Source organism: Bradyrhizobium sp. McL0616 (assembly GCF_049993385.1).
Taxonomy (GTDB): Bacteria; Pseudomonadota; Alphaproteobacteria; order Rhizobiales; family Xanthobacteraceae; genus Bradyrhizobium.
Window position 1 is genome coordinate 4940235 of record NZ_CP188255.1, and the last position, 922746, is coordinate 5862980.

850 protein-coding genes, 1 tRNA gene and 17 pseudogenes (2 of these 868 running past the window's edge) are annotated in these 922746 nt (G+C 62.4%); 394 read left to right on the forward strand and 474 right to left on the reverse strand.

All coding sequences use genetic code 11. The features are described 5' to 3' along the window. The 3 genes from tyrS to ACPPVR_RS24170 all read left to right on the forward strand — a co-directional run. Positions 1-626, forward strand: partial view of a tyrosine--tRNA ligase gene (gene tyrS, locus ACPPVR_RS24160; protein WP_426609075.1) — the final stretch only. It extends 628 nt beyond the left edge of the window; 626 of the gene's 1254 nt are visible here — the last part of the coding sequence; its start codon lies off the left edge, out of view; its stop codon occupies positions 624-626. A 56-nt stretch (positions 627-682) separates the two neighbouring features. Continuing rightward, positions 683-1963, forward strand: coding sequence for an MFS transporter (locus ACPPVR_RS24165; RefSeq protein WP_426609076.1), 1281 nt, complete (start codon positions 683-685; stop codon positions 1961-1963). Positions 1964-2181: 218 nt separating this feature from the next. Continuing rightward, a complete protein-coding gene (locus ACPPVR_RS24170) occupies positions 2182-2619 on the forward strand; it encodes a DoxX family protein (protein ID WP_426609077.1) in 438 nt (145 codons plus the stop codon). A gap of 164 nt (positions 2620-2783) precedes the next feature. Here ACPPVR_RS24170 and ACPPVR_RS24175 read toward each other — a convergent pair whose 3' ends face one another. Continuing rightward, a complete protein-coding gene (locus tag ACPPVR_RS24175) occupies positions 2784-2999 on the reverse strand; it encodes a hypothetical protein (RefSeq protein ID WP_426609078.1) in 216 nt (71 codons plus the stop codon). Between ACPPVR_RS24175 and ACPPVR_RS24180 the strand changes: the two genes are divergently transcribed. Further along, positions 2982-4676 (forward strand): methyl-accepting chemotaxis protein, encoded by a 1695-nt coding sequence (locus tag ACPPVR_RS24180; protein WP_426609079.1) that lies wholly within the window; start codon positions 2982-2984, stop codon positions 4674-4676. The genes ACPPVR_RS24175 and ACPPVR_RS24180 overlap by 18 nt on opposite strands. 169 nt (positions 4677-4845) lie before the next feature. Here the strand turns inward: ACPPVR_RS24180 and ACPPVR_RS24185 are convergent, their stop codons facing one another. Further along, a complete protein-coding gene (locus ACPPVR_RS24185; protein ID WP_426616172.1) occupies positions 4846-8646 on the reverse strand; it encodes a DUF3971 domain-containing protein in 3801 nt (1266 codons plus the stop codon). Between the two features lie 204 nt (positions 8647-8850). Between ACPPVR_RS24185 and ACPPVR_RS24190 the strand changes: the two genes are divergently transcribed. From ACPPVR_RS24190 to ACPPVR_RS24200, 3 genes and pseudogenes are all read left to right on the forward strand, one after another. Beyond that, positions 8851-9543 (forward strand): redoxin domain-containing protein, encoded by a 693-nt coding sequence (locus tag ACPPVR_RS24190; protein ID WP_426609080.1) that lies wholly within the window; start codon positions 8851-8853, stop codon positions 9541-9543. 111 nt (positions 9544-9654) lie between these two features. Then, positions 9655-11022, forward strand: coding sequence for a peptidoglycan DD-metalloendopeptidase family protein (locus tag ACPPVR_RS24195; protein WP_426609082.1), 1368 nt, complete (start codon positions 9655-9657; stop codon positions 11020-11022). 53 nt (positions 11023-11075) lie between these two features. Then, a pseudogene (locus ACPPVR_RS24200) lies at positions 11076-11321 on the forward strand (O-antigen ligase family protein); the annotation flags it as partial. Here ACPPVR_RS24200 and ACPPVR_RS24205 read toward each other — a convergent pair. From ACPPVR_RS24205 to ACPPVR_RS24235, 7 genes are all read right to left on the reverse strand, one after another. Beyond that, positions 11322-12551, reverse strand: coding sequence for an ABC transporter substrate-binding protein (locus tag ACPPVR_RS24205; protein WP_426609083.1), 1230 nt, complete (start codon positions 12549-12551; stop codon positions 11322-11324). A gap of 108 nt (positions 12552-12659) precedes the next feature. Further along, positions 12660-13571: a DMT family transporter gene (locus ACPPVR_RS24210; protein ID WP_426609084.1), complete on the reverse strand. Its 912-nt coding sequence runs from the start codon at positions 13569-13571 to the stop codon at positions 12660-12662. A gap of 79 nt (positions 13572-13650) precedes the next feature. Then, entirely contained in the window at positions 13651-14526 is an 876-nt protein-coding gene (locus ACPPVR_RS24215) for a DMT family transporter (RefSeq protein ID WP_426609085.1), read from the reverse strand. Between the two features lie 14 nt (positions 14527-14540). Continuing rightward, positions 14541-15422, reverse strand: a complete 882-nt coding sequence (locus ACPPVR_RS24220; RefSeq protein WP_426609087.1) for an NAD(P)-dependent oxidoreductase — start codon at positions 15420-15422, stop codon at positions 14541-14543. Next, positions 15422-16553 (reverse strand): peptide chain release factor 2 gene (gene prfB / locus ACPPVR_RS24225; protein ID WP_426609088.1). Its coding sequence is split into 2 segments (ribosomal slippage): positions 15422-16483 and positions 16485-16553, totalling 1131 coding nucleotides; the frame shifts between segments, so codons are not numbered across the junction. The genes ACPPVR_RS24220 and prfB overlap by 1 nt, the downstream gene beginning before the upstream one ends. Positions 16554-16660: 107 nt before the next feature. After that, positions 16661-19168, reverse strand: coding sequence for a penicillin-binding protein 1A (locus ACPPVR_RS24230; protein WP_426609089.1), 2508 nt, complete (start codon positions 19166-19168; stop codon positions 16661-16663). 236 nt (positions 19169-19404) lie between these two features. After that, positions 19405-20709: an N-acetylmuramoyl-L-alanine amidase gene (locus tag ACPPVR_RS24235; protein WP_426609090.1), complete on the reverse strand. Its 1305-nt coding sequence runs from the start codon at positions 20707-20709 to the stop codon at positions 19405-19407. 710 nt (positions 20710-21419) lie between these two features. Here ACPPVR_RS24235 and ACPPVR_RS24240 point away from each other — a divergent pair. Both ACPPVR_RS24240 and ACPPVR_RS24245 read left to right on the forward strand, forming a co-directional pair. Next, positions 21420-24488, forward strand: a complete 3069-nt coding sequence (locus ACPPVR_RS24240) for an Rne/Rng family ribonuclease (RefSeq protein WP_426609091.1) — start codon at positions 21420-21422, stop codon at positions 24486-24488. A gap of 65 nt (positions 24489-24553) precedes the next feature. Then, positions 24554-25786 (forward strand): NAD(P)/FAD-dependent oxidoreductase, encoded by a 1233-nt coding sequence (locus ACPPVR_RS24245; RefSeq protein ID WP_426609092.1) that lies wholly within the window; start codon positions 24554-24556, stop codon positions 25784-25786. Here the strand turns inward: ACPPVR_RS24245 and ACPPVR_RS24250 are convergent. Further along, positions 25783-26121, reverse strand: a pseudogene (locus ACPPVR_RS24250) (glycosyltransferase family 9 protein); the annotation flags it as partial. The gene ACPPVR_RS24245 and the pseudogene ACPPVR_RS24250 overlap by 4 nt on opposite strands. 238 nt (positions 26122-26359) lie before the next feature. Further along, complete coding sequence (locus ACPPVR_RS24255) at positions 26360-27196, reverse strand: helix-turn-helix transcriptional regulator (RefSeq protein ID WP_426609093.1); 837 nt, start codon at positions 27194-27196, stop codon at positions 26360-26362. 90 nt (positions 27197-27286) lie between these two features. Here ACPPVR_RS24255 and ACPPVR_RS24260 point away from each other — a divergent pair, with 90 nt between their 5' ends. Beyond that, entirely contained in the window at positions 27287-28165 is an 879-nt protein-coding gene (locus tag ACPPVR_RS24260; RefSeq protein ID WP_426609094.1) for an SDR family oxidoreductase, read from the forward strand. Between the two features lie 34 nt (positions 28166-28199). On the opposite strand, the gene ACPPVR_RS24265 is transcribed toward ACPPVR_RS24260, so the two are convergent. From ACPPVR_RS24265 to ACPPVR_RS24275, 3 genes are all read right to left on the reverse strand, one after another. Then, positions 28200-29534: a dicarboxylate/amino acid:cation symporter gene (locus tag ACPPVR_RS24265; protein ID WP_426609095.1), complete on the reverse strand. Its 1335-nt coding sequence runs from the start codon at positions 29532-29534 to the stop codon at positions 28200-28202. Positions 29535-29617: 83 nt separating this feature from the next. Further along, positions 29618-30166: a biotin transporter BioY gene (locus tag ACPPVR_RS24270; protein ID WP_426616173.1), complete on the reverse strand. Its 549-nt coding sequence runs from the start codon at positions 30164-30166 to the stop codon at positions 29618-29620. A gap of 78 nt (positions 30167-30244) precedes the next feature. After that, the gene (locus ACPPVR_RS24275; protein ID WP_426609096.1) at positions 30245-31444 is read right to left on the reverse strand and encodes a pyridoxal phosphate-dependent aminotransferase; all 1200 of its coding nucleotides are present in this window, start codon (positions 31442-31444) and stop codon (positions 30245-30247) included. A gap of 167 nt (positions 31445-31611) precedes the next feature. Between ACPPVR_RS24275 and ACPPVR_RS24280 the strand changes: the two genes are divergently transcribed. The 10 genes from ACPPVR_RS24280 to aat all read left to right on the forward strand — a co-directional run bounded on the left by ACPPVR_RS24280 (position 31612) and on the right by aat (position 41518). After that, positions 31612-33021, forward strand: a complete 1410-nt coding sequence (locus ACPPVR_RS24280) for a M48 family metalloprotease (RefSeq protein ID WP_426609097.1) — start codon at positions 31612-31614, stop codon at positions 33019-33021. A gap of 118 nt (positions 33022-33139) precedes the next feature. Beyond that, positions 33140-33907 (forward strand): DsbA family protein, encoded by a 768-nt coding sequence (locus tag ACPPVR_RS24285; protein WP_426609098.1) that lies wholly within the window; start codon positions 33140-33142, stop codon positions 33905-33907. A 225-nt stretch (positions 33908-34132) separates the two neighbouring features. Beyond that, positions 34133-34939, forward strand: coding sequence for a DUF1236 domain-containing protein (locus tag ACPPVR_RS24290; RefSeq protein ID WP_426609099.1), 807 nt, complete (start codon positions 34133-34135; stop codon positions 34937-34939). 256 nt (positions 34940-35195) lie between these two features. Then, the gene (gene aroQ, locus ACPPVR_RS24295; RefSeq protein WP_426609100.1) at positions 35196-35663 is read left to right on the forward strand and encodes a type II 3-dehydroquinate dehydratase; all 468 of its coding nucleotides are present in this window, start codon (positions 35196-35198) and stop codon (positions 35661-35663) included. Positions 35664-35700: 37 nt separating this feature from the next. Next, positions 35701-36186: an acetyl-CoA carboxylase biotin carboxyl carrier protein gene (gene accB, locus ACPPVR_RS24300; protein WP_426609101.1), complete on the forward strand. Its 486-nt coding sequence runs from the start codon at positions 35701-35703 to the stop codon at positions 36184-36186. A gap of 62 nt (positions 36187-36248) precedes the next feature. Continuing rightward, complete coding sequence (gene accC, locus ACPPVR_RS24305) at positions 36249-37607, forward strand: acetyl-CoA carboxylase biotin carboxylase subunit (protein ID WP_426609102.1); 1359 nt, start codon at positions 36249-36251, stop codon at positions 37605-37607. A gap of 106 nt (positions 37608-37713) precedes the next feature. Further along, on the forward strand, positions 37714-39231 hold the full coding sequence (locus tag ACPPVR_RS24310; protein WP_426609103.1) for a sensor histidine kinase: 1518 nt from the start codon (positions 37714-37716) through the stop codon (positions 39229-39231). Continuing rightward, on the forward strand, positions 39228-39668 hold the full coding sequence (locus tag ACPPVR_RS24315; RefSeq protein ID WP_426609104.1) for a response regulator: 441 nt from the start codon (positions 39228-39230) through the stop codon (positions 39666-39668). The genes ACPPVR_RS24310 and ACPPVR_RS24315 overlap by 4 nt, the downstream gene beginning before the upstream one ends. After that, positions 39665-40768 (forward strand): sensor histidine kinase, encoded by a 1104-nt coding sequence (locus ACPPVR_RS24320; RefSeq protein WP_426609105.1) that lies wholly within the window; start codon positions 39665-39667, stop codon positions 40766-40768. Before ACPPVR_RS24315 ends, ACPPVR_RS24320 begins: the two co-directional genes overlap by 4 nt. A 69-nt stretch (positions 40769-40837) precedes the next feature. After that, positions 40838-41518, forward strand: a complete 681-nt coding sequence (gene aat / locus ACPPVR_RS24325; protein WP_426609106.1) for a leucyl/phenylalanyl-tRNA--protein transferase — start codon at positions 40838-40840, stop codon at positions 41516-41518. Between the two features lie 10 nt (positions 41519-41528). Here aat and ACPPVR_RS24330 read toward each other — a convergent pair whose 3' ends face one another. Further along, positions 41529-42584, reverse strand: coding sequence for a DUF2155 domain-containing protein (locus tag ACPPVR_RS24330; protein WP_426609107.1), 1056 nt, complete (start codon positions 42582-42584; stop codon positions 41529-41531). Between the two features lie 206 nt (positions 42585-42790). Here ACPPVR_RS24330 and ACPPVR_RS24335 point away from each other — a divergent pair, with 206 nt between their 5' ends. The 3 genes from ACPPVR_RS24335 to ACPPVR_RS24345 all read left to right on the forward strand — a co-directional run bounded on the left by ACPPVR_RS24335 (position 42791) and on the right by ACPPVR_RS24345 (position 46509). Beyond that, on the forward strand, positions 42791-43738 hold the full coding sequence (locus ACPPVR_RS24335) for an alpha/beta hydrolase (RefSeq protein WP_426609108.1): 948 nt from the start codon (positions 42791-42793) through the stop codon (positions 43736-43738). 16 nt (positions 43739-43754) lie between these two features. Beyond that, on the forward strand, positions 43755-44765 hold the full coding sequence (locus ACPPVR_RS24340) for a Na+-dependent transporter (protein ID WP_426609109.1): 1011 nt from the start codon (positions 43755-43757) through the stop codon (positions 44763-44765). A gap of 166 nt (positions 44766-44931) precedes the next feature. Further along, the gene (locus tag ACPPVR_RS24345; protein ID WP_426609110.1) at positions 44932-46509 is read left to right on the forward strand and encodes a winged helix-turn-helix domain-containing tetratricopeptide repeat protein; all 1578 of its coding nucleotides are present in this window, start codon (positions 44932-44934) and stop codon (positions 46507-46509) included. Positions 46510-46602: 93 nt separating this feature from the next. Here ACPPVR_RS24345 and ACPPVR_RS24350 read toward each other — a convergent pair whose 3' ends face one another. Next, entirely contained in the window at positions 46603-47541 is a 939-nt protein-coding gene (locus tag ACPPVR_RS24350; RefSeq protein WP_426609111.1) for a GlxA family transcriptional regulator, read from the reverse strand. 91 nt (positions 47542-47632) lie between these two features. Here ACPPVR_RS24350 and ACPPVR_RS24355 point away from each other — a divergent pair, with 91 nt between their 5' ends. Beyond that, on the forward strand, positions 47633-48319 hold the full coding sequence (locus ACPPVR_RS24355) for a DJ-1/PfpI family protein (protein WP_426609112.1): 687 nt from the start codon (positions 47633-47635) through the stop codon (positions 48317-48319). A 327-nt stretch (positions 48320-48646) separates the two neighbouring features. Here ACPPVR_RS24355 and ACPPVR_RS24360 read toward each other — a convergent pair whose 3' ends face one another. Beyond that, on the reverse strand, positions 48647-49057 hold the full coding sequence (locus ACPPVR_RS24360; protein ID WP_426609113.1) for an NADH:ubiquinone oxidoreductase subunit NDUFA12: 411 nt from the start codon (positions 49055-49057) through the stop codon (positions 48647-48649). Positions 49058-49305: 248 nt separating this feature from the next. Here ACPPVR_RS24360 and ACPPVR_RS24365 point away from each other — a divergent pair, with 248 nt between their 5' ends. The 3 genes from ACPPVR_RS24365 to ACPPVR_RS24375 all read left to right on the forward strand — a co-directional run bounded on the left by ACPPVR_RS24365 (position 49306) and on the right by ACPPVR_RS24375 (position 52735). After that, entirely contained in the window at positions 49306-49842 is a 537-nt protein-coding gene (locus ACPPVR_RS24365; RefSeq protein WP_426609114.1) for a BA14K family protein, read from the forward strand. Between the two features lie 218 nt (positions 49843-50060). Beyond that, entirely contained in the window at positions 50061-50483 is a 423-nt protein-coding gene (locus ACPPVR_RS24370) for a response regulator (protein WP_426609115.1), read from the forward strand. Then, the gene (locus ACPPVR_RS24375) at positions 50480-52735 is read left to right on the forward strand and encodes a CHASE3 domain-containing protein (protein ID WP_426609116.1); all 2256 of its coding nucleotides are present in this window, start codon (positions 50480-50482) and stop codon (positions 52733-52735) included. The genes ACPPVR_RS24370 and ACPPVR_RS24375 overlap by 4 nt, the downstream gene beginning before the upstream one ends. Before the next feature lie 58 nt (positions 52736-52793). Here the strand turns inward: ACPPVR_RS24375 and ACPPVR_RS24380 are convergent, their stop codons facing one another. Further along, the gene (locus tag ACPPVR_RS24380; protein ID WP_426609117.1) at positions 52794-53690 is read right to left on the reverse strand and encodes a DMT family transporter; all 897 of its coding nucleotides are present in this window, start codon (positions 53688-53690) and stop codon (positions 52794-52796) included. Positions 53691-54439: 749 nt separating this feature from the next. Here ACPPVR_RS24380 and ACPPVR_RS24385 point away from each other — a divergent pair. The 4 genes from ACPPVR_RS24385 (at position 54440) to ACPPVR_RS24400 (ending at position 62482) form a co-directional block, all read left to right on the forward strand. Continuing rightward, positions 54440-58204, forward strand: coding sequence for a vitamin B12-dependent ribonucleotide reductase (locus tag ACPPVR_RS24385; protein ID WP_426609118.1), 3765 nt, complete (start codon positions 54440-54442; stop codon positions 58202-58204). 151 nt (positions 58205-58355) lie between these two features. After that, on the forward strand, positions 58356-59372 hold the full coding sequence (locus ACPPVR_RS24390) for a hypothetical protein (protein ID WP_426609119.1): 1017 nt from the start codon (positions 58356-58358) through the stop codon (positions 59370-59372). Between the two features lie 527 nt (positions 59373-59899). Next, positions 59900-60415: a ParB N-terminal domain-containing protein gene (locus ACPPVR_RS24395; RefSeq protein WP_426609120.1), complete on the forward strand. Its 516-nt coding sequence runs from the start codon at positions 59900-59902 to the stop codon at positions 60413-60415. 999 nt (positions 60416-61414) lie between these two features. Then, a complete protein-coding gene (locus tag ACPPVR_RS24400; protein ID WP_426609121.1) occupies positions 61415-62482 on the forward strand; it encodes a hypothetical protein in 1068 nt (355 codons plus the stop codon). Between the two features lie 45 nt (positions 62483-62527). On the opposite strand, the gene ACPPVR_RS24405 is transcribed toward ACPPVR_RS24400, so the two are convergent. Continuing rightward, positions 62528-63586 carry an acyl-CoA desaturase gene (locus tag ACPPVR_RS24405; protein WP_426609122.1) on the reverse strand — a complete coding sequence of 353 codons (1059 nt, stop codon included), beginning with the start codon at positions 63584-63586 and terminating at the stop codon, positions 62528-62530. 218 nt (positions 63587-63804) lie between these two features. Between ACPPVR_RS24405 and ACPPVR_RS24410 the strand changes: the two genes are divergently transcribed. Both ACPPVR_RS24410 and ACPPVR_RS24415 read left to right on the forward strand, forming a co-directional pair. After that, positions 63805-64539 (forward strand): transglycosylase SLT domain-containing protein, encoded by a 735-nt coding sequence (locus tag ACPPVR_RS24410; protein ID WP_426609123.1) that lies wholly within the window; start codon positions 63805-63807, stop codon positions 64537-64539. Positions 64540-64748: 209 nt separating this feature from the next. Beyond that, positions 64749-65429 carry a phasin family protein gene (locus ACPPVR_RS24415; RefSeq protein WP_426609124.1) on the forward strand — a complete coding sequence of 227 codons (681 nt, stop codon included), beginning with the start codon at positions 64749-64751 and terminating at the stop codon, positions 65427-65429. Positions 65430-65710: 281 nt separating this feature from the next. Here the strand turns inward: ACPPVR_RS24415 and ACPPVR_RS24420 are convergent, their stop codons facing one another. The 4 genes from ACPPVR_RS24420 to ACPPVR_RS24435 form a co-directional block, all read right to left on the reverse strand. Further along, positions 65711-66007, reverse strand: a complete 297-nt coding sequence (locus ACPPVR_RS24420) for a cytosolic protein (protein WP_426609125.1) — start codon at positions 66005-66007, stop codon at positions 65711-65713. An 18-nt stretch (positions 66008-66025) separates the two neighbouring features. Next, positions 66026-66313: a hypothetical protein gene (locus ACPPVR_RS24425; RefSeq protein ID WP_426609126.1), complete on the reverse strand. Its 288-nt coding sequence runs from the start codon at positions 66311-66313 to the stop codon at positions 66026-66028. 770 nt (positions 66314-67083) lie between these two features. Further along, positions 67084-67929: an FkbM family methyltransferase gene (locus tag ACPPVR_RS24430; protein ID WP_426609127.1), complete on the reverse strand. Its 846-nt coding sequence runs from the start codon at positions 67927-67929 to the stop codon at positions 67084-67086. A gap of 50 nt (positions 67930-67979) precedes the next feature. Further along, on the reverse strand, positions 67980-68186 hold the full coding sequence (locus tag ACPPVR_RS24435; protein ID WP_426609128.1) for a hypothetical protein: 207 nt from the start codon (positions 68184-68186) through the stop codon (positions 67980-67982). 137 nt (positions 68187-68323) lie between these two features. Between ACPPVR_RS24435 and ACPPVR_RS24440 the strand changes: the two genes are divergently transcribed. The 3 genes from ACPPVR_RS24440 to ACPPVR_RS24450 all read left to right on the forward strand — a co-directional run bounded on the left by ACPPVR_RS24440 (position 68324) and on the right by ACPPVR_RS24450 (position 69940). Beyond that, complete coding sequence (locus ACPPVR_RS24440) at positions 68324-68497, forward strand: hypothetical protein (RefSeq protein ID WP_426609129.1); 174 nt, start codon at positions 68324-68326, stop codon at positions 68495-68497. 68 nt (positions 68498-68565) lie between these two features. Further along, a complete protein-coding gene (locus ACPPVR_RS24445; protein ID WP_426609130.1) occupies positions 68566-68916 on the forward strand; it encodes a zinc ribbon domain-containing protein YjdM in 351 nt (116 codons plus the stop codon). A gap of 196 nt (positions 68917-69112) precedes the next feature. Then, positions 69113-69940 carry an outer membrane protein gene (locus ACPPVR_RS24450; protein WP_426609131.1) on the forward strand — a complete coding sequence of 276 codons (828 nt, stop codon included), beginning with the start codon at positions 69113-69115 and terminating at the stop codon, positions 69938-69940. Between the two features lie 31 nt (positions 69941-69971). On the opposite strand, the gene ACPPVR_RS24455 is transcribed toward ACPPVR_RS24450, so the two are convergent. Beyond that, the gene (locus ACPPVR_RS24455; RefSeq protein ID WP_426609132.1) at positions 69972-70514 is read right to left on the reverse strand and encodes a helix-turn-helix domain-containing protein; all 543 of its coding nucleotides are present in this window, start codon (positions 70512-70514) and stop codon (positions 69972-69974) included. 496 nt (positions 70515-71010) lie between these two features. Here ACPPVR_RS24455 and ACPPVR_RS24460 point away from each other — a divergent pair, with 496 nt between their 5' ends. Then, entirely contained in the window at positions 71011-71253 is a 243-nt protein-coding gene (locus ACPPVR_RS24460) for a hypothetical protein (protein ID WP_426609133.1), read from the forward strand. A 91-nt stretch (positions 71254-71344) separates the two neighbouring features. Here ACPPVR_RS24460 and ACPPVR_RS24465 read toward each other — a convergent pair whose 3' ends face one another. Next, positions 71345-72265 carry a DMT family transporter gene (locus ACPPVR_RS24465; RefSeq protein ID WP_426609134.1) on the reverse strand — a complete coding sequence of 307 codons (921 nt, stop codon included), beginning with the start codon at positions 72263-72265 and terminating at the stop codon, positions 71345-71347. 88 nt (positions 72266-72353) lie between these two features. Then, positions 72354-72797 carry a nuclear transport factor 2 family protein gene (locus tag ACPPVR_RS24470; protein WP_426609135.1) on the reverse strand — a complete coding sequence of 148 codons (444 nt, stop codon included), beginning with the start codon at positions 72795-72797 and terminating at the stop codon, positions 72354-72356. 100 nt (positions 72798-72897) lie between these two features. On the opposite strand from ACPPVR_RS24470, the pseudogene ACPPVR_RS24475 reads away from it, so the two are divergent. Beyond that, a pseudogene (locus ACPPVR_RS24475) lies at positions 72898-73383 on the forward strand (bifunctional transcriptional activator/DNA repair enzyme AdaA); the annotation flags it as partial. 469 nt (positions 73384-73852) lie between these two features. Here ACPPVR_RS24475 and ACPPVR_RS24480 read toward each other — a convergent pair. Together ACPPVR_RS24480 and ACPPVR_RS24485 are read right to left on the reverse strand one after the other, a co-directional pair. Beyond that, positions 73853-74107 carry a hypothetical protein gene (locus ACPPVR_RS24480; protein ID WP_426609136.1) on the reverse strand — a complete coding sequence of 85 codons (255 nt, stop codon included), beginning with the start codon at positions 74105-74107 and terminating at the stop codon, positions 73853-73855. A gap of 165 nt (positions 74108-74272) precedes the next feature. Then, positions 74273-74437 (reverse strand): Flp family type IVb pilin, encoded by a 165-nt coding sequence (locus ACPPVR_RS24485; protein ID WP_426616174.1) that lies wholly within the window; start codon positions 74435-74437, stop codon positions 74273-74275. Positions 74438-74748: 311 nt separating this feature from the next. Between ACPPVR_RS24485 and ACPPVR_RS24490 the strand changes: the two genes are divergently transcribed. After that, positions 74749-76047 carry a hypothetical protein gene (locus ACPPVR_RS24490; protein WP_426609137.1) on the forward strand — a complete coding sequence of 433 codons (1299 nt, stop codon included), beginning with the start codon at positions 74749-74751 and terminating at the stop codon, positions 76045-76047. Between the two features lie 8 nt (positions 76048-76055). Here the strand turns inward: ACPPVR_RS24490 and pdxY are convergent, their stop codons facing one another. Together pdxY and ACPPVR_RS24500 are read right to left on the reverse strand one after the other, a co-directional pair. Continuing rightward, a complete protein-coding gene (gene pdxY, locus ACPPVR_RS24495) occupies positions 76056-76868 on the reverse strand; it encodes a pyridoxal kinase (protein ID WP_426609138.1) in 813 nt (270 codons plus the stop codon). A 71-nt stretch (positions 76869-76939) separates the two neighbouring features. Further along, on the reverse strand, positions 76940-77581 hold the full coding sequence (locus tag ACPPVR_RS24500; RefSeq protein WP_426609139.1) for an FMN-binding negative transcriptional regulator: 642 nt from the start codon (positions 77579-77581) through the stop codon (positions 76940-76942). Between the two features lie 367 nt (positions 77582-77948). On the opposite strand from ACPPVR_RS24500, the gene ACPPVR_RS24505 reads away from it, so the two are divergent. After that, a complete protein-coding gene (locus ACPPVR_RS24505; RefSeq protein WP_426609140.1) occupies positions 77949-78293 on the forward strand; it encodes a DMT family transporter in 345 nt (114 codons plus the stop codon). Next, complete coding sequence (locus tag ACPPVR_RS24510) at positions 78293-78862, forward strand: TetR/AcrR family transcriptional regulator (RefSeq protein WP_426609141.1); 570 nt, start codon at positions 78293-78295, stop codon at positions 78860-78862. The genes ACPPVR_RS24505 and ACPPVR_RS24510 overlap by 1 nt, the downstream gene beginning before the upstream one ends. A gap of 335 nt (positions 78863-79197) precedes the next feature. Here ACPPVR_RS24510 and ACPPVR_RS24515 read toward each other — a convergent pair whose 3' ends face one another. Together ACPPVR_RS24515 and ACPPVR_RS24520 are read right to left on the reverse strand one after the other, a co-directional pair. Further along, entirely contained in the window at positions 79198-79518 is a 321-nt protein-coding gene (locus ACPPVR_RS24515) for a hypothetical protein (RefSeq protein ID WP_426616175.1), read from the reverse strand. Between the two features lie 71 nt (positions 79519-79589). Then, positions 79590-79862 (reverse strand): hypothetical protein, encoded by a 273-nt coding sequence (locus tag ACPPVR_RS24520; protein WP_426609142.1) that lies wholly within the window; start codon positions 79860-79862, stop codon positions 79590-79592. Positions 79863-79912: 50 nt separating this feature from the next. Here ACPPVR_RS24520 and ACPPVR_RS24525 point away from each other — a divergent pair, with 50 nt between their 5' ends. After that, positions 79913-80176, forward strand: a complete 264-nt coding sequence (locus ACPPVR_RS24525) for a DUF3551 domain-containing protein (RefSeq protein WP_426609143.1) — start codon at positions 79913-79915, stop codon at positions 80174-80176. A 14-nt stretch (positions 80177-80190) separates the two neighbouring features. On the opposite strand, the gene ACPPVR_RS24530 is transcribed toward ACPPVR_RS24525, so the two are convergent. Beyond that, on the reverse strand, positions 80191-80418 hold the full coding sequence (locus ACPPVR_RS24530; RefSeq protein ID WP_426609144.1) for a hypothetical protein: 228 nt from the start codon (positions 80416-80418) through the stop codon (positions 80191-80193). A gap of 161 nt (positions 80419-80579) precedes the next feature. Then, the gene (locus ACPPVR_RS24535; protein WP_426609145.1) at positions 80580-82502 is read right to left on the reverse strand and encodes an FAD-binding monooxygenase; all 1923 of its coding nucleotides are present in this window, start codon (positions 82500-82502) and stop codon (positions 80580-80582) included. Positions 82503-82606: 104 nt separating this feature from the next. Here ACPPVR_RS24535 and ACPPVR_RS24540 point away from each other — a divergent pair, with 104 nt between their 5' ends. Together ACPPVR_RS24540 and ACPPVR_RS24545 are read left to right on the forward strand one after the other, a co-directional pair. Continuing rightward, entirely contained in the window at positions 82607-83071 is a 465-nt protein-coding gene (locus ACPPVR_RS24540; RefSeq protein WP_426609146.1) for a MarR family winged helix-turn-helix transcriptional regulator, read from the forward strand. A 115-nt stretch (positions 83072-83186) separates the two neighbouring features. After that, positions 83187-83621, forward strand: coding sequence for a COG4315 family predicted lipoprotein (locus ACPPVR_RS24545; protein ID WP_426609147.1), 435 nt, complete (start codon positions 83187-83189; stop codon positions 83619-83621). On the opposite strand, the gene ACPPVR_RS24550 is transcribed toward ACPPVR_RS24545, so the two are convergent. Both ACPPVR_RS24550 and ACPPVR_RS24555 read right to left on the reverse strand, forming a co-directional pair. Continuing rightward, on the reverse strand, positions 83618-83839 hold the full coding sequence (locus tag ACPPVR_RS24550) for a hypothetical protein (protein WP_426609148.1): 222 nt from the start codon (positions 83837-83839) through the stop codon (positions 83618-83620). The genes ACPPVR_RS24545 and ACPPVR_RS24550 overlap by 4 nt on opposite strands. A 157-nt stretch (positions 83840-83996) precedes the next feature. After that, positions 83997-84614, reverse strand: a complete 618-nt coding sequence (locus ACPPVR_RS24555; protein WP_426609149.1) for a L,D-transpeptidase — start codon at positions 84612-84614, stop codon at positions 83997-83999. A gap of 260 nt (positions 84615-84874) precedes the next feature. Between ACPPVR_RS24555 and ACPPVR_RS24560 the strand changes: the two genes are divergently transcribed. From ACPPVR_RS24560 to ACPPVR_RS24580, 5 genes and pseudogenes are all read left to right on the forward strand, one after another. Continuing rightward, positions 84875-85831 (forward strand): hypothetical protein, encoded by a 957-nt coding sequence (locus ACPPVR_RS24560; RefSeq protein ID WP_426609150.1) that lies wholly within the window; start codon positions 84875-84877, stop codon positions 85829-85831. 367 nt (positions 85832-86198) lie between these two features. Beyond that, the gene (locus ACPPVR_RS24565) at positions 86199-86435 is read left to right on the forward strand and encodes a DUF6894 family protein (protein WP_426609151.1); all 237 of its coding nucleotides are present in this window, start codon (positions 86199-86201) and stop codon (positions 86433-86435) included. Between the two features lie 83 nt (positions 86436-86518). Next, positions 86519-86908 (forward strand): hypothetical protein, encoded by a 390-nt coding sequence (locus tag ACPPVR_RS24570; RefSeq protein ID WP_426609152.1) that lies wholly within the window; start codon positions 86519-86521, stop codon positions 86906-86908. A 105-nt stretch (positions 86909-87013) separates the two neighbouring features. Further along, positions 87014-87262: a hypothetical protein gene (locus tag ACPPVR_RS24575; RefSeq protein WP_426609153.1), complete on the forward strand. Its 249-nt coding sequence runs from the start codon at positions 87014-87016 to the stop codon at positions 87260-87262. A gap of 78 nt (positions 87263-87340) precedes the next feature. Beyond that, positions 87341-89505: pseudogene (locus ACPPVR_RS24580) on the forward strand (PAS domain-containing protein). 18 nt (positions 89506-89523) lie between these two features. On the opposite strand, the gene ACPPVR_RS24585 reads toward ACPPVR_RS24580, so the two are convergent. The 4 genes from ACPPVR_RS24585 to minC form a co-directional block, all read right to left on the reverse strand. Further along, positions 89524-89709, reverse strand: a complete 186-nt coding sequence (locus ACPPVR_RS24585) for a hypothetical protein (RefSeq protein ID WP_426609154.1) — start codon at positions 89707-89709, stop codon at positions 89524-89526. Between the two features lie 171 nt (positions 89710-89880). Beyond that, complete coding sequence (minE, locus tag ACPPVR_RS24590) at positions 89881-90162, reverse strand: cell division topological specificity factor MinE (protein WP_426609155.1); 282 nt, start codon at positions 90160-90162, stop codon at positions 89881-89883. Then, on the reverse strand, positions 90159-90974 hold the full coding sequence (gene minD, locus ACPPVR_RS24595) for a septum site-determining protein MinD (protein WP_426609156.1): 816 nt from the start codon (positions 90972-90974) through the stop codon (positions 90159-90161). Before minD ends, minE begins: the two co-directional genes overlap by 4 nt. Positions 90975-90993: 19 nt before the next feature. Next, positions 90994-91692 carry a septum site-determining protein MinC gene (gene minC, locus ACPPVR_RS24600; RefSeq protein WP_426609157.1) on the reverse strand — a complete coding sequence of 233 codons (699 nt, stop codon included), beginning with the start codon at positions 91690-91692 and terminating at the stop codon, positions 90994-90996. 391 nt (positions 91693-92083) lie between these two features. Here minC and panB point away from each other — a divergent pair, with 391 nt between their 5' ends. Beyond that, entirely contained in the window at positions 92084-92905 is an 822-nt protein-coding gene (panB, locus tag ACPPVR_RS24605) for a 3-methyl-2-oxobutanoate hydroxymethyltransferase (protein WP_426609158.1), read from the forward strand. A gap of 119 nt (positions 92906-93024) precedes the next feature. Here the strand turns inward: panB and ACPPVR_RS24610 are convergent, their stop codons facing one another. Then, the gene (locus ACPPVR_RS24610) at positions 93025-94041 is read right to left on the reverse strand and encodes an ABC transporter substrate-binding protein (protein ID WP_426609159.1); all 1017 of its coding nucleotides are present in this window, start codon (positions 94039-94041) and stop codon (positions 93025-93027) included. A 100-nt stretch (positions 94042-94141) separates the two neighbouring features. On the opposite strand from ACPPVR_RS24610, the gene ACPPVR_RS24615 reads away from it, so the two are divergent. The 6 genes from ACPPVR_RS24615 (at position 94142) to ACPPVR_RS24640 (ending at position 99334) form a co-directional block, all read left to right on the forward strand. After that, entirely contained in the window at positions 94142-94789 is a 648-nt protein-coding gene (locus ACPPVR_RS24615) for a TetR/AcrR family transcriptional regulator (RefSeq protein WP_426609160.1), read from the forward strand. 82 nt (positions 94790-94871) lie between these two features. Continuing rightward, positions 94872-95642, forward strand: a complete 771-nt coding sequence (locus ACPPVR_RS24620; RefSeq protein WP_426609161.1) for an ABC transporter permease — start codon at positions 94872-94874, stop codon at positions 95640-95642. 14 nt (positions 95643-95656) lie between these two features. Further along, positions 95657-96694, forward strand: coding sequence for an NAD-dependent epimerase/dehydratase family protein (locus tag ACPPVR_RS24625; RefSeq protein WP_426609162.1), 1038 nt, complete (start codon positions 95657-95659; stop codon positions 96692-96694). After that, positions 96681-97502 (forward strand): GNAT family N-acetyltransferase, encoded by an 822-nt coding sequence (locus ACPPVR_RS24630; protein ID WP_426609163.1) that lies wholly within the window; start codon positions 96681-96683, stop codon positions 97500-97502. The genes ACPPVR_RS24625 and ACPPVR_RS24630 overlap by 14 nt, the downstream gene beginning before the upstream one ends. Positions 97503-97508: 6 nt before the next feature. Further along, positions 97509-98564: a dihydrodipicolinate synthase family protein gene (locus ACPPVR_RS24635; protein WP_426609164.1), complete on the forward strand. Its 1056-nt coding sequence runs from the start codon at positions 97509-97511 to the stop codon at positions 98562-98564. Then, positions 98552-99334 (forward strand): ABC transporter ATP-binding protein, encoded by a 783-nt coding sequence (locus ACPPVR_RS24640; protein WP_426609165.1) that lies wholly within the window; start codon positions 98552-98554, stop codon positions 99332-99334. The genes ACPPVR_RS24635 and ACPPVR_RS24640 overlap by 13 nt, the downstream gene beginning before the upstream one ends. A 24-nt stretch (positions 99335-99358) precedes the next feature. Here ACPPVR_RS24640 and ACPPVR_RS24645 read toward each other — a convergent pair whose 3' ends face one another. Together ACPPVR_RS24645 and ACPPVR_RS24650 are read right to left on the reverse strand one after the other, a co-directional pair. Next, positions 99359-100447 carry a TRAP transporter substrate-binding protein gene (locus ACPPVR_RS24645; protein WP_426609166.1) on the reverse strand — a complete coding sequence of 363 codons (1089 nt, stop codon included), beginning with the start codon at positions 100445-100447 and terminating at the stop codon, positions 99359-99361. A gap of 140 nt (positions 100448-100587) precedes the next feature. After that, the gene (locus tag ACPPVR_RS24650) at positions 100588-101154 is read right to left on the reverse strand and encodes a MarR family winged helix-turn-helix transcriptional regulator (RefSeq protein ID WP_426609167.1); all 567 of its coding nucleotides are present in this window, start codon (positions 101152-101154) and stop codon (positions 100588-100590) included. A gap of 462 nt (positions 101155-101616) precedes the next feature. Here ACPPVR_RS24650 and ACPPVR_RS24655 point away from each other — a divergent pair, with 462 nt between their 5' ends. Continuing rightward, on the forward strand, positions 101617-103473 hold the full coding sequence (locus ACPPVR_RS24655) for a tannase/feruloyl esterase family alpha/beta hydrolase (protein ID WP_426609168.1): 1857 nt from the start codon (positions 101617-101619) through the stop codon (positions 103471-103473). A gap of 88 nt (positions 103474-103561) precedes the next feature. Here the strand turns inward: ACPPVR_RS24655 and ACPPVR_RS24660 are convergent, their stop codons facing one another. Together ACPPVR_RS24660 and ACPPVR_RS24665 are read right to left on the reverse strand one after the other, a co-directional pair. Continuing rightward, a complete protein-coding gene (locus ACPPVR_RS24660) occupies positions 103562-103819 on the reverse strand; it encodes a hypothetical protein (protein WP_426609169.1) in 258 nt (85 codons plus the stop codon). Between the two features lie 77 nt (positions 103820-103896). After that, positions 103897-104841, reverse strand: a complete 945-nt coding sequence (locus ACPPVR_RS24665; protein ID WP_426609170.1) for a DUF2778 domain-containing protein — start codon at positions 104839-104841, stop codon at positions 103897-103899. A 189-nt stretch (positions 104842-105030) separates the two neighbouring features. Here ACPPVR_RS24665 and ACPPVR_RS24670 point away from each other — a divergent pair, with 189 nt between their 5' ends. Next, the gene (locus ACPPVR_RS24670) at positions 105031-105471 is read left to right on the forward strand and encodes a DUF1810 domain-containing protein (RefSeq protein WP_426609171.1); all 441 of its coding nucleotides are present in this window, start codon (positions 105031-105033) and stop codon (positions 105469-105471) included. 134 nt (positions 105472-105605) lie between these two features. Next, on the forward strand, positions 105606-107687 hold the full coding sequence (locus ACPPVR_RS24675; protein ID WP_426609172.1) for a methyl-accepting chemotaxis protein: 2082 nt from the start codon (positions 105606-105608) through the stop codon (positions 107685-107687). Between the two features lie 6 nt (positions 107688-107693). Here ACPPVR_RS24675 and ACPPVR_RS24680 read toward each other — a convergent pair whose 3' ends face one another. Together ACPPVR_RS24680 and ACPPVR_RS24685 are read right to left on the reverse strand one after the other, a co-directional pair. Further along, on the reverse strand, positions 107694-108281 hold the full coding sequence (locus ACPPVR_RS24680; protein ID WP_426609173.1) for an NADPH-dependent FMN reductase: 588 nt from the start codon (positions 108279-108281) through the stop codon (positions 107694-107696). A 51-nt stretch (positions 108282-108332) separates the two neighbouring features. After that, positions 108333-109280: a helix-turn-helix domain-containing protein gene (locus tag ACPPVR_RS24685; protein WP_426609174.1), complete on the reverse strand. Its 948-nt coding sequence runs from the start codon at positions 109278-109280 to the stop codon at positions 108333-108335. A gap of 300 nt (positions 109281-109580) precedes the next feature. Between ACPPVR_RS24685 and ACPPVR_RS24690 the strand changes: the two genes are divergently transcribed. Genes ACPPVR_RS24690 through ACPPVR_RS24700 form a run of 3 tightly spaced genes read left to right on the forward strand, consistent with a single transcriptional unit; the run spans position 109581 to position 112185 of the window. Continuing rightward, positions 109581-110681 carry a DUF2336 domain-containing protein gene (locus ACPPVR_RS24690; RefSeq protein WP_426609175.1) on the forward strand — a complete coding sequence of 367 codons (1101 nt, stop codon included), beginning with the start codon at positions 109581-109583 and terminating at the stop codon, positions 110679-110681. After that, positions 110678-111013 carry a PilZ domain-containing protein gene (locus tag ACPPVR_RS24695; RefSeq protein ID WP_426609176.1) on the forward strand — a complete coding sequence of 112 codons (336 nt, stop codon included), beginning with the start codon at positions 110678-110680 and terminating at the stop codon, positions 111011-111013. Before ACPPVR_RS24690 ends, ACPPVR_RS24695 begins: the two co-directional genes overlap by 4 nt. Positions 111014-111063: 50 nt before the next feature. Continuing rightward, positions 111064-112185, forward strand: coding sequence for an HD-GYP domain-containing protein (locus ACPPVR_RS24700; RefSeq protein ID WP_426609177.1), 1122 nt, complete (start codon positions 111064-111066; stop codon positions 112183-112185). A 34-nt stretch (positions 112186-112219) separates the two neighbouring features. Here ACPPVR_RS24700 and ACPPVR_RS24705 read toward each other — a convergent pair whose 3' ends face one another. Both ACPPVR_RS24705 and ACPPVR_RS24710 read right to left on the reverse strand, forming a co-directional pair. After that, entirely contained in the window at positions 112220-112423 is a 204-nt protein-coding gene (locus ACPPVR_RS24705; protein WP_426609178.1) for a hypothetical protein, read from the reverse strand. A gap of 181 nt (positions 112424-112604) precedes the next feature. Further along, positions 112605-113282 (reverse strand): nitroreductase, encoded by a 678-nt coding sequence (locus ACPPVR_RS24710; RefSeq protein WP_426609179.1) that lies wholly within the window; start codon positions 113280-113282, stop codon positions 112605-112607. A 119-nt stretch (positions 113283-113401) separates the two neighbouring features. Here ACPPVR_RS24710 and ACPPVR_RS24715 point away from each other — a divergent pair, with 119 nt between their 5' ends. The 4 genes from ACPPVR_RS24715 to ACPPVR_RS24730 all read left to right on the forward strand — a co-directional run bounded on the left by ACPPVR_RS24715 (position 113402) and on the right by ACPPVR_RS24730 (position 116966). Beyond that, positions 113402-114364: an alpha/beta hydrolase gene (locus ACPPVR_RS24715; RefSeq protein ID WP_426609180.1), complete on the forward strand. Its 963-nt coding sequence runs from the start codon at positions 113402-113404 to the stop codon at positions 114362-114364. A 26-nt stretch (positions 114365-114390) separates the two neighbouring features. Continuing rightward, complete coding sequence (locus ACPPVR_RS24720) at positions 114391-115251, forward strand: dienelactone hydrolase family protein (protein WP_426609181.1); 861 nt, start codon at positions 114391-114393, stop codon at positions 115249-115251. 93 nt (positions 115252-115344) lie between these two features. After that, a complete protein-coding gene (locus ACPPVR_RS24725; protein WP_426609182.1) occupies positions 115345-115593 on the forward strand; it encodes a hypothetical protein in 249 nt (82 codons plus the stop codon). A 281-nt stretch (positions 115594-115874) separates the two neighbouring features. Further along, positions 115875-116966: a type II asparaginase gene (locus ACPPVR_RS24730; RefSeq protein WP_426609183.1), complete on the forward strand. Its 1092-nt coding sequence runs from the start codon at positions 115875-115877 to the stop codon at positions 116964-116966. Positions 116967-116987: 21 nt separating this feature from the next. On the opposite strand, the gene ACPPVR_RS24735 is transcribed toward ACPPVR_RS24730, so the two are convergent. From ACPPVR_RS24735 to ACPPVR_RS24750, 4 genes are all read right to left on the reverse strand, one after another. After that, on the reverse strand, positions 116988-117863 hold the full coding sequence (locus tag ACPPVR_RS24735) for an MBL fold metallo-hydrolase (RefSeq protein ID WP_426609184.1): 876 nt from the start codon (positions 117861-117863) through the stop codon (positions 116988-116990). Positions 117864-117932: 69 nt separating this feature from the next. Beyond that, on the reverse strand, positions 117933-118709 hold the full coding sequence (locus ACPPVR_RS24740; RefSeq protein ID WP_426609185.1) for a class I SAM-dependent methyltransferase: 777 nt from the start codon (positions 118707-118709) through the stop codon (positions 117933-117935). 131 nt (positions 118710-118840) lie between these two features. Beyond that, a complete protein-coding gene (locus tag ACPPVR_RS24745) occupies positions 118841-120463 on the reverse strand; it encodes an ABC-F family ATP-binding cassette domain-containing protein (protein ID WP_426609186.1) in 1623 nt (540 codons plus the stop codon). 145 nt (positions 120464-120608) lie between these two features. After that, on the reverse strand, positions 120609-122207 hold the full coding sequence (locus tag ACPPVR_RS24750) for a multicopper oxidase family protein (protein WP_426609187.1): 1599 nt from the start codon (positions 122205-122207) through the stop codon (positions 120609-120611). A 262-nt stretch (positions 122208-122469) separates the two neighbouring features. Between ACPPVR_RS24750 and ACPPVR_RS24755 the strand changes: the two genes are divergently transcribed. Genes ACPPVR_RS24755 through ACPPVR_RS24765 form a run of 3 tightly spaced genes read left to right on the forward strand, consistent with a single transcriptional unit; the run spans position 122470 to position 126399 of the window. Then, on the forward strand, positions 122470-125241 hold the full coding sequence (locus tag ACPPVR_RS24755; protein WP_426609188.1) for a xanthine dehydrogenase family protein molybdopterin-binding subunit: 2772 nt from the start codon (positions 122470-122472) through the stop codon (positions 125239-125241). Further along, positions 125238-125762 (forward strand): (2Fe-2S)-binding protein, encoded by a 525-nt coding sequence (locus tag ACPPVR_RS24760; RefSeq protein ID WP_426609189.1) that lies wholly within the window; start codon positions 125238-125240, stop codon positions 125760-125762. The genes ACPPVR_RS24755 and ACPPVR_RS24760 overlap by 4 nt, the downstream gene beginning before the upstream one ends. Positions 125763-125781: 19 nt before the next feature. Then, on the forward strand, positions 125782-126399 hold the full coding sequence (locus tag ACPPVR_RS24765; RefSeq protein WP_426609190.1) for an Isoquinoline 1-oxidoreductase subunit: 618 nt from the start codon (positions 125782-125784) through the stop codon (positions 126397-126399). Positions 126400-126625: 226 nt separating this feature from the next. On the opposite strand, the gene ACPPVR_RS24770 is transcribed toward ACPPVR_RS24765, so the two are convergent. Continuing rightward, a complete protein-coding gene (locus ACPPVR_RS24770; RefSeq protein ID WP_426609191.1) occupies positions 126626-126931 on the reverse strand; it encodes a hypothetical protein in 306 nt (101 codons plus the stop codon). Between the two features lie 719 nt (positions 126932-127650). On the opposite strand from ACPPVR_RS24770, the gene ACPPVR_RS24775 reads away from it, so the two are divergent. Continuing rightward, on the forward strand, positions 127651-128559 hold the full coding sequence (locus ACPPVR_RS24775) for a hypothetical protein (RefSeq protein WP_426609192.1): 909 nt from the start codon (positions 127651-127653) through the stop codon (positions 128557-128559). A 325-nt stretch (positions 128560-128884) separates the two neighbouring features. Here the strand turns inward: ACPPVR_RS24775 and ACPPVR_RS24780 are convergent, their stop codons facing one another. Continuing rightward, positions 128885-129730, reverse strand: coding sequence for a metal-dependent phosphohydrolase (locus ACPPVR_RS24780; RefSeq protein WP_426609193.1), 846 nt, complete (start codon positions 129728-129730; stop codon positions 128885-128887). 412 nt (positions 129731-130142) lie between these two features. Between ACPPVR_RS24780 and ACPPVR_RS24785 the strand changes: the two genes are divergently transcribed. From ACPPVR_RS24785 to ACPPVR_RS24810, 6 genes are all read left to right on the forward strand, one after another. Beyond that, positions 130143-131396, forward strand: coding sequence for an MFS transporter (locus tag ACPPVR_RS24785; protein ID WP_426609194.1), 1254 nt, complete (start codon positions 130143-130145; stop codon positions 131394-131396). 159 nt (positions 131397-131555) lie between these two features. Next, positions 131556-132533 carry an ABC transporter substrate-binding protein gene (locus tag ACPPVR_RS24790; protein WP_426609195.1) on the forward strand — a complete coding sequence of 326 codons (978 nt, stop codon included), beginning with the start codon at positions 131556-131558 and terminating at the stop codon, positions 132531-132533. A 258-nt stretch (positions 132534-132791) separates the two neighbouring features. Further along, positions 132792-133247 carry a hypothetical protein gene (locus ACPPVR_RS24795; RefSeq protein WP_426609196.1) on the forward strand — a complete coding sequence of 152 codons (456 nt, stop codon included), beginning with the start codon at positions 132792-132794 and terminating at the stop codon, positions 133245-133247. Next, positions 133244-133480: a hypothetical protein gene (locus tag ACPPVR_RS24800; protein ID WP_426609197.1), complete on the forward strand. Its 237-nt coding sequence runs from the start codon at positions 133244-133246 to the stop codon at positions 133478-133480. Before ACPPVR_RS24795 ends, ACPPVR_RS24800 begins: the two co-directional genes overlap by 4 nt. A gap of 359 nt (positions 133481-133839) precedes the next feature. After that, on the forward strand, positions 133840-134784 hold the full coding sequence (locus ACPPVR_RS24805) for a DUF5996 family protein (protein ID WP_426609198.1): 945 nt from the start codon (positions 133840-133842) through the stop codon (positions 134782-134784). 535 nt (positions 134785-135319) lie between these two features. Further along, positions 135320-137419: a hypothetical protein gene (locus ACPPVR_RS24810; RefSeq protein ID WP_426609199.1), complete on the forward strand. Its 2100-nt coding sequence runs from the start codon at positions 135320-135322 to the stop codon at positions 137417-137419. A 172-nt stretch (positions 137420-137591) separates the two neighbouring features. Here the strand turns inward: ACPPVR_RS24810 and ACPPVR_RS24815 are convergent, their stop codons facing one another. Beyond that, entirely contained in the window at positions 137592-138296 is a 705-nt protein-coding gene (locus ACPPVR_RS24815; RefSeq protein ID WP_426609200.1) for a GrlR family regulatory protein, read from the reverse strand. 304 nt (positions 138297-138600) lie between these two features. Between ACPPVR_RS24815 and ACPPVR_RS24820 the strand changes: the two genes are divergently transcribed. Next, entirely contained in the window at positions 138601-139059 is a 459-nt protein-coding gene (locus tag ACPPVR_RS24820; RefSeq protein ID WP_426609201.1) for a hypothetical protein, read from the forward strand. A 4-nt stretch (positions 139060-139063) separates the two neighbouring features. Here the strand turns inward: ACPPVR_RS24820 and ACPPVR_RS24825 are convergent, their stop codons facing one another. The 4 genes from ACPPVR_RS24825 to ACPPVR_RS24840 all read right to left on the reverse strand — a co-directional run bounded on the left by ACPPVR_RS24825 (position 139064) and on the right by ACPPVR_RS24840 (position 142542). Beyond that, complete coding sequence (locus ACPPVR_RS24825; protein WP_426609202.1) at positions 139064-139888, reverse strand: tetratricopeptide repeat protein; 825 nt, start codon at positions 139886-139888, stop codon at positions 139064-139066. Positions 139889-139920: 32 nt separating this feature from the next. Next, positions 139921-140604: a substrate-binding domain-containing protein gene (locus ACPPVR_RS24830; protein WP_426609203.1), complete on the reverse strand. Its 684-nt coding sequence runs from the start codon at positions 140602-140604 to the stop codon at positions 139921-139923. Positions 140605-140623: 19 nt separating this feature from the next. Next, a complete protein-coding gene (locus ACPPVR_RS24835; protein WP_426616176.1) occupies positions 140624-141325 on the reverse strand; it encodes a GrlR family regulatory protein in 702 nt (233 codons plus the stop codon). 182 nt (positions 141326-141507) lie between these two features. After that, complete coding sequence (locus ACPPVR_RS24840; protein WP_426609204.1) at positions 141508-142542, reverse strand: glutamine synthetase beta-grasp domain-containing protein; 1035 nt, start codon at positions 142540-142542, stop codon at positions 141508-141510. 537 nt (positions 142543-143079) lie between these two features. On the opposite strand from ACPPVR_RS24840, the gene ACPPVR_RS24845 reads away from it, so the two are divergent. After that, positions 143080-143283, forward strand: coding sequence for a DUF2735 domain-containing protein (locus tag ACPPVR_RS24845; RefSeq protein ID WP_426609205.1), 204 nt, complete (start codon positions 143080-143082; stop codon positions 143281-143283). A 113-nt stretch (positions 143284-143396) separates the two neighbouring features. Here ACPPVR_RS24845 and ACPPVR_RS24850 read toward each other — a convergent pair whose 3' ends face one another. Beyond that, a complete protein-coding gene (locus ACPPVR_RS24850) occupies positions 143397-143708 on the reverse strand; it encodes an MliC family protein (protein ID WP_426609206.1) in 312 nt (103 codons plus the stop codon). 46 nt (positions 143709-143754) lie between these two features. Here ACPPVR_RS24850 and ACPPVR_RS24855 point away from each other — a divergent pair, with 46 nt between their 5' ends. Continuing rightward, complete coding sequence (locus tag ACPPVR_RS24855; RefSeq protein WP_426609207.1) at positions 143755-144498, forward strand: tyrosine-protein phosphatase; 744 nt, start codon at positions 143755-143757, stop codon at positions 144496-144498. Here ACPPVR_RS24855 and ACPPVR_RS24860 read toward each other — a convergent pair. Next, positions 144488-145132: an SGNH/GDSL hydrolase family protein gene (locus tag ACPPVR_RS24860; RefSeq protein WP_426609208.1), complete on the reverse strand. Its 645-nt coding sequence runs from the start codon at positions 145130-145132 to the stop codon at positions 144488-144490. The two genes, ACPPVR_RS24855 and ACPPVR_RS24860, sit on opposite strands and share 11 nt — an antisense overlap. A 218-nt stretch (positions 145133-145350) precedes the next feature. On the opposite strand from ACPPVR_RS24860, the gene ACPPVR_RS24865 reads away from it, so the two are divergent. Then, positions 145351-146031 (forward strand): SDR family oxidoreductase, encoded by a 681-nt coding sequence (locus ACPPVR_RS24865; RefSeq protein WP_426609209.1) that lies wholly within the window; start codon positions 145351-145353, stop codon positions 146029-146031. Here ACPPVR_RS24865 and ACPPVR_RS24870 read toward each other — a convergent pair whose 3' ends face one another. Further along, a complete protein-coding gene (locus tag ACPPVR_RS24870) occupies positions 146032-146193 on the reverse strand; it encodes a hypothetical protein (RefSeq protein ID WP_426609210.1) in 162 nt (53 codons plus the stop codon). 75 nt (positions 146194-146268) lie between these two features. Between ACPPVR_RS24870 and ACPPVR_RS24875 the strand changes: the two genes are divergently transcribed. The 3 genes from ACPPVR_RS24875 (at position 146269) to ACPPVR_RS24885 (ending at position 147669) form a co-directional block, all read left to right on the forward strand. Next, complete coding sequence (locus ACPPVR_RS24875; RefSeq protein ID WP_426609211.1) at positions 146269-146955, forward strand: DUF2161 domain-containing phosphodiesterase; 687 nt, start codon at positions 146269-146271, stop codon at positions 146953-146955. Between the two features lie 24 nt (positions 146956-146979). Next, positions 146980-147279 (forward strand): putative quinol monooxygenase, encoded by a 300-nt coding sequence (locus tag ACPPVR_RS24880; RefSeq protein ID WP_426609212.1) that lies wholly within the window; start codon positions 146980-146982, stop codon positions 147277-147279. Positions 147280-147363: 84 nt separating this feature from the next. Beyond that, positions 147364-147669, forward strand: coding sequence for a hypothetical protein (locus tag ACPPVR_RS24885; RefSeq protein WP_045000231.1), 306 nt, complete (start codon positions 147364-147366; stop codon positions 147667-147669). A gap of 63 nt (positions 147670-147732) precedes the next feature. Here the strand turns inward: ACPPVR_RS24885 and ACPPVR_RS24890 are convergent, their stop codons facing one another. Together ACPPVR_RS24890 and ACPPVR_RS24895 are read right to left on the reverse strand one after the other, a co-directional pair. Then, entirely contained in the window at positions 147733-148344 is a 612-nt protein-coding gene (locus ACPPVR_RS24890; protein ID WP_426616177.1) for an N-acetyltransferase family protein, read from the reverse strand. A 171-nt stretch (positions 148345-148515) separates the two neighbouring features. After that, positions 148516-148914, reverse strand: a complete 399-nt coding sequence (locus ACPPVR_RS24895; RefSeq protein ID WP_426609213.1) for a PaaI family thioesterase — start codon at positions 148912-148914, stop codon at positions 148516-148518. A gap of 118 nt (positions 148915-149032) precedes the next feature. Here ACPPVR_RS24895 and ACPPVR_RS24900 point away from each other — a divergent pair, with 118 nt between their 5' ends. After that, complete coding sequence (locus ACPPVR_RS24900; protein WP_426609214.1) at positions 149033-149821, forward strand: cobalamin-binding protein; 789 nt, start codon at positions 149033-149035, stop codon at positions 149819-149821. Positions 149822-149937: 116 nt separating this feature from the next. Here the strand turns inward: ACPPVR_RS24900 and kynU are convergent, their stop codons facing one another. From kynU to ACPPVR_RS24925, 5 genes are all read right to left on the reverse strand, one after another. Further along, entirely contained in the window at positions 149938-151140 is a 1203-nt protein-coding gene (gene kynU / locus ACPPVR_RS24905; RefSeq protein ID WP_426609215.1) for a kynureninase, read from the reverse strand. 8 nt (positions 151141-151148) lie between these two features. Then, complete coding sequence (gene kynA, locus ACPPVR_RS24910; protein ID WP_426609216.1) at positions 151149-151988, reverse strand: tryptophan 2,3-dioxygenase; 840 nt, start codon at positions 151986-151988, stop codon at positions 151149-151151. A 36-nt stretch (positions 151989-152024) separates the two neighbouring features. Beyond that, a complete protein-coding gene (locus ACPPVR_RS24915; RefSeq protein ID WP_426609217.1) occupies positions 152025-152834 on the reverse strand; it encodes an alpha/beta hydrolase in 810 nt (269 codons plus the stop codon). 262 nt (positions 152835-153096) lie between these two features. Then, on the reverse strand, positions 153097-154374 hold the full coding sequence (locus ACPPVR_RS24920; RefSeq protein ID WP_426609218.1) for an ArgE/DapE family deacylase: 1278 nt from the start codon (positions 154372-154374) through the stop codon (positions 153097-153099). A 52-nt stretch (positions 154375-154426) separates the two neighbouring features. Further along, positions 154427-155152: a pyridoxamine 5'-phosphate oxidase family protein gene (locus ACPPVR_RS24925; RefSeq protein ID WP_426609219.1), complete on the reverse strand. Its 726-nt coding sequence runs from the start codon at positions 155150-155152 to the stop codon at positions 154427-154429. A gap of 76 nt (positions 155153-155228) precedes the next feature. On the opposite strand from ACPPVR_RS24925, the gene ACPPVR_RS24930 reads away from it, so the two are divergent. Both ACPPVR_RS24930 and ACPPVR_RS24935 read left to right on the forward strand, forming a co-directional pair. Further along, positions 155229-156701, forward strand: coding sequence for a PLP-dependent aminotransferase family protein (locus ACPPVR_RS24930; RefSeq protein WP_426609220.1), 1473 nt, complete (start codon positions 155229-155231; stop codon positions 156699-156701). A 67-nt stretch (positions 156702-156768) separates the two neighbouring features. Continuing rightward, positions 156769-157014 (forward strand): DUF6719 family protein, encoded by a 246-nt coding sequence (locus ACPPVR_RS24935; RefSeq protein ID WP_426609221.1) that lies wholly within the window; start codon positions 156769-156771, stop codon positions 157012-157014. Between the two features lie 4 nt (positions 157015-157018). On the opposite strand, the gene ACPPVR_RS24940 is transcribed toward ACPPVR_RS24935, so the two are convergent. Next, positions 157019-157390 carry a hypothetical protein gene (locus tag ACPPVR_RS24940; protein WP_426609222.1) on the reverse strand — a complete coding sequence of 124 codons (372 nt, stop codon included), beginning with the start codon at positions 157388-157390 and terminating at the stop codon, positions 157019-157021. Positions 157391-157424: 34 nt separating this feature from the next. Then, positions 157425-157721, reverse strand: coding sequence for a hypothetical protein (locus ACPPVR_RS24945; RefSeq protein ID WP_426609223.1), 297 nt, complete (start codon positions 157719-157721; stop codon positions 157425-157427). 289 nt (positions 157722-158010) lie between these two features. Between ACPPVR_RS24945 and ACPPVR_RS24950 the strand changes: the two genes are divergently transcribed. Then, positions 158011-158220: a hypothetical protein gene (locus tag ACPPVR_RS24950; protein WP_426609224.1), complete on the forward strand. Its 210-nt coding sequence runs from the start codon at positions 158011-158013 to the stop codon at positions 158218-158220. On the opposite strand, the gene ACPPVR_RS24955 is transcribed toward ACPPVR_RS24950, so the two are convergent. After that, positions 158210-158758: a CreA family protein gene (locus ACPPVR_RS24955; protein ID WP_426609225.1), complete on the reverse strand. Its 549-nt coding sequence runs from the start codon at positions 158756-158758 to the stop codon at positions 158210-158212. The two genes, ACPPVR_RS24950 and ACPPVR_RS24955, sit on opposite strands and share 11 nt — an antisense overlap. Before the next feature lie 209 nt (positions 158759-158967). Between ACPPVR_RS24955 and ACPPVR_RS24960 the strand changes: the two genes are divergently transcribed. The 4 genes from ACPPVR_RS24960 to ACPPVR_RS24975 all read left to right on the forward strand — a co-directional run bounded on the left by ACPPVR_RS24960 (position 158968) and on the right by ACPPVR_RS24975 (position 163145). After that, positions 158968-160710 carry a L,D-transpeptidase family protein gene (locus ACPPVR_RS24960; RefSeq protein ID WP_426609226.1) on the forward strand — a complete coding sequence of 581 codons (1743 nt, stop codon included), beginning with the start codon at positions 158968-158970 and terminating at the stop codon, positions 160708-160710. Between the two features lie 91 nt (positions 160711-160801). After that, complete coding sequence (locus ACPPVR_RS24965; protein ID WP_426609227.1) at positions 160802-161371, forward strand: glutathione peroxidase; 570 nt, start codon at positions 160802-160804, stop codon at positions 161369-161371. Positions 161372-161547: 176 nt separating this feature from the next. Next, positions 161548-162567 (forward strand): polysaccharide deacetylase family protein, encoded by a 1020-nt coding sequence (locus ACPPVR_RS24970; protein WP_426609228.1) that lies wholly within the window; start codon positions 161548-161550, stop codon positions 162565-162567. Positions 162568-162575: 8 nt separating this feature from the next. Further along, positions 162576-163145 (forward strand): dihydrofolate reductase, encoded by a 570-nt coding sequence (locus ACPPVR_RS24975; protein WP_426609229.1) that lies wholly within the window; start codon positions 162576-162578, stop codon positions 163143-163145. 77 nt (positions 163146-163222) lie between these two features. Here ACPPVR_RS24975 and ACPPVR_RS24980 read toward each other — a convergent pair whose 3' ends face one another. The 3 genes from ACPPVR_RS24980 to ACPPVR_RS24990 form a co-directional block, all read right to left on the reverse strand. Beyond that, on the reverse strand, positions 163223-165232 hold the full coding sequence (locus ACPPVR_RS24980) for a tetratricopeptide repeat protein (RefSeq protein ID WP_426609230.1): 2010 nt from the start codon (positions 165230-165232) through the stop codon (positions 163223-163225). A gap of 189 nt (positions 165233-165421) precedes the next feature. Beyond that, the gene (locus tag ACPPVR_RS24985; RefSeq protein WP_426609231.1) at positions 165422-165874 is read right to left on the reverse strand and encodes a DoxX family protein; all 453 of its coding nucleotides are present in this window, start codon (positions 165872-165874) and stop codon (positions 165422-165424) included. Positions 165875-166197: 323 nt separating this feature from the next. Next, positions 166198-168507: an NADP-dependent malic enzyme gene (locus ACPPVR_RS24990; protein WP_426609232.1), complete on the reverse strand. Its 2310-nt coding sequence runs from the start codon at positions 168505-168507 to the stop codon at positions 166198-166200. Between the two features lie 241 nt (positions 168508-168748). Between ACPPVR_RS24990 and ACPPVR_RS24995 the strand changes: the two genes are divergently transcribed. After that, a complete protein-coding gene (locus ACPPVR_RS24995; RefSeq protein WP_426609233.1) occupies positions 168749-170719 on the forward strand; it encodes a hypothetical protein in 1971 nt (656 codons plus the stop codon). Between the two features lie 173 nt (positions 170720-170892). Here the strand turns inward: ACPPVR_RS24995 and aspS are convergent, their stop codons facing one another. Then, positions 170893-172668 carry an aspartate--tRNA ligase gene (gene aspS / locus ACPPVR_RS25000; protein ID WP_426609234.1) on the reverse strand — a complete coding sequence of 592 codons (1776 nt, stop codon included), beginning with the start codon at positions 172666-172668 and terminating at the stop codon, positions 170893-170895. Positions 172669-172864: 196 nt separating this feature from the next. Between aspS and ACPPVR_RS25005 the strand changes: the two genes are divergently transcribed. The 5 genes from ACPPVR_RS25005 (at position 172865) to ACPPVR_RS25025 (ending at position 178547) form a co-directional block, all read left to right on the forward strand. Then, positions 172865-174340, forward strand: coding sequence for a protein adenylyltransferase SelO (locus ACPPVR_RS25005; protein ID WP_426609235.1), 1476 nt, complete (start codon positions 172865-172867; stop codon positions 174338-174340). Positions 174341-174537: 197 nt separating this feature from the next. Next, entirely contained in the window at positions 174538-175386 is an 849-nt protein-coding gene (locus ACPPVR_RS25010; protein ID WP_426609236.1) for a phosphodiesterase, read from the forward strand. A gap of 1 nt (position 175387) precedes the next feature. Then, entirely contained in the window at positions 175388-176338 is a 951-nt protein-coding gene (locus ACPPVR_RS25015) for a carbohydrate ABC transporter permease (protein WP_426609237.1), read from the forward strand. Continuing rightward, complete coding sequence (locus ACPPVR_RS25020) at positions 176335-177204, forward strand: carbohydrate ABC transporter permease (RefSeq protein WP_426609238.1); 870 nt, start codon at positions 176335-176337, stop codon at positions 177202-177204. The genes ACPPVR_RS25015 and ACPPVR_RS25020 overlap by 4 nt, the downstream gene beginning before the upstream one ends. Before the next feature lie 11 nt (positions 177205-177215). Next, on the forward strand, positions 177216-178547 hold the full coding sequence (locus ACPPVR_RS25025) for an ABC transporter substrate-binding protein (protein WP_426609239.1): 1332 nt from the start codon (positions 177216-177218) through the stop codon (positions 178545-178547). Positions 178548-178622: 75 nt separating this feature from the next. Here the strand turns inward: ACPPVR_RS25025 and ACPPVR_RS25030 are convergent, their stop codons facing one another. The 4 genes from ACPPVR_RS25030 to ACPPVR_RS25045 all read right to left on the reverse strand — a co-directional run bounded on the left by ACPPVR_RS25030 (position 178623) and on the right by ACPPVR_RS25045 (position 182622). Next, positions 178623-179444: an ABC transporter permease gene (locus ACPPVR_RS25030; RefSeq protein ID WP_426609240.1), complete on the reverse strand. Its 822-nt coding sequence runs from the start codon at positions 179442-179444 to the stop codon at positions 178623-178625. 10 nt (positions 179445-179454) lie between these two features. Then, complete coding sequence (locus ACPPVR_RS25035; RefSeq protein WP_426609241.1) at positions 179455-180339, reverse strand: ABC transporter permease; 885 nt, start codon at positions 180337-180339, stop codon at positions 179455-179457. Positions 180340-180350: 11 nt separating this feature from the next. Then, positions 180351-181415 (reverse strand): ABC transporter ATP-binding protein, encoded by a 1065-nt coding sequence (locus ACPPVR_RS25040; RefSeq protein ID WP_426609242.1) that lies wholly within the window; start codon positions 181413-181415, stop codon positions 180351-180353. A 67-nt stretch (positions 181416-181482) separates the two neighbouring features. Beyond that, positions 181483-182622: an ABC transporter substrate-binding protein gene (locus ACPPVR_RS25045; protein ID WP_426609243.1), complete on the reverse strand. Its 1140-nt coding sequence runs from the start codon at positions 182620-182622 to the stop codon at positions 181483-181485. A gap of 192 nt (positions 182623-182814) precedes the next feature. Here ACPPVR_RS25045 and ACPPVR_RS25050 point away from each other — a divergent pair, with 192 nt between their 5' ends. After that, positions 182815-183549 carry a FadR/GntR family transcriptional regulator gene (locus ACPPVR_RS25050; protein WP_426609244.1) on the forward strand — a complete coding sequence of 245 codons (735 nt, stop codon included), beginning with the start codon at positions 182815-182817 and terminating at the stop codon, positions 183547-183549. Between the two features lie 45 nt (positions 183550-183594). On the opposite strand, the gene ACPPVR_RS25055 is transcribed toward ACPPVR_RS25050, so the two are convergent. Beyond that, a complete protein-coding gene (locus ACPPVR_RS25055; RefSeq protein ID WP_426609245.1) occupies positions 183595-184584 on the reverse strand; it encodes a zinc-dependent alcohol dehydrogenase family protein in 990 nt (329 codons plus the stop codon). Positions 184585-184687: 103 nt separating this feature from the next. On the opposite strand from ACPPVR_RS25055, the gene ACPPVR_RS25060 reads away from it, so the two are divergent. Continuing rightward, on the forward strand, positions 184688-185587 hold the full coding sequence (locus ACPPVR_RS25060; RefSeq protein ID WP_426609246.1) for a LysR family transcriptional regulator: 900 nt from the start codon (positions 184688-184690) through the stop codon (positions 185585-185587). A 349-nt stretch (positions 185588-185936) separates the two neighbouring features. Continuing rightward, entirely contained in the window at positions 185937-187106 is a 1170-nt protein-coding gene (gene rnd / locus ACPPVR_RS25065) for a ribonuclease D (RefSeq protein WP_426609247.1), read from the forward strand. Positions 187107-187271: 165 nt separating this feature from the next. On the opposite strand, the gene ACPPVR_RS25070 is transcribed toward rnd, so the two are convergent. After that, positions 187272-188654, reverse strand: a complete 1383-nt coding sequence (locus ACPPVR_RS25070; RefSeq protein ID WP_426609248.1) for an aspartate aminotransferase family protein — start codon at positions 188652-188654, stop codon at positions 187272-187274. A 195-nt stretch (positions 188655-188849) separates the two neighbouring features. Further along, positions 188850-190181: an MFS transporter gene (locus ACPPVR_RS25075; protein ID WP_426609249.1), complete on the reverse strand. Its 1332-nt coding sequence runs from the start codon at positions 190179-190181 to the stop codon at positions 188850-188852. 190 nt (positions 190182-190371) lie between these two features. Here ACPPVR_RS25075 and ACPPVR_RS25080 point away from each other — a divergent pair, with 190 nt between their 5' ends. After that, positions 190372-191091: an IclR family transcriptional regulator gene (locus ACPPVR_RS25080; RefSeq protein WP_426609250.1), complete on the forward strand. Its 720-nt coding sequence runs from the start codon at positions 190372-190374 to the stop codon at positions 191089-191091. A 122-nt stretch (positions 191092-191213) separates the two neighbouring features. Further along, positions 191214-192782 carry an FAD-dependent monooxygenase gene (locus tag ACPPVR_RS25085; RefSeq protein ID WP_426609251.1) on the forward strand — a complete coding sequence of 523 codons (1569 nt, stop codon included), beginning with the start codon at positions 191214-191216 and terminating at the stop codon, positions 192780-192782. Between the two features lie 21 nt (positions 192783-192803). Here the strand turns inward: ACPPVR_RS25085 and ACPPVR_RS25090 are convergent, their stop codons facing one another. The 4 genes from ACPPVR_RS25090 to ACPPVR_RS25105 are packed head-to-tail and all read right to left on the reverse strand — an operon-like array spanning position 192804 to position 194823. Then, positions 192804-192974: a hypothetical protein gene (locus ACPPVR_RS25090; protein WP_426609252.1), complete on the reverse strand. Its 171-nt coding sequence runs from the start codon at positions 192972-192974 to the stop codon at positions 192804-192806. A gap of 35 nt (positions 192975-193009) precedes the next feature. Continuing rightward, positions 193010-193573: an isochorismatase family protein gene (locus tag ACPPVR_RS25095; protein WP_426609253.1), complete on the reverse strand. Its 564-nt coding sequence runs from the start codon at positions 193571-193573 to the stop codon at positions 193010-193012. Between the two features lie 25 nt (positions 193574-193598). Further along, positions 193599-194219, reverse strand: coding sequence for a GNAT family N-acetyltransferase (locus ACPPVR_RS25100; protein WP_426609254.1), 621 nt, complete (start codon positions 194217-194219; stop codon positions 193599-193601). Further along, a complete protein-coding gene (locus ACPPVR_RS25105) occupies positions 194206-194823 on the reverse strand; it encodes a hypothetical protein (protein ID WP_426609255.1) in 618 nt (205 codons plus the stop codon). The genes ACPPVR_RS25100 and ACPPVR_RS25105 overlap by 14 nt, the downstream gene beginning before the upstream one ends. A 71-nt stretch (positions 194824-194894) precedes the next feature. On the opposite strand from ACPPVR_RS25105, the gene ACPPVR_RS25110 reads away from it, so the two are divergent. Then, positions 194895-195935, forward strand: coding sequence for a LysR family transcriptional regulator (locus tag ACPPVR_RS25110; RefSeq protein WP_426609256.1), 1041 nt, complete (start codon positions 194895-194897; stop codon positions 195933-195935). An 18-nt stretch (positions 195936-195953) separates the two neighbouring features. Here ACPPVR_RS25110 and ACPPVR_RS25115 read toward each other — a convergent pair whose 3' ends face one another. Next, the gene (locus ACPPVR_RS25115; protein ID WP_426609257.1) at positions 195954-197105 is read right to left on the reverse strand and encodes an autotransporter outer membrane beta-barrel domain-containing protein; all 1152 of its coding nucleotides are present in this window, start codon (positions 197103-197105) and stop codon (positions 195954-195956) included. A gap of 377 nt (positions 197106-197482) precedes the next feature. Between ACPPVR_RS25115 and ACPPVR_RS25120 the strand changes: the two genes are divergently transcribed. Next, positions 197483-197689: a cold-shock protein gene (locus ACPPVR_RS25120; RefSeq protein ID WP_007591938.1), complete on the forward strand. Its 207-nt coding sequence runs from the start codon at positions 197483-197485 to the stop codon at positions 197687-197689. A gap of 91 nt (positions 197690-197780) precedes the next feature. Here ACPPVR_RS25120 and purN read toward each other — a convergent pair whose 3' ends face one another. Then, positions 197781-198434, reverse strand: coding sequence for a phosphoribosylglycinamide formyltransferase (gene purN, locus ACPPVR_RS25125; RefSeq protein ID WP_426609258.1), 654 nt, complete (start codon positions 198432-198434; stop codon positions 197781-197783). Beyond that, positions 198434-199507, reverse strand: a complete 1074-nt coding sequence (gene purM, locus ACPPVR_RS25130) for a phosphoribosylformylglycinamidine cyclo-ligase (RefSeq protein WP_426609259.1) — start codon at positions 199505-199507, stop codon at positions 198434-198436. The genes purN and purM overlap by 1 nt, the downstream gene beginning before the upstream one ends. Positions 199508-199661: 154 nt before the next feature. On the opposite strand from purM, the gene ACPPVR_RS25135 reads away from it, so the two are divergent. The 4 genes from ACPPVR_RS25135 to ppx all read left to right on the forward strand — a co-directional run bounded on the left by ACPPVR_RS25135 (position 199662) and on the right by ppx (position 204830). Beyond that, entirely contained in the window at positions 199662-200204 is a 543-nt protein-coding gene (locus ACPPVR_RS25135) for a CDP-alcohol phosphatidyltransferase family protein (RefSeq protein ID WP_426609260.1), read from the forward strand. Positions 200205-200297: 93 nt separating this feature from the next. Continuing rightward, the gene (locus ACPPVR_RS25140) at positions 200298-200975 is read left to right on the forward strand and encodes a chromosomal replication initiator DnaA (RefSeq protein WP_426609261.1); all 678 of its coding nucleotides are present in this window, start codon (positions 200298-200300) and stop codon (positions 200973-200975) included. A gap of 144 nt (positions 200976-201119) precedes the next feature. Next, the gene (locus tag ACPPVR_RS25145; protein ID WP_426616178.1) at positions 201120-203312 is read left to right on the forward strand and encodes an RNA degradosome polyphosphate kinase; all 2193 of its coding nucleotides are present in this window, start codon (positions 201120-201122) and stop codon (positions 203310-203312) included. 15 nt (positions 203313-203327) lie between these two features. Next, positions 203328-204830: an exopolyphosphatase gene (gene ppx / locus ACPPVR_RS25150; protein ID WP_426609262.1), complete on the forward strand. Its 1503-nt coding sequence runs from the start codon at positions 203328-203330 to the stop codon at positions 204828-204830. A 3-nt stretch (positions 204831-204833) separates the two neighbouring features. On the opposite strand, the gene ACPPVR_RS25155 is transcribed toward ppx, so the two are convergent. After that, a complete protein-coding gene (locus ACPPVR_RS25155; protein ID WP_426609263.1) occupies positions 204834-205694 on the reverse strand; it encodes a TerC family protein in 861 nt (286 codons plus the stop codon). 44 nt (positions 205695-205738) lie between these two features. Then, the gene (gene ndk / locus ACPPVR_RS25160; RefSeq protein ID WP_045000301.1) at positions 205739-206161 is read right to left on the reverse strand and encodes a nucleoside-diphosphate kinase; all 423 of its coding nucleotides are present in this window, start codon (positions 206159-206161) and stop codon (positions 205739-205741) included. 310 nt (positions 206162-206471) lie between these two features. Between ndk and ACPPVR_RS25165 the strand changes: the two genes are divergently transcribed. The 3 genes from ACPPVR_RS25165 (at position 206472) to ACPPVR_RS25175 (ending at position 209064) form a co-directional block, all read left to right on the forward strand. Further along, positions 206472-206726, forward strand: coding sequence for a sulfur globule protein precursor (locus ACPPVR_RS25165; protein WP_426609264.1), 255 nt, complete (start codon positions 206472-206474; stop codon positions 206724-206726). 242 nt (positions 206727-206968) lie between these two features. Then, on the forward strand, positions 206969-207151 hold the full coding sequence (locus tag ACPPVR_RS25170) for a hypothetical protein (protein ID WP_426609265.1): 183 nt from the start codon (positions 206969-206971) through the stop codon (positions 207149-207151). A gap of 50 nt (positions 207152-207201) precedes the next feature. After that, on the forward strand, positions 207202-209064 hold the full coding sequence (locus ACPPVR_RS25175; protein WP_426609266.1) for an ABC-F family ATP-binding cassette domain-containing protein: 1863 nt from the start codon (positions 207202-207204) through the stop codon (positions 209062-209064). A gap of 6 nt (positions 209065-209070) precedes the next feature. Here ACPPVR_RS25175 and ACPPVR_RS25180 read toward each other — a convergent pair whose 3' ends face one another. After that, positions 209071-210066 carry an ABC transporter substrate-binding protein gene (locus ACPPVR_RS25180; RefSeq protein WP_426609267.1) on the reverse strand — a complete coding sequence of 332 codons (996 nt, stop codon included), beginning with the start codon at positions 210064-210066 and terminating at the stop codon, positions 209071-209073. 316 nt (positions 210067-210382) lie between these two features. Between ACPPVR_RS25180 and ACPPVR_RS25185 the strand changes: the two genes are divergently transcribed. Beyond that, positions 210383-211171, forward strand: a complete 789-nt coding sequence (locus ACPPVR_RS25185) for a class I SAM-dependent methyltransferase (RefSeq protein WP_426609268.1) — start codon at positions 210383-210385, stop codon at positions 211169-211171. Between the two features lie 12 nt (positions 211172-211183). Here ACPPVR_RS25185 and ACPPVR_RS25190 read toward each other — a convergent pair whose 3' ends face one another. The 3 genes from ACPPVR_RS25190 to ACPPVR_RS25200 all read right to left on the reverse strand — a co-directional run bounded on the left by ACPPVR_RS25190 (position 211184) and on the right by ACPPVR_RS25200 (position 213803). Further along, complete coding sequence (locus ACPPVR_RS25190; protein ID WP_426616179.1) at positions 211184-211678, reverse strand: hypothetical protein; 495 nt, start codon at positions 211676-211678, stop codon at positions 211184-211186. Between the two features lie 166 nt (positions 211679-211844). Then, a complete protein-coding gene (locus ACPPVR_RS25195) occupies positions 211845-212297 on the reverse strand; it encodes a DNA polymerase III subunit chi (RefSeq protein ID WP_426609269.1) in 453 nt (150 codons plus the stop codon). Between the two features lie 6 nt (positions 212298-212303). Continuing rightward, a complete protein-coding gene (locus ACPPVR_RS25200) occupies positions 212304-213803 on the reverse strand; it encodes a leucyl aminopeptidase (protein WP_426609270.1) in 1500 nt (499 codons plus the stop codon). A gap of 341 nt (positions 213804-214144) precedes the next feature. Between ACPPVR_RS25200 and lptF the strand changes: the two genes are divergently transcribed. The 12 genes from lptF to ACPPVR_RS25260 all read left to right on the forward strand — a co-directional run bounded on the left by lptF (position 214145) and on the right by ACPPVR_RS25260 (position 228146). Beyond that, positions 214145-215314, forward strand: a complete 1170-nt coding sequence (gene lptF / locus ACPPVR_RS25205) for an LPS export ABC transporter permease LptF (protein ID WP_426609271.1) — start codon at positions 214145-214147, stop codon at positions 215312-215314. After that, entirely contained in the window at positions 215311-216408 is a 1098-nt protein-coding gene (lptG, locus tag ACPPVR_RS25210) for an LPS export ABC transporter permease LptG (RefSeq protein WP_426609272.1), read from the forward strand. The genes lptF and lptG overlap by 4 nt, the downstream gene beginning before the upstream one ends. Next, positions 216408-218900, forward strand: coding sequence for an LPS-assembly protein LptD (locus ACPPVR_RS25215; RefSeq protein WP_426609273.1), 2493 nt, complete (start codon positions 216408-216410; stop codon positions 218898-218900). The genes lptG and ACPPVR_RS25215 overlap by 1 nt, the downstream gene beginning before the upstream one ends. Before the next feature lie 68 nt (positions 218901-218968). After that, entirely contained in the window at positions 218969-219901 is a 933-nt protein-coding gene (locus ACPPVR_RS25220) for a peptidylprolyl isomerase (protein ID WP_426609274.1), read from the forward strand. Beyond that, positions 219901-220914, forward strand: coding sequence for a 4-hydroxythreonine-4-phosphate dehydrogenase PdxA (pdxA, locus tag ACPPVR_RS25225; protein WP_426609275.1), 1014 nt, complete (start codon positions 219901-219903; stop codon positions 220912-220914). The genes ACPPVR_RS25220 and pdxA (ACPPVR_RS25225) overlap by 1 nt, the downstream gene beginning before the upstream one ends. After that, the gene (rsmA, locus tag ACPPVR_RS25230; protein WP_426609276.1) at positions 220914-221768 is read left to right on the forward strand and encodes a 16S rRNA (adenine(1518)-N(6)/adenine(1519)-N(6))-dimethyltransferase RsmA; all 855 of its coding nucleotides are present in this window, start codon (positions 220914-220916) and stop codon (positions 221766-221768) included. The genes pdxA (ACPPVR_RS25225) and rsmA overlap by 1 nt, the downstream gene beginning before the upstream one ends. 103 nt (positions 221769-221871) lie before the next feature. Further along, the gene (locus ACPPVR_RS25235; RefSeq protein ID WP_426609277.1) at positions 221872-222930 is read left to right on the forward strand and encodes an alcohol dehydrogenase; all 1059 of its coding nucleotides are present in this window, start codon (positions 221872-221874) and stop codon (positions 222928-222930) included. Between the two features lie 137 nt (positions 222931-223067). Then, on the forward strand, positions 223068-223304 hold the full coding sequence (locus ACPPVR_RS25240) for a hypothetical protein (RefSeq protein ID WP_426616180.1): 237 nt from the start codon (positions 223068-223070) through the stop codon (positions 223302-223304). Positions 223305-223704: 400 nt separating this feature from the next. Next, positions 223705-224409: a Crp/Fnr family transcriptional regulator gene (locus tag ACPPVR_RS25245; protein WP_426609278.1), complete on the forward strand. Its 705-nt coding sequence runs from the start codon at positions 223705-223707 to the stop codon at positions 224407-224409. A 177-nt stretch (positions 224410-224586) separates the two neighbouring features. Continuing rightward, the gene (locus ACPPVR_RS25250; protein WP_426609279.1) at positions 224587-224928 is read left to right on the forward strand and encodes a phosphonate metabolism protein PhnM; all 342 of its coding nucleotides are present in this window, start codon (positions 224587-224589) and stop codon (positions 224926-224928) included. Between the two features lie 398 nt (positions 224929-225326). After that, complete coding sequence (locus ACPPVR_RS25255) at positions 225327-225497, forward strand: hypothetical protein (RefSeq protein WP_426609280.1); 171 nt, start codon at positions 225327-225329, stop codon at positions 225495-225497. A 915-nt stretch (positions 225498-226412) separates the two neighbouring features. Beyond that, positions 226413-228146: a hypothetical protein gene (locus tag ACPPVR_RS25260; RefSeq protein WP_426616337.1), complete on the forward strand. Its 1734-nt coding sequence runs from the start codon at positions 226413-226415 to the stop codon at positions 228144-228146. Here the strand turns inward: ACPPVR_RS25260 and gmk are convergent. The 9 genes from gmk to ACPPVR_RS25305 all read right to left on the reverse strand — a co-directional run bounded on the left by gmk (position 228079) and on the right by ACPPVR_RS25305 (position 236686). Next, positions 228079-228738: a guanylate kinase gene (gene gmk / locus ACPPVR_RS25265; RefSeq protein WP_426609281.1), complete on the reverse strand. Its 660-nt coding sequence runs from the start codon at positions 228736-228738 to the stop codon at positions 228079-228081. The two genes, ACPPVR_RS25260 and gmk, sit on opposite strands and share 68 nt — an antisense overlap. A gap of 3 nt (positions 228739-228741) precedes the next feature. Continuing rightward, on the reverse strand, positions 228742-229629 hold the full coding sequence (locus tag ACPPVR_RS25270) for a YicC/YloC family endoribonuclease (protein WP_426609282.1): 888 nt from the start codon (positions 229627-229629) through the stop codon (positions 228742-228744). Positions 229630-229738: 109 nt separating this feature from the next. Then, positions 229739-231016, reverse strand: coding sequence for an endolytic transglycosylase MltG (gene mltG / locus ACPPVR_RS25275; protein ID WP_426609283.1), 1278 nt, complete (start codon positions 231014-231016; stop codon positions 229739-229741). A 125-nt stretch (positions 231017-231141) separates the two neighbouring features. Continuing rightward, positions 231142-232407 carry a beta-ketoacyl-ACP synthase II gene (fabF, locus tag ACPPVR_RS25280; protein ID WP_426609284.1) on the reverse strand — a complete coding sequence of 422 codons (1266 nt, stop codon included), beginning with the start codon at positions 232405-232407 and terminating at the stop codon, positions 231142-231144. A gap of 108 nt (positions 232408-232515) precedes the next feature. After that, the gene (locus ACPPVR_RS25285; protein ID WP_006020277.1) at positions 232516-232755 is read right to left on the reverse strand and encodes an acyl carrier protein; all 240 of its coding nucleotides are present in this window, start codon (positions 232753-232755) and stop codon (positions 232516-232518) included. 314 nt (positions 232756-233069) lie between these two features. Then, a complete protein-coding gene (gene fabG, locus ACPPVR_RS25290) occupies positions 233070-233807 on the reverse strand; it encodes a 3-oxoacyl-[acyl-carrier-protein] reductase (RefSeq protein ID WP_426609285.1) in 738 nt (245 codons plus the stop codon). Positions 233808-233819: 12 nt separating this feature from the next. Next, positions 233820-234779: an ACP S-malonyltransferase gene (gene fabD, locus ACPPVR_RS25295; protein WP_426609286.1), complete on the reverse strand. Its 960-nt coding sequence runs from the start codon at positions 234777-234779 to the stop codon at positions 233820-233822. 170 nt (positions 234780-234949) lie between these two features. Further along, positions 234950-235975: a fatty acid desaturase family protein gene (locus tag ACPPVR_RS25300; RefSeq protein WP_426609287.1), complete on the reverse strand. Its 1026-nt coding sequence runs from the start codon at positions 235973-235975 to the stop codon at positions 234950-234952. A 3-nt stretch (positions 235976-235978) separates the two neighbouring features. Continuing rightward, on the reverse strand, positions 235979-236686 hold the full coding sequence (locus ACPPVR_RS25305) for a TetR/AcrR family transcriptional regulator C-terminal domain-containing protein (RefSeq protein WP_426609288.1): 708 nt from the start codon (positions 236684-236686) through the stop codon (positions 235979-235981). Positions 236687-237019: 333 nt separating this feature from the next. On the opposite strand from ACPPVR_RS25305, the gene rpsF reads away from it, so the two are divergent. The 4 genes from rpsF to rplI all read left to right on the forward strand — a co-directional run bounded on the left by rpsF (position 237020) and on the right by rplI (position 239533). Next, positions 237020-237526, forward strand: a complete 507-nt coding sequence (rpsF, locus tag ACPPVR_RS25310; protein WP_426609289.1) for a 30S ribosomal protein S6 — start codon at positions 237020-237022, stop codon at positions 237524-237526. Positions 237527-237531: 5 nt separating this feature from the next. Further along, positions 237532-237771, forward strand: a complete 240-nt coding sequence (rpsR, locus tag ACPPVR_RS25315; protein ID WP_007592020.1) for a 30S ribosomal protein S18 — start codon at positions 237532-237534, stop codon at positions 237769-237771. 127 nt (positions 237772-237898) lie between these two features. Then, entirely contained in the window at positions 237899-238879 is a 981-nt protein-coding gene (locus ACPPVR_RS25320; RefSeq protein ID WP_426609290.1) for a DUF2232 domain-containing protein, read from the forward strand. Between the two features lie 48 nt (positions 238880-238927). After that, positions 238928-239533 (forward strand): 50S ribosomal protein L9, encoded by a 606-nt coding sequence (gene rplI / locus ACPPVR_RS25325; RefSeq protein ID WP_426609291.1) that lies wholly within the window; start codon positions 238928-238930, stop codon positions 239531-239533. A gap of 37 nt (positions 239534-239570) precedes the next feature. Here the strand turns inward: rplI and ACPPVR_RS25330 are convergent, their stop codons facing one another. From ACPPVR_RS25330 to ACPPVR_RS25340, 3 genes are all read right to left on the reverse strand, one after another. Further along, complete coding sequence (locus ACPPVR_RS25330) at positions 239571-240038, reverse strand: PaaI family thioesterase (protein ID WP_426609292.1); 468 nt, start codon at positions 240036-240038, stop codon at positions 239571-239573. Then, positions 240035-240643, reverse strand: a complete 609-nt coding sequence (locus ACPPVR_RS25335; RefSeq protein WP_426609293.1) for a TetR/AcrR family transcriptional regulator — start codon at positions 240641-240643, stop codon at positions 240035-240037. Before ACPPVR_RS25335 ends, ACPPVR_RS25330 begins: the two co-directional genes overlap by 4 nt. Positions 240644-240749: 106 nt before the next feature. Further along, the gene (locus ACPPVR_RS25340) at positions 240750-241751 is read right to left on the reverse strand and encodes a hypothetical protein (RefSeq protein WP_426609294.1); all 1002 of its coding nucleotides are present in this window, start codon (positions 241749-241751) and stop codon (positions 240750-240752) included. Between the two features lie 1051 nt (positions 241752-242802). Between ACPPVR_RS25340 and ACPPVR_RS25345 the strand changes: the two genes are divergently transcribed. Next, positions 242803-244314, forward strand: a complete 1512-nt coding sequence (locus ACPPVR_RS25345) for a replicative DNA helicase (protein WP_426609295.1) — start codon at positions 242803-242805, stop codon at positions 244312-244314. Positions 244315-244376: 62 nt separating this feature from the next. Continuing rightward, on the forward strand, positions 244377-245654 hold the full coding sequence (gene alr / locus ACPPVR_RS25350; protein WP_426616181.1) for an alanine racemase: 1278 nt from the start codon (positions 244377-244379) through the stop codon (positions 245652-245654). 158 nt (positions 245655-245812) lie between these two features. On the opposite strand, the gene ACPPVR_RS25355 is transcribed toward alr, so the two are convergent. Together ACPPVR_RS25355 and ACPPVR_RS25360 are read right to left on the reverse strand one after the other, a co-directional pair. Next, positions 245813-246037, reverse strand: a complete 225-nt coding sequence (locus tag ACPPVR_RS25355; RefSeq protein ID WP_426609296.1) for a cysteine rich repeat-containing protein — start codon at positions 246035-246037, stop codon at positions 245813-245815. Between the two features lie 155 nt (positions 246038-246192). After that, positions 246193-246426, reverse strand: coding sequence for a cysteine rich repeat-containing protein (locus tag ACPPVR_RS25360; protein ID WP_426609297.1), 234 nt, complete (start codon positions 246424-246426; stop codon positions 246193-246195). 110 nt (positions 246427-246536) lie between these two features. Here ACPPVR_RS25360 and ACPPVR_RS25365 point away from each other — a divergent pair, with 110 nt between their 5' ends. Beyond that, entirely contained in the window at positions 246537-247307 is a 771-nt protein-coding gene (locus ACPPVR_RS25365) for an exodeoxyribonuclease III (RefSeq protein ID WP_426609298.1), read from the forward strand. Positions 247308-247421: 114 nt separating this feature from the next. Here ACPPVR_RS25365 and ACPPVR_RS25370 read toward each other — a convergent pair whose 3' ends face one another. The 3 genes from ACPPVR_RS25370 to ACPPVR_RS25380 all read right to left on the reverse strand — a co-directional run bounded on the left by ACPPVR_RS25370 (position 247422) and on the right by ACPPVR_RS25380 (position 249104). Next, complete coding sequence (locus tag ACPPVR_RS25370; protein ID WP_426609299.1) at positions 247422-248237, reverse strand: DUF4886 domain-containing protein; 816 nt, start codon at positions 248235-248237, stop codon at positions 247422-247424. A gap of 101 nt (positions 248238-248338) precedes the next feature. Continuing rightward, entirely contained in the window at positions 248339-248707 is a 369-nt protein-coding gene (locus tag ACPPVR_RS25375) for a GFA family protein (protein WP_426609300.1), read from the reverse strand. Between the two features lie 88 nt (positions 248708-248795). Then, on the reverse strand, positions 248796-249104 hold the full coding sequence (locus ACPPVR_RS25380; RefSeq protein WP_426609301.1) for a hypothetical protein: 309 nt from the start codon (positions 249102-249104) through the stop codon (positions 248796-248798). Between the two features lie 180 nt (positions 249105-249284). Between ACPPVR_RS25380 and ACPPVR_RS25385 the strand changes: the two genes are divergently transcribed. From ACPPVR_RS25385 to ACPPVR_RS25420, 8 genes are all read left to right on the forward strand, one after another. Continuing rightward, on the forward strand, positions 249285-250025 hold the full coding sequence (locus tag ACPPVR_RS25385) for a FadR/GntR family transcriptional regulator (protein ID WP_426609302.1): 741 nt from the start codon (positions 249285-249287) through the stop codon (positions 250023-250025). A 34-nt stretch (positions 250026-250059) separates the two neighbouring features. Then, entirely contained in the window at positions 250060-250959 is a 900-nt protein-coding gene (locus ACPPVR_RS25390; RefSeq protein WP_426609303.1) for an NAD(P)-dependent oxidoreductase, read from the forward strand. 10 nt (positions 250960-250969) lie between these two features. Then, positions 250970-251653, forward strand: coding sequence for an amino acid ABC transporter permease (locus ACPPVR_RS25395; protein ID WP_426609304.1), 684 nt, complete (start codon positions 250970-250972; stop codon positions 251651-251653). Positions 251654-251660: 7 nt separating this feature from the next. Next, positions 251661-252329 (forward strand): amino acid ABC transporter permease, encoded by a 669-nt coding sequence (locus ACPPVR_RS25400; protein WP_426609305.1) that lies wholly within the window; start codon positions 251661-251663, stop codon positions 252327-252329. A gap of 1 nt (position 252330) precedes the next feature. Next, complete coding sequence (locus ACPPVR_RS25405; protein WP_426609306.1) at positions 252331-253086, forward strand: amino acid ABC transporter ATP-binding protein; 756 nt, start codon at positions 252331-252333, stop codon at positions 253084-253086. A 19-nt stretch (positions 253087-253105) separates the two neighbouring features. Next, positions 253106-253900 (forward strand): transporter substrate-binding domain-containing protein, encoded by a 795-nt coding sequence (locus tag ACPPVR_RS25410; protein WP_426609307.1) that lies wholly within the window; start codon positions 253106-253108, stop codon positions 253898-253900. Positions 253901-253967: 67 nt separating this feature from the next. Continuing rightward, the gene (rpiB, locus tag ACPPVR_RS25415; RefSeq protein ID WP_426609308.1) at positions 253968-254414 is read left to right on the forward strand and encodes a ribose 5-phosphate isomerase B; all 447 of its coding nucleotides are present in this window, start codon (positions 253968-253970) and stop codon (positions 254412-254414) included. 100 nt (positions 254415-254514) lie between these two features. Further along, complete coding sequence (locus ACPPVR_RS25420; protein WP_426609309.1) at positions 254515-255240, forward strand: sulfite exporter TauE/SafE family protein; 726 nt, start codon at positions 254515-254517, stop codon at positions 255238-255240. Positions 255241-255249: 9 nt separating this feature from the next. Here the strand turns inward: ACPPVR_RS25420 and ACPPVR_RS25425 are convergent, their stop codons facing one another. Both ACPPVR_RS25425 and ACPPVR_RS25430 read right to left on the reverse strand, forming a co-directional pair. Further along, positions 255250-257304 (reverse strand): putative bifunctional diguanylate cyclase/phosphodiesterase, encoded by a 2055-nt coding sequence (locus ACPPVR_RS25425; RefSeq protein ID WP_426616182.1) that lies wholly within the window; start codon positions 257302-257304, stop codon positions 255250-255252. After that, on the reverse strand, positions 257304-258461 hold the full coding sequence (locus tag ACPPVR_RS25430; protein ID WP_426609310.1) for an ABC transporter substrate-binding protein: 1158 nt from the start codon (positions 258459-258461) through the stop codon (positions 257304-257306). The genes ACPPVR_RS25425 and ACPPVR_RS25430 overlap by 1 nt, the downstream gene beginning before the upstream one ends. A 203-nt stretch (positions 258462-258664) precedes the next feature. On the opposite strand from ACPPVR_RS25430, the gene radA reads away from it, so the two are divergent. The 14 genes from radA to ACPPVR_RS25500 all read left to right on the forward strand — a co-directional run bounded on the left by radA (position 258665) and on the right by ACPPVR_RS25500 (position 272186). Continuing rightward, positions 258665-260110 carry a DNA repair protein RadA gene (gene radA / locus ACPPVR_RS25435; protein ID WP_426609311.1) on the forward strand — a complete coding sequence of 482 codons (1446 nt, stop codon included), beginning with the start codon at positions 258665-258667 and terminating at the stop codon, positions 260108-260110. A 167-nt stretch (positions 260111-260277) separates the two neighbouring features. Next, on the forward strand, positions 260278-260907 hold the full coding sequence (locus ACPPVR_RS25440) for a CvpA family protein (protein ID WP_426609312.1): 630 nt from the start codon (positions 260278-260280) through the stop codon (positions 260905-260907). Between the two features lie 42 nt (positions 260908-260949). Further along, positions 260950-262461 (forward strand): amidophosphoribosyltransferase, encoded by a 1512-nt coding sequence (purF, locus tag ACPPVR_RS25445; RefSeq protein ID WP_426609313.1) that lies wholly within the window; start codon positions 260950-260952, stop codon positions 262459-262461. 164 nt (positions 262462-262625) lie between these two features. Further along, positions 262626-263366 (forward strand): SDR family NAD(P)-dependent oxidoreductase, encoded by a 741-nt coding sequence (locus tag ACPPVR_RS25450; RefSeq protein WP_426609314.1) that lies wholly within the window; start codon positions 262626-262628, stop codon positions 263364-263366. Between the two features lie 78 nt (positions 263367-263444). Continuing rightward, positions 263445-264590, forward strand: coding sequence for a hypothetical protein (locus tag ACPPVR_RS25455; RefSeq protein ID WP_426609315.1), 1146 nt, complete (start codon positions 263445-263447; stop codon positions 264588-264590). 79 nt (positions 264591-264669) lie between these two features. Then, positions 264670-265749 carry a hypothetical protein gene (locus ACPPVR_RS25460; RefSeq protein ID WP_426616183.1) on the forward strand — a complete coding sequence of 360 codons (1080 nt, stop codon included), beginning with the start codon at positions 264670-264672 and terminating at the stop codon, positions 265747-265749. A 167-nt stretch (positions 265750-265916) separates the two neighbouring features. Next, positions 265917-267143, forward strand: coding sequence for an ABC transporter substrate-binding protein (locus ACPPVR_RS25465; RefSeq protein ID WP_426609316.1), 1227 nt, complete (start codon positions 265917-265919; stop codon positions 267141-267143). Positions 267144-267414: 271 nt separating this feature from the next. Next, on the forward strand, positions 267415-267879 hold the full coding sequence (locus ACPPVR_RS25470) for a hypothetical protein (RefSeq protein ID WP_426609317.1): 465 nt from the start codon (positions 267415-267417) through the stop codon (positions 267877-267879). Positions 267880-267976: 97 nt separating this feature from the next. Then, the gene (locus ACPPVR_RS25475; RefSeq protein ID WP_426609318.1) at positions 267977-268195 is read left to right on the forward strand and encodes a helix-turn-helix transcriptional regulator; all 219 of its coding nucleotides are present in this window, start codon (positions 267977-267979) and stop codon (positions 268193-268195) included. A gap of 117 nt (positions 268196-268312) precedes the next feature. After that, positions 268313-268561: a hypothetical protein gene (locus tag ACPPVR_RS25480; RefSeq protein WP_426609319.1), complete on the forward strand. Its 249-nt coding sequence runs from the start codon at positions 268313-268315 to the stop codon at positions 268559-268561. Beyond that, the gene (locus ACPPVR_RS25485; RefSeq protein WP_426609320.1) at positions 268558-269214 is read left to right on the forward strand and encodes a hypothetical protein; all 657 of its coding nucleotides are present in this window, start codon (positions 268558-268560) and stop codon (positions 269212-269214) included. The genes ACPPVR_RS25480 and ACPPVR_RS25485 overlap by 4 nt, the downstream gene beginning before the upstream one ends. Continuing rightward, positions 269201-270988, forward strand: a complete 1788-nt coding sequence (locus ACPPVR_RS25490; protein ID WP_426609321.1) for a DNA polymerase — start codon at positions 269201-269203, stop codon at positions 270986-270988. The genes ACPPVR_RS25485 and ACPPVR_RS25490 overlap by 14 nt, the downstream gene beginning before the upstream one ends. Beyond that, on the forward strand, positions 270981-271271 hold the full coding sequence (locus ACPPVR_RS25495) for a hypothetical protein (protein ID WP_426609322.1): 291 nt from the start codon (positions 270981-270983) through the stop codon (positions 271269-271271). Before ACPPVR_RS25490 ends, ACPPVR_RS25495 begins: the two co-directional genes overlap by 8 nt. Positions 271272-271727: 456 nt before the next feature. Beyond that, the gene (locus ACPPVR_RS25500; protein WP_426609323.1) at positions 271728-272186 is read left to right on the forward strand and encodes a transposase; all 459 of its coding nucleotides are present in this window, start codon (positions 271728-271730) and stop codon (positions 272184-272186) included. Between the two features lie 1615 nt (positions 272187-273801). Here the strand turns inward: ACPPVR_RS25500 and ACPPVR_RS25505 are convergent. Then, positions 273802-274605: an LssY C-terminal domain-containing protein gene (locus ACPPVR_RS25505; protein ID WP_426609324.1), complete on the reverse strand. Its 804-nt coding sequence runs from the start codon at positions 274603-274605 to the stop codon at positions 273802-273804. Positions 274606-274685: 80 nt separating this feature from the next. Continuing rightward, positions 274686-275798 carry a TAXI family TRAP transporter solute-binding subunit gene (locus tag ACPPVR_RS25510; RefSeq protein ID WP_426609325.1) on the reverse strand — a complete coding sequence of 371 codons (1113 nt, stop codon included), beginning with the start codon at positions 275796-275798 and terminating at the stop codon, positions 274686-274688. 499 nt (positions 275799-276297) lie between these two features. Between ACPPVR_RS25510 and ACPPVR_RS25515 the strand changes: the two genes are divergently transcribed. Further along, the gene (locus ACPPVR_RS25515) at positions 276298-276732 is read left to right on the forward strand and encodes a DUF2721 domain-containing protein (RefSeq protein WP_426609326.1); all 435 of its coding nucleotides are present in this window, start codon (positions 276298-276300) and stop codon (positions 276730-276732) included. A gap of 777 nt (positions 276733-277509) precedes the next feature. Here ACPPVR_RS25515 and ACPPVR_RS25520 read toward each other — a convergent pair. The 9 genes from ACPPVR_RS25520 to ACPPVR_RS25560 form a co-directional block, all read right to left on the reverse strand. After that, positions 277510-279624, reverse strand: coding sequence for a TonB-dependent receptor (locus tag ACPPVR_RS25520; RefSeq protein WP_426609327.1), 2115 nt, complete (start codon positions 279622-279624; stop codon positions 277510-277512). Between the two features lie 175 nt (positions 279625-279799). After that, positions 279800-280813: a HupE/UreJ family protein gene (locus tag ACPPVR_RS25525; protein WP_426609328.1), complete on the reverse strand. Its 1014-nt coding sequence runs from the start codon at positions 280811-280813 to the stop codon at positions 279800-279802. A 27-nt stretch (positions 280814-280840) separates the two neighbouring features. Further along, positions 280841-281656 (reverse strand): peptidyl-prolyl cis-trans isomerase, encoded by an 816-nt coding sequence (locus tag ACPPVR_RS25530; protein WP_426609329.1) that lies wholly within the window; start codon positions 281654-281656, stop codon positions 280841-280843. 123 nt (positions 281657-281779) lie between these two features. Continuing rightward, on the reverse strand, positions 281780-282988 hold the full coding sequence (locus ACPPVR_RS25535) for a hypothetical protein (protein ID WP_426609330.1): 1209 nt from the start codon (positions 282986-282988) through the stop codon (positions 281780-281782). A 9-nt stretch (positions 282989-282997) separates the two neighbouring features. Continuing rightward, positions 282998-285319, reverse strand: a complete 2322-nt coding sequence (locus tag ACPPVR_RS25540) for a DUF3604 domain-containing protein (protein WP_426609331.1) — start codon at positions 285317-285319, stop codon at positions 282998-283000. 161 nt (positions 285320-285480) lie between these two features. Beyond that, a complete protein-coding gene (locus ACPPVR_RS25545) occupies positions 285481-286632 on the reverse strand; it encodes a SphA family protein (RefSeq protein ID WP_426609332.1) in 1152 nt (383 codons plus the stop codon). Between the two features lie 35 nt (positions 286633-286667). Then, complete coding sequence (locus ACPPVR_RS25550; protein ID WP_426609333.1) at positions 286668-287165, reverse strand: helix-turn-helix domain-containing protein; 498 nt, start codon at positions 287163-287165, stop codon at positions 286668-286670. 99 nt (positions 287166-287264) lie between these two features. After that, complete coding sequence (locus tag ACPPVR_RS25555; protein WP_426609334.1) at positions 287265-287906, reverse strand: response regulator transcription factor; 642 nt, start codon at positions 287904-287906, stop codon at positions 287265-287267. Positions 287907-288110: 204 nt separating this feature from the next. Next, a complete protein-coding gene (locus ACPPVR_RS25560; RefSeq protein WP_426609335.1) occupies positions 288111-289220 on the reverse strand; it encodes an HlyD family secretion protein in 1110 nt (369 codons plus the stop codon). Between the two features lie 98 nt (positions 289221-289318). On the opposite strand from ACPPVR_RS25560, the pseudogene ACPPVR_RS25565 reads away from it, so the two are divergent. From ACPPVR_RS25565 to ACPPVR_RS25585, 5 genes and pseudogenes are all read left to right on the forward strand, one after another. Further along, a pseudogene (locus tag ACPPVR_RS25565) lies at positions 289319-290409 on the forward strand (IS5 family transposase). Continuing rightward, positions 290409-290753 carry a hypothetical protein gene (locus ACPPVR_RS25570; protein ID WP_426609336.1) on the forward strand — a complete coding sequence of 115 codons (345 nt, stop codon included), beginning with the start codon at positions 290409-290411 and terminating at the stop codon, positions 290751-290753. The pseudogene ACPPVR_RS25565 and the gene ACPPVR_RS25570 overlap by 1 nt, the downstream one beginning before the upstream one ends. A 223-nt stretch (positions 290754-290976) precedes the next feature. Next, positions 290977-291639 carry a hypothetical protein gene (locus tag ACPPVR_RS25575; RefSeq protein ID WP_426609337.1) on the forward strand — a complete coding sequence of 221 codons (663 nt, stop codon included), beginning with the start codon at positions 290977-290979 and terminating at the stop codon, positions 291637-291639. Between the two features lie 146 nt (positions 291640-291785). Further along, on the forward strand, positions 291786-292064 hold the full coding sequence (locus ACPPVR_RS25580) for an HdeA/HdeB family chaperone (protein ID WP_426609338.1): 279 nt from the start codon (positions 291786-291788) through the stop codon (positions 292062-292064). 268 nt (positions 292065-292332) lie between these two features. Beyond that, on the forward strand, positions 292333-292701 hold the full coding sequence (locus ACPPVR_RS25585; protein ID WP_426609339.1) for a response regulator: 369 nt from the start codon (positions 292333-292335) through the stop codon (positions 292699-292701). Here ACPPVR_RS25585 and ACPPVR_RS25590 read toward each other — a convergent pair whose 3' ends face one another. Then, complete coding sequence (locus ACPPVR_RS25590; protein ID WP_426609340.1) at positions 292702-294498, reverse strand: sensor histidine kinase; 1797 nt, start codon at positions 294496-294498, stop codon at positions 292702-292704. 719 nt (positions 294499-295217) lie between these two features. Between ACPPVR_RS25590 and ACPPVR_RS25595 the strand changes: the two genes are divergently transcribed. Both ACPPVR_RS25595 and ACPPVR_RS25600 read left to right on the forward strand, forming a co-directional pair. Beyond that, positions 295218-295460 (forward strand): hypothetical protein, encoded by a 243-nt coding sequence (locus tag ACPPVR_RS25595; protein WP_426609341.1) that lies wholly within the window; start codon positions 295218-295220, stop codon positions 295458-295460. A gap of 701 nt (positions 295461-296161) precedes the next feature. Then, positions 296162-296644, forward strand: a complete 483-nt coding sequence (locus tag ACPPVR_RS25600) for a hypothetical protein (protein WP_426609342.1) — start codon at positions 296162-296164, stop codon at positions 296642-296644. 523 nt (positions 296645-297167) lie between these two features. Here ACPPVR_RS25600 and ACPPVR_RS25605 read toward each other — a convergent pair. The 4 genes and pseudogenes from ACPPVR_RS25605 to ACPPVR_RS25620 form a co-directional block, all read right to left on the reverse strand. Beyond that, a pseudogene (locus ACPPVR_RS25605) lies at positions 297168-297497 on the reverse strand (DNA polymerase IV); the annotation flags it as partial. Further along, positions 297498-297760, reverse strand: a pseudogene (locus tag ACPPVR_RS25610) (SOS response-associated peptidase); the annotation flags it as partial. It lies immediately after the preceding pseudogene. A gap of 12 nt (positions 297761-297772) precedes the next feature. Then, the gene (locus ACPPVR_RS25615; protein WP_426609343.1) at positions 297773-298237 is read right to left on the reverse strand and encodes a hypothetical protein; all 465 of its coding nucleotides are present in this window, start codon (positions 298235-298237) and stop codon (positions 297773-297775) included. A gap of 709 nt (positions 298238-298946) precedes the next feature. Further along, positions 298947-300392, reverse strand: coding sequence for a tetratricopeptide repeat protein (locus ACPPVR_RS25620; protein WP_426609344.1), 1446 nt, complete (start codon positions 300390-300392; stop codon positions 298947-298949). A 532-nt stretch (positions 300393-300924) separates the two neighbouring features. Between ACPPVR_RS25620 and ACPPVR_RS25625 the strand changes: the two genes are divergently transcribed. Together ACPPVR_RS25625 and ACPPVR_RS25630 are read left to right on the forward strand one after the other, a co-directional pair. After that, positions 300925-301437, forward strand: coding sequence for a DUF1269 domain-containing protein (locus ACPPVR_RS25625; RefSeq protein WP_426609345.1), 513 nt, complete (start codon positions 300925-300927; stop codon positions 301435-301437). A 937-nt stretch (positions 301438-302374) separates the two neighbouring features. Further along, positions 302375-302548: a hypothetical protein gene (locus ACPPVR_RS25630; RefSeq protein WP_426609346.1), complete on the forward strand. Its 174-nt coding sequence runs from the start codon at positions 302375-302377 to the stop codon at positions 302546-302548. A 2-nt stretch (positions 302549-302550) separates the two neighbouring features. Here the strand turns inward: ACPPVR_RS25630 and ACPPVR_RS25635 are convergent, their stop codons facing one another. The 3 genes and pseudogenes from ACPPVR_RS25635 to ACPPVR_RS25645 all read right to left on the reverse strand — a co-directional run bounded on the left by ACPPVR_RS25635 (position 302551) and on the right by ACPPVR_RS25645 (position 303911). Next, positions 302551-302814 carry a hypothetical protein gene (locus tag ACPPVR_RS25635; protein WP_426609347.1) on the reverse strand — a complete coding sequence of 88 codons (264 nt, stop codon included), beginning with the start codon at positions 302812-302814 and terminating at the stop codon, positions 302551-302553. 82 nt (positions 302815-302896) lie between these two features. Further along, positions 302897-303075 (reverse strand): annotated as a pseudogene (locus ACPPVR_RS25640) (SOS response-associated peptidase); the annotation flags it as partial. Positions 303076-303125: 50 nt separating this feature from the next. Beyond that, positions 303126-303911: a hypothetical protein gene (locus ACPPVR_RS25645; protein ID WP_426609348.1), complete on the reverse strand. Its 786-nt coding sequence runs from the start codon at positions 303909-303911 to the stop codon at positions 303126-303128. A 799-nt stretch (positions 303912-304710) separates the two neighbouring features. Between ACPPVR_RS25645 and ACPPVR_RS25650 the strand changes: the two genes are divergently transcribed. Next, the gene (locus tag ACPPVR_RS25650; RefSeq protein WP_426609349.1) at positions 304711-305100 is read left to right on the forward strand and encodes a hypothetical protein; all 390 of its coding nucleotides are present in this window, start codon (positions 304711-304713) and stop codon (positions 305098-305100) included. Positions 305101-305958: 858 nt separating this feature from the next. Here ACPPVR_RS25650 and ACPPVR_RS25655 read toward each other — a convergent pair. The 10 genes from ACPPVR_RS25655 to ACPPVR_RS25700 all read right to left on the reverse strand — a co-directional run bounded on the left by ACPPVR_RS25655 (position 305959) and on the right by ACPPVR_RS25700 (position 317677). Beyond that, positions 305959-306720 (reverse strand): outer membrane protein, encoded by a 762-nt coding sequence (locus tag ACPPVR_RS25655; RefSeq protein ID WP_426609350.1) that lies wholly within the window; start codon positions 306718-306720, stop codon positions 305959-305961. Between the two features lie 768 nt (positions 306721-307488). Beyond that, positions 307489-308721, reverse strand: a complete 1233-nt coding sequence (locus ACPPVR_RS25660) for a tyrosine-type recombinase/integrase (RefSeq protein ID WP_426609351.1) — start codon at positions 308719-308721, stop codon at positions 307489-307491. Positions 308722-308910: 189 nt separating this feature from the next. Next, positions 308911-310170, reverse strand: coding sequence for a TCR/Tet family MFS transporter (locus tag ACPPVR_RS25665; RefSeq protein WP_426609352.1), 1260 nt, complete (start codon positions 310168-310170; stop codon positions 308911-308913). Continuing rightward, positions 310167-311549 carry a ribosome biogenesis GTPase Der gene (gene der / locus ACPPVR_RS25670; RefSeq protein ID WP_426609353.1) on the reverse strand — a complete coding sequence of 461 codons (1383 nt, stop codon included), beginning with the start codon at positions 311547-311549 and terminating at the stop codon, positions 310167-310169. Before der ends, ACPPVR_RS25665 begins: the two co-directional genes overlap by 4 nt. Positions 311550-311599: 50 nt before the next feature. Next, positions 311600-312157 carry a hypothetical protein gene (locus ACPPVR_RS25675; RefSeq protein ID WP_426609354.1) on the reverse strand — a complete coding sequence of 186 codons (558 nt, stop codon included), beginning with the start codon at positions 312155-312157 and terminating at the stop codon, positions 311600-311602. 30 nt (positions 312158-312187) lie between these two features. Continuing rightward, a complete protein-coding gene (locus ACPPVR_RS25680) occupies positions 312188-312841 on the reverse strand; it encodes a tetratricopeptide repeat protein (protein WP_426609355.1) in 654 nt (217 codons plus the stop codon). A 180-nt stretch (positions 312842-313021) separates the two neighbouring features. Then, on the reverse strand, positions 313022-314608 hold the full coding sequence (locus tag ACPPVR_RS25685) for a class I adenylate-forming enzyme family protein (protein WP_426609356.1): 1587 nt from the start codon (positions 314606-314608) through the stop codon (positions 313022-313024). A 135-nt stretch (positions 314609-314743) separates the two neighbouring features. Beyond that, on the reverse strand, positions 314744-315328 hold the full coding sequence (locus ACPPVR_RS25690; RefSeq protein WP_426609357.1) for an NnrU family protein: 585 nt from the start codon (positions 315326-315328) through the stop codon (positions 314744-314746). Positions 315329-315398: 70 nt separating this feature from the next. Then, the gene (locus ACPPVR_RS25695; RefSeq protein WP_426609358.1) at positions 315399-315977 is read right to left on the reverse strand and encodes a hypothetical protein; all 579 of its coding nucleotides are present in this window, start codon (positions 315975-315977) and stop codon (positions 315399-315401) included. An 80-nt stretch (positions 315978-316057) separates the two neighbouring features. Next, positions 316058-317677, reverse strand: a complete 1620-nt coding sequence (locus ACPPVR_RS25700; RefSeq protein WP_426609359.1) for a peptide chain release factor 3 — start codon at positions 317675-317677, stop codon at positions 316058-316060. 158 nt (positions 317678-317835) lie between these two features. Here ACPPVR_RS25700 and sugE point away from each other — a divergent pair, with 158 nt between their 5' ends. After that, entirely contained in the window at positions 317836-318150 is a 315-nt protein-coding gene (sugE, locus tag ACPPVR_RS25705) for a quaternary ammonium compound efflux SMR transporter SugE (RefSeq protein WP_426609360.1), read from the forward strand. Here sugE and ACPPVR_RS25710 read toward each other — a convergent pair. From ACPPVR_RS25710 to ACPPVR_RS25740, 7 genes are all read right to left on the reverse strand, one after another. Then, on the reverse strand, positions 318143-319150 hold the full coding sequence (locus ACPPVR_RS25710) for an anion permease (RefSeq protein WP_426609361.1): 1008 nt from the start codon (positions 319148-319150) through the stop codon (positions 318143-318145). The genes sugE and ACPPVR_RS25710 overlap by 8 nt on opposite strands. A 98-nt stretch (positions 319151-319248) precedes the next feature. Next, complete coding sequence (locus ACPPVR_RS25715) at positions 319249-319893, reverse strand: DUF47 domain-containing protein (RefSeq protein WP_426609362.1); 645 nt, start codon at positions 319891-319893, stop codon at positions 319249-319251. 155 nt (positions 319894-320048) lie between these two features. Further along, positions 320049-321017, reverse strand: a complete 969-nt coding sequence (locus ACPPVR_RS25720) for a branched-chain amino acid ABC transporter permease (RefSeq protein WP_426609363.1) — start codon at positions 321015-321017, stop codon at positions 320049-320051. Position 321018: 1 nt separating this feature from the next. Further along, entirely contained in the window at positions 321019-321882 is an 864-nt protein-coding gene (locus ACPPVR_RS25725; RefSeq protein ID WP_426609364.1) for a branched-chain amino acid ABC transporter permease, read from the reverse strand. 72 nt (positions 321883-321954) lie between these two features. Further along, positions 321955-323178, reverse strand: coding sequence for an ABC transporter substrate-binding protein (locus tag ACPPVR_RS25730; RefSeq protein WP_426609365.1), 1224 nt, complete (start codon positions 323176-323178; stop codon positions 321955-321957). A gap of 48 nt (positions 323179-323226) precedes the next feature. Further along, positions 323227-323973, reverse strand: a complete 747-nt coding sequence (locus tag ACPPVR_RS25735) for an ABC transporter ATP-binding protein (protein ID WP_426609366.1) — start codon at positions 323971-323973, stop codon at positions 323227-323229. Further along, positions 323966-324721 carry an ABC transporter ATP-binding protein gene (locus ACPPVR_RS25740; RefSeq protein WP_409189078.1) on the reverse strand — a complete coding sequence of 252 codons (756 nt, stop codon included), beginning with the start codon at positions 324719-324721 and terminating at the stop codon, positions 323966-323968. The genes ACPPVR_RS25735 and ACPPVR_RS25740 overlap by 8 nt, the downstream gene beginning before the upstream one ends. A gap of 341 nt (positions 324722-325062) precedes the next feature. Between ACPPVR_RS25740 and ACPPVR_RS25745 the strand changes: the two genes are divergently transcribed. Then, positions 325063-325710, forward strand: coding sequence for a hypothetical protein (locus ACPPVR_RS25745; protein ID WP_426609367.1), 648 nt, complete (start codon positions 325063-325065; stop codon positions 325708-325710). 93 nt (positions 325711-325803) lie between these two features. Here the strand turns inward: ACPPVR_RS25745 and ACPPVR_RS25750 are convergent, their stop codons facing one another. Beyond that, positions 325804-326169 (reverse strand): ArsC family reductase, encoded by a 366-nt coding sequence (locus ACPPVR_RS25750; protein ID WP_426609368.1) that lies wholly within the window; start codon positions 326167-326169, stop codon positions 325804-325806. Between the two features lie 111 nt (positions 326170-326280). On the opposite strand from ACPPVR_RS25750, the gene ACPPVR_RS25755 reads away from it, so the two are divergent. The 3 genes from ACPPVR_RS25755 (at position 326281) to ACPPVR_RS25765 (ending at position 328286) form a co-directional block, all read left to right on the forward strand. Continuing rightward, entirely contained in the window at positions 326281-326652 is a 372-nt protein-coding gene (locus ACPPVR_RS25755) for a tRNA-binding protein (RefSeq protein ID WP_426609369.1), read from the forward strand. 215 nt (positions 326653-326867) lie between these two features. Next, complete coding sequence (locus ACPPVR_RS25760) at positions 326868-327500, forward strand: TetR/AcrR family transcriptional regulator (protein WP_426609370.1); 633 nt, start codon at positions 326868-326870, stop codon at positions 327498-327500. A 3-nt stretch (positions 327501-327503) separates the two neighbouring features. Beyond that, positions 327504-328286: a sulfite exporter TauE/SafE family protein gene (locus ACPPVR_RS25765; RefSeq protein WP_426609371.1), complete on the forward strand. Its 783-nt coding sequence runs from the start codon at positions 327504-327506 to the stop codon at positions 328284-328286. Between the two features lie 2 nt (positions 328287-328288). Here the strand turns inward: ACPPVR_RS25765 and ACPPVR_RS25770 are convergent, their stop codons facing one another. The 6 genes from ACPPVR_RS25770 to ACPPVR_RS25795 all read right to left on the reverse strand — a co-directional run bounded on the left by ACPPVR_RS25770 (position 328289) and on the right by ACPPVR_RS25795 (position 334190). Next, positions 328289-328993: a glutathione S-transferase family protein gene (locus ACPPVR_RS25770; protein WP_426609372.1), complete on the reverse strand. Its 705-nt coding sequence runs from the start codon at positions 328991-328993 to the stop codon at positions 328289-328291. A gap of 74 nt (positions 328994-329067) precedes the next feature. Beyond that, positions 329068-329730 carry a DUF429 domain-containing protein gene (locus ACPPVR_RS25775; protein WP_426609373.1) on the reverse strand — a complete coding sequence of 221 codons (663 nt, stop codon included), beginning with the start codon at positions 329728-329730 and terminating at the stop codon, positions 329068-329070. Positions 329731-329754: 24 nt separating this feature from the next. After that, positions 329755-330939 carry a serine hydrolase domain-containing protein gene (locus ACPPVR_RS25780; protein WP_426609374.1) on the reverse strand — a complete coding sequence of 395 codons (1185 nt, stop codon included), beginning with the start codon at positions 330937-330939 and terminating at the stop codon, positions 329755-329757. A gap of 333 nt (positions 330940-331272) precedes the next feature. Beyond that, positions 331273-331965 (reverse strand): GNAT family N-acetyltransferase, encoded by a 693-nt coding sequence (locus ACPPVR_RS25785; protein ID WP_426609375.1) that lies wholly within the window; start codon positions 331963-331965, stop codon positions 331273-331275. Positions 331966-331969: 4 nt separating this feature from the next. Continuing rightward, the gene (locus tag ACPPVR_RS25790; protein WP_279686179.1) at positions 331970-332317 is read right to left on the reverse strand and encodes a Lin0512 family protein; all 348 of its coding nucleotides are present in this window, start codon (positions 332315-332317) and stop codon (positions 331970-331972) included. Positions 332318-332525: 208 nt separating this feature from the next. Continuing rightward, entirely contained in the window at positions 332526-334190 is a 1665-nt protein-coding gene (locus ACPPVR_RS25795) for an acetolactate synthase large subunit (protein ID WP_426609376.1), read from the reverse strand. A gap of 416 nt (positions 334191-334606) precedes the next feature. Here ACPPVR_RS25795 and ACPPVR_RS25800 point away from each other — a divergent pair, with 416 nt between their 5' ends. Beyond that, a complete protein-coding gene (locus ACPPVR_RS25800) occupies positions 334607-334951 on the forward strand; it encodes an MmcQ/YjbR family DNA-binding protein (protein WP_426609377.1) in 345 nt (114 codons plus the stop codon). Here the strand turns inward: ACPPVR_RS25800 and ACPPVR_RS25805 are convergent. Next, positions 334948-335841, reverse strand: a complete 894-nt coding sequence (locus tag ACPPVR_RS25805) for a LysR family transcriptional regulator (protein WP_426609378.1) — start codon at positions 335839-335841, stop codon at positions 334948-334950. The two genes, ACPPVR_RS25800 and ACPPVR_RS25805, sit on opposite strands and share 4 nt — an antisense overlap. Positions 335842-335978: 137 nt before the next feature. On the opposite strand from ACPPVR_RS25805, the gene ACPPVR_RS25810 reads away from it, so the two are divergent. Further along, positions 335979-336857 carry a bifunctional helix-turn-helix transcriptional regulator/GNAT family N-acetyltransferase gene (locus ACPPVR_RS25810; RefSeq protein ID WP_426609379.1) on the forward strand — a complete coding sequence of 293 codons (879 nt, stop codon included), beginning with the start codon at positions 335979-335981 and terminating at the stop codon, positions 336855-336857. A 6-nt stretch (positions 336858-336863) separates the two neighbouring features. On the opposite strand, the gene ACPPVR_RS25815 is transcribed toward ACPPVR_RS25810, so the two are convergent. Next, entirely contained in the window at positions 336864-338084 is a 1221-nt protein-coding gene (locus ACPPVR_RS25815; protein WP_426609380.1) for an MFS transporter, read from the reverse strand. Positions 338085-338530: 446 nt separating this feature from the next. Continuing rightward, complete coding sequence (locus ACPPVR_RS25820) at positions 338531-339547, reverse strand: esterase (RefSeq protein WP_426609381.1); 1017 nt, start codon at positions 339545-339547, stop codon at positions 338531-338533. 278 nt (positions 339548-339825) lie between these two features. On the opposite strand from ACPPVR_RS25820, the gene ACPPVR_RS25825 reads away from it, so the two are divergent. Beyond that, complete coding sequence (locus ACPPVR_RS25825) at positions 339826-340323, forward strand: peptide deformylase (RefSeq protein ID WP_426609382.1); 498 nt, start codon at positions 339826-339828, stop codon at positions 340321-340323. A gap of 37 nt (positions 340324-340360) precedes the next feature. Here the strand turns inward: ACPPVR_RS25825 and ACPPVR_RS25830 are convergent, their stop codons facing one another. The 4 genes from ACPPVR_RS25830 to ACPPVR_RS25845 all read right to left on the reverse strand — a co-directional run bounded on the left by ACPPVR_RS25830 (position 340361) and on the right by ACPPVR_RS25845 (position 343549). Further along, on the reverse strand, positions 340361-341485 hold the full coding sequence (locus ACPPVR_RS25830; protein WP_426609383.1) for an alpha/beta fold hydrolase: 1125 nt from the start codon (positions 341483-341485) through the stop codon (positions 340361-340363). Next, positions 341485-341844, reverse strand: a complete 360-nt coding sequence (locus ACPPVR_RS25835) for a hypothetical protein (protein WP_426609384.1) — start codon at positions 341842-341844, stop codon at positions 341485-341487. The genes ACPPVR_RS25830 and ACPPVR_RS25835 overlap by 1 nt, the downstream gene beginning before the upstream one ends. Before the next feature lie 521 nt (positions 341845-342365). After that, positions 342366-343226, reverse strand: coding sequence for an MFS transporter (locus ACPPVR_RS25840; protein WP_426609385.1), 861 nt, complete (start codon positions 343224-343226; stop codon positions 342366-342368). Continuing rightward, the gene (locus ACPPVR_RS25845; protein WP_426609386.1) at positions 343223-343549 is read right to left on the reverse strand and encodes a hypothetical protein; all 327 of its coding nucleotides are present in this window, start codon (positions 343547-343549) and stop codon (positions 343223-343225) included. Before ACPPVR_RS25845 ends, ACPPVR_RS25840 begins: the two co-directional genes overlap by 4 nt. A gap of 251 nt (positions 343550-343800) precedes the next feature. On the opposite strand from ACPPVR_RS25845, the gene ACPPVR_RS25850 reads away from it, so the two are divergent. Further along, a complete protein-coding gene (locus ACPPVR_RS25850) occupies positions 343801-344739 on the forward strand; it encodes a LysR family transcriptional regulator (RefSeq protein ID WP_426609387.1) in 939 nt (312 codons plus the stop codon). Between the two features lie 129 nt (positions 344740-344868). Here the strand turns inward: ACPPVR_RS25850 and ACPPVR_RS25855 are convergent, their stop codons facing one another. Continuing rightward, positions 344869-345750 (reverse strand): AraC family transcriptional regulator, encoded by an 882-nt coding sequence (locus ACPPVR_RS25855; protein ID WP_426609388.1) that lies wholly within the window; start codon positions 345748-345750, stop codon positions 344869-344871. A gap of 98 nt (positions 345751-345848) precedes the next feature. After that, complete coding sequence (locus ACPPVR_RS25860) at positions 345849-347108, reverse strand: serine hydrolase domain-containing protein (protein ID WP_426609389.1); 1260 nt, start codon at positions 347106-347108, stop codon at positions 345849-345851. Positions 347109-347300: 192 nt separating this feature from the next. On the opposite strand from ACPPVR_RS25860, the gene ACPPVR_RS25865 reads away from it, so the two are divergent. Then, entirely contained in the window at positions 347301-347714 is a 414-nt protein-coding gene (locus tag ACPPVR_RS25865) for a GFA family protein (RefSeq protein ID WP_426609390.1), read from the forward strand. A 41-nt stretch (positions 347715-347755) separates the two neighbouring features. Here the strand turns inward: ACPPVR_RS25865 and ACPPVR_RS25870 are convergent, their stop codons facing one another. After that, positions 347756-348718, reverse strand: a complete 963-nt coding sequence (locus ACPPVR_RS25870; RefSeq protein ID WP_426616184.1) for a cupin domain-containing protein — start codon at positions 348716-348718, stop codon at positions 347756-347758. A gap of 215 nt (positions 348719-348933) precedes the next feature. On the opposite strand from ACPPVR_RS25870, the gene ACPPVR_RS25875 reads away from it, so the two are divergent. The 3 genes from ACPPVR_RS25875 to ACPPVR_RS25885 all read left to right on the forward strand — a co-directional run bounded on the left by ACPPVR_RS25875 (position 348934) and on the right by ACPPVR_RS25885 (position 351214). Further along, entirely contained in the window at positions 348934-349704 is a 771-nt protein-coding gene (locus ACPPVR_RS25875) for an alpha/beta hydrolase (RefSeq protein ID WP_426609391.1), read from the forward strand. 76 nt (positions 349705-349780) lie between these two features. Then, positions 349781-350656, forward strand: a complete 876-nt coding sequence (locus tag ACPPVR_RS25880) for an alpha/beta fold hydrolase (protein ID WP_426609392.1) — start codon at positions 349781-349783, stop codon at positions 350654-350656. A gap of 63 nt (positions 350657-350719) precedes the next feature. Beyond that, entirely contained in the window at positions 350720-351214 is a 495-nt protein-coding gene (locus ACPPVR_RS25885) for a DUF302 domain-containing protein (RefSeq protein ID WP_426609393.1), read from the forward strand. Positions 351215-351369: 155 nt separating this feature from the next. Here the strand turns inward: ACPPVR_RS25885 and ACPPVR_RS25890 are convergent, their stop codons facing one another. After that, on the reverse strand, positions 351370-352266 hold the full coding sequence (locus ACPPVR_RS25890) for a LysR family transcriptional regulator (protein WP_426609394.1): 897 nt from the start codon (positions 352264-352266) through the stop codon (positions 351370-351372). Between the two features lie 268 nt (positions 352267-352534). Between ACPPVR_RS25890 and ACPPVR_RS25895 the strand changes: the two genes are divergently transcribed. Both ACPPVR_RS25895 and ACPPVR_RS25900 read left to right on the forward strand, forming a co-directional pair. Next, positions 352535-353269 carry an SDR family NAD(P)-dependent oxidoreductase gene (locus ACPPVR_RS25895; RefSeq protein ID WP_426609395.1) on the forward strand — a complete coding sequence of 245 codons (735 nt, stop codon included), beginning with the start codon at positions 352535-352537 and terminating at the stop codon, positions 353267-353269. 16 nt (positions 353270-353285) lie between these two features. Further along, entirely contained in the window at positions 353286-353888 is a 603-nt protein-coding gene (locus ACPPVR_RS25900; protein WP_426609396.1) for an NADPH-dependent F420 reductase, read from the forward strand. Between the two features lie 155 nt (positions 353889-354043). Here ACPPVR_RS25900 and ACPPVR_RS25905 read toward each other — a convergent pair whose 3' ends face one another. The 7 genes and pseudogenes from ACPPVR_RS25905 to guaA all read right to left on the reverse strand — a co-directional run bounded on the left by ACPPVR_RS25905 (position 354044) and on the right by guaA (position 359340). Beyond that, positions 354044-354427: a hypothetical protein gene (locus ACPPVR_RS25905; protein WP_426609397.1), complete on the reverse strand. Its 384-nt coding sequence runs from the start codon at positions 354425-354427 to the stop codon at positions 354044-354046. After that, positions 354427-354579: an integrase gene (locus ACPPVR_RS25910; RefSeq protein WP_426609398.1), complete on the reverse strand. Its 153-nt coding sequence runs from the start codon at positions 354577-354579 to the stop codon at positions 354427-354429. The genes ACPPVR_RS25905 and ACPPVR_RS25910 overlap by 1 nt, the downstream gene beginning before the upstream one ends. Positions 354580-354662: 83 nt before the next feature. After that, positions 354663-354866 (reverse strand): annotated as a pseudogene (locus ACPPVR_RS25915) (6-aminohexanoate hydrolase); the annotation flags it as partial. A gap of 21 nt (positions 354867-354887) precedes the next feature. Further along, positions 354888-355165, reverse strand: a pseudogene (locus ACPPVR_RS25920) (hypothetical protein); the annotation flags it as partial. Positions 355166-355264: 99 nt separating this feature from the next. Next, a complete protein-coding gene (locus tag ACPPVR_RS25925) occupies positions 355265-356524 on the reverse strand; it encodes a three-Cys-motif partner protein TcmP (protein ID WP_426609399.1) in 1260 nt (419 codons plus the stop codon). 165 nt (positions 356525-356689) lie between these two features. Beyond that, the gene (locus ACPPVR_RS25930; protein ID WP_426609400.1) at positions 356690-357469 is read right to left on the reverse strand and encodes a phage Gp37/Gp68 family protein; all 780 of its coding nucleotides are present in this window, start codon (positions 357467-357469) and stop codon (positions 356690-356692) included. A gap of 275 nt (positions 357470-357744) precedes the next feature. After that, complete coding sequence (guaA, locus tag ACPPVR_RS25935; RefSeq protein WP_426609401.1) at positions 357745-359340, reverse strand: glutamine-hydrolyzing GMP synthase; 1596 nt, start codon at positions 359338-359340, stop codon at positions 357745-357747. A 149-nt stretch (positions 359341-359489) separates the two neighbouring features. Between guaA and ACPPVR_RS25940 the strand changes: the two genes are divergently transcribed. The 3 genes from ACPPVR_RS25940 to ACPPVR_RS25950 all read left to right on the forward strand — a co-directional run bounded on the left by ACPPVR_RS25940 (position 359490) and on the right by ACPPVR_RS25950 (position 360845). Further along, positions 359490-359861, forward strand: a complete 372-nt coding sequence (locus ACPPVR_RS25940; RefSeq protein ID WP_426609402.1) for a nuclear transport factor 2 family protein — start codon at positions 359490-359492, stop codon at positions 359859-359861. A 171-nt stretch (positions 359862-360032) separates the two neighbouring features. Further along, on the forward strand, positions 360033-360365 hold the full coding sequence (locus ACPPVR_RS25945) for a DHCW motif cupin fold protein (protein WP_426609403.1): 333 nt from the start codon (positions 360033-360035) through the stop codon (positions 360363-360365). Positions 360366-360635: 270 nt separating this feature from the next. Then, complete coding sequence (locus ACPPVR_RS25950; protein ID WP_148749473.1) at positions 360636-360845, forward strand: cold-shock protein; 210 nt, start codon at positions 360636-360638, stop codon at positions 360843-360845. Positions 360846-361063: 218 nt separating this feature from the next. Here ACPPVR_RS25950 and ACPPVR_RS25955 read toward each other — a convergent pair whose 3' ends face one another. Then, positions 361064-362365, reverse strand: coding sequence for an RsmB/NOP family class I SAM-dependent RNA methyltransferase (locus ACPPVR_RS25955; RefSeq protein WP_426609404.1), 1302 nt, complete (start codon positions 362363-362365; stop codon positions 361064-361066). Positions 362366-362456: 91 nt separating this feature from the next. After that, the gene (locus ACPPVR_RS25960) at positions 362457-362879 is read right to left on the reverse strand and encodes an MAPEG family protein (protein ID WP_426609405.1); all 423 of its coding nucleotides are present in this window, start codon (positions 362877-362879) and stop codon (positions 362457-362459) included. A gap of 372 nt (positions 362880-363251) precedes the next feature. Between ACPPVR_RS25960 and ACPPVR_RS25965 the strand changes: the two genes are divergently transcribed. Beyond that, entirely contained in the window at positions 363252-364094 is an 843-nt protein-coding gene (locus ACPPVR_RS25965) for a metallophosphoesterase family protein (RefSeq protein WP_426609406.1), read from the forward strand. Between the two features lie 9 nt (positions 364095-364103). Here the strand turns inward: ACPPVR_RS25965 and ACPPVR_RS25970 are convergent, their stop codons facing one another. The 3 genes from ACPPVR_RS25970 to guaB all read right to left on the reverse strand — a co-directional run bounded on the left by ACPPVR_RS25970 (position 364104) and on the right by guaB (position 367264). Next, the gene (locus ACPPVR_RS25970; protein ID WP_426609407.1) at positions 364104-364400 is read right to left on the reverse strand and encodes a hypothetical protein; all 297 of its coding nucleotides are present in this window, start codon (positions 364398-364400) and stop codon (positions 364104-364106) included. Positions 364401-364564: 164 nt separating this feature from the next. Beyond that, positions 364565-365587 carry an NADP-dependent oxidoreductase gene (locus ACPPVR_RS25975; RefSeq protein WP_426609408.1) on the reverse strand — a complete coding sequence of 341 codons (1023 nt, stop codon included), beginning with the start codon at positions 365585-365587 and terminating at the stop codon, positions 364565-364567. Positions 365588-365770: 183 nt separating this feature from the next. After that, positions 365771-367264: an IMP dehydrogenase gene (gene guaB, locus ACPPVR_RS25980; RefSeq protein ID WP_426609409.1), complete on the reverse strand. Its 1494-nt coding sequence runs from the start codon at positions 367262-367264 to the stop codon at positions 365771-365773. A 395-nt stretch (positions 367265-367659) separates the two neighbouring features. On the opposite strand from guaB, the gene ACPPVR_RS25985 reads away from it, so the two are divergent. After that, positions 367660-369150 carry a DHA2 family efflux MFS transporter permease subunit gene (locus tag ACPPVR_RS25985; protein WP_426609410.1) on the forward strand — a complete coding sequence of 497 codons (1491 nt, stop codon included), beginning with the start codon at positions 367660-367662 and terminating at the stop codon, positions 369148-369150. Between the two features lie 106 nt (positions 369151-369256). Here ACPPVR_RS25985 and ACPPVR_RS25990 read toward each other — a convergent pair whose 3' ends face one another. Further along, positions 369257-369943: an RlmE family RNA methyltransferase gene (locus ACPPVR_RS25990; RefSeq protein WP_426609411.1), complete on the reverse strand. Its 687-nt coding sequence runs from the start codon at positions 369941-369943 to the stop codon at positions 369257-369259. 1 nt (position 369944) lies between these two features. After that, positions 369945-371024, reverse strand: coding sequence for a Ppx/GppA phosphatase family protein (locus tag ACPPVR_RS25995; protein ID WP_426609412.1), 1080 nt, complete (start codon positions 371022-371024; stop codon positions 369945-369947). 210 nt (positions 371025-371234) lie between these two features. Between ACPPVR_RS25995 and ACPPVR_RS26000 the strand changes: the two genes are divergently transcribed. After that, positions 371235-373607, forward strand: a complete 2373-nt coding sequence (locus ACPPVR_RS26000; protein WP_426609413.1) for a xanthine dehydrogenase family protein molybdopterin-binding subunit — start codon at positions 371235-371237, stop codon at positions 373605-373607. A 190-nt stretch (positions 373608-373797) separates the two neighbouring features. On the opposite strand, the gene ACPPVR_RS26005 is transcribed toward ACPPVR_RS26000, so the two are convergent. Further along, positions 373798-374598, reverse strand: coding sequence for a hypothetical protein (locus ACPPVR_RS26005; protein WP_426609414.1), 801 nt, complete (start codon positions 374596-374598; stop codon positions 373798-373800). Positions 374599-374718: 120 nt separating this feature from the next. Here ACPPVR_RS26005 and ACPPVR_RS26010 point away from each other — a divergent pair, with 120 nt between their 5' ends. From ACPPVR_RS26010 to ACPPVR_RS26020, 3 genes are all read left to right on the forward strand, one after another. Then, positions 374719-375210, forward strand: coding sequence for a YaiI/YqxD family protein (locus tag ACPPVR_RS26010; RefSeq protein WP_426609415.1), 492 nt, complete (start codon positions 374719-374721; stop codon positions 375208-375210). Positions 375211-375218: 8 nt separating this feature from the next. Further along, entirely contained in the window at positions 375219-377024 is a 1806-nt protein-coding gene (locus ACPPVR_RS26015) for an ABC-F family ATP-binding cassette domain-containing protein (protein WP_426609416.1), read from the forward strand. A gap of 64 nt (positions 377025-377088) precedes the next feature. After that, positions 377089-378168: a D-TA family PLP-dependent enzyme gene (locus ACPPVR_RS26020; RefSeq protein WP_426609417.1), complete on the forward strand. Its 1080-nt coding sequence runs from the start codon at positions 377089-377091 to the stop codon at positions 378166-378168. Here ACPPVR_RS26020 and ACPPVR_RS26025 read toward each other — a convergent pair. Next, positions 378165-379067, reverse strand: a complete 903-nt coding sequence (locus ACPPVR_RS26025; RefSeq protein ID WP_426609418.1) for a LysR family transcriptional regulator — start codon at positions 379065-379067, stop codon at positions 378165-378167. The two genes, ACPPVR_RS26020 and ACPPVR_RS26025, sit on opposite strands and share 4 nt — an antisense overlap. 93 nt (positions 379068-379160) lie before the next feature. Here ACPPVR_RS26025 and ACPPVR_RS26030 point away from each other — a divergent pair, with 93 nt between their 5' ends. Further along, the gene (locus tag ACPPVR_RS26030; protein WP_426609419.1) at positions 379161-380378 is read left to right on the forward strand and encodes an MFS transporter; all 1218 of its coding nucleotides are present in this window, start codon (positions 379161-379163) and stop codon (positions 380376-380378) included. 39 nt (positions 380379-380417) lie between these two features. Here the strand turns inward: ACPPVR_RS26030 and ACPPVR_RS26035 are convergent, their stop codons facing one another. The 8 genes from ACPPVR_RS26035 to ACPPVR_RS26070 all read right to left on the reverse strand — a co-directional run bounded on the left by ACPPVR_RS26035 (position 380418) and on the right by ACPPVR_RS26070 (position 389614). After that, positions 380418-381596 carry an NAD(P)/FAD-dependent oxidoreductase gene (locus ACPPVR_RS26035; RefSeq protein ID WP_426609420.1) on the reverse strand — a complete coding sequence of 393 codons (1179 nt, stop codon included), beginning with the start codon at positions 381594-381596 and terminating at the stop codon, positions 380418-380420. A gap of 38 nt (positions 381597-381634) precedes the next feature. Next, complete coding sequence (locus tag ACPPVR_RS26040) at positions 381635-382552, reverse strand: SDR family NAD(P)-dependent oxidoreductase (protein ID WP_426609421.1); 918 nt, start codon at positions 382550-382552, stop codon at positions 381635-381637. Between the two features lie 223 nt (positions 382553-382775). Beyond that, a complete protein-coding gene (locus ACPPVR_RS26045; RefSeq protein ID WP_426609422.1) occupies positions 382776-383255 on the reverse strand; it encodes a MaoC family dehydratase in 480 nt (159 codons plus the stop codon). Beyond that, positions 383256-384974, reverse strand: coding sequence for an AMP-binding protein (locus ACPPVR_RS26050; protein WP_426609423.1), 1719 nt, complete (start codon positions 384972-384974; stop codon positions 383256-383258). It abuts the gene before it with no gap. Further along, positions 384974-385864 (reverse strand): 3-hydroxyisobutyrate dehydrogenase, encoded by an 891-nt coding sequence (gene mmsB, locus ACPPVR_RS26055; protein ID WP_426609424.1) that lies wholly within the window; start codon positions 385862-385864, stop codon positions 384974-384976. Before mmsB ends, ACPPVR_RS26050 begins: the two co-directional genes overlap by 1 nt. Before the next feature lie 27 nt (positions 385865-385891). Continuing rightward, positions 385892-386953, reverse strand: a complete 1062-nt coding sequence (locus ACPPVR_RS26060) for an enoyl-CoA hydratase/isomerase family protein (RefSeq protein ID WP_426609425.1) — start codon at positions 386951-386953, stop codon at positions 385892-385894. Beyond that, a complete protein-coding gene (locus ACPPVR_RS26065) occupies positions 386950-388095 on the reverse strand; it encodes an isobutyryl-CoA dehydrogenase (protein WP_426616185.1) in 1146 nt (381 codons plus the stop codon). The genes ACPPVR_RS26060 and ACPPVR_RS26065 overlap by 4 nt, the downstream gene beginning before the upstream one ends. 22 nt (positions 388096-388117) lie before the next feature. After that, positions 388118-389614, reverse strand: coding sequence for a CoA-acylating methylmalonate-semialdehyde dehydrogenase (locus ACPPVR_RS26070; RefSeq protein ID WP_426609426.1), 1497 nt, complete (start codon positions 389612-389614; stop codon positions 388118-388120). Between the two features lie 98 nt (positions 389615-389712). Here ACPPVR_RS26070 and ACPPVR_RS26075 point away from each other — a divergent pair, with 98 nt between their 5' ends. After that, positions 389713-390627, forward strand: coding sequence for a LysR family transcriptional regulator (locus tag ACPPVR_RS26075; RefSeq protein WP_426609427.1), 915 nt, complete (start codon positions 389713-389715; stop codon positions 390625-390627). Positions 390628-390722: 95 nt separating this feature from the next. On the opposite strand, the gene ACPPVR_RS26080 is transcribed toward ACPPVR_RS26075, so the two are convergent. Together ACPPVR_RS26080 and ACPPVR_RS26085 are read right to left on the reverse strand one after the other, a co-directional pair. Beyond that, a complete protein-coding gene (locus ACPPVR_RS26080; protein ID WP_426609428.1) occupies positions 390723-391343 on the reverse strand; it encodes a TetR/AcrR family transcriptional regulator in 621 nt (206 codons plus the stop codon). Between the two features lie 59 nt (positions 391344-391402). Further along, complete coding sequence (locus tag ACPPVR_RS26085) at positions 391403-391942, reverse strand: PaaI family thioesterase (RefSeq protein ID WP_426609429.1); 540 nt, start codon at positions 391940-391942, stop codon at positions 391403-391405. A gap of 156 nt (positions 391943-392098) precedes the next feature. Between ACPPVR_RS26085 and ACPPVR_RS26090 the strand changes: the two genes are divergently transcribed. The 3 genes from ACPPVR_RS26090 (at position 392099) to ACPPVR_RS26100 (ending at position 395610) form a co-directional block, all read left to right on the forward strand. After that, positions 392099-392869, forward strand: coding sequence for an enoyl-CoA hydratase (locus tag ACPPVR_RS26090; protein WP_426609430.1), 771 nt, complete (start codon positions 392099-392101; stop codon positions 392867-392869). A 136-nt stretch (positions 392870-393005) separates the two neighbouring features. Further along, complete coding sequence (locus tag ACPPVR_RS26095; RefSeq protein ID WP_426609431.1) at positions 393006-394202, forward strand: acetyl-CoA C-acyltransferase; 1197 nt, start codon at positions 393006-393008, stop codon at positions 394200-394202. Positions 394203-394314: 112 nt separating this feature from the next. Then, on the forward strand, positions 394315-395610 hold the full coding sequence (locus tag ACPPVR_RS26100; RefSeq protein WP_426609432.1) for an MFS transporter: 1296 nt from the start codon (positions 394315-394317) through the stop codon (positions 395608-395610). A 33-nt stretch (positions 395611-395643) separates the two neighbouring features. Here ACPPVR_RS26100 and ACPPVR_RS26105 read toward each other — a convergent pair whose 3' ends face one another. The 3 genes from ACPPVR_RS26105 to ACPPVR_RS26115 all read right to left on the reverse strand — a co-directional run bounded on the left by ACPPVR_RS26105 (position 395644) and on the right by ACPPVR_RS26115 (position 398980). After that, positions 395644-396993, reverse strand: coding sequence for a carbohydrate porin (locus ACPPVR_RS26105; RefSeq protein WP_426609433.1), 1350 nt, complete (start codon positions 396991-396993; stop codon positions 395644-395646). 76 nt (positions 396994-397069) lie between these two features. Further along, positions 397070-398089, reverse strand: a complete 1020-nt coding sequence (locus ACPPVR_RS26110) for a transporter (RefSeq protein ID WP_426609434.1) — start codon at positions 398087-398089, stop codon at positions 397070-397072. Positions 398090-398197: 108 nt separating this feature from the next. After that, positions 398198-398980, reverse strand: coding sequence for an acetoacetate decarboxylase (locus ACPPVR_RS26115; protein WP_426609435.1), 783 nt, complete (start codon positions 398978-398980; stop codon positions 398198-398200). Positions 398981-399261: 281 nt separating this feature from the next. On the opposite strand from ACPPVR_RS26115, the gene ACPPVR_RS26120 reads away from it, so the two are divergent. Together ACPPVR_RS26120 and ACPPVR_RS26125 are read left to right on the forward strand one after the other, a co-directional pair. Continuing rightward, positions 399262-400428 (forward strand): patatin-like phospholipase family protein, encoded by a 1167-nt coding sequence (locus tag ACPPVR_RS26120; RefSeq protein ID WP_426609436.1) that lies wholly within the window; start codon positions 399262-399264, stop codon positions 400426-400428. Positions 400429-400868: 440 nt separating this feature from the next. After that, positions 400869-402242, forward strand: coding sequence for an aldehyde dehydrogenase family protein (locus ACPPVR_RS26125; RefSeq protein ID WP_426609437.1), 1374 nt, complete (start codon positions 400869-400871; stop codon positions 402240-402242). 36 nt (positions 402243-402278) lie between these two features. Here the strand turns inward: ACPPVR_RS26125 and ACPPVR_RS26130 are convergent, their stop codons facing one another. From ACPPVR_RS26130 to ACPPVR_RS26145, 4 genes are all read right to left on the reverse strand, one after another. Further along, positions 402279-402941, reverse strand: a complete 663-nt coding sequence (locus ACPPVR_RS26130; RefSeq protein ID WP_426609438.1) for a TadE/TadG family type IV pilus assembly protein — start codon at positions 402939-402941, stop codon at positions 402279-402281. Between the two features lie 12 nt (positions 402942-402953). After that, positions 402954-403511, reverse strand: a complete 558-nt coding sequence (locus ACPPVR_RS26135) for a TadE/TadG family type IV pilus assembly protein (RefSeq protein WP_426609439.1) — start codon at positions 403509-403511, stop codon at positions 402954-402956. A gap of 9 nt (positions 403512-403520) precedes the next feature. Continuing rightward, entirely contained in the window at positions 403521-404945 is a 1425-nt protein-coding gene (locus ACPPVR_RS26140) for a TadE/TadG family type IV pilus assembly protein (protein WP_426609440.1), read from the reverse strand. Positions 404946-405425: 480 nt separating this feature from the next. Further along, positions 405426-405971: a hypothetical protein gene (locus ACPPVR_RS26145; protein ID WP_426609441.1), complete on the reverse strand. Its 546-nt coding sequence runs from the start codon at positions 405969-405971 to the stop codon at positions 405426-405428. 379 nt (positions 405972-406350) lie between these two features. On the opposite strand from ACPPVR_RS26145, the gene ACPPVR_RS26150 reads away from it, so the two are divergent. Next, entirely contained in the window at positions 406351-406626 is a 276-nt protein-coding gene (locus ACPPVR_RS26150) for a DUF3303 domain-containing protein (RefSeq protein ID WP_426609442.1), read from the forward strand. Between the two features lie 95 nt (positions 406627-406721). On the opposite strand, the gene ACPPVR_RS26155 is transcribed toward ACPPVR_RS26150, so the two are convergent. Both ACPPVR_RS26155 and ACPPVR_RS26160 read right to left on the reverse strand, forming a co-directional pair. Further along, entirely contained in the window at positions 406722-408281 is a 1560-nt protein-coding gene (locus tag ACPPVR_RS26155) for an acyl-CoA carboxylase subunit beta (protein WP_426609443.1), read from the reverse strand. Then, complete coding sequence (locus tag ACPPVR_RS26160; protein WP_426609444.1) at positions 408211-409185, reverse strand: IclR family transcriptional regulator; 975 nt, start codon at positions 409183-409185, stop codon at positions 408211-408213. Before ACPPVR_RS26160 ends, ACPPVR_RS26155 begins: the two co-directional genes overlap by 71 nt. A 93-nt stretch (positions 409186-409278) precedes the next feature. On the opposite strand from ACPPVR_RS26160, the gene ACPPVR_RS26165 reads away from it, so the two are divergent. Together ACPPVR_RS26165 and glsA are read left to right on the forward strand one after the other, a co-directional pair. After that, entirely contained in the window at positions 409279-409500 is a 222-nt protein-coding gene (locus tag ACPPVR_RS26165) for an acetyl-CoA carboxylase biotin carboxyl carrier protein subunit (RefSeq protein ID WP_426609445.1), read from the forward strand. Between the two features lie 147 nt (positions 409501-409647). Next, complete coding sequence (glsA, locus tag ACPPVR_RS26170; RefSeq protein WP_426609446.1) at positions 409648-411489, forward strand: glutaminase A; 1842 nt, start codon at positions 409648-409650, stop codon at positions 411487-411489. 16 nt (positions 411490-411505) lie between these two features. Here glsA and ACPPVR_RS26175 read toward each other — a convergent pair whose 3' ends face one another. The 14 genes from ACPPVR_RS26175 to ACPPVR_RS26240 all read right to left on the reverse strand — a co-directional run bounded on the left by ACPPVR_RS26175 (position 411506) and on the right by ACPPVR_RS26240 (position 424253). Next, on the reverse strand, positions 411506-411808 hold the full coding sequence (locus ACPPVR_RS26175) for a nucleoside triphosphate pyrophosphohydrolase family protein (protein WP_426609447.1): 303 nt from the start codon (positions 411806-411808) through the stop codon (positions 411506-411508). A gap of 26 nt (positions 411809-411834) precedes the next feature. Beyond that, positions 411835-412362 carry a carboxymuconolactone decarboxylase family protein gene (locus tag ACPPVR_RS26180; protein ID WP_426609448.1) on the reverse strand — a complete coding sequence of 176 codons (528 nt, stop codon included), beginning with the start codon at positions 412360-412362 and terminating at the stop codon, positions 411835-411837. 484 nt (positions 412363-412846) lie between these two features. Then, positions 412847-413206, reverse strand: a complete 360-nt coding sequence (locus ACPPVR_RS26185) for a Zn-ribbon domain-containing OB-fold protein (protein WP_426609449.1) — start codon at positions 413204-413206, stop codon at positions 412847-412849. Continuing rightward, positions 413206-414339 (reverse strand): thiolase family protein, encoded by a 1134-nt coding sequence (locus ACPPVR_RS26190; protein ID WP_426609450.1) that lies wholly within the window; start codon positions 414337-414339, stop codon positions 413206-413208. Before ACPPVR_RS26190 ends, ACPPVR_RS26185 begins: the two co-directional genes overlap by 1 nt. Before the next feature lie 9 nt (positions 414340-414348). Continuing rightward, a complete protein-coding gene (locus ACPPVR_RS26195) occupies positions 414349-415548 on the reverse strand; it encodes a CaiB/BaiF CoA transferase family protein (RefSeq protein ID WP_426609451.1) in 1200 nt (399 codons plus the stop codon). Between the two features lie 118 nt (positions 415549-415666). Then, on the reverse strand, positions 415667-415867 hold the full coding sequence (locus tag ACPPVR_RS26200; protein ID WP_426609452.1) for a hypothetical protein: 201 nt from the start codon (positions 415865-415867) through the stop codon (positions 415667-415669). Between the two features lie 124 nt (positions 415868-415991). Next, positions 415992-417161, reverse strand: a complete 1170-nt coding sequence (locus ACPPVR_RS26205; RefSeq protein WP_426609453.1) for an acetyl-CoA acetyltransferase — start codon at positions 417159-417161, stop codon at positions 415992-415994. A gap of 59 nt (positions 417162-417220) precedes the next feature. Then, the gene (gene eda, locus ACPPVR_RS26210) at positions 417221-417871 is read right to left on the reverse strand and encodes a bifunctional 4-hydroxy-2-oxoglutarate aldolase/2-dehydro-3-deoxy-phosphogluconate aldolase (protein WP_426609454.1); all 651 of its coding nucleotides are present in this window, start codon (positions 417869-417871) and stop codon (positions 417221-417223) included. 14 nt (positions 417872-417885) lie between these two features. Next, on the reverse strand, positions 417886-418854 hold the full coding sequence (locus ACPPVR_RS26215; protein WP_426616186.1) for a sugar kinase: 969 nt from the start codon (positions 418852-418854) through the stop codon (positions 417886-417888). A 29-nt stretch (positions 418855-418883) separates the two neighbouring features. After that, positions 418884-419870 carry a D-erythronate dehydrogenase gene (gene denD / locus ACPPVR_RS26220; RefSeq protein ID WP_426609455.1) on the reverse strand — a complete coding sequence of 329 codons (987 nt, stop codon included), beginning with the start codon at positions 419868-419870 and terminating at the stop codon, positions 418884-418886. Positions 419871-419936: 66 nt separating this feature from the next. Further along, positions 419937-420812, reverse strand: a complete 876-nt coding sequence (locus ACPPVR_RS26225; RefSeq protein WP_426609456.1) for a carbohydrate ABC transporter permease — start codon at positions 420810-420812, stop codon at positions 419937-419939. A 2-nt stretch (positions 420813-420814) separates the two neighbouring features. After that, entirely contained in the window at positions 420815-421762 is a 948-nt protein-coding gene (locus ACPPVR_RS26230) for a carbohydrate ABC transporter permease (RefSeq protein ID WP_426609457.1), read from the reverse strand. Between the two features lie 67 nt (positions 421763-421829). After that, positions 421830-423143, reverse strand: a complete 1314-nt coding sequence (locus ACPPVR_RS26235; protein WP_426609458.1) for an ABC transporter substrate-binding protein — start codon at positions 423141-423143, stop codon at positions 421830-421832. Positions 423144-423191: 48 nt separating this feature from the next. Further along, positions 423192-424253, reverse strand: coding sequence for an ABC transporter ATP-binding protein (locus ACPPVR_RS26240; protein WP_426609459.1), 1062 nt, complete (start codon positions 424251-424253; stop codon positions 423192-423194). A gap of 204 nt (positions 424254-424457) precedes the next feature. Between ACPPVR_RS26240 and ACPPVR_RS26245 the strand changes: the two genes are divergently transcribed. From ACPPVR_RS26245 to ACPPVR_RS26280, 8 genes are all read left to right on the forward strand, one after another. Continuing rightward, a complete protein-coding gene (locus ACPPVR_RS26245; RefSeq protein ID WP_426609460.1) occupies positions 424458-425558 on the forward strand; it encodes a LacI family DNA-binding transcriptional regulator in 1101 nt (366 codons plus the stop codon). Positions 425559-425705: 147 nt separating this feature from the next. Continuing rightward, positions 425706-427535 carry an IlvD/Edd family dehydratase gene (locus ACPPVR_RS26250; protein ID WP_426609461.1) on the forward strand — a complete coding sequence of 610 codons (1830 nt, stop codon included), beginning with the start codon at positions 425706-425708 and terminating at the stop codon, positions 427533-427535. A gap of 126 nt (positions 427536-427661) precedes the next feature. Continuing rightward, a complete protein-coding gene (locus ACPPVR_RS26255; protein ID WP_426609462.1) occupies positions 427662-428393 on the forward strand; it encodes an SDR family oxidoreductase in 732 nt (243 codons plus the stop codon). A gap of 20 nt (positions 428394-428413) precedes the next feature. Continuing rightward, complete coding sequence (locus ACPPVR_RS26260; protein WP_426609463.1) at positions 428414-429160, forward strand: SDR family NAD(P)-dependent oxidoreductase; 747 nt, start codon at positions 428414-428416, stop codon at positions 429158-429160. Between the two features lie 30 nt (positions 429161-429190). Next, a complete protein-coding gene (locus ACPPVR_RS26265; RefSeq protein WP_426609464.1) occupies positions 429191-430348 on the forward strand; it encodes a serine hydrolase domain-containing protein in 1158 nt (385 codons plus the stop codon). Positions 430349-430351: 3 nt separating this feature from the next. Continuing rightward, positions 430352-430744 (forward strand): GFA family protein, encoded by a 393-nt coding sequence (locus ACPPVR_RS26270; RefSeq protein WP_426609465.1) that lies wholly within the window; start codon positions 430352-430354, stop codon positions 430742-430744. 160 nt (positions 430745-430904) lie between these two features. Further along, positions 430905-431585, forward strand: a complete 681-nt coding sequence (locus tag ACPPVR_RS26275) for a site-2 protease family protein (protein WP_426609466.1) — start codon at positions 430905-430907, stop codon at positions 431583-431585. Between the two features lie 64 nt (positions 431586-431649). Continuing rightward, positions 431650-432072 carry a hypothetical protein gene (locus ACPPVR_RS26280; protein WP_426616187.1) on the forward strand — a complete coding sequence of 141 codons (423 nt, stop codon included), beginning with the start codon at positions 431650-431652 and terminating at the stop codon, positions 432070-432072. Positions 432073-432094: 22 nt separating this feature from the next. On the opposite strand, the gene ACPPVR_RS26285 is transcribed toward ACPPVR_RS26280, so the two are convergent. The 6 genes from ACPPVR_RS26285 to ACPPVR_RS26310 all read right to left on the reverse strand — a co-directional run bounded on the left by ACPPVR_RS26285 (position 432095) and on the right by ACPPVR_RS26310 (position 438082). Next, positions 432095-432856 (reverse strand): TonB family protein, encoded by a 762-nt coding sequence (locus tag ACPPVR_RS26285; protein ID WP_426609467.1) that lies wholly within the window; start codon positions 432854-432856, stop codon positions 432095-432097. 16 nt (positions 432857-432872) lie between these two features. Continuing rightward, positions 432873-433349, reverse strand: a complete 477-nt coding sequence (exbD, locus tag ACPPVR_RS26290; protein ID WP_426609468.1) for a TonB system transport protein ExbD — start codon at positions 433347-433349, stop codon at positions 432873-432875. A 3-nt stretch (positions 433350-433352) separates the two neighbouring features. After that, positions 433353-434333 carry a tonB-system energizer ExbB gene (gene exbB / locus ACPPVR_RS26295; protein ID WP_426609469.1) on the reverse strand — a complete coding sequence of 327 codons (981 nt, stop codon included), beginning with the start codon at positions 434331-434333 and terminating at the stop codon, positions 433353-433355. Further along, positions 434330-435019, reverse strand: a complete 690-nt coding sequence (locus ACPPVR_RS26300; RefSeq protein ID WP_426609470.1) for a Fe2+-dependent dioxygenase — start codon at positions 435017-435019, stop codon at positions 434330-434332. Before ACPPVR_RS26300 ends, exbB begins: the two co-directional genes overlap by 4 nt. Before the next feature lie 19 nt (positions 435020-435038). After that, the gene (locus ACPPVR_RS26305) at positions 435039-437612 is read right to left on the reverse strand and encodes a TonB-dependent receptor (RefSeq protein ID WP_426616188.1); all 2574 of its coding nucleotides are present in this window, start codon (positions 437610-437612) and stop codon (positions 435039-435041) included. A gap of 230 nt (positions 437613-437842) precedes the next feature. Further along, positions 437843-438082, reverse strand: a complete 240-nt coding sequence (locus ACPPVR_RS26310; RefSeq protein ID WP_426616189.1) for a hypothetical protein — start codon at positions 438080-438082, stop codon at positions 437843-437845. Between the two features lie 390 nt (positions 438083-438472). Between ACPPVR_RS26310 and ACPPVR_RS26315 the strand changes: the two genes are divergently transcribed. The 3 genes from ACPPVR_RS26315 to ACPPVR_RS26325 all read left to right on the forward strand — a co-directional run bounded on the left by ACPPVR_RS26315 (position 438473) and on the right by ACPPVR_RS26325 (position 443422). Next, positions 438473-439639 (forward strand): efflux RND transporter periplasmic adaptor subunit, encoded by a 1167-nt coding sequence (locus tag ACPPVR_RS26315; protein WP_426609471.1) that lies wholly within the window; start codon positions 438473-438475, stop codon positions 439637-439639. Next, positions 439636-442773 carry an efflux RND transporter permease subunit gene (locus ACPPVR_RS26320; protein WP_426609472.1) on the forward strand — a complete coding sequence of 1046 codons (3138 nt, stop codon included), beginning with the start codon at positions 439636-439638 and terminating at the stop codon, positions 442771-442773. The genes ACPPVR_RS26315 and ACPPVR_RS26320 overlap by 4 nt, the downstream gene beginning before the upstream one ends. A gap of 64 nt (positions 442774-442837) precedes the next feature. Next, positions 442838-443422 carry an invasion associated locus B family protein gene (locus tag ACPPVR_RS26325; RefSeq protein WP_426609473.1) on the forward strand — a complete coding sequence of 195 codons (585 nt, stop codon included), beginning with the start codon at positions 442838-442840 and terminating at the stop codon, positions 443420-443422. 13 nt (positions 443423-443435) lie between these two features. Here ACPPVR_RS26325 and ACPPVR_RS26330 read toward each other — a convergent pair whose 3' ends face one another. After that, on the reverse strand, positions 443436-445724 hold the full coding sequence (locus ACPPVR_RS26330; RefSeq protein WP_426609474.1) for an arylsulfatase: 2289 nt from the start codon (positions 445722-445724) through the stop codon (positions 443436-443438). Between the two features lie 107 nt (positions 445725-445831). Between ACPPVR_RS26330 and ACPPVR_RS26335 the strand changes: the two genes are divergently transcribed. Further along, the gene (locus ACPPVR_RS26335) at positions 445832-446506 is read left to right on the forward strand and encodes a TetR/AcrR family transcriptional regulator (protein ID WP_426609475.1); all 675 of its coding nucleotides are present in this window, start codon (positions 445832-445834) and stop codon (positions 446504-446506) included. Here ACPPVR_RS26335 and ACPPVR_RS26340 read toward each other — a convergent pair. From ACPPVR_RS26340 to ACPPVR_RS26365, 6 genes are all read right to left on the reverse strand, one after another. Beyond that, positions 446488-447207, reverse strand: a complete 720-nt coding sequence (locus tag ACPPVR_RS26340; RefSeq protein ID WP_426609476.1) for an ABC transporter ATP-binding protein — start codon at positions 447205-447207, stop codon at positions 446488-446490. The two genes, ACPPVR_RS26335 and ACPPVR_RS26340, sit on opposite strands and share 19 nt — an antisense overlap. Then, a complete protein-coding gene (locus ACPPVR_RS26345) occupies positions 447204-447971 on the reverse strand; it encodes an ABC transporter ATP-binding protein (protein WP_426609477.1) in 768 nt (255 codons plus the stop codon). The genes ACPPVR_RS26340 and ACPPVR_RS26345 overlap by 4 nt, the downstream gene beginning before the upstream one ends. Next, a complete protein-coding gene (locus ACPPVR_RS26350) occupies positions 447961-448926 on the reverse strand; it encodes a branched-chain amino acid ABC transporter permease (RefSeq protein WP_426609478.1) in 966 nt (321 codons plus the stop codon). The genes ACPPVR_RS26345 and ACPPVR_RS26350 overlap by 11 nt, the downstream gene beginning before the upstream one ends. A gap of 13 nt (positions 448927-448939) precedes the next feature. Then, complete coding sequence (locus ACPPVR_RS26355; RefSeq protein WP_426609479.1) at positions 448940-449803, reverse strand: branched-chain amino acid ABC transporter permease; 864 nt, start codon at positions 449801-449803, stop codon at positions 448940-448942. A 66-nt stretch (positions 449804-449869) separates the two neighbouring features. Then, positions 449870-451123 (reverse strand): ABC transporter substrate-binding protein, encoded by a 1254-nt coding sequence (locus ACPPVR_RS26360; protein WP_426609480.1) that lies wholly within the window; start codon positions 451121-451123, stop codon positions 449870-449872. Positions 451124-451407: 284 nt separating this feature from the next. Next, entirely contained in the window at positions 451408-451770 is a 363-nt protein-coding gene (locus tag ACPPVR_RS26365) for a DUF1428 domain-containing protein (protein ID WP_426609481.1), read from the reverse strand. Positions 451771-451791: 21 nt separating this feature from the next. Between ACPPVR_RS26365 and ACPPVR_RS26370 the strand changes: the two genes are divergently transcribed. The 13 genes from ACPPVR_RS26370 to ACPPVR_RS26430 all read left to right on the forward strand — a co-directional run bounded on the left by ACPPVR_RS26370 (position 451792) and on the right by ACPPVR_RS26430 (position 458078). After that, entirely contained in the window at positions 451792-451983 is a 192-nt protein-coding gene (locus tag ACPPVR_RS26370) for a hypothetical protein (protein ID WP_426609482.1), read from the forward strand. A 78-nt stretch (positions 451984-452061) separates the two neighbouring features. After that, positions 452062-452135: transfer RNA gene (locus ACPPVR_RS26375), tRNA-Gln, on the forward strand. A gap of 254 nt (positions 452136-452389) precedes the next feature. Further along, the gene (locus tag ACPPVR_RS26380) at positions 452390-453628 is read left to right on the forward strand and encodes a phage portal protein (protein WP_426609483.1); all 1239 of its coding nucleotides are present in this window, start codon (positions 452390-452392) and stop codon (positions 453626-453628) included. Continuing rightward, entirely contained in the window at positions 453625-453972 is a 348-nt protein-coding gene (locus ACPPVR_RS26385) for a gene transfer agent family protein (protein WP_426609484.1), read from the forward strand. The genes ACPPVR_RS26380 and ACPPVR_RS26385 overlap by 4 nt, the downstream gene beginning before the upstream one ends. Next, positions 453941-454186 carry a hypothetical protein gene (locus ACPPVR_RS26390; protein WP_426609485.1) on the forward strand — a complete coding sequence of 82 codons (246 nt, stop codon included), beginning with the start codon at positions 453941-453943 and terminating at the stop codon, positions 454184-454186. The genes ACPPVR_RS26385 and ACPPVR_RS26390 overlap by 32 nt, the downstream gene beginning before the upstream one ends. Then, the gene (locus ACPPVR_RS26395; RefSeq protein ID WP_426609486.1) at positions 454186-454683 is read left to right on the forward strand and encodes an HK97 family phage prohead protease; all 498 of its coding nucleotides are present in this window, start codon (positions 454186-454188) and stop codon (positions 454681-454683) included. The genes ACPPVR_RS26390 and ACPPVR_RS26395 overlap by 1 nt, the downstream gene beginning before the upstream one ends. A 32-nt stretch (positions 454684-454715) precedes the next feature. Beyond that, positions 454716-455843 carry a phage major capsid protein gene (locus tag ACPPVR_RS26400; RefSeq protein WP_426609487.1) on the forward strand — a complete coding sequence of 376 codons (1128 nt, stop codon included), beginning with the start codon at positions 454716-454718 and terminating at the stop codon, positions 455841-455843. Positions 455844-456003: 160 nt separating this feature from the next. After that, complete coding sequence (locus ACPPVR_RS26405; RefSeq protein WP_426609488.1) at positions 456004-456393, forward strand: phage tail assembly chaperone; 390 nt, start codon at positions 456004-456006, stop codon at positions 456391-456393. After that, on the forward strand, positions 456393-456737 hold the full coding sequence (locus tag ACPPVR_RS26410; protein WP_426609489.1) for an HNH endonuclease: 345 nt from the start codon (positions 456393-456395) through the stop codon (positions 456735-456737). The genes ACPPVR_RS26405 and ACPPVR_RS26410 overlap by 1 nt, the downstream gene beginning before the upstream one ends. Then, entirely contained in the window at positions 456734-457036 is a 303-nt protein-coding gene (locus tag ACPPVR_RS26415) for a hypothetical protein (RefSeq protein ID WP_426609490.1), read from the forward strand. The genes ACPPVR_RS26410 and ACPPVR_RS26415 overlap by 4 nt, the downstream gene beginning before the upstream one ends. Before the next feature lie 17 nt (positions 457037-457053). Further along, on the forward strand, positions 457054-457341 hold the full coding sequence (locus tag ACPPVR_RS26420) for a head-tail connector protein (protein WP_426609491.1): 288 nt from the start codon (positions 457054-457056) through the stop codon (positions 457339-457341). Between the two features lies 1 nt (position 457342). Then, complete coding sequence (locus tag ACPPVR_RS26425; protein ID WP_426609492.1) at positions 457343-457759, forward strand: DUF3168 domain-containing protein; 417 nt, start codon at positions 457343-457345, stop codon at positions 457757-457759. 1 nt (position 457760) lies between these two features. Continuing rightward, on the forward strand, positions 457761-458078 hold the full coding sequence (locus ACPPVR_RS26430; RefSeq protein WP_426609493.1) for a phage head closure protein: 318 nt from the start codon (positions 457761-457763) through the stop codon (positions 458076-458078). 2 nt (positions 458079-458080) lie between these two features. Here the strand turns inward: ACPPVR_RS26430 and ACPPVR_RS26435 are convergent, their stop codons facing one another. Next, positions 458081-458821, reverse strand: a complete 741-nt coding sequence (locus tag ACPPVR_RS26435; RefSeq protein WP_426609494.1) for a hypothetical protein — start codon at positions 458819-458821, stop codon at positions 458081-458083. 152 nt (positions 458822-458973) lie between these two features. Here ACPPVR_RS26435 and ACPPVR_RS26440 point away from each other — a divergent pair, with 152 nt between their 5' ends. From ACPPVR_RS26440 to ACPPVR_RS26470, 7 genes are all read left to right on the forward strand, one after another. Continuing rightward, on the forward strand, positions 458974-459240 hold the full coding sequence (locus ACPPVR_RS26440; RefSeq protein WP_426616190.1) for a P27 family phage terminase small subunit: 267 nt from the start codon (positions 458974-458976) through the stop codon (positions 459238-459240). Beyond that, positions 459206-460843, forward strand: a complete 1638-nt coding sequence (locus tag ACPPVR_RS26445; RefSeq protein WP_426609495.1) for a terminase large subunit — start codon at positions 459206-459208, stop codon at positions 460841-460843. Before ACPPVR_RS26440 ends, ACPPVR_RS26445 begins: the two co-directional genes overlap by 35 nt. A 3-nt stretch (positions 460844-460846) precedes the next feature. Beyond that, complete coding sequence (locus ACPPVR_RS26450; protein WP_426609496.1) at positions 460847-461251, forward strand: HK97-gp10 family putative phage morphogenesis protein; 405 nt, start codon at positions 460847-460849, stop codon at positions 461249-461251. Then, entirely contained in the window at positions 461244-461588 is a 345-nt protein-coding gene (locus ACPPVR_RS26455; protein ID WP_426609497.1) for a gene transfer agent family protein, read from the forward strand. The genes ACPPVR_RS26450 and ACPPVR_RS26455 overlap by 8 nt, the downstream gene beginning before the upstream one ends. After that, on the forward strand, positions 461575-461772 hold the full coding sequence (locus ACPPVR_RS26460; protein ID WP_426609498.1) for a hypothetical protein: 198 nt from the start codon (positions 461575-461577) through the stop codon (positions 461770-461772). The genes ACPPVR_RS26455 and ACPPVR_RS26460 overlap by 14 nt, the downstream gene beginning before the upstream one ends. A gap of 155 nt (positions 461773-461927) precedes the next feature. Continuing rightward, positions 461928-463862, forward strand: a complete 1935-nt coding sequence (locus tag ACPPVR_RS26465) for a hypothetical protein (protein ID WP_426609499.1) — start codon at positions 461928-461930, stop codon at positions 463860-463862. 303 nt (positions 463863-464165) lie between these two features. Further along, positions 464166-464774 carry a hypothetical protein gene (locus tag ACPPVR_RS26470; RefSeq protein ID WP_426609500.1) on the forward strand — a complete coding sequence of 203 codons (609 nt, stop codon included), beginning with the start codon at positions 464166-464168 and terminating at the stop codon, positions 464772-464774. Here ACPPVR_RS26470 and ACPPVR_RS26475 read toward each other — a convergent pair. After that, positions 464767-465276 carry a hypothetical protein gene (locus tag ACPPVR_RS26475; RefSeq protein ID WP_426609501.1) on the reverse strand — a complete coding sequence of 170 codons (510 nt, stop codon included), beginning with the start codon at positions 465274-465276 and terminating at the stop codon, positions 464767-464769. The two genes, ACPPVR_RS26470 and ACPPVR_RS26475, sit on opposite strands and share 8 nt — an antisense overlap. 171 nt (positions 465277-465447) lie before the next feature. On the opposite strand from ACPPVR_RS26475, the gene ACPPVR_RS26480 reads away from it, so the two are divergent. Then, complete coding sequence (locus ACPPVR_RS26480; RefSeq protein WP_426609502.1) at positions 465448-465741, forward strand: hypothetical protein; 294 nt, start codon at positions 465448-465450, stop codon at positions 465739-465741. 47 nt (positions 465742-465788) lie between these two features. Then, complete coding sequence (locus ACPPVR_RS26485) at positions 465789-465950, forward strand: hypothetical protein (protein ID WP_426609503.1); 162 nt, start codon at positions 465789-465791, stop codon at positions 465948-465950. A gap of 75 nt (positions 465951-466025) precedes the next feature. Here the strand turns inward: ACPPVR_RS26485 and ACPPVR_RS26490 are convergent, their stop codons facing one another. Genes ACPPVR_RS26490 through ACPPVR_RS26500 form a run of 3 tightly spaced genes read right to left on the reverse strand, consistent with a single transcriptional unit; the run spans position 466026 to position 466837 of the window. Further along, positions 466026-466460, reverse strand: coding sequence for a hypothetical protein (locus ACPPVR_RS26490; protein ID WP_426609504.1), 435 nt, complete (start codon positions 466458-466460; stop codon positions 466026-466028). Positions 466461-466469: 9 nt separating this feature from the next. Next, complete coding sequence (locus ACPPVR_RS26495; RefSeq protein WP_426609505.1) at positions 466470-466670, reverse strand: hypothetical protein; 201 nt, start codon at positions 466668-466670, stop codon at positions 466470-466472. Beyond that, on the reverse strand, positions 466667-466837 hold the full coding sequence (locus ACPPVR_RS26500; protein ID WP_426609506.1) for a hypothetical protein: 171 nt from the start codon (positions 466835-466837) through the stop codon (positions 466667-466669). Before ACPPVR_RS26500 ends, ACPPVR_RS26495 begins: the two co-directional genes overlap by 4 nt. Positions 466838-467100: 263 nt before the next feature. Here ACPPVR_RS26500 and ACPPVR_RS26505 point away from each other — a divergent pair, with 263 nt between their 5' ends. Then, a complete protein-coding gene (locus ACPPVR_RS26505) occupies positions 467101-467982 on the forward strand; it encodes a hypothetical protein (RefSeq protein ID WP_426609507.1) in 882 nt (293 codons plus the stop codon). Positions 467983-467992: 10 nt separating this feature from the next. Here ACPPVR_RS26505 and ACPPVR_RS26510 read toward each other — a convergent pair whose 3' ends face one another. From ACPPVR_RS26510 to ACPPVR_RS26550, 9 genes and pseudogenes are all read right to left on the reverse strand, one after another. Beyond that, entirely contained in the window at positions 467993-469723 is a 1731-nt protein-coding gene (locus tag ACPPVR_RS26510) for a DUF6538 domain-containing protein (protein WP_426609508.1), read from the reverse strand. Positions 469724-469976: 253 nt separating this feature from the next. After that, positions 469977-471506: a peroxidase family protein gene (locus ACPPVR_RS26515; protein ID WP_426609509.1), complete on the reverse strand. Its 1530-nt coding sequence runs from the start codon at positions 471504-471506 to the stop codon at positions 469977-469979. A 304-nt stretch (positions 471507-471810) separates the two neighbouring features. Continuing rightward, complete coding sequence (locus ACPPVR_RS26520; protein WP_426609510.1) at positions 471811-471978, reverse strand: hypothetical protein; 168 nt, start codon at positions 471976-471978, stop codon at positions 471811-471813. Between the two features lie 100 nt (positions 471979-472078). After that, positions 472079-472213, reverse strand: a pseudogene (locus ACPPVR_RS26525) (tripartite tricarboxylate transporter substrate-binding protein); the annotation flags it as partial. Between the two features lie 120 nt (positions 472214-472333). Beyond that, positions 472334-473464: an iron-containing alcohol dehydrogenase gene (locus ACPPVR_RS26530; RefSeq protein ID WP_426609511.1), complete on the reverse strand. Its 1131-nt coding sequence runs from the start codon at positions 473462-473464 to the stop codon at positions 472334-472336. Between the two features lie 14 nt (positions 473465-473478). Further along, positions 473479-474516, reverse strand: coding sequence for a 4-hydroxythreonine-4-phosphate dehydrogenase PdxA (pdxA, locus tag ACPPVR_RS26535; RefSeq protein ID WP_426609512.1), 1038 nt, complete (start codon positions 474514-474516; stop codon positions 473479-473481). Beyond that, positions 474513-475619 (reverse strand): four-carbon acid sugar kinase family protein, encoded by a 1107-nt coding sequence (locus ACPPVR_RS26540; RefSeq protein ID WP_426616191.1) that lies wholly within the window; start codon positions 475617-475619, stop codon positions 474513-474515. Before ACPPVR_RS26540 ends, pdxA (ACPPVR_RS26535) begins: the two co-directional genes overlap by 4 nt. Positions 475620-475621: 2 nt before the next feature. Next, positions 475622-475816: a hypothetical protein gene (locus tag ACPPVR_RS26545; RefSeq protein WP_426609513.1), complete on the reverse strand. Its 195-nt coding sequence runs from the start codon at positions 475814-475816 to the stop codon at positions 475622-475624. Between the two features lie 26 nt (positions 475817-475842). Beyond that, entirely contained in the window at positions 475843-476763 is a 921-nt protein-coding gene (locus ACPPVR_RS26550; protein ID WP_426609514.1) for a dihydrodipicolinate synthase family protein, read from the reverse strand. A gap of 123 nt (positions 476764-476886) precedes the next feature. On the opposite strand from ACPPVR_RS26550, the gene ACPPVR_RS26555 reads away from it, so the two are divergent. Further along, positions 476887-477720, forward strand: a complete 834-nt coding sequence (locus ACPPVR_RS26555; protein WP_426609515.1) for an IclR family transcriptional regulator — start codon at positions 476887-476889, stop codon at positions 477718-477720. Between the two features lie 8 nt (positions 477721-477728). Here ACPPVR_RS26555 and ACPPVR_RS26560 read toward each other — a convergent pair whose 3' ends face one another. Then, positions 477729-478739, reverse strand: coding sequence for a zinc-dependent alcohol dehydrogenase family protein (locus tag ACPPVR_RS26560; RefSeq protein WP_426609516.1), 1011 nt, complete (start codon positions 478737-478739; stop codon positions 477729-477731). Between the two features lie 83 nt (positions 478740-478822). Between ACPPVR_RS26560 and ACPPVR_RS26565 the strand changes: the two genes are divergently transcribed. Continuing rightward, complete coding sequence (locus ACPPVR_RS26565; RefSeq protein ID WP_426609517.1) at positions 478823-479170, forward strand: MerR family transcriptional regulator; 348 nt, start codon at positions 478823-478825, stop codon at positions 479168-479170. A gap of 17 nt (positions 479171-479187) precedes the next feature. Here the strand turns inward: ACPPVR_RS26565 and rnz are convergent, their stop codons facing one another. Continuing rightward, entirely contained in the window at positions 479188-480093 is a 906-nt protein-coding gene (rnz, locus tag ACPPVR_RS26570) for a ribonuclease Z (RefSeq protein ID WP_426609518.1), read from the reverse strand. Positions 480094-480452: 359 nt separating this feature from the next. After that, a complete protein-coding gene (locus ACPPVR_RS26575) occupies positions 480453-481226 on the reverse strand; it encodes an alpha/beta fold hydrolase (protein ID WP_426609519.1) in 774 nt (257 codons plus the stop codon). A gap of 157 nt (positions 481227-481383) precedes the next feature. Between ACPPVR_RS26575 and ACPPVR_RS26580 the strand changes: the two genes are divergently transcribed. The 4 genes from ACPPVR_RS26580 (at position 481384) to ACPPVR_RS26595 (ending at position 486766) form a co-directional block, all read left to right on the forward strand. Continuing rightward, positions 481384-482034, forward strand: coding sequence for a GntR family transcriptional regulator (locus ACPPVR_RS26580; protein WP_426616192.1), 651 nt, complete (start codon positions 481384-481386; stop codon positions 482032-482034). Beyond that, positions 482031-483560 carry an aldehyde dehydrogenase gene (locus ACPPVR_RS26585; RefSeq protein WP_426609520.1) on the forward strand — a complete coding sequence of 510 codons (1530 nt, stop codon included), beginning with the start codon at positions 482031-482033 and terminating at the stop codon, positions 483558-483560. Before ACPPVR_RS26580 ends, ACPPVR_RS26585 begins: the two co-directional genes overlap by 4 nt. 90 nt (positions 483561-483650) lie before the next feature. Next, on the forward strand, positions 483651-485018 hold the full coding sequence (locus tag ACPPVR_RS26590) for an MFS transporter (protein WP_426609521.1): 1368 nt from the start codon (positions 483651-483653) through the stop codon (positions 485016-485018). A 251-nt stretch (positions 485019-485269) separates the two neighbouring features. Then, positions 485270-486766 (forward strand): amidase, encoded by a 1497-nt coding sequence (locus ACPPVR_RS26595; protein ID WP_426609522.1) that lies wholly within the window; start codon positions 485270-485272, stop codon positions 486764-486766. 25 nt (positions 486767-486791) lie between these two features. On the opposite strand, the gene ACPPVR_RS26600 is transcribed toward ACPPVR_RS26595, so the two are convergent. Continuing rightward, on the reverse strand, positions 486792-487397 hold the full coding sequence (locus ACPPVR_RS26600) for a TetR/AcrR family transcriptional regulator (RefSeq protein WP_426609523.1): 606 nt from the start codon (positions 487395-487397) through the stop codon (positions 486792-486794). Between the two features lie 201 nt (positions 487398-487598). Here ACPPVR_RS26600 and ACPPVR_RS26605 point away from each other — a divergent pair, with 201 nt between their 5' ends. Beyond that, positions 487599-488843 (forward strand): efflux RND transporter periplasmic adaptor subunit, encoded by a 1245-nt coding sequence (locus ACPPVR_RS26605; protein WP_426609524.1) that lies wholly within the window; start codon positions 487599-487601, stop codon positions 488841-488843. Positions 488844-488988: 145 nt separating this feature from the next. Continuing rightward, positions 488989-492189, forward strand: a complete 3201-nt coding sequence (locus ACPPVR_RS26610; RefSeq protein WP_426609525.1) for an efflux RND transporter permease subunit — start codon at positions 488989-488991, stop codon at positions 492187-492189. Here ACPPVR_RS26610 and ACPPVR_RS26615 read toward each other — a convergent pair. Next, entirely contained in the window at positions 492186-492914 is a 729-nt protein-coding gene (locus ACPPVR_RS26615; RefSeq protein WP_426609526.1) for a sulfite exporter TauE/SafE family protein, read from the reverse strand. The two genes, ACPPVR_RS26610 and ACPPVR_RS26615, sit on opposite strands and share 4 nt — an antisense overlap. Positions 492915-492928: 14 nt before the next feature. After that, the gene (locus tag ACPPVR_RS26620) at positions 492929-493162 is read right to left on the reverse strand and encodes a hypothetical protein (RefSeq protein WP_426609527.1); all 234 of its coding nucleotides are present in this window, start codon (positions 493160-493162) and stop codon (positions 492929-492931) included. Between the two features lie 58 nt (positions 493163-493220). On the opposite strand from ACPPVR_RS26620, the gene ACPPVR_RS26625 reads away from it, so the two are divergent. Beyond that, the gene (locus ACPPVR_RS26625; RefSeq protein ID WP_426609528.1) at positions 493221-493346 is read left to right on the forward strand and encodes a hypothetical protein; all 126 of its coding nucleotides are present in this window, start codon (positions 493221-493223) and stop codon (positions 493344-493346) included. Positions 493347-493578: 232 nt separating this feature from the next. Here ACPPVR_RS26625 and ACPPVR_RS26630 read toward each other — a convergent pair whose 3' ends face one another. The 12 genes from ACPPVR_RS26630 to ACPPVR_RS26685 form a co-directional block, all read right to left on the reverse strand. After that, a complete protein-coding gene (locus tag ACPPVR_RS26630; RefSeq protein ID WP_426609529.1) occupies positions 493579-494697 on the reverse strand; it encodes a helix-turn-helix transcriptional regulator in 1119 nt (372 codons plus the stop codon). Positions 494698-494809: 112 nt separating this feature from the next. Beyond that, on the reverse strand, positions 494810-495928 hold the full coding sequence (locus ACPPVR_RS26635) for a helix-turn-helix transcriptional regulator (protein WP_426609530.1): 1119 nt from the start codon (positions 495926-495928) through the stop codon (positions 494810-494812). Between the two features lie 262 nt (positions 495929-496190). Next, positions 496191-496439 (reverse strand): DUF6894 family protein, encoded by a 249-nt coding sequence (locus tag ACPPVR_RS26640; RefSeq protein WP_426609531.1) that lies wholly within the window; start codon positions 496437-496439, stop codon positions 496191-496193. A 118-nt stretch (positions 496440-496557) separates the two neighbouring features. Further along, on the reverse strand, positions 496558-497532 hold the full coding sequence (locus ACPPVR_RS26645) for an AraC family transcriptional regulator (protein ID WP_426609532.1): 975 nt from the start codon (positions 497530-497532) through the stop codon (positions 496558-496560). 231 nt (positions 497533-497763) lie between these two features. Continuing rightward, positions 497764-498918: a helix-turn-helix transcriptional regulator gene (locus ACPPVR_RS26650; RefSeq protein ID WP_426609533.1), complete on the reverse strand. Its 1155-nt coding sequence runs from the start codon at positions 498916-498918 to the stop codon at positions 497764-497766. A gap of 292 nt (positions 498919-499210) precedes the next feature. After that, positions 499211-499708, reverse strand: coding sequence for a hypothetical protein (locus tag ACPPVR_RS26655; protein WP_426609534.1), 498 nt, complete (start codon positions 499706-499708; stop codon positions 499211-499213). A gap of 202 nt (positions 499709-499910) precedes the next feature. Continuing rightward, positions 499911-500357 (reverse strand): MaoC family dehydratase, encoded by a 447-nt coding sequence (locus tag ACPPVR_RS26660; RefSeq protein WP_426609535.1) that lies wholly within the window; start codon positions 500355-500357, stop codon positions 499911-499913. A gap of 403 nt (positions 500358-500760) precedes the next feature. After that, positions 500761-501183, reverse strand: coding sequence for a hypothetical protein (locus tag ACPPVR_RS26665; protein WP_426609536.1), 423 nt, complete (start codon positions 501181-501183; stop codon positions 500761-500763). Between the two features lie 12 nt (positions 501184-501195). After that, positions 501196-501417, reverse strand: coding sequence for a hypothetical protein (locus ACPPVR_RS26670; protein ID WP_426609537.1), 222 nt, complete (start codon positions 501415-501417; stop codon positions 501196-501198). 112 nt (positions 501418-501529) lie between these two features. Next, positions 501530-502348 carry a lytic murein transglycosylase gene (locus ACPPVR_RS26675; protein ID WP_426609538.1) on the reverse strand — a complete coding sequence of 273 codons (819 nt, stop codon included), beginning with the start codon at positions 502346-502348 and terminating at the stop codon, positions 501530-501532. Between the two features lie 123 nt (positions 502349-502471). Next, positions 502472-503275, reverse strand: coding sequence for a shikimate dehydrogenase family protein (locus ACPPVR_RS26680; protein WP_426609539.1), 804 nt, complete (start codon positions 503273-503275; stop codon positions 502472-502474). Next, positions 503272-505116 carry a flavin-containing monooxygenase gene (locus ACPPVR_RS26685; RefSeq protein ID WP_426609540.1) on the reverse strand — a complete coding sequence of 615 codons (1845 nt, stop codon included), beginning with the start codon at positions 505114-505116 and terminating at the stop codon, positions 503272-503274. Before ACPPVR_RS26685 ends, ACPPVR_RS26680 begins: the two co-directional genes overlap by 4 nt. A gap of 177 nt (positions 505117-505293) precedes the next feature. Between ACPPVR_RS26685 and ACPPVR_RS26690 the strand changes: the two genes are divergently transcribed. From ACPPVR_RS26690 to ACPPVR_RS26700, 3 genes are all read left to right on the forward strand, one after another. Continuing rightward, complete coding sequence (locus ACPPVR_RS26690; protein WP_426609541.1) at positions 505294-506919, forward strand: long-chain fatty acid--CoA ligase; 1626 nt, start codon at positions 505294-505296, stop codon at positions 506917-506919. Positions 506920-507027: 108 nt separating this feature from the next. Beyond that, positions 507028-508146, forward strand: a complete 1119-nt coding sequence (locus ACPPVR_RS26695) for a glycoside hydrolase family 172 protein (protein WP_426609542.1) — start codon at positions 507028-507030, stop codon at positions 508144-508146. A 26-nt stretch (positions 508147-508172) separates the two neighbouring features. Continuing rightward, the gene (locus tag ACPPVR_RS26700) at positions 508173-509384 is read left to right on the forward strand and encodes an acyl-CoA dehydrogenase family protein (protein ID WP_426609543.1); all 1212 of its coding nucleotides are present in this window, start codon (positions 508173-508175) and stop codon (positions 509382-509384) included. Between the two features lie 9 nt (positions 509385-509393). Here the strand turns inward: ACPPVR_RS26700 and ACPPVR_RS26705 are convergent, their stop codons facing one another. From ACPPVR_RS26705 to ACPPVR_RS26720, 4 genes are read right to left on the reverse strand one after another with little or no spacing between them, the layout of a single operon-like run. Next, on the reverse strand, positions 509394-510260 hold the full coding sequence (locus ACPPVR_RS26705) for an efflux RND transporter periplasmic adaptor subunit (protein WP_426609544.1): 867 nt from the start codon (positions 510258-510260) through the stop codon (positions 509394-509396). Further along, positions 510257-510463 (reverse strand): DUF1656 domain-containing protein, encoded by a 207-nt coding sequence (locus ACPPVR_RS26710; RefSeq protein WP_426609545.1) that lies wholly within the window; start codon positions 510461-510463, stop codon positions 510257-510259. The genes ACPPVR_RS26705 and ACPPVR_RS26710 overlap by 4 nt, the downstream gene beginning before the upstream one ends. Next, complete coding sequence (locus ACPPVR_RS26715; protein ID WP_426609546.1) at positions 510460-512511, reverse strand: FUSC family protein; 2052 nt, start codon at positions 512509-512511, stop codon at positions 510460-510462. Before ACPPVR_RS26715 ends, ACPPVR_RS26710 begins: the two co-directional genes overlap by 4 nt. A 2-nt stretch (positions 512512-512513) precedes the next feature. Continuing rightward, positions 512514-512999 (reverse strand): MarR family winged helix-turn-helix transcriptional regulator, encoded by a 486-nt coding sequence (locus tag ACPPVR_RS26720; protein WP_426609547.1) that lies wholly within the window; start codon positions 512997-512999, stop codon positions 512514-512516. Positions 513000-513090: 91 nt separating this feature from the next. Between ACPPVR_RS26720 and ACPPVR_RS26725 the strand changes: the two genes are divergently transcribed. Beyond that, positions 513091-514317, forward strand: a complete 1227-nt coding sequence (locus ACPPVR_RS26725) for an MFS transporter (protein WP_426609548.1) — start codon at positions 513091-513093, stop codon at positions 514315-514317. Positions 514318-514327: 10 nt separating this feature from the next. Here ACPPVR_RS26725 and ACPPVR_RS26730 read toward each other — a convergent pair whose 3' ends face one another. Next, positions 514328-515248: an amino acid ABC transporter substrate-binding protein gene (locus ACPPVR_RS26730; RefSeq protein WP_426609549.1), complete on the reverse strand. Its 921-nt coding sequence runs from the start codon at positions 515246-515248 to the stop codon at positions 514328-514330. A gap of 128 nt (positions 515249-515376) precedes the next feature. Further along, positions 515377-515796 (reverse strand): nuclear transport factor 2 family protein, encoded by a 420-nt coding sequence (locus tag ACPPVR_RS26735; RefSeq protein ID WP_426609550.1) that lies wholly within the window; start codon positions 515794-515796, stop codon positions 515377-515379. Between the two features lie 143 nt (positions 515797-515939). Between ACPPVR_RS26735 and ACPPVR_RS26740 the strand changes: the two genes are divergently transcribed. The 3 genes from ACPPVR_RS26740 to ACPPVR_RS26750 all read left to right on the forward strand — a co-directional run bounded on the left by ACPPVR_RS26740 (position 515940) and on the right by ACPPVR_RS26750 (position 518879). Continuing rightward, positions 515940-517181 (forward strand): amidohydrolase family protein, encoded by a 1242-nt coding sequence (locus ACPPVR_RS26740; protein ID WP_426609551.1) that lies wholly within the window; start codon positions 515940-515942, stop codon positions 517179-517181. Positions 517182-517198: 17 nt separating this feature from the next. Continuing rightward, complete coding sequence (locus ACPPVR_RS26745; RefSeq protein WP_426609552.1) at positions 517199-518404, forward strand: amidohydrolase family protein; 1206 nt, start codon at positions 517199-517201, stop codon at positions 518402-518404. 157 nt (positions 518405-518561) lie between these two features. Further along, entirely contained in the window at positions 518562-518879 is a 318-nt protein-coding gene (locus tag ACPPVR_RS26750; protein ID WP_426609553.1) for a hypothetical protein, read from the forward strand. Positions 518880-518895: 16 nt separating this feature from the next. Here ACPPVR_RS26750 and ACPPVR_RS26755 read toward each other — a convergent pair whose 3' ends face one another. The 8 genes from ACPPVR_RS26755 to ACPPVR_RS26790 form a co-directional block, all read right to left on the reverse strand. Then, entirely contained in the window at positions 518896-519810 is a 915-nt protein-coding gene (locus ACPPVR_RS26755) for a DUF1932 domain-containing protein (protein WP_426609554.1), read from the reverse strand. Further along, positions 519810-520679 carry a hypothetical protein gene (locus ACPPVR_RS26760; protein WP_426609555.1) on the reverse strand — a complete coding sequence of 290 codons (870 nt, stop codon included), beginning with the start codon at positions 520677-520679 and terminating at the stop codon, positions 519810-519812. The genes ACPPVR_RS26755 and ACPPVR_RS26760 overlap by 1 nt, the downstream gene beginning before the upstream one ends. A gap of 27 nt (positions 520680-520706) precedes the next feature. Then, the gene (locus ACPPVR_RS26765; RefSeq protein ID WP_426609556.1) at positions 520707-521390 is read right to left on the reverse strand and encodes a 4-carboxy-4-hydroxy-2-oxoadipate aldolase/oxaloacetate decarboxylase; all 684 of its coding nucleotides are present in this window, start codon (positions 521388-521390) and stop codon (positions 520707-520709) included. After that, complete coding sequence (locus ACPPVR_RS26770) at positions 521387-522100, reverse strand: PIG-L deacetylase family protein (RefSeq protein ID WP_426609557.1); 714 nt, start codon at positions 522098-522100, stop codon at positions 521387-521389. Before ACPPVR_RS26770 ends, ACPPVR_RS26765 begins: the two co-directional genes overlap by 4 nt. Positions 522101-522167: 67 nt before the next feature. Beyond that, positions 522168-523469, reverse strand: coding sequence for a C4-dicarboxylate transporter DctA (dctA, locus tag ACPPVR_RS26775; protein WP_426609558.1), 1302 nt, complete (start codon positions 523467-523469; stop codon positions 522168-522170). Continuing rightward, positions 523466-524350, reverse strand: a complete 885-nt coding sequence (locus ACPPVR_RS26780) for an amidohydrolase family protein (protein WP_426609559.1) — start codon at positions 524348-524350, stop codon at positions 523466-523468. Before ACPPVR_RS26780 ends, dctA begins: the two co-directional genes overlap by 4 nt. Beyond that, positions 524350-525309, reverse strand: a complete 960-nt coding sequence (locus tag ACPPVR_RS26785) for an amidohydrolase family protein (protein ID WP_426609560.1) — start codon at positions 525307-525309, stop codon at positions 524350-524352. The genes ACPPVR_RS26780 and ACPPVR_RS26785 overlap by 1 nt, the downstream gene beginning before the upstream one ends. A gap of 74 nt (positions 525310-525383) precedes the next feature. Continuing rightward, the gene (locus ACPPVR_RS26790; protein WP_426609561.1) at positions 525384-526091 is read right to left on the reverse strand and encodes a TetR/AcrR family transcriptional regulator; all 708 of its coding nucleotides are present in this window, start codon (positions 526089-526091) and stop codon (positions 525384-525386) included. A 117-nt stretch (positions 526092-526208) separates the two neighbouring features. On the opposite strand from ACPPVR_RS26790, the gene ACPPVR_RS26795 reads away from it, so the two are divergent. The 3 genes from ACPPVR_RS26795 (at position 526209) to ACPPVR_RS26805 (ending at position 529341) form a co-directional block, all read left to right on the forward strand. Continuing rightward, the gene (locus ACPPVR_RS26795) at positions 526209-527189 is read left to right on the forward strand and encodes a tripartite tricarboxylate transporter substrate binding protein (protein ID WP_426609562.1); all 981 of its coding nucleotides are present in this window, start codon (positions 526209-526211) and stop codon (positions 527187-527189) included. 11 nt (positions 527190-527200) lie between these two features. Continuing rightward, positions 527201-528007 carry an ABC transporter substrate-binding protein gene (locus ACPPVR_RS26800; protein WP_426609563.1) on the forward strand — a complete coding sequence of 269 codons (807 nt, stop codon included), beginning with the start codon at positions 527201-527203 and terminating at the stop codon, positions 528005-528007. An 83-nt stretch (positions 528008-528090) separates the two neighbouring features. Beyond that, positions 528091-529341, forward strand: coding sequence for a DUF763 domain-containing protein (locus ACPPVR_RS26805; protein WP_426609564.1), 1251 nt, complete (start codon positions 528091-528093; stop codon positions 529339-529341). Here the strand turns inward: ACPPVR_RS26805 and ACPPVR_RS26810 are convergent. The 3 genes from ACPPVR_RS26810 to ACPPVR_RS26820 all read right to left on the reverse strand — a co-directional run bounded on the left by ACPPVR_RS26810 (position 529242) and on the right by ACPPVR_RS26820 (position 531818). Further along, positions 529242-530549, reverse strand: a complete 1308-nt coding sequence (locus tag ACPPVR_RS26810) for a cytochrome P450 family protein (RefSeq protein WP_426609565.1) — start codon at positions 530547-530549, stop codon at positions 529242-529244. The two genes, ACPPVR_RS26805 and ACPPVR_RS26810, sit on opposite strands and share 100 nt — an antisense overlap. A 69-nt stretch (positions 530550-530618) precedes the next feature. Further along, positions 530619-530939 carry a hypothetical protein gene (locus tag ACPPVR_RS26815; protein ID WP_426609566.1) on the reverse strand — a complete coding sequence of 107 codons (321 nt, stop codon included), beginning with the start codon at positions 530937-530939 and terminating at the stop codon, positions 530619-530621. Between the two features lie 105 nt (positions 530940-531044). Beyond that, positions 531045-531818 (reverse strand): ferredoxin--NADP reductase, encoded by a 774-nt coding sequence (locus tag ACPPVR_RS26820; protein WP_426609567.1) that lies wholly within the window; start codon positions 531816-531818, stop codon positions 531045-531047. 157 nt (positions 531819-531975) lie between these two features. On the opposite strand from ACPPVR_RS26820, the gene ACPPVR_RS26825 reads away from it, so the two are divergent. Continuing rightward, positions 531976-533172 (forward strand): amidohydrolase family protein, encoded by a 1197-nt coding sequence (locus ACPPVR_RS26825; protein ID WP_426609568.1) that lies wholly within the window; start codon positions 531976-531978, stop codon positions 533170-533172. A gap of 59 nt (positions 533173-533231) precedes the next feature. Here the strand turns inward: ACPPVR_RS26825 and ACPPVR_RS26830 are convergent, their stop codons facing one another. The 8 genes from ACPPVR_RS26830 to ACPPVR_RS26865 all read right to left on the reverse strand — a co-directional run bounded on the left by ACPPVR_RS26830 (position 533232) and on the right by ACPPVR_RS26865 (position 541386). Further along, complete coding sequence (locus ACPPVR_RS26830) at positions 533232-533687, reverse strand: MarR family winged helix-turn-helix transcriptional regulator (RefSeq protein WP_426609569.1); 456 nt, start codon at positions 533685-533687, stop codon at positions 533232-533234. Between the two features lie 14 nt (positions 533688-533701). Continuing rightward, a complete protein-coding gene (locus tag ACPPVR_RS26835) occupies positions 533702-534406 on the reverse strand; it encodes an ABC transporter ATP-binding protein (RefSeq protein ID WP_426609570.1) in 705 nt (234 codons plus the stop codon). Next, positions 534403-535194: an ABC transporter ATP-binding protein gene (locus tag ACPPVR_RS26840; RefSeq protein ID WP_426609571.1), complete on the reverse strand. Its 792-nt coding sequence runs from the start codon at positions 535192-535194 to the stop codon at positions 534403-534405. The genes ACPPVR_RS26835 and ACPPVR_RS26840 overlap by 4 nt, the downstream gene beginning before the upstream one ends. Beyond that, positions 535191-537080, reverse strand: a complete 1890-nt coding sequence (locus ACPPVR_RS26845) for an ABC transporter permease (RefSeq protein ID WP_426609572.1) — start codon at positions 537078-537080, stop codon at positions 535191-535193. The genes ACPPVR_RS26840 and ACPPVR_RS26845 overlap by 4 nt, the downstream gene beginning before the upstream one ends. A 63-nt stretch (positions 537081-537143) precedes the next feature. Then, a complete protein-coding gene (locus ACPPVR_RS26850) occupies positions 537144-538346 on the reverse strand; it encodes an ABC transporter substrate-binding protein (RefSeq protein WP_426609573.1) in 1203 nt (400 codons plus the stop codon). An 80-nt stretch (positions 538347-538426) separates the two neighbouring features. Then, complete coding sequence (locus ACPPVR_RS26855) at positions 538427-539011, reverse strand: amino acid synthesis family protein (protein ID WP_426609574.1); 585 nt, start codon at positions 539009-539011, stop codon at positions 538427-538429. A gap of 15 nt (positions 539012-539026) precedes the next feature. After that, on the reverse strand, positions 539027-539932 hold the full coding sequence (locus tag ACPPVR_RS26860) for a UPF0280 family protein (protein WP_426609575.1): 906 nt from the start codon (positions 539930-539932) through the stop codon (positions 539027-539029). After that, a complete protein-coding gene (locus tag ACPPVR_RS26865; RefSeq protein WP_426609576.1) occupies positions 539929-541386 on the reverse strand; it encodes a 6-hydroxynicotinate reductase in 1458 nt (485 codons plus the stop codon). The genes ACPPVR_RS26860 and ACPPVR_RS26865 overlap by 4 nt, the downstream gene beginning before the upstream one ends. Before the next feature lie 256 nt (positions 541387-541642). On the opposite strand from ACPPVR_RS26865, the gene ACPPVR_RS26870 reads away from it, so the two are divergent. Then, the gene (locus ACPPVR_RS26870) at positions 541643-542125 is read left to right on the forward strand and encodes a (2Fe-2S)-binding protein (RefSeq protein ID WP_426609577.1); all 483 of its coding nucleotides are present in this window, start codon (positions 541643-541645) and stop codon (positions 542123-542125) included. After that, on the forward strand, positions 542125-545652 hold the full coding sequence (locus ACPPVR_RS26875) for a molybdopterin cofactor-binding domain-containing protein (protein ID WP_426609578.1): 3528 nt from the start codon (positions 542125-542127) through the stop codon (positions 545650-545652). Before ACPPVR_RS26870 ends, ACPPVR_RS26875 begins: the two co-directional genes overlap by 1 nt. Before the next feature lies 1 nt (position 545653). Here ACPPVR_RS26875 and ACPPVR_RS26880 read toward each other — a convergent pair whose 3' ends face one another. Continuing rightward, positions 545654-546622, reverse strand: coding sequence for a catechol 2,3-dioxygenase (locus ACPPVR_RS26880; protein ID WP_426609579.1), 969 nt, complete (start codon positions 546620-546622; stop codon positions 545654-545656). Between the two features lie 455 nt (positions 546623-547077). Here ACPPVR_RS26880 and ACPPVR_RS26885 point away from each other — a divergent pair, with 455 nt between their 5' ends. The 3 genes from ACPPVR_RS26885 to ACPPVR_RS26895 all read left to right on the forward strand — a co-directional run bounded on the left by ACPPVR_RS26885 (position 547078) and on the right by ACPPVR_RS26895 (position 550041). Beyond that, positions 547078-548817 (forward strand): ATP-binding protein, encoded by a 1740-nt coding sequence (locus tag ACPPVR_RS26885; protein ID WP_426609580.1) that lies wholly within the window; start codon positions 547078-547080, stop codon positions 548815-548817. A gap of 152 nt (positions 548818-548969) precedes the next feature. Then, on the forward strand, positions 548970-549548 hold the full coding sequence (locus tag ACPPVR_RS26890; protein WP_426609581.1) for a peroxidase-related enzyme: 579 nt from the start codon (positions 548970-548972) through the stop codon (positions 549546-549548). Between the two features lie 10 nt (positions 549549-549558). Then, a complete protein-coding gene (locus tag ACPPVR_RS26895) occupies positions 549559-550041 on the forward strand; it encodes an MgtC/SapB family protein (RefSeq protein WP_426609582.1) in 483 nt (160 codons plus the stop codon). A 103-nt stretch (positions 550042-550144) separates the two neighbouring features. Here the strand turns inward: ACPPVR_RS26895 and ACPPVR_RS26900 are convergent, their stop codons facing one another. After that, the gene (locus ACPPVR_RS26900; RefSeq protein WP_426609583.1) at positions 550145-550312 is read right to left on the reverse strand and encodes a hypothetical protein; all 168 of its coding nucleotides are present in this window, start codon (positions 550310-550312) and stop codon (positions 550145-550147) included. A gap of 342 nt (positions 550313-550654) precedes the next feature. Between ACPPVR_RS26900 and ACPPVR_RS26905 the strand changes: the two genes are divergently transcribed. Beyond that, on the forward strand, positions 550655-550810 hold the full coding sequence (locus ACPPVR_RS26905; protein WP_426609584.1) for a hypothetical protein: 156 nt from the start codon (positions 550655-550657) through the stop codon (positions 550808-550810). Positions 550811-550824: 14 nt separating this feature from the next. On the opposite strand, the gene ACPPVR_RS26910 is transcribed toward ACPPVR_RS26905, so the two are convergent. Continuing rightward, complete coding sequence (locus tag ACPPVR_RS26910) at positions 550825-551451, reverse strand: ParB-like protein (RefSeq protein ID WP_426609585.1); 627 nt, start codon at positions 551449-551451, stop codon at positions 550825-550827. 285 nt (positions 551452-551736) lie between these two features. On the opposite strand from ACPPVR_RS26910, the gene ACPPVR_RS26915 reads away from it, so the two are divergent. From ACPPVR_RS26915 to ACPPVR_RS26940, 6 genes are all read left to right on the forward strand, one after another. Then, positions 551737-552078: a hypothetical protein gene (locus ACPPVR_RS26915; protein ID WP_426609586.1), complete on the forward strand. Its 342-nt coding sequence runs from the start codon at positions 551737-551739 to the stop codon at positions 552076-552078. Between the two features lie 222 nt (positions 552079-552300). Continuing rightward, on the forward strand, positions 552301-552588 hold the full coding sequence (locus ACPPVR_RS26920; RefSeq protein ID WP_007592476.1) for an acyl carrier protein: 288 nt from the start codon (positions 552301-552303) through the stop codon (positions 552586-552588). Positions 552589-552598: 10 nt separating this feature from the next. After that, positions 552599-553069: a 3-hydroxyacyl-ACP dehydratase FabZ family protein gene (locus ACPPVR_RS26925; protein ID WP_426609587.1), complete on the forward strand. Its 471-nt coding sequence runs from the start codon at positions 552599-552601 to the stop codon at positions 553067-553069. Next, positions 553066-554268 carry a beta-ketoacyl-ACP synthase gene (locus ACPPVR_RS26930; protein WP_426609588.1) on the forward strand — a complete coding sequence of 401 codons (1203 nt, stop codon included), beginning with the start codon at positions 553066-553068 and terminating at the stop codon, positions 554266-554268. Before ACPPVR_RS26925 ends, ACPPVR_RS26930 begins: the two co-directional genes overlap by 4 nt. Positions 554269-554288: 20 nt before the next feature. Beyond that, complete coding sequence (locus ACPPVR_RS26935) at positions 554289-555566, forward strand: beta-ketoacyl-ACP synthase (protein WP_426609589.1); 1278 nt, start codon at positions 554289-554291, stop codon at positions 555564-555566. Between the two features lie 8 nt (positions 555567-555574). Beyond that, positions 555575-556507, forward strand: coding sequence for a lipid A biosynthesis lauroyl acyltransferase (locus tag ACPPVR_RS26940; protein ID WP_426609590.1), 933 nt, complete (start codon positions 555575-555577; stop codon positions 556505-556507). Positions 556508-556538: 31 nt separating this feature from the next. On the opposite strand, the gene ACPPVR_RS26945 is transcribed toward ACPPVR_RS26940, so the two are convergent. The 12 genes from ACPPVR_RS26945 to ACPPVR_RS27000 all read right to left on the reverse strand — a co-directional run bounded on the left by ACPPVR_RS26945 (position 556539) and on the right by ACPPVR_RS27000 (position 570703). Continuing rightward, complete coding sequence (locus ACPPVR_RS26945; protein ID WP_426609591.1) at positions 556539-557651, reverse strand: polyamine ABC transporter substrate-binding protein; 1113 nt, start codon at positions 557649-557651, stop codon at positions 556539-556541. 5 nt (positions 557652-557656) lie between these two features. Next, positions 557657-558835: an aminotransferase gene (locus tag ACPPVR_RS26950; RefSeq protein ID WP_426609592.1), complete on the reverse strand. Its 1179-nt coding sequence runs from the start codon at positions 558833-558835 to the stop codon at positions 557657-557659. 21 nt (positions 558836-558856) lie between these two features. Continuing rightward, positions 558857-559183, reverse strand: coding sequence for a rhodanese-like domain-containing protein (locus tag ACPPVR_RS26955; RefSeq protein WP_426609593.1), 327 nt, complete (start codon positions 559181-559183; stop codon positions 558857-558859). Between the two features lie 159 nt (positions 559184-559342). Further along, entirely contained in the window at positions 559343-561271 is a 1929-nt protein-coding gene (locus tag ACPPVR_RS26960; RefSeq protein ID WP_426609594.1) for a potassium transporter Kup, read from the reverse strand. Between the two features lie 140 nt (positions 561272-561411). Further along, positions 561412-563310, reverse strand: coding sequence for a potassium transporter Kup (locus ACPPVR_RS26965; RefSeq protein WP_426609595.1), 1899 nt, complete (start codon positions 563308-563310; stop codon positions 561412-561414). A 173-nt stretch (positions 563311-563483) separates the two neighbouring features. Next, on the reverse strand, positions 563484-564311 hold the full coding sequence (locus ACPPVR_RS26970) for a flagellar motor protein MotB (protein WP_426609596.1): 828 nt from the start codon (positions 564309-564311) through the stop codon (positions 563484-563486). Positions 564312-564334: 23 nt separating this feature from the next. Then, positions 564335-565108: a motility protein A gene (locus tag ACPPVR_RS26975; protein ID WP_426609597.1), complete on the reverse strand. Its 774-nt coding sequence runs from the start codon at positions 565106-565108 to the stop codon at positions 564335-564337. A 212-nt stretch (positions 565109-565320) separates the two neighbouring features. Next, on the reverse strand, positions 565321-566145 hold the full coding sequence (locus tag ACPPVR_RS26980; protein WP_426609598.1) for an SDR family NAD(P)-dependent oxidoreductase: 825 nt from the start codon (positions 566143-566145) through the stop codon (positions 565321-565323). Positions 566146-566158: 13 nt separating this feature from the next. Continuing rightward, positions 566159-566878, reverse strand: a complete 720-nt coding sequence (locus ACPPVR_RS26985; protein ID WP_426609599.1) for an RraA family protein — start codon at positions 566876-566878, stop codon at positions 566159-566161. 123 nt (positions 566879-567001) lie between these two features. Beyond that, on the reverse strand, positions 567002-567877 hold the full coding sequence (locus ACPPVR_RS26990) for a CDP-alcohol phosphatidyltransferase family protein (protein WP_426609600.1): 876 nt from the start codon (positions 567875-567877) through the stop codon (positions 567002-567004). A gap of 87 nt (positions 567878-567964) precedes the next feature. Beyond that, positions 567965-568663, reverse strand: coding sequence for a phosphatidylserine decarboxylase (locus ACPPVR_RS26995; RefSeq protein ID WP_426609601.1), 699 nt, complete (start codon positions 568661-568663; stop codon positions 567965-567967). A gap of 84 nt (positions 568664-568747) precedes the next feature. Next, complete coding sequence (locus ACPPVR_RS27000; protein WP_426609602.1) at positions 568748-570703, reverse strand: ABCB family ABC transporter ATP-binding protein/permease; 1956 nt, start codon at positions 570701-570703, stop codon at positions 568748-568750. A gap of 200 nt (positions 570704-570903) precedes the next feature. Between ACPPVR_RS27000 and ACPPVR_RS27005 the strand changes: the two genes are divergently transcribed. After that, the gene (locus tag ACPPVR_RS27005; protein WP_426609603.1) at positions 570904-571509 is read left to right on the forward strand and encodes a TIGR00730 family Rossman fold protein; all 606 of its coding nucleotides are present in this window, start codon (positions 570904-570906) and stop codon (positions 571507-571509) included. Between the two features lie 3 nt (positions 571510-571512). Here ACPPVR_RS27005 and ACPPVR_RS27010 read toward each other — a convergent pair whose 3' ends face one another. The 4 genes from ACPPVR_RS27010 to cysS are packed head-to-tail and all read right to left on the reverse strand — an operon-like array spanning position 571513 to position 575446. Beyond that, positions 571513-571890 (reverse strand): VOC family protein, encoded by a 378-nt coding sequence (locus ACPPVR_RS27010; protein ID WP_426609604.1) that lies wholly within the window; start codon positions 571888-571890, stop codon positions 571513-571515. A gap of 54 nt (positions 571891-571944) precedes the next feature. After that, positions 571945-573543 (reverse strand): citramalate synthase, encoded by a 1599-nt coding sequence (gene cimA, locus ACPPVR_RS27015; protein WP_426609605.1) that lies wholly within the window; start codon positions 573541-573543, stop codon positions 571945-571947. Continuing rightward, entirely contained in the window at positions 573540-574049 is a 510-nt protein-coding gene (locus tag ACPPVR_RS27020; protein ID WP_426609606.1) for a GNAT family N-acetyltransferase, read from the reverse strand. Before ACPPVR_RS27020 ends, cimA begins: the two co-directional genes overlap by 4 nt. Then, on the reverse strand, positions 574049-575446 hold the full coding sequence (gene cysS, locus ACPPVR_RS27025; protein ID WP_426609607.1) for a cysteine--tRNA ligase: 1398 nt from the start codon (positions 575444-575446) through the stop codon (positions 574049-574051). The genes ACPPVR_RS27020 and cysS overlap by 1 nt, the downstream gene beginning before the upstream one ends. 292 nt (positions 575447-575738) lie before the next feature. Between cysS and ACPPVR_RS27030 the strand changes: the two genes are divergently transcribed. Together ACPPVR_RS27030 and ACPPVR_RS27035 are read left to right on the forward strand one after the other, a co-directional pair. Then, entirely contained in the window at positions 575739-576044 is a 306-nt protein-coding gene (locus tag ACPPVR_RS27030) for a hypothetical protein (protein WP_426609608.1), read from the forward strand. 129 nt (positions 576045-576173) lie between these two features. Further along, positions 576174-577367: a DUF2865 domain-containing protein gene (locus tag ACPPVR_RS27035; protein ID WP_426609609.1), complete on the forward strand. Its 1194-nt coding sequence runs from the start codon at positions 576174-576176 to the stop codon at positions 577365-577367. 1 nt (position 577368) lies between these two features. On the opposite strand, the gene ACPPVR_RS27040 is transcribed toward ACPPVR_RS27035, so the two are convergent. Genes ACPPVR_RS27040 through ACPPVR_RS27050 form a run of 3 tightly spaced genes read right to left on the reverse strand, consistent with a single transcriptional unit; the run spans position 577369 to position 580891 of the window. Then, positions 577369-579126 (reverse strand): NAD+ synthase, encoded by a 1758-nt coding sequence (locus ACPPVR_RS27040; RefSeq protein WP_426609610.1) that lies wholly within the window; start codon positions 579124-579126, stop codon positions 577369-577371. An 18-nt stretch (positions 579127-579144) separates the two neighbouring features. Further along, entirely contained in the window at positions 579145-579498 is a 354-nt protein-coding gene (locus ACPPVR_RS27045) for a diacylglycerol kinase (RefSeq protein ID WP_015686935.1), read from the reverse strand. A gap of 4 nt (positions 579499-579502) precedes the next feature. Continuing rightward, complete coding sequence (locus ACPPVR_RS27050) at positions 579503-580891, reverse strand: class II 3-deoxy-7-phosphoheptulonate synthase (protein ID WP_426609611.1); 1389 nt, start codon at positions 580889-580891, stop codon at positions 579503-579505. A gap of 182 nt (positions 580892-581073) precedes the next feature. Here ACPPVR_RS27050 and ACPPVR_RS27055 point away from each other — a divergent pair. After that, positions 581074-581578, forward strand: a pseudogene (locus ACPPVR_RS27055) (hypothetical protein). Positions 581579-581581: 3 nt separating this feature from the next. Here the strand turns inward: ACPPVR_RS27055 and ACPPVR_RS27060 are convergent. Both ACPPVR_RS27060 and ACPPVR_RS27065 read right to left on the reverse strand, forming a co-directional pair. Continuing rightward, complete coding sequence (locus ACPPVR_RS27060) at positions 581582-582892, reverse strand: ATP-binding protein (RefSeq protein WP_426609612.1); 1311 nt, start codon at positions 582890-582892, stop codon at positions 581582-581584. Beyond that, positions 582889-583551, reverse strand: coding sequence for a response regulator transcription factor (locus ACPPVR_RS27065; RefSeq protein ID WP_426609613.1), 663 nt, complete (start codon positions 583549-583551; stop codon positions 582889-582891). Before ACPPVR_RS27065 ends, ACPPVR_RS27060 begins: the two co-directional genes overlap by 4 nt. 225 nt (positions 583552-583776) lie before the next feature. Here ACPPVR_RS27065 and ACPPVR_RS27070 point away from each other — a divergent pair, with 225 nt between their 5' ends. From ACPPVR_RS27070 to ACPPVR_RS27080, 3 genes are all read left to right on the forward strand, one after another. Further along, on the forward strand, positions 583777-584526 hold the full coding sequence (locus ACPPVR_RS27070) for a hypothetical protein (RefSeq protein ID WP_426609614.1): 750 nt from the start codon (positions 583777-583779) through the stop codon (positions 584524-584526). Positions 584527-584588: 62 nt separating this feature from the next. After that, positions 584589-584990 (forward strand): hypothetical protein, encoded by a 402-nt coding sequence (locus ACPPVR_RS27075; protein ID WP_426609615.1) that lies wholly within the window; start codon positions 584589-584591, stop codon positions 584988-584990. A 66-nt stretch (positions 584991-585056) separates the two neighbouring features. Next, positions 585057-585845: a hypothetical protein gene (locus ACPPVR_RS27080; protein WP_426609616.1), complete on the forward strand. Its 789-nt coding sequence runs from the start codon at positions 585057-585059 to the stop codon at positions 585843-585845. On the opposite strand, the gene ACPPVR_RS27085 is transcribed toward ACPPVR_RS27080, so the two are convergent. The 5 genes from ACPPVR_RS27085 to ACPPVR_RS27105 all read right to left on the reverse strand — a co-directional run bounded on the left by ACPPVR_RS27085 (position 585832) and on the right by ACPPVR_RS27105 (position 590458). Further along, positions 585832-587586: a cytochrome c biogenesis protein DipZ gene (locus tag ACPPVR_RS27085; protein ID WP_426609617.1), complete on the reverse strand. Its 1755-nt coding sequence runs from the start codon at positions 587584-587586 to the stop codon at positions 585832-585834. The two genes, ACPPVR_RS27080 and ACPPVR_RS27085, sit on opposite strands and share 14 nt — an antisense overlap. Before the next feature lie 13 nt (positions 587587-587599). Further along, positions 587600-588580, reverse strand: a complete 981-nt coding sequence (locus tag ACPPVR_RS27090) for an aldo/keto reductase (RefSeq protein WP_426609618.1) — start codon at positions 588578-588580, stop codon at positions 587600-587602. A 52-nt stretch (positions 588581-588632) separates the two neighbouring features. Beyond that, positions 588633-589439: a substrate-binding domain-containing protein gene (locus ACPPVR_RS27095; protein ID WP_426609619.1), complete on the reverse strand. Its 807-nt coding sequence runs from the start codon at positions 589437-589439 to the stop codon at positions 588633-588635. A gap of 41 nt (positions 589440-589480) precedes the next feature. Beyond that, the gene (locus ACPPVR_RS27100) at positions 589481-590134 is read right to left on the reverse strand and encodes a M24 family metallopeptidase (RefSeq protein ID WP_426609620.1); all 654 of its coding nucleotides are present in this window, start codon (positions 590132-590134) and stop codon (positions 589481-589483) included. A gap of 84 nt (positions 590135-590218) precedes the next feature. After that, a complete protein-coding gene (locus ACPPVR_RS27105) occupies positions 590219-590458 on the reverse strand; it encodes a hypothetical protein (protein ID WP_426609621.1) in 240 nt (79 codons plus the stop codon). Positions 590459-590637: 179 nt separating this feature from the next. Here ACPPVR_RS27105 and ACPPVR_RS27110 point away from each other — a divergent pair, with 179 nt between their 5' ends. The 3 genes from ACPPVR_RS27110 (at position 590638) to ACPPVR_RS27120 (ending at position 593902) form a co-directional block, all read left to right on the forward strand. Continuing rightward, positions 590638-591645, forward strand: a complete 1008-nt coding sequence (locus ACPPVR_RS27110; protein ID WP_426609622.1) for a hypothetical protein — start codon at positions 590638-590640, stop codon at positions 591643-591645. A 289-nt stretch (positions 591646-591934) separates the two neighbouring features. Continuing rightward, positions 591935-593455 carry an aldehyde dehydrogenase gene (gene adh, locus ACPPVR_RS27115; protein ID WP_426609623.1) on the forward strand — a complete coding sequence of 507 codons (1521 nt, stop codon included), beginning with the start codon at positions 591935-591937 and terminating at the stop codon, positions 593453-593455. A gap of 66 nt (positions 593456-593521) precedes the next feature. After that, complete coding sequence (locus tag ACPPVR_RS27120; RefSeq protein ID WP_426609624.1) at positions 593522-593902, forward strand: DUF779 domain-containing protein; 381 nt, start codon at positions 593522-593524, stop codon at positions 593900-593902. Between the two features lies 1 nt (position 593903). Here the strand turns inward: ACPPVR_RS27120 and ACPPVR_RS27125 are convergent, their stop codons facing one another. Continuing rightward, entirely contained in the window at positions 593904-594167 is a 264-nt protein-coding gene (locus tag ACPPVR_RS27125; protein ID WP_426609625.1) for a hypothetical protein, read from the reverse strand. 183 nt (positions 594168-594350) lie between these two features. Beyond that, positions 594351-595835 carry an aldehyde dehydrogenase family protein gene (locus tag ACPPVR_RS27130; protein ID WP_426616193.1) on the reverse strand — a complete coding sequence of 495 codons (1485 nt, stop codon included), beginning with the start codon at positions 595833-595835 and terminating at the stop codon, positions 594351-594353. 115 nt (positions 595836-595950) lie between these two features. Between ACPPVR_RS27130 and ACPPVR_RS27135 the strand changes: the two genes are divergently transcribed. From ACPPVR_RS27135 to ACPPVR_RS27155, 5 genes are all read left to right on the forward strand, one after another. Continuing rightward, positions 595951-597033 carry a substrate-binding domain-containing protein gene (locus ACPPVR_RS27135; protein ID WP_426609626.1) on the forward strand — a complete coding sequence of 361 codons (1083 nt, stop codon included), beginning with the start codon at positions 595951-595953 and terminating at the stop codon, positions 597031-597033. A 139-nt stretch (positions 597034-597172) separates the two neighbouring features. Then, on the forward strand, positions 597173-597919 hold the full coding sequence (locus tag ACPPVR_RS27140) for a glutamine amidotransferase (RefSeq protein WP_426609627.1): 747 nt from the start codon (positions 597173-597175) through the stop codon (positions 597917-597919). A gap of 6 nt (positions 597920-597925) precedes the next feature. After that, complete coding sequence (locus tag ACPPVR_RS27145; RefSeq protein ID WP_426609628.1) at positions 597926-599353, forward strand: NAD-dependent succinate-semialdehyde dehydrogenase; 1428 nt, start codon at positions 597926-597928, stop codon at positions 599351-599353. Positions 599354-599360: 7 nt separating this feature from the next. Beyond that, positions 599361-600146 (forward strand): class I SAM-dependent methyltransferase, encoded by a 786-nt coding sequence (locus ACPPVR_RS27150; protein ID WP_426609629.1) that lies wholly within the window; start codon positions 599361-599363, stop codon positions 600144-600146. Between the two features lie 121 nt (positions 600147-600267). Next, positions 600268-600642, forward strand: coding sequence for a winged helix-turn-helix domain-containing protein (locus ACPPVR_RS27155; RefSeq protein ID WP_426609630.1), 375 nt, complete (start codon positions 600268-600270; stop codon positions 600640-600642). A 6-nt stretch (positions 600643-600648) separates the two neighbouring features. Here ACPPVR_RS27155 and ACPPVR_RS27160 read toward each other — a convergent pair whose 3' ends face one another. Further along, on the reverse strand, positions 600649-601026 hold the full coding sequence (locus ACPPVR_RS27160) for a hypothetical protein (RefSeq protein ID WP_426609631.1): 378 nt from the start codon (positions 601024-601026) through the stop codon (positions 600649-600651). A 234-nt stretch (positions 601027-601260) separates the two neighbouring features. Here ACPPVR_RS27160 and ACPPVR_RS27165 point away from each other — a divergent pair. The 3 genes and pseudogenes from ACPPVR_RS27165 to ACPPVR_RS27175 all read left to right on the forward strand — a co-directional run. Next, positions 601261-601830, forward strand: a pseudogene (locus tag ACPPVR_RS27165) (aldehyde dehydrogenase family protein); the annotation flags it as partial. 374 nt (positions 601831-602204) lie between these two features. Next, entirely contained in the window at positions 602205-602867 is a 663-nt protein-coding gene (locus ACPPVR_RS27170) for an aldehyde dehydrogenase family protein (protein WP_426609632.1), read from the forward strand. A gap of 69 nt (positions 602868-602936) precedes the next feature. Further along, positions 602937-603497 carry a DUF2478 domain-containing protein gene (locus ACPPVR_RS27175; RefSeq protein ID WP_426609633.1) on the forward strand — a complete coding sequence of 187 codons (561 nt, stop codon included), beginning with the start codon at positions 602937-602939 and terminating at the stop codon, positions 603495-603497. Positions 603498-603506: 9 nt separating this feature from the next. Here the strand turns inward: ACPPVR_RS27175 and ACPPVR_RS27180 are convergent, their stop codons facing one another. Beyond that, entirely contained in the window at positions 603507-604085 is a 579-nt protein-coding gene (locus ACPPVR_RS27180; protein ID WP_426609634.1) for a hypothetical protein, read from the reverse strand. A gap of 162 nt (positions 604086-604247) precedes the next feature. On the opposite strand from ACPPVR_RS27180, the gene ACPPVR_RS27185 reads away from it, so the two are divergent. Both ACPPVR_RS27185 and ACPPVR_RS27190 read left to right on the forward strand, forming a co-directional pair. Beyond that, positions 604248-605186 carry a LysR family transcriptional regulator gene (locus ACPPVR_RS27185; protein WP_426609635.1) on the forward strand — a complete coding sequence of 313 codons (939 nt, stop codon included), beginning with the start codon at positions 604248-604250 and terminating at the stop codon, positions 605184-605186. A gap of 93 nt (positions 605187-605279) precedes the next feature. After that, a complete protein-coding gene (locus tag ACPPVR_RS27190) occupies positions 605280-606227 on the forward strand; it encodes a helix-turn-helix domain-containing protein (RefSeq protein WP_426609636.1) in 948 nt (315 codons plus the stop codon). A gap of 37 nt (positions 606228-606264) precedes the next feature. Here the strand turns inward: ACPPVR_RS27190 and ACPPVR_RS27195 are convergent, their stop codons facing one another. From ACPPVR_RS27195 to ACPPVR_RS27210, 4 genes are read right to left on the reverse strand one after another with little or no spacing between them, the layout of a single operon-like run. Further along, positions 606265-606852 (reverse strand): TIGR00645 family protein, encoded by a 588-nt coding sequence (locus ACPPVR_RS27195; RefSeq protein ID WP_426609637.1) that lies wholly within the window; start codon positions 606850-606852, stop codon positions 606265-606267. 31 nt (positions 606853-606883) lie between these two features. Next, positions 606884-607519 (reverse strand): TerC family protein, encoded by a 636-nt coding sequence (locus ACPPVR_RS27200; RefSeq protein ID WP_426609638.1) that lies wholly within the window; start codon positions 607517-607519, stop codon positions 606884-606886. Beyond that, the gene (locus ACPPVR_RS27205; protein ID WP_426609639.1) at positions 607516-607878 is read right to left on the reverse strand and encodes a hypothetical protein; all 363 of its coding nucleotides are present in this window, start codon (positions 607876-607878) and stop codon (positions 607516-607518) included. Before ACPPVR_RS27205 ends, ACPPVR_RS27200 begins: the two co-directional genes overlap by 4 nt. Positions 607879-607880: 2 nt before the next feature. Then, entirely contained in the window at positions 607881-608342 is a 462-nt protein-coding gene (locus ACPPVR_RS27210) for a TerB family tellurite resistance protein (RefSeq protein ID WP_426609640.1), read from the reverse strand. A gap of 439 nt (positions 608343-608781) precedes the next feature. Between ACPPVR_RS27210 and ACPPVR_RS27215 the strand changes: the two genes are divergently transcribed. Then, positions 608782-608967 (forward strand): hypothetical protein, encoded by a 186-nt coding sequence (locus tag ACPPVR_RS27215; RefSeq protein ID WP_426609641.1) that lies wholly within the window; start codon positions 608782-608784, stop codon positions 608965-608967. A 13-nt stretch (positions 608968-608980) separates the two neighbouring features. On the opposite strand, the gene ACPPVR_RS27220 is transcribed toward ACPPVR_RS27215, so the two are convergent. Beyond that, the gene (locus ACPPVR_RS27220) at positions 608981-609289 is read right to left on the reverse strand and encodes a hypothetical protein (RefSeq protein ID WP_426616194.1); all 309 of its coding nucleotides are present in this window, start codon (positions 609287-609289) and stop codon (positions 608981-608983) included. 330 nt (positions 609290-609619) lie between these two features. On the opposite strand from ACPPVR_RS27220, the gene ACPPVR_RS27225 reads away from it, so the two are divergent. Further along, entirely contained in the window at positions 609620-610759 is a 1140-nt protein-coding gene (locus ACPPVR_RS27225) for a hypothetical protein (RefSeq protein ID WP_426609642.1), read from the forward strand. Positions 610760-610815: 56 nt separating this feature from the next. Here ACPPVR_RS27225 and ACPPVR_RS27230 read toward each other — a convergent pair whose 3' ends face one another. From ACPPVR_RS27230 to ACPPVR_RS27250, 5 genes are all read right to left on the reverse strand, one after another. Next, positions 610816-611424 carry a general stress protein gene (locus tag ACPPVR_RS27230; protein ID WP_426609643.1) on the reverse strand — a complete coding sequence of 203 codons (609 nt, stop codon included), beginning with the start codon at positions 611422-611424 and terminating at the stop codon, positions 610816-610818. Positions 611425-611436: 12 nt separating this feature from the next. Continuing rightward, complete coding sequence (locus ACPPVR_RS27235; RefSeq protein ID WP_426609644.1) at positions 611437-611772, reverse strand: hypothetical protein; 336 nt, start codon at positions 611770-611772, stop codon at positions 611437-611439. Positions 611773-612055: 283 nt separating this feature from the next. Continuing rightward, complete coding sequence (locus ACPPVR_RS27240) at positions 612056-612289, reverse strand: DUF3551 domain-containing protein (RefSeq protein WP_426609645.1); 234 nt, start codon at positions 612287-612289, stop codon at positions 612056-612058. A 172-nt stretch (positions 612290-612461) separates the two neighbouring features. Next, positions 612462-612665 carry a hypothetical protein gene (locus ACPPVR_RS27245; protein ID WP_426609646.1) on the reverse strand — a complete coding sequence of 68 codons (204 nt, stop codon included), beginning with the start codon at positions 612663-612665 and terminating at the stop codon, positions 612462-612464. Further along, the gene (locus tag ACPPVR_RS27250; protein WP_426609647.1) at positions 612662-613150 is read right to left on the reverse strand and encodes a hypothetical protein; all 489 of its coding nucleotides are present in this window, start codon (positions 613148-613150) and stop codon (positions 612662-612664) included. Before ACPPVR_RS27250 ends, ACPPVR_RS27245 begins: the two co-directional genes overlap by 4 nt. A gap of 400 nt (positions 613151-613550) precedes the next feature. On the opposite strand from ACPPVR_RS27250, the gene ACPPVR_RS27255 reads away from it, so the two are divergent. Beyond that, a complete protein-coding gene (locus ACPPVR_RS27255) occupies positions 613551-614558 on the forward strand; it encodes an alpha/beta fold hydrolase (protein ID WP_426609648.1) in 1008 nt (335 codons plus the stop codon). Between the two features lie 99 nt (positions 614559-614657). After that, positions 614658-614744 (forward strand): hypothetical protein, encoded by an 87-nt coding sequence (locus ACPPVR_RS27260; RefSeq protein ID WP_426616195.1) that lies wholly within the window; start codon positions 614658-614660, stop codon positions 614742-614744. Positions 614745-614843: 99 nt separating this feature from the next. Here the strand turns inward: ACPPVR_RS27260 and gor are convergent, their stop codons facing one another. The 3 genes from gor to rpiA are packed head-to-tail and all read right to left on the reverse strand — an operon-like array spanning position 614844 to position 617519. Continuing rightward, complete coding sequence (gene gor / locus ACPPVR_RS27265; protein ID WP_426609649.1) at positions 614844-616232, reverse strand: glutathione-disulfide reductase; 1389 nt, start codon at positions 616230-616232, stop codon at positions 614844-614846. A gap of 55 nt (positions 616233-616287) precedes the next feature. Next, positions 616288-616803, reverse strand: a complete 516-nt coding sequence (locus ACPPVR_RS27270; RefSeq protein ID WP_426609650.1) for a DUF2059 domain-containing protein — start codon at positions 616801-616803, stop codon at positions 616288-616290. Positions 616804-616805: 2 nt separating this feature from the next. Further along, positions 616806-617519 (reverse strand): ribose-5-phosphate isomerase RpiA, encoded by a 714-nt coding sequence (gene rpiA / locus ACPPVR_RS27275; protein ID WP_426609651.1) that lies wholly within the window; start codon positions 617517-617519, stop codon positions 616806-616808. 165 nt (positions 617520-617684) lie between these two features. On the opposite strand from rpiA, the gene ACPPVR_RS27280 reads away from it, so the two are divergent. From ACPPVR_RS27280 to ACPPVR_RS27305, 6 genes are all read left to right on the forward strand, one after another. Then, positions 617685-618359 (forward strand): HAD-IA family hydrolase, encoded by a 675-nt coding sequence (locus tag ACPPVR_RS27280; protein ID WP_426609652.1) that lies wholly within the window; start codon positions 617685-617687, stop codon positions 618357-618359. Between the two features lie 155 nt (positions 618360-618514). Continuing rightward, positions 618515-619009 carry a hypothetical protein gene (locus tag ACPPVR_RS27285; protein WP_426609653.1) on the forward strand — a complete coding sequence of 165 codons (495 nt, stop codon included), beginning with the start codon at positions 618515-618517 and terminating at the stop codon, positions 619007-619009. A 109-nt stretch (positions 619010-619118) separates the two neighbouring features. Further along, entirely contained in the window at positions 619119-620189 is a 1071-nt protein-coding gene (gene moaA / locus ACPPVR_RS27290) for a GTP 3',8-cyclase MoaA (protein WP_426609654.1), read from the forward strand. 291 nt (positions 620190-620480) lie between these two features. After that, entirely contained in the window at positions 620481-621020 is a 540-nt protein-coding gene (locus ACPPVR_RS27295; protein WP_426609655.1) for a TRAP transporter small permease subunit, read from the forward strand. After that, entirely contained in the window at positions 621017-622618 is a 1602-nt protein-coding gene (locus tag ACPPVR_RS27300) for a TRAP transporter large permease (RefSeq protein ID WP_426609656.1), read from the forward strand. The genes ACPPVR_RS27295 and ACPPVR_RS27300 overlap by 4 nt, the downstream gene beginning before the upstream one ends. Positions 622619-622815: 197 nt before the next feature. Next, positions 622816-624105, forward strand: coding sequence for a M20/M25/M40 family metallo-hydrolase (locus tag ACPPVR_RS27305; RefSeq protein WP_426609657.1), 1290 nt, complete (start codon positions 622816-622818; stop codon positions 624103-624105). A 15-nt stretch (positions 624106-624120) separates the two neighbouring features. On the opposite strand, the gene ACPPVR_RS27310 is transcribed toward ACPPVR_RS27305, so the two are convergent. From ACPPVR_RS27310 to ACPPVR_RS27320, 3 genes are all read right to left on the reverse strand, one after another. After that, positions 624121-625479, reverse strand: a complete 1359-nt coding sequence (locus tag ACPPVR_RS27310) for an ATP-binding protein (RefSeq protein WP_426609658.1) — start codon at positions 625477-625479, stop codon at positions 624121-624123. 1 nt (position 625480) lies between these two features. Then, the gene (locus ACPPVR_RS27315) at positions 625481-626155 is read right to left on the reverse strand and encodes a response regulator transcription factor (RefSeq protein WP_426609659.1); all 675 of its coding nucleotides are present in this window, start codon (positions 626153-626155) and stop codon (positions 625481-625483) included. A gap of 217 nt (positions 626156-626372) precedes the next feature. After that, the gene (locus ACPPVR_RS27320; protein ID WP_426609660.1) at positions 626373-626849 is read right to left on the reverse strand and encodes an EF-hand domain-containing protein; all 477 of its coding nucleotides are present in this window, start codon (positions 626847-626849) and stop codon (positions 626373-626375) included. A 280-nt stretch (positions 626850-627129) separates the two neighbouring features. Between ACPPVR_RS27320 and ACPPVR_RS27325 the strand changes: the two genes are divergently transcribed. After that, the gene (locus ACPPVR_RS27325) at positions 627130-627966 is read left to right on the forward strand and encodes a DUF2927 domain-containing protein (protein ID WP_426609661.1); all 837 of its coding nucleotides are present in this window, start codon (positions 627130-627132) and stop codon (positions 627964-627966) included. Between the two features lie 47 nt (positions 627967-628013). Here the strand turns inward: ACPPVR_RS27325 and ACPPVR_RS27330 are convergent, their stop codons facing one another. The 8 genes from ACPPVR_RS27330 to ACPPVR_RS27365 all read right to left on the reverse strand — a co-directional run bounded on the left by ACPPVR_RS27330 (position 628014) and on the right by ACPPVR_RS27365 (position 637505). Further along, positions 628014-628238: a hypothetical protein gene (locus tag ACPPVR_RS27330; protein ID WP_426609662.1), complete on the reverse strand. Its 225-nt coding sequence runs from the start codon at positions 628236-628238 to the stop codon at positions 628014-628016. A 234-nt stretch (positions 628239-628472) separates the two neighbouring features. Then, positions 628473-628733 (reverse strand): hypothetical protein, encoded by a 261-nt coding sequence (locus ACPPVR_RS27335; protein ID WP_426609663.1) that lies wholly within the window; start codon positions 628731-628733, stop codon positions 628473-628475. Between the two features lie 24 nt (positions 628734-628757). Further along, positions 628758-630104 carry a TolC family outer membrane protein gene (locus ACPPVR_RS27340; RefSeq protein ID WP_426616196.1) on the reverse strand — a complete coding sequence of 449 codons (1347 nt, stop codon included), beginning with the start codon at positions 630102-630104 and terminating at the stop codon, positions 628758-628760. Positions 630105-630172: 68 nt separating this feature from the next. Beyond that, positions 630173-633331, reverse strand: coding sequence for an efflux RND transporter permease subunit (locus ACPPVR_RS27345; RefSeq protein WP_426609664.1), 3159 nt, complete (start codon positions 633329-633331; stop codon positions 630173-630175). A 21-nt stretch (positions 633332-633352) separates the two neighbouring features. Further along, the gene (locus ACPPVR_RS27350; protein WP_426609665.1) at positions 633353-634540 is read right to left on the reverse strand and encodes an efflux RND transporter periplasmic adaptor subunit; all 1188 of its coding nucleotides are present in this window, start codon (positions 634538-634540) and stop codon (positions 633353-633355) included. 112 nt (positions 634541-634652) lie between these two features. Further along, complete coding sequence (locus ACPPVR_RS27355; protein ID WP_426609666.1) at positions 634653-634907, reverse strand: hypothetical protein; 255 nt, start codon at positions 634905-634907, stop codon at positions 634653-634655. A gap of 189 nt (positions 634908-635096) precedes the next feature. Further along, on the reverse strand, positions 635097-635816 hold the full coding sequence (locus tag ACPPVR_RS27360; protein WP_426609667.1) for an outer membrane protein: 720 nt from the start codon (positions 635814-635816) through the stop codon (positions 635097-635099). 66 nt (positions 635817-635882) lie between these two features. After that, positions 635883-637505, reverse strand: a complete 1623-nt coding sequence (locus ACPPVR_RS27365; RefSeq protein WP_426609668.1) for an outer membrane beta-barrel protein — start codon at positions 637503-637505, stop codon at positions 635883-635885. 441 nt (positions 637506-637946) lie between these two features. Between ACPPVR_RS27365 and ACPPVR_RS27370 the strand changes: the two genes are divergently transcribed. From ACPPVR_RS27370 to ACPPVR_RS27430, 13 genes are all read left to right on the forward strand, one after another. Beyond that, complete coding sequence (locus ACPPVR_RS27370) at positions 637947-638519, forward strand: hypothetical protein (RefSeq protein WP_426609669.1); 573 nt, start codon at positions 637947-637949, stop codon at positions 638517-638519. 491 nt (positions 638520-639010) lie between these two features. Then, positions 639011-640507, forward strand: a complete 1497-nt coding sequence (locus ACPPVR_RS27375; protein ID WP_426609670.1) for a DUF4118 domain-containing protein — start codon at positions 639011-639013, stop codon at positions 640505-640507. Then, positions 640500-641225, forward strand: a complete 726-nt coding sequence (locus ACPPVR_RS27380) for a response regulator (protein WP_426609671.1) — start codon at positions 640500-640502, stop codon at positions 641223-641225. Before ACPPVR_RS27375 ends, ACPPVR_RS27380 begins: the two co-directional genes overlap by 8 nt. Then, positions 641225-641452, forward strand: coding sequence for a hypothetical protein (locus ACPPVR_RS27385; protein WP_426609672.1), 228 nt, complete (start codon positions 641225-641227; stop codon positions 641450-641452). The genes ACPPVR_RS27380 and ACPPVR_RS27385 overlap by 1 nt, the downstream gene beginning before the upstream one ends. Positions 641453-641590: 138 nt before the next feature. Beyond that, a complete protein-coding gene (locus ACPPVR_RS27390) occupies positions 641591-641713 on the forward strand; it encodes a hypothetical protein (RefSeq protein WP_426609673.1) in 123 nt (40 codons plus the stop codon). Between the two features lie 291 nt (positions 641714-642004). Further along, positions 642005-642769 carry an outer membrane protein gene (locus tag ACPPVR_RS27395; RefSeq protein WP_426609674.1) on the forward strand — a complete coding sequence of 255 codons (765 nt, stop codon included), beginning with the start codon at positions 642005-642007 and terminating at the stop codon, positions 642767-642769. Positions 642770-642929: 160 nt separating this feature from the next. Then, complete coding sequence (locus tag ACPPVR_RS27400; protein WP_426609675.1) at positions 642930-643115, forward strand: hypothetical protein; 186 nt, start codon at positions 642930-642932, stop codon at positions 643113-643115. Between the two features lie 158 nt (positions 643116-643273). Continuing rightward, complete coding sequence (locus ACPPVR_RS27405; RefSeq protein WP_426609676.1) at positions 643274-643720, forward strand: hypothetical protein; 447 nt, start codon at positions 643274-643276, stop codon at positions 643718-643720. Between the two features lie 430 nt (positions 643721-644150). Continuing rightward, positions 644151-645353, forward strand: a complete 1203-nt coding sequence (locus ACPPVR_RS27410) for an efflux RND transporter periplasmic adaptor subunit (protein ID WP_426609677.1) — start codon at positions 644151-644153, stop codon at positions 645351-645353. A 45-nt stretch (positions 645354-645398) separates the two neighbouring features. Next, positions 645399-648650, forward strand: a complete 3252-nt coding sequence (locus ACPPVR_RS27415; protein WP_426609678.1) for an efflux RND transporter permease subunit — start codon at positions 645399-645401, stop codon at positions 648648-648650. Positions 648651-648663: 13 nt separating this feature from the next. Beyond that, positions 648664-650184 (forward strand): efflux transporter outer membrane subunit, encoded by a 1521-nt coding sequence (locus tag ACPPVR_RS27420; RefSeq protein WP_426616197.1) that lies wholly within the window; start codon positions 648664-648666, stop codon positions 650182-650184. 316 nt (positions 650185-650500) lie between these two features. Then, complete coding sequence (locus ACPPVR_RS27425; RefSeq protein ID WP_426609679.1) at positions 650501-651751, forward strand: efflux RND transporter periplasmic adaptor subunit; 1251 nt, start codon at positions 650501-650503, stop codon at positions 651749-651751. Continuing rightward, positions 651748-654894, forward strand: a complete 3147-nt coding sequence (locus ACPPVR_RS27430; protein ID WP_426609680.1) for an efflux RND transporter permease subunit — start codon at positions 651748-651750, stop codon at positions 654892-654894. Before ACPPVR_RS27425 ends, ACPPVR_RS27430 begins: the two co-directional genes overlap by 4 nt. Positions 654895-655073: 179 nt before the next feature. Here ACPPVR_RS27430 and ACPPVR_RS27435 read toward each other — a convergent pair whose 3' ends face one another. Together ACPPVR_RS27435 and ACPPVR_RS27440 are read right to left on the reverse strand one after the other, a co-directional pair. Further along, on the reverse strand, positions 655074-656162 hold the full coding sequence (locus ACPPVR_RS27435) for a TRAP transporter substrate-binding protein (protein WP_426609681.1): 1089 nt from the start codon (positions 656160-656162) through the stop codon (positions 655074-655076). A 257-nt stretch (positions 656163-656419) separates the two neighbouring features. Continuing rightward, on the reverse strand, positions 656420-657436 hold the full coding sequence (locus tag ACPPVR_RS27440) for a DUF4105 domain-containing protein (protein WP_426609682.1): 1017 nt from the start codon (positions 657434-657436) through the stop codon (positions 656420-656422). A gap of 245 nt (positions 657437-657681) precedes the next feature. On the opposite strand from ACPPVR_RS27440, the gene ACPPVR_RS27445 reads away from it, so the two are divergent. Beyond that, on the forward strand, positions 657682-658416 hold the full coding sequence (locus ACPPVR_RS27445; protein ID WP_426609683.1) for a ceramidase domain-containing protein: 735 nt from the start codon (positions 657682-657684) through the stop codon (positions 658414-658416). 129 nt (positions 658417-658545) lie between these two features. On the opposite strand, the gene ACPPVR_RS27450 is transcribed toward ACPPVR_RS27445, so the two are convergent. The 5 genes from ACPPVR_RS27450 to ACPPVR_RS27470 form a co-directional block, all read right to left on the reverse strand. Next, positions 658546-659298 carry an MBL fold metallo-hydrolase gene (locus ACPPVR_RS27450; protein WP_426609684.1) on the reverse strand — a complete coding sequence of 251 codons (753 nt, stop codon included), beginning with the start codon at positions 659296-659298 and terminating at the stop codon, positions 658546-658548. Positions 659299-659816: 518 nt separating this feature from the next. After that, positions 659817-660794, reverse strand: a complete 978-nt coding sequence (locus tag ACPPVR_RS27455) for an MBL fold metallo-hydrolase (protein ID WP_426609685.1) — start codon at positions 660792-660794, stop codon at positions 659817-659819. A 439-nt stretch (positions 660795-661233) separates the two neighbouring features. Beyond that, a complete protein-coding gene (locus ACPPVR_RS27460; RefSeq protein ID WP_426609686.1) occupies positions 661234-661536 on the reverse strand; it encodes a hypothetical protein in 303 nt (100 codons plus the stop codon). Positions 661537-661700: 164 nt separating this feature from the next. Continuing rightward, the gene (locus ACPPVR_RS27465; protein ID WP_426609687.1) at positions 661701-661892 is read right to left on the reverse strand and encodes a hypothetical protein; all 192 of its coding nucleotides are present in this window, start codon (positions 661890-661892) and stop codon (positions 661701-661703) included. A 433-nt stretch (positions 661893-662325) separates the two neighbouring features. Continuing rightward, positions 662326-663882, reverse strand: coding sequence for a winged helix-turn-helix domain-containing tetratricopeptide repeat protein (locus tag ACPPVR_RS27470; RefSeq protein WP_426609688.1), 1557 nt, complete (start codon positions 663880-663882; stop codon positions 662326-662328). A gap of 1043 nt (positions 663883-664925) precedes the next feature. On the opposite strand from ACPPVR_RS27470, the gene ACPPVR_RS27475 reads away from it, so the two are divergent. Continuing rightward, positions 664926-665774: an SDR family NAD(P)-dependent oxidoreductase gene (locus ACPPVR_RS27475; RefSeq protein WP_426609689.1), complete on the forward strand. Its 849-nt coding sequence runs from the start codon at positions 664926-664928 to the stop codon at positions 665772-665774. 215 nt (positions 665775-665989) lie between these two features. On the opposite strand, the gene ACPPVR_RS27480 is transcribed toward ACPPVR_RS27475, so the two are convergent. Further along, entirely contained in the window at positions 665990-666961 is a 972-nt protein-coding gene (locus ACPPVR_RS27480; RefSeq protein ID WP_426609690.1) for an ABC transporter substrate-binding protein, read from the reverse strand. Positions 666962-667216: 255 nt separating this feature from the next. Here ACPPVR_RS27480 and ACPPVR_RS27485 point away from each other — a divergent pair, with 255 nt between their 5' ends. Next, complete coding sequence (locus ACPPVR_RS27485) at positions 667217-668806, forward strand: winged helix-turn-helix domain-containing protein (RefSeq protein ID WP_426609691.1); 1590 nt, start codon at positions 667217-667219, stop codon at positions 668804-668806. A gap of 327 nt (positions 668807-669133) precedes the next feature. Here ACPPVR_RS27485 and ACPPVR_RS27490 read toward each other — a convergent pair whose 3' ends face one another. Next, a complete protein-coding gene (locus ACPPVR_RS27490) occupies positions 669134-669643 on the reverse strand; it encodes a Spy/CpxP family protein refolding chaperone (protein ID WP_426609692.1) in 510 nt (169 codons plus the stop codon). Positions 669644-669928: 285 nt separating this feature from the next. On the opposite strand from ACPPVR_RS27490, the pseudogene ACPPVR_RS27495 reads away from it, so the two are divergent. Continuing rightward, positions 669929-670171 (forward strand): annotated as a pseudogene (locus ACPPVR_RS27495) (lipoprotein-releasing system transmembrane subunit LolC); the annotation flags it as partial. Here the strand turns inward: ACPPVR_RS27495 and ACPPVR_RS27500 are convergent. The 5 genes from ACPPVR_RS27500 to ACPPVR_RS27520 all read right to left on the reverse strand — a co-directional run bounded on the left by ACPPVR_RS27500 (position 670118) and on the right by ACPPVR_RS27520 (position 674064). Then, entirely contained in the window at positions 670118-670420 is a 303-nt protein-coding gene (locus tag ACPPVR_RS27500; RefSeq protein ID WP_426616198.1) for a hypothetical protein, read from the reverse strand. The pseudogene ACPPVR_RS27495 and the gene ACPPVR_RS27500 overlap by 54 nt on opposite strands. Before the next feature lie 31 nt (positions 670421-670451). Next, positions 670452-670580: a YunG family protein gene (locus ACPPVR_RS27505; RefSeq protein ID WP_426609693.1), complete on the reverse strand. Its 129-nt coding sequence runs from the start codon at positions 670578-670580 to the stop codon at positions 670452-670454. A gap of 515 nt (positions 670581-671095) precedes the next feature. After that, on the reverse strand, positions 671096-672187 hold the full coding sequence (locus ACPPVR_RS27510) for a TRAP transporter substrate-binding protein (RefSeq protein WP_426609694.1): 1092 nt from the start codon (positions 672185-672187) through the stop codon (positions 671096-671098). Positions 672188-672381: 194 nt separating this feature from the next. Further along, positions 672382-673518 carry a P-loop NTPase gene (locus ACPPVR_RS27515; RefSeq protein ID WP_426609695.1) on the reverse strand — a complete coding sequence of 379 codons (1137 nt, stop codon included), beginning with the start codon at positions 673516-673518 and terminating at the stop codon, positions 672382-672384. Positions 673519-673626: 108 nt separating this feature from the next. After that, the gene (locus ACPPVR_RS27520; protein WP_426609696.1) at positions 673627-674064 is read right to left on the reverse strand and encodes a VOC family protein; all 438 of its coding nucleotides are present in this window, start codon (positions 674062-674064) and stop codon (positions 673627-673629) included. 185 nt (positions 674065-674249) lie between these two features. Between ACPPVR_RS27520 and ACPPVR_RS27525 the strand changes: the two genes are divergently transcribed. The 6 genes from ACPPVR_RS27525 (at position 674250) to ACPPVR_RS27550 (ending at position 679859) form a co-directional block, all read left to right on the forward strand. Next, positions 674250-675122 (forward strand): NAD(P)-dependent oxidoreductase, encoded by an 873-nt coding sequence (locus tag ACPPVR_RS27525; RefSeq protein WP_426609697.1) that lies wholly within the window; start codon positions 674250-674252, stop codon positions 675120-675122. A 22-nt stretch (positions 675123-675144) separates the two neighbouring features. Then, a complete protein-coding gene (gene nhaD / locus ACPPVR_RS27530) occupies positions 675145-676422 on the forward strand; it encodes a sodium:proton antiporter NhaD (RefSeq protein WP_426609698.1) in 1278 nt (425 codons plus the stop codon). Between the two features lie 137 nt (positions 676423-676559). After that, a complete protein-coding gene (locus tag ACPPVR_RS27535) occupies positions 676560-678155 on the forward strand; it encodes a sensor histidine kinase (protein WP_426609699.1) in 1596 nt (531 codons plus the stop codon). 44 nt (positions 678156-678199) lie between these two features. Then, the gene (locus ACPPVR_RS27540; protein WP_426609700.1) at positions 678200-678403 is read left to right on the forward strand and encodes a DUF1289 domain-containing protein; all 204 of its coding nucleotides are present in this window, start codon (positions 678200-678202) and stop codon (positions 678401-678403) included. Between the two features lie 28 nt (positions 678404-678431). Continuing rightward, positions 678432-678986, forward strand: a complete 555-nt coding sequence (locus tag ACPPVR_RS27545; protein ID WP_426609701.1) for a TIGR02281 family clan AA aspartic protease — start codon at positions 678432-678434, stop codon at positions 678984-678986. 210 nt (positions 678987-679196) lie between these two features. Beyond that, complete coding sequence (locus ACPPVR_RS27550) at positions 679197-679859, forward strand: outer membrane protein (protein WP_426609702.1); 663 nt, start codon at positions 679197-679199, stop codon at positions 679857-679859. A gap of 59 nt (positions 679860-679918) precedes the next feature. Here ACPPVR_RS27550 and dusA read toward each other — a convergent pair whose 3' ends face one another. The 5 genes from dusA to ACPPVR_RS27575 all read right to left on the reverse strand — a co-directional run bounded on the left by dusA (position 679919) and on the right by ACPPVR_RS27575 (position 684416). Beyond that, positions 679919-680878: a tRNA dihydrouridine(20/20a) synthase DusA gene (gene dusA / locus ACPPVR_RS27555; RefSeq protein ID WP_426616199.1), complete on the reverse strand. Its 960-nt coding sequence runs from the start codon at positions 680876-680878 to the stop codon at positions 679919-679921. A 325-nt stretch (positions 680879-681203) separates the two neighbouring features. Beyond that, positions 681204-681818 carry a hypothetical protein gene (locus ACPPVR_RS27560; RefSeq protein ID WP_426609703.1) on the reverse strand — a complete coding sequence of 205 codons (615 nt, stop codon included), beginning with the start codon at positions 681816-681818 and terminating at the stop codon, positions 681204-681206. 832 nt (positions 681819-682650) lie between these two features. Next, positions 682651-683232 carry a TorD/DmsD family molecular chaperone gene (locus ACPPVR_RS27565; protein WP_426609704.1) on the reverse strand — a complete coding sequence of 194 codons (582 nt, stop codon included), beginning with the start codon at positions 683230-683232 and terminating at the stop codon, positions 682651-682653. Positions 683233-683298: 66 nt separating this feature from the next. After that, positions 683299-683934, reverse strand: coding sequence for a DUF3306 domain-containing protein (locus ACPPVR_RS27570; RefSeq protein ID WP_426609705.1), 636 nt, complete (start codon positions 683932-683934; stop codon positions 683299-683301). Positions 683935-683954: 20 nt separating this feature from the next. Beyond that, on the reverse strand, positions 683955-684416 hold the full coding sequence (locus ACPPVR_RS27575; RefSeq protein WP_426609706.1) for a DUF3305 domain-containing protein: 462 nt from the start codon (positions 684414-684416) through the stop codon (positions 683955-683957). A gap of 181 nt (positions 684417-684597) precedes the next feature. Here ACPPVR_RS27575 and ACPPVR_RS27580 point away from each other — a divergent pair, with 181 nt between their 5' ends. Further along, positions 684598-686583: a 4Fe-4S binding protein gene (locus tag ACPPVR_RS27580; protein ID WP_426609707.1), complete on the forward strand. Its 1986-nt coding sequence runs from the start codon at positions 684598-684600 to the stop codon at positions 686581-686583. 33 nt (positions 686584-686616) lie between these two features. Here ACPPVR_RS27580 and ACPPVR_RS27585 read toward each other — a convergent pair whose 3' ends face one another. The 4 genes from ACPPVR_RS27585 to ACPPVR_RS27600 all read right to left on the reverse strand — a co-directional run bounded on the left by ACPPVR_RS27585 (position 686617) and on the right by ACPPVR_RS27600 (position 693601). Then, complete coding sequence (locus tag ACPPVR_RS27585; RefSeq protein ID WP_426609708.1) at positions 686617-687615, reverse strand: formate dehydrogenase subunit gamma; 999 nt, start codon at positions 687613-687615, stop codon at positions 686617-686619. 62 nt (positions 687616-687677) lie between these two features. Next, complete coding sequence (gene fdh3B / locus ACPPVR_RS27590) at positions 687678-688280, reverse strand: formate dehydrogenase FDH3 subunit beta (RefSeq protein WP_426609709.1); 603 nt, start codon at positions 688278-688280, stop codon at positions 687678-687680. Positions 688281-688292: 12 nt separating this feature from the next. Further along, positions 688293-691247, reverse strand: coding sequence for a formate dehydrogenase subunit alpha (locus ACPPVR_RS27595; protein WP_426609710.1), 2955 nt, complete (start codon positions 691245-691247; stop codon positions 688293-688295). A 1187-nt stretch (positions 691248-692434) separates the two neighbouring features. Then, positions 692435-693601, reverse strand: a complete 1167-nt coding sequence (locus tag ACPPVR_RS27600) for a glycosyltransferase family 4 protein (protein WP_426609711.1) — start codon at positions 693599-693601, stop codon at positions 692435-692437. A 620-nt stretch (positions 693602-694221) separates the two neighbouring features. Here ACPPVR_RS27600 and ACPPVR_RS27605 point away from each other — a divergent pair. Together ACPPVR_RS27605 and ACPPVR_RS27610 are read left to right on the forward strand one after the other, a co-directional pair. After that, a complete protein-coding gene (locus ACPPVR_RS27605; protein WP_426609712.1) occupies positions 694222-695163 on the forward strand; it encodes a GNAT family N-acetyltransferase in 942 nt (313 codons plus the stop codon). Between the two features lie 46 nt (positions 695164-695209). Continuing rightward, positions 695210-696202: an alpha/beta fold hydrolase gene (locus ACPPVR_RS27610; RefSeq protein WP_426609713.1), complete on the forward strand. Its 993-nt coding sequence runs from the start codon at positions 695210-695212 to the stop codon at positions 696200-696202. Positions 696203-696208: 6 nt separating this feature from the next. Here ACPPVR_RS27610 and ACPPVR_RS27615 read toward each other — a convergent pair whose 3' ends face one another. After that, positions 696209-697015, reverse strand: coding sequence for a glycosyltransferase family 2 protein (locus tag ACPPVR_RS27615; RefSeq protein WP_426609714.1), 807 nt, complete (start codon positions 697013-697015; stop codon positions 696209-696211). Positions 697016-697401: 386 nt separating this feature from the next. Continuing rightward, positions 697402-698892 (reverse strand): calcium-binding protein, encoded by a 1491-nt coding sequence (locus ACPPVR_RS27620; RefSeq protein WP_426609715.1) that lies wholly within the window; start codon positions 698890-698892, stop codon positions 697402-697404. A 207-nt stretch (positions 698893-699099) separates the two neighbouring features. Between ACPPVR_RS27620 and ACPPVR_RS27625 the strand changes: the two genes are divergently transcribed. Further along, positions 699100-699513 carry a hypothetical protein gene (locus ACPPVR_RS27625; protein ID WP_426609716.1) on the forward strand — a complete coding sequence of 138 codons (414 nt, stop codon included), beginning with the start codon at positions 699100-699102 and terminating at the stop codon, positions 699511-699513. A gap of 402 nt (positions 699514-699915) precedes the next feature. Here the strand turns inward: ACPPVR_RS27625 and ACPPVR_RS27630 are convergent, their stop codons facing one another. The 4 genes from ACPPVR_RS27630 to ACPPVR_RS27645 all read right to left on the reverse strand — a co-directional run bounded on the left by ACPPVR_RS27630 (position 699916) and on the right by ACPPVR_RS27645 (position 706108). Further along, entirely contained in the window at positions 699916-700065 is a 150-nt protein-coding gene (locus ACPPVR_RS27630; protein ID WP_426609717.1) for a hypothetical protein, read from the reverse strand. Positions 700066-701776: 1711 nt separating this feature from the next. After that, the gene (locus ACPPVR_RS27635) at positions 701777-702652 is read right to left on the reverse strand and encodes a DUF3750 domain-containing protein (RefSeq protein WP_426609718.1); all 876 of its coding nucleotides are present in this window, start codon (positions 702650-702652) and stop codon (positions 701777-701779) included. Positions 702653-703345: 693 nt separating this feature from the next. Further along, entirely contained in the window at positions 703346-703765 is a 420-nt protein-coding gene (locus tag ACPPVR_RS27640; protein WP_426609719.1) for an H-NS family nucleoid-associated regulatory protein, read from the reverse strand. 201 nt (positions 703766-703966) lie between these two features. Beyond that, the gene (locus ACPPVR_RS27645) at positions 703967-706108 is read right to left on the reverse strand and encodes a type I secretion system permease/ATPase (protein WP_426609720.1); all 2142 of its coding nucleotides are present in this window, start codon (positions 706106-706108) and stop codon (positions 703967-703969) included. 227 nt (positions 706109-706335) lie between these two features. On the opposite strand from ACPPVR_RS27645, the gene ACPPVR_RS27650 reads away from it, so the two are divergent. After that, positions 706336-707769 carry an HlyD family type I secretion periplasmic adaptor subunit gene (locus ACPPVR_RS27650; RefSeq protein ID WP_426609721.1) on the forward strand — a complete coding sequence of 478 codons (1434 nt, stop codon included), beginning with the start codon at positions 706336-706338 and terminating at the stop codon, positions 707767-707769. Here the strand turns inward: ACPPVR_RS27650 and ACPPVR_RS27655 are convergent. From ACPPVR_RS27655 to ACPPVR_RS27685, 7 genes are all read right to left on the reverse strand, one after another. Continuing rightward, the gene (locus ACPPVR_RS27655) at positions 707708-709810 is read right to left on the reverse strand and encodes a caspase family protein (RefSeq protein ID WP_426609722.1); all 2103 of its coding nucleotides are present in this window, start codon (positions 709808-709810) and stop codon (positions 707708-707710) included. The two genes, ACPPVR_RS27650 and ACPPVR_RS27655, sit on opposite strands and share 62 nt — an antisense overlap. Before the next feature lie 134 nt (positions 709811-709944). Next, a complete protein-coding gene (locus ACPPVR_RS27660; RefSeq protein ID WP_426616200.1) occupies positions 709945-711924 on the reverse strand; it encodes a hypothetical protein in 1980 nt (659 codons plus the stop codon). Beyond that, positions 711864-712787: a hypothetical protein gene (locus tag ACPPVR_RS27665; protein WP_426609723.1), complete on the reverse strand. Its 924-nt coding sequence runs from the start codon at positions 712785-712787 to the stop codon at positions 711864-711866. Before ACPPVR_RS27665 ends, ACPPVR_RS27660 begins: the two co-directional genes overlap by 61 nt. A 98-nt stretch (positions 712788-712885) precedes the next feature. Then, positions 712886-713494 (reverse strand): YqaJ viral recombinase family protein, encoded by a 609-nt coding sequence (locus ACPPVR_RS27670; protein WP_426609724.1) that lies wholly within the window; start codon positions 713492-713494, stop codon positions 712886-712888. A gap of 608 nt (positions 713495-714102) precedes the next feature. Then, a complete protein-coding gene (locus ACPPVR_RS27675) occupies positions 714103-716874 on the reverse strand; it encodes a GMC oxidoreductase (RefSeq protein ID WP_426609725.1) in 2772 nt (923 codons plus the stop codon). 382 nt (positions 716875-717256) lie between these two features. Then, positions 717257-718405, reverse strand: a complete 1149-nt coding sequence (locus ACPPVR_RS27680; protein ID WP_426609726.1) for an acyltransferase family protein — start codon at positions 718403-718405, stop codon at positions 717257-717259. A 50-nt stretch (positions 718406-718455) separates the two neighbouring features. Next, positions 718456-719841, reverse strand: a complete 1386-nt coding sequence (locus ACPPVR_RS27685) for an O-antigen ligase family protein (RefSeq protein ID WP_426609727.1) — start codon at positions 719839-719841, stop codon at positions 718456-718458. 574 nt (positions 719842-720415) lie between these two features. On the opposite strand from ACPPVR_RS27685, the gene ACPPVR_RS27690 reads away from it, so the two are divergent. The 4 genes and pseudogenes from ACPPVR_RS27690 (at position 720416) to ACPPVR_RS27705 (ending at position 723616) form a co-directional block, all read left to right on the forward strand. Beyond that, positions 720416-720559, forward strand: a complete 144-nt coding sequence (locus ACPPVR_RS27690) for a transposase (RefSeq protein WP_426609728.1) — start codon at positions 720416-720418, stop codon at positions 720557-720559. After that, positions 720556-721167 (forward strand): annotated as a pseudogene (locus ACPPVR_RS27695) (IS3 family transposase); the annotation flags it as partial. The gene ACPPVR_RS27690 and the pseudogene ACPPVR_RS27695, both read left to right, overlap by 4 nt. A 139-nt stretch (positions 721168-721306) precedes the next feature. Further along, positions 721307-722233, forward strand: coding sequence for a hypothetical protein (locus ACPPVR_RS27700; RefSeq protein WP_426609729.1), 927 nt, complete (start codon positions 721307-721309; stop codon positions 722231-722233). A 345-nt stretch (positions 722234-722578) separates the two neighbouring features. After that, positions 722579-723616 (forward strand): acyltransferase family protein, encoded by a 1038-nt coding sequence (locus tag ACPPVR_RS27705; RefSeq protein WP_426609730.1) that lies wholly within the window; start codon positions 722579-722581, stop codon positions 723614-723616. A gap of 23 nt (positions 723617-723639) precedes the next feature. Here ACPPVR_RS27705 and ACPPVR_RS27710 read toward each other — a convergent pair whose 3' ends face one another. The 5 genes from ACPPVR_RS27710 to ACPPVR_RS27730 form a co-directional block, all read right to left on the reverse strand. Beyond that, the gene (locus tag ACPPVR_RS27710) at positions 723640-724572 is read right to left on the reverse strand and encodes a DUF6492 family protein (RefSeq protein ID WP_426609731.1); all 933 of its coding nucleotides are present in this window, start codon (positions 724570-724572) and stop codon (positions 723640-723642) included. Between the two features lie 140 nt (positions 724573-724712). After that, positions 724713-725945, reverse strand: a complete 1233-nt coding sequence (locus tag ACPPVR_RS27715; RefSeq protein ID WP_426609732.1) for a glycosyltransferase — start codon at positions 725943-725945, stop codon at positions 724713-724715. Between the two features lie 114 nt (positions 725946-726059). Beyond that, positions 726060-728588: a hypothetical protein gene (locus ACPPVR_RS27720; RefSeq protein ID WP_426609733.1), complete on the reverse strand. Its 2529-nt coding sequence runs from the start codon at positions 728586-728588 to the stop codon at positions 726060-726062. 604 nt (positions 728589-729192) lie between these two features. Beyond that, positions 729193-730350, reverse strand: coding sequence for a glycosyltransferase family 4 protein (locus ACPPVR_RS27725; protein ID WP_426609734.1), 1158 nt, complete (start codon positions 730348-730350; stop codon positions 729193-729195). Positions 730351-730674: 324 nt separating this feature from the next. Beyond that, positions 730675-731688, reverse strand: a complete 1014-nt coding sequence (locus ACPPVR_RS27730; RefSeq protein ID WP_426609735.1) for a glycosyltransferase family 2 protein — start codon at positions 731686-731688, stop codon at positions 730675-730677. 1264 nt (positions 731689-732952) lie between these two features. On the opposite strand from ACPPVR_RS27730, the gene ACPPVR_RS27735 reads away from it, so the two are divergent. From ACPPVR_RS27735 to ACPPVR_RS27745, 3 genes are all read left to right on the forward strand, one after another. Further along, positions 732953-734314 carry an oligosaccharide flippase family protein gene (locus ACPPVR_RS27735; protein ID WP_426609736.1) on the forward strand — a complete coding sequence of 454 codons (1362 nt, stop codon included), beginning with the start codon at positions 732953-732955 and terminating at the stop codon, positions 734312-734314. 156 nt (positions 734315-734470) lie between these two features. After that, positions 734471-735448, forward strand: a complete 978-nt coding sequence (locus ACPPVR_RS27740) for a glycosyltransferase (RefSeq protein WP_426609737.1) — start codon at positions 734471-734473, stop codon at positions 735446-735448. Positions 735449-735497: 49 nt separating this feature from the next. Beyond that, on the forward strand, positions 735498-736718 hold the full coding sequence (locus tag ACPPVR_RS27745) for a glycosyltransferase family 4 protein (protein WP_426609738.1): 1221 nt from the start codon (positions 735498-735500) through the stop codon (positions 736716-736718). Positions 736719-736968: 250 nt separating this feature from the next. Here ACPPVR_RS27745 and ACPPVR_RS27750 read toward each other — a convergent pair whose 3' ends face one another. From ACPPVR_RS27750 to ACPPVR_RS27770, 5 genes are all read right to left on the reverse strand, one after another. Continuing rightward, positions 736969-738396 (reverse strand): alpha/beta hydrolase family protein, encoded by a 1428-nt coding sequence (locus ACPPVR_RS27750; RefSeq protein ID WP_426609739.1) that lies wholly within the window; start codon positions 738394-738396, stop codon positions 736969-736971. A 66-nt stretch (positions 738397-738462) separates the two neighbouring features. After that, entirely contained in the window at positions 738463-742362 is a 3900-nt protein-coding gene (locus tag ACPPVR_RS27755; RefSeq protein ID WP_426609740.1) for a condensation domain-containing protein, read from the reverse strand. Further along, positions 742363-750423 (reverse strand): amino acid adenylation domain-containing protein, encoded by an 8061-nt coding sequence (locus ACPPVR_RS27760; protein ID WP_426609741.1) that lies wholly within the window; start codon positions 750421-750423, stop codon positions 742363-742365. It lies immediately after the preceding gene. After that, positions 750420-752330 (reverse strand): non-ribosomal peptide synthetase, encoded by a 1911-nt coding sequence (locus tag ACPPVR_RS27765; RefSeq protein ID WP_426609742.1) that lies wholly within the window; start codon positions 752328-752330, stop codon positions 750420-750422. Before ACPPVR_RS27765 ends, ACPPVR_RS27760 begins: the two co-directional genes overlap by 4 nt. Before the next feature lie 368 nt (positions 752331-752698). Continuing rightward, complete coding sequence (locus ACPPVR_RS27770) at positions 752699-753646, reverse strand: methyltransferase, TIGR04325 family (protein WP_426609743.1); 948 nt, start codon at positions 753644-753646, stop codon at positions 752699-752701. Between the two features lie 242 nt (positions 753647-753888). Between ACPPVR_RS27770 and ACPPVR_RS27775 the strand changes: the two genes are divergently transcribed. From ACPPVR_RS27775 to ACPPVR_RS27795, 5 genes are all read left to right on the forward strand, one after another. Next, complete coding sequence (locus ACPPVR_RS27775) at positions 753889-754812, forward strand: cupin-like domain-containing protein (RefSeq protein WP_426609744.1); 924 nt, start codon at positions 753889-753891, stop codon at positions 754810-754812. A gap of 60 nt (positions 754813-754872) precedes the next feature. Further along, positions 754873-755784 (forward strand): cupin-like domain-containing protein, encoded by a 912-nt coding sequence (locus tag ACPPVR_RS27780; RefSeq protein WP_426609745.1) that lies wholly within the window; start codon positions 754873-754875, stop codon positions 755782-755784. Between the two features lie 91 nt (positions 755785-755875). Continuing rightward, positions 755876-757012, forward strand: a complete 1137-nt coding sequence (locus tag ACPPVR_RS27785) for a hypothetical protein (RefSeq protein ID WP_426609746.1) — start codon at positions 755876-755878, stop codon at positions 757010-757012. 584 nt (positions 757013-757596) lie between these two features. Next, positions 757597-758343: a thioesterase domain-containing protein gene (locus ACPPVR_RS27790; RefSeq protein ID WP_426609747.1), complete on the forward strand. Its 747-nt coding sequence runs from the start codon at positions 757597-757599 to the stop codon at positions 758341-758343. Positions 758344-758497: 154 nt separating this feature from the next. Continuing rightward, a complete protein-coding gene (locus ACPPVR_RS27795) occupies positions 758498-759754 on the forward strand; it encodes a WecB/TagA/CpsF family glycosyltransferase (RefSeq protein ID WP_426609748.1) in 1257 nt (418 codons plus the stop codon). On the opposite strand, the gene ACPPVR_RS27800 is transcribed toward ACPPVR_RS27795, so the two are convergent. Beyond that, a complete protein-coding gene (locus tag ACPPVR_RS27800; protein ID WP_426609749.1) occupies positions 759734-760771 on the reverse strand; it encodes an ExeA family protein in 1038 nt (345 codons plus the stop codon). The two genes, ACPPVR_RS27795 and ACPPVR_RS27800, sit on opposite strands and share 21 nt — an antisense overlap. A gap of 166 nt (positions 760772-760937) precedes the next feature. Between ACPPVR_RS27800 and ACPPVR_RS27805 the strand changes: the two genes are divergently transcribed. Together ACPPVR_RS27805 and ACPPVR_RS27810 are read left to right on the forward strand one after the other, a co-directional pair. Next, positions 760938-762290 carry a hypothetical protein gene (locus tag ACPPVR_RS27805; RefSeq protein ID WP_426609750.1) on the forward strand — a complete coding sequence of 451 codons (1353 nt, stop codon included), beginning with the start codon at positions 760938-760940 and terminating at the stop codon, positions 762288-762290. A gap of 33 nt (positions 762291-762323) precedes the next feature. After that, positions 762324-763136 carry a CpsD/CapB family tyrosine-protein kinase gene (locus tag ACPPVR_RS27810; RefSeq protein ID WP_426609751.1) on the forward strand — a complete coding sequence of 271 codons (813 nt, stop codon included), beginning with the start codon at positions 762324-762326 and terminating at the stop codon, positions 763134-763136. Between the two features lie 97 nt (positions 763137-763233). On the opposite strand, the gene ACPPVR_RS27815 is transcribed toward ACPPVR_RS27810, so the two are convergent. The 3 genes from ACPPVR_RS27815 to ACPPVR_RS27825 all read right to left on the reverse strand — a co-directional run bounded on the left by ACPPVR_RS27815 (position 763234) and on the right by ACPPVR_RS27825 (position 766094). Further along, on the reverse strand, positions 763234-764559 hold the full coding sequence (locus tag ACPPVR_RS27815) for an outer membrane beta-barrel protein (RefSeq protein WP_426609752.1): 1326 nt from the start codon (positions 764557-764559) through the stop codon (positions 763234-763236). 148 nt (positions 764560-764707) lie between these two features. Further along, on the reverse strand, positions 764708-765295 hold the full coding sequence (locus tag ACPPVR_RS27820) for a polysaccharide biosynthesis/export family protein (protein WP_426609753.1): 588 nt from the start codon (positions 765293-765295) through the stop codon (positions 764708-764710). 145 nt (positions 765296-765440) lie between these two features. Continuing rightward, a complete protein-coding gene (locus ACPPVR_RS27825; protein ID WP_426609754.1) occupies positions 765441-766094 on the reverse strand; it encodes a 4'-phosphopantetheinyl transferase family protein in 654 nt (217 codons plus the stop codon). A 915-nt stretch (positions 766095-767009) separates the two neighbouring features. On the opposite strand from ACPPVR_RS27825, the gene ACPPVR_RS27830 reads away from it, so the two are divergent. Then, on the forward strand, positions 767010-768464 hold the full coding sequence (locus ACPPVR_RS27830) for an undecaprenyl-phosphate glucose phosphotransferase (RefSeq protein WP_426609755.1): 1455 nt from the start codon (positions 767010-767012) through the stop codon (positions 768462-768464). Between the two features lie 277 nt (positions 768465-768741). Here ACPPVR_RS27830 and ACPPVR_RS27835 read toward each other — a convergent pair whose 3' ends face one another. Beyond that, the gene (locus ACPPVR_RS27835; RefSeq protein WP_426609756.1) at positions 768742-769215 is read right to left on the reverse strand and encodes a hypothetical protein; all 474 of its coding nucleotides are present in this window, start codon (positions 769213-769215) and stop codon (positions 768742-768744) included. Between the two features lie 1601 nt (positions 769216-770816). On the opposite strand from ACPPVR_RS27835, the gene ACPPVR_RS27840 reads away from it, so the two are divergent. Then, positions 770817-771485: an NYN domain-containing protein gene (locus ACPPVR_RS27840; protein ID WP_426609757.1), complete on the forward strand. Its 669-nt coding sequence runs from the start codon at positions 770817-770819 to the stop codon at positions 771483-771485. A gap of 2197 nt (positions 771486-773682) precedes the next feature. Further along, the gene (locus tag ACPPVR_RS27845) at positions 773683-773916 is read left to right on the forward strand and encodes a hypothetical protein (RefSeq protein WP_426609758.1); all 234 of its coding nucleotides are present in this window, start codon (positions 773683-773685) and stop codon (positions 773914-773916) included. A gap of 382 nt (positions 773917-774298) precedes the next feature. Here the strand turns inward: ACPPVR_RS27845 and ACPPVR_RS27850 are convergent, their stop codons facing one another. From ACPPVR_RS27850 to ACPPVR_RS27875, 6 genes are all read right to left on the reverse strand, one after another. Further along, complete coding sequence (locus tag ACPPVR_RS27850) at positions 774299-775057, reverse strand: SEC-C metal-binding domain-containing protein (protein WP_426609759.1); 759 nt, start codon at positions 775055-775057, stop codon at positions 774299-774301. A gap of 2106 nt (positions 775058-777163) precedes the next feature. Further along, complete coding sequence (locus ACPPVR_RS27855; protein ID WP_426609760.1) at positions 777164-777388, reverse strand: hypothetical protein; 225 nt, start codon at positions 777386-777388, stop codon at positions 777164-777166. Between the two features lie 241 nt (positions 777389-777629). Continuing rightward, positions 777630-778379: a hypothetical protein gene (locus ACPPVR_RS27860; RefSeq protein WP_426609761.1), complete on the reverse strand. Its 750-nt coding sequence runs from the start codon at positions 778377-778379 to the stop codon at positions 777630-777632. A 337-nt stretch (positions 778380-778716) separates the two neighbouring features. Continuing rightward, the gene (locus tag ACPPVR_RS27865; RefSeq protein WP_426609762.1) at positions 778717-778959 is read right to left on the reverse strand and encodes a hypothetical protein; all 243 of its coding nucleotides are present in this window, start codon (positions 778957-778959) and stop codon (positions 778717-778719) included. A 310-nt stretch (positions 778960-779269) separates the two neighbouring features. Further along, the gene (locus ACPPVR_RS27870; protein ID WP_426609763.1) at positions 779270-779710 is read right to left on the reverse strand and encodes a hypothetical protein; all 441 of its coding nucleotides are present in this window, start codon (positions 779708-779710) and stop codon (positions 779270-779272) included. 487 nt (positions 779711-780197) lie between these two features. Beyond that, complete coding sequence (locus ACPPVR_RS27875; protein WP_426609764.1) at positions 780198-780479, reverse strand: hypothetical protein; 282 nt, start codon at positions 780477-780479, stop codon at positions 780198-780200. Positions 780480-780719: 240 nt separating this feature from the next. On the opposite strand from ACPPVR_RS27875, the gene ACPPVR_RS27880 reads away from it, so the two are divergent. Genes ACPPVR_RS27880 through ACPPVR_RS27890 form a run of 3 tightly spaced genes read left to right on the forward strand, consistent with a single transcriptional unit; the run spans position 780720 to position 784050 of the window. Further along, positions 780720-782021, forward strand: coding sequence for an ATP-grasp domain-containing protein (locus ACPPVR_RS27880; RefSeq protein WP_426609765.1), 1302 nt, complete (start codon positions 780720-780722; stop codon positions 782019-782021). After that, positions 782018-783244: an NAD(P)-binding domain-containing protein gene (locus ACPPVR_RS27885; protein ID WP_426609766.1), complete on the forward strand. Its 1227-nt coding sequence runs from the start codon at positions 782018-782020 to the stop codon at positions 783242-783244. The genes ACPPVR_RS27880 and ACPPVR_RS27885 overlap by 4 nt, the downstream gene beginning before the upstream one ends. Beyond that, positions 783241-784050 carry an alpha/beta fold hydrolase gene (locus tag ACPPVR_RS27890; protein ID WP_426609767.1) on the forward strand — a complete coding sequence of 270 codons (810 nt, stop codon included), beginning with the start codon at positions 783241-783243 and terminating at the stop codon, positions 784048-784050. The genes ACPPVR_RS27885 and ACPPVR_RS27890 overlap by 4 nt, the downstream gene beginning before the upstream one ends. On the opposite strand, the gene ACPPVR_RS27895 is transcribed toward ACPPVR_RS27890, so the two are convergent. After that, on the reverse strand, positions 784029-784835 hold the full coding sequence (locus ACPPVR_RS27895; protein WP_426609768.1) for a hypothetical protein: 807 nt from the start codon (positions 784833-784835) through the stop codon (positions 784029-784031). The genes ACPPVR_RS27890 and ACPPVR_RS27895 overlap by 22 nt on opposite strands. A 187-nt stretch (positions 784836-785022) precedes the next feature. Between ACPPVR_RS27895 and ACPPVR_RS27900 the strand changes: the two genes are divergently transcribed. After that, on the forward strand, positions 785023-785409 hold the full coding sequence (locus ACPPVR_RS27900; protein WP_426609769.1) for a hypothetical protein: 387 nt from the start codon (positions 785023-785025) through the stop codon (positions 785407-785409). A 1212-nt stretch (positions 785410-786621) separates the two neighbouring features. On the opposite strand, the gene ACPPVR_RS27905 is transcribed toward ACPPVR_RS27900, so the two are convergent. Together ACPPVR_RS27905 and ACPPVR_RS27910 are read right to left on the reverse strand one after the other, a co-directional pair. Then, positions 786622-786759 carry a hypothetical protein gene (locus ACPPVR_RS27905; RefSeq protein ID WP_426609770.1) on the reverse strand — a complete coding sequence of 46 codons (138 nt, stop codon included), beginning with the start codon at positions 786757-786759 and terminating at the stop codon, positions 786622-786624. 452 nt (positions 786760-787211) lie between these two features. Further along, the gene (locus ACPPVR_RS27910; RefSeq protein WP_426609771.1) at positions 787212-787466 is read right to left on the reverse strand and encodes a hypothetical protein; all 255 of its coding nucleotides are present in this window, start codon (positions 787464-787466) and stop codon (positions 787212-787214) included. 19 nt (positions 787467-787485) lie between these two features. Between ACPPVR_RS27910 and ACPPVR_RS27915 the strand changes: the two genes are divergently transcribed. Together ACPPVR_RS27915 and ACPPVR_RS27920 are read left to right on the forward strand one after the other, a co-directional pair. Continuing rightward, positions 787486-787656, forward strand: a complete 171-nt coding sequence (locus ACPPVR_RS27915; protein WP_426609772.1) for a hypothetical protein — start codon at positions 787486-787488, stop codon at positions 787654-787656. 3274 nt (positions 787657-790930) lie between these two features. Next, positions 790931-791704: a LysR substrate-binding domain-containing protein gene (locus ACPPVR_RS27920; RefSeq protein ID WP_426609773.1), complete on the forward strand. Its 774-nt coding sequence runs from the start codon at positions 790931-790933 to the stop codon at positions 791702-791704. Here ACPPVR_RS27920 and ACPPVR_RS27925 read toward each other — a convergent pair. Continuing rightward, complete coding sequence (locus tag ACPPVR_RS27925; RefSeq protein ID WP_426609774.1) at positions 791618-792352, reverse strand: IclR family transcriptional regulator; 735 nt, start codon at positions 792350-792352, stop codon at positions 791618-791620. The genes ACPPVR_RS27920 and ACPPVR_RS27925 overlap by 87 nt on opposite strands. A 93-nt stretch (positions 792353-792445) precedes the next feature. On the opposite strand from ACPPVR_RS27925, the gene ACPPVR_RS27930 reads away from it, so the two are divergent. The 27 genes from ACPPVR_RS27930 to ACPPVR_RS28060 all read left to right on the forward strand — a co-directional run bounded on the left by ACPPVR_RS27930 (position 792446) and on the right by ACPPVR_RS28060 (position 822717). Then, positions 792446-793708: a 3-isopropylmalate dehydratase large subunit gene (locus tag ACPPVR_RS27930; RefSeq protein ID WP_426609775.1), complete on the forward strand. Its 1263-nt coding sequence runs from the start codon at positions 792446-792448 to the stop codon at positions 793706-793708. Beyond that, positions 793705-794202, forward strand: a complete 498-nt coding sequence (locus ACPPVR_RS27935; protein ID WP_426609776.1) for an alpha-IPM isomerase — start codon at positions 793705-793707, stop codon at positions 794200-794202. The genes ACPPVR_RS27930 and ACPPVR_RS27935 overlap by 4 nt, the downstream gene beginning before the upstream one ends. Next, positions 794199-795377, forward strand: coding sequence for a pyridoxal-phosphate-dependent aminotransferase family protein (locus tag ACPPVR_RS27940; RefSeq protein WP_426609777.1), 1179 nt, complete (start codon positions 794199-794201; stop codon positions 795375-795377). Before ACPPVR_RS27935 ends, ACPPVR_RS27940 begins: the two co-directional genes overlap by 4 nt. A gap of 31 nt (positions 795378-795408) precedes the next feature. Continuing rightward, a complete protein-coding gene (locus ACPPVR_RS27945; protein ID WP_426609778.1) occupies positions 795409-796416 on the forward strand; it encodes an extracellular solute-binding protein in 1008 nt (335 codons plus the stop codon). A 3-nt stretch (positions 796417-796419) separates the two neighbouring features. Next, positions 796420-797481, forward strand: a complete 1062-nt coding sequence (locus ACPPVR_RS27950; RefSeq protein ID WP_426609779.1) for an ABC transporter ATP-binding protein — start codon at positions 796420-796422, stop codon at positions 797479-797481. Further along, positions 797478-799115 carry an ABC transporter permease gene (locus ACPPVR_RS27955; protein ID WP_426609780.1) on the forward strand — a complete coding sequence of 546 codons (1638 nt, stop codon included), beginning with the start codon at positions 797478-797480 and terminating at the stop codon, positions 799113-799115. The genes ACPPVR_RS27950 and ACPPVR_RS27955 overlap by 4 nt, the downstream gene beginning before the upstream one ends. 17 nt (positions 799116-799132) lie before the next feature. Beyond that, the gene (locus ACPPVR_RS27960) at positions 799133-800188 is read left to right on the forward strand and encodes a threonine aldolase family protein (RefSeq protein WP_426609781.1); all 1056 of its coding nucleotides are present in this window, start codon (positions 799133-799135) and stop codon (positions 800186-800188) included. A gap of 451 nt (positions 800189-800639) precedes the next feature. After that, positions 800640-801890, forward strand: coding sequence for an ABC transporter substrate-binding protein (locus ACPPVR_RS27965; protein WP_426609782.1), 1251 nt, complete (start codon positions 800640-800642; stop codon positions 801888-801890). Positions 801891-802022: 132 nt separating this feature from the next. After that, entirely contained in the window at positions 802023-802850 is an 828-nt protein-coding gene (locus ACPPVR_RS27970) for an AraC family transcriptional regulator (RefSeq protein ID WP_426609783.1), read from the forward strand. 176 nt (positions 802851-803026) lie between these two features. Further along, positions 803027-804037 carry a branched-chain amino acid ABC transporter permease gene (locus ACPPVR_RS27975; RefSeq protein WP_426609784.1) on the forward strand — a complete coding sequence of 337 codons (1011 nt, stop codon included), beginning with the start codon at positions 803027-803029 and terminating at the stop codon, positions 804035-804037. Between the two features lies 1 nt (position 804038). Then, entirely contained in the window at positions 804039-805127 is a 1089-nt protein-coding gene (locus ACPPVR_RS27980; protein WP_426609785.1) for a branched-chain amino acid ABC transporter permease, read from the forward strand. Further along, complete coding sequence (locus ACPPVR_RS27985) at positions 805120-805902, forward strand: ABC transporter ATP-binding protein (protein WP_426609786.1); 783 nt, start codon at positions 805120-805122, stop codon at positions 805900-805902. The genes ACPPVR_RS27980 and ACPPVR_RS27985 overlap by 8 nt, the downstream gene beginning before the upstream one ends. Beyond that, entirely contained in the window at positions 805895-808111 is a 2217-nt protein-coding gene (locus ACPPVR_RS27990) for an ABC transporter permease (RefSeq protein WP_426609787.1), read from the forward strand. The genes ACPPVR_RS27985 and ACPPVR_RS27990 overlap by 8 nt, the downstream gene beginning before the upstream one ends. Positions 808112-808114: 3 nt before the next feature. Then, positions 808115-808948, forward strand: a complete 834-nt coding sequence (locus tag ACPPVR_RS27995) for a phosphoenolpyruvate hydrolase family protein (RefSeq protein WP_426609788.1) — start codon at positions 808115-808117, stop codon at positions 808946-808948. Between the two features lie 26 nt (positions 808949-808974). Further along, positions 808975-811881 (forward strand): flotillin domain-containing protein, encoded by a 2907-nt coding sequence (locus ACPPVR_RS28000; protein WP_426609789.1) that lies wholly within the window; start codon positions 808975-808977, stop codon positions 811879-811881. 10 nt (positions 811882-811891) lie between these two features. After that, positions 811892-812329 carry an SRPBCC family protein gene (locus ACPPVR_RS28005; protein WP_426609790.1) on the forward strand — a complete coding sequence of 146 codons (438 nt, stop codon included), beginning with the start codon at positions 811892-811894 and terminating at the stop codon, positions 812327-812329. 4 nt (positions 812330-812333) lie between these two features. After that, positions 812334-812777, forward strand: coding sequence for an SRPBCC family protein (locus tag ACPPVR_RS28010; RefSeq protein ID WP_426609791.1), 444 nt, complete (start codon positions 812334-812336; stop codon positions 812775-812777). A 3-nt stretch (positions 812778-812780) separates the two neighbouring features. Next, positions 812781-813599, forward strand: coding sequence for an FAD binding domain-containing protein (locus tag ACPPVR_RS28015; RefSeq protein ID WP_426609792.1), 819 nt, complete (start codon positions 812781-812783; stop codon positions 813597-813599). Positions 813600-813616: 17 nt separating this feature from the next. Further along, positions 813617-814093 carry a (2Fe-2S)-binding protein gene (locus ACPPVR_RS28020; protein ID WP_426609793.1) on the forward strand — a complete coding sequence of 159 codons (477 nt, stop codon included), beginning with the start codon at positions 813617-813619 and terminating at the stop codon, positions 814091-814093. An 11-nt stretch (positions 814094-814104) separates the two neighbouring features. Further along, on the forward strand, positions 814105-815694 hold the full coding sequence (locus tag ACPPVR_RS28025) for a xanthine dehydrogenase family protein molybdopterin-binding subunit (RefSeq protein WP_426609794.1): 1590 nt from the start codon (positions 814105-814107) through the stop codon (positions 815692-815694). Continuing rightward, positions 815695-816717 carry a xanthine dehydrogenase family protein molybdopterin-binding subunit gene (locus ACPPVR_RS28030; protein WP_426609795.1) on the forward strand — a complete coding sequence of 341 codons (1023 nt, stop codon included), beginning with the start codon at positions 815695-815697 and terminating at the stop codon, positions 816715-816717. Between the two features lie 10 nt (positions 816718-816727). Beyond that, positions 816728-817609 carry an AAA family ATPase gene (locus tag ACPPVR_RS28035; RefSeq protein ID WP_426609796.1) on the forward strand — a complete coding sequence of 294 codons (882 nt, stop codon included), beginning with the start codon at positions 816728-816730 and terminating at the stop codon, positions 817607-817609. Further along, positions 817606-818727 carry a vWA domain-containing protein gene (locus tag ACPPVR_RS28040; RefSeq protein ID WP_426609797.1) on the forward strand — a complete coding sequence of 374 codons (1122 nt, stop codon included), beginning with the start codon at positions 817606-817608 and terminating at the stop codon, positions 818725-818727. The genes ACPPVR_RS28035 and ACPPVR_RS28040 overlap by 4 nt, the downstream gene beginning before the upstream one ends. Then, on the forward strand, positions 818724-819608 hold the full coding sequence (locus ACPPVR_RS28045; RefSeq protein WP_426609798.1) for an amidohydrolase family protein: 885 nt from the start codon (positions 818724-818726) through the stop codon (positions 819606-819608). The genes ACPPVR_RS28040 and ACPPVR_RS28045 overlap by 4 nt, the downstream gene beginning before the upstream one ends. A 31-nt stretch (positions 819609-819639) precedes the next feature. Then, positions 819640-820488, forward strand: a complete 849-nt coding sequence (locus ACPPVR_RS28050; protein ID WP_426609799.1) for an N-acyl homoserine lactonase family protein — start codon at positions 819640-819642, stop codon at positions 820486-820488. 21 nt (positions 820489-820509) lie between these two features. Continuing rightward, positions 820510-822087 (forward strand): isochorismatase family protein, encoded by a 1578-nt coding sequence (locus ACPPVR_RS28055; protein ID WP_426609800.1) that lies wholly within the window; start codon positions 820510-820512, stop codon positions 822085-822087. Between the two features lie 3 nt (positions 822088-822090). After that, entirely contained in the window at positions 822091-822717 is a 627-nt protein-coding gene (locus tag ACPPVR_RS28060) for an FMN-dependent NADH-azoreductase (RefSeq protein ID WP_426609801.1), read from the forward strand. A 228-nt stretch (positions 822718-822945) separates the two neighbouring features. Here ACPPVR_RS28060 and dhaK read toward each other — a convergent pair whose 3' ends face one another. The 27 genes from dhaK to ACPPVR_RS28195 form a co-directional block, all read right to left on the reverse strand. Further along, positions 822946-823935: a dihydroxyacetone kinase subunit DhaK gene (gene dhaK, locus ACPPVR_RS28065; RefSeq protein ID WP_426609802.1), complete on the reverse strand. Its 990-nt coding sequence runs from the start codon at positions 823933-823935 to the stop codon at positions 822946-822948. Positions 823936-823975: 40 nt separating this feature from the next. Then, entirely contained in the window at positions 823976-824401 is a 426-nt protein-coding gene (locus ACPPVR_RS28070; RefSeq protein WP_426609803.1) for a hypothetical protein, read from the reverse strand. After that, positions 824398-825933: a phosphoenolpyruvate--protein phosphotransferase gene (gene ptsP / locus ACPPVR_RS28075; protein WP_426609804.1), complete on the reverse strand. Its 1536-nt coding sequence runs from the start codon at positions 825931-825933 to the stop codon at positions 824398-824400. The genes ACPPVR_RS28070 and ptsP overlap by 4 nt, the downstream gene beginning before the upstream one ends. A 68-nt stretch (positions 825934-826001) precedes the next feature. After that, positions 826002-826316: an HPr family phosphocarrier protein gene (locus ACPPVR_RS28080; protein WP_426609805.1), complete on the reverse strand. Its 315-nt coding sequence runs from the start codon at positions 826314-826316 to the stop codon at positions 826002-826004. Next, positions 826309-826710, reverse strand: a complete 402-nt coding sequence (gene dhaM / locus ACPPVR_RS28085) for a dihydroxyacetone kinase phosphoryl donor subunit DhaM (RefSeq protein ID WP_426609806.1) — start codon at positions 826708-826710, stop codon at positions 826309-826311. Before dhaM ends, ACPPVR_RS28080 begins: the two co-directional genes overlap by 8 nt. Then, the gene (gene dhaL, locus ACPPVR_RS28090) at positions 826707-827321 is read right to left on the reverse strand and encodes a dihydroxyacetone kinase subunit DhaL (RefSeq protein ID WP_426609807.1); all 615 of its coding nucleotides are present in this window, start codon (positions 827319-827321) and stop codon (positions 826707-826709) included. The genes dhaM and dhaL overlap by 4 nt, the downstream gene beginning before the upstream one ends. Beyond that, complete coding sequence (locus ACPPVR_RS28095; protein WP_426609808.1) at positions 827318-828325, reverse strand: ABC transporter ATP-binding protein; 1008 nt, start codon at positions 828323-828325, stop codon at positions 827318-827320. Before ACPPVR_RS28095 ends, dhaL begins: the two co-directional genes overlap by 4 nt. Beyond that, on the reverse strand, positions 828318-829415 hold the full coding sequence (locus tag ACPPVR_RS28100; RefSeq protein ID WP_426609809.1) for an ABC transporter ATP-binding protein: 1098 nt from the start codon (positions 829413-829415) through the stop codon (positions 828318-828320). Before ACPPVR_RS28100 ends, ACPPVR_RS28095 begins: the two co-directional genes overlap by 8 nt. Positions 829416-829421: 6 nt before the next feature. Further along, on the reverse strand, positions 829422-829610 hold the full coding sequence (locus ACPPVR_RS28105) for a hypothetical protein (protein WP_426609810.1): 189 nt from the start codon (positions 829608-829610) through the stop codon (positions 829422-829424). Positions 829611-829630: 20 nt separating this feature from the next. Next, positions 829631-830584 carry a carbohydrate ABC transporter permease gene (locus ACPPVR_RS28110; RefSeq protein ID WP_426609811.1) on the reverse strand — a complete coding sequence of 318 codons (954 nt, stop codon included), beginning with the start codon at positions 830582-830584 and terminating at the stop codon, positions 829631-829633. After that, positions 830581-831540 carry a carbohydrate ABC transporter permease gene (locus ACPPVR_RS28115; RefSeq protein ID WP_426609812.1) on the reverse strand — a complete coding sequence of 320 codons (960 nt, stop codon included), beginning with the start codon at positions 831538-831540 and terminating at the stop codon, positions 830581-830583. Before ACPPVR_RS28115 ends, ACPPVR_RS28110 begins: the two co-directional genes overlap by 4 nt. A 102-nt stretch (positions 831541-831642) precedes the next feature. Further along, positions 831643-832989, reverse strand: a complete 1347-nt coding sequence (locus tag ACPPVR_RS28120) for an ABC transporter substrate-binding protein (RefSeq protein WP_426609813.1) — start codon at positions 832987-832989, stop codon at positions 831643-831645. A gap of 665 nt (positions 832990-833654) precedes the next feature. Continuing rightward, positions 833655-833858 carry a hypothetical protein gene (locus ACPPVR_RS28125; protein ID WP_426609814.1) on the reverse strand — a complete coding sequence of 68 codons (204 nt, stop codon included), beginning with the start codon at positions 833856-833858 and terminating at the stop codon, positions 833655-833657. Positions 833859-833902: 44 nt separating this feature from the next. Further along, the gene (locus tag ACPPVR_RS28130; RefSeq protein ID WP_426609815.1) at positions 833903-834076 is read right to left on the reverse strand and encodes a hypothetical protein; all 174 of its coding nucleotides are present in this window, start codon (positions 834074-834076) and stop codon (positions 833903-833905) included. Between the two features lie 200 nt (positions 834077-834276). Next, complete coding sequence (locus ACPPVR_RS28135) at positions 834277-834840, reverse strand: cyclic nucleotide-binding domain-containing protein (protein WP_426609816.1); 564 nt, start codon at positions 834838-834840, stop codon at positions 834277-834279. Between the two features lie 12 nt (positions 834841-834852). Further along, complete coding sequence (locus ACPPVR_RS28140) at positions 834853-837666, reverse strand: NHLP bacteriocin export ABC transporter permease/ATPase subunit (RefSeq protein WP_426609817.1); 2814 nt, start codon at positions 837664-837666, stop codon at positions 834853-834855. An 89-nt stretch (positions 837667-837755) separates the two neighbouring features. After that, positions 837756-839984, reverse strand: a complete 2229-nt coding sequence (locus ACPPVR_RS28145; protein WP_426609818.1) for an NHLP family bacteriocin export ABC transporter peptidase/permease/ATPase subunit — start codon at positions 839982-839984, stop codon at positions 837756-837758. Between the two features lie 11 nt (positions 839985-839995). Beyond that, positions 839996-841264, reverse strand: coding sequence for an NHLP bacteriocin system secretion protein (locus ACPPVR_RS28150; RefSeq protein WP_426609819.1), 1269 nt, complete (start codon positions 841262-841264; stop codon positions 839996-839998). Positions 841265-841404: 140 nt separating this feature from the next. After that, positions 841405-842136, reverse strand: a complete 732-nt coding sequence (locus ACPPVR_RS28155; protein ID WP_426609820.1) for a sulfite exporter TauE/SafE family protein — start codon at positions 842134-842136, stop codon at positions 841405-841407. 573 nt (positions 842137-842709) lie between these two features. After that, positions 842710-844479 carry a hybrid sensor histidine kinase/response regulator gene (locus ACPPVR_RS28160; RefSeq protein WP_426609821.1) on the reverse strand — a complete coding sequence of 590 codons (1770 nt, stop codon included), beginning with the start codon at positions 844477-844479 and terminating at the stop codon, positions 842710-842712. Between the two features lie 57 nt (positions 844480-844536). Further along, positions 844537-845187, reverse strand: a complete 651-nt coding sequence (locus ACPPVR_RS28165; protein ID WP_426609822.1) for a response regulator — start codon at positions 845185-845187, stop codon at positions 844537-844539. A gap of 221 nt (positions 845188-845408) precedes the next feature. Next, entirely contained in the window at positions 845409-846458 is a 1050-nt protein-coding gene (locus tag ACPPVR_RS28170; RefSeq protein ID WP_426609823.1) for a LacI family DNA-binding transcriptional regulator, read from the reverse strand. Then, positions 846455-847099 (reverse strand): ThuA domain-containing protein, encoded by a 645-nt coding sequence (locus ACPPVR_RS28175; protein ID WP_426609824.1) that lies wholly within the window; start codon positions 847097-847099, stop codon positions 846455-846457. Before ACPPVR_RS28175 ends, ACPPVR_RS28170 begins: the two co-directional genes overlap by 4 nt. A gap of 10 nt (positions 847100-847109) precedes the next feature. Further along, positions 847110-848207: a Gfo/Idh/MocA family protein gene (locus ACPPVR_RS28180; RefSeq protein ID WP_426609825.1), complete on the reverse strand. Its 1098-nt coding sequence runs from the start codon at positions 848205-848207 to the stop codon at positions 847110-847112. A 22-nt stretch (positions 848208-848229) separates the two neighbouring features. After that, a complete protein-coding gene (locus ACPPVR_RS28185; RefSeq protein WP_426609826.1) occupies positions 848230-849078 on the reverse strand; it encodes a carbohydrate ABC transporter permease in 849 nt (282 codons plus the stop codon). Then, on the reverse strand, positions 849071-850012 hold the full coding sequence (locus ACPPVR_RS28190; protein ID WP_426609827.1) for a carbohydrate ABC transporter permease: 942 nt from the start codon (positions 850010-850012) through the stop codon (positions 849071-849073). The genes ACPPVR_RS28185 and ACPPVR_RS28190 overlap by 8 nt, the downstream gene beginning before the upstream one ends. A gap of 2 nt (positions 850013-850014) precedes the next feature. Beyond that, positions 850015-851274 carry an ABC transporter substrate-binding protein gene (locus ACPPVR_RS28195; RefSeq protein WP_426609828.1) on the reverse strand — a complete coding sequence of 420 codons (1260 nt, stop codon included), beginning with the start codon at positions 851272-851274 and terminating at the stop codon, positions 850015-850017. 165 nt (positions 851275-851439) lie between these two features. On the opposite strand from ACPPVR_RS28195, the gene ACPPVR_RS28200 reads away from it, so the two are divergent. Continuing rightward, entirely contained in the window at positions 851440-852198 is a 759-nt protein-coding gene (locus ACPPVR_RS28200; protein ID WP_426609829.1) for an SDR family NAD(P)-dependent oxidoreductase, read from the forward strand. 81 nt (positions 852199-852279) lie between these two features. On the opposite strand, the gene ACPPVR_RS28205 is transcribed toward ACPPVR_RS28200, so the two are convergent. Further along, positions 852280-853269, reverse strand: coding sequence for a Bug family tripartite tricarboxylate transporter substrate binding protein (locus tag ACPPVR_RS28205; RefSeq protein WP_426609830.1), 990 nt, complete (start codon positions 853267-853269; stop codon positions 852280-852282). 378 nt (positions 853270-853647) lie between these two features. On the opposite strand from ACPPVR_RS28205, the gene ACPPVR_RS28210 reads away from it, so the two are divergent. Continuing rightward, complete coding sequence (locus tag ACPPVR_RS28210) at positions 853648-856488, forward strand: ATP-binding protein (protein WP_426609831.1); 2841 nt, start codon at positions 853648-853650, stop codon at positions 856486-856488. An 83-nt stretch (positions 856489-856571) separates the two neighbouring features. On the opposite strand, the gene ACPPVR_RS28215 is transcribed toward ACPPVR_RS28210, so the two are convergent. From ACPPVR_RS28215 to ACPPVR_RS28225, 3 genes are all read right to left on the reverse strand, one after another. After that, on the reverse strand, positions 856572-857510 hold the full coding sequence (locus ACPPVR_RS28215) for an aldo/keto reductase (RefSeq protein ID WP_426609832.1): 939 nt from the start codon (positions 857508-857510) through the stop codon (positions 856572-856574). A gap of 95 nt (positions 857511-857605) precedes the next feature. After that, positions 857606-859102, reverse strand: coding sequence for an MDR family MFS transporter (locus ACPPVR_RS28220; protein WP_426609833.1), 1497 nt, complete (start codon positions 859100-859102; stop codon positions 857606-857608). Further along, positions 859099-860244, reverse strand: coding sequence for an HlyD family secretion protein (locus ACPPVR_RS28225; RefSeq protein WP_426609834.1), 1146 nt, complete (start codon positions 860242-860244; stop codon positions 859099-859101). Before ACPPVR_RS28225 ends, ACPPVR_RS28220 begins: the two co-directional genes overlap by 4 nt. 144 nt (positions 860245-860388) lie before the next feature. Here ACPPVR_RS28225 and ACPPVR_RS28230 point away from each other — a divergent pair, with 144 nt between their 5' ends. Next, positions 860389-861012, forward strand: coding sequence for a TetR/AcrR family transcriptional regulator (locus tag ACPPVR_RS28230; RefSeq protein WP_426609835.1), 624 nt, complete (start codon positions 860389-860391; stop codon positions 861010-861012). 261 nt (positions 861013-861273) lie between these two features. Here the strand turns inward: ACPPVR_RS28230 and msrA are convergent, their stop codons facing one another. The 7 genes from msrA to ACPPVR_RS28265 all read right to left on the reverse strand — a co-directional run bounded on the left by msrA (position 861274) and on the right by ACPPVR_RS28265 (position 866882). Then, a complete protein-coding gene (gene msrA, locus ACPPVR_RS28235; protein WP_426609836.1) occupies positions 861274-861789 on the reverse strand; it encodes a peptide-methionine (S)-S-oxide reductase MsrA in 516 nt (171 codons plus the stop codon). Positions 861790-861828: 39 nt separating this feature from the next. Further along, complete coding sequence (locus ACPPVR_RS28240; protein WP_426609837.1) at positions 861829-862275, reverse strand: cupin domain-containing protein; 447 nt, start codon at positions 862273-862275, stop codon at positions 861829-861831. 21 nt (positions 862276-862296) lie between these two features. Continuing rightward, a complete protein-coding gene (locus tag ACPPVR_RS28245) occupies positions 862297-862719 on the reverse strand; it encodes an OsmC family protein (protein WP_426609838.1) in 423 nt (140 codons plus the stop codon). A gap of 110 nt (positions 862720-862829) precedes the next feature. Beyond that, a complete protein-coding gene (locus ACPPVR_RS28250) occupies positions 862830-863678 on the reverse strand; it encodes an enoyl-CoA hydratase/isomerase family protein (RefSeq protein WP_426609839.1) in 849 nt (282 codons plus the stop codon). Positions 863679-863739: 61 nt separating this feature from the next. Further along, positions 863740-865053: an epoxide hydrolase family protein gene (locus tag ACPPVR_RS28255; protein WP_426609840.1), complete on the reverse strand. Its 1314-nt coding sequence runs from the start codon at positions 865051-865053 to the stop codon at positions 863740-863742. A gap of 334 nt (positions 865054-865387) precedes the next feature. Continuing rightward, positions 865388-866077, reverse strand: a complete 690-nt coding sequence (locus tag ACPPVR_RS28260) for a VOC family protein (RefSeq protein ID WP_426609841.1) — start codon at positions 866075-866077, stop codon at positions 865388-865390. Between the two features lie 133 nt (positions 866078-866210). After that, complete coding sequence (locus ACPPVR_RS28265; RefSeq protein WP_426609842.1) at positions 866211-866882, reverse strand: sensor histidine kinase; 672 nt, start codon at positions 866880-866882, stop codon at positions 866211-866213. A 330-nt stretch (positions 866883-867212) separates the two neighbouring features. Here ACPPVR_RS28265 and ACPPVR_RS28270 point away from each other — a divergent pair, with 330 nt between their 5' ends. From ACPPVR_RS28270 to ACPPVR_RS28315, 10 genes are all read left to right on the forward strand, one after another. Beyond that, complete coding sequence (locus ACPPVR_RS28270) at positions 867213-870059, forward strand: ATP-binding protein (protein WP_426609843.1); 2847 nt, start codon at positions 867213-867215, stop codon at positions 870057-870059. A 118-nt stretch (positions 870060-870177) separates the two neighbouring features. Then, positions 870178-870885 (forward strand): hypothetical protein, encoded by a 708-nt coding sequence (locus tag ACPPVR_RS28275; RefSeq protein ID WP_426609844.1) that lies wholly within the window; start codon positions 870178-870180, stop codon positions 870883-870885. A gap of 200 nt (positions 870886-871085) precedes the next feature. After that, positions 871086-871784, forward strand: a complete 699-nt coding sequence (locus ACPPVR_RS28280) for a type 1 glutamine amidotransferase domain-containing protein (RefSeq protein ID WP_426609845.1) — start codon at positions 871086-871088, stop codon at positions 871782-871784. Between the two features lie 150 nt (positions 871785-871934). Further along, positions 871935-872774 (forward strand): enoyl-CoA hydratase/isomerase family protein, encoded by an 840-nt coding sequence (locus ACPPVR_RS28285; protein ID WP_426609846.1) that lies wholly within the window; start codon positions 871935-871937, stop codon positions 872772-872774. 66 nt (positions 872775-872840) lie between these two features. Next, positions 872841-873827: a heme-binding protein gene (locus ACPPVR_RS28290; RefSeq protein ID WP_426609847.1), complete on the forward strand. Its 987-nt coding sequence runs from the start codon at positions 872841-872843 to the stop codon at positions 873825-873827. Positions 873828-873918: 91 nt separating this feature from the next. Beyond that, entirely contained in the window at positions 873919-874830 is a 912-nt protein-coding gene (locus ACPPVR_RS28295) for an alpha/beta fold hydrolase (protein ID WP_426609848.1), read from the forward strand. A gap of 28 nt (positions 874831-874858) precedes the next feature. Then, a complete protein-coding gene (locus ACPPVR_RS28300; RefSeq protein ID WP_426609849.1) occupies positions 874859-875914 on the forward strand; it encodes an alpha/beta fold hydrolase in 1056 nt (351 codons plus the stop codon). A 12-nt stretch (positions 875915-875926) separates the two neighbouring features. Beyond that, positions 875927-877687, forward strand: a complete 1761-nt coding sequence (locus ACPPVR_RS28305; RefSeq protein WP_426609850.1) for an MOSC domain-containing protein — start codon at positions 875927-875929, stop codon at positions 877685-877687. A 40-nt stretch (positions 877688-877727) separates the two neighbouring features. Then, the gene (locus tag ACPPVR_RS28310; RefSeq protein ID WP_426609851.1) at positions 877728-878324 is read left to right on the forward strand and encodes a redoxin domain-containing protein; all 597 of its coding nucleotides are present in this window, start codon (positions 877728-877730) and stop codon (positions 878322-878324) included. Positions 878325-878471: 147 nt separating this feature from the next. Next, positions 878472-879191, forward strand: coding sequence for a hypothetical protein (locus ACPPVR_RS28315; protein ID WP_426609852.1), 720 nt, complete (start codon positions 878472-878474; stop codon positions 879189-879191). 12 nt (positions 879192-879203) lie between these two features. Here ACPPVR_RS28315 and ACPPVR_RS28320 read toward each other — a convergent pair whose 3' ends face one another. Next, entirely contained in the window at positions 879204-882065 is a 2862-nt protein-coding gene (locus ACPPVR_RS28320; protein WP_426609853.1) for an ATP-binding protein, read from the reverse strand. A gap of 301 nt (positions 882066-882366) precedes the next feature. On the opposite strand from ACPPVR_RS28320, the gene ACPPVR_RS28325 reads away from it, so the two are divergent. Continuing rightward, the gene (locus ACPPVR_RS28325; protein ID WP_426609854.1) at positions 882367-883380 is read left to right on the forward strand and encodes a helix-turn-helix domain-containing protein; all 1014 of its coding nucleotides are present in this window, start codon (positions 882367-882369) and stop codon (positions 883378-883380) included. Here ACPPVR_RS28325 and ACPPVR_RS28330 read toward each other — a convergent pair. The 11 genes and pseudogenes from ACPPVR_RS28330 to ACPPVR_RS28380 form a co-directional block, all read right to left on the reverse strand. After that, positions 883359-884366 (reverse strand): ABC transporter substrate-binding protein, encoded by a 1008-nt coding sequence (locus tag ACPPVR_RS28330; protein WP_426609855.1) that lies wholly within the window; start codon positions 884364-884366, stop codon positions 883359-883361. The genes ACPPVR_RS28325 and ACPPVR_RS28330 overlap by 22 nt on opposite strands. Next, on the reverse strand, positions 884363-886468 hold the full coding sequence (locus tag ACPPVR_RS28335) for a cache domain-containing protein (RefSeq protein ID WP_426609856.1): 2106 nt from the start codon (positions 886466-886468) through the stop codon (positions 884363-884365). Before ACPPVR_RS28335 ends, ACPPVR_RS28330 begins: the two co-directional genes overlap by 4 nt. Positions 886469-886490: 22 nt before the next feature. Beyond that, the gene (locus ACPPVR_RS28340; RefSeq protein ID WP_426609857.1) at positions 886491-887507 is read right to left on the reverse strand and encodes a SphA family protein; all 1017 of its coding nucleotides are present in this window, start codon (positions 887505-887507) and stop codon (positions 886491-886493) included. A gap of 37 nt (positions 887508-887544) precedes the next feature. Further along, on the reverse strand, positions 887545-888972 hold the full coding sequence (locus ACPPVR_RS28345) for a DUF1254 domain-containing protein (protein WP_426609858.1): 1428 nt from the start codon (positions 888970-888972) through the stop codon (positions 887545-887547). 23 nt (positions 888973-888995) lie between these two features. Beyond that, positions 888996-890015, reverse strand: coding sequence for a DUF1214 domain-containing protein (locus ACPPVR_RS28350; protein ID WP_426609859.1), 1020 nt, complete (start codon positions 890013-890015; stop codon positions 888996-888998). A 14-nt stretch (positions 890016-890029) separates the two neighbouring features. Then, positions 890030-890971: an HlyD family secretion protein gene (locus tag ACPPVR_RS28355; RefSeq protein WP_426609860.1), complete on the reverse strand. Its 942-nt coding sequence runs from the start codon at positions 890969-890971 to the stop codon at positions 890030-890032. Further along, a complete protein-coding gene (locus ACPPVR_RS28360; protein ID WP_426609861.1) occupies positions 890971-891210 on the reverse strand; it encodes a DUF3302 domain-containing protein in 240 nt (79 codons plus the stop codon). The genes ACPPVR_RS28355 and ACPPVR_RS28360 overlap by 1 nt, the downstream gene beginning before the upstream one ends. A 10-nt stretch (positions 891211-891220) precedes the next feature. After that, positions 891221-891418, reverse strand: coding sequence for a hypothetical protein (locus ACPPVR_RS28365; RefSeq protein ID WP_426609862.1), 198 nt, complete (start codon positions 891416-891418; stop codon positions 891221-891223). 76 nt (positions 891419-891494) lie between these two features. Beyond that, complete coding sequence (locus ACPPVR_RS28370; protein WP_426609863.1) at positions 891495-893294, reverse strand: arylsulfatase; 1800 nt, start codon at positions 893292-893294, stop codon at positions 891495-891497. Between the two features lie 78 nt (positions 893295-893372). Then, a pseudogene (locus ACPPVR_RS28375) lies at positions 893373-895060 on the reverse strand (arylsulfatase). A 9-nt stretch (positions 895061-895069) separates the two neighbouring features. Beyond that, positions 895070-896080: a formylglycine-generating enzyme family protein gene (locus tag ACPPVR_RS28380; RefSeq protein WP_426609864.1), complete on the reverse strand. Its 1011-nt coding sequence runs from the start codon at positions 896078-896080 to the stop codon at positions 895070-895072. A gap of 503 nt (positions 896081-896583) precedes the next feature. Between ACPPVR_RS28380 and ACPPVR_RS28385 the strand changes: the two genes are divergently transcribed. Further along, on the forward strand, positions 896584-897585 hold the full coding sequence (locus ACPPVR_RS28385; protein ID WP_426616201.1) for a helix-turn-helix domain-containing protein: 1002 nt from the start codon (positions 896584-896586) through the stop codon (positions 897583-897585). A gap of 72 nt (positions 897586-897657) precedes the next feature. Here the strand turns inward: ACPPVR_RS28385 and ACPPVR_RS28390 are convergent, their stop codons facing one another. The 6 genes from ACPPVR_RS28390 to ACPPVR_RS28415 all read right to left on the reverse strand — a co-directional run bounded on the left by ACPPVR_RS28390 (position 897658) and on the right by ACPPVR_RS28415 (position 903773). Further along, a complete protein-coding gene (locus ACPPVR_RS28390) occupies positions 897658-898440 on the reverse strand; it encodes a class II aldolase/adducin family protein (RefSeq protein WP_254130471.1) in 783 nt (260 codons plus the stop codon). 16 nt (positions 898441-898456) lie between these two features. Continuing rightward, the gene (locus ACPPVR_RS28395; protein WP_426609865.1) at positions 898457-899449 is read right to left on the reverse strand and encodes an NAD(P)-dependent oxidoreductase; all 993 of its coding nucleotides are present in this window, start codon (positions 899447-899449) and stop codon (positions 898457-898459) included. 141 nt (positions 899450-899590) lie between these two features. Next, the gene (locus ACPPVR_RS28400) at positions 899591-899974 is read right to left on the reverse strand and encodes a 4Fe-4S dicluster domain-containing protein (RefSeq protein WP_426609866.1); all 384 of its coding nucleotides are present in this window, start codon (positions 899972-899974) and stop codon (positions 899591-899593) included. Continuing rightward, positions 899971-901545 (reverse strand): FAD-dependent oxidoreductase, encoded by a 1575-nt coding sequence (locus ACPPVR_RS28405; RefSeq protein WP_426609867.1) that lies wholly within the window; start codon positions 901543-901545, stop codon positions 899971-899973. The genes ACPPVR_RS28400 and ACPPVR_RS28405 overlap by 4 nt, the downstream gene beginning before the upstream one ends. A gap of 69 nt (positions 901546-901614) precedes the next feature. Next, positions 901615-902334 (reverse strand): MetQ/NlpA family ABC transporter substrate-binding protein, encoded by a 720-nt coding sequence (locus ACPPVR_RS28410; protein ID WP_426609868.1) that lies wholly within the window; start codon positions 902332-902334, stop codon positions 901615-901617. A gap of 113 nt (positions 902335-902447) precedes the next feature. Further along, a complete protein-coding gene (locus ACPPVR_RS28415) occupies positions 902448-903773 on the reverse strand; it encodes an O-acetylhomoserine aminocarboxypropyltransferase/cysteine synthase family protein (protein ID WP_426609869.1) in 1326 nt (441 codons plus the stop codon). 232 nt (positions 903774-904005) lie between these two features. Here ACPPVR_RS28415 and ACPPVR_RS28420 point away from each other — a divergent pair. Then, a pseudogene (locus ACPPVR_RS28420) lies at positions 904006-904362 on the forward strand (N5,N10-methylene tetrahydromethanopterin reductase); the annotation flags it as partial. Between the two features lie 111 nt (positions 904363-904473). Here ACPPVR_RS28420 and ACPPVR_RS28425 read toward each other — a convergent pair. Next, complete coding sequence (locus ACPPVR_RS28425; protein WP_426609870.1) at positions 904474-905310, reverse strand: FAD-dependent oxidoreductase; 837 nt, start codon at positions 905308-905310, stop codon at positions 904474-904476. A 158-nt stretch (positions 905311-905468) separates the two neighbouring features. Next, positions 905469-906326: a LysR family transcriptional regulator gene (locus ACPPVR_RS28430; RefSeq protein WP_426609871.1), complete on the reverse strand. Its 858-nt coding sequence runs from the start codon at positions 906324-906326 to the stop codon at positions 905469-905471. Between the two features lie 216 nt (positions 906327-906542). Between ACPPVR_RS28430 and ACPPVR_RS28435 the strand changes: the two genes are divergently transcribed. The 4 genes from ACPPVR_RS28435 (at position 906543) to ACPPVR_RS28450 (ending at position 913061) form a co-directional block, all read left to right on the forward strand. Next, positions 906543-908054, forward strand: a complete 1512-nt coding sequence (locus tag ACPPVR_RS28435) for an MFS transporter (protein WP_426609872.1) — start codon at positions 906543-906545, stop codon at positions 908052-908054. A 240-nt stretch (positions 908055-908294) separates the two neighbouring features. Continuing rightward, positions 908295-908936, forward strand: a complete 642-nt coding sequence (locus tag ACPPVR_RS28440) for a hypothetical protein (protein ID WP_426609873.1) — start codon at positions 908295-908297, stop codon at positions 908934-908936. A gap of 13 nt (positions 908937-908949) precedes the next feature. Next, positions 908950-911976 (forward strand): AAA family ATPase, encoded by a 3027-nt coding sequence (locus tag ACPPVR_RS28445; RefSeq protein ID WP_426609874.1) that lies wholly within the window; start codon positions 908950-908952, stop codon positions 911974-911976. Further along, on the forward strand, positions 911973-913061 hold the full coding sequence (locus ACPPVR_RS28450; protein ID WP_426609875.1) for a hypothetical protein: 1089 nt from the start codon (positions 911973-911975) through the stop codon (positions 913059-913061). Before ACPPVR_RS28445 ends, ACPPVR_RS28450 begins: the two co-directional genes overlap by 4 nt. 50 nt (positions 913062-913111) lie before the next feature. Here the strand turns inward: ACPPVR_RS28450 and ACPPVR_RS28455 are convergent, their stop codons facing one another. From ACPPVR_RS28455 to ACPPVR_RS28495, 9 genes are all read right to left on the reverse strand, one after another. Continuing rightward, positions 913112-913570, reverse strand: coding sequence for an ATP-binding cassette domain-containing protein (locus ACPPVR_RS28455; protein ID WP_426609876.1), 459 nt, complete (start codon positions 913568-913570; stop codon positions 913112-913114). 33 nt (positions 913571-913603) lie between these two features. After that, on the reverse strand, positions 913604-914587 hold the full coding sequence (locus tag ACPPVR_RS28460; RefSeq protein WP_426609877.1) for an ABC transporter ATP-binding protein: 984 nt from the start codon (positions 914585-914587) through the stop codon (positions 913604-913606). After that, entirely contained in the window at positions 914584-915573 is a 990-nt protein-coding gene (locus ACPPVR_RS28465; RefSeq protein ID WP_426609878.1) for an ABC transporter ATP-binding protein, read from the reverse strand. The genes ACPPVR_RS28460 and ACPPVR_RS28465 overlap by 4 nt, the downstream gene beginning before the upstream one ends. Positions 915574-915592: 19 nt before the next feature. Beyond that, the gene (locus ACPPVR_RS28470; RefSeq protein WP_426609879.1) at positions 915593-916516 is read right to left on the reverse strand and encodes an ABC transporter permease; all 924 of its coding nucleotides are present in this window, start codon (positions 916514-916516) and stop codon (positions 915593-915595) included. Then, entirely contained in the window at positions 916513-917454 is a 942-nt protein-coding gene (locus ACPPVR_RS28475) for an ABC transporter permease (protein ID WP_426609880.1), read from the reverse strand. The genes ACPPVR_RS28470 and ACPPVR_RS28475 overlap by 4 nt, the downstream gene beginning before the upstream one ends. A 17-nt stretch (positions 917455-917471) precedes the next feature. Further along, a complete protein-coding gene (locus ACPPVR_RS28480) occupies positions 917472-919076 on the reverse strand; it encodes an ABC transporter substrate-binding protein (RefSeq protein ID WP_426609881.1) in 1605 nt (534 codons plus the stop codon). Between the two features lie 154 nt (positions 919077-919230). Then, positions 919231-920901, reverse strand: coding sequence for a nickel ABC transporter ATP-binding protein NikE (nikE, locus tag ACPPVR_RS28485; protein ID WP_426609882.1), 1671 nt, complete (start codon positions 920899-920901; stop codon positions 919231-919233). Next, complete coding sequence (locus tag ACPPVR_RS28490) at positions 920898-921746, reverse strand: ABC transporter permease (protein WP_426609883.1); 849 nt, start codon at positions 921744-921746, stop codon at positions 920898-920900. The genes nikE and ACPPVR_RS28490 overlap by 4 nt, the downstream gene beginning before the upstream one ends. Further along, positions 921743-922746 carry the 3' portion of an ABC transporter permease gene (locus ACPPVR_RS28495; protein WP_426616202.1) on the reverse strand. 7 nt of this gene lie beyond the right edge of the window, so only the last 1004 of its 1011 coding nucleotides appear in the window; the start codon falls outside the window, past its right edge; its stop codon occupies positions 921743-921745. Before ACPPVR_RS28495 ends, ACPPVR_RS28490 begins: the two co-directional genes overlap by 4 nt.

Below are 922746 nucleotides of genomic sequence, written 5' to 3' on the forward strand. Positions count from 1 at the left end.
TCGATCTCGGCCGCCGCATGGGTACGCATCAACTGTACGCGCTGACGACGCCGCTGCTGACGACCGCCTCGGGCGCCAAGATGGGCAAGACCGCGCAGGGCGCGGTGTGGCTCAACGCCGACCAGTTCTCGCCGTATGATTTCTGGCAGTACTGGCGCAACACCGAGGATGCCGACGTCGGCAAATTCCTGAAGCTGTTCACGACGCTGCCGATGAGCGAGATCAAAAAGCTCGAGGCACTCGGCGGCTCGGAGATCAACGAGGCCAAGAAGGTGCTCGCGACCGAGGCGACCGCGCTGCTGCACGGCCGCGACGCCGCAAACGCAGCGGCCGAAACCGCGCGCCGCACCTTCGAGGAAGGCGCACTCGCCGAAAGCCTGCCGACGGTGGAAATTCCGCGCGGCGAGCTGGAGGCCGGCATCGGCGTGCTCAACGCTTTCGTCAAGGCGGGCCTCGTCGCCTCCAACGGCGAGGCACGGCGCCAGATCAAGGGCGGCGGCCTGCGCGTCAACGACGAAGCCGTCACCGACGAGAAGATGACGCTGACGCCAGCCAGTCTCACGCCGGAGGGCGTGATCAAGCTGTCGTTCGGCAAGAAGAAGCACGTCCTTCTCAAGCCCGCATAGGCGCATGAGCTTTTGATGCTTGTCAGGGCGCGCCGAAGCGCGCTCCCTGGTGGGCAATGGATCAGAACACGCCCAAGGAAACTTCCAGGGAAACGTCGAAGGAAACTTCGAAGGAACAGGGGAGCACACAGCAAGGTGCCGTGCGCACCGCGCTCGTCGTGCTCGCGCTGTGTTTCACGCTGGCCGTGCTCGGCCGTGGCCTCAGCGAAAGCTTCACCGTCTTCCTCAAGCCCATCTCCGAAAATTTCGGTTGGGATCGGGCGCAGGTCGTCTCGATCTATTCGCTGACCTGGCTCGTCAGCGGACTGACCGCACCGCTGGTCGGACGGCTGTTCGACCATTCCGGACCGCGCATCGTCTATGCACTCGGTCTGCTGCTGCTCGGCTCCGCGTTCCTGATTGCGGCGCATGCGCAATCGCTCTGGCAATTCCAGCTCTCGATCGGATTGTGCGTCGGCATCGGCGTCGCCTTCATCGGCAACGTGCCGAACTCGATCCTGCTTGGACGCTGGTTCGGACCACGGCTGCCGACCGCGATGGCGGTGGTCTATTCCGCCATGGGCGGCGGCGTGCTGGCCCTGCTGCCTGCTTCGCAGCTCCTGATCGATCATCTCGGATGGCGCGAGACCTACCAGTTGTTCGGTTTCGCCGCACTCGCGTTGCTGGTGCCGCTGATGCTGCTGCCGTGGCGGCTGTTCGCGTCGGGTTCGCCGCATGTCAGCAAGAAGACCGATCCCGATTTCGTCGATCACGGCTGGACGCTTCTCGCCGCTATGCGCCACCACGCCTTCTGGGCACTGTTCTCGACCTTCTTCTTCACCGCCGTCGGCATGTATGCGATCGCAGCGCAGATCGTGGCCTATCTGATCGATGCCGGCTTTCCGCCGCTCCAGGCCGCAACCGCCTGGGGTTTTTCGGGCGTCGTGCTGGTGTTCGGCATGCTCGGCGTGTCGGCGCTCGACGGGCTGATCGGGCGCCGGCCCTCGGTGCTGCTCAGCTACGCGATCTCGATCCTCGGCATCGCCCTGCTCTGGATGTTGCAATATTCGCCGAACCTCATCCTGCTCACCGGCTTCGTGGTCTGCTTCGGCAGCATGATGGGCTCGCGCGGACCGCTGATCACGGCCACCGCGATGAAGATCTTTCGGGGCAAGCGGGTCGGCACCATCTACGGCACCATCTCGATCGGCAGCGGGCTGGGCTCGGCCTTCGGCTCTTGGAGCGGCGGCCTGATCCATGACGCGACCCACGGCTACAACGCACTGCTCGTGTTCGCACTTGCGAGCGTGGTGCTCGGGATGATCCCGTTCCTCGTCGTGCCCGCCTTGCGGCGCTAGGTGTATCAGAGGTAACTTGCACGCCTTCGCGCCACCGGGAAATTACGGATCGGCGTGACGCTAGCGCGCGCAAAAAAAATCCGAATCGCGCGGCTGAAACCCCGAGCTGCGGTGTTTTGTCCGACATGACAAAAATGTCAGCTGGAATCGACCTTGTACGGCTTGCAGCGTGGAACTGAATGCGGTCCAAGTCGCAGCATTGGATGGAGGGCAAACCAATGAACTTTACCTATCTCGCTCGCTTTCAACCGGTTCTCTTGAGCCTGTTTCGCTTCGTCACCGGACTCCTGCTGTTCCAGTATGGCGTCGCCAAGCTGTTCAAGTTTCCGGTGCTTCCCTACTTCGCCGACATTCCGCCGCTGATCTACGCGGCCGGCACGATCGAGCTCATCCTCGGCGCGACCCTGATGCTCGGCCTGTTCACCCGGCTCACGGCCTTCATCCTGGCGGGTGAAATGGCCTTCGCCTACTTCATGGGCCACGTGATGAAGACCGGCACACCGGTGCTCCTGCCGCTGCTCAACGGCGGCACCGCAGCGATCCTGTTCTGCTTCGCCTGCCTCTACATCTCGGCCGCAGGCGGTGGCTCGGTCAGCGTCGATGCGCTGATAGGCAAGGAGAGCGACGCAGCCAGCGGCGCCTTCGCGCGGCGCTGACGCGCTCGCGATCAACGCGCAAGCAAAGATGGCGCCGGCGGATTGCCGGCGCCATCTCAGCGCGCCCCGAGCAGGTTCCAGATGATGGCCAGTGCAGCCACGAGCAGCACGGACATGATGATGCGGTGAACGAATCGGTTCATTGCCAGTCCCGTCAGGCTCCCTCAGCCACCAAAGTCTAAGATCGATTTGCCAGGACGCGTGCGCGCCTGCACGCGCGCACGCGTCATTTTGCCTGCACAGTTGCGCACAGGGCTGCGAACGGTCTCCCGCGCGGCCGGCGACTGCACGCCTATGTTCATGATTGGTAAGAGGTTCATGTTACCAAAGATGACAATAACAACCATTTTGTAGAGGCTGCGATGACGCTGCTGAGCCATCTGAAGATCCGCACCAAGCTTGCCAGCATGGTCTGTCTTGCGGCGCTCACAGTCACGGCCATCATCGCGGTATCAGCCGTGCTCAGCAAGAGCCGCATGATGGACGACCGGGTCCAGCAGATGAAGGCCGCGGTCGATCTGCTCCACAGCCTCGCGCAGACCTTCCAGGATGACGCCGCCGCCGGCAAGATGCCCCTGGACGACGCCAAGCTCCAGTTCCGCCAGCGCGCCCGCACCATGAAGTTCGGCGGCGGCCAAGGCTATCCTGTCGTCTACAACGCCGACACGTCAATTCTGGTCAATGGAGCCAATCCGCAGCTCGAGGGCAAGATCACAGGCGCGACGGACTCGAATGGCGTCTTGATTGCCGACGCCCAGCTGAACGCCGCCAGGCAGGCGTCCCAAGGCGGCGTCACGTCCTATCTGTACCCGCGCCCCGGCCAGACCGAGCCCGTCCGCAAGACAGTGTTCGTACGCCAGTTCACGCCCTGGAACGCGACGATCAGCTATGGCCTCTATGTCGACGATATCGACGCCGACGTGCGTGCGCTCACGCTGGAGCTTGGCGCGGTCGGCATCGGCCTGATGCTGCTGATGGCAACGTTGTCCTGGCTGATTGCCCGTGACGTGCTCAGCGCGCTCGACCGTCAGAAGAACCGCATGCAGGACATCGCCGACGGTAACCTCGGCAAGCCGGTCGAGGAAACTGACCGCGGCGACGAGATCGGCCGCATGGCCGAGACGCTCGAAGTGCTGCGCAAAACCGCACTCACGGCGCGCGCGCTGGAAGCCGAACAGATTGCGGCGAAGTCGCGCAGCGAGCAGGAGAAGCGCGACGCCCTGATCTCGCTCGCCGATCGCTTCGATGCGTCCGTCGGTCAGCTCGTTGGCATGATGGCCTCGGGCTCCGGCGAGCTCGAGACCACCGCCAAGTCGATGTCGTCGACCGCGGAGGGCACCAACCGCCGCGCTGCCGTGGTCGGCTCCGCGGCCACCGAAGCCAGCCAGCGCGTCCAGACGGTCGCGGCCGCAGCCGAGGAGCTTTCCTCCTCCATCACCGAAATCAGCCGCCAGGTCGCGCAGTCGGCCGAAGTCACCGGCCGCGCGGTGGACAGCGCCCGCCGCACCGACACCATCGTGCGCGCGCTGTCCGACGGCGCCCAGCAGATCGAGCATGTCGCCGAGCTGATCTCGAGCATCGCGGCGCAGACCAATCTGCTCGCGCTCAACGCCACCATCGAGGCCGCGCGCGCCGGTGAGGCCGGCCGCGGCTTCGCCGTCGTCGCATCTGAAGTGAAGTCGCTCGCCAGCCAGACCGCGGAAGCCACCCGCGAGATCGGCGACAAGATCACCCAGATCCAGGGCGCGACGAAGGAGGCCGTTGACGCCATCGGCGGCATCACCGCCACGATCGAGGAGGTCAGCCGGATCGCGACATCGATCGGCGCCGCGATCGAGGAGCAAGGTGCCGCCACCGCCGAGATCGCCCGCAGCGTCTCGCAGACGGCGGAAGCGACCAGGGAAGTCACCACCAATATCGGCGGCGTCAGCACCGCGGCGAACGAGACCGGCAACGCCGCCGGCATGGTGCTCGCCGCTGCGTCAAACCTCTCCAAGCAGGCCGAGCAGCTCTCGGGTGAAGTCGGGGCATTCCTGGCCGGCGTGCGCGCGGCGTAAGCTGCGGGCGCCGCAATCTCCACGTCGTTATGGCCAGGCATAGCCGTCCAAAGGACGGCGTCGCTTCCGCTCGCCTATGTCTCGGCTATCCACGTTCTCCGCGCTTGAAGGAACAAAGTTCGTGGATGCCCGGGACAAGCCCGGGCATGACGACCGCTTCAGCTTCGGGCTAACGCCGTGCGAGGCTGCAACCGCTCGACAGCGGCCTTGGTGATCCGGTCGGGCTGTCGCCTGACTGCGCCGATGGCAGCTCGTCGATTGGCGTATTCTGCTTGCCGGTGTTGAACTCGAAGATCTTGCGGAACAGGCCCGGCGCCATCGCCGAGATCGGGTTGACGCGCATCACGGGCGCGGCCGGCGTGCCGACGACTTCGTAGGTGACGCCGATCAATCCCTCGTTGTTGCCACCGCCGAGGAAAATACCGAACAACGGGATCTGACCGAAGATGTTGTTCACACCGTATATCGGCACGAAGGTGCCGCTCATGCACACCTGGTTGCCGGGATAGTCGATCGAGCCCTCGATGGTGCCGCCGATCATCGGTCCTTTCACCACACCGTTCCGGACCGTGAGTGCGCCGTTCTGCCGGGTGAACTCGGAACGCAACGCGGTGAAGGCCACGCCGCCTTGCGCGCCGTTGGGGCCGCCAGCCGCGACGCGATCGAGCTGATCCATTCCCTTCACGGTGAAGTCGCGCACATTGATCAGGCCTTCCCTGGCCCCAGGCTCTGACGTCGGCGGCTCCATCGCCACCACGATCTGGCCGCCGAAGACCTTGTTGGTGGTGTCGGTGAAACGCAGCAATGCGCCGGCGTCGTCGGTCTGGAGATAGATCACCTCGCGATTGCCCTGCGCGCGGCTGCCGCGCAGGTCGGCGCTCACAGGCGTATTCTGGCCGATCCTGCCGCTCAGCGCGAAGGCTTTGACCGCGCCAGCGCGGCGCGACATCTTGGCGTCAACGCTGCGCATCGCCTCGCCGTTGAAGCCTGCGACCGCGCCGAGCTTCACGTCGATGTCGAAATCGACGTTCTTCATCTTGTTCTTGGAATCGTCCTTGGAATTGCCCGAGATCGCCGACTTCAGGAAACCACGCCCGTCGAAGACGTCGCCGCGCATCGTTCCCCTGACCACGCCGTCCTGACCACGCTCCACCTTCAATGACGTCTTGTCGCCGTCGGACGGCGAGTAGGTCGGGAAGTTCGCATTCATCAGATCGCCGTTCGGGTCGACTTCGAGCGTGCCCTTGATCGAGGCGCCGCCGCCTTCGATGACGATGTCCTCGAGCCGGGTCGATTGTGCAGTCGGCACCACCTTGAACGTGGCCTTGCTCGGTTTGCCCGGCAGCTTGACCCAGCCAGGAAGAATGTTGTCGAGCCTGACCGAGGTCAGGTCGGCCTCGATGCCGAGCTTGGTCGTCTGGTCAGGACCGCCGGCAATCTTGCCCGACAGCTTGATCGGCACCGACCCGCTGACCGCCGGGCTGAGGTCGAAGCCCAGGCGCGCACGGCTGGCGTCGTCCAGCGTCGTCTGCAGCTTGACGTCCGCATCGCCATCGGTCGCCTTGCGGTAGTCGAGCGAGGCCGCTTGCCCGTTGATCTTGACGTCGCCCTTGACCTGGTAGCCCTGGTTGTTGGCGACGATCTTGAGGTTGTTGGCCTCCAGCTTCTGATTCATCACCAGCTTGTCGGCGGCAAAGCCGTTGAGATCGGCGGTAACGGCGTAGGTAGTGTCCGCCTTGGTCAGCTCGCCCTTGACCGGCAGGCCAAGCTGGATATTCGCGGTGAACGTGCCCTTGGCGGTGTTGGGGTCGACGACGGTCGACGACAGATCGCTCAGGCGATCATTGGCGAGCATTTCGGCCGCAGCGGGCACGGGACCATCGACACGGAATTTGGTCCGCGACGGCGAGGGTTTCGGCGCCATGTCCGGCACCTCGAAGGTGAAGTCGGAGATCGTGACCTTGCGGCCCGCCGGCGTATCGGCAATGCCCTGCCCGATCGTCACGGTCGCCGTGCGCCCGGTCACACGCGCCTTGAGGTCGGCATCGTGCACCACCGGCATGCCGTCCACGGGGCGGACCGCGACGCCGCTAGCCACGATGTTGACCGACAGGCCGTCGTCGGGAATTGGCGGTCCCCTGCGCGGAAGGTTACGCGTCGGCGAGTTGATACCGACCTCGATGCGCTGGAGCGTGCCGCGCTCGATCCGCTCGATCACCCATTGGCGCAACTCCGGCACGACCAGCGTCGGCCACATCCGCTTCAGCGCAGAGGCCGACATCGGCGTGCCCGCAAAGCCGAGCGTCAGGCGCGGCTCGCCGGAATAGTCGATCGCACCGGTGCCGGCGACGCCGATCTCGCCGTTGGAGATATCGGCTTGCGTCAGCAGCAGGCGCTTGTGGTCGGTGTCGAAGCGGAAACCGATCGCGATGCGGTTGAAGACGAGCGGCGGCTCGTTGTCGATGCCTCCGAGCAGGATCGACCCGCCGCTGAAACCAAGCTGCCAGTCGTTGATGGTGCCGTTCGGCGGCTCGAGATGGGCCAGCAGCGTCAGGCGGTTGGCGCCGGAGAGGATCTTGAACGGCGCGACCAGCACCCGCCGGCTCGCATCCCATTCGACATTGATCTCGGCCGAGTCGATCGCCATGGGAAAGTCGGGCGTGTCGGTGTCGATGATGTTGCCCGCGCCCATCGTGACCTTGCCGCGGAAGAAGGTCGGCACGCCGTCGCGGCCAAGTTCGCCCTTGAGCTCGCCGGTCAGAGGCAGGTCGGCGGTGTAGGTCAGGTCCTTCACCCGCAGCGCCAGCAGGATGTTGGCGGTCGACACCTTGTCGGCGCGGATGTCGATCGAGCGCACGCCATTCTCGCTCGGTCCGATCGTGGCGCGCAGGGACCACGGGCGCGCACCCTCCTCGCCGAAGCTGAGCGCGACGCCGCCATGGGTCGGCCGGCGCAGGTTCAGCGTGATGTTCTCAAAGGTCCATTTGCCGCCGCGCTGCTGGTCGTCGACGATCAGATTGCCGTTCTTGAGACCGATCTCGTTGAGGTTCTGGCCGTCGAGCCCGGTCAAGCTCAGGCTGTCGAGCCAGTCGAGGCCCTGAAGAATTCCGCTCTGCGCGGTGGGTTGAGGCGCGGTCTGAGAGGCGTCCGGGCTTGCAGGCGCAGTCCCGAAAGGTGGCGGCGGGACCCCGTTACGCGGGAATGTCGGCGGCAGGCCCGCTTCTCTCTTGGACGCGACGCCGGTTGCGATTGGTTTGGCCGTGTCGCCGGCGGACACCGTGACAGTCCCGTCGGGTGCAATCCGGATCGCAAGCTCGGCATCGACGAGATTGAGGCTCTCGGCGCGGAGATGCCCCGTCAGGAGCCCTGCCCCCGACAGCCTCACCTCGGCCTTCGGCGCACTGGCGACGATGGCATGGTCGTGGTCGCGAACGACGATGTCGCGGATGCGCACGGCGATCCGGATTCGCCCGGCCCGCTCGATCTGGGTGCCGCCGACCTCGACGGTGTTGCCGTGGCCGATATTGTCCTCGATGGCGGCGGCGAGCCAGGGCGTCGCCATATCGAGATTGATGGGACCGGCGCCGAGCCGCCACCACAGCGCGCCAAAACAGCCGACGAAGATGACGATCAGCGCGCCCAGGACAACGGCGAGCCGGCGAAGCCAGCGTCCGCTCGGCAGCCCCCGGCGAAACGACGAGAAGAAGCTATCACCGACGCGGAAGCGCGAACTGGAACGCGACAACAGGCGGCGCGCGCGATGGCCCGCCTCCTCCTCCTGATCCGGATCCCAATCGGCCTCGTCCCATTCCGGCGGCTCGTATCCGCCGCCGCGCCGATCGAAATCGCGAGTGTGATCTTGGGGCGACGTATTCCTTGCCATTGCCTCACGATACAGGCGCCCGTCGAAGGACTGAGCGCCGCCCGGACCGCAGCCGTCGACAGGGATCGAAGCTCCCCGCCCCGGCATTGCCGCCATACCTCGACTATTCCTGCTGTTCGTCATTTCGCCCCGGGAGCGCGTTCAACGAGCAGTGGGGTGATGCGTGGAATTCCTTGTAACCATACTCCGGCGTCGTCAAACTTGCCCAGCCGAGGGCACGAATCCGGCACGCCGGACGAGAGCTGCAATACCGCTTCGGTTGACCCGCCGAAAGCGACGAAAGGAAGGCGTATGTCCAAGAAATCCCGAAAGAAATCGTCCAAAACGCCCTCCGGCAGTCCGACCGCTAAAAAGAAGGCCCCGAAAACACGGGCAACGACTCAAACAAGCCCAGCGAAAATACAGCGGGCATCAGCAGGCAAATCAAGCAAGACAACAGCCAAGGCAGCATCGCATGAGGCCCCATCGAAACGGTTAAAATCTTCTGAAAAGGCCTCTAAGCCCAAAGCCGGTTCCGCGCCAGCTCTGGCCGAGGGCCAGAAGGCTCCTGGCTTCCGCCTGCCCCGCGACGGCGGCAGCGTGGTGACGCTTGCGGATTATGCCGGCCAGAAGCTCGTCCTGTTCTTCTACCCTCGCGCCGACACGCCGGGCTGCACCCGCGAGGCCATCGACTTCACCCGGCTCAAGGACGCCTTCACTGCTGCCGGCACCACTGCGCTTGGCATCTCCGCCGATCCGTTAAAGGTCCAGGAGAAGTTCCGCGACAAGCACGGTCTCGGCATCCCCCTCATCTCGGATGAGACGCATGAGATGCTGGAGGCGTATGGCGCCTGGGGTGAAAAATCCATGTATGGCAAGAACTTCCTGGGAATTATTCGCACAACGGTGCTGGTTGGGACCGACGGCAAGGTGGCGAAGGTCTGGCGCAATGTCCGGGTCGACGGCCATGCCGACGAGGTGCTGGCTGCGGCAAGAAGTCTTTAACCAGCCCGTTAAATTCGAGGACTCCCGTTTCCGGAAAATTAACCATGACCGGCCCAGATTGCTGCCGCAATTAAGCCGTCAGGAACCGTTCCGACCGGCGCGGGAGTGCCGATGTCGAAAAGTTCTGCCCAATATACGCAGTACCCCCAACATCATTCCCACGACCACGGACGGGCCTTCCATCGCCGTCCCGCCGCTGCAGCCGCAGCCACTCCTGTCCCCCTTCCCGGCGCCGACGACGCCTACACCATCCTGCATCACGGCAAGCAGGTCCGTCTGGGGCCTGTGGTGTTCTGGATCGTGGTCGGCACGGTCGTGCTGCTCGGGCTGTGGTCGGCCGCGACCGCCACCTATTTCGCCTTCCGCGACGACGTCCTGACCCGGCTGATCGCCCGCCAGGCAGACATGCAATACGCTTATGAGGATCGCATCGCCGAGCTGCGCGCCAAGGTCGACCGCACCACCAGCCGGCAGCTGCTCGATCAGGAGCAGTTCGACCAGAAGCTCGACCAGATCATGAAGCGCCAGACGGCGCTGGAGTCCCGGGCCACGGCGCTCGGCGCCATGCCCGACGTGACCGGATCGATCCCTCGCTCGACACCGCAGCGTGGCGACGCGAACCAGGCGACGACGCAGGGCACGCCAAAACCGTCTCCGATCAGCGACACCGTGATCTTCGTGGCGCCGCCGGATCGCGAGGCGCGGCTCGAATCGCGGGCACCGACCGTAATGGCCACGCCGGTCAATCAATTCGCCAAGAACCAGGGCTTTGACAACGTGCTGGTCCGCCTCACGACCTCACTTGACCAAGTCGAGCGCCGCCAGGTCGCGGCGCTCAGCGCCGTCGAGGAAGGCATGGATGCGCGGATGCGGCGGATGCGCGGCGTGGTCAGCGATCTCGGCCTGAACATGGCCAATCTCGAGGCGGCTGTGCCGCGCGCCGCGATGGGCGGACCTTTTGTGCCTGTCAAACTCAGTGCCAATGCAGGGCCGTTCGAGAAGCAGCTCTATCGCATCAACCTCACGCGCGCCGACATGGACCGGCTCAACCGCACGCTCGCACTCGTGCCCTATCGCAAGCCTGTCGTCGGCGAGGTCGAATTCACCTCCGGCTTCGGTGTGCGCAGCGATCCCTTTCTCGGTCGGCCCGCGATGCATACCGGTCTCGACTTTCGCGCCGCGACGGGCGATCCCGCGCGCGTCACTGCCAACGGCAAGGTGGTCTCGGCCGGCTGGTCCGGCGGTTATGGCCGCATGATCGAAGTCGATCACGGCAACGGGCTGTCGACCCGCTACGGCCATCTCTCCGAGATCAGCGTCAAGGTCGGCGAGATCGTGAAGATCGGCCAAGTCATCGGCCTCGTCGGCTCAACTGGACGTTCGACCGGCCCGCATTTGCATTACGAAACCCGCATCGACGGCGAAGCTGTCGATCCGCAGAAATTCCTGCGCGCTGGCGTGCGCCTCAGCGCGGGCTAAGCCTGCGTCGCGCCTTTTTTTGACGGGGCTCGGCCCTCCTTAGCGCCGGCCGCAACGTCGCGGTGCAATGGGGCCTGCTGGGTATCGTCCTGCTCTATGCGATGTGGATCGCCCATCTTCGCCTGTTCACAGGCGAAGGTCTTGCGGCCTGGATCGGACTTGTCGTCGTGGCGCAAAATATTGCGAGCTCAGTTCTGAACTCGCATCTGTTCGATTTCCACGAGGGCTGGATCTATGTGCTCGGCGTCGGAATTGCCGGGGGCATGGCGCTGAAAGCGAAGGCCGGCCACCAGCCCTGACTACTGGCTGCGCTCGTGGCCGACTTCGCCGGTGATGACGTCGCCGAACAGCTCCCAGGCCTGCCCGTTGAAGCGCATCAGCTGCATCTGCTCGATCGGGAAATAGTCGTCGGCTGAGGTGTTGACCATGATGCCGGGCAGCATCAGGTCGGTGTGGAAGTCTTTCAAGTTCGCGGCCTGCTTCATGACGTTGTCGCGGGTGAGAGTGTCGCCGCATTGCTTCAGCACCTGCGCCATCGCCTCGGCCTGCACATAGCCATAGAGGTTGTTGGCATTGGCCTTGTCGCCTTCGGGATAATATTTGTCCATGAACCCACGCCATTTCACCACCGCCGGATCCTTGTCCCAGGTCGGATCGGTCGGATCCTTCAGATACGCGGTCGAGATGATGTCCTTGGAATAGTCGAGGCCGGCCGGCTTCAGTACCGAGGCGATCGAAGTGGCGGTGTTGCCCAGGAAGAATTTAGGCTTCCAGCCGAGCTCGCCGACCTTGCGGATGGCCTGTGCCGAGCCTTTTGGCGCGGCCCATGAGAAGAAGATGTCGGCGCCGGAATCGTGCAGCGCAACGATCTGGGAGTCGATCGAGGGATCGCTGACCTCGTAGGATTTGTCGGCGATGATCATATTGGCCTTGTCGCCGAGCCCGTCCTTCAGGCCCTTGAACTGGTCCTTGCCGGCATCGTCATTCTGCCAGAACACCGCGATCTTGCCGTTCGGGAAATTGTCGCGGATATACTTTGCGTAGATGCGACCCTCGCTCTGGTAGTTCGGCTGAAAGCCCATGGTCCAGGGGAAATTCTTGGAATCGCCGAACTTGGTGCCGCCGGACGCGACGAAGAGCTGCGGCACCTTCTTGGCGTTCATGTATTTCATGATCGCGGAGTTCGAGGGGGTGCCGAGCGCCTGGAAGATCAGCAGCACCTCGTCGCTCTCGACCAGCTTCCGCGCCTGCTCGATCGCCTTTGGCGGTGAATAGGCGTCGTCATAGCTGATGAAATTGATCTTGCGGCCGCCGATCCCGCCCTGGTCGTTGATCATCCTGAAGAAGGCGGCCTCGGTCTTGCCGATCACGCCATAGGACGACGCCGGCCCGCTATAGGGCATGATGTTGCCGATCTTGATGTCGGTATCGCTGGCGCCGGGATCGTATGTCTTCTGCGCAAAGGCCGGTGCGAGCACTCCGGCGGCGAGTATGGCGAGGGCAGCAAGACTTCCGCGACGACCCGGCATCGTTCTCTCCCCAATATTTGTCGTTCTTGTTTTGACAGAGTGTCGCAAGGCGGCCGGCCGCTGGCAAGCGACAGGATTTTCCGCAAGGTGAAACGCGGGGTCCGAAACTTACGCGACGCGCTGCAGCATTTTCACAGCCCGCCCGTCGATCACGAGCAGCGCGCTGCCGATGACGATCGCGCCTGCGATCTCGCGCATGGAGATCGGCTCGCCCAGCACCAGCCATCCCAGAAGGATGGCAGTCACGGGAATGAGCAGCGTCACCAGCATGACGTTGGTCGCACCCGAACGCCGCAGGATCTGAAAGAACACGATGTAGGCGAGCGCCGTCGACAAGCTGGCCAGGCCAAGCACAGCAAGCCAGGTCGCAATGCCCGGCATCGGAAGACGCCACGGCTGCTCCATCGCGCCGGCGACGACCGACATCATCACCGTGGAGGCCATCAGTTGAAAGGTTGCAGTGCCAAGCGGCGGAGAGTCCTTCAGCAGCCGGCGCGCCGCCAGTGCCGCGAGGCCATAGCTGAACGCGCCGCCGAGGCAGAGCAGAATGCCGAGCCCATGCCCGGTACGCGACTCGACGCCCCATCCCCTCAAAATGATCACACCGGCGAGCCCGAGCGCCACGCCGGCCACCCGGCGCACCTGCAGCGCTTCCTCACCGGCCGACGCCATCACGAGCACGGTGAACAGAGGCGTGGTGGCATTCAGGATGGATGCGAGTCCGCTCGGGATGAAGGTCTGGCCGATCACGATCAGCGAAAACGGAATGACGTTGTTGAGCAGCCCGATCACGACGAACGGTTTCCAGCCCGTCGCGCTCTTGGGAAGACTGATGCCGTGCATCCTGAGCAGCGGCAGCAGAATGGCCGCGCCCAGCGCCACGCGCAGGAACACCAGGGTGAACGGCGGCAACTCCCGCAGCGCCGCGCCGTTGAAAAAGAACGAGCCGCCCCAGAGGATCGAGAGCACAGCGAGCAGCGACCAGTCTCGCGCGTCGATCCGGTTATCGTTGGGGGGCATGGCGTCTCACTTCAGCGGCTAGCCTCCGCCTAGTCCAGCGCGATGGAAATTGCCACCCGATTTCCGAGAAGAACGTCGTCTAGGAACGCGCGCGTGTCCGCGCATCCCCGGCGATGTCGGCAACCACCGCCCCGATCACCAGCGCGGCGCCAATGAGCGCGTGCACCGCAGGAATCTCCCGAAAGGCCACCCAGATCCAGAACGGCATCAACGGCGTTTCCAACGTCGCGATCAGCGAGGCCTGGCTCGACGGCAGCAGGCGTGAGCCGAGCATGTAGAAGGTCAGCCCGAGCGCGACCTGAAAGCAGCCAAACATCGCAAGGATCGCAAGGCTGTTGCCGCTGACATGGGCGATATCGTGCGCGAACGGCAGGCTGACCAGACTTCCCAGGAAATTCGACAACGCCGCCGCCGCGACCATCGACGTCTCCCGGTGGCGCCGAATGACAACCGTCATGGCCGAGATGGCGAGCACCATCAGGCAGCTCAGCGCCACGCCGCCGACATCAGCCCCGGCTTCGATGCCACCGACTGTGATCGCCACGCCGGCAAAGGCAACGAGACTCGCGACGAGCGTTCGCCATGTCGCGGCCTCGCCAAGCCACAGCCACGCCAGCGCCGCGGCGACGAAGGGCTGCGTCGCGATCAGCACGGCGACATTCATCACCTTGGTCATCTGAAGCGCGGGGATGAAGGAGACCATGCCGAGCGTGGACAATGAGGCGACGAGCAAGCCGCCGCGTCCCGGCACCACCAATTGCCGGAGGGCCGCGGGCCCCTGCATCACAACGAGAAACACCGTGATCAGGCTGCCGCCGAACAGGCCGCGCCAGAACAGAATGGTCCAGGGATCGAAGGGCAGCAGCCGCGTGAAGAACGGCGCCGAGCTCCAGGCAATCGCGGCAGCGATGACAAGGGCAATGCCGAGACCGCGTTCCGAACGAGGCTGCCCCATGTGCTGTTGCCCGGCTACGAAGGCTTCTTCGGCCGCGACACCAGCTCGATCATCTTGCCTTCGTCGTCGTCAGGCATCGCGGCCGTCGCCCGCGCATAGGACTCGACCGCGGCGCGTGCAACCAGCGGCTTGTCCGCGAGCAGGCTCTCGGCCAGCTTGACGGCGTAGGCGGCATCCTTGTGCCGCAGCGCCGAAGTAAACGTCGCGCCGCTGAAGTCGCGGGCGACCATGCGCTTGGAGTGGCGCTGCACCTGCGGGCTTGCGGCGACACCAGACAGAATCGACTCCAGCACGAGGTTCATGTCGAGCCCGGCCTGTTCGGCGATCGCGAGCCCCTCGGCGAGGCCGGCGATCTGGACCGCGCCCATGAGATTGTTGATGAGCTTGTAGACCGTGCCGGAGCCGACCGCGCCGAAATGGCGGATAGTCGAGCCGATCGGTGCGAGGAACGGTCGCGCACGCTCGAGGTCGGCCGCATCGGCGCCGGCCAGCAGCGTCAGCTTTCCGCTGGCCGCCGCATCCGGCAATCCCGTCACCGGGCAATCGATGTAGATCAGCCCGCGCGCATTGAGCTCGCGGCCCATCTCGCGCGCGTGGTCGTAGGAGACCGTAGAGCATTCGATCGCGATGGTGCCGGCCTTGGCCGTCTTGGCCGCGCCCTCAGGCCCGAGCCAGACCGTGCGCGCGGCTTCGTCATCGGCAACCATGGTGACCACGGCGTCAGCATCGATCGCGGCATCCTCAGGTGAGGTCGCCCAATGCGCGCCGCGCGCGATCAAATCTTCCGCCTTGGCCTTGCTGCGATTCCACAGCGTGACCGTGAAGCCGGCATCGAGATAGCGGCCGGCCATGCCATGGCCCATCCGTCCAAGCCCGATGAAGGCAACGCGCGGCATCAGTCGACGTCCTCGATGTCAGCGCCAACGGTGCCGAACGCGCGCTGCGCCAGCGTTGCCGCCATGAAGTCGTCGAGCTCGCCGTTGAGCACGCCCGAAGTGTCGGAGGTCTGCACGCCCGTGCGCAGATCCTTCACCATCTGGTAGGGCTGCAGCACATAAGAGCGGATCTGGTGGCCCCAGCCGATATCGGTCTTGGCGGCCTGGTCGGCGGCGGCTTTCTCTTCGCGCCTCTTCAGCTCGATCTGGTAGAGCCGCGCGCGCAGCATGTCCCAGGCCTGCGCTTTGTTCTTGTGCTGGGAGCGGCCGGCCTGGCAGACCACCGCGACGCCGGTCGGGATGTGCGTCAGCCGCACCGCGGATTCGGTCTTGTTGACGTGCTGGCCGCCGGCACCGCCCGAGCGCATGGTGTCGACGCGGACGTCGGATTCCTTGATGTCGATCTTGATGCTGTCGTCGATCACCGGAAACACCGCGACCGACGAGAACGAGGTATGCCGGCGCGCATTGGAGTCAAACGGCGAGATACGCACCAGGCGATGCACGCCGGCCTCGGTCTTCAGCCAGCCGTAGGCGTTGTGGCCGGAGACCTGGATGGTCGCGGACTTGATGCCAGCCTCTTCGCCCTCGGACTCTTCGACAACCTCGACCTTGAAGCCGCGGGTTTCCGCCCAGCGCGTGTACATGCGGAGCAGCATTTGCGCCCAGTCCTGGCTTTCGGTGCCACCGGCGCCGGCATGGACTTCGAGATAGGAATCGAAACCATCGGCTTCGCCCGACAGCAGCGCTTCGAGTTCGCGCCGCGCGACTTCCTTTTTAAGCGCTTTCAGCGCAGCTTCGGCTTCGGCAACGACGCCCGTGTCGCCCTCGGCCTCGCCGAGCTCGATCATGCCGATGTCGTCCTCGAGCTGCTGCTCGACCTTACCGATGCCCGACAGCGAATCCTCCAGCGAGGTCCGCTCCTGCATCAGCTTCTGGGCCTTCTGGGGATCGTTCCAGAGGTTGGGATCTTCTGCGAGCTTGTTCAGCTCAGCGAGGCGCGCCGTCGATTTCTCAACGTCAAAGATGCCTCCTCAGCAGCCCGACAGACTGCTTGATCTCTTCTACCAACCGTTCGATTTCGGCGCGCATGTCGTTCTCTGGTCTCGCGGAGATATCCGCGTGCAATTGAAATGGGGATGTAGCGGCGGCTGCACCAAAGCGCAACCGCCCGCCTCGCCCATCGTCGGCGTTATCCGCTAGTACAGCCCGCCGGTGCCCGGCCGCATGAAGAAGCCCGAATCCGGCTGCTGCTGCTGCGACGCCGGCACGCCGCCGCGACCGTCAGCATCAGCGACACCAATGACGGAGTAATTATCCGGCGGTGCCGTGCCCGGCTTGAAGGCTTCGAGGATGGTTCCGCCGGTCTCGCCGGGACCCGCGCGCATGCCGGTCTTGGCGACGACGCGGATCAGCTTGATGCCAGCCGGCACCTTGAACGGAACCGCGGGCTTGTCGGCGAGCGCGAGCTTGAGGAAGTCGCGCGCGATGGGCGCTGCCAGATGGCCACCGGTTGCCGCGTTGCCTTTGCCCAGCGGACGCGGCTTGTCGTAGCCCATATAGATGGCAACCGCGACGTCAGGCGAGAAGCCGACGAACCAGGCGTCCTTGGCCTCGTTGGTCGTACCGGTCTTGCCGGCGATCGGCTTGCCGACTTCCCTCACGACGGTGGCGGTACCGGCCTGGACCACGCCCTCCAACAGCTCGGTGATCTGATAGGCGGTCATGGAGTCCAGCACCTGCTCGCGGCGATCGATCAACTGCGGCTCGGGCTGGTTCTTCCAGCCGCCGGCCGCGTCGCAGCCGCGGCATTCGCGCTGGTCGTGCTTGAAAATGGTGTGGCCGTAGCGGTCCTGGATGCGGTCGATCAAGGTCGGCTTCACGCGGCGACCGCCATTGGCGAGCATCGAATAAGCCGTGACCATGCGCATCGCCGTGGTCTCGCCAGCGCCGAGCGCGTAGGAGAGATAGTTCGGCAGCTCGTCATAGACGCCGAAGCGGCGCGCATATTCGCCGATCAGGGGCATGCCGATGTCCTGCGCGAGGCGCACCGTCACCGTGTTCAGCGATTGCCGCAGCGCGTTCCGCAGCGTCACCGGTCCCTGATATTTGTTCGCCGAGAAGTTTTCCGGCCGCCACACGCCGGCGCCCTGGCCCTGATCGATTTCGATCGGCGCGTCGAGCACGACGGTCGAGGGCGTATAGCCGTTGTCGAGCGCCGCCGAATAGACGATCGGCTTGAACGACGAACCCGGCTGCCGATAGGCTTGCGTGGCGCGGTTGAACTGGCTCTGGTCGAACGAGAAGCCGCCGACCATCGCGAGCACGCGGCCGGTCCAGGGATCCATCACCACCATCGCGCCCGACACCTCGGGAATCTGCCGCAGACGGTACTGGCCTTCGACCGCGGTGCCGTCCTTGTAGAGCGGGTCGGCATAGATCACGTCGCCGGGCTGGAGCACCTGCGACACACCTGTGGCAGCCCTGCCCTTCGCGGCTCCCGTCGCCGCCTTCGCCCATTTGACACCATCGAGCGTGATGAGGCCGGTCTCGCGCTGCTTGCTGACGGCGCCGCCGAGCTCGCGGCTCGGCTGGAAGCCGATCCGCGCCGACTGGTCGCTGGTCTCCAGCACCACGGCCATGCGCCAGGGCGAGATGTCGGAGAGCGACTTCATCTCGGCGAGCTTCACGCCCCAGTCGCCCGAAATATCGAGCTTGCTGATGGCGCCGCGATAGCCCTGCTGCTCGTCATAATTCACGAGACCTGTGACCATGGTCTTGCGCGCCATGACCTGGATCTTCGGATCGAGCGTGGTGCGGACCGAGAGACCGCCCTCGTAGAGCTTCTTCTCGCCATAGCGTTCGAAGATGTCGCGGCGGACTTCCTCGGCGAAATATTCGCCGGCGAAGGTGTGAGCCCCGTTGGACCGGTTGGTGACGGCAAGCGGCTCCTTGCGCGCCTTGTCGGCGTCGGCCTGCTTGATCCAGCCGTTCTCCTGGAGACGGTCGATCACGTAGTTGCGGCGCTCGATGGCGCGGTCGCGGTTACGCACCGGATGCAGGGTCGCCGGCATCTTCGGCAGCGCCGCGAGATAAGCGGCTTCCGCCACGGTGAGCTCGTTCACCGACTTGTCGAAATAGACCAGCGAAGCGGCTGCGATGCCGTAGGCGCCGAGGCCGAGGTAGATTTCGTTGAGATAGAGCTCGAGGATCTTGTCCTTCGAATAGGTCTTCTCGATCCGCATCGCGAGCAAGGCTTCCTTGATCTTGCGGGCGAAGGAGACCTCGTTGGTCAGCAGGAAGTTCTTGGCAACCTGCTGGGTGATGGTGGACGCGCCCTGCGGACGGCGGTTGGAGCCATAATTCTGGAGATAGACCAGACCGGCGCGCGCCATGCCGGTGTAGTCGATGCCGCCATGCTCGTAGAAATTCTTGTCTTCAGCGGCGAGGAACGCGTTGATCACGAGCTTCGGCACCGCCTGGATCGGCAAATACAGCCGCCGCTCCTTGGCGTATTCGCCGAGCAGCGACCCGTCGGTCGCGTGCACCCGGGTCATCACCGGCGGCTCGTAATCCTGAAGCTGAGAGTAATCCGGCAAGTCCTTGGAGAAATGCCAGATCAGTCCCGCCACGGCACCAACACCGACAAGGAACAACACCGTTCCCGCGGCGAACAGGAAACCCATGAACCGCACCAGCAAGCGCATTATCTGTTTATCCGTTCAATCCCTAGGATCAGCCCAAAGGCGCCCAAAACGAGCGCCATCATCACGTCGCGAATTCACCGGCCTACTCAATTACATCAATGCCGGACCGAAAGACGCTTGCCGAACGGGATTCTCGCCGATTCCGGAACCCCCTGCGTCGTTTTTATAAAGCGTCCCCTGTGGCCAAACTAGGGCTTAACAGCGGGACCCGGCATTCCCTTTTCAATCGCCCATTATCAATTGCCCGCCCCGACCGTCGCCAACTGCTTGGCCAGGAACGCGTCGATCGCCTGGGCCATCGAGCCCACGGCCCGGGAGCGCCAGCCCTCGGACACGAGATGCTCGAGGTCGCCCTTGTTGGAGACGTACCCGATCTCGACCAGCACTGACGGCACGTCTGGCGCCTTGAGCACCCGGAACCCGGCCGACTTCAGGGGATGCTTGTGCATCCGCACCGTCGTCTTCATTTCGTCCATCAGCAAATGCGCAAAACGGTTTGAAAAAGTGCGGGTTTCCCGTTGGGTGAGGTCGATCAGGATGTCGGCGACGTCGGTCGGCTCCTCCGCAAGATTAAATCCTGCGATCGCGTCCGCGCGGTTTTCCGCGTCGGCCAGACGCTGGGCTTCGGCGTCGGAAGCCTTGTCGGACAGCGTGTAGATCGTGGCGCCCTGCGCATCGCCTTCCGCGCGAGGCAATGCGTCAGCATGGATCGAGACGAACAGCGCGGCCTTGAGGTTGCGGGCGACTTTGGTCCGGTCATTGAGCGGAATGAAGGTGTCGTCGTCCCGCGTCATCACCACGCGGTATTTGCCGGCCTTTTCCAGCCGTTCGCGCAGCGCCAGGCCAAAGGCCAGCACCAGATTCTTCTCACTCTCTCCGCTCGACTGCGTGCCGTTGTCGATGCCGCCATGGCCGGGGTCGATCACGACGATCGGGCGGCCGTCAGCTGGCGCCCCCGGCTTCTGCTGCGCCGGTCCCGGCGCTGCTGCGGGGACGGTTGCCGGCGGCGTAGCGGCGATCGTCGGCCGCAGCTCGGGGCGATTTTCCGGAGCGGGCGATTGCACGAAGGCTGCGCGATCGACTTCCTCCAGCTCGAGCACGAGCCGGGCCGGCTGGTCGTTGGCGGCCTCGAGCACATAGGAATTGGCGATCTTGGCTGGTCCGGTCAGATCGAACACGATTCGGGAGCCGCCGGGCATCACGAGCCCATAGCGGAAAGCCTTGACCAGCCCCCGCCCCCCAGACCCTGTCCCCGGGGTCAGCTGAAAATTGACCTGGGGAACGTCGACCACCACCCGATAGGGATCGGCGAGCGTCGTGGCACGGAAGCTGACGGTCTGGTCGAGGTCGAGAACGAAGCGGGTCTCCTTGCCGTCACCGGCCAGCCGGGCAGCTGAGGCGATCGGAAAATTCGCTACGGCAACAGAGGGTTGCAGCTGGCTTTCCGCCGCGCTTAAGCGAGAGGAATCGGCATACGGCAATGCTGCGGCGCAAAGCAGCGCGCACCCCAGCAAAACCCGTTGATTTGTGCGGCTCGTCACCGATTCCGTGCCTCCGAGCAGCCTCTTTAACGCAATAGAACCACAGGGTTAATCAGTCCTTAATGACAGAGTCGCGAAACTCGACGACTGTGACCGGCGTGCGACGCTCCCTTGCACCGTTGGCCCATTCCTCGTATGTACCAAGTGCTGACGGCCGATAATTTCCGGTTGTGTCGCATTCAGCCTCCCGGTGCAGCGCCGGAACTCTCAAGATTTGGGAATTCCAGCGTTTTTCCGTTCTCCTCTAAGACCAGCGCGGTGCGCGGCAGCGAGGTGGAACGGGGCAAGCCCCGGCGGCAGACGGTCCCTGGTTACCGTTCGTGTTTCCGGGACAGTTTTGACAGCGACGCGGCCTGTTACCCGATCCCTTAATCCCAAGGGAGCGGTTCTTGATCCAAAGGGCGAGCGCGCACGCGCCATGCCTGGCCAGCAGCAGCTGATTAAGGGGCGGCCCCGCCGCCCAATATTTCATACGGGCCGACGCTTGATGCGCCAGACTGTGCCGACGAATTCTGAAGGACCATTCGCGACGCTGCGGAGCGAAACTCCCGCGCGCCGCCGCAATGGTCCTCCGGCTTCCGATTCGGCAAGGCGCGAGAGACGGCGTTTCGGCCTTCCCCTCACCCCCGAATCAGGTGGACCGTCGCGTCACCCGGCAGCGCATATCGCGCCCACGGTGAATCGCGCCCGCCGCCGCCAAGAGTTAAGACATGCCCAACAAGATGTTGATCGATGCCACCCACCCGGAAGAGACCCGGGTCGTCGTGGTCCGCGGCAATCGCGTCGAAGAGTTTGATTTCGAGACCGCGCAACGCAAGCAACTGCGCGGGAATATCTACCTCGCCAAGGTCACCCGGGTCGAACCCTCGCTTCAAGCTGCGTTCGTCGAATATGGCGGCAACCGCCACGGCTTCCTCGCCTTCAGCGAAATCCATCCCGACTACTACCAGATCCCGGTCGCCGACCGGCAGGCGCTGATCGAGGCCGAAGAACAGGCCCATCGCGAAGCCGAGGAAGAGACCGAGAACCGCTCCCACGGCCGCCGCCGCTCGCGCCATCGCAACGCCCGCCGCCGCGGTCAGGGCGAGCGCGTTCGCAGCGATATCGTCGAGGGTCTCGACGCAGGTGCTGCCCAGCCGGTCGAAGCCGAGGCACGGCCCGAGGGCGCCCCGCACGAGGGCGAGCATCTGCACGCCGATGCGGAGCATCGCGGCGAGCACGATGCCCATGAACATGACGAACATGATCACCACGAACACGATCACGACGAGCATGGCCACGACGATCATCATCACGCCCATGATGACGATCACCATCATGCTCACGACCATGATGACCATGGCCATGACGGCGAGCACGATCATCACCACCATGATCATGCCGACGAGACCCACGCGCCTGTCGCAACCGTTGGCGCCGAAGCCGTAGTCGCCACCGCCTTCGACCCGCACGCAGAGGCTCTGTCCGAAGCCGTGACCGCCGCCGCTGAGCCGGCCGATGCCGTGTACGCCGCCGGCGAACACGCCGAGGCTCCGCATCACGATTCCGAAGCGACGGCCGAGGAAGACGACGAGGACGATGAAGACGGCGACGAAGCCGAAGAGGAAGTCGTCGAATCCGTCGGCGGAGACGACGTGCTCGAGGAAGTGCCGGAGCGCACCTTCCGGCCGCGCCGCCAGTACAAGATCCAGGAAGTCATCAAGCGCCGCCAGGTGATGCTGGTGCAGGTCGTCAAGGAAGAGCGCGGCAACAAGGGCGCAGCGCTGACCACGTATCTGTCGCTCGCCGGCCGCTACGCCGTCCTGATGCCGAACACCGCCCGCGGCGGCGGCATCAGCCGCAAGATCACCAGCGCCCAGGACCGTTCGCGCCTGAAGGAAGTGGTGCAGGACCTCGACGTGCCCGAGGGCATGGGCATCATCCTGCGCACCGCCGGCGCCGCCCGCACCAAGCCCGAGATCAAGCGCGACTTCGAGTACCTGATCCGGATGTGGGAGACGGTACGCGACCTGACGCTGAAGTCGCAGGCCCCGACGCTGGTCTACGAGGAAGGCTCGCTGATCAAGCGCTCGCTGCGCGACCTCTACAACAAGGAGATCGACGAGATCTCGGTCGCCGGTGACTCCGGCTACCGCGAAGCGCGCAACTTCATGAAGATGCTGATGCCCGCCAATGTCAGCGCGGTGAAGCAGTATCGCGACGGCCAGCCACTGTTCTCGCGGATGGGCGTCGAAAGCCAGCTTGATGCGATGTTCTCGCCGACCGTGCAGCTGCGCTCCGGCGGCTACATCGTGATCAACCAGACCGAGGCGCTGGTCTCGATCGACGTCAACTCCGGCCGATCGACGCGCGAGCACCATATCGAGGACACCGCGCTCAAGACCAATCTGGAGGCCTCCGAAGAGGTCGCCCGCCAGCTCCGCCTGCGCGACCTCGCCGGCCTGATCGTCATCGACTTCATCGACATGGACGAGAAGCGCAACAACCGCGCGGTCGAGCGCAAGCTGTCCGATTGCCTGCGGCAGGATCGCGCGCGCATCCAGGTCGGCCGCATCTCGCATTTCGGCCTGCTCGAGATGTCGCGCCAGCGCATCCGCGCCAGCGTGCTGGAATCCTCGACCGATCCCTGCCCGCATTGCGGCGGCACCGGCCACGTCCGTTCGGTGTCCTCGGTTGCGCTCCAATTGCTCCGCGGGCTCGAAGAGATCCTGATGAAGGGCGCGACCCACAATCTCGTGGTCCGCACCCGCACTGACGTCGCGCTCTATGTGCTGAACCACAAGCGCGGTCATCTGCGCGATCTCGAAAACGGCTTCAAGGTCACCCTGTCGGTCATCGCCGACCCCAGCGTCAGCGGACCGCAGGCTTATCTCATCGACCGTGGCGAGCAGGTGCACACGCTGGAAGCCGCCAAGGCCCTGCTGGTCGCCCAGGCCGCCGCAAGTCCGCCGCCAGTGGTCGAAGAAGCCTATGACGACGAGGAGTTCGATCCGGAGCTGGAATCCGAGGTCGAGACCGAGGAAACCGAAGGTCTTGCCGAAGGTCTTACCGAGGAGCCGGCCGCAGGCGATGCCACACCCGAGCAGGATAGCCAGCGCCGCAAGCGCCGCCGCCGTCGTCGCGGTCGTGGCGGCCCGCGCGAGGGTGAGCCTCGCGAGGATGGCGCGCCCGCGTTGCCCGAGGGTGCCGTCGCAGCTGGCGAAGCAGACGAGGATGCCGAGTCCGAGCCGGAGGGCGAGGACCAGGCGGGTCAGGCCCGTGGCGATCAGGAAGGCGCTAGCGATCGCCGACGCCGGCGTGGTCGTCGCGGCGGACGCCGTCGGCGCGGTGCTGGCGAGGAAGGTCTCGCCGGCTCCATCGGCGACGAGCTCAGCGCCAATGCGCCGCCGGAAGCGACCGACGCAGTTGCCGATTTCGACGGCTCGGGCGGCGAGGCTGCGCCTTCGATCGCGCATTCCGAAGACATCAATCCTGTCGAGCCACAGGTCGCTCAGCCCGAGCCCCGCGCCGCGTTGCAAGCCGAAGCACCGGCCCAGGCTCAGCCCGCGGTTGCGGAGGAAGAGGCCGCCGACGACAAGGCCGCGCGACGCCGCTCCACCGTCCGTGAAAAGGTGAGCTTCCTGTCGAGCAGCCAGAGCGAGCCGGCTGCAACGGTTGCCTCAGCCCCGGAGCCGGTTGCTGCGCCTGCTCCCGAGCCTGCACCGGATGCGGCATCCGAAACATCGACCGCACCGCGTCGCGCCGGCTGGTGGTCACGCCGGTTCGGCGGCGGCGAATAGAACGAACAACCAGATGAAACCGCCCGGCCAAGCCGGGCGGTTTTGATTTGGCCAGGTCAGGTCCGATGCAAAGCGCAATCATTCTCGGCGGCGGCATGGTGGGCGTGAGTGCCGCCGTGCATCTCCAGCAGCGCGGCTGGTCGGTCACGCTCGTCGACCGCAGGGAGCCGGGCCGCGAGACCAGCTACGGCAATGCCGGGATGATCCAGGCGGAGGCGGTGCGGCCCTATCCGATGCCGCGCGACCTCGCCTCGTTGTTGAAGATCGCGACCGGCCGCACCAACGACGTCCGCTACAGCTTTTCTTCCCTTCATCGCCACGTCGAGCCCCTGCTCCGCTATTGGTGGCATTCGGCGCCGAAGCGGCATCGCGAAGCGATCGAGGCTTGGGCGCGGCTGATCGCCTATGCGACGCCCGAGCACGACGTCCTGATCCGCGACGCCCATGCCGACAATCTGATCCGCCGCGCCGGCTATCGCGTGCTGCATCGCGACCCCGCGTCGTTCGACCTCGCGATCCAGACGGCGGAGGAGGACCGCCGCGAGTTCGGCGTGAATTTTCGCGTGCTCTCGGGCAGCGAGCTCACCAAGGCCGAGCCGATCCTGCGCGACGATCTCCCCGGTGCGATCCATTGGCTCGATACTTGGACGGTGTCCGATCCCGGCGCGCTGGTCACGGCCTATGCTGGCCTGTTCGAGCGCCTCGGCGGCAAGATCGTGCTGGGCGATGCGCAGTCGCTGCAGCAGACCGCGACCGGATGGTCGGTCGATACCGACCATGGCCGCATCGATTCGGCCGCGGCCGTCGTGACGCTCGGGCCGTGGTCGCCGGATCTGCTGCACAAATTCGGCTATCGCATTCCGCTGGTGCGCAAGCGCGGCTACCACATGCATTATAGCGGCGGCTCCTCGCTCGATCTGCCGCTGGTCGACAAGGGCGGCGGCTACGCCATGGGGCCCATGGCGAAGGGCATTCGCATCACTACCGGCGCGGAGCTGACGGGCCCGGATGCGCTCGCAACGCCTGTGCAGCTCGCAAGCGCCGAAGCATCTGCCCGAGAGCTGATCGATCTCGGCAAGCGCGCCGAACCCGAGCCTTGGTTCGGCACCCGGCCCTGCACGCCCGACATGCTGCCGGTGCTCGGCCCAGCGCCACGTCACCACGGCCTCTGGATGAATTTCGGCCACGGCCACCAGGGTTTTACCCTCGGCCCGGCAACGGGGCGCCTGCTCGCAGAGATGATGAGCGGCGAGACACCGTCAATTGATCCGACGCCGTACCGGCCGGAGCGCTTCTAGCCCTCGGCCTTCGCGGCAAGCACTGCGAGCGCCGCCGACAGCCGCATCAACGGGTCGTCCCATTCGCGCGGCCTGCGCTGACGGAACAGCCGCATGGTCGGATACCACGGGCTGTCCTCGCGATCGCGCAGCCAGCGCCAGTCGAGCGCGTAAGGCGTGAGCATCCACACCGGACGGCCGAGCGCACCGGCGAGATGCGCGACTGAGGTGTCGACGGCGACGACGAGATCGAGCGCTGCAACGGCTGCCGCCGTATCGGCGAAATCGCCGAGCGCAGGTGCAAGATCGATGACATCGTCGCGAAGCGCCACCAGCACGGGCCCGTCCTCAGCGCGGCGCCGGCGGCGGCGCGGTCGGTGACGAAGGCGGCGACGGCGGCCAGATGCAGCGCCGGTACATGATCCGGCTCGACCTCCAGCACTTCCGCGCAGAGCGCGTCCGCGCGGTCCGGCCGGCCCGCCGAAAAATGCTCGGCCGCCTCCAGCACAATCCGATTCACAGCCGTATTGCCCACGATACCGCCTCCCTTCGACGTCAGAGATGCGGGTTAAACGGGCGAGGCCGCGAAATCCGTCAGTCGGAATGCTCGGACAGCACGGCCTTGATGCGCGCAGCATCGTCCGGCGTCGCCGGATTGTAGACGACCATGCCGAGGTCGGGCCGGCCGTCGACCGAGAACGACGAATATTCAAATGCGATCGGGCCGAGCACGGGATGGCGAAGATGCTTGACGCCTTCGCCATAGGAGCGGACGTCGTTGTCGGCCCACAGCGCTGCGAATTCGGGGCTGAGACCGCACATTTCGTTGACGAATTCGGCGACGTGCGAGACCGCGCCGGCGCGCGCCGCATCGGCCCTGAAGGCCGCAACCACGAAGCGGGCTACGCTGTCCCAGTCATATTGCGCGGCGCGCACGCGCGGCTCGGAGAAGATCAGGCGCAGAATGTTTCGCTGCTCCGGTGGCAGCTTCGCATAATCGGTCAGCACAATCGTTGCCGCGCGATTCCAGGCAACGACATCCCAGATCGCCGTCCGGATGATGGCAGGGCTGGTCTCCAGCGCGTCGAGCACGCGCTGAAGCCGCGGCGAGACACCTTCGGATGCCTGGTAACGGACCTCGGGCGGTCGGCCGAGCCCGATCAAAAACAGATGCTCGCGCTCGACGTCGGTCAGCATCAGGGCGCGCGCGATCCGGTCGAGCACATCGGCCGACGGAGCCCCACCGCGGCCCTGTTCCAGCCACGTGTACCAAGTCGGGCTGATATTGGCGCGCTGCGCCACCTCCTCGCGCCGGAGCCCGGGGGTGCGTCTGCGGCTGCCGGCAAAGCCGAACGCCGCCGCGTCGAGCCGGGTGCGGCGATCCCTGAGGTAGGTCCCGAGCAGATTCTCGTTGGAGAGGGCTTCACTCATCCTGTTAGCTATTATACCCTGATAATCTCACTACTTTACCCGGATAACCCTAGCCCAGATGGTGATCTCCACCAACCCTGGAGATTGCTCATGCGTGTATTCGTCACTGGCGCCACCGGCTTCGTCGGCTCCGCTGTCGTTCGGGACCTGATCGCCGCCGGCCACAGCGTCACCGGCCTCGCCCGCTCCGACGCTGGCGCCACGGCGCTCACTGCAATGGGAGCCAAAACCCACCGCGGCTCGCTGGAGGACCATGACAACTTGCGCAGCGGCGCGGCCGCCTCCGACGGCGTGCTGCACCTCGGCTTCAACCACGACTTCTCGAAATTCCTGGACAATTGCGAGTTGGACCGCCGCGCCATCCTCGCTCTCGGCGAAGAGCTCAAGGGCTCCGAGCGGCCTCTCATCGTCACGTCCGGCGTGGCGCTGCTGGCTCCCGGCCGTCTAGCGACCGAGGATGATGAGTCGGCACACCGCTTTCCGCGTGTGTCGGAATCAACGGCGCTGTCGCTTTCCGGCGTCCGCGCCGCTGTGGTCCGGCTGCCGCCGACGACCCATGGCGAAGGCGACCACGGTTTTGTCCCAATCCTCATCAACCTCGCACGCCAGAAAGGCGTCGCGGCCTATGTCGGCGACGGGATGAACCGCTGGCCAGCCGGCCACCGCGTCGATGCCGCACGCGTCTACCGGCTTGCACTCGAGCAAGGCGCAACGGCACCGCGCTATCATGCAATCGCCGAGGAAGGCGTGCCGTTCAAGACGATTACGGAGGTGATCGGCAAAAGGCTTGGCGTGCCCGTCGTCTCGAAATCGCAGGACGAAGCCGCCGAGCATTTCGGATGGTTCGCGCAATTCGCCGGTGTGGACGTCCCCACATCGAGTGCGAAGACGCGTGCTCTGCTCGGCTGGGCGCCGAACGAAATAGGGCTGATCGAGGATCTCGACCAGCCCTATTATTTCAAGGTCTGACGGCGCGGCGCGCCGCCACTTACGAGTTCGCAGATCAGTCCGTCGTGACAGCGGTTTCCATGTCCGTCGGATCGATCTGCTGGCTCAGCCGCGCCATGAGCTTGTCGCGATCGAGTTCACCCTCCCACCAGGCAACGATCACGCAGGCCACGCCGTTGCCGCAGAGATTGGTCAGCGCGCGGCACTCGCTCATGAACTTGTCGATGCCGAGCACGATCGCCATGCCCGGCACGAGGCGCGGATCGACCACGGCGAGCGTTGCCGCCAGCGTGATGAAGCCCGCACCGGTGATGCCGGAGGCGCCCTTCGAGGTCAGCATCGCCACGACCAGGATCGTGAGCTGCTGGCCGAAGGTGAGATCAAAGCCGAGCGCCTGCGCGATGAACAGGGTTGCCAGCGTCATGTAGATGTTGGTGCCGTCGAGGTTAAACGAATAGCCCGTGGGCACCACGAGGCCGACCACCGATTTGGAGCAGCCGAGCCGTTCCAGCTTCTCCATCAGGGACGGCAGCGCGCTTTCCGACGACGAGGTGCCGAGCACGATCAGCAGCTCGTCCTTGATATAGGCCAGGAACTTGAAGATCGAGAAACCGGCAATGCGCGCGATGGTGCCGAGCACCACGATAACGAACAATGCCGAGGTCAGGTAGAACGTCGCGATCAGGCCCATCAGGTTGAGGATCGCGCCGGTGCCGAATTTGCCGATGGTGAAAGCCATCGCACCGAACGCACCAAGCGGCGCCGCGCGCATTACGATGGAGATGACGCCGAACACCGCATGCGCCGCATCGTCGATGAAACTGCGGATGACGTGACCGCGCTCGCCGAGCCCCATGACGGCGAAGCCGAACAGCACCGAGAACAGCAGCACCTGAAGGATCTCGCCCTGCGCGAAGGCGCCGACCACGGTGTCGGGAATGATGTGCAGGATGAAGTCGACGCTCTTCTGGCCCTCGGCCTGCTTGGCGTAGGTGGCAACTGCCTGCGCGTTGGCGGCGGCATTGCCAAAGCCTGCGCCCGGCTTCACGACGTTGCCGATGATGAGGCCGATGACCAGCGCGAAGGTGGAGACGATCTCGAAATAGACCAGCGCCTTGACGCCGATGCGTCCGACCTTCTTGGCATCCTGGATGTGGGCGATGCCGGAGACCACGGTGCAGAAGATGATCGGGGCAATCACCATCTTGATCAGCTTGATGAAGCCGTCGCCGAGTGCCTTGATCCAGTCGTTGGTGGCAATTTGCGGCCAGAGCCAGCCGACGATGGCGCCGAGCACGATTGCGATCAGCACCTGAATGTAGAGAACTTTGTACCACGGCTTTGCCGCGCTGGGTGCGACAGGCGCCCCCGCGATCGTTGTCGTCGTCATCGTTTCACTCCCCCTCGAACTCAGGGCCAGCCAAGATCAACTTGGCCGACCCTGTCAATTGGAACTGCTCGGATTTGCGCGCTTTACCGGCGATCGATGATCCGGCGTGCCGCCGGCATCAGGGTCGCACCCAGCGCGTTCTTGACGAGAGATGCCGCGATGAACGGGGCGACGCCGACCTGCCAGGCCTTTGCGGCGCCAAGGCCAAGGGCCAGCCAGCCGAACCCGGCGACGAAAATGGCGATATGGCCGACGGCCATCGCCACAAACAGCAGGCCCACGCTACGATCCCAGCCCCGCTCGGCAAGCCAGCCGGTGACGAAGGCAGCCAGCACGAAACCGAACAGATAGCCGGCAGTCGGGCCGACCAGCGGCGCAAGGCCGCCGACCGGACCTGCAAACACCGGAAGTCCCATCGCGCCCTCGGCGAGGTAGGCGATCATGGTTGCGCTGCCAAGGCGCCAGCCATAGGCCGCGCCGATCATCAGCACGACCAGGCTTTGCAGGGTCATGGGCACGTAAGGCAGCGGCAGGTTCACCTTGGCCGACAGCGCCATCAGCGCGGTGCCGAGCGCAACCAGCACGAAGGCGCGCAAGCTGCCTACGGTTTCGCCCGGCCGGGCGGGCCACAACAAGGCGGCGAGAGGAGAATGCGATGCGACGGCGGACTGGACGGTTCGGTCAGACAAGATGCACTCCGGAAGGCTGTTCTAAACTGGCGGCTGTTTAAGCCAGTGAGCGATCCGGTCAACTGCCTCGCGCATGTCCGCAGCCGAGCGCGCATAGGAGAATCGGATGAACGAGCGGCCGTGGATCGGATCGAAATCGAGCCCCGGGGTGGCCGCAACACGGGCCTGGTCCAGCATCTTCTTGGCGAAATCAAAACTGTCGGAGGTGAAGTCCGAGACGTCGGCATAGAGATAGAACGCGCCGTCCGCCGGAAGGAAGCGGGTCAGGCCGGCCTTGGGCAATCCCTCGATCAGAATGCGCCGGTTTTCCTGATAGCCGTGCTTGATCTCCTCCATTTCGGCTGCGCCATCAAAGGCAGCTTCAGCCGCGATCTGCGACAGCGACGGCACCGAGATCGAGAGGTTCTGCTGAAGCCGCTCGATGGGCCGCACCATGATGTCGGGCACGACCATCCAACCGACGCGCCAGCCCGTCATGCAAAAATACTTCGAGAACGAATTGATCACGAGTGCGTGCGGGGACAGCTCTGCTGCCGTCACCGCCGGAAACGCATAATCGAGCCCGTGATAGATCTCGTCGGAGATGAAGCGAATTCCTGCATCTTCCGCCGCCGCGATCAGGCTGGAGAGCGCCTCTTTCGACATCATCGTCCCGGTCGGATTGGCGGGACTGCCGACTAGCACGCCCTTGAGCGGCGCCTTGCGATGGGCCGCGAGCAGCGCCTCGCCGGTCAGCGCGTGGCGCGTCTCGTTGGTGGTCTCTATCAGCACCGGCTCGCAGCCGAGCGCGGTGAGGATGTGGCGGTAAGGCGGATAGCCCGGCACTGTCACCGCGACGCGATCCCCGGGCTCGAACATCGACAGGAAGGCCAGGATGAAGCCGCCTGAGGACCCTGTGGTCACCACGATCCGCTCGGGACTGACGGTGCAACCATAAGCATCACGGTAATGGCGCGCGATGCGCTCGCGCAGACTGGGGATGCCAAGCGCCGAGGTATAGTCAATCCGCCCTGCTTCGAGCGCGGCATGCGCCGCCGCGATCGCGGTCTTCGGCGCGCCCGCCGCGGGCTGGCCGACCTCCATGTGAATGACATGGCCACCGGCTGCCTCGATCCGGGCCGCCGCGGCCATCACATCCATCACCATGAACGGGGGAACATCACTGCGGCGGGACGGCTCGAGCCACTGCCCCACCCGGTTCCTCAATGTCGCATCGTGCATCGATTTCTGCTATTCGCTGGCGGCCGGTCCGTCCGGTCCGGGAAACAGGGCGCTTGCGCCCCAGACTGGCCGCATTGTACGGCTCTTAAGGGCATATCGCGTATCCGGTCCGCCGCCAATCACCAAAAACCAGCTGCTTTTGAAGTCCGTTTGACCCAGACCGTTTGATGTTGCTCCAGATCGCATTACGCCAAAAGGCCTCCGCGCTGACCGCCCTGATCACAGCGGCGGCGATGGCGTTATCCCCGTTCTCGGTTGCGCGGGCGCAGGAAGGCAGAGGACCGCCGCCGGTCCTGCGCGACACCGAGACCGAGCAGCTGCTGCGTGAATACACGCGCCCGATCCTGCGCGTTGCCGGTCTGGAGAAGCAGAACATCCAGATGGTGATCCTCAACGACGCCTCGTTCAACGCGTTCGTCGCCGATGGCCGCCGCATCTTCGTCAATTACGGCGCGATCCTCCAGTCGGAGACGCCGAACCAGATCATCGGCGTGCTCGCCCACGAGACCGGGCATCTGGCGGGCGGCCATCTGTCCAAGCTGCGCGAGCAGCTCTCCAACGCGCAGACCCAGATGATCATTGCCATGCTGCTCGGCGCAGGCGCCCTGGTCGCAGGCGCCAGCCGCGGCTCGAACAGCCCCGGCAACAACGGCCTCGCCAATGCGGGCGCCGCCGCGATCACCGGGCCGCAGGAAATGATCCGCCGGTCGCTGTTGTCCTACCAGCGCCAGCAGGAGGAGAATGCCGACCGCGCCGGCGTGAAATTCCTGACCGCGACCCAGCAGTCGCCAAAGGGCATGTACGAGACCTTCAAGCGCTTCACCAGCGAGAGCCTGTTCGCCGCCCGCGGCGCCGATCCCTATCTCCAGTCGCACCCGATGCCCGCCGAGCGCGTCGCGGCGCTCCAGGAGTTCGCCAGCACCAGCCCCTATTGGGACAAGAAGGACGATCCCGCGCTCCAGCTCCGCCATGACATGGTGCGTGCCAAGATCTCCGCCTTCATGGAGCGGCCGGAGACGGTGTACCGCCGCTATCCCCTGACCAACGACACCATGCCGGCACGCTATGCCCGGGCCATCAGCACCTATCTGCATGGCGATTTACGCAGCGCGCTCGCCCAGATCGACCTGCTGATCCAGGTGCAGCCGAATAACCCGTATTTCTACGAGGTGCGGGGCCAGGCCCTTCTGGAGAGCGGCAAGCCGGCCGATGCGATCGCTCCCCTGCGCAAGGCTGTCGCACTGTCGAACAACGCGCCGCTCATCGAGATGTTACTTGGGCAGGCTCTGGTTGGAACCGATAATAAGACGTACACGGACGACGCCATTCGGATTCTCCGTGCCGCGGTGGTGCGCGAGCCCGAAGCCCCGCTCGGCTACATGCAGCTCGCGATGGCCTATGGCCGGAAGGGAGACTATGCCGAGGCGGATCTCGCATCGGCCCAGGCCGCTTACTTGCGCGGCGACAACAAGACCGCCCGCGAGCTTGCCACGCGCGCGAAAACCCGTTTCGCCGTCGGCACGCCCGGATGGGTCAAGGCCGACGACATCGTGGCGTCGAAACCGCCGCGCAACTAGCAAACAGGCAACTCGAACGACGCCTGATCACGCCATCTGCCACCGTGACGTCACGACACTGCGCTTAAGTCCGCCGGGACGTTTTTTCGAAACCTGCTCTGGATAAGAGGAATTGCCAATGCCTTCGCTGCGCCTGCTTGCTCCCGCGCTGTTTGCGTTCGCCATCTTCGGCGCAACGGGACCGGCTTCAGCCGACAGCTTCTCCGATGGACAGCGCACCGACATCGAGGCGATCGTCAAGAATTACCTCGTCACCCATCCCGAGGTGCTCGAGGAGGCCATGGCCGAACTCAGCAAGCGCCAGGCCTCGGCCGAGACGGAGAAGCACGAAGCCAGCATCGCGCAGAACTCCGACGCGATCTTCAACTCGCCGCGCCAGGTCGTGCTCGGCAACAAGGACGGCGACGTTACCTTCGTCGAGTTCTTCGATTACAATTGCGGCTACTGCAAGCGCGCGATGAGCGACATGCTCGACCTGATGAAGGCCGATCCCAAGCTGAAGATCGTGCTGAAGGAGTTTCCGGTACTGAGCCAGGGCTCGGTCGAGGCAGCTCAGGTCGCGGTCGCCGTGCGCATGCAGGATCCCTCCGGCAAGAAATATCTCGACTTCCACCAGAAGCTGCTCGGCGGCCGCGGCGCCGCCGACAAGGCGCGCGCGCTTCAGGCGGCCAAGGAGGCCGGCCTCGACACCGCGAAGATCGAGAAAGACATCGCCAGCCCCGAGGTGCGCGCCACCATCGAGGAGAACTTCAAGCTCGCCGAAGCGATGGGCATGAACGGCACGCCGAGCTACGTGATCGGCAAGCAGATCGTGGTCGGCGCCGTCGGCCTCGACGGCCTCAAGGAAAAGATCGGCGTTGCCCGCTGCGGCAAAGCGACCTGCTGATCTCGACGTTCACAACGTCATTCATGCAATGAGGCCGGCTGAAAAGCCGGCCTTTTTCGTTTGCGTTGCCGCTGCCCGCGATCGTTGGCGCAAACCCGAAGCGCGCATTCATCTGGCGTTCAAAAAACAAATGCCGCGGAACCGAAGATGTTCCGGAACTCCTGATACCTCGCTTCGTTGTCGGCGCGGGCAATGACGCAAAAGAAACACGTGAGGAGAAATTTGATGTCGAACCGCTTTATGATCTCGGTTGCCGCGCTCGCGCTCGTCGCCGGCACCGGTCTGGCGAACGCACAAGGCACCATGAACCGCGAGAGCGGTGCAGGCGCGCAGCCCGCGCAGCAAACGCAACCGTCCGCCGGTGCCACCGAACACGGCGCCATGGGCAAGGACACCATGACCAAGGAAAAGGGCACCGTGGGTCAGGCTGGCGGCGCCAGCACCATGAAGCCCGGTGCGGCCGCCGAGGAGAAGTCGTCTGGTGCGATGGAGAAATCCGGCGCCATGGAGAAATCCGGGATGGAAAAGTCCGGCGCGATGAACAAGAACGCGGCTGACGAGAAGGCCGGCGCGGCGAAGGGTGAGCACGGCCAGAGTGCGCAGGACAAGTCGAAGAGCATGAGCTCTGACTCGACGACCAAGTCCGACGCCAAGGACATGAAGGCTGAGGACAACAAGGCCGGCGCCGCTGCCAAGAGCAACAATGCCGAGAACCGTCCGGCCGGCGCTGCGACCGACAGCAAGTCTCAGACCACGACAGGCAACGCCTCCGCGACCGCTGCACCGCCCGCTGAAAAGCGGACCCAAATCGCGACGGCCATCAAGTCGCAGAAGATCGAGGAGACGACGAACGTCAACTTCAACATCTCGGTCGGCACCGCGATCCCGGCGTCCGTCCGTTTCCATCCGCTCCCGGCACAGATTGTCGAAATCTACCCGGAATGGCGCGGCTATGAGGTGATCTTCGTGCACGGCCAGTACATCATCGTCCGTCCGCAGACGCGCGAGATCGTGTACATCATCGAAGGCTAAGCAACCTCGCTAAAGCCCAAATGAGCCCTTGTCGAGCGATCGGCAGGGGCTTTTGGCTTGTTGGGCAGTCTAATCCGCCTGTCCCGTCCGGCGACCACCCTTGGAACTGGTTAACAAGCGATTTCCGTAGTTTCCGCACAGGTTTTTGCACACTGGATGAGGTGCTTGAAGCCGTCCGGGAGGCCCTTCAAGGCTTCCCCTCACGCGCTTTGTTACCTATAACCCCCGCCACGCCGAAACACGCGCCGGGACAGGAATGGCCGAACCAGCAACCGACACGATCCTCGTTCTCAACGGGCCGAACCTCAACATGTTGGGGACGCGCGAGCCCGAGAAGTACGGCCATGCCACGCTGGCCGACGTGGAGACGCTGTGCCGGGAGACGGCTGCGCAGTTCGGCCTCAAGGCCGACTGCCGGCAGTCCAACCGCGAAGGCGAGCTGATCGACTTCATCCACGAGGCCCACGCCCGCAAGATGAAGGGCATCATCATCAATGCCGGCGGTTATTCGCACACCTCGATCGCGCTGCACGACGCGCTGCTGGCGGTGCAGATTCCGACCGTCGAAGTGCACGTGACCAACATCCACGCCCGCGAGAGTTTCCGTCATCACTCCTACACCGCGCGCGCGGCCTTTGCCTCGCTCTGCGGCTTCGGCATCGAGGGCTACCGCCTTGCCATCCAGGGCCTTGCCGCCAAGCTCGGCATCATGCCCAAAGCCTGACGCTCCCTCCTCACACAGAACATTCGGATCAAAGAACATGGCGCGCCAGCCAGACGACAAAGCAGCCGCAAAGTTTTCCAGCGAGGATTCCGCGCTCGTCCGCGAGCTCGCTTTGCTGCTCGATGAGACCAGCCTCACCGAGATCGAGATCGAGCGCGCGGGCCTGCGCCTGCGCGTCGCCCGCAACATCAGCGTTGCCGCGACCATGCCCGTTCCGATGGCGCATGCGGCCGCCGTGCCGATCGCCGCAGCGGCTGCTGCCCCCGCGGCTGCGGACATGTCGAAGCATCCGGGCGCCCTGACCTCGCCGATGGTCGGCACCGCCTATTGGGCGCCGGAGCCCGGCGCCAAGCCGTTCATCGAGGTCGGCTCGAAGGTCTCGGTCGGCCAGACGCTGCTGATCATCGAAGCGATGAAGACAATGAACCAGATCCCCTCGACGCGCGCCGGCACGGTGACGCAGATCCTGGTCGAGGATGGCCAGCCGGTCGAGTTCGGCGAGCCGCTGGTGATCATTGAGTAACGGCAAAGGGCAGCTCTCCGCCCTCGCCGCTTTCCGCGCGCCATCCGTCCCTTAAGGACACCATGTTCGACAAGATCCTCATAGCCAATCGCGGCGAGATCGCCCTTCGCATCCTGCGGGCCTGCAAGGAGCTCGGGATCGCCACCGTCGCCGTGCACTCCACCGCCGACGCCGACGCCATGCATGTGCGTCTGTCGGATGAGAGCGTGTGCATCGGGCCGCCGCCGTCGAAGGACAGCTATCTCAATGTGCCGGCGCTGCTTGCGGCCTGCGAGATCACCGGTGCAGACGCGGTGCATCCCGGCTACGGATTCCTGTCGGAGAACGCGCGCTTCGCCGAAATCCTTGCCGAACACAATCTGCATTTCATCGGTCCCAAGGCCGAGCACATCCGCCTGATGGGCGACAAGATCGAGGCCAAGAAGACCGCCAGGAAGCTCGGCATCCCCGTGGTGCCCGGCTCCGACGGCGCGGTCGGCCCCAGCGACGACGCGATGGCAATCGCCCGGAAGATCGGCTTTCCCGTGCTGGTGAAGGCCGCAGCCGGCGGCGGTGGCCGCGGCATGAAGGTCGCGCAGAGCGAGGCCGACCTTCAGATGGCGCTGTCGACGGCGGCCAACGAGGCCAAGTCCGCCTTCGGCGACGCCTCCGTCTATCTGGAGAAATACCTTCAGAAGCCGCGCCACATCGAGATCCAGATCCTCGGCGACGGCCGTGGCGGCGCGATCCATCTCGGCGAGCGCGATTGCTCGCTGCAGCGCCGTCACCAGAAGGTCTGGGAAGAAGGCCCCTCGCCGATTCTCGCAGCAGCCGCGCGCGCCAAGATCGGCGAGACCTGCGCGAAGGCGATGCGTGAGATGAAATATCTCGGCGTCGGCACCATCGAGTTCCTGTTCGAGGACGGCGAGTTCTACTTCATCGAGATGAACACGCGCATCCAGGTCGAGCATCCCGTCACCGAGAGCATCACCGACATCGATCTCGTGCTGGAGCAGATCCGCATCGCCGCCGGCGGCGAGCTGCCGGCCAAGCAAAGCGAAATTCAGATCATTGGCCACGCGATCGAGTGCCGCATCAACGCCGAGAACCCGCAGACCTTCCGCCCGTCACCGGGCCGCATCACGCAATATCACCCGCCCGGCGGGCTCGGTGTCCGCATCGATTCCGCCGTCTATCAGGGCTACACGATCCCGCCCTACTACGACTCCCTGGTCGGCAAGCTGATCGTGCACGGCAAGACCCGCAGCGAATGCCTGATGCGGCTGCGCCGGGCGCTGGACGAGATGGTCGTCGAAGGCATCGAGACCACGCTGCCGCTGTTCCGTGACCTGGTGCGCCAGCCCGCCATCATCGACGGCGACTACCACATCCACTGGCTGGAACAGTATCTGGCCGGCCAGCTGGAACCTGCCGCGAAATAATCTTCTCCGCCCATGGAACCCTTTGGCCCCAATCGCATTATGGACGTTGGGGACAGTTCCAAGGGGGCGTTTTGAACTCCGCTACGCGTAACAAGGCGAGACCGTCGTGACGGCTGTGGAACAGCGGCGGCGCGCATTTTGGCAGATCCTGCTATTCGCGGCAGGACTTGTGGTGCTGACCGTGATCAGCGCCGGCTCCGTCTATCTCGTCAACAAGGCCCGCGACGACAGCAAATGGGTGGTTCACACCATCGAGGTGGAGAACCAGATCAATACGCTGTTGCTCGAAATCCGCCGTGCCGAAAGCGGCGCGCGCGGGTTTCTCCTGACGCAGGGTGCGGACTTCAAGGCTGACCATGACAAGGCCGTGGCGGCAATCGTACCTGCCGTCGACGGGATCACGCGTCTGTCCAGCGACAATCCGGCCCAACGCGACAACATTGAGAAACTGAGCGCGGCGATCGAGATCCGGCTTGGACAATTTGCCCGGGAAATGGACTTCGTCCGGCAGGGCCAGCAGGACAAGGCCGTAGCGCTGGTTCGCGAGGCCATCGCTGCCAATACCACCTCCACAATCAGCAGCGTCGCAGGCGCAATGATCCAGGAAGAGGAGCGACTGTTTCGGCTGCGCTCGACCAATGCCGACCGCAGCCAGACGCTGGCCGCATCGTTGACCGGCATTGGCTCTGGACTCGTGGTGCTGTTGACGCTGATCTCGATCTGGCTGGTGCGGCGCTCTGCCCGCGCCCGCGACGACGCGGAGACACGCCTGCGCGACTCCAACCTCAACCTCGAGGCCACCGTCGACGAGCGCACGGCGGACCTGCGCGAAGCCAACGACGAGATCCAGCGCTTCGCCTATATCGTCAGCCATGACCTGCGCTCGCCGCTGGTTAACATCATGGGCTTCACCAGCGAGCTCGAGGAATTGGGCAAGGACATCTTTCGACGGATCGGAGGGCTCACCGGAGTGCCAGCAGGCGGCCCACCCGTCGATGTCGCCGACATCCCGCTCGACGGCCCCGACAAGCAGCTATCCGCGGACTTTTCCGAAGCGCTCGGCTTCATCAAATCCTCGATCGCCCGGATGGACCGCCTGATCTCGGCAATCCTCAACCTCACCCGCGAGGGCCGGCGTGAGTTCCAGCCGGAAAAGATCGACACGCGCGAGTTTGTCGAGACCATCGTGTCGTCGCTGGCGCATCAGGCGGCGGAAGCGCAGGCCGAGATCCACATCGAGCCGTTGCCGAATATCGTCAGCGACCGCCTTGCGCTGGAGCAGATCTTCTCCAATCTGATCGACAACGCGATCAAGTATCTCAAGAGCGGGGTGCCCGGCGATGTCAGAATTCGTGGGCGCACCAAGCTGGGCTACGCCATCTTCGAAATTAGTGATAACGGCCGCGGCATCGATCCCAAGGATCATCAGCGGATTTTCGACCTGTTCCGCCGCGCGGGAACCCAGGACAAGCCTGGTCAGGGCATCGGTCTGGCACATGTGCGTGCACTTGTGCGCCGCCTCGGCGGCACCATGTCGGTATCGTCGGAACTGAACGCGGGCAGCACCTTCACCATCACGCTGCCCATCACCTGGAACGCCAGCAACCGGAACGCCGACAAATGACCCAGCCAGTCACCATCATCATGATCGAGGACGACGAAGGGCACGCCCGGCTGATCGAGCGCAATATCCGCCGCTCCGGGGTCAATAACGAGATCGTGTCGTTCCCCAACGGCACCGACGCGATGAAGCATCTGTTCGGCGCCGACGGCAGCGGGATTGTGCAGAAGGGCAACGCGCTCCTGATCCTGCTCGACCTCAACCTGCCCGACATGAGCGGGATCGATATCCTGAAGCAGATCAAGGAGAACAATTATCTCAAGGCCTCGCCCGTTGTGGTGCTGACCACGACCGACGACTCGCATGAGATCAAGCGCTGCTACGAGCTGGGCTGCAACGTCTACATCACCAAGCCCGTCAACTACGAGAATTTCGCCAACGCCATCCGGCAGCTCGGCCTGTTCTTCTCGGTCATTCAGATCCCGCCTGCCGCGACATGAACCAGCGAACGCCGACACTGCTCTATATCGACGACGACGCCGCGCTCGCGCGTCTGGTCGAACGCGGCCTGACGCGGCGCGGCTACAAGGTCATCCATGCCGCGAGCGGCGAGGAAGGCCTCGAGCGCATCCGCCGCACGGAGACGGATGGCTGCATCGACGTCGTGGCGCTGGACCAGTACATGCCGGGTCTCGACGGGCTCGAGACGCTCGAACAGATCATGGCGATCCCGGACGCACCGCCGGTGGTGTTCGTCACGGCCTCGCAGGATTCCAGCATCGCGGTCACCGCGCTGAAGGCGGGCGCGGCCGATTATCTGGTCAAGGACGTCAGGGGCGACTTCATCCCGCTGCTCCAGGTCGCGGCTGACGGCGCGCTGCGCCAAGCCGAGGTACAGCGGGCGCGCGAGGAAGCGGAAGCGGAGATTCGTGCATCGCGCGACCGCTACGCGGCGCTTGCCGCCGAGCGCGAGCTTCTGCTGCGCGAGGTCAATCACCGCGTCGGCAACTCGCTCCAGATCATCGCCTCGCTCCTGCACTTGCAGGCAAACTCCGCCGGGCAGGAAGAGGTCAAGGCGGCGCTGACCAATGCGATGGGCCGCGTCGCCGCGGTCGCCCAGGTGCACCGCCGCCTCTACACCTCGCAGGATCTGAAGAGCGTGATGCTGAACCAGTATCTGGACTCCCTGCTCGAGGATCTGCGCCGCTCCGCCGAAGGTAACCGGATGTCGCGGCTGACGGTGAAGGCCGAACCGGTCGAGATCGACCCCGACCGTGCGGTCGCCGTCGGTATCATCGTCAACGAGCTGGTGATGAATGCGGTGAAATACGCCTATCCGGACGGCGCCGGCCCCATCCATGTCGAGCTGACCTCGCAGGGCGATGATCTCCTGCTGTCGATCACCGACGACGGCGTCGGCGACAACGTCAAGGCCGATCCGCGCTCCACCGGCATGGGCCAGCGCATCGTCGCGGCCATGGCCACCAAGCTCGATGCCTCGGTCGAACGCGATCGCGCGCATTCCGGAACCCGCATCGTGCTGAGGTTCCCCCGCGTGCCCATCGCACCCGGCAAGGCGAACAGTGCTGCGGCGAGTTGATCCTCGCCCGGAAAGCGCACCCATCGCCCCCATCGCACGCGCATCGCGATCCTGCTAGTATCGGCTGCCATGACTTCGCGCGACTCTGCCTCGTCTGAAATCACGCCAGCCGTTCTGCTGCGCGCCTATGCCTGCGGCATCTTTCCGATGGCCGAGAGCGCCGATGATCCGACCCTGTTCTGGGTCGAGCCGGAAATGCGCGGCGTGATCCCGCTCGAGGGCTTTCGCGTCGCCTCGCGTCTTGCGCGCACCGTGCGCTCGGATGCGCTTCGCGTCACCGTCAATACGGCGTTCAAGGCGACCATCGCAGGCTGCGCCGCGCCGCAGGCCGGACGCGAGGACACCTGGATCAACAAGCGCATCCGCGACCTCTATGGCGGCCTGTATGAGCTCGGCCATTGCCACAGCGTCGAGGCCTGGCAGGGTGACGAGCTCGTCGGCGGCCTCTATGGCGTGAGCCTGGGACGTGCCTTCTTCGGCGAGAGCATGTTCCACACCGCGCGCGATGCGTCCAAGGTCGCGCTGGTGCATCTGGTGGCGCGGCTGATCTATGGCGGCTTCGAGCTGCTCGACACGCAATATGTCACCGAGCATCTCAAGAGCTTTGGCGCGGCCGAGATTTCGCGGCGGCGCTACACCGGCCTGCTCGACAAGGCGCTCGCCGGCGAGCCCGGCGATTTCCTGAAGCTGCCTGCGGATCAGCCGATCCCGGGCGCACGCGCGCTCGAGATCATCGCCTCACGGCAATAGTCGGACGATTTTAGCGGCCGAACCCGGGGAAACCGAACAGGCCAGGCCGTTGCTCTGGCGGCGGCGGTGGCGGCGGGGCCGCCTGCTGCTGCTGCGACAAGGGCTGCGGCGGACGCTGCTGCTGCACGGCCTGCTTGGGAGCGGCCTTCTTCTGCGCCGGAGGCGGCGGTGGCGTCGCCGGCTTGGTCGCGGGATCGGGTGCCGCGGTCGCGATGGTCTGCTGCGGCTCTTTGCAGTCGGTCAGCCAGATGTCGTAGATCGGGTGCTCGACGCCGTGCAGGCCGGGGCTCGCCGCATACATCCAGCCGGAGAAGATCCGCTTCACCTCGCCCTGCAAGGTAATCTCGTCGACCTCGACGAAAGCGTCGGTGTTTGTGGCTTCCGTGGCGGGCCGCGTGTAGCAGGCGTCGGTCTTCACGCGCAGCGCGCCGAACTGCACGGTCTCGCCGATCTCCTCGTCGAAATTGATGATGCGCCCGGTGATCTTGTCGAGGCCGGAGAAGGTCGCCTTCTTGTTCACGATCTTCTGGGCCGGCGGCTCGGTGACGACCTCGTCGCCGGGCTGGAGGCTCGCCGGGGCCTGCGGCACGGCGCCCTGCTGCGTTCCGCCCTTTTGCTGGGGCTGGCGCTGGCCGGGGGCGCCCGGCTGCGGCGCTGCTTGCGGATTGGGCGGCGTAACCGCGACCGACGGCGGCTGGTTCGCGGGAGCGACGGTTGAGCCCGGCGGCGGCGCCAGCGGCTGGGTCTCGACCGGACCCGGCATCACATTGCCCTGTCGGCTTGGCGGCGGCATCGGACGAGATGGCAGCACACGGCCTTGCGGCGGGAGTTCCGGCACCTCTTCGTCGTCGTCGGGGGTCGGCTGCGGCAGCGGCTGTCCGCCACGGGGGATACTGCCCGGCGGCCGCAGCGGCGGCGGATCGGAGAAAATCGTGCCGATCTGCGCCTGCGCAGGCGTCGCAACCGTCAAAACGGTAGCAGCCAAAAGCGCCGCAAGACCTGTCAGGGTAATGGTTCGAAACATAATCTCGCGCAGCTTCAACAGCGAATCGGGTTCGTTGGACATTCTACAGGGGATACCGCCGCTCGCAGGCCCTCCGGTTAACACGGCGAATACGGCGGGGAAAGGGCGGCATTCCTGCCCTGCCCGCCGCCGGCTGGCCAGGCCGGCGGCCGGATGGGATAATCAGCCCGCCCCTCCCCGGGTCGAGGCGCGCACCGCCGACCGGAAACGACGTCCAACGATAACAGAAACCTCAAGGACCCCTTCCCATGCCCGTCGTGCTCGATCCCGATGCCGCCGCCGTCTATAAGGCGTTCCAGGAGGCCGGCCGGCCTGCTTACGAGACGCTGACCGCGGCAGAAGCGCGGGCCTATTACGCGCAGGCGCGCTTTGTCTCGAATCCCGAGCCGCCCGAACTCGCTCGCGTCGCCCCCCTCTCGATCCCTGCCCCGCACGGCGCGATTCCGACGCGGATCTACGTGCCGAAGGCGCCGCGCCTTGTGAACGGGTTGGCGCCTGCGCTGGTGTTCTTCCACGGCGGTGGCTGGGTGATCGGCGATCTCGACTCCCACGACGTCGTCTGCCGCCAGCTCGCCGACGCTGGCGCGTTGATCGTCATCTCCGTCGATTATCGGCTCGCGCCCGAGCACAAATTTCCCGCCGCCATCGACGATGCGATCGCCGCGACCAAATGGATCGCCGCCAATGCCCGCGAGTTCGGCATCGACGCCGCGCGCCTCTCGATTGGCGGCGACAGCGCCGGCGGCAATCTGGCGGCGGTCGCAGCGCTCGCCGCGCGTGACGGAAACGGCCCGAAAATCGCGGGCCAGGTGCTGATCTATCCGGCCACCGATTTCGCCATGACCCACGGCTCGCACAGCGAGCCCGAGACCGGCGTGCTGCTGACGCATTCGGTGATCCGCTGGTTTTGCGACCATTATCTCAACGGCACAGCCGACATCCACGACTGGCGCGCTTCGCCTGCGCGCGCGACCACGCTGGCCGGCCTGCCGCCCGCCTATGTGCTGACCGCCGGCGCCGATCCGCTGCGCGACGAGGGCGACGAGTACGCCGCGCGCCTGAAGCAGGCCGGCGTACCTGTCACGTACAAGCACTTCCCCGGCCAGTTCCACGGCTTCTTCACCATGGGCAAATTGTTGCCAGAGGCCAATGTCGCCGTCGGCGAGATCGGCGCGTGGCTCAAGGCACTGGGCTGAGAACGCCATCATCCGAATGTTGTCTACGCTTGAAACTGTCTTCGCCCTTCCTCTCCGCGGCCTGAGCTGGCTCGGCGGCCAGGGCACGCGCGCGGTGGCGACTGTCGTGTTTATCGCCCTGGCGGTGCCGCCGCTCGGCGCGCTGCTGCGCCCCTACATCACCGAGGCGATCCTCGTTCTGCTCTGCATCTCGTTCATGCGGGTCGATCTGGCCGCGCTCTACGGCCATCTGCGCCGGCCGGCGCTGGTGGCCACAGCGACCGCCTGGACCACGATCGGCGTGCCGCTGATCGTCGGGCTGGTCGCACATGCGACCGGGCTTGCCGACCGCTCGCCCGGCCTGTCGCTCGCGCTGATGCTCCAGAGCATGGCCTCGCCGATGATGGCAGCACCAGCGCTCGCAGCCCTGATGGGCCTCGATGCCACGCTCGTGCTGGTCACGCTGGTGACTGCGACCGCGGTCGTGCCCTTCACGGCGTCGCTGTTCGCGAGCCTGTTTCTCGACGGCATGCTCAGCATCTCGCCGCTGGCGCTCGGCGCAAAACTGCTCGGCATCCTCGCGATATCGCTGTTCGCCGCCACCATGATCCGCTGGCTCTTCGGCGCCGAGGCGATCCAGCGTCACAAGCAGCCGATCGACGGCTTCAACATCATCATCCTCTTCATCTTCGCGTCCGCAATCATGGGCGACGTGGCGCACGACTTCATCGCCAAACCCCTCTTCACGATCGGCATCGCGGCGCTCGCCTTTGCGGTCTATTTCACGCTGCTCGCGGTCACGACCTTACTCTTCCGCCGCATCGGCTACGAGCGCGCACTGGCGCTCGGGCTGATGGTGTCACAGCGCAATCTCGGCCTGATGCTGGCCGCGACCGCCGGCGCGCTGCCGCCGACGACGTGGCTCTATTTCGCGCTGACGCAGTTTCCGATCCATCTTGCGCCCTACATGCTGACGCCGATCGCGCGGCGGCTGACGGCACGGGCGGACACCTCGGGCACTGCGGCTGCGACCAAATCGTCGGGCTGACAGCCACGCGAGGCCCGCGTTGTCCGCTCCGCCCTCGCAAGCGGACACCTCCAAGTCGCTTTTATGGGTTGGCAGGTGGCCAACAAGCGACATCGCCCTACCGCACCCGATCATCTAGGATGTTTCAAACGCTGGACGGTCGGCGGCCACCCAAGGAATTGGCAGCTTGCGGTATCTATTTGAGGAGTACACATTCGACACCAGCCTGCGCGAGTTGCGTCGCGGGGCCGAGGTTGTCTCCGTCGCGCCACAGGTATTCGACGTGCTCGATTACCTGATCCGCAACAGAGAGCGCGTCGTTAGCAAAGACGACCTCATCAACGCCGTTTGGAACGGACGTATCGTTTCCGATGCCGCGCTGACAACCCGCCTGAATGCCGCTCGCAGCGCCATTGGCGACACGGGCGAGGAGCAGCGCCTGATCAAAACTTTGCCGCGCAAGGGCTTCCGCTTCATTGGTTCGGTCCAAGAAATGCAGGGGCCTGCAACCCGCTTCGGCGTCCTGAGTGAGCACAGCCACAACCCGCCCACGTCAACTTCACCGCCTCGCCTTTCCATTGTTGTCCTGCCGTTCTCCAACCTGAGTGGCGATCAAGGGCAAGATTACTTCGTCGATGGCGTGACCGAGAGCCTGACCACGGACCTGTCCCGTATCAGCGGCTCGTTCGTCATTGGCCGACACACCGCATTTGCTTACAAAGGCAAGGCCGTTGACCTCAAACAGGTCGGCCGCGAACTGAACGTCCGCTACGTCTTTGAGGGCTCCGTGCAGCGGGGTGGTGCCCGGCTTCGGGTTAACGTCCAATTGATCGACGCCGAAACCGGCAGACACCTGTGGGCCGAGCGTTTCGACAAACCTATCGCCGATCTGTTCGATATGCAGGACGAGATCGTCTCGCGGCTCGCCAGCACGCTTAACGCCGAGCTTATCGCGGCTGAGGCTCGTCGCTCGGAGCATTCGCCGCATCCTGACGCGATGGATTTATATTTTCAGGGGATGGTTCGCTGGAACAAGGGCTGGACACCCGCCCATATGAAACAGGCGCAGAGTTTCTTCGACCGCGCCTTGGAGCTTGATCCCGACAACGTCGAGGCACTGGTGGGCAGCGCGGCCGTCGACACGGCAATGGCCGGCAATTTTCTCGCCGACGACGCTCGGCGGCGCTTTGCAGCAGCCGAAACGGCGTTGCTCAAGGCGCTCTCTTTGGCTCCGCGGCACGCTCTGGCCCACATGTATCTGGGTTGCGTCCAATTCTGCTCGAACCGTGCAGCTCAGGGCATTGCTGAATGCGAGCACGCATTGGCTTTAAACCCGAATTTAGCCGAAGCCCACGCTTTCATCGGTGTCGGCAAGATTTTTGTCCGTCGGGCCGCAGAAACGGAAGCACATATACACGAAGCGTTTCGTTTGTCTCCTCGCGATGAAGGTGCAGCACGGTGGATGAACTGGGCTGGTCTCGCCAAACTGCACCTCGGGGCCGATGCCGAAGCAGCCGAGTGGCAACATCGATGTTTGAAGGCCAACCCCAATTTTCCTATCGCGCAGTTCCAACTCGCCGCTGCGCTGGCGCTTCTCGGAGAACTGGATGAGGCGCGAACTGCTAGGAAGGCAGGACTAGCCCTTGATCCAACGTTCACTATCCGTCGGTTCAAAGCCTATCCATATGCAGGCAATCCGGACTTCCGTGCTGCAAGCAGGCGCATCATTCAGGGCATGCGCTTGGCCGGGGTGCCGGAGGGGTGATGCCGGAGATGGGTCAAAAGGCGAAGTCCAGGGTTCATCACGTAAGTCTGCTTTGCCCGCTAAAGCGGACCTGCTCAAATCGGTGAGCACGCCCTACCCCGCCCGCGCCGCGCGCCGCAGCGCCTGTGGCGGCTGGCCGAAGGCGCGGATGAAGGCGCGGCGCATGCGCTCGGGGTCGCGGAATCCGGTCGCCTCCGCAACGAGTTCGATCGCCTCGCGCGAGGACTGCACGCGCTCGCGCGCGACCTCGATCCGCAATCGCTCGATCGCCTTCGACGGCGTCGTACCGGTCTCCGCGGCAAAAGCGCGGGCGAAATGCCGCGCGCTCATGCCGGCGCGATCGGCGAGATCCTCCACCGTCAGCGGTGCGTCGAGATTTTCCCGCGCCCAGGACAACAGCGCACCGAACCGGCCATTCGGCGTCTTCAATTCCAGGAGCGAAGAGAATTGCGACTGGCCGCCGCTGCGGCGATGGTAGAGCACGAGCTGGCGCGCGGTCTGTTGCGCGATCTCCTCGCCATGGTCCTCGGTGACCATTGCCAGCGCGAGGTCGATGCCGGCGGTGATGCCCGCCGACGTCCACACATTGCCGTCGCGGGTAAAAATCTGGTCGGGCTCGAACTTCACCTTCGGATAGCGCGCCACGAAATCGCGCGTGCGGCCCCAATGCGTGGTGGCGCGGCGGCCGTCGAGCAGGCCGGCTTCGGCCAGCACATAGGCGCCTGAGCAGACGCTGGCGACCCTTACGCCGCGCTTAGCCAGCCGCTGCACGAAGGCGCGCGTCACCTCGCAGCGCGCCGCGCCCGCCACGCCGGCGCCGCCCGCCACGACCAGTGTTGTGATCGCATTCGCCGACTTGAAATCCCGCGCCATCATCTCGACGCCCGACGAACTGCGCACTGGCCCCGCCTTCAGCGCCAACACCCGGAGCGAAGGCGGCTTGCCGCTGGCGCGTGCCGCGATCTCGAACACCGAGATCGGGCCGGCCGCGTCGAGCAACTGGAAATCCGGGAAGATGAGGATGCCGATCATGGTCATGTCCGAAAGTGAGGGAATTACGCCATTTTGGACAGAAGGGCATCATGCCAGTTTGCCTACGTCAAGCTCATAGTTGGAGGCTCTCATGTCGCAACCGCTCCAGATCGGCCTTTTGGTGTTTCCGCGCGTCACCCAGCTCGACTTCACCGGTCCCTTGCAGGTGTTCTCGTCCGTCCCCGGCACGAAACTGCACCTGATCTGGAAGCGGATCGAGCCGGTGCCGAGCGATTCCGTGCTCACGCTGACGCCGACCACGACGTTTGCCGATTGCCCGCAGCTCGACGTGATCTGCGTCCCCGGTGGCGCCGGCACCAATGATTTGCTCAACGACGAGGAGGTGCTCGACTTCCTGCGCAAGCGGGCCGAAGGCGCCAAATACGTCACCTCGGTCTGCACGGGAGCGCTGGCGCTCGGCGCCGCCGGCCTGCTGAAGGGCTATCGCGCGTCGACCCATTGGAGTGCGATGGAGATGCTCAGCCAGTTCGGCGCGACGCCGACCAAGACGCGCGTCTGCATCGACCGCAATCGCATCACGGGCGGCGGCGTCACCGCAGGGATCGATTTCGCGCTGACGCTGGTGTCGATCCTGGTCGATCGGGCCACGGCAGAGGCGGTCCAACTCGGGCTCGAGTACAATCCTGCGCCGCCGTTCAATGCAGGCTCGCCGGACACCGCCCCCGCTGAGGTGCTCGCCTTGCTAAGGGAGCGCGGTGCGCAAAATCAGGCCCGCCGCCTCGACGCCGTCAAGCGCGCAGCCGAGCGCTTGGCGTAGAGAGCCCGCAACAGAAAAAGGCCGCTCGGTTTCCCAAGCGGCCTTTCCTGTCTTACGGCGGCTGCACATTTCATCGGGCGATTTCGGAACTTCCAGACCGGGGGCCTATCTCCCGATCGAGTCCTGGTCGGCGGCCGCTGCATTTCGGGACAGTCGCGAACTGTTGCCCGAACCGAACGCGATGGTCTCCCATCTCCGTAAGATGGGATTATTGAGCCCTACCGCCCGCACGAGCGCAACGCCCGCGCACGCACCGTCCCCGCTGTTCCCGTTGTCCACAGCGCGGGATGCGGATGCGAATGCATCCAACGCGACGATATCGAGAGCCTAGCTTCCGGGCGTCCAGGGCTGGTAGTCGCCGGTCGCCTTCGGCCGCTTGCCGCTGGCGAGCGTCGAGCCCGAGGGACGATAGGCGTTCGGCGTGCCGGTGGGGTTCGCCTGATGCGGCTTTTGCCATTCGCGCGGCTGGTAGTTTTCCTCGGTCGGCGGCACATCGACGACGTGATGCATCCAGCCGTGCCAACCTGTCGGAATGCGGCTCGCTTCCGCATAGCCGTTATAGATCACCCAGCGCCGCTCGAAGCCGAGCGCGGGATCGATCGCGCCACCGCGGGTGCGGTAGTAGCGGTTGCCCTGCTCATCCTCTCCGACCAGCTCTCCGTACCGCCGGGTCCAGAGTTGGGTGCCAAAAGTCTGGCCATTCCACCAGGTGAAGAGCTTCAGGAAAAATAGTTTCATGCGGCTAGGGCCCTGCTTCGTGAGGTCCTGATGCCATCCGGGCGGCCAAATGTCCAGTTCGGCGGGCGCGGCCGTGCCCCACGGCAAACGCCGCGGCGCCGTCGCGGAGCCTGCCGCAAATCGGACGCGATCCGTTCATGCCGGGTACAGCAGCCGCATGGAAATCTGACCTTCACACGCACACCAGCGTGATCCCAGGAACCACAGCCCTGTCGAGGGGTTTTCTCCAGGGAAAAGGGAGTTTGAACATGAACAGTCTGAGAATATTGAGCGCGGCCGCAGCGTTGGCGCTGGTTCTTCCGATGGCAACGCCGAGCTTCGCGCGGGGGGGCCACGGCGGCGGCGGTGGCGGTGGCCACATGGGCGGTGGCGGCGGAGCTCACTTCGGAGGTGGCGGCGCCCGCATGGGCGGCGGTAACTTTGGCGGCGGTGCCCGGATGGGTGGCGGCGGCGGCCGCAACTTCGCAGCCGGCAGCAACTGGAATGGTGGCGGCGGCAACTGGCACGGCGGCAGCTGGCGCCATCGCGGTGGCGGCTTCTGGCCCGGCGTCGCGGCGGGTGCTGCGATCGGCGGGCTCGGCTCCTACGCCTATTACGGCGGCGGCTATTACAACGATCCGGCTTACTATGGCGATGACAACTACTATGACGAGGGTGGGTCCGTCGCGGTAGTGCCCGACAACGGCGGAGACTCGTCTGGCTATTGCGCCCAGCGCTTCCAGTCCTACGATCCGGCGTCCGGCACCTATCTCGGCTATGACGGCCTGCGCCATCCCTGCCCGTAAGCAGGTCCACAACGCTTGAACGAAAAGGCGTCGCAGCGATGCGGCGCCTTTTTTGTGCGGCGGATTGGTTATCTGCGACGTTTCGTACGAAACACCGCAAGCGAAACTTTATTCACCCCACGGTGCATATCTACCCTGATCCAATCCCAAATTGACCCACCGCACGATTCGCCTATATCACCGATGGCTGTGGGGACTTCGATCTACTGGGAAATGTCATGCCGCGTATCCTCGTGGTAGATGACGATCCGATGGTCGGCGCGACCATCGAGGTCCTCCTCCAACGTCAGGGCTTCGACGTCACGCTGACTGACGGCGGCGAAACGGGGCTTGCTGCGCTCGAAGCGCAGACGTTTGATGTGATGCTGGTCGACATCTTCATGCCGCATATGCGCGGTTTCGAATCCATCCGCATCTTCCACGAGCGCGCGCCGGCCATACCGTTGATCGCGATGTCCGGCTACGCGTTCGCATCATCCGCCTCGCCCTCCCCGGACTTTCTCCGCATGGCGCTGGAGCTCGGCGCGGCGCGCTGCCTGCGCAAGCCGTTCACACCGGACACACTGTTGACGACGATCCGGGAATGCATCGCCGGCACCGGCGAGAGCGCTCAGTCGAAGGACACGAAAGAAGCCCCTTGATCCCCTCGCAGCGCGTCATTCTCGGTGCTGGACTTGCCATCCTCCTGATCATCACCGCCGCCTCGATCGGACTCGACGTCAAGTCGCGGTCTGACGCGGCCTCGGTCAACCACACCGTCGAGGTGCTGAAGAAGATCTCGGATGTGCACCTGCTGGTTCGCCGCGCCGAGAGCGCGGTGCGCGGCTATGATATCTACCGCACGGCTGGCTTCGTCGACGAATTCCAGGCCACCCGCAGCCGCGTCGCACCGGCGCTCGGCGATCTCAAGCTAGCCGTCCGCGACAACGCCGATCAGGCGGCGCTGATGGAGGCTACGGAGCCTCTCATCGTTCGCCGCATCGAGGTCGCAGCCGAAGCTATTCGGCTGCGCACCAATGGCGACAATGAGGGCTTCAACGCGCTGAGAGGCCGCGCCGAGGGACGCGGCCTGATGGAGGCGCTCACGGAAAATCTGGATCGGCTCGCCGCAGGGGAAGAGAAGCTGCTTGCCACCCGCGAAGCGGACTCGCGCCGGACCGGCATCGTGCTGCTCGGCATCGACGTTATCGGCGCCCTGGTGATCCTGCTGCTGGTCGCCATGCTCGTGCGCGAGAGCCAGCGGGCCACCGTACAGCTCAAGAGTTCGCTGCACGAGACCCAGGCCGAAAAGGAAGTGCTGGAGGCAGCCGTCGCCGAACGCACCGAGCACCTTGTCACCGCGCATGACGAATTGCGCCTGTCGGTCAACGTGCTCCAGAGCACGTTCCGCAGCATGGCAGAGGCGGTCCTGGTGATCGACAGCGAGGGCAACGTCCTTCTGTCGAATCCGGCTGCGGAGCGCATGCTGCTGCACCGCGCCGGCATGAACCTGCGTAATCTGCGCGCCCTGTCCGACGTCTTCCACGGCGACGGCGTCACGCCGCTCAAGCCCACTGAGCTGCCTTCCGCGCGCGTGCTGCGCGGCGAGCAGTTCGAAGAGCTGGAGATGATCGTCCGCCCGCATGACGGCGGTCCGGTGCGCCATCTCATGATCAGCGGCCGGCCGATGCTCGATGGGCAAGGCGCGATCTCGGGCGCGGTGCTGGTCTATCACGACGCCACCATTTCGCGCGACACCGAGCGTCAGTTGCACCAGTCGCAAAAGCTGGATTCGATCGGCAAGCTGACCGGCGGCGTGGCGCACGACTTCAACAACATGCTGACGGTGATCTCCGGCAATACCGAGACTCTGGTGGCGGGCCTGAAGGAGCAGCCCGAGCTGCAGCGCACGGCGCGCCTGATCGACGACGCCGCCGAGCGCTGCGCCGAGCTGATCCAGCATCTGCTGGCGTTCGCGCGCAAGCAGCCGCTCCAGCCGCGCGATGTCGAGATCAACGCCTCTATCGCCGACATCGCCAAGCTGCTGCGGCCCACCCTCGGCGAGCAGATCCAGATCGAGACGGCCCTGCAACAGGGGCCGATGACGGCGCATATCGATCCGTCCCGCCTCACCAACGCCGTGCTCAACATGGCGATTAACGCTCGCGACGCCATGCCGAATGGCGGCAAGCTGCTGCTCGAGACCCACCGGGTCGTGCTGGACGAGGCCTATGCGCAGGCGAACCCCGACGTGCGGCCCGGTCCCTATGTGATGCTCGCCGTCAGCGACACCGGCACCGGCATGCCGCTGGACGTTCAGCAGAACGCATTCGAGCCGTTCTTCACCACCAAGGAGGTCGGCAAGGGCTCCGGCCTCGGCCTCTCCATGGTCTATGGCTTCGTCAAGCAGTCCGGCGGACACATCAAGATCTACAGCGAGGAAGGCCACGGCACTACGATCAAGCTCTATTTGCCGCCGGGCTCAGGCATGGCCGAGGTCGCAAGCCCTGCCGCGCCGCAAGTCGCAGGCGGCGTCGAGACCATTTTCGTGGTCGAGGACGACACGCTGGTGCGCAACTTCGTCACCGCGCAGCTCCAGAGCCTCGGCTACAAGACGGTCGCAGCCGCAGACAGCCGTGCCGCGCTGCAATTGATCGAGGCCGGCCAGGCCTTCGATCTCCTGTTCACCGACGTAGTCATTCCCGGCGGCATGAGCGGGCGTGTGCTCGCCGAGGAAGTGGCCAGGCGCCGGCCGGGCGTGAAGGTGCTCTACACCTCCGGCTACACCGACAACGCCATCGTGCATCACGGCAAGCTAGACGACGGCGTGATGCTTTTGACAAAACCCTACCGCCGCAACCAGCTCGCCGAGATGATCCGGAAGGCGCTGAACGGCGGCGGAATGGCGGGCTAGAGCGTTTTCGAGCGAAGTGGATACCGGTTCGCGTAAGGAAAACGCGTCAAATAAGAATCTACCGCGTCGCCAGCACCACGCCGGCAAGCGTGAAGATCAGCGCCGCGATCTGGCCCGGGCCGAGCGGCTCGTGCAGGGCGATCGCGGAGGCCGCCACTCCGATGACCGGCACCGCCATGGTGCCGATCGCGGCCACTGATGCCGGCAGCCGCGACAGCGCGGCGAACCAGCTGACATAGGCAATGCAGAACTGCACGACGGTCGAGTAGACCAGCAGCGTCCAGCCGACGGGCGTTACCAGATCCAGATGCGAGGTCTCGATGGCGAGGCCGACGATGGCGACCGGCAGGCAGCCGAGCCCGATCTGCCAGGCTGCCGCCGTGATCGGCGGCAGGCGGATCGGGTATTTCTTCAACAGCACCGTGCCGAGCGCAAAGCCGGCCGCGCCAACCAGCGCCATGATGATGCCCGGCAGCTTGGCTTCGCTGGCGGCAAAGCCGTTGCCGCCCATGATCGAGGCGAGGCCCGCAAAGGCCATCACCAGCGCGATGGTGCGCAAGACCGTCGGCCGTTCGCCGAGCACCGGCCAGGCGATCAGCGAGGCCCAGACCGGCATGGTGTAAGCAATCAGCGCCGCTTCGCTCGCCGGCAGCCAGAGCAGCGCCAGCCCCATCAGCACCATCCAGCCGGTGACATTGAGGACAGCGGCGGTCACCAGGCGCGGCCAGATCCCTGATGCGACCTTCAGGCTGTCGCCGCGGACCAGCGCAAGCGCCGCCAGCAGCACCGCCCCGAGCACGCCGGTCACCCCGCGCAGCGTCAGCGGCGGCAGCTCGCCGAGCAGGAATTTTGTCACCGGCCAGTTGAAGCCCCAGCCCACCGAGGTGATGGCAAGGAACATCAGGCCGGCCGGGGCGATGCGCGGCCGCGCATCCCGGCGTGTCGAATCAAGCATGTGGGCAGTCCGGCAAAATGAGCCTCAGCTTGGCGCGGATTCGCGCCCACCACCACCACCCCGGCGGGCATGCCTGCCCGCACCTACCGTAGCCCTACGTGAGTCCCGTTTGCGCAAGCCCGTCGCCTAAAAATATACCTGCCCTGTGAAGAGCGGGAGGAAGCCTCCGTATCGTCACGGAATGCAAATTTTTTTGGTTTCGAATCCGTGAGGACTCACTGATACTTGCCTCCACAACAAGCGCGGGCGCGCCCCCTGTTATCCCCCATTGTCCACCATATTTAGTATTTGATTCAGGAACTCGCACTAGTTCTTGACGAGCGCGACGGAGAGTCCTAGCTTTCGGTCCGTTCGGCGCGAGTGTGTTTGCGTCCCGCCGGCACTCCCCAAAGGGTTCGCGAAACGGCACTCCGCCAGGCCAGACAAAGGCAGCGGGATGAGGGCTTGTCTGCCCTCGAAAGCGGATTTTTCGGGCGCCAGAACGGGCCGGAAACAGGCTCGGATGGCACTGGTTGAAGTGATGTTGTGGGGCGTTGAACGCATGTCGCGCACATCCCCTTGGGGGCGGATGGGTGTGGACATGCCGGCGGATGTGAACCATCGCGCCGGGAGAAACAGGGCCGGATCCACCGGCTTGAACTGCGAAGCCTTTGGGCCGGCAACGCCGCTGGAGGACTCGCGAAACGAAATATCGACCCGGCACGCCTGAACGGAGGCGGGACCGGTCATCATTAGGACGGGGCAAGACAATGCAGATTGAGCGGCGCCACACCACCACGGGACAGTCACCTTACGCCGGGATCGAGTTCCGGCTGACCACGTCGGAGATCAGGAATCCCGACGGCTCGGTCGTGTTCAAAATGGACAACGTCGAGGTGCCGACCGAATGGTCGCAGGTCGCCTCCGACGTGCTCGCCCAGAAATATTTCCGTAAAGCCGGCGTTGCCGCGCGCCTGAAGAAGGTCGAGGAGGAATCCGTCCCCTCCTTCCTGTGGCGCTCCGTGCCCGACACCGAGGCCCTCGCCGCTCTGCCTGAGAAAGAGCGCTATGTCAGCGAGCTCAGCTCCAAGCAGGTGTTCGACCGCCTCGCCGGCTGCTGGACCTATTGGGGCTGGAAGGGCAATTACTTCTCCTCCGACGAGGACGCCCAGACCTTCTACGACGAGCTCCGCTACATGCTGACCATGCAGATGGTCGCGCCGAACTCGCCGCAATGGTTCAACACCGGCCTGCACTGGGCCTACGGCATCGACGGCCCCGGCCAGGGCCATTATTACGTCGACCCCTTCACCGGCAAGCTGACCAAGTCCAAGTCGGCCTACGAGCATCCGCAGCCGCATGCCTGCTTCATCCAGGGCGTCGGTGACGACCTCGTCAACGAAGGCGGCATCATGGACCTCTGGGTCCGCGAGGCCCGCCTGTTCAAATACGGCTCCGGCACCGGCTCGAACTTCTCGCGCCTGCGCGGCGAAGGCGAAAAGCTTTCCGGCGGCGGCCGCTCGTCCGGCCTGATGAGCTTCCTCAAGATCGGCGACCGCGCCGCGGGCGCGATCAAGTCGGGCGGCACCACGCGCCGCGCCGCCAAGATGGTCGTCGTCGATGCCGACCATCCGGATATCGAGACCTATATCGACTGGAAGGTGAAGGAGGAGCAGAAGGTCGCCGCTCTCGTCACCGGATCCAAGATCAATCAGAAGCACCTCAAGGCCGTGCTGAAGGCCTGCGTCAATTGCGAAGGTTCGGGCGACGATTGCTTCGATCCCGAGAAGAACCCGGCGCTGCGCCGCGAGATCAAGCTCGCGCGCCGCAGCCTCGTGCCCGACAACTACATCAAGCGCGTGATGCAGTTCGCCAAGCAGGGCTACAAGGACATCCAGTTCGACGTCTACGACACCGATTGGGATTCGGAAGCCTACCTCACGGTCTCCGGCCAGAACTCCAACAACTCGGTCTCGCTGAAGGACGATTTCCTCCGCGCTGTCGAGACCGACGGTGACTGGAATCTCGTCGGACGCACCACCAAGAAGATCACCAAGACGCTGAAGGCGCGCGACCTCTGGGAAAAAATTGGCTACGCCGCCTGGGCGTCGGCCGACCCGGGCCTGCACTTCAACACCACCATGAACGACTGGCACACCTGCAAATCGTCCGGCGACATCCGCGCATCCAATCCGTGCTCGGAATACATGTTCCTGGACGACACGGCGTGCAACCTCGCCTCGGCGAACCTGCTGACATTCTACAACACCACCTCGAAGCATTTTGACGTCGAGGGTTATGAGCACCTCTGCCGGCTCTGGACCCTGGTGCTCGAAATCTCCGTGATGATGGCGCAGTTCCCGTCGAAGGCGATTGCAGAACTCTCCTACGAGTTCCGCACGCTCGGCCTCGGCTATGCCAACATCGGCGGCCTGCTGATGACCATGGGCCTGTCCTACGACTCCAAGGAAGGCCGCGCGCTCTGCGGCGCGCTGACCGCTGTGATGACCGGCATCACCTACAAGACCTCGGCCGAGATTGCGGCCGAGCTCGGCACCTTCCCCGGCTACAAGAAGAACGCCGCGCACATGCTGCGCGTGATCCGCAACCACCGCCGCGCCGCCCACGGCCAGTCCAACGGCTACGAGGCGCTCTCGGTCAACCCGGTGCCGATGGACCTGGTCTCCTGCCCGCAAGCCGACCTCGTCACGCATGCGCAGGCCGCCTGGGATGCGGCGCTCGAGCTCGGCGAGAAGCACGGCTATCGCAACGCCCAGACCACGGTGATCGCGCCGACCGGCACGATTGGCCTCGTGATGGATTGCGACACCACCGGCATCGAGCCCGACTTCGCGCTGGTGAAATTCAAGAAGCTCGCCGGCGGCGGCTACTTCAAGATCATCAACCGCGCGGTCCCCGCGGCGCTGCGCACGCTCGGCTATCGCGAAGCTGATATCGCGGAGATCGAGGCCTATGCCGTCGGCCACGGCTCGCTCTCCAACGCCCCCGGCATCAACGCCTCGACGCTGAAGGCCAAGGGCTTCACCGATGAGGCCATCGCCAAGGTCGAGAAGGCGCTTCCGACTGCCTTCGACATCAAGTTCGCCTTCAACAAGTGGACCTTCGGCGAAGACTTCATCCGCGACCAGCTGGGCATTGGCGCAGAAGCCATTGCTGTGCCGGGCTTCGACCTGCTCCAGGCCGTCGGCTTCACCAAGCGCGAGATCGAGGCGGCCAACGTCCACATCTGCGGCGCGATGACGGTGGAAGGTGCTCCGCACCTCAAGGCCGAGCACTATTCGGTGTTCGACTGCGCCAACCCCTGCGGCAAGATCGGCAAGCGCTATCTGTCGGTCGAGAGCCACATCCGCATGATGGCGGCCGCCCAGCCCTTCATCTCGGGCGCCATCTCCAAGACCATCAACATGCCGAACGACGCCACGGTGGAGGATTGCAAGTCCGCCTACATGCTGTCGTGGAAACTCGCTTTGAAAGCCAACGCGCTCTACCGCGACGGCTCGAAGCTGTCCCAGCCGCTCAACTCGCAGCTCATCAGCGATGATGAGGACGAGGACGATGCGGTCGAGAATCTCTACGACAAGCCGATGGCGGCGCGGACCGCCCAGGTCTCGGAAAAGATCGTCGAGAAGCTGGTCGAGCGCATCATCGTGATGCGCGAGCGCGAGAAGATGCCGGATCGCCGCAAGGGCTACACCCAGAAGGCGGTCGTCGGCGGCCACAAGGTGTACTTGCGCACCGGCGAGTATGACGACGGCCGCATCGGCGAGATCTTCATCGACATGCACAAGGAAGGCGCGGCGCTGCGCTCCTTCATCAACAACTTCGCGATCGCCGTGTCGCTCGGCCTGCAATACGGCGTGCCGCTCGACGAATATGTCGATGCCTTCACCTTCACTCGCTTCGAGCCGGCGGGCCCCGTGCAGGGCAACGACAGCATCAAGTACGCGACCTCGATCCTGGACTACGTCTTCCGCGAACTGGCCGTGAGCTACCTGTCCCGCTTCGACCTCGCCCATGTCGATCCCAGCGAGACCGGCTTCGACGTGCTCGGCAAGGGCGTCGAGGAAGGCAAGGAGCCGGACGATCATGGCCACCGCGCGTCCAAGCTGGTGTCGCGCGGCCTCACCCGCTCCCGCACCGACAACCTCGTGGTGATGCGCGGCGGTTCCGCCGCGATCGCCTCGGGCAACGACAGCGCGCCTGCCGGCGGCTCCAAGGTCACGTCGCTCGCCTCGCACGGCGCAAGCCGCGTCGGCGATGCCCTGGAAGGCGCGGTCGCGCTGAAGCAGGAAGTCAACCACGACCTCTCGCCGACCGAGAAGCTCGAGGCGCTCCAGTGGAGCAAGTCCGGCACCGCGCAGACCATGGTGCCCTCCAAGGCCGAACGCCGCGCCGAAGCCAAGGCCAAGGGCTACGAAGGCGAGATGTGCGGCGAGTGCGGCAACTTCACGCTGGTGCGGAATGGGACTTGCATGAAGTGCGATACTTGCGGAAGCACGACGGGGTGTTCGTGAGGCGGTAGATCGCGACAGCGAACGTCATGCCCGGCTTGATCCCGGCAGTTACAATGGGCGGCCGAGAGGCCGCCCATTTGTTAACGAATAGCGTTCCCGAGTAGACCCGGCTTGCCGGTGACTGTCGAGCTTAGCCAAAGTCGGAGATCCCTTGCCCAACCCAGATAGAATGACGTTCCACCTACGAAGTAGTGGCGGAAACTATGGAGGAGCAGAGTGGATTGCCGCCGATGGTGTTATCACCTCTGAAAAAGCGCGCGATCTCGAGAGTTTCTTGAAAAGCCACGGCTACAATGAGAATCCAGGTGGCTGGAGCGTCCGGTTCAACTCGCCCGGCGGAGATTTAGCCGGAGGCATCCAACTCGGGAATGCTATTCGGAGGATGAAACTCGATACCGAGGTTGGAAGTACAGAGCCCGACGGTTACGTTTGGAAGCGAGCGCTAGGACGTTGTGCCTCGGCAGCATCATTTGCGTTTCTCGGGGGCATAACCCGAAGCGTTGACGCTGGCGAACTCGGAGTACACCAATTCTATCACGAGATTTCTCTAAGAGATCCCGCCGCAAAGATTTTCAGCTCTCTAGACTTCTCAAATCAGCAATTAGTAACAGCGTTGCTTATCGACTACGCGTTCCAAATGGGGGTCGATCCTAGATTCGTATCTATGGCCGCCGGTACGCCGCCTAACGAAATGCTGTATCTCGGTGACCGCGAACTCAATGAACTGAATGTGCGATGGTTTCCAAAGGAACTTGGGGGCTGGCTCATCGAACCAAGCGGAACTGGCGTGATTGCAGTTACTACAAGCAAGGACGCCACCCGAACGGTTACATTTGCATACTTGGGGGGCGACCACTCAAGATTGACGGTTGAAGACCGAGCCTCTGATATCGAACCGTCATGGTTGAACAGTGCGCTAGATGCTGTCGAAGGAGTAGTTGCGTTCGATCGGGGTCTTCCGAAGGATGCACTCAAGGCCAGCGTTCGAAATAACGTCCTGAAAGTCGAATTTGCGCTTCCGGATGTCGATGGCAAAACAATAGCGGCATCTCGATGGTCCGGCGTCACCGTTAATGGTCCCCGCTATATGTGGGGAGCATTTACCTATGAAATACCCAAAGAGAACGCTGAGAGAGCAATTGGCGTTAGCATGAGAAATCCGATCTAGCTGCTTGGGCCTGAAATACCACGCCTTCGAATCACAAATTCTCGCGTCCCGTCTCCGTCCATTGATAGCCAACCGGACCAAAGCGGACATCGTATTCTACACGGGCTAGTATCAACCGATTGATGCTCTTGATTTCCACCTTTTCCTCGCTAAGTGGACGCCCAAAAATCGCGATGTTTGGAACTATTTTCGCCTTCTCGCGATCAGAAAATTTTGGAATTCGCCTATGCGAAATCCCCGTCAGAGTTTCAAATGGTATCCGGAATTACGGTGACAGTGCACTCAACTCCTAGAGTTAAGGTGACAGTGCATTAAACTTGCTTGCCCTCGCCGGATCGGATATTTCGGCCGACTTTCACGTGCGACTCGATTAGGGGCATTGTCACCGCAACTCCGGATTGGCTCCGGCTTCGATGCTCATCAACATCCTGCCGCCGAAATTGCCTTTGCGATCGAGCCCTTCCCTCCTAAACTCCCAACCCCACCGACATGGGTTCCGACGGGCCCGGTAGAAGCGGAGTCAAGTTATGCTCAAACCGGAAAGCTTCCCGATCGAGAAGATCTTCGTTCCCACGAAGCAGAAGAAAGCCATCAAGCCCGAGACCGTCGCGGAAGTCGCGGAAAGTATTCTGGACATCGGACAACAGGCCCCCATTTCCGTTCGGCTCGACGGAGACCGCCTCGTTCTGGTCGAGGGACTGCATCGGCTCGAAGCCTGCAAGGCGCTTGGCGAGACAACCATTGTCGGCGTCCTGGTCCCGGCCGAGCTTGCTCAGCCCAAGCCGCTGCTGTCCGAACGCCCCGAAGTAGAGGCAGAGCGCATCAAGATGGCGCGATTGAAACAGCTGCGCCTGGAGAAGGAAGCCGCGGAGGCATCGACGGCTGCCTTGAGGGGCGTCAGCGCAACGGAAGCGTCGCGTGCCCGTCCGGCGAAAGGCGTCCGCGACAATCCGAAGGCATTACCGGGCCGGACTGCGAAATCGGCACCGAAAACATTGTCGGATTGGATCACGCAGCAAAAGGGCACCGGCGGCCGCTATTGATTGTCGGCTCCAGGTCTTGAGATCACAGCTCGTAGGATGGGTAGAGCCCTTGCGAAACCCATCCTACACGCTTCAACCTTCACCTGGTTGGACTAGGCAAGGTTTCCGATCGCCGCATCAGGACTTACTGATGTCCTTCAGGCTCGGATCGCTCTGATGGACTGCGAGAATATTGGGATTACGGCGACAGTGCACTCAACTAACCCATCCATCTTAGATTGAATGCACTGTCACCGCAGTTCCCAACCGGTTACTCGGTGGCCGCTGCGTCAAGACCGGCTAGTAGCAAGGGGGGTAAGGTTCGTAGCCGCAGCGGCGATAGCCTCCGTAGGCTCCGTAAGCCCCGTAAGCAGCAGCACCAACCGCAGCAGCTCCGACGCCCACGGCAACTCCACGGCGCACGGCTGCACCACGATAGACGCCACCGCGATAGACACCGCCGTGATAAACGCCAGCGCGACCAACCCCAACGCCTCTTCGATACGCGAAGGCGTCAGTCGAAACAGTCACGATGCAGGCGATGCCAATGATGACGGATGCGGTGAGTGAAACGATGGTTCGGCGCGACATGACCACTCTCCTTCCTGGACTGGAACGGTTCGTCAGCGTAATTCGCCAACGAGCGGGTTCATTGATTTAGAACAATGCGGGCCCTTGCGATTTGGTTGCCGAGTTCATGACGGGACAGTAGAACTGTCACGCTTGCCTACATAAGCATCAGCGGAAACTACACCGATTTCGGCTATGCACCTGACGTTCGCGGGAATTGCTGTGGCAGCACACTCAACTCTTAGGGATGAATCGTTGCAGTTTCGGCCGCAGGGTCCCGGATATCGCTTCGCTTATCCGGGCGACGAACGACAGTTCGGTGTCGGGCTCGATCCGCCCCGCCCCCGAGCCCGCCATAATTTCTCCTTCGCACGCGCGTTGTGTTGGACAGCGGCGAGACCTATCCTTCCACCGATCGGACTGCCGCACTCCCATTGACGCCCGGACTGGATGGAAAGCGCATCGGTGCCTGAAGCGAACGACCCCAAGCCTGGTGATCAGAAGTCTGATGACCAGAAGCCTGATGCCCCCAAGCCGGACGAGGTGCGCGCCGATGGTGGGCTGGCGCGGGCCTATGACCAGATCAAGAGCGCAGAGCAGGACCTTGCGCGGCTGGACCGGCTGGTTTCCGGAATGGAACGCGGCAGCGAAGGCCCGCGGGCCTCGCAAGCAAGCGCCGGTAGGGAGGCAGCCAAGAATCCCGAGGCCAGGACTTCCGAGAACAAGACTCCCAACGCGCCGGCGCCGGATAGCAGGGTTCACGATCAAGGCCTGAAGGGAAATCGGCCCATGCTGCGCGCTTTGGTTGGCCTCGTGCTGGCGATCGGCATTGTCGGTGCCGCCTTCGCTTCGCAATACCGCGATGAGGCCAAGTCGATCACCAAGTCGATCATGGCGCGATGGGCTCCGCCAGCCACGAGCCAGCCCCCCCAAGCGTCCGCGGTTGAAAGTCCGGCACAGCCGCCGGCAGTGCAACTGGCTGCTGCGGATCAGCCTGGTCCGGTGCCCGTGCCGCTCGTCGGCAAGGAAACGGAAAGCGCTCCAAGACCTGACGTTTCAAGACCTGACGCTCCAAGACCCGACACTCCAAGACCTGACGCTCCAAGAACCGGCGTCACAGCGCCTGACCAGCCATCGTCTGATCTCGCGCAATCACTCAAGACCATCACCAACGAGCTTGCGAGCATCAACGGAAAGCTCGAGCAACTGAAGAGCCGCAACGAGCAGACGCTGCGCGAGCAGGCCGACACCATTCAACAGCTCAAGGCGGCGCAGGCGAAGGATACGGCGGACAATGCGCGCCTCGCCGCGCAGGTCCAGGCGCTGCAAACGCAACTGACGGCTTCATCCGCATCCGTACCTGCGAAACCCGCCGTGCGGAGCGTGATCAACAACGATACGGCTGCGCCTGCACGGCCGCACGTGCAAGCGACTGCACCTCGGCGGCCGAGGCCGCCGCGAGAACCCTGGATGCCCCCGCCCTATATGGGCCCTTACGGTGATCCGGATTATTGGTGAGCCCGCAGGGGCGGATCAGCCGACGGCGGCTTCCGGCGGGCAAGTCTACCTTCCGGACGGGCGAAGGTCTTCGGCGGCGCCGTCGAATGGGTTCTGAGTGGCGACGGCCCCAAGGCCGCCCTGCTGCGAATCTGCCGGTCGGGACCGTTGACGCGCGCCGGCCGCGAAAATGTCGTGCACCAGTCCGAGTTTCCCGAGCCCCAGAATGATCAGGCCATTGATGTCGATCTCGTACCAGGCGTGCGAGAGGTAGGCGTCGCGCGGAAAGCGATGATGGTTGTTGTGCAGACCTTCACCGAAGGTGAGGATCGTGGTCACCAGCTCGTTGGTCGTGCCGTCATTGGTCTCGAAGCGGCGGTAGCCGTAGTGACCGTCGCTATGGCAGACCGAATTGACCAGCGAGGTCGCCATGGTCATCATGTAGCTGCGGAACAGGCCGGAGAACAAGACGCAGCCGATCATCGCGTGCACGCCGCCAAACGCGTAGCCGATGGCACCCGGAATGATCACCGCCGAGAGCGCGTACCAGTACCAGCGCGTCCTGGTGAAGAACATCGAGATCGGGTCGGCCAGAATATCCCTGGCGTAGTATTCGCCATCGGTGGTGGCCTGGTCCCACACCCAGCCGCCTTGCGCATGCATCATCCCCTTGGCGAAGCTGACAAAGCGATTACCGGTACCGTCATAATAAGGGCTGTGGACGTCGCCGGGCTTGTCGGAGTGAAAATGGTGCCGACGATGGTTGCCCACCCACTTCAGGATCGAGCCCTGCACCGCCAGCGTGGCGATCGCGGCGCAGATCGTCCGCATCACCGGACCGCACCGGAAGCTGCGGTGCACGAAGTAGCGATGCATGAAGCCGATCCCGACCGTGGTCAGCAAAAACATGCCGACGAAGACCGAAACCTCCACCCGCCCGATGCCTTGCCAGAAGGCCCAGATCAGCGCCGCGATCGAACCTCCGACCATGCTGCCGAACGCGATGTAGGTATCGCGAAACTTGGCGTCGACCACCGGGCCTTCGAGAAGGACGCCTGGTGGCATCTGTGGCGGCATGTCCCGGTCCGCACCTTCTTCCGACACCACGCCCTGAACTGCAGTCATTTCAACTATTCCATTCACGCAAAATTAACCCTACTGCGGCGCAACGTACAAACGGAGGTTGTATCGGTCAAGGCCTCGATCGGCTGCGGGCGCGCGGAGCCGGAATTACAGTGAATACAGACCCATAGGACCTCCAGCCCACGCCCCCAAAACCCATGCCAAGGAACCGCAACAGCCTCCTCCCCCGCCTTCGCAGCGTCCGGCGGGGCGCCCGGTGGATGCGAAAGACGTTCGCACGCGCACCGCGGATGGTTCGGATCGCGGGCGGCGTGGCGATGCTGCTTGCGGCCGCAGCGCTTCTGAACCTCGCCTGTCAAATGATCCGCAAGCCGACCGAGCTGTTCGTCCTTGTCGGCAACACCCTCGACAAGGAACCGGCCGAGACCTGGCGGCAATACGGGCCGCTGTTCCGCAAGCATTCGACCGCGACGATCACGCCCGAATTGCTGGCCGCGCTGGCGCAGGTCGAGAGTTCAGGCAATCCGGTGGCGCGCACCTACTGGCGCTGGCGATTGAGCCTCAATCCGCTCGCGATTTACCGGCCCGCTTCCAGCGCCGTCGGCCTCTACCAGATGCTGGACGCGGCCTACGCCGACGCCGCACGGTTCTGTGTCCGCGGCAACGCGGTCACGGAGACCGGCTGCGGGTTCACCAGCCTTTATAGCCGCGCGATCCCGGGCCATGCCATCGAGCTGGCATCCGTGTATCTCGACCGCAATGTTGCTGATGTTCTCACCCGCGCAAGCGAGGTGAAGGCGAGCGCGCAGCAGAAGCAGGATCTGGCCGCCTTCATCCATCTCTGCGGAGCGGGTCCCGCCACCGCCTACGCGCGCCGCAACTTTCAGATGATGACCGGCGAGCGCTGCGGCGATCACCTCGTCGCAAGCTATGTCTCGCGGGTCAACGCGATGAAGCGGCAGTTTCTGCGGCTTGCTGCGGATGACGGCAATTAGGTCTTGGAGAGCGTAGCCCGAATGGAGCGTAGCGAAATCCGGGACCAGTGTGCCTTGTTGCAACATCCCGGATTGCGCTTCGCTCCATCCGGGCTACGGGCACCAATCAGTTCCGCGTCCGTCGGTGGCCGGGGCGAGCTTGGTCTCGCGCGCAGGACGGTCAAGACCCGGCAGGATGGCCTTGCCGATGCCCGGCAAAATCTCACCACATGGCCGCCACGCAAGCGACAACCCACAATCGCGATTTCAGCGCAAATACGACGGAGGCTTGCGGCTTCAGCGATATTCAGGAGCCATTTGCAATGTTGAGTGCGATCGAAAATAAGCCAACGGGAAAATCCAACCGGCGCGGCGGGAAGAAGAAGGCCGGGCAACGGACCGGGGCCGGCGAGCAACACGCAACTGCAGCCCATCAATTGCCGGATGCCTCGGCGGAGATCAGCCAAGAGAACAGGCAAGAGAACAGCCAAGAGACCGAGCAAGAGATAAGGCCAGAGACGAGCCGAGAGATCAGTGCGCAGGTACCCTCGGCTGCAGCCTTGCCGGGCGAGGCTTCCGGGATGGAGATCGCTGCAAGCGCGCCCGTCGCATCGGTGGAACCTTCCCAGGCCAGCACGCAGGCGATTGCCGATGCCTATAGCGACTACACGAGGACGTCGCTTGAGCACGCCTGGACCTTCCTGGGAAAGCTCGCGACGGCGCGCTCACCCGTCGAGGCCTTTGAGCTTCAGATGGAGTACGCGAACCAGGTGTACGGATCGTTGATCGCCGAATCCCAGAAGATCGCCGAGTTGCATGGACAATTGACCAGACAAAGGGTCATGCATTTTGAGGGGTTCGTGGCCAAGCTCACCCAGACGACGCTCGAAATCCGCGCGACACGTCACTAACGACAGCTGCACTAACGACAGCTGCGCATTCCGCGCCGCGGGGCCGGAAGACCCATGAGCCAGCGAGCGTAGCCCGGATGAGCGAAGCGACATCCGGGGAATGCCTCGGCAACAACGTCCCGGATATCGCTTCGCTCATCCGGGCTACGAGCTGCTCGGCGTAACCCACCACCTCTCCACACGCCGAGATCAAAGTGGTGGGTTACGCCGCGCGAACTGCGCTTCGCCGCAGTCCCTCCGAAACTTGCAACCTCATTGAACGAGGTCGAGAGGGATGCCGATCACGCCTGTTCTATCAGGATCGGTGAACCGAGCTCTTCGAAACGAAAGAGCTGAAAGACCCGCTGGCCGTTGAAGTCGAGCACTCTCAGATCATCGGTCTCGTGCAGATTGCTTTCGACCGCTTGAAAGTGCCCGCCGTAGCGCTCTCTGGCGAGCGACAGGGGAACCTCGAATGCGACGAACTTGCCGATCCCTTTTTGCCTGAGCACCCCGAGGAGCTTCTGGTCGTCCAGGGACTCGTGCGAGGTGAGAATGAGAAGCGGACCGCTCGCCGTGAGCAGCAAAAGCGATTTCATCGGATCCTCCTTTGCGCCCTACCTGATCTTCGCCAGGCACTCCTTCAGGCGCTCCAGCTCCGTTCGAACCTGCGCCTCCATGGCGTCTTGTAATGCGAGTATGCCCCTGCTGGACAATTCAGCGGAGGCCTTTCTGTCCAGATTCTGCTTCCAATCCCGGATGGCTTGCTTGGTGGCCCTTTGGGCCTCCGACGTCGTCTTAACGTACTCCTTCATGCAGGCGTCGGCCATTGAGCATGTCTGGCACTCCTGGGCGGCGGCCGGACTTGAAAGAAGCAGGGCGAGTATCGCGGTAGGGACCCTCATGGCGATTCCTCCCACGATAGCATAGCACATCGCAGGGATGCCTGGGGGAGCAGCGCGACAGTGCACTCAACCCTTAAGGACGAATCGTTGCAGGCAATTAGCTCGCAGCAAGCGAAGCCCGGATGAGCGAAGCGACATCCGGGGAATGTTTCGGCAGCAAAGTCCCGGATATCGCTTCGCTCATCCGGGCTACGAATTCAATTCGACCACCCGACGATCTATTCAATTCCGCGTCCGTCGGTGGCCTTCACCACCAGTACGGCCACCGCCACCCCTCATAGCGGACCCACGACGACACCAGCGGCGGGCCGTATGGATCGACCCTGTCGTCTTCAGGGCGATAACGATATCGTGGAATAACATTATAATCCCACGGCGTTGGCCTGAGCACGGGCGCCGTGACGATAAGCCTCTGCTGTGGTTCACGAACGACTTGAGCCTTCCGCGTCCGGGCTTCAGCACTGGACGTCCCGAGATTGCACAGCACCAGAGCCGTTCCGAGCGCGCACGCGACAGTCATGATCTTCATCCGTTGGCCTCCTTGCCGCAAGAGTGCAAAAGGACTGAAAGCAAGGCAAGCTAATTCGCATCCGACCTGCATCAACGACGGTACCCGCCCCTGGCGGATTTCGGCCGCCGTCCGCTCCAAACCCGCAGGATGGCAGAGCGCTTGCGGAACCCCATCATTCCATGACGGCTATTGATGGGTTTCGCTTCCGCCTTCGCTCTTCGCGCTACGGCGGACAAGTCGCTCTACCCATCCCACGCAGCTAGGCACTCGCTGTCGCCAAACCGCGTGCTTCGGGTTTCTGGCCCGCGCTTTGCGGTGGGTTGATATCCTTCAAGCTCGCATCGCTTTGATGGACTGCGAGAATGTTGATGCCGAGAGCGAAGGGCTGGTAGCCGTTGTCCTTGAGCCACTGCTCGAGTTGCCGGATATCCGTCTTGATCTTCTCGATCAACAGGATCGGGCGATAGGCCTTGATGGTCTCGCGAGCACCGACAAGGGCCTCCATCTCCATGCCCTCGATATCGATCTTGATGAAGTCGACCCGCGGCAAATTGAGCTCGTCCAGCGTCATTTTTCGGATGAGGACGGTGTTGTCGGCATAGTCGATCGGCTGACCGATGAATTCGTTGCTCGGGCGCGGCCGCAATTCCAGGCTGCCGAAGCTGGAAGCCGTAAAATAGTTCGGATTTGGAATTTGCATCGTGCCGGATTCGGAGGACACGGCCGCATGCACCGCGAGCGCATTGAAGCAGTTGTTGATGGCAATGTTGCCCGCCAGCGCATAATAGATCCGTTCCTGGGCTTCGATCGCAATCACCGACCCCCAGCCCGTCATCGACGAGGCCCATTCGATCGAGTGCACGCCGATATTCGCGCCGCAGTCGATGGCGATCACGCCGTCACCGTGATGCCGCCGTCGCGATGCCAGCAATTCGAGGGCGATCTTGACTTCACCGGGATCGAACGCCGCCGTCTCGAGGATCTGATATCCCACGCCGTAGCCGCGCTCAGGGCTGACCATGCGATAGTCGAAACGATTGACGATCATCGTTCCATGGCTGGATGCGGCCATGACAAAGGCCAGCTTTTGCCCCGCGATCGGCATTACAGAATCTCCCTTAAACCCAGAGTAGATGCCACCATCCCACCGCGCGCTTATGCGGGGCTTGTCAGTCCGGCCGTGCCAGGCTCGACGTCGTGACAGGTCTGGCACCACGCCTGCGCGAGGCGATGGCCCGCCGCGGCTACGCGCGAGGCGGGCTCCGATGCTCCGGCGGCGGTATGGACGACGCTGACGGGAAACAGCACCGACAACGCGATCAGGACGGCTCGGCCGACATAAACTCGAATGCTGCGCGACATGACCTTGACCTCGCCATCGCTTTGGTATTTTGCGACGCGTAGGTTGGCACGCACCGGTGAAAGTTGATCTGCATCAAGCGATCGGCGCAAGGCCCGTAGGAAGAACAGATGGCGCGCAATCTCGCGGAGGGATCACCATGAACGGCAATCGCACTTACGGCGTCCGAGTCGAGGGCGCGAAATACGGCGTGGGCTTCGGCTCGGCGCTCGCCATCGCGATCTCCTACACCAACAACCATTCGATCCTGTGGGCGATCATTCACGGGATCTTCGGCTGGCTCTACGTGATCTTCGTCGCGCTGTTTCGGTGACCCGCCGCGCGCATTCAGCCTGACTCCCCGCCGCTTTCCCTTGCTTGCCACAGGAATCGAGACCAGCCATGCACGACGCCACCAAATGCCCGAGCTGCAATTCGGAGCATGCCTATCAGGACCGCGATCTCTGGATCTGCCCGGACTGCGGCCATGAATGGAGCGCTACGGCTGGCGCAGCTGCGGATGCGCCGGTGGAGGCGGGCGTGCGCGATGCCCATGGCAATGTGTTGGCCGATGGCGACAGCGTCATCGTGATGAAGGACCTCAAGGTCAAGGGCAGCTCATCGGTCGTCAAGGGCGGCACCAAGGTCCGCAACATCCGCCTTCAAGAGGCTACCGACGGACACAACATCGCCTGCAAGATCGACGGCATCGGTGCGATGAACCTGAAGTCGGAGTTCGTGAAGAAGGCATAGGTGCAAGGGTGGCCTCTCATTCCACGCATGCCCCGTTCCGGCCGTGGCCAAACCGCAACAGACGCCGCCAAATCATGGCGCGGCCTGCGCTTTCACTCTGATTCATATCGTCGCACCCCCACCCGTCACGTATCAAACCCCGGTTCCATTTTCGGATCTCAAGGGAAGATTCTCGGGAAATTTCGGGGAAAGTTTGATGTCTCGGTATTTTGGGTTGGCAGCCGCAGCGCTGTTGTCGCTGGCGGGCACAGGTGGCGCTTTGGCCGCGGATCTCGCTGTGAAGGCCCCGCGCGTCGTGTCCGGCTGCGCGTGGTGCGGTTTCTATGTCGGCGGCAATGCCGGCTATGCCTGGGGGCGCGACAGCCAGAGCTCCGTGTTCGATGCCCCGGCCCCTTTCCTGGCGGTCGATACCGCGGCGATCTCGGCCTCCGGCTCGCCCCGCCTGAAGGCGGACGGATTTACCGGCGGCCTTCAGGCCGGCTACAATTGGCAGAGCGGCGCCGTGCTGTTCGGTGCGGAAGCCGATTTCAACGCCTTCAACCTGCGCGGCTCGAACAGCGGCACGTTCGTGTTCCCGAGCACCCTGCCCGGCGGCGCCGTCGGCCCGCCCACCGCTTTCTACACCGCCACCAGCAGCGCATCGAGCGACTGGCTGTTCACCGCCCGCAACCGCATCGGCTGGGCCAGTGACAATCTGCTGATCTACGGCACCGCTGGCCTTGCGGTTGCCAATGTGAAGCTCAACCAGTCCGTCGTCGTGCTCGGCGGCTTCACCGAGACCGCGTCGGTGTCCGCGACCCAGGTCGGCTGGACCGCCGGCATCGGCGCCGAATACATGGTGACCAGAGACTGGTCGGTGAAGGGCGAATGGCTTTACGTCGACCTCGGCAAGGTCAGCGCCACCGGCGTCCTCACGCCGGCCTTCGCGGGCATCACCTACAACACCACCGCCCACCTCACCGCGAACATCGCGCGTGTCGGCGTGAACTATCACTTCGGCGGCCCGGTGGTGGCGAAGTACTAGGCTGGTATGTGGGCTTACTGGTAGTTGCGCCCTACGCCGCGTCGACGTCTTCGGCGCTCGGCGTGGGGCCTGCAACGAGCCGGTCCAGACTGACCAGCAGCAAATCGGCGATGTGCATCAGCTGGTAGAGCGGAATGTCCGCCTCGCCCTTCTCGGCAAGTGACACGAACGCGGGCGTGACGCCGATCAGTTCGGCGAACTGGGTCTCGGTGTAGCCGCGGGTCTCGCGCGCGGTTCTGACACGCGCGCCGATCCCGAGCCGGTGCAGGGCCTGCTCGTCCGCAGTCATCATGACGACCTGCTCGTCCGCGCTCGCATAGCCATCGGCGAAAGCGCTGCCGATCAGCCTGCCCTTGCTCCAGGCGACCCGGCAGTCCTTGCGCAGTCCGTTGCTGAAGATCAGCGAAAATTGCTCGGCGACCCTGAGCGAGCTGTTGAGCTCCAGACGGGTGCCGGTGCCGGAGACGTCGCGGATCGTACAGGGCACGCTGATGGTGCTACCGGTGCCGTTGTCGAATTCGACAATGCCGGTCCTCAACGTGTGATGTCTGATCGCGGCGCGATGATCGCTCATGATGGGGACGCTCCCGTAACCTGCGGCCGCGTCGAACGGCGTGTCCGACGCATCCGTGAAATCGACGCGAAATTACCGCAGAATTTTTCCCAAAACTCCTAAAGTTCCACCGGTGCAACCGGGACTGGATGCCATGGTAAAGGATTTGCTCCCATCCATCTTTTCCGGCGGAATGCGCGCCGCACGCGCCGGCGACGGGCTAAGAGGCCCGGCTCTGAGGCTTGGCTAAGAGGCTTGGCTAAGAGGCTTGGCTGGCGAGCAGGCCCACGATGACATCATGCCCCTGTTTTGCCCGACGCTTCAAGCTTTATTCGGTATCGCCGAAATCAAGAATCCTGAGCGATTTCTACTTTGCATGGGGTTGTTTTCGACATTTTTGTCGGACGCCCGGCAATCTCAATCCGCGGGAACAAGTGGGTGGCGCTTCGCTAACCCACCCGACACGGCTAGGATGCCGCGCCCGCGCGCAGGCAGCCACGCCATCAGAGGTCCCTCCATGTCGAAGAAGCCATCAGTCGATCACGACTATCACGCCAAGAAGGATCGCCTCGAGATCACCATCAAGCACTACGCCTTGGATAAGAAATCCAACCGGGAGGACCTGATCAAGCACATCCTGCGCCGGCTCGAGAAGTCACCGGCGCTGGCGAAGGCGACTGTCAAAAAAGCAAAGAAGAAGCCCGGCAAGCTGCCGAAGTCCCAGATCAAGGGATCGCGGCTGGTCGAGGTCGGAGATTAGAGCGGCCTCGCGCAAGCGACCGCTACCGCTGACGGTCAACTACAAGTTCGGCGGTGCTCCGCTTGTCGCCAAATACTGAGCTGGCCACACCTCAGCTCTGTCGCTGAGCCAGATAAAACCCGCACAGCACCGTGACGAGGCCCGCGGCCTGCAACGCTGTCGGCGACTCGCCGAGCAGCAGCCAGCCGGTGAGCAGCGTCAGTGCCGGCACGCAAGCCGGGAACACCGCGGCGCGCGCCACGCCGAGACGCTGAACCGAGACGGCAAACAGGTAGAGCGCGGCAGGACCTGCGAGTACACCCTGCGCCAATGCCTGGATCGCATTCTCGCTGATGCCGATCGCCGCGATGCGCGCGAGGCCGCCGGTTGCAAGGTAGATCGGCAGCAGCGAGAGCGACAGCACGTTGATGACGAGCGCGGCCGACACGGCGGAGACGCGCCAGTGGCGCAGTAGCGCGCCGAAGCCTGCGAACATCAAGCCGGTGAGCACGAAGATGAGATCGCCCTGCACACCATCGACGCCGATATGGCCGAGCGATTCCGCGCCGATCACACCGAGGCCGCCGACGATGACGATCGCGCCGGCCAGCCGCGAGGCGGAGATCTTCTCTTTCAGGAACAAGGCTGCAAGCAGGAGGCCGCCCAGCGTAGCGCAAGACGGCTGGATCACGCTGCCATGGCCGAGCGGCACGAACAGGAATCCGGTGTAGGAGATCAGCGACATCACGGGGCCGCCAAGCACCATCAGCGCAAGGCCCCTGCCCCAGCCGATGCCGCAGAGATCGCTGACGCCCGCGCGCAGCACCAGTGGCAGGAATGCGATGCCGGACCAGACGTAGCGGTGCACGAGCAGATCGACCGGCGTGAAGCCGACCTTCAGGCCATGCCGCGTGCCGGCAAAACCCAGCGCCCAGAACAGCGCCGCCGACAGGCCCGAAAGGATGCCGATCAGTGCTGGCGCCGCATCGTTTGTTCGAGTGAGAGCGTCAGCGCCGCTCGTCCGCTGATCCATGGGGCAAGCCTTATGTCAGCGCGTGCATCGGCTCAACCCACGCGGTTGCAGGGCTGGCACGCAAGCGAGAATGCGAGAAGTCCGCTCATCACGCCCCCTCACCGAACACCATTCGCCATCCCTTGCGCGTGTCCATGTATTCCCGCACCTTGCCGATCCGGTCGCCAGCCACCGTGAACACGAAGCAATAGTCGTTCTCGTATGGTTTGCCGCCGGCAAGCGTGGCACGCATTCGCTCCTCCACGATCACGACATCGCCGTCGGCATAGACGCCGCGAAAGGCGATATCGACGGATGAGAACATCCGGTGCATCTCCTGCGCGATGAAGCGCGCGATCTGGTCCGCGCCAACCATGTGGTCGGTGTGATCGAGCGCCACTGCGGCGGCGTTGCCCTTCGGCGCGATCCATTCGGCATCGTCCGTGAAAAGCGCCGCGATGCGCTTCGCATCGCGCGACGAGAAGGTCTTCCAAGCGTTGAGGACGACGTCTTTCGGGCTGGTCACGAGGCGCTCTCCGGCTTGCATTGGCATGCCGCCTCCTAGGCCGCCATGGGCGTTGCGGCTCGCCACAATCGGACTCGGTCATCCCCCGCAGCCTTCCCCGTGCGCGCGCATGCGCTATCATGCGGCCATGCTGAGCTTCGACGACTGCAACGCCGCGCGCCTGCGCCGTGATCCCCGCTATGACGGCCGCTTCTTCACGGCGGTGAAGACCACAGGCATCTATTGCCGCCCGGTCTGTCCGGCCAAGCATCCGCTGACGCGCAACGTTGTCTATTATCCGACGGCGGCCGCCGCCGAAGCCGCAGGCTTCCGGCCCTGCCTGCGCTGCCGTCCCGAGACCGCGCCGTTCTGCCCGGCCTGGAACGGCACGCGCTCAACGGTCGCGCGCGCGGTGAAGCTCATCAATGAGGGCGCGCTCGACGAAGAATCCGTGGTGACGCTGGCAATGCGGCTCGGCATCTCCTCGCGCCATCTGGCGCGGCTGTTCGAGCGCCACGTCGGCGCAACGCCACAGCAGCTTGCCAAGACGCTCCGCGTCCAGCGCGCCAAACGCCTGCTCGACAGCAGCGATCACACCATGACGGATATCGCGTTCCAGGCCGGCTTCGGCAGCCTGCGCCGCTTCAACGCCGCCTTTGCCGAGCTCTACGGCCGTTCGCCGTCGAGCCTGCGCGCGGTGCGAGAACGGAGAGCGGAGCGTTCAGAAAAACCCGGGGCTGAGATCCAGCCCGTATGTCAGTCTGAGCACAAAAACGAACAACGCGGCGGCGGCGAACAGCGCTACGTGCCTGAGAATGGACGCGCGCGGTGCGGCGGTCGCAATGACGGCTTTCTGGGCGACGGGCATGATGGCCTCCGTTATGAAATCAATTATTGGCCGCTAGAGAAGCGGCGGCCGCATCAAGCGCCACCATCTGCAAAGCAACTATTAAAGAGATCACACCGGTCTTGAACGGCCGTACACAACATGGTCGTTGCGGCGATTTTCTTGGCCGCGAGAGTCTCAATCAGCGCATCGCATAAACGCGCGAGGCGGTGGGTCTCGCGCTCCGCGAGCCCACTGCTTCTGGTGCGATACCGGTTTAGCGGGCGCTGCCCGTGGTCACCGTCGCAGTCGTCAGCTTGCGCGGCGTCAGAACGCTCGCCTGGTGAACCGTGACGGTCCTTGCAGGTGCCGTCTCCTGCTGCTGCACATGCGCGGCGCCGAGCACGCGGACCTGCAAGGGCGAGACCGGGAAGCCGTTGGCTTCATAAGCCGGCAGTTCGGCGGCGAAGATTGCAGTCGAGCTTGCGATGGCAATGGCGGTGGCGGCGATGGAGAGGGTCAGTTTGTTCACTGTGATGCTCCTGAGTGAGGATTCGGAGCACATTTAAGCGCGATTTGCTGCAATGCGACATGCGCTGCTGCATCGCAACATCGCGCGGCACGCATGGCGATATTTTTAACGCGCACAGGCGCTTGCGCGACCGCGCCGCTGGGCAAGCCTCGAAGGATGACGGGATTATTTCAGCGCCGTCGCCAGCGCTTGCAGCTTCGCAACGAGATTGGTGCCCAATGCATAAATCACTTCAATAATCGCAAGCGCGATGCCCGCTGCGATCAAGCCGTATTCGATCGCAGTGGCACCGGATTCATCGGCAGCGAAGGCGGCCAACAAGCATTTCAATTTCACGTCGCATCCTTCCCAGATCTACCGGAGGTTGCCGGCGCGCGAGCAATGCACCACCACAATCCAAGATTGAGTGAATTCTGATCGCACAATTTGATGGTAATCTGGCGCCGTTTTAGCCTGTTTTTTCGCGCGCCAGCCGCTGGGACCGCACGGGAACTGGCGTTGCGTTCGGGCAACACTCGGCTGAAAAGCCATTTTTCGCTGATTTGTGCCATTGCACCGCCACATCGTCCCCCGAACTATTGACGCGCCGCGTGCTTGGCTGTGCAAACTGGTTCGCTCAGAACCTTTTGGAGGCGGGGATCATGAATGATCGGCGGTCTCTTATCGTAGCGGTCTCGTGCCCATCGGCCATGATGGTCGGCTGGCTGGCACTGTCCCTCTCCGCCTATGCGCCGGCCCTGATCGAGAACAGCGGCGCCAATGCGGCAGCCGTCTCCTGCGCCAAAGATATGACCGCCCGCGTCGAACTCTCAGACATCCCGCGCGCTGCGACCATTGATGATGGCATCGCGCTGACCGCCGACATCGCGGCCGCCGTGGCTGCGACGCCGAGCACGCCGACTGCTGAAGCGGCGTCGATCGAGACAGCCACCCCCATCAAGCTCGCCTCGGCCGATCCGACCGAGATGCTGCCGGCGGCCTTGCCCGCACCTCAGATCGCGCCCGAGCCCGCTCCCGTCGCCAGCGGAGCTGCGCCTGCGCCGGAGCCCGTCATCAAGCTTGCATCCGCCGATCCCGGTGACGTCGTGCCGTCCGAGACGCTGTCGCCTGCGGCGATCGCCGGAGGGCCCGTTGTCGAGAGCAAAGCGTCTCCGTCCGCCGACACCGTCGCCGTGCTCGACGAATGCTTCGCCATGGATGCCTGCATCGACCGCTATCTCTGGGCGCTCTACCAGCGCACGGCGAAGGAAGACTCGATCAAGGTCGAGGACCGCCGCGCCGTCACCATCAAGCGCAAGGGCAAGATGGTCACGGTGATGCGCAGCTTCACGAAGCTGGTCGACGAGGACTTTGGCTGGAAGGATCCGAAGGCGGCCGACCATGCCAACATGGCGCTGATGGACTACGTCATCGGCGGCATGGACAAGAGCTTCAAGCAAAAACTGTTTCGCACACTGCTCGCCGCCGAAGCCGCAGGCCTCTCGCCCGGCATCACCAGCGCATTCCGCGACAATTATCGGCAGTCGATCGCCAGCGGCCTGAAGGCGGCGTCCGATCGCTCCTATCACGGCGGCAGTTCGCGCGGCGGTTACGGCCACGGGCTTGCGGCCGATATCGTCAGCACCAAGGGCGACAATCGCGCGCAGCGCTGGGTCTCGACGGAAGTGCTGTGGAAATGGGTCGACGCCAACGGCAAGGCGCTCGGCATCGGCCGGCCCTATCTCGATCGCGACCCGCCGCATGTCGGCCCGATTGACGGTCCGGAATACATCTCCAAGCGCGGCGTCGCGAGCGACCGCAAGGAAGCCACCAACGCGAGGCACAGGAAGGTGCACGCCGCGGCACGCTCCAGGCCGCCAAAGGCACAAGCCGCGCGTGAGCAGAAGAGCCCGGCAAAACCGCAGAAGTCGGCGCAATCCGCTGCGAAGCGAGCGACCTGATCTACCTGTTACGCCCCCGACGTCGGCAGCGGCACGAGCCGCATCTCGGCTGATCCTGCCTCCTGCGTTCGAACCAGCACGGCGAAGATCGTCTCGACCGCAAGCCGCACCGCGGCCTCGATCGCCGTGCCCTTGGCGAGATGCGCCGCGATCAGGCCGGTCAGGAGATCGCCGGTGCCGTAGGGACGGATCGGCAGCCGCGGCGTCGCAAAGCGCGACAATTGCCCGTCCGCAGACAGAATCGTTTCCACCTGTCCTGCCGGCGTATCGTTGAGCGTACAGCCGGTGGCGACGATGTCGATCCGGCCCTGGCCTGCAATTGCAGCCGCTGCCGCGCGCAAAGTTTCTGTTTCCGCGATCGTGATGCCGGAAAGCAGCTCGAACTCGAACTGGTTCGGCGTGATCAGGCTTGCCGCCGGTAACAGCCTGTGCCGCACCACGTCCAAAATGCCGTCGGCGACATAGACGCGGCCGTCGTCGCCGATCACGGGGTCGCAGAGATAAACGAGCTTTGAATTCCGCGAGAGCGCGCGCTCGACGAAATCGGCGACGATTGCGGCGATGCCGGGCGAGCCAAGATAGCCGGTGACGAGCACGGCGGCTTCATCGATGAGGTCGCGCTCCTCGACGCCTTTGAGGAGATCGGCGACGAGCTCAGCCTCGAGCACGCGCCCGCGCAAGGTCGGATAGCGCGGATGGTTCGACAGCAGCGTCGTCGGAACCGCGGCGACGTTCACGCCCTCCGCCTGGATGGCATGGACGGCGGCGCTATTGCCGACATGGCCGTGGACCACCTGGCTTTGAATGGAGATGACGAGCATGCACGAACCTGTAGGACGGGTGAAGCGAAGCGATACTCATCAATCGCGCCGCGAGGCAAGCGTAACCGCGATCACGAAATCTCATACCCAAGACCCGGCCGCAGCGCCCGCATCTTCCGCGCCAACCGCTGGTGGCCCGTTTCCTCCGACTGCGCCAGCCGATCGGCAACCGCGACATGATCGGCATCGCCCTTGTGCTGGTTGAGCTTGGCCTGCCCCTCGACCTGATCGACCACGAGATCGACGACCCGGATCGCCGCCAGCATGCTCTCGCGCTTGCCGGGCTGCATCTGCGCGAGATCCCAAGGCTGCTTCGGCAGCCGCGCCTCGGAGACTGCCAGCAGCGCATCGCCATGGCCACGATTTTCACCCTCGCTGCACAGATGCGCCACGCCTGACAGGTGCACGGCCTCATAGAGCCAGGTCGAGACGTTCTCGCGCGAGGAATACCAGTCGTTGGAGATGTAGGCGTCGTCGCCGGCAACGATCAGCAGGAAGCGCCTGGCGCCGTCCGCAAGCTCCACCAGCGGGTTCTTCGCGGTGAAATGGATCTGCACAATCACCTGCCCGTCGCGCCGGCCGAGCACGAATGGCACGTGCGAGCCGCGCGGCCCCATCGCATCCGCCGCCACGATCACGCCGAAGCCGCGGTTGCCCGCAAATTCCAGCGCGCGCTGCTCCTCGATGCGGAACTGGGGTCGAAGGACGTGCATGGCGCGGCGCTCGATATCTGGACGAAGGACCGTGCGAGGCTAACCCATGATCTTGCGAAATCCGAAACGATATTGGGCCGCAAACGCAGATATCAGGAATGATTTCAACGCACGCCGCCGTCGCCGATTTACCCGACGCAGACCGGACGAGGATGATGGAAACGGCTATACGTCCACGGCTTTCGCCGAAGACGTCGAGCTCTCCGTGCGGATCAGTTTGGCGCATCGACACCATGTCCAGACTGCGTGCCAGCGTGTCGCAGGCTCGTCACTCACACGTGATATCCGCTCACGGCAAAAGCCGCATTGCGCGTGCTAAACATACCTACCGCGCGGTATCTTTGTCGTGCCTACGCTCGAGCTTATCATGACCACCGCCTTCAATGCCTATGCCGCGCTCGCCCTTGCCATCGTCTTCGAGGTGACGGCATCCGCATTCTTGCAGCAGTCCGCGCAGTTCACGCGGCCCTGGCCGACGCTGGCGATGGTGCTGCTCTATGTCGCCTCGTTCTACGCGCTGTCGGTCGCGATCCGGGTCATCCCCCTGAGCGTCGCCTATGCGATCTGGGGCGGCGTCGGGATCATCTTGACCGCTACCATCTCCTTCGTGCTGTTCCGCCAGATGCTGGACGCCGCGGCCTTCGTCGGCATCGCGCTGATCGTATCCGGGGTCGTGGTGATCAACCTGTTCTCGGGGACGACGGTGCACTGATGCCGGCAAGCGCCTACACCCGCGCCAAGCAGCCCGAGCAGGTCCGGCGCGCTTTGCTCGACTGCGCCGCGGCCATCGCCATGGACCATGGCGTGTCCGGTATCACGGTGCAGGCGGTGGCGGCGGCGGCCGGCGTCACCAAGGGCGGGCTGTTTCATCATTACGGCAGCAAGCAGGCCCTGATCGAGGGCCTGTTCGCCGATCTGCTCGCCCGCGTCGACGCCGAGATCGATGCCGCCATCGAAGCTGATCCGAAACCGCGCGGCAGTTTTACCCGCGCCTACGTCAATGCCGTGTTCACCGGCAAGGCCTTTGGCTTCGCCACGCCCTGGGCGGCGCTGAGCATGGTCGTCGTCACCGATCCGTCGCTACGCCAGCTCTGGAACGACTGGATGAAGGCGCGTCTGAAGCGCCACCGCACCACCGATGGCGGGCCCGAACTTCAGGTCGTTCGCCTCGCAGCCGACGGCGCCTGGCTGTCCTTCGTCACGACCGGACAGACCCGCATGAGCGCCGACCTCCGCGCCGTGCACGACTGGCTGATCGCGCAGACCCATCGGCGCAGGTAAACGCCCGTGCTCACGGCGCCGGCTTGATCTTGGCGCGCAACGATGCCGAATCCAAGATGCTGGGCAGGAAGCTGAAATTCGCCGAGGTCTTGCCATCCGGTAGCGTCGCGAAATTGTGGCAGCTCACGCACGAGCCTGGGCCGCGGCCCCGTTGTCGAGATAGTTCTGGATGAAGGTCTCCAGCGTCATGTTGGAGAGCATGCCGGGTACGGCGTTGAATGGGACTGGATTCGGCGGCGCCGGCGGTTGTGGTTTAATACCACCTCACAGCGCGCACCAAAATATTTCTACTTTTGATTGAATTCGCAGACGCGCGTCTGCTGAATGCGGTGGCTCTACTGGCTCTGCACCGGCTTGGGCGGACGCGATGCGGATCGAGCCGGCCGCGCGGCGGGCTTCGCCGCTGCACGCGGAGGCGGCACATCGACTGCTTCCAGATAGGCGGCGAGCGCCTTCGCAGTGTCGGAACTGGTCGCGTAGTGGTCTTTCAGGAACCAGGAGAGCGTGAGGCTGAAACGCCCCTTGGCAAGGCCTCGGGGGCTGCGATGGCAGTTCGCGCAACCGTCAGCGAACAGCTTTTCGGCCGATTTGCCGGCGTCGAGATTTTGCGCGGACGCAACCGTCCCCGTCAGCGCGACGGCGACAGCAAGAATCATCAGAGGCGCGATGACCTCGCGCCCCGGTCGAAATAGCGTTGTCAATGTCGTCCCCTAGCCCCGTCTTGCGATCACGCCGCCAGTAACTGATCAAACTCGGGCGGCGCGTAGGACTTGCCGTCCTGATCGGTGATGACGACCCGCCAGCCTTCGCTCGCCCAAACCTTCGCCTTTGCTACGATGAGCAACCGGCTCTCGCGGGCAAAACTGTACTTCGCATTGTCGCGTTCTGCGATCATTTTATAGGCCAATGCCCATCCCCTTGCGTTGCCCTGCACCCGTTCTCCGTGGCAGCGGGCTTTGGCGGCAATTCGCCGGGAGCGTGGCAATTTCGTGCCGTCCAAGGCAGCATTGTGCAGAGACACCGGTTCCAGCCGCACGACGGAGGTTGATCATGCGCACCATCATGAATGCGATTCTGCTTGCCGGGGGCTGGTTCGCCGCCGCACCTGCGGCCGCGCAGACCTACGATCCGCGCTATCCAGTCTGCATCGAGGTCTACACCATCGACGGCAGCACCATCGATTGCAGCTTCACGTCCATGGCGCAGTGCACAGCGACCGCCTCAGGGCAAGCCGCCCAGTGCTACGCCAATCCTTATGCAAGGCAGAGCCGCCAGCCGGGCCTTGGCCCATCGCCGCCGCGACGGAACCAATAGCGCCTGCGATCCGCTCAGTGGACGCGGATGACGTGTGGACGGCCGAGGTCGATCAACCCCTGCACGGCCGACAGACGGTCGTCCAGGGCAGCAATGGTCAGCAACAGATTGTTGCGGCGCTCGTCGAGCAGGCCCATCTCGGCGCCGGAGAGCTTTGGACTCGCCCGCTCCAGGTGGATGCCATCGAGGGATTTGCGCAGTCCGGCGATCAGGCCGGACAGCTGCTTGGCCTCTTTGGTCATCGACCGCTTCGCGACATTTTGGCGGCGCGTCTCCGCCTGACTCTGTCTCATCGTCATCCTCCCGTGCCCCGCCTGCCCCGAGTGGATGCTTGCAGCTTTCGATAGACATATTACGATCGATGAAATCCGCACGCGAAGAACTGTCTTAAATTGTAGGCGCCTTAGCCCGCCGGCAGTATGAACCCGTCGAAGTACGACGCGAGCTCGGCGAAGCCGTCGAGCGGCAGCACTTGCGCAACATACTGATCCGGCCGGACCACGACCATGCAGCCGGCCGTTCGATCGATGCCACGCATGGCGAAGATGTCATGGCCACTCTTGAGATCAGGGCAGTACATCTTCTCGTAGTCGATCAGGCTATAGCGGCCCTTGCGCGGCAGCAGCAGCGCGGGCATAGCCTCGACGGCGAGCTTGCGATGATCCTGCTGGAACACCGCACGCAGATCGATGACGGCGTCGATATCGGCGCCATCAGGCGTATATCGCCGCACCGGCGATTCCCTCGCTTCGGTGAGAAAGTTGCACAGACCGCGAATGGCAGAATTCGCCGCAGCGGGATCTTCGTCGCGCGAAAACGCATAGATGCGGAAGCGACCATCCGCCTGCGCAGCGTGGCCGAGATGGACGGGCTTTGCGTCCGCAAGCCGGATCACCGGCGCGGAGTGAAAGCGCGTGCCGACGGCAAGACCTTGCGCGAGATGCTGATGGGACGCAGTGCCGGTCAGGATCGACGGGCGATAATGCGTCGCCGTGCCCGCCGTGTAGCGGCCGTGTCTGATAAAATAGTCCTGCGTCTTCGCCGCATCGGCACCGCCGGCCTTGGCGGCGGAGGCCAAAATCCCGGCCCATTCGCGATCGAAATCAATCAGCTCTTTCGCGACCGCCTGGCGTTCGGCCGAATAGGAATGCAGCAGGCCCGGGGCGCATTGCTTGCGGATCACCTTGGCGAGCTTCCAACCGAGATTGAAAGCATCCTGCATCGAGACGTTCATGCCCTGCCCGGCCTTCGGACTGTGGGTGTGGCACGCATCGCCGGCGATGAAGATGCGCGGCAGCCGCGTTGCGATCTCGCTGTCCGGCACGTCGTCGAACTTGTCGGTCAGGCGCTGGCCGATCTCGTAGACCGACCACCAGGCAATCTCCTTCACCTCGAGCTTGTGCGGACTCAATATCCGCCGCGCCTTGGCGATCACGTCATCGGCGGTAATGTTGCGGTTGGCGACGCGCTCGCCGACGTCGAGCTTGGCGAGCTCGACATAGAGGCGAACCATGTAGCCGCCCTCGCGGGGAATGATGAGAAGGCTGCCGTCCTTCGCCGACTGGATCAGCGCCTTGAAGCGGATGTCGGGAAAATCGGTCACCGCCAGCACGTCCATCACGCCCCAGGCGTGGTTGGCGGAATCGCCGTGCAACTCGCGGCCGATCGATTTGCGCACGGTGCTGCGCGCGCCGTCGCAGCCGACGACATAGCGCGCCTTGATGGTCTCGACCTTGCCCTCGTTCTCTGCGTCGACCCGTTCGAGACGGACGGTCACCGCATGATCGGTGGGACCTGCGGCCGGATCGACCTGGAGATCGAGCAGACGCCGGCCGTAGTAAGGCTCGAGCTTGGCCGGTGACCTGCGCATGACGTCGAGAAAACCGTCATGGATGCGCGCCTGGTTGAGGATGACGTGCGGGAATTCCGACAGCCCGTCCTCGACATCCTGCACTCTTCCGCTGCGGACGATCCTGTCTGGCGCCCGCTCGTCCGGCTTCCAGAATGTCGTCTCGTTGACCCAATAAGCCTCCTTCAGCACGCGCTCGCTGAAGCCATAGGCGTGGAACATCTCCATGGTGCGGCAGGCGACACCGTCGGCCTGGCCGACCGAGAGACGCCCCGGCTTCTGCTCGACGATGCAGGTTTTGAAATCAGGGAATTGCGCAAGCTGGGCGGCAAGCGTCAGGCCCGCGGGGCCGCAGCCGACGATCAGGACATCAACCTGATCAGGCACGTCGCCAGCTGCGCCGGAGGCCTGAATACGCTCGGCGGGATCTGCGATTTCAGGATCGCCCGGCTGGAATCCATTCAGATGGAATTGCATGAGCACCTCTCCCGTCGATGTTCTATTTGGATATTGATCAGTATGCTGACTATCAGTATACTTGTCAATGATCGCACCCCTTCCCGCGCTCCGAGGAGAATTCGGTGAAAGACAACAACGACATGCCCGGGCACCTGGCGCGCCGGTTCCAGCAGATCGCGGTGGCGGTGTTTCTGGCGGAGGTCGGCAATGCCGGCTTCGACCTCACCCCGGTGCAGTACGCAGCGCTTGCGAGCATCAAGGCCAATCCGGGGCTCGACCAGGTGACGTTGGCCGGGCTGATCGCCTATGACCGCACCACCATCACCGGCGTGATCGATCGCCTGGTGCATAAGGGCCTTACGGAACGCCGCGCCAGTAGCCGCGACCGCCGCGCCCGCGAGCTCGAGATCACCGACGAAGGCAAACGCACACTGCGCAAGATCACGCCGGCCGTCGAATCCGCCCAGCGCATCATGCTGGGCGGCCTCAGTGCGAAGGAAAGCGAGGAGCTGATGCGGCTGATGCGCAAGGCCATCGCCGCCGGCAATGAGCTCAGCCGCGCGCCGCTGCGCGAAGCGCAGGCTTAGCTGGTATTCGGGTCCGCAATTGAATGCCATGAAACCTGGAACTAACCTTCGACCGCTATCGTCGGCCCAATTCGGCGCTTAATGCGCGATTAACTTTGCCGGTTTGGAGTTTCGGATGTTCAGGTTCGTTATTGTTGCCGCAGCGGTTGCGCTCTCGACCGCCCCTGCGCTTGCGAACGGGCATGGCGGCGGCGAAGCCGCTCCTGCGCCGAAGCCCGACGCCACGACCTCGCCGGCACGTGCCGTTCTGACCAAACAGGGTTCTAAGCTCGTCGACCTCAAGGGCATGACGCTCTATTTCTACGAGCGCGACACCAGCGGCAAGACATCGAGCTGTGACGGCAAATGCGCCGAGACCTGGATTCCGCTGGCTGCTCCCGCGGATGCCCAGGCGATCGGCGATTTCACGCCGATTACGCGTAAAGACGGCAGCAAGATGTGGGCCTTTCGCTATCGCCCACTCTACACGTCCGCGGCCGACAAGGCGCCGGGCGAAGCCAACGGCATCGCCACGACGCTGCAATGGCGCATCGCCCGTCCGGAAGATTAGGGCGCGAAAGGCGCTCGTCCATCGCTGCCCGACGGGCCCACGAGCTTGGCGTGGGCCGTGGAATCGACCGAGGCATAATTGACCTCCGGATTCCAGTGCAGCGCCGTGTACAGGACCAGTCCGGCCAGGATTGATCCGTAGAAGCCGAGCGTGGCCAGGCGCCATTTCCGCACAATACGGCGGTCGCTCTCATCCAATTGATAGAAGAATTTTTGCATGGTGCCTCCAATGGCAACGAGCCATTGAGACATAGCGCAAACCGGGCATGCCCCCTGTGAAGCAATTCACGTTTGGAAGGGCCGAGTGGACGATCGACCGGACCCATCATTCAAGCTTCAGTGAACGCGGCGGGCGCAACAGGTCAGGACGTTTGCCTCATCCGCGCCAGCCTGTTCCCGTCTCCAGCTGCGCGTTCTGCCCGGGCGGCAGCACCACGACGGTCGCGTTGAGCTTGACGCGATCGAACAGATCGATGACGTCCTCGTTGCGCATCCGGATGCAGCCCGACGAGATCGCCTGCCCGATATATTCGGGCTGGTTGGTGCCGTGGATGCGGTAGAGCGTGTCCTTGTTGCCGGCGTAGAGATAGATGCCGCGCGCGCCCAGCGGATTGGCGGGGCCGCCGGCGACGCGCGCCGGATACGGTCCGAGCCGCGCCTGGATTTCCGCTGTCGGTACCCAGTCGGGCCATTCCGCCAGACGGCCGACGCGGGCCACGCCGGAGAACGCCATCGCCTCCTCGCCGACCGCGACGCCGTAGCGGATCGCCTTGCCCTCCGGCAGCACGTAGTAGAGATAGCGCGCATCGGTATCGACCAGGATCGTGCCCGGCTGCTCCTTGCGCGGATAATCGACGACGTGACGGAGATATTGCTCGGGCACATTCGCCTGCGCGTAAGGCGCGTGCGACAGCAATTGTCGGTCGCGCGGCGTCATGTTCGCGTCGGTCGACGGCGAAAGCGTTGCCTGCATGCATCCGCCGAGCGAAAGCATAGCAACTGCGAAAATAGCGATTGATAGTTTTGGCACCGCCGGCCCCCCCGATAGCGGTTAGAAGCACCCCCAGCACCACTAGATGCTGCCCAAATCGTGCTCAAAACAAGGCAGTGCGCAACACGTGCCCGTGTTTGCCAGAGCAGGTTCCATCACCACAAACGGCGGAAGACCGTCGCAGAGTCTCCATCGCCGCGCCTTGCTTTGGTCAAACCCGGCTGGACTCGTGGCCTGACGACCATGGCTTCAAAGGAGCTGCGATGCTCGCCACGCTGAACAGCAGGCAAATCGTCGATGAGATCGTGAAGGATACGATGAAAGACAACGATCCGCATGACGCCGTCCAGATTTCGCCGGAAATGGTGCTGGCCTCGCGCACCCACAGCGATGCGCCGACTTTGGCTCCGGAGATCATGAACCGCCCGGAGCCGAAGATCGATGTCGCTCCCGCAGTTGCTGCGACGACGACGCCCTCCGTAGACACGGCGATCCGGGTGACCGCCAACGACATGCCCGGCCGGGAGAAGCGGTCTGCCGCCGGTCGATGGTTTCGCGGCGCGTTCATCACGATGCTGTTTGCCGGGGGAAGTGCCGCGGCCACCATCGTGTGGGAGAGCCACGGCGATACGGCAAGGCAAATGCTCGCCGAATGGACACCGTCATTGATGTCGTTGCTGCCGTCGACGTCGCCGGCAACGCCGGTCGCCATCGCGCAAGCCGCCCCGCCCGCGCCGGACGCCGCGACTGATCAGACCACCGACCAATCCACCGCACCGGTCGCGGCACAGAATGCCGCAGCCGCGCCCGCAGCCACACAATCCGTTGCGACGCAATCGCTGCAATCGATGACACGCGACGTCGCCGCGATGGCGCAGCAGATCGTCCAGCTCAAGGCCAACATCGCGGAGCTGAAGACCGCACAAGAGCAGATGGCGCGCGAGATGGTGAAGCTACCCGCGCCGAAGCCGGTCGCCGAGGCGAAGCCGATCGATCCACGCGCGCGAGTCTCTGCGCTGCCACCTCGGCCACCGGTTGCGCCGGTGCGCAAGCCGAAGCCGATCACCACACCGGCCTATACGCAGACATACGCGCCCACGGCGATTGCGCCGCCACCACCGCCGTCGCAGGCTGTCGCCGTCCCGCCGCCACCCGCAGCCACACAAGCGGTTGCCGATGACGACGGACCTGTCGTGCGGCCGCCGATGCCGGTGCACTAGCGATCATCACGCATCAGCGCGATCGTAATGCGACGCACGTTGTACGAGTCGGTGTGATACGTTGAGTCCGTGCGATTACGGTGATGCGTTGCTGCGCGCAAAGAGAAAAGGCCGTCGGGATCTAAGCCGCCGGCCTTCTCTTGCAACTGCCGGTTCCCGGAGCCCGGTTCTGTTGCAATTCCATGCCTAATGATCACGCCCGCATATTTAATAAAATCTTAACGCACCTGCATGCTGCACATGATTTTTGCGCCATAAGCACAGAGATTGCGCGGCCGCTTTATTCTGTAATAGTCGACTCAGTGGTACCATCCGCATGCGTTGAGACTCGTGCTGAAGACTTACGTCATCACACCGGGGAATTCGGATGCCCTACTACTATTTCGATCTTGTGGTTGGTGAAGAGTTCAAGAACCAGGGCGGCATTATCCTCGAAGACATCGAGGTCGCCTCCGATCGCGCCGATCAATTGGCCAACGAGCTGTCGCAGGTGAAGCCGGAGCTCCAGAGCAAGGGTTGCGCGGTGCGTGTCACCGATCGCGATCACAACGAGCTCTATCGCACGCCGCTTGATCCCGTACCGGCCTGGCAACGAACCGGCTAGGTCGTCAACCACTCCGCAATCCACCCATTGCGCAGTCGCTCTGCGGGCGCTAGCCTTCCCAAAAAATCGGGGAGGTCCAAGGAATGCGCTACGGTTTTCTGATTGCCGGATTGTTGCTGATCGCCGTGCCGGCCCAGGCTGACGACCACCCGCGCTCGACCTATGTGACGCTGGTGTTGCAGGCCTTCGCCGCCAAGGTCGAATGCCCCGGCACGGATGTGGTCTATCAGGATCTGGTGCAGAAGGCTCAGCAGATGCAGCTGCCCGACGGCACCACCGAGCAGGTGCGCAAGGCGATCGCCTACATGCACACCGGCGGCAAGATGGGCGAGAAGCAAACCGACGACATTATGGCGGAGGTTGCGGTGGCGACGCAGGCGACCGACCTCGACCAGCGCCGGCTCGGCATGGGCAATTGGTGCGAAAAGCAGAAGACCAACCTTGCCGGCCTGATCCGCGCCAAGGGCGGCTAGCTGCATTTCTCGCGGGCGTTAAGCACGCCGCGACGGAACCAGCGGGACGGCCAATAATCGTCACATTCCTCGCCAGCATGCGGGTTCTTCGAACTGGAGAACCACATGCGGATAGTGCATCTCGTTGTCGCCGGCGCGCTCGCGGCCAGCACGATGCTGGCTTTGCCGGCGCTCGCAAAGAATTCCGACGCCCAAAAGGGCGATGACAAATCGGCTACGTCATCCTGTAGCGCCTATCAGCAGGCGCCGGGCGGATCGTGGGAGCAGCTCCCCTGCAAGGAGACCGGCGAGCGTGAGCAGCCGCAAACCCAGCATAAGCCGACTACGCAGGGCGCGGTTCAGGGCGAGCACTAGCCGTCCAATCATGCGGGAACTCGCCGGTTCCGACCGGGTTAAGGTGGACGGCTTGCCGCGGTGCGTCCGCCCGCTAGAATGGCGTGGGCAGGCCGACGAGCGGCTTTGGAAACGCAAACCCCGCGAGCGCGTGTGGATTCGATCGAGTTTGAGGACCTGCATCGCCGGCTGAGGGCGCTTGAGGAGGAGAACGCACGCCTCAAGGCGCTCGGAGCGGCCGACCTCACCGAACGGCGAAGGGCGGAGTCCGCGCTCGCCGAGAGCGAGGGGCGCTACCGCACGCTTTTCAATTCGATCGACGAAGGTTTTTGCATCATCGAATTCTTTGACGGTCCGCACGGGCCGCTGAGCGACTACATCCATATCGAGGCCAACCCCGCCTATACCCAGCATGCGGGCATTCCGAATGTGGTCGGCCAGAAGCTCCGCGAGATGGTCCCGGCCGAAGCCGACGGCTGGGTCGAGCTTTATGGCGGCGTGCTGCGAACCGGGGTACCCATCCGCTTCGAGCGCGAGCTGGTCGCGACCGGCCGCTACCTCGAGCTTGCGGCCTTCAGGGTCGAGCCCGCCAGCCGCAAGCAGGTTGCCGTGCTGTTCCAGGACATCACCCAGCGCAAGCGCGCCGAAGTGGCGCTGCAACAGCTCAACGAGACGCTGGAAGCGCGGGTGGTCGCAGCGCTCGCCGAACGGAAGCTGATGGCCGACATCGTCGAGGGCACCAACGCCTTCGTCCAGGTCGTCGACCCGAACTTCCGGTGGCTCGCCATCAATGGCGCGTCGGCGCAGGAATTTCACCGGATTTTCGGCGTCTTGCCGAAGGTCGGTGACAATATGCTCGAGCTTCTGAAGGACCAGCCGGAGCACCGCGAGACCGTCCATGCCATCTGGTCGAAGGCCCTTGCAGGCGAGGAGTTCGTTGAGATCGCCGAATTCGGCGATCTCAGGCGCGCCCGCCGATCCTACGAAATGCGCTTCAATTGCCTGCGCAACGGCGATGGTCAGCTTCTTGGCGCCTACCAGTTCGTCTACGACGTCACCGAACGCCTGAGGGAGCAGGAGCGCCTGCGCGAGACCGAGGAAGCGCTGCGCCAGTCGCAGAAGATGGAGGCGGTCGGCCAGTTGACCGGCGGCATCGCCCACGACTTCAACAATCTGCTCACCGGCATCACAGGCTCGCTGGAGCTGTTGCAGACACGGCTTGGCCAGGGCCGGATCAAGGAGATCGACCGCTACGTCAATGCGGCGCAAGGCGCAGCCAGGCGCGCGGCAGCGCTCACGCATCGCCTGCTCGCCTTCTCGCGACGGCAGACGCTGGATCCGAGGCCAACCGACCTCAACCGGCTGGCGATGGGCATGGAGGAGCTGATCCGCCGCACGGTCGGGCCTGAGATTGCGCTCGAGGTCGTCACGGCCGGTGGATTGTGGGCAACGCTGATCGACGCCCCACAGCTCGAAAACGCGCTGCTCAACCTCTGCATCAACGCGCGTGACGCCATGCGGGGGGCGGTCGAATCACGATCGAGACCGCCAACCGCTGGCTCGACGAGCATGGCGCGGGCGAGCGCGATCTCGAGCCCGGGCAATATGTCTCGCTCTGCGTCACCGACACCGGCACGGGCATGGCACCCGATGTGATCGAGCGTGCCTTCGATCCGTTCTTCACTACCAAGCCGATCGGCCAGGGCACTGGCCTTGGCCTTTCGATGGTCTACGGCTTCGTGCGCCAGTCCGGTGGCCAGGTCCGCATCTATTCCGAGGTCGGCCAGGGCACCACCATGTACCTCTATCTGCCGCGGCATTACGGCAAGGAGGCTGACAGGCCGTCGGCGCTGACCACCAAAAGCCCGGTGCGCGCGCAGGCCAGCCATACCATCCTGATCGTTGATGACGAGCCTTCGATCCGCATGCTGCTGATGGATGCGCTGGAAGAGATCGGCTTTGACGTCATCGAGGCGCATGATGGTCCGACCGGACTGAACATCCTGCAATCGGACGTGACCATCGACCTTCTCATCACCGATGTCGGCCTGCCCGGCGGCATCAACGGCCGCCAGCTCGCGGATGCCGCGCGCGCGACCCGGCCGGCGCTGAAGGTGCTGTTCATCACCGGCTATGCGGAGAACGCGATCATCGGGAATGGCCAACTCGCGCCGGGCATGCAGGTGCTGACCAAGCCGTTTGTCGTCGAGGCGCTGGCAGGCCGCGTGCTCGATATGATCAAGGACGGAACCGGACCGGGTTGACGTCCCGTTTCCCGCAAATCAGCTCTGGTGCGGACCGCGGATGATCTTCATGGCGTCCTCGATGTGGCGCCACTCGTTCGCGTCCTCCGCCTCGCCGCGGCCCTCGCAGGCCTGGGCCTGCTCGGCGGCCTTCGCGATCGCAGCAAAGCCGTGCTTCTCGAGCATCTGCCGTGCGACGGTGTGAACTTGGAGCTCGGACATCATGGGCGCTCTCCTGTTTGATGAAGCCGCGGTGCGCTCGCGTCCCGCGGGCTTTCGACAACGATCGAGCCGCGCGTCTCGTTCCGCTTACCCACCCAAACGACAAAGGCGGCCCGCTATGCCCAGCGGACCGCCTTTTCACCCACCCCAAACCTGAGTCTTCGGCCGGGTCCCCTACCCGACCGCCGCGCGTTTGCGCTCGAAATCGTTAGGCACCTCGATATCGACCTCCAGGGTCGATACCGCGTCGCCGCGATCGAGCCGGACGATGACCTTGGCCGGATCCAGCGTGACGTGCCTGGACACGACGGCGAGAATTTCCTCACGCAGAACGCCGAGCAGATCGGGCTGGCCGCGCAGTCCGCGTTCATGGGCAAGCAGGATCTGCAACCGTTCGCGTGCGACCGGAGCAGAGGCCTTGTTGCCACGGAGAAGTCGGAGCAGACCCATGCTCATGCAGCCCTCCGTCGCAGCAGACGATCCATGAAGCGCTTGCGCTCGGTCGGCACCTGCATCGGTACGGTGTCACCGCACAGCCGGCGCGCCGCGTCGATATAGGCCCGTGCAGGTGCACCCTCCACGTTCGACAGCGTCACCGGCGTGCCGACGTTGGAGGCGCGCAGCACGTCCTGGCTCTCGGGGATGATGCCGAGCAGAGGCGTTGCGAGGATTTCGAGGATGTCGTCGATGGTCAGCATCTCGCCGCGCGCGGCGCGGGAGGGATCATAGCGGGTGATGAGAATGTGCTTCTCGACGCGCTCGCCCTTCTCGGCCCGCACCGTCTTGGAATCGAGCATGCCGATGATGCGGTCGGAATCGCGCACCGAGGAGACTTCCGGATTGGTGACGATCACGGCTTCGTCTGCAAAGCGCATCGCCATGGAGGCTCCGCGCTCGATGCCGGCCGGGCTGTCGCAGATCACCCAGTCGAAACGGCTGCGCAGATCGTCGATGACCTTGCCCACGCCCTCTTCCGTCAGCGCGTCCTTGTCGCGGGTTTGCGAGGCCGGTAGCAGCCACAGATTCTCGAGCCGCTTGTCGCGGATCAACGCCTGCGGCAACTTGGCCACGCCCTGCACCACGTTGATGAGGTCGAACACGACGCGGCGCTCGGCGCCCATCACGAGGTCGAGGTTGCGCAGGCCGACGTCGAAGTCGACGACGACGACCTTGTCGCCGCGTTGCGCGAGCGCGGCTCCCAGCGCGGCGGTCGTCGTCGTCTTGCCGACGCCGCCTTTGCCTGATGTCACGACCAGTACCTTTGCCATTTCTGAAATCTCCTTCTGGTCAGTTCAGCGCGGTAATTCGCATGGTGTCGCCTTGCAGCCAGGCTTGGGCCGGCCGGCCGCGCAAGGCCGCGTCGATATCGTCGGCGGTCTGATAAAACCCATCGATTGCAAGCAGTTCGGCTTCGATCTTCTGGCAATAGATGCGCGCGCTAGTGTGCCCGTTCACGCCAGCCATGGCGCGGCCGCGCAGCGCGCCGTAGATGTGGATGGAGCCGCCGGCGACGACCTCGGCGCCGGAGCCGACCGAGCCGAGAATGGTGACGTCGCCTTCCGGGAAGATCACCGTCTGGCCCGAGCGCACGGGGGCCTCTAATAGCAGCGACGTCGGCTTGGTCTCAACCTTCGTCTCAGGCTTCTTCGGCGCGCTCGGCTCGACCACGCAGCTGCGTCCGCCCGACAGCAGCGGCGGCATCGTTGGGGTCAGCCGCGCTTCCTCCACGCCCTCGATGCCGAGCACGCGAATGTTGCGGTCCTGAAGGCTGGTGAGCAGATGATTGATGCCGGATTGGCTGAGCTCGACCGACGACAGGTCGATCACGACGGGCCGGCCGGCAAAGAAGCCCGGCGAGCGCGCGATGGTGGTGTCGATCTCCTGGAGCCAGTCCTGGATCGGAACGGTCGGTACGAACACGAAGGCCACATAGGAGCGCCCGCGCAGGCGAACCATTTGGCGTTGGACTTTTGCTACAGCCTCCATAGCGGCCGACTCGTTCCCTGTTATTGAATGGTTAACGATGCGACCGAGATGGTTAATGGCCGGTTAATTTCTCCGTGGGGTTACGTCGGCGGGGGTGGCTCGGCTAGGGGGCTGGGACGCCCCCTCCCCGTCATCCTGAGGTGCGAGGCAGGGGACGCAACGCGTCCCATGGGGAGCCTCGAAGGATGCACGGCCCAGCTGCAGCCTGGCCGTCGCCCTTTGAGGGCCGCTGAAGAAGCGGCCACCTCAGGGTGACGGCGATGGATGAGCGCTCGCTGCCTGCGCCCCGCCTCTCCTTCTTCACCTTTGCTCGCGTCCATTGTGATCGCACGCCCGATTGACACGGTCGCACCATCTGGTTTCGATCCCGCCCCCGCGGGAGGAGCCGATCATGTCAATCCAGTCTTCCATCCGTCGCAAGACTGCGCCCGATATCCGAGCCCGCAAGCGCGGCGAGCCGATCGTCATGCTGACGTCCTATCACGCCCATTCCGCAGCGCTGGTGGATCGGCATTGCGACGTCATTCTGGTCGGCGATTCCCTCGGCAACGTCATGCACGGCTTCGAGACCACGGTGCCTGTCACGCTCGACATGATGATCCTTCAGGGCGCCGCGGTGATGCGCGGCTCGAAGCAGGCGCTGGTCGTCGTCGACATGCCGTTCGGCTCGTATGAAGCATCCCCGGAACAGGCCTTCAACGCCGCGGTCCGGATCATGAAAGAAACGCAATGCGGCGCGGTGAAGCTTGAAGGCGGCGTCCGCATGGCTGAGACGATCGCATTCCTGTCCGGGCGCGGCATCCCGGTGATGGGCCACATTGGTCTGACGCCGCAATCCATCAACACGCTCGGTTCGTTTCGTGCCCAGGGGCGCAACGAGGTGGACTGGGGCCCGATCGAGGACCATGCGAAGGCGGTCGCCGAAGCCGGTGCGTTCTCGGTCGTCGTCGAAGCCGTGGCCGAACCGCTGGCGCGCAAGATCACGGAGACGATTGCGATCCCCACCATCGGCATCGGTGCGAGCGCGGCCTGCGACGGCCAGGTGCTCGTGCTCGAAGACATGCTCGGGCTGTCGCCGCGAACCCCGAAATTCGTCCGGCGCTACGGCGATCTCGGTCCGGCCATTGAAGCGGCGGTCAAGGCGTATGCCACCGACGTGCGGTCACGCGCCTTTCCCGGACCTGAACACGTCTACGCGATGAAGAAAAGCTGACGATGCGCGGCCAGCGCTTCTGCTTGTAGCCCGGATGGAACGAAGCGCAATCCGGGAAACCTGCAGCCGAGGATGCACTGTTCCGGATTTCGCTGAACTCCATCCGGGCTACGGGTGCCCTACTTCTTCACCTTGCCTGCATCCATTTTGACGGCGGGATCCAGCATCTTGGTCGTGAACGCCGTGCTCACGTCGAACGGCTTCTCCATCCCGAGATAGGTCTGGACCAGCTCGTAATCCTTCTTCATCCGCTCGCCGTCGATCCAGCCGAGCGCCTTCGTCGTCGTGAACTCGTCCGTCATCAGATATTTGATGCGCTCCCACTGGCGCTCCTGGTTCTCCTTGTCGAGGCCGGAGACCTGGTCGAGCAACGCCTTCAGGCAGGGCGTAACGTCGGCAACGCAGGCCGCGAACGCCTTTTGCGAGACGCGGACGAAATCCTCGACGACCTTCGGATTCTTCTGGAGATAAGCGCCGTTGACGATCAGCGAGTTGCCGTAAGGATTGAGCCCGATGTCCTTCCAGTTGACGTAGCCGAGATCGGGCCCGAACTCGATCACCTTTAAATCGTGCTCGTTGTAGAAATCGCTGATGATGTCGACGGTGTGGCTCTTCAGCGCGGCGATCTTCGCGGTCGGCCCGATATTGACGAAGCTGACGGCATCAGGCGCAAGGCCTGCTGCCTTGGCAAAGGCCGGCCACATCACGCGCGAGGCGTCGCCGGGCGGATTGCCGATCTTGTGGCCGGCAAAGTCCTTCACGCCATTCACGCCATAGCTCTTCAGCCAGTAGAAGGTCTGGCCGGTGTTGGCATAGACGCTCATGACGGCAACGGTGTCGGCGCCCTTGCTCTTGGCCACCAGCATGGTGGCGAGATCGGCGACGCCGAACGGCGAGCCGCCGGAGCCGACCTTGGCGGCGGAGACGCCGGAGCCCTTGCCGATCTCGATGGTGAGGTCGATGCCGGCCTTCTCGTACCAGCCCTGCGCCTTGGCGTAATAATAGGGCGAGTGGTCGGCCGTCGGCGTCCAGTTCAGGATCAGATTGACCGCCTCGCCCGCATTCGCGGGCACCGCCGGCACCCCGAGCATCAGGGCCAACACCAGAGCCGAGCCCGCCGCCTGCAAACGCTTCATCGCATCTCTCCTCATTGCCGCGACCCGGCTTGTCGCTCTCCCCATGTGAGGCTACCAATGCAACAAGCCCGTCCCCGACTTGTCAACTGTTTGGTTGGAAATGCCCGCAAAACGATCAGGCGACACCGTGCCGCAACGGCGCGACCCCGTCGCCACCCGCAAGAAACTGCTCAGTGCGGCGCGCCAGGAATTCGCAGCGCACGGCTTTGCAGGCGCCCGCGTCGACGAGATCGCGGAGCGCGCCGGCGTCAACAAGCAGCTGGTCTATCACTACTTCGGCGACAAGGACGCGCTCTACCTCGCCGTGCTCGAATGGGTCTATGAGGACATCCGCGAGCAGGAGCGCCGGCTCAATCTCGAAGGCCTGCCGCCGGAAAAAGCGATCCGCACACTGATCGAGGCCTCGTTCGATCACCTCGCGGCAAACCCTGATTTCATCGTGCTTTTGAACGACGAGAACCGCGGCGGCGCCCGCCACGTCCGCGGCTCGACACGGCTCGAGGCGATGCATTCCCCTCTGGTCAAGAGCGTCTCCCACATCCTCCACGAAGGCGTGCGCGCCGGGATCTTCCGCAAGGGGATCGACCCCGTCCAGCTCTACATCTCCATCGCAGGCTTGAGTTATTTCTTCTTCTCCAACACGCCGACGCTGTCGGCGATCTTCGGCAAGGACCTGTCTAGCCGCACGGCGCGGCGCGCCCGCCGCAGGCATGTCGCCGATCTGGTGTTGCAGTCGCTCCGGCCCTAATCAACCAACTGGTTGAAACTTTGGCCGAGGCCGGTTAGGCTTGTCGTCGCGGCAAGGTCGCCGCACCAACAGGGAGCAAACGGTGGCAGGTGACGGAGCAAGTCCGGCACGCAGCTTCGCGATCATCCTGATCGTGCACCTGGCCGTGCTCGTGCTCTGGCAGGTCCTGGTCGACGCCTTCCATGTGCCGAAATTCATCCTGCCCTCCCCGCTGGCGACGGTGCAGACGCTGGGAACCGCGAGCTACGCCTGGGGTGCCAACACGCTGGTCACGGCCGTCGAGATCCTCGGTGGTTTTGCGCTCGGCGCCGTCGTTGGGGTCGCATTTGCCGTGATCTTCAGCTGGGCGCCGCTGGTCAGCCTGGTGCTGCTGCCGCTGTTCGTGACGCTCAACATGATCCCGAAGGTCGCGCTCGGCCCGCTCCTGATCGTCTGGTTCTCCTACGGCATCGTGCCGAACATCCTGATCGCCTTCAGCATCTGCTTCTTTCCGATCCTGCTCACGACCGCGCGCGGCTTGCGCGAGGTCGAGCCGGACCTGCTCGATCTCGTCAAATCGCTGCGCGGCTCGCGCTGGACGCTGTTCCGCAAGATCCAGCTGCCGGGATCGCTGCCTTACATCTTCTCCGGCATGAAGGTTGGCGCCATCCTCGCGGTCGCCGGCGCCATCGTCGGCGAGTTCATCGCCTCCGAGCGCGGGCTCGGCTACCTCATGATCCAGGTGCAGTCGTCGCTCGACACGCCCGCGATGGTGATGGCCGTCGTGCTGCTGACGCTGCTCGGGGTCGCCCTCTACGGCCTCGTCCTCGCCCTCGAACGCATGTTCGTGGTCGGCGACGCAAGACAGACTTGAAGAAGGACCGACCCATGCTCCTCACCCGCCAGACGCTGCCGAAGACCATTCCGGACATCGCTGCGCTCGACGATCTCTTGTGCCGGCCGACGCAGGCGCTGATCGACGACCTCGCCAAGGCCGAAGGCGACATCATGATCCTGGGCGTCGCCGGCAAGATGGGGCCGACATTGGCGGGGCTTGCGAAAGCTGCCGTGCCGGATCGCCGCGTCATCGGCGTGGCGCGCTTCAGTGACGCAAGCGTCAAGGACTGGCTGCATGCACGCGGCGTCGAGACCATCAATTGCGACCTGCTGGACGAGGCCGCCATCAACGCGCTGCCGAAAGCGCCGAACATGGTGTTCATGGCCGGCCGCAAGTTTGGCGCCGAGGGCGATTTGTCGCTGACCTGGGCGATGAACGCGCATGTGCCCGCACTCGTTGCGCAAGCTTTCCCGTCATCGCGGATCGTGGCGTTCTCGACCGGCTGCGTCTATCCCTTCGTCCCCGTCGACGGCAAGGGCTCGAGCGAGGACATGGCGCCGAACCCGCCCGGCGAATACGCCCAATCCTGCGTCGGCCGCGAACGCATGTTCGAATATTTTTCGCGCAAGTTCGAAACACCGGGACAGCTGTTTCGGCTCAATTACGCGATCGACATGCGCTATGGCGTGCTGCACGACATCGCCACGAAAGTGCTCACGGGCAGACCCATCGACGTCAGCATCAGTCATGTCAATTTCATCTGGCAGGGTGATGCATCCGCTCAGGCGCTGCGCTGCCTCGCCCATTGCACAGCGCCGACCTCGCCGATCAATGTCAGCGGCCATGAGATCCTCGCGGTGCGTGATCTCGCCGCGAAATTCGGCGCCCGCTTCGGCCGCGCGCCCGTGCTGGTCGGCGAGGAGCAGCCGACCGCCTGGCTGACCGACACCGCCAAGGCCGTTGAGCGGTTCGGCCTGCCTATCGTCGACACCGAACAGCTGATCACCTGGACGGCGGATTGGGTGTCCCGTGCCATGCCGAGCCTCGGCAAGCCCACCAAATACGAGGTGCGCGATGGTCGCTACTGACGGTCCATCCGTCATCAAGCTCGGCATCGACGACGCGATGGCCGGGCTCGTGCTGTCGACGGAGGCGCACTGGAACCAGACCGAAGCGGACTGGCGCGTCTTCCTGCATGACGGCGTCGTGTTCGGCATTCGCGACGGCGTGCGACTGGTCGCGACCGCGGCACTGCTGCCCTATTCCGGCAACAACGCCTGGATCAGCATGGTGCTGGTGTCGGCAACCCATCGCCGCCGCGGCCTCGCAACGCATCTGGTCGATGCCTGTCTGGAAACGGCACGCAAAAACGGCCTGACCAGCTGGCTCGACGCAACGCCGGATGGCGTTGCAGTCTATGAACCGCTCGGGTTCACGCCGACCCTGCAATTGCGCCGACTGAAGCTGGTCAAATCCACGCAGGCGTCCTTGCCGGCACCTTCAACGGCAACGCTCGACGCGCTTCGCGCACGGGACCGGAGAGCGACCGGCTTCGACCGGACCGCCCTCCTCACCGCTTTCGCGCAGCGCTCCGGCTCCCGCATCGTCGCAGCGCACGGATGCATCGCGCTGGTCCGGGACGGCCGAACCGCGCGCCACATCGGGCCCCTGTTTGCTGACAATGCCGCCGAAGCGCTGGCTCTGGTTCATGCGGTCGCGCGATCGGAGAACGGACCGCTCCTGATCGATGCCGTCGCCTCGCAAGCCGCGTTCCTGGAGGGATTGACCGCCTCGGGCTGGACCATCGAACGGCCGTTCCAGCGCATGCGGTTCGGCCCCGCCACCACTGCGGCTGAGGAAATGCCATTCGCCGTCGCCGGCCCCGAATTCGGATAGGACACCATGCACCACAGCCAGATCAACAGCGACATCCGCAAGCTGATTGCCGACGGCACCGTGCTGCCGGCCCATCCGCTCGCCCTCACGGCGGAGCGCCAGCTCGACGCAACGCATCAGCGTGCGCTGACGCGCTATTACATCGACGCCGGCTCGGGCGGCCTTGCGGTCGGCGTGCACACGACGCAGTTCGCGATCCGCGATGTCGGCCTGTATCGGCCGGTGCTGGAGCTCGCGGCCGAAACCGCAGCAAACTGGACAAAACGCCCGCTGGCGATGGTCGCAGGCCTCGCCGGTCCGACCAAGCAAGCCACTGCCGAGGCCCGCACCGCGCGCGACATCGGCTATCACGCCGGGCTGCTCAGCCTCGCCGCGATGAAGAGCGCCTCCGAGGACGAGATCATCGCGCACTGCACGGCTGTCGCCGCCGAAATTCCGCTGGTCGGCTTCTACCTCCAGCCGGCCGTGGGCGGCGTCATCCTGTCGAGCCGGTTCTGGCAGCGCTTTGCCTCGATCGACAATGTCATCGCGATCAAGATCGCGCCGTTCAACCGCTATCGGACGCTCGACGTCCTGCGCGGCGTCGCGGCGGCGGGCGCGCTCGAGCGCGTTGCGATCTACACCGGCAATGACGATCACATCCTGCTCGACCTCATGCTGCCGTTCGACCTGCGCGATAACGGCGTCACCACGCGGACCTATTTCAAGGGCGGCCTGCTCGGGCACTGGTCGGTGTGGACCGCGAGCGCCATCAAGCAGTTCGAGCGCTGCAAGGCAGCACGGCACAAGGACAACGTGCCCGCAGATCTGCTCGCGCTGGATGCCCGCGTCACCGATTGCAACAGCGCCTTCTTCGACGTCGCCAATAATTTTCACGGCTGCATCGCCGGCTGCCACGAGGTGCTGCGGCGCCAGGGCTTGATGAAGGGCCTGTGGTGCCTCGATCCAAACGAGGGGCTGAGCCCCGGCCAGAAGGAGGAGATCGACCGCGTCACTCGCGAGCACGCCGACCTCAGCGACGATTCCTTTGTCGCTGCCAATCTGAACAAATGGCTGGCATGAGCTCAAAACCCTTCATCAGCCTGCAAGGCGTCCGAAAGGTCTACCGCTCTGGCGGCGCCGAGTTTCTTGCGGTCTCCGACGTCACCATGGACGTGCAGGAAGGCGAGCTGGTGTCGCTGGTCGGCCCGTCCGGCTGCGGCAAGACCACGGTGATGAAGATTTTGGCCGGCCTGCATGGCGCGGACGGCGGCACCGTAACAATCGGCAATGCCAACAGCCCGTTCGATCCGACCCGCGACATCGGCATGGTGTTTCAGCAGGCGCTTTTGTTGAAATGGCGAACCATCCTGGACAACGTGCTGCTGCCGGCCGAGATCGTCGGCCTGCCGATCAAGGCCGCTCGCGAGCGGGCGCGTGATCTGCTCAATCTGGTCGGGCTTGCCGGCTATGAGCAGAAATATCCGCGAGAGCTCTCCGGCGGCATGCAGCAGCGCACCGCGATTGCGCGCGCCTTCATTCACGATCCGAAGCTGATCCTGATGGACGAGCCGTTCGGCGCATTGGATGCGCTGACGCGCGAGCAGATGAATCTGGAGATGCTGCGGATCTGGCGCGAGAGCGGCAAGACCATCGTCTTCGTCACGCACTCGATCCAGGAAGCCGTGTTCCTGTCGTCGCACTGCGCCGTGCTGACGGCAGGGCCTGCAAAGATGGCCGACTATTTCGAAATCGACCTGCCCTTCCCGCGCGACCTGCCGATGAAGACCACCGACGCATTCGGCGCCTATGCGCGGCGCATTTATGCGAAGCTGGGCCTGGGCGCGGCGTAACCACCGCGCCCGCCATCTACGCGATCAACCCTTCCGCATCTTGCTGAGCAGATAGTTGTCGTAGAAGTTTTCCGCGATCTGCGTGTAGAACAGCAGCTCCTTCATATAGGCGTCGTGGCTTTCCTTGGTCCGCTTGAACAGGTCGCTCTTCGCGGCAAGTTCGTTCAGATGGTCCTGGGTCGCATTGTAGCAGGCCTCCAGCACCGGCTGCGGGAACGCCTTCAGCTCTGCACCATTGGCGATCAGGCGCTTCAGGGCCGCCGGATTCACGCTGTCGTATTTCTCGAGCATCCAGGCTCCCGCCGCAGAACCTGCCTGGTTGAGGATCGCCTGATACTGCTTGGGCAGCGCGTTCCACTTCTCGTCATTGACGATCATGTGCAGCATGGCGCCGCCCTCCCACCAGCCGGGGAAGTAATAGTACTTGGCGACCTTCTGGAAGCCGAGTTTTTCATCGTCATAGGGACCGACGAATTCGACCGCGTCGAGCGAGCCCTTCTCCAGCGCCGCATAGATGTCGCCGCCGGCGAGCTGCTGCGGCACAACACCGAGCCGCGCCAGCACGTGGCCGCCCATGCCTGCGATGCGGAATTTCAGGCCCTTGAGATCGTCGACGGTCTTGATCTCTTTGCGAAACCAGCCGCCCATCTGGGTACCGGAATTGCCGCAGAGGATCGCGTGCGTCTTGAAGGGCTTCAGCGCCTCGTTGGTGAGCTCGGCGCCGCCGCCGAAATACCACCAGGACTCCTGGTGACGGTGGTTCATGCCGAAGGGTGCACCGGTGGCGTAGGCCAGCGCCGGCTCCTTGCCGATGTAGAAATAGAGCGGTGTCTGCGCCATCTCGACGGTGGCGACGCTGACGGCATCGAGCGCCTGGAGGCCGGGGACGAGTTCGCCGGCCGCAAAGGTCTGGATCTGGAATTTGTTGTCGGTGGCCTCAGCGACGTATTTCGCAAAGGTCTGCGCCGTGCCGTAGATGGTGTCGAGCGACTTCGGGAAGCTCGAGGTCAGGCGCCATTTGATCTCGGGCGCGTTTTGAGCGATCGCGGGGGCAGCAACCAGCGCCGTCGCGCCGGCGACCGCGCCGCCCTTGAGGAATGTACGGCGTTTCATGATGGGGTTCTCTCCCTTGAGGTCAGCTTCGAATGAGGGGGCTTTTTGTCCGCGGTCTTCGCCGACCGTTTGCCCGTTCCTGAAGCGGAGTTCAAGTTATGAGAGAACATGGGGCCTGTGCCGGAAGGCCCGGCGACTGCTCAGGAATCCTCGAGGAAAATCGATAGTGCCCGCTGCAATTCCTTGAACGCGCGCGGACCGATTTTGGCCGCGAGGGTCTTCTCGCTCGCCGCGATCGCCGGCCGCAGGCGGCCCAGCAGCGCGGCGCCGGCACCGGTCAGATACAGGACGTAGTAACGGCGGTTGATGGCGGAGGCGGAACGCTGCACCAGACCGCGCCGCTCCAGATGATCCACCAGCCGCCCGAGCCCCGCCCGCTCGATCGACAGGGATTGCGCGATGGTGAGCTGATTGACGCCCGGATTGGCCTCGATCACCGACAGGACGGAGAACTGCGCCGGGCTGATGTCGAATGCGGCGAGCCGCCGGCGGACGTCCTTGAAGACCCAGAGCTGGGCCCGCCGGATGCGATAGCCGAGCGAATGGGACAGGTCGGCCGAGGCAAGCAGCTTTGGCCGTGCGGGCTTTGCGGCCGGCGCGGCGCGCGGCGTGGATCGCGACGGCTTTGCAATGGGCGCCCTGCGCGGCGTGCCCTTGACCGCTCCCTTGGCGGATCGCTTCCTGATGCCTGACTTCCCTGGCTCCATCGACGACCGTCTTTCACGCGCCGGCGCAGCAGCATCCGGCCTGTTTGCTCGAGATTCGATTGCTCAGCCTATCGCAGCGGACCCGGATCGAGAAGCCAAGCAATGTCGCGCCTTTCACCTACAGCTTCCACGACAGGTTGCACCGCGGACTCACGTGTTGCGTCATGTTGACACGGCAACATCGCTCGCATATTCATCGTGAAAGCCTGCCGTTCACGAGCGGGCCAAGGGGATGACGCCCGTGCTTCCATCAGAGATGGACGCCGATCTGCGTTTCATGACGCATCGCGGCAGGATGGTTTTGCGCACAGCCGAATGTGCGTTGCGGCGCATCGCAATCGCGCGAGCATGTCCCCGAGCAGCAACTTCGCAAATGACTCTGACCTCGCGACGCCTCGCCAGCAGGCGCCGCGTCGGCACGATTTTGTTCAATCATCAATGATGAAACTGGGAGGGACCGACATGAAACGACTATTCCTTGCCTCGACGATGGTGGCCGGTTGGGCGGCACTCGGCGCACAGGCGACCGCACACGGGCTGCCTCCGAGCGGCGTGGCCCCGCGCGCGTCCTGCACCGCCCTCACCGGCCTCACCCTGCCGAACACGCAGATCCTGAGCGCGACCCAGAAGTCGGGTTATTGCAACGTGATCGGCATCATCAACAAGCGGGTCTCGACGCAGGACCCCGATCATTTCACCTACGGTATCGGCTTCGCCCTCAACCTGCCCACCACCTGGCATGGCCGCTTCGAGATGATGGGCGGTGGCGGCACCGACGGCAGCCTGCAAAGCGACCCACAAGGCGCCGCCGGCGTCGAGCTCGGCCAAGGCTGGGCGGTCGCAGCCGATGACGGCGGCCACGAGGACAACGCCAGCAACGCGGTCGGCGGGTATCAGGACGACGACGCCAATGCCGGAGGCTCCGCGCATTTCGCGATCGACGCGCAGGCGCGCCGCGACTACGGCTATAACGGCATCGAAAAGACCGCGACGACCGCCAAGCAGATCATCTCCTATTTCTACGGCCTCGACACCGTCTATTCCTACATCATGGGATGCTCGAACGGCGGACGTGACGCCATGGTCGCATCGCAGCGATCGCCCTGGCTGTTCGACGGCGTGATATCGCAGAACCCCGGCTTCAACCTGCCGCAGGCCGGCCTCGCAGAAGCCTGGAACGAGCAGGTGCTCGGCACGCTCGCCACCAGCAAGGACGTTAACGGCCAGCCCTTCATTCCCGATACTTTCCCTTCGCAAGACCTCCAGGTCGCCTCGGCGGCGATCCTGAGCGCCTGCGACGCGCTCGACGGCCTCGTCGATGGCATCATCGACAATTATCACGCCTGCACGGCAAGGAAGGTCTACCCCGCGCTCGCCAGTTACACCTGCGGCACGGGCTCGCATGGCAGCACGCCGCATGGCGGCACCTGCCTGACCAGCCCGCAAGTGGAGGCGTTGAAGAAGATCTACAGCGGGCCGGTCAACTCCAAGGGCCAGCGGCTCTATTCGAATTGGTTCTGGGATGCCGGAATCTGGACACCGCCCGCCGCGCCCGGCGCAGGCTGGCAATTATGGAACGTCGTCACCGCACCAGTGCCTGGGGTCAACACCGCGATCAACCTGACGCTTGGCGCCGGCGCGGTCCCGATGATCTTCCAGACGCCGCCCGTGGTCACGCCGGTCAACGGACCGAACGGCCAGGAAGCCTTCGTCTTCAAATTCAACTTCGACACCGACGCGCCGAAGATATTCACCAAGACGGCGGCCTATCCGGAAAGCGCAATGGACTTCATGGCAGCGGTTTCGACCGACCTGCGCCCATTCAGGTCACGTGGCAGCAAGCTGATCATTTCGTCTTCGGTCAATGACGGCATCTTCTCCGGCGCCGCGATCGCGCGCTGGTACCGCAAGATGAATCGGAACATGGACAACCATGCGACGGATTTCGCGCGGCTGTTCTTGGTGCCGAACATGGCGCATTGCGGCGGCGGCGCAGCCACCGCCAGCTTCGCCACGAATGAACTCAAGGCGATCACGGATTGGGTCGAAAACGGCGTCGCGCCCGAACGCATCGTCGCGGCCAACACCAACACCGCCTCCCCCTACCCGACCGGTGGCGTGTTCGATCCCCGGATTGCCCAGAACTTTCCAACCGGAGGCACGCGGCCGCTGTGCGTCTATCCCAAGACTGCGGCGTACAAGGGCAGCGGCCTGACCGGTGATGCGGCGAACTTTGCCTGCGTCGATCCGCAGTTCAGGCCGGGCGGCGACCACGACTTCCACGACGATGACGACGGCCACGGCGACGACAGGCATTGAGCCTTCGTCCGATCGAGTCCCGGACGCAGGCGCGTCCGGGACTCGAGCTTCATCAGCCCGCAATGACGAGAAGGAGAAGAACGCCTGCTCAGAGCAGCTTCGCGCTCACGAACAGCGCACGCACGGCATTGGTTGCCTGCACGGCGAGCATCGCATTGTCGGCGGCGCCCTCGAGCGCGTGGACGGCCTCATCATGCAGCGAGCGGAATTCCATCCACTCGACCGATTTGAAGTTGGTGAGGAACTGATAGGCCTGGCCGACGGTCGCAATCGCCAGCGTGTCACCGTTCAGCTTGATCTTGAACGTGGTGCGCAGCGGGGTCTCGGAGTTTGACGGATCACTCATGGGCTGCTTCTGGACGAGGACGGCTTAACGAAGGGAAAACGGCAGCCTCGCCGTGGCAGGCTAATATCAGGAGTAAATCAGGACTCTGTGCTCGCGCGCTGCGAGGCAGTCGCCGATCCGTTCAAGCTCGGCACCACGACCAGGCGGTTGAACTCGCCATTGTCGTAGGCCTTCATGAAACGATCATAGTCCTTGATGGAGACGCAGCCGTTTGAATCGCCGCGCGGCCCAAGCATGAAGCTGTGGGTGAGAAGTCCGACACGGCCGAGCGCGCTGGTGCCTTCCACCGGCGTCAGGCGCAGCGCCCGGATGCCATGGAACAACTTTTCGCGCGGCTTCAAATCGTAGGTCGCCGGCGGGGTCGCGCCCACCATGCGCTGGTCGACATGCTCCGGGTCGTCCATCAGCGCGCCCATGCCCGAATGGGCTTCCAACGCGGCGCCGTTCGGCAGGTAAAGCGCCTTGGCCGAGATGTCATAGACCGCTGTGCGCGAATCGTAACCGAGAGCGGCGAGATCCGGCGCCTTGCTGAACAGGCCGCTGTCGGGCGTCAGCGAGGCCAGCTTGATCTTAGCGGTAAATTTTTCGAAGAAGCTGCGATTGTCGACCCTCGGATTGGTCTCCGCATAGGCTTGGCTGGAGGCGATCTGGGCGGAGAAGTCCGCCTGGGTCGGGCGCGAGCGCGGCATCGGGACGGCATCGGCGCGCTGCGAGGGCCGCCTCTCGTCAACAGGCGTCCGGTCGTCATCGGTCAGGGTCGAGTGCCAGTCGTCGCCCTGGAGTTTTTGGGCGAGCATCGCCTTGGCGTCGCGGAGCTTGAGCTGGACGGCGTTCAGCGCCGAGCGCTCCAGCGTCCGCAGACCGAGGTCGGGCGGGCTACCTGACAGCGAGGCGAAACGGTCATCAAACGAGGGGGTATTGGCCGGCGGCAGCGCGGCGGAAACCAGCGCTGTCGAATCACCCATATCCGAGACCCAGGCGGCAGCGCCCACCGCCAACGCGAAGGCGGCCAAAGACAGCAATATTGTCTCCGCTCGCCCAATACGGCGGCGCGACAACAGCCTCTCGGCTCGTGCGGCGTCGGAAACCATCAGATCCCCAAAAACGACCCCCGGGGGTACCACCCCCACCCGGAGACTCTATACCAGCTACCACATTGGGAGCCAAAAGTTAGGCATAATCGCGGCCGGCGAGGCACCCCGAGATAGCTAATGACCAATCCTTTTGACCTAAACCGGTTCGTTCGGGCCCAAAATCCGGTTTATCGCGACGTCCAGGGGGAGTTGTCCCGGGGCCGGAAGCAGAGCCACTGGATGTGGTTTGTCTTCCCGCAGGTCGCCGGCCTCGGCTTCAGCACCATGTCCCAGCGCTACGCCATCGGCTCGCGCGAGGAGGCCGAGGCCTATCTCGCCCACCCCGTCCTCGGCGCCCGCCTCGTCGAATGCACCCGCCTCGTGCTTGCCGTTGAAGGACGAACCATCAACGCGATCCTCGGCGCGCCGGACGACGCGAAATTCCGCTCGTCGATGACGTTGTTCGGCGCGGTCTCCGACGGGCCCATTTTCGATCAGGCGATCGCCAAATATTTCGCCGGCGAACCGGATGGCGCGACGCTGGACATCCTTGCCTCCCTCGATCGGAAGGCGACGTAAGCGCCACCTACGCCTCGACGAATGGACGCATGCATGCGGGGAATGCCGGCCGGCAGCGTAAACCCGGGATTAACACCGGCTACCTATCGTTGGCGCAGAATAATTTTCTCCCGCGCCAATTGCCGGACTGAATCATGAAAATTGGTACGCTCCTGACCGCCGCCATCGTCTCGCTCTCGACCGTGGGCGGCGGCCTCGCCGTCTACGTCGCCGTCACGAAATACCAGACGATGGACAGGATCACCGAAGCACAGGGCCGGCTCGCGATCGTCCGCGCTGTCAGCGACATTCCGCGCTATCTCAACCCCGAGCGCGGCTTTGCCACCAACATCCTCTATGGCCCCGCGACCGTCGACCCCGCACTGCTCACCGAGCATGACAAGCTGCGCAAGCAGACCGACGGCGCGCGCGACAAGATGAACGCGCTGCGCAAGGACCTGCCCGGCCCGTTCGACGACGGCGCCACCATCGGCACCAATATCTATGCGCTGAATGCAAAATTCACCGCGCTGCGCGAAGCCATCGACAAAGCGATCGCGGGACCGGCGGACGCACGCAAGGAGGCCGCCAGGAAGATCGTCGCCGACAACGCCGTGCTCAACGCCGGCGTGACCGCTCTGCTCAGCGAGCAGGTCCGCCGCATGGCGATCCTCAACGGCGACGCCTACCGGCAGTCGAGCTACGCCAACATCGCGATGACGCTGCGCGACATCGGCGGCCTCAATTCCAGCGTCCACAAGAACCTCGTCGGCGCGAAGAAAGTGGCCAACGATGCCGAGAAGGCCGACATGGCCCGCATGCAGGGCCGCAACGACCAGATCGTGATGTCGCTGACGGAATTGCGCGGCAATCCGGCAACTCCGTCGAACGTCGCCGCAGCGCTGGAGACGATGAATTCGAGCTATGTCGAGGAATTCGGCCGCGAGATGAAGCTCGTCAAGGACGGCGCCGTCAGCGGCAAGTACGAACACGACGTCGAGGCCTTCTACGTGGCGTCCCAGCGCGGGCTCGGGTCGATCATCGGCGTCCGCGACGCCTTCTACGACAACGCGGAGCAGATCCTGGCCGGCGCCTCGTCGGCCGCGCGCACCAGCTTCACCATCGCCCTCGCCGGCCTCCTCGCCGTGCTGATCGCCAGCGCCGGCCTCATCGTGATGGTCCGCCGCCGAGTCTGCGCCCCGATCGTCAATCTGACGACGCGGATGTCGCGGCTCGCCGATGGCGACCTTGCCGAAGAGATCCGCGGCGCCGAGCGTTCCGACGAGATCGGGGCGATGGCATCTGCCGTCCAGGTGTTCAAGGACAACATGATCCGCGCCGACCGCCTCGCTGCCGAGAAGCAGGCCGAGAGCGACGGCAAGATGCGGCGCGCGCAGGCGCTCGACGAGCTGACGCGCGCCTTCGAGGCCAAGATCACCGAACTCGTCGGCGGCCTGTCCAAGGCGTCCTCGACCATGGAGAGCACGGCGCAGTCGATGACCTCGACGGCGGCGCAGACCAACAGCCAGGCTGCAGTGGTGGCGACGGCTTCCGAGCAGACTTCGACCAACGTCCAAACAGTCGCGAGCGCGACCGAAGAGCTGACCTCCTCGATCGCGGAGATTGGCCGCCAGGTCGCACAAAGCACCGAGATCGCGGCTCGCGCCGTCGACAACGCCCGCTGCACCGGCGACACCGCGCGCGCACTCGCCGAGGGCGCGCAGAAGATCGGCGACGTCGTCACGCTGATCCAGAGCATCGCCGAGCAGACCAATCTGCTGGCGCTCAACGCCACCATCGAGGCCGCGCGCGCTGGCGATGCCGGCCGCGGCTTTGCCGTGGTTGCCTCCGAAGTGAAATCGCTGGCCGGCCAAACCGCCAAGGCCACCACCGAGATTTCCGAGCAGATCTCGGCGATCCAGGCCGCGAGCGACGAAACCGTGACCGCGATCCGCAACGTCGCCGACGTCATCGCCGAGATCGACCAGATCGGCACGGCGATCGCGGCTGCGATCGAGCAACAGGGCTCGGCGACCAAGGAGATTTCCCGCAGCGTCCAGGAGGCCGCCCGCGGCACCCAGGAGGTCAACACCAACATTACCGGCGTGCGGCGTGCCGCCGACGACACCGGTGCGGCCGCCTCGGAAGTGCTGGGCGCCGCCGAGCAGCTCTCGACCCAGTCCCGCGACCTCGCCGGACAGTTCGACCGCTTCCTCAGTGAAGTCCGAGCCGCCTAACGCGGCTCAGTAAGGCGGCGCCTTGCGCGCCCGCTGCGCCTTGGCCGCTTCGATCCACCACAGGAGATCGTCGGCAAAGCGCGGGAACGAGCGCTCCAGCGCCTTGCCGCCCTCGCCGATCGGCTCGCTCTCGGCCGACAGCGTCTGCGCGATCGGGCCGACGCCGATCGTGCTCGACACCACCACCATGCCCATCTCCGACAGCGTGCCGTGCCACGCGGTCGAGGCGCGCGCGCCGGACAGGCGGCCGGCGGAATAGCTGACGATGGCGGCCGGACGCCAGAACCATTCCTCGAGGAAATGGTCGGTGAGATTCTTCAATCCGGGCTGGATGCCCCAATTGTACTCGCCGGTGACGAAGACAAAACCGTCGGCGCCGCGGATCTGCCCGGCCAGCTTCTCGAGCGCCTCCGGCGCCGTGCCCTTGGGATGTTCCTTGTACATGCGGTCGAGCATCGGCAGGCCGATCGCCTTGGCGTCGATGAACTCGACCTCCTCGCCGCGCCCGCGCAGGCGATCGATGACGAAATTCGCAAGGCGAATGCCCAAGCGGTCGGAACGGTAGGAGCCGTAGAGGACGAGGATGTTGCTCATGGCCGGCAGGTTAGCACGGGGCGACGCACCGGACCCAGCCGATTTGTCACGCTATCGCCTGCGCCCGCGCTCCAGCGTCTCCGACGGCGTCTCGCCGAACTGGTCGCGATAGCTTCTGGAGAAATCGCTGAGGTGCCAAAAGCCGAAAGCCAGCGCGACGGCCTTGACGCTGTCGGCGCCGGCCAATAGCCGCTGGCGGACCAACCACAGGCGCCGCAGGCGCAAATAACGGTGCAGGCTCATGCCGCGATAGCGACGGACGACATCATGCAGGGTGCGGACGGAGAGGCCGAGCTTGCGCGCTATTTCCTCGCTGTAGATGGGCTGGGCGAGATCGTCGGACAAAAGCGCGCGGATGTCCTGGAACATTTTGAACTGCCGCTCGTCGTTCGGCAGCCGGGTCCAGCGCGCCGGCACGATGCTAACGAACGCCGCGTCGACCGCGCCAAGCAGGGACTCCTTCATCGCCGCCGCCTTCAGCGGCACCTCAGCGGGATCGATCGGCTCGGACGCAGCCGCCACGACCTCGCCGACCACCTTCCGCAGCCAATGCAGCGCCGACGGACTGGTCTCGAAGATCTTGAAGCTGGAACCCGTCACGGGCCAGCCGCGATCCCTCACCTCGGGACGGAACACGACCGAGGCGATTTGCCGCTGCACCTCTTCGATGGTGTTGTAGGCCGCCCCGCGGCTTCCAATGACGATGACTGAGCGGTCGCGCTGCGCGCCGTTGAAGCGAATGGGAACGTCAAGGTCGTCCATTGCGAATCCGACCGCGGTGCAATCGGCGACGAGCTGCGCATCCACCACGCGCGGAAACGCACGCGTCACATTCACGTCACAGCCGGGCAATTGCAGGATGATCTGCTCGGCCGCAATCCTTCGCACAAGTGGCGTGAACTCGAAGTCCAGACCGCGGATCGCGTTGCGAAACTCGTCGACGTCTGAAAAGCGAAAAATCTTTGGCGCCAACTCTGGCGCATCATCAATGTTGGTCATGACAAATGAAAAGTAGCGCCACGAAACGGCGCGCATCCGGCGACAGTACCGGCCAGTTCCCCCCTTTCGGTTGCCCCGTTAGAGCGAAAGAATCATCCTATCGTCTCTCGATCAATTGGCGAGCGTCCCATTCAAAAGGACAAGTTGACGGTTCGCGTCCTGCCAAATTTCGATATCGTTTCGAAAGTGGCAGACGGTGCACTGATACCCGACGGATCAAAGTCTAAAATCCAAATTAACAACTTTGAGGCGTAATAGGCCCCTTGATTAGTCGAAGTTATTTTAATTCAGGCTCCTGCCATGATGGCAAATTCGCCTGCCGATATTCTTGTCGAGTTGGAAGAAGCGGTCGCAGCGTGCCCGCCGGAGCGGTGTGCCCGTGTCCTCTCGGGCATTGTTCGTCTGCTGGCGTCCAGCCGCGACCGGCCTCAGGAACTGCTCGTCAATGTGGTCGACGGCGTGTTGCTGCGCCTGATGGGACGCGTTGCACCGAGTGCACTGGTGCAGTTCAGCCAGGCGCTCGCCGAACTGAATGTTGCACCGCAAGACACATTGCGCCGGCTGGCTTCGCACGACCATCAGGACGTCGCGTGTCCGCTTCTGCTCAAATCGCAGGCGCTATCAGCGGCCGACCTTGAGACGGTCGCTGCGTCCTGCGGCGAACGCCATCAACTTGCGATCGCGGCCCGGGACCGGATCGAACCGGTTGTGGTGGAGGCGCTGGTCAAACGCGGCGACCAGGCGGTCTGCCTTGCGCTGATTGGGAACCCAGGCGCGCGGTTCTCCGATGCCGCCTATGCTTTGCTCGTTGAGAAGAGCGCGGCAAACGACGCGATCACGAAGGCGCTGACACTCCGGCCGGGCACGCCCGATTTGGTCGTACGCAAGCTGCTCACCGTTTCTCCCGGCAAGACTGCGCCCAAGCCCAACGCCTCTGCGACGCCCCTTGCGCCCGCCCCGATCGCATCCAAGCGGCCTTGCCCGGCTGACTATGCTAGCGCAAGGCCGGAGATCGTCGCGCTCAACCGCGTCGGCAAGCTCAACGACTCCACGGTGAACCGCTTCGCGATCCGAGGCGAGACCGCCAATCTGTTTACCGCCCTGTCGGTGCTTTCAGGGGCGCCAATCGAGATCGTCGAGCATGTCATGGCCGATGACGATTGCGAGGGCCTGGTGATGGCCTGCCGGGCGTCGCGCCTGAACTGGCAGACCACGCTTGCGATCATGAGCAACCGCAGCGACGCCCGTCTCTCCTTTGCCGAGCGCGAACGCGCGCAACATATTTTCGAAACGCTTCTTTTGTCGACCAGCCAATGGACGGTGCGCTGGGGGGAAATGGCAGCAAGCACCAGCACAAGCGATCCGGGAAATCGCGGCGCCAAAATGGGGATTAGCCGATGAAGTTCGACGGTCGCAAGACGCTTCGCGTACGAATGGATCACAAGCAGGCAGTCAATCTGATGGGCTCCGACGGCACCTGGCGACGCAGTTGCGTCCTGCTCGACGTCTCGGATAGCGGCGCCAAGATCGAGGTGGAAGGCACGCTCGATGTGCTGCAAGCCAAGGAATTCTTCATGCTGCTGTCGTCGACAGGTCTCGCCTACCGGCGCTGCGAACTGGTCTGGATCGACGGCACCATGGCCGGCGTGCACTTCATCACCGCAGACCGCAAGAAGAAGAACCCGGCGAACGCACAGGGGGCCGAAGCGCGGAACTCCACTCAAGGCAAGTAAGCTCGAAAATTCATCGAGCTCGTTGAACTCAGGTATAGTTTAGGTCAACCGTGCAGAACGCGCGAACACTATCCAGCCCTCTCAAAAGCGATAGCGGCATCCGAGCGACGGAAGCGGCGCGCCCGTTCGTGCATGTGCTGGCCGATTCCTCCGACAAATTGTCGGGCGTCTGCTCGATCCTCGACCAGCAGTTCACCGTCGCGGGCGAACGGCTCGACGCCGACGGCAAGCTGTCGCAAGTGCCGTTTGCCATCGTCATCCGCGCCGAGCTGCGTGACGTCGACAACATCGCGGCGATCAAGAAGAAGGCTGCCAGGCTGGCAAAGGCCACCAAGCGCATCTTCCTGATCGAGCACTCCTCCCACGTCAGCATCTCGCAGGCCTATGCGCTCGGCGCGACGCTCGTCCTTCCCGGGGCGATCGACAAGACCAAGCTGCTGGCGGCGCTGGCTGATCCAGCCGAGCTTGCACCGGGTTCGTCCAACGACGCGGCGCAGCCGGACAACGCCGTCGAAGCGGCGGCGACCGCCATCGCATCGATGTTCACGGCCGTGACGCTCGGCGGGCCCCTCGACGTCGACGGCACCAAGGAAGCTGGTCGCAAGATCGCCGAACGCATCACCGAGCACGGCCTGTCCGAATGGCTCACGACCGTGCGGCGTCACCACGAGGGAACCTACCAGCATTGCCTGCTCGTGACCGGTGTGGCGATCGACTTCGGACTAAGCCTCGGCGTCGGCAGGACCGATCTGGAGCGCCTCTACTCGGCCGCCATGTTCCACGACATCGGCAAGGCGCAGATCCCGCTTGCGATCCTGGACAAGCCCGGCCGCCTCGATGCCGACGAGCGCGCCATGATCGAGACGCATCCGGCGGCGGGTTATGACTTTCTGAAGGACCACGAAAAGATCTCTCCCGAAGTTCTCGATGCGGTCCGGCATCACCATGAATGTCTCGACGGCAGCGGATACCCGGACGCGCTATGCGGCGAGAACATCAACGACATCGTTCGCATTCTCACGATCTCGGACATCTTCGCTGCGCTGATCGAGCACCGGACCTACAAGCCGACGATGCCGCGCACGGAGGCCTACAACATTCTCTGCGGGATGACCGGAAAGCTCGAGAAAGCGCTCGTCACGTCGTTCAAGGAAGTCGCGCTCACGCGGTGAGCGCCGCACGGCGACAAAAATGTGCCCTCGGAACTCAGTGCGTGGCGCGGTATTTGATGCGGCGCGGGATAGACTGGGAGGCCAGCCCTTCCGCCAGCAGCTTCATGTCCTCGCGTCTGCCACTGCGGACCAGCCTGCCGAACTCTTCAGGCGAGAAGGGAAGACTTGGATCATCATCGATCGGGCGCCGCATTCGCGGACGGAAGAACCGTCGAACCAGGCTAGCCAGCCGCCGCATGTCAATTCCCTCGCGTCAGCATCAAACCTTTCAGTCCGCATATTGTTCCTCCCGCGCCATCGAGATTGCAAGAGCCGGCAACTGGTCCGCACCAATAATTTCGTGAGGGAATAATCTCCTCCCCTCCGCGCCAGTCGGCCCTCCGCGCCAGTCGGCCCTCCGCGCTAGTCGGCCAGTTGCGTCAGTCAGCAAAGCCGACGTAGCGGACGAACTCCTCGTTACCCTCGCGATCCGAGCGAACGGCATTCGCGGCGAAGCTATCGTCGGGATAGCCCAGCGCGACGCAGGTCATGATGGCCTCGTCTTCCGGAATCCTGGCGACCTCGCGCACGATGTCGGAGCGCATGATGCCCTGCCCGTTGATCACCGAACCGAGACCGCGGTCCCAGGCCGCGAGCACGATGCCGTAGCAGAGCGCGCCGAGATCGAAATGGCAGACCGCGCCGGGGTCGAGCACGCGGTCGTAGCTGAGCACCAGCGACACCGGCGCATCGAACTGGCGGAAGCCGCGCAGCACCCAGTCCTGGCGCATCGGCTTGTCGTCGCGCGCAATCCCCATCGCGCCGAACAGCTTCTTGGCGACGTCGACCTGGCGCGTGCGATGCACGCCCTGATATTCGCCGTGGCTGATGATGTCGCGCTTGACCTTGGCGCCGGCAACCATCTCCTCCATGTTGCGACGGCGCACCTGTTCCAGCGGTTCGCCGGTGAGCACATGGACGTGCCAGGGCTGCGTGTTCATCGACGACGGCGCGCGCTTGGCGCTGTCGATGATCGCCTCGATCACCGCGCGCGGCACCGGCTCGTTCTTGAAACCGCGCACGCTGCGGCGCGACTGGACCAGCGTTTCGAATTCCACCTTTTATCTCCCTGGCGCATACCCGTCCGGCGGTTGCCGATGCGGCGCGCGAAATCTATGCTAACCCGCAAGCAAGACCAAGAACCCCTGTGGCCACGCCACACCCGTGAGGACCGCAAATGGCCGCGCCGCTCGATCCCGTCATCGCCCAGATCATCCCGCTGCTGCCGCTGCGCGATCCCACCACGATGACGCCACAGAGCGCCCGCGATTCCTTGCGCGCACTGGCTGCCGCGCGCGCCGCCGTGCCGCCGCCGCCCGTCGATACCGTGCAGGATATCAAGGTCAGGGGTGGCGCCGGCCCGCTGGATGCGCGGGTCTATCGGATCGGCGCCACGCCGGCGCCGACCGTGGTGTTCTTCCATGGTGGCGGCTGGGTCGCGGGCGATCTGGAGACCCATGACCGGCAGGCGCGCAATCTCGCGATCGAGACCGGCGCGGTCGTGGTCTCCGTCGATTACCGGCGGCCGCCGGAAACACGCTTTCCCGGTGCGTTCGAGGACGCCTTCGCCGCGACGAGCGATGTGTTCAACCGCGTCGCGGAATTTGGCGGCGATGCCAAACGCCTCGGCGTGGCCGGCGACAGCGCCGGCGGCAATCTTGCGGCGGCCACCGCGATCGCCTGCCGCGATTCCGGCATCAAGCTCGCCGCACAATTGCTGGTCTATCCCGTGACCGACGTCGCAGGCCGCTACGCCGATGCGCGGGAGAACGCGCGCTATCCGTCACGTACCGAGAATGCCGATGGTTACTTTCTCTCTCGCGCCGTGATGGAATGGTTTTCCGGCCACTATCTCGCCGACCCTGGCCATGCCGCGGACTGGCGGGTCTCGCCGCTGCGTGCCACCTCGCTCGCCGGCCTTGCGCCAGCGATCGTGACCACCGCCTGGTTCGATCCGCTGCGCGACGAAGGCGCGGCCTATGCGCGGGCCCTTGAGGCCGCGGGCGTGCGGGTGAAGCATCATGAGGGCGCCGGCCTGATCCACGGCTATTTCGGCCTTGGCGAGGCCTCAGAGGTTGCCCGCGCCGAGGCGCAGCGTGCGCGCGCCGATTTCAAGGCGCTGCTCGTGCGCGGGACCTGATCGCATTGCCGCTGGGGCGCACCGAATTGTCGCGCATCCTCATCGCCCTGATCGCAACATGGCTGTCGGTCGCGGGCGCCGCGGCCGCGCCGCAGATCGTCTATTTCGGCAGTGCCGACGGCCGCACGCCGCTCGTCGGCTACCTGTTCGAGCCCATAACGCCTGGCCCCTGGCCCACAATTGTCATGCTGCATGGCCGCGGCGGGCCTTATTCGAGCAACGACAATGCCGACTGCACCTTTGTCGGGGCCAACACAGCCTCGCCCTGCAATGCCGGCACCTTGTCCAAACGCCACGTGATGTGGGGCGAATACTGGTCGGCGCGTGGCTATCTGGCGCTGCTCCCGGATAGCTTCGGCCCTCGCGGCAAGGCGCACGGCTTCGGCCGCTTCACCCATGACGATCCCGATCGCGCCGACGTCAACGAAACGGCCGTGCGCCCGCTCGATGCCGAAGGTGCCCTCGCTTATCTGCGCGACCGCGGCGACGCCGTCCCCGGCCAGATCTATCTTCAAGGCTGGTCCAACGGCGGCAGCACCGCGCTGAACGTGATGATCCGGCAAGGCAACCAGGCGGGCTATCGCGGCGCACTCGTGTTCTATCCGGGCTGCGGACAGACCGCGCTGCTCGAATCGATCATCTCCACCACAGCGCCGATCGCCCTGTTCCTCGGGGCCGACGACGAGGAGGTCTCGCCGCTGATCTGCCAGCGCCTCGCCGACCGGTCGCGGCAGGCGGGCGCCCGGATCGATGTCACGCTCTACCCCGGCGCGACCCATGATTTCGACGAGCCCTCGTCGCGGCGGCAGTCCGCGCCCGGGAATCAGGCCGCCATGGACGACGCGCTCGTCAAAGCCGCGGCTGCCCTCGACCGCTGGAAAAAATGAAGCGAGGGCCGATGCGGTGGCCCGATCCTGCTTGATTGCGCCATGATTCCGGGCTCCAATTCGCACGCCATCTTTTGGTTTAGGGAGACAATCATGATGAAGCGGATTTTCCTGGCTGCAATCCTCGCCACTTTTGCAGCAGGCTCGGCCCTTGCGGATGACACCTGCGAGAGCAAAGCGGTCGGCAAGGACGGCAAGGCACTCGCCGGCGCCGCCAAGACCTCGTTCCTGAAGAAGTGCAAGGAAGACGCCTGCACGCCCAAGGCGGTCAGCGCCGACGGCAAGCCGCTCGCCGGTGCCGCCAAGAACAGCTTCCTGAAGAAATGCGAGATGGGCGCGTAACGCGCTGCGAATTCGCGGCTTCTTCAGCGGGCAATCGCCAAACGAACTCCGTCATGGCCGGGCAGAACCGCGTCTTCGCGCTAGATCTCCCGGCCATTCGCGTTCTTGTTTCCGAATAGCAGAGGCGAAGTACTTCTGCCGCCTCCCCGCGCCCGCCGCGCGCCTAAACCAAAACATCCGATTGCATCACCACGCTAGACAGGAGGCCTCGGCTGACGGATCATGCAGTGCTGAGTGAACTGGGGCGCATCGACGAGGCTTTCTAGGAAAGGGAGGTCGAGATGTGGCAGTTTCGCGCGCGTGACTACTTGATGACGATAATGAGCTTGCTGTTCGCGCTGCTCATCAGTTTTGAAGCTGCGAACGCAAGGGGCGTTGGTCTGCCCAACGTCATGGTTCTGGCAACCGGTGGCACGATCGCCGGCACCGGGGCAAGCAGCACCACCGTGGTCGGTTACACCGCAGCCACGGTGGGCATAGAGACCCTCCTGAACGCCGTCCCCGAACTGAAATCGGTTGCTAACGTCAAGGGCGAGCAGGTTTTCCAGATCGCCAGCGAGAACATGAACAATGACTACTGGCTCAAGCTTGCAAAGCGCGTCAACGCGCTCCTCGCGCAGGACGACGTCGATGGAATTGTGATCACGCACGGTACTGATACGATTGAGGAAACCAGCTATTTTTTGAACCTGGTCGTCAAGAGCAGGAAACCTGTCGTCATCGTGGGCGCGATGCGGCCGTCGACAGCGATCAGCGCGGATGGGCCGATCAACCTCTTCAATGCCGTGATCCTCGCAGGCAGTGACGAGGCCGTCGGCAAGGGTGTGCTGGTTGCTCTCAACGATCAGATCAACGCGGCGCGCGAGGTCACCAAGAACAACACCTCGACGGCAGACACCTTCCGCACACCGGAACTCGGCTTCCTCGGCTACATGCAGGGAAACAAACCGTACTTCTATCGTCAATCGACGCGCCGGCACACGGCAGACTCCGAGTTTGACGTCTCTAGCCTCGATGCCCTGCCGCAAGTCGATATCGTCTACGGCTACGCCAACATGAACCGGGTCGCGGTCGACGCTTTTGTCGCCGCCGGGGCCAAGGGGATCGTGCATGCCGGCGTGGGTGACGGCAGCCTAGCCCGGCCCGCGGTCGAACCGGCTCTCGACGAAGCCCACCAGAAGGGCGTCGTGATCGTTCGCAGCAGCCGTGTCGGCAACGGCATCGTCGCGCGCAATGGGGAAGCCAAAGACGACGAACACGACTTCGTCGTCTCGGATACGCTCAATCCTCAGAAGGCGCGTATTTTGCTGATGCTGGCGTTGACCAAGACGACCGACAGCAAAGAGATCCAACGTATGTTCTACACTTACTAGATCGCCCGAAGCGCGGTCGCCCTACTCCCGCTTGAAGCGGTAATCGAACGCGGCGCCGAGCGGCTTGATCAGTCCGACCGTCGGCGCCGGAAAATGAATCGGCAGGATCAGCGTGTCGGTGTCGGCGACCGAGGCGAAGAACTTTCGTCGCGAGACCGCTGACTGTTTCGGATCCCAATCCGGCTTGGCCGACCAGTCCGGCTCGCGGCACTGGATCTGGTGATGCATGAGGTCGCCGGCGACGACCGCGCGTTGTCCCTTCGAAAAGATGTTCACGCAGCAATGACAGGGCGAATGCCCCGGCGTCGGCGTTAGCGTCACGGTGTCATCGAGCGCGTAATCATCATCCACAAGCAGCGCCTGCCCGGCCTCGACGATCGGGAGGCAATTGTCGCGGAAGACGGTGCCGGGCGGGTTGTTGCCCTTGGCGTTCTCCGCCTCCCACGCTGCGTACTCGCCTTTGTGGAAGACATATTTCGCATTCGGAAACGTCGGCACCCAGCGACCGTCGCGCAAGGTCGTGTTCCAGCCGGTGTGGTCGATGTGCAAATGCGTGCAGAAGACATAGTCGATCTGCTCGAAACCAATGCCGAGCGCGAACAGCTCGTTGCGCCAGCGCTCCTTGCCGGGAAAATCGAACGGCGGCGGATGGCCCTTATCCTCGCCGGTGCAGGTATCGACCAGGATGTTGTAACGCGGCGTGCGCACCACAAAGGTCTGGTAGGTGATGACCATCATGCCGCGCGCGGCATCGAACACCTCCGGCTCCATGGTCGGCAGATGGCGCTTGAACACGCCCTCGTCATAGGCCGGGAAAAAGTCCTGCGGCCGCCGCCACGGCCCGTCCCGCTCGATCACCGCGTCAATGGTGATGTCGCCGATCCTGAGCTGCTTCATGGTTGTTCGCCCCTTTTTGGAGGAGCGTAGCGGGCGAGATCGGCGCGTTCAAGGCGCGTCGGACGCCCGTCAGGCCTGCTTCAGCAGATGCTGGGCGAATTCTGGCAGCGTGCGGAAGGCCATGTGCAAATTGTCGTTGAAGGAGGCGGTCTGATAGCCGTGGTGCTGCCAGGCGTGGACAAGCGCGGCGCGGCTGAAGATCGAGACATGGCCGTTGCGCGGGCCGACATACCACCAATTGAGGCCTTGCATCTCGAAATCGGACGGCTGCACCAGCGTGGAGAACAGCACGAGCCCGGCCTCCTTCGTGCTTGACGCGATGGCGGCGATGCCGGCCATCGGATCGGGCATGTGCTCCAGCGTCTCGAAACAGGTGACGATATCGAATTTCCCCTGCGGCGGCCGCGCGAAATCGGCCACGAAGGGATCGAAGGTCTGCGCCTCCAGGAAGCCGGAACCGCGCAACGTTGCGCTCAGCAGGCCGTCGCCGCCGCCATAGTCGAGTACGCGCAACTCCGCCTTCCTCGCTCCGAATAAATCATGCACCAGCTTTGCGCTGCTGGCCGGCCGAGCCTCCCTGTAGTCGGGATCGACCTCGATATACCCGTCGTTATAGATGTCGGCCTTGAAATTCGCCTCGCTCCAATCGTCAAATGCATCGGTGAACAGGAATCCGCAGAGCCGGCAGCGGCAGTAATAGACCGGCGCCCCCGACAGCGGCAGCCGCCTGGTGCGCGCTTCACTGCAGTGTTTGGCGAAATCGACCACGCCGAACAGCGCGGCCTCCGCGCCACAGATCTTGCACGGCAGAGGCGCCGTGGAAACTGGTCTCAGTTTGGTGATCATGCCCCGTCCCGCAAGCTTCGCCCGAGGCGATCCTCGCCCGCGAGGGTTGCGCGAGGGTTGCGCGGTCGCGACCGTTTCACAGTTACGGATCGGTCACATGTACTTCTGGCAACCGGTCGGGGTGCTGTCGATTAAGAGCGCAACCCCGGCGCTTCCTGCCCGGTGCGTGCCACGTATTCCGTGTAGCCGCCGCCAAACTGGTGGATGCCGTCGGGCGTCAGCTCCAGCACGCGGTTGGACAGGACGCTGAGAAAATGCCGGTCATGCGAGACGAACAGCATGGTGCCCTCGAAATCGGAGAGCGCCGTGATCAGCATCTCCTTGGTGGCGAGGTCGAGATGGTTGGTCGGCTCGTCCAGCACCAGAAAGTTCGGCGGATCGAACAGCATCTTGGCCATCACGAGCCGCGCCTTCTCGCCGCCCGACAGCACCCGGCAGCGCTTCTCGACGTCGTCGCCGGAGAAGCCGAAGCAGCCGGCGAGCGCGCGCAGGCTTCCCTGCCCCGCGGTCGGAAACGCGTATTCGAGCGACTCAAACACCGTCTGCTCGCCGTCGAGCAAATCCATCGCGTGCTGGGCGAAATAGCCCATCTTGACGCTGCCGCCGACCGCCACGGTGCCCTCGTCCGGCTCGCTCGCGCCCGCGATCAGTTTGAGCAGCGTCGACTTGCCGGCGCCGTTGACGCCCATCACGCACCAGCGCTCGCGGCGACGGATCATGAAGTCGAGCCCGTCATAAATGCGCTTGCTGCCGTAGCCCTTGAAAACCTTCTTCAAGGCGACGACGTCCTCGCCGGAGCGCGGCGCAGGAAGGAAGTCGAACGCGATCGTCTGGCGGCGGCGCGGCGGCTCGACCCGCTCGATCTTGTCGAGCTTCTTCACCCGGCTCTGCACCTGAGCTGCATGAGATGCGCGCGCCTTGAAGCGCTCGATGAACTTGATCTCCTTGGCGAGCATCGCCTGCTGGCGCTCGAACTGCGCCTGCTGCTGCTTCTCGTTCAGCGCACGCTGCTGCTCGTAGAACTCGTAATTGCCGGCGTAGGTGGTGAGCGAACCGGAGTCGATCTCGACCACCTTGGAGATCACACGGTTGATGAATTCGCGGTCATGCGACGTCATCAAAAGCGTGCCTTCGTAATCGTGCAGGAATTTTTCCAGCCAGATCAGGCTTTCGATATCGAGATGGTTGCTCGGCTCGTCGAGCAGCATGACGTCGGGGCGCATCAAGAGGATGCGGGCCAGCGCCACGCGCATCTTCCAGCCGCCGGAAAGCTTGCCGACGTCGCCGTCCATCATCTCCTGGCTGAAGCCGAGGCCTGACAGCGCCTCACGCGCGCGGCCGTCGAGCGCATAACCGTCGAGCTCTTCGAAAGCGTGCTGCACCTCGCCATAGCGGGCGATGATCTCGTCCATCTGGTCGGCCTTGTCAGGGTCCGCCATCGCGGTCTCGAGTTCATGCAACTCGGCCGCCACCGCACTCACCGGCCCTGCCCCATCCATGACCTCAGCCACGGCGCTGCGGCCGGCCATCTCGCCGACGTCCTGGTTGAAATAGCCGATGGTGATGCCGCGATCGGTCGAGACCTGCCCTTCGTCGGGCAGTTCCTCACCGGCGATCATCCGGAACAAAGTGGTCTTTCCGGCACCGTTCGGGCCAACGAGGCCGATCTTCTCGCCCTTGTTGAGGGCTGCGGAAGCTTCGATGAACAGGATCTGGTGGCCGGCTTGCTTGCTGACGTTGTCGAGGCGGATCATGAGGTCTTTTTGGGGGAATTGTTGCGTTGCGGCGTAATAGTCCATATGGGCGGCAAGGGAAAGCCCGGCCGCGCCCGGATTTCCCCCAGCCGGACGCCCAATTCGCGCAATTTGCCCCAAGGCTTAGGCAAGACTTGGGGAAGGCTTAGGGCTTGTAGACCTCGACCGTCTGCATCATGCCCATCTCCTCATGGTTCATCATGTGGCAGTGGAGCATGTAGACGCCGGTAAAATCGAGGAAGCGGGAGCGGAACACCACCTCGCCGCCCTTGCGCTCCACGATCACGGAATCCCGCCATTCCGGAACAGTCAGCGCCTTGCCGTTGACCGAGACCACCTGGAACGGGTTGGTGTGGATGTGAAAGACGTGGTCGTCGTGCTCATGCGTGTTGAGGATGGTCCATTCCTCGACCGCGCCCAACTTGACCCTTTGATCGATACGCGCGGGGTCGAACTTCTTGCCGTCGACGAAGAACTCAAACTCCTGCCAGTGGCCGGCGGCATCGGCCTCCGGCGCGGTTGCCGACAGCACGACCTTGCGGCGATTGGTGATCTCGGAGTCCTTGATGGTGGCGAGCGGCGCCGGCGGCAGGGCGCGCGGCAGCTTCATGTCCATCGGCGCGCCTGACACCACGACCCGCGCCAGCGGCCCGACCGGCGAAGGATGGCCCTGATCGTAGGGCGCCGCGTTGAAGGCGTAGGTGCCGGGCGCGCCTGCTTTCACCAAAATATCTGCGCGCTGGCCTGGCGCGATCAGGAGCTGCTTGAGCGGCTGCACGGCGCCGAGCTGGATGCCGTCATAGGCGATCGCTTGCAGATCGTGCTTCTCGAGATCGAGCAGCATGTCGTCCTGATAGGCGGCGTTGAGGATACGCCAGCGCTGCACTTCGCCGGGACGCATCTCGATCAGCGGCCGCCGCTGCCCGTTGATCGCGAGGAAACGCGTCGCCGTCTCCGGAAACAGCGTCTCGAAATTCTCAACCATGCCGCTGGCGTCGTAGACCACCTGGGTCAGCACCAGGAGCCGCTCGCGCGCGGCCGCAATCTCGGGCACGCCCGCGAAATCGCCCTCGACGATGAGGGCGCCCACCATGCCGCTCGACATCTGGATGTCGGCGCTGCCGTGATGGTGCGGGTGATACCAATAGGTGCCGCTGGTGTGGTCGGCCGGCAGCGCGATCTCGATGTTGTAGCTGTAGCCCGGCGCCATCGAGCGCATGACGTTGTCGGCGATCCCGCTCGGGCTCGCATGCGCGCCATGGAAATGGAAATTGGTGTTGTTGAACTGGTGCGGGTGGCTGATGTCGGCGGGCATCCCGTCGCGGTTCGGCGGCAGGTCGTTGACCAGCTTGATCCGCAGCGTCTCGCCCGGCTTCATGCGCAGGGTCGGGCCGGGACTGCCGCCCTCATAGGACCGCACATAAAGCCTGACGCCACCGATCTGGCGATAGGCGTAAGCGCAACGCAAATTGGTGCTCAGCACGCCATTGGCGGACCTGCGCACCTCGGGTTCGACCAGCGGCTGATCCATCGCGGGAACCGGCGTTTCCGGCACGACGCCCATCGTCGGCGACATGTCGGCGGCGTGGGCGCCGCCCGCATGGTCGTGCATCGCATGCTGGGCCTTGGCAGTGCCTCCGATCAGCGACAGCGCTCCGGCCGCGCCGAGCAACTGCCGCCGCGACAGCCTCGCTATGCCCGCCGCGGTGCTGTCCGGCGAGCCGTCGTTTGTATCGTGCTGCATGCGTTCCCGCCCCAAGAGTCCCGCCAAGAGTTGCGAACCGTCTTATTCGATTCGACTGCAAATCAGTCGGGAAAACCGCACGTCTCAATCCGAGCACGCGAGGCACGGCGTCTTCATCGGATGGTAACGCCCTGCCCGTTCCTATCCCTGCATGACGAATCATGACAGCTTCGGGCCAGCGTTGGCGCGTACCCATTGCAAAACTCTGGCAGCGATGCCGTCAGCATCGTGACCCCCCAAAGCCTTGTACAAGGATGAGATCATGCGGCCTTCGCGACGCGCGTTCGTGAAGTGGTTGTCGGCGGGGGGCATTTCGGTCAGCCTGTCGCATCTGGCTTCGGCGGCGGGAGTTCCTTTCGCAGCGCACGAGACGTTGCCCGGACGCGGCAATTTCAACCCTGCCACAAAAGGTGCGGGCCGTGTCGACGGCGTCGCAAAAGTCACCGGCGCAAAGCTCTACGCCTCCGACTTCCGCGCCAATGACCTGCCCGGCTGGCCAAAGACCACCTCGCACGCGATCCTGGTACGCGCCAATGACGCGACGCATGTCTACACCGGCATCGACCTTGCCCGTCTGAAGGGGACGCTGAAACCCTCCGTCGTCGTGACCGCAGATGATCTCGACCGCATCGGCACGCAGGTGCCGGAGTTTTATGCCGGCGACCTGTTCTGCCCGCCCGGCAAGACGCCGCTCTATCTCGGACAGCCGGTTGCGCTCCTGATCTTCGAAAAGTTCGACACCTTCGACCAGGCGCGCCTGGCCTCGCGCGACGGCACCTTCGTCAAATTCGGCGAGGAAACGGGCCCGGTGATGGCGCCCGATTACGGCTCCTACCGCTTTACGCGTGTGGCAGGTCCTTCGCCTGAGAAGCCGGACATCTATTCGCCGATCCAGGCCGGCTGGGTCACACCCAAGAAGGTGCAGAACGCAGCGCTCCCGGTGTGGTCACCGCTCGCGAAGGAAATGCAGCCCGATTACGTCAAGGCGGCCAAACTTGGCGAGCAGATCCGCGCCGAGCTCGCCGCAGACGACGCCTCGATGCTGGTGCTCGACCGCGAGTTCGAGACGCAGTCGGTCGATCCGATGTTCCTGGAGCCCGAATGCGGGCTCGCCTGGTACGACAACAAAGGCGGCAATCTCGAGTTGGTGCTCGGCGTGCAGTCGCCCTATGAGGCGACGGAGTCGCTCGCGGAGCTGCTCGCCAAGGCTCGTGCGCCCTACAAGCCGGCGCATATCAACGCCCAGTTCGCCCATGTCGGCGGCGGCTTCGGCGGCCGCGATCACACGCCCTTCATTCTGTACGTTGCGCTTGCCGCGATCTGCTTTCCCGGCAAGCCGGTGCGGCTCGCGCATGACCGCTACCAGCAATTCCAGGGCGGCATCAAGCGCCACCCGGTCAAGATGCGCTCGCGCATCGGCATCGATAGGGCAACCGGCATCATCAAGGCGTTCGCCGCGGATCACGTGCTCGACGGCGGCGGGCTCGCCAATTTCTCCGCCAACGTCGCCACCGTCGCCGCCACCGCCGCGATCGGCATCTACGACATCCCCAAGGTCGACGTGACCACGGTCGCGTTGCATTCGCGCGGCGTCACTGCAGGCTCGATGCGCGGCTACGGCGCGCTCCAGACCATGACGGCGCTCGAAGCGCTGATCGACGAAGCGGCGGGCGAGCTCAAGCTCGACCCGATCGAATTCCGCAGGCGCAATGCGCTCAAGCAGAACGGCCGGACCATGACCGGCAACCCATACATCGTCTCGGTCCGCACGCCCGAAATCCTCGACAAACTGGAAAAGCATCCGATCTGGCAGCAGCGCGCCCAGTTCAAGCAAAGCGTGTCAGATCGGCTGGTCGGCACCGGCGTTGCCTGCGTGACCAAGGACTACGGCGCCGGCGCGGACTGCTCGCTCGGCCGCGTCGAGCTCGGACCCGACGGCAAGATCGCGATCTTCTGCGATCATGTCGAGATGGGCAACGGCATCGGCACGGCGCTGGCGAACCGCGTTGCGACCCATCTCGGTGCCATCGCCGACGAAGTTTCGATTGCCCGCGTCGACGGCTATGACGCGCTCGGCCTCGTCACATCGGGCGATCCCTACACGATGGATCAAAAGACCCAGGATGCGGCGCAGAGAAATCCGCGCTGGGTGCCCAGGATCAGCTCGGCGACGTCAGCCTCGGTCGGCGCACATGTCGGCACCCATTCCTCTGCCGAGGCCGCCCAAATCATCTTCCGCTTCGGCCTGTGGCCCGCAGCGCTCGAATTGTGGCGCATCGCGAAGACCGATCCGCGCGCCAGGCAATGGGCCGCCGCAAGCTGGCAAAACGGCCAGCTCGTGATGGAAGGCCTCGAACCGCTGGCAGTCCCTGCGCTCGCGGCAACCGCGCATGCGCGCGGCTTCGTCACCGGTGCGGTCGCGCATAGTTTTTCGCGCTGGGCCTGGTCGCGCGCGCGCTTTCCGCTGTTCGGTGAGCAACATCGCGCCGACATCGACGCGCTCGCGATCCGCCGCGGCAATGGCAAGTTCGAGCGGATCACCCGCACCAGCGTGAAGTTTCCACCGACCAACAACAACCGCATCGGCACCGCCTACACCTCGATGTGCGGCGCGCTGGTCCGTGTCGAGATCGAGCGCGCGACGGGTGCCTTGCGTATCGCCAAGGCCTATAGCGTGCTCGAATGCGGCACCGCGCTCGTGCCCGAGGTCGTGATGGGCCAGTCACAGGGCGGTTTCGCCATGGGCGTCGGCTACGCGCTGCTCGAGACCTTGCCGCCGTTCGAGGGCGGCCCCGGCAACGGCGAATGGAATCTCGGCCGCTATCTGGTCGCGCGCGGCTCGGATCTGCCCTTGCGCGATCTCGAGATCGAGATGCTGAAGCCGCTAGTACCGGACGAGGCGCCCAAGGGCATGGCTGAAGTCGTCATGGTCCCGATCGTGCCCGCGCTGATCAACGCCATCCATGACGCGACCGGCCACCGCTTCCGCGCACTGCCGGTCACTGCAAGCCTTTTGAAGGGAGTTTTGGCGTGACGACCCTCAGCCTTACCATCAATGGCCAGAAGCACGGTCCGGTGGACGTCCGCGACGATCTCTCGATGAACGATTTTTTGCGCGAGATGCTCGGCATGACCGGCACCAAGTTCGGCTGCGGCGCCGCGCAATGCCTGAGCTGCGCCATCATCGTCGACGCGCCCGATGGCACCAGCACCACCAGCCCGACCTGCGTCGCCCCCGCCGTGAACTTTGACGGCAAGTCGATCCGCACCGTCGAGGGGCACGCCCAAGGCGCTCAGCTCTCGGCATTGCAACAGGCCTTCATCAATCACTTCGCCTTCCAGTGCGGCTATTGCACCGCCGGATTCCTCAACGAGGGCCAGGTGCTGCTCGAACGTCTCGCGCGCGCCCCGGTGCCGCGGGAGGCGCTGGAGCAGACCATCGCGGAGGCGCTCGACGGACATCTGTGCCGCTGCACCGGCTACATCAAGTATCACGAGGCGGTGCGCGACGTGATCCTCGCCGATTCAAACCGCTATCTCGTCGCCACTAAGTGAGCGCGCAAGGACACCATCCATGAGATCCGACGCGCGGTTCAAGATGATTGTCGTGATCGCGGCGCTCGCCGGCAGTCTCAGTGCGGGTTACGCAGCCTCGCAGACGCCGAGCAACGCGTTGGCTGCGCCGGAGAGCTTCGCCTCGATCGGCGACACCGAGAAGCGCTCGGCCGCAATCTTCACCGAGCTCGGCAAGGTTCTGACGCATCCACGCTGCACCAACTGCCATCCGGCCGGCGACACGCCGCACCAGGGCGACAATGCCCGCCTCCACCAGCCGCCGGTGGCGCGCGGCGTCGACGGCCACGGGCTGGAGGCGATGCGTTGCAACAGCTGCCACCAGCAGGCCAATTTCGAACCCGGCCGCATGCCCGGCCATCCCGACTGGCATCTTGCGCCGCGCGAAATGGCCTGGGAGGGCAAGACCATCGGCGAGATCTGCGAGCAGATCAGGGATCCCGGGCGCAATGGCGGGCGCAAGGTGGAAGACCTGATCGACCATATCGGCAAGGACACCCTCGTCGGCTGGGCCTGGAAGCCCGGCTTCGGCCGCTCGCCCGCGCCGGGCACGCAAGAACAGGCCGGTGCGCTGGTGGAGGCCTGGGTGAAGACGGGGGCGGCTTGTCCGGCGCCGTGATGCGGCGCTGGGGCGAGTGCTTATGAACGTCGGCTTCCGAGGGTAAAGCAGAATTCTCCGCGCTTGGTCGTCATCGACGGCTTATGGACCCAAAGCGGAAATCTAGTATTCGCGGTAGCTAACGAGCTGATCGAGTGACGTCGGCTCTCGGCCCCTACGCTTCACACACATTCAGGTGCGGCTCGCTATAAAGGGAGCTTGCTCCGAGAGGCAAACGACGAAATTGCTAGTGCGGTTTTTGATCTAGATCTCGGAGGAGCGCATGGAGAAAGTCGCTGGCATGGTTGTAATGTGCGCTGCCGTCGGCGATCTGGCGGGTGCGCGGGGTTATCATGTTGCCAACAATTTCGGGGTCAAGCAGCTGGGTGCGATAGGTCCATAGCTCGAGCAAATAGTCCGGAATGTCTTTGCTCGACGCAAACAGCTGCAACAGCCGGTGTTCACCATCATCCTGGTGGTCATGGTGAGCCTTTGCTGCATAAAGTGCAAAGAAGCCACGAAAGGCGTCACGAGAAACCGCCGGTTTCGCCATCGCAATGTCCCTCAAAACAAATCACAGAAATTAATTGAAAGAGTCTGGGGCTCTGCCGAGACAAAAGCTAGCGAAATTTCAATTGCTGAGCGCGGGAAAAGCGTCAGTAACGTTTACTCGTTGTGCGGTGATCCGGTTCTCGTCAAATGCCACCCTTCTCTTGCATAACCGTTTCCCATGGAGATTGTTGATGACCTCGCCCCCGCAGCGAGCACGAGGGATGGCGGCCCATCAGTTGGTCGAGGTCGGCTTCCATCCGTATGTGTGGTGCGGAATTGTCCATTGATCGATACCGACGCAAGGGCGACATGACCTCAAGGACGTGCCAGAGGGTCAAAACGTTCCTAAGCGCCGGAGATCAGCTCACGTCCGTGCCGACGGACTTGAGCGAATGATGATGCTCTTTGCTGGGGGATTTCTCAGTGAACCTCTCGGCCCACGCTTAGACCTAACCATTGGGCTCTCGGCAATTCATTAGGTCATGACGACTGTCACGAAAGTGTCTGCAGAGCAGGCCACGCTGATGATCTAGTTTCTTCGACAGCGAGGGAGGGTTCGTAGTCTTAGGTAACCTCCGCTTCGTTAATTGCGCGCGGTTGCCGCTTTGGGTTTTCATTTCAAGGGGATACTGAAAATAGCAGCGCATTCGCGACTTCGCGCAGGCACGATGGGGCTGCGCTTCTCTCATTCATCACCCATCTCACCAGAGGAGCAGCACAATGAACGTCAAACGGCGGATGCTTTCATGTTCGATCGGCGCTCTCGTTACTATGGTGGCACTCCCGGCCTTTGCTGATTGCTCTATTCTGCCGGATTTTTCGCAACTTCGTTCCGCGCTTGTCGGCGCTATCACGCCTGCTGCGGGCGCGAATGGCGGCCTCGGCTTCCACATGTGGGGTACGTTGGTTGCCAATGACGGCACCGTCTGCGCGGTTGCATTCTCTGGCGGTCAAGGCACCTCGCAGTGGCTGGGCAGCCGAGTGATTTCCGCCCAGAAGGCAAACACTGCAAATGACTTCAGTGTGGGTCACAACGCTACACCTTCCGGCAGTCTGTTTCCGACCGGGCTCGCCTTGTCGACGGCCAACTTGTTCACCGCCGTGCAGCCGGGTGGCAGCCTTTATGGGCTGCAGCACAGCAATCCGGTCGATACGGCAGCGGCCTACGGCAACCGTCCGCCGTTTTCCAGCAACGGGATCAGCACAGCAAACTTCAACCCGAGCCCATCCAGTGGTTCATCATTCGGCACGCCGAATGATCCGATGGTTGGCCAGCGTGTCGGCGGCGTGAACGTTTTCGGCGGCGGCCTCGCGCTCTACCGTAACGGAGCCAAGGTCGGCGGGGTCGGTGTCAGTGGCGACACCTCCTGCACCGATCACATGGTGGCTTGGCGGGTCCGCAATGCTCTGGGGCTGGACCAATTGCAGGGTGTTAAGGGCGTGGCGGATCCGACCCATCCCGACAACATCATCTTCGACATTACGCCGAACGCTGATGGCACCGGCGGTACGGGCCAAGCGCCCAACGGACAGGGTGGCGTCGGCCACAGCGCTGGCGGCTTTGGCCATCCGAAGTGCCTGAACAATCCTTCCGACGCCGCCGTAGCCGGTCTTCCGCCCGTAAAGTGACGGTCGTCATCGCTGCGGGAGGCACTAGTCACCTCCCGCAGCGTAAGGCGGAGTTAGTTTTAAGGGGGCGATCGGGTTTTGGGTCGTTCAATGATCGCGAGCGTTCGAGTGCAATTTGCATTGCGTAGTTTTAGTCCGCTGTTGGCCCGAACGGGACCATGCGCTTTCGGGTTTGACCGCTAAGGCGGCGGTCTTGAACGAAAAACTTCTTCTATCGCCGTCAATCGTCCTGGCGTTTTTACACAGCCAAGACCCAAAGTTGACATCGGCGATCTGCGTACGCCTCTCCCGATGCTCGCGTTCAACAAAAGTCCGACCAACGTAATCAAGGTTGCGGACCCGACAGACCCGGCTCGCGCTCGGCCCGAAAAACATTACCATAAAGATTTGCGATCCATTGCCGACCGCTTGAGGTTATATTGAGATAGCGTATCGCGGTTTGAATTTGTGGAGCGACGTTATTCCAGTAAAACTGCGGATACTTGTAGACGACGTCGGCAGGCGTGTCATAGCCAAGCTTTTTGTTTAAACCGATTTCCTCAAACTCGTGGAACAGAGCATTTGACTTTCTCAGGTAGTTGGGATCGCCAAGCTGACCGATGAGGTCGGCAGCGCGCAGCAACATACCCTCCTCTTCCATCAAGCTGTCGTTTGAGGATTCCGAATAGGGAAAGCGCGTAAATTCAATGGCTCGGGCAATTCGGCTTGCGTCGATCTCTTCGACGTCGTCGAGGCGTTCCAGGACGAACAATTTTGAGCGATCTACATGATAGGGTGCGAGCGCAGCGTCAGAGGCCCCCCGCGGGAGACGAACCATGCGACCAGTTAGATCTGCGACATAGGAATCGTCGCTATCCCCTTGAACGACTCCGCGCACGTACCCGATGTCATGGGTGAGGCACGCCAGAGTAAAATTCGCATAGTCGGCGACTGTCGTTGGCCGCAACAGCATTCGTCCCATTAAGATATCGTGCCCGGCAAGAGTAACGAGCATTGAGTGCTCTATATTGTGATACAGGGCGTCGCTGTTACCAATGCACTCCAACGTGAGTCTGGCCGCAAAGGGAAGAATTTCAGTCAGGCGGGCATGCGAATAACCAAATCGATCTCGTGTATCTGAGGTCAAAAACGATGCTAAAGTCTGCGCTACCAGTTCTGGAATTGTGATCATCTGAACACCCATCTCAGTGTGCGCCGCGGGTTCTGGCAAGCTCCTTCGTTGAGCTTTAAATAGCACATCGCGGCTCTCTGAGCCGATGAATTGTTACGTCCGTGCGGAACCTGACCTCACCGGTCGGTCGGCGGGATACGTTTGGGGCGGCATCGAACGGACTCGACCACAAAAAGCGAGCACTTCCGAAATGGCCCCTGGCTGACGTCTTGGATGGCTTGCGGCATGGACGGCTTCCGACCCGAGGCGGACATTCAACGACCAAATTTTGCTGTGATGCTCAAGTCGTTGCCGCTGTGATCTGCAATCATGGTTCACCAGAGTTTCACGACGGGGCCAGTTCGCCTGAGTGGCTCGTCGTTTTTTCACGCCAGCTGCGCAAATCATCAAGTAGTTGCAATGGAGATGGCCCATGCGATCGAAGTCGCTGCGAGCGCAGATCGGGGTGCTGGTACTCGCGACGAGCATCATACAGCTCGCCAACGGGTTCTTCGGCACATTCATATCCTTGCGTGTCGCCATGGAGGACTTCGGGGCGACCACATCTGGTCTGGTGCTCAGCAGCTATTTTGCCGGCTTCACATTGGGCGCATTGCGCTGCGAACGGATCATCGGACGGGTCGGACACATTCGCGCCTATGCCGCTTTTGCAGGAATGGTCGTCGCCGCGACCGCGACGATGCCGCTGCTGCCGGAGCCCCTGGCTTGGTTGACGCTGCGAGCGATCATCGGTTTTGGCTGCTCTGGTCTTTTCATCGCCACAGAGAGTTGGCTCAACGCGAAGGCGGATCCAACAGAGCGCGGACGGATATTCTCGGTCTACATGCTGGGCACGTTCCTCGCTCTGGCGCTGGGGCAGCTCCTCATTGGCAGGGCGAAGGTTGAAACGGCGGAACCCTTCAATGGGATCGCCATCCTGTTCGCTGTGGCGCTCGTCATCGTGAGCACGACACGGGCCGAACCGCCCCGCGCGGCCGCGTCCACAACTCCGCCGTTCGGCCGATTGCCGCGTGCGGCGCCTGTCGCTGTTGCCGGCTGCATGGTGAGCGGGCTCGTCAGCGCCAGTTTCTATTCGCTCGTTCCTGCGTGGATGCAGGATGAAGACATCGCACGCGAGACGATCGCGATCTTCATGCTGATCACCGTGCTCGGCGGGCTCGCGTTCCAGGTCCCGATCGGCAGGTTGTCGGATCGGTTCGATCGGCGCGTCGTGCTATCTATGCTGAGCTTCGGCTTTGCAGCAACCGCGATCGCGGTGGTCAATTTACCACACTCTCGTCCGGTGATCCTGACGGCCGCCGCCGTGCTCGGCGGTTTCATGTCGACCCTTTACCCGGTCTGCGTCGCCAACGCACACGACCAAATGCCAGCTGATCAGGTTGTTGCAGTGAGCGGGCAGCTCATATTGGTTAGCGGGTTTGGCTCGATCCTCGGTCCGCTGATCGGCACAATTGTGATGGCGCGCTTCAGCATCGATGGCCTGTTCTATTTTATGGCTGCCGTCAGCCTGTTGCTGTCTTTAATGGCCATAGCCCGTCGCTTGCTAGCGACGCCGCCAATACACCAGGAACGAACATTCGAGATCTTGGCGCCGCAGGCATCGCCGCTCGCGCACGATCCGCTTGGCCCTCCCATACATGCCCGACTTCGCAAAGAACTCGAGTAAAGCCCGCTTCTATAGAGAAAAGCTGACGTACACGTTGCGAACGCGATGTCGGCTTCTGGGCCCTTAGCGGACCATATCGACGGCCGCCAATGAGGGCAGCTTTTGCCCCACAACGGACGTCGAATGATGTGGTAGCGTAGTTTTCGTCAGGGGGAGCGCATGCGGCGGCGCGAGTTCATCTTGGTGCTGGGCGGCGGGACGGTGGCGTGGCCACTGGTCACGCGTGCTCAGCAGCAAACCGGGAAAGTGTGGCGCATCGCCTGGATGAACCCGGGATCAATGAATACCCCATCGGATCATGCTTTATTGGACGTCTGTCGCACGGAACTTCGTAAACTCGGTTACGAGGAAGGCAAAAATCTCCTCATCGATACAAGAGGGGCAGAAGGACACTTCGAACGCTTGTTTCCGATCGCGAAGGAGCTAATTGCACTAAGGCCCGACATAATAGTTGCGATCGCGACTCCCGCCATAGCGGCCGCCCAACGGGCGAGCTCGGACATCCCTATCGTGATGGCTCCCGCGACCGATCCGGTTGGCTCGGGCTTCATCAAGAGCTTAGCCCATCCAGGCGGAAACATTACGGGCCTTGCTAATATGAACGGCGATGCCATAGGCAAAGCAATCGAGCTCCTTCACAGCATCGTGCCCGCCGAAAGACGCGTGGCGGTACTAGGTTCGTCAAACACGACCCATCCGCGGCAATATGAATTGGCAGAGGCTGCGTTTAAGATTTTGGACGTCGCTGTCGTTCGAGTGAAAGCACCAACGGTCGCTGATCTTGACCAGGCGTTTGATACGATAAGGCTGGAAAAGTGTGATGCGCTTTTCGTTCTTGCTGACCCCACTCGACCAGAAATTATCACGCTGGCCGCAAAGATAAGAATTCCGGCGGTCTATCAATTCAGCGGTTTTGTTGATTTGGGCGGACTGGCGAGCTATGCGCCTAGTTACCCGCCCATGTTTCGCCAGGTGGCCGTCTACATCGACAAGATTTTCAAGGGGGGCAATCCGGCTGAGATACCCGTTGAGCAGCCGGTCGTTTTCGAACTTGCCCTAAATCTAAAAACAGCCGCGTCGCTCGGCTTGACTTTCCCTAATGCTGTTTTGGCCCGCGCCGACAAGGTGATCGAATAAGCTCCGGTTTGCTGGGGCGAGTCCGATTTTGGCCCTAAGCCGAACACCGCAAGAGCCGCCGTCACTTCCGCTATCCGGAGAGAGACGACGTTACGCGTCGTTGGGCCGACAGCCGCTTTTGACCTATTCCGGAAGTCGCACCCGCTTCATTCAAAATTGAGCATTCGGCGTGCTAGAGGTTGACTCAGTAATCTCTTGCAACCTAGTGAGGCTCGTGGAGACCGAGATTGTCATCGGGCCTCCACGCTTGAGTGACCTATGAAAGGCTGCCTCGTCGCGCTCGGAATATTGACGGGTCTCGTGATCCTTGCGGTCGCGTTCTTCCGGCTGAATTTTTACGATACTCATGTGCGCTACCGTCTGACCGTCGAAGTGCAGGACGGTGATCAGGTCAAGACCGGATCAAGCGTCATTGAGGTGCTTTACAATATTGAGCCCACCTGGTCGCCGAGCCATTTCAACTCTTTTCCGATACCTGTCGGATACGCGCCAACCGTTGACCTCGGCGAGAAGGGCATGCTCTTCCTGACCTTCTCGGATGCGGCGAGACCCCCCGCGCAGCGGGCCCAGTTCAAAAAGGAAGTGTTCTGTCCGTTTGATGATATCGGATGTTTGCCCTTCGCGGCCTATCGCAAATCCGGCGGGGGGCTGATTCTAATCAGAAGAATGCCGCGCTTCAGGAGTTGCTTCGCCAGAGTGGGCCGCGCGACGTGACATTTATTGCTTTGCCTCAACTAATTCGCTTCGTCGACATCAATGATGAGCGCAGGTACGTGAAGCTCGCGCCGGATGACATAGCCGTCAGCTTTGGACCGGGCGTCGAACTCAAACGTGTCGTCCTTCAATTGACCGATGATCCGGTCACGCAGCTGCCGGACGTCTGGCCACAATGGCTGAAGGAAAAGGGCCAGATGTCCGCCGTGCTGAAGGGATACCAGAACGACTGACGAAACTTATGCCACTGTCAGTGCTGCACCGCACGAGTCGGGTGTTGGCCCGTAGCGACGAAAATCCGTGTCCGTCTAGACATCGGCAAACAGGGTGACAGCGGACCTGTTGGGCTCAGGGGGAGTGTTTCGCATTTTGACCCGAACCGGGCATTTCGCGCGACGGCCCAGCCAAAGATAGCCCTGGGAAAATGCCCGGACCTCAATCCCCTTGCTACACTGATCCTTGAGTTGGTCTCCAACTTGCAGCTTTGTTTTTCGCTGCAGAACGGTCTCAAATGCCTACTACCGTCAAGGCTCATATGTGAAAGCGACACCAGCGCCTCGTCCGTGCCACCAAACACAAGGGAGGAAACGCTATGAGCGCGATCTGGCCGGAGATCCCTTTCGAGGCATGGGGCGAAACCTGTTCCGCGCTTCATTTGTATTGCCAGGTTGTCGGCAAGTATCGGCTCGCGAGGACGCCGTGGGTCAACCATTCCTGGCACGCGACTTTCTACGTGAATGCTCGCGGGCTGACGACTTCGCTGGTTCCAGACGGATCAGGTATCGAGATCACCTTCGATCTCTCCAGTCATGTCGTGATCGGAGAGGCCGCTGACGGGCGCCGGATTGAAATGCCGCTCGGGCCAATGTCGGTTGCCGAATTTCACGCCCGGTTCTGTGAGTTGGTGGAACGTCTCGGCGGTACACCAGAATTCGACGGCCGGCCCAACGAAGTCCCCGATCCGATCCCATTCCAGGACGACCGTCAGATCAGACCCTATGATGCGGACGCCGTGACGCGGTTCTTCAGAGCCCTAGTCGCGATCGACGGTGTGTTTCACCGGTTTCGGACGGGCTTCACCGGAAAGGTCAGTCCGGTCCATCTCTTTTGGGGCAGCTTCGATCTCGCGGTGACGCGCTTCTCCGGACGTCCTGCTCCGCTTCACCCGGGAGGCGTACCGGGTTTACCGGACGAAGTGACGCGCGAGGCTTACAGCGATGAAGTCTCATCCGCCGGCTTCTGGCCCGGCGGAGGCGGCACAGACTTTGCGGCTTTCTACTCCTATGCCTATCCCACTCCGAACGGTTTTGCCGACGAACGGATTTTGCCGACGGGCGCATATTTCGATCAGAAGCTCGGGGAATATCTCCTGGCCTACGACGTCGTGCGGAAGTCGAGCGAACCGGAGGCGACGCTTATGGCGTTTCTGGAAAGCACCTATCGGGCGGCAGCCGATGTCGGACGCTGGGATCGTGCCGCGCTTGAATGTCCGATTGGTCGCCTCCTTCGGCCCCGCCCCCTGGACAGGAAGAGATGAAGGTTCGACGAAAGATTCCTAGCTCATCGTTTGGGTGGAGCCGAGCGATACCGCCGATTTCGTGTTTGTAAAGCGATGATGGTTCGCAAGAGCTCTACCCATCCTACGGGCTCGCGGCCACATCCGCGATCGGCCTTAGCAGCCGTCAGATGCCACAGCGGCAATGTCGGCTGCTGGCCGATCGCGCCAGTTGGCGCAGTGCCGTGACATGTCTGATGTTGGTGGTAGATCAGAAGTAGCTGGCCGAGTGCAAAAACGGCGCTTTTGACCCAAAGCTGCCGTCGGCTTTCGCCCGCCGTCGAGATTTCAGACGCCACTCCGGTCGCCTTCGCGTCACTGCTTAGGCTCTGACCGTGCCTGCACAGCCTTGCGGCAACCGGTGGAATAGAAAAGTCGGATTCCCAGCCAATAGGTGATGCATCCCTAGACCGTCGCTCCGATAGCGCGTAAAAGTTGCAAGTGATGCTCTGAAGAAACGACCCGGCGACTGTGGAGACTGCTGAACCCTGTTGTATCGGCTCACGGCGTTCTTGGCATGACAACCTCGCAGCATCCCCCGGTAGTCGTCGACAGCGATTTCGACGTCCTGATCATCCATGGCGTTGGGAATCCTGGCGCCGGAGATCTCGCTCGCCCGGTGATCGAGACACTTAAGCGTACGTTGGTGAGCGGAAGCGCAATCGTAAATGTCATCGAATGCAATTGGAATCAGATTGTCGAGCCTTCGGCACGAGGCGGCGTGATTCTCGGATCTGCATGGGAAGACCTCTCCATGTCTCTCGCCCACGCCTCGGCTATCGGTGATGGCTTAGATGCCGACAATTGGCCCGCGCGCTTTCTTCGCGTTTTGGCCGCCCTGTCGCTGATGTTTGCGGAATTGGGGCTCGCAGCCGCGCTAGCTGCGCTTCTCATGATTTCACCACTCTTGTTGGTATTTGCGGTGTTAACGAGCAATGAGCCGCTCTTTTGGACCAATTTCCCTAGCATGCACGCTTTCGCGGGGGGAAGTTTGTTTGCAGCGTGTTGCGCGTTGGCTCTCCTCGTTCTTTTGGGGCTAGCTCGAACGCTGGCATTGGGGGTATGGACGCCCCTCTTTGTAGAACTGCGCCGGGCACTTCTTCTTGTCCTGCGACCTTTCTTGATCCTCGGTGCCTGCTTCTTTCTCATTCCGTGGCGAAGTTTGGCAAGCAGGGAGGGATGGCGCTTCATTTCTTTGCTCGCTCGGGGGTTTATTCCCATTCTGGTCATGGGGGCACTCATTTCGCGCTGGAACGATCCGAGGAGCTTCACGTGGTCAGAGTTTGGCAGTGCAGTCCTGGCCAGCTATGGGCTCATGGCCGGCTTGAGTACAGCTGTCTTCGCGATCGCATTTATCACGGTGCGGACCATCGCACCGAGCCTCAAGGTTCTGCTAGATATATTTCGCTACATCGGCAGCAGCACCTATAGAGAGAAGATCCAATTGCATTTGAACGGCGTGATTCGTGAGCGTTTCGCCGTGGGCGCAGCACCAAGACCGACGTTCATAGTAAGCCATAGCCTTGGAACCGTGATTGCACTCCACTCTCTCCTCTCGTCCGAGGAGTGGGATGAAGATGCTCGAATTACTCTGATCACACTAGGCTCCCCCATACGACGGTTCTTTATGCGCTTCTTCCCTGGACTTTTCTTCCCGGCATCCATCGCAACCGCGGCCGCCGAAGTTGCAGCGCGGGTTGGGAGGTTCAGGTGGATCAATTGCTACCGCCCTCTTGACCAAGTGGGAGCGGCGCTTGGCTTCAGTGGCATCCCATACGCTCGGGATATCTCGACAAATCAGTGGGGACGCATCTGGGATGCTCATCCTGACTACTGGAGCGACGATCGGGTGGCCCGCGTGATCTGGAGTGCAATACTCGAAACACCGATGCATTCGGCCGATGCGCTAGAATGCGAGCCGCTGGCGCGCCGACACTACACCGTCACCCAGTGGGTAGATGTGGTGGAGAAGTTTCGCCAAGCGGTCTCAGCAGCAATCCTTCATTTCGTTGCAATTGCGATCTTAGTGGCTTTCCCGGTCGCGATGGCGGTCGTCGCCTGGTCGAATTATTCTCTTAGCCTTAGCAAAGCCGCTGAAGCTGGTGTCATCGAGGCAACTGGCATCAGCACTCTTGCGGTAGTCACACACTGGCGTGAAACCGTAGTAGTCCCGAATGCCGGTGCCAGCTTCACGGACTACTACGAGATTACCTACAAGTCCCTTGATGGGCAGGCTCACGAGACGACCATCAGGTACTTTGAACATGGGGCTTTCGAGAAGGCCACCTACCAAGCCAACGTTGATGCGCTGTTTAACTACGTGAAAAGCCACTGCTCCGATGTGGACCCGCGGCCACTCAGGCGGATCGAACTTCGATCCGATCGGCGATACCGATGCGAGAACGTGCGTTTGCGTTATGATCTAAACGCACCAGATCACTTTGTCCTGCTCGACTTTCCAGCGAAACGGACGTGGTGGGATGTGCTACGAGATAGTGCTTGGCAGCTAGTTATCACAATACTTTTTCTAGGCTCGGCGGGCAGTTTGATTATTTTGATCAGCGGGGGCCTTATCTCGACGATTCTCGGCGTGGAGTACTTTGCAAAATTTCGCTAGCCGAACTATGGCAGCGTCCCGCTCGCGGCTCTTAGATCAAGCTACGCTGTTTGCCCTTATCGGGAAGGCGTCGGGATTTCCGGTTCTGGCCCTAGGCCGACATCCAGACATATCGGCTTCAACGCCGCCTTTTAACAGCAAAGCGGACGCGAGGAATCTATGAGGAAACGCCCTACGCCCGCCGCATCAGCTTGAGCGAGGCTGCAAGCCGCAGGCTGCGCTTGCCCGCGAGCGCGATGCGCTCGAGCTCGCCGCTATCCGACGTGCAGGTGCCCGAGAAGCCGATTCCGACCTCGTAGCCGCCGAACACGGGATTGTCGCCTTTCGCCGGTGTGTGCTCCTGGTTGAGCATCTCGCCCTTCCAGCGGCCCTCCGCCGACGAATAGGAGCCGAGATAGTAGAAGAAGGCGTCGCCGCCGAGGATGCGGCCGTCGATCAGCAGCATCACGCCGTGGAGGCTGGCATCGACGCCATCGAGCGCGCGCAGGCTCATCCCATAGAGTCCGTTGGCGATGCCGCCCTCCCCGATCGTGCCGCGAGGCGGCAGCGCCCCGTCGTCGAGCCGCGTGAAGATGGCCCAGAAGTTGCCGCCCGGCATGGTGTCCGCGCTGCCCTCGAGGCGGATCTGGTTGCCGATCCGCCGGCCGCGTGCACCGATCGAGGCGACATCGGCTCCCATCAGCGGCTTGTGATGGGGATCATCGTTATGCCGTTCGGTGATCACCTCGGCGATGATCTCGCCGTCGCGCTCAATATAGGTTCCAAGATGCGCGAAGGCCGAATTGCCGCCGAGCATCTTGCCGTCATGCATGCACATGATGCTGCGGCCGAAGCCATCGTGGATGCCGTATTCAACCTTGTAGAGTCCGTCCAGCAATGCAATCGACCCGCAAAAATCAGAAAGAATTGCGGGTTACCTAGCACCGCCGCCGCGCCGAGACCATCCGGCTTTTCCGCGCAGGGCCATTCGCGAAAGCCACTCGCTGCATGATGCCATCATGCCCCTGTTTTGCCCGACGGATCAATTGATTTCGTAAAATCAGCAGCGCACCGTTTCAGCCATTCGGCCGCCTTGTCAGTCACTTGGGTACTGTGCATGGGGTTGTTTTCGCGTTTTTTTGTTACCCGGCCCAGGACGGCTCGCTTCGAACCCGCCGGCGCAAGGGGACGACAAAGCCGGCATGGGCCAGTTAGAGCAATCCGCCGACGAGGAGATCGCAGCCTTCATCGCCAGCGCGGCGAAGCAGCCGTTGCTCGATGCCGCCTTCGAACTCTGGCGCTGGCGTTACCGATTGGATTCGATCGAGGGGCGCCCGACTGCCGAAGAGGTCCGCATCAATCGCACCCTCACGCCGGAGCAGATCAGCGCGAAATGCCGCAGAGATCGCGATCATGCCCATGAAGGGCCGATGTTCCTCTACCTCAAGCGCGCGCATCCGCAGGCCAGCGACGATGCGGTCAGGCAGGCCATCATCATCGCCGTCAAGTTCGAGGACGCCACCTTCAAGCATTTCGACTGGAATGGCGATTTCTGGGACTGCGTGGTGCGCGCGGTGGCGCAGGCAGCCAGGCAATATCCGGATTTTCTCAAGACGACCTATCGCGACGCCCGCAACAACGTCGCCTATTACATGAAGTAGTCAGCTAGAAGCACAGCGTGGTGACGAGCTTGCCCTGCTTGTCCTTGATCGCGTAGGGGCAGCGCAGCCGCTCCAGCGCCTTCTTCGCATCCTCGTCGCCAAGCGCCGCGGCGCGCTCGTAATAGGCTTTCGCGGCGTCCTTGTCCTTCGGGCCGCCGCGGCCTTCCTGCGCGAACGCGCCCATCCGCTCCAGCGCGCCGGGATGGTTTTGCGCGGCGGCCTTCTCGAACTGAGCGCGCGCGGCGACGTCGTCCTGTGCGCCGCCAGTGCCGTCGGCAAGCATGAGGCCGAGCTGGTACTGCGCCTCGGCGTTGGTCTCCGCCGCCTTGCCGAGCAGCGTTCGCGCCTGCGCGGGATCGGCCGGCGCGGCACCGCCGGCGCTACCGAGCGCGGCGAGATTGCTGACGCCGCGGGGATTGCCCGCCTGCGCCGCCTTCTCGAACAGCTTTCGCGCCTGCGCCTCGTCCTTGGCGACACCGCCGGAGCCGGTGCCGTAGAGCACGCCAAGCTCGACCATCGCGGCGCTCGAGCCCTTGTCCGCGGCCTTGCGCCAGGCGGCGATCGCCTCCGCCGTCTGCCGGTTGGCTGCGTAGGCACGTCCGAGCGCGAACATCGCGCGGCGCGAGGATGCTGCGGCCTGTTTGCAGAACTTGACGGCGGTCGCGACGTCGGAGGCAGCAACCTCCGGCACGCCCTTCACGTCGGCCGGCTTGTCGGGATCGCTGGGATCAGCGGCGACACGGTCGCACAGGACGAGGTCGGCCGACTGCGCATGCGCGGCACCGGGCACGGCAAGCGCGAAGAGGATGGCAAAGAGACAGGTTCGCATACGCGCCACGTTGCGTCCGCGCCCCGGCGATTTCAAGGCTCGAGTCCCGATTGCCGCAGGACGGGCACGACCTCGGGAGATGCCAGATAGCGCAACAGCCGGTCCGCGGCTTCGGCCTGTTTCGCGTTCGCCATGCGGCCGGCGGAGAACACCGCCGGCATCTGCAAATCGTGCGGGATCGGGCCGATCACATCGATGCCGTCGATCTGCTTCAGCTCACTGATCTGCTGCACGGCAAGATCAGCCTCGCCGCTGACGAGCCGCTCCGCGGTAAAGCCCTGCTCGACGATGGTGGCCTTGGCGTTGATCTCGGCCGCGATCCCCATCCGCACGATCAGCTGGGCGAAGTACACGCCGCTCGCGCCGAGCCGCGAATAGGCGACGGACCGCGCCGCAAGCAGCGTCTTCCGCAGCGCGATCTCAGTGGCGATGTCCGGATGCGCCTGCCCTGCCCCCACGGCAATGCCGACATAGGAACGCGCCAGATCTGCTGCGGTGTCTGCGATCACCCGGCCCTCGCCGATCATTTCGTCGAGCCCTTCGCGCGTGAGGATCACGAGATCGGCGGCCTCGCCGTCGCGCAACCGCTTCAGCAGTGCCAGGGTCGGCGCGAAGTCGGCATCGACATGAATGCCTGTTGCGCTCTCGAACGCGGAAGACAGGCTGCGCATCGCGCCCATCAGGCCGAGCGTCGAGAGCATGCGAATTTTTTCCATGTGCAATTCCCGTCAACGATCAGGCGCGGTGCATCAGCTTGAGCGCGGCGGTCAGGCGCAGGCTGCGCTTGCCCGCCAGCGCCGTTGCTTCCAGCACCGCCCGCTCCGCGTCATAAGTACCGGAGAAGCCGATGCCGACCTCGTGGCCGCCGAAGATCGGATCGTCCTTGGCCGGCGTATGCTCCTGATTGAGAATCTGGCCCTTCCAGCGCCCGTTCGCGGCGGTGTAGCTGCCGAGATAGTAGAACGAGGCATCGCCGCCGAGGATGTGGCCCCGGTTGAGCAGTATCACGCCGGTCAGCCCGCCATCGACACCGTCGAGCATCCGCAGATGGATCGAATAGAGGCCATCGACGATCCCGGCCTCGCCAACACCGTCGGCGATCGGCACCTCGTCTTCCGTGATCGGCGTCATCGCCGACTGGAACGGCACGCCGGGCAGCTCCTTCAGCTCACCCTTGAAACGGTAAAGATCGCCCTCAGCCCAGCCCTTCGCGATCAGCGTCGCATCATCGGTGCCGGCCATGGCGCGATAGTTCGGATCGGGATTGTGGCGGACGGTCTTGATGACGATGTCGACGCCGCCTTCGGTCTTCTCGTAGCTGCCGATATGGGCGAAGGCCGAATTGCCGCCGAGCATCTTGCCGTTGCCGGCATGCATCACGCTCCGGCCGACACTGTCGCCGAGCTGAAATCTCACCTTGTAGAAGCCTTCAAACACCAGCCGTGTCCCCGGCCCCGCGCGCATCGGGTGCAGTCTATCCCGCTTTCCGCCGCGATGGACAAGTTTCGCACCGCCAAAGCCTACAGGAACAACCGTCATCAAAATGCAAAAAATCCGCCGGAGCTTTTCAGCTCCGGCGGATTGAAGGCCAACCCGGACCAGCCCGGGCCGGGAGGATCTTAGGCGACCGCCTTCTGCTCGGTGGCCACGGACGCGATCGTCTTCAGGATCTGCGAAGCGATCTGGTATGGGTCGCCCTGCGAGTTCGGACGGCGGTCTTCCAGATAGCCCTTGTAGCCATTGTTGGCGAAGGAGTGCGGAACGCGGATAGAAGCACCGCGATCAGCAATGCCGTAGCTGAACTTGTTCCAGGGCGCGGTCTCGTGCTTGCCGGTCAGACGCTTGTCGTTGTCCGGGCCGTAGACGGCGATGTGGTCCATCAGGTTCTTGTCGAACGCCGCCATCAGCGCCTCGAAATACTCCTTGCCGCCGACCGTGCGCATATACTCGGTCGAGAAGTTGGCGTGCATGCCGGAGCCGTTCCAGTCGGTGTCGCCGAGCGGCTTGCAGTGGAACTCGATGTCGACGCCGTACTTTTCGGTCAAGCGCAGCATCAAATAGCGGGCCATCCACATTTCGTCAGCGGCCTTCTTGGAGCCCTTGCCGAAGATCTGGAATTCCCACTGGCCCTTCGCGACTTCCGCGTTGATGCCTTCGTGGTTGATACCGGCCGCCAGGCAGAGATCGAGATGCTCTTCCACCATCTTGCGGGCGATGTCGCCGACGTTCGAATAGCCGACGCCGGTGTAGTACGGGCCCTGCGGCGCCGGATAACCGGAGGCCGGGAAGCCGAGCGGACGACCGTCCTTGTAGAAGAAGTACTCCTGCTCGAAGCCGAACCACGCGCCCTCGTCGTCGAGGATGGTGGCGCGCTTGTTGGTCGAGTGCGGCGTCTTGCCGTCGGGCATCATGACTTCGCACATCACCAGCACGCCGTTGGTGCGGGCGCCGTCCGGGAACACCGCGACCGGCTTCAGCACGCAATCGGAGCTGTGGCCTTCGGCCTGCTGGGTGGAGGAGCCGTCGAAGCCCCAGAGCGGAAGCTGCTCGAGCGTCGGGAACGACGCGAATTCCTTGATCTGAGTTTTGCCGCGCAAGTTCGGAGTCGGCGAGTATCCGTCGAGCCAGATGTACTCGAGCTTGTACTTGGTCATTGAGCCTCTCTGTAGATGATGCGAAAGGTGGGGGCCTCAGGCCCCCGCACGATTGTTTACCCGGCCAACATCGGCCGACCCGTCTCAAGCATTTAACGTGCCAAAAGGCCGCAGCGCAGGAGGTTTTCCACCGCTGCTTGGCGCCGGTGGACACCGGCCGGACGGCCAGAACCGCGTGCGTCATAGCGGCGCACCTTTCCGTGAAGCTGCACTGCAAAAACCCCGCGGAAAACGCCCGATTCTGGTGCAGCCGGCCCCCGCCTGAGGTTGCCGATTAAACGCGCATCAACGTCAAGCAATATTCGCCAACTCTTTGCCGGGCGCTCGCAACCTTCGCAATGGCCCACGCGTTGGTCACCCGACCGCTGCCTCGGAGGAGGCAGCACAGCGTTTGCCTACAAATTAGGCCAAAACTGATTTCCTTTTCAGCACTTTGCATTTGGGTAAGCACGGCCGATATGGAGAGTCCAGTAACCACAAGCGAACGAGTCGGGCGCACCATGGAGGTTAGCCGCTTCGATCTCAGGAGATACCGCAATGATGAATAATGGACTGAGTCACGGATCTGCAATGATCTACCAATTCCCTGTCGGGGGCCGCGCGGCTCTCGGGGGGCGCCGCTACGGTGAGACCCGCCTTCCCGCCGATCATCTCTCGCTCCCCGTGAACGAGACGATCTGCAGTGGAAGCTGGTACCATCAGGAAGCCGTCGATGAAGCCAAGCCGACATGGGATCGCTGATGCCTGCGGTTGGTTCAGTACCGCCGCGCTCTCAAGAGCGACCGGCGGCAATTTGAAAAAGGGTCGAAACAACGAGGTTTCGGCCCTTTTTGATTCCGGAGCTGATTGGAGGATCAGATCGCCGCGCAGGCGGTGACCGGCCGTTTGAGATGCTTGACCGTGGTCGTGCCCGTCTGGCTGATCCTGAGCGTGATCCCCGCGCCCGAATAGCGCGCGCCTGAGACCGTCAGCCGCTTGGCCAGCGTGACGGGTTCGCCGTCGATCTGCAGGAAGGCGCGCTTGTCGTCGTCATAAAACCCAACGATGAACTGCGTACCATCGACACAGCGATAGGTACGGAACGTCTGCGCATCGGCCTGCCGCGCATAGATAATTCCGCCCGCCAGCATGGTGATCGCCAAAACAATGGCCTTGTGCCGATTCATGATCGCCCCCTAATAGCCCGCCTGCAACATACCAAAAGCTGATCTCATGTCAGACTCCCCCACCCGACACCTCAGCCTGCACGGCGCCAGCAATTTTCGCGACCTCGGCGGCTATCCGACCGCCGACGGCCGCACCACGCGCTGGCGCCACATCTTCCGCTCCAACCATCTCGGCCAACTCACCGCTGACGACATCGCGATCGTCCGCGCGCTCGGCGTGCGCAGCGCATTCGACTTCCGCGGGCTGGAGGAACGCGCAGCCGGCGTCTGTGTGGTGAACGAGATCACCGTGCATTCGCTGCCGATCGAGCCGACGGTGGTGGCTTCACTGCGCGCCGAACTCGCCAGGGGCACGCTGACGGCACCGATTGCGATGGAGATCATGCGCGGATCCTATCGCAACTACGTCAGCCACAACACGCATAGCTTTCGCACGCTGTTCGGTCATCTCCTCGAAGACCGCGCGCCGCTCGTGATCCATTGCACGGCCGGCAAGGACCGCACCGGCTTTGCCAGCGCGCTGATCCTGCATGCGCTCGGCGTGGCTGATGATGTCATTGCAGCGGATTATCTTCTGACCAACCGCTACTACAAGCGTGACGTGTCGAGCGTCTCGGAACTTCCCGCCGATGTCCTCGACGCGATCGGCTCAGTCGAGGCCTCCTATCTCGACGCGGCTTTCAAAGCCGTCGGCCGCGAATATGGCGACATTGAAACCTATCTACGCGACGGCCTCAAGCTAGGGACCGCAGAGCGAACCGCGCTGAAGGAGCGCTATCTCAAGTCGTAATCAGACAAGGGCATTTTTGTATCGTTCCGGTCGCCGTTAGGATCGCCGAGCGAAGAGTTCGGGCGACCTGCATGGTACTCCAGTCGCTCTGGTGCAGCTTCAGCTCATCGTCCGGGGCAAGTAGCTGCTCGAACGAGGCATTGTTGTACACATGCCAGTGCCGCATCAGGGCCCAGCGCTGGAACAAATTCACCTTGGCGTCTCGCGCCGCGGTTCGGATCGCCTCGATCATCTTCTCCGAGAGTTCAGCATTGTCGTCGAACAGCATTGCCGTCACGTATTGCGGATCGATCAGTATGACATCCATGGTCGGGCGATCGCGCAGGAGATTCAATCCCTCGACGATCTTCTCGACCACGTTATCGAAGTCGAACTGCTCCTTGCGAAATACAGCGTTGGTTCCGACTTGCCAGAGCACCAGCGAAGGATTGTCAGCAAAGATGTCGTCGTTGAACCGAGCCACTTCCTGAGGCGCATCCTCACCACCCTTGCCCCGGTTGGACACATCGATCCGGATGTCCAGATGGGCATCATCCTTGAAGTGCTTTCTCAAATACAGCTCGAGCCGCGCCGGATAAGCAACGACGTTGCCGAGTCCGGCCGTCGACGACGACCCCATCGCCACGATGCGCACGGGACCGTTTCCTCCCAACGCTGTCCGGAAATTCTGCAACGGATACTTCAAATCAACGATCGCAGCGGGAAACTCGAGGGTCGGCAAATTGTCAGACATGGAACAAACTCCTCCACGATCTAAAGTTGCAACTATAACCCAGCCTTGAAGCCGCCGCCATTGCAAGTCCAATTCATCGCGCGCAATAGTCGAGGCGAATTGAACCGACGGAGAGTCTCGTGCAAGGAAAAGTCATTGTCGTGACCGGCGCTCTCGGCGCGCTTGGCAAGGTGGTCGCGGATGTCGCGCAGTCACGCGGCGCGCGCGTCGCCGGCATCGATCACGCGCCATCGCAGCTTCCCGCGACCGCCGAGCGCATCGAGGTCGGCGGCGTCGATCTGTCGGACGCGGCGCAGGCGAAGACGGCGGTCGAGGCTGCGGTCAAACATTTCGGCAGGCTCGATGCCCTCATCAACATCGCCGGCGGCTTTGCCTTCGAGACCGTTGCCGACGGCGACATCACGACGTGGCAGCGCATGTATGCACTGAACGTGCTGACCGCCCTCAATACCTCTCACGCGGCGCTGCCACATCTTGCGACCTCGAAGGCGGGCCGCATCGTCAATATCGGCGCCATGGGCGCACTTCAGGCCGGCTCTGGCATGGGTCCCTACGCAGCGTCGAAAGCCGCAGTGCATCGCCTCACCGAGGCCTTGGCCAACGAATGGAAGGGCAAGGTCACGGTGAATGCGGTACTGCCTTCGACCATCGACACCAAGGCCAACCGCGCCGACATGCCGAAAGCAGACTTCTCCAAATGGGTGACGCCGCAAGAACTCGCCGAGGTGATCCTGTTCCTCGTAAGCGATGCCGCAAGCGGCATCACCGGCGCGCTGATCCCGGTGAGCGGGCGGGTGTGATCAATCCGGCACCAGCAGCCGCAGATTGCCCTTGAAGCGCATGCTCTGCTTGCCGGCGAGCGCGATGCCTTCGCCATGGGCGGTCTCGTCGGTGTAGGTGCCGCTGAAGCCGATCGTCACGATCTTGCGTCCCCACACCGGGCGCTCGTCGCTTGCCCGCATCGGGGCAAACGGCCCGTCAGCCCGACTCCGATTCGAGTTAGACTTCCCGCAACTGATTCTCCGATCGGACAAGCCGTGGAAACTGCGCTTTATCTTCCCGTCAAACGCTTTCTCGAAGAGCTCGGCTTCAGCGTGAAGGGCGAGATCGGCGGCTGCGATCTTGTGGGCCTGAGCGCCGGCGATCCGCCGGTGGTGGTGATCGGCGAGCTCAAGCTCGCCTTCAATCTCGAACTGATTTTGCAAGCGGTCGACCGTGCGCCGGCCGGCGACGAAGTCTGGATCGCCGCAAAAATGTCGGTGCGCGGCAAGGGGCGCGAGAGCGATGCGCGCTATCGCAATCTCTGCCGCAGACTCGGCTTCGGTATGCTTGGCGTTACCGACCGCGGCCAGGTCGAGGTGCTGGTGAAGCCGCCGACGGCGGCGCCGCGCCGCGAGCCGAAGACGCGTTCGCGGCTGGTTGCCGAACATCAGCGCCGCCAGGGCGATCCCGTGCTCGGCGGCAGCACGCGTACGCCAATTATGACGGCCTACCGGCAGCAGGCGCTGGCCTGCGCCTCGGCGCTCGCCGGAGGACCGCGGCCCGTGCGCGAGTTGCGCGAACGCTGTCCCGATGCCGGCAAAATTCTGCTGCACAATGTCTATGGCTGGTTCGAACGCGCTGAGCGCGGAATCTATGGCCTGACTGATGCCGGACATGCGGCGCTGAAGCGCTGGCCGCAAGCGCCAATGAAGGACACCGTGCACGAAGCATCCCAGCCCTAGCGGCATTCACATCGGGGGATTCGCATGATCGTCGTGACTGGCAGTGTAACGGTCCGGCCCGAGACGTTTGACGAGGCACGCCGCCTCAGCCTCGAACACGTCCACCTATCGCGCCAGGAGCCTGGCTGTATCTCGCACGCCGTGCACGTCGACTGCGAGAACCCGCTCAGGCTGGTGTTCTTCGAGCAATGGGCTGACCGCGCCGCCCTCGCCGCCCATTTTGCGGTACCGGGTTCCGGCGAACTGGTTCGGGCCTTGCGCTCGCTTGCCGCAGGCCCAACTACCCTCGAACTTTACGACGCCAGCAGGCTTGAGAAGCTTTGAGTGCATAGCTGAAATGCCACACCAATTTCATATTGCAATGCAACATGACCGTGACTAGGTATCCCGGATCAAAACGAGGCCCCTATGAGCGCAGACTGGAATACCAAGTACGGCACGCGGCGCGTCCGCCACGATCCGCCCACCCTGGACGAGGCGATTTTCGCCGCCGTCGGCATTACCGACGATCAGGAGCAGCAGGCCGAGATCGCCGCATCTCTGATGGGGATGCCGCTCGACGTCGTTCAGGCCGAGGTCAAGAAACAGGTCCGCACCAACAGCCGCATCACCTCCACCCGCGTGATCGCCGGCGAACAGGGCGCGCAGCGCTCGGTGGTGGTCGAACGCCGTGTCGTCCGCCGCTTCGGCAACGACAAGCGCACCGGCACCTGAGCTCGATATTTCGTTAACGCTGATATCAAAGCGGACCGGCGCTGCCGGTCCGCTTTTTGACTTTTAGGCGGCGCGATTGCCGTACATGCTGGAGATCAACTTCCAGCAGGTCGAGTTGAAGGCGAACAAAGCGCGGCTAGCCGTGAACGGCGCCGCTGCCAGATCGGCAAGCTCGGCTTCGGGCGTCTTGCCGAGATCGATGGTGCCGGTCGATTCGCCATGGCGGAATTGCAGGTGCGCGCCGAACTTCTTGGCGAGCGCGCGCATGGCGTGATTTTCAGCGCCCGTGGTGATGCGCAGCCGCTTGAAGCCTCTCCAGCGTGCTTCCGCGATCAGGCGGCTGAACAATATGGTGCCGACGTTCTGGCGGCGCGCCGAGGCTTCCACGCTGAAGGCGACCTCGGGCAGCGAATCATCCTCCGGCGGATGCAGTTCGGCCGCACCGCGGACCACGCCATCGACGATATAAGCGACGATCACGGTGCCGTCCTCGGCACAGCGGGCGGCGTAACGCTCGATGAAACTGTCGTCGAGAAAACCGTTGAAGCGGTCGTGCCGGCTCTCGGCATCTAGCCTGAGCAGGTGATCGCGCAGAAGCGGCAATTCTTCCTGTTGGCTCAAGGTCCGCACATAGCCCGGAACGGATTTCGCGCGGGTGGTGGCTTCAAGTGCCAAATCTGCTTCGAGTGACAAAGTCAAAACTCCTCTTGGTGTCCCTCGAGGAGGCGTTCGAATCCCTAGTCCTCCAATATTGTGCGTCGCAGCAAATTTTTCAAGTCGAGGACCTGCCCAAGTTTCAGGCATCGGAAGCGACTAATTCGTTAACAAAATCAAAGCCCCGTAGTCTTACAGGACCAACTGGGTCTGGGTCACGACGGCGACCAGCTTGCCGTCCTCGGTCTCCAGCCGGGTGGTCCAGACCTGGGTCCGCCGCCCCCGGTGGACCGGCGTGGCTGTGGCGATGACAACGGCTCCTTCCTTCGCCCCGCCGATGAAGTTGGTCTTGCTCTCCAGCGTGGTCGTTCCCTTGGCGTCCTCCGGCAGGTTGATCACGGTCGCTGCCGCGCCGACGGAATCAGCCAACGCCATCACCGCGCCGCCGTGGATGGTGTGATGCAATGTGCAGAGCTCGGGCCTGACCGTCATCCGTGCCACCACGCGATCCTTCTCGGCTTCGACGAACTCGACGCCCTTGAGCTCGGCAAACGGCATCTTCATCGCTTTAAGTTTCTCAAGCGGCGTCATCGGATCTCCTCCCAATTCATTCTGTTCTAAAGGTGAATTGCTCAGCGCAGCAAAGCAATGACGTCCGAGGTAAGAGTCCCCGTGACATCGCCGCGACATTTGCGCGTATGGTCTCGCGATGCGCCACTTCCCGCCTCGCCGTATCGTCTGCCTGACTGAGGAAACCGTCGAGACGCTTTATCTGCTCGGAGAGCAGGACCGCATCGTCGGCGTCTCCGGCTACGCGGTCCGTCCGCCGCAGGTGCGCCGCGAGAAGCCGCGGGTGTCGGCCTTCGTTTCCGCGGACATCCCAAAAGTCCTGGCGCTGGAACCGGACCTGGTGCTGGCCTTCTCCGATCTTCAGGCCGGCATCGTTGCCGATCTCGTGCGCGCCGGCGTCGACGTCCACGTCTTCAACCAGCGCGACGTCGCCGGGATTTTGGCGATGATCCGCACGCTTGGCGCGCTGGTTGGCGCAGCTGAGCGCGCAGAGGAACTCGCCCAAGGTTTTGAGCAGCGGCTCGCGGCCGTCACCACAACGCCCCGCCCCTCACCGCGGCCAAAAGTCTATTTCGAGGAATGGGACGATCCCCTGATCTCCGGCATCGGCTGGGTGTCCGAACTGATCGAGATCGCCGGTGGCGCGGACGTGTTTCCGGAACTGCGGCATCGGCAGGCGGCGAAGAATCGTATCATCGCGCCGGAGGCAGTGCGCGTGGCAGCGCCCGACGTGATCCTTGCGTCATGGTGCGGCAAGAAGGTCGTCCCCGCCCGCATCCGCGCGCGCGACGGCTGGAACGAGATTCCTGCCGTGCGCGACGATCGTATCGTCGAGATCAAGTCGCCGATCATTCTGCAGCCAGGACCAGCGGCGCTAACGGATGGGCTGGATGCCATCGTCACGGCGCTCTGGGGTGAGCACCTCTAATCTCTCCGCCGTCATTGCGAGCGAAGCGAAGCAATCCAGAGTGCTTCTATGGAGGGATTCTGGATTGCTTCGTCGCAAGAGCTCCTCGCAAATGACGCCGGGAGAGATTTCCTGCCTCACGTCACCGCATTCACTACCTGATATTCCGGCCTCCGCCACACCTCGCCTGCGATCACCTCCTCGATGATCTCGACGGCCTTCATCACTTCGCTTTCGCCAATGTACAGCGGCGTGATGCCGAAGCGCATGATGTCGGGCGCGCGGAAATCGCCGATCACGCCGCGGGCGATCAACGCCAACATCGCGGCGTAGCCGCCATCGAAGGCGAAGGAAACCTGTGAGCCACGGCGATCATGCGCCCGGGGCGTGACCAGCTTCAAAGATGGGCAACGGCGCTCGACCTCGGCAATCAAGAGATCGCCGAGCGCCAGCGAGCGCGCGCGCACCTCGGCGATATCGACGCGATCCCAGATGTCGAGCGAGGCTTCCAACGCCGCCATCGCCAGCACCGGCGGGGTTCCCACCCGCATGCGCTCCACACCGCCGGCGGCCGTATAGCCGAGCTCGAACGCAAACGGCTTTTCGTGCCCCATCCAGCCCGACAGCGCAGCACGCGCGGTGTCGGCGTAACGCGGCGCCACGTAGAGGAAGGCCGGCGCACCGGGGCCGGCGTTGATGTACTTATAGGTGCAGCCGGCAGCGAAATCGGCACCGCAGCCTGAGAGATCGACCGGCAGTGCGCCGGCCGAGTGCGCGAGATCCCAGACCGTGATGATGCCTAGCGCATGCGCTTTCGCGGTCAGCTTGGCCATGTCGTGGCGGCGGCCGGTGCGGTAATCGACCTCGGTGATATAGAGAACCGCAATCTCTTCCGACAGCGCGGCCTCGATCTCCTCCGGTGCCACCAGGCGCAATTGGTGGCCGCGGCCGAGCGTCGCGATCAGACCCTCAGCCATGTAGAGGTCGGTTGGAAAGTTTCCGGTGTCCGAGAGGATGACCTTGCGCCCCGCATTCATGTCGAGCGCGGCGGCGAGCGCCTGATAGACTTTCAGCGACAGCGTATCGCCGATCATGACCGAGCCGGCTTCGGCGCCGATGAGCCGCGCGATGCGATCGCCGACATGGCGCGGCTGGGCGTACCAGCCTGCGGTGTTCCAGGCACGGATCAGCTCATTGCCCCACTCGATCGTGATGACGCGATTGACGCGCTCGGCAACGCCAAGCGGCAGCGCGCCGAGCGAATTGCCGTCGAGATAGATCACACCGTCGGGCAGATGGAACAGGGCCTTGGTGTCGTCGTAGACGCGATATTTGGTCATGGCCATTTCTACAGAATGGTACGGACGCGCCAGAGCTCGGGGAACAACTCGACCTCCAACATGCGCTTGAGATAGCTGACGCCGCCGGTGCCGCCGGTGCCGCGCTTGAAGCCGATGACGCGCTCGACCGTCGTGACGTGATTGAAGCGCCAGCGGCGAAAGTAGTCTTCGAAGTCGACCAGCTTCTCGGCGACCTCGTAGAGCATCCAGTGCGTCTCCGGCGCCTCGTAGACGATACGCCAGGCTTGCAGCACTCCCTCGTTGAAGCTGTGGGTCTCGCGCACGTCGCGCGCCAGCACCGCGGCCGGCATCTTGAGCCCGTTGCGATCGGCGAGCCGCAGCACCTCGTCGTAGAGGCTGGGCGTTGCGAGCTCGGCCTCAAGCAGCTTGGTCGTTTCGATGTCGTGCGCGTGCGGCTTCAGCATGGCGTGGTTGCGGTTGCCGAGCAGATATTCGATCAGCCGGTACTGTCGCGACTGGAAGCCCGAGGACTGGCCGAGCTGCGAGCGGAAGCGCGTGTATTCGCTCGGCGTCATCGTGCGCAGTACGTCCCAGGCGCCGTTGAGCTGTTCGAAAATGCGCGACATCCGCGCCAGCATCTTCATCGCGGGCTGCACCTCGTCCTTTGCGATCGCGCGGCGCGCGGCGCTGAGCTCGTGGATGGCAAGCCGCATCCACAACTCGGTGGTCTGATGCTGGATGATGAAGAGCATCTCGTCATGCGCTTCCGACAGTGGATGCTGCGCACCGAGGATCGCGTCCAGCGCCAGATAATCGCCATAGGACATGCGGCGGGCGAAATCGGTCTCAGCGCCCTCCTTGGCGGGATCGTAATCGCTGGACGTCATGGCAAGCCCTCCCGATCGATCACTCTCTTGCGTTGGTCAGTCGAGGCCGATCAGGCGCGCGGTAATCGGCGAGGACGGATCTTTCAGGGCGTCGATCACGGTAAAATGGTTGAGACCGGGATCGACGACGAGGCGCGTCGGCACGTCAAAACCGGTCCAGACATTAGCCATCAGATCGGATTGGCGGATGAATTCGGGCCGCTCGCTACCGCCGACCCAGGCCGTGACCGGCGCATGCCCGCGCGGCAGATGCAGCGCCGCGCTTTCGAGCGTCGCCTCTTCCATGGTCATGCGCAGCGTCTCGTTCATCTTCGTCTTAAGGAGCGGACGCAGGTCGTGCAGGCCGCTGATCGAAAGCGTGCCGGCGATACGGTTGTAGACGGCGGGCTCGAGCCGGCTGTCGTCGCACAGCGTGCGCATGACGAGATGGCCACCGGCGGAATGGCCCGCGAGCCGGATCGGCCCTCCGACGAGCGAGGCCGCTTTCGCAATCGCGGCGGTGATCTCGGCGGTGATGTCCGAGATGCGCGCGGCCGGCGTCAACGTGTAGCTCGGCAGCGCGACGGTCCAGTCATGGTGCCGTGCGCCTTCGGCCAGATCGGTCCAGGTCGACTTGTCGAAGCGCATCCAGTAGCCGCCGTGAACGAAGACGACGAGGCCCTTGCTGTCGCCGTCGGGCAGGATCAGGTCGAGGCGCTGGCGCTCCCCGGAGCCGTAGGCGATATCGGCGCGAAAATCCTTCAGCCCGGCACGGTAAGCCGCCGCTCGCTCCGCCCACAGCGCCGGCAGCTTGTCCGAGCCCGGGATATGGGCCGAATTGGCGTAAGCATCATCCCAATCGCGCATTGTACTCCCTCGGCGGACTCAGGTCTTGCGATTGAGTGCCAGTCTGCCACCGGCGAAGCCTGCGTCCTAGTCTTTATTTTAAGCTTAAAGTATTTCGGTGCGCCCTCGTTTCGGGCAGCGGACCGGCACAATATTTCCCCTCACCCTGAGGAATTACCGCCACGCTCCGCGATTGCGAGCGCAGCAATCCAGTGTCTCGGCGTCGGCACTCTGGATTGCTTCGTCGCAAGAGCGCCTCGCAATGACGGCGGAGAGAGCACAGTTACGCCTTCTCCACCCCGCACCATTCCGCAATGAACAGCGCCATGGCCTTGGTCGTCTTCTTAAGCGACTCCAGATCGACGAATTCGTTGAAGCCGTGCATCTCGCCACCGCTGGCGCCGAAGCAGAGGCTGGGGATGCCGTAATTGAGGCCGTAGAAGCGGGTGTCGGTGAGCGCAGTGAAGACGAGGTCCTCGACCGCACCGCCATAGACTGTGTTGAAGGCCTTGCCGAACGCGGCTTCCGGCGCAGCGGAGTCGGTCAGTTCATAGCCTTCCGACAGGAAGCCGGACCATTCGACCTCCGGCGGGTTGTTGGCGAGGAAGCGGTGGTTGCGTGAGGCGGCGGCGACGCAGGCCAGAATCTCCTTCTGGTGATCCGCAATCGACCAGCCCGGCAAAACGGCGATGCGGCAATCGACGTCGCACCAGGCCGGCACGCTGGATGCCCAGTCGCCGCCCTTGATGATGCCGGGATTGAAGTTGATGGGATGGTTCAGCGTCTTGAAGTGGCGATCGGCCTTGGCGCGCTCGTTCCACTCGATCTCGAGCTTCTGCAGGGCATGGACGAGATGATACGCCGCCATGATCGCGTTCGACCCCGAGCCGGCAAAGGCGACATGGGTCGGGTGGCCCTTCACGCGCAGGCGAAACCAGATCACGCCGACCTGGGAGCGCACCATTTTGCCGGCGGTCGGCTCCGGAATGAAGCAGGCGTCCGCGCGGTAGCCGCGCTGCAGCGTCGAGAGCGCGCCGACGCCGGTGCTCTCCTCCTCGATCACCGATTGAACATGAATCCGCGCCGTCGGCTTGAGGCCGGCTGCCTTGATCGCGTCGAGCGCATAGAGTGCGCCGATGGTGCCGGATTTCATGTCGCAGGCGCCGCGGCCGAACATCTTGCCGTCCTTGATGACCGGCGAGAACGGCGGCGTGTCCCACAATTCCAGCGGGCCGGCGGGCACCACGTCGCAGTGTCCCTGGAGGATCAGCGATTTGCCGGCCTCGGTCGTCGGGCGATAGGTGCCTACCACGGTGCGCGCCTTGGAGAAGTCGTGCTGGATCGGGCCGAAGCCGCGCAGATCCTTGAGATCGTCAACATTGATGTGCCAGTCGTCGACCTCGTAACCGCGCGCGCGCAGGAGGTCGCCGATCATGTCCTGGCACGGCCCCTCCGCCCCGCGGGTCGAAGGGATCGCGACGAAATCGCGCGTGGTCGCTAGCTGGGCTTCGAAGCTGGCATCGACGGCGTCAAGAATCCTCTGCTGCGTTTCGGCATTCATCAGGCTGCTCCGGGCGTTCAAACAAATCGAAGAGCGCGCAAGCTAGCCGATTTCAGCCGTTCGGGTACTCCACAAAATAAGCATCCCGCAATGCATCTTCGAGCAGTCGGCCTTCCGAATAGCCAGTCAATGTCGCAGGCCGGCTCACGCCGTCGAGCAGGCGCGGGCACGGCTCCGGCGCGCCGAGCACGGTGCGGACGGGAATGCGCTCGGCGTAGATCGGCAATTCGTAGTCCTCGTCGTCGTCGGCGACCCCCTTGGCGCGGACTTTTGCCGAGGCTTCCTCGATCTCCATCGCGATGAAGGACGTCGCCTTGATCTCCTGCGTGTTGCTCGCCCGCAGGCTCGCGGTGCGATCCGGGAAGAAGCGGTCGACCATGGCGATCACAGCGCGCTCCTTTTCCTCGGGATCGGTGACGAGATAGGCCGTGCCGAACGCCATCACCGCACGATAATCGGCGGAATGATTGAAGCCGCAACGCGCCAGCACCAGGCTGTCGAGATGGGCGACCGTGAGGCACACCCGCTCGCCCTTGGTCTGGTTGCGCAGCATCCGGCTCGCGCTCGAGCCGTGCCAATAGAGCTTCGTGCCCTCGCGCCAGAAGAAGGTCGGCGTGCAATAGGGCTGCCCGTCGATCGCATAGGAAACGTGGCAGAGCATCGAGGAATCCAGGATGCGATGAACCGTGTCATGGTCGTAGAAGCCGCGGTCGTGCCGACGCTTGACCTGGTTGCGCGCGGACGTCGGGTAGGAATTTGAAGTCTCAGTCTGGCTCACGGCCGCTCCTCATCGGGATTGGAACAATTCCAGAGCAGTTGTAGCGGTGGATTTGGTCTGCGATAGTGCCAATTCTATGCAAAAAATTCCGACCAATTCTGTTCCCTCGCCGGCCAAGACCGAGCTGCCGCTCGATCTCACCGGTCCGCACATCACGGCCGGCGCATCGGCGGCGCACCGGCTCTACCAGGCGCTGTGCGAGATGATCGTCGGCGGCCTGGTAAAACCCGGCGAGCCGCTGCCGCCGTCGCGGACGCTGGCGAAGCAAACCGGCTTTCGACGCAGTGCCGTGGTCATAGCCTATGAACGGCTGATCGCCGACGGTTTTGCGGAAGCCACCGTCGGCTCCGGCACCTTCGTTGCCGCGCGCATCCCCGCGCGCGCCGCCGCGTCCAAGAAACCGAAGGCGGTGGTCGACGCGCCGCGGCAAGGCGCGCTCTCGCTCGGCTGCACCCATATCGACGAGCGCGCGTTGCAACGCTTTCGCGCCTTTGTCGGCCGGCGCATGCGCGCTTTCGGGGGTGAGCATCTCCATTATGGCGACCCGCGCGGCAGCCGTGAGCTCCGCGTCGCGATCGCTGATCATCTGTTGTCGGCGCGCGGACTGCGCTGCGATCCCGACCAGATCATGCTGACATCGGGCACGCTGCATACGTTACGCATCGTGCTTGGCGCGATCCTCCAAACTGACGACCAGGTCTGGTGCGAGGACCCCGGCTATCCCATCGCGCGCAGGACCATCGCGCAATGCGGCTATCGCACCGTGCCGATTCCCGTCGACACGCACGGCCTGCACGTCGCCAAGGGTCGCAACGCTGCGCCGTCCGCGCGCGCGGCCTATGTGACGCCGTCGCATCAGTTTCCCCTGGGCGTGCAGATGTCGATGCCACGCCGGCTCGAGCTACTGGACTGGGCCAAGCAGGCCGGCGCCTTCGTGTTCGAGGACGATTACGACAGCGAGTTCCGCTATGACGGCGCGCCGCTGATGTCGCTCGCCGGCATCGATCATCTCCAGCGCGTGATCTACATGGGCACGTTCGCCAAGACGCTGTTTCCAGGCCTGCGCATCGGCTATTGCGCCCTGCCCGAACGGTTGATCTCCGACGTGACCGCCGCGCGCGCCGCGCTCGACCGCTTTCCCGGCACGCTGATGGAGGGCGCCGTGGCCGACATGCTCAATTCCGGCGCCTTCGCCGCCAACCTGAAGCGCGTGCGAAAACTCTATCGCGAAGCGCGCGATGCGCTGGCCGAAACACTCGAAGCGGCATCAGATGGCGCGCTGTCGGTGCCGGTGCCGTCGCAGGGCCTGCACCTGGTCGCGCGGTTTGATCCGTCGGTTGCTCCCGCGGTCGCTACCGAGGCGAAACAGGCCGCCGGCGCCGAAGGCTGGCTGCTGGCCGACACTTATGCGCGGGCGCGGCCCCTACCCGGCTTCGTGCTGGGATTTTCCGGGCACGCGGTTCCGCAGCTCGTCGCGTCCGCCGAACGGCTCGCACGGGAATCGCGTGCCGCGTTGCGCGCGAAAGGCCGATCGGCGCGGCGGGCGTGACAAAGGTTCACTGTCAGAATCGAAAGCCGCTCCCTACATTGCGGCATCGATGCTTGGACCTCTCATCATGACACTCCACCGCGCAGCCTGCCTCTCGCTCCTGATCTCCATCGCGTTCGCAACGTCAGCGCGCGCAGGCAGCGTCGGGCGTGAACAGGACATCGTCGACCTCAAGCTCGGGCAACGTGTGCAGGTGGACGACGGAACCTGCCCCGCCGGACAGGTCAAGGAAGTGCGCGGCGCGAAGATGTCTGACAAGGGGATTTTGCGGACGAGTACCTGTGTGCAGCGGTTCGGTCCGAAATCGAAATAGCAGGCTAAGAGCCCTGCTTCGCCGGATCGAACATGCACTGCAAGGTCGGCTTGGCGATCTTGGTGAAGGTCGGGCCGATCTCACCCTGCTTGGCGGCCGGCACCCAATCGGTCTCGATCGTCGGCACGCCGGTCTCGCTGATGCCGCGCAGCAGCGCCTCGCGCAGGTCACGATCCTCGACAACGGCTGCGGCATGATCATGCAGACAGCCGCAGACCTCTTCCGGATGTTCCCAGCGCCCGAGCATGCGCGGGGCGCATTGCCGCACGAACTCAGTGCGGGGATCAGGTAATCGGCTTGGGGCACGCACCTGCGCCTGGACGGAGCTGACCGTCAGAAGCGAAATGAACGCTGCGGCGCAGAGACGAAGGTGCATGATGAAATTTGCCGGCTGATTTTCTTGTTGTTGATCAGAAGCGCGCCGCGAGAACGATGGGCTGCGGCGCCGTAGTGGTGACCGGCGAGCCGCTGTACTGGAAGGTGCCGACACCCGGCAGGTTGCCGTCGGGCGCACCTGCGAACGAGGAACCGACGAGCACGAAGCCGAAAGCAAGGATGAAGCTGAGCGCGCGCATGGACTTGTCTCCAGGTTGCGTGGCCGGCAGTGCGCCGTCGTCGTTGTTCCGCTGATAACCATCCGCGGTTTCTTCCGTGATGCGCCAACAGCCCGAAATGGTTTCATCTTCGCGGGAATTGTTTCGTCGCATCCGGGGCGACGAAACATTGGGCGGAAAACCACAATGATTTCAGACTGGTCGAACCGCGGCTCAACGTGGCCTGGCAAGTTCCGTTAGGACGCAAATGTGAGGGGCGCGCAGGCCGCTGTCATACGCGCGCCTCACGCACTTCACATGCATTTTACGTTTCTCTGGTGAAGAGAAGTCCCAACGAAGGCTGGACCCTGTTGAACCGAGGGCGCGTCGACTGCGACCCAAGCCATCGAAACCAAGAAGCCCGGATCAGCACCGGGCATGTTTGATTTGAGGAATGGCCATCATGATGGCGCAAGATCGCGCAACGGCGCGCGACGCGGCCGAATCGAGCGATCGCGCCGATCACGAATCCGTTGGCAGCCGTGCCGGCTCGCCCGGTGCGATGGCGCTGCAATCAGGCCGCGGCTACGAGGCGGCGCCGCAGGCGTTCGTGCGGCTGACCGGCTCGCATCTTGCGAAGCCGCGCGTCAGCCGCCCCGCCATTACTGAGTGAAGAAGTCGCCGCATTTCTGGACGTTTGCATCGGCCGGTCCCCACGGCATGATCGGCACCGTCGAGGTCGAGTTCTTCGGCGAACCCTCGATCAGCCTGTCCGAATAGACCATGTAGACCAGCACGTTGCGCTTGGCGTCGCATCCGCGCACGATCTGCATCTTCTTGAAGAACAGCGAACGGCGCTTGCGGAACATGTCGTCGCCCTGCTCCATCTTGTCGTTGAACTTGATCGGGCCGATCTGGCGACAGGCCAGCGACACGTCCGAGACCTCCTCGGCGAGGCCCAGCCAGCCCTTGAAGCCGCCCTTCTCTGGCACGGTAAAGTGACAGGCCACGCCTTCGACCTCGGGGTCGTCGAGACCATAGGTCGCGAGCTTGTCGTTCGGGCTCATCCATTTGAACACGGTGGAGCGGCGGAAGATTAGATCCGGCTCGTCGGCAGCGGAAGCGGACGCCGCCGGCAGGGCGAGAGCCAGGAGGAATAAAGCGAAGCTTTTCAAGCGGATGCTGGAAAGGGCGGGGAAACGAGATGACATGAAGTTCTCCGGTAACAAGTTCCCGCAATGTAGGCATGCGACCGCCCGTCAGGAAGGCGACAGGCAGCCGATCGTGGCCGCCGTTTACCGCTCTGTGAGGCTTTTCTGCTACGGACTAGACAAAAGTAGCTGACGGCAGAACTGCCGTGCTGGTGAACGCGTTTCCCCTCTGCGAAACTAATGTCTGATTTGGATTGTGGATTCGAGGAATGAATAGCGTGAACGGGTCCGGTTTTTCGGCCAAGCCGGCACGGCTGTGCCAGGTCGCCATTTTGACGGCGGCGGGTGCGATCGGCACGACCAGCCAGGCGGACGCAGCGTATTATTATTGGTCGGATTATTCCGACGGATCCTATGGCCGGCAGGAGCGGCGTCCCGAGGAGCCGCGACAGAAGCCGCAGAAGCGCGGCGCGGCCGCCAAGAAGGGCGTCGTCGCCGAAAAGGAAACCGGCGGGAAGCCGCAAGGCCCCCTCGTCATCGTCGTCTCGATCGACCGGCAGAAGGTGACGGTCTACGATTCCAACGGCGTGTTCGCGGAGTCTCCGGTGTCGAGCGGCATGAAAGGCCACTCCACGCCGATGGGCGTGTTCAGCATCATCCAGAAGCACAAATTCCACCAGTCCAACATCTATAGCGGCGCGCCGATGCCGTACATGCAGCGGATCACCTGGTCCGGCATCGCGATGCATGCCGGCGTGCTGCCGGGCTATCCGGCCTCGCATGGCTGCATCCGCATGCCGATGGCGTTCGCCGTGAAGATGTGGAACTGGACCAAGATGGGTGCGCGCGTGATCGTCACGCCCGGCCAGATGACACCGCAAAGCTTCTCCCATCCGATGCTCGCCTCGCTACGCGTGCAGCCGCAGCCCGCGGCAAGCCTCGAGCCTGCGACGAGTGTCGGCGACAAGGCCGACAAGGGCGCGCCCGAAGCCAAGGTCACGGACGCGAAGCTGGTCGAGACCAAATCTCTTGAAACCAAATCTCTTGAAACAAAGACCGCCAGCGCTGACGGCGTGCTCGAGCTGCGCTCCTCGGTCGGCCACACCGTGATGTCGGATGCGACGACCGGCAATGCGTCGGTCCGCGAGCAAGTCACCACGCCGACCGACAAGGCAGAGGCATCTGCGAAAACTGCCGAAGCGTCCGAGCCAGCGAAGCAGGCCGACGCGACTGCCAAGACGGACGAGGCCAAGCCCGCCGACACCCCCGCAGCAAAACCTTCCGAGGCTGCGGACGTGCCCAAGGCGACCTCAGACGAGCCGGCCGACAAGATCGAGGCAGCCAGGTCCGGGCAGACCGAAGCTCCGAAGGCGGAAGCGGCAAAGTCCGAACCCGTGACGCCCGAGCCGGTCAAGACCGAGGCGGCAGAGACCGAGAAAAAGCCCGACCCGACGGTGACGGCAACGGCGCCCGCACAGGCCGCTTCGCCGGACGCGAAGAAGGAGCAGACCCGCGTCGCCGATCCCGCGCCTGCCGCCAAGCCGGACCTGCCGAAGCGCACCGGCCAGATCGCGGTGTTCATCAGCCGCAAGGATTCCAAGCTCTACGTGCGCCAGAATTTTGCTGCGCTGTTCGATGTGCCTGTGACGATCGCCGCGAGCGAGCGGCCGCTCGGCACGCATGTGTTCACCGCCGAAATCGACAAGACCGATTCCAACGCGCTGCATTGGTCGGTGGTGTCCCTGCCCGTCGCCGTCCGCGCCGCCGCGCGCGAGGACGACGGTCATTTGACGCACCGCCGGCACGGCGCCGCAGTGATCCCCGTTGCCGCAAAGCCCGTCGTCACACCGGACAGCCCGACCGAGGCGCTGGACCGCATCTCGATCCCCGCCGACACCATGGCGAAGATCAACGAGATGCTGACCACCGGCGGCTCGGTCATCGTCTCCGACCAGGGCATCAACCAGGGTGAGACCGGCGAAGGCACCGACTTCATCGTGCGTCTGTACTGAGCGCTTTGCCGCGTCAGATAACGCGGTGTTGAGCAGGCCGATCGCGGTGGCGGAGTAAACTCCACCCCGTATCGTATCGGGGAATGTCGCCATGCCAAACCGCAGGACCATGCTCACCGCTGCGCTTCTCGCAGCGGCTACGTCGGCAACGCGCGCACTGGCCGATGGCGGAATGAGCCGAATCCCGGCCTACGCCTTCTCCTTCCCCGCTCTGTCCGGGGACGACATCCGCCTCGCTGCCTTCACCGGCAAACCGCTGCTGATCGTGAACACCGCTTCCCTGTGCGGCTACACCCCGCAATATGCGGGCCTGCAAGAGCTCTGGGGTGAGTTTCGCGAGCGCGGGCTCACGATCATCGGCGTGCCGTCCAACGATTTCGGCGGCCAGGAGCCCGGCGGTACCAGCGAGATCGCCGAGACCGCGCACCACCAATACGGCGTTACCTTCCCGATCGCGGCCAAGGCGGTCGTGGTCGGCGCGAAGGCGCATCCGTTCTACAAATGGGCTGCCGAGGCGCGGCCCAGGGAGGTCCCAAAGTGGAACTTCCACAAATATCTGATCGGCCGCGACGGCTACATCGCCGAGGTATTTCCGTCTGCCGTGGAGCCCGCCGATACCCGAATCAAGACGGCGGTTGCGAAGGCTCTCGCCGATAGTTGAGGCGCGATGCCCAACAGGCTTCACAAACAGGTCTGGGCACAATTGTGGCGAAGCACCAAACAGCCGTTGCAATGGCGATGGGCCACCATCTAGGCTAGGATGATCAGGGGCAGGATGGTTTTGCCGGAGGCGAAAAGCCACGGCGGAACAACGGGATCAATCTCGAGGACAACACCATGCGTGTGGCGGCAGGACTGATTTTGGCGAGCGCAATGTCTCTGGCGATGACAGGCGCAGCATGGTCGCAAACCCCGGCCGCAAAACCCGCAGCCGCCACGCAGGCCGCACCGGCGGCTCCCATAGCCGCCCCTGCGCCTGCAGCAGCCGCAGCGCCGGCAGCAGCCCCCGCGCCGCAGGCCGCCGCCTTTCCGCCCCCACCGCAACAGGCTCCGCAGCCGGCACGGGCTGCCTGCAACAACCCGAACGCTCTGGGCATCGCCCGCACCGTCGAAATCGACACCACCGGCGGTCCCGGCTTCGGCTTCGAGCATTTCAAGGAGCTCGACTTCCTGCGCGACAAGGAGGTCGTCCTGACCTTCGACGACGGCCCCTGGCCGCACAACACGCCGGCGGTCCTGAAGGCGCTTGCCGACCAGTGCACCACCGGCATCTTCTTCTCGATCGGCAAGCACGCGACCTATGAGCCGGAGATCCTGAAGCAGGTCTATGCGGCGGGTCACGTCGTCGGCACGCACACCTGGTCGCATGCCAATCTCAACAACAAGAAGCTGACCGAAGCACAACGCAAGGAAGAGATCGAGAAGGGCATCAGCGCCGTAAAATGGGCGCTTGGCGGGATCTCGCCCGCAGCGTTCTTCCGCTTCCCGGCGCTGCAACATCCGCCGGAGATGGTCACCTATCTCGGCAACCGCAACGTTGCGATCTTCTCCTGCGACATCGACTCCTTCGACTTCAAGGCCTCCAAGCCGGAGAAGGTGATCGACACTGTGATGAAGGGGCTCGAGAAGAAGGGCAAAGGCATCATCCTGATGCACGACTTCCAGAAGCATACCGCGGAGGCCCTGCCCGAGCTGCTGAACCGCCTCAAGGCCGGCGGCTACAAGGTCGTGGCGATGCGCGCCAAGGCACCGGTTGCCTCGCTCCCTGAATACGACCAGGAACTGATGAAGGACGTCAAGCTGCCGACGGTCAGCACACGGCCGGTCAACAGCGTCGTGACGACCGTCAACGAATAGACGTCGCGTTGTCTTTCCGCCTCGAAGGCTACGTCATCGTCTCAGCGGACGGCATGCTTGCCGACGCCAGCCATGTCATGCCCGACAGCCTGAAGTTCGAGGGCGACAAGCGCTTCTTCGAGCAGGCGCTCGATCGCGCCGCGTTGATCGTGCACGGCCGGCACTCGCATGAGCAGCAGCCGAACTCGCCGAAGCGCAAGCGGCTGATCATGACGCGCAAGATCAAGGTCCTCACCGTCGATCCCGAGATGCCGAACGCGACGCTGTGGAATCCGGATCACGCGAGCTTCGAGGAGGCCTGCGCGTTTGCCGACGTCGCCTCCGGCACGATCGCGATCATTGGCGGCCCCGTCGTGTTCGACCTGTTCATGGACCGCTACGACACGTTCTGGCTCTCGGAGGCCCCGCATGTCCGGCTGCCCGGCGGCGAGGGCTGCTTTGTCGGCGTGCCGGAGCGGACGCCGCATGAGGTGCTGGCGGCACACGGGATGAAAGCGGGCCCGCCGTATTTGCTCGACGCCGCGCATGAGGTCACCGTTACGCCGTGGCGGCCGGCGAGGGCTCCGGCTAAAACCTGAAAATCAACCCCATGCAAAGTACAGGTATCAAGTTACCCGCACACAACTCATGCGCTTACCACGCATAACGAACGGCATTACTGGGTAGTGGATCGCGTCAAACTGCCTTTCTGGAGTCCAGCGCGCACGTCCTGGAGGACGCTGCTCCAATCGCCGGGCTGAATTTGCCGGAATTGCCGCAGCGTCGGATACCAGGGGCTGTCGTCGCGGTTCAGTAACCACCGCCAGCACCGATCGAAGCGATTGAGCAGCCAGACAGGGCGTCCAAGCGCTCCTGCAAGATGCACAACCGCGGTATCGACACCGATGACCAGATCCAGCGCCTCGATCAGCGCGGCGGTTTCACCGAAGTCGTGGAGATCTTCGGTCCAATCGTGCAAGGACAGACCAGGCGGCGGCGACTGGCTGGCCGCCGGACCCTTCTGCAATGAGACGAAACTCACCCCCGGCAGATCCGCCAGCTCTGAAAATCGTTCGAGCGGAATGGATCGGCGCCGGTCGCCGCTCATCGTCTGATTGCCCGCCCAGACGAGGCCGACCCGCAGGCCATCGAGCTGCCGGACCCGCTGGCGCCAGGCCGCAACGCGTTGCGGATCGGCGCGGAGATAGGGTGCCTGCTGCGGGATGGTTTCCAGGGTGGTGCCAAGAACCCGCGGTAGACTCAACAGCGGGCAATGCAGATCGAATGGCGGCAGCGGATCACCATGGGCGACGATGCTCTCGATTCCGGGCAGTCCTGCCAGGAGCGGCATCAACGGCCGCTGAACCTCGACAACGACCCGCCGCCCCGCCGCAATTGCCGGCACGAAGCGACAGAACTGGAGCGTGTCGCCCAGGCCCTGCTCCGCATGCAGCAGCAGGACCCGATCACCGATATCTCCTCCATCCCAGAGCGGCTGGCTGAAGCCACGGAGATGCCGCTTTTTCTTGTCCTGCTTCCACCGCCACTCATATTCGCGCCATCCTTCGTCGAACTGGCCGGCCAGCAATAGCGTGATCCCAAGGTTGAAATGCGCGTCGGGATAATCCGGCCTTTGCGACACCGCCATTCGCAAACTCTGAATGGCTTCATCAGGATGCCCAAGATCGAACAGCAGGGTGCCGAGATTGTTGAGCGCCTCCGGCCAGGTCGGATTGCGATCGAGAGCCACCCGATAGCAAGACTCCGCTTCGTGGAAACGACCGGACTCGCGAAGGGCGTTGCCCAGGGTCAGTTGCGCCGGAACATAGTCCGGCTTCAGGCGCAGGGCTTCCCTGCAGCATACTTCCGCCTCTTCCGGCTGCCCCCGCATTCGCAGCACGTCACCGAGATTGTTCAAGGCCTCGGGGAAACATGACTTGAGTTTGCAGGCCTCGCGAAGATTGACCTCCGCCTCCTCGAGGCGCCCCAACCTGATGAGCAGACCACCAAGATTGTTATAGGCCTCCGCAAATGTCGGGTTGAGGCGCAGCGCCTCACGATAGCAACGCTCGCATTCCTCGAAAGCGGACAGATCGAATAGCACTGCCCCAAGGTTGCAATGGGCCGCCGCAAAATCAGGCCTATGCCGCAGCACCTGTCGGAACTCACTGATCGCATCATCGAAATGCTTCCGTCTCACCAGCAGATTGGCGAGATTGAAACGGGCATCGACTTGAGCGCGAGCTGCACCGAGGTCGAGGCCGGGAGCATGTCGCAGCACGAGCCGGTAATGGGCCTCCTCGCCCGCGAGGTCCCCGCATTCACCCAGCAGGATACCAAGCTGATTGTGCAGATCCAGATTGTCGGGTTTGTGCAGCAACGCTTCCCGGTAGCTCGCGACAGCCTCGTCCCGTCGTCCAAGAGCGCGCAGAGCGGCAGCCATGCTGCTGTGATAGACGCTGTTGCCAGGCTGGAGCTTGACGGCACGGATGATGAGATCGAGCGCCCTGTCGGGGTGACCAGCCTGGAGCGAAACAAGCCCCAGGAGGTGAACGCTGTCCGCATGATCCGGCTCGGATGCCAGTATCTGCCGATAAATCGCCTCTGCTTGCGGCAAGCGGCCCGCGCGATGGTGCGCGAGAGCGGCCTCGAATGACACAGGACCCGACTGCTCTTCAGCGTACATTACGATGGGCCCTATCATCGACGCGATGACTCACTCCCGATCATTCTGCAGCAACGACCTTGCGCGAGGCTGGGCACAGCGCGAGCGTCCACGCGTCGGCAGTAGCCAACCCGAGATTTCTGCGTCGATGGCTTTGGATCCCAGCTACAAAGGGTGGGCTACGCCTTGGGCTGACCCACCCTACGAGACCTACACGTCCCCGTAGGCCGTCTCGGCAGCGCGCGTGGCGCGGCCATAGCCCATGATCATGAACAGCGCGCCGATGATGGAGAGATTCTTCAGCGCGTCGACCAGCATCTTGGCGTTGTCCGGCGCCGCCTGATTCCAGAAATCGTAGAACAGGACGGTCGAGACCGCGACGTAGACGATCAGCAGCAGCGCGAAGAAGCGTGCGCCGAAGTTCAGCGCGATCATCAGCCCCGCGACGATCTCGATCCCTCCGAGCGCGATCGCCAGCAGCTGCGGCGTGGTCATGGCAGTCGCCGTCTCGATCTGCGTGGCGTAAGGCGCGATCATCTCGGGCACCACGACCTTGGTGGCGATGAAATCGGACGTCGCCTGGATAGCGAACAGCTTGGTGGCGCCCGTGTAGATGAACAGCACGGCGAACAGGATTCGCCCGAAAGTCACGAACGCTGGCATGATCGGCCTCTTGGCTCAGGCTTTTGAAATCGGAATTTTGACGAAAGCACCGAGTGATTATGAAGCGTCGTTCGCCGGTTTACAAACGGGGAAATGGCGAACTACGAGCAATTCAAAGTTTGCCGCGCAGACTCTTTCCCCTCTCCCCTCGTGTGGGAGAGGGTGGCTCGCCGCAAAGCGGCGAGACGGGTGAGGGGTTTCTCTCCGTCGGAAAAACCCTCGCAAGCAGGAATCGAGGATAGAACCCCTCATCCGGCGCTTCGCGCCACCTTCTCCCACAAGGGGAGAAGGGATTGCACCACCCGCTGCGCTACAGCTTGCTTCTACGTAAACAACGTCGGCTGCTGCCGCGCCGCGCGCTCCTGCGCTTCCACCACCGCGACCGCGGTCATGTTGAGAATGCCGCGCGCTGTCACCGAGGGGGTCAGGATATGCGCCGGGTGCGCCGGGCCGATCAGGATCGGACCGACGGGGAGTGCGTCCGCGAGCGACTTGATCATCTGGTAGGCGACGTTGGCGGTGTCCAGCGTCGGCATGATCATGATGTTGGCCTCACCCTCCAGCTTGGAGTGCGGCAGCACCATCTTGCGCGCCGCGGCCGAGAGCGCGGTGTCGCCCTGCATCTCGCCGTCGGCCTCGATCTCCGGATGCTTCTCCTTCAGGAGCTGGGTCGCCCGCCGCATCTTGCGCGACGAGTCCGTGTCGTAGCTGCCGAAATCCGAATGCGAGACGAAGGCGATCTTCGGCTTGAGCGCGAAGCGCTGGACGTGGACTGCCGCGAGCGAGGCGATCTCGGCGAGCTCTTCCGCGGTCGGATTGGGGCGCACCTGGGTGTCGGCGATGAAGAAGGCGCCCTTGCTGGTGATCAGCAGCGCCAGCGCGGCATAGTCGCTGACGCCAGCCTGGAAGCCGACGATCTCGCGGACATGACGCAGATGATGCATGTAGCGGCCCTCGACGCCGCAGAGCATGGCATCCGCCTCCCCGCGCGTCACCGCGAGCGCCGCGATCACCGTGTTGTTGGTGCGCACCACCGTGCGTGCCGCGTCCGGTGTTACGCCGCGGCGGCCTGCGACTTCGACGTAAGACTGGACGTAGGAGCGATAGCGCGGATCGTCCTCGGGATTGACGAGGTCAAAATCCTTGCCCGCCTTGATCAACAAGCCGAAGCGCTTGATACGCGCCTCCACCACGGACGGACGGCCGACCAGAATCGGCCGCCCCAGATTCTCCTCCAGCACCACTTGGGTGGCGCGCAACACGCGCTCGTCCTCGCCTTCGGCATAGATCACGCGCACCGGCTGGGTCTTGGCCTTGGCGAACATTGGCTTCATGACGAGGCCGGAGCGGAAGGCGAAGCGCTCCAGGAGGGCCGTGTACTCGTCGAAATTGGTGATGGGGCGCGTCGCCACACCCGATTCCATCGCCGCCTTGGCGACGGCTGGCGAGATACGCAGGATCAATCGTGGATCAAAGGGACTCGGGATCAGCGAGCCCGGGCCAAAGCCTTGCGTCTCGCCGGTGTCAAAGCCCTGCGCCACCGCATCCGAAGGTGCCTCGCGCGCGAGCTGCGCGATGGCCTCGACCGCGGCGTGCTTCATCTCCTCATTGATCGCGGTGGCGCCAACGTCGAGTGCGCCGCGGAAGATGAAGGGGAAACAAAGGACGTTGTTGACCTGGTTCGGATAGTCGGAGCGCCCGGTGCAGATCATGGCGTCTGGGCGAGCCTTGCGCGCCTCCTCCGGCATGATCTCCGGTGTCGGGTTGGCGAGCGCCATGATCAGGGGCTTGTCGCCCATCGCCTTGGCCATCTCCGGCTTGAGCACGCCCGGTGCCGAGAGCCCGATGAAGATATCGGCGCCGCCGATGACGTCGGCGAGCGTGCGCTTGTCGGTCTTCTGCGCATAGACCGCCTTCCAGCGGTCCATCGTGGTGTTGCGGCCTTCGTGAACGAGACCGTCGATGTCGCAGACCCAGATGTTCTTGCGCTGCGCGCCCATCGACACGAGGAGGTTCAGCGTCGCAATCGCCGCGGCCCCTGCCCCCGACGCCACGATCTTGACGTCCGACAGCTTCTTGCCGTTGAGGCGCAATCCGTTGGTGACGGCAGCGGCGACGATGATCGCGGTGCCGTGCTGGTCGTCATGGAAGACCGGAATCTTCATGCGCTCCTTCAGCTGCGCCTCGATCTCGAAACATTCGGGACCCCGGATGTCCTCCAGATTGATGCCGCCGAAGGTCGGCTCGAGCGCCGCCACGGTCTCGACCACACGCTCGATGGTGTCGGCGGCAATTTCGATGTCGAACACGTCGATACCGGCAAACTTCTTGAACAGGACCGCCTTGCCCTCCATCACGGGTTTTGAGGCAAGCGGGCCGATATTGCCGAGACCGAGCACCGCGGTGCCGTTCGAGACCACGGCGACCAGATTGGCGCGGATCGTCAAGGTCGCTGCTTCGGCCGGGTTCTTCGCGATCTCGGTGCAGGCAGCGGCGACGCCCGGAGAATAGGCAAGCGCGAGGTCGCGCTGGTTGGCGAGCGGCTTGGTCGCCTGGATCTCGAGCTTTCCGGGGCGCGGCAGACGGTGATAGGCCAGCGCTGCCTGGTGGAGATCATCGGAATAAGACGACATGCGGTGTCTCGCCTCGCGTTACCGGCCTCAAACTACGTTGTCCTGACCGGTCTGTCGCGGGTCGCGGTATTCCGGGTCATGGAAACGGGATGAAGCACGGCCGGCGCCCCGGTGGCAACATCCGATTGCGCCCCCATCAACAGGCCCTCAAATATTTGAAAACCATAGCTTTCCCTGGACCACACGGCGTTTCGCGAATATGGCAGGTTGCGCGGCGCACAATGGCAACTGGAGCTGAGGAATGAAACGAATCCTGATCGGCCTGATCGCGGTGGCCGTGCTGGCCGCGGGCGGATGGTTCGGCTTCAATCTCTACGTCCAGCATCGTGCTACGGCCGAGGTCGAGGCGGCCTTCGAGCAGATCCGCTCTGGCGGCGGCAAGGCGAGCCACGGCAAGGTGGCATTCGACCTGACGAGCCGGACATTGACTGTCGAGGACATCGTGGTGGAGCCCGCCGAGCAGCCGCAGGCGCACATCAAGATTGCCAGCATCAAGGGCACGGGCGTCCGCCAGGCCGATGAGGCGCGGTTCTCGGCCGACGGCATCGAGATCTCAGGCTTCGAGGTCGCGCTGGACGAGGTTGGCCCCGGGAAGCTGAAGGTCTCCTACAAGGTCCCGCAGCTGACCATGCGGGATTACGCCGGCCCCACTCACGCTGCAAACGCGCCGGCGTCAGGCTCCCTGATCGATATGTACCGATTTGTGCTCGATCAGTATGCGAGCATTGCGGCATCTTCGGTCACGGCCCCGACCCTCTCCATCGCCTTCGATGCCGGCAAAGGCGCTGGCGGCAGCGGCGAAATGATCTATTCAGGTCTGGCGATCCAGAAGCTCGGCCAGGGCAAGATCGACGCAATGAAGGCGGACCGTGCCGCCTTCACGATCAACGTGCCGCAGCCAGGCAAGGCCGACAAGCTGACCGGCGAGATATCCGACATCATCATCAATGATTTCGACTCGACCGCGATCGCCGCCGCGCTCGATCCGCGGAAGGCCAACGACGACAGCTATCATCGTGTCTACGGACAAATGTCGAGCGGCGCTTATGTGGTGACCTCGACGCTCGGCATGCGGATGCAGGTCGATGGAATCGCCGTCACCGACATCGCGGTGCAGCCGTCAAAATTCCGGCTAGCCGAGATCCTGGCGCTGCTGCCGGCGGACCGCTCGGTTCTGCCGACACCGGCGCAATCGCGCGAGATGATGGAGAAGGTCGCCGCCTTCTATGACGGTCTTCGCGTCGGCAAGATCGAGATCGGCACCATGTCGATGACGACCCCGCAGGGGACGCCCCGGCTCAGAGCCATCAGATACCAGGCGGGCGAGCTCGCGCTCGAAGGCCTCGATGCGCCGACGCCGCAAGGGCAAGTCAAGATGGAGCGCTTCGCGCTTAAATCGCTCAGCCTGGCAAACCTGTTGCGCTGGGCCGCGGGCCTCACCACTCCCGGGCAGGCCCCCTCGCCGGATCAGATGCTGGGCCTGTTTCGGGTGCTCGAAGGCGTGGAGATCAAGGGCGTGGTCTCACCCTACAAGAACACGCGGCAACTCATCACCATCGATACCGCCAGCCTGAATTGGGGCCAATTGGTCGGGTCGATCCCGAGCAAGGCCAGCCTGGTCGTGAAGATGGTTACCCCTACCGACCCGACGAACCCGACGCAGCGGGCGCTCACCATGGCCGGCGTCGACAAGCTCGCGATCGACCTCGATCTCGGCGCCGCCTGGACGGAGTCGTCCGGAGCGTTCGCGCTCGCACCGGCCACGCTCGATCTCGGCAATCTCGCCAAGGCGCAGGCAAGCCTCGCGCTCGCCAACGTGCCGCGCGATGTATTCTCGCTCAGTCCGGCGCAGGTCATGGGACAAGCGAGGCAGATCGAGGCCGGCGCGATCGAGCTCTCCCTGCGCGACAGCGGGGTCGTGGATCTCGTGGTGGCGCAATTCGCGCGCATCCAGAATGTGAGCCGCGACGCCGCGCGCGGCGCCATCGTGGAAATGATCCGGGCGCAGGGCGAGAAGGTCGCGGCCTCCAATCTCGATGCGAAGGCGGCGGTCGATGCCATCGCGAGCTTCGTCGCGACGTCAGGACAAACGGTCACCATCAAGCTGACGCCGCTCGGCAAGGTGCCGGTGCTCCAGCTCATGGATGCGCTCAACAGCGAGCCGATTGTCGCGCTGGCGCAATTCAGGATCGAGGCGTCGACGGGGCTTTAGGCGCTGCGCGGAGGATGGCAGTTGGCGTAGAGAAACTACCTCCTCGTCATAGCGAGCGCAGCGAAGCAATCCAGAGTCCCTCCGCGGAAAGATTCTGGATTGCTTCGCTTCGCTCGCAATGACGGTGTGGATGCGGTGCGGCCTCTCCCCGCATGTGGGGAGAGGCGAAGGGATCAGCTCTTCTGCGGCAGGTTCACCCGCACGTGCAGCTCGCGGAGCTGCTTGGTGCTGGCGTCCGAGGGCGCGCCCATCAGCAAGTCCATGGCCTGCTGATTCATCGGGAACAGCGAGATCTCGCGCAGATTGTTGGTGCCGCACAAGAGCATCACGATGCGGTCGACCCCGGCGGCCATGCCGCCATGCGGCGGCGCGCCGTACTGGAAGGCGCGGTACATGCCGCCGAAGCGCTCGACCACTTCCTGCTCGCCATAGCCGGCGATCTCGAACGCCTTCACCATGGCTTCCGGCACGTGGTTGCGGATGCCGCCCGAGGCGATCTCATAGCCGTTGCAGGTGATGTCGTACTGGAACGCCTTGATGGTCAGCGGGTCCTGGCCCTTCAACGCATCGAGGCCGCCCTGCGGCATCGAGAACGGGTTGTGCGAGAAGTCGACCTTCTTGTCGTCCTCATTGTACTCGTACATCGGGAAGTCGACGATCCAGGCGAGCTCGAACCGCTCCTTGTCGGTGAGGTTCAATTCCTCGCCGACCTTGTTGCGGGCCAGACCTGAGAACTTCCAGAACTTGTCGGGATCGCCGGCGACGAAGAACGCGGCATCGCCTTCCTTGACGCCGATCTGCGTGCGGATCGCGGCGGTGCGCTCGGGCCCGATGTTGTTCGCAAGGGGTCCAGCGCCCTCGCCGCCCTCGCGCCACATGATGTAGCCGAGGCCGGGCTGGCCTTCACCCTGCGCCCACGAGTTCATGCGGTCGCAGAAGGCTCGCGAGCCGCCGCCCGGTGCCGGGATCGCCCAGACCTGGTTCTTGGGGTCTTCGAGCATGCGCGCGAACACCTTGAAGCCGGAGCCGCGGAAATGCTCGGAGACGTCCTGCATCTCGATCGGGTTGCGCAGGTCCGGCTTGTCGCTGCCGTATTTGCGCAGCGCCTCGGCGAACGGAATCCGGCGCCAGCCCTTGGTGACCGGCTTGCCCTTGGCAAACTCCTCGAACACGCCGGTGATCACCGGCTCCATCGCGGAGAAGACGTCCTCTTGAGTCACAAAGCTCATCTCGACGTCGAGCTGATAGAACTCGCCCGGCAGACGATCGGCGCGCGGGTCCTCGTCGCGGAAACAGGGCGCGATCTGGAAGTAGCGGTCGAAGCCAGACATCATCAGCAGCTGCTTGTACTGCTGCGGCGCCTGCGGCAGCGCGTAGAATTTTCCCGGATGGATGCGCGACGGCACCAGGAAGTCGCGCGCGCCTTCCGGCGAGGACGCGGTCAGGATCGGCGTGTTGAACTCGAAGAAGCCCTGCCCCTCCATACGCCGACGCATCGACTTGATAATTTCGACGCGCGTCATGATGTTCTGGTGCAGCTTCTCACGGCGCAGGTCGAGGAAGCGGTACTTCAGGCGGATGTCTTCAGGGTATTCCTGGTCGCCGAACACCGGCAGCGGCAAATCGCCGGCAGGGCCGAGCACCTCAATCTCGCTGACGTAAACCTCGACCTTGCCGGTCGGCAAATCGTCATTGTCAGTGCCTTCGGGGCGACGGCGAGCCTTGCCGTCCATCCGCACCACGAATTCCGAGCGCAGCTTCTCGGCCTGCGAGAACGCCGGCGAGTCCGGGTCGACCACGCACTGGGTCAGGCCGTAATGGTCGCGCAGGTCGATAAACAGCACGCCGCCATGGTCGCGAACGCGATGGACCCAGCCCGAGAGGCGAACCGTCTCGCCGATGTTGCTCTCGCGGAGATCGCTGCATTTATGTGACCGGTAGCGATGCATAGTCGTCCCAAATTCAATGTCGGAGGAAGCGAATCGGACGGCCTGGAACGGCCGGTCCGAAGTTGCGGCAGGGTTTACCTCGGGAGGACCGAGGCGGCAACCAAGGGAACGGGCTGTTTTGGGCCTGGAACGCCCATTTTTGGCCAATCGGGGCCTGAGCCTTTGCCATCAGGCATTCCACGCCTATCTTGAGGCCATGACGGTCCATTTCCCCTTCCAGAACTCCTATTCGGCGCTGCCGGACAGCTTCTTTGCCCGCGTCGCCCCGACCCCTGTGGCCGCGCCCCGGCTGATCAAGCTGAACCGGCCCTTGGCGGTCCAGCTCGGGCTCGATCCCGACCTGCTGGAGACCCCTGAAGGCGCCGAAATCCTGGCGGGCAAAACGGTTCCCGCGGGCGCCGATCCCATCGCCATGGCCTATGCCGGCCACCAGTTCGGGAATTTCGTGCCCCAGCTCGGCGACGGCCGCGCCATCCTGCTCGGCGAGGTCATCGACAGGAACGGTGTCCGCCGCGACATCCAGCTCAAGGGCTCAGGTCCCACCCCGTTCTCCCGCCGCGGCGACGGCCGCGCGGCGCTGGGCCCGGTGCTGCGCGAATACATCGTCAGCGAAGCCATGTTCGCGCTCGGCATTCCAACCACGCGTTCGCTTGCCGCCGTCGTCACCGGCGAGCCCGTCATCCGCGAGACCGTGCTGCCGGGCGCCGTGCTGACGCGCGTCGCGTCGAGCCACATCCGCGTCGGCACCTTCCAGTTCTTTGCGGTCCGCCGCGACACCGACGCCATCCGGCGGCTCGCCGACCATGTCATCGCCCGCCACTATCCGGAGCTGCTCAGTGCCGAGCGGCCCTATCACGCGCTGCTCGCCGGCGTCGTGGCGCGCCAGGCCGAGCTCGTCGCGCGCTGGCTGCTGGTCGGCTTCATCCATGGCGTGATGAACACCGACAACTCTTCGATCTCCGGCGAGACCATCGATTACGGCCCCTGCGCCTTCATGGACGCCTACAATCCCGCGCAGGTGTTCTCGTCGATCGACGAGACGGGCCGCTACGCCTATGCCAACCAGCCGCGCATCGCGCTGTGGAATCTGACGCGGCTTGCGGAATGCCTGCTGCCGCTGTTCGGCGAAGAGCAGGAAAAGGCGGTCGAGCAAGCGCAGGACATTTTGGGCGTATTTCCCGAGACGTTCAGCAAGGCCTATCAGGCAGGCCTGCGCAGCAAGGTCGGCCTGTTCAGCGAGCGCGATGGTGACGAGGCACTGATTCAGGACCTCCTGGATGCCATGGCGAAGAACCAGGCCGACTTCACCCTCACCTTCCGCAAGCTGGGCGATGCCGCAGGCGATCCGGCTGCCGACGGCGCGCGCGCAGAGTTCATGGACCCCGCAGCCTTCGATGAGTGGGCCCAGCGCTGGCGCGAGCGTCTCGCGGGCGAGCAGCAAACCGCGGCCGAGCGGCAAACCGCCATGAACGCTGTCAACCCCGCCTTCATCCCGCGCAACCACCGCGTCGAAGCCGTGATCCAGGCCGCCGTCAACAACGACGACTACGCTCCGTTCGAGGAGTTGGTGAAGGTCTTGGCGAAGCCCTTCGAGGACCAGCCCGACTACGCCGCGTATGCCGATCCACCGCTGCCGGACCAGCGGGTGTTGCAGACGTTCTGCGGGACGTGAGGCGTTCGCGGCTGTCTTGCTGGTGCGCGGTCCACTACCGCACCGCGAGACGACCCGGTTGACCATGGCTGCCGTTCTGCCCAACAATTTGGCGCGTCGGCGACCGCTGTCATCAAACTGATACACTCGCACTCTAACCGGCTGGCGGGCCGTCTTGCCGGAGGCGACCGTCCTCCGAGAGACCTGACAAGCGCGCCATGCCCTTCAAATTCATCCATATCACCGACACGCATCTGGCGAACCCCGGACTGAAGCTCTATGGCCTCGATCCACGCGCCCGGCTCGATGCCGCCATCGCCGACATCAACAAACACCAGTCCGATGCCGCCTTCGCGGTCGTGACCGGCGACCTCACCCATTGGGGCGAGCCTGAATCCTACGCCAATTTCGCCGAGGCGCTGGCCGCGCTGAAAATGCCCTACATCGCCATGGTCGGAAATCACGACCGCCGCGTCGCCTGCCTCGACGCCCTGAAGGCGGCGCCGCGCGATCCCAACGGCTTTGTGCAGGGTACGCGCACCACCGAGCACGGCCTGTTCGTCTTCCTCGACACGCTGGACGAGACCAGCCATGCCGGCGAGATGTGCGCCAAGCGGCTCGGCTGGCTCGCGAGCACGCTCGCCGCGGCGCCCGCTGACATGCCGCTCGTGGTCTTCATGCATCATCCACCCTTCCCGGTCGGCGTGCACGCGATGGACGAGATCGCGCTGAAGCAGAGCGCGGAATTTGCCGAGGTGATCGCGCCCTATCGGTCGCGCATCCGCCACCTCTTCTTCGGCCACGTGCACCGCCCGATCTTCGGCAGCTACGGCAAGATTCCGTTCTCCACGCTGCGCGGCACCAACCACCAGGTCTGGTTCGAGCTCGACGCCGCCGCGCCGCATCTGGCGAGCCACGAACCGCCGGCCTATGGCGTGGTGCTGATCGACCGGGAGAACCTGGTCGTGCACAGCCACGACTTCCTCGACACCAGTCTGCGCTTCCCCTTCGCCGCACCGGCGGGAATGGACGATCGCGACTATGCGCTCAACTTCCCGGCACGGTGACATGAGCCTGGCTGAACCCGCGGCTCTCCCGGTCGCGGCCTCGGCGGCGCCGCGCCTGCATATCGCGCAGCGCTTTTCCGATCGCTTCAAAACCTCGCTGCCGGCCTATCTGCTGCTGCTGCCCTCGCTCGTCTTCCTCGTGCTGTTCACCTACGGCGCGATGGGACGCGTGTTCATCGACGCGCTGTACCAGCGCGCCACGCCCAAGGCGCCGGTCCGCTTTGTCGGTCTCGACAACATCGCAGCGGTGTTGGCCGATCCCGCCTTCACCGGCGCGGTCGTCAACAATCTCGTCTACGCCGTCGGCACGGCGATCCCGAGCATCGGGCTTGCACTGGTGTTCGCGCTGGCGCTGGCGCGCACCAACGCCGTGACCAGCGCATTGCGCGCAGCGCTGTTCCTGCCAGTGCTGATCCCGATGGTCGCGGCCTCTGCGCTGTTCCTGTTCATCTTCCTGCCGAACGTCGGGCTGCTCGATTACTACATCGGCCGGTTCCTTCCGGTGCTGCCGAACTGGCTCGGTGATTCCGACATCGCGCTTTACGCGATCATGGTCATCACGATCTGGAAGAACGCGGGCTATTACATGCTGTTCTTCCTCGCCGGCCTCCAGGCCGTGCCCGAGGACGTCATGGAAGCCGCCCATCTCGACGGTGCCGGGCCGTACCAGCGCCTGCGCCACATCATCCTGCCGGAGCTTAAGCCCACCTTCCTGTTTGTCACCGTGATCGCAATCCTCAATGCGGTGACGCAGGTCGACCACGTCTTCGTCATGACCAAGGGCGGCCCGTCGAACGCCACCAATCTCGTGCTGTTCTACATCTACCAGCAGGCGGTCGAGCACTACGACATCGGCAAGGCTTCGGCGGCAACGCTGCTGACCCTCGCAGCGCTGATGGGCCTGACCGCGATCTCCTTCCGCACCATGGCAAACCGGGAGGGCGGCCGATGAATCTGATCGACCGGCTGTTCAAGGACGCCCCGCTTGCCACTCGCCGCGAGATCACGCCCAAACTTGGATTCATGCTGACGGTGCTGCTCGCGCTGGTCTGGCTGATCCCGTTCCTGTGGATGGGCGTGGCGACATTGCGGCCCGCCTCAGACGGCATCAACCTGATGGCCGAGTTGATACCGAGTATGAAGCCGACACTCGACAATATCAGGGATGCCTGGGAGATCGGCGACTTCCCGCGCTATTTCCTCAACACCACGATCATCTGCACCGGCATCCTGCTGGTGCAGTTCGTGACGATTACGCTGGCGGGCTTCGCGTTTGCGCGGCTCGACTTCGCCGGCAAGTCGCTGATCTTCTACCTCTTCCTGATGCAGCTCATGCTGGTGCCGGTGCTGCTGATCGTGCCGAACCTTCGCATCGTCGCGCAATTCGGTCTCTACGACACGCTGGCCGGCGTGATGATGCCGTTCTTCGCCTCGGCCTTCGGCACTTTCCTGATGCGGCAGGCGTTCGAGGCCATTCCGACCGAACTGGAAGACGCAGCGCTGATAGACGGCGCCAGCCTGGTCCAGCGCATCCGCCACATCTATGTGCCGTTGTCGCTGCCGAGCTTCTCGGCGTTTGCGATCATCTCCGTGACCAGCCACTGGAACGACTTCCTGTGGCCGCTGATGGTGATCAATTCGCCGGACAAGCGCCCGCTCACGGTCGGGCTGTCGGTGTTCACTGCCACGGCCGAGGGCACGCAGGCCTGGGGGACCATCGCAGCCGGCACCCTCATGGTGATCGCGCCGCTGCTCATCACCTTCCTCGTTTTCCAGAAGCGCTTCATCAGCTCTTTCGTCACCTCAGGCATCAAATAGGAGATTTGTCGATGCTGTTTTCCCGCAGGCTCATGCTCGGCCTCGCCATCGCAGGCACCATGGCAGGCTCCCTCACCTTCCCGGCGCTGGCCGAAGGTCCAACGGAGATCGACCTCTTCTTCCCCGTTCCCGTCGACGGCAAGCTCGCCCGCGACATGGGCACCTTGATCAAGGAGTTCAACGAGACCCATCCGGCGATCAAGGCGACCGCGGTCTACACCGGCTCCTATGACGACACGCTGATCAAGACGCGTGCTTCGATCAAGGCCGGCAAGCCGCCGGCCGCCGTGATCATGTCGGCCAACTTCCTGCTCGACATGCAGATCGAGAACGAGCTCACCAATCTCGACAGCCTGATCGCTGCCGACGGCACCACCAAGGACCAGTTTTTGGGCCAGTTCTTCCCGGCACTCCAGGGCAACGCGGTGATCGACCGCTCGGTCTACGGCGTGCCGTTCCACAATTCGACGCCGCTGCTCTACATCAACGCCGACCAGGCCAAGGAAGCCGGCCTTGATCCGAACAAGCCGCCGCAGACCTGGGCCGAGCTCACTGACTGGGCCAAGAAGCTCACCAAGCGTGACGGCGACAAGGTCACCCGCTGGGGCATTGCGATCCCCTGCGCCTACGATTATTGCGGCTGGATGATGGAAACGCTCACCATGACCAATGGCGGGCGCTACTACAATGAGGAGTTCGGCGGCGAGGTCTATTACGACACGCCTTCGATGCTCGGCGCGCTGACCTGGTGGAACGACCTCGTCAACAAGCACAAGGTGCACGCGCCCGGCGCGACGCCCGGTCCGGCGGTCAGCACCTCCTTCATCTCCGGCAATGCCGCGATGATGATGCTCTCGACGGGCTCGCTGACCTATGTGCGCGACAACGCCAAGTTCGCCTACAAGGTTGCCTTCATCCCGCGCAACGTCCGCAACGCCGTGCCGATCGGCGGCGCCTCGCTGATCATGCCGGCAGGCCAGGAAGCCGACAAGCAGAAGGCCGCCTGGACGCTGATCAAGTGGATGACCTCGCCCGAGAAGAGCGGCTGGTGGAGCCGCGCCACCGGCTATTTCGCGCCGAACATGGCCGCCTACAAGACGCCCGACATGGTCGACTTCCTCAACAAGAACCCGGACGCCAAGACCGCCGTCGAGCAGCTCGACGTCGCCAAGCCCTGGTTTGCGACCTACAAGACCGTCCCCGTGCGCAAGACGCTGGAGGACGAGGTGATGCTGGTCCTCAACGGCAAGAAGCAGCCGAAGGAGGCGCTCGTCGCCGCACAGAAGGCCGCCGACGAGTTGCTCAAGCCATACAACGCCGAGACCTCGTTGAAGCTGCCCTGAGGCGGCTGACATAGGCAAACAGGCTTCGGCGCTCCGTCACGCGGGGCGCCGAAGTCATTTTTGGGAGTGCCCTGACTAGCGGCGCCCCTGGTCGAGCCTGAACACCATCTGCGTCGGGCGCACGAACCGCAGCGCGACCAGGAGCACTGACATCACCATGCACATGTAGATGACGGCCATGGCATCGATGGAATAGACCGGGCGAACACCGCCCGCGAAGACGTTGTAGTAGAGCGCCACGACGAGTGTCTGCGAGCCGCCGCCCGCGAGCAGGAACGCCAGTTCGAAGTTCGAGATCGTATTCACGAGGACCAGCAGACCCGCCGTCAGAATGCCTGGCAGCATCAACGGCAGCAGGATGCGGCGAAAGATCTGCATTCGGCTCGCACCAAGCATCTGCGCCGACCATTCCATATTCAAGCTGATCTGCTCGAAGAACGGCAGCAGAATGAATACGGCAAGCGGCACCATCGGAACGAGCACGGCGAGAATGACGCCGATCACCGTTCCGCCAACGCCAAATCTGTAGAGCGTCGTGGCGAGTGGAATGCCGTAGGTCATCTGCGGGATGAGCAGCGGCAGGAAGTACAGCAGCAGCAGGATCGGCTTGGCCTTGAAATTCCGTCGCGCCAGAATGTAGGCCGCCGGGAAACCGATCGCGAGCGCCACGACCACAACCGCAAGCGCGATGAACAGAGTGATGAACAGAATGTGTGCGAGCTCGAATTCCTTCCAGGCGTAGGTAAACCAGTCCGTCGTGAATGCGGGTGGCAGGGGCTTGCCGAACCAGCGCTTGGCGAACGAGCTCACCACGACATGCGATACGATTCCGAACAGGTTGATGATGAACCCGAGCAGGAACAGATAGATCGCCAGCTTCCATATGCGTCCGCGCATCAGCTTTCCTTCAGCGTTTACCGACGCCCATGGTGGTTGCGATGGTCATGCGGCGGCGCACCAGCACGATGACCACGAGCGCCGCGAGCTGGCACAGGCCCATAATCACCGCAATCGCGGACGCGTACGACATGTCATATTGTTCGAAGGCCTGTTGATAGGCGGCGATCGAAATCGTCCGCGTCGAGCCGGCCGGCTGCCCCACCATCACCGCGGATGGAAACACCGCGAAGCTCATCACGAAGACGAGCGCAAAGGCGATGATCATGCCCGGCGCGATCAATGGAAACATGACGCGCCGGAAGATCGTCCACGGCCCCGCCCCCAGCATGCGGGCGGAGCTCTCGAGGCTTGGGTCGATGCCGGAGATGTAGCCGAGCAACATGAGAAAGCAGAATGGGAAGTTCTGCATGAACAGCGAGAAGATGACGCCGATGAAATTATGCGTCAGCTCGAGCGGGTTCTGGATCAGTCCGGCCCCAATGAGCATCTGATTGAGCCAGCCGTTCGTGCCGTAGAAGCCGAGAATCCCCTCCGACAGGAAGACGACGCCGAGCGAGATCGGGAGGACGAGAATGGTCGTGATCGTTCGCTCGAACCAGATGCCACGCCGCATTCCGTAAGCAAGGAAAAGCGCAACCGTCACAACGGCGATCGTCGTCGGCAAAGCGAGCAGGAACGTGGTCTTGATCGTGTTGTACTGATAGGCATCGCTGAAGAATGCTGCATAGTTGGACAGGATTCCCGCCTCACGCTTGGTCGGCTGCAAGCTGATGTAGACCCCATAGATGAACGGGTAGACGAACATCGCGAGCACGTAGAGCAGCGAGGGTACCAGACAGAGGACCGCGACGAGGTCCACTTCGCTGCGACGGTCGGAACGAGTGAGAGCCACGATCCGTTTCCTCATTCCCGACGCAGAAGCACGAGCTTGTCCGCCGGCAATGTCAGATCCAGCGTGTCGCCCGGTGACAGCTTTTCGAGCGAGCGGACCCAGAGCCGCGCGCCGCCGTCGAGCGATATCTCCGCTTCCTGCTCGCGCCCGAGATACTCGACCAGCTCGACCTTGCCGCGCAACGCATTTGCACCATCGGCTGGCCTGCCCAGACGGACATCTTCCGGGCGAATGGCCAGCACGGCGTCCTCGCCCGGGTGATAGCCCTCCCTGGCCTTTGCCTGTAACGCCAGTCCCCTGAAAGTCCCCTCGATGACTCCGCCCGCCTCGGGGCCGAGCGTCACATCGAAGAAGTTTCGGAATCCCATGAAATCGGCAACGAAGACATTCTTCGGCCGGTCGTGGATGTCCTGCGGCGTGCCGACCTGCATCAACACACCTTCGCGCAACACGACGATCCGGTCGGAGAGCGACAGGGCTTCGGCCTGATCGTGGGTGACGTAAATCGAGGTCAATCCGAGCCGTGCGTGCAGCTGCTTGATCTCGGCGCGCATCTCGACGCGCAGCTTGGCGTCGAGATTGGACAGCGGCTCGTCGAACAGCATCAACCGGGGGTGAAGCACGAGCGCACGGGCGATCGCCACGCGCTGCTGCTGCCCGCCTGAGAGCTGGCCGGGATAGCGATCTTCATAGCCGGCAAGACGCACCAGACCGAGCATCTCCTGCACACGTTGCCTGATCTCCGCGGCCGGACGATTTTGCAGCTCGAGGCCGAACGCAACGTTGCCGAACACAGTCAGATGCGGAAACAGCGCGTAGTTCTGGAACACCATGCCGAAGCCGCGCTTTTCGGGCGGTATATCGTCAATTCGTCGTCCGTTAAGATGCATCTCGCCGTCGCTCGCCAGCACAAGACCTGCGATGATGCCGAGCGCCGTGGACTTCCCACAGCCGCTCGGCCCGAGGAAGGTGACGAATTCACGGCCCCTGACCTCCAGCGGGAGGTGATCCAGCACGACCTTGCCGCCATAGCGTTTGGTGATCGAGACCTGCAACTTGTCGATGGAATCAGCCATTCCCCGCCTCAACGATACGCGCGCGAGGGCAGGACCGCGTGCCCCCGCTTCCTGACCCCGGCGATTGTTATTGCTTCTTGGCCTGATCGGCGCCGATCTCACGGTCCCACCGGTCCATCGCGTAGCTCAGCTCTTTCACGCCCAGCGGAGGCGATACTTTCCATTTCGTGCCGATCTGGTCGTATTCAGGACGCCAGAACTCCTTCACCTCGTCCTGGATTTCCTTTGGCGCCGATGCGAGGGTCGCGGCCTTCACCACGGGACCGATGAATGCCTTCCAGGTGAGCACCTGCTGTTCCGGCTTCCACATGAACTTCATCAGGTCGACGATGACATCCACCTGATCCTGCGGAACGCCCTTCGGAATGCACCAATAGTGGCCGTCCACCACGAACGTCGTGTTCTCCAGTATGGCGATCCTCGACTCCGGTGGGACTATGCTCTGCGCGCGAGGCTTCATGTCCCATTCCATGATCCCGGCGATCATCCAGCGCTGCCCCTGAGCGAACTCCTTCAGTGTGATCGCAGTACCCGTTGGATAGTATTCGGTGGACTTGCCGAGTTCCTTGAGAAAATCCCAGCTCTTGTCCCAGCCCTTTTCAGGATCGAGCGGCTTGGAATCCCCGAGAATGAAGGCAAAGCCCTGCAGTATCGCGCGGCCCGGCCCGCTATTTGCGGGACGCGCATACATGAACTTTCCCGGGTTCGCCTTCACCCAAGCGAGGAATTCCTGTGCGGTCTTCGGCGGATTCGGCACCTTCGCGGGATTGTAGATCAGCACCGGACCGCCGGCGTTGCCGACTGAAGGGAGAAGGAAGCCCTTCCCTTCATCATAAAGCGCCTTGCCCGCGTCGGTGAGACTATCGCGCGGAAAACTCGTCTGATACTCGGGGATTGCGATGAGCTGGCCATTTTGCGCAAGCAGCGCACCGCCGTCCTGCCCGGTCAGCACCAGATTGATGTCGAGGCGTCCGGCATCCTGTTGTGCCTTGATCTTGGCCGGGAGCTCCGGCGCAGGCGCGCGCTGGATCCTGATCTCGCCGACCTTGTCCGGATTTGCCTTCTTATAGTTCTCGATGATGGTTTGCGTGGAGGCGAGATCGCCGCCGGCGTCGATGATCGACAGACTGACCGGAGCGGCAACTGCTCCGCCGCCGACGGTCGCCCCTATCAAAGCGGCCATCAAGGTCACCGGACCCATCTTCATCGTCGCCTCCCAGCGCTTTATTTTTGTCGTTAGTTGTTATTTATTTGTAATGAGAGGATCGACGAAAGCAAGTCTGCTTGTCAAGCCATCTGTTGCGCGGACATTTCAACGCAGTGGAATGCACTTGAACTCGGCGGCTCACATGTCAAGAATTTGTCTGATGGCTGGATGTCCAGATTGGCGGAGCGGGATTTGAAAAAGGGCGCTGCGAAGGTCGCTGAACTGCCGCGCTCCTCCGCGACCGGACGGTTGAGCGACCGGGTCTACGACCATGTGCTCGGCCACATCGCGATAGGTATCCTTCCCGTCGATTGCCGGCTGCCGCCCGAGAACGGCCTTGCCGAACTCCTCGACGTCTCGCGCCCCGTCGTTCGCGAAGCCCTGATGCGATTGCGCGATGATGGACTGATCGCATCGCGCCAGGGTGCGGGCTGGTTCGTCACGCGGCGCCCAGCCGCGAATGCCTTCGATTTTGCGCCCGTCAGCAGCATCCCCGACATCCAGCGATGCTTTGTGTTCCGGATGGCGGTCGAGGGCGATGCCGCAGCCCTCGCCGCACGCAACCGGGACAGGCAAAGCCTGCGTCGCATCCAGCTGGTCCTCACGAAGCTCGATGCAATGGTCGCACAGGGGCGCGAGGGCGGCCTCGGCGTCGAGGAGGATCTCCTCTTCCACCGCACGATTGCAGAGGCGAGCGGCAACCGCTTCTTCGTCGAGACGCTGACGTCGTTGAAGGAACAGATCACCATCGGCGTCAATCTGAACCGCAATCTCTCCCTTATTCAGCCACGAGGTCGGATCCTTAGAGGCCAACAGGAACATCGCCGCGTGTTCGAAGCCATCGAGGCTCAAGACGAAGAAGGCGCCCGTCGCGCCATGCGGACGCATGTCGACAACGCGCGAAAACGAATCTTCGAGGGAGGCTGATTGCTGCGACGAGCCATCGCATCGGCTGAGATGGTCACAAGGATCTCAGATCGTGACGACGATTTTGCCGACCTGCGTGTTCGACTCCAGGAAGCGGTGCGCCGCGACGATGTCTTCGAACGGAAATGTCCGGGCGATGATTGGCTTCAAGGCGCCGTCCGAGAGCCCGTCGAGGATGAACGCCTTTGCCCGCGCAAGCCGCGCGGGATCACGGACAATCTCGTGCACGAGATAGCCGCGCAGCGTGAGGCTCTTGCCGAGCACGTTTCCGAGCGGAAACGGCGTCGGCTCCGGGCTCAGCCCGCCATATTCGATGAGAATGCCGCCCGGCGACATCGCCGCGGTCAGCGGCTCGAACGCAGGTCCGCCGACGGCGTCGAACACCACGCGGACGCCGTTCGAACCTGCGATATCCGCAAGCCGGGATCGGAGATCTTCTTCGTCTGACACGATGATTTCGGCGGCTCCCGCCTCGCGCAAGGCTGACTTCTTGGCCAAAGTGCGCGTCACCGCGATCGGAATCGCACCGATCCGGTTCGCAATCTGAATGGCCGCAAGCCCAACGCTGCTGGAGGCCGCCGTGATGACGACGACCTCGCCTCGCGCGAGTCCGGCGATATCGACCAGCGCACCGTAGGCCGTCAGATACTGCATCCACACCGCCGCCGCGGTCTCGAAACCCAGCTCTGGCGGATGCTTCACGACGAGTTCGGCCGGAAACGTCGCCAGCTCGGCATAGGCGGGCCATCGCACCATCGATACAGGCGGCACGATGCTGACGGCCTCGCCCGGCGCAAAGGTGCTCACGCCTTCACCGACCGCTTCGACGATGCCCGCAGCCTCCAGCCCAAGGCCGGAGGGGAATGTCGCGGTTTCGATATAGGTGCCCCGCCGCAACAGGGCTTCCGCGCGGTTGAGCCCGAGCGCCCTGACCCGGATCTGCACCTCGTTCCTCGCGGGCGGGACAATGTCGACGGTCGCGATGCGAAGCACTTCGGGACCACCGTATTGATGAAAGCGGACGACGCGCGCCATGGCCTAACTCCAAAACAATTGAATTGAATGGAGCTATGCCAGGGGCTGACCTTCGGATAAATCGCGTGAACAGCAGAACAGTCGAAACCAGGAGTTTGTAATTATGGACCGCCTGACCAGCATGGCCGTGTTCGTCAAGGCCGTCGATGTTGGCTCGTTCGCGGCCGCCGCCGATGTGCTCGAGATGTCCGGGCCGATGGTCGGCAAGCACGTCCGCTTCCTCGAAGAACGTCTCGGCGTTCGCCTTCTCAACCGGACTACGCGGCGCCAGAGCCTCACGGAGGCTGGCCAAGCCTATTACGAACGTTGCCGCGCGGTGATCAGCGAAGCCGAGGCTGCCGATGCCGTCGCCTCCGACCAGCTCTCCGAACCGCGCGGCCGGTTGCGCGTGACCATGCCTGCCCTGCTGGGACGGCATTGCATCGCCCCTCTGCTGATGAAGCTCGCGCGCAAATATCCCCTCCTGGAGCTCGATCTCTCCTTCGGCGACCCGATCGCGAACATTGTCGAGGCCGGCTACGATCTCGCGATCCGGACCGGCGATCTCGGGGACCAGTCCGGCCTGATGGCGCGGCGGATTGCCCGCCAGCGCATGGTGGTGTGCGGCTCGCGCTCCTATCTGCGCGCCAACGGCAAGCCGAAATCGCTCGACGATCTCGCCAAGCACCAGGCGGTCATCTATCGCCGCTCCGGGCGCGTCCGGCCGTGGCTATTCCCACGCGACGGCGAGCCCCCGAGCGAAATCATGCCGACGGGCAGGCTCAGGTTCGACGATCTCGATGCGATCGCGGATGCGGCAACACAAGGCATGGGCCTCGGCTGGCTGCCCTCCTGGCTGGTCCGCGAACGCCTGCATAACGGCGCGCTCATCGCGCTGTTCGAAGGCCAGCCCGAATTCCTCTACGACTGCCACGCGCTGTGGCCGCGTTCGCCCCAGATGCCGCCCAAGGTTCGGGCCGCCGTGGACACGCTGGCGGCCGCCTTGCCGAAGCTGATGACGTGAGGGGCGCCCCGTTAACCCGCCGTCCACCATCCGGCCCGGCCCGCCGCCGGTAACCACGAGAATTAACAGACCCTCAATTCACCCCAGACAAGTCTAGCGATGTCTTTGGGGGGATTCTGCCGTGGATTTGTTGGTTATCGAGTTCCTGGGGCTGGCGTTGGTCGCCATGTGCGTGGTCGTGGTGGCATCGCCCTGCGCGCGAAAACCCTCGCAGCGGATCCGTCACGAATAGGAATTTCGTCGGAAAACAGCGATTCCGGCCCAAATGCAATGCTCGAATTCGCTACGAGCCCCTTGACATCACAGCGCTTTCGGCAGAACGGCTGATACCAAGTGTCATGGGCCGTTCATGGATTTGATTACCACCACCGCTGACCTCGCGGCTGCCTGCAGCCGGCTGGCCAAGCACCCCGTCATTACCGTCGATACCGAGTTCCTGCGCGAGACCACCTATTACCCGCTGTTGTGCGTGGTGCAGATGGCCAGCGCCGAGGAAGCGATCGTCATCGACACCCTGGCCGAGGGCATCGACCTCAAGCCGTTCTTCGAGCTGATGGCCAGTGAGGCCGTGCTGAAGGTGTTCCACGCCGCTCGCCAGGACATCGAAATCATCTGGCACCAGGCCAACATCATCCCGCATCCGGTGTTCGACACCCAGGTCGCGGCCATGGTGCTCGGCTATGGCGACAGCATCGCCTACGACCAGCTGGTCGAGAAGGTCACCGGCCACCGCCCGGACAAGACCCATCGCTTCACCGACTGGTCGCGCCGGCCGCTGACCAAAGAGCAGATGCACTACGCCGTGTCCGACGTCACGCATCTGCGCGACGTGTTCGCAGCACTCGATGCCGACCTCAAGAAGCGCCGCCGCAGCGAATGGGTCTCCATCGAGATGGAAGTCCTGACCTCGCCCAAGACCTACGACTTCCACCCCGAGCGCGCCTGGGAGCGCTTGAAGACGCGGGTGCGCAAGCCGAAGGACCTTGCGGTGCTGATGGAGGTCGCGGCCTGGCGCGAGCAGGAAGCCCAGAGCCGCGACGTCCCGCGCGGCCGCGTGCTGCGCGACGAAGCCATCAGCGACATCGCCACCCACGCGCCGAACACGATCGAAAAACTGGCGCATCTGCGCTCGGTCCCGAAGGGCTTTGAGAAGTCCAAATGGGGCGCGGATATCGTCGCCGCCGTCGAGCGCGGGCTGGCGCGGGATCACGCCACGCTGCCGAAGCTGGAGAAGCCGCGCAACAATTCCAACGGCGCGGCCACCGTCGAGCTGTTGAAGGTGCTGCTGCGGATGACCGCGGAGCGCCATGCTGTCGCTAGCAAGGTGATCGCCACCGTCGACGATCTCGAAGAGATCGCCGCCGACGACGAGGCCGACGTGCCGGCGCTGCGCGGCTGGCGCCGCGAGCTGTTCGGCGACGCCGCGCTGAAGCTCAAGCGCGGCGAGCTGGCGCTGGCGATCGAAAAGGGCCGCGTGATCGGGGTCGAGCGGGTCGAGGCGGTTAAACCGTCATCCTGAGGGGTGACGGCGATAGCCTTGGGCACGCAATTCTCAATCTCGTCATTGCGAGCGAAGCGAAGCAATCCAGACCGTCTCCGCGGACATCGTCTGGATTGCTTCGTCGCCAGCGCAAAATTGCTTCGCAATTTTGTCGCGGGCTCCTCGCAATGACGAGGACAGAGGCTACGCCGGCGTCAGCTTCGCCACTTCCGCCTTCATGTCATCCAGCACGCCTGTGATCGCGGCGATCAGTTCGTCGATCTGGCCCTTGGTGACGATCAGCGGCGGGCAGATGGCGATGGCATCCAACATGTTGCGTGAGATCACGCCGCGCTCCTGGAGCATGCGGCTGGCCATGCCGCCGACGGCACCCGGAGTTGCCGCTGCCGTCTTGCGTCCCTTGTCGAGCACGAGCTCGAGCGCCGCAATCATGCCAACGCCGCGGACCTCGCCGACCAGCGGATGACTGGTGAGCTCGCGCAGCTTGTCCTGCATATAGCCCCCGAGTTCGGCGGCATGCGCGACCAGGCCGCGCTCCTCGATAATCTTGAGATTCTCCAGCGCGATCGCCGAGCCGACGGGATGGCCGCCGGCGGTAAAGCCGTGGCCGAGCACGCCGATCTTGTTGCTCTCGTCCGCGATCGGCTCGAACATGCGGTCGTTCAGGATGATCGCCGACAGCGGAAAATAGCTCGACGTGATCTGCTTGGAGACGACGATCGCGTCGGGCTTGATGCCGTATGTCTCGCAGCCGAACATCTTGCCGGTACGGCCGAAGCCGCAGATCACTTCGTCGGCGACCAGCAGGATGTCGTATTTGTTCAAGACCTTCTGGATCTTGTCCCAATAGGTCGCCGGCGGCACGATGACGCCGCCCGCCCCCATCACCGGCTCGCCGAAGAAGGCCGCGATCGTGTCCGGGCCCTCCTTCTGGATCAGCGCGTCGAGCTCCTCGGCCCGGCGCGTCGCGAAGGCTTCCTCGCTCTCGCCGGGCGCGCCGTCCTTGTAGAAATGCGGCGAGCCCGTGTGCAGGATGTTCGGCAGCGGCAGGTCGAACGAGCGGTGATTGTTGGGCAGGCCGGTGAGGCTTGCGGACGCAATGGTGACGCCGTGATAGGCGCGCATCCGGCTGATCACCTTCTTGCGCTGCGGCTGGCCGAGCGCGTTGGAGCGGTAGGCGATCAACTTGAGGACGGTGTCGTTGGCCTCCGAACCGGAATTGGTGAAGAACACCTTGCTCATCGGCACCGGCGCGAGCGCAACGAGCTTCTCGGCCAGATCGATCGAGGGCCCGTGCGATTTGGCGGAGAACGTGTGATAGAACGGCAGCGCCAGCATTTGCTTATGCGCCGCTTCGACCAGCCGCTTTTCGTTGAAGCCGAGCCCGACGCTCCACAAGCCTGCCATCGCCTCGAAATAACGCTTGCCCGACGCATCGAACACGTAAGGCCCCTCGCCGCGCTCGATCACCAGGGGACCAGCCTGCTGATGGGTGCGCGCATTGGTGTAGGGATGGAGCTGGTAGGCCACATCCCGGGCCTCTTGCGAATTGGGCAGCATCGACATTTGCGGGATTCCCTTAACGGTGCGTCATTGGCCGTCACGACGCAGACTTGTCCAAACGACGAGCTTGTCCAAAGAAAACGTCGACATCTTGGCTATTGCGGCAGGCCGCAACTTGCAACGTCATTTCGCTGGCAACATGCGCACACGAGCGTTGCAGGAAAGCAGCGCTGGCGTCACGGCGGCCGGTGTCCTCGGCTAGCGGCGACGTGCCAGCACGAAGGCTGCTGCTGCCGCTATCAGTGCCGGGACTGCGGCCGCGCCAAACAGCGGCTGCGGCCCCATGTCGCGCGCCAACATCAGGCCCCCGATCAGGGGCCCCAGGATCGAGCCGATGCGGCCGATGCCCAGCGCCCATCCCACGCCGGTCGATCTGATCGCCGTCGGGTAAAACGTTGCCGCCAACGCGTTCGAGGCGATCTGTCCTCCCACAATGCAGAATCCCGATGCAAAGATCGCGATCGTGACCAGAACGATCGAATGGCTGGCCATACCAATGGTTGCAACCGCAACCGCGGCCACGAGATAGGTAAGCGACAGCGCACGAAACGAGAAGCGGTCGATAAAATGGCCGAGCGTGAACGTGCCGACCACTCCGCCGACCTGGAGCATCGCACCGATCGCGGCTGCGTTCGAAACCGAGACTCCGAGATCATTCAGCACGGTTGGAAGCCAATTCGACAGCAGATAGAGGTCGAGCAGGCTCATGAAAAACACGACCCAGAGCAGAAGCGTCACCGATCCGCGCCCTTCCGCAAACAGATGCGCAACAGACAGCCCCGTCAATTTGGGCTCGTGCACGACGAATTTCGCGTTGCCGGCGAAGAATATGCCGGGCGCAATCTTTTTCAGGAGGTCCGCCACCTCGCGGTCGCGACCGCCGATCATCGCCAGGAACCGGATCGATTCCGGCAAGGCCTTGAAGAGGAAAGGCAGAAGCAGCAACGGCAGGAGACCCCCGACCAGAAACACCGAGCGCCAGCCGAACGCGGGAATGAGAGCAGCAGCCAGCAGGCCGCCCAGGGCGGCACCGATCGAAAAACCTGCGAACATCATCATCACGAGGGTGGCACGACGGCGATGCGGGCTGAATTCGGAGGTGAGCGCAACAGCATTGGGCATTGCACCGCCGAGACCCAGACCGGTTAGAACGCGCAACGCGATCAGCCATGTCGTGTCCGTTGCAAACACGGTGAGCAGCGTCCCGATGCCGAACACCAAGGTACTCGCGAGGATGATGCTGCGGCGGCCGATCCTGTCGGCCATCGGACCGAAGATCAGCGCACCGACCATGAGGCCGAGAAGTCCCGCGCTGAACACCGGACCAAGGCTCCCGCGTGGCAGCTTCCATTCCTGCGCGACTGCGGGCGCAACATAGCCAATGGCCTGGGTGTCGAAGCCGTCGATAAACAGCACCGCACCGCAGATAAGCAGGACCCGGATCTGGAAGTCACCGACCGGCTGGCGATCGACATAGGCGGGAACATCGACCGTACCCGACACAACCTCATCCGTTGCTGTGACAGCCATGCCCGCCCCTTCTCCCGCAGCCTATGCACTATTTTTCTTCTTAAAATCTCTTATAGTGAGATTATATTGAAGGCAAGTCGCAGGGTCTGTCGCCATTTGCGGCCGGCCCGAATGCGGTAACACGGCGAACACGCAAAGCTGGATCGAATCCCACTTGGTCAAAGCAAACAGTCAGGATCGGGTCCTTGCCATGCTCGATCTCTTCACCGAGGCACGGCCGCAATGGTCGCCCGACGAGCTCATGAAAGAGCTCGGCTACACCAGGCCGACGCTTTATCGTTATCTGAAGAGCTTGAAGGACAGCGGGTTCGTCATGCCGACGCGCGGCGGCCGGCTCGCGCTTGGCCCTCGCGTGGTCGAGATGGATTATCTCAGCCGGCGTTCCGATCCACTGATCGCGGCCGCCACGCCGTATCTGGAACGTCTTTCAGCCACACATCCCTGCACGGCCCTGGTTGTACGCTGGTATGGCGAAAAGATGCTGTGTGTGGCTTCGATCGCATCCGCAGAGAATCCTGTGAGCAGCTATCCGCGCGGCAGACCGATGGCCATGGGTCGCGGCGCGATTGCGCGCTCGATCATGGCCTTTCTGCCCAAGCAGCACGTGATGCCGCTCGTGACACGCTATGCCGCCGACCTGCGCAGTGTGGGCGCCGGCAGCACGACTGACGAAATTCTGGCCGCGTTGAAGCGCGTGCGCCGGGCCGGCGTCGCCATAGCCTTCGGCGAAGTGACGCCAGGCGCGGTCGGGATCGCTGCCCCGATCCTCGATGCGAGCTACCCGATCGCAAGCCTCTGCATCACGATCGCCGGACAACATACCAAAGGCGAGTTGATCGATCGCATCAGTGCTGAGGTCCGCGAAGCCGCCCAGCAGATCTCTACGAGGGCCGCCGATGACCTTTGGTAATCTCATATTATGAGATTTTACTTGACGTGGTGCTGGGGCCGTCTCATGAGGACCAACGATCGCGCCGCGTGCGAGGATAATCGTGGGGAAACGATGTGAGGCAGCCTTCAGCGGATAACGACGTGCCCGTCGCGATCGTCGGCGGCGGACCGGTTGGGATGGGTCTCGCGATCGGGCTTGGACTGCGCGGGATCAAGACCATCGTGGTCGAGCGCCACGAACAGCCGCAGCCAATCCCCAAGGGACAGAACCTGACCCAGCGGACGATGGAGCATTTCCATTTCTGGGGCGCCGAAGCGGCGTTGCGCGCGGCTCGTACGATTCCTCCCGACTACGGCATCGGCGGAATGACCAGCTACGGCACGTTGCTCAGCGGTTACAATTACAACTGGCTACAGCGTGAGCTCGTCCGGCCGTTCTATTTCACCGACAACGAGCGCCTGCCGCAATACGCGACCGAAGCCGTATTGCGGCAACGGGCGGCACAGCTTTCCTCCATTGACTTGCGATATGGCTGGACCTGCCGGGACGTCCGCCCCGAAGCCGACGGCGTCGGCCTCGACATCGAACATGGCGATGGGACGAAACAGAGTCTGCGCGCCGATTACGTCATCGGCTGCGACGGCAGCCGATCGATCGTGCGCGACCGAGCAGGCATACCCCAGACCCGTTCCGATCACGATCGGCTGATGGTGCTGCTCGTGTTTCGCTCGATCGAATTGCATCGACTGCTCGAGGCATTTCCCGGCAAATCCTTCTACAGCGTGTTGCATCCGGACCTCGAAGGCTACTGGAAGTTCTTCGGCCGGGTCGATCTCGGCAGCACCTGGTTCTTCCACGCCCCCGTCCCCGCGGATACCACGGCTGACAATTTCGATTTCAGACGCTTGCTGCACGAGGCCGCCGGCGCAGAATTCGACATCGAATTTGAGCACATCGGATTCTGGGATCTTCGCTTCACGCTCGCCGACAGCTATCGCGCAGGCCGCGTCTTCATCGCCGGAGATGCCGGTCATAGCCATCCGCCCTATGGCGGCTACGGAATCAATACCGGTTTCGAGGACGCTGTGAATCTGGCGTGGAAACTTGCGGCGACCCTGCAAGGCTGGGCGCCCGCCGGTCTGCTCGACAGTTACGATGCGGAGCGGCGTCCGGTGTTTGCGTCCACCGCGCGCGACTTCATCGAGACGCCGATCTTCCGCGACCGTGATTTTCTGCGTCGGCATGACCCGGCGCGAGATCGGGCGGATTTCGAGGCCGCCTGGCACGAACGCCATTCCGGCGCACGCGCCGAAGTCAACGCCTTCGAGCCGAACTACGAGGGATCACCGATCGTCTTTGGCCCGGCCGGGGCCGTCTGCAGCGCGATAGGCTCGCATACCTATCCGGCGCGCGCAGGTCATCACCTCACACCGCAACCTCTCTCGTCAGGCAAGAACGTGTTCGAGGAATTGGGCGACGGCTTCACCCTGATTGACCTGGCGGACGGCACGGCGGCTCCAGCTTTCGAGCGAGCTGCGGAACGACTGAGTATTCCGTTGAAGGTGATCAGGGATACCCGCTCTGGCGGCCGGGAGAGATATGCGGCTCGGCGGATCCTGGTCCGCCCCGATCAATTCGTCGCCTACGCGGGCGACGACGACGACACCGACGTGTCTCAGATCCTGCAGCGCGCGGTCGGTGGCTCGTAACGAGACCAAGCCGCCACTGGGTCAGGCCGCGCCATCGTCATCCTCACCGCCGGTAGCGTCAGCGGCCTCCCTCACCTCGACCAGCGCCATCGAGAGCAGATAAATGGTCGTGGGCAAGCCGATGCGGCGCGCCGTCTCGACAGCACGCGACAGGTCGCTCGCCAGCTCCCTGAGCTTGTCCTCCCGAGACAATGTCCCACCCCATCCATCCGCCGATCGCGTCCTTCTCAGACCGCGACAGCGCCGCTGGTTCTGATCAGCTCGGCGCTGGACTGGATTGTAGCAAAGTTGGCGATGACATTCACCACCGACTGCTTGTAGGCGGCCGCGTCGCCAGTGCCCGGCTGCCGGCAGGCCACAGCATCGCTGACCACCTGGTAGCGGTGGCTGCGGTGAAATCCCTCGACGACGGTCGCCAGAATGGTCTCGTCGAGGGAAAAGCCCGTCAGCACGCAACGCAGATTGCGGACGCTGGACATGTAGTCCGCGAACCGCGACGAGCTGTAGACCGACGGCAACGGATGCTCGAACGTCATCTCATCCGGCCGCGGCCTGGCCTCTGCGATCCAATCCGTCAGCCTGGATGACGGATTGAACCACGCCGCCTGCGCGATGCGCTTCAAATGCATCACCGGCCAGCGGTTGTTGCGCCACAGCGCCAGAAGCGCGAGGCAGCGCGCGGTGGCGGCGTCGCCGTCGAGGATGACGTGGCGACGCCCCTGGGTCAGATACTCGACCTGGAGATCCGCGCAGACCAGGACCAGCGGATCGTCGTGGGCGGAAACCGGCATTGTCTTGCGGAGAGCTGCACCAATTTCAGTGGTCGGCGAGCGCGAGGTCCCGCAGCGGCGAGGTCACCGCCCGGCCTGCCGAGGCATCGAGCACTCCCGGACGGTCCCAGTCGCCCTCGGGGCGGATGATCACGTAGGGATCGCTGTCCAGTGTGATGGCGTCCGGCCCCGGCTCGATCTCCAGCAACATCTCCGTGTAGGAGAAGTCGGAGAAGGTGACCTTGCGGTTGTGGCCAAGCGGCTTGGCGCCGAAATGGGCCCAGAAATCGACCAGCCGGTCCTGGGCCTGGCCGTAGATCTTCCGAAACCCCTTGCGCTTCACATAGTCGACGCTGGCTTGCACCAGCTTGAACGAGATGCGCGAGCGCCGATATTGGTGACGCACCGCGAGCCTCTCGACCTTGGCGAAATCGCCGAAGAAACGCACGCGCAGGCAGCCCGCGGGTTCGTTGCCGATGTAGCCGATGAAATGGGCAGCCACCATGTCGTTGCCGTCGAACTCCTCATCAAACGGACAATCCTGTTCCGCAAGATACACCGCGGAGCGAATGGCGGTGATCAGCATGAGATCATTGGGATCACGCGCGAGGCGAACGGTGATGGCGCGAGAGTCGGGCTTGGCGAGGGGAATCCTAGTGCCGTGCATCTGCAAAACTCCTTGCTTGGACAATCGCGCCTGGCATGCGCATCGGCTGCCGGCGCCAGGGCCGCTCGTAACACCAGAGGTCGGGCTGGAAGCTTGAAATGGGCTCGAATCCGGTCGCCCGCATGATCTCGCGGCCGGCCACGGTTGACGGTTGCGCATAGCAATCGGCGCCGCGAAATCTTATCTGCCGCAGATGAGCCGCAGCCCTGCCGAGACCAGCGATACCGCGGCCCGTCGCCGCGATCGCCCAGATGTAGATGGCAGCAACGTCGTCGGTCGCGGAAGCAAGATAGCGCGTTTCGGGCGCGGTCAGACAGATATCGTCGAGCAGCAGAGCATCATGGCCGCGATCGTTGAGAAACAGGAAGGCCATGCCGCCCAACAGATGGCCTTTCCGGGTGAAGGTCAGGATGCTCGCGGGATCGAAGGCGAAATACTTCGCAAGTTCCATCGCCCCAATCTGCACACCCGGCACCAGCCGATGCGCCATCTCCGAAAGCGCGGCGATTTCGGAAAATTGCGCGCAACAGACATCAACGTCGGGGCTCAGCGGCAAGGCATCGAAATCGTGCCTTGCGGCAAACGAGCCCCTTTCCATACTCATGTCGTCCCTCTATCGTTCGGGGGTTTTGTACGCCGCTATGGCCAGAAGCTTAGCGGCTGGAGATCAGGAGTATGCAGCAAGTATTGCACCGGGGCGCTGCAATGATGCAGCACCATGAAGAAGCGCTAAATGCATCCTGGGACGATTTGAAGCTGTTTTTAGCGTGCGCAAAATATAAAAGTTTCCGCAACGCTGCCGAAGAACTCGGCCTCACTTCAACGACGTTGATGCGTCGCGTCGACCGGCTCGAAGAGAGTATCGGCTGCAAGTTGTTTCTGCGTGATCAGAGCGGGCTCACGCTCAGCGACGAAGGCACCGCGATGATTGCCGACGTCGCGCATATGGAACGTCACGCCTTCAACGTCTTCCGGCGTGCCTCACGCACGTCGAGCGATACGTCGGGCACCGTACGTGTCGCAGTGACGGAAGGCCCGGGAAATTTCTGGATCCTGCCGCGACTGATCGACTTCCAGAAGACCTATCGCAAGATCACCGTCGATCTGCGCTGCGCAATGGAGCAGGCCGACGTCGCGCGGCTGGAGTCGGACATTGCAATCCAGCTGGAGCCGCCGACCAATCCCGATCTCATTGTCGCCAAGCTCGGCCGGCTGCACATCTATCCCTTCGTCTCCAGGGACTATGAGAACCTCTACGGCGTGCCCGCGACGCTCGCAGAGCTCAAGAACCACCGCATCATCAAGCAGAGCGCGCCGCAGGTCGACGACAGCGCCTATGCCCGCGTGCTCGGATTGAAGTCGCTGGAAGGTATCGTCGGGATCAAGACCAACTCCTCGGTCGGCGTTCTCTACGCGGTCGAGCGCGGTGCCGGCATCGGCTTCCTGCCGACGGTGTCGATTGCGCTCGGTGCGCCACTCATCGCCGTCGATCTCGGCGTCAGCCACCACGCCGATCTCTGGCTCACCTATCACAAGGAATTCCGCACCTCCGAACGCCACAAGATCGTGGTCGATTGGCTGAAGAAGATCTTCGATCCCAAGACTTACCCGTGCTTCCGCGACGAATTCATCCATCCGAACGCGCTGGTGCCGATGATGACGGCCGCGCGCGATGGCTTTGGGCTCACGGGTTATGTCGCGACGACGCCGACATAGGCGCGAATGAACGGCGCCTTACCATCTGTATTCAAAGCCGACGGTGCCCTGGTGCGACGTGAGTTCGTTGCGGAACTTGCCGTCGTAATTGACGTAGAGCCGCGCTGTGTTGGTCAGGCTGAACGAGGCGGAGGCACCGGCATCCATGCCGTAACGGCTTTCACCGATGCCGGGGACGACGATGTTCTGGGTCCCGAGGCTGACCTGGACCGAGCCCAGATTCTGATAAAAATTGTCGACGAACTTGCCATAGGCCGACAGGTCCAGGATCTTCTGGTCGAAGATGAAGTAGCGCCCGATCTCGGCGCCGAGCATGACGCGCGCACGTGAGATCGCGGTCGAGCCGACGTTGAGCGGATCAAGCCCCCCGGCTTCCTGGAACGCGGCGCCGGTGGCGCGCACATATTCGAGCGCACCCTTGGGCACGACCCGCATCTGATCCTTGGTCCAGTAATAGTTGATCTCGGTCAGCGCGCCGTCGACCGCAGCGCGATAACCCGCGGTCGCCAGGCCAAAGCCGGTGTCCCGGCTCGAATGAACTTTTCCGAAGCCGTGCACCACCGCGAAGGCCCAGGTCCACGGCCCCTTGTCGACGGAGCCGTTGAAGCCGACCTGAGTGAGGTCGAGCGTTGCCGACTGGAGCGCGAGCGGCACGTCGACATCGGTGTGGCTCTGATCGACGGAGAAACCGAGATTGACGCCCGGCGCAATGCGCGCGCCGAAGCCGGCGACGCCGCCAAACGTCTTGCGCTTATCGCCGACGAAATCGCCCTGCGCATCGGTCCGGACCGAGACGCCGTAGCCCTCGAACCAGGTGCGGTAGCGCGGATCCTCCGTGCTCGCCGCCGCACCGCCGCCGCCAGGATTGTTGCGGAACGCCCGGTTGAAACCGTCAGAGGCCTGGTTGCCGAGCCGCTCCAGGAATCCCGAACCGAGATTGAGCGTGCTGTTGCCGACGGACTGGTCGTAATTGGTCGATGTCGGGACCGGGGTCGGTGACGCCGTCGGCGTCGGGGTCGGCGTGGGCGTCGGACTTTGCGCGAAGCCGGGCGTCGCCGCCGACATCACCACGACGAACGCAAAGGCCATGGCGATTGCCGTCACAATCCGGCGGACGCGGTCCAGCCCGATCGTCTGCCGTGTCCCGGAGGGCTGCGATGGGCAGCTCATAACGACAAATCCTGAAGCGAATGACTGCGCGCAAAAATGCAACACGAACGGCGCGCACATGCGGCGATTTGTGCCGAACTGCCACGGAGGGTCAACCGGTTGGCGCGCTATTGCCGAGGCGATTGCCCCTGATTGTGGTTCCCCGGCCACAGGTCGCAAATTGCAGAAGGGCGTACCCGGACCGGTCTTGAAATTCGCGCGCGGCTTGCTAACGCGCGATTTTCGTGTTGCAATATCGGACACAATCGGAATTGGCGCTCGGCTGTGCGTTTCGCGACATTGAGACTCAAGACACGAACAGACTACCGGAAGCCCGTTTGTGGCGTGGCACGCGAAAAGCGGCCGCGTCTTTTTTGTATCTAGCGGAGGAGACTACGATGCCACAAAAGGGCACCGTCAAATGGTTCAACCCGACCAAGGGCTATGGGTTCATCAAGCCGAACGGCAGCGACAAGGACGTGTTCGTCCACATCTCCGCCGTCGAGCGTGCCGGACTCTCCACCCTCAACGAAAACCAGGTGGTTGAATACGACCTCGTGGAGAACCGCGGCAAAGCATCCGCGGAAAACCTCAAGGTCTCCTGATTTCTCTCGAGCCTGACAAGCGAGAGATCATGACGTTGCCCCCGGCTCTGCCGGGGGATTTTATTTGTGATGAAGAGTGCAGGCACGCGCTTCAGCGCGCCACGGGCGCAATCAGAAAATTCTCTGACGCCGCGCTGCCCGCCGTCTTGCACACATCGCCCTCGATCCGGACCTTGCCGGTCGCAAGCAGCCGCAGCGCTTCGGGATAGATGCGATGCTCGACTTCGAGGATGCGCTCCGACAGCGTGGCCGCCGTGTCGTGATCGCCGACGGGGACCGCGCCCTGCATCACAATCGGGCCGGCGTCGGTCTCGGGGATCACGAAGTGCACTGTCGCGCCAGACAGCTTGACGCCGGCGCGCAGAGCCTGGCCGTGCGGATCGAGGCCGGGGAAAGACGGCAGCAGCGAGGGGTGGATGTTGAGCATCCGCCCGTACCAGGCCTTGGTGAACTCGGCCGTAAACAGGCGCATGAAGCCGCCGAGGCAAATCAGCTCGATGCCGTGCTGGTCGAGGCTGGCTTGCAGCACCGCCTCGAAGCCGGCGCGGTCCTTGCCGAACGGCTTGCTCTCAATCACCTGCGTAGTCACGCCGCTTGCCCTGGCCCGCTCCAGGCCGAGCGCATCGGCCTTGTTCGCGATCACGAGCGAAATCTCCGCCGGGAAATCCGGCACGGCCGCAGCCTTGATCAGCGCGGTCATGTTGGAGCCGCGGCCGGAAATCAGGATGGCGACGCGGCGCTTCATCACAGCGCCAGATCGAGGTGGCCGTTATAAACGACGCGATGCTCGCCCTCGGCCGGGATCACAGTGCCGAGCTGCGCTACGGTTTCGCCGGCGTCGGCGAAGACCTTGATCACCTCATCGACCTTGTCCGGCTCGACGATCGCGATCATGCCGATACCACAGTTGAAGGTGCGCAGCATTTCGAGTTCGGCGATGCCGGCCTGGACTGCCAGCCATTTGAACACCGGCAGCACCGGCAGGCGTGCGAGATCGATGCCGACACCGAGATGGTTCGGCAGCACCCGCGGAATGTTGTCGGTGAAACCGCCGCCGGTGATGTGGGCAAGCCCCTTCACCGCGCCGGTCTCGCGGATCGCGCGCAGGCAGGATTTGACGTAGAGCTTGGTCGGCGTCAGCAGCGCGCCGCCGAGCGTCATGATCGGCGCAAACGGCGCCTGCGCCTCGAAGCCGAGGCCGGACTGCTCGACGATTTTGCGCACCAGCGAGAAGCCGTTGGAATGCACGCCCGACGACGCCAGCCCAATCACGGCGTCGCCCGCGGCGATGTCCTTGCGCGGCAGCAGCGTGCCGCGTTCGGCGGCACCGACAGCAAAGCCGCCAAGGTCGTAATCGCCGTCCTTGTAGAGGCCGGGCATCTCGGCGGTCTCGCCGCCGATCAGGGCGCAGCCGGATTCGCGGCAGCCTTCGGCGATGCCGGCGACGATCGAGGCGGTCGCCTCCGGATCGAGCTTGCCGCAAGCAAAATAGTCCAGGAAGAACAGCGGCTCGGCGCCCTGGACCACGAGGTCGTTGACACTCATGGCGACGAGGTCGATGCCAATCCCGCCGTGCTGGCCGGTCTCGATCGCGATCTTGACCTTGGTGCCGACGCCGTCGGTGGCGGCAACCAGGATGGGATCCTTGAAGCCGGCCGCCTTGAGGTCGAACAGGCCGCCAAAGCCGCCGATCTCGGCATCGGCGCCGGGGCGTGCGGTGGCGCGCACCATCGGCTTGATCAGGTCGACCAGGCGGTTGCCCGCATCGATATCGACGCCTGAATCGGCGTAAGTGAGGCCGTTTTTGCGGTCGGTCATGCCCGATTTCCAGTGGGTTTGCGGCTGGTTACGTCGAATTCCGGGGACGCGCAATGGCTCGCATGGCGCCCCGCCCTATACTATGTAGATATCAACCGGTTCAGCCTCCAAACGGGCCGGATTCGAGGTCAGGCCGGGTGCCGGGAAGCGCTGCGTGAGTATTCCGAATATCATTACTTTGGGCCGCATCATGCTGGTCCCGATCATCGTCTGGGCCATCGTGTCGAGCCAAATGGAGGTGGCATTCGCCGTCTTCCTGATCGCTGGCATCAGCGATGCCGTAGACGGCTTCCTGGCCAAGCGATTCAACATGACGAGCGAGCTCGGCGCCCTGCTCGACCCGCTCGCCGACAAGGCACTGCTGGTCTCGATCTATCTGGCGCTCGGCATCTGGGGCGATATCCCGCGCTGGATCGTGATCCTGGTGGTCTCCCGCGACATCATGATCGTTACTGCGGTGATCGTGTCGTGGCTGTTCGACAAGCCGGTCGAGATGAAGCCGTCAAAGGTCTCGAAGCTCAACACTGCGGCCCAGGTGGCGTATGCAGCGCTGGTGTTGGCAGCGCTGGCCTTCGGCTTCAAGCCGGCGCCCTATGATATCATCCTGATGGGCCTCGTCACGGTGTTCACGCTGTCCTCGGTGTCGCTCTATCTTGTCGAGTGGCTGCGGCACATGAGCACGATCGAGGTCAAATGAGCCGGGTTGCGGCCCCGCAAAAGGCCAAGTCCCGCTCGATTAAGTCGAATCCCTTCAAACGAAGCCGGTGCGCCGGCACGGAGCAAAGCAAGCGTGGCAGGCCGCGTTCCCCCCCGACAATTGGCATTTTCGCTTCCGCATGCGGAGAGCCTCAGCCGGGACAATTTCCTCGAGGGCCCCGCCAACGCCGCCGGCCTCGCTTTGATCGACAGCTGGCCGGAATGGCCGAACCGGATCATGTGGCTCGCCGGGCCCGAAGGAAGCGGCAAAAGCCACCTCGCCGCGATCTGGGCCGAAGATTCCGGGGCGCGCTCCACCACCGCCAATGCGCTGACCGCCACCGCCGTCCCCGGAGCGCTCGCGACCGGCGCCCTGGTGGTTGAGGATCTCAAGGCGAAAGACTTTGACGAGCGCGCGCTCTTCCACCTCATGAACCTCGCACGCGAGGACGGCGCCTACGTGCTCTTCACCGGACGCGAGGTGCCGGCGGCGCTGGACGTCGAGTTGCGGGACCTGCGGTCGCGGCTGCGCGCAGTTCCATCAGTCTCGCTGCTGCCGCCGGACGACCAGCTCTTCCGCGGCCTGATCATCAAATTCTGCGCCGACCGCCAGCTCACCGTGGACGAGAGCGTGGTGAGCTATCTCGCGACCCGGCTGGAACGGTCCTCGGCCGCCGCCCGGCGGGCCGTGGAACTGCTCGACAGCGAGGCCCTGCGGCTCGGTCGTCCCGTCACCCGGGCGCTCGCCGCCGAGCTGCTCCGGGACGCCTGAGCGCCGGACAACCATTAGGCCACGCTTGACGCGGCCGGGCGGCGGAACATCAATGTCATCGAAACGTCATCGCACTAACACATGCTCTCGCCGGTTTTGCGCGTAAGTCGCAAAGTGAGGCGATCAAGGATGGACCGGCTTCTGATGGACTCCGCGCAAGCTGTTGATACTAAAGACAAAGTACCTGAAGCCGAGGGCCTTCCGGCGATCGCTTCGAGCCCCGAACGATTTATCAATCGAGAGCTCTCCTGGCTGCACTTCAACCGGCGCGTCCTGGAGGAATCGGTCAATCCCAGCCACCCGGTGCTGGAGCGGGTGCGATTCCTGTCGATTTCGGCGAATAACCTCGACGAGTTCTTCATGGTCCGCGTTGCCGGCATCAAGGCCCAGATACGCGAGGGCATTGCCGAGCGCAGCCCCGACGGCCTGACGCCATCCGAGCAGCTCGCCCTGATCAACCGCACCGTCTCCCACCTTGCCTCCGACCAGCAGGCGATCTGGGCCGACCTGCGCGGCACCCTCGCCGATGTCGGCATCGTGCTGGTCGACGGCAAGGACGTCACCAAGGCGCAGCGGGCGTGGATCGAGGATTACTTCCTCGCCAACGTCTTTCCGCTGTTGACGCCGCTCGCGATCGATCCGGCCCATCCCTTCCCGTTCATTCCGAGCCTCGGCTTCACCATCGCGCTCCAGCTCACGCGCGCCGTCGACGGCAAGCAGATGAACGCGCTGATCCGCATGCCCGGCAAGATCGACCGCTTCATCCGCCTGCCGGCCGACGGCAAGGTGGTGCGCCTGATTTCGCTGGAGCAGGCGACCGCCCTGTTCATCAACCGGCTGTTCCCCGGCTACAGTCTCCACGGCCAGGGCGCTTTTCGCGTTATCCGCGACTCCGAACTCGAAATCGAGGAAGAGGCCGAGGATCTCGTCCGCCTGTTCGAGACCGCGCTGAAGCGGCGCCGCCGCGGCTCGGTGATCCGGCTCGAGATCGACGCCAAAATGCCGGAGCAGCTGCGCAACTTCGTGCAGCATGCGCTCTCGACCGCCGACGACGAGGTGTTTCTGGTCGACGGCGTGCTCGCCATGAACGAGCTCTCGCAGCTGACCCGGCTCGACCGGCCCGATCTCGAATTCACACCTTACGTACCGCGCCATCCCGAGCGCGTGCGCGAGCATGGCGGCGACATCTTTGCCGCGATCCGGCAGAAGGACCTGGTGGTCCATCACCCCTACGAATCCTTCGACGTGGTGGTGCAGTTCCTCCAGCAGGCCACGCGCGATCCCGACGTCGTTGCGATCAAGCAGACGCTCTATCGCACCTCCAATAACTCGCCGATCGTGCGTGCGCTTGCGGAGGCCGCTGAAGCCGGCAAATCCGTCACCGCGCTGATCGAGCTGAAGGCACGCTTCGACGAAGAGGCCAACATCCGCTGGGCGCGCGACCTCGAACGCGCCGGCGTGCAGGTCGTCTACGGCTTTCTCGAGCTGAAGACCCACGCAAAGCTCTCGATGGTGGTGCGCCGCGAGGGCGGCAGCCTCACCACCTATGTCCACACCGGCACCGGCAACTATCACCCGGTCACCGCGCGCATTTACACCGACCTCTCCTACTTCACCTCGGAACCGACCATCGGTCGCGATGCGGCGCGCGTCTTCAACTTCATCACCGGCTATGCGGCGCCGAGCGATCTGGAAAAGATGGCGGTGTCGCCGCTGACCTTGCGCAAGCGCATCATCGAGCACATCCAGGGCGAGACCGAGCACGCACGTCACGGCAAGCCGGGCGCGGTCTGGATGAAGATGAATGCGCTGGTCGATCCTGATATCATCGACGCGCTCTACGAGGCCTCGCAGGCCGGCGTCCAGGTCGAGCTCGTGGTACGCGGCATCTGTTGCCTCAGGCCCGGCATCCCCGGCCTGTCGGAGAACATCCGCGTCAAGTCGATCATCGGACGCTTCCTGGAACACGGCCGAATCTACTGCTTCGGCATGGGCCAGGGCCTGCCCAGCGCGAAAGCGGCTGTGTATATCTCGTCGGCCGATATGATGCCGCGCAACCTCGACCGCCGCGTCGAGGTGCTGTGTCCGCTGCAAAATCCCACGGTGCATCAGCAGGTTCTCGAACAGATCATGGTCGCGAACCTGAAGGACAATGAGCAGAGCTGGCAATTGTTGCCGGACGGGTCCTCAACGCGTATGAAGACCGCGAAAGGCGAGGAGCCTTTCAACGTCCACAACTACTTCATGACAAATCCGAGTCTGTCTGGCCGTGGAAAGTCGCTCAAGGAATCCTCGCCGCGTCGTCTCACGCGCCGAAACGAACGCCATCAGTCCTGACCGGAGATTTTTGCCGTGAAACGGCCGCGCAAGCGTGGCGCTAGCGTCGCGGTCATCGACATCGGCTCCAACTCCGTTCGTCTCGTCGTCTACGAGGGACTTACGCGGAGCCTGATTCCGATCTTCAACGAGAAGACGCTGTGCGGCCTCGGACGCGAGGTGCAGAGCACGGGCCTGCTCGCGCCCGATGCCGTCGACAAGGCACTGACCTCGCTCAAGCGCTTTCGCGCGTTGTGCCGGGTGATGCAGGTCGGCCGCGTGTTCGCGATCGCGACCGCTGCGTGCCGCGACGCCTCCAACGGTCCCGACTTCATTGCGAAGGCCGAGCGCATCTGCGCCGTGAAGATCGAGATCCTGTCGGGCCCGCGCGAGGCGCGGCTGTCGGCGCTCGGTGTCATCTCCGGCATCCATCATCCCGACGGCATCGTCGGCGATCTCGGCGGCGGCTCGCTCGAACTGATCGACGTGCGCAGGAACAGCGCGCGCAGCGGTGTGACGCTGCCGCTCGGCGGCTTGGCGCTCCAGGACCTCGCCCACAAATCGCTCAAGCGCGCCGACCGCATCGTCCGCGAGGCGCTCGACGAGGTCCCGCAGCTCAAGGCGGGCAGCGGCCGCAGCTTTTATGCGGTCGGCGGCACCTGGCGCGCGCTCGCGCGCATCCACATCATCCAGAGCGGCTATCCGCTCCAGGTGATGCACGGCTACTCGATCTCCGCGGCCGAAGCGCTCGACTTCTCGCGTCGTCTGCGTCGTCTTGCGGCTGTCGACATGCTCGCCGACATCGAGATCGTCGCGGATGCGAGGCGCCCTCTCCTCACTTATGCAGCGCTGGTGCTCGAGCACATCATCCGCGTGGCGAAGCCCAAGACGATCGTGTTCTCGACCTTCGGCGTGCGCGAGGGCCTGCTGCACGAGAAGCTGTCGGAGACCGAGCGCAACAAGGACGGGCTGATTTGCGCGGCAGAGGAACTCAATCAGCTGCTGTCGCGCTCGGCCCGCCACGCCCGCGAGCTGATCGCATGGACCGACCGCCTCGCCCGCGTGGTGAAGCTGCGCGAGTCCGCGGAGGACCGCCGCTTACGCCACGCCGCCTGCCTGCTCTCCGACATCGGCTGGCGCGTGCATCCCGACCATCGCGGCGAGCAGACGCTGAGCCTCGTCGTCAACGGCAATTTCGGCGCGATCACCCACATCGAGCGTGCCTTCGTCGGACTGTCGGTGTTTTATCGCTATGCGGGCCTGAGCGAGGAAAACCAACCGCCGCTCACGATGCAGGAGTTGTTGACGCCGGCGCAGCTCGAACGCGCCCGCCTGCTGGGCGCGGCGTTCCGGGTCGCGCATCTGATCTCGGCGGCACGCCCGGGCGTGCTGCCCGCCACGCATTTCCGCAGCCAGGGTCGTAAGTTGATGCTGGTGTTCGAGCACCGCCTCGGCGATCTCGTCGCCGACCGCGTCGGCAGCCGCTTCAAGCAGCTCGCCCGCTTGATCGGCCGCGCCGGCTCGATCGTGCGGCGCTAGATCTTATTTCGCCGAAACTTTCGCGTGCTGCTCGGAGGCCTCAAGCGCGGCGTGGCTCAGCCTGCGCCGGCGCCAGATCCAGCCGACCACCAGCACCACGACGACGCCAAGCGCTGCGCAGAGATATTCACCGCCTCCGCCGCCATGGGCGAATTGCGGCGGGATGTGCAGGCTGGCGAGCATCTTGTCCAGCGACGCGCCGAACGGCCCCTCGAACAGCGTGTGCAGCTTCGGCGCGATGCCGGGATCCGTCGCGATCACATCGCCCGCGATCCAGCCGAGCAGAGCGGCACCGGCCCACACCAGCACCGGCAATTTCGATAGCAGCGCCATGATCAGCGCCGCACCGGCGACGATCAGGGGCACGCTGATGGCAAGGCCGAGGACCAACAATGGCACGCTGCCATTGGCGGCGGCCGCGACCGCGATGACGTTGTCGAGGCTCATCACGATGTCGGCGACAACGACGATCTGCACCGCCTGCCAGAGATGCGAGGCCGACTCGACGCCGTCCTCGTCCTCGTTTTCCGGAACGAGCAGCTTTGCCGCAATCACAATCAGCGCGAGGCCGCCGACCAGCTTGAGGTACGGCAACTCCATCAGGCTCGCGACGATGCCAGTGAAGATGATCCGCAGCAGCACCGCGGCGCCGGCGCCGAGCACCATGCCCCACAACCTATGCCGCGGCTTGAGGCCGCGGCAGGCCAGCGCAATCACCAGCGCGTTGTCGCCGGAGAGCAGGATGTTGATCCAGATGATCTTGCCGACCGCAATCCAGAACGTCGGTTCGGCCATCTCGTTGCGGAACTGGGTGAAGAATGCCCCGATCGTGGCGGGATCGAAGATCTGCCAGAGCCAGTTCACAATGCGTCCTTTCGCCCCGAAAACTTAATCTGTCGGCTGATGGATCAGCCGACGATCTCGTTGCCCGAGAAGAACTGCGCGATCTCGATCGCGGCGGTCTCCGTCGCGTCCGAGCCATGCGCGGAGTTCTCGCCGATCGACTTGGCGTAGAGCTTGCGGATGGTGCCGTCGGCCGCCTTTGACGGATCGGTCGCACCCATGGCGTCGCGGTACTTGGCGACCGCGCCCTCGCCTTCCAGCACCTGGACGACGACCGGGCCCGAGGTCATGAATTCGACGAGCTCGCCGAAGAACGGCCGTGCCTTGTGGACGGCATAGAAGGTCTCGGCCTGTTCCTTGGTCATGCGGATGCGCTTCTGCGCGACGATGCGCAGGCCCGCCTTCTCGATCACGGCGTTAACGGCGCCGGTCAGGTTACGCGCGGTCGCGTCGGGCTTGATGATCGAGAAAGTGCGTTCGATGGCCATGATCTTGTCCTTGAAGGAGAAAGCGGTGGTTCGGGTTGCGGGGCTTATATCGGCGCCTTCGCAATACGGCAAGCGACCGCCGGGACAGCCCACGGGCGCTTCGCCGCAGTGCCAGGGGCCCGAATTCCAAGATGGATTACAACGATTTCACCCAGATGAACCCAATCTGAAGGTCCCGTGAGGGTTTGGTTCAGCCTCGCGGCGCTAACGTCAGGTCCATCGAAACCAGAGCCTCCTCCCGAGGCAGATCGTTTCGGCGGCCTTTCCATCGACGCGATAGCCCCGCGCCGGCAGTTTTGAGGAGATCACCATGTTGAGGAAACTTTCGCTTGCCGCGGTTGCCGCGGTCGCGCTCGGTGCCGCGCTGGCGCCGACCTCCGCCTCCGCTCACTGGCATGGCGGCTGGGGCTGGCACGGCGGCGGTGGCGGCTGGCACGGTGGCTACGGCTGGGGCGGACCGCGCTTCTATGCCCCCGTCTCCTACGGTTATGGCGGCTGTTACGTGCGGCGGCTGGTCCCGACCCCCTGGGGACCCCGCTGGCGGCTGATCAACCGCTGCTACTGAGCGCGCAAGCACCTTCCTGAAGCACCTTCCCAAACAAAGTACCTTCCAGAGGTGCCGGTCCCCCACGGTACCTTCCAAGCGAGGCCCCGGCGTTCCCCCCGCCGGGGCCTCGTATTTGGGCAGATGCGGCGAATTCATACAATTTTTACGAGAATGCCAGGCATGCCCGATGTTTGGCGAAACCATTGTGGGGGCCAGTGACTTGGTACCGTGTCATCACCTTGCAAACACGGAACCTCACAATGACTGGCCTTTTCGCCAATGACAGCGAGCAGATGGACCGGCGCACCAGCCGCTCAATTTGCGAGGCCGTGGGCGAGCGGCTTCAGCAGAGTATTCGTCCCGACCCCCGGCTCCCGACGCATCTCGAACAGCTCCTCGACGAGCTGAAGAAGCGCGACCGCGAGGGCGGCCCGCACAACTGATCGGCGCAAAAACGGGTTGCGTTCGCGGCCCCTTGCGGTGACAAGGCCGCATGCTTTCCATCAACGACCTCTCCATCCGCCTCGCCGGACGCCTTCTGATCGACCAAAGCGCCGTGCAGATCACGCCGGGCTCGCGCGTCGGCATGGTCGGACGCAACGGCACCGGCAAGTCGACGCTGTTCAAGGTGATCCGCGGTGAGCTTGCGGCCGAGCACGGCACGGTGACCCTGCCGCCGCGCTGGCGTGTCGGCAGCCTCGCGCAGGAAGCCCCGAATGGCCCGGAAAGCCTGATCTTCGTCGTGCTCAAGGCCGACCTCGAACGCGACGCCCTGCTCTCCGAGGCCGAAAGCGCTACCGATCCGCACCGGATCGCGGAGATCCAGACCCGGCTCGTCGACATCGACGCGCATTCGGCCCCGAGCCGCGCAGCCGCGATCCTCTCTGGCCTCGGCTTCTCCGCTGCCGACCAACAGCGCCCCTGCGCCGAATTCTCCGGCGGCTGGCGCATGCGCGTCGCGCTGGCCGCGACGCTGTTCGCGGCGCCCGACCTGTTGCTGCTCGATGAGCCCACCAACTATCTCGACCTCGAAGGCACGCTGTGGCTGGAGGATCACCTCGCCCATTATCCGCGCACGGTGATCGTGATCAGCCACGACCGCGACCTGCTCGAAAGCTCCGTCGATCAAATCCTGCATCTGGAGCGCGGCAAGCTCACGCTCTACAAGGGCACCTACTCCTCCTTCGAGGAGCAGCGCGCCGCGCGCGAATTGCTCGATGCCAAAGCGGTCAAGCGCCAGGAGGCCGAGCGCGCGCGGCTGCAAGCCTTCGTCGACCGTTTCAAGGCCAAGGCGTCCAAGGCGCGCCAGGCGCAGTCTCGCGTGAAAATGCTGGAGCGGCTGAAGCCGATCACGGCGCTGGTCACCAACGATGTGCGCGAGATCAGCTTTCCGGCGCCGGAGAAGCTGCTGTCGCCGCCGATCATCGCCGTCGACAATGCCTCGGTCGGCTACGATCCGGCAGCGCCGGTGCTGGGCCGCGTCACCTTGCGCATCGACAATGACGACCGCATCGCGCTGCTCGGCGCCAACGGCAACGGCAAGTCGACGCTGGTCAAGCTGCTCGCTGGCCGGCTTGCGCCCTTCTCGGGCAAGGTGACGCGCGCCGACAAATTGTCGATCGCCTATTTCGCCCAGCATCAGCTCGACGAACTGAACGAGGACGCCTCCGCCTATGATCACGTCCGCAAGCTGATGGGCGATGCTCCCGAGGCCAAGGTGCGCGGTCGCGCCGGCGCCATCGGTTTTTCCGGCAAGGCGGCCGACACCAGGGTTGGAAAATTGTCGGGCGGCGAGAAGGCTCGCCTTCTACTGGGCCTCGCGACCTTCTTCGGCCCCAACATGATCATCCTGGACGAACCGACCAACCATCTGGACATCGACAGCCGCGCTGCGTTGGCCGAGGCGATCAACGAGTTTCCCGGCGCGATCATCATGGTCTCGCACGACCGCTATCTGATCGAGGCCTGCGCGGACCAGCTCTGGATCGTCGCCGATCGCACTGTGACCAATTACGACGGCGACCTCGACGAATACCGCCGCCTGGTGCTGTCCTCGCGCAACGGCGAACCCGCCCCGCGCGAGCGCAGTGCCACGAGCGAGAAGCCGCAACGCGCGCGATCGGACAATCGCGGCCCGCTGAAGAAGCGCATCGCGGAAGCCGAATTCGAGATCGCCCGCGTCGGCGAGATCATCGCCAAGATCGACGCCGCACTTTCCCTGCCCGACATTTTTACGCGCGATCCGAAGCAAGCCGCGCAATTGTCGAAAGCACGCGCCAATGCAGCGGACGCGCTCGCGCGCGCGGAGGAGCAGCGGCTCGAGGCGAGTGCGCAGTTTGACGAGGCGGCGGGTTAGGTCCGGCTACTCGATCACGCGATCGGCACGAGCCAGCAGTACGGGCGGCACATCGACGCCGAGCGCCTTGGCCGTCTTCAGGTTGATGACCAGCTCATAACGGCTGGGCGCCTGGATCGGCAGATCGTGCGGCGAGGCCCCTTTCAGAATGCGATCGATATAGGCGACCGGTGCGCTGACCAGTTCGTCCCAGGCGAATGTGTATGACATCAGCGCCCCGCCATCGACGGCGCCCAGCACCGAATTCAGGGCTGGCACGCGAAACCGCGCGCATTGGGCGACAATGTGGTCGCGATGCCCATTGGTGAAGGGTTCGGGAATGACGAGCAGGCTGCTGTTGCGCGTGCGGCCGAGCACCTCGAGCTGAGCTTCGGTCTCGCCGTCATTGTGCGTCCGCATCTCGACCAGTTCGATTCCGGACGCGGCATCCCTGGCCGCGGCGACGAGGCCCGGCGCATAGGGCGCGGTATCCGGATTGAAGAGGATGGCGACGCGGGCAAGATTCGGATCAAGCTCTCGCAACAGCTGCATCCATTTGCCGCCGATCTCAAAATCCCAGGTGACAAAGCCGGTGACGTTGCCGCCGGGATGGCCGAGACTATCGGCAAGCTTGAATCCAACCGGATCGATCACTTGGGTGAACACGATGGGAATCGTCGTGGTCTGCTGGCGAAGCGCGAGCGTTGCAGGCAGGCCCTGGGCATAGATCACCTCGGGCTGCAGCGCGATGAGCTCTGCGGCAGACGCCTTGGTGTTGGCCAAATCGGATAGCGCCCCGCCGAAGCGGTAGTCGATGCGGACATTGCCGTCTTCGACCCAGCCGGCCTTGCGCATGGCCTCGCGGAACGGCTTGAGAAAGGCGCGGGCGACCGGCACGTCGATATTCGCCGCCAGGCCAACGAGCACGCCGACATGGCCCGGCTGTTTGGATTGTTGCCCGCGCGCGCCCGGTGGCGCGGCCACAGCGGCTGTCAATCCTGCAATGAATTCGCGCCGCCTCATGCCCCGCTCCCAACCGCTGAAATGCCGCAAGTGTAGCCGCCCAGGCGCGGCGTTTGATAGATGAGGGCCGTTCTTAATCGGAAAATGTCTGGGAGAATTAGCGAAAGCAAAGGCCGCGATGGCCCGCATTCAGCGAGACCATTGTAAAAATCGACGCCGCGCCTCCCGAGCAAGATTGCCCGTGTGGCTTTCGCGCATTTGGTATTAAGCTCACTTTCGGAATTTGCGGCGCACGTCCAGCTCTGCAGCCTACGTGCCGACCGGCCTTTTCAGCCAAGGGAAATTCAAACAGGGAATGTTTTGAGGGAGGTCCCAGGTGTCGTCACCGGAACCGATTAAATTCACCGACGGCGCGGCTTACGAGCGCTTCATGGCACCCTGGAGCCGATCGGCCGGCGCTCTTTTCCTCGATTGGTTGGCGCCTGGCTCCGGACTGGCCTGGGCGGATGTCGGTTGCGGCAACGGCGCGTTCACCGAGCTCATTCTTGCGCGGTCCGCGCCTTCGTCTATTTGCGCGATCGATCCCTCCGACGCACAGATCGCGACTGCGCGCCAAAAGCTATCGGCAAAGCAGGTCGAGCTTTCGATTGGCGATGCAATGGCCCTCCCTTACGACCCCGACCGCTTCGACGTCGCGGTGATGGCACTCGTGCTGTTCTTCGTGCCCGACCCGCACAAAGGTGCATCGGAAATGGTCCGCGTCACCAAGCCCGGCGGCGTGGTCGCATCCTACACCTGGGACGTCATGCGAGGCGGCACGCCAACGCAACATTTGTGGGAGGAACTGGACGCTATGGGCAAGCCGGCGGCGCGTCCGCCGAGCGCGGATGTCTCGCGTTTCGCTGCGCTGAAGGCACTTTGGGCGGCGTTAGGCATTCGCGATGTCGAAACCCGCGAACTGGTTGTCGAACGGACATTTGTGAATTTCGACGACTACTGGCTATCCATGGTCGTCAGCAGCCCGAGCGGAATTGTAGGAAAGCTGTCGAACGCGGAGAACACAGAGCTGAAACGCCGGCTGCAAGACAGACTGCCGGCAAGCGCGACGGGAGAGATTACGGTTCACGGTTGGGCCACAGCGATCAAGGGGCGCAAAGCCGCTTGATCGCGCGGCGCCTTACGTCGCCGCCTTCTTCTTCGCCTTCGGCTTCACTGCCTTCGGCGCGACCGGCGCCTCCGGCGTGCCCTCGATCGAGGACAGGCGGCCGGACGTGAAGGTGTAGATGCCGGCACGCGGACCGGTGGTCCAGGTGACGACCGCAACGCGGCGGCCAGCGGCATCGCCGGAGAGATTGACGTTCGAGGGCGCGCCGATGCCGCGCACCACGTCGCATTCGGTGTGGCCGAGCGCGACCGTGCCGCCCATGGGAGCCTGTGGCGTCGTCGAGGCATTGGCGTCAGCAGGCCCCGGAGGCGGTGCCATGCCGGGACAGCCGCCATCGGCGCTGACGAGATCCTCAGCCCCGACCGGCTTGTCGGGGGTCAGCGGCGGCGACTCGATCGAGATGTTCTTGATGAACAGGCGGCTCGGCTTGTTGAACCATTCGGCGTCCTTCGACAGCAGATCGGTCCCGCCCGAGCAGCCCGCGATCAGCGGCGCGACAGCGGCCAACGCAACTATGAGCGACTTTGGAAGCTTTTGGTGTCGCACGATAAACTAAATTCCCCGCCTGAAGGACCAGTCCTAAGCGATTGTCCCAACATCACTTTGCGGCACGAAGGTGGCCGAAACCAGTGTGCCGTCGAAAGTACAAATTATCATTAATTGGAAACGACCGCTAATTCCGCCGCTGCCACCGGCCCCGTTCGTCGGCCTGCCAGTAAGTGACCTCAAATCCTTTCGTCTTGCAATCCGTCCAAGAACTGCGGGCAGCCGCCAGCGCGTCCGGATCATCGCCGTTGAACAGCAGCACCATGCGCTCGTAGGCTTGGCAATCCTGAGGCAGCACAGCGTTGTCGATCAGGAAGCGGACATTGGCGCCGTTCGGATTGTCCTCCTCGATCGCCAGCACGATCGGCTGATCGGCGGCATCGGTCACGCGCCACGTCGCGTGCGGCAGGAAGGAATCGTCGCGATAGGTCCACAGATGCGCATCCAGCGCATCGGCCCGCTCGGGCGAAGTCGACTGCACCACGACGCGCCAGCCGCGCTCCAGCGATTTCTCGAGAAGTGGCGGCAAGACGTTCTCAACCGTCATGTTTTGCAAATGGTAGAACAGTACTTCAGTCATCTTGCGTCATTTGCGCTCGTAATGATCTGCAACCAATCGGTCGAGCAGCCGGACGCCATAGCCGGAAGCCCAGCTCTGGTTGATTTCGGTCTTCGGCGCTCCCATCGCGGTGCCGGCGATGTCGAGATGCGCCCACGGCGTACCGTCGACGAAGCGCTGGAGGAACTGCGCCGCGGTGATCGAGCCGCCATGGCGGCCGCCGGTGTTCTTCATGTCGGCGAACTGGGAGTCGATCAGCTTGTCGTATTCGGGGCCGAGCGGCAGGCGCCAGACCTTTTCGCCGCTTTCGATACCGGCCGCCAGCAACCGGTCGGCAAGCTCGTCATTGTTGGAGAACATGCCGGCATGCTCGGTGCCGAGCGCGACCACGATCGCACCGGTCAGCGTCGCCAGATCCACCATGAATTTCGGCTTGGTTTTCTTGGCCACGTACCAGAGCACGTCGGCCAGCACGAGGCGGCCTTCCGCATCGGTGTTGATGATCTCGATGGTCTGGCCCGACATCGAGGTGACGATGTCACCCGGCCGCTGCGCGTTGCCGTCGGGCATGTTCTCGACGAGGCCGATGGCGCCGACCACGTTGGCCTTGGCTTTGCGTGCCGCGAGCGCGTGCATCAGCCCGACGACGCAGGCAGCGCCCCCCATGTCGCCTTTCATGTCCTCCATGCTGCCTGCCGGCTTGATCGAAATGCCGCCGGTGTCGAAGCACACGCCTTTGCCGACGAAGGCGACCGGTGCCTCGCCTTTCTTGCCGCCGTCCCAGCGCATGATGACGGTGCGGCTCGGCCGCGACGAGCCCTGGCCGACGCCGAGCAGCGCGCCCATGCCAAGCTTCTCCATCGCCTTGACGTCGAGCACCTCGATCTTGACGCCTAGCTTGCGCAACTGACTTGCACGCCGCGCGAACTCTTCGGGGTAGAGCACGTTCGGCGGCTCGTTGACGAGGTCGCGTGCGATGACGACGCCGTCGACGATCGCGCCGGCCGAGGCAAAAGCCTTTTTCGCCGAGACGGCGTCGCCAACCGCGAGCGAGATGTCGGCGCGCAAGGCGCCCTCCTCGCCGTCCTTCTTCTTGGTCTTGTAACGGTCGAACTTGTAGGCGCGCAGCCGCAGGCCCGAGGCGATTCCAACCGCCTGCTCGCTGGTCATGGCGCCGCCAGGCAGTTCCGCCATGATGGTCATGGCAGCGGAACCTGCCTTGAGCTTGCTCGCCGCCACGCCGCCGAATTTGAGGAAGTCGTTCGCATTCAGCGCCGATCCCTTCCCGGCCCCGATCACGATCAGGCGCTCAGCCTTCACCCCCTCGGGGGCCAGGATGTCCAGCGCCGCGCCACTTTTACCTTTGAATGAGGCGGCGGCAGCTGCCCGCTTCACGAGCTCGGTCGCACCACCGAGCGCCTTGGTCGTCACCGGTCCCAGCTTCAGACCGTCGTCACAGAACACGACCAGAATGCCACGGGCGGCGGAAGCCAACGGGACAAAGCCGACCTTGATGGCATCGGACATGGGTAACTCCTCTAAAAGACGGGCCTTTTTGCCGATCGGCGGTCCCGGTCAAGGGCCAGAGCTGAACGGCGATTCACTAGACTTTCCGCACTATGGGCCACCGGCCCGGCAAATGCCAAGCACCGCCCGTGGCCGCCAGGCCACAACGAGTGAAATATTAACCATATATTGACCGTGCCACGGGGCAGCCATTTTGTTGACGGATCAAAGGGATGGTAGTGAGAAAGTAAGCCGGCGGACGAGATGGCTGCGCGACCCTGGGGATCCCTTTGCGGGATGGGCGGACAGCCGGAAATCGCGGGGACTGCATTGGGGCTTAGTGGGGATTCGTGCGGTAGCGCATGGGGTCGATCGATAGGTATATCTTCCGCACGACGCTGGCGTCGTTTGCGCTCGTCCTGGTCAGCCTCACCGGTGTGATTTGGATTACGCAGGCGTTGCGCGGCATCGACCTGATGACGAGCCAGGGTCAGACCATCCTTACCTTCCTCGGCATCACCAGCCTCGTCATCCCGGCGCTGGTCCTGATCATCTCGCCGATCGCGCTGATGATTGCGATCTCGCACACGCTGAACAAGCTCGCCACCGATTCCGAGATCATCGTGATGAATGCCGCCGGCTTCTCGCCGTTCCGGCTGTTCTATCCGTTCTTCTACGCCACCTGCGTCGTTGCGCTCTTGGTCGCCTTCATCTCGGCCTACCTCGCGCCCGACGGCATGCGGCGGATCAAGCAGTGGGACGCCGAGATCACCGCCGACGTGCTCACCAACATCCTCCAGCCCGGCCGCTTCGCCCAGCTCGACAAGAACCTCACGATCCGGATCCGCGAACGCCAGCCCGGCGGCATCCTTGCCGGCATCTTCATCGATGACCGCCGCGATCCGAATGAGCGCGTCTCGATCGTCGCCGAGCACGGCGAAGTCGTGAAGAACGACAACGGATCGTTCCTGATTCTCAAGGATGGCAATCTCCAGCGCTTCGAGGCGGGCAAGCGCGATCCTGCACTGGTGGCGTTCGGCCGCTACGGCTTCGACATGTCGAAGTTCTCCAACCAGGGCCACGACGTCACCCTCGGCATCCGTGAACGCTATCTCTGGGAGCTGTTCTCGCCATCCGACGACGACCCGGTCTTCAAGGCGGTCCCCGGCCAGTTCTGGTCCGAGCTGCATGATCGCCTGATGGCGCCGCTCTATCCGTTTGCGTTTGCGGCGCTGACCTTCGCCTTCCTCGGCGCGCCGCGCACCACGCGCCAGAGCCGCAACTTCTCGATCGGCGGCTCGGTGATTGCGGTGTTCGGCCTGCGCATGGCCGGATTCGCCTGCTCGGTGATGGCGGTGAAATCGCCGATCGCGGCGGCCGTGCAATATACGATGCTGGCGGTCGCGATCGGCGCCGGCATGTGGATGATTGTCGGCGGCGTCGTGGTCGAGCCGCCTGCCGGCCTGATGGAGGCCATCAACAGATCGAACGCGCGCATCGCGCGGCTGTTCGGACGGCCGGCCACCGCATGAGCATGCTCACCAACACACTCGGGCGCTATTTCGCCGGCCGCTTCGTGGTCGCGGCGCTCGGCGTGTTCGCGAGCATTTTCCTGCTGCTGGTGCTGGTCGACTACATCGAGATGGTGCGCAAGACCTCAGGGCTCGCGTCCGCCTCCGCGATCATGGTGGCCGAGACCTCGCTGTTCCGGGTGCCGCAGCTGCTCGAGAAGCTGACGCCGTTCTGCATGCTGATCGGCGCCATGACCTGTTATCTCGCGCTGTCCCGACGGCTCGAGCTCGTGGTCGCGCGCGCCGCCGGCATCTCGGCCTGGCAGTTCATCTCGCCGGCGCTCGGCAGCGCGCTGCTGATCGGGGTGATCGCCACCATCGCCTACAATCCGATGTCGGCGAACTTGCGCGAGCTCTCCAAGCGCATGGAAGCGGAGCTGTTCGGCTCGGCGCCCGGCGGCGGCATCCAGGACGCCTCGGGCTTCTGGCTCAACCAGGTGACCAGCGACGGCCAGACCATCATCAACGCGGCGCGCAGCGAGCAGCAGGGCGTCCGACTCACGGGCCTCACGCTGTTTCGGTTTGACACAGAGCAGCACTTCAAGGAGCGGGTCGAGGCGCGTGAGGCGGCGCTCGAGTCCGGCCATTGGCTGTTCAAGGGCGTGCGCCGCTTCACGCTGGACTCGCCGCCGGTCGACCAGGCCAGCCTGGAGATTCCAACGACACTGACCGAGGCACAGGTCCGCAACAGCTTTTCCACACCCGAAACTGTGTCCTTTTGGCAACTACCGAGCTACATCCGGTCCTCCGAGAGCTCGGGCTTCGCGACAGCCGGATATCGACTCCAGTATCACAAGCTACTGGCACAGCCGTTTTTGCTCGCAGCTATGGTGATGCTTGCGGCCTCCGTGTCGTTGCGCTTCTTCCGGATGGGCGGCGTACAGAAGATGGTTTTGAGTGGCGTGGGCGCAGGCTTTCTGCTCTACGTTTTGTCGAAAGTGACTGAAGACTTGAGCAAGGCTGAGTTGATGCATCCGATCGCTGCGGCGTGGTTGCCCGTGGTGGTGGGCGGCCTCACCGGCTTTTTGGCCTTGCTGTATCAGGAGGACGGATAGTGACGGCCGTCCGCCGAGGACCCGTGTCTGATTTGGCGTTGCGCACCCTCGTGCGCGCGAACGGGTTTGGTTTGTCTGTACGCAAGATCCGGAAAATCCTGCTTGCGCTTGCCGCTGTCGCATCGCTCGCCGGCATGATTGATGTTGCCGCGGTGAGGCCGGCCGCCGCCCAGAGCTTCACCTACAATCCGCGGCCGCCACGTCCGACGCCGCCGAAGGTCGCCAATGACGGGCAGATGCTCGTGCAGGCGACCGAGGTCGACTACGACTACAACAATTCGCGCGTCTCCGCGGTCGGCAACGTGCAGCTGTTCTACAACGGCACCAGCGTCGAGGCCGACAGGGTCATCTACGACCAGAAGACCAAGCGGCTCCATGCCGAAGGCAACATCCGGATGACGGATGCCGACGGCAAGATCACCTATGCCGAGATCCTGGATCTCTCCGACGACTACCGCGACGGTTTCGTCGATTCGCTGCGCGTGGACACCGCCGACCAGACCCGCATGGCCGCGACCCGCGCCGACCGCTCCTCCGGCAACTACACGGTGTTCGAGAACGGCGTCTACACGGCCTGCGCGCCGTGTAAGGACGATCCGAAGAAGCCGCCGCTCTGGCAGGTCAAGGGTGCTCGCATCATCCACGACCAGCAGGAGAAGATGCTGTATTTCGAGACGGCGCAGCTCGAGTTCTTCGGCGTGCCGATCGCCTACATGCCGTATTTCTCGACGCCCGACCCGACCGTGAAGCGCAAGACCGGCTTCCTGATGCCGGGCTTCAGCTCCTACACGGCGTTTGGCTACGGCCTTGAAGTCCCGTTCTACTGGGCGATCGCGCCCGATATGGACGCCACCTTCAGCCCGCGCATCACCTCCAAGCAGGGCGTGCTGTTCCAGGCCGAGTTCCGCCAGCGCCTGATGGACGGCGCCTACCAGGTCCGTGCCTACGGCATCGACCAGCTCAACCCCGGCAATTTCGCCGGCCTGCCGGGCGACCGCCAGTTCCGCGGTGGCCTTGAGACCAAGGGCCAGTTCGCGCTGAACGACAAATGGGTCTGGGGCTGGGACGGCGTCCTGCTCTCCGACTTTTATTTCATGTCGGATTATCGCTTGTCGGCATACCGCGATCCGCTCGGATCGTTCCTGAACCTGCCGACGGACGCGATCTCGCAGCTCTATCTGACCGGCGTTGGCAATCGCAGCTTCTTCGACGCGCGTACAATGTACTGGCTGAGCTTCTCGGGCAACCAGCAGCAGGTACCGGTTGTCTATCCCGTGGTCGACTATTCGAACGTGCTCAATTATCCGATCTTCGGCGGCGAGGTCTCCTATAAGACGAATTTCGTCAACCTGACCCGCAACGACGCCGTGTTCGATCCGATCACGACGGCTGCCAATACCAACGGCCTGTGCACGACGACCTCGGCCGATCCGCTCGCGCGCACGCCGTCGCAGTGCCTGCTGCGCGGATTCCCCGGCACCTACACCCGCCTGACGGCGGAGGCGCAGTGGCGCAAGTCGTACACCGATCCGTTCGGCGAGATCTGGACGCCGTTCGCGATCCTGCGCGCCGACGCGATCAACTCCGACGTCTCCAACCAGCCGGGCGTGTCGAACTACCTGCCCGTCGGCGACACCCAGGCGTTCCGCCTGATGCCGACCGTCGGCCTCGAATACCGCTATCCCTTCATCAACGTTCAGCCCTGGGGTTCGACCACCATCGAGCCGATCGCGCAGATCATCATCCGGCCGAACGAGACCTATGCCGGCAAGCTTCCGAACGAGGATGCGCAGAGCCTGGTGTTCGACACCTCGAACCTGTTCAGCGTCGACAAGTTCTCCGGTTACGACCGCGTCGAGGGCGGCGGCCGCGCCAATGTCGGCATGCAGGCCACCACGCAGTTCGACAAGGGCGGCGCCGTCAAGGTGCTGTTCGGCCAGTCCTACCAGCTGTTCGGCCTGAACTCCTTCGCGGTTCAGGATTCCATCAATACCGGCGTCGATTCCGGCCTCGAGAAGCCGCGCTCCGACTACGTGGCGAGCGTCGCCTATTCGCCGAACAGCACGTATACGTTCAGCGTCCGCTCCCGCATGGACGAGCAGACCTGGAACATCCAGCGCTTCGAGGCGGAAGGCCGCGCCAACTTCAATCGCTGGTCGGTCAGCATGTTGTATGGCAATTACGCGCCGCAGCCGCAGCTCGGCTACCTGACCCGCCGCGAGGGCATCCTGACCTCAGGCTCGATCAAGGTTGCGACCAACTGGGTGGTGACGGGCTCGGCGCGCTGGGACCTCGAGGCCAACAAGATCAACCAATATGTGCTCGGCGCCGGCTATGTCGACGATTGCTTCGTGCTGGCGGCGAACTATGTAACTTCGTATAGCTATTCAGCGGGCACAACGCCGCCCGTGTTGACCCACGCGTTCATGTTCCAGATCGGACTGCGCACGCTGGCGACCTCGACGGGGTCCAGCAGTTCCGGCATCCAGTAAACCATCTGAAGTGCCAACCGCGTGTTCCCGATCGCAGGTTCATCGCGGCTGACATACGAGCGACAATCATGACGACCCCATTGCCTGTCTTTCGCTTCCTCCTTCTCGTCTTCGGCGCGGTGCTGATGCTGGCCGGCGCGCCGGCGCGGGCGCAGAACATCGTCGTCATGGTCAACGGCGACCCCATCACCGATTACGACATCGAGCAGCGCTCCAAGCTCGACCAGCTGACGACGCAGAAGACCCCGGCCCGTCAGGAGGTCATCAACGAGCTGATCGACGACAGGGTGAAGATCAAGGAAGGCAAGAAGTACGGCGTCGACCCCGGCGTCTCCGACATCAACCAGTCCTACGAGGGCATGGCGCAGCGCATGCGCATCACGCCGGATCAGCTCACCAAGTCGCTCGAGGTCAAGGGCGTCCGCCCCGAGACCCTGAAGGGCCGCATGAAGGCCGAGATGGTTTGGACCAGCCTCGTGCGCGGCCGCTACAAGGAGAAGCTGATGGTCGGCGAAAAGGACGTCGCCGACAAGGTGCGGGAAGGTGGCAACGAGAAGCTCCAGATCGAGGGCACCGAATACAAGATGCAGCCGATCGTGCTGATCGTGCCGCGCGGATCGCCCCAGGCATTCACGGAGACGCGGCTGAAGGAAGCCGAGAGCTACCGCTCGCGCGTCGGAAGCTGCGAGGAAGCCAATTCGCTGTTCCGCTCGACGCCGAACGCGACCATCCGCGATAGCGTCACCAAGACCACCGCGGACCTGCCCGAGACGCTGCGCAAGGTGCTCGACGACACCGCGATCGGGCATCTGACCGCGCCCGAGGTAACCAAGCAGGGCATCGAGATGGTCGTGCTGTGCTCGCGCAAGCCGACCACGATCGACACGCCGAAGAAGCGCGAGATCCGCGAGCAGATGTACCAGCAGAAATACGAGAAGACCCAGAAGACCTATCTCGAAGAGATCCGCAAGGCGGCGATGATCGAATATCGCAAGCCCTGATGGCCCCCGCTCTCGCAAAGCCCCTCGCCCTGACCCTGGGAGAGCCCGCCGGCATCGGCCCCGACATCACCATCGCAGCCTGGCTCAGGCGCCGCGAATTGAACCTGCCCGCCTTCTATCTGCTCGGCGACGAAGCGCTGGTCGCGCGGCGCGCCCGCGCGCTCGGCGCGGACGTCAAGATTGCCTCGGTGAGCGCGAGCGAGGCCGAGGCCGCCTTCACCGACGCACTGCCCGTGGTTGCAACCGGCGAAGTTGCGACGGCCGAGCCCGGCAAGCCCGATGGATCGAGCGCGCCGGCAGCGCTCGCCTCGATCCGCCAGGCGGTCGCTGACGTCTGCGAAGGCCGCGCCGGCGCCGTCGTCACCAATCCGATCGCCAAGAGCGTGCTCTACCGCGCAGGCTTCCGCCATCCCGGCCACACCGAATTCCTCGCCGAGCTCGCGAGCGTCGACGGCCGCGTGCCGCAGCCGGTGATGATGCTGTGGTCGCCGCGGCTCGCCGTAGTGCCGGTGACGATCCACGTTTCCTTGCGCGAAGCGTTGAGCCAGCTCACGAGCGAGCTGATCGTCTCGACCGTGCGTATCGTTGCGAGTGAACTGAAATCCTGCTTCGGCATCGCGCACCCGCGGATCGCGATCTCCGGCCTCAATCCGCATGCCGGCGAAGACGGCTCGCTCGGCCATGAGGAGCAGACGGTGATCGCGCCGGCGCTCAAGACGCTGCGCAACGACGGCATCGACGCGAAAGGGCCGCTCCCCGCCGACACCATGTTCCACGAAGCTGCGCGCAACAGCTATGACTGCGCGGTCTGCATGTATCACGACCAGGCGCTGATCCCGATCAAGACGGTCGCCTTCGACGACGCCGTCAATGTCACGCTCGGCCTGCCCTTCGTCCGCACCTCGCCCGATCACGGCACCGCGTTCGACATCGTCGGCACCGGGAAGGCCAATCCGGCCAGCCTGATCGCGGCGCTCAAGCTTGCCAGCCGCATGGCGGCTGCAAAAAGCTGATGAGCGCGATCGACGACCTCCCGCCGCTTCGCGAGGTCATTCGCCAGCACGCTCTGTCGGCCCGCAAATCGCTCGGCCAGAACTTTCTCCTCGACCTCAATCTCACCGCCCGCATCGCGCGCGCGGCAGCACCGCTCGAAGACTGCACCATCGTCGAGATTGGCCCGGGGCCGGGCGGCCTGACGCGCGCGCTGCTCGCGCTCGGCGCCAAACGCGTCATCGCGATCGAGCATGACGAGCGCGCGATCCCGGCGTTGCAGGACATTTCAGCGCGCTATCCCGGCCGGCTCGAAATCGTGCATGGCGATGCCATGACCTTCGACCCGCGCCCGCTGCTCGCAGGCGACAAGGCAAAGATCGTCGCCAATTTGCCCTACAACATCGCGACGCATCTCCTGATCGGCTGGCTCACCACCGAGCCCTGGCCGCCCTGGTACGAGACGATGGTCCTGATGTTCCAGCGCGAGGTCGGCGAGCGCATCGTCGCGCGCGAGGACGAGGAAGCCTATGGCCGTCTCGGCGTGCTCGCCAACTGGCGCTGCGAGACGAAAATCCTGTTCGACATTTCACCGTCCGCCTTCGTGCCGCCGCCGAAGGTCACCTCCTCCGTCGTGCGATTCATACCGCGCGAAAAGCCTCTTGCCTGCGATCGCAAGCTGCTCGAACAGGTCGCGGCCGCAGCTTTCGGCCAGCGTCGCAAAATGCTGCGCCAGAGCCTGAAATCGCTTGGCGTCGATCCCGCGCGGCTCGCAGCTGCCGCCGGCGTCGATGCGACGCGGCGCGCCGAGACCATTCCGGTTGCAGGCTTTGTTGCCATGGCGCGTGAATTGGCGGATATACGAAACGAAAGATGAAGCATGATCCGGAAAAGTGTAAAGCGGTTTTCCGAAAGAGATCATGCTCAAACAATGAGCTAAAGCGCATCGCGCTTTAGCGGAAAATTTCGGAGGAAGGAATATGGCGTTGATGCGTCGGCAATCCCTGGTCAAGTTCGATGCGCCCTTGTGCGAGACCATCGTCGATACGCCGAAGCCGCAAAGCCGCGAGGTGCTGGTGCGCATCGAACGCTGCGGCCTCTGCCACTCCGATCTGCACATCCAGGACGGCTATGCCGATCTTGGCGGCGGCAAGAAGCTCGACACCACGCGCGGCATGACGCTGCCCTTCACGCTCGGCCACGAGATCGCAGGCGTCGTCGACGAAGTCGGCGCCGACGCGCCGGCCGGCCTCGTAGGTAGCAAGAAGGCGGTGTTTCCGTGGATCGGCTGCGGCCAATGCCGCGACTGCGCCAATGGCGACGAGAATCTCTGCGTCAAGCAGCGCTTCCTCGGCGTCTCCATCGACGGCGGCTTCGCCACCCACGTGCTGGTGCCTGACGCGAAATATCTGCTCGACTACGATCCCTTGCCCGTCAACCAGGCCGCGACCCTGATGTGCTCCGGTGTCACCGCCTACGGCGCGCTCAAGCGTTTGGTCGACCGTCCGCGCCAGCGCAACCTGCTGCTGATTGGCCTCGGCGGCGTCGGCATGATGGGCCTGTCGTTTGCGCAGGCCATGTTCAAGCAGCCGGTCACGGTCGCCGATCTCTCGCCGGCCGCGCGCGAGAGCGCGCTGACGAACGGCGCAGCCAGCGCCTACGATCCGTCCGAGCCCGATGTCATCAAGCGTATCCTGAAGGAGACCGAGGGCGGCTTTGACGAGATCGTCGATTTCGCCGGCAACGAGAAGTCGATGGCGTTTGCGGTCGCGGTCGCCGCGCGCGGCGGCAAGATCGTGGTCTCCGGCCTGATGGGCGGCCAGTTCACGCTGCCGATGGTGCAATGGGTCTACAAGCGCATGACCATCGAAGGCTTCATGGTCGGCACGCTCGCGGAGGCGCAGGAGCTGATGGCGCTGGCCCGCGCCGGCAAGATCAAGCCGACGCCGATGCGCGAAGAGCCGATGGGCGACGTCCAGAAATGGATCGAAGAACTTCGCGCCGGCAAGGTGGTCGGCCGCATCGTGCTGAAGAACTGAGACGCATTCGGCGGCGAGACGCTGGTCTCGCCGTCATGCTGTCCTCCGCGCATTAACTCCGTTCGATCAGCTCGTCGCTGAAGTAAGGCGCGACTTCGGCGCGCGGAACGGCCGTGGCTGCACCGCGTTGGCAGCACATGTCCATTCGCTGCACGGTCGAAAGCGCATTCTTCATTGCCTGGAGCTTCCTCGAGACGAGCGGCGAGCTCGGCCCGCCGGATGCGTCCGCAAACATCATTCTCGATGCGATCGAAGCGCAGCTCAAAACCGGCGAACGCCGGCCGCTGATGCTCGCCAACAGGGCTATCGACGCTTACCGAAAGCGCGTGGCGTTGAACCGCCTGTCGGCCGCGCGCGAAGCGCGCCTCGGATAGCGGCCGCAAGTGATGCCCCCGAGAGATGCTCTGGGACCCGCCGCCCTCGCGGCGTATCGTGGGTATGGCCGGCGGTCCGTCGGGCAGAGCGCACGGGACGGTCGCGGCGCTAATCCAATCGGCACGCGCCTTATGTTCACTCCTGAACAGAGCGTCCAAGGCTATCTTTGGGGTCTATTTTCAGAGTCTGTTTCAAAGCCCGTTTCGAATTCCCGTAGTTCTCCGGACATGAACAGAGTTCGAGGCGTAACCCGCGTGCAACGCGGCGGGACCGCCGGCGGTTCGGCGGCAATATTTCGATTTCCCGGAAGCTGTTGTGTACACTTTGGAACGGTCGGTTCCTCCGTGGAAACGTAGGGTTCACCGGTGCCGATTCCCGGCCTGGTAAGAGATAAAAAGCGTGACCGGCCGGCCCCAGAACGAGCTTCTTCGGAGGCTCAGTACCCATGATTTCGAGCTGCTCGCCCCTCATTTGCAAACGGTCGAGCTCGCCGCCACCCACATCCTGCATCATGCCGGCGACAGCATCGCGGTCGTTCACTTTCCCTGCGGCCCCGCTTTCGTGTCGTTCGCCGTGCCGGTCGAGGATGACCGCGAGGTCGAAAGCTTTCTGGTCGGCCGCGAGGGTGCGGTCGGAATTGCCTCGGGGCGCGGCCCGTCGCTGGCCTATTCACGCATCGTCGTGAAGGTGGGCGGCACGGTTCTGCGCTTGCCGCTGCGCATACTCGAACAGGCGCAGCAGCGATCGGCGAGCCTCCAGGATTTGTTCGCGCGCTACGCCGCCTGCCAGGTCGCGCAACTGCTCCAGACCGCTTCCTGCAACGCCGCGCATTCGATCGAGCAGCGCGCAGCCAAGTGGATCAGCGCCGTGCAGCAGCATGTCCGCGGCGACGAGATCCCCCTGACCCACGAACAGCTCGCCGGCATGCTCGGCGTCTCCCGCAGCTATGCCAGCCGCGTCATCCAGATGTTCAAGGCGAGACGGATCCTTGCGACGCGACGCGGCGCCATCTTGATCCTCGACACGCCAGCGCTTGAAGCCAGCGCTTGCGGCTGCAACGGCGCGGTGAAGAAACATTTTGGTGAAGTGCTGGGCGGCCTCTGACGGCGGAGGACCGATCGAGCGCGCTCACGCCTCAGCCTGCCGAATTCCGACAATGACTGTGCAATGCACCCTCGTTCCCAATTCACCCGGAACGAAAGTGCAACTTGCATTGGCATGCGAACGGCCGTTCAATGCCTGCTCGAACCGGCGACACATTGCGTCATCCTTGGTTTTTGAATGCAGACCTTTCTTGTCATTCTAGGCGTCTGGCTCCTGATCAACGTGCTCTTTGTCGTGGTCATGTTCCCGCCGCGCAGGACGCGGAAGCCGGATCATCCGCGATCGTCGCGTGGGCTGGTGCCCGTGCCGATCGGCCGCAATGCCTACGCCTTCGATGACGACGAGAAGATCTCGCTGCGCCACACCATCATCGCCGTTGCGATGGGAGCGCTGTTTTCCCTGACGCCGCCTTTGCTCGAAGCCATCGACGACATCAAGCGGCTGATCGGGAAGTACCGCAAGCCGGGGCCGCACAGCGACGGATTGCCTCCCGACGAACGCAACGAGTCGAAGCACTAGCGTTTCGGGCCGCCTCAGCACTCAACCTTTCGTCCCTGCTTTTGGAACACCCCGCGCTTCCGCGGCGTTTGTCTTCCATGAGGCGCCCACGAAGGGACATGAACTTGGTCAATCTTGGCAGCTGGCCCGATCCCATATCCGAGCGCTGGATCGCACCACGACAGATGCGCTCGGAACGAACACCCCCACAGCCGGGCGCGAACCACGTCCTCGAACTTCAGAGAGCCATCGAAATCAAGCGCATCTGGCGCGCGCTGGTGGACTGTTGCGCGCGTAGTTGAGGCTGTTTCTCATGCGCGGCGATGCAGGAACCAGCTGTCGGCCGCGTTGTTGTAACTTGCATGAGCGATCCCGCACTTCCCGCAAGACCAGCTCTGGCCGTGAAAGCGATACGATATTTGTCGATCGTCGTCGGCTGCGCCTGCCTGCTCCTGGCCGCCGTCTGCTTTTACATCGCGGGCCAGGTCTTCATTGAAACCGGCCTGTTCGCCCAATCCAACACGATCGTCGGTGCCATCAGCGCCGCGCTGGGGTGTCTGGCCCTGACACTCGCCCGCGTCTGGAAGTAGGCTTTCGTAATTCCTTCCGAGCACTTGCCCCGTCACCCCAGCAACTGGGGCAGGTCCAAGTCAAGCAGCGCCTAACTCAAGCTCTTGCCATGCTGGTCGAGCGCAAGCGATCTATGGCGGACGGGGCAATTTTGGACCCGCTATCGAGCTTGTCCCTGCTGAGATCACCGACCTCGACAAAGCCGACGTGATCGTCACCGGCTACGTCCGCCAACGGCTTCAATCAATGGCCTTCGGCTCGGATTCACGGAGTTTGGAGCGGGAGCGGCTACCATCGTGATCGTCGCCGGCACATTGTGCGATCATCACGTCTGGATCGATACCGCCGAGAAGCTTGGACGAGTCGGCTTTCGCGTTATCGTATTCCTCGTGCCCCGCACGTCCCGTCGGGCAAAACACTCCGTCAATCCCTCCGCGCAAAAATATTTCACTTTTCCGAATTTCGGATTTATGGCATCGACACTTCATTTCGGCCCGTCAAAGGGGCGTTTCGCGATCGTCACGAGATGCAGGCCGGGTTGCGGTGGACGTGGCAGCGTCGGCGCGAAGTGTGATGGCAGGGCGGGACACCGTGAGCTTGTCACACGCGCGGCACGACACGGCGCGGTTGCAGCGGTCTCGTCGGGCATCAGGGGTGAGCACGCGCCAGCCCAGGATGATCAGGCGAGGCCGTCCGCGGACGGAGAAGTCGTGTGGTCCTGACGCCCGGGGCCTGTGCGTCAAGTCTTGCGGTGATGTGGGTGGCCCAACCGGGTGCGCACATCAGCCATCCGCCAAGGCGACGGGGGCAATAGTGCATCGCTCCCCGAGGAGAGCACGAAGGACACCGTTAAAACCATCGCGCAGGGAAGGCCGGGCGACCGGCATCACCTGTGGTCCAACCCTTGTGCATTTCCATAGCGCACGGACCTGCGGGTGCCAGCCGGCGCCCGGCCTTCCCTGCGTCCTTTGATCTCCAGGGGGCGCGAACGAAGCGGCAAAGCTCGGGCCATTGGGTCGCGAGAGCGCGAACCCGTGGTCCCTCGCCTTTTCGCTGCGCACCGCGCTACCTGCGCAGAATGTCGCGCGCTTTTCGCAAGGACGCCCGGCTGGCAGATTGCAGCCATTGCTTTGGGGGTTTTTGATGCACGCGAGGATTTTCAATCGCGTCCTGAAGGCGTCAGCGGCAGCGTCAGCCCGAACGGATCGGTGCACACGGCAGGCTCAGGCAACGGCGTGACCTTCACGGGTGCCGGCCGCCTCTCCAGCCGTAGCGGTTCCGGCACCTTTCGCCGCTCGGACGGCTGTTCGGGAACCTGGACCTCGACCAAGCAATCGCGCGGGCAAAAAGGCCTGATGTCGCGGCGGAACCAACGCGCCGGAGGCCCGATTCAGGCCACATCCTCTCCGGATTTGCGGCTCATTGCCACCCAAGTCTTTGATCAGAAAGGGCAGGTAACCAGTAGCGTCATGCGTCACCGGGAGACCAGGATGGGCAACCGCACCGCGAGATTCATATCTACACTTGTCGCCAGCATCGTCGCTGGCGTGCCGCTCGCCGCCGTGTCGCAGAACGCTCCAACGGCGCCAGCTGCCGCCGCAAGCACGGCAAACGCTGCGAGCGACTGCCTCGCATCGCCAAAGAGCACGGCGCCGGAAGGACAGCACTGGTACTATCGACTCGAGCGCGCGACCAAGCGGCAATGCTGGTACCTGCGCGCCGAAGGCGGCAAGACCGCGACAACGACGCAAAGCGCAAGCAGCGCGCAGCTGGATTCACCCGCGCCGCAATCGGTGCAGAATGCGCACGCCGAATACATCGCGCCGCAGGGCATCGCGCAAAACGCGCCGCCCGCCGCAGCGCCGCAGCCTGCAACCACCAGCCCCGACAATCATGCGCAGCAGCCTGCAATTGCCGCACGCTGGCCCGATGCCACGACGGTTGCCGCCGCGCCCGCACCGCAGCCGGCGACTGCTCCGGCAACATCAGACACGCGGCCGAACGCCAAGCCTGTAACATCCGCTGCCCCCGTCACGCTCGCTGCGGCCGACGTTCCCGCCGACAAGCCGACCGGCTCGCTGCAGATGCTCCTGCTCGTCATCGGCGGCGCGCTGGCGCTCGCAGGCATGCTCGCCAGCATCATCTACCGCTTCGCCGGCGGACGCGGACGCGCCCAAACGGGCGATCGCCGCGTGAACTGGGACCATCGGGAGCCGCAGGATCACGACGACAACCGCGCGCCCTGGCTCAATGACGCGCCTGCCCCGGCGCCGCGCGCCAAACGTCCGCATCCGGTGGACTTCGACGCTGCGCGTCCTCAGGCCCGGCAACTCGCCGCATTCAGCAACGAGATCGGCAGGATCGCAGCGCGGGCCCGCCCTGCCCACGTCGCGGCAGCAGAACCTGACGAGACCGAGATCGAGATAGTCGACGCGGAGTTCGAGATCGAGGCCTCGGCGCCTCAGTTGGCTGCCAACGACAGCCATGACGAAGCGCCGGCCGATCGCGACGAAGCCGCACGCGATGAAGATGCCGTCGACATCGACATCATCACGGCGATGCTGGAACGGCTGGCGAAGGACGGGCCGCGGCTGCCGCAGCCTAGCCTTGAAGCTGACCTTGAAGACCTCGCACGAAACCAACGAGGCCAGTCCGCCGCTCGCGCTTGAGGCGTTCGGCCTTCAGGATCGACTGCACCTCGGCGAAGGCTTCGTCGACGTCGTGGTTGATGACGATGTAGTCGTACTCGGCCCAGTGGCTCATCTCGTGGCTGGCGCGGCTCATGCGGTTGCGGATGACCTCGTCGGAATCCTGCGCGCGCGAGTGCAGCCGCTTCTCGAGATCGGCGGCCGACGGCGGCAAAATGAATACACTGACGACGTCCGCGCGCGCCTTCTCGCGCAGCTGCTGCGTGCCCTGCCAGTCGATGTCGAACAGCACGTCCTGCCCCGCCGACAGCGCGGCCTCGACGGGCCCGCGCGGCGTGCCGTAGCGGTTGTCGAACACGGTCGCCCATTCCAGCAGCTCGTCGCCCTTCACCATGGCCTCGAACCTGGGCTTGTCGACGAACAGGTAATCCTTGCCATCGACTTCGCCGGGGCGCTTCGCGCGCGTCGTCGCGGAGACCGACATTTTCAGCCCGGGCATGCGCTCGATCAGCAAACGCGATAGCGTCGTTTTGCCTGCGCCGGATGGCGAGGACAGCACGAACATCAGCCCGCGCCGCTCGACACCGTCAGTTCCGTGACCGCCCGTCGTCATCGATCACTCCAGATTCTGGACCTGCTCGCGGAATTGCTCGACCACGTTTTTCATGGCGAGGCCTGTATTGGTCAGCTCGACGTCGTTCGACTTCGAGCAGCAGGTGTTGACCTCGCGGTGAAACTCCTGCGCCAGGAAGTCGAGCTTGCGCCCGACCGGGCCGCCCTTGCCGATCAGCTCGCGCGCCTGGGCGACATGCGAAGCGATGCGGTCGAGCTCCTCGCGGATATCGGCCCGGGTGGCGATCAGGATTGCCTCCTGCATCAGGCGGTCGGAATCGAAACGGTCGGAGGTATCCAGCAATGTCGCGATCTGCTCGGCGAGCCTGGCCTTGATCGCCTCCGGCTTGCGGCCGGGCGCTCCTTCCGCCTTTTTCGCGAGCTGCTCGACCTCGTCCACGCGCTGGGTGAGGATCTGCCCCAGCGACGTCCCCTCGCGCTTGCGCATCTCGACGAGTTCGGCGAGCGCCTTATCGAAGGCTTCGGCCACAGCAGTGCGCGCGGCCTTGTCCTCCTCCTCGTCGCCCTCGGGCTCGGCAACCTCGATGACGCCCTTGATGGCCAAGAGGCCGTCGACGCTCGGCGCCACCGCGTCGACCTTGCCGGCGATCACGGCGGCGGCCTTCAGAACGGCGTTGAGCACGTCCTCATTGACGCGGACGGAGGCTGCGGCATTGGCGCGCTTGACGGTGAGATTGGCGTAGACCGTGCCGCGCGACAGAAGCTCGCCAGCGCGCTTCTTGGCATGGGCCTCGAGCTCGTCGAACCCCTGCGGCAGCCGCACCCGCAGGTCAAAGCCCTTGGCGTTGACCGACTTCAATTCCCATTCGAACGTGTACGGCCCGCTTGCGCCGTGGCTTCGGGCAAAGCCGGTCATGGACGACAGCGCCATCGGGTCAGTTTCTCCGGAGGGTAAGATTCGCGAGGCCATCAAGGCCCGCGAAACTTAAGACTATTTTACGGGAAAGTGTAATCCGCAAAGTCCCGTAGGCAGGCCTGCGCTAGCGCTGGATCACCGGCGGCACTGGCTGCGCCGCGCCCTGCCGGGCCGGCGCGGGATTGGCCGGGCGAGCAGCCGGCGGCTTTTTCTGCTGGGTCGGCTTGGGCGTGGTCGCGGTCGGCGCCGGATCAGCGGCAGCGGGCGCGGCGGCGGCGGCGGGCGCCTGCGCGTCGTCGGCCGGCTCGACCGTGTCGTTCTGGATCTGCTTCTCCATCGCGCGCAGCTTGGCGACGTTTTTCTGGTGCGCGTCGTAGGTCTCGGTGAAGGCGTGCCCGCCGCTGCCGTCGGCTACGAAAAAGAGGTCGCGGGTGCGGGCCGGATTGGCGGCGGCCTCGAGCGAGGCGCGGCCGGGGTTGGCGATCGGGCCCGGCGGCAGGCCCTCGATCACATAGGTATTATAGGGCGAGGGCTGCGTGATCTCGCTGCGCTTGATCGGTCGGCCGAGCGTGCCCTTGCCGCCGACGAGGCCGTAGATGATCGTGGGATCGGACTGCAGCTTGATCTTCTGCTTCAGGCGATTGACGAACACGGCGGCGACACGGCTGCGCTCGTCCGGCTTGCCGGTCTCCTTCTCGACGATCGAGGCGAGCGTCACCAGCTGCTCCGGAGTCTTGACCGGAATGTCCTGATTGCGGCGCTCCCAGATCTCGGCCAGCACGCGCTTGTGCGCCTGCTGCATGCGCTGGATCACCTGATCGCGCGGGGTCCCGCGCGGGAACTTGTAGGTCTCCGGCAGCAGCGTGCCTTCGCGCGGCAGCTCGCGCACGCTGCCGGTGAAGATGTCGTTGTCGGTCAGCCGCGCCACGATCTGCTCGGAGGTCAGCCCTTCCGGGACAGTGACGGCATGCTGCACCACCTTGCCCTCGACGATGGTGGCGATGACGTCGCGCAAGGACGCATTCTTCTGGAACGAATATTCGCCGGGCTTCAGGTCCGAGCTCGCCTTCAGCGCGGCAACGCTTGCAATGAACACCCACGGATTGACGTCGGTCACGCCTTCCCTGTTCAGCGTCTCGGCGATGTCGCGCTTGCCCGCGCGCTGCGGGATGTTGACGATCTTGTCGTCCTTGAGCGGCCCCGGCGCCTCAAGCACCTGCCGTCCGTAATAATAGACGCCGCCCGCACCGATCATGGCGATCAGCAGAATTGTAATGATGGCGTTGCCGACGATCACGAAGGGGTTGCGCGCGCGGTCCGATCGCTTCGGCGGCGGCGGGACCTGCTCGGGCTCGAGCGCTGCCCGCGGACTCCGGGGCGAAATGGGCGGCCTTTCACTCATCGAAACAACCTGAATCCTGCCGGTTCAATCGCAGCCCGACAATCGCCTGTCGAGCCAATGCACGCGCCCACGGGGTATGACTATCGCTGAATACGGCAAAACGGTGGATTCGCTTCAAACGCAAACTAGTGAGCCAGGCGGCGGAAGATTACCGACGCGTTGGTACCGCCAAAACCGAAAGAATTCGACAACGCGACGTTGACCTCGCGCGCCTTCGCCTTGTGCGGCACGAGATCGATGGCAGTCTCGACCGACGGATTGTCCAGGTTGATGGTCGGCGGCACCACATTATCGCGAATCGCGAGAATGGCGAAGATCGCCTCGATCGCGCCGGCCGCACCCAGGAGATGACCGGTAGAGGACTTGGTCGAGGACATCGCGACCTTCGAGGCGGCATTGCCAAGGAGTCGCTCGACAGCACCGAGCTCGATCTCGTCGCCGAGCGGAGTCGAGGTGCCGTGCGCGTTGATGTAGTCGAGATCCGACGCAGAGAGACCGGCGCGCTTCAGCGCCGCCGCCATGCTGCGGAAGCCGCCATCACCGTCGGGCGACGGCGAGGTGATGTGATAGGCGTCGCCGGAGAGGCCGTAGCCGATCACTTCGGCATAGATCTTGGCGCCGCGGCGCTGGGCGTGCTTGAGTTCTTCCAGGACGAGAACGCCGGCGCCCTCGCCCATCACGAAGCCGTCGCGATCCTTGTCGTAGGGCCGCGAGGCCTTCTCGGGCGTCTCGTTGAAACCGGTCGACAGCGCACGCGCAGCGTTGAAGCCGGCAATGCCGATGCGGCCGATCGGCGATTCCGCGCCGCCGGCAACCATGACGTCGGCGTCGCCCAGCGCAATCAAGCGGGCGGCATCACCGACCGCGTGTGCGCCGGTCGAACAGGCCGTAACCACCGAATGGTTCGGCCCCTTCAGCCCATGCTTGATCGAGACATAGCCGGAGGCGAGATTGATCAGGCGGCCTGGAATGAAGAAAGGCGACACCCGGCGCGGCCCGCGTTCCTTCAGCAGGACCGCGGTCTCGGCGATGCCGTTGAGGCCGCCGATGCCGGAACCGATCATGGTGCCGGTGGCACACTTGTCCTCCTCGGACTGCGGATGCCAGTTGGCATCGTCGAGTGCCTGGCCCGCAGCCGCCATGCCGAAGATGATGAAGTCGTCAACCTTGCGCTGGTCCTTCGGCTCCATCCAGATATCGGGATTGAAGGTGTCGTTCGACCCGTCGCCGCGCACGACGGTGCAGGCGATCTTGGTCTGAAGATCCGAGACATCGAAGCTTTCGATCCTGCGCGCACCGCTTTCGCCGTTGAGGATGCGCTTCCAGGTCGGCTCGACGCCACAGCTGAGCGGCGACACCATGCCGAGACCCGTGACGACAACCCGCCTCATATCCGAAAACTCCGCATCGAAAGATTCACGGCCAATAACAAGAAACCGGCTGACCGCCGGTAGGCGGCCCGTCCGGTTTCGATGTTGTCCCCGCGAAAATGAAGAGCCTTAGCTCTTCGCGTTCTTCTCGAGAAACTTGGTGGCGTCGCCGACGGTGAGAATCGTCTCCGCGGCGTCGTCCGGAATCTCGCAACCGAATTCTTCTTCGAACGCCATCACCAGCTCGACGGTGTCCAGACTGTCGGCGCCGAGGTCGTCGATGAAGCTCGCTGCGTCGACAACCTTCTCGGGTTCAACACCAAGGTGTTCGACCACGATCTTCTTAACCCGCTCGCCAATCTCACTCATTGCATAACCTCGTGTTGTTCCCTGTAGACCCGACCCCCCGGGACGATACGAGCCGTCGTGGTCGTTGACTGCCTTCGCTTACGAACTTTGATTTGGCCCCATCCTAACCGATGCAGGCCCGGCGAACGACGGCCAAGGCTCCGCATCGCCAATATACAGGGTTTCAAAAACCTGCAATGGCGTTCTTTGCCCATCCGTTGAACGTCCGGTTATCATACATAAATTGCCTTGACTACAAGCCTCGATTCGCTCCGGAAACGGCCGTTTACCGCATCCCGCACCGCCCTCGCGGGTGTGGCCCTGGGGAACGAGCGTCAGATCATGGCCATGCCGCCGTTGACGTGGATCGTTTGCCCCGTGACATAGGCTGCTTCGTTCGAGCTGAGGTAGACAGCGGCTGCCGCAATGTCCTCAGGCGTCCCCAGGCGGGCAGCCGGAACCTTGGTCAGAATCGTCTCGCGCTGCTTGTCGTTGAGCGCATCGGTCATTGGCGTCTTGATGAAGCCGGGCGCGATGCAGTTGGCAGTGACGCCGCGCTTGGCGTATTCGGCGCCCAGCGTCTTGATCATGCCGATCAGGCCGGCCTTCGAGGCGGTGTAATTGCCCTGCCCGGGATTGCCGGTGACGCCGACTACCGAGGTGATGGCAATGATGCGGCCGAAGCGCTTGCGCATCATCAGCTTGGTCACGGCGCGCGCCAGGCGAAAGGTCGACGTCAGGTTGACGTTGATGACCTCGTCCCAATCCTCGTCACGAAGCTGAACGAAAAGATTGTCGCGCGTGATGCCGGCATTGGCGACGAGGATATCGACCTGCCCCATCGCCGCTTCCGCGGCAGGCACCAGCGCCTCGACCTCATCGGCCTTGGAGAGATTGCACGGCAGCACAAGGGCGCGCTCGCCGAGCTTGCCGGCAAGCTCGTCCAGCACTTCCTTCCGCGTTCCCGAAATCGCAACCGTGGCCCCCTGCGCATGCAGGGCCTGCGCGATCGCACCGCCGATGCCGCCGGTCGCGCCGGTGACGAGCGCCTTCTTGCCAGTCAGATCGAACATCGAAAAACTCCTCTAGGCCTGCTTCGCAGCGACCAGTGCATCCTTGGCAGCGGCAATGTCGTTCGGCCCGCCCACCGCAACCCCGACGGCGCCGTCGGCGATGCGCTTGACCAGCCCCGTCAGCACCTTGCCCGCGCCGATCTCGAAGAAACGGGTGACGCCCTGCCCTGCCATATAGGCGACCGACTCGCGCCAGCGCACCGTGCCGGTGACCTGTTCGACCAGGCGGCGGCGGATTTCGTCGGGATCGGTGATGGCGCTTGCCAGCACGTTCGAGACCAGCGGCACCGCCGGCGCCTTGATCGTAACCTTGGACAGCGCCTCCGCCATGGCGTCCGCAGCCGGCTGCATCAGCTTGCAATGGAACGGTGCGGACACCGGCAGCAGCATGGCGCGCTTGGCGCCCTTGCTTTTGGCGATCTCGACGGCGCGATCGACCGCCGCCTTGTCGCCGGAGACCACCACCTGCCCGCCGCCATTGTCATTGGCGGCCTGGCAGACCTGGCCTTGCGCCGCCTCATTGGCGACCGCCATCGCGGCCTCGAAGTCGAGGCCGAGCAGCGCGGCCATGGCACCCGCGCCGACCGGCACTGCTTTTTGCATTGCGAGACCGCGGGTGCGGAGCAACCGCGCGGTATCGGAGATCGTCAGGCTGCCGGCTGCGGCAAGCGCTGAATATTCACCGAGCGAGTGGCCGGCAACGAAAGCCGCATCCCGCGCCACGGAAAAACCAGCCTCAGCCTCCAGCACGCGCAGGGTGGCCACAGACACCGCCATCAGCGCCGGCTGGGCGTTCTGGGTGAGCTGAAGGGTTTCGGCCGGGCCATCCCAGATGGTGGCCGTCAGCGTCTCCCCAAGCGCGGAATCGACCTCGTCGAACACGGCCCGCGCCACTGGGAAGGCGTCAGCCAGGGCCTTGCCCATGCCGACCGCCTGGGATCCCTGCCCCGGAAATGTGAATGCTGCCGTCATCGGCGCTCCCTGGATCGCTCGAGCAGTTGTCTTCGAGAACCGGCAGCCGACTACGTCCGGCCCGAGGCTTGGTCCCGATCATGCTCCGAAGGGGGCCGTAGACAACGTCCGGGGTCGCGCTGTCAAGCCGCGTTGGGCTTTCGGCCGGCAGCCAGTCGGAGGGCCGGCTCCTAGAAACCGCCGGCCTTCTGATCCGCACCGACCTCGGCACCGGCTTGCGCGCGGCGGGCGCTGCTTGCCAATTGCCCCGGCCGGTCGTCGCGGTTTGACCTTGCGGTCGCGAGCCGCAGCACTGCGGCGTAGTTCGGCTGCACTTCCATCCCGCCGGCATGACGACTTTCGCTGAGCAGGCGGTGGACCTTCGGCAGATTGTAGCAGGGCACGTAGAACAGCAGATGATGTTCGAGGTGATAGTTCACGTAATACGGCGCGATGAACAGGCGTTCGAGAAAATTGGCATGTGTCGTGCGGGTGTTGCGCAAGGGATCGCTGCTGTCGGGGACGACGGCGTGCTCGGCGATGTTGCGGATGCGGGTGATGACCATCATCCAGGTCACCAGCGGCACCAGCCATAGCAGCGGATAGGCCCACCACACGCCGGCCGCCGCGAGCGCAGCAAACATCACGGCATTGACGGCGCATTGCGGGCCCAGTTTTTCCCAAAAATGCGCCAGACGCTGCCGCCACGGCCAATCCTTCGGACCGAGTGCGTTGAGAAGTTGCGCCTTGCGCTGCTGGTAGCCGGTCTGCCCGGTGATGTCGCGGATGAACTTGCGGCGGTAGCTTAATTTGGTGATCGGAAACGGCGCCGACAGCACAAGATCAGGATCATCCTCCTGCTGGGTGCGCGCATGATGCTGAAGATGATAACGCCGATAGCTGCGCGTCTCCGCAAAGATGGGATAGGCACAAAACCACTGGCTCAGCGTCAGATTGGTCTTCTCATCGGCGGACAGGCAGCCATGCGCGCCGTCATGCATGAGGATCGCAAGCCCGAGTTGGCGCGAGCCGATGATGGCGACTGCGAAAATGTAGGTCAACGGATTGGGCCACCACGCGACGAGCGCAATCGCACCAATGATCAGCGCCCAGGCGTGCGCGATCAGCGCCACGCCCTTCCAGGTCACGCGCTGGCGGACATCGACGAGTTGGTCCTCGGTCAGAAAATCGCGGGCACGCATGCGAAGCGCGGTCATGGCCTAACTCTCCTGATCCGAACTGGTCGAAGCATCGCGGTCGTCGACGAGGCGCAAGCGCGCGGCGTCGCCCGTGGATTTCGCCTGCTCGCCGAGCACGCGCAGCATCTCGGCGCAGAGCTCATCCGGCGAGCGGCCCATGGCATAGCCTTCGAGGATGACGCCGATCGCCACCGCCCAGAACCGCCGCGAGCTCTCATCGGGTGCGCGCAAGGAGCGCCAGCCGTGGCGTGCGACCTGGCTCGCATAGGCGCGCGCGCCCTCACCGTGCAGGCGCTCGATGGTCCGCTCGACCAGCGGTGCGAGATCCGGGCGCCGCCGCGTCAAGGTCAGCGCTTCGGCGAAGAACGCGACCGAATCACTGGCAGTCACCGTCTCGGCCAGCGCGTGGGTGTACTCCCGCGGCGAACACGCCTTCAGGGCGGCCTGTTCGGTCGCGCGCGCCAGATACAGCAGATCACGGCAGGCGCTTTCGACGAACAGCGCCTCCTTGGTGCGAAAGTAATAGGTAATCTGGCTCGGAAAGGCGTCCGCGGCGCCCGCGATGTCGGTAATCGAAGTACCCGACAGCCCTCGCTCCCGAAACAGCGGGCTCGCCGCATCCAGCAGCAACGACCGCATCTTGCGGCCGGCCGAGCGTGTCGCGCGGGCGGCATGCTTGGGGTCGCCTGCCGACGCCTCAAGCGGCTTCTTGACCGACTTTTCCGACATTGGGCCTCTCTCTTAATTTATTTGTATGCTATACAAACAAATAAATCAAGGTGCCCCAGCCCCCTGACGCGCTTATCCCGGAGCCATCCGGGCCGCTCCCCCGGTGCTGCAACCTTGCAAAGCCGGCCAAAATCCGTATAAGCGCGCCATCCGCAGACCCCGGCCGGGAGCTGAACGGACGGTCTCAGCAAATCATTCGTGATTTTGGTGTGGCAGGGCCAGTCGGCCCGTCGTCCCGTGTTTCCGCCTTCTGAGCTTAATCCCAGAGTCCTTTCCGAAGGCCTCTTAAGGGCTTGACGCCGGGCGATGCGCCAACATGAGGAAAGGACTTCCATGGCTCTCTATGAGCATGTTTTTCTCGCGCGCCAAGACGCGAGCACGCAGCAGGTCGAAGAACTGACTGCGCAGATGACCGGCATCGTCGAGGGTCTCGGCGGCAAGGTCACCAAGACCGAGAATTGGGGCGTACGCTCCCTCACCTACCGCATGAACAAGAACCGCAAGGCTCACTTCGTGCTGCTCAACATCGACGCGCCGTCCGCGGCGATCGCCGAGATCGAGCGCCAGGAGCGCATCAGCGAAGACGTGATCCGCTATCTCAGCGTCCGCGTCGAGGAGCTCGAGGAAGGCCCGTCGGCGATGATGCGCAAGGCCGATCGCGATCGCGAGCGTGACGATCGTGGCGGCGGCTTCCGCGGCGAGCGCGAAGGCGGCTTCCGTGGCGACCGCGAGGGCGGTTTCCGCGGTGGTGATCGCGACGGCGGCGGTTTCCGCGGCGATCGCGGCCCGCGCCGCCCGCGCGACGAAGCTGAAACCACCACGACGACGGATGCGGAGTAAGATCAATGGCTGAAGCTGGTGCACGCCGTCCGTTTTTCCGTCGCCGCAAGAGCTGCCCGTTCACGGGCGCGAATGCTCCGAAGATCGACTACAAGGATTCCAAGCTGCTGATGCGTTACGTCTCCGAGCGTGGCAAGATCGTGCCGAGCCGCATCACGGCAGTGTCCGCGAAGAAGCAGCGTGAGCTCGCCCGCGCCATCAAGCGCGCGCGGTTCCTGGGCCTGCTGCCCTACGTCATTCGCTAAGACGGATTCGGCCGGCGACGACATCGCCGCCGGCCGCACTCTTTGATTTCATAAGGCTTCCGGGTCGTCCGGTCGCCGATGGTTGGGGCGAGATGCCTCTAACCGCTCGAAGGGAGCGGGACAGCTGATGATGACCTTTGGACTGATAGCCCTGATCGCCGGCGCTGCGTCGGCCCTGATGTTCGCCTCGATTGTGTCGGGCGCGCTGATCTCGCTCGTCCTGGTTTGTCTGGCCCCGCTACCGCTCATGCTGGCCGGGATCGCCTGGGGTCCCCTTTGCGGCGCGATTGGCGGTTTCGTCGCAATGCTCGTCATCGGCAGCGTCCTCAGCGTACCCCTTGCTGTGGGTTACGGCCTGGCGATCGCGCTGCCGGCGTGGTGGCTTGGACATCTGGCGATGCTCGGACGGCCATCGGCTGGCGGCACTGCGGTCGCCCACGAAGGCGCCCCTGCGGCTCCGCTCCAAGTCGAATGGTATCCGCTTGGGCGTATCCTGCTCTGGATTGCCGCGCTGGCCACGCTTGTAACCGCAGGATCGCTGTTGTCGCTGGGCACCGACGCCACGACGATTGGCGAGGCGATGCGCCGCGGCTTTGCCAGGGTTCTCTCCCTTATGGGCGAGGCGGCCGTCACAGAGAGCGATCCGCGCGTCAGCGTGATGGTCGCCGTAACGCCGGTTCTGGTCGCGGCGGCGCAGATGGCGACACTGAGCCTGAACCTCTGGCTCGCGGCCAAGGCTGCGGCTGTTTCCGGGAAGCTGCATCGGCCCTGGCCAGACCTCAGCAGCACCAGTTTGCCGCCAATGACCCTTGTCGCACTCTGTGTCGCTCTCGCCTTTAGTTTCTCGAGCGGAATCGGCGGCATTCTGGCCGTCGTCGTCACGACCGTTCTGATGATGGCTTATGCGCTGATCGGCCTTGCCGTGTTGCACATCATCACACGCGACCTCAACAATCGCGCATTCTGGCTCGCCGCTGCATACGCCATCATCTTCATGTTCAGCGTGAGCCTCGTCCTGCTCACCGCCCTCGGCCTCGCAGATGCCGTATTCGGCTTCCGCGAACGCTTTCTGCGCAACCGGCAGCCGCCACCGCTGCCGACCTCTTAAGTCCAACCCGAAAACTGAAAACTCAGAGCACTTCAAAGGAGAACGAATATGGAAGTCATTTTGCTGGAACGCGTGAGCAAGCTCGGTCAGATGGGCGAAGTCGTGAAGGTTCGCGACGGCTATGCCCGTAATTTCCTGCTCAAGCGCGGCAAGGCGCTGCGCGCCACCGAAGGCAACCGCGCCAAGTACGACGGCATGAAGGCCGATCTTGAGGCTCGCAACCTCCAGAGCAAGGGCGAAGCCTCCAAGATCGCCGAGAAGATCCAGGGCAAGAACATCATCGTGATCCGTCAGGCTTCTGAGGCCGGCCAGCTGTTCGGCTCGGTCACGGTGCGCGACGTCGTCACGGCGTTCGAAGCCGATGGCGTTTCGCTCGACCGTCCGCAGGTGCAGCTCGACGCGCCGATCAAGACGATCGGCAAGCACACCATCACCGTCGCCGTTCATCCCGAGGTCGAGGTCGAGGTTTCCGTCACGGTTGCGCGCAGCCAGGACGAGGCCGAGCGCATCAATCGCGGCGAGGATATCTCGACCCGCAACGAGGACCGCGATGCGGCCGCCGAAGCGATTGCCGCCGCCGGCGAGTTCTTCGATCCGGAAGCCCAGCAGGACGACGCCGAGCCGGCACCGGCTGCGGAAGAGACCGAGAAATAAGCCTCGCGTTCACGCAAGGCTACGAAGCCCGGCCGCCTCAAGCGGCCGGGCTTTTCGTTTTTGCAGCGACGTCCTCGCTCAGCATCGCGATCGACGCCAGCGCCGTTGCCGTATGTTTCTCGACGCCGTCGCTCACGCAGAACACATCGGCGGCAACCACGGAGACCTGGCGGCCTGGCTTGATCACGCGTGCCCGGCAGATCAGCTTTTCGCCGACCGCCGGCGACAGCAGGTTGAGCTTGTATTCCGCTGTCAGCGCCGCCTGGCCGCGCGAGGTGGCGGCCGCAATGGTGGTGGCGTTGTCGACCAGGAAGGCGGTGACACCGCCATGAAAGAAGCCGTGCTGCTGAAGCAGTTCCGGCCGGCGCTCGACTGCAATAGTGCAGGTGCCGCGCGACAGCTCGGAGAGCTCGGCACCGACGAGGTTCATGAAGCCCTGCCGGCCGACATTGGTGTGGATGCGCTCGGCTACGGCTGCGAACTCGGGATCAGCCTCGGTGTTCATGACGCCACTCCTTCCTTGTTGATGCGCCCCGGCGGCAGCAGCGCACGGATGGCGCAGGCGACTAGCGTGTCGGCTTCAGCGCGCGGATCGGCGCGGTCGCGCCCGGAGAGAAAGGCACGGCAAAACATCTGCGCGGGGCCGATCAGCTGGCTGACGAACATCACCGGCGCCATCAGCAAAAGCTCGCCGCGCGCGACCAGCGGCGCGCGCCAGCGCTCGATGCCCTCGGCAAGCCGTGCATTCTGCGCGCGCTGGGCGTCGCGGACGTCCTCACTCCATTCGCTGCGCGAGATCTCGAAGAGATAGCGCGCCTCACGGCGGCTCAACACGACCCAGTCAAGATGGGCGTGGATCAGGCGATCGATGCCCCGCTCCGCATCGGGCACGGGATCGAGCGCGGCGAGCACCGCAGCGTGATAGTGCCGCAGCACCTCCAGGAAAAGCGCGCCGGCGAGCTCCTTCTTGGAGCCGAAGACATGAAAGAAACTGCCGTTGGAGGCGCGCGCCTTGGCGCGGATCGCGGCCACCGTCGCGCCCTCGAAGCCAACGCGGTCGAACACCACGAGCCCCGCCGCCAACAGATCGTCGCGCACACCGGATGACATCAATCACTCCCTAGAGCACTACTCTAGAGTGACCCTCTACTGAAGATCAAGACGATGTAAAAGGCCGCGACAGGCGCGACCTCCGTGGATCGATCGGAAAATTGGCTTATCGCGAGATGGGCGGGGCCGGCGGACCGGATTGCTCGGCCGGCGCCGGGGCGGCAGCGGTCGCGGGCGGCGCCGGCTCCTGCGGCTTCGCCGCCGGCTCGGAGGAGCTGTCGCTGGCGGCAGGCTCGGCCGGTTTGGAAGCCGCGGCTTCAGCCGGTTTGGGCGCAGCCGGTTCGGGCGGCTTCGCGGCGGCCGCCGGCGGGGCTGGCGTCACGGCCGGCACCGGATCGGGACGGAGCGCCGGAGCTTCACTGCCGCTCGGCTCAACCTTGGCACTCTCCGGCTTGGCCTCGGCCGGCTTCTCCGCCTTGCCACTGTCGGGCTTGGACTCGTCGCGACCGGAATCGACCTTGGCGCTCTCGCTCTTCGGCTCGGCCTTGGAGTCGACCTTGGGTTCACCCTTCGGTGCAGCGGCGTCATCGGTCTCGGGCTTGCCGCGTTTGCTCAGCCGCTTGGCCTTGCGACCCTCGGGCGGTTGTTCGCTCGTTGCCTGGCCCTCGGGCTTGGAGCCTTCCTTGGCGCCCTCATCGCTCGGCCGCGCCGCGCGCTTCTGACGTCCCTCGGGCGTCGGGCTAGTTGCGCCCTCGCCTTCCGGCTTGGTGGCTTCCTGCGAGCGCTGGCGGCGGCCCTGATGGTCAGGCGCCTGCGCCGGATTGGCGTTGGCATCCTTCTCCTTGGCGCCGTCCTTCTTGTCCTTGCCGCCGTCCTTGGACTGATAGCGGGCGTCGGTGGCGCCATTGGAGACGAGGTAGGAGGCCAGGACGCCGGCCATGTCGGAGCTGGTCGTGTAGTGCTGACGCAGGAAAGCGGGCAGCGAACCCGGCGCTACCGTTTTCAACAGACCCCTCGGGCTCTTGTGGCACGCATTGCACGTCTGCGCGAAGATTTGGGATGGGGCCTTGCCGGCCTCGAGGTTCGTCGCCTGCGCGAGGACGGTATCGGTGGCGCCGAAGCCGATCAGAAACAGCACCGTCGCGAGGCTGAGCGCTCGGCTCGACATTCCCATCATCTCCATTGAAATCCGAGAGGTGCAGCCGGCACCGGGCGCGGCGGCGGTCACCTTTTAGCCGATTGCGCTGCGAATGGAAGCAGGCTCCGCACGCAAGGATGTGATTAAGCGCTTATGGAATATCGGCTTTGAACACAGCGCAGTAGCATCGCGCCTCGTTCGAACACCGGAGGCCTTACGCGACGACGTACGGCTCGCAAGATAGAGCTACATCGTCGCAAAGCCACAGCGCCACAGACGCCCGGTTGCGCGCTAGCTGGCGTGTCAAGACACACGCTGGACGGTGAATAAAGTCCTAGTGACGAAGGGTGGAGTGCGGGAAAGACGCCGGAAGGGCCAACTGTGCCTGCAACTGCGCAAGGGCCTCGGGTGCAACCGGCTGGCGCCGCACTTCGGGCCGCGCAGCATGCTCCATGGCGGCGATCAGCCCGGACAGCCACAACCGGCTGCCTGCCTCGCTCCGCGACATCTGGGGCTGCCGTTCTGGCCGCATCGCTTGCCTCGTCTCCCTGTCCGGGTTCCGTGAGATAACCCCCGTCCCGTCTGCCTGTTCCTGTCATACCCCCGAAAGAATCCGGGGAGATGTGATCTGCTTCACATAAGTCCGGTCGGTCCTGGCTTAGATCGTCGGTATGAGCAAAGAGACCCAAACCTCATTCGACGTGCAGGACGACCTCCGCACCGATTACGCCCTGATCGCCACCGGCGTCGGAGCGGCCCTGGTCGCGCTGGTCTACCTCCTGCTGGTCTGAACCCGCGCCGAAAGCGGCCAGCGCGCTAGTTCGCGCGCTCTTGGATACGTCTGCACCTCAATCCATTAGGTTCATGATTTCCGGATATTTCCGTGGCGCGGTCGCCGCCGCCTCGGCCCCCGAGCGAGTTCCGCAAAAATCCGTCAAGCACGGTGCGTGCTGCGGCTGCTAATCATCCACCGCTTTAATGATCGGTTGATAGCGACGAGCTTTTGCTTCCGCTTCGGACTGGGTCGGCGCTTTATCCCGGCCCCGCATTCGCCCAAGAAAATTGCTAAGCACGTCCAACCATGGCCCTGACTGATTCGAACGTTCTCAAACTCGCGCCCGACGCCGGAACTCCAGCCTATCGGAGCGCGCCGCATAATATCGAGGCGGAACAGAGCCTTCTGGGCGCAATTCTGGTCAATAACGACGCCTTCTACCGCGTCTCCGACTTCCTCGAGCCGAAGCACTATTTCGAGCCGCTGCACCAGACTATCTTCGAGACCGCCAGCAGCCTGATCCGGATGGGCAAGATCGCCACACCCGTCACGCTGAAGACGTTTCTGCCCGCTGACACCGATATCGGCGGCATGACCATCGGGCAGTATCTGGCGCGTCTCGCCGCCGAAGCGACGACCATCATCAACGCCCAGGACTACGGCCGGACTGTCTACGACCTGTCGCTGCGTCGCGATCTGATCGGCATCGGCGAGGACATGGTCAATGTCGCCTATGACGCGCCGGTCGATTTCGCGCCGCGGGCGCAGATCGAGGACGCCGAGCGTAAGCTCTACGACCTCGCCGAGTCCGGACGTTACGACGGCGGCTTCCAGAAATTCTCACAGGCTCTGACGGTCGCGGTCGATCTCGCGGCGAAAGCATTCCAGCGCGACGGAAAGCTGTCGGGCATCTCGACGGGACTGCGCGATCTCGACGCCAAGATGGGCGGTTTGCAGCACTCCGACCTCGTCATCGTCGCGGGGCGTCCCGGCATGGGCAAGACCTCGCTCGCAACCAATATCGCTTACAATGTCGCTCGCGCCTATGAAGGTGAACTTCAGGCCGACGGCACCATGAAAACAGCTCATGGCGGCGTCGTTGGTTTCTTCTCCTGCGAAATGTCGGCCGACCAGCTTGCAACTCGTATTTTGGCCGAGCGAAGCGGCATCTCTTCCTCCAGCATCCGCCGCGGCGGTATTACGGAGACCGAATTCGATAAAATCCGCGAGGTTTCCGTCGAATTGCAGTCGCTGCCCTTTTTTGTCGATGAGACCGGCGGCCTCTCGATCGCTCAGCTGATGGCGCGGGCGCGCCGGCTGAAGCGACAGAAGGGCCTCGACCTTATCGTGATTGACTACATTCAACTGCTATCGGGATCGGGCAAGCGCGCCAGCGACAGCCGTGTGCAGGAAATCACGGAGATCACGACCAGCCTGAAAGCACTGGCGAAGGAGCTCAGCGTGCCCGTCATCGCGCTCTCGCAGCTCTCGCGTCAGGTCGAATCCCGCGAGGACAAGCGGCCGCAGCTCTCGGACCTGCGCGAATCCGGCTCGATCGAGCAAGACGCCGACGTCGTGCTATTCGTCTACCGCGAGGAATACTACCTCGGAAACAAAGAGCCGCGCCCCGGCACGCCCGAGCACGAAAAATGGCGCCTGGACATGGATCTTGCGCATGGGAAGGCCGAAGTCATCATCGGCAAGCAGCGCCATGGCCCGACCGGCACCGTCGATCTGGCCTTCGAAGCGTCGGTCACACGATTCGGCGACCTTGCGCCGGACAGCCAGGTGCCGGACCGCGGCGGCGGCGACTACTAGTTCCTTATCACGCTCCTTGGGTTGAACCGCGCGGGTCTCTTGCGTAAAACGGCGCCATGACAATGGCGTCCGATCCGAAAATGATCCCGCAATCCGGCCTTCTCTCGGAGGAGGCCAATCAGGCTGCCGCGCTCGCAGCCTATGGCGGCGTGCTCACCGTCGATCTCGACGCCATCATCGCCAACTGGCGCAAGCTCGAGAAGACGGCGGCGCCGGCCGAATGCGCGGCGGTGATCAAGGCCGACGCCTATGGCTGCGGCACGGCGCAGGTCGCCCATGCGCTGAACAAAGCCGGCTGCAAGACCTTCTTCGTCGCCACCATCGAGGAAGCCCGCACCGCGCGCGCGGCGGTGCCGGAGGCCACGATCTACCTGCTCGGCGGCTATTTCCAGAACACCGGCGAGCACTACGCCAAGATCAACTGCCGTCCTGTGATCGGCGATCTCAACGAGCTCGCCGAATGGGACGTGTTCTGCCGCCGCACCGGCTGGTCCGGCGGCGCGGCGATCCACATCGACACCGGCATGAACCGGCTCGGGCTGACGCTTGCGGAAGCGCAGGCCATCATCCCCCGCATCAATGCCGGCGATCACGGCATTACGCTGGTGATGAGCCATCTGGTCGCAGCCGAGCAGCTCAACAGCCCGGCGAATGCAAAACAGCTCGCCGCCTTCCGCGGCATCGCCAGCGAATTCTCCGGCGTGCCGGCGGCGCTTGCCAATTCCTCCGGCATCTACCTCGGCGCGCCGTTCCAGTTCGATCTGGTGCGGCCAGGCGCTGCACTCTACGGCGTCAATCCGACGCCGGAGGCCGACAATCCGATGCAACCGGTCGTGGACCTGAAGGCGCGCATCGTGCAGGTCCGCAATGTCGAGCGCGGCGAAGGCGTCGGCTATGGCGGCACCTGGACCGCACGGCGCCCGACCAAGCTTGCAATCGTCGCGGTCGGCTATGCCGACGGCTATTTCCGCGCCGCCAGCTCCAATGACGGCACCCGCGGCGCCGAGGTCATCGTCGCCGGCAAGCGCTGCCCGGTCGCGGGCCGCGTCTCCATGGACCTGATCGCCATCGACATTACCGATCTGCCGCCCAATGCCGCGCGGCGCGGCCATTTGGTGACGCTGCTCGGCGACGGCATCACCGTCGACGAGCTCGCGCATCATTTCGGCACCATCGGTTACGAGGTGCTGACCAGCCTCGGGCCCCGCTACGCCCGCGTCTACAAGGGCGGCAATGAGGTGGAGCCGCTGGTCAAGCCGGAGCACGCGCCGACGGCCGAGCAGCCGCCCTCGCCGCCGCCGATCGAGCAGCCCGCGAGCCCGCCGCCGCTGCCGAGTTAGGGACGCGCCCGTTCTTCGGACGCGGCGCAGCGCTCCTTCAGCGATGCGCTGCAGAGCCGGGGCCCATCTCTCAACAGTAAACCGTTCCGCCTTCTGGGTCCCGGCTCAGCGCAGCAGCGTTTCACGCTGCGGCGCGTCCGGGACACGAGAGCGGCGCTTTACTTCTTCCGGCTGTCGAGCGCCGTCTTGCAGGATGCGCTGAGCTGATCGCGCTTGGCGTTGAGGCAGGCGATGATCTTGCCGCCACCGGGCGCGATGCCGGCGCAGAATTTGTCATAGTCCGCCTTGCACGCGCCGCGTGGATCGGACGATTGTGCCGACGCGACACCGGAGGACGCGACCACGAAGGCGACGATGGCGAGGCTCAGACTGGACTTCAACATGGATTTGGATCTCCGGTGGCAGCGCAAACGACCGCGGCCGCAATCTCTACATGAAGATTGCGGCACTCAACGTCAACCCAATCTATCCTACGACCGTGCGGCGAAGCCTGATGTCGCTAGGGGCGATGACGCTTCGTCGATCTCATCGCGCTCGATTATCCGCGCACCTTGTTATCGATAACCCACGCATCCATGCTCTCTTTGCAGGCGTTGCCGATATGGCTCCTATACCTGTTCAGGCAAGCAACAATGCGGCCGCCCCCCGGCACGACACTGGGGCAATATTTGAAATACTCCACCCGACAGGCGATTTCCATTTTCTCGGCAGCAAGAGCCACTTCGGAAAATGCGGTTGCGGCCACGACTACGGCAAGGCAAAGCTTGGTCATCGTCAAACCTCCATCGTGTTGATCGGCAATTTCTGGTTGTAAGCATACATCATGGAACGCCGATGACAACGGGAGCGAGTCATTTCTGAAGATTTCCAGTCGTTGGGCCCATGAGGATCGCGACGTTCAACATCAACAATGTCAATCGGCGCCTGCCCAACCTGTTGCGCTGGCTGAACGCGGCGAAGCCTGATGTCGTCGCGCTCCAGGAACTGAAGGCAGCCGACGGCGAATTCCCGGCGGCGGCCATCGAAAAGGCCGGCTACGGCGCAGTCTGGCGTGGACAAAAGACCTGGAACGGTGTCGCCATACTCGCCCGTAACGCCGAGCCTGTGCTCACCCGAGACCGGCTACCGGGAAGACCTGACGATCACGAAGCGCGCTACATCGAAGCTGCCGTACGCGGCGTCATCGTCACCAGCATCTACCTGCCGAACGGCAATCCGCAGCCCGGACCGAAGTTCGATTACAAGCTCGACTGGTTCGCGCGGCTGAAGCGCCACGCCAAGACCTTCATCAAGCAGGATCTGCCCGTCGTGCTCGCCGGCGACTACAACGTCGCGCCTGATGAGATCGACATTTATCCGACGCGCTCATGGGACAAGGATGCGTTAATCCAGCCGAAGAGCCGCACGGCGTTTTCCTCGCTCGTCGCGCAAGGCTGGTGCGACGCGATCCGCGAGCTGCACCCGCAGGAGCGCATCTACAGCTTCTGGGACTACAAGCGGAACCGCTGGCCGCGCGATGCGGGGCTCAGGCTCGATCATCTCCTGCTGAGCCCTGCCCTCGTCTCACGTCTGGCCAAAGCCGGCGTCGACAAGAAGGTCCGCGGCGAGGACGGCGCCAGCGATCACGCGCCGGCCTGGGTGGTGCTGAAATAACGTTGATGCCGTAGCGTTGTGAGTTAGCCGAAGTCGTAACCCGCCATTTGGTTGACATGCGTTGGCGGATTACGCTCCGCTAATCTCGCCCTGCGCATTGTGCGCGACGCCCGATCAGCGCCCGTAATATTCCTGCACCGTGTCCCAGGCGGCCTTTTGCAGCAACTGCACCGTCTCAGGATCGATTCCCATGGTGTAGGAATTGCCGACTGGCGAGCGGCCAGTGAGCGCCGCTAGCGTCACGGACGCAGCGAGATACGATCCTGCGGGACTCGGGTGCCGCTTGTCCGGCGCATAGAGATTGAGCTCCGGCTGGAGCTTGCGGACACGCGCGAACGCGAGGCCTGCTGGAATGACAAGTGCATCATTGGCGTTGCCGGCGCGCGTGTAGGCCTCGGCCAATCCTTCCGTCATTTCCGGCTTGTCGGCATAGGCCCAGGACATGAACAGCACCGGCCTCATGTCATGAGCGCGGACGATATCACTGTCCCTCTTGGCAAAGGTCGTAAACGCGTCCTTCAACTGCGGATGAATCGGACACTGGCTGCAATCCATCATCACGACCGCGTCGAACTGCTTGCCGGGCTTGTTGAAGACGACATTGTTCTGGTCGTCGAAAGAATAAGCGCCGATGCCGCCTGGCCGCAGCAGATTGTCCATGTCGTGCCAGTCGAGACCGGAGCCACCGATCGTGGCCATGGTGTTGCGATACGCCGCCTTGTTGTCGGCATCCGCGGCCCGCTCCATGAAGGACAGATGCCCGGGCATGCCGTTGTTGTAGTAGAAGAAGCTGTTGCCGACGAACAGCGCCGCCTTGGGGAAGTCAGGTCCGAGCGTCGTGACTTTTGGCTTGGTCTGCGCCTGTGCATTGAAGCTGGCTGCAGCGGCCAGACACATTGCGAGCATTGCTCGCGCCAAGAGACGCATCATCGGCTTCCTCCCCTTTTTCTCACTGAGGGTGGAAACAGATCAGCTTTCCCCGACTGCCTCAAGAGGATGGACGGGCAGCAGTCATGCGTGAGACTGCATGCTCACCACAAATTCTTGCCGTCGATCACATTCACCGGCACCGTCTCCAGATCGAAATCGTCGAACAGGCGCGCGTTCACGCCGACCTTGGGATTGTCGAAATCGGGCTTGCCGGTCGACCAATCCGGCGACTCCGAATAGGTGCCACAGCCGCAACTTGCGCAGAAATGATGTTTGACGGTCCCGCTGCCCCAGCGATAGGTCGCCACATTCTCCGGCGGCGACAGCAGGCGAAATTGCGCTGGCTTGTAATTGGCCCACAACGCCCCGCGCTTGGCGCAGAGCGAGCAGGTGCAGCGTGTCAAGTTCGATGGCGCCTCTGTCACCTCGAACACCGTTTCACCGCAATGGCAGCTTGCCTCGATCGGCATGTCCCGCACCCTCCGTTTGTCAGGAGGTGGTCATAGCCCACCCCTGCTGCCAACATGCTGTCAGCAGCGAACCGTCCGGTCGGAGGGTCTAGTCTGCTGACAGCCGCTTGGCGTTCGCGGCGACGTGGTCGCGGTAGCGCTGGACAACCGTGGCCGGCGTTGCGCCCGCAAGCAGGCTCGCAAACGCATCGAACGCAGCGGCGATCTTTTCGCTCATCATCAGCACGGCTTCCTGCTCGGCCGCCTCGTCGCCACGGCTGAGCTTCTCGCAGCGCAGCCGCACCACTTCGCTGGCTTCGACCGCGAGCATCGCACCGGCGTACCAGGGAAAGCCGTTGTCGGATCCGCCGAGCACCGCATGGCGGTCGAAGGCGGAGAAGGAATGGTGATCGGACATCGCGGACCTCAAATTCTTTGAGCGAGCACTCCGATCAATACGCTTCAAATTCTAAGGATCAGGCGCACGACCCCGTCGGATTGCCGGCGCCTGCGATACGACTGATTAACTAAAGGCCCTTGACGGCCCATTCTGGTCATCCTACTGGTCTTACCAAGATCAGACCAAAAAGAGACAGGGATGGAACTCAAGCGGGCCGCGGAAGGCGAAAAGGGTTTCGAGAAGGTGTTCGCCTTCTTGCGGGAGCGCCTGCTTGCGGGCTCGCTGAAGCCCGGCGACCGCCTGATTTCCGAACGCGAGCTTGCGAGCCTCCTCGGCGTCAGCCGCCCGATCGTCCGCGAGGCGCTGCGCGCCCTCACCGTGCTCGGCATCGTCGAGATCCGCGACCGTATCGGCACCGTGGTGACCCGGCCTGACGTCTCGGTGCTCAACGACTTCTTCACCTTCGCCCTCGCCCAGCAGGCGGACATGGTCGACGACGTCATGCAGGCGCGCGTCGCGATCGAATGTCAGGCGATCCGGCTCGCCTGCGAGCGCGCCAACATTGCCGATTTCGAGCGCCTGCAGCGCACGCTTGCGAAGATCGAGGAGACGATCGACGAGGCGGACGCCGGCGGCATGGCCGACTTCGAATTCCATCGTTCCATCGTCATGTCCTCGCACTCGGAAACGCTGACCGTGCTGCACAATTCGATGGCCGGTCTGCTGACGCACTCGCATCGCAGCCGCCGCGAGCTGGTGCAGGCCTTTCCGTCGATGAAGACTTATCTGATCGACGACCACCGCCGCATCTTCGAGGCCGTCATCGCGCGCGATCCGGAGCGGGCGGACGCGACACTGCGCAAGCATTTTGCCATCGGCGACGAATACCGGCGTCGCGCCGTCGTCGGCGACGTGGACAAGACCAGCGCCTCGCGCTGATCGCGAACCGACCAACCAAGAAACGGACGAAAACATGGGACGGGATGACAAGGGCAGCGTCGGCTTCATCGGCATCGGCACGATGGGCCTTGAGATGGTGCGCAACCTCCTGAAGGCCGGGCACGCGGTGCACGCCTTCGATCTTAACGAAGCCGCTGTGGCTGGTATCGCCAAGGAAGGTGCGGTTCGCGCCAAATCTCCTGCCGATGCCGCGCAAGGCGTCGATATCGTCATCACCATGCTGCCCGACACGCCCCATGTCGAAGCGACCGTTTACGGCGAGCACGGCCTGCTGAAGTCTCCCCCGCCCGGCAAGCTGATCGTCGACATGAGCACGATCTCGCCGGTCGCAGTCCGCCGCATCCATGCCGACCTGCAAAAACTCGGCGTCAATTTCATCGACGCGCCGGTCTCGGGCGGGCCGCTGGGCGCGAAGAACGCCGCGCTCTCGATCATGGCCGGCGGCGAGGCTGACGCGTTTGCCAGGGCCGAACCGTTCTTCCGCGCCATGGGCACCACCATCACGCATGCCGGTGGCAGCGGTGCCGGTCAGACCGTCAAACTCTGCAACCAGCTCATCTGCGGTATCAACATCCAGGCGATCTGCGAAGCGCTCGCGCTTGGACGCGCCTCGGGCGTCGATCTCGATCTGCTGCGCCGTGTGCTGCTCGGCGGCTCCGCCGCATCCTGGATGCTCGACAAGCTCGGCCCGGCCATGATCGAGGGCGACGTGGCGGCCGGCTTCCGCATCGACCTGATGCTGAAGGACCTGCGCCTGGTGCAGGAGCATGCGCAGTCCCTGAACGTGCCGCTGCCCGGGACTGCGCTGGTCACCAGCCAATATGTCGACGCACGCGCGCATGGCGAGGGCGCCAGTGGCAACCAGGCGCTGTTCCGCGTTTACGACCGCATGGCCAACCAAGTCACAGGATGACCCGACGGCGATGAGCCTCCAACTCGACTTTCCCGCAGTGCTGGAGCGTTGGCCGAGCTTTCTCGGCGGCGCTGCGCTGACGCTGGAGTTGGCATTCTTCGCGACGGTGTTCGGCGCCGTCCTCGGCACGCTCGCAGCGGTCGGACGCGGCACGCACAACGCGCTGATCGCCGGGGCCTGCAAAGTCTATGTCGAGGCTATCCGCAACACGCCGCTGCTCGTGCAGATCTTCCTGGTCTATTTCGGGCTCGCGAGCCTGGGGTTGAAACTCTCGGCCTTCACCGTGGCAGTCGCCGCGCTGACGATCAATGTCGGCGCCTATACCGCCGAGATCATGCGCGCTGGCTTCGAGGCGATCCCGCGCGGGCAGATCGAGGCTGCCGAAGGGCTCGCGCTGACGCGCCTGCAGATCTACTGGCACATCATCCTGCTGCCGGCGATCGAGAAGGTCTACCCAGCGCTCACCAGCCAGTTCGTGCTGTTGATGCTGGCCTCCTCGGTCTGCTCGCAGATTTCGGCCGAGGAGCTCACCGCGGTCGCCAACTACATCCAGTCCGACACCTACCGCGCCTTCGAGACCTACATCATCGTCGCTGTCCTTTACATCATCCTGTCGCTCGTCATGCGCGCCGGCTTCTGGGGCCTCGGCCTCATGCTGTTTCCGCGCCGGCGCCGGCTTGGCACGCCGTTGTGAGATGATCATGGGCGGACATCTCAACATCAATCATCTCATGTTCCTCGGCCAGGGCGCTTTGTGGACGGTCGGATTGTCCGTGATCGCGCTGATCGGCGGCGGCATCGTGGGCTTTGCGATCGCGCTCGCGCGGATATCGCCGCTCAAATCGGTACGGATCGCCAGCGGCATTTATGTTCAGCTCATCCAGGGCACACCGCTGCTCGTCATCCTGTTCCTCGGCTATTTTGGCTTGGCCGCGATCGGCCTCAAGGTCTCATCGCTCACAGCCGCCGGCGCTTCGCTCACACTCTATGTCGCTGCTTATCTCGGCGAGATCTGGCGCGGCTGCATCCAGTCCGTACCGAAGCCGCAATGGGAAGCTGCCGAAGGCCTGGCGCTGAGCCGGACCCAGCGGATGATGAAGGTGATCCTGCCGCAGGCCATCCGCATCGCGACGCCTCCGACCGTCGGCTTCATGGTGCAGATCGTCAAGAACACCTCGCTCGCCTCCGTCGTCGGCTTCGTCGAGCTGATGCGTTCGGGCCAGATCGTCAACAACTCGCTGTTCGAGCCGTTCGTGATCTACGCGATCATCGCCGTCGTCTATTTCGCCATGTGCTATCCCCTGTCGCTGTTCAGCCAGAAGCTGGAACGGCGGATGGGGCGTGGCAGGTCCAACCTCGCGGCAGCCTGACATGCAAACGACCCCCTCCTCCGAGCCCATCGTGTCGCTCCGCGACGTGCAGAAGAGCTTTGGCCCGCTGAGAGTCCTCGATGGCGTCAGCTTCGCCGTCGAGCGCGGCGAGGTGCTGGCGCTGATCGGCCGCTCCGGCTCCGGCAAGAGTACGGCGCTGCGCTGCATCGACCGCTTCGAGAAGGTCGATGGCGGCGAGATCGTGGTCTGCGGGCATCGTGTCGACCGGCCCGACGTCGATCTGCGCGCGCTACGCCAGGACGTCGGCATCGTGTTCCAGAGCTACAATCTGTTTCCCCACCTGACGATCGAGCAGAACATCACGCTGGCCCCCTGCGCGGTGAAGGGCATGACGGCGTCGCAAGCCAGGGAGCTGGCGGGCAAGGTGCTGGCGCAGGTTGGGCTGGAGGAGAAGCTGCACGCCTATCCCGAGCAGCTCTCGGGCGGCCAGCAGCAGCGTGCCGCGATCGCGCGCTCGCTCGCGATGCAGCCGAAGGTCATGCTGTTCGACGAGGTCACCTCGGCGCTCGACCCCGAACTCACCGCTGAAGTGCTGAAGGTGATCGAGCAACTGGCCGCCGACGGCATGACCATGGTGATGGTTACACATGAGATGGGCTTTGCCAAAGGCATCGCCGACCGGATCGTCTTCATGCATCGCGGCAAGGTTCACGAGACCGGGCCTGCCTCGATCCTGACGTCGCCCACGACGCCTGAGCTCACGCAATTCGTGGGCACGGGAAACTTAAAATCATAACAGGAGAGGAGAACCAAGGATGACAAACAGGACATTGCTGGGAGCTGCCGCCGCGCTATGCGGCCTCGTCATGATGGCGGCCACACCGGCTTCGGCCGATCTGCTCGACGACATCATGCAGGCCAAGAAGATCCGTATTTCGACGGACGTCGCCATTCCGCCATCGGGCATGATGGATTCCAGCATGAAGCCGACCGGCTCCGACGTCGAAGTGGCCCAGCTGCTTGCCAAGGATTGGGGACTCGAGCTCGAATTCATCCAGACCACGGGCGCGACCCGCATCCCCAACGTCCTGACCGGCAAGGCCGACATCATCGTCTCGACGCTCTCGGTCACGGCCGAGCGCGCCAAGGTGATCGACTTCACCAAGCGCTACGCGACGCTGCAATCGGACATCGGCTGCCTGAAGTCGCTGAACATCAAGGACTGGTCAGACTTGAAGGACAGGTCCATCGGCGTCTCGCGCGGCACCACGCAAGATACCACCCTGTCCAACATGAAGGACAAGGACCTCAAGATCGCCCGCTATGACGACGACGCCACTGAAGTGACGGCCGCCGTCTCCGGCCAGGTCGATTGCGTCGGTACCTCGGCGACGATCATCAACCAGATCGGCGTCAAGAACCCAGGCCGCATCTTCGAGTCCAAGATCCCGCTTGCCACCTTCGACCTCGCCATCGGCCTGAAGAAGGGCGAGCAGCGCCTGATGGACAAGCTCAACGCCTGGATCGCTGAGAACGTCAAGAACGGCAAGCTCAACGCCATCTACAAGAAGTTCCACGGGGTGGACCTGCCGCCCGACATGCGCAGCTGAGATCACCAAAAACCGTGACAGCCGCTTGCGGCTGTCACGGCCAATGCAAATTCAAGAAGGACATCACATGCGTCTCGTCATCGGATCCGACCACGCCGGCTGGCCGCTCAAGCAGACCGTCATCGACCATATCCGCAAGCTTGGCCACGACATCATTGACGTCGGCTCCCATGACGACAAGCCGGTGGACTTCCCCGATATCGCGCGCGCCGTGGCGCAGAAGGTGACCTCGGGCGAGGCCGCACGCGGCATCATGGTCTGCGGCACCGGCGTCGGCGCCTCGATCGCCGCCAACAAGATGAAGGGCATCCGCGCCGCGGTCTGCCATGACGTACATTCGGCGCATCAGAGTGTCGAGCATGACGACGTCAACGTCATGTGCATCGGCGCGCAGATCGTCGGCGCGTGGCTCGCCGCGGATCTCGTCTCGTCCTATCTCGCTGCCGAATTCTCCACCGACGAGGATTTCCGTCGCCGCGTGGAAAAGCTTCGCGTCATGGACGAGCAAGGCTGACAGCCGGCCCGGCATGCGCTGAGCGATCGGTTCCCTCGCTTAACACGGATCGCCCGCATCGCCGGCTGCGGCTAAACTCTCCCGATTCGTGGAGAGCAACTTGGCCTTTCTCTTCGTCCTCGCCGTCGGCCTCGTCGCCGGCACCATCTCAGGCATCGTCGGCACGGGATCGTCGATCATGCTGATGCCGGTGCTGGTCTATGCCTATGGGCCGAAGGAGGCTGTGCCGATCATGGCCGTGGCCTCGGTCATGGCGAATTTTTCGCGGATTCTGGCCTGGTGGCGCGAGGTCGACTGGCGGGCCTGCGCGGCCTATTCGGTCACGGGTGTTCCGGCCGCCGTTCTCGGCGCGCGGACGCTGCTGGCGCTGCCATCGCACGCGGTCGATCTTGCCATCGGCATTTTTCTGATCGCGATGGTGCCGGTGCGGCACTGGCTGGCGCGGCACGAGTTGAAGGCCAATCTCTGGCATCTGGCGATCGGCGGCGCCGTCGTCGGCTATCTCACCGGAATCGTGGTCTCGACGGGTCCGCTCAGCGTGCCGCTGTTCCTGTTTTACGGCCTGAGCAGGGGCGCGTTTCTTGCGACCGAAGCCGCCTCCTCGCTTGGCCTCTACTTCGCAAAGTCCGTGACGTTCGAACGCTTCGGCGCGCTGACGCAGGATGTCTTCATCAAGGGCCTGGTCGCGGGCTCGTCACTGATGGCCGGCGCCTTCATCGCAAAACGCTTCGTGCTGCGCCTGAAGCCTGAGATGTTCCGCGTGGTGATGGATGCGATCATGATCGCGGCCGGGCTCTCGATGCTCTGGAACGCGACGCAGCCGTAGTCACACCGCTCAGGCGGCGAATTCCGGCGCGATCGACGGGCTGGTCGCGAGCACGCGATCCTCGTTGCCGCCAGCTTCCGCAAGCCCTCGCAGCACGGCATCGAGCGGCTGCGGCCTGTGGTACAGGAAGCCCTGACCGAGCCTCACACCCATCTCACGCATGGCCTGCCCCTGCTCGGCGCGTTCGATGCCTTCCGCAACCAAAGTGAGCCCGAGCGTGCCCGCGAGCGAGGCGATGACGCCAACGATCGCCTTGTCCTCGGCACTTTCCGGGATCTCGCGGATGAACGCCTTGTCGATCTTGACTTTGTCGAGCGGAAAGCGGCGCAGATGGGCGAGCGAGCTGTAGCCGGTACCGAAATCGTCGAGCGCAATCGTGGCGCCCAGGCGCCGCAGCCGGCGCAGTGTCTCGGATGCGCTGGCGATGTTGTTGATCAGCGATCCTTCGGTGATCTCGAGCTCGAGCGACGAGGCCGCGACGCCGAAGCACTCACAGGTCTCACGCAGGTCGGCGGCAAGCGAATGGTCAGCGAGCTCGGACGGCGGCAAGTTGATTGCGATCCGGATCTGCGGCCTGCCCGCGGCGGCCAGCCGTTGCAGCGCGCGGCAGGCATCGGTCAGCACATAGCGCGTCAGCCGCGCATTGTTGCCGCTGCGCTCGATCAGCGGCAGGAACTCGCCGGGACCGATCACGCCATGCTCGGGATGGCGCCAGCGAATGAGCGCCTCGAGGCCGACGACGTCGTGGGTCTCGAGATCGACCTGGCTCTGATACCAGACCTCGAATTGCCGCTCGGCGAAGCCCGTCGGTATCGCGAGCTCGAGATCCCTGCGGCGGCGATAGTCGTGCTGGAGTGCCTCATCCAGCACCGCGACGGTGCCCGGTGCCTTGCTCTTGGCGTGATAGAGCGCGATGTCGGCAAGCGCAGGCAAATGCGACAGCTCGGGATCACCGGCGCGGCGCACGGCAAGTCCGATGCTGGCGCGCGGCACGACCTGCTTGTCATGCAGGACGATCGGCTCGGAAATGGCCTCCAGCAATTGCCGCGCGAAGGCCTGCGCGGCCTCCTCATTGCTGACCTCCGGGCGAATGACCACGAACTCGTCGCCGCCGAGCCGCGCGACCCAATCTTCCAGTTCGACCGTGCCACGAAGCTGCTCGGAAATATGAACCAGGAACTTGTCGCCGGCATCGTGACCAAAGGTATCGTTGATGCCCTTGAAATCGTCGAGATCGATGAAGCAGAAGGCGATCAGGGCGTCCGGCGAGCCGGCATCACCGCTCAAGGTCACCAGGCGCTCGGACAGCGAGCGGCGGTTGGGCAGTCCCGTGAGCGGATCGTGCGAAGCCATGTGGCCGAGCCGGTCGAGCGCGCCTGTCGTCGTGTGCTGCATCGCGTTGAAGGCGTGCGCGAGCTGGCCGAATTCGTTCGTCGATTTGATCTCGGCCGGATAGGCGCGGCCGTCCCGCTCACTGCGCTGGATTGCCGACATCATCGCGGTCAGCGGCTTGCCGATGAAGATGTTGGCCGATATCCGCATCGCGATCACAGTCGCAAGCGTTCCGAGCAGACCGACGACGAGCAGCAGCGCCAGCCGGCTGCCAGTGTCGGCGTAGAGCGTCGCGTAGGAATAGGCGATCGCGATGCGGCCGGCCTGAACCGCAAGGTTGCCATTGCTGTAGTTGATCGGACGCGAGACCTCCGTGACGGCCTGCACCCCGGGGCGCGCCACCACCCGGGCAATCACAACGCCGGTGTCATCATAGACGGCCGCAGCCGCGATGGTCTCGTCGTGCATGATCTCGTTGAGCACACCCGTGACCTGCTCATAGCGCATCTTCCAGAGCGGCTCGGCAATCAGTTCGGCGCGGCTCTCGGCGACGCGCGCAATGCGGGCATCGAGCTGCCTGATCTGCGACCAGAAGCTCGAGACCTCGACGCCGGCCGAGGCGAGCAGTTGCACCAGCAGGAGCACGGGCACCGTGGCCCAGATCATCGCGCGGACCACGGAGCGCGATGCCGCGGGCTTTGCCGGATCTTTCATCCTGTCACTATCCCGCATCATTCACCGGCGGCGCCTGTAGGCGACAGGGACGAGATCAGCGCGTCCACGGAGAAGTCGTACTGACCGCAACGGCCCGGCTTTGCCCTGAACCGCGTGAAGTCGATCCGGTCAAAGGCCCGGGTCCTGATCAGCGCACCGACCGACGCGAGATTGTCGCGCGTGATCGCCGACGTCTTGACCTCGACATGCGGCGAAGCAGCCGCGAAGTCGCAACCGTCGGCATAATCGCGCAACAGAACGATCGACCAGCCGCCGAGCAGGAAGTGACCGCCATCGGTCAAAAGCAGGCGCCCCGCCTTGATCTCGCGCAGCGCGTCCTCCGACCAGTTGAGGCCGACCACCTGGATATTCTGGCCGGGCGAAAGGCCCGCGGCCGCGACGGCCTTGAGTGCGCCGAGCGCCATTGGATCGTTGCCGGCCCAAATCCCGGCGGGACGGATGCCCTTGCGCTGCGCCCAGCTCAGATAATTGGCAGCGACCTGCTCGGCCTCCGACTGTGTCCAGTTGGCGAACAGCATCCGGTCCAGCACCACGTCGGGAGCTGCTGCCACCGCGAGCTGAAGCCCGGCATTGCGCGCGATCGAGGCCGGCGTGATTTCGTCGCCGCCGATTCCGAGCAAGTGGATCTTGCCGTCGGGGCTCTGCCATTTTTCGTCGCGCGCCGCGCCGATCAGCGCATTCGCCATCCGCGCGCCCGCGGTCGTCAGATCGGTGGTGATGTCTCCGAGCCAGGTCTTGAGCGTCCGGCGCGGCGGTCCGAGACGCACCGAATCCTCGCCGATCAGCGTGTTCGACAATAGGAGCGTCCTGACGCCCGCGGCGTTGGCCGCGTCCAGGATCGGAACGGCGGCAGACTCCTCGTTCGACAGAATGAGGAAGTCGGGCTTGTCGGAACGTGCGACCACGCTGAGGCCGAGCTCCTGCATGGTGCGGTAATTGCGCTCGCTGGTCAGCACCTCGACATTGACATTGAGCTTGCGCCCAGCGGCCTGCATGGTCTGCGCGACCATGTCCCAGTAGACCTCACCGGTCTTGCCCGGGTTCACGAAGACGATGTTGAGGGGTTTTGCGTCGGCCGCAACGGCCCGACCGATCGGCGCGAGAACGCCGCAGGCCATGCCCACAACGAGCAATATCCGCAGAAATGCCGTCATTCTTTTCGCCATCCCGTCTTGGTTCCGAAACTGGACCGGCGTCCGCTAATATTTGGCAAAGCCCGGTCCGACGCGGCGGCGTAGAGCTAACAAAGGGTGTATCGGCCGCGACGAATTGCGATATTTGGTGCGCTGGTGATCGCGGTCACGGCCTACCGTTTCGTGCTATCAGCGCATCAGAGATCCTCGACTCACCTGTCCCCATGGCCAAGAACGCACTGTCCTTCGTCTGCCAGAACTGCGGCGCGGCCTATAACCGCTGGCAGGGCAAGTGCGAATCCTGCGGCGAGTGGAATACGCTTGCCGAGGAGGACGCGACCGGCAGTGTGCCGGTCTCGATCCGCTCCAAGCGCAAGGGCCGGACGTTTGCGCTGGAGAGCCTGTCGGGAAAAACCCAGGACGCGCCGCGGCTGTCCTCGGGCATGACCGAGCTCGACCGCGTCACCGGGGGCGGCTTCGTGCGCGGCTCGGTGCTGCTGGTCGGCGGCGATCCCGGCATCGGCAAGTCGACGCTATTGACGCAGGCAACGAGCCTGATGGCGCGCGCGGGCCATCGCATCGTCTATATCTCCGGCGAAGAGGCCATCGCCCAGGTGCGCTTGCGCGCCGAGCGACTCGGGCTGTCGGATGCGCCTGTGCAGCTCGCCGCCGAGACCTCGGTCGAGGACATCGTCTCGACGCTGTCGGAGGGCGCCGTCCCCCGGCTCATCGTAATCGACTCGATCCAGACCATGTGGACCGACACGGTGGAATCCGCTCCCGGCACGGTGACGCAGGTGCGTGCCTCGGCGCAGGCGCTGATTCGGTTTGCCAAGAAGACCGGTGCGGCCATCATCCTGGTTGGTCACGTCACCAAGGACGGTCAGATCGCCGGCCCCCGTGTGGTCGAGCACATGGTCGATGCCGTGATGTCCTTCGAGGGCGAAGGCTCGCAGCAATTCCGCATCCTGCGCGCCGTCAAAAACCGCTTCGGCCCGACCGACGAGATTGGCGTGTTCGAAATGACCGGACTCGGCCTGCGCGAGGTCACCAACCCGTCAGAACTGTTCCTGTCAGAGCGCGATCTGGGCACGCCTGGTACCGCCGTCTTTGCGGGAATCGAGGGAACCCGGCCCCTCCTGGTCGAATTGCAGGCACTGGTGGCGCCGACCTCGCTCGGCACCCCGCGCCGGGCCGTGGTCGGCTGGGACCCGAGTCGCCTCTCCATGGTGCTGGCGGTGCTGGAGGCCCATTGCGGGGTCAAGCTCTCTGGTCACGACGTCTATCTGAACGTCGCAGGTGGCCTGCGTATCCACGAGCCGGCGGCGGACCTCGCCGCCGCTGCGGCACTCGTGTCATCTCTGGTTAATGCGCAGTTGCCCACCGATGCGGTCTATTTCGGCGAGATTTCGCTCTCCGGCGTGGTCCGCCCGGTGGCGCAGACCCCGGCCCGGCTGAAGGAAGCGGCAAAACTCGGCTTTCACCGCGCCGTGCTGCCCGAATCGGCCCGGGGCGATGCCGGCGGCGACGCCGGGCTGTCGCTCAACGCGGTCAACAGCCTGACGACGCTGGTCGCCGAGATCGCCGCTCGTGGCTCCCGCCGCGGCGAACAGAGCGCCCCGGCAGAGAAAAATGCCACACCGGCAAGATTCCGCCGTGGAGAGGGTTAGGTGGAGGTGACGTTTGCCGCCCCCGCCGCTATACAGCCGTCACAAAAGCAGCATGGGATTGCGTGGTTGCGGCCTTGCCGGGAGCGCCGTCTGCCCCTCAGTTAGGGCGGCGGCCAAACACCGATTCGCTGAGCACCCCCGAGAGTACGAGCGGACCAGACCAGCCGATGCCAGTAACACTCCTCGACCTGATCCTGCTCGGTGTGATGCTGATTTCGGGCCTGCTTGCCATGGTCCGCGGCTTCATGCGCGAAATCCTGTCGATCGCAGCCTGGGGCACGGCGGCGATCGTGACGCTGTACTCCTTCTCCAAGCTGCTGCCGACCGCCAAGACCTATTTCAACAACGACACGGTCGCGAGCGTGGTCGTGGTCGCCGGCGTCTTCGTCGGTACCCTGGTCGTGGTCTCCATCATTACGGTCCGAATCTCCGACATGATCCTGGATTCGCGGATCGGCGCGCTGGACCGCACCCTCGGCTTCCTGTTTGGGCTGGCTCGCGGCCTTTTGATCGTCGTGGTCGCCTTCCTGTTCTTCACCTGGCTGGTGCCGGACAAACAGCGCCCGGACTGGGTCACGGGGGCCAAATCCCGCGTGGTGCTCCAGGGAACCGGAGATTGGCTGATGGCGCTCTTGCCGGATGACCCCGAAAACACCATCTTGAAGAGATTCAAGAAAAACAAACCAGATGATGATCAAGCTGATACGGAGCAGCAGCCTTCGGGCACTGGCGACGGATACAGTAAACCGGCTCGTGACAGCCTTAAGAAGCTGATCGAGAAGCCTGCGGCGCGTTGATTGAGCCAAGGTTGATTGAGCCAACAGAGAGGCGCGGACGAGATGCGACACCCTGACCAGGACGCCCAACTTGATCTCGATCACGGCCCGGCCGCGCTAGAGCTTCAGGAGGACCTGGAGGGAGATACGCTGCGTGAGGAATGCGGCGTCTTCGGCATCTACGGACACCCGGAAGCGGCCGCCCTCACGGCGCTCGGCCTCCACGCCCTTCAGCATCGCGGCCAGGAGGCCGCCGGCATCGTCTCCTATGACGGCAGCCGCTTTCACAGCGAACGCCGCCTCGGCCTCGTCGGCGACACCTTCTCCCGCCGCGAAGTGATCGACCGCCTGCCCGGCAACATGGCGGTCGGCCACGTCCGCTATTCCACCACCGGCGCGACCATCCTGCGCAACGTGCAGCCGCTGTTCGCCGAGCTGAACGCCGGCGGCCTCGCGGTCGCTCACAACGGCAACCTCACCAACGGCCTGACGCTGCGCCGCGAACTCGTGCGGAACGGCGCGATGATGCAGTCGACGACCGACACCGAGGTGATCCTGCACCTGGTGGCACGCTCCAGGCGCGCCCGCTTCATCGAGCGCTATATCGACGCGCTGCGCGAGATCGAAGGCGCCTATGCGCTGGTCTCGCTGACCAACAAGAAGCTGGTCGGCGCGCGCGATCCGCGCGGCATCCGCCCGCTGGTGCTCGGCGATCTCGACGGCTGCCCGATCCTGACGTCGGAGACCTGCGCGCTCGACATCATCGGCGCACGCTTCGTGCGCGACATCGAGCCCGGCGAAGTCATCGTGTTCGACGAGAACGGCCAGGACGTCCACAAACCGTTCCCCCCGATCGCGCCGCGGCCCTGCATCTTCGAGTACATCTATTTCTCCCGTCCGGATTCCATCGTCCATGGCCGCTCGGTCTACGAGGTGCGCAAGGCTTTTGGCGCACAGCTCGCCAAGGAGAGCCATGTGCCGGTCGACGTCGTGGTGCCGGTGCCGGATTCCGGCGTGCCCGCCGCGGTCGGCTACAGCCAGCATTCCGGCGTGCCGTTCGAGCTCGGCATCATCCGCAACCATTATGTCGGCCGCACCTTCATCCAGCCGACGCAGGCGATCCGCGAGTCCGGCGTACGCATGAAGCATTCGGCCAACCGCGCCGCGATCGAAGGCAAGCGCATCATCCTGATCGACGATTCGCTGGTGCGCGGCACCACCTCGAAAAAGATCGTGCGCATGATGCGCGATGCCGGTGCGAAGGAAGTGCACTTCCGTCTCGCTTCGCCGCCGATCCTTTATCCCGACTATTACGGCATCGATCTGCCCGACCGTGGCGGCCTCCTGGCGGCGACGCATTCGCTCGAAGAGATGCGCGAGATCATCGGCGCGGATTCGCTCGCCTTCCTGTCGATCGACGGCATGTACCGCGCCATGGGCGAACCCGGCCGCGACCCCGCGAATCCGAGATTCTCGGATCACTGCTTCACCGGCGCCTATCCGACCCACCTCACCGACCAGACCCAGACCGAGCCGCAGCCGCGGCAGCTATCGTTGCTGGCGGAGGCGAGCTGAGCCCGTCGTCCCGGCCTGGTGCGCAATTGCGCACGGGGGGCCGGGGCCCATAACCACAGGCCGCTTTGGTGCGAAGAAGGTGTGACAACCATCTTCCCAAGCCATAAAAGTCACAGCGTATGGATCCTGGCTTTCGCCAGGACGACGCTGGATAAAGCTGTTCGATGACAAAACCCCTCGCCAACCGCATCGCTCTCGTTACCGGCGCCTCGCGTGGCATCGGCTTCGCCACGGCACTCGCGTTGGCAAAAGCGGGGGCGCATATCGTTGCCACCGCGCGCACGCAGGGAGGGCTCGAGGAGCTCGACGACGAGATCCAGAAAGAGGGCGGGAGCGCCACGCTGGTGCCGCTCAACCTCACCGATTCCGACGGGATCGCGCGGCTCGGCGCTGGCCTGCATGAACGCTACGGCAAGCTCGACATCCTCGTCGGCAATGCCGGTGTGCTCGGCCCCTCCTCGCCGGTCGGCCATATCGAGCTGAAGACCTTCAACGACGTGATGGCCGTCAACGTCTCGGCGAACTTCCAGCTGATCCGCTGCATGGAGCCGCTGCTGAAGCAGTCCGACGCCGGCCGGGCCGTGTTCATCACCTCGGGCGCCGCCAACAAGGCCACCGCCTATGTCAGCCCCTACGCCGCCTCCAAGGCCGCGCTGGAGACGCTGGCACGCGCCTGGGCGCAGGAAACCGCGAACACGAAGTTGCGGGTCAACCTGTTCAATCCGGGCCCGATCCGCACCCGCATGCGCGCCACCCTGATGCCGGGCGAGGATCCGGCGACGCTGGAAACGCCCGAGCAGGTCGCCGAATTCATCGTCCCGATGTGCGCGCCCGACTGGACCGAGACCGGCAAGTTCTACGACTACAAGACGCGCAGCCTGATGAGCTTCCGCTCGCCGGCCTGATTGACTCAAGCGCCTCCCCGCGATTGACTGCCCGTGCTCAAGCGGCAGCAAGCCGCAAGCCAAAAAAGGGAGGTTGCCATGGCGCTATGGCATGATCGCGCAGGCTTCAACCGTGCGGCCGCACGTATCTCGCACGCTTTCTCCATCCTCATTGCAGCCATCGCATTCGCGCTTCCGGGCGTGGCCACAGCGGGCGATGTTCCGACCTTTGCGGTCGACGCCTCCTGGCCGAAACAGCTCCCGAACAACTGGATCATCGGCCAGATCGGCGGGATCACTGTGGACTGGCAGGGCCACATCTGGGTGATCCACCGTCCGCGCTCGCTGATCGATGGCGAGAAGGCAGCGAGCCTCACCCCGCCGCGGGCCAAATGCTGCATGCCGGCGCCGCCGGTGCTGGAATTCGACGTCGACGGCAATCTGTTGCGATCCTGGGGCGGGCCCGGCGACGGCTATGAATGGGTCGGCCGCGAGCATGGCATCGAGGTCGACGAGCGCGGCTTCGTCTGGGTTGGCGGCAACGCCGACAATGACAGCGCGATCCTGAAATTCACGCTCGACGGAAAATATCTCGGCCAGATCGGCAAGATTGCGCCGCGCACCAACAGCAACGACACGACACAGCTCGGCCGGCCCGCCGAGATCGCGATCGACAAGGACGCGAACGAACTCTACATCGCCGACGGCTATGGCAACCGCCGCGTCATCGTGTTCGACGCCACCACGCTCGCCTACAAGCGGCATTGGGGCGGTCACGGCAAGACCCCGAACGACGACAAGCAGCCACCTTTCGATCCGAGCGCCGCCGCGCAGGAGCAGTTCGGCAATCCCGTCCACTGCATCAAGATCGCCAATGACGGACTGGTCTATGTCTGCGATCGCAGCCAGAACCGCATCGAGGTGTTCAGGAAGGACGGCACCTTCGTCAAGGAATGGATCTATGAAAAGGACAGCCGCGGTGACGGCGCGGTGTTCGATCTCGCGCTCTGGCCCGATGCAAAGCAGACCTACCTGCTGAACGCCGACGGCACCAACAACGAGATCCGCGTCATCAAGCGCGAGGACGGCAGCGTGGTCGGCAGCTTCGGCCATAACGGCCGCAATGCCGGGCAGTTCGCCCTGCTCCACGCCATGGCGGTTGACGCCAAGGGCAACGTCTATACCGGCGAGGTCGAGGGCAAGCGCATCCAGAAATTCAAGCTGACCTCGGACGCACTCAAATAAGCAAGAAATGACGGAGGTTCTCATGACACCGACGCTCGCTCGCGTGCGCCTCAGACTGTGCGGATTGATCTCCGCTTGCATGATGTCCGCCACTCTCATCGGCCTGCCTGTGCCGGCGCAGGCGGGCGACGTCCCGACCTTCGCCGTGGACCCGTCCTGGCCAAAGCCGCTGCCGAACAACTGGATCCTCGGCCAGGTCAGCGGCATCACCGTCGACTGGCAAGGGCACATCTGGGTGATCCACCGTCCGCGCTCGCTCACCGACGACGAGAAAGGCGCGAGCCTCAGCCCGCCGCGCTCGAAGTGCTGCGTCTCGGCGCCGCCTGTCCTCGAATTCGATACCGACGGCAATCTGCTGCGCTCCTGGGGCGGTCCGGGCGAAGGCTATGAATGGGTCGGCCGCGAGCACGGCATCGAAGTGGACGAGCGCGGCTTCGTCTGGGTCGGCGGCAATGCCGACAACGACAACGCCATCCTGAAATTCACACTCGACGGAAAGTTCGTGGCGCAGATCGGCAAAATCGCGCCGAGTCTCGGCAGCAATGACACGACCCAGCTCGGCAAGCCCGCCGAGACCGCTATCGACAAGGAGGCGAACGAGATCTATGTCGCCGACGGCTATGGCAACCATCGTGTCATCGTATTCGACGCGAGCACGCTGGCCTACAAGCGGCACTGGGGCGCTTACGGCAACAAGCCGACCGATGACAAGCAGACGGCCTACGATCCCAAAGCCCCGGTGGCCCAGCAATTCGGCAATCCCGTTCACTGCGTGAAGATTGCCAATGATGGGCTGGTCTATGTCTGTGATCGCATCAACGACCGCATCCAGGTTTTCAAAAAGGACGGCACCTTCGTGAAGGAGTTCTTCTTCGAGAGGAACACACTTGGCAACGGCGCGGTGTGGGACATCGCGATCTGGCCTGACCCGAAGCAGACCTGGCTGCTCAGCGCCGACGGAGAGAACAACGAGATCCGGATCGTCAAGCGCGACGACGGCAGCGTGGTCGGCAGTTTTGGCCGCAACGGCCGCAATGCCGGGCAATTCCACTGGGTGCACGCGATGGCGGTGGATGCCAAGGGTAACGTCTATACCGCCGAGGTCGACACCGGAAAGCGCATCCAGAAGTTCAAGCTGACCTCGGACGCGCTTAAGTAGCAGGCGCTCCTCATTGCCCAAAAGTTAACCGCAGGATGACGCTACGACGCAGCGTCATCCGGCTTTAGGCGCATTGCCGCCGGCCGCGGGACAGGCTACGGAATCCGCCGGACCAAGGCTCCATCCAAGAGAGCCGTCCGCATAATTGACAATGGAGGAAACCTTTTATGACGACGACGTTTGCGCGCCGCTCTGCGGCCTTTCTCGCCTGTGCCGCCTTCGGTTTTGCCACATCCGCCTACGCCCAAGATAAAACCGCCACGATCGGCGTGCTCAACGACATGTCAAGCCTGTACGCCGACATCGGCGGCCCCAACGCTGTGATGGCGGTCAAGATGGCGGTCGAGGATTCCGGCCTGCTGGCGAAGGGTTGGAAGATCGAGGTTCTCAGCGGCGATCACCAGAACAAGCCGGACGTCGGCGTCAACATCGCACGGCAGTGGATCGACACCCAGAAGGTCGATGCGATCGCCGACACGCCGAACTCCGGCGTGGCGCTGGCCGTCAGCAACCTCGTCAAGGAAAAGAACGCGATCCTGCTCAACAATGGCGGCGCCAGCGCCGACCTCACCGGCAAGGCCTGCAACGCCAACACCATCTCCTACAGCTACGACACTTACATGCTCGCCACCGGCACCGGCAAGGCGCTGACCAAGGCGGGCGGCGACACCTGGTTCTTCCTGACCGCCGACTACGCCTTCGGTGCTGCGCTCGAACGTGACACCAGCGCGGTCGTCACCGCGACCGGCGGCAAGGTGCTGGGTGGTGTCAAGCATCCGCTCAATACGTCGGATTTCTCGTCCTTCCTGCTCCAGGCGCAGAACTCGAAGGCGAAGATCGTCGGGCTCGCGAATGCCGGCGGCGACACCACCAACTCGATCAAGCAGGCGGCCGAGTTCGGCATCGTCGAACGCGGCCAGAAGCTCGCCGCACTTCTGCTGTTCATCAACGACGTGCACTCGCTTGGTCTCAAGACCGCACACGGCCTGACCTTCACCGAATCCTTCTACTGGGACCTGAACGATGGCACCCGCGCCTGGTCCAAGCGTTTCCAGGAAAAGGCCACCAACAAGGCGATGCCGTCGATGACCCAGGCCGGCAATTATGCCGCCGTGCTGCATTATCTGAAGGCGCTCGAAGCACTCGGCGGCAATCCGCATGACGGCGCCAAGGTCGTCGCCAAGATGAAGGAAATCCCAACCGACGATCCGCTGTTCGGCAAAGGCCCGCTGCGCGAGGATGGCCGCCGCATCATTCCGGCCTATCTGTTCGAGGTGAAGAAGCCGGAAGAGTCGAAGGGACCATGGGACTATTACAAGCTGGTCGCGACCATTCCGGCGGAAGATGCAGCCAAGCCGCTCAAGGACAGCGAGTGCCCGCTGGTGAAGAAGTAAAAGGTGTAGGGTGGGTTAGCCTCGCGGCTGCGCGAAGCGCAGTCCGCTGGGCGTAACCCACCTTTTCTCGCGCGCGGCGAAAGTGGCGGATTACGCTTCGCTAATCCTGTCAAGCGGCATTTTTCCTAGCATTATCAGGTACCTATGGCAACTACGCTAAGCGCCAAGCTAACGCCCGGCTAACATCGTATTTCCTGGCTATATTTGGCCCATGCCGAAACGCCCGAGGAACGCAGATACAGAAGCGCGTGCCCGAGACGCTGTGCGTCGGATGGTGCGCAAAGCCCCTGAGCTGTTCTCAAAGGAATTCAGCCGGAAATATTATCGCGCGCGCATGGAGGTCGCGGAGGTCGATACGTTGGTCGCCCTCGCTCGCGAGGGTGACAAGGATGCGCTGGAAATTCTCCGCAAGCATGCGCGTGGTGCCAGCCGCGCCGGCATGACGGTTACGCAATCCCTTCATGAGTTTGTCTGGGAACACTTCATCGATGGGCCGCCCAAAGCAAAGAGCGGATCGAGCCCAAAGGATACGGGGCTGAAACACCAAGCCATCGCGGTGGCGGTGAAGGTCGTGATCACCGATTTCGGCCTTCCCCAGTATCGCAACCCTGAGCATCGCGGCGCGGCATCTGGCCCGATTTCGGCTTGTCTGCTGGTCGCGCAGGAATTGGGCCTTGACGAGAGCTGGGTCGAAAAAATCTGGGCGGACCGCAAGGCCAGCGTTCTAAGTAGTTGATTTCCTTGTCCGGTCTAATTCGCCGGTCGAACTAGAGCGGACGACAACACGTAGCGACCCGTCGCACCATTGCGCTCGACCTCGATCAGGGAGCGCCATGACCATGTCGGATCGTCAGCTCGTGCGGCTTCGCGACCGCTACCCCACCACCAGCAGAATGACGCACTACCGCATGCGCAAGCAGCCCGGGTTCCCGGCCGGGGTCGTCGTTCTCGGCACCGAATATTTCTACGAAGACGAGCTTGAGGCGTACGAGGCATCCCGCCGCCGGCCCAAGCAGGACACCACCGAGACGGAAAACACCATCGCAAAATAACAACGGCCGCCCCTTCGCACGAGGCGGCCGCCAGTATTTCGCAGGACGTAAGGCACCCGGCAAAATATTGACAACCGCGTCCCCGTGCAAGGCCGGCCGCTCCACCGGAGCCGGCTCATGCGCAACATCTGCAACCCCACGGAGCTCGATCGCCGCGCAGCCCGCGTTCATGCCGTGCTTGCGGCGATGCGGACCGGCCAGTCTCTGCAACTGCAATTCAACGGCCGCGCTCTCTGGACCTTGAGCGGTGGCCGCGCCGTATCCCCCGAAATCGCTTCCCTCGTCATTGCCAGCGCGCACGTCAGGCCGGCCGGCGGCGCGCTGTTCCCCGACGCGCCGGCCCAGCAATGGGAGATTGCGGAATGACCGAGAAGAAACAGACCAAACTTGAACTGCATGCCGTGGAGGATTCCGAGCAGGTCCAGGGCAACCCCGTTACCGAGCAAATGCTCGACGACGACGAAGCCGAATTCGCCAAGTTGCGGCGGGATCTTCCCGGCGTCAAAGGTGCCAGCGCTGCCGGCATCGTGGCGATCGGCGTCGGCAAGATCCCCGGCAAGAACGAGTTCTTCAGGACGCACCCCGAATTCAGGCCAACGGTCCCCTTGGTGGACGTCGAAGTGGGGATGGAGAAGCAATTCTTCGCGGTCGATACTGACATGACGGTGGCGCTCGCCGGCATCGGCATCAACGTCACCGATCATACGCTGTATCTGACGGTGACACCGCGTGGCGGGGTCAAGATTATTCCGGTCAACGCAGCGACTGACAACGAGTACGCGCGCACCAAGGAGATCGGTTTACTCGACGGCGTCGAGAGATGGGTGAGGCTCTACACCGATCAGGAGAACAAGACCTACAAGGTCTTCGAGGCGCCTGACGGCCGCTTCGCCGAGCCAATCTGGCCGGCGCTGAGCCATGCCAAGACCTTCCGCCTGGCGTTCCGCGACAAGAACCGCCTGGTCGACAGTGTCGAGCACCCGCTGTTCAAGAAGTGGGCCGCCCGTGATCGCGACTGAGCTTCCGTTCAAGGAGATCTGGCTCGCCGACTTCGAGTACGTCTCGAAGTCTGGCGAACCTCCGGACGTGCTCTGCCTGTGCGCGAAGGAACTTCGCACCGGGCAGACGTTCCGGCTCTGGCGAGATGAGCAATCCAACGCATTGGGGCCGCTGCCGCCTTACTCGGTCGGCTCTGACACGCTCTTCATCTGTTTCGTCGCCAACGCCGAGTGCCTTTGCCACCTGACACTCGGCTGGCCGCTGCCGCGCAACATTCTTGATCTCTATCCGATCTTCCGCGCCTACCTCAACGGCCTCACCCCGCCTGCCGAAGGCAAGGGGTTGGTCGGCGCGTTGAGCCATTTTGGCTTGAGCACGATCGGCGGCCGGCGCAAGGACGCCATGCGGAATCGAATCTTGCAGGGCCATCCGTTTAGCCACGACGAGCAGATCCAGGTGCTCGACTACTGCATGTCCGACGTCGCGGCGCTGGAGCAATTGATGATGAAGCTGTTGTCCGGTGTTGAGCTCGACGTCGCGCTTCACTGGGGCGAATTCGCCGCGGTGTCGGCGGCGATGGAACATCGCGGCGTTCCGATTGACATGGAGATATTTTCGCAGTTGCAGGACAAGGCGGTCTGGGCCTTCGCCCGCGATGCGCTGGTGCCGAAGATCGACGCCCAGTACGGTGTCTACGTGAAAGGCCAGGACGACGACTGGCATTTCAACGTTGCCGGGTTCGAGGACTATCTCGAGCGTGCCGGCATCGACTGGCCGCGCGACGAGGTTTCCGGCAAGCTCAACCTGCGGCGTAGGACCTTCGACGGCATGGCCAAAGCATGGCCAGAGCTCGAGGCGCTGCGGCAATTGCGCTACGCCCGCGACAAGATGCGAAAGATCAAGCTTGCCGTGGGGGCCGACGGTCGGAATCGGACCGTGCTATGGCCGTTCGCATCAAAGACCTCCCGTACCCAGCCGAAAGCCGCGCAATGGATCTTCTCTCCGGCGGTGTGGCTGCGGTCGCTGATCAAGCCTGAGCGAGGACGCGCGATCGCCTATATCGACTGGAGCTCGATGGAGTTTCAGATTGCCGCGGCGCTGTCGAAGTGCGAGCCGATGCTGGAGCTTTATGCGTCCGGCAGCCCATACCTGGAATTTGCCAAGCGCTTCGACGAGGCCCCCCTCGAGGCCACCAAGAAGACGCATGCCCATGTGCACGAGCGCTATAAGATTGGCTGCCTTGGCGCGCAATACGGCATGCAGACCGAGACCCTAGCAATGCGGTTGGGGCTGTCGACCTTCGTTGCCCACGAAATGCTCAGCCAGCATCGTGGCCTGTTCAATGCTTATTGGCAATGGGTTGACGACTGGACCGCACGCGCGCTCGACACGGGCGTCATGCGTACAGCTTCCGGCTGGACCTGTCGCACCGGCATCACCGAGTTCAATGCGCGCTCGATCGGCAACTGGCCGGTGCAGTCGACCGGCGCCGACATTCTGCGGCTGGCCTGCGTCTGGGCGCACCGACGCGGCATTCGGCTATGCGGACCGATCCACGACGCCGCGCTGATCGAGGCGCCGATCGAGCACATCGAGGCCGACGTCGCATTGATGCAGGAGATCATGCGTCGGGCCTCGCGTGTGATGCTTGGCGGCGGGCACGAGCTCAGAACCGATGCCACCATCGTGCGCTATCCCGGCCGCTACACCGACAAGCGCGGCGAGAAGATCTGGCAGGACGTGCTCGGCCTGCTTGCACAATACCGGCAACAGCGGGAGCGAGCCGATGCCTAGCAGAGCCAGGAAGCGGGATACGTTTGTCCAGGTGCCGCTGTGGTGGGCCGAGCAGGCTGCGGCAGCCACCCGGACGCCGCAGGCCATGGTGTGGATCTGGCTATTGCACCTGTCCTGGAGGGAACACAACGCCACCTTCAAGCTGCCCAATGAGAGGCTGGCTACCCGCGGCGTAAGCCATGACGCCAAGCGGCGGGCCCTGCACAAGCTTGAAGCTGCCGGGTTGATCCAGGTGACCAGAGAACGCGGAAAGTCGCCGATGGTGACGCTGCTGCATCTGTGAGAAACCTACGCGAGTTTGCATATGTTACCTACGCGGCAGTGCGTACCTACCTACGCGGCAGTGCGTACCCGGTCCCCTTCTTTATCTTCTCTCTCTTACTACTTCTCATATCCATTATAGGAAAGGAACCGATCAATGAGGTCTTGGAGTTGATACGGCATAGACCCGAGACGGATGAGGATGAGGACGACGAGACGTTCTTGAGACGGTTCTCAATCTGTGAAGAAGATCGACTTGCCAGGACAGGCGAGATGCGCACAGGGCGCAATGGTCCCCGCTGGTTTCGGAGCGAGAACGTCATTCCGATCGAGTGGGCCCGTAAACGAAGCCCCAGGGGGGGCCTCTGAAACATCCCACCCCAACAGACCGGAACGGCCCCGCAGTCGCGCGCACACTTCCTTATCCATTCAAATGGGCTAGAATAGCCTCGTACCGACCGAGGTCGCCATGAACCCCATGACAACCGCGCGCGAATGGCGGAAGATTGCGGCGCACCTGCCACGCCACAACGGACCCGGCAAGCCGCGGCAGGACGACCGGCGTTTCGTCTCTGCGTTTTTCTTTGCCGCCGCCTGCAACTGCTCCTTGGAATCCCTGCCAGCGGTCTTCGGTAACCCGCGATCGCTTCGAACCCGACGCCAGCGCTGGGAGCGCGACGGCACGCTGGCCAGACTGCTGCAAGCGGGTGCGCCGGTGATCGCGCGTATGAAGCACGACTATTGGGGTGCGATCCACGATGCCAGTGACGTGAGCAGCCCAGCGTGGAAACCATCAAGCGCGTTTTTCGGCGAGGACCTGATCCCGCGACTGCCCGGCGTCTCGCCGCGGGGGCAGTATCTCACCCGTCAGAAGCAGCGCGACGATGGCGAGAACGACCCTCTCGCGATTCTGGCCAGACTTCACGGCTGGAAATAGCAGCCTCTCGCGACGATCGCGCTGTTGCCCGGCGGGCCGTCTGTGGACGGCCTCGTTCGCCGCTAGCGCGGCCAGGGCGTCAATAGGGGAGTTCGGCGGGTGCGACATTTGTCGCGGACGATTCTTCGACGGGGTAGATCGAGTTCGGCTTTTCCCGTTTGATGCGATATGTCGCAGCATTGAGGCGAACCGTTATTTCAGCACGCTCGACCGCTGACCCAGACGTATCAAAATTTCAGCCGTGCCCCAATTTCGAAAGCTTGATTTTTGAAATCTAAAAGTTGCAGTGGCGAAAGGACGATCCGAATCATTCACAAGGTAGAGTTTTTGAAAGATGTGGTCCGTCAGCGTCAGTTCAAAGGCCTGTCAAAGGTATGGTTGTGAAGCGCGAGCGCGTGCAGGTGATGAAACGCTTCGTCCAGAGCGCGTCTATAGAAATGTCGGGGAAGCCAGCAGAACGCAGAACGCCGGGTTCAGAGCGCTGTGGCGACCGCCGGCAGCCGCCCCCTGGCGCCCCCCGAACGTCAAAGTCGAGGCGGTCGCATCTCAGCGCGAGAAACTTTTTCGGCCACGAACAAGACTGCACGCTCATGTCGAGCGGAGGCCGTCGAAATGACCGGGACCATGACGCGCAAATCCGAAGAACACTGCAATAATCTTGACTTTTTTGCATAGCCCGACACCTCTTTTGCGATCATGCTGCGTCGTTGATTGGCTACGAGATTGGCTTGACCGTGAGGCTAAAATGAAGCGATCAATCGCGTTGTGGGCGTCGCTAATAGTCGGGTTCTTAGCTGGAAGCACTGAAACGGGAAATGCCGTAGTTTACTGCCAATACGCTGGCTATCCTGCTAATTGCGTCGTACGGCCCGGAGTCGTAGTGTCGCCAAGCCCTGAGCCCCGCAGAATCCCACCTTTAATTGATGCTCGCACGAGCGGCCTTATTAGGCAGGACTTATTCGATCGGAATAACCCGAACAACCTGCGATCGGATTCGCCCAGTCCACCTGCTCAACCGGGCCAATTCTGAAAGTAGTGCAGCGGCTCAGTCGTAGCCGTACGAGTAGTAGCCGCAGACCCCGAAGTTTGCGCCATTCTCCCTACCCTTTCCTCCGAGTTTGGCAATTTTCGGACATGCCGACATCGCGCGAGGATGTTCACTATTGAGGGCAAAGCGGAAGTGCCTCAGGCTGACGGCGACTTCCGAGTTTGGACGCACAAGAAACATCCGCGAGAATGTCGCGATGGTGGTTCAGCCCCTATCAGACGATCGTTTGAGCCGATGGATAACGCCTTCTGAGCCGAGGGGTGGACGTGAAGCGATGAGAGTTCATCACCCTGTCTTGGCGACGCGTCGGTTTGGCCGATCGCAGCACACGCGCAGCAAGCAAAACAAATGCGCTGCGAAGCGGTGTACGCGACCTCGGATACGTCGAGGGGCAAAACCCTATTTTCCTGTATCGGTCGGCTGATGGTGACACCGAGAAGTGTTCGGAACTGGCGGAGGAATTGGTCGGTCTTAATGTTGACTTGAGCGTAACAAGGGGGACGCCGGCGGGAATAGATCCCCCGCCGAATGCACCTTTTTATAGACGGGAATTTGGGGCGGTGCCGATTATTGCCCGACGGCGTTGCTGGCGCCGCGCCAGATTTGATCTTTCAAGGCAATCAGTGGCGGGACAGGCAACGTCGCGGGTGGTTCGGTTCGCCTGGAGCCATCAACGACAAGACGCGCGACGTCGATCTCTCCATCGGTATAATAGCGATCGCCTTCGCCATTTCGGCCAAATAACGTCGGACCGATCCCGGAAATTTGGAAAAACGCCTGGACCATTCCCGCCTCGCGCAAATCGCGCATCAGCAGATCGCGCTCTGCATCGATGTTGGGTGCGATATGATGGGTGATCTGCCCTGTGTCGTGGCTTAAGCCCACACCGCGGTCGAACGTAATCGAACCGAGCCAGACAGGACGGCCGTCCGTTCCTTTTTCGAGAACCAGCCACAGACGGACGTGATGCCGCCGGTCGGCACTCGTGCCATCCGGCTTTTCGAACGCGAGCTGTTCTTTTTTGCCGTCATAGTAGAGAGGGCTGACTGGAGCATCGTGGTATGGTCGGTCAAGCAACACGCTACCGACGATCTCGATACTTGAGCGCAAGGTGATTGGGTCAGCCGGAATCCAGTTCGCCGCATGCATGGCACGGAGAACGTCTTCATTGTTGCCCACAAGCCCAACATTAAGTGCATCTCCCGGAATGCCAGCGCCGGTGCGTGTCACCATAGGTAACGAAGCCAGGCCGGGCTCATGCTCGCGATGAGCCCACAAGGCGGGGAGCACGACATATCCCACCACGAGATAGACGATTGGCACGGCCGCAACAATCAATAGCCAGAATCGTTTTCTCGCGAATTGCTTCATTTAAGGGCGAGCCCGGAGGTCTTCAAAATCTTCACCTTTCGCATGTGATGCCGTGCCGAAATTCGCCGCCAAACATGATTTCATTTCCTGGCAACCGTTGTCTGGCTAAGCAGGGTTCTGCGGTGACCCATCAGATAGTGGAGTCTGTGCGAAGCAAGGGTCAAGGCCGCTAAGTCGGTGTTGTCGACATCGTCGCCACCGTCACGTCTGGCGAACTCGGCCTTGAGAAGGTCATCGATCTTCTTTTCGGTTTCTTCAAGTTCGCGCTCGCTTTTGGCGTTCCTTATCTCGTTTCCGAGATCGTAAAGCGGTTGCAGCATGCTGGCAGGCGCTGCCCCTGAACCGGCGAAGCGCCATGCAGCAATGATGATCGAAATCAATGTTCCAAGCAGCAACGATCCGTAATAGAGTTTGTCATCGTACTTATCGAGGAAGCTCTGCTGGTTTCCGTTGTAATAGGTGGCAGCGCCCGGATGAATAGGGATCAGTGCGTCTGCATCGGTGCTTGGTGCGCCTGCTTGTGCCAGGATCGGATAATCCGACAGCAAATCTCGTCGAACGCCAATCAGAGATTGCGTCAAATCCGTCACAATGTCCGCGTCCACAGATTTCTGTGCAACCAGAAAGTATGAAACGCGAAGCGATGTCAGATCGTCCGACGGAACAGGGGGCGCCCCCAGCAGAGTGCCCTTTGGGATGTCGTAGCTTTCATAGTACTGTGCGACATTGGCAACCGCGCCAGCGGACTCGATCTCGATCAACTTTGGGACGCTCCCCTTTGCGGCCTGCCGAAAGAGCTGCCTGATTTTCGTCAGATATTTCTCGGTTAGCGGCGCAACGACAAGAAGGGCTTGAGCCTGTCCCGACAGCAATGTGGCGGCGCCATCCGCGATCGCAACGTCCAAGAACCGGACGTCGGCTCGGTCAAATTGATAGACTTGCTTCAGGGCTGCAACAATCGGCCGATTAACGTCTCCTCCGATGACTCCGATCGTCGTCTTGCGCAGATCACCAAGACTATCGGCATTGCTGCCGTGAGCGGCCAATATGAGCACCACGCCATGGGTCAAGAGAAGCACGCTTCTCGCATCTGACAAGTCACCGGTATCACCCCGAACGACGGCAAGCTGCGCCTTGCCTGTGGTCAGCATTTCAGAAGCCTTTAAGGACGTGCCGGAATCGACAACTTTCAACCGCACATGCGATCCCGATGACGCCAGATGCGCTGAGAACCCGAGACGAGTGAAAGAGCCTCGCCGTCGAGCGATCCGACAGCCACGACCAAAGAAACCGGCTTGGTGGCGTATCGGTAGGCAAACAACCCACCACCCAAAACGATCGCAGTTGCGAATCCGACGAGCGTTACCCTGAGCCAACGAGGCCATAGATTGGTCGCGAGATTCGCCATGATGGCCACGCTTAAATCAGAATGATGATCTGTATCTATACGGACCGAAGCGATTGCTGCCTATGCAAAAATCGGACAGCGAGCCAATGCCAAATCGAAGGCGTCGACTTTCTAGGCCCGAGCTGCAGGAAATTCGGTCCTCAAGGTCAGCTATGCATGGTCCAACGGTCCGATTTTGCATAGTGCGCGCAGCTTAGCGCATGTAAATCATCGGGCTGGCCCGGAAAAGGTGTCTTGGCGACATTTCGAGCAGGCTTGCGCACGCGCAAAACTGACTGGATTCAATGTATCCCGATACGCCATCAGTCAGTCAGCTATCGCATGTCATTTCACAAGCGGTGGCGCCCGCATTTCTGCTGGGAGCACTGGCAGCTTTTATCTCAGTGTTAATTTCGCGCCTGAACAGGATTATCGACCGAACGATCGTCCTGAACGGGATACCGGACGATGACAGCGCCAAGTCCCGACTCAAAGCGGATATTCCACGTCTGCTGCGGCGGGCTGCCATGATGAACAGGGCGATCTTCTGGGCTGTGATTAGCAGCATAATGATTGCTGCTTTGGTCATCGTGGCGTTCGTGAGCGCACTTCTGCAGATTCAACATGAGCGCGGGGTCGCCCTTCTTTTCATGGTCGCCCTTGGGGCCCTTACCACAGCGCTTGTTGACTTTGCCCGAGAAGTGAGAATTGCACTGAGCGAGTTCGATCACCACGCCTGAGAATGTCCGAACCAAGTGCAAGCAGGCGTCAGGCACATCCGCAAGCCCGCGACCTTGGGATCAGGCCGTCACAATTCAAGTATAGGAACATCGTCGGTTTTTGCATAGCCACGCGCATCCGTCGCGGTAGTTTCGAATTTGCGGTTGCTGCGCCGCACAAGCAGAGGACAGAACTGCAGAATGCGTACGATGCGTGCAAGGGGTAACTTCCGATCCAGGTTTGTAGTATTGTCCACGTATGTACAGGGACTGGAGCCCGCATGATTATCATTAGATCGCAGACATCGGCACGGCTCACAATTTGCGCGATGCTCGTGTTGGCACCGACGCATGCCCGGGCCGGCCCTTGCAGCAAAGATATAGTTCGATTCGAAGCAGCAATTCAGCAATCAGCCGGAAATCCGAATGCAGGACTGACAGCGCCTCAAACGGTCGGCGCGCAACTTGACCGCCAGCCAACTCCCGACTCTTTGAGACTGGCCCAAGAACAATTGCAATCGCGGTTTTCGGCAACAATCGCTCGCGCCAAGCGGCTTGATGCAAAGGGAAATCGCGCAGGCTGCACTCGCGCGCTCAGCGCAGCAAAGCGAATGTACATTCTGTGACTGAAGCCCTGTTCCCGAGCCGCTGACCGATGGAGTGCCTAGCAACGCTGGCTCGCCTTAGGTCGATGTTAGGGAGCAGAGCAATCATGACGAAGAGTCATGGTCTACCCCCTGCTTGAAAATGGACTGCTTTTCTTTTCGGCCGGGTTCGCTTTTAACTCGCATTGCCGGCTTAAAAGCTTGCTCTCGCGGTTATACGCACCGCGAGAGGTTCGGTGGGATGGACATGACGGTCCGCGACGCCGCCGATCGGTTCGCCCGGCAGGCGCGACAGATAATAATATTCGATCTGATTGGTTTTCGCGTTGAAGAGATTCAGCACGTCAAAATGCACGCGCAGTCCATTATCGAACCGGTATCCGAGGCGGGCATTGATGATCAGAGATGACAACGAACGCACGCTGTCGTCCTCGATCAGTGGACGCGGACCGAAGTAGCGCCCCTTCAGCGCGCCAAACCAGCCGCTCTCCTCACCGAAGGTAACGACGCCGCTGGCGATCCAGGACGGCGCGCCAGGAATACGATCGCCCGCGGAATCGAAATCGGTGAAGCGCGCGCGGGTATAGGCGACGTCGAGATCGAACGTCAGCCACGATGCCGGCTTGTACTTGTTGGTCCACTCCACGCCGACGCGGCGGCTGGGCCGGCTCGCTTCGGTGGTGCCGGCATCGCCGACGAACAGCAGTTCTGAATCGAAATCGAGCACGAACACCGCGACAGCGCTGGTGAGGCCCTCGATCGCCTTGGTGCGGATCCCAACCTCTCCGCCTCGGGAGCGCACCAGCAGCGGCACGCGATCTGCCGGCGTCACCTTGTCGTTAGGATCCACAGTGATGGTTGCGCCACGGATGTCGTTGCTGTGCAGGCCATAGCCGGCATTGCCGTATAGCTCGGTCTTAACCCACGGGCCGAGCACGATGCCGGCCTTCGGACTTGCGATCGACGCCTGCGCGTTGCCCGAATTTTCCGGCAAGTCGCTCAGCACTCGTCCGGCAAAGACATCCTCGCGAATGCCTACCGTGGTGTGCAGCCAGTCGGTCCAGCGCGCGGTCTGGTCCATCCAGACGCCAACATTGCCCTCTTGCACCCGGTCCTTGCGCACGGTCGAAAGCCACCCGCGCTGCTGCGTCTTGAACAGGCCGACTTGAACGTCGTCATAACGGCTTTGCACGCCGACACGGGTTTGCGTCTCGAGGCCGCCGAGGCGCCAATCGAAGGCGCAACGCGCGTCAAAACCACCGACGGTGCGGCGATCGAGCTGGTTGAACTGGTCGCCATTGACGGGGTTGTCGAGGAAGTAGGTGAAATTGTTGTAGAGCTGCAGGTCGGAGCGGATGACATAGGCGCTGAGCTTGCTCTGGCCGTATTCGCTCGAATGCGCAAAATTGCTCGACAGGCTGAAGCGGCTGGAGACGCCGCCGTCGGTCGGATCGAGCGTGCCGAAGCGGCCGATGATGCCTTGATCAATGGCACGCTGCGCGACCTGATCGGTTGAATTCCAGGCATTGGAATAGGCCATTGCACTCAGCGTCAGCCCGTCGGTGGCGGTGCCTTGGCTATAGCGCAGCACGCCGTTGATCTTGCGCACATCATCAGTCACGTCCCACGGGCCGCTATACTTAACGCCTTCGATGGCCGTGAGCAGCGTGCCTGCACCGACCGCCGTTGACCCCGCGGTCAGCGCGCGACCGTAACCAAAGCTGCCGAAGGTCATCTCTGCGATGTTCTTAGGCAGCTTGTTGACATAATCGATCGAAAGTGCGCCGGCGGAGCCGAAATCGCCTACATCGGCGTAATACGGGCCCTTGCGGACATCGATCGACTGGATCAGCTCCGGAATCATGAAACTAATATCGGCATAGCCCTGTCCGTGTCCATGCGTCGGCATATTCACCGGCATACCGTCGACTTTGATCGAAAGATCCGTGCCGTGGTCGAGGTTGAAGCCACGCAAGAAATACTGGTTGGCTTTGCCTTCGCCGGAGTGCTGGGTGACGATCAGGCCAGGCACGATTTCCAGCGCCTCGCCTGTCCGCGCGAATGGTACCGCATTCACCTCGGCGCCTGTGAAGCGTATGGTGCTGGCCGCGGTAGTCTGAAGGACATCGGCGCCAACGGATGATGCCGTGGGCGTGATGCCGTCGGCGCCGGCGGCCGGCTGGTTCGACTGGGAGGCGGCGGTGCTGCGTCCGCGGCCTTGCGATGGTTTGAGCCGAGCGATCCGCTTGGGTTGCGCTGCCTCCGGAGCCGTGACGTAGACCGGCGGAAGTTCATGTTGGTGCAGCACGGCGCTTTCATGTGCCGCTGCCGGGAGCACGCACACAGCAGACGAAGCAGCAGCGGAAAGGATTCGGAACCAAGCGCGAGTTACCACCGTCTGCCCCGCAATATCTGGGAGGTGCTGGTCGCAAAGCGATGCCTGGTGGTTCACCTTTTTCCCAAGTACCACTCCCCCAAATCCCTCAGGCAGAAAAGCTGGCCAGTCGCTCAATGAGCCAGTACGCCGCCATGATCCCGATCGCATAGGTCGTAGCGGGCCTTGCATAGCGTTGGACAAAAATCGGAAACTTGATCCTCATGCTCAATCGCAAGAAGCCCAGAACAGCCGCAATGAACATTAGCTGTCCGGCTTCCACGCCGACATTGAAGGCAAACAGAGCAAGCGGAATATCCCCTTGCGGCAAACCAATTTCTGAGAGTGCGCTGGCGAAGCCAAATCCATGCAGCAGGCCGAACGAGAATGCGACCAGCCACGGCCATTGCGCGGTCAGGCTCGTCTGCCCGCGGTCCGATCGAATGATCTCCCAGGCCAAAAGCAGAATGCTCAGCGCTATCGTTGCTTCAACCGGAGGTCCGGCCACGTGCACGAGCCCCAGTGTCGCAAGGCTCAGGGTGATAGAATGAGCAATAGTAAAGGCGGTGACCGTGATCAGGAGGACGCGGCCACGGCGCACGATCAGGATCAATGCCAGCACGAACAACAGATGGTCGTAGCCGAACAGGATATGCTCGATGCCGTGTGTCAGATAAGCGGTGGCAACCTCCAGCGCGCTGCGCGACGTTGCGATCTCGATCCACGGCTTTGACGGACGCACAAGAGTGGTGGAGAAACTGCCATCGAGCAACTGCACGCGCACCAATACGTCCGTGATCGTCGCCTGCAGCCCGACCATTTCGATGCGTGCGCCGGTGAGGCCGCTATCCAGTTCGATCAGTCTGCGTTCCACCAATGAATCCGAAAGTTCGCGCAGCGTCGGCTCGGTGACGTTACGGGCGCCGTTGGGCAGGCGCAGCACTACCGGCAGACGCATTCCGGACAGCAGTGGCGTACGCCAGACGAACTCGTACCGCTTCGGAGCAATTTCCGTTACCTGCATGTAGGCCGGGCGCGACTCGTGGGCCGAAGCACTTTGCAAGAGTGCGCAGATCGCGAAGACGATCCCAAGAAATACAGAGCGCGCCATCAACAATTTCATCGACCGTCATCCACGGCTTATAGCGACTCAGTTCTCGGATTTTTCCGGCAACACGACCTGATAGCGCGCCCGCATCGTCTCCCAGGCCTTGCGCTTGGCTTCCGCCCGCTGGTCTGCAACCCACATTTCTTTTACGTCCGTCTCGACCTCCTCGAAGCCTGGGACGCGGCTTGGTTCGAACGCGCTGACGAAGACGAGATGCCAACCATATCCGGACGCGATTGGTCCCTGCCAGGACCCGGGTTTGATTTCCACGAGCTTGCGCGCGAAGTTCGGACCGAAAGATGTGGCAACCTGATCGAACGATCGATCCGCATACGTGTCCTGGAACATGAAGGGATCCGCAAGCGCTGTGGCTTCGAGCGCTTCGCCGGGCTTGCCACCAAGCGCTTCCAGCGCGTTCTTTGCGGCCTCCTGCGCCTTCTCACCTCGCAGGTCGAGCGAAAAATAGAGATGCCGAAACGATATCCGGGGAGGGAGCGCAAACCTCTGGGAATTGCCATCGAACCAGGTTCTCAGTTCCTGGTGTGAGGGCTCCGAAAGAGCAGAAACGTCCTCGGCGAGAAACTCCATTTTCTGCGCGAGACGCCGCTTCACAATCGTGTCGTCCTTGTCCAGGCCAAGCGCGAGGGCCTCGCGGTAGAGGATTTCCTCCCGCACCTTGCTATCAATCAGGCTCTGCATCTGAGTGGGCGTCGGCGTGGGACGGCCTTGTGCCAGCCAAGCCACGCTCATCTGGTACAGATCGTCTTCCGTCAGCACGATCCGCCTGGATTGGTCGGAGCCTTCCGTCGCAGGATGCAGTCCGTGATACGCGACAAACAGCATCAACCCGACCAGCAAAAAGTGAACGAGTGGCTCGCGTAGCGCCCGTTTCCACCATGACGATGAGGATGACTTCTGGGATGCAGGCGCGATCTCGGAAGCCTGCTCGGCGTGAGGCTGTGACGAATCCATCGGGATGTCCTAACGCGGCTTTCTTTCAAGCGAGCGTAGCGCTGCCTTGGCGGCCGCCTGCGGACTTTGCGCGAGATAGTTGACAATCATGAAATGCGAGGCGGGATCCTTAACGGTATTCGACCTGAGGAGATCCACATAGTCGCTCGTGGCATCCCAATATTTCCAGTCAGCCAGTTCCAGCGCGACAAATCCGGCCATCGGCTTTCGTTCTCGCATGAAGACGCGATAGGCTTCAATAACCCGCGCTCGGGGAATCGCGGCATTCGCGCCGCCCTGAACGCTCAGAGCCAGCAAGGCGGCCTCGATTTCCGGCAACGTCCGCTTGCCATCGGCAAAATACATTGTCTCGATGGCGCCGACCCGCGATGGCCCGCGTATTTCAAGATCGGCCGCAAGCATCGCGGCAAGCTCGGTCACGCTGTGCGATGTCCATGCCGCATCGATGCGCCGCTCCAGAACCGCCGCGTCGCTGGAATCACCGGCAATTCCGAGCAATAAAAGGTAGGAAGAATGCCGCGTTTCGAGTTTGGAATCGTCGACCCAGCCGGCGATCTTCGCCGCTGACAGCTTCGGCCGGAGCGCGCGTAGTACGCCGTACGGTGCCCGCGAAATCTCCCCATACGCAATGTCCGCAACTATTGGCTCGGAATTCTCTAGGTACGGCGCAACCAGGGTCAGGCGCTCGCCCCACTCTGCGTCAGTTAGTTCGGACAAACTTAGCGTAGAGCGCGGCCACGCCGATCTCGCGCGAGCCGGCTTGCCATGATACGTAGCCGCCACCTGGCGCAACCAGCCTGCATGGGCGAGGTCAATTGGCCCGGCGCTCACCCATTGCTGACCGAGCTGGTTTCGGATCAGCAGAAGGGGGCCGCCCTCGCGTGACTGGGCTACGCTCGATGCGGGCTCGGCCGCGAAGGCGTCAATTGCCAGCCGGCCTTTCGTGTTGGAGACGGCTTCGGCGATGATGGCGCCGACGGTCAAGTCCCCCTTCACACCGGCCACCACGCGAAATTTTTCCTCCGGTAGCGGGTCAGCAAGCACGACCTGGTCGGCAGCGTCGATCTGCTGCCCGACGGTGACGACCAGGCCGTTGAAACAAATCGCGCATGCCGACGCGCCGGCGACAGAAGCCAGCATCAAGGTAGCCGCCGCGAGGGCCAGTCGCAGTGCACCGAAACTACTCATCGGCGGCTGATTGATTGCCTTGCAACTCATGCGACAATCTCAGAACGGTGGCCGTTCAGATCCCAGCGTTTCGAGGGTCACCGGGGTCGGAACGATTTCGTAATTGGCGTAGCCGAACTCGTTGCTCCGCGCACCGAAGTACTTGTCGCCAAGCTTGTATACCGCGACCTCGTATGGGGCGTTACCAAGTGACGTCGTGATCTTGCCGTCCTTGATCGAATAGTATGCCGACGAGCCCAGCGCTCCACCGTGGAACACATCTCCAACCTGTGCCGGCTGCGGGAGCGAACCATCGACGCTCGTAATCAACCGCTGGCCGTTCTCGCTCCAGATCACCTGGAAGATGGCACCGGTGACATTGTTGCGTAGCCATGTCGATTTGCCGATGAGAAGCTCCTTGAGCTGGGCTTCATCGAGGGCCGTCGCGCCCTGCTGCTGCAAACCGGCAATGGTGGTGCCGGGCTTGGCAGCCTTGCGCGCTTCGTCCGTAGGCGTGTACCAGATCGGAGAACTCCAGGCCCGTTCCTGAATCGTGGTCGCAACGGTATCCGGCGGACTGATTCCGAGGTTCTTGGCCTGGATGGTGGTCCACCGTGGCGTCGGGATTTCGAGGACACGGGCGTAATAGAACGCATTCAGGGCGGGGTCGAACTCGGGATCGGACCACACTGCCTTGAGTTCTGTCGCGCCAATCGTGTTCTTGTATGTGGCTTCCTTGACGTCGACAGTGGATCCGATCGCCGGCACTTTGCCGGTCAGGGGATCGGGCTCGCGCTTGCCGGCCCAAACCACATCGAAGATTTTCTCAAAACTCTGGCCGCCATTGCTCCAGCCCTTGACGATCTGAATGCGATCAAGATTGCCGGACGTGGGATCCTTGACTGCCCATACCGCAAACGACGGCGCTGTCTTGCCTGCCGTCAACGGCGCCAGATCCCCGCCCATCGGAACGCCCTGCTTGTAGGCGGTTCTGACCCAGAGGCGATCCTTCAGCCAATCCGGAACAACATGCCATAGCTCACGGCGCTGCTCGTCCTTGACGTCCTTTGCATAGTCCCAGCTACCGAAAAAGCGCACCGAGATGCGCGGACCGCTGGTGGCGAATGTTTCCTTGCGCGCCATCGCGTCAAACAGCGAAGCCCGGGTGTTTTCCTCGGCCCATAGGCCGGTCAAGCCCGCCGGATTCTCGTTGCGTACGTCCAGGCCCGCGAACAGGCGACCGGACATGCGTTCCTTTTCGCCGCCGTCTGCTTTACCGTGCCCGCCAAAAAAATTCTCCTGCCGGTAGGGAACGCCCGTATTGTGCGAGTCCGATCCGCCGACGACGCCGGTCTTGTAGGGGTTGTAGCCGCGTGCGTCCTGCATCGCGACTCCGGTCTTGAGCGCATCGCGGACATAGCTGCCGGGAATCATCGGGAAGCGGCCCTTGGGGTCACCGAGCAAATAGGTCAGGATCTCGAAATTGGCAAACTCGTCGTTCGGCGAAAGCGTCGGATGCGTTTCCGATGCGCCCTTGATCTGCTTGATTTCGGTGAGCCGCTCGTTCCGCATGCGCGATTCAGCCCAGGCCCTGTCGATCGGCCGGCCTTTGAAGTCGACCTCCATCGGAAACATGATCCCGTCGGATAGATTTGCATTGTGCGAGATGGCGAGCAACTCGCTGCCTGCCTTGCGCTGGGTATCCATCCAGGCCCACAAATCCTCCGGGGCAACCGAGTCGATCGAACTGAAGGGAACTTCCGGTACCTTCGCGCAGTCCTTGAAGAAGACGTTGCGATGCATGTTGCTATTGTTGGGAGTGGACGTCCACTCGTACGAGCAGAACGCGGTGAACTTGCCGGGCTTGTTGTACCGGTCGGCTATCGCATTGTTCTCTTTCCAGATGTTGCCGGCCACCACGGGATCGATCAATTCCTTGATCGGCTTCCTGTCGACGATGGTGCCGCCGAGCCACAAATAGATGCGCTGAACATCGGCGGCGGTACGCACCTTCAACTTCTCCGCGATCGGAAGCTTGCTGATCGACGAGCCGGGTGTATTCGCCAGCTTCACCGTTCCGGCATATTCGGAATGATCCGTCACGCCCATCCAGTCGAGCGGCGTGGTGATCTTGATGTTGTAACCCAGTGGATGCTTGATGGTCTGGCCCATGGCGTATTTGTAGGCATCCTCCGGACCGGTCTTGGTATTCCCGAAAATATAGGCATCGAAGGACCAGCCCGTATGCACATGGGTCTCGCCGAAATACGCGGTACGGTCCGGATTACCCTGCGCCGACGCCTGCGATACGAAGGCGGTGAATGCGGCGAAGCCAATCAACACGATCCGGCTGCTGCAGCTCAGAAATACCGAGGCCTTCATTCGTTCTCCTTCCAGGAATCGATAATGCAGTGAAATAGCTTTAGCGCACGAGGCGACGATCCGCGCAGAGTGACGCTGCATCGATCGGCGGTGAAGTTTCAGGTGAATTTGATTGGTCACTATTCGTTCGCGCTCTTCGGTTGCGGTCGATTTGACCGCGGTTACTTCGTCACCATTCGTCGTGTTGGCGTCACGGTGCTTACGGGCGCCATCGGCGAAATCGAGAAAGTCAGCCACGTATTCCAGCCGGCCGGACGATTTTCGGCGGCAAATTCGCCGTAACCCTTTAAGTTGAGATAGCCTTGCATGTCTCCCACCGGAAACAGAAAGCCGACCTGCGGACCGACACCGAGCACGCGGGATCTGAAGCTACCAAGCACTGGGTGCTGACCGAAATCGTCGGTGACCTGCTGATAAGCATAGCCGACCAAACCAACGAAAATCTGTTTGGATAGAAATTGGGAAGCGCCCCAATCGAGGTGAAAGTCGATGCCGCTTTGGTACTGCGTATCCTGATTTTTAAAATTGTAAGTGAAACCAGCAACCGCCGAAAACTCATGGCCGGTTTGCGGATTGAAGTAGGTGTACCCGCCGCCGGCGTCGATGGCTGCGTGACCGATGCCGAGATTGGCGAGGCGGCTCGGACTATACGCCCCGACGGGAATATCGCCCGTCACGTAGGTCATGTAATCGTGTACCCCGGCGTTCCACTTGAGGCTCGCCAGTGGGTAGAGGTCGCCTACCGAGGTGATTGAATCGCCAAAGCTGCCCGTTCGCGTTGTCACTAGCGGTCCAACTGCCGTCGTCAGTGTTCCGTCTAGGTTGGCGCTCGACCGCCCGAACAGGCCGGTTACGCCGATGGCAAGCTGTCCGCCTAGCACCGGCGTTGCGAACGTGTAGGTGGGATTGAGCAGTACGAGATCCGCCTTTGCATTCAGATGCAAGTTCAGATCGACATTCACTGCGGCGGGGATTCTGCCAACGTGGATTTCTCTGGCGGCTGCCGCGTTGCCAAAGGCGCTTACACTCGTGTGGTAGTAGACCTCCGCCATCGACCAGCCGGGGACCTGGGGCGTCGCTGCAAGGCTGCCGAATTGGCCGGGAAGCCAGAATGAAACGCCTCCTTCGTCGGCGTGGGCGACTTGCGGGCAAAGAGCAAAGGCCACCGCTACAATGCTGATGCCTGACTGGATGAGCCCGAGACCTGATGGTTGTTTTCGTTTGATGCGCATCATCTGCTTGTGCTCCGCACAATCCGAGATCAGGAGTGAATCAACGATGCATTCCCGGTGTATCGCCTCAATTGGTGCCAAGGCCCACTCGGCACCGCTGTTGCCGCAAAGCTACTTTAAACTCCCACAGAGGGGCTGTCGTGGACAGCATCGTTGACTGGAGGGGATCTGTCAGGTGCTCCGCGATGGAGTGTTTGTGAAGGACTTTCGCCGAAGTGCTTGCGGTATTCGACTGAAAATCGTCCCAGCTCCAAGAATCCGAAAGATGTCGCGACCTCCGTTACGGTCATGAATCTGCAGTCTGCGGATGAGAGAGCCCGTCTTGCCTGCGACAGTCGCGACAATCGAAGATGCCGGCAGGGCGGAATACCGTGGGTTTTGTGAAATGCCTTGCGAAGCGTCCGCTCGCTTACCTCAAGGGTGCGACACAACGCCGCAATATGCAGCGGCTCGTCCAGATTCGCGAGAGCCAATCTCTCGGCCTGATTAACCAGATCGCTGCACGGGTTGCTATCGCGAGCAATGGGCGTTTCGGCCATGGCTGCGAGCCACCGAAGACTGGGCGTCGGAAGTGCCTTGTCGCAAGAGCTCGGTAAATGCAATTCTTCGGGCATAAACAACACGAAGGATGCTTTTGCGATATTGTCCCTCGGGGCAACGGAAAGATTTTCGGCAGCGCCGTATTCCGCGAGGCGGAGCAGGACGAAAGGCCTTCAGGGGGTTAGCGCCGCGAAGGGGAGTGGCACTAGGAGCCCAGTTCGTTCCGCAATTGACACTGCCTCAGCAAACGTTTGGACCTGTAGCTTGTGCATTACCATTTGCCGGTGAGCCTTAACCGTCCGCTCGGAGGAGCCAAGCTGAAACGCAATCTGCTTGTTCAGCTTGCCGCGGACCATCAGGCCAAAAACTTCGGTTTCCCGTGGGGTTAGGGTCGAGATCAGAGATCTGAGCAAATTGAGCTGATCCTGAGCCTGTTGCGTAGCAGAATATCGAGCAAGCGCGCGCTCGACTGCTTCCAATAAAGTTTGCTTTGAAACCGGTTTGGGAAGGAAATCATCGGCGCCTGCCTTGATAGCGCGAACGCTAGTGGGAATATCTCCATGACCGGTCATGAAGATAATCGGCCAAGAGCGAGACAGCTTCGTCAGCTGGTCTTGGAGCTGCAGGCCGCCCAAAGTCGGCATCTGGACATCCAGCAATATACAGCCAGGATCTGCCGTCTCACTAGCGCGCAGAAAGTCAACTGCCGATTCGTAATCCGCAACCTTATAGCCGGACAACTCGAGCAGGTGCACAACCGCTGTCCGAAATGATTCATCATCGTCTACGACATGAACTACAGAGGCGTTGGCCATCCCGTATACGCGCCTTATCTGAAGAAGGCGGGCCGAATGAAGTGCGACATCCGGCCGCGTCAAATCCTGCCAAGATCAAAAAAAACAGACTGGAGCATAACGAGGATGCATGAAAGGTCAACGCGTGGTTGTGGACCGATCGGTCGCCAACCGACGGTATCCAATATGCCAGGCGCCTTTTGAAGACCGCGAACCTTTCGCCGACTACAAGTAAGCTGTGTAAGAACTGACCCACACAAGAATCGATGCCAGCAGCCCAATGACGCCCGCGTTGGCCGCAAACGCCGTTGCATTGCCCGACATTCCGAGTCGCAGGGATTGACGGCTCACGTCATCTGGAATGGAAATCACCGCGGGGAAGGTGGTTGCGCCACCGAGCGAATTCGTGCGTGCCAGTGTCCCCGAGACTGCAATCTGGCCCTGTCCGATGCCCCTAGGGATCGCCGTGATCTTGGCGTGGTAGATGCGGCCTGGGACGTTGTCGAAAACAATATTGATCGGTGTGCCTTCCTGGATGGTTTGAAAACCATTCTGCGAAAACATCCCGACGATGGTGATCTCGTCCTCGACTACGAATGACATTGCGGAGTGAAACTGCAACGCGCGATCACCGACGGTCAATGCCACGACCGTTACGTAACCATCGCCAGGCGCCCGAACCGTGGCCTGCGATAACTCCCATTCGGCGCTCGCGAGTTGCGCTTGTATCTGCGCCACGGTGGTGTTGACGCCGCCGACCTCGGATTTCATCGCCAGCTCTGCGCTCTGCTGCGTCGCCTTCGCTGCGTTGAGTTGCGCCGTCACTGTCTCGAATTGAACTTGGTTGTCCTGCTCCTTGAACTCGGTGTTTGCGCCTTCGGCTGAAAGCTTCTGAATATCGGCAAGGCGCTTAGCGTTATACTTCACCTGCGCATCCAGGCACGTGACGTTGGCTGTCGCTTGTTCGTAGTTCGATTTCAATATCTGCGTCTGTTGGCGCGCTGCCACCAACGACGCCTGGAGCTGCGTCACCTTGTACTGAAAGGGGGCGGGATCGATTTGAAACAGAACGTCGCCCCTCTTTACCGGCAAGTTCGATTTGACCGGAATAGCAATAATTTGGCCGGTCACATTCGGAGTGACTTCCACGACTTTGCCGGCCACGGTGATCCGGCCCGAGGGTGTGAGGAAGTTAAACAGCGCGGAAAACGTAGCAAGTATGAGTAGCCCCGCTATTGTCGAAACCGTGCCGGATAGCCAGCCCCAGCGGACGAGCTTGAATTTGGAAAACACAAGCCAGAGACCGACGATGTAGAGGCACAAGACAATGACCATGGCTCGCTCCTCATATCCCTAGCAGGCTGTTGAAAAAGGTGCTCGCCGCCGACCGGCGACCGTGATTCATTGGCTCCGACGAGATTCGGAGATGGGGCGTGCGCGGCGGGGACGATCGAACGGGCGAGCTGTTCAGCTACGTTGACCTGGAAGCGCGGGTGCGGCGCGATCACCCGCTGCGAGCGATCCGGACGATCGTGAACGAGGCGCTCGGGGCGCTGGAGCGGGAGTTTGCCGCGCTCTATTCACCGATTGGGCGGCCGTCGATCCCACCGGAGAAGCTGCTGCGGGCGCTGCTGTTGCAGGCGTTTTATTCGATCCGCTCGGAACGGCTTTTGATGGAGCGGCTGGAATACGATCTGCTGTTCCGCTGGTTCGTCGGAATTGGCGTCGACGACGCCGTCTGGGACCATTCGGTGTTCTCCAAGAACCGCGACCGGCTGCTGGAAGGCGACATCTCGGCCAAGTTCCTCGCGGCGTTGCTGGCGCAGCCCAAGGTGAAGAAGCTTCTGTCGAGCGATCACTTCTCGGTCGATGGCACGCTGATTGAGGCCTGGGCCTCGATGAAGAGCGTGAAGCCGAAGGAGGCTCCGGCGCGACGCCGACGCAAGGCGGCGGACGCAATGCCGAAGCGGACTTCCATGGCCAGAAACGCTCGAACGACACCCATGCTTCGGCCACCGATCCCGATGCCAGACTCTACCGCAAGGGTAAAGGCAAGGAGACGAAGCTGTGCTTCATCGGGCATGGGCTGATGGAGAACCGCCACAGCCTGCTGGTCGATGCCTGCCTGACGCAGGTCGACGGGCACGCCGAACGGGTGGCCGCGCTGCACATGATTGAGCCTCGTGCCGACCGACCGACAGCGATCACACTTGGCGCCGACAAAGCCTACGATGCAGAAGACTTCGTCAACGAGCTGCGCTCGATGAACGTGACGCCGCATGTCGCGCAGAACACCAGCGGCCGCAGCTCTGCGATCGACGGGCGAACGACCCGGCACGGCGGCTATGCCGTCAGCCAGCGCATCCGCAAGCGCATCGAGGAGGCATTCGGCTGGATCAAGACGGTCGCCGGGCAAGAGAAGACCAGCTTCCGTGGCCGTGATCGCGTCGGATGGGCTTTTACCTTCACTGCCGCCGCCTACAATCTGGTGCGGCTTCCGAAGCTGATAGCGGAGGCCGGCTGATGGCCAAGGTGCCGGGCTTCGCCAAAGCCTTTGCCGGCCGCTGGCGCATCGTCGAAATGGACAACTGGGAGAGCGACTTCCTCGATCTCGTCGAAGAGGCGCATCTCACCTTCGAGGGTAAGTCCGACGGTGAAATTGCCTTCGGTGCGCTGAAGGGCTTTCTCGACGTCCGCTACACCACGCGAGACGGTTCGGCGTGCGCGGAGTTCTCATGGGAAGGGCACGACGAGAACGACCACGCCTGCGGCCGCGGATGGGCTATGGTCGGCACTGCGGGCAGGCTCGTCGGGCACTTCTACATACACAATGGCGACGATTCAGCCTTCGTTGGCGAACGCGGCTGACTTCTTCAACAGCCTGCTAGATTGCTCAAAGTTAAGACGCCTCCACCGGACCGCGCTATGCAAAATCGACGCAAAGATATTTCCGGGCGTTCGCGGATTTTGTTTTGCAGACCCTGCCCGATTCTGCATAGCGGACAGCACCGAACCTTTCGTAATTCGAAAGACGAGCGGTCCCAGCGGCCGGCCTCAGTGAATCCAAGGTGCCTCGTAACAGGAGCAGACGATGAATGTAAAACTCGCTCGAATTGCTGCAGCGCTCGCCGTGACGATTGCCGTTTTCGACGCGGGAGCGGCGCTCGCGCAGACATCGCCGTCCCCTGCTTCGCCCGCGCCGATCAAGACGATCGGCGCCCAAAGTGCCACGAGACCGGAGCTCATACAGTCGCTGATCGTGATGAATTCGCGCGGCGCGACCCTTCAGGGCGACAAACTGACGCTGGTAGGTGTGGCGCCCAGCTCTATCGTTTTTGCCGATCGACCCGTTCGGCTCGCAGGCCACGAGCCCACCGCGATGCTCCTTGAGGATTGGGGCAAGGGAAATGACAATTTCACGAAAGATCCTCCCAACGCGACCATTTCAGTGTTCAGCAAGGACGGCTCTTCGGTCAAGGACGCCGTCGTGGTGCTGAAGACTCCCCAAATCGAGGGTGACAACCTGACGTTCACCGTGCAGGTCCTGGAAGGCGATATCACCGGCGCCGATGGTCCGGCTTCGCTGTTCGTTGATATTTTCGGAGTCTGGAGGCGCGCCGCGTTTCGCGGCGCTGTCTATGCTGGAGCAGCCACGGCCGCTGTCGGAGCTGCCGCCTACGCCGCTGCACCTTATCACTATCCCTACGCGCCGCGCCCGGTCTGCGGCTACTACCCTTATCCCCCCTGCTATTGAGGAAGTTACGGAAGGGAAGCAGGTGCTTTCCTTCCGGCTTGAGCGAACGAGTGTTAACGGACCGCCCTTAGCCGGGCACTCGCTAACGGCGAGTGCCCGGCCTTCAAATTGCGCCGACGAGCGCTCGAATGGCAGGGAGAGCTAAAATGCGAGCATCAATCATAATTGCGGGATTGCTGGCTGGAACGCTCCAGAGCGCACGCGCTCAGGTCGATCTCAGCACATATGCCTATGCCAACGGTTTTCTGGACGTACAAAAGCTAAGCTGTGCCCAGTTGGCAGGGACATGGCAGGGCGACGCCGACGGGCTTACGACTTGGTATAGCGGCTGGTACAACGAGCTCGCCACCAAGCATTATATGGACATCCGAAAGAGCAAGGAGGCGGAGCATGAGGGTGATCCTCTATTGCAAGGCTCATCCTGAGCAGTTGATTATCGAGGCTGTAGCCGTCGTATTTAAGGACATGAGGGCAAGACTCGGAATCGAGATGAAGCCCTGAGATGACCCGATCGACAGCAATTCGCAAGGTTGTCATTGTCGCGCTCGCTGCGTCAGACGCCCGCAATCAATCCGGCATGCAGGAAATTCCAACTGGTCATTCTCTGATGCAGCCTTATTCCCGAAGGGGGTAGCAGTTAGAGGCCATCTACAGAAACGGGAAACGGGCGTACGTCAGAGGACGGGCAGTCTCATGCGTACCATAGCAGTGGTCGAGAACGATCCGAGCATGCTGCAGAGCCTCAGCCAACTCTTGGCGGCACATGGCTTTCAAGTTGCCACGTTTGCATCGGCGGAGGCGTTTCTTGCGGGCCATGGACCAAGCCGGGCAAGCTGTCTGTTGCTCGACATTGATCTGGACGGACTGTCGGGCATCGATTTACAACGACGCTTGATCTCATCGGGCGTAAACCTGCCCGTGATATTCATGACCGCGAATGACGATGAAATCATCCGGCGCAACGCGCTTAACGTCGGCTGCGTCGCCTATCTCACAAAGCCGTTTTCAGCGAAATTACTGATAGACGCGATCAACGGCGTTGCTGATCTAATTGAGCCGTAGCTACTTTGCCGGCACCAACGCAAGACTGAAACAAAAGATTGCGCCGCCTTCCCGACGATTTCCAGCCCAGATACGACCCCCATAGCTTTCTACGATGGTTCGCGCGAGTGAAAGTCCTAATCCCGTCCCGTGCGGCTTGGTGGTCACAAACGGTTCGAAAATCTCTGCCAACTTGTCGTCAGGAATGCCGGTACCGCTATCGGAAATAGATACCGTGGCCTCGGGTCCAGACTTCTGGGTGCGCACCACGATTTGTCGTTCAATGGCCCCTGGCGGTATGGAATCCATTCCGTTGAGTACCAGATTCAAGACAATCTGCTGGACGTGGATTTCGTCAGAGCGAACCGTCAACGGTTGCTGATCAAGATCAACCCGTAGCGCAACGCCTCGTTTGATCGCTTCGGGTTCGAGAATTTTGATTGCTGTGTGAACTGCATCATTGAGGTCCAGTTCGCGACTACTCCAGACTTGGGATCCCTTCAGCAAAACACTGAGGCGCTTGATAATTTCAGCCGCTCGCTGGTCATCCTTTCGTATCGCCGATAGAACTTTTTGAACTCGGCTCACATCAATAACGTCTGACGTCATTAAGAGGTCCGCGATTTCCGTATTGATGAGAATTGCTCCCAACGGCTGGTTGAGCTCGTGTGAAACTGACGCTGACAGCGCACCCGCAGCTGCAGCTCGGTTCATGTGCACGGCTTGCAGAAGGCTGGTGCGCGAGTCAATCTGGGCGGCAATGCGCCGCCTCCGCTCCAATAGCAGTATAAATATCGCCGTAGCTTGCCCCAACAATGCGATGGAAACGAGGATCACCTGCCAGCGGTATTGCTCCCACATACCCGGCTTACGAAACCGCAACTCGCTATCGGGAGGAAGCTCTGCCTCACTTACATTCCACCGCTGTAGCTCTCGCCAGTCAAACATCGGCTTTTTGAAGTCTCCCACCGTGATCGGAATATCCGATGCGCTTTCCCCATTGAGAAGACGCAGCACTAGCCGTCCCGCCTCCCTTCCGATCGGTGGAGATTGAACGACCATGCCGCCCACCGCGCCATATCCAATGAAGTTTTCGGTGCCGGTTACGATTGGTCGGTTGGCCACGCTGGCGACCTGGGCGATCGCCTCGCGCGGCAGATAATCTATCCCCGCTCCATCGACAGTAAGCGTCGTATAGGCGATTGCGGTTTGCGGAGGCAACGTTGCCACACGTTGTTTTATTTGGTCCATCGGAAGGCCCGTCAGATCAATAAACTCCAGATCGCGCTGCAATTCCGGTATCTCCGCGAGAAACCCGCGGAAAAATGTATTCCGGTCAAACGGATCGCCAACGAGAGCAACGCGCTTGAGATCGGGCACGACCGAACGTGCGGTGGCCACGATGTCTTTCAGCGTCAGTCGCATGATGTGTCCGGTCACATCAGGAACTGACTTGGCACGATCTGCGGCTGCGTCATCGACTGCTGCTAAGACGATGGGTACGTTGGGCCACAGGTCTGCTCGCAGAGCCAGAACGAAGTCTAGCGCCCGCGCGCCGTTGACAACGATGACACCAATGGAAACGTCTCGATACTTTTCCACAAAGAAGGCGCGGAGCGCGTTCTCATAAAGCGGTCCGGCGACGCGGGCGAGATCCAAATTGTCCGCATAAACGATGATAGGGACGCCCGGTTCCGTGTTCAAAACGGCCCGAAAGGCATTCGAAAGGTCGAAATTCCAGTACCGGCTCTGATTTTCCTGGTCGATCAGAAGAACCGAGCGCGGCAAAGGTTGAGCTGCATAGGCCGTCGATGCCATCAGCGCGGCTGAGAGCGCGACAATTAAGTGCAACAAGAATGTGCGTGGCGGCGGCTTCAGGGCATTTCCTTTTGGTCGCCACTTGCTGGCAATTCACCTCATCGTAGGATGCCAGCATGGATCCGCGCGAGCAATGGGCACAAGCCAAAGCGAAATGCTCGTAAAGGCTCGCTTGAATATCGCTTGCCGCTTGATCGTGGACTCACGCGAACCACAGGCGGATATTGACAAATTCAGCTTAAGCCGCAATCGCGCATTTGATGAAAATTGAGCCGCCGCGACCAACGACGCCCGCAACTTCGTCACCTTGTACTGAAAGGCCGTGGGAGCGTCGAGGCCATGCTGGGTAGCCAGCCCCCAGCGGACGAGCTTGAACTTGAAACAAAACAAGCCAGAAACCGACGATGTAGGAGCACAAGGTAGCGACCATAATCTGCCTCTCGACGCACCGATAACTACGCCGCCGCATGTTTGGTTTTGCGCGCTCTGCCCGATTCTGCATAGCGCACATCACAGAAGCTCTCGTAGTCTCGAAATATGAGCGGCTCCAGCGGCCGGCTCCAGTGGATCAAGGTGCCTCAGGAGCAGACGATGAATCCAATTCGGCATGCCCGGGGTGGAGCTCACGATCCTTACTTCGGCGGCGTTTGGCCGCAGCAACTGCATGATCGGCTGCGGACGCGGCGCGAAGAATAAGGTGACGGAGAACTATCTCTATCTTGCTGGAAGATGGAGCCGCCGTGCACGAGCTGCACGAAGTGTACGAACTGAAGCCGCTGGACGAGGGCGTCCACGAGGTGCGTTTGCGCGGCCCCGGCTCGGTGCAGCGTCTGGTGCATGCCCGGCGCGATCGGAAAACGCAGATGGTTGAGGTACAGCAGGTTGCCCAAGACTATCGACAACACCGGGGGCGTGGCAGCCGAGCCAGCGCGAGAGAGGCAATTGAAAGTCGCTCTCCTTGAACTGCTCAAGCCCTACCGGGCTGGCTTCTTATCGTATTTGTCGCAATGCTCCTCGAGATCTCGATGAGCCTTGCAGCACTATGGTCGCTTAAGCTCGTCCTCGACGACGCGCTCGGTCGGCGCCTTCTACCAGACTGGCTTGCCAGGGCACATGACTACGGAAGCTGAACAAGCTGGTCGAGGGGTAGGCGGCCTGCGCATCATGCACGATGTCGGCGCAATGGGCACACGCTCAAGCACTGAAGCTGCACGGCAAGATGCCTTCTTGCCGACGAGAAACACGCGATTGTGGGGTCAATTGATCTCACGCCAGGTAGCTTCGACATGCCCCGTGAGCTGGCGACCGAAATCGACTTCCAGCATGTCAAAAATCGCATCGCCGATGTATCCCCGGCACGACTAGAAGCATTCGGACAAACTCGATTTGTCCGACGAGGGTAACCTCGCCGATTTCGAAAAGCATGGAGCCAAAGGCTCGCGACCAGCCGACGGGATTTGGTCCATCAGGAGGCAGAGCTCCATCGTCCTTTCAAAGCGAACTCGTTCCAACTCCTACAGATTGATATATCGGGACCAAAAATGCCGATTTCGTATCCCATCGTCAACCTCGGGTCGCTGGTGCGCCGTGCGCAATGAATGGCTCAAGACAGGTGGGACTCTAGTTTGTCTGAAACGAGCGGCAAGGAATGGGAGTTTGAGTAATGGTTATAGCGACTGGTGCAACATGGGGAGTCGATTGGCTCTGGGGTGTGTCGTTGATCGTGATCTGCGTGGTCATCCACGTCATCGGCCTTATGCTGATCTACAGGGAAGCAGTGAAGGCCATGAGCCTCGCGGTGGTCCGCCGCCACTTTGTCCCGATGTTTATCGTGGTGATGGGCATTGTTGCGTTGCTCGCTGCCGCGCTTCACGGACTTGAAAGCGCGCTATGGGGGGGAGCCTATCGCCTGCTTGATGCGCTGCCGGATGATCGGTCGGCTATGTTGTACTCACTTAGTGCAATGACAAGCTATGGTCACGCAGATCTTTTTCTCAAAGGACCCTGGCAGCTCATGGGAGCATTGCAGGCGCTGAATGGTACGTTGCTTTTTGGGCTTACCACCGCATTTTTGTTTGCAATGATCCGAGAGATTTGGGAGATCGAAGGTTGCCGAATTCAGACGCAGCAGAAGCCCAGCATGTGAACAGCTAGTCTAGCGGCGCTCGAAGATCCCGCGCCGACTTGTGTGAATTCCATCCTCGGCCTCCCGCCTTGATAGATAGCAGCGCGCGGCCCATCACGTCATGCCAGTTAGGCCCGATGTTCACGGCGCCGGGTGCGCGGCAGGCGATGCAGCGCAGGTTGGTGCCGCCGCGCGACCATGGCTGATCCCGAGTCGAGGCCATTGCGCTGGGAGCTGCGAGCGACCGAGCTGAGGTCGATCGTCAGAAGGCCATCAAAACGATTGCCAAAAAGACCGCCAAGTTGCTGATGCAGCAATGCTGAAAGGCGGAAGTCTCTCCTTCCACAGGAGGTCTATGTAGCAATGGGGCACAACACGAGCTGATCACTTCTGCTGTTGGCCCTTACGGGTCATCCCGCGGGTCGTTCGAAATGTCCGCTGTTCGCGGAAGTGGACCTCTAGATCAAAGTCGCCTCGGTTGTCGGGTTGGCTACAGAGCAAAGGTAATTTGTTCTGGAACGTCGGGAGCGTTGGTGACAAAGCCAGAAATAGCTACGCCCGCGCCGACGGATTTTCGGATCCGGTTGCCCGAACCGAGCGATGGTCGACGCCTCGCGAAATCCAAAAATAGTAAGTGCCGGCCTTGCCGAAATTCGCTCGCATGAATTCAAGTGACTGGTTGAGCATATCGAGACCGGTGTGGAGGCCATGTGAGTTCATCTTCGCGCTCGTCGCCGGCCCGATCCCGTGAAATTTGCCGACGGGCAGCGCTTCGACGAAGGACACCGCCCATCTCGGACGTGATGACGTACTGGCCGTTCGGTTTGCGGTGGTCCAAGGCGGGCTTCGCCAGAAACCTGTTGTAGGATGTGCCCAGTTTCTTGAAGTCGACCAGCTTGCCCTTGGCCTCGAGCTTCGCGGCACGCTTTTTGGTCGCCTCCATGTCTGCTGCGACGACGGCATGCCCCAGCGCGCGGTCGCGAACTCGCGGCCCTCAGCGCCGGTCTGCACGATCGGAGCCTTGTAGTCGGGAAACACGCCGGGCATCGGCGCGAGGTTGCCGACATACCGGTTGACCACGCGAAACAATGCGCTGATCGCCTCCTGGTTGGTCGTGATCGAATAGAGGTTGCACATAGGCGCGCGCTACTAATTTCGGTCGTCGCGCATTTTGTCGTCGATGTAGGCACTCGCATCATCCCAACCAAGGTTTTTGCTGGGATCGGCCATACTGCCCTTTTTATCAAAGATCATACCAACTTTCTTACCCTTCTCGATTTTTGCGAATGCCAGCATCTCTTTGGTTTGCCCGTCGTAAAAGGTTCGATTGACGTAGTCGTCGTTTGCGTCCTTTGGACTGATCTTTCGAACGGATAATTCGACGTAGCATCGATTTGATTTCAGATCGTAATGTGAAACCTGATCTTTTGTGAGGGCTGCTCCTATAGCATTTTCATCAGAGAGCTCCTCGCCCAACTTGACGCACAACGAGCGGAGGTGAAACACCTCGGTGGCAGATGGGAGCTGCTGAATGCGTTCGGCTGCGCGCGACCCCGAGACGCACGGCAAACTGACAAGTATCAAAAAGACCGAGACAGCCTTTCGTTCGTTCATTCCTATTCCCTTCTATCCGCCGTTTGCTCTTATCACCGGTCCCCGGCCACCACGTTGATGGCGGATCGCTCGCCGAAATCTTCGTCGGTCGCAGCACGACCAGGTGGCTGCTCTTGTACGGATAGCCCCGCGCAAGGTTTGATGATTGCGGCTTGGTTGCCGGTTATGCTGTAGGGGCTGCGGATGCGCTTTGCAGGCTAACCTCTACAGAATTCCTTCAGCTTGCGCATGTAGTAGCCATGGATTTGAACGGCGTGCTTTATTTCGTTGCTAACGCTTGCCGTCTTCTTCTTTTTGCGCCATCTCCCTGACCCGTTAGCAAGAGGAATTGGCGAACCTTTGCGCACGATCAACAGATCGCGCCTGTCGTTTAGATACACGTCGAACATGGTGAGGGCCCCCGACCCATGCTCACGATATCCCCGCGAGCCAGGAGATGCCAGTACTAAGGGCGTTTTGCAATGCGCCGGTCCGCCCTGCCACCAATGGCGGATCGCTCGCCGAAATCCTCGTCGGTCGCAGCGGGACGGGCAAGCAAGCCGCTACAGCTTGCGGTGGATAGCTTGGCGGCCCCAACGGAGGCGCTTGATGTCCGTTTGTCCCTCGATACCAGCACAAGAGTAGACATGCCCGGAGATCCGAGAAGGGCCAGAAGGAGACCTTGTTGCTCCTCACTACCCGGAAGCAAGCAACGAGGATTCCTGTCGCCTCATTGCTCGCGAACACCAGCCTTTCTCAGTGCATCGACCATGTCGTCGTACTCAAGGCGAAACTGCGGATTGCTCGAACGTGCGTAACCTATTTGATGGAACCATTGGACTGAGAAATCCGGTCGGATTGCATTCAATTCGGCTAACATTTGCCGGGCCATATCCAATTGGCCCGTGGCCCCGTAAGCCACAATCAGATCCGCATACGGGAACCAGTTTAATTTGTTCAGATTGATCGAGCGCCTGCATTCCTCAACGGCTTCGTTATATTGGTGCACATGCACGTGAGCGTGACAGAGGAAGAAGTGCCAAGTGCCAGCGGCCGGATCTTTGGGGCTTAGGCGCAACGCGATCTGAACTGGGGAGAACGTTTCGCGCGCGCGTCCCGCCGTGATAAGTGCGATTCCCTTTGATGCGTACCCGAGCGGCGAATTAGGGTCGATTTCCAAAGCAGCGTCGTATTCAGACAGCGCTCCCTCGGGATTTCCGTAAATAAAAATGTTTCCCTTAGCTATGTGCGCGTTTGAGCTCGCCGGGCGTTTTACAAGAACTTGATCAACTAAATCGGTCGCGATATTTTTGTCCTCGACCACGGACGCAGACCATCCGTTGAGTACGCTTACGGCTATGCACCACGCTTTCCCGAGCATTGCGTCAATGTTGTCGGGATCGAGGCGCAGCGCAGCTTCGAACAGGGCTTTTGCGTCCCCGTTTGTTAACTTCGACTGGGGCTCATAGACCTTCGCCCAGCCGCGCAAGTTGAAATCTACAGCATCTGGATTCGTTGACTGGTCCGTTTGACTTCGCCGGCTTTCGGCCTCGACGAGTTGGACGTTGAGAGAGCGGGCGAGTCGCGCCGTGACCTGCTCCTGCAAGGCCGCAAGATTCGTCCGATCACCGTCAAAACGGTCCGACCAGACGTCGCGGCCAGTTGACAAGTCGGCAAGTGACACATTCAAACGGACCTGATCTCCCGCCCGTTGTACCGCGCCCTGTACGGCCCAGCGAATACCGAGGTCCTTGCCGAGCGTCTTAAGATCAACCTGCTTCTTCTTATAGGTAAAGGCCGTCCCGCGCCCGATCACAAACGCGCCGGGCATTTGCGCAAGATCGGTCGTCAGATCAGTCGTAATACCGTCAGCGAAATAGTCCTGCTCGGGATCGTTGTTGAGGTTCGCAAATGGCAGAACAACAAGAGACAAGCGGGGAGTGACGTCGGGCCGCGCCCTCGCTTCTCTCTGTATCTTTTGCCTTTCTGGAAAAACGTCAGTGCTGACCGTCTTCCAGACATTCCAATAACCAACGAGGCCGCCGGCGACGGCACCGACGGCCGCAAACGAGGCGAGCGCAGTGCCGACAGGAGTCAAACGCCCTCGGATCCGATCGAGCAATCCGACGGATGCCGGCTTGTCCGGTTCCTGCTCTGGGACGTTCGAGTCGGTCACTGCTGCCTCCCCCTACGCCACCTCGGGTCTCTGCTTCAGATGCACTCAACCAAAGCGTAATCGCATTTGCGCACGGGTCCAAGCGGTTGAATGTCGCATAAGGGTCAAGGTCCGAAGAACTCGCGTTGAGCACAATGGGTCTGCTACGCGCCCGGAAGCGGACCTCACATCCGGTTTCGTGCCATTCCAAATCGTCGCTGCGCCAGCGGCGGTTAGCCGGACTGATCAGCCATAGTCGTGCAGGACCGATTTTGTACCGATCCGCAAAGCAATCTGGGAAACGGCTGGGGCAAATATGCTGATAGGGTGCCGTCGCGCGTACCCGGCACTTCGCCTGGCGAGGGCGGGACCCCATCGGCTTGCCCCTGACGAGCAGCTTGGCGGTCTCTATCTTCGTCCCCGTTTTACTTCCTCCGCCACGGCCTTGTGCTGGTCGGCAAGTCGCGACGACACAGGGCGGCAGGTTGATCTAAATCAATCACGTCCCCGGTGGTTCTTTCATCTCTCCCAAGCACCGCAACGGAGAACCGCCATGAGTGATCTAATCGTGATCGCATTCCCGACCGAAGCGAAAGCGGAAGAGGTTCGCCAAAAGCTCTTCGCAATGCAGAAGGAGTACTTAATTGAACTGGGCGATGCGGTAATCGCCGTCAAAGACGCCAAGGGAAGCGTCAAGCTCAATCAATTGATCAATACCACCGCTGCCGGTGCGGTTAGCGGAGCCTTTTGGGGATCGCTGATAGGACTGATCTTCTTGATGCCGCTGGTCGGCGCGGCGCTCGGTGCCGCCTCTGGCACGCTCGGTGGATATTTGACGGATGTCGGCATCAACGACAAATTTATGAAGGATACCGCTGCCGCAATCCAGCCCGACACCGCAGCGCTCTTCGTCTTGGTTCGCAAGGTCACCGCCGACAAAGTACTTGAAGGGCTCAAGGGCGAAGGCGGCACTGTCCTGAAAACGTCTCTCGACCATACCAAGGAAGCGGCGCTGCAAGCTGCACTTGCTGGCGTCCAAGCTGCTGTTCCATCTGCGCCCGCTTAGCGCGGTTTGTCTGGCGCCAACCACAGCGCAGACCGCTCGCTTTGGTTTGAACTGATGCCACTTGGCGCCAACGCCGCACAGGGCCGCGTCGTAGAGCGTCGTTTGCCCCATTGCGCATCGAGGACGCGCTCAGCTCATCGAGCGCACCGGCGCGCGTCCCTGCGACGCTGGGCGAGATCAGCGCTCAGCGCGCGCGAGAGCTCGCAGGGAGCGTCGTACAGCCGCCAGACGTGTGGGCTACGGGACAGCGCGCGCGATCGACGGGGCCGTGTCCAAAGTAGCCCCAACCGTGGCCCAACACGCGATTACCGCAGGCGTCGATCACTCCAAAATCGCGTTAAGTGCTTTAACTCGGTAATTCGAGATATTCCGTAAAATCACTCAACTTCTGCAACAATATCGGCCCTTAGCTGACCTCCAAGTCGCGGTCTCAAACGTGCGGTTTCGAGGTCGAAGCGGAAGTCCGAATGGCGGGGAGCGGTGTCGCGCATGAACGTCGATACGGGGTGGTGAGGTCGTAGATGACAACTCTTGTCTGCTTGCAAGAGCAAAATGATCATCTAACATTGCAAGAATGTTCCAGCAGTCATTGCTCGACAAACATGAACGACAATCACTCAAGCGGCGCTGTCCGCTGCACATGCTGCGACGAGGCGCGGAAGTTCGTCGCGAGTGAGCCAGTCGCGAAACGATACAAAATCAGAACGCATCAATGCCCGAGCTGCCACAGCGTTATGCGGCTAGTTGAGCGCACCGAACCGAGCATGCTGCCGCGGGGCTAGTTTCCAACGCCGTAGCGATCCTTCCCATACGACCTTCGGCCGCTTAGGCACGCGACGCCATCAATTTACTCGATAGAAACTATAGAGAATGATCCAAAAACTTTAGCGAAACAACTCTGCTAATACCGCGTCAGTATGTCAGAGGGATGCAACTCATGACAGATCAGCAGATGAGAGAGCAAGAAGTCCGGATCGCCCGCTATCGCGATCTGGAGCGCGAAGTTACTGATCCGCTTGCCGCACACCTGCTTCATGGCATTGTCGAGGAATTAGAAACGGAGCTACAAAAGGAGCGTGAGATTGAACGCAAGTTGATCCCGATATCGTAGGTTCAACTGACGAGTTGTCTTGGTAGCACCATCACGATGTTGATCTCACGATCTAATATTTTTGACGCGACAATCGAAATGTGCAGCGCGAATTCTTCCTCGATCTTCGCGGCGGTGCCGTCGTCCTTGGCGTAGACAAAGAGGATGTCGCCATCTACCTCATCGAAGCGCACTCCAGCAAACAAACGGTCGAACGTCCGCGCGCCCACTATGAGCGCCATGCGGGCTTGGATTGCTTGGTCGTGAATGTCGGTTAGATGATCCATGGCCTTCAAATAGGAATGATGCGCATAAGAGAAAGCTCGCGGCCCAGCTCTCTTCACCTTTCGTTTAGGGGGCCTTTCATGTTCAGCCAGCGGTCGCCAACCTATCTTCCTTGTCCGCCCCGCGCATCACGATCCTGAGCGCGTCATCAGGCAGCGGTCGCTGCAACGCCTTGGCTTCGTCCCATGGCGCGCGCATCCAAACATCTCGTTCTTCGTCGGCGGTTAGGATCACGGGCATGGCCCTTTCGGGTGGATCGGCTCCCATGGCATCGAGGGAGCAATGGTGCATCAGTAAATCGCGGGGCGTGGCGCTAAGGTGAATTTTGATTGCTCGGTTCGGCCTCTAATGAATTGACTGCCTGGCGCATCGGCTCAGGTGAGATACGGACGACGCCACCAAAACCCTGCTCCAGTTCGAGGAACATGGCAACAGCGCCCGCCACAGCCAGCGCGCACAACGTCAAGGTGACCGCAGATGTCAAGTTGGGCGGCGCAAAAAGACCGAAACTGGCGAACAGCATCGCCAACCAAAAGACGAGGAGAGCGACGAACGCTTTTGGCGTTCCCTGCCCAATCTGCTGGGCGAGCAGCCATCGTGTGTCTCCGATCTTCGCCGCAAGGGTCGTTGCCTGAGCCAACCACCATTGGTCTCGGGGATTTGCAGGTTTCAAGGCGAGGAGATTGTCCTCGACCCGCTGGAGCAGTTCGTAGGTTGCCGGATTGCTGAGCCGCACATCGGCGGGATTGTCAGGGAACAGATCGTCCGCCTTGTGCTCGGCATACTGCAAAAGCGTATTCCGCGCCGGTTCCGCATCAGCCCCGTATCGGCGCATTATGTGGTCCAGCCGTAGGATTTCCGCCGACAGCGCCGTCACTTGTCCGCCAAGCCGTGTAAATGACGTGTTGGCGTTGGAGATAAGGAGCCCAAGCACCAGTGCCGAAACGGTGGCAACCACCGCCGTCGAAACGGATACAAGGTTTTTTGTCTCGTCTGTGAGGTGATGCTTTGGCAAGCGGTCTCTCGCCTGCGCGCCAGCGAAGGCCCCGGCGATGAGAGCGACCAAGACGATCAGCCCAATGATCAGGGTACTATTCATGATCGGGCTCCGCATCCGGTTTAGGAATGAATGACGAGGACGCCAGGCCCAAGGGGCCGCCCGTAGTAACTTATCCGCGCGAAATTGGTTCGGCGTGGCGATCTATAGTCGCCCATGCTGACCGCGCGCCCCGGCCATGCGTTTGCGCAACGGCCTCGGCCATATTGGTCGTCATGGTCGAGATCGTAGTTATCCTACACGGGGCGTTGTCAGCCGGGATCGGCCATCAGCCCGTCCATCTCGTAGTCTAGCGCGTCCGCTCGCGATAGACTCCCGCAGGCCCTTCAATGCAAAGCGCGCATGCTGCGCGGCCTCTTGGTTGCCTGTTTTCTCAATTTCTTCGATAGCCCATACCAAATACTGAATTGCAGTCTGAGCTTGCGAACTGGCCGCTTTGTCATCAATGCTCGCCAAGCCCGTCACCATCCTGCTTCTTCGTCCAATAAACTCGGAACCGAGTTGTTCCTGGAAGTGTGCAACTGATGCGATATTCCGACGTGCTATTGGAGGCCACGATGAAGGCCACAGCTCGCGGCGTCATCATCAGCAAGATCGCGCACCTCACGAACCAGCATTTGCGGCGCTCATCGCTAAGGCGGTGCCATACGGTGGCGCGCCAGTGTCACGCAGGACGCGCTTGATCAGCGCGTCGCCAGTGCTCGTTCACGTAGATGAACGGCGAGGTTTGATCTAGGTCAAGCGTGGGAAGCTCCTGAGCGTAACGCTTCGCAGACCGAACCGCGGTTCGCCGCATACACAGGTGTCCGCGGCTTTTCTCTCTCAAAGAAGGAGGACGCTAATGTTGCGTCGAATTCTCATCGCTTCAGCAGCCGCGGCCATGCTGCTGGTCACCTTCCATTCCGACGACGCGTTCGCCCGCGCCGGTCGCGGCGGCGGTGCGCGCGCCGGAGGCTACCACGGCGGCGGCGCGCGAGCGGGCGGTTACCGGGGCGGCGCGGTCGCGGCTCGGGGGGGATACCGCGGCGGCGCGGTCGCGGCTCGAGGATACCGGGGCGGCGCTGTCGCTGTGCGCGGCGGAGCATATCGGGGCGGCTACCGCTATCCCTACCGCGGCTATGGAGCGGCTGCGGTCGGTGCGGCTGCGGTTGGCGCAGCTGCGGCGGGGGCCTATTACCGCGGTGGCTGCGGCTACGACGCCTATGGCAACTGGGTTTGCCCTCCGTACTGAGCGGCGCGACGCTGTTTTGAAACATGCGGCTCGAAGCCATGTCATCGGCATGCTTTCTGTAACACTGGAGAGGAAGAAATGATCAGACCCGCTGTCGTTGCGCTCGTGCTATGCGTTGTGTCCTCAGCACAGAGTATGCCGTACGCCCCACTTCAGCTGCAGAACAATTCGGTCATTCCAGTTCGCCAAGGATGTGGGCTGGGGCGTCAACTGGTCGATGGCATCTGCGTATCGAACGCCAAGGTGCGTGCCGCAGTCCGCAAGTGCAGCGCTCGAAAAATGCGCATGGTGAACGGTCTCTGTGAACCACGCGCTAGGCCTGTTGCGGCCCCCGCCGCGGCGCGACCTGCTGCGGCCCCTAGTGCGGCGCCACTTACGATCCAGCAACCTGTGGCTACTCCCGCACCGCAGCGTTGACCGGCCACGCAAGCGACAACGAACCCTGGACGGGCTGATTGCCAAAAGTATCCCGCAGAGCATTCGCGCTCTGCGGGCCGCGCCGGGGCTTCTCGAAATTGATTGCTTACAGAATGACCTCGCCCGGTCTTTTACAAACTTGCGCCGAGCGGGTCGGAGTAGCAGCGTAAAATTGTGTTTCTTCGAATGAAATAAAAAGAGATGTCCCACCGGGAACACGGAGCCGCTGCTGCAACTGCAGCCACGGATTTTCTCGCACCAGATATCCTCAAGAAGTGCCGTCGCGCGGTCCCTATCATGTTCAATTGGAAGTCCAGCGCCCGTTTCCAATCGACTACCTAGAAACGAGAGAACTGCTGGCGCGATCTCTGCGAACTGTTCCAGCGTCAATAAAAAGCCCCGGACGATGCCGGGGCTCAAGTTTGCTGGAGATTAGGGAAATCAGTAACGCGCTGCGATCGGGGCGCCGTAGCCGCCGAGGCGATAGTTCACCCGCACGGTGACCATATCCACGTCCTGACTGATCCGGTCATTGAGTACGGCCGCAAGGCGCGGGTCGACCACGGAGAAGGAGTTATTCGCATGTCCCATGAATAGATGATCATACTCAACACCGACCGACCAGTTCGGAGTGAAGCCATACTCAAAGCCGGCACCCACGGCAGCGCCCCAGCGTGTGTTGCTTGACGAGACAAGACCGATGCCGGTGGCGTTGTCGAAGATATCAAAGCGATTTCTGGTGACGGCCGCGCCGCCCTTGACATAGAGCAGTGTCGAATTCCAGGCCCAACCGAGCTGACCGGTGAAGAGACCGATGGCGTCGGTTTTCGCTGTGGTCGAGAGCGTCGGATCGAACAGGCTCACGCGTGTGTTTTTGAGGTCGGCCCAATCGCCCTGTGCTTCCAATCCGAACACAAACTGATTGGTTTGCCAGCGATACCCAATCTGCCCGCCAGCAACGCCTCCGGAACGGTCACCGCAACCGCTCGCGACCGTTCCGACAGCAGTGATGAAATCCACGCAACCGTGGCTTTGCGCCCATCCGCCGTTGGCGCCGATGTAGAAGCCGGTCCAGTCGTAGATTGGAGCCAGCATCGGCGGCGGCGCTTTGGTGTAGGGACGTGCCGCAAGATCAGCAGCCGACGCGGGCGCGACTGAGCCCAAGACCACTAGACCAACCGTAGCTAACAGAAATTTCTTCATCGCATTTCTCCATCCCCGTCGCTTCTGGTGATCTATCTGAAACGATAAATGCTCTCGCGACCCGTTGATAAATTTGCCGTAGACATTCCGCTTGAATGATAGGCGGGTTCGTGCAGGAATTCTGTGCCTCAAATGCAACTAGCGACTGAAGAATGGCGAGCTGCATCGATTGATGCTTGTTCCGAGCCCGGAACCTTCAAAGCCTACCAATTCAAACTTCCGCAAGCTGCTCCCGCGCGGTGCCGTGCCGCGTATCTCTTGTCGGCACAAAAAAGCCGCCACCGGGGACTTGGGGGTGCCGAAACGGTGACGGCCTCTTGCTTCACTCACGCACGTAACGCTGTATCCCCATAGGGGACGGGACCGATGGTGCTAGCGGTCGGTTAATGATCGGTTAGCAGCGCGCGGGGAACCGTCGTGGTGATCCTATCGCTGTTTCGTCGCGCTGATGGAAAGGCGGGTTGTTTTTCGCGATACCCACAGGCGCGCATCGGCGTCCTACCTTGATCACCGGATCAGCCGATAAGCCTTAGCGCGTTCTGTCGCGGCGCTGGCCGCGCGTTTGCGCCGTGCCGTTAGACAACGCATCGCGTTGATTTTGCTACGAAGTGGCACAACCACACGGTTCTTGCCGTACGCGTTGGCTCGGCTTCGCCAAGAAAGATTCACCGGACGCAGCGCCGTTCGTTCGACACGGCTTGCTGGAGTGCAACGAAAAAGGGGCGGCTCGCGTCCGCCCCTTCCAATCTCGTTCACCAGAGCGTCAGATCAGGCCGCGAGCCGTGCGACCTCTGGCTTGTCCTCTAGTGTCTCCCGCAATGATCGCTCGATCACCATCGCCATCTCGCGGCGAAGGTCGAACTTGTCCCAGCGCGCATAGACCGCTGTCACGCCCGCGCGGGTGTGGGCGAGGATCGCGCCGATCTGTTCGAGCGAATAGCCCGCCCGGTCCAAGATCGTTGCAGCGGTCCGCCGAAGGTCGTGCGGCGTCCATCGCTGCATTCCAAGCCCTTCAACGATGCGCTGGGCCGCCTCGTGCAACTGGTTGCGACCGCCAAGCTGACTGAACACCCGCGCATCCGGGTCGCTCTGGAGGTGCGGCCGCAGCTGTTCAAGCACCAGCCCGGTGAGCGGCGTGATGAACGGGCTCCCGGCCTTCATGCGCTCGGCCGACAGCGACCAGTGCGGACCCTGCTCGCTCGGCCCGGTCAGGTCACGGAGTTCGCTGCCAACCATGCCTGCCACCATCCCCGGACGTGCCGCCGTCACGAGGATCAGCCGCAGCGCGGTCGCGGCGTCACGCGACACCTTGAACCGTTCCGGCTCATCCAGAGCCTGCCAGAGTTGCCTGATCTCAGCACCGCTCAGGAAGCGGGCGCGCGGCGGCCTGACGCCGCCCGGTGCCGCAAGGTCCGAGAACGGGTTGACCGCCGTGAACTTCCTGCCGGGCTGTCGCGCCCATTTGAATATGGTGTGGAGGATGTGCTTGGTCTGGTTCGCGGCTGCCTTCTTGCGGCGCTCGACGGCGATGTCGTGCAGCATGGCGGCGGCATCGTCGTCGGTGATCGAGGACAGCGCCCGGTCGTCCCAGCCGTAGACCCGCCCGATCCGCCCCAGCGTCTTGAGCGTCTTCTTCCCAGAGCGGAGCGAGATCAGCTTGGCGTCGTTGTAGAGCGCGACGACCTCGGCATAGGTCTTAGTTTTTTTTTCTGCCTCGGCGCGCTCGGCCTTAGGCGTCAGAGGCGTGCCGCCAGCCGCGCCGGTCTTGCGGGCGTCGTTGGCCAGCTCGCGCGCTCTGGCCAGCGGCACGTCCGGGTAGCGGCCGAAGGTGAGCCAAGCGACCTTGCCCGTCCCCTTGTTGCGGTAGGCAAAGGCGAACGTCTTGACGCCCTTTGGCGTGACCCGGAGGCACAGGCCGGGACAGGCGGCGTCGCCGATGGCGTACCGGGCGGCGCGCGGCTGGTAGGACCGGATGCCGGTGTCGGTGAGCTTCACTTTCATGATGTCGTCTCTCAGGGCTGCTGTTAGCTTGCGCTAACAAAAACGGCGATACACTATGGTACGCTGAGTGACGACAAGACAAGGTCGAGATACGTCGAAAAGCCTATAACTGAAGGGGTTTACGTGCCCCAAACCGTATCAGGCCGTCACACCGCGTATCTCAAATTTATTTAGCTTCGCTAATCCGCCCTATGGCACCTGCGACTTGGCGATAGCCAGCGTCCGCACCGCGATGGCCACGCACAGCACCATCAACAACGCCGCAAGCAAAAACGGCGCGCCGGGCAAATGCAGCAGCGCGCTGCCGCCGATGAAATAGGAAAACGTCAGCGTGAACAGGAACGGGCCAACGAGCTGCGACACGCTCTGCACGCTTGAAGTCGCGCCCTGCAACTGGCCCTGCTGATTGGGCGCCACCAGCCGCGTCATCAGCGACTGGAGGGCGGCGCCCGAGATTCCCCATAGCGACATCACGGGAATGCCGATCCAGAACAGCGGTCCCGTCGGCGCGCTGCCGAAGATCGCGAAGCCGATGGCGCCGCAGCACAATCCGAGCAGCAGCGCGCCACGCTCGCCGAGCATGCGCACGATCGGACCGATGGCGAGCCCCTGCACCACCATGGCGCAGACGCCGACCATCGCGAGCGTCAATCCGACGGTCTTGGAATCCCAGCCATAGCGATAGGTCGCATAGAGTACGAAGGTCGACGGCAGCACCACATGCGCGACCTGCGCGATGAAATTGACGACCGACAGTGCGGCCAGCCCCGCGTTGGAGCGCAACAGATGCAGCGCTCCAACCGGATTGGCGCTGACCCAGCGGAAGGCTGCGCGTTTTTCCGGCGCCAGTGATTCCGGCAGGATCAAGAGGCCGTAGAGCGCATTGGCGAAGCTTAAGCCAGCCGACGCCCAGAACGGCAGTCGCGGATCGATGTCGCCGAGCAGGCCGCCCAGCGCCGGGCCCAGGATGAAGCCTGCGCCGAAGGCCGCGCCGATCTTCCCGAAGACCGCCGCGCGCCGGTCCGGCGGGGTGATGTCCGCGATATAGGCAAAGGCCGTCGAGATGCTGGCCGAGGTAATGCCGGAGATCACCCGGCCAACGAACAGCCACGTCAGCGATGGCGCGAGCGCCATCAGCACATAGTCGGCGGCAAGCCCAAAATTCGACAGCAGCACCACCGGCCGCCGCCCGAAGCGATCCGACAGCGCGCCCAAGAGCGGCGAGAACACGAATTGCATCAGTGCCCAGGCGGTGCCGAACAGGCCGAAGATGCGGGCTGCATGCGCGGTGTCGTTGCCGACGAAGCTCTCGATCAGCTTGGGCAGGATCGGCATGATCACGCCGAGCGCGAGCATGTCGAGCAGGATGGTGACGAAGATGAAGACGACCGCGCCGCGCCGGGCGGGCGCAGCGCTTTGCGCTAACGCCTCGCCGGCCTCTCCGCTCACGACGGCCGCTTGCGCTTGTGCGCGAAGGGGTTGGCCTTCTCGCGCAAGGTGATGCGCACCGGCGTGCCCGGCAGCTCAAAGGCCTCGCGCATCGAATTGACGAGGTAGCGCATATAGGACTGCGGCACGGCGTCCGCGCGCGAGCAGAACAGCACGAAGCTCGGCGGGCGCGCTTTGGTCTGCGTGATGTAGTTCAGCTTCAACCGGCGGCCGGACACGGCGGGCGGCGGATTGGCCTGCACCGCCTCTTCGAACCAGCGGTTCAAGGCCGAGGTCGAGACGCGCCTGTTCCAGAGCGCATAGGCGTCCTGGATCGCCTGCATCAGACGATCGATGCCCTCGCCCATCAAGCCCGAGACGGCGACGATCGGCACGCCCTTGACCTGCGGGAGCAAGTGATCGGCATCGCGGCGCAGGCCGGAGATCGCGCCCCCGCCTTTGCTCTCCATCAGGTCCCATTTGTTGACGGCGAGCACCACCGCGCGGCCCTCGCGCTCGATCAGATCGGCGATGCGCAGGTCCTGCTCCTCGAAGCGATTCTGCGCATCCATCATCATCACAACGACTTCGGCAAAGCGCACCGCGCGCAACGCGTCCGCAACCGAGAGCTTTTCCAGCTTCTCCTCGATGCGCGAGCGCCGGCGGAGACCTGCGGTATCGAACACGCGAAATTCGCGGCCCTTCCAATTGATCTCGACCGCGATGGAATCGCGCGTGGTGCCGGCCTCGGGGCTGGTCAGCAGGCGCTCTTCGCCGAGCAGGTGATTGATGAATGTCGACTTGCCGGCATTGGGCCGGCCGACGATAGCGACCCGGATCGGACGCGTCGCGGCCTCTTCCTCGGTGAGCGGCTCGTCGTCCTCGGGCTCATCCTCGTCGACAGGCACCGGCATCAGCTGGCTGAGCGCGTCGTAAAGCTCGCCCATGCCCTCGCCATGTTCGGCCGAGATCTGGATGGGATCGCCGAGGCCGAGCGCAAAAGCCTCCATCGCACCGGCATCGCCATGCTTGCCTTCGCTTTTGTTCGCGACCAGCAGCACCGGCTTGTTGGCCTTGCGGGCGAAATCGGCGAAGGCGCGATCGGTGGGCGTGAGGCCGATGCGGGCATCGATCACGAAGAACAGCGCGTCGGCCTGCGCGATCGCCGTCTCGGTCTGCTCCTGCATGCGCGCAGTCAGCGAGCCCTTGGCGCCTTCGTCGAGGCCGGCGGTGTCGATGATGGTGAATTCGAGATCGCCGAGCCTGGCCTCGCCCTCGCGGCGATCGCGGGTGACGCCGGGCACGTCATCGACGAGCGCGAGCTTCTGCCCAACCAGGCGGTTGAACAGCGTCGACTTGCCGACATTGGGCCGGCCGATAATGGCAATCGTAAAGGACATTGGTCATTCGTGCGCCGCGGAGGTGGCGCCTGTCAATTCAGTGAAAAATATCAGCGGGAGAAACTGCCGCTGGGCATCGGTGCCGGGAACGCCCCCTGCGACTGCTGTTGCTGGGTGGTCTGCGCCGATTGCGCCGGTTGCTGTGCGGGTTGTTGGTCCGGCGGCGGCGCAGTGGTGCGCTTGCGGACGATCTTCTGCTTGGGCGGCGGCGCGGCCGGTGCTGGCGCCGCCTCTGGCTGGGCCTCGCCGTCGACCTCGCCGGCTGGTGCTTCAGCCGGCGCGGCCGCGGTCGCGGCGGGCTGCCTGGTCTTCTTCGCCTTGGCGGATTTCGATGGTTTGGCCTCGGGCGGCGGCTCTACGGGCAGCGCCGCAACGGCAGGCGCGTTCGGATCCGGCTGTTGCTGCGCGCCCCTGTACATGTCTTTCGGCACGCCCTGCTCGAGGCCCGGCACGCCCTCGGGGAATACCGGCTTACGGTCACCGGGCAGCTTCTTCTTGGTGTCGAGCCAGTCGAGCATGTCGCTCGGATCGAAGCTGGAGCAGCCGCCCAGGACGCCCGTGAAGGCGATCAGGACGGCGGCTGCGATCAAGCGGGTCGTGCGGCGCATATTACTATCTCGTCTCAGCTTTCGGAACCGTCAGCTTTTGGCGACGGGCGGCAGCAGGGCCTGGAGCGCCTCGGCGCGCGAGCGCAGGCCCGGCGGCGTCTCGCCATCTTCGGCAATCGCGTCGAGCCATTTGCGGGCCGCGGTCGCGTCGTTGTTGCGCCAAGCCGACAGTGCCAGCATCTCGCGGGCGCTGTGGCGGAAGGTCGATTTGGGCGTGGCAGAAGTCTCCAGCCGCTGCTGGATGTCCGCATAGCTCGCGCTGTCGAGCAGCAGGCCGGCCGCGCGGATCTTTGCAAGATCCTGCCACTCACCACCGACGCCGCGGTCGGCCGCGATGTCGTCGTACAACTTGGCCGCGGCCTTGGGATCGCGGGCCGACGCTTCGGCCGCAGCACGGAGGCGCGCGAGTGTGCGGTAGCCTGACGGGGCTTTCGCGGCGAGATCGCTAAAAGCTGCCTCGGCCTCGGCGTGCTTGTCTTGCTCCGACAGCTCGACGGCCTTCTCGAAGGCGGCGCCGGCCTCGGCGGCCTTCTTGGCCTCCAGGAACTGGTAACCGCGCCAGCCGCCGACGGCGGCCACGATCAGCACCATCAGGGCGATGAAGTAGATCGAATATTTGTCCCACAGCTTCTTGAGCTGTTCGCGACGTACTTCCTCGTCGACTTCGTCAAATAATTCAGACACTTAAGCTAATCCCATGCCCGGCCGCGAGCGCGCGCCAGATTGTGCGCGTCAAAAACCCGTCCCCACGTGCGGCGGCGATAACCTATCGATATGGCGGTGGCAAGGCAAAGCAAGCCCGATCAAGGCGTTAACGCGCGGTCCGGGATAGCCCGGGGGACGAGGGTCGGCCCGTTCAGGTCCCTACCAGAGCTCCCGCAATTGCCGCTTGAGCACCTTGCCATTGGCGTTGCGCGGCAGCGGGTCGGCCGTGATCGTCATGGTCTCGGGCACCTTGTAGTCGGACAACCGCTCGGCGCACCACGCGCGCAAGTCGTCGCTGCCGGCCTGCATGCGCGTCACCACCACGGCGTGGACGCGCTCACCGAGCACCGGGCATGGCCTTGCGATGATCGCGCTCTCGACGACCGCGGGATGCCCGGCCAGCACCGACTCGACCTCGGCCGAATAGATCTTCAGGCCGCCGCGGTTGATCATGTCCTTCTGTCGATCAAACACGCGAACGAACCCTTGCGCGTCGACCGAGCCGAGATCGCCGGAATGCCAAAAGCCGCCGGTGAAGCTCTCGGCGGTGGCTTTCGGGTTGTTCCAATAGCCCTTGATGACGGACGCGCTCTGGATCCAGAGCTCGCCGATGTCGCCGGGCGGCAGCTCCTGCCCGTCTGTACCCATCGCGATGATCCGTGCGCCGGGACACGCAAGACCGACACTGTCGATATGGCTCGCGGTCAGCTCGCCCGGCATGATCGTGGACGGCGACGTCGTCTCGGTCGAGCCGTAGCAGTTCGCGAGCTTCAAGCCCGGAATCTTCGCCTCCAGCTTCTCGATGGTCGCAACCGGCATCGGCGCGCCACCGAAGCCGCCGATGCGCCAGCTCGACAGATCGTAGCTGTCGAAATCGGGCTGAAGCAGACAGAGATTGTACATCGCCGGCACCATCACCGTGTAGGTGACGCGTTCGCGCGCGGCGAGCTTGAGATATTCGGTGGCCTTGAACTCCGGCATGATGATCAGCGCGCCACCGCAGCCGATCATGGTCGTGATGTTGGCGACGACGCCAGTGACGTGGCCGAGCGGCACCGCCGCGATCGAACGGTCAGCCGCCGTCAATTGCAGGCAGGACACGAACACCATCGAGGAGTGGACGATGTTGCAATGGGCGAGCATCGCGCCCTTCGGCTTGCCGGTCGTGCCCGAGGTGTAGAGGATCATCGCGGTGTCCTCCTCGCTGACCGCGACCGGCGCCGGGACCGGTGCGTTGTCGGCGAGTACGGCGAAACGCGACAGCTGCAGGTCGCTATCGACAGCGATGCGATGGATCACGTCGGGAACATCCCGCGCGTCGGGCAACCGCGCGGCAAGCGCCGCCTCGTGGATCAATATCCTGGCGCCGCAGTCAGCGAGCACATAGGCGATCTCCGGCTTCTGCTGGCGCGTGCTGAGCAGGACGGTGACCAGCCCCTCATGCGCGGCGGCGAACAGCAGCAGCGGAAATTCGATGCGGTTGCCAAGCAGGATCGCGACACGGTCGCCGCGTTGCAGGCCGAGCTTGCGAAAGCCCGCCGCGATCCGCACCGCCTGGTCCACAGCCTGCCGCCAGCTCAGCCGGACATCGCCGCAGATCAGTGCTTCGCCATCGGCATTGCGCGCGCAGGCCTCCGCAACCATCGCCCAGATGCTCGCCGGCCGATCGCAGAACGCCGGCACCACCCGATCGCCGAAGCGCGCCTCGAACCGCATCGGCGGAATCTGAGATTGCGTCCAGTCCATCGGAGGGCCCTCGGCTTGTTGCTTTTGTCACCTTCCGCGCATGGGCACGCGGCGCTGTCTTGCGCTGATCGGCTGACGTTACTTTTGGTGCATGATCTTATCGGAAAACCGCTGCACACTTTTCCGGATCATGCACTAGCCTCCCATCACGGGAACGCCGATCACGACCGGATGGAACGCAAACGCCAGCGCCAGATAGGCGACGATTCCGACGGCGACCGCGATCAGATCGTTGGTGACGCCCCCCACCGGAATCGGCGGGGCGCCGACATCGGTGCGATGTTTGAGTGAAATGCGGTCATACACCGCCCAGCCCAGGAACGAGCCGAACAGGATGATGGAGCCGAGATCGCCGTTGGCCAGCAGATGCGCGGCCGCCCACAGCTTGATGCCAGCGAGCATCGGATGCTTCAGCGTCGCATAGATACGGCCACGCAAATATGACGCGACGACCAGGATGACGGCGGGCAGCATCAGCGCGATCGTGATGTGCTTCATGGCCTTCGGCGGATACCAGACGTCGATCCAGCCGGTCGCGCGATAATGCGCAAAGCCCCAGATGATCAGCGCGAGCCCCGCGAGCGAGACCAGCGCATAGAGGATCTTGTAGGTCCCCTCGCCCAGCCTCGCGATCGCCTGCGCGCGTGCGTCTCGTTTCGTTGTGAAAATATGGGCGGCGAAAAACAGCACCAGCCCCAGGATCATGACCAGCAGACCCACGACATCCTCCCCTCAACAAGCGCCCTACCCATGGCGTATCATTGATTGGCGACTGGTCGCAACCGATGCGCTACTTGCCAAGCTCCCGATTATCAACGTAGCGGATCGCTATCGGCCGTCCGGCCAGCGCACCGCCGAGGCCGCTGGTGAATTTGAGCGGCAGGCAGGCGTTCAACGACGAATTGATCGCGTTCAGATAGGTCGTGCGGGTATCGGCCGGAACGCCCGCGGTCGCATAAGTCAGGCGCGGAGGGCCGATCAGGCCGCCAGCCTTGTTGAAGCTGAAGCGCACCGACATCTGCATGCCAGTACGCCCATTGTCTGATGGCGGCGACCAGCAGGTGCGCAGTTCGGCAAAGAGATCGCCGATCGTGTCCAGATCGTGATCGGGTTTCTGGTATTTGGCGCGGTCGGCCTCGGATGGCATGCTCTGGATCGTGAGCTGGAGGTTCTCCCCGTAGGGATAGTCGATCTCGGGAATGCAAGGGCCGTGATCGAGCACGCTGCAATAAGACGGCGTGCAGGGCCGGCCGTCGAGCACGCTGCACGGCTCATGCGAAAACGGGATCGGATTGATCTGCCGGCGCCGCGCGTCAGCAGCAACCGCTGATATTGCCAACAGGACCAGGACTAGGATGCCGCGCCACATCAGCAGAAAGTGGCACTGCTAGAGATTCAGTCAACCCCGCAAGCGTTCACATGCTCGCGCTCAAGCGGCTGGGGTGCACCCTACCCCTTCTTCTTCACGTCCTTGACGTTGGTGAACTCGATGCCCTCGGCGCGTTCCCTGGTGTAGCCGAGATAGAACTCGTTCCTGGCGAGGTAGACGGGATCGCCGTCGACGTCGTCGGCGATGCTCGAGGTGTTGGCAGAGAGAAATGTATCGAGCTTCTTGCGGTCGTCCGAGGAGACCCAGCGCGCGAGCTGGAACTCGCTCACCTCGAACTCGACCGGCAGCGAATACTCAGCCTCCAGCCGTGCCTTCAGCACGTCGAGCTGGAGCGCGCCGACCACGCCGACCAGAGCCGGCGCACCATCGCGCGGGCGGAATACCTGCACGACGCCCTCTTCCGACATCTGCTGAAGCGCTTCCTTCAGCTTCTTCGCCTTCATTGCGTCGGTGAGACGCACGCGGCGGACGATTTCCGGCGCGAAGCTCGGCACGCCGACGAAGTTGAAATCCTCACCTTCGGTCAAGGTATCGCCGATGCGCAGCGTGCCGTGATTGGGAATGCCGACGACGTCGCCGGCAAAGGCTTCGTCCGCCACCGAACGGTCCTGCGCGAAGAAGAATTGCGGGCTCGACAGCGGCATGCTCTTGCCCGTGCGCACCAGCTTGGCCTTCATGCCGCGGCTGAGCTTGCCGGAGCACAGCCGCGCGAACGCGATGCGGTCGCGGTGGTTCGGGTCCATGTTCGCCTGGATCTTGAACACGAAGGCGCTCATGCGCGGATCGGTGGCTTCGACCCTGCGTTGGTCGCTCTCCTGCGCGCGCGGCTCGGGCGCGAACTTGCCGAGGCCCTCCAGGAGGTCGCCGACGCCGAAATTGCGCAGCGCGCTACCGAAATAGACCGGCGTCAGATGGCCCTCGCGAAAGGCCTCGAGCTCGAACGGCTTGGAGGCCGCGGTGACGAGCTCGAGCTCGTCCTTCACTGCCGAGACGTCGAGATTGGCGTAGAGCTTGCCGAGCTCGGCGATCTCGATCTGCTGCGCCGCGCCGGTCTTGGCGCCCCCGCCTTCGAGCAGGCGCACGCCGCCATTGGCGACGTCATAGGTGCCGCGGAAGTCGCGACCGCGGCCGACCGGCCATGTCATAGGCGTGGTGTCGAGCGCCAGCGTCTTCTCGATCTCGTCGAGCAGCTCGAAAACGTCGCGGCTCTCGCGGTCCATCTTGTTGATGAAGGTGATGATCGGGATGTCGCGCAGGCGGCAGACCTCGAACAGCTTACGCGTTCGCGCCTCGATGCCCTTGGCGGCGTCGATCACCATCACGGCGGAGTCGACCGCGGTAAGCGTGCGATAGGTGTCTTCCGAAAAGTCCTCGTGGCCCGGCGTGTCCAGCAGGTTGAATACCAGGCCTTCGAATTCGAAGGTCATCACCGAGGTCACGACCGAAATGCCGCGCTCGCGCTCGATCTTCATCCAGTCCGAGCGCGTGTTGCGCCGCTCGCCCTTGGCCTTGACCTGGCCGGCGAGATTGATGGCGCCGCCGAACAACAGCAGCTTTTCGGTCAGCGTGGTCTTGCCGGCATCTGGATGCGAGATGATCGCAAAGGTGCGCCGCCGTGACACTTCAGCGGCAAGCTGGGAACGGGCCGGCGATTCGGCGGAAATGGCGATGTCGGACATGGGGGGAGCGTTTGGCAGGGAAAATGGGCCTTATCAAGCCTCATTTGGTGATTGCGGAGCCCCTCGGCCAGCCCCATATCGGCTCCGGGAAGGACGACCTTCCCCCTCATCAGCACATCAGCCGCGGGGACGACCCTGCCTTTGCACGGAGGGTCGTCATGGCCTGGAGCATCCTGTTCGTCGCCGGCCTGCTGGAGATCGCCTGGGCGATTGGGCTGAAATACACCGAGGGCTTTTCGAAGCTCGTTCCGTCCGTTTTGACGCTCGCAGCCATGGCTGGCAGCGTGATCCTGCTCGGCGTTGCCTTGAAGACGCTTCCCATTGGAACCGCTTATGCGGTCTGGACCGGCATCGGCGCGGTCGGCACGGCGGTGCTCGGCATCATCCTGTTCGGCGAGCCCGCCACCGCGTTCCGCCTGGCCAGCATCGGCCTGATCGTCGCCGGCATTGCCGGGCTGAAACTCGTTACTTGAGGAAAATCTTGACCGCCCACCAGGTCAGCGCCGCGACGATGGCCGAGGCCGGCATCGTGATCACCCAGGCATAGACGATCGAGCTGGCGACATTCCAGCGTACCGCCGAAAGGCGGCGGGCGGCGCCGACACCGACAATGGCGCCGGTGATGGTATGGGTGGTCGAGACCGGAACCCCGAGGAAGGTCGCCATGAACAGGGTCGCCGCACCACCGGTTTCTGCGCAAAAGCCCTGCATCGGCGTCAGTTTTGTAATCCGCAGTCCCATGGTGCGCACGATGCGCCAGCCGCCCATCAGCGTCCCCATCGCCATCGCCGCCTGGCACGACAACACGACCCAGAACGGCACATAGAATTCGCCGCCGAGTTGGCCCTGCGAAAAGAGCAGCACGGCAATGATGCCCATGGTCTTTTGCGCGTCGTTGCCGCCATGACCGAGCGAATAGAGCGAGGCTGAGGCGAATTGCAGGATGCGGAAGGCGCGATCGACCGCAAAGGGCGTCGAGCGCACCGAGGCCCAGGAGACGACCGCAACCAGAACCATCGCAAGCAGGAAGCCGACAAGCGGAGACAGCACGATTGCGATCACCGTTTTGGACAATCCGCTCCAGACCGCCGCCGAGAGCCCGGCCTTGGCAACGCCCGCACCGAACAGGCCGCCGATCAACGCGTGGGACGAGGACGATGGGATGCCGAGCGCCCAGGTGACGATATTCCAGACGATGGCGCCGACGAGCGCCGCGAAGATCACCTGCGCGTCGACAATCGCGGGATCGATGATGCCGGTGCCAATGGTCTGGGCGACGTGCAGGCCGAATACCAAGAAGGCGACGAAATTGAAGAAAGCGGCCCAGAACACTGCGAATTGCGGTCGCAGCACGCGGGTCGAGACGATGGTCGCGATCGAATTGGCAGCATCGTGCAGGCCGTTCAGGAAGTCGAACAGCAGCGCGACGGCAATCAGTCCGACCAGGATGGGAAGACCCAACGCAGCATCCACAACGCGGCCCTGCCTTAAAGTTTGCGCATGATCTCCGCGCAAACGCGATCCGCGTTTGTCGCGAAGGAAAACCGCTGCACACTTTTCCGGATCATGCGCTAGACCTGCTCAATGACGATGCTGTTGATCTCGTTCGCCACGTCATCGAAGCGATCGGCGACCTTTTCGAGGTGGTCGTAGATCTCCGCCCCCACGATGAAGTTCATCGAGCTGCCGTCGCGATGCTTGAGGAACAGCTCCTTCAGGCCGATGTCATGGAGGTCGTCGACGCGGCCCTCCAGCTTGGTCAGCTCTTCCGTGATCGCGGTCAGCATGGCCACGTTCTTGCCGATCTCCTGCATCAGCGGCAGCGCACGGCCGACCAGATTGGCGCATTCGATCAGGAGAGCGCCGATCTCCCGCATCGGCGGCTCGAAGGCGCGGACCTCGAACAGCATCACGGCCTTGGCGGTCTGCTGCATCTGGTCGATGGCGTCGTCCATCGAGGTGATCAGGTTCTTGATGTCGAGGCGGTCGAACGGCGTGATGAAGGTGCGGCGCACCGCCGTCAGCACCTCACGGGTGATGTTGTCAGCGTCGTTCTCGAACTGGTTGACGCGCTGGCAATAGACCGGCGTCTCCTCACCCCCGTTCAGCATGCCCTGGAGCGCGATGGAGCCCTGGATCACGGTTTGGGCGTGGCGATCGAACAGCTCAAAGAACCGTTCTTCCTTGGGCAGGAAAGCACGAAACCATCGCATCATGGGATAGGCTACCGGTTGGAAATGGCCCGGCCCGAACGGGCCGTCACGAAACTGTCATAGACCATTTTCGAGCCGCGCGGGTGTTACCTCACGCCAGCGGAGCCGGATCATCCACCGCTTTCATAGGCCGCCTAAATTTCCAACAAATCAATGACTTAGAGCGATCTCCGGAAGTAATGCGCGATTTCCCCGACCACGCCACGGCGGAAGGTCAGCACGCAGATCACGAAGATCGAACCCTGGATCACCGTCACCCACTGGCCGAAACCCGCCAGATATTGCTGCATGGCGATGATCGCGAAGGCACCGACCACGGGCCCGAAGATGGTGCCGAGGCCGCCGACCAGCGTCATTAGCACGACTTCGCCCGACATCGACCAGTGCACGTCCGTGAGCGAGGCATTCTGCGCCACGAACACTTTCAGCGATCCGGCAAAGCCAGCCAGCGTACCCGAGAGCACGAAAGCCAGGAACTTGTACTGGTCGGTCCGGTAACCCAGCGAGATCGCGCGCGGCTCATTCTCGCGGATCGCCTTCAAGACCTCCCCAAACGGCGAGTTGATGATGCGATAGATCAACAAGAAGCCGGCGAGGAAGCCGACCAGCACGACGTAATAGAGCACGGTCGGCTTGGACAGATCGAACACGCCGAACATATGCCCCTGCGGAATGCCCTGAATGCCATCCTCGCCGTGGGTAAATGGGGTCTGCAAATAGAGGAAGTAGAGCAGCTGCGACAGCGCCAGCGTGATCATCGAGAAATAGATGCCCTGGCGGCGGATCGAAATGTAGCCGGTGATGAGCGACAGCGCGAACGCCGCGGCAATACCGACGAGGATACCGAGTTCCGGCGGCAGCGCCCACACCTTCAGCGCATGCGCGCTGCAATAACCGGCCGTGCCCATGAACATCGCATGGCCGAACGACAATAGGCCGCCATAGCCGATCAGAAGATTGAAGGCGCAGGCGAGCAGCGCGAAGCACAGCGCCTGCATCACGAAGAACGGATAGATGCCGCTGAATGGCACTGAGGCCAGCAGCAGCGCCATCACCACGAACATGATCATCTCGTCGCGGATCGCGCGCGGGGCTACCGGCAGCGTGTCGTCCGTCAAGGCTGTCATATCAGGCTGCCCTTCCCGTCAATCCCGTTGGCTTCACCAAGAGCACCAGCACCATCAGCACGAACACGACGGTGTTGGAGGCCTCGGGATAGAAATACTTCGTCAGGCCCTCGATCACGCCGAGCGCAAAACCCGTGATGATCGATCCCATGATCGATCCCATGCCGCCGATCACCACCACCGCGAACACGACGATGATGAGGTCGGCGCCCATCAAGGGCCGCACCTGGTTGATCGGCGCCGAGAGCACGCCCGCGAGTGCCGCGAGGCCGACGCCGAGGCCGTAAGTCAGCGTGATCATGCGCGGCACGTTGATGCCGAAGGCGCGCACCAGCGTCGGATTTTCAGTCGCGGCGCGCAAGTAAGCGCCGAGCCGCGTCTTCTCGATCAGGAACCAGGTCGCCATACAGACGACCAGCGAGAAGATCACGACCCAGGCGCGATAGATCGGCAGGAACATGAAGCCGAGATTAATGCCGCCCTTGAGCTGATCCGGAATGGCGTAAGGCAGACCGGACGAGCCGAAATAGTTCTGGAAGACGCCCTGCACGATCAAAGCAATGCCGAAGGTCAGCAACAGTCCGTAAAGGTGATCGAGCCCGGTCAGCCATTGCAGCATGGTCCGTTCCAGGATCATGCCGAAGATGCCGACCAGGATCGGCGCGATCAGCAGCGCCCACCAGTAATTGAGGCCGATGAGATTCAGCAGAAAATAGGCGCAGAACGCGCCCATCATGTAGAGCGCGCCATGGGCGAAATTGATGATGTTGAGCATGCCGAAGATCACGGCGAGCCCGAGACTGAGCAGCGCGTAGAACGAGCCGTTGATCAGTCCCACCAGTAGCTGTGCATAGAGAGCCTGCATCGATCCCGCACCCAGTCCCTTCGGCGTTCCCAAAGTAGCGCCCGCCGGCTCACAGCCGGCGGGCTGTTGGTCTTACTTCTTCAAAAGCGCACACTTGCTTTCGGACAGCGGCGTGAAGGCCTGGTCGCCCGGCACCGTGCCGACCAGCTTGTAGAAGTCCCACGGTCCCTTGGACTCGGAGGGCTTCTTCACCTCAAACAGATAGGCGTTGTGGATGGTGCGGCCGTTGGGCTGGATCTCGCCCTTGCCGAACAGATCGTCCTCGGTCGGCAACGACTTCATCTTCTCGACGACCTTGACGCCGTCATGGGGATTGCCGCCGAGTGCGTCCAGCGTCTTGAGATAGTGCCGCACGCCCGCATAGACGCCCGCCTGCACCATGGTCGGCATCGCGCCGTTCTTCATCTTCTCCGAGAACCTCTTGGAGAAGGCCCGGGTCTGGTCGTTCATGTCCCAGTAGAAGGTCTCGGTGAAGTTGAGGCCCTGCGCGGTCTCCAGGCCGATCGCCTTGACGTCGGTGAGGAACAGCAGCAGCGCAGCGAGCTTCTGGCCGCCCTTGACGATGCCGAATTCGGCCGCTTGCTTGATCGAGTTGGTGGTGTCGCCGCCGGCATTGGCAAGGCCGATGATCTTGGCCTTGGAGGCCTGGGCCTGGAGCAGGAAGGACGAGAAGTCCGGCGTGTTGAGCGGATGCTTGACGCCGCCGACCACCTTGCCGCCATTGGCGGTGATGACCGCGGTGGTGTCGCGCTCGAGCGCCGCGCCGAAGGCGTAGTCCGCTGTCAGGAAGAACCAGGTGTCGCCACCGGCCTTCACCAGCGCCTGGCCCGTGGTGTGGGCCAGCATGTAGGTGTCGTAGGTCCAGTGCACGGTATTTGGCGAGCACTGCGCGTTGGTGAGGTCCGAGGTCGCCGCACCCGAATTGATGTAGACGCCGTTCTTTTCCTTGACGACGTTGTTGACGGCAAGCGCGACGCCGGAATTCGGTACGTCGAGGATGATGTCGACCTTGTCGACGTCGAACCACTGGCGAGCGACGGCAGTGCCGATGTCCGGCTTGTTCTGGTGATCGCCCGAGATGATGTCGATCTTCCAGCCCTTCCCCGCGAGGCCGGAATCTTCAAGCGCCATTTGCGCCGCAAGCACCGAGCCGGGACCGCCGAGATCGGCATAGAGACCGGACTGATCGGTCAGGACGCCCATCTTGACCGTCTTGTCCTGCGCAAACGCTGCGCCAGCGGTGGTCACGGCCAACGCCGTGCCGAGCAGTAACGACGCAATCGACTTTGTCTTCATGCTACTTCCCTTATGAATTTTCTCTTAGCCGTTCGACTCTGGGCCGGACTAGACGCCGAGATAGGTGTGGAGCTTGTCCATGTTGGCGGCAAGCTCCGAATTGGAAAATCCGTCAATGATCTTGCCGTGTTCGACGACGTAATAGCGGTCGGCGACGGTGGATGCGAAGCGGAAGTTCTGCTCGACCAGAAGGATCGTGAAGCCTTCCTTCTTGAGCCGCGCAATGGTGTGGCCGATCTGCTGAATGATGACCGGCGCCAACCCTTCGGTCGGCTCGTCCAGCATCAGGAAGCTCGCGCCCGTGCGCAGGATCCGTGCGATCGCGAGCATCTGCTGCTCGCCGCCGGAGAGTTTGGTGCCCTGGCTGTTGAGGCGCTCTTTCAGGTTCGGAAACAGGTCGAAGATCTGTTCGAGCGGCAGTCCGCCTGCGCGCACCACCGGCGGCAGCAACAGGTTCTCCCGCACGTCGAGACTGGAGAAAATTCCGCGCTCCTCCGGGCAGAACGCTATGCCCATGCGCGCGATCTTGTCGGAGGTCGCGCGGATGATGTCGTGGTTGTTGAACTGTATCGAGCCGGTGCGCTTGCCGATGATGCCCATGATCGACTTCAGCGTCGTCGTCTTGCCGGCGCCGTTGCGCCCGAGCAGGGTGACGACCTCGCCCGCATTCACGTCGAAATTGATCCCGTGCAGGATGTGGGACTCGCCGTACCAGGCTTCCAGGTTGCGCACCTGGAGGATGTTGCCGCCGGTTGCAGCCTTTGCCGGAGCGTCGGCAATTGCAGTCTCAGGCATGACCGGCTCCCAGATAGGCTTCCTTGACACGTTCGTCCTTGGTGAGCTCGCTGTAATGGCCTTGCGCGAGCACCTGCCCGCGCGTCAGCACGGTGATGATGTCGGAGAGATTGGCCACGACGCTTAGATTATGCTCCACCATCAGGATGGTGTATTTCGCCGAGATGCGCTTGATCAGCGCCGCGATCTTGTCGATGTCCTCGTGGCCCATGCCGGCCATCGGCTCGTCCAGCAGCATCATCTCCGGATCGAGCGCCAGCGTGGTTGCAATCTCGAGCGCGCGCTTGCGCCCATACGGCATCTCGACCGCCGGCGTATTGGCGAATTCGCTGAGGCCGACGTCGTTGAGCAGTTCACGCGCGCGGTCGTTGAATTGATTCAGCACCGACTTCGAGCGCCAGAAATCAAACGAACTTCCGTGCTGGCGCTGGAGGGCGACACGGACATTTTCCAGCGCGGTGAGATGCGGAAATACCGCCGAGATCTGGAATGAACGGACCAGCCCTAAGCGCGCCACATCGGCGGGCGCCATCGCAGTGATGTCCTGTCCCTTGTACAGGATTTTTCCGGCAGACGGTTTGAGGAACTTGGTCAGAAGATTGAAACACGTCGTCTTGCCGGCGCCGTTCGGGCCGATCAACGCGTGAATGCTCCCACGGCGAACCTTGAGCGCAACGTCGCGGACGGCAAAGAAGCCCGCGAACTCCTTGGTCAAGCCTTCCGTTTCGAGAATGAACTCATCGGCCAAATAGATTTCCCCCCGCCCGCGCGAACCGCGCGTGGCTGTCCTTGTTACTTCGGCTTTCCCGAGGCCTTGGAGCCTTCCCGGAACACCGCCTCCGGGCGCGGAATATGCCGGAGGTGACGGGGGTTAGGCAAGACGGAAAGCTGAGCAGGTCAGGCCTCCGGCCGGGAGACTTATGCTCCCTTAGTCGGAGGTTTTGATGTCGCGCCTGCCGGACCTTCCGGTCCGCAAGACAGCGGTCATCAAGCCGTCGTTAACGGTCTTTGGTCCCGCGCGCCAGCCTTCATAGAAAATTTTCCCGCAATGAGCATCATGCACGGGTTTGTATTGCCAGGAATTTTGTTTTGGATTTTTCAAGCGCCGCTCCCCCCGTCGTCAAGTCGATCAAGCAGCGTGATCTCCTCAACACGTGGCTGCGACTTTACGCTCGCCAGCAGATTGCGCCGGCGATCTGGGAGTATCAGCCCGCGCGGCTCGACGAGGAGCTGTCCGATCTGATCTACTACACGGTCGACAATTCAACGTCGACGCCGCGTTTGACCATTCAGAGTGAGGGCACGCGCATCTCGCGCGCCTACGGGCATACCGGCAAGGGGATTCTGCTGGACGACTATGTCGGGCCGCGGCTCGCGCCCTTCGTGATGCCTGTCTACCATGAATGCGTGGCGCGCGGGCTGCCAGTCTACAGCGTTGCCGATGTCGACGATATCTACGGACGCGTCGTCGCCTATGAACGGCTGCTGCTGCCTTTCCTGACCGACGACAAGGTCAGCCACATCATCGCCTCGCTCAAGACCTTCTGCGAGGACGGCGGCTTCGAGATCAAGAATCTGATGCGCGGAAATGACGCGCCGCCGCGCCCAAGGCTGCGCGCCGTGATCGATCGCGACCTCTTTCACCGCGCGCCCGGCCGCATCGCGGCCGCCGACGTGGTCGAATTCGCCGATCAGCCCGATCCCGATGTCACCACCGAGATCATCGAGCTGAACTAGAGTTCGCTTCCGATGAAATCGGAACGAGCTCCAGAATCTTGTTTTGACGCGTTTTCTTTGCGCGAACCGGAATCCACTACGCTCGAAAACGCTCTAGCCCTTGCGCGCTTTGGCGCCGACTTCCTTGTCGTAGATATCCGGCTTGAAGCCGACCAGCAGCTTGCCGCCGATTTCGAGCACCGGCCGCTTGATCATCGATGGTTGCGCTAGCATCAGCGCCAGCGCCTTTTTCTCGGTCAGGCCTTCCTTGTCGGCATCGGGCAGCTTCTTGAAGGTCGTGCCGGCGCGATTGAGCAGCGTTTCCCAGCCGAGCTTGTCGCTCCACTGCTTCAGCTTGCTATTCTCGACGCCGGCGGCCTTGTAATCGTGGAACTCGTACGCGACGCCATGGGTGTCGAGCCAGGCGCGCGCCTTCTTCATGGTGTCGCAGTTCTTGATGCCGTAGATGATGTTGGGCAAGACGTTCCTCGCGCATGCGTCGTGTGAGGCTGTGGTCGTGGCGTTGTACGAAACTCCGGTTCACGCGACAATATTGCGAACGAAACTGTGAATTCCCTGGACGGACACATCATGCACGTCACCCACGATTCCGCCGCGGCCTTCTCGCCGACCATCGACTTCAACACCTTCCTCGCAGTCGATATCCGCGTCGGCACCATCGTCGACGCCAAACCGTTTCCGGAGGCGCGCAAGCCGGCCTGGCGGCTGTGGATCGACTTCGGACCGGCCATCGGCGTGCGCAAGAGCTCGGCGCAGATCACCGAAAACCACCCGCTGGAGACGCTCGTGGGACAACAGGTCGCGGCCGTCGTCAATTTCCCGCCGCGCCAGATCGGGCCGGTCGTCTCGGAGGTGCTGACGCTCGGCTTTCCCGATGCCGACGGCAAGGTCGTGCTGATGCAGCCGAACAAGCCCGTGCCGAACGGTGGGCGGCTGTTCTAACCGCGCTCAAGGGCCCAGGCCGTCGCGTCCGTTGGCGGCCTGGCAGTCGTTCGATTCTTCATCTCTCCTGCGCTCAGGCCGGCCGGACTTGACCAAATCCCTTTAGCCATTTAAAATGACTGACTGATCGTTTTTTATAATTTCGATGCTGCATTACGCTTCCTCAGGCGGACCACGAAAACGATCAGTTTGTCAGTTATTTATGGACGAGGCGGATGCCCAAGATCAGTGACAAGCAACGTGAAGGCCGGCGCCAGCAGATCCTCGAAGCCGCCCTCGCCTGCTTCTCCGACAACGGATTTCACCAGACCGGCATGGCCGACATCGTCAAACGGTCGGGACTGAGCCACGGCGCGGTCTATCTCTACTTCCAGAGCAAGGACGATCTGATCGAGGCGCTGGCCGACGACCGGCATCGCCGCGAGGCCGTACTCAACTCGGTCGCGCAGGGATCGGGCGATCCGATCGAAGGACTTCACGCGCTGGTCCGCGTCTACGCACAATGGCTCACCGATCCCGCGGGCGAAGCGCGCCGTCGCGTTGGCATCCATGGCTGGGCCGAGGCGCTGCGCAACCGCCGCGTTCGCACTAACGTCGTCGAAGGCATCGACATGCCCCGCGTGCTGATCGTAGCGCTGGTCGAGCGCGCCCAGCACGACGGCCTGATCAAGCGCGATCTTGGAGCGGATGCAATCGCGCGCGTGCTGGTCGCGATCTTCCAGGGTTTTGTGCTGCAAAAATGCTGGGGCGAGGATTTTGACGTTGAGGCCTGCATGGCGGCTATCTCGGGCATGATCGAAGGATTTCGCACCACGAAGCCTGACGTCAGACGACGAAGCAGGGCGTAAGCGATGTCCTTGATCCACGAACTGCTCGCTGGCGCCGGCGTCGGTGTCGTCGGAGGGCTCGCATCGGGCTTCACGGGCACGAGCCCGGGTGGCGGTCTCGTCATCTTCTCCGTGCTGCTGCTCGGCGCGGAGCAGCACATCGCTCAGGGCACCTCGCTGATCGCGCAAGTGCCGCCGACAGGCCTCGCCGGCGTTCGTCGCTACTGGCAGAACGGCAATCGCAGCCCGCTGCGCTGGATCGTCTGGATCGGCATTGGATTTCTGGTCGGTGGCGCGGGCGGCGGCTATGCCGCAGCCGCCGTATCCGATGCGGTCCTGCAATGGACCTACGTCGTCTACCTCGTTGCGCTGATCGCGGCGCTGGTGCTGCGCCGGGACCACGAGCATGGGAGCAAGGAGGCCGGCGATCAAAACGACTTGCCCTGGCTCCCGCTGTTTCTCATCGGAACGCTCGCCGGCTTTTCCTCCGGCTTCATGGGCATCGGCGGCGGGCTCGCGATCACTGTCGGCCTCGCCGCGGGCCTACGCGTGCCGCAGCATCAGGCACAACTGGTCAGCCTCATCTTCTCGGTGATCCCGACCAATATTCCGGCAGCCTGGATCTACTGGAGCAAGGGGCTCATGGTCGGCTGGCCGGCCATCATCGGCATCCTTGCCGGCCTCTGGATCGGCACCGATCTCGGCGCACGCATGGCCAACCGTGTCAGCAAATCGGTGCTGCGCCAGACCATGATCGCCCTCGTCTCGCTGATGGCTCTGTATATGACCTACAAGGCGCTGAGCTGATCTTACGGCCGCTTCGGAATATTCAGCCCCCGCTGCACGGCAGCACGTGCCAGCCCGCGTTCGAGCCAGGCCGCGACCGACTTGAACTCACTGAATGCGACGAGATCGCCGGCGCCGTAGAAGCCGATGAGGTTGCGCACCCAGCCGATCATGGAAATGTCGGCGATGGTGTAATCGTCATCCATGAACCATTGCCGGTCAGACAGATGCGTCTCCATCACGCCGAGCAGGCGCTTGGACTCGCCCACGTAGCGCTCGAGCGGGCGCTTGTCCTCAAACTCCTTGCCGGCGAATTTGTGGAAGAAGCCGACCTGGCCGAACATCGGCCCGATACCGCCCATCTGGAAGTGCACCCACTGGATGGTCTGGTAGCGGCGCGCGGCGTCCTGCGGCAACAGCTTGCCGGTCTTCTCTGCGAGGTATTGCAGGATCGCCCCGGACTCGAACAACGGCAGCGGCTTGCCGCCGGGACCGTCGGGATCGAGGATCGCCGGGATCTTGCCGTTCGGATTGAGCGAGAGGAATTCCGGCGTCTTCTGGTCGTCCTTGCCGAAGTCGACGAGATGGACTTCGTAGGGAAGCCCGATCTCCTCCAGCATGATCGAGACCTTGACGCCGTTCGGCGTCGGCAGCGAATAGAGCTGGAGCTGCTCGGGATGCTTGGCCGGCCAACGCTTGGTGATGGCAAAAGAGGAGAGATCGGACATTGGACCTTCGATCTGCTGTTGGAGCGCATCTAGTCTAGGTGATGCGCGGTATGACGCAAGGTTCAATACAAGGCTCAATAGTTGATCTCCATCCGCAGTCCGCGCGGATCGATCTCCTCGCCGCTGACGCGCTGCGTGCTGTCGCGCGCCGCGACCGCGCAGGCACATGCATCGATGAGATCGTCGCGTCCGATGCCGGTGCTGTGGCGCTGTGTCAGCCATTTCGAGAGCTTGGTGAAGCCGCGCTGCGCCAGCGGTGCGATGCGCTGCTCGCGACCTTCCGCCGATGTCTTCTTGGCGAGCAGGACTTGCCCTGCAAGATTCCAGAAGATCAATTCCGGATGCGCTTCGCCGATCGTCGCCTGCCGCGCCGGCGTCATGATCTCGTCGACGTCCATCTTGTCCCTGATGTTCCAGAGTTGCGCCGAGACACCCCTGCCCTTGCCTTCGTGCTCCCAATAGTGCCGGTTGGCCGCGGCCATATCGGGAAATGTCCAGAGATCGCGGCGGGCCCCGAGAAACACGGCGGGGCCCACCATTTCACGCGCACGCAGGTCGCATGTTCGATAGCCGGTCGGCTTCAACCCGATCGGCATGTCGATCATCGCGCGCGCATGCGGCATCGCGAGCAGACGCGTGAGGCCGGGCGAATAGTCGAAGCCGTGATCGCCGCGATCATCGATCCACGCGGCGACCCAGCCGAAACGAAATCCATCGAGACCGAGATAGTTTGGCACGTCCTGATCCCCGACGGGCGCGCCTCAGCCTCCAACCGCCTGATAGGCCAGCCGCTTGAACTCGAAGAAGAAGGGATTCCAGAAGCCCATGTAGCGCTGGGTCATCAGCACGCCGGAGGTGTTAGCCTGCGGGCAGATCCACCAATGGGTGCCGGCGAGGCCGCCCCACTGGAATTCGCCGGTCGAATTCGGCGGATCAAAGGGCATCGGCGCGAAGGTGACGGCGCCGCCGAGACCAAAGCCCTTGCCGGGGATCGGCCCGAGGTTGGCGAAGCGGATGACCTGGCCTGCCGGCAGCTGGTTCGTCATCATCCGCTGCAGCGTGTCCGGCTTCAGGAGCGCGTCCGAACCGGGCAGTAGCGCGCGCACCAGCGCGAGCATGTCCGGCAAAGTCGAAACCAGTCCGCCACCACCCGACAGCCGCGGGAACGGTCGCCGATAGGCCTGCGGATAAGGCAGATTGTCGGCGCGCGTGAGGCCGCCCTTCATCGGGTCGAGCACGTCGGCGCCGGTATAGAGCGCGACCAGCCTGCCCTGCTGCGCCTCTGGCACGTAAAAGCCGGTATCGGTCATGCCGAGCGGATCGAAGATACGCGCCTTGAGGACGGCATCGAGTGATTGGCCGCAGACGACCTCGACGACACGGCCGAGCACGTCGGTGGCAACCGAATATTCCCAGCTCGTGCCGGGGTGATAGGACAGTGGCAGGTCGGCGAGCTTGTCGATCATGTCGGTCAGCGGCGTCAGCGGATTGAGCACGCGCGCCTCGTTGTAACCCTTGAACAGCACCGAGCCGGGATCGAAGATGCCGTAGCTGAGGCCCGACGTATGGGTCAGAAGCTGCCGGATCGTGATTGGGGCCTTCGCCGGCTCGACATCGGCGAGACTCGCCGCGCCCTGCTTCAGCACCTTGCGATTGCCGAGCTGCGGCAGGAATTTTTCGACCGAATCATCGAGCCCGACGCGACCTTCCTCCATCAGCAGCATGATCGCGCAGGTGACGAAGATCTTGGTGTTGGAAAACGCCCGAAAAATGTGGTCGGGCCGGAGCGCAGTGTTGGCCTCGCGATCGGCCAAGCCGACGCATTGCTGATCGACGACGTCACGCCCACGCAGCACCGCCCAGGAGACGCCGGGGATGATCTCCTGATCGACATAACGCTGCATTGCCGTCCGCGCGGCGGAAAAATCTGGCGTCCTGGCATCCATGAATTGGTCCTCCCCGAATTGGTTGAGATGGATATAACGACGAATCGGCCGTGGGGAAGTCCGTTTGCGCGCGGCCTCGATCGCGCGGACAAAACCCACATTATTGTTTCGCAGCGTGTTCGTCCCGGCCCGAGCAACACAACGAAAACCGCAGCAATCCTCCTGGCAAGACCTCATTAAGCGCGCGACCTTTAGCCTCACACCCATGTTCAGCGTATCAAGCGATGAGTCCGCACGCTCGTCCGCGCTCGGCGACATCGATTCGTCGCTCGAGCTCGCTGCTCGTCGACTACAAGACCTGAGCTCTACGGCCCGGTGCGCGCCACCGGGCCGTCAACCCTGCTTCATGAACGCCGTGACATGCAGGCGACGACGGATGCGCATGCCCTGTCGTTGATAGAGTGCGATGGCCGACGCGTTGCTCGAGAACACATGCAGGAACGGAATTTCGCCGCGCGCCTCGATCTGGCGCGCGATGGCCGCGAGCAGCGCCTGCGCGTAGCCGCGCCCGCGATGTTCGGGATGGACGCAGACGGCCGTCATCTCGGTGAAATTGCCCGGCTTCATCCGCTCGCCCGCCATCGCGACCAGCTCGCCGCCGGATCGGATGCCGAGAAACGTACCGAGCTCGTGCGTCCTTACAGCAAACGGACCGGGCTTCGTGAGCGTGGTCAGCGCGATCATGGCGGGAACGTCAGCGGCCTCTAATGTGACGATCTCGGCATCGCGAAGCGGGCTGTCCGCGGGCGAGCCGATCATCTGTTCACCACTCTCGGCCAGCACGACCTTGAAGCCGGCGGGCACGTCGACGGGCTCCGGCGTGAACAGCGCGGCAACTTGCGAGCCTGACAGGAGATCGCCAAGCGCGGCAAAGCTCGCCACCGACATGTCGACCATGTCGGCAAACGGCGTCATGTCCACGGGATAGCGCAACGCCCGCGGGCCGCCCTCCGCCAGATGCTTCTGGCAGGTCGTCAGCGCACTCCAGATCGGACGATCCAGCAGCGCAACATCGCTGTCGGACATCGGCCTAGTCCTTGTCGAAGCTGACGATCACGGCTGCATTGGCGATGAGGATGGGGTCGTTGCCCTGTTCCGGCGCCGAGGGAATCTCCAGCCCACCCTTGACCGCGTTGACGGTCACGGTGCCGTAAGGAAGCTCCTTCGCAACCGCCTCCTTGTCCACGCTTTCCGGATTGGGCACGGCGATCGTGACATCGACGAACATGTCGTTCGCGGTCTTGCCGATCATCCGGAAGAAGCCGAGGCTCGAATGCCTGATCGCATCCGACACCGCCCGCTTCGCCGCCTTGGTGGCGTCCTTGCCGTGAACGTCGACGCCCATGCCCATTTCGGTGATACAGCGAACGCGAGTCATTTTTCAGTCCTGTTGTTGGTTGGATCGCTGAGAGTGTCGGCGATCAGTGATCGTGACACAAGTGCGGCTCTCATGTTGGCAGGAGGCCTCCGTCGCGAAATCCGTCATGCGAGCGCAGCGAAGCAATCCAGAGTCTCTCCGCGATGACAGTCTGGATTGCTTCGCCGCGCTCGCAATGACGATGTGGGGACAGCTGTGGTCCATCAGACTATCCGTGTTGCTTCTCCCGCGCCCGCAGCTCATCGACCAGCACCCGCACATTCTCCGAATAGTCGATCGGGATGACAACCAGGTGCACGCCCCCCTCCTTGAACGCCGCTTCGAGTGTCGGCGCAAAGCTGTCGATGCTCTCGATCCGATGGCCCTTGGCGCCATAGGCCTTCGCATAGAGGACAAAATCCGGATTACCAAAGGTCATGCCGAAATCGGCGAAATTATCGACCGCCTGTTTCCAGCGGATCATGCCGTAGGCGTTGTCTTCGAGCACCAGCACGACGAGATTGAGCTTGAGGCGGACAGCGGTCTCCATTTCCTGGCTGTTCATCATGAAGCCGCCGTCGCCGGCGACCGCGAGCACGCGGCGATCCGGATAGAGCATCGCCGCCATCATCGCCGATGGCAGGCCTGCACCCATCGTCGCCAGAGCATTGTCGAGCAGCAGCGTGTTGGCGACGCGGGTGCGGTAGTTGCGCGCGAACCAGATCTTGTACATGCCGTTATCGAGCGCGACGATGCCGTTTTCCGGGATCACCTGCCGGATGTCGTGCACGATCCGCTGCGGCGTCGGCGGCCAGCGCGCCTCGGTGGCGCGGTCGGCAATGTGGGACAGGATCTTTTCCCGGAGCGGCAGCAGAGCCGCCGCTTGCGGCAGCTTGCCTTCGATGCGATCGGCGAGCAGCTCCAGGCTTGGACCGACATCGCCGACGACTTCGGCATCCGGGAAGTAGACCTGTTCAACGCTGGCCGAGGTGTAGCTGACGTGAATGACCTTCGGCCCCGACGGCCCCATGATGAAGGGCGGCTTCTCGATCGGATCGTGGCCGATCGCTACGATCAGGTCGGCGGAATCGATGGCGTCGTGGACATAGTCGCGCTCGGACAGTGCGGCGGTGCCCATGTAGAGATTGGTGCCGCCGGGAACGGTGCCCTTGCCCATTTGCGTCGTGAAGAACGGAATGCCGGTCCGTCGCACGAAGCTCGCGATGCCGTGCGTCGACCGCGGCCGGCTGGTCGCAGCGCCCATCATCACCAGCGGATGTTTCGCAGCCAGGATCATCTCGGCGGCGCGGTCGAGCGCGCCGCGATGGGCGACGGGAATCTCGATCGGATGGATCGGGATCACCGGTGTGAAAGGCACCTCATCACCCGCGATGTCCTCGGGCAGCTCCAGATGCACCGGTCCCGGCCGTTCCTCCATCGCCACGCGAAAGGCGTCGCGCACCACGGTCGGAATGGAGGAAGCGCTGATGATCTGTCGCGACAACTTTGTCAGCGGCTTCATGGTCGCGACCACGTCGACGATCTGGAAACGCGCCTGGCGGCTGCTCATTATCGGCTTCTGGCCGGTAATCAAGATCATCGGCATCGCGCCGAGATGCGCATAGGCTGCACCGGTCGACAAATTGAGCGCGCCGGGGCCGAGCGTCGACAGGCAGACGCCCGGTCGGCCGGTCAGCCGGCCATGGGTCGCGGCCATGAAGGCGGCGGCCTGCTCGTGGCGGGTCAGGATCAATTCGATTTTGGAGGTTCGCAGCGATTCGACGAGGTCGAGGTTCTCCTCGCCGGGGACGCCGAAGATGCGGTCGACGCCTTCGTTCTCCAGCGCCGCGACGAACAGATCCGATCCCTTTGCCTTGCGTTCCTGCTCGCTCATGTCTCCTCCCGGTCGCAGCTTCGGCTTCCGCGCTCGCGGGAACCTGCGCGTATGGTAACCGCGTGGCGCGAAGGTACAACTCACAATGCGGCGGGCTTATCAGCGCGCACGAATTTCTCCGCATGGTCGTCCCGGCCGAGGCCGGGACCCATCATCACAGGGAGTAATTTGGCGAAGGCTCGTCGTCCGGTACAGACCGTTCACTTCACTTTCTGCGACAACTCCGTGCCGCCCTTGAGGGGCAACGTCATCGATACAAAACCGTTTTTGGGATCGCGGATGAAGGCGAGATAGTCCGGCTCGGCGTTGTCGTTCATGACATAGCCGCCGACGAGGAGTTGCGGCGCAACGTTCCATCCTTGGCTGGAAAGTGCATACTGCTATAAAGGCGCTCATACGTCCGCTATTGCAACCACATGACTCCCAAGGCTTTCGAAACACGCTGCCTTCGCCTCCCCGCCGCCACCAAGGTGGTGCAATGGGAGGGCACCTCCGTGTTCAAGGTCGGCGGCAAGATGTTCGCGCTCGGCGGCGGCTTTACCGCAAGCTACATGTTCAAGACCGCGGACATGGCCTATGCGATGCTGATCGAGCACGGCGTGGCGCGGCCGGCACCCTATCTGGCGCGAGCCAAATGGGTGCAGCTCGTCAGCAACAACGCACTTCCCGACGCGGAGCTCACCGCCTATCTCGCGCAGGCCCACGCTCTGATCGTCGCCAAGCTCACGCGCAAATCGCGTAAGGCGCTCGGGCTGGATTAGAGCTTCGCATGACCAAAGATGCGGCCGATCCAATCGAGGAACACGCGCAGGCGCAGCGTGAGCTGGCGGTTCTGCGGATAAAGGGCCGACAATGGTGTCGGTGACGGTGGACAGTCCGGCAACACCTCGACCAACGCGCCGCTGGCCAGGTCCTCTTCAAAGCGATAGCGCGGCGCCTGCATCAGGCCGAAGCCGAGCCGCGCCAGATCAGCCATTGTGTCGGAATTGTTCACCCTGATCCGGCTCGGCAGCACGATCTCGCGCAAGGCGCCACCGACGGAGAATTCCAGCGGCAGCACGTCGCCGGTCCGCGACGAGATGAAGCCGACCATCTGATGTCCGTCGAGCGCATCCGGCGTTTTGGGCATGCCGTATCTGGCAAGGTAGGCCGGGCTCGCCACCGTAACCTCCGCGACCATGGCGAGGCGGCGCTGGATCATGCCGCTGTCGTCGGGCTGGCCGGCGCGGATGACGCAGTCGACTCCCTCGCGCACGAGATCGACGAGGCGATCGCCCTGCCCGATCTGCAACTCCAGCAATGGATGGCGTGCCAAAAATTCCGGCAATTTTGGCAGGATGAAGGTGCGCGTCAAAAGCGGATGCGCGTCGACGCGCAACAGGCCGCGCGGCTGAGCGTCGCGCATCGCGCTTTCCGCCTCCTCCACCTCCGACAGGATCGCGACGCAGCGGCGATAATATTCCTCGCCGTCGAGCGTGGCCGTGACATGCCGCGTGGTGCGCTCGAGCAGGCGCACGCCAAGGTGCGCCTCGAGGCCGCGCAGGACTTCGCTGGCCGTGGAGCGCGGCATCCCGAGATCGGCTGCGGCAGCCGTGAAGCTGCGCCTTTCGACGAGGCGGACGAACAGGCGCATGGTCTCGAAGCGGTCCATGGCAGATTGTTCAACATAGCCGACAGGTGATGGCAAGAGCGGGCCCCGGTCAGCAATGCATCCGCCAAGACCGCCCGCCCGCGCCGCAAAAATCGGGCTGATTGACCGCAGGTACATCTCTGACTAAAGTCAGACATATGCTCGACCCCGTTTCCCGCGTCCGCCGCTTCAATCGTGCCGTCACGTCCGCAGTCGGCGCGCTCGATACCTCGTTCCTCGGACGCGGCCGGCCGCTGGGCGCGGCGCGCGTACTCAACGCGATCGGGCATGGGCGTTCGGATGTCGCTGACATCCGCGACTATCTCGGCCTTGATTCCGGGCTGATGAGCCGCCTGTTGCGCAGTCTCGAGGACGAAGGTCTGATCGAGACCACGTCGCATGAGGACGATGCACGCCGCCGTGTCGCCCGGCTTTCGCGCACGGGCCGGCGTGAATTTGCCGCCTATGAGGCGATGTCGAACACGCAAGCGGAGGGCTTGCTCGCCCCGCATGCGCAACGCGAGGCGCTGCTGGCGGCGATGGACCTGATCGCTTCCGCGCTGACGCGTGAACGCATCGCGCTGGACGAGATGGATCCGCAGGGCGAAGAAGCGCGCTATTGCCTCGGCGAGTACTATGCCGAGCTCGGCCGCCGCTTCAAGCAGGGCTTTGACGTTTCGCTCTCGCGCGATCCCGACGCCAAGGACATGCGCCGGCCGCGCGGAACGTTCATCGTGGCGATGTCGGATACGCTGCCGATCGGCTGTGTCGGGCTGAAGGGAACGGATCGCGGCTACGCTGAAATCAAGCGGCTGTGGGTCGCCCCATCCGCGCGCGGGCTCGGTCTCGGCCGGCGCCTGATGGACGCGGCCGAGGATGCCGCACGCGATCTCGGCATCGGGCTGTTGCGGCTCGACACCAACAGCGCGCTGCCGGAAGCCGGCCAACTCTACCGCACCACCGGCTGGAGCGAGATTCCACGCTTCAATGACGATCCTTATCCGGATTTGTTTTTCGAAAAACGCATCCAGTCATAGACCACGTCACGCCGTCGCCGGCACCGCCTCGCCTTGCGGCTTTGCGAAGGGGCGGAAATTCATCGCCATCAGGAACGCGCCGAGACCCATCGCCCAGGAGCCGATATAGAGCCAGGCGTAACTCGAGAACGCGTCATAGATGAGCCCGCCGGCGAGCGGGCCGGTCGCCATGCCGAGGCTACCGGCCATCGCGGTGCCGCCGATCATTGTGCCCATCATCCGCAGCGGAAAGTTTTCGCGGATGAGCACGGCATAGAGCGGCATGGTGCCGGCATAGATGAAACCGAAGACGGCGGCGACCGTATAGAATGTCGCGAGCTGATGCGCGAAGACGTAGGCCAGCGCGCCGAAGGCCTGCAGCAGCAGCCCTGAGACCAGCACGCGCTTGGCGCCAAAACGATCGCCCATGAGGCCGAAGGCGATGCGGCCGCCGAGGCCGGCAAGGCCCTCGACACTGTAGATCGTCACCGCCGCGATCAGCGGAATGCCACAGCTCACGGCATAGCTGACGGTGTGGATGATCGGGCCGGAATGGGTGGCGCAGCAGAAGAAATTGGTGGCGATCAGGATCAGGAATTGCGGCGAGCGCAGCGCCTCACCCCTCGACATCTCCGCCTGCGGTGCGCCTCCCCCCATTGGCGTGGCCGGCGGATGCGCGAGCGCCGGCGGGCGTCGCACCAAGAGCGACACCGGGATCATGATGGCGCCGACCACCAGCGCGACGATCTGCATCGCCGTGCGCCAGTCATGGTTGGAGACGAGCCAGGCCGCAAGCGGTGCCATCGTCATCGGCGCCACGCCCATGCCGGCCGACACCAGCGACACCGCGAGGCTGCGATGGGTGTCGAACCAGCCGGTCACGGTCGCCATCATCGGCGCGAAGATCGCGGCGCAGGAGGCGCCGACCAGGAGGCCGAAGACGAACTGGAACGCAATGAGCGACGTCGCATGGCTCGCCGCGAACAGGCTGAGCGACAGCACCGTCGAGCCCGTCAACACCACCGGCAGTGGCCCGATCCTGTCCGTCAGCGTCCCCCAGGCCATGCTGGAAAAGGCCATCGCCAGAAAGCCGATCGTCATCGCGCTGGAGATGCCGGTCACCGACCAGCCGGTGTCCTTTGCGATCGGCTGCAGGAACACCGGCAGCGAAAACATGCCGCCGATCGCGACACAACCGAGCAGGCCGCCGGCGGCGACGATCACCCAGCGATAAGAGGTAGCGGTCATTTTCAGTCTCCCGTCAGGTCTGGCTGGGTGGAAGACGAATGGGAACGGCGAAAGCAGACAGGATAGCGCGATTATTTATGCCCTGCGAATTTTGTGCTGCCATACCAAAAATGTCGAAAACAACCCCATGCACAGTAGCCGGCCCCCGCGGGATCAATGACTTACGATGCCTGTCAGTTGCGATGCCAGAACTTGCAACGCCAAGCCGGGATTTGACTCGTCGGGCAAAACACCGGCATCATGTCATCATCCCGTCAGCTTAGTTGCATCACGCTCGGACGCCCGCCTACCTGACCTTGCGGCCCACAACGCCGGTTGCGCAGCCGCAAAAAATATCTCGAGAATCAGACATCAAGACCCTGGTCGCGCAGAAGGCCAGCGATCCCAGCGGCATGTCGGCTGGCGATGCCCCCTGCTATCCGGTGTGCGGCTGCCTTGCGCTCCGCCTAATTCCCCAATCCCTGCTTCTCGATCCAGTCGTTGACCAGTTTGGCGATGTCGTCGGAGTTGCGGTCCATCATCATCATGTGGGTGTTGCCCTTGATCCCCATCTTGGGCAGTTCGAACGTATCGACCTTGCCGCCTGCAGCCGCGATCGCCTGCCCCCATTTGGTCGGATTGACCACGAGCTTCGACCATACCGGGACCTTGTCGAGGAAATCGCCCCATACGATCAGATGCGGCACGCCCTTCAGCTTGGCAGCATCCGCCTTGGCGGGATCCGGCGCACCTGATGGTTCGACGGTGATCAGCGCCTTCACCTTGTCGGGTGCATTGAGCGCGGCAGTGAAGCCGAAATTGCCGCCCTGGCTGTGGACCAGGATGATGCACGGGCACACTTTCTGCACCAGCGCGTCGTAGGCCTTTTGCGTGGCGGCGTCATTGGTCGCCCAGCGCGGGATGCCCTGCTTGGCGAACTGGTCGAATGCCTCGATCGGGAATTGCTCGCCGTCGAATGCCTCGCGCTTGCCGCCGACCTCGTAGCTCGGCCCGATCCGGAACAGCTCCCAGGCCTCCTTCTTGGGCCGGAAGAACGGCTCGCTCTTGAAGATCTCGGGATAGCGCGCCCAGGAGGCGCGGCCCCGCTCGACCGCATCCGAGACGTAGACGTCATAGCCCGCGTTGAGAAAGAACTGCTGCCAGCCCGGCTTGCCGTCGGGCTTGGTCTCCCAGGTGACGCCGGAGAGGCCGCCGCCATGCCAGAGCAGCAGCGGCCATTTCGACTTCGGCTGAGCCTGCTTGACGAACTGGACATACATCTGCTCGACCTCGAACTCGCCGTTCGGATCGACCTTGATCGGCGGGGCGCCGGGCGAGAACACGATCTCCTTGGACGGCAATCCGTTCAGCGTCTCGGTATGGCCGCCGACATGGAAGCTGCCGACCTCCTTGACGAGATAGTCGGCTGCAGCCGGCGTTGCGGCTGCGATGGCTGTTGCCAGTGCGATCAGGACCGTGCGCATGAAGTTCTCCTCCCGACATCGACGCTTGTTGTTGGCAGCATTGTTAGGCCCCGCACGGATGCGAGGCAATTGCGGAAGCGCTTGCCAACAGAAATGTCGAAAACCTTAGGGGGCCTCAAGGGGGTGACGGAAATACACGATGCGCTATTCGTTCTCGTCCTTGCGAGCGCAGTGAAGCAATCCAGACTGCGCCGCGGAAAGACGCTGGATTGCTTCGTCGCTTCGCTCCTCGCAATGACGACATTCACCATTCACTCTTGAGGTGATAGTAACGCTACATGGCCATTCGTCCCATCGTCCGCTATCCAGACCGCCGGCTTGCGATGCCGGCCCGCCCCGTCACCGCTTTCGACGACGGCTTGCGCGAGCTTGCAACCGACCTGCTGGAGACGATGCGCGCCGCGCCCGGGATCGGCATCACGGCGCCTCATATCGGTGTGCCCCTGCGTGTCGTCGTGCTCGAGCTCGACGCCAAAGCGGGTCCGCAAACTTACGTCAATCCGCAAGTTGAATGGGCGTCGCCAGAGATGATCCTGCACCGCGAGGGCAGCGTCTCGATGCCGGGCATAAACGATGAAGTGCAGCGTCACGCGCGAGTGCGCATCAGCTACCAGGATCTCGACGGCAACATGCACACCGAAGAGTCCGACGCCCTGCGCGCCGTGTGCCATCAGCACGAGATCGACCAGCTCGACGGCCTGTTCTGGCTGCAGCGGCTGTCGCGGCTGAAACGGGAGCGGCTGGTGAAGAAGTTCGAGAAGATGGCGTGGGATTGAGCGTCGTCAAGGCCCGCGCCGCATTCGCGAACCGCACTTACAAGCTCCGAAGGAAATCGATCATGGCGGCCCTGACCTCGCCCGCGCGTTCCTGCTGGGTCCAGTGACCGCAGTCGCGCAACACAACGGGAGGCCGGAGTTTTGGAACGAATGCGGCCTGCTTCGCGATGTCCTCTCGAAACGCGGCAGCGACGAAATCGCGGTCGCCAACGAGGTAGAGCGCGGGCACGGTGACTTTCGCTCCGTTGAAGGCGGCCATCAACTCCCAGCCGCGATCGACATTGCGCCACCACGCGAGCGGACCGTGGAATCCACTCCGCGCATAGGCCTCGACATAGACGTCGATGTCGGCCTCCGTGATCCAGAGCGGCAAGGACGGCGGATCGGCCAACGCATTCCCTTTCCGCGGCACCATGCCGGCTGCAAATCCGCCGGCCGCCGAAGCCGGCTTGTCACCCGATAGCAGGTAAAGCTGGGAGCGAAAGGTGCGGCGCAGATCGCGCCCGAGCCCGGCTTCGGCTTCAGGCGTCTGAAGGAACAGCTGGTAGAACACGGCATTCTCGTTCCTGGGCATCAGCGTGGTCGGCGGCACTGCACTGTCGCCGAAACCCCGCGGACGGAACGGCGGACTCATGGCGATCACGGCGCTGAAGCGGTCGGGGCGGAGCAAGGCCGCCTGCCATGCGATCGCAGCTCCAATGTCGTGGCCGGCGATCACCGCTTGCCTGGCGCCGAGGGCATCGAGGAGACCCACGACGTCGCCGATGTCGTGGAGGATCGTGTACTTCTCGACCTCCTCCGGACGGTCGCTCCGCCCGTAGCCGCGCAGGTCGGGGGCTACGGCATGATATCCGGCCTTCGCCAGCGCGCCGAGTTGATGCCGCCAGGAATACCAACACTCCGGAAAGCCGTGGCAGAGGATGACGAGCGGGCCTTCGCCCTGCTCGGCGATGTGGAGGCGGATGCCGTTGGCCTCGATCATGCGATGCCTCACCTCGGGCATCGCCGGATCGACCCAGGATGCTGGCTCAGCGTTGACTGCGGCAGGTTCGGCCGCGACCGCGCTTGACGGCTGTCCGAATGCGGCGCCGACGGTGATCGCACCCGCCGCCCAGAGCATGTCGCGCCGGGATAGTGTCTCTCTCGACATCACCTGCGACATCACCTGGCTCCCTGCATGGCGGCGGGATTGGCCATCAGCAGCCCGAGCGGCTGAAGCGGACCGACGGGGATGTAGTCGTGATCCATCAGATGCTCCTTGCCGAGCGGCAGCCCATCCATGATCGCCTGCGCCTCTGCAACATCCTTCGTATCCAGCAGGAGGACGACTCCGCGGCCGTCACCGCGCGAGTACCATTCGCGGATCTTGCCACCGAGATAGAGCTGAACGGTCGCGCGGATTTCTCCCGGCATCACCGCCATCACCTGCTCGCGGCTGACGCCCGCCTTCACGGTGAGCATGACGAGGACACCAGTCACGGCGGGCGACGGAGCTTGAGCCTGGGCGGCGGGATTGGTCATAAACGAAACTCCTGTGAGAGCGAGCGTGAGTGCGACGACGACGCTGCGCAGAGCGCCCGTCGGTCTCGTGTTGGCGATCATGGCGTGCGTCCTCTCGAAATGTTGGTTGCGGCTGCTTTGGCGGCCGGGCATGGCCGGGCTCATCGCAGGACTCGGAATATTCAGACTGCGCCCATGGGCGCGCGCATTGAGCCTCGTGTACGCTGGACCGCTCATCCTTTCGGCCGTCTTTTCCTACCTTACCGTCCCCATCATAGCGACGATTGGTACTTACGACATTGGTTCGATCAGTGCTGACGGGCTGATACGACTGATCATATTTGGCGCAATACACGTCGCATTGCCTGTGCCCTATTCTGTTCTTTTGTGCGTTGTTTTCTGCAAGCCCGCATGGAAGGCCGCCTTTGCGAGAGGCTGAACGGGATGGCGCTCTATGGACGTTTGGCCTCCTATCAGCGGTTGGTTCAGAGGGCCTCGCGCTCAGGACGCCGAGCCGGCCTTGCATGAGATTTCGTCGAAGCCTAGGAGGTTCGCGTCTCGCGCCCCCATGCTTCCGTCCGACTACGGCGACGCAGCTGGCGCAACGACAGGACATGCAGCAGGATCGAGCCTGGCACCACGAAAGCAGGCGTCAGAACATTGGGATATCCGTCGAGGCCGACGTTCAGGCCGTTGAGAACGATCAACTGGAACGGGCCGGGCGAGATGATCATGCCCAAGGCGATCGCGACGGCGACGTCGGCGATGCCGAAGATATTCCAGACGATTGCCGCCTTCCGCCCCTCGGCCGTGCCGGTCGCCACGGCGACCGCCGCCGTCACGGCGAACAGGCCGGTCAGCACATCGCCAATTCCTGCGGGCAACGCCCATAGGCCGGGCAGCAGCCCAAGCAGCCAGTACACGAGCCATTGACTGCCGAGGACCCGGTAAAGCTGAAGAGCGACGAGCCAACTCGTCGGCATGGCATCGAGCAGCTGTCCCATCCGCTTCGACAAAAGTAACAATGGAATGCAGATGATCAGGGGCAGGAAGATCGCCAATGGCAGCAGCGGCAAGCTGAAGGCGCTCGCGCGGAGGACACCATTGATGGCCGCGGTCCAGACGACAGCAGCCCAAAGCGTGAATGGGACCATGACCGCAAGCCAAGTCGTGCGCCGCTGGCCCTGTGTCAGGTCGGTACGCTCAAGGCCGAGCCACAAGCCGAGCGCCATCAGTGCGTGGACCATCAGCCGTACCGCCAGGGCCGGAAGGCCGCTCTCCAGAAGCACCGGAAGCGAGTAGATCACCCATGTCCATAATACTGTGAAAGGGACCGTCCAAAGCAGGCTACGCCAGGCAGGATGCGACGGGACAACGGCAGAGGAAACAACATCGGTGGTCATCGGCGGTCCTCGATGTGAGTCTCGCCCTGTTGGCGCCGCTCGGGATCGGCCGCGAGCAGGCCGAGCGGCAAAAGCGGACCGAGTGCGATGTACTCGTGGTCCACAATATTTTGCTTGGCCAGCGGCAGGCCCTCCATGATCGCATGCGCCTCGGCTACATCCCGGGAATCCAGCAAGAAAACGGCTCCGCTCCCATCGCCACGCGAATACCATTCACGAATTTTCCCATTGAGATTGAGCTGTACGGTCTGCCGGATTTCGGCCGGCATGACGGTCATGACTTGCTCGCGAGTGATGCCCGCCTTCACGGTGAGGATAACCATCGCCCCTGTGGTTGTGGGTGAGACCGATTGAGCTTGGGCGGTCGCTGGATCAGCAATGGAAGCGGCACCTATCAGAGTTATAAGGGCCAAGACGACGTTACGGAGCGTTTTGACCGGTCTCGTTTCTCGGATCACAGCGGTCACCTTTGTTCTTTGAGATAGACCTTGATGTCGCGAATGTTGGTGCGATTTGCAGATGAGATGTACGAGTGCTTCCAGCGGGCGACTATTTGCGATAATGTCGACGGGCTATGAAGCAGAACTTCACAGTCAGACAGGGCGCGCTCGACGGCGTAGAGGCGTTCCTCAGCGTTGCCCGGCACCGCAGTTTTCGCAAAGCGGCCGCGGAGCTGGGGGTAACGCCGTCGGCGATCAGCCAGGCGGTCCGGACCCTTGAGGCCCGGGTCGGCGCGGCACTGTTCATCCGCACCACGCGCAGCGTCGGTCTGAGCGAAGCCGGCGAACGATTTCACGCGCGCGCAAAGCCCGCTTTCGAGGAGCTTGTCGCCGCAAGTGATGTCGCGCGTGACCTCGGGCAGCGGCCGGCTGGACTGTTGCGCCTCACCGTGCCGCGGGCGGTCGTGCCGATCCTGCTGGAGCCGTTGATCGCATCGTTCTGCCAAGCCTATCCCGAGGTCGAGGTGGAAATCGCTGCAAGTCCCGAACTGGTCGATATCGCTGCCGAAGGATTCGACGCTGGCATCCGGCTCGGGCAGTTCATCGAGGCCGATATGATCGCGGTGCGTCTGACGCCGTCGCTCCCGCTGGTTGTGGTCGGCAGCCCCGACTATCTGCACCGTCAAGGCAGGCCCGAGCGTATCGACGATCTGCGCCGACATGCCTGCTTACGCATGCGCCGCTCGGACGGGTCGATCGCGCCCTGGTCGTTCGTCAACGGCAACAAGCCGATCGAGGCGATCGTCTCGGGACCGCTGATCGCCTGCGATTTTCCAACTATTCTTGGCGCCGCCGTGGAAGACATGGGCCTTGCCCAGGTACCCGGGCCGATCGTCGCCGGACCGGTGAAAGCCGGCAAACTCGTGCAAGTTCTGCAACCGTTCACACCGATGGCGCCGGGCGTGTTTCTCTATTATCCGAGCCGCCACCAAATGATGCCGAAACTGCGAGCCTTCATCGATCACGTGAAGAGCCGCTCCATCGCTGCCAGACAAAAAAAGAAGTCGCGTTAGTGACAAGCGAACAGGCGGATAGCCTGAAAGCTGACGCTCATTCGCATGGACGGTCATCGCTGGGTGGCCGTGGAGAGCGGCCTGTCCGGATCTTGCGATTGGAAGGGACAGGCCGCCGTCATCACGCGATCATTTCAGCGGCAGAAAAACGTCCGCGACCGTCTCATGCTCCGGCACCTCCGGGAAGAAGCTCAGCCGCTGGCAATAGATCGGGAAGTCGCGGGCTTCCTCGCCGCTGGCCGGAAGCCAGTCGCGATAGAGATAGAGCGCGGCGGGCTCGAGATTGTCGGTGTTGCCGACGACGCGCAGCACAGCGCAGCGTCCGCCGGGGATCTCGCCGGCTTTGATCTCTTCGCCATTCGCCTCGATCGGCTGGTCGGTCCCGGCACACAGGTCCACGCTATAATCGGCAGGCGACGCAGGACGCCGCTCGGAACGCCAGACATTGAAGGTCGGACTTGTCCTGGGGTGCAGGTGAGCCGCCTTGCGCCACGCGATGAAGCGCCGGATGGTGGCGCCAAGCGTCGCCGGGTCGCCCCGGTGCTCCATGATCGCGACCCGCGTAGGGGGCACGTCGCGTATCGTCACGTCGTGAGTGGTGAGAATCTTCTGCATGAGCTTGCTCCTCGCGTTGTCGAGAGGCCCGAAGGCCGCAAGCCACGGCTCCCAATCGGGAGATTTCCGGAACGACGACGGCGATTGCCCGAACCGCTGTCGAAAGGCGCGGGCGAAGGCGTCCGGTGCATCGTAACCGGCATCCATCGCGATCTCCGTGACGCTTTGGGCGTCATTGTAGGCCAGCAGGTGCGAAGCGCGCTTCATACGGGCAAGCTGGACATAGCGATGCACGGACAGCCCGAAGGTCGCCGTGAACTGCCGCTGGAAATGAAATTTTGAGAAGGCCGCAACACCGCTCACCGTGTCCAGGTCCAGATCGCTGTCGAGATGCCGGTCGATATGGTCCAGCACCCGCCGCATCCGGTCCTGATAGTTTTGCAGCGCCGCCTTCATCGTCCCTCCTCCGTGGCGGCTTTAGTTAGTCGCTGATGGCCATAAGGTGCTCGACCGATCTTGCGGTTTGGCGAGATTTCGCGGAATCGCCTACGAAATCACCCGCCAGCCATCAGTTGCTTCGCCAGCGCCATGTACGCCGGCAGCGTCACGGGATCGTTGGCGGCATTTCCCGCAACCGGATGCGAGGCGTAACGCGCGATCACCATCCCGGCCTTGGGATCGATGTAGATGCCCTGGCCATGAACGCCGCGCGCCATGTAGGCGCCGTGGGCGTTGTGCGTGACCCACCATTGATTGCGATAGGAGGCCCCCAGCAAGGTGGTGTAGCCGGCCGGCTTGAACTTTTCGGGGTCACCGCCGCGCGCGATGTCCTCGACCACGGATGACGGCACGATCTGACGGCCGTTGAAGCGGCCGTGATTGCGCATGGTCTCGCCAAAACGGACGAGATCGCGCAGCGTCGTTGAAAGACCGCCACCGCCGCTTTCAGTGCCGATGCGGTCGACATGATAATGCGCGTCCTCTTCCGCGCCGATCTGCGTCCAGATGCGCTCGGAGAGCAGGTCGGACAGCGTGCTGCCGCTGGCGCGCCGGCAGATCCAGGCAAGCACGTCGGTGTTGACGGTCTTGTAGGAAAACGCCTTGCCGTGCTCGCCCTGCTTCTTCTGCGCGACGAGGAAATCGAAGATGGTGGTCGGGCCGTCATAATCCGGCGGAATCGGCGCCATGCCGTTGGCGCGCCGCAAACCCCAGACGTGAGAGTTCTTGTCGGTGTATACTTCGGTGTATTCGAGCCCCGTCGTCATGTCCATGACCTCGTGCACGCGCGCATCACCGAACGCGCTGGCCTTCAGCTCCGGCACATAGTCCGTGACCGGCGCCTGCGGATCGATCTTGCCCTCGCTGACCAGAATGCCGGCCAGCACGCCGGTGAACGATTTCGTCACCGACATCGCGATATGCGGCTTGTGCGGCTTCAGCGCGCCAAAGTAGCGCTCGTAAATCAGCTTGCCTCGATGCAGCACCGCGATGCCGTCGGTGTAAGTCTCCTCCAGCATCTTCGCGAACGTCATGGGGCGTCCGTCCATGGTGGTGGAGGCCGACGCGCCGATGTCATGGTCTTCTCGCGGCAGAGGCGACGCAGGCCCTGCCCCGCGCCAGACGTTCACGGTCGGCACCAGTTGGCGGACATTGCTCCAGGCCCAGCGCAGCTCGGGGAAGCTGCGGAACGAGCCGTTCTGGAAGGTGATGGTGCGGTCGGGCGCGGGAGGGAAGCCGCGCATCCAGCCGAGGGTTTCGGGATCGGTTTCGGTGGGGGTTGCGGACTGTTGGCTGGGGGCGGTTGCGGCAGACATGAATGCGGGCTCCGGCGAGAACGATGCCCAGTCGTATCATGGGACGGCGTGGTCGACATCGCGCGTTTGTGTTGGGGGTGCTGCGCAACGGAGGCGCCCGCAGCGCCCACTGTTCTGGTGTCCGAGCTTGTGGGGAAATGCGAGCAGGCGATATGATCAGGACCCGTCGGCACCGTCGTGGGAGATTGAGGAATGGATTTTTCCGGGCGCTGCGCGTGCGGGGCGGTCTGTTACACCATTGCCGCCGTCCCGATCCGCGGTTTTCAATGCCAGTGCAGCGACTGCCAACGCGATACCGGGAGCGGCCACAGCTCCGTCTTCGTGTTCGCGCGCAACGCGGTCTCGGTGACCGGCGAGGTGCGCGAGATCGCACGCACCGCCGACAGCGGCGCAGTCAAACGCAAGGGGTTTTGTCCAAACTGCGGCTCGCCGATCTACAACCAGCCAGACGAAAAGCCGGAATACATCGGCATCTATGTCGGCACGCTGGACGATGCCAGCACATTCAAGCCGTCCGTCGTGCTGTTCTGCTCGCGCGGGTACGATTGGGACCGTCTCGATCCCGACATCCGCAAACTGCCGGAATGGCATCCGAGGTCGGAATAGATGAAATGAGTGCGTGGTGACGGATAACGGCTTGGTCGAGATCAATCGGCGACTTGCGCTTCCGAAACGTCCGATTGCCCATGGACTACATCAAGGCGTTGAGCTGCCCGGTAGCGTCCGGGCGACAGCCCGTGATGCCGCTGAAACAGCTTTGAAAATGCCGCCGCTGTCTCGTAACCCACCCGGCTCGCGATCCGTGCGATCGGCTCGTCGCTGGTTTCGAGCAGGAACGCCGCTTCCGCCATCCGGCGTTCGATCACATAGCGTTGCATGGACTGGCCGACGAGCTTCGTAAAGCGCGCCGAAAATGCCGAGCGGCCGAGCCCGACGCGACCGCCAAGGTCGCTCAGGCTCCAGGGCTGCTCCGGGTTTTCGTGGATCAGCTTGAGCGCCGGTCCGATATGCGGATCAGATATGGCCCCGAGCCAGCCGCCTTGTCCGGGACTGAGGGACGCGATCCAGCTTCGAAGCGCCTCGACGAAGAGCACTTCCGTCAATCGTGAAAGCGCGACGCGTTGGCCGGGACGCTCGAGCGCAGACTCGCTGACCATGCGGCGCAGGATGGCTTCGAGCCAGCCACCGTCCGCCGTCGGCTTCAGCAGGAGCACGGGCGGCAGCAGCTCCAGCACGCCGCCAAACATCGGCCGGGACACGGTGAAATTGCCGCAGATCATCGTCGAGAGCGGCTTTGCGCGGCTGCCGTGACGAATGACGCCAAATCGCGACGACGCTCGATCGATATCCATGATCCGCAAAGGCTCGGCCCGGCGATCCGAATAAAACATATGGGGCTCGCCGCGTGTGATGACGACGAAATCGCCCTCGGTCATCTGGATTTCTTGTCCCTGCCCGACTGCGAGCGTCGCCGAGCCGCGGCTGAGATAGTGAAACAGCGCGTAGGGGCGCGCCGGCAGCTCCAGATGCCAGGGATGGCCGAGCTCGAAGTGGAAGAGCAGCGCCCCTCCGAGACGAATGCGATCGAGCACTTGGGCGAGGATGTCCATGCCGCCGAGGTTAGCCCGGTGGACGATCGGACACAACATGCGGACGATTGATCCCTACGGTCCGGGATGCCTGCATACCACCTCATCCCGCGGCGGGCCGACGTCACGTGCGGCGACCATTCGTCAACGGCGGATGGAAGAACCGCGACCTCACTGGAAACGCCTGTCCATTCCCCCTGACCTCATTTCGTCCAACATACCAACAGGAACCTTCAATGCTAAATATCCTCCTCTCAGCCGCCACCGTACTCCTGGCCGGAACGACATTGGCCGGCTCCGCGTCTTCCGCCGAACTGCCCAAGGGCGCAGCCCACAACATCGTGCTCGTGCACGGCGCTTTCGTGGACCAGACGAGCTGGCAGCCCGTTGCCGATATTCTCTCGAAGAAGGGCTACAACGTCACGCTGGTGGAAAATCCGCTCACTTCGCTCGCCGCTGACGTCGATGCGACCCAACAGGCGCTCGCGAAGCAGGACGGCAGAACCGTTCTGGTCGGCCACTCCTGGGGCGGCGTCGTGATCACGCAAGCCGGCAATGATCCCAAGGTTTCGGCGCTGGTCTATGTCTCCGCCTTCGCGCCGGAGGTCGGTCAATCCCTGGCGGCGCTGGCCAAAGCCGGCCCGCAGACCGAAGGCGTCAAGGCGATCCATCCCGACGCGAAGGGCAATTTGTACATCGATCCCAAGCTGTTTCCGTCAGCCGTCGCGGCTGACCTCCCTCCTGAGATCGCCGAGCATCTGGCCAACTCGCAGCTTCCGCTGAGCCTCGCTGCGTTTGAGGCGCCTGTCAGCATTGCGGCCTGGCAGGACAAGCCGACCTTCTACGTCCTCACCACGAAGGACAAAGTCATCGCGCCCGAGGCCCCGAAATTCTTCGCGACGAGGATGAAGGCTCAGGTGACGGAAGTCGCCGGCAGCCATGCCTCGCTCGTGGTTCATGCGAAGGAAGTTGCTGAAGTCATCGAAAAGGCAGCGCTCGCGAAGTGACGCTACCGCTCCCGGCGCTATCGCGCCGGGAGCACACAACGCTCGCCCATTTCATGCCAAGCATCCGGAGGATGACATGACTCAACTCGACATCGCGAAGCAGGACGCCCTCACACTCGAAACAGCGCCCACCCGTTACATCGAAGGCCACGGAATTCGCTTCGCCTATCGCCGTCTCGGCCCTGCGACAGGAATCCCGCTGATTCTTCTGCAGCATTTCTCGGGAAACATCGACGGATGGGATCCCGCCGTCGTCAACGCTCTGGCCGCTGATCGCCCCGTGATCGCCTTTGACAACGCAGGGGTCGGCCGGTCGACGGGTCAAACGCCCGACAACGTCGCGGCGATGGCACAAGACGCCGTGGATTTCATCGACTTGCTCGGCCTCTTCAAGGTGGACCTGCTTGGCTTTTCCCTCGGCGGCTGCGTCGCTCAGCAGATCGCCGCCGAGCACGGACAGCTGGTCCGCAAGCTCATACTCGTCGGCACCGCGCCGAAAGGCGGAGAGGAACACCTGTTAGCAGTCCTGCACGAAGCGTTTTCGCAAACCGATGCGCCGGACCCCCGTCTACCGCTGTTCTTCACGAAGTCACCCGCCAGCCAGTCGTCCGGCTTGGCCTTCCTAAAGCGGGCGAAGGTGCGCGAGGACGATCGGGACACCGATAACGGCAGCGCGGTCACCGATCCGCAGGCCAAGGCGCTGATCACCTGGTGCGCCACACCTGATCCCGGGCACGCCATTTTGCACGCCATCCGCCAGCCCACTCTTGTGGTCAGCGGCAGCCACGACACCATGCTGCCTGCGAACAACGCTTACGCAATGTTCAAGGAACTGAGCAACGCTCAGCTGGTCCTCTATCCCGATTCAGGGCACGGCGCGCTGTTTCAGCACCACGACATCTTCGTCAGCCACGTCCGGACTTTCCTGGACGCACAGCCCGCGGCCGCATGACACAAGGCGCGTTCCGACGGGATCAGGCGCACTTTATCCATGAGAGTTGTTACAGAGGACAAAATGACAATCGCTAAAATCGAAGTGGAGCGCTTCAGCCTCACGAGCTTAAAACCATTCGATGCCGTTGTGGCCGCGCTCAAGTCGGCGGTCGGGCAGCCCAACATGGCCGAATTTTTCAGGGAAACGAGGGCGACACATTCCTTCCCGGATTTGGAGCGCGTTGTACGACGCGGCCTCGGCCGAACGGACCTCATGCTCTTCGCGGAATTTGACCTGGGCGACATTCTGCGTCGCGAAGCCGGATCCAGGACGCCTAAAATCATACGGCTTGTGATCGGCAATCCACTCATCATGAAAGAAATGGTCAAGCACGTGCCCGATGCTGGATCTTACGCTCCAGTCACGGTGCTCATTGATGAGCGTTCCGATGGCGTGCATGTTTCTTACGACAAAATGGAGAGTTTTCTGCTGCCTTATGGCAATTCGGACGCACTTGCCGTCGCCCGAAAGCTTGATGCGAAAATCACAACCTTGCTAAGCGAATGTGCAAGCTGAACGCCCTCGACGTCTTCGGCCGATAGAGGCGCGTACCTCATCGAAAAGGCCGCACTCGCGAAGTGACGAACCTGCTCCCGGCGCTTTGGCATCGGGAGCAGCCTACGTTTGCGCAGACGGCGATTGGAAGATCGCTGGTCCGCGCACCCGCATCATCAGTCGCGCGATATGGACAGCCCCGCGAGAAGCGGAGCGTACGCGGCGAGCCTGCGGGATACGAACTCGGTGAAGAGCCGCACGCGCTTCGTCTTGCGTGTCTCCCCCTGTGTGAGAAGCCAGAGCGTTCCGTACATGTGCAGGTCGGTACCCGGCACCCTCACCAGCAGGGGATCGGCATCGCCAACGAAGCACGGCAGTGTCGTCATCCCGAGCCCTTGCCGTACAGCAGCGATCTGCGCCTCGGCGTCCGTGGTCCTGAATGGAACGCCCGTGATGCGAACCTCACCCTCGCTGGCCCAATCCGGAATTCCATGAATGCTGATGACGATCCACCGGATGGGATCAGGCGCGCCCGCACGCCACGCGGCTAGTCGATCGCGGGACATGTAGACGCCTCCGAACAGCTCCGGTCCCTTCAGGCCGTGAAGATTGAGCGGCAGGGTTTTGCGGTCGTAGACGACGCGGATCGCGACGTCGGCCTCCCGGTTGGTCAGATTTGCCAGTTCACCGAACGACAGGATTTCCATCTCGATGTCCGGATGCAGACGCGCGAAATCGGTGAAGTCCGGCATGAGCAGGTGTGTCGCCAGCGGCGGCGCCAGCGTCACCCGCAGAAGCCCGCGTACGCTCTGGTCGCGCCCGAACACGCGCGTCTCCAGCAGGTGCGACGACGCTTCCATCTGGTCCGCGAACTCGAGGACCTCCTCGCCCGCAGCCGTCAGGCGGTAGCCCGAAGGCAGCTTTTCGAACATCTGGACCCCGAGGCGTTCCTCAAGCTGGGCGATGCGTCGCAGCACGGTCGCGTGGTTCACACCGAGACGCTCGGCGGCAGCCCGCACCGAGCCTCCGCGCGCGACGGCAAGAAAGTGGCGAATGTCATCCCAGTCGATCATGGTGCAATCCCGCACCGCGCGGTGCGCCTTCCAAAGCCCGCATCTAACACATCGAACAGCAGTGCGGGCGGTGATCGTAGCCCATGCCGACAAGCACGGCCCAATTCCGAACGGCGGACACCGATCGTCGCGGCTGGCGCCAGTCGCCCAGCCGGATCGATTTCGCACCACCGATGTGCGCGCTTCTGCACTCAACGCCTGACGCCGGCAGACCCATGTCGAGGGTCTCGGGGGCAGATGCAGTCCCGACACCACGAAAGGAAAAGTCATGGGTAAGCTGGACGGCAAGGTTGCAGTCATCACGGGTGGATCGAGCGGCATGGCGCTGGCGAGCGCCAGGCGGTTCGTTGAAGAGGGCGCTTATGTCTTCAGCACGGGCCGGAGGCAGGAGACGCTCGACGAGGCCGTCAGGCTGATTGGCCGGAACGTGACCGGCGTGCGCGGCGACGCCGCCAATCTCGACGACCTCGACCGCCTGTTCGACACGGTCAAGCGGGAGAGAGGCAGGATCGACGTCCTGTACGCGAGCGCCGGCATGGGCGAAGCCGTCCCGCTGGGCGAGATTACCGAGCAGCATTTCGATGCGACCTTCGACCTGAATACGCGCGGCACGCTGTTTACGGTTCAGAAGGCGCTGCCGCTGTTTGGCGATGGCGGATCGATCTTCATGACCGGGTCAGTTGCTTCGGTGAAAGGTTTTCCCGGTTACGGCGTGTATGCCGCGAGCAAGGCGGCGCTGCGCTCATTCGCACGCACGTGGCTCAACGAACTGAAGGGCAGGAATATCCGGGTGAACGTGCTGAGCCCGGGGCCGATCGCCACACCGATGCAGGACCAGGTTCTCACCGAGGAGGCGAAGCGGATGTTCGAATCCCTGATCCCGCGGGGAACGATGGGGCGTCCTGAGGAAATTGCGGCGGTCGCGCTGTTTCTTGCTTCGGACGATTCCAGCTTCGTGAACGGGGTGGAGTTGTCTGTCGACGGCGGCTTCTCGGCCATCTGAAAATCGGAGAAACATGATGAGCTATGCCATTGTAGGATTCGGTCCGGTAGGCCAGGCCCTCACCCGTGCCTTCGCCCGTAAAAACATCGAGGTGACCGTCGCGAGCCGCCGGCCGCCCGAGGCGTTGGCGCCGCAGGCTCGGGCGATTGGACCCACGGTCGTCGCCAGGTCGCTGCGGGATGCAGTCGAGGCCGACACGATCATCCTGGCGGTCCCGTTCGGGGAGCATCGCGAGGTTGCGAAGGCCCTGCCGAGCTGGGACGGCAAGACAATCATCGACGCGACGAACGCGTATGGAGTTCTCCCTGAAGATCTGGACGGCCTCCCGTCCTCCGCCTTCGTCGCGAAGGCGTTCACCGGCGCCAAGCTCGTGAAAGCTTTCAATCACCTGATTGCGGCCAAACTGGCTGCCGATCCGGTCCTCGAGGGCGGTCACCGGGTCGTCTTTCTGTCGAGCGATGACGAGGACGCGACCGCTCCCGTGGCGGCCTTGGCCAAGCAACTCGGTTTCGCACCCGTCAAGCTGGGAAAGCTCAACGAGGGTGGCGCGCTGGTGCACGCACGCGGCCGCATCTGGGGCCAGCTCATCTTCCAGGATTTGTTCAGGAAGGAGCAGTAATCGGTCTACGACCGTGTGACCGACGCCGAGAACCGGTCGCGCGCGCAAACTTCTTCGAGCAGCGCGCGACCGAATATTTGAAGGCCATAAAGTTGCGAAGGTCGGGGGGTGCGCTGCGGGTCAATTACAGCTCTTGAGCTTTCGGTGCAGCCGGATCACTTTTTGGTCGTGCCCTCAGATGGCTGCTCTGCCGACCCCCCGATTTTCTTCGAGACCACGTAGACGTCGACGCCGCTCATCGAGCATTCCTCGCTTGATGCTCGATTTTTCGTGATGACCTCGATCGTCTTGCCATCCCTGGTGTGAAACGTGATGTGGTAAACCTGCTGGTAGAGGTCTTTGCCGATCTTTTCGGATGCGAGACGAACGGCCTTGGTCTGCGCCTCGATCACTGATGGGATATCAATCAGGCCGGCGTTCTTGAGGTGCGTGAGTGACATGTTAGTGGGCCAACTCGCGCAGTCCGGAGACTTCGCCAGAGCCACCGCAGCCGGCATAGCAAATATTGCGGCCATCACCACTTTCAACGCGGCGCGCATCAACGCACCACCTTGATGGTGTGGTCACCGCTTTCCCAGATCTGCTTGCGCCTATTGATGGGCAGGACGGCAACGTACATGCCGTCGCGGTCGCCGCGCTTGTAAAGCTTCTCGCCAGGCTTGAGCTTCTGAAGTCCCGTATCGGTCAACAAGGTTTTCTCCGTTCGGTTCGCCGCCAGATACCATCATGGTACATGATGGTACAGACCGACCGAAACGGAGCCCCTAAAAACGTGCCCTCGGCGACCAGCATGCCGGCGAGCACGCCGGTGAACGACTTCGTCACCAACATCCCGATATGCGGCTTGTGCGACTTCAGCGCGCCGAAATAGCGCTCATAGATCAGCCTGCCACGGTGCAGCACGGCGATGCCGTCGGTGTAGGTCTCCTCCAGCATCTTTGCGAAGGTCATGGGACGGCCGACCGTGGTGGTCGAAGCGGAATTACGGTGACAGTGCATTCAACTCGCAAGCATCCTTTGGCGAGCGATAGTTAAATGCACTGTCACCGTAATCCCAATCGTCCCAGGCGGCTTGCTGGTCACGTCGTACACCACCCGGTTCATGCCCTTCACCTCGTTGATGATGCGCGTGGCGGTCTCGCCGAGAACTTTATGTCAAACTGGTAGAAGTCCGCGGTCATACCGTCGGTTGAGGTGACGGCGCGCAGGCCCACCACAAAGTCATAGGTGCGACCGTCGCCCATGACGCCGACGGTCTTCACCGGGAGCAGCACTCGAAGGCCTGGTGTTACGGTGACATTGCACTAAACTTGAGGTTAGTTTTGTGCACCGTCACTGTAATTCTTGCAACACGCTCAAAAAGTGCACTCAGCTTATCACCAGCCTAAACGACTAAACAGCGACCTCTCGGACGGCAAGATTAACCGGTCCTCCCAATCGACGCTCTTCGTTCTTGGCTTCTTTGAACCATCCGGCGCAACAATCAGAAGCTCACCCTCGTCTCGGAGAAGCACCAACTGGCGCGCAAGAATTTCCGAGGTGACCGGCGTGTCATTGCAGTTGCCCGCGAAGAGCTGCTCCACAAGAAGCTCTCCTCCATCACGGTTCGCCGCATGGATCATGCGAGGAAGCTGTTCAAGAACCGCAGCCTCTGAGCGTTTCATGGCGCTGTCATCGAACATGAACGTCAACAACTCTTGGCGCAGGTCTTTCGACGGATCGAAACCCAAAGCATGAAAGCCGGCGCCACCGTGATGCTGAAAATGATTATTTAGCTTCCAATGAAGCTTCCCCATTTCGTCACGAGCTTGGCGATGATTGGACAAATGCAACAACCAGTATGATCGGTGAGATTCCACAGAATGAATAAAGAATGGGGTGTAAAATCGCGAGCCAGTTCGACCTTGGATGTGGCGATAAAGTCCATTTTGAATCAGGTAGCGCCATCCTTCGCCGCCTCGGAGATTCAACAAATCTCGGACGTCCTCGCGATCAAGTTCGATATTTAAGAGGGCTTGCGTCTCAGCCGTTTTTACAGAAAGAAAATCGATCAACGCATCGACTGCAAATGTAAGAAGAATTTCAGGATTCTTCAAAGCGCCCAGAATTAGGCGTATCGTCTCTAATCGTACGTCACTCCAACCATATTGATCCAAGAAGAATAGTGAACGATGCGCCGTCCCCTTCCGCTGAATGTGAGCAATCACGTCAGGGCATGCGCTTTCAAAACTCGACTCGCGGATAAAAATATCGTGGCCCAGGCGCGGACCGTAACCGCGCTTTTCGAGAACGTCTCGAAGGAAAGCAACGTGGTGTGGATTCTCGTCGATGAAAAAGAAATCTGCTTTGACAGTAAAGCCCTTTGTACGCGCGGCACTCAGCAATCGTTCCGCGACCTCAATTGCGGTCAACAAGCGAAGGGGCGAGCCCTCGACCTCTTCTGTCCCTCGTCGATATACACCTCCTCCACAAAAACCATCGACGATCGTAAGATTGAGCACCGTCTGACTTGGCGTGCGCGTCAAGCGCTCAATGTAGATCCCAACATACTGATCAAAAATATCATGCTTGGCGAAGCTGTGGGGCCCGAGGATGGGAAGCGGTTGACCAACCTTCCACTCGTACTGCCCGCTCATCGCCTCTGATGCTCCGTCGTTGGCAATTCACTATCAAGGGCGCAAGTTCGTCGAAGAACTCAAGCACCCGCAATTTTTGATTGTCTTTAGAAGAATAATACAACTAGACGCCACATAGCAAATTGCGGGCAGTTTGCAATGTATGATCCCGCTTCTCGCGGCGAACTACATCTTCGGTGAAGCCGTCGGCATATCGTCCCAGACTCGGTCACGATAAACTCGCCCGTTAGCCTTTTTTGATCGACGCTTATTGTCCTTCCCCCACGTTCCCCACTGCTTGAAGAAAAACGCGGTGTGGTGCGTCGCACACTGATCGAAAATCTCGTCTATCCACTCTTCGCGGATGGGACGAGCGGACCTACCGCTCTCACCTCCAACGATTGCCCACTGAATGCCTTTGAGGTCTACGGACCCGACCGACCCGATGAGCGGTTCGAAAGAGACAAAACGAATGGCCGCAGGCACCAACCGCAAGGCGCGGATGCGCCCCGCCACCTCAGCACTCTCAACGCTAGTCCCCAACCAGACATTTGGTAGAACCTCTCCGATCTTTGAGCGCACAATCTCATTCATTCGTTCCGGGCGCTTCGTCAAAATCTGATAGTGATGATGCGGAGTTGCGCGCATCACCGCCCACACCCTTAGAATAAAAGCGTCGGTCACTCGTTGATGAAAAAGATCAGACATCGAGTTGACGAATATCTTCCGCGGCTTCTTCCAACGCAAAGGAATGTCGAGCGCAGCCCCATCCTCGCGAACAGTGCCGTTCCAGATTGTTCGTTTGCCACTTCGTCGCGTTAGGCCCTTGTATTTCGGGACATTCATCGCCTGAAGGCGCCGAGCCATTTCCATGGCGTAGCAATTTGTGCAGCCCGCACTAATGATCGAGCAACCTGCAACGGGATTCCAGGTCGCATCGGTCCACTCAATTTGAGTCTCGGCCATAGCCGTATCCGTACTACATTATCGACAAAGCGATTCCTTGGTGAAAATCGATAACAGCTCAACCGTTAATGGCGCGTTGGAGCGCGCAGAACAAAATAAGAACATTACATTGCGACGTCAAGTCTCAAATGAAATGCGGGCGCAGCCTCCGATGAGGAAACGCTTCTATGCAGGCATGAGCTCAAGCTCTGCGAGCGCCGCTGGCAACGAATGCTGTAGTCGTTGCCGCGAGTAAGGGTCGGAGCGCACCGCGATTGTAGCCGGGGCTGTTGAACCTACTCCCACTCAATCGTCCCAGGCGGCTTGCTCGTCACGTCATACACCACCCGGTTCACGCCCTTCACCTCGTTGATGATGCGCGTCGCCGTCTCCCCTAAAAACTTCATCTCGAACTGGTAGAAGTCCGCGGTCATGCCGTCGGTGGAGGTGACGGCGCGCAGGCCGACCACAAAGTCATACGTGCGGCCGTCGCCCATGACGCCGACGGTCTTCACCGGGAGCAGCACGGCGAAGGCCTGCCAGATGTCGTCGTAGAGACCGTGCTTGCGGATCTGGTCGATGTAGACGGCGTCGGCCTGGCGCAGGATGTCGAGTTTTTCGCGGGTGATGTCGCCGGGGCAGCGGATGGCAAGGCCCGGGCCCGGGAACGGGTGGCGGCCGACGAAGATTTCGGGCAGGCCGAGCTCGCGCCCTAACTTGCGCACCTCGTCCTTGAACAGCTCGCGCAAGGGCTCGACGAGCTTCATGTTCATGCGCGCGGGCAGACCACCGACATTGTGGTGCGACTTGATCGTCACCGAGGGGCCGCCTGTGAAGGAGACGCTCTCGATCACGTCGGGATAGAGCGTGCCTTGCGCGAGGAAGTCGGCGCCGCCGATCTTCTTGGCTTCGGCCTCGAACACCTCGATGAAGAGGCGGCCGATGGTTTTGCGCTTGGTCTCGGGATCGGTGACGCCTTCGAGCTCGCCCAAAAATTGTTTTGACGCATCCACGTGCACGAGCGGGATGTTGTAGTGGTGGCGGAACAGGTCGACCACGGTCTTGGCTTCGTCGAGGCGGAGCATGCCGTGGTCGACGAACACGCAGGTGAGCTGGTCGCCGATGGCTTCGTGAATCAAGACGGCCGCGACCGCTGAATCGACGCCGCCGGAGAGGCCGCAGAGCACCTTGCCCTTGCCGACCTGGGCGCGGATCTTTGCGATTTCTTCTTCGCGGAAGGCGCGCATGGTCCAGTCGCCGGAGAGGCCTGAGATCTTGCGCACGAAATTGCGGATCAGTTTGGCGCCGTCCGGCGTGTGCACCACTTCGGGGTGGAACATCAGTCCGTAATATTTGCGCGTCTCGTCCTGGATGATCGCGAACGGCGCGTTCGGCGAGGTGCCGGCGACCGAGAAGCCCGGCGGCATCCTGGTGATGCGGTCGCCATGGCTCATCCAGACCTGGTTTTTGCCGCCGGGCGACCAGACGTCCTCGAACAGCTTGCTCTCAGCCTTGACCTCGACATCGGCGCGGCCGAATTCGCGGTGATGGCCGCCCTCGACGGTGCCGCCGAGCTGCTCCGCCATGACCATCTGGCCGTAGCAGATGCCCATCACGGGGACGCCGGAGGCGAAGATCAGCTGCGGGGCGCGGGGGGAGCCTGCTTCATGCACCGACTCCGGCCCGCCGGAGAGGATCACCGCTTTCGGCTTCATCTCCTTGAAGGCGTCTTCGGCCTTGTTGAACGGGACGATCTCGCAATAGACGCCGTCCTCGCGCACGCGACGCGCAATCAGCTGCGTCACCTGGCTGCCGAAGTCGACGATGAGAATCTTGTCGTGCGCCGAGGCCACGGAGGGCGTCGACTGCTGGGCGTTCTGTGCTGCTGTCATGGCAAGCAGATACGCGACCGGGGCTTTTCCCGCAACCGCGCGAGGCGCGCGCCCACATTCTTCTTTGGGCATGGACAAATGGATTTAGGTAAGTATTATTGACCTAATATGCCCCACCGACAAACAGGGGCCGATCAGGGAGGATCATCATGTCACAGCACCATCTGCCATCAACGCTTGCCGCGCTCGGCCGCACCTGGGTCGAGGCCTGGAATGCGCGCGACCTCGAGCGTGTGCTCACGCTCTATGACGAGGCTGCCGTGATGACCTCGGACCGCATCCCCGCGATGGGGTTTGATCCGAGCGGCACGGTGCGCGGCAAGGATGCTCTTCGCGCGTATTGGAGCAAGGCTCTCGGGTTGATCCCGAACCTGCAGTTTTCACTGATCGATGTGTTCGTCAGCCCGGACAGCGTGGTGGTGTTTTACCAGAACGAGCGGGGCAAGAGGATTTGCGAATATCTGCGCGTGAATGATGCGGGGTTGATCGTGCAGGGATCGGCGAATCATTTGCCGCATTAAGTGCGCTCCCCGTCATTGCGAGGAGCTCTTGCGACGAAGCAATCCAGACTGCCGCCGCGGACAGATCTGGATTGCTTCGCTACGCTCGCAATGACGGAGTATGTTGCCGATTGCGTACGCTGGCAGCGCCGGTTGACCCGCAGCGCCAGTTGAATCCAAGGACCACCACCAATGAAACTCCCCGCCTCTCCCTTCACCGTCACCGACTGGAGCAAGGTCGAAGCCACGACGCATCCCGGCGAGACCGGCGAGGCCAAATGGCGGACGCTGAACATCGGCGAGTTGCGGGTGCGGATGGTCGAGTATTCGCCGGGCTATCTCGCCGACCATTGGTGCGACCGCGGCCACGTGCTCTACGTGCTCCAGGGCGAGCTCGACAGCGAGCTGCGCGACGGCCGCACATTCAAGCTGACGGCCGGGATGAGCTACCAGGTCTCGGATTTCGGCGATGCCGCGCATCGCTCATCCACGGCTGTGGGCGCGACGCTTTTTATTGTCGATTGACGGAATTTCGGTACGTTTTGAGGCACGTTTTGCAGCGCAAAATAGCAAAGCCTGCCGGGCTCGCTGCCAGCGCGTGCCGCCTTGAACTGGCCCCAATAAATCGATATATTCGGGAGCATCGATCCTTGGCCGAACGACTGGGCCGCTCCGTCTCATTTCCAATGGGCGAGCACGTTTCAGGTATTTCTCCAAAATCGACCAACCGGGATGATGGGCGCAGCAATGTGCATTTGTCCCCCTGAGTGCATCGTCAATTGAAAGGAAATGACTATGGCAATGGGCACCGTGAAGTGGTTCAACAACCAAAAGGGCTTTGGCTTCATCCAGCCGGATGACGGCCAGAAGGACGTCTTCGTTCACATCAGCGCCGTTGAACGCGCTGGTCTGAGCACCCTCAATGAGGGCCAGAAGGTTTCGTTCGACATCGTTGCGGACCGCCGCAGCGGCAAGTCCTCGGCCGACAACCTCCGCGCCGGCTAGTTGAACGCGCAATTCGCGATCTGACCACGGACGTACCGGCAGATCGTAGGATTACAGAAGCCCCGCCCCGAGATCTCGGTGGCGGGGTTTTCGTTTGTGAGCAGCTTCGTCATTCCGGGGCTCGCGAAGCGAGAGCCCGGAATCCATCGAACCGCAGAGTACGCCGCGCGATGGATTCCGGGCTCGCCCTTCGGGCGCCCCGGAATGACAGGGAGAGTTCAGCCAGTCTTCTTCAGCACCGAGACGAAGAAGCCATCCGTGCCGGTGCGGCGCGGGGTCATCAGCCAGCCTTCGTCCGACTGAAGGGCGGCCTGCGCAAAATCCTCGGCCTTGTCCCAGAGCACGCTCGCGGTCTGCTCGGGCGGCACCACCGCGAACTCGGGATGGCGCGCGATGAACGCCCTCACCTGCTCACCGTTCTCCACAGGCAGCACCGAGCAGGTGATGTAGGCGATACGGCCGCCGGTCTGCACCAGCGGCGCGGCGCGCTCCAGCACCTCGGTCTGATCCTTGAGGCGGATTTCCAGCGCGCCGGGGCGCATGCGCCATTTGGCGTCGGGGTTGCGGCGCCAGGTGCCGGTTCCCGTGCAGGGCGCGTCGATGACGACGAGATCGGCGGAGGCGCGGATGTCGGCCAGCGGATCGGCATCACCCTTGGGCGTGCGGACATCGGCATTGTGGACGCCGGCGCGCGACAACCGTTCGTGAATCGGCGCAAGCTGGCGCTTGTCGCTGTCGGTCGCGATCAGCCGGCCCTTGCCCTGCATCATGGCCGCGAGCGCCAGCGTCTTGCCGCCGGCCCCCGCGCAGAGGTCGATCACCTGCTCGCCGGGTTTGGCCGCGGTGAACAGGGCCGCCAGCTGCGATCCTTCATCCTGAACCTCAACGCCGCCCTTGATGAAATCCTCTTCGGCCTGGATGCCGGGATTGCGGGCATCGGCCGAAAGCGCGATGCGCAGGCCGTTTGCCGACCAAGGCGTCGGCTCCGCATGAAGATGAGCAAGCGCCTTCAGCACCTTGTCGCGGTTGGATTTTAGCGTGTTGACGCGCAGGTCCAGCGGGGCCCGGCTGGCCATCGCGACCGCTTCCGCCACGCGGTCCTCGCCGAACACTTTGGCCAGATGGGAATCGAGCCATTCCGGATAATCGCCCGCGATCGCCGCCGGCGCATCCTTCAGGGAACGCGAGGCGAGCGCCGCCTGCTCGGCCTCGGTCAGCGGCTCGGGTGCAAACCGGCTGCCGTCGAACAAAGCGGCCATGGTCGCGGTGTCCATGTTGCGCTCGAGCCGGAGCATGCCGATCAGCCGCGCGCGTGCGGTATCGGCGTCCATCAAATAGGCGCTGGACGCGTAACGGCGCAGCACGTCCCAGACGAGGCCAGCAATCGCGGCGCGGTCGCCGGAGCCGGCATAGCGGTGCGCGGTGCCCCACTCCTTCAGCGCTTTGGCCGCAGGCACGCGGTCTTTCTCGATGGTGTCGATCAGTTCGATGGCAGCGGACAGCCGGGCAGCAGGAGTCATTTGAATCTTTCAGATCAGGATTCTTCGTTTTTGCGCATGATCTTGTCGGAAAACCGGTATCCACTTTTCCGGATCATGCGCGCGCAAGCGCTCAGATCAGCAACAGAATTTTCAGTGCGAAGTAGATCCACATCGCCAGCAGCACCAGCACGCCGGCGAGCCAGACCGAGGAGCGCCGGCCGAGATTGTTCTCGGTGACGAAGATGCCGGCATGGGCAAACCGCGTCACCACGAACACCCAGGACATCAGCACGATGAAGAGGTCGGCATGGCGGAGCGGCAGCGCCAGCGCGATCAGGGCGTAGAACAGCAGCGGCAGCTCGAACTGGTTGCGGTAGCAATTGGCGATTTGTGTGGCGCCCTTCGGCCAGTTCGGCTCGCCGAGCGCGATGTCGCGGCTCTTGGTCTCGCCCGAGACGAGCGCCTGCCGGCGCCCGAACACCATGCCGATCAGGAGCGCGAAGGTGAGCCCGACCTGCACGAAGACAGGCAACAAAACCATTTGAACTGACATCGGAACTTTCCCGTAAGGCGGCGTGCCGCGGACCGTCAATAGCCGCGACTTCTCGCGCTGACAATCAACGAGTTGAACCGACGTTCCCGATACCGCGACCAACCGGCGATAGTTAAAGCGATTTTGGCCCCTTGGAGCCCGGCGCGACACCGCCAAGAGATCAACGTGAACACCCGGCATCTGGATGTCGGCGCTATCAGACGTCGCGGCGGCCATGTTCGCCTTTGCCGCCTACGACATGCGCCACGCCGCGCTTGCCCATCTCGGCCTCAACGTGACCACGATCCTCTACCGCGTGCTTTAAACTTTGTTCGATCGCAGATTGCGCGCGCCCGTCATGGTTCCGACGCTTCGCCGGGCTAACCTTTGCCCATGTCCGAATTTCGCCTGACGCAGATTTCCGACACCCATCTCGGCCGGCGCTTTCCCGGTCTGATTGCGAACTTCCATCACGTCAGCGAGCATATCGACGCTGACAGGCCCGATCTCGTCATCAACACCGGCGACGTCTCGTTCGACGGGCCCACCAGCCGCGACGATGTCGAATTCGCCAAAGGCCTGCACGAAGCCCTGCCCGTGACGTGCCGCTATTTGCCGGGCAATCACGACATCGGCGACAATCCGACCGCCATCGGGCCGGCGCCGAAGCCGCCGGTCGCCGAAGCGCACCGCCAGCAATTCCGCGACATCATCGGCGAAGACCATTGGTCGTTCGAGGCCGCCGGCTCGCGCTTCATCGGCCTCAACACGCTGGTGATGAATTCAGGACTCGCTTTCGAGGCCGAGCAGTTCGACTGGCTGGCCTCGGAGATCTCGCGCGTGAATGGCGGCCCGGTCGCGCTGTTCCTGCACAAGCCGATGTTCCTGAATTTGCCCGACGATGCTGAGACGGCGGAGACCTCGATCCGCTACGTGCCGCAGCCGGCCCGCGCGCGGCTGATCGAGATGTTTGCAAAGGTCGATCTGCGCCTGATCGCCAGCGGTCACGTGCACCAGCGCCGCGACTTCACGTTCCGCCATACGCGCCATGTCTGGGCGCCGTCGGCCGGCTTCAAGATCAACGACGCCAGACAGGACAAGATCGCGATCAAGGAGACGGGCCTGGTTGAGTACCGCTTCGGGCCTGACAGCTTTGAAGTCCGCCACGTCCGCGCCGCCGGCCAGGTCGATGTGGATATCGAAGAACTGCTGGCCCAGATGGGCGGCGCGCATTAGCGCCGCGGCTTACGCGACGCTCTTGAGATCCTGCTGGATCGCGGCCAGCAAGGATTGCAACGCCGCGCTGTCGACCGGCTTGGCCTCAGGCTTCACGGCCTGAACATTGGCAGGCTGGACAGCTTTGACCGGACGTTTCGGAAATGGCGGCAGCGGCGCTGGCGTCGCGGACTGCACGGAGCCGCCCTCGTCTTCGCTGTGCACGAACTTGCCATGGATGACGTCGTCGCGCCGGCCCATGACGAACAGGGTCGCCCAATAACCGGCGGCCAAAAGGATTACGCAGAAAATACCGATCTCTAACATCGCAACACCTGAAATATGCGCGATGATTCAATGCCTTCGCCGATCCGTCAATGAACCGACGGTCAAACCTGCGGCTTTTGCGGGCTGGTGTGGCCGATCGGTGACTCTTTTTTAACCATCCAGCCCCCTGAAGGGGGCTGGATGTGCGAAATCAGGCCTTGCAACTAAGCCTTGTCTGGCCCGACCCGGACCAGCTGCTTGCCGAAATTGGCGCCCTTCAGGAGCCCCATGAAGGCGCCGGGGGCGCTCTCCAGGCCCTCGGTGACGAACTCCTTGTACTTGACCTTGCCGTCGCGGACCCAGCCCGACATGTCGCGCAGGAAGTCGCCGTGGCGGGCGGCGAAATCGGAGACGATGAAGCCGCGGAAGGTCAGCCGCTTGGTCAAGGTCGCGCGCATCATCGATGCTGCCCATTTCGGCGGCTTGGCCTCGGTGTCGTTGTAATGGGCGATCAGGCCGCAGACCGGCACGCGGGCGAACGCATTGAGCAGCGGGAACACCGCCTCGAACACCGCACCGCCGACATTCTCGAAATAAACGTCGATACCCCCAGGGCAGGCGTCCTTCAGCTTCGCGGCAAGATCGGGATCGCGGTGATCGAGGCAGGCATCGAAGCCGAGCTCCTTCACGACGTAGTCGCACTTGTCCTTGCCGCCAGCGATGCCGACCGCGCGTGCGCCCTTGATCTTCGCGATCTGGCCGACAGCCGAGCCGACCGCGCCGGAGGCGCCGGCGACGACGACGGTTTCGCCGGCTTGCGGCTTGCCGATGTCGAGCAGGCCCGTATAGGCGGTCATGCCGGGCATGCCGAGCACGCCGATCGCCGTCGAGATCGGCGCGAGTTTCGGATCGACCTTCGCGAGCCCCTTGCCGTCCGAGATCGCATGGGTCTGCCAGCCTGCGCGCGAGAGCACGATGTCGCCCTTGGCGAAGTTCGGATTGTTGGAGGCCGCGACCTCGCACACCGTGCCGGCTTCCATCACCCCGCCGATCGGCACCGGCGTCGCGTAGGACGGACCGTCGCTCATGCGCCCGCGCATATAGGGATCGAGCGAGAGCCAGATCGTGCGCAGCAGGACTTCACCTGGCGCAGGCGTCGGGACAGCGAATTCCTCAACGCGGAAATCAGACGGCTTGGGTTCGCCGACGGGACGCGCGGCGAGAACGATGCGTTTGGCCTGGGACATGATGGCTTCCTCCACTTTTCTGTCATTGCGAGCGAAGCGAAGCAATCCAGTTGCGTCAACAGAAAAGGACTGGATTGCTTCGCTACGCTCGCAATGACTATGCGGAGAAAGTTGGCGCATCACCCTCCATCGTCAAGTCCGGCCATGACGAAAGAGAGAGCTGAGCGAACGAGAGACCGAGGACTAACCCCCGCCCGGATAGTTCGGGGCCTCACGCGTGATGGTCACGTCGTGGACGTGGCTTTCGCGCAAGCCCGCGCCGGTGATGCGGACGAACTGCGCCTTCTCGTGCAGATCCTTCATGTCGCGCGCACCGACATAGCCCATCGCGGCACGCAGGCCGCCGGCGAGCTGGTGCATGACGTTGCCGACCGGGCCCTTGTACGGCACCTGGCCCTCGATGCCCTCAGGCACGAGCTTGAGCGTGTCCTTGATGTCCTGCTGGAAGTAGCGGTCGGCCGAGCCGCGCGCCATCGCGCCGACCGAGCCCATGCCGCGATAGGCCTTGTAGGAGCGGCCCTGCCACAGGAAGACTTCGCCGGGCGTCTCGTCGGTGCCGGCGAGCAGCGAGCCGACCATGGCGATGTCGGCGCCGGCGGCGAGCGCCTTGGCGAGGTCGCCGGAGAACTTGATGCCGCCGTCGGCGATGACGGGGATGTCGGCCTTCTTCGCCGCTTCCACCGCATCCATGATCGCGGTGAGCTGCGGCACGCCGACACCGGCGACGATGCGCGTGGTGCAGATCGAGCCCGGGCCGATGCCGACCTTGATGCAGTCTGCGCCCGCATCGATCAGCGCCTGCGTGCCCTCGGTGGTCGCGACGTTGCCGGCGACGACCTGCACCGAGTTGGAGAGGCGCTTGATACGGTTCACCGCGTGCAGCACGTGGCGGGAATGGCCGTGCGCGGTGTCGACGACGACGAGATCGACGCCCGCATCGATCAGCCGCTCGGTGCGCTCGAAGCCGGTGTCGCCGACGGTGGTGGCGGCGGCGACGCGCAGGCGGCCCTGCGCGTCCTTGCAGGCGAGCGGATGGGCGACCGCCTTCTCCATGTCCTTGACGGTGATCAGACCGACGCAGCGATACTGCTCGTCGACGACCAGCAGCTTTTCGATGCGATGATGGTGCAACAATCGCCGCGCTTCGTCCTGGCTGACGTTCTCGCCCACCGTGACGAGGCCTTCATGCGTCATCAGCTCGGAGACTTTTTGGCGGCGGTCGGTGGCGAAACGCACGTCGCGGTTGGTGAGGATACCAACCAGCTTGCCCGGCGTGGCCTTGCCGGCGCCGGTGACGACGGGAATGCCGGAGATGCCGTGATCACTCATCAGCTTGAGCGCATCGTCGAGCGTCGCCTCGGGGCTGATGGTGAGCGGGTTCACCACCATGCCCGACTCGAACCTCTTGACCTGCCGCACCTGGGCGGCCTGTCCTTCGGGATCGAAATTGCGGTGGATGACGCCGAGGCCACCAGCCTGCGCCATGGCGATCGCCATGCGGGCTTCGGTGACGGTGTCCATGGCCGAGGCCATGATCGGGATGTTGAGCGGGATGGCGCGGGTGACGTGGGTGCGGATGTCGACTTCGGAGGGCATCACGTCTGAGAGGCCCGGCTTCAACAGCACGTCGTCGAACGTATAGGCTTCGCGGATGCCCTGAAGTTGCACCGTGGCCATTTGCCAACTCCTTCCTGCGGCCCTGCCGCAAATAGCTATGGATGAGCGCCGCCCTCGGCCTGCCTTGCGGCGGTGCCGGAGAATCGGAGCCCATCGGTGGGGTTGACGCGGGTCGATAGCACGGCCGGATGACGAATCAAAGCAATTCGGATCGCTGGCCAGCCATGCACAGGCCTTTTAAGTAAATTCCGCGTGGATAGCCGGCCCAACGCAGATGGCCGGGCGGCCCGTGCTCGCGGATCGCATCCACGACCTCGCGGGTAGCGCGGGTCCATCGGGGTCACACCGTTGTTACGCAGGATTTAGGTGCTATGCGTTGATCCGCAATGGTCCAGCCCGAGTCGTGGTGATAAGCCGCAAGTCCACCCTCTTCTGATTTTCATTACCAATCGGTCATGGTCGACAAGCAACGCATCATTCCGCTGATCGTGGCCACCGCTCTCTTCATGGAGAACATGGACTCGACGGTGATCGCCACCTCGCTGCCGGCGATCGCGGCCGACATTGGCACCAGCCCGCTGACGCTGAAGCTCGCGATTACCTCCTATTTGCTGTCGCTCGCGGTGTTCATTCCGGCGAGCGGCTGGACCGCGGATCGGTTCGGCGCGCGCATGGTGTTCGCGATTGCAGTGGGCGTGTTCATGGTCGGCTCGGTCGGCTGCGCGCTCTCGACCTCCGTGACAGATTTCGTGTTCGCGCGCATCCTCCAGGGCATGGGTGGTGCGATGATGACGCCGGTCGGGCGCCTCGTGCTGCTGCGCTCGGTCGACAAGAGCGCGCTGGTCAACGCCATGGCCTGGGTCACGGTCCCTGCCCTGATAGGACCGGTGATCGGACCGCCGCTCGGCGGCTTCATCACCACTTACGCGTCGTGGCACTGGATCTTCCTGATCAACATCCCGATCGGGCTGCTCGGCATCTTCATGGCGCTGAAGTTCATCGATCCGATCAAGAGCGACGAACAGGAGCCGTTCGATCTCTACGGCATGGTGCTGGCAGGCATCGGGCTTGCCGGCATTGCGTTCGGCCTGTCGGTTGCCGGGCTCAACCTGCTGCCCTGGAGCACGGTTGCAGCCCTGGTCGTCGGCGGAGCAATCTCGATGACGCTCTATGTCATCCATGCCCGGCGGACGGGATCGCCGGTGCTGGATTTTTCGCTCCTGAATCTGCCGACGCTGCGCGCCGCCATTTTGGGCGGGTTCCTGTTCAGGCTCGGCATCGGCGCCCTGCCCTTCCTGCTCCCGCTGCTGATGCAGATCGGCTTCGGCCTGTCGCCATTCAAGTCCGGCCTCGTCACGTTTGGCTCCTCGCTCGGCGCCATGGGCATGAAGGCGCTCGCCGCGCGCGTCATCCGCGCTTTCGGCTTCCGCAATCTGATGACGGTGAACGCGATCGTCAGCGCGGTCTTCCTCGCCGCCTGCGCGCTGTTCACGGTGACGACGCCGCTGCTGATCATCATGATCATCCTGGTGGTTGGCGGCTTCTTCCGCTCGCTCGAGTTCACCGCGATCAACACGGTCGCCTATGCCGACGTCGAGCCCCCGCAGATGAGCCGCGCCACCACGCTCGTCAGCGTCAATCAGCAGCTCGCGGTCTCGGCCGGCGTCGCCGTCGGCGCGGCTACCGTCGAGACCACAATGTGGTTCAAACATGTCAGCGAGCTCGACGCCACGGTGTTCGCGCCGGCCTTCGTCGTGATCGCGCTGACCTCGGCGGTTTCGAGCTATTTCTTCTGGCAGATGCCTGATGATGCCGGCCACGAGATCTCCGGCCGCAAGGCGGTGGACATTTCCAGCCGCAAGGGGGCCGCGAAGAGCGCGGCGAGCGCCGCCGTCAAGACGGCGACCGAAGATACCCAAGACGTGCGGGATCAGCGGCTGGGGTAGTCTCTCTTCTCGTCATTGCGAGCGAAGCGAAGCAATCCAGACTGCATCCGCGGTGACAGTCTGGATTGCTTCGTCGCTTCGCTCCTCGCAATGACGGAGTGCGCGGTTACGCCTTCGCTTCGCCGCGAAATCCCGTCGCGAGCACGTAGCGCTCCGAGGAATCCTGCCGGCTTGCCGCCGGCTTGACGTGACGCACGGCGGCAAAATCGCGCTTGAGCTGGGCGAGCAGCTCGGCGTCGGCGCCGCTCTGGAACGCTTTTGCGAGAAACGTTCCGCCGGGCTTCAGCACGTCGCAGGCAAACGCCGCCGCGGTCTCGATCAGGCCGACGATGCGGAGCTGGTCGGTCTTGCGGTGACCGGTGGTGTTAGCGGCCATGTCGGACATCACGACGTCGGCGCCACCGCCGAGCATGGCGGTGAGCTTTTCCGGAGCGTCGTTGTCCATGAAATCGAGCTGCGCAAAGTCGACGCCGGCAATCTCAGGCATATCCAACAGATCGATCGCGACGACCTTGCCCTTGCCGTCGATCGAGCCGACGCGCTTGGCTGCGATCTGGCTCCAGCCGCCCGGCGCGGCACCGAGATCGACTACGGACATGCCGGCTTTCAGCAGGCGATATTTGTCGTCGATCTCGAGCAGCTTGAACGCCGCGCGCGAGCGATAGCCCAAGGCCTTCGCCTTGACGACATAGGGATCGTTGAGCTGCCGCTCCAGCCAGAGCTTCGACGACAATTTGCGCTTGCCGCCGGTCTTGACCTGGACGTGCAAGCGGCCGGTGGTGTCCTTGGCCATCTCACCAGCTCCCGAGCGCGCCGTCTTCGCGCATCATCTCGACCAGCATGCCTTCGCGCAGGCCCCGGTCAGCGACGCGCAGGCGCGGCAGCGGAAAGGCGCGGCGGATCGCATCGAGGATGGCGCAGCCGGCCAGCACGAGGTCGGCTCGCTCGATGCTGATGCAGCTGTTGTTCGCGCGCTCCTCATAGCTCATGCCGAGCAACTTGCTGATGGTCGCTGTGATGTCGCAATCGTTCATCCAGATGCTGTCGATGCGGCGGCGATCGTAGCGCGCGAGATTGAGGTGGATGCCGGCCAGCGTCGTCACGGTGCCGGAGGTGCCGAGCAGATGCATGTCGGCGAGATCGCCGCCATGCGCTTCGGCGAACGGCGCGACGTGGTTCGCGACCTCCTGCTCCATGGCGGCATAGATCTCCGGCGTCACGTCGCGGCCGCCGAACTGCTCGGCCAGCGTGACAACGCCAAGCGGGATCGACATCCAGGCCTTGATCTGCGGCTCAGGATTCTGCGCCGCCGGATCGCGCTCGATCCGCACCAGCTCGGTCGAGCCGCCGCCGATGTCGAACAGGATGGCGCCCCGTCCCCTCGGGTCGACCAGCGGCGAGCAGCCGAGCACCGCGAGCCCGGCTTCGGTCTCGCGGTTGATGACTTCGAGCTCGATGCCGGTCTCGGCCGCGACGCGGCTGCGAAAACCTTCCGCATTCGAGGCCGCGCGGCAGGCTTCGGTGGCGATCAGCCGCAGCCGCTTGGCCTTGCGAAGATTGATCTTGTCGCGGCAGATGCTGAGCGCCACGATGGCACGCTCGATCGCGGCCTCGCTGATGCAGCCGGTCGCCGAGACGCCCTCGCCGAGCCGGATGATGCGCGAGAAAGAATCGACCACGCGAAAGCCATCGTTGGTCGGACAGGCGATCAGGAGCCTGCAATTGTTGGTGCCGAGGTCGAGCGCCGCATAGACGCCGGTTCCCGGCGCTTGCGCGGCGACGGCCGGTCCGGGGGCGAACGCCACCGCCGCCATCGACCCCTCGAGCTCACCGTGCGGCGCAAGGCCGTCGCGGAGCCGCGTGTGGTCATTCATACAAACTGTCTTTCCGCGGCCGGTTGGGCCGATCTGGAATTGCTTTTTCGCCTGAAACCTTAGCAGCGCGTCAGCCCTGCGCAACAACGCATCACATGGGACCATGCCCATTCGTGCGTTGTCGTGAACGGGGCGGTGGGTTATTTGAAGAGGACCCGGTCCCCCCAGCGCCCACAAAACGCGCAATCGCCGGCTTTTCAGGTCATTTCCATGCAAGAACACACCAAATCGTCCACGCTCGAAAACGCTATTGCACTGCAAAAATACGGCGTCGGACAGCCCGTCCGCCGCAAGGAGGACGACACGCTGGTGCGCGGCAAGGGCCGCTATACCGACGATTTCAACCTGCCCGGCCAGGCCTATGCCGTGGTCGTCCGCTCGACCCATGCCCATGGGATCATCCGCGGCCTCAAGACAGACGCTGCCAAGGCCCTGCCGGGCGTGCTGGGCGTGTGGACCGGCACGGACCTCGACGCCGCCGGCTATGGCCCTTTCACCTGCGGCCTGCCGCTGAAGAGCCGTGACGGCTCGCCCCTGCTCCAGACCAACCGCCAGCCACTTCCAACCCACAAGGTCAGCTTCGTCGGCGATCCCGTGGCCTTCGTGGTCGCCGAGACGCTGGCTCAGGCGCGCGATGCGGCCGAAGCGGTCGAAGTCGACATCGAGCCGCTGCCGGCGGTGACCGATCCCGAAGAAGCCGCCCAGCCCGGCGCGCCGCAGCTCTACGACCATATCCCCAACAACGTCGCGCTCGACTACCACTATGGCGACATGGAGAAGGTCAACGCGGCCTTTGCCAGCGCCGCACATGTCACCAAGGTCGACATCGAGAACACCCGTGTTGCCGTCGTCTCGATGGAGCCGCGCGTGGGTCTCGCCTCCTACGACAAGACCACCGAGCGCTACACCATCCAGATGCCGACGCAGGGCGTCGCGGGCAATCGCGCCAACCTCGCCAAGAACATGAAGGTGCCGAACGACAAGGTGCGCATCCTCACCCCCAATGTTGGCGGCTCCTTCGGCATGAAGAACGTCAACTATCCCGAGTACATGTGCATCCTGTATGCGGCCAAGGTGCTGGGCCGCCCGGTGAAGTGGCTGGACGAGCGCTCGACCAGCTTCCTCTCCGACAGCCACGGCCGTGCGCAGCGGATTCATGCCGAACTCGCGCTGGATGCCGAGGGGCATTTTCTTGCAGCAAAGCTATCCGGCTACGGCAATCTCGGCGCCTACATCACCGGTGTTGCGCCGGGACCGCTCTCGCTCAATACCGGCAAGAACTTCTCCAGCGTCTACCGCACGCCGCTGATGGGCGTCGACATCAAGACGGTACTGACCAACACCACGCCGATGGGCGCCTATCGCGGCGCCGGACGGCCCGAGGCGAACTATTACATGGAGCGGCTGATCGACCGCGCCGCCGACGAGATGGGCATCAACCGGCTGACCATGCGCAAGCGCAATTTCATCAAGCCGAACCAGATGCCGTTCCCGGCTTCCTCGGGTGTCACCTATGACAGCGGCGACTTCCAGGCCGTCTTCAACAAGGCCCTCGACATCTCCGACCACGAGAACTTTGCCAAGCGCAAGAAGGAGAGCAGGAAGACCGGCAAGCTGCGCGGCATCGCGGTAGGCTCCTATCTCGAGGTCACGGCGCCGCCGAGCCCCGAGCTCGGCAAGATCGTGTTCGACCCCGATGGCAGCGTGCAGCTCGTCACCGGCACGCTCGACTACGGCCAGGGCCACGCGACGCCGTTCGCCCAGGTGCTGTGCGCGCAGTTAGGGGTGCCCTTCGAGAGCGTCAAGCTCGTGCAGGGCGACAGCGATATCGTCCACACTGGCAACGGCACAGGCGGCTCGCGCTCGATCACGGCGACCGGACAAGCCATCGTGGAATCCTCAAGGCTCGTGATCGAAAAGGGCAAGCGCGCCGCCGCGCATATGCTGGAGGCCTCCGAGGCCGACATCGAATTCGCCGACGGCAGTTTTACCATCGCCGGCACCGACCGCAGCATCGACATCATGGAGCTCGCCAAACGCCTGCATGACGGCAAGATGCCGGATGGCGTGCCTGATAGCCTCGACGTCGACCACACCAGCGAGCCGGTCCCCTCCGCCTTCCCGAACGGCTGCCATGTCGCCGAGGTCGAGGTCGATCCCGAGACCGGCGTGGTGCAGATCGTGCGCTACAGCGCCGTGAACGATTTCGGCACGGTGATCAATCCGCTGCTGGTTGAGGGCCAGCTCCATGGCGGCGTCGTCCAGGGCATCGGACAAGCGCTGATGGAGCATGTTCGCTACGACGAGGGCGGCCAGCCGATCACGGGCTCGCTGATGGACTACGCGCTGCCGCGCGCCGAGGATGTGCCATTCATGGCGGTCGGCGATCACCCGGTGCCCGCAAAGAGCAATCCGCTGGGCACCAAGGGCTGCGGCGAAGCCGGCTGCGCCGGTAGCCTATCGACGGTCGTCAACGCAGTGGTCGACGCGCTTTCCGATTACGGCATCAAGCACATCGACATGCCGCTGACCCCGGAGCGGGTGTGGCGCGCGATCCAGGACGCGAAGGGGACGGCGGCGTAAGTGACTCAGAAGGACGCTCGCAGCCTCCACACGCACAACTGTCATCGCCCGCCTTGTGCGCAATTGCGCACTGGGGCGGGCGATCCAGTACTCCGAGACAGTGCGAGGATACTGAGAAGCCGCGACGTACTGGATGCCCCGCCTTCGCGGGGCATGACACCGTGTTTGTAGCAACGGGCTTGCCCCTTCCCTACGCTGCCGCCTGCTCGCGCGGCTGATAGATCGCGATGTGCTGGCAATGGGCGAGCGGTGTCTTGCCGTTGGCGACCACCAGCGCGTCGAGCTCGACGAAGCGGTGGCCCTTCTTCTCGTAGTTCGCGGTGACTTTTGCGCGCGCGGCGATCTCGTCAGTGGCCTGCGCCGGCGACAGCAATTGCATGCGGCTACCGACATGAATCCACGGACCCAAAATCGTGTTGTCCACCAGCACGCGGTTCATGACGCGCTGGATCAGGCCTGGATGGCCGAGCCCCTCGCGCGCGAAGATCGGATCAGTTTCCCGGATGTCGGCGAGATAGCCGGTCGCGTCTTGCCCGGCCCAGCGGCGCGGCATCGTGCCGAACCATTTGCCAATTTCAAAAGTCGCCGGGCTGACCGGCTTGCGCTCGGCCACGGCAGGGACCTCGACATAGTCGCTCAATGAAACCGCAGGCGACGCCTCCAGCAGCGACGCCGTCCCGGTCGCGCAGAGCTCGCTGCGGCTGAACACCTCGATCGTCAGCAGGCCATTGTGCTCGGTCGCATCGACATCGGCGGTCTCACCGTCATAGACCGGCTTGACGAAGCGCGCCTCGATCAGCCCGCGCGACAGGAAATCGCGGCCCCAGCGCGCGACCGGCACATGCATCATATAGGCGAAGACATCGACACCCGGGACCAGCCCACCGGAAAAGCCGAAGCGACGCGCCACCGTGTCGTCATGCATCTTGTTTTCGGACTGTTTGGCGGTGTTGTAAGCCGCGACGCGGTAGGTTTCGATCCGGTTCGGCATGGCTGCGCTTTCCCTAAGTTCTTGCCCTGTATTCTTGTTGTTTCGGGGCCGATCGTAGGCCTCGCGGAACTGGGGTCAATCCCCTCGCATTTGGCGCCCGAATGGGTTACCACGCCGCGAATGACTGACACTCCCACCCGCATCTATGTCGACGCCGACGCCTGTCCCGTGAAGGACGAGATCTACCGCGTCGCGGGCCGGCACGGCCTGCCTGTGAGCGTGGTGGCCGGCAATTTCATCCGCGTGCCACAGGATCCCCTGATCGAGCGGATTGCGGCCGGCGCCGGCATGGACGCGGCTGACGACTGGATCGCGGAGCGCGCCAAGCCTGGCGACGTCGTCGTGACCTCCGACATTCCGCTGGCGAGCCGCTGCGTGAAGGCAGGCGCCGACGTGATCGCACCGAACGGCAAGCCGTTCACCGAAGAATCAATCGGCATGACGCTCGCGGTCCGCAACTTGATGACGGATTTGCGCTCGGCCGGCGAAGTCACCGGCGGCCCCCGCTCGTTCGCACCGCGCGACCGCTCGACGTTCCTGTCGACGCTCGACCAGACCATCCGCCATATCCAGCGCCGCAGCGCCGATCAGGCCGCAACAAGACAGGACTGAGACACCGCATGGCGCCCCCGCTGATTCAATTGCGCGATATCAATCTGACCTTTGGCGGCACGCCGCTCCTGGCTGGCGTCGAACTGTCGGTTTCGAGCAGCGAGCGCGTCTGCCTGATCGGCCGCAACGGTTCCGGCAAATCGACGCTGCTCAAGATCGCCGCCGGCCTGGTCGAACCTGATGGCGGCAGCCGTTTCGTGCAGCCCGGCGCCACCATCCGCTACCTGCCGCAGGAGCCCGATTTTTCCGGCTTCTCCACCACGCTGGCCTACGTCGAGGCCGGCCTCAATGCCGGCGACGATCACTATCAGGCGCGCTATTTGGTCGAGCAGCTCGGTCTCAGCGGCGAAGAAGATCCGGCGCATGTCTCCGGAGGCGAAGCGCGCCGCACCGCGCTGGCGCGCGTGCTCGCGCCCTCGCCCGATATCCTGCTGCTGGACGAGCCGACCAACCATCTGGATCTTCCGACCATCGAATGGCTGGAGGCCGAACTGGAGAGCCGCCGCTGCGCGCTGGTGATCATCAGCCACGATCGGCGCTTCCTGTCCAACCTGTCGCGCAGCACCGCCTGGCTCGACCGCGGCCAGATCCGGCAGATCGACCGCGGCTTCAGTGCCTTTGAGGCCTGGCGCGACGAGGTGCTCGCGGAAGAAGAGCGCGACCAGCACAAGCTCGACCGCAAGATCGTCAACGAGGAGCACTGGTTGCGCTACGGCGTCTCGGGCCGCCGCAAGCGCAACGTCAAGCGGCTCGGCAATTTGCACGCGCTGCGCGACCAGCGGCGCGACTATCGCGGCGCGACGGGCAATGCCAACCTCGCGGCCGCCGAAGCCGACAAGTCCGGCAAGCTCGTCATCGAGGCGAAGAATATCAGCCGGTCCTATGGTGAGCGAAAGATCGTCGACGACTTCTCGATCCGCGTCCAGCGCGGCGACCGCATCGGCATCGTCGGCCCGAACGGCGCCGGTAAGACCACGCTGATCGAGATGCTGACCGGCGGCAGCGCACCGGACAGCGGCAGCATCCGCCTCGGCGCCAACATCGAGATGGCGACGCTCGACCAGCATCGCGAAAGTCTCGATCCCAAGTCGACACTGGCCGAGGCGCTGACCGGCGGCCGCGGCGACCATGTCATGGTCGGCGGCAAGCCGAAGCATGTCGTCAGCTACATGAAGGACTTTTTGTTCGCCCAGGAACAGATGCGCACGCCGCTCGAGGTGCTTTCCGGGGGCGAGCGTGGCCGGCTGATGCTGGCACGCGCGCTCGCAAAGCCGTCCAACCTCCTGGTGCTGGACGAGCCGACCAACGACCTCGACCTCGAGACCCTCGACGTCCTCGAGGAAATGCTCGGCGACTACGAGGGCACCGTGATTCTGATCAGCCATGATCGCGACTTTCTCGACCGCGTGGTGACGTCGGTGATCGTGCCCGAGGGCAACGGACGCTGGCTCGAATATGCCGGCGGTTACACCGACATGCTGGCCCAGCGCGGCGCCGACGTGAAGCGCGCGACGGCAAAGGTCGCCGAAGAGAAGAAAGAGCAGCGGTCAGTGGCGCCTTCTGGAGCGACGAAACGACGGTTGACCTTCAACGAGCAGCATGCGCTGGAGACGTTGCCCAAGACCATCGCCAAGCTGCAGTCCGAGATCGCCAAGCAACAGCGCTTCCTTGACGACCCCGATCTCTTCCGCAGGGATCGCAAGCGCTTCGACCAGGCCTCTGACGCTCTGACGAAAGCGCAAAAGGAACTGGCCGAGGCCGAGGACAAATGGCTGGAGCTCGAAGTGCGGCGCGAAGAAATCGAACAGGCCTAGCGCGCATTCCGCAAAAGTGGACACCGGTTTTGCGATCAGAATACGCGCCAACCAAGAGACTTCCATGACCACTCCCCTTGCCGCCAAGATCGCCCGTGAATATGGCACGCCCTGCGCTGTCATCGACATGGACAAGGTCGAGCGCAACATCGCGCGGATCCAGAAGGCCTGCGATGACGCCGGTGTCGCCAACCGCCCGCACATCAAGACGCACAAGAATCCGACCATCGCGAAGATGCAGGTCGCGGCCGGCGCCAAGGGCATCACCTGCCAGAAGCTCGGCGAAGCCGAGATCATGGCCAATGCCGGCATCGACGACATCCTGATCAGCTACAATCTCCTGGGCGAGGAGAAGATGGCACGCCTCGGCGCGCTCCAGGCGAAGGCCAACATGACGGTCGCCGCCGACAATTCGACCGTCGTCGCCGGCCTGCCCAAGGCCGCTGCTGCTTCCGGCCGCCCGCTCTCGGTCGTGGTCGAATGCGACACGGGGCGCAAGCGCGCCGGCGTCGAGACGCCGGCCGAGGCGATTGCGCTGGCACGCGAGATCGCGGCGTCCAAGCGACTGCACTTTGCCGGCTTCATGCTCTACCCGACCGAGACCGGCTGGACCGAGGCGCAAAAATTCTACGACGAGGCGCTGGCCGGCGTGCGCGCGCACGGGCTCGAGGCCACCATCGTCTCGACCGGCGGCACGCCGAACCTGAAGAATATCGGCAAGCTCAAGGGCGGCACCGAGCATCGCTTCGGCACCTATATCTATAACGACCGCATGCAGGTCGCGGCGGGCTCTGCCACCTGGGACGACTGCGCGCTGCACATCTATTCGACGGTGGTGAGCCGCGCCGCGCCAGAGCGCGGTATCCTTGACGCGGGCTCGAAGACGCTGACCACCGACACCGGCGGCCTCGACGGCCACGGCCTGATCCTGGAGCATCCCGAAGCCAAGATCGCGCGCTTCGCCGAGGAGCACGGCTTTCTCGATCTCTCCCGCAGCAACACGCGCCCCAATGTCGGCGACATCGTCCGCATCGTGCCCAATCATGTCTGCGTCGTCGTCAACATGATGGACGAGGTGGTGATGGTCCGCGGCGAGGAGATCATCGGCACGCTGCCGGTGGCCGCGCGGGGCAAGCTGCGCTAACCACCGACCAGCGCCTGGAGCTCGCAGGTAAGCCCATCGCGAAAAAGCTTGATCGGCCGCTCCAGACGGCCGGCAGGCGCGCGATGCACGATCCATGCGCGCACGGCGGGTTTGAAGTCGCGCGCAACAACCGGCTTGAGCTTGTCGCGAAACGCGCTGCGCTTCAGGGCAATCGGGGTCACCAGCCCGACGCCGAGGCCGCGCGACACCAGCGACAACCGAAGCTCGCTGTCCAGCGCCTCGACAGCGATGTTAAACGGCAGATGCTCAGCATCGAATTTTCGCTTCAGCGTGTCGCGGAATCCGCAGCCGTCCTGGTTGATCACCCAGGATAGCTGCGACAGCCGTTCGAAATCGACGATGCGCGGGATCTTCAAGTCGCGCGCGACGACGAACACGACGGGCTGGGCGCCGAGATCGTCGGCGGCGAGATCCGCAGGCGGCACCGCGCCGTCAGGCAGACAGATCGCGGCCGCATCGAGCTCGTTGCGGCTGACACGTTCGAGCTGGTTCGGCGACCAGCCGGAGACGACACGCACGGCCAGCGCGGGAAATTCGGCGCGCACCGCATCGAGCGGTCCGGTCAGCCCCGCCTCCGAGAGAAACGGCGTCAGGCCGAGCCTGAACTCGCCGCGCACCACGCCGTCATTGGCGACGCCCGACTTGAGATCGTCGAGCATCCTGAGCAGACGCCGGCCCTGCTCATAGGCCTCGTGGCCCGCCGCCGTCGGCTTTAGCGGTTTTGACAGCCGGTCCAGAAGCTGCGCGCCCAGCATCTCTTCGAGATTCTGGATGCGCCGGGTCACGCCGGGCTGCGTGAGATTGAGGCGCGCTGAGGCCGCCACGATCGATCCAGTCTCGACCACGGCGACGAAGGCGACAAGGTCATGGGTGTTCATAACAAACTCGCATATTCTTTATAGGCTTATTTGAATTGTAGCATATTAAACCAGCCGCTTAAAGGGAATCCGCACTGAGCCTTGCGAGGTCCCATGACGATTTCCGACACCACCAAGCTTGCGTCCCGAAACCAGCTCGCCGAGCGGCCCTTGATCTGGCTTGGCGCCATCACCACCGGCGTCGTCGTCACCAATCTGTTCGCGCCGCAGATCCTGCTCGGGCTGATCGGGCGCTCATTGTCGATGCCCGAATGGCAGGCCGGCCTGATCAGCACGCTGACGATGCTCGGCTACGCGCTCGGCCTCGTGTTGCTCGTGCCCCTGGTCGATCTCGTCGAGAACCGGCGCGTCATTCTGTGTACGCTCGGCTGTGCCATCGTTGCTGCCCTTGCCACGGCGTTCGCGCCGACGCCCTCGCTGCTGCTGCTTGCCACCTTCGTCCTCGGCGCTTCCTGCGCGGCGATCCAGATGATGGTCCCGCTGGTTGCATCCATGGTGGCGCCGGATCGCCGCGGACAGGCCATCGGTGAAGTGATGAGCGGATTGATGATCGGCATCCTGCTGTCACGGCCTGCGACGAGCCTGATCGCCGACCTCTGGAGCTGGCGCGCCTATTATGTCGTCTCGGCCGTCCTGATGGCGCTGCTTGCTGGCGCGCTGGCACGCTTTCTTCCAACGCTTCAGCCGACGGCCCGCGCGAGCTACGTCGAATTGCTGCGGTCCTTTCCGAGGCTGCTGCGCGAAGAGCCGGTGCTACGCGTGCGCGCCTGGACCGCATCGCTGGTCATGGCCTCCTTCACCGCGTTCTGGTCGGCGGTCGCGCTGCGGCTGCCGGAAGCGCCGTTCGGCCTCGATGCCAGGGGAATTGCCGCCTTCGCGCTGATCGGCGTCGCCGGTGCGGCCGCGACGCCGATGGCCGGCCGCTGGGGCGACAAGGGCTGGGCACGGCCGCTGTTTCTTGCGGCGCATCTGCTCGTCATCGGCTCGCTCGCGCTCTGTGCCTGGGCCGGCGCACTGGAGTCGCGCATCGCCGCGCTGTTCGTGCTGAGCCTCGGCACGATCCTGCTCGACGTCGGCATCACTACCGACCAGACCTTGGGCCGCCGCGCCATCAACCTTTTGCGCCCCGAGGCACGCGGCCGCATGAACGGCCTGTTCGTCGCGCTGTTCTTCATCGGCGGCGGCGTCGGCGCCGCGTCAGCATCGCTGGCCTGGAGCTTTGGCGGCTGGACGTTGGTCTGCGCGGTGGCGGCGGGCTTCGGTGTGCTCGGGCTGATCACGGATCTCGTGACGAGGACGGGGACGTCGTGAGCGACATGGTGGGCACGGCGCATCGCGCCTTTGCCCACCCTACGATTTAGCAAGCCACGCCAGCACGCCCCTGCCCGCGGCCGCACCTGTCGCGAATGACGCCTGGAGCAGATAGCCGCCGGTTGGCGCCTCCCAGTCCAGCATCTCGCCGGCGGCGAAAATGCCCGGCACACGGCGCAGCATGAAGTCTTCATCGAGCTCGTCGAAGGCGACCCCGCCTGCGGTCGAGATCGCGCGATCGATCGGGGCGACGCCGGTGAGCTGAACCGGAATTGCGTTGATCAGGTGTGCCAAATCGGCCGGCGAGAACGACGCCAGCGGGCGGCCGGATGCGATGGCGGCCTCCTGCATCAGGCCGATGCCGACCGGCGACACTTGCGCGGCCTTGCGCAGGAAATTCGCGAGCGATTGCTTGCCGCGCGTGCCCGACAGCCGCGTGGTCAGAGCGTCGGCGCTGAGGTCGGGCCGCAGCGCGATCGTAAGTCGCGCCTGTCCGATGCCCAGCACCGCCTCGCGCAGTTCCGCCGACAACGCGTAGATCGCACCACCTTCGATGCCGCTGCGGGTGACCATCGCTTCGCCGCGCACCGTGTGTGCACCGATCGTCAGCGCCACGCCCTTGAGCGGCTGGCCCTCGAAACGATCACGAAATACATCGGACCATGCGACCGTGAAACCGGAATTAGCCGGCCGCAGCTTCGAGACGGCAATGCCCTTTGCCGCAAAGATATCGGCCCAGCCGCCGTCCGAGCCGAGCCGCGGCCAGCTTGCGCCGCCGAGCGCAAGCACGGTTGCCTTGGCTTCGATTGCCCGTTGCCCCTCGGTGGTGCGAAACAGTAACCGCCCCTGCTCGTCCAATCCGGTCCAGCGATGGCGAAAGGCAAAGCGCACCCCGGCGGCATCGAGCCGGCGCAGCCAGGCGCGCAGTAAGGGCGAGGCCTTGAACGCTTTTGGGAAGACGCGCCCGCTGGTGCCGACGAAGGTCGGTTCGCCGAGCGCATCGCTCCAGGCACGCAGTGCGTCGGGTGAAAACGCCTCGATCGCCGCCTTCAGCTTCGGCGCCGCCTCGCGATAGCGTGCCATGAACTGCGAAAATGGCTCGCTGTGGGTGAGATTGAGGCCGCCACGGCCGGCCATCAGGAATTTGCGGCCCGCAGACGGCATCGCGTCGTAGATGGTGACGCGGGCGCCGCCCTGCGCCAATACCTCGGCCGCCATCAGCCCGGCGGGACCTGCGCCGATGACGGCGACGTCCGTCAGAGCTTTATTCCTGCGCGTGCCGCAGCCTGCGCGACGTATTTCTGCGTCTGCTCGAACGCGCCCTGCAACGCCCTCGCGTTCGACATGTCGCTGATCTCGGCGAAATGCGCGGCGACCGCATCCGGCGTCCATTCGGACTCCGGCAGGTTGATGCCCTCGCTCTCGACGATCTTGATCACGGCGAAGGAGCCGGCACCGGCGCCCATGATGGTGCGGGTCGGCGCATCCTCGCTCAGCATGTATTCGACCGCGGGCGTGATCGCGTTCGGCTTCATCAGCTGCAGCGCCTGCGGCGGCAGCAGCTCTTCCGTCATGCGGGTCGCCGCCGTCGGCGAAATGATGTTGACGCGGATGTTGGTCTTGCGGCCTTCCTCGGCCAGCACGTTCATGAGCCCGACCATGCCGGACTTGGCCGCACCGTAATTGGCCTGGCCGAAATTGCCGTAGAGGCCGGAGGACGAGGTTGTCAGCACGATGCGGCCGTAATTGCGGTCGCGCATGCCGGCCCAGGCCGCCTTGCAGCAGTAGAAAGTGCCGATGAGGTGCACGTCGAGCACCTTCTGGAAATCGGCGGCCTCCATCTTGCCGAACGACTTGTCGCGCAGGATGCCGGCATTGGCGCACATCAGGTCGACGCTGCCCCACTCCTTGGTGGCGCGCTCGACCATCGCGGTGACCTGCTCGAAATTCGAGACGTCGGCGCCGTCCGCGATCGCGGTGCCCCCGGCCTTGCGGATCTCCTCGACCACGGCTTCCGCCGGCGACAGCGAGCCGCCGCTGCCGTCGCGCGCGCCGCCGAAATCGTTGACGACGACCTTGGCGCCGCGGCTGGCCAGTCCCAGCGCATGCGCGCGTCCGAGACCATTGCCCGCGCCGGTGACGATGGCGACGCGTCCGTCAAACCTGATTGCCATTGTGCTTCCTTTCTTCCTTCTCCCCTTGCGGGAGAAGGTGGCGCGCAAGCGCCGGATGAGGGGTCTCTCTCGGCAGATGAGCGCGTGGAGAGATACCCCTCACCCGGCTTTATCTCGCTCCGCTCGATTTCGCCACCCTCTCCCACAAGGGGAGAGGGTGCACCGAGCGCGATTTGGTAAGCTTTTGAGCAGCGATGGATGGCCGGGTCAAGCCCGGCCCAGCCTAGGCGAAATAGATCAACCCCAGCCACTCCGCGACCAGCGCGGGCTTGTCCTCGCCTTCGATCTCTACCGTGACATTGGTGCGGGACTGAAGTTCATTAGCCTTGCGCAATTTGGCTTCCGCTAGCACAAAGCGGCCGCGGACGCGCTTGCCCGAACGCACCGGCGAGATGAAGCGCAGCTTGTCGAAGCCGTAATTCACGCCCATCGTGGTGCCCGCGATCACCGGCATCACCTCATAGGACATGATCGACAACAGCGACATCGTCAGGAACCCGTGCGCGATCGTGGTGCCGAACGCCGTTTCCTTCTTCGCTCGCTCCGGATCGACATGAATGAACTGGTGATCCTCGATCACGTCGGCATAGGTATCGATGCGCGGCTGATCGACCAGGTGCCACGACGACACGCCGATCTCCTTGCCGACCATGGCCTGATAGGCGTCCAGCGTGATCGGCGGCTTCTTCCAGACTTCGTTCACTTAGGTCTCACTCCGTGTTTTCGGCAGCTCCGGAAAATCCTCTTCCCGGAATTCGCGACCGCGCAGGGGATCGTTGCGGTCGTCGTCGCGCTCCAAGCGGCGTAGCTGAACGCGGCGGATTTTTCCAGAAATCGTCTTCGGCAGCTCGGCGACGATCTCGAGGCGGCGGATGCGCTTGAATGGCGCAAGGCGCGTGTGGAGGTGCTTGAAGATGGAGAGCGCGGTCTCGGGTGAGCGCTCCGCGCCCGAGGTCAGCAGCACAAAGGCCTTGGGGATCGCGAGCCGGATCGGATCCGGGCTCGGCACCACGGCGGCCTCCGCCACCAGTTCATGCTCGAGCAGAACACTTTCCAGCTCGAACGGGCTGATGCGATAGTCTGACGATTTGAAGACATCGTCGGAGCGGCCGACGAAGGTGAGATAGCCATCCTCGTCCTCGAAAACGACGTCACCGCTGCGATAGAGCTCGCCTTCGGCACCGGACAACTGGCCGTCGTCGCCCTGATAGCCCTGCATCAGGCCTGCGGGACGGTCAGTGCCCAGCACCAGCGCCACCTCGCCTTCCTTTGCAGGGTTGCCGTCGGAATCGCTGACCTGCACGCGATAGCCCGGCAGTGGCCGGCCCATCGAGCCAATCTTGATCTTTTGCCCGGGCGAGTTGCCGGCAAGCGCCGTGGTCTCGGTCTGGCCGTAGCCGTCGCGGATGGTGAGGCCCCAGGCCGCCTGCACCTGATCGATCACCTCCGGATTGAGCGGCTCGCCGGCGCCGCAGACCTCGCGCAAGGCCACCTTGAAGGCAGCGAGGTTCTCCTGAATGAACAGCCGCCACACCGTCGGCGGCGCGCACAGCGTGGTGACGCCGCAGCGGCCGATGGTGGCAAGCAGCCCCTTGGCGTCAAAGCGCGGCTGGTTGACCACAAACACGGTCGCGCCGGCATTCCAAGGCGCAAAGAAGCAGCTCCAGGCGTGCTTGGCCCAGCCGGGCGATGAGATGTTGAGATGGATGTCGCCGGGCTTCAGGCCGATCCAGTACATGGTCGAGAGATGGCCGACGGGGTAGCTGCGCTGGCTATGCAGCACGAGCTTTGGTTTTGCGGTGGTGCCCGAGGTGAAATAGAGCAGCATCGGGTCGTCGGCGTTGGTCGCACCGTCCGGCGCAAAACTCTCCGGAGCTTTCGCCGCATCATCATACGACATCCAGCCATCGGACGCCGCACCGACCACGATGCGGACGACGTTCTCGGCACCAAGGCGCGCGAATTTCGCGACTTGGTCCTGTGCGGCCACCACCGCTTTCGCCTTACCGCGATCGAGCCGGTCGCGGAGTTCATCGGCAGTGAGCAGCGTGGTGGCGGGAATGACGACGACGCCGAGCTTCATCGCTGCCAGCATCGTCTCCCATAGCGGAACGACATTGCCGAGCAGCAACAGCAGATGATCGCCACGCTTCAAGCCTTGCGCGCGGAGGAAGTTTGCGACCTGGTTCGAGCGCCTCGACAGCGCCGCGAAGGAGAGCTTGGTCTGCCGGTCCTGCGCAGCATCGACGATCCAGAGCGCGGGAAGGTCCCTGCTCTCCGCGTGCTTTGCCAACTCGGCGTCGAACCAGTCGAGCGCCCAGTTGAAGGGAACCGGATCGGGCCAGCGGAAACCTTTGACCGCGGTCTCGTAATCCGTGCGCTGATCAAGCAGAAACGCGCGCGCTTCCTGAAATGTCGTCATCAAGTTTTCCCGGCCAGCCCCCTAACGTGCTTGATAATTCCGGAAAAATCCACCCCGCCCTGGCCTGCCTTATCGAAGGCCTGATAGATCTCCTGCGCATGCTGGCCGAGCGGCGTTGCCGCGCCCGCGGCCTTCGCGGCGTCCTGTGCCAGCGTCAGGTCCTTCACCATCAGCGCCGACGCAAACCCGGGCTTGTAGTCGTTATTGGCAGGCGAGGTCGGCACCGGACCCGGCACTGGGCAATAGGTCGTCAATGACCAGCACTGGCCCGACGAGGTCGAGGCGACGTCGAACAACGCCTGATGCGAGAGCCCAAGCTTTTCGCCCAGCGCAAACGCCTCGCTCACCGCGATCATGGAAATGCCGAGGATCATGTTGTTGCAGATTTTTGCCGCCTGCCCCGCGCCGTCGCCGCCGCAATGGACGATTTTCTTGCCCATGTTTTCCAGCACGGGCTTCGCCGCCGCGAACGCCTTATCGTCGCCGCCGCACATGAAGGTGAGCGTTCCGCCCTTGGCGCCGCCGGTGCCGCCGGAGACGGGCGCGTCGACCGAGAGCACACCGTGCTTGGCGGCGAGCGCATGCGCTTGACGCGCGCTCTCGACGTCGATGGTGGAGCTATCGATGATCAGCGCGCCCTTGGTCATGGCGGGAACGACCTCGTTCCAGACTCCGAGCACATGCTTGCCGGCCGGCAGCATGGTGACGACGACATCGGCGCCCTTCACCGCGCCTGACGCGCTGTCGGCGATGCCGGCGCCGTCGGCCTTGGCTTGCGCGCGCGGGGCTTCAGTGAGGTCGAACGCCACCACCTTGTGGCCGGCCTTGACCAGATTGGCCGCCATCGGGCCGCCCATATTGCCGAGACCGATGAATGCGATCGTGGCCATCTTCGTTTCCTCCGCTATCAGCTGTTGTTAGTTGAACTTCAATTCGTCGGCGCCGATCTCGGCGAGATAATGCGCGAGCAGGTCCGGCGTCACGTCTTCGATCCGTCGCGGCAACCAGATCGGATTGCGGTCCTTGTCGATCACGGCGGCGCGCACGCCTTCGCGGAAATCGTCGCTGCGGAAGACCTCCAGCGCAGCGCGATATTCGCGCACCAGGCATTCTTCCAGGCTCGATGCCTTACGCGCCAGCCGCAGCAGCTTCAACGTCACCACCATGCCGCGCGGCGACTTCTCATTGAGAGTCTTGAGCGTCGCCAGCGCAAACTCGGAGCCGTCGCGCTTGAGCGCGGCGACGATGTCCTCCATGCGATCGAAGCCGAATAGCGCGTCGATCATCGGCTGCTTCCCCGCGACCGGACCCGCGGCATCGCCGGTCGCGAAGCTGTTGATGAGCTTGCTGACCTCCGTCGCGGTCACACCAGAGCGAACCTTCGTCAGCGCCTCGCGCAGCTCGGACCATTTCGCGGCCGGCACCACCGCGTCCGCAAATCTTGCGTGGATCGCGTCCGGCCCGTTCATGGTCTGGCCGGTCAGCCCGAAATAAGTGCCGATCTCGCCCGGCGAGTGCGACAGCAGCCAGGTGCCGCCGACGTCGGGGAAGAAGCCGAGGCCGACTTCGGGCATTGCCAGCCTGGTGCGATCGGTGACGACGCGATGGCTGGCATGGCCGGACAGGCCCACGCCACCGCCCATCACCAGACCATCCATGAATGCAATATATGGCTTCGGATACTTCGCGATCCGCGCATTCATGACGTATTCCTGGCGCCAGAACCGCGCGCCGAGATCGCCGCCGTCGCGCGAGCTCTCCCAGAGCCCGCGGATGTCGCCGCCGGCGCAGAGACCTCGCTCGCCGGCGCCTTCCAGCACGATCACGGCGACCTCCGGATCGGCCTCGAACTTATCGAGCGCCGCGTCGATGCCGATGGACATCTCCAGCGTCATGGCGTTGATCGCCTTGGGCCGGTTGAGCCGGATCACGCCCGCCGCGCCCTCGCGGCGAACGACGAGATCGCCCTCTTCCGTCATCGCGCGCCCTCGATCAATTTGCGCGCCACGATCAGCCGCATGATTTCATTAGTGCCCTCGAGGATCTGGTGCACGCGCAAATCGCGCACGATCTTCTCGATGCCGTATTCGCTGAGATAACCATAGCCGCCGTGGAGTTGGAGCGCCTGGTTGGCGACCTCGAAGCCGGCATCGGTGCCGAAGCGCTTTGCCATCGCGCACAGCATGGTGGCGTCCGGATCCTTCCGGTCGAGCGCGGCAGCGGCGCGCCACAGGAACGTGCGCGCGGCCTCGAGCTCGATCGCCATGTCGGCAAGACGGAATTGCAGCGCCTGGAACTCGTCGAGTCGCTTTCCAAACGCCTTGCGCTCTTTCATGTAGGCGCGCGCCTTGTCGAGCGCGGCCTGCGCGCCGCCGAGCGAGCAGGCCGTGATGTTGAGGCGACCGCCGTCAAGGCCGGCCATTGCGATCTTGAAGCCGATCCCCTCATCGCCCAGCCGGCTGGCGACGGGCACACGCGCGTTCTCGAAAATGACCGCGCGGGTCGGCTGCGCATTCCAGCCCATCTTGCGCTCGTTGGCGCCGAAGGAAACACCGGGCGTCTTGCCGTCGATGACCAGCGTCGAGATGCCGCCGGGACCGTCGCCGCCAGTGCGCACCATCGCCACCAGCAGATCAGTACCGCCGGCGCCCGAGATGAACTGCTTCTGGCCATTCAGTACATAGTGATCGCCGTCACGCACCGCGCGGGTGCGCAGTGCGGCCGCGTCAGAGCCGGCGCCCGGCTCGGTCAGGCAATAGCTCGCGACCAGCTCCATGGTGCAGAGCTTCGGCAGCCATGTGTGGCGCTGGGTATCGCTGCCATAGGCGTCGATCATCCAGGACGCCATGTTGTGGATGGAGATGAAGGCCGAGGTGGTCGGGCAGCCCGTCGCCAGCGCCTCGAAAATCAGCGCCGCGTCGAACCGCGTCATGGCGGAGCCGCCGACATCCTCGCGGATGTAGATGCCGCCCATGCCGAGGGTTGCCGCCTCGCGCATCACATCGACGGGGAAATGCTTTTCCTCGTCCCAGCGCAGCGCATGCGGCGCGATCTTCTCGGCCGCAAACGCCAACGCCATATCGCGAACCGCGACCTGATCCTCGTTCAGAGCGAACTGCATCATCGCCTCGCTCTTGAGAGGATCACTTCATCAGCGGGATCGAGAACTCCGCACCTTCCTTGACGCCGGACGGCCAGCGCGAGGTCACCGTCTTGGTCTTGGTGTAGAAGCGGACCGAGTCCGGGCCGTGCTGGTTGAGGTCGCCGAAACCGGACTTCTTCCAGCCACCGAAGGTGTAATAGGCGATCGGCACCGGAATCGGCACGTTGATGCCGACCATGCCGACATTCACCTTGGCCGCGAAGTCGCGCGCGGCGTCGCCGTCGCGGGTGAAGATCGCAACGCCATTGCCGTAATCATGCTCGGACGGCAGCGCCAGCGCTTCCTTGTAATCGTGCGCGCGCACGACCGAGAGCACGGGGCCAAAGATCTCTTCCTTGTAGATCCGCATGTCCTTGGTGACGTTGTCGAACAACGAACCGCCGAGATAAAAACCCTTCTCGTAGCCCTGCATCTTGAAGCCGCGGCCGTCGACGGCGAGCGTCGCGCCTTCCTTGATGCCGATGTCGATGTAGCCCTTGACCTTCTCGACCGCCTCGCGCGTCACCAGCGGACCGTAGTCGGCGGAGGGATCGATCGAGGTGCCGATCTTGAGGCTCTCGACGCGCGGGATCAGCTTTTCCATCAGGCGATCGGCGGTGGTCTTGCCGACAGGGACCGCGACGGAGACGGCCATGCAGCGCTCGCCGGCCGAGCCGTAGCCCGCTCCGATCAGCGCGTCGACCGCCTGGTCCATGTCGGCGTCCGGCATGATGATGGCGTGGTTCTTGGCGCCGCCAAAACACTGGCAGCGCTTGCCGGTCTGGGCCGCGCGCTCATAGATGTACTGCGCGATCGGCGTGGAGCCGACGAAGCCGATGGCCTTGATATCGGGATCGTCGAGGATGGCGTCGACCGCTTCCTTGTCGCCGTTGACGACGTTGAGGATGCCGGCCGGCAGGCCCGCCTCGATCATCAGTTCGGCGAGCATCATCGGCACGCCGGGATCGCGCTCCGAGGGCTTCAGGATGAAGGCGTTGCCGCAGGCGATCGCCGGCGCGAACTTCCACATCGGGATCATCGCCGGGAAATTAAACGGCGTGATGCCGGCAACGACGCCGAGCGCCTGGCGCATCGAGTAGATGTCGATGCCGGGGCCGGCGCCTTCGGTGTATTCGCCCTTCATCAAATGCGGGATGCCGCAGGCGAATTCCGCGACTTCAAGGCCGCGCTGGATGTCGCCCTTGGCGTCGGGCACGGTCTTGCCGTGCTCGCGCGCGAGCAGCTCGGCGAGCTTGTCGTAATCGCGCTGCACCAGTTCGACGAACCTCATCATGACGCGGGCGCGGCGCTGCGGGTTGGTCGCGGCCCATTCCGGCTGCGCGGCGCGGGCGTTTTCCACGGCGCTGCGGACTTCGGCCTTGGACGCCAGCGCTACCTTGGCCTGGACGTCACCGGTCATCGGCTCGAAAACGTCGGCGGTGCGGCCCGAGGTGCCCTTGACCTCCTTGCCACCGATGAAATGTCCGACTGAACGCATGGAATGATCTCCTTGAGGCCTGATCCGCTTTGACAAACCCTATCGACCTGCATTTTATAGGATTCAAGTCTGATAAATTGCACCATAGATGTGCGAAAATGCTGGATCAAGGTCACATCGACTGGGACGACTTCCGCTTCGTGCTGGCCATCGTGCGGGGCGGCTCGGTTTCGGCTGCGGCAAAGCAGCTCGGCGTGGACCACGCCACGGTGATCCGCCGCGTCGATCGGCTGGAAAAGCACCTCTCGGCCAAGCTGTTTGACCGGCGCAAGACCGGCTATCTCCTGACCGAGGCTGGCCAGCGCGTCGCCGACAGCGCGGAAGCGATGGAATCGACCATCGTCGCCAACCAGGAACAGGTCGGCGGCTCGGTGGCACGGCTGACCGGCACGGTGCGGATCGGTGCGCCCGACGGATTTGGCACCGCCTTCCTCGCCCCTCGCCTCGCACCGTTCGCTGACCGTTACCCCGACCTCGACCTGCAACTTGTCGCCACCGCGCGGCTGTTCAGTCTCTCCAAGCGCGAGGCTGACATCGCCATCAGCCTGACCATGCCGAAGGAAGGCCGCATCGTCAGACGCAAGCTGCTCGACTACCGCCTCGGGCTTTATGCCGCGCCTGGCTATCTCGACCGCTTTCCGAAGATCACCTCACGCGAGGTGCTGCCGCAGCACCGCTTCGTCGGCTACATCGAGGAATTGCTGTTCACGCCGGAACTCGACTATCTGCCGCAGGTGTCGCCGCGAATCTCCGCACGTCTCCGCAGCGCCAATCTGATCGCGCAGCTCAACGCCACGCTGGCCGGCTTCGGCATCGCGGTGCTGCCGCACTTCATGGCGAGCGACTATCCGCAGCTTGTGGCGGTGCTGCCGGACGAGGTCTCGATCACCCGGACGTTCTGGATGCTGATGCACGCCGACAGCAAGGATCTGGCACGGATCAGGGCGGTCGCGGATTACATCAGCGAGATCGTGGAGCGTGAGCGGGCGCTGTTTGCCGGGCGGCCTTCGTAGGGGGCAAAGCGAAGCTTGCCCACCACTTCTCTCGCAATCGCGGAGAGATGGTGGGCACGGCGCAAGCGCGCCTTTGCCTACACTACGGCATCCCGCTAGTTCTGCTTCGCCTTCTTCGCCGCCGTCACCTTCGGCTCGCGCCGCGACCCATCCAGCGCACTGTCCTTGCCAGCCTTGAGCACTTCATCCGACAACTCGCTCGAGCCGGCAATCCGCGCCAGCAGCATGGTGCCGGCCATCGTCGCCAGCGTCGCGATCGCCTGCTTTCGTGCAGTCTTGCGCGACATCTCGGGAATAAAGCCCACCATCATCTCGATCATCTCGTCGAGCTTGCCGGCAAAGGCTTTTCGCGTCTTCGGGCTCTCGCGCGAGATCTCGGAGCCGAGCGCCGGAATCGAGCAGCCATGGCCGGGATTGTCGCGATGCAGCGCGGAGAGATAGGTCTCGACGATCTGGCTGAGCCGCTTTTCCGGTGCGACTTGATCGGACTGCTTGCGCCAGTGTTCCATCGAGCGGTCCATGGCGTAGGCAAAGGCCTCGATCACCAGCGCCTCGCGGGAATCGAAATGCGCATAGAAGCCGCCATGGGTGAGGCCCGCCTCCTTCATGAGGTCGGCGACGCCGATGCCATGGGCGCCCTTTTCGCGCAGCCGAACTGACGCCTTCTTCACGATGCGATCGTGGGTTTCCTGCTTGTGTTCCCGGGAATAGCGCATGCGGCTCTCATTGGATGTCAGAGGTCATCTAATAACACGTATATCGGCCGAACGTCGCATTAATTCCCGGTAAAATTGCCGCCGATCATCGAAAAGGTTGCAGTTGCATGAACCGCGAGCGCGCCCTTGCCGTCCCGAACGAAGCCCTCGGTGTAGCTGGTCTGGCGCCCGAGCTTGATCACCTTGCCCTCGGCCGAGATCAGTCCGGAACGGACCGAGAGCGGGCGCAGGAAGGTCATCTTGAGATCGAGGGTGACCGAGCCCTGCCCGGCCTCCAACCGCGTCGAAATCGCGCAGCCCATGGCGGTGTCGATCAGCGCGGCGGCGGTCGCCCCGTGCAGAAGGCCGATAGTATTTTCGAGGTCTTCGCGCGGCTCCAGTTCCATCACGATCCGGCCCGGCTCGACCACGGCCATGATGAAACCGATCAGCTTCGCGAAGGGCGGCGGCGGCAGCCGACCGTCGCGAATCCCCAGCATGGCGTCCATGCCCGATAGCCCCATCGCCGCTTTCGCAACCGGCGCAGGAACCTGCCAGTCCACCACGCGCTCGCGCCGCTGTGCTGGCGAAAACAGGTCAAGTTGATCAGGCTCGGTCATGGAGGCCTCTTTTGAATGATTAACGTCATACTATGCTGCGAACTTGGCGCTGGCAACTCCGTCTCCCCGGCCCGCTTGACAAGCGGAAGATTTCGGCCCGGAAGTGATCTCGACCGGCGCGCCTCGCGCATGTCCACGAAACCTTCGAGATTCCTGATGGAAATGCTCAACAACCACTGCGGCGTGACGCGCGACGCGCGCGGCGTCGTCCATGTCGCGATTTGCAACGCCGGCTCGCTGAATATTCTAGGCTCGCCCGTCACCGACGCAGTCCGCGAAGGTGTGCAGCAGCTCTCCTCCGATCGCAGCATCCGCGTGCTGGTGCTGCGCGGCCAGAGCGAGAAGAGCATGATCGGCGGCGCCGATATCAAGGAGATGGCCAAGCTCGACCAGACATCCGCCGAAGCCTTCATCAGCCGCCTGCGCGATCTGTGCGAGGCCGTGCGCCAGTTCCCCGCGCCCGTGATCGCACGCATGCCCGGCTGGTGCCTCGGCGGTGGGCTCGAAGTCGCGGCTGCCTGCGACTTTCGGATCGCGGCGCATGATGCGCATTTCGGTATGCCGGAGGTGCGCGTCGGCATTCCTTCGGTGATCCACGCGGCACTGCTGCCGCGCCTGATCGGCTGGGCCCGCGCGCGCTGGCTGGTGATGACGGCGGAGAACGTCGACGCACCGACGGCGCTGGCCTGGGGTCTGGTCGACAAGGTCGCGCCGGAGGGCGGATTGGATGCCGCGGTCGAGCACCTCGTGACAGCGCTGCTCGAATGCGGCCCCGAGGCGCTACGCTCGCAGAAAGCGCTGCTGCGACAGTGGGAGGAACTGCCGCTGACGGAGTCGGTGAACCTCAGTGTGAAGGTGTTCGGCGAGTCGTTCCTGACGGACGAGCCGACGCGGCTGATGCAGGCGTTTGTGAATCGGAAGCGGTAGAGCTCTCCGCCTCCTCCGATCGCACGAGCAAATCTCATCCGAACCACGACAATTTCTCATGCTGGCCGCGGTTGCATTTTTTGCGCCGCATCATATGATGATCATAATCTTACCCGTCATCGCAGAGAGTTTTGTCATGGCCGAAGCCGCCGATCCCGTTGTCATCGTTTCCGCTGCTCGCACCCCGCTCGGCCGCTTCATGGGCGAGCTCTCGCCGCTGGCCGCGCACAAGCTGGGCTCGCATGTGATCGGGGCTGCGCTGGAGCGCGCAAAACTCGCGCCGGAGAAGGTCGACGAGGTCTTCATGGGCTGCGTCCTGCCAGCCGGTCAGGGTCAGGCGCCAGCGCGCCAAGCGGCGCGTGCCGCCGGACTTCCCGATGCCACTGGGGCTACCACGGTCAACAAGGTCTGCGGCTCCGGCATGAAGGCGACCATGCTGGCGCACGACATCATTCGCGCCGGCTCGGCGGACATCGTCGTCTCCGGCGGCATGGAGAGCATGACCAACGCGCCCTATCTCTTGGCGAAGGCGCGGGGCGGCTATCGCGCCGGCCATGACCGCATCATCGACCACATGATGATGGATGGTCTGGAGGACGCCTACGAGACCGGCCGCTCCATGGGCGATTTCGGTGAGGCAACGGCGGAAGCCTATCAGTTCACCCGCAAGGATCAGGATGCCTACGCGATGGAGACGCTCAGCCGCGCGCGCAAGGCGGTCGAGGGCGGCGCTTTCAAAGCCGAGATCGCCCCGATCACGCTGACCGAGAAGGCCGGCCCGCGCGTCGTCGCCAATGACGAGCATCCGCTAAAAGTCGATCCCGCCAAGATCCCGGGACTGAAGCCGGCATTCCGCGCCAATGGTACGATCACGCCTGCGGCGTCCTCCGCCAATGCAGACGGCGCCGCCGCGCTCGTGCTGACGAAGCGGTCGCTCGCCGATCGGGGCGGCCTGCCGGCGCTCGCCGTGATCAAGGGCCACGCCACCCACAGCCAGGAGCCGCAATGGTTCACCACGGCACCGATTCCGGCGATCCGCAAGCTGCTCGACAAGGTCGGCTGGAGCGCCGGTGACGTCGACCTGTTCGAGATCAACGAGGCCTTTGCCGTGGTGGCGATGGCGGCACAGCGCGATCTCGGCATTCCCCGCGAGAAGCTGAATATCAACGGCGGCGCCTGCGCGCTCGGCCATCCCATCGGCGCCACCGGCGCGCGGCTGATCGTGACGCTGCTGCATGCGCTCGAAGCGAACAATCTCAAGCGCGGCGTCGCGGCGCTCTGCATCGGCGGCGGCGAGGCCACGGCGATCGCCGTGGAGCGTCTCGCAAACTGACGCTGAAAGTCAGAAAATGAGGGAAGTCTGGCATTTTAGCCTTCCCGCTTCCGTGCCAAAGTATAACAATGACGCGGGCCTTCCAAAACCCGCCAACCATGATTGAGGGGCAATGATTTCGAACTGGCTCGCGGCAGCGCTCGGCCGCCGCAATATCCACTACGGCTGGGTGATGGTCGGCGTGACCTTCTTCGCCGCGCTGATCAGCGCCGGCACGGTCGGCGCGCCCGGCGTGTTCATCGTTCCCCTCCAGAAAGAATTCGGCTGGAGCACGGCGCAGATTTCGTCTGCGCTGTCGATCCGATTCATCCTGTTCGGGCTGATGGCGCCATTCGCAGCCGCCCTGCTCAACCGCTACGGCCTGCGCAACGTCACGCTGACCGCGCAGCTCATCGTCGTCTCGGCGCTGGTGCTCTCGCTCGGCATGACCGAGATCTGGCAGCTCGTGGCGCTCTGGGGCGTCGTAATCGGCATCGGCACCGGCATGACCGCGCTGGTGCTGGGCGCCACCATCTCCACGCGCTGGTTTGCCGCACGGCGCGGCCTCGTCGTCGGCATTTTGACCGCGAGTGTCGCCACGGGGCAACTCGTGTTCCTGCCGCTGCTCGCAAGCCTGACCGAACGTTTCGGCTGGCGCCTCTCGCTCGGTTTCGTCTGCATCATGCTCGGCGTCTCCGCATTCGCGGTCCTGCTCGTGATGCGCGACCGGCCGAGTGATCTCGGCCTGCGCCCGTTCGGCGATGAAGGCGCCGAGCCCCTGCCCGCACCGCCGGTGAACCACGGCTCGATCACTGCAGTCGCGCTCGGCACGCTGCGCGACGCCTCGAAGTCGCGCGCGTTCTGGATCCTGTTTGCGACCTTCTTCGTCTGCGGCGCCTCGACCAACGGCCTCGTCCAGGTGCATTTGATCCCGATGTGCCTCGACTTCGGCATCCCGCAGGTGCAGGCCGCGAGCCTGCTTGCGGCGATGGGCATCTTCGACTTCTTCGGCACCATCATGTCGGGCTGGCTGTCCGACCGCTACGACAATCGCTATCTGCTGTTCTGGTACTACGGCCTGCGCGGGCTGTCGCTGATCTTCCTGCCCTTTAGCGATTTCTCGTTCTATGGGCTGTCGATCTTCGCGATGTTCTACGGGCTCGACTGGATCGCCACCGTACCGCCGACGGTGCGACTCACCGCGCAAAAGTTCGGGCCCGAGCGCGCCAATCTGGTGTTCGGCTGGATCTTTGCCGGCCATCAGCTTGGCGCCGGCACCGCGGCGTTCGGCGCCGGCCTGTCGCGGACGCTGCTGCAGAGCTATCTGCCCGCCTTCTTCGTTGCGGGTGCGCTCTGCGTGTTCGCGTCGCTGATCGTGCTGGGGCTGTCGCGGCAGCCGAAGCCGCAAGCCAAGCCGGCGATGGCGTAGACGGCGCGTGTGACTGGGCCGGCGCGAGCCGGCTCAGTACCTGATCGTGGTGGTCACCCCGAACACTGCGGCATCGCCGATCCGCGAAATGCCGGTCGGATCGTTCGGGTTCGGAATGCCGCCCGAGGGCCTGAACACGTATTGGAAGTACGGCGCAATGAGCCAGCCGGGCTTGATGTGCGCCTCGTAGATCACCTCGATCAGGGCCTCGCTGCTGCGCACCGGGCTCTGGATCCCGCCGAAAAACTGGGTGTCGACATCCAGGCTTCGTGCGGCGCCCGAAATCCGCATATAGGCCAACCCAACCCCGAACCGGTCGAGCGGACGGCCAGGGGTAAACCCGACAAAACCGACGCCGCCGTCGAGATAGAGGTCGATCAGGTTGCGATCCGGCGGACTGTAGGCGATGCGGCCGAACGCCGTGACGCCGGGGATCGACGCCGACACGGTCTTCTCGGTCGCCGTTCCCGGCGGCCGCCAGAGGGCCTGCTCCACGACCGCGTAGATTCCATAATTGCCGCGAAGCTTCGCCGGGATGCCTGATCCAGTCGGGTCCGCGAGCGAGACACCTTCCACGGTGAAGCGCTGACTGTCGAAGTCACCGAAATGATACCAGCCGCCGGGCGTGAAGTTGCCGGCGAGCGAGCTTCCACCAATATCGAGATGATAGTCGAAGTGGACCTGCCCGATGACCCAGGGCGGATCATTGATGCGAAACGCCAGACCGTGGTTGTCGCGCGTCTGCGGATCGCCGTCACCGGGCCGCGCCGGGTTGCCGTTGAACACTGCACCGAAGACGGTGACATCGTCCGAAACCGCGGCCTTGATGCGAAGGCCGGGCACCGCGATCGGCGGTGCCGGGCCGCCGGCCGGAAGGTTGCTCGCCTTGATGGCGGGCCAGCCGAAGGTGCCGTTGATGAAGAGGTCGTCAGTCTGGCTGTCGAAGAACTCGACATCGGCGGCCTGCTGGCCGGCCCTGATGCTCAGCCTATCGTTGAAGAGACTCTGCTCGAAATAGGCGTTGTAGAGCCGCTGGTCCGGAAGAGCCTCGATCTCGCTGATGGTAGCGAGGTTGTAGATGTAGTTGCGCGTCAGCCCGCGCCCGTAGATCACGTAGCCGTTGGCGTAGAAGCGGCCGCCGGTCCAGCCGACGAGCTTGTCGAGATCGGCGTCGACCGACAGATCGAGGCGGCCGAAATGGATGGCGCCGCGCGAGACCCCGCCCGACACGTTGCCGATGTTGTCGGCGATGTAGGTCGCGCCGAAATTCAGGCCTTTGTTGACGAGCCCGTCATGCCAGTCGTTGAACCATTTTGGAAACAGCCAATCAGCCGCGCTCTCGTCCTTTGCGCCTGCGAACGCGCTCGTGCTTGCGAAAAGCATCGTCGCGGCGACGAGGGAGCATCGCAACACAAATGTCTGGACAATCGCACTCACGGCTGACACCAGCTGGCATGCGCTACTTTTTGAAGATGCCGGTGCGCCGCATGAACAGATAGGCAAGGCCAATCGAACTCACCATCAGCGCCGCCGCCCAGAGAAATCCCTCGTCGACGTCGGTGAGCGGCAGGCCCTTGGTGTTCATGCCGAAGATGCCGGTGATCAGCGTCGGCGGCAGCAGCAGCGTCGTCACGATCGAGAGCGTGTGGAGATGCTTGTTGCTCTCTTCCTCGTTCTTGAAGCGCAGCTCCTCCTCGAGCAGGCGGCTCCGTTCGCGGAGCTCGACGATGTCGTGATCGAGCCCGTCCAGCCGCTGCGCCAGCTTGCCGGCCTGGATGCGCAGCCCCGGCGCCAGATGATCGGTATTCTTCTGGTCGAGGCGATGAAACAGCACGCGCAATCCGGTCAGCTGACGATGCAGCCGGACGCAGGTGCGGCGCAGCCGGCCGAGCGTGCGACGCATCTGCGGCCTGACTTCGTCGGCGAGGATGCGCTCCTCGATGCCGTCGATCTCCTGGCCAAGCTTATCGGCTATCCGGTCGAGCGTGTCGGCGACCTCGTCGACGATCTTTTCCAGGAGATGGGCGACATTGTCGACGCGGTAGCCGCCTACAAGCACCCTTCGCGTCGCATCCGCCGAGCACAGTGCCTGATGGCGCCCGCTGACCAAGAGATGCTCGGTCATGGCGAAGCGCAGGAACGCGGTCTCTTCCGTGGCGCTGTCGATGTCACGCACGAGATCAGAGAACACGCCGTAGACGCAGTGATCGATGACGTGAAGCTGCTGAAAGGTGTCGTTGGACAGCAGCAGCTCGCGTGCGAGCGGCGGCAGGCTGGAGTCCGCAATCCACGGCCGTGCGCGGGCATCGGTGAGGTTGAAATGCAACCAGAGCCGGCCGTCATGGCTGAATTCGATCGGCTGGTCGATCGGCAGCGCCTCGGCGCTGCCGTCACTGTGGAGCCGGAAGGCCCAGACGAGGCCAGGGATGGCCGGCGCAACATCCGATATCGCACTGACAAGCTTTGCCGGCTCAGCCATGCTGACCCCCACGTATGCAGCCCATGTCCGGGGGGCCGTTGGTGGCCTCCTCCGGATCTCTCGCGGGTACTCAATTACGCCGATGTTACAGTTTGATGATGGGCCGCCCTACTCTGCGGCCAAGCCCGTCGCGGCAGCCGCCTGGGCCTCCTTGACGTAGTCGTGCACCACGCGGCCGAACGGCAGCGTCAAATCGGCGATGTAGTGATGCGCGCCGATGCAGCGGCGCACCGGGAAATCCGCAACTGGCGCGTTGACATGCGGCACCAGATGCAGCCTGCCGGGCCCGATCCAGGAGCCCTTCGGCACGATGTCGATGAGGTTGATCGCGACGAGCTGGCAGATTTCGAGATGGCCGTCGACGCCGGGGATCATCTTCAGATTGATCTGCGTCTTCGACAGCGTGGCGCGGGTGAGGTCGCCGTTGCCGGCCATGCTCTCGTGCTTGTAGCCCATCGTACCCATGGCGACGAGCTGGCCGGCATATTCCAGCGTGCCCGTCAGCGTGTCCTTGACGATCTCGAGCTTTGGATGGGCGTATTTCTTGGGGAAGCCCCAGATCTCGCGGCCCGCCGCGATCGGCGGATCGTCGTCGAGATACATCTGCGAGACGAAATTGACTTCCTCGCCATGCAGGCGTGCGGGAATGACGAGGCCGGACTCGGTGTAGCTGCCGAAGCCGGAGGAATCCGGCATCCTGATCCATTCATAGTGCACGATCGGCTGGTCGATCGGCTCCAGTGGCTCAGGCAGGCCGGCGCGGATCAGGTCCGGGTCGGTCTCGTAGGTGATGACGAGGAATTCACGGTTGACGAAGCGGTACGGCCCGGCCGGATAGCTTGGCCCCGCGGCCGGCATGGACGGAAATCTCAGCAAATCTTCCCTGCGCATCGCTGGTCTCCTGTGTGATGTCTGTGACGCTCGCCCGGCGGCCATCGAGCTTATGCGAATTGCTAGCCGTCGTGATTGACCGCGATGTGAAGGATTTCCGTCAGCCGGACGACCCGGCGCCATTCCCGCTTCGGTTGACGTGCATGCAAACGATGCATCGGCCAACTTTGTCATCACGCCGTCACCGCGGGACGCAATCGTTTGGCTTGTTATTGGAGCACGATCTTCTCGGAAAACCGCGTCGCACTTTTCCGGATCATGCTCGCCAGGAGATATCGGCCATGGACGCCCGAACGTCGCAACCGACACAGCAGCTTCCCGCACGGGGCTGGCGGCCAGACCGCTGCGATCGCGTCGCGCTGGTGCTGCAAGGCGGCGGTGCGCTCGGCGCCTACCAGGCCGGCGTCTACCAGGCGCTGCACGAGGCCGGCATCGAGCCCGACTGGGTCTGCGGCGTCTCGATTGGTGCCATCAACTCCGCCATCATCGCCGGCAACCGGCCTGAGAAACGGCTCGAAGCGCTCCGCATCTTCTGGGAGCGCATCACCAACCGCAAGATCTGGCACTACACGCCGGATGGCGACGTCTTCCGCCAATGGCGCAACCTCACCAGCGCCTGGATGACGTCCGCGATGGGCCAGCCGGGCTTCTTCAGCCCGCACCAGGTCAATCCCTGGTTCAGCCCCGTCGGCGCCAGGACCGCAACGAGCTATTACGATACCGCGCCGCTCAAGGAGAGCCTGCTGGAGCTCGTCGATTTCGACCTCATCAACGAGAAGAAAATGCGCTTCGCGGTCGGTGCGGTGAACGTGCTGTCCGGCAACTTCATCTATTTCGACAACGCCCATGACGAGATCGAGCCGGAGCATATCATGGCCTCCGGCGCGCTGCCGCCGGCGCTGCCGATGGTGCGGATCGGCACCGATCATTTCTGGGACGGCGGCATCGTCTCCAACACGCCGCTCCAGCATCTGCTCGACCACGGGGATGATCTCAACTCGCTGGTGTTCCAGGTCGACTTGTTCAGCGCCCGTGGCGTGCTGCCGCGCTCGATCCAGGACGTGATGGCCCGCCACAAGGACATCATGTATTCCTCACGTACGCGCCACAACACCGACGTCTATCGCCAAACGCACAATCTCAAGGTCTTGCTCTACAAGGCGCTGGCGAAGCTTCCCGACGAACAATTGTCCGACGAGGACCGCAACCTCAAGGCAAGTCTGCGCAACATGCCGGAGATCGCGATCCTGCATCTGATCTACCAGCAGAAGGCCTATGAGGGCGACGCCAAGGATCACGAATTCTCGGGCACCTCGATGCGCGAGCACTGGGCCAGCGGCTACGAAGACACCAAGCGCACGCTGAAGCGGCGCGACTGGATTAAGATGCCCGAGGAAGGCATGGGGCTCGTGGTGCACGACGTGCATCGGGAGACGGAGAGCGCGTGAGCGGAGCCCTCAAACAAAAAACCCGAAAACAACCCCATGCACAGTAGCCGAGGCTCGGCGGATCAATGACTCGCGCGTCGGCAAGTCGGTTTGACTCGTCGGGCAAAACACCGGCAAGATGTGACGATTGCCAAATCGCACGACTGACCTGCTCCGCACCGCTGCGCGACATGGCTAGCCCCCCTGCCCCATGCCATAGACTTCGCGGTGAGAGCGTTGGGAGGCCAAGTTGATCCGCGCGGTGCAGACGGCCGGAGAGTCAGGTGCCCCCTCCCTCCGGCCCGGTGCCGACGACTGCCTGCGGAACGTCGGTTCTGCGCCGCCTGAGGCATCGGCGGTTTACGTCAATTTACCTCACGTCTCGCGGCGCGGAGCTGGACTATGAGCGTGCGACGATGCTCCAGCGCCACGCAAAGACGTGACACTCCATGGAGACGATGATGATCACAGTCGTACAGGCCTTCGACCGCAAAGAGATCACCGAGCTCGCAAGTGACGACGCCGCCGCGCTCGAGACGAAGTTCGAGACCGCACGAAAGCTGCTCGCGGACCGAAAGGCCTGGCTGAAGCCGCATCAGCGGATCTCCATTCTCAACAAGCTCGCCGATCTGGTTGCCGAGAAGCGGCAGGATTTCGGCATCCTGATCGCACGAGAGGGCGGAAAGCCGCTCACGGATGCATTGATCGAGACGGATCGGGCGATCGACGGCATCCGCTCGGCGGCGGACTTCCTGCGAACCCGCGGTGGGGTCGAGATCCCCATGGGCCTCACGCCCGCAAGCGACGGCCGGCGGGCATGGACCATCAAGGAGCCCATCGGCATCGTCGCGGCGATCTCGGCCTTCAATCATCCTCTCAACCTGATCGTTCACCAGATCGCGCCGGCGATCGCGACCGGCTGCCCGGTGATCGTGAAACCGGCAGGCACAACGCCTCTGTGCTGTGTGGAATTGGTAAAGCTTGTTCACAAGGCAGGCATGCCCGAAGGCTGGGTCCAGACGTTCCTCCCGGAGGAGCACAGCCTTCCGGAAAAATTTGCGACTGACCCGCGCGTCGCCTTCCTGAGCTTCATCGGCTCGGCGCGTGTCGGCTGGCACTTGCGATCGGTTATCACCCCCGGTGCGCGCTGCGCTCTCGAGCACGGCGGCGTCGCTCCCCTCATCATCGACCGCAGCGCCGATCTTCAGAAAATCATCGAGCCAATCGTCAAGGGGGGATACTATCACGCCGGGCAAGTGTGCGTATCGGTCCAGCGCATCTACGTGCATTCCGCGCTTCAGAAGGAATTCGTCGACAGGATTGCGGCAAGGGTCGAGGCCTTGAAGGTGGGAGATCCGACACTCCCCGAGACGGAGGTCGGACCGCTCATTACGCCGCAGGAGGTCGCGCGTGTCGAAGCCTGGATCGCCGAGGCGACCGCGGCCGGGACGCGCCAGATTGGCGGTGGGAGGTTGAGCGAGACCACCCTTCGCCCGTCGATCCTGATTTCTCCGCCGCGCGATGCGAAGGTTTCGACCCTCGAGGTGTTCGGACCGGTGACCTGCGTCTACCCCTTCGAGCACATCGACGATGCGATCGCCGAAGCCAACTCGCTTCCCGTCTCATTCCAGTCCGCCATCTTTACGCGCGATCTCGCGGTTGCACTGGATGCAGCGGAACGCCTCGACGCGGCGGCGGTGATGATCAACGATCACACCGCCTTCCGGACCGACTGGATGCCTTTCGCGGGCCGCCGCGTATCAGGACACGGCGTCGGCGGCATTCCCTATACGATGCATGAGATGACGGCGGAGAAGATGATCGTGTTCAAGTAGACGCCGGGATCGGCTCGACGACCACTCTTCTGGAAGCTAGCAGGACTTCTGTTGCAGATGTTGGATGCAGGTACAGGTCGTCGCCGTCGGATACTTCACGTCGTAATATGGAAAGTTTGAATTGGCCGGGCCATTCGTCGAGCAGCGCGGAAACAAATAATAGCTGTCGGTCAGATTTACCGTGCCGCTGATCGTGTAGCCCAGGTTCGGCGTGTAGGCATAGGACACCTCGCTCAAAATGAGCGAGATATTGGCGTTGTTGGAATTCGTCGGGTTGGGCGCGGTAAACGACGACAGCGTCATGTTCTGCCCGACCGGCCTTGCTCCCGTCGAACTGGTTGACTGGCTCCATTGCACCGTCGCCTTGCCCGTGCTGTCGGTCGAGACTTCGGAGACCGTGATCGTCATCAAGGAGGCACCGCTGCCATCCTTGACGGCATAGGGGGCCATGATGGCGCTCGACGCCGAAAGGATACTGGTCATCCGGGCCGACGTGAGCTGGGTGTTCTGCGAAATCATGTCGGCGACACTGTGGGCTGTTGCGGTGACCTTGACGTTCATCGCCAGCCCGTTCCCGAGCTCGACGCCGCCGATGTAGAGCACCAGCATGAACGGCACCACGACGGCGAACTCCGTGGCGGCAACGCCGCGATCGTCGGTCCACAGGTGCCGCGCGCGAAACGACAGGCCGGCGAGCATAGCTAACTCCTCTTAGGATGACGGTTCATTCTGGAAAGCGGCCGACGCCATGATCTGCCGGTTGCCGTTCGATATATTCGAGAGATTGAAACCGAGCGGCCCGAGGACGACGGGCCATATGTAGGTCACGCGGAGGACAACGATATCGCCGGCAGTCCCGGGATTGAACTGCCAGACATTGTTGACCGCCCCCGTGCTGTCGAACGTCAGGGGGGGCATGCTCGTGTCCGCCGTCGTCCAGGTGTTGGCAACCTGCACGTCGACCATGATACCCGTGCAATTGAAGAAGATCACGATCTGATCGCAGACCTTCTGCTTGAATGCGGCCTGCGTCATCTGCGCAGACTGGACTTGCCCCGTCATGACGAGGCGCGCGGATTGATGCACCACGGATTCGAGCAGCTCCTGGGCAAAGAAGACGAGGAACGTCTGAATGAGCGCGATGATGAGAGCGAGGAACGGCGCGGCAACCAGCGCGAACTCGACCGCCGTGGCGCCCTTGTTGTCCCCCGCGAAAGCGGCGCAGCGATTGCGGCGTCTCTTCCTTGATGCTGCTCCCGATCCGGTCATGCGGCTGTCCTACTGCATAAGGCTGGCTGTGCTTGACGCAACCTTGATGAAGAGGTTCGTCAGCGCTGCGGAAATGTCGCCGCCGTTCTGGACGTCCGCAAACAGGCCGGGCGATGCGCAGGATTGCAGCCGTTGTGCGATCGTGCCGGTGGAGGACGACGGATTGTTGAATTGTGAGATGCGGCTCTGGTACCAGCTATCCGACAATTGGAGATATTCGGTGTAGAGGATCGCGATGCGAATGCCGCGGTTCTTGATTGTCGTGCAGGCCGTCGTGTCGAGCGGTTGCTGACAGCGCACGGTCGAGCCGTTGGCCGTCGGGAGCGGATAGGTGGCATTGGTGTCACAGCTGCCTCCCGTCTTCGGGATCAGCTTGTCGTCGACGCCGTCGGTGATGAGGAAGACCACCTCTTGGGGTGTATCGCCCTGCTGATTGGTGCCGGTGCCCGGTGCCGGCATCACGCTGTTGACGCCCGACAGCCCGCCCGAAATATCCGTGCCGTAATCGGTGGTGTAGACGCAGGCGCCCTTGCTGTCGACAATGGGGCAGTTCTGGTGGTCGACTGTCAGGAGCTGAATGTTGGGGATCTTCGTGCCGGCGGTGGTCGGGGTGGTCAGCGTCTGGATCGTATTGAGGCCGTAGTCGAAGGTGTAGATCGCCGCGTTGTAGGTGGTGTTGTTGAGCGCCGACATGCACTGCATGACGCCGCCCGAAACGCCCGACTGCGGGCATGTCCAAGGGCCGACGAGCAACTGCTTGACGGCATTGGTCACGAGATCGATGCGCAGCGTGATGTTGTTTGCGATCGCGACGGTCAGATTGTCCTTGTTTGAGGAGCTTGCAGCCTTGTTGTTGGGATTCTTCTCATGGCAGGCGAATGAACAGTTCGCTGCGTACGCGGGCTGATTTTTTGTGGCGGCAATCATGTTGGTGATGTCGGTCTGCGTTGCAGCAAGCGCCATCGACGGAGAATCGTCCAGCAGCAGATAGAAGTTCATGTTGGGCGCACTGGAAGCCCGCGCCGTCGACGTACCGTTGATCTGCCAGGTCTGCTGGCCGAGAACGCCCGGAAAATTATTGATGGACTGCGCGGAATACGAAACCGTGATGGTCCGCTGGAGACCGGAATCGACGACAGCGACCGTCGGTGTCGGAACCGATTGGAGGCCCGCAATATTCGCCTTCGCTGCAAAGACGGCTGTCGCGGTTGCCTTGACGACATTGTCGTCGGTCTGCGTCAGCATCGCCGGCCGCACGGCCGCGACTGCCGCTGCGTCCGCGGCCGCGTCCAACTGCCCCTTCTTGCGCAGGGCCAGCGTGTAGTCGAGCGCCATGCCCAGCAGAAAGATGGTCGGAACCATCATGAGCGCGAAGATGATCGCGACGTTCGCCTTCCGATTTTCCGCAAAACGAAGCACTGCGCGGCGGAGCATGACCGTTATCCTGTTTGCCGTCGGCGCGGCCAAAACCGTTCCCTGGAATTTTCCACCGGAGCAGGATCGTCAGATTCCCACCGCCGGCCACTGGCTCGTCACGGGCGGAAATATGGATATGAGCTTCTTAAGCATCACTTACGGGCACTCCATAAACACGGACTGCCACGGAATGAGATGTGTCATATTGAGAACGCATCGTTAACGCCGCTTAAACGGATTGGTTGATTTTGAAGGGACGGGGGTATCCGGGGAGCGCTATCGCACATGAAGGCATGCGTCGCGGAAAGCTCGCCCGTAGCCCATCCTTCGAGACGCGGGCCCTCAGGATGGGGTCGCGTCTTGCGGCAATGTCAAACCTTCATGGTGAGGCGCCCGCCAAAGCGGGCGTCTCGAACCATTTGATGGCTCGCCGCCGCCGCAGGCATGTTCAGGCGGCGGCGAACGCGTCACGCATCGACACTGACGTCGGCTTTCTCTTCAGGTCGCCGTACCGCGCGGGTTGACGACCGTATAACCCCGCAATGAACGCGCGTGAATTCTTGTGGCGTGTCCGCCCGAATTGGCGTCATACGCCATCCAGGTGTCTCCGCCGACGTGCTGCTCCAGGACGAAGACGTGGCCACGTCGCGCCGCAACCATTCCCGGCGCCGGCGATGTCCGCGGAAAGCGCAGCCAGTTGGCCGCGAGATTCAATTCCGGCACGATACGCCCAAACACGCGCAGGGCCGCGCCGCAGCCGCAGAAGGACGATGGGCAACCGGCCGGCCTGCCGCCGACAATGCGAGCGCCAGAGACATCCACCGCGGCGGCGGTGCCGCCGGCGTCGGTCACTGTCAGTCGCATTGAACGGTACGCTTGTAGTGAGGTCCTGGAAACTCGCTCGCGGCGCGTTTGCGAATACGAGAAATCGCAGGGCATGGTCACATTGCATTCGGAAGCTTGTTGAAGGTGATACGGTCGTGCTTCCGAGGCGATAGAGCTGACGGCAAAGAATAAACACGCAGAAAGAACTTGCTTGAACATTGCAGGACTCCGAAATTGAAGGCCTGCCCCGGGCAAGGAGAAACCAATATCAGTTTGGCCAAAATGGGCCTAAAGAGCGGCCGAAACTGGCTGCATTTGTGCGCCGCTCTCTTCAGTTTTCATAAGCTTCACGTTGCGATCGAAATGATTAGCTCGCAGAGTACGAACGCCTGCCTTTGGGGCTTCCAACGCTTTGCGACATGCAGCCAGGTTCGCTTTGCGCCAGACGCAGAAGGTCGCGACCGTGTCCGAGAACGGTGCCCTGGATCAAACTAACGCCCCCGTTCATTCGCCGTTGTTATTCGATGCGCACGCGCTATCGTGCGCAAGCGGCACAGCCGCAGCATTCATCCAATAATTCCAGTTATGGGAGAATCGCATGAAATTCATAACCACCTGGAATGTACCCCAAGGCACCTTCAATGCAGCCGTCGCCCGGTTTCTGGAAACCGGCGGCGCACCACCCGACGGCGTCAAGATGTTGGGGCGCTGGCATGGCATGAACGGACAGGGATTTGCGATCTCTGAATCGAGTGACCCCAAAGCCATGTATCGTTGGCTCGCGCAATGGGCCGACCTGCTCCCGTTGACCGTCACGCCTTGCCTCGAAGACGGAGACGCGGGCGAGGTGATGGCGTCGCTACCCAAGCGTTAATCGTCAATACTCACATCACTGCCGCCGCTGAAGCCGGCGGCAGTGGCATGCCCATCAGTGGAGGTGCTCGCGTCGCAGCGCGATTGCGCCAAACCTTACGGCCTGATCGTCATATTCTCCGGCGGCCCCGGCTTGCGCAAAGGCTCGGCCAGCCGTGCAAACTCGCACAGCAACGACCGCGTCTTGCTGGGATCGATAATCTCCTCGACCCAGAATTTTTCGGCCGAGCGGAACGGCGAGCGGAGCTTGTTCAGCCGGTCCTCGATCTCCTTCAGCTTCGCCGCCTTGTCCTCGGCCGCATCGATGTCGGCGCGGTAGGCGGCTTCGATGCCGCCTTCGAGCGGCAGCGAGCCCCAATAGGCCGACGGCCAGGCGTAGCGGATCGAGAAGCGGTCGGCCGGCTGATGCACGACGCCGGCGACGCCAAAGGCGTTGCGCAGGATCACCGTGCACCACGGCACCGTGGTCTGGTTGACCGCGGTCATGGCGCGGACGCCGTGGCGGATGGTCGCCGCCTTCTCGGCGTCGAGGCCGATCATGAAGCCGGGACAGTCCATGAGATAGACGATCGGTAGATGAAAGGTTTCGGCGAAGTCGACCCAGCGCACCACCTTCTGGCAGGCATCTGCCGTCCAGGAACCGCCATAGTGAAAGCTGTCGCTGGCGAGCACCATCACCGCCCGGCCCTCGAGCCGCGCCAGGCCAACGATGATCGGCTTGCCGAAATTGCTGGCGACCTCGAAGAACGAGCCCTTGTCGACGACGGACTCGATAATGGGGCGCATCTTGTAGACTTGCTTGCGGTTGCGCGGCACCGCGTTCATCAGCGCCTCTTCGGTGCGCTCCGGATTGTCGGCGCAGGGCAAGGTCGGCGGCAGCTCATAGACCGATGACGGCAGATAGGACAGGAAGCGCCGCACGCACGCGAATGCCTCCTCCTCGGTGTCGACGGCGTGATCGACCGCGCCGGCGCGGGTCTGGACGTCTGCACCGCCGAGTTCTTCCTTCGAGAGGTTCTGCCCCAGCGCCTTCACCACCGGCGGGCCCGCGACGAACATCGCGGATTTTTTGGTCATGATCGAATAGTGGCTGGCGGCAAGACGCGCGGCGCCAAGGCCTGCGACCGAGCCAAGGCCGAGCGCAACCACGGGCACGCGTGACAAATTCTCGGTCGTGAAGCGATACCAGCGGGTGCCGCCGATGCCGCCCGGCAAGTTCGCCGCGCCCTTGGTCTCGATGGTCTTGACCGAGCCGCCGCCGCCGGAGCCTTCGATGATGCGGACGATGGGCAGACGAAAGTCATGCGCCATCTCCTCGGCCATCAACGGTTTTGCCGAGATCGACGCGTCCGCCGAGCCGCCGCGCACCGTGAAATCATCACCGACGACGACGACTGTGCGGCCGTCAACGCGCGCGCGGCCGAACACGCAGTTCGCCGGCGTCACGTTTTTGAGTTCACCCGATGGATCGTACTCGCCGATGCCGGAGACGGCACCGATTTCGTGAAAGCTGTCCTTGTCAGTCAGCTTGTCGATGCGCTCCCGAACAGTCAGCCGGCCATGGTCATGCTGTCGCTTGACCTTGTCAACGCCGCCCATCTCCCGCGCGAAGGCTTCGCGCCGGGCGAGCTCGTCGAGTTCCGGCTTCCAGTTCATTCACTCCCTCCGAATTGATCGGCTTGTTATTGTTATGCACGGCCATTGCGACTGGTTTGCGCGAGATGCGGTTGTTGAAGACATCGCCTTCCGCGCCCTCGAGCAGGCTGGCCAGCGAGCGGCCGAGCCCGACCATCAGCGGAGCGACTTCCGCATGCAGACGCTGCTCGTCATACATCGCCGAGAGAAGCCCGATCGTGATGACCACGAAGGTCTGGTATTGCGGCGACCAGATCGGCACCGCGAGACCGTTGATGTGCGGGCTCCACAGGCCGCAGGCCACGACATAGCCGTGCTCGCGCAGCGACTGCCGGTTGGCTTCGATCCGAGGTTTCAAGATCTTGGCGGCCTCGGGGGCTTCCTTCTCGATCTCGGCGATGAAGGCATCGCCGACTTCCGGCGAAAGCGCTGCGGTGTAGGCCGCGCCCGCAGCAGTCGACGCCATCGAGATGCGGCTGCCGGTGCCCTCGTGCAGGCCGAGCGCAGAGGCGGAGCGTGCGAACTGGAGATAGACGAGATGGAATCGATCGGGCACGACAAAGCCAACAGTACCGGGCAATTGCTCGGCGACTTCCTGAAGCCGCTGCCGGATCATGCTGCGCAGCTGCGCGCCCTTCATCATCGAAGCGCTCATCGCCACCGCACTCGGACCGATCCGATACTTTTGATCGCGCGGCAGATAGACGAGCTGTCCCATCCGCGTCAGCGTATGCGTGAGCCGCGACACCGTCGAGCGCGGCAGGCCGCAGCGATTTGAAATCTCGAGATTGCCGAGCCGGGCCTCATGGCCCTCGAAGCATCGCAACACGTCGAACGCGCGCGACACCACCTGGATGACATCACCCTCACCGGCGTCGCCAGCGAGTGCACCTTGCTTACTCAACCGCTCCGAACGTCGTCCCATGTTCCCTACCAGTTGTTCCGCTGTGCGGAATTAAATTCCACTTGCAGACGACGCTACCTCAGGCATTTTGCGACGACAACAAAAAGGCGATGCATGCCAGAAATTAAGATCGTCACGGAGGTCGCGGGCCGCATCTGCGCAACTCCCGTGCAAGTTGGAGGAACCGTGGCCGATGGCGAGGACGTTGTGATCGTCGAAGCCATGAAGATGGAGATACCGGTGCCCTCGCCTGCGGCTGGCACGATCAAATCGCTTCTCGTCAAGCTCGACGATGTCGTCGCGGAAGGCCAGGCGATTGCGATCGTTGCGAGTTGAGTTCGCGACGTTGCGGCAAATGCCAGCGACAATCTGAAACACATGACATTGCGGTGGTACGCAACGTCTTGCGTTGGGGCGTCACGACGGACGGGTTGATACGTCGGCGGGTTGCGTAGGCCCGGATTGCGTTGCACAAGGAAGGCTATGATAGCGCAACCGCCGACCGCCTGGACCCGCTCGAAGCCGCCACTGCTGCGGTTTCTCGAGACCTGCCTCAACGAATTCTCGGCCGAGACCTCTGGCGCGGTGGCCGATTACATCCCCGAACTCGGCAAGGCCGACCCTGCCTATTTCGGCATCAGCCTCGCGACGCTGGACGGCCATGTCTACGAAGTCGGCGACAGCCGCGTGCCCTTCACCATCCAATCAATGTCAAAGCCGTTCGTGTTCGCGCTGGCGCTGGACCTGCTCGGCGCAGGCCGGGTCGAAAGCGCGATCGGCGTCGAGCCCTCGGGCGATCCCTTCAACTCGATCCGGCTCAATGCGGAGAACCATCCCTTCAACCCGATGGTCAATGCCGGCGCGATCGCCTGTACCGGGCTGATCCACGAGAGCAAGGGCGATGAGGCCTTCGAGCAGATCCGCCTTGCGCTCAGCCGCTTTGCCGGTCGCGACCTCGCCGTCGATGAGGCCGTCTACACCTCGGAAAGCCAGACCGGCGACCGCAATCGCGCCATCGGCTACCTCCTGAAGACCAATGCGGTGATCTCGGACAACGTCGCTGGCGTGCTCGACGTCTATTTCCGGCAATGCGCGGTGCTGGTCACGGCGCGCGACATCGCGGTGATGGCGGCAACGCTCGCCAATCGCGGCGTCAATCCGGTCACGAGCGAACAGGTCCTGACGCCCTACGCGATCTCGCGCACGCTGTCGGTGATGACGTCGTCGGGCATGTACGATTATGCCGGCGAATGGATCTACCGGATCGGCATTCCCGCCAAGAGCGGCGTCGGCGGCGGCATTCTGGCGGCACTCCCTGCCCGGCTCGGACTCGGAAGCTATTCCCCGAAGCTTGACAAGCACGGCAACAGCGTGCGCGGCATCAAGGTCTGCGAAGCACTGTCCTCGCATTACGATCTGCACATGCTCAACCGCAGCGACGACGCCCGCAACGCCATCATCGCCGACTACGACATCAGCAAGAGTCCGTCGCGCCGCGTCCGCCGGCGGCAGGAGCGCGAGATTTTGGCGGCGCACGAGCAGGACGTGCGGGTCATCGAGCTGGTCGGCACGCTGTCGCTCTCGGCGGTCGACTACGTCTCGCGCCGGCTCGCCGGGCGGCCGCGGCCGCAATTCGTGATCTTCGATCTGCATCGTGTCACCTCCACCACGCGCGCCGGCGCGCGGCTCGTGGCCGAAGCCTTCGAAGAACTCGCCGCACTGAATGTCACCGTGGTGTTGTCCGGCGTCAGGCGCGCTTCGAAGGAATGGAACACGCTGCGGGAATGGACAGCAGAGCTGAAGAACGTCCGCGATTTCTATCTGCTCGACACAGCGATCGAATGGGCCGAAGACCAGATCGTCTACCGCTACGGCGGCTCGATCGATTTTCACGAAACCACCGAGCTTGCCGAGCAACCGCTGCTCGAAGGCATGAGCGCGGAAGAGCTGACGGAGCTTGGCGCGATCTGCACCATCAGGACCTATCAGTCCGGCGCCAAGATACTCACCACGGGTGAGCCCGCCGATGCCGTGTTCTTCCTGCGCAGCGGCGCGGTGCATGTCACGCTGCCCGACGGCGTGCGGCTCGCGACGCTGACCGCCGGCATGGCCTTCGGCGAAATGGCCCTGATCGAGACCACCCGTTCCGCCGACGTGTTCGCCGACATGGCCGCGACCGCGTTCGAAGTTCCCCTGAAGAATTTCGAGCGCTTTCGCGAGCAGCACCCGCGGGCCTCCGAGCGCATCATGCGCAATCTGGCGCAGCTTCTGGCCGACCGCCTGATCGTCGCCAACGCCAAGGTCGATATTCTGACGTCGACGTGAGCAGCGCCCGTACGGCTCAGCGGCTCGCGGCCTCGCTCAGCCGCCGATTGATTTTGGCCGCGCTTGCCTTCAGCAATTCGGATGGCTTCTGGCCGGTCGCCGCACACAGACAGGCCCAGTAGTAGATGACATCGCCGAGCTCATCGACGAGACCTGCCTGATCGAGCCAGTCATCGCGCAGCAGCTTCTTGATGTGCTCGGCGACTTCGCCGGATTCACCGGCGAGGCCGAGACCGAGATAGGACAGCCGCTCGTTGGACGGATGCTCATCGACTTTGGCAACGCCAGCGGCCCAGACCGCATATTCATCGATCGTCATGAGTATCCCTCGCTGCTGCCGTCGGATCAGCCCACCACTTCCGTGACCGGCTGGAGATCGATCTCGAACGTTTCCAGGAATTTCGAAGTCATGATGTAGAAGCCGACCGAGAGCTGCAATTCGACCAGCGCGGCCGGCGTCAGCCTTGCTGCGATCGTCTTGAAGGTCGCGTCCGTCGGCTTGTTCAACTTCACGATCTCATCGGTGAAGGCGAGCGCAGCCCGCTGGGTCTCGTCGAAACAGGTCGCGGCCTGCCAATTCGTGAGCGCCTCGTTCTGCGCATCGGTGACGCCGATATTCTTGCCGATGCGCTTGTGCGCGACGATCTCGTACGGCGCCTCGCACAGGATGCCGGTGCGCGTGATTGCGAGCTCACGCACGATCGGATCGAGCTCGCCCTTGTGGCGGATGGCGCCGCCGAGACGGCAGTACTGTTCAAAATAGCTCGGCGAATGCGACATCATCCGGAAAATGTTGGCATTACGGTTCTTGTCGAGGATTTCGCGGGTGCGGTCGGATGCCTTGGACGGGTCGCTGTAGTCGATGCGGGCCATGATCTCTGATTTTCCTTGGACTTTTGATGCTTATTGTCATTGCCGGGCTAAGTTCCCAAAAACTCTATTCGCGCACGACCGCAGGAGCAACATCATCGAGTCAAAATGCCGCCGCATTGCTGATCGACCTTGGCACAGTCGATATTCGCTGCGTGGGGACACATTGCAGCGGATACTCGAAGTGGGGTGTTCCGAGTAAAAAAACAGGACCGTCGGTTGTGCAGCGCGCGCAATGATGAGTCACGCCCAAGTCTAGGGAGAGACTGCATGAAGGAAGCCACCAAGGGGGCGGCCTCGGGAGCGCTCGCGCATATGCTGGCGGTAACGGCGATGCTCGTCATCGCCAGCATATTATTCTACGGGCGTTAGTAAGAGTTGCGTTAGCAAGCGTTTTCGTCATTCCGGGGTGGCTCTCGCACAGGCCAGGCCCAGAATTCCCGTTCCAGGCTCGGTCCTTTGGACCGCCCCCGAATGACGAAGCCCACTATTTCTTTCTCGTGAAAAACGGCACCAGCTTTCCCGCGAACGGTTTGAAGCTCGCATCGACTTCATCGCCGATGGCAAGATCGTTCTCGCCATGGGCCATCATCCGAAAACCCTCGGCGCAATCGACCAGCAGGATGTTGTAGGGCACGTGCGCGCGCGTCTCGGGCGTGGCGGCGCGGCAGACCAGCGAGGTCGCATAGACCCTGCCCTTGCCGCTGGCGCGGCTCTCGCGCGAATCGCTCGCACCGCAGGTCGAGCAGAAGGCACGATGGAAATATTGCACATGACCGCATGCGGCGCAGGTCTGGTAGGTGATGGCCTCTTCGCCCTTGGTCCAGTCGGCCAGACGCTCACTCATCACACCCTCTCCAGGAACATGCTGACGTGGGACGACAGCACGCCGCCATCGCCGTGCAGCAGCGCGATCGAGGCGTCGCGGACCTGGCGATTCGTCGCCCGCCCCGTCATCTGCAAATGCGCCTCGACCAGATGCGCCATCGCGCCGCCGACGCCGCAATGGCCGTAGCTGAGCAGGCCACCATGGGTATTCAGCGGCATCGCGCCGTCACGGCTGAAATGTCCGGCACGCACGCGGGCGGCGGCCTCACCGCGGCCGGCAAGGCCGAGATCTTCCAGCAACATCGCGAGCGTGATGGTGAAGCTGTCGTAGATTGCCGCGTAGCGTACATCTGAAATCGCAAGGCGCGTGGCTTCCTTGGCGCGGGCAATCGATATCTCGGCACCGAGCTCGCTCAAGCCGGGCGCGGCGGTGACATGCTGATGGGTGTGGGCCTGGGCGCAGCCGCGGATGCGCACGCCCACCTCCCCGGTTCGCTCGCGGCTGATGACGAAGGCCGCGCCGCCGTCGGAGACCGGGCAGCAGTCGAGCAGTTTGAGCGGCATCGCCACCGGCTTCGAGGCCATGACGTCGGCGACCGTGATCGGCTCATGGAATTGCGCGCCGGGATGGGTGCAGGCATACGCACGCATCAGCACGGCGAATTCGGCGAGGTCTTCTTCGGTGACGCCATATTCGTGCATATAGCGGGTGGCGACCAGGCCGTAATAGGCCGGGATGGTCGGGCCCAGCGGCACCTCGTAATCGGGATGGCCGACTTGCGCCAACGCCTGGATCGAGGCGTCGCGGCTCTGTCCGGTGAGACGGTTCTCGCCGGCGACCACGAGCACGTTGCGCACGACACCGGCGTCCACGAGATGATGCGCGAGCATCGTCATCGCGAGCCCGGTCGCGCCGCCGACCTGCACGGCATGGGCGTAAGAGGGGCGGATGCCAAAGTGCTCGGCGAACACGGTGGCCAGCATGATGTGCGGCGAGACGGTGGAGTAGCCGCAGAGGACGCCGTCGATCCCGGCGCGTTTCAGCCCGGCATCATCTAGCGCGGCTTGCGCGGCCCTGCTCATGAGGTCGAGCGAGGACGAGCCTTCGTGCTTGCCGTATGGTGTGAGGCCGACGCCGGTGATGAAGCTCATTGTGCTCCCCTATTCCGGCGCCGAACGGGTGACGCCATCGCGGACCATGGCAGCGATCTCGTCAGCGGAGTAGCCGATCTCGCGCAAGATCTCCGCGCCATGCTGGTTGAGCCGCGGCGCCAGCCGGACCGGCTCTGCTTCGGTGTCTGACCAACTCGCCGTCACCTTCATGCTGCGGATCGGACCTTCGGTCGGATGGTTCACGACCGGGAAGAAGCCGGTTGCTTCGAGATGCTCGTCGTGCAGGATGGTCTGGAGGTCGTGCATCGGCATCACCGGCACGTCCGCCCCGGTCAGCAGATCAATCCACTCCTCCGTGGTGCGCGTCTCGAAAATGCGCGCGAGCTCGGCATAGACGACATCGATGTTGGCCGCGCGGCCGGCGAAGGTGGCGAATTTGGCATCGGCGCGCAGATCGCCGCGGCCGGTCGCCTCGAAGAAATTATTCCACTGCTTGTCGTTGTAGACGATGACGCTGAGATAGCCGTCCGACGTCTTGTAAGGGCGGCGGTCGCGCGAGAGGTGGCGGGCATAGCCGCCCTTGTCGAGCGGCGGCTCGTAGGTGAGACCGCCCATGTGGTCGCCCATGACGAAGCCCGCCATGGTCTCGAACATCGGGATGTCGACGCGCTGGCCGCGGCCGGTGCGGTCGCGATGCACGAGGCTGGCGCAGATCGCGCCGACGGCAGTGAGGCCGACGATGCGGTCGACCAGCGCGTTCGGCACATAGCGCGGCACACCGTCGCCGGTCTGCGCCATCAACGCCGGCAGCGCGGTCGCGCCCTGGATCAGATCGTCATAGGCGGGCTTGGCGGCATAGGGCCCATCCTGGCCGAAGCCGAACACGCCGGCATAGACCAGGCGCGGATTGATTTTGGAGACGATGTCATAGCCAAGCTGAAGCCGCGCCATCGCCTGCGGGCGGACATTGTAGACGAGAACGTCGGCGTCCTTCAGCAACCGCAGCACCGCCTCGCGTCCCGAAGGCTTCTTCAGATCGAGGCAGATCGAGCGCTTGCTGCGGTTGGTGTTGAGGAACACCGGGCCCATGCCGGCGTGACGCATCGGGCCGATCAGGCGGGTGACGTCGCCGTCGAGCGATTCCACCTTGATCACGTCAGCGCCGTAGTCGCCGAGCATCTGGGTGGCATAGGGCCCCATCAGCACGGTCGTCATGTCGATGACCTTGATGCCCTTCAGCGGCCCCATCGTTCACTCCCGATTGCGCGGGCTCGAGGTACGGCCTGCGATTTCGGTTCAGCTAACGGCAGCGGCACCTCGTGCGCAAGGGCGGCCAACGTATGGCGGCATGCGCAGGCAACGCCGCTTATTTCTTCTGGCGGGCATCGCGAATCTTGAGGAGGCGGTCGAGCTCCTCATTCTGCTGGTTGATGCGGTCGGCAATCCGCGACTCGTTCTGCTCGCCTGAGGCGGCAGCGGCCTGCTCGATGAGCTGGCGGATATTGTCCTCGAGGATCGCGATTCGGTCGTTGAGTTCGTCGAGAGAGAGTAAGTCGTCGTTGCTCATGATGCAGGTCCCGCAAATCAGTCAGGGGCCGTAGGGTGGGCAAAACGAAGCGTGCCCACCATGATCTAGCGCAAGAAAGAAGGTGGGCACGAAGCTTTCGCGCCTTTGCCCACCCTACAAGAGCTTACTTCAACGGCTCCAGCACGGAGACGTAGTTGGCGACCGCCGCACCGCCCATATTGAAGATGCCACCAAGCTTGGCGTTCTTGATCTGCATGCCCTCGGGCGCTTGCCCCGCAAGCTGCATCGCGGTCATCACATGCATGGAAACACCAGTGGCGCCGATCGGATGGCCCTTGGCCTTCAGACCGCCCGACGGATTGACCGGCAGCTTGCCGTCCTTCAGCGTCCAGCCTTCCTTGATGGCGCGGGCGCCCTGCCCCTTCGGCGTCAGGCCCATCGCTTCATATTCGATCAGCTCGGCGACGGTGAAGCAGTCATGGGTCTCGACGAAGGAGAGATCGGTGAGCGCAACGCCCGCCTGCTCAAGCGCGCGCTGCCAGGCGACCGTGCAGCCCTCGAACTGGAGGATGTCGCGCTTGGACATCGGCAAGAAGTCCTGGGCATGCGCGGTGGCGCGGAAGCCGATCGACTTGCTCATGCCCTTGGCGGTCTCGGCATCGGCCAAAATCAGCGCGGCGGCACCGTCCGAGACGAGCGAGCAGTCGGTCCGCTTCAGCGGACCGGCGACATAAGGGTTCTTCTCGCTCTCGGCGCGGCAGAACTCGAAGCCAAAATCCTTGCGCATCTGGGCGAAGGGATTGGCGACACCGTTCTTATGGTTCTTCGCCGCGATCAGCGCCAGCGCATCGGACTGGTCGCCGTATTTTTGGAAGTATGAGCTGGCGATCTTGCCGAACACGCCGGCGAAGCCGCCGACGGTGTCGCCGTCCTCGGGCAGATAGGACGCCTTCAGCAGGTTCTTGCCGATCTCGGCGCTCGGTGTGCGCGTCATCTGCTCGACGCCGACGACCAGCACGATTTTGGCGGCACCTGCGGCGATCGCACGCACGCCCTGATGCACGGCGGCAGAGCCGGTGGCGCAGGCGTTCTCGACGCGGGTGGTCGGCTTGAAGCGCAGTTTCGGGTCGGCCTGGAGCACCAGCGAGGCGGTAAAATCCTGCGGCGAGAAGCCGGCGTTGAAATGGCCGAGCACGATTTCGTCGACGTCGCTCGCCGAAATGCCGGCATCGGCAATCGCCTCGTTGGCGACGCGGGTGACGAGGCTTTCGACGGTTTCGGTGTCGAACTTGCCGAACGGGGTATGCGCCCATCCGACGATGCTGGCGGTCATGGTCATTCTCCCTAGGGGTCTCTTACTGACCTAAGTCTTAGCCCAAGGATGGCAAGACTTCACGCGGCTTTCAGGGCCTTCAGCGTGCGCTGGCAGATGGCAGTTATGCCGGCCCAGTTGCCGGCCCTGATCTCCGCCGTCGGGCACAGCCAGGAACCGCCAACCGCGACCACGTTGGGCTCGGCGAGCCAGGTCGCCGCATTGGCCTCACCAACCCCGCCGGTGGGGCAAAACCGCACGTTCGGGAACGGGCCGCCGAGCGCGCGCAGGCCCTTGATGCCGCCGGCCTGCTCGGCCGGGAAGAATTTTGCGACATCGAGGCCGTGCGCCAGCGCCATCATCAGCTCGGAGGCGGTGGCAATGCCTGGTGCAAACGGCAAGGAGCTGTCGGCGGCGGCCTTGAGGAGATCGGGGGTCAGGCCCGGGCTGATCCCGAACGCAACGCCAAGCTTCTCGACACGGGTAAAGTCGGCCGGATTGAGAATCGTGCCGATGCCGACGACCGCGTCGGGGACTTCGGCCATCATCGCCCTCGCGGCCTCGATCGCAACCGGGGTGCGCATGGTCACCTCCAGCGTGCGGACGCCGCCGGCAACCAGCGCACGCGCCAGCGGCACGGCATCCTGGATACGCTCGATGGTGAGGACGGGAATAACGGTCGCAGCCTTGAACAGCGCGACGAGGTGGTTCTGTTGGGCAGTCGTGGTCATAAGATGGCGCTTCTTTACTTGGTCGCTTGACGAGTCGACGCCGGCCGGTGTCGCTTCTTCGGCGGCATGGCATAGCCTGGAATGATGGCGCCGGGATAGCAGATCACGAGGCTCGCGAGCCGATGCCCGGCCTGGGCCGCCTCGACGGGATCGGAACCGGCGAGCCGGGCGGCGATATAGGCCGCGGCAAAGCTGTCGCCGGCTGCCGTAGTGTCAACGACGGGCTTTGTCATGGGTTCGGCGCGGACCTCGCGCGTTCCGCCAGGGAAGCGCAGCACGCTCACGGGTTCGGCGAGCCGAAACACCAACTCGGGCGTGGGGATGCGCGCCATCAGTTGCTCGTGGCTTTCGCCGGGAAAGAGCGCGAGCAGGTCCTCGGTCGAGGTCAGCACGATGTCGGCGGCCGCAAACGCCGCGGCAAAGACCTCGCGCGCGACGTCGCGATCGGGCCAGCCGCGTGCGCGAAAGTTGGTGTCGAACACGAAGCGGGTGCCGAGCAGGCGCGAGCGCTTGATCGCCGCGAACAGGCGCTCGCGCCCGGCGGCATCGTAGATCGAGAGCGTGATGGCAGAGAGATAAACGATGTCGTAGCTCATCAGCGAGTTGAGCAGTTCGTCCGTCTCCGGCAAGCTCATCAGCTGGCGCGCTGCCGCGCTGTCGCGCCAGTGGAAGAACTGGCGCTCGCCGTTGGCGTCTAGCTGGATCATGTAGAGGCCGGGCAGCTTGCCCGGCATGCGCACGACCCGACGGGTCCCGACGCCCTCCGCGGTCCAGGCCGCGATCATCTCATCGCTCAAGGCATCATCGCCGAGCGCGGTGAGATAGTCGACCTTGACCTCGAGCCGCGCCAGATAGACGGCGGTGTTGAGGGTGTCACCGCCGAAGCCACGCGAATACAGTCCCCCGCCCTGCCCGGCGGACTGTCCGCCTTGAGCCTGCCGGAGCTCGACCATGCATTCACCGATGCAAGCAACGCTCGCCATCACCAGATCCACGCTGTTCATCGATGACGTCAGGCGACGAAATTGCCACCGAGCTCGTCGTCGATGTGAATGCGGATGATATCGTCAAACGTCTTCTCGGCGGTGGTGAAGCCGAGCTCGAGTGACCGCTTCGCATTGAAATTGCGCGGCCAGCCGCCGACGATACCGATGATAAAGGGATCGGGCTCCCGCTTGATGCGGGCGGCGACCTTGTCGCCGGCAACCCGCTTTAGCGCCGCGATCTGCTCTCCGACCGTTGCGGACAGGCCCGGCATGGTGAGGTTGCGGCGTGGGCCCACCGTCGCGAGGTCCATGGTGCCGGCGTGGAGCAGGAAGCTGACGGCGGAGCGCGGCGTGGCGTGCCAGTGACGGACGTCCTCGGACACCGGCAGCACCACATCCTTGCCGGCCAGCGGCTCGCGCAGGATGTTGGAGAAGAAGCCCGATGCCGCTTTGTTGGGCAGGCCGGGCCGGATGCAGATGGTCGGCAGGCGGATGCCGATGCCGTCAAGGAAGCCGCGGCGCGAATAGTCGGCGAGCAGCAATTCGCCCATCGCCTTTTGGGTGCCGTAGCTGAGCAGCGGTGTATGGAAAAACTCGTCGCCGATCGCCTCCGGGAATGGCGCGCCGAATACCGCGATCGAGGACGTGAACACCACGCGCGGCTTGTAGCCGCCGCCGGCAAGCCTGACGGCATCGAGCAACATCCGCGTGCCGTCGAGATTGATGCGGTAACCTTTGTCGAAATCGAGCTCGGCTTCGCCGGAGACGATCGCGGCGAGGTGGAAGATCACGTCGGGGCGGCCGGCGACCAGTTTTTCGGCCGCGCCTGGCACGGCGAAATCGCCGGAGACGGTCTCGACGGCAAAACCGGCCTTTTCCGGCTTCTTCGGCTCGACCACGTCATGCATGGTCAGCTTGGTGATCTCGCTCTTGCCGAGCCGGCCGTCGCGCAGCAGCCTTTCACACAATTTGCGGCCGACCATGCCGGCGGCGCCCAGAACCAGAATGTGCAAGAGCCTACTCCTTCTTATTGGCCGGAACGCGCCGCTCCTGGTGCGCTCTCAAGGCAGGCCCGCAAATTACTCCTTCACGGCGCCGGTCATCGCCGACACATAATACTCTACGAAGAAGGAATAAAGGATAACTACGGGGACCGAGCCAGTCAGGGCTGCGGCCATCAGCGCGCCCCAATGGTAGACGTCGCCGTTGACGAGCTCGGTGATCGCGCCGACCGGGATCGTCTTGTTCTCGGACGAGGAAATGAAGGTCAGCGCGTAGATGAACTCGTTCCACGACAACGTGAAGGCGAAGATGCCGGCCGAGATCACCCCCGGAAGCGACAGCGGCAGCGTGATCTTGGTGAGGATTTGAAGCCGCGTCGCCCCGTCGATCAGCGCGCACTCTTCCAACTCATAGGGAATGGTGCGGAAGTAGCCCATCAGGAGCCAGGTGCAGAACGGGATCAGGAAAGTCGGATAGGTCAGGATCAGCGCCAGATTGCCGTCGAACAGGCCGAGCTGGAACACGGTCGCGGCGAGCGGAATGAACAGGATCGACGGCGGCACCAGGTAACCAAGGAAGATCGCCAGACCAACGTAGCGCGACCCCTTGTAGCGCAGTCGCTCGATCGCATAGGCCGCGCACACACTGGCGAACAGTGAAATGCAGGTCGAGGACACCGAGACGATCACGGTGTTCCACATCCATTGCGGATATTCGGTTTCGAGGAACAGCTTCTGGATGTGCTCGAGCGTCGGATGCACGATCCAGAACGGATTGTACTTCTCGTAGTCGTACATTTCCGCGTCGGGCTTGAAGGTCGCAACCGCCATCCAGTAGAACGGGAATAGCAGGAAGACCATGATCAGGCCGAGCGGAAGGTACACGCGGAGAAACTTCCGCGGAAAACTTTCCAGGTAGTCCATTCCGACGCTTTGGTCGTCAGCGGTGCTCATGATCAGTCCCTTCCGCCCTGCTGCCAGCGGGAGCGCTGAAGCCCGAAGAAGCTCAACAGGATCGCTGCGACCAGGAACGGGATCATCGCGTTCGAGATCGCCGCGCCTTCGCCGAGATTGCCACCGGTGATCGCGCGCTGGAACGACAGCGTCGCCATCAGATGCGTGGCGTTGATCGGCCCGCCGCGCGTGATGGTGTAGATGAGCTGGAAGTCGGTGAAGGTCATCAGCACCGAGAACGTCATGACCACTGCAATGATCGGCGACAGCATCGGCAGCGTGATGTGGCGGAAGCGCTGCAGATTGGTGGCGCCGTCGAGATTGGCGGCCTCGTAGAGCGAGGGCGAGATGGTCTGCAAGCCCGCAAGCAGCGTGATCGCGACGAAGGGTACGCCGCGCCAGATATTGGCGACCACCACCGACAAGCGCGCGTTCCAGGGATCGCCGAGGAAGTCGATGTAATGCGAGATCAGGCCGGCCTTGATCAGCACCCAGGAAATGATCGAGAACTGGCTGTCATAGATCCACCAGAACGCGATGGCCGAGAGTACCGTCGGCACCACGAATGGCAGCAGCACGATCGCCCTGATCATCGACTTGAAGGGCAGCCGCTCGTTGAGCAGCAGCGCCAGGTAAAGTCCGATGGCAAATTTCACGATGCTGGCGGCCACCGTGTAGAAGATGGTGTTGAACACCGAGAGCCAAAACACCGAGTCCTTTGCCAGCGAGACGAAGTTCCCGAAGCCGATGTAGCGCCCGACCCCGCCGATCTTGGTATCGGTCATGCCGAGCCAGAGACCCAGCGCCAGCGGATAGGCGAGAAACAGAATGAGAATGGCGATCGCCGGCACCATGAACATCGCGCCGAGAAAATTTCGGCTTTCGAAAGCTCTCGACCACAGGCTGCTGTGCCTTACGGGCACGGCAACGGGCTCGGCCATAACTGCCATGTCGGACTCCCCCTCAACGAATAGTCACGGCGTCCGGCGAACCGGACGCCGTGCAGATTGGAGCTGATCAGACCTGGTAGTAGCGCTTGGCGCGCTCGGCGGCGCGCGCCGCAGCTTCCTTCGGCGTGGCCGAACCGGTCGCTGCTTCAGCGAACATATCAACCACGACGAAGTCGCCCATGACGGCGGCCGAAGCGTAGCCGAGATCGCCGGCATAGCCGTTGTCGCGGCAACGCTTCAGGCAGTCGCGATACGGCGTGATCTTGGGATCGGAGGTCCAGACCGGATTGTCGTTGTAGGCCGGCAGCGGCGGCGAGACGTAGCCGTTGGAGGCGACCTCCCAGGCGTCGTAGTTCTCCTTGTCCATCATGAACTTGATGAATTCCTTCACCGCCTTCGGATACTTCGAGTGCTTATAGCCGTAGTAGACCAGGATGTTCTGCTGCTCAGTGGACACGCCGACAGGACCGATCGGCATCGGCGCGTGGTTCATGTCCTTGGCGATTTCCTGCTGCTTCGGATCGGGGGAGTTCTTGCCGACCGTCCAGATCGAGATGCCGTTCAGGGTCAGACTGAGTTCGCCGTTGAGGAACGCCTTGTTGTTGTTCGAGTCGTTCCACGACAGCACACCCGGGATAAACGTCGCATAGAGCTGCTTGACGTATTCGAGCGCCGCAATGGTCTCCGGCGAGTCGATCACGACCTCGTTCTTGTCGTTGACGACCTTGCCGCCGAACGCCCACAGCGCCCATTGGCACCAGCCGTTGGCATCGCCGGTGGCATGGCCGAGCGCGAAGCCGGCCGGCGTGTTGTTCTTCTTCAACGCCTGGCAGAGCTTGAGGAAACCGTCGGTGTCCTTCGGGAATTCGTCGAATCCGGCGGCCTTCACGTGGCTGATGCGGTAGTTCAAACAGCCGCCGGTCGCGCCCTGCGGAATGGCGATCCAGCTATTGCCCTTCTTGCCGTAGCGCTCCGCAACGGGATACCAGCCGCCATACTGGGCGCCGAGATAGTCGGCGACGTCAGTCATGTCGATCAGCTTTTCCGGGAATTTGTGCGGATCGTCGAGCGTGCCGATGATGAGGTCGGGACCGGCGCCGACATTGGCGGCGACGGCGGCCTTCGGCCGGATGTCATCCCAGCTCTCGGCCTCGAGCTTTACCTTGACGCCGGTCTTCTCGGAGAACTTCTTGGCCTGCTCGGCGAACTTGTCGTATTCGGCCTGGATGAACTGCTTCCAGCGCAGCACGCGAATGGAGGCATTCGGCTCCGGCACATTGGTCCACTCGGCCGCGCGAACCGGAACGATTCCTGGGCCGGCAAGCAAAGCTGCGCCGCCCAGGCTGGCTTTAAGCACACTACGCCTGTTGAAATCGCTCATCGTTCTCTCCCTGATTTTTTATATTTGTATTGGTTGGTTTTTACGTCGCTACATGCGTTTACCGGTCGCCTCATCGAACAGATGAACCAGTGACGGGTCAGGCTTCAGCTTGACCTTGTCGCCCGGCTTGAACTGGTGACGCTCGCGGAAGACCGCGACGACCTGCTCGCCACCCACCTTCGCAAATACCTGCGTCTCCGAACCGGTCGGCTCGACCACGACGATCTCGGCGTCGGCACCATCATCGGCGATGGTGAAATGCTCGGGACGGACGCCATAGACCACGGGCTTGCCGTCGGACGCGGCCGGCGCGTTCTTGAGCGGCAGCTTGACGCCGTTCGGACCCTCGAAGGTCGCAACGCCATTGACGCGCACGTGACCTTTCAGGAAGTTCATTGCGGGCGAACCGATGAAGCCGGCGACGAACTGGTTTTCCGGTTTGTCATAGAGCTCAAGCGGCGTGCCCATTTGCTCGACGATGCCGTCATGCATGACGACGATCTTGTCGGCCATGGTCATGGCCTCGATCTGGTCGTGGGTGACGTAGACCGTTGTGGTCTTGAGCCGCTGGTGCAGCTCCTTGATCTCGGTGCGCATGGCGACGCGCAGCTTGGCATCAAGGTTCGACAGGGGCTCGTCGAACAGGAACACCTGGGGATCGCGCACGATGGCCCGGCCCATGGCGACGCGCTGGCGCTGGCCGCCGGAGAGCTGGCGCGGGTAGCGCTCGAGGAGCGGCGACAGCGCGAGAATTTCGGCGGCGCGCTTGACGCGCTTGTTGATCTCGTCGGTGCTCTCGCCGCGCAGCTTCATCGAGAAGCCCATGTTCTCGCCGACGGTCATGTGCGGATAGAGCGCGTAGTTCTGGAACACCATCGCAATGTCCCGCTCCTTGGGCTGGACATTGTTGACTACGCGGTCGCCGATCGAGATCGTGCCGGAGGTGATGTTTTCGAGGCCTGCGAGCATGCGCAGGAGCGTCGACTTGCCGCAGCCGGAGGGGCCAACCAGGACGACGAACTGGCCATCCTCGATCGGAATCGAGACGCCGTGCAGGACTTCAAAATTGCCGAACGATTTCCGCACGTCGCGGATTTGCACAGACGACATCTAGCTCCCTCCTCCGACTCGACGACGCAACTGTCGCGCCGCCACCGTCTTGTTTTTTCTGAACTTCGCCGAAACGAAGCCGCTCTTAGCAGGCGACATTGTCGGCAGTTTGTGCGGTTTTGGCAATTTGTCTTTGGTTAGTCGTTGCTGGTAGCGCTGTCAACGTTCCTTTGTTTGCAGGAGTGACTGTGTTAAGAGCAGCATATGGGTCGAAAGCGCACCAAGTCAGGCAAAATCCGGCTGGCAGAAGTCGCCGAACTCGCCGGCGTGAGCCCGATCACCGCCTCCCGCTTCTTCCGCAATCCCGAGGCACTGTCGGTCGCCAAGCGGACACGGGTCGACAGCGCGGCCAGAGAGCTCGGCTATGTGCCGAACCTGGCGGCACGCGCGCTGGCCTCGCAGCGCACCGAGGTGATCGGTGTCTTGATTCCGTCACTGACCAACAATGTGTTCTCAGACGTGCTGCGCGGCATCTATCATGCGTCCGAGAACAGCCGTTACTCGATCCAACTGTCCAACACACGCTATAGTATTCTCCAGGAGGAGAAGCTGCTCCGCCTGTTTCTTGCGCAGAAGCCGGCCGGGCTGATCGTGACCGGGATCGACCAGACCGCGGAATCGCGCACGATGCTGGAAGCGGCCGACTGTCCGATCGTGCAGATCATGGAGCTCGGACCCAACCCCGTCGACATGATGATCGGCTTTTCGCACTATGATGCAGCCCGCGCCGCGCTTGCCCATCTGTTCGGGCAAGGCCACCGCAAGATTGGATTCGTCGGCGCGCGCATGGACCCGCGCGTGCAGCGGCGGCTCGACGGCTACCAGGCCGCCATGAAAGATGCAGGCCTGTTCGACCAGCGCCTGATCGTCTCAACGGCGACGCCGACCTCGGTTACGCTCGGCGGCGCGCTGTTCACGGATCTGCTGGCCAAGTCGCCCGATCTCGACGCGGTATTCTGCGCCAATGACGACCTTGCGCTCGGCGTGCTGTTTGAGTGCCGCCGCCGCGAGATCGCGATCCCCGAGCAGATCGCGCTCATCGGGTTCAACGACCTCGAATTCATGGCCTCAGCCGTCCCCACCCTCACCAGCGTGCGCACCAACCGCTACGAAATGGGCCGGACCGCTGCCACCATGCTGATCGATGCGATCGAGGGCCGGCGTCCGGAGCAGCCGGTGCTCGACCTCGGCTTCAAAGTGATGGAGCGGCAGAGTTCGTCGCTGCGGCGTTCGGACAGCAGGCCAGCCCTTTCCGGCACGGGCGTCGCGAACAAAATGGTAGCGTTACCAAGTAGCCATGACTAATATCGAACTTGTGAGGAAACGACCCGCCAACGGGCAGGCAGACCATTGCTCACGCCGTTGGGCATCGCGCAAGCCGACACCCAAAAATGGATGCCAAGACGAACGCCAGGGACTGACGCCAGTGCGTTTGCATTGCAGGAGAAACCAATGACAAAAAAGCCAACCAATGGGCATGCGCCCGCCGGTAACGGTACCCGCCGCCACCTTCGCTCGCAGGAATGGTTCAACAACCCGCATAATCCGGGCATGACCGCGCTCTATCTGGAGCGCTATTTGAACTATGGCCTCACCCGCTCCGAGCTTCAGTCCGGCAAGCCGATCATCGGCATTGCGCAAACCGGCAACGACCTCTCCCCCTGCAACCGCCACCATATCGAGCTCGCTCATCGGGTTCGCGAAGGCATCCGCGAGGCCGGCGGCATTGCCATGGAATTCCCGACCCACCCGATCCAGGAGACCGGCAAGCGCCCGACCGCGGCGCTCGATCGCAACCTCGCCTATCTCGGCCTGGTCGAGATCCTCTACGGCTATCCGCTCGACGGCGTGGTGCTGACCACCGGCTGCGACAAGACCACGCCGGCCTGCATGATGGCGGCCGCGACCGTCAACCTGCCCGCGATTGTGCTGTCGGGCGGCCCGATGCTCAACGGCTGGCACAATGGCGAGCGCACCGGCTCCGGCACCATCGTCTGGAAGTCGCGCGAGCGGCTCGCTGCCGGCGAGATCGACTATGAAGAGTTCATGGAGATCGTGGCCTCGTCCGCGCCGTCGGTCGGCCATTGCAACACCATGGGCACCGCCTCGACCATGAACGGTCTTGCCGAAGCGCTCGGCTTCTCGCTGCCGGGCTGCGCGGCCATCCCGGCGCCCTATCGCGAGCGCGGCCAGATCGCCTACGAGACCGGCAAGCGCGCCGTCGAGATGGTCTGGGAAGACCTCAAGCCCTCGGACATCCTGACTCGCAAGGCGTTCGAGAATTGCATCGTGATCAATTCGGCGATCGGCGGCTCGACCAACGCGCCGATCCACATCAATGCGCTGGCGCGCCATATCGGCGTGGAGCTGACGATCGAGGACTGGCAGAAATTCGGCCACGACGTGCCGCTGCTCGTCAACATGCAGCCGGCCGGCTTCTATCTCGGCGAGGAGTTTCACCGCGCCGGCGGCGTGCCGGCGGTGGTGCGCGAATTAATGAAGCACAAGCGCATCCATGAGGATGCGGTCACCGTCAACGGCCGCGGCATCGGCGAGAACTGCGCCGACGCGCCGAAGCCGGACAACGACGTGATCTGGGATTACGGCAAGCCGCTGGTGAAGGATGCCGGCTTCCTGGTGCTGAGGGGCAATCTGTTCGATTCGGCGATCATGAAGACCAGCGTGATCTCGAAAGAGTTTCGCGACCGCTATCTCAGCAACCCGAAGGACCTCAACGCCTTCGAAGGCCGCGCCATCGTGTTCGAGGGACCGGAGGATTATCACGCGCGGATCGACGATGCCTCGCTCGAGATCGACGAGCACTGCGTGCTGTTCGTCCGCGGCACCGGCCCGATCGGCTATCCCGGCGGCGCCGAGGTCGTGAACATGCAGCCGCCGGCGGCGCTGATCAAACGCGGCATCCACTCCCTGCCCTGCATCGGTGACGGCCGCCAGTCCGGCACATCGGGCTCGCCCTCGATCCTCAATGCTTCGCCGGAAGCTGCCGCCAATGGGGGCCTCGCGATCCTCAAGACCGGCGACCAGGTCCGCATCGACCTCAACAAGGGCAGCGCCAACATCCTGATCTCGGACGAGGAAGTGAAGAAGCGCCACGCCGAGCTGAAGGCCAGTGGCGGCTTCAAGCATCCGCCGAACCAGACGCCATGGCAGGAGCTCTACCGCAACACCGTCGGCCAGCAATCGACCGGCGCCTGCATGGAGCTCGCCACGCGCTACCAGAACGTCGCCGGCACCTTTGGTGTCGCGCGGGATAATCATTAGCTACTCGTCATTGCGAGGAGCGAAGCGACGAAACAATCCAGACTTTCTCCGCGGTGAGATTCTGGATTGCTTCGCTTCGCTCGCAATGACGACACTTCAGTCAAATTCAAGGTGAGGAACAAGAAAATGGCAGACCGCCTCAAGGGAAAACGCGCAATCATCACCGCCGCAGCAGCCGGCATCGGACGCGCATGCGCCATCGCATTTGCGCGTGAGGGCGCGACTGTCATCGCGACCGACATCAACGAAAGCGGCATCGCGGGCCTGACCAAGGAAGGCATTGCCGAGACGTCGAAGCTCGACGTTCGCAACACCGCCGATGTCAACGCCTTTGCCAAGCGCATCGGCAAGGTCGATATCCTGCTCAACGCGGCCGGCTTCGTGCATCACGGCACCATCCTGGAATGCTCGGAAGAGGATTTTGACTTCTCGTTCGACCTCAATGTCAAGTCGATGCACCGGACCATCAGGGCGTTCCTGCCGGAGATGCTCGCGGGTGGCGGCGGCAGCATCGTCAACATCTCGTCCTGTGCGGCGCTGCGGCCACCGGCCAACCGCTACGTCTACAGCTCGTCGAAAGCCGCGGTGTCGCTGCTCACGCGCGCGGTCGCGCTCGACTTCATCACCAAAGGCATCCGCTGCAACAGCATCTGCCCCGGCACCGTCGAGACGCCCTCGATGCTCGACCGCGCCGCCGCGCAGGGGCCGCAAGGGAAGGAGATGTTCGTCTCCCGCCAGAAGATGGGCCGGCTCGGCACTGCCGACGAGATCGCGTCGATGGCGGTCTATCTCGGCAGTGACGAAAGCGCGTTCACCACCGGCGTGGACCTCGTCGTCGACGGCGGCTACATGCTCTGACGTCCACGGGATCAGACCTCATGAACAAGATCGATCTCGACGGCCGCATCGCCATCGTCACCGGCGGCGCGCAGGGTTTTGGCCGCGCCATCACCCAGCGCTTTGTCGCTTCCGGCGCCAAGGTCGCGATCTGGGATTTTGACGCCGCGCTGGCCGAAAAGACCGCGAAGGAAATCGGCGGCGAGACCAAAGTCTTCAAAGTCGACATCACCGACACCGCAGGCGTCGAGCAGGCGCGCGATGCGACGCTCGCCGCCTTCGGCAAGATCGACATCCTCGTCAACAACGCCGGCATCGCCGGCGTCAACAAGCCGGTCTGGGAGACCGACCTCGAGGAATGGCGCAAGGTGCTGCGCATCAACCTCGACGGCCCCTTTATCGTCTGCAAGGCGGTCGTGCCCGCGATGCTCAAGCAGAAATACGGGCGCATCGTGAACATCGCCTCGATTGCCGGCAAGGAAGGCAATCCGAACGCCTCGCATTACTCGGCATCCAAGGCCGGCTTGATCGCGCTGACGAAATCGCTCGGCAAGGAGCTCGCCGGGCATGACATCCTCGTGAATGCGGTGACGCCGGCAGCGGCAAAAACCGCGATCTTCGACCAGATGACGCAGCAGCATATCGATTTCATGCTGTCGAAAATCCCCAAGGGCCGCTTTGTGCTGGTGGAAGAGCTCGCCGCGATGGTGAGCTGGCTTGCATCCGAAGATTGTGCCTTCTCCACCGGAGCGGTGTTTGATATTTCCGGGGGACGGGCGACCTACTGAAGCACTGGCCGCCCCTGGAAGGGGCGGACCATGCGATTTGGGCGTCGGGATTTCGTGAAGCTCGCAGCGGGCGCAGGTGCGCTGCCGCTGCTGTCATCGACGACACTCGCGCAACTCGCGCCCCACCCCCCGAGCATTCGCCCGCCCTCGCCGGCCGAGCGCGGCGCCATGACACGGCTCGCGCACAGCTTCATGGACAAGTACGGCGTGCCGGCACTGTCCGTAGCGATCGGCTATGCCGGCACTGTTGTCCATCAGGACACCTTCGGTCTCGCCGATATCGAGCGGAACGAGGCCGTGACGCCGCGGCATCTGTTCCGGATCGCCAGCGTCAGCAAGATGATCACCTCGGTCACGATCTTCCGCCTGATCGAGGAGAACCGCCTCAAGCTGACGGATCGCGTGTTCGGCCCGGGCGCGCTGCTCGGCACCGATTACGGCGCACCTCCCTATTCTGCCGGCATCGACCAGATCACCCTCGAGCATCTCATGACGCACACCGGCGGCGGCTGGAGCAACGACAACCGCGATCCCATGTTCACGCATCCGCACATGGATCACGCGCAACTGATCACCTGGACCCTGGCCAACCGGCCGCTGGACCGGCCGCCGGGCCAGCACTACGCCTACTCAAATTTCGGCTATTGCGTGCTCGGCCGCGTGATCGAAAAACTCACCGGCCGGCCCTATGCCGAGCATGTCCGCACCGAGGTGCTGGCACGCTGCGGCGTCACCGACATGACGATCGCCGGCAACACCCGCGACCAGCGCCAAGCCGGCGAAGTCGTCTATTACGGCCAGGGCGACGGCCCCTACGGCATGAATGTCCGGCGGATGGATTCCCATGGCGGCTGGATCGCGACGCCGGCGGATCTCGTGCAGTTCCTGATGCATATCGACGGCTACACCAAGCCGGCGAACATCCTGCGACCGCGCACGATTCAGGTCATGACCACCGCGCCCAGCTACAGCCCGGACTACGCCAAGGGTTTTTGCGTCAACAAATTCGGCAATTGGTGGCACAATGGCAGCCTGCCGGGCACCAGCACCATCGCGGTCAGAACCCATGGCGGCTTCTGCTGGGCCGCCTTCACCAACACCAGACGCAGGAATTCCGACATGGACGGCGAACTCGACAATCTCAACTGGAACATGGCACGGCAGGTTAGTGAATGGCAGGTGGCCTGAGCCATGATCCGGGAAGGTGGATGCCTTTGCGGCGCGGTGCGATTCAAGGCGGAAGGCGAGCCGCTCAACGTCCGCATCTGCCATTGCCGCATGTGCCAGAAGGCGATGGGCTCGCCCTATTTTGCTCGCGCGCAATTCGACCAGCGCGCGCTGACCGTCGAGGGCGACACCGAGCGCTATGCCTCGTCCGAGAACATCGACCGCGTCTTCTGCAAGCGCTGCGGCACGCGCCTGTTCTCCTGGCGGCGCAATGGCACGCTGGCGGGCGTCTCGCTCACGACCTTCGACGATCGCAACGCCTTTGCACCGACCGAGCACATCTGGGTCTCGGAGAAGCTCGCCTGGCTGAAGCTCGACGACGGCCTGAGGCAATATCAGGGGACGATTCCGGTATAGATCGGTCCTGTCTAAATTTGCACGACGGCGCGCCGGGGCGCTTCCCTTGCAGCGTGGTATTTCGGAACCGGCCACCCTATGTTGACCGGACGCGTCGCTGCACCACCCGTTTTGGCTGGTTCGGCTGCAAGGCCGCAGGCAGAACCGGGACGGACGAGCCGTGAATATTTCCCTCTATGACCTCTCCGTGTGGGTGCTGCCGCTGGTGCTCGCCATCACCTTCCACGAGGCCGCGCACGGCTTCGTGGCGCATCGGCTCGGCGATAACACCGCCTGGCAGCTCGGCCGCGTCAGCTTCAACCCGCTCCGGCACATCGACCCGTTCGGCACCGTGATCCTGCCGGCGATGCTGCTGTTTGCGCATTCGCCGTTCCTGTTCGGCTATGCCAAGCCGGTGCCGGTGAATTTTCGCAATCTCAACAATCCCAGGCTCGACATGGTCTGGGTGGCGCTCGCCGGTCCCGCGACGAACATCCTAATGGCACTGGTGGCCGCCCTCGCCTTCCATGCCCTGCCTTTGGTGCCCGCGAACTCCGCACAATGGATCGCCGACAATCTGAAGAATGCGCTCGTGATCAACGTCGTACTGGCCGTCTTCAACATGATGCCGATCCCGCCGCTGGACGGCGGGCGGGTCGCGGTCGGGCTGTTGCCCCGGCCGCTTGCCCTTCCCCTGGCGCGGCTCGAGCCGTACGGCATGATGATCCTGATCGCACTGCTGATCCTGCTGCCTTTGGTGGGTTCCCAGTTCGGTCTAAATCTTGATGTTATTTCAGCAATACTGCGAACGTTGACCGGTTATGTGATTCAAGCTGTTCTCTTGCTGACCGGCAATGCGTAGTGAAAGCAGGACCCTTGAAGAAAAAGCCGAAGGGCTAGAGGCCAACTTGGTCAAAGCTGCTGATATGCTGATCGCGCGACGCGCCGACACCCGTGCCCGCGCCGATTTCGCCACCTGGAAGATGATGGCCAAGCTGAATGGGTTATCGTCGCTGCCTGCGGACGCACAGGGCTTTCTGGCCGGCTACAAGACGCTCCTCGATCAGACGAGCGAGGCAGAGGCGACCGAGGCCACCATCGCCGAACTCTACAAATCCTACTATCTGGAGATGGGCGGCGCCGGGAGCCCGCCTGACGTCCGCACGCGGGCGGCTGAGCCGGCAGCGGACAATGTTACCGCCTTCAGGCGCCCTGCGCCCAAGCCGAAGAAGACCGGTACATTCGGAGCGGCGACGTTTGGTGGAACCCAGAAGCGCCCCCTCCCGGTGGCGCTGATCTTCGCCTGCCTGGTCGTGGTCTACGTCTCGATCCAGTACTATTGGCGCTGAGGCGCTGGCCCCGGCTGCGGTCTCAGCCCTTCCCCGCCTTGCCATTCTTCCGGAAGATCACCGGCAATACGAAGGTCAGCCCTTCGTCGGCGACCAGCGGCGGCGGTGTCGGCACGGGATCGGAGCGCTGAACCATTCCGATCGCCTCGCTGTCGAAGGCCGCATCGCCCGAGCCCTTTTCGATCGCGACCGAGACCACATGACCGAGCCGGTCGAGCGTCAGCCGAACTGAGAGTTCGGCCGCCTTCAGCAGGCCCTTCGGGTAGCGCTTGTGCCGGTCGAGATGGGCGACCAGATCCTTTTCCCAGCCCTGGCGAATGCGAACCGAGCGATCGCTCTTCTTCTCGGCGTCCGAGGTCGGCATGGCCGTCGCTTCTGCAGCCGGCGAAGCCACCGAGGCGGCCGTCGGGACAACCGATTCCTTGGTCTCCTCCTCGACCGGCTTCTTGGTCTCGTTCATCGTGACGGCCCGGTCGGCGTCCTCGGCCTCCATCGGGATGTCCTTGGGAAGGCTGCTTTCCTTGAGTTCGGCCTTCTGCTCGGTCAATTCGGGCGATGCGACAGACTCGTTCGAGTCCGGTCCCGGCGGCAGCTCGCTCGGCTCGCCATTGGGCGACATCGACTCAAGCCCGACCTCGATGCCTTGCGGATCGGCGATGACGTCGGGTTCGTCGCCCCGCAAATTGGCAAGCGCCAGCGCCGCGCCGCCGAGATGGAGCGCAACCGCGACGACAGCGGCGAGGATCCACGGCAATCGGGATGATTTGAGGTCGAGATCGGACATCGGCGTCAGGCCTTCGTCACGGCTTCGGTGGTGTCGCCGGTGCAGCCTGCGGCGGAGGTGGCGCGCCCGGGACACCCTCCAGCGTCACCAGCTTGACCTTGGAATAGCCTCCCTTGTTGAGAAATTCCAGGACCTCCATCAGCTCGCCATAGGGCACCGCGCGATCGGCGCGCAGGAAGATGTATTTGTCCCTGGCCATGTCCGGCGTGGCATCGAGCGCACTGACCAGATCGACACGCTTGACGAAGGTCTCCCCGATCGCCAGCGAAAGATCCGGCTTGATGCTGACGTAGGTCGGCTTGTCCGGCTTCTTCTGCGGCGTCGACGTCGACGTCGGCAGGTCGATCGGCAGGTCGACCGTCGACAGCGGCGCGGCGACCATGAAAATGATCAGCAGCACCAGCATGACGTCGATGAACGGCGTGACGTTGATGTCATGCGTCTCGGAGAAATCGTCCTCGTCGAGATCGTTGTCTGCGAGCGAAACACCCATCGTCTACTCCGCCGCGCGCGAATGCACGCTGCCGTGGCTACGATCGAGATCGCGCGACAACAGCCGCGCTGATGCGCCCGAGGCGCGGCTGACAAGCTCGAGATAGCTTTTCGTCGTGCGCGCGAACTGATTGTAGATAATGACGGCGGGGATCGCGGCGACGAGGCCGATCGCGGTGGCGAGCAGCGCTTCGGCAATGCCGGGGGCGACCACGGCGAGGTTCGTCGTCTGCGACTTCGAGATGCCGATGAAGCTGTTCATGATGCCCCAGACCGTCCCGAACAGGCCGACGAAGGGCGACGTGGCGCCGATGGTCGCGAGCACGCCCATGCCGATGCGGATGCGCCGCGCCTCCGCACGCATGATCTCGGCGAAGCTCGAGGCCGCGCGCTCCTTGATGCCGGTATCGCTGGAGATGCCGGCCGACATCCGCGCCTCGCGCAGCGCAGCCGCCAGGAAGGACGGCAGGACGCCCTCCTTGGCGCCGAGCGCCATCTGCGCTTCTGCAAGTGACCGCGCCTCTGCAATCTTCTTCAGCGCCGAGCGCAGCTTGCCGGAGGCAACCGACAGCTCGATCGATTTCGCAAGGAAGATCGTCCAGGTGGCGAGCGAGGCGAAGGCGAGCCCGATCATCACCGCCTTCACGATGATGTCCGCCGACATGAACATCACCCAGGGCGACAATTCCTTCATCATCGGCGCGGCCGATTTCGGCGCACGGATGTCGGCAGACGCCGCGTCCGGCGTTGCGGCGGCCTGAGCCGCCACAGGCGCATCGGTCGATGACGCGCCGGGTGCGGACGCCGCGGGGACAGGTGCAGCCGCCGACGGCACTGCCGGCGCGATCGCGCTTGGCTGCGGAGCCGCGGCCGGCCGAACCGCCGTCGGCTGAGTTTGTGTCTGGGCGGAAACAGGAACAGCGAGCCAGGTGACCGTCAGCAGCACGGCCGCGGCGAGGCTTGCTTGGAGAGAGGTGATCTTCATACTTCGGCCCAGTAGCGAATGAGGTTGTGATAGATACCCGTCAATTTGACCGTTTCAGGATCGTCACGCCCGAGCCGTCCCACCAGCGCCTGAATGGCGGTGTCGAGGTCGAAGATCATGCTGCGGGCTTGATCGTCCCGTATCATGCTCTGGAGCCAGAAGAAAGACGCAACCCGGGCGCCCCGGGTCACCGGCGTGACGAGATGCAGGCTGGTCGAGGGATAGAGCACGCAGTCGCCTGCTGGCAACTTGACTTCGTGCGAGCCGTAGGTGTCCTCGATCACAAGTTCGCCACCGTCATACTCCTCGGGCTCGCTGAGGAACAGCGTGACCGACAGGTCCGTTCGGATGCGAAGGCCGGTCAGCCGGTCGCCCCGGATCGCATTGTCGACATGCAGGCCGAAATGGTGGCCGCTATCCGCCGCATAGCGGTTGAACAGCGGCGGAAAGATCTGGAGCGGGATCGCCGCCGCCAGAAACCGCGGATTCGTCGTCAACGCCGAGATGATGCGGTGGCCGAGTTTTCGCGCGACTTCGCTATCGGGCGGCAGTTGCTCGTTGCGCTTGACCATGGCCGACTGCGCGCCCGCGGTGGAACGGCCGTCTTCCCATTCACTGGCGTCCATGATGCGGCGGAACTCCGCCACATCATCCTTGCTCAGGACGCCGTCTATGCATGTCAGCATGGCACCTCGTTATCTCCCATCAGTAGCGCGCCGAAAGAACCAGATAGGCGGCGCGTCCGGGGGCCTCCAGGACGAATGGCGTCGCACTCTGGTACAGCGCGTCGTAGTAGCGCTTGTCGAAGATGTTGTTGAGGAACAGCTTCACGGTCCAATGCTTGTCGACCTTCGCCTCTGCAAAGGCGTCGAAGCGCCAATAGCCGGGGATCGACGTGCCCTGGTTGGCCGCGAGCAGCGTGCCGCCGTAGATCTGCGAGCGGTACACCGCCTGCCCGCCGAGCTCCCAGACGTCGGTGAGCTGGTACTTCGTGAGCATGCTGAACGACTGATGCGCGATGTTGGCGAGCGGACGCCCGACATTGGTTGGATAGAGCAACGGCTGCGGCGACGGTGCCAGCGACTTGGTCACCTCCGACTGCATCAGCACGAGGCCACCGAACACGCTCCATTTGTCTGTGATCTTGCCACCGACGCCGAGGTCGATGCCGCGGATGCGGTAGGCGGCACCGGCCGTGATGCACGAAACGCTCGTCACTCCGGCTGGCGGCGAATAGGAACAGCCGGCCGGTATATTGGCTGCCGGTGTCGCAGCCGTGATGTTTTGCGCTTCGCGCGCATTTTCCTTTTCGGTCTGGAACAGCGCCGCCGTCAGCAGCAGATGGCGATCGAAGAGCTCCCACTTCGTGCCCAGCTCGATGGCCGTATTCTTCTCCGGTCCAAAGATCTGATTGTTGCCGCCGCTGAGAACCGGCGCAATGTTGCCATAGGCCGTGCTGGTGCCGTCAAGCTCGGCCCCCACCGGATTCGATGACGTCGCATAGGCCACATAGACACTGCCGTTCGGCAATGGCTTCAGCGTCAGGCCGAGGTTGAAGTTCGGCAGCCCGAACTCGGCGCTCTGCGAGCCAAACACCTGCGTTGTGCCAACCGTGCCATAGCCGCTGGTCTTGACGGTGTAGTCATCGTAGCGGATGCCTCCATTGAGGATGATCAGATCTCGGTAGTTCGCGCTATCCAGCGCGTAGACACTCTTGGTGTCGATTGAGAAATTGGTCGGCGCTCCCAGCATCCGCGGTGCATCGAACGTGTTGAGGAAGGTGTATTGCGGCGAGAAGACGCTGACACCCGCGGTGGACCCACCAGGGGTGAAAGCCGGACCGGTCGTCAATTCCGAATTCAGCCCGGCGTACTTATCGAGGAAAGACGTCTCGCGCGAGATCTCGACGCCGCCCAGCGCCGTGTGCCTGAAGCCACCGGTGTCGAACTTGTAGGTCGCCTCGCTCTGGTTGGCGATGACGTCGGTTACCTGGTAGCGGCTCTGCGGATTGGCGGTGAGGGTCGCTGCCGTCAGCGGGATTGGCGCTGTCGGCGATTCCGGCAGCGTTCCAACATAGTCGTTGACCGACCGCGACACCCGGATCTTGTCGCTGAGCATGAGATCCGGCGTCACGTAGATCTCGGAGTTGACGGTTCCGAAATCCTGCTTGACCTTGAAGAAGTCGCGATTGACGAAGCCGTAGAAATTGTTGCGGTTGGAACCGAAGTCCGGATACGGGCCGCCCGCGGTCGAGCTGAACACGTTACCCGGCGCGGGGGACCCCGGCCGGTAGTACGGCACGCCGAAATCCGGGATGCCGTGCAGGTAGGTGTGCACATAGTCCGTGGTGATCTTGACCGCATCGACCGGCTTCCAGGTCGTGGCGATGAACGCGCCGCTACGATCATCGGTCGTGAAGTCGCGGCCGGCCACGCCCGCGTCCTGGAACAGACCGCCGGCGCGCACCGCAAAGGTCGGATTGATCACCTGGTTGACGTCGAGCGTCACACGCTTGGTCTTGTCGGTGCCAAACGAGGTGTCCATGTTGTAGAAGCTCTTCTCCGTCGTAGCCTGCTTGGTCACGATGTTGATCGCACCACCGGCGATGCCGCGACCTGCGAAGGAAGAGCCTGGGCCGCGCAGGATTTCGACCTGCTCGGTGAAGAAGTTCTCACGAACGCTGACGCCGGGATCGCGTACACCATCGATGAAGATGTCGTTGCGGGCATCGAAGCCGCGGATGAAGAAGCGGTCGCCGAAGGCGTTGCCGCCCTCGCCCGTGCCCAGCGTCACGCCGGCCGTGCTCAGGATCGCCTGCTTCAGCGTCGTGGCGTTCTTGTCCTCCAGGACGTCCTTCGTGAGCACCGTAATCGATTTAGGTGTGTTGAGGATCGGCTCGGGAAATTTACTCCCCGCCTGCACGCGGGTGGCCATGTAGGGCGCTTCCGGATTTGCGTACGGGTCGCGATCCGCTGCAGGGCCGGCCGCGTTGACGACCGGAGCCTGCGCGGCCTGCTGGCGCTGCGCCGCACGCCGCAGCGCATTGCGCGCGCGAACCTGCTCAGCCGTCGGCTTCGAGGCGGCCGGACGCGGACGCTCGACCGGCGCATCGACCGTCACCGGAGGCAGGTTCGACTGCTGCGCCTGGGCTCCGCTCGAAACTGACGCCGCTGCGATCAAGCCCGCAACCGCCGAAACCCTCTTGCCAGAACCGACCGCGAATTTTTCATCGAACACTGCGACCGAACGCAGCGACTTCGGTGCAACCACCTGCCCCATTACAACACGCCCCATTTTCTTGTCCGCTCATTTCACTTCATTGCGATGAGCGATGGGCTGTTGGTATCGGCCACAAAATAGCGGGTCAATGCGAGCAGCCCGCGAGAGCCCTTGAATAGGTCCAGATCAAAACGATTCTAAACTGAACTTTGAAACCGTTCTAAGTTGGACTTGGAGTCGTTCTAAAACCAAGGCGACATTCTCACCGGGATCGCTCCGTCCTGCAGCCGTCAGTCGCTGCTCGGTGGCTTCATCAGCGAGAACAATTCATCGACGGTGTGCTGCGCAACCGCACGCACGCGATCCGAGTTTTCCATGCCGGCGATGTTGACGCCTTTGACGACGGCTTTGATCTCGTCACGGAAGTCGGTGAGAAATCGCAAGGGGTCGCGCTGCTCGTTGGCAACGCGCGCGATCAGCCCTGTTATCAGAATCTGACACGCAATCAGTTTGCCGTTCAGCTCGTCCATACCGCACTCCATTTGTGGCGGCTGATATGAACGACGCTGATTTTCCTGACAACCGAAACGCCGCATCGCCGGTTTAGAACCGTTCTCGCCAAGGCCAATCCAGCCGTCCCTCTCGAGCCCGCTCGCTCGCTCCGCCCCCTGCAACGCCCACGCGGCCAGCGAGCGCTGCCTATCTTTTGCACGCTGCTCGTTCAAAATGGGAAAATGCAGCACTGCACACCACTGCGCCACCCGGTTGCCTACGGGGTGCAAAGCTTTCCAATTGTTTAGGATTCTCAACCGATAGTGCTGTTTACAGTGGAACTTGGCGTGTATTATACAAGCCCTTCTGGAACCCTTTGATTGCCCCGCCATTCGTTGTTTTGGGCATACAAGCCGATACGATTAAAAATGAAAAAGTCACGGCCGATCCTGTGGATTCTGATCATCGCAGCCGTGGCCGTTGGCGGCTATTACGGCTGGCAACGCTTCTCGGGCCCCGAGGCCCAAAAAACGGCACAGAAGGGGCCGCCGCGCGCCCCAGCGGTGCCCGTCAGCGTCGCCCCGGTGCAGAAGGCTGATTTCCCGGTCTATCTGACCGGCCTCGGCACCGTACAGGGCTTCAACACCGTACAAGTCCGGACCCGGGTGGACGGCCAGATCGACAAGATCGCCTTCACCGAAGGCCAAATGGTCAACCAGGGCGACCTCCTGGTCGAGATCGATCCGCGCCCGTTCCAGGCCGCGCTTGATCAGGCCAAGGCCAAGAAGGCGCAGGACGAGGCCAATCTCGCCAACGCCAATCTCGATCTTCAGCGCTACACCAAGCTCGGTGAATTCGCGACGCGGCAGCAGACCGATACGCAACGCTCCACCGTCGCCCAGCTCACCGCCCAGATCGCCGCCGACGAAGCCGCGATCGCCAACGCCCAGACCCAGCTCGACTACACCCAGGTCAAGTCACCGATCACCGGCGTCGCCGGCCTGCGCCAGGTCGATATCGGCAATATCGTCAATGCCTCGACCCAGACCGGCGTCGTCACCATCGCCCAGGTCGAGCCGATCACCGTGATCTTCACGGCGCCGGAGGACCAGCTGCCTTATATCAGCGAGGGGCAGAAGGGCGGCGAGCTCAAGGTGATCGCGTTCACCACCGACGGCAAGAAGACGCTGGCCGAGGGCAAGCTCGCCGTCATCAACAACCAGGTCGATACGACCAGCGGGACTATTCGGCTCAAGGCGGTGTTCGCCAACAAGGAACACGCGCTGTGGCCGGGACAATCGGTATCGACACGCCTTCTGGTGCGGACCCTGAAGGATGCGACCGTCGTACCCGATGAAGCGGTCCTGCATTCGACGAACGGCCTCTACGCTTATACCGTCAGCCAGGATAACAAGGCCGAGGTTCGCACGATCAAGGTCAACTACTCCATCGACGGAAAGTCGGTTGTTGAGGAAGGGCTCAGCCCGGGCCAGCAAGTGATCACCGGCGGTCAATACAAGGTGCAGCCCGGAAGCCTCGTCTCCACGGCGGTGGCGAGTTCAGATCCGGCTCAGAACAAGGTTCGACAGGAATGACCGAGGGCGGGATTTCGGCACCTTTCATCCGTTATCCCATCGGCACCTCGCTGCTGATGGCCGGCATTCTCTTTGTCGGTCTCGTCGCCTACCCCCTGCTGCCGGTCGCGCCGCTGCCGCAGGTGGACTTCCCGACCATCCAGATCACGGCCAATCTGCCAGGCGGCAGCCCGGAAACGATGGCCTCCTCGGTCGCGCAGCCGCTGGAGCGCCAGTTCGCCCAGATTCCCGGCATCGCGCAGATGACCTCGACGAGCTATCTGGGTACCGCCTCGATCACCATCCAGTTCGACCTCAACCGCAGCATCGATGGTGCCGCGAACGACGTGCAGGGCGCCATCAACGCCGCCAGCGGCCAGTTGCCGAAGAACCTGCCCTCGCCGCCGACCTATCGCAAGGTGAACCCGGCGGACTCGCCGATCCTGCTGCTGTCGGCGACATCAGACACGCTGCCGCTGACCACCGTCAGCGATTCGATTGACGCCCAGCTTGCCCAGCAGATCAGCCAGATATCCGGCGTGGCGCAGGTGTTCATCGGCGGCCAGCAGAAACCCTCGGTCCGCGTCCAGATCGATCCGGCGAAGCTCGTGGCCAAGGGCCTGTCGCTGGAGGACGTGCGCACCGCGATCGGAATCACTACGGTCGACAGCCCCAAGGGCAATATCGACGGCGACAAGCGCGCTTACACGATCTACGCCAACGACCAGTTGCTGCAGTCCAAGGACTGGAACGACGTCATCATCGCCTATCGCAACGGCGGCCCCTTGCGGATCAAGGACCTCGGCCAGGCGGTCACCGGTCCTGAAGACGCCAAGCAGGCGGCCTGGGCCAATGGCAAGCGCGGCGTGTTCCTGGTGGTGTTCAAGCAGCCGGGCGCCAACGTCATCGAGACCGTCGACCGGATCAAGGCGACCCTGCCCCGCCTCGTCGCGGCGATCCCGCCCGCGGTCAAGATCGAGGTCATCAGCGACCGCACCACCACCATCCGTGCCGCGGTCGAGGACGTGCAGTTCACGCTGCTCCTGACGATTGCCCTCGTGGTTATGGTCATCTTCGTCTTCCTGCGCAGCTTCTGGGCCACCGTGATTCCCACCATCACGGTTCCGCTGGCGCTTTTGGGCGCCTGCGCGCTGATGTGGGTGTTCGGCTATTCGCTCGACAATCTGTCGCTGATGGCGCTGACCATCGCGGTCGGATTCGTCGTCGACGACGCCATCGTGATGCTCGAGAACATCACGCGCTACATCGAGGAAGGCGAAAAGCCGATGGCCGCCGCCTTCAAAGGCTCCAAGGAAATCGGCTTCACCATCGTCTCGATCAGCATCTCGCTGGTCGCGGTGCTGATCCCGCTGCTCCTGATGGGCGGCATCATCGGACGCCTGTTCCGCGAATTCGCCGTCGTGCTGGCGATGACGATCTTCGTCTCGATGTTCGTGTCGCTGACGCTGACGCCGATGATGGCCTCGCGCTTCCTGCGCGCTCATGGCGAGGTGACCCACGGCAAGTTCTACCAGTGGAGCGAGAGCGGCTTCGATGCGATGCTGCGCGGCTACGAATGGGGGCTCGACCATGCCCTGGCCTGGCGGCGCACCACGCTCGTGATCTTCTTCGCCACGCTGGCTCTGTCGGTCTACCTCTTCATCCTGATCCCGAAGGGCTTCTTCCCGCAGCAGGACGTCGGCCTGATCACCGCGACCTCGGAAGCCTCCCAGGACATCTCCTTTGCCGAGATGCAGCGCCGTCAGGTCGAGCTCGGCAAGATCGTGATGGAAGATCCCGATATCGCCTCGTCGGCGATGAACATCGGCGGCAGCGGCCGCGCCGGCAATAACGGCAACATGTTCATCACCCTGAAGCCACGCAACGAGCGCGAGGCGTCCGCGCAGCAGATCATTGCGCGGCTGCGTCCCAAGCTCGAAAAGGTCGCCGGAGCCCGCCTCTATATGCAGGCAGCCCAGGACGTCCGCCTCGGCGGCCGTCCGACGCGTACGCAGTTCGAGTTCACCCTGCAGGACGCCGATCTCGGCGAGCTCAATTCGTGGGCGCCGAAGATTCTCGCAAAGATGCAGACCCTGCCCGAGTTGCGAGACGTCGCGACCGACCAGCAGACCCAGGGCACCACGGTCCAGCTCAAGATCAACCGCGACACCGCCTCGCGCTACGGCATCCAGCCGCAGCTGATCGACGACACGCTCTACGACGCGTTCGGCCAGCGCCAGGTCACGCAGTATTTCACCCAGCTCAACAGCTATCACGTGATCCTGGAAATCCTGCCGGAGATGCAGGGCAACCTCGATTCGCTGAACAAGCTCTATCTGAGATCGCCGCTGACCGGCGAACAGGTGCCGCTATCGACCTTCGCGACCTGGTCCACCGACCCGGTCCGATCGCTCTCGATCAGCCATCAGGGCCAATTCCCGGCGATCACGATCAGCTTCAATCTCGCCCAAGGCGTGGCGCTCGGACAGGCCACGGAGTCCGTGCAGAAGGCGATGGCCGATCTCGGCGCGCCCCCCACGCTCAATTCGAGCTTCCAGGGCACCGCGCAAGCGTTCCAGCAATCGCTCGGCACCGTGCCTCTGCTGATCCTTGCGGCGCTCGTCGTGGTCTATCTGATCCTCGGCATCCTCTACGAGAGCTACATCCATCCGATCACGATTCTGTCGACCCTGCCCTCGGCCGGCGTCGGCGCGCTTCTGATCCTGATGGCGGCCGGGTTCGAGTTCAGCCTCATTGCTTTGATCGGAGTCATTCTGCTGATCGGCATCGTGAAGAAGAACGGCATCATGATGGTCGACTTCGCCATCGCTGCCGAGCGCGACGGGCGCACACCTGAGGAATCGATCCGCCAGGCCGCGCTGCTCCGCTTCCGCCCGATCATGATGACGACGATGGCGGCGCTGCTCGGCGGCGTGCCGCTGATGCTCGGCCACGGCACCGGCGCCGAGATCCGCCAGCCGCTCGGCTACGCCATGGTCGGCGGCCTGATCGTCAGCCAGGCGCTGACGCTGTTCACCACCCCGGTGGTCTATCTCTATCTCGACAAGTTCTCGAACCTGTTCAAGAGCCATTCGGCCGAGGATGAAGAGCACGAGGCAGCCGAGCACAGCACCGTGAAGGAAGCCGCCGAGTAAGCTTGCACCGTCGCTTCCGCGACGCTACAGCGAGGCCCTCGGTTCACGCCAACGCGGTTACGCCATGCCCATGCAATCCAGACTTGTCGTCCTCGCCGCCGCTATCCTGTTGTCGACGGGCGCTGCCTACGCCCAGCAAGGTGCCAAGAAGAACGCGGCCCCGTCGGTCCCGGCGGCACAGCCCGCGCCTGCGCCGACCCAGGCCCAAGCCCAAGCCCAGACCGATGGCGCAGCGGCGCAGCAGCCCGGCTGGATCGCGCGCTGCACCAGCGTCAGCCGCGATGCGCCGCTCGAATGCGCGATCGAACAGAACGCGGTGCTGACCAAGACCGGCCAGACCATCGTGCTGATCAATATCCGCATCGCGCCCGACACCCGCACGCCGGTGGCGCTGCTACAGCTACCGCTCGGCCTCAACCTTCCCGTCGGCGCCAAGCTTCAGGTCGACGAAGGCAAGGCGGTCGATCTTCAGATCCAGACCTGCGAGAATCGCGGCTGCTACGCCTCGACGCCGATCGCGCCGGACCTGCTTGCGAGCCTGAAGTCGGGCAAGCAGTTGAAGGTCTCCTTCCAGAACATGGCCAAGGAGACGATCGCGATCCCGATGCCGCTTAACGATTTTGCGGCGGCCTACGACAAGATCAAGTAAGAGGCGCTCAGCCTTACTGCCGCGCCATCTGGGCGTTGCCGACGGCGTCGCCGTCGAGCTTCTGGTCGTTGTGCATGGTGACGGTGACGCGCAGCAGCCGGCCCTCGAACGCGAACGGCGCCGCATAGTGCGACACCGGGCTGCCGCGGTCGCGGCCAATGTCGAGGCCGGACCACGAGATCAGCGTATGGAAACCGAGCTGGGTCTGGAGCGATCCCGCCTTCTCGCCGTCGATCAGCAGCGTGTAGTCGGTGACGCCGGTGCGCGAGCCCTTGGCCGGCGGATCCTTGCGCACCAGCCGCTCGACATGAACGCCCAGCCGCCGCGCGCCTGACGGCACCTTGCGGTCGGAGCGGACGATCTGATGGCTGCCGCCGATGTTGAGGTCGTGCACGAGGTGGCCATCCTTGATGTAGAGGCTATAGCCCGACGTCGCATCGCCATGCGCGATCAGCACGCCGTCCGCGCCCGCCTCCTCGATCTGGACATGCGCCTCGATGGTGTAGCTGCGGCTGCGCACGTCCGGCGCCACGTCGGTCGGCACGTGGCCCATGCCGGCGTGGAAGACGAAATGGTGGCGCGCGCCGTGGAAGCGCGCAGCGTTTTCGGCAAAGCGCGGCCCGAAGCGGTCGTCGAGCGGCAGCACGTTATGCTTCTCGGCCTCTCCCCACCATGTCGCGATCATCCGGCCCAGGCGCTCCGGCTCCTTCGCCGCGAGATCATCGGTCTCGGAAAAGTCCTGGTCGAGATGGAACAGCTCCCATTTGTCGTTCTCGAACGGCGTGCCCGGCGGATGATAGGCGACCGCCTTCCAGCCGCCATGCCAGAGGCCGCGATGGCCGAACATCTCGAAATATTGAGGTGACGTCTTCGACGGTGCAGAGGCATCCGTGATCGAGCGCGCGAAGCTCTCACCCTCCAGCGGCATCTGCCGGCAGCCCGCGATCGTCACGGGAGCGTCGATGCCGATCAGCTCCAGCAGCGTCGGCGTGAGATCGCTGGCATGCACGAACTGGTGGCGCAGCTCGCCCTTGGTCGCAATACGCTTCGGCCAGTTGACGACGAAGGGATCGCGGATGCCACCGCCATGGGTGTTCTGCTTGTAGCGGCGCAGCGGCGTATTGGACGCCATCGCCCAGCCATGGGGGAAGTTGCTGTGGGTATCGGGCCCGCCGATGTCGTCGATGCGACGCAGCTTCTCCGCGATCGGTTCCGGCTTGAAGTTGAACGGCCCCATCGCGTTGACGAAGCCGAGCGGCCCACCTTCCTGGCTCGCGCCATTGTCGGACAACACGATGATCATCGTGTTGTCGCGAATGCCGGCCGTCTCGAGGAACGTAACGAGCCGCGCCAGATGCCGATCGGAATGGTCGAGCATGCCGGCAAAGGCCGCTTGCAGGCGCGTGAAGACGCGGCGCTCGTCGGGCGAATGGTCCTCCCAAGCTTTGACGCCATCATTGCGCGCCGGCATCCGCGTATCCGGAGGCACCAGCCCCATCGCCTTCTGGCGCGCGAGACGCTGCTCGCGCTCGACGTCCCAGCCGTGCGCAAAGGACGCGTCGTAGTTTCGGATGATCTCGGCCGGCGCCTGGTGCGGTGCGTGGCAGGCGCCCAACGCGACCCAGGTGAGCCAGGGGATGTCGGGACGATCGGCATAGTGATCGCCGATGAAGCGGATGGACTGATCGATCAGATCCTCGGTCAGATGATAGCCGTCGGCATACGTTCCCGGCGGATCAATATGCGTGTTGTCGGAGACGAGCTCGGGCGCGTATTGGTCGGTCTCGGCATCGAGGAAGCCGTAGAAGCGATCGAAGCCGCGCCCCAGGGGCCAGCCGTCGAACGGGCCGGTAGCGCCGCTCTCAGTGAGCGGCGTGACGTGCCATTTGCCGATCATGTAGTTGCGGTAGCCGTGCACGCGCAGCATCTCGGCGAGCGTTCCCGCCTCGCGCGCGATCTTGCCGCGATAGCCGGGATAGCCCGAATCGAAATTGGCGAGACAGCCGACGCCGACCGAATGATGGTTGCGCCCGGTGAGCAGCGCAGCGCGCGTCGTCGAGCACATCGCCGTGGTGTGGAAGCCGGAGTAGCGCAAGCCCTCAGCGGCAAGCCGATCTATGGTCGGAGTATTGATCGCCGAGCCGTAGCAGCCAAAATCGGAGAAGCCGACGTCGTCGAACAGCACGACCAGGATGTTCGGCGCCCCCTCTGGCGGCTTTGGCGCCTCCGGCCACCAGGGTTTTGACTCCGCAACCGTCTTGCCGACGGTGCCGCGAAACGGCGTGCCGCTGCCTGCGCTCATCCGATCCTCCTTGGCTGGCGCGCCCACGGCCCGGTTGACCCGCAGCCCGGCAGCGCCTAAATTATAATCCGAATTATGATTATGATTTTGGGCGGATGCAAGCACGGATGCGGCCATCACTGGACAAGCCCGGGCTGCGCGACTTCGACCTGCCGGGCGTCGCCCCGTCACGCCAGAAGCGCAGCCAGGAGACGACGCTGGCTCTCTTGCGTGCGGGCGCCGACATGCTGCGGAGGCGCAGCCTTGCCGAACTTTCGATCGAGGCGCTCTGCGCCGAGGTCGGTGCTACCGTGGGCGCCTTCTACAGCCGTTTCGAGAGCAAAGAGGCCTATTTCAACGCGCTGATGGCACTGGCCGCGCGCGACGGCGAGCAGCGGCTGGTGGAAATCAGGCGGCCGTCACCACAGACGGGCCTCGACAAGCGCTGCCATATCGTCATCAGCGGCATCATTGCCTGGATGCGCAACCACGAGGGTGTGCTGCGCGCCGCGCTTCAGCATGACGACACCCGCCCGGACAAATGGACGACGTTCAAGGCTCTCGCCCAAGCCACCACGAAGCGCGCCACCCCTCTCCTGCTCCCGGCCATGGGCAAGGGCCGCAAAGCGGCAAAAACCCGCGCCATCGCCTTCGGCTTTCAGGTCGTGCTGGGCACGCTCGTGAATGCGATCCTCAACGATCCCGGCCCGCTGTCGCTTCGCTCGAAGGAGATGGAGACACGGCTCGCCGGTTGCCTGTTGCTGCTGCTTCAGGCGGAGTTCGACTACCCCACGCCCAAATAGGCCTTCTGCACCTGCGGATCCTCGGCCAGCGCGGCGGCCGTGCCTGACAGCACGCTCTTGCCGACCTGGAGCACGGTGGCGAAGTCAGAGACTTCGAGCGCGAGCTCGATCGATTGCTCGGCAAGCAGGATGGTCAGGCCCTCGCGATGCAGGCGGCCGAATGTCTCGTACATGGACTCGACCACGGCGGGTGCAAGGCCAAGCGACGGCTCGTCGAGCATCAGCAGCTTCGGGTCGCTCATCAGCGCGCGGCCGACCGCGAGCATTTGCCGCTCCCCGCCGGACATGGTGCCGGCGCGCTGGTTGCGGCGCTCCTTCAGCCGTGGAAAGAATTCGTAGACGCGCTCGAGCAGCGTGGCCTTGCGCGATTTGTCATGCAGCGGGGTTGCGCCGAGCATCAAATTGTTCTCGACACTCTGTTGCACGAACAGCCGCCAGCCTTCCGGCGACAACGCCAGCCCCTTGCGCACGATCGCAAAAGCCTTTTGGCCAGAGATGTCCTCGCCGCGAAAGCTGATCGTGCCGGAATGCACGGGAATGAGACCGGCGATCGCATTCAGCGTCGTGGTCTTGCCGCCACCATTGGAGCCGAGCAGCGCGACGACGCTACCCTCCGGCACCTCCAGCGAGACATCGGAGACACCGATGAGGTCGCCGTAGCGCACCTCGAGGTGCTCGATCCGGAGGAGCGCCCCGCTCATAGGTTCGGCCCGCCCATGAGCTCGACCGGCGTATGCCCCGCGGCAGCCTTGGCTGCGCGCGTGCCGAGATAGGCCGCGATCACGGCCGGGTTAGAGGTGACCTCGCGCGGCGACCCGCGCGCGATTTCCTTGCCCTGGTGAAACACCATCACGCGGCTGGCGAGCGACATGATGACTTCCATGATGTGCTCGACGATGACGAGCGTGATGCCGGAACGGTGGATGTCCCGCACGAGATCGATCGCTAGCTTCACCTCATGCGCGTTGAGGCCGGCCATGGCCTCGTCGAGCAGCAGCACTTTTGGCTCGGTCGCGAGTGCGCGGGCGATCTCCAGCCGCTTGCGGCCGGGCGTGCCGAGCGAGCGCGCCGGCGCATCGGCAAGCCTGTTCATGCCGACGCGCTCCAGCACGGCGCGCGCCTTGGTCTCGGCCTCGTTGCGACGCGAGGTGCGCAGGAAGGCCCCGATCATGACGTTCTCGAGCACCGTCATGCCCTCAAAGGTCTGCGGCACCTGGAAGGTGCGGGCGAGGCCGAGGCCGGCACGCAGCTCCGGCGTGAAGTCGGTGATGTCGCGACCCTCGAAAAGGACGCAGCCGGAGCTGGCTTTGAGGTCGCCGGTGAGGCAATTGAAGAAGGTGGATTTTCCCGCACCGTTCGGGCCGATCAGGCCGAGAATGTCGCCCTGCTCCAGCGTCACGGACGCATCGTCCACCGCCTTGAAGCTGCCGAACGCCTTGATGATCCCGCGTGCCTCAAGGAGCATGGCTTGCTCCCGTGTCAGATTTGGAGCGCCTTGTGAACAGGCTAAGCAGACCGCCCGGCTGGAAGCGCGCGATCACGACAATGATCGCGCCGTAAAGCACGAAGGTCAGCCCGGCGCCCTTGCCGCCGAGCCAGCTGTTGGAAATCTCCTCCAGCGGCACCAGGATCGCAGCGCCGACGAGAGGCCCGAACAGCAACCCTGCTCCACCCAGGGCCGCCATGATCAGGATTTTGACCGAGATCAGGATGCCGAAACCGGACTCGGGATCGACGAAGCCGAACATCATCGCATAGAGCGCGCCGGCAACGCTGGTCAGTGCCGCGCTCAGCATATAGGCGTAAAGCTTGGTGCGGCTGGCGGGCGCGCCGAGCGAGCGTGCGGCGCGCTCGGAATCCTTGATCGCGCGCAGGTAGAATCCCATCCGGCTGTTGGTCATCCACCACGTGATCAGCAGCGTGATCGCGAGGATGACGAGGAAGAGATAATAGTACGGCAGCGACGACAGGAACGAGAGATCGAAGATGTTGCGCGGCACGGTCGGGCCGGAAAGTCCGACCGCCGCGCCGAGCCAGTCGGTGTTGGTGACGACCAGCCGCATCGTCTCGGCGACTGCGATCGTCGCCATGCTGAAGTAATGGCCCGATAGCCGCAGCGTCGGCACGCCGATGATCGCGGCAAGCGCGACCGCGACCACGATGCCGCCGGGAATGCCGAACAGCGGCGATAAGCCAAACTTGGCATAGGACCCCATCGCAGCATAGGCACCGCAACCGAAGAACACGACATGGCCGACCGAGACCTGGCCGGCATAGCCGCCGACGATATTCCAGGCGGAGGCCGCAATCGCATAGAGCAGCACCAGCGCGCCGAGGCGCTGCTGGAACGGCGAGGACAGCAGCAGCGGATAGGCGATCGCAATCGCTGCTGCGACCGAAAGCCAGATCAGGCGCCGCATCACATCTTCCCCATCAGGACTTGCCCATCAGGCCTTGCGGCCTGAACCAGAGGAAGAGCAGGAACAGCACATAGACGACGATGTCCTTGTAGACCGCGCCGATCAGATAGCCGGACAGCGACTCGATGACGCCGATCAGGAGGCCCGCAACCAGCGCGCCCGGCACGCTGCCAAAACCGCCGAGCGACACGGTGACGAAGGCAACGATGCCGAGGGTCTCCCCGACCGTCGGCACGATATAGAAGAAGTTCGCAATCAGCGCACCAGCAAGACCGGTGGCGCCGGCCGCGATTCCCCAGGCGATCGCCTGCATGGTGTCGGGCCGGATGCCCATCAGCTGCGCCGCAGTCGCATCCTCCGCCACCGCCAGCATCTTGGAGCCGAGCGAGGTGCGCGTCAGCAACAGATGCAGGCCGAGCGTCACCAGGATCGCGACGACACCCGCGAGCAACCGAGAGGCCTCGATGCGCAAGCCGGCCACGGCAAAGGTGCCGCCGACAATGTTTTGCGGCATCGACAGGAAGTTGGCGCCGAACCACCAGAACACGGAATAGCGCAGCAGCAGCGCAAGGCCGAAGGTGCCGAGGATCTGCGCCAGCATCGGCCCCTTCATGATGTCGCGGATCAGGGCAAAATAGACGACGACGCCGACGGTCGCGAGCACCAGCGTGGCCAGCGGCGCGCCGAGGATCGGCCCTCCCCCCATCAGGGTGTGCACGACATAGGCGACGTACATGCCGAGCATGACGAAATCGCCATGCGCGAAATTGACGATGTTCATCATGCCCCACACCAGCGTGAGGCCCGACGAAAACAGGGCGTAGACGGCGCCAAGCAGAAGCCCGCCTACGATCACCTGCACGAGTACAAAGGACATGAGCTGCGTTGCTCTGATCAAATCATCTTGGGGTTGGCGGGGCGCACGGCCCCGCCTTCAAAAACTTCACCAGCCCTTGTAGGGCAACACCGGTGCCTTCTCGGCGCTCGCCTTCGGCCACACCGCTGTGTAGTTCTCACCGTCCTGGAGCTGGATGATCAGGCCGGAGGCAAGGGTGTTCTGGCCCTTGTCGTCGAACTTCACGCCCTTGTAGCCCATCATCAATTGCTCGGGCTTCAGGTCCGTCGCCTTCAGCGCGGCCTGGATCTTGGCCGGATCGGTCGAGCCGGCGCGGTCGATCGCATCAGCGAGCACGAAGAAGCCCTGCATCTGGCGGCCGACGGTGTCGTCCATCTCCTCGCCGCTCTTCTTCTTGTACATGTCGGCGATGATGGCCGACGGAGAGCCGGGCGGACCCACCGCCCAGGACGAGCGGTTGAAGACGCCTTGCGAGATCTTGCCGACCGCCTTGATGAAGGACGGATCGGAATAGCCGGCATCATCAGCGAGCAGGATCGCCGGCTTGTAGTCGAGCGATTGCATGGTCTTGGCGAACAGGATCGCGTCCGACGTGTAGCTGATCATGATGATCACGTCGGGCTTCTTGTCCTTGAGCTGGAGCACCTGGCCCTGCAAATCGGTCGCGTTGACGGGATAGGCGACGTCGAGCGCGACCGGCTGCCCCTTCTCCTTGAACGCGGTGCTGATGGTGTTGGCGACCGACGTGCCGTATTCGGTGTTGTCGTGGACCAGCGCGATTGCATCGGTCTTGGCGCCGGAGGCCTTCATGTCGGCAAGGAAGTCGACATAGGCCTTGGCGAAATCTGTCGCGATCGGCGTGGTACGGAAGAACCATTTGAAGCCGCGCTCGGTGAGATTGGCGGCGACCGACTCCGAATTGAGATAGGGAATGCCGTATTTCTCGGCGATCGCGCTCGAGGTCAGCGTGATGCCGGACTGATAGGCGCCGAACACGGCCACGACCTTGTCTTCCGTGATCAGGCGCAACGCCTGGTTCTGGCCGGTCGCGGGGTTGCCCTGGTTGTCGGCGAACACAGCCTCGATCTTGGCGCCGCCGAGGCCGGCAAGGCCTGCGTTCTTCGCCAGCGGCAGATTGCCGAGCTCGGGGTGGGCGTTGTTGATGATGTCCATGGCGACTTCGATCGCCGCCTTGGCGTGCGCGCCGATCGAGGCGGTGCCGCCGGACATCGGCATGATCACACCGATCTTGACCACCTTGTCCTCGGCGCGCGCGCCGGCGGCGAGCGCAAGGGACATCGCGGCCGCGCAAAGCAGCCCGGTGACGTGCTTCAATGTCATGAAATCAGACCTCCCAAAGGGTTTCCCCAACCAAGATTTTTTGGAAGCTGTGAGCCTAAGCGCCCGCTTCCGTTTGATTATCCCTGGCGATGAGAGGATGGCATGCCAGCGCAGCACCGGCAAGGTGAAACGGATTGCGACGATGCTGCATAAGGGAGCAGCGATTCCGCACGCTCTATCTGGCGTCGTTCGCTGCGAGGGAGACAACCGCTCTAATGCGTCGGGTGGGTTAGCGTAGCGTAACCCACCTCTTCTTGTGAGGCCGGCACGAACGAAGCGTGCGCTCAGCCGACTATCTCGCTCGCCTGCAACAGCGTCGTGAACCCACCATAGATCATGCGCTTGCCGTCGAACGGCATGTCGGCGCCCTTGAGCCGCGCATCCGCCATCACCTTCTTGTTGACGGCGTCGCGGGTCTCGCGGTCGCGGTAGACGATCCAGGAGAACACCACGACCTCATCCTCCGTCGCCATCACCGCGCGCGGAAAGGATGTCAGCGCGCCGTAGGGCACGTCGTCACCGATGCATTCGACATAATCGAGCGCACCATGCTCCATCCACACTGCGCAGGCCGTTTTCGCCAGCGCCTTGTAGGCCTCGACCTTGTCCTTGCGCACGGCCAGCACGAAACCATCGACATAGGGCATCACGGATCTCCTTGGGTTGTGTTGTCCAAGGACGAAGCGGCGCGTTCCGATCCGACCCGCTACGGCGATTTTTCGGATGAGGCAAACCGCCGCGCGGCGAGCCGCGGGAGCGGCGATCCCGCCGCCAACACGCCCGATGTGGACCGCAAAACACCGGTGCACCGCAGTGCTTGCCAGCCCACAGCCGAGCGGGTAGAAACCCTCCACGCCTGAGCCGTGATTTGCGCGACAAGCGCTGCCGGTCGCAGTCGGACAGATCAGTAAGACATTGAATTTGTTCGACTATTCCGTTGGGGAATGGTGTAACGGTAGCACAACAGACTCTGACTCTGTTTGTCTAGGTTCGAATCCTAGTTCCCCAGCCAATTCCGTATTTTCTTAGCAATATCAGTCACTTAGACCTCTTTCGGGCAGTCAAAAACGGTGCCACTCGTAACCGCTTTTCGATACCGGGAGGCGTAACCGCGACTCTATTCCGCCACAATTTCGGTGCGTAATATAGTTGCGTTGCGGGGCTAGCTCTCGCAACAAATGCACACACAGAGAAATGTCCCTCGCTCGCTTAACCGGCGGGCCAAGCTCTCTGTTGTGCCTCTTGTCCTTTTCGTCCCGCCTCAAATTGCTCCTCGGTATCGAGACCAAAGCCGCGCCCAGCCTCGCTGACGCGAGCGGCTTCTATTTCGATCTGTTCGGCGCGGCCCCGACCCTGGCCGGCGTGACGGTCACGCCCTACACGGCCATGACGTGCGCGCCGGTCGCGTGCGCAGTCCGTTCGATCTCTGAGGCGGCCGGCTCGCTCCCCCTCCACATTTACAAAAAGCTTCCGGACGGCGGCAAAGAGAAGGCCACCGACCATCCGCTCTACAACCTTCTGCACGACGCGCCGAATGGCTTCACGCCGGCAGCGCTATTCCGCACCCAACTCATGTCTGACGCGTTGCTTCAGCCCTGGGGCGGCTTCGCCCAGATCGTCCGCGTTGACGGCGGTAAGCCCGCTGAATTGATCCGGCTCGATCCCCGGCTATCCTCGATCGTCGTCGACTACTCCAATTTCGAACCGGCATACGCGATCAAAGCGGACGGCAAGAATCCGGCTCGCGAGATCCCGGCCGCTGACATCCTCCACATTCCGACCCCGGCCTACAATTCATCGCGCGGCCTCGTCGGCGAAGGCCGCGACGTGATCGCGCTCGCGCTTGTGCTTGAACGTCATGCATCGCGCCTATTTGGCAATGCCGCGCGCCCGTCAGGTGTGCTCAGCCTCAAGGGCACCGTAACGGCGGACACACTCACTACCGCAAAGGCCGCTTGGCAGGCATCGCAAGGCGGCGACAAGGCGGGCGGCACTGCCGTCCTGCCCACCGATGCAGCTTGGCAGCCGCTCACCTTCAACAGCGTCGATAGCCAGTTCCTCGAAATGCGAACGTATGCGGTGGCGGAGATCGCCCGACTATTCCGCGTTCCGCTCCACATGCTGATGCAGGTCGATCGGGCACAGCCTCGCTCGATTGAATCGATCGGCCAAGAATTTCTCTCGCAAGCTCTGTTGCCCAGACTGAAGTCGTTCGAGCAAGAGCTTGAATTGAAGCTTCTGACGCCGAAAGAGCGCACCCAGTATTGCATCGAATTCAACGTGGATGGTTTCTCCCGCGCCGATCTGCTCGCGCGTGCCCAGGCGCTTAGCTTTGCTGTCTCTGCACGCATCCTGAATCCAAATGAAGCGCGCCAGATCGGCTTCGGCCTGCCAGCCTATGAGGGCGGCGACGTTTTCGAGAACTTCAATACGTCATCCGCCCATGCCGGCGGTGCACTGAATGCCGGCAGCACCAAGCAGACCGCCTTTGGGGGCGGCTCATGACCGCTTACGCGACCTTCTTTGGTGACCAGGACCATACGTTCAAGCTCACGCTGGAATTGATCCGAGAGCTTGAGAGCAAGCGCGGCGCCTTCGGTGCGATCTGTAATCGCATGTTCTCGCGCAACTTTGCGCAGGAAGACATCGCAGAGACAATCCGGCTCGCACTCATCGGCGGCGGCACCGCGCCAAGGCGGGCCCATGAACTCATCGCAGCCTACGTCAATGACCGCCCGCTGATCGAAACATACGAACTCGCCGCCAAGATCCTTGAGCGGACGCTGTTCGGCACCCCCAACGAGAAGGAAACGACAAGTGAGCTTCGCCACCGGCACGCCCATCAGTGACGCCAACCCGCTGCCCACCAGGGCCGCAGGCAATTTGCTGGACAACACCGGGCAGACCGTCTGCCCAGACAATTACACCCAGACGCTCACCTACAACACGGCCGGCGCAATCGCGACGGTCTCGTTCACGGACGGCACCAACACCTGGACGCAGAGCTACAGCTACGATGCAAACGGCCGGGTCACCAGTATCAGCAACTGGGTCCGCTCATAATGGACCGCCTGGAAGTCAAGGCAACGCTCAGCGTGGACGCCGAAGGGACCATCGTCGGCACCGCCTGGCCGTTCAATGCTGGCCCCGACACTACCGGCGACATCATCACTAAGGGCGCGTTCAACGTCGCCGCAGATCTGCCGATGCTTTTCTCGCACGACCCCTCCGACCTGGTCGGTAGCTGGTCGTCGGTCTCCGAAACCAATGATGGCTTGATCGTCAAAGGTTTGATCCACAACGACCAGCCCCGAGCACGTTCCATCCTTTCCATGGTGAAGTCGGGCCTGGTTTCCGGTTTGTCGATCGGCTTCCGCACGCGTGAGGCGAAGCAGCAAGGCCGCAATCGCGTGATCAGCGCCCTCGACCTGGTCGAAGTGTCGCTCGTTCGCAATCCGGCGCATCCCAGGGCTCGCGTTACCTCCGCAAAAAATTACGACGCGGCGCAAGCCGTGGCCGCAATCATTCGACGCTTCACGGCGGCGTCATCCTCCAAGTGAAACCGAACCCTCTGAAAGGCAAGTTCTCTACCATGAAGCATGTTTCTCCCCTCGAACTGAAAGACACCGGCGCCGGTAACGACGATCCGGCCGCGATCGTGACCAAGGCCCTTGAAGGCTTCCAGGGCACGTTCGAAGATCGGATCAAGGCAATCGAGACTAAGTCGGCCGAACGGCTCGACCGCCTTGAAGCCAAGATGAACCGTCGGGGCCACGGCGCCATCGCCGCCGACGTCGAGAAGAAGTCCTTCGAGACCTTCCTTCGCTCCGGTCCCGACGCCTTGAGCGACGTCGAGAAGAAGTCGCTGACCGCTGCCGGCAATACCGTGCTGACCCCGCCCGAATTCGGTCAGGAAGTCTTGAAGCTCCTGCGCCAGTTCTCGCCAATTCGCCAGTATGCGAAGGTGGTCACGGTTGGTTCGGCACAGGTCCAGTATCCGCGGCGCACCGGCAGCACTGCCGCGACCTGGGTCGCCGACACCGACGACCGCACCGAGAGTGAGACTTCCTACGCCGGGGTGACGATCACCCCTTACGAGGCAGCCACGTTCACTCCGGTCTCCAACCAACTCCTGGAAGACAACGCCTACAATCTGGAAGGCGAACTGGCTTCCGATACGGCGGAGTCGTTCGCCATCGCCGAAGGCACTGCCTTCGTGAAAGGCAACGGCACTTCGGCTCCCGCCGGCCTCATGACCGCCAGCGGCATCGCCCAGGTCATCACCGGCGCCGCTGCCAACTTCCCGACCTCAACTCCGGCTGACGTGCTGATCGGCATGTTCCACGCGATCCCGACGCTCTGGGCGCAGCGCGGCGTGTGGCTGATGAATCGCAACACGATCTCCGCGATCCGTCAATTCAAGGACGGCATGGGCCGCTACCTCCTGATCGACGACCTTAACAACGGCGCAGCGCCGACGTTGCTCGGCCGTCCGATCGTCGAGGCCATCGATATGGATGATATCGGCGCGAACAAGTTTCCGATCTTGTTCGGTGACCTGAGCGGCTACCGGATCGTCGATCGCATCTCGTTCCAGGTGCTGCGCGACCCCTACACGTTGGCGACCAAGGGCCAGACGGTCTTCCACAGCCGGAAGCGGGTGGGCGGCTCGATCACGAACCCCGACCGGTTCGTGAAGCTCAAAGTCTCGGCGAGCTAAGGGCACCACTATGCGGCTCGCAGCGTGCGGTTTCAGCCTCCAACTGGGAAGCAGGGTCCATACCCTGCGTCCGACGTTGCGAGCCGCATTCCACCTCCATCAGCGGTATGGCTTCCCGGCGCTATCCCGAGAGATAGCAGAGGGCAGCTTTACCGCGATCATGGACCTGATCACGGCGACCAGCGCGGACGTGCCGGTCGCATCCCTCCACACCATCCTGGACGCACGCGAACAGCTGCTCGATTTTGTTCTGATCTTGAGCGGCGTCGATACGTCCGACGACAAAGCGCAGTCCGGCACGCCCATGCGATTTGAGGAGTTCTTCACCCGCCTGTTCAAGATCGGCACCGGTTACCTGGGTTGGTCTCCAGATGATACCTGGAACGCCACGCCCGCCGAAATTCTCGCTGCCCGTGAAGGCCGCATGGAATTGCTTATCCAGCTCTTCGGCGGCAAGCGTGACGAAGATACCGATAGCGATCTCAGTGGCGACCGCGACAAGCTCAACGCCATCGGCAACCTCAACGTCCATTCGCTGGGTGCTGTCTGATGCCCTTCAAACCCCGTCGTGTTTGTAGCTGCGGTAAGCGCGTCTGGGCTGGCGAGCTATGCGCCTGCCAGATCCAACGCAAGGCTGAGAACGATCGGCGCCGACCGAATGCAAACGATCGCGGCTATGACAACGCCTGGTCAAAGGCCCGCCGCACGTTCCTGGACAAGCACCCGGACTGCGCCATGTGCGGCAAGCCCGCCGTTGTGGTCGACCACAAGACACCCCATCGCGGCGACAAGACCAAGTTCTGGGACAAGGGCAACTGGCAGCCCCTTTGTGTCCATCACCACAACGCTACCAAGCAGAGCTTGGAGCGCAATGCCGACAGGACGCCACGATGACCGACAAGTCCAAATCCAAGCGCTCGACCAAGACGCTCACTGCGTCATTGCCCGCACTGATCGACTACCAGCGCGACATGCATGCCGCACACCGGCAGATGACGCGCTCAGTGCGCCTGTTCGTGCGCCAGATGGAAGGGCAGATGGCAGAGCTTCGCCGTGGCCTCGACCAGCACTTGGCTGCACAGCGCGACGAAGCTCACCGCTATGCCGCTGCATCACACACCCGGGGGGTGGGTGGAAACATCTCAAAGAACGCGAGCGACCGGTGTTCCCGACCAGCACAAGATAGCTTGTAATTGAGGATTTTCTGACCATGCCCGCCATGACTCTCGACCAGGCTAAAGCCCACCTGAACGTCACCCTGGACGCCGACGACGCTCTGCTTACCGACAAGCTGGCGGCCGCAAAGGCCTGGGTTTCGGCCTACACGGCCGCAGATCCGGACGCGGACACCGCACCCGCGCCAATCCGGGAAGCCGTGCTGCAATTGACCGCGCACCTCTACCAGAACCGAGAAGCGAGCTTGGTTGGCGTGACTGCCATGGCGCTGCCGTTCGGTTTCCTCGATTTGTTGGCCCCTTACCGCGCGTTTGCCTTCTAAAATGACCCTTTCCGACCCGTCTCTCGCCCTCCAGAAGGCCAGCCGACTGCGGCTCATCGCGAGCCCGGAACTGATGGCCCTGGTCCAGGCCGACCATGTGATGGACGCCAACGGGCGGCCGGAGATCATGCCGGCCGTCTACATTGGCGAGGGAAGCACCACGTTCCGACGCTGGGACGCAACGACTTACGCGACCCTTCACGTTTGGTTTGCCGAGCCCGGCTTGGCCCAATGCAAAGAGGCCGTCTCGGCCATCGTCGCGGCGCTGCGGATCGACGCCCAGGCCAATGGCGTCCTGCCGATCGATGGCTTCACCGTTTATGACATGCAGGCCACCCAAACCCGCTACCTCCGCGACCCGCACGGCTCTTTCAGCCATGGCGTGGTCACCGTGGCAGCGATCGTGAAGGCGACCTGACATGCGCGCGGGCAACCTCGACCGCCTCATTGAGATCCAGCGCCGTGGCACCGGCCTGGACCTCTACGGCACCCCCGTAGAGACATGGACTACCTACGCCACCATGCGGGCGCAACTGCTCAAGAATACCACCGACGACCGGGAGGGCGAGCGCGGCCACACCACCGACGCGACGCTGACCTTCCGGATGTATTACTTCGCCAGCCTCAGCCTCAATGACCGGCTGCTCTACGAGGGGCAGCAATTCGAGATCACCGGTATCAGCGAGATCGGCCGTCGCGTCGCAGTGGACCTAACTTGTCAGCGGCTTGCGCAATGAAGTCAAAAAATTCGATGTTCCAGATCGACCAGCATAGCCGCAGTTCGCTCCGCGTTCCGGTCTACTTCATCTTGCAGCAACGATCCAACGTCCATCACTTTTCGCACAAGCACATTCCACTGAGGCACATTCGCTTGAAAGGCAGCGCGCCTTTGAGGGTGGGCTGGTGGGTGAAGCCGGTTTACGTTGACAATGTTAGTCGCGGCGTCCAGGGCGGCGTCCAGGAAATCTCGCTTCGTCCGCTGGGCTACCGCCGATCCCCAGACGATCCCAGCATCGCTTCTAAGGTCGTCCACCGCTTCTTCGAAACGATCAATGCTTATCCCGAGTTCACCTGTTTCGGGAATCAGAGGATTCGCGAAAAGGTTTCCTTGGTGGGTGCCTATGAGCAGCACACCGCTGAGGATTCGGAGGATCAGTATGCGCTCGCCATTGAGGTCAGCTGCACGTTTGCTCAATACCCCAAGGCTAGCGATGTCATTTTGATGGCCTTGCTGAAGGAGCTGGTCGTAGACCGGGCGCGCAGCAAACATCGCGCCGTATATTGCCGCCGCCGCCCCAATAAGAGTCATTATTCCAGCACCGAAGTTACCTGCGAAACCGATCCAGTCTGCTGGCTTCCCTTCCTCAATGGCCGATTTGAGCGGCGGAGCCCAAAAAGGAATCAGAAAGAGGGTCGCCGACATCCCCGCGAAGAAGGCAATCACCGCTATCGAAAGCTTAGCTTGAAGCTCCCTCAACACTCTACGTCCCCCAAACCCAGCGCTTTCACTCGGAGATTGTCACAATGAGGGGGAGAAAACCAGAGCTCGTGGGAGGCAGCGGCACGCTCGATGCCACGACTAAACCGCCGTCCTGGTTGGGTAAGGCGGCGAAGGCCGAATGGCGCCGCGTCATGCCGGAGCTTGCCAAGCGTAGGATCTTGACCACCGCCGACCTTGGCAGCTTGGAAAGCTACTGCATCGCCATTGGCCGCATCCGCGAGCTCGAGACGCTATTGCGCGCCGGCATCGACCCCAAGCTCTTCCGGATGCAGGACAAGGCCATGGTGACGGCGCGCCAGCTCGCGGCCGAACTTGGCTTGACGCCCGTTTCCCGATCGCGACCGGCAGTCCGCGAAAACGACAATGAAGGCGACGATGACAACCCGCTCGCCCTCTAAGGATACCTATCCGCATTGGATCTTTGATGACTCGCCCATTCCCGACCCATTCGGGTATGGCGAGCGTGCGGTCGAATTCCTTCGGCGCCTCAAGCATCCCAAATCGACGTTGCCCCGGAAGCAGTTCCAGCTTGATCTGTGGCAGGAACGTATCGTGCGCGCCGTCTATGGGCCGCGCGACGACAACGGCAACCGGATTGTCAGCAGCGTTGTGATCCTGGTCCCGCGCGGCAACCGCAAGACCAGCCTGTCCGCCGCAATGGCGCTGCTTCATACGATTGGCCCAGAGCGGGTATCCGGTGGCGAAGTGATCTTTGCCGCCAGTGATCGCGGCCAAGCCGGTATCGCCTTCAAGGAAGCGCGCGGTATCGTCCAGGCGGACGCCAAGCATCTGGTCCCGGTAACGAAGGTCTATGACGCCTTCAACAGCGCAAAGAAGATCGCCTATCCCCGAGACGGGACCGAGTTGGAAGTTATTTCGTCCGACGCACCGAGCAAGGAAGGCCGCACGCCCTCATTTGTGCTCGCCGACGAAATCCACGTCTGGCGCGGCACCGATCTTTGGAAGGTGCTCACCAACGGCCTGGACAAGATCGACAACAGCTTGCTCGTGATCGCGACGACCGCCGGGCGCGGGCAGGACAGCATCGCCCATGAGGTGATCGAGCGCGCCCGCAAGATCGCGCGCGGCGAGATCACCGACCCGACGTGCCTACCGGTTCTGTTCGAATCCGCTCCTGATTGTGATTATGCCGACGAAGAGCTTTGGAAGCGCGTCAACCCCGGCAGCGCGCACGGGTATCCGTCGATCGCAGGTTTCCGACGGCATGTGGCGCGCGCGAAAGATAGCCCGACCGAGCGCGCCAGCTTGCTCCAATACAAACTCAACGTCTGGCTCGACCATTCGACCAGCCCGTTCGTTGATATGGCGACTTACGACCAGGGCGCGGAATCGATCAACTACGAGGCCTTGCGCGGTGCGCCGTGTTGGATTGGCGTCGATATGTCCAAAACCACCGACCTTTCGGCCGTGGTCGCGTGCTTCCGGGACGGCGACACCTATACCGTCTTGCCGAAATTTTTTGTCCCCGACTCCGATATCCGCAAGCGCGGCGACCTGGACGGTGTGAATTACGTCTCATGGGCCAAGGATGGCTTCATCACGGCCACGCCTGGCAACGTAATCGATAACGCTGCCGTCGCGGATTACATCCGCTCGCTCGCGGAACGCTTCCAGGTCCAGGAGATCGGCTTTGACGTCGCATTTGCCCAAGGCGTCATGGCGCCGTTGGTGGACGAAGGTTTCCCCGTGGTCAGCATACGTCAAGGTTGGGTGACGCAAAGTCCGGCCCTCAATGTCCTGGAGCGCGCGATCATCAGCCGCAACTTCCGCCACGGCGGCCATCCCGTCTTGCGCTGGAACTTCGCCAACGTCGCGATCCACAAAGACGCCAACGACAACCGGATCATTCACAAGAGCAAGAGCACCGACCGGATCGACGGGGCAGCGGCGACGTGGATGGCCGTATCGCGCGCCGCAGCCGGCGAGAATTCCTGCTCGCTCTACGATCTTCCCAACGCTGTTGAACTCCTATCGTGGTGACCCATGGCCGATAACGACGACCTCGATCAGTATTTGCAGGCGCTGCCAGACAAGCTGAAGGACCAGCTCTCGGAGGTGATCCAAGAGCAAGCGCAACGATTGTCAGACGCTCAAAAGGACGCTTTGCGCTCGCTTCAGCAGTCTCATGAGACCGGCGAGCTGGAAAATAGCTGCACGGTCGTGCGTGGAGCGCATGAGTTGGAATGGATCGTCCAGGCTGGCGGCGAGCTAACCACGAAAGAAGTGCGGGAAGGATCAAATGTGGCGTATGATTACAGCCTGAGCTTCGAATTCGGGACCAGTCGCCAGCCGGCGCGACCATTTTTTTATCCGACCTACAACACCATGCGCGACGAAATGCAGGGGGTGATCGACGAGGCTGTAAACGAGGAGCTTTCCAATGGCTGACGACAAATGCGCACGCACAATCACATGGAACGGCGGAACGCACACGTTCAATCTCAACCATCCCTGGGTCAGACGCGTCTTGTCTTGGCGGGGCATTCCCGGACCAGGCGGTAGTTCGATCTCGGCCATTTGGGGCCGCTTCGAGGCACATAACTATTCGGCTAGCGACGTAGAGCGCGTGATGGAGTTCGGTCTACTTGGAGGCGGCGCGACCGAGCGCGAGGTGAAGCGACTGCTCGACGCCCATGTGCGCGGCAAGCCGCTCGCGCCTAATGTCCTGATCGCCAGCGAAGTTTTGGCAGCCTTTTTCGTCGGAGATGCCAATGTCAGCACCTAGTCTCAGGATTCCCATCAGCGTGGATCTGGAGAAATTCCGCGACCAGATGAAGCAGACCAGCTCACTGGCTGGCACCGCTACGCGCCAGATCGCGAAGCAATTCCTCGACATGAACAAGGACCTCGCCAAGGACGCCATCTTTGCGACCATGGCGCGCGGTGCCTTGGACCTCGCCGGTAAGTAGCGCTCGCGGTCGGCAGCTATAAGCTCATGAGCGCTGCAATCAGCGGCGCACGCGAGCAGATGCAGCAGATGGTTGAGATCGCGGACAAGGCGAGCAATCTCGGTGTGTCTCCCGCGTTTCTCCAGGCCTTCACCAGCGAGGCGCGGAAGCTCAAGGTGGAAGCCGGCGAGCTCGAATCTGCGCTCGACCATGCCTTCAACGCGACCAAGGATAAGTCGCCGATCGACGTTGGCGAGTGGAGCGTCGGCGAGGAAAAGATCACTGCCTTAGAGAAGGCGTTGCGCGTTTTGAATGCGACGGCGGCGAAGGACGCGGGCCAACAGCTTCAAGGCCTGGTCCTGTTCCGGGACGCCAAGACCCAGGAGGATAAGATCAAGGCCGTGCTCGCGGCTATGATCCAGCTCGACCAGATCGGCCAGCATGCCGCGAGCCTGGACCTGGGCGAGAAGATGTTCGGCGCCCAAATCGTCGATCGCATGCGGCAGGGCAAGACCAGCGCGGAAAGCATGTTGCAGACGATCCGAGAGGCCAGCGCTAACGCCGACGGTATCTTCAGCAACGCCCTGGTAGAGCGCGCGAAGGAAGTGGACGACCAGCTTAAGCTCGCCCACCAGCGCCTCTCTACCGCGCTGAAGCCGTCCTGGGATGACCTCGCCAGCGTCATGATGGACATCAAGGGTGCCTGGGCCGACGTGATCGGCTACATCGCAAGGGCCGTAGAGCTATCGAACAAGCTTCCGCGTATCCCCGGCATGGCGGCCAGCTCAACCGACCTGGACGCCAAGCGAGACGCGCTCGCCCAGGTGCAGGCACGGTTGAACGGGACCGGCGGCGGATTACTCGGCAGCGTCAACCTACCACCGCTTTCCATCCCGGGGTTGGGACAAGTCTATGCCGGCACCACCGCCGACCTAGAAGGCCATCGCGACCGGCTGCAAAAGGAGATCGCGGCACATACGACGGGTCAGGATGGGTATGGCCCCACAGCGCAAAGCCAGACGCGCGGCACCGGCCCGGCTCCGACCAAAATCAGCACCGGCAGCGACCACGACCGGTTCGATAGCGGCGCCGACGCGATCGACAAGCGCACCGCCGCCTTGAAAGCGGAGGTGGCCACCATCGATCTTTCCACCGAAGCGCGCGAGAAGAACAAGATCGCGGCCCAGCTCCAAGTCGTCGCGATGCAGGCCAACCAGGCCGCCGGTAAGGGCGAGGGAGTCGTTACGGCTGAGCAGCGGAAACGGATCGAGGAAGTCACTGACGCTTACGGCGAGGCCACCCAGGCCATTGAGAAGGCCACCGTAGCGCAGTCGATCCGGCGCGGCCGACAGACGGTTTTGCTGGATCCCCAGGACGTGCAGATCGCCGAGCAGCTCAAGGGCCTTTATCCGGACGTCGGGACCGCCCTGAGCTCGGTTGAGGCGTCAGCGATGCGGACCAATGAGGCCATGCGGTCGATCGGGAACACCATGTCGAGCAGCCTGACCTCAGGTCTCGCGGACATCCTTAACGGCACGAAGAGCGTCTCGGCAGGCTTTGCCGACATGTCCAAGGCGATCGTCCGCGCGCTCGAAGAGGCGATGATCAAGGCGCTGATCGTCGCACCGATCATGCGCGGCCTCTCCGGTATGTTCGGCTTCAGCGACGGCGGCTTGGTCGGATCACTGCCCAAGCCGGGCGATGGCGCCTTCATTGGGCCGGTTGCCAAGGCGGACGGCGGCCTGATCAGCGGGCCCGGCACCGGCACGTCGGATTCGATCCCCGCCATGCTTAGCGATGGTGAATACGTAATCCGCGCGAGCGCTGCGGCCAAGCATCTGCCGCTCTTGCACGCGATCAACACCGACCGGATACCGAGGTTCGCCGACGGCGGGCTGGTCGGCGCCGGTTCGCCCGCCGCGCCTATGGTCAATGCCGGCCATGTCATTGCGCCGCAGATTGCCGTCACCGTGCAGGGCTCGCCTGGGCAATCGTCGCAGGACCAGCAGCGTATGGGCGAGAGCATCGCGGAGGCGGCCCAGCACCATATTCGGGACCTCATCGGCCGCGAACTTCGCCAGCAGATGCGCCCGGGCGGCATGCTCCGATAGAGGCTTGCTACAAATCTACTAATAGCGATGCAACGGGAGATTGCGTCAAAGTTGCCTCTCAACTGGCGGCGTGACATACTGACCTGTGAACCCACTTTGAAATGCGAAAGCCACCCGGCGGCGAACCCGGATGGCTTTCTGGAGGACCCGAACGTGCCGTTGCTTAAGAGAACGTCCGAAGATCATCATCAGTCTAGCCAGACCGACTCTATCTCTCAAGATAACCGGCCTCGAAAGCGGTCGAAAAAGGTCCCTCGGAGAGTCCGGCAGTCAGGCTTCAAGGACACCAAAACGATCGAGAAAATGCGGTCTTTCCGCGTTCCCGCGCATTTGCTGGACGAGGAGACTTCAGTTGCCCCTAGCTCTGTAACAGCCTCCAACGACAACATACCCGTGTGGGCTCTTACCGGTGACGTGGTCAAAGCCGTGGCCGCGACAGCGGCCCTCCAGATCGCAGAGAAGCCCGCCTATCCATTCGTCTTCAATCTGACTCACGAAGCCGAGGCGAAGGCGCTGAGCCATCCCAGGGGCTTCGTGGACTCATTGAAGAGGTCCTTTGACAAGCAACTGGCCCGGGCAGGCGTCCGTCTCCCGTATTGGTTCGCGATCGACATCACCCCGGAGGGCCGGCTTCATATCCAAGGCGCCTACAGCGCTATCATCGAGAGTCAGGCCCTCAAAGAGATCATGCGCAGTGCTTGGGGCAAGTGGAAGATCAATCCCCAGCGCCAAGTCAAGTTGGCCTGGAGGTTCTGCGACGACGGCTGGGCGACCTACAGCATGCGAAAACACCGCCGGGTGTCCAAAATCATCGGCCAGACCTTCACCATGACCCGGCCGCTGCAACAGGACGCGCAATGGACCTACGAAGAGGTCCGGCGGATTATGCGATGGCAGGAACTTCCTAATTGATCTTGGTGCAGGTGCCACCTGAAACGGCCGGGGTGTTCTTATTGCTCTCTACGCCATCCACGTAACCGCACATGTAGTTGCGGAGAAATCGATTGTTCGACAAGTTGATGATGTAGTCGGACAACACTGCATTGCAGACAATATAGTTGTTCGGTCGCACCTCAACCACCTCGCTCCAATCCCGGGCCCGGCACTCGGCATCGGTGTTCGATCCTCCCTCAACGATCGCGACATTGAATGTTTGGACGGCCTCGTCTCGGTTCATGAGGTCCTTTCCCACCTGGGTTCTTAGATACTTCAGCTTGAGCACGAACTTCTCGTCAGTTCGGAAAGTCCCGGACCGCCACCGCTTCGAATTCTCGTCGTAAAAGAGCCCTCCGGCCATTTCCACGACGCAGTAATAGGTTGCGTTTTTTGCTTCTACGGCTTGAGCATTTCCGGTCGGAAAGCCCAAAAGCAGGCATGCGGTGGTGATGATCGCGGAAGATCGGCTTATCGCCATGTGTATTCCTAATTCGCTAACCGCTGCACGAGAGCGGTCCCGTTGGCATTCACAGCACAGAGGTAGAACCAGATTTGAGACTGCCCGGCCGAGCTCCATTCGATCTCAACCCGGATCGGCGGATTGGGACTAGGCCAGTTCGCGGGCGCTGGCTGCGGGATAGTCCTACTCTTGCCGATCTTCATGCCAGCGATCTTCGGCAACGTATCGGCCGCTTTGATGGTGCACGCGGACTCGTTCGGACCCCGCGCGGCGAGCGCTGGTGCGACGGCGATTAAAGTCAGTGTCATCAAAATGAAACGCATTTCGGTCAGTCCCCCAGCCGTCGAAAATATGAGGGATGAGCTGACGCGTTACAACCGCTACTTGAGGTGCACGCCCGATCCTTCGGAGTTCGCTGGTCATAAGTCAGTTCTGACTTACAATCTTAAAGAGAATATTTTGTTGACGCCACTTCGCGAATAGGAGTCTAGTGGCGCCACACCGCTAATGGTGGGGCTCAAGGGAATACCATGCTGATCACTGACGACCGCTACTTCCAACTTGTGCACACGCTGACCGAGGCGCACGCCGGCACCGACAACTTCGTCGTGATGGGCCGCGTCTGGGTGGAAAACCAGATCCAAGTCGCGCTGTGCAAGGCCGACATTTACCCAGCGAGTAGTGAGGAATGAAGGGAAGTGCCCAAAAACTTGGCGTCGAGACCCGAGCAGAGGCCCGAGTTTGCGCTCGGGCCTTTGCTATCTTTGCTAGGCAGTTCTTCGAAATCCACTAGCGATCCAAGCAACCGCCAGTCCGGCGATCAGCAACGCCAGCGGCGGAGCCAGCGCAACCATTAGCGCTCTGTGCAGTCGATCCGCGCGCTTTTGGTTTTCGTCGTCCATCGCCTTCAGCAGCTCATCTATGTTCGCGTTGAGGCTCTCGATCTGCCTTCTCGCCTCTGCCTGGTCGCTCCGTTGCAACTCCGCGGCGTCTCGTCGCACAGCATCGCCGATCCGTTGGCGAAGGTCTTCCTTGGACCGCGAGCTGTCCAGCACATCCTTGGTGCCGCCCTTGTATTCGACCTGAAGCTCCACGTGCGATCGCCACAGACCCTTGAACTCTTCGGTCCCGAGCCCCGCGACGATTATTGCAATCCAGACGAGGCTCATGACGATCCAGAGCCGGAAGAAGCCACGATACATCGACACCGGCTATTCCTGCTGTCGACCCAGCCTTACGCCCTTCAGCATCGCGACGACGTTCGTCTTGGACACGTGCAGGTGCTGCGCGATGACCTGTTGGGTCGTTCCGCCGCGTGCCATTTCAATCGCAACAAGGCGTTGCATCAGTTCGATGACGACGTCGAGCTTCTGCTGCGTCGCAGCATTCTCGCCATTCCCTCGCGGCTTCATTGTTTTCCCTTCGGCTTCTTCAACAGCTTTGCAATTCTACTGACCCGATGGATTCCGACCCCGGCGATCTGCCGGCTCTCGTGCTGGCCCACGCCCGCCAGCAGCAACTGAACGATCATCATGTCGCGCAGTAGGTCCTCAACATTATCCGAGTTCGACTTGGCCATTGCTCCAATCCCTGTGAGACTACCTACGATATATTGGAGAAACGCGGGCGTCCTGCTAAATGGTGCTACTTTAGGGCGATTATCCCAAGGGCTTTGCGATGGCTGATTCGGACAGGCGCTTGGAAACATCAAGTCGCTGCTCATTCTGTTGTTGATGAAGCTGGGTGCTACGTCAGAAGAGATTGCAATGGCGCTAACAGTTGACGCGAGCGTGATTCGCCGGACGATTTCGGGGCGCAAGGTCAGGAAGATTGTCGACTAGCATGGTCATTTCCGTAAATGATGTTCGTTCGAACCCTAACGAGCAGATCGCGCACGCGGTCGCGGTCTTAAAGGGGTCGGAGCGGCTGCGCGACGTCTTCGATGCCATCTGCACAGGCGGCAAGAAGCCCAAGACCGTCTCCCAGTTGATGACGAAGACGGGGAAGTCTCGAGTTGTCATCCTGCAGCTGGGCGGTCGGCTTGCTGATCAGCAGCTCGTTCACAAGACGAAGGTGGGCAACGAGACCGCCTACGCCAAAGATCGATACCTCGCGTCGAAGCGAGCGGCCATCCACCGGCTCATCAAGGATCCAAGGAAGCTCGCCAAGCTGCCGACAAAATACTCGCCGCGCGGCAACGGCGGCGTGGTGAGGGTCGTCGTTCCCGGTGCTAAGATTCAAATCAAGGAGCTGCACGTCGAGGATTTCGACCAGTTCGCCAAGATCAAGAAGATGAAGCCCACCTCCGCGCCCAAGATATCCGAGCGGGCGTTCAAGGATGGAGTGCTCAAGCTCATAGGCTCCACCGGCAAATTCCAAGACTGGGGCGGCGAGCCGAACGACCTGTATACAACGAAGCTGCGTCACAAGGGTCAGCGTCGCGCGATGGCGTTCGCGTTCAAGGGACCCGGCACCAAGGGAGAGCTTACGCCCAAGAAGCTCGGCAAGAACGGAGACCAGATCCAGCGATTGTTTTTGGCTCCGGCCGAGATATTCGTAGTGCAATATCACGATGCGATTGGCCAGTCAGTCGTGGAGCAGGTGCAGGCGTTTGCTAGCCTCAACTCGGTGCGCGAAGGGAAGCGTATCAACTACTGCATCATCGACGGAGACGACACCAATCGCCTAATCATGGCGTATCCCAAGCAGTTCGGTCTGAAGTAAAGCCCATGGTCTAAAAGTCAGCAAAAATCACAGCCTCGATCATCGTCACGCGATCTCGCAATGGCCCTTCCGGCAGCACGCCATAGCGTCCGGTCGTGCTCGCCTTCGTGTGTCCCAGCAGCGGACCAAATGTCTCATCGAGGTATCCGGCAGCGCGGAAGGCATCGGTCACGTTGTGCCTGAACGAATGGAAGTTGACGCGCCGGTCCACCTTCACACCAACAGCCCTGAAGTAGCCGTTGAAGAATTTCGAGGCCTCGCCGAAGTAGCCGCGCTTGTCGCGCTGCGCTTCGGGAAACAGCCGCTGATCGCCGCGCGCGCCCACGCTCGCATGGTAGTCGAGCAAGCCCAATTCGATCAGCTTCGAATGCACTGGCACCACGCGCATTGATCCGCCTGTCTTAGTGCTCTTGCCGACGCCATCTTCATCTTCGTCCCCGACCTCGGTGATATGGAAAATCCAAACACCGTGAAGCTGGCGCACATCAGCCGTCAGCAACTGGCAGAGTTCACCGAGGCGCGCACCCGAATAGATCGCGATCAGCGGAATCCAGTAACGCCAATCCCGGACGGCATCGTTGCCCGGCTTGCTCTCAGATCCATCGCCCAGGCAATTCCCGAACAGCGGCGAGTTGAAGATCGTCTGTAGCTGTTGCTCGGTGAAGGGGAAGCGGTTCTTTTTCCGCTTGTCGATCGACAGATACATTCCGCTCATCACGTCGTCGTCGATATATTCGTTCTGGAGCAGCCACCGCGCGAAGCTCCCCAGCGCGGCAAGATACTTGTTCACGCTCTTCTGGCTGATCGCGGGCTTTTTGACCGTCTCGTTCGCCTCGATCACCTTCCGGAACGACATACCTTGAAACGCTTTGCTGTCCGCCGCCTTCACCGGCCAGCGCGCCAGCTCTTGCTTCCAGTTACGGACTGCTTTGCGAGTGATCACCGAGACGTGCGAGGACTCGCCGACGAACTCGGCGAACAGCTTCACGATCTTGCGGTTCTGATCCCAGGTGTCCGGCCGCGCGTCGCCAATGCGCTCGGCTTTGAACTTGTCATAGAGCTCCATCAGGGTTTCGCCCGGCGCGGCAATCCGTTTGCCTTGGGTGAGATCGGCCGGCACGACGATCGGATCAGCCGGAACACCGGTCCAATTGCCTGCGTCGCGCTCGGCGGCACGTTCCAGGACCTCGACCTGGGCGCGCTGCAACCGTTGGCACAGATCGCGATAGGCCGGCGAGCCCTTGGCGATCAGCAGCCGCTCGCTCTGGATGACGTCGTCGGCCTTCCACTCGATCAGGGCCGTCTCACCGCTGGCGAGATGCTTCTTGAGCATGTTGAGTTGAATGGCCCGGTGTTCGCGGTCCACCTTGGCCGCGTCCTTCACGGCGATCACTTCAATGGTCGCGTTGAGCTGGACTAGCGGGTCATCGGTCCAGGCAACGCGCCCGGCCTCGATATCGACCGCAAGCTTATTCGCCGCCTCCTGGACGGTCGCATTGGTCGGTAGTGCGGCACGCGTCCGGCCGTCTCGGTCTAGTCCAGTCTCATAGTGCGACCACACAGCCGCCTGGAGATCGGCCGGGGAGGGCTCGCGGCGTTGCTCAAGGTCGGCAAACTGCGCGCGGTAGGAAGCGATCACCGGCGCCGCTCGGTCGCGTGCTTGCCGGGGGTCGGTCGTCTTGAGGGACTGCCAAATCTCTTTGCGCCTGAGCACCGGCTGAAGCTTCAGCGGCACGCCCACGCGGACATAGTAGGACGTGCGCCCAGGACGTTTTTGGATGTTTGTAGCGATCGACATTCGAGTCCTCGTAACCGAGACTCGTAACCACTACTCGTAACCGTTTTGCATTAAAAGCTGTTTTATTTCATGCGTTTATTGAAATCGTTGAATTTTTGCTGGGGGTCCTCAGGGTCCTAGTTCCCCAGCCAGCCGCGCCGTAGTCCGGCTCGCCCGCACCGCGACCACATGCTCTCACGTCGCCGAACGGATTCAATCAAGCCTCCAGCGCCATTTTGACAAAGTCCTTCAACTGAAAAAGAGCGCCGGTAGGCGGCTTCCAGTCTGGATTTTCGTTGAGGTAAGAGCCGCTGTCGGCGAACAGCAGGCCAAGGAACACCTCGGCGACGATGCGACCGCCGACTGGACCGAGTTGTGGCGTGTTGACCGCAATATTTGCCTCAGTGACCGGCAGCGTGGGCGCTGGCGTTTGCAGATTCTGCATGGCCTCCGCCAGTATGTAGCTCCACAAGGGACAATTCCCGGCGAAAATCCCGGCCACTTTGACGATGCTGTCCGGCTTTCCCCCATCAACGGCCTGCCCGATCAAGATGTGATCGTCATGGAGCACGGGCGCACCCATGCGGACCGCAACGGCCTGCCCCGTTGGCAGATTGAATTCGCGGCTGCGCTTCAGATTTCGCAGCGCCAACGATGACGGATTGGAAGCAACAGCCGGCGGAAGACTGCCGAGCGGATCGACGAGCGCGGTGTCGATGCGATAAGCCAACTGTAGTCGCTTGAAATTGGCCACCTTATGCGCGTCGTCCAGGGTCTTCGATCCGTAGCTTCGCGTGTCGATGTCGATGAACCGGCCCCAGTCGATACCCCAATCGGTGATCAGCTTGCGAAAGCCCGTGAACCCTTCCGGGAAGCCCGGCTTCACTTCTGCCGGCAGAGGAAATATCGGCAGCAGAGTCGCGTCGTTCAATCGATAGCCAGGCCTAACCATCGAATGTCCAAGACGGTAGGCCGCGATGGAGAACTCGACCGGCAAGAAGGGAGAGGCAAGCTTGGTGAAGAAGGCCAATTTCTTGCGATCGTAGTGCGTACCCGTCTTGAGGGCCGACAGGACATCCTTGTTGATGATCCGCGGGAGAAAATCATTCACCACCATGTACTGGTAGTGGTGCCGCACGAGCTTCTGAACTTCCTGGAACTCCTGATGCGGGTGTCTTGCGACAAGGTGATTGTGAAATCGCAAGAACAAGCCTTGAAGCTGAGAAACAATACTGTTCTCGTCGTTTCGGGGGTCGCCGATCAGAGCCCTGCCCGCACCATTGCGCTGGAGGTCCCGTGCACCGGCAGAACCGAGCGTCAACGGATCGCCGAGCAAGAAGGACTTCTGGTCCGTGTCGTACATATACGGCTGATCGCCGGGGCCCCGCCCATAGACATTGTCGAGATCAAACGCCGGCGTCCGGAAGTCGATCGTTGCATTGGGATCCTTCTGCTTTTGAAAACTCCCATCCGGATCGAACGTCAGGTCGTGGTCGATGAACTGGCCGAGATAGGTATAGAGCGCGGGAATGCCGCTCTCCTCATCGTCGGCGCCGTCCTTCGGCGGATCGAATGAGGACACCATTGCCTTGGCAAGTTTGCCGAGATTGTGGTCCTCTTCCGTGCTCGTACTTCCGTACGTAGCTCCCTTCAATTCCGGAAACAGACGGCCGAACCTTCCCTGGAAGTTTGGATCGGCTCCCGCCGCCGCGAGTCCACGAATGAGCGAGCTGTGCTTTGCCACCATGACGGCGTTCCTATCGATAAAGTGTTTGCGGAAAAATTGAATGCAAGAATTCCCGATGCGCGAAGACGGCGCGAAAATGCGCACATACGTCCTCGACATTCGGTCGTCATCAGTAAAAGCAATCAACGCCCTTAGATTGTATCAAATCCAAGCGGCAATCAAGGTGGCGACGCGCCTTTTTTAGGTCGCGGCTTGTCATTTTATCGAGCAGATTCTGGCGAAGCTGCGGGCCATCATGCGTGCTGCACGCAGACAGTTTTCGTCCCTACTCCATGTTGATATTCGCGGCCTCGATCACCTTCTTTCAGCGCTCCGTCTCGGAGGCGATGCAGGCCGCGAACGGCTCGGAATCCACCGCGACTGCGGTCGCACCGAGTTCGGCAATCTTCTGCACCGTATCCGGTTGCTGCATACAGGCGCGGATCTCGGCCGAGAGCTTTTCAACGATCGGCTTCGAGCCCTTGTAGGGCACGTGCACCATCTTGGTGCCGGTCATCTGCTGAAACAGCCTGGTCCGGCTGGTAGCTGAGCCTCGGGCCATAGAGCGACGGGTTGATCGCGAGTGCCGACGTACTGGCAACGCCAATCGTGATGCCGTCCGGCGCAGATTTCGCGAGCCGCGTTACGCCGAGGATCGAGCCGGCGCCGCCGACATTCTCGACCACGAATGGCTCGCCGAGCTTCATCTGCAAATGGTTGGAGACCATGCGCGCGAAGATATCCGCAGTGCCGCCGGCGGCGAAGGGAACGATTACCGTCACCTGCTTGGACGGATAGCCACCCTGCGCCTGCACCGCCGACGCCGATTGGCCGCGGGCGGCAGGGAGCTAGAACGCGACCTCGTACATCCCGAGGATAGCATCCCGGCTCAAATCGCGCGGGTTGTTGTCGAGCAAGCGACGAATGGCATGTGCCTCATCAGCCATCACGCCTAGATCGCCTTTGGGCACGCCGAGCGCGGACAACCGCATCTCAATGCCGAGGTTTTTGCAGTACTCGTGGGTGGCGTCGAACGCGCGTTTGGGATCGCCCTGCCCCGGCAGCCCAAGCGCGCCCAGCACCGCGACCGTCTTCGCCTCCACCGCCGGCATGTTGAAGGCCAGCGTGTACGGGAAGATCACGGCGCAGGCCAGCCCGTGCGCCACGTGGTGGCGCGTGCCGAGCGGATAGGCCACGGCGTGGCCGGCGGTCGTATTGACGGGGCCGAGGCAATAGCCGCCATAGAGCGACGCCAGCGACAATCCTGCGCGCGCCTCACGATCGCCGCCGTCGGCCACTGCGCGCTTGAGATAGCGCCCGACCAGCCGCGCGCCCTCGAGCGCATAGAGGTCGATCGTCGGATGCGCCTTGCGGCTGGTATAGGCCTCGACGCAATGCGCCAGCGCATCGACACCGGTCGCCGCGGTCACCTCCTTCGGCACGGTCATAGTGAGATCAGGATCGACGATGGCGATGTCGGCCAGCATGAAGCGGCTCTGCACCGCCTGCTTGTTCTGGCTGACGGGATCGGTGACCAGCGCGCGGGTGCCGGCTTCGCTGCCGGTGCCCGAGGTGGTCGGAATCTGCATCAGCGCCACGCTACGGCCGGCGACCTTCTCAGGCCCGACGATATCGGCAAAGGCCACGTCGCTGGTGCAGAGCACCGCGACCAGCTTGGCGAGATCCATCGCACTGCCGCCGCCGAAGCCGATGACGAGATCGGGCGCAACCTCGCGCGCCATCGCGACCGCCTTCTCGAGATTGGGCAGGTCCGGCTCGGGCTTGACGTCACCGAACACCTTGACCGCGCCGGGCAGCCCCAGTGCGTCGACGCGGCGCGCGTTGAACGGGTCGGAAATCACCAGCAGCCGCCTGGCGCCAATCCGCTCCGCGAAGCGCGCCGCAGCCGTGATCGTACCGCAGCCGAACTCGAGGACGGTGGGACGGAGGATTTCGATGGGCGTGAAGGCGTTGGTCATAGCTGGCTTCGATCTCAAGACCTGGATGCGGCGGCGCCAGCGGACAGCCGCTCGGCATAGTCGATGGCCTCGATCAGGCTGTGCTCGTTGGCGATGCCCTTGCCGGCGATATCGAAGGCAGTGCCGTGATCGACGGAGGTACGGATGATCGGCAGGCCCAGCGTGATGTTGACGCCGGAGAGCTCCTGCCAGCGGCCAGTCACGGGATCGACCTGGAAGCCGAGCAGCTTGACGGGGATATGCCCCTGGTCGTGATACATCGCCACCGCCGCATCATACTGGCCGGCGCGCAGCTTGACGAAGATGGTGTCGCCCGGCACGGGACCGACGACGTCGAGACCGTCGGCAACCGCTTTCGCAATCGTCGGCGCCGAGATGTCGATATCCTGCCGGCCGAACAGGCCGCCCTCGCCGGCATGCGGATTGAGCGCAGCAATTGCGATCTTCGGCTTGGCGATGCCGAGCCGCAGCAGCGCATCATTGGTGAGATCGATCACCATGCGCAGCCGCTCCGGCGTCAGGCGCTTCGGCACGTCTTCCAGAGCGACGTGGGTCGAGACGTGGCTGACGCGCATGTTGCCGTGCGCGAGCAGCATCACCGAACCGCGCACGCCGGTGAGATGCGCCAGCATCTCGGTATGACCGGGAAAGTGATAGCCCGCCTTGTTGAGCGCTTCCTTGTTGAGCGGCGCCGTGACGATCGCAGAAGTTCGTCCCGCCTGCGTCAGACGCACGCCCTGCTCGATCGCCTTATAGGCAAAGCGGCCACCATCGGCGCTGAGCACGCCGGGCTTGATCGGCGTGCCCTCAGCGTCGGCCTGGAGGAAGCAGAGGTTCGGCCAGTCGCGATCGTCGGCCGTCACTTGCGGGATCGCAATGTCGCTGCCGAGCGCGGCCCTGGCGCCGTCCAGCGCAGTGCCGCTGCCGATGATCAGCAGGCGCAGATCGCCGGTCGCGATCCTGTCCTTCAATCCGACACAGGCCTTGACGATGATCTCCGGCCCGATCCCGGCGGGATCACCCATGGTGATGGCAAGATGACGAGAAGTCATGTCGGGCTCTCCAAGTTGAGCAAGTGATTGTCACGGAGCAATTCGCGCCACAGATGAGTTGTGCCAAACGCCCCGGACTTCGAGACGATGTCAACGCCGGCCCAACGGCCGCCTTGCAGTGCCGAGCGCGGCAGTCCTGGCACGATACGTCCTGTCACCTGAAGCGCATGCGCGCCAAGAGCAACGCATACGGCCTTCAGGGTTTCGCCACCGGCGACGATCAGCGTGCCGGGCGGATCGAGTGCTGCGATCAGCGCCGTCAATTCGCGCGTGATACGCCGCGCAGCCTCGGCGCGCGACAGGCCATCGGCGAGAGCGAATTTGACCAGCGCGACGCCGTCGTCAGCCAGCATGCGCTGAACGCGCGACGCGCCCTCGCCTTCGGCCAGCGCAATGGTCGCCTCGCCGCACGCCGCAAGCTGCGACGCGGTGGCGGGCCGGTCGGAACCGAACAGTCCCAGCACCGGACGCTTCATTTGCCGCGGTGCATCGGCGCGGTGGCCGCGGGCGAGCGCACCGGCCAGCCCGCCGCTGCCGCACCACAGCACGGGCCCGGGCATGCGCCGCGCAATCTCGACGACGCGATCGAGATCGAGGTCACTCTCGGCGTCGAACACGTGAACACCGCCTTGTGACAGCGTGTCGACCCGGCCCTGCCGCGCCTCGATGCCGTCCTGTCTCAATTGATGCAGCAGATTGTCGCCGACCCGATGCCAGTCGCCTTGCACGGTGCGTGCGAATTGCTGACCGTCAACGGTGCGGCGCCCCTGATAATCGAAGGCGGGCGCGACCACGCACGACGCCCAGTCGCCGCCAGCGAGACAGGCACCGAGTTCGGCGGCCCACGCACCACGGAGCAGGCTATCGACCTTCTTGTAGGCGATCGTGCCGCCGCGGAGCAGCGGCGCCAGTCGTCCGACGATCTCGACACTCTCGGCTTTCGAGCGCTCGCGGGTGCCGCTGTCGATCGCGAGACTCCGGGAGCCCGACGCCTCAGGTACACCCGACCAAGTGACGTCGAACGGTCCGCACAAGCCGACGAACTCCGCCGCGGTGTCGAGCGCACCGGTGAGATCGTCGGCAAGCAGGCGGATGCTCGTCATTGTCATGGCGCCCCCGCACCAAAACTCTTGCCGGGATTCATCAAGCCGCCGGGCTTCACCACCGCGACGGCGCGGCCGTGATAGCGCCCGCGCCAATCCACCACATAGGGATCCTGGTCAGGCCCGGACGCGATGAGGTGCCTATCGCCGACGAGTGCGGCGAGCCCGGCCAACGCATCCTGGAAAGAATAGGACATCGGATCGCCTCGCCGTCCGCTACAGCCTAGACAGTGGCTGCGAATGCAGCGGCACTCGCGAGCAGTTCTTTCACCTGAGCTGACGGCAAGGACTCCAGCGGCGGTCGCAGGCGCTGCCATCCGGCATGGCCGGTGCGTTCGGCAACCAGCGCCTTCAGCGACGCCATCTGCGGGAAGCGGGAGACCAGCTCGCGCGCCTTCACGATACGAGCCTGTGCAGAAGCGAGGTTTGCGTCGTCGTCGCTATCGCGGAAATGCTTGAAGACATAGGCGAGATCGCGCGCGATAAGGTTCGAGGTCGCGGTGATGCAGCCCGCGCCGCCCTTGCGCAGCAGCGGCAGCAGCAGCGGGTCGGCGCCGGTCAGTACCGAAAAGCCCGGGAACCGCTCGACCATCGCGGTCATGTTGGCGAAGTCGCCTGAGGAATCCTTGATGCCGACGATGGTCGACGGATAGGCCGTGCGCAACCGCTCGATCAGCGCGTGCGAAATCGGCTGCATCGACATTTGCGGGATGTGATAGAGCACGATCTTGAGGCGCTTATCGCCGATGCGCTGGATGATCTCGCTATAGGCGGCATAGACGCCGTCATCGCTGACGTTCTTGTAGTAGAAGGGCGGCAGCATCACCACAGTATCGACGCCGACCGACAACGCATGGCGCGTCAACACGATGGTGTCGGTGAACGCGGCGACGCCGGTGCCCGGCAACAGCTGGTTCGGCTTGATGCCGCCAGCGATCACGGCCTCGAGCAGCGCGGTGCGCTCGGAGACCGAGAAGGAGTTCGCCTCCCCCGTCGTGCCGAGCATCGCAATGGCATCGCAGCCTTCGTCTAGCAGGTAGCGGCAATGCGCGATGAAACGCACATGATCGGGAGCGAGTTTGGCGTCGAGTGGCGTCAACGCGGCGGAGAACACGCCATGGGGGTGCAGCGATGATGTCGACAAACTTCCTCCGATCATCAGATCGATGTTGTTCGGAATGCGAACATTTGTTATAATCTGACCCGTTGGTAAGATCAGGCTGCCGCCACGTCAAGGGCTGTGGCTGTCATGGCAGGGCATACAGGCATGGCCAAGGTCGAAAAGAAGGCGGCGAAACGCAGACCGGAAGCTACGCCGAAAAATCCCAAGAATTATGTCGCCTCCGTCGGCAAAGCCTTCGCCGTGCTCAAGAGTTTCACCAGTGAGGCCTTTGAGCTGACCTTAAGTGAAGTGGCCGCGCTGGCGGATCTCGATCGCGGCACGGCGTTCCGGCTGATCCAGACTTTGATCGAACTCGGCTATCTCCAGGCCGTTCCGCAGAGCCGCCGGTTCCGTCTCGGTGTCGCCTGCCTCGACCTCGGCTACACCGTGCTGTCGCACGGATCGTTGCGGACCATCGTCGAGCCCCTGCTGCGCGAGCTGGTGCCGGCGGTGGGCGATGCGGCTTCGCTCGGTATCCTCGACGGAGGCGACGTGATCTATCTCGCGCGCGTCGGTGCAGGCCTCGATCGTCACAAGATGGATCGTCGGCCGGGCTCGCGCATTCCCGCCTACAGCGCCGCCCTCGGCCATGCCATGCTGGCGCATCTCGCCCGCGACGAGCAGATCCGGCGGCTGGACGCGCGGCCCCGCGTCAAATTATCGGAACGAACGCTGACCGATCTGGACGCCCTGCTCGACCGGCTCGATCTCGTGAAGCGGAAAGGCCATGCCGTCTCCGACGGCGAGAACGCCTATGGCCTGCGCACGCTGGCAACGCCGATCCTCGATGCCCAGGGGTTTGTGATCGCAGGATTGAGCGTCACCGTGGACGCCATGCGCATGGACATGCCCACCTTTCGCGAAGAGGCGCTGCCGCGGCTGATGCAGGTGACGAGCCAAGTGCAGGAGCTCACGATCAAGTCGGGCTTATCGGGCTGAGGCTATGCCTACATCTGCACAACGACCTTGCCGAAGTGCGAGCCGGTCCGCAGATAGGCATACGCTTCGGCTGCCTCGTCGAAGCCGTACACCCGATCGACGATCGGGTGGATCGCGTTGTCGGTCAGGAAACGATTCATGGCGGTGAAATGTTCGGCCGATCCTACGGTGACACCGATGATGTCGGCGTTCTCCCACTGCAGACGCGCAAGGTCCGGTTTCGGGCCGAACCCTGTCAAAACACCGATCTGGACGATCTTGCCGCCCGAAGCGACCGATCGCAGCGATCGGTCATAGGTGCCGGGGCCGCCGAGTTCGAGGACGTGGCTGGCACCTTCGCCATCCGTCGCCTTCATCAGGGCGACATCCCAGTCAGGCGTGTCGCGGTAGTTGATGAGGATCGAGCCGCCCAGCACTCTGGCACGGGCGAGTTTCTCATCCGAGGAGGATATCACGATCGCGCGCGCCCCAAGCGCCGCCGCGAACTGAAGGCCGAACAGCGCGACGCCACCTGTTCCCTGGACCAGCAGCGTGTCGCCCTTGCCCATCCCGCCGCGCGTGATGAGGCCGTGCCAGGCGGTGACGCCGGCACAGGGCAAGGTCGCGGCTTCGACCGAGGACAGGTGCGCCGGCACGGCGACGAGCGCCGTTGCCGGCAGCACGACATACTCTGCCAGCATTCCGTCCGTCTTGTCGCCGCCGAGGGATGACCCAACGTAGCTGGCCTTGAATGGCCCGGAGATCCAATCGCGAAAGAACGATGCGGCCACGCGGTCGCCGACCTGCCATTGCGAGACGTCTGAGCCGATCGCGTCAACGACGCCCGCGCCGTCGGAGAGCGGCACGCGGCCGTCGAGCCCGCCTTGGCCGACGCGGTCGAGGATCAGCAAGTCGCGGTAGTTCAGACTTGCCGCTTCGACCCGGATGCGGACCTCGCCACTGGCGGGTTCCGGTTTGCGAACTTCGGCGCGCACAAGGCCGCCAGAACCGGCATGGCCATTCAAATGGTAGGCTTTCATTGTTGCTCCTCCGCAAGGTGTTCACATGGACGAGCAGAGTCTGTAAGGTCTGACAGCGCTGTCAGTGTCAAGAGGGTTTTTCGGTGAGAATTGGTGAGCTCTCCCGCAAGACGGGTGTCAGTGTCCGAATGCTGCGCTACTACGAAGCCGAAGGACTGCTCGCGCCGCAACGGACTGAGTCCGATTATCGCGACTATGGCCCGGCGGAAGAAGAAACCGTCCGGCGGATCAAGATGCTCGGCGCGGCCGGGATGACGCTTGAAACGATCCAGCAATTGCTGCCGTGCGTGAAGAACGACGATCCGGAATTCACGCCCTGCAACGCTCTGCGAAAACTACTCGCGCAGCAGGTCAGCCTCATCGATGAGCGTATCGAGACGCTGAGCCAGAGCCGGACGATTCTGGCTGGCTTCCTGTCGAGCGTGAACTGATCGCCGGATAAGCGCGACTAGACGACGAGGTGATCGAAGTCGGCGGCGATCCGCGTGTTCGGAAAGATCCTTGCCGCCTCGGCCAGGATTTCGTCATCCTGATAGCGCCCCGACAGATGGGTCAGCACCAGTTGCTCGACGTTGTTCGCGGCCGCAAAGGAAGCCGCCTCCGCCGCAGTGAGATGGCCGTAGTCGCGCGCGGTCGACGCGTCGCGATCGAGGAACGTCGCTTCGATCACCAGCAGGTCGGCGCCCGCGACATATCCGGAGAGCCCTTCGGTCTTTTCGGTGTCGCCGATCACGACGAGCTTCTTGCCGCCGCTTGGTGGTCCCAAGACATCCTCCGGATCAATCGTCGTCCCGCCTTCGATCACGACCGGTCGTCCTTCAGCCAGCTCTCCGCGCAGGGGGCCGTCCGGGACATCGAGCGCCGCGAGGCGATCGGGCCGAAGGTGGCGTCGTGCGGGACTTTGGAAGGTAAAGCCAAAACTGTCGGTGTCGCGATGATGGACCGGAAAGCAGCCGATGGTGAATTCACCGGCGTCGATGACCTGCCCTTCCGTCAAGGCTGCGAACTCTACCGGGATCGGCGCCCTGCCCGCGCCCCACAGGCCCACAAGCATGCGGACGACGATGTCGAGCGTCCCCGGCCCGCCATGAATGGTCATCACGTCTGAGGTCTGCCGCAAGCCCAGCGTTGAAAACAGACCGGGGATGCCGAGCACATGATCGAAATGACCATGCGTCAGCAGGATCCGGTCGAGCCGCCGAAAGCCGGCGCCGCTCCGCAGCAGCTGACGTTGTGTCCCCTCGCCGCAATCAATCAGGATGCGCTTGCCCGCGGCTTCCACGAGAAGGCCCGGATGGTTGCGGTCTGCGGAAGGAACGCTGGCCGAGGTCCCGAGAAATGTCAGGGCGAACATGTTTGTCAGTGTCCAGAGACCGCTCCTCTCCCCGACAGCACTTCAACAGCCTGCACGGTGGACGGCCTCACCGCTCCCAATGCCACGCGAGCAGCAGCGCGTACAGGCCCATCGATGCGGCGTAGAGCGCGTGCTTAGCAGGCACGCTCTACAAAAAGCGTGAAAACAACCCCATGCAAAGTACAAATCATTGAAGAATTTCGTCCGCCATGGCTCACGGCCTAGCTGCACGGACGTTTGACTCGTCGGGCAAAACAGGCGCAGGATTGCATAATCGTCGCCTGTGAATTTGCCGCCGTGTCGACGTCATTAAACGTTCGGAAGGCATCGCCGTTTCAGGTCGGGTTACCCTCACAAACTCAGCGCAAGAATTCCTTCATCGCATCGAGAAATTGTCGCGGCGATTGAAGCTGCGGCACGTGCGCGCAATCTGGAATGACCTTGAGTTCGGCACGCGGCAGCCCCGCCGCCAATTCATGCGACATCGGCGGCGGCGTCGCTTCATCGTGCTCGCCGACGAGGACGAGAACCGGGACCTTCACCAAGCCAAGTTCAGCGCGGAGATCAAGTCCAGCCAATGCATCGCATGCGGCGCCAAACACGGTTGGGTCGGTCCGCAGAAACGCTTCGCGTCGCCCCTGCATCAGCTCAGGGTGCTGCGCTTGAAAGTCGGGCGCGAACAGACGTCGCATCGCGACATCAGTGATCGCCTCCAGTCCCTTCTCACGTGATGCTTTTGCCATGTTACGAAACGCTTCCCGGCCGGGCTCTGAGAAAGCGGCGCCGCAATCGGCGAGAATGAGCTTACCGGCAATGTCCGGATGGCGAATCGCCATCAGCAACGCGACGAACCCGCCATAGCCATTGCCGAGCACGATCGCCGACGCGCCGCCGGCGGCATCGCGCACCGCCTCTGCCATCCTGTCCGCGACCGCCTCGAGGCCGCCTTCCACCGCGCGTGAAAGGCCGAACCCAGGCAGCTCCGGCACGATGGTGCGAAACGATGTCTCGAGCTGAGGCACGATCGCATCGAAACTCGCGCGATCCGACAACAGCGAGTGGAAGAGGAACAGCGGCGGCCCCTCGCCCGATTGCGCGGCGTTGACGGTCCCGTTGGCAAAAAGCCTGTCCATGTCCGGTCTTTCCTTCACTTCGTCGATCGCTCGCGTGATGTCGAGGCCCGCTTGGAGGCCCCCGATTGATAAATCAACTGTCAGGGAATTCAAGCATTTGGCTCTTGACGTGAAATATCACAATGGAGATATTAACGCCAAGGAGATCGATGAAATCATGCTTTTGCGCGAAAATATCTATGATCGTCTCAGGTCTGATATTTTAGCCTGTCGCTTCGCGCCTGGCGATGAAATGCGTGAGCAGGACCTCGCCGAGCGCTATGATGTGAGCCGGCAACCGGTCCGGGATGCGCTGCTGCGGCTGCAGCGCGAGCATCTGGTGACGGTGCAGCCGCGCCAGGGTTATCGGGTCACGCCGATCTCGCTGTCAGACGCCCGCGACCTCCTGCGCTTCCGTCTTGCGCTGGAGCCGGCCTGCGTGGCGGAAGCGATCGAAAGCGCGCCCGACAGCGTTCTGAAATCGCTCGACGAATTCCGCCGCTTCTCCGGCAACCACGAAGACTTCATCGCCTACAATCGTGGCTTCCACACCGCGCTGGCGCATGCCTCCGGCAATCACCGCATGGCCACCGCGCTGTGCGACCTGATCGGCCAGGCCGACCGGCTGGTCCGCGTCAGCATTTCGAACCTGAGGGGACACGACCCGGCAAAGCTCGTTGCCGAGCACGTCGCCCTGATCAACGCCATGCAGAGCCGCGAGACGCGAACCGCCGCGCGCATCATCAAGGCCCATATCGGCGCCACCGAAAAACGCGTTCTGCCGGCGCTCAAGCGTAACGCCGTCATCGTCGAAGAGAGGTCGTCATGAATATTCCCTCAAAACCCGCGTCAATCGACGTCGAAATCCACGGCAACTTCGTCGACGGGCGTGAAGTCGAAGCCGGCGACGGCACGATGCTCGATGTCCGCAATCCCGCGACCGGCGACGTGATCGCCCGCATCCCCAACTCGACCGCGGAAGACATCGACCGCGCGATGAAGAGCGCGCGCGCCGCCTTCGAAGCCAAGGCATGGGGCGGCATGGACACGCGTGCGCGGGCCAGGCTGGTCAACAAGCTCGCCGATGCATTCGAGGCCAATCTCGACAGCCTGTACCGGCTGGAGACCCTCAACAACGGCCGCCCGGTCAACGAGACCCGCGCCCAGCTCTCCCGCCTGCCCGACTTTTTCCGCTACTTCGCCGGCGTCGCACTGGCACGCCGCGACTCCGTGATCCCGGTCGAAGGCGCCTATCTGAACTACACGCTCCGCACGCCGATCGGCATCGTCGCCAACTGCACGCCGTTCAATCATCCGTTGATGATCCTGTGCAAATCACTCGCCGTGGTGCTGGCAACCGGATGCGTCACCGTGGTCAAGCCGTCCGAATACACGCCGCTGACGACCCTGAAGCTTGCGCAGATTTTCACGGAGGCTGGCCTTCCGCCCGGCGTCTTCAACATCGTGCTGGGACTTGGCCCGAGCGCCGGCAAGATGCTGGCGGAGCATGGCGACATCGACAAGCTGGTCCTGACCGGCGGCACCGAGGCGGGCCGCATCGCCGGCAGCGCGGCCGCGAAGGTGTTTGCGCATCAGACCATGGAGCTCGGCGGCAAGACGCCGGTGATGGTGTTCGACGATTTCGACGTCGACCGCGCCGTCAACTACGCCGCGTTCGGTGCGTTCATCGGCGCCGGTCAAACATGCGTCTGCGCCTCGCGCCATATCGTCCAGGCATCGATCTACGACGAGTTCGTCGAGAAGCTGCAGGCCAAGACCCGCACGATCCGCGTCGGCGATCCCTTCGATCCAACCACCCAGATGGGTCCTGTGATCTCCGCCAGGCAGCGCGACCGCGTTCTCACCTACGTCGGCTACGGTCATGCGGACGGCGCGCGTCTCGTCGCCGGCGGTCTTGCCGCGAAGGTGCCGGGTCACGACAATGGCTATTTCGTCCAGCCGACTGTCTTCGCCGACGTCAAAGCCGACATGCGCATCTTCCAGGAGGAGGTGTTCGGTCCCTTTACCTCGGTGACGCCGTTCAAGGATGAGGCCGATGCGCTGCGGCTCGCCAACGACTCGCCGTTCGGCCTCGCCGCCGCGATCCGCACCCGCGACGTCGCTCGCGCGCATCGCGTCGCAGCGTCGGTCAAGGCCGGCATCGTCTGGATCAACGATCATCACCGTCTCGACCCGGCCTCGCCCTGGGGCGGCGTCGACGATTCCGGCATCGGCCGCGAATGCGGCACCGAGAGCTTCAACGACCATTTCAACACCAAGAGCGTGATGGTCGCGACGCACGAGCAGCCGTTCGACTGGTACCGCGACACGGCCAGCCAGAAGCGGCTGAACTAGCAGACACTGAACCAGCAGACATCGCAAGCGGCAGGCCGTCCATAGAAGACGGGCCGCATCAAGCAGGACAACAGTCAGGGGAGAGCGTCAATGTCGACATCGGTGAACGCAGGCGGCCGTCTGGATCGGCTGCCGATCGGGCCATTCCATCGCCGCATCATGCTGCTGATCGGCATCGGAATGTTTTTCGATGGTTTCGACATCTATATCGCCGGCACCGTGCTCAGCGTCACGCTGAAGACCGGCTTTTCGACCCTCGCCCAGAACGCAGCTTTCATCTCCGTTACCTTCGTCGGCATGATGCTGGGATCGTTCGGCACCGGCTTCCTGGGCGATCGTTACGGACGCCGCCTTACCTATCAATTCAATTTGCTCCTTTTCGGCATCGGCTCCCTTGCTGCGGCGTTCGCGCCTGATATGGCCTTCCTCATCGCGTGCCGCTTCGTGATGGGCGTCGGGTTAGGAGCCGAGAACGTCGTCGGTTATTCGACGATGACGGAATTCGTGCCTGCGCGCACGCGCGGCAAATGGCTTGGCTTTACGGCCGTGTGTGTCGTGACGGGCCTGCCCGTGGCGCTGTTGATCGCATCCGTGCTGGTGCCGCAATTCGGCTGGCGCTCCATGTTCGTGCTCGGTGGCATCGGCGCGCTCGTGGTCTGGTACATGCGCAAGTCGCTGCCGGAATCGCCGCGCTGGCTGGAGGCCGTGGGGCGAACCGCTGAAGCGGAAACCCTCATGCAAGCCATCGAAAAGGAAGCGGCCCAGGGTCAGCCCTTGCCTGCTCCCGCGGCGACGGCACCGGTGCCGGTATCCCCCGATCTCAGCACGTTGTTCACCGCCCCACTGCTGTCGCGGATGATCGTCGGTGCCGTCTGCCTGATCACGATCAACACCCTGCTCTATGGCTTCGTGACCTGGCTGCCCGTGTTCTTCGTCAAGCAGGGCCTCTCGATCGCGACATCGTTTGGATATTCGCTGCTGATGGCACTCGGCGCGCCGATCGGCTCGGCCATCGGCGCGTTGACCGCCGACCGCTGGGGCCGGAAGCCGACCATCATCGGCGCGTCCCTGATCACGGTGGCGCTCGGAATCCTCTATCCCATGATCTCCGATCCGATCCTGCTGCCGGCCGTGGGCTTCGCCTTGACCGTGCCCATCTACGTGTTGGTCGCCCTCCTGTTCGCCATCTACATTCCCGAGCTGTTTCCGACCGAAGTGCGCCTGCGCGCGTCCGGCATCGTCAATACGCTGGGGCGCGGCGCCACCATCGTCACACCGTTCCTTGTCGTGTCGCTGTTCGAGACGCGCGGCGTTGCAGGTGTCATGGCGCTGATGATCGGACTATTGGTGGTGCAGATCATCACGGTCTGGGCCCTCGGCATCGAGCCGCGACACCGCAGCCTCGAGGAACTCAAGGCTGAGGAAACGGCAGCGCCGGTGCTCAAGGAAGCGTCCTGACGCTCTCCACAGCGTCATGGCCGGGCTTGTCCCGGCCATCCACGCCTTGACCACGAAGCACTGAGAACGTGGATGCCCGGGACAAGCTCGGGCATGACGGCCTCTTGTAGATTTTCAAGAACGCCCGCCTCCGGACCCTACCGGCGGACAGATCTGGTTCCCGTTGCGCCGCCTCCTCATCTCGCTCCCAACATTGCATGTTCGCTGCCCGGATCGATTTGCCAAGACGATGCAATGCAACGGAGTTCGTGATGACCTCAAATGCCGCTGACTTGGATTACGGCTCGATCAGCGCGCTTCTGACCGCTTTGCACGCGCGTAACGTTTCTGCGTCGGAGCTGCTCGCTCATACGATCGCGCGCATCGAGGCGCTGGACGGGCGGATCAACGCGATCATCGTTCGTGACTTCGATCGCGCGAGAGAGGCCGCGCACGCCGCCGATGCCGCACTTGGTCGCGGCGAGCGGCTGCCGTTGCTAGGCATCCCCGTGACATTGAAAGAACCATTCAACGTCGCCGGCCTGCCGACGACATGGGGCTTTCCGCATCTCAGGGATTTCCAGCCGGCGGAAGACGCGCTCGTCGTCTCGCGGCTGAAGGGGGCGGGCGCCATCATCATCGGCAAGACCAATATCCCGATCGGCTTGCGGGACTTCCAGAGCTACAACGATATCCACGGGACGACGAACAACCCGTGGGATCTCGGCCGGTCGCCCGGCGGCTCCTCGGGCGGATCAGGTGCGGCGCTGGCCGCGGGTTTCGGTCCGCTCTCGATCGGCTCGGATATCGGCGGTTCGATCCGGGTGCCCGCGCATTTCTGCGGTGTGTTCGGGCACAAGCCGAGCCTCGGCCTGGTCCCCCTGCGCGGATATAGCTTGCCGCCAGCGCCGCCCGTCCCGGGCCAGGGCGATCTCGCTGTCGTCGGGCCGATGACGCGCACGGCCTCGGACCTCGCATTGGCGCTCGACGTCATCGCCGGCCCCGACGAAGCGCGTGACGGGATCGGCTATCGCCTTGCGCTGCCCGCCCCGCGACATGACGATTTCAGGAACTTCAGGATCCTCGTGATCGATACTCATCCGTTGATGCCGACGGGTGACGCCGTGCGCTCCGCCATCGGACGGTTGGCGGAACGGCTCGAAGGCTCCGGTGCGCGGGTCGCACGCTCAAGCGCGGCGCTGCCCGATCTCGCCGAATCCGCCCGGCTCTACATGAAGCTGTTGAATGCAGCCCGAAGTCCGCGCCTGACACCAGCAGCCCTCGCCGAGGCGCAAGGGTTTGCCGCCACATTGGCGCCCGACGACCGCAGCCTGCAGGCCGAGCGCGCGCGCGGCTGGGCCATGATCCATCGTGAGTGGCTCGGGACCGATGCCGCGCGCCTGCGGCTGCAACAGCAATGGCAGGAGCTGTTCCGCGACTACGATTCGGTGATTTATCCCGCTGCCGCCGTTCCGGCCTTCCCGCACGACCATTCCGAGCCTTTCGATGCGCGGCAACTCGATATCGACGGCAAGGCATACAACTACGCCGATGCGTGCTTCATCTGGGCTGACCCGGCATCGACCTGCGGACTGCCTGCGACCGCCGTTCCGATCGATCGATCGCCGTCGGGTCTGCCGATCGGCGTGCAGATCATCGGGCCTTATCTCGAGGACCGCACGACGATCGCGCTTGCCGGGTTGATCGAACGCGAATTCGGCGGCTTCGTTCCGCCACCGTCGCTGCCTGCAATACAATCCGCCAGATGACGGAGACCGATGACGCCAGGGGCGATCAGGCTCGGTCGGCCGACTGCGCATCCACCGCCTGCACGGCGACGCTCGCCACCTGTCGCAGTGCCTCGCGGTCCGAGCCTGAGGATGCCATCACGCCCATGCCGACCGAGACGGCCGAGACATAGCGCGCGAGCGCGGCGGGGTCCGACGTCGGCTTGAGATCGCCTTCCGCCTTGGCGCGGATGAAGCGGTCGCGGAGCTGGTCTTCGGTCTGGGTGCGGCGCGCGGCAAGCTCGAAGGGGACGTTTTCGGAGCCCGTGCCGCAGGCGATGCCGCCTTGCACGAGCAGGCAGCCGGGCGGGTTGGCGGGATCGGTCTGCTTTTCGGCAATGCCCATAAGCATCCGCTCGGCGACATCGCGCGCGGTGGGTGCTGCGACGACCTCGTCCATCCAGCCGCCGCGCAATTTGGTGTAGCGGTCGAGCGCGGCCTTCAGCAGGCCTTCCTTGTTGCCGAAACAGGCATAGAGGCTCGGCGGATTGATGCCCATGGCCTCGGTCAGCTGGGCGATCGTTGCGCCCTCATAACCGTGGCGCCAAAACACTTCCATCGCCTGGTCCAACGCCGTCTCGGCGTCGAATTCCCGGGGGCGTCCCATGCCCATGTGCCTGTCTCCTCAAGAATCGGCGTCGTCCCTCGATCTAACGCCTGACCCTATCTGTTTGTTCTAGCTTTCTTTTCTCTTCCGCCTTCCAATTCTTGCGGTAGGCAGCTACAATTTTCTTAGCGAACGGTACATAAGTATCTTGCGCTGCGATATCCAGCTCCACATCTGTAGTGAACACTACATTTCTGGAGCGCGCAAATGCCCCCGTCCCAAAATACCTCTCGCCCCGGTCGCCTCCGTCGTCTTCTCGGCGGCGTTGCCATCGTGGGCGCCCTCGCCGTGGCCGGTTCGATCGCGACCGGCCATTACTTTCATGCAGCCCAGGCGACCGCAACGGCAGCTGCGGCTGAGCAAGCCGTATCCGTCACCGTCGCGATGATCGAGCCGCGGCAGACCGTGCTGTGGGACGATTTCTCCGGACGGCTTGAGGCCATCCAACGCGTCGAGCTTCGTCCGCGCGTTGCCGGTGCGATCCTGTCGACCAACTTCACCGAAGGCGCGCTGGTGAAGGCCGGCGACCTTCTGTTCAAGATCGATCCTGCGCCTTACGCGGCAGAGGTCGACAAAGCCAACGCCCAGTTAGAGGCCGCCAAGGCACGCGTGGTGTTCACCCAGAGCGAGCTCGAGCGCGGCGCGCAGCTCGTCGGCAACGCCGTCGTCACCCGGCGCGATTACGACCAGCGCGACAACGCCAATCGCGAGGCCATTGCCAATGTGAAGGCAGCCGAAGCGACGCTCCAGACCGCAAGATTGAATCTCGACTACACCGAGGTGCGCGCGCCGGTCGACGGCCGCGTCGGCAAGATCGAAATCACCGTCGGCAATCTCGTGGCCGCCGGCACCGCCTCCCCGGTGCTGACATCGCTGGTCTCGGTCAATCCGATCTATGCATCGTTCGATGCGGATGAAGAGGTCGTTCTGCGCGCGCTGAACTCGATTTCCGAGGTCTCCGGCAAGCGTGGCAATCTCGACCAGATCCCGGTCGCGATGGCGACGTCCGGAGGCCTATCGGCAAAGGGGCATATCCAGCTCATCGACAACCAGGTCAACGGCAAGAGCGGCACCATCCGTGTTCGCGCGGTGTTCGAGAACGAGGACGGGCGTCTCATCCCCGGCCAGTTCGCCCGCGTGCGCATGGGCCAGCCGAAGCAACAGACGCTGGTGATGATCGACGAGCGCGCGATCGGCACCGACCAGGACAAGAAGTTCGTGATGGGGGTCGGTGACGACAGCCGCGCGGTCTACCGGCCGATCACGCTCGGCGGCTCGGTCGATGGCCTTCGCATCGTGACGGCGGGGCTGAAGCCCGGCGACCGCATCATCGTCAACGGCCTGCAGCGCGTGCGTCCGGGCGCCCTCCTCAAGACGGAGGTCGCCGCGATGGGCGCGCGCGGGCCGCAGCAGGCATCCAACCACAGCAACCAGGACGTGGTGCAACGCTAGTTACGTTGTTCCGGGCCGCACATGACGCGGCCCGGAATGACGAAATCATAGAACGACCAAGACATCGCATCTCGATTCCGGGTTTGTGGGCACAGCCCGCGTTCCGGAGTAACGGGAGAGCTGTCTCTGGCGCAGGGGCAAAGCCATGAATCTCTCAAAGTTCTTTATCGATCGTCCGATTTTTGCCGGCGTGCTGTCGGTCCTGATCTTCCTCGCGGGCCTGATCTCGCTGTTCGCGATGCCGATCTCGGAATATCCCGATGTTGTGCCGCCGTCGGTGCTGGTGCGCGCGACCTATCCGGGCGCCAATCCCAAGGTGATTGCGGAAACGGTGGCGACGCCCATCGAGGAGCAGATCAACGGCGTCGAAGGCATGCTCTACATGTCGAGCCAGGCGACCACCGACGGCGCGATGACGCTGACGGTGACGTTCCGCCTCGGCACCGACCCCGACAAGGCGACGCAGCTGGTGCAGAACCGCGTGCAGCAGGCCGAGCCGCGCCTGCCCGCCGTGGTGCGCCAGCTCGGCATCATCACCAAGAAGTCGTCGCCCGACCTCACCATGGTCGTGCATCTGCTGTCGCCGAACAACCGTTACGACATGACGTATTTGCGCAACTATGCGGTGCTCAACGTCAAGGACCGGCTGGCGCGGATCGACGGCGTCGGCGACGTCCAGCTTTACGGCGCCGGCGACTATTCGATGCGGGTCTGGGTCGATCCGCAAAAGGCGGCCGAGCACGGGCTGACCGCAAACGACATCGTCAAGTCGATCCAGGCGCAGAACGTCGAAGCGGCCGCCGGCGTCGTCGGCTCCTCCCCGAACGTCAGGGGCATCGACCTGCAAATGTCCGTCAATGCTGAAGGGCGGCTTGCGAACGAGGAGCAGTTCGGCGACATCGTGGTCAAGACCGGCACGCGTGGCGAAGTGGTGCGGCTGCGCGAGGTCGCGCGCATCGAGCTTGGCGCCTCCGAATACGGCCTGCGCTCGCTGCTCGACAACAAGCAGGCGGTGGCGATCCCGATTTTCCAGGCGCCGGGCTCCAACGCGCTGGAGATCTCCGACCACGTCCGCGCCACCATGGCCGAGATCAAGAAGAACATGCCGGAAGGCGTGTCCTACCAGATCGTCTACGACCCCACCCAGTTCGTGCGCTCCTCGATCGAGGCGGTGATCCATACGCTGCTGGAGGCGATCGCGCTGGTGGTGCTGGTCGTGATCCTGTTCCTCCAGACCTGGCGCGCCTCGATCATTCCTTTGCTGGCCGTGCCGGTCTCGATCGTCGGCACCTTCGCCGTGATGCACCTGTTCGGCTTCTCCATCAACGCGCTCAGCCTGTTCGGCCTGGTGCTCGCGATCGGCATCGTCGTCGACGACGCCATCGTCGTGGTCGAGAATGTCGAACGCAACATCGGGGGCGGGCTGTCGCCGCGCGACGCCACCTACCAGGCGATGCGCGAGGTGTCGGGACCGATCATCGCGATCGCGATGGTGCTGATCGCGGTGTTCGTGCCGCTCGCCTTCATCTCCGGCCTCACCGGGCAGTTCTACAAGCAGTTCGCGCTGACGATCGCGATTTCGACCGTGATCTCCGCCGTCAACTCGCTGACGCTGTCGCCGGCGCTGTCGGCGCTGCTGCTCAAGGGTCACAACGAGCCGAAGGACCGGCTGACGCTCATCATGGAAAAGAGCCTCGGCTGGTTCTTCCGCGGCTTCAACAAGGCGTTCACGCGCTCCTCGGAGAATTACAGCGGCACCGTCACCAAGGTGATCTCCGGCAAGGCTGCGGTGATGGGCCTCTATGTGGTCCTGGTCGGCGTGACCGTCTTGCTTTTCCAGCAGGTGCCGAGCGGCTTCGTTCCGGGCCAGGACAAGCAATATCTGGTCGGCTTCTCGCGGCTGCCCGATGGTGCGGCGCTTGATCGCACCGAAGAGGTGATCCGCAAGATGAGCGACATCGCGCTGACCCAGCCCGGTGTCGAGAGTTCCGTCGCGTTTCCGGGCCTGTCGATCGCCGGCTTCACCAACTCGTCCAACGCCGGCATCGTGTTCTCGACGCTGAAACCGTTTGACGAGCGCAAGGGTCCCGCGCTGAGCGGAAACGCCATCGCCGCCGATCTCAACAAGAAATATTCCGGAATCCAGGAAGCCTTCATCGCGATGTTCCCGCCGCCGCCGGTCAACGGCCTCGGCACCATCGGCGGTTTCAAGCTCCAGATCGAGGACCGTGCCGGTCTCGGCTATGAGGCGCTGAACGAGGCGACCAAGGCGTTCATGACCGCGATGCAGAAAGCCCCGGAGATCGCCGGCGTGTTCTCGAGCTTCCAGGTCAACGTGCCCCAGCTCTTTGCCGACATCGACCGCACCAAGGCGCTTCAGTTAGGGGTGCCTGTCACGGAGGTGTTCAACACGCTCCAGATTTACCTCGGCTCCTACTATGTCAACGACTTCAACAAGTTTGGCCGCACCTATTCCGTCTACGTCCAGGCCGACGCGCCGTTCCGCGCGCGTGCTGACGACATCAGGCAGTTGAAGGTGCGCTCGTCCTCCGGCGACATGGTGCCGCTGTCGGCGCTGCTCACGATCCGCCAGAGCGCGGGTCCGGAGCGGGCGATCCGCTACAACGGCTTCCTGTCCTCCGACATCAACGCGGCGGCTGCGCCCGGCTTCTCGTCCGGCCAGGCGCAGGAAGTGGCGACAAGGATCGCGGCGGAGACGCTGCCGCCCGGCTTTGCCTTCGAATGGACCGACCTGACCTACCAGGAGTTCATCGCCGGCAATTCCGGCCTCTGGGTGTTCCCGCTGGCGATCCTGCTGGTGTTCCTGGTGCTGGCCGCGCTCTACGAGAGCCTGACCCTGCCGCTCTCGATCATCATGATCGTGCCGATGGGCTTGCTCGCGGCGATGTTCGGCGTCTGGATCTCGAAGGGCGACAACAACGTCTTCACCCAGATCGGCTTGATCGTGCTGGTCGGCCTCTCGGCCAAGAACGCGATCCTGATCGTCGAATTCGCGCGCGAGCTCGAATTCGCAGGACGCACGCCGATCCGGGCTGCGATCGAGGCGAGCCGGCTGCGGCTGCGCCCGATCCTGATGACGTCGATGGCGTTCATCATGGGCGTGCTGCCGCTGGTGCTCTCGACCGGCGCCGGCTCCGAGATGCGGCGCGCCATGGGCGTTGCGGTGTTCTCCGGCATGATCGGCGTCACCGTGTTCGGCCTGTTCCTGACGCCGGTGTTCTATGTGCTGCTGCGGACCGTCACCGGCATGAAGCCGCTGGTGCATCACGGCAGCGGCAGCAGCGTGGCACCCGTCGAGGGACTTGGCCATGAGGTCGGGCACTAGATCAGGGAAATCCCCGAGAGCAACAGCAGAATGAGCACGGTCTTGCGAAAGACCGTCTCGTTCACCCGGTGAAAGGCGATGACGCCGAGTGCGGATCCCGCAAACAGCGCCGGCAGGCTGACGGCGAGGTCGACAAAGACCTTCGACGACAGATCCTGGTGTCCGACCAGCAGCACGATCGCAAACAGCTGCATCACCGCAATGAACGGCTGCACCAGGCCGCGCTGCTCGCTCTTGGGCATGCCGCGCATGTCGCACCAGATGGTCGGGATCGCGCCGGGCATCGCGGTCAGGCCGCCAACCAGCCCTCCGCCGAATCCGATCAGCGCAACCCAATGGCGGCCGGCGGTCTCACCGGCCGTCACCAGTGTCGGCCGCAGCAGCATATAGGCGGCGTACAGCGCGACCACGGCGCCAAAGCCGCGCCTGAGCAGATGCGTATCGGTCGACTGCAACAGCGAGACCGCGATGGGAACGCCGATCAATCCGCCGACGATCAGCAGCAGGCTGCCCTCCCAGCGGATGCTGCGCCGGAGCGCCCAGAGATTGGTCGCCTGCACGCCGATGCTGCACGCCATCATCAGCGGTACAGCCTCCATCGGCTGAAATACCCGCAGCAGGATCGCGCCCGCCACGGCGGAGAATGCGAAACCGGAAAGCCCCGAGACGAAGGCTCCGGCGAACACGGCAACGCTGAGCAGCAGCAGGGTCATGATGTCAGGCACGATCCGTCCTCCGCTCAATCAAAGGGAATCTGCGATACGGGCGTGGCGGCGCTTTCCGTGCACGCGACAGGCTCGCGCGGAAACGATATTTGCATCGCATGCGCGTGCGACCGTTCCAGCATTGCGAGGCCAACCAGTTGAAGCGTGACGAGCGCGGCGGTGAGCGCCACGGCGACGATATTGACGTTACGCGCGTTCGAACGTTGGGGAGCCGGCTGCGCGTTCGCGCTCATCAGATCGGTGGGCATGTCGTGAAATATCCTCTTCGTTGCAGACAGAAATGATTTCGTTCAAAGGCAATGTGTCATGCGGCGCTTCCAGCAGATGACGGTAGCGGTGCAATACGCGCCGCGCCTCGATGGCGCGCTGCTGGTGCAACGCTGCGAACATGCGACGGGCGACGTCGTGGAACTTGTCAGCAAGGGCCCGTGACGTTGTTCGCATGACGATCTCCTCTCAACCTGAACGCGAGCTTGACGGGATTTACTTCCACTCGCTGTGAGTTGCTTCACACAAGGATCGAACGCCACGAACAAGAAATCGTGTGCCGTGTCCTAGAGGAGAACGCGGCAAATCGCGTCACCCAAACGAATGACCCGCGATAACTTTCTGATGATGAAATTGCAGGCGCTACTCTGCCGCGCTTCGCGCCACTGCTGATGCGTCAGTGAACGAGCGGATTGGAAAATCCTGCCGCTAGCTTGACGAGGTCGGCCTGACGAGACACGCCTGTCTTGGCGAACACACGATGAAGATGTGTCTTCACGGTGCTCTCGGCGATTCCGAGCGCATCGGCCGTCTCCGGCACGCCGCCAACCTCGACGATCGACTGCAGAACTCTCAGCTCTGCCGGAGTGAGGTCGAACGTACGGTCGATCAGGCCGGCGCACGACTGACCGTCGACCTCGGCTTTCCAGACAAACAACGCACCGACCGCGCCACAAACCTTTTCCGCTCCATTACGCAACAGCGACGGCAGCGCGATGACGTGCGCGATGTAGAAAGTTCCGTCATGCGACATCAGGGGAATTTTTCGACCGGCGGCTGCCGCAACGGCAACATCGCCCGCGTCACGGAAGATCTCCCGCAAGGCCAGATTTGCCTCGGAGGATCGCGCGACGAGCCGGCCGCAGACAGACCGCAGGACGTCATCGGCCGCCAGGATCGCCTCTCCGGCCGAATTGCTGTGGACGATATGGCAGGCCCCATCGAGCAGGATCACGCCGGCGTTCAGCCTGTCCACGACGTCGGCGAGCGCGATCGCCCGCTGCTGCTTTCGCTCGATCGCCCGATTGATCATCAGAGCGCGGCTCGCATGCGGAGCGATGAGCTGCATCCTTGCACGCTGGTCCGCGCCGAGCATGTCCTTGCCGGGGATGACCGTCATCAGCATCGGACAGGGAGACTTCGATGGCTCCAGCACCACGTTCGCCACATCGACGCAACCTTGCGGGCGCAGCCATTCCTGATAGAAGCGCCCGCGGCGATACTCGTCGAAATTCACGAGATCGGGGATGTTGCGGACCTCGCCATAGCGGGGAAGCCTGGCGAGCGGATCGTACTGGGCGTAGGTTTCCGCATAGAGCTGAATGTAGTGCGGATCGACCCCGCAATAATAATGCGTCGCACCGGACTTGCTGACCGAATCTTTCGACATCAGGCCGCAGGCCCGGCTTCCGAAAAACGCATTGAGCATGACAATGACATCGCTCCACAACTCTGGGTGGAGGCCGGCATCATAGATGCTCTCGATCAACTCGGACGGGTTTGGCGGTCGGGGCATTGGAAGAGCCAATAGTCAAACACAGGGGTCGGTAGATGTTCTTCGCACCCGGCGGCTCTTAAGGAGTCTGTCACGGGGGCAATAGGTTCAAATCCCGACGCCGGTTTACCGATCAGTGGATCAGTGGATTGGAGAATCCCGCCGCGAGCTTGACGAGATCGGCCTGCCGGGACACGCCCGTCTTGGCGAACACGCGGTGCAGATGCGTCTTGACCGTCGTTTCGGCAATGCCGAGCGCGGCCGCCGTCTCCGGCACGCCGCCGACCTCAACGATCGAGAGGAACACACGCAGCTCGGCCGGCGTCAGGTCGAAGGTCCGCGCGATCAGCTCGCCGTAGGACTGGCCGCCGAGCGAGACCTTGCGCAGGAGCAACGCACCGACGGCATCGACGACCCGCTCGCTGCCGTTCCGCAGCACGGACGACAATGGCAGGATGTGCGCGACGTAGCGCTCCCCCTTGGGCGAAAGCAGCGGAATCGCATGCCCACGCTCGGCAAGCAGGGCAATGTCGCTGCGGGTCGCAAAAGTTTCGCGCAGCGTCTGGTTGGCCTCGGCGCTGCTGGTCAGGAGCTGGTCGGCAACGACGCGCACCACGTCGTCGGCCTCGAGCAAGGCATGACCGGCGGCGTTGGAGTGCACCACCCGGCAAGAGGCATCGAGCAGGAAGATGCCGGACGCCAAATGATCCAGGACGTCGGCCAGCGCAGTGGCGAGCGACAACTTCGAATCGATGGCACGGTTGATCAGCAGTGCACGGCTGGCATGCGGCACGATCAGCGAGAGACGATGCCTCATCGCGGGATCCACCATGCGCCGGCCCGAGAGCACCGTCATCATCACGGGACAGCTCGCATTCGATTTCTCGAGCACGACGTTGGCGGCATCGCTGCAGCCCTGCGGCCGCATCCATTCCTGGTAAAAGCGCCCTCTGCGATATTCGTCGAATTTGACGAGATCCGGAATGCTGACGATCTGGCCGTGTGGCGGCAAAATGGTCAGCGGGTCGAACTTGGAATGGGTCTCGGAATAAAGCTGGATGTAGTGCGGATCGGCCCCGCAATAATAATGCGTGACCCCGAATTTGCTGATCGAATCCTTGGAAAACAGTCCGCAGGCCTGGCCTCCGACGAAGTCCCGGATGCCGGCGACGACGTCGTTCCACCGCGAGGGATCGAGCCCGGCATCGTAGATAGACTCGACCAGGTCAGGCAGCTTCCGGGATCCGTGCATTGCTCTAAATAGCTTCTGTGATCAATGCCGGGAAGCATATCACATCCAAAGCCAGCGGCATCCTCCGATCGGATGAGGCGCCGGCCGGGCGGATGGGCCCGGCCGGCGGCGCCGCGTTCTAGCCGCCGGGGCTAATGCCGGCTCAGAACGCGACGCGGAGGCCCCCTCTCGCGGTGCCACGTTGATGGTGCTCCCGGTGTCGGTCGTCGATCCATAGCCGATCGTGCCGTTGGCATTGCGAGTTGCGACACCGCTGGCGCGCTCAAGCCTGGTCCCAACCCGCCTTCTCGGCGCTCCCAGCCCAGACCGCGGCGCGATAGATCTCGCGCCCGCCGGCGTCCCGCACGCGGATCCAGGCATCGCGATCGCGCAGATCATCGCGCCAGACGAAGAGATGCCGCGCCATCTCGTCGGCCACCACGAATGTCGCCTTGGCATGTTCGAACACCATGCCGCCCGGGTCGATTTTCACGATATTGCCGACCAAGAGGTCGAAGAAGAAACGGCGCATTCAACACTCCAACAAACGGCGCCGCACGCAACGCTCATGACTTCACGATCAAGGATCATGTCGAAAATTCCCTTGTCTGGATCAAAATCGACGGTTCACTTCAATTCGCGGAGCACGATTATTCTGCCGTGCCGCTCCTGACGTCGCTCGGCGTGGCGCCATAGGCCCGCCGGAAGCAGCGGTTGAAATAAGAGAGATCGCCAAAGCCGACGTCGTAGGCGATCGAGGAGACCGGACGCTCGACGAATTCCGGCTCCCGCAGCATGCGATGAGCACGCTTGAGGCGCTGCTCGATCAGGAAAGAAGAGAACGTCCTGCCGTCGGCCTCGAACAGACGCTGGAGATAGCGCGGCGTGACGCCAAGCTCCTGAGCGACGCTGGCGACCGACAGTTCCTGTCGCCCGCAATTGTTGACGATCAGGAATTTGGCCTTGCGCAGGCGAGCTGCTTTCGCGCCACGCCGGCCGGCGCTCTCCCTGATATCGTCGGTTGGGCCGAGCACGAGAGCCAGCAGGTCATGCAGGTGCCCGGCACCCAGCTGCCGCAGCGCGGGCGTCGCCAGCCTGATCTCGCGGACAAGTGACGTTGCGTAGTCGACGAGGACCCTGGTCTCGGTCTGACGGTCCCGGATGATGCGCATGACCGCATCGTCGACATCCATGATCATCGGCCCCAGAACCCGCCGCGGCACGAGCAGGGAGAAACAGTCGCCAGCCAGAAGTCGCTCGAACACAGCCGCATCTTCGGCGCTGGTCAGCACGGCCTCTCCAGGACCGAGTTGCAGTTCGCGACCTCTCGCAGATATCCCGACCGCTCCGGATCGATTCACGACCAAGGCAAGACTGTCGTCACCGTCGACGATCAGTTCCTTGGTTCGAATGATCCGAGCTCCAAGCAGCCTTCCGGTCAGCAGTTGCGCTTCCGGCAGAGCATAAGAGGTGAAGGTCGCCTCGAACGGCTGTCCTTCCTTGGCTTCGACCTCGGCTTTCACGACCCCGCGGCGATAGAATTCGCGCAGCAGCGTGACACGCTCGCTCTCGGGAACGTCGTTTGTCGATACGTTGAGAATGGAACACTCATCCTTGCCACTCACTGCAAACCCTCCAACCGACGAGCAGTCTGGCCCACGCGCTGTTGTCTCCTCGCACTCGTATCCGGTGCCGTCGCGCATTCTCTTGGTGGCGCGCATTGCCTCTCACATTTCAGGAAGCGCTACATACGAAAGTATCAAATGATACGCGTCATACGTTCGGAGGACGCACGTGCCTTGCTCATCACAATGGATTGAGATCGCGCAACATCGCGTCGCGCGATGTGAATTGGATCACACGATGTCGTCTGTGCGGGGCCGCTGTGCGAACGGCACGGCAAAGCCGGCGGCGATCTTGACGAGATCCGCCTGCCGGCCGGCGCCGGTCTTCTCGAACAGACGTCCGAGATGTGTCTTCACCGTCGTCTCGGCGATTCCGAGCTTTGCCGCGATGTCGGGAACCCCGCCGAGCTCGACGATGGCCATCAATACGCGCAGTTCCGAGGGCGTCAGCCTGAAGGCTGCGGCGATCGCTTCCGGTGCGAGCAAGGGCACCATCGAGGCCTTCTGAATGAACAACACCGTGGCAGCGCCGTCGCGTTGCAGGCTGCGATCGCGCGTCAGCGGAGAGGCGTGGAGCAGAAAATGCTGGCCGTTGACTGACGTCATGAGCCTGATCTTGCGGCGCCCGGTCGAATGGGTTCCGCCATCTGCCAGGACATCGAACAGGCCGCGGAATATTTTGTCTGCCTGAGTGTTACGGGCCACGATGCGATCGCCGACCATCGCGAGCAGATCACCGTCGACAAACAGCTGCCGACAGGCTTCGTTGGCATGAACGACCCTTCCCTCCGCGTCGAACAGGCAGATCGCCGTGCTCAAGCCGTCAAGGACCTCGACCAGGTCCGCCACGGTGTGCGAGCGAGCCCTGATCTGCCGACCCATGACGCGCGAGCGTTGGATGTGCGGCGCGAGCAACCGCATGCGCTCGCGCATCGAATCATCGACGGTTCCACGCGACCGGCCGCGCAGCACTTGCAAAACCGTTGTACGCGTGTTTGAGCGTTCGAGCGTGACGGTCGCGAGGTCGACCGCACCCTGCGGCTCCATCCACTCGCGATAGAAGCTCGTGGCCAAGAAGTCCGAATAGGGCATGATATCAGTCACGCCGATGGCCTGTTCACTGGCAATATCGAGGTGGCGGTCGAGCAGAGCGTCGAGCTCCACATATCGATCGCGATAGAGCTGGCGGAAGCGGGACTCCGTTCCAAAGTGCTGGTGGATCTCGATCGAGAGCCTGGCTGTGTCCCGCGAGAGAATGGTGACAGCCGACCCGCCGACGAAACCCGCAACCTGTTCCAGTGCGGCACTTCGCTGCGTCGGATCAATCGCTGCATCGTAGATGTCGCCGACGAGCGACGAGAACCTGTTCGCCCCGAGGATCGTCATCGTCGGGCCGACACGATCTGGATGGCGCCCCGGTGGCGCATGCGCTGCATCGCGATGCGGGGACTAACGAAGGAGACGGACTGATCGACTGTCGTCCTCGACGAAGAGAAAACGTCAGAGAAAAATGCTGGAATCTCGAACATCGCCCTTGGGTAACGTCAACCGCAGGGTACGGCTTGGACGTTTACGCCAAAGACTAGGATAAATGCGAACAGCGCGCGGGCTATGTGCTCTGGGTCACGCGCCCACGCGCTGCTTGTTCAATCGCGCGCGGTGCGCGCGAAGCAGCACTTTATTTCCGGTTCTCCTCGCAGAACTTCAGCGCGGCCAGTGCCTCGCCGGCGCGCGGAATCTGCATCTCGATGCTGTCGTCGTCATCGCCCTCGAAATCGAGCGTGAGACGCTTGGCTTTCGACAGGCGGTCCATGATCGATTGATCGAACTCGAAGATGCCGCGCACGGTGGTCTTGTCCATGACCTCCCACTTCGCCTTCGACATGATGTTGGCATCGTCGGTGCCGACGTCGGCCTTCAGGATCTCGCCGACCTTGTCCCACTCCCAGCCGTCATAGATCATCACGATCACGATGGCCTTGTCGGAATAGGTGATAACGATGACGTAGTCGCGGTTCTCGTCGTCCTTGTCCTTGTAGCCGCGGCTCGCGTTGCAATGGGTGTCCTGGCCGCGCTTCTCGATGGTCCAGTCACCGACCTTGGATTGTTGCGCGAGCGCCGGCCCGGCGCCCAGGGCACCTGCGAGCAGCGCAGCCGCAAGAAGAAATCGTTTCATGTCGGCCTCCAGCGTTTTCCCCGGGGCAAGCTGACCACCTCTCCCCGCGGTCCGCAAGGGCCTCAGCCCGCTCGATCCGGCCGATGCTGAAAGGCGCGAAGCGCCTAGAGCCTCGTTCCGATGGAATCGGAACAAGGCTCTAGATCCCTGCTTTGACGCGTTTTCTTTACGCGAACCGGTATGCACTTCGCTCGAAAACGCTCTAGCCGCGCCGCGGCACGATCGCGATCGGGGTGAAGGTGTAAACCTCCTCGCCGTTCTGGTTGAACATCGTCCATTTCACCAGTGCGATGCCCTGCGGCTTCGACTTCGACGGCGTCAGGCTCATGACCTCGCCGACCAGATGCAGGCGGTCATTCGGCCGCACCGGAATCGTCCAGCGCAGCCCGTCGACGCCCGCGCCGATCAGCGGATGCGGGCCGAAGGGACGGGTCTGGATCGCGAGGTTCATGGCGATGGCGGCGGTGTGCCATCCCGACGCAGCCAGGCCCTTGAACAGGGTTTGTTGGGCGGCCTCGTGATCCATATGCATCGGCTGCGGATCGAACTCGGCGGCGAAGCGCTTGATGTCCGCCTCGCTGACCTCGATCTCGGGGGATTTGAAGCGCATTCCGACGGTAAGATCGTCGAACCACTCGACCTGTGCCATGATTTTGCCTCGAAAAATGATGCGCCGCCCGCGCAATGCGCATGGCCAAAGGGATGGATCGATAGCGGGATGTAGAGGCTCGACAGCACGCTAACCAGCCCCCGGGTTCCCCGCGAAACCCGTTTCCCAAATCGACGAAACACGCCTGAAACAGATGGCTGGCTATCTAACTGTCAAAATCAAAATCATACAGGGACGGCCACCATGCAATTCCTTCTCGACATGATCTGCGATTACTCGTGCTGCCAGCATCTCGTCGCTCAGCAGCTTGGGGAGGATGTGCTATGATCGAGATGATCTCGGCCCTGCTCGTCCTTTGCGCCATCGGCGTCTTTGCAGCACACGCGCTGGACGCCTACCGCACGATGCACTACTGACCGGCCGTTCCCAGCGGCCCTCATCGCTAGAACGGCCGCCGGTAAAAATGCTCCGAATGCGATGCCGGCGGAAAGCGGTTGGCGAGCGCAAGCGCGCCCTTCTCGTCGGTCTCGAGCGCGATCTTTTGCGCCAGCATCACGTCGCCCGGCACCAGAAAGCCTGACGGGACGAAGCACCATCCCATCGTCGCCATCCCGGCCTCGTCGATCTCGTGGACGTTGGCAGCCGTGCCGTAGTGAATGCGGTATCGCCTGCCGGTGTCGCAACCGACGACGTCGAAATGCCGGTGCTGCTCGAATTGTGCGCGCTGCTCGGCGGACAGCCATTCAGACAACAGCCGGCGGCCGCGCGCCTCTGGCGTGTTCTCGCCGAAGAAGCGCCGGTAGAGTTCGCGGAGCGCGTGCAGGCGCGCTCGCGCCGGCGCGCGAAGCCTGAATGCCGCGATCATGAGCAGTTCAGATCAACCGCCGACCAGGCGGGGATAGAACAGCGTTTCGTGCGCGGTCGGGTCGAACGATCTGATTCGGGTGACTTCGCCGGGCCCGGTTCGGAGCGCGGCCGTAAAGCCTATTCCGGTCAGCTCCCGAAAGCGCTGCTCTGCTCGCGCAAGCGCTTCGGCATTGCCAGGATCAAACTCGTGGCGAGTATCGCCGGTGTGATCCATCACGATCTGGGTAGCCATGTTGAGTCTCCTCATGCCCAGCCCTGAACTTCTACTTAGCAAACCTCGTGCCGTCAGTTCCTGATAGCAACAACTTTCTCGCGTGCAGTCCAGTCACGCCTTGCGGAGCACCTCAGCGCGCCGCAGCCGCCCCGCCGCCCTGGTCGATCTGCCGGCCCATCAGCGCGATGGCCTTCTGGTAGACGCCGGCGGCATTCCAGGCCTCGATGGCGGCGAAGTTCGGCTCGCCCGGCTGGTAACCGGCTCCCGCGCGCCAGCCATGGGCTTTCAGGAAATTCGCGGTCGAGCTCAGTGCGTTGGCGGCGACCTCGAGATTGCCGGTGCCGTAGGCCAGGATGTTCTTGGGCATGAACTGGGTCTGGCCGACCTCGCCATGCATGGAGCCCCGGGTCGTCCCCGACAGCGTGCCGCGGTCGATCAGCTTCAGCGCCGCATAGAGCTGGTCGGTGAAGAATTCGGGACGGCGGCAGTCATAGGCGAGCGTCGCGATCGACGAGAGCATGTTCTGGTTGCCGCGCTGGCTGCCGAAACCGGTTTCCATGCCCCAGATTGCGATCAAAGGCCCCGGCGGCACGCCATAGCGCTGCTCGATCGAGGCGAAAAGCGCGGCCTGCGACTGCTTCAGCGACCGGCCGCGCGCGACGATGGTGGTGGCGCCGCGTTTGGCCAAAAACTGGTCGAGCGACAGCGAAAAACTGTGCTGGCTGCGGTCGGCCCCAATGGTGGCACTGGCGTAATTGGTCTGCATCAGCGCCGAGATCGCAGTCTGGCCGATGCCCTTGCCCTGTGCCTCCGCGCTGAACTCACGCTTCCAGGCCTCGAAGCCGCCGGGCCCGTTGCCGCATTGCGCGGCATGGGCGGCGGGGATCAGGGAAAGCAGCAGCGTGGCCGCGCCGATCATCGCCGTCGCAACGGCCCTGCCCTTGGTCATTCCGCGTTCCTCTCCTGAGCGATGCGCGACCGGCTCGCGCGGGCGCATGATCCTACGCCAGCCACGATCGCTCAAGCCCCGATAGGCGCACTCGATGCAGCTAACGCCCTTGACACCGCCCGATCACCGACCGTCCGCGCCCAGCAAAAAGTCCACCATGATGCTCTGGTGCTGCTGGTACATGTCGGTGCCGGTCGCGGTGACACAGCCGAGCTTGCGGGCTTCTGCGATAAAGGGCGAGATTTCGGGCCTGGTGATCACGCAGCCGCAATAGGCCGACGGCGCGAGGCGCGTGACATCGACCGGCAGCTCGTCGCCATCCCGCATCCCGGCGGGCGTCGCATTGGCGACGAAATCGAAGCCCGAGGGATCGGCGGTCCCGACCCGCGCGCGCCCCTTGCCGAGCCCGTTGAGCTGGCGGATGAGCGTATCCCGGCGCGGGGCCGCGCTGTCGTGAATGGCGATCTCGGCAACACCCGCCTCGACCAATGCAAGGGCGATGGCCGAGCCCGCGCCGCCTGCACCGACGAGAAGAGCCCGCATCCCCCGGGGATCAATCCCCTTCGCTCGCGCCGCGCCAACGAAGCCGAGACCATCCACCATGTCGCCGTGCCACGCGCCGTCGGCACGACGGCGCATCAGGTTTGCGGTGCTGAGAAAATGCGAGCGCTCTGTTGCGCTGGCACAGGCCTGATAGCAGGCAAACTTGTGCGGGATGGTCACGACGATGCCGTCGAGATTTTTCAGCCGGGTTGCGACCGAGAGGAAATCGGGCAGATCGGCGACGGAAACCTGGACGGGCACGAGCATGCCGTCATGGCCGCGCGCTGCGAACTCAGTCGACACGCCCGCGGGCGAACGCACCTGCGCGATGGGATCCCCGACGATGACGTAAAGCCGCGTTGCGCCCGACGGAGCCGGGATCATGACCCGTTTGTCTCTGCGGCCCGATACGTCAATTCCAATCCGTCCAGGCTGCCCTCCTTGCGCCATTTGGCGAGCAACCGCAGGAACGCCACCGGACCGCGCCAATACTGGCTGTTCCGTGCCGCGATGGGATCGAACACGCCCTCATTGTTGTAATAGCCGGGCGTGCATTCGGCGAGATAGGTCTGACGGCCGAGCGCCGCTTTCACGACCTCGTCGACCCAGGCGCTTTCGGCGGCCGGCGTTGGCTCCAAAGTCCTTGCACCACGCTTGCGCACCTGATCGATGACATAGGCGATGTGCTGCGACTGCTCGTCGATGATGTGCGGAAAATTGGCGCTCTGGCCGGCCTGCACCGTGACGATCAGGAAGCAGTTCGGGAAGCCGCGGCTGTAGAAGCCGTGCATCGTCTTGACGCCGTCGCGCCATCGCTCGGACAGGCTTATGCCGTCACGGCCGTAGACCTCAAAGCCCATGCGCCGCGCGTAGTCGGTGCCGACCTCGAAGCCGCTGGCGTAAATCAGGCAGTCGAGCTCGTACGCCTTGCCGTCGACCACGACGGCGCTCTCCGTGATACGTTCGACGCCCTGCCCTTTGGTGTCGACGAGATGCACGTTGGGACGATTAAAAGTGTCCAAATATTCGTCGTGAAAACACGGCCGCTTGCAGAACGCCTTATACCAGGGTTTGAGCGCCGCCGCGGCGACGTCGTCCTTTACAACAGCGTCGACCCGGGCCCGGATCTCTTCCATCTTGCGATAGTCGGCCTGCTCGATCACCTTCAGCGCCTCTTCCATCGAGGTCACCGGCTGCGGCTGACGCCGCGGCGCAAGCAGTATCTCGCCGAGCAGGCCGGTCCAGCCGTCCTGCACCAGGTCTCGTTCGAACGGCTCGCCCGATATCACTGCGGTGAAATTGTCCATCCGCTCGCGTTGCCAGCCCGGCTTGAGACTCTCCGCCCAGGATTGATCCGTTGGCCGGTCGTCACGCACGCCGATCGCCGACGGCGTGCGCTGGAAGACGTAGAGCTCCTTCGCCGAGCGGCCGAGATGCGGCACGCATTGCACGGCGGTGGCGCCGGTGCCGATGACGCCGACCCGCTTGTCCGCAAGGCCGGCGAGACTACCCTCGGCGGTGCCGCCGGTGTAGGCGTAGTCCCAGCGGCTGGTGTGGAAGCTGTGGCCCTTGAAACCTTCAATGCCCGGGATGCCCGGAAGCTTCGGCCGGCTCAGCGGACCGCCTGCAAGGATCACAAAGCGCGCGCGGATGCGATCGCCGCGATCGGTCTCGACCAGCCAGCGTCCCTCGCTCTCCTGCCACGCCATTCGCGAGATGATCGTCTGAAACAACGCGCGCTCATAGAGACCGAAGTGACGGCCGATGCGGCGAGAGTGCTCGTAGATTTCAGGAGCCCGCGCATATTTGCGCACGGGCATGTAGCCGGTCTCCTCCAGCAGCGGCAGATAGATATAGCTCTCGGTATCGCAGGCAGCACCTGGGTAGCGATTCCAGTACCAGGTGCCGCCGAAATCCGCGGCCTTTTCCACGATGCGGAAATCATCGATGCCGGCCTCGCGCAGACGCGCGCCACACAACAGGCCGCCGAAGCCGCCACCCACGATGAGTACTTCTGTCTCTTCCGTGATGGCGTCGCGCGCAAAACCGGGATCGGCCCAGGGATCGTCGAGATAGCGACCGAAATCGCCGGTCACCTCGACATATTGCGCCTTGCCTTCGGCGCGTAGCCGAAGGTCGCGCTCGTCGCGATAGCGCGCACGCAAGGCTGCAATGTCGAGCGTAGGCGCGCCGGCTGCACCGGTCTTGTGTCTTTCCGCTGACATCGATCTCCTCCACGGCGGACGCTGCTTCGCCGGCAGCTCGCGGCAGTTAGCCCTGAAAAAGTGTCGTGCGCAATCGCGTCTGCTGCTTTTTGCGTGAACGCCGCGCGGCGTTCCGCTAACCTTCCGCGCAAATCACAAGCGTGCGCCACGCAACGACGTGGCGATCCGGAGGAGACCATGCAGGGATTGATGATGGACATGCCGCTTCTGATCAGCGGCCTGATCCAGTATGCCGCCGACTATCACGGTGAAGCGGAGATCGTCGCGCGCGAGATCGAGGGCGACATCCATCGCTACACCTATGCGCAGGCGCATCCGCGCATCAAGCGCATGGCGCTGGCCTTGCAGCGGCTCGGCATGAAGCCCGGCGATCGCGTCGGCACGCTCGCCTGGAACACGCACCGTCATTTCGAGATGTTCTATGCGGCGCCCGGCATGGGCTATGTGCTGCATACGGTCAATCCGCGGCTGTTTCCCGAGCAGCTCACCTACATCATCAACCACGCCGAAGACCGCATCCTGTTCGTCGACCGCGCCACACTGCAGATTGTCGAGGCGATCGCGCCTCAGTTGAAGACGATCGAGGCTTACGTGATCATGTCATCGCGCGAGCGGATGCCGGAGACCAAGCTTGCGAACGCGTATTGCTACGAGGAGCTGCTGGAAAAAGAAAACGATGAAGGCTTCGCCTGGCCGCTGTTCGACGAGAAATCCGCCTCCACCATTTGCTACACGTCGGGCACGACGGGCAATCCGAAGGGCGTGATCTATTCGCACCGCGCCGCGATCCTCCAGACCATGACCTGCAGCAGCTTCGACTTCCTGCCGGGGCATATGGAAGGCGTGCGCGAGGTGATGATGCCAATGGCACCGCTGTTCCACGGCAATGGCTGGAACATGCCGTTCACCGCGCCCTATACCGGCTCAAAGCTGGTGCTGCCCGGCCGCAATTACGAACCCGACAAGCTCTATGAATTGCTCGAAGGCGAGAAGGTGACGCTGTCGGCGGGCGTGCCGAGCTTCTGGCTGATCCTGCTCGACTGGCTCGGCCGCACCGGGAACAGGTTTTCGACGCTGCGCGCAACATTGTCGTCGGGCTCGGCGCCGCCACGCGCGATGGTCGAAAAGCTCAAGCGCGACTACAACGTCGACTACATCCAGGCCTGGGGCATGACGGAGGCTTTGGGGTGCTCGATGCCAGGCCTGCGGCCGGGCTCGGAGCATCTCAGCGACACCGAAAAATTCGACCGGCGCCAGGTATCCGGCCGCGCCTGCTTCGGCACGAGTTTGCGCATCGTCGACGACGGCGGCAGCGAGCTGCCGCGCGACGGCAAGAGCGTCGGACATCTGCGCGCTCGCGGTCCGTGGGTCGCCTCCGGCTACATGAAGCTGGAGGAAGGCCTCGACCGCGACGGCTGGCTGATTACGGGCGACATGGCCGTGATCGACGCCCAGGGCCACGTCACCCTCACCGACCGCTCCAAGGATGTGATCAAGTCCGGCGGCGAATGGATCTCCTCGATCCAGCTCGAGGACATCGCGCTGTCCCATCCCGACGTGCTGCAAGCCGCCGTGGTCGCGATCTCACACGAAAAATGGCAGGAGCGCCCGCTCCTCCTCGTCGTCCGCAAGAAGGGTGCGACCGTCGACGGCAAGACCCTGCTCGATCACATGCGCCCGAAGATCGCGAGCTGGTGGATGCCTGACGCGGTCGAGTTCCTGGACGAGTTTCCCATGACCGGCACCGGCAAGGTGCTTAAATCGGCGCTGCGCGAGAAGTTCAGGGAGTATCGGGTCGCATAAGCCGCCGCGGGATCGCGCGAGGACCTCGTCCGTGCGCGATCATCTTCATCTTTTGGTAGATTCGGAGGCGATATATCGGGACGTCGCTAACCCCTTATCGAGGACACCATGGCGTTTTCCGGATTGGGCCTGCATCTCGGCAATCTCTCGCGCCTGTCGAATGCGCAAACGCGCTCGATCAGCCCCGAGAACTTTACCGGCGACAAGGGCAAGGGCGGCATGTCCGTCGACGGCCCGGCCGCGCGCCAGGCCCGTGATCTCGGACAGGGATGGAAGGTCTCGCCCTATGTCGTCATCGAGCCCGGCACAACCTTCACCCTCGCCGACATCGAGGGCCAGGGCGCGATCCAGCAGATCTGGATGACGCTCGCGCGCGGGCGGCTGCGCCATTCGATCCTGCGCGTCTACTGGGACGACCAAACGCTGCCGAGCGTCGAATGCCCGGCCGGCGATTTCTTCGCCTGCGGATGGGAAGAGTTCGCGCAGGTGTCCTCGCTCGCGGTCTGCGTCAATCCCGGCCGCGCCTTCAACTGCTACTGGGAAATGCCGTTCCGCAAGCGTGCGCGGTTCACACTGGAGAACCGCAGCGAGGAGCAGCTCACCGTCTACTACCAGATCAACTACACCCTGACCGACGTGCCCGAGGACTGCGCCTATTTCCATGCGCAATTCCGCCGCACCAACCCGCTGCCCTACAAGGACGTCTACACCATCCTCGAAGGCGTCAGCGGGCGCGGCCAGTATGTGGGCACCTACATGGCCTGGGGCGTCAACAACAATGGCTGGTGGGGCGAAGGCGAGATCAAGTTCTTCATCGACGGCGACGGTGAGTTCCCGACCATCTGCGGCACCGGCACCGAGGACTATTTTTGCGGCGCCTACAATTTCGATCCTTATGTCGCGCATTCCGGGCAGGGTCCGGCACAGCAGTCGCGCTACCAGGAATTCACCACGCCCTATGCCGGCCTGCCGCAGGTGATCCGCCCCGACGGTGTCTACAAGTCGCAGCAGCGCTTCGGCATGTACCGCTGGCACATCCCCGATCCCGTGCGCTTCCAGAGCGATCTGCGCGTGACAATCCAGGCGCTGGGCTGGCTGCCCGGCGTCAGGGAAGCAAAATACATTCCGCTGCAGGACGATATCGCTTCGGTCGCATTCTGGTATCAGACATTGCCGACGGCGCCGTTCCCGAAACTGCCCGGCCCGGACTATCTCGAAATCGCATAGACCCGGCCGCGATCAAGGAGACCGAGATGCTCTACCCGATGTCGCCAAAAGTCGTCGAGCTCAAGCGCAAGCTCGAAAGTTTCATGGATCGGCACATCTATCCGAACGAGGAGCGGTTCTATCGCGAGGCCGAAGAGCTCGGGCCATGGAAGGTCTATCCCGTCGTCGAGGAGCTGAAGCCGCTCGCCCGCGCCGAGGGCCTCTGGAACCTGTTCCTGCCGGAGTCCAGTCACGGCGCAGGTCTCACCAATCTCGAATATGCGCCGCTCTGCGAGGTCATGGGCCGCTCGCATCTTGCACCAGAGGTATTCAACTGTTCGGCGCCCGACACCGGCAACATGGAGGTGCTGGAGCGCTACGGCACGGACAAGGACAAGGAGCGCTGGCTGAAGCCGCTGCTCGCGGGCGAGATCCGTTCCTGCTTCGCCATGACCGAGCCGGCGGTCGCCTCGTCGGATGCAACCAACATCGAAAGCTCGATCGTGCGCGACGGCGACCATTACGTCATCAACGGGCGCAAATGGTACACGACGAATGCGACCGATCCGCGCTGCAAGATCTGCATCTTCATGGGCAAGACCGATCCGGACAATGCGGACCGCCACAAGCAGCAATCCATGATCCTGGTGCCGATGGACACGCCGGGTGTCGAGGTGAAGCGTTCCCTGCCCGTGTTCGGCTTCTACGGCGTGCCGGATCGCGCCTCGGAAGTCCTCTTCACCAATGTACGTGTGCCGAAGGAGAACATGCTGCTCGGCGAAGGCCGTGGTTTCGAGATCGCGCAGGGGCGTCTCGGCCCCGGCCGCATCCATCACTGCATGCGGCTGATCGGGCTGTCCGAACGCACGCTGGAAAAGATGTGCCGCCGCGTGCGCAGCCGCGTCGCCTTCGGCAAGCCCGTCTCCGAGCAGACGGTGACGCAGGAGCGCATTGCAGAGGCCCGCATCATGATCGAGCAGGCCCGGCTGCTGACGCTGAACGCGGCTTACGCAATGGACACGGTCGGCAACAAGGTGGCGAAGGCTGAGATCGCGATGATCAAGGTCGCCGTGCCCAACATGGCCTGCCAGATCATCGACTGGGCGATCCAGGCCCACGGTGGTGGCGGCACGTCGAACGATTTTGGCTTGACGCAGGCCTATGCGACGGCGCGTTTGTTGCGCCTCGCCGACGGACCGGACGAGGTGCACCGGAACCAGATCGCGCGCCTGGAGCTGAAGAAGTACTCCAACGCCTAGGTCGCTTGCCTAATTCAAAACCTCCACTGTCGCCGAGCGGCCGGCGACCAGCGCCATGCCGTCAGGAACAGGATCCAGCGCAATGCGCACGGGCACACGCTGTGCCAGCCGCACCCAGCTGAAGGTCGGATTGACGTTGGCCAGCATGCTGGCGCCTTCGGCGCGGTCGCGGTCCTCGATGCCGGCGGCGATGCTCTCGACACGGCCCGTGAGCGTGAGCTTCTCGCCCATCAAGCGGATCTGCACCTTGTCGCCGATACGGATGCGCGCCAGTTTAGTCTCCTCGAAATAACCCTCGACGTGCAGCGTGTCGCTATCCACCAGCGCCATCACGCCCTTGCCGGCCGTGACATACGCGCCGGGGCGCAGATCCATGTTGGTGATCACGCCATTCACGGAAGCGTGGACCTCGCTGCGGTCGAGGTTGAGCTGGGCCACCGCGCGGTCGGCCACGGCCGCATCAAAGGCCGCCTTGGCCTGGAGCTGGGTCGCCAGCACCTGCTCCTGCTTCTGCTGCGAGACAGCATCCGTCGTCAGCGCGCTGTACCGCTTCAAATCGGCATTGGCCTGATCAAGCGTGGCCTGATGGCCAGCCACTGACGCGTCGGCCTGCCGCAACGCCAGTGCAAAACGCTCGCGATCGATCCGGAACAGCACGTCGCCGCGATGGACCTTCTGGTTGTCCTTGACCAGCACCTCCGTAACGAAGCCGGACACGTCGGGCGCAACCTGGACCACGTCGGCGCGCACGCGGCCGTCGCGCGTCCAGGGCTGCTCCATATAATAGACCCACAGCTCTCGACCGACGCCAAGCGCGGCGACGACGACAAGGGCGGTCAGCGCGAGGCGGCCAAGCCAGGCGAAATTTCCTTTCATGCGAGATACTCCGAGAGATAGACGACGACGCCCAGGATGCAGATGAAAATCGCGAAATCGAACAACGCGCGATGCCAGACCAGCCGGTAGAGGTCGAAACGCTGCATCAGCCGGCGAAGCAAGGCGCTCAGCGCATAGGCGACGATGATCCAGAGCAGGAGCGCCGGCACGAGCACGCCGTAGATGTCGATCTGATATCTCATGCTGCAACACTCTCGCCTGCGCGCGGCCGGTAGGCAGGCGCGTCCGGAAACAGGCCGCGGCGGATACCGACGAGGCCGATCAAGGCGTCCTCGCGCGCGCTGTCATTGGGGTCCTTGACGGCCTGGGCCAGCGCGAGGTCGACATGCCGCAACAACTCCGCCGGCATCCCGCCACCGGCGTAGCTCCGGCAAGCGATGGCCAGTTGATCCAGCATGTCGTCGATGAGGGAAATGGTCGATGCTGCGAGCCCATAGCGGGCACGGCGGAGGTCAATGATATTGATCCCGATCCGGAGCTGGACGAGGCTGTCGGCGTCGCGGCGATCGCTCTCCGAGAGGAACGCGATGCGCTGCACGAGCAGCCCAAGTCGATGCAGCATGAGGCCGGCGAACTCCGCGCGATCGCGCTTGCCGCGCCGTTCGGCGGCCACCGCAATCGTGATCCAGCTCGACAGCACCAGCCGATTGGCAATCCACTCGGCGCCGACCCCACGCGCGATCCGTGTCACGATCTCTGCGATCACGACGCCGACGAAGAAGGCGACTGCTGAATTGGCGTAGGATGCAAAATCCGCGATGTAGGTCGATTGCAGCGCAAGCAGCGTCGCGGTGTTGGCCGCGAGCGCCATGCCGGTCCCCGCCGTTGCCGGCCGTGCGATCAGGAAACCATAAAGCAGGAAGGTCGGTGCCAGCGCGACGACCAGAACCTCGATATGGGAGATCGCTGGCACCAGCGCGAACAAATAGATCGCGACGACGACGATGGCGACCAGAGACCACAGACCGAAGCTGCGGATGAAGCGCGCGGGCTCGTCCTGGGCAGCGAAGAACGAACAGGCGACCGCCGCCATCATCGGCGCCGACGCGCCGTCCGGCCAGCCGGTTCCGATCCAGAACGCGCAGCAGATCAGGATGGCGATCGCCGCACCGGCCGCCGACCACAGCGCAAGGCCGCTGTCCCGGTGACGCACGGGCGCGGCGCCGGCCTCGGAATGAAACGCGAGATCACCAACGGAAATATTGCGACCTTCGGCGATCGCCTCGGTCAGCACGCGGCAATCACGGGAGAGATCGACGAGTTCGCGCAGCCGCGACAACATGCTGGTGGTGATGATCCGCTCCCAGGAGGCGCTGTCATCAAGGACCGCTTGCTGCTCCGTAATCGTGGCGCGGATGCGGTCGGCCGGCTGCCGGGCACTGACGTCGCTCACGATCCATTGCGCGAGATCCTCGAGGAGCCGCTTCAGTTCGGGATGCCGCCGCAAGGCCTCCTCGCCGAGCGCGGCCAGCCGGTCCTCGAGCGAGGCAATCACCGGCAGCAGCATCAGCATGCGCAGCCGGATTTCGCCAAGACCACTCACGGCGTTGCGATCGCTCAGCCGGTCATAGGCGAGATGGGTGGAGAGCGTGTCGATCTCGACGATGTCGGTCGCAAGCTTGAGGCGCTTGGTGCGGCGGGTCTCGTTGGTGCCCTCGCGCAGCAACACGACCTGGCTGAGACGCCGCGCATCCGACAGCCAGCTGTCGACGCGGCCGGCGACCGCAGGCGCGACGCTGCGGGGAAACACGATGGTCGAGACCAGGCTGGCGCAGATGATGCCAAGCGAGATCTCCTCGACGCGCGCAACTGCGGTGTCGAAGATCACCCCGGGCTCGGACACCGAGGGAAAGCCGATCAGCGCAACCGTGTATCCCGCCAGCATGAAGACATAGCTACGCGGCGTGCCGTCGAGCAGCGACAGATAGAGGCAGAGCCCGACCCAGAGCGCGATGGCGAGGCACAGGAGTTCGGGCGCATTGATCAGGTTCGGCACCAGCGCCACCGTCATCGTCGCGCCGACCAGCGTCCCCATCACGCGGAAGAACGCTTTCGAGCTGGTGGCGCCTGCGAGCGGCTGCGATGTGATGTAGACGGTGGCCATCGCCCAATAGGGCCGCGGCAGGTCCATGGCGAGCGCAATGACGAGCGCCAGCATTGACGCCGCAAACGTCTTCAACGCGAAAATCAGGTCCGCGTGACGGACCAGAAACGGCTCTTCCGCACGCATGACTATTTCGCCTCTGGAGACGTCTTGGCAAATGTCTTGGCTTCATGCAGGCGACTGGCCCGCTGCTCGATGCGCTGGAGCGTCTCGAAGGTTATCGCAAGTTCCTCTGGCGCGATATCCTTCAGCAGGCTTGCCCGCACCCGCCGCAGCACGCGGTTGGTCTCCTCGACCTTGGACTCGCCCGCCTTCGTCAAATGTAGCGTTTTGGCACGGCGGTCGGTCGGATCCTCGCGGCGCTCCACCAGCCCTTCGGCTTGAAGAAGATCGATCAGCCGCACAAGCGACGGCCCTTCGATGCCGAGCTCGTCGGCGAGCACGCCCTGGCGGACATTCTCGCCCTGGCGCGACAGCACCAGCAGCGGGATCGCGGTCGCATAGGACAGGCCGTGATCGGATAGCGCCTGATCCGACTCGCGGCGCCAGACACGGGCCAGGCGCGCGATGAGCCGGCCGATCTCGGCGTGGATATGAGCTTGCGACGGAGCCATGCAAATTAGATAGGACACAAACTAATAGGCTGCAACTATATATCTCGCATAGCTCGATTGATCACGAAAAAGCGAACGAGGACAGCACGGTATGGGCCCGGGTTCCGCGACAGAGGCACGGGAGGGGACCGCGGGCGAAGGCGCGCTGGCGCTTGTCCCGACCTTCGTCGTCGTCGCCGTGGATGCGACCGGGATGGGGATCATCCTGCCGCTGCTGCCGTTCTATTCGCAGCGGCTCGGCGCCACACCTTTCCTGATCGGTGCGCTGATCTCGGTTTACGCCGTCTGCCAGCTCATCGCTGGCCCGGTGGTCGGCATCCTCTCGGACCGCTATGGCCGGCGGAAGGTCCTGGTCGTAAGCCAGATCGGAACCTTGATCGGATTTGTCCTGCTCGCGCTCGCGGGCAGCCTGCCGCTGGTGTTTCTGGCGCGCATCATCGACGGCCTGACATCCGGCAACATCTCGGTCGCTCATGCTTATGCCGCCGAGCACAGCGCGCCGGCGACGCGCAAGCAGGCGCTCGGCATGACCAGCGGCGCGATTGGAACCGGACTGCTGCTCGGCCCCGCGCTCTCGGGCTTCCTCGTGCATTACGGCCAGACCGCCCCGGTGTGGGCCGCGGCCGCCCTCTCCCTGATCAGCATTTTGGCGACGATCGCACTCCTGCCGCCAGATCATCCGGCGTCTGAGCCGCTCTACCAGCATCGGGTGCCCGAGCCGACGCTGACGCGCAGCCTGCTCGGGATGCGCTACGCCTGGCGGTTGCTGGGGCTGCTGATCGTGTTCTTCTTCGTCAACTCGATGTTCCTGTCGCAGATCGGCCTGTTCCTGGCGGCACGGTTCTCGTGGGACGGCCATCCTTTCGGCGCGCGCGAGCTCGGCTGGATGTTCGCCTATGCCGGATTCATCAACATGGTGGTCCAGGGCCTGTTGATCACGCGCGCAAACCTGATCGCCTCCGACCGCAGCATTGTGATCATGGCGTTCGGCTGCATGGGGCTTGGATTTGCCGGCCTTGCGGCCGGCAGCAACATCAAGCTGCTCGCGGTTGACCTGACGCTGATCATCGTCGGCACTATGTTTGCCCGCAGCACGCTGACGGCGGAATTGTCGCGCTCGACCGCGATCAACCGCCAGGGCATGATCATGGGCCTCAACCAGTCGCTGATGTCAGGCGCGAATATCTGCGCTCCGCTCGTCAGCGGCGCGCTGATTGGGCATCGGCTGTTCGTGGTCTGGGCTCTGGCGATGGCGGCGATCGCGGCCATCGGCGCAGCGCTCGCCGGCCCATTGCTCGATACGCCGCGAGCGCGCTAGCGCCCTCGCCTCAGTTCACCACGTAGACATCCGGATCGAAGCTCGAGCTCGGCTTCTTGAAGGCGTTGCGCAACGCCGCCGACATCGGGACGTTATAGTTGAGGCCATTCGGCGGCGTCGGGGACTCCAGCCACGTCCTGTAGAGCACCTCGATCTCCGGGCTTGCGTAGAGCTCTGCGGTCGCGCGATCAGCCAGCGCTTTGAACGGGGCATCTTCCCGCCGCAACATGATCCCGAAGGGTTCGGCCTTCGAGAACGTCTCCTCGCTGATCATGAACAGCGCCGGCTCTTTTGAGCGCGCGATCGCGACCGCGAGCTGCACGTCGTCGAGTGCATAGGCCTGCGCGCGGTCGGTCTCGAGCAGCAGGAACGCCTCGGCCTGATCCACGGCCGGCATTATTTTGATGCCGAGATTGCGCTCGGTATTGACCTTGGCGAGCTGGTTCAGGTTGACCGATCCTGCAACCGCGGTGACCGCCTTGCCCTTGAGATCGTCGATGGTGTTGATCTTCGCCGCCTTCTTGGCCGCAAATCGGGTCGCGCTGAGAAAATGCGTGTTGGTGAACGCGACCTGCTTCTGGCGGTCGGCGTTGTTGGTGGTCGCCGAGCAATGCAGGTCGAGCGTGCCGTTGACCATCAGGGGAATGCGGTTCGACGAGGTCACGGCGAGATAGTCGACGGCGATATCGGGCATGCCGAGCTGCTTCTTCACGGCGTCGACGATCTTGAGGCAGATATCCATGGCAAAGCCGACCGGCTTCTGGTTTCCGTCCAGATAGCTGAAGGGAACCGACGCCTCCTGATAGCCGAGCGTGATCTTCTTGGTCTCCTTGACCTTCTGGAGCGTGCCCGACAAGTCTTCGGCTGACGCCGCGCCCGCAAGACATGTGACGGCCAAGAGAGCTGCCATGACAATGGTGGGAAGACGCATTGGGGGCTCCTCAAGGGGGCTTTGCGCCTCCGTGCCGGGCGCAGCCGAACGGTTGATAGCGCAGGCACCGGCTTGCCGCCAGACCAGCCTGCGTCTATCAGCTATCGCGGCTTTCGATATGACGGCCCCTACGCGTCGATGCCTCGCTGCACCAGGATGCGCTCGGCGCTGTCGTTCCAGACATCCATCTTGACGATCTGCCCGCCGCGGACGACGAAGCGGTCGACATAGCGGTTGCCATCGAACGGCGTGCCGTCCATCCACTCTCCATAGAGCGTGCCGACGCTGTAGACGACGGTCTCATCCGCGCCGGGGCAGACGTCGAAGCGGTCCATCTTCTTCTTGACCCAGCGATAGCGCTTGGCGTTGAAGCCGGTCGGCCCGCGTGGGTGGTCGAACTCGCGGCCGCCGGTGAAGGTGATCACCGTACCCGGCTTCATGTAGGCTGCGGCGGCATCGGGATCGGGAATCATCGAGGCCGTGAGATAGGCTTCGACGATCCCGGCGTCCGACGAGGGCGCTTTTTCGCTTTTCACGGCTACGGACATGGCGGCATCTCCCGGAAGACTTCGCGAAATACTACCGTTCAGGCCGGGGAAAGCACGCATATATTTTGCTCACATCCCCCGCTACATTGCCGCCGACCTGAAGCCTCGCCCATTGCTCTCATTCCCCCCCGAAGATTCATTGCATGACCGCCCAGACCGCCTTCGACCTGATCTTCCGCAACGCCCTGTTGCGATCATCCGCCACACCTGTCGATATCGGCGTGAAAGGCGGCCGGATTGCCGCGATCGAGCCCAGGCTCGCCTGCGAGGCAGTCGAGGTCGATGTCGGCGGCAACCTAGCCCTGCCCGGCTTCGTCGACACCCACATCCATCTCGACAAGGCCTGCCTGCTCGACCGCTGCGGGCATAATCACGGCAGTCTCGGCGATGCCATCCGCGCCGTCTCGGCGATGAAACGCGACTTCAGCATCGAGGACGTCTATGCGCGCGGCGCCAAGGTGCTCGAGCGCGCCATCGTGCACGGCACGACCCACATGCGCACCCATGTCGAGATCGATCCGCGCATCGGCCTGCGCAGCTTCGAGGCGGTCAAGACGCTCAAGCGCGATTATGCCTGGGCGCTGGACCTCTCGCTCTGCGTCTTCCCGCAGGAAGGCCTGACCAACGATCCCGGAGCTGAGGAGCTGCTGGTACAGGCGCTGCGCGACGGCGGTGAGGCGATCGGCGGCTGCCCCTATACCGACACCGACCCGAACGCGCATCTCGAGCGTATCTTCGATCTCGCACAGGAATTCGGCGTCGATGTCGATCTCCATCTCGACTTCGATCTCGATCCCTCCTGGTGGCATCTCGACGAAGTCTGCCGGCAGACCGAGCGGCGCAACTATCAGGGGCGCGTCGCGATCGGACACGCCACCAAACTTTCCGCGTTGCCGCCGGAGCGGCTGAAGACAGCCACCGCGCAACTGGCAAAAGCCGGCGTCGCCGTCACCGTGCTGCCGGCGACCGACCTCTATCTGATGGGACGCGAGGCCACCCACAACGCGCCGCGCGGGCTGACGCTCGCCCACAAGCTTGCGGGCGACGGCATCGTGTGCTCGGTTGCGACCAACAACGTGCTCAATCCCTTCACGCCGTTCGGCGATGCGTCGCTGCTGCGGATGGCAAACTTCTACGCCAATGTCGCTCACGCCGCCGTCAGCGACTTCGACACCTGCCTCGATCTCGTCACCGAATTGCCGGCGCGGCTGATGAACCTTGGGGATTACGGCATCGAAGTCGGCAAGCCCGCCGACCTCGTCGTGCTCGACATCAAGGACAGCCGCTTCGCCATCGCCGAGCTGCCGGATATTGTGATGGGCTTCAAGGGCGGCCGGCAGACATTTGAGCGGCAGCGGCCGACGCTGTTCAAGCCGCAGAATTAAACCAACGGAAGTACCGGATGGCCTTCGACAAGATCTTCTTCAACGCCCGCTTCGACGGCGGGTCACGACATCACATCGCGGTTAGGGACGGCCGTATCGCCGCGATCACGCCTGCTGACGAGCCTGCGACCGGCACCGAGACGATCGACCTTGGCAATGCTCTCGTCGTTCCCGGATTCGTCGAAGGCCACATCCATCTCGACACCAGCTTCTACGGCGATGCCTGGCGCCCGCATAAACCCTGCACTGACGGATTCGACGTGCATGAGCGCGTGGCCTTCCAGGCCCAGAACATCGCCGAGGCCGCACCGATGGATGTGCGCGCGCGCAACCAGCTCGATCTCTGCATCGCACACGGCACCACGCAGATGCGCAGCCACGTCATGGTCGACGGCTCGGTTGGCCTGACATCGCTCGAAACGATCTTGCGCGTGCGCGAGGAATACAAGGGCCTGATCGACATCCAGCTCGTCGCCTTTCCCCAGAGCGGCATTTTGGCGAGCCAGGGCACACCGCAATTGCTCGACGACGCCATCGGGCTTGGCGCGAACCTCGTCGGCGGACTCGATCCCGCCAGCTTCGACCGCGATGTGGAGAAACACCTCGACGTGGTGTTCGGCGTCGCCAGCAAGCATGGCGTCGACGTCGACATTCACCTGCACGACACGGGCACACTGGGCGCGTTCGAGATCGAGCAGATCGCGGCGCGCACACGCGCCCTCGGCATGGAAGGCCATGTCGCGATCAGCCACGCCTACGGGCTCGGCGACATCCCGGCCGAGCAGATCAAGAAGATCGCCGACATACTCGCCCGTTCCGGCGTCGCGATCATGACGAACGCACCGGGCGCACGGCCCTTTCCGCCGATCCTTGCGCTACGCAACGCCGGCGTGACCGTGTTCAGTGGCAATGACAACATCCGCGATTCCTGGTGGCCCTATGGCGACGGCGACATGCTGCGCCGGGCGACGACGCTTGGCTATCGTTCGGGCTTCAACATCGATGAAGAGCTGCGCGTGGCGTTCGATGTCGTCACGGAGGCCGGTGCCAAGGCGCTGCGACTCGAGGGTTATGGCCTGCGCGTCGGCGCCAGGGCGGATTTCGTCACGCTGAACGCCGAGCATGTTCCCGAGGCCGTCGTCGCGGTGCCACAGGGGCGCTCCGTCTACAAGGAAGGCAAGCTCGTGGCATCCAACGGTAAGATTGTCGGGAAACGCGGCTGACGATCGGGCCTTTTCCGTCCGATGATACCGCTCACCTTGCCAGTTCCCCGAGTCCGGTAGAATCCCGGTCCGTAGCCCTGCGCATTGCACGGCGGACGACGCGCGTCATACTGCGAGGCGCGCCCTGACCATCTGCGTTCAATGGGGAAGTATTGATATGTTCAGCGCATTCAGCAGTATTGATTATCATTCCATTCGGGCCAGAACACCTGCCGAAACGGCCGTCAAGCGACTGACTGGCATCGGCGAGGTCCTGTCCGGCCTCGACATATCGGCGATCCACACGCAGGACGACATGGCCCACGCACTGTGGACGCTCGATACCGCCGACAAGTGCATTCGCATGATCCTCGCCGAGTTTCGCACCGAGCGCACCACGGACGTCGCCCGCAAAGCCAGGAGCCTGATCGACTTGATCGAGCTCGCACGCGACGAGATTTCGGGCTATCGCGACGGCAGCAGGATTCTGAGCTGAACGCGCACGCGCGACATTAGCGCTTGATCTTCGCCAGAATGCGATCCGCCTCGGTGCGCCAATCGGCGCTGCGGGCAAACTCTTTCGTTCCCTTGGGTCCGAACAGGCCTTCATCGGCGAGATCGGCCACCCAGGCCTGTCGTTCGGCGGTGCCCTGCGCCGACCACGGCGTCAGCCCCGCCTCGCGCACGGTCTCGGCGACCTCGCGGACCTCCTCGGCACGGCGGCGGCCGTGCTCGATTACGCGCTGGAAGAAATAGGCGCCCTGCTTCTCCCAATTGATCGCGGGGAATGTCTCCGTCAGCGACGCCAGCACGGCATCCTCGACACCATAGGCACGCGCCGTGGTGAAACTCTCGATGACCATGGCCTCGAGGCCCTTGATCATGATGCTGCGGCACATTTTTACGGCCGAAGACACGCCGAGCTTTTCGCTGGCAACCTTTGCGGCAAAGCCGATCGCGTTCAGCAGCGGCTCGAGCTCCCTCGCGCCGGGACCACCGAGCAGGAGCGGCACCTTGATGCGATAGGGCGGCACCGAGGTCATCACCGCGCCCTCGACGTAGCGGCCATCGGCGCCGTCGATCAGCGCGGCGGCGCGCTGCTTGGCCCCCGGGGAAGCCGAATTGAAATCGAGGAACCAGGTGCCCTGGTTGATCGCACCAGCGCAGGCTTTTGCCACCGGCACGGCCTGGCTGGCAGTAACTGCGGAGATGATGAAATCGGATTTCGCGGTCAGCTCAGCATGAGAAGCCGCCAGCTCGACACCGAATTTCGCCGCGTGTTCTTTCAGCGAAGCGCCCTGCTCGCCTCCGAGCTTGATGTCGTAAGCGGCGACCTTGATGTCCTGCTGGCGCAAATCCTCGGCCAGAATCCTGCCGACCTCGCCGAAGCCGACCAGCCCGATCTGCCATCGTTTCGGATCCGCCATCAGTTCAATCCTCGTGTCGTTTCGTCGAAGAGCTCCTCGACGGCATAGCGGCGCGGGATCAGCGCCTGCTGGAATGCGTAGTCGACGATCAGCTCCAACGGCTTTCTGTTCGCCTCAACTCCGAACGGAACCATATCGGGCGTTGCCGCGGGCCCCAACTGGTCCTTATTCCGCTTGAGGAGATCATAGACGCCGGCGACCACATCGGGACGCGATCTCGCGAGCGTCTCGGTCACGACCACGTAATGATTGACGGGCACGACGCCGCGGCGCGCGTACCATCTGGCGGCTTCGGCGGCCGGATCGGGAAACAGCGGTTTTAGCTTGGGATCGTTCGAGGTTTCGCCGAGGACAGCATCAAGCTCGCCGTCGATGAGCATCTGGAGGATTTTCTTCTCCTTTGGCGCGCGTTCGGTGGTGTCGACATATTCGGCGACATGCGGGTCCTCGAACGTCACCCAGCGTATCTTGTCGAGATTGACGCCGTAGTCGTTGGCGAGAATGCCCCTGATCCAGGCGCCTGTCGTGGTCGTGAACGAGCGGATGCCGACGCGCTTGCCCTCGAGATCGGAAGGTCCGAGCGTTCCATGCGCTGGATTATACTGCGCGTAGGAATGCTGGAAGCGGCCGAGCATGGCCGCCGGCAGCAGCACCAGCGGCTTGCCATGCGCTTTCGCCATCAGATAGGTGACGATCGCCATCTCGCAGACGTCGAACGCCTGCTCGCGCACCATCGGCTTGAACGCCGTGTTGGTCGGCGTGTACTCGACGAAGTCGAGATCGAAAAGGTCGGAGCGGAGCTCGCCGCTCTTCACCGCCATGACATGGGGGTGACTGCCGAGCACGGCCTTCAGCTTGAGACGATCCATCTGCCCGCTCCGCTTCTCCTATCCCGCTCAGACGTCCTCGGGATTGTCGACATAGACGAGCCCGGCTTTCGCCAGCGCCTCGCGCATGCTGTACATGTCGAGGCCAAGCTCGCCCGAGCCGAGCCGCGTGCGCTTGCCGCCCTCATCGGCGTTGCGCTTCTTCGCCTTCTCCGCGACCTCGGCGGCGTAGCGCTTCGGCACCACCACCACGCCATCGTCATCGGCCACGACGATATCACCGGGATCGACGTTGACGCCGGCGCAGACCACGGGCACGTTGACCGAGCCCAGCGTCGCCTTCACAGTGCCCTTGGCCGAGACCGCGCGCGACCACACCGGAAACTTCATCTCGTGCAGCGCTCTGACGTCGCGGCAACCGGCATCGATGATCAGCCCCTGCACGCCGCGCGCCTGGAGCGAAGTCGCGAGCAGCTCGCCGAACATCCCGTCGGTATTGTCGGTGGTGCAGCCGACGACGAGAATGTCGCCCTTCCTGCACTGCTCGACCGCGACGTGGATCATCCAATTGTCGCCGGGCTGCGCCAGCACGGTGACGGCGGGACCCGCAATCGCCGCGCCCGGCCAGACGGGACGCAAATACGGCTTCATCAAACCCAGGCGGCCGTAGGCCTCGTGCACGGTCGAGACACCGTATTCCGCCATGCCGGCGGGATCGGCACGCTTGATGTTGCGAACGACGACCGGCTTCATGCCAGCACCTCCGCGACCGTCGGGAACAGGCGTTGATAGGCCTCGCCATAGGTCATGGGAACGCCGGTGTTGCGGCTGCCCTGGATGCCGCGGTTGAGCGCCACGCGCTCGTAATAGCCCCAGAGATGTTTTTGTGCAGCGAGGATCTGGAATGCCTCGTACTTCTCCTTCCAGACGTCGTCGATCTTGAGAAGCAGGTCCGGCTTGTAGTTGCACTGCTCGGGCTGGTGCGGCTCGAACAGGAACACCGGCGGCGCCGAATATTGGTACTGCGCGCCGGGCTTGTGGCCCATCGCCTGCGCCACCACGCGGGTCTCCTGCGCGAAATGCGCCGCATTCGGATGGTCGAAATTATAGGGATCTTCCAGCGCGTGCGTCAGCACGAAGCTCGGATTGAGCTCGCGGTAGATGTCGACCATGCGGTCGAAATGCGCCTCGGTCAGCTTCAGCGGATAGTCGCCGCAGTCGAAGAACTCGATCTCGGCGCCGAGCAGCTTTGCCGCCCGCTCCGCCTCGTCCTTGCGACCGGCCTTGACCGATTCCAGCGTCGCGCCCTTTTCCTTCCAGGCGAACTGGCTTTCGCCCCGCTCGCCGAAGGACATGCAGACGATCTTCATGCGATAGCCCTTCTTCGCATGCAGCGCGATGGCGCCACCGGCGCGCCAGACGAAATCACCCGGATGGGCCGTAACCACGAGACCTGTTTTCATGGGACAAACTCCCCTCTTTCGTTCGTAAGCATCATAGGCTGCCTGCGCTATGCAGGAAGCCAATTCCTTAGGCCGCAGCAGTCGCGGGTTCCTCACCGTCGAGCACGCGCTTCAGGCGCTCGTGGTCGAGCGCGCCTTCCCATTTGGCTATCGCAATCGTCGCAACCGCGTTCCCGATCAAATTGGTCGGCGTCAGCCCCTGCGACATCAGACGATGGATGCCGAGCACCAGCGCGACGCTCGTCACCGGAATGCTACCGGTGGCCGACAGCGTCGCCGCCAGCACGACGAAGGCCGCACCCGCGATCCCGGCCGCGCCCTTGGAGGTCACGAGCAGGATCAGCAGCAGCTCGATCTGCTCGGCGAGCCCCAACGGCGTGTTGGTCGCCTGCGCCAGGAACACCGAGGCCGCGGCCAGGTAAAGACAGGTGCCGTCGAGATTGAAGGAATAGCCGGTCGGGATCACGAGCCCGACGACGCTGCGCTCGCAGCCGGCCTTCTCGAGCTTGGTCAGCATCCGCGGCAGCACCGTCTCCGACGATGTCGTGGCGATGCAGATGAGCAGCTCTTCCCAGATGTAGCGGATCAGCTTGAGCAGCGAGAAACCGCAGAGCCGCGCAACCGGGCCGAGCGCCACGACGATGAAGATCACGCAGGTGAGATAGAAGCCGCCGACGAGCTTGCCAAGCGAGGCCAGCGAGCCGACGCCGAACTTGCCGACCGTGAACGCAATGGCGCCGAACGCACCGATCGGCGCCGCCCACATCACGAAGCCGACCACGGCGAACACCATCTTTGCGGCGATGTCGATCAGATTGACCAGCGGCGCCGCGCGCTCGCCGAGCTGCACCAGCGCAAAGCCGCACAGCACGGAGATGAACAGGACCTGGAGGATGTTGCCCTCGGCAAAAGCGCCGATGAAGGTCGCAGGCACGATGTTCAGCAGGAACGGCACGAAGCCGATGACGGCGGTCTGCTTGACATATGGCTCGACCGCGCTGGCATTGATGGTCGCGGGATCGATGTTCATGCCCGCGCCGGGCTTGAGCAGATTGACCGCGACCAGACCGATGATCAGCGCGATTGTCGTCATGATCTCGAAATAGATGATCGCCTTGACCGCGACGCGCCCCACCCGCGCCATGTCGGCCATATGCGCGATACCGTGGACGACGGTGCAGAAGATGATCGGCGCGATCAGCATCCGGATCGCCTTGATGAAGGCATCGCCGAGCGGCTGCATCTTGGCTCCCGCCTCGGGATTGACGATCCCAAGCGCGATGCCGGCCGCCATGGCGATCAGCACCTGGATCCAGAGCTCCTTCCACCAGGCCCGGCCGCGCGGCTTGTCGATCGTCATCGCCGTCATTCGTCGAATCCAAACAGGCGCGCGGGATTATCGACGAGGATCTTCTGCTGAAACTCGGGCTCCGGTGCAAACAGCGGGATCAAATCGACGAGGTCGCCGTCATTCGGCATCGCCTTGACGTTGGGGTGCGGCCAGTCCGTGCCCCAGATGACGCGGTTGGGCGCGGTCTCGACGATTTTTCGCGCAAACGGCACCGCATCCGTAAACGGCGGGCCGGCGGAGGCGACGCGCTCCGAGCCGCAGATCTTGACCCAGCACTTCTCGTCGCGCTGCATCAGCTCGATCAGGATCTTGAACGGGAGTTGGTCGAGCCCTTCGGACGCCTTCACCCGTCCCATGTGGTCGATCGTGTAGCTCAGCGGCAGTTTTGCCAGCATGTCGGCATATTCGGGCAGATCGATCGCGTCGAAATGCAAATCGATATGCCAGCCGAGCGGCGCCACCATCGCGATGACCCGGTTGAACACGCTCTTGTCAGGAACGCCGCCGAGATGGCGGACAAAATTGAAGCGGCAGCCGCGGAATCCACCCTCGTGCAGCACGCGGAGCCCGCGTTCGGTGATGGTGTCGTCGATATTGGCCACCGCGCGATAAGCGCCATTGCTCTGCGCAATGGCATCGAGCGCCACCGTGTTGTCGATGCCGTGCACGCTGGCATTGACGATGACGGCACGTTCCACGCCGAGCTTGGCGTGCAGCACCTTGAAATCCGCGAGCGGCGCGTCGGGCGGCGTGTAGGAGCGATCCGGCGCATAGGGGTATTTCGCGCCGGGGCCGAAGATGTGGCAATGCGCGTCGCAGGACAGTTTTGGCAGCTTGAATTTCGGCGTGCGCGTGTTCGGATCGGGCGGCGGAATCGTCGGCGTGTACATCATGGCCATCAGGTGAACTTGAACAAGCGTGCCGGGTTGTCGACCAGCAGCTTCTGCCGGATCGCCACATCGGGCGCATAGAGGGGGATGAGATCGACGAGATCGCCGTCATTCGGCATGAACTTGACGTTCGGGTGCGGCCAGTCAGTGCCCCAGATGACGCGATCCGGCGCGTTGTCGATCAGCGCCTTTGCGAACGGCACTGCATCGTGGAACGGTTTGCCGGCCGCGGACGCGCGCTCAAGGCCGGTGATCTTGACCCAGCACTTCCCGTCTTTCTTCTGGAGGTCGAGCAGCGCGGTGAAGCCGGGATCGTCGAGCCCCTTCGCGGCCTGAACCGTCCCCATGTGATCGATCACATAGGACGTCGGCAGCGCGGTGAGGATCGGCGCGAATTCGGCGATCGTGCCCGGCTCGAAATAGACGTCGACGTGCCAGCCGAGCTCGGCGATGCGGTGCACGATGCGCTGGAACTTGGCCATGTCGCCGACGCCGCCGAGGCGCTTGAGGAAGGCGAAGCGGCAGCCGCAGATGCCACCCTTGTCGAGCGCCGCGAGCTCCTTGTCCGACATCTCGTCGTTGACGTTGGCAATGCCCTTATAGGCGCCTTCGCTCTGCGCAATGGCATCGGTGACGACGCGATTGTCGGTGCCGTGCACGGTGGCGTTCACGATGACGCAGCGCTCGACGCCGATCTTCTCGTGCACGCGGCGGAATGCTTCCAGCGGCGCATCAGCCGTGTTGTAGGGCCGCTTTTCCGAGAAGGGATAGCGCGCGGCGGGCCCGAAGATATGGGTGTGGGTGTCGCAGGATTTTGGCGGCAGCTTGAACGACGGCGTCTTTGGATCTGGATCCGGCGGCTCGATTGTCGGCATCGCCTTCGGCTCAGCTCCTTGCGCGCGCGCTTCGCCCGCGAGCGCTGCGCCGGCCAATCCGCCCAAAAGATGCAGGTACTCCCGCCTGTTCATTTCCTCAACACCCACTTACGTCGTCCGCTTGCAAGCGGAAGCGCGAGATCGCGCCTCCACTCGGGCAGTTTCTTTCAAGTCTTGCTTGCAACAGGCCGCCGTCGTGCCGGCGCAGCCTGGTCGAGCGCCGGCGCCTGGAAGGCGGCGACGGTGGCCTGCACCAATTGCTCGATGGCCGCGGCACCATCGCTGCCATCGGCCTCGCCGCGCGACAGCCGCGAGACGCGGTCCGGCGTCACCAGCGAGTAATAGAGCGCGCCGAGTAGGAAGTGGCTGCGCCAGACGATCTCGGTGCGCGGAATATGCGGCAGGCTGTCGTGGATCGAGTCGATGAAGGCGTGGCTGGTGTCGTCAAACGTCTGCGCGATAATTTTCCGCGCGACCTCGTTGCCCTCGGCCGACATCACGGCGCGCAGCCGCGTGAAGCGCGCCCCGCCGCCGGCGAGATCGCTGCCCGAGGTGAAGGCCGGCACGACATAGGCCCGCACGATCGCCTCCAGCCGGTCCTGGAGATCGCGCACGCGCTTCGCGGCGGTGAGCAGCTCGGAGCGGCGCAGATTCATCGGACCGCAATGGCGCCGGTAGATCTCCAGCAGCAGGCCGTCCTTGGTCTTGAAATGATAGGTCACGCTGCCGGGATTGGCACCGGCGGCCTGCGCGATGTCGCGCACCGAAACGGCGTTGAAGCCATTGGTGGCGAACAGCTCCTCGGCCGCAGCGAGAATCGCTTCGCGCATGTTCGGCTTGCGGGCCGTTTCCTTGCTGGTGGGCTTGCTTACCATGTGATTTGTACTATCGTACAAAAGATCAGGTCTCGTCAACAAAAACCACGGGCAACGTCCGGAGCGGCTCTGAAGACCGCAGCAAGGGCGTGAATGTCCCCGAGGAGTGCTAGGAAAATGCTGGGTTTGAACAACACGATCGGCCGGCTCGCGATCGGTGCCGGTCTGCTGCTGGCGGCGAGCGCGACGCAAGCCGCCGACAATTATCCGAGCAAGCCGGTCCACATCCTCGTGCCCTATGCGGCCGGCGGCGCGGTCGATGTGCTGGCGCGCACGCTCAGTCAGGCGCTGGCCAAGACCTGGGGCCAGCAGCCCGTGGTCGACAACCGTCCCGGTGCCGGCGGCATCGTCGCCTCGCAGGCGTTGGCGCAGGCCGCCCCCGATGGCTACACGCTGATCCTGGTCGCGAGCGGCCATCCGCTCAACCAGTTCATCTATCCGAGCGTGCCCTACGATACGTTCAAGGATTTTACGGCGATCTCCGAAGTGGCCTCGTCGCCGCTTGCGATCGTGGTGGCGAAGGACAGCCCTTATAAAACTCTCTCCGATCTTCTGGCTGCCGCCAAAAAGGAACCGGACAAGCTCTCCTACGGCATGGCCGGCAACGGCACCTCGGCGCATCTTGCCGGCGAGTTGCTAAAACACATGTCCGGCACGAAAATCGTCGCGATCCCCTACAAGGGCGGCGCGCCGGCGCTGACTGCAGTGATATCAGGCGATATCCCGCTCAGCATCAACCCGCTTGCGGAGGCGATCAGTCAGATCGAAGGTGGCCCGGTGCGCGCGCTTGCAGTCACTTCGGCCGAGCGCTCCAAGGCGCTGCCCGATGTGCCGACTGTCGCCGAGGCCGGCGTGCCCGGCTATGACGTCTCGGTCTGGTGGGGCGTTCTCGGCCCGGCAAAAATGCCACCGGAGATCGTGGCGAAACTCGAGACCGATTTGAAGGCTGCCTTGCAGGACCCGAACGTGCTGTCGACGCTCGGCAAGATCGGCGCAGCGCCGGTCGGCTCCTCCGCCAAGGATTTTGACGCCTATATGCATGCCGAGGCGACCAAATGGGAGCCGGTGCTGAAGGCCGCCGACATCCGCGCGCAGTGAGGGGCCGTCACATGATGTCTCTCTTTCAACCAAGGCGCCTTGCGCGCACCGCCCTGCTCGCGGTCGCGATCATCGGCTCGCTCGGTGCGTCCGCGCGCGCCGATGGCGAAGCGAAACTGCTGGCGCCAAGCGGCACCTTGCGCGTCGGCATCTATCCGGGCAGCCCGACCTCGATGGTGACTGACCCAAGCGGCAAGCTGCACGGCCTCGCTTACGATCTCGGCGGCGAGCTGGCAAAACTGCTCGGCATCGGCGTCGACTATGTCAGGTTTCAGCGCGTCGCCGACATCGTCACCGCCATCCACGACGGCCAGATCGATTTCACCGTGACCAACGCCACGCCGGCCCGCGCCAACGACGTCAGCTTCAGCCAGCCCGTACTGGCGATCGAGCTCGGCTATCTCGTCCCGGCGAATTCGCCGATCGACAAGGTCGAGGATATCGACAGACCGGGCGTGAAGATCGGCGTCACCAAGGGCTCGACCTCGGAGCGCACCCTGCCCGCTAAATTCAAGAATGCGACCATCGTCCCCGCCGAAAGCGTCAAGGTCGCCATCGCGATGTTGGGCCGCGGCGAGATCGATCTCTATGCCACCAACAAACCGACGCTGTTCGAGATGTCCGACCAGATGCCGGGCGCGAAAATCCTCGACGGCAATTGGGGGGCGGAGCATATGGCGATCGCGATCCCGAAGGGACGCGAGAGCGCACTTCCCCTGCTCAACGGCTTCGTGGCGGAAGAGCAGTCATCCGGCGCGCTGGACACGATCCAGCAGCAGGCGGGCTTGCGCGGCGCGACCAAGGCGACGCGCGATTAACCGGCTCGTGCGACCGGTTACATGCTCTCGCGGCAACGCCTCACATCGTGCGTGCGGGGCCATTTTCTGCTACGAAGCGAGGTATGACTCGACGAACTGGTAGCGCCGATCTTCCCCTGCACAGCGGCCGGGTTCCACCCTGGCTCGCGACCCGCATGGCCACGCTCGGCGCGATCGTGACGCAGGCGATCGTGCATCACTACGGGCGCGATGCGTTCCTCCAGCGACTGTCGCATCCGTTCTGGTTCCAGTCGTTCGGCGCTGTGATGGGGATGGACTGGCACTCTTCCGGCATCACCACCTCGGTGATCGGCGCGCTGAAGCGTGGGCTCGGACCGTTGCAAGATGAGCTCGGCATCTATGTCTGCGGCGGCCGCGGCCAGCACTCGCGCAAGACACCGGACGAACTGATGCAACTCGGTGACCGCGTCGGCTTCGACGGCGCAACGCTCACGCGCGCCAGCCGCCTGGTGGCGAAGGTCGACAGCGCCGCCGTTCAGGACGGCTTCGACCTCTATCTGCACGGCTTCTTCGTCACCGCCGACGCCAAATGGACGGTGGTGCAGCAGGGCATGAATGGCGACAAGCGGCAGGCCCGCCGCTATCACTGGCATTCCGAATCATTGAAGAGTTTTGTCGATACGCCGCACAGCGCGATCGACGGCCCGCGGCAAGGTGAGATCGTCAATCTCACGGACCATCGCGCCGATGTCTCGCGCAATGCGCAGCTCGAGCTGTTAAGCGATCTCGGCCCCGATCGTATTCTCACCGAATTCGAGCGGCTCACCGGGACTGCCGCTTCGCCCGCACAGGCGATGCTGCCGCATCTGATCATGCCCGCGCATCACGATGTGCGGCCGAAGGACGTGTTCGCGCGACGCCTACACGGCACGCTGCTAGCTGCCGCCGAGCGCGGCCCGGTCGACTTCCCGGAACTGCTGCTGACGCCCGGCGTCGGCGCGCGCACCGTGCGCTCGCTCGCGATGGTCGCCGAAGTCGTGCACGGCGCGCCTTTTCGTTTCACGGATCCCGCGCGCTTCTCGCTCGCCCATGGCGGCAAGGACCGGCATCCCTACCCCGTCCCGATCAAGGTCTATGACGAGACCATCCGCGTGTTGAAGGGCGCGATCCAGAACGCAAAGCTCGGGCGCGAGGAAGAGATGCAGGCCATCAAGCGCCTCGACGATCAGGCGCGGCGCCTCGAGCGCACGGCGCGCGGGCCTTCAGTCGAGTCCTACATCGCCGGCGAACGCGCGGCCTCGCCCGAACTCGACGGCCGCTCGGTGTTCGGCTGGGAACGCGACATCGTGGGATCGCGGAAATCGACCGGCTGACGGTCCGAAGCGACGACCGGCAGCTTCGCGATGGCGCGCAGGCCCGGCCGCTTGCGCCATTGAATTTGCGCGGGATCGACGGCGAGGCCGAGTTTCGGCCATCGCGCAAACAGCGCCTCCAATGCGCAAGCCGCCTCGATCCGCGCAAGCTGGTGGCCAAGACAGAAATGGATTCCGGTCCCGAAGGACATGTGACGGTTCGGCTTGCGTGCGAGGTCGAGCCGCTCAGGCTGGTCGTGCACCGCCGGATCCATGTTCGCCGCAGCGAGCATGACCATAACCCGGTCGCCCTTCTTGAGCCGCACACCCGCGAGCTCGACATCCCGCCGCACATAGCGCGGCTTGGAGAACTGCACCGGCGAGACGAAGCGCAAAAACTCCTCGACGGCGAGCCCGACGCGGCTCCAGTCCTCTTCCAGCCAATCGCGAAGGCTGGGACTCCTAAGAAGCTCGTAGACCGAACCGCTGATCAGATGCGTGGTGGTCTCGGAGCCCGCTGCGAGCAGCAGAAACACCATCGATACCATTTCGTCCGGCGTGATCTGGCCGCCCTCGCGTTCGACCTGGACCAGCTCGGCGATCAGGCCCTCGCCGCCCTGCACGCGTGCAAGCTGCAACTGCTCTCCGAGATAGTCTCGCATCTTGCGGAATGCGAACATCAACCGGAAGAAGCTGATCACGTTCGTCAGCGAGGACATCGCATTAGCCCACGCGATGAAGCGAGGACGATCGGCCAGAGGCAGTCCCAGGAGCTCGGAGATCACCGACAGCGGCAGGATGCGCGCGTAACCCTGGACGAGATCGGCGGGGCTGCCATCGGCAAACAGTTCGTCGGCAAGGCCGTCGGCGATGGCGCGAATACGCGGCTCCATCGCGACGATCGCACGGCGAAGAAAGGCCTCGTCCACGATGCTGCGCAGTCTTGTGTGGTCCGGCTCGTCCATGGTCAGCATGTTGTTGGCGATGGTCGCGACGAGCTTTGGCATCCACCAGCGCAAGCCGGCGACCTCGCCGTCCTCCTTGCGCATCGTGAATGTCGCACCGTCCTTCAGCACCTGTGCGGCGGCGTCGTGCGTGGTGGTGACCCAGACGTCGCCGACCAGGGGAAAACGTGTCGCGACCACGGGGCCTTGCGCGCGCAGCGTCGCGATCGCCTTGGGCGGATCGCGGAAGAAGGACTCGCTGGTGAAATCGAGGCGCTGCGCCATGGGATCACCGGGTGGTTGGGGATGCCTCAACCAGATGGTATGCGCGGGCCAGCGCGCAAGGACCTGAACCTATCCGCGTCCGGGCGAGCGCGGCCCGGCCTTGCGTTGACTGGTATAGGCGTCCCAATGGCTCCAGCTGCCATTGCTGAGGCTTCGCAAATCTGTGCCGAGCGGGCGCCGGGTGCGCTTGTCATAATCGGCGATCGCGCGCTCTGACTGGACGATCTTGCGCTTGAGTTCCGCAATCGCCTTCTGGGTCTGGCCGTTCCGCTTCGACGTCGCGATCTCGCCCACCGTGAAGCGCGCGGTCTCCAGCGCCTTCAACTCGGCGCGGTTCTTCTTCAACTGGACCCGGTGCCAGGCGATGTTGCTGTCGCTGTCCGCAACCATGTGGGAACTCCGCTGATTCGCTCCCACAGTGTATCGCGCGTCGAATCGGCGCCGCAACGCCCGTGCGGCGGCGGAAATACGGTCTTCTTGCGCGGAATTCCGGAGTTAGCGCTCGGCGAAGGCCTTTTCGACCACGAACTGGGCCGGCTCGCCGTGATTGCCTTCGACGAACCCGCGTTCCCCCAGCAGCGAGCGGGTGTCCGCGACCAGCGCCGGACTGCCGCAGATCATGACGCGGTCATGGGCCGCCTCAAGCCCAGGCAGGCCGATATCGGCGAACAGCTTGCCGGAGGCGATGAGGTCGGTGATGCGGCCGCGGTTGTGGAAGGGGTCGCGGGTGACGGTCGGATAGTAGATGAGCTGAGCGCGGATGTAGTCGCCGAGCAGCTCGTCGTTCGGCAGATGCTCGGTGATCATCTCGCCATAGGCGAGTTCCTTGACGTGGCGGCAGCCATGCAGCAGCACCACCTTCTCGAAGCGCTCGTAGGTTTCGGGATCCTTGATCACGCTCAGGAACGGCGCGAGGCCCGTGCCGGTGCCGATGAGGTAGAGGTTGCGGCCCTCTTCCAGATTGTCGATCACCAGCGTGCCGGTGGCCTTGCGGCTGACGATGATCTCGTCGCCTTCCTTCAGATGCTGGAGCCGCGAGGTCAGCGGGCCGTCCGGCACCTTGATCGAGAAGAACTCCAGCGTCTCCTCGTAATTGGCGCTGGCGACGCTGTAGGCCCGCAGCAACGGCTTCTCGCCGACCTTGAGCCCGATCATGGTGAATTCGCCGTTACGGAAACGGAAGGTCGGGCTGCGGGTGGTCTTGAAAGAGAACAGCGTGTCGGTCCAGTGGTGGACGCTCAAAACGCTTTCCTGATTGAAATTGCTCATCTCACCCTTCCGTGTCGCGTCGTGGCGGTTTTCGAGGCGGTCAGCTATGCGTCGTTAGTATACGATCATTCGTATACTAACGAATAATCCGGCTTGATCCCGCGGTCAAGGCTGCCCAAGATCGAAAGCGTTGCAGTTAAGGACAAGGACCCATTCCATGGCGCATGACGCACCCCAGGCCACCGGACCCTCGAAGCTCGTGATCCGCAATATCGGCCTGATCCTGTCGGGCGCGCTGGAAAAGCCGATCCTGGATGGCGACACCATCGTCGCCGAGAACGGCAAGATCATCGCAATTGGCCGCTCTAGGGATCTCGACATCGAAGGCGCGACCACCATCGTCGATGCCAACGGCACCACCGTCACGCCGGGCCTGATCGACAGCCACGTCCACCCCGTCGCGGGCGACTGGACACCCCGGCAGAACCAGATCGGCTGGATCGACAGCAATTTGCATGGCGGTGTCACCACCATGATCTCCGCCGGCGAGGTCCATATGCCCGGCCGTCCGCGCGACGTCGTTGGTCTCAAGGCAATGGCGATCTTCGCGCAGCGCGCATTCTGGAATTTGCGGCCCGGCGGCGTGAAGGTTCATGCCGGCGCCCCCGTGATCGAATGCGAGATGGTCGAGGAGGATTTCAAGGAACTGGCCGCCGCCGGCGTCAAGCTGCTCGGCGAAGTCGGCCTCGGCGGCGTCAAGGACGGGCCCACCGCGCGTAAGATGGTCGGCTGGGCGCGCAAATACGGCATCCAGAGCACGATTCACACCGGCGGCCCCTCGATCCCCGGCTCCGGCCTGATCGACAAGGACGTGGTGCTGGAGGCCGACACCGACGTGGTCGGCCACATCAATGGCGGCCACACGGCCCTTCCCGACGACCAGATCCGTTGCATCTGCGAGGGCTGCAAGCGTGGCCTCGAGCTGGTTCACAACGGCAATGAGCGCTCGGCCCTGTTCACGCTGCGCATCGCGCGCGAGATGGGCGATCTGCACAGGGTGATCCTCGGCACCGACGCGCCGGCCGGCTCCGGCGTGCAGCCGCTCGGCATCCTGCGCATGGTCTCGATGCTGTCCGCGCTCGGCGATCTGCCGGCCGAGCTCGCCTTTTGTCTCGCCACCGGCAACACCGCGCGGATGCGCGAGCTCGATTGCGGCCTGATCGAAGTCGGCCGTTCCGCTGATTTCGTCATCATGGACAAGGCGCAGCACTCAGCCGGCAAGAACATCCTGGAGAGCGTCCAGCTCGGCGACCTCCCCGGCATCGGCATGACCATCATCGACGGCATCGTGCGGACGCAACGCAGCCGCAATACACCGCCGGCGGGGAGAGTGCCGGAGGTGGTGGCGAAGTAGGCGCCACATCCACAGTCGTCATTCCGGGCTCGCGACTTCGTCGCGCCCCGGAATGACATTCACCGCAGCTTGTTCAACAGCGCCATCAGCGTCTCGCGTTCCCTGGCGTCGAGCGGCGCGAGCGTCTCGCGGGTGATTGCCAGCGCATTCGACGCCAGCTTTTCCGCAAGCTGCTGACCGGCACGCGTGAGGCTCACCAGCAAGCGCCGTCCGTCCTCGGGATCCTGGCTTGTCTCCGTCAGGCCGCGCACCGAGAGCCTGTCGATCACGCCCTTGATGGTCGCGACGTCCATCGACGTCAGGCGCCCGAGCTGGTTCTGCGAGCACGGCCCGGTCTCGGCGAGCTTTGACAGCGCCGCCCACTGTGTGGGCGTGAGATTGGTGCCGATGTCGCGGGAGAAGATCGAGCTGTGGCGCTGCCAGACCTGGCGCAGGATGAAGCCGATCTGCTCGTCGAGCACGTAAGACGGTTTTGCCGGTTTGACGCTCTTCTTCGCCGCGACGCTTCTCGCCATCCGCTCCCCGCCCCTCACAACGACAGATGCGCGTCACGGATATCCGGACGCGCATCGAGCTCGGCCATGGTGCCGCCGAAGCAGATACGGCCGCGCTCGATGATATAGGCACGATCGGAGATCAACCGCGCAAAGTGCAAATTCTGCTCGGAGACGACGATGCTGACGCCCTCCTTCTTCATGGTCAGGATGGCATCGACCATCTGCTCCACGATCTTCGGCGACAGGCCCTCCGAGGGCTCGTCCAGCAAGACCAGCGACGGATTTCCCATCAGCGTGCGCGCGATCGTCAGCATCTGCTGCTCGCCGCCGCTCATACGTCCGCCCGGGCGGTTTTTCATCTCGCCGAGATTTGGAAACAGCGCGAACAGCTTGTCGCGCGTCCAATGCGGCGCATTCGGACGCTTCGGCTGACGGCCGACTTCGAGATTCTCTTCCACCGTCAGATCGGTGAAGATGCGGCGCTCCTCGGGTACGTAACCCAGCCCGTCGCGCACGATCTCATGGGTCGGACGCGCCGAGACATCCTTGCCTTCGAACATGATGCGCCCCGAGCGCTGCGCCACGAGGCCGACGATCGAGCGGAACGTCGTCGACTTGCCGGCGCCGTTGCGGCCCAGCAGCGCCACCACCTCGCCCTCGCCGACCTCGAAGCCGATGTCGAACAGGATATGGGCCGGGCCATAATGGCTGTTGAGCTCCTGCACCGTGAGCTTCATGTCGACGCCCCCTGGCGGTGCTCGGCATCGTAAAGCAGGCCCTCGCCGAGATAGACCGCCTGCACCTGCGGATTACCGCGCACCTCGGCAGGCGAGCCCTCCGCGATCAGCGTGCCGCGGTTGAGCACGATGATGCGGTCGGCATGCTCGAACACCACGTCCATGTCGTGCTCGGTGAAGAGCACGCCGATCGACTTCTCCCGCGCGATCTGCGCGGTGAGCCGCATCAGCTCGACGCGCTCGCGCGGCGCCATGCCGGCCGTCGGCTCGTCCATCAACAGCAGCTTTGGCTGGTTGGCGAGCGCGACCGCGAGCTCGAGCCGCTTGAGATCGCCATAGGCGAGCTCACCACACGGGCGATCCGCATAGCCGCCCATGCCGACGAGTTCGAGCAGCCGGCCGGCCTCGCCGCGATCGACATTCGGTGCCGAGCCCCAGAGATTGAACAATTGCCTGCCGTGCGAGATCAGCGCGACCTGCACGTTCTCGCGCACGGTCATGGTCGCGAACGTCGCCGTGATCTGGAACGTGCGTCCCACGCCCAGGCGCCAGACTTCGCGCGGCTTCTTGCCGGTGGTCTCCTCGCCGAGCAGACGGACGTGCCCGGAGTCCGGCCTGTTCTGGCCATTGAGCATGTCGAAGCAGGTGCTCTTGCCCGCACCGTTCGGACCGATCAGCGCCAGGATTTCGCCGGCGCGCAGCGAGAACGACACGCCGCGCACCGCATGAATGCCGCCATAGGATTTGGTCAGGCCTTCGACCGCGAGAAGTGGGGGTGCGACGCTCATTCGGCGGACCCGATCGGCTCGGCAATCAAGGGGGATCCCGGCGGTGATGTCTTCCTTCGCCGCTGCGCCAGCATCTCAAGCATGCCGACGATGCCCTTGGGGAAGACGACGACGATCAGCACGATGAAGCCGCCGAGCACGAGCTTCGACAGATCGGTCTGGCTGACCAGCCAGATGTTGAGCGCCTTATAGACGATGGCGCCGATCACCCCGCCCGACACCGTCTCGACGCCGCCGAGCAGCACCATGACTAGCGCATCGACCGAAAGCGAGATGCCGAGATTGTCGGGGAAGACGCTGCCCTTGAGGTAAGCGAACAGCGCGCCGCCGATGGCGGCGGTGGTGCCTGCGATGACGAAGGCGGTCCATTGCATCCGTTTGGCGTTGATGCCGACGGCCTCACTGCGCAGCAGCGAGTCGCGCGTGGCGCGCAGCGCGTAGCCGAACGGCGAGAACACCATGACCCGCAGCGCGATCGTCACGAGAGTCGCGACGCCGAGCGCCAACCAATAGAAATGCGACGGGCTCGCCGCCCATTTTTCCGGCCAGATGCTCAAAATGCCGTTGTCGCCACCGGTCACGCTCACCCACTGGAACGCGATCGACCAGACGATCTGCGCAAAGGCGAGCGTCAGCATGGCGAAGTAGACGCCGGACAGTTGCACGGCGAAGAAGCCGAACACGGCAGCGCCCATGCAGCCGAGCAGCGGCCCCAGCAGCAGGCAGACAATCATCGGCAATCCCGCCATCTTGGCGAGGAACGCGACGCCGTAGGCGCCGAGGCCGAAATAGGCCGCATGGCCAAAGGACGCGAGCCCGCCCACCGACATTAGGAAATGCAGGCTGACGGCGAAGATCACGAAGATCGCGATCTCGGAGCCGACGGTCAGCGCATAATTGCCGGCGAACAGAGGCAGGGTTGCCGCGATGACGAGTGCTGCAAGCGCAGCCAGCCGCTCGTTCGACGTCAGCGGGCGCCAGGGATTGACGGTGAGACCGGGCGTCTTGCGCGCGGGTGCCTCGGGCTTGCCGAACAGGCCCCAGGGCCGCACGATCAGCACGGCCGCCATCACCAGGAAAACAAGAATAATGGAGATCTTCGGGAAGATCAGGATGCCGAAGGCGTTGAGCTCGGACACCAGCACCGCCGCGACGAAGGCGCCGATGATGCTGCCAAGGCCTCCAATCACGACCACGACGAAGACCTCGACGATGATGCGCAGATCCATGGCGTGATGCACGGCATCGCGCGGGATCTGGAGCGCGCCGCCGAGGGCTGCGAGAAACACGCCGACCGCAAACACGGAGGTGAACAGCCATTTCTGATTGACGCCGAGCGCCGCGACCATGTCGCGGTCCTGCGTCGCGGCGCGCACCAGCACGCCCCAGCGCGTGCGCTGGAACAGCAGCCAGAGAATGCCGAGCACGACCGGGCTGAGCACGATCAGGAACAAATCGTAGCTCGGGATGTTCTGGCCGAAGAAATCGATCGCGCCCTTGAAGCCCGGCGCGCGGCGGCCGACGAGATCGTCGGGCCCCCAGATCAGGACGACGAGATCCTCCACCATCAGAGTCAGGCCGAAAGTTGCGAGCAGCTGGAACAGTTCGGGCGCGTGATAGATGCGCCGCAGCAGCACCATCTCGACCAGCACGCCGATCAGTGCCACGGCCAGCGCTGCGATGACGATCGCGCCCCAGAAGCCGAACGCACCCGCCAGGCGTTCAGTCAGCGTGAAGGCGATATAGGCACCGATCATGTAGAAGGCGCCGTGCGCGAAATTCACGATCCGCGTCACGCCGAAGATAATCGACAGGCCCGACGCCACCAGGAACAGCGACGCTGCGCTGGCGAGACCGGTCAGAAACTGTACGACGTAAAAGGCCATCGGCGGTCCGGGTTGGTGTTGGGTCACCTCTCCCCGCTTGCGGGGAGAGGGAGAGAAAGAGCATCAATCCTTCGGACGCAGCTTCTCGACTTCGGCGTCGCTCGGCAGATAGTCCGAGCCCTTCTTGTAGGTGGAGTCCACCATCACGCCCTTGCCGTCCTTCAACGCGGTCTTGCCGACGTAAGCGCCGAGGGTCGACTGGTGGTCGATCTTGCGGAAGGTGATCTCGCCGAGCGGCGAGCCGACCGACAGCCCTTCGGCCGCGGCGATCAGCTTCTCCGGATCGGTCGAACCGGCCTTGGCGAGGATCGCAGCCGCCGACTTGATGGTCTGATAGCCGACGATGGAGCCGAGGCGCGGATAGTCGTTGTACTTGGCCTGATAGGCCTTCAGGAACGCGTCATGCTCCGGGGTCTTGATCGAGTACCAGGGATAACCGGTGACGATCCAGCCGTCGGGCGTCTCCTCCTTGAGCGGATCGAGATATTCCGGCTCGCCGGTCAGGAAGGACACGACTTCGCGTCCCTTGAACAGGCCGCGGGTATTGCCTTCACGCACGAGCTTCACGAGGTCGGCGCCGAAGGTGACGTTGAGGATCGCTTCGGGATTGGCCGCGGCAACCGCCTGCACCACCGGGCCCGCATCGATCTTGCCTTGCGGCGGCCACTGCTCGTCGACCCACTGGATGTCCGGACGCTTCTCCGACATCAGCTTCTTGAATACCGCGACCGCCGACTGGCCATATTCATAGTTCGGCGCGATCGTTGCCCAACGCTTGGCCGGCAGCTTGGCGGCGGCTTCCACCAGCATCGCCGCCTGCATGTAGTTGGAGGGACGCAGGCGGAAGGTGTACTTGTTGCCCTTCGACCAGGTGACGGCATCCGTCAGCGGCTCGGCCGCGAGGAAAAACACCTTCTTCTGGTTGGCGAAGTCGCTGACGGCAAGGCCAATGTTCGACAGGAACGTGCCCGTGAGCATCGCGACGCCCTCGCTGGAGACCAGTTCATTGGCGGCGGTCTGCGCGTCAGCCGGCTTGCCGCCGTCGTCCTTGGAGATGACGACGAGCTTCTTGCCGTTGATGCCGCCGGCCGCGTTGATCTCTTCGACCGCGAGTTGCCATCCCTTGCGATAAGGCTCGGTGAAGGCCGGCAGCAGCGAGTAGCTGTTGATCTCGCCGATCTTGATCTCCTGCGCCACGGCCGAATGAGCCATGCCGCCCGCCAGAAGCGCGAAGGCCGCGCCGACGAAATAGTTTCTTGCTCGCATCCCAACCTCCAGTTTTGAACTCTTTACGTCTTGTGAATGATCGTATCGGAGAGCTGATGCCCACCTCTCCGGATCATGCGCTATCTCAGACCGTCTTCGCCCTTGACCTCGGCAACCGTCAGCCCGCCGACGCGCGGCAGCGGACGGCCGCTGTCGGTAACGGCGACCGCGACCATGATCTCGTTCGCCCGCGGCGCGTCGTTGATTTGCACTTCCATGCCGTCGAAATGGCTGCGCACGAAAGCCGCATCCTTGTGGCCCAAGGGAATATCCAGCGTCGTGCCGGGACCGCTGCGCTTCTTCGAGGAGGGAATCAACGCCGCGCCCTTGCTCAGCACCTTGCGCACCGGCGCGCCCATCTTCGGGTGAAGGATTGCGGCGGCATGTTCCAGCTCGCCGTTCTCGCCGACGGCCGCGGCCTTGCCATAGCTCTGCGCCTTGGAACCATCGATTCCGAGCGCCGCCACTGCGCGCTTCGACAAGAGATCGCCGAGTTCCTCGCCGATCGCGATCAGCGGCGAAAGGTCCTCGACATATTTTCCGGCAAAGGGATTCTCGATCACGGCGATCGCCGCGGCACGCCGGGTCGGCGGCGACACATGGCGCCCCATCTCCATCTGCGTCTCTTCGACGACGGTGACGATCTTGCGGATGATCGCGCTCATGTTTCGCTTCCCTGCTCAGGCATGAACCGCATTCTCCAGCGAAAGCGGGAGCGGGAGCGGTCGTTGCCGTTCAATATCTTTTGTTCCGATGACAAGCATATCACCACAAAGCTGCAACACGGCATCCTCGATCAATCCGCGATCGAATAATTGCCGTGCACATTCCGCGCCAGATTCGAGCGCGGCCGCAATCTCAGCCCGCGACAATTCACCGACGCCGCGGGTGACGAGACGCGCGCCGAGATCGCTGTCAGGCAGAAGCTCGTTCGCAGGCTTCCGGATGATGGCGGGATGCCCCGGCAGATCGACGGCGTTGGCGATGATCGTGGCTGCCGCATCGGCCTGCGATGCCGTTGCCGCCAGCACCGTCACGGCATCGGCAATGCCGAGCGAAAAGCTGCGGCCGTGGCGCCCGCTGGTCGCAATGCCCCGCACGGGATCGTTCGCATCGATCTTCATCGCCCGCATCACGCCGTCGCGATCGGGCCGGTCCATCAGGCCAACCGAGAAATGCTCGCGCTTGCCAAGATGCAGCGCGATGTCGCCGCCATTGTTGACATATGCCTGGTCGAGCGATGCAACGCCCAGCATCGCGCCAAGAATCTCCTCCGCCACACTGCCGGCAACCGCGGCCATCGGCGTGATGAAGCAATCGGCGGCATAAGGCGCAACGGCGGCATGCATGCGACGTGCGACAACGCCGTCCAGCCAACACAACCCGGGTTCCGCAGCCTTGCGCAATTCGGCCAGCTCAGTGCAGAGCTCATCAAGCAGGCCGTTGAAACGGCGCGCTGCGGCCTCATAGGCCGCGCGCACCTCGTGCTCGCGTCCCCTCGCCTCAACGATCAGATCAATCGGTCCATCCTGCAAATGCAGCCGCCGGCCATCAGACAGCAATGCGATTTGCGGGAGCCTGGTCATGCCCGGCGCCCTGGAATCGGGTTCTGCCAGGGCAACTGCCGGACATCGTCGCCGCTCCTCACCTCGGACAGCGGCTTGACATAATCCATGTGCCCGCCGAGCGCGGCATAGTCGGTCAGCTTCATCGTGAATTCGATCGGCGCGACCAGCGCCGGCGTCGGCACGTAACCGAACGCGCCTGAAGGCATCTGCGTCACGTCGACCATGTAGGTGATACCGCCGCCCGGCCAGACATAGACCGCCGCGCCGCCGCTGGTGACACGCGTCAGTGCGTCCTTCACCGAGCGCGTCAGCCGCACCGGATTGTCGGTGACGCCCGCGCGCAACGAACCGCCGGCACCGGCCATGAACAGCACCGTGCACAGTGCCGGTTCGCAGTTTTCCTGAATGCGCTCGACCGAAAATTTCAGGTCGGTCGGCATTTCAGTTTCGACCGGCTTCAGGGCTTCGTCGAGCACATAATAGGACGAATGCTCGCCGGTTGTGGAGACCATCAGCATCGAGAGGCCAGCCTTGGCTTCCTTCGCGTCGAACGGTCCGAGGATCGACAGCGGGTCGGAAATGTTGGTCCCGCCCCATCCCGTGCCGGGATCGGCGACCTGGAAATAGCGGCCGGGCGTCGAGCGCCGGCCCTTCATCTTGATGCCGGTGTCGGCGATATCGAGCAGCTTGCCGGCCTGGTGTTCGCTGAGCACCCCGGTGATGTGGTCATCGACCACGACCACCTCATCGACCTTGCCGTGCCATTGCTTGGCGAACATGCCGATCGTCGCCGAGCCGCAGCCGACGCGCATCCGCTCTTCCTTGGCGCCGTTGACTATCGGCGGCTGGCCGGCCTGCACCACCACGCTCGCGCCGCCGTCGACGGTGAGTTCGACCGCCTTGCAATTGGCGAGGTCCATCAGCGTGTCGCAGGTGACACGGCCCTCCTTCTTGGAGCCGCCGGTGAGATGATGCACGCCGCCCAGCGACAGCATCTGCGAGCCGTATTCGCTGGTCGTGACGTGGCCGACCGCTTCGCCCTGCGCGCGCACGGTCGCGGTTTCCGGCCCGAGATAGCGATCGGTGTCGATCTTCACCTTGATGCCGCAATAGGAGAAGATGCCCTCGGTGACGACGGTCACCATGTCGACGCCATCGACCTCGGAGGAGACGATGAACGGCGCGGGCTTGTAGTCGGGATAGGTGGTGCCCGCACCGATCGCGGTCACGAAGGTCGAGGGCTCGTGGACGATCTTGCCGTCCCAATCTTCGGTGCGACTGAACGGCACCAGCTTGCCGCCATGCGACACCGTGCGCTCGAGGATGATGTGCGGATCGACGCGAACGAGCTTGCCGTCATCATTGGCATAGCGATCGCAGGCGCCCGCCGCGCCTGGCTTGATGTAGCACATCACCGGACACGCATCGCAGCGGATCTTGTCGGTGGCGGCGCTCGTCGTTTCTGTCACCATGTGCAAGCCAGCAGATCACAGGGGCTTATCATTCGTACACGAACGATGTTGCGCGCGGTCCCGATAGCTGTCAAGCGGCGCCGCGCGCGAAAAGACGTGCCTGCCGAATAAAACCTCATTTGCCTCCCGGCTCTGTCCACAAAGCGGGCAGCCGCGCTGCACTGCGGCATGGCGGCTTGCACGTTTGTGTACAAACGGTATCGTCGCGACGTACAATTTTTGTGACCGCATGGTCGTGGGGGCTTTGGAAACGAGGATGACGCAGACACCGATCCGCCTCACCGTGAACGGCGGCATCCACGACGTCACGGCGGCACCGCAGACGCCGCTGCTCTATGTGCTGCGCAATGATCTCGCGCTGAACGGCCCGAAATATGGTTGCGGTCTCGGCGAATGCGGCACCTGCACTGTCCTGATCGACGGCACCGCCGCGCGCTCCTGCGTCATTCCGATTAGCGGCTGCGCCGGACGCGACATCGTGACGCTTGAAGGGCTCGGCACGCGCGACATGCCGGACGTGGTGCAGCAGGCTTTCATCGACGAGCAGGCCGCGCAATGCGGCTATTGCCTCAACGGCATGATCATGACCACCAAGGCGCTGCTCGCGATCAACCCGCGTCCCACCGAGCAGGAGGCCATGGCTGCGCTGCGCTACAATCTCTGCCGCTGCGGTACGCATGTCGAAATCCTGCGCGCCGTGATGCGCGCGTCCGGCCAACTCGCCGAGGCCGGCGATTGATGGCCTCCCCTTCCTCGAAAAGAGCCGAGCGGCAATCCGGTTCGCTCGTCGTCGTCCGCACGGTGGACGAGATCACATCAGAGACCTTTGTCCGCATCACCGCGGATGGATCGGTCTCGGCCTATAACGGCCATGTCGATCTCGGCACCGGCATCCGCACCGCACTCGGGCAGATCGTCGCCGAGGAGCTCGACGTGTCGTTCGCACGCGTCGTCTTGGTGCTCGGCGACACCGCCATCGTGCCGAACCAGGGCGCGACGATCGCCAGCGAAACCATCCAGATCACCGCAGTCCCGTTGCGCAAGGCCGCTGCGCAGGCGCGGCACTTCCTGATTGCCCGCGCGGCCGAACGACTGGAGCTTCCCGCCGCCGATCTCAGCGTCGAGGACGGCCTCGTCCGCGGGCACAATCGCAGCGTCAGCTATGGCGAGTTGATCGGCGGCGAGACCATCCGCCTGGAGCTTGCCGACGACGTGCAGGTCAAGGCCGTCGGCGATTACGCCATCGTCGGCCAGTCGATGCCGCGCGTCGATCTGCCGGCCAAGGCCACGGGCGAGCTGACCTTTGTCCACGACATCCGCGTGCCCGGCATGCTGCACGGCCGCATGGTGCGCCCGCCCTATGCCGGCGTCGATGCCGGACCGTTCGTCGGCACCAGCCTGATCGCGGTCGACGAATCCTCGGTGCGCGATATTCCCGACCTCGCCGCCGTCGTGCGCATCGGGGACTTTGTTGGCGTCGTTGCGGAGCGCGAGGAGAATGCGATACGCGCGGCGGAGCAGCTCAAGGTGAGCTGGAAGCCGACGCCGCAGCTCACCGATCTCGCCGATGTCGAGAATGCGCTGCGCACCAATCCGTCGACACCACGCACGCTGATCGATAAGGGCGACGTCAGCGCGGCCATCGCCGGTGCGGCCAAGCCGATCCAGCGCACTTACGTCTGGCCGTATCAGATGCATGCCTCGATCGGTCCGTCTTGCGCGGTCGCCGATTGCAGCGACGGCAATATCCGGGTCTGGTCGGGCACGCAAAATCCGCACTTACTGCGCGGCGATCTGGCACTCCTGATCGAGCGTCCCGAGAGCGAGATCGAGGTGATCCGGCTCGAGGCCGCCGGCTGCTACGGCCGCAACTGCGCCGACGACGTCGCCGCGGATGCACTGCTGCTCTCGCGTGCGGTCGGCCGTCCCGTGCGGGTACAGCTGACGCGCGAGCAGGAGCACGCCTGGGAGCCCAAGGGCACCGCGCAACTCATCGACGTCAATGGCGGGCTCAACGCCGACGGCGGGGTCGCCGGCTACGATCTCGCCACGCGCTATCCCTCGAATGCGGCGCCAACGCTGGCCCTGTTGCTGACGGGACGGATTTCACCGGAGCCGGACGTTCTCCAGATGGGCGACCGCACCGCGATTCCGCCTTACGACTATGACCACATGCGCGTCGTTGCCCACGACATGGCGCCGATCGTGCGCGCGTCGTGGCTTCGCGGCGTCTCGGCGCTGCCGAACACCTTTGCGCATGAATCCTATATCGACGAGCTCGCGACCGAGGCCAGTGTCGATCCGATCGAATACCGCCTGCGCTATCTGAAAGACCAGCGCGCGGTCGATCTCGTCAATGCGGTGGCCGAGCGTGCGGGCTGGACGCCGCGGCCGGTTCGCGACGAGAAGGACGGCGAAATCGTGCATGGGCGCGGCTTTGCCTATGCGCTCTACGTCCACAGCAAGTTTCCTGGCTATGGCGCGGCGTGGTCGGCCTGGGTTGCCGACGTTGCCGTGAACAAGACCACCGGCGATGTGAGTGTGACGCGAGTCGTCGCCGGGCAAGATTCCGGATTGATGATCAATCCGGACGGCGTGCGCCACCAGATCCACGGCAACGTCATCCAGTCCACCAGCCGCGCCCTGATGGAAGAGGTCTCGTTCGAGCGCGGCGCGGTGGCGGCACGCGAATGGGGTGCCTATCCGATCATCCCCTTCCCCGACGTGCCCAAGATCGACGTGCTGTTGCTGCCGCGACCGGACCAGCCGCCGCTCGGCGTCGGCGAGTCCGCATCGGTGCCGAGTGCGGCGGCAATTGCGAACGCGATCTTCGATGCCACCGGCGTGCGCTTTCGCGAGCCGCCGTTCACGCCGGAGCGTATCCTCAGGGGATTGCACGGCGAAGCGACGGCCACGCCGCAGGCACTGCCCGCGCCCGCAGCCTCGCCGCCGTCTCGCAGCTGGCAAGATCCTTTCGCCAAACGCGCCGGCATTTTTGCAACGATCGCGGCCGTCTGCACTGCTGCGATTGGCGTCGGCGCAGCGCTTCTGCCCGGGCGCGCCATCGCGCCGATCGCGCGGCCCGATGCATCGGTCTATTCAGCGGCAACCATCGCGCGCGGCCAGCAACTGGCGGCGCTCGGCAATTGTGCGGGGTGCCACACCACGCTTCGAGGCGCGGTGAACGCCGGCGGGCGCGCGCTGGAGACGCCATTCGGCACGATCTACGCGACCAACATCACGCCTGATGTCGAAACCGGCATCGGCGCCTGGTCCTATCCCGCCTTCGAGCGCGCGATGCGCGACGGACTGCATCGCGACGGACGCCAGCTCTATCCCGCCTTCCCCTACACGCATTTCGCCAAGACCAGCGAGGCCGACCTGCAGGCGCTCTACGCCTATCTGATGGCGCAGCCCGCGGTGCGCGCGACGCCGCCAGCGAACACGCTTGCTTTCCCGTTCAATCTCCGTCCGCTGCTTGCAGGATGGAATGCGCTGTTTCATCAGACGCGCGAATTCAAACCCGATCCTGCGAAATCCGAGCCGTGGAATCGCGGTGCTTATCTGGTCGAGAGCCTCGGCCATTGCAGCGCCTGCCATTCGCCGCGCAATGCGCTCGGCGCCGAGCAGCGCGAAGCCTATCTCGCCGGCGGCTTTGCCGAGGGCTGGGAGGCGCCACCGCTAACTTCGCTCTCGCATGCGCCGATTCCGTGGAGCGAAGACGAGCTTTTCGCCTATTTGCGCACCGGCCATTCGCGCCACCACGGTGTCGCCGCTGGTCCGATGGCGCCGATCATCAGGGATCTCAGCGCCGTTCCCGATCACGACATCCGCGCGATGGCGGTCTATCTCAATGCGTTCAACGACGCCGCGACCGATGGCCGGACGCATGATGCGCTTGCCGCCAAGCTCGAAAGCGCAACGCAGGTCACCATCGCCGCCTCGGCAGGCGCGCGGCTCTATCAAGGCGCCTGCGCCGTCTGCCACGAGGTCGGCGGCCTGCCGCTGTTCGGCAGCCGGCCGTCGCTCGCACTCAACAGCAATCTGCACAGCGCGACACCGGACAATCTTGTGCAAATCATCCTGCACGGCGTCACCGAGCCCGCCTCGAGTGACCTCGGCTACATGCCCGCCTTCAAGAACAGCATGAGCGACGCGCAGGTCGAAGAGCTCGTGACGTTCCTGCGCGGGCAGTTCGCGCCCGACAAGCCGGCGTGGACCGGTGTTCGCGAGACGATCGCGCGCGTGCGACCATCCGCGCACTAAATCAAGCGTGCTTCTTCGCTTCCACCGGCGGCGTGCCGTGGGTGTGGAACGACTCGATCGTCTTCAAGCCCCAGGCCTGGCCCTTCTTGCGCTCCTCCTCCGTCCACACGATCGGCTTCCAGTCCGGTGCGAGAATGAGGCGTGCGCCGGCATTGGCGACTTCGACGCGGTTGCCGCCGGGCTCGTAGACATAGAGAAAGAACGTCTGCTGAATTGCGTGCTTGTGCGGGCCGGTCTCGATATGGACGCCGTTCTCCAGGAAGATATCGGCGGCGCGAAGAATCTCCTCGCGGCTGTCGAGCGCGTAGGTGACGTGGTGGAAGCGGCCGCGCGTGCCCGAGTGGTCGAGCGAATAGGCGAAGTCGTAGCTCTTGTTCGACATCGTCAGCCACATCGCCGCTTCACGCCCGTCGTTGAGCACGATCTGCTCCGTGAGCCGGCAGCCGAGATAGTTCTCAAAGAACTCCCGGTTGGCCTTGATGTCGACGGCGAGACAGTTGAGATGGTCGAGGCGGCGGACATTGACGCCGCGCGCAGGAAAACGCTGCGCCTGGTTCTTCAGCGCCGGCTTGAGCTCCGGCGGCGCCTGATACCATTCGGTCTCGTAATAGAGCTCGACGATGTGGCCGTCGGGATCGCGGCAGCGGAAGGTCGGCCCCTGCCCCATGTCGCCATCGATCCAGCCGATCTCGAAGCCGGAGCCCTTCAGCGCGGCAACGCGGCGCTCCAGCGCCTGCTGGCTGCGCGCACGGAGCGCCATGTGTTCCATGCCAGAGGTTTTGGACGCCGTGAGCTTCAGCGAATAGCGCTCGTAATCGTCCCAGCCGCGCAAATAGACCGAGTCGCCCTTCTGCCCGCTGACGGTCATGCCCATGACGTCGACGAAGAATTTCAGGCTCTCGTCCGGCTTGGGCGTCAGCAGCTCCATGTGGCCGAGATGAGCGAGATCGAGGATCGGTTCGGGCTGCATGGTGTCCTCCAAAACTTGGCTAGCAAGGCGTGGGCTTTCGATCCGCTGCACCGGATCGCGCAATCAGGCGCGAGACGCAATGATCATGGGCGCGTCCGGGCGGCGCCGACGGCCGCGGATTCATTTGTACTAATGTACAAATGATTATGTCCCGTCAACAAAGCAAAGCTTCGCTCCGGCGCCAGCCGGTCCCCGCAGGCGTCGGCGGCCGGTCCTCCGAACGGCCGAACCGACTGGGCGAATGGTAAAATCTTCCTTAAGTGCTTTCAGGTCCATCGGCCCAGAAAACCAGCATATTCCGGCAGATTCCGTCCCCAAGTATGCATTACGTACAAACCACCCCGCCGAATTTCGGTACATTTAACAAAGCTCCCGCCCCTGCCGCTTAACAGTTTGTGCAGCCCCAGCTCGCATAGTCAGGGTTAAACTCCTCGGTCTTGCCAGGTTCATCCATCGTGACATCCTTTGGACGCGTGATTTCGGTACGCGGATCGCTCGCCCGGGTCGGGCTTCTGGCGGAAAGCCAGATGCCGGTCTCGGAGGTTCGGGCCACCGTCGGCCGGTTCGTCAGCATCCGCTGCGCCAGTTCCGTCATCGTCGCCATGATAACCGAGGTCTCTTGCGAGAACCTCTCGACCACCGACAATTTGATCGCGATCGCGTCGGTCGACCTGCTCGGCGAAATCCACAATGCCGCCGACAAGGCCAAGTTTCAGCGCGGCGTCACCAACTATCCGACCATCGGCGACGCGGTCGACCTGATCACCAGCCAGGAGCTGCGCACCATCTACGCGCCGACCGGGTCGGACCAGATCAATGTCGGCTTCCTCCAGCAGGACCGATCCGTCGTCGCCTATGTCGATATCGAGGAAATGCTCTCCAAGCACTTCGCGGTGTTGGGATCGACCGGCGTCGGCAAATCGACCGGCGTGTCGCTGCTGCTCAACGAGATCCTGAAAGCGCGGCCTAACCTGCGCATCTTCCTGCTCGACGTCCACAACGAATATGGCCGCTGCTTCGGCGACCGCGCGCTGGTGCTCAACCCGCGAAACCTGAAGCTGCCGTTCTGGCTGTTCAACTTCGAGGAAATCGTCGACGTGCTGTTCGGCGGCCGCGCCGGCGTGCCGGAGGAGCTCGATGTCCTCGCCGAGGTGATCCCGATCGCCAAGGGCATCTACACCCAGTATCAGAACACCGATCGCCTCGGCCTGAAGCGCGTCGATCCCAAGCAGATCGGCTTCACCGTCGACACGCCGGTGCCGTACCGCCTGGTCGATTTGATCTCGCTGGTCGACGAGCGCATGGGCAAGCTCGAAAACCGCTCCTCGCGCATCATCTATCACAAGCTGATCTCGCGCATCGAAGCGGTCCGCAACGACCCGCGCTACGCCTTCATGTTCGACAATGCCAATGTCGGCGGCGACACCATGGCCGAGGTGATCAGCCATTTGTTCCGCCTGCCCGCCAACGGCAAGCCGATGACGGTGATGCAGCTCGCCGGCTTCCCGGCCGAGGTCATCGACTCCGTCGTCTCGGTGCTGTGCCGCATGGCCTTCGACTTCGGCCTGTGGAGCGACGGCGTCTCGCCGATGCTGTTCGTCTGCGAGGAAGCCCACCGTTACGCCTCCGCGGACCGCAATGTCGGCTTTGGGCCGACCCGCAAGGCGGTCTCGCGCATCGCCAAGGAAGGCCGCAAATACGGCGTCTATCTCGGCCTCATCACCCAGCGCCCGGCGGAGCTCGACGCCACCATCATCTCCCAGTGCAACACGCTGTTCACGATGCGTCTTGCCAACGAGCGCGACCAGGCGCTGCTCCGCGCCGCGGTGTCGGACGCGGCCGCGAACCTCCTGTCCTTCGTGCCCTCGCTCGGCACCCGCGAGGTGCTGGCGTTCGGCGAAGGCGTCGCACTTCCGACGCGCCTGCGCTTCAAGGAGGTGCCGCCGCATCAATTGCCGCGCGGCGAAGCCACTATCAGCAGCGTTCCTTCCGTGACATCGGGTCACGACATGCATTTCGTCGGCGCCGTTCTCGAGCGCTGGCGCGGCGCCACCTCGCAGCGCGACGTGCCGAACGATCCGGTGTTTTCGCAACCACCCACCAAGACGCTCGCCCCCGTCGAAGCGCCGATGCTGCAACCGTCGATGGGGCTCGATCCGGACCGCTTCTCGCTCTTGAAGAAGCCGCTGCGGTAGGGCCACGGTCGCGCCTCAGCCTCGTCATTGCGAGCGCAGCGAAGCAATCCAGAATCCCTCCAAGGAAAGACTCTGGATTGTTGCCGCGGGCAAAGTTGAGCACGGCCCCCGCATCGACTATGGTTGCCGGCCCCAAGCCGGAATCCACGCCCATGACAAAGCCCGCACAACGCTTTCCCGCCCCAGCCCTCGATACGCTGCCCGACGACATCCGCACGCGTCTTCTCGCCGTGCAGGAAAAGAGCGGTTTCGTGCCGAACGTGTTTTTGACGCTGGCCTATCGTCCCGACGAGTTTCGCGCCTTCTTCGCCTATCACGACGCGCTGATGGAGAAGGACGGCGGCCTCACCAAGGCCGAGCGCGAGATGATCGTGGTGGCGACCTCGGCAGCCAATCAGTGCCAGTATTGCGTGATCGCCCATGGCGCGATCCTGCGCATCCGCGCCAAGAACCCGCTGATCGCCGACCAGATCGCGGTGAACTACCGCAAGGCCGACATCACGCCGCGGCAGAGGGCGATGCTCGATTTCGCGATGAAGGTCTCCGCGGATGCGCAACGGATTTCCGAGGACGATTTTGCGACGCTCGCGCCGCATGGCCTCAGCGACGACGACATCTGGGACGTCGCCGCGATCTCGGCCTTCTTCGCCCTGTCGAACCGGCTAGCGAATTTCACCGGCATGCGGCCCAACGACGAGTTCTACCTGATGGGACGCCTGCCGAAGAAATGACTGCGAAAAAATGACGGAGCTCGACTGGCCTGAAATCCTGCTACGCCTCGGCGTCGCGACACTCGCCGGCAGCGCGATCGGACTTAACCGCGATCTGCACGGTAAGCCGATCGGGCTGAAGACGCTCGGCATTGTCGGCCTCTCCACTGCGACCGTGGTTCTGCTCGCGCTGCAACTCGCCGAACCCACCAGGGTCGCCGATGCCACGAGCCGGGTGATCCAGGGTATCCTCACCGGCATCGGCTTCCTCGGCGCCGGCGTCATCGTCCATGAGAGCGAGCGATTTCGCGTCCGCGGCCTGACCAGCGCCGCCTGCACCTTCCTCGCCGCCTGTCTCGGCATCGTCTGCGGCGCCGGACAGTGGAAGATCGTCGCAGTCGCGCTGGCGCTCGCCTTCGTGCTGCTCACTGTCGGCCGGCGTATCGAGCACCGGGTGCATCGCGCGCTCGGCGGCAAAGAGGACACGCACGAGGCGGAGCCCCGGGAGCGTTAGAGCCGGCGCCACCGCAACTCCCTTTGCCCCGCAAACAGCTGCATGTGGCAACGTTGCGCGAAGGCGGGAACAGCGCCTTTGCCTTCAGCAGCGCGCTACGCCGCTACGGCTTCTGCTGCTGCTTCGCCATCAACTCGAGCGCCGGCGCAAAGCGTTCGGCAAACGTGATTGTCCTGGCGTCCCTGGCGGCGGCCAGCGAAGCCGAGATGAACGAATGAAACCCAACTGAGACGACCGCAAGCACGGCGGCTGCGAAAGCAAGACGACGCATTTTACCCTCCTTTGGAGGCTCGCTACTTGCTTAAGATGGGATCGCTTTGTTTCAGGACGCCTTCGTGCGACCCGGAAAATGATTTCCCTCAAGAGACTGTGATCTGCTCCGGTTCGCGAGAGCGCGTGCCGAAGCACGGTTTGGGCGGCTCTTGTGCTCACGGACTAGTCCAAAGCGACGCAAGCTGAACGCGAACGTCAGGCGCGAATAGCGCGACTAACAATAGTCACCGTCGTTTTACGCCAGGCGCGCCGTGTTGGGAATTTTGCGCGCGCGATCACGATCGAGAATCGCATGATGAACAGCTCATGCAGGAATGCAGCCTCTACGAGGAGCCCTCAAATGACCGTCGCCATCCAGAGGCTCAATGGGTTGTGGCACCTCATCGTCGGCTCATGTCGAATCCGGACACCCTTCATCGAGACCCAGGATCGCGAGCTGGTCGTGACTTACGCCCGGCGCGTCTACCCCGGCGCCAAGATCTTTCAGCGCGACTGATGTGAGGGTCGCGCTTAGTCGTCATCAGCCGGTCCGCACCAGCCCGGCAGATAGATCGCATCCTTGCTCTTGGCCGCCGCCAGCGCCTTCTCCAGCGACTTGTCGAAATTGGCGTCGACCGCCTTCCGCGACAATTTTCGGCGCAGAAAGTCGGCCCACAGGAATTCGGAGAACGGCGTGGTGTCCTTGGCGAAGCCGCCCATGCGGCGAAGCTCGCCGGCGAGGCTGCGGAAGGGATCGTCCTTGAGATCGACGACCGATTTTGGCAGATCGCGGAACGGGCGGCGCTCGCCCTTGGCGTCGTAGGGATAGACCCAGCGCTTGTTGTCCATCACGCCCCAGAACGCTTCGCGCTCGACCATCCGGAGATCGCCGACGATGGTCACCAGCACCTGCTTGATGCCTTCGTCGTGCAGCGCGCGGCCGAGATGATGATGGTCGATCACGTAATAGCGTCCGTCCGGCCCGTGCACGACGGGGATCATGTGGGTGCCGAGCAGGTCGGACTGCTTCTTCTTGTCGTGCTCGCGCCAGCGCTTGCGCTTCTCCTTGACCTCGCGCATGCCGACCGTCATCTGCGTCGGCCGGAGCGACAGGATCGGCACCGGATGCACTCTCGGCTCGCGCGCGTTGGTGGTCATGGTCGAAAGCCCTCATCTGGTTGCAACTGGTGGTCCAAGGTTCCCGGAGTATGCCACGAGCGTTGCGGCGGCAAAATGCGTTCGCGCAAAAGCACCCAGTCTGTTGTTGCAGCGCAACCCGGGCGTCCCTGACACCGGGATGACAACCAGTTCCGCCGGTCGTTCGCAGCGCGCGACGAAAGACCATGCCAACGCGCAATGCACGTGCGCGTTGAGAAGATTTTCTGCAACGCTTGTGCCCCGTATGCTATCTAAAATTTGCTGCTTCGGAGTGATCCCCGCCCCATGAAATCCCAGCGGCCCATAACCTCGGACGAGGAGCACCGGGTGCTCCAGTTCAGGCCGCGCACCACGCCCTCCCCGGTGGTCCCCCGAGGTGGCGGTGTCGTACAGCCGTTGCACGCGGCACCCGAGCCGCTCGACCTGTCGCGCTACGAGCAGCCCCGCGAGGAAGCCGACGACTTCCGCCATCGCATGCTCGCCAACATTGCCGCGCTGGCTTTCACCATCGCGCTGACCGCGATCGGGATCTGGCTTGCGGTCAGCATCGCCGACCTGCGCCGGACCCAGGATTGCGTGCTGATGGGCCGGCGGGACTGCGTCAAGATCACGACACCGCATATCTAGGCTGCGCTCCCGGCCAAGGGCTCTCCCCGGCTCCCCGGCCGGCATCCCCAACCCTGTCCCTGGGCCCTGTCCGGCTCCATTGAACTCAGGGCGGCGCTCCGATATACGGGCTTCCGACCCATCCAGAGGGGGCTTTGAGGGCGTCATTCCGGGCGCGATGCCCGCCCACCGTTCCACTCTGGAACATCTGACAGATATCCGCAATATATCAAAGGCTTAGTGATGTCCTCCACATTCGATCAGGTCGCTACGATCATCGCTGAAACCTGCGACATCCCGCGCGACACGATCACGCCGGATAGCCATGCCATCGATGACCTCGGCATCGACAGCCTCGATTTCCTGGACATCGCGTTCGCGATCGACAAGCAATTCGGGATCAAGCTGCCGCTGGAAAAGTGGACCCAGGAGGTCAACGATGGCAAGGCGACCACCGAGCAGTATTTCGTGCTGAAGAACCTGTGCGCGCGCATCGACGAACTGGTTGCCGCCAAGGGCGCAAGCGCCTAATCGGGCGATCATGCAACTCGAATACTTCCACATGATTGATCGCATCGTCGACCTCAACGTCGACGAGAAGAAGATCGTCGTCGAGGCCCTGGTCCCGAAGGAGAGCACCATCTTCGAGGGGCACTTTCCGGGCTATCCCTTGATGCCCGGCGTGCTCCTGATCGAATCGATGGCGCAGGCCTCGGGTTTCCTCCTGCTTGGCCTCCTGAAGTTCGAACGCATGCCGATTCTTGCTGCCGTCAAGGAAGCCAAGGTGCGCGGCTCGGTCTTCCCCGGCGATCTCATGAGCCTCGAGGCGACGCTCGCCCATGAGGGCTCGGGTTACGCCATGACCGAGGCCAAGATCAGAGTCGGCGGCAAGCTGCGCGCAAACTCGGCGCTCACCTTCACGCTGATTCCTTTCCCCAATCCGGATATGCGCGGATACATGGACGCGGTCGCCAAGCGCGTCGGCTTTCCGCAACAGGCCGTATCGCCATGACTGACACTGCTTCGAAGCCTGGCCAGACGGAAGTCTGGATCACCGGCATTGGTCTCGCCACCTCGCTCGGCGAGGGGTTGGATGCCAATTGGACCGCGCTCCAGGAGAAGCGCATCAATGTCGACGAGAAGGGTTTTGCGCCCTTCATCGTGCATCCGCTGCTGCCGGTCTCCTTCGACAGCCAGATCCCGAAGAAGGGCGACCAGCGCCAGATGGAAGCCTGGCAGCGCATCGGCGTCTATGCGGCAGGCCTGGCACTGGATTCCGCAGGCATCAAGGGCAACAAGGACATCCTGTCGAAGATCGACATGGTGGTCGCCGCCGGCGGCGGCGAGCGCGATCTCAATGTCGACACCGGCGTGCTCACCGCCGAGGCCAAGGGCGCCAATGCGCCCGGCTTCCTCAACGAGCGGCTGATGAGCGACCTGCGGCCGACACTGTTTCTGGCCCAGCTCTCCAATCTCCTCGCCGGCAACATCGCCATCGTGCACGGTCTCGGCGGCACCTCGCGCACCTTCATGGGCGAAGAGGTTGCGGGCGCCGACGCAGCCCGCATCGCGCTGGCGCGCATCGCCTCGGGCGAGAGCGACATTGCGCTCGTTGGCGGCTCGCATAACGGCGAGCGCAAGGACCTCATGGTCCTCTACGAATTCGGCGACTTCAATCTGAAGGACAAGTTCGCCCCGGTGTGGGCGCGCAAGGACCACGCCGGCTTCGCGCTCGGCTCGGCCGGCGCGTTCCTGGTGCTGGAGTCCAAAGCACACGCCGAAGCGCGCGGCGCCAAGCCGTTCGCAAAACTGTCGAGCGTGGTGGCCGATCTCGCCCGGCGCAAGCAACGCGGCGACATGGAAGCGACGCTGGAGAAGCTATGGGCGAAGCTGCCCAAGCGCGAGGGCAAGGGCGCGATCATCTCGGGCGCGACCGGCGCGGAGCCGGCCACGACCGAAGAACGCGGCTTCCTGAATGGCCATTCCGACTACCCGGTGCGGTCGACCGGCACGATGTTCGGCCACACCATGGAGACGCAATTCCCGCTCGGGATTGCGCTCGCCGCGCTCTCGATCTCGCGCGGCGCGCTGTTCCCGCCGAACGATTCCACCGGGACCGAGATTGAAATGCAGGGTGCACCTACCCAGATCGTGGTGGTGGGAGCCGGACACTGGCGCGGCGAAGGCATGGCGCTGGTCGAGGCGGTTTAGCTCGTTCGTTTGGGGGACACATGACTGCACCACGCGATAAACTCGGACGTCCCGTCGTCGTCGTCACCGGCATGGGCATCATGACCTCGCTCGGCAACGGCAAGGCCGATAATTGGTCGAAGCTCGTCGCCGGCGAATCCGGCATCCGCACCATCACGCGCTTTCCGGTCGACGGCCTGAGAACGACGATGGCTGGCACGGTCGATTTCGTCAGCGTCGATCCGTTCTCCTCCACCGGCCTCTCCGAGCGGATGGCCGAGCAGGTCACGCAGGAAGCGCTCGACCAGGCCGGCATCGGCGCCAAGGGCGATTTCCCGGGCCCGCTGTTCCTCGCTGTCGCGCCGGTCGAGGTCGAATGGCCGCAGCGCCGCGAGCTCGGCCGCGCCGTCGGCAAGCCTGACTTCACCTATGACGATCTGCTGCGCATCTCCGGCGGCGGCAAGTACAGCGCCTATCATCACCGCTTCATGTTCGGCTCGGTCGCCGCCTATCTCGCCGAGACGTTTGGCACCAAGGGGTCGCCGATTTCGCTGTCGACGGCCTGCGCTTCGGGCGCGACCTCGATCCAGCTCGGCGTCGAGGCGATCCGCCGCGGCGAGACCGATGCCGCGCTGTGCGTGGCGACCGACGGCACCGTGAACCCGGAGGCGCTGGTGCGCTTCTCGCTGCTCTCGGCGCTGTCGACCCAGAACGATCCGCCGCAGGCGGCCTCCCGCCCCTTCTCCAAGAACCGCGACGGTTTCGTCATGGCCGAAGGCGCCGGCGCGCTCGTACTGGAAAGCTATGAGGCGGCGACCGCGCGCGGCGCAAAAATCCTCGGCGTCATCGCCGGCTGCGGCGAGCTCACCGATTCCTTCCACCGCACCCGCTCCTCGCCCGACGGCAAGCCGATCATCGGCTGCATGAACAAAACGCTGGCCGATGCCGGCATGACGCCGGACCAGATCGACCACATCAACGCACACGGCACCGCGACGCCCGAGAACGACAAGATGGAGTACAACACGACATCGGCCGTGTTCGGCGATCTCGCGCAGAAGATTCCGGTCACCTCGAACAAGTCGATGGTCGGCCACACCATCTCGGCGGCAGGCGCGGTCGAGGCGATCTTCTCGCTGCTCACGCTCGAGCATCAGCGCATCCCGCCGACGATCAACTACGACAATCCGGATCCCACGATCCTGTTCGACGTCGTCGGCAACAAGGCGCGCGATGCCCGCGTCACCGCGGTGATGTCGAACTCGTTCGGCTTCGGCGGCCAGAACGCCTCGCTGATCCTGACCCGCGAACCGGCCTGATCGGGCGCATGGCGCTGCTTCCTGCGAGCACCAAGGCCCGCGCGCGGGAGGCCGCCAAGTCGATCGGCGGCGGCCTGATTGGCGCGGCCACCGTCGGCATGCTGCGCACCACGCGTTATTTCGATCCGGTCAAAACTTCGGACTTCTTCGCGCGCGTCACCAAGCTGATCGGCCCGCGCCTGCGCGAACACCGAATCGGCCGCGCCAATCTCACCGCAGCATTTCCGGAAAAGTCGCCCGAAGAGATCGAGCAGATCCTGATGGGTGTCTGGGACAATCTCGGCCGCGTGGGCGGCGAATTCGCCCATATGGACCACGTCTGGGACTATGACCGCGCGCATCCGGAGAACAGCCGGATCGAACTGTCACCGCGCACGATCGAGCTGTTCGACAACATTCGCGACGACGGCAAGCCGGCACTGATTTTTGCCTCACATCTCGCCAATTGGGAGTTGCCGGCGCTTGCAGCAGTGTCGCATGGGCTGGATACCGCAATCCTCTATCGCCGGCCGAACATCGCCTCCGCCGACCGCATCATCCAGGAGATGCGCCAGGTCAACATGGGCACGCTGATCCCGGCGGGGCGCGACGCGCCGCTGCGGCTCGCGCAAGCACTGAAGGACGGCAAGCACGTCGCCATGCTGATCGACCAGTATCTGACCGGTGGCGTCGAGGTCACCTTCTTCGGCCGCAAGACCCGCGCCAATCCGATGCTGGCCCGCCTGCTGCGCCAGGTCGAATGCCCGATCCACGGCGTCCGCATCATCCGCCTGCCCGGTAACCGTTTTCGCGCCGAGGTGACCGAGGAGGTCAAGCCGGTGCGCGATGCCGACGGCAAGATCGACATCCAGGGCACGACGCAGGCGGTCACTAACGTCGTGGAAGGCTGGGTGCGCGAGTATCCGGAGCAGTGGCTCTGGTTGCACCGGCGGTGGCGGTAGTTACGCCGTCATTGCGCGGAGCGTGCAGCCCTCAGCGCCCCGTCTTCACCTTGGTCCACAGCCTATTGATCACCCGCTGCGTCGCCGGATCGCGCGCCGTAATGACGAACAGCTTCGAGAGCATAACGTCGTCCGGATAGATGTTCTTGTCGTTCAAAATCTTCGGATCGACCAGCTTCTGGCTGGCGAGGTTGCCGTTGGCATAGGACAGGAAGCCCGAGTTCTTGGCGGCAACGTCGGGGCGATAGAGATAGTTGATCAGCTCGTAGGCTTCCCTGACGTTCTTGGCATCGGCGGGCATCGCGAGATTGTCGAAGAACATCTGTGCGCCCTCCTTCGGGATCGTGTAGCCGATCTCGATGCCACCCTTGGCCTCCGCCGCACGAGCACGCGCCTGCATGATGTCGCCGGACCAGCCGACCACGAAGCAGATCTCGCCGGTCGCAAGCGCGCTCAAATACTCGGACGAGTGAAATTTTCGCACCGAGGGGCGGACCTTGGCGACGACATCGGCCGCCTTTTCCAGATCAGCCTGCTTGGTCGAGTTCGGATCGAGCCCGAGATAGTTCAGCGCCGCCGGAAAGATGTCGTCGGCGGAGTCGAGCATATGGACACCGCAGTCTTTGAACTTGGCCAGATTCTCCGGCTTGAAGACGATGTCCCAGCTGTCGATCTTCGCGTCCGGTCCCAGGATCTGCTTCAGCTTGGCGACGTTGTAACCGATGCCGGTCGTGCCCCACATGTAGTTTGCGGCGTAGACATTGCCGGGGTCGTAGATGCCGAGGCGATCGGTCACCACGCTCCACGCATTGGCGAGGTTCGGCAGCTTCGCCTTGTCGAGCTTCTGGAAGATGTTGGCCTTGATCTGGCGCTGCAGGAAATAGGCGGTTGGCACCACGACGTCGTAGCCGGACTTGCCGGCCATCAGGCGCGTCTCCAGCGTCTCGTTGGCATCGAAGGTGTCGTAGACCACCTTGATGCCGGTCTCCTTGGTAAAGGCCTCGAGGACATCCGGGGCCATGTAGTTGGACCAGTTGTAGAAGTTGACGACGCGCTCCTCGGCCGCCGCTCCTTGCGAGAGCAACGTCAGCGCGATGGCGATCGCCACACCAGGGCGAAATCCAGAGCCGCTGACGTTCATCATGTCTTCTACCTCTTGCGTCCGCGCACCGCGTCCGACAGCCGCTCCAGCGCGGTGTCGAGCGTCTGGTCCTTCTTGGCGAAGCAGAAGCGGACCACCGAGGTCACCGGGTCCTGCTCGTAGAACGCCGAGACCGGGATCGCCGCCACCTTGTAGTCCTTCACGATCCGCCAGCAGAACTCGGCGTCGCTTTCGTTCAGCCCGAGCGGCGACAGGTCGACGGTGAGGAAGTAGGTGCCCTGCGACTTCAGCACGGGGAAGCCGAGGCTTTCGAGTCCCCTGGTCAGGCGGTCCCTGCTCCGCGTCAGATCCTTGCGCATCGACAGGAAATACTCGTCCGGCTTGCCGAGGCCATAGGCCACGGCGGCCTGGAGGTTCGGCGCAGTCGTGAACGTCAGGAACTGATGCACCTTGGCGGCGACGCGCAGCAGCGGCGGCGCGGCGCAGACGAAGCCGATCTTCCAGCCCGTCAGCGAGAAGATCTTGCCGGCCGAGCCGACCTTGATGGTGCGCTCGCGCATGCCGGGGATGGTGATCAGCGGGATGTGCTTGTGCTCGTCGAAGGTGACGTGCTCCCAGACCTCGTCGGTGATCGCGATGACATCGAACTCCTGACAGTAGCGCGCAAGCAGCTCGAGGTCCTCGCGCGGATAGACCACCGCGGAGGGATTCAGGGGATTGTTGAAGAGCACCGCCTTGGTCTTTGAATTGAAGACGCTTTTCAGCATGTCCTCATTCAGCCGCCAGTGGGGCGGCTCGAGCCGCACGAGGCGCGGAATGCCGCCGGCCTGACGGATGATCGGCAGATAGGAATCATAGACCGGCTGGAAGCAGACCACCTCGTCGCCCGGCTGCACCACCGCGAGGATCGCCGAGGTCAAGGCCTCGGTGCCGCCGGAGGTGACCATCACCTCGCTCATCGGATCGAGCTTGAGGCCGTGCCAGTGGCCGTAGTGAGTCGCGATGGCCTGGCGCAGCTCCGGGATGCCCATCATCGACGGGTACTGGTTGTAGCCGTTCAGCGAGGCATCGGCCGCAGCGCGGCGGATGTCCTCAGGACCCGGGTCGTCGGGAAAGCCCTGGCCGAGATTGATGGCGTTGTTGTCGCGCGCGGCCTGCGACATCGCCTCGAAGATGGTGACGGGAAGGTCGGCGAAGACCTTGTTGAGGAAAGAGCTTTTGGACATCCTGTTAGACATTGGGCCCGATCAGCCACCGACCTTGCTGGGAAGTCCCGCCGCCTTCCAGCCGAGCATGCCGCCTGCCAGATGCTTGTCGTAAGGCAAGCCCGCCGCCTGCGCCGCGAGCGAGGCCGTCACCGAACGCTTGCCCGAGCGGCAGGCGAACACGACCTCTTTGCCGGCGGGATCCGGGATCGCCTTCGGGTCGAAGGTCGAGAGCGGCACGACCACACCGTAAGGATAGGCCTCGGCCTCGACCTCGTTCGGCTCGCGGACATCGACAAGAAGATAGCGCCCTTCCGAGACACCCTTGGAGACCTCGTCCGGGGTCAGATCCTGTACCTGGTTCGCCACATCATCCTCCAACGTCGCAGCCCTCGGCCGGGGCGATCCCAGCCGGCGGGCAACCTCGCCTCTCGGCCGACGAAAATCAAGCGCTACAAAGGCTTGAGGTACGCGGCGCAAGTTAAAGCTAAATCGCAGGGACTTGAAGTGCGACCTTCAGATGAAGGATCAGATCGTCACCTGCGTGCCGACCTCGACCACGCGGCCAGAGGGGATCTGGAAATAGTCGGTGGCATCGTTCGCGGAACGGCTGAGCGAGATAAACAGCCGATCCTGCCAGCGCGGCATGCCGGAATGGGCGGCGGGCTTCAGCGCCCTGCGCGACAGGAAGAACGAGGTCGACATGATGTCGAATTGCCAGCCGAGCTTGCGGGCGATCGCCAGCGCCTTCGGCACATTAGGCGATTCCATGAAGCCGAACTTCAGCGTCACCTTGGAGAAGGTCGGGCTGATCTGATCCAGCTTCACGCGCTCGGCCGGATCGATGCGCGGGGTCTGCGCGGTCTCGATGGTGAGAATGACATTCTTCTCGTGAAGCACTTTGTAGTGTTTCAGACTATGCATCAGCGCAGTCGGCGCGCTTAAGGGATCGCTGGTCAGGAACACTGCGGTGCCGGGCACCCGCTGCGGCGGCCGCTTCTCCAACATCGCGACGAGATCGGCGAGCGGGAATTCGAGCTTGCGCGACTTCTCGAACAGCAGCCGGCTGCCGCGCCGCCATGTGTACATCAGAAGGATCATGAAAGAGCCGAGCGCGAGCGGCACCCAGCCACCCTCGAACACCTTGAGCAGGTTGGCGGCCAGGAAGGTCAGGTCGAGAAACAGGAACGGCGCGATCAGGGCGGCGGCGGCGAGCGGCGACCATTTCCAGGCCTTCCAGATCACGATGAAGCCCATCATGCCGGTGACCACCATGGTCCCGGTGACGGAGATACCATAGGCCGAGGCCAGCGCGCTGGAGGAGCGGAACAGCAGCACCATCATGATCACGGCGACCAGCAGCAGCTGGTTGATGCGCGGGATGAAGATCTGGCCGGAATGGGCTTCAGAGGTATGGCGAATTTCAAAGCGCGGCAGCAGCCCGAGCTGGATCGCCTGCCGTGTCAGCGAATAGGCGCCGGTGATGACGGCCTGGCTGGCAATGACGGTGGCGGCGGTGGCAAGGACGACCATGCCGCCGCGTACCCAGCCTTGCGGAAACAGCTGGAAGAACGGGCTCTCGATCGCGGCGGGATCGCCGAGGACCAGAGCGCCCTGCCCGAGATAGTTCAGCGCCAGCGACGGCAGCACGATGAACAGCCAGGCGGTCTGGATCGGCCGCTTGCCGAAATGGCCGAGGTCGGCATAGAGCGCCTCGGCGCCAGTGACCGCGAGGAACACGGCGCCCAGCGTCACGAAGCCGATGATGCCGTGATGGAGCATGAAGGACACGGCGTAGAACGGGTTCAGCGCGAACAGCACCTGCGGCTGCGCGATGATCGGATGGATCGCCGCCACCGCGATCACAGCGAACCAGACCACCATGACCGGTCCGAAGAACGCCGCGACGCGGGCGGTGCCGCGCGATTGCACGGCGAACAGGAAGACCAGGATCAGCACGGTCAAGGGAACGATGTAGGGCTCGAACCGCAGCGTGATGTCCTTCATGCCTTCGAGGGCCGACAGCACCGAGACCGCCGGCGTAATCACCGCATCGCCGTAGAACAGGGCGCCAGAGATGATGCCGAGCAGGACGATGGTCGACCCGCCGGTGCCGACCGCGCGCTGGGCCAGCGCCATCAAGGCGAGCGTGCCGCCCTCGCCATTGTTGTCGGCGCGCAAGAGGATCACGACGTATTTGAGCGTCACCACGACGATCAGGGCCCACAGGATCAGGGACACCACACCGAGGACGGCGGCCGGCGTCGGCGCGCCTTCCGCGCCGGATGCCGCCATCACCGCCTCGCGGAACGCGTAGAGCGGGCTGGTGCCGATATCGCCATAGACGACGCCGATGCTGCCAAGCGTCAGCGCGCCGAAACCGGCGGTGGTGTGGGCGTCGCCATGCCCATTGGCCGCCACCGTTTCCGGGACGGGAACTGCTACGTCACTTGTCATGGGAGAGCCTAGTGGCCTCTAAAAATGCTTCACTGCACAACGGCGGAGGAGCGCGCGGCTTATAGTCCTGCGCTGGTGGCATAGCCTAGCCCGATTCTGGGCCCTCGGCATGCAGATTTGCATGGGTCCGCCAATCGCGTTCAAATAGTGACTTGAGTCCCCACTTCAACCACCCGTCCCGTCGGAATCTGGAAATAGTCGGTGGCATCGTTGGCGGACCGGCTGAGCGCGATGAACAGATGGTCCTGCCAGAGCGGCATGCCCGACTGCGCCGAGGCCTTCAGCGACCGCCGCGACACGAAGAACGACGTCGACATGATGTCGAACTGCCAGCCCTGCTTGCGGGCGATCGCCAGCGCCTTGGGGACGTTCGGCTGCTCCATGAAGCCGAAGCGCAGGCGGACCTTTGAGAACTTGTCGCTGATCTTCTCGATGCGGAAGCGCTCCGACAGGTCGACCCGCGGCGTGTGTGCGGTCTCGATGGTCAGGACCACGTTGTGCTCATGCAGCACCTTGTTGTGCTTGAGATTGTGCAACAGCGCGGTCGGCACGAAAGCGGGATCGCTGGTCAGGAACACCGCCGTGCCCTTCACGATGTGCGGCGGCCGCTTCTCCAGACTGCGGATCAGATCGTCCAGCGGCACCTCGATGCGGCGCGTCTTCTGAATCAGGATGGCCGAGCCGCGCCGCCACGTCCAGATCGTCGCCGCCATGGCCGCGCCGAACAGCAGCGGCACCCAGGCGCCTTCGAGCAGCTTGAGCAGGTTCGCGCTGAAGAAGGTCATGTCGACCATGACGAAGGGCATGATCACGGCCGCCGCCGTCGCGGCGCGCCAGTTCCACAATTTCCAGATCACGACAAAGCCCATGATGCCGTCGGCGACCATGGTGGTGGAGACCGCGATGCCGTAGGCCGAAGCCAGATTGCTGGGCGAGTGAAACAACAGCACCAGCAGCATCACGCCAATCAGGAGCAGTCGGTTCACGCGCGGCAGATAGATCTGGCCGGCGTGGGTTTCGGAGGTGTAGCGCACCTCAAAGCGCGGCAGCAGGCCAAGCTGCACCGCCTGATGGACCAGCGAATAGGCACCGGTGATCACCGCCTGGCTCGCGATCACGGTCGCTGCCGTCGCAAGCCCGACCAGCGGCAGCACCATATGCTCGGGCACCATGCGATAGAAGGAGTGCTCGATCGCGCTGGGATCGGACAGCACCAGCGCGCCTTGCCCGAAATAGTTGATCAGGAGCGAAGGCAACACGAAGAACATCCAGGCCGACTGGATCGGCTTACGTCCGAAATGACCGAGATCGGCATAGAGCGCCTCGCCGCCGGTCACGGCGAGGAATACGGCGCCGAGCGTTACCAGGCCAATCGTGCCGTGCGACAGCAGGAATCGCAGTGCGTAATAGGGATTGATCGCGGCCAGCACCGACGGATCATCGGCTATATGAACGACACCCAGCACCGCCAGGACTGTGAACCAGACCACCATCACCGGCCCGAAGGCGGAGGCCACAAGCGCCGTTCCCTTGCTCTGGACCGCGAACAGCAGCGCCAGGATGAAGACCGTGAGCGGCACGACATAGTGCTCGAACGCAGGCGTCGCGAGCTTGAGGCCGTCGACTGCCGACAGCACCGAGATCGCCGGCGTGATCATGGAATCGCCGATGAACATGGAGGCGCCGACCACGCCGAGCGCCAGCAGGAACCAGCTTCGTCGCCCGAGCGCGCGCTGGCCGAGCGCCATCAGCGAGAGCGTGCCGCCCTCCCCGTTATTGTCGGCACGCAGCAGCAGCAGGACGTATTTGGCGGTGACGACGATCAGGAGCGCCCACAGGATCAGCGAGAGCACGCCGAGCACCATGAGCCGCGTGACCAGCTCGCCATGCGCCGCGCCCCTGACCGCTTCGTGGAATGCGTACAGCGGCGAGGTACCGATGTCGCCGAAAACGACGCCGATGCTCCCCAGCGTCAGGGACCAAAAACCGGAGGTGACCGGCCCTTCCCGGGTCTCGGTCGATGTGATGCTCGCCGTCATGAGGGTGGGAAACGCTTCGTCCCTGGAATTGATCCGGCGCCTTTTGACGCTTCCGGTGCGCCTGTCAATCGGCCCCTCACCATAGCAGGTGCTACGGCAGATGCTGTGACAGCGCGGCCACGTTCGTCGCCTTCGCGACGATAGGCCTCAGGTAAAATGGTAACGCAAGGGACTTATGGCTTCAAGTTCGGCGGCAGCGGCGGATCTTCACGCATCAGGGTGATGGTCACGCGGCGGTTGGCGGCGAGCGAAGGATCGTCCGGGAACAGCGGCTGGGTGTCGGCCTTGCCGGAGACGGCGAAGACGTGCGCCGACGGCAGACCCTCGCGCTCGAGGATCTGGCGCACGGCGTTGGCGCGGTCGGCCGACAGGTCGAAGGCGCCGTAGTCGCTGCGGGTCGGCACGAAGCCCGCCGCGGTGTGGCCGGCGATGGAGACGCGCAAGGGGGTCGCCTTGAGCGGGATCGCAAGCTTCTCAATCAGCCGTCGGGTGCGGTCGTAGGGCACCTTGGAGCCGTCGGCAAACATCGAGCGACCGTCCTGGTCAACGATCTCGAGGTTGAGACCCTGTTTGGTCTCCTCGAACATGATGTGCTTGGACATCTCGGTTAGCTCTGGCATGTCCTGTAGCGCTTGCCGCAACGAGGCGGCGGCGAGCGCAAAATTGCGGTCGACCTTGATCTTGGCGCCGGACGTCTTGTCGCGATCCTCCTGGTCCGGCGTCGGCGTGTTGGGGGACTCCTCGGGCTGGATGTGATCGACGTTCTTCAGCCGAGCGCGGGTCGGCAGGCCGTCGGATTCGATGATGCCGGCGTAGCGCGCTTCGCTCTGGACACCGAAGGCCTCGCGCATGGAGCCTGCGACGATCTTCAGCTTGTTGGCGTCCTGGGTGGAGAACGCGACCAGCATCACGAAAAACGCCAGCAGCAAGGCCATCAGATCGGCAAACGTCACGAACCAGCCATGGCCGCCGTGTGCTTCTTCTTTTTTCTTCTTTGCCATCGGTTAGATCCCGGCGTCCGGCGTTACGCCGGAACCGGCTCGCCTTCGGCGTGGCGGTGCTTCTCGGGCAGATAGGCCAGGAGCATTTCGCGCACCAAAGTCGGGCTCTTGGAGTCGCGGATCATCAGGATGCCGTCGATGATCAGCGTGCGGTTGGTTTCCTCGTCGAGCAGCTTGCCATGCAGCTTGTCGGCGATCGGCAGGCAGAGCAGGTTCGCGACCAGCGCACCGTAGAGAGTTGCCAGCAGGGCGGTCGCCATGAACGGGCCGAGCTTAGAGGGATCCGACATGTTCGAAAACATCTGCACCATGCCGATCAGGGTTCCGATCATGCCGAACGCAGGCGCGCAGTCACCGACGGCGCGGTAGATCTTGCTGCCTTCGTTCAGATGCATCAGGAAATTGTCGCGGTCGCGTTCCAGATTGTCCCGAATGAAATCGAGGTCGTAGCCGTCGGCGACGTAGCGGATGCCCTTGGCGAGGAACGGCTCGTCGGTCTCGACCTTTTCCAGGCCGACCGGGCCCTGCTTGCGGGCGATCTCGGCGATGCGGGCCAGTTCGTCGACCAGGTCGTGCGCCGACAGCCGGCTCATCGTGAAGGCGAATTTCATTCCGAGCGGCAGGCCATGCATCAGCACTGAGAGCGGAAAGCGGATCATGGTCGCTGCGGCCGAGCCGCCGAAGATGATGATCGCCGCATGCTCGCTGATGAACATGTGCAGATCGCCGCCCAGAAACACCATCGTCGCGATGACGATCATGCCCACCACGAGGCCAGCGCCCGTCATGATATCCATGGGAGACTCCAACGCGAACGCACAACGGCCGTCCTGGCCGATGGCGCGGCCCAACCCCGAACCGCATCGGAAACCCTAGTGAGCCGCGATTAAAGACGCGTAAAGGTTAAGTTGAGCCTGTGCGGCGCGCCGCCGCTGGCGCGCAGCATCGACGCCCGACTTGCCGTCCGGCGACAGGATTCTCAACACTTCGCTAACCATAATCGTGCTGGCTAGGACGAAAGGCCGGTCAGCTCCAGGCTGAGCAAGCGCAGGCGTTTGCGCGCGTCGGCATCATAGGTCTGCGGATTGGCGCGCGCCTCGTTCATGCCGTTGAAGAACAGGCCGCTTCGGCGCGCGACGTCGTCGCCTTCGACCAGATGCAGGATCGCAGCACCACCCTGCTCGACGGTCGACATCGGCGTGATGCCGCCGGCACGCACCATCGTCGTATTCATATAAGTCGCCGGATGCAGCGAGTTCACGGTGATGCCGGCGTCCTTCAGTTCTGCGGCAAGATCGACCGTGAACATGATCTGCGCGAGCTTGCTCTGGGCATAGGCACGCGAGCCGCTGTAGCCCTTCGTGATCATGACGTCGTCGAAATCGATCGGATGCTGCCCGAGGGAAGCGACATTGACGATGCGCGACGGCGCTGCGACCTTCAGCAACGGCAGCAGCAGATAAGCGAGCAGGAAGCCCGAGAGGTAGTTCACGGCAAAACGCAGCTCGTGACCGTCGCGGCTCTCCTGCCGTTGCGGCCCGTCGTTCTGCGAGCCGATGCCGGCATTGCTGACGAAGACGTCGAGGTGGCGATGATCTCGGATTACCGCCGTTGCGAGTTCGCGCGTGCCTGCCATCGACGACAGATCGGCTTGGTAAAAGGTCGGCGCGGCGTAGCCGGCCTTCACGATGTCGTCGATCAGCGTTTTGGCGCGCGCGGCGTCGCGACCGTGTATCAAAACATGCGCGCCTTCCGCGGCAAGGCGGCTTGCGACATAGCGCCCGACACCGTCGGTCGAGCCCGTAATCAGCACCGTCTTGCCGCGCATATCCATGGCTGCTCTCCGTTCAATGGATCTCCGCCGAGCGCCTCAGCGCGGCCTTCAGCTTCTCCAGCGAGAAGTCGGGGCTGCGGGCGATCTCGAGGATTGGCGTCTCGCGGCGGCCGCAGAGCTCGGCGGCCTCGGGCAGCTTTGCGGCGATGTCGAGCGGAATGATGATGGCGCCGTGCTGGTCGGCGTGGATCAGATCGTCCGATCTCACGGTCATGCCGGCGACGCGCACTTCGCCGCCAAAGCTCTCGGCATGCACCCACGCATGTGACGGCCCGATCGAGCCTGCGAGCGCCTGGAAGCCCCGGGCCCATTGCGGGATGTCACGGATCGAGCCGTCGGTGATGACGCCGAGGCAGCCGAGCGCCTTGTGCACGTTGCTCTGCACCTCTCCCCAGAACGCGCCGTAGCCGACGTCAGGACCGTCGATGTCCTGGATCACCGAAATACGCGGGCCATGGCCGGTGCCGACATATTCGTAATATTCGATGCGGCGCTTGGACTGCTCTTCGGCCGGAAGCGATGATTTCAGCACCGAGCGGATCGCGACGGTGCGGGCATAGCCGACGATCGGTGGCAGATCGGGGAACGGGCAGACAAGCTGCTTGGTGGTGTAGCCGATCAGCCGGCGCTCGGGCGCCACGATCTCCATGGCGTTGCAGATCGTCGGGGTGTCATAGCGGCCCAGCGCCTCGAGGACGGAAGCGGGCAGCAGCCCGGTCGCGGTATCAGTCACGGCGTTCTCTCCCAGATTGGCGGCCGCTGTTTGCGCGATGCCGCCGGCACAGGGCGATATAGCCGAGATCGGGCCTCAACCCAACTCAGGAAGCCCTCATGGCAGATATCCGCAGACCACCGCTCAGTGCAGCCGCCGATCGTCGTGCGGCGGCGGCTCCGAGAGGTTCGCCAGTGTCGGCGCCGAAGGCGGCGACGAGACCTCGCCCCCCGCAGGTGCAGTGGCTTCCATGGCGCGCGCCTGATCGCGATAGGATTTGTAGCCGAGCGGCAGGCAGAGCAGATACAGCACGGTACCGATCGAGAGCACGTGCCAGGGATAGGCGATTACCAGCGCGATGAAGAAGATCACCGCGACGAACGCCGGCAACACCAACTCCGGAGGCACCCGCATGCGCTTGGTCTTGCCGGAGAACACCGGCAGCCGGGATACCATCAGGAAAGCGATCAGCAGCGTATAGGCAGCCGTCACTGCCGCAGGCCAGCGCCCGAGATCGAGGAACGCGGCATAGATCGGCAGCAATACGGTGATCGCGCCGGCGGGCGCCGGTACGCCGGTGAAGAAATTGGCGGCGAAAGCCGGTTTGTTCGGATCGTCCATGGTCGCGTTGAAGCGCGCGAGCCTTAAGCCCCCGGAGATCGCAAACACCATCGCAGCGATCCAACCAGCATTGCCGAGCTCGTGCAGCTGCCAGAAATACAGCATCAGGCCGGGCGCGACGCCGAAATTGACGAAGTCAGCGAGGCTGTCGAGTTCGGCGCCGAACTTGGACTGGCCCTTGATCAGGCGCGCGACGCGGCCGTCGATGCCGTCGAGCGCGGCGGCGAACACGATGGCGTAGACGGCGAGCGACATTCGCCCCTCGATCGACAGCCGGATCGAGGTCAGGCCGGCGCAGATCGCCAGCAGCGTGATGACGTTGGGCACCAGCATCCGCACCGGGATCGGGCGGAACCGCCGGCGGCGAATGTCGGGATCTTTGAAGTCATAGGGCGTCATTGGCTCGTCCTCACCTTAAGGCGAGATATAGCAAGCCGCTTTCCCCTCCGCCATCGCGGTAGGAGGCCCCTGACATCAGCCCAATGGTTAATTGGCGCGGTAAGCGCGGGCCGGGTCGTCTCCGGTCAGGTCGGCCAGGATGGTCTCGCCGGCGATCGCGGTCTGGCCTTCCGAGACCAGCGCCTTGGTGCCGACCGGCAGATAGACGTCGAGCCGCGAGCCGAAGCGGATCAGGCCAAACCGCTCGCCGGCGCCGAGCGCCTGCCCTTCCTTGACGAAGCAGACGATGCGCTTGGCCACGAGGCCTGCGATCTGGATCACGCCGATGCGCCCCTGCGGCGTCGAGATGACCAGCGAATTGCGCTCATTGTCCTCGCTCGCCTTGTCGAGCTCGGCATTGATGAAGAGGCCGGGCCGGTAGGCGATGCGGTCGACCCTGCCCGCCACCGGGCTGCGGTTCACGTGGCAGTTGAACACGCTCATGAACACCGAGACGCGCGGCAGCGGCCGGTCGCCGAGGCCGAGCTCGGCCGGTGGCAGCGCCATGGTGATCATCGAGACCCGGCCGTCGGCCGGCGACACCACAAGCCCGTCGCGCACCGGCGTCACGCGCACGGGGTCGCGGAAGAACAGCGCGCACCACACTGTGAGAATGGTGCCGATCCACCCGAGCGGCGACCACAGCCAGAACAGGACGAGGCTTGCCAGCGCGAAACCACCGATGAAGGGATAGCCCTCCTTGTGGATCGGCGGGATCTGACGCTGGATCGAATCGAGAATGGACATCGCTATCTGCCGCAAAAGGGGTGATGGCGCGGGTCGTCTCGCGCGGTGGGGTTGTTTAGGCCAGAGTTGGCACCGGAGACAAGCTCACTCCGCGGCCGCCTGCGCCGTCAGGACGTCCTCGACCGGCGGCGGCTCCCGGTTGGGCGCTTCGTTGCCATCGGCCATCTGGGCCAGTTTTTCGCGTGCGGCCTCGGCCTCGCGCTGCCTGTTCCACATGCTGGCATAGAGCCCGCCCTGCACGAGGAGCTGAGCATGCGTGCCGCGCTCGGCGATGCGGCCCTGGTCCAGCACGATGATCTCGTCGGCGCCGACGATGGTCGAGAGCCGGTGCGCGATCACGAGCGAGGTGCGGTTCTTGGCCACGCGGTCGAGCGCGCCCTGGATTTCGTGCTCGGTGTGGGTGTCGAGCGCCGAGGTCGCCTCGTCCAGCACCAGGATCGGCGGCGCCTTCAACACGGTGCGCGCAATCGCGACGCGCTGCTTCTCGCCGCCCGAGAGTTTCAGTCCGCGCTCGCCGACCTGGGTCTCATAACCCTTCGGCGCCATGCGGATGAAATTGTCGATCTGCGCAAGCTGCGCAGCCTCCTCGACCTCGGCATCATCGGCGTCCCAGCGTCCATAGCGGATGTTGTAGCGGATGGTGTCGTTGAACAGCACCGTGTCCTGCGGCACCATGCCGATGGAGGCACGCAGCGAGGCCTGCGTCACCTCGCGGATGTCCTGGCCGTCGATCAGGATCTTGCCGCCGGAGATGTCGTAGAGGCGGAATAGGAGTCGCGAGATGGTCGATTTGCCGGCGCCGGACGGGCCGACGATCGCGACCGTCTTGCCGGCCGGCACTTCGAAGCTGATGCCCTTCAGGATCGGCCGGGCCGGCTCATAGGCAAAGCGCACGTCCTCGAAACGCACATTGCCCGCCGAGACGACCAACGGCTTCGCATCGGGTACGTCCTTGATCTCGGCCTCGCGGCCGATGACGTTGAACATCTTCTCGATGTCGATGATCGCCTGCTTGATCTCGCGATAGACCATGCCCATGAAGTTCAGGGGTTGATAAAGCTGGATCATCATGGCGTTAACCAACACGAAATCGCCGACCGTGTTGTGTCCGTTGCGCACGCCGATCGCACACATCAGCATGGTCGCGGTCAGGCCGAGCGTGAAGATCACGGCTTGTCCGGTGTTGAGCACGGCAAGCGAGGTGTAGGTGTGGACGCTCGCCTCCTCGTAGCGCGCGACCGATCGGTCATAGCGCTGCGCCTCGCGCGCCTCGGCGCTGAAATATTTGACCGTCTCGTAGTTGAGCAGCGAATCGATCGCCTTGGTGTTCGCCTCGGTGTCGGAATCGTTCATCTTGCGGCGGATGCCGATCCGCCACTCGGTCGCGATGTAGGTGTAGTACATGTAGACCGCGACGGTGATCAGGGTTGCGGCCACGTAGCGCCAGTCGAACTGCCAGAGCAGCACGGCCATCAGCAGCGAGACCTCGACGATGGTCGGGATCAGCTGGAGGATCACCATGCGCACGATGACCTCGATACCCTCGCGGCCGCGCTCGAGCACGCGCGTCAGGCCGCCGGTCTTGCGCTCGAGATGAAAGCGCAGCGAGAGCTCGTGCATGTGGATGAAGGTGATGGTGGCGAGCTTGCGCACCGCATGCATGGCGACGCGCGCAAAGATACCGTCGCGCCATTGCGTCAGCACCGCCATCACGATGCGCATCACGCCGTAGCTCGCCGTCAAGAGCAGCGGCGATGCGATCACCCAGAGATGCCAATTATCGGCCTGCACCGGCGCAGTGTTGGCCCCGGTCAGCGCGTCCGTCGCCCATTTGAAGCTGAACGGAACCGTCAGCGTGATCAGCTTGGCGGCGAGCAGCAGCACCATCGACCAGACCACGCGCATCTTCAGGTCGGAGCGGTCGCCAGGCCAGATATAAGGCCACAGATGCGCCAGCGTGCCCATCAGGGTGGCCCGCTCCAGCGGTCCGCCGGCAGGCTCGGGCACGTCGGGGACGTCTGGCGAATGAGGTGGGCTCATCAAGGAACCTGGAGGCCCGCCGAATGCGAGCGCGTTGCGATTAACTGTTTTCGCTCGTCATATAGAAGCTTCCGGCGGCCAACGCACCCCGCCAGATGGCGAATCTTCGATTGTTTGCCGCCATTTACCGGTAGATTTGCGGGTGGTCCGAATCACCGATTGGGCTTGACGCCCCTTCGCTGCAATGCATCATGGCACCAATGAGCACGATCAAAACCGTCTGTGTCTATTGCGGCTCCGGTCCCGGAACCAATCCCCACTTCACCGAAGGCGCCAAGGCGTTCGGCAAGGCGCTCGCCGAGAACAACATCCGCCTGGTCTATGGCGGCGGCTCGCTTGGCCTGATGGGCTCGGTCGCGACCTCCGTGCTCGATCACGGCGGCACCGTCACCGGCATCATTCCCGAATTCCTCCGTAAGCGCGAGAATGCGCTGACCCGCGTGCAGGAAATGATCGTCACCCCCGACATGCACGAGCGCAAGCGGCTGATGTTCGAGCGCTCCGACGCCTTCGTGGCGCTGCCGGGCGGCGTCGGCACGCTGGAGGAGCTGGTCGAGCAACTGACCTGGAAGCAGCTCGGCCGTCACGCCAAGCCGGTGCTGCTCGCCAATATCGACAATTTCTGGGAGCCGCTGTTCTCGCTGCTGTCGCATATGCGCCAGACCGAGTTCATCCGCGCCGGCCTTTCGGTCGATATCCTCAAGGCCGATCGCGTCGAAGATATTTTGCCGAAGCTGAAGTCAGCGGCGGCGCAGATCGCCGAGGCGGAAACGCAGCTCGCCCCGGAAGTCGCGCGCAAGCTCTAAAGATCAGCCCGTCGGAAACGTCACCGCCTCGATGCGGTTGCCATCGGGGTCGACGATGAAGGCCGCGTAATAGCGCACGCGATCATGCGGGCGGATGCCCGGGGCGCCGTCGGATGCACCGCCGGCCGCAAGTGCGGCCGCGTGAAACGCATCAACCTCGCTCGTCGCTTTCGCCCGCAGGCAGATGTGCACGCCGCTCTCCGGCGGCACACGCGGCATGGCCTCGCGCAGATTGATCCAGAATTCGGGATAGGTCTTGCCGAAGCCGATTGTGCGAGTCCGGGTCACCACGCGTGTGAGGCCGAGGGCGGCGAGTATTGCCTCGTAGAATTTTGCAGAGCGTTCGAGATCGCTGACGCCGACAGAGATGTGGTCGATCATTGGTCGCGCTCCCCTCTCTCCTCGCAATGACGCTGTTTTTGGCCCCGCGGTCCCCTACGCCGGCGCGCCCGACTTCACGAGCTTGTAGATCACCGAATCCATCAGCGCCTGGAACGAGGCGTCGATGATGTTCGGGGACACGCCGACCGTGGTCCACCTGTCGCCGTTCTCGTCCTCGCTCTCGATCAGCACGCGCGTGACCGCGCCGGTGCCGCCGTTGAGGATGCGGACGCGGTAGTCGATCAGCTTCAGGCCCTCGATATACTTCTGATACTTGCCGAGGTCCTTGCGGAGCGCAACGTCGAGCGCGTTGACCGGGCCGTTGCCTTCGGCCGCCGAGATCAGGTGCTCGCCGGCGACGTCGACCTTGACCACGGCCAGCGCCACGGTGACACGCTCGCCGTGCGAATTGTAGCGCTGCTCGACATTGACGTCGAACTGCTCGACCTCGAAATATTGTGGCACCTTGCCGAGCGTGCGGCGCGCCAGCAGATCGAACGAGGCGTTGGCGGATTCATAGGCGTATCCAGCCGCCTCGCGCTCCTTCAATTCCTCGACCAGCCGCGTCAGCTTCGGATCGCTCTTCTCGTAAGCGATGCCGGCACGGTCGAGCTCGGCGATGACGTTGGAGCGGCCGGCCTGGTCCGACACCAGCACCTTGCGGTGATTGCCGACCAATTCCGGCAGCACGTGCTCATAGGTCTGCGGGTCCTTCATCACGGCGGAAGCATGAATGCCGGTCTTGGTGACGAAGGCGCTCTCGCCGACATAGGCCGCATGTCGGTTCGGCACGCGATTAAGCATGTCGTCGAGCGTGCGCGAGACCTTGACCAGGGTCGCGAGCTTCTCCGGCGTGACGCTGATCTCGAAGGCGTCGGCAAACTCCTGCTTCAGCTTCAAGGTCGGGATCAGCGAGCAGAGATTGGCATTGCCGCAGCGCTCGCCGAGTCCGTTCAGCGTGCCCTGGATCTGGCGCGCGCCGGCGCGCACCGCGGCCAGCGAATTTGCTACCGCCTGCTCGGTGTCGTTATGGGCGTGGATGCCAATGTGATCGCCGGGGATGTGTTTTGTCACCTCGGCGACGATCGCCTCGACCTCGTTCGGCATGGTGCCGCCATTGGTGTCGCACAACACGACCCAGCGCGCGCCGGCCTCATAGGCGGCCTTGGCGCAGGCGAGCGCGAAGCTGGAATCCTCCTTGTAGCCGTCGAAGAAATGCTCGCAATCGAGCATCACCTCACGGCCGGCGGCCTTCGCGGCCGCAACGCTGTCGCGGATCGAGGCCAGGTTTTCCTCTTTCGTCGTCTCCAGCGCGACGCGCACCTGATAGGCGGAGGATTTTGCCACGAAGCAGATCGCGTCGGCCTTCGCTTCGAGGAGACCTGCGACGCCGGGATCATTGGACACCGAGCGCCCGGCCCGCCGCGTCATGCCGAAGGCGGTGAAGCGCGCATGGGTGAGCTTCGGCTTGGTGCCGAAAAATTCGGTGTCAGTCGGATTGGCGCCGGGATAGCCGCCCTCGACATAGTCGATGCCGAGCTCATCCAGCATCGCGGCGATGATCTGCTTGTCGGCCAGCGTGAAATCGACGCCATTGGTCTGCGCGCCGTCGCGCAGCGTGGTGTCGAAGAGGTAAAGGCGCTCCTTGCTCATTGCAGTGCTCCCGACGCGGGATTGGCTCCGAGCGTCTTCTGCATGGTGGTGTTGGCGAGCCACTCGTCGTTGACGGTGATGCTGTTGCGCTGCATGGCGACATAGCCGCGCTTGGCGAAAAACCCTTGCGCGTTATCGCTAGCGTCGACAGTCAGCTTGTCCGCACTACGGCCGCCGGCGAGCTTTTCCAGCGCGTCGACGAGCATCGTCGCCAGGCCCTGTCCGGCTACCGCTGGATGCACGTAGAGCATGCGGATGTGATCCTTTCCGCGCAGCGACGCAAAGCCCACGGGCGAGCCGTCCAGCGTCGCGATCAGAGTCAAATCTGTCGCCAGCCGCTTGCCGAACTCTTCGTCCTCGGCCGCCGCCATCCAGGCTTGCTGCTGCGCCTCATTGTAATCGTCGCCGGTCAGCTCCTCGATCGCCGCGGTGAAGATCGCGGCAAGCATCGGAACGTCGGCCGGCAGGAAGGGCCGCAAGCCGGGTTTTGGAAGCGCTTGTGCCATCACGCGAGCTCCCATGTCGTCACCGGCTTGCCGTCGGAACCCTTGCCGTCCTTGATCACGACGCCCTTGGCCGCGAGCTCGTCACGGATGCGATCGGATTCCTTGAAGTCTTTTCGCGCGCGCGCAGCCGCACGCTCCGCGATCAGGCGGTCGATCTCGCTCGCATCGATGCCGCTCGCCTGCTGCTTGCGGCCTTGCCATTGCGCGGCGCTCTCGGACAGGAAGCCGAGCAGTCGCAGCGACGCGGCAAGACCAGCGGCGTCGGAATTGTTGCGCAGGCCATGCAGCGCCGCGATCGCCAGCGACGTGTTGAGGTCGTCGAACAGCGGCTCGACCACGGACGCGGCCGCTTGGCCGGGCGCGACGTCCGCCGCAAAGCGATACCAGTCGTCGAGCGTTTTCGCGCTCTCTTCCAGCGACTTCATGGTCCAGTCGATCGGCGAGCGATAGTGCGTCTTCAGCATATTGAGGCGCAGCACCTCGCCCGGCCAGTCCGCGAGCAATTCGTGGATGGTCACGAAGTTGCCGAGCGACTTCGACATCTTCTCGCTCTCGACCTGGAGGAAGCCGTTGTGCATCCAGTAGTTCGCCATGCGCTCCCGGTGAAAGGCGCAGCAGGTCTGCGCCACCTCGTTCTCGTGATGCGGGAACACGAGATCGATGCCGCCACCATGGATGTCGAAATATTCACCGAGATGCTTCCAGGCCATGGCCGAGCACTCGACGTGCCAGCCAGGACGCCCCTCTGCGCCGATGCCGGCCGGCGACGGCCATGAAGGTTCGCCCGGCTTGGACGGCTTCCACAGCACGAAATCGGTCGCGTCGCGCTTGTAGGGCGCGACATCGACGCGGGCACCGGCGATCATCTCGTCGAGTGAACGCTTCGACAGCGTGCCATAGCGCGGCAGCGTGGAATTGGCCGCATTCATCGCCTGCGGCGAGAACAACACGTGGTCCTCGGCGACATAGGCAAAGCCGCCGGCGACCAGCCTTTCGATGATCTCGCGCATCTCGCCGATATGCTCGGTCGCACGCGGCTCGACGCTCGGCCGGAGCGCGCCAAGCGCATCGACGTCGGCATGAAACTGCTTCCCCGTCTGCTCGGTGACCTTGCGGATCGCCTCGTTCAGCGGCAGGCCGGGAAAGTCCCGCGCGGCTCGGTCGTTGATCTTGTCGTCGACGTCGGTGATGTTGCGGACATATTTGACGTGCGCCTCGCCATAGAGATGGCGCAGCAGCCGAAACAGCACGTCGAACACGATCACCGGCCGCGCGTTGCCGATATGGGCGAAGTCATAGACGGTCGGTCCGCAGACATACATGCGGACATTGTTCGCATCGAGCGGCACGAAGGCGCGCTTGTCCCGGCTCAGCGTATCGTAAAGGCGCAATTCCATATGGATACCCATCGGCTGTTGGCCGGGCGTCCAGTGCTCTCAATGGTTTTGAGAAAAGACGGCTCCAGCCAGCGAATCGCTAGCTCGTAATCTCGCGGCAAATGCCACAAATGGCGAGGAGACCGTACATCCGGCACATATGGGCTATGAGGCGCCCCCGCGTCAAGGGAGCCGCGAAAATGCCGTTTTGTCTCCGCAAAGCGCAGCCGCCCTGCCTTGATGGTTCATCATCCTTAACCTTTTGAGTCTATTCGGAAGCTGGCGGTTCCCTAAAGCCCCCCCGGTGCTCCCCATGCGATCCCTGTTCGCGCTCGTCTCCTGTGCCCTCATCGTCGCGGCAGCCAGCGCGTCGGCCGAGACCCGCGTCTTCATCATCGCCAACCAGGCGGACGGCTACGGTGTCGACCAGTGCCTGGCCAAGGGCGAAAAATGCGGCGCGCAGGTTGCGCGCAGCTACTGTCAGTCACGGGACTTTGCGCAGGCCTCGGCCTACCGCCGGGTCGATCCCGACGAAATTACCGGCTCTGTCCCCAAATCCGGCGCAAACTGCTCCCATGGCCATTGCGACGAATATGTCGCAATCACCTGCCAGCGCTGAATTCGCTCGGAACTGGCGGGCCTTAGGACCCATCTTCGGCCCCTGAAACGACGTGACGATGCCGCAGGAAGCGGCTATTGGAGGGCGCGCTTCGGCCCCCAACTCACCCTGGGCCGTGACCTCGCTAGAATGGCGGATATGCCTGAATTTTTGTTTCTGTCCCGTCCCCGATCCCTCTTAGCCTGCGCCGTGCTTCTAGGCACGGTCGTCCTCGCCAGCGATGCCCTCGCACAGGCCGGCCCGCCCGGACCGCCGCCGGCTCCGCCCGCGCAAGGCGGGCTCGGGCCGAACCCGATGTGCGCCCGACTGGAAGGACAACTCGCCGCGCTCAGCGGTGGGGCGAGCGGCGACCCCGCGCGTGACGAGCAGATCCGCCGCTACCAGGATTCCCAGACCCGCCAGCAGGCAGAGCTCGACCGCGTCACCATGCAGGCCAAGCGCATGGGCTGCGATTCCTCCGGCTTTTTCTCGCTGTTCAACGGCCAGTCGGCGCAGTGCGGTCCGGTCAACACCCAGATCCAACAGATGCGCGCCAATCTGGACCAGATCATCGGTAACCTCGAACGCCTGCGCGGCGGCGGTCCCGGCGGCGGTAGCCCGGAACGCGACAGCCAGCGCCGCTCGGTGCTGATTGCGCTGGCACAGAACAATTGCGGCCCGCAATACGCCAACGCCGCGCAGTCGCAGGGCGGCAACTTCCTGAGCAATCTGTTCGGCGGCAACAGCGCCAACAATCCGCCGGGCGCGCCGCCCGCCGATCTCGGCGGCCCGCAATCCGGCACTTTCCGCACCGTGTGCGTGCGCACCTGCGACGGCGCGTATTTCCCGATCTCGTTTGCGACCGTGCCGGCACGCTTCCCCGATGACGAGAAGACCTGCAAGGCGCTGTGCCCGGCGGCGGAAGCCGTGCTCTACGCCCATCGCAATCCCGGCGAGGACATGAGCTCCGCGGTCTCGATCAGCGGCCAGCCCTACACGGCGCTGCCGACCGCCTTCAAATTCCGCAGCGAGTTCAACCCGTCCTGCTCGTGCAAGGCCGCGGGCCAGAGCTGGGCCGACGCGCTGAAATCGGCCGACGACAAGGCCGCGGTCGAGCAGCAGGGTGACATCATCGTCACCGAGGAAAGCGCCAAGAAGATGCAGCAGCGGCAGCTCACCAAGGGCGCGCCTGCGACCACTGCCAAGAAGGGCGCTGCTCCTGCTCCGACGACGGCCACCGCGCCAGCCGCCACGCCGCCTGCGGACACGGATACAACGACGTCGACCGAGAACAAGCCGATCCGTTCGGTCGGGCCGAGCTTCCTGCCGCAGCAGCAGAAGTAGCTTAACCCTCGAACGCGTCGATCGAGGCGCGGCTGCCGCGCGAGACCAGCGTCTCGTCCGGGGCGGCTAGCTGCTCGCCCCGATCGCGAAAGCGGTTGGTGATGGGATAGCGGCGATCGCGGCCAAAATTCCTGGCCGTCACCTTCACGCCCGGCGCGGCCTGGCGGCGCTTGTATTCAGCGACGTTGAGAAGATGGTCGATGCGGGTCACCGTCTCGCGGTCGAACCCGGCAGCGATGATCCGGTCGAGCGGCTCCTCGCGCTCGACCAGCCGTTCCAAAATGGCGTCGAGTACCTCATAGGGCGGCAGCGAGTCCTGATCGGTCTGGTTCTCGCGCAGCTCCGCCGTCGGCGGACGCGTGATGATGTCGGGCGGGATCACCTCGCCCGCAGGTCCAAGCGCGCCATCTGGCTTCCACGCATTGCGCAGCGCCGCCAAGCGGAACACCTGCGTCTTGTAGATATCCTTGATCGGATTGAAGCCGCCATTCATGTCGCCATAGAGCGTGGCGTAGCCGATCGACATTTCCGACTTGTTGCCGGTGGTCACCACCATCAGCCCGGTCTTGTTGGAGATCGCCATCAACAGCGTGCCGCGAGTGCGGGCCTGGAGATTCTCCTCGGTGACATCCGCCGGCAGATTCTTGAAGATGCCATCGAGGATGGTCTCGAACCCGTTCACGGCCTCCGCGATCGGCAGCACCTCATAGCGGATGCCGAGATGGCCCGCGAGTTCGCCGGCGTCCGCAATCGAGCTTGGCGCGGTGTAGCGAAAAGGCAGCATCACGCCGTGTACCTGATCGGCGCCGAGCGCGTCGACCGCGATCGCCGCGCACAGGGCGGAATCGATGCCGCCGGAGATGCCGAGCAGTACGCCGGGGAAACCGTTCTTGGTGACGTAGTCGCGCAGGCCGAGCACGCAGGCCGCGTAGTCGGCATGGTCGCCCTCGGGCTGCTGCGCGATCGGGCCCGTGCAGCGCCAGTCGTCACCAGTCCTGACAAAGCGCAGCGTGGTGATGTTTTCCTCGAACGCCGGCAATTGTGCCGCGAGCGAGAGATCGCCGTTGAGCGCAAACGATGCGCCATCGAACACCAGCTCGTCCTGGCCGCAGACCTGGTTGAGATAGACCAGCGGCAGCCCGCTCTCGGTGACGCGCGCCACTGCGACTGACAGGCGCACATCGCTCTTGTCGCGGGCATAGGGCGAGCCGTTTGGCACCAGAATGATCTCGGCGCCGGTCTCGGCCAGCGTCTCGACGACGTTCTCGTAGTCCTCGGACTCCTCCAGCCAGATGTCCTCGCAGATCGGCACGCCGATGCGCACGCCGCGCACGGTCACCGGGCCTGACGCGGGCCCGCGCGAAAACAGTCGCTTCTCGTCGAACACGCCGTAGTTCGGCAGATTGCATTTGAAACGCAACGCGGCGATGCGGCCGCCGTCGAGCAGCGCGCAGGCATTGTAGAGCTTGCCGTCCTCGACCCAGGGCGTGCCGACCAGCATTGCCGGGCCGCCATCGGCGGTCTCGCGCGCGAGGCTTTCGATCGCGGCGCGGCAGGCAGCCTGGAACGAAGGCTTCTGCACGAGGTCTTCCGGCGGGTAGCCGGCGATGAACAATTCCGGAAACAGCACGAGATCGGCGCCGTCGGCGGCGGCTTGCATGCGCGCGGCCCGCGCCTTCGCGGCATTGCCCTCGATGTCACCCATCGTCGGATTGAGCTGGGCGAGCGTGACCGCAAATGCGTCGAGACGTTCGGTCATGGCCGCCTTATCCTGTGGCTAGACGAAACCCAACCGCTCGACGATGGCAAGAATCCAGAATGCCCCGGCCATCAGCAGTGCGACGCCGACGGCGGCCGAGCCCATGTCCTTGACCCGCCCGATCTGCTTGTCGTGATCCATGGTCAGGCGATCGGCAAGCTTCTCGATCGCGGTGTTGAGCAGCTCGACCACCAGCACGAACGCGACCGCGCAAACCAGCTCGACCGCGCGCGTTGCGGTCGAGCCGACGAACCAGGCGAGCGGCAGCGACAGCAGGAGCGCAAAAATCTCCTCGCGGACGGCTTGCTCCGAACGGAACGCAAAGGCCAGGCCGTTGCGGGAGTTGATCGTGGCCTTCCAGATCCGCAGCAAGGTCTTAGAGCCCCGCTACGGCCGGCATCGGCCTGACCTTGCCGGCGCGCTCCTGCTTCAGCAGCTCCGCCACCAGGAAGGCCATGTCGATGGATTGCTCGGCATTGAGGCGGGGATCGCAGACCGTGTGGTAGCGATCGTTGAGGTCCTCATCCGTGATCGCGCGGGCGCCGCCGATACACTCGGTAACGTCCTGACCGGTCATCTCCAGATGCACGCCGCCGGCGTGGGTGCCTTCCGCGGCGTGAATGGTGAAGAACGACTTCACCTCCGACAGCACGCGATCGAACGGCCGCGTCTTGTAGCCCGAGGTCGAGGTGATGGTGTTGCCATGCATCGGATCGCACGACCAGACCACCACTTTGCCCTCGCGCTTCACCGCGCGGATCAGGTTCGGCAAATGGTCGGCGACCTTGTCGGAGCCGAAGCGATTGATCAGCGTCAGTCGGCCCGGCTCGTTGTCGGGGTTGAGCACGTCGATCAGCTTCAACAGCTCGTCGGGCTTGAGCGACGGGCCGCACTTCAGGCCGATCGGGTTCTTGATGCCGCGGAAATATTCGACATGGCCGTGATCGAGCTGGCGGGTGCGATCGCCGATCCAGATCATGTGGCCCGACGTCGCGTACCAGTCGCCGGTCGTGGAATCGACGCGGGTCATGGCCTGCTCGTAGCCGAGCAGCAGCGCCTCATGGCTGGTGTAGAAATCGGTGGCGCGCAGCTCGGGGTGGCTTTCGAGATCGAGGCCGCAGGCGCGCATGAAATTCAGCGCGTCCGAGATACGATCGGCCAGCTCCTTGTAGCGGCGGGACTGCGGCGAGTCCTTGAGGAAGCCGAGCATCCACTGATGCACGCTGCCGAGATTGGCGAAACCACCGGTGGCGAACGCACGCAACAGGTTCAGCGTCGCAGCCGACTGGCGATAAGCCATCAGCTGGCGCTGCGGATCGGGCACGCGCGCTTCCTTGGTGAAGGCGATGTCGTTGACGATGTCGCCGCGATAGCTCGGCAGCTCGACGCCGTCGATCTTCTCGGTCGGCGATGACCGCGGTTTTGCAAACTGGCCAGCGATGCGGCCGACCTTCACCACCGGCAACGCGCCGGCATAGGTCAGCACCACCGCCATCTGGAGCAGGACGCGGAAGAAGTCGCGGATGTTGTTGGCGCCGTGCTCGGCAAAGCTCTCGGCACAATCGCCGCCCTGGAGCAGGAAAGCCTCGCCGGCGGCCACACGCGCCAGCGCCTTCTTCAAATTGCGTGCCTCGCCCGCGAACACCAGCGGCGGAAAGGTCGCAAGCTGCGCCTCGACGTCGGCCAAAGCCTTGGCGTCGGGATAATCGGGCACCTGGAGCACCGGCTTGCTGCGCCAGGACTCGGGCGTCCACCGCTCGGACATCGCAATCTCTCCGTGAAGCAAAAAGTGCAACCTGATCTGTGGGTTGCGAGGGCCGCGTTATACACAGGCTCGCCCCCGACCGCCAGTTGTAAATCCATTTCGCACTGCAAACCCTTGCGGGGAAAGCTGAATTCGCATTTGCTGGGGAACCAGCAGAGACCGGGCAAGGACAACGGCCGTTTATGGACGCCGCAAGCGACGACGTTTTCATCGACGAGATCAGCTTCCCGGCCACCGACGGGTATGCGCTGACCGGCACCCTGTTCCTGCCGCGCGGCACCAAACGCGTCTACGCCTTCATGAATTTTGTCGGCGTGCCGCTGGTCCACACGCTCGGCTACGCGCCGGGCTGGGCCGGCATCGGCGAAGATTTGCCCAAGGGCGTTCCTGCAATGGGCCGAATAGGTCTCGAGCCCGCGTTATCTCTTCGATTCAAAGCTGCCGGCGCTGGAGAATTTCGCCAAGTTCAAGGGCGAGCTGCGCGCGCTGTGCTTCTCCGACGATCCCTGGGCGACACGGCCCGCGGTCGAGCTGCTGACCAGCGGCTTCACCGCGATCAAGCCGGAGGTGCTGACGGTGAAACCGTCCGACGTCGACGCCAAGGCGATCGGCCATTTCGGCTTCTTCCGCCCCGAACACCGCGACACGCTGTGGCGCGGAGTTGCGGCGTGGATTCAGGGGGAGTGATCGTCACGCAGTCGCAGCCGGCAATCTGACGATAATCCTCAATCCAGTTCGACCCGCTTCGGTGATGTTTACAGCGTCGATCGTCCCACCAAGTCGGTCGACAATCCGCTTGACGATCGAGAGGCCGAGACCGACGCCATCGCCTTCCGGACGTTGACCACGGAAGAACGGCTCAAAAATCCGACTGATCTCGTCGGGGGAAACGCCGGGACCAGTGTCGTCGATCTGAAGCACGGCCATCGCGCCGACCTGGTGAATCGCCACGTCGATCCTGCCACCCTCCGGCGTGAACCGGAGCGCATTGTCGATGAGATTACGGATCATCGCGGCGAGCATGACAGGCTCACCGCGCACCGGAGCAGGCTCGGCTCGTTCGAAGCCAAGATCGACACCGCGGCTGATCGCCTCCCGCAAGAGATCGGCGATAACCCCTCTCGCTGCGCGATCGAGCTCGACGACCTCCCATTGCGCGCGATCGGGCGGCGCAGCGTCGTGCCGCGCCAATGCGAGCAACTGCTCCAAAAGGTGCTTGCTGCGACGCATGCCCTGCCGAAGCAGTGCAAGGCGCTCGCGCGCTGCCGGCGGCAATTCGACTTGATCGAGATTTTCGGCTTGTAAGCTCATCGCCGTAATCGGTGTGCGCAGTTCGTGCGCGGCGTCCGCGATGAACCTCCGCTGCTGCCCTATCATCTCGTGCATGCGCTGCAACAAGCCGTTGATCGAAGATACGAACGAATTCAGTTCGCTCGGGAGGTCGCGGAGCGGGAGGGCCGTCATGTCGTCAGCGCGCCGGAGGTCGAGCTCCCGCGCCAGCTGCACCATCGGTCGAAGCGACCGGGCGATGACAAAAGCGATCACCAGCATCAGGCAAGGGATCAGCGCGGCGATCGGAAGCACGGTGCGGAGCGCCATGTCACTTGCGATCTCATCCCTAACCCCAGTGCTCTGCGCCACCGCAAACCGGCTTCCGTCGGACCGCGTCCTCAGCACCACCCGGACCGGATTTCCCTTTCGCGTCGCATCGCGCATCCCATCCTGAAGCCGCCACAACTGGCGCTCCTCGGGTGTGCCTTGCGGCGTCCTGCCCAGCTCCATCAGCCAAACTTCGGAGTCCTCATCTACCCCGTGAAGGTCCTGAGCTCCCGTGAAACCACCGCTCTGAACGAGACCAGCGATCTGGATCAGCACCGAGTCTTGCGTCTCGATGGCTTCGTCGAATGCCCACCGGTGCGCAAAGACGCCTCCCACAAGGCCTGTCAGCAGGACAATCGTCGTCAAGCTGATGAACAGCCGGCCGCGCAGCGACTTGATCATGGCGCGCGATCCACCATCCATCCCATCCCGCGCACGTTACGGATCGCCTCCGTACCGAGCTTCTTTCGAATGGTGTGGATCAGGAATTCGACCGCGTTGCTTTCGACCTCCTCGTTCCAACCGTAAAGCTGCCGCTCGAGCTCGCTCCGCGACAGGATGGTGCCGGGCCGCGTCAGCAAAGCCTGGAGCAGCGCGAACTCGCGCGCGGTCAGGAGGGCCGTTTGGCCACACAGCGAGGCCTCGCGGGTCGCAGGATCGAGACTGAGCTTGCCGTTGCCAAGCACGGCGGGCGCACCGCTGCCTTCGCGGCGAAGCACCGCCCGCATGCGCGCCAGCAGTTCGCGGATCTCGAATGGCTTGACCAGATAGTCGTCTGCGCCGAGATCGAGGCCTTCGATCCGGTGATCGACGCTGTCCCGCGCGGTGACGATAATGACGGGGCACTTGTAGCCATTCGCGCGCAATTGCCGCAGGACATCGCGACCGTCCGTGTTCGGCAGACCAAGATCGAGCAGCAGCACCTCGTAAGACTCGCTCGCGGCGGCCAGCAGCGCAGTCTCGCCATCCCTGACCCAGTCGACGGCATAGGCGGCATCCTTCAGCGCCTGCTCCACGGCGGCACCAACCATCCTGTCGTCCTCGATCAGCAGAACCCGCAAAACTCGATCCTCGAAACCGCCGGGCCATAGGCCGTCAAAATCATGACCATCCCGACTTAGCGCAGAGTTAGGGAGCGCCAGCAGGCCCAAATTGCGGCGAAGGACGCCTGCGCCGAAAAATCTCGTCTCTAAGCCGGGCCTAAGTCGCCAACGCGACAGTCCGACATCGCTTCGGCTTTGGGAGATTTCGGCGTGTCGCAATATTCAGGCTCTGGCGCAAGACGGATGCTGAACAAGGTTCCGGAGATCACCGCGATCTTCTGGGGCATCAAGATTCTCTCGACCACGGTCGGCGAGACCGGCGCCGACTATCTCGCGGTGCATGTCGGCCTCGGCGCCAGCCTGACCGCAATCTGCATGAGCGGCCTGCTGGTCGCCGCGTTGCTGCTGCAACTGAGCCGCCGCGTCTATGTGCCCTGGATCTACTGGCTCACCGTCGTCCTCGTCAGCATCGTCGGCACGCAGCTTACGGATCTGCTCACCGACAAGCTTGAGATCAGCCTCTATGTCAGCACCGCTTCATTCGCCTGTGCGCTCGCGGCGACCTTCGCGATCTGGTACGGCGTCGAGCGGACGCTATCGATCCACAGCATCATCACGACACGGCGCGAGTTGTTCTACTGGACCGCGATCCTATTCACCTTCGCGCTCGGCACGGCCGCCGGCGATCTTGCCACCGAAGCGCTCGGTCTCGGTTTCCAGCTCGGCGTCGTCGCCTTCGGCATGCTGATCGCGGCGGTGACAATGACCTATTACATCGGCGCCAATCCCGTCCTCACATTCTGGCTTGCCTACATCCTCACCCGTCCGCTCGGCGCTTCGCTCGGCGATCTGCTGTCGCAGTCGCGTGACTATGGCGGCCTGGGCCTCGGCACAATCCAGACCAGCATCGCCTTCCTGACCGTGATCGTCGGCCTCGTCGCCTGGGTGACGTTCGAGGGCGATGGCGCGCGCCGCGCCGATCCCGTGCAGTAGCTCGATCCCAACAGTCTTCACCGCTCCCTGCATGGACGCAGGAGCACAACAGGAGAAACCACATGATGAAACTCATTCCCGCTATCGCCGTCTGCCTGCTGACGACCTTCACGGGCGAACCGAACATGCATGCGAGCCAGCACTTCACCTTCGTGCCGCTGGCGGAAGCCGCGACCGCCAAGCTCGGCGATCTCATGCCATTCCGGAGCATCGTGGTCGACGTCGCCGCGCTGCTCGACAAGGGCGACCTTGCAGGAGCCAAGACCCGGATCAAGGACCTCGAGACCAAATGGGACGAGGCCGAAGCCGGATTGAAGCCGCGAGCTGCCGCCGACTGGCACACCGTCGACAAGGCGATCGACCGCGCGCTGGAATCGCTGCGCGCAGGCACGCCGGATGCCGCTAAGTGCAAGCAGGCCGTCGCCGCCCTGCTCTCGGTCATGGACAGCGTCGCCAAAGCCTGACGCTTCCAACGCACCGTCATCCCGTCAGCCGCGGACCTCCGCGGCTGATGCAGCAACGAGGATTGCATGGAAGATCATACCAAGATCGGCATCATCAGCGAGAGCAAGGTCCCGGAAGTCACGCTCGGCTTCTGGATCATCAAGATCGCCGCCACAACCCTGGGCGAGACCGGCGGCGACACCGTCACCATGACGCTGAACTGGGGCTATCTCGCGGGCACATATCTGTTCCTGGCAGCGATGATCGTCCTCGTCGCCGCGCAAATTCGCGTGCAAAAATTCCATCCGGCGCTGTACTGGGCAACCATCGTGGCCTCGACCACTTTCGGCACGACGATGGCCGACTTCGCCGATCGTTCACTTGGCATTGGATACACCGGCGGATCGACGCTGCTGCTCACCTGCCTCGTGCTTGTGCTCGGTCTCTGGTATCGCGCCGAAGGCACCATCTCGGTCAATAGTGTCAGCACACCGCGGGTCGAGGCCTTCTATTGGGGCGCAATCGCCTTTTCCCAGACGCTCGGCACCGCGCTCGGCGACTGGATCGCCGACACCGGCGACATGGGCTATCGCGGCGGCGCGCTGATCTTCGCGGCCGGGCTCGCCGTCATTGCCGTCCTCTATTTCTGGACCAGTGTCTCGCGCGTTACGCTGTTCTGGGCGGCCTTCATCCTGACCCGTCCGCTCGGCGCAACCGTCGGCGACTTCCTCGACAAGCCGGTCGATCATGGCGGACTCGCTTTGAGCCGGCCGCTGGCCTCGGCGGTGATCGCGGCATTCATGGTGGCCTGCCTGCTGCTGATCCCGCAGCGCGCGGGACAGCATCCCGGCGATCCCTCGCTCAGCCGAACGTGAAGGCGTAAGCTTGAACGCCGGGATCGAGGAATCGGATCTCGAAGGTGTGGTCGGCGACGGTGTCCGGCGTGCGGACGAGCTGATAGAGGCGCTGCGTCGTCACCACGCCGTTGCCGTCGGCATCCGTGTCCATGCCATGAGCCGCACCGGGCGGCTCGCCCTCGATGGTGATGCGGAAGCGGATGTTGGCGCCTTCAATGGCGGAACCGAGCACGAGGTGCAGGTCGCGGGCGTGAAAGCGATAGACGATGCTGCCGGCGGGCGCGTTGAGCTGCGCGCGCTCGGGGCCGACCGTCCAGTTGCCGATTAGCGACCAATCGTTGAGCTGTGGTTCACCGGCAGCATAGACGTGGCTCTCGTCCTTCACCACGCCACCGGGCGAGACGAAATTCTCACTCCGTTCATAGCCGAGATAAGTCTCGGACGATTTGACATCGGTACCGTCCGAGGCCGCCGCCTCTGCGCCCGATGCCTTGACGGCGACGACGTCGGACGGGACGTTCGTGTTGCCGGCCTCGCCAAGCAGCGTCTGGATGACGCGCTCGGACTCCGCATACTCGCCCTCGCCGAAATGATGGTGGCGAACCTTGCCGCTGGCATCGATGAAGTAATGCGCGGGCCAGTACTGGTTCTCGAAGGAGCGCCAGATCTTGTAATCGTTGTCGATGGCGACGGGATAACCGATCTTGAGCGTCGCAACGGCGTTCTTGATGTTGTCGACGTTACGCTCGAACGCGAATTCCGGCGCATGAACGCCGATCACGACGAGACCGCGGTCGCGATATTTCTCCGCCCAGGCGCGGACATACGGTACCGAGCGCAGGCAGTTGATGCAGGAATAGGTCCAGAAGTCGACCAGGACGACCTTCCCTTTCAACTGCTCCAGCGTCAGCGGCGGCGAGTTCAGCCATTGCTGCGCACCGGCGAGCGAGGGATCGAGATCTTCGATCATCAGATCCGATGCGCCCTCGCCGGCCGGCTTGGCCTGTATTGACGGACCGGTCATCGCGGTCTTGGCATTCGGGTGCAGCCTGTCGAGCAGTGCCTGCTCCAGCGACGTCGTGCTGCCGACCGAGAGATTGGTAAGGAATCCAGTGTCGAGGCCAAGGGAGATCGCGACGACGGCTGCGAGAACGGCGACGCCCACGCCGCGCCTGATCCATTCGCCGGCACCAATCGAGCGCTTCATCGCGGCAAAGACACGGCCGCCGACCAGGAGCGCCAGCGCCAGCGATGTTGCTGCGCCAGCGGCATAAACCAGAAGCAGCAGCGCTGTCCCGGTGTTCGCACCCTGAAGCGCGGCGCCGGTCAGGATCAGGCCGAGCACCGGACCGGCGCAAGGCGCCCAGAGAAAGCCGGTGGCAATTCCGAGCACGAGCGGCGCGACAAGGCTGTCCTCGCCCGGCTGGTCCGCTGATTGCGAGATGCGCGCGCCGACCGCAACGAGCGGCCGCATCAGGCGGTCGGCGAGTTCGGGAAACACCAGTGTCAGGCCGAATATGGCAAGCAGGATCAGCGCGGCACCACGCCCGTATTGATTGGCAGAGACGACCCAGCCGCCCGCAATCGACGCAAGCGTCGCAACGACGGCGAAAGCCAGCGACATGCCGATCAGCATTGGCAGCCCGTTCCGCAGGAAAGGCCGGTCGGCGCGCGCCAGTACGAAGGGGGTGACCGGCAGGATGCACGGGCTCACGATGGTCAGGACGCCACCGAGATAGGCAAGCAAATAGAGAATCATGAGCCCGCTCTTGTCAGGAGAAGCCGGATACGCGATGCGGCACGTAAGGTGCCTCCAATGTCTTGATCTCGTCATCGCCGAGCTTGAGGGACAGTGCAGCAACGGCATCGGTCAGATGCTCGACCTTGGACGCACCGACGATCGGCGACGTCACGCCCTTCTTCTGGAGCAACCAGGCCATGGCGACCTGCGCCCGCGGCACGCCCCGCGCGGCTGCGATCTTGCCTACCGCTTCGGTCACCTGACGGTCGGAGTCCGGAAAATCGTTGTAGAGCGTCTTGCCGAACTCATCGGTCTCGAGCCGCGCGCTGCTCTCGGCCCACGCCCGCGTCAGCCGTCCGCGCGCCAGCGGGCTCCACGGCATTACCGCAATGCCCTGGTCGAGGCAGAATGGCAGCATCTCCCGCTCCTCCTCCCGATTGATGAGGTTGATGTGGTCCTGCATGCTGACGAACTCGGTCCAGCCGTTGATGCGCGAGGTGTAGATCGCCTTTGCAAACTGCCACGCATACATGTTGGAGGCGCCGATATAGCGCGCCTTGCCGGCCTTCACGACGTCATGCAGCGCTTCCATCGTCTCCTCGATCCGCACCGTCGGGTCGCCGCGATGGATCTGGTAGAGATCGACGAAATCGGTGCCGAGCCGCTTCAGGCTGTTGTCGATCTCGGCAAAGATCGCCTTGCGCGACAGCCCGGCCCCGTTCGCGCCTGGCCGCATCCGGCCGTTGACCTTGGTCGCGAGCACGATGTCGTCGCGCTTGACGAACTCCTTCAGCGCGCGACCGACGATCTCCTCCGAAGTGCCGTCGGAATAGACATTGGCGGTATCGAAGAAATTGATGCCAAGATCGAGCGCCTTGCGGATCAGCGGCCGGCTCTTTTCCTCCTCAAGCGTCCAGGGATGCGAGCCGCGATCGGGCACGCCATAGGTCATGCAGCCGATGCAGAGGCGGGAGACACCGAGGCCAGTCTTGCCGAATTTGACGTAGTCCATCTTCTTGCTCTTTCTTTGGGAGATGTTGACGCGGCTGTTCGGCCTGCTCTTATCACCGCTCGGAGGGAGCGATCTTCACAAGACCGTTTTCGGCGAGGATGTCCTGGCCCTTGTCCGAGAGCAGGAACAGCGCCAGCCGCGCGGCGGCCGGATTGTCGGTCAGCAGGGCAAGCCCGTAGGTCGCGACGACATCGATCTCCGACGGCAGGCGTGTGACCTTCAAGCCCGGGACCTCCCGCAAGGTCTGCTGCTGGCCGCTGCAATAGACCAGCAGAAGATCGGCCTTGTCGGCAAGGAAGATGCTGGCGGCCGGCGAGTGGCCTTCGAGCGGCTTGATGGCCGCCGGGCCACCGATCAGCTGCAAGGCCTTCTGGCTCAGCACCGCATCAGCGCCGGCCCGAACTTTCTCCGCGCGCTTGAACACGGCGAAAGCATAGTCGCCGCCGGGATCAACGACCGGCGTTGACGTAGCCAGCCTGATCTTGGGGGCCAGCATCGTCTCAAGTGCATTGGCCTCGGTCAGCCCCACCGCCTCGCGGCTGAACAGGCAGAGATTGTTGCGCGCGAAGGAGATCATCAGCGCCTGAGGCCGCTCGGCCGCCAGCCTGCGCGGATGCCCTGTGTCGGCCGACAAGAAAAGATCGGCGGCCTCTCCCTTCTCGATCCGCTCGCGCAGGCCGCCTGACGGACCGAAGACGGGGTCAGCAACCTGCGAAGCGTCGAGGCCGGCTGCCTTGATCGCCTGCTTGAGCGGAACAACCAGACTGCCGGCGGCAAAGACCTTTGCCGGTTCGGCGCGAACAGCCGTGACGCTGATCGCGAGAAGAAGCGCAGTAATGACGGCGTGTGAGGCTCGCATGGGCTGACCCTGTTCCTTTGACTGACCGGCGCGCGACAGTTCTAGAGCAGCCGCTCATAAAATCCACCGTAGGAGCTATTCGGCTCGACGAGATGGATTTCCAGAATCCAGTGCCGCTCCCGGCCGAGCTCGTCGGGGTCGCGCATCCGCTTGTCATTCCCGGGCATGATACGATTGAGGTTCTTGTCGCCGGGGATGTGCGCATGCGCGAACTCGCTGACGAGATGGCCGGCGATGACGCCGCCAAAACGCCATCCGGCTTCCTCCGAGGCCTTCTCTGCGAACGCGTACAAATCCTCGCCCGTTATTTCGGGTGATGCGTGATAGTGGGCCTGCACCCGATCGAAAACGACCGGAAGCGCCTCGACCAGCGAGCCGCCGGGATGATCTCCGAGGACATAAGTCCGCCCCAAATCCGCTTCCCAATCCTCGAACACCGGGCCGAGGTCGACATAAACGATGTCGTCGGCCGCGATGTCCCGGATCGGCGGATTGTCCGCCGCCAATGTCAACGTGTTGGCGCCGGCTCTCACGATGCGCTTGTGCCAGTGCTTTTCGACACCGAATTGCTCCAGGGCAATCTGATAAATCTCCTGCTCGATCTCGCGTTCAGTCCGGCCGGGCCGGACCAGGTTGCGCTTCTCGATCTCGTCAAACAGCGTCTCCGCTCGTTTCTCGGCCTCGACCAGCGCCATGCGCCGCTCTGAGGATCTTGCCTGCTCTAGCGTCAAATCTAGGAACTCCCCGCTCACCAACACAGCCGTGTTGGTCACTCTCTTCTATCTACGCCGCGTGACGGGCATTCCAGCTGGCGGCCGCGTCTCGATCAATTTTGCGGTGCACCCGTTGCAAATCAAGGCGCATTCGTCCGAGACCAGACCGAGCTTGATGTTGAGGCCGATGCCGAGATCCTGATCGCCAAGGCCCTCGATGATCCCGTTGCAACTCAGGCACCTGTGCTGAAAATCCTCCCAACAACCGTCGGCGGCGTCCTGCGCCGGTGCAATGTGACGAGACATCGTGGGCTCCTCTTAGATTCCGGCCATCGGCCTTCGTATCGCTATATTTACTGATATATATCGCAAGCGGCAAGGCGGACCGGGGAGGAGCAAAAGGATCCGCCAGCCACAGCGACAAAACGGCCGACAAAGCTCGCCTCTGAAGAATAGTCCCTTCTTATTCGTCAGGAATCGCAATCATGAAAAAATACGACAATGCCTCGCGCTCGCGCAGGCAGGGAGAAACGCTCACGACCGGTCGCACGCTCGGTGCGGCCGCTACTATCCTGGCCTCCTGCGTACTGACCACAGGCCTTGCCCAAGCACAGCCCCCTACTCTGGTCAGCGTACCCGACAAGAGCTTTCCCGAGAGCGTGACGGCAACCAGTGACGGCGCGCTCTATGTCGGAAGCTTCAATCGGGGCGGCGTGACGCGGATTACACCGACCGGCAAGGTGGACGCCTTCATCTCGCCCGGCGCCAATGGCAGCCGCTCCACGCTCGGGGTGCTGGCCGACGAGAAGAGCGGCACGCTCTACGCCTGCTCGAACGACCTGTCAGGCATGGGCGTTCCGAGCCCCGGCAGCGACAAAGGCGCCTTTCTCAAGACGTTCGACCTTCGGACCGGTGCGCCCAAGGCCAGCTTCGCGCTGAAGGACGAGAAGTCATTCTGCAACGACATCGCGGTTGGCGGAGACGGAACGGCTTACGTCAGCGATTCCTTCGCACCCTATGTCTATAGCCTCAAACCCGGCGAAACTGCGCTCGAGGTCTGGGCGACGGACCCGGTGCTAGCACCGGCCAAGGATGGCGTCGGCCTCGACGGCATCGCCGTCGGGGCCGACGGCGACCTCTATGTGACGACCTTCATTCCGGCAAAACTGTTCCGGATTGCCGCCAAGGACGGCAAGTCCGGTGCGATCACCGAGCTGAAGACGTCAAGCGCGCTGGACCATGCCGATGCACTGCGCGCATTCGGCAATGGCTTTCTGCTGATCGAGGGTGCCGGCCGGCTCGACAAGGTGACGGTCAGCGGCGACTCGGCGCAAATCGAGGTGATCAAGGACGGCCTCGCTGAGCCGGTCTCGGTGGCGCAGGTCGGCGACACCGGATGGGTTGCGGAGGGCAAGTTGTCCTACGTCATCGGCGAGAACAAAAGCAAAGATCCGGGCCCGTTCACGCTGAAGCCCATCGCACTGCCGAAGTAACGTGTTACCGAACGCGCAGCGCAGCAACCGCGCTGCGCGTTCATACCGCGCGACTGCACGCCATATTTGATCGCATATAGCGTTGACGAACCATTCGGCCCGGCGCAGACTTCGCGCGGTTTCGCCGGGATGATCCAAAATCTCCCCTCGTTGCCGGAGCGGCGAACGCTCCGGACCGGTTCACTTTGCGCCGTGGTGCTCCGCCGCAATCGGAGTGCCCGTTCGACGACGCGCGAGACCGCATGATTCAAGGCGCAGAGAACGCCGATCAATCCACGGAGGAAATACCATGTTCCAGCAGGCGCTCGACCAGGTTTCGAAAACACTCCTCATCCGCGAACGCTACGACAATTTCATCGGCGGCAAATGGGTCGCTCCGGTGGAGGGCAAGTATTTTGACAATCCGAGCCCGATCACCGGCAAGAAGCTTTGCTCGGTGCCCCGCTCCACCGCCGCCGACATCGAGCTCGCGCTCGATGCCGCCCACAAGGCCAAGGATGCCTGGGGCAAGACGTCGGTGCAGGAGCGCTCGCGTATCCTGAACAAGATCGCCGACAAGCTCGAATCCAATCTCGACCTGCTGGCGCTGATCGAGACCTTCGACAACGGCAAGCCGATCCGCGAAACGACGCATGCCGACATGCCGCTGGTGGTGGACCACTGGCGCTATTTCGCCAGTGTCGTGCGCGCCCAGGAAGGCGGCATCTCCGAGATCGACCACGACACCGTAGCTTATCACTATCACGAGCCGCTCGGCGTCGTCGGCCAGATCATTCCCTGGAACTTCCCGATTCTGATGGCGACCTGGAAGCTCGCGCCGGCGCTCGCTGCCGGCAATTGCGTGGTGCTCAAGCCCGCCGAGCAGACGCCGCTCGGCATCCTCGCAGTGATGGAGCTGATCGCCGACATCCTGCCACCCGGCGTCATCAACGTTGTCAACGGTTTCGGCATCGAGGCCGGCAAGCCGCTGGCGCAGAACAAGCGGATCGCCAAGATCGCCTTCACCGGCGAGACCACGACCGGCCGCATGATCATGCAATATGCGTCTGACAATCTGATCCCGGTGACGCTGGAACTCGGCGGCAAGTCGCCGAACATCTTCTTCGCCGACGTCGCCGAACACGACGACGACTTCCTCGACAAGGCGCTCGAAGGCTTTGCGATGTTTGCGCTGAACCAGGGCGAGGTCTGCACCTGCCCGAGCCGCGTGCTGGTGCAAGAGTCCATCTACGACAAGTTCATGGAGAAGGCGGTCGCGCGGACCAAGAAGATCAAGCAGGGCCACCCGCTCGATGCCTCCACCATGATCGGCGCACAGGCCTCCAACGACCAGCTCGAGAAAATCCTGTCCTACCTCGACATCGGCAAGCAGGAAGGCGCGAAAGTGCTGACCGGCGGCAAGCGCGCGAAGATGGAAGGCGAGCTCGCCGAGGGCTATTACGTCGAGCCGACGATCTTCGAGGGCCACAACAAGATGCGGGTGTTCCAGGAAGAGATCTTTGGGCCCGTCGTCTCGGTCGCAAAATTCAAGAACGAGGAAGACGCACTCGCGATCGCCAACGACACGCTCTACGGCTTAGGGGCCGGCGTCTGGACCCGCAACGGCAACCGCGCCTACCGGTTCGGCCGCGCCATCCAGGCCGGCCGGGTCTGGACCAACTGCTACCACGCCTACCCCGCGCATGCGGCGTTCGGCGGCTACAAGGCATCCGGCATCGGTCGTGAGAACCACAAGATGATGCTGGACCACTACCAGCAGACCAAGAACGTCCTGGTCAGCTACTCGACCAAGGCGCTCGGCTTCTTCTGATCGTTCGCCGCCTGGCGCAGGCGCGGTCCATCCGCGCCTGCGCCGCTTTTTGGGAGACGCGAATTCATGGTCAATCGGGTCGAGATCACGCCGAAAGCAGTGGAGATCCTCGCGCGCCTCAAGGTCCAGCACGGCGCGCTGATGTTCCACCAATCCGGCGGCTGCTGCGATGGCTCGGCGCCGATGTGCTATCCGGTCGGCGATTTCCGGGTCGGGCCGCAGGACGTGCTGCTCGGCAAGATCGCCGATTGCGCGTTCTACATCGGCGCCGCCCAGTTCGAATATTGGCAGCACACCCAGCTCATCATCGACGTCGTGCCCGGCCGCGGCTCGGGCTTTTCCGCCGAAGCGCCGGAGGGCGTGAGATTTCTGACGCGCAGCCGCGTCTTCACGGACGAAGAAGTGGCCGCGCTCGAAGCCGCAGGGCCGCCGGCGCGCGCCGCATGAATCAGCGAATGATCGTCGTCAGAGACGAATAACGCTTGTTCGGCTTGGATTCAGCGGCCGAAAACTGCGCAAAGGCCTCGCTGACGCGCACAGCCGGCGGCGTATCGCCTGCGAAGCGGAATTCCTTCGGCCGCGGCGCGTAGAAGCTGGCGCTGTAATAGGCGTCGTCGAACCGCGCCTCGCCGACGCCGAACACTACGTCGCACGCGAACAGGAGCGCGTAGACTCCCGCGAACGCAGCGACGATCTCCTTGAGAACTGACATGCTGATGCCCCACCCTTTTGCAGGCAGGATGCACCTCGGTTCCAAAACCCAGGTTTAAGGTGCTGCGGTTCTTGTCGGCAGGGTTTGCCTCTGCTGACCGGATTGCAGACAATTTTACCGAAAAAGAGAGCCCGCCTGACCGGGCGGATCAGGCGGACTCCAGGATTGGCCGCTCGGGAGGTATCAGACGGCCAAATTCATCCACACCGCTTTGGGCTCCGTGAAATTGTCGATCGCGGCGGTACCGTGCTCGCGGCCGAGGCCGGAGTCGCGCTCGCCGCCCCAGGGCAGGCGCACGTCGGTGTAGCCATAGGTGTTCATCCAGACGGTGCCCGCGCGCGCCCGCTTGGCAAAGCGCTGGAGCTTGCCGATGTCGCGGCTCCAGACGCCGGCAGCGAGGCTGTAGGCCGTGCCGTTAGCGATTCGTAAAGCATCAGCCTCGTCCTTGAACTTGATGACGCTGACGACGGGGCCAAAGATCTCTTCCTGCGAGATCCGCATCTCGTGCGCGACGCCCGCGAACACCGCAGGGCTGATGAAGTAGCCGCGCTCACCGAACTTCTCGCCGCCGGTGACGAGGGTGGCGCCTTCCTTCTGGCCGATATCGACGTAGTCGAGGATCGACTTCATCTGCTTCTCGGAGATCACGGGGCCGAGCACCGTCTTGCGGTCGAGCGGATCGCCGATTCTGAGCGATTTGGCACGCGCCGCCAGCCGCTCGACGACTTCGTCATAGGCCTTCTCCTGCACCAGCACGCGCGAGCCCGCCGAGCAGACCTGGCCCGCGTTGAAGAAGATGCCGGAGGCGGCAGCCTTGGACGCGGCTTCGAGATCGGCATCGTCGAAAATCACGTTGGCCGACTTGCCGCCGAGCTCGAGCGACACGCGCTTGAAGTTGCTGGCCGCACCCTTCATGATTCCGCGACCCACGCCGGGCGAACCGGTGAAGGTGACCTTGTCGACATCGGGATGATTGACAAGCGCGTCACCGACGACGCGGCCGGGGCCGGTGACGACGTTGAACACTCCCGCCGGCAGGCCCGCTTCGAGCGCGAGCTCGGCGATGCGCAGCGCCGACAGCGAGGTCAGCTCGGCCGGCTTCATCACGATGGTACAGCCGCAGGCCAGCGCCGGCGCGAGCTTCCACATGCCGATCATCAGCGGGAAATTCCAGGGCACGATCGCCGCGACCACGCCGACCGGCTCGCGCACGGTGTAGGTCAGGGCATCGTCGCGCACCGGCACGACGTCGCCGCTGATCTTGTCGGCCCAGCCGGCGTAGTAGATCAGCGTATCGACGGCAGCCGGGAAATCCTGGCGCGACGTCGCCGAGATCGGCTTGCCGGCATCGATCGACTCGATCTCGATGATCTCGTCGGCGTGAGCTTTAAGGAGCTCCGCCCAGCGCATCAGGATCTGGCCGCGTTCGGAGGCACGCATCGTGCGCCAGGGGCCTTCGAACGCCCGGCGGGCGGCGGCGACAGCGTGATCGATATCGGCCTCGTTGCCTTCGGCGACGGTGGCGATCACCTGGCCGGTGGCGGGGTTGAGAGATTTGAAGGTGCGGCCCGAGCTCGCCGGCACGCGGCGGCCGTCAATGAGCAGGCCCTGGGGGCGGGCCATGAACTCGGCGGCGGGGGAGCGCGCAAAGTCATATGCAACTGACATCATATTTCCTCCGTTTCTGGTATACCAGAGTAGGAGCATTTCTCCCGTAGTAAATATGATATGGTGTGCCTATGGGCGCCCAATATATGAAATCGAATTCATAAAGCAGATCCCTATGCTCCAGATCGAGATCGAAGCAGTTTGGCGGTTCCGCCGGGAGGGCAGCCCGCGCACGGCGGTGGTCATGCTCGGCGTGCTCAACGAAATCCGGAAGACCGGAAAGATCTCCAGCGCGGCTATCGACGCGCACCTGTCCTACCGGCACGTCTGGAACCTGATCGAGCAATGGTCGGACTTCTTCGGCACGCCGCTGGTCGAGACCCGGCGCGGCAAGGGCACCAAGCTCACCGCGTTCGGCGAGCGGCTGGTGTGGGCGGGCGAGCGCATGCAGGCGCGGCTCGGCCCGCAACTCGAGAACCTCGCGCAGGAGCTTGCGAGCGAGATCAAGCCGTTCCTCGAGCAGCGCCCGTCCGTGATCCGCGTCCACGCCAGCCACGGCTTTGCGGTCGCAAAACTGCGCGAATTCCTCGATCGCGAGCCCGGTATCGGCGTCGATTTGCGCTATGTCAGCAACCAGAATTCGCTGGTCTCGCTCGCGCAAGGCGCCTGCGATCTCTCCGGCCTGCATCTGCCGCACGGCGCGCTGCGGGCGCAAGGCATCAACACAGCGCGCGAATGGCTCGATCCGCGCGAGGATCGCGTCATCAGTTTCGTCACGCGCGAGATGGGATTGATGGTCGCGCGCGGCAATCCGCTCGGCATCAAGACGATCGAAGACCTCACCGCGGCCAAAGCGCGCTTCGTCAACCGCGATCATGATTCCGGCACGCGCCTGTTGTTCGACCAGTTGCTTGCCGCGCACGGCATCGACGAAAGCCGCATCAACGGTGCGCAGCAGATCGAGTTCACCCATGCCGCGGTGGCGGCCTATGTCGCGAGCGGCATGGCGGATGCAAGTTTCGGCGTCGAGGCCGCGGCCCGGCAATTCGGCCTCGATTTCATCCGTATCCTCACGGAAGATTATTTCTTCGTCTGCAAGCGCGCGTTCCTGGATACCGAGCCGATGCAGCGCATCCTCGAAATCATGCGCAGCGCCGATTTCCGCGCCGCTGTCGCAAGCCTGCCCGGCTACGTGCCGTCGGATACCGGTGATGTGACCGGCGTGAAGGCATTCCTTGAGATGCACGCCGTGCGCTGACGCGCCATGCCGCATGCTGGGCATGCGCAGGACACATCATCCGCCGGCCGTACCGTCTGGACGCCGCTCGGCTTCCGTTATATCAATTCGAATATAGCGGATGCTTCCCGAGAGCCGCCGCGCAACAGGGTCTGGCTGAATGTTTCAACGCCGTCGATCTGCGGTCGCGCTCCGTCACGTGGCATTCGAGGGTCTTGGCCTGCTCGCGCCGATCATGGAACACGAAGGCTGGAACGTCTCGTTCTGCGAGGCGCCGGTCGACGATCTCAGCCATTCCTCGATCCGGGACGCCGACCTGCTGATCGTGCTCGGCGGCCCGATCGGTGTCTACGAGACCGACAGCTATCCCTTCATCACGCGAGAAATCGATCTGCTGGAGCGCCGCCTCGCCCAGGGCTTGCCGACGCTCGGAATTTGCCTCGGCGCGCAGCTGATGGCGAAGGCGCTCGGCGCGCGCGTCTATGCCGGCGAGGTCAAGGAGATCGGCTGGGGATCGGTCACACTATCGGATGCGGGCCACGCCTCCAGCCTGAAGCCACTGGCAGAAGGCTCGCCCGTTTTGCACTGGCACGGCGACACCTTCGATCTCCCTGCCACCGCTGCAGGGCTCGCCTCGAACGAGAATTACGAGAACCAGGCCTTTGCGTTCGGAAACAACGCACTGGCACTCCAGTTTCATCTGGAGGCCGATCCGCGGCAACTCGAGGAGTGGTATGTCGGCCACGCCGTCGAGCTCGCAGCCGCCAAGATTTCGGTGCAGGAGCTGCGCGCGAAGACGGCGGAGGTTTCAAAGATCGTCGCACGCCAGGCCGATCGCGTGTTCACGCGATGGCTTGCCCAGCTCGGACAAGACCAATCGACGAGCAAAGCCGCACAAGCAAGGTAAAGAACAATGGCGGAATATCCTCTCATCGAACTCTACATCGACGGACAGTGGAAGCGCGCCAGCGGACAGCCCATCATCAACCCCGCCGATGAGAGCGTGCTCGGCACGGTCCCCACCGCCAGCAGGGCTGATCTCGATGATGCGCTCGCCGCCGCCGAGAAGGGATTTGCGATCTGGCGCAGCACTGCGCCCGCCAAGCGCGCGCAGATCATCCTGAAGGCGGCCTCCCTCATCCGCGAACGCGTCGACGTGATGGCTGTCGCGATGACGCTTGAGCAGGGCAAGCCGATCGAACAGGCCAGGCTCGAAATTCTGCGCGGATGCGACATCATCGAGTGGGACGCGACCGAAGGCCTGCGACTCTACGGCCGGGTGATCCCGAGCGAGCCGGGCATGCGCCACACCGTGCTGCGGCAACCGATCGGCCCCGTCGCTGCGTTCTCGCCCTGGAATTTCCCGATGAGCTCGCCTGCCCGCAAAGTCGCGGGCGCCCTCTCGGCCGGCTGCTCGATCATCCTGAAGGCGTCGGAGGAAACGCCGGCTGGCGCATTCCAGCTCGTGCGCGCTTTCCATGATGCGGGGCTCCCCGCAGGCGTGCTCAATCTCGTGTTCGGCAATCCCGCCGAGATCTCGGACTATCTCATTCCGCAATCGCGCATCCGGCTCGTCACTTTTACCGGCTCCATTCCCGTGGGCAAGCATCTCGCCGAGATGGCTGGCCGCCACATGAAGCCCGCGATCATGGAGCTCGGCGGCCACGCGCCGGTGATCGTCTGCGATGACGTCGATCCCGTCGCGACCGCAGCCGCCTCTGCTGTCGGCAAGTCGCGCAATGCCGGCCAGGTCTGCGTCTCGCCGACGCGCTTCTTCGTGCAGGAGAATATCTACGAGCAGTTCTCACAATCCTTGGCCGAACGCGCCAGCCAGTTGAAGGTCGGCAACGGGCTTGATCCTTCGACGCAGCTCGGGCCTCTCGCCAATGCACGGCGGATCGAAGCGATGGAGACGCTGGTCACCGACGCCAAGGCCAAGGGCGCACGCGTACTCGCCGGCGGACAGCGCATCGGCAATCGCGGCTATTTCTTTCCGCTGACCGTGCTCGCCGACCTGCCCGACGACGCCCTCGCCATGAACGAGGAGCCGTTCGGACCGCTCGCGCTGGTCAATCCGGTGAAGACGCTGGATGAAGCGATCGAGAAAGCCAACGCCCTTCCTTTCGGGCTTGCGGCCTATGCCTTCACGCGCTCGGCCAGCAATGCCGAACGTCTCGCCGAAAGCGTTGAGGTCGGCAATCTCTCGATCAACCACTTCGTCGCGTCGGTGGCTGAGACACCATTTGGCGGCGTCAAGGACAGCGGCTATGGTCGCGAGGGCGGCACCGAGGGCCTGCAGTGCTATACTGTGGTCAAGAACGTCTCGCACAAGACGCTGTAGGATTGTCATGCAGGACAATGCGCCACGCCATCAGGACGGCAGTGCCGGCGACGCCAATTACGGCTCCATCGGCCAGGGCTATGCGAATTTTCGCCGGCCGGACCCGCGCATCGCCGAGCTGATCGACGCCGCGCTCGGCGAAGCCCTCACCGTCCTCAATGTTGGCGCGGGGGCCGGCTCCTACGAGCCGGTCGGCCGCACCGTCACCCCGGTCGAGCCGTCGCAATCGATGCGGGCGCAGCGGCCGGCGCACCTTCCTGCCGCGATCGACGCGGTTGCGGAAAAGCTTCCCTTCGCAGACGGCGCCTTCGGCGCGGCGATGTCGACCTTCTCGGTGCATCAGTGGAAGAACCTGGCCGCTGGCCTGCGCGAGATGCGCCGGGTGACGCGCGGTCCGATCGCGATCATGACCTGCGATCCCGACGAGCTCGATCGCTTCTGGCTCCACGCCTATTGCCCGGAGGTGATAGCGGTCGAGGCGGTGCGCTACCCTGCGATCAGGGATATCGCGGAAGGACTCGGCGGCACGACAGACGTTCTGCCCGTCCCGATTCCGCTCGACTGCACCGATGGCTTTAACGAGGCCTATTACGGCCGGCCGGAGATGCTGCTCGATCCAGCCGCGCGGCTCGCCTGCTCGGCCTGGAGTTTTGTTGCCGACGACGTCGTGCGGCGCTTCGAGCACCGGCTCCGCGACGATCTCGGATCCGGCCGATGGAATGCGCAGCACGGCCAATATCGGCAACGACCGACCTTCGCCGGCTCGCTCAAGCTGATCGTCAACCATATCTGATCCCGCGAATGGCAACGGCGGGACGCATGCTGGATATCCGGCGCTCTCACCTTGTCCGCGACGGGTAAGAATGGCAATCTCTGGCGTAACTGGCCCAAGAGACTGGCTAAGAGACCCCATCATGTCGCGCGCGAGCGCCAAATCGCTGCCTCAACTGAGCGTTCGGATCGACCTCGACAGCGAGGATCGAATCGGACCCGGCAAGATCGAGCTTTTGGAGCAGATTCGGGAGCACGGCTCGATCTCGGCGGCCGGCCGCGCCATGGACATGTCCTACAAGCGCGCCTGGGATCTCGTCGACGAGATCAACCGCATCTGCGGGCAGGTCGCGGTCGAGCCGCAGGCCGGCGGCAAGAATGGCGGCGGCGCGATGCTCTCCCCCTTCGGCGAGGCACTGGTCGCGCGCTACCGCAAGATCGAGCGCGACGCCGCACGCGCGGTGCGCAAGGAACTCGAAGCGCTCCAGACCGACATCGGCCGTTCGCGCAAATCCTGATCGCCGTCAGTTCGGTCGCACCGACACCTCCGGCATCGGCTGGGTCAGAGCTTCGCCCAAGAGACTCTGCTCGGCCTTCGGGATCGAGAACCGGACCTTGAAGCCGTCCTCGGTCTCGAGCGTGATGATGCGCTGGGTCGTGTCCGTCGATTGTTCCAGCACCCAGGATGCCAGCGGATAGGCGTAGCGCAGGCTCTGGTCGCCGTAGCGAGCCTTCAGCGCCGCCTCGAGCAGCCCGGGAAGCGTCATGATCAGGGCGCCGACCTGGTTCAGCGAGACGCTGACGGCGGCGGAGTTGCCTGCCACGTCCTCGAAGCCCAGCGAGATCGCACCGCCGTCGGCTGCCACCTCGCAATTCGTCAGCGACCTCACCTTGATTTCCATCGCAAATCCCGGAACGCACTTCGCTATATCCGTCACGATATATCGATATGTCCATCAGCGTCCAGCCCGCTTTTCTGGAATTGATCGAGCCGGCTGCCATGGCCGGTTCGAATGGATCGTGATATATACTTCGATATAACGAGGCCCGAACGGCCCGTTCTTCAAGGGAGCGCAAAGCCAATGAGTGACTACAATCTTCTCATCGACGGCAAGATGGTGCCCGGCGACCAGACCATGCCGGTTCTCAATCCCGCGACCGAAGAGGTGCTGGCGCAGTGCCCGCGCGCCTCGAAGGCGCAGCTCGATGCGGCGGTGGCCGCGGCGAAGGCCGCCTTCCCCGGCTGGGCCGCGACCCCGATGGAGGAACGCCGCAAGCTCGTGAACAAGATGGCCGATGTGATCGAGGCCAATTCGGGCGAACTCGCCCACATCCTCACCAGCGAGCAAGGCAAGCCGCTTGGCGATGCCACCGGCGAAGTCTTGGGCATGGCCGCGTTCTTCCGCTATCTCAGCTCGCTTGAGCTGCCGATGAAGGTGATCGAGGATTCTGGCGATCGCAAGGTGGAAGCCTACCGCCGTCCGCTCGGCGTCGTCGGCGCCATCATTCCCTGGAACTATCCGCTGCTGATCCTCAGCTTTAAGCTGCCGTCGGCGCTGCTTGCCGGCAACACGCTGGTGGTGAAGCCGGCGCCGACCACGCCGCTCGCGACCTTGCGCTTCGCCGAGCTGATCAAGGACGTCCTGCCGAAGGGCGTGCTCAACTTCATCACCGACGCCAACGATCTCGGCGGCGAGATGACCAAGCACCCGGACATCCGCAAAATCTCGTTCACCGGCTCCTCCGCGACGGGACAGAAGGTGATGGCGAGTGCGGCGCAGACGCTCAAGCGTATCACGCTCGAGCTCGGCGGCAACGACGCCGGCATCGTGCTCGACGACGTCGACCCGAAGAAGGTCGCGCCCGGCATCTTCGAGGGCGCATTCCAGAACTCCGGCCAGGTCTGCCTCGCCATCAAGCGGCTCTATGTTCACGAGTCCGTTTATGACGAGCTCTGCAACGAGCTGGTTGCGATCGCCAAGAGCACGGTGGTCGACGACGGCGCCAAGCAGGGCACCAAGCTCGGACCGCTGCAGAACAAGATGCAGCGCTCGAGCTCGGCGGCAACGACGCCGGCATCGTGCTCGACGACGTCGACCCGAAGAAGGTCGCGCCCGGCATCTTCGAGGGCGCATTCCAGAACTCCGGCCAGGTCTGCCTCGCCATCAAGCGGCTCTATGTTCACGAGTCCGTTTATGACGAGCTCTGCAACGAGCTGGTTGCGATCGCCAAGAGCACGGTGGTCGACGACGGCGCCAAGCAGGGCACCAAGCTCGGACCGCTGCAGAACAAGATGCAATACGAGAAGGTCAAGACCTTCCTCGAGGACGCCCGCAAGAACGGCAAAGTGGTCGCCGGCGGCTCCGCAATGGACCGGCCCGGCTACTTCATCGAGCCGACCATCGTGCGCGACATCAAGGAAGGATCGAAGCTGGTCGACGAGGAGCAGTTCGGCCCCGTGCTGCCGCTGATCAAATACTCCGACAAGGATGACGCGATCCGCCGCGCCAATGCCACGACCTACGGTCTCGGCGCGTCGGTGTGGTCGTCCGACATCAAGCGCGCCCACGAGATCGCAACGCAGCTCGAGTCCGGTACGGTCTGGATCAACAAGCATCTCGACATGGCCCCGCACATTCCATTCGGCGGCGCCAAACAGTCGGGCATCGGCACCGAATTCGCCGAGGAAGGCCTCGCCGAATTCACCCAGCTCCAGATCATCAACGGGCCGCCCGCGGCCTGATCCGACATCCGGGGTCGTGGCAGAAACGCCGCGGCCCCGATCTCTTTGCAAAAAATTCGGAGGCGGACCATGTTCGATGCGCAATGCGACCTCGCCGCCCTCGTCTACGAGCCGCATCAGGATCCCGACGCCGTCCTGCGCAGCTTCGCCGCCGATCTGAATGCGCGCGACTTTCGTGTGGTGGGCATGGTGCAGGCCGGCCAATGCGCCGACTCCAGCCTCTCGGCAGTGCTGCTTCACAGCGGCGAGAAACTATTGCTGGCGCAGGATTTCGATCCGGCCGCGCAGGGTTGTCGGCTTGATCTCGCAAGGCTGCAAAATGCCGGCGCGCGGATCGCGGACGCGCTTGTCCACGGCGCCGACCTCGTCATCATCAACCGCTTTGGCAAGCGCGAGCGCGACGGCAAGGGCTTGTCCTATCTGATCGAGCGAGCGCTCGACGCCGACATTCCCGTCGTGATCGCGGTCGGCAGGGACCACTTCGCCGACTGGATCAAGTTCGCCGGCGGCATGAGCGTCAAGCTTCGCTGCGACCGCGACGCGCTGGACATCTGGTGGCACGGCATCTCGGCCGGCCACGCGCAGCCGGACCTGCAATCACATGCGACGGTGTGTGAGATTCTCAAATAGCGCGTCCGGTCAAAAGACCGGCTCATCCTTCAGCGCCGAGATCACCTGCTCGCCCTGCACGGTCAGACGATACGTCACCAGCGGCCGGCTCGACGGCGGCTTGCGGTCCAATTCGACGATGTAGCCGCGCACCATCAGCGCTTCAAAGCTGCCGTAGTAACCGAACATGCTGATCTGGTTCTGCTTGAGCACCTTAAACTCGCGCAGCAGGCGGATCTCGTTGCCCGAGAGCAGCGACCTGCGGACGCGCTGAACGAAATTCGCACGTTGCTCGAACCAGGCTTGATCAGGCAATTCGCGCGAAGGCGACACGGCGTCACGCTCGCAAGGACGCATCTCGGCTGCGGCATCGACGATGGCTGCCGGCAGGGACGGCATGCTGCTGCCGACCGCTGCCTTCGCGACGTCGAGCAATGCGATCGGCCAGCGCCGCTTGTTGTCGACCATGACAGGTGGCGGCACGACGTTGTCGCGCACCAGCTGCTCGAAGCGGCCGGCGGTCACGCCGACATAGGCGGCCGCGCGGCGGCGGTCGACCAGACGACCGTCTCGCCCGTGCTCCAGCTCGCAAGCGATCGTCTCGTCCACCCCAAAAATCCCCTGCCGCATCGTTGCGGGCGCGCCACGGCTCGGGCCCGGCAGGCCCGTCCGCACATGACACTAGGGTGAAACCAACGTTCTCAAAAGGCAGAGAATTTCGTACATGTTGATGCCGTTTCGGCAACGGCTATAGTCCGTGCCGGGGGTCCCATGCGATTTCACTCACCGGCTATCCAGTACTTCCACGCCGTTCGCCGCACCGGCTCGATCCGCGCCGCGGCACGGGTCCTGAACGTCGCCTCGTCTGCGGTCAGCCGGCAAATTCTTAAGCTCGAACAAGAGGTTGGATTGCCTTTATTCGAGCGGAATGCGCGCGGCCTGACGCTCACGACCGTCGGCGAGATGCTGGCGCGGCACGTCATGAACGTGCTCCAGGACCTCGACCGCTTTCGCTCGGACGTCGCGTCCCTGTCCGGCGCCTGGCACGGCACCGTCAGCATCGCCTGCATCGAATCCCTCACGGAGTCGGTGTTGCCGGACCTGATCGCCTCGCACCGCGGCCGCGCCCGGCGCGTCAGCTTCACCACCGAGGTGATGGGCTCGTCCGATGTGCTGGAAGCCCTGAGCCGCGGCGAGGCCGACATCGGCATCGCCATCGCGCTCCGGCATCCACCGGACCTGCGGCAGGTCGCGCTGAAGCGGTTTCGCCTTGGCGCACTCGTCGCGCGCGAGCATCCGCTAGCGCGCCGCAAGACGGTCACGCTGGAGCAATGCCTCGCCTTCCCCGTCATCAACGCGCTGCCGGAGCTGTCGATCTATCATTTGCTCCAACCGCTGATCGCGCAGCTTTCGGCGACGCCGGAGCCTGCGATCCAGGCCAACTCGATCGATCTGATGCGCGAGCTCGCTGCGCGCGGCGTCGGCGTCGCCTTCCAGACCCAGCTCGGCATCAGCAGGCTGTCGCGCGACAGCCAGCTCGTGTTCCTGCCGCTCGACAATGCTGGCAGCCCGGTGTGGTCGGATCTCGGCATCTATGTCCGGGCCGAACGCACTCTGCCCGCATTCACGGAGTCGTTTCTTCAAGAGCTGGTGCGTGAGCTCGGCGAGCGCGAGCGACGGGAGAACGCAGCCTATCCGCAAATCGCGTGATAAAGCCTGGCAGTAGTTTCCCGGAATAGGGCCGATGGTCGGCCATCTGATACCTTCCAGGGATTCAGCCCGCTCACCCCTGAGGATCCCGAAATGCCGCTAGGCCGGCTAAAACCTTCGCGAGTCCTCGGCATCGAGCGCTTCTCGGACTTCGGCGAATTTCGCGCCAACGAGGTGCTTGGTCTCGGCACAAGCACGCCGCTCCTTCCGCGCGATTTCTCACTGTCCCGCGCCATCCTGCCGCTCCAGGATGGGCTGTTCGTGCTCCAGCGCGCCTTTGCCCGCCGGCTCGAGGTCGACGTCGGCACCGACGGCGGCGTCGGCCTCACGATCCCGTTCTCGTTTCACTCCATCACCAACGGCCGCGAGATCGACAGTTCGACGGTGAACGTCGTCCGCGGCAAGGTCCCGATCAAATCGGTCGAGCAACGCGCCAACACCTATGTGATGATGCGGTTCAACTCGGACATGCGCCATCGCGGCTGGGCGGATTACGACAGCGGTCTCGGGTTCTTCCGCTCGCATGAGGCAGCGATGGCGCGCCTGCGTGCCACGATCCTGAACATGTTTTGCCTGGCTTCGGAATCAAACAATCCCAGACAGTTCGAAGCACTCAACCCGCCGATCCAGGAGACGCTGCTCGCCTGCCTCGACGACACCCTGGTGCCGGCCGACGGGCTCGCCGCGCGACGCGGGTCGTTCGACAAGCACAGCAAGCTGATCGCGCGGCTTGATGACGTTGTGGTCACGCTCGGCAGCCGGCCGCTCTACAGCGACGACCTCGCCGCTACGCTCGGCGTCTCCGTGCGCACGCTCCAGACCGCGACGCATGCCGTGCATGGCGTGAGCCTGCACCACCATCTGCGTCTCAAGCGGCTGTGGGCCACCCGCATCCAGCTCATGACCGGAGGCGCCGTCTTGAGTGTCAAGGCCGCAGCACTTGGCAACGGCTTCTGGCACCTCGGTGACTTCTCACGCGGCTACAGACTGGCGTTCGGCGAGACGCCATCCCAGACACTGGCGCGAGGCCGGCGTCTCTGAATGCAGCGTTTCGCTTCCGAGAGGCGGAAGCGCGCGTTCAGCCGTGACTGGCCTCCTTGTTACGGTGTCCGCTCTCGCTGAGGCGGTCAACCCAGGCGATGCCGATCGCTGAGATGATGAAGGTCAGGTGGATCAGCACCTGCCACATCACGCCGGTCTCGGTGAAATTGCTGCGCGTGGTGCCGAGATTGCCTGCCTCGATGAAGGTTCGGAGCAGCGAGATCGACGAGATGCCGATGATCGCCATCGCCAGCTTGATCTTGAGCACGCTGGCATTCACGTGGCTCAGCCATTCCGGCTCGTCGGGATGGCCGCTGAGGTTCAATCGGGACACAAACGTCTCGTAACCCCCGACGATCACCATCACCAGCAGGTTCGAGATCATCACGACGTCGATCAGGCCGAGCACGATCAGCATGATCTGCTGCTCACTGGCGTCGAAGGAGTGCGCGACCAGGTGCCAGAGCTCCTTGAGGAACAGCAGCACATAGACGGCCTGAGCTATGATGAGGCCAAGATAGAGCGGCACTTGCAGCCAGCGCGAGCCGAAGATCAGCCGCGCAAACAGGCCGATCTGCGGCTGCGGTGATGGCGCGGCCGAAAGTGCTTTGGATTCAGAAATCATTGGTCACTCCGGATTGCAAAGAAGATGCGCCTTACAGGCTAGCGATCACCGGCGCGAGCTCGAGCGAGCCGCGATAGATCATCTGGAAGGCGACGTAGACGATGATGGCGAGACCAACATAGGCGATCCAGCGCTGTTTCTGGAGAACGCGGCCGAGCAAATCCGCAGCGACGCCCATCAGCGTGACCGACAGCACGAGACCGAAGGCCAGGATGTAGGGATGCTCGCGCGCGGCGCCCGCCACCGCGAGCACGTTGTCGAGCGACATCGAGACGTCGGCGGCAACGATCTGTGCCGCGGCCTGGCCAAAGGTCTTTCGCGGCGCCGATGTGGCCGCACCGCCGCTACGGCTGAACGCAAGCTCACTCGACTGGGCGGCTTGCTCGCGCAGCTCGCGCCACATCTTCCAGCAGACCCAGAGCAGCAGCACGCCACCGGCGAGCAAGAGGCCGATCATTTGGAGGAGCTGGGTCGCGACGCCGGCAAAGACAATGCGCAGCGCAGTGGCGGCAACGATGCCGACGACGATGGCGCGCCGGCGCTGGTCGGCCGGAAGGCCCGCCGCGGCAAGGCCGATGACGACGGCATTGTCGCCGGCGAGCACGAGGTCGATCAGGGCGACCTGGAGCAGCGCGGTCAGCGCCTCGGCCGTGATGAATTCAGTCATGATTGATCATTTTTGGGGGCGGACGGATCCAGCCAGTGCGGCTTGCGGCGCTCGACCCAGTCGAAGACTTTCGAACGGGACGCACGCAGCGCAGGCACGTCCTCGGCGAGCAGCGCAAGTCCGAGCGGCAGCATCCAAATGCCGAGCGCCGGCAGGAAGGACAGCACGCCGCCTACGACGAGCAGCGCGCCCGAGGGAATCCGGACCCAGCGGCTGGACGGCTTGAGCAGATAGGAGACGGTGTCGCCCACGCGCGGCGGCAGGCGATGGACGAGCTTGTCGAGGCGCGGGTCGCCGCCGGCCGGCTGGCCGGTGGCGCCCTCCGCACCGGTCGCCCTCTCGTCCGAAGCTGCGCGCATGCTCACTCCTTCGAGGCCGTGCTGACCGCACGCGGCCCGACCTGTTTCGCGCGGGGCAGCACCAGCGTCAGGAGGCGCAGCAACTTGATCGCCTGCACCTCGTTCGGATGCACGTCCTCGTCGACAGCCGCGACGCGCTCCGACAGCTCCATCAGATGCGACGAGAGCGCCATATTCGAGACCGGCCGCAACGTGTCGATCACTACATTGGCAAAGTCAGGCTCCTCGAGCCGTTCTGCCACCCCGTCAAACATCGCGAACAGCCGATCATCCGAGATGTGCGGCGCCAGTTCGCGCTCCCTGATGAAGCGGATCACCTCGTCGCGCTCGAGCGGCGATACGCGCCGGTCGGCGACCGCAACGAGCGCGCCGGCGATGACCAGCGCCACCGCGGCCTGCTCGTTGAGGCTGGACGGTTCGGTAATCTCGATTTCGATCGGCGTGGAAGTGTTGGCGTCAGACATCGTTGCACCCTTAATCTTGCGAAATGGCCGCGCGGGGCTGCGATGGGGACGATTGGGTCGGAGGAAACAGAGAAGGCCCGACAATCGGCCGATCCATCGCATTCGCGCGGGACAGGTCATCCGACATCGCGAGGTTTGACCGACATTGTCGGCATCCTCGCCAGAGGGGCCCGGATTCTTGTTCTCCTCACACATAAAGCCGGGTCTGCCGGAATCAAGGCAGCACCAGTGCGACCAGCCGCCGCATCGGTTCCGTGTTGCGGTGGGCGGGAGCCGCTTTCGCGTACGCCTCTCGTGTCCCGGACGCGCTGCAACGCCCTTAACGTTGCTGCGCAGAGCCGGGACCCAGGACGCCGTGCTCAAGCCCCGTCATAGCGCCCGCGCAAGCTTCGGGAACGAAAACATCGCTTCCGAATTCGCTGTGCCGTGGAGGAAACGTATGACTGACATCACCTGGTGCGCCGGCTGCGGCCACAGCCTGGTCCCGATCCTGTCCGGGAACGGCCGCACAGCATCGAGCTGCCTCTGGTGCGAGAGCGTCGACGCGCGGACGATGGAGATGGCGAAGTGGGCGGACAGCCCGGCGGGCAAGCCGGATCTGGCGGCGCGCCAGTCCTTTGAATGAGCTGATCTCCGCGTCAAACCCTCGCCGCGATGCGGTGGCGGGAAACAGAATTGTAGTTCAGGGAAAGCGTAGCCACCGGCTTTCGTGTCGGCCGGCGCCGCGGGATGAAGAAGCTCTTCACGAGGATCGGCTCATCATCGCCGAGCGCGGTTCGCTCCTTCACGAGCAGGCTCATGACCGAGCGCATCTTGAGGATTTCCTGCGCCACGAAGCTACAGTCCTCATCCCGATTGATCTGTTCATGCATGATCGCCTCAGCCTCCAGCATGCTGACGCGGAGCGCCCTGATGGTTCTGCGGATTTCGTTGATACGGTTGTCCATGGCGGCCTCCAGCTCGGTTGCAGGATAAGAACAAATCATGAACAATGTGTCAATCGGTTCTTCCGGTTCGACGCAGCGCAATTGCACGCTCCTGCCAAGGCTTGCCGACAAATTAGACAGCGCGCGTCTCACGCCCGAATGCGTGATGTTCGGCAGAAGGGTCAGGCAATGCAGAGCGTCGGCGATCTAACCTCAGGTGCAACCACTGGATTTTTCCCCGACCGGGCCCACCACATCGAAGCGAAGACCCATTTGCTGCTCCGCAACCGAACTGGCCCAATATTCGCAAGCGAGGTCCCGAGCGAGCAATGGCTCAGACCGGAGAATGTCATGAACGTGCATGCTGCGGGCGATCTCAAAATCACCGGCCTCACCCACCCGAATGGCGCGCCGCTGCGTCTCAACAGTCAGGATTTCGTCGCGATCGATCGCGACCGGAATGCGAAATACGAAGCGACGTACCGTCCGCAAGCGCTCTACAACCGCGCCAACGAAGGCTTTCACGCCAACAACGAAACCTTCCTGCTGCACGAAGTCGCGACCAATCTGCCGATCTACCGTCCCGACACAGGCCCCACCGATTTCCATCTGCATCTTCCGCCGGGCGGCTTTCAGCTCGTGCTGGTCACCTCGGGCGCATTCACCTTCGACTATGATGGGCGCTTCTACAATGTCGGCCCCGGCGCGGTGATGCTGCAAAGCGCGATCGTGCACCGCCAGCTCTTTTACACATGGTCGGGCCTGTCCACCGACGAGAATTTGAAGACGCCGCAAACGGTGGTGCCGGATCCGATCTCCATGGGCTATTCGGGCAAATTCCTCGAAGCCTTCATCACCGATCCGACGACCTTTCCGAACCCGACGATTGTCGGTCCGGATCAGATCAAAGAGGATGAGACGCCGCGTGTGGCGTGGAGCCACCCGCTGCATGATCGCCCGGCCGATGCAGGCTTCTGGCTACAGGATCCCCTGGCACTCGATGCGTTGTTCAAGCCGCTGGTCGACAGCCCGGTGAAATCGGCCTTGCCAGTCTACGTCCGCGATATCGGGATCGAGATTCCAAGCGGCCATCTCGTCACCGGCCACATCATCGCGACCGATCCGCGTGGCCACTCGCTTCTGCCGAAGAGCACGTCGATCGCCGCGGACGCCAGCTGCTTTACCAAGGGCGAGGTCGTCATCTACCGCGTCATTCGCGGCACGGCCGAATTCAAGAAGAACGCGGGTGAGACCTTTGAGCTGTCCGCCGGCGATGTGGTGACGGCGGGCAAGGATTCGATCAGCCTCGTCGGCGTCGGCGAGAATACGCAGGTGCTCCGGCTCGGCCTTCTGAAGGGCATGGATAATCTTCGCAGCTGGACGCCGACGCAGCGCGACGAGATCGACGGCATGGCCGGTCAAATCATCACGCAGAAGGACATTCGTCCACTGCGGACCGAAGGCAAGCCGGTCGGATATCTATACGCGTAGGCGCACAAAAAACGGCCCGCCGAAGCGGACCGTTGAAATCTCATGGAGCGCAATGATCAGCCGTAGAGCTGCCGCTCCTTGCGAACCTCTTCGGCGCCGTAAGGCTTGCTGGCGGGATCGAACGATTTCCATCCGGCCTTTTGCCAAGCAGCACTGCGGTCACGCAAATTGACAGACGACTCGTTCAGGATCGAATCGAGCCGGGATCGTTCCGCATCCGCCACCCGGGCCGACACGAGCGTTCCTCCGCGACGGACGCCCTCGGCGTAGGAGTCCGCATCCTCCCGCGAAACGCCGGCCTCCGTGAGCGCTCCGACAACGCCGCCGGTAGCGGCGCCCGCAGCGGCACCGACTGCAGTCGCGGCCAGCCAGCCGGCTGCGACGACCGGTCCGAGGCCGGGGATTGCGAGCAACCCGAGACCGGCAAGAAGTCCGGCGGTGCCACCTACGCCCGCACCGATGCCGGCACCCTTCCCGGCGCCCTCGGCGCGATCGTCGACGCCATCGCGGTCACGATCAACCTTCTTGTCGGTGCTGAACCAGCTGTCCGAATTGTTGGCGACGATGCTGATGTCCGAATGCGGCACGCCGGCCGCTTCAAGCCGCTGAACCGCCTGCTGCGCGCTGGTGTAGTTGTCGTAAAGACGAGAAATTGTAGCGGTCATTTTGAATCTTTCTTACTTGGTGGAATTGACGTTGCCTTGAAAGTCGACGCTGACCGCAGAGGCCGATCCACCCTTGCTGGCCTGGCCGCGCCAAACGCCTTTGTCGTCCTTCTTCAGTTCGGTGACGTTGGCGTAGCCAGCATCCTCGATCTTCGATTTGGCCTGGCCTTCGGTGAAACTGTTACGGCCGGCGACAGGCGCGTCGGAGTTGTTTTGACCGGCAGTGTTGACCGCGCTGTTGTTCGGTCCGGACTGCGCCGGTTGATTCTGCGCCGAGGCCGGGGTTGCCGCCAACGCAGTGGCAGCCGCGAACAAGGAAATGCAAACGAAGAGTGACGGGCGTTTCATGATTGTCTCCAGAGTGTAAGGAGTGAACCAAGCCCGCGTCTGCGCTTTCGTTCCTAAATCTCAACCGTGACGTCGCTTCAGCTTAAGGTCTGAAAAATATCATCCACGTGACGGCCATGACGAGAACTACAAGCCCGACGCTCACACCCAGCAGCATCAACACGCTACGACCGAGCTCGGCCTGGCGCGCTTCGAGCGCAGTCTCAACGATGGGTCCGATCTTGTCTTTGCTGATCAGATTTGATCTCGCATTCCGAGGGATCAGCTCGACCGATTGCTCGCATTAGCGAAGCCGACGTTGCTGCGCGAAAGCCACACGCGGATTGATGCCGCATCCGGCATTGCGACCAGATGCTGATGCCATGCATTGCGCTCGTGTTTGATAATTGCACTCGCCCGGATAACCCGTCTGCCGTCCCTGAAGACACCAGCGATATTCCTGGGCATCCGCAGGAACCGCGCCCACGAAAATGCTCGTCCCGGCAGCAACGGCCATCAAGATGAGAAGCTTGCGCATATCCGTCTCTTCAAGCCAAATGATCCATGGGTCACAATCGGACCTCGGGAGATTCGTTCCTATCCGCTGGGCAAGCGAGCCCAAGTGATATCATCGATTTTGATATCATTGATTTCAGCGGACGGCGCGAGCAGGTCTTCCCCGCCGCTCCGCCGCGGGTCGCTCGCGTTGCCTATGCCGGAAACTTGCGTCCGGGAGAGGTCAGACACGCGTTGATATCGGCAGCCATCTTGTTGCGGTGCGCTTTGTTCAAAAGCGCCTCGCGCTCAGCACCGGGTTCAAGGCGTGATGCCTGTTCACGCAGCCTCTCTGTATCGGCTACGAGACGCTCGGCAAGTGAACCAGTCTGGCGTTTTCCGTCACGCTTCTCGGTCATGACCAAACTCCCCGAGAATCGGCTGCAGCGACGACATCAACCAGCGCGCTTTGCGGCTGAGGTCGCGAGACCTGCGGCGTCACACCGTCGAGCCAGTCCTGTGTCTCTGCCAGAGCGAGCCAGCTATCGCCCATGCGCCGGAAATGCCTGCGCGCTGCGTCGTTAGAAGCGGTCTCTTCCAGGGTTACGCAGTGTTCGGCGTTCTCCCGAAAATGCTCGGACCGGCTCAATTGGATATCCGCGCTGCTCGCGGGATCGGCGGAGGTCTGCCAGGAGTTCCGGCACACCAGGCATCGCCACTGATTGATGAACTTGCCGGTGGGCAAGTAGGTCGAGTGCACCGGAGCTGCCACGATTCGCCCGCAGGCGGTACAGCCACCCGCCCCTTGCGACGGGGACCGTTGGCTCGCTTCCTGAACCGCTTTCGCGCTCCAGCGGCGTTCAAACTTGCCGCAAAGATGTAGGGGATAGGAGATAACGTTCAATGCGCGCCTCCGGTCTGTGGCGGGAGCGCGGCAACGTCTCTCGGTCACTAGCGCCTGTCATGTCGTGCTAGCGATGTCCTGAATATAGTGTCTCGAACGACATTCGCCAGAGCGAGGTCCTGATAAACCGCTCCTCGGCACCCGAGCGCAGGCAATGACCTGACCCGCTGTGCCGCATCCATTGGGGTTAGGAACATTTCTCCGCCCCTCTTGTTGCGTCTGCACGACACGACCGGTGAACGCGCATGCCGTCCCCAAAATGGGGATTTGACCATGCGTGCGTTCTGTTGGCGCGGCAAAGGCGATGTCCGGGTCGGCACAAGGTCATGATGAAGCCCGGACGTTAATCCGGCGACACCTTCCGTCAGGTAACGGCTGACTCCGTCAGCGAAAGTATCACATGCGCATACTGAAAAAACGTTCGCCCTCGCTGGCGGCCACGACCCTTCGTGCTCTTGCAGAATATCCGTTCGCCTCCGCCGTCGTCGCAACAGCCGGCTTGATGACCGCGGCCGCGATCGTCAATCGGCGCCTTGCCGACAAGGCGCAACGCGATAATCCACCACAGGGACGTTTCATCGACATCGACGGTGTCCGCTTGCACTATGTCGAGCGGGGAACGGGCCGGCCTCTGGTCTTGCTTCATGGCAATGGCAGCATGATCCAGGATTTCGAGTCGAGTGGTCTCATCGATCTCGCCGCCAAGGACTATCGTGTGATCGTGTTCGATCGTCCGGGCTTCGGTCACAGCCTGAGGCCGCGCAATGTTGTGTGGACGCCCGCGGCCCAAGCCGATCTCTTCAGGCATGCGCTGGCGTACCTCGGCGTCGAAAAGGCAATCGTGCTCGGGCATTCCTGGGGAGCGTCGGTTGCGGTCGCGCTGGCAAGCAGGCACCCCGCAATGGTCGAGGCCCTGGTGCTGGCGTCGGGTTATTATTTCCCGACGGCCCGCACCGATGCGATGATGGCGATGGCCGGCCCGGCGATACCTGGATTTGGTGATATCCTCAGTCACACGATTTCACCGATTCTCAGCCGCCTGATGTGGCCGGCGATGCTGCGGCAGCTGTTCGGACCTAAATCCGTTCCTCAAAAATTCGATGGCTTCCCCAAATCACTGGCCGTGCGTCCATCGCAGCTTCGTGCCGGTGCCGCCGAGGCCGCGCTGATGGTCCCCGCGGCAATGCTGTCTGCGAAGACCTACGGCGAACTGGCCATGCCGGTCACGATCCTGGCCGGCGAGGACGATCGCCTCATCGATATCGACGAACAGTCCGGCCGGCTGCATGACGAGATCAAACACAGCAAAATGCGACGCGTCCCGAAGGCGGGACATATGATCCAGCAGTCGGATACCGCCGACCTGATGGCCGCGGTCGATCAAGCTGCGGCGGAAACACTGCATTGATTTGAAAAAAGCGTGGAGCGGTCGGAAAGGATTGATATGACCCCGAAGATCAAAGAGCGAACCTGCCCGGCGTGCAACGGAACGGGCTTTCCCAGGTCCATGCAGCCGGCTCACCCGGGCCGCAAGATCTATCCAGTCAAATGCGAATCCTGCCAAGGCAAGGGAAAGATTGCGGAGATCAAGTGACGTAACCTCAGTGCTTTGATCTCTCGATCTCGAAGGTGAACTTGACTTGCGATGCCGGCGGCATCCCGAGCTTCACTTCCCCATCCGATGAGTGACGCCCTACTCCGCCGCCTGGCGCACGTGGCGCGCCGTCGGCGTGCGCATCGTCACCAGTTCTTCCGCCGCGGTCGGATGCAGCGCGAAGGTCGCGTCGAAGTCGGCCTTGGTCGCCCTCATCTTCACGGCAATCGCGACGGCTTGGGTGATCTCGGCGGCGGCCTCGCCGACGATGTGGCAGCCGAGCACGCGGTCTGAGGCGCCGTCGACGACGAGCTTCATCAGCACGCGGGTGTCGCGGCCCGACATCGTCGCCTTGATCGGGCGGAAACTCGTCTTGTAGATGTCGACATGGCCAAACTGCGCGCGCGCTTCGGTCTCGGTCAGACCGACAGTGCCGACCTCCGGCTGCGAGAACACCGCGGTCGGGATAGTGGAATGATCCACCTTCACCTCGCGCTTGCCGAACACGGTGTCGGCGAAGGCGTGCCCCTCGCGGATCGCGACCGGCGTCAGATTGTGGCGGTGGGTGACGTCTCCGATCGCGTAGATGCTGTCGACCGAGCTCTTCGAGAAACCGTCGACCGCGATGCCGCCATTGTGCGGATTGATGGCGACGCCGGCCTTCTCCAGGCCGAGATTGGCCACCGCAGGATGACGGCCGATCGCGAACATCACCTGGTCGGAGGCGATGCTCGAGCCGTTCGACAGATGCGTGGTGAACTCGTCGCCGTGACGATCGACCTTGGCCACGGTGCAGCCGGTGAGGATGGTGATGCCCTGCTTCTCCATCTCGCTGCGGACATGGGCGCGGACGTCCTCGTCAAAACCGCGCAAAATGTTGTCGCCGCGATAGATCACGGTGACGTCGGAGCCGAAGCCGGCAAAGATGCCGGCGAATTCCAGCGCGATGTAGCCGCCGCCCTGGATCACGATCCGCTTCGGCTGCGTCTTCAGGTGAAACGCCTCGTTGGAAGAGATCACGTGCTCGATGCCGGGGATCATGGCGCCGTGATTGGGCGCGCCGCCGGTGGCGATCAGGATGTACTTGGCCGTAACTTTCTTGTCGTTCTCGAGCAGGCGGACGGTGTGCTTGTCTTCGATCACCGCACGGCTCTTGACGATCTGCGCGCCGGACTTCTCGACGTTCGTGGTGTAGGCCGCCTCGAGGCGCGCGATCTCCTTGTCCTTGTTGGCGATCAGCGTTGGCCAGTCGAAGCTCACGGGCGGAACGGTCCAGCCGAAGCCTGCGGCGTCCTCGAGCTCGTGACGAAAGTGCGAGCCGATCACGAACAGCTTCTTCGGCACGCAGCCGCGGATCACGCAAGTGCCGCCCATGCGGTACTCTTCCGCAATCAAGACGCGGGCACCATATCCGGCCGCGATGCGGGCGGCGCGCACGCCGCCCGAACCCCCACCTATGACAAAGAGATCGACGTCGAATTCAGCCATTGTCCACTCCGACCTCTTTCAGGGATTCCAGGTATCCCCTGTCAGATAGGCATTGTCAGATTTCCTTGCCACGCTTGCGCATCTCGGCGCGGAAGTTGCCCATCACGGTCTCGGAGAAGTTCTGGGCCCAGGAGTTCATGAAGGCCATGCTCAGGCCGATGGCGCGCGGCTCGGCGCTGATCAGCTTCTGTCCGAGCGGCGACTTGTAGAAGGTGACGAGATCTTTCAGCTCCTGCTCGGTGAATTCGCTGGCATAGATCTGCGCCATGCCTTCGCCGATCTCGTTCTGACGGCCGGCGAGCTGCTGGGCGACGATCGGCGCGACCTCGGCGAGATCCTTCTGGTAGTTCAGGTTCTGCTGGGTCAGCGCGATCTTGGTCTTCTCGACCAGGCCGGGCACAGCACCGGCATACATCGCACCGGCGTTCTTGATCGTCAGGATCTCCTTGGCAGCTGCGATGGCCGCCGGCGAGGCTTTCGGCGGAGTCGACTGCGCCATGGCCGGGGCGGCCGAGAGGGCCAGTCCCAAAGCGAGGGTCGCGGCCGGCAAGAATTTCAACAAGCTCTTCATTCCTAGTCTCCTTTCGGCTTTCGCCGTTCAACCACGCGGATTCCCTCGCCGCTCGCCAAAACAGCCGAGCTGGCCAAGCCGATAAACAACCCATGTTCGACCACGCCGGGGATCGCACTCAACGCCGTAGCGAGGCGAGCCGGATCCTCAATTCGTCCGAGCTGGGCATCGACGATCCAGTGGCCGCCATCGGTGACGAAAACGTGGCCATCTTTGCCCTTGCGGACCGCCATTTGCCCGGAAACGCCGCATTCCGCAAATGCCTTCTCGATCGCCCGCCGCGTCGCGCCAAGCCCGAACGGGATGACCTCGACCGGCAGCGGAAAGCGGCCGAGCGCCGGAACCCATTTGGTGTCGTCGGCAATCACGATCATGCGATCCGAGGCGGCCGCCACGATCTTCTCGCGCAGCAGCGCGCCTCCGCCGCCCTTGATCAGATTGAGCGCGGGATCGATCTCGTCGGCGCCGTCAATGGTAATGTCGAGGTGGTCGATCTCATCGAGCGTGGTCAGCGGCACGCCGCAGCGCATCGCATCGGCGCGGGTCGTCTCCGAGGTCGGCACGCCGATCACCTTGAGGCCGCCGCGCACGCGCTCGCCGAGCAACTCGACGAAGTGCTTTGCCGTTGACCCGGTGCCGAGCCCGAGCTGCATGCCGTCACGCACCTCTTCCAGGGCGCGCGCCGCAGCCTGCCGCTTCAACTTGTCCATGTCCAAATTGCGCCGCCTCTGTGTTTAAGGGGTTGCCGCCGTATTGGTCGCTTGCGGCGGCCTGTGTAGCCTCGTTTTCCCCTCGAGAACAGGGGCTGGGAACAGGTCTATAAGGTGATCTTATGGGCTCGCCCCTTGCGCGGGCAGGGCCGGACCGATAGCGCTTTTCGCATGACCTCTCCCTACACCCTCGTCTTCGATCTCGACGGCACGCTTGTGGATACGGCGCCCGACCTGATCACCGCGCTGAATTACGTGCTCGACCGCGAAGGGCTGCCGCCGGTGCCGATGGCCGCGGCTCGCAACATGATCGGCGCGGGCGCCCGCAAGCTGATCGAGCGGGGGCTGGAGGCCGAGGGACGCGCGGTCAGCATCGCCGACATGGACCGGCTGACATCGGATTTCATCGCCTATTATGCCGACCATATCGCCGTCGAATCCCGGCCCTTCGACGGTCTCGAGGCGGCGCTCGACCTGTTTGCGGCACAGGGCCATCGCCTCGCCGTCTGCACGAACAAGCTGGAATGGCTGTCCAAGCGGCTCCTCGACCAGCTGAACTTGACCCCCCGTTTCGCGGCGATCTGCGGCGCGGACACCTTTGGCGTCCAAAAGCCCGATCCGACGATTTTTCGGCAGACAGTGGCGCGGGCCGGTGGGGAAGTTAAGGCCAGCATCATGGTCGGGGACGCCGGGACCGATGTCGGGGTGGCCCGACGCGCCGGGGTGCCCGTGATTGGGGTCAGTTTTGGTTACACGGACGTGCCGATCGCCGAGCTGAAGCCGGACCGGCTGATCCATCACATGCGCGACCTGCCGGCCGCAGCGCATAGCCTGATGACGGCCTAGCCTTCTGCAAGCCACTGAAATCACGTTACAATTCGCGCTAACCCTGCGTTAACCATCTATTAACTATGCGCAGCCCGCCGGTTGCCTGCGGAAAACGACGCTCCTAAGGTCGCCCTGGGGAATGCGGCGGTTCGTCGCAGTAGAAGTGGATGGTCATGCGTCGTGTCATCGCGTTAGCGGGAGCGAGCCTCCTTGGGGCAACAAGTCTTGGTGGCTGCTCCTCAGTCTCCTGGAACATGTTCAAATCGGCCCCGCCGCCCCTCCAGGTCCGGCTTGAATCCAATCCGCCGGGCGCCGACGCAAACACTTCGCTTGGGCCAGGCTGCAAGACCCCCTGCTCGGTCTCGGTTCCCGCACCCGACGTCCCCTTCACGGTTAGCTTCGCCCTCAATAAGTACCAGCCGGTGAGCGTGCCGGTGAACGTGATCAGGAATCCCGGCGATTTCACCACGCCCGCCTCGGTGACCACCGACCCGAATCCGGTGTTCGCGGAGCTCCAGCCGGCGGTGCCGCCCAAGCTGGTCAAGAAGAAGCCGCACCGGCCGAAGAAGCCAAAGCCCGCCGCAGCCGCGCCTGACGCGGCGCCGGCCGATGCGGCGGCGCCCGCTGCGGGCTCGGCGTTCCCCGATCCGAACGCGGGCAAGCACTGACCTTAAGTACATCGCACGATTGTCCTTGTCGCTTCTGATGCTTAGATTGCTTCCAGAGCACCGCTGAAGCAAAGGTGCGCCCGTCGCCGTAAGTGACAAGGCATTTCGAATGAACGGATCTTCCGCGAGCCCTCTCGACATAGCGAGCCCCCTCGCCACAGCGAGCCCCCTCGCCGCGCTGTCGAGTGCCATGACCGATCCGTTCGGGCGGACCATCTCGTATCTGCGCGTCTCCGTCACCGACCGCTGCGACCTGCGCTGCTTCTACTGCATGTCGGAAGACATGACGTTCCTGCCCAAGGCCGACCTGTTGACGCTGGAGGAGCTCGACCGGCTCTGCACGGCCTTCATCGCCAAGGGCGTGAAGAAGCTGCGGCTCACCGGCGGCGAGCCGCTGGTCCGCCGCAACGTGATGTCACTGGTGCACTCGCTGTCGCGCCATCTTTCGAGCGGCGCCCTGCACGAGCTGACGTTGACCACCAACGGCACGCAACTCGCAAAGCATGCCCGGGAGCTCGCCAATTGCGGCGTCCGCCGCATCAACGTCTCGCTCGACACGCTCGACCCGCGGAAATTTCGCGAGATCACGCGCTGGGGCGAGATCGACAAGGTGCTGGAGGGCATCGAGGCGGCGCGTGCCGCAGGGCTAGCCGTGAAGATCAACGCGGTGGCGCTGAAGAACCTCAACGAGGACGAGCTCCCCGATCTGATGCGCTGGGCCCATGGCAAGGGCATGGGTCTGACGCTGATCGAGGTGATGCCGATGGGCGAGATCGGCTCGGGCCGCATCGACCAATATCTGCCGCTGTCGCTGGTGCGCGCCCGCCTCGCCCAGCAATTCACGCTGACGGATCTCGCCGAGAGCACCGGTGGGCCGGCGCGCTATGTCAGCGTCGCCGAGACCGGCGGCAAGCTCGGCCTCATCACGCCGATGACCCATAATTTCTGCGAATCCTGCAACCGTGTGCGCATCACCTGCACAGGCACGCTGCACACCTGCCTCGGCCACGAGGATGCCTCCGATTTGCGGAAACCTCTGCGTGCATCGAAGGATGACACGCTGCTTGCGGCCGCGATCGACCGCGCCATCGGGCTCAAGCCCAAGGGCCACGACTTCATCATCGACCGCCGCCACGACCGTCCCAGCGTCTCCAGGCATATGAGCGTCACCGGCGGCTGACGATTCGCCCCCGCTCCTAACCTAAGCTTTTGACCCGCCGTCAATTTGTCCATTTTCCGATTGACGGCGCGCTGGCCCGCTGATTTGGTGCCCCCGCCTTTGCTTGCCCGGCAACATAAGCCGGCCCGCCCCTTTGGCGGTCGCGGTCAAGACGGCAAGGCGCGTGGGGAGGACTGACGCCGTAATCGCTCCGGACAACGATCCGTGCGGTCGCGTGCATTTTGCACGCCGGCCGAGCGATGCGTGCTGATGCCTCCCGTAAAGTTTGGGCCGCGACGGAGAGAAAGTAAGATGCGTCCATTGCTGGCGTTGAGCAACGCCATCGACCTCCTCAACGAGAAGATCGGGTACGTCTGTAATCTCCTGGTGCTTCTCGCGTGCCTGGTCAGCGCGGCCAACGCCATGATCCGCTACGCCTTCAGCTACTCGTCGAACGGCTGGCTGGAGCTGCAATGGTACATGTTCGCGATCCTGGTGATGTTCGGCGCGTCTTACACTTTCAAGCGCAACGAGCACGTCCGCGTCGAGATCATGTATTTGATGCTGTCCGAGCGCGGGCAGCTCTGGCTCGACATGATCGGCACGCTGTTCTTCCTGATCCCCTCCTGTCTCCTGCTTGCCTATCTGTCGTGGCCGTTTTTCATGCAGGCCTTTAATGTCGGCGAAATGTCGGGCAATGCCGGCGGCCTGATCCGCTGGCCCATCAAGTTCGTGATCCCCGCCGGCTTCGTGTTGCTGGCATTGCAGGGAGTTTCCGAAGTCATCAAGCGTATCGCGGCTCTCCAGGGCTACGTGACGATCGACGCCAAGTACGAGAGGCCGACTCAATGATCACGCTGGAGATGATGCCGCCGTTGATGTTCGGCGGCCTGGTTCTCGTGATGCTGCTTGGCTTCCCGGTTGCGTTCACGCTTGCCGCAGTCGGCCTTTCCTTCGGCTTCCTCGCCATCCATCTCGGTTTCTTCGATCTCAACTTCCTCCAGGCGATTCCGGGCCGCGTGTTCGGCAGCGTGCTTTCCAACGAGTTGCTGCTCGCAATCCCGTTCTTCACCTTCATGGGCGCGATATTGGAGAGATGCGGGCTCGCTGAGGACATGCTGGATTCGATGGGCCAGCTGTTCGGCCCGATCCGCGGCGGCCTCGGCTATTCCGTGATCATTGTCGGCTTCATCCTCGGCGCCATCACCGGTACGGTGGCGGCGCAGGTCATCGCGATGGCGCTGATCTCGATGCCGGTGATGATCCGCTACGGCTACAACATGCGCTACATCACCGGCGTGCTAGCTGCCTCCGGCACCATCACGCAGCTGGTGCCGCCCTCGCTGGTGCTGATCGTGCTCGCCGACCAGCTCGGCAAGTCGGTCGGCGACATGTATCTCGGCGCCTGGGGCCCCTCGGTGTTCCAGATCATGCTGTTCGCCGGCTACACCTTCATTCTCGGCCTGATCAAGCCGGAGCACGTGCCGCCGGTGCCGCTGGAAGCGCGCACGCTGACCGGTTGGGCTCTGTGGAAGAAGTGCCTGATGGGCATCATCCCTTCCGCCGTGCTGATCTTCGTCGTGCTCGGCACCATGATGATGGGCCTTGCGACGCCCACGGAAGCCGGCGCGATGGGCGCGGTCGGCGCCATCGTGCTCGCCGCGATCCATCACAAGAACTTCTCCTCGACCGACCGCAAGGTGCTGATCATCGGCGTGATCGCCGCCGGCATCGGCACCATCATCGCGATGCTGTTCACGGAGAATCTGATCTTCAAGCTCGCGTTCGCGGTGACGTATCTGGCGGTGGCCTGGATTTGTATCCGGGCCGCACGCATCCCCGAGCTGCGCGACCTCATCAAGCAGGGCTACGAGTCTACCATGCGCCTCACCTGCATGGTCACCTTCATCCTGATCGGCTCGACCTGCTTCTCGGTGGTGTTTCTCGGCGTCTCCGGCGGCGTCTGGCTCGAGCACCTCCTGACCTCGCTGCCCGGCGGCGTCTGGGGCTTCCTGATCTTCATCAACCTCTTCATCTTCTTCCTGGCGTTCTTCCTCGACTTCTTCGAGATCGCCTTCATCATCCTGCCGATGATCGCACCGATCGCGCAGAAGATTCTCGGGCCCGTGGTCGGTGACGGACCGGCGCTGATCTGGTTCGGCGTCATGCTCTGCGTCAACATGCAGACCTCGTTCCTGCATCCGCCGTTCGGCTTCGCGCTGTTCTATCTGCGTGGCGTCGCGCCGAAGGAAGTGAAGAGCTCCGACATCTATTGGGGCGCGATGCCCTGGATCGGCCTCCAGATGATCATGGTGCTGATCGTGATCGCCTTCCCGATCACGGTGACGGGCCTGCTCGACAAGCCGGTCACTGTCGATCTCGACAAAGTCAGGATCGAGGTGCCGCAGATCGACCTGCCGCCGCTGGATCTCGGCCCGCCGCAAAAGTAACTTTCTTCCCTTCTTCCCTTGTGGGAGAAGGTAACGCGAAGCGCCGGATGAGGGGTCTCTCTCAGCGCGTTCAGCTGAGAGTAGGACTCGCGGACACAACCCCTCACCCGGCTCGCCGCTTTGCGGCGAGCCACCCTCTCCCACAGGGGGAGAGGGGGCAGCGTCAGTGCCATCTTCCAACTCATGGACCGCCGCCTATGCCCCGATCGCGCACTGCTCCATCCCTCGTCGCTCCGTTGCTCGCGTCGCTCTGGCTGGCATGTGCCGCCACAATGGCGCACGCTGAACCGATGGCCGATGTTCATACGCTGGCGCAAAAGGAGCAGCAGCCGCTGCTCGACACGCTGCGCGATCTCGTCAGCATCGAATCCGGCAGCAAGGACGTCGAGGGCCTGAACCAGATCGCCGAGCGCGTTGCCGGCCAGCTCAAGCAGCTCGGCGGCACGGTGGAGATCCTGCAACCCACCGACATCTATCGCCTCGACGACACGCCCGACAAGATCGGCCCGGCCGTGCACGCCGTGTTCAAGGGCACCGGCAGCAAGAAGATCATGCTGATCGCCCACATGGACACGGTGTACCTGAAGGGCATGCTGAAGGACCAGCCGTTCCGCATCGACGGCGACAAGGCCTACGGCCTCGGCATTGCCGACGACAAGCAGGGCGTCGCTCTCATTCTCCATACTGTGGCGTTGCTGCAGAAGCTGAACTTCAAAGATTACGGCACGCTCACGGTGCTCACCAATGGCGACGAGGAGATCTCCTCGCCCGGCTGGCGCAGCACTATCACCAAATTCGCCTCGGATCAGGATGTGGTGTTCTCGTTCGAGGGCGGCGGCACCGACGGCACGCTGCGGCTCGCCACCAGTGGCATCGGCTCGGCCTATCTCACGGTGACGGGCAAGTCGTCGCATGCCGGTGCACGGCCCGAGGGCGGCATCAACGCGCTGTACGAGCTTTCGCACCAGGTCTTGCAGATGAAAGACCTGTCCAAGCCCGAGCAGGGCCTGAAGCTGAACTGGACCGTCTCCAAGGCCGGCAGCAACCGCAACGTGATCCCTGCCGACGCCACCGCCCAGGCCGATGCGCGTGCGCTCAAGGTTTCGGATTTCGACGAGCTGGAGAAGGCGCTCCAGGACAAGATCAAAAATCGTCTGCTGCCCGACTCCAAGGTCGAGCTGAAATTCGAAGTGCGGCGTCCGCCGCTCGAGGCCAACGACGCCTCGCGCCGCGTGGCGGCCTACGGCAAGACAATCTATCAGGAGCTCGGAATGCCCCTCAAGGTCGACGAGAAGGCGACCGGCGGCGGCACCGACGCCGCGTTTGCCGCGCTCAAGACCCGGGGCGCCGTGGTGGAAGGAATGGGCCTGTCAGGCTTCGGCGCGCACTCCAACGATGCCGAATATGTGCAGCTCAACAGCATCGTGCCGCGTCTTTACCTGGCCACACGCATGATCATGGATTTGTCCGCCGGCAAACTGAAATAGCGGCCGCTCGCTGTTTCAAACAGCTCCCTCCGCCAACCGAAACCGCAACGTAAATTCCGCACCGCCGCCGGCAAGATTCGCCACTGCAACCGTTGCGGCGTGATCGTCGGCAACGCCCCGCTCGATCGAGAGCCCGAGGCCAGCGCCATCGCTGCGCTGGCGGTCGCGGCGCCAGAAGCGCTGGAAGATCAGCTCGCGTTCGCCCTCCGCAATGCCGGGGCCGCAATCGCGAACGCGCACCGAGCCGTCGCCGCCCACCTCAATGTCGACCGACGTATCCTTCGCGGTGAACTTGATGGCGTTTTCGGCGAGGTTGAAGATCGCCCGCTGGAGCATCTCGGAATTGCCGTGAATCATGACGGGCGCGTCGCTCCCCTTGAGCGCGATGTCCTTGTGTTGGGCAATCGCGAACGGTGCGATCGCGCCGACCACCTCCGCGCAAACGGCGCGCAGATCCGCGGTCTCGCCGGGATCGAGCACGAGGGTGTCGAGCTCGGCGATCTCCAGCAGCTGCGCGACGATGCGACTCATGCCTTCGATATCGGCATGCAGCGCCTGCCGCGCGGTGCCGTCGCCAAGCGTCTCTATCCGCGTGCGCAGGATCGCGAGCGGCGTGCGCAATTGATGCGCGGCATCCGCAGTAAACTGGCGCTGCACGCGAAAACCGTCCTCGAGGCGATCGAGCGCCTGGTTGACGGCGGTGACGAGCGGCATGATCTCGCGCGGGATCTGCTCCGTCGGCAAGCGGATATCGGTACGCGCCGGGCCGATATTGCTCGCCTCTTCCGAAGCCTTCCACAACGGCGCAATCGCGCGGCGAAAGATGATGATGTCGATGGCGAGCAGGATCAAGAGGATCGGGATGGTGATCCACCCCACCCGCCGGAAGAAGTTCGAGATGATGTCGTCGATGATGACGTCGCGATGCGCCAGATCCTCGGCGACCTGGATGCGCACCGTCTGGCCCTCGATAATCCGGGTGACGCCGGCGCCGGAAATCGTATCCAACAACCGCGGTGGTGCCGGCGGGGCGGTACCCGACCTGCGGTGCGAGGAGAACAGCAAATGTCCTTCGGCATCGCGAATGTCGTACTGGTATCGGCCATAGGCTTCCGAATAGAGGCCCCTGAGACTGTCGGGCAGATTGAACGCCAGCGTGCCGTCCGGCTGCGGGATAATGCGCTCGGCGAGCACTTCAGCCTGGGCCCGCATGGCCTCGCGATGCAGCTGGTCGACCTCCGAATTCAGCAGCCAGAAGAGCACCAGCGGCAGGAAGATCGCGACCACCGCGACCGCGACGATGTGCATGAACACGATGCGTGAGATCAGCGATTTGAACGACGGCGACCTGCCATAGGAGCCGGCGGCGGTCACGCTATTTCTCCTCGGACATCAGATAGCCGACGCCGCGGATGGTGTGGATCACGACCTTGGCGCCGTGTTCCGCAAGCTGCTTGCGCAGCCGCGAGACGTAGACCTCGACCGCATTGGAGGCGACCTCGCCCTCCAGCCCGAAGATGTGGTCCTCGACGTTCTTCTTCGGCACCACCCGCCCCTGCCGGCGCAGCAGTATCTCCAGCACCGAGGTCTCGCGCGAAGAGATGATCCGCGGCTGGTCGTCGACGAAGATCTGGCGGCTTTCGGTGTCGTAGATGAGGTTGGCCAGGCGCAGCGAGCGGCCCAGCAATTGGCCCGGACGGCGCAGGATCGCCTCCAGCCGCGCCACCAGCTCTTCCATCGCGAACGGCTTGGCGAGATAGTCATCGGCGCCGCTGCGCAGGCCGTTGACGCGGTCCTGCACGCCGCCGCGCGCGGTCAGCACCATCACAGGCAGCGGCTCCATCTGCCGGCGCAGCTCGCGCAGCACCGACAGGCCGTCGCCGTCGGGTAGGCCGAGGTCCAGGATCATCGCAGCATAGCTGACATTGTGCACCGCCTCGCGGGCCTCGTCGGCGCTGCTGACGATATCGCTCTCATAGCCGGCCGCCGCCAACCCGCTGGCGACGAGCCGCGACAGTTCGGCATTGTCCTCGACGATCAGAAGTCGCATGGCATTCCCGCCGGATATCACACGGCTCGCACCGTATCTTTGCTCTCTTCCACCATCCACGCGGTTTCGGCCAGTAAAAAGGCGAGCGCCGCTCGCCTTTTCGCTCTCCGTCAGCTTGGTGTAAGCCTTGCCAATTGGCGGGACTGCTGTCGCGACCCGCGGCCTGATCACGCAAGTTCGTCGCCGGGCCGGTAGGCACCGATTTAGATCCGCGCTTTCAATGAAATCTGTCCCGCGGCCGCTCAGCCGGCCCCTGTGGACCTTTGGGGGCTGTCGTCGCCCTTATTTCATCGCCCGTGACGCGACAATCGCCGTCCCTGTCGAATCGCACGATGAATGCGCTGGGCTTGTCGACGAACTCCTTGCGCGCGATCTTGCCATCCTGATTCTCGTCGAAATATCCGAAATCGGCATCGGCCAACGCCGCATCGGCTTTTTGCACCGTCGCAAATTCGGTCTTGTCGAGTTTCCCGTCTCGATTGCGGTCCGCCAAGGTGAATATCCGGTCGGCAAATCCCTTCCATTCGTCGCAGGTGAAAATGCCGTCGCGATTGGCGTCCCATGTCGGCGGACCGCTTTTGAGCAGGCCGTCCTGCGCTGGCGGTGGGGCGGATTGGGCGAGAGCGAAAGGCCCGGCTGTCGCAAACCAACCGACGGTCAAGCAGATCATGAGGACGGGCTTTGCGCGCGACAAATTTCCGTTCCTGTTGCTTCGTTTGAAGGGCATCGCCGATCAATCGCCCGGTCCGGCATAGAAAATCCATATCGGTTTGCAGTCAAATCCATAGCAATAACGTATCCGTCACGATCCCAGGCAAATGCTCCGGTCTTATACCGCGCCTATGCGATCGTTGACCGCCTCCCCTCGAATTCCTACCCGCCCCGGAAAGATATTGGGTCCGAAGCTCGCGACGTGCGCAGAGACGGCCGAGACGATTGGTACAGATTTTGCCTGAAAATTCGGGAGCGATCTCATGAGGCATCTACCAGCGATGATCCGGCTTCTGGCGATAGGCCTTGGCGCTGCGGTGTTACTTGGCGCCCTCGCGGTTCCGGCGCTTGCAGAAGATCCCGACATTTCGAGCCGCCGCACCGAACAACGGCTGACGTTCAGCGACGCCGAAATCCGGGATGGTTTCTTCAAGATCGCGCTGGATGCCGAGCTGCAATTCGGTACCCGAGCCCATCGCATCCGCAAATTCGACGAACCGGTCCGGATCTTTGTCGATGGCAAGGTCTCGCCTGAGCGCGCCGCGGCACTCGACGCTATCGTCGGAGATATCCGCGCCCACATCGATCATCTCGATATTGCGGTCACCGATCATCGCAAGGCAGCCAATTTTGTCGTGACACTCGTGGCCGCACATCAATTGCTGCCGACCATTCGCGCCCGGTTCGGCATCGAGCGGGCCAGGCAGATTGAGCATTCCCTCAATCCGCAATGCCTGTCGGGCATCGCCAAGGACGGCGCCTACCGGATCAGGCGCGCTGAAGTCATCCTGCCGGTCGATGCCAGCGAGTTCGCCTTCTACGATTGCGCGTATGAGGAAATGCTGCAGGCCTTGGGCGCGATCAACGACGATCCTTCAGTCCCATGGACAATGTTCAACGACGATGTCGTGATGGGTTTCTTCGACGTCTACGACCAGTATTTGCTCAACATCCTCTACGATCCGCGAATCCGTCCGGGCATGACCAGAAAGGAGGTCGAAAACCTCCTTTCGGCGATCCTGCCGACGGCACGCGAGCTGGTCGGCCGTAACAATCCGCGCGATCAGGCCAGCACGTCCGCGCAGACGCACACGAATTGACGGCTAGCGATCGCCTTACGCCATCATGGGATCACGCGCAGGCGAGATCACCGCTTCGGCGAGGTCGTCTTCGCCGATGACGAAGAATATTCTGTGATCGCGAAATCGGTCTTGTGCGGACGGCGCGCCTGATGCGCAACGACGACCTGCTGATTCCCGCTATATTTCGAAGGCGCACTCATGGACGCGCCCGCATCCGCGGGCTGGACCATCAACAACGACGCTGCACCGATCGCGAGTACTGCTCCCGTGAGAGCAAGGATCTTTGACATCGGCACCCTCCATCTGAAGTGAGACAACTTCAACGGAAGAGGACTGGGCATCTCCGCGACGACTCTATCCGTCGTCTTGTTGTCCCTTGGTTCCAATGCTGATCCCAATTCGCAGGACGCGCAAGATCATTCGGCAGATGCCGTCATAATGAGCAATGCGTTCGATCGCCCGAATTGCAGGCGCGCGCCGCTCCACCTGGCCTTGCGCGCAGAGACCTTCGGCTCGCAGCCGTCCTAGTTCTTCTTTTTTGGCGGCTTTGCCGGAGCCCTGGCGCGGGCGCCGCTCCAAGGATCGTACTTCTCGTCAGGAACGGGAATCCTGTCCAGTGCTGCTTTATACGCCTTCTCATCGATCTTCGGGCGGTCTTCGACCGGGGGCGGACCCGAGTTGCCCTTGCCTCGGCCCAAGCCCTGGGCGCTGGCAGCGCAAGCGAAGGCTGGCACTGCCGCGACGGCAACGGCGAGCGCCCGGAGTGCGCGTCGTCTGCGGATCATGCATGGTCCTCCTCTCGCGAACGCTTATTGTCCGGATGGCGTCCGAACGCCGTGCCAGGCGTCGCGCACCTGGTGATAGTGCACCTCCGGCAGGTAGTCCGGCGTGCTCAGGTTGAGCGTGTGCACGTCCAGCCGGCCGACAGCGCTGAGCAGCGTGTACGATGCGATCACGCGGTCGTGCTGCGCCTGGATCTGGCGCGAGCGCGCGCTGGTCAAATCCTGCTGGGCGTTGAGCACGTCGATCGTGGTGCGCTGGCCGCCAGCCGCCTCGCGGCGCACGCCCTGCAACGCGACATCCGCCGCCCTCGCCTCCGACTCGGCCGCGGTCAGCGCCACCTTGGTGCCTTCGTTGGAAACCCAGGCGGTGACGACGGCCGTTCGCGACTGGTTTCGAACCTGCTCCAGCACCAGACGGCTCTGCGAGGCGAGCTCTTTGGCCTGCCGCGTTTGCGAGGCCGCAGTGCCGCCGTCATAGATCGGCACGTTGATCTGGCCGAGCACCGAAGCCTGATCGGTGCCAAATGTGCTGAGCGTCGAATCGGACTGCTTGGAGCGGCTGGCGCTTGCCTGCACCGCGACCGTGGGCAGCAGGCTGCCTTCGGCCACCTTGATCGTGGTCTGCGCCACATCGACGTCGTAACCCGCGCCGAGCACGGCCGGGTGCTCGTGATTGGCCGTCTCGATCGATACCGGCATCGTCACCGGCGACAATCGGTCGACCGGCGCGGCCGCTGCCAACTGGCCGGGCGGCCCGCCGATCACCTGGGCGTAGGTTGCCTTGCTGATGGCAAGCGTCACCTCGGCGGCGTTGAGATCGGCAAGACCACGGCTGAGCCGCGCCTCGGCCTGGGCTGTATCCGTCGGCGTCACATCGCCGGCATCGAGACGCTTGCGTGTCGTCGCCTGAATTTCGCGCAGCACGGCGACGTTGGTGCGCTGAGCCTCGACCAATGCCTGATTGGCCAGCACGTTCATGTAGGCCGTGACCGCGTCGAGCAGCACGCCCTGCCCGGTGTTGCGAAGCGCTTCACGTCCCGAGAGAACCTGAAGCTCGGCGACCCGCACGCTGTTGGCGGTCTTGAAGCCGTTGAACAGGACCTGGCTCACGGTGACGCCGATCGTCCACGGACGCAGCGTCGCGCCCTGGATGGTATTGTCAGGCAGCGTGTTCCTGACCGCCTGCAAGCCCGCGCTGAGGCTTGCGACCACCTGGGGCCGATAGCCGGCGAGCGCCTGCGGCAGGTTCTCGTCCGTGCCGCGCTGGCGTGCCCGATCGGCGTTGAGCTGCGGGCTCGACTGATAGGCCCTGACCATCGCCTCGGATAGGGTTTCTGCGCGCAACGGTCCGCAAGCCAGGAACATCGCTCCCATCACGGCGGCCCTCACTGTCAGCCCGGACTCCATCACGCGCCTCGTAACGCTCCCACGCACGACCCACCTCATTCCGCCGGCGCCAACTGGGCCTGCGCCGCAAGTCCCGGCCGCGTCCGCCGTGAGAACATCGAGATCAGCGCCGGCAACGTCACCAGAATGACAATCGGTGCCAGCATCATGCCGGCGACCACGACAATCGCGAGCGGCTTCTGCACCTGCGAGCCGATGCCGCTCGAGAGCGCCGCGGGCAACAGCCCAATGCCCGCGACGACGCAGGTCATCAGCACCGGACGAAGCTGGAGCTCGCCGGTGCGCAGGATCGCGGCGCCACGTTCCATGCCGTCGTCGATCAGCGCGTTGTATTGGGACAGGATGATGATGCCGTCCATCACGGAGATGCCGAACAGCGCGATGAAGCCGATCGCCGCCGAAACGCTGAAGGGAATGCCGGTCAACAGCAGGCCCAGTATGCCGCCGAGCACGGCCATCGGGATCACGCTCATGGTGAGGATGGTGTCGACCACCGAGCCGAAGTTGAACCAGATCAGCATCGCGATCAGCGCGAGGCTGATCGGTACCACGATCGACAGCCGCTTGATCGCATCCTGGAGATTGCCGAACTCGCCGACCCATTCGAGATGAGAGCCCGGCGGCAATTGCACATTGGCCGCAACTTTCTCCTGCGCCTCCTGGATGGCGCTGCCGAGATCGCGCTCGCGCACCGAGAACTTGATCGGCAGATAGCGTTCCTGCTGCTCACGATAGATATAAGCGGCGCCGGAAAGGACCTTGACCGTCGCGACCTCGCTCAGCGGCACCTGCGTGACGCCGTTCGGCCCCTGCGCGCCGATCCGCAGATTCTGGATCGCTTCCGCGCTGCGCCGGTACTGCGACGCGAGCCGCACGATGATCGGGAAATGGCGGTCGCTTCCCGGCTCGTAGAGATCACCGGCGCTGTCGCCGCCGATCGCCGTCTTGATTGTCGTGTTGATGTCGCCCGGCGACAGCCCGTAGCGCGCGGCGCGGGCGCGGTCAACGTCGATCTGGATGGTTGGTTGGCCAAGCGAAGTAAAGACCGCAAGGTCGGTAATGCCCTGCACGGTCGCAAGCTGCGCCTTGATCTTGTTCGCGGTATCGGTCAGGGCCTGCAGATCGCTGCCATAGAGCTTGATCGAGTTCTCGCCTTTGACGCCGGACACGGCCTCCGAGACGTTGTCCTGGAGATATTGCGAGAAGTTGAACTCGACGCCGGGAAACTTCTCCTGGAGCTGCGCCAGCAGAGTTGCAGTCAGTGCGTCCTTGTCCTCATGCTCCGGCCACTCCTTGGCGGGCTTGAGCGGTGCAAAGAACTCCGCATTGAAGAACCCGGCCGCATCGGTGCCGTCGTCGGGCCGGCCGTGCTGCGAGACCACCGATTCGACCTCCGGCCGTTCGGCGATCAGCTTGCGCATCTGGCTGACGTAGGAGTTGCCCTCCTGGAGCGAGATGGTCGGCGGCAGGGTTGCGCGGATCCAGAGGTTGCCCTCCTCCAGCTTGGGCAGGAATTCCAGGCCGAGCAGCCGCACGGCGACGATCGTGATCAGGATCAGCACGGCGCCGCCAGCCAGCACGACCCGTCCATGCGCGAGTGAGCGGCGCAGCACCGGCATGTAGAGCCGGTGCATCCATCGCATCAGGAACGTCTCGGTCTCCTCGACATGCGCCGGCAGGATGATCGCGCTGAGCGCCGGCGTCACCGTGAAGGTCGCAAGCAGGCCTCCCGCAAGCGCGTAGGCATAGGTGCGCGCCATCGGGCCGAAGATGTTGCCCTCGACGCCCGACAGCGTGAACAGCGGCAAGAAGGCGGCGATGATGATGGCGGCGGCAAAGAAGATCGAGCGCGAGACGTCGGAGGCAGCGGTCAGGATGGCATGATGCTTGATGCCCTGGATGGTGTGGGCGGAGATCGACGCCTGTTCGCCGGCCGTCAGCCGTTCGGTGTGTGACAGGCGGCGGAAGATCGCCTCCACCATGATCACGGTGGCATCGACAATCAGCCCGAAATCGATCGCACCGACCGACAGCAGATTGGCGGATTCACCGCGCAGCACGAGGATCGTCACGGCAAAGAACAGCGCGAACGGAATGGTGGCGCCCACGATCATGGCGCTGCGCAGATCTCCGAGGAAGATCCACTGCAACAACACGATCAGGCCGATGCCGACCACCATGTTCTCCAGCACGGTATGGGTCGTGGTCTGGATCAGGTCCTTGCGATCGTAGATGCGCTCGATTCGCACGCCCGGCGGCAGGATCGTCGCGTTGTTGATGGAAGAGACGAGCTCCTCGACGCGGGAAATGGTCGGCGAGCTCTGCTCACCCCGGCGCATCAATACGATACCCTGGACGATATCGTCGTCCTGATCCTGGCCAGCGATGCCGAGCCGCGGCTGCTCGCCCACGGTGACGGCGGCGACATCCCGCACCAGCACCGGTGTCCCGCCGTTCGACGCGATCATGGTGTTTTCGAGCGCATGAATCGAGCGGATCAATCCAACGCCGCGCACCACGGCGGACTGAGGCCCGATATCGACCGTATTGCCGCCGACATTGACGTTGGCATTGCTGATGGTCTGGAGCAGTTGCGGCAACGTCAGGCCGTTCGCAACCAGCTTGTTGAAATCGACCTGAACCTCGTAGGTCTTGGTCCGCCCTCCCCAACCCGTGACGTCGATGACGCCGGGCACGGTGCGGAAACGCCGTTGCAGGACCCAGTCCTGCAGGGTCTTGAGATCGAGCACCGAATAGTTGGGCGGCCCAACCAGCCTGTAGCGGTAGATTTCGCCGATCGGGCTGAGCGGCGAGATCTGCGGCTGTGCATTGTTCGGCAGCGGCGGCAGTTGCGACAGCCGGTTCAAGACCTGCTGGAGCGCCTGCTCGTAGGTGTAGTCGAACGAGAACTGGAGCTTGACGTCAGACAGGCCATACAGCGAGATGGTCCGGATCACCTTCATGTTCTTGATGCCGGCGACCTGGGTCTCCAGCGGAATCGTGATGTAGCGCTCGATCTCTTCGGCCGACAGACCTGGACTTTGCGTCACGATGTCGACCATCGGCGGCGTCGGATCGGGATAGGCTTCAATGTTGAGCTGCTGGAACGCGATCAGGCCGCCGACCAGCATGGCGGCGAACAGCCCGACCATCAGGAAGCGGCGAGCGACTGCGAAGGCGACGAGACGTTCCATGTGATCCGGCTATCCTGAGCGTTAGCTGCCGGACGCGGCGCGGTCGATGAACAGGCTTCCGCGGGTGACGATCTTTTCGCCGACCTTCAGATTGGTGCGCGCCTCGACGAGGTCGCCGTTGGTCAATCCAACCTGGATTTCGCGAAGCTCGACGGAATTATCGTCGCGCGCCACCCAGACGCGCACGCGTTCACCTTCGTAGATCAGCGCCTGCTTGGGCACGCCGACCGAAGGACGGTTCGCGCCGGCATAGACTGTGACGTTTGCAAACATCTCCGGCTTGAGCGCGCCGTCCTTGTTGTCGATGGTGGCGCGGACCATCAGACGCCGCGTCGACGGGTCGATGGCGGCCGCGACATAGTCGACGCGCGCCTTGAAGTCGCGGCCGGGAAGCGCCAGCACCGTGAAGGCGACATCCTGCCCGACGGCGATATCCGCCGCTTCGCTCTCGCGCACGAAGGCCGTGAGCCAGACCGTCGACAGGTCGCCGATCACGAAGACCGGATCGCTGGCGCTGCTGCTGATGAACTGGCCGGGGCCGATCTTGCGCTGCACGACCGTGCCGGCGATCGGCGAAGAGATCGGCGTCTCGGCGCTGATCTGCCGCGTCTCCTGGAATTTCGTGATCTGCTCCTCGGAACGACCGAGGATGCGCAGCCGGTTATGCGCCGCCTCGAGCGCGGTCTCCGCCGAGCGCATGTCGTTCTGCGTGGTGATGAGATCGGCCTGCGCCTGCTGCCAGTCCTTGAGCGGCACCGCCTTGCCGGCATAGAGATCGTTGGCGCGCTTCTCGACGATCTGTGCGAGGTTGAGCTTGGAGCGCGCGGTATTGAGCGTGCCCAGCGCCGTCACGAAATCGTTCAGGCCCTGCACCGTGTCGGTGGCCTCGACCACGAACAGCGGCTGCCCGCGCTCGACCGTGTCGCTCGGCTTGACCATCAATTTGACCACGCGGCCGGCATAGGGCGAGAAGATCGGGGTCGACGAGTCCTCGTTGACGGCGATCTTGCCTTCCGTCACGTGCTCCGCGCGAAACACCCGCTCAGTGACAGGCTCGATCGACAAGGTGGCAAGCTCCGAGGCCGTCGGGACATAGCGTGGCAGCTTCGCCTTGGCCTGGCTCGACGTCTCCGTGGCTTTTCCATGCGAGGTAAGCATTCGCGGGCCACCAATGGCACCCACGGCGATCACGATCGACACAGCCGCCATGATGGCAGGCCGTCGACGACTAAAGATCAAGCCAGACTTCATGACACAACCATGCGCATTGGCTCGTGCACTCCCGCGCCTCTCGAGAGGACTTGGCCTCGCCCACATGGGCTCAATTTTCGGCCGGACCGCGCCACATCGGTGACTTCGGTCCGCCGTAGTAACGCATCGGTCCAAGGACGGCCGGCTTCTGCTCGGCCAATCTGGCCGCCGCCGGCGCATGGTGATGCGCGTGCCAATGCCGGACCGCATGCTTGGCCTGCGCCGAGCCGGTCGCGCCGGCCATCACGAGCACGCTGACAAAGAGTGCGATCGCAATTCGTATCGTTATTGCGACCATGATCCTTGCCTCAGAGATCCCGTTCATGGGCTTTGCCACATCGGCGATTTCGGACCGCCGTAGCAGCGCATCTGATGCGCGCCCGTGACATCCGCCGCGCTCGTTCCGAGATCGCTCACGCAAGACGCGAGGCTTACGCCAAGCGCTGCGAGAGCGATCATCGTGGCAATTGCCCGACATAGACCGGTCATTGCTGTCCCCCTACCCCCAAGGGCGTCAGTACTTGGCAACCACCGTGTTGCCGCCGAACTTGAAGTCCAATCCGACCAGCACAGTGGAATAGGTGTTGGCCACCGTGTACGGCAGCACGCCATTGGTCGGTGCATCGCGGTGGAAGGTGCCGAGGTCAATGTAGCGATACTCGAACTTCGCGATCACATTGTCGGTGACCGCGTACGCAATGCCGCCGCCGGCGGTCAGGCCGCTGCGCGTGGCCTTGAAGCTGTCCACGCCAACGCCGGGATTGGTGTTGGTGTGCGTCAGCTCGCCGTAGGCCCAACCACCCGTGAAGAACAGCAGCAGGCGGTCGACCGCGATGCCAGCGCGACCCCGCACCGTGGCACCCCAGCCCAGCTTGGTTGCGTCGTTCCAGCCGAGCGCGAAACTGTCGTCGCCCTTGACGTTCGCCCCGAAGCCGTCCGCCTCGATGCCGACCACGATGTTGCCGCTCTGCCAGTTGGCGCCGAGCTCGCCGCCACCAAAGGCGCCCTTCGACTCGTAGTTCGCCGTGAAGTTGGCGAAGCCGACCGGGCCGGTCCCGTTGTTCACATTGTGGTTGCCCCAGGCATAGCCACCGAACGCGCCGACATAGAAGCCGGACCAGTCGTAGGCCGGCGTGACGGCCGCCGGCGCCTTGCCGTAGATCGGAAGATCGGCCCCGAGCGCCGGCGACATCAATGCCGCCAAGGCGACCGTCGTGAGAAGAACTTTTTTCATTGCTTACCCCTGTAGAATGTCCTGCACGAGGCGCGCGACGGCATGGCCGACACGCGCCTGCTCGCGTCAGAAGTGGACGATGATGTCAGCCGAACCGATGATCGCGGTCGTCTTGTTCGGCGCTATGCCGAGGTTAGCGTTGCCGTTGAAGGCCGGCGCGTCGAGCGCCTTGTACAGCGACACCTCCGGCCGGATCTCGATCTGCGGCGAGAACCAGTGCTGCCAGCCGATACCGGTTTCGACATAGCGGGTCTTCACGCCCGTGCGCTGGCCCTGCTGGTCGTCGAACCATTCGAGACGATACGAGATATTGTCGAGGTTCGTCGGCTTGTAGCTGATGTAGGTCAGGAAGGTCTGGACCGATGCGGTACACGACAACGCGGTCGTGCTGCCGCAATGCGCGCCGAACGGTGCGTTCCACGGCATGACGTCGAGCGAGAACGGCGTGCCACTGTTCACGAGCGCAAGGCCCGCGGCACTGTCGAGATTGAGCACGTTTTTCTGGTGCTCGTTGTAGGTCTCGAACGAGATGTGCCACTGATCGTTGAACTTGTGGTAGTAGGTCAACCCGTACCATTGCAGGTTGTTGTAGCCCCACGTTCCGTTGTTGATGCCGTTGGCGACCACGTAGATGCTGTCGTTGCCGCTGTCGGTCGTGTAGCGAACGCCGGCGCTGAAGGTTGGCTGCGCGCCGGGATCCTTGAGCATCGTTGTATCCGGAAAGAGCGGGTTTGGATTCGCGTTGGCGATACGGGCTCCGACGTGCCAGGGCATGGCCTCGGTGCCGACGGCGAGCGCGGCCTGGACCGTCCAGTTCTTGGTCGCAGCCAGCGTGGCCGCAACGCCCGTGTTCGTATAGTTGTCGAACGTATACGTCATCGAGTGCGTATACATGTAGTTGTTCGGTGCGAGCTGCGCCTCGATGTCTGGGATCGAGATGTAACGGCCGAAGCGAATCAGCAGGCCTTCGGCAAGATAGGGAATGAAGACCTCGCCATAGGCCATCGGCATGTCATAGCCGTTGTTCTTGTTCTGCTGGAGCAGCTGGTTGCTCCACAGGCCGTAGGCGGTGGTGTAGCGATAGTTCTCGCCGTAGATCGGCGCGATGCGGAAGCCCCAGTCGATATGGTCCTTCTGAACGGTGTCCGGCAGGCGTTCGATGTAGAGCACGGCCTGATCGAGCTGAACCGTGTTCGGATTGTAGTCATACGCCGCTGGCGAGTTGCCGCCGCGGACCGTATTGTTGCTGAGGTTGCCGCCCGCGTTGAGCCAGCCGTAGACCTGGATGTGCGCGTCGTTCATCCACTGCCCGGGCGCCGTGTTGCCGAGCGCATTCATCAACGGACTGTCGACCGAGTTCGGCCGCGTCACGCCCATAGCGGTGGTACCACCATAGGGCCATTCGGTGAACGGATAGGGCGGAATGGTCTGCGGGGTGCCCGGCCAGCCGGCCCGACGCGACGGCGGCGCCTTGGGATCGGCCGGCGCGGAATCCTTGCCCCACTCCAGCCGATAGTAGTTTATGAACCGCGTCATGAAGTCGGTGCCGAGATAGGAGTCCATGCACGCGTAGTTTTTGTAGGGATCGCAGAACGTCTTCCCCACCGGCGGGAGCGTGTCAGCTGCGACGGCAGCACCGCCCGCTCCCATCGCGACCAGCGATACACCCGCCAAAAGATACTTTCTCATCATATTGCCCCAAGCTGTTGGACCGACGCCTTCCAGGCGCTCTTTCGGTTTGGTTAAGCTTCAGGTGCAATCCTTCGTGATGCGGCGAATAAAAAGCGATACGGTTTGCCCCGCGCATTCGTTAAAATAAAATAGCGTGATGACGCGATCGCGCCGCGTTTGCATTCACAAGCATCAGTTGCCCAGCCTGCTTGCTCAAATCCTCAGCGGAAAAACGGGTTTTTAGCGATCAAACGATGTCGCAGCGCAAACCTTCCTGCGAGCTGTGTCATTTCCGTCATAGTCGGCAACGAGCCCTGCCCGACTTGCGCGCAACACCTCCTCGGCCGAACCGCATGGCTATTATCTTGCTACGTATGCGCGCCGGATTGTCGATCGAAGATATATGTCGGGACTCGCTAAGCTCCTCGCATAGCAAATCTGCTTTCGCGAGGTTCGACCATGGAATCCGTAATTGATGCAGCGCGCGTTGGCGACAAGGCGTCCAGCGACGGAGTCCAGTGCGATCTTGCCTTCCTGCCGGAGCATCTGACGCGGCAATGCCGCAGCCTGATCGAATCGTATCACGAGGTTCATGGCTTCGCCTCGCTGCCGAACATGCTTTGGCAGTTTCGCATGGGCCCGCTGATCGAACGGCATGCCGAGCTTCGTCAGCTGCTGCGTCGCGCCTCGACGACCCGCAGCGCTAAGAAGGCCAATGAAGGCTTCGTGCGGATCGCGACCACGATTCTCTCGCTCGAGATTCTCGCAAGCAGCTTTGCCGGGTGGAACGCGATCTATCCGGTTGCCGGCGAGACTGCCCGCGACCTGCTGCAACGGAGCGCTCACGGGCCGCATATGCCGCTGATGGACTTCTATCTCTATCCGCCGAAGCAGATCAGCGCCGCCGCGGTCGCAGCCCTTGCACCGCCCCACAGCCGCTCGACCGACGAAGCCGGGCTCTATCGCGCCTCAAAGCCGGAACTCCAGGGTGAGAAGCGCGCGCTGCAATACGCAAGCCTGCTACGAGGCTGAGCACCTTTTTGTAGTTCAAGACAGCTTCTGAGAGGAACGAGATCAGGGCACACCTGCCTCGAAGCGTACTGCTTGGCTTCCGTAGAAGTACGGACCCTTTTGACTATTACTTTTTTATTTCTGCCTGCCGCCAACAGCATAGATTTTCTACGCCGATCTGGAACATCGTTCGTCTGCCGGGTGGTTGACGACATCGAAGACTTTGCATCACGACATTGAACGGGCTCTGGCGCGCGCCGTAGATCGGCGGAAGCCGATAACGATCGAATTTCCGAACATTGTCCGATCTGGTCTTGTCTGACGAGAGATCCCGTCGCGGGTCATTCGGTGTCGTCGTCGACAGGGGCAAGTACGCACTGATTCTTCATCTGCCTCTGGGCCGCATGTTTTCAATGACGAGCGCGCGGCCGGCCAAGCTCACATCACGATCGCCGGGGGCCGCCCTGGACGAGATCGCGCCTTGGCGCGTTCTATGGCAGACGACGGTCCCTTTGTTGCTGTCGATCTCGAGTATCGGGCTCGTCACCGCCCCGCTGTTCGCGTTCAGCCAGACGGTGGCAACGAGCCTGGTGCCGATCGCCTATCTCATTCCAGTGATTTTCGCCGCCACGCGATGGGGAGTCTGGCCGGCGATGGCCGCCTCGATCACGGGCATGGTGGCCGCGGACTTCTTCTTCTTCACTCCGCTCTACAGCTTTCGTGTCGACGATCCGCAGGAGGCGGTCGATCTGCTGCTGTTCCTGATCGTATCCCTGGTTAGCAGCAACCTCGCCTCGCGGTTGCGGAAGGAGACCGAGACGCTGCGTCAGCGCGAAGGCGAGATGCACGCGCTCTATGATTTCTCACGCAGCCTCGCCTCCTGCTTCACCGTCGCCGACCTGATCGCCGCGATTCGGCAGCACTTCGAACGTGCGTTCGGGCAGGCCGCGACCTTACTCGTGACCACCACCGACGGGCATTTCGACCCACCGGAGCCGCAACTCGCGCCGCCTGCCGTGAAGGCAAGTGCGGCTGCGATGAATTCCGGCGAGGGGCCGCCGTCGCGGACAATCATCGACGAACGTCGCCGCGAACTCTGGCTCCTGAGGGCGATCGCGTCGGGAACATCCATTCACGGCGTGATCGCGGTCAATATCGGTCTCGGCTCGGAGCTGGCGATCGAGCGGCGAACCCGCCGGATCGAGGCCATCCTCGATGAGACCGCGCTGACCCTGCAACGCCTCGACATCGGCAAGGCCATGGAGAGCGCGCGGCTGCGTCTGCAAGCACAGATGCTGCGGGATGCGTTCCACGGCACGTTGTCGCACGAGCTCTGTTCGCCGCTCGCGGCGATCCAGGGCTCCGCGAGCGTGCTCGAGACCATTCCGGTGATCCGGGCCGATGCGAGGATACACGCGCTGGTCGACGCGATCTCCGAGGAGACGGCTCATCTCGACGGCTACATCAACAATCTGCTCAGCGCGACCCGCGTCACCGCCGCCGGACTGAACCCGCGGCTCGAATGGGCGGACCCGAGGGACATCGTGAACGGAGCGATCAAGCGACGTGCGCGACGCCTTTCGGCGCATCGGATAGAGACCCATTTCGCAGACGATCTTCCCCTGCTCCACGTCGATTCGGGACTGGTGGAGGAGGCCTGCGGGCAGATCCTCGAGAACGCCGCAAAATACTCGCCGTCCGGCTCGACGATCACAGCGGATGTGCGTTACGAACCCGGCCGCGTGATCGTCGTCGTGTCCGATCAGGGCGTCGGCATCACGTCCGACGAACAACAGCAGCTCGGGCATCGATCCTTTCGAAGCACGCGGCATCAGGGCTCGATCCCGGGCGCCGGCCTCGGCTTCTGGATCGCGTCGACCTTCATCCAGGCCAACGACGGCACCATCGCTGTTCATAGCCGTGGCCAGGGACAGGGGACCACGGTGTCGATCTCCTCGCCGGCGCCTGAGACATCCACCCCCGAATTGACGGCGTCTGGAAATGAGTAAGCCTGCAAATGTCGTTCTGCTGATCGACGACGAGCCGAAGATCAGGCGCTTCCTCCGCGCCGGTTTCGAGCTCAACGGCTTCGCCGTGCTCGAGGCCGAGAACGCCACAGAGGCCTTGAAGATCGCGACCTTCAGCTCGCCGGACCTCATCATTCTCGATCTGGCGCTGCCCGACCTTCATGGCGCGGAGGTGCTGGAGCGCATCCGTGCCTGGTCGAACATCCCGATCATCGTCCTCTCGGTCGTGGCCGGTGAGGACGAAAAGGTGCGCTTGCTCCAGGCCGGCGCCGACGACTACGTCGTCAAGCCGTTCGGCATGGCCGAGCTGCTGGCGCGAAGTGAGGCAGCGCTACGCCGCTATTTCAAGTCAGCAACGGAAAATCCGGTCGTGGTCGCAGGCCCGCTGTCGGTCGACCTCGTGACCCGATCGGTGTCGCTGAACAACAGCCTGGTGCGCCTGACGCGCAAGGAATACCGGTTGCTGCACGTTCTCGCCATGCATGTCGGCCTCGTCGTCACCCACGATCAGCTGCTGAAGGAGATCTGGAGCGGCAACCAGCGCGACAACATCCAGTATCTCCGGATTCTGGTGCGCAAGCTCCGCCAGAAGATCGAGGCCGACCCCAACCTGCCCCGGCTTCTGGTTACCGAATCCGGCGTCGGCTATCGCCTTCAGAACCGGCTGGACGCGGAGCCGGTCGCGGCCCGGGTGAGCTGATGCTGCGCCCCTCGCCGCGGCGGTCCTTTTATGTCGTGGTGTCCTGGTCGGGCGATGCCGGTCAGGAATGGTCCTGGGAAATCCGTCCCAAGCACAGGCCGATGGGCATCAGGCTCCGTGAAACCGGGTTTCGCTCGCATCGGGCCGCACACGAGGCCGGACGCCTGGCGCTCGAGGATTTCCTCAACGGGCTCGTCATCGAGCGCGCCTCGCGATCAGCTTTCTGATCACGATCGTTCACATCTTAACGTAACAGCCCTCAATTGCTGATTTGCCCGCGCATGGCGCGCAGAACACCAATCGTTCAAAAATAATATATTTTTTACCGCGAACCGCGTAGTTTGCCCAACAAAGGGGCGCGCGCGGTGAACTTCCTCATTCAGAAATTTAGCGTATTTGGTTTCGACGGCCAGTACTGGATGCTTGCGGGTGCAGCATTTGTCGCTATTTTCATCATCTACGTCTGGCGGACGCGCGACGGCAATTGAACGCAGCGCACGCGGGAAATATCGACGAAAACCGCTGCAATGCAATCTTTTCTGGATGCAACATGTCGCGCAGCTCTTGCCGACTTTCCATTTCCCTAATCCGCGTCATCAGCCCGGAAGCTATTTTTTCTCAATGATTTTCGACGCATTGCGATGTCGCGAGCGCGCAACGCGCCGTAAAAAAGCGGATTCTGCACTCGCTCACGGTCCTTTCGGCATCGCGGAATCCGCGCCCTTTCCTTAACATCACCTCCGAAGATGAACTGGCCACATGGCCATGCGGGGGCTTGAATGTACGGACGATTGAAATCTCTTGTCGTTGCGAGCGCGCTGATCGGGCTCGGCGCGACCAGCGTTGCGACCGCAGCCGATCTGCCGGTGAAGGCGAGGCCGATGGCAGCTGCTCCGCTCTACAACTGGACCGGCTGCTATCTCGGCGCCAATGTCGGCGGCGGCTGGACACGACTGGATACCGCGCGCGTCTCCGACAGCTTCGGCGCCGCGGCGCCCGCGGATTACGGCCGCGAGAAGGACAGCGGCGTGATCGGCGGCGGCCAGGTCGGCTGCGACTTCCAGACCGGCAATCTCGTGTTCGGCGTCGGCGGCAGCTTCGATTTCGGCAACGTCAAGGGCAGCCATGCCCTGACCGACTTTCCCGCCTTCTCCGAAGCGAATAGTTTGAAGGAGATCTACACCGCGACCGGCCGCATCGGCTATCTCTGGACGCCGCAATTCCTCGGCTACCTCAAGGGTGGCGCAGCCTTCCTTCGGGAACGCAACCAGGTCTTCGCGCCCGGCGGCGCGATGGTCGAGTCCGCGAGCTTCATGCAGGCTGGCATGACAATCGGCATCGGCGCCGAATGGATGTTCGCGCCGAACTGGTCGGTCTTCGCCGAGTATAACTACATGTGGTTCCTGGACGACAGCGCGCGTGCCTTCACGCTGCCCGGAGGCGGCGCACGCGAAGTCCTCAGCGTCCAACAGCGGGCCTCCACCGCGCTGGTCGGCGTGAACTACAAATTCCATTGGGACGGCCCCGTCGTCGCCAAATACTGAAGTTTCCACGCACTGAAGTTTCTACGTACTGACGTCTTTCTGCAAACCTCCAACAAACTTAAGCCCCGGTTCGTCCGGGGCTTTTTTTGAACAAGTTTCGGTCCGAACAAGCCTTCCAATTGTCCGATCTGTGTACGCCAACCGGGGATGGAGAAGTCTCATGGGTCTGCGCCTTTGGCTCCTCATCGTAGCGACGGCTGCCCTTGCGCATGCGATTCTTCACGCAGTGGATAACCAGATCGACGCCGGCGTAGATCGTCTATCGGATCACCGAGGCGCGACCAGCGCCGTGCCCGATCTGAAATCGGTCACGGCGCGAAGCGCGTACATGCGCAATGAACGGTGATCGACGCCTCGATTTGAAGCCAGCTCCAGGCCCCATGCCATCCCTATGAGATAGGCTCGCGCACCGCCTCGAAATCATATGCGCGGCAAGAGATATTGAGCCGCCAGTCGGGACGAATAGTCACGCCAACCTACTAACGGTTCATAAGGAGTATCTACGTGCTCCACACGCTTCCCTCCGCCACCGACCGCGATCAGGTGGTCGAGACCATGATTTCACTCACCCATTTGTCGAAGCTCGACCGTGCGATCGTCGCCGGCTGCGACTGCACCGAACTGTATTTGGCGCTGCGCCGCCGCGGCTTCACCCGCATCGGACTGCCCTCGCGCTTCCGTCTGCGCACGCCAACCTTTTCCGCCGGCCTCATCACCGTGCAGGACATATTCAGCGAGTTCGAGACGGCGCTGACCCGGGTCGCGCCGTCTCTGAGTGCGACCGCGGCGATTGCGGTGCTGATCCAATCGAACGAGACCGGATTCGCGCTCAAGATCCGCAGGAAGCTCGAACAGCTCGGCTTCCGGATCGAGGCTGGCGTCAGGTGCCATCGGGGCCTCGTGCTGTCTGCGTGCCGGCAGAGTTATGCCCAGACGAAATGGGCGGCCTGAGCAGCCCCGACGACCAAGGCAAGCGCCGCTGAACGACAGGCCGGCGGGCGGCACCTCGATGCAGCAGCGGCTCCGTCGCATGATGCGGCGAGCCAGATTCAATGACGTGCCAGAAAAATTGCGAGTGACTGCGGCGCGGGCAATGGCGCTGTGCAGTCGAACGGCTTTTGTTCAATTCGGCGCCGGCACGCATCTGACGCTATGGTTTTTGTATTCTATCTCTCGTTCCTCTTATGAAAACTGGATAAGCGGGCCATTACGACAGTCCTTCGGCCACTTTGCTGATCACGCACTGTAAGGTGGCCGTAAGCTGCACTTGCTAACAAGACTGCGTCTGACGCCGCCGCAATCGCTTCGCGCAGCCTGCGCAGCGGGTTTGCAGATCGAAGGCGCAGACATCAGAAGCAAGCAGGACGGGGCTCGTAGGGTGATGGCATTTCGCTTCAAGCATGCCGGCATTGCCGCGAGCATTGCCGCGCTCGCCGTTGTCGTCGGTGGCGCGTGGCTGCTGTCGCGTACCACCGAGGTACAATCGGCCAAGGCCGCGCAGCCCGCTGCCAACAGTGATGTCGATATCGCGCAGCAGGCCATCATCGTGACGGACAAGCAGGCCGGCGCCTTCAAGATCCTGGCGGCCGAGGCGCGCACCTTCAGCGTGATCAAGAAGGCGGTCGGCTCCATCGACTTCAATCAGAACATGCTGGTGCAGGTGTTCACGCCAAATCCCGGCAAGATCGTCGACACGTTCTTCAACGTCGGGGAGACCGTCGCGAAAGGACAGACGCTGTTCACCATCGACAGCCCCGATCTGCTCCAGGCCGAATCCACGCTGCTTGCGGCCTCCGGCGTGCTGGAGCTGCAAACCCGCACGCTGACGCGCGTCAGGCAGCTTTTGAAGACCGGCGGCGGCGCGCAGAAGGACGTCGACCAGGCGATTTCCGACCAGCAGACCGCGGAAGGCAATTACAAGGCTGCGCGCGACTCCGTGCGCATCTTCGGCAAGACCGACGAGGAGATCGACCGCATCGTCGCCGATCGCAAGGTCGATTCGATCCTGATCGTGCCGAGCCCGATCTCGGGCCAGATCGTCACGCGCAACGCGGCGCCCGGCCTCTACGTCCAGCCGGGCAATGCGCCCGCACCCTACACGCTCGCCGACCTTTCGACGATGTGGATGGTCGCCAATGTCATTGAAACCGATGCCCCGGCCTACCGCATCGGCCAGCCCGTCGCCGTCAGCGTCCCCGCCTATCCCGAAGACGTGTTCCGCGGCCATGTCACCACGCTGGGGCTGAACATCGATCCGACCACGCACCGGCAGCTGGTCCGTTCCGTGATCGACGATCCCGCGCAAAAGCTACGCGCCGGCATGCTGGCCGGCTTTTCCATCGAGACCGGGGCGCCGAAGCAGTCGGTTGCCGTGCCCGCGGGTGCCGTGGTGCGCGAGGGCGACGGCACCATGACGGTGTGGGTCACGGCCGATCGCCATCGCTTCGCGCGGCGCAGCGTCACGGTCGGGATCGCGCAGGACGGCTGGTACCAGATCGTCGACGGGCTCAAGCCGGGCGAGCTCGTGGCATCGAGCGGCGCCATCTTCCTCTCGAACAAATTCGCCACCGCGGTCACGGGCTGACCGTGGCATCGGTCAATCGCGTCGCCCGGCACTGAGTGCGAGATTGTGGTCAAGAGCATCCTCACCTTCGGCCTGACCCGCAGCGCGATCATCGTGCTCGGCCTCGTTGTGTTCTGCGCCGCGGGGCTCGCTGCCTTCAACAAGCTCAACATCGAGGCCTATCCGAACCCGGCGCCGGTGATCCTGGAGATCACCGCGCAGGCGCCGGGGCTCTCGGCGGAGGAGATGGAGAAGTACTACACGATCCCGATGGAGGTCGGGCTCTACCCGACGCCCGGTGTCGTCAGCATCCGCTCGACGTCGTTCTATGGCCTGTCCTTCGTCCGCGTCACCTTCCGCTACGGTGTCGACTATTACTTCGCGCTGACGCAGGCCGCCAACAGCATCCAGCAGAACATCACGCTTCCCGGCAATTTGGTGCCGACCATCCAGCAGTCGAGCCTGGTCGGCGAGATCTATCGCTACCAGCTGGTCGGCCCGCCGAATTTCGGGCTCACCAATCTCCGTACCCTCCAGGACTACGTCGTCACCCGCCGCCTGATGACCATTCCCGGCGGCGTGCAGATCAATTCCTGGGGCGGCACCACCAAGCAGTTCAACGTCGACGCCGACCTGCAAAAGCTCGAATCCTACAACATCACCGTGCCGCAGCTTGTCAGCGCGCTCGGCAACGCCAACGTCAATGTCGGCGGCCGCGAGATCGCGATCGGCCAGCAATCCGTCAACATCCGCGGCATCGGCCTGATCGATTCCGGCGGCGCTGACGATGTCACCAAGGGCTACAAGGTCGCCGATATCGAGAACATCGTGCTGACCCAGTCGAGCGGCCTGCCGATCCAGATCAAGGACGTCGCAAAAGTCTCGGTCGGTTATGTGCCGCGGCTCGGCATCGCCGGCAAGGACAAGCAGGACGACATCGCCGCCGCCATCGTCGTGATGGGCCGCACCCAGCATACCAACGAGATCATCCCCAAGGTCGAGGAAGAGGTCGACAAGATCAACAGCGATGGCACCCTGCCCCCTGGTGTGAAGGTCGTGCCCTATTACGATCGCTCCTCTCTGGTCGGCGTCACCACTTACACCGTGCTGCACAACCTCGTGTTCGGCTGCCTGCTGGTGTTCGTGATCCAGTGGGTGTTCCTGGGCGATCTGCGCAGCGCGCTGATCGTCTCCGCCAACATTCCGTTCGCGCTGTTCTTCGCTATCATCATCCTGGTGCTTCAGGGCGAGGACGCCAATTTGCTGTCGCTCGGCGCGGTCGATTTCGGCATCATCGTCGATAGCGCCGTGATCATGATGGAGAACATCTTTCGCAATTTCCAGTCGAGCCCGGCAAGCCGTGCCCGGGTCCTGCAGAACCTCAGCGAAGGTTATTGGGGCTCTGATCCGACCGCGCCCACCCAGGGACAGCCGACTGCGGCGCGCTGGACCGATCGGCTCAGGATGATCTTCGTCAGCGCGCTCCAGGTCGACAAGGCGGTGTTGTTCACCGCCGCGATCACCGTGACCGCCTTCGTGCCGCTGTTCACGATGCAGGGCGTAGAGGGCCAGATCTTTGGGCCGATGGCCCGCACCTACGGCTATGCGCTCGCAGGCGCGCTTCTAGCGACCTTTACTGTAACCCCCGTGCTCGCCGCACTGCTGCTGCCGGAGCACATCGAGGAGACCGAGACGGCGATCGTGCGCGCGCTGCGCCGGGCCTATACGCCGGTGCTGCGCTGGGCGCTGGGCAGCGTGAAGCTTGCGGTGATCGTGGGCGCCATCTTCCTGGCCATCTCGACGCTGGCGGCGAGCCGGCTCGGCAGCGAGTTCCTGCCGGCGCTCGAGGAAGGCAATTTCTGGATTCGCGCCGCGATGCCGCCAACCATCTCGCTCGACGCCGGCACCGAGGCGACCCGCAAGATGCGCGACATCCTGCTGCGCCATCCCGAGATCATCACCGTGGTCTCGCAGCATGGCCGGCCCGACAATGGCAGCGACGCCTCACCGTTCTCCAATGTCGAGCTGTTCGCGCCGATCAAGCCGTTCGACGAATGGCCGAAGGGCCTGACCAAGGAAAAGCTCACCGAGGAGTTGCAGAAGGAGTTCGACGAGGAACTGCCCGGCATCACCTTCAACTTCTCGCAATACATCCAGGACAACATCGAAGAGGCGCTGTCCGGCGTGAAGGGCGCCAACTCGGTCAAGGTCATCGGCCCCAACCTCGACGTGTTGGAGCAGACCGCGACCAAGATCATGGACGTGATGCGGGACGTGCGCGGCGTTGCCGATCTCGGCGTGTTCCATCTGGTCGGCCAGCCCAACCTCAACATCAGGATCAACCGCGAGAAGGCGGCGCGCTATGGCCTCAACACCGGCGACATCACCGCCGTGATCCAGGCCGCGCTCGGCGGCACCAGCGCCACCAACGTGCTGGAAGGCGACCGGTCCTTTGCGGTGGCGGTCCGGCTCGATCCGAAATTCCGTGAGAGCATCGATGCGGTGCGCGACCTCAAGGTCGCCTATTCGACGCCGTCGGGCACCAACGCCTATATTCCCCTGAGCGAGCTCGCCGATATCTCGCTCGACACCGGCGCGCTGTTCATCTACCGCGAGCGCAGCCAGCGCTACATCCCGATCAAGTTCAGCGTTCGCGGCCGCGACCTCGGCGGCACGGTGGCGGAAGCGCAGCAGCGCGTCGCAGACGCCGTGCAGCTTCCGCCCGGCTACCGCATCATCTGGTCCGGCGAGTTCGACAATCTCGAGGCAGCCAAGGCGCGGCTGCTGGTCGTGGTGCCGGTGACGCTGCTGCTGATCTTCGTGCTGCTCTACAGCCTGTTCAACTCGGTGCGCGACAGCCTGCTGGCGCTTGCCGGCATTCCCTTCGCCGTCGGCGGCGGCCTGATCGCGCTCTACCTCGCCGGCCTCGATTTCAGCATATCGGCCGCGATCGGCTTCATCTCGCTGTTCGGCGTCGCGGTGATGGACGGCATCCTCAACATCACCTATTTCCGCGAGCTGCGCGCCTCGGGCATGAGCATTGCGGAGGCCGTGTTCAGCGGCGCCGAGCAGCGCATGCGGCCGATGCTGATGACGGCGCTCTCGGCTGGCGTCGGCCTGTTCCCGGCGGCGCTGTCGCATGGCATCGGCAGCCAGGTGCAGCGGCCGCTCGCCACCGTCGTGGTCGGCGGCATGTTCATCGGCCCGCTATTGCTGCTCGTGGTCGCCCCGGCGCTGCGCAAGATTTTCCTGTCGCGGGAGAGAACCGAGACGCACGAGGACAGCGCGGCTGCATCGCCGCCCGAAGTGGCCCATTAGGATGCGTTGCGTGATGATCAGCCGAGGGGCCCGCAAATCACTTCTCGCCAGCGCCACGAGCCTTTGGCTTGCAGGCTGCGCGGTCGGCCCGAATTTCGAAACCCCGCCGGCGCCGAGCGTCTCCCGCTTTACGCCGGAGCCACTCGCCTCGCCCCGCACTGACGCCGACGGACCGCGCGTGCCGCGGCAGCAGTTCGTCAACGGAGCCGACATTCCGGCGCGCTGGTGGGCGGCGTTCCGCTCGAAACCGCTGAACGAGCTGATCCGCCTCTCGGTCGAGCAAAATCCGACGCTGCAATCGGCGGAGGCTGCGATCCGGGTCGCGAATTTCAATGCGCTGGCGCAGCGTGGCCTGTTCTTTCCGCAAGTGGGCGTGAACTACACGCCGTCCGACCAGCAGTTCTCCAACATGGCGACGTTCAATCCGGTGGATGCGCCGCAGAGCCGCTATACGTTGCACACGGTGCAGCTCAACATCAGCTTCGTGCCTGATATCTGGGGCCAGAACATCCGCGCGGTCGAGAGCCTCGATGCCCAGACCGAGCAGGCGCAGTACCAGCTCGAGGCCGCCTACGTCACGCTCACCGCCAACGTCGTTACCGCGGCGATCCAGGAAGCCTCGCTGCGCGGGCAAATCGCGGCGACCGAACGCATCGTGAAGATCGAGCGCGACATCCTCGGCATTCTCAAGACCCAGTTCGAGGCGGGCCAGGCTGCCCAGGTCGACGTGCTGACGCAAGAGACCGCGCTCGCCCAATCCGAGCAGACATTGCCACCGTTGCAGAAGCAGCTCGCAATTCAGCGCAACCTCCTCACCGCGCTCGCCGGACAGTTCTCCGCCGACGAGGTGTTGCAGAAATTCGACCTCCAGCATCTCACTCTGCCCACGAATCTGCCGGTCAGCCTGCCGAGTACGCTGGTGGCCCAGCGCCCCGACGTGCGGGCGGCCGAAGCCAATTTGCATTCGGCGAGCGCCCAGGTCGGCGTCGCGATCGCGGCGCGGCTGCCCAACCTCACGCTCACAGGCAATCCCGGCACCAGCGCCTTCAAGCCGGCACAGCTGTTCACGCAGGGCACGCTATTCTACACGGTCGCCGCCAGCGCGACGCAGCCGCTGTTCGACGGCTTCACGCTCTACAACAAGCAGAAGGCCACTGAGGCATCACTCGAGGAGGCCGAGGCGCTCTATCGCCAGACCGTGATCACCGCGATGCAGAACGTGGCCGACGCGCTGCGCTCCCTGCAAGCCGATGCGCGTGCAGAGCAGGCCGCGATCAGGGCTGAAACTGCCGCGAAGGCGAGCCTCGACATCGTGCAGCAGCAGCTCGTGCTCGGCCAGATCACCCAGGTCACCGTGCTGAACGCGCAGCAGGCCTATTTCAATGCGGCGATCACCCGTGTGCAGGCGGAAGCAACCCGCCTCTCCGACACCGCCGCTTTGTTCATGGCGCTCGGCGGCAGCTGGCCGGCTGAGTGCAAGACCAGCGACTGGCGGACCTGCGTGATGGAGACCCGCGAGGCGTCGAAGTCCTGAACGCCTGTCTCGAGGAAAGGCCCGTCAATTCGCTCCGAAACAGGCGCCACATAGCTGATTGGGGCGTGTACTCATAGAGCCGTGGATGTCGGCTATCGGGTGCGCAAGCCAAAATCCCGTGATTGAATCAATATCGCCGTTTCTGACCTATAAACGGACCTGCCACTCGGAACGGCGACCGAGGCAGGTTCTCTCGGCCGCCGCGTGGAGGGAATGCCCCTCGTCGACGTCCTGCCACTGTCCTGCTATGAATACGATTGCGTTCTATTGCCACGATAGCAGCTTCAGACCCGAACAGTGGAAGGCGCAAACGGACATGCACCTTGATAAAGCAGTGAGCGGCACGCTGATAAGCGCCGTGATGCTGGGGGCTATCGGTTTCGGCATGATCGCGAGCGCCGACGCCCAAGTCGGCCCAGCGGGCCCTCCGGCCGTCGGCGTGATGGAAGCGGTCAAGCGGCCTATCATCCAATCCAGCGAGTTCCTCGGCCGTATCGAGGCTACCAACCGCGTCAACGTGATCGCGCGCGTTACCGCCTTTCTGGAGCAACGCAATTTTGTGGAGGGCGCCGAGGTCAAAATCGGTGATCTGCTCTACAAGCTCGAGCGCGGTCCCTTTGAGGCCGACCTCAAGTCGAAGCAGGCGCAGGTCGCGCAGCTCCAGGCGACCCTGGTCAATGCCAAGCTGACAACCGAGCGGGCGAGGACTTTGCTGGGCGGGCCGGCCGGCCAGCAATCCACCTATGATGCTGCAGTCGCCAACCAGCAGAGTCTGGAAGCGCAAGTGCAGGCGGCGCAGGCGCAGGTCGACCTATCGCAGATCAATCTCGACTACACCGAGATTCGCTCGCCGATCGACGGCATGATTGGACGCACCTCCGTCACTGAAGGCAACGTTGTCAGCCCGAGCTCGGGCGTGCTGACGACCATCGTCAGTCAGGACCCGATGTATGTCACTTTTCCGGTGTCGCTCCGCGAGGCGCTGGATCTGCGTGAACGCTACGCCCCACGTGGCGGCTTCAGCGCAGTTGTCATTCGCCTTCGGCTAACGGACGGCCGTCTGTATGATCAGGTCGGCAAGCTCAATTTTGTCAACAACACGATCGCGCAGAGCACCGACACGATCACGCTGCGAGGCACGATTCCCAATCCGCCCTTGCCGCATCTGTCGGGCGGCCGGCTGACCGTGCGCGAGCTTACCGACGGCGAATTCGTCACCGTGCTGCTCGAAGGCGTCCAGCCGGTCGACGTCGTGGCGATACCGCGCTCAGCCGTGCTCTCGGATCAGCAAGGTGAATATGTCTTTGTCCTCGGCGCTGACAACAAGGCCGAACAGCAGCGAATTCAGCTTGGGCAATCGACGTCGACGATTGCATCTGTGACAAGTGGGCTCTCGCCAGGCATAAAGGTGATCGTCGAGGGCCTACAACGAGTGCAACCCGGCCGGCCCGTGGCGCCCGGTCCCGCGAGCCCATTGCTGCAGTCGAGCATGAATGCCAGCGTGGATGGTGGCAGCAGCCAGAAGAGCGGCGGGATCGGGCCGAAGCCGACGGGCGCAACCCCATGATTTCATCGGTCTTCGTGGATCGTCCACGCCTGGCGATTGTGATCGCTTTCGTCATCACGATCGCGGGCGCGTTGGCACTTTTGCAAATTCCGGTGGCGCAATTCCCCGACATCGTGCCGCCGCAAGTCACAGTCAGCGCCAACTTTCCGGGCGCGTCCGCCGAGGTCGTGGAATCGAGCGTCGCCCAACCGCTTGAGGCGCAGGTCGTCGGCGTCGACAAGATGCTCTACATGAAGTCGACCAGCGGCAATGACGGCAGCTATACGCTGACTGTCTCGTTCGCGCTCGGCACCAATCCCGACATCAATACTGTAAATGTCAATAACCGCGTGCAGAGCGCTCTCGCGCAACTGCCGACCGAAGTACAGGCGCAGGGCCTGACGGTACAGAAGCGATCCTCGGCGGTGCTCCAGTTTATCGTGCTCTATAGCAAGAACGGCGAGCAGGATCCGCTGTTCATCACCAACTACGCCATTATCAACGTCCTTGATGCGATTTCTCGCACGCCCGGCGTCGGCCAAGCGACGCTGTTCGCCAAGCTGAACTACTCCATGCGGATCTGGTTCGATACGCAGCGCCTTACCAGCCTCAATCTGGCGCCGTCCGACGTGATCGCGGCGATCCGCGCACAGAGCGTGCAGGCGCCGGTCGGCCGCATCGGCGCCCGTCCGATCAGCGACGATCAGCAATTCCAGTTCAACGTGCAGACGCAAGGTCGGCTGACCACCTCGACGCAGTTCGGCGAAATCTTGCTGCGCGCCAATCCGGACGGCTCGGTATTGCGGATCAAGGACGTCGCCCGCGTCGAGATCGGCGCGCAAAATATGGACAGCGAGGCTCGGATCGACGGGCAGGCCGGTGTCCCCATGGGCATCTATCTCGCCCCCGGCGCAAATGCGGTGACCACGGCGAGAGCCGTGCAGGCCACGCTCGACAGATTGTCGGAGCGGTTTCCGCCCGGATTGACCCACCTCGTGCAATACGATTCGACAACCTTTGTCACGGATACCATCAAGGAAGTGCTGAAGACGCTGGGCGAAGCCTTCCTGCTCGTCGTGGTCGTGGTCTACATATTCCTCGGCAATCTGCGCGCGACGGTGATTCCGGCAGTCGCGGTTCCCGTCAGCCTGATCGGCGCCTTCGCGGTCCTCTTGGCGCTCGGCTACTCTGCCAACACTGTCTCCCTGCTCGCGATGGTGCTCGCTATCGGCATCGTGGTTGATGATGCGATCGTCGTTGTCGAGAATGTCGAACGCGTGATGGAGGAGGAGCCGGATCTTTCGCCCGCCGAGGCGACCAAAAAAGCGATGGCGCAGATCACCGCGCCGATCATAGCGATCTCGCTGGTGCTGCTGTCGGTGTTCGTGCCGATCGCGTTCATCCCGGGAATTTCGGGAACGTTGTTTCGCCAGTTCGCGGTCACGATCAGCGCGGCGATGGTGATCTCGGCGTTGAATGCGCTGACGCTGTCGCCCGCGCTCTGTGCGGTGTTCCTGCGTCACAGCGGGCCGCGGCGCGGCATCATGGCGCGAGTTGTCGGGGGAATCGATTGGGTTCGCGACCGCTATGCCGGCATCGTGCGCCGCCTGCTGCGCATGGCGCTGTTGTCGCTTGTCGCGGTGCTTGTGTTCGCAGGCGGCATTTTTGGCGTGGCGCGCATGACGCCGACCGGGTTCCTGCCCGAAGAGGATCAGGGCGCGTTCTTCATCGCGGTGCAATTACCCGACGCAGCATCGGTCGCGCGCACCAGCGAGGTGACCAAGCAGGTCGAGACCCTGCTCAAGCAAATTCCGGCGATCGAACACGTGCTCTCGATCATCGGCTTTTCGTTGCTCGATGGCGGCAACCAGCCGAATTCGGCGTTCATCGTCGCACGAATGAAGCCATTCGCGGATCGCAAGGCGGCTACGGATTCGGTGCAAGCCACTATCAGGCGGACGTTCAGCGAGGGCGCGCAAATCCGCCAAGCCAACGTTCTGCCATTCAACCTTCCACCGATTATCGGCCTATCGACCTCCGGCGGCTTCGAATATCAGCTCGAGGCGCTCGAGGGACAGGATCCTGCGGCGGTCGGCAGCGTGGTGAGTGGCCTGATCAGCGTGGCGAACCGCGATCCGCGGTTGGCGCGTGTGTTCTCGACCTTCACCGCGACCAATCCTTCGATCTATCTCGACATCGACCGCGCCAAGGCCCAGGCCCTCGGCCTCAATATGAGTGACGTGTTCACGGCTTTGCAGGCGACCCTCGGAGGGTTCTATGTCAACAACTTCAACCTGTTTGGCCGCACCTGGCAGGTCAATGTGCAAGGCGAAGCCGCCAATCGCGGTGATATTTCGGACATCTGGCAAATCTACGTGCGCAACAGCACTGGCGAAATGGTGCCAATTCGCTCCATCGCGAACATCAGGATCGTGACCGGGCCGCAGGTGATCACGCGTTACAACAACTACCGTTCGGTCACCATCAACGGCGGACCTGCGGCAGGCGTTTCCTCGGGCACGGCGATCGCTGCGATGGAGGAAATCTCCAAATCCACGTTGCCGGCAGGCTATTCATTCGAATGGACCGGCACCGCCTATCAGGAGCAGGCGGCCTCGGGTCAAACCGGCATCATCCTCGGACTGGCAGTGCTGTTCGCGTATCTCTTCCTGGTAGCGCTCTATGAGAGTTGGACCATTCCTGTCCCCGTATTGCTGGCCGTCGTGGTGGGTGTTCTTGGTTCCTACGTCGCGATCAAGATCTCCGGGCTCAATCTCGACCTCTACGGCCAGATCGGACTCGTCGTGCTGATCGCACTCGCTGCGAAGAACGGGATCCTGATCGTGGAATTCGCAAAGGAGCAGCGTGAAGCCGGTCGATCGGTGGAAGATGCGGCGGTGCTGGGTTCACAAATGCGGTTCCGAGCCGTGATGATGACCTCGATCGCATTCATTCTCGGCCTGGTGCCACTGGTTGTCGCCACGGGAGCAGCCGAAATTAGCCGCCGCGCAGTCGGCACAGCGGTGTTCGGCGGGATGCTTGCGGCAAGCTCGATCGGCATTTTCCTGGTGCCGTTGCTGTACGTGACCGTTCAGCGATGGCGGGAGGCGGCGAAGCAACGCTTTGGCAAATCCGGCCAGACATCGCGGCCCCCGACGGTCTGACAGATATTGATATTCGTTTCTTTCCTCGCGCGCACGAAATGTGAGTGCGCTTTGGTTCGAAGCGCCACCTGTCGGGCCGGCATCATGGGGTGCCCGTGGCCGACTGGGCAATGATGGTGACGACACGCGAAAAGCCCCGGAGCTTTCGCCCCGGGGCCCGCATGTGATCGGCGGCGCGCTCAGCTCTGCGAATGACGCGCCATGAAGATATCGTAGCCGACTTCGCCGACCTGGAACCAGGCGTAGCTGTCGTTGGAGAATTTGGTGAGAGACTCGTACACCTTCTTGAAGTTGGGGTTGGTCGCCGAGACCTCGTCATGCAGCTCCTTGGCCGCCTTGTAGCAGGCGTCCATGATCGGCGGCGAGAAGGCGTGCAGCTTGGTGCCGTTGGCGAGCAGCTTCTTCAGCGCCAGCGGATTGGCCTGGTCGTAGCGCGCCATCATGTAGTTGTTGGCGTAGTGGCCGGCCTGTGCCAGCACGCTCTGGTAATATTTCGGCAGCGCGTTCCATTTGTCGAGGTTGACGAAGGCGAGCAGCATCGGGCCGCCCTCCCACCAGCCGGGATAGTAGTAATGCGGCGCGATCTTGTAGAAGCCGAGCTTCTCGTCGTCATAGGGACCGACCCATTCGGCCGCATCGATCGTGCCCTTCTCCAGCGCCGGGTAGATGTCGCCGCCGGCAAGCTGCTGCGGCACCGTGCCGAGCTTCTGGAGCACGCGGCCGGCAAAACCACCGATGCGGAATTTCATGCCCCTGAGATCGTCGGGCGTGTTGACCTCCTTCCTGAACCAGCCGCCCATCTGGCAGCCGGTGTTGCCGGCGAGCAGCGAGATGACATTATAGCTCTTGTAGAACTCGTTGAGGACTTCCCTGCCACCGCCCAGCATGTACCAGGCCTGGTTGACGCGCATGTTCGGACCGAACGGCACCGACGAGCCGAAGGTGAAGGTCGGGTCCTTGCCGAAATAATAATAGGACGCGGTGTGGCCGATCTCGCAGGTGGCGTTCTGCACGGCATCGAGCACCTGGAGGCCCGGCACGATCTCGCCGGCGGCAAAGATCTGGATCTGGAATTTGTTGTCGGTCGCCTCCGCAACCATCTTGCACATCATCTCGGCACCGCCAAACAGCGTGTCGAGTGATTTCGGCCAGCTCGTCGGCATGCGCCATTTGATTTCCGGCATCGACTGCGCGATCGCGGGCGCCGCGAGCGTGGCGGCACCGGCCGCAGCAAGTCCAGTGACCTTGATGAAGTCTCGTCTTTTCATGATTTCCTGCCCTGATGGATTGTGATGATGGGCCTTCTTGCCGAGGCTTGGGGCCAGCATGGCGCAAGGCCCGGGCGAATGCCATCGTGATCGCACTGCGGCAAAGGAAACAGCCTGGTCTGCTCTGGGGCCGGGCCCTCCTGTCTTGCGGCTTTTTCGAAGGATCAGCCGCGAGCGCGCGAGCGGATCATGAAGCCGTCGGGGCCGGGAATACACGGTCGCGATCTATCTCCTTGGCTTGGTCTCGGTGCGATGCCTCAGTGCGGCATGGTCGGCAAGGACGCCCGTATTCTCTGAGAGAAATCGGGGGCTCCATCGGCTGCCCGCGCCGCCTCATTGATCAGGGAGCGTCGCCGAAGTTCGTCAAACGGCAAGGTGGTGTCGATACGGCCTGAATCATAGAGATAGCCATCGATCAGACCGTTGAGCAGATGGCGCAGCTCGAACCCGCCGCCCCGGCCGACGGCGTTCGCGTAACGCACGATGTTGATCGTGCAGCTGTTGGTCAGCAAATGATAGAATTCGGGATGATCGGCGAGTTCGTTGATCCGCGCAAGGTAGACCATGAGGAGCCGACGCGCATCCTCAGGCGAAGTATTGAGGCGATACAGATACACCGGCTCGCCTCGGTGATTGGCGCGAACGCCCACGACGTCGCGCTCGTCGCCCACCAGGTAGATGAGTTCGAACTGCTTGAAGAGAGAGGCGACCGGCGCGAAGCCCTCGCCGACCTCGGGTCGGGTCTCGATGGAAATACACAGCGGCGGCGCGTTGTCGAAGATGAAGCTCACGAAAGTATGTCCGACCGGCCCCTCGGTAAAGTAGGACACGTAGAAATCCAGCGCGACCAGGTGCGACAGCGAGATGTCACGCTCCTGGTAGCCCACAGTGAAGTCATTGCGTGAGCGGTATTGGAAGCTGCGGACACCGGTCAGGTGCACGTGCTCGCCATCGATCGTGGCGCGCGGCATGACGGCGACTTCCGCTCGCCAGTTGCGATCGTGCGAGGGACGAATGGCGACATACCAGGCCACGACACCGAAAAACATCACGACCGCCAGCGCGGGCATGCGGCGTTGCCGCGAGAACCAGAGCGCCCAGATTGCGAATGCCGCGAAGGCGACCGCCAGCCCCAAGCGTGCACCGGCCGACGGCAAATTCGAATAGTAGATGACCAGGGTACCCCAGAGGAGAGGCAGCACCAGGCACAAAAAGCGGGCCACAGCGATCAGCCAGCCGAAAGGTTTGCTGAGGACTCTGCGGAACGAATTCATTGCTTCTCCGGCTGTTTGCACCAGCGGATGCAGGGTGTAGGAGCGTGTGCCATGTCACGACGGACGGAATGGCGAGAAGGATATTCCGATCAGGCTTCTCTTGTTAAGGGCAGTCGGGTAGATTTGGGGTCATTTATGCCCGTCAGACACAACTGTAGTCTTGACATCGATCGCCGGCGGATCCGCGGAAGATTTCGCGCGGTCCGTTCGTTTCGAACGGACTAGGTTAGAAGGCCAATTATTAAATGACCATCGGAAACATCGTCCGAACCCGTCCCGTCCCGGTCCTGTACGGACTGATGATTGCCTCTCTCGTGGCATTGCTGCCGCTTCCGCCACTTTTGCAGAATCAGGCCTACCATCAGTTCGCCGACCAGCGCGAATTGTTCGGTATCCCGAACTTCTGGAATGTTGTTTCAAATCTGCCATTCATCGCGGTAGGAGCAGTCGGTTTGTTGCGATTTCATCGCGATGCGACGACCACGGTGCTTTTTACCGGAATATTTCTGACCGGCTTTGGCTCGTCCTACTATCATCTGGATCCGAACGACAGCACCCTGTTTTGGGATCGGCTGCCCATGACCATCTGCTTCGCCGCTATCCTTTCCGCTGTCGTCGAGGAGCGCGTCGATGCGAAAGCGGGCGCGATGCTGTTGCGACCGCTGCTGGCCATCGGCATTTTCAGCCTTTTGCTATGGCGTTGGACAGACGATTTGCGGCTTTATGCCTGGGCGCAGTTCTTTCCCTTTCTCACCTTGGTCCTGATCCTCTCGCTGTTTTCGCCGAAATATACCGGCACACGCTATTGGGTGATCGCCGCAGCCCTGTATGCGCTCGCCAAATTGCTCGAATACCTTGACGAGAAAATCTTCTCGTTCGGCGAAATTGTGAGCGGACATACGCTTAAGCACCTCGCCGCAGCCGCCGCCAGCTTCGCAATCCTTAGACTTTTACAGACCCGCCGACCGATCACGCCATAATTTGTCGGCTCAGAGTCGGGTCATTCGCGTCGATCTGACGCCTCACGGAACACCTCCGGTCTGCGCCGATGAACGGACATTCTCAGCGTCGATCGGCACTTCGGTTTCGGGCCAACATCAGACAAATCGCTACTGCTTCCAACGCGTGATCGTGACGGTGTCGCCGATCTCGAACGACGTCAGGTCTTCGCCCACTTCGAGCGGCCCGTCGTAGCTCTCACGCGTCTGCTTGACCAGATCGTCCAGCGTCGCTTCCGGCACCTTCTCGTTGCTCAGAAAAACGAGATGGGTGTAAACGGCGAGTTTCGGCTTAGCCTGCATGAACACGCGCCCGCAGTCTTTAGGACTGGTGTGGTGCGCGATGATGGCCTGAGCAAACTGACTAGTCATCAATTCCGGCCGCGCCAACGCCACCTCGTGCACGAGCAAGTCGACGCCGGTGCCGTACTTGATCACGTTCGTGTTGTAGCGCGTGTCGCCGGATATCACAGCCGAATGCCCCTTGTAATCAATACGGTATCCGAAGGCTGGCTTGATCACGTCGCCATGATCGACCTCGAAAGCCGTCACTTTCACACCATCCTTCTCATAGACGACGCCGTCCTTGTCGAACTCATCGACAGCGATGGCGATGCCCTGCGGCGGGAGCTTTTCATCGACGGTGCGGATGGCGATATCGCCACTGTAAGCCGTTTCGAGGTTGGTCATCAGGTTTTTGGCACCGGTCGGGCCTACAACGTGGAAGGGCGCCGCGCGGCGGCCGTACCCTGATCCGAGCCATCCGGTAAGCCAGACATCCGGAATGCCAGAGACGTGGTCCGAGTGGAAGTGCGTGAGGAACAATACGTCGATCTTACCGATCGGCACCTTGATCTGTCCCATATGGATCGGCACGCCGCGCCCGGCGTAGTACCTGCCCGCCGACCTCGACGAGAGTGCTTGGTCCAAAGCGCGTGGGACGCGGCGAAGGCGAGGCGGTGCCCAGTAATGTCACCTTGAAGTCGCTTTCAGCCCTTGCATCGGTTGAAACGGCTGACCCAGATACCAAACAAAAAAGCAAAAACAATGACCATCCCGATTTCATTCTTCCCCCCTAAACGCCGCCTCTCGAGAAAGCCTTGCAAAATCTCCTAGCATTTCGCGCGCCATCAGTGCGTGAAAAATGGAAACAGCGGGCTCAGCGAGGGTCGGGCCCCATGTCCGCATTGGGTCTTGGTTGCGTGCCGTTTTCACGCAGCCAGGGTCAACAGGCGCCGTCCTGACCGCCGCTAGTGACGTCCGGTCTGCCGCAACAACCGGACGATTTCAGAGCCGGTCCGGGCTTCGCGTTCGGGCCAACAGGAGACTTACCCTCGCTGGTTTACCATTGAGAGCCGACATCATGGCCTCAAAACTGCGCCCTACGGTTTAGGTTGGCTCACTATGACAGTGTCGCCGATTTCGAAGGACATTAGGTCCACACCAACCTGCAACGGACCGTCATAGGTTTCGCGCGTTCCCGCCACGATGTCATCAACGGTTGCCGGTGGTATCGCACTGCCGCGGAGAAAGGTCAGATGCGAATAGACGGCTAGTTTCGGCTTAGCTAACGAAAACACCTGTCCAGCTTCTCGGGGATTGGTGTGGTGGGCCATGACGCGCCGGTTGTAGTCACTACTTGACAGCAGTTCAGGTCGCGCAATGCAGACCTCGTGAATGAGCAGGTCGACGCCGGTGCTATATTTTATGACGTTTTTATTATAGCGGGTGTCGCCCGAAATCACTACTGCGCGACCTTTGTACTCGATACGGTAGCCCACGGCAGGCTTGATGGCTTCGCCGTGATCGACTGTGAAAGCAATCACTTTGACCCCATCCTTGTCATAGACGATGCCGTCCTTCTCGAACTCCTCCACGACCGTTGCGATGCCCTCGGGCGGCAGCTTTTCGTCCTCCAACCGGATTTTGATGTCGAGAGCGTAAGCACGTTCTAGGTTATCCATCATCGACTTGGCGCCGACCGGGCCAATCAGCCGGAATGGCTCCTTCCGGCTCATCCCCAGCCAGCCCGTGAGCCATAGATCGGGGATGCCCAATGTGTGGTCCGAATGATAATGGGTAAGGAAGAGCGCATCGATCTTGGTCATGATCATGCCCGTGCCCTTCGTCGCGCTGATCTGCCGCAAACGGATAGTAGCGCCCCGCCCAGCATCAAAAAGCAGTTTCTGATTTCCCGCTTCTACGAGCGTGCTTGGGCCGAACCGGTCCAGAAGGGGGACCGGAGTGCCGGTGCCGAGTAACGTGACCTTGAAATCACTGTCAGCTTTGGTCTGCGTACTGACCGTCGCGCCAAGCAGGAGGGCCAACAATCCGACGAATGAGGCTAACGCCTTGGACATGATCGCAACCTTCCGTTGGTGATTAAAGCAAGAGCCTCATCTTTAATTGTGGGGCAGTCAATGTCCGTGAGGGGAAGCGGCGGTAGACGCAAGCTAGGCTTGGCGTCGCGTCTGCCACTGACAGCGGACATGGCAGAGCGTTAAGCGACCTTCGGCTAAGGGCACAACAGCGGACATCCGAAAACGTGACAGCCTGCGCCTCAAGGAGGATCACCTTGCTCGGGTGCCGCACGCGCCATGAGGACGCTGCCAATGGCGTGAACGACGCCGAAACCCAGACGAATGAGGATCATCTGATGTGTCTCGCCCAGTCGTCTCACGTTCTTGTTCTTTCGCTTGTTCCGCATCTAACGAGCTATGGCATGGCGCAGGTAACTGCATCGAAATTTGACGCCGTGCTTGCTGGCATGGCCACTGCGGCGGCGTTCGCCCGGTTCGGTTACGGGAGCGGCGGGTTCGAAAGGCTGCGCCTGAGCAAGACCGGCTCCCAGAAGAATCGGGCGGCTTCGGACGTCGCCTCGTGCCGGCAAATTCCGATGTCTTTGAGGTATTCAGCTTTGTGCCTGAGGTCGGCAAGAAGCTCCGCTCTGAAGCGGGCGCGTTGGTACCAGGTAACGAACAGCGCGAGGGGCGCCAAACCGCGCAGATGAAAATCCCTTGTGGGGAGAATGGTGTCGGAGATGCCCATTTGGGACTTCGCCTGGGGCGCATTCACCGCCTCAGAAAATGCCGCGTGCGTCATCGCTGACTTCCTCCATCGGGCGGCAAAAGACGAAAGAGATCGCGTGATGACCTCTTGACCTTGTCGTGGGCAGCTTCACCCCAATCGAGAACTTGATCGTCTTGTTTGGTCAATGCGATCTCTTGGTTGATGGCCGTTGTGAAGCCGGAGTGCAAAGGGATCAGTCAGGGAGCGCTGACGCCCGGCATCGGACCGGTCGGGCGGATCGACACCTTGGCCGGTGGCCGCTGCGCGAAAGCTGCGAAGGAAATCAGAAATGTGCATGCTAGGACGATGAAAGAGACGGGACGCCGTCGCCTCTCCGGCTGGTCGCCGCCAGGCTTCTCAAGCCGGCGCGCGCCCGTTGTTGTGCGCATCGGTGTTCTCCCGATGACGTTACGGGAGAGGATCTGTCTTCCCAGTACCCTTGCTGAATATTGCGCCACGCGAGGCTTCTGAGAACTACCTAGAAAGGTGGTTCGCTGTGCTTTATGTATGCCCGCGCCGGCCGGCGAGCGCACCCGCCCGTCGCTCTCTGCGCTCTGGCTTGGCCAGCTGGATAACGAACTGAAGCCGCAGTCCGGCGATGACACCTTTGAGTTTTAGGATGGCATCCATCGCTGTATACCCAGCCTCCCGAACGTCAGCTAAGGGTTCAGAAGCCGCCAACGCGCACCATGTCGCGATTGGTCCGCTCAGGGACAAGCAACGGAAGTCGGCGGCCCTGTTCGGCGACTTCGCTCGCCAATTGCCGAAGCGGACTTGCCGTCTGGAAGTCATGTAGAGATGATTGGGATCGCAGCGCCACTCTCAACGCTGCTCTCGCGCAAGGCGAATACCTTCGACCCGAATCGCATAGTCCTCGGGCCGCAACCAGGGCGGCCTATGCTGCCAACGTTGAAGCTGCTCCACCGATTGCGGGGGAACACGTTCGAGTGCTTCGCGCGCCTCGTCGGAACGCCCGAGATAAGCGAGTGACGCGGCGATGTATTGGTAAGTGCCGGCGTAACCCGGACGCAGGCGAACAACTTGACGTAATGTCTGCAGCGCAGCGACGTAGTCCTGTGAAAAAAACTGCAAAATCCCACACCGGGCTAGCCAAAGCCAAATCAGGGGATCGTGTGGGCTGGCACGCATTGCCTGCTGCAGCCTTTCGAGCGCTTCCTCTCGATAGCCGCCAAACCCGAGCACACAACCATGCATGCTAATGACAAAGGCACTGTTTGGATTGAGAGCAACTGCGTCGCGCGTTTCCGCGATCGCCGCCTCCCATTCGCCACCCCACATCATCATGTGCGCCAGCACAGCATGCGCCATCGCATCCTTGTCGTCGAGAAATACCGCGATTTGCGCTTCTTCACGCGCGGCTTCCTGAACCTCCAGGAAGGGGCGAGTCGAGAAGTGCCAGATCTCCCACTGCAGGGCCAGCGCATATCCATAGTGGCCGGGAGCAAAATTCGGATCGAGCGCGATAGCCTGGCTGAAGAAGCCCAGGGCGGCTTTGTTCTCTTCCGGTCGGTACTTGTGGAAATGCCAAAGGCCGCGCTGATAGGCTTCCCACGCGTCAAGCCGTTCCGGCGGTTTGCGCCGCACGCGCTCTTGCTCGGCGGCAGCCAATGCCGGCTCGATAACCGCGGCGACGCTCGCGGCGATTTCATCCTGCAGGTTGAAAATGTCGCTAAGTTCGCGGTCGTAGCGCTCGGCCCACAGATGCGCGCCTGTAAGCGCATCGATCAACTGTCCCGTGATCCGTATTCGGTTGCCAGCTTTGCGCACCGAGCCCTCGAGCACGTAGCGAACGCCTAGCTCGCGCCCAGCCTGCTTCACATCTACGGCATGCCCTTTGTAGATGAAGCTCGAATTGCGGGCGATCACAAAAAGCCACCGGATACGCGAGAGCGCGGTGGTGATTTCGTCCACCATGCCATCTGCAAAATATTCCTGCTCGGGATCGCCGCTCAAGTTCTCGAACGGCAGCACGGCGATGGAGGGCCTGTCGGGAACAGCGAGAGCGCTCTCGGCTGCCGCTTGGCCGGGATTTAAGCCCGTAACTTCTCGCGTTTCCCTTACCTGTCCGACGAAGCGGAATCCCTTGCGCGGCAATGTCTTGATCAGGCGCTGCTCCTCCCCGGAATCCCCGATTGCGCTTCGAGCCGCATTCAAACGGGTCGTAAGCGCGGCGTCCGATACGGCACGACGCTTCCAAATGGCATCGATGAGTTCGTCTTTGCTGACGACGTATCCTCTGTTGCGGATTAGGTAATCAAGGAGGTCGAATGTCTGCGGCGCGATGGAGACGACGGACGCCCCGCGATGCAACTCGCGCAGGTCGGTGTCGAATACGTAACTTTCAAAGAAATACCGCAAGGTACGAAACCCTTGGGTGACGGCGCCCGCTCACCGGGTGCGCTTTGGTCCGCTCGAAATCGCAAGAATAGGCTGCCGATGCGGTCAGCTGCCGTCAAGCTCGCGGATCGCAGATATTTCAATCCGAGAAGATACGAATGCCGGCTATCGATTGCCACCAGGGCCCAACTCGATGAGCGGCAGCATTGTTGACTAATCGAAGGTCCTGCCCATAGGCGAGACGTCTGCTGCAAGTCAAAATGCGAAGACCTCAACGTGAGCAAATCTGGTCCGCTGTACCCCGCTAAGCGGACCTCAGCGAGACGCTGCCGCCACTTCGCCGACGGGCCAGAAGGCGACATTCCCTGCTGGCCTCATAAGACCCCGCTATGACAGAGAGGCCACCATTCTGAGGGCGGCCTCTGCTGCGTGCGTGAATTGGTCAGTTCTTGTAGCCCATACTGCTACAGACCGCGTATTGATAGTTGGGGTTTGCACCTTGCGCCCATAACCCTTGTTTGCATTCCACGTACGTCCTGGCCTTGGCTGGCGCAAACGCCCTTATATCCGGGTCAAGCACTTTGGCATGCGCACCCGAGTGAAATATCTCTGTCGATGGAGTGTTCGGCCTCGTAGTTTTCTTCACGGCGTTGGCGGGTGCATTCGACAAGATGGCGACAGCTAAGCCCACAAGGAACAGCGAGGAAAATCTCATAGTAATGTCCTCCGCAACTCCACCTCGAAGTGGGCGACTATTCAAGAGAGCTACAAGCAGTGGTAGCGTCGATCAAACATAACAACCTTATTCCCGAAGGGCAATGGACGGGATTGAAGTGCGGCAGACAAGTCAGCTTCGGGTCAAAAGCGGCGGTCGGCCCAACGCGCCATAAACGTCGCGTCTCTCCCCGATAGCGGACGTGACGGCGGCTCTTGCGGTGTTCGGCTTAGGGGCCACGAACGGACATTCGGCACGCTTCCCAGTCGCTCGAAAACGCGGTCATATGGCGTCCGGGGACACTTGGCGTTTTGGGGCGAGGGTGTCCGCTTGCACGGGGAGAATACGCGTGAAGGAACTCGCTGGAAGGACTGTGTTCGTGACCGGTGCAGCGTCAGGCATTGGACTGGGGATCGCAACCGCCTTCGCCCAAGCGGGGGCGAAAGTCATGCTTTGCGACATTGAAGAAGCGGCTCTGTCCGCAGCGCTCAAGCAGCTGAGGCTCACCAACGTCGATGTCGACGGCGTGAAAGCGGACGTTTCACTGAAAGCCGAACTCGTGGCGGCCGCTGAAGCCACGACTGCCCGCTATGGCAAGGTGCATATCCTCGTCAACAACGCGGGCGTCGGCGGCGGTGGGCCTTATGGCGCCTGGACCGAGGCGTCGTGGAACTGGACCATGGGCGTCAACCTGATGGCGACCATTTGGGGGATCGAGATTTTCGGGCCGTTGATCGAGCAGCATGACGAGGGTGGACACATCGTCTCCACAGCCTCGATCGCTGGCCTTATTTCAGGGGAGAGCAATGCATACAACGTCACCAAGTATGGCGTTGTCGCGCTGTCCGAGGGCCTGCGGCGTGAACTCGCGCCCCGAGGGATTGGCGTATCGGTGTTGTGTCCAGGGGTCATCCGCACTCAAATCATGAACTCAAGACGCAATCTGCCCAAGCGCTTCGAGGGAGCGCTCCCTGTCTTGCCGACTTCGGGCCCACGTGCCGAGCGGATCAATATGCTCCGGGAACGCATCACTCAGGGCATAGAACCCAACTATGTCGGTGAACTCGTCCGCGAAGGCGTCGAAAAGGACTTGCCTTATATCTTCACCGATCTCGAATTTGAGCCGATGATCGAAGCGCGCTTCGCCGCAATCAAGCAAGGCTTTGACCACATCCGCGGGCGCACCCCGAAACGTTGAGCGCAGCCCTTCCACCCAGCCTTAGCTGCTAAAACGAATATTCGGATAGGGCTGAAACCGGCTTCAAAACCGTTGCGCAGTGGACCGCCAATCTCTCAGTTGGGTCACAAGCGGCCGTCGAGGCGATGCTGGATTGCCGTCGGGTTTGCCTCTTAAAGACGACATGACACGGGTTCAAGCGACCTTCGGCTAAGGGCCGAGAGCGGAAGTCCGAGCTATTCGATCACTTCGTCTGCGCGGGTGAGAATGGAAGGCGGGATATCGATACCGAGTTGTTTCGCCGTCTTGAGATTGATCACCAGCTCAAACTTGGTGGGCTGCACAACCGGAAGTTCGGAAGGCTTCTCGCCTTTAAGGATGCGACCGACATAGACACCTGCTTGACGCCATGTGTCTGACAGGTTGGGTCCGTAACAGAAAAGCCCACCAGCAGCGACGTCCTCGCGCCCAACACCGATCGAAGGTATCCCTTGGAGGAGCCCTTTTTTGACATGCAGAAATCGGCCGCTGAAGCCGAATAGGGGATCGGTACTGGTGAGAAACGCCCCCACCTTCAACCGGCTCATCGTCGCGATAGCCTCGTCGAACTCGCTCTCGCTTACGGCGGTTACAATACTGAGGTTCAAACCCAATACATTAGCTGCCGCGTTGGCTTCGTTGATCTGCACCTCAGCGAGCGTCCCTTTCGGGTTCACGAGTAGTGCGACATCTGAAACGTGAGGTAGGATTTCCCGTAGCAGACCCATCTTCTTTGACGTGAGCGCTGTCCCAATGAAGGTCGCGCCAGTGACATTTCCCCCGGGCCGATTGAGGCTCGCAACAAGGCCATCGCTGACCGGATCGCCACCATAGGCAAAGACAATCGGAATAGTTGACGTGGCCATTTTAGCCGCGCGCGCCGGAACCGGTGATCCGGTCGCAAAAATGACGGAGACCCGGCCCTTCACAAGCTCCGCCGCAAGCGCCGGTAAGCGGTCGAATTGGTTCTCCGCTGAACGGCGCACTACGGTCAGGTTACGACCTTCGACGTAGCCGCCCTCCTCAAGACCCGCGCGAAAGGGCTTCATTGCCCAATCGGCCATTTCACTTGAACTGAGCAGTCCCAAGGTCGGCTGTTGCTGTGATTGCGCCACGGCTGGCCATGCCGCCGACATGCTGATCAGTGCGATAAATTCGCGCCGCTTCATTTTCCACCCGTCCCGATGTTCTCGAAACAGTAGGCAATTTTCGACACAGGTCCAAGCGGTTGAATGTCGGCATTGGGTCAAAACCGGCGGTCGGCCCAACGACCCATAACGTCGGGTCTCCCCCGGATAGCGGACGTGACGGCGGCTCTTGCGGTGTTCGGCTTAGGGCCAACAAGCGACATCGCCTTACCTCACCCGATCATTTAGAATGTTGCAAATGCTGGACGATCGGCGGCCACCCAAGGAATTGGCAGCTTGCGGTATCTGTTCGAGGAATACACATTAGACATCGGCTTGCGCGAGCTGCAGCGCGGGGTCGACGTTGTCTCCGTCACGCCACAGGTTTTTGACCTACTCGATTACCTGATCCGCAACAGGGAGCGCGTCGTTACCAAGGACGAGCTTATCAACGCCGTTTGGAATGGACGCGTGGTTTCCGATGCTGCGCTGACGACCCGCCTGAATGCCGCTCGGAGCGCAATCGGCGACACGGGCGAGAAGCAGCGTCTAATAAAAACATTGCCGCGTAAAGGCTTCCGCTTCGTTGGCACAGTGCGGGAATCGCAAAGGCCGGTATTTGCGTCAGTCGGCTCGGCGCAAAGCGGCAAAACGGCGCAATCGTCACCTTCGCCACCTCGTCTCTCCATAGTTGTACTGCCCTTTGCCAACCTCAGCAGCGATCCCGAGCAAGACTATTTCGTCGATGGTGTAACCGAGAACTTAACAACGGACTTGTCGCGCATCGGCGGTTTGTTCGTAATCGCCCGAAACAGTGCGTTCTCGTACAAGGGCAAAGCAATCGACGTACGGCAAGTCGGCCGCGAGTTGAACGTCCGCTACGTGCTTGAAGGTTCGATGCAGTGCAGCGGCAAGCGGCTTCGAGTGAACGTGCAGCTCATCGATGCCGAAAGCCGCAAACATCTTTGGGCCGAGCGCTTCGAAAAGCCTGTCGCCGATCTTTTCGATATGCAGGACGAAATCGTATCGAGGATCGCCCACTCGTTAGGCGCCCAACTCGTTGTAGCCGAGGCACAACAATCGGAGCGTTCGCCGCATCCCGATGCGATAGACCTGTGCTTTCAGGGAACTGCTTGCTTCTACAAGGGGCCGACGACCCGTGAGCACTTTACCCAAGCGCGCGGCTTTTTTGAACGTGCCTTGGCGATCGATCCCCGAGGTATCGGAGCGATCGGAGCGATGATTGGCATGGCAAACATCGATCTGACAATGGCAGCCGACCTGTTAACGGACGAACGAGCCGCGCTTCTTTCGGCAGCCGAAGCGAACGCGATCAAAGCACTTTCACTAGCCCCCGACGTTGCAGGGGCACACATGATCCTGGCTCTCATCTACATTGTAACAAACCGCGCTGCGCAAGGGATTGCCGAATGCGAGCAAGCATTAACGCTCAATCGCAATCTTGCCTATGCTCATGGCGCTATTGGTTTAGCCAAACTCTATATGGGTCGCCCCACCGAGACTGAAGGCCATGTGCTCGAGGCTTTCCGTTTGTCCCCTCGCGATATCGGTGCCTACCGGTTGATGCGTTTTGTGGGCGTGGCCAAGTTACAGCTTGGCGCGGATGGCGAAGCCGTCGATTGGCTACGACGAAGCATTGAGGCCAACCGCACTCATCCTCTCGCCCATTTTTCGCTCGCCGCCGCCTTGGGCTTGCTCGGCGCGCTGGATGAGGCGCAAACCGCTGCGAAAGCGGGATTTGCGCTCAACCCAGGCTTTACCATCCGCCGCTTGCGCGCCGCCAAAATAAGCGACAATCCGATTTATCTCGCTGGACAGGAGCGCCTCTGTGAGGGCATGCGCATAGCCGGGGTGCCGGAAGGGTGATGTCGGACATGGGTCAATCGCGTCGTTTTTACAGTCGACCAGCTACTTCCGGTCTAACCTCAACTTCGGACATGTCGCCGCACTGCGCCAACTGACGCGATGGGCCATACGCAGACATTTGCTCGTTCAATGACTTTGTCGGCGCACGGGAATATCGTCGGTGGCGCGTTGAGCCGAGTGCCAGGGCAGTCCTTGAGGCGGATGGCACTCCAAGGATGAGACCCGACCAGCGACGACTTATACCGGACGGCAACCTGCGGCACGTGAACGACGGCACCGTCGCGGACCAAAACGACTTGCTCCGCGACGGTGGCGGATCATGTGGCCTTAGTCGTCGTCATCTTCGGATTCGATACGACGTTCAATCGTATCTCGTATTCCACGCATGGCCACGACCGTTACGAAAGCCATCCTCTTCTTCTGATCCTGGCTTAGCGTCTTGTAGAGTGGCTCCCACGCATCGGCTTCCTTCTTGAGGTCGGCCGCACGTTGACTCAGTGCCTCCGCCCGACGTTGCATGAGTTCGACCGCATTCTGTCCGCGAAGAACTTCCGTTGGGCTGCTATCGCGTAGTTCCGCGACCCGTTCCAGCCGGGCTTGTCGGTTCTTCGCTCGGGCGCGGATGGCCTCCTCTAGGGCCGGCCAGTATTTTTCCTGCTCCGGCGTCAGCTGCAAGGCAGCCTTGATCATGCCGACACGCGCATCCGTCAAGGCGTTCAGGTCGGCGCCAGTAATAGGATGCCGCATTCCTACAGTGGAAGACGTCTCCGCTGCGTAGGCAAGAGTTGATGCTGTTATGAGAACTGCAGTCGCTGCAGCTATTTTCTTGATCATCATCGCAAACTCCTTGGGTCTCGTGTCGTTCGCCCCCAAGGAGAAGGGCATAGGGGTCCATAAGTAGGTTGATTTAGGTCAAGTAGACGCTCACGCGGCGGTGAGTTCCGTCGGGTGTCGCGCAGGTCAAAGGAAGCCCGCGCCTAGAGGCTTAGGGTAACCGTCAATGCCCGCTTCGGGTCACAAGCTGTCCTTATTGCCGGCCGTCGCTATTGTCTGCTGAGGGTCAGAAGGCGACCTTCCGGTTTCACATTCCGATCTGTCGCGCCATGATTGCATTAAAGTGTCGTCGTCGGGCTTCTCGTTTGCGCCAATATCGAATCGATCCGCGAATTCATGTCCTGGCTGACGAGCACCGACTTGTTTCCGCGGAAGCTCTATTTTCTGTCCAAGCTGCCAGCGGACATCGATATCGCAGAGAGCGCTGCGGTCGTGATTATGGCGCTGGCCCTGTCTTTCCTTGCGACGCTCTACCCGTCATGGCGCGCCGCGCGGCTTGATCCTGTAGAAGCTCTGCGGCAGCGAGGCTAGTCGTGGCTTATGGGCCGTAGCGCATCTCTGAAAGCGACTGGGCAACGTCGGATGCTGACTAACCTGACTTGGTACGGTGCCTCTCAAACGCGGCACTGAGTTCAGCCAGTTCGTCGTGTGTTGCTCCCAGCTCCGCGTCTGCCCCGATTTGCCGGCAAGTCCATGTAAGATCGGTTGATTGAACTGGCCCGCCGTGAAGTCATACCTCCGGCCTCCGATCCGATTGTAGAAATGGTCGCCGGCCGGCACAGGCGTCTTCAGCAAGTCGCCGCCAAAGAGGTCATGAATAAAGCAGCGACGTGACGTTGCATTGCCCAGCTGCGGGATTGTTCGCCGTCCATTGGCTGGCCGTCGACAACGACCATGCCTTGCGCAGCGCGTTTTGAACGTCATCGGGATCGAAGTTCATCGTCCCTTCCAAATATCGGCGCCGAGATGCGAGTTTCGGATTAAGCGATTATCGCTTCTTGCCACTGTTTTGCCCGACGAGTCAAACGCTCATAGGTCGGATCGCCGACGTCGCCGCGAATGCGGCCGGCAGGGCTGAGCCCAACTCCATCCACGCGTCGTTGCGAGCGCAGCGAAGCAATCCAGAATCTTTCCGCGAGGGACTCTGGATTGCTTCGCTGCGCTCGCAATGACGACGTAGAAGCAGACGTGCGCCGAATGACGATGTCATTCCGGATGCTCGCCGTCAGGCTGATCGTCGCGCTAGCGCCGGCTGCGCGATGATTGCCGCTTCCCGCCGATTTGCCCCGACCTGTCAAACTGTTGGCCGCATCCACAGGGCTACGCGCCCTCATCCCACCTCTACTGTGCATGGGGTTGTTTTTCACATTTTTGTTGGACCCCGATGCCCCGCCAAAGAAAAGCCCGGCCTCGCGAAGGAGGCCGGGCTCGGTCGTCTTGCGACTTGCTCGAAGATCAGCCGCGGGTGCGCGAGCGGATCATGAAGCTGTCGTAGGTGTATTCGGCGACCTGCCACCACAGATATTCGTCGGAGCGGTAGGCCTGCATGGCGTCGATCGACTTCTTGAAGTCGGCGTTCTTGGCCGAAATCTCGCCCCACAGTTCGTTGGTCGACTTGAGGCAGGCCTCCAGCACTTCGTTGGTGAAGGGACGGAGCTGGGTGCCGCCGGCAACCAGACGCTTCAGCGCGCCGGGGTTCTGCATGTCGTAACGCGCGGCCATCCAGGTGTTGGCGTTGGCCATCGCATTGGTGAGGATCGCCTGGTAGTTCTTGGGCAGCGAATTCCACTTGTCCAGATTGGTGAAGGAATGCACCATCGGACCGCCTTCCCAGAAGCCCGGATAGTAGTAGTACTTCGCGACCTTGGCGAAGCCGAGCTTCTCGTCATCGTACGGGCCGACCCACTCGGCGGCGTCGATGGTGCCCTTTTCCAGCGCCGGATAGATGTCGCCGCCGGCGAGCTGCTGCGGCACCACGCCGACCTTCTGGAGCACCTGGCCGGCGATGCCGCCGATGCGCATCTTGAGGCCGGACAGATCCGCAACGGTCTTGATCTCCTTGCGGAACCAGCCGCCCATCTGAGTGCCGGTGTTGCCGCAGGGGAAGCCGATCACGTTCGATTTCTTGAAGAACTCGTTGCCGAGCTGCTCGCCGCCGCCCTGGTACCACCAGGAGTTCTGCTGGCGCGCGTTGAGGCCGAACGGCACCGACGCGTAGATCGCCCAGGTCGGATCCTTGCCGACGTAGTAGTAGGACACGGTGTGGCACATCTCGACGGTGCCGTTCGAGGTCGCATCGAGCGCCTGCAGGCCGGGGACGATTTCGCCGGCCGCGAACACCTGGATCTGGAACTTGTTGTCGGTCATCTCGGCGACGTACTTCGCCACCTGCTCGCCGGCGCCATAGATGGTGTCGAGCGACTTCGGGAAGCTCGACGTCATGCGCCATTTGATCTCGGGCGAGGACTGCGCAATCGCCGGCGAGGCCACCGCGGCGGTCGCCGCCGCGCCTGCTGCCGACACTTTCAGAAAATCACGACGCTTCATCTTCTGCTCTCTCCTTGTTGGGGCGTTTCCCCTAACTTCCTCATTTGCCGCCGCTCATTCCGGCGACGCGTTTTGGTCGCGTCGAACCGTTGGGGCTTGACTGCCGTGGGCCTTTAACACGGAAGCCCCGCGCGCGGAACGCGACAATGGCATGACAGGGCTCGACGAAAGTCGCATGTTCCCGGAAGACCGGCTCAGGATGCGGCGACGACGCCTTTGAGCTGGTCCCGGACCTGTCCCGCAATGGCGCGATAGATCGCCGCATGGGGGCCGTCCGGCTCGCTGTCGACCACCGGGCTACCGGCATCCGATGAGGCGCGAATCGCCATGTGCAGCGGGATCTCGCCCAGGAACGGGACGCCGAGCTTCTCGGCCTCGTGGCGCGCCCCGCCATGGCCGAAGATGTCGGATTTCGTGCCGCAATGCGGGCACTGGAAATAGCTCATATTCTCGACGATGCCGAGCACGGGCACGTTGACCTTCCTGAACATCGCAAGGCCGCGCCGCGCGTCGATCAGGGACAGGTCCTGCGGGGTCGAGATGATGACGGCGCCCTTCAGCGGCACGTTCTGCGCCAGCGTGAGCTGGGCATCGCCGGTGCCTGGCGGCATGTCGACGACGAGCACGTCGAGCTTGCCCCATGCGACGTCGCGCAGCATCTGCGTCACCGCCGACATCACCATCGGACCGCGCCAGATCATCGCGGTCTCTTCCTCGACGAGGAAGCCGATCGACATGATGGCGAGGCCGAAGCGCTTGAGCGGGATCATCTTGCGCTCGCCGTCCAGCTCCGGCTTCTCGTGCAGGCCCGTCAGGCGCGGCACCGAGGGGCCGTAGATGTCGGCATCGAGCAGTCCGACCTTGAGGCCGAGGTCGCGCAGGCCGAGTGCCAGATTGAGCGCGGTGGTCGACTTGCCGACGCCGCCCTTGCCCGAGGCCACGGCGATCACAGCAGCGACGCCCGGAATCTCGGACTGCCGCGCCATCGGCGATTGGCCGCCCTGCGGCGGCTTGTGGGCATGGACCGGCTGCACGCCAGGCGTGCCGCGGCTCGGTGTTGGCGGGGGCGGCGGCGCGGCGCCGGCCTTGCGTTCGGCGGTCAGCGCCACCATCACGGTGGTGACGCCGGGAATGGCGCGCACGGCGGCTTCGGCCTCAGCGCGGACGGATTCCCAGGCCCGCGCCTCGGCGGCATCGACATTGATCGAGAAGAACACGTTGCCGTCAGCAGCGCTGATCGCGCTCAGCACATTGGCATTGGTGAGCGCGACCCCGCGCGGCGACTTGATCCGGCCGAGGCTGTCGAGAACCTGTTGCTGCGTCACGCTCAAAGCGCATCTCCTGGAGTAGAGCATGATCCGGAAAAGTGTGGGCGGTTTTCCGATAAGATCATGCTCAAGGCTTGAGGATGCCCCATTAGAGCGGAAACGGCCAAAAGGCTACTGCCTGCCGATATCGTCAGCCATCTCGGTGGGTGCGGCCCCCTGCTCCGCGGCCGCCTCGTAATTGAGCTCGATCATGACGCCATTGGGGTCATGGACGAAGATCTGCCAGAGGTCACCGCCGGGCACCTGGCGGGAGTCGAATTTCATGCCCTTGGAGGCGAGCCGCCGCTTCATGCCCTCGAACCCACAGCTGACGAAGGCGACGTGATGGACGACGCCGGAATCCGGCTTTTGCGGCTCCGAGGTCGGGGAAATATCGACGAGGTGCACCACCGGCTTGCCCTCGCTGTACATCCAGGCCCCCGGGAAGGCGAAATTCGGCCGGGCGCCTTTTTCCAGGCCCAGCACGTCCTCGTAGAAGCGGACAGTCTCGGCCAGATTCCGGGTCCGGATGTTGAAATGATCGAGGACGCCAACGCTTACGCCGCCCATGCTTTTCGCTCCCTTTTTTTGAAGTCCTTTGGCCCGCTATCCTAGCACAGGCTGGGGCCGAACGAAGCCGTTGCCCTCTGCCCTCAAGGGTTTATGGTGCGCCCCTAATCCGCCCTCATAGCGGAACCGGGCGGCCCTCGCCCGGCAAGAACCGTAACACCCAAACTACGGACAAGGTACCACACATGGCTAAAGTCGCTTTCCTCGGTCTCGGCGTGATGGGCTTCCCCATGGCCGGACACCTCGTGAAAAAAGGGGGCCATGAGGTCACCGTCTACAACCGCACCGCGGCCAAGGCGAAGGAGTGGGCAGACAAGTTCGGCGGCAAGACCGCGGCGACCCCGAGGGCTGCAGCCGAGGGCCAGGATTTCGTGATGTGCTGCGTCGGCAACGACAACGATCTGCGCGCGGTCACGATCGGTGCCGACGGCGCCTTCGCCGGCATGAAGAAGGGTGCGACCTTCGTCGACCATACCACGGCGTCTGCCGAAGTCGCCCGCGAGCTCGATGCGGCCGCGACCAAGGCCGGTTTCAAGTTCATCGACGCCCCGGTCTCCGGCGGCCAGGCCGGCGCCGAGAACGGCGTCCTGACGGTGATGTGCGGCGGCGCACAGGATGCCTATGCCGGCGCCGAGCCGATCATCACAGGCGCCTATGCGCGGATGTGCAAATTGCTCGGGCCCGCCGGCTCCGGCCAACTGACCAAAATGGTCAACCAGATCTGCATCGCAGGCCTCGTGCAGGGTCTCTCTGAGGGCATCCATTTCGCCAAAAAGAGCGGCCTCGACGTCGCCGCAGTGATCGAGACCATCTCCAAGGGTGCCGCGCAGTCCTGGCAGATGGAGAACCGCTACAAGACCATGAACGACGACAAGTACGATTTCGGCTTCGCGGTCGAATGGATGCGCAAGGACCTCTCGATCTCGCTGGCCGAAGCCCGTCGCAACGGCGCCAATCTGCCGGTGACCGCGCTGGTCGACCAGTTCTACGCCGAGGTCGAGAAGATGGGCGGCAAGCGCTGGGATACGTCGAGCCTGCTCGCGCGCCTCAATCGCTGACTCCTGACGAACTGCCCCCGCCTTGCTGATCGCGCTCGCCGCCATATTCGTTCTGGCCTATGCGGCGATCGCGCTGGAGCATCCGATCGGGGTCAATAAGAGCGCGTCCGCGCTGCTTAGCGCGGGCTTGCTCTGGACCATCTACGCAACTGCGACGGGCGACCACGCGCTGGTCGGCCGTCAGCTCGACGCCTCCGTCGTCTCTACCGCCCAGATCGTGTTCTTCCTGATCGGCGCAATGACCATCGTCGAGGTGATCGACGCCCATGACGGTTTTGAGGTCATCACCTCCCGCATCAGCACGACGAGCCAGGTCAAGCTGATGTGGCTGGTCGGGTTCGTGGCGTTCTTCCTCAGCGCGATCCTGGACAATCTGACGACCACCATCGTCATGATCTCGCTGGTGCAGCGGCTGATCGCCCGGCGCGACGACCGCCTGCTGTTCGCCTCCCTCATCGTCATCGCCGCAAATGCCGGCGGCGCGTGGACCGTGATGGGCGATGTCACCACGACCATGCTGTGGATCGGGGGACAGATCACGCCATTGAACATCATGCGCGCGGTGTTCCTGCCCTCTCTCGTCAATCTGCTGGTGCCACTCGCCTTCATCAGCCTTGCGCTGAAAGGCAAGACCATCGCAGCCCCGCCGCGAGACAACGGATTGCTGGCCGTCGACCGGTTCGAACGCAATCTGATGTTCTATCTCGGGCTCGGCGTGCTGATCGCGGTGCCCGCCTTCAAGACGGTCACGCATCTGCCGCCGTTCATGGGCGTGCTGCTCGGGCTCGGCATCGTCTGGCTGGTCGGCGAGATCGTCCACCACGACAAGGACGAGCATGTCCGCCGTCCGCTCTCGCTGGCGCACGCGTTGACGCGGATCGACATGGGTTCGATCGTGTTCTTTGTCGGCATTCTGCTCGCGGTCGCCTGCCTCGAACATGCCGGCCTGCTCGCCATGCTGGCCAAATGGCTGGATTCCACGCTCGGCCGCCAGGACATCATCGTGGTCGTGCTCGGGCTCTTCAGCGCCATCATCGACAACGTGCCGCTGGTCGCCGCGACCATGGGCATGTACGACCTCGCGCATTATCCACCCGACAGCTTCCTCTGGCAGTTCGTCGCCTATTGCGTCGGCACTGGCGGGTCGATCCTGATCATCGGCTCGGCCGCAGGCGTCGCCGCCATGGGCCTCGAGCGGATCGAGTTCCTCTGGTACGCCCGCCGCATCGCGGTTCCAGCGCTCGCCGGCTATCTGGCTGGCGCGGTGGTCTATGTCGCGCAGCACGCGGCACTGCACTGAGCGGCACGCACGCGTACAAAATTAACGCCGGGTTAACGTAATTCTTTAGCTCCTTAAGTCACCTCTTAAGGATTTCTTGCCAGAGATAGACAATGCAGAGGCCCGCGTCCGACGCGGGCAGGAATCGTTGTTGCTTGATGAGTAACCCCGCTGAAAAGCCTGAAGTCGTGCAGCTTCCGGCCGAGCCGGTCAGCGCTCCGTCGGCGAGCAGCCGACGGGCTGCGGCGCAGCGGGTGCGCGAGGCGCGTGATAAGTTAACGTCGACCAGCGGAACCCGGCCGGCTTTCGACGCCGAGCTGCTGCGCCAATATGCCCAGACCCGGCTGTCGGCCTCTTATGTCGTGATGCTGCTGGTGGTCGCGACCGGCCTGCTGTTCGGACTGTGGATGCAGCCGATCCCGGCCGCGGCCTGGACCGCCGGCATGCTCTGCATCCACGGCGCAATGGTCCGCAGCTGCCAGCGCTTCCTGACCGAGCCCGCCTCGCCCACCGCGACGCGGGCCTGGCGGACACGCTTCGTCGTGCTCGACCTGCTCTATGGCCTGTGCTGGATGGCGATCCTGATCCATCCCGTGCTCGACATGGTCACGGAAACGCTGATGATGTTCTTGATGCTGCTGGTGATCGCAGTGTCGAGCATGCTCGCCGCCAATCTGCCGATCGCAGCGCTTGCAGCCACCGCGCCAGTTGCAGTCGCCATGGCGTTGAGCTTTGCAATGAGCGGATCTCTCGACAATTACATCCTGGCCGCGCTTGCGCTGGCGGCCGAAGGCTATTTCGTGCTGCTGGCGCATCGACTGCACTCTTCTACCTTCGCCACGCTCGAAGCGCGCGCGGAGAAGGACGCACTGATCGGCGAGCTCGAACAGGCCAAGGCGATCTCGGACGAGGCCCGCCACCGCGCCGAATCCGCCAACGTCGCCAAATCGCGCTTCCTCGCGCAGATGAGCCACGAGCTGCGCACGCCGCTGAACGCGATCCTCGGCTTCTCCGAGGTGATGAAGAGCGAGATTTTTGGTGCGCATGCCGTGCCGGTTTACAAGGAATATTCCGGCGACATCCACAATTCCGGCGTCCACCTGCTCAACCTCATCAACGAGATTCTCGATCTGTCGCGGATCGAGGCGGGCCGCTACGAATTGAACGAGGAAGCGGTGTCGCTGGTCGGCATCGTCGCCGACTGCCATCATTTGATGAAGCTGCGCGCCTCGAGCCGCGGCATCACCATCCACGAAGTGTTCGAGCAGGCCATGCCGCGGCTCTGGGCCGACGAGCGCGCGATCCGCCAGGTCGTACTCAATCTGCTCTCCAACTCGATCAAGTTCACCCCGCAGGGCGGCGAGATCTGGCTCAAGGCCGGCTGGACCGCCTCGGGCGGACAATATCTCTCGGTGAGAGATTCCGGCTCCGGCATCCCCGAGGACGAGATCCCGGTCGTGCTCGCCTCGTTCGGCCAGGGCTCCAACTCGATCAAATCGGCCGAACAGGGCGCGGGCCTCGGCCTGCCCATCGCAAAGAACCTGATCGACCTGCATGGCGGCACGTTCACGCTGAAATCGAAGCTGCGCATCGGCACCGAGGTGATCGTCACCTTCCCGCCGGAGCGCGTGATGAGCGCGCTGGCGCCGCTGTCAGAGGATGCGCCGCCGCTCCAGCCGGACAGTTTGACCGTGCCCGACGAGAAGCGGCGGCCGCGCCACAAGCCGATCATGAGCGCAGGCACGGGTTATTAAACACATGCTTGCAGACATGCCCGACAATCCCTCACTATGCCAGAATGAGCAAAGAAACACCGTGCGTCGCCGTCTGTATGATCGATCCCAAGACCAAGCTGTGTTTCGGCTGCGGCCGCACCTTGCCGGAGATCGCGCGCTGGCACGCCATGGAGAGCGCGGAACGGCTCGCGCTGATGGCGCTGCTGCCGACACGCATGACGGACGCCGGCTTGCAGCCGATTGCCGGATCGGCGCGGCGCGCCTGACCGGCCTGCGCGCCTTCGGAGGCGCGCGATGATCCGCTTCCTGCTCGTTCTGATCATGCTCGCCGCCACCGCCGGTGCCGTTGTCGCCTATGGCGATCCCGATCAGATCGCGCGCGCCAGCCACACAGTCTCGCATATGTTCCGCGGACAGACCGCATCCCCTATCCCCGCCGTACAGATTCAACGCGGCCAGGGCGGCGAATTCGCGCTGCGTGCCAAGATCAACGGCATCGCCGCGCCGATGGTGATCGACACCGGCGCCACCTCGGTGGTGCTGACCTGGGAGACCGCAAAGGCGATCGGGCTGCCGCTCGAGATGCTCGAATATGACGTCGACCTCGAGACCGCCGGCGGCCACACCAAGGCGGCGCGGCTGACGATCGATCGTCTTGCCGTCGGACACCTCGTCGAGAAGTCGGTGCCGGCCCTCGTCGTGCAGCGCGGCCAGATGAAGACCAATCTGCTTGGCATGAGCTTCCTCGATCGCCTGGAGAGCTGGGGCGTACGCTCGGACAAGCTGATGCTCACGGGCTACCCGGAGCTGCAAACGAGCCACCGCCGCTCGCGCACCGCGGTCGATTGAGCCGCAGAGCGCGACGGCGCTCTTCACCCGCGCGCACGCCACCTCAGTCGGATATCCAGCCCTAGCACCGCGACGCCGCGAACGGATGCCAAGTGTGGCATTTCCGCTATTTATAAACCGCCTAGTCGGTTTATAAATTAGTTTTTCCCGGATCGGGGTTGGACACGCGCTGCTCCCTGACGGAGGCGGCCAAGTGGGAGATCGAGAATCATGACTGCGAGAGCCGCCTTACACCGCGCGATGTGCGCCCTGCCCTTTGCGACGGCGCTCGCCGCCGGCGGCGCCAGCGCTGCGGATTTGTCGCCACGCTATGCGGCGCCCGCGTATTCGGCGCCGCAGCCGGTCTATTCCTGGACCGGCCTCTACGCCGGCCTCAACGCGGGCTACGCCACGAGCTCAGATGACGCCTTCAACAACCTCGCAGGCTTGAGCGGCGGCAAGATCAAGGGCGCCGTCGGCGGCGCGCAGATCGGCTACAATTACCAGCTCTCGCCGATGTTCGTGGTCGGCATCGAGAACGATTTCGAGGGCGGCGACCTGAAGAACCACGACGCCATTAATAGCGCCGCGGTGAGCCTTCCCTGGTACATGAGCGGCCGCGCCCGGGCCGGCATCGCGACGATGGATTCACGCCTGCTGTTCTTCGACACCGCGGGACTTGCCACCGGCGAATTGAAGGACGTCGGCCTCAACAAGATCAAGATGGGCTGGACCGCAGGCGGCGGCGGCGAATGGGCGTTCCTGCCAAAATGGTCGGTCAAGGCCGAGTATCTCTATACTGAGTTCAAGCACGATAATCTGCCGGACTGGAATGCCGCGAAATTCCACAGCTTCCGCGTCGGCGTGAACTATCATTTCGACCTGTTTCGCTGAGACACCAATCGAGAAAGAGCCGGATCCTGCTGTCCGGCTCTTTCTTCACAGGCGTGCAGCTAAGCGGCCACCTCGATCGCCGCACTGCGACCGACATGCGCGATCGCGTCGCGCAGCACCTCAAGACCAGCCCCCTGCTTGGTACCTTGCTCGGCCAAATGCCGGCGAAAGGCACGCGCGCCGGGCACGGCGTGAAACGCACCGACGAAATGCCGCGTGATAGCGTGCAGCCGCGTGCCGCGCGCGAGCTGCTGCTCGATATAGGGCATCATCGCCTCGAGCGCGTCCTGCATGGTCGCATGCGGCGCCGTTTCGCCGAAGATATCCGCATCGACCGAGAGCAGCCGCCACGGTTCCTGATAGGCGGCGCGGCCGAGCATCACGCCGTCGACACGCGCGAGATGCAATTTCGCCTCATCAATGCTCGGGATGCCGCCGTTGATGATGATGGGCACGTCCGGCATCGCCTGCTTGAGCCGATAGACGCGATCATAGTCGAGCGGCGGGATGTCGCGGTTCTCTTTCGGCGACAATCCGTTGAGCCAGGCCTTTCGGGCATGCACGATCAGCGCATCGGCCCCTGCCGCGACGACCGCGTGCGCCAGCGAATCGAGCGCAACTTCCGGATCCTGGTCGTCGATGCCGATACGGCATTTCACCGTGACGGGCACGGTGACCGCGGCCTTCATCGCATCGACGCATCTCGCCACGAGCTCCGGCTCCGCCATCAGGCAAGCGCCGAAGCGGCCGTCCTTTACGCGATCGGACGGGCAGCCGACGTTGAGATTGATCTCGTCATAGCCAAAGTCCTCGCCGATCGTTGCCGCCAGCGCGAGATCGCGCGGATCCGAACCGCCGAGCTGAAGCGCCACCGGATGCTCGACCGGATCGAACCCGAGCAGCCGCTCCCGACCGCCATGAATGATGGCGCCGGTCGTCAGCATCTCCGTGTAGAGCAGCGCCCGTCTCGTCAAGTGACGGTGGAACACCCGGCAGTGCCGGTCGGTCCAGTCCATCATGGGGGCCACGGAAAAGCGATAATCTTGATACTTCAATATGTTGCTCTATGTTTTCAATAGACTAGATCAGGAACGTGTGCGCTCTGTGTGCACTCCAAACTAGCCAAGATTGTACTCGCTTGTACCGCATTTGATCTCGCGGTGCACACGTAGCGCACACGAAACCGGGGCTGGCGCGTCCAGGTCAGGAGGAAACGCGACATGTTGAACCGCCTGCTGGACGGCTTCGAAGGCAAGCTGACATCGACCAATTGGGCAACGATTGAGAAGTGCTCTCCCGATACAGCCTTGCGCGACATTCAGGACCTCGTCGACCAGGGCATCCTCACCAAGGACGAAGGCGGCGGGAGAAGCACGAGCTACTCCCTCGCCTCCTCTGAAGGCCGAGCTCCCGGGTGATGAGGTCGGCTGGCCGCCCGCGCAAGCCATGGGAGATGTAGTTGCGAGCGATGACGAGGCCATCTCCCCGGTCGTCCTTGCCGCGCGGCACCACATGGGTATGCGGATGCCCCGTGTTAAAATGATCGGCTGCGACCCGGTCGAGCTTCTTACGAAGATCCTGTTCCATCTGAAGCATGAGATCGCGCATGACCGGCTCCAAGTCGGCGAGCTCCGCACTGTCCTCCGGCGCGACGATAAAGCGAAACTGATGACGGTCGCCGGCGCTGCGCTCGGTGAACGCCTTGGCGTCAGCACGATCGGTGCCAGCATCGTGCAGTTCACCCGGTGTGCCCTCGCGCGTAACACCATCGCACTGAACGTAACGCAAGTGCGCGCGAACGGCGCCGGTCTCGCCTGATTTGGTGCGGACGATGCGCGCCTTCACCACAACGCGCCTCTGCCCTGTTGGGCGGCCGCGTCCAGCAAGCGTCGTTCCCTGGGCATGGCCGCGGCCAATCCTGCCGAGCTTTACATCGAACTCGTCGTCGATCTCGTCCATGGCGTCGCGTCCAATTCAAGAACGCCGCCGATATGTGGGGCCGGTGGCCGCGCGCCAAGACGCAGACGCAATCAAGCAGAAAAGCCATCGCCGTAGGACCGCTCTGGTACCATCCATCACAGAGGGCGCCAAATCTGGGATGTGCAGACAACCGCTTAGCCGCCATCGAGCGGGATCTTCACACTGCTTACGGCAGGGCGTGGGGCTGACTTGATCAGCTCAGGACTCGGGACGCCGCAAATGCTGGTTACCGCTTCTGAGCGAGAGCAACAGGCATTTCGGGCCAGGCGACGATCGCGCTGTTTAGATCCAAGCGCTTATATCCAACTCACCGACTTAGCTGCAAATAGTCAAATTCTCGCAAGCTATTGCTTTGCCTTAGCGGGGAAAATGAATGATTGATCGTCGATATCTTGGTCCGGAAGCTGATGGACTCCCGCCATGACGTGCAGTTCTGCTAAGGACGGCATCGCCGCGGCCGAGAGCTCGATTGAACGAGGCTTCCCACTAAAGACAAGGGCCGCAACTACAATCAGCGCCAAAACAAGGAAAGAACTTACCACGAACCGACGCATGTAATACCCTCCCACCTCAGATATGCGGAGAATAAACGGCTTAGTTAAAAAGACCGCTAAACGCGTGCGCTCGACTCAGCGAAGGCGGTTGAGGCGGTCTCTTGTACGAAACGATTGAGGACGCCTGCGGCACCTAGTGCGATGATAGCGGCGAGCAAACAAGCAAATACGAAAACGCGCATGCTGTCGGTCCTTACATTCAAATTTTAGCATGGTTCCGAGCGGAATATGTGCGTCTCCCGTACAAAAGACCGTGTTTAGATCGGGAGTGCGAAAGCCTGGGTCTCGATCTCGATAAACGTTCGTCCGAGCGCGCCAACGGCCGCATAGAAGTCAGCCGAGTTCGCTTGCTCAAGGTCCGCGAAAAAGCGACTTATCCAACGCGAAACATGCTGTTCAAAGAACGTATGCTCAGCGCCTGCTGGCGCAGGAACGGTTCCAGCGGCGAAGCCTGCCATGATCTCACAGAGAAATCCCGCGTGATCTTCGGGCTCCGTACGGTCCGGAGCCTTTTGGAGGCCGAGACCCCCTAGAGTTTCCCGCAAGCGCGCGAGAGGACGGCCATACAGGGTCTCGGACAAATAGTGCGACGCGTAAGGCAGCAGAGCCCCCTTGCCCAATCCTGCGAAGAGGGCGAAGAACTCACGCGATGCGGCCTGCTCATTTGTTCGGCGCGCCGCATCCGCTAGCGCAATGTGCGCCATGCCCATCGGGCTGGCATCGCCGCGCAATGCGGAGATGCGGCTCAGCAGATGCGCGTCCGGGCTGCGCGTCAGCAAGGTTGCCAACAGCGCGTATTCCTGCGCCCGAGCGAGGTCGAATTCTTCGACAATACGCACTGAAGCGGTCCTCGAGGCTCGATCCATCATTCTTTGATCGCGCAAAACCTAAAATCTTGTTGGCTGCTAGCGTGGCAATGCGCTGCCATGACGTCGTGTTCGCGGAGAGGGTAACACTGGTGCCGCAAGACCGTCAGGCTGCTCGCCTGCATCCCGGTCCTCGGTCGTCGGTGTCGCGGCATCATCTGGTAACGATCGAACTGCCAGGGTCGTTGGTTCGAGGGCTGGCTGTTCGGAATCGACCGGGCCTTGCCGAACTGGATCGATTGGCGGCGGCACGTCAGCAAGCACGTCCTGGACCTGCTCCAGCCCATTCGAAATCTGCGCGACCAGATCGGCAATCTTGTCCGTTGGATCGAGCGGACCGAATCCCGGAATAGCGTTGGGGTCATTAAAATCCCACTGGTTCTCCGCGATCCCGATGAAGTCGCGAATCGCAGGATCGGTTGCCCAGGCGCGTCGCAATGCCGCGCGGGTCAATTCGGCTGGAACGCCCGTCTGCAGGAATGCCGCAATGTCGGTGTGAGCGGCGATAGTTTCGATCGACGGCAGGCTGGCGAGATCGAAAGGCCGGTCGGTTTCGCCGTTCGCTACGGACGGTTCAGCAGCTTGCTCACCGTCGGTCGGAGCAAGTTCAGCGTTTAGGCTTCTTGAAGCTTGCTTGAGCCGCGCCCAGCGAACGAAGACGTTACTCTCTGACACAAATCTCTCTCATGGCTTTGCTAACGGTTGCGTTGCCGTTTGATGAATGGCCGTTCGACATGGTGCTCGGCAATGAAACGGCCGATGATCTCAGAGATGCCGATCGGCATCGGTACTGCCTCAATCAGATTGCTGCCCGCGTCGGTGAACGCCTCGCCTTCTGCCGGATCGGCTGTGACGGCGAGAAGTTCATAAGGCGGTTCGGAGCCGGTCGGTCGCAAATTGACCCACAATGTAGGCGAGCCTGACGTGAGATTTTCGCGATAGTTCATGGTTTCGGTGCGATGCAGCTCGATCACAGCGTCGCCTGCATAGAACAGCATGGCCTCGCCTTCGCCACCAATCGGAGTCCACGGCTTCGCAGACGGCTCACCCGCAAAGACCGACACGGGCCGCCACAGAAAATCGGCCCACGCACTCTTCGCCTTGCGTCGTTCAATTGCAACACCAACAGCAATGCGTGCAAGACTTGTCGATATCAATTTCCCGTCTCCAATCGAAGTGTGGTCTCCGATACAGGGTCGCCTTTTGCGACATGCGGAGTATATACTCTAAGGATGATCCGGCCAGTGGGTGGCCGATCTATCTTGGGAGCCGAGGGATATCGTGAGCGTCGTACCTCAAACCGGCAGGCGCTTCCTGATTTGCTCATGTGAAGGGTCGATGTCGCTCGATGCCGATGCGATCGACCGCGGTTGCCACGGCGAAGTGACGGCAGCGACGCAACTCTGCGGTGCCGAACTCGACCGATTCAAGGCCATTGCCGCCGAGGATGCTCCGCTCACGGTAGCCTGCACACAGCAGGCGGCACTCTTTTCAGAGGTTGTCGCCGAAAATAATCGTGCGAATTCGATACAGTTTGCCAATATCCGCGAGACCGCCGGATGGTCTAGCGATGCCGATCGCGCGGGGCCGAAGATGGCAGCACTGCTGGCCGCCGCAACCGAAGTCGCCGTACCCGCGCCAATGGTTCAGCTGGAAAGCAGCGGAATCATCCTGATCTATGGCCGTGACGAGGCTGCGATTCAGGCTGGCGATTTGCTGAAGGAGCACCTCGACGTCACCGTGCTGATTGCGCCACCAGCCGCGATAGCGCCGCCACGTCGCGCCGACTATCCGATAGCCAAAGGTCGAATAAGCAGTGTCAAAGGACACTTGGGCGCGTTCGACGTAGTGGTCGACGAGTTCGCCGAAGCAGCGCCGTCCTCGCGGCACATGCTGACGTTTGGCCCATCGCGCAACAACGCCCGTTCGACCTGCGACATCGTCCTCGACTTGACCGGCCGCCCCGCGCTGCTTCCTGCCGACTTGCGCGACGGTTATTTGCGTGCTGATCCCGATAGCCCCGCGGCAATCCTCCAGGCCGTGCTGAAAGCGCGCGACCTCGTCGGGACTTTCGAGAAGCCACGTTACATCACCTTCGACGCCGGGCTTTGCGCACACTCGCGCTCGAAGCAGACCGGCTGCACCCGCTGTCTCGATGTTTGTCCCGCCGGCGCCATCACGCCTGCGGGCAACCATGTGGCGATCGATGCCGACATCTGCGCCGGCTGCGGCCAATGTGCGACGGCCTGTCCTACGGGCGCGGCGTCCTATGCTCTGCCGCCGGAAGACGCGCTGGTCAGAAAGCTGCGTGCCATGCTGCTCGCCTATCGCCAGGCGGGCGGCGAGCGGGCCGTCATCCTCGTGCACGACGAGGTCCATGGTTCGCCGCTCATTGATGCGCTGGCGCGGTTCGGCGACGGCTTGCCCGCTAACGTGCTGCCGTTTGCTGTCAACGAGGTCACGCAGGTCGGCTTGGAGAGCATCGCCGCAGCTTTTGCCTATGGCGTGTCGGCAGTGCACTTTTTGCTCCGGGCCAAACCGCGCCATGACGTCTCCGGGTTGACGCGAACGATAGCGTTGGCCGATCCGATTCTTGCCGGCCTTGGCTTCGGCCCGGACCGGCTTTCAGTGATCGAGACCGACGATCCGGACCATCTGATCGAGGCGCTCCGCACGGCGCCGGCCCACGCACCAGTTCCCCGCCCCGCAAGCTTCCGCCCGGTGGGTGGCAAGCGCGATGTGCTTCGTTTTGCGCTAGCCGAACTGCACCGCGCGGCACCTGCACCCGTCGATGTCGTTCCGTTGCCGGACGGGGCACCGTTCGGCGCCGTCGAGGTGGATGCTGCGGGCTGCACACTTTGCCTGTCCTGCGTGTCGGTCTGTCCGACGAGTGCCCTGCGCGACGACCCCGAGCGCCCGGCATTGCGTTTTGTCGAAGACTCCTGCGTTCAGTGCGGCCTGTGCCGGACGACGTGTCCGGAGAAGGTCATCACGCTGGTCCCGCAAATTGACTTCCGTGCGAGCCGAGCGCCAACGCGGGTTCTCAAGGAGGAGGAGCCGTTTTGCTGCATCCGCTGCAGCAAGCCGTTCGGTGTCAAGAGCAGCATCGAGCGCGTGGTGGCGAAGCTCGAAGGCCAGCACTGGATGTATTCGGGCTCGGCGCAAAGGCTCGACGCAATCAAGATGTGCGGCGATTGTCGGGTAAGCTTCGTCGCCGAGCAGGGTTTTGAATCTTATGGCGCACCGGGGCCAACCGTCCGCACCACGGACGATTATTTGCGAGATCGGGAGATGAAGCGAGACCCGGATGGCCGCTCCAACTGAATTGCCCGGTTCAATCTAACCCGAGCGCCACCGCTATTCTGCCGGCGTAGCCGAAGGTTGCCGGCCTTCCGCTTCAAGCTTTTCGGCAAGCCAGCGGTCGTGATGCTCTCTCGCCCAATTGAGGTCGACTTCGCCCGTTCCCATGGCTTCGAATGCGCCTTCCATGCCGAGCGTGCCGATATAGATGTGTCCCAGGATCAGCGCGATGAACAGGATTGCGATCACGGCGTGAGCGACCTGGGCGATCTGCATGTCCGCAATGTTGGTGCCGTAAAAGGGAAACAGCAGCACGAATCCTGACGCGGATACCAGGAGGCCTGCTGCGACCGACAGCCAATAGACCATTTTCTCACCGAGATTGAAGCGTCCTGCGGGCGCATGCTTCGATTTGATGAAGCCGCCACCCTGCTTGACCCAATCAATATCGATCCTCTTGAAGAGATTGTCCCTGAAGAACAGCACCGTGATCAGAACAAGGCCCGCCACGAAGGCGAAGCTCGTGAAATTGTGCACGTACTTCGCGACTTGGGATATGTCGGAGAAGGCATCCGGGCCGACGAGCGGTCGCAGCAGGATCTTGCCGAAGGTGACGTTCAGGCCAGTCAATCCGAGGAGCACGAAAGAGACTGCCGTCAGCCAATGCGCGAACCGCTCGAAGGCCTTGAAGCGGACGATCGTTTCGCCGGAGCGCCCCGCCTCGATGCGAAGCCGGCCCATGATCAGATAGGCGAGCGCGAGCACTGCAAGCATGCCGACGATCACCAGCGCGGCACCCGAATGCAGCAGGACCTCGTGGAAATAATCCCAGGTCCGTCCCGCCGGCTGCATCAACACGCTGGCTTTGACATCGGGAATGTCGATCCGGCCCTCAATGCGCGGCGCTTGCTCCAGAAGCGTCCTCTGATTGGTCACGCTGGCGGTCGGATTGGGGGCCCCATCGGGACCGAGCTTCTGGGCGAGCACTGAGGCTGTCGTGAGACCGAACAGCATCAACAAAAGCGCTGCGAAGCGAATGCGTGCAAAAGCCGTCATGACGGATTCCCAATCTTCGTGCCTGATCGTCGCGCTTCCATCGGCCGTAAGCACAGGTCCCCTTACGACTTGACGTCCTCGTGGTAGGCGGTTGTCCAGCCCCAGGCTCCGGAGCCGTAGCCGCGCTTCTCGACGCGTTCCTCGTAGAGTTGCGCGATGATGTCACCATCGCCTGCAAGCAGGGATTTGGTGGAGCACATCTCGGCACACATCGGCAATTTGCCTTCGCCAAAACGGTTCGATCCGTACTTCGCATATTCTTCGGCGCTCCCCGGCGCCTCCGGTCCGCCGCCGCCCGCGCAATAGGTGCACTTGTCCATCTTGCCTCGCGAGCCAAAATTCCCGACCTGGGGATATTGCGGCGCTCCGAACGGGCAAGCATAGAAGCAATAGCCACAGCCGATGCACAAATCCTTGTCGTGCAGGACGATGCCGTCTTCGGTCGGGTAGATGCACTTGACCGGACACACCGACGCGCAAGGCGCATCGGTACAATGCATGCAGGCCATCGACACCGACCGCTCGCCGGGCTTGCCGTCATTGATGGTGACGACGCGACGTCGATTGATACCCCAAGGCACCTCGTTCTCGTTCTTGCAGGCGGTCACACAGGCATTGCAATCGATGCAACGGTCCGCATCGCACAGGAATTTCATGCGTGCCATCGGTCTATCCTCTCATGCGGCTCTGATCTGACAAAGCGTGGCTTTCGGCTCCTGCATGCCGGTGGCAGGATCATAACCATAGGTCGTCAGCGTATTGACGCTCTCACCGAGCACGATGGGATCGGATCCTGCCGGATATTTCGCCCGGAGATCGGCTCCCTCGTACCAGCCGGCGAAATGGAAGGGCATCCAAGCAACGCCCTTGCCGACGCGCTCAGTCACAAGCGCCTTCATCCGGGCTCGCGAACTGTTCTCAGCACCGGTCACCCAAACCCAACCGCCGTCGATAATGCCGCGCTCTGTTGCGTCCGCCGGATTAATCTCGACGTACATGTGCTGCTTTAGTTCAGCGAGCCATTTATTGGACCGCGTTTCCTCGCCACCACCTTCGTATTCAACCAGACGGCCCGAACTCAGAATCAGCGGGAATTGCTTCGCGATCGCGCGGTCGACAGCGGCCTTCTGCACGGAGAAGCCGATATTGGGCACACGAAATTGCTTCGCGTCCGGCAAGGTCGGATAGTCGGCAACGAGGTCGGGACGCGGCGTGTAGATCGGCTCGCGATGCACCGGAACCGGGTCGGGCAGATTCCACGCGATCATGCGGGCCTTGGCGTTTCCGTAAGGCGAACACCCATGTTCGATCGCGACCCGCTGGATGCCGCCGGACAGATCGGTCGACCATGACACCTTGTCGGGATCGGCCGGATTGACGCGCGCGATCACTTCGCTTTCTTGAGCGGTGAGATCCTTGTCCCAGCCGAGTTTCTTTAGCACGCCAAGGGTGAACTCGGGATATCCGTCCTTGATTTCCGAACCGACGGAGTACGAGCCCTCGGCAAGAAGATTATCGTGATCTTCCCGCTCCACTTCCTGCCCGTTCTCCATCACCTTGCGCTTCACGACGCGTTCGACCCCGAACCGCGCGCGAAAGGTGCCACCGCCCTCTTTCACCGGAAGATTGGTGTTGTAGAGGATCGGCGTGCCGGGATGCTTGAACTCGGGCGTGCCCCAGCACGGCCATGGCAGGCCGTAATATTCCCCGCCAACCTCGGGATCGTCCTTCGGCGCCCGCAGCGTCACCAGGTCGAACTTGTGCTGGTTCCTCATGTGGGCCTTGAGCCGCTCCGGCGACTGTCCGCAATAGCCCGTCGACCATCCGCCGCGGTTGATCTCGCGGAGGATGTCCTCCGCCGAAACTGCGCCTTTCTCGACCCTGATGTTCTTGAACATCAGGTCGGAAAATCCAAACTTGCGGGCGAACATGTACATCATGTCGTAGTCGTTCTTCGCCTCGAAGACCGGATCGACGATTTTTTCACCCCACTGCAGTGAGCGATTGGAGTTGGTGCGCGAACCCTCCATTTCGAAGCTCGTGCACGCCGGCAGCAGGTAGGTGCCGTTCTTGCGCTCCGACAGCACCGACCACGCGGTCGGATAGGGATCGCAGACCACCAGCAGCTCAAGCTTCTCGATGCCCTTCACCGCCTCCGGCATCCGGGTGATGGTGTTGACGCCGTGTCCCATGATGAACATGGCCTGCACCGGATTGGGCTGGCTGATCTGGTTCTTTGGCAACAAGGTCGCGTCAAACCAGCGCGTGCTCGGAATGCCCGGCGTTTCCATCAGCTTCTTGTCGGGGAACCGCGACTTCATCCAGTCGTAGTCGACCTCCCATACCCGGCACCAGTGCCGCCAGGCCTCCTCGGCGAGACCGTAATATAATGGCAGCGAGGTGACATCGAGACCGAGGTCGGTCGCGCCCTGCACGTTGGTGTGACCGCGGAAGATGTTGGCGCCTGCGCCGGGCTGCCCCATGTTGCCGGTGGCGAGCAGCAACAGGCAACTGGCGCGGACATTGGCAGTGCCGGTGGTGAATTGAGTCTGCCCCATCGCCCAGATCAAGGTGGCCGGCTTCTGCGTCGCGAACAGTTGGGCGATATGTTTGACCTGCGCTTCGGGCAAGCCGGTCACACGCTCGACCTCCTTGGGAGGCCACTTCGCAATTTCCTTTCGGACCTCATCCAGGCCATAGACACGCTGGCTGAGGAATTCCTTGTCTTCCCAGCCATTCTCGAAGATGTGCCACAGCATGCCGTAGATCGTGGCGATGTGCGTGCCGGGGCGAACGCGAACGTACTCGGTCGCGTGCGCGGCGGTCCGCGTCATCCGGGGATCGACCACGATCATGTTGGCGCGGTTGAGCTCCTTGCCTTCAAGAATGTGCTGCAGAGAAACCGGATGAGCCTCGGCGGGATTGCCGCCCATCAACAAAATGGTCTTGGAGTTGCGGATGTCGTTGTAGCTGTTGGTCATCGCGCCGTAGCCCCAGGTATTGGCTACGCCGGTGACTGTCGTCGAGTGACAGATACGCGCTTGATGGTCGGAATTGTTGGTGCCCCAGAACGCCGCGAGCTTGCGATTGAGATATGCGGCTTCGTTGGTGAACTTGGCAGAGCCGAGCCAATACACCGAGTCGGGGCCGGCCTTCTGACGAATGTCCAGCAGCTTGTCGCCGATCTCGTCGATCGCCTTCTCCCAGGAGATGCGCGTCCACTGTCCGTTAACGAGTTTGACGGGATAGCGCAGACGCCGCTCGTTCAGCACGTCGTCGCGAACTGCGGCACCCTTGCAGCAATGCGAACCACGATTGATCGGACTGTCGTAGTCGGGCTCCTGTCCGATCCATACGCCGTTGGCGACCTTGGCGATCACCGAGCAGCCGACCGAGCAGTGCGTGCAGATATTCTTCCGGGTCGTGACCGGTGCCCCAACAGGCGGTGGTGGACCAGCCTCGGCCTTCCGCACGCCGTGCAGCGCGATTTCACCCACCGCGACCAATGCGCCTGCCGTTAATCCTGAGCGCTTCAGGAAAGTTCGCCGGTCTAAGCCCGACGACTGTCGGCCGGCTTCCGCATCGGTAGGCTTGGCACGCTCGGGACGACGATCGGACTTCCTGATCAGCACCGAAGTCTCCTATCGAGCAGTGGGATAGCCGTTGACGCGATAGAAATTCCGAATTTCCTGTGAGTCTGCTTGATAGCGAGCCCTGCGTTTCTGATTCAAATCGACCGGTTTCGCAGAAACCTGGGAGGGCGACAACTCGCCAACACTGAACGCGCCGACGCCAACAATCGTCAGCTTAAGCAAGTCACGTCGAAGAAGTTTTCGTGGAGGATCATTCTTCAACGAAACGCACTCCCATTTCGGGTTAGCTCCTCCGTACGTTATCCGAGTTCAGCATCGGACATCAATCGCAATCCTGTATTGCTTCAGCCGCAGGGCTGCTAGTTCACCTAGCTTTCTGGCCGCATCGGCGTGAATGGCGCCGAACCGCCTCCCCGTGATGCTGTTGCCGTCGTGAGGCTCCGAAAGTTGTCGTGCGAATTGGAAATGTGAAGATCACATTGAAAGATCGCTCTATCGGGGGGCCTCGGAGTGGCATCTGGCCCGCAGTCCATGTCCGCTTTGGGTCCGATTGTTGAAGAAGTCGGCCTGCGGATCGAAGGCCAGCAGACAAGCACGATAGCGCTATGTGGCTGTTAACGGCGTGATAGCGGGGATCGGCTTGACTAATTTTCTGAGGTTCTGAGCGGGCGGCAAGCAAGAAGTCATCATGTGCGCCGCATGCACCGCGTAGCCGCGGTCGATGCAGCTTGAGGATGAGTTTGAAGTGGGCAAAGCAGCTGGTTGTCACGTGTCTGCCACCCCGACAGGCGTAGATGTCGAGTCCGAGATAGCAGAAGTCGTCTCAGACGAAGGTCGCATCGGCAAATTAGGATTTGTCGAACTCAGACACGTGCGGGCTCGGTGTCATGCTGTTGGACCAACCAGTCGATCATCTCAGCAGAACTATAGCCCTGTGTCCGCGGCGAGACATCCAATGCCTTCCGGTCCAGGGCGGACGGCAAAACACTAGTCCTGCCTATCTGCTTCAGATAGCGAAGCAGATGTTATCGATCAGCGCGCGTTTTGATCCTGGATGCGTTCCCTCGGAGAAGCCTGTCGCGCGACGTGGGGAGAAAGCCGACGCAGTACTTTTGTTGCTTCTTGCCATAGCACTTGTTCAACGAGTTCTCGAACTCGGCGCCCAATTCTGCCTCGAAGCCGAGCCTCTCCCCTTGTCGACGAAGAACGACGTCCTGACTCCGAATTTACATCAGGAACGCGCGACCGGTTAGCTGGCGCAAAGCGTCTTCGTACTGTTCAAGATACGCCTGGGCGACTGACGCCGCGCTGAAGCGCGATTGAAAGCGGGCCATGGCGTTCACGGCTGCCCGAGCGTAGAAGGCGCGATCCGAAAGAAACACCTCGATTGCGCGAACCAATGCCGCCTCATTGCACGGCTCAACAAGAATTCCGGTCTCGCCATCTGCAATGATCTCAGGGATCCCGGCCAGCCTGGTTGCGATCGCAGGCAGCCCAAGCGCCATGCCTTCCATCAAGCATAGGGGAAACATCTCGCCCTCCATGTAGCTTGGAAGGGCGATCACATGCCCTCGCCGCATGATGGCTGGAACGTCGCTATGATCCACCCGCCCCATGCACTCGACCACTTCCCGCAGACCGAGCCGCTCGATCAAAGCTTCGACCTCGGGCCGGTTCGGACCGTCTCCGATCAAAACGGCGCGCAAACCGGGATACCGGGGCATGAGCGCCGCAATCGCCGACAGGAGTTCCAGATGCCCCTTACCCGCGAACATCCGCGCGGACATAACAATAGTTAACGTCCCGGCGTCCGGCGTCGATGCTTGGCCCCAAAACAACTCCTGGTCTACACAGAACGGGATTACTATCGCACGCGATTTAGGAATTCCGTTCGCCACGAATTCGGCAAGGGCGGCCGCATACGGCATCACCACGCGATTGGAAAGCCACTTCTCAAGCCAGAAGGTCAAGTCGGAGACTCGACTGCGATATCGCGCGAACCAAGTAAACGTCGCGTGATGAGTTACGATCAGCGCCTTACCGGGAGACAAAGCGCGCGCAAGAAATCCATCGATGCCCGATATCCCCACAGCATGGATATGAATAACATCGGCTTCACGCAATAATCGGCGCAGCGACCACACGCGCTGAACGCGAAGCCAGAGCTTTGCCAACCGCCTAGCGGCGCGTTTCGTCCGGACGGTCCGTTGCGTCGCCTCAGACGTTGCGTCGAGGATCGGCGGATCAGCAAGATCGTAAGTCGCGATCCCTCCGCGTTGCGCAATGGCACGGACTTCTTCTCGGCTCACCAGATCGATTGCTATCGATGGCTCGTGGCCAGCCCGCTTTTGCGCCGCGCAGAGCTGGAGGATGAAAGTCTCCACCCCCGTCATCCCGAAATTCGTTCCCATATAGTGAAGAATTCGCAGGGGACTCGGACGTGCCGTCTGTCTATCCGTCCCTATCAGCTCCAGATTCAAATGGAACTCCGGGTGCTCGGCAACGCCGCTCGCTGGGGAAACGCAAATCCAAGCGAAAACTAGTTTTCGATGGAGTCCGCACCCTAACCGATTTATTTATCGCACCTCCGCGACAACATGCCGCGGAAATCCAACGCCGCTAGATTCCCTCGCCAGGAGGTCCAATTGAAGCGGAGATGGTACATCAGTACGAACGGGGGCATACCCGCGCTCAAAAAAGCGCACAGTTTGTTGCGATCAGCGTCGACAACAGCAGCGGTTAACCCTGGCCCGGTAATCAACAAGCCCAAAATTCGAGCCGCATCAGAAGACAAGCAGCATATGCGGCTCACCCAGGGATTCACTTCCACCAAAGTACAACGCGGTCGACAATTGACAATGGATATGCGACGATCTGTAGTATTTAATGTCGTTTTAATTCAGATAGCCCTCTCCTACGAACTACCCATCGCTGAGACGACGACCGTAGACGGTGTGTCGACTATTGCAGCCTAGCAGTAAGTTTGAACAGAAATCAGAATTAGAAACCTGCAGTGCAGAAACTATTGTTCCACGAGCCCTGGTGGTTGGCCGCAGCGTCGAATGGTGATTACCAAGAGACAACGAGCAAGATGGACGGCGAAGTGGTCGGCCGCCTTCCTTACATCGTGCAGCGCCGCGGCCCGTTCAATGTCATTCGGATGCCGTCGTTCACGCATATATTAGGCCCCATCGTGGATGCGGGAACCGGCAAGTTGGAAACTCGACTACGACGTCGCTCCGCTATCGTCCGCTCGCTGATTGATCAATTGCCACCCAATTCCTTTTGTCATCAACATATTGACGCCTCCGTCGACAACGGATTGGCGAGTGTCGATGGCCTAGCTTTTCAAGAACGCCGCTTCACGGTCGCGGCTCAATATACGTTTGAGGTGGACTGCCGCAAGGATTTGAGCGCCATCTGGGCGGAAATGTCCCAAAAGACGCGCCAGCCGATCCGTCGTGCCGAGGAGAAATATTCGGTCAAGAGTGTGGAAATCCCAAGCAGCTTTATCAGTTTCTATGAAGCGAACACAAAAGCTGCCGGCCAAGGTAATCGGGTAGATTTCAGGAACTTCACGTCACTTTTTGCCGAATGCCGCGCTCGCGGATGCGCGATGATCCTCGGCGCCTTCGATCACGATGGTACGCCGGTCGCAATGGCCTATCTCGTCTGGGGTCATGGAACTATGTACTACCTCCTATCGACCCGCTCAGCCAGCGCAGATTACGGCGCGATCAGCCTTCTGCTCTGGTCCGCAATGAAGGAAGCGCATGGACTCGGCACCATGCTCGACCTCGATGGCGTTTACTCGAGTGGAACGGCGCGTTTTCTCAGTAGCTTTGGCGGGCAAATCAAGACTCGTCTTGTTGTTCGCCGCAGCGAAGGGCTCTACAGCGCGATACAAAGCCTCAAGAGAATATATTCACGTGACGAGAGCTATTATTTCACCTAAAGGCCCGCGCCTCAATGAGGCAGCAATCAGCCGGCGATTTGCAACCATGGCAACAAAGCGTCCCTTTCCTTCTGCTGAAGCAAAGAGATTTTCTCACATCGTTCAACTCCGCAATGGGGGAGCGGGCCCATCACTCATCTGCTTTCCAGGATCGGGCGGCAACGTTCATATTTTTCGTGAAATGGCCGCGGCGTTGCCGGAAGACCATTCTGTCTACGGCATCGATTTGGGTTGGCTGTGTGATCAGACGACGGATTTCACGATAGAAGAGCTTGCTACATTCTATGGAGATGTCGTCGAATCTCTTGAGAGGTGCGGCTGCTACCTGCTTTGCGGTTATTCCTTCGGCGGCCTTCTGGCGTACGAGTTGGCGACCAGATTGGTGGCGGCAGGTCATGATGTGCGGGCGGTCCTGCTACTGGATGCCCCTAATCCTGCGCTGCTCACGAATCTCTCTGCGTCCGAGACGACGCAATATCGCAAACGCTACCTGGTCGATCGGCTGAAGCGATACGGTGACCACTTGCTCAGCGGAGACCTCAAGGCATTTGCAGGACGCAGCCTCGCGTTCGTCATCTCTCGCGCGTCCAAACCGTTGCTGCCGTTGATCAAGATGGCTGTACGGCTGACAGGAACAGCGTTGCCGACCATTGTGAGGTCGAATGATCCAGGATTCTTGAGGGCCTGGAATGCATACAAACCCAAGCCATATCCGAAAAGCGTGGTCTGCTTTCGGGTGGAAGAGAGGGGCGCAGAACACCAGGACGATCCTTCAATGGGTTGGTCGAACTGCGCACTGGGAGGCGTGGAAGTTCACATCGTCCCTGGAGGACATGTCGGTATGATGGCAATGCCGTCTGTAAGAGCCATCGCCGACGTCGTGGCGACGTATCTACGCGACAGTGGTACCCGGCCGCCAACGACCGACTGCCGCGAGCTCCCGACGCCCTCATCGATCCCGGAGGCAACCGTCAACGACGTGCCATCGCGCGGCTCAATTGAATTCGAGACAATCCAGCCCGCAAGGAAGTTAACCTGAGGGCGACTAGAAAAACAGAAGTATCGTTCGCGCAAAAAACGCCAACGCATAAAACTCTATTGGTCCGTAACGCCTCCGATAACTAGCTTGCATTTGCCGACGTCCGGACAGCTCGCTCTTTCTTTGCTCTGCCGTCGGATCTGGTGAATGCATCAGCGAAGGTGCCCCGACACGATAACGAATCGCCGGACGTTCCAAGAAGCGGACGCCGAAGGCACGCATCGCACGAACATGGAAATCCGCATCCTCCATCAGACGTATAGATGGATCGAACCCCCCTATCGCCTCAACGCATTCCCGCCTGATGACCGATGAGCTGCAGACGAGAAGCGCATTGTCAAACAACATGCGTCCAACGAATGCCAAACGGGAACCAAATCGCTGACTGAGGGCGGCCTTGCGGGCGGCTTCGTTGAAATACCGCTGCTCATGCTCCAGCTGCTCCGAGGGGCGCTGCGCAAAAGGCTCGATCCTTCCAAAAACGAGGCCGATCGAGGGATCAGTCGCAAATGCGGCCCTTGCCGCGGCGTAGTGTCCCTCGACGACGATGTCATCGTCGTCGAGAAAATGAATGAATTTGCCTCGTGCCGACGGCCATCCGATGTTGCGGACGATACTCGGAACTCCTCCGCTAGGTGTCGGATTCTTCACATAGATTAAACGAGGATCTTTGAAGCCTCGAACAACGGCTTCTGCCGATCCCTCCGGGCTATCATCAATTACGAATACCTCGACGGAGACCTCGCGCTGCCCAAGAGCACTCGCGATAGCTTCGAGCAGTTCGTTCGGCCGACGAAAGGTCGGAATAATCACCGAAAAATCCGGACTCATTCTACAACTTTGCAATAGGTCAAATCATCGCAATTCCTGATACATATTGCCGCAGCTCCCGCCGCTTGGCCAGCGGGATACCATAAAAATAGACATTAAATATTGGCATGGGGGTTATTGGCGCGTGGGAGCTAAGTCGCACCGCTGAATAATTTCGTGTCGCCCGGCTTCGCAGGCGCCGCCCGCGTCGCGGGTGCATTCAAGATTATACCGGCCAGATAGCGGCGTTTCCGCAACACCACGGAAGCGGCAAAAGAGCGGCATCCCGCCGGTGATCGTCGACGGGACTTTAGCGGCCGCTCGTTCAGCTCATCCGGAACGAGCGCCGAAAACGACCGACCTATGTTCGGATAGGAGCGCCTAATAACCTATGCAAACAGGAAGTCATGCGCGGTGAGCGCAACCTGGCTATGCACCACAACATCGTTTCCCGAGGAGAAAGTAATCACACTTTGGTGGGTCGATGGGTCGAATGTCGAGATGTTGAGCTGGCCGAAGTCGTGAATACCTAGCGCGGAGACATCAATATGGTCGATACCCCAATTTGACCCGGGCTGACCTCGGACACCTTGGCCGAAATCCTCGATCGTGTCGTGACCACTGCTGATTTTGAAGACAAAGGTGTCGTTTCCACCTCTGGCATTTCCAGTCATCGTCTGAGCATCACCCCACATGTCGTCATTGCCTGAGCCGCTGATCAGCGTGTCATTTCCTCCACGCGCGTCATCCGACATGACTTTGGCATCCCCGACAAGAAGGCTTCGGTAACTACCGGCAGGTGCAGCTGGCCCATCGCTGCCAACAAGCTTGTCGTTACCACCATGAGCATTGCCAGACATCGACAACGCATCGCCGTAAGCGAGATTATTGCTTAGTACACCACCAAGGAAAGTATCGTCCCCACCGTCTGCGTTGCCGCCCATATCTTTGCCGGCATCGCCATAGAAGGTGCATACGGACTGCGACCCGCCGACAAAAGTATCGTCGCCTCCAGACGCATGCTCGATCATGTTGCCGGCTGCATCACCATAAAACGTGTCCTGCGCCACAAACCCTGTGTCTCTAAACGTATCATTGCCGCCGTGGGCATGGCCGGACATGTCGCCGCCGGCATCGCCGTAAAAGATGTTGAGTGCATTTGTAGCACTCGTGTTGAACGAATCATTGCCGCCCACCGCCTGATCGCTCATTTGTCCGCCGGCGTCACCCCAGAAAAAATTGCCGGCGCGACCGCTCGCTGTCAGGACGTCATCGCCACCCACAGCATGGCCAGACATGTCGCCACCAGCATCCCCATACACAACATTGTGGAGGGCCTTGCTGGAGTCCGTAACAATATCGTTGCCCCCCTGGGCATGGCCGCTCATATTTTTTCCGGCATCGCCGTAGAACGTCAAGTTCAGTGCCGCTGCGACGCCTTGGAACGTATCATTGCCGCCTGACGCATATCCAGACATGTCGCCGCCAGCATCGCCGTAGATCGTAGCGGAGAAACCGGAGCTCGACGCCGGCGTTACGACGAAATGATCATCACCGCCGCGAGAATGCGCCAAGATGTCGTTGCCGGCATCACCGTAGAATGTATCCTTGTCCAACGTGGCCGTCGTGAGAAATGTGTCGCTACCGCCGGTGGAATGCCCCTGAAGATTCACACCAGCGTCGCCGTAGAATATATTTATTGAATTTGGGCCTGCCGTAAAAGTGTCGTTGCCCCCAACGGCGAAATTAAAGAAGCTTTGTGACGCGTCACCGACGAAAAAGTTGGTTGCATCTGAGGTCCCGAAAATATCGTCGTCCGTACCCACTTGATGGTGATGCAAGCTACCGTCCGTAACCGCGCGGGTGAAAATACGCGTCATTCGCTCCCTCACTATTACATTACTGGAACCGGCTTGGCTCCAAACGACCAAGTCATTAGATTTAATTTAATTGCAACGATTGATACTAATTAAACTGTTTGGATGGTCGTCGGGAAGGCCATTTGTGCGTTAAAGCTAACTGCGAGCCGAGATTTAATCTTGGAACCCACCACCGATAGGCTCTCGGTCGGGAACTGAATTCACGGCATGGAGCAGGAAGACCGAAAATCGCGAACGATGGCGCGGCTGCCGTCGACAGGGCGGCCGCTGTACGCGCATCTGATTTGCGAATTGGAGCAATCGGATCCCGCGTTGTTCCATAAATCAAGTGGCGCTAAAATCGTGCTGCGGGAAATTTCGGACCACCCCCGACTATGCTTCACGCCTCTTGGGGATCATCGCTTTGATGTCGCCAAGCTGCCACTTGTACCGGAAATGGCACTTGGCCATTCGCCCTCTTGGCGCGCGCGGCGGGCTCGCTGTCTTAACCTGAATGATAAAGCTTACTATCGGCCTCCGTTTGCCCAGGAACAGCAGGAGAGTAGATTTATTCGTCCAGTGACGGCGATCGCCACTCGACTGGGCGCAACACCCAGGAATATGACGGGAAAGGTCAGATGAGCCTGAAACGCCTTCGGGCGACTTCGGATAATCAAGATCAAACGCCTGGGGTACGCACGCCTCGGGTAGCCGTCAAAACTGTTTGGGCGGTGCTGAGTGCGGTTGCGACGTTTGGTTGGGTCGTCGCGCTCTTCTGGGCTGCAGCTTGGATAGCGCAGCGCGTTTTTACATAGACGGCGTCGGATACCCGCTAATGCGGAACACGCTCATCAATTTTGTGAAATCGTAACTGCCCTCGTACCGGAACGTCGGCGTCGGCCTGACGTCGCGCTCCGACGCCTGCTGCAATAGCTGTCATAGCTTCGCTTGGCCACGCCCGTCGCAGGGCGTGAGCAGCCCGACGAAAATTTGGGGGACCGCGTCTGTATCCCGGAGCCTGCCTGGGGAGAGGAAGATGCAATCTCACCAGCAAACCGCGTTGATCGCCAGCAACGTGGATCTCGTTCCCCAGTAGCGTGATATGGCCCTTCCTTTTTCAACCTGCAATTTGCTGGTGAGCCGGATGATGGAATTGTCGATCAACAGCATCGACTGCTGCGATTTCGTCGCCATCTCGAATACTCGGCCAAGTTTCCACCATCGCTCACCCATTGCACCAATGAAAGAGTTTCACGGGCCGAAGCGTTCTGGCAGCGCGCGCCAGGGCCGGCCGGGCGGCCATGCGGGCTATGCCGCGCGACTTGTCCGACAGCAGCGGCTTCATCAGCTGCCACTGCAACTCGCTCTGTTCGTAACGCGCCCAAAGCTCCTTTTGGAGCCTTTGACTCTGGCGTCGCTCCAATCATTAAGATTCGGGAGGCTGAAGTTGTCGAAGCTTTAGACCCGGGAGGAACCGACTGGACATCCATGAGAATGTCTGACTGACACCGCAAGGTCGAGAGCTCTCGGCAGATACAGCGCGGGCAGAAGCCTCGGCACGAGCCGTCGGCGCCTGCCCTCGACCGCGCGAAAGTCGGTTGATCGGCGCCGCCAAGAGGATGTTGGAAGGCTGAGGAACCGCTCCTTGCGAACACATCGTCTGTGCGGTCTGGCGCGTCAGGCCGCGGTCGACCGGGTCGAGGCTCTGCGCCGTCTGCGCATGAGCAACAAAATTGCCGGCGAAGTTGGCGTGCCGGCGCCGGCTGTGAGGCGCATGCTACACCCGTTTGATCTCAGCAAGCTCAAGGCACTGACATCCGCCGAGAAGGTGCACCACCACCACAAGCGCGAGCGGCCCGGCGGGCACATCCATGTCTTGGCGCGGGCATACGCCGCCCACTGGTTGAAGGCTAGAACCCGTCAGCGACGACATACGATCGCGCTGCGCCAATGCTGCCGATGCCATACGGGCTGGCGGGAACACCCCCCTTGATAGCCGTAATAGCCATAGGGCGCGTAGAGCGGCTTTGGACCAGCTTCGACTTGCACTGTGGAAGGCTCAACCCAAAAGAACGGTCCCAGCTCCGTGGCCCCCGCGGGCTGAGAGGATCCGAACTCAAAAGCGATCAAAACAGCCACGAGAACGATATCTCTCGCGAAGGTCGCCCCGGAACACAAAATCCTACCTAATACACTGATAAGGTTCAGTTTTTCGAATTGAGGCAGTATCAGAATTCGGCTCACCTGCAACCCCCCATAGCGCTTCGCGCGCGCAGCGCGCCACGAATTCAGCAAACCCGCGATAACGTCCGATTTGCCCGACGCAAGGCCTGCGAATCCTCAGCATCGGGAGCACGGATACAGAAGCGAGTTCAATGATGACCACCGGCAGCGATCCCACTCTAGCACACCATCGCAGATTCCCACCTTGTCGGGAACCTTTAAGGCTCTGTTAACTTAGATAGCCTCGTATCGCGCCTGGGATCGCCGCAAATAAGCTCCGAATCGGAGAAATAAGTCTCAGAAGTGGGGATTTGGGCAACATGCTTTGGGTTTGGCTGCTTATAAGCAGCACGGTTTTAACCGCAGTTGTTCTCGCAGGCCGGGCACATAGCCGGTATCTCGATCGCGTTCAGGTGAGGTCCCAATTCATGATCTTGCCCGTTGCGGCCGGCGAGTCTGCAACCGTCGCAGGTTCAACCGCAGACGAAGTTCCCGTTGCTATCTTTATCGGCGAACGGATTCTGGTGTGCAGCGTGCCAACAGGCCAAGCGCACGAGATCTTCGGGGTGCGCAACGATCTACACAATGTTCCCGACTCAACGAAAGCGCCTGACGTGTCGTATCCCTTCAGGAAACCGAAAGTACGCGACGCCTTCGGCTTCAACACTTCCCAGAGAGCCTCCTAGTCTGCGGCGCTGTTGATCATGACCTGACCGTAGCTGGGCAGAGGCTCGCGATCAGGACCGGTTTGGCGGTTTCGGAGGCCGACCAATCCAATACCAGGGAACTTGAAGCTCAATTGACGTAAGTCGATTCCCGCAACGAGTGTGAGTAGGTTGACTTCGACCCCCTCAACCCGGCCGAACTTGACGCCCAAAACGCCATTCACGTTCAGTTCTACGCCCGTGCGGCTATCCGTCCACCCCAGAAATACGCCCTGCCTGAAATCCTTTCCGACGGCGGTCGGAGGCAACGTAGCTCCGAGTTCAGGGACCGCACGAATGATTGTTGTCACGAACGTATTGCTGTTTGGTCCCGGCCATGTCCGGTAGTGGCCCGCTGTGACTGGGTAGTTTTTGATAGCTTCTTCGATTTTCGGAATCATTGCTGCAGCGACGGCCCCTTCAGCGCTTGCGATTATTCGAGGCGCCCTTCCGAACCATCGCCCGTCTGGTGCAAATCTGTTTAGCGACGGCTGGTTGTCGAGCCACTTACCGTTTAAGGCGCCACTCGAGTCACGGCTGGCGAAGCCAAGAACTTCGTAGCGCATCCAAGCCGAGGCCTCCTGACGCTTGTACACGATCCAACTATGGCTAAGAAACCTTCCGGGGGAACCGGATAGAGGGACCGACATGACAACAACGCGGGCGGCACGCTCTGCCTCGGCCGCTGGGAGCAGGCCCGCGCTGGCCATATCGACGACCTGCATATCTGCTTGAGCGGGCTTCGGGAGGTGATCAGAGATCGCCAAAATCGCCTGCAGGGACACAGGCAGGACATAGAAGATAACAACGAGCGTAGAAATAATTTTCAGAAGGCGCACTAAAATTACCCGCATCTCGGCTCGCCTACCTTATCAAAGAAAGGCAAAAGGCTGACCAAGCCGAGTTAACTCGCAATTGTTAGCCCCTCTTTCAAGCTCCTTTACAACCGTGACCGGCCGTCTGTGCCAGAAAGTAACACAGGAGCTTGGCTTCTCAGGCATCGGCCGGATTTGTTGCCAGGATGAAACAGCCCAATGAATTCGGGGCGTCAATAAGGATCTTGCCGTTAAGGTAAAAAAAATGGAACATTTCACGAGAGCAACACATCCGAGCAATATTGTGTTTATATCGTGAAGTGAATACGCATAATTTTGATCAAGATCCGAACGGTTTTTGTAATTTATCGACTTGGATATCTCGACGTTTGACCCTGCTCGGCGAAGGCAAGCCAATATCAGGAAATTAGTATGGACAGATCATTTCGTTCAGACATTCGCAACGGCAGCCCCGTAACTTCATGGGAAGACCTTTCTGCCAAATACGACGAGCTGCTGAGGTTGCGGCAACGGGTGAAAATTGCTGAATGCGGGCGGGCAGTTGGCCAAGCCAGATTTATGAGCCCTACTTGCGATCAGTTTCACGCATCGAAAGCCAGCTAGAGGATCTGGCCGCTGCGTCATGGCAAGACCAGCGGTGAACTCGTAACCTTAGAGATCCGTCTCGTCTACGTCCTGGCGAGCGCAGCACTGCATTTGAATCATCCGCACTCATGCCTGCGCAGAATGGCCTTTGCGACGTCTCTCGTTTGTGCTGCGCTTGCCGGCCTTGGAGGGCGCGATTGCAAATTCATCGATTGCGCGTCCGCTTTTCATGGCCGCGACCAGCCAGCGCGGCTGCTTTCCCCTTCCAGACCAGGTTTCGGTCACGTTCTTTGGATTGCGGTATTTTGGAAGTACTTTGGGATATTTGCGCCGTTTCCGCGGAGTGCCATCGATAGGTGGAGGGCTTGAAGTGGCCATATTGCGCAGATCATCCTCGCCACGAAGTTGAGCCAACCGCTTCTCGAGTGCCTGCTTTTCGGTGGTCAACCTGACGGACAGGAGGCGGCTTATTTCTTCGTGCAGCTGCCACATTTCATCGACGGACATTTCCTCGAGATTCAACTTATGCGCGAAAGAACTAGCCATAATTGCTCCAATTGTAGTGATTCGCACCTAAGATCGGAGCGACGGATCCGGTCGTGTTTAGATGCCGGAACAAGTTTCCTCAAGGTGGTTTTTCCTACGCGATAAAATGCCCGCGATACAATCAAAGCGTGCAGATCATCACGTGTTGAAGATAAGTCTAAAATGTGCGGAAAGCATGACAATTGTCGCAGCGCATTAGACTTACCGAACTTCGTGAATGTCGGCCTGGACGCGGTGAAGCATCGCATATCGGCCGCCTGTTCGCAGTAGCTCTTCGTGGGTACCGTCTTCCACCAAACGTCCGCGCTCGATAGTGAATATTCGATCGCTGCGCCGAACGGTCGATAGACGATGCGCGATAATGAATACCGTTCGTCCTTGAGCTATTCTGCGCATGTTGTCTTGAATGACGCGCTCGCTCTCGTAGTCCAGAGCGCTCGTAGCTTCGTCAAAGATCAGAATTCGAGGATTTGTTACGAGCGCTCGAGCTATTGCGATGCGCTGCCGCTGGCCACCCGACAGGCTGGCTCCGCGCTCGCCGACGACCGTGTCATAGCCTTCCGGCAGCTCCAATATGAAATCATGAGCCCCGGCGAGCGTCGCCGCTTCTACGATTTGTTCGATAGGCATACCTGGATCCGATAACGCAATATTTGCGCGAATGGATTGGTTGAAGAGCACGTTTTCTTGCAGGACCGCACCGACCTGACGCCGCAGCCAGGAAGTGTCAATCATTGACAAATCAACTCCGTCAATGAGCACGCGGCCACTCTCGGGGATAAACAGACGCTGAACGAGTTTCGCAACTGTACTCTTGCCCGACCCAGAGGGGCCAACAATACCGATGACCTGCCCCGCAGAGACCTTGAAGCTGACGCCGTGTAAGACTTCTGGTCCATCGATGCGATACCGAAAGACGACGCTATCGAAAACCACGTCTCCCCGGATCGAAGGCAACGCTGTGCGCGCTGGGTTGAATCTCGGCTCCGGAGTCGTATTGAGGATATCTCCCAGACGGTCGACGGACAGTTTGGCTTGATGGAAATCCTGCCAAATTTGAACCAAGCGCAAGACCGGTTGGCTCACTCGTCCAGCAAGCATATTGAAAGCCACCAATTCGCCGACGGTCAATTCGCCTGAGATGACAAGGCGGGCGCCGAAATACAAAATCCCTGCCATGACCACTTTATTTACGAACTGAACGCTGTTGCTGGCAGTGTTGCCCAAACGCAGGACTCTGAAGCTTGCAGCTACGTAAGCGGCGAGCTGCTCTTCCCAACGCCTTTGCATCTGGGGCTCGACGGCCATGGCTTTGAGAGTATCAACACCATTGACGCATTCGACCAAGAAGGCCTGATTTTCAGCTCCGCGTTTGAACTTGTCGTCAAGCAGTCGTCGAAATCGCGGCGTGGTTCCAACAGAAATTGCGACGTAAACAGGTAGTCCCGCTATCACGATGCCCGTCAACAAGGGCGAGTAAACAAACATGACGCCAAGAAAAACCAGCGTGAAAAGCAGGTCGATAACCAAGGTTAGCGCAGAGCTCGTGAGAAACGTTCGGATGCTTTCGAGCTCACGCACCCTTGCCACGGAATCACCAACTCGGCGGGCTTGAAAGTAAGCGGTAGGCAGCGCAAGCAGGTGCTGGAACAGTCTTGCTCCAAGTTCGACGTCGATGCGATTGGTTGCGTGGGAGAAGAGATAAGTTCGCAGAGTACTAAGGATGGTTTCGAACAGGCCTATTCCAATCAGGCCGATTGCAAGAACGTCAAGTGTACTGAGACTGCGATGCGCAAGGACCTTGTCAATGACCGCCTGAAAAAGCATTGGCGATGCGAGACCTAGCAGTTGCAGGAAGAGAGATGCGACGAGCACTTCGCCCAGCTGGTAACGATATTTGTGGATCGCACCCAAGAACCATGTCAGATCGAAACGACGTGTCAGCGCCGTCAGATCCGCCCGCCTCGTCATCAAAACGATGCGTCCATCCCAAATCGCTTCGAAGTCGGCCTTCGTCAGCAATTCCGGGCGCGGGGTTTTGGCGGATTGGGCAACGATCTTGTCGTCGCCAACCTTACCAAGCAAAAGAAAACTACCGTCTTTGAGCGCTGCGATGGCTGGTAAGGGGGTGCGCAGCAACCGTGCCCAATTTCCCTTCAACTCACGAGCCTTGAGGCCGAATTCCCTAGCACAGCGGACCATATCAGCAGTGCCGATCGCTCCTGTACCGCAATGGTGCCGAATCTGTTCGGGGCTGGCGCTGACCCCGTGAAACCGCAAGAGCATGGCCAGTGTCACGAAGCCCGGGTCAGTCGGCAGAGGAATTTCCGAACCATCCGTCATTAAATTGTCCCGATCCTTACCATTTTACCGTCTGGGGCGCCGCAACGAGCCCCCAAGTATAGCGTTGCGATACCGTTTGATTTATTAACTGAATGGGGCAAGGGCTTGGCGCTTTATATTCGACAAATTTATCCCCGACCAAAGGGAAGATTTACGGTCTGCGGCCAAAAGTAGGGCGTTATTGACGCGTTGTACGTCGCCTTCTGAGGTTGAACGCCATTTTGAGCATGGAATCGATGGAGCCAGCGAGAAAAATAATACCCTTTCTGGCGCCGAGCAGGTCGCTGGCCGCCGAAGAACTAGAATTCCTGCCTGCTGCGCTGGAGATCGTCGAGACGCCCCCCTCGCCCCTTGGCCGGGCCGTTGTGACGACAATCGTAGCGATGCTCTTGCTTGGCTTGGGCTGGTCGGTCTTTGGCCATGTGGATATAGTGTCAACAGCGACCGGAAAGGTCATACCGACCGGTCGGAGCAAGGTTATCCAACCCTTTGAGACAGGAGTCGTACGCGCGATTAGGGTAGTCGATGGCCAGGTGGTCACGGCTGGCGCGCCGCTGATCGAACTCGATCGCACCATCAACGAGGGCGAGATCAACCACCTGAACGGCGACTTGCAATCTGCCCAGCTGGACATTGCACGTTTAAGAGCTGCACTCGCAGACACGGATGATCCGCTGGGCGCGTTTCGTCCCCCGGAAGGCGCCAGCAAGACGCTTACTGCAATGCAACGTCAGTTCTTGGTAGCTCTGGTATCCGAACACCGAGCAAAGATCGCTTCGCTGGACGGTCAGCGGGCGCAGAAGGAGGCCGAACTTGCGACGATTTCGGCGTCCGTGCGCAAGCTCGACGCCGTCATTCCGACGATCGAGGAACGCGTCAACATTCGAAAGTCCCTCAGCGAATACGGCTCTAGACTTCAGTACTTCGAGGTGTTGCAGCAGTTGACGGATAGCCAGCAAGAAAGGCTAGTTCAGAAGAGTCGTGGCAAAGAGATTGAGGCCGCTATCGCCTCTTTGATAGAAACTCGCAGCCAGACCCGGGCCGAGCATCGTAGAACCTTATGGGCCGACTTGACCGAAGCCGAGCGCAAGGCTGGCGGCCTGGAGGCCGACCTCTCCAAGGCGGAGCAACGCGCCAAATTTCAACTGCTGACCGCCCCCGTATCGGGCACAGTTCAGCAATCGGCGGTCAACACGATCGGCGGTGTGGTGACGCCGGCCCAAACCCTGATGATCATCGTCCCGAGCGACAGCCAGATCGAGATTGAAGCTACGATCAACAATCGCGACATCGGCTTCATTCACGCCGGTGACCCGGTAGAGATCAAGGTCGATACGTTCGACTTCACGAGGTATGGGCTATTGAGGGGAAAGGTACGGACGATCTCCTCTGACTCGGTAGCGCGGGACTCGAGCGACAGACCCAATGAACGGCCCCAGGCTGGCTCTGCCGCTGGAACAAGCGAGCCCAAAGGCCAGGAGCTCAACTACGTAGCGAGGATTTCAGTCGAAGATCCTCAGATCAAAGTTGAAGACAAGCTTGTGAATCTGTCCCCCGGCATGGCTGTAACTGCCGAAATCAAAACCGGGTCGCGCCGGATTATCGGTTACCTGTTGTCACCGCTGATGAAGTACCGGCAGGAGAGCCTGCGCGAGCGATAGCCGGCTTTGAAATCGGAGCAGGGTTCGCGGGACGCGGGTTTAAAGCCACTGCTCTGGCGGCGGCGTGGGGCGGCTGCCCTGACCCCGTCGAGGCGGCGCGGGGTACAGTTTGTCGCATAGTCTGCGGCCCCAATGACGCCGGCACAGAGAACTTTGCCCGGTTGAGCACCAAGGACCGCGCGAGCTTACCCGGTCGCGAAAGCGGCAGTGGGATGGTCGCTTCTGGCGATAGCATGACCCACCTTCGGCCCCTATACGCGAGCCCCATGGGAACTGGAAAAACGGAGGCCGCCTCCGTCAAGGCTCCGGTCCATAATGGCTCGATGACCGATGGCGTGATCCGATCCGATGGTACCTGCTGCTGGTTTGCCCACGCCGGCAATGCCGCTGGCTCCGGAAGAGAATCGACTCCCGCGATCGGAGTCGCCGCGCGGAGCGGATCCAAACTAGCCCAAAAGGGCAGCTTGGTCGAAACAGAAGAGCCGAGCGCCCGTGGTATCGCGGGCGCGACATCCTTGGTGTACGGCTCGCTGGTTAACTCTGCTTTCCCTGCAATGGTCGCGGGTTGAGCCAGATTCGGAACACCGCCGATCGCCGAAGCCGACGGCAGTTTCCCCTTTACCGCGCGATCGTCGATCGATGGCCTCATTTGAGCGGTATCGAAATCAAGGTAGTCATCACGTTTTCCTACGGAGGATGGCTCTACGGGGTGGGACAGCACCGATGCAGGTCTCTCCTCCGGCGGAGGATTCGCGGTGGAAGGAGCGGCCGCAGACCGGACAGGAAACTCCGGGGGGTCTCCGATGATGTCGCGCAGCCCTGGTCGCGGCTCGGGCAAGAATGCGGAATCGCCAAGGGAAAGCGTGGGCTGTCCAACATAGTACAGCTCATCCGGTAGCGGCGGAGGAATGTCGTATTCGATACTCTTGAATTTGGCAGGTAACTCAGTCGACGCCGCCAGCTTCTCAAGATGACGACGGGCCTCTGGTCCATGGGCACCGTTCGGATATCGCTCCAGATAGGTCCAGTAGGCATCTGGCGTTTCTACTTGGCAAGTCCGCCGCCAGGTAATCGCCTCGCGCCGCGCTGCGAGCATCGCCAGAACCCGCTTGCCAAGTAGATCATGGCCATGGTCCGCAAGGAAATCAGCGTAAGCATCGAAAGTGTCGCGTATCAAGGCTGCGAGGTAAGCTTCTTGCGGGCCAAGATCAGCCATTCGCTGCGAACGCAACCATGCCACACGCTCGAGCGAATGGGCCCGCTGCACTGGATCAAACGGACGTTCGACCAGCACAAGCTGACTCTCGATGCTCGAGCTGTGCCACGGCACCTGCTCCCCCTTTGTCAATTCATGGACCCGCAAACGAGCGCGAATGAAAATTTCAGGCAACGCAAGGCCCGCCTCATTGATCATTTCAGCGAGTGCCCTTGCGTAGGGGCCATAGCCGTTTGTGGCGTCAGGCGAGAACATGCCGGGCGCCGCGTTAAATGCAACCAAGGAGTTGGCCTCGGGCTCGAGCCAGGCGAGCCCGGCGGCAGGCGGCGCACCGTCAAGAACAAACGGACTCTGCCGGGCTGCGTCGAGAATCATGATCGCCGCTTTCGGTCGAAGCGCGGCAAGCTTGTGCGAGAGATCGGAAAGCCGCAACCCATAGCGAGGCACATCTGAGGCTACGGCAATTCTTGCGTCGACTGGCAGGAGATAATTCTCGCCTTCGAGCTGCAAGCCATACCCAGCAAAGTATACGAGGGCGATGGAATCCGGTCCCGCCTTTCCGACGATCTCCAAAAATTCGCTGAACTGCTGACGTAGTGCGTCTTGGTTTAAATCGCGAGCGTGAATGACCTCAAATCCCGCGGCCTGTAGCGTTCCAGAGATCAGTTCAGCGTCGTTTGCCGGCGTGGCAAGCCGATGGGCCTCGTAAGATGCGTTACCAACGATAAGAGCCAAGCGCGTCTGAGACGCTGCCGCACCTGTGGGGGGCGAACCAACGAGAATAAGAAAACTCAATAAAAACAATACCTTCAGGTATGAGCGCATATTCTTTTGCTCAAATTTCGAACAGGCCTAAGCATTGCTTTAAATGCAGCCGACCGCAAGCACACCGTCAGATCGCGGAGAAAACCAGCAGGCTGATCCGAACGTCGGACATCACTCTGATGACGTACAGCACTTTACGACAAAGCGCTTTGATAATGCTGCTGCGTAGTTGCCGACGTCGCGAGCTGGAAGGCCGGATTGACACCACCAATCTCAGAAATCCCAGTCGTCCCCGACAAGCCGGCATCGAATGGCGAAGATGGGAATGCCGATGCGTTGTGTTGCGACCACAAAGCGAGTTTGGCGTCGATCGAATCCCAAGACGACGCTGTATCCGAACTACTCGCCAGGACTTCGCTACCCTGATTCGTGGAAAGTGGCGGATCGACAAGCATTGTGCCGCCGTTGCCATCGCTTGATAGGATGAAGTTACCCAGGGAATAGTTGCCACTAAGAGCGACGTGCGCGGTATTGGTCCCGTCGCTCACGTTGAGATTCCCAGGTGAGTTGTTCCCGGAATAGCTGACGGTCGCGCTGGCACCGGCAGTGACGTCGCGCAGATCGATGAAATTGGTCGTGGTAAGCTGACCGCTCAGAGTGCCACTAAATTTCGTCGATTGGTCGATCACAAGCGTACCGGTTGCTCCCGCGAAGCTAATGGTGCCGGAATAGGCTCCAACAAGCTCCACGCTTGCGCCGCCGCCGACGATCAACGAGTTCGCGTTGATGATTGTCCCGCTGCCGGATAGGACGATCACTCCATCGCCATTGAGATCTTGGTGGAAGGAGCTTTCCAGCGCCTCCAGCGATGCGTTCGTTCCCGGCACGCTGTCGAGCAGAGTGGAAAGATATCGACCGCTGCTATCGGTGCTCCACACTGCATAAGTGTTCGCCGAGCCGTACCTCCAGGCAACGTCGTAGCCGGTTGCAGTTTGTTCGGCTCCAATCGCAACCCATCCCGGAATGCTTGTCGTCGAAAGATTCGTGCCCGGCAGGGACAGAATGGGGCCTACGCCGGTGCTTATGCTCTGCAGATAGTAGTAGTCTCCGCTCACCACCAATTTGGTCGAGCCACTCGCCTCAATCGTGGTGCTTGCAACGGCGGGAACACCGATCGTACCATCACCATTGAGATCTTGGTGGAACGTGGTTTCCAGCGCCTCCAGCGATGCGTTCGTTCCCGGCACGCTGTCGAGCAGAGTGGAAAGATATCGACCGCTGCTATCGGTACTCCACACTGCATAATTGTTCGCCGAGCCGTACCTCCAGGCAACGTCGTAGCCGGTTGCAGTTTGTTCGGCTCCGATCACTACCCATCCCGGAATGCTTGTCGTCGAAAGATTCGTGCCTGACAGGGACAGAATGGGGCCTACGCCGGTGCTTATGTTCTGCAGATAGTAGTAGTTTCCGCTCACCACCAATTTGGTCGAGCCACTGGCCTCAATCGTGGTGCCCGTAACGGCGGGAACACTGATCGTACCATCACCATTGAGATCTTGCTGGAAAGTGGTTTCCAAAGCCTCCAGCGATGCGTTCGTCCCCGACACGCTGTCGAGCAGAGTGGAAAGATATCGACCGCTGCTATTGGTGCTCCACACTGCATAAGTGTTCGCCGAGCCGTACCTCCAGGCAACGTCGTAGCCGGTTGCAGTTTGTTCGGCTCCAATCGCAACCCATCCCGGAATGCTTGTCGTCAAGAGATTCGTGCCCGACAGGGACAGAATGGGGCCTACGCCGGTGCTTATGCTCTGCAGATAGTAACTGTTTCCGCTCACCACCAATTTGGTCGAGCCACTGGCCTCAATCGTGGTGCCCGTAATGACGGGAACACCGATCGTACCATCACCATTGAGATCTTGGTGGAATGTGGTTTCCAGCGCCTCCAGCGATGCGTTCGTTCCCGGCACGCTGTCGAGCAGAGTTGAAAGATATCGACCGCTGCTATCAGTGCTCCACACTGCATAAGTGTTCGCCGAGCCGTACCTCCAGGCAACGTCGTAGCCGGTTGCAGTTTGTTCAGCTCCAATCGCAACCCATCCCGGAATGCTTGTCGTCAGAACATTCGCACCGGAGATAGACAGAAAAGTACCGAGGCCAGTGCTGATGTTCTGCAGGTAATAGGTCCCCCCCGCACCAGCAGGTTGGTCGAGCCGTAGGCCTCAATCACGACACTCGTATCGACGTTGAGGTTCGGAAAAGTTGTCAATGCGCCTGATAGATCGGCCGAGTTTCCCGCCGTGTCCCTGATCGTCGCGCCGTTTGCGACCATTTGGGTTATTGCGAGCGCTGAGACAGTGCTATCGCTTGATCCGACAGTATAGCTGAAGGTCAGCGCACCGGTGCCAGAGCCGCCAGTATAGGTCGCAACGCCGCCGTCGTTCAACGTCAGCGTCGGCGTCCCGCCGGCAACCGTTACCGCCTCGCTCAGGTTCAGAGTCAGCGTCACCACGCTGCCCGTTCTGATCGTACCGCTGCCCGACGTGATTCCAGTACCCGAGGTCGACACCGACGACACCGTCGGTGCGGTGGTGTCGATCGAGGGGCTGCCTTGAGCGATGCCTGTCAGCGACAGATTAGCCAAATTGCCCGCGCCGTCAGCGATGCCGGCGCCGTTCAAGTTGAAGGCCGACACCATAAGGTCGGGGGTATTCTGACCCGCCAATACAGTATAGCTGAACGTCAGCGCGTTGGTGCCCGAACCACCAACATAGGTAGCAGTGCCACCATCGTTCAACGACAGTGTCGGAGTGCCGCCAGTGGTGTTGACCACCACCACTTCGCTCATCGTGATGGTGTAGGCGACGATCCTGCCCGCATTGAGTGCACCTGTCGAGGGCGTTTCTGAAATCGTGCTGACCACGGGTGCCGTGGTGTCGATCTGCAGCGTGCCGGACGGGTTCGTCACCGCGCCGGTCAGGTTCGCCGCATTGCCCGCGCCGTCCTTGACTGTCGCCGAGTTGAGGTTGACCGCCGTCACCGCCAAATCGGACGTGTTCTGCCCTGCCGCCACCGTGTAGCTGAAGGTCAGCGCGCCGGTGCCAGAGCCGCCGCTATAGGTCGCAACGCCACCGTCGTTCAGTCGAGGTGGGCGTTGCGTGTCCCGAGATAGAGGGAGGCGAATTCCGCCCAGGAGTTCGAGGGTCCCATGTCGACTACGCGAACGGCCTCGATCCGGGGCTTGGGAGGCTCACAGTCGAACAGCGTCGGAGGCTCTCCATTCTTGACCGCCTGCCAAAACGCCTTCTCCGCGGCAATCAGCACGGTCTGGTAAATCGGATCGGCCTCGATCGAGAGCTCCACCCATTTGCCGCCGCCGTTGATGATCGACAGCACGGATTTGCTGGTGTTGGCGACCAGCATGTTGTGCTGGAGCTGGGCCATGTGTTTCTCAGCCGCTGCTTCTTCCGAGAACGACCAGGGAAGCATGAACTTGGCTTCGAAGACCGCGCCTGTCTCCTTGACAAGGCCGTCCAGGGTAGCCGCCATCCACGGAATCGACCGATGCATGACATGGCTCTGAACACTGACGACATGGTAGCCGGCATTGCGCTCATACCAGCATCGATTGAGATCTTCGGTGACCAGCCCCGGCTGGACAACTAACTCGCCCGAAAGATCAACTTCCGGGGTCTCGCCGCGCTTCTCTTTCCAGAGCCGCAGCAGGGACTTCTCATCCTTGCCCATGATGACCCGGGCGTCTGACCCGCCGATAAAAAATGGCGCCGATCATGCTTAAATGTTTGTTTCTTTTGAATTATTGACATCGTGTAGCCTCCGGCCATGCATTTGAGATAGGAGTGGGGGACTGCTGGGGCGGCATCGTGTAGTATCAACATTTTAAGGCTCTATCCAATCACCCCGGGGCAATGTCGCGCCGCGCGCGCGCTGCTCGATATCACGCAGCCAGCGTTCGCCGAGCTCGCGGGCCTCGGGCTCTCAACAATCGTTGATTTTGAAAAGTCGAGACGCGACGTCTCGCGGGAAGCCGTTTTCTCGCTTCAGCAGGCCCTGCAGGAGGCCGGCATTCAATTCATCGGAAGAAATGGCGGCGGGCCAGGCGTGCGGTTGAGGAAATAGCAGGTGTTACGACCCGCCTCTGCCTTTGCTGTTCAGGCACGAGTTCGTGCAGTCTCTCGACAGAAAGGAACCATCCCGGGCTGAAGAAGGCGATCGTAAGTCCTCTCCCGTGTGTTCTGGCAACGCTTTGACCGGATCAAGCGGCAACGATGACGCGCTCGTATTGCCGGCAGCGTCTGTTGCCGTGTTGCCGTTGCCTGAAGCATGATGGCAGATCAACTGCTCAACCTTCTTCGCAGAACTCTGCCCGCTAGCGCGAGCGCTTTCTGTACATTCTCTTGCAGAGGCAGCCGGATCACACGCCCATGAACGGAGCCGTATCGAAGTGCCTGTACTATCTCAATGTCCAAAAGAGATTCGTCCGCAGTATAAAGAGGTCTGATGCCCTTCCGAACGGCCGCAGCCATGCCGTCCAGCAAAGTCGCGACTGCAATCTGCTCGTCCGAGAAATTGAATTCTGCAAATCGGTTCGACCATCGGACTTCACCGATTTTGGGCAGGCTTGCGGAAATCGAAACTAGACGCCCTGATGAATCGCAATTCCTCACCAACGACGCGGTCTGGCTTTCTCCGGACGCGCTATCGCATACCGTGATGACCTCGTCAGACATGCTTCCCGCCGTTCCGTGAAAGTGCACAGACGAATGGAGCGCCTGACCAAGAACGGCATAGTTGTGCTGAAGCCGAGCCCCGTCGGTGAAAATGACCGAACCAGATTGCCACCTCACACCGTTCTCAAAATGGAATTCCTCATTGCGCACTTTGGTCGGATTTCCCTTTAGATATCGACGAAGCTGCGCGATGCCATGATAGCTATAGGAGTGAAAATCATTGAATGCCGCAAACACATTGCCGAAAACGCCTAACTCAAGGAGCGTTTTTCTGAATTGTTCGAGCGGCAGGAACGGGAATTGCTCGGCCACGCCAATTGTGACCTTTTTCATCGCCGCCTTCGCGATTAGTTTGCGAACGCCAGCTGCAGACCAGGCCAGCGGCGTCTCCACCAGTAATGGAATGCCGTGGTCGAGGAGACCGTCAACAGTCGCCTCCGTGCGACGGTCCGGAACGGCCACGACCAAAAGATCAGGCTCTTTCTGATCGGCGAGCTCTTGAGCGCTTGCAAACGATTTGATCCCAGTTTGGCTCTCGAACCTTCTCGATCCTTCAGCGGACCCCGTCGCAAAGCCAGCAATCTGATATCGGGAAGACATCTGTTCCAGTATGGGGAGATAAATTTCCCGAATGCGCCGCCCTGTTCCTACAAGACCTATTTTGATAACAGTTGAACTTTCGGTCTCCCGACGGGTTTTCTGGTACATGAATGATAGAGAGGGAAATTCAACTTTCTCCGGACGCTCTGACGATACTGCAAAGTAATTAGACTTCAACCAGTCTGCCAATCGAAGGCTCATGGCTACGATCATTAACGTTGGGTTAGCCGCGCCCGAGGTCGGGAACACCGAACTACCCGCAACAAAAAGCCCCTCCACCCCATGCACTTGGCAGTTCTCGTTCACCACGCCTTCCTTCGCACTGACAGCCATACGTGTAGTCCCAGTGGGGTGAGCCTTCTCTGTGCAGCGCGAAACCCATTCGCCTAGATCATCAAGCCAATGCGGGACATCTAGCGCGGGTAGGTCCAGGCGACGGAATTCGTCATGCAAGAGCAGGCTCATTCGCTTGGCAGTTTGCCTTTCCAGATCGCTGATTTTCCAATCTATTTTGGCCAGCGGCATTCCGAGGGCGTCTCTGTTTTCCGTGCTCAGAGTGATGCGGCTTGCAGGGTCCGGCTTTTGCTCCAAGATGAAATGCAGTTCATAGCGCTGAGCTCTCACCCTCTGCGGTCGATGCGCAAAGCTGCGCCTGTAGAGTCCTCGGGAGATTTCCCCGAAGCTCCGCAGGACCTGCTGCGCGTCTCGGCGGGTATTTTCAGACAATCTTCGTGACCGCAATGCGGGCACAAGTCGCTGTATCGCTGACCACGGATCGTCTTCAGCAAGCCCAAATTGGTCGATGTACGCGTGACAGTTTAGCAGCCGCTCTTCTTGTTGAAGTTCTCGGCTCAGCCCAAGACCGTGCAGGAACACATGCCGAGCCCGCTCGTTGTCTAACCAATATGTGCCAAATCTAGAAAGCAGCCTTTGCGCGCTATCTTCACCAAGATCCCAAATTCTGCAATCCGTATGATCCATTAAAAACCGGCCGACCAGATCATTCTGATTGCCAAGACCGTGAGCAGCGGATCGGTTGGACGAAAGGAGGAGCCTCGCGTTCTCTATTCCTCCACAGCATAGAACGAGAGCCCTCGATCGGATTCTCGCCTGCTTGCCGCGCAACGTTCTAACGTCAGCCGATTCAAACCGCCCTCCATCGGGACTTGTGTTGATGTGGGTCAGATTGGCGTGAACCAAAATCTGGATGTTGTCCGATCGGACATTCGTGAGGTCTCGACCAAAATCAACCGAGATTTTCTGGTCACGAGGGCTCCGGCTAAATTGCCAAAACATTGGCTTGAGCGGCCTCTCATTGAGAGGCGGGAGCGGGCGACTTACGCGGAATTCGGACCACAAGCTCTCATCGTAACGATTCGGCCCGAGGCCTAGATTTGTTCCAGCCCGCTCTAGATAGGGTTGTATGTCGACCAGCGAGAAAGGCCATCCCGAATGAGCAATCCAAGGCCGCGGTTCGAAATCTAGCGCGTCAAAGGGAGCGCAACGACCGGTCCAGATACGCGAGCTACCTCCAAGCCCGCGTGAACGAATGGCGCTTTGATCTACCTTTCGTGGCCCGCCGACGCATTCTATCGTGTATAGTGAGTGAGATTCCGGCTCCTCGTCAAAACCGCCGCCCTCCAAGAGCAAAATCTTGGTGCCCAGATTCGCGAATTCGTTTGCTATGGATAATCCCGCCGGGCCGCTGCCGACGATACACAAATCAGTTTCGATTAGAGCATCATCGCATAACAAATCTAAATCAAAGACTTTCATGGTACCACACACAGCAAAGCCAATAGACTAGCCGATCGAATCTGAGCATGCCAGAGCGACCGCAGCCCGTGCTCTGACTGATCCGTCGGTGCGTCCATCCTCGATACAATGAGTCCAACAGTTCCACGACGTTAGCCCCAAGCGCCGCCGTAGTCCTCGAGACGACGCCAAAACCAAAACCCGACGCTCGAAGGGTCAAAATTTGCTAGCCGGTTTTGCCCGTGCGGAGAGCAGCGGCCACCCACCACCGTCGGGGGTAGCCAGGGATTGCGGGAGGAGACGAGCGCGTGATCGTCGTCGTGGCTTTTGAAGCGCGATTGCCGGTCTCGACGTCGTCGCAGTAATAGGTCGACGGCAACTACCAGGCATTTCAGAGGTTACGTCAATATCGATACAGGGATTGGGCCCTCCGAATCAGAGGTCTCTCCATGAACCGCCAGGATAACATTGCGAACGCAAACACAATGATGAAGGAAAGAGCTGACAAAGAAAGCGACAGAACATTGCTCACACTGGTTTCTCCGCCCAAGACCGCGAAGCGAAGTAGCGCACGGACCCCCTCGTGGACAATGTAAATGCCGTAAGCCAATGTTCCGAGTTTCACTAAGATCTGATTTTTGAAGACCGCCCCTTCAACTCCGCCAAGGTTTAAGACTGTAAGCAGCAAAAGCAAAGCATAAAAAATGGCAATCCAGGTCAATCCAATCGTATAAAGGATCGTCTCGTGCTTCATTAAGAAAACGAATCCGCCTCCTAAAATCAGCAGGCACACATAAATATGTAATCGGCGAGCTGCAAACCAATACCAAAGCCGCTCGTTGCGGCAGACCAGCGCGACGAGAATGCCGAAACCAAAATTGTCTGCGCGAGAAGGCAACAACACGTATGGCCCAAAAAATTCATTTCCAAAAGCCCACAGAATAGATCTGACGGCCGGTGCGAGGAGAATCGAACTCAATGCCAGCCAGAAAATCCCACGGTGGGTCAAATTTCGAACTAAGAAGGGGAGAAGGAGATAGAATTGCTCTTCAACCGCAAGGGACCACGTAATTCCCATCCACTTTGGCCCAAACGACTGGTACCAAGCCATCATTGAATTTTGAAGAAACAATGCGTATGACCAAACCGGCAACTCAGCATTGAATATCTCTTGAAGCGCCCCCCCTTCATTGCTCTTGACTAAATACAGACCAGCAAGAAAGGCCGAAAGCCACAAGAAATAGAGCGGGAAGATCCGATAAATTCGGCGCCAATAAAATGTGCGATAGTAGTTTTTTGAATATTTTTCATCAATTAAAATTCCTCCGATTAAAAAACCAGAAAGAACAAAAAAAAGGTCGACGCCGCTCCATGTAATTCTCAGAGGGAAAAGCACATAGGCTTGCCATGAGCCATGGGCAATGTCCTGAACCGAATTAACCAAGTAATGCCAAATGAGAACAAGTAGAATCGCAAGTCCTCTGATCCCGTCAAGCTCAAGGATTCGACCCGTCAGGCGGGGATTTCGCCAAGTATCCATCAACTTCAACATTGGTTGAGTGAAAATTCAGCAGTGGGAAAAGCGTATTCCTGGGGAACAGGCTAGGATGTGATGTGGCGAGAGCCAGTGCGGTGTAGTGTAGATGCTATTTGCGGGTTGAAATGCGGAACGCCGGCCAGAGAATGGGATCGATGTGAAACCTGCAGTTGGCGCGCAAACCCACCTATCAATCCCAGATTCAGCGCGAGCATATATTGGGATTGGTAGGTAATCAGGATCCACTCCACGTAGGAATGGAGGCAGACGATTACTAACCCCACTCCAAGCCCCATCATGATATCGCCCCTCTCATCTGCGCCATAGGCGAACCCCCCCCGAAATGCGACTGCTGAAGATTGGAGAAAGAGTATCACAAGAGCAATTACCCCGAGATAACCTGTTTCAGCAGCGGCTAACCAATAGATGTTGTGAACGTTGCCAATACGGCTCGTGTATGCGTTGGAGACGCCTGCCAAATCGTCGTAGCCCTTAGTGTTGGCGATCAGAACGAAGTGGTTGGCTCCGACTCCCAACGGGTAATCAGAAAGCATCAACCGCGCCGCCTTTACGTAAGCAGCCCGCTCATCGTACACCTCTTCACCGGCAGGATCAGCCGCAGAGCTTTGTTTCGAAAAGCGTTGCTCAAATGACGACGATACGAATGGCAAAACTAACGCGAGTATCGCCAACGCCCCTAGCAGAACCAAGCCTTTCCTAGGCTTCCATTGCCGCAAAGCGGAGAGTACGAAAACCATTGCAAATCCAACACCAGCAAGACCGACGGTAGCACGCGAGGTCGTCAGGACCTCTACGACTACGCCGGACAATACAACCACAAAAGGAAGCCAGCCACCCCGGCCAGCCAACAACAGCGCGAAGAAGGGAAAAACAATGAAATGCGACACCAAACCTAGAGAGTTCTGGTGGATGAAAGTTCCGCTCGCTTGAACCACCCCCTCTCCAAATCGCTGCCAAATCGTGATGCACGCTTCCAAGATCAAGCCAACAGCCATACCGTTCAAGATCGCACGCGCAACGCGCGGCTCCTTGCAGGCTTGCGTGACAACAGCATAAAGCAGAAACATTCGCGCTATTTGCCATACGTAGAAAAACACGGCGATCGGCTGCTCGGCGTCAACCATTGATAGCAAAGTCGCAAAAAGATAGAGCGCCATCGATATCCGAAAAGGAAGGCGATGATGCCGTCCGCGCAAACTGATAAAGAGAGCTATAACGAGCACATCGAGAACAGAAAACTCCATTCCCTTGGCGTAACCAGGCCATTCAGGCCAAGAAATGATACCAATGTACGAATGAAATGCGCTCATTACGAGGGGCAAACATCCCACAACCACCCAAATTCTGGAGGTTTGATTAGGATAGCGGCGCAGCCATGCAGAAAGGGCGATTGCGGACGCCACAAGACAAAATAAAGTAATCCATTTCACGGGCCGTTCTTTCTCCCGTGCAATTTGCCACCGTAAGGTTAAACTGACACAAAATCTATTTGGGATTAAGTGCGGAGTTTACACACTCACCTCTCCGGTGCAATAAGAGATTCCGCTGCGACAGTTAATTACTTCGCATTGCGTCGGCCTCCGGAATACCGTCCGCGAATTGGAGAGCCCTGCGGCCGCTGGAAAGCCGGTCGCGCGCTACCTGTGAAATGCTTCTATGAAGCGCCCCCGGCTTTGAGCTAGGGTTCTGTTTTCTGCAAAATCGTTGCTTGGGATTGGCTCATTCCACTCCGCGTTATCGTAACGGCTTTAGGTTGAGGAGCCGCCCAAGCAACGGCCCCCTCGCTGAAGGGAAGCGGTTGGAAGCTCTTCAGTTCATTCGAGATGGGGCCGCGGACGTACGTTCGCACGTTGGATAGAGACATTCGGGAGTGAATCGGAGGCCCAAAGCATTCGCCCGGCTAAGATTCGAACGGGGATTTTTTCCAACGGCCGGACCATCATCTGAGCTGCACCCGGTTCCGAAGACACCAAGTTAGGTGTTTTATGGAGCCGAAGGTGGGTCATGGAGAGAAGGCAGTTTACACGAGAGTTCAAGCTTGAGGCGGTTAGACTGATTAAGCAGCGGGGCGTGTCGTATGCGCAGGCGTCGGCAGACCTTGGTGTTCACCCTACGCAGTTGCGCAGTTGGGTGAAGCAGCTTGCCTGATGCGGCAGCAAGCCCTTAAAGCGCGCCCGCGACGGCGTCGACTGCCGCCCGATCTGGGTGAGCGGCAGATCGCCGCCATCGCTCCGAACATGCTCGATCGCAGCTTCGAAGCACCCGCTCCCAACCGCAAATGGATCGCTGACTTCACCTATGTGTGGACGGCGGAGGGGTGGCTCTATGTGGCGGCCGTCGTCGATCTGTTCTCCCGCCGTGTGGTTGGCTGGTCGATGAGCGCGGCGATGACGGCCCAGCTCGTCACTGACGCCCTGGTGATGGCGATCTGGCGACGAGGCAAACCGGACGCGCTGCTGCATCATTCCGATCGCGGCCGCCCAATACACCAGCGAGCAGTTCCAGCGATTGATGACCGATCACGGCGTGGTCTGCTCGATGAGCAGGTCCGGCAACGTCTGGGACAACGCGGCGATGGAAAGCTTCTTCTCGTCATTGAAGACCGAGCGCACTGCGCGCAAAATGTATCGAACCAGGACGATGCCAAGGCCGACGTCTTCGATTATATTGAGCGCTTCTACAATCCGAAACGCCGGCACTCGACGATCGGATATTTGAGCCCTACGGAGTTCGAGCGGAAGGCTGGATTAGCCTAAGCCGGTGTCAACAGAACCGGGTGCAGCTCAATCTACGTAGTCCAAAGCCAGAAGCGCCGCTTGCCCATCCCCAGCAACGTGGGATAGCATCATCCCTTCGTTAAGATACTTGTAAACGATTTTACGTGGAGTGATTAAAATGCTCGGTCCGGTTGGACGTTTTGGCAGCAATTATCTGCGCAGCAAAGGCTTCATTATTGAGAGACCGACCGAGATCGAGCGAACGTTCGAACGCAGCTTCTGGAAAGAATTGTTTTCCAGCGACATCGATACCTTCGCAGCCGTTTATGCACAAAATCGCAAGACGCTTGCCAAAGTCCCGAAATGGATTTCGGAAGAGACCATTGCCTGCTCATTGTGGAGCTATGGCGTTCATGATATTTGGCACGATAGTCAGGATGCTTTGAACCGGACGGGGATCGATGATCTTGAGACGGAAATCACAGCGGCTGACGTACTCGGCTTCGTGGCAAGGAAGTTGAGTCCCGGCGTTTCCTATCTTGAGATCGGTGTGTCCGTCGGAAAGAACATTCTTCAGCTCGAACACCAGATATCCAATTCTGCACTTGTCGGGCTCGATATCGAGGAAGTGAACCCTACGCTTGCCGCCCAGTTCCACGAGCCAACCGACGTGATGAAACCAAGCTTGCCCTACTGGGTGGATACTTTCGCGGGCAAGAAGGCGGAGAAGCGCACGACCTTCAAACGAATGACCTCAGAGCGCTCGAACATATTCGAATATCTCAGCGCCGATGAATTTCGTAAGTCCACCTGGCAAACACTCAAGGGAAGGAAGTTCAATCTGGTCTTTTCCGACGGAGTACATACCGGAGAAGCGCTTCGTACCGAGTTCGATTACCTGAAGGAAAACGACCTCATCGCACGCGATCGCTTCGTGATGTTCTGGGACGATCTTAACCATCCAGAGATGCAGGCAGCGTTCGTCCATAATTGCCGCGAGCTTTGCAAAATCTTCGGTAAGGATGATCGGGCAATTTTCCTGTTCAAGCTCCACGGCAGCTATGGAGCGCAGCGGCCCATGGGAATGTTCTCGTCGTTATCATAAGCCCGGCACACGCCGCATTCGGAATAACCGGTGGTTAAAGCCCTCGCACAACAATAGGAGATCGAGATTCAAAGTCTCGACGTGCGACGAGCTTACCGTGTGCCTCGAGTCGGAGGAGTTGAAATGGACAGCAGTAGCCCCGTCGATCCCGTCTACAACGATCTAACCGACCAGCACATTGTCGGTCTTATAGTTATCGTTCTGGCTTCTGCCGGATTGGCGAGAGTGCCTTTTTGGGCTGTCCGAAGCACCTGAGCGAACTGCTCTTGGCTATGTTTAGGAGATGAAACATTCTTGTTGATTTTTGAGTCCCGCCAAATTGGCTATACAATTGTGGATTTTTAATTGACACGCTCCCACGAAAAATTTCCGGTTCTCGACGGACTGCGCGCGATTAGCATTCTGCTGGTGCTTGCATGCCATTTGCTGCCATTGGGCCCGCACAAACTGCGGTTGAACGAGATGGCGGGCGCAATGGGGATGAGCCTGTTCTTCGCTCTCTCCGGCTTTTTGATCACGTCCGGCTTGATCAGGAACCCGAATATTCAAGAATTCCTGATGAAGCGGTTGTCACGAATTTTACCACTGGCATACGCATACACGCTCGTGGTGTTTCTGTTGTTAAGTTTCGATCCGAAGTCATTGCTGTGGACCAATCTGTTCTTAGTGAACTATCTCACGCAATATTTGAACGATTGGAATGCCCATTTCTGGTCACTGTGCGTCGAGATGCACTTCTATCTGGCTGCCGCAATTGTGATGATGATTGCAGGACGCAGGGGCCTCTGGATCGTTTGGCCAGCATGTCTGGGCATCACCCTTCTTCGCGTCAACGCGGGAGCGTATCTTGCAATAGAAACGCATCTGCGTGTCGATGAAATCCTGTCCGGCGCTTGCGTCGCGACCATCTACAACCGTCGCCTCACATTCAACAGTTGCCTTTCATCTCGAGTCTTCCCTGCACTGATGATCGTGGCGGCGTTGCTGTGGACTATCTCCGCTTGGCCCTCGGCCGCCGCCCTCCAGTACTTCCGCCCGTACATGACGGCGCTGCTTTTGCTTGTGAGTCTTCACTACGGCGCCACTAGGCCTGATACACTTCTGGCGTCACGCCCACTGCGTTACATCGCAACGATTTCGTACGCGCTCTACGTTATTCACCCGGCGACGGCACACGGATGGATGAGCGAAGGAAGCATAATGACGAAGTATATGTTGAAACGTCCCATCAGCTTTGCATTAACATTTATCATCGCGCATCTTTCTACCTTCTTTTGGGAGAGCCGATGGCAGTCGGCGGCGAGGCATTGGCTCCGGAGGCGCCCGCAGATCAAATCCGCCGAAGGTATCGTCGCGCCAAGCAATCCGTCGCTCTCTGGTTGAATGGGCCTTTTCAGAAACGAAGATCAGACGTCGTTTGCATCGGCTGAATATCGCACCCCGCCTCGAATGTCGGGGGCGAGCTTTTTGTCACCAGCGCTCCACAGTCGCTCTAGATGGTGACGGTAACGCACTGGATCGACGCTGTCTTTGGAGTGGATCATTACCGCTACCGTTCTGGAATCAAAATCGGTGAAGAATGCGTCGATTGCCGAATCGGTCGCAAGCGGCGTGTGCCATGACGCCCTGACCAGCGGCACCGATGAAGGTGCATGGTTGACAGCGTCATATCCCAGCACTTCGGAAACGAAAATTCCATAAACCATATACTCGGAAAAATTGGTCGTGCGAGCAAGCGCAACCCGCCAATCCATCCCGGTGCTGGTCTCAATTCGCTGCTGCATCATCTTCACGGTCTCGCGATTCCAGCAGATCATGTTGCCAACATGATTCCGAGAGGCGCCGTCATGCTGCGCAAGACCCAGCAAACGACGCGCGACAGTGGTCCATTTGGGATCGCCGGCCATGCCCACATCGAGCAATCCGACCTTCCCATCGACCAGAATATCCTCGCGATCAAAGTGACGGAAGAACGCGGTGTCGGAATCGCAGAACACCAGCGTCTGCTCGGGAATGGCGTCGATGGACGCTATCTTCAGAATCTGCTGGATGATCCATCCACGCACCGGAGGCGCCTTGAGGCTGAACCAGAAACTCCTGCGACCGGGCATGCGCCAAATCCATTTTCCCAAGAGTGCTTCAGACTCGATGAGCCGCCGCCTGCCCGTCTCAAGATGTTTGAAAGCCCATCTGTCCCGCCGATCAACTACCAGATAATGTGGGACATCTGGCGAGGTTCGATCGAGAGACCTCGCCAGGAGTTCGCATCGCGATAAATCCGGCAAATAGGTCGGCGTCACGACAGCAATCGAGTGGTTGGATGCTTCGATAGTTGTCAATTGAGTTATCCTTGGGTGCGAATGCCTAGCAGGCCCGGAGATGCAATTGATCGTGGATTGCGTGGCGGCGAGCTTAACCCTTGTAATCTGGTCGCAACAGCCTCCGCGGCCGACGAAACCCATCCATTAATGCGTTTGGATCAACGTCCAAGCGCTATTGCCTGCTTCATCAAATCGATCCGGCACTGCATAGTGGCATCGCGTTCAAACAAACGCCCTGAAACGCGCGCCTGCCTAACTAGTTCGCGCAACATGTCTCTATCTTTGTCCAAATCGGCAACAACGCGCGCAAGCGCCTGCCAATCTCCAACCTCAGTGAATTCTCCTCCACCGCATTGCGCGACCAGGTCTCTCGGATAAGAGCTTCCATAGCCTATCAGCGGGCATCCTGAAGCCAGCGCTTCAATCAAACACCTGGGCGATTCCGGAGTCTTGTGACAAAACAAGAGGATGTCCGAACGACGTAAGGTGCTTAGAATTTCGTCGCGATCTGATACGTACCCCCCGAAGGTGACATTTGTCAGTCCAAGACTTTCGGCGGTGCTCCGCATATTTGGCAGCTCGAGCCCATCCCCAAGCCACACTGCCTCGAACCGAGCCCCGGCCTGTTTCGCTGCATGCAATGTCTTCAGCCAATCTATCGGCCCCTTCATTTCGATGGCTCTTCCGACGTAGGCTATCCGCAGCGGACGGGCCTCGTTGAGGCTTAGTAGTTTATTTTGTAGCTCCCCTTCGCTAACGTAGTCTGCTTCGGAAACCGGCATGTGGTAGACCTTGTGCGGGTTTCCGCAGTACGGCGCATAGGCGTCGAACACGTCCTGTCCTTGCAGTAGCGCGGCGGCGGAATGTTTCAGGCTGTGGCGATGTTGCCGCTGGAAGATCGTGGTCATGACGTGCTGCTTGATCATCCGCTTCCATCGAAGATCTTTGGCCGATCCAACTCTGGCGACCTCTTCATAGACAACATCAGCGTCGATCACATAAGGCCGGTTCATCTTTATAGCTTCGCGAACTGCCAGGGTTGGCCAGTCGCCGATGACGGTGTGCGGAGAAAACACCAGGTAGTCGGCTTTCTGAATCTCCCGATTGATAACTTTCCTGACGCTCGCGTAGTAAAGCAGAAAATCGCGCCAATTATTCGCGTTCGGCAGCGCCACCACTTTCATTCGATTTTGGAAAGGCAAGTCTTTTATGCGGCACGAGCGCCTCAGTCCTGAATTCCGTACATCGGTCGTGACTGGGCATGCGACGCAGACTTCTTCAAAATTATCCAGGCACAAGCGCGTACCTTCGCAGAAATCGGCCTCAAGTTCCAACTCACCGTCAACAAGCGTCATCACACTCGGCAACACTTGCAACAGACGCTCCGCCATCGATCAACCCATCATTGTTCTAAGGCGTCGCCAACCAATGGCTTCGCATGGAATATTTGCGCAATCAAAATATCTTGTTGCAGCTGGATTTTCTCACCGCTTTCGCTCCATGGGCTAACCTGCTTCGTTTATCCACGCTGGCGAGTTGTCGTTACCACCGCGCATATCCCGCCTGAGCAGGAAATTTAGCTTGCCATAAGCGAAGCCAGATCCGCTAAAACCCACATAGACTGTACCGTAGTCGTTGCTATCCCCTTCGATAGTCTTGATCGTATCGAAGATACCGAGTGGGTATCCGTCGCTCATCTGTGTCCAAGTCGATGCGTTATCGTCAGATCGCCAAATGCCCATGACGTTTTTGACCCAGCCAAAGATGAAAATCGTCGGATAACTTCCCGTTGGCGAGGCCTTGCCAAAGCCGAAGGCATAGACTTCCTTGATGTCGGCAACCGCCTGCCAAGTCTTCCCACCATCCGTCGAACGGAAGAATGGCTGATTAGCCGGATGTGGCTGCGACTGAGCTCCTGCAGTGAAGAACAGGTGTCCCGCCCGTCCTGGCACCGATCGCATCTGCACGTTGTAGGCCGCACCAAACCGGGGCGACGAGGTGTGTGACCATGTAGCCCCTCCGTCCGTTGACGCATAAATGCCCTCGGTCCCGGCTGCGCCGCTGCCATCATTGTACATATAGAATGTGTTTGCTTTTACGCGATCGGCAGCACAATTCTGACGATCGAGGTAGTAGGCAAAACCCCAGCCCGTAGTTCCGCCAGTTGGAATGCCTGGGATGTTGATCTGGTTCCAGGTCTTTCCACCGTTCGTCGTGAAGTAGGGATTCCCATGATTTGATTGGACCCAGAGGAAGTTCGTAGATGAGCTCGCTGCAATGCAGCCGCCATAAATCGCCCCGGAAGAATTGGCCGGCACACGATCAAACGTCGTCCACGTTCGGCCGCCATCACTCGAATACCCCGAAGTGTCGTTGCTTTGAAAATTGCATAAACAGACGATCGTGCTCGGATTCGACGAAGCCCAATCAATCGACCACCCCGTAATAAGCGCGTGGGCATTATTGACGCCATGAGCCGACGGATATGTCGCCAGATTTCCGCCATAGAATACCGGACGGTCCCAGAATGAAAATACGGGAGCTCCGCCAGGAGGGCTGACGACCCAATTCGCCACAAGTTGCTCGATCGCCGCGCTTTGGGATATCCATCTAACAGTGGAATTAGTGATAGATGGATTGCTGTACCAGACTCCAATTCCTTCAGTGAAATAGAGCTTGTTGGTCGCTGATGGGTCGAATCGCATGTCCCCGGCGGACATGTAGGTTTCCTTGGTCCACGCAAGCCATGGAATGTCCGCTGCTACGCGAATCGTGCCCGATGGACGCGCAAATGTTGATCCCCCATCAATAGAAATCGCCAATTGTCCGGCCGGTGTTCCAACAAATACGCGCTTGGCGTTAGTCGGATCAACGGCAACCAAAGCTCCTTGGGTGCCATAACCCAAGCTGACCGCGGACCAAACGCCTTTGGAATATTTGTAAACGCGCGTATTATTAGGATAGGAATACTCCGTGAGCCAAACATCGCCATTTTGATCGACGATCATGTGCATATGCGTTGTCGGCGTACCGGTTGTCAGCGTCCAAGACGATCCACCGTTCGTACTATGGTATACGCCAACCCCGTATGTGCTGACGTAAATACCCTGCGTGACACCGTCGCGGACGCTCGAAGTCGGGTCAAATGCGATTAGGTTGCCTCCACCTTGAGAAGCCCCAACAGGGATAGATCCGGTGCCCAACGTGGTGATTTGCGACCAGGTGTCGCCGCCATTCGTTGTGACGAATAGGCCGCTGTTTGGCGTACCAGCGTAAACAACGTCCGGGTTTGCCGGGTCAACAGCAAGATATCGTCCGAACGTTCTAGTGCCGTCAGATGTCCGGGTGGTAACCCTGGCAAAGTTCGTAGCAATCCACGTCCCCCCGCGGTTGTCGCTACGAAAAATGTGACCATTAAAAATCATGTAGAAGCGCTGTGTATTGCTCGGCGCAATAGCGATTTCGTAAACGCCCGCGCCCTGATCGATGCCTTTGTAGCCATCTGGCATCGAATTCATTGTCACGATCTGCTGCCACAGATTTGTCGACGGATTGTAGTACCAAGCACCGTAGGTATCCGCTCGCACGACCTTGGTTCCGTCACTGGCAATGTCGATGCCGGTAATGAAGCCGCCGGCGCCGATTTTTAAGGCTTGCCACGTAACCCCAGACGTTGTCTCGCTCAATTTGACAAATTGTGTTCGGGATGCCGCCAATGGAGCGGGAAGGCGAACGCGGGACGAAATCTCTGATTTGGCGGAGGATCCACCGCCTACAGAGACAACAACTCGGATCGTTGAATCACCAGCAATCCCATGGACTGCACCCGAAACCAGAACGGCAAACGAATCCTCTCCGTGAAAATCAGAGTTGGAACTGTACGAGAATTCCGTGCCGTTCATCGTCACCTGGCCAAACTGCGGAGGAGAAATTAATTTCGCATTTTCAATAGTGACGTTACTGACGCGGACGTCGCGACTACAGGTTTGCCCACTTCCAAGTGTCATTAACCAGCCAACGGTATCAGTCTTCAATTGATACCGCGGATTACTCACAATGCACGGGGTTGCGCGGCATGGGGCCGCAAACATCGACCCTAGAAGCAATGACACGAAGATGAGGTTAGCGCTGTAAGTAGTTCGCAACAATCGCACTTCCTTTTTTCGTTTTAGCTAAGTCTCGTCGAAATATATTAAAAATTAATATTATTCCCGGGACAGCCTCGTGTTAAGTCAATTTTGGGAGATATTTTCCTCCAGACTGCGAAGTTGAGCCCTTGGCTTCAGGTAATTCGGTCGTTTTCGCTTTCGAATGATGCTAGTGAGCAATCGTGGCGGCGCCCCTTGCGCCTGACTTGACGCGCGCGCTTCGGGTTTTACCCGTCAAGGCAAAGACCTGGGGTGATTTAAATATCTGGGCATCTGATTGGGCTCGCTCCCGGTTTTCGAATAGGGCGGAGCAAGTGCCGACCGACGAGTTTATGGGGCTCATCCCAAGCCCGCGCACATCCCAAATCGCGCAGAATAATTGTGGCCGGAGCGGCGGCCGTTCTCGATTTGACACGACGTTAGGTTAGGGTACTTCTCCATCGTCGACAGCAGCTCGCCTGGAACTCTATTGTCCGTCCATTTTCTGCGATCATATCGATCGCGCCCTTTGCGTATCAGTCTTTGCGAACCCTGTCTCGGTGTCGGAGCCGGTGATGATGTCCTGGAAGAAATCCCGATACATCCCCGCAATTTTCGTCCAAGAAAATGAGGCCGCCCGGTTCAAGCGCTTATCCCGCCCAGCCGAGCCAAGAGAACGCGCACGCTGAATACTCTCAGCAATGGCTGCCGGATCATCCATATTGGCAAGAAACTCATCGTCGCCAACAAACCAGCGCACGCGCGGAATGTCATGCCCAACGATCGGCAAGCCACAGGCCATCGCTTCGAGAAATACAAGCGGGAAAGGCTCGTCCTTCGAGCATTGCAGGAAGACGTCGGCCGCCTGGTAAAGCGACGGCATTCGCTCCGGAGCCACGGATAAAAGCGTGAACCTGCCCGGCAGACGCCGTGCAGCTTCAGCCGCAATCGTTTTACGCAACGGACCGTCTCCGGCGACGACCAAATGTGCATCGGTGATCCGACTTACGGCATCAATTCCAAACTCAATGCGCTTGTTCGGAATGAGCGCACTTACCATCAAAACGATCATTTTATCTTGGGGAAGACCAAACTGCTCCCGCTGAGCCAGACCCGGGCGAAATCGATCACAATCGACGCCATTCGGGATAAGTCTGGAGTTCCAACGTCGGACGTTTCTCTCATGGAAATCTGGATTGATGCAGATTAGGCCATCGCAATCAAAGAAGCGAAATTCAGATTGACGTGCCCCGGATTGGCGCGCGTAAGCGGGCCAATCGCCGTTATGCGTGACAAAGACGTGACGCGGCCGGCGGCCCCCCAAAACTGGGCGTCGAAGCGCCCAGTTGGTGAAGGGATAGCTACAAGTCACCGTTATGTCATACTCGTCGGGCCGATAGCGGTATAAGAGTTGAGGAACGAAGGTCAATTCCTCGTAACAATACTCGTTTCTCAAGCCAGGCAGCGATGGATACGATTCGAAATTTTCACGCCGAACGCTGGCCGCACGTAGAAATCTGTACGGCATTGCCTGCTGGTGGGCATTCCCAGACCCGATCAGCGTGACCTTATCGCCGACCTTGGCAAGCTCCTTTGCGACGGCAATGAAGGCAAATTCAGCCCCGCGGTCATATCGATGAAGCCCTGGTAACGCGATTAGAATTCTCACGGGAAATTAGCTTACCTCACGGTTAGAGTTGCAGAGGAATTGCGCCGCTAAGGGATCCTCGTACAACTCCATTCCTCTGGCCAGAATGAAAGTCACTGAATATCTTAGGCTGCCAGTTTAATTGAAGTCTAGACCACGGTGGATCGTCGGTAAAGGTAACGGGTTCATACATCGAAATTAATACTAACGTACCAGTGTTCACGTCTTCCATAATTCCTGACGCTGGTCGCATGTGCCCTCAGACCATTAGGGCGCAGAACAATCGCACAGAGTTGAAAATTACGGTTGCCGTCTGCCTCAATGGCAGGTGCTTCGGCGACCCTCTTAACCCTTCCGTCGATCGGTTCTGACCCATTCCGATATGGCTTTGCGGGAAAAAAATTGACCGTAGACGGGAAGTTTTTGGATAGCGTAAGAGACCACCGACAAGAACACCCGTGGAGGCAGAATATCGCGGCCGCATCTCAACCAGGAAACGAGCACCCCACCCGTGAACTCAACGAGGACAACCGTGCTGATCATCATTGCAGACGGTGACGTTCCGAGCCATGCCGCCAGACTGCTGGCCAAGAAGATTCCGATTACCAGCATTCCTAGCAGGGACAACGGCGGAACCGCCAAGTCGAGCGCCAATGCCAGAAGATTTACATTTCCACGCATGATTGCTGCACAAATCAAACGCGGCGCCGCAGCGAAGATCATCGCGATATGCCCATGCTCCCATCGAAGGCGCTGACTCTGGATGCCCTCGGCGGATGATGGAAAGTCGCTGGTGATGACGGTAGAGGAGCAAAACAAGGGCGGATTTCCGGCTAGGGCCAAGTCTATGCCTAGTTTCATATCTTCAACTATCGCCCCGCTGGCCAAATTCACGCGACGTATCACGTCCCAAGGAAAAGCCATGCCGGTGCCCATGAGCTGGCACGGCAGGCCAAGTGCCCCGAGCCCTGACGGACGCACGGAGTTCTTCACGCGCCAGGCGAATTCGGCGACCCGCGATTTGATCGGAGAACCCTTCGGGGTCATCATCAAGTAGAGTGCCTGCACCGGTCTGTTGGTCGCTGCACAGACCGCAGCGAGCCGGTCGATCAAGTGGTCGGCGAGCCTGCAATCCGCGTCGATGAAGATGACCGTGTCTGGAGGGGCCGCGCTTAGATGTTTAAGGCCACAATCCAGCGCATATCCCTTTCCCCTTTTTTCCGGATCGTTGCGATCGACAACCTCTGCTCCCGCCGCCACCGCAACGGCCGCAGTATCGTCAGTGCAATTATCTGCGACGACCAAGAGGCGATCGGTCGCGCGCATTTGCGACTTGAGGTCCTCCAGCGTAAGCAGCAAGCTCGTACTCTCATTGTGAGCAGGTACGAGTATGGCAACGCTTCGGCTACAGTTGCTTCGCGGCGGCGGAGCGTGATCGCGCCGAGACAACGTGATGCTGGCAATGACCTCAGCAACAAACACAGAAACCGGAATGGCAAATAATAGGGCCATAGCTACCAATGAAAATGATACCAAAGTCGCCATTTGCTCCATTTTTCTTTAGTTAATCTCCGAATTCCCAGCAACCTTCATTCTAGATTGATTTTGAGGCATAGTGCCGCCACTCCAGCACGCGATCAATCTGCCGGGAACCCAAGAACGCCGGGGACTGCCCCCGAAACAATCATACTGGAGTGGAAGGCCGTCAGCACTGATCGTCCGCCATTCCAACTATCGCTCTATTCTTGCTATCAGCTGCGGGGACTCCTCGCTGGATTGGTTAAAAACGCATGCGCTTCAAGCCGAGCGCCCACAGGCTGGGTACGCCGCCAGTAGCCTAACTGCTGGGCTAAGCCAGACACCAAGCCCAAACTGAGGGCCCACACGTATTGAACCTGAAAAGTAATAAATATCCATTCGAGATTGGAATGAATGTAAACGGCTAACAGCGCCGCTCCAATCATCGCGTATCGGAATGGCAGCGGACGTCGATCGCTAGGCGTGCTCAGCTAGATGATTAATGCAAGTACATCCAGAGCGGAAACTTAGGCTCCTTTAATGTAGCCTGGCCAGTCCGGCCAAGGAACGATGGCGACATAGGAATGAAAGATGCTCATGACGAAGGGAACCAAATCCCACGATCACTCATAATTTTGGAGTTTCACGAGGATTGCGGCGCAGCCAGCTGGACAGCGGCAAAACAACCGCCAGCACGAAGATTAAGGCCACCCACTTCACGAACTACTCCTTCGACCCGTCCTGGATTTCATGATAAAGAAAATTAATTCGGCACATCAATTGCCAGCGTGCACGCGTCATGGTGGAAGAGACCGATCTAACCATAATATGCGCGCATAGAATCCATCCGCAATGAAAAAACTACGTTGGCGCGACGTCCTCCGTTTTTGCGGCCAGGAACCCAACGGCTGGGAACTGAAAGGAATTCTGACGTGATCTGCGTGAGCTCCCTGGTTACATTTACGCCATCGACCGTCCAAAATAAGCTTAATCCGCGATCGTTCCGAGGCACGGTCGTCGAAGATGAATCAATCGCTTCAAACTCGTCCGTCGCAATATCCCAAGGCTTCGTATCTGCAGTTGGGTTCTCGACCGCGGATTTACCATGACGATGTCGAGCCGATTTCTCTTGAAAGGCACTCTTTGGACAACCGGAGCCTACGGCTTAGGCTTGCTCCTCCGGGTGGGGACAAACGTCATCATGACGAGACTATTGGCCCCTGAACTGTTCGGCCTCATGTCGATCGTTTTCACCTTATGGGCCGGTGTCGAGTTTTTGACCGATGTAGGTATCGGCCAAAACATCGTTCACAATAAAAAAGCAGAAGATCCGGATTTCTATAATACCGCCTGGACCCTTGGCGTGATACGAAACGCCGTTCTATGGTTGATTTGTTTGGCCGCCGCCATGCCCATGGCTAATTTTTATCATGCGCCTATCCTGGCATTCGTTGTCCCCATCACATTAATAGGCATGCTGATAAACGGGTTTGCCTCCGTCGGTCGGCCGCTCCTGCAGAAGAGAATGCAGGTTGCCAGAATCGTTGCGTTTGATTTGACGGTATCATTCATTTCTTCCATAGGACACATACTGCTCGCCTATATCTGGCCAACGATATGGGCGCTTGTACTTGGCAACCTGATCGCGTCAATAACGGGACTGGTGGGAAGCTATTTGCTGCTGCCTGGTATTAGGCAGCGATTCTTCATATCCAAGCAGTATGCTTTGGAAATTCTGCACTTCGGAAAATGGGTGTTCGCCGCTCAGGCCGTGTACTTCCTTTCGACGTATTTCGATCGGCTTTACCTGGCAAAGGTTGTTCCGCTCGAGGTCTTCGGCATTTATGGAATTGCTCGCTCCATTTCCGAACTGTTGGGGTCGCTGGTCTTGCGGTTGGGAAATCTAGTGCTTTTCCCCTACATCGCTTCGCAGTCTATGACGCCCCGCGCCGACCTACGCGCGCACCTCGCCCCAATTCGTACAAAATTCCTGCTGTTGGCGGCAATTGGAGTTTCAATTTTCGTCGCATTCGCGGATTTGGCAATCAAGCTTCTTTATGATGAACGCTACCATGCAGCCACCTGGATGCTTCCGGTTCTTGTCATCGGATCGTGGTTCTCCATCTTGGCCAGCGTCAACGAATCGACGCTACTTGGATTAGGCAAGCCGTCCTACGGCGCGGTCGCCAATACCTCGAAGTTCATTTTCCTCCTGATTGGTCTGGCACTCGGCGTTAAGTTCTATGGGCTTCTTGGCGGGGTCGCGGTGTTCGCCTTGGCTGATTTGATGCGATATTTTCCGATTCTCGCCGGGCAGATGCGGGAACGCTTCTCATTTGGGGTACAAGACATGCTTTTGACGCTGGCTGTGTTCCTGCTAATTCTTCTTTGGGAATTGTTGCGCTGGACTTCGGGATTTGGCACTTCGTTCGACACGCTTCCTGTTAACGTGAGCCTTCTTTTTTGACACCAGTCAGTGGCATAAGCGAATTTGTACCGCTACCTCCCAAATCGACCTCACGGTCGATAATTGCTGCCCAACGACAGGGTTAGGCAGGATGGCGCAACTCGATCCTGTTACCAAGTCCACCCTGTTGGGCTCGAACATTTTCAGGGTCTTCCAATGATTCCGAACGGTATCGGAGTCGTTGCTATCGGTCGCAATGAAGGTGAGCGACTGGTTAGCTGTCTCGCGTCGGTAAAATCCACCACAGATCATATCGTTTATGTGGACTCCGGTTCGACCGACGGCAGCATTCATGCCGCTCAAGCCATCGGCGCTTTTGTCGTAGCGCTGGACTTGACGAAGCCGTTCACCGCAGCGCGAGCACGGAATGAAGGCTTCGCGGCCCTCAAGGCATTGAGCCCTGGTGTTAGCTTCGTTCAATTCGTCGATGGAGATTGCATTGTAGTGAAAGGCTGGCTGGACAAAGCTTTAGCGTTCATTGAGCAACGAAAAGACGTCGCGATCGTGTGCGGTCGGCGGCGCGAACGTTACCCAACGGCAACTGTCTATAATCAGCTCTGTGATTTGGAGTGGGATACCCCCGTTGGTGAGGCCTCGGCCTGCGGCGGCGATGCACTTGTGAGAGTGACTGCCTTCCAGGAGATTGGTGGATTCCGATCGCCGTTGATTGCAGGCGAGGAGCCGGAGCTCTGTGTGAGATTACGAGAAAAGGGATGGAAGATCTGGCGACTCGACGCGGAGATGACGGGCCATGATGCCGCGATGAGACGATTCGGCCAATGGTGGGTTCGCGCCGTCAGGTGCGGACATGCATACGCCGAGGTTTTCCGCCTTCACCGGACCTCACCATTTGGCATTTGGAAACGAGAGACGGCGAGCGCCATCGTCTGGGGTGGTTTGCTTCCAATAGTCCTGTGTCTCGGTGCCTTGATCCATCCGATCTCCCTCCTAGGCGCATTAGTTTATTTTTTTCAAATCTGCCGGATTGCGCTTGCCTGGGGAGCAACCTCTTCCAAGTCGTGGAAATATGCGGTATTCACGGTTCTGGGAAAATTTGCGGAATTTCAGGGCGTCCTGACATTCCACAGCCGTAGATTGCGCCGCAAGTCTGCTACTCTGATCGAGTACAAATGATTGCGTACCAATTCTTGCAACGAACTTGTCATTCGGACGGAACGCAATCTTGCGGGTAGCATACTTCACCAACCAATACCCATCGGTGAGCCATACTTTCATTCGCCGCGAGATCCGAGCGGTTGAAGCATTGGGCATTACGGTGCAGCGCTATGCGCTTCGACCAGGCGAAAAGCTGGTCGATCTAGACGACAAGGGAGAATTCGAACAGACGCGCTATATACTCGGTGCCGGCTTCAGCGAAATTCTTCGCTGTTGCGTTATAATGGTTGCGACCAGACCCTTGGCGGTTGCGCGAGCCATCCTGCTGGCCATCAAAATAGGTTGGCGGTCCGACCGTGGCATCTTGAGAAGTTTGGCCTATGTATCGGAAGCTGCAGTTTTGGCGCGTTGGTGCTGCAGGGAGGCCGTAGAGCATCTCCACGCTCATTTTGGCACAAATTCAGCCGCGATTGCTATGCTCGCATGGCGCCTTTCGGGAATCCCCTACAGTTTTACTGTCCATGGTCCTGATGAATTCGAGCGAGCCACCCTGCTCTCCCTGGGTGTCAAGCTCCAGAATGCCGCCTTTGCGGTATGCGTAAGCTCCTATGGGCGAAGCCAATTGATGCGCTGGTGTCATCCCGATCTTTGGCCAAAGATTGCAATCGTCCATTGCGGCTTGGACAGCGCATTCTTGGATGGTCCTGTGGAATCATCGCCTTCAACTCGCCGTTTAGTTTGCGTCGGAAGGCTCAGCGAGCAGAAGGCGCAGCTCTTGCTTGTAGCAGCCGCCCGTCGGCTGCGTGGCGAGGGGATCGATTGCGAAATCGTGCTCGCGGGTGATGGACCGATGCGCAATGAAATCGAGGACGCTATTCGAGACGCTGGGTTAGAAAGCAAAATTACAATTACGGGGTGGATCTCCGGGGACCAGGTCAAAGCCGAGATTGTAGCAGCGACTGCGCTGGTGCTGCCCAGCTTTGCCGAGAATATGCCTGTCGTGATCATGGAGGCATTTGCGCTTGGTCGCCCGGTCATCTCGACCTATGTGGCCGGCATTCCGGAACTCGTCCGCCCGGGAACGTCCGGCTGGCTCGTACCTGCAGGCGATGAAGTCTTACTGGCAGAGGCGATTCGCGAAGCTCTTGGAGCTCCCATTGAACAGCTCGTAACCATGGGAGCAGCGGGTCGTCATCACGTCTTGGAACAGCACGACGTTCGAAAAGAAGCGGCCAAGCTCAAGAGCCTGTTCGAAACTCGTGCTTCAACCAAAAGCAAACTCATGTAAGAGCGATCCAGCGTAGCGGCGGACACGCCTGAACGCGGTCAGGGATTCAATCTTAGACGAGCCCCGATATTTGTGGCCGCACTAGACTAGATCTTGCTGGTCGTCTGCCAACAAGCGCTGATCGGATGATCAAGGCGATCAGGATTTGGTGCAGGAGATCCCTCAGCCAGGGAGGCATACACCGGCAGTTGTATCCGACGACGGAGACGAGGAAGGTCGCTTCCGTACCGGGCGCATCGATAAAACTAAGTCATGTTGCCCTGCCCATCCACACCTGGAAGCCGAGTTCCGAGACCTCCAATGACGGGCCATCTAGCAATGGCTGCTCCGTTTCTCTCAGGTGCTTATCGAAGAAAGCAAGGGAGTATCGACTGATGATCCTTGCTATGCGTTCTGGTTTGACCGGACCGCGGCGCAAAGGCGAAAAAAACGGGGAGTCGGAAAAGTCCATATGCCTTATTCCATTTATCGTCAGCCAATAGCCGCCGTGCTCGGAAAGCAATCGTTTCATCTGCTCAAATTGTTTCCGAGTGAATTCAATATCGCGCCGCTTACGGAGCGTGACGTTAGAAATGTCGCTTCCCAAAGCATAAGGAAACGACTCATACATGCCCTCAAACATAAAGAAGAAGGGAACGAATGTACCTTGCTTCGCCGACTCGCCAGCAATCATTCCGCCCATGTCGAGGCCAGCCCTAAATCTGCGATCAAGCCAGCATGCCTGGGCTGCGGTTCCTCCGCCCAAGGAAAAGCCGAAAATACCGACACGAGCGATATCCAAGCTTCCTGTCAGCAGACCATTGGGATCATTTCCATTCAGATATTCGAGCGTGTCGAGAACAAAGCTCACGTCTTGGGCTCGGATCTCGACCTGCTGGTCAGCCGTCTTAACGAACGCATCGACCGCCGCCTCTGACGAATAGTCTTCGTCCCCCAAAAATTTCCGACGCGCAATTCGCCCGTCGGGAAAAATCATTATTCTTGAACTGTAGGGATGATCTATTCCGACTACTACATAGCCGTGGCTTGCCAGCTCTTCGGCCATGGTTGTGCACTCCGTTCGTATCCCACTCCAAGAAGGGGTGTACAAGAGCACCGGAAATTGGGCCTTCGACGGGAGGAGTCGCGCCCCAAGCATGGAGTGCGTCTTGACTAGCGCGAGGTGCGCGTCTTTTACGCTCGTGATCCCTCTATCCCGATACGGAGCCGATTTTTGGCTCAAAAGCAATGGGTCTGCGGGGTACCAGATCTGAATGACCAATTCACGACCCACGTCGGAGCCGCCCAAGAGCGGATCGTGTCGACTGTGATCGATGATATGACGAGTTTGCGTGCCGAGCTTGTACGGCCCCGTTGGCGCAGGCAGCTTAAAAACAGGCATCACGGTACAAAGGAATATGGAAGCTAGAGCAAGCGCAAGAGCAATCAAGCCGACGGGGGCTGAGATATTACTCCCCCAGAGCAAGTGCGCGCATTCGTGCAAGGCAAAACCGATAGCCAGGAAGTAGGTTGGAGTCATCTGCCAGCGGCACCCCTCCAGCCAAGCGTGGCATACAATGATTAGCGTGCTTACGTATAAAAGAAGGGCAAAGTATCCCTCCCAATCAGACGACCAATATAGGAGATGTCCCGCATAAAGCACAAAGCCAGCCGTTCCGATCGCCTCAAGGAGCCTCATCGGAACACTCGCTGGAAACGCGGGGCCCGCATTTTCGGGCTCGGACAGAAATATGGCAAAACCTGCTCAACTTGCTTTGGCCAAATAAGGAATCAATTGCCGTACCAAATGATCGACCTGTGGCTTTCTCATAATCGACAAATGGCTTCCGGGAACCTGATGGACTGTCACTCCGTCAAGCGCGATCTCAGCCCAGCCCAACGTAACGTCATCGCCATATTCCGCAGTTCGACCGTCAGCGCGAAATAGCAGTAACCTCCCCGGATAAGCCTTTGGTAGAAATTCTTGCCCGATCGCCGAAAACATCACGAGATTACTGCGCGCAAATCGTGGTACGCTCAGATTGAAGATGCGGCAAATCCTTTGACTGACCTTCCAGGCGGCGGCGTTCCATCTGCTCTTCACGAATAGTCTGGCGTCTGACCGGACTTCATGAAACCGCCATTGGAGCAGATTTCGTCCGTATTTCTTGAGCCGGTCGATCGTATAGACCCGACGAAATTGCGCGGCTTTTTCAGCAGGCAGATTGCGATAGTAGGCCCAATTCCCGGTATCGAACAGCGCGACTAGCCCTACCTGTTCGCCATTTTCCACAAGTTGTCTCGACATCTCGAACGCCACAAGACCGCCGAACGATAGGCCACAAATTTGATAAGGGCCTTTTGCCTGGACGTCCCGAAGCTCACGAACATACTGCGCGGCCACCGTCTCGACAGATTCGGGTACCGGATCATCAACCTCCGCCGCGCGCAGTCCGTAAACGGGAACGTCGATCGGCAAAGCGTCAATCATATCCCGATAGTCAAGCAGATGCCCCCCCGCTCCATGAATGCAAAAGAGCGGAATCCTGTTGCCGCCTTCCCTGACAACGACGATATGCCGGCGATTTTGTTGCGTCGATTGGCGAAGCCTCATCGCCAGCAGCTCGACGGTCGGAGCAACGATCAAGAGTGAGAGGTCGATGGTGACGCCGAATTCCGCCTTAAGTCGCGCGACGAGTTGCGCAGCAAGCAATGAGTGACCACCAAGTTCGAAGAAGTTGTCGTGCACGCCGATCTCGTGCACCTCGAGAATATCCCCCCACAATTGCGCAAGCTTGATTTCATCGTCCGTTCGCGGCCGAACGTATTGGACAGGCGTCTCCCCCGCCGAGTGCGACGGAGCTCTGAAGCCCTTCCAGATACCGGGAAGCTCAATATCCGCTACAGTCCGATCGGCAGCCGAAGCCATTGCACGGAGTATCGTGTCATAGTAGCCGAGCAACGCTTGGATGGACCTCTTGTCGAACAAGTCCGCGTCATACTCGAAATTGACGCGCAGCTCGTTGGGTCGCTCGATTATAGAAAGTTGCAGTTCAAACGGCGTGCCTACACTGAAAGTCGGCATGGGAGCTACTGTCAGCCCCGGCAACGATCGAGCCTGCAGGAACGCCGTCTGATACATGAAATAGAATTGGAAGAAGACCGAGCGTCCATTGACCGAATGTACCCGAAGATGTTCGAGCAACGCCTCGAACGGTAGATCCGCGCGTTCAAAGGCCTCTAGCGATATTCGGGAGACCTGTGCGAGAAAGTCGCTCAGCGTCGGATTTCCGGACAGATCAAATCGGAAAGGTATCGGACCGGAGAAGGGACCAATGAGCGGTTCAGTCTCCACTCGACGATTTGCCACCGGCGAGCCAATCAACATCTCCGGCTGGTTGGAGCAACGGTAGATTAGGATGGCAAAGCAGGCTAGCGAGACAGTGAACATCGTCACGCCTTCGGACCTGCTCAGCTTCTTCAGGCGCTCTGCCAGTTCTCCTGGCAGAACAAGCGACTCGATGGCTCCATTGGAGGTCATTCTCATAGCCGCAGGCCGGTCGGTCGGAAAGTCGACCGCCTTGATCGGCCCCTGGAGTTGCTTCTGCCAGTGGTCGAGCTGGGCATCGGCCGCTGGCGAGCTTAACCAATCCTTTTGCCAAGCCGCGAAGTCAGCGAACTGGATCGGCAGAGGAACCAGCGCCGGGGCGCGGCTCTTCGCAAGCGCCTCGTAGGCTGCCCACAACTCATCCTGGATGATGCGCTGCGACCAACCATCTGCAACGATGTGATGAGTGGTGATCAGAAGAACAAAATCGTCCGGCTGAAGGCAAAACAGGCTCGCTCGAAGCAGAGAGCTTCCTTCGAGGTCAAATGGCTGCCTCGCCTCTGCGAACAACAGCTCCTGGAGCTTTTCATCACGATCCGCTTCAGCAAGATTCGGGAGCGAAGCGACGGACAACGAGAATGGGCTAGTTGGGGCGATAATCTGAACAAGGCGTCCGTCCTGCTCGGCAAAATTGGTCCGCAATATCTCGTGGCGATCGATCAAACTCTGAAAGCTTTTCTCCAGCAAAGCCGGCGACAACGCCCCAGTCACGCGAACCGTCGCCCGCATGTGAAACTTTGGAGACGTCGGGTCGAGTTTTCCAAGAAGCCAGAAGCGCTCCTGAACGACGCTCGCGGGCATCACGTACAGCTCGTCTTCCGACGTTTCGCGGTCCATTACGTCTTCGGGAGAGTCCATTACCAGTGCAGGGACATCCGATAGATTAATCTCTGATAGCCTTTGCTGCGAATTAAGGACGATCTGCTGCAGCAAAGCTTGGAAGTTCTCCAACATTTGTAAGACGAACGGCCGGCTGTAGTAGTCCGTGTTAAATTCGATCGATAGCCGCCATCCGCTTTCGCGTTCGACCATGAAGAAGTTCAACCGATACAACGCGCCTTGGGCGATCGAAGGAACCGGAGTCAGGCGAACGTTTGGTGGCGCTAGAAGCGGGTCTGTCCCCTCCCCAAACGCTCGATAGCAATTGAAGTTGACGTGAACGAACGGCTCAGGGCAGTCAACGTCTTCGGCCCGTAAGGATTTGAGCACGTCCTCGAAGGCGATGTCCTGATTGGCAAAAATTTCAAAAGTGGTATCTCGAACGCGTTCCGCCAGCTCCTCAAAGCGCGGATTTCCGGAAATGTCCGTTCGGAAGACTACATGGTTTATAAAAAGACCAACCAAGGACTCAAGCTCGGTCCGGTTGCGTCCGGCGAGCTCAGAACCGACCGCAATATCGGTCTCACCCGTGTAACGACAAAGCAATGCCTTGCAAGCGGCAAACACGGTCGTAAACATGGTACCGCCCAGCCGATTACCCAGCGCGTTGAGTGAATCGGTCAGCGTACGCGCCAGCTCGAGAGCAACAATGTCGCTTTTCCGCGTGAGCTCGCTCGGTGGCGTCAGATCGGCCGGCACCTCTAATCGACGGTAACCGGTGAGCTTGGACCGCCAATGCGTCAGTTGATCCTCAAGCTCCTTCCGCGAACGCTGCTCACACTGCCAGACAGCATAATCCGGGTATTGGATCGCGAGATCCGGCAATCGCTGGGGAAGTCCGCAGGCCAGCGCGCCATAGAGAGCGCGGAATTCTGCCATGATGACCTTGATCGACCAACCGTCCGCGATCAAAAGATGCATCGTAAGCAGCAGATAGTGTCGCCGCTCGTCGGTCTGGATCAATCTGACACGAATAAGCGGCCCAGTGCCGATGTCAAAGCCCCGCGTCGCCTCATCCCGGCAAAGGCGCTCCAACAGGTCATCGCGCTCTCCGTCCGAAACGCCACAGAGGTCATCCTGAGCTACTTTAAGCTCAATCGAAGGCGCAACGATCTGAGCGGGATTGACACCCATTTGCGAGAACGTTGCACGAAGAATTTCGTGGCGAGCCACGATTTCGTTGAAGGCCCTCTGGACGGCGGCCGCATTCAACGGACCGTCCAAGCGCCACCTGAACGCGCAGTTGTGAGCAGGATCCCCGGGCCTTTGCCGGTCGGCCCGCCATATCCGTTCCTGCGCCGCCGAGAGTGGGAACATCAGACTACAATGATTGGTCCCGATCTCTCGCCGGTCGCCAACCTCCCGACTCACATTGGGAAGTTTGATGATTTTCGCCATCTAGTTCGCCTGCCGGACCACCTGTGGCGCCAATCGAAATTTGTGCCGTGGGACGGGTTTAATCGATTGACCGTTCGATTGCGTCTGACCCTGCAACTGATTGGCCAGGTGGTTGAAGATTGCGGAAATATTGCGAAGCTGCAATACCTGCCGCGGCGTCACGGTAATGCCGGCCTTGTTCGCGCGCGCCGTGATCTGGAAGACATGAAGAGAATCCGCACCCAGCTCGAAAAGATCGTCGTTGATGCCGACACGCTCCAACCGCAGGACCTCCGCCCAGATCTTGGTCATGGTATCTTCGTCCGGACTGCGCGGCTCTAGATAAGCCATGCGCGCCTGCTGCATCGACCAATCCGGAGCCGGGAGCGCAGCTCGATCCACCTTTCCATTTGGCGTCAACGGAAACGCTTGGAGCGTCACATATGCTGCCGGCGCCATGTAGGCCGGTAGGCTCTTCAGAAGATGGTCGCGCAGTGCCGGGGCTTCGAGAGCAGCGTCCTTGGCAGCCGAAACGTAACCGATCAGACGCTTCTCTCCCGCCACATCCTCACGGACGGATACCACCGCCTGGGTGACACCAGGATAGCTGTTCAGCACGCTTTCGATCTCGCCAAGCTCGATGCGGAAGCCCCGCAGCTTGATCTGATTATCGAGTCGGCCGAGAAATTCGAGCGTGCCATCCTGGCGAAGACGAACAAGGTCCCCGGTACGGTACATCTTTGCGCCCGGCTCGAAGGGGTTGTGAACAAACCGATCCGCAGTCAAGTCCGGCCGTCTGTGATATCCGCGCGCAAGACCTTGGCCGGAGATGTAGAGTTCACCCGGCACACCGATTGGAACGAGCTGAAGTCCCTGATCCAACACATAGAACTTCGTATTGGCGATCGGGCGACCGACCGGCACCGGGCCATCACCCGATTTCACATCCAAGGCGGCGGACCAGATCGTTGTTTCGGTCGGCCCGTACATATTCCACACCGACCTGGCACGCTTCACGAGTTCGTCGGCAAGCTCGCGCGGGAAGGCCTCGCCGCCGCACAACACCTTCAGCGCAGGCTCGCCGCCGTTCCAGCCGGCATCCAACAATTGCTGCCACGTTACCGGTGTAGCCTGCACGACGGTCGCACTGATCTCCTTCAGGTATTCGAGCAGTTTCACCCCGAACTGAGCCGTTTCACGGCTGACGATAGCCACGCGGGCCCCAACGCAGAGCGGAAGAAACAGCTCAAGTCCTGAGATATCAAACGACAGCGTAGTGACGGCGGCCAGCACGTCGGTTTCGGCCAAGCCGGGCTGAACCAACATAGACTGCAACAGGTTGACCACCGCGCGATGCGGAATCTCAACGCCCTTAGGCCGACCGGTCGATCCCGACGTGTAGATCACGTAGGCAAGATCCTCTCCACCGGCGAGGCCGTTCGGCCGTGTATCATCCGCACGGGCAATTGCTGCCCAATCGCCGTCGAGATGAACTATCTGCGCGTTGCCGAACTGCCATGCCTTGGCCAAAGCTGTCTGCGCCAGCACAACTGGCGCTCCCGCATCCTCCAGAACATAGCGAACGCGCTCAGGAGGGAATGTCGGATCGATCGGCACATAGGCGCCACCGGCCTTTAGGGTTCCCAACAATCCAATAAGCATTTCGATGCTGCGCTCGACGAACACGCCGACCAGGATGCCGGGCTTCACGCCAAGCTTACGGAGATAGTTGGCCAGCTGGTTCGCGCGGCTGTCGAGCTCGGCATAAGTGAGCTGGGTCGATCCGAAAATCGCCGCGACCGAGTTCGGCGTCCGCGTTGCCTGCGCCTCAAATAACGCATGAACGGTCAGATCGTCCCGCCGTTCGACACGAGTCTCACTCCACCCCTCCAAAATCTGCCGCTTGTCCACGAGCGACAGCAAAGGCAGCATCGAGACCGGGCGCGCGGCATCCACAACCATCCCTTCCAGAAGCACCTTGTAATGATCGAGCCAGCGCGCGATCGTAGCTTCATCGAAAAGACCGGTGTTGTAGTCGCAATCTAGCGTAAGACCGTTCTTCGATTCGACAATGTTCAGGAAGATGTCGAAGTTAACGTAGCTCTTCGGGTTTGGATCGATCTCTGCCCGCAGCCCATCGAAGGCAGCCGAACCACCCAGTCTTTCCAGATTGAACTGGATTTCGGTCAGCGGCAGCCTGCTTGGATCGCGCTGAAGAGCAAGCTTACGCACCAGCCTTCCATAGGTGTAATTCTGGTTATCGTACCCGGCGAGGACCGTCTGCTTCATCTGGGAAAGAAACTGGGCAGCGGTCGGATTTTCGGTCAAACGGCCGCGCAGAGGGATGAAATTGACGCAATGTCCCACCAGAACGGCGTCCTCCACCGCCGACTGTCCCGCCGTCGGCACACCAACGACGATGTCAGATTGGCCGCCCAGACGCGCGAGCAGGACCTGTAGGCCGGTCAGCAACGTGACGAACAGCGTGCACTTGTGGCTTGCGCCGAACTTCTTGAGCCGGTCATGGAACTCTGGGCCAATTCTGGTCCGATACGTTGCTCCGTCAAACTCCCTGACGGACGGCCGCGGGCGATCGGTGGGAAGGTTCAGCACCGATACCGGCTGACTGTATTGTTCAAGCCAATACTGCTCAACCTTGCGTCCTTCGTCGCTATCAACGAACCTGGCCTGCGAATTCGCATAGTCCGCAAACGCCAAGGCCGCCGGCGGATTCCATGCAGCGCCCCGGCTGATTGCACTATAAGCCCGCGACAATTCGTCGACCAAAACATTGATCGACCAACCATCGCAAACGATGTGATGGGCAGTGAAGATGAGGACATGATGATCTGCTGACATTTTGACCAACTGTCCGCGGACCATCGGTCCCTTGCTCACCGCGAACGGTGTGCAAGCATCGTCTTTGACGATCTGAGCAAGCCGCGACTCTCTTTCCGCGGCCTGAGACTCCGTTAGGTCTACGGTCGGCATATCGAGCTTCAGCTGCGCGACGAACATCTGCCGATGATGATCGCTGTCAAAGGTCGCACGCAGCGCTTGATGGCGTGACACGATGCGATCAAGCGCCTGCTTGAGTGAGGATACGTCTAGACTCCCGCGCAAGTGCAGAGAGATGGACTCGTTGAAGCAGCAAGATGCTTCTTCGCCGAGTTGATCGGACAGCCAAATTTCAAGCTGCGGCTCCGTGAGCGGGGCTTCGCCGGCTTGCAGTTCCGCAACGGAGACAAACGGCGCCACGTCCCCCATTTGTGATTGTTCAAAGAAGCCCGCTTGCCGCATCTCGATCGCGCTCTCCCTGAAAGCTTGCGCGATCTTCTCCAGGTCGGCGTCGCTGTGCGAGGTCGTTAGGAAGCACGGGAAGCCTTCTCGAATGTGAATGCCTCTGTCGCGCAGATAGAAATAGAACAGGCTCGCGAACCGCTCTGCTACAGGGAAGCTGAAGTAGAAGAGGCTCCCGAATTTTTCGATGCGGGTCGGAACACCTTCCTGACGGGCAATCTCATTGAGGGTACGGACCAAGTCCTCCGTCCGCTCGTTGAGCCGCGTCTGCAGGACCGGCCCCTGCTCTCTGAGATTTTGGAGCACGGCCTTCATCGCCGCCATCACCAGCGGGTGACGAACGAACGTTCCGGCAAAAAAGGTCACACCGACCTCCGGGAACGAATCATCTCCAAACTGCCACGAGCCTCCGTCAAGTGCGTCCATGAAGCGCGCCTTGCCGGCCAGAACACCGGCGGGCATGCCGCCCGCAAGCACCTTTCCATATGTTGCCAGATCCGCTCGGATGCCAAACAGGGCCTGACAGCCGCCCTGGTGAACTCGGAAGCCGGTAACGACCTCGTCGAAGATGAGCGCCGCGCCGGAGTCTTCGGTAATTTTACGGAGTTCTCTTAGAAACTCGACCGGCTGAAACGAGGGATGCCGGCTTTGAACCGGTTCCACCATGACGGCGGCAAGGTCGCCCGCATTCTTGCGGATCCACTCCAGCGACTGCGGCGTGCCATAGTCCAGCACGACCACGTTCGATACGCTCTCCCGCGGAATGCCAGGCGCAATCGGCACGGATTGCGGCTCCCCAGCCTTGTTGATGAATCCTCTCGCAAGAACTTCGTCGAACATGCCGTGGTAGTCGCCAGAGAACATGACTATTTTGTTGCGCCCTGTCACGGTCCGAGAGGCACGCATGGCAGCGAGCACGGCCTCAGAACCAGTATTGCAGAACGCCATGCGCTCGTTACCGGTCATCTCGCAGAACATCTCTGCGACCTCACCAGCGAGCGGGGTCTGTGGACCGATCTCGAAGCCCTTCTGAAGCTGCTCCTCAATGGCCTTGGTGACAAATTCCGGCCGGTGGCCGAGCATGATCTGCCCGAAGCCATTCACCAGATCGATGTACTCGTTGCCGTCGATATCCCATATCCGTGCCCCCTCGGAGCGGTCAGTGACAATCGAGTAGACCATTTCCTTCCACTGCTGGCGAAAGCCCGAAACGACACGGGGATCGGCTAGTGCCTTACGGTGCGCCTGGGTGAAGGTCTTGGACTTCGCAGTACGCCGGGTAACGCGATCAATCAGGGCGATGAGGTGCTCGCGCTGCTCGCCGGTCAAATCCTGGGAGATGCTCGTCTGTGGCGGCTTGTAGGGACCGAACGACTTGCCCGCGGCCGGCTGGGCCTCGGTAACGGCCCCTTTCGAGATGTCCTTGACGGGCGCAGGATGCGCTTGCACGACTTGCGGCGCGCCTGCGGCCACCGGTGCAATTGGTGTCGCTGCAACGGAGTCCCGCGGCCGAACGGCACTGAGCGTTTCCAGCTGCTTGGCGATCAGCAAATTCATCGCCTGAAGCTGATCACGCATAACCCGCTCTATCGAGCTATCGGACGTGCCCCCCGCCCAGCCGAACGCGCTAGGCTCGAGTGGTTCGGTCGTCGTCGCAATCGGACTTGTTGTCTGGATCAAAGTTTCACGCGCTTGCGGCGCGCTCGCCGCAACAGGCTCGGCAAAAGCGTCGGGTGGCAAATTGCTCGCAACATATTCGGTGAGGTCTCGCAGGCACCCAACCTCATTGAGGAGTTGCCTGAAGGAGACCTTCACACCGAACTTCTCTTGCATCGCCTGCGCTGCCTGGGTCAGAAACAGCGAATCGAAGCCGAGTTCGAGAAATGAGTTCGAATGGTCAGCCATAGACAGATCGGTGCCTGACAGATCAGCGAACATGTCAACCAGAGCTGCTTCGATCCTTGTCGTACGACCTGTGGCCGAAGTCGGAAGTGATGCGACGGCGATATTCACGGGCTCGTTTCCCTGATTGAACTCGACTCCGAGGATTTCGGGTGTCGTTGCTGTTGCGCGCGGAGGCGCAATGATTGCCTGCGTCCGCCCTGGCAGAGTTTCCAGCCAGTAGCGCTTGCGTTCAAATGGATAGGTCGGCAGCGAAACGCGCTGGCGACGATCCGCCTTGTACAGCGACGGCCAATCAGGCTGCGCGCCCGCAAGCCAAAGCGCTCCAAAGGCGGACATCAGCGCCTTGGAATCGCCTTCGCCCGAGAAACCATCGGGCAACGATGAGACGATGAGCCGATTAGAGGAAAGTCCGGCATGCTGGCGCGAGAGTGTCGCCAACACATTGCCCGGCCCAACTTCCAGCAGCACCGCGTCGGGATTCTTGAGGAGCTCTTGGACGGTCTCAGAGAACCGAACCGGCTCACGCGCATGCCTCGCCCAGTATTCCGGATCGCAGGCATCCTCGGCGCAAATCCAGGTGCCGGTCACACCGGATACATAGGGAATTTTGGGCGCATTCAACTTCACTTTCGAGAACCCGCTGGTAAGCGGCTCGATCAGCGGGTCCATCATCGACGAGTGGAATGCGTGTGAGGTAACCAGGCGGCGGCACGCGATACCCGCCTCGTTCAGCTCTTTTTCGAATTCCGTAAGTGGCTCCAATGCTCCGGCGACGACGCACAAGGACGGCGAATTGAGTGCCGCCAGCGATAGTGGCTCTCGCAAGCGTTCGCGGGCTTCGGCTTCCGTCAGACGGATCGACAACATGCCGCCCGCAGGAATTTGCTGCATCATTCGGCCACGCAGGGCGATGAGTGCAAGGGAATCCTCTAGCGAGATCACGCCCGCGAGGCAGGCAGCAACGAACTCCCCGACGCTATGTCCCGCCATGGCCTTTGGACGAATACCCGCCCCCATCCACAGCTGCGCCAGCGCATACTCGATGGTGAAGATGGCCGGTTGCGCATAGACGGTTTCTGTAACAGACCGCCTCGCCTCATCTCCGGCATCCGCCGCCGGATAGAGCAACGTCCGAATGTCGACACCGAGGTGCGGTCGCAGGATCGCCGCACAGCGATCGACCGCCTCGCGGAACACATGCTCCGCCTCGTATATTTCGCGAGCCATGTTCGGATACTGCGATCCCTGCCCCGGAAACAAAAAATAGATATCCGGACCGGTATTCGGTTTCGCACGTGTTTGCGGCCGCGAATCCTTTGAAAGGAGATCGGCGGCTTCCGCGGTAGATCCGGCGACGAACGTCCGACGATAATCGAACTCTTTGCGGCCAACCTGAAGCGTCCACGCGACATCGGCCAGATTGAGGTGCGGATGAGACTGCAGATGAGCGGCAAGATTTCTGACGGCCTGATCAAGCGCCGCAGGCGAGCGCGCTGACAGGGGAAGAAGATGATTGATCCGGGAAGATTCCGCGGAAGAAGTGGCGGGCGCCTGCTCAATGATCACATGCGCGTTAGTTCCGCCCACTCCAAACGAGCTTATGCCAGCACGGCGTGGCCCTTCGGCTCTCCATTCCGACCTCTCCACATTGACCCGGAACGGGCTGCTCGCGAAATCGAACTTCGGATTCGGATTCTTGAAATGAAGCGTTGGCGGGAACACGCCGTCCCGCACGATGTTCGTTGCATTGATCAGGCCGGTTATGCCAGCAGCGACATCCAGATGCCCGACATTGGTCTTGGCCGTTCCTATCGTACAGAATTGCTTGCGATCCGTATGCACCCGGAAGGCCTGCGTTAGTCCTGCTAGCTCAATCGGGTCGCCCAGCGGCGTAGCGGTGCCATGGGCCTCGATATAGCCGATGGTGTCCGGTGCAACGCCGGCGGCCTCATGTGCCATCGCAATCGCGCTCGCCTGTCCTTCCACGCTCGGCGCCGTGTATCCAACCTTGGCCGAGCCGTCATTGTTGACGGCGAAGCCACGAATGACCGCATGAATCTGGTCGCCATCGCGAACTGCATCGTCGAGACGCTTGAGCAAAACAACACCTAGTCCGCCCCCGAAAACGGTTCCTTGCGCATCGGCGTCGAAAGCCCGGCAGTGACCATCGGGCGACACCATGCCGCCCTCCTGATAGAAATAGCCTCGTTTCTGCGGAAGCGTAATCGAGACTCCGCCAGCCAATGCCATATCGGTCTGGTAGGTCAGCAACGACTGACAGGCCTGAGTGACAGCAAGCAAGGATGTCGAACATGCTGACTGCATGGTGAAACTCGGACCACGCAAATTCAGCTTATAGGAAACCCGCGTTGATAGAAAATCGATGCTGTTTCCCATCATCTCGGTGTAGTTCGAGACTTGGTAGCCCGAGCTAAACTTTTCAATGAAGTCGGGCGTCGTGCAAAGCCGCGTCAGGAAATACGACCAGACGCTGGAGCCGGCATATACAGCTACCTGGCCTGGGTATGTATCCGGAACGTAGCCGGCGTCTTCCAAGGTTTGCCAGCAGCACTCGAGAAACAGCCTCTGCTGCGGATCCATCACTTCAGCTTCGCGTGGATAGATGCCGAAGAACTCCGCATCGAACATGTCCACATCGTCAATGATCGAGCGTGCCTTTACATAATGCGGATCGCTTGCGATCTTCTCACGATTTGCGATTTCGAGCTCGTCGACGCGAAATTTCGAAATCGATTCGATGCCTTCCAGCTGATTGCGCCAGAATTCAGCAACGTTGCGAGCGCCGGGGAACCGGCCCGCCATGCCGATTATCGCAACTCCCTCAAGGGCTTCAGACTCAACTTCCCGATCGCTCATAACACACTGCCGGTTCGACGCTCACGTTGCCGGGCGAAAGCCGCCCGCTGTCGTCGCGCGCGCTCCTGCGCGTCGATGACGGATTGGCCCGAGGGCACCTGCCCGCCCAGATGCTCGGCAAGAGATTTGATCGTGGTGAACTCAAACAAGGCCGTAATCGGGATCGTGGTCTGCAACGCCTTCTCGAGGCTGGCATGAACACTCACCAGCAGAAGCGAATCGCCGCCGATATCGAAGAAATTATTGAGGACTCCGAACCGATCGATACCCAAGCTCTGGCGCCAGATATTGAAGATGATCTTCTCCAGATCTGTGGTCGCGCCGTCGGTCGCAGCGACCGCCCAATCCGGAACACCGAGCTCAACCAGTGCGGATCGATCGACCTTTCCGTTGGGCGTCAACGGAAGAGCCTCCAGCCGAATGAAAAGAGCCGGAATCATGAATTCCGGCAGCCTGGCTGCGAGGAACTTCCGCAAATCGCGATCAATCAATGCATGATCGCGAGAAATGTAGTATGCGGCCAGACGTTTGGAGCCGTGCGCGCCGGCAAGCGCTACGACGCAGCTCTGGGCAACCCGGTCATGCTCATTCAGGACAGATTCGATTTCGCCAGGCTCGATACGGTGGCCGTGGATCTTCATCTGCCCGTCCGCCCGTCCGAGAAATTCGACGATCCCGTCGGGCCGCCAGCGCGCAAGGTCGCCCGTCCGGTACATGCGGGCGTCATCCGCTCCCTCGGCGAACGGGTTCGGAACGAACTTCTGACCAGTTGTTTCGGCCGCATTGAGATAGCCACGCGCCAGACCATCACCCGCTGCAAACAGCTCTCCCACCGCGCCTGGCGGCACAGGGCGAAGTTCCTCGTCGAGGATGTACACTTGAGTGTTTGAGATCGGGCGACCGATCGGCACCGGCTCCGGGACTGGTTCTCCGGCGCGCATCGCGTAGCAGCATGTGAACGTCGTATTCTCGGTCGGTCCGTACCCGTTGATCACCCGACAACTCGGAAGCTTCTCGAGCGCCCGCCGGACGAGCGGAGGGGACAATACGTCGCCGCCCGCGAGAAGCTGCCGAAGCGAGCGGAGGCCCTCGAGCTCCTCTTCGATAACGAGATTGAACAGTCCCGCTGTAAGCCACAAGGTCGTGACCCTGTGTTCTTGAACCACACGTATCAGATCTTTCAACGAAGTCGGCGCAGGCGGCATAACCACCAAACGTCCGCCATTGAGCAGCGCTCCCCAAATCTCCAGCGTCGAGGCATCGAACGAGATGGGTGCGAAGTGCAAGAAGGTTTCGTCCGGCCCGAAGTCACAAAAATTCGTATTCCGAACCAGACGGACGATGGACCGATTTTCGACCATCACCCCTTTGGGACGGCCCGTCGAACCCGAGGTGTACATCACGTAAGCCAGGCTGTCGGGGCCGCCCAACCGGCCAGGATTCTCGATGGCAGTGCCTGACAGCCCCGAGCTGTCCAAAACCAGACGCGTTCCGCTAAAATCTGCCAGAACAGTCGAGGCGAACGATGGCCGGGTGACCATGACCGTTGCTCGAGTGTCTTGTAGCAGGAAATTGATACGCTCTTTCGGATAGTCGGGATCGAAAGGAACGTATGCGCCGCCGGCCTTCAACACCGCGACAAGCGCGACGATCAGTTCAACTGAGCGATCTATGCAGCACCCGACCAACGTTTCCGGACCAACGCCCGCCGCGCGCAGCCGATGAGCCAATTGGTTGGCACGAGAATTCAGATCGGCGTATGTGAGTTGCTCGCTTCCGAACTCCAGCGCGATCGAGCTCGGAGATAGTTCGACCATCTCTTCGAACAGCTGGGCAACCGTGTGATCACGTGGATAATCAATGCGAGGCCCGTTCCATACGCGAACCTGCTCTACGAGGGCAGACACAGAATTCCCAGATCGATCCTGAACCTGCGAATCAACTGAATCCAAAGACACAAGTCGGGCCCTTTTTACTGAGCGGGCAGTGTTGGCAATGCGCGAGGCAGCAATCGGAATCTACCCAAAAATCGACCAAGAATGACGCAACATTATAAGCATTTTAGCCTGATGTCAGCCTATTTAATTCGACCGATCAAACACTCGCAACACCTGGTTAATTGGTCGCCCGGCCGACGCCGCGCCTCATCGTCCCCCGACGATAAGCGAGCACCCAATCGCTTTAGTAATTTGACGCTCGACGCAGGTTCAACTGCTTTATGGTTTCTGTCCTGCTGACTTGGTCGGCCCCCGGAGAGCCGCCTTGCGTGCCCCGCCTAGGCGCGCTCAGGATCTTCGGTCAATCGGAAATAAAATCCTCGGTAGGTCCCATCGCAATCAGGGAAAAGCGGAACCCGCGTTCTGCGTTCGTGAACGGGCCAGCTTGCGACGAGCTCATAGCCCAGCCCTCTCATTGCCGAGCAAAACTTGTCGATGCCGTGAAGCTTGCACGGATTTACCCAAAGTTTACCGTCGTGAACGGCAACGATATCGTCCAGGTTCGAAAACGGGCTTCGGTTAATAATGACGTGCTTCGGAAACCGATCGAGGCGAGCGAGCAGGGTACCCAGCGTGGGTTCGAAAAAATGGATGGCGCCGGCCACAATGAATAGATCCACCCCCGAAGCAGAGGAAAACTCATCCGAGAATCTGAGGCGTCCCTCGTCCCTACTCCTCGCGAATTCGACCATCGCGTTGCGCTTGAACGGGAGATCGTGAACGGTCCAAACGAGGTCACTTGATAAATGCAGATGGCGGTCAAGCTGAAAGAAGAGATTGCCGACGCTTCCGCCGAGATCGAAGACCGACCGCAATTCGGATGCGATGGGCGCCAAAAAGAAGAGCACGGGATAGTCGCTTTCCCGCGTCACTTGCGCGAACTCAGAGTGGAGGCTCATCTGTTTCGGATGGTCATGGGATTCCGGGACGTAGCGCACCGCACATGCACTCGCTGCCTCGATGCTTGGAAACGTGCCATGAAAGGCGAGCAACCGCTCCAACACCGGTCTGATTACGCGGCTGCGGCGCGCGCGCATGATTAGCCCGGCGCCCCGTCGCGACCTGCCAAACAGGATGAGGAGACGGGCAAAACCCCGTATTTGCGCGACCCGCATCGACCGGATCGCATTTCGCCAGTGGCCTAATTTCACGAAGTCCCCACCCGAACGGCCGACCTCAGGAGAGGTTCCGGACTGGAAACTCTCTGATCGGCCGAGAAAAAGCACGGGAGTCCACTTCTTAGCGAACGAAATAAACTTCATTATTAAAAACGCGATATCGCGGACGTACCTTACCCGCCAGCCAGCTAGGATGCCATAGCCGCTGCATTCACCATTTCGACATTTCTGACCCTTGAAGCCTCTTGCGACAAGCACCGCAGATGGGCATTATTATCTTTAGTATTTTTCAAGGTTAATCAACTAATTGAATTCTTGCCTGAGCAAGCGAGATCAAAGGATGTCGCGCAATGTCACAGATTTCAGCTCCGCTGATCGAACTCGATTGGAAAAACTTTCAACCGTGGAAAGTGACCGCTGTTCGGCACCGTCTCTCCGATCACCACTTGCTTCAGCCAGATCAATTGATCGAGCTGAGCAAACGCCTGGAGGAACGAGGACGAGTCCGTACACACGCCAGTAGCGCGACCGCAGACACGCCGTTCAATCAGGCGCCGGCGATACATCCAAATAGCTCCTCGGCGGCAGACACTCTCAAGCGCATTCGGGAGGCAAAGGCCTGGCTGTCGCTCCTCAACGTGCAGACCGATGCCACATATCGCCAGCTCGTCGACCAAGTGCTGGACAGCGTCCGGCCGTTGGTCGAGGCCAAAGATCCGAACATGAGCTATCGTGGCGGCTGGATCTTCGTCACGTCTCCCAACACCGTCACGCCGTTCCATATCGACAAGGAACACAATTTCATCCTGCAAATCCAGGGCCGCAAGACCATTTATGTTTGGGAGCCGGATGACGAGGTCGTTGTCAGCCAGAAGGCGCGAGATCTCTTCCATGCGCGCCACGACCGGGATCTGATCATCTGGAAGGAAGAGTTCCGCAAGCGCGCCCATCGCTTCGAGGTTGGCCCTGGGGACGGCGCATATATGCCGTCGACGGCGCCGCATCTCGTGGAAGTCGGGGACGAACCTTCGATCACCATGAGCTTCACTTATTACACAGACAGCACTCGCCGCCAAAGCATGCTGCATTATGCTCGAGGCCATCTCGCTGACCGCGGTATCGCCTTGCCAGGCGTGGGCAACTCGCAACTGCTGGACCAACTGGTTTACATGGGCGCGACCCCCGTGCGGGCTACCTTGCGTGCAGCGCGCCGGTTGGCCGGACAGCCCGTCGCCGCCGAAAGGGCCAGATACGCTCACCACAAGTTTTCATGAGCCATCGACACGGCATCGAGCCGAGTGCACGAGTGCGTCTGTTGATACAGGAATACACAAATGGCCTTGACTGATAGTCCGGACATCGGAAGGCTCGAGCTCCCTCCCAATTCTGTCGAGCGATCGTTCAATCGCGAGCCGTTTGGTTTCGATCATAACCTAAGCCAGCTCGACATGTTTGAGCTCGGGTCACTTGCGAGCCTTGCATATAAACAATACGGCCCTGGTCACGAGAGCGATTTTTTCCTGGCGTCAAGCGCGATCGCGCCCGATGAGAGATTCCGGGCCGTGAAGCCGGTCAATTTGAGTTTGTCCGACGCATTCCGCGGCCTGAATAAGCACTCGATCAGAATCCTGCTGAAACGGCCCGAGAATCACGACCCGCGCTTTCGCAAGCTGCGCGACGGCTTGATCGAGCAGATCCTTGATCGGTCACCGGAGCTCAGAAAAGATCAGGTCTTGCGGCTGGAGTCGGCGATTTTCATAACATCTGCCGCAACGCTTACTCCATTTCATTTCGATCCTTCTGCCGTGTTTTTCTGCCAGATCATGGGCGAAAAGACATATCATCTCTATTCGCCCACCACTCTAACCGAGCCCGAACTGGAGCAGTTTTACTTCCGAGGCATGGTCGACATCGCCCAGGTCGAGCTCACCAAGCGTGATCCGAAGCAAGAGCATGTATTTCGGCTGTCAGCAGGAACCGGGTTGCACCAGCCGCAGAATGCGCCCCACTGGGTGGAAACGCAGGGCGACATCTCGGTCTCGTATTCATTTTTCTTCGAGACACTGACGGCACGTAAGACCAACCGTATTCGCGGTTTCAACCATTACCTGCGAATGGCCGGTGCGCAGCCGCAGCCTCCCGGCCGACATCCCAGCATCGACGCCTTGAAGGCCGAGGCGATGAATGTGTGGATTCCGTGCCGCAAAACACTGTCGTACGTGAAGTCTGCGACGATAGGCAAATAGCGAGATGCCGGCGCTGACGCGGAAAGCGGTTTGCTTATTGCATTGGGGTAACAATGCTTTGATACGAGCATTCAGGCGTAGTTTTGGCTCCATGGCCTTAGCTCTCATCCTGGTCGCTATGGCCGTTGAGGCCGGGTCGGCGATCATCTATTGTTGGTTGCGGACCTATCCGCAGTCCAGCCGCTTCCTATGGCGTCCGGACCTCAAGCAGGTGCGCGCCAATTGGGATGCTGGCTCGTCGATGCTCGATCGGAACATCGGTGGGTTGGTCGCACCGGAACTCGGACCAGATCCGGAGTTCGGAGACGGCCAACCTTGCGGGTCCGCTTATGGGGATTCGTTCACCAGCGGCTATGAGGTTGCGTTTCGCGAAGGCTGGGCCGAACGCCTTTCGCACATGCTAGGATGTCGAATAGTCAACTACGCCGTTGGTGGCTACGGCATCGATCAGGCTTATCGACGATTTGAAAGCATCCGCGACGGTTCGCGATTCGCGCTGCTCGGGCTGGATACCAACGGGATCATGGATGTCGTCAGTCAATACGACGGTTGGTTGGGCTCGGAGCCGGTACCCACTGCGCTGAAAGGGCGCTTCGTCGTCGACCCTCCTGATCAACTGAGCTGGATACCCTTGCCAGAGCTTGATGCGGACAAGTTCGTGGCATTGAATCGAACCCCTTCATCCTTTCTGCCGAGGGCCTACTTTCTACCGGGCACAAGGCACGGCGCAGTCTTCGCACGCTTTCCCTACACACTGACGCTCGCGCGCGTTGCACTTATGCCGAGCGTACGCGCCCTCATCCGAGGACGCGCAGAATGGAGCAGCCTTTATCAAGCGGATGATCCGTCGGGCGCTCTGCGCGTAGCGGTTGCCATCTCCGAGGCTTTCGCAAAACTGGCGCGCGCGCGCGGTCAGCGCCCGCTCATTGTCGTGCTTCCGGTATCCGGAAGTTTCCGTGAGGCTGCAGATTTCGGCCAGTTCGAGTACATCTCTCTCGTCCAAGAGTTAAGGGCAAGGAACATTGAGGTGCTGGATGTTGGTCCCACGATGCTCGCTGCGCGCAATGGCCGATCCGCATGCGACTACTTTACCCAGCACCACACCGGGGTTGCGGCATGGCTTCTCTCACCGCTGCCATGCGGAGGTCACTACAGCGGTCTTGCCCACGCCATTATAGCCCAGCTCGTTTACGACGAACTCAAGCACCAGGATGTTCTGGAGCACTGAATCTTCAATGGGTTCCGTCCGTCGTGCTTCCACGTCCACGATCTTGAGACACTCACGGTCCCGGAACGGTATGCGTAGGCTCTCCGCTGCGAGCCTAAGGTTCGCGATGGCTGCTCGGGGTCAGATTAATCATGATATTTTAGCAAAGCGGCGCATTCAGCATACTTTAGCTCAACGGGCCACCCGCGCTTTACGCGCCCGATTCGAGATTGTATCTTTCCAAATGTCGTTTTTGCTAGTTTTCTAAATTGAATTTATTGCGTTGGTAGAGAAACTCACGGAAGAGCATTGTGATGTTATTCAATACCATGTCGTCGAGAACAGGTTCCGGCAACGACTGTGCGTACGCGCGAATGAACACCCCATCTTCCATTACGAAAAACCACAAGCCGGCCGGGGAGTGCTCACCGTCACCACCATCTTCGAGTTATAGCTCAAATGCCCGATCTGAATGCATTGGCGACGGCGACACCATCGCCAAGTTATGTAGTCGAACGGAAGGTCTTTATCTTCGCCCACTTCGAACATCGGGGAATCGACCTCCCCTCATTTGTTTTTTTCCTGGACCGCCCGGCGCGGGCGATTTGGCTGCGGCACTGCCGAGCGATCAACCCGTCTACGAAATCTGGTGGCCGAATGTGGACGATCAAGTTCACTACCCAACCGTGGAACAGCTCGCCGACCGCTTCCTCCCCGAGATACGAAAATTGCAGCCGCAGGGACCGTATCAGTTCTGTGGCTACTCAACATTTGGTCTCGTCGCATACGAAATGGGCCGTCGGTTGATTGCCGAAGGTCAGGACGTTAGCTTCCTCGCCCTATTCGATATTTGGCACCCACAATTCCTTGATACGTTGACCGGACCGGAGAGGGCTCGCTACAAGGCGTTGCGCGTCATCGATCGTCTTGGAAAGTACCGACGAGCTTTCAAAGCTGGTGGGGTAAGTAAAATGATGTCCCACCTAGCCGAGTTCGCTATCAATAAAGCCAGGTCGGTCGGCTGGCGACTTACCCAGTCCGGATTTCGCCTGGCTGGCCGGCCCATTCCAAAAGGCATGCAAACCGTCGCTTCGATTGCAGCGAACAAAACTTACGTCCCTTCCCCGTATCCAAGAAGGTTTATCTTGATCCGAACGGAAGATTTACTCGACAGAAAGCTCAACGATTGCACGGTCGGGTGGGACGAATGTGCCCCTTCGGGCATCGACCTGTATTTCATCGACGGTGATCACGGCACGATCAAGGACGAGCCGTTTGTTCGCGGCCTAGTAGAGAGAATCTCGCCCCATCTCGCTGCCGCACCGATCTCAAGTACGGACAGGACCCCTTAAATTCGGTAATTTGTCTCGGTTTAATTCCGCTAGAAGCGCATGCGGTGAGAGACAAAAACCGAATCCAAAATACCACTGGCAATCGATTTTAATCTGGAATATATTGACGCAATTGAATATTTATTAAACTAATTTTTAGGATTCACCGGTTGCAATGACGGGCTTGAACTTAGCGCAACTGCCGAGTGGGTTTGACCGGCACAGATTATTGCCGGTCGGAGCAAGTCCGGCCGTGGGAGCTGCAACAGGCGGCGCCAGTTCAGCACTCCCGGCCGATGCCGTTGCGCCATTGCCGTCCAATCTTTCGCGTGAAGTCTACTGCATCTTGGGTTTGCCGATCGATGCCGTCGATCTCCCCGCAGTTGTACGCAGATTAGAGCGCGCGGCGGTTGAGCGCGTGACCTGTCTGGTGTCCACTCCAAATCTCAATTTTCTCGTCCACAGCCTTTCGGATCCGGAGTTTAGACAATCGCTCCTTGATAGTGATCTGTGCCCTCCAGACGGCATGCCGATCATCTGGATTGCGCGGCTTATCGGCCTGCCGCTCCGGGAAAGGGCGTCAGGCGCCGATCTCCTTGACCGCCTCAGGGCTAAGGCGACGGGAGCGCACAGGCTCTCGTTATTCCTGTTTGGAGGCGCGACAGGTGTTGCCGCCGCAGCTGCGAAAGCATTTAACGCCGACTCCAGCGAACCGAGATGCCTTGGGACGATGGATCCGGGCTTCGGCGAGGTCGACGAACTCAGCGCCGACAATATCATCAACGCGGTGAATTCGAGCGGCGCCGATTTCCTGGTTGTGTCCCTCGGCGCAAAGAAGGGGCAATTGTGGCTGCAACGGAATCATCATCGTTTGAAGATACCGATACGCGCCCATCTGGGGGCGGCAATTGGTTTCCAGGCGGGGGTAATCAAGCGGGCTCCCCCGATCGTGCGCGCCTGCGGCTTCGAATGGTTGTGGCGCATCAAAGAGGAGCGGTATCTCTGGAAGCGCTATCGGCACGACGGTCTTGTTCTGCTGCGGCTGTTGTTCACCCGCATTTTGCCTTTAGCGGCATTGAACAGATGGCATCAGCTTAGCCAGAGACTATGGCCTCAGGAATTGTTGATCGCAAAACTTCGGGAGGACGACGGGTCGATCGAGTTCGGCTTGTCTGGATCCGCTTTGCAGATGCATGTCTCCCGCGCATCGAAGCTGTTCGGCGAAGCCTTGGCCACCAATCGCGATATCATCATCGATCTTTCGCGCACGCAGACCATCGATGCGCGGTTCTTCGGCATGCTGATGATGCTGCACAAGGAACTGACCAACCGGAAAGCCAAACTGCTGTTTACTGGGGTAACGCCAGCAATCCGACGTGTCTTTCAGCTGACTGAACTCGGATACCTGCTATCATCGAATGCCGGATCGTGAGTTGATCTCGGCCGCCCCAGGTGGACCCTCCTGGGCCAGTTCCAGCCCAAATGGAACGACGCCAAACTGCTCCTTGTTTCTGATTACCGAATCCACAATTTCGGCTGTGATCAGCTTGGCCTGCGCAGCATAGCCGTAGACCAAAGCTGTATCACACAGAACGTTTATCGTGCGCGGCACTCCCCGGCTGACTTCACCGATAATTTTGCAGGCTTCATCCACAAACAATCGGTCGCTAGACCCCACGGATCGCAAACGAAAATTGATGTACTCGGCAACTTCGTCGGTATTCATAGGCTTGAGGTGAAAGTCGGACGAGATTCGTTGCGCGAACTGAAGTAACTGCGGCGCACGCAGTGTGTCCCTCAATTGCGGTTGTCCGACGAGAATGACCTGCAAGAATTGCCGCTTGTCCGTGTTGACGTTCGAAAGCATTCGAAGCTCTTCGAGTGCATCCATTCCAAGGTTCTGAGCCTCATCGACAATGAGAATTGTTCGACGACCTCCGGCAAACTGGTCCAAAAGAAACTTATGGAACTGCTTGAACAGCGACGGATAGGCCCCTTCGAACGGCAGGTCGAGAGACATCATCAACCACGGCAGGAAGCCGTCTTGAGGGCGCGGAGTGTTTGAGATGACGCAGGCGGTGACGTGATCATCGAGCCGCCGCAAGAGGTACCGCACCAATGTCGTCTTTCCACATCCGACCTCACCGGTGACCACCGTAAAGCCAGCACTGTTCATCACCCCGAACTCGAGCATGGCAAACGCAAATCGGTGGTTCTCACCCCAGTAGATCAAATCCGGGTCAGGCAAGATGGAGAAAGGCTTCTCTCGAAGCCCGTAAAACGACTCATACATCCGCAGGGCCTTCAAGGACGCGGCATGATTGCCGGTTAAAACGAATAGACCAAGGCCGCTCCAAAGTGAAACCTTCTTAGCCTCGTTGATTAATATTCGCGGCAGGCTCGAAGAGAATCGTCGCCTCGCGAATTCATAAACACCGGTTCCATTCACTCCACATGCATGGGGGAATATGTCGCGTTAATCATGGATGATTTTTCGCTTGTTCTTAAATTCGAGAGGATTTATAAATTCGATAGAGCGTGCGGGGCAATGCGTCGCCTCAAAAGCAGGCGACGAATTGATGGGGGCAAACTGATTTTCATCCGAGGTTCACGCCGTGCTTCAGTCTGTTGGCTCGCATCAACCCTTCGCTTCTGACGAGCCTGCCTTTGGCCCTGACCAGGGGTCAAGCTTAAATCTTAGCCGATTTCTTGATGTTTTTAAGCGCAGGTTTTTTTTCTTCCTGCTCCCATTTGGGTTGATCGCTATAGGCGGCATGCTTTTTGCCGCAATCCAGAAGCCTAACTATGCATCCGAAGGCAAGATCTTGCTTGAGGCCCAGCTCCTCGCGCCGGACATTGTCAAGCCTGTCTCCAGCGTGACCGCGCTTGAGCGTGTCCAGCTCCTTCAACAGCGGGTCATCACCCGCGACAAACTTCTGGCCATCGCCAAAAAGTTCGGACTTTTTCCTGACAGCGCCGACGTTCTCGAATCGATGCGCAGCAATCTTCAGTTTAAACCTGTCGTGGCGGATGCACAGGTGCGAATGAGCGCCCTCACCGTCGCGTTTACAGTCGGGTTCGAATACCCAGATCCAAACCTTGCAATGGACGTCGCAAACGAGCTGGTCAGCTTGATCGTGAGCGAGGACGATCGCGCCAGAGGTAATCAGGCGGCGGAGGCCGTCAAGATCCTGACGGACGAAGCAAGGGACCTCGAGAACAAGCTGGAGGACACGCAAGCACGGATTATCGACGCGGCCCAGCGACCGTCTGACGTCCTGCCAACGATATCGGAACAGCAGAGATCGCAGCTCGCCGCGCTAGGCACCCTCCGAGCCGAGTTGGCTCAGAAGATGTCGGTGTATTCAGATGCACACCCCGCTGTGGTGTCTCTAAAAAAGAGAATAGCGCTCATGGAGAAGACCGTTCAGGAGCCTCCGCCAGCGGCAGCGCAATCCAGACCTTCTCCAGTCGACGATATGGACGCGCTGAAGCGGCAGCGCGAGGCGATCGAAAAGCGGCTTTCGGAAGCCAATTCCAAGCTAGCGACCGCGCGTCTCACCGAAAAGATGAATCGGGATCAACAGTCGGAGCGACTGCAGGTGATCGAGACGCCAACGTTGCCACAGAAGCCTCTCAAGTCGAACAGACTGAAGACGGTCGCAAGTGCCTTCGCTGCGGCCCTGGCACTGGGCATTGGCTCCGCATTGATGGCCGAATTCCTCAACGGGTCCATTCGTGGTCCGGAGGCACTGGCGGGGCTGGTTCCGGCGTCGCTCACCACTTCCATCCCGTATATACAAACATCAGGTGACGTCATTCGCGCGCGCGCGCGGTTCGTTTTCGGCGCCTTCTGCGTACTGATACTTCTGGCGATACTCGCCGGGCTTGCGGCCGCAATCGTTCTCCATTTGCCGATCGACTCACCGAAGGCTTGGCTCCATCTGCGGGCGCTAGCCGGCCACTAGTTCTTTCGGGATTGCGATAGCAGGAGAGATCGAATGGAAGACATTCGCCAGGCGGTTGAGCGCGCCAAAATAGAGTCGGAGTTGCGCAGCGCTCCCAGACTTGAACCCATGAGGAACCGAGCAGCCGACGATCGGCCGGCGGAGCGAAAGAGATCGCTTCGGGAGGTCAAACTCGAATCTGCCTTCCTTCAATCGCGCAGGATCGTTGCTCATGATGGACAGGATCCCCGTTCACTGCCATTTGACATTCTGCGAACCGAAGTCCTGCGCGCGATGGACCTCAAGGGCTGGAAGACGTTGGCGATAACGTCTCCCACACCGGGATGCGGGAAGACCTTTATGGCCATAAATCTGGCTCTCAGCATGGCCCGGGTGCCGGAACGCCAGGTGTCACTGTTGGATTTCGACCTTCGCAGGCCGCAGGTCGGGCGCACTCTGAATCTGAGAGCAACAGAAGGAGTTACTGACGTCCTGGAGGGGCGCTTAGATGCGGACAATGCAACTGTCAACGTGCGCGCAGGGAGCAGCAATCTGGAGGTGATGCCGACCGGATCGAGCTCGAATCCATCTGATCTGGTCGCGTCGAGCGCAACAACAAAGTTCCTGGACGGGCTCGCTCGTCACGGACAGACGCAGATCGTCGTACTCGACTTGCCTCCCCTGCTGACGGGACATGACGTAATCTCGATCCTGCCACACATCGACTGCGTCCTCCTTGTCGCAGCCGTCGGCACCTCGAAGGTTTCGGAGATCGAGCAGTGCAAGAAGTATCTGCAGGCGACGGACATGGTTCGTGTTGTCGTGAACAAGGCTCCCTTGGCCACAACGCACGGCTATTACTACTAAGCAGAGTTCGCGACGATGGGTGAAACGGCGCTCGCCGCCAGGTCGCTTGAATTCTGCTCGCGAAAGACGATGCAACGAGCTTCCAACCCGCTGGCGGTCAGAACTTGTAGAGCGCCCCCATCGAGACGTAGTTGCTCTTAAAGCCCACCAGGGGCGTATTGGATTGAAGATTGGTGTATCGATATTCCCAAGTAAGAGACGTATCACGCCGAATGTCATACCGAAGCGTTCCGTTGAATATCCAGGAATTGTCCAGTCTGCTGCCGTCGACATATTGGATGCGGCTGTACGACACCAAACAATCGGCGAACCACAGTTGGCTGATCTCATAGCTGGATTGCACTGAGGTAGATGCGATCCGGGTCGATGCTGTAGTCGGTATCTGGACCGCGACAACGCCGGGAAGGGAAAGAGCTAGATCAGTCGTGGCTGAACTCGACGCGATGTTGTTCGTTATGTCGACAGTTCCGGTAAGGGTCCACTGGCGAAATGGTTCGTAGCTGATACGACCTCCATAGACGTCCCCGCCCGCTGTGGCGTGCCCACCGATGCTGGAGCTATCGGAGCCCTGATGACCGTAATACGCCGAAAGACGAAAGAGGCCGATCCGGCTCGTTCCAAGTCCGCCGACAGCGCGGTGCGAGGTCGTTGAAGCGGGCGTCGACGTCGGCGTTGCGTCAAGTGCCACGTTGCCGACAACACCTTCTGAATAGATGTAAAGCAGTGGGCCAAGCCAAAACCCCGCGTGTTCGGTAAAGGTTCTGCTGGAGTTGTTCGGCAGACCCTGCCCTTCATATTCAATCCGCGCAGCGGATCCCGACAGGGTTAGGATGCCCCTATTGAAAAGCTTCTCCACCGTGAACGTCCCGGCGTAACGGTTGCTTGGATTCACCAGCAACGGAAGGACACTACCGGGTGCCGGAGCCGATTGCCCGACCACCTGACCTGTCGGGGAAACGATCGTTCCATTTGGCAGACGCGTATCGCCGTTTGGCAGAACAGTGGAAGTCGGAGCAGTCTGGGGTACCTGGATCGCGCTCTGCAGACTTGAGCTCCAAGTCCGACGAACGTAGTTAGCGTCGACCGTGAAGCTCAGATCCCGCATGGCCTCGTATCTTTGCGAAAAGCCAGCCCGTCCATCCAGAGTATTGACCTCGTTGGCGTCCGGATAAACTTGGCGATCGAGATTTCCGTAAAGTGTCGTCGTGTGAATTCCATTGGTCCAGATCGCGACGAGGCCCGGCGTAACGCCGACCCCAGGCGATGCTATGCCATTTCGGGGAGCCTGGAACAGATTATCCGAATACAGCGAATAGACGCGCAACGTGGGATAGAGCAGCCAGTCGTTGACCGTGACGGCGGTTGGATCCCTTGCCGCAAGCCTCTTGACCGTCGGAACATCCAGCGGCGGCTCCTGGGCCAAGCATGACGAAATCAACAGGAAGCAAACGGTCGCAGTCCACGCAAAAGAGGCAGCTACCTTTCGGAGTTGGATGAAACCTAGGTGGCGCATTGAATTCCGGAAGCCATCCCTCGAGCTTCAAAAAGAGCGAGCAACGCGGTCCGGAACTTCAGAAATATCTTTCCGGAATCCGAACGGTGTCCCCCGGAGCAATGACGACCGGTTCCGACAGAGGATATTCTTTCCATATATCGTCGCCGAGGTGCCTAATGAGGACTACTGACTTGCTCGCCCGGTAGGTAAATCCGCCCGCCATTGCGACGGCGGAATGAACGGTGAGACCACTTCGGAACGGGTACTCGCCAGGTGTCGCCGCCTCGCCCAACACGTAGAAAGGCCTGAACTGGACGACCGCCACGTTGACCTTGGGGTCCTGCAGGAAGCCGCCGCTGCGATATTTCGCTGCAATCTCACGACCTAGTTCGACCTGGGACCGTCCCGCAGCTCTTATGGCACCGACTAAAGGCATCGAAACGCTGCCGCCAGGGTTGATATCGTATTCACCCGTGAGCGATTCTTCGCCGTATATGGTGACCTTTATCCGCTCACCAGGACGTAAGCTGGATGCAACCCCAGCTCCCAACGATGGCCTCACCGGTTGGGTCTCAACCTCAACAGGGCCGTAATCAGTGTAGCATCCGGCCAATTGGAGGGCCCCAACAACTACAACCGCCAGTTTCAAATATTTGGACAGCATCGGCCCTGCTCGTAAATTTTCGCAAATATGCCCGAATAGCGTAGGCTCAGGCTGCAACCCTACCCGGTTCGCGGGCCCAAATCTGTGTCCGTTTAGTCACATACGGAAACCTTCAATCCCACCGCCACATTGTCGCAGCAAAGATCTACGTCGAATTCGAGAATTCAGCGCCTTCTAACATTTCACAAGTGAGACGCCACTCCTGTCCAGCCGCGATCAGCGCGGCCTGATGGTCTTGCCCCACATTCAATGCAAGAACCTTCCATCGGCTAGCCTCGGTCGGATCGGGCTTGGTTGCCAGGAGGCCTGGCGTCTCTCCAGGTAGTAAGGAAACTTCGAAATTATCTAGAGGTAATGAAATACCTCGCCCCATGGCCTTAACGTATGCTTCCTTTCGAGTCCAACAAGCAAAAAACGCCTCGTAAAGAACCGGCCCGGTCAGAGCCGCCAACTTCTCCGACTCCGCCGTCGAGAAAAACCGGTTCGCTAGATCGGTGACATCTATGTTCGTCCGGACCATCTCGACATCGACACCAACGGATCGACCCCTCGCAAGGGCTATGAGCACAAGATTTCCCGAATGCGAAACGCTAAACTGCAATTCGGAGCCATAGCTAGCCGCTAGACTGGGTTTACCGAACTCGTCATACTCAAATTGCAATTCCTCGGCACGCAAACCGATCGCCCACCCCAGCAAAACCCGCAGGTATCCGCGACCTATAATGCTACGCTTAGCGTCCGCGATACGACGAAATCGACCCACACGCTCCCGCTCGTCAGCAGAGAGTGATTGGTACATCCCGGCAAGACACGCCGGCGGAAGGTCCAAGGTAGAGTGCCAAACACGCACCTCATCCCTGGGCAATGTGCCTAGACTGGTAAACTTGGTCCGGTGCTCGTTGCTTGGATTCACGTTCAATTTTGGCGCTTTGGATTTCGTTGCGATGTCCTCGGCTTCTGTACGGCGCGCAACAATGGGAGTTCCGCATGATTGTTAGGCAGCAAATTAAATCGAAGAATCGTACTCAAGCAATCAATTCCAGCCAATTTCGCCTTTCGATGCAAACTCTGGGCAGCGTCTTTCTTCTGTCCATCCTATGCCTCGCTTCCAACGGTCAAGCGAACGGTCAAACAACGCGCACCAATCGGTCCGCAGCTGCGACAAGCCCGTCATTGCCGTCCTCCTCCTCCACCAGCCCAAACAGCCCCTGCAACCCCTCCAACCCTACCAGTCCCTGTTTCTCGGCAAAGGCTCCCGGCAATCCTTGCTATTCTGCGGTCGACGCGCCCTGTTCGCAGACCGCGACGCCGGCTTCCACAGTTCCTCAGCCGCAACCGCAACCGCAACCGCAACCGGCGGCTGCATCGTCGACTCAGCATGCCCGCGCAATGACCGCCGACCAGGCCCGTGCGGCCATCGAAGCCGAAGGTTACTTGAAGGTCGAACAGTTGCGAAAGGACGCGGAAGGGACTTGGAGGGGCAAAGCCGAGATGAATGGCGACAGGGTCAGCGTCACCCTTCATACCGATGGAAGTATAACGAAGAACTAGTTTAAGCATCCCTGGCGGACAATCTTACTGGAAACGCCGCGCGCCGGAGCAAAAAACCGATTGCGCCATTTGACCAAGTATGGTTATCATTTACTAATTTTTAATAAATCAAATACCTCGACATTAAATAAGCAGTATCTGGTCATTTTATAAATCGGGCGTTATGTTGACGAAAGCGTCAGACATTAGCGACAGCCGCAATGGGTTTGCGACATCGCCTCCGCTGAATTTCGGCATCTCGATTGATGCCATTCCATATATTTTGTCGACGATCGACTTCGTGACCGTCTTGCTGTCAAGCTTGATCGGCGGGCTCGCATACCAGTTTGCTGCGGGCAATTCAGTCCCCAGCTTGCTCCCATATTATGCCGTCGGATCCCTCGCTGGCATAATTTACGTCCTTCGAATGAGCGGTCGAGGCTTCTACAGATTGCCTAACGGCGGCGCGGGGCGAGTAGAGATTGGCGAAATTCTCGCCTGCTGGTGTACGACCGTGTTGTTGCTCGCATTTGCCGCACTGATCTTCAAAGTTGGCGCGGACTATTCCCGCGGATCATTCCTAAGTTTCTCTTCGTTCGGACTGCTGGCGTTGGTCGTACTAAGGAAGGTCGCCAAGTTGACCGTCGCGAGCGCAATATCTCGCCGAACCATCGGTCAACGCCGCACCGTTATGCTCGGCGTACTGGACGAGATGCAGGGGCTAGAGCACTTGCTGCCCTACTTCGGCACGGCAGAGATCAAGCGCTTTGTGCTAAATGCGCCAAGTCCGTTGTCAGGCATCGACGAGGACATCGGTACTATCTGCTCAATTGCCGATTTCATTAGGAACAGCAGTTGCCGCGAGATTCTGCTGGCCCTCCCCTGGGCAGATACAGAGCGCATCGAATTTGTGCGCAGTCGGGTCAAGACGCTCCCCGTAGCCGTTCGCCTGCTACCGGATAAAAACGTCCAAACACTTTCGGGCGCAATGTCGCTCGATAGAATTCGGGCGCTCACAGTCAACATTCAGAATGCCCCGTTGAATGATCGTGAGCGCTTGCTGAAGCGCATGCTTGACATTCTGTTCGCGACATTAGCGCTCGTATTCTTCGCGCCAATTATGGCCATCACCGCGGCTGCAATCAAGCTCGACAGTCCCGGCCCCATAATCTTCAGACAGCATCGGAAGGGATACAACGGAAACCACTTCGTCATATTCAAATTTAGGACCATGACGGTTCAAGAAAATGGTTCCGTTGTTTCCCAGGCAACTCGCGAAGATCCACGGATCACAGAAATTGGACGAACGCTACGCTCGCTGAGTATCGACGAGCTACCGCAGCTATTTAACGTACTCAGAGGGGAAATGTCGCTGGTAGGCCCCCGCCCTCATGCCTTGGCGCACGACAATCACTTTGAAAAACTCTTGAGGGACTACGCCCTCCGGCACCACGTCAAGCCAGGAATTACCGGCTGGGCTCAATGTAACGGCGCACGGGGGGAGACTCCTGAAATCGAACAGATGTCAGCGCGAGTAAGGCTAGACCTCTGGTACATCGACAACTGGAGCCTCAAGCTCGACTTTTTGATATTGATCAAGACTATTGTCGAAGTGCTGGGCAAGCGAAATGCCTATTAAGACAACCGTGACAGTTGTCGACGTGGTAGTGAACTCGCTATCCGTCCTGGGATCGAAGAACCAAGTTTGTTATCGAGCCAACTACAAACGAGCAAAAGGTAATTTGAAACGCCGGCGAGGCGGAATGGCAGATTCGGCCCAAGAAACGCTCGATGACTACGGTCGCGTACAACGCTTCCATAAGCAATCAGGTCGAACAAGTCGTAGAAGTCAAAGTATCTTTACCCAATGGCTCTGCAGATGAGCATGCAATCGGCGATAAACGTCGCATGGCCCGCTAGTTGGGATTTCGCATCGTAAAACAGTCCTCCCATCTGAGGATAAGTTGACCGGGTGTTTTCTCGCTTTCCGCCAACTGGCAGTAATCGTCAAATCCCATCCTTACGCCATCCATCAGTGCCCGCGCATCACCAGGACATTTCAATCGATGCCACAGTATGTCAGCGTTTGGCCTGTCAAACTCTGAAATGACTGCTACGAGCGCGCTTACTCCGTATTCGCTTCCGATGTCCATACCAGCAATTTGGAAAGCCGCGTCGGTAAATCCATAGATGTAGCCGAGGGCTTTAATGTTTGCCTCGCCAGTTTTGAGGACCAGCCTTACGTCACCCGCTGGCGCGCGCTGCGTGTGAAGAAATTTCACCACAGACAGCACGGTCCCCTGATAACGCTCTTTTGCTGCGGCGCCGGGCTGCGATTCGCCTACGAACCTGAGGGCACGACGCTGCATCACCCATTTCTTGAAGCTCATTGCTCATTGCCTGAGGCTGATCGCGCAGAGCGGGGCTCGAAAGTTCGGACCGGAGTGACACGGCAGAGCGGCGCGCCGGTAAGTTCCATCATCCCCCCAATTAATGAACCTCACTGGCGCATGAAAGCCAAGAAAAAGGTTCACGCAGTAGATAAGAAAAGAATGCTCTCCTCGCCTCCTTGAAGCGCGGCGCGTCTGCTGCGGAGACTGTTCCGCGGCTCCTGTTCGAGCGATACAGGGTCGCTTTCCGGCATCCAAGCGCTGAGTAATCCTTCGAGGCTCCATCCGGGCGCTGTTCGACAGGTAAAACTTCAGCACGTCCGGGGAATTACGAGCGGTTAGTCCCGGTTGCAGTCCTCGTTTGATTGGACGATCCAGAGGCGTGCACACGCGAATACAGATATGCCAGCGAGCAAGCCAAGAATTGATCGATTAACGGCATAAGGCTGATCTACAAGTTTTCCGACCGTGTCGCCAACAGCAGCACTAACGATCAGTCCGGAGACCCAAATTACCAAAGTCCGCATTCTTGAAATCTCATTTTCTGCAGCGCTCTACAGAGTAAAACTCAATCCTGCAAGTACGCTGCGGTTGAGCGCATTGTCCGGACGCGTCAAAAGCTGCTCGGACGGTTCGCACTGCGCGAAGAGTCATCCCCCGATCGTAAAGTGCGCAATCACAACGATTGCGGCCACGGTCGCGGCAAGTCCGATCAGTGAAAGATGAAGCCTTTGCATTGGCTATCCGCCCTCTAAGAGCTGAACAAAGCCGGCGAGCGGAGTATGATCGCTTGCCAGCTTCGTCTTGGGGTGGCCCGGACGGGAGCGATGTGACTGTCCGGGAGGCAATTTACTCCGGCGCCCGGATCACGCAATCAAGCTCGGAAGTTAAGCTTGATGGTGAAGGTTAAGGCTCTTCAGAGTGCCCTTGTAACAACTTTCGATCATCGCTTCTGCCTCGAGCAACACAGTTGGAGAAGATCCGTGTCCCTGAGCGTAGTGTAGCTGCCAGCGGTGCACCCTCACGGGCTGGGGCTGGTCAGGTCATGCGGCGATTGGCGGAAGCCTGACGGTTAGAACATCGCACTATGACCCCATGGCTTCCAGCGTCGTGCAACGGGCGCGCTGCCGGGCCATTTATAGTTCTCCTCGAGCAGGATCGCGCTGATGGGGCGGAGGTCGGCGTGGGAAAGATGCCGGCCACCTCGGTCCGCCGCTTGTCCTTGGTGTTGAGGCGCTCGGGCTTGGTGACCAATGTTGCACCATTGCGTACTTGCCAGCGAGCGCGTCAAACCGTACCAACGGGTCTTTAAATCAACCGCAATTCTCCCTATGGGAATGAGAAATTCGAGCGGAAAAATAATTGCGGGACAGTAGCGGTTTCTATTTAATCCTACCGTCGCCGGCTGGCGCAAGCTATCGGCTTCAACGCTTGTTTGACGATCACGGTTCTACCCAATGATATTCCGTCAGTACCGATTGAGGAGCAGCTGGATGGCGCGACCTTAGGTAGCAGTTTTTGATGGAAAGCATTCCGAATTGTCGCACCAGCAGGGCTAGCGCCGCCACCTGCAACCCGCGCTACGCGAAAGCCTGACTCTAATGTCGCCTTTTCCCACCAACAAGATCGCGCTCTTCATCGACGGGGCCAATCTTTACGCCACGGCGAAAACTCTGGGCTTCGACATCGACTACAAGCGACTGCTGAAGGAGTTTCAGAGCCGCGGGACGCTGTTGCGGGCCTTTTACTACTCAGCGATCATCGAGGATCAGGAATACTCCTCGATCCGTCCGTTGATCGACTGGCTGGACTACAACGGCTACTCCGTCGTCACCAAGGCGACCAAGGAGTTCATCGACGCCTTCGGCCGCCGCAAGGTCAAGGGCAACATGGACATCGAGCTTGCCGTGGACGCCATGGAGCTTGCCGAGCACATCGACCAGATGGTGCTGTTCTCGGGTGACGGCGACTTCCGCTCCCTTGTCGAGGCCGTGCAGCGCCGCGGCGTGCGGGTCACCGTGATCTCCACGATCGCCAGCCAGCCGCCGATGATCGCCGACGAGCTGCGCCGCCAGGCCGACGTCTTCACCGATCTCGTCGAGCTGCAATCCAAGCTCGGCCGCGACCCGTCCGAACGCCTCGCCCCGCGTGAGCGGGACGATCGTGCCGCTCGTCTTCCGAGGTTCTTGCAAGACGATCATCAGGACCGGCTTGGCGAGAGCCAACGGAGCGATGCTTTACGTGGACATCGGAAAGGACCTCCACGTTAAATTTAAATTCGGCTGAGACGTGGAAACATCCAAGTGGGTAAATTCCCGCTGATGCTCGCAACCAGGATCGCAAAACGATTGCCCGCGAAAGCCCAATCCGACGCCTGCTTGCGCAAGCCGCGAAGCGCACACGCCCTCTCCCACCCACGCCCCCCTGTTCGGTGTTGATCCAGAGCCAGACCACGAGTTCGACGAGAAGACTGAACGGGCTTGGTTCTTCGCTTTCTATTCTATCTTTGTGCTGCTCCACGTAATAGGCGAAAGGATGGACGTCAAATAACACAACGCCAGGAGCCGCAGAGCAAGCGTGCCGCCGGGCTACGAAAAACGCGCATGCGGTTTACGATTGTGGAACTCTCAACGAACGCGCATACATTCTTGTCGTGCCGCCGCTGGAGTCGGCATGACGTGCTATTCAGATATCTCCGTCGACATGTCCGTCCTAAAACGAAGACGTATCCACGTGTTACGGCGACCGATCCTGGCGCGGGTACGCCGCGCAGCCGTCCCAGGCTCTGCCTCCCCTCACCGTCTCGACGCATGTTAAGCAAATCATCAGTTCTGTTGCAGCGCCGCGAGATTTAAATTGAATTTGACCGATTTCGCCCTGTAAAATTTTTCAACCCGGGTGGCTGCATCAAACTTAGACATTTTTTATCCGGCATATTTTGACCAAAATGCACAGGCAGCAGCAGCCATCCTTCTGCGGCCTTGGCATTCCAAGGACTGGCAATGTCTGTTTCCGATACCGATCGCGAGATACTTCGGTTGGTCTCCGCGTTCAGGGAGATCAAGAGCTTAAGCACGCGCCGCGCAATTATTTTGCTGATCGAAGAAGTCGCGCAGAAAGATAATCCGCCCAAGAATCCAAGGACGAGTGCTTAGCTAAGCATCGGACTCAGCACGGCTAAGTTGCGTGATCGTGCGTCCTTCGCATTCGGTCGGCGATACCCTTCAGACGCCGCTGGAAGCCGGTTGAATTGCCCGAGCCCGGCGCCAGCAGGCGGCGGCGAATCTGCCTTTCTGGAAGTCGAAAGGGCGGACGAAACGATGGGGGCGCCCCCACAACTAACTGCCCGAATCATTAATCCGAGCGTCAGCGGGTCGAACGGCGGTTTCGGCGTTCACGACGACAGCGGCTTCACGGTCTTCGCGACATGAGACCCGCGTAGTACGCCCCTTCGACTGAAAGGAAGACGGAAATTGACGCGCGAAATCCGTTGAAACCTCTTGTAAGTGCGCTGCACAAGCCGGTTAAATGAGGAACTTTATCGAATCATTGACATTGTGTTGCCATTGTAGAGGCCCACGCAGCAAGCGGATGATCCTGCAGGTGGCTATGGTCAGAACAATACAAATCAACATCGCGCTGTGGGGAATGATCATCTGCGTGGCGATCAAGCTGTCGCAGATTTGGTTCTGAAGCCAGCAGACCGTCTCACCCGAAGATTGCGAGCCAGCCGAGCATCTTCCAGCACGCCCATGCTAGCGCGCTCGTCCATCCAAGCATTGCCACGACGCATGCCGCGGCCCAAATGGCCCGGGCAGGCCAGAGGCGCCTTCTCGGCCTTTGGCCGACGTTTGCTGCACCCGCGTGACCCAACTTACCCTCGCGCGTTAGTCTCCTAGCATTGGTCTCGATGCGACTGGGAAGGTTCATTGATGATCGTCTCAGGGCTTATTTCGCTACAGGCTGTGACGAGGTCGGTGCAGGAGAGCCGGAAGTCGGGCCACTAGGCTAGGGGTTATCTTGCGCTCGCTGAAGGGATGAACCGCATTTCGAGCGGTCTCTGCTTTTGATCCCTGGCAGGATCTCATCGAGATCGGCAAATCGATTCTTTGATTTTGCGAGGGCGAAGTTGGCTTCTTCATAAGCGCTCCTAAAATGAATGGGGTTCCGCGCGGCATTCCTCAACAGACCGCAATTTGACAGATGTGAGAACAATACGCAGCTGGCTTACGGTTTCCAGTTTCCGACCGCGCCGATTAACGCGGCCTGAACAACGGATTTCAGCCGGCGGAAGCTTGCGGCGCGGCCCGCTCATTGCATGACGCAGGAAGCCATCGCGCCCTTGAGCGACGATCCAACCGTCAGCCTTCCACCTATCGCCAGATGATATGTTCGACACCGCATAAAGTAACGATACCCCTCAAGCTTAATTTTGAAGTTCCGTTGCACCGTCCGGTGCCTTTGCGCATGATCATTCTCACTCAATTTGAATGGTGCACTATGAGACTTCCTTTTCGTACGAAACCGAACAGGCTAACGGATTTAGAAATTCGCGACGCGATGGCTCAGTTGCAGGCCCTACGCACCGCAGTGGAGGCGGCCGAGAGAAAGGCCGGCCTTTTGCCACACAACGACAACATCGCGCCGAACAGCGCGAGCGCTGATCCGCTCAAATCGCGCGGTCGGGGCAGCACCTATTGATGAGCTCGAAGGTCCGAAGAGTTTCCGCCAGTGCCGACATCGAACCGGCCTACACCACCATCGCGTCTTGAATTGCCCCGCCGCGCCCCCTCCGGTTCTCGCTATGCTGGCGGCGGGAATCGGGGCGTCATCTAAACATCACGCGGACGAGGCTAACGATCCCTAGAGTTCCGGGATCGGAACCCGGCAAAGAATCGCGTGAGAACTCGCGGCAACTGCAATCATAGGCGGATTGGTGGCCACGACACTGCAGATTGCCGCCGCGCTCCGGGTCGAGCGTTCGACTACAAAGAATAACTTGCGGAGACTCTGCAGTTCTGCAACTTACACTGGATACCCCGCGGCTGCCTTTTCGCAGACCGAAATCGGGAGTGTTACATTCTTACGCCCACTCATTCTCCGGCAGCGTGCCAGGCGGTGGCTCAAGCTCCTCAAGCGCAGCTTCAATGAGGGCAATTTCCTCCAGGACGGTTCGAACCACGCTTGCGGGATTGATGCCCGAGACCGCCTGGAGCTCGTCCAGCATCTTGCGCCGGTGAGCGAGGAGGTCGGCCAAAGCGCGGCGGTTCTTAAGTTTCACATGACCAGCGACAATCATCGCTATTGCTTTGGATTCCTTACCTTCGCTGAACGTCGCTTCCAACGCCTGCCTGGGTGCGGACCCTTGTATGGGCAATGTCTCGCGTTCTGTGGACTGCCCAGTCTCGTCTTCTCCCAAAGTCGGCCTCATCTGAAGATGGAGAAATTCAGTCTTTTCAAAATTACGTTGATCTGACTCGCCTAGCGAGCTGAGTCGCGGGGCAGGACCAATGTCGACCGGCAACGATCCAACGTTGCTGGTCTGTACGCTGGAAATTTCGACAGCCGTGTCAAACGTAATCTGGTGCGGTAGCGGCGGTTCCTCCCTCTCCAGCGAAGACCCGTGTTGCCCGTGGCAATGCTTAAACCGTTTGCCTGAGCCACACGGACAAGGGGCGTTCCGCTTTGTCGGTTCATCTTCTGTTCGGACATCAGCATGTTCAATCGTCGGAGCCTGGTCGATGCCGTTTGCATCGTGCATGATTGTGTCGGACTCGCTTTTCAGCTCAGCCTCAAGAGATTGCCGAATAGCAGCCAATTGAGCGAAAATGTCTTCCACCATTATCGATCCCCGGAATGAGATTGATCAATGCACGGTTAAAATCAATAGAACCAATGCTAGCATTCAAGTGCAACAGCCCGGGGACCGCAAGCATTTAAAGGATGGTCGAACCGCTGCAAGCCGGCCGGCTTAGAACGACCGGGCGACACCGCCAGGGCAGATCTACGATGGGCGAAATACACAAGACCAACTCGCTATCCGCAGCCAAATCGAGATCAAGCGAACCAACTGGGAAGGATAATTCGAGCCAGCCTAAGGTCGGGTTTTTCAGGAAGGTGAACACATTGGCCTTGAGAGGCAACGCTGGCCCCCGTACCGCCATACGATCTGGACCTACTTCCAGAGAGAATAAAGTTTGCGCGGAGTACAGCTCTGGTGAGCAGGCCAGAGGTGACGTTGAATAGGTGTGAAAGCAACTGTTTGGCCAGCCATCGCGCACGCAGATCAGAGTAAGGTCACGCTCCTGCGACCCGCGGGTGGTCTGTCGGGCGGATCGGCCCCAAAACACCCATGTTCATCTTTATTAAATTTCGGTTCAGCTGTTTCAGCCGTCTAGACACTCGGGTATCGTAGATTGATACTATAATTTTTACGGTTTGTTTTGTGAGGGGGTTTCGATGGACTTTAACGGCTTGCGGCCGCGTCTCTTCTCCAAGCAGAATCAAGGGCTGAAGAAACTCTTTCAAGAGGTTCAAGAGCTTCGCCGAATCGTTGCGCTTGCAGAGACTGAATCCCAACAACGACGGCGTACAAAGGTCGCAAGCACAAAGAAACCTAGTTTCATCGTAGAGGCGAGCAGTTGTAACACAGCCGCTCCGGCATAATCGCTTGGAATCGGTCCAATAGGCACTCCTGCGCCCCACATCGTCTCGATTGTCTGGCCGAATGCGCCATTTTTGATATGGCCGCGCTCGTTGTAGTTTGCGCTCAATCTCTAGTATTTATTGCTCCTGCAATGCAACTTTCGTCGGCGGTCGATTTTTGATCGAATCGCGAATTGCTCGCGAGTATTGGTTTGCCCCAACGAATGGAGGCAACATTGGTCAACTAATTGCGCCCCTGTCGACGATAACAGCCCCAAGGTCCGGGCGGCCTACCGCCGACCGCATTGGCCTGTGCATTGGTTCGGTCGTTCGGGTGTATGTAGCGTTGGCCTCCATGCAAGCCGTGGAACATTGCTTCCCTCGTGCAATTCGCCGCTCCTACCCTGCGCCGAGCATATTGAAGGCGTTTACTTGCCCCGCGGACCAACTCCCTGACGAGGGCCATCGGTTAGAAGTCGCCTTGCCTGTAGCGTCCCACCCACGGCGCATCTCAAGCAACGACAGGACAAGCACGTGAAAGAGGCCCTCACTAAGGGCTTTGACGCAGTAATCGTCAATATAACCAGAGCCGCGCGGCGGGAATATGCGCCTCCCCGCGAGATCCGCTGCAGAGACCGATGAAGTACTCAAAGCCGGACCGCGAGTAACCTTTACCCGTTAGGTTAATTTCAATGCTCGATTGTGCGTTCGCGCAGTAATCGCAATAGACAATATACAAATGTATCGGAAGTATTTGCGGAGTGCGTTGTGTCGGGTCACGAGAACGATCGCGAGATGCTTCGACTGATAAATGCGTTCGCGGAGATTAAGAGCCCTGGCACGCGAAGGGCCGTTGTGCTGCTGGTCGAAGAACTTGCTCAGCAAGGTAATACGTCGCTAAAGCCCCCGAAGAAGAGCGGCTGATCGATATGTGGTGGATCGCAATGGCACTTCTTTCCATCCTCGCGGCAGCAGCGGCGCTGGTCTATTACGCCTATTCCGTCCTGCCCGAGGACGATCGATTGTTCCCTTTTGACGAGTAGCCCCTAGCTGAATCGTGGCGGACGTACGAACTCTCAGGTGCGGTCCCTGGTAGTTTCAAGTGACGATATTTTTCCAAACATGTCGTCTGGAGACATAGCCGAAAGTTTGACAAAGGCTACAGCGAATAGGCCTCACGAAGCTGAAAGCTATAAACGCGGCAGCGCTCGCTCTCCTGACCTCGCGTGCTGGCTATGCGTCCGCTGACCGCAACGAACCGACAGCAGAAGCTTCGACCACGCTCGAGGTCGTATTACGGGCCCTATGCCAAAACGTTACTCGAATTGCTCGCCATCAATTTGATCTGCTGAACAATTTTGAGAGCGAGGCTGGCCCGCTCGACGCGAAGCGCGGCTTCTTGCTCAGAGACATCGTGGCCATCGTGTTCAAGCACAGAAATCAGCACTTCTTGATCTTCGACGCGCTGCTTCTGTTTTGCAATTTCCCCCTCCAACTCGAGCAACCCACCTGCGTCGCCGTAACTCATTTTCTGACCTTCAGAATCGAGATTGATGATGGAGGAACGAAGAATAGACGAAGATGCCTACACACAGTTCCGCGAGATAATGGATTAGCCGGTCACGCTCTCAACGCTGCGCCGTCCCGGCTAAGAAATTCTGAACACGTAAGCTCAATATCCTACGGAATAGCCAAAATGCGAGTTGGATTTGGTAGGTGTACGGAGAGAATGGGGCGCTCGTCGCCCGCACCGTGACGGGCGACCGCATTCAATGCTTGTTGCGACTTATCTGGTCAAAAATAATGGTGAGGCTAACGACATCTTCGACATCGGCGGTCGCGCTTGCTTCACCCGCCACTTCCAGGGAGGCGACCTCCGCGTCATGTAAATCATCCGAATGAGGCAGAAGCATCCCCTCGCCGCTTGAAGGACTTGCAGTCGAGTTTCGCGACGCGAAGGGAGCCACCTTCGAATCGACAGCCTCAGTTGGCCGTTCGATCCTCATAGGAACTGTAGTACCTTGTTTGCACCCTTCCCGGGCTGACGTTCCGGCCAGCGCGCTAGCCGTCCGGCCCGACTCGTGCCTGGCCGACTCGACGATCAAGCTCAAGATTGACGGCAGAAGCGCCTTATTATTGAAAACGGCGTATAATGCACGCAGCTGATCCACGTAAATTGCCCCATAGCACGACAGAAGACGTTCAACACTTGCCAGATCTTCGTCTCGGGCGACCAAGGTGTCCCAGTCGAAACTCGCCTTCGAAGCGCCGCTTGCCGCAGCGGTAGCGATCGTCGAACTCTGAGTTGTAGAAAGTGCAACTTGCTCATTTGGAGGCTGCGACACCACACTCGCTCGGACCGCATTGCCCGATACAGGGACTTGTTTGATTGGAATTTGTAAGCAGATCAAGCCAAGCGCCATTGCAAGAAAGCCGAAAGTTGCCCAAGCAATGGAGGCGCAGAGCAACGCCCCGACGACTATCAAAAACAACCCCGATAACCGCATGGCTGAAACCATTCTCTATTATATGTTTAAGTCGCAACTCCAATACGACTTTAAAGCTCGTCGAGCGGTCGTTCGGGACAACTAAGATCGCGCACCTTTGCGGACAATCCTGATTGCTTTCCGACCATGCTCAATATCGAGGCTAAGACGACGCGTCCGCTTCGTCCGCAACGGCGGAACCGAGCTCCTTCATCGATCTTTTGACGCTAAGCTGAGCGGTCACCGAGATGGCGAGGTATCCGGCCGTAGCGCTCGGCGGCCGGAAGGTATCTCTTTGCTCTTGGAATGTAACCTCACCCACGCCACAGGATGGATTCATCACAGACAGTGAAATGCTTCACCGAGACGATTAAGCTTTCAGGCCTGGACTGTCGCGAGCGACTGGGACTCGGCCAGACTGGCCATTATCAGGCCATTCGATCGGCACGCAAAAGAGCCCGCGTCGTTCGATCTCCTGATGCAAATCTTCTGCGCGCTCCTTGGCCGGCTCCCCGAGCAAGGGAATGCCGGAAACCGTGTCGGCAAACGCCTGCTCGCGGATGCTTTCGTACATCTGAATAATAAAGTGGTCAGAGAGGCACTCAAACTGCATGTTACACCGCGCGCTGCAAAACTGAGGGACGGGGCCGCCAGACTTGGGGCCATCGCTGGCGGTCCGTGCCGACAATTGAAATCGTGGTCTTGGGTATTGTGGTGGGGGAAGACCAGCTCTATCGGCGAAATAGTGATACCGCAACGCCCTGAGTGGCTCAATCCGATCCTCGGCTTAACCTCACTTCTCAAGGTTAAGCGCCTCTTGGTTTGGAGGCATCGGAGCCGCAAGGCGCGACAATCTCCGACTGGCCGCGGGCCCACATCGCCGCGGGTTACGATTTATGCTGCTATCGCTCCGCACGATCTACTTAGCCCTCCCGGCTGCAGATCAGGTTTTCAGCAAAGGATGAGACCGCAAATCCGGCCAAGCCTCCGAGCCCCTTTTCAAGAGCGTCGATCAGACGCGGATCGCGATCTGGAGCGAGAAATTGCGCGAGCTCGAGACCTGCGGCAAATCCCGAGATCGAGATGAGGACGAGCGCTGGCCGATTGGGGAATGACGGTCGGCAAAGGAAGCCGAGTACGCCGTAGGCGCAGAAGCGCTCAATTGCTGTGATCAGGTCCGTCTCGCTATCGACCAGTGAGGGACGCGAAGACAGCCCAGACAGCGTCGCAAAGATGATAAAGGCTAGCCACCCGACCGTGGCGATGCGCAGAAGCACTATCGTTGAGCGCATAGAACTTCGCCTCGAAACAAGGTCGATCCAGATATTTCGCGGGCGTGCCAATTTAATTGATTTCCAGATCAAGTCCTGCAGATCTTTATGTCGGCAGTAACTTTGGTCAATTTTCGGATAAGTCCGAAGAGATACTTGATACTTGGCCTGTGATGAACAGCGGCACGGAGAGGCTGATCGGCATTTACCTGCGCCGGTAGCTAAATTGCTATCCAGCGCGCGCCTCTCTGGTCGCAGACGTCGAGTGCGCGACGCATCGCAACCCATTGTTTGATGTCGGAGCCGGCTGATGAGGATTATAGTAATCGTTGTTAGTGCTCCTGTTCTTTTCGTACTGGTCTGGGGCTGCCTCGTCTTCTACTTGAACCTCGCCCTTCCCGAGGAGCAGGATTGATACATCCATGTCAAGGACGTAGGGATTTCCCAGCACGAGCGCTGCCCCGCTTTCCCGAGCGGGGGATTGCTGCGTCACGTTGTGGAGCAACCGAGGATGACGCATCCTGCAGCCCGAAAGAACGCGCGACAATAAAATGTCTTCGCTATTATCATCGAGAGCAACTCAAGGATGTCGGGATGGTATTACGTCGATATTGAGCAAACGCATATTTTGATACTCGTTGATGGAGTCGGGGCGGTGATGATCTTTGATGCACTCGCGCTGGCCGCGGTCTCTTTCCGCACATTTCTGAAGACCGAGACGCAGCGCCGCGTCGGCGTCCTTCATTTGATTGCGCATCTCCCGTCGCTCAAAACGGGTCAGCATTGGTTGCCCCAAATACCGCCAAGCCTGATCGATCCACGCCTTTAAAATGCGAACATCCTCATCCAAAGGGTCGACCATCGCTACCGCTCGCACGATTGAAAAGGCCCTTGCGACCTAGCGCAGCGCCATTATAATTAGAGAGAATTAGACATATTATGCATTATTTGCACCTCGCCGCAGAGATTAAATCGATTATTTCTCTAAATTTTAACTATTGATTTTAAGCTTGTCTGGTTTCTATCTTTGGAAATCGGTGGCCGGCGTAGCAGTATAATCATATTTTATTACTGCGATGCTTCGTAAACTGGCGTCCCAAGGGTGGTAAAGTCAAGAATTGCAATATTTCTCGCTTCTGCCGCCGCGGGCGGCACGATCGCCGCCGTCCGTAATCTCGGCGCGGCTGGAGCGGATGTTCGAGTTCTATCAAGCCGCGCACTTTCTGCTGCTGCTTGGTCGCGCTACACCTCAAGATCGTATTCGATTGCTTCTGAAGCAGACGAACAGCGCTTTCTCCAGCAGCTGCTTCGAATAGGAAAAGCCGAGCCTGGCCACCTCCTGCTGGCAACCTCAGACCGCACAGCTTGGCTGTACGCCGAAAACCAAGCTCAGCTCGCGCCATATTTTCTGCTTTACCAACCGTCCCTCCAGACGATGCGCAGAATACTTGATAAAAAACTTCTCGCCGAGGCTGCGGCGGCCGCCGGGATGTCTATCCTACAAAGCTGGTTTCCCCAGGACATAAACGAACTGACCGAGCTCGCGCCGACGCTTCCATATCCCATACTTATCAAGCCGCGCACTCAGGTGCATCGAATCCGTAATGACAAGGGGGTAGTTGTTTACACAGAAGAGGCGTTGAAGCGGTACTATCAGTCCTTTATCGAGCACAACTCGAGCGGAACGAAACGGCTTCTCGCAGAGAAGAATGTTCTTTTGCAGCGCTTTGTCGGGGACGCCAGTCAAAGTGTGCATTCAATAAGTGGCTTTGTCGATCGCACTGCCGAATTTTTCGTGACGCGACATGCGGTCAAGGTGCTGCAACGATCCGAGCCCGTCGGAGTGGGAGTTTGCTTCGAGTCTCGTCCGGCAAACGTTTCGCTATCCAACGAGGTGCGGCGTCTTTGCCGCGAGCTGAAATACTTCGGTATCTTCGAGGTCGAGGTATTGTGGTTCGAGGGACGCTGGAACATCATCGATTTCAACCCTCGCTTGTTCAGCCAGGTGGGGCTGGACATCTGCCGGGGATCCCCGACCCCGCTCTTTGCCTATCTCGACGCAATCCGTGACACGACCGCGCTCAAAAACGCCATTGATGAAGCGAATGCGGCAGAGAGCGAAGCGGAAATCGCTTTCTACGATCGATTTACGCTGGGGGCTTTGCTTCTGGCGCGGATCCTCACATTGCGCATATCGCAGCGGGATCGATCATACTGGAAAGCGTGGAAGGAGCGAAACGGCCGCGCAGTTGATTTTGCCGTTGACAGTCGCGACGTATGGCCTGGAATCGTTCATCTTATTTCCGAGATATATTTGGGCTTGCGAGCAATGCCACGTTTCCTGCGTTCCACAAAACGCGTTCAAATATTGCCAACCCAAACCGCTGCAAAGACGCACAATTGAGCACAAACAACATAGTCATCATAGGTGCGGGACCATATGGTTTGTCCCTCGCCGCTCATTTGGGAGTACGGAATGTCGACCATCGCATTTTTGGCGAACCAATGCAGTTCTGGTCGAAAATTGCTGATGCCGCCGGCGAGCGGTTCCTGAAGTCATTTTGCTTTGCAACCAATTTGTCGTCACCGGAACCGGGCTTCAATCTTGTCGACTATAACGCGCCTCGCGGTCTGGAGACGTTTGATCCTTGCTCCATGGCGAATTTCGCAAACTATGGAAAATGGTTTCAGCGACACAATGTACCGTGGGTCGAGCGCGTGGACATTGTAAGTGTCGAGAGAAAGGCCGATCGTTTTGCGATCACTTTATCTAGTGGAGAACGAACCAGCGCTACTCACGTGGTTGTCGCAACCGGCCTCTCTCACTACGCAAGCATGCCATCAGTATTGGCCCCGCTGCCTCCGGCTCTCGCCAGCCACACGTCCGAAATCAACCGTTTCGATCGTTTCGCCGGACAGCATGTCGCTGTGATAGGGGCTGGCCAGTCCGCACTTGAAGCGGCGGCATTGTTACACGAAGCCGGGGCCTCGCCGGAACTACTGGTTCGTGAAGACGGAATTCGATGGCATACCAAGGTATCTTCCAGCCGCAATTTGTGGGATCGAATACGAAAGCCGATCTCAGACCTTGGCGTAGGGCCGAAAGCCTGGGCCCTAGTCAACCTCCCAGGCGCGCTGCAACGACTTCCTGACGAAAGCCGGCTTTGGCTAACGAGAAACTATCTTCCGCCTGAGGGGGCTTGGTGGCTCCGAGACCGCGTCGAGGATCGCGTTCAAATTAATCTGGCAACGACTGTGATCAAGGCACGCGAGGTTGGCAGTCAGGTGGCCCTCGAGGTGTCGGGTCCATCAGGAACAAACAACCGCGAATTGAAGTTTGATCATGTCATTGCCGGAAGCGGTTACGACATTGATATGCAACGTCTGCATTTCCTTGATCCGGACCTTAGAAGTAAGGTTCAGTGCGTGTACCGGCAGCCACGACTCGACGGCTCTTTCTGCTCCTCAATCCCGGGGCTCTTCTTCGTTGGGCCAGCGTCTTCGATGAGCTTTGGCCCCTTGTTCCGTTTCGTGGCAGGCGCAGACTTTACCGCGCGTACACTAACGTCACGCCTTTTCTCTCGACAGTCAGTCCCAGTACGCTCGAAGGCGTCGGCGACCTCATGACTTGCATCGTGCTCTTGCCGGGCTCTGGTGGAGGCTTCCCAGATATTGCCCAACTGAAGGCTTCGCCGGAAGATGGAATGCGCATCGAAACCATCGATTATCCCGGCTGGAAGCGATACGTGAGTCCGGGATTCCGGCCCGAACGTATCGTATCCGAGTTGGCTGCGGAGATAGAGTCTCGTGTCCCCTCGGGCCCTATTCGAATCGTCGGCATTTCCATGGGCGGGCATTTTGGCTATCTCGTCGCTCTGGATCTTCAGGCGCGGGGCCGAGACATTGAGGGCCTATGTGCCATCGACTCCTTTATGGTCACGACAGCCGCGCCAACCCCGGGCTGGAGGAATCGCGCGCTTGCAGAATTCCGTGGGACGCTCAAGCGCCGGAAATTTGGCGAGCTCCAGATACTGTGTCGTTCAAAATTCTGGCGGGCTGTGTTCCGTGCGGCAGGAGATATTTTACCAGCCGTACTCAGACAGGCACGCAGATTGCGCTGGGCAGTCTACATTTTTGAGATTGATCCGATCCTGAAACGAGAGCTGAATATTCGCATGATGGCCCGGGAGTGCGCTCCTTGGCTCGCCAAAATCGACGAAGACCCCACAGCCCTCTCGATTCGCACCGCGCTGCTTCGAACCCGAGATCATTTGGGCAGCGATGCAATGTGGCAAGCTCGATGTCCAAACCTTGTCGTGTACGAGATCGAGGGATCCCACGACACATTATTCGAAGCCGAAAATGTGGATTCTCTACGCAGGGCCCTCGCCAACGCCTCGCGAGAATGGAGTCACAGTACCTCAAACGCATAATTATGGTTGCCGGCACTGGTTTGCAAACTTCCGATCAAGCGAAGTCGCGCGCTGGGCAGGGCCGCGGGATCGTAGGGAAAATTGTCGGCGACAAGATACTTCCGCCCCTCGCCGCTTGCAGCGATATTTCGCACGACGTCGTCCATCAGCTCCTTTGACGAAAAGGGGTAGTTTGCAAAAACTACTAACGGCGGTTCCGGCATTCGGAAATCCGTTGCGCTTGCACATATCGACTGGCCAACATTGCGGGCAGTGGGATACAGCGATATATTCCTAGCTGCGATGTCGTGTAGTTCCTTCACGAGCTCGATGCCGTATACGGCCTTGAAACCCAAATCCGACGCGTATAGCAACGTGGCGCCTTTGCCCGAACCTACATCGACAAAAGCGAACTCTTTGTATCGTTCGCGATCAAAGCTCAGCATCGAAAGGGAACGCTCAAATCCTTCCTGACTCGTCGGAGCGTACCTAACGCCGTGCACCCAGACGGGATTCTGAACGGAAAACGAGCTGAGTGGAATTATGCCGGCCGTGTCGGTGCCGTGCCTGTCGTCGAATTGCGACTGCATTGTATTTCGCTTCAACAGGCTTTGGCGCTCACCGTACACAATCAGCGGCCACCGTGCCGCATAGACAAGTGTAGGCAGAAGCCCCCGCTTCGCGATGGATTTTTCGATCATTCTGACAATCAGCACGATCAGCCAACCTGCCTCAAAAATGAGCGCCACGCGCTCGGTGACCAGTTTTCCCAAAACTACATTGCTAAAATTGACTTTTGCAAGCAAGCGCTGTCGCTCAAGCGATCCCGTTGTCGCCTGGCATGAACTCGGGGGAAGGACGCGTCCGGTAGAACCCTGCATTTCCAATACACGACAGTCTATCCAGCCGCCTTGGCGAAATTATTGTCTGGAACTAGTCACTAGGGATTTGGTTGATTTGGAGCAGCCGTGAGAATTTCAAATCATGATATGCGTGAGCGCAAGGGTATCTGCATCGGAGGCAAACGTTGTCTCGTCGCTGCAAAAGCAGGTCGCCGCGGTGCCTCACGCAGATATCTCGCTGGCGGCTATGATCGAGCGCGCGATAAATGTTGCCAGGCAAATGAGATATTTCGCGCTCGTGACCCGGCGCGCCCCCTTTCCCGAATTGGTTCCTTCCGCGAAGCGGGCTGGCTTCATTCTGATCCGCGAAGATACACCAAACAAAGAAACACTATTCCAGTGGGCCGAAGACAAGCCCGACTTTACGTTCTCGGTATCGTTCAAGAATCCGGACATTCCTTCGGTAATCGCGGAATCAATGGTGACATCTCCGGCTGGTTCTCACAAGGAGCACGTTTGCATCCACGGTTTCAGTTGAAACCAACCTTTGCCTTGGCGAGAAAGAACTTGGCCCGTACGCTTTGCGATTCCTAAACGTGCTGCTGATGTTGCCCGATTTTGATGATACGCTCGCCTTGATGAAATTAGTTTAGTCCAGCGGCCCTGAGATGCTTCAGACGTGCGGCTCTTGACCTGAATTTTGGTCTCGCCACCTGAACGATAGGCGTACGCAGGCGAACGCTGACATTCCAGCAAACACTCCAAGCGTTCCCCGGTCAAAGCTGTAAGGTTCGTCCAAGATTCCTCCGATAACACCTCCGACAATTGCACTGGCAAGCAACCCAGATACCCAAATTCCGAAAGTCCGCATTTCCATTACCCTGCAGAACGCAGCTGTCCGTCAAGTTTACCTGCTCCATTTTAGCTTACGCAACCAGGCGCGTCGAGAAAGTGCTAGGGCGGCAAACTACGAATAGTTTTAGGCGAAGACTCGCAACAGTTCCTTGGCGCTCAAGATCTGTCCGGAACCCTACTTCCTAAGCTAAAGCGGGGGATCGCATTGCCTGAACAGCTTGCAGCCCTGAATACGACGCTTTTAGTGAGCCTAATGGTGCGCGTAAAGTAGCTAATCGAGGAGAGCGGGCTCGATAGCGTATCTACGCGACGTAGCTTCGCCAAGACACGTTGTCACCATCGATCGCCCCGCCCTCGATGCGGTGAATCGCGCAATTCACACCATGTCCGGGTGGCGCGCTCAACAAATTCAACGCCGTTTTCGAAGCGACCGAACCGTCGCCCCTCATCCGTTGCCGGGATTGATGCAAAGTGTCGTGCTTGCTAAGGTCAGCAGGTGCCTTGCATCTTAACCGCGCGTTGCGATCACGCCTTTGGGTGGCAGCTCATTGTCTTACCCGCGCCCAGAAACTCGACCGGCCTCCAACGCCGCGTCGAAGAGATCGCCGATCGAATGCGAACGAAGTACGATCTCGCAACTCGAAGCGCTGCTAAGCCCCATCGGGGCACCAGATTATTTTTCATTTTCGTCTCGGGTTGGTCTCGCTGATCGCGATCCGCTGATGGTCGTTCTATCAAGCGTTTGGGCCTGCACCCTGCGGCGGCGAGTCCAGCCAGGTCTCAAATTCGCAATCGAGCGCAGCCGGCGGTCGAAACACGAAGGTGGAACTCATGTGAAGCTGATGCTGCTGAGCAAGAATCTGCTAGCGCGCTAGCGCTCCGGTGGCTCAAGCCCTCACCGCGACTTCGCCTGTTGCTTCTCCGCCTGCTCCTCCGCGAACAGCACGACCATGCGCCGCACGTCCCGGTCGGATATTTTTCGGAAGGCTTTGATCAGACGCAGCATCTGCAGATCTTCGACGCTGTTCGACATGGCAAGAACCTCATCGGAAAAACGGGAAGCTGAAACCGGGAAACTATGCAGTGGTTTGCCACTAATAGGAACGTAGAACTTCGGTCAGGGTTAAACTCTGCTGGCGCGCCGCCGAGCCGACGGGGCGATCGGCCCTATCCCGGGAGCTTCCTCCGAGCCTGGGCTGTCTTCCGCGGGTGAACGTGGCGAAGCAAGGCGTTCCCTCAATCTCATTCAGCAAGGCAGGGCGACCCAAGTAGCGTAACGGACGAGCCGTCCTTCCGCATCACGCTCTTCTGGCTCAAGCCAGAGACGCGCCGGGCGATACAGTCGGACACGCGATATGCTCGCCCCTACAGAGCACAGAATTACGCTGGGGAAGGGTACTTCTGAGTCGCGACGGGTCAAAGGATCAACGGCGGCAACCCACCGTTTGCTGGGCGGCGCGCGCCTGAGGAACCTCTCCACTTGCCCTACGTTGCTTTGGTACTCCAGACGACCCTGCCCTTTGGCATCCCAATAGCAGCCTCCGCGTTGCCCGGCGCGGGCTGTTCGGCGCGGCTGTAGCCACACGGGCGTTCTTGGCTATTCGCTTCTTGCTCGGGTTTTACGGGGTGAGGCGTCTGCGTCCGAGGGAAGAGCTGATGGTGCAGCGTACCTAACGAACAATAAATTCCGGCTTTAATTTTCAATTGGAACTCTTCAGTTAATGATGTATTCTTGTTCATTATAGCGGAGTCCGACTCCATGCATGACGAAGAACTGGCTCTTCAAGCCGTCAGCGATGCGCAGCGTATTTTGGAGGAGTATCTGAAACCCCAGCCGCGCAATAACGAACGCGCCATTCTCGACCAACTGGTGGAAGTTCTGGAACGCCCTGACCTCATTGTTGCGGTTGGTCGGATGCATTCCCGGTAGCGACGCGCGCGAGCGTACGCCATTCCTCGGCGAGCGCCAGCCAAGCTTGTTGATCTGCAGGACTACGTGCATTGGCGGCGCGACTTCGGCATTCTACCGCGAGCGCTAGATATTTCGCTGTTTCCTCGCCCATGACGACAGTTCGCATGGCGCCGTGAATGGTTTCCAGGCCGAAAGGTCGCCCGGCGCCGCAATACGCGACACAACACGGGTGCACAACTTGTGCGAGGTGTAACCTATGGGGTTTTGCAAACCCACCCGAGGCGGGAAAGGCGCCACCCGCAATGCGATAGGCCGGCGGCGTTTCTACATCGAAACGAAAAGCTCCAATCCCGGGCCGGGAGAGACCGGGGCCTTCAGGCAGGCCGCCTCGCTGTCTACAACAACCCAGCCGTTACCAAACTCTCGATGCGCCACCAGCGTCGTCAATCGGTCGAATGAACATTTTCACGATCGCGCGGACAAACAACTATCGGGATTTTGTCATTTCCCTCCCGGGGCTGGAAGCCGCCGCCTGCCGATCGTTTTAAGCAGGCGGCGTTTTTGCGTCCTACAAGGAACAGCCCAAGCCTTTGGCCAGAGCTAGGGCCTCGCAAATGGAATCTGATGTTACTTGCCCGCGCCGACCAAAAGCGCAGGATTCAGATTATCCGGATGATGGAGGCACAGCTTGACTGCAGTCCTCATTTTCAAAATTGCAGCGTTTGCATTGGGCATCATTCGACAGCTCTCGTGTATAAGCTATTCTGAGCCCTCTTCGACGAACAGGCCGCCTCAATTGGTGGGCCTCTTTGATTCTCGATCGTCCACACCGCCACGCGCGGTGACTCGCACGCGTTCCGATGGCGCAATGATCCAAAATCCAAAGCTCACACCCACGTCCGCCTCATTTGTAGCAATGACGCCGGCGAACTGTAACAGGCCATCGGACCAAGAGCCGGGCGGAGGAGGTACCGAAGAAAGTCGCCCGCAAGAAGCGGATCAGAACAGGCCTCGCGCCCCGGATTTGAAGCGTGAGTTTCTCTCAAACAGCGCGCCGTCGAATTTTCACCGAACATAAACAGGTCCGCGAACGTTCGCGATCCGCGCGCGCTCTCATTTACCCTACTACTCAAGCTTAATTTCGGAGTTCTGTGGCGCCGGCCGGTTGCCTGAAATACGGTGTCACTAACCGGACAATTGCCCCGTCCGGGTCCACCTTGGCGAAGCCGGCGCGCCATCATATTCGGCGCGTCGGCTTCGTTTCTCTCAACGGAGTTCAATCGTGTGGCCCTATGGCGTCGCGGCGCTGAGCATTGTGCTCTTGATAGTCGGAGCTGTCGCCCTGATACTTCTGAGTTTCGATTTTCCAGATGAACCCAGGCAGTAGTCTTACGAAATCGACAAAGCCGCACCGAACGTCGGTCCGTGATCGCCATGGCCAGGCCGCCGCTAGAGCCATGCTTGAGCGGCGGCTCCGTAACTTGAGGCGATCGGGAGACTACGAACAAGAAATCGATCGAAGACCTTCTTGCCGACATGCGGAAAAACAGTAGCGACCGCCCAGCGGAAGTGTTCCAAGTCGCGAACTTTAAGCACCTGAGCGACACGAGCATTCTGCAACTATACGAAAACATTCGCAGTCAAGTTGACGCGGATAAGGCCCTTGGAGACAAGATCGACTGGTCGGGATTGCGGCCAAGGAGCATGCCGAGCGCTTAAGAGAAGAATTGCTTCGGCACGGGATGAAGTTCCTCCCGATCGTTTGGTGAGGCCCGCAGTTCAACCTGAGGCACAAGAACTCTACCGAGCCGGCGCGAGCTGAAATGGCCGTCTTCGTCTACGTGAACGTCGTCAAACATTCGACACTAGCCGCAGCACGCGTCTGCCCCTCACCGAGTTGGGGCTGTTTTGCCCTTCGAAAATTTCCCGAATGCAGTCAACCTACGCGGCCGCGCCGCGACGACGTTGATCGAGAAACTACGCTTCAACCGTACAGTTGATATAGCACCTCGCCGGTCCCTCTCCCGCAATGCAAAATACCATCTCGGTCCTGATCACCGACCCGCAATACTCAACCTTAACGCATACCCGATTGATGCCCCCTTACCGCTTCAGCCTCCGACGATGCGTGGTGCTGGCCGGTTTCAGCCCCCGGCCCAATCTCAAATTAATAGTGGCCAGATTATCTTGGCCGAAATTCGACCACGGTTACAAACCTTATGCTACAAAAACTCCGATTATGAAGTTTTGGGGGTCCTTATGGACATGTTCAGGGCTGAGAAGATCGGAGAAGCCGAAAGCGATTCAAACCGAGAATGCCGCGTTTGCGGCGCCTCGCTAAAGTTAATTAGAACTGTGCACTTCCCAGATAGACAAGAAGTCATTCGAGCGTTCGAATGTGATTGCGGTGAGCGTATTTGGGATGAGTAAGACCGGCCCCAGGGCGGCCTCTTTCATTTTTCTTCTGCACTTCTGATCTCTCTTTGGGCTCAGCCAGCACCACCATCAAATCCCCACTGCTTAAAAGCATTCCAGCTTCTGGGCGGCATGCCGACCGCAATTTCCAACGTAACCGTACCTTGGGGAACCGGCAACTTCGCGCGCGGGACCACCGGCTGGACCGGCAGAGCCGAGCCACCTGCGAAGCGCATAGGGCGCTGGGGCAAAACCAACTTTCTTTGAGGCGTCCCAATAACTGCACTTAATCTTAAATATTTAATTCGCCTTCGACGGGTGTGCCGCCACTTGTCATAAGGCGTGCCCACATTCAACCAAAACAATTACTAAACGACGATACCGGCAGGGGCAAAAGCATACTAATGCGATCAAATGTTGTACGATTAAATTTTGCACTGGATGGCAAAACATTTGCTATGGCCTATCAGCATTCTCAACCCTTCCCTCATATCGATCTCAAGGATTTCTGGGATGCGGAACTCATTGCTGAGGTCTCCAGGCAAGTTAAAGAATTCTCGTTTTTTGATGGAGAGTAAGGATTTCTACGGGACGCAGAAGAAGCGTTATTGCGGAACTAATCCTCGGCACGCGCGCCTATTGACGCTCGTCTCGGGAGGGTTGAGCCTGCGCAAAGCCGCATAGCGTCTGCCGCAGAGCCAGCCTGCTGTGACGCTTGGCCTTCGCGCGCTCGAAGGGTGGCTCGCTCGACGATCTCGGCCACGAGATCGCAATCCTTTGAGTGCGCTCAATGGCCAGTTGCAAGTCACGATCGCAGTCGGCTGTGTTCGCGTCTCCGCCTCCGTACTGCTGCCGGCGACCATCCAGAAATGCGTTCATGCATTTCCCGGCATCAGTCTTCGTGGTGAAGCAGGATCATTACGAGGACATGCTCGAGCATCTGCGTACCGGGCGACTGGATTACCTCTGCACCACCGCACGGCCGGACATCCCGCGCAAGTTCAAGTCCGAGAAGCTGTTCGCGAGTGAGTTGTGCGTCGTCTGCGAACCGGAGCATCCACTGGCCCGCGAAACCAATCTCGATGGAAAGACGCTGGCATCATATCCCTGGATCGGAGCCCGGCCCGGCACTGGCGCCGCCGCACGGATGGCGACGATGTTCGAGCTTGAGGGCATGGCTCCGCCGCCGGCAGTGGTGACGACGCCGGAATTTTCGCTGGTTCGCTCATTGCTGTTTCAGACGAATTCCTGGCGATCACCACCCGCAGCACCCATGGGATCGACGACGCCATTGCGGGCCTTTGTATCCTGCCAAAGGCCGTGCCGAACTCGAATCGCGATGTCTGGCTGCTGTCACCGCGCGATCTGGAGCCGACCGCGATCCGGACAGAATTCGTGCGGGTTCTGCGCTCAACGGTACATGAGACGCAATTGCAACCAAGCGTCAACGCGGGTTAAAGCGCCTGCCCCCTTCGACTACCGTCGTGTGGTGTTCCGAGAGTTCCGATCGCGTGCTTCCGCGTCTCGCCATATTCGGCGAATTGTGGTCCCGGACCGGGCGGCGTTAGGGAGAGACTGCTTCGGCCGATGGCAGGCTGATGATCCGCGGCTCGCCGACCTCCCGCGGCAATGGCGCACCGAGCACAAGTGAGAGCCGATGCGATGCGTCGATGAGGCGCGATGCCAGCGCCTGAAGATCGGATCGACGGATACGTTCGACCGGGCCACTCACGGTCACGGCACCTGCCAGCGCTCCGTCATGGCCGAAGACGGCGGTAGACAGGGAGGCCGTCACCGCGTCGTAGACACCGGAACTGACGAAGACGTGCACGCCGTCATCCATTCGGTCTTCCCAACGAGCCGTCCTCAGCACCTGTCCCGTCGAGGTCAAATCGAGCGGCGCGAGGTTTGTGAGCCGTGCGACGTCGCGTACGAGTTGCGGCGAATCCACCCGAAATAGGCAGAGCCGGCTGTCGCGTTCACGCACGTGGAACGCGCTGCTCTCCAAGGTCTCCTGACTTAACTGCTGAAGGACCGGCAGCACATGCTGTTCGAGATTGAAATTGGCCCGATAGGTGGTGCCGAGCTGGAAGGTCTTCGCGCCAAGCGCATAGCGACCGTCACTCAGGCGGACGACGTAGCTGGCTTCGTCCAGCGACACGAGCGAGCGCATCACGGTCGGCTTCGCCAAACCCGTGATCTTGGCGATGTCGGCCAGGCTGCGCGACCCGGCTCCTGCGAAGGTGTCCAAAATCGCCAGCGCGCGTTGCACGGCGGCGACCCCTTGTGTCTTGGGCATCGAAATCCCCGCTTATCGATTTTCGGTTGACCTCGGTCTAGCACCGTTACACTATGCGTAACGTCGTTCCATTTTCAATGGGGTTCGGTAGAAATGGTCGGGCGCACGATCTCCGAGAAGATCCTCGCTCGAAAATCCGGGCAGGAGGCCCGCGCGGGGGATCTCGTTGTCTGCGCGGTCGATTGCGCGCTCGGCACCGACGGTTCGGTCCCGATGGCGCTCGATTATTTCAAGGCGATGGGCGGCGAGAACGTCCGCGACCCCGCCCGACTTGTCTTTGCACTCGACCACTATGTTCCGGCAACGAGCCCGCAGACGATCGAACTGCACAGCATCATGGGCGACTTCGCCAAGCGGTTTGGCATCACACTGCATGAGGCCGGCGAAGGCATCGGTCATCAGCTCATCGTCGAGACGGGACGCGCTCTGCCGGGCGGGCTCGTCGTCGGAGCCGACAGCCATGCCGTCACATACGGTGCGCTGAATTGCTTTGCGACCGGGATCGGCTCGTCCGATCTCGCCGCGATCATGCTGTGCGGCCGAATCTGGCTGCGCGTGCCGGAGTCGATCCGCGTTGTCCTGACCGGACAGCTGCCGAGCGGTGTCTATGCGAAGGATGTCGCATTGGCGCTCGCCGGCCTGCTCGGCGCGGACGGCGCCGCGTATCAGGCACTTGAATTCTCGGGGCCGGGTGTCACCACGCTCGCGCTGGAGGACCGCCTCGTCCTCAGCAACCTCGCGGTCGAGATGGGAGCGAAGAGCGGAGTTTTCCCGGCTGACGCGGAAACCGCGGCTTATTTGAAGGGACGCACTGATCAGACTTTCGAACCGACCGCAGCGGATCCGGATGCACGCTACAGCCAGACCGTGGAGATCGCCCTCGACGCACTGACGCCGCAGATCGCATTGCCGCATCTGGTGGATCAGGTCGTGGCCGTCGAGGACGCGGCTGGCACGCCGGTACAGATGGTCTATCTCGGCACCTGCACGGGCGGAAGACTCAACGACTTCCATCAAGCCCGCGCGGTGCTGGAGGCGAGTGGAGGCGTAGCGCCCGGGGTGCAGCTCGTCGTCACGCCGGCATCTCGCGAGATCCGCGACGCCATGAGCGCCGATGGCACGCTCGACGCCCTGATCGGCTTCGGCGCGACCGTGGTCGAGCCCGGCTGTGGCTCCTGCTGCGGGACCTGCGGGGTGATCCCCGCAGATGGCGTTTCGGTGATCTCGACCGCCAACCGCAACTTCAAGGGCCGCATGGGCAACGCCAAGGCGTCGATCTATCTCGCCTCCCCGGCAGCGTGCGCAGCCGCCGCGACGCGCGGTGTCGTGACCGATCCTCGCAAGGTGTTGCGATGACGGCTTTGCGAGGACGCGCGCGACTCGTTGGCGATGACGTCAACACCGACTCGATCATCAGCTCGACCCGCAAGCGCGAGAGCCTCGATCCAGCCGTTCTGAAGCAATTCCTGTTCGAGCATGTCGACCCGGCGTTCGCAGCCTCAGTGCAGCCCGGGGACATCCTGGTGGCGGGCAAGAATTTCGGTTGCGGTTCGGCCATGGAGGTTGCCGTCACGACGGTGCTCGGAGCCGGCATTCCGGCGGTGATGGCGCGAAGCTTCTCGCGCACCTACTACCGCAACGCGATCAACAACGGCCTGTTGCCCCTCGTCTGTGAGACCGGCGGCATTCGGGACGGCGACATCCTGATCTCCGACGACCTAGGCGTGATCCGCAACGAACGCACCGGCGAAACGCTGAGACCGGAGCCCCTGCCACCGATCATGACGGCGATCCTGGGCGCGGGCGGCCTCGTTCCCTACATGCGTCAGAATGGTGACTTCAAGCTATGACGACCACAAACACGCCAGACGCCATCGCTTCGACAGGATATCGTCTTCGGCTTCCCGGCCCGACCGAAGTGCCCGAGCGCGTGCGGCAGGCGATGGCCCGGGTGATGGTCAGCCACCGCGGTCCCGAGTGTCGGACTGCGATTGGCGAAACAGAGGACATGATCCGCCCGATTTTGGGCACGACGAACCGCGTCATGTTTTTTGCCAGTTCCGGGACCGGCCTGATGGAGGCCGCGCTCGTCAACGTGGTCGAACCCGGCAGCAGGATCCTCGTGATCGAGCACGGTCAGTTCGGCGAGCGCTTCACCGCAATCGCCAAGGCCATGAATGTCACCGTCGACACAGTCCCCATCGCGTGGGGCCAGGCGATCGATGTCGCCGCGGTGGCCATCCGGTTGCGCGAGCACGCCTATCGGGCCGTCGTCGTCGTGCACAATGAGAGCTCGACCGGGATCGTGGCCGATCTGGCAGCGCTAGGCGCACTCGTGCGCGACCAGCCAACGCTGCTTATCGTAGACTCGGTGAGTGGTCTCGGCGGCATCGCGATGCGCCAGGACGAATGGGGCGTCGACATCGTCGTCTCGGCCTCGCAAAAGGCCTTGATGTGCCCACCAGGCCTTGCTCTTGCCAGCGTCAGCGCCAAGGCGTGGCGCGTGATCGAGCAGGCCGAGGGACGATCGGTCTTCTATTGGGATTTCCGCCGCGCGCTGAAATCCGCGGAGCAGAACGAGACCGCGTTCACAGCACCGGTGAGCCTCGTCTATGGCCTGCGCGAAGCCTTGATGATGATGCACGAAGAGGGCTTCGCCAACGTTCTCGCGCGCCACACGCGGCTCTCCGGCGCGCTGCGCGCCGGCGGCGCGGCGTTCGGGCTCGCTGATTTTTGCAATGATGGACCGCGCTCAAGCACAGTCGTTGTTTTCAAGGTCCCTGACGGGCTCGAAGGCGGAGCCATCGTGCGGCAGCTCTACCAGGATCACCGCACGGTGATCGCAGGCGCCCGCAACCGTCTTTCCGGCAGAGTCATCCGGTTTGGCACGATGGGTGCTTTGAGCGCCGGGACCATTCTGACCGACCTTCTGCATCTCGAAGACGCACTGGCGAAGCTCGGCTTGCCGATCGAACCTGGTGCAGGGCTTAAGGCGGCCACTCAGCATCTTGCAGCGACGACATGAGCAACGGCTAAACCTACAAGGGCGAACCACGATGAGATGTCCTGCCTCCGTCCTCGTCCGAGCACTGACGCTCGTGGCTTCGCTCCTCGCAGCCGAGTCGGCATGGGCCCAGCAGAACGTCGTGCTCTATTCGGCCAACGACGACACCGTGAACAAGCTTGTCAGCGACGGCTTCGCCAAGGCGACTGGAATCAAGGTCGACGTGGTCTCGACCGGATCAGGCGTCCTTGTGCGCCGGGTTGCCTCCGAGGCCGCCAATCCGCAAGGCGACGTGATCTGGGGTGTCAGTGCGACAATCCTGCGGCTGGCCAGTCCCTACCTTCAGGCCTACCCGGCCAAGGGACGCGAAGCCGTGCCTGCCCAATTCCGCGATCCCAATGATCTCTGGCTGGGCACGAACATCCAGGTCGTTGTGATCGGCCAGAACACGAAGGCGATCGACAATGCCGGCGGGCCCAAATCCTGGGTCGATCTCCTCGATCCGAAATGGAAGGGCAAGCTCGCCTTTACCGACCCGGCCAATTCCGGATTCTCGTATGCGGCCGCCACCACGCTGCTCTCGCTGTGGGGCGAGGCAGACGCGGGCTGGACGAAGATGGGCGAGCTGCTTGGGAATGCGAAGGTCCTCAACCGCTCGACCCAGGTCTTCGACGGGATTGGCAGCGGCGAGTATCCGCTTGGCGTCACCCTCGAATATGCCGGCTTCCTGTGGGCCCATAATGGTGCGCCGGTGGGCGTCGTCTATCCGGCCGAGGGCACATATGCGGGCGTCGAAGGCGCGGCTGTCCTGAAAGGCGGACCGAACCCCGAGCCGGCCAAAAAGCTCGTTGACTATCTGGCCAGCAAGGAGGTCCAGGAGATGTTACTCAAGGCGACCTTCCGGCGCCCTGCCCGTCAGGACATTGAACTCGATGCCCTCGCAGCCGGCATGCCGCCCTTCGCGGTCATTAAGGTGCTGCCCTACGACGATGGCAAATGGGAAGCGGCCCGGCGTGAGACCCTCGCGCGGCTGAAGACCACGATCCAGAATACGCGCTAACCCATGACCACGATCCGGATCGAAAACCTGATCCGCACCTTCGGCACGGTGCGGGCCGTGGACGACATCTCGCTCGTCATCGAGCATGGCGAGCTGTTTACGCTGCTCGGGCCTTCGGGCTGCGGGAAGACGACGCTGCTGCGCATGATCGCCGGCTTTGCCGACGTCGAATCCGGCTCCATTTCCTTTGACGAGCGACGCATCGATAGCCTGCCCGCACATCGGCGCGACATCGGCATGGTGTTTCAGAACTACGCGATCTTCCCGAACCACACCGTCGCCGGAAACGTAGCTTACGGGCTGAAGGCCAGGAACGTCCCGGCCGCCGAGATCAAGTCGCGTGTCGACAAGGCACTCGATCGGGTGCGTCTCGCCGGCTACGGTCCACGCTCACCGCACCAGCTCTCGGGCGGTCAGCTACAACGCGTGGCAATCGCACGCGCGCTCGTGATCGAACCCGCGGTGCTCCTGTTCGACGAGCCCCTGTCCAATCTCGACGCACAGCTGCGCACTGAAATGCGGATTGAGATCCGGCAGCTGCAGCAAGCGCTCGGTCTGACCGCGATCTACGTCACGCATGATCAGGAAGAGGCTCTCGCCATTTCCGACCGCATTGCCGTGTTACGTCACGGCAAGGTCGAGCAAGTCGACACCCCCGAACGCATCTATCGAATGCCGCAGACCGCCTTCGTAGCCGAGTTCCTCGGCTCGACCAATATGGTACCGGGCATTGCGGGAGCTTTCGACGGCCACAACACGCAGGTCGCGGCAGCCGGAACAGAGTTCGCGGTCAGGGGCGAGATCGCCTCTCCCGGCGCACCGGTCCTGCTGTCGCTAAGGCCGGAGGCGTTGCGGCTGGGAGACGGCTCCGACGGCCCACGCATTCAGGCCCGCCTGGCGCTGCGTGAATTTCTGGGCCCAGTGCAGCGTCTTCACGCAACCCTGCCTGACGGCACCCAGATTCGGATCTCCTCGCTCGGCGGGCAAGCATTCGATGTCTTGCCTGGCGCATCGCTCACCCTCGCCTACGACCCGGCCCAGATCATGGCGTTTCCATCGCCATGAAACGCTTCGCCACCATTGTGACGCTGACAGCTCTGGTGCTGCTCGCGATTTTTCTGCTCTACCCGCTGGCGCTCGTCCTCGATGCGAGTATACGGATCGACGGTACGGGTGGCCTGACACTTGGGAACTACGCAGCGATTGTAAAGAGCCGCTACTATCTCGGCAGCATTGGCAACAGCCTGCTCGCAGCCACGCTTGCGACCGTCTTCGCATGCGCCATCGGCATCCCGCTCGCCTTCTGCCTCGCCCGGATCGACGTACCAGGCCGCGCGCTCCTCCTTACGCTTGCGACTCTGCCGCTGGTCCTCCCCTCGTTCGTCAGCGCCTACGCTCTCGTGTTGCTGTTCGGCCATGCCGGCGTCGTCACCACGGCTTTGCGAGGAATCGGCATCCCGATCGGCTCGATCTACGGCCTACCCGGCATCGTCATCGTATTCACTTTGACGCTCTATCCGTACGTGGTCATGCCGGTCCTGGCCGGCTTCCAGGCAGTCGACGCATCGATGGAAGAGGCAGCCCGCAATCTCGGCGGTTCACGGCCCTATGTGATCCGCACCGTGTTGCTGCCGATCGTGATGCCGGCGATCCTGGCCGGGGGACTATTGGTCTTCATCGAGGCACTGGAGAATTTCGGCGTGCCGGCGGTACTGGCCGAAGACCGGCCGTTCCTTGCCGTCGACATCTTCAAGCTGTTCGCTGGGGAGTCTGACGCCAACCCCGCTGCGGCGGGCGCGCTCAGCGTGCTCCTGATCGCCTGCACGGCGCTCACCCTTCTCGTTCAGCGGCACTATCTCGGCAAGCGCCGTTTCTCGACCAGTGCCCGCAGCGCGCCCGCGAAGCTGCCATTGACGCCAGGACTGCGCCTTGCGGCTACGATCCTGAGTTGGGGCATCGTCATCGCCTCGCTGCTGCCTTTCGCAGCCGTATTGATGGTCTCCGTCCTGCGCTTCCGCGGCCCCGTCCTGACCTGGGAACTTGGATTGAGCAATTACGCCACCCTGCTGTCGGGCTCCTACCGGCCGCTGCTCAACACGCTGACACTCGCCAGCATCGCGGCCGCCGCGACCATGCTGATCGGTGCTCCGATCGGCTATGTCGTGGCCCGGCATCGTTCCCGCCTGTCAGGGTTACTCGACTTCGTCGGCATGGTGCCGTTTGCGGTCTCCGGTACGATCCTGGCGATCGGGCTCATCATCGCTTTCAACAGCGGTCCTTTGATTTTGACGGGCGGCTGGCTGATCCTGGTCATCGCCTATGTCGTCCGCAAGCTGCCCTTCGCGATCCGGTCGTCCTCGGCCATCGTGCATCAGCTCGATCCCTCGCTCGAGGAAGCCTCGATCAATCTCGGGGTTTCGCCGACCACGACCTTCGCGACCTTGACGGTGCCGTTGATGGCGAGCGGCCTTGTCGGCGGGCTGGTGCTCGTCTGGATCACCGCGGCATCCGAGTTGAGCGCGACCATCGTGCTCTACGCGAGCGGCTGGGTCACCACGACCGTGGTCATGTACCATGCCATCGAGGGGACGGGCGCGGGGCTTGCGGCTGCTGCAGCCTCGGTGCTCATCCTCGTCACCGCAATCCCGTTGCTTCTGATCAACCGGCGCTTGAACCGGCAGCAAACAACCGTGATATGACCGCAGGACAGGACCGCATGAACGAACCAACCCGGCCGCTACCGAACTTCCGCAGCGACAACGTCGCGCCGGTCAGCCCTGAGATATTGCAGGCGATTACCGAGGCCAATCGCGGCCCGGTTGCCTCTTACGGCGACGACGATTATTCGAAATTGTTGAACCATCGCTTCTCGACGCTGTTCGAGACCGAAGTCACGGTATTCCCGGTCGCGACCGGCACGGCGGCCAATGCCCTGTCACTTGCGGCCTGCGCGCGGCCATACGGAGCCATCTATTGCCACGAGGAAGCGCATGTCCACACCGCGGAAGGCGGCGCGACCGAAGCCTTCACAGGCGGCGCGAAGCTCCTCACGCTGCCCGGCCGGCACTTTCGGATCGAGCCGTCGATCCTGCGTGAGGCGCTCGCCGGGACGGCTTGGGGAGTCCGTAATCGCTCGCAACCCGATGCGGTGTCGATCACTCAGGCCAGCGAATTTGGCACTATCTACTCTCTCGCTGAGATCGCCGAGATCAGCGCAATTGCCCGCGACAGGAATCTGTCGGTGCATATGGATGGCGCCCGGTTCGCCAACGGGCTGGCACGGCTCGGCTGCAGCCCAGCCGACATGACCTGGCGAGCCGGCGTCGACATCCTGTCCTTCGGAGCGACCAAGAACGGCGCGATGTCGGCGGATGCGATTGTGGTCTTCGACCGGGACCTCGTTGAACCCTTGTCCTATCGACTTCGCCGCGCCGGCCAGACCTGGTCGAAGATGCGCTATGCGTCTGCACAGTTGCTCGCTTACATCGAGGATCGCCTTTATCTACGGCTCGCGGCGAAGGCCAATGCCGTGGCCGCTCGTCTTGGAGGGGGCCTCGCTACGCTGCCCGGCGTTCGGCTCGTTGCGCCTGTGGAAGCCAATCTGGTTTTCATCAACCTGCCCGCTTTGGTCGTCAACAGGCTTGCAGCGAGCGGGTTGCAATTCGCACGACGAGGCCAAGAGGTGATCCGGTTCGTGGCCCGCTTTGATAGCACCGAACAGGATGCGGACGATGTCATCGCACTCGTCCATCGCGCGATCAGAGAAAGCTGAAAGCCAGTCAGCGCTAAAGAGAGAAGAGGCAATCAAGCGCATCCGCGTGCGAATAGCTTCCACCGACTTTAGCCTACCCTTCGGCGACATGATGGTCGGCCGCAAGGATATCGACAGCTTGCTTTCGTCCCTCTCCAGGGCCGCCTAAACTCTGTAGAGGTCAGTAGAAATCCGAAGCTCCGCCCTCGGCTCCGCCGATCATCGCGCTTCACCACGTCCCCGCGCACAATTCAAATTGCTTGCGTAGCAACGCTTATTGCACCGCGGAACGATTTGCGACGCACCATTCAAAATGAGACTGCCCGTTAAGCCGTGCATGGCTGCGACGCATGCGTTGCATCCGAGTTCGGTTAGCTTCCATCCCAAGAACTGCTCGCTTGCCAAAACGCCGCACCGCGCGGCGATTCGGGAGGGTGCGGTGAAAAACAACGACGCCCCAGGGAGGAGAGCAATGTTGAAAGGCAGTCTAGGACTGATCGCGTTGAGCAGCCTGTTACTTTCGGGCACCGCCTTCGCACAGGAGAAGATCAAGGTCGGCGTCACCGCGACGCTCGAAGGCACCTACACCGTGCTCGGCGAGGACGGCATCCGCGGCTTCCAGACGGCACTCAACGTGCTCGGCAAGAAGGTCGGCGACAAGGAACTCGAATTCGTCATTGCCTCGACTGACGCGACGCCCGACTCGGCCGTCCGCGCCGTGCGAAAACTGATCGAGCAGGACAAGGTGCAGATCCTGCTGTCACCGCTGTCAGGCGACGAGGGCATTGCTGTCAAGAATTTTGCGAAGACCCATCCGGAGCTGACCTTCATCAACGCGGCCTCCGGCGCCCAGGAAACGACCTATGTCGATCCGGCCCCGAACTTCTTCCGCTACAACATGGACGGCGCGCAGTGGCAGGTGGGCCTCGGCAAATACGCCTATGAGGAGAAGAAGTATCGCAAGATCGCGACCGTCGGCGAGGACTATTCCTTCATCTACACCCAGGTGTTCGGTCTCGTGCTCGAGTTCTGCGGCGCCGGTGGACAGGTCACCAACCGGCAATGGGTGCCGCTCGGCACCAAGGACTTTGCCTCGGTCATCGCCGCCCTGCCCGACGATGTCGACGCGATCTATCTCGGCCTCGGCGGCGCCGACGCCGTCAACTTCCTCAACCAATACCAGCAGGCCGGCGGCAAGGCGCATCTGATGGGCGGCTCGATCATGATCGACCAGACCATCCTGTCGTCCAAGGGCAACGCCAAGAACGCGCTGGTCGGCACGCTGGCCGCGAGCGGCCAGGCCGACACCTGGGAGGATCCGGGTTGGCAGAAGTTCGTGAAGGACTATCAAGACGCCTTCCCGCCCAACAAGCGCTTCCCGAGCCCCTCGCTGCTCGCTACCAACTATTACGGCTCGACCATGGCGCTGATCCTGGCGTTACGCCAGGTCAACGGCGATCTCAGCGACAACCAGTCCAAGTACAAGGCCGCGCTGGCGAAGATCGAGCTCGACGCGCCCAACGGCAAGATCAAGCTCGACGCCAACCGCCAGGCAATCGGCACCAACTTCGTCACCGAGGTCGTCGACGACGGCAAGGGCGCGCTGTTCTCGAAGGTTGTGAAGGTGATCCCGAACGTCAACCAGACGCTGGGCTACGACCCCGCGGTGTTCGCCAAGATCGGTTTGCCCAGTCGTACAGTACCGGAATGTAAGAAGTACTGACGTAGTCGCGTCCGCGGCGTGATGACTTTACCGGGGAGAGATTTGCAATGAGCGCGACACGTGCGCCCTTGCATTCTCTCCCCGGTTGTTGAACGCTATCAAAAAAAGACGAGAGCTTCTGGGAGAGAAGGCATGAGCCGGGCGCTCGCCGTCTTCCACGGCCGCTTCGGCCGGGCGACGGTCTATCAGTTGAACCGCCCTTTCAACATCCACGCACATCGCGAAGGTCATCTGATCTTCCATGTCGGCGGGCGTCCCGCATGCATCGATGTCAACGACGGACGTTACGAGCTCACCGAAGGTTCCGTCGTCGCGATCAATCCATGGGAGCCGCATAATTTCCTGCCGTCAGATCTCGACGGAGGCGCTGTCTTTTTTGTGCTCTATGTCAATGCGGAGTGGTTCGCGCCCGATGCACCGGGCGCTGACCGCCTGCGCTTCGGCCGTACCCAGTTCACGCGGTCGGCCGCACTGGACAAGCATATCAGGCACGCAGCCGCCCTCGTGTGCGGCGCACCCTCGCTGAGTAGCCTCGACGGCGAGCTGAGAAGTCTGATCGACGTCTGCTACGACGAAAGCTGGCAGCAGGCCGAGACCGCGCCCGATCCGCGCGCGAGCGGTTCCGTCACTGATTTTCGCGTGCGCAAGTGCATCAAGATGATGTCGGAGAGTCCCGGTGCCGAGGTTGAGCTCGATACCATCGCGCGCGAATCCGGCCTGTCGCGACCGCACTTCTACCGGCTGTTCCGTACCCAGACCGGCGTCACGCCACATCTCTATCTCAACACGCTGATGATGGAGCAGGCATTGGAAGCGTTGGTGGCGAGCGATGCACCAATCGCCGATATCGGCTTCGATCTCGGCTTCTCATCGCAGAGCGGCTTCACCCGTTTCTTTGCCGCCAATGTCGGCATGGCTCCGACCGATTATCGTCGCGCGGCCAAGGTTTTGCGCGCCTGACGGGCACGCGAAAAGATACTCACGATCAAGTGCGCCCCTGCAAGCCCCATTAGGATGTGCGGAACGCGATCCCGCCAAGAGGAGCGCGGTCGATAGGGAGCGTACGTTCATGGCAGGGCCTGCGGCCGGCAACGGTCTGCGTGCGACCTCGCCCGCAAGGGAGACGAGGTGAAGCTATGACCCGCTTTGTCGAGCGGCATCCCGCATGGGCGCTGATTATCATCATCGCGATCGCGGTGGCGCTGTGGCTGATCTTCGCGGTATGGCCGCCCGGCCTTGAAGAGGCAATCGGGCGCAAGCGCGTCTTTCTCAACGCGCTCTTCAATGGCGTCACGCTTGGCGGGCTCTATTTCCTCGTCGCCAGCGGCTTCACGCTGATCTTTGGCCTGATGCGCAACGTCAATCTCGCGCACGGCTCGCTCTATCTGTTCGGCGGCTATGTCGGCTACGCCATCAGCGCCTCGACCGGCTCCTGGATCCTCTCTTTCATCATTGCCTTCATCCTGACGGCGCTGGTCGGCGTGCTGCTTCAGGTTCTCGTCTTCCGCCGGATGGAGGGCCAGGATCTTCGACAGACCATGGTGACGATCGGGCTCTCGATCGTGTTCGCCGATCTCATGCTGTGGGCGTGCGGCGGCGACTTCTACCAGATCCAGACACCGACTTGGCTGATCGGACCGATCGATCTGCCGCTGATCACCGCGGTGAAATCCTCGGGCGAACCGGTTTACCTGCGCTATCCGCTGGTCCGGCTCGTGATCTTCCTGGCGTCCGTGATCATCGGCATCGCGATGTGGCTCGCGCTCAACCGCACCCGGATCGGCATGATCATCCGTGCCGGCGTGGATGATCGGGACATTCTCGCCGCGACCGGCGTGCGTATCCAGGTTGTCTTCGTGCTGGTCTTCGCGCTCGGCGCTGGGCTTGCCGGCATTGCGGGCGTCGTCGGTGGCACCTTCCAATCGCTCTCCCCGGGCGAAGACATCCGCTTCCTGCTCGCCTCGCTCGTCGTCGTGATCGTTGGCGGCATGGGCTCGATTCCCGGAGCCGCGCTCGGCGCATTGATTATCGGTCTCGCCGAGCAGCTCGGCTCGGTCTACATCCCAACCTACGCCATCGTCGTGACGTTCCTGATCATGGTGTTGGTGCTGGCGCTTCGGCCGCAGGGCCTCCTGGCGAGGCGCTGACATGTCCGTCACCCACGATGCCCGTGTTCAGGTTCACAAGCCCGTCTCAACGGCACAGCGTCCGGCCGCGCGCAGCTGGCCCGACATCAACAATCCTGCGGCCTGGATTGTGGCGATCATCCTCGTGATCATGCCGCTGATCGCCAATGGCTTCTTCCTGATCGAGATCTTTGCAACGACCCTGATCCTCGGCACCATCGCGCTCAGCCTCATGTTTCTCGCCGGTTATGGCGGCATGGTCAGCCTGATGCAGCTCACGATCGCGGGTTTTGCCGCCTACATGGTCGCAGTGTTCGGCGTCAGCGGCAACGCCAATATCAGCCTCGGCTGGCCGTGGTGGCTGGCGGTGCCGATGGCGCTGACGCTCGCGACGATCTTCGGCACGCTCGGCGGCGCGCTCGCGGTGCGGACCGAGGGCATCTACACCATCATGATCACGCTCGCGATCGGCGCCGCGTTCTACTATTTCACCAACCAGAACTGGGCGATCTTCAACGGCCATACCGGAATCAACAATGTCGGGACGCCGCATTTCTGGGGCGTCGACTGGCGCTGGGATATTCCCTTCTACTACATCGTACTCGCGGTCGCCGCGCTTTGCTATTTCGCCGTTGACTACATCTCTCGCGCTCCGTTCGGCCTCGCGCTCCAGGGCGTGCGCGACAATCCACGCCGCATGGCGGCACTCGGCTTCAACGTCAATGCCCACCGCGTCGCGGCCTATGCGGTGGCCTCCTTCATCGCGGGCCTGGCCGGCGTGCTCCAGGTCTGGAACTACCGCCAGATCTCGCCGGGCTCGGTCAGCGTCGGCGCCTGCATCGACGTCCTCATCATCGCCGTCGTCGGCGGCATCACGCGGCCGATCGGTCCGTATATCGGCGCGCTGGTCTTCGTTCTCCTGCGCACCTTCGCGCTCGATTTCCTGGTCAAGATCGGGCTCGACGGCAACCGTTTCCGGCTGCTGATCGGCCTCGGCTTCCTCGCCATCGTGTTCTGGTCGTCGGATGGCGTGATCGGCCTGTGGCAGCGCTGGCGCCAGAGCCATCGTCCCCGGATCGACCGCCCGGGCGGAGGGCGCGGCCATGGATAGCGTCGCACAACGCCTCTCGGCCGTCGGCACCGGTGCGGCACTGGAGCTGCGCGGCGTCACCCGGCTGTTCGGCGCGCTGGCGGCGCTGACCGACGTCACCATCACCGTGCGCCCTGGCGAACGGCGCGCGGTGCTCGGATCCAACGGCGCCGGCAAGACGACGCTGTTCAATTGCATCACCGGCGATTTTCCACCTTCCTCCGGCACCATCCGCTTCTTCGGCGAGGACATCACACACTTCCCGCCTTATGAGCGCATCCGCCGTGGTCTCAGGCGAACGTATCAGATTTCCGCGCTGTTCCCCGGCCTTACCGTGCAGGACAACGTCTACCTCGCCTGCCGCGGGGTCTCGCGCGGACGCTTCTCGTTCCTGCGTCCCGCGCAGAACGACGCCCTGGTGCATGCCGCCGACAGTCTGGTCCAGGCCGTGCATCTGACCGCAGTGAAGGACCGGTGCGTCGCCGAGCTCGCGCATGGCCAGCAGCGCCAACTCGAGATCGCGCTGGCGCTCGCGGGCGCCCCCCGCTTCGTACTGTTCGACGAGCCGGCCGCTGGCCTCTCGCCGACCGAGCGGGCCGAGCTGGTCGAGATCCTGACCTCGCTGCCGGCGCATATCGGCTACATCATCATCGAGCACGACATGGATGTTGCGCTGCGCGTCGTCGAGAGCGTCACGATGATGCACAACGGCCGCATCTTCAAGGAGGGCCTGCCGCAGGAGATCCAGTCCGACCCCGAGGTGCAGGAACTTTATCTCGGAGGCGGTCATGAATGAGGTCGGTCGCTCCGCCGCGGCGCTGGAGGTCCGGGGCCTCGACGTCTATTACGGCCATTCGCACGCGCTGCAAGGCGTCGACCTCTCGCTCGATGCCGGCGTATTCTCCGTCGTCGGCCGCAACGGCATGGGCAAGACCACGCTGTGCAAAGCGATCATGGGCCTCGTTCCGGTGAGTGGCGGCTCGATCCGCGTACGCGGCGCGGACATCACACGGCGGCCGCCAGCCCATATCGCGCGCCTCGGCGTTGGCTATGTGCCGCAGGGACGCCGGCTCTGGCGCTCGCTCAGCGTCGACGAACATTTGCGGCTCGCCGGCGGCATGCGATCCGGCGCCTGGACGATCGAACGCATCTACGACACTTTTCCGCGGCTTGCCGAGCGCAAGGACCATGGCGGCGGCCAGCTCTCAGGCGGCGAGCAGCAAATGCTCGCGATCTCGCGTGCGCTGCTGACCAATCCGAACCTTCTAATCATGGACGAGCCGACTGAGGGGCTCGCGCCCGTCATCGTGGCCCAGGTCGAGGAGATGCTGCTGAAGCTTAGCGAAGACGGCGACCTGTCCGTCCTCGTGATCGAGCAGAACATCGGCGTCGCGACGGCGATTTCGCGCAATGTCGCGATCATGGTCAACGGCCGCATCAACCGCATCATCGACTCTGCGCGGCTTGCCGCCGACCGCGAGCTGCAGCAGCGCCTGCTCGGCGTTGGGCTTCACGCCGAGCTCGAGCCCCAGATCGATGCTCCCGCAGCTGGTGCCGAACCAAAGCCGACGTCTCAGCCCGCCCGATCCAGCGGGCCAATCCGGATCTATGTCTCCAATCCCACCCCGCCGACGCGCTGGTCCGAGCCGGTCCCGATCGGACGTATCGAAGCAGCCGCGCGCACGCTGTCGACGCAGGTCGCCCGCCTCGACGGGACCGCTCGACGCAAGCGCGAGCCGGTCACGGCAAAGTCCTCCGGGCCCCCCGTGGTCCTGGTCGTCGGCACGCTCGATACCAAAGGCACGGAACTCCGCTTCATCCGCGACATCGTCGCCGAAAGCGGATTGCGCACGCGGCTCGTTGACGTTTCCACCAGCGGCAAGCACGCGACCTGCGATGTGTCGGCTCAAGAGATCGCACTGAACTACGGTCGTGGCGGCTCCGCTGTATTCGGCCCCGACCGCGGCGCAGCGGTGACGGCGATGGCGGATGCGTTCGCCAATTGGATCCGGCGCCAGGGCAGTATCGCCGGTGTGATCACGGCCGGCGGCTCTGGTGCGGCATCGCTGGTGGCGCCGGGAATGCGCACCCTCGCCGTCGGCGTGCCCAAACTGATCATCTCCTCGGTCGCCTCGGGTGACGTCGCGCCCTATGTCGGTCCCGCCGACATCACCATGATGTATTCGGTCACCGACGTGCAGGGCCTCAACTCGATCTCACGCGCGGTGCTCTCGAACGGCGCCAATGCCATCATCGGCATGGTCAAGGCGCGGCTCGGTCACCGCGAGGCCAGGGAACGCACCGCAAGCGCAGGTTTGCCGTCAGTCGGGATCACCATGTTCGGCGTCACCACGCCCGCGGTGCAGAAGATCGCAGCCGACCTGCGCGAGGACTTTGAATGCCTCATCTTCCACGCCACCGGCGTCGGCGGCCGCTCGATGGAAAAGCTCGTCGACTCCAGCCAGCTCGCCGGCGTCATCGATCTCACCACGACCGAGATCTGCGACCTGCTGATGGGCGGCGTGTTTCCCGCCACCGACGATCGCTTCGGGGCGATCATCCGCACCCGCCTGCCCTATATCGGCTCGGTCGGCGCGCTCGATATGGTCAATTTCGGTGCACCCGAGACCATCCCCGAACGCTACCGCTCGCGAAAATTCCACGTCCACAATCCGCAGGTGACCTTGATGCGGACGACCGTCGATGAGAACGAGCATATGGGCCACTGGATCGGCGAGCGGCTCAACCAGATGGATGGGCCGGTGCGCTTTTTCCTGCCTGAAGGCGGCGTATCCGCGCTCGATGCCCGCGGCCAGCCGTTCTGGGACCCCGAAGCCGACGCCGCCCTGTTCCGCGCGCTCGAGCGCACGGTGCGGCATACCGGCAACCGGCAACTGATCCGCGTCAAGCAGAACATCAACGATCCCGAGTTCGCCTCGACCATCGTAAGCGCATTCCGAACGCTGTTCGGACGCGCCGGGGCGCGCCGGAGACTAGCGAGGTGACCGATGGCCCGGTTTGAACGCGCTACACTGTTGAAACGGTTTCGCGAGATGGCGAAGCGCGGCGAGCCGATCGTCGGCGGCGGCGCCGGCACCGGACTGTCGGCCAAGTGCGAGGAAGCCGGCGGTGTCGATCTCATCGTGATCTACAATTCCGGCCGCTACCGCATGGCCGGCCGCGGATCGCTCGCAGGCCTCATGCCCTATGGCGACGCCAACGCCATCGTGCTGGAGATGGCCGGAGAGGTGCTGCCAGTGGTCCACAAGACGCCGGTGCTCGCCGGTGTCAACGGCACCGACCCGTTCCGCGACATGGACGTATTCCTAGACCAGTTGAAGGCGCTCGGCTTCGCCGGCGTCCAGAATTTTCCGACCGTCGGCCTGATCGACGGCGTCTTCCGCGCCAATCTGGAAGAGACGGGCATGTCCTATGCGCTGGAGATCGACATGATCGCCAAGGCGCGCGAGAAAGACCTGCTGACGACGCCCTATGTCTTCAGCGAGAAGGAAGCGGCCGCAATGGCGATCGCCGGTGCCGACATCGTCGTCTGCCATCTCGGGCTCACCACCGGCGGCACCATCGGCGCGCAGACCGCACCCAAGCTGAAAGACTGCCCGGCACGCATCGACACCTGGGCTTCGGCCGCGCTCAGCGTCAATCCCGACATTCTGGTGCTCGCCCATGGCGGTCCGATCGCGGATCCCGCGGATGCCGATTTCATCATGAAGAACACCCGCTACTGCCACGGCTTCTATGGCGCCTCCTCGATGGAGCGGCTGCCGGTGGAGCGGGCTTTGACGGAACAGGTACGCAAATTCAAGGCGATCGGCGCGCGCTAACGCCGGAATGGTCGAGGGAGAGAAACATGTCAGGGATCCTGGTCGGCGAGCTCATCCTCTGGCTGATCGTCGCGGTCATCGTGATCGTGGTTGGCGTCTACATCGTCAACTGGCTCTATCACCGCTCCTCCAAGGAGGTGTCGTTCGTCCGGACCGGTTTCCTCGGCGAACGCGTGGTGATCAATGGCGGCGCCTTCGTGCTGCCGTTCATCCACGACTACACGCCGGTCAACATGAACGTGCTGCCGATGGGCATCGTGCGTTCGCGGCAGGACGCCGTGATCACCCGCGACCGCATGCGCGTCGATATCGAGGCCGACTTCTATGTTCGCGTCGAGGCCACGCGCGAGGCCGTATCGATCGCGGCCGCCACGCTCGGCCGCCGCACCATGGAGCCGGAGCAGCTCCACGCGCTGTTGGCCGGCAAGTTCATCTCGGCGATCCGCTCCGTCGCCTCCGAAATGACCATGGAGGAGATGCATGAACGGCGCGGCGACTACGTCGCGCGCGTCAAGACGAATGCGGCGGAAGCCCTCGCCCAGAACGGGCTCGAACTCGAATCCGTCGCCATCACCGATCTCGACCAGACCGACCTCGAATTCTTCAACCCCTCGAACCGCTTTGACGCCGAAGGCTTGACCAAGCTGATGGAGGACATCGAGGCGAGGCGCAAGCTGCGCAACGACATCGAACAGGACTCGATGATCAAGATCCGCACCCGCAATCTGGAGGCCGAGCGGCAGGCGCTCGAAATCGAGCGCGAGAGCGAGACCGCCCGTTTGGACCAGGAACGCGACATCGAGATGCGCCGGGCGCTCCAGCGCACTGAAGTGGCCCGAGAACGTGCGCTGCGCGAGACCGAGGCCGAGCAGGCCCAGATCTCCGCGCGCGAGGCGATCGAGCGCTCGCGGATCGCCAATGAACAGGCGATTGCGGAGGCCCGCATCGCCTCCGAGCGCGAGACCCGCCAGAAGGAAATCGAGCGCACCCGCACCATCGAGGAGAAGGAGCTGCTGGCCCGCGAGGACATCGAGAAAACGAGGATCGCCAACCAGCGCTCCATCGACACGACCCGCATTGCCTCGGAACGCGAGGTCCGACAGCGCGAAATCGAGCGGATGCGCACCGTCGAGGAAGCCGAGATCGCGGCCCGCGAGGCCATCGAGAAGGCCAGAATCCAGCAGGACCGTGTCGTCACCGACGCCCGCATCGCCAACGAGGAAGAGACCCGGCGCCGCGAGATCGAGCGCACCCGCGCCGTCGACGAAGCCGAGATCGCCGCCCGCGAGGCCACCGAAAAAGCTCGCATCGCCCAGACGTTGATCGTCAATGTTGAGCGCATCTCCTCCGACGAGCGCACCCGCGCGCTGGAGATCCATCAGGTGCGTACCATTCAGGAGGCCGAGATCGAGGCCCAACGCGCCGTCGAGGCCGCCCGCATCGCCCGCGAGCGGGCGCTGGCCGCCGAGCGCATCGCCGCCGAGCAGAACACGCGGCAGTTGGAGATCGAGCGCGACCAGACGCTGGAAGTCGCCGGCATCGCCGCGCGCGAGACCACCGAGGCCTCGCGCATCGCCCAGGAGGAGCGCGTCCGCGCGCTGGAGATCGCCCGCAACCGTGCCGTCGAGGAAGCCGACATCGCCTCCCGCGAGGCGATCGAGGCGGCGCGCATCGCCCAGGAGAAGGCTGTCGCGGCCGAGCGCATCCAGGCAGAGCGCGACACGCGCTCGCTCGAAATCGAACGGACCGGCGTGCTTGAGGCTGCCGAGCTGAAGCGGCGCGATGCTATCGAACGCCAGCGCATTACCGTCGATCTCGCCCTCGAAGCCGAGCGGATCAACTCCTCCAAGAAGCGCGAAGTCCTCAATATCGAGCAGAAGAAGGCCATCGAGATCGCCGACGAGGACCGCGTCATCGCGCTCTCCGCCAAGAAATCCGAGCGGATCGACGCGGACCGCCAGGTGAGGCAGGCCGAGATCGTCGCCCGCAAGGAGGTCGAGACCACCGACGTCTCACGCGAGCAGGCACTGGAAACTGCCCGCCTCGAGCGCCGCCGCTCGATCGAGCAGCTCGAGGTCGCCCGCGTCCAGTCGCTCCAGGAGGCCGAGATCGCTTCCCGCGAGGAGGTGGAGCGCGCGCGCATTGCCTCCGACCGGGGCCTGGACGAGGCCCGCGTCGGCCGCGAACGCGAGCTGCGCAAGCTCGAGGTCAACCGCGAGAAGGAGGTCGAGACAGTCCTGATGGAGAAGGCGATTGCGATTCATCTGAAGTCGCTGGAGGAGTCCGCGGCCAAGGCCTCGGCCGAGGAAGCGCGGATGCATGCAACGGAAGCCACCGAGCGTGTGATCACCGCGCGCGAGAGCGAGATCGCCAAGCGCCGAAAAACGGTGGAGATTTTGCTCGCCGAAAAGCAGGCCGAGGAGACCCGGATTGCCGCCGACGCCGAGCGCGTCCGCGCCACCGTCGAGGCCGAGGCCCAGCGAATGCTCAACGAGGCCGAGAACGTGCTTACCGACCAGGCGCGCTACTCGCTGTTCCGCCGAAAGCTGCTCGACCGCATCGAGGGCATCGTGCGCGAGAGCGTCAAGCCGATGGAGAAGATCGAGGGCATCCGTATCCTCCAGGTCGATGGCCTCAACGGCAACGGCCATGGCGGCAATGGCGGCCGCAGCGCCACCGACGAGGTGATCGACTCGGCGCTGCGCTACCGCGTGCAGGCGCCGCTGATCGATTCACTCCTGGCCGACATCGGCGTCGAGGGCGGAAGCCTCGCCAAGATGCCGGGTCTGATCCGCGAGGCCCGCGACATGCAGGGCATCAAGGAGTCCGCGCGCAAGGGCGGCGGTGGCGGTGACAAGCCGGCGGCCTCCCCGCCTGCGGCCGAAGGCGGCAGCGAACCGCCGACCGAACGCGGCCCGCGGAAGAAGAGCTGAGGTCTGACCCATGCCCCGCGTCTACGTCTCCACCGTCGTCAATGCGCGCAACGACCGAGTCTGGGCGCGGGTGCGCGACTTCAACGGCCTGCCGAATTGGCATCCCGCCATCGCCGAAAGCCGGATCGAGGGCGGCGAGCCCGCGGACAAGATCGGCTGTGTCAGGGATTTCCGCCTGCGCAACGGCGACCGCATCCGCGAGAAGCTGCTCGGCCTCTCCGACTACGACATGTTCTGCACCTACTCGATCCTGGAATCCCCGATGGGCGTCGAGAACTACGTCGCGACGCTCCGGCTAACGCCCGTCACCGACGGCGACCAGACCTTTGTGGAATGGACCGCCGAGTTCGACTGCCCGCCGGAACGCGAAACGGAGCTCGTCGGCAATATCGGCGGCGGCGTGTTCCAGGGCGGGTTTGATGCCTTGAAACGCGTGTTCGGAGGCTGACGGCGTGCCACATGTCGTCAAAAGCACGATCCTGGACGTGCCGACCGATGCGGCGTGGTCGGTGCTGCGCGATTTCAACGGGCACGACCGCTGGCACCCGGCGGTTGCGACATCGAGCATCGAACGCGCACACTCCTCGGACAAGATAGGGTGCGTCAGGCGGTTCAAGCTGCAGGACGGCTCCGAACTGCGCGAACAATTGCTGGCGCTGTCCGACCTTGAGCAAAGTTTCAGCTACTGCCTGCTCGATACCCCGATCCCTATGTTCAACTATGTCGCCCATGTGCGCCTGCTGCCGGTCACCGACGGCGACCGCACGTTCTGGCACTGGGAGTCCCGCTTCACGACCAGGCCCGAGGATCGGGACCGCATCACCCACATGGTCGCGGACGATATTTATCAAGCCGGGTTCGACGCAATCCGCCGGCATCTGAAGGAGGCCGCTTAAGCCATGGCCGTCACAGTGAAGACTTTTGCGAGCGCCAGTGAGGCGGCTGGCGCGCTCTCCTCAGACCGCAGCGCACGGTATCTCGGTGGCGGCACGCTGGTGATGCGGGCGCTGAACGAGGGCGACGTTTCGATCTCGACTGTGGTTCGTGCGCAGGACCAGGCGCTGACCCGGGTCGACGCATCCGGCCCGCGCATTACGCTCGGCGCCGGCGTCACCTTCGCCCGCGTGCTCGCCGAACGGGACCTTGCCTTCCTGCACGCCCCGGCACGTTCGATCGGCGGTCCCGCGGTGCGCAACATGGGCACCATCGGCGGCAACCTCTTCGCCCAAAACCCCTATGGCGATTTCACCGTCGCGCTGCTGGCGCTCGACGCCACCGTCGCCGTGCAAGGCGGCTTTGGCTCGCGCGACGTCCCGATCGAGGAATTCTTGCAAGCGCGCGAGCGTCAGGCCGGGACTTTGGTGCTGTCGGTGTCCTGCACCCGACCGGCGAGCGCGGAGGCGTTCCGGTATCGCAAGATCGCACGCATCAAGCCGAAGGGCGGCTCGGTCATCACGCTTGCCGCGCATCTGCCGATCAGCGGCGGCCGGATCGCGGGCGCCCGCATCGCGCTGGGTTCGATGGCGCCGACGCAGATCCGCGCCCGCGCTGCCGAGCGCGCGCTCGAGGGCCGCTCGCTGGATGCCGCGACCATCGCGGCTGCCGCATCCGCAGCGACCGAAGGAACATCGCCATCCGACAACGCGCTCGGCAGCGCCTGGTATCGCCGCGAGATCGTTGGCGTACATCTCCGCCGCCTGCTGTCCGGCCAAGAATAAACAGAGAATAGAGCCCCATGACCAAGGTCCCCCTGCAATTTCGTCACAACGGCCACGAGGTCGCGATTTTCGTCGACGGCGGCACCAATCTGCTGGTCGCGCTGCGCGAGCTGATCGGCGACATGACGCCGAAATTCGGCTGCGGTCAGGGCGGCTGCGGCACCTGCAGCGTCCTGATCGACGGCGAGCTTCACCTCTCCTGCCTAACACTGGCTGAAACCGTCACCGGTCGCTCCGTCGAAACGCTCGACGGCATGAAGCAGGGACCAAATCTGCATCGGCTCCAGCGCGCCTTTGCCGACCATTTTGCCGCCCAATGCGGCTATTGCACGCCGGGCATGCTGATGGCCGCTAAGGCCCTGCTTGATCGCAATCCGTCGCCGTCTCGCGACGAGGTCGTCGAGGGCATTTCCGGCAACATCTGCCGCTGCACCGGCTACGAGCCGATCATCAATGCCATTCTGGCCGTCGCAGGCGGCCGGGCCAGCGCCTGAAGGACGTCACCATGCTGGAACTGCGCAAAGACATCTTCGCCGACGAGCGCGACGATAACTTGAAGGAAATTGGCAAGGGCACCCAGCGCCAGGACATGCTCGGGCATGTCACGGGCACCTCTAGCTATTTCAACGACCACAAGCTGCAGGGCATGCTTCATCTGAAAGTCTTGCGCTCGACGCAGGCCCATGCAAGGATTCGCCGCATCGATACCACGGAGGCTGAACGTTCCGCTGGTGTGCGCCGGATCATTCGCGGCGCCGACGTGCCAGTCAATCTCAATACGCTTCTCAGCCTGATCAATTTCGGCAAGGACGACGAGCCAACGCTGGCGGTCGACAAGGTCCGATACAAGGGCGAACCGATCGTCGCCATCGTCGCCGACAGCGAGCGCGAGGCCTTTGAGGCGGCCGCAAAGGTCAAGGTCGATTACGAACCGCTGCCAGCGGTTTTTGACGTCGAGGACGCGCTCAAGCCCGGCGCGCCCGTGGTCAACGAGACCTACCCGAAGAACACTTTCACCTATCACGAGACCTACGACCACCAGAAGCTCCGCTTTGGCGACGCCGATGCAGCGCTGGCGACAGCCGATCATTTGCTGGAGCAGCGCTACCAGATGTCGCCGATCGAGCACGCGCCGACCGAGACCAACGGCGCGATCGCAGCACCCGACACCAACGGCCGCTATGTCGTCTACACTTCGACGCAGGCGCTGTTCTTCTCGGTCGACACCTGCGCAAAAATTCTGGACGTGCCCTCCAACACCTTCCACTTCATCGGCGGCACCGTCGGCGGCGGCTTTGGCGGCAAGGTCGACACGCTGACTGAGCCGCTCGCCATCCTCGGCGCGATGCTGACCGGGCGCCCCGTGCGCTACGTATTCGGGCGCGAGGAGGAGATGCAATACGGCCCACCGCGCGGCGCCGAGCGCATCTACATCAAGGACGGCGTGATGCGCGACGGCCGTGTCGTCGCGCGAAAGATCCGGTGCTATTTCGACAGCGGCGCCTATACGCGCCTATCCAGCTACGCCGCCGTGAAGTGCGCCGCACATCTGCCCGGGCCCTACACAATTCCGAACGTTTATGGCGACGTCTATTGCGTCTTCACCAATCGTACGCCGGCAACTGCCATGCGCGGCTTCGGCGTCACCGCGATGGACTTTGCGATCGAGTGCCAGATGGACAAGCTGGCGCACCTCGTCAACATGGACCCGATGGAGTTCCGGATTCTGAACGCCTATCGCGACGGCGACATGAAAGCGCACCGGCGCGAAGCCAAAAACACAGCGCTGATCGAATGCGTGCAGGTCGCGGCCGAGAAGGCAAAATGGCCGCTCCGCGAGGAGTTCAAGCGCGCGTCCTCGCGCAAGGATGGTGGCGGCAGCCGCGCCGTGATCCCGCCGACGCCGACGGATTCGCGGGCACGGCCTGCGGCACCGGCCCAGCAGCGCACCAGCTATGACCGGCTCCCGCCCACCGTCACCCGCGAACCGCCGCGCGAACCACCACCACCGGCCCCTCCGCCGCCCTCGCCGCGGCCCGCGGCACCCGCGCATGGCGCGACCCGTTTCTCGTCGGTCTTCGGCAGGAGGCGCTAGATGACCCGGCATCGCGGACGCGGTATCGCGTCGATCAACTACCCCATCGGCATGAATCTCGGCGGCGACCCCAGCCAGGCACTGGTGCATTCCAACCCGAGTGGCAAGTTCACGGTGGCGTTGTCGTCGATCGACCTCGGCCAGGGCATGAAGTCGGTGACGCGGCAGATCTGCGCCGAGACGCTGGGTGTGCCCGTCGAGGACGTCTATGTCGACACTGCGGATTCCGACACCGGCCCGCACTGCATGGGCTCGTTCGCCTCGCGTGGCACCCACCGCGTCGGCAATGCCGTTATGGCGGCCGCCCGCGAGGCGCGCGGTGTGATGATGGAGGCGGCGGCCGAGGAGCTGGAGGTCAACGCCGCCGATCTCGAGACCGACGGGCGCGGCAACATCCACGTCAAGGGCGCGCCGCACCGCTCGATCTCGACCAAGGATGTCGCGATCGCCGCGCAGTTCAAGCAAGGCAAAACCATCTCCGGCCGCGGCATCTTCCTGGTCCCGCTCTCCGAAGTGAATCCGGAAACCGGCGAGATGTCGCCCGCCACATGCTATGCCCATGCCTGCCTTGTCGCCGAGGTCGATGTCGACGACGAGACCGGAGAGGTCGCGATGGTCCGCATGGACTCGGCCTATGAGCTCGGCCGCGCGCTCAATCCGCGCCTGGTCGAGCAGCAGCTCGTCGGCGGCGCTTGGATGGGCGTGAGCCACGCGCTCTACGAAACGACAGAACCTCATTACCCCGAGCCCCTGCACGGCCCGCGCGACTTCGTCGAGTATCTGATGCCTGGCCCCGGTGACATCTGCCCACATGATATCGCGGTGCTGGAGCGCCCTGCCCCTGATGGTCCGTTCGGCGCCAAGGGCCCCGGTGAGATGTGCGCCAATCCAGTGTTGCCGGCGGTCGCCAATGCGATCTTCAACGCGGTCGGCGTGCGCATCGACGATCTGCCGATTACGCCTGAAAAAGTGCTGCGCGCGATCAAGGCTCAGGGCGGCGCGCGACCGCCGGCGCGGCGCTAGAGGTTTCGTCATGGCGGTCCGCAGCAACATCGTCGGCATCGATAGCCCGGAGGCGCTGGAGAAGGCGCTGCGTGCGGCCTATTACCTCGCCGACGAGGGCCTTGCGACGGCCGCCTATCTCGGCCTGGCCCTCGGCAAGCCGCTGCTGCTCGAGGGCGCGCCTGGTGTCGGCAAGACGGAAGCCGCAAAAGCCGTCGCCGCAGTGTTAGGCCGCCGGCTGATCCGTCTGCAATGTTACGAGGGCATCGACGCCTCTGCGGCGCTCTACGAGTGGAACTATCCCCGCCAGATGCTCGCGATCCGCCAGGCCGGCGACGAAAGCATCGACATCTACGGCGAGACCTTTTTGATCGAGCGGCCGATGCTCGCCACGCTGCGCGCACCGGACTCGACCGTGCTGCTGATCGACGAAATCGACCGCGCCGACCAGGAGTTCGAGGCCTTCCTGCTCGAATTCCTCTCCGACTTCCAGATCTCGATCCCCGAGCGGGGCACGGTGCGCGCGGCTGAACGGCCCGTGGTCGTGCTGACATCGAACCGAACGCGCGACCTGCACGAGGCCCTACGCCGCCGCTGCGTCTACCACTGGATCGACTATCCCACCGAAGAGCGGGAGGCGCGCATTATCATGTTGCGAGCTTCCAGCGTCGCGGAAGCCACAGCACGCGCCGTCGTCGCAGCCGTCGGCAAGCTCCGGCGCGAACCGATCGGCAAGGCCCCCGGCATCGCCGAGGCTATCGATTGGGCCGAAGCCGCGACACTCCTCCACAAGGGCGGCGCGCGCTGGCCAGACGCATTCAGGCGCTCGATTGGCGTCGCGCTGAAAGACGAAGAGGATTTGCACTTCATCTCGCCCCGGCTGGACGCCATGCTCGCGGAGGCGACCGCATGAGCAACGAGCCACAGCTTCCGCGGGCCGCCCGCGTGTTCATCTCCTTCGTCGCACTGCTGCGCGCCAACAGCTTTGCCGTCGCGCCGGAGCAGACCACCGCGTTCCTCACCGCGATCGAGCTGCTCGGCCCGCGTGACTTCGGGGATATCAGGCAGGCGGCGCTGGCCACCCTCGCCCCGCCGCCCGAGCGCCGCGCGACCTTCGACCGCCTGTTCGATCTGCACTTCCGCGGCAACGACGCCATCGAGCGGGTTGACGACGGCGAAGACGACGAGACCGTCCGGCTTCAGGAAGAAGGCCGCGGTGATGAGGAGCCGTTGCTTTCCGACGAGGCGAATGAATCGGGGCTTACCGCGACGCGCACCGAGGCACTGGTCGAGCGCCGTTTCGCGCAGCTTTCCACCGCAGATGCGCTTCGACGCCTGGCGCGCGAGGCCCCGCGGCGCCTGCCGCGGCGGCGCGGCCATCGCCGCATGCGTGCCCGCCGCGGACCGTTTGCCGATCTTCGCCGCACTTTGCGCGACAGCATCCGCAGCGACGGCGAGATCCTGCGGCTCTGTCACCTGAAGCGGCGCCAGCGCCCGCGAAAATTCCTGCTGCTGATCGACGTCTCCGGTTCGATGAAGAGCCGCACCGAGGACAACATGAAGCTCGCCCACGCGCTGGTGCAGGCCGCACCCAATGTCGAGGTCTTCACCTTCGGCACGCGGCTCACCCGCGTCACCCGTGCGCTACGGCTGAACCGGCGTGAGCAGGCGCTGAACGCCGCAGCCCATCTCGTCGGCGATTGGGACGGCGGCACCCGCATCGGAGATGCCTTGCAGGCCTTCCTGGCGGTCCCCCGGTTCGGCGGCTATGCGCGCGGGGCAGCCGTGGTCGTCGTCTCGGACGGGCTGGAGCGTGGCGAGGTCGATGCGCTCCGCGACGCGGTGGCAAAGCTGTCGCGTCGGGCGTGGCGCGTGAGCTGGCTGACGCCGCTCGCGACGAGCCCGGGCTTTCGCCCGCAGACCGAAGCGCTCATCGCCATCGAGCGCTTCGTCGACGATATCGTCGACGGCGGATCTAGCGCGTCGATCGTCGCGCATGTGCTGGCATTGGGACGATGGAGAGTTGCGTGACGGAGATTGTCGACGGGCATCATCATATCTGGAGGCAGGCCGACTTGCCCTGGTTGATCGGCCCCATGCTGCCCCGCATCTTCGGACCTTATGAGTCGATCCGGCGCGACTATCCCATCCAGGAATATCTCGACGACCTCAAGGGCAGCGGCGTCACCCGGTCCGTCTATGTCCAGACCAACTGGGCCAACGATCGCTTCGAGGATGAAACGGCCTGGGTGCAGCAGACCGCTGACGCGCATGGCTGGCCGCACGCTATCGTCGCCTATGCCAATTTCGTTGTCGACGACGTTCGTCCGCAGCTCGACCGCCTGAAGCGCTATCCGCTGGTGCGCGGGGTGCGGATGCAGCTGCACTGGCACGAAAATCCGCTCTATCGCTTCGCGGCGAATCCCGATCTCTGCGTCGATCCCATGGTCTGCCGCAACGTCGCGCGCCTCGCCGACTATGGCTGGACGTTTGATTTGCAGGTATTCACACCGCAGATGCCGGATGCATCGCAGCTCGTCGAATCCTGCCCTAAGGTGACCTTCATCCTCCAGCATGCCGGCATGCTCGAGGATCCCTCGCCTGCTGGACGCGCGGCCTGGCGTGCTGGGATGGCCCGGCTTGCGGCCTGTCCAAACGTGGTTTCGAAGCTCTCGGGGCTCGGCACGTTCATTCATCGCAACGATCCCGCGCATATCGCCGCCGTACTCACCGACACCGTCGCGATCTTCGGCGCCGAGCGCTGTCTGTTCGGCTCCAATTTCCCGATCGAGAAATTGTGGACCAGGTATCGCGAGCTCGTCGACGCGTTTCGTACAGCGGCGGCGACGCTGAGCGCCGAACAGCAGGATGCGATCTTCAGGACGACAGCCACGCGCGTCTACCGGCTTTAACAGACAAGAAACAGAACAGGGAGGGATACGAATGGCGCTGGAGATCAAGATCCTGGACTATGGCGATATCGAGCTGGAATCGAGCTTCCTGGTGCTCGGCCACGATTGCGGCCGCACCCGCCGCGTCCTCACGCTCGGCTTTTTGATCCTCGGCGGCAAATATCCGGTCGTGGTCGATACCGGCTATCGCTCCAACCAGATCATGGAGACGCTGGGGATGCGCGGATTGCAGTATCACGAACACATGATCGAGAACCAGCTTGCCCGCCACGGCGTGCGCATGGGCGACGTCCGCTTCGTCTGCCACACCCATCTGCACATCGATCATGCCGGCAAGGACGATCTGTTCCCGATGAATACGACGGTCGTCGTCAACCGCAAGGAGCTAGAGTATTCCGTCTCCGGCCTGATGCATCCGCAATATCCGGCGCCCGACATCAAGCACCTGATCGATCGGCTGCATACCAAGAGCGCGCTGCGCTTCCTCGACCTCGAGATCACCGGTCCGATCGAACTGATGCCCGGCGTCTATTGCGATGCCGCCAATGCCCACACCGAGGGCTCGATGAACGTCATCGTCGAGACCGCCGACGGCATCGCCACCATCTGCGGCGACGTCATCTACGACTTCAACGACCAGATCGTGACGCCCTTCAACGAGATCCACGATTGGGAGCCGCGCACCACCGGCAATCACGGCACTTCCAAACGCGCGGAGAAGGCCTCGATCAAGAAGCTGCTCAGCAACTCGCGCTATCTGCTGCCGGTGCACGACCGCCCCGCCAAGATCGAGGGCGGCAACGTCGTGGGCCGGCTGCATGACCAGGTCCCCGGCCCCATCGTGCAATCGCTGCCCGCGCGCAACTGGTTCCCGGCCTAAGATGATCTTAAGGATCAACCGATGACGCACGTCACCTTGCGCTCCGAATTCGAGACCCTGATCGATCCTTACGCGCCAGTCGCGCAGGTCGGAACAGGCTTTGACTTCACGGAAGGGCCGATCTGGCATCCGGTCGATCACTACTTGCTGTTCTCGGACATGCCGGGCGACGTTCGGCGGCGCTGGGATGCGCGGCGCGGCGTCGCGGACGTCAGGCGTCCGTCGAACAAATGCAACGGTATGACCTACGACGCCGAGCTCAATCTGATCGTCTGCGAGCACGCGACCTCGTCGCTGATCCGTGAGCGGCCGGACGGGCGGCGCGAGGTGCTGGCCTCGCACTTTGGCGGACAGGAGCTCAACAGCCCCAACGACGTCTGCGTGCACTCGTCAGGTGCGATCTATTTCTCGGATCCCTGGTATGGCCGCATGCCAGTCTATGGCGTCGAACGGCCGCGCCAGCTCGGCTTCCAGGGCGTCTATCGCGTCGTTCCCGGTAGTGAGCCGAAGCTCGTTGTCGACAGAAACCTGTTTGATCAGCCGAACGGCCTGTGCTTCTCGCCCGACGAAGAGCTGCTCTATGTCAACGACACCGTGCAGGCGCTGATTCGCGTATTCGACGTTAATTCAGACGGAACGCTGTCGAACGCGCGCGTATTCGCAAGCGGCATTCGATCCGAGCTGGAGCCGGGCCTGCCCGACGGCATGAAGTGCGATCAGCACGGCAATATCTGGGTCACCGCACCCGGCGGCGTCTGGGTCTATTCACCGCGCGGCGAACTGCTCGGAAAGGTTCGCGTGCCTGAACTCGTCGCCAACCTCGCCTGGGGCGGGGCGGATTTCCGCACGCTGTACCTGACCTCGACGCATTCGGTCTACGCCATCCCGACCAAGGCCGGGCCGCGCCATGAGCCCTATATGAGTGGCAGGCGCGGCGTCGGCGGCGCCACCAGCGCCGGCCCCGCGGCCGCAGCCCCCATCCTCGCCGACAGCGAGATGCGGCTCGATCCAAGCCGCTGCGCCATGATCATCCAGGATCTCCAGAACGACGTCATCATGGATGGCGGCGCGTTCGCGGACTCTGGCGCGCCCGGTCACGCCAAGCAGCAGCATGTGGTCGAGAATGTTCGCCGTCTCGCCGAGACAGCTCGGACGCGGGGCATCACGATCATCCACGTGTGGTTCGTGGTCGAGCCCGGCGCGCCCGGCGTGACGCTGAACGCGCCGCTATTTGAAGGTCTCGTCGACAGCAAGGCGATGGTGCGCGGCAGCTGGGGTGCAGCGCCCGTCTCGGGCCTCGAGCCGCGGCCCGGAGATTTCGTCGTCGAGAAGATGCGGATGAGCGCCTGGGAAGGCACGCGGCTGGAGACAATCCTCAAAGCCACCGGTCGCGACATGATCATCAACACCGGAGCCTGGACCAACATGTCGGTCGAGCACACCGCGCGCACCGGCGCCGACAAGGGCTATTTCATGATTGTGCCGGAGGACTGCTGCTCGACCATGAACGCCGACTGGCACTCCGCCTCGATCAACTTTGCCATGCAGAACGTCGCGATCGTCACGCGAGCGGATGCGATCATCAAAGCGCTGGGATGAACGGTGGCAAAGCTCTTGCACCTCACCTGCTCGCCCCGCGCTGACTCGGAGTCGAGCGCCGGCGCGCGGATCTTTCTTGACGGCTTTCGTCAGGTGCGGCCGGAGTGGGACATCGACGTTGTCGATCTCTGGCGCGAGCGGTTGCCGGAATTTGCCGGCCCGATCGTCGAAGCCAAATATGCGCGCATGAAAGCCCAGGCCTTCAACGATGCGCAACGTGACAGCTTTGCCGAGGCCGAGCGGATGGCACTGCGCTTCTCGCTGGCCGACCGCGTGCTGATCTCGACGCCGATGTGGAATTTCGGGATTCCTTACAAGCTGAAGCAATGGTTCGACATCGTCATCCAGCCCGGACTGACGTTCCGCTTCGAGCCATCGCAGGGCTATCTTCCGCTGCTGAAGGACCGGCCGACCATCGTCATTCTCGCCTCAGGCAGCGACTTTGCCACCGGTATGAACCGAGGCCGCATCGACATGGCGACGCCATACTTGCGCGAAGCGCTCCGCTTCATCGGAATCAGCGACGTGCGCTTCGTGCCGATCGGCCCAACGGCAGGTCCAACTGAGCCGATCCGCGCCGCCCGTGACACCGCGCATCGCCGCCTGGCCGAGATGGCGAAGCGGTTCTGAGCTACGGTCTTCACTCCCACAAGCGGCGCATTGCATGATAGGCGATCGTGATTCTCTAGGGCCGTAATGCTCGCGGCGGGGCGTGCCCGTGCCGTACGGCAGCCGTCGCAGGGAATCTATCACGGCCTGCGCAGCCTGTTCATCCCCTGCCCGCAGATCGGCTAGGCTGCAAAATTCATGAAGGGCTTGGTGGGCGCACCGGGGCTCGAACCTGGGACCCGATCATCATCAGATCCCCCAACGCAGAGCCGCGGTCTGCACCGGGGCATCCCACAATCTCGTCGCGCTGCTATCGAGCACAGATACCGTGATCGAGACGCCGGCCATGTCCAGAGATGTGACGTAGGAACCGGTCAGGAAACGCGTCGCCGTGACTCCGGCGCGATCCAAGATCCGTTTTGCCGCATTGACCATTAGATAGAGCTCGATCAAAGGCGTCGCGCCAAACCCATTAACGAGAAGCAAAACTTCACTGCCCTTGCCTGGCACAAGATCCTTCAGGATCGCCTCGACCAACTCGGCAGCAATCGCATCGGCGGAAGCCAACGGCACCCTGCGACGGCCAGGCTCGCCGTGAATGCCGACGCCCATCTCCATCTCATTGTCGGCCAACGTGAAATTTGGTCGTCCGGCTGCCGGAACGGTACATGGCAACAGCGCTACGCCCATCGAGCGCGTACGCCGATTGACTTCATCGCCGAGCGCCTTGAGTGCAGCAAGGGACATACCGGTCTCGGCTGCAGCGCCGACCATTTTTTCCACGATCAACGTTCCCGCGACGCCACGACGACCGGTCGTGTAGGTCGACTTCTCGACCGCCACGTCGTCATTTGTGACCACGCTTGCAACCTCACGGCCGGCCATCTCGGCAGCCATGGTGAAATTCATCACATCGCCTTCGTAGTTCTTGACGATGAACAGCACGCCTGCGCCGGTATCGACGGCCTCGGCGGCCTCGATCATCTGGTCCGGTGTCGGCGAGGTGAAGACCTGGCCGGGGCAAGCTGCGTCGAGCATGCCGAGGCCGACGTAACCCGCATGCAGCGGCTCATGTCCCGACCCACCTCCCGAAATCAGCGCGACCTTGCCCGGTCTCAGCGTCCGACGGCGCACAAATTTACGCTCGGCGCCAAGCACAAGGATATCCGCGTGAGCCGCAGCGAGGCCGTCAAGACTTTCTTCGAGTACGGAATCTGTGCTGTTGATCAGCTTTTTCATGAACGTCCTCCCGGTCTGGTCTAAAGTTCAAATCAATGGCTTAACCGACGCTTTCTGCAAAGCGCGCGAGCTGCGCGGCGAAATCCACGATGAGCTGTTCGAGCGCACGATTCTTCTTGTCGTCGCCGAGTTCAGGTACGGTCACCGAGATGATACGAGTGCGCGCTTCCCGGTGTGGGGCGCGCAATCTTCCGGGGTGCGCGCGGCCATACGCTTCGAGAAATGCCGAACGCTCCGCGCTGGACAGATGGCAGACTTCGAAGATGACCGCGACATGCTTCGCCGGAATCGGCACCAGATACGCCGGATTGGTGATCTGGGTTACGAAAGAGCGATTCTTGCCCAGCGCCGCCGCAAGCTTCAGCCGTGTCCCCGAGGGTCGATTGTCGAGCACCCTTCGCAAGATGACCTTGTATTCCGCGACATTTCTGTCACCAGGCGTGCCCTCGCCGACATCGTCCTTCATGACCCCACCTTCGCGATTGCGGCCTTGAGCCGTGCGACGGCAATCGGCGACACCGAGAGAGTTGTCAATCCGGTCGCGAGCAGCGCCGCCGTCAGGTGGGTGTCGGCCGCGGCGTCGCCACAGAGTGAGACCTCGACACCACGCTTTTGTCCGGCCTCGACGGTCCCGGCTATCAAGGCCAGCACAGCCAGATTGCCGGTATCATTGAGGTCAGCGACTGCGCCAATGTCGCGCGCCGCGGCCATCGTGTACTGGGTCAGATCGTTCGAGCCGATGGAATAGAATGCGGCAGCGAAATCCGCGGCGCGGAGCGCCGCCGCTGGAACCTCGACCATGATACCGAGCGGCGGGCGGGCGCAGGCAATTCCCTTCGCCTGGAGATCCCTGAACTCCGTGTCAAGTATTTCGGCCGCCCGGTCCAATTCCGACGGGACCGCAACCATGGGCAACATCACTTTCAGCGTCCCGTGGACAGCCGCACGGCAAAGCGCACGGAGTTGCATACGAAACACCTCAGGCCGCGCGAGCGAGAGACGGATACCGCGAAGGCCGAGAAACGGATTGCTCTCACCATCGACTGTCAAACCGGCGATCGGCTTGTCTCCACCTGCATCAAGGGTGCGGATCGTCACCGGCTTACCTCGAGCCCAGACGAGAATGTCTCGATAGACCCTGTATTGCGTTTCCTCGTCCGGCAGGCCACGAGACGTCTCGAACAGGAATTCCGTGCGCACAAGGCCGATGCCGTCGCAAATTGCGGGATCGAGGCTCGCAAGGTCTTCAGGTGCCGCGACATTGAGAAGAACCGCGATCTGCCGCCCGTCGGCCGTACAAGCAGGCTCGAGGCGACCGGCATCGGCGGCGGCTTGCGCGGCATTCGCCGCCGCCAAGCGACGCTCGAACAGCCGGCGCGTTTCCGGCTCTGGGTCGAAGACCACGATGCCGGCATCGCCATCGACGAGCGCCAATGACGGCGGCGATCCGATCCACGACAACGGACCGAGCCCGACCACCATGGGAGCGCCACGCGCCCGCGCCAACATGGCGACGTGCGAGGAAGGTGAGCCGGCGGCCAGCGCGATGGCGCCACCGCGTGTCCAGTCGGCGGCGAGAAAGGTGGAGGGCGAGATGTCGTCACCGGCGACGATCGCCCCCCCTGCAATCTTCGCGGTCGCATCGGCGCCGCTCAGACGCGCGAGCACGCGGTCGCGGATATCGACCAGATCCGCGGCGCGAGCACGGAAATATTCATCGTCCGCGGAGCGATAGCCCGTGATCTCCGCGTCGAGTGCCGAACGCCAGGCATGGTCAGCGGAAATACCAGCCGAGATGGCGTCATAGGCTCCCTCCGTCAGCGCATCGTCTTCCAGCATCGCCACTTGGAATTCCAGGATGTCCGCCACCTCGCCTTCAAGCGTGCCGATCAGTTTGACAATCTCCGCCGTGGCGTCTTCGATTGCCGCCTTCAATGCGGCCGCCTCCTGTGCGGGCTGGCCGCTCGCCGTCCGTCCAGCAACGGCGGCGGCCAGCATGGTGACCGGCCCGATCGCGAGACCCGGCGATGCGGCGCGGCCGGTGAGTTGGATCTCGCCCACCGTCGTCAAGCCTCGCCGAAACCGTCATGCACAAGCGCAAGCACGGCAGCAAGCGCGGCCTCGCCGTCGGAGCCCGTCACGCGGAAATGCAACGTCGCTCCCTGCGGGGCCTTCACACGCATCACTTTCACCGGGCTTTTGGCGTCGGTCCAGGGGCCGTCTCCGGCGAGGGCAAGTTCAATCTTTGCGGCAAACCTCTTCGCGCACTGCGTGAGCTTGACTGATGGCCGCGCATGAAGACCGACCTTATTGACGAGGACCGCTGAAGCAGTCAACGGCACCGACGTTTCGCCTGCCCGGCTGGCATGGGCATCATGCATAGAATTCCTCCGCGCTACGCTTGACCGCGGCCAGCGATGAACCACCCGACGACTCCGTCGCCGCAATCACGGCGCCTTCGACCACCGGCGCATTACAGACGACGACGCGCGCCCTCCGATCTTCCGCCAGCATTTCCACCGCCATCTCGGAATTCGTCTCCGCCCCGCCAAGATCGACGAGCACAGCCACACCTGCCGGCGACCATACCGTCTCGATCGCCTCGAGGATTCCAGCAACATTCGTGCCGAGCCCTCCATCGACATCGCCGCCTGTCCAGGCGAGCGGCACCGCGTTGCCGACCATCTGGCGCACCATATCCGCCGCCCCTTCCGCTATCTTGGGCGAGTGTGAAACGATGACGATTCCGACATTACCGCGATTTGGGCTGTTCATGACCTTGCCTCGGATTCCAATATCTTGACTGCAGCGCCGATCATCAGGGACGCCGAGCGCGAACCGGGGTCCATGTGACCAATGGAACGTTCGCCGAGAAAAGACGCCCGGCCACGAATAGCGAGCATCGGCATGGTGCGATCGGCCGCCTGCGCCGCTTCCACCGCAATCGCTCGCGCATCGCCTCCCGCTGCTAATACCGCTTGCACGGGAACCAGGACGTCCAGCAAGGTTTTCTGTCCTGCCTCCGAGCGCCCGCGCGCCTTCACGGCATTGATCGCCATATCCGTGGCCGCGACGAACTCTGCGCGCGTTGGCTGCTCCGGAAGCCCCTTGCCCAACTCCATGAAGAAGGTGCCGACCAGCGGCCCAGAAGCACCGCCGACCTTCATGACCAGCGTCATTCCGATCGACTTCAACATGTCCGGCAAGGATCTGTCCGCAAGGCCAGGTAATGTCGCGAGTACGGCCTCGAAACCCCGCTTCATGTTCAACCCATGATCGCCGTCACCGATCGCCTGATCGAGCCTAGTCAGTTCATCGGCGTGCTGTATGACCGATTCCGCAAGTGCTCGCACCAGCTTCTCCCTGGTGTCCCGGTCGAGACTCATGCCGCGACCCTCCTGCCGGCCGCATCGAAGAACAGCGGCTTGTTAAGACGTAGCGACACCACCTCGCCGACGCTCAACGTCGCCTCAGGGTCCGCTAACGTCACGACCGATTGGCCACCGAGGTCGAGGTGGAGATGGCTTTGATCGCCGAGATGTTCGACCCGCATGACGGTTGCCGACACGTCCCCACCATTGCGTGTGATAGCGAGGTGCTCGGTACGCGCCCCAATGGTCTTGGCGCCCGATGGAACTCCGGCAAACAGGCCGGCCGGCAGCAGGTTGATCATCGGTTGGCCTAGCCGCGCGGCCACATAGGCGTTGACCGGGTTCTCGTAAATCTCGCGCGGTGTACCGATCTGCATGAGTCGCCCAGCCTCCATCACACCGATGCGCGACGCCATGGTCATGGCCTCCGTTTGATCGTGGGTGACGTAGAGGATCGTCGCGCCCAGGTCGATCTGAATACGCTTGAGTTCGAGGCGCATTTCGGCGCGCAGCTTGGCGTCCAGCGAAGACAGCGGCTCGTCCATCAGGTAGATCGAGGGCGATCGCACCAGAGCGCGGCCAATCGCTACGCGCTGCATCTGCCCACCCGACAATTGCGTCGCCTTGTTGTGGAGCTTGGTTTCGATATGGAGAAGACGCGCAACCTGCTCGACCTTTGCGCGAATCTCGGCCTGCGGCAAGCGACGGGTCGGCGCACGCAGCGCAAAGGCCATATTCTCGAACACGGTCAGATGCGGGTACAACGAATATTGCTGGAATACGAACGCGACGTCGCGATCAGCCGGCGCATCGCTGGTCACATCGCGACCATCGATGCAGACCGAACCGCCATCGGGTATCTCGAGTCCGGCGACGAGACGCAGGGCCGTCGTCTTGCCGGCGCCCGTTGGCCCGAGCAACGCAACGAATTCACCGTCTGCAATGGTGAGGGACAGGTTGACGGCCGCTTGCGTCTTGCCAAACGCCTTGGAAACGGCCCTGATCTCGACTTCAGCCATACGCACCTCGTTCGTACAACGCAGTTCGGATCGCCCGGCCTGACTCCTGGTCGAAGACCGACAACGTATCAGGCCGAAAGTCGAGCCCGACATTCGCTCCGATCTGAAAGGACATGCTGGCCGGCGAGCGGGCCTTGAGAGCACCGTAAGGCGTCGTCACGGTCACAATCTGCGTCGTGCCGAGATATTCGGACCCATAGACCTCGCCTCGCACCATGCCGCGATCGCTAAAACGCACATGCTCGGGTCTGACGCCAAGGACAAGATCGCTCTCCGCCAACGCCTCGCGTGCGGTCGGTATCGCTACTTCGCGATCACCGAGCCGGATCGCTCGCGCTCCGGCCTGCAGGCCGCTGCGAAATGGCAAAAAATTCATCGACGGCGAACCGATGAAGTCCGCGACGAAGAGCGACGCAGGCCGGTCATAGATGTCGCGCGGGCTCGCAATCTGCTCGACCACGCCGTTGTTCATCACGGCAATCAAGTCCGCCATCGCCATGGCCTCCAGCTGGTCGTGCGTCACGTAAACCGTCGTCGCACCAAGCCGGTCATGCAGTGCGCGCAATTCCTGGATCATCGCCTCGCGCATCTCCGTGTCGAGCGCTCCGAGCGGCTCGTCCATCAGGAAGCATTTCGGCTTGCGAACAATCGCCCGCCCAAGCGCGACGCGCTGCCGGTCGCCGCCGGTCAGGGTCGAAACGGACCGATCGAGGAGATGGGAGATACGCAGGATCCGCGCGGCCTCCACCACGCGTTGGTCGCACTCCGCGGCCCCGATGCCCTCACATTTGAGAGGAAAGCCGATATTGCGGCGGACGTTCATGTGCGGATAGAGCGCAAATAGCTGGAACACGAAGGCAATATCTCGCGCAGAGGCACGGTTCATCGTCACGTCGTCGCCGCCGAGCCTGATGGTGCCGGACGTCGGCAATTCTAGCCCTGCAATCATGCGCAACGTTGTCGTTTTTCCGCAGCCGGAAGGCCCCAGCAGACAAAGGAACTGTCCGTCATCCACCGTGAAGCTCGCGTCCTTGACTGCGTGAAACTCGCCAAAGGATTTGTTGAGCGCTTCAACCCTGATTTGTGCCATTGAGCGCTACTCCCTGACCTTCGAGACGATTGTGAACATCACCGTCCCAAACAGAGTGACCGCGAAGGATAAGGAATAGAGTGTCAGAAAGAACGGCTGCATCAGCATGACCACACCCGCGGCAATGATCGTCGTCGCGACAGCCTCTAGCGGACCACGCCGCAAAATCCTGCTCGCCAAGCTATGGCGCGTCATGGACGTGTTCACATCAGGACTCATTTGCGGACAGCCCCAAAAGTAATGCCGCGCAGGAGATGCTTGCGGAGCAGGACCGTAAACACGACGATCGGCACGAGGAAAATCGTCGTACCGGCGGCGACGGCCGGCCAATCCTGGCCGCCCTCACCGATGATGATCGGAATGAACGGGGGCGCGGTCTGAGCGTTGCCGGAGGTCAGAAGCACCGCAAAGGCGTATTCGTTCCACGCAAAAATCAGGCAGAAAATCGCCGTCGCCGCGATCCCCGTCGTCGCCTGCGGCAGGACCACCTTCATGAAAGCCTGAAAGCGCGTATAGCCATCGATCATTGCCGCTTCTTCGTATTCGCGCGGGATTTCGTCGATGAAACCCTTGAGAAGCCAGACGGCGAGCGAGACGTTGACCGAGGTGTAGAGCAGGATCATCCCGAGCCGGGTATCCGACAGCCCGACGGTCCGATACATCAGGTAGATCGGGATCGCGACCGCGATCGGCGGCATCATTCTGGTCGACAGAATGAAGAACAAGAGGTCATCCTTCAGCGGCACGCGGAAGCGCGAAAAGCCATAGGCCGAGAGCGTGCCGAGCGCGACGGCGAGCACCGTCGAACCAAAGGCGATGATCAACGAGTTAATGAAGCGCGGCACGTAGTTCGACGGTCCGGCGACAACCATGTTGCGGCTGCGCGCGATGTTGTCACAAAGTCCCTGCGGCGGGCCCAGCGTCTGGATGAACTCTTGGGTTTGACGCGAGCGCGTTGTGAAGACGTTGCAATAGCCTTCAAGGGAGGGCTTGAAGAGCACCTTCGGCGGATAGGAGATCGCATCGTCGGGCGACTTGAACGAGGTCAGCACGATCCATACCAGGGGAACCATCGTGACGATGGCATAGAGTATGACGAGCAAGCCGGCGAAACGGCGAGCGCCGGTCGACGGTTCGACAACCGAATGGGCTGCGTTTGAAGCGCTCATCGACTTTTCACCCGATTCAAAGCCTTGACGTAGATGTTGGCGAGGCCGAATACCGTGACGAACAAGATGATTGCGAAGGCCGAGGAATAGCCGGTTCGCCAGCTCTCGAATGCTGCGCGCTTCAGCGTGATCGAGGCGACTTCCGTGGTCGAGCCCGGCCCTCCCCCGGTCAGGAGGTTGACCATGTCGAACATCTTGAAGTTCTCGATACCGCGAAAGAGCACCGCGAGCATGATGAATGGTAGAGCCATCGGCAGCGTGATCGACCAGAACTGCCGCCAATTCGATGCGCGATCGACCTCCGCTGCCTCATAGATGTAGTCCGGGATCGAACGCAGCCCGGCCAGGCAAATCAGCATCACGTAGGGCGTCCACATCCAGGCATCGACGATCACGATGGCCCAGGGACTGAGGGTCACGTCTCCCAGCATCTGGAACGACGAAGCGTCGCGTCCCGTGAAGAAAGCGACGACATAATTGAACAATCCGATCTGCGGCTGATAGAGAAAGGTCCAGAAATTGCCGACGACCGCCGGTGAAAGCATCATCGGCAGCAGAATGATCGTGGTCCACAAGCCATGGCCACGGAACTTCTTGTCGATGAGGAAGGCAAGACCGAATCCGAGCACAGTCTCGATCAACACGGTCCAAACCACGAAATGCGCCGTCACCTGCATTGCCGCCCAGATATCCGGATCGGTCAGGATCGATTGGTACCAATCGGTCCCCAGCCATATTGTCGGCGCGTTCGCCCGATTGGCGCGGTAGTTGGTGAACGACAGATAGATCGTCCACACCAGTGGAAAGATATTGATCGCCAGCAGCAGCACGATCGTCGGTGTGATGAAAAGCCAGGCGAGCGCCTGGTCCGAAAGGCCGCGGATACGACGGATCACGCCTGGCCGGATCGGGACGGCCCGATAAGTGATCTGCGACGAGGTACTCAAATCGTTCATGGCTATGGTCAATCTTGGCGTCGGGACCGTCGGCTATGCGACGCCATCGGGTTTTGCCGAGGAAAGCCTGGAGCGCGCTCGCGTGCGCTCCAGGCGATTGCCCTAGAACTTCTTGCCTTCTTCCTTGAAGATCGCCTTCCAGTCCTTCACCAGACCATCGAGCGCTTCCTGCGCGGTGCCCTTGTCCGCGACCGTGTAGTCGTGCACGCGCTTCTGTTCGGCTTGCAGAAGTTGCGCGTAGGAGGGTTCGGCCCAGAAGTCGACCACCATTCCCATCGACTTCAGAAACTCGCCGGCGAACGGCGCGCTGCTCGGGAAGCTCGGATCATTCAACACGGACTTGGCGCAGGAATAGCCGCCCAGCGCCCACCACTTCTTCTGCACGTCCCCGCCGGAGAACCATTTGATATATTGCAGTGCCTCGCCCTGGTTCTTGGAATAGGAAACAACCGAGATTCCCTGCCCGCCGAGCTGCGTCGCCTGTGTCGCGGGGCCGGCCGGGTTGCTGAAGAAGCCGATCTTGTCCCCACCGACGTTCGGATCCTTGTAGAGGCCCGGGAAGAACGCGAAGAAGTTCATCTGCAGTGCAACCTGCCCCGACTTGAACGCGTCAAGTCCTTCGGACATGTAGGAGTTGGATGCGCCCGGCGGCGTGCAGCACTTGTAGAGCTCTTTGTAGGCCTCGAGCCCCTTCACGGCGCCTGGCGAATTGACGAACCCGTCCATTGAATAAGGCTTCTTCGGATCCTGATATTGGAAGCCGTAGTCATAGAGATAGTTCGAAACGCCCATGGTGATGCCTTCCGAGCCTCGCTCGGTATAGATCGAAGCGCCGTAGACCTTCTTGCCGTCAATCTCGCGGCCCTGGAAGAATTTTGCGATGTCGCGCAGTTCATCAAGCGTCTTCGGCGGGGCGAGATCGCGGCTGTATTTAGCTTTGAAATCCGCCTGGATCTCCGGCCGTGCAAACCAGTCCTTGCGATAGGTCCAGCCCACCGCGTCACCCATGGCAGGCAGCGCCCAATAATTCGGGCTATTCTTCGGCCACTCGGAATAGCCGACCACTGTCGCGGGCATGTAATCGTCCATGCTGATCCCTTCCTTCTTGAAGAAATCGTTGAGCTTGACGTACTGACCGTTCTCAGCGGCGCCCCCGATCCATTGCGAATCCCCGATGATGAGATCGCACAGCGAGCCGTGCGAATTGAGTTCGTTCAGGAAGCGGTCGGCATAGTTGGTCCACGGCACGAATTCGAACTTCATGCCGATGCCGGACTTGGCGGTGAAGTCCTTCGACAGTTCGACCAGCGCGTTGGCAGGGTCCCACGCGGCCCAGCACAGCGTGATGGTCTTGGCCTGCGCGTGCGCGGGCGTGGTCCCCACTCCGACACCGAATGCGGAGGCGAGAACTCCGAAAGTAGTAAGAAGCGCCTTTGCTGTCTGTTTCATAACGCTTTCCCTCCCAGTGGGGTCGGCCATCGACATGGCACGACTCTCCAACCCGCTCGAATGCTTCGAGCAGAGCGATACAGTCCTTCACGGGCTGAACGACTAAACGGACGTTTCCTCGCGCCTGCCTGGATTCTTAGGGATTCAGCCAAGCTCGATTTGTTTAGTTAACCACGAGATACTAAACATTGCAAGCGGGCGCTTCTGGAATGGAGCTGGGACACGCAATCCCGGCGGCTCCCGAACTGCCTTCATTGCGCGGATGCTCAGGGCTCTTTTGCGCGATGATTTCGAGCCGATTCAAGAACGGCTGCAAACGGAAATGACCGATGGCCCGCTGGACCATCGGTCATCGCAAAGGTTCGGCAATATCTAAATCTGATCCCGCCGTCGCGCCAAGGTCAGATGGTCGGGGTGACCTGAGCGGACTTCGTAGTTGCGTACGGCCACCCGCCCCCTGCTACATCGTCCAACGAGCTGTCGCTGAGTGCATCAGCCGTCGGCGAGACCTGGGGTGCCGTGTTCTGAGCGGCGACCTCGAGGCCCTCAGCTTCGCCTTGCTTATTCGCGTCTTGCGTATTGCTCATCTTCAATCTCCACTTTCATCAAGACTGATGGTTGGCCGTCACTACTCAAGCCATCGTTGGCTCGGGTCCTTTTTTCGGCTAGCCCCCCGGGCCTTCGCTGCCGTAGCTGGCACGCGCGGTACTGTTGAACGGCCAGGCGCCGCCTGACACATCGTTCAGTGAGCTATCGCTCAGCGCATCGGTCGTCGTCGAGATTTGGGGGGCTTGATTTGGAGCTCCGTCCTTGAGGCTCTCGCCGGATGCCGCGTCCGCCGTGGAGTTCGTGTCCTGCTGATTGGTCATATTCATCTCCAGCTTTGATCAATGCCAAGCCCGCGACCCGGGCGTCAGAACCCGTGGGTCGGAGGCACGCGGCCGCCGGACACTTCGTTCAGGGAGCTGTCGCTGAGGGCGTCCTTTTCCGACGTCGAGATCTGGGATGCCTTGTTCTGAGCGGCATCCTTGCGGCTATCGAGAGATGCCGCTTCCGGCTTCGAATTCGTGTCCTGCTTATTGGTCATATTCAATCTCCAATTCAAAAGTTGCGACGGTCCGAAGAGGTCACTTCCTGAATATTCAAGGGCTTAAGAAGCCGGTTTTCACCCTCTGGCCATGCCCTTGACGATGAAAGCTACCGCTGGATTGATTTGCCGGCGATACGGCAGATGCCGTATTTTCGCCGTCGGTCACGGGGACGTGTCGAAAGCCCCCTGCTTCGATCTCAGGATCTGGCGCCTCTCATCGCGACCTCCTCCACAAGCTTGAGCAGACGGTCAAATCTCTCGCCCGCGATCGACACCTGGTCGAGCACGGCAGGATCGAGCTCGTCCTTCAAGCGCGTCGTCTCGTCGCCGAGGCCGGCTTCCCGCTCGCCATAGGCCATCCTGCGCTCAGTGGCGCGCAGCCGGTCCGACAGCAGGATGGCCAGCGCGCGATAGAAGCGACTGGCAAAGGCGTGATCTCCCGCGAGCTTGCGCAGCAGGATCTGCTTGTCCAGGAACAGCGCAACCGAATCGGCCTTCGCAGCCACGGTGGCCGAGGGCGGCGCTGAATCGATCAGCGACATCTCGCCGATGAAGTCGCCGGCCTCGAGCTGGGCGATCTCGCCGATACCGGACACGCTCACGCCCATTCGTCCCTGCAACAGCAGGACGATCGACGAGATCGGCACGCCTTCATCGATCAGGACGTCCTGCCGCCTGATGCCGCGGCGGGAGCCGGCACGGGCCATCCAGTCGATGTCGGAGTCGTTCAGCACGCCGAATATGAAGAGGACCTTGCGCATATCGGTGCCCCCCTAGAGCAGTTGACGTTCGGCGAAATCGGCAAACAGGCCCGGCTGCGCCATCAATTCGGCAAAGGTGCCGGTCTGCACGATCCTGCCGCCGCCCAGCACGACGATCCGGTCCGCCGACTGAACAGTACTGAGCCGGTGCGCGATGACGATGCGCGTCAAATTGAGCCTCGATATCGACTCGCTGACGATGGCCTGGGACCGGTTGTCGAGCGCACTGGTGGCCTCATCCATCAGCAACAGCCGCGGCCGATGCGCCAGCGCCCGCGCGATCAGCAAGCGCTGGCGCTGGCCACCCGACAGCGTGTTGACGCCCTCGGCAACGAGTGTCTGCATCCCCATGGGCATGGCCTCGAGGTCGCGGTCGAATCCTGCCAGACGTGCGATCTCCCAGGCCTGGTCAATCGACAGCTGGGCTGCGCCGCAGATGTTTTCATAGACACTGCCGGAGGCGAGCCTGGAATTCTGCAGCACGACACCGACCTCGCGGCGCAGCAGGCCGACGTCGATCGTCTCGAGCGACTTGCCGTCGACAAAGATCACGCCGGATACCGGTTTCTCGAAGCCGAGAAGCAATCGGAACAGTGTCGACTTGCCGCTCCCCGACGGACCGACAATGGCGAGGTACTCTCCCTTGCGGACGCGGAGGCTGACATCATCGAGAATCGGTGGTCCGCCTTCGCCGTAGCGGAACGACACGTTGGCAAACTCGATCGCGCCGCTGATATCGCCAACCGACTTCCGCTCGTCGCTGATTTCGGTCGCCATCGAAATGATCGGCTTGATCCGTTCGATCCTCGGGATCGCGACCAGCAGTTCTCCGATCGCCTGCGCCCACTCGCCGACCGCTGCGAGCGACAGCCCGAACGCCGCATAGAATGCCAGGAACGTGCCAAGCTCGTGCGCCGGCCTCGCGCCTGATGTCGTCTGGGCCAGAGCAAAGATCAGCAGCGTTGCCAACGCAGGAAACGCCGCCTCGATGCTCTTCTGCAGGTTTCCCACACGCTGCGACGCGATGAAATGGCGCTTCTGCCTGGAAAAGCGCTCGACCCAGATCGAAAGCGCCTGCATGCTCGCATTGGAGATCCGCAGTTTTCCGACGCCGGTGAGGAGCTGTAGAACCAGCCCCTCCAGCCATCCCTGCAAATAAAGGCTTTCGCGCTCCTCCGACAGCCGGAGCAGACTGATCGCGACCACTATTGCGACGCGCAGCACGGCGAGCGCCGCGGCCAACATGGCTAACCTGATATCGAGGGTGAGCATCACGGCAAAACTGAAGGCGCAGGAGACAAGCGCCAGAAATCCGCGAATGGCACGGCCGGTGACGATGGTGCGGACGGCTTCGACACCAAGCGTTCGGTCCGCGAGGTCGCCAACGGAGAAGTCGCGGAAGAACGTGGCCGGCATCCGCAGCAGGCGGTCGACAATTGCCGCCTGCAATACAAAGTCCAGCCGGCTCTCGAGCCGGAGCATGGCGATACCCTGCATCACCTGAAATCCGCCGGCCACCAGCGTTACGACGACGAGCGCGATGGCGCAGATCAGGAGCTGGTCGACTTCCGCGCGCGGAAGCACGGAATCGATCAGCAGTTTGGTCACCAGCGGCGTGGCCAGCGCGAGTAGACCGAGGCAGAGAGCCGCCAGCATGATCCGCAGGACATCGGCCCGAACCGTCGCTGCTCCGAACTTGAGGAGATCGCGAACCGTCAGGACGCGCGACGGCAGCGCGCGATAGAACATCACCGCCTCCGGGGCCAATTCGGAGGCGATCGCCCGCGTCAATTCGCGACGCGTCCCGGCGCCGGGGTCAATGATGACGTGGCGACCGCCTGCACCTGGCAGCACCGCGACGGCCCGTCGGTCTTCGCCGAGAAACGCGACGAACGGACCGGCGCTGTTGGTCCACCAATCCGCTCGCAGCAACAGGCGCCGCGCTCGCACCCGCGACGCTCGCGCGATTCTCATGATATCAGCGAGATCGTCACTGCCGGACAGCATGCTGGCCGGAGCCTGTAGCGAAATGCCGATGGCTTCGCCGACTTCCCGACAGGCGGCAAGCAGGCCGTTGGCGCCAATCACCGCGGGTTGCGATGCCCCAGACCCGGCACTAATGATTCCGGCGAGACGACCGACGACGCTGGTGGTCCGCAGCCGGTTTAGATTCGAGCGCAGGCGCAGGTGCTCGGCCTCAGCAAGCGTTTCCTGGTCGATCCTGCGACACAGGCCCTGCATGACGCGCACGTGGAATCGATCGAGCGCGGCCCAGATATCGGCAAGCGGGAAGACCGTGCTGTTTCGAACCTCCAAGGTTACGTCCTCACGGGCGACGATCCAACTCCCCGGCGGCATTGGCGAGAGATACTCTCCGGGGCCAAGGGCCTCCGGCATCTCCATCACGCCGATGGTCCCGTGCTCAATCCCGATCCAGCCGATCCGCCGGCCGGACAGCCGGAGAATGTCGCCGGATGCCAATGTGTATCGCGATCCGATCGCGGCCTGCTCAACGACCGCCCCTTGAGGAGACGTCGCGATGATTCCCGACACGAGAGCAGTCCATGCGTCGATCGCGTCGCGATCGGCGAAGCGGCCGCGATGATCGATCACGACCTCGGTCTCGAGACCGCCGACCGCAATCACGGTCACCGAATTCCCGTTTCCATCGCTGATACCGGGCAGGCCGAAAACGACTGCGCCTTGCTCGACCCGAAACAGATGATGCCGGCGGCTCGGCTCTCCGCTGACGCTCTCTCTGACGCCAAACAGGTCGACATATCCGCGCACGATGTGCAGGACGAGATCGACGTCATTGATCGGCATTGGTCGATGGCTCTCGAGCGTCATCGGGGCGGACGCCGCGCCTGCTCGCAAAAGCGGGGATTCGGCGGACGGCGGCTGGTAGGCGCGGTTCATTCGCGCGACACCAGCTGGACATACTCGCCGCCCTCGGCGAGCAGCTCCTGATGCGTCCCCCGCTGCACGACCCGCCCGTTGCTCATGACGAGGATCTCGTCACAATCGCGGATCGTGCTGAGCCGGTGTGCAACGATGATGCAAGTGCATCCCCTGCGCCGGAGATTGTCGTCGATCGCCTTTTCGACGATCGGGTCCAGCGCCGAGGTGGCCTCGTCGAGGACGACCACGGAAGGATTACCCGCCAGCGCCCGCGCGATCTCGAGCCGCTGTCGCTGGCCGCCACTGAAATTCCTGCCGTCCTCGGCCACCTGGCAATCGTAGTTGCCGACGCGGACGGCGATCTCCTCGTGGATCAGCGCATCCTTGAGCGCCCGGGACATGCTGGCTTCAGGCACGGTATCGTCCCAGAGCGTGAGGTTGTCGCGGGCCGTCCCCTCAAACAGCAGGATTTCCTGATCGACATAGGCGACCGAGTTGGTGAATATCTCTTGGGGAATCTCGGCCATCGGCCAGCCGTCAATGCAGATGTCGCCGGACCACGGTCGATAAAGTCCGCTCATCAAGCGTCCAATGGTGGATTTGCCGCTGCCCGACGCCCCAACCAGGGCCACGCGGCGGCCGGGCTCTACGACCAGCGAAAAATCCTCGATCAGCGGCGGCTCGAGCGCGGAATAGCCGAACGAGATGTCCTTCAACACGACCCGGCCCGACAGTTTTGCGGGCATCGTTGCGGGAGTGCGATCGATCGACACCAGGGGACGGGCGGGATAGTTGAGGACGTCCGCGATCCGGAACAAATTGCCCTTAATGGCGAGGAAGCCAGAAGCCTGCTGCACAAGTGCGTTGACCGGTTCGACCAGGCTGGTGAGCAATGCTTGCAGGGCGACAAGGCCACCGATGGTCAATGCGCCGTCGACGATCCGCAGGCCACCCACACCCAGCACAATCGCGGTGGTCAATCCGGTCAGGAAGATCGGACAGGTGTCGAGGAAGGTGGAGTAGACACCGAGATCACGCTCGGCGTTCAGCACTTTAGCCTGAAATCCCGCCCAGCGCGCGAAGGCGTCATCCTCCAGACCGCCGGCCTTGATCGTTTCGATCGTGCGGATGATTTCGATGGTGCTTCCATTCAGCTTGGCACGTTCGATGACCAGCTTGCGGTTGAGGTCCTCGCGCTGGCGGGCGACCAGCCTGAGGACGAGTACATTGAGGAGGGCCATGGCGATGCTGATCGCGGCCAGGAGACCGTCGTAGAACGCCATTGTGACGGCGATAAAGACGACCGAGACCAGGTTCAGAGCATTGGCAGCCACCCCGTTCGAAAGCAGTTGGGCGATTTGTTCGCCGGCGGCCATGCGGTTGGCAAGGTCGCCCGAGTGCCGCTGGGTGAAGAACTCCATTGGAAGGGTCAGGACGTGCCATAGCAACTGGCTGACCATCGTCACCGTGAGCTTGGTCTGGATGCGCAGGAGCAGCGACTGCTGAAATGCTGTCATCAACGCCCGCGCCAACGCGGTGAGCGCCATGCCGATCAGCAAGGGCGTGAACCAGCCCTCGACATGCTGGATCAGGACGTCATCGACAAAGATTTTCGCGAAAGTCGGAATCAGGATCGTGGGCACCACCAGCGCCATGCTGAGTGCAACCAGCAGCAGCACTGCCCCCAACGAATTCGACAACCGCTGCAGCAGCAGCGGAAGAAAATTGGGCTCCCGCCCGCACGGCCGGAAGTCGGGGCCCGGCTCCATCGCCAGGACGACGCCCGTGAAGGCCGCGTCAAACTCGTCGTGACCGACTTTGCGACGCCCGGTCGAGGGATCGTTGATGCAGGCGTAATTCGAATCCAGCTTTTCCAGCACCACGAAATGGTTGAAGTTCCAGTGGATGATCGACGGCATCGGCAACTCATGAAGCGTTGCCGGCTCTTTCCTGAATCCCTTAGCCGTCAGTCCGAATTGCCGCGCGGCCTTCAGCACGTTGCTGGCCTTGCTGCCGTCCCTTGACACGCCGCAGGCCTCGCGCAGCTTTTCCAGCGGCACCCACAGACCGTGATACGCCAGGATCATCGCGAGCGAGGCAGCGCCGCATTCCAGCGCTTCCATCTGGAACACCGTGGGAGTGACCCAGCGTCGCCGCCGAATCCGCAGGAGGACGCGCCTGATCCAATCGCCGAGATGATCGAGGAGCAGCGGCTGGGCGTCGGTTCGGCGCGATGCGGTCATGGCTGGCGATCCTAGCCGCCGATGCCGCTCAGCCGCTTCATCAGCGGAACCACCAGATCGATCGGCGGCTGCTCACGCGTGGTGACCTCGGCGCGGGTCAGCGTACCGCTCGAAAGCGGGATCGGCGGCCCCTTGCCCGAGGTCCAGCGATACCCGCTGAAGGTTGAGGGATCGCGCTCCAGGGTTACCTTCGCCGCATAGGGTGCCCCGTCCTGCGAGAAGCGTTTGACCAGTGCATCGTTGTGCAGGTCCGCCAGCATACCTTGGGGCGTTACGGGGAAATCTGAAACTGCGACCACCTTGCCGACAATCGCGCCAAATTCTTCCCGCTTGATGGTGCTCGGCTCGATACGGACCTCCATGCCCGGCCTGATGTTCTTGCCGCGGTCCGGCGGCATGTAGACAGTTGCCTCCAGAACCTGCCCCGCAGTCTCAATTTCGATCACCGAGGTACCGATGGCAAGCACCGCACCACTGGACACCTTGAGTTCGACGACACGACCGTCGGCGGGACTGAGTATCCGCGATCCTCGCTCGAGCTCTGCAGCAAGTTGCTCAACCGTCCGCTTCGCATCATTGACCTTGAATTCCGAGAGCAAACCATCGCGCTCACGCTGGCTCTGGAGATCCAGCCGCTGCGCACTGAGCTTGAGAATGTCGTTCCTTGCGTCGGTGATGCGTTCCCGCGCATTGTTGAGCTCGACGCGGCGGTCCTCCAGATACCTGCGGGTGACAGTTCCGTTCGCTGCTGCCGGCTCGAGCTTGGCTACCTCGTCCGTGAGATAGGCGGTGCGCTTTTCGGCAGCCGCGATCACGTTGGCCAGACCGGCCTCCTGCGCCGCATAATTTGCAAGCTTGGCATCGATTTCCCGCGAGATCGCCCCGGTGAGCTCGGTATGCTCGCGTTCGCGCTCGCGCAGGACGTCCCTCGCCTGCTGAAGCCGCTGTTCGGTCTCGGTCTGGACAACCCGGGCAATCACTTGATCGCGGCGGACCCCGTGGCCGATGCCGACGTCGAGTGAGGCCAACCTTCCGCTGACTGCGGATACCGCGTCGACAAGGCGACCGCCACTGCTCAACAAAATGCCGTCACCGGATATGCGGGTTGGAATCCGGCCGAGCACGCTCCATGCGACCAGCACGGCAAGCCCCAGTGCCAGCGCAGCCGCGGCCATCCAGTCGAACGGGCGGGTGACGCCGACAACGTGGTCAAGCTGCTCGGGATTCGAAAGCCGCTCGATGGCCGCTTCCCGAAAGATTCGTTCCGTGCCCCGTTTCACACAGCCCCCGCAAACATCGGACCTGCTAATGTAGCTGGCAACCGGTCGCTGGGCGATACGGCAGATGTCGTATTTCGTCGTCGGTCAGGAGGCTCATGTCGAATGGCGCTGCGCCCACACCGTCCCGCGAAAACGTCCGTTTAGATCACAAGGCAAAGTCCCGAAAACAGCAACAAACCCAAGATGATGCGTTTGAAGGCCGCCTCGTTGATCCGTCCGAACAGGACGATACCTACAGCCGTTCCGGCAGCCAAGGCGGGCAGAGACATGCCAAAGTCGATCAAGACCTTTAGCGAGAGGCTGTGGTGCGAGAGCATCAGAGCAAGGGCGAATAATTGCATGACCCCGATATAGGGTTGGACCAGGCCACGCTGCTGCGTTTTCGGAAGACCGTGGATATCGCACCAGATCGCGGGAAGTGCGCCGGGCATCGCGGTCAACCCGCCGACCAGCCCGCCACCAAACCCTACCAGCGCATTCCTGCTCCGGCTGTTCATCTGACGCAAATAGGCCGCCGTTGGCCGCAACAAGGCATAAGCCGCGTAAAGCGATACGAGAGCGCCAAAACCCAGTCTGAAAATCCCGATATCCACGTTCTGGAGGAGATAGATCGCGATCGGAATGCCCAATAGTCCACCAGCGATGAAAACGAAGCTGGTCTTCCATTCCATGCTTTTGCGTAGCGCAAACAAATTGGCCGCTTGTACGGTGATGCTGCACGCCATCATCAATGGCACAGCTTCCATGGGCGGAAAAACGTGTAGCAAGATGGCGCCGGCGACCGCGGAAAACGCAAATCCGGAAAGGCCGGAAACGAACGCGCCTGCAAAAACCGCCACGCTCAGCACCAAATACACCGCTATGTCCGACATGGTATCGTTTCCTCAAGAACGGTGACCGTCGTCAACGCCGGACAGCGTGGGGGCGTCCGAGTTCATGCAAGCGACAACAACCAGTCCATCTAGTCGCCGTGGATCGCCGTTATCTTGGTTTCGACAGGTCGGATACTTTGCACGTGATGCAGCATGTATCCTCCGACGACGTGCAAGATGCCGAAGCCGGCAAGGACAGTGATTGTCCACGCCTTGAGAGGCGACGATCGTCGCCGGGCGCGGGAGCTATCAATAATTGCCATATCCAAATGACCTCCTTGTACGCGCTCGAAGCGACGCTGCTCGTCTTGATAGCCCCGTTGATGGCACACACCTGCCCCCAACTGCCGAGTTCAAGATCGGCTATCGTCCAAGCGCGTCCAGTTCGGGGGGATAGATATCGCCAGGTTCACTCGCGAGCGATACGGCAGACGTCGTATTTCGTCGCCGGCAAGGAGACCTGTACCGTGAGGCCTTGCGCCGCCGCAGGCGGCGCGCGGGTAAGCTCAGGGCCGAGACACGACTTCAGCCGTGACCGGATGATCGCCAATCTTGAGGCAGCTGCACATCCTTTTAGCAATCACTCTTGATCGCTTCCTCGCCGTCAACACAGGCTGCAACGATCGCTTCGTACAATTCCTCGCCTGTGATCGGCTTGTGCAGGATACGATGACCGCCGGCGGTGGCGTCCTTGATGCGTGACGGCGAGGTATCGCCGGTCACGATAAGCGCAGGGACCGAGCGGCCGATATGCGCGCAGAGGTCCTCGATTGCGTCCAGGCCCGTGGCACCATCTCCGAGGCGGTAGTCGGCGATGATCAGATCGACCGGCGCATCGCCCGCCGTCATCGCCTCTGCATGTATCTGTTGCACCTCGGCGGCAGACCGGCCGGCATAGACCCGATGCCCCTGTAGCCTGAGCAACTGCACCATGACATCGAGAACATCCCTCTCGTCTTCCACGACCATGATGCTGACGGCGATGCCTGCGGGCGATGCCTTGTTATCGGGCAAGGGAGGCGCCACCGTACTGGCTTGCGGGACCGTCACAGAAAACATCGAGCCGCGCCCGGTGACGGAAACCAGCTTCAATGGATGTTGCAACAACGCAGCGGTGCGGCGAACGATGGCAAGGCCAAGCCCAAGGCCTTGCGTGCGATCCCTCGCCGGGTTCTGCAATTGCACGAACTCCTCGAAGATGATGGCTTGCTGATCTGCGGGAATGCCTGGGCCGGTATCCCATACCTGGATTTCCACCGAAGCGCCGCGCCTGCGGCAGCCGAGCATAGCGCCGCCGGATATCGTGTAGCGAAAGGCGTTCGACAGCAGATTGCCAAGGATACGTTTCAGCATCATGGGATCGCTGTCCACCTGGAGTTGGCTTTCAACAACACGCCAATCAAGGCCACGATCCTTCGCCGCTGCAGCGAACTCATTGCTGAGCTGGTAGAACAGTTGGGAGAGATTCACCGTTTCCCTCGCAACGGTGACGACGCCGGCATCAAGCCGGGAGATGTCGAGCAGTCCGTTGAGAAGGGCGCTGAGATTGCCCACGATGGATTTTGCCTTACCGGCGAGATCGCGTGCATCTGCGGATTGGACGGCCCCTCGGTGCCCCAGCACAGCGAGCGTAGAGATCAGCAGGCTCAGGGCATGGATTGGTTGGCGCAAATCATGACTGGCGGCCGCAAGAAAACGCGTCTTCGCACGATCGGCGGCCTGCGCGCGGTCGCGTTCTTCCTGGAGATGGCTTACCAGCTCGACATTTTCCAAGCGCAGCCTGATGGTCTCACGGAGCATCTGGTAGGTTGTGCGGCAGTAATAGAGATTGATCGCCACGAGCCCCGCCAGCAACGCGAGATATGCGCCGGAGATATCACCTCCATTGGTGATCGAGCGCACCGTGATCGGCAGTACCGTAGCGATGATCGAGCCAACGAGAGCGGGCGGAAAGGCCGACAGCGACGGAACCGTGCCGCAGATCAGACCGGTCAAGACAATGACCGTGAAGGAAAAAAGGACGGGCTCCTGAGGAAGAAACCCAACCCAGCCGAGCGCTCCCCACAGCAGGCCCGACACGCAGGAAAACGCCGCCGCAAGCCAGGCCCATCGCGACGCGGACGCAGGCTCTCTGTCCCGGCTGAAGAACCGCCGCGCCGCCAGGACTCGTATGGTGGTGAGCAGATACACCGCGCCGAGCCATCCGACCAACCAGCTCGCCGATACAGTGCTCCTCAGGACGTAGGCTGCCGCCAGGGAGATGAGAATGTTGGCGACCACCACGCCATAGGAATTGCGATACAAGAGCTCGACGAGCGCCTCGCGTATCTTGTCTTCCTGCATCGAAACCCCTCCGCGCGCCGGTCGGTGCGGCGGCTTCGTTCGCGAGTTGCCGTCGCACTAGCCCGCTGAAAGGCCAAGACGAATTGCATAGGCAGTCAGTTCAGCACCACTGTGCAGATCAAGCTTCCGCATGAGATTCTCGCGATGTTTCCGGGCGGTCAGCGGGCTGATGCCGAGACGGTTGGCGATGTCGCGGCTGGTGGCGCCATGGGGGATCATCCCCAGGATCTGGCGCTCACGCCTTGTCAGCGTGATCGGAGATGTTATCGCGGCCGTGGGCTCCGGGGTTTCGTTCGAGCCGTCATGCTGGTCCACCGCAAAGCGAACCTCCTCCGCCACATAGAGGTTGCCTTTTCTGACGGCATCGACCGCAGCGATAAGCTCGGAAGGATCGCCGCTCTTGGTCAAATAGCCCTTCGCGCCTGCGGAAAAGGCTGCCCGAACCGAACGTGGCTCGACATTGGCGGTGAGCACAAGAACCCGCAGCTCCGGCCATTCGGCTTTGAGGTTGGCGATGAACTGAAACCCGCTCACGCCCGGCATGCCGAGATCGAGTATGAGAAGATCGGCGGCGCCTTCGTTCAGCAGCCGGTGAACGGCCTCACCGTCCGCCGCTTCTCCACTGACCGTAAGTTGGTCCACGGTCGACAGAAGTTGTTTGAGACCTTCCCGAACGACGGCGTGGTCGTCAGCAATGATCGTCTTCACCGGCCCACCACATGCCTCGCTGCCGCTGATGACGGTATTAGGGTATTAATGAACATCAATCAAGGATTGCATCCACAATCCAATTGCGATCTTGGTCACCTTGGCCATTTTGCAGTGATCGTTTGAATGCTCCGCCACCGTCATCATCAACTTTGGCGAAGCTCGACGGCTTCGGCTGCGAGATGCCTGCACCTGAAAATATCGAGGGCGGGGACTCGAAGTTACGGCAGATTGTCCCGCAGGCAAATGTCGATGCGGATACGCTCCTGGTCGGGGCTGATCGGCTCACCCGAGCAATGCGCGAGCAGGACGCGCGCCGCAGACCGGGCCTCGTGACCGGGATCCTGATTGATGATGGCATCGAGCGTGCCGCGGACCAGGAAACGCCTTGTGTGCTGGGTCAGCTCATGGGTGATCCAGACGACGTCGCGCGCACGGCCCGAGGCTTCAAGCGCATCGGCGATGCCACGGTTTCCGGCGCCGCAGCAATATATGCCACGGAGATCGGCATGGCGCGCCAGCAGCGCGGCAGTGAGCTCCCGCGTGCGCTCACTGTCATCGCGCCCCTCGATCACCGGTAGTGCGAGCAGTCTCGGATGTTCGCTGGACAGGATCTGGTGGAAGCCGAACTGCCGCTCGGCATGATCGCGCAGCGACAACGATCCCGCGATCACGGCAACCGCTCCATCACGGCCGGCGAGGAAACGTCCCATCAGCGTTGCCGCAGTCCGCCCCGCGGCCGGGTTGTCGATCCCGACATAATGCAGGCGGCGCGAGCTCGGCGCGTCCGACACAAGGGTCACGACGGCGACCCCGCGCGCGGCAAGTTCGTCGATCGCGGCGCGCACCCTGGGATGATCGAGCGCGATGACGGCGACGCCGTGATAGGCTGGCGACAGGGTTTCCAGCGCGCCAGCGAGCACGTCCGGATCGAACACGTCGACATGGATGATATCGATGAAGCCGCGCTGGCCGGCGAGCCAGTCCGCGGTGCGCTGGACCTGCTCGGTCAGGTTGGTCATGAAGCTGTTGCTGCCGGTCGGCAGCACGAAGGCGAAGCGGAATGTCTGCCCGCGGGCAAGCCGCGCCGCCGCGACGTCGGCACGATAACCGAGCTTGGCTACCGCGGCCTCGACCCGCGCGACGGTCTTGGCACGCACGCCGTCGCGCCGGTTGACGACGCGGTCGACGGTGGCGAGCGATACGCCCGCCGCTCGCGCGACGTCCTCGAGGGTGGCGCGAAGCACCGGCTGCGCCGCACCGGCTGTCATTCGCGCGCCGCCCAGAGCATGCCGCGGGTCATCAGCGTCCGAATCTCCGGTACGTCGAGCTCGTAGGCGCGATGGCCGAGCGAGGAATAGAACACCTTGCCAGCGCCGTAGCGCTTCTTCCATACCACGGGCATGACCACGCCTTCGATCCAGGGCGCGTGCTCACCGGTAAAGGTCGTTGTCGCCAACACCTCGTTGGCGGGGTCGACATGCATGTAGTACTGCTCGGAACGATGCTCGAAACTCTTCAGACCCTTCATGATCGGGTCATCCGGCTTCGTCAAGTCGACCTTGTAGTCGATGATGTTACCGGGATGCGCGACCCACTGCCCGCCGCACAGGAACTGGTAGTCGACGGAATCGCGGAACGCATCGCCCATGCCGCCATGATGGCCGGCAAGTCCGACGCCGTTACGCACCGCCGCACAGAGATTGATCGCTTCCGCCTTCTCGATCTTCGACATGGTGTAGATCGGGATGATCAGCGACAGATCGTGGATCGCGGGATCGGCGAAGGCTGCCGTCGTGGTCTCGATCCTCACCTCGAAACCTTCTGCCTTCAGCCAGCCACGGATCATCGAAGCACAGAGATCCGGATCATGTCCCGGCCAACCACCCCAAACTATCATTGCCTTGCGCATATTTCTGTCCTCAGTCGATCTGTCCGGTTTCACGTCCGGCCGGCAGCATCGCCGGCCGCTCGACGCGGTTCTCGATCTTGACGCGCCGGCCTTCGTCGGCGGAGATCTGGAACGCCTCCATGACCTCCAACACATGGAAAGCGAGCGCGCCGGAGGCACGATGCGGCCGGTTGTTCAGGATTGCGGAGGCCATGTCGGCAACGCCGATGGAACGGAACTCGCCATCGGTATGACCATGCGTTAACGGCACCGTTTCCCATTCGCCGCCTGTCTTCGCGACCTGCACCTCGCCGCCGAAACGGTTCGGGTCCGGCACGAGCATGCTGCCCTTGTCGCCGTAGATCTCGATCGGCGCGTGCCGGTGCTTCGGTACATCAAAGCTCATCGCGATCGAGACCAGCGCCCCGCTCTCGAATTCGAGCATGCCCGCCACATGGGTCGAAACCTCGACCGGGATCAGCGCGCCGTTCATCGGCTGGCTGGTGACCAGACGCTCGGATTTCGGCCGCGCGGTCGAGCCCATCACGCTCGCGACCGGACCGAGCAACTGCACGAGATCGGTGATGTAATACGGCCCCATGTCCAGCATCGGCCCGCCGCCGCGCAGGTAATAGAAGCCCGGCGCCGGATGCCAGCGTTCATGCCCAGGACAACCGAAGAAGGCGCTGCCCGCTACCGGTGTGCCGATCGCGCCGTCGTCGATCAGCTTGCGCGCGGTCTGATGTCCACCGCCGAGGAACGTGTCAGGCGCGCAACCGACGCGCAGGCCCTTCTGCGCGGCGAGATCCATCACCTTGCGAGCTTCAACGACGTTGATGCCGAGCGGTTTCTCGGAATGGACATGCTTACCGGCGTTCAGTACCGCGAGACTGACGTCGGTATGGGCGAGCGGCACCGTGAGATTGATGACGATCTCGACGTCATCGCGTTTGAGCAATTGATCGACCCGCATCGCCGGCAGCCCGAAGGCAGCGCCCTGGCGCTCCGCAGCATCGCTCCGCATGTCGGCAAGCGCCTTGATCTCCATGACCGGGAAGCGCTGGGCCGCCTTCAGATAAGCCGTACTGATATTGCCGCAGCCGATGATTCCAATGCCGACTTTTCTCATTGTGATCTCCGTGAAATTGCGATCATCCCTTGACCGCGCCCGCGGTGAGGCCGGCGACGATGTGCTTCTGCGCGAGCAGGAACAGTATGATCGTCGGCAGGATGGTCAGCGTGATGAAGGCGAGGATCAGATGCCATTCGGACGAGTATTCGCCCTGATAGACCATGATGCCGAGCGGCCAGGGATACAGCGCATCAGTGTTGAGCATCACCAGCGGCAGCAGATAGGCGTTCCAGCTGTTAACGAAGGTGATGGTGCCGACGGTCGCCAGGATCGGTCGCGACAGCGGCAGCGTCACATAACGAAAGAACTTGATGTAGCTGCAGCCGTCGACCAGCGCGGCCTCGAGCAGCTCATAGGGAATGTCCTTGAAGAAACGCCTCAGCAGCAGCACGCTCATCGCGAGGCTGAAGGCCACTTGCGGCAGCGCGACGCCTAAATAAGTGTCGAGCAGCCCAAGGTCGCGCACCCTGATGAACAGCGGCAGCACCGCGGTCGCCGCCGGAAACAGCAGGCCGAGCGTCAGGTAGCTCAGCAGCATCGATGAGCCGTAGAACTTGACATGGGCGAAGGTGAACGCCGCCATCGAGGCGACGATCAGGGTCAATGTCACCGCAAGCGTCGAGATGATCAGCGAGTTGCGCAAGAGCTGCCAGTAGCGCGCAGAGAACAGGATGTCGGCATAGTTCTGCCACTCCCAATGGTGCGGCAGGCCAAACGGGTTGACGCGCAATTCGCCGAGCGATTTGAAGCCGCCGAGCAAGGTCGCCAGCAGCGGCACCAACACGAAGATGGCCACGGCAGCAAGGAACAGCGCCTTGACGAGCACGGCGGGGTCGAACGGCGTGCGGGTGGTCTCGGCCCTACTCATCGCGCATGAACCATCGCTTATACGTGAAGGCAAAGGTCACGCAGATCGCGAACAGGATGACACCGATTGCGCTGCCATAGCCGACCCGCATACGGGAGATGCCGTTGTTGTAGAGAAAGCTCACCATCGTGTTCGAGGAATCCGCAGGTCCCCCGCGCGTCAGCGGCATGATCAGGTCGAACAGCTGCAGCGAGCCGACGATGGCGAAGAACACCGAGAGCCGGATCGTCGGATAGAGCAAGGGAATGACGACATGGCGCAGGGTCTGCGACCGCGTCGCGCCGTCGATGCGGGCTGCTTCGATCAGGCTCTTGTCGAGGCCCTGGAGTGCCGCGATGAACAGCATCATGTGGAAGCCGAAGTACTTCCAGACGATCACGACCAACACTGCCGGCATCGCCGTGTCAGTCGAGGCCAGCAAATGCGGCGGCTCGGCGCCGAAGGTGCGCCAGATCGAGGCGACCAGGCCGTAATCGCCGTCATAGACAAAGCTGAAAATCAGCCCGGTCGCGATCTCGGCCAGGATATAGGGCATGAAGAACAACATGCGCAGCGCCACGGCGCCGCGGAAGCGTTCGGCGAGCATCAGGGCCAACGTCAACGCGAGCGGCAGCTGTATCAGCAGCGAGACGGCGATGATGAGCCCGTTGTTGCGCAAGGCGAGCCAGAACGCGCGCGTTTCCAGCACGAAGCGGTAATTGTCGAAGCCGATCCAGTGGGTCGGCTGGCCGAACCCGTTCCAGTTGAACGCCGAGTACCAGGCGGCCTCGCCGATCGGCAGCACCACGAACAGCGTGAACAATAGCAGCGCCGGCGGCAGGAACAGGATGAGGACGGTGAAGCGGCCGTCCCAGCTCGGGCCGCGAACCGCGAGCGGGGAGAACGATGTCTGCGCAGCGCCCATCGCCGGCGAGCTCGCGGTCTGGCGCGCCACCCTCAGTTACCCTGCTTCCATGCCGCCTCGATCGCCCTGGCTGCGTCTTGCGGACTCATGCTGCCGCCGGCGATTTCGGCGGTGACGTCGTTGACGACGCGACCGACCGAGGGGCCGAGGCTCTGGTCATAGAAGTTCTGGTGATAGTTCGACTTCGCCAGATTGGCCGCGATCAGCTTCATGAAGGAATTGTTGAGGCCGGCGTCGGCGCCCTGCACCACCGGGATGATGAAGTTGCCCGCCGCAAGCCGCGTCTGCGCGTCCTTCGAGACGAAGTACTTGAGAAAATCGACCGCCTCCTTCGGCGAGCCCTTGGTGATGAGCCAGCCGGTGATTCCGCCGAGCGTATCCGTCGGTGCGCCCTTGCCGCCGGCCACGACCGGAAAGTCGAACCAGCAGATCTTGTCTTCGCTCAGTCCAACCTTGTCGGCCGCGAGTGCGCGCTGCAAATGATAGACCGTGCTGATCGCGAGCGTCATCGCCGCCTTGCCGTCACCGAAATAGCCGACGGCCTGCGGATTCTTGAAACCGAGGAAGCCATTCTGGAACGGCTGGAGATCAACGAGTTGCTTGAACAGCTCGCCGGATCTCTGGAAAGTCTCGCCAGCAAAGCCACCGTTCTCGCCGCGCAACGCCGCATCGAACGCCGGCTTGCCGCCAATACGTACCGCAAGATGCGTCCAATAGAAGTGCAGCGGCCATTTGTCAGCGCCGCCGACCACGATCGGGGTCACGCCGGCTGCCTTTAGTGTCTTCACTGCGGCAAGTAGATCGTCCCAGCTCTTGATCCCGGCAGGATCGACCTTAGCCTTGGCCATCAGCTCCTTGTTGCAAAGAAAGCCGACTTGCGACAGCGCGGTAGGCAGGCCATAGACGCGGCCATTGCTGGTGAAGGCGGCGAGCGCCGCCGGCGTCAAGCTGTCGCTGTAGCCTTTCACCTGATCGGTGATGTCATCGAGGACACCAGCCTCGATCTGCGTCTTCAGGACGCCCCCGGCCCAGCTGTAGATGATGTTCGGCCGGTCCTTGGATTGCAGGATGGTCGGGAGCTTGGCCTTGTAAGCCTCGTTCTCGAGGAACTGCATCTCGATCTTGACGCCAGGATGCGACGCCTCATAGGCGCGCGCGACCTCCTCCCAGATCTTCACCGGGGCCGAATTCGCCTCGATGTGCAGCCACTTCACCGTTGTGTCGGCTGCGGCGGAGTTGGCCCAAAGCAGGCATGCGACAGCGGCGAGTCCCAGCTTCCCGAGCAGTCTCATCACATTCCTCCCAACGGCTTTTATTCTTTGATTGCAATCCTGCCTTCAATTTTTGAGGTACGCAACTTAAATTCTGATCTATGCATCTCAGGCCGACCATGGCTAAGGTCTGCGGAGGAATTGGGCTGCGTGTCGCACCGCCCGTCAGCAAGTCGAGAGGCACCCATGGCCGCCGTTTATTCAGATCTCGCCGGCAAAGTTGTTCTCGTCACCGGTGGTGCATCGGGAATTGGCGCTGCGATCGTGCAGAGCTTTGCGCAGCAGAAATCCATTGTCGTCTTCTTCGACATCAAGGCCGACGAGGGCCAACGCCTGGCACGCGAGCTGTCGGATCGAGGTCTGAACGCGCATTTCCAGCGCGTCGATCTGACCGATATCGCCGCGTTGCGGGCCGGCGTCGCGGAGGCGCGCAACGCGTTCGGTGCGATCAACATCCTCATCAACAATGCCGCGCATGACGAGCGGCACAATACCGAGGAGATGACGCCGGAATATTGGGACGACCGCATCGCGGTGAATCTGAAGCACCAGTTCTTTGCGTCGCAAGCCGTGCTGCCGGACATGAAGGCGGCGAATGCCGGCGCCATCATCAATTTTGGCTCGGTGTCATGGATCGCGGGACAAGGCGGCATGGCCGCCTACACCTCCAGCAAATCTGGCGTGATCGGCCTCACGCGCTCACTGGCGCGCGACTATGGTCCTTACAATATCCGCGTGAACGCGATCGCGCCTGGCTGGATCATGACCGAGCGCCAGCTCGAGAAGTGGATGACGCCGGCGGGCGAGGTCGAACTGCAGCAGCGACAGTGCCTGAAACGTCGGCTGGTGCCTGACGAGGTTGCGAAATTCACCGTATTCCTCGCCTCCGACGAGGCCTCCGCCTGCACTTCTCAGCACTACATCGTCGATGGCGGCTGGGTGTAAGACCGGTTCGCAGGCTCAACGGCAATCGTTGAATCCGTGCGTTCTCCGGCGCGCATCCGCCGATCAAGCCCCGCGTCGCGCTCACAACGACTGAAGCCCGATCGACTTGATCACGGGAGCAAGGCTTGCCGATGTTGCATCGACAATCCGCTGGAATTTGTCGGGGTTCGAATCGCTGTCCGGCTCCATCCCCTGCGCGCGATAATTCGCCTGAAGCGCAGGATCTGCCATCGCGGCCCGTGTCGCCTGCGCGATCCGATCGATGATCGCGTCATCCGTCATTTTCGGCGCGAACAGGCCGAACCATCCCTCATATCTGAGATCCGGCATACCTGATTCAATAGCGGTTGGTATGTCCGGCGCACCGCTTAACCGCTTGTCAGGTGTGACTGCGAGTAGCCGTATCTTGCCGGCCTGACCCAGTTGCTGCAATTGAACCGACATGACGGCAATGATGAGAGATATCTGGCCGCTGACGAGGTCGTTGGTTGCCTGCGCGATCCCCCTGTAGGGAACGTGGACGATATCCAACGCGCCCGCCTGCTGCTTGAACAACTCGCCGACGAGGTGATTTCCGGTGCCGATGCCGGGCGTCCCGTAGGACATCGTGCCGGGATGGACCTTGGCGTAGGCGATCAACTCTTTCAGATTTGTGGCCGGCACAGACGGATGAGTGGCAAAAACAAGTGCACTGCTGATCAAGCGATAGATCGCCCGGAAGTCGCCGGCAGAATAGGAGGGATTTGCCGTCGTCAGCGGAATGATGACCTGCGTGCTGCCATTTCCCAAAAGCAACGAATAGCCATCAGCGGCATCGCGCGCGACTGCAGTCGTCCCGATCGCGCCGCCTGCACCGCCGATGTTCTCGACGAAAGTGGGACCAAGCTGCGAGGACATCCTGTCCACCCAAGGACGTCCGATCTCATCACCTGAGCCGCCGGCTCCATAGGGGATCACCAGCCGAATGGGACGAGATGGATAGTCTGCTGCGCTTCCGCTGCGTGGAATTCCAGCGAGCGTCGCTGCAAACGCGGCCGCATTGACGAATTGTCGCCGCGAGAGGGGGGGCATGTCCTATTCCGAAAGTCGATGGCATTGATCAGAGGCGGGACCGGCTGCCAAAGCTCCATTCGCAGCACTATGCCGCCGTCGTCAATGGCAGGCGCGATCGGTGAGGCGACCAACGGCTCATGAGCAAAGCAGGAAGTTCCGCCTCTTATTGCGGCATACCCCCCTGCGCGGGGCAGGCAGCGGCCCTGATGGCATCGCTTCGCCACCGACTTAAGTCCTTCATCAGAAAGCAATATTCTCGCCACGATAGACCGGTCGGAAGGGACCGGGAGTAGGCCCGCAGGCCAGCCCCGCTGCTTTCGTCCAGTTTACTCACCGCCTCGATCTGCTAGACCAAGTTCAAACATATTTGACTCCCTGCCGAGGGGGCGATGGTGCGTGCCGAACGATAACAACCAGGACTCGGCCATTTCTTTTGGGCCATTTCGATTATTTCCTAGGTCCCGACTTTTGGAGAGGGACGGCGCGCACCTTCACGTTGGAGGCCGCGCGCTCGACATCCTGATCTTCCTGGCCGAGCGGCCCGGCGAAGTCGTCGACAAGCGAGAGCTGGTCAAGCGCGTCTGGGCCGACGTGAATGTTGACGATGGCAGCCTCCGCTTCCACATCGCGGCTCTGCGCAAGGCCCTTGGCGACACCGGCAAGTCGGCCCGCTATGTCGTCAATGTGCCCGGGCGCGGCTATTGCTTCGTCGCGTCTCTCGCCCAGGTTGCGCCTGCGCTTCCTCCTTCTACGGTCGATGCCCCCCTCTCCCGCTCGCTTCCACCTCCGCTCGCCCGGGTGATCGGACGCGACGACGTCATCGAGAAGATTTCAACCGGGCTCTTGCTGCATCGCTTCGTCACCGTGGTCGGCCCTGGCGGAATCGGCAAGACCGCGGTGGCCGTGACCGTCGGCCATCGCCAGCTGGCCCTTTTCGACGGACATGTCTTCTTTGTCGATTTCGGACCAGTGAGGAAGCCCGAACTCGCCGCAATCACCATTGCATCGACGCTCGGGCTGGCGATCAATGCGGAGGATCCGGTCCCGGCCCTGCTGACACACCTCCAGGCGAAGCCGACGTTGCTGATCTTCGACAGTTGCGAGCACGTGCTGGAGACCCTTGCGCCGCTCGTCGAGCGCCTCGTTCGCGAGGCTCCACGATTGCATGTGCTCGCAACCAGCCGGGAATCCTTTCGCAGCGAAGGCGAACGGATCTTTCGGCTGTTTCCGCTGGATTGTCCGCCCCGGCGCGACGACCTTGCCGTGGCCGACGTCCTCGCTTATCCCGCGGCCCAGCTCTTCGTCGAACGTATCGCGCAGAGCTCTGGCTCGTTTCAGCTCAGCGCTGAAGAGGCACCGCTGGTCGCCGACATCTGCCGCCGCCTCGACGGCATCGCGCTCGCGATCGAGCTTGCCGCGGGACGCGTCAATGCCTATGGAATCGCGGGCACGGCCTCCCTCCTCGACAGCCGCTTTTCGCTGCAATGGCGTGGGCGACGCACGGCCATTCCGCGACATCAGACCCTCAGCGCCGCGCTCGACTGGAGCTACGATCTTCTTCCCGCGTCCGAGAGCGCCATCTTGCGGAGATTGTCGGTCTTCGTCGGGCCGTTCACGCCAGAGGCGGCCGCCGCCGTCGCCTCGGGCGAAGGACTGAGTGCGTCGGAGACCATGGAGGCGATCGACAATCTCGTCACGAAATCGCTGATCGCACCGTCGGGCGCACGGGCGCTGCGCTATCGCCTGCTGGATACCACGCGCACCTACGCACTCGCGAAGCTGATCGAAGCCGGCGAGGCAAAGCGAATTGCACAACGGCATGCCGACTATTTTCGCGACCTGTTCGAGCGCGCTGAAGCGGAGACCTCCGCTCCGCTGTCCGACTGGCTTGGCAACTATGGCGCGGAATTGGACAATCTACGCGCCGCGCTGGATTGGGCCTTCTCCCCCGATGGCGACGCACAGCTGGGCATTGCGCTGACGGCGGTGGCGGTCTCGCTCTGGGTGCGTCTTTCGCTGTTCGCCGAGTGTCGTGAGCGCTCCAGAACGGCGCTTACCGCGCTCGGAGACCACGGTGGCGACCGGGTCCGCATGCAGCTCCTGGCGGCGCTCGGCTGGTCGCTGATGTACGGCGAAGGGCGGGCACGCGAGGCGCGTCCCATCCTCGAGGCAACGCTCGAACTGGCTGACAGGCTCGACGACAAGGATTTCCGGCTCCGCGCACTCTGGGGCTTGTGCATCGACCAGTTCAACAACGGAGCGTTCGGCAAAGCGCGCGCGCTCGCCGAGCGTTTCACCGAAGCCGCGGAAGGTTCATCGGACAAGACCGACCTCATGCTGGCCGACCGGCTCATGGCGGTCGCGCTGCATTATCTCGGAGACCAGAGCGAGGCGCGGGTCCGCATCGACCGGGTGAATGCCTCCCTGCACGTGCTGGCCGAGAAGCCAAAGATCTTCCCACTAGACCTGCGGATCTCGACGCAATATTTCCGCGCCCGCATCCTGTGGCTCCAGGGTTTTGCGGATCAGGGCCTGGCGCTCGCCGAACGGAACATCCACGAGGGCCGGGCCAACGGCCACGCGCTGACCTTCTGTAGCGTGCTTGGACAAGCCGCCTGCCCGATCGCCTTCCTGGCCGGGGACTACGATGCCGCCGAACGCTATGGCACCGAGCTGCTCGAACATGCCGAGCGCCATGCCATACGGCTCTGGGGTCTGTGGGCGCGCGCTTTCAATGCGCTGGTCGCGGCCAAGCGCGCGAACGTCGAGACAGGCCTGCCGCTCTTGCGCGACGAGCTCAATCGCGCCGGCGATGCGCGCTTCCTGCCGCGCTTTCTTCCCCTGCTCGGTGAGCTGGCGGCTTGTTTCGGACAGGCCAACCAGGTCCATCATGGCTTCGACACGATCGAAAGCGCGTTGGCGCGCTGCAACGACAGGCAGGAACGCTGGTATCTGCCGGAGCTTCTCCGCATCAAGGGCGAGCTGATGCTGAGAGAGGCACCGGATTCGCAAGCCGCCGAGGCCTGCTTTTACGAAGCCATGGACATGGCAACACAACAGGGCGCAGGCTTCTGGCAGCTGCGATGCGCGATCAGCATTGCGCAGTTCAGGATTGGACGGGACCAGCGCGCTGAGGCACACGCAATTCTTGAGAAGGTTTGCGAGGCGATGACCGAAGGATCCGACATCGCAGACATGCGGATCGCCCGCGCTCTGATCTCGCAACTGCGGACCTGACCCAAGCGGCCTGCCCCAAAGGGTTTCGACCCAAACATCGACGCCGCGTCCCGGTCGCGGAACGCGGCTCCGCTCTGCTCGATTCATCCCGCCCTGGGAATGAATCCAGGCACGCCGGTCTCGACCACCGTGTTGAACCTGATGTTTGTCGTGATCTGCTCTCGCATCTCCCGCATGGCGTCTTCAGGCAACGTCGAAATATCGAAGTTTTCCTGGATGCGCCGAGGATTGGTCGAAGTCGTCAGGAAAGCCGTGCCGCGTTGTACGGCCCAGGCAAGAGCCACTTGAGCCGGTGTCTTGCGCAGGCGCTCCGCGATGGCGGTGATCACAGGGTCAGCGAGGAGGTTCGGCTTCATGGCGTGTCCCAGCGCTGCAAACGCCTGGAGCACAATTCCATGTTCGCGACAGAACTCGAGAAGCTCCCATTCGGGAAGATACGGATGCGATTCGACCTGCACCATGGCAGGCCTGATCCGCGCGACTGCAACGATCTCGCGCAGCTTCTCCAAGGTAATGTCCGACAGGCCGATCGACTTGCAGTGCCCCTCGTCGACCAGGCGCTCCAGCGCGCCCCATGTCTCCGCCAACGTCACGCCTGAGTCATAGATCACGTGGCCACTCGCATCCCTCGGGTCCTGCTCGTCGCCGGGCTGAAAGGCGAAGGGCGTATGGATGATGTAGCAGTCGATATCGTCGAGTTGCAGCCGCCGGCGACTGGCATCGAAGGCAGGCTTGACCCGTTCCGGCCGATGATTGGTGTTCCAAAGCTTCGTCGTCACGAACAGATCCTGACGCCGAACAGTCCCCTCCTTCAACCCTTCCTGGAGCGCCTCGCCAACCGCCGCTTCGTTGCGGTAGCGCTCCGCACAATCGAGATGTCGAAACCCCGCCTCCAATGCAGCCTTGGTCGCCTGCCTGGTCACGAGCGGATCCGGAATGAGCGTGCCAAATCCCACAGCGGGAATCGTCCCTGACCCATGCGTGGGAATCCTCGTATAGCGAAGCGAATCGAACGTATTCATGCTGCTGCTCCTTTGTTTGTCCTCGGCTCCCATACATGCGCGGGACGAGGCGATCGAAATTGACGATGCGATGCCAATGTCACGACTCCCCGGCGCTAACCGGCGGGACGCGGCTTGCGGAGAAAGAACACGAGCGGGATCACGACAAGCATGGCGAACATCAAGATCTCGAACTGATCGATGACTGCGACCGTCGCCGCCTGCCGCGTGACCATGCCGTTGAGCGCAGCAAGGCCCGGCTTGCCGATCGATCCCCCAACGTAAGCGGCCACACGATATGGAGTGAGGTTCTTGGCGAGCGCGATGTGCACGGCCTGCGTGTTGGCATAGAAGAAGAGCTGGACCACCGCGATGCCGATGGTGCTACCGTAGAGCCGCGACAGGTTGATCAGCGCGCTGCCTTCCGGGCGGAGCTTCGGATCGAGCGTCCCGAACGCGCCTCTGGCGAGCGCCGGCAACAACATGCCGATGCCGGCACCCTGGAGTAGGCCAGCCTCGACCACCGGCCGCCAATCCATCGCGGGTGAATAGCCGAGCATCAGCCAGTTGGCATAGACCACCAGCGTCATTCCACCCACGAGGAACGGCCGGTAATCGACCTGCGCCGGAACAAGACTCGTCAGCACCAGCGCTCCCACCAGCGCCACGCCGCGCGGAATGGTCATGTAGCCGGTGGTGTCGACCGGGTAGTTGAGCAATTCCTCCAGCATCGGGGACGTCAAGGCCAGGGTCGGCAGCAGGACGAAGCCGAGCGCGAAGGAGATGACCGTTGACAGCACGAGATTACGGTCCCTGAACAGCGCCGTGCGGAGAAAATGCTCTTTTGTCGTCATGACGTGCACGATGAAGAGATAGAATCCCAGGAGCGACGCGACTGCTTCGACCCAGATCTCCGTCGAGGCGAACCATTCGAGGCGCTCGCCGCGGTCAAGCAGCATCTGCAGGCCGATCATGCCGACGGAGAAGGTCGTCAGCCCGAAGAAGTCGAAGGACTTGCTCCGCTCCGCGCGCTTCTCGCTCAGCAGCTGGGCCATCGTCAGGAAGATGAAGCCCGTCATCGGCAGGCTGACATAGAAGATCGACGGCCAGCCGTAATATTCACTGAGCCAGCCGCCAATGGCAGGTCCGCTGCTGATCCCGAGCAGGGAGCTCACGGTCCACACCAGGCTCATGCGCGCATGCCGCGCCGGCGGCGTCACCTCGAGCAGGATCGCCAGCGAAAGCGGCGCGAGCGGTCCGCTCGCCAGTCCCTGGAGAATTCGAGCCAGCACGAACTGGATCGACGTCGTCGCCAGCGTGTTGAGGACGAGACCGAGCACGAAGATTGCGAGGGCAGCTTGATAGACCGCCTTCCGGCCATAGCGTCCTGCCAGCCATTGCGTGATCGACATGGTCACGGCGCTGGCGGCGATATACGAGGAAAACACCCAGCCGACCTCGTCATTGGCCATCGAAAGCGTCGCCTGAATGTGGGGCAGCGCCGCGTTCGGTATCGAAATGTTGACGGCCTGCATGTAGGTCGCCATGAGGGCCGCCGCGGCCATCGCGTGATGACCGCGGGGCGCAGCGGTCGCTGGGTGGGGCGTACTCATTTTCCCTCCGTCGCGAGCACGGGCTGGAGCAGATGCGGCCAGGTGCGGCGATAGCCGGTGTCGACCCGGGCCGTCACGCTGATGCCCGAGAACAGCGGCCGGTTTGCATCGAGATCGTCGAGCTCAAGGCGCACCGGCAAACGCTGGACGACCTTGACCCAGTTTCCGGTCGCATTCTCGGGCGGCAGGATCGAAAAGTCCGACCCGGTGCCGGGGCTCATGCTGACGATATGCGCCCTGAACTTGCGATCCGGATAGGCGTCGACGTCGATCGTCGCCTCTTGGCCCGGACGCATATGGGTAAGTCCGGTCTCGCGGAAGTTAGCCTCGATCCACACGTGTCGGCTCGACAGCAGTGAGAACGTCGGCGCTCCAGCATTGACGAATCCGCCTATCTGGAGGTCGTCGACTTTCGTCACGATCCCGTCGTCGGGCGCCGTCACCGTGGCATAGGAGAGATCGAGCCGCGCACGGTCGAGCTGGGCCCTCGCGGCGCGAACAGTCGGATGGCGGTCGACATCAATATCCGGATCGCCGTTGAGCGCGACGATGGTGTTGGCGATCTGCTGTTCGATCGACGTCATGCGGTGGCGGGCGACCTTCATGTCCGTCTCGGCCCGCTCAAAGACCGCGCGCGGCGTGAAGTCGGAGGCGACCAGCATTTTCTTGCGGTCGAACTCGCGCTCGTCGAAGGAAGCCGATTCCTTGGCTGATTGTAGTTCCGCCTGTTGCTGACGGTAGGTCGCCTTGAGCGAGTCGATCTGGAGGCGCGCACTGCCGAGCCGCGCCTCCGCCTGATCGACGGCAATCTGGTAAGGCTCCGGATCGATGCGAAACAGGACCTGGCCCTGCCGAACGCGCTCATTGTCCCGCACGGCGATTTCGACCGCCTGACCGGATACCCGGGCGTTGATGGTCACCTTGGCGGCACGAACGAATGCGTCGTCGGTCGAGACGTATGGCTCCTGGGCGAGATACATGGAGGCGCCAAACGCGGCCACAATGATCGGCACGGCCAGCATCAAGGGACGGCGCAGGCGCTTTCCGAGCTCCGGTCCGAACCACTGGCCGGCAGCTTCGCTCCCGCGGAAGCTCCTGCGATCGCCCCACAAGCCGGCGATTGGCGCAAAACTGAAACGCATCCAAAAGTCCTCGCGTCTGACCCATTTAATAACGCTCGTTACAAATACGGCCCCGGGGATCGGCAATCAAGCCCCCACCCATTGATTTTTATAACGACCCATACAAATATCCATGACGACGCAGGCAGCCGAGGTTTTGACGATATGGCGCGAAAAAGCAGCGAAACGGGCCCCGCACGGCGGGGGCGGCCACCCGCCTATGACGCTCAGGCAGCCCTCAAACGAGCCACCGAGACCTTCTGGAAGACCGGCTACTCCGGAACTTCCCTGGACAAGGTGGCGGCAGCCACCGGCATGAGCCCGCCGAGCCTCTATGCTGTCTTCGGCAACAAGCATGCCCTCTATCTCGAGGCGCTCGCAGGCTATTGGGACATCAGCCTTGCCGCGACGCGCGAGGCCCTCGCGGGGGACCATCCCTTGGACGAAGCGCTGATGCTTGCCTACGACGCGGCGCTGTCGATCTATTTTTCGGGTAAGGGACACGCGCGCGGCTGCTTTGTAGTCGGCACAGCAGTTACCGAAACCGCGGAAGATGCAGCGATCCGGAAAAGCGTTGCGACAGGCCTTCGCGCGATCGACGCGGATTTCGAGGCGCGCTTCCGCCGTGCACAGGACACGGGCGAACTGAAGCGCGATGCCGATCCCGCGACGCTCGCGATCCTCGCGTCGGCCACGATGCACACCATCTCGATCCGCGCCCGCGCCGGCGCTTCCCGCGCCGAACTGAGGGAAATTGCCCGCAAGGCGGTGAACGTGATCTGCCGATGACGGGAGATGCGCCGGGCGGCAACGCGTTCTCGATCCTGGAAAACTGTCGCCGGCACGCGAAGAGGATAATTCACACATCTGCGCTCCCGCACTTCCGTGAAAGCTGGTGACCGTCTTCAAACCAAGCACAAGTGGTTTCGCGCACCGTCGGCCCGACGATGACAGCATCGTAGGTTGATCGACGATCTCATAGGCTCTGGTGGCAACTCCCGCGCGGCGGCGGTATGCCCTATGCCTCAATCAGGCCCGCGAAGCTGCGGTCTAGCTTCCTGCGGCCGCCGCGCGCCGCGGCAGCTTCCAGTCGGGCCGGATGAAGTGGCAGGTGTAGCCGTCCGGATAGCGCTCCAAATAATCCTGATGCTCAGGCTCGGCCTCCCAGAACTCGCCGACGGGCGCGACCTCAGTCACCACCTTGCCGGGCCATAGGCCTGAGGCCTCAACGTCGGCGATGGTGTCCTCGGCAATCCGCTTCTGCTGGTCGGACGTATAGAAAATCGCGGAGCGGTAGCTCGTGCCCCGGTCATTGCCCTGACGGTTGAGCGTGGTGGGATCGTGGATCTGGAAGAAGAACTCCAGCATGGTCCGGTAGCTCGTCTTCGCGGGATCGAAAACGATCTCGATCGCTTCGGCGTGGCCTTCGTGATTACGATAGGTCGCGTTCTTCACCGCACCGCCGGTGTAGCCGACGCGGGTGGAGGTCACGCCAGGCTGCCTGCGGATGAGATCCTCCATGCCCCAGAAACAGCCTCCGGCCAAAACTGCGCGTTCCGTCGTCATTCCATGCTCCATCGTTCCGTCAAGATGTCCAAGACCTTATTACGCCGTTGCATGCAGGCGCGGGTCATCATGGTCGTCGTGATACTCTAGACCCAAGGGGCCGATCGCGGAAACCTGCGTGACGTATTCGCCGGACTTCGCCCAGTGAAAATGCCAGGTCTCGCCGGGCAGGACGACGACGCTGCCCGGCGGATAGGCCTTGACCTTGTCGCCATCAAAAGTCTCGCCGAGCCCGATGTAGAACACACCTGACATGACCGTGTAGATCCGATCTTCTGGATGCTTGTGCGGCATCAGCTTGATGCCGCCAGGCACCTTCACCCGGACCACGTAGGGTCCGGGTTCACTGGGGTGACCGACCATCACGGCCAGCTTCGCGCCTGACGGGAACGCGGGAAACGGCTGCCATGCGATGTCCTCGGGCAGGATCGCCCGGAACCTGTCTTCATCCGGCTGATGTTGGCGAGGCAGATCTGGGCGAGACATGGCAGCGCTCCCTGTGCTCGGTTAGGTCAGCTTGGCATCGAGCGTGATCGCGGCGTTGAGCACCTTCGACACCGGGCAGTTCTTCTCGGCCTCGCCAGCGATCTTCGCGAAACCTGCATCGTCGAGGTTCGGCACCTTGGCGCGCAGAGTGAGCGCCGACTTGCTGATCTTGAAACCCTTGCCTTCGGGCTCCAATGTGACCGCGGCTTCCGTCGAGAGCTCGTCCGGCGTAAAGCCGGCGAGCTGAAGGCCGAACGCCAGGGCCATGGTAAAGCAGCCGGCATGGGCCGCCGCGATCAATTCCTCGGGATTGGTGCCCTTCTCGTTCTCGAAGCGGGTCTTGAACGAATAGGGCGTCTCGGCGAGCACGCCGGATTCGCTGGATATATGGCCCGTGCCGTCGCGACCGGTGCCCTTCCAGACTGCTGTTGCCTTGCGGATCATCTCAATTCTCCTTGTTGATTTTTTAGCACCGGCGCTCGGTACCGGAGGAAAGCGACATTGGCACGACCGCCTCTCGCCGTTCCAACCGATTGAACGCCGCAGCGGTTCCGTTAGCCACCGATCTGTCCGACGTGGAAGCCCAGCCGGTTTTCGACGTCGCCTGCGCGGTGGAAGCCGCGCGCCATCAGCGCCTTGATGCGGGTCTGGCTTGCGGGGCGGCCGAGCGAGGCCAGAAACGCGTCCCACTCTGGCTTAATCTCCATGTCTGGCGGCAGGCTTGCGACATCGACGAGGCGCTTGGTCTCGGCAAGGGCGTCCTTGTCGAAGGATGCGATGCGCATCGCGAGCGCCTCGACGAAACCGTCGAGCTCGGCATCCGGCAGCGACCGGTTGACGTAGCCATAGCGCTCGGCGAGATCGCCATGAATATCGTCGGCACCGAGCAGCACTTCGAGTGCGCGGCCGCGGCCCATCAGGCGAGGCAACCGCGCCATCGGCCCGCCGCCCGGCACGAGGCCGGCCCCGACTTCCCATTGCGACAGGATCGCCTTCTCGCGGCTGGCGAAGCGCATGTCGCTTGCGAGAGCGAGTTCACTGCCGACGCCGGTCGCGCGGCCTCTGATCGAGGCAATGGACACGACCGGCGCGCGGCTGAGACGCACCAGCATATCGGGCAGCGCCTGAAGGCCGGTCGGCCCCGGCGGGATGCTGAGGGAGTCCTCGAGCGGCGCGAGGAAGTCATAATGCGTGATGAAGAAGCCTTCGACGGCGCTGTCGAACACGACAACCTTCACCTGCGGATCGGTCTCGATCGCGTTGACGATGTCGTTGAGCAACGGAAGATGCCTCGGACCAAAGATATTGACCGGCGGCATATCGAAGGTGACGCGCCAGTATGATGCCAAGCGGCGCTCCAGGCGGATGTTTTCCGTGGTGAAGGTGCGTTCGGGACGGTTCATGGCTCGATTCCTGACATGGATTGAAGGACGGGACGCGCGGAAACGCGCGTCCCTGCTCGCCTCAGATCGACTGGCGCAACGGACGGAAGGCAGTGCGCATTTCCGAAGAGAACAGCGCGGGCTGCTCCCAGGCCGCGAAATGCCCGCCCTTGTCGAGCCGGTTGTAGTGGATCAGCTTGGGATAGGCCGTCTCGGCCCAGCTGCGCGGCGCGGCGTAGATCTCGTCCGGGAAGACACTGACGGCGACCGGGATCTTGATGTGCTTGGGTTCGAAGAACACCAGCTTGTTCTCCCAATACAGCCGCGCCGACGACACCGCCGTGTTGGTGAGCCAGTACAGCGTGATGTTGTCGATCACATCGTCCCGCGATAGCCCTTCCGTCTTGCCGTCGAACACCCGCGCGATCATCGCGGTGCTGCGCGCATCGTGATCGAGCATCCAGGACGCCAGGCCCGCCGGCGAGTCCACGAGGCCATAGAGCGTCTGCGGCCGGTTCGACATCTCGATGGCATAGCCGAGTCCGTGCTTGTAGAAATCGTCGAGCTGATCGTAGGCATACTTCTCGTCGCCCGAGAGGCCGGACGGCCGCGCACCGCCGGGCTGAAGTGCCTTGGCGATATCGTCGGGAACAGTGGCGGGCATGTTGGTATGGATGCCAAGGAGCTCTGGCGGCGCCAGCAGTGCCATCTGCTCGGTCACGGCATTGCCCCAATCGCCGCCCTGGGCGACGTAACGGTTGTAGCCGAGCCGGTTCATCAGCACGACCCAGGCGCGCGCGACACGCTGCGGATCCCAGCCGAGTTCGGTCGGCTTGCCGGAGAAGCCGTGACCGGGCAGCGATGGGATCACCAGATCGAACGCGTCGGCGGCCTTCGCGCCGTACGCGGTCGGATCGGTCAGTGGGCCGACGATCTTCATCTGCTCGATGATCGAACCGGGCCAGCCGTGCGTGACAATCATCGGCAGCGCATTGTCGTGCCTGGAGCGCACGTGGATGAAATGAATGTCGACGCCGTCGATCTCGGTGACGAATTGCGGCAGTGCGTTCAGCCGCGCTTCCATCTTGCGCCAATTGTAGTCGGTCTGCCAGTAGCGCACCAGTTTCTGGACCGTCGCCAGCTGCACGCCCTGCGATTGGTCGGCAACGATCTCACGATCCGGCCAGCGCGTCGCTGCGAGGCGGCGGCGGAGGTCAAGAAGATGCTCCTCCGGCACGCTGACGTGGAAGGGGCGGATCGCGCCGCTCGCAGCGGCCTTCACCGGATGCAACGGCAGCAGGCTCGCTACGCTCGCGGCAACCGCGGTCATCGCGACCTGGCTCAGCAATTGGCGGCGGTCGGGGTTCAGGATGTCGATACGTGCTTGCGTGGTCATGTTGGATCTCCCTGGTTTTGGTCGGTGACGCTGACTGAATTCGAAATCGACACGTCGGTTCGTCGTGCAGAGAGATTGGCGCAGGCGTCGCGGATTTGCTCGTTATGGATTGTTAGAGCGCGTTAGCCGTTGCGAGTCGTGGCAGTGCAGAGAAGCGAGAGCAGAGATCAGGAACGGTCTTCGCCGATATGTACGATACAAACGCAATCACGGCGCAAGATGAACGGCATGATCGGGCGCCGTGTCGGCATCGAATTAGGATCGATTAGAATCTCAATGGCGCGAGAACTACGCGCGCGCTGCGAATGATATTTCTCGCAGCAGTCCCGCAAACTCAGGACGGCAACGGCTGGCCGGCCTGCTCGCGCACGATGTAATCGGCGTACCAGTCCTGCCAGTTGTCGTCGTGGCCGCCGGTGCGCTTCTCGTGCTCGCCATGCGCCTCTGCTGCGCGGCGCAACGCGCCGGCAAGCTCGCTTGACGACGTGAACGTCGTCTCGGTTGCCTCGATGCGGCCGGGCAGCCGTGTCGTGATCTCCTGGAACAGCCACCCATTGCCATCGGGATCGCTGAAGGAGGCGAACGAGCTGTAGCTGCCGCGTTGTGGGTCAGCACCGTTGACGCGGACGCGACCGGACAGATACGGCTCATCCGGACCGGCGTGAACATCGCCGGCACTGTGGAAGGGATCGCTGACCTTGACGCCGCGGTCGAGCAGATCCTGTCGCGCCGCTTCCAGATCGGAGACGATCAGATACAGGCCCTGCGCCGAGCCGGGCGCCGCGGCCGTAACATTCTTGCCGAAGATCACCGAACAAGCCGAGCCCGGCGGAGTGAACTGAATCACGCGCCAGCCATCGCCTGAGGCGAAATCGGCATCCAGTCTCCAGCCGAGATTTGCGTAGAACAATTTGGCGCGGTCGACATCCGACACAGGAATGACGATGACCTCGAGCTTGAGATCAACTCTCCGCGATTTCGCGGGCTTTGCGTCGGTTTCGCGGTTCATCTCGGTCGTGGTCATGTCGAACTCCCTGATTTGACGCGCGGGTTCGAGGCGAAGCCCGCTTCTGGCACCATCAATTTCGCGCAGACCGGAGACAATTGCTCGTTATGGAATGTTAGGGCCCGTTAGCGGTTGCAAGCAGAGCCGATCTTCAAGTGCCCCCAAACGGCATCGCGATCGTCACACGCGTGCCGCCCTGCCCGGCCTCGCCATGCATCCGGGCGTCGATGCTGCGGGCGAGACCTTCCAGAATCCGGCTGCCGGCCCCCTGAAGCGGTCGGGTCGCACCGATGCCGTTGTCGGCCACCGTGCAGAGCCAGCAACCCTCGCGGTTTGCGATATTGATGTGGATCAGTGCGCCATTCTTGTTCGGGAAGGCATGCTTTGCCGCATTCGTGACCAGCTCCGTCAGCATAAGCGCGAGCCGATGACATTGCCACGCCGGCAGCATGCCGGTCTCGATCGAAGCCTCGCAGCGAATGCCCACAGGCTCCAGCACCGCCTCTGAGATCGCGCCAAAAAGGCTCTCGAAGAAGGCCTCGACAGAGACCATCGCCAGATCGTCGTCATCAGACAAAAGTTGATAGAGCCTGCCGAAGGCCACGATGCGCCGCTCCAGCCGGTCCACCGCGACCGACATATCCCTCATCCCGGGCCGCGTGAAATCGCGGCGGACTGACGCACCCAGGAGCGTCAAAGTGTTCTTCATCCGATGATGGGACTCCCGCAACACGAGTTCCCAGTCACGCGATGCGTCGTCGAGACTGGCGACAAATTGAGATCGAAAGACCTTGTCGTTCGGTCGAGAGCCGATAGCGGTCATCATAGCCTCCCCGTTGGAAATAGGACCTAGCTCGAAAGCTATACTGAGGGAGAGCCGCGGGTTACGCTCGTTAGACGTTGCAAGATTCTGTTATGACCGATGGCACGCGATAGTTGCAGAGCGTGACTGCTGCATCAGTGCAAACGCACTCTCCCAAATTTTCCCGATTGCCGTACAAGCCGTTCGTGTTTAAACGAAATTGGCGACGTATCGTCCCTGCGCTTTTGGCCGGCCCTGCTCGATTTCGCCGTTTTCGGCCGGTTTACTCAAGGCGTCGTTCTGATAGATCAGACAGACAGCAGCACTTTCCTTTCGCTGGAAACACGGCGCGTGCCAGACACCAACGACCAGGACACAGCTATTTCCTTCGGGGCCTTTCGGCTGTTCCCGAGGTCGCGCCTGCTCGAGAAGGACGGCACCCCACTTCACCTCGGCGGCCGCGCGCTCGACATCCTGATCTTTCTCGCCGAGCGTGCCGGCGAGGTCGTCGACAAGCGGGAATTGGTCAAACGGGTCTGGGCCGACGTGAATGTCGACGAAGGCAGCCTGCGCTTCCACATCACGTCCCTGCGCAAGGCTTTGGGTGGTGATGCCGGCGAAGGTTCCCGCTACGTCGTCAACGTGCCTGGCCGCGGCTATTGTTTCGCGGCGCCGCTGCTCCGCGCCGCGCCTTTGGAGAACCGGCCCAGGGCGACAGTCGCCTCGCCGCGCGCCATGCCCGCACCGCTCGCGAAGATGATCGGGCGCGACGACGCCGTCGAGAAGATTTCTGCCGAACTCTCCCTGCACCGCTTCGTCACCATCGTCGGCCCCGGCGGCATCGGCAAGACCTCGGTCGCACTCGCCGTCGCACATGGTCAAGTTGCGGGTCTCGATGGCCAGGGCTGCTTCGTCGATTTCGGCGCGCTGACAGACCCGCGGCTCGTTCCCAGCACGATCGCGGCGGGCCTCGGCCTGACGGTCAATTCCGACGACCCGATACCGGGATTGCTGACGTTTCTGCGCGGCCGGCGGATGCTGCTGCTCTTCGACAGCTGCGAACATATCCTCGACGAGCTCGCCCCCTTGGCCGAACGCATCGTGCGGGAGGCCCCCGAGCTGCATGTTCTCGCCACCAGCCGCGAGTCCTTTCGCACCGAAGGCGAGCGCGTGTACCGGCTGTTTCCGCTGGATTGTCCGCCACGCCGCGACGGACTCAGCATGGCCGACATCCTCGCCTATCCGGCGAGCCAGCTTTTCGTCGAACGGATTGCCGAAAGCCTGAGCGAATTCGAACTCAGCGAAGAGGATGCGCCGCTCGTCGCCGATATCTGCCGGCGTCTGGACGGCATTGCACTCGCGATCGAGCTTGCCGCCGGACGGGTCAACGCCTACGGGATCGCCGGAACCGCCTCACTGCTCGACAGCCGATTCTCGCTCTTGTGGCGGGGGCGCCGCACCGCAATTCCCAGGCATCAAACGCTAAGCGCAGCGCTCAGCTGGAGCTACGACCTGCTGCCCGCAGCAGAAAGCGCCACCTTGCGCGGTTTATCGATATTTGTCGGGCCGTTTACGCTGGAAGCTGCGCTTGCCGTCGCCTCATCTCAGGGCATCAGCGAGGCGGAGGCCGTCGAGGCGATCTCGAACCTGCTTTCGAAATCCCTGATCGCGACCTCGCCTGCGGAACGGAGGTTGAGATACCGCCTACTCGACACCACCCGCGCCTTTGCCGGCGACAAACTGGTCGAGAGCGGAGAAGCCGTCCGCGTCGCACGCGCCCACGCCGAATATTTCCGCGACTTCCTGCACGACATTGCCATTAAATCCAACGGCATGCAGAGCGCGGGTGGGTTCCTGCCCTATGCCGACCATCTGCCGAATGTGCGCGCCGCGCTGACCTGGAGCTTTTCGGAGAGCGGCGACCGTGCCATCGGCGTGGATCTGGCGGCCTCGGCAGCGCAATTCTTCCTCGAACTGACTCTGCTGACGGAATGCTACGGTTGGACCCAGCAGGCGCTTGCCCCTATCGAGGCGGTCGCGATCGACAGCCGCAAGGAAATGACATTGCAGGCAGCCCTCGGCGTCTCCGTGATGTTTACGCAGGGCAATACCGAAGGGGTGCGATCCGCATTCACGCGAAGCCTGCAACTGGCCCAGGAGCTCGACGACCTGCACTGGCAGCTATGGCTGTTGCGCGGATTGCACATCTACCTGACCCGGGTCGGAGACTTTCGCGGCGCGCTCGGGACCGGCGAACAGTGCGAGACCGTGGCTAGGAAACTGAACGACCCGACCAGCACACTCAATGTCGAGTGGATGCTGGGCGTCGCGCATCATTTGATCGGCAACCAGGACAAGGCCGTCCAATTCTGCGAAAGCGCAATGGTCCACAATCCGAGTTCGCAGCGGCTGAATATCGGGCATCTCGGCTATGACGACCGCATCGTCGCGCTGGTCGCACTGGCCCGCGGGCTCTGGCTCAGCGGCCGGCCCGATCGGGCGATCGAGGCGGCCAAATACACCGTGCGGGAAGCTGAGCAGCTCGAGCAACCTCTGACGCTCGGCATTGCCCTGATCTGGACCATCTACGTGTATCTGTGGGTCGGCGACTGGGCCAGCGCCGAAAGCTTGATCGAGCGGCTGATTGATCATTCCGCGCGGCACTTCCTCGGCCCTTATCAAGCGGTCGGCGTTGGCCAGAAGGGCGAGCTTTTGCTCCGGCGCGGAGATGTTACCAGCGGAATTGAGCATCTTCGCCGCAGCCAGGCGACCTTGTACGCGACGCGGCACCGGATCATGACCACGGTGTTTGCGACGGCGCTCGCGGAGGGTCTGGCGGCCCAGAACCAGTCCGATGAGGCCCTGCGCATGATCGACGAAGCCATCGCCCAAATCGGCGATCACGGCGAATCCTTCGACATGCCGGAAATGCTCAGGGTCAGGGGGGATATTTTGGCTCAGTCCGGCAGGGCGGCGGAGGCCGAGGGCAATCTCCAGCAATCGCTGGTCTTATCGCGCCGGCAATGCGCCGTCGGCTGGGAGCTGCGGGGAGCGACAAGCCTCGCCCGCCTCTGGCAGCGGACCGGACGGACGGGGGACGCGCAGACTCTGCTCGCCCCGCTCGTGGCGCAATATCAGGAAGGCCTCTCGAGCCGCGATCTGGTCGCCGCAAAAGGACTGCTGCGCGCGCTGAATTGAGAGCATCTTCAACGGGATACCGTAAAATCAGGCTCTCGCAACTCCTAACAACTTCTAACACGCCAAGCAGCACCCGCCCCGCCATGGTGGTTATACTTCATGGTGGATGCAGCGAGACATGGCACTTCTTGACGATGCGATCGAAGCCAGCGGCGGATTGGCCCGCTGGAATAGCTTGAACCGGTTTACGCTACATCTTTCCGTTGGCGGCACGCTGTTCTCCGACGCCGGACATGCCCGCGAATTCAAGGACGTGACCGCGGAGGGATCGACGCGGACACAATCGGTCCGCTTCACCGGCATCACCGGCGGCGAGCAGTCCGGCTCCTTTCAGCCGGATGCGATCACGATCGAAGGTGTGGACGGCCAAATATTGCGGACCTGGAGCAACCCGAGCCTCGCCTTCCCCACCAACGGCGTGCACGGGCTGGCGGACGAGTTGCATCTGGTGTGCTTTTGCGGCGTCGCGATCTGGAACTACCTCACGACCCCGTTCCTGCTCGCCCATCCCGACGTCGTCGTGGAGGAGCTGCCGCCGTGGCAGGAAAATGCCGAAAGCTGGCGGCGGCTTCGCGCGCAGTTCCCCCCGAGCCTCATCACCTTCGCGTCCGAGCAAGTCTTCTACTTCGACGAGAACGCCTTACAGCGCCGAACCGATCACGATCTCCTGGGCACGCACGTCGCGCACCACTCCTGGGCGCACGAGAACTTCGGCGGAATTGTGGTCCCGACCCTCCGCCGCTCGCAGACCCTACAGGCCGACGGAACCGTGATGGCAAAGCCTGTGCTTATCGACGTCGAGATCTTCGACGCCGTCTTCGAGTAGCGGCCTAACGCGCAAGACGCTTGGCAATAACTCTCCGCTCTCATCGTCTAACAATACATAACGAGCTAACAGCCCGGCCTGGGTGCAGATTGCGTCTCACGAGCAGCGAACAACGTCGCGAGCTCAAATCAGACTTACGCCGCCGCAACTCCGTCGCAACGGAGTGCGTCATACAGCGAACGCAATCACGGGAGACAGCTATGAAAGTATTGATGGTCATCACCTCGCACGATCAGTTGGGCAACACCGGACGCAAGACCGGTTTTTGGCTCGAGGAGCTTGCCGCGCCCTATTTCGTCTTCAAGGATTCCGGGGCGGAGATCACGCTCGCCTCGCCGAAAGGCGGTCGCCCGCCGCTCGACCCGAAGAGCAACGAGCCCGATTCCCGTACCGACCTCACGCTGCGCTTCGAGAAGGATGCCGCCGCCGAAGCCCAGCTCGACAAGACCGTTCGCCTCGACAGCGTCAGGCAGGAAGATTTCGACACCCTCTTCTATCCTGGCGGCCACGGCCCAATGTGGGACCTCGCCGAAGACATGAACTCGGTCAAGTTGATCGAGTCGTTCCTCGCCGCCGGCAAGACGATCGCGGTGGTGTGCCATTCGACCGGCGCGCTGCGTCATGTCAAGACGCCCGACGGCAAGCCGCTGGTGCAAGGCAAGGAAGTCACCGGCTTTACCAACGGAGAGGAAGAAGACGTCGGCCTCACTAAGGTGGTGCCCTTCCTCGTCGAGGACGAGATGCTGAAGCTCGGCGCCGTCTTCTCGAAAACGGCCAACTGGGGCGTCCATGTCGTCAAGGACGGCCTCCTGATCACTGGACAGAACCCGCATTCGTCGGGCCCGGCCGCGAAGGCACTGCTGACCGCGCTGGCGCAGAACGCCAAGTCGGCCGCGTAAGCAGGCGCTCCTGGAGTGGTGCGATGAGCACCTCTCCACCGCACCAACATTGAAGATTGCGCAACTCCGTCGTCGATCGACGCTCGGAGACCGAACACTGGCGCAAAAATGAACCCGGCCACTACGACGGCCTGAGAGCTGGAGGCTACAATGGACGCGACGACGAAGACCACAACGCAGATCAGAGTCACCCGCCGCTCGGCGGCCTATTGGCGGATCACCTTCGACAATCCGCCGCTCAATGTGATGGGCCCGCAACTTGTTAGCGAGTTTCGAGAGATCATCACGACGGTCGAAGCCGACAAGGAGGTGAAGGTCGTCGTTTTCGACAGCGCGGTCGACGGCTTCTTTCTGAATCACAGTGACTTCTTCGCCGACTTCAAGGACCTGACTGATCTGCCGCAGGGGCCGACTGGATTGGAAGCGTGGCCGGACATCCTCGTCCGCATCACCCGCATGCCGGTCGTGTCGATCGCTCTGATACGCGGCCGTGCCACAGGCAACGGAAGCGAGATTGCGCTCGCCTGCGACATGAGTTTTGCCAGCCGCGAGAAAGCGCGCCTGTCGCAATGGGAGGTCGGCGTCGGCCTGGTCGCAGGCGGAGGACCGATGGCGCGCCTGCCCGGGCAGATGGGCAGGCAGAGAGCTCTCGAAATTCTCCTGAGCTCGGACGATATCGGCGCCGATCTCGCTGCGGCCTACGGCTATGTCAACAGGTCGCTGCCGGATGCGGAGCTCGACAGCTTCGTCGACGCACTGGCGAACCGCATCGCGTCCTTTGACAAATGGGCGATCGCGAACACGAAGCGCCTCGTCAATGCAGCGAGCCTGCCACCCGACGTCGAGATCGCGGCCGGCTGGGAAACCTGCATGACTTCGGTCACCCGACCGGCTGCCCAGGACAGGATCAAGGCGTTCTTCGAACAGGGATTCCACCGTCCCGGCGACGCAGAAGATCACCTTGGATCTTATCTGGAGCGCCTCGGCTAACGCGCCCGAACGACGGCAGCTAACTCATTCCTTCGCACATCGCAGCAATTGGAAAGGACCGACATCATGGACTTGCTCTCTTACACCAAGACGATCGCAGAACGCATCGAAGCACAAGCGGCTCAAGCCAAGGTTCCGATGGCTGTTTGCGTCATCGACACGCACGGCAACATCATTCTCAAGCATCGCATGAACGGAGCGCCGACGTTCTCGCTCGAGCTGTCGGAGCGAAAGGCCTACACATCAGCGCTGGTCGGACTTCGCACGGCCGATCTTTCTCCGCTCGTGCAGCCGGGACAGTCGCTATTCCCGCTGATGGGCGTCGCCGGCGGACGATTCTGCTCCATGGGAGGCGGTGCACCGCTGACCATCGACGGCCAGCTGGTCGCGGGCGTCGGAATCAGCGGCGGCACCGTCGACCAGGACGTCGAGATCCTCGAAGCGGGCCTCCGCGAACCGGCTGCCACCGAGACGCTCGATATGAAGCTCGAGGTCGTCGTCCTTCCCGTCGCGGACGCCGACCGCGCCAAGCGCTTCTATGGCGATCTTGGTTGGCGGCTCGATATCGACTACATCAGCGACGACTATCGCGTGATCCAGTTCACGCCGCCCGGCTCCGGATGTTCGGTCATCTTCGGCAAGAACGTGACGACAGCTTTGCCGGGTTCAGTTCAGGGACTTCACCTGATCGTTTCCGATATCGAGTCCGCCCGTAACGAGCTAGATCGCCGCGGCATCGCAGTTAGCGACCCGTTCCACGACACCGCCGGCATCTTCCACCACGCCCGATCGGGCGGGCTGGCCGCAGGACCAAATCCACAGCGCAAGAGCTATGCCTCCTACGCCTCATTCAGCGATCCCGACGGCAATGGCTGGGTGTTCCAGGAAATCACCGCACGGTTGACCGGCCATATCGAGGACGGCGACGAGAGCTTCACGCCCGAACTGACGAATGTCGTCCGCCGAGCGGAAGCTGCCCAGCATGGGCGTGATCGAGTCGGTGAAGATGTGAGCGGACTCACTCTCAATTCCATCATGGTAGCGGCTGGTTAGCACGTCATTGCTGGGCCATATCTCGAAACACGAAAGGCGCGGCGCCATGAATATGCCAACCTTGCTTACCGTCTCAGCGGCTATGGTCAGTATGGCCCTTCCTGCGTCCGCCCAGGATCTGCCTTCCAGCCGGCATTCGATCAGTTATCACACGGTCGACATCCGGGGCCTCAAGATCTTTTACCGCGAGGCTGGGCCCGCCGACGCTCCGACCGTGCTGCTGCTCCACGGCTTTCCATCCTCGTCGCGGATGTGGGAGCCCCTGCTGCCGCTGCTTGCGGACAAGTATCATCTCATCGCGCCGGACTATCCCGGGTTCGGCAACAGCAGTTCGCCGCCACCGTCCGATTTCAACTACACCTTCGACAATCTTGCTGGCGTGATCGGCGAGCTTACGACCAAGCTTGGCCTCACCAACTACGTCCTGTTCATGCAGGACTATGGCGGGCCCGTCGGCTTCCGGATGGCGCTGGCCCATCCGGAGCGAGTTCGTGCCATCGTCATCCAGAACGCAGTGTCGCATGAACAGGGCCTCAGCCCGCTCTGGAATGCTCGGAAGAAATACTGGGTCGATCCGGCCCACGAGCTTGAGGCGCTTAAGGCCAACTTCACCTCTTTCGAGGCGACGCGGCAGCGACACCTCGGCGCAAGTCCCCATCCTGAGCGCTACGATCCCGACACCTGGACCGACGAGTACGCGTTTCTGACGCGTCCCGGCCAGCCCGAGATCCAGACCACGCTTTTCCTGGACTACCGGACCAATGTCGCCTCCTATCCGAAGTGGCAGGATTGGTTGCGCAAGACGCAACCGCCGACGCTGGTCGTCTGGGGCAAATACGATCCGTCCTTCGCGGTCGCCGGCGCCACGGCCTACCGCGACGACGTGCCGGATGCCGAGATCCATATCCTCGAAGCCGGCCATTTTGCGCTGGATGAGGCAACCGACGAGATCGCGTCGCTCGTCCGCAACTTCCTTGCACGCCTGGATGGACACAAGGGCTAATTTCAACGCACGACAACGGGAGAGACGCATGTCCGACGAAATCAACCGTGATCGCCGCCGCTTCTTCGGCAGCGCCGCCATGACACTTGCAGCAGCGCAACTCTCGCTGAGCACGACCGCCGCAGCGGAGGCCGCCAAGCCGGCGAAGGCTGGCACGACCGCGATCAGACCGGGATCGAACACATCGTTTGCGGCGCTGAAGCAGCTCGACGCCGGCCTCCTCAATGTCGGCTATGCCGAAGCGGGGCCGGCCGGTGGCCCGCCCGTGATCCTGCTGCACGGCTGGCCCTATGACATCTACGCCTTCGTCGATGTTGCGCCCATGCTTGCGGCAGCGGGGTATCGGGTGATCGTGCCCTATCTACGCGGCTATGGCACGACGCGATTCTTGTCTGACAAGACAGTCCGGAACGGACAGCCGTCGGCGATTGCGACGGATATCATCGCGCTGATGGACGCGCTCAAGATCGAGAAGGCCACGATCGCCGGCTTCGACTGGGGCGCACGGACCGCCAATATCATCGCGGCGCTGTGGCCGGAGCGCTGCAAGGCGATGGTCTCGGTGAGCGGCTACCTCATCGGCAGCCAACAGGCCGGCAAGATGCCGTTGCCGCCGAAGGCGGAGCTCCAGTGGTGGTATCAATTCTATTTCGCGACCGAACGCGGCCGTGAAGGCTACGACAAGTACCGGAAGGAATTCTCGAAGCTGATCTGGCAGCTTGCCTCCCCGCAATGGCACTTCGACGATGCCACCTTTGACCGCAGCGCCAAGGCGTTTGACAATCAGGACCATGTCGCGGTGGTGATCCACAATTATCGCTGGCGTCTGGGCATCGCAGAAGGCGAATCCAAGTACGACGACATTGAGAAGCGGCTTGCGCAAGCGCCCGTCATCAGCGTGCCCACCATCACCATGGAAGGTGACGCCAACGGCGCTCCGCATCCCGAACCGTCCGCCTATGCAAAGATGTTCTCGGGCAAATATTCGCACCGGACGATCAAGGGCGGCATTGGCCACAATCTGCCGCAGGAAGCTCCCAAAGCGTTTGCTGAAGCTGTCATAGACGTGGCCGCAGAGGTCTGATCGGAGAAGGTGATGGCACGCCTGCTTTCAGTCAATGTCGGCCTGCCTCAGGACGTCGCCTGGCAGGGCAAGACAGTGCATACCGGCATCTGGAAAGCGCCGGTCAAGGGCCGGCGCATGGCGCGCCGGCTCAACATCGATGGCGACGGACAAGGAGATTTGGCCGGCCATGGCGGCGAACACCGGGCCGTCCTGGTCTATCAACATGATTCCTATCGCTACTGGCAGGATCAACTAAGCCAATCCGACTTCGTTTACGGACAGTTCGGCGAGAATTTCACGGTTGACGGGTTGGCCGACGCTGAGGTGTGCATCGGCGATCGCTACCGCATCGGCGGCGCCTTGTTCGAGGTGACGCAGCCGCGCGTTACCTGTTACCGGGCGGGCATCCGTATGAACCAGCCGGATTTAGCCGCGCTGCTGGTCAAGCATGGTCGCCCAGGCTTCTACTTTCGTGTGCTGGAGGAAGGCGAAGTGGAAGCCGGAGACGAGATCACGCGGGTCGCTTCCGGACCCGAAAACATGAGCGTGCGCGAGATCGACGCACTACTCTACATGCCCGGTCATCCCCGCGATCAGCTCGTCCGCGCCCTGCGCATCCCGGCACTCAGCCCCGGCTGGCGCCACTCCTTCGAGGCCCTGCTTACGCAAGAGCGCAAGCGCGGCGCCGCCACCGGAAACGCCGGTCTCGCTCCAGAGTCTGGCCCGCCTCCCGCGTGGCCGGGATTCCGCCCATTCCGGGTATCGGGCAAGGTGCGCGAGAGCAGCAACGTAACGTCGTTGGTGCTCGAGCCCGCGGACGGACAGCCCGTTGCCGCCGCCCTTCCCGGCCAGTTCGTCGTGTTGCGGCTTGGATCGGTTTCTACGCCTGCACTGATGCGCAGCTATTCGCTTTCGGGGCAACCCAACGCGGCTTCTTATCGCGTGAGTGTGAAGCGCGAGCCGCACGGCGCCGCCAGCGCCTATATCGACCAGCAGCTTCAGACTGGCGACATCGTACACGCCAGCGCGGCGCGCGGGAGTTTCACCCTGCGGCCGGGTGATACGCCGGTTGTACTTCTAAGTGCAGGAATCGGCGTGACCCCGGTGCTCGCGATGCTTCACGCATTGGCGGCCGAAGGCTCGATGAGAGAGGTCTGGTGGTTGCATGGGACGCGTAACGGCCGCGAGCATCCCTTCGCTGGAGAGGCGAGGCAGCTGCTCGAGACCCTGCCCCACCATCACAGCTATATTTGCTACAGCTCGCCGGATCCGGAGGATCGGCCCGATGCGGATTTCGACGCCGCCGGACACTTGGACGTGCAAGCACTCCAGAGGCTCGCTTATCCGCGCAATGGTGATTTCTACATTTGCGGACCGTCGGCCTTCATGAGCGACATCACGGCAGGCCTAGGTGTGCTGGGCATCCCGCCGGATCAAATCCACACCGAACTGTTCGGTGCCGGCCCATCCATAACACCGGGGATTGCTGCATCGCCGCGCCGAGCGCCGCATTTGCCGGCGGAGCTTGCCGCCTCGGGGCCGATGGTTTCGTTCGTCCGTACCGGTCTCAATGTTCGCTGGGGATCATCGTTCAAGACGCTGCTCGAACTGGCCGAGGCTTGCGACGTGCCCGTGCGGTGGTCGTGCCGCGCCGGGGTCTGTCACACCTGCGAGACCGGCCTCGTTGCAGGAACAGTCGACTATCAGCCGGATCCGGTCGACGCACCGGCGCCGGGCAATGTGCTGATCTGCTGCGCGCACCCCAAGGGCGACGTCGTGGTCGATTTGTAACCGCCGGAGGACCGGCTGCGCCACACCATGGAGGACTTCAATGCGATCCGACATCATCGAGGGAGCTGTGTTCCCGGATTACGAGTTGAGCGACAACACCGGGAAGCACCGAAAACTGTCCGAGTTGCAGGAACAGGATCCGATGGTGGTGGTGCTTGGCCGCGGCGGCTTCTGTCCAAAGGATCGCCGCCAGGCCGAAGGGTTGCTGCAACTCCATCGTGAGATGGAGGTGAGCTATTGCCGCTTGGTCACGATCACGACGGACAACATCACGCAGACGAACGAGTATCGCAGTGGTGTCGGCGCACACTGGCCGTTTCTGTCCGACTCGCGCCGTATTGTTCAGAAAGATCTCGACATCGTCGAATACACCGATCCCGTCCACAATCCGATGATTCCGCATGTGATCGTGCTGGAGCCCGGACTTGTCGTTCACAAGATCTACAATGGCTACTGGTTCTTCGGACGCGCCACCGTCGAAGAGCTTCGCCAGGACCTGCGAGCTGTCAGCAGGAAATGCCGACCGGACTGGGACATCACCACGCCCGAGCTGCGAGCCGCCTGGCAGCAGGGGCGCAAGGAGTTGTTCTATCCCTACGGCAAAACCTACGCTCAAACCCTCGGCGGGCAGGATTGAAACACACCGCAACACCGGCAGACTGATCCGGATTTCCGCGGCTCGCCCGGGTTTCCAACGGCACTTAACAACGCTTAACGGGCGACCGCTCGGATTCGGGCCTATCTCCATGGGGCAATACCATCCCTTATGAGAGGAAACGGCCGGATGATCCCGCTGCTGGCAAATGCGATCGAGGCTCACGGCGGCCTGCGCCGGTGGAACGCCCACCAATGCCTCACCGCAACGATCGCGACCGGGGGCGATTTATGGGCGCTCAAGGGCATCGATCAGGACCCGGACCCGCGAACGATGCGGATCGACCTTCATCGGGAATGGGCGTCGGTCGCGCCCTTCGGGAAGCCCGGGCAACGCACCGAATTCAGCCCTGAGCACATTGCCATCGTCGCCGCCGACGGACGTATCGTTGCCGAACGAAAGACTCCGCGTGCATCGTTCGCGCGGCACGACATGAGGACGCATTGGGATCCTCTGCATCGCGCTTATTTCAATGGTTATGCGCTCTGGACCTATCTCACCACGCCCTTCCTGCTTGCCGCGGACGGATTCAAGGTGCGGGAGATCGCGCCCTGGCGCGAAGGCGCCGAGGTGTGGCGCGGGCTGCGCGCAGGTTTCCCGGTGGGCATCGCGAGCCACAGCAGCGAGCAGGATTTCTATTTCGGTCCCGACATGCTGATCCGCCGGCATGACTATCGGGTGGAGGTCGCCGGAAATTTCCCGGCCACGCAATATGTATCCGATCCCGTCAGCGTCGACGGGATCATGACTCCGACAAGGCGACGAATTTATCTCCGCGACGACAATCTGATGCCGATGCTCGATACGTTGATGGTATCGATCGACCTCTCGGATTTCCGATTCGACTGAGGGCTTGTCCGTTTAGCCGGAGCCTTCATCCAGCATCGCCCGTGCCGCCTTCAGATCGGCTGTCTCGAAGCCCTCGGAGAAGCGAGCATAGGAGTTGGCGAGATCGGCGAGTGAATTTCGGACGCCCCGGCGGCGGTGTAGCCGCGCCAGCGATAGCTCGGTCCGCAATCTCCAGGATAGCGCTCCCTGTTGTTCGGCCAACGCAATCGACGAGGCAAAGCTTGCTCCGGCCGCGTCCAGGTCGTTGCCGCGCGCCTCGAGTTCGCCGCGCAGCCGCAAGAGCTCCGGCATGTCGAAGGCCCCGCCTTCGGGTTCGATGCGCGCAATCGTCTCATGCAGGACTGTGAGTCCTTCCGACAATTGTCCGAGTGCAGCCAACCCCTGTGACAGCTCCGCGATGAAGGCGGACGCATAGAGCTCGTAACGATCCGCACGCAGGCGCGGCAACGCGCTCCGCAGCAGGTCGATCCCGCCCCTCAGCTCGCCGCGGGCGATCATGGTCTGGGCGCGAAAGCCGGCCGCGACTGCTTCATAGGGCGCGAGCCCGTGCATGCCGGCATGCGTCGCGAGCCGGCCGGTCATCGCCTCGACGGCGCCCCAGTCGCCAACCCAGCCGAACAGCGAGGCCGACCAGCACAACGCAATGCAATGCATCACGACGTCACGCGGTGCCGCAGCGCCGATGAGCGGCCGGACGCATTCGACCGCACGATCGGGAAAGCCGCGCAACCACAACACGCGCGCCAATGGAATCTGCGGCGTTCTCGAATAGGCGAAATGACCGGGCTGTGTGCTGCGCAAAGCTGCATCGTCGCGCACACCTTCGTCCAGATGGGCTTGCGCTTCGGTCTGGTTGCCGACGAGATGATAGGACACGCCGACAAGGGCCTTCGCACCGGCAATCCCCGCGACGTCGCCGATCGCCCGCGCAACCCGCTCTGCCTCCAAGGCGATCGGAACCAGACGCCGGTAGTCGCCGGTCCGGCGATAGAACATGTTCAACCGCGACAGCAGCCTGAACTTGTTGGCCTCGTCGTCCAGCGCCTCCGCGATCTCCAGGCCGCGTCTCAGCGCGCTCTCAGCCTGTTCGCTGTTGCGTTCGGTGAACATAAAGGCGTGGCCGAGTGTCGACTGGAGCTCAAGCTCCCACCTGCCGCCGCTGTTGGTGTCGTCAAGCATCGCGAGCGCGCGCTGGGGCCAGAGCCGGGCTTCGCCGAGCAGATTGAGCTCGACAAACAGCCTCGCGCAAACGCCCGCGAGCGGCAAACGCAGTTCGGCGCCACCATCATTGGCATAAACCCACTCCAGCGCGGCGCGCGCATCGGCGAGAAGGCCAGCCCGCTCCTGCGATCGAGCGGCGTGGTCGCCGCGGCCCAATTCGGCCATGGTCGCCTCGAGCGTCTGCTGGACGTACCGGACGTGGCGCTGCGCAACGGCATTTGCTTCACCACCGTCAGTCAGCTTCTTCAGCGCATAGGCGCGCGTGGCATCAAGCAAGCGATAGCGTCGTGATGCCGCATCCGGCCGCGCGGACACCAGCGACTTGGCCACGAGCTGCTCCAGCGCATCCACGACGCCGTCGATCGGCTCGCCCTCCTCGGCCGCAACAGCGATCACCCCCTGAAGCGTGAAAGGACCGGCGAAGACAGCGAGCCGCTGAAGGACGATCCGCTCGGCCTCCCCAATCAGGCCAAAGCTCCAGTCAAGCGTGGCACCGAGCGTCTGTTGCCGCGGCGGCGCCGTGCGCCGGCCGCGCCATTCGAGCTTCAGCCGGCTGTCGAGCAGCGCGGCCATCTCTCGCAGCCCGTAGACGCCGACGCGCGCCGCGGCAAGCTCGATCGCCAGCGCGATGCCGTCCAGCCTGCCGCAAATCTCCGCGAGAACCTCCGCATCATCGTCCGTGACGTCGGCCCTGTGACCGGCCGCGGCGGCGCGCTCCATGAACAAGCGCGCGGCCGGATAGTTCACCACCTCGCTTGCGCTAAGTCCGGCCCCCTGCGGCGGCCCCGGTAGCGGGATGAGCTCGAAGATCTGTTCGCCCTCCACCAATAGCGACTCGCGACTGGTCGCCAGGAGGCTGACGCCCCGCGCCTCACGGTGAATGGTCTCTACGAGGCGCGCGACCTCGTCGATGACATGCTCACAGCTGTCGAAGACAAGCAGCAGGCGGCGTTCGCGTAGAAAACTGACGATGCTGCCGGTCGAATCGGCGTGATGAACAACGAGGCCCAGGGCGGCAGCAACCGTACTGACGACGAGCGCCGCATCCTTCAACGGACCGAGGTCGAGGAAATGGACGCCGCCCTCGAAGGTCTCCCACATGTCATGCGCCAGAGCGATCGCGACAGTGGTCTTGCCGATGCCGCCGGGACCTCTGAGCGTGACGAAGCGCTCACTCAGCAGGCGTGAAGAAAGCTCCGGCAGGACGTCGTCGCGACCGATCATCCGATCCAGGCGATGCGGCAAGGACTGCGGGGACGCCATGTTTACGGCGGCCTGCGGCGCAGGCTTCGATGTTAGCCTGCGCTCGACCGGCGCGACGAAGCAATAGCCCCGGCTCGGTATGTTCGTGATGTAGCGGGCACCGTCCTTGCCGTCGCCGAGAACCTTCCGGAGTTCAGCGACATGGACCCGCAGGCTGATCTCCTCGACGGCGAGGCCCGACCACGCGTAGGCAAGGATTTCGTGCTTCGAAACGACCTCGCCGGGGCGGCTCACCAGCAGGCGCAGGATATCCATTGCGCGACTGCCCAGCTTGACCGGCACGCCGTCCCTTTCGAGCAAGCGCGACCGGAGGGAAAACGGCCCGAACGAGACGGCATCGAGATCGAGATTCGCGCCGCGAGAGCCATTTCCTGCCGAGAGCTCGGTCACTTGGGACTCACCGGCCAAATTCGAGGGACGAGACCATGAGCAGTGTGTGCTTCATCGCAAGGAAGGCGACAATACCCCCTGTGGCAATGGCGCCATGCGACTGATGTAAATCACTGAAAAACATATCAAAATCCAATCGTCTGCGACCGGCTGCCGCACCCCACCCGCGCCCACATAATCTAACAGATCCTAATCACCCCTAACGGGCTTCCAAGCCTGCTCACGCCTATCCTCTGAGGATAGCAAGGGTGCGAGTCCACCGGTCGAAACGAACGACCGCAAAGCTCAGAGGGAATAAACGATGCTGACCGAATTGCAGACAGCCCACGCCTGGATCGATCCTCAGGCCGAATTAGGGGATGACGAGGTCTCTCACGCAGCCCAGACGATCGCCCGTGAAGCCGAATGGCGTCAGATTGCTTGCCGTTCGGAGGCCGTCATCGAGGACATCACGATCTCGCGATGGGACGACCCGCGGGGGACCTCGTCGCATCAAGCGACGACGCCTCACGATCGATATTTCGTCGGCATTGCTTTGAAGCCCACGCGCGCAAGACTGACCAGGGAAGGTCGGATCATTTTCGACGGCATCATGCCGTCAGGCACGCTGTATGTCAGCGCGCCCTCAAGGCAGCTGAGTGCAAAGTTCCAGGCGCCCTGCGCCTTCCTGCACTTCCACATATCCGCTGACCATTTCCCGACCCGATGGTCGCCGGTCGCGGCTGAAGAGCTCGATGACCTCGTTCTGCTGCGCGATCCGCTCACCGCGGGTCTGGCCAAGGCACTCGCCGAGCAAGGCGATGCCGCGGGTCACGAATTTGCTCGTTGCATCGGCCAGATCCTGGCGATGCATCTGGCCCGGCCGGAATTGCCGCGCGCCAAGGTCAACGCCCTGCCGAAATGGCGGCTGCGGCGCGTCGAGCAACATATCGCCGCCCATTTCGAACGCAGCATTAGCCTGTCCGAGCTCGCCAATGTCGCTGGCCTGTCCAGGATGCATTTTGCGGCACAATTCCGCGCAGCGACCGGCTATCGTCCTCGCGAATACCTTCTCAATCATCGGATCGAGCACGCCAAGTCGCTGTTGACGACGACCGGCAGGCCCTTGGCCGAGATCGCGCTTGCAGTCGGATTCAGCACCCAGGCGCACTTTTCGACCGTGTTCAAGCGCGTCAGCAGCCAGACGCCGGCGCGGTGGCGCACGGCGTGCCAGAACAAACGGCCTGACTTCGAAACTCTTTCACGGCGCCGGCCTTCGCCGGACATGAGCTGGGCCGACAAATCTCCCGAGATTCATGCAACCGTGGTCAGATAGAGCTGTGTGTCGAAATAGTCCGACGCGCGCAGCGACCGGGTGATGCCTGCATCCGCCATAAAGAAGTCGCTGACCTGCTGAAGCCATTTAATGACGGTGCCGTCCGAGTACAGCCGCTTCCACTCGCGCGAGGAATAGAGCTTCTGCGCCTTGAACGCCTCGGCGATGTCGGTGGGACGCGACTGCTGATAATGGCCGCGCTGCAAGGCCTCCGCAGCCGCCCCCGGGCTACGGACCAAGTAGTCGTTTGCATCGGTCCAGGCACGGATGATCCGGCTCAGCACTTCCCTGTTGTTAGCGAAATAATCCGTCCGCGCAGCCCAGCCACCGAGCACGGCGGATTGCGGATAGAAGGCTGAGGCGTCCACGAGCTTGATCGCATCGGGCAACGCTTCACGCACGGCAATATTGAACGGCACCCAGAGCGCGACGGCCGGCACCTCACCGGCGATGAACGCCTTGACCGCCGCCGTCATACTGCTGTTGACGATCTCGACCTCGGACGGATTGATATTGTTGGCCCGCAGCGCCCGGTCGAGAAAGATGTGCGCCGTGGTCTTCATCGTCGTCGCGATCTTTTTTCCCCTGAGATCGGCAAGCTGACTCACGCCGAGCTCTGGCCTGACCCAGAGCTGTGCCGTCGCAATCTCGATGTCGTTGATGAGAAAGCCCCGGCCTTCGCCAAGCGCCAGATAGTTGGAGATGACGCCACCTGCCGACAGGACGTCGAGTTCGCCACGCGCCATTGCTTCGAATATCTCGGGTCCGGTGTTGAATTCGTGCAGCTCGAAATCGATGCCTTCCCTGTCGAACGCGCCGCGATCAAGCCCGGTCCAGATATGTCCGTCGACCGCGACCACGTGGAGGTAGCCGAGCCGAAGCTTGGTACGGGCCTGCGCGATCGCCGGCGCGCCGAGCGCTAAGGCGGCGGTGAATGCCGCGCCATCTCGCAGCAACTGCCGGCGGCTGCGGCCGCGAACACTCATGCCGCCTCCCCTGGATTTTTAGCCGCGGCGCGAAACCGCTCGGCATGATATTGCGCGATATTATCCTTGGGATAGTCGAGCAGGAAGCCAGAGAGCCGGACCAGGGCTGTTTCGCTTGCGCCTTCCAGCGCAATCGACCCGAAAACCTCGTCCCAGCGCCGACACATCACGATCTCCGCCTCGTCCGCGCGAGCCAGTTCGCCGCGCAGCTCGCTGGCCTCGATCGCCTCCTCAAATCCCTTGGGTCTGATGCTGTCGACACTCCGGAATAGGAACGCGTGATCCGCCCGCGCGCGAACTGCCGCGCTGACCAGCACGTGCGTGCCATAGTTCTTGTTCAATCCTTCAAGCCGCGACGCCAGATTGATGGTGGCGCCAAGTGCCGTGTAGTTCATCCGGTCGCTCGAGCCGATATTGCCGACAACGGCGTCGCCGACATGCAGGCCAAAGCGCGTATCATACGGCGGCCAGCCCTCGCGGCGAAACTCCTTGTTGAGCGCCTCGTTTGCGGCAAGACATGCCAGGATAGCGTGGCAGCCGTGGACGACGTGATCGGGATCATCGGCCGGGGCGTTCCAGAACGCCATCACGGCATCGCCAATATATTTGTCGACCGTGCCCTGATGCCGCATGATCTCGTCCGACAGAGCGGCAAAGTAGCGAGATGTGTAGATCATCACCTGCGACGGGTCGGCTCTCTCCGTCTTGGCGGTGAAATCGGCGACGTCGGTGAAGAGCACAGTGACTTCGCGTCTGGCCCCGCCCAGACTGAGCGAGGAGCCGGTCTCGATCAACTTCCGCACGATCTGACGCGGAATGAAGCTCGCGAAGCTGCGCACCACGCTACGCATAGTGAAGACCGAGCGGCCGAGCTCCTCGATCTCGGCGATGGCGGAATGGATGCGCGGCCGCTCCGCGATCTGGAACCGCTGGATCTCGTCGGTCTGCTGGACAATGTTGCGCAGCGGCCGTGCCATCAGCGATCCCAGCCAGAACGCGAACGGGAGCGTGGCGCCGACGAAGGCGAGCGCGAGTGCGAACAGCGTACGACGCTCCTGGATGATCCGTGCGTAGAATTCATCGAGCGGCGCGATCATTGCTAGGCGGACATTGGCCGAGCCGGCCGTCTCGAGCCTGTGAACCGCGGCCACGTAGGTGCGGCCCGACGCGTCAGCAAAGAATTGCTGGTCAGGTCCGCCCTCGCGCCAGGAACGAATGATCGGCACCAGGCCCGGCAGCTTGAGCGCCCCGATGTGCGGCAGGTCGTCCTGTCGCTCCGGAATCTCGGCCATCAGGCGGTTCATCTCGGGATGCCCGACGATGCGGCCGGAATCGTTGAACAGGAAGGCAAGCCCCGACTGGCCGAGCTTCTGCTGCGCCAACATGTCCTCGAACCGGTTCAGCAGCAAGTCGCCGGCGACGACGCCGTGGCGTCCCTCCTTCAGCGGCGTCCGCAGCGTGTAGCCGGGTTCGCCCGTGGCATAGAAGATGTAGGGTCCCGTCAGCAACGTCTTGTCGTTCTTGAACGCCTCGACATACCAGGGCCGCTGACGCGGGTCATAGCCCGCAGGTCCCGCGACCTCCGCGACCTGGATGAGATTCTCGGAGAGATACTGGGTGACCGGCGCCGCGCCCGCCGTGCGCGATATCACCACCAAGCGGAAGGCCGCATCCTCATCGACTTTCAAGCTTTTCCTGAAGGCCGGCTTGGCGCGATCGATGACGTCCATCTCGATGAACGAACCGTCCTCATAGCCAACATAAAGGTTGAAGAGCTGCGGGTTGATGCGCAACATCGCCGCCATCAGGCTGTAGAGCCGGGAATTATCGGATATCTCGGCTTCCTGGATCGACGGCAGGCCGGACAAGATGTCGAGATTGTCGCGGACATTCTTGAACTGCTCGTCGACGTGGTCGGCGCCAAGCTGCGCCACCTTCTCGATGAAGCCCGAGGCAGCCGCCCTCGTGATGACAGTCACGCGTTCGAAACTGAGATAGACCAGCGTCAAGCCCACGATCAGCATGACGGCCACGAACACCGTGATGATCGATGTCTGGAAGCCGATGCGAAATATCTGCTTTCTGGTTCCGTCTCCAGTCATCAGAGCTGTGCTTACGCCTCCTTCAATATTTTCGAACGACGGGTTTTGTAGGGGCCGGCGCGGATGCTGCCTGCGAGACCGAGAAGGTCACCCACGTCGACCAGCTCTTCGGGCGATTCTCGACCTCCAGGTCCTTGTAGCCCCTGACGTTGAGATAGCCCTGGCAGCCGTCGGACATCGGAATCATGAACCCGATCTGCGGACCGATTCCGACCGCCTGGCCCCTGAAGCCGCCGAGCTTGGCGCCTGGACCGCTGTCGTCGGTGAGCTGCTGGAAGAAATAGCCGGCAACGCCGATATGGACGTTCTTGCTGACGAATTGGGAGGCAGCCCAGTCGACATGGAAGTCGATACCGTTCTGGTACTGAAGCGCTCCGTTCACGAAATTATAGGTGAGCCCGCCGACGACCGAGAATTCATGGCCGGTCTTCAGATCGAGATAGGTGTAGCCGGCGCCCGCATCGACCGCGGGAAAGCCAAAGCTCAGATTCGCAAGCCGGCTGGAATCGTAGGTGCCGCTCGGGATGTTGCCGGTGATATAGACGATCTCGTTGTGGACGCCCTGATTCCATTTCAGCGTGCCCTGGTAGAACACGTCGGCCAGCGTGGTGCGGTTGTCGGTCACGCCGCCCGAAATGGCGTTGCCGCGGGGACCAGTCAGCGTCGCGTCGATGCCGACGCCGATGTTTCCAGGGGCCGCGAGCACGGTGAAGCCCGCTTGGCCGCCCAGCACCGGCATTGCCGAGGTGTAGGTGATGCCTTGGACGAGCACATCGGCATGCGCATTGAGGCCGGCGGTCACCGAGCCTGGAATGCCGCCGCTGGTGACGAAGTTCTGTCCTCCGCCGGCTTTCTCCTGGAGGTGGATGTAGATCGTCGAATAGGCCCACCCCGGCGTCGTCGGCACCGCGGCGAGGCTGCCGAAGATGCCCGGAAGCCAAAAGCTGACGCCGCCTGAATCGGCGAGCGCAGGTTGGGCGGCGAAGCTTGCCATCGCCAATGCAGTCGCGAGCCCAGCTTTTCGAAGGCGTCCCGTCATGTCGTGTCTCCCCATTCTCGTCACCGTCCAATTGCACCTACTTCGTGGCGCCCCCGATCGTCGTCGCGACGCGCTCCGCATCAGGCAGCTTCCAGCTGTGATCGAACAGGGGTTTCTCAGGCCCGTAGAGGCGGAACAGCAGCTCAAACTTCCGTGCGGGATCGGTAGGCACCCAATTGGCATCCTTGCCTTCTGGCGCTTTCGGACCGAAATAGATGTCGACCGAGCCGTCGGCGTTCTTCTGAATGCCCGGGCTGATCGAGGCGCGGCTCGCGCTCGGCATGTTCCGAACCAGCGCGTGCGTTTCGCGGTCGTAGACCGTTGCCGACCAGTATTGTTTGACCGGCGCGTTCGCCGGGACCGTCAGGCGATAAGTCGCGCTACCGTCGAACGGTTGGCCGTCCCGGTCCTTGTTGGCCATCAGGTAGAACTGTGCGGTTCCGATGCGCTTGATGCCAGTGAAGCCGAGCGTATAGGAGACGCCGCGCATGTCGACCGGATAGGTGTTCGGATCGGCGTATCCAGTGCTCGCGGCCTTGACCATCTCTGCCACCGCGGCCGGGAACCATCGGATGCCCGGATTGATCACGGCGAAGCCGGCGTCGTAGCTCTGTTCAAGTATCGCGTGGGCTTCGCGGGCAGCCTGATCGAGCAGCGCAACAGTCTTCTGATCCGGATTGAAGGCCTTGCCCTTCTCGATACCGATGGTCGCGAGTTGATCGATCATGGCGCGGTCGCGGTCGAGCCACGGTTCGCTCTGCACGACACGGTCGAGATTGCGATAGAAGCGCGCGTCGAACGGGATGGTGGAGTCGAACAGGACGTCGTAGGCATCAGTGAAATTGGTCGGCGCCGGATCCTTTGCCTGCGCAAGCGGATACACCTTGATCTGCTTCCCATAGGCGACCGACTTCGCGACGTCGGCATCGCTGTGGCTGGCGAGGTTCGACCGCAGCAGCGCAAAGCCGCTGAACGTGTCGGACTGAAGCGCGATGTAGCCGGCTGGCAGCTCACCCTTGTAGCCGGGCGGCAGGATCAGGTACTTGCCGCCCTGCCCCTTATCTGCGCCTTCGGGACCGGCGTCCTCCAGCGGCATCTGCCACGCCGTGACGATATTGCCAGCGATCGAGCCCCCCTGCGCCGGCGGAATCTCGATCACGATCGGGCCGTCCTTCACGTTCCAGAACGACATCAGATAGATCGCGTCTGGATTTGGCGTCAGCGTCTGGTTCTTCCAGTTCACCGGCTTCGACCAGTAGACGATCTCGTTGATCCTGGCCTTGGTACTGGCAAGCATGGTCTGGAGCATCAGGTCAGTGTTCACCGCCGGCATGGCCCAGATCACCGCCTCGACAGCGCGACGTTGAATGTTGCGTGCGGCAACCTCATCCGGTGACGGGCTCTGCCCGTGCGCGCTCACAGTCATCAGCAGAGCGGCCATCGCGCCAGTGATTGCTCGTCTCATCACATCCTCCATCTATTCGATATTCAGCTCACCGCCTTCGGTTCGGGAAATTTCCACTTGCCATTCAGAATCTCGGGACGCGGCCGATAGAGCCGCACGGTGTAGTTCCAGCCCTTCATGATCGGCAGGCAGTTCGGGATCTTGCCATCACAACCGCCGAACTGGACGGTCGTGGAACCGTCGGCCGATTTCGCCGCAGTCAGATTGTTGAGCGCGTAGGCATTGTACGGGTTCTGCTCGAAATAGCCCTCGGCGTTGTAGAGGCTGATCGACCAGAAGCCATCGACTGGCACGTTGCCGGGAACGGTCAATTTGTAGACAGTGTTGCCGTCGTTCTTCTCGGGGGAGACGCTGAGATAGGTCGCGTCCTTGTCAGGATTGCCGCCCCATCCCGCGGCGGTTGCGATCAGATGCCTGACCGGATCGACCTGTCCCTTGGCACCAAACGCGTTCTTGAAGCCGCCTGCGGTTGACGACAGCACCAGGAGGGCATCCCGTACTTTCTTCTGACTGACCGGATCCCAGTTGGGGATCTCGAATTTTCCCGGCGCCTTCTGGCTGATCGTGACGGCGTCCTGGACGGCGCGGACCTTTTCGACATCATTGGGATCGTTGGGATCGACCAGAGTCCTGATCCCAATCAGCCCATAGCGTGTGCCGACCCTGTTCCGATCGTAGCTGTATTTGCCGGCCCGATACTCGATGTCACCGACGATGTAGTGATCCTCGTTGACGACCATCAACGACCGGAACCGCTTGCCTGCGTCTGGCAGCGTAATCGTCACCGGTCCGGCGTCGAAATCGACGACAGCCATGGAATACAGCGTATCGCGATTTGACCGGATGACGCCCTGCTTATCCATCGCCATCGGTTCTCGATGATGAAACAGCTTGCCTATGCCGCCGGCTTCCTTGACCGCGTTGCCGAAGTAGAGATCAGACTCCGCCCGGGGAAAATTGTCGACCGTCACCGGAACCGGCGACTGCGCGGATGCCGCCGACATGAGGAGAAGGAAGGAGGCCGTCAGCACTGCTCTTTTCATTGCTTGCTCTCTGCTCAGAACGGATTGACGTAGTTCAGGATAGCGACCTGCCGAAGGATCACGCGGCGGACGACGTGAGTCGGCTTGACGCGGTCGGTGTAGATCGCCGCGGTGCCGGCGCTGCCGGCCGGCAGGCGCCGTGCGAACTCGGCATCGTCGAGCTTGACGCGGGCAATGAAGGGCGCGGCCTCGATCGCCTTCGGCAGAACGGCCGTGCCCGAGGTCTGTGTCTGGCCGGTCGCGATCGCCTGGAGCACGCTCTCGACCGTGCCCGCAAAAATCCGGCCTGGCGCGAACTTGAACGTGGCTTCGACCTCTTGGCCCGGCGCGACGTAGCGCGCATCGATCTGGTTGATCTCAACGCCGATGATGGTGCTGGAGGTGTCGATGAAGGCCATCACCGGCGACAATGGGAGATTGGCGACGCGCGCGCCCTTGCGCAGCGCGAGGTTGGTGACGTAACCGTCGGCCGGCGCGCGCACGACAGTCTTGTCGAGATTCCATTGCGCGGCCTCGAGCTGGCCCGAGAGCTGGTCAGCCTCGGACTGGCGCTGCTCGACGTCGAAGCCGCGACCGGCGTCGCGCTCATAGAGCTGCGTCATCTGGCCCAGGCGCGTTTTCGCGAGCTTGAACTGTGCGTCGATCGCCTTGACCTGCGCCGCAAAGGGCGTCGGATCAATCTTGAAAAGGACATCCCCGGACCTGAGCGGCACGTTGGCGAGGACCGGGACGTCCGTTACCTCGCCGGCGACATCGGGCACGATCGAGACCGCATTGCGCACGACCAGCGCGTTGCCCTGCGGCGCGCCCCATCCCATCGGGATCAGGAGCCCGAACATCAGCAGCACTAGCACGATCGCCGGTGACGCCTTCCAGAACAAGTTGAAGCGCACGATGTTGAAGTGCACGAGCAGGAACAGCAGTACGAGATAGATGTTGATGATCGCGACGGCCATCACGCATCTCCCGCCTTGCGCGCGGGCACGTCGAGATAGGCCCAAATAAAGGCGATCGGCCACAGCGCGAAGCCGAAGAAGAGCGTGATCCAGCCAGCGACCGTCACCGCCTGCGCATGAGGATGATTGCGCGACTTCGCGATATGCCCGGGCAGCCAACCCGCGATACAGATCACGCCAACCGCGCTGGCGAGCAAGATCACCAACACGATCCAGGCGAAAATGTCGTAGCCGCTCATGACGGACGCCTCATTTCGTTCGCGCGGCGGGCTGGACGAAGTCCGCACCGCTGTCCTTGGTCACCCGCGCGACGAGGCTTGTGATTGCTGCCTTTGTCGCCCCGTCGTTCCAGGACGGCAGCGGATCGGATTGGGCAAACGCAATGGTTTCGGAGACCGCTGCGCCGATGGTCAGGAAAGCAAGGAAGACGGCAGCAGCCCGAAACATCCCGGTCCTCTCGTGAAGCTAAGACAGGTCGAGCCGGTCCGCCCGGAGGCGAATCGGTCATCTCGAATGCAGAGCGTCAACGGCCCTGCATCTGCTCCTGAATGATCCGGTTCAAATTCGCCCGGACCTTCTCCATGTCGACCCCCTCGACCAGCGCTTTCTTTTGCTTGATGCCGTCCATCATGCCTTCCAGGATGTTCGCGGGATTGAAACTCGGCGGGAACGACCGTGGCGGGAACTCCTTGAAGGTTGCCACGAACTGGAAGACATCATCCATCGAGCCATACACCGAGCCGACATGATTGAGCTGCCAGTCCCAGAACGTATTGGACGTGATATCGGCGCGCTCGAAGGGGTCCTGCATCAAGTTGAATATCTTTTGCAGACGCAGCGTCGTGAACGGCTCGGCCCACAGGCCCATCGTGCCGGCCAGTCGTTGCTCGGAGTAGACGTATTTCAGATCGCCCTTCCTGAAGGCAACGAGAAGCCCGTCGTCGTCGGAGTAGAAGAACTTGTCGCGAGCGCTCTTGGTGCCGTTGTTGTTGGCCGCACTGCCGCTGACATTGCGTAAGAATGAAGATTGGTCGTAGCCGTCGAGATGGACCTTGTAGTTGATGCCGTTGGCGGTGTAGCCGGCCTTGAGCTTATTGACGATGTCGGGTTCGCCGGCAACAGAGCAGAACGTGGGTATCCAGTCGTTGTGGCTCATCAGTTCGTTGGAAACCGTGCCCGGCTTGATGTTGCCCGGCCAGCGAACCAGGCACGGCACGCGGAATGCGCCTTCCCAATTGGTGTTCTTCTCGGAGCGGAACCAGGTCATGGCTCCGTCCGGCCACGTATTCATGTGGGGACCGTTGTCGCTTGAATAGACGACGATGGTGTTGTCCGCGATGCCAAGGTCGTCGAGCGCCTTGAGCAGGCTACCTACGGTGTCGTCATGCTCCTGCATGCCGTCAATATATTCGCTATCGCCGTGCGTATATCGCCCACGATGCTCGGCACGAACATGCGTGCGCAGGTGCATGCGGGTGCCGTTGAACCAGCAGAAGAACGGCTTCCCCGCGGCCTTTTGCCGCTTCATGTAGTCGATCGCAGCCGCGGAGGTCTCGTCGTCGATCGTTTCCATGCGTTTTTTGGTGAGCGCGCCGGTGTCCTCGATGGTCTGCTTGCCGATTTTGCCGAACCGCGGATCGACCGTTGGGTCGTCGACGTCGGTCGCTTTGCACCGGAGGACGCCACGCGGACCGAACTTAGCCTTGTAAGCCGGGTCCTTTGGATAATCCGGCAGTTCCGGTTCTTCCTCGGCGTTGAGATGATAGAGATTGCCGAAGAATTCGTCGAAGCCGTTCACGGTCGGCAACGACTCGTTACGGTCGCCGACATGGTTTTTGCCGAACTGGCCGGTGGCGTAGCCAAGGTTCTTGAGCAAGCCTCCCACCGACGGATCTAACTGGCTCATTCCCATCGGCGCACCTGGGAACCCGACTTTGCTCAGCCCGCTGCGGATGATGTGCTGGCCGGTGAGGAAGGCGGAGCGGCCCGCGGTGCAGGATTGCTCACCGTAATAATGCTGCATCTTGAGGCCCTCGCGCGCGATGCGGTCGATATTGGGCGTCTCGTAACCCATTAGCCCACTGGAATAGGCGCTGATGTTGGCGATCCCAATATCATCGCCCCAGATGACGAGGATGTTGGGCTTGCTTCCCGCCGTAGGACTCGCGGCCGGTGATGGTGCTGCCTTCTGCGCTTGCGCTAGTGCCTCCGATGTCAGCGTCACCGCGGCGACGATGGACGACGTTCCCAAAAGGAGTTTTCGGCGATTGATGGTCTGGTCCGCCTCGGACTGGTTGTTCTTGTTCTTCAGTTCGCCGCTCATCTCAAAGCTCCCTATGTTTCAATAGTCGTTCACATCGGCAGGCTGGTTGAGCCGCCTGCCGACCGGCGCCGGCAGGCACTATTGCGTGACCTCGAAACTCCTCTGCATCTTTTCGACCATCTGATCGATGCTGAAGCTCGACGGCCGCTGACTCGGGGGAAACTCCTTGAAGGTGGCGAGGAACTCGCCGACAACCCGTGGGGCCGCAATGAACACACCCGCTCCATCCGACATGAGCCAGTCGTAATAGGTGTTCGACGTGATATCCGCGCGCTCGTAAGGGTCCGAACGCAGATCGAAGATTTTCGGCACGCGCAGTTTGGTAAACGGCTCGGCCCAAATTCTTAATGTACCTTGCGCACGCTGCTCTTCGAAGACGACCTTCCAGTTCTCATAGCGCAGAGCCACCACGTCGCCATCGTCGTCGAAGTAGACAAACTCCTTGCGCGCGCTACGCTCCTGCTGGCTCGTGAGGTGAGGAAGCTGGTTATAGCCGTCGAGATGGACCTTGAACGTCTTGCTTCCGGCTTGGTGACCCCTCAGCAGTTTGTCCTTGATATCCGGTTCACCCGCGGCCGCCAGCAGGGTCGGCATCCAGTCGAGCGCGCTGATTGTCTCGTTCGAGATCGAGCCGGGTTGAATTCGTCCCGGCCAGCGGATCATGCACGGCACGCGGAACGCGCCCTCCCAGTTGGTGTTCTTTTCGCTGCGGAACGGCGTCGTCCCGGCGTCCGGCCAGGAGTTCTGATGCGGGCCATTGTCCGTTTGCCGATGCCGAGATCATCGACGGCCTTCAGAACCGTTCCGATCGTGGCGTCGTTCTCGATCATGCCATCGGCATATTCAGTCCGGGCTGTCAGTCCGGGCGGTCCGCGATGAGATTCTCGCACATGCGTGCGGAAGTGCATTCGGGTGGTGTTGAACCAACAGAAGAACGGCGTGTTGGCTTTGGCCTGGCGTTGCATGAAGTCGATAGCGGCGGCCGATGTCTCGTCGTCGATGGTTTCCATCCGCTTCTTGGTGAGCGGGCCAGTGTCCTCGATGGTCTGCTTGCCGACCTTGCCCCAGCGCGGATGTTCGGTCGGGTCGTCGCGATCCGACGCCTTGGAGCGGAGTACGCCCCGCGGGCCGATCTGGTCCCGCATACCGGTCGGGTAAAAGCGGTTCTCCGGATCTTCCTCGGCGTTGAGGTGATACAGATTGCCGTAGAACTCGTCGAAGCCGTGCACGGTTGGCAGATATTCATTGCGGTCGCCGAGGTGGTTCTTGCCGAACTGCCCGGTCGCGTAACCAAGCGGCTTCAGCAACTCGGCGATCGTCGCGTCCCGCGCTTGCAGACCCACGGTCGCACCCGGAATGCCGACCTTAGAAAGACCCGTGCGCAACGTGCATTGTCCCGTGATGAACGAGGACCGCCCCGCCGTGCAGCTCTGCTCGGCGTAATAGTCGGTGAACATCATGCCTTCTTTGGCGATGCGGTCGATGTTCGGCGTGCGATAACCCATCAGGCCGAAGGAATAGGCGGAAACGTTGGTCTGGCCGATGTCGTCGCCGAAGATCACGAGGATGTTCGGCTTGCGGCCGGATACCGACGAGGGCGCTGGGCTTGCAGTCGTGCCTGGTGCCGCCTTCTGGGCCTGCGCCAGGGCTTCAGACGTCAGGGTCGCTGCAGCGACGATCGACGATGTTCCCAGCAACAGGTTTCTGCGGTTGAGCGGCTGTTCAGCCCGTGACTGCTTGTTCTTGTTCTCCAACTCGCCACTCATCTGATACTCCTATGTTGCGGCGCTTCCTCGTTCGTCACGAATGGTGATGGGTCCGCGAGCCACGCAGCGGAACCCGACATGACTGGTTGAAGTATCGACCGGCTCGGCGTGCCGCGCGGCCGGCCGATAGCGGCGGCAATAGTTCGGCGCGCAGAGATGCGAACCGCCCTTCAGCACTTTTCGCGGGATCTTGATGTCGGGCAGACCGGGGTCGTGGCTTGCGTCCTCACGGCCACCGCGCGGATTTTTGGGAATGCAGCAGGGTTTTGCAGCCTCCGACGCGTGCCGCACCGACCACCAGTCCGACGTCCACTCCCAGACGTTCCCGATCATGTCGTAGAGGCCATAGCCGTTCGGCGAGAAGGCCATCACCGGCGAGGTACGCTCGAACCCATCCTCGCCGAGATTCTGGACAGGAAAGTTGCCCTGCCAGATGTTGGCCATGTGCCTGCCTCCGGGCATCAGCGCGTCGCCCCAGGCGAACTCTTCGCCATCGAGGCCGCCGCGCGCGGCGAACTCCCACTCGGCTTCCGTCGGCAGGTCCTTGCCGGCCCAGCGAGCATAGGCGGCCGCATCGCTAAAGGAGACGTGAACGACAGGATGTTCGTCGAGACCTCTGATGTTGCTCCCGGGACCATAAGGATGGCGCCAGTTGGCGCCGCGCATGAACGACCACCACTGGCTCCAATCCGTGAGATCCGTGATGCGCGGCAGCGGCGAGAACACCAGCGAGCCGGCGTAGATCATCTCCTTCAGCGCACCGGGGTAGTCCCTGGGATCCGGGACGATCTGCGCCTCGGTGACATGACCGGTGGCATTGACGAACTGCTTGAACTGCCGGTTCGTGATGGGCGTGCGGTCGATCCAGAAGCCATCGACGGAGACGCGATGGCTCGGCGCCTCCTCGGGATAATGGTGGTCGGATCCCATGCGAAAGGTTCCGCCGGGAATGAAGACCATCTCGCCGGTCTTCACATCGTCCGGCAACCACTCGCGATGATCCAGGTCCGCCCGCAGCATGGTGGAACTCCGATACGCGTATTCCACCTGATGCTAGGGCGCAGACTTCCGCAGACTTCGACGACGGCACTTCACCCGGCAGGTTGGACACATTTTCTGGTCCCCACTTCTTGGCGCTCGGGGCTTGAGATGACGATGCAGCACTGCGTCAACATCTCTTCCCTTTCGCGCGCACGCTTCCGAGCACGCGGCAGAACCTACCGCATGCGCTCCGCCATCCGCAGAGCACTTCCAATCCATATCGCTCAGGTTGAAAACGGTATCCGAAGATTGGGCGGCTGTGATGTGCAGTTTGTGCCACTAAAGCGGGGCGATTGGTGAGGCTTAATGTCTCATGTCGCAAATCCCTGAAAATTCAGGGCAATGCAGCAAATTTCATCGCCAAATTTCGATATCGTTTGTCTCAAAACGCGAAGGCATGTTGTCGCACTAACCTCGCGTTGTGGTGGTATTTGGTTGCTGGCTGCCGCAGAATTGTCGCGCTTCAATTACAGGGTACGGCCATGGGGCAGTTTCTTCTGGTCGATTCGCAGAAGCTTGACGGTTTCGAGGGTCTTCACCAGGCCGTCCATGGCTCTCATGTCGATGTCATGCAGCTTGGACGAGGCAAACTGCGCGGGACATTGTCCCATGTCGGCATCGGCGATTTCTCGCTCAGCATCGGCACATTCAATGTCGGTATGCGCACGCAGCGCGTATCCAGCGATGACAAGCTGATCATCGGCATGCTGCTGGCGGCCGAAGAGCGCGTCGCGCACTGGTCGTTCGACATGCAACTCAATGACGTACTGGTGATTCCGCCGCTGCTCGAGCACGACGGGGTGTTTCACGGCGCATCCGCCTACGCCGCCATGCGCCTCGACCTCATCGAAGTAGCATCCCTGTTTGGCGGCGAAGCGCGGTTGAGCGACCCCGATACTTGGCGCAGCCGCGGCCATTTCCGGGCGGATCTTGCGACCGGTGGAATCGCCGCACGTCGTCTGGTGCGGATCATGTCACATCTGCGCACGAACAAGCACGCATTGACGCCATCCACCGCCGACTTCTGGAAACGATCGATCGTCGAATGCATAGCAGCCAACGTCATGTCGTCCCTGCCGCCCGACGACACCGGCTGGCTTCCTTCGGCAAGGCGGCTGATCCGCAGGGTCGAGGAGCATCTCGACGCGGCTGGCACGCGCCCCGTGCATGTTTCGGAGATTTGCGCCGCGCTAGGCGTATCACGGCGCACCTTGCATCGCGCCTTCCAGGAAATGTTCGGCCTCGGTCCCGTCAGCTTCCTGCGGCACAAGCGCTTATGCGCGATCCATTCCATTCTGCGCGACAGCGCACCGGGCTCGACGACTGTGGCGGCCGTGGCCATGCAGCAGGGCTTCTACGAGCTCGGACGTTTCGCACAGTATTATTCGACGATGTTTGGGGAGCGCCCGTCTCAAACGTTGGGATTTGGACCATTGTCCGGCTCAAGCGAAGGGACGACGAAGGGGCGATCCTTCCAGGTCTGACGAAAGCAGCTGCGCCGGCTGGCGCGCGCAATCAGACGATCGCCCGCGCCACGTCGATGCAAGCCTGAAAGGCTAGTTGAACAGATCCGGCTCGGCCTCGGTGATCCAGTCCCACAGCGGCTGGAAGCTGAAATAGCCGCCTTTGTGCGTGCCGACCTGTCGCGAGGTCAGGCTGGCGATCTCATGCGGGATCGGCTTTGGCGTACCGGCGGCCTCGGCCAGCAGCTGGGCGCGCGCGGCATTGTCCATGGCGATGTACCACCAGGCGGCCGCCTCGATGGTCGGTCCCACCGTGAGCAGGCCATGGTTCTGCAGGATCGCGGCCTTTTTCGATCCGAGCGCTTGTGCGATCTTGCGGCCCTCTTCCGCCTCCAGCACCACACCGGAGAACGGATCGAACAGCACATGATCCTCATAGAAGGCGCAGGAGTCCTGCGTCAGCGGATCGAGCAGGCGACCGAGCGCGGACCAGGCCTTGCCATAGGTTGAGTGCGTGTGCGCGGCCGCGATCACGTCCGGATGCGCCGCGTGGATTGCCGAGTGGATGACGAAGCCGGCCTGGTTGATCGGTTTGTCGCCAATAAGGATGTTACCGTCGTGATCGACGAGCTGGAGGTCGGAGACCTTGATCTGGCTGAAATGCTTCGACAGCGGGTTGATCCAGAACCGTTCGGGAAACTCCGGATCGCGCACGGTGACATGGCCAGCAAGGCCCTGATCGAAACCGTAGCGCGAGAACAGCCGGAACGTTGCCGCAAGCCGCTGCTTGCGGTGCAGCCGTTCCTCCTCGAACGTAGCTGCCGGCGTCCGCTCGACCAGGGAATACTTCTTCGGCTTCTCGACGACCTTGTTCATTGTTACGGCTCCTTCTCTAGTATTCGAGATTCTTGTCGAAGATGTCGGCCAACGGCACGCCATGCGCGTACGCATCGAGGTTGACCAGCGTCTTGTCGGCCAGCCGCTTGACCTCCTCTCCCCCCGTCCACGACACGTGCGGGGTCAGGACGACCTTGGGATGGTCATAGATCGGATCGCCGTCCGGCGGTGGCTCCGGATCCGTGACATCGAGCGTGGCGCCGGCAATTTTTCCCTCGTCGAGCGCTTGCAGCAGGGCGCCCTGGTCGATGATCCGGCCGCGCGCGACATTGATCAGGTGCAGCGATGTCTTGGAACGCGCGAGTACATCGGCGTTGATCAGGTGCGCCGTCTTCGTCGTCGCCGGCAGTGCAAGGACGAGATGATCCGAAACCTCGACCAGTTGCTCGATGCTATCGACGGGCTGGATGCCCGGAAGGACATATGGCCAGGCCGAGCGTCGCAAAACCCTGATGTTAACCCCGAACGGCTTGACGCGATCGACGACGGCGCGGCCGATGGCCCCGAAGCCCGCGATGCCGATCGTCTTGCCGCTGAGCGAGCCTAGCGGGGTGATCTTCCATTGCTCGCGGCTGCGCGGCCGAATCTCATGGATGCGCTTCTCGAAGCCGAGGATCGCCGCAAGGACATACTCCGCGATCGGGTCGGCAGAGATGCCGCGACCGACCGTAACCGCGGGACCGTCGAGCAGCCAGGCCGGAAAGAAATCGACACCTGTCGATGCGGTCTGGATCCAGCGCAGGCCGAACGGCCAGCCCGCAGGCTTCTCCGCCGGCGCCTTGTGCCAGCCCGCCAGCGGTCGCGTCAGCAGCACGTCCGCCTCCGGGGCGACCTCCCATGGCGCGCGATCGGCGGGGTGGTCGATGATCAACGGGCGCGACCAGTGATCGGCCAGCGCTGCACGAATGTCCGCGCCAAGCTGATTGACGATGATCGGCGATCGCACGCTGGTGGAGGCGCGCCTGCTTTCAATTCGGGGGGTGTTCATGTCCGCTCACGATGGCAAAGATGCGGACATGCTAGGCGCTGGAGACAAGATAGTCTTTTCAAAGATGGCGGGTGTCTTGCAACAAGAGGACGACAAGCCTCGGCAACACATATGAATTCGTCTCTGTGACGCCGAGCGAAGCTATTTCCTCTCGATGACCTCAAGCGGCGTCACTTTCGACTGCGCCGTAAGCTCACCGGCACGACGGAATACGGCTTCCATCAACCACTGCTCGTTCGGAAAGCGATCGGCCCATTCGTCCCAACCGGAATGCTTCCGGTATTGACCGAGCCGGCCGGAGGCCACCACCTCCTCCGCACTCACGGCCACGCGGCGATCGCAATCGGGCGCGACGTAGATCGCGTCCGCCCGGCAATACAGCTCGCACATGAAGCAGGTCTGGCAATCCTCCACACGCGCGAGAACCGGCACGCCGGCCTGCCCGAGATCAAGCACATTGGCCGGACAGACTTCGATACATGTCCCGCAATCCGTACAGCGGTCCGCGAGGATGAGCTCGATCATGATGCCGCCTCGAATTGACTAGCTCCGGCATCCGCGGACGAACCATCGGCGGCTACCCAGACCTGATCCAATGCGCCGCTGAGCAATCGGGTTGCAAATGCGGAATCCCGCGAGGGAAAATCCTCGCGGCGATGCAGGCCCCTGCTCTCGTTGCGCGTTGCCGCCGTGGCGACAGACCAGCGCGCCGTCGCCAGCAGCGCCGTTGTCTCGCGCGAGGCGATCGTGCCTGTGTGGGCGTGATCCGCCAACTCGGTCCACAAGCCTTCGAGTGCTCGCGCGGATGCTGCAAGGCCACTTCCGGTGCGGAACAGGTTTTTGTCGAACGGGTGCATTTCCGCGCGCACGCCATTTCGAATGGCAGTGAAATCGACGCTCTGCGCGCGCCCGCGCGGCTTGCTCCCGACGCGGCCTAGCGGTCGAAAACGGCTCGTGCCCGTCTTCACACCGCGTGCCAAACGAGCGGCGGCGCGTCCGGCGAACACCCCCGATGAAAGAGCCCAGGCCGAATTGACATTGCCACCGCCGGAGATCGCGCCCGCGACCTTCTCGCGCGAGGCGTTGTCGCCTACGACGAACAGCCCGGGAACCGATGTCGCGCCGTCCACGTCGTGCACCCGCGCGCCGCCGATGCCCCGGATGGTGCCGTCATTGTGCAGCGTGATCTCGAACCGGTCGCGGTAGGGATCGACGCCCCAGCGATCGAACACCAGCGGTACGTTCGGCGAGATCGTATGCAGCCGCGCCTTGATGTCATCAGGCAGACGGTGCAGCGAGCAATAGACCGGGCCTCGCTGGAGCGCGCGCGCCAGACGGATGGTCTGGTTGGGACCGAATGGAAGATCGAGCTCGTGCCCGTCAGCGTCGTAATAGGTCGCGAACGCATAGGCCATGCTTCGCGTCATCGTCGAATGCGCGGGCGCAATGGTGTAGGCCGCGGTGAACTCCATGCCGGACATCTCGGCGCCGGCCTCGGCCGCCATGAGATAGCCGTCCCCCGTATTGGTTCGCGATCCCAGCAGATGGGACTGGAAGCTGGTCCCGCCGGCCGCGAGCACCACCGCCCCAGCCTCGATCTGATACGCTCTCCCGCCGTCCTGCCGGCGCTCGCCACGGGCGCCGCCGATCGGGCCGTCGGATCGTGCCAGAAGTTCAAGGACCGGCGAATGATCCAGGATGGTGACGCCGTGGCTCAGCGCCTGCTGGCGCAAGGCACGCATGTATTCGGGCCCGCGCACGGCGCGGTAATTCACCCGTCCGTCGTCGTCGGCCCCGAACTTGTAATGGCGCGCAAGCGTCGGCAACGTGCGCCAGGTCTGGTCGAGGATGCGATACATCCACTCCGCTTTGCCAAGACCAAGACCACTCGCGACACGATTGGCGACGGCGGCATCGCGCGCCGCGGGAGGATCCGGCGGCACCCACCAATGGCCCGGCCCGGCCGCGGCGGTGACGCCGCTGGTCCCGCAATAGCCCTTGTCGACCAGCACGACTTTCGCCCCGGCCTGCGCGGCGGATGTCGCCGCCCAAGCGCCCGCCATCCCGCCACCGACGATCAGCACGTCGGTCGTCATCGATAACTCTTCAGGTGGTGCCGACGTCATGATCTCTGCCTCCGGGCAACGCAGCAGAACGCATCCCTCCTAGCTGCCGAACCCGGCCGGAATGAACGCCGCAATCTTTTCCTCGATGAACTGCTTCACCTCCGGCGAGTTGAACACCTGGATGAATGCCTTCAGGCGCGGATCGTCCTTCTTGTCCGGCCGGGCCGTGAAGCGCAGGACGAGCCCGTCATCGACGGTGCGGTCGATGATTAACGCGGATTTCGGGTCACCGCCGGCCGGGATCAGGTAGGTGATATTGACCAGCGCCAATGTCACGTCATCAAGCGACCGGTAGGTCTGCGCGGGGTCGAGCTCGACGATCTTGAGGTTTTTCGGGTTATCGACGATGTCGAACTTGCTGACCGAAAAGCCCTTGCCCGGCGTCAGCTTGATCAGCCCTGCCCGCTCAAGCAGAATCAGGCCGCGGGCGCCGTTGAGCGGCTCGTTCGGAATGGCGACGCTATCGCCCGACTTGATCTCGTCGAGCTTCTTGATCTTCCTCGAGAACAGGCCGACCGGCGCGATCACGCCGACCTTGTCGACCTGCACCAGGTTGAAGCCGCGCTGCTTGTTCTGAAGCGCGAGATAAGTCGCATGCTGGAACAGATTGGCATCGACATCGCCGCTGTTCACGACCTCGTTCAAGGCGACCCAGTCCGACAGTTCGACGATCTTGACGTCCTGTCCCTTCTCCTTGGCGAGCTTGGCGGCGAACGCGGCCAATTGCCCGACCGGTCCCGCGCTGGTCGCGATCTTCAAGGGTTGGTCGGCGAAAGCGGCAGTCGTGAGCGCAAGCAAAATGCCCGCTGCCCGGGCGGCACGAAGAAGAATCTCATTGTCTCAAGTCCATTCCAATTCAGATCGAATTTGTTTCACGCCGCCTTGCGCGCACCGGCGCCAGCATCGGCCGCTGTCAGCGCGTGGCTGAGATCCGCCAAAATGTCGTCGGGATGCTCGATCCCGACCGACAGGCGGACATAGCCGGGCGTGACACCGGCGGCGAGCTGCTCGTCCGTGGTGAGCTGCTGGTGCGTCGTCGACGCCGGATGAATCGCCAGTGACCTGGCATCGCCGATATTGGCGACGTGATAGAACAGTTTTAGCGCGTCGATGAAACGCCGACCCGCCTCGACGCCACCCTTCAGCTCGAAGCCGACGAGGCCGCCGTAGCCGCCCTTCAGATAGGCGTCCGCCCGGCGCTTGTTCTCTCCGCTTTGCAGGCCGGGGAAGATCACGTTCGAGACCGAGGCGTGCTTGGCGAGGAAGTTCGCGACCTTGATCGCGTTCTCATTGTGCTGGCGGATACGCAGCGGCAGGGTTTCGAGACCCTGGATGAACTGGAAGGCATTTTGCGGCGCGATCGATGCGCCGAGATCGCGCAGCAGCTTGACGCGTGCCCGCAGGATGTAGGCGATCGGGCCGAGCGGCTTCGCAGCCTCGGTCCAGATCGCGCCGTGATAAGCCTCGTCCGGCTTGTTCAGAAGCGGGAAGCGCTCGGCATGCCCGGCCCAGTCGAAATTGCCGCCGTCAACGATGGCGCCGCCGATCGCGGTGCCGTGACCGCCGATATATTTGGTCGTTGAATAGACCACCACCGCCGCGCCGTGCTCGAACGGACGCGCGATCAGAGGTGAAGCCGTGTTGTCGAGAATGAGCGGCACGCCCAGCGAGCGGCCGATATCGACGACTTCCTTGATCGGAAACACGTTGAGCTTGGGATTGGGAAGCGTCTCGCCGAAATAAGCCCGCGTCTTGGCGTCGGTTGCGCGGCGAAAGTTTTCGGGATCTGCCGGATCGACGAACCGCGTTTCGATGCCGAACTGCTTCAGGGTCTGCGACAACAGCGTCCACGTCCCGCCGTAAAGATCGGTCGAGGACACGATGTTGTCGCCGGCTTGCGCGATGTTGAGAATCGAAAATGCGGTGGCGGTTTGCCCGGAGGCTACGGCAAGAGCGGCCGCGCCGCCCTCCAACGCCGCAAGCCGCGTTTCGAAGGCGTCCTGGGTCGGATTGCCGATACGGGTATAGATCGGACCGAGTTGCTCGAGCGCGAACAGGCGCGAGGCGTGATCGGCGTTCTCGAACTGGAACGACGTGGTCTGGTAGATCGGAACCGCAACCGCGCCCGTGGCGGGATCGCTGCGATACGATCCGCCATGCAACGCCAGCGTCTCGAAGTTCCGGGTCTCCAAAGCCATCTGCAACTCCCTTTCGATCTCAAGCGATGCTTGCCGACGAAAAGCATGCGGTCGGATTCCCTGGCTGTCGAGCGGGCTGGGAAAATAGCGATGCGTGTGCTGCGTCATCGCCGTTTCGGAAGTCGTTTGTTTCCGATCGTTCGCCGAATTGGAAACAAACTCACTCGCCCGAAATGGTAGGAATGGTCGTACGGAGCGAATGTCGTTCGCAAATTGATGAACCGGCCAGACCATGACCAGACCGCGCGAACTGCGCTTCAACGCCTTCAACATGACCGCGCCAAGTCACAATTGGGCGGGCCTGTGGTCTCATCCGCGAGATGCGTCCATCGACTACAATACGCTCGACTATTGGGTAGACTACGCCAGGACCGCCGAGCGCGGGCTGCTCGACGGCATCTTCCTGGCGGATGTATTCGGCGTATACGATGTCTATGGCGGCAATGCCGACACCGCAGCCGCACATGCGGTACAGCTTCCCAACGCGGATCCGACGCTGCTCGTCTCCGCCATGGCGCTCGTCACCAGCCATCTCGGCTTTGGCATTACCTCGAACCTGACCTTCGAGCATCCCTATCAACTCGTGCGCGAACGGATCGATCCCGGTCGGGTCAAAGGGAAGGAAGAAGTTCGGCTGCGACACGCGCATGGATTGCTGCACATCGGAATCGGCCTTGTCGAGCCGGGCATAGACCGGCCCCTATCGCAGCGCCCGGGCAATTGCGGAGCGCCCGCCCTTCGAGGCCGCCCCGGGAACGACGCTGCCGTCCTCATAAGTGAAACTCGCCCAGCCATAGAACAGCGTCTTCGTCACCGAGCCGAATACCGCCGAGATCGCGTAGGGATTGGAGAACTCCATACTGGTCAGCTCGGCACCGACCTCGGCGGCGAGCAGATAGCCGTCGCCGGTCAGGACGTTCGATCCCAATGTCTTGCTCAGGAAGGCACAGCCGCCGGTCGCGATCACCACCGCGGCTGCGCGCACCGACCAGCGATCGCCCTTCTGGCGCTGAATGCCCGCAGCGCCCGCGACCGCGCCGTCCTCGTCGACCAGCAACTCGAGCGCCGGCGCGTGATCCAGAATGGTGACGCCGGCCTGCTTCACGCGCCTGCGCATCAGGCGCATATATTCGGGGCCCTGCAGCGAATTGCGCTGCGAGCGGCCGCTCTCGTCGGTCGGATACGGATAGCCCCATTCGGCGAGCCGATTGCTATTCGCGTAGGTGCGGTCGAGCACGCGGGACATCCAGCGCCGGTCCTGAAGATAGCCGCCCGGCTTCTCGCGGCTGGCCATCGCGGCTTCACGCTGTCGCGGATCCGGATCGACGTACCAGACACCCGTTCCTGCCGCTGCCGTAGCTCCGGACGTCCCGCAAAAGCCCTTGTCGGCCAGGACAACGCGCGCGCCTTGCTCGGCGGCGCTCACCGCCGCCCAGGTCCCGGCCGGGCCGCCGCCCAGCACCAGCACGTCCGCATCGAACACGAGAGATCCCGCTGCGCTCGATAACCGCTCGGCGCGTCCAGATCGAATTGCCATGCATTAATCCCCGTGGAATTGCGTCGCCCGACTTCGACACCGCGCAGAAGATCGCGCGTGTCTACAGTTCTGGCAATTTCAGATTTATGCAGGGATTTGGACGAAGCTTCCTCACCGGCGCGGCAGGGAAGAACAATCCATCCGACCGAATGGCTGCTTCAGAGAGCCGGCGCACGATGCTCGCGGAATGCTGCCGCCAATGCCCCCAAGGCGGCCCGCGACCGCCAATCCGTCAAGGACGAGTGAAGCACGACCTCGGACGAAGGAAGTCGAGGAAGGCCAAACCTGTCCCCGACATCGACGGTGCCGGACGGAGCTATCCGATAAGACAAAGGAGCAATCGCGAGCCCCGCCGATACGGCGGCGTGGACGGCGGACGAGCCTCCTCCCAGGAACACTTCGGTCCATTTAATTCCCACCGCGTCCAGCGCTTGCGTGGCGACGTTGCGCACGCCGCAGGTCGGCGCCAGCGCGGCGAGGCGCAGGGGCTCGCCTTGCCTGTGCTCGAAACCTTGCGCCGCAAACCAGCCAAAGCGCTCATGTGACAGCGTCTCGCCATCGCGACGATCGTCTTCGCGATGAACGATGGCCGCATCGAGCCGCCCCTGGTCGAACAGGTCGAGCAGGTTGCGCGAATTATCGAGCTGCACTTCGATGGTCAGATGCGGATCGTGGGCATGAAGCCGCGACAGCAAGGCCGGAACCTCCGGGCCTGCGACATGCGCGGCGATGCCGAGGCCGAAGTGACGCGGCGGCGCATTGAGCCCCACAATCGCGCGCTCGTGAGCCGCGATGAATTCCCGCGCGCCCTGCAGAAAGGCGGCGCCTTGGGCCGAGAGCCGCACCGAGCGCGGCGTCCGCTCGAGCAGGCGATGCCCGATGCGATCTTCGAGCCGTTTCAGCTTGACGCTGATCGCGCCCTGCGTGGTGCCGAGAGCCTCGGCCGCGCGCGTAAAACTGTGGAGGTCGGCCACGGTCACAAATGCCCTGACGGCATCGACGTCGAGCGAGAGCATTCCATCATCCAGGTTTGTTGTCTCTGAAATCTATATTGATCCGGTTTTGTTGTGTTCAAGGGGTCCCTATGTTCGCCCGGCCTGACGCGGGGCCGCGCACGACGATGTCCTAGTGCGTGTCGGCCATTGGCGTCGGGCCTGGAGGTGACAGCTGTGACGATCTCGACATCACGACGAAACACGATCGCTTTGGCTGCCGCATGCCTCGCGTCCCTCATGTTCGGGCTCGAGATTTCCAGCGTTCCGACGATCCTTCCGACGCTGGAAACGGTGCTGCACGCCGACTTCCAGCAGCTGCAGTGGATCATGAATTCCTACACCATCGCAGTCACGACGGTGCTGATGGCAACGGGCACGCTGGCGGATCGCTACGGCAGAAAGCGGGCGTTTGTCGTCAGCATCGTCGTCTTCGGCCTTGCCTCCCTGATCTGCGGCCTGGCGCAGGACGCATCCGTGCTCATCGTGAGCCGCTTCCTTCAGGGAATGAGCGGCGGCGCGATGCTGATCTGTCAGGTCGCCGTGCTCTCCCATCAATTCCAGGAGGGGCCGGAGCGCGCACGGGCCTTTTCGGCCTGGGGGATCATCTTCGGGATCGGGCTCGGATTCGGTCCCATCATCGGTGCTGTGATCGTCGCGATCGCGGACTGGCAGTGGGTGTTCCTGATTCACGCCGTGATTGCCATCGTCACGACCTCGCTGGCTGTGGCCGGTGTGCGGGAGTCGCGCGATCCCGACGCCAAGCACCTCGACGTTGCGGGCATTGCGACGCTCTCGACGTCTGTCTTCTGCGTGGCTTTCTATATCACGCAGGGTCCCGATTTCGGCTTCGTTAGCCCGACAGGTCTTGCGATCGTCGCAGCAGCGGTTCTGAGTCTCATTGCCTTCGTGCTCGCGGAGAAGCGTAGCAACCGTCCGATGTTCGACTTCACCGTCTTCCGAATACCGGCCTTTTCGGGTGCGCTCCTTGGCTCGGCCGGCATGAACTTCAGCTTCTGGCCGTTCATGATCTATCTTCCGATCTTCTTCCATGGTGCCCTCGGTTACGGCAATGTCGAGTCCGGCCTGGCGCTGCTGGCCTACACGCTTCCGACCCTGGTGATTCCGCCACTCGGCGAACGGATCTTGCTGAGGTTTGGCGGCGGCATCGCTGTTCCGCTCGGCCTCTTCGTCATCGGCCTTGGATTTATGCTGATGTGGGCCGGCAGCGGCGTCGAGCACGTCAGCTTGCTGGCGCTGCTGCCGGGATGCCTGCTCGCGGGCACAGGCCTCGGCCTCACCAACACTCCCGTCACCAACGTCACGACCGCATCGGTGTCGAGCACGCGGGCCGGCATGGCCTCTGGCATCGACATGAGCGCCCGCATGATTTCGCTGGCGATCAACATCGCCTTGATGGGCTTCATCCTGATCGCCGGCATTTCCTCCTGGCTGCGCAGCGCGCTTCCCGAAGCGCTCGATGCGAGCCGCCTGCAAAAACTCGCGGAAAGGATAGCCGGCGGCACCACCCGCGTATCCGATTTCCCCGAACTGACGGCTCTGCCGGCGGCGGATGCCGCTCTGCACGACGCATTGATCCACGGCTTCAGTCTGGTGATGCTCTATGGCGGACTTTCGGTCTGGATCCTGGCGCTGGCGAGCTTCCTGATCTTTCGCGAAGGCTACGCCGCGCGAAAGCGCCTCGCGCCGAGCGAGGATGAACCGTGCTGTCTGCCTCGCTCCTCGTCATGATCGCGAAGCGGCCCCGCTCGCTCACCTGGCGGAGCCGCTGCTGGTCCGGCGCGGGGACGAAAAACGACGCGAACGGATACTCTATTAGAAGTTTTAGAGTTCCATCTTTGCATCGCCGGTGCTACACCCGTTAGTGTTCAACCGAAGCGGATGAGCAGGATATTGCCCTGCAAGTTCCCCGCCATATAAACGGTTTGCGTTGCTCGCAGCGAACCAACTCTAAGGGAAGGCCAGACCAGAATGGCCGATTGGATATTTGAAGATTCCATAGAGAAACGCATAGACCTGGAGCGCGAGCAGATTGCGCGGATACGGGAAGCGCGAGGCCTGTTTTCCCAGACAGGTCCCTCCCAGCTCGTGGGGCTTGCACTTTCCAGCGGAGGACTCCGCAGCGCGACATTCTGCTTGGGCGTGCTGCAAGGGCTTGCAGCAGCGGGGCTCCTCCGCGGAATCGACTACCTCTCCTGTGTCGGAGGCGGCGGCTACATTGGCGGACGACTTGCCGCGATGATCGCGCGGGATGGATTCGAGCGCGCCAATCAGGATCTGGCGAAAGAGCCGATATTATTGCCGAACGCCCCATCCGCGCGCTTTTTCCTGAGTTCGGCGATCGGCCTTCTGGTTCCGCTACTCGTTCTGTTGGCCGGAACAATCCTGCTTGTCTGGGAGCTCCTGACAGTCATCGTGCCTCTGTATTGGTCCCAGCCATCGGCTCGGCTCTCGTTGCTGTTCCAGTTCACGGCCCCAGGCGCATCTCTCATGGTGATCGGGGCCGCACTCTTCGGATTGAAGAAACTCTTCCCAACCGGGCGCTCCATTTCACGTTTCGTGGGCAAAAAAATATCTGCAGGGCGACGTCCCGCTGGCTCAGCTTGCGAGTGATGGGCCCTATCCATTGTTTGGCGCCGTGACGAGCGAGCGGAAGCCGATCGCGCTTTCTCCAATCGACCGCTACAATACCGCACAGGCGGTGACCGCATCGGGGCCGCCGCCTGAACCGACCGCATCTGACGACAGTTGGCTTGGCGAACTGACCCGATGGTTGGCACGGGATAGAAGCCCCATCTCCCGGCTACTCCCCGGCAGCTTGTTCGACAGCCTTGGCATTTACGAACTGGTTCGCCGTCGCTGCGAATTCGTAATCGCCTGCGACGGCACGTCCGATCCAGGCCTCACGTTCGAAGCACTTGGCAGAGTCATCCGGAGATGCCGCATAGATCTTGGCGTGAGGATTGAGTTCTCATTCGGCCCTCTCAGCCGGGCTGAAGGGAGCCACGCACGCAAGCCCTACCAGATGGGAACAATCCAGTATCCCGACGGTCAGACCGGCTTCCTCCTGCTCCTCAAGCCCACCCTGACCGGTGGCGAGCCGACGGACTTGCTGCAATACGCCGGCACCCACCCGCAGTTTCCGATGTCCGCCGCCAGTCGCGGCAGCTTCGATGAGGACGAGTACGAGTGTTACCGCAGACTGGGCGAATATGTCGTGGAAAGCCTGCTGCGAGAGATGCCCAATTCCGCCGATTGGCAGCAATCACCGCTCGAAGATGTGCTCCGCGGCGTTCGCCTTGCGCTGCGGCCAGACCTGAAAAACGTCGAACCGTTACGCGCTCCGGAGGTTATACCTGCCGAGCTGATCGACGCCATCGCCTCGGGGGAATGCATTCTGTATGCGGGTGCCGGCCTCGGGGCTCAGGCCGGCTTGCCTATTTGGCCAGAGCTTCTGCGAGGGTTGCTTTCCTACGCAAGGGAGCGCTCGCGGATCGATCCTGCAGTCGCAAAGGAACTTGGTGCCGCCATCGAAGCTGGCGATTTGGAGGAGGTCGGAGATGAATTATCGCACCGTATCCCGCGAGAGGATATCGCTGAGTATCTAAGGACCACGTTCAACGCCTCGACGCAGCCAAGCCGTGCTCACGAATTATTGGCGCAATTTCCGTTCGTCGGCGCGCTCAACACTGGCCTCGATAATTTGCTCGCCAAAGCCTTCAGTACGGCCGCCCTATTGCCGGCCGATACGGCACAGCTCCTATCGTCGCTTCAATCCAAGTCGCGATTTGCGCTCAACGTGAGCGGCTTGCCCGCGCATCCGGATTCCGTCGTTCTCAATTCCCGGCAGTTCAGAACCGGTGTCTCGGAAAATCCTCAATTCAAGCAATTCCTGGGTACTCTGTTTCTGCAGTACCACACGCTGTTTGTCGGGTCGAACGTCGATGGCATTCGCGGATTCCTCGACGCGCTCGGGTTGAGCGGACCACCAGCGCGCCGGCAATATGCATTGATACCGCGGGAAGGCCAGTTGGATCCCGTCAAAGTGCGTTATCTCGATCGCACTTACAATATGCAGATTGTCGAGTACGAGCCCGGATTCAACTATGCGGGATTCGTCGAATATCTGGAGAAGGCGACCGACACGATCCGCCCCAAGCCGGCGCGAAGTCGGGCCACGGCCGGCAACATGACGTTGAAATCCGTCGCGCTCGAAAACATTGGGCCATTCGAAACCCTGCGTCTGGACCTGACGCCAGGCTGGAACCTGTTGCTCGGAGACAACGGGAAAGGCAAGACCGTCATCCTGAAGGCGATTGCCGCGGCCCTGTGCGGCGAAGCGGCCGATCCGGCACTGCTGGAGAGGCTCCTGCGCTCGGGCGCAGACCGCGGCACGATCCGGCTTGAGGTCGAGAGCCGCGAGCACACCATGGAGCTGACACGGATCCGTGGTGGAAAAGTGAAGGCACGCTATATCGGCCTTTCACCGCTCGAGTCGGACCGATGGTTGGCAATCGGCTTTCCGGCTTTGCGAAGCGTTCCCTGGGAGAATCCGGCGGGTCCGGATAAATCCCCGGGCGCCATTGCCGAGCCGGGACCGGACGATCTGCTGCCATTACTCCAGGGAGTCCCCGACGGACGTATCGCCAACTTGAAACAATGGCTCGTCAACCTGGACTATGCCGGCCAGCAGGAAGTCATCGCGACGTTCTTCGACGTGTTCGGGGCGCTCAGTCCGGGAATTCGCATCGGCCGTCCCCGGATCGAAAAGAACCCATTGGGAATCTGGATCGAAAGCAATGGTAACGTCGTGCCGCTGAGCGCAGTGAGCCAAGGCACCGGCTCCGTGATGTGCTGGATTGGAAACCTCATCCAGCGAATGCACGAAGTGAATATTTCAGCCGACAGCAGGCCGCTTGTTCTCGTCGACGAAGTCGACGCCCATATGCACCCGAAATGGCAACAGCTCTTCATTGAAGCTTTCCGCAAGAAATTTCCCAATGTCCAAGTCGTCGCCACGACCCACTCTCCGTTGATGGTGGGATCCCTGACCAAGGACGAGATATGGATCATTCGCAGCGTCCCCGTTCAATCGGAGATCTACGGTGTGGCGCATGTCAAACGAACGGACGGGGCGGCCGAGATTACAGTGACGGGGCCTGCGCCCGTAGACGATGACGATGCCCCACGGGAGGAACGCCGATACAAAGTGCCGGCCGACGTCAGCTTGCGAATTAGCGATGGTGAGATCGTCGAAATTGGCGAAGCACTTACGGCCGAGGATGTGAAGATCGCCGCAGAGCGCATCGACATTCCTCCCGAAGGATGGCGGGTCGATCAGATCCTGATGCTGCCCTACTTCGGTCTGGAGCGGACGCGCGACGCCAGAACGGCGGAGTTGATTGACAGATTTACACACTTGGCCGCGAAGTCGGATCCTGACGCCAAGGAACTGGAGACCGTCGCCGCCGAACTCAAGATGCGGGCGCCCGCGCCCCACGAATCGAAGGCGGCGCGCGAGGCATTCGAACTCATCCGCGAGTTCGCAGAGAACCGATTGAAGCACCTCTCCGGCGAAGAGAGACAAAAGGTTCTGTCGGAAACGCAGGTGCAGATGACGGAGTCCATCACCGGCTCACGGAGGCCCATATGATTTGGGGAGCGTGGATAGATCCCAACTTCAAATTCAAGGCCAGCGACGCCAAGAACACTACGCTCGAGTTCATTTGCTATGCGGTTGACGCGACCAGCCTGCGCGAACGTTTGGATCGCAAGGGTCTGACAGTCATCTCGATAATGCCCTACGATTTCAGTGATTGGCGACAGAGAGCGGCCACCTACAAAGACAAGGCGATCTGGCAGCGGATCAAGGACCGGTGGAGTTACGTTCGCGGTCAAGCCAGCGTGAGATGGACATGGCTGACGCCAGCGGACCTGACCGAGATCGACGGCATCAAGAAGCGCCTGATTGCAAAGATCAGGAAACAGGACGGCTGTACCGCGGCCGAGGCCATCTCGCAGATCGATTCCTGGTCCACGCAGCTCGAAGAAGAAACGCCCGCAGCCGGGCAAACACTTCCTAAAACTGCAATCTCATTCAACGACAATATCTGGAGAGAACTGAAGTGGCACCTCTTCGAACTGTTTCATGAAAAGTGCGCGTATTGCGAAAACAAGCCGCGCGCGGGCTATGCAGGAGATGTCGAGCACTACAGGCCGAAGGGAAAAGTGGACGAGGACGAAAACCATCCCGGCTATTTTTGGCTCGCATATGACGAGACAAACCTGCTGCCATCCTGCAGCCTGTGCAATCAGCCGCGGCGTGCGAAGCAGACGCGCTTTCCGGTCAAAGGTGCCCATTCGCGCGAAGCACGGAATCTTGCTCGCGAGGTTCCTCTGCTTCTAAATCCATACGATCGAAAACTCAATCCGTTCGACCACCTGGAATTCGATGCAACCGGCTTCTCCGCTGCTCACTCCGAATATGGCGAGTGCTCTCGGGACGTATACGATCTCGACCGCTCTGAACTCAAGAGCTCGCGATACGACGCGATGCAACTCGTGGAGACCGACTGGAATACGAATGTTCTCCGGAAGGGTAGTATTACGACGGCTTACGCCGACTTGCGCGCCGATATCTTGCAGGGAAAGCGGGAATATTCTGCCGCGCAACTCTGGGCTCTGGATCGGCTGAAACGTCGTACCGTCGACGAATTGACGCGCCTTCCGGGAGTTTGACTGACGCCAAGGATGCTGGTCGCCGCGATACGGGCAACAGCCGCCAAACATCAGCCCGAGGCCGCCGGGGCGCTTTGTAAATTGCTTGCGGCCGCGCCGCCGCGAAGCTTCGCACTCAGTCCGCGCTGGATGTCCGGCACCGAAGCCAGTAAGGTCCGCGTATAGGCTTCGGCAGGATTTCGCAGGACCGTCTCCACATCGCCCTGCTCGACAAGACGTCCATTCTGGAAGACGAGCACCCGGTCCGCCAGATGCTCGATGACGCCGAGATCATGCGAAATGAAGAGCAGCGCCGTTCCAAGCCGCGACTGCAGTTCCGCGAGCAGATCGAGCACCTGGGCCTGGATGCAGATGTCGAGCGCCGACACTGGCTCGTCGCAAACGATGACGGCCGGCTCGTCCGCGAGCGCTCTCGCAATCGAGACCCGCTGGCGCTGGCCGCCGGACAGCGAGCGCGGCAATCGATCGAGGTGATCGGCGCTCAGGCCCACCAGTTCGAGCAATGACACGATGCGGTCTAGCGCTCACAGGATTGACAGCGCCTAGCCCTGCGGCAAGGCGTCGAGATGGCAGGCGACCCATCGCTCGCCCTCAGTCGAACGAAGCAGCGGCTCCTCGGTTCGGCAGCGATCGAAGACGTAGGGACACCGGGTGTGGAAGCGGCATCCGCTCGGCGGGTTGATCGGGCTTGGCACGTCGCCGCCGAGAATGATCGGATTGCGCTGGGCGCCAGGCTCCGGCAGCGGGACCGCCGAGAGCAGCGCCTTGGTATAGGGATGTCCTGGCGCGGCAAAGATCTCCCGGCGCGGCGCCACCTCGACGATCTTGCCGAGATACATCACCGCGACGCGATGTGTCATGTGCTCGACGATGGCGAGATCATGGCTGATGAACAGCAGCGCCAGACCGAACTTCTGCTGAAGGTCCTGCAGCAAATTGACGATCTGCGCCTTGACCGAAACGTCGAGCGCCGAGACTGCTTCGTCGCAGACGATCAGCTCAGGCTCAGCTGCGAGCGCTCGCGCGATGCCGATGCGTTGCCGCTGACCACCAGAGAATTCATGCGGCCTGCGATTCAGCGCCTCGCGCGGCAGGCGCACCGTATCCATCAGCGTCGTGACGCGCACCTCCAGGTCTTCCGCGGATTTGGCAAGACCGAAGTTGCGGATCGGCTCGGCCAGAATGTCGCGCACGCGCATGCGCGGATTGAGGCTCGAGAACGGATCCTGGAACACGACCTGCACGCGGCGGCGCATCTGGCGCATCGTGTTCGGATGCGCGTCGTCGATGCGCTGGCCGTCGAGGATCACCTGGCCCGAGGTGATGTCGAACAACCGCAGGATGGCGCGGCCGACCGTCGACTTGCCGCAGCCGGACTCGCCGACCAGCGACAGCGTCTCGCCGCGCGCGATCTCGAAGGACACGCCGTCGACCGCGTAGACCCATTCGGACTTGCGGCCGAACAGACCGGTCTTGACCGGAAAATGCTTCTTGAGGTCGTTGACCTGGAGCAGCGGAGGACTCATGCCGCGACGGCTCCCTTGGCTGCATAGTGGCAGGCGGCGATGTGGCGGGGGCCCTTCTCCTCAAGCCCCGGGGCATATTGCCGGCAGAGATCCGTCGCGAGCGCACAGCGGCCGGCAAAGACGCAGCCGGTGATCGGCTTCCTGAGATCCGGCACCTGACCGGGAATTTCGGCGAGCCGCCTCGCGGTGCCGGTCAGCGACGAGCCGAGCCTCGGCACCGCACCGAGCAGGCCCTGCGTGTAGGGATGACGCGGCGAACGGAACAGCTCGGCCACGGGCGCCTCCTCGACCTTGCGGCCGGCATACATCACCATGACGCGCTCGGCGATCTCGGCGACCACGCCGAGGTCGTGGGTGATCAGGATGATCGCCGCACCCACGCGGTGCTTGAGATCGAGCATCAGCTTCAGGATCTGCGCCTGGATGGTCACGTCGAGCGCGGTGGTCGGCTCGTCCGCGATCAGGAGTTTTGGATTGCAGGCGAGCGCAATCGCGATCATTACACGCTGGCGCATGCCGCCAGAGAGCTGGTGCGGATATTCGCGCACGCGCCGCTTCGGCTCGGGAATGCCGACCAGCGTCAGCATCTCGATTGCCTGCGCCTCGGCGGCCTGCTTGTCCAGGCCCTGATGTATCATCAGCGTCTCGCGGATCTGGCGGCCCACGGTCAGCACCGGATTGAGGCTCGTCATCGGCTCCTGGAAGATCATCGAGATATCGTTGCCGCGGATGGCGCGCATCTCGCGATCGGAGAGTTGCAGGAGGTCCCTGCCCGCGAAGCGGATGGCGCCCGCGATCCTGCCCGGCGGCTCCGGGATCAACCGCATCAGCGACATCGACGTCACCGACTTGCCGCAGCCGGACTCGCCGACAATCGCCAGTGTCTCGCCCTCGTTGACGTGGAACGACACGCCGTCGACCGCGCGGTTGATGCCGCTCGGCGTGCGGAAATGGGTTTGCAGGTTCTCGACTTCAAGCAGCGCCATGGCGATCAGCCTCGAAACATCAGAGGCTCTTGGCCATGCGCGGATCGAGCGCATCGCGAAGGCCGTCGCCAAGCAAATTCACTGCAAGCACCGTGACCGAAAGAAAGGCCGCCGGAAAGAACACGATGTAGGGCTTGACCTGCCACAGGGCGCGGCCTTCGGCCATGATGTTGCCCCAGGACGGAATGGTCGGCGGCGTGCCGGCGCCGATGAAGGACAGGATCGCCTCCGTGATCATGGCGCTGGCACAGATATAGGTCGCCTGGACCAGCATCGGCGCGAGCGTGTTGGGCAGGATGTGGCGCAGGATGATCATCGGCGTGCGCGTGCCGCAGGCCACGGCTGCATCGACATAGGGTTGCTCGCGCAATGACAGCACCACACTCCGAACAAGACGGGAAACCCGCGGGATCTCGGCAACGGTGATCGCCAGGATGACGTTGCCGACGCTGCCGCGCGTCAGGGCCATCAGCGCGATCGCGAGCAGGATCGGCGGGATCGACATCAAGCCGTCCATGAAGCGCATCAGAATGCCGTCGGCCCAGCGAACAAAGCCGGAGACGATACCGATGGCAACGCCGGCGGCAGAGGCGAGCGTTGCCACCGACAGGCCGACCGTGAGCGAGACTCGCGCGCCGTAGAGCACGCGTGAGTAGATGTCGCGGCCGAGCACGTCGGAGCCAAACCAGAACGCGGCCGACGGCGCGCGCGTGCGCTTGGCCGGCGCGAGCGCGGTCGGATCGACCGTTCCGAGATAGGGCGCGAAGACGGCGATCAGGACAAGCGTCAGCAGCAGCGCACCGCCGATCGCGACGGTCGGATGGCCGCGCAAGAAGCCGACGATGCCGCGCCGGATCACGACAGGCCGAAGGATCTCCGGCAGCTGCGGCGCGACGACGAAGCCGGCCGGGAGCGCTTGCGGGTTGACGGTCGTATCGGTCAATAGCGGATCCTCGGGTCAACGAGCGTGTAGGTGACGTCGATCATCAGATTGACGAGGACGTAAACGAAGCTGAACAGCAGCACGATGCCCTGGATGACGGGATAGTCGCGGCGCAGGATCGCATCGATCGTGAGACGGCCGAGGCCGGGGATCGCGAACACGCTTTCCGTCACGACTGCGCCGCCGATCAGGAGCGCAATGCCGATGCCGATCACGGTCACGATCGGAACCGCCGCGTTCTTCAGTGCGTGGATGAACAGGATGCCGCCTTGCCCGAGGCCCTTGGCCTTGGCGGTGCGGATATAGTCCTGCTGCAAGACTTCGAGCATGGTGGCGCGTGTGATGCGCGCGACCAACGCAATGTAGACACAGCCGAGCGCGATCGACGGCAGGATCAGGTTTTGCAGCCACGGCCAGAAGCCCTCCGTGAGCGGCGTATAGCCCTGCACAGGAAGCCATTCGAGCTCCAGTGCAAAGACATAGGCGAGGACGTAGCCGACAACGAAGACAGGCAGCGAGAAGCCGAACACCGCGAACGCCATGATGGCGCGGTCGATGAAGGTGCCCGCCTTCCAGGCCGCCACCACCCCGAGCGGCACTGCGACAACGATCGTGAGCAAGAGCGTGACGATCATCAGCGACAACGTCGGTCCCAGGCGCTGCCCGATCATCGCCGACACCGGCAGATTGGTGAAGATCGAGGTGCCGAGATCACCATGCAGGATACGCCAGACCCAGCTTCCGAACTGAATCAGGAAGGGACGGTCGAGGCCGAGGCCTTGGCGGATGCGCTCCACATCCTCCGGGCTTGCCTGGTCGCCTGCAATCACCACAGCGGGATCACCCGGCGCGATGTAAAGCAGGCTGAACACGAACAGTGCAACAATCGCCATCACCGGCAAGGTGGAGACGATGCGCCGGAGGATATAGGAGAGCATCTGGCCTCAGCGCAGGATCATGCGGACTTCGATACGCCCCAGAAGAACGGCAGCGGCCCCTTGGCGATGCCGGAGACGTTCTTGCGCCAGGCCGTGTAGCTCAGGAAAAAGCCGGTCGGCGCATAGACGACGTCTTCGAGCGCGGCCTTGTTGAGTCGACTGACCGCCGCCTTCTCCTCATCGAGGTTCTTGGCCTCGAACCAGGACGAAACTTCCTTCTCGGTATTGGGGCTGTTAGGCCAGCCGAACCAGGCCTTGTCGCCATTGGCGCGAATGGCGGTGTAGGGAGCGGGATTGATGCAGTCCGCACCCGCGTGCCAGGTGTGGAACATGTTCCAGCCGCCCTGTCCCGGCGGCGTCTTCACCGCACGGCGCGCGCCGACCGTGCCCCAGTCGGTCGCGACGAAGTCGACATTCATGCCGAGCTGCTTCAGGAGATCAGCGGTCACATCGCCGAGCGCCTTGGTGATGGGCTGATCCTGCGCCACCAGGCACGTGACCGGCTGACCGGAATAGCCGCTCTCGGCGAGCAGCTTCTTGGCGGCGTCGAGATCGCGTTTGCCCTTGAGGATCTCGCCACCCGCCTCGGTGTAGAGCGGCGTGTCCGGCGTGAAGAAGCCGGGCAGCGACTTCCACAGCGAATTGTCGTCGCCGACGAGCGCGCGCATGTAGTCTTCCTGGTTCATCGCCATCAGCACCGCGCGCCGCGCCCGCACGTCGTTGAACGGCGGATAGAGGAAATTCATGCGGAACGACCCGATATTGCCGAGGGGATCGCCGATATCGACGCTGATATTCTTGTTCTTCTTCAGGACGGGAACGAGGTCCGCGATCGGGTTCTCCCACCAGTCGACCTCGCCGTTCTGCAACGCGGCCGCCGCGGTCGCCGGATCCGGCATCACGATCCATTCGACGCGATCGATCAGGATCTGCTTGCCGCCGGCGAGCCACGACGCCTTCTCCTGCCGCGGCACATAGTCGGCGAACTTCTCGAACACCGCCTTCGCGCCGGGGACCCACTCGCCCTTGGCGAACTTCATCGGCCCGGAGCCGACATAGTCGGTGATCTGCTTGAACGGATCGGTCTGCGCGGTGCGTTCGGGCATGATGAAGGCGCACGGCGCATTGTTCTTGGCGAGCGCGTAAAGCAATTTCGGGAAGGGCTGCTTCAGCACCCATTTGAAGGTGCGATCGTCGACAGCGGTGAGTTCCTGCTGGTTTGCCCTGATCATCAGGCCCATGGGATCGCGCGCGGCCCAGCGCGTCAGGCTCGCAACGACGTCCTTGCTCAACACCGGCTCGCCGTCATGGAATTTGAGCCCGGGCCGCAACTTGAACGTCCAGGTCGTGCCATCGTCGGTCACTTCCTCGGATTCGACCATCTGCCGCTGCGGCTGGAGCGAGGAATCGACGCCGTAGAGCGTGTCCCAAACCAGCGCCGCTGCATTGCGCACGACATATTGGGTGCCCCAGATGGGATCGAAATTGGCGAGATTGGCCTGCGGCACGAAACGCAGGGTGCGGGCTGAGGCGCCTTGCGCGATCGCCGGCGCCGAGAGGCCACCCGACAATGCCAGACCGCCCGCGCCAGCCAGTCCCTTCAATACGGTCCTGCGATCCATAAAGTCCTCCCAGTATTGCCGTGATGCCGGCCGTTCATTGGCCAAGGGCAGATGAAACCAAGCCCATTAGCGTGCAAATGGTATGCCAGTAACCGGACCTTCGCCAGCCAGATCTCATCGACTTTCTGGCTAGTCCAAGTACCAAACAGCGGCATCAAAGCGCGGCCGCCAGCGCCGGCCCGGTCTCGATATGCGGGATCGCCTCGACCAATTCGCGGGTATAGTCGGTTTTCGGGTTGTCGAACAGCGCGCGGCTTTCGCCCTGCTCCACGATGCCGCCGTTGCGCAGCACGATGGTGCGGTCGCAGAGCATTCGCACCACGTTGAGATCGTGGCTGACGAACAGCAGCGCGATGTCGTTCTCGCGGCGCAAGCGATCGAGCAGTTGCAGCACCACCGCCTGCACCGAGACGTCGAGCGCGGCGGTCGGCTCGTCCAGAACCAGGAGCCGCGGCCGGCACGCAATGGCACGGGCAATCCCGACGCGGGCCTTCTGGCCGCCGGAGAGTTGGTGCGGAAAGCGCGGCAACAGATCCAGCGGCAAGCCGACCCGCTCCGCGCATTCCTCCACCCGTTCCTGCAACCCGTCGCCTATGCGCATACCGTCGAGCCGCATCAAGGGATGGGCGATGCAGTCGAAGGCCGTGTAGCGCGGATTGAGGCTCTCGTTCGGGTCCTGGAAAACCATCTGGATGTCTTTGCGAAAGCGCGAGCGGTGAAAGTCGCGCGACGCAACATGCCCGATCGACTGTCCATCGAACACGATGTCGCCTTCGCTCGGGTCGATCAGACGGCAGATCATCCGCGATGTCGTGCTCTTGCCTGAGCCGGATTCACCGACGAGACCGACGCTTTCGCCGCCGGCCATCACCATCGAGAAGTCCGCGACCGCGGCCGAGCCCTGGTCGAAGCGCTTTGCGAGCTTTCGCACTTCGAGCAGCGGCGGCGTGCCGTGCGCGAGCTCTTGCCTGGGCTTGCTGACAACTGTCGCGTGGCGCTCCCGCTCCGCCTCCGTCACGAGGTCCTCGATCCGTGACGTCGCGGTCGGCGAGGCCGCCACCAGGCGCTTCGTGTATGCGTGCTGCGGCGCGCTGAAGAGAGTTTTTGGACTCGCCTCCTCGACGATGCGTCCGCGCTCCATCACGGCGATGCGGCGGCAATAGCGCGCCGCGAGCCCGAGATCGTGCGTGATCAGGATGGTCGCCATGCCGCGCGCGGCGGCAATGTCCGCGAGCAGATCCATCACCACCTTCTGCGTGGTGACGTCGAGACCGGTGGTCGGCTCGTCGGCGATCAAGAGCGCAGGATTGCAGGAGATCGCGATCGCGATCATCACGCGCTGGCACATGCCGCCGGAGAGCTCGTGCGGGTAAGCGTTCATCCGCGTTTCAGGGTCGCGAATCTGAACGGCGCGCAGCAACTCCAGCGCCTCGGCGCGCGCGGCATCCTTCGATATCCGCTTATGCGTGAGGATCGCGTCCGCGATCTGCAGGCCGATTGCGCGGATCGGGTTGAGCGCGGCCCGCGGATTCTGGAAGATCATCGACATCGCGGCGCCCTGGAGATGACGGAGGTCGTCGCCCCTGAGCTTCGTCACATCCTGCCCGCGAAACAGGATCTTTCCGCCGGTGACGCGGCCGGCAGTGTCGAGCAGCCTAGTCGTCGCAAAGCCGGTGACCGATTTTCCTGATCCGCTCTCGCCGACGAGGCCGAGCATCTCGCCAGCTTGGACCGCGAGCGTGACGCCGCGCACAGCTTCGACCAGTCCACGCCGCGTCGAGAACGAGACGTGGAGATCGTCGATCCTGAGCAGTTCCTCGCTCATGTGCGCATGCGGGGATCGAGAATGTCCCGCATCCCGTCACCGAGGAGATTGAAGCACAGCACGGCCATCATCAGTGCAAGGCCCGGAAAGGCCACCAGCCACCACCGCCCGGTCGAGATGAAGCGCGCACCTTCTGCGACCATGATGCCCCATTCCGGCGTCGGCGGCTTGACGCCGAGGCCGATGAAGGACAGGCCGGCCGCGTTGAGAATGGCCCAACCGAGATTGAGCGAGATCTGCACCGCCATCGCCGGCAAGATGTTCGGCAGCAGGAACCGCAGCACCACCGAAAAATGGCTCTCGCCGCAGGCACGTGCGGCCTCCACCCAGCCAACATTGCGACGGACGTTCACCTCGGCCCGCGCGAAGCGGATGTAGAACGGAAGATTGATGATCGCGGTCGCGATCACGATGTTCTCGATCCGATTTCCGAGTGCGGCCACCATCGCCATCGCCAGCACGAACAATGGAAAGGCCATCATGACGTCGACAAAGCGGCCGACGCCACGATCGAGCTTGCCGCCGGCATAGCCGCAGAACGCGCCGACGACGGCGCCGATCACGAAGGAGATGCCGACCGCGGAAACCGCGATGGTGAGGTCGAGCCGGGCAGCGACGACGAGGCGACTGAACACGTCCCGCCCGAGCTGGTCGGTGCCGGCGAGGTGCGCCGCGCTCGGTGGCAAAAGCGCTTCCGAAACATTCGAGACCACGGGATCATAGGGCACGATCCAGGGCCCGAAGATCGCGACGAGCACGAACAGCAGGACGCCGGCCGCGGAAACGCCGGTGAGCGGGTTCCCGCGCAGGATCCAGACCGAATGGCGAAGGGTGGCGCTGGTCATTCGATCGACACCCTGGGATCGGCGATGCCGTAGCAGACATCCACGACCAGATTGACCAGCACGAAGAGGCTCGCCATCAGCAGCACGAATCCCTGCACCGGCGCATAGTCGGAGGACAACAACGCATCGAGCGCGTAGGAGGCCACGCCCGGCCAGGAGAACACTTTTTCCACCAGGACGTTGGCACCAAGCATGGTTGAGAACACGATGCCCGCAATGGTGATGACGGGCAGGATCGCGTTGCGCAGCGCATAGGTGATGACCACCTTGCGCCAGGACAGGCCAACGGAACGCGCGGTGCGGACGAAATCGCTGCCCAACGAAACCAGCATCGAGGCCCGCGTGATCCGCGCCAGCGGCGCGATGACGAACAGGGCCATGCTCACCGCCGGCAGGATCAACTGTTTGCAGGCCGCCCACCAACCCTCGACATCACCGGCCAGCAGGAAATCGATCGATAGGAAGCCCGTGCGTTGCGGCGGCAGCGACGTGAAGACATCGACCCGCCCGGTTGGATCAGGCGCAAGCCCAAGCAGGTAATAGAAAACGTAAATCAGCAACAAGCCCGACACGAAGGTCGGCACGCAGACGCCGAGCGCGCAGAACAACCGCACACCATGATCGACGAACGACCCCGGCCGCAGCGCCGCGACCACGCCGAGCGGCACGGCCGCGATCAGCGCGATCAAAAGCGCGGTGAAGGTGAGTTCGAGCGATGCCGGCAGCCGCTCGCGCAGATCCTTCAGCACGGGTTGCCCCGTCATCATGGAACGGCCGAGATTGCCGTGGCCGATGTCGGAGAGATAGTAGACGAGCTGCTCCGGCACCGACCTGTTGAGCCCCATCTGCTTGCGGATCTGCTCGATCTCCTCCTTGCCGGCGTTGGGCCCCGAGGCGAAGAACACCGCGGGGTCCCCTGGCAGGACGCGCATCAACAGAAAGGTGAAGACCAGCACACCGAACAGTGCCGGCAGCGACGACAGCAGCCGCTTGCCCGCCC

Coding starts and splice junctions, on each gene's coding strand:
- ACPPVR_RS24165 (WP_426609076.1), top strand. CDS start 683: ATGGATCAGAACACGCCCAAGGAAACTTCCAGGGAAACGTCGAAGGAA.
- ACPPVR_RS24170 (WP_426609077.1), top strand. CDS start 2,182: ATGAACTTTACCTATCTCGCTCGCTTTCAACCGGTTCTCTTGAGCCTG.
- ACPPVR_RS24180 (WP_426609079.1), top strand. CDS start 2,982: ATGACGCTGCTGAGCCATCTGAAGATCCGCACCAAGCTTGCCAGCATG.
- ACPPVR_RS24175 (WP_426609078.1), bottom strand. CDS start 2,999: ATGGCTCAGCAGCGTCATCGCAGCCTCTACAAAATGGTTGTTATTGTC.
- ACPPVR_RS24185 (WP_426616172.1), bottom strand. CDS start 8,646: ATGCCGGGGCGGGGAGCTTCGATCCCTGTCGACGGCTGCGGTCCGGGC.
- ACPPVR_RS24190 (WP_426609080.1), top strand. CDS start 8,851: ATGTCCAAGAAATCCCGAAAGAAATCGTCCAAAACGCCCTCCGGCAGT.
- ACPPVR_RS24195 (WP_426609082.1), top strand. CDS start 9,655: ATGTCGAAAAGTTCTGCCCAATATACGCAGTACCCCCAACATCATTCC.
- ACPPVR_RS24205 (WP_426609083.1), bottom strand. CDS start 12,551: ATGCCGGGTCGTCGCGGAAGTCTTGCTGCCCTCGCCATACTCGCCGCC.
- ACPPVR_RS24210 (WP_426609084.1), bottom strand. CDS start 13,571: ATGCCCCCCAACGATAACCGGATCGACGCGCGAGACTGGTCGCTGCTC.
- ACPPVR_RS24215 (WP_426609085.1), bottom strand. CDS start 14,526: ATGGGGCAGCCTCGTTCGGAACGCGGTCTCGGCATTGCCCTTGTCATC.
- ACPPVR_RS24220 (WP_426609087.1), bottom strand. CDS start 15,422: ATGCCGCGCGTTGCCTTCATCGGGCTTGGACGGATGGGCCATGGCATG.
- ACPPVR_RS24230 (WP_426609089.1), bottom strand. CDS start 19,168: ATGCGCTTGCTGGTGCGGTTCATGGGTTTCCTGTTCGCCGCGGGAACG.
- ACPPVR_RS24240 (WP_426609091.1), top strand. CDS start 21,420: ATGCCCAACAAGATGTTGATCGATGCCACCCACCCGGAAGAGACCCGG.
- ACPPVR_RS24245 (WP_426609092.1), top strand. CDS start 24,554: ATGCAAAGCGCAATCATTCTCGGCGGCGGCATGGTGGGCGTGAGTGCC.
- ACPPVR_RS24255 (WP_426609093.1), bottom strand. CDS start 27,196: ATGAGTGAAGCCCTCTCCAACGAGAATCTGCTCGGGACCTACCTCAGG.
- ACPPVR_RS24260 (WP_426609094.1), top strand. CDS start 27,287: ATGCGTGTATTCGTCACTGGCGCCACCGGCTTCGTCGGCTCCGCTGTC.
- ACPPVR_RS24265 (WP_426609095.1), bottom strand. CDS start 29,534: ATGACGACGACAACGATCGCGGGGGCGCCTGTCGCACCCAGCGCGGCA.
- ACPPVR_RS24275 (WP_426609096.1), bottom strand. CDS start 31,444: ATGCACGATGCGACATTGAGGAACCGGGTGGGGCAGTGGCTCGAGCCG.
- ACPPVR_RS24280 (WP_426609097.1), top strand. CDS start 31,612: ATGTTGCTCCAGATCGCATTACGCCAAAAGGCCTCCGCGCTGACCGCC.
- ACPPVR_RS24285 (WP_426609098.1), top strand. CDS start 33,140: ATGCCTTCGCTGCGCCTGCTTGCTCCCGCGCTGTTTGCGTTCGCCATC.
- ACPPVR_RS24290 (WP_426609099.1), top strand. CDS start 34,133: ATGTCGAACCGCTTTATGATCTCGGTTGCCGCGCTCGCGCTCGTCGCC.
- aroQ (WP_426609100.1), top strand. CDS start 35,196: ATGGCCGAACCAGCAACCGACACGATCCTCGTTCTCAACGGGCCGAAC.
- accB (WP_426609101.1), top strand. CDS start 35,701: ATGGCGCGCCAGCCAGACGACAAAGCAGCCGCAAAGTTTTCCAGCGAG.
- accC (WP_426609102.1), top strand. CDS start 36,249: ATGTTCGACAAGATCCTCATAGCCAATCGCGGCGAGATCGCCCTTCGC.
- ACPPVR_RS24315 (WP_426609104.1), top strand. CDS start 39,228: ATGACCCAGCCAGTCACCATCATCATGATCGAGGACGACGAAGGGCAC.
- ACPPVR_RS24320 (WP_426609105.1), top strand. CDS start 39,665: ATGAACCAGCGAACGCCGACACTGCTCTATATCGACGACGACGCCGCG.
- aat (WP_426609106.1), top strand. CDS start 40,838: ATGACTTCGCGCGACTCTGCCTCGTCTGAAATCACGCCAGCCGTTCTG.
- ACPPVR_RS24330 (WP_426609107.1), bottom strand. CDS start 42,584: ATGTCCAACGAACCCGATTCGCTGTTGAAGCTGCGCGAGATTATGTTT.
- ACPPVR_RS24335 (WP_426609108.1), top strand. CDS start 42,791: ATGCCCGTCGTGCTCGATCCCGATGCCGCCGCCGTCTATAAGGCGTTC.
- ACPPVR_RS24340 (WP_426609109.1), top strand. CDS start 43,755: ATGTTGTCTACGCTTGAAACTGTCTTCGCCCTTCCTCTCCGCGGCCTG.
- ACPPVR_RS24350 (WP_426609111.1), bottom strand. CDS start 47,541: ATGATCGGCATCCTCATCTTCCCGGATTTCCAGTTGCTCGACGCGGCC.
- ACPPVR_RS24355 (WP_426609112.1), top strand. CDS start 47,633: ATGTCGCAACCGCTCCAGATCGGCCTTTTGGTGTTTCCGCGCGTCACC.
- ACPPVR_RS24360 (WP_426609113.1), bottom strand. CDS start 49,057: ATGAAACTATTTTTCCTGAAGCTCTTCACCTGGTGGAATGGCCAGACT.
- ACPPVR_RS24365 (WP_426609114.1), top strand. CDS start 49,306: ATGAACAGTCTGAGAATATTGAGCGCGGCCGCAGCGTTGGCGCTGGTT.
- ACPPVR_RS24370 (WP_426609115.1), top strand. CDS start 50,061: ATGCCGCGTATCCTCGTGGTAGATGACGATCCGATGGTCGGCGCGACC.
- ACPPVR_RS24380 (WP_426609117.1), bottom strand. CDS start 53,690: ATGCTTGATTCGACACGCCGGGATGCGCGGCCGCGCATCGCCCCGGCC.
- ACPPVR_RS24385 (WP_426609118.1), top strand. CDS start 54,440: ATGCAGATTGAGCGGCGCCACACCACCACGGGACAGTCACCTTACGCC.
- ACPPVR_RS24395 (WP_426609120.1), top strand. CDS start 59,900: ATGCTCAAACCGGAAAGCTTCCCGATCGAGAAGATCTTCGTTCCCACG.
- ACPPVR_RS24400 (WP_426609121.1), top strand. CDS start 61,415: ATGGAAAGCGCATCGGTGCCTGAAGCGAACGACCCCAAGCCTGGTGAT.
- ACPPVR_RS24405 (WP_426609122.1), bottom strand. CDS start 63,586: ATGACTGCAGTTCAGGGCGTGGTGTCGGAAGAAGGTGCGGACCGGGAC.
- ACPPVR_RS24410 (WP_426609123.1), top strand. CDS start 63,805: ATGCGAAAGACGTTCGCACGCGCACCGCGGATGGTTCGGATCGCGGGC.
- ACPPVR_RS24415 (WP_426609124.1), top strand. CDS start 64,749: ATGGCCGCCACGCAAGCGACAACCCACAATCGCGATTTCAGCGCAAAT.
- ACPPVR_RS24420 (WP_426609125.1), bottom strand. CDS start 66,007: ATGAAATCGCTTTTGCTGCTCACGGCGAGCGGTCCGCTTCTCATTCTC.
- ACPPVR_RS24425 (WP_426609126.1), bottom strand. CDS start 66,313: ATGAGGGTCCCTACCGCGATACTCGCCCTGCTTCTTTCAAGTCCGGCC.
- ACPPVR_RS24430 (WP_426609127.1), bottom strand. CDS start 67,929: ATGCCGATCGCGGGGCAAAAGCTGGCCTTTGTCATGGCCGCATCCAGC.
- ACPPVR_RS24435 (WP_426609128.1), bottom strand. CDS start 68,186: ATGTCGCGCAGCATTCGAGTTTATGTCGGCCGAGCCGTCCTGATCGCG.
- ACPPVR_RS24440 (WP_426609129.1), top strand. CDS start 68,324: ATGAACGGCAATCGCACTTACGGCGTCCGAGTCGAGGGCGCGAAATAC.
- ACPPVR_RS24445 (WP_426609130.1), top strand. CDS start 68,566: ATGCACGACGCCACCAAATGCCCGAGCTGCAATTCGGAGCATGCCTAT.
- ACPPVR_RS24450 (WP_426609131.1), top strand. CDS start 69,113: ATGTCTCGGTATTTTGGGTTGGCAGCCGCAGCGCTGTTGTCGCTGGCG.
- ACPPVR_RS24455 (WP_426609132.1), bottom strand. CDS start 70,514: ATGAGCGATCATCGCGCCGCGATCAGACATCACACGTTGAGGACCGGC.
- ACPPVR_RS24460 (WP_426609133.1), top strand. CDS start 71,011: ATGTCGAAGAAGCCATCAGTCGATCACGACTATCACGCCAAGAAGGAT.
- ACPPVR_RS24465 (WP_426609134.1), bottom strand. CDS start 72,265: ATGGATCAGCGGACGAGCGGCGCTGACGCTCTCACTCGAACAAACGAT.
- ACPPVR_RS24470 (WP_426609135.1), bottom strand. CDS start 72,797: ATGCCAATGCAAGCCGGAGAGCGCCTCGTGACCAGCCCGAAAGACGTC.
- ACPPVR_RS24490 (WP_426609137.1), top strand. CDS start 74,749: ATGAATGATCGGCGGTCTCTTATCGTAGCGGTCTCGTGCCCATCGGCC.
- pdxY (WP_426609138.1), bottom strand. CDS start 76,868: ATGCTCGTCATCTCCATTCAAAGCCAGGTGGTCCACGGCCATGTCGGC.
- ACPPVR_RS24500 (WP_426609139.1), bottom strand. CDS start 77,581: ATGCACGTCCTTCGACCCCAGTTCCGCATCGAGGAGCAGCGCGCGCTG.
- ACPPVR_RS24505 (WP_426609140.1), top strand. CDS start 77,949: ATGACCACCGCCTTCAATGCCTATGCCGCGCTCGCCCTTGCCATCGTC.
- ACPPVR_RS24510 (WP_426609141.1), top strand. CDS start 78,293: ATGCCGGCAAGCGCCTACACCCGCGCCAAGCAGCCCGAGCAGGTCCGG.
- ACPPVR_RS24515 (WP_426616175.1), bottom strand. CDS start 79,518: ATGATTCTTGCTGTCGCCGTCGCGCTGACGGGGACGGTTGCGTCCGCG.
- ACPPVR_RS24525 (WP_426609143.1), top strand. CDS start 79,913: ATGCGCACCATCATGAATGCGATTCTGCTTGCCGGGGGCTGGTTCGCC.
- ACPPVR_RS24530 (WP_426609144.1), bottom strand. CDS start 80,418: ATGACCAAAGAGGCCAAGCAGCTGTCCGGCCTGATCGCCGGACTGCGC.
- ACPPVR_RS24535 (WP_426609145.1), bottom strand. CDS start 82,502: ATGCAATTCCATCTGAATGGATTCCAGCCGGGCGATCCTGAAATCGCA.
- ACPPVR_RS24545 (WP_426609147.1), top strand. CDS start 83,187: ATGTTCAGGTTCGTTATTGTTGCCGCAGCGGTTGCGCTCTCGACCGCC.
- ACPPVR_RS24550 (WP_426609148.1), bottom strand. CDS start 83,839: ATGCAAAAATTCTTCTATCAATTGGATGAGAGCGACCGCCGTATTGTG.
- ACPPVR_RS24555 (WP_426609149.1), bottom strand. CDS start 84,614: ATGCTTTCGCTCGGCGGATGCATGCAGGCAACGCTTTCGCCGTCGACC.
- ACPPVR_RS24560 (WP_426609150.1), top strand. CDS start 84,875: ATGCTCGCCACGCTGAACAGCAGGCAAATCGTCGATGAGATCGTGAAG.
- ACPPVR_RS24565 (WP_426609151.1), top strand. CDS start 86,199: ATGCCCTACTACTATTTCGATCTTGTGGTTGGTGAAGAGTTCAAGAAC.
- ACPPVR_RS24570 (WP_426609152.1), top strand. CDS start 86,519: ATGCGCTACGGTTTTCTGATTGCCGGATTGTTGCTGATCGCCGTGCCG.
- ACPPVR_RS24575 (WP_426609153.1), top strand. CDS start 87,014: ATGCGGATAGTGCATCTCGTTGTCGCCGGCGCGCTCGCGGCCAGCACG.
- ACPPVR_RS24585 (WP_426609154.1), bottom strand. CDS start 89,709: ATGATGTCCGAGCTCCAAGTTCACACCGTCGCACGGCAGATGCTCGAG.
- minE (WP_426609155.1), bottom strand. CDS start 90,162: ATGAGCATGGGTCTGCTCCGACTTCTCCGTGGCAACAAGGCCTCTGCT.
- minD (WP_426609156.1), bottom strand. CDS start 90,974: ATGGCAAAGGTACTGGTCGTGACATCAGGCAAAGGCGGCGTCGGCAAG.
- minC (WP_426609157.1), bottom strand. CDS start 91,692: ATGGAGGCTGTAGCAAAAGTCCAACGCCAAATGGTTCGCCTGCGCGGG.
- panB (WP_426609158.1), top strand. CDS start 92,084: ATGTCAATCCAGTCTTCCATCCGTCGCAAGACTGCGCCCGATATCCGA.
- ACPPVR_RS24610 (WP_426609159.1), bottom strand. CDS start 94,041: ATGAAGCGTTTGCAGGCGGCGGGCTCGGCTCTGGTGTTGGCCCTGATG.
- ACPPVR_RS24615 (WP_426609160.1), top strand. CDS start 94,142: ATGCCCGCAAAACGATCAGGCGACACCGTGCCGCAACGGCGCGACCCC.
- ACPPVR_RS24625 (WP_426609162.1), top strand. CDS start 95,657: ATGCTCCTCACCCGCCAGACGCTGCCGAAGACCATTCCGGACATCGCT.
- ACPPVR_RS24630 (WP_426609163.1), top strand. CDS start 96,681: ATGGTCGCTACTGACGGTCCATCCGTCATCAAGCTCGGCATCGACGAC.
- ACPPVR_RS24635 (WP_426609164.1), top strand. CDS start 97,509: ATGCACCACAGCCAGATCAACAGCGACATCCGCAAGCTGATTGCCGAC.
- ACPPVR_RS24640 (WP_426609165.1), top strand. CDS start 98,552: ATGGCTGGCATGAGCTCAAAACCCTTCATCAGCCTGCAAGGCGTCCGA.
- ACPPVR_RS24645 (WP_426609166.1), bottom strand. CDS start 100,447: ATGAAACGCCGTACATTCCTCAAGGGCGGCGCGGTCGCCGGCGCGACG.
- ACPPVR_RS24650 (WP_426609167.1), bottom strand. CDS start 101,154: ATGGAGCCAGGGAAGTCAGGCATCAGGAAGCGATCCGCCAAGGGAGCG.
- ACPPVR_RS24655 (WP_426609168.1), top strand. CDS start 101,617: ATGAAACGACTATTCCTTGCCTCGACGATGGTGGCCGGTTGGGCGGCA.
- ACPPVR_RS24660 (WP_426609169.1), bottom strand. CDS start 103,819: ATGAGTGATCCGTCAAACTCCGAGACCCCGCTGCGCACCACGTTCAAG.
- ACPPVR_RS24670 (WP_426609171.1), top strand. CDS start 105,031: ATGACCAATCCTTTTGACCTAAACCGGTTCGTTCGGGCCCAAAATCCG.
- ACPPVR_RS24675 (WP_426609172.1), top strand. CDS start 105,606: ATGAAAATTGGTACGCTCCTGACCGCCGCCATCGTCTCGCTCTCGACC.
- ACPPVR_RS24680 (WP_426609173.1), bottom strand. CDS start 108,281: ATGAGCAACATCCTCGTCCTCTACGGCTCCTACCGTTCCGACCGCTTG.
- ACPPVR_RS24685 (WP_426609174.1), bottom strand. CDS start 109,280: ATGACCAACATTGATGATGCGCCAGAGTTGGCGCCAAAGATTTTTCGC.
- ACPPVR_RS24690 (WP_426609175.1), top strand. CDS start 109,581: ATGATGGCAAATTCGCCTGCCGATATTCTTGTCGAGTTGGAAGAAGCG.
- ACPPVR_RS24695 (WP_426609176.1), top strand. CDS start 110,678: ATGAAGTTCGACGGTCGCAAGACGCTTCGCGTACGAATGGATCACAAG.
- ACPPVR_RS24705 (WP_426609178.1), bottom strand. CDS start 112,423: ATGCGGCGGCTGGCTAGCCTGGTTCGACGGTTCTTCCGTCCGCGAATG.
- ACPPVR_RS24715 (WP_426609180.1), top strand. CDS start 113,402: ATGGCCGCGCCGCTCGATCCCGTCATCGCCCAGATCATCCCGCTGCTG.
- ACPPVR_RS24725 (WP_426609182.1), top strand. CDS start 115,345: ATGATGAAGCGGATTTTCCTGGCTGCAATCCTCGCCACTTTTGCAGCA.
- ACPPVR_RS24730 (WP_426609183.1), top strand. CDS start 115,875: ATGTGGCAGTTTCGCGCGCGTGACTACTTGATGACGATAATGAGCTTG.
- ACPPVR_RS24735 (WP_426609184.1), bottom strand. CDS start 117,863: ATGAAGCAGCTCAGGATCGGCGACATCACCATTGACGCGGTGATCGAG.
- ACPPVR_RS24740 (WP_426609185.1), bottom strand. CDS start 118,709: ATGATCACCAAACTGAGACCAGTTTCCACGGCGCCTCTGCCGTGCAAG.
- ACPPVR_RS24745 (WP_426609186.1), bottom strand. CDS start 120,463: ATGATCCGCCTCGACAACGTCAGCAAGCAAGCCGGCCACCAGATCCTG.
- ACPPVR_RS24750 (WP_426609187.1), bottom strand. CDS start 122,207: ATGCAGCACGATACAAACGACGGCTCGCCGGACAGCACCGCGGCGGGC.
- ACPPVR_RS24755 (WP_426609188.1), top strand. CDS start 122,470: ATGCGGCCTTCGCGACGCGCGTTCGTGAAGTGGTTGTCGGCGGGGGGC.
- ACPPVR_RS24765 (WP_426609190.1), top strand. CDS start 125,782: ATGAGATCCGACGCGCGGTTCAAGATGATTGTCGTGATCGCGGCGCTC.
- ACPPVR_RS24770 (WP_426609191.1), bottom strand. CDS start 126,931: ATGGCGAAACCGGCGGTTTCTCGTGACGCCTTTCGTGGCTTCTTTGCA.
- ACPPVR_RS24775 (WP_426609192.1), top strand. CDS start 127,651: ATGAACGTCAAACGGCGGATGCTTTCATGTTCGATCGGCGCTCTCGTT.
- ACPPVR_RS24780 (WP_426609193.1), bottom strand. CDS start 129,730: ATGATCACAATTCCAGAACTGGTAGCGCAGACTTTAGCATCGTTTTTG.
- ACPPVR_RS24785 (WP_426609194.1), top strand. CDS start 130,143: ATGCGATCGAAGTCGCTGCGAGCGCAGATCGGGGTGCTGGTACTCGCG.
- ACPPVR_RS24790 (WP_426609195.1), top strand. CDS start 131,556: ATGCGGCGGCGCGAGTTCATCTTGGTGCTGGGCGGCGGGACGGTGGCG.
- ACPPVR_RS24795 (WP_426609196.1), top strand. CDS start 132,792: ATGAAAGGCTGCCTCGTCGCGCTCGGAATATTGACGGGTCTCGTGATC.
- ACPPVR_RS24805 (WP_426609198.1), top strand. CDS start 133,840: ATGAGCGCGATCTGGCCGGAGATCCCTTTCGAGGCATGGGGCGAAACC.
- ACPPVR_RS24810 (WP_426609199.1), top strand. CDS start 135,320: ATGACAACCTCGCAGCATCCCCCGGTAGTCGTCGACAGCGATTTCGAC.
- ACPPVR_RS24820 (WP_426609201.1), top strand. CDS start 138,601: ATGGGCCAGTTAGAGCAATCCGCCGACGAGGAGATCGCAGCCTTCATC.
- ACPPVR_RS24825 (WP_426609202.1), bottom strand. CDS start 139,888: ATGCGAACCTGTCTCTTTGCCATCCTCTTCGCGCTTGCCGTGCCCGGT.
- ACPPVR_RS24830 (WP_426609203.1), bottom strand. CDS start 140,604: ATGGAAAAAATTCGCATGCTCTCGACGCTCGGCCTGATGGGCGCGATG.
- ACPPVR_RS24840 (WP_426609204.1), bottom strand. CDS start 142,542: ATGACCAAGTACAAGCTCGAGTACATCTGGCTCGACGGATACTCGCCG.
- ACPPVR_RS24845 (WP_426609205.1), top strand. CDS start 143,080: ATGATGAATAATGGACTGAGTCACGGATCTGCAATGATCTACCAATTC.
- ACPPVR_RS24850 (WP_426609206.1), bottom strand. CDS start 143,708: ATGAATCGGCACAAGGCCATTGTTTTGGCGATCACCATGCTGGCGGGC.
- ACPPVR_RS24855 (WP_426609207.1), top strand. CDS start 143,755: ATGTCAGACTCCCCCACCCGACACCTCAGCCTGCACGGCGCCAGCAAT.
- ACPPVR_RS24870 (WP_426609210.1), bottom strand. CDS start 146,193: ATGCGGGCAAGCGACGAGCGCCCGGTGTGGGGACGCAAGATCGTGACG.
- ACPPVR_RS24880 (WP_426609212.1), top strand. CDS start 146,980: ATGATCGTCGTGACTGGCAGTGTAACGGTCCGGCCCGAGACGTTTGAC.
- ACPPVR_RS24885 (WP_045000231.1), top strand. CDS start 147,364: ATGAGCGCAGACTGGAATACCAAGTACGGCACGCGGCGCGTCCGCCAC.
- ACPPVR_RS24895 (WP_426609213.1), bottom strand. CDS start 148,914: ATGACGCCGCTTGAGAAACTTAAAGCGATGAAGATGCCGTTTGCCGAG.
- ACPPVR_RS24900 (WP_426609214.1), top strand. CDS start 149,033: ATGCGCCACTTCCCGCCTCGCCGTATCGTCTGCCTGACTGAGGAAACC.
- kynU (WP_426609215.1), bottom strand. CDS start 151,140: ATGACCAAATATCGCGTCTACGACGACACCAAGGCCCTGTTCCATCTG.
- kynA (WP_426609216.1), bottom strand. CDS start 151,988: ATGACGTCCAGCGATTACGATCCCGCCAAGGAGGGCGCTGAGACCGAT.
- ACPPVR_RS24915 (WP_426609217.1), bottom strand. CDS start 152,834: ATGCGCGATTGGGATGATGCTTACGCCAATTCGGCCCATATCCCGGGC.
- ACPPVR_RS24920 (WP_426609218.1), bottom strand. CDS start 154,374: ATGAATGCCGAAACGCAGCAGAGGATTCTTGACGCCGTCGATGCCAGC.
- ACPPVR_RS24930 (WP_426609220.1), top strand. CDS start 155,229: ATGCAAAAAATTCCGACCAATTCTGTTCCCTCGCCGGCCAAGACCGAG.
- ACPPVR_RS24935 (WP_426609221.1), top strand. CDS start 156,769: ATGACACTCCACCGCGCAGCCTGCCTCTCGCTCCTGATCTCCATCGCG.
- ACPPVR_RS24940 (WP_426609222.1), bottom strand. CDS start 157,390: ATGCACCTTCGTCTCTGCGCCGCAGCGTTCATTTCGCTTCTGACGGTC.
- ACPPVR_RS24945 (WP_426609223.1), bottom strand. CDS start 157,721: ATGCGACGAAACAATTCCCGCGAAGATGAAACCATTTCGGGCTGTTGG.
- ACPPVR_RS24950 (WP_426609224.1), top strand. CDS start 158,011: ATGATGGCGCAAGATCGCGCAACGGCGCGCGACGCGGCCGAATCGAGC.
- ACPPVR_RS24955 (WP_426609225.1), bottom strand. CDS start 158,758: ATGTCATCTCGTTTCCCCGCCCTTTCCAGCATCCGCTTGAAAAGCTTC.
- ACPPVR_RS24960 (WP_426609226.1), top strand. CDS start 158,968: ATGAATAGCGTGAACGGGTCCGGTTTTTCGGCCAAGCCGGCACGGCTG.
- ACPPVR_RS24965 (WP_426609227.1), top strand. CDS start 160,802: ATGCCAAACCGCAGGACCATGCTCACCGCTGCGCTTCTCGCAGCGGCT.
- ACPPVR_RS24970 (WP_426609228.1), top strand. CDS start 161,548: ATGCGTGTGGCGGCAGGACTGATTTTGGCGAGCGCAATGTCTCTGGCG.
- ACPPVR_RS24980 (WP_426609230.1), bottom strand. CDS start 165,232: ATGTACGCTGAAGAGCAGTCGGGTCCTGTGTCATTCGAGGCCGCTCTC.
- ACPPVR_RS24985 (WP_426609231.1), bottom strand. CDS start 165,874: ATGCCAGCGTTCGTGACTTTCGGGCGAATCCTGTTCGCCGTGCTGTTC.
- ACPPVR_RS24990 (WP_426609232.1), bottom strand. CDS start 168,507: ATGTCGTCTTATTCCGATGATCTCCACCAGGCAGCGCTGGCCTATCAC.
- ACPPVR_RS24995 (WP_426609233.1), top strand. CDS start 168,749: ATGAAACGAATCCTGATCGGCCTGATCGCGGTGGCCGTGCTGGCCGCG.
- aspS (WP_426609234.1), bottom strand. CDS start 172,668: ATGCATCGCTACCGGTCACATAAATGCAGCGATCTCCGCGAGAGCAAC.
- ACPPVR_RS25005 (WP_426609235.1), top strand. CDS start 172,865: ATGACGGTCCATTTCCCCTTCCAGAACTCCTATTCGGCGCTGCCGGAC.
- ACPPVR_RS25010 (WP_426609236.1), top strand. CDS start 174,538: ATGCCCTTCAAATTCATCCATATCACCGACACGCATCTGGCGAACCCC.
- ACPPVR_RS25015 (WP_426609237.1), top strand. CDS start 175,388: ATGAGCCTGGCTGAACCCGCGGCTCTCCCGGTCGCGGCCTCGGCGGCG.
- ACPPVR_RS25020 (WP_426609238.1), top strand. CDS start 176,335: ATGAATCTGATCGACCGGCTGTTCAAGGACGCCCCGCTTGCCACTCGC.
- ACPPVR_RS25025 (WP_426609239.1), top strand. CDS start 177,216: ATGCTGTTTTCCCGCAGGCTCATGCTCGGCCTCGCCATCGCAGGCACC.
- ACPPVR_RS25030 (WP_426609240.1), bottom strand. CDS start 179,444: ATGCGCGGACGCATATGGAAGCTGGCGATCTATCTGTTCCTGCTCGGG.
- ACPPVR_RS25040 (WP_426609242.1), bottom strand. CDS start 181,415: ATGGCTGATTCCATCGACAAGTTGCAGGTCTCGATCACCAAACGCTAT.
- ACPPVR_RS25045 (WP_426609243.1), bottom strand. CDS start 182,622: ATGAAGATGGGTCCGGTGACCTTGATGGCCGCTTTGATAGGGGCGACC.
- ACPPVR_RS25055 (WP_426609245.1), bottom strand. CDS start 184,584: ATGGCGCGCGTCGTCCGCTTTCATCAATACGGTGGTCCCGAAGTGCTT.
- ACPPVR_RS25060 (WP_426609246.1), top strand. CDS start 184,688: ATGGACCGCCTGACCAGCATGGCCGTGTTCGTCAAGGCCGTCGATGTT.
- rnd (WP_426609247.1), top strand. CDS start 185,937: ATGGATTTGATTACCACCACCGCTGACCTCGCGGCTGCCTGCAGCCGG.
- ACPPVR_RS25070 (WP_426609248.1), bottom strand. CDS start 188,654: ATGTCGATGCTGCCCAATTCGCAAGAGGCCCGGGATGTGGCCTACCAG.
- ACPPVR_RS25075 (WP_426609249.1), bottom strand. CDS start 190,181: ATGGCTGTCACAGCAACGGATGAGGTTGTGTCGGGTACGGTCGATGTT.
- ACPPVR_RS25080 (WP_426609250.1), top strand. CDS start 190,372: ATGCTCGATCTCTTCACCGAGGCACGGCCGCAATGGTCGCCCGACGAG.
- ACPPVR_RS25095 (WP_426609253.1), bottom strand. CDS start 193,573: ATGCCGGTTTCCGCCCACGACGATCCGCTGGTCCTGGTCTGCGCGGAT.
- ACPPVR_RS25100 (WP_426609254.1), bottom strand. CDS start 194,219: ATGCACGGCACTAGGATTCCCCTCGCCAAGCCCGACTCTCGCGCCATC.
- ACPPVR_RS25105 (WP_426609255.1), bottom strand. CDS start 194,823: ATGAGTATGGAAAGGGGCTCGTTTGCCGCAAGGCACGATTTCGATGCC.
- ACPPVR_RS25110 (WP_426609256.1), top strand. CDS start 194,895: ATGCAGCAAGTATTGCACCGGGGCGCTGCAATGATGCAGCACCATGAA.
- ACPPVR_RS25115 (WP_426609257.1), bottom strand. CDS start 197,105: ATGAGCTGCCCATCGCAGCCCTCCGGGACACGGCAGACGATCGGGCTG.
- ACPPVR_RS25120 (WP_007591938.1), top strand. CDS start 197,483: ATGCCACAAAAGGGCACCGTCAAATGGTTCAACCCGACCAAGGGCTAT.
- purN (WP_426609258.1), bottom strand. CDS start 198,434: ATGAAGCGCCGCGTCGCCATCCTGATTTCCGGCCGCGGCTCCAACATG.
- purM (WP_426609259.1), bottom strand. CDS start 199,507: ATGACCGACCGCAAAAACGGCCTCACTTACGCCGATTCAGGCGTCGAT.
- ACPPVR_RS25145 (WP_426616178.1), top strand. CDS start 201,120: ATGGACTCCGCGCAAGCTGTTGATACTAAAGACAAAGTACCTGAAGCC.
- ndk (WP_045000301.1), bottom strand. CDS start 206,161: ATGGCCATCGAACGCACTTTCTCGATCATCAAGCCCGACGCGACCGCG.
- ACPPVR_RS25165 (WP_426609264.1), top strand. CDS start 206,472: ATGTTGAGGAAACTTTCGCTTGCCGCGGTTGCCGCGGTCGCGCTCGGT.
- ACPPVR_RS25170 (WP_426609265.1), top strand. CDS start 206,969: ATGACTGGCCTTTTCGCCAATGACAGCGAGCAGATGGACCGGCGCACC.
- ACPPVR_RS25175 (WP_426609266.1), top strand. CDS start 207,202: ATGCTTTCCATCAACGACCTCTCCATCCGCCTCGCCGGACGCCTTCTG.
- ACPPVR_RS25180 (WP_426609267.1), bottom strand. CDS start 210,066: ATGAGGCGGCGCGAATTCATTGCAGGATTGACAGCCGCTGTGGCCGCG.
- ACPPVR_RS25195 (WP_426609269.1), bottom strand. CDS start 212,297: ATGACTGAAGTACTGTTCTACCATTTGCAAAACATGACGGTTGAGAAC.
- ACPPVR_RS25200 (WP_426609270.1), bottom strand. CDS start 213,803: ATGTCCGATGCCATCAAGGTCGGCTTTGTCCCGTTGGCTTCCGCCGCC.
- lptF (WP_426609271.1), top strand. CDS start 214,145: ATGGGGTCGATCGATAGGTATATCTTCCGCACGACGCTGGCGTCGTTT.
- lptG (WP_426609272.1), top strand. CDS start 215,311: ATGAGCATGCTCACCAACACACTCGGGCGCTATTTCGCCGGCCGCTTC.
- ACPPVR_RS25220 (WP_426609274.1), top strand. CDS start 218,969: ATGACGACCCCATTGCCTGTCTTTCGCTTCCTCCTTCTCGTCTTCGGC.
- pdxA (WP_426609275.1), top strand. CDS start 219,901: ATGGCCCCCGCTCTCGCAAAGCCCCTCGCCCTGACCCTGGGAGAGCCC.
- rsmA (WP_426609276.1), top strand. CDS start 220,914: ATGAGCGCGATCGACGACCTCCCGCCGCTTCGCGAGGTCATTCGCCAG.
- ACPPVR_RS25235 (WP_426609277.1), top strand. CDS start 221,872: ATGGCGTTGATGCGTCGGCAATCCCTGGTCAAGTTCGATGCGCCCTTG.
- ACPPVR_RS25240 (WP_426616180.1), top strand. CDS start 223,068: ATGTCCATTCGCTGCACGGTCGAAAGCGCATTCTTCATTGCCTGGAGC.
- ACPPVR_RS25250 (WP_426609279.1), top strand. CDS start 224,587: ATGCAGACCTTTCTTGTCATTCTAGGCGTCTGGCTCCTGATCAACGTG.
- gmk (WP_426609281.1), bottom strand. CDS start 228,738: ATGACGACGGGCGGTCACGGAACTGACGGTGTCGAGCGGCGCGGGCTG.
- ACPPVR_RS25270 (WP_426609282.1), bottom strand. CDS start 229,629: ATGGCGCTGTCGTCCATGACCGGCTTTGCCCGAAGCCACGGCGCAAGC.
- mltG (WP_426609283.1), bottom strand. CDS start 231,016: ATGAGTGAAAGGCCGCCCATTTCGCCCCGGAGTCCGCGGGCAGCGCTC.
- fabF (WP_426609284.1), bottom strand. CDS start 232,407: ATGAGGCGGGTTGTCGTCACGGGTCTCGGCATGGTGTCGCCGCTCAGC.
- ACPPVR_RS25285 (WP_006020277.1), bottom strand. CDS start 232,755: ATGAGTGAGATTGGCGAGCGGGTTAAGAAGATCGTGGTCGAACACCTT.
- fabG (WP_426609285.1), bottom strand. CDS start 233,807: ATGTTCGATCTGACTGGCAAGAAGGCGCTCGTCACCGGCGCGACCGGC.
- fabD (WP_426609286.1), bottom strand. CDS start 234,779: ATGACGGCAGCATTCACATTTCCGGGGCAGGGATCCCAGGCGGTCGGC.
- ACPPVR_RS25300 (WP_426609287.1), bottom strand. CDS start 235,975: ATGACCGCGCTTCGCATGCGTGCCCGCGATTTTCTGACCGAGGACCAA.
- ACPPVR_RS25305 (WP_426609288.1), bottom strand. CDS start 236,686: ATGTCGGAAAAGTCGGTCAAGAAGCCGCTTGAGGCGTCGGCAGGCGAC.
- rpsF (WP_426609289.1), top strand. CDS start 237,020: ATGGCTCTCTATGAGCATGTTTTTCTCGCGCGCCAAGACGCGAGCACG.
- rpsR (WP_007592020.1), top strand. CDS start 237,532: ATGGCTGAAGCTGGTGCACGCCGTCCGTTTTTCCGTCGCCGCAAGAGC.
- ACPPVR_RS25320 (WP_426609290.1), top strand. CDS start 237,899: ATGATGACCTTTGGACTGATAGCCCTGATCGCCGGCGCTGCGTCGGCC.
- rplI (WP_426609291.1), top strand. CDS start 238,928: ATGGAAGTCATTTTGCTGGAACGCGTGAGCAAGCTCGGTCAGATGGGC.
- ACPPVR_RS25330 (WP_426609292.1), bottom strand. CDS start 240,038: ATGAACACCGAGGCTGATCCCGAGTTCGCAGCCGTAGCCGAGCGCATC.
- ACPPVR_RS25335 (WP_426609293.1), bottom strand. CDS start 240,643: ATGTCATCCGGTGTGCGCGACGATCTGTTGGCGGCGGGGCTCGTGGTG.
- ACPPVR_RS25340 (WP_426609294.1), bottom strand. CDS start 241,751: ATGTCGAGCCGAGCGCTCAGCCTCGCGACGGTGCTGTTTCTGATCGGC.
- ACPPVR_RS25345 (WP_426609295.1), top strand. CDS start 242,803: ATGGCCCTGACTGATTCGAACGTTCTCAAACTCGCGCCCGACGCCGGA.
- alr (WP_426616181.1), top strand. CDS start 244,377: ATGGCGTCCGATCCGAAAATGATCCCGCAATCCGGCCTTCTCTCGGAG.
- ACPPVR_RS25355 (WP_426609296.1), bottom strand. CDS start 246,037: ATGTTGAAGTCCAGTCTGAGCCTCGCCATCGTCGCCTTCGTGGTCGCG.
- ACPPVR_RS25360 (WP_426609297.1), bottom strand. CDS start 246,426: ATGACCAAGCTTTGCCTTGCCGTAGTCGTGGCCGCAACCGCATTTTCC.
- ACPPVR_RS25365 (WP_426609298.1), top strand. CDS start 246,537: ATGAGGATCGCGACGTTCAACATCAACAATGTCAATCGGCGCCTGCCC.
- ACPPVR_RS25370 (WP_426609299.1), bottom strand. CDS start 248,237: ATGATGCGTCTCTTGGCGCGAGCAATGCTCGCAATGTGTCTGGCCGCT.
- ACPPVR_RS25375 (WP_426609300.1), bottom strand. CDS start 248,707: ATGCCGATCGAGGCAAGCTGCCATTGCGGTGAAACGGTGTTCGAGGTG.
- ACPPVR_RS25380 (WP_426609301.1), bottom strand. CDS start 249,104: ATGTCCGATCACCATTCCTTCTCCGCCTTCGACCGCCATGCGGTGCTC.
- ACPPVR_RS25385 (WP_426609302.1), top strand. CDS start 249,285: ATGGAACTCAAGCGGGCCGCGGAAGGCGAAAAGGGTTTCGAGAAGGTG.
- ACPPVR_RS25390 (WP_426609303.1), top strand. CDS start 250,060: ATGGGACGGGATGACAAGGGCAGCGTCGGCTTCATCGGCATCGGCACG.
- ACPPVR_RS25395 (WP_426609304.1), top strand. CDS start 250,970: ATGAGCCTCCAACTCGACTTTCCCGCAGTGCTGGAGCGTTGGCCGAGC.
- ACPPVR_RS25400 (WP_426609305.1), top strand. CDS start 251,661: ATGGGCGGACATCTCAACATCAATCATCTCATGTTCCTCGGCCAGGGC.
- ACPPVR_RS25405 (WP_426609306.1), top strand. CDS start 252,331: ATGCAAACGACCCCCTCCTCCGAGCCCATCGTGTCGCTCCGCGACGTG.
- ACPPVR_RS25410 (WP_426609307.1), top strand. CDS start 253,106: ATGACAAACAGGACATTGCTGGGAGCTGCCGCCGCGCTATGCGGCCTC.
- rpiB (WP_426609308.1), top strand. CDS start 253,968: ATGCGTCTCGTCATCGGATCCGACCACGCCGGCTGGCCGCTCAAGCAG.
- ACPPVR_RS25425 (WP_426616182.1), bottom strand. CDS start 257,304: ATGCGGGATAGTGACAGGATGAAAGATCCGGCAAAGCCCGCGGCATCG.
- ACPPVR_RS25430 (WP_426609310.1), bottom strand. CDS start 258,461: ATGACGGCATTTCTGCGGATATTGCTCGTTGTGGGCATGGCCTGCGGC.
- radA (WP_426609311.1), top strand. CDS start 258,665: ATGGCCAAGAACGCACTGTCCTTCGTCTGCCAGAACTGCGGCGCGGCC.
- ACPPVR_RS25440 (WP_426609312.1), top strand. CDS start 260,278: ATGCCAGTAACACTCCTCGACCTGATCCTGCTCGGTGTGATGCTGATT.
- purF (WP_426609313.1), top strand. CDS start 260,950: ATGCGACACCCTGACCAGGACGCCCAACTTGATCTCGATCACGGCCCG.
- ACPPVR_RS25450 (WP_426609314.1), top strand. CDS start 262,626: ATGACAAAACCCCTCGCCAACCGCATCGCTCTCGTTACCGGCGCCTCG.
- ACPPVR_RS25455 (WP_426609315.1), top strand. CDS start 263,445: ATGGCGCTATGGCATGATCGCGCAGGCTTCAACCGTGCGGCCGCACGT.
- ACPPVR_RS25460 (WP_426616183.1), top strand. CDS start 264,670: ATGATGTCCGCCACTCTCATCGGCCTGCCTGTGCCGGCGCAGGCGGGC.
- ACPPVR_RS25465 (WP_426609316.1), top strand. CDS start 265,917: ATGACGACGACGTTTGCGCGCCGCTCTGCGGCCTTTCTCGCCTGTGCC.
- ACPPVR_RS25470 (WP_426609317.1), top strand. CDS start 267,415: ATGGTGCGCAAAGCCCCTGAGCTGTTCTCAAAGGAATTCAGCCGGAAA.
- ACPPVR_RS25475 (WP_426609318.1), top strand. CDS start 267,977: ATGACCATGTCGGATCGTCAGCTCGTGCGGCTTCGCGACCGCTACCCC.
- ACPPVR_RS25480 (WP_426609319.1), top strand. CDS start 268,313: ATGCGCAACATCTGCAACCCCACGGAGCTCGATCGCCGCGCAGCCCGC.
- ACPPVR_RS25485 (WP_426609320.1), top strand. CDS start 268,558: ATGACCGAGAAGAAACAGACCAAACTTGAACTGCATGCCGTGGAGGAT.
- ACPPVR_RS25495 (WP_426609322.1), top strand. CDS start 270,981: ATGCCTAGCAGAGCCAGGAAGCGGGATACGTTTGTCCAGGTGCCGCTG.
- ACPPVR_RS25500 (WP_426609323.1), top strand. CDS start 271,728: ATGACAACCGCGCGCGAATGGCGGAAGATTGCGGCGCACCTGCCACGC.
- ACPPVR_RS25505 (WP_426609324.1), bottom strand. CDS start 274,605: ATGAAGCAATTCGCGAGAAAACGATTCTGGCTATTGATTGTTGCGGCC.
- ACPPVR_RS25515 (WP_426609326.1), top strand. CDS start 276,298: ATGTATCCCGATACGCCATCAGTCAGTCAGCTATCGCATGTCATTTCA.
- ACPPVR_RS25525 (WP_426609328.1), bottom strand. CDS start 280,813: ATGAAATTGTTGATGGCGCGCTCTGTATTTCTTGGGATCGTCTTCGCG.
- ACPPVR_RS25535 (WP_426609330.1), bottom strand. CDS start 282,988: ATGAGTTGCAAGGCAATCAATCAGCCGCCGATGAGTAGTTTCGGTGCA.
- ACPPVR_RS25540 (WP_426609331.1), bottom strand. CDS start 285,319: ATGAAGGCCTCGGTATTTCTGAGCTGCAGCAGCCGGATCGTGTTGATT.
- ACPPVR_RS25550 (WP_426609333.1), bottom strand. CDS start 287,165: ATGCCCGAAGAATTGCATTTACCGAGCTCTTGCGACAAGGCACTTCCG.
- ACPPVR_RS25555 (WP_426609334.1), bottom strand. CDS start 287,906: ATGGCCAACGCCTCTGTAGTTCATGTCGTAGACGATGATGAATCATTT.
- ACPPVR_RS25560 (WP_426609335.1), bottom strand. CDS start 289,220: ATGGTCATTGTCTTGTGCCTCTACATCGTCGGTCTCTGGCTTGTGTTT.
- ACPPVR_RS25570 (WP_426609336.1), top strand. CDS start 290,409: ATGGCCAAGGTGCCGGGCTTCGCCAAAGCCTTTGCCGGCCGCTGGCGC.
- ACPPVR_RS25575 (WP_426609337.1), top strand. CDS start 290,977: ATGAATGTAAAACTCGCTCGAATTGCTGCAGCGCTCGCCGTGACGATT.
- ACPPVR_RS25580 (WP_426609338.1), top strand. CDS start 291,786: ATGCGAGCATCAATCATAATTGCGGGATTGCTGGCTGGAACGCTCCAG.
- ACPPVR_RS25585 (WP_426609339.1), top strand. CDS start 292,333: ATGCGTACCATAGCAGTGGTCGAGAACGATCCGAGCATGCTGCAGAGC.
- ACPPVR_RS25590 (WP_426609340.1), bottom strand. CDS start 294,498: ATGGCATCGACGGCCTATGCAGCTCAACCTTTGCCGCGCTCGGTTCTT.
- ACPPVR_RS25600 (WP_426609342.1), top strand. CDS start 296,162: ATGGTTATAGCGACTGGTGCAACATGGGGAGTCGATTGGCTCTGGGGT.
- ACPPVR_RS25615 (WP_426609343.1), bottom strand. CDS start 298,237: ATGAACGAACGAAAGGCTGTCTCGGTCTTTTTGATACTTGTCAGTTTG.
- ACPPVR_RS25625 (WP_426609345.1), top strand. CDS start 300,925: ATGAGTGATCTAATCGTGATCGCATTCCCGACCGAAGCGAAAGCGGAA.
- ACPPVR_RS25630 (WP_426609346.1), top strand. CDS start 302,375: ATGACAGATCAGCAGATGAGAGAGCAAGAAGTCCGGATCGCCCGCTAT.
- ACPPVR_RS25635 (WP_426609347.1), bottom strand. CDS start 302,814: ATGGATCATCTAACCGACATTCACGACCAAGCAATCCAAGCCCGCATG.
- ACPPVR_RS25645 (WP_426609348.1), bottom strand. CDS start 303,911: ATGAATAGTACCCTGATCATTGGGCTGATCGTCTTGGTCGCTCTCATC.
- ACPPVR_RS25650 (WP_426609349.1), top strand. CDS start 304,711: ATGTTGCGTCGAATTCTCATCGCTTCAGCAGCCGCGGCCATGCTGCTG.
- ACPPVR_RS25655 (WP_426609350.1), bottom strand. CDS start 306,720: ATGAAGAAATTTCTGTTAGCTACGGTTGGTCTAGTGGTCTTGGGCTCA.
- ACPPVR_RS25660 (WP_426609351.1), bottom strand. CDS start 308,721: ATGAAAGTGAAGCTCACCGACACCGGCATCCGGTCCTACCAGCCGCGC.
- der (WP_426609353.1), bottom strand. CDS start 311,549: ATGTCCTTTACGATTGCCATTATCGGCCGGCCCAATGTCGGCAAGTCG.
- ACPPVR_RS25675 (WP_426609354.1), bottom strand. CDS start 312,157: ATGCGCCGCACGACCCGCTTGATCGCAGCCGCCGTCCTGATCGCCTTC.
- ACPPVR_RS25685 (WP_426609356.1), bottom strand. CDS start 314,608: ATGGACTGGACGCAATCTCAGATTCCGCCGATGCGGTTCGAGGCGCGC.
- ACPPVR_RS25695 (WP_426609358.1), bottom strand. CDS start 315,977: ATGTGGCGCGGCATCCTAGTCCTGGTCCTGTTGGCAATATCAGCGGTT.
- ACPPVR_RS25700 (WP_426609359.1), bottom strand. CDS start 317,677: ATGTCCGACATCGCCATTTCCGCCGAATCGCCGGCCCGTTCCCAGCTT.
- sugE (WP_426609360.1), top strand. CDS start 317,836: ATGGCCTGGAGCATCCTGTTCGTCGCCGGCCTGCTGGAGATCGCCTGG.
- ACPPVR_RS25715 (WP_426609362.1), bottom strand. CDS start 319,893: ATGATGCGATGGTTTCGTGCTTTCCTGCCCAAGGAAGAACGGTTCTTT.
- ACPPVR_RS25720 (WP_426609363.1), bottom strand. CDS start 321,017: ATGACAGCCTTGACGGACGACACGCTGCCGGTAGCCCCGCGCGCGATC.
- ACPPVR_RS25725 (WP_426609364.1), bottom strand. CDS start 321,882: ATGCAGGCTCTCTATGCACAGCTACTGGTGGGACTGATCAACGGCTCG.
- ACPPVR_RS25730 (WP_426609365.1), bottom strand. CDS start 323,178: ATGAAGACAAAGTCGATTGCGTCGTTACTGCTCGGCACGGCGTTGGCC.
- ACPPVR_RS25735 (WP_426609366.1), bottom strand. CDS start 323,973: ATGCCTGAGACTGCAATTGCCGACGCTCCGGCAAAGGCTGCAACCGGC.
- ACPPVR_RS25755 (WP_426609369.1), top strand. CDS start 326,281: ATGCACGTCACCCACGATTCCGCCGCGGCCTTCTCGCCGACCATCGAC.
- ACPPVR_RS25760 (WP_426609370.1), top strand. CDS start 326,868: ATGCCCAAGATCAGTGACAAGCAACGTGAAGGCCGGCGCCAGCAGATC.
- ACPPVR_RS25765 (WP_426609371.1), top strand. CDS start 327,504: ATGTCCTTGATCCACGAACTGCTCGCTGGCGCCGGCGTCGGTGTCGTC.
- ACPPVR_RS25770 (WP_426609372.1), bottom strand. CDS start 328,993: ATGTCCGATCTCTCCTCTTTTGCCATCACCAAGCGTTGGCCGGCCAAG.
- ACPPVR_RS25780 (WP_426609374.1), bottom strand. CDS start 330,939: ATGGATGCCAGGACGCCAGATTTTTCCGCCGCGCGGACGGCAATGCAG.
- ACPPVR_RS25785 (WP_426609375.1), bottom strand. CDS start 331,965: ATGTCCGACAGCGATGTTGCGCTGCTGGATCGTCCGATCTGGAGTGCG.
- ACPPVR_RS25790 (WP_279686179.1), bottom strand. CDS start 332,317: ATGACTCGCGTTCGCTGTATCACCGAAATGGGCATGGGCGTCGACGTT.
- ACPPVR_RS25795 (WP_426609376.1), bottom strand. CDS start 334,190: ATGAGCGAGCAGGAACGCAAGGCAAAGGGATCGGATCTGTTCGTCGCG.
- ACPPVR_RS25800 (WP_426609377.1), top strand. CDS start 334,607: ATGACTCCCAAGGCTTTCGAAACACGCTGCCTTCGCCTCCCCGCCGCC.
- ACPPVR_RS25805 (WP_426609378.1), bottom strand. CDS start 335,841: ATGGACCGCTTCGAGACCATGCGCCTGTTCGTCCGCCTCGTCGAAAGG.
- ACPPVR_RS25810 (WP_426609379.1), top strand. CDS start 335,979: ATGCTCGACCCCGTTTCCCGCGTCCGCCGCTTCAATCGTGCCGTCACG.
- ACPPVR_RS25815 (WP_426609380.1), bottom strand. CDS start 338,084: ATGACCGCTACCTCTTATCGCTGGGTGATCGTCGCCGCCGGCGGCCTG.
- ACPPVR_RS25820 (WP_426609381.1), bottom strand. CDS start 339,547: ATGCGCACGGTCCTGATCGCACTGGCAACAGCCATCGCAGCCGCAACG.
- ACPPVR_RS25825 (WP_426609382.1), top strand. CDS start 339,826: ATGGCCATTCGTCCCATCGTCCGCTATCCAGACCGCCGGCTTGCGATG.
- ACPPVR_RS25830 (WP_426609383.1), bottom strand. CDS start 341,485: ATGTCGCAGGTGATGTCGAGAGAGACACTATCCCGGCGCGACATGCTC.
- ACPPVR_RS25835 (WP_426609384.1), bottom strand. CDS start 341,844: ATGACCAATCCCGCCGCCCAGGCTCAAGCTCCGTCGCCCGCCGTGACT.
- ACPPVR_RS25840 (WP_426609385.1), bottom strand. CDS start 343,226: ATGACCACCGATGTTGTTTCCTCTGCCGTTGTCCCGTCGCATCCTGCC.
- ACPPVR_RS25845 (WP_426609386.1), bottom strand. CDS start 343,549: ATGGTTATCCTCACCGTGAAGGCGGGCATCACTCGCGAGCAAGTCATG.
- ACPPVR_RS25850 (WP_426609387.1), top strand. CDS start 343,801: ATGAAGCAGAACTTCACAGTCAGACAGGGCGCGCTCGACGGCGTAGAG.
- ACPPVR_RS25855 (WP_426609388.1), bottom strand. CDS start 345,750: ATGAAGGCGGCGCTGCAAAACTATCAGGACCGGATGCGGCGGGTGCTG.
- ACPPVR_RS25860 (WP_426609389.1), bottom strand. CDS start 347,108: ATGTCTGCCGCAACCGCCCCCAGCCAACAGTCCGCAACCCCCACCGAA.
- ACPPVR_RS25865 (WP_426609390.1), top strand. CDS start 347,301: ATGGATTTTTCCGGGCGCTGCGCGTGCGGGGCGGTCTGTTACACCATT.
- ACPPVR_RS25870 (WP_426616184.1), bottom strand. CDS start 348,718: ATGGACATCCTCGCCCAAGTGCTCGATCGCATTCGTCTCGGAGGGGCG.
- ACPPVR_RS25875 (WP_426609391.1), top strand. CDS start 348,934: ATGCTAAATATCCTCCTCTCAGCCGCCACCGTACTCCTGGCCGGAACG.
- ACPPVR_RS25880 (WP_426609392.1), top strand. CDS start 349,781: ATGACTCAACTCGACATCGCGAAGCAGGACGCCCTCACACTCGAAACA.
- ACPPVR_RS25885 (WP_426609393.1), top strand. CDS start 350,720: ATGACAATCGCTAAAATCGAAGTGGAGCGCTTCAGCCTCACGAGCTTA.
- ACPPVR_RS25890 (WP_426609394.1), bottom strand. CDS start 352,266: ATGATCGACTGGGATGACATTCGCCACTTTCTTGCCGTCGCGCGCGGA.
- ACPPVR_RS25895 (WP_426609395.1), top strand. CDS start 352,535: ATGGGTAAGCTGGACGGCAAGGTTGCAGTCATCACGGGTGGATCGAGC.
- ACPPVR_RS25900 (WP_426609396.1), top strand. CDS start 353,286: ATGAGCTATGCCATTGTAGGATTCGGTCCGGTAGGCCAGGCCCTCACC.
- ACPPVR_RS25905 (WP_426609397.1), bottom strand. CDS start 354,427: ATGCGCGCCGCGTTGAAAGTGGTGATGGCCGCAATATTTGCTATGCCG.
- ACPPVR_RS25925 (WP_426609399.1), bottom strand. CDS start 356,524: ATGAGCGGGCAGTACGAGTGGAAGGTTGGTCAACCGCTTCCCATCCTC.
- ACPPVR_RS25930 (WP_426609400.1), bottom strand. CDS start 357,469: ATGGCCGAGACTCAAATTGAGTGGACCGATGCGACCTGGAATCCCGTT.
- guaA (WP_426609401.1), bottom strand. CDS start 359,340: ATGACAGCAGCACAGAACGCCCAGCAGTCGACGCCCTCCGTGGCCTCG.
- ACPPVR_RS25940 (WP_426609402.1), top strand. CDS start 359,490: ATGTCACAGCACCATCTGCCATCAACGCTTGCCGCGCTCGGCCGCACC.
- ACPPVR_RS25945 (WP_426609403.1), top strand. CDS start 360,033: ATGAAACTCCCCGCCTCTCCCTTCACCGTCACCGACTGGAGCAAGGTC.
- ACPPVR_RS25950 (WP_148749473.1), top strand. CDS start 360,636: ATGGCAATGGGCACCGTGAAGTGGTTCAACAACCAAAAGGGCTTTGGC.
- ACPPVR_RS25955 (WP_426609404.1), bottom strand. CDS start 362,365: ATGACTCCTGCTGCCCGGCTGTCCGCTGCCATCGAACTGATCGACACC.
- ACPPVR_RS25960 (WP_426609405.1), bottom strand. CDS start 362,879: ATGTCAGTTCAAATGGTTTTGTTGCCTGTCTTCGTGCAGGTCGGGCTC.
- ACPPVR_RS25965 (WP_426609406.1), top strand. CDS start 363,252: ATGTCCGAATTTCGCCTGACGCAGATTTCCGACACCCATCTCGGCCGG.
- ACPPVR_RS25970 (WP_426609407.1), bottom strand. CDS start 364,400: ATGTTAGAGATCGGTATTTTCTGCGTAATCCTTTTGGCCGCCGGTTAT.
- ACPPVR_RS25975 (WP_426609408.1), bottom strand. CDS start 365,587: ATGTCCCAGGCCAAACGCATCGTTCTCGCCGCGCGTCCCGTCGGCGAA.
- guaB (WP_426609409.1), bottom strand. CDS start 367,264: ATGGCCACGGTGCAACTTCAGGGCATCCGCGAAGCCTATACGTTCGAC.
- ACPPVR_RS25985 (WP_426609410.1), top strand. CDS start 367,660: ATGGTCGACAAGCAACGCATCATTCCGCTGATCGTGGCCACCGCTCTC.
- ACPPVR_RS25990 (WP_426609411.1), bottom strand. CDS start 369,943: ATGGCCAAGGACACCACCGGCCGCTTGCACGTCCAGGTCAAGACCGGC.
- ACPPVR_RS25995 (WP_426609412.1), bottom strand. CDS start 371,024: ATGAATGACCACACGCGGCTCCGCGACGGCCTTGCGCCGCACGGTGAG.
- ACPPVR_RS26000 (WP_426609413.1), top strand. CDS start 371,235: ATGCAAGAACACACCAAATCGTCCACGCTCGAAAACGCTATTGCACTG.
- ACPPVR_RS26005 (WP_426609414.1), bottom strand. CDS start 374,598: ATGCCGAACCGGATCGAAACCTACCGCGTCGCGGCTTACAACACCGCC.
- ACPPVR_RS26010 (WP_426609415.1), top strand. CDS start 374,719: ATGACTGACACTCCCACCCGCATCTATGTCGACGCCGACGCCTGTCCC.
- ACPPVR_RS26015 (WP_426609416.1), top strand. CDS start 375,219: ATGGCGCCCCCGCTGATTCAATTGCGCGATATCAATCTGACCTTTGGC.
- ACPPVR_RS26020 (WP_426609417.1), top strand. CDS start 377,089: ATGACCACTCCCCTTGCCGCCAAGATCGCCCGTGAATATGGCACGCCC.
- ACPPVR_RS26025 (WP_426609418.1), bottom strand. CDS start 379,067: ATGAACACCCATGACCTTGTCGCCTTCGTCGCCGTGGTCGAGACTGGA.
- ACPPVR_RS26030 (WP_426609419.1), top strand. CDS start 379,161: ATGACGATTTCCGACACCACCAAGCTTGCGTCCCGAAACCAGCTCGCC.
- ACPPVR_RS26035 (WP_426609420.1), bottom strand. CDS start 381,596: ATGGCGGCCGAGGTATTGGCGCAGGGCGGCGCCCGCGTCACCATCTAC.
- ACPPVR_RS26040 (WP_426609421.1), bottom strand. CDS start 382,552: ATGGCAATCAGGTTTGACGGACGCGTCGCCATCGTCACCGGCGCGGGC.
- ACPPVR_RS26050 (WP_426609423.1), bottom strand. CDS start 384,974: ATGACGACATTTCAGGAAGCGCGCGCGTTTCTGCTTGATCAGCGCACG.
- mmsB (WP_426609424.1), bottom strand. CDS start 385,864: ATGGCCACGATCGCATTCATCGGTCTCGGCAATATGGGCGGCCCGATG.
- ACPPVR_RS26060 (WP_426609425.1), bottom strand. CDS start 386,953: ATGACGGAAGAGGGCGATCTCGTCGTTCGCCGCGAGGGCGCGGCGGGC.
- ACPPVR_RS26065 (WP_426616185.1), bottom strand. CDS start 388,095: ATGCAGTTCGCTCTGAACGAGGATCAGGTCGCGGTTCGCGATATGGCG.
- ACPPVR_RS26070 (WP_426609426.1), bottom strand. CDS start 389,614: ATGCGTTCAGTCGGACATTTCATCGGTGGCAAGGAGGTCAAGGGCACC.
- ACPPVR_RS26075 (WP_426609427.1), top strand. CDS start 389,713: ATGCTGGATCAAGGTCACATCGACTGGGACGACTTCCGCTTCGTGCTG.
- ACPPVR_RS26080 (WP_426609428.1), bottom strand. CDS start 391,343: ATGCGCTATTCCCGGGAACACAAGCAGGAAACCCACGATCGCATCGTG.
- ACPPVR_RS26085 (WP_426609429.1), bottom strand. CDS start 391,942: ATGACCGAGCCTGATCAACTTGACCTGTTTTCGCCAGCACAGCGGCGC.
- ACPPVR_RS26090 (WP_426609430.1), top strand. CDS start 392,099: ATGGAAATGCTCAACAACCACTGCGGCGTGACGCGCGACGCGCGCGGC.
- ACPPVR_RS26095 (WP_426609431.1), top strand. CDS start 393,006: ATGGCCGAAGCCGCCGATCCCGTTGTCATCGTTTCCGCTGCTCGCACC.
- ACPPVR_RS26100 (WP_426609432.1), top strand. CDS start 394,315: ATGATTTCGAACTGGCTCGCGGCAGCGCTCGGCCGCCGCAATATCCAC.
- ACPPVR_RS26105 (WP_426609433.1), bottom strand. CDS start 396,993: ATGCTTTTCGCAAGCACGAGCGCGTTCGCAGGCGCAAAGGACGAGAGC.
- ACPPVR_RS26110 (WP_426609434.1), bottom strand. CDS start 398,089: ATGGCTGAGCCGGCAAAGCTTGTCAGTGCGATATCGGATGTTGCGCCG.
- ACPPVR_RS26115 (WP_426609435.1), bottom strand. CDS start 398,980: ATGCGCAGGGAAGATTTGCTGAGATTTCCGTCCATGCCGGCCGCGGGG.
- ACPPVR_RS26120 (WP_426609436.1), top strand. CDS start 399,262: ATGGACGCCCGAACGTCGCAACCGACACAGCAGCTTCCCGCACGGGGC.
- ACPPVR_RS26125 (WP_426609437.1), top strand. CDS start 400,869: ATGATCACAGTCGTACAGGCCTTCGACCGCAAAGAGATCACCGAGCTC.
- ACPPVR_RS26130 (WP_426609438.1), bottom strand. CDS start 402,941: ATGCTCGCCGGCCTGTCGTTTCGCGCGCGGCACCTGTGGACCGACGAT.
- ACPPVR_RS26135 (WP_426609439.1), bottom strand. CDS start 403,511: ATGACCGGATCGGGAGCAGCATCAAGGAAGAGACGCCGCAATCGCTGC.
- ACPPVR_RS26140 (WP_426609440.1), bottom strand. CDS start 404,945: ATGCTCCGCCGCGCAGTGCTTCGTTTTGCGGAAAATCGGAAGGCGAAC.
- ACPPVR_RS26145 (WP_426609441.1), bottom strand. CDS start 405,971: ATGTTCAAGCAAGTTCTTTCTGCGTGTTTATTCTTTGCCGTCAGCTCT.
- ACPPVR_RS26150 (WP_426609442.1), top strand. CDS start 406,351: ATGAAATTCATAACCACCTGGAATGTACCCCAAGGCACCTTCAATGCA.
- ACPPVR_RS26155 (WP_426609443.1), bottom strand. CDS start 408,281: ATGAACTGGAAGCCGGAACTCGACGAGCTCGCCCGGCGCGAAGCCTTC.
- ACPPVR_RS26160 (WP_426609444.1), bottom strand. CDS start 409,185: ATGGGACGACGTTCGGAGCGGTTGAGTAAGCAAGGTGCACTCGCTGGC.
- ACPPVR_RS26165 (WP_426609445.1), top strand. CDS start 409,279: ATGCCAGAAATTAAGATCGTCACGGAGGTCGCGGGCCGCATCTGCGCA.
- glsA (WP_426609446.1), top strand. CDS start 409,648: ATGATAGCGCAACCGCCGACCGCCTGGACCCGCTCGAAGCCGCCACTG.
- ACPPVR_RS26175 (WP_426609447.1), bottom strand. CDS start 411,808: ATGACGATCGATGAATATGCGGTCTGGGCCGCTGGCGTTGCCAAAGTC.
- ACPPVR_RS26180 (WP_426609448.1), bottom strand. CDS start 412,362: ATGGCCCGCATCGACTACAGCGACCCGTCCAAGGCATCCGACCGCACC.
- ACPPVR_RS26185 (WP_426609449.1), bottom strand. CDS start 413,206: ATGAGTGAGCGTCTGGCCGACTGGACCAAGGGCGAAGAGGCCATCACC.
- ACPPVR_RS26190 (WP_426609450.1), bottom strand. CDS start 414,339: ATGAGCTTCATCACCGGCGTCGGCCTCACACCATACGGCAAGCACGAA.
- ACPPVR_RS26195 (WP_426609451.1), bottom strand. CDS start 415,548: ATGGGGCCGCTGAAGGGCATCAAGGTCATCGACATGACGACCGTGCTG.
- ACPPVR_RS26200 (WP_426609452.1), bottom strand. CDS start 415,867: ATGAGCAACGACGACTTACTCTCTCTCGACGAACTCAACGACCGAATC.
- ACPPVR_RS26205 (WP_426609453.1), bottom strand. CDS start 417,161: ATGACCGCCAGCATCGTCGGATGGGCGCATACCCCGTTCGGCAAGTTC.
- eda (WP_426609454.1), bottom strand. CDS start 417,871: ATGACCACGACTGCCCAACAGAACCACCTCGTCGCGCTGTTCAAGGCT.
- ACPPVR_RS26215 (WP_426616186.1), bottom strand. CDS start 418,854: ATGGCGAGCGTTGCTTGCATCGGTGAATGCATGGTCGAGCTCCGGCAG.
- ACPPVR_RS26225 (WP_426609456.1), bottom strand. CDS start 420,812: ATGAGCACCGCTGACGACCAAAGCGTCGGAATGGACTACCTGGAAAGT.
- ACPPVR_RS26230 (WP_426609457.1), bottom strand. CDS start 421,762: ATGGCAGTTATGGCCGAGCCCGTTGCCGTGCCCGTAAGGCACAGCAGC.
- ACPPVR_RS26235 (WP_426609458.1), bottom strand. CDS start 423,143: ATGAGCGATTTCAACAGGCGTAGTGTGCTTAAAGCCAGCCTGGGCGGC.
- ACPPVR_RS26240 (WP_426609459.1), bottom strand. CDS start 424,253: ATGTCGTCTGTGCAAATCCGCGACGTGCGGAAATCGTTCGGCAATTTT.
- ACPPVR_RS26245 (WP_426609460.1), top strand. CDS start 424,458: ATGGGTCGAAAGCGCACCAAGTCAGGCAAAATCCGGCTGGCAGAAGTC.
- ACPPVR_RS26250 (WP_426609461.1), top strand. CDS start 425,706: ATGACAAAAAAGCCAACCAATGGGCATGCGCCCGCCGGTAACGGTACC.
- ACPPVR_RS26255 (WP_426609462.1), top strand. CDS start 427,662: ATGGCAGACCGCCTCAAGGGAAAACGCGCAATCATCACCGCCGCAGCA.
- ACPPVR_RS26260 (WP_426609463.1), top strand. CDS start 428,414: ATGAACAAGATCGATCTCGACGGCCGCATCGCCATCGTCACCGGCGGC.
- ACPPVR_RS26265 (WP_426609464.1), top strand. CDS start 429,191: ATGCGATTTGGGCGTCGGGATTTCGTGAAGCTCGCAGCGGGCGCAGGT.
- ACPPVR_RS26270 (WP_426609465.1), top strand. CDS start 430,352: ATGATCCGGGAAGGTGGATGCCTTTGCGGCGCGGTGCGATTCAAGGCG.
- ACPPVR_RS26280 (WP_426616187.1), top strand. CDS start 431,650: ATGCTGATCGCGCGACGCGCCGACACCCGTGCCCGCGCCGATTTCGCC.
- ACPPVR_RS26285 (WP_426609467.1), bottom strand. CDS start 432,856: ATGTCCGATCTCGACCTCAAATCATCCCGATTGCCGTGGATCCTCGCC.
- exbD (WP_426609468.1), bottom strand. CDS start 433,349: ATGGGTGTTTCGCTCGCAGACAACGATCTCGACGAGGACGATTTCTCC.
- exbB (WP_426609469.1), bottom strand. CDS start 434,333: ATGAAGATCACCTCTCTCCAAGCAAGCCTCGCCGCGGCCGTGCTGCTG.
- ACPPVR_RS26300 (WP_426609470.1), bottom strand. CDS start 435,019: ATGCTGACATGCATAGACGGCGTCCTGAGCAAGGATGATGTGGCGGAG.
- ACPPVR_RS26305 (WP_426616188.1), bottom strand. CDS start 437,612: ATGGGGCAGGTGGTTGCACCGAAGTCGCTGCGTTCGGTCGCAGTGTTC.
- ACPPVR_RS26310 (WP_426616189.1), bottom strand. CDS start 438,082: ATGGACGAGCTGAACGGCAAACTGATTGCGTGTCAGATTCTGATAACA.
- ACPPVR_RS26315 (WP_426609471.1), top strand. CDS start 438,473: ATGAAAAAGTCACGGCCGATCCTGTGGATTCTGATCATCGCAGCCGTG.
- ACPPVR_RS26320 (WP_426609472.1), top strand. CDS start 439,636: ATGACCGAGGGCGGGATTTCGGCACCTTTCATCCGTTATCCCATCGGC.
- ACPPVR_RS26325 (WP_426609473.1), top strand. CDS start 442,838: ATGCCCATGCAATCCAGACTTGTCGTCCTCGCCGCCGCTATCCTGTTG.
- ACPPVR_RS26330 (WP_426609474.1), bottom strand. CDS start 445,724: ATGAGCGCAGGCAGCGGCACGCCGTTTCGCGGCACCGTCGGCAAGACG.
- ACPPVR_RS26335 (WP_426609475.1), top strand. CDS start 445,832: ATGCGGCCATCACTGGACAAGCCCGGGCTGCGCGACTTCGACCTGCCG.
- ACPPVR_RS26340 (WP_426609476.1), bottom strand. CDS start 447,207: ATGAGCGGGGCGCTCCTCCGGATCGAGCACCTCGAGGTGCGCTACGGC.
- ACPPVR_RS26345 (WP_426609477.1), bottom strand. CDS start 447,971: ATGCTCCTTGAGGCACGCGGGATCATCAAGGCGTTCGGCAGCTTCAAG.
- ACPPVR_RS26350 (WP_426609478.1), bottom strand. CDS start 448,926: ATGCGGCGCCTGATCTGGCTTTCGGTCGCAGCAGCGATTGCGATCGCC.
- ACPPVR_RS26355 (WP_426609479.1), bottom strand. CDS start 449,803: ATGTCCTTTGTACTCGTGCAGGTGATCGTAGGCGGGCTTCTGCTTGGC.
- ACPPVR_RS26360 (WP_426609480.1), bottom strand. CDS start 451,123: ATGACATTGAAGCACGTCACCGGGCTGCTTTGCGCGGCCGCGATGTCC.
- ACPPVR_RS26365 (WP_426609481.1), bottom strand. CDS start 451,770: ATGCCCTATGTCGATGGTTTCGTGCTGGCCGTGCGCAAGGACAAGGTC.
- ACPPVR_RS26385 (WP_426609484.1), top strand. CDS start 453,625: ATGACCGCTTACGCGACCTTCTTTGGTGACCAGGACCATACGTTCAAG.
- ACPPVR_RS26395 (WP_426609486.1), top strand. CDS start 454,186: ATGGACCGCCTGGAAGTCAAGGCAACGCTCAGCGTGGACGCCGAAGGG.
- ACPPVR_RS26400 (WP_426609487.1), top strand. CDS start 454,716: ATGAAGCATGTTTCTCCCCTCGAACTGAAAGACACCGGCGCCGGTAAC.
- ACPPVR_RS26405 (WP_426609488.1), top strand. CDS start 456,004: ATGGACCTGATCACGGCGACCAGCGCGGACGTGCCGGTCGCATCCCTC.
- ACPPVR_RS26410 (WP_426609489.1), top strand. CDS start 456,393: ATGCCCTTCAAACCCCGTCGTGTTTGTAGCTGCGGTAAGCGCGTCTGG.
- ACPPVR_RS26415 (WP_426609490.1), top strand. CDS start 456,734: ATGACCGACAAGTCCAAATCCAAGCGCTCGACCAAGACGCTCACTGCG.
- ACPPVR_RS26420 (WP_426609491.1), top strand. CDS start 457,054: ATGCCCGCCATGACTCTCGACCAGGCTAAAGCCCACCTGAACGTCACC.
- ACPPVR_RS26425 (WP_426609492.1), top strand. CDS start 457,343: ATGACCCTTTCCGACCCGTCTCTCGCCCTCCAGAAGGCCAGCCGACTG.
- ACPPVR_RS26430 (WP_426609493.1), top strand. CDS start 457,761: ATGCGCGCGGGCAACCTCGACCGCCTCATTGAGATCCAGCGCCGTGGC.
- ACPPVR_RS26440 (WP_426616190.1), top strand. CDS start 458,974: ATGCCGGAGCTTGCCAAGCGTAGGATCTTGACCACCGCCGACCTTGGC.
- ACPPVR_RS26445 (WP_426609495.1), top strand. CDS start 459,206: ATGAAGGCGACGATGACAACCCGCTCGCCCTCTAAGGATACCTATCCG.
- ACPPVR_RS26450 (WP_426609496.1), top strand. CDS start 460,847: ATGGCCGATAACGACGACCTCGATCAGTATTTGCAGGCGCTGCCAGAC.
- ACPPVR_RS26455 (WP_426609497.1), top strand. CDS start 461,244: ATGGCTGACGACAAATGCGCACGCACAATCACATGGAACGGCGGAACG.
- ACPPVR_RS26460 (WP_426609498.1), top strand. CDS start 461,575: ATGTCAGCACCTAGTCTCAGGATTCCCATCAGCGTGGATCTGGAGAAA.
- ACPPVR_RS26470 (WP_426609500.1), top strand. CDS start 464,166: ATGCGGTCTTTCCGCGTTCCCGCGCATTTGCTGGACGAGGAGACTTCA.
- ACPPVR_RS26475 (WP_426609501.1), bottom strand. CDS start 465,276: ATGGCGATAAGCCGATCTTCCGCGATCATCACCACCGCATGCCTGCTT.
- ACPPVR_RS26485 (WP_426609503.1), top strand. CDS start 465,789: ATGCTGATCACTGACGACCGCTACTTCCAACTTGTGCACACGCTGACC.
- ACPPVR_RS26490 (WP_426609504.1), bottom strand. CDS start 466,460: ATGTATCGTGGCTTCTTCCGGCTCTGGATCGTCATGAGCCTCGTCTGG.
- ACPPVR_RS26495 (WP_426609505.1), bottom strand. CDS start 466,670: ATGAAGCCGCGAGGGAATGGCGAGAATGCTGCGACGCAGCAGAAGCTC.
- ACPPVR_RS26500 (WP_426609506.1), bottom strand. CDS start 466,837: ATGGCCAAGTCGAACTCGGATAATGTTGAGGACCTACTGCGCGACATG.
- ACPPVR_RS26505 (WP_426609507.1), top strand. CDS start 467,101: ATGGTCATTTCCGTAAATGATGTTCGTTCGAACCCTAACGAGCAGATC.
- ACPPVR_RS26515 (WP_426609509.1), bottom strand. CDS start 471,506: ATGGTGGCAAAGCACAGCTCGCTCATTCGTGGACTCGCGGCGGCGGGA.
- ACPPVR_RS26530 (WP_426609511.1), bottom strand. CDS start 473,464: ATGACCAACGCCTTCACGCCCATCGAAATCCTCCGTCCCACCGTCCTC.
- pdxA (WP_426609512.1), bottom strand. CDS start 474,516: ATGACTTCTCGTCATCTTGCCATCACCATGGGTGATCCCGCCGGGATC.
- ACPPVR_RS26540 (WP_426616191.1), bottom strand. CDS start 475,619: ATGACGAGCATCCGCCTGCTTGCCGACGATCTCACCGGTGCGCTCGAC.
- ACPPVR_RS26545 (WP_426609513.1), bottom strand. CDS start 475,816: ATGTCCTATTCTTTCCAGGATGCGTTGGCCGGGCTCGCCGCACTCGTC.
- ACPPVR_RS26555 (WP_426609515.1), top strand. CDS start 476,887: ATGGCCAAGGTCGAAAAGAAGGCGGCGAAACGCAGACCGGAAGCTACG.
- ACPPVR_RS26560 (WP_426609516.1), bottom strand. CDS start 478,739: ATGAAAGCCTACCATTTGAATGGCCATGCCGGTTCTGGCGGCCTTGTG.
- rnz (WP_426609518.1), bottom strand. CDS start 480,093: ATGTTCGCCCTGACATTTCTCGGGACCTCGGCCAGCGTTCCTTCCGCA.
- ACPPVR_RS26575 (WP_426609519.1), bottom strand. CDS start 481,226: ATGGACAGGCTTTTTGCCAACGGGACCGTCAACGCCGCGCAATCGGGC.
- ACPPVR_RS26580 (WP_426616192.1), top strand. CDS start 481,384: ATGCTTTTGCGCGAAAATATCTATGATCGTCTCAGGTCTGATATTTTA.
- ACPPVR_RS26585 (WP_426609520.1), top strand. CDS start 482,031: ATGAATATTCCCTCAAAACCCGCGTCAATCGACGTCGAAATCCACGGC.
- ACPPVR_RS26590 (WP_426609521.1), top strand. CDS start 483,651: ATGTCGACATCGGTGAACGCAGGCGGCCGTCTGGATCGGCTGCCGATC.
- ACPPVR_RS26595 (WP_426609522.1), top strand. CDS start 485,270: ATGACCTCAAATGCCGCTGACTTGGATTACGGCTCGATCAGCGCGCTT.
- ACPPVR_RS26600 (WP_426609523.1), bottom strand. CDS start 487,397: ATGGGCATGGGACGCCCCCGGGAATTCGACGCCGAGACGGCGTTGGAC.
- ACPPVR_RS26605 (WP_426609524.1), top strand. CDS start 487,599: ATGCCCCCGTCCCAAAATACCTCTCGCCCCGGTCGCCTCCGTCGTCTT.
- ACPPVR_RS26610 (WP_426609525.1), top strand. CDS start 488,989: ATGAATCTCTCAAAGTTCTTTATCGATCGTCCGATTTTTGCCGGCGTG.
- ACPPVR_RS26620 (WP_426609527.1), bottom strand. CDS start 493,162: ATGCCCACCGATCTGATGAGCGCGAACGCGCAGCCGGCTCCCCAACGT.
- ACPPVR_RS26625 (WP_426609528.1), top strand. CDS start 493,221: ATGCGGCGCTTCCAGCAGATGACGGTAGCGGTGCAATACGCGCCGCGC.
- ACPPVR_RS26630 (WP_426609529.1), bottom strand. CDS start 494,697: ATGCCCCGACCGCCAAACCCGTCCGAGTTGATCGAGAGCATCTATGAT.
- ACPPVR_RS26635 (WP_426609530.1), bottom strand. CDS start 495,928: ATGCACGGATCCCGGAAGCTGCCTGACCTGGTCGAGTCTATCTACGAT.
- ACPPVR_RS26640 (WP_426609531.1), bottom strand. CDS start 496,439: ATGCGCCGTTTCTTCTTCGACCTCTTGGTCGGCAATATCGTGAAAATC.
- ACPPVR_RS26650 (WP_426609533.1), bottom strand. CDS start 498,918: ATGACGATCCTCGGGGCGAACAGGTTCTCGTCGCTCGTCGGCGACATC.
- ACPPVR_RS26655 (WP_426609534.1), bottom strand. CDS start 499,708: ATGAAACGATTTCTTCTTGCGGCTGCGCTGCTCGCAGGTGCCCTGGGC.
- ACPPVR_RS26660 (WP_426609535.1), bottom strand. CDS start 500,357: ATGGCACAGGTCGAGTGGTTCGACGATCTTACCGTCGGAATGCGCTTC.
- ACPPVR_RS26665 (WP_426609536.1), bottom strand. CDS start 501,183: ATGATCGCGGCATTCAGGCTTCGCGCGCCGGCGCGAGCGCGCCTGCAC.
- ACPPVR_RS26670 (WP_426609537.1), bottom strand. CDS start 501,417: ATGGCTACCCAGATCGTGATGGATCACACCGGCGATACTCGCCACGAG.
- ACPPVR_RS26675 (WP_426609538.1), bottom strand. CDS start 502,348: ATGACCAAGGGCAGGGCCGTTGCGACGGCGATGATCGGCGCGGCCACG.
- ACPPVR_RS26680 (WP_426609539.1), bottom strand. CDS start 503,275: ATGATCCCGGCTCCGTCGGGCGCAACGCGGCTTTACGTCATCGTCGGG.
- ACPPVR_RS26685 (WP_426609540.1), bottom strand. CDS start 505,116: ATGTCAGCGGAAAGACACAAGACCGGTGCAGCCGGCGCGCCTACGCTC.
- ACPPVR_RS26690 (WP_426609541.1), top strand. CDS start 505,294: ATGCAGGGATTGATGATGGACATGCCGCTTCTGATCAGCGGCCTGATC.
- ACPPVR_RS26695 (WP_426609542.1), top strand. CDS start 507,028: ATGGCGTTTTCCGGATTGGGCCTGCATCTCGGCAATCTCTCGCGCCTG.
- ACPPVR_RS26700 (WP_426609543.1), top strand. CDS start 508,173: ATGCTCTACCCGATGTCGCCAAAAGTCGTCGAGCTCAAGCGCAAGCTC.
- ACPPVR_RS26705 (WP_426609544.1), bottom strand. CDS start 510,260: ATGAAAGGAAATTTCGCCTGGCTTGGCCGCCTCGCGCTGACCGCCCTT.
- ACPPVR_RS26710 (WP_426609545.1), bottom strand. CDS start 510,463: ATGAGATATCAGATCGACATCTACGGCGTGCTCGTGCCGGCGCTCCTG.
- ACPPVR_RS26715 (WP_426609546.1), bottom strand. CDS start 512,511: ATGCGTGCGGAAGAGCCGTTTCTGGTCCGTCACGCGGACCTGATTTTC.
- ACPPVR_RS26720 (WP_426609547.1), bottom strand. CDS start 512,999: ATGGCTCCGTCGCAAGCTCATATCCACGCCGAGATCGGCCGGCTCATC.
- ACPPVR_RS26725 (WP_426609548.1), top strand. CDS start 513,091: ATGGGCCCGGGTTCCGCGACAGAGGCACGGGAGGGGACCGCGGGCGAA.
- ACPPVR_RS26730 (WP_426609549.1), bottom strand. CDS start 515,248: ATGCGTCTTCCCACCATTGTCATGGCAGCTCTCTTGGCCGTCACATGT.
- ACPPVR_RS26735 (WP_426609550.1), bottom strand. CDS start 515,796: ATGTCCGTAGCCGTGAAAAGCGAAAAAGCGCCCTCGTCGGACGCCGGG.
- ACPPVR_RS26740 (WP_426609551.1), top strand. CDS start 515,940: ATGACCGCCCAGACCGCCTTCGACCTGATCTTCCGCAACGCCCTGTTG.
- ACPPVR_RS26745 (WP_426609552.1), top strand. CDS start 517,199: ATGGCCTTCGACAAGATCTTCTTCAACGCCCGCTTCGACGGCGGGTCA.
- ACPPVR_RS26750 (WP_426609553.1), top strand. CDS start 518,562: ATGTTCAGCGCATTCAGCAGTATTGATTATCATTCCATTCGGGCCAGA.
- ACPPVR_RS26755 (WP_426609554.1), bottom strand. CDS start 519,810: ATGGCGGATCCGAAACGATGGCAGATCGGGCTGGTCGGCTTCGGCGAG.
- ACPPVR_RS26760 (WP_426609555.1), bottom strand. CDS start 520,679: ATGGATCGTCTCAAGCTGAAGGCCGTGCTCGGCAGTCACCCCCATGTC.
- ACPPVR_RS26765 (WP_426609556.1), bottom strand. CDS start 521,390: ATGAAGCCGGTCGTCGTTCGCAACATCAAGCGTGCCGATCCCGCCGGC.
- ACPPVR_RS26770 (WP_426609557.1), bottom strand. CDS start 522,100: ATGAAAACAGGTCTCGTGGTTACGGCCCATCCGGGTGATTTCGTCTGG.
- dctA (WP_426609558.1), bottom strand. CDS start 523,469: ATGACGGCGATGACGATCGACAAGCCGCGCGGCCGGGCCTGGTGGAAG.
- ACPPVR_RS26780 (WP_426609559.1), bottom strand. CDS start 524,350: ATGGCCATGATGTACACGCCGACGATTCCGCCGCCCGATCCGAACACG.
- ACPPVR_RS26785 (WP_426609560.1), bottom strand. CDS start 525,309: ATGAACAGGCGGGAGTACCTGCATCTTTTGGGCGGATTGGCCGGCGCA.
- ACPPVR_RS26790 (WP_426609561.1), bottom strand. CDS start 526,091: ATGGTAAGCAAGCCCACCAGCAAGGAAACGGCCCGCAAGCCGAACATG.
- ACPPVR_RS26795 (WP_426609562.1), top strand. CDS start 526,209: ATGCTGGGTTTGAACAACACGATCGGCCGGCTCGCGATCGGTGCCGGT.
- ACPPVR_RS26800 (WP_426609563.1), top strand. CDS start 527,201: ATGATGTCTCTCTTTCAACCAAGGCGCCTTGCGCGCACCGCCCTGCTC.
- ACPPVR_RS26805 (WP_426609564.1), top strand. CDS start 528,091: ATGACTCGACGAACTGGTAGCGCCGATCTTCCCCTGCACAGCGGCCGG.
- ACPPVR_RS26810 (WP_426609565.1), bottom strand. CDS start 530,549: ATGGCGCAGCGCCTCGATTTCACCAGCGAGTCCTTCTTCCGCGATCCG.
- ACPPVR_RS26815 (WP_426609566.1), bottom strand. CDS start 530,939: ATGGTTGCGGACAGCGACAGCAACATCGCCTGGCACCGGGTCCAGTTG.
- ACPPVR_RS26820 (WP_426609567.1), bottom strand. CDS start 531,818: ATGAGCAATTTCAATCAGGAAAGCGTTTTGAGCGTCCACCACTGGACC.
- ACPPVR_RS26825 (WP_426609568.1), top strand. CDS start 531,976: ATGGCGCATGACGCACCCCAGGCCACCGGACCCTCGAAGCTCGTGATC.
- ACPPVR_RS26830 (WP_426609569.1), bottom strand. CDS start 533,687: ATGGCGAGAAGCGTCGCGGCGAAGAAGAGCGTCAAACCGGCAAAACCG.
- ACPPVR_RS26835 (WP_426609570.1), bottom strand. CDS start 534,406: ATGAAGCTCACGGTGCAGGAGCTCAACAGCCATTATGGCCCGGCCCAT.
- ACPPVR_RS26840 (WP_426609571.1), bottom strand. CDS start 535,194: ATGAGCGTCGCACCCCCACTTCTCGCGGTCGAAGGCCTGACCAAATCC.
- ACPPVR_RS26845 (WP_426609572.1), bottom strand. CDS start 537,080: ATGGCCTTTTACGTCGTACAGTTTCTGACCGGTCTCGCCAGCGCAGCG.
- ACPPVR_RS26850 (WP_426609573.1), bottom strand. CDS start 538,346: ATGCGAGCAAGAAACTATTTCGTCGGCGCGGCCTTCGCGCTTCTGGCG.
- ACPPVR_RS26855 (WP_426609574.1), bottom strand. CDS start 539,011: ATGAGCGCGATCATCCGCAAGATCGTCACCGTCGTCGAAGAGACGCAG.
- ACPPVR_RS26860 (WP_426609575.1), bottom strand. CDS start 539,932: ATGACCAGGCTCCCGCAAATCGCATTGCTGTCTGATGGCCGGCGGCTG.
- ACPPVR_RS26865 (WP_426609576.1), bottom strand. CDS start 541,386: ATGGTGACAGAAACGACGAGCGCCGCCACCGACAAGATCCGCTGCGAT.
- ACPPVR_RS26870 (WP_426609577.1), top strand. CDS start 541,643: ATGACGCAGACACCGATCCGCCTCACCGTGAACGGCGGCATCCACGAC.
- ACPPVR_RS26875 (WP_426609578.1), top strand. CDS start 542,125: ATGGCCTCCCCTTCCTCGAAAAGAGCCGAGCGGCAATCCGGTTCGCTC.
- ACPPVR_RS26880 (WP_426609579.1), bottom strand. CDS start 546,622: ATGCAGCCCGAACCGATCCTCGATCTCGCTCATCTCGGCCACATGGAG.
- ACPPVR_RS26890 (WP_426609581.1), top strand. CDS start 548,970: ATGACAAAGCCCGCACAACGCTTTCCCGCCCCAGCCCTCGATACGCTG.
- ACPPVR_RS26895 (WP_426609582.1), top strand. CDS start 549,559: ATGACGGAGCTCGACTGGCCTGAAATCCTGCTACGCCTCGGCGTCGCG.
- ACPPVR_RS26900 (WP_426609583.1), bottom strand. CDS start 550,312: ATGCGTCGTCTTGCTTTCGCAGCCGCCGTGCTTGCGGTCGTCTCAGTT.
- ACPPVR_RS26905 (WP_426609584.1), top strand. CDS start 550,655: ATGACCGTCGCCATCCAGAGGCTCAATGGGTTGTGGCACCTCATCGTC.
- ACPPVR_RS26910 (WP_426609585.1), bottom strand. CDS start 551,451: ATGACCACCAACGCGCGCGAGCCGAGAGTGCATCCGGTGCCGATCCTG.
- ACPPVR_RS26915 (WP_426609586.1), top strand. CDS start 551,737: ATGAAATCCCAGCGGCCCATAACCTCGGACGAGGAGCACCGGGTGCTC.
- ACPPVR_RS26920 (WP_007592476.1), top strand. CDS start 552,301: ATGTCCTCCACATTCGATCAGGTCGCTACGATCATCGCTGAAACCTGC.
- ACPPVR_RS26925 (WP_426609587.1), top strand. CDS start 552,599: ATGCAACTCGAATACTTCCACATGATTGATCGCATCGTCGACCTCAAC.
- ACPPVR_RS26930 (WP_426609588.1), top strand. CDS start 553,066: ATGACTGACACTGCTTCGAAGCCTGGCCAGACGGAAGTCTGGATCACC.
- ACPPVR_RS26935 (WP_426609589.1), top strand. CDS start 554,289: ATGACTGCACCACGCGATAAACTCGGACGTCCCGTCGTCGTCGTCACC.
- ACPPVR_RS26940 (WP_426609590.1), top strand. CDS start 555,575: ATGGCGCTGCTTCCTGCGAGCACCAAGGCCCGCGCGCGGGAGGCCGCC.
- ACPPVR_RS26945 (WP_426609591.1), bottom strand. CDS start 557,651: ATGATGAACGTCAGCGGCTCTGGATTTCGCCCTGGTGTGGCGATCGCC.
- ACPPVR_RS26950 (WP_426609592.1), bottom strand. CDS start 558,835: ATGTCCAAAAGCTCTTTCCTCAACAAGGTCTTCGCCGACCTTCCCGTC.
- ACPPVR_RS26960 (WP_426609594.1), bottom strand. CDS start 561,271: ATGACAAGTGACGTAGCAGTTCCCGTCCCGGAAACGGTGGCGGCCAAT.
- ACPPVR_RS26965 (WP_426609595.1), bottom strand. CDS start 563,310: ATGACGGCGAGCATCACATCGACCGAGACCCGGGAAGGGCCGGTCACC.
- ACPPVR_RS26970 (WP_426609596.1), bottom strand. CDS start 564,311: ATGGCAAAGAAGAAAAAAGAAGAAGCACACGGCGGCCATGGCTGGTTC.
- ACPPVR_RS26975 (WP_426609597.1), bottom strand. CDS start 565,108: ATGGATATCATGACGGGCGCTGGCCTCGTGGTGGGCATGATCGTCATC.
- ACPPVR_RS26980 (WP_426609598.1), bottom strand. CDS start 566,145: ATGGATATGCGCGGCAAGACGGTGCTGATTACGGGCTCGACCGACGGT.
- ACPPVR_RS26990 (WP_426609600.1), bottom strand. CDS start 567,877: ATGACGCCCTATGACTTCAAAGATCCCGACATTCGCCGCCGGCGGTTC.
- ACPPVR_RS26995 (WP_426609601.1), bottom strand. CDS start 568,663: ATGTCCATTCTCGATTCGATCCAGCGTCAGATCCCGCCGATCCACAAG.
- ACPPVR_RS27000 (WP_426609602.1), bottom strand. CDS start 570,703: ATGAGCCCACCTCATTCGCCAGACGTCCCCGACGTGCCCGAGCCTGCC.
- ACPPVR_RS27005 (WP_426609603.1), top strand. CDS start 570,904: ATGAGCACGATCAAAACCGTCTGTGTCTATTGCGGCTCCGGTCCCGGA.
- ACPPVR_RS27010 (WP_426609604.1), bottom strand. CDS start 571,890: ATGATCGACCACATCTCTGTCGGCGTCAGCGATCTCGAACGCTCTGCA.
- cimA (WP_426609605.1), bottom strand. CDS start 573,543: ATGAGCAAGGAGCGCCTTTACCTCTTCGACACCACGCTGCGCGACGGC.
- ACPPVR_RS27020 (WP_426609606.1), bottom strand. CDS start 574,049: ATGGCACAAGCGCTTCCAAAACCCGGCTTGCGGCCCTTCCTGCCGGCC.
- cysS (WP_426609607.1), bottom strand. CDS start 575,446: ATGGAATTGCGCCTTTACGATACGCTGAGCCGGGACAAGCGCGCCTTC.
- ACPPVR_RS27030 (WP_426609608.1), top strand. CDS start 575,739: ATGCGATCCCTGTTCGCGCTCGTCTCCTGTGCCCTCATCGTCGCGGCA.
- ACPPVR_RS27035 (WP_426609609.1), top strand. CDS start 576,174: ATGGCGGATATGCCTGAATTTTTGTTTCTGTCCCGTCCCCGATCCCTC.
- ACPPVR_RS27040 (WP_426609610.1), bottom strand. CDS start 579,126: ATGACCGAACGTCTCGACGCATTTGCGGTCACGCTCGCCCAGCTCAAT.
- ACPPVR_RS27050 (WP_426609611.1), bottom strand. CDS start 580,891: ATGTCCGAGCGGTGGACGCCCGAGTCCTGGCGCAGCAAGCCGGTGCTC.
- ACPPVR_RS27060 (WP_426609612.1), bottom strand. CDS start 582,892: ATGATCAAGTCGCTGCGCGGCCGGCTGTTCATCAGCTTGACGACGATT.
- ACPPVR_RS27070 (WP_426609614.1), top strand. CDS start 583,777: ATGCTGAACAAGGTTCCGGAGATCACCGCGATCTTCTGGGGCATCAAG.
- ACPPVR_RS27075 (WP_426609615.1), top strand. CDS start 584,589: ATGATGAAACTCATTCCCGCTATCGCCGTCTGCCTGCTGACGACCTTC.
- ACPPVR_RS27080 (WP_426609616.1), top strand. CDS start 585,057: ATGGAAGATCATACCAAGATCGGCATCATCAGCGAGAGCAAGGTCCCG.
- ACPPVR_RS27085 (WP_426609617.1), bottom strand. CDS start 587,586: ATGATTCTCTATTTGCTTGCCTATCTCGGTGGCGTCCTGACCATCGTG.
- ACPPVR_RS27090 (WP_426609618.1), bottom strand. CDS start 588,580: ATGGACTACGTCAAATTCGGCAAGACTGGCCTCGGTGTCTCCCGCCTC.
- ACPPVR_RS27095 (WP_426609619.1), bottom strand. CDS start 589,439: ATGCGAGCCTCACACGCCGTCATTACTGCGCTTCTTCTCGCGATCAGC.
- ACPPVR_RS27100 (WP_426609620.1), bottom strand. CDS start 590,134: ATGGCGCTGGTCGAGGCCGAGAAACGAGCGGAGACGCTGTTTGACGAG.
- ACPPVR_RS27105 (WP_426609621.1), bottom strand. CDS start 590,458: ATGTCTCGTCACATTGCACCGGCGCAGGACGCCGCCGACGGTTGTTGG.
- ACPPVR_RS27110 (WP_426609622.1), top strand. CDS start 590,638: ATGAAAAAATACGACAATGCCTCGCGCTCGCGCAGGCAGGGAGAAACG.
- adh (WP_426609623.1), top strand. CDS start 591,935: ATGTTCCAGCAGGCGCTCGACCAGGTTTCGAAAACACTCCTCATCCGC.
- ACPPVR_RS27120 (WP_426609624.1), top strand. CDS start 593,522: ATGGTCAATCGGGTCGAGATCACGCCGAAAGCAGTGGAGATCCTCGCG.
- ACPPVR_RS27125 (WP_426609625.1), bottom strand. CDS start 594,167: ATGTCAGTTCTCAAGGAGATCGTCGCTGCGTTCGCGGGAGTCTACGCG.
- ACPPVR_RS27130 (WP_426616193.1), bottom strand. CDS start 595,835: ATGTCAGTTGCATATGACTTTGCGCGCTCCCCCGCCGCCGAGTTCATG.
- ACPPVR_RS27135 (WP_426609626.1), top strand. CDS start 595,951: ATGCTCCAGATCGAGATCGAAGCAGTTTGGCGGTTCCGCCGGGAGGGC.
- ACPPVR_RS27140 (WP_426609627.1), top strand. CDS start 597,173: ATGTTTCAACGCCGTCGATCTGCGGTCGCGCTCCGTCACGTGGCATTC.
- ACPPVR_RS27145 (WP_426609628.1), top strand. CDS start 597,926: ATGGCGGAATATCCTCTCATCGAACTCTACATCGACGGACAGTGGAAG.
- ACPPVR_RS27150 (WP_426609629.1), top strand. CDS start 599,361: ATGCAGGACAATGCGCCACGCCATCAGGACGGCAGTGCCGGCGACGCC.
- ACPPVR_RS27155 (WP_426609630.1), top strand. CDS start 600,268: ATGTCGCGCGCGAGCGCCAAATCGCTGCCTCAACTGAGCGTTCGGATC.
- ACPPVR_RS27160 (WP_426609631.1), bottom strand. CDS start 601,026: ATGGAAATCAAGGTGAGGTCGCTGACGAATTGCGAGGTGGCAGCCGAC.
- ACPPVR_RS27175 (WP_426609633.1), top strand. CDS start 602,937: ATGTTCGATGCGCAATGCGACCTCGCCGCCCTCGTCTACGAGCCGCAT.
- ACPPVR_RS27185 (WP_426609635.1), top strand. CDS start 604,248: ATGCGATTTCACTCACCGGCTATCCAGTACTTCCACGCCGTTCGCCGC.
- ACPPVR_RS27190 (WP_426609636.1), top strand. CDS start 605,280: ATGCCGCTAGGCCGGCTAAAACCTTCGCGAGTCCTCGGCATCGAGCGC.
- ACPPVR_RS27195 (WP_426609637.1), bottom strand. CDS start 606,852: ATGATTTCTGAATCCAAAGCACTTTCGGCCGCGCCATCACCGCAGCCG.
- ACPPVR_RS27200 (WP_426609638.1), bottom strand. CDS start 607,519: ATGACTGAATTCATCACGGCCGAGGCGCTGACCGCGCTGCTCCAGGTC.
- ACPPVR_RS27205 (WP_426609639.1), bottom strand. CDS start 607,878: ATGCGCGCAGCTTCGGACGAGAGGGCGACCGGTGCGGAGGGCGCCACC.
- ACPPVR_RS27210 (WP_426609640.1), bottom strand. CDS start 608,342: ATGTCTGACGCCAACACTTCCACGCCGATCGAAATCGAGATTACCGAA.
- ACPPVR_RS27215 (WP_426609641.1), top strand. CDS start 608,782: ATGACTGACATCACCTGGTGCGCCGGCTGCGGCCACAGCCTGGTCCCG.
- ACPPVR_RS27220 (WP_426616194.1), bottom strand. CDS start 609,289: ATGGACAACCGTATCAACGAAATCCGCAGAACCATCAGGGCGCTCCGC.
- ACPPVR_RS27225 (WP_426609642.1), top strand. CDS start 609,620: ATGAACGTGCATGCTGCGGGCGATCTCAAAATCACCGGCCTCACCCAC.
- ACPPVR_RS27230 (WP_426609643.1), bottom strand. CDS start 611,424: ATGACCGCTACAATTTCTCGTCTTTACGACAACTACACCAGCGCGCAG.
- ACPPVR_RS27235 (WP_426609644.1), bottom strand. CDS start 611,772: ATGAAACGCCCGTCACTCTTCGTTTGCATTTCCTTGTTCGCGGCTGCC.
- ACPPVR_RS27240 (WP_426609645.1), bottom strand. CDS start 612,289: ATGCGCAAGCTTCTCATCTTGATGGCCGTTGCTGCCGGGACGAGCATT.
- ACPPVR_RS27245 (WP_426609646.1), bottom strand. CDS start 612,665: ATGACCGAGAAGCGTGACGGAAAACGCCAGACTGGTTCACTTGCCGAG.
- ACPPVR_RS27255 (WP_426609648.1), top strand. CDS start 613,551: ATGCGCATACTGAAAAAACGTTCGCCCTCGCTGGCGGCCACGACCCTT.
- ACPPVR_RS27260 (WP_426616195.1), top strand. CDS start 614,658: ATGCAGCCGGCTCACCCGGGCCGCAAGATCTATCCAGTCAAATGCGAA.
- gor (WP_426609649.1), bottom strand. CDS start 616,232: ATGGCTGAATTCGACGTCGATCTCTTTGTCATAGGTGGGGGTTCGGGC.
- ACPPVR_RS27270 (WP_426609650.1), bottom strand. CDS start 616,803: ATGAAGAGCTTGTTGAAATTCTTGCCGGCCGCGACCCTCGCTTTGGGA.
- ACPPVR_RS27280 (WP_426609652.1), top strand. CDS start 617,685: ATGACCTCTCCCTACACCCTCGTCTTCGATCTCGACGGCACGCTTGTG.
- ACPPVR_RS27285 (WP_426609653.1), top strand. CDS start 618,515: ATGCGTCGTGTCATCGCGTTAGCGGGAGCGAGCCTCCTTGGGGCAACA.
- moaA (WP_426609654.1), top strand. CDS start 619,119: ATGAACGGATCTTCCGCGAGCCCTCTCGACATAGCGAGCCCCCTCGCC.
- ACPPVR_RS27295 (WP_426609655.1), top strand. CDS start 620,481: ATGCGTCCATTGCTGGCGTTGAGCAACGCCATCGACCTCCTCAACGAG.
- ACPPVR_RS27300 (WP_426609656.1), top strand. CDS start 621,017: ATGATCACGCTGGAGATGATGCCGCCGTTGATGTTCGGCGGCCTGGTT.
- ACPPVR_RS27305 (WP_426609657.1), top strand. CDS start 622,816: ATGCCCCGATCGCGCACTGCTCCATCCCTCGTCGCTCCGTTGCTCGCG.
- ACPPVR_RS27315 (WP_426609659.1), bottom strand. CDS start 626,155: ATGCGACTTCTGATCGTCGAGGACAATGCCGAACTGTCGCGGCTCGTC.
- ACPPVR_RS27325 (WP_426609661.1), top strand. CDS start 627,130: ATGAGGCATCTACCAGCGATGATCCGGCTTCTGGCGATAGGCCTTGGC.
- ACPPVR_RS27330 (WP_426609662.1), bottom strand. CDS start 628,238: ATGTCAAAGATCCTTGCTCTCACGGGAGCAGTACTCGCGATCGGTGCA.
- ACPPVR_RS27335 (WP_426609663.1), bottom strand. CDS start 628,733: ATGATCCGCAGACGACGCGCACTCCGGGCGCTCGCCGTTGCCGTCGCG.
- ACPPVR_RS27340 (WP_426616196.1), bottom strand. CDS start 630,104: ATGGGAGCGATGTTCCTGGCTTGCGGACCGTTGCGCGCAGAAACCCTA.
- ACPPVR_RS27345 (WP_426609664.1), bottom strand. CDS start 633,331: ATGGAACGTCTCGTCGCCTTCGCAGTCGCTCGCCGCTTCCTGATGGTC.
- ACPPVR_RS27350 (WP_426609665.1), bottom strand. CDS start 634,540: ATGGCGGCTGTGTCGATCGTGATCGCCGTGGGTGCCATTGGTGGCCCG.
- ACPPVR_RS27355 (WP_426609666.1), bottom strand. CDS start 634,907: ATGAACGGGATCTCTGAGGCAAGGATCATGGTCGCAATAACGATACGA.
- ACPPVR_RS27360 (WP_426609667.1), bottom strand. CDS start 635,816: ATGAAAAAAGTTCTTCTCACGACGGTCGCCTTGGCGGCATTGATGTCG.
- ACPPVR_RS27365 (WP_426609668.1), bottom strand. CDS start 637,505: ATGAGAAAGTATCTTTTGGCGGGTGTATCGCTGGTCGCGATGGGAGCG.
- ACPPVR_RS27370 (WP_426609669.1), top strand. CDS start 637,947: ATGGAATCCGTAATTGATGCAGCGCGCGTTGGCGACAAGGCGTCCAGC.
- ACPPVR_RS27380 (WP_426609671.1), top strand. CDS start 640,500: ATGAGTAAGCCTGCAAATGTCGTTCTGCTGATCGACGACGAGCCGAAG.
- ACPPVR_RS27385 (WP_426609672.1), top strand. CDS start 641,225: ATGCTGCGCCCCTCGCCGCGGCGGTCCTTTTATGTCGTGGTGTCCTGG.
- ACPPVR_RS27395 (WP_426609674.1), top strand. CDS start 642,005: ATGTACGGACGATTGAAATCTCTTGTCGTTGCGAGCGCGCTGATCGGG.
- ACPPVR_RS27400 (WP_426609675.1), top strand. CDS start 642,930: ATGGGTCTGCGCCTTTGGCTCCTCATCGTAGCGACGGCTGCCCTTGCG.
- ACPPVR_RS27410 (WP_426609677.1), top strand. CDS start 644,151: ATGGCATTTCGCTTCAAGCATGCCGGCATTGCCGCGAGCATTGCCGCG.
- ACPPVR_RS27420 (WP_426616197.1), top strand. CDS start 648,664: ATGATCAGCCGAGGGGCCCGCAAATCACTTCTCGCCAGCGCCACGAGC.
- ACPPVR_RS27425 (WP_426609679.1), top strand. CDS start 650,501: ATGCACCTTGATAAAGCAGTGAGCGGCACGCTGATAAGCGCCGTGATG.
- ACPPVR_RS27430 (WP_426609680.1), top strand. CDS start 651,748: ATGATTTCATCGGTCTTCGTGGATCGTCCACGCCTGGCGATTGTGATC.
- ACPPVR_RS27435 (WP_426609681.1), bottom strand. CDS start 656,162: ATGAAAAGACGAGACTTCATCAAGGTCACTGGACTTGCTGCGGCCGGT.
- ACPPVR_RS27440 (WP_426609682.1), bottom strand. CDS start 657,436: ATGAATTCGTTCCGCAGAGTCCTCAGCAAACCTTTCGGCTGGCTGATC.
- ACPPVR_RS27445 (WP_426609683.1), top strand. CDS start 657,682: ATGACCATCGGAAACATCGTCCGAACCCGTCCCGTCCCGGTCCTGTAC.
- ACPPVR_RS27450 (WP_426609684.1), bottom strand. CDS start 659,298: ATGGGACAGATCAAGGTGCCGATCGGTAAGATCGACGTATTGTTCCTC.
- ACPPVR_RS27455 (WP_426609685.1), bottom strand. CDS start 660,794: ATGTCCAAGGCGTTAGCCTCATTCGTCGGATTGTTGGCCCTCCTGCTT.
- ACPPVR_RS27460 (WP_426609686.1), bottom strand. CDS start 661,536: ATGACGCACGCGGCATTTTCTGAGGCGGTGAATGCGCCCCAGGCGAAG.
- ACPPVR_RS27465 (WP_426609687.1), bottom strand. CDS start 661,892: ATGCGCACAACAACGGGCGCGCGCCGGCTTGAGAAGCCTGGCGGCGAC.
- ACPPVR_RS27480 (WP_426609690.1), bottom strand. CDS start 666,961: ATGAAGCGGCGCGAATTTATCGCACTGATCAGCATGTCGGCGGCATGG.
- ACPPVR_RS27490 (WP_426609692.1), bottom strand. CDS start 669,643: ATGATGATCAAGAAAATAGCTGCAGCGACTGCAGTTCTCATAACAGCA.
- ACPPVR_RS27505 (WP_426609693.1), bottom strand. CDS start 670,580: ATGAACTTCGATCCCGATGACGTTCAAAACGCGCTGCGCAAGGCATGG.
- ACPPVR_RS27510 (WP_426609694.1), bottom strand. CDS start 672,187: ATGAAGCGTCGTGATTTTCTGAAAGTGTCGGCAGCAGGCGCGGCGGCG.
- ACPPVR_RS27520 (WP_426609696.1), bottom strand. CDS start 674,064: ATGGGCGGCGTAAGCGTTGGCGTCCTCGATCATTTCAACATCCGGACC.
- ACPPVR_RS27525 (WP_426609697.1), top strand. CDS start 674,250: ATGGCTAAAGTCGCTTTCCTCGGTCTCGGCGTGATGGGCTTCCCCATG.
- ACPPVR_RS27535 (WP_426609699.1), top strand. CDS start 676,560: ATGAGTAACCCCGCTGAAAAGCCTGAAGTCGTGCAGCTTCCGGCCGAG.
- ACPPVR_RS27540 (WP_426609700.1), top strand. CDS start 678,200: ATGAGCAAAGAAACACCGTGCGTCGCCGTCTGTATGATCGATCCCAAG.
- ACPPVR_RS27545 (WP_426609701.1), top strand. CDS start 678,432: ATGATCCGCTTCCTGCTCGTTCTGATCATGCTCGCCGCCACCGCCGGT.
- ACPPVR_RS27550 (WP_426609702.1), top strand. CDS start 679,197: ATGACTGCGAGAGCCGCCTTACACCGCGCGATGTGCGCCCTGCCCTTT.
- dusA (WP_426616199.1), bottom strand. CDS start 680,878: ATGATGGACTGGACCGACCGGCACTGCCGGGTGTTCCACCGTCACTTG.
- ACPPVR_RS27560 (WP_426609703.1), bottom strand. CDS start 681,818: ATGGACGAGATCGACGACGAGTTCGATGTAAAGCTCGGCAGGATTGGC.
- ACPPVR_RS27580 (WP_426609707.1), top strand. CDS start 684,598: ATGTCGCTCGATGCCGATGCGATCGACCGCGGTTGCCACGGCGAAGTG.
- ACPPVR_RS27585 (WP_426609708.1), bottom strand. CDS start 687,615: ATGACGGCTTTTGCACGCATTCGCTTCGCAGCGCTTTTGTTGATGCTG.
- fdh3B (WP_426609709.1), bottom strand. CDS start 688,280: ATGGCACGCATGAAATTCCTGTGCGATGCGGACCGTTGCATCGATTGC.
- ACPPVR_RS27600 (WP_426609711.1), bottom strand. CDS start 693,601: ATGACGGGGGTGGAGACTTTCATCCTCCAGCTCTGCGCGGCGCAAAAG.
- ACPPVR_RS27610 (WP_426609713.1), top strand. CDS start 695,210: ATGGCAACAAAGCGTCCCTTTCCTTCTGCTGAAGCAAAGAGATTTTCT.
- ACPPVR_RS27620 (WP_426609715.1), bottom strand. CDS start 698,892: ATGACGCGTATTTTCACCCGCGCGGTTACGGACGGTAGCTTGCATCAC.
- ACPPVR_RS27625 (WP_426609716.1), top strand. CDS start 699,100: ATGGAGCAGGAAGACCGAAAATCGCGAACGATGGCGCGGCTGCCGTCG.
- ACPPVR_RS27630 (WP_426609717.1), bottom strand. CDS start 700,065: ATGGCGACGAAATCGCAGCAGTCGATGCTGTTGATCGACAATTCCATC.
- ACPPVR_RS27635 (WP_426609718.1), bottom strand. CDS start 702,652: ATGCGGGTAATTTTAGTGCGCCTTCTGAAAATTATTTCTACGCTCGTT.
- ACPPVR_RS27640 (WP_426609719.1), bottom strand. CDS start 703,765: ATGGCTAGTTCTTTCGCGCATAAGTTGAATCTCGAGGAAATGTCCGTC.
- ACPPVR_RS27645 (WP_426609720.1), bottom strand. CDS start 706,108: ATGACGGATGGTTCGGAAATTCCTCTGCCGACTGACCCGGGCTTCGTG.
- ACPPVR_RS27650 (WP_426609721.1), top strand. CDS start 706,336: ATGGAATCGATGGAGCCAGCGAGAAAAATAATACCCTTTCTGGCGCCG.
- ACPPVR_RS27655 (WP_426609722.1), bottom strand. CDS start 709,810: ATGCGCTCATACCTGAAGGTATTGTTTTTATTGAGTTTTCTTATTCTC.
- ACPPVR_RS27670 (WP_426609724.1), bottom strand. CDS start 713,494: ATGGGCAAGGATGAGAAGTCCCTGCTGCGGCTCTGGAAAGAGAAGCGC.
- ACPPVR_RS27675 (WP_426609725.1), bottom strand. CDS start 716,874: ATGAAAGTCTTTGATTTAGATTTGTTATGCGATGATGCTCTAATCGAA.
- ACPPVR_RS27680 (WP_426609726.1), bottom strand. CDS start 718,405: ATGTTGAAGTTGATGGATACTTGGCGAAATCCCCGCCTGACGGGTCGA.
- ACPPVR_RS27690 (WP_426609728.1), top strand. CDS start 720,416: ATGGAGAGAAGGCAGTTTACACGAGAGTTCAAGCTTGAGGCGGTTAGA.
- ACPPVR_RS27700 (WP_426609729.1), top strand. CDS start 721,307: ATGCTCGGTCCGGTTGGACGTTTTGGCAGCAATTATCTGCGCAGCAAA.
- ACPPVR_RS27715 (WP_426609732.1), bottom strand. CDS start 725,945: ATGGCGGAGCGTCTGTTGCAAGTGTTGCCGAGTGTGATGACGCTTGTT.
- ACPPVR_RS27735 (WP_426609736.1), top strand. CDS start 732,953: ATGACGATGTCGAGCCGATTTCTCTTGAAAGGCACTCTTTGGACAACC.
- ACPPVR_RS27740 (WP_426609737.1), top strand. CDS start 734,471: ATGATTCCGAACGGTATCGGAGTCGTTGCTATCGGTCGCAATGAAGGT.
- ACPPVR_RS27750 (WP_426609739.1), bottom strand. CDS start 738,396: ATGAGGCTCCTTGAGGCGATCGGAACGGCTGGCTTTGTGCTTTATGCG.
- ACPPVR_RS27755 (WP_426609740.1), bottom strand. CDS start 742,362: ATGGCGAAAATCATCAAACTTCCCAATGTGAGTCGGGAGGTTGGCGAC.
- ACPPVR_RS27760 (WP_426609741.1), bottom strand. CDS start 750,423: ATGAGCGATCGGGAAGTTGAGTCTGAAGCCCTTGAGGGAGTTGCGATA.
- ACPPVR_RS27775 (WP_426609744.1), top strand. CDS start 753,889: ATGTCACAGATTTCAGCTCCGCTGATCGAACTCGATTGGAAAAACTTT.
- ACPPVR_RS27780 (WP_426609745.1), top strand. CDS start 754,873: ATGGCCTTGACTGATAGTCCGGACATCGGAAGGCTCGAGCTCCCTCCC.
- ACPPVR_RS27785 (WP_426609746.1), top strand. CDS start 755,876: ATGGCCTTAGCTCTCATCCTGGTCGCTATGGCCGTTGAGGCCGGGTCG.
- ACPPVR_RS27795 (WP_426609748.1), top strand. CDS start 758,498: ATGACGGGCTTGAACTTAGCGCAACTGCCGAGTGGGTTTGACCGGCAC.
- ACPPVR_RS27810 (WP_426609751.1), top strand. CDS start 762,324: ATGGAAGACATTCGCCAGGCGGTTGAGCGCGCCAAAATAGAGTCGGAG.
- ACPPVR_RS27820 (WP_426609753.1), bottom strand. CDS start 765,295: ATGCTGTCCAAATATTTGAAACTGGCGGTTGTAGTTGTTGGGGCCCTC.
- ACPPVR_RS27825 (WP_426609754.1), bottom strand. CDS start 766,094: ATGTACCAATCACTCTCTGCTGACGAGCGGGAGCGTGTGGGTCGATTT.
- ACPPVR_RS27830 (WP_426609755.1), top strand. CDS start 767,010: ATGTTGACGAAAGCGTCAGACATTAGCGACAGCCGCAATGGGTTTGCG.
- ACPPVR_RS27835 (WP_426609756.1), bottom strand. CDS start 769,215: ATGAGCTTCAAGAAATGGGTGATGCAGCGTCGTGCCCTCAGGTTCGTA.
- ACPPVR_RS27840 (WP_426609757.1), top strand. CDS start 770,817: ATGTCGCCTTTTCCCACCAACAAGATCGCGCTCTTCATCGACGGGGCC.
- ACPPVR_RS27845 (WP_426609758.1), top strand. CDS start 773,683: ATGATCATTCTCACTCAATTTGAATGGTGCACTATGAGACTTCCTTTT.
- ACPPVR_RS27850 (WP_426609759.1), bottom strand. CDS start 775,057: ATGGTGGAAGACATTTTCGCTCAATTGGCTGCTATTCGGCAATCTCTT.
- ACPPVR_RS27855 (WP_426609760.1), bottom strand. CDS start 777,388: ATGAGTTACGGCGACGCAGGTGGGTTGCTCGAGTTGGAGGGGGAAATT.
- ACPPVR_RS27860 (WP_426609761.1), bottom strand. CDS start 778,379: ATGGTTTCAGCCATGCGGTTATCGGGGTTGTTTTTGATAGTCGTCGGG.
- ACPPVR_RS27865 (WP_426609762.1), bottom strand. CDS start 778,959: ATGCAGTTTGAGTGCCTCTCTGACCACTTTATTATTCAGATGTACGAA.
- ACPPVR_RS27875 (WP_426609764.1), bottom strand. CDS start 780,479: ATGGTCGACCCTTTGGATGAGGATGTTCGCATTTTAAAGGCGTGGATC.
- ACPPVR_RS27890 (WP_426609767.1), top strand. CDS start 783,241: ATGACTTGCATCGTGCTCTTGCCGGGCTCTGGTGGAGGCTTCCCAGAT.
- ACPPVR_RS27905 (WP_426609770.1), bottom strand. CDS start 786,759: ATGTCGAACAGCGTCGAAGATCTGCAGATGCTGCGTCTGATCAAAGCC.
- ACPPVR_RS27910 (WP_426609771.1), bottom strand. CDS start 787,466: ATGAACAAGAATACATCATTAACTGAAGAGTTCCAATTGAAAATTAAA.
- ACPPVR_RS27915 (WP_426609772.1), top strand. CDS start 787,486: ATGCATGACGAAGAACTGGCTCTTCAAGCCGTCAGCGATGCGCAGCGT.
- ACPPVR_RS27920 (WP_426609773.1), top strand. CDS start 790,931: ATGCATTTCCCGGCATCAGTCTTCGTGGTGAAGCAGGATCATTACGAG.
- ACPPVR_RS27925 (WP_426609774.1), bottom strand. CDS start 792,352: ATGCCCAAGACACAAGGGGTCGCCGCCGTGCAACGCGCGCTGGCGATT.
- ACPPVR_RS27930 (WP_426609775.1), top strand. CDS start 792,446: ATGGTCGGGCGCACGATCTCCGAGAAGATCCTCGCTCGAAAATCCGGG.
- ACPPVR_RS27935 (WP_426609776.1), top strand. CDS start 793,705: ATGACGGCTTTGCGAGGACGCGCGCGACTCGTTGGCGATGACGTCAAC.
- ACPPVR_RS27940 (WP_426609777.1), top strand. CDS start 794,199: ATGACGACCACAAACACGCCAGACGCCATCGCTTCGACAGGATATCGT.
- ACPPVR_RS27945 (WP_426609778.1), top strand. CDS start 795,409: ATGAGATGTCCTGCCTCCGTCCTCGTCCGAGCACTGACGCTCGTGGCT.
- ACPPVR_RS27950 (WP_426609779.1), top strand. CDS start 796,420: ATGACCACGATCCGGATCGAAAACCTGATCCGCACCTTCGGCACGGTG.
- ACPPVR_RS27955 (WP_426609780.1), top strand. CDS start 797,478: ATGAAACGCTTCGCCACCATTGTGACGCTGACAGCTCTGGTGCTGCTC.
- ACPPVR_RS27960 (WP_426609781.1), top strand. CDS start 799,133: ATGAACGAACCAACCCGGCCGCTACCGAACTTCCGCAGCGACAACGTC.
- ACPPVR_RS27965 (WP_426609782.1), top strand. CDS start 800,640: ATGTTGAAAGGCAGTCTAGGACTGATCGCGTTGAGCAGCCTGTTACTT.
- ACPPVR_RS27970 (WP_426609783.1), top strand. CDS start 802,023: ATGAGCCGGGCGCTCGCCGTCTTCCACGGCCGCTTCGGCCGGGCGACG.
- ACPPVR_RS27975 (WP_426609784.1), top strand. CDS start 803,027: ATGACCCGCTTTGTCGAGCGGCATCCCGCATGGGCGCTGATTATCATC.
- ACPPVR_RS27980 (WP_426609785.1), top strand. CDS start 804,039: ATGTCCGTCACCCACGATGCCCGTGTTCAGGTTCACAAGCCCGTCTCA.
- ACPPVR_RS27985 (WP_426609786.1), top strand. CDS start 805,120: ATGGATAGCGTCGCACAACGCCTCTCGGCCGTCGGCACCGGTGCGGCA.
- ACPPVR_RS27990 (WP_426609787.1), top strand. CDS start 805,895: ATGAATGAGGTCGGTCGCTCCGCCGCGGCGCTGGAGGTCCGGGGCCTC.
- ACPPVR_RS27995 (WP_426609788.1), top strand. CDS start 808,115: ATGGCCCGGTTTGAACGCGCTACACTGTTGAAACGGTTTCGCGAGATG.
- ACPPVR_RS28000 (WP_426609789.1), top strand. CDS start 808,975: ATGTCAGGGATCCTGGTCGGCGAGCTCATCCTCTGGCTGATCGTCGCG.
- ACPPVR_RS28005 (WP_426609790.1), top strand. CDS start 811,892: ATGCCCCGCGTCTACGTCTCCACCGTCGTCAATGCGCGCAACGACCGA.
- ACPPVR_RS28015 (WP_426609792.1), top strand. CDS start 812,781: ATGGCCGTCACAGTGAAGACTTTTGCGAGCGCCAGTGAGGCGGCTGGC.
- ACPPVR_RS28020 (WP_426609793.1), top strand. CDS start 813,617: ATGACCAAGGTCCCCCTGCAATTTCGTCACAACGGCCACGAGGTCGCG.
- ACPPVR_RS28025 (WP_426609794.1), top strand. CDS start 814,105: ATGCTGGAACTGCGCAAAGACATCTTCGCCGACGAGCGCGACGATAAC.
- ACPPVR_RS28030 (WP_426609795.1), top strand. CDS start 815,695: ATGACCCGGCATCGCGGACGCGGTATCGCGTCGATCAACTACCCCATC.
- ACPPVR_RS28035 (WP_426609796.1), top strand. CDS start 816,728: ATGGCGGTCCGCAGCAACATCGTCGGCATCGATAGCCCGGAGGCGCTG.
- ACPPVR_RS28040 (WP_426609797.1), top strand. CDS start 817,606: ATGAGCAACGAGCCACAGCTTCCGCGGGCCGCCCGCGTGTTCATCTCC.
- ACPPVR_RS28050 (WP_426609799.1), top strand. CDS start 819,640: ATGGCGCTGGAGATCAAGATCCTGGACTATGGCGATATCGAGCTGGAA.
- ACPPVR_RS28055 (WP_426609800.1), top strand. CDS start 820,510: ATGACGCACGTCACCTTGCGCTCCGAATTCGAGACCCTGATCGATCCT.
- dhaK (WP_426609802.1), bottom strand. CDS start 823,935: ATGAAAAAGCTGATCAACAGCACAGATTCCGTACTCGAAGAAAGTCTT.
- ACPPVR_RS28070 (WP_426609803.1), bottom strand. CDS start 824,401: ATGAAGGACGATGTCGGCGAGGGCACGCCTGGTGACAGAAATGTCGCG.
- ptsP (WP_426609804.1), bottom strand. CDS start 825,933: ATGCTGGCCGCCGCCGTTGCTGGACGGACGGCGAGCGGCCAGCCCGCA.
- ACPPVR_RS28080 (WP_426609805.1), bottom strand. CDS start 826,316: ATGCATGATGCCCATGCCAGCCGGGCAGGCGAAACGTCGGTGCCGTTG.
- dhaM (WP_426609806.1), bottom strand. CDS start 826,710: ATGAACAGCCCAAATCGCGGTAATGTCGGAATCGTCATCGTTTCACAC.
- dhaL (WP_426609807.1), bottom strand. CDS start 827,321: ATGAGTCTCGACCGGGACACCAGGGAGAAGCTGGTGCGAGCACTTGCG.
- ACPPVR_RS28095 (WP_426609808.1), bottom strand. CDS start 828,325: ATGGCTGAAGTCGAGATCAGGGCCGTTTCCAAGGCGTTTGGCAAGACG.
- ACPPVR_RS28100 (WP_426609809.1), bottom strand. CDS start 829,415: ATGGCACAAATCAGGGTTGAAGCGCTCAACAAATCCTTTGGCGAGTTT.
- ACPPVR_RS28105 (WP_426609810.1), bottom strand. CDS start 829,610: ATGACGCGCCATAGCTTGGCGAGCAGGATTTTGCGGCGTGGTCCGCTA.
- ACPPVR_RS28110 (WP_426609811.1), bottom strand. CDS start 830,584: ATGAGCGCTTCAAACGCAGCCCATTCGGTTGTCGAACCGTCGACCGGC.
- ACPPVR_RS28115 (WP_426609812.1), bottom strand. CDS start 831,540: ATGAACGATTTGAGTACCTCGTCGCAGATCACTTATCGGGCCGTCCCG.
- ACPPVR_RS28120 (WP_426609813.1), bottom strand. CDS start 832,989: ATGAAACAGACAGCAAAGGCGCTTCTTACTACTTTCGGAGTTCTCGCC.
- ACPPVR_RS28125 (WP_426609814.1), bottom strand. CDS start 833,858: ATGACCAATCAGCAGGACACGAACTCCACGGCGGACGCGGCATCCGGC.
- ACPPVR_RS28130 (WP_426609815.1), bottom strand. CDS start 834,076: ATGACCAATAAGCAGGACACGAATTCGAAGCCGGAAGCGGCATCTCTC.
- ACPPVR_RS28135 (WP_426609816.1), bottom strand. CDS start 834,840: ATGCGCAAGGTCCTCTTCATATTCGGCGTGCTGAACGACTCCGACATC.
- ACPPVR_RS28140 (WP_426609817.1), bottom strand. CDS start 837,666: ATGCCGATCAATGACGTCGATCTCGTCCTGCACATCGTGCGCGGATAT.
- ACPPVR_RS28145 (WP_426609818.1), bottom strand. CDS start 839,984: ATGACCGCATCGCGCCGAACCGACGCCCAGCCGCTGCTCCTCGATCAT.
- ACPPVR_RS28155 (WP_426609820.1), bottom strand. CDS start 842,136: ATGTCGGACATAGCGGTGTATTTGGTGCTGAGCGTGGCGGTTTTTGCA.
- ACPPVR_RS28160 (WP_426609821.1), bottom strand. CDS start 844,479: ATGCAGGAAGACAAGATACGCGAGGCGCTCGTCGAGCTCTTGTATCGC.
- ACPPVR_RS28170 (WP_426609823.1), bottom strand. CDS start 846,458: ATGACAGCCGGTGCGGCGCAGCCGGTGCTTCGCGCCACCCTCGAGGAC.
- ACPPVR_RS28175 (WP_426609824.1), bottom strand. CDS start 847,099: ATGCGCAAGGCAATGATAGTTTGGGGTGGTTGGCCGGGACATGATCCG.
- ACPPVR_RS28180 (WP_426609825.1), bottom strand. CDS start 848,207: ATGAGAAAAGTCGGCATTGGAATCATCGGCTGCGGCAATATCAGTACG.
- ACPPVR_RS28185 (WP_426609826.1), bottom strand. CDS start 849,078: ATGAGTAGGGCCGAGACCACCCGCACGCCGTTCGACCCCGCCGTGCTC.
- ACPPVR_RS28195 (WP_426609828.1), bottom strand. CDS start 851,274: ATGAGACTGCTCGGGAAGCTGGGACTCGCCGCTGTCGCATGCCTGCTT.
- ACPPVR_RS28200 (WP_426609829.1), top strand. CDS start 851,440: ATGGCCGCCGTTTATTCAGATCTCGCCGGCAAAGTTGTTCTCGTCACC.
- ACPPVR_RS28205 (WP_426609830.1), bottom strand. CDS start 853,269: ATGCCCCCCCTCTCGCGGCGACAATTCGTCAATGCGGCCGCGTTTGCA.
- ACPPVR_RS28215 (WP_426609832.1), bottom strand. CDS start 857,510: ATGAATACGTTCGATTCGCTTCGCTATACGAGGATTCCCACGCATGGG.
- ACPPVR_RS28220 (WP_426609833.1), bottom strand. CDS start 859,102: ATGAGTACGCCCCACCCAGCGACCGCTGCGCCCCGCGGTCATCACGCG.
- ACPPVR_RS28225 (WP_426609834.1), bottom strand. CDS start 860,244: ATGCGTTTCAGTTTTGCGCCAATCGCCGGCTTGTGGGGCGATCGCAGG.
- ACPPVR_RS28230 (WP_426609835.1), top strand. CDS start 860,389: ATGGCGCGAAAAAGCAGCGAAACGGGCCCCGCACGGCGGGGGCGGCCA.
- msrA (WP_426609836.1), bottom strand. CDS start 861,789: ATGACGACGGAACGCGCAGTTTTGGCCGGAGGCTGTTTCTGGGGCATG.
- ACPPVR_RS28240 (WP_426609837.1), bottom strand. CDS start 862,275: ATGTCTCGCCCAGATCTGCCTCGCCAACATCAGCCGGATGAAGACAGG.
- ACPPVR_RS28245 (WP_426609838.1), bottom strand. CDS start 862,719: ATGATCCGCAAGGCAACAGCAGTCTGGAAGGGCACCGGTCGCGACGGC.
- ACPPVR_RS28250 (WP_426609839.1), bottom strand. CDS start 863,678: ATGAACCGTCCCGAACGCACCTTCACCACGGAAAACATCCGCCTGGAG.
- ACPPVR_RS28255 (WP_426609840.1), bottom strand. CDS start 865,053: ATGACCACGCAAGCACGTATCGACATCCTGAACCCCGACCGCCGCCAA.
- ACPPVR_RS28260 (WP_426609841.1), bottom strand. CDS start 866,077: ATGACCACGACCGAGATGAACCGCGAAACCGACGCAAAGCCCGCGAAA.
- ACPPVR_RS28265 (WP_426609842.1), bottom strand. CDS start 866,882: ATGACCGCTATCGGCTCTCGACCGAACGACAAGGTCTTTCGATCTCAA.
- ACPPVR_RS28275 (WP_426609844.1), top strand. CDS start 870,178: ATGGCACTTCTTGACGATGCGATCGAAGCCAGCGGCGGATTGGCCCGC.
- ACPPVR_RS28280 (WP_426609845.1), top strand. CDS start 871,086: ATGAAAGTATTGATGGTCATCACCTCGCACGATCAGTTGGGCAACACC.
- ACPPVR_RS28285 (WP_426609846.1), top strand. CDS start 871,935: ATGGACGCGACGACGAAGACCACAACGCAGATCAGAGTCACCCGCCGC.
- ACPPVR_RS28290 (WP_426609847.1), top strand. CDS start 872,841: ATGGACTTGCTCTCTTACACCAAGACGATCGCAGAACGCATCGAAGCA.
- ACPPVR_RS28295 (WP_426609848.1), top strand. CDS start 873,919: ATGGCCCTTCCTGCGTCCGCCCAGGATCTGCCTTCCAGCCGGCATTCG.
- ACPPVR_RS28300 (WP_426609849.1), top strand. CDS start 874,859: ATGTCCGACGAAATCAACCGTGATCGCCGCCGCTTCTTCGGCAGCGCC.
- ACPPVR_RS28305 (WP_426609850.1), top strand. CDS start 875,927: ATGGCACGCCTGCTTTCAGTCAATGTCGGCCTGCCTCAGGACGTCGCC.
- ACPPVR_RS28310 (WP_426609851.1), top strand. CDS start 877,728: ATGCGATCCGACATCATCGAGGGAGCTGTGTTCCCGGATTACGAGTTG.
- ACPPVR_RS28315 (WP_426609852.1), top strand. CDS start 878,472: ATGATCCCGCTGCTGGCAAATGCGATCGAGGCTCACGGCGGCCTGCGC.
- ACPPVR_RS28325 (WP_426609854.1), top strand. CDS start 882,367: ATGCTGACCGAATTGCAGACAGCCCACGCCTGGATCGATCCTCAGGCC.
- ACPPVR_RS28330 (WP_426609855.1), bottom strand. CDS start 884,366: ATGAGTGTTCGCGGCCGCAGCCGCCGGCAGTTGCTGCGAGATGGCGCG.
- ACPPVR_RS28335 (WP_426609856.1), bottom strand. CDS start 886,468: ATGACTGGAGACGGAACCAGAAAGCAGATATTTCGCATCGGCTTCCAG.
- ACPPVR_RS28340 (WP_426609857.1), bottom strand. CDS start 887,507: ATGACGGGACGCCTTCGAAAAGCTGGGCTCGCGACTGCATTGGCGATG.
- ACPPVR_RS28345 (WP_426609858.1), bottom strand. CDS start 888,972: ATGAGACGAGCAATCACTGGCGCGATGGCCGCTCTGCTGATGACTGTG.
- ACPPVR_RS28350 (WP_426609859.1), bottom strand. CDS start 890,015: ATGAAAAGAGCAGTGCTGACGGCCTCCTTCCTTCTCCTCATGTCGGCG.
- ACPPVR_RS28355 (WP_426609860.1), bottom strand. CDS start 890,971: ATGGCCGTCGCGATCATCAACATCTATCTCGTACTGCTGTTCCTGCTC.
- ACPPVR_RS28360 (WP_426609861.1), bottom strand. CDS start 891,210: ATGAGCGGCTACGACATTTTCGCCTGGATCGTGTTGGTGATCTTGCTC.
- ACPPVR_RS28365 (WP_426609862.1), bottom strand. CDS start 891,418: ATGTTTCGGGCTGCTGCCGTCTTCCTTGCTTTCCTGACCATCGGCGCA.
- ACPPVR_RS28370 (WP_426609863.1), bottom strand. CDS start 893,294: ATGAGCGGCGAACTGAAGAACAAGAACAACCAGTCCGAGGCGGACCAG.
- ACPPVR_RS28380 (WP_426609864.1), bottom strand. CDS start 896,080: ATGCTGCGGGCGGACCTGGATCATCGCGAGTGGTTGCCGGACGATGTG.
- ACPPVR_RS28385 (WP_426616201.1), top strand. CDS start 896,584: ATGGGGCAGTTTCTTCTGGTCGATTCGCAGAAGCTTGACGGTTTCGAG.
- ACPPVR_RS28390 (WP_254130471.1), bottom strand. CDS start 898,440: ATGAACAAGGTCGTCGAGAAGCCGAAGAAGTATTCCCTGGTCGAGCGG.
- ACPPVR_RS28395 (WP_426609865.1), bottom strand. CDS start 899,449: ATGAACACCCCCCGAATTGAAAGCAGGCGCGCCTCCACCAGCGTGCGA.
- ACPPVR_RS28400 (WP_426609866.1), bottom strand. CDS start 899,974: ATGATCGAGCTCATCCTCGCGGACCGCTGTACGGATTGCGGGACATGT.
- ACPPVR_RS28405 (WP_426609867.1), bottom strand. CDS start 901,545: ATGACGACCGACGTGCTGATCGTCGGTGGCGGGATGGCGGGCGCTTGG.
- ACPPVR_RS28415 (WP_426609869.1), bottom strand. CDS start 903,773: ATGGCTTTGGAGACCCGGAACTTCGAGACGCTGGCGTTGCATGGCGGA.
- ACPPVR_RS28425 (WP_426609870.1), bottom strand. CDS start 905,310: ATGGCAATTCGATCTGGACGCGCCGAGCGGTTATCGAGCGCAGCGGGA.
- ACPPVR_RS28430 (WP_426609871.1), bottom strand. CDS start 906,326: ATGCTCTCGCTCGACGTCGATGCCGTCAGGGCATTTGTGACCGTGGCC.
- ACPPVR_RS28435 (WP_426609872.1), top strand. CDS start 906,543: ATGTTCGGGCTCGAGATTTCCAGCGTTCCGACGATCCTTCCGACGCTG.
- ACPPVR_RS28440 (WP_426609873.1), top strand. CDS start 908,295: ATGGCCGATTGGATATTTGAAGATTCCATAGAGAAACGCATAGACCTG.
- ACPPVR_RS28450 (WP_426609875.1), top strand. CDS start 911,973: ATGATTTGGGGAGCGTGGATAGATCCCAACTTCAAATTCAAGGCCAGC.
- ACPPVR_RS28460 (WP_426609877.1), bottom strand. CDS start 914,587: ATGAGTCCTCCGCTGCTCCAGGTCAACGACCTCAAGAAGCATTTTCCG.
- ACPPVR_RS28465 (WP_426609878.1), bottom strand. CDS start 915,573: ATGGCGCTGCTTGAAGTCGAGAACCTGCAAACCCATTTCCGCACGCCG.
- ACPPVR_RS28475 (WP_426609880.1), bottom strand. CDS start 917,454: ATGCTCTCCTATATCCTCCGGCGCATCGTCTCCACCTTGCCGGTGATG.
- ACPPVR_RS28480 (WP_426609881.1), bottom strand. CDS start 919,076: ATGGATCGCAGGACCGTATTGAAGGGACTGGCTGGCGCGGGCGGTCTG.
- nikE (WP_426609882.1), bottom strand. CDS start 920,901: ATGAGCGAGGAACTGCTCAGGATCGACGATCTCCACGTCTCGTTCTCG.
- ACPPVR_RS28490 (WP_426609883.1), bottom strand. CDS start 921,746: ATGACCAGCGCCACCCTTCGCCATTCGGTCTGGATCCTGCGCGGGAAC.